General features: G+C 63.5%; 828 protein-coding genes, 19 tRNA genes, 1 other RNA gene, 15 pseudogenes and 2 riboswitches (2 of these 865 running past the window's edge). Of the genes and pseudogenes, 353 read left to right on the forward strand and 510 right to left on the reverse strand.

Going from position 1 to position 908,350, the window contains the following annotated elements:
- The 18 genes from ccoN (NJ69_RS10605) to NJ69_RS10690 all read left to right on the forward strand — a co-directional run.
- On the forward strand, window positions 1-82 hold the 3' end of the coding sequence (gene ccoN, locus NJ69_RS10605) for a cytochrome-c oxidase, cbb3-type subunit I (protein WP_039578819.1). 1,343 nt of this gene lie to the left of the window's left edge; the window shows 82 of its 1,425 coding nt (coding positions 1,344-1,425); the start codon falls outside the window, past its left edge; it ends in the stop codon at window positions 80-82.
- 13 nt (window positions 83-95) lie between these two features.
- Entirely contained in the window at window positions 96-704 is a 609-nt protein-coding gene (gene ccoO, locus NJ69_RS10610; protein WP_039578822.1) for a cytochrome-c oxidase, cbb3-type subunit II, read from the forward strand.
- Between the two features lie 5 nt (window positions 705-709).
- Window positions 710-928: a cbb3-type cytochrome oxidase subunit 3 gene (locus tag NJ69_RS10615; RefSeq protein WP_029614905.1), complete on the forward strand. Its 219-nt coding sequence runs from the start codon at window positions 710-712 to the stop codon at window positions 926-928.
- Window positions 925-1,860: a cytochrome-c oxidase, cbb3-type subunit III gene (ccoP, locus tag NJ69_RS10620; RefSeq protein ID WP_039578824.1), complete on the forward strand. Its 936-nt coding sequence runs from the start codon at window positions 925-927 to the stop codon at window positions 1,858-1,860. Before NJ69_RS10615 ends, ccoP (NJ69_RS10620) begins: the two co-directional genes overlap by 4 nt.
- A gap of 479 nt (window positions 1,861-2,339) precedes the next feature.
- Window positions 2,340-5,834, forward strand: coding sequence for a hypothetical protein (locus tag NJ69_RS10625; RefSeq protein ID WP_039578827.1), 3,495 nt, complete (start codon window positions 2,340-2,342; stop codon window positions 5,832-5,834).
- Entirely contained in the window at window positions 5,831-10,318 is a 4,488-nt protein-coding gene (locus NJ69_RS10630) for an RHS repeat-associated core domain-containing protein (protein WP_039578831.1), read from the forward strand. The genes NJ69_RS10625 and NJ69_RS10630 overlap by 4 nt, the downstream gene beginning before the upstream one ends.
- 536 nt (window positions 10,319-10,854) lie before the next feature.
- Window positions 10,855-12,297, forward strand: coding sequence for a cytochrome-c oxidase, cbb3-type subunit I (ccoN, locus tag NJ69_RS10635; RefSeq protein ID WP_039578834.1), 1,443 nt, complete (start codon window positions 10,855-10,857; stop codon window positions 12,295-12,297).
- Window positions 12,297-12,905 (forward strand): cytochrome-c oxidase, cbb3-type subunit II, encoded by a 609-nt coding sequence (gene ccoO / locus NJ69_RS10640; protein ID WP_039578836.1) that lies wholly within the window; start codon window positions 12,297-12,299, stop codon window positions 12,903-12,905. The genes ccoN (NJ69_RS10635) and ccoO (NJ69_RS10640) overlap by 1 nt, the downstream gene beginning before the upstream one ends.
- 5 nt (window positions 12,906-12,910) lie before the next feature.
- The gene (locus NJ69_RS10645; RefSeq protein WP_039583234.1) at window positions 12,911-13,108 is read left to right on the forward strand and encodes a CcoQ/FixQ family Cbb3-type cytochrome c oxidase assembly chaperone; all 198 of its coding nucleotides are present in this window, start codon (window positions 12,911-12,913) and stop codon (window positions 13,106-13,108) included.
- Complete coding sequence (gene ccoP, locus NJ69_RS10650) at window positions 13,105-14,091, forward strand: cytochrome-c oxidase, cbb3-type subunit III (protein WP_039578839.1); 987 nt, start codon at window positions 13,105-13,107, stop codon at window positions 14,089-14,091. The genes NJ69_RS10645 and ccoP (NJ69_RS10650) overlap by 4 nt, the downstream gene beginning before the upstream one ends.
- A gap of 222 nt (window positions 14,092-14,313) precedes the next feature.
- The gene (ccoG, locus tag NJ69_RS10655; RefSeq protein WP_029615020.1) at window positions 14,314-15,726 is read left to right on the forward strand and encodes a cytochrome c oxidase accessory protein CcoG; all 1,413 of its coding nucleotides are present in this window, start codon (window positions 14,314-14,316) and stop codon (window positions 15,724-15,726) included.
- 17 nt (window positions 15,727-15,743) lie between these two features.
- Window positions 15,744-16,271 carry a FixH family protein gene (locus tag NJ69_RS10660; RefSeq protein WP_029615019.1) on the forward strand — a complete coding sequence of 176 codons (528 nt, stop codon included), beginning with the start codon at window positions 15,744-15,746 and terminating at the stop codon, window positions 16,269-16,271.
- Window positions 16,272-16,296: 25 nt separating this feature from the next.
- The gene (locus NJ69_RS10665) at window positions 16,297-18,753 is read left to right on the forward strand and encodes a heavy metal translocating P-type ATPase (protein ID WP_039578841.1); all 2,457 of its coding nucleotides are present in this window, start codon (window positions 16,297-16,299) and stop codon (window positions 18,751-18,753) included.
- 33 nt (window positions 18,754-18,786) lie between these two features.
- Window positions 18,787-19,005, forward strand: a complete 219-nt coding sequence (ccoS, locus tag NJ69_RS10670; RefSeq protein ID WP_039578843.1) for a cbb3-type cytochrome oxidase assembly protein CcoS — start codon at window positions 18,787-18,789, stop codon at window positions 19,003-19,005.
- Window positions 18,998-19,681 (forward strand): sulfite exporter TauE/SafE family protein, encoded by a 684-nt coding sequence (locus NJ69_RS10675; RefSeq protein WP_039578845.1) that lies wholly within the window; start codon window positions 18,998-19,000, stop codon window positions 19,679-19,681. Before ccoS ends, NJ69_RS10675 begins: the two co-directional genes overlap by 8 nt.
- 202 nt (window positions 19,682-19,883) lie before the next feature.
- The gene (gene hemN, locus NJ69_RS10680; protein WP_039578847.1) at window positions 19,884-21,266 is read left to right on the forward strand and encodes an oxygen-independent coproporphyrinogen III oxidase; all 1,383 of its coding nucleotides are present in this window, start codon (window positions 19,884-19,886) and stop codon (window positions 21,264-21,266) included.
- A gap of 198 nt (window positions 21,267-21,464) precedes the next feature.
- The gene (gene fnrA, locus NJ69_RS10685) at window positions 21,465-22,199 is read left to right on the forward strand and encodes a Crp/Fnr family transcriptional regulator FnrA (RefSeq protein ID WP_029614986.1); all 735 of its coding nucleotides are present in this window, start codon (window positions 21,465-21,467) and stop codon (window positions 22,197-22,199) included.
- Between the two features lie 50 nt (window positions 22,200-22,249).
- Window positions 22,250-22,798 (forward strand): adenine phosphoribosyltransferase, encoded by a 549-nt coding sequence (locus tag NJ69_RS10690; RefSeq protein WP_039578849.1) that lies wholly within the window; start codon window positions 22,250-22,252, stop codon window positions 22,796-22,798.
- A gap of 12 nt (window positions 22,799-22,810) precedes the next feature.
- On the opposite strand, the gene NJ69_RS10695 is transcribed toward NJ69_RS10690, so the two are convergent.
- Window positions 22,811-23,740 (reverse strand): class I SAM-dependent methyltransferase, encoded by a 930-nt coding sequence (locus tag NJ69_RS10695; RefSeq protein ID WP_039578851.1) that lies wholly within the window; start codon window positions 23,738-23,740, stop codon window positions 22,811-22,813.
- 533 nt (window positions 23,741-24,273) lie between these two features.
- On the opposite strand from NJ69_RS10695, the gene NJ69_RS10700 reads away from it, so the two are divergent.
- Window positions 24,274-25,809, forward strand: a complete 1,536-nt coding sequence (locus NJ69_RS10700; protein ID WP_039578853.1) for an NCS1 family nucleobase:cation symporter-1 — start codon at window positions 24,274-24,276, stop codon at window positions 25,807-25,809.
- Window positions 25,810-25,825: 16 nt separating this feature from the next.
- Entirely contained in the window at window positions 25,826-26,554 is a 729-nt protein-coding gene (locus tag NJ69_RS10705; RefSeq protein ID WP_029614983.1) for an aspartate/glutamate racemase family protein, read from the forward strand.
- Between the two features lie 63 nt (window positions 26,555-26,617).
- Here NJ69_RS10705 and NJ69_RS10710 read toward each other — a convergent pair whose 3' ends face one another.
- From NJ69_RS10710 to ccmA, 17 genes are all read right to left on the reverse strand, one after another.
- Complete coding sequence (locus tag NJ69_RS10710; protein WP_039578855.1) at window positions 26,618-26,860, reverse strand: hypothetical protein; 243 nt, start codon at window positions 26,858-26,860, stop codon at window positions 26,618-26,620.
- Window positions 26,847-27,116 (reverse strand): hypothetical protein, encoded by a 270-nt coding sequence (locus tag NJ69_RS10715; protein ID WP_039578858.1) that lies wholly within the window; start codon window positions 27,114-27,116, stop codon window positions 26,847-26,849. The genes NJ69_RS10710 and NJ69_RS10715 overlap by 14 nt, the downstream gene beginning before the upstream one ends.
- Window positions 27,117-27,360: 244 nt before the next feature.
- A complete protein-coding gene (locus NJ69_RS10720; RefSeq protein ID WP_039578861.1) occupies window positions 27,361-28,020 on the reverse strand; it encodes a hypothetical protein in 660 nt (219 codons plus the stop codon).
- Between the two features lie 172 nt (window positions 28,021-28,192).
- Window positions 28,193-28,531 (reverse strand): FKBP-type peptidyl-prolyl cis-trans isomerase, encoded by a 339-nt coding sequence (locus NJ69_RS10725; protein ID WP_039578864.1) that lies wholly within the window; start codon window positions 28,529-28,531, stop codon window positions 28,193-28,195.
- Window positions 28,532-28,596: 65 nt separating this feature from the next.
- A complete protein-coding gene (locus NJ69_RS10730) occupies window positions 28,597-29,004 on the reverse strand; it encodes a GFA family protein (RefSeq protein ID WP_039578867.1) in 408 nt (135 codons plus the stop codon).
- Between the two features lie 103 nt (window positions 29,005-29,107).
- Window positions 29,108-29,896 (reverse strand): PhzF family phenazine biosynthesis protein, encoded by a 789-nt coding sequence (locus NJ69_RS10735; protein WP_039578870.1) that lies wholly within the window; start codon window positions 29,894-29,896, stop codon window positions 29,108-29,110.
- A 51-nt stretch (window positions 29,897-29,947) separates the two neighbouring features.
- Window positions 29,948-30,886 (reverse strand): 2-hydroxyacid dehydrogenase, encoded by a 939-nt coding sequence (locus NJ69_RS10740; protein WP_039578872.1) that lies wholly within the window; start codon window positions 30,884-30,886, stop codon window positions 29,948-29,950.
- 98 nt (window positions 30,887-30,984) lie between these two features.
- Window positions 30,985-31,401 carry a hypothetical protein gene (locus NJ69_RS10745; RefSeq protein WP_039578875.1) on the reverse strand — a complete coding sequence of 139 codons (417 nt, stop codon included), beginning with the start codon at window positions 31,399-31,401 and terminating at the stop codon, window positions 30,985-30,987.
- Between the two features lie 11 nt (window positions 31,402-31,412).
- Window positions 31,413-32,600 (reverse strand): c-type cytochrome biogenesis protein CcmI, encoded by a 1,188-nt coding sequence (ccmI, locus tag NJ69_RS10750; RefSeq protein WP_039578877.1) that lies wholly within the window; start codon window positions 32,598-32,600, stop codon window positions 31,413-31,415.
- A complete protein-coding gene (locus tag NJ69_RS10755; RefSeq protein WP_039578880.1) occupies window positions 32,593-33,069 on the reverse strand; it encodes a cytochrome c-type biogenesis protein in 477 nt (158 codons plus the stop codon). Before NJ69_RS10755 ends, ccmI begins: the two co-directional genes overlap by 8 nt.
- On the reverse strand, window positions 33,066-33,602 hold the full coding sequence (locus NJ69_RS10760) for a DsbE family thiol:disulfide interchange protein (RefSeq protein ID WP_029614974.1): 537 nt from the start codon (window positions 33,600-33,602) through the stop codon (window positions 33,066-33,068). Before NJ69_RS10760 ends, NJ69_RS10755 begins: the two co-directional genes overlap by 4 nt.
- On the reverse strand, window positions 33,599-35,572 hold the full coding sequence (locus tag NJ69_RS10765) for a heme lyase CcmF/NrfE family subunit (protein WP_205419328.1): 1,974 nt from the start codon (window positions 35,570-35,572) through the stop codon (window positions 33,599-33,601). Before NJ69_RS10765 ends, NJ69_RS10760 begins: the two co-directional genes overlap by 4 nt.
- An 11-nt stretch (window positions 35,573-35,583) precedes the next feature.
- A complete protein-coding gene (ccmE, locus tag NJ69_RS10770) occupies window positions 35,584-36,039 on the reverse strand; it encodes a cytochrome c maturation protein CcmE (protein WP_029614973.1) in 456 nt (151 codons plus the stop codon).
- Window positions 36,036-36,212 (reverse strand): heme exporter protein CcmD, encoded by a 177-nt coding sequence (gene ccmD / locus NJ69_RS10775; RefSeq protein WP_029614972.1) that lies wholly within the window; start codon window positions 36,210-36,212, stop codon window positions 36,036-36,038. The genes ccmE and ccmD overlap by 4 nt, the downstream gene beginning before the upstream one ends.
- Complete coding sequence (locus NJ69_RS10780; protein ID WP_039578886.1) at window positions 36,209-36,976, reverse strand: heme ABC transporter permease; 768 nt, start codon at window positions 36,974-36,976, stop codon at window positions 36,209-36,211. Before NJ69_RS10780 ends, ccmD begins: the two co-directional genes overlap by 4 nt.
- A gap of 46 nt (window positions 36,977-37,022) precedes the next feature.
- Window positions 37,023-37,691, reverse strand: a complete 669-nt coding sequence (ccmB, locus tag NJ69_RS10785; RefSeq protein WP_029614971.1) for a heme exporter protein CcmB — start codon at window positions 37,689-37,691, stop codon at window positions 37,023-37,025.
- Window positions 37,688-38,320 (reverse strand): cytochrome c biogenesis heme-transporting ATPase CcmA, encoded by a 633-nt coding sequence (ccmA, locus tag NJ69_RS10790; RefSeq protein ID WP_039578888.1) that lies wholly within the window; start codon window positions 38,318-38,320, stop codon window positions 37,688-37,690. The genes ccmB and ccmA overlap by 4 nt, the downstream gene beginning before the upstream one ends.
- A gap of 219 nt (window positions 38,321-38,539) precedes the next feature.
- On the opposite strand from ccmA, the gene NJ69_RS10795 reads away from it, so the two are divergent.
- From NJ69_RS10795 to NJ69_RS10810, 4 genes are all read left to right on the forward strand, one after another.
- Complete coding sequence (locus NJ69_RS10795) at window positions 38,540-40,096, forward strand: flagellar hook-length control protein FliK (RefSeq protein ID WP_039578891.1); 1,557 nt, start codon at window positions 38,540-38,542, stop codon at window positions 40,094-40,096.
- A complete protein-coding gene (locus NJ69_RS10800) occupies window positions 40,093-40,437 on the forward strand; it encodes an EscU/YscU/HrcU family type III secretion system export apparatus switch protein (protein WP_029614969.1) in 345 nt (114 codons plus the stop codon). The genes NJ69_RS10795 and NJ69_RS10800 overlap by 4 nt, the downstream gene beginning before the upstream one ends.
- A 66-nt stretch (window positions 40,438-40,503) precedes the next feature.
- Window positions 40,504-43,218, forward strand: coding sequence for a dermonecrotic toxin domain-containing protein (locus NJ69_RS10805; protein WP_039578894.1), 2,715 nt, complete (start codon window positions 40,504-40,506; stop codon window positions 43,216-43,218).
- Between the two features lie 50 nt (window positions 43,219-43,268).
- On the forward strand, window positions 43,269-46,007 hold the full coding sequence (locus NJ69_RS10810) for a dermonecrotic toxin domain-containing protein (RefSeq protein ID WP_039578897.1): 2,739 nt from the start codon (window positions 43,269-43,271) through the stop codon (window positions 46,005-46,007).
- 63 nt (window positions 46,008-46,070) lie between these two features.
- Here NJ69_RS10810 and NJ69_RS10815 read toward each other — a convergent pair whose 3' ends face one another.
- From NJ69_RS10815 to NJ69_RS11020, 42 genes are all read right to left on the reverse strand, one after another.
- A complete protein-coding gene (locus tag NJ69_RS10815; RefSeq protein WP_039578900.1) occupies window positions 46,071-46,463 on the reverse strand; it encodes a DUF2802 domain-containing protein in 393 nt (130 codons plus the stop codon).
- Window position 46,464: 1 nt separating this feature from the next.
- Window positions 46,465-46,944, reverse strand: a complete 480-nt coding sequence (locus tag NJ69_RS10820) for a chemotaxis protein CheW (RefSeq protein WP_029614967.1) — start codon at window positions 46,942-46,944, stop codon at window positions 46,465-46,467.
- 67 nt (window positions 46,945-47,011) lie between these two features.
- Complete coding sequence (locus NJ69_RS10825) at window positions 47,012-47,893, reverse strand: CheW domain-containing protein (RefSeq protein WP_039578902.1); 882 nt, start codon at window positions 47,891-47,893, stop codon at window positions 47,012-47,014.
- Window positions 47,893-48,681: a ParA family protein gene (locus NJ69_RS10830; protein ID WP_039578904.1), complete on the reverse strand. Its 789-nt coding sequence runs from the start codon at window positions 48,679-48,681 to the stop codon at window positions 47,893-47,895. The genes NJ69_RS10825 and NJ69_RS10830 overlap by 1 nt, the downstream gene beginning before the upstream one ends.
- Window positions 48,682-48,729: 48 nt before the next feature.
- Window positions 48,730-49,617 carry a flagellar motor protein MotD gene (motD, locus tag NJ69_RS10835; RefSeq protein WP_039578905.1) on the reverse strand — a complete coding sequence of 296 codons (888 nt, stop codon included), beginning with the start codon at window positions 49,615-49,617 and terminating at the stop codon, window positions 48,730-48,732.
- A 3-nt stretch (window positions 49,618-49,620) separates the two neighbouring features.
- Complete coding sequence (locus tag NJ69_RS10840) at window positions 49,621-50,361, reverse strand: flagellar motor protein (protein WP_039578908.1); 741 nt, start codon at window positions 50,359-50,361, stop codon at window positions 49,621-49,623.
- A complete protein-coding gene (locus NJ69_RS10845; RefSeq protein WP_039578910.1) occupies window positions 50,361-51,488 on the reverse strand; it encodes a protein-glutamate methylesterase/protein-glutamine glutaminase in 1,128 nt (375 codons plus the stop codon). Before NJ69_RS10845 ends, NJ69_RS10840 begins: the two co-directional genes overlap by 1 nt.
- A gap of 45 nt (window positions 51,489-51,533) precedes the next feature.
- A complete protein-coding gene (locus NJ69_RS10850) occupies window positions 51,534-53,753 on the reverse strand; it encodes a chemotaxis protein CheA (RefSeq protein ID WP_039578912.1) in 2,220 nt (739 codons plus the stop codon).
- 12 nt (window positions 53,754-53,765) lie between these two features.
- On the reverse strand, window positions 53,766-54,554 hold the full coding sequence (locus NJ69_RS10855; RefSeq protein ID WP_029614960.1) for a protein phosphatase CheZ: 789 nt from the start codon (window positions 54,552-54,554) through the stop codon (window positions 53,766-53,768).
- Window positions 54,555-54,572: 18 nt separating this feature from the next.
- Window positions 54,573-54,947, reverse strand: a complete 375-nt coding sequence (locus tag NJ69_RS10860; protein WP_162889548.1) for a chemotaxis response regulator CheY — start codon at window positions 54,945-54,947, stop codon at window positions 54,573-54,575.
- Between the two features lie 104 nt (window positions 54,948-55,051).
- A complete protein-coding gene (gene fliA / locus NJ69_RS10865; protein ID WP_029614958.1) occupies window positions 55,052-55,792 on the reverse strand; it encodes an RNA polymerase sigma factor FliA in 741 nt (246 codons plus the stop codon).
- Window positions 55,789-56,631: a MinD/ParA family protein gene (gene fleN, locus NJ69_RS10870; RefSeq protein WP_205419329.1), complete on the reverse strand. Its 843-nt coding sequence runs from the start codon at window positions 56,629-56,631 to the stop codon at window positions 55,789-55,791. The genes fliA and fleN overlap by 4 nt, the downstream gene beginning before the upstream one ends.
- Before the next feature lie 67 nt (window positions 56,632-56,698).
- Window positions 56,699-58,009 carry a flagellar biosynthesis protein FlhF gene (flhF, locus tag NJ69_RS10875; protein ID WP_039578918.1) on the reverse strand — a complete coding sequence of 437 codons (1,311 nt, stop codon included), beginning with the start codon at window positions 58,007-58,009 and terminating at the stop codon, window positions 56,699-56,701.
- 11 nt (window positions 58,010-58,020) lie between these two features.
- A complete protein-coding gene (gene flhA, locus NJ69_RS10880; RefSeq protein ID WP_039578921.1) occupies window positions 58,021-60,150 on the reverse strand; it encodes a flagellar biosynthesis protein FlhA in 2,130 nt (709 codons plus the stop codon).
- Window positions 60,151-60,316: 166 nt separating this feature from the next.
- Window positions 60,317-61,459 (reverse strand): flagellar biosynthesis protein FlhB, encoded by a 1,143-nt coding sequence (gene flhB / locus NJ69_RS10885; RefSeq protein WP_039578922.1) that lies wholly within the window; start codon window positions 61,457-61,459, stop codon window positions 60,317-60,319.
- 2 nt (window positions 61,460-61,461) lie between these two features.
- Window positions 61,462-62,238 carry a flagellar biosynthetic protein FliR gene (fliR, locus tag NJ69_RS10890; protein ID WP_039578925.1) on the reverse strand — a complete coding sequence of 259 codons (777 nt, stop codon included), beginning with the start codon at window positions 62,236-62,238 and terminating at the stop codon, window positions 61,462-61,464.
- Window positions 62,239-62,245: 7 nt separating this feature from the next.
- The gene (gene fliQ / locus NJ69_RS10895; RefSeq protein ID WP_029612405.1) at window positions 62,246-62,515 is read right to left on the reverse strand and encodes a flagellar biosynthesis protein FliQ; all 270 of its coding nucleotides are present in this window, start codon (window positions 62,513-62,515) and stop codon (window positions 62,246-62,248) included.
- Between the two features lie 21 nt (window positions 62,516-62,536).
- Window positions 62,537-63,292 (reverse strand): flagellar type III secretion system pore protein FliP, encoded by a 756-nt coding sequence (gene fliP, locus NJ69_RS10900; protein WP_039578927.1) that lies wholly within the window; start codon window positions 63,290-63,292, stop codon window positions 62,537-62,539.
- Window positions 63,289-63,753, reverse strand: a complete 465-nt coding sequence (fliO, locus tag NJ69_RS10905) for a flagellar biosynthetic protein FliO (protein WP_039578930.1) — start codon at window positions 63,751-63,753, stop codon at window positions 63,289-63,291. Before fliO ends, fliP begins: the two co-directional genes overlap by 4 nt.
- Window positions 63,754-64,221 (reverse strand): flagellar motor switch protein FliN, encoded by a 468-nt coding sequence (gene fliN / locus NJ69_RS10910; protein WP_039578932.1) that lies wholly within the window; start codon window positions 64,219-64,221, stop codon window positions 63,754-63,756.
- Window positions 64,222-64,266: 45 nt separating this feature from the next.
- A complete protein-coding gene (gene fliM, locus NJ69_RS10915; RefSeq protein ID WP_029612408.1) occupies window positions 64,267-65,235 on the reverse strand; it encodes a flagellar motor switch protein FliM in 969 nt (322 codons plus the stop codon).
- A 10-nt stretch (window positions 65,236-65,245) separates the two neighbouring features.
- On the reverse strand, window positions 65,246-65,743 hold the full coding sequence (gene fliL / locus NJ69_RS10920; protein ID WP_029612409.1) for a flagellar basal body-associated protein FliL: 498 nt from the start codon (window positions 65,741-65,743) through the stop codon (window positions 65,246-65,248).
- 116 nt (window positions 65,744-65,859) lie between these two features.
- On the reverse strand, window positions 65,860-67,266 hold the full coding sequence (locus tag NJ69_RS10925; protein WP_039578935.1) for a flagellar hook-length control protein FliK: 1,407 nt from the start codon (window positions 67,264-67,266) through the stop codon (window positions 65,860-65,862).
- Between the two features lie 73 nt (window positions 67,267-67,339).
- Window positions 67,340-67,687, reverse strand: a complete 348-nt coding sequence (locus NJ69_RS10930) for an Hpt domain-containing protein (RefSeq protein ID WP_039578937.1) — start codon at window positions 67,685-67,687, stop codon at window positions 67,340-67,342.
- Between the two features lie 50 nt (window positions 67,688-67,737).
- A complete protein-coding gene (locus NJ69_RS10935) occupies window positions 67,738-69,429 on the reverse strand; it encodes an ATP-binding SpoIIE family protein phosphatase (RefSeq protein ID WP_039578940.1) in 1,692 nt (563 codons plus the stop codon).
- 8 nt (window positions 69,430-69,437) lie between these two features.
- Window positions 69,438-69,737: an STAS domain-containing protein gene (locus tag NJ69_RS10940; RefSeq protein ID WP_039578943.1), complete on the reverse strand. Its 300-nt coding sequence runs from the start codon at window positions 69,735-69,737 to the stop codon at window positions 69,438-69,440.
- A 246-nt stretch (window positions 69,738-69,983) separates the two neighbouring features.
- The gene (fliJ, locus tag NJ69_RS10945; protein WP_039578945.1) at window positions 69,984-70,436 is read right to left on the reverse strand and encodes a flagellar export protein FliJ; all 453 of its coding nucleotides are present in this window, start codon (window positions 70,434-70,436) and stop codon (window positions 69,984-69,986) included.
- Between the two features lie 5 nt (window positions 70,437-70,441).
- Window positions 70,442-71,800, reverse strand: a complete 1,359-nt coding sequence (gene fliI, locus NJ69_RS10950; protein ID WP_039578946.1) for a flagellar protein export ATPase FliI — start codon at window positions 71,798-71,800, stop codon at window positions 70,442-70,444.
- On the reverse strand, window positions 71,790-72,554 hold the full coding sequence (gene fliH / locus NJ69_RS10955) for a flagellar assembly protein FliH (protein WP_039578947.1): 765 nt from the start codon (window positions 72,552-72,554) through the stop codon (window positions 71,790-71,792). Before fliH ends, fliI begins: the two co-directional genes overlap by 11 nt.
- 78 nt (window positions 72,555-72,632) lie before the next feature.
- Window positions 72,633-73,652 (reverse strand): flagellar motor switch protein FliG, encoded by a 1,020-nt coding sequence (fliG, locus tag NJ69_RS10960; RefSeq protein ID WP_029612418.1) that lies wholly within the window; start codon window positions 73,650-73,652, stop codon window positions 72,633-72,635.
- Window positions 73,645-75,435 (reverse strand): flagellar basal-body MS-ring/collar protein FliF, encoded by a 1,791-nt coding sequence (gene fliF / locus NJ69_RS10965; protein ID WP_039578948.1) that lies wholly within the window; start codon window positions 75,433-75,435, stop codon window positions 73,645-73,647. Before fliF ends, fliG begins: the two co-directional genes overlap by 8 nt.
- Before the next feature lie 14 nt (window positions 75,436-75,449).
- On the reverse strand, window positions 75,450-75,782 hold the full coding sequence (gene fliE / locus NJ69_RS10970) for a flagellar hook-basal body complex protein FliE (RefSeq protein ID WP_029612419.1): 333 nt from the start codon (window positions 75,780-75,782) through the stop codon (window positions 75,450-75,452).
- Between the two features lie 106 nt (window positions 75,783-75,888).
- Window positions 75,889-77,259, reverse strand: coding sequence for a sigma-54-dependent transcriptional regulator (locus NJ69_RS10975; protein WP_039578949.1), 1,371 nt, complete (start codon window positions 77,257-77,259; stop codon window positions 75,889-75,891).
- A complete protein-coding gene (locus NJ69_RS10980) occupies window positions 77,256-78,476 on the reverse strand; it encodes a sensor histidine kinase (RefSeq protein ID WP_039578950.1) in 1,221 nt (406 codons plus the stop codon). Before NJ69_RS10980 ends, NJ69_RS10975 begins: the two co-directional genes overlap by 4 nt.
- A 207-nt stretch (window positions 78,477-78,683) precedes the next feature.
- A complete protein-coding gene (gene fleQ / locus NJ69_RS10985; RefSeq protein ID WP_039578953.1) occupies window positions 78,684-80,159 on the reverse strand; it encodes a transcriptional regulator FleQ in 1,476 nt (491 codons plus the stop codon).
- 167 nt (window positions 80,160-80,326) lie between these two features.
- The gene (locus NJ69_RS10990) at window positions 80,327-80,623 is read right to left on the reverse strand and encodes a flagellar protein FliT (protein ID WP_029612421.1); all 297 of its coding nucleotides are present in this window, start codon (window positions 80,621-80,623) and stop codon (window positions 80,327-80,329) included.
- Window positions 80,624-80,638: 15 nt separating this feature from the next.
- Entirely contained in the window at window positions 80,639-81,034 is a 396-nt protein-coding gene (gene fliS, locus NJ69_RS10995) for a flagellar export chaperone FliS (RefSeq protein ID WP_029612422.1), read from the reverse strand.
- Between the two features lie 134 nt (window positions 81,035-81,168).
- Window positions 81,169-82,593, reverse strand: a complete 1,425-nt coding sequence (gene fliD, locus NJ69_RS11000) for a flagellar filament capping protein FliD (RefSeq protein WP_039578956.1) — start codon at window positions 82,591-82,593, stop codon at window positions 81,169-81,171.
- Between the two features lie 83 nt (window positions 82,594-82,676).
- On the reverse strand, window positions 82,677-83,036 hold the full coding sequence (locus NJ69_RS11005) for a flagellar protein FlaG (RefSeq protein WP_039578957.1): 360 nt from the start codon (window positions 83,034-83,036) through the stop codon (window positions 82,677-82,679).
- A 71-nt stretch (window positions 83,037-83,107) separates the two neighbouring features.
- Complete coding sequence (locus NJ69_RS11010) at window positions 83,108-83,956, reverse strand: flagellin domain-containing protein (protein ID WP_039578958.1); 849 nt, start codon at window positions 83,954-83,956, stop codon at window positions 83,108-83,110.
- Between the two features lie 667 nt (window positions 83,957-84,623).
- A complete protein-coding gene (locus NJ69_RS11015) occupies window positions 84,624-85,052 on the reverse strand; it encodes a hypothetical protein (RefSeq protein WP_039578960.1) in 429 nt (142 codons plus the stop codon).
- A 414-nt stretch (window positions 85,053-85,466) separates the two neighbouring features.
- Complete coding sequence (locus NJ69_RS11020; RefSeq protein WP_039578961.1) at window positions 85,467-86,402, reverse strand: ketoacyl-ACP synthase III; 936 nt, start codon at window positions 86,400-86,402, stop codon at window positions 85,467-85,469.
- 302 nt (window positions 86,403-86,704) lie between these two features.
- Here NJ69_RS11020 and vioA point away from each other — a divergent pair, with 302 nt between their 5' ends.
- The 6 genes from vioA to NJ69_RS11050 all read left to right on the forward strand — a co-directional run bounded on the left by vioA (window position 86,705) and on the right by NJ69_RS11050 (window position 95,104).
- Complete coding sequence (gene vioA / locus NJ69_RS11025) at window positions 86,705-87,823, forward strand: dTDP-4-amino-4,6-dideoxy-D-glucose aminotransferase VioA (protein ID WP_039583235.1); 1,119 nt, start codon at window positions 86,705-86,707, stop codon at window positions 87,821-87,823.
- A gap of 4 nt (window positions 87,824-87,827) precedes the next feature.
- Window positions 87,828-89,096 carry an ATP-grasp domain-containing protein gene (locus NJ69_RS11030; RefSeq protein WP_039583236.1) on the forward strand — a complete coding sequence of 423 codons (1,269 nt, stop codon included), beginning with the start codon at window positions 87,828-87,830 and terminating at the stop codon, window positions 89,094-89,096.
- Between the two features lie 72 nt (window positions 89,097-89,168).
- On the forward strand, window positions 89,169-89,873 hold the full coding sequence (locus NJ69_RS11035; protein WP_039578964.1) for a class I SAM-dependent methyltransferase: 705 nt from the start codon (window positions 89,169-89,171) through the stop codon (window positions 89,871-89,873).
- Window positions 89,867-90,592, forward strand: a complete 726-nt coding sequence (locus NJ69_RS11040) for a WbqC family protein (protein ID WP_205419286.1) — start codon at window positions 89,867-89,869, stop codon at window positions 90,590-90,592. The genes NJ69_RS11035 and NJ69_RS11040 overlap by 7 nt, the downstream gene beginning before the upstream one ends.
- Window positions 90,585-91,568 carry a hypothetical protein gene (locus NJ69_RS11045; protein ID WP_039578969.1) on the forward strand — a complete coding sequence of 328 codons (984 nt, stop codon included), beginning with the start codon at window positions 90,585-90,587 and terminating at the stop codon, window positions 91,566-91,568. The genes NJ69_RS11040 and NJ69_RS11045 overlap by 8 nt, the downstream gene beginning before the upstream one ends.
- 20 nt (window positions 91,569-91,588) lie before the next feature.
- Window positions 91,589-95,104, forward strand: coding sequence for a glycosyltransferase (locus NJ69_RS11050; protein ID WP_167335969.1), 3,516 nt, complete (start codon window positions 91,589-91,591; stop codon window positions 95,102-95,104).
- A 53-nt stretch (window positions 95,105-95,157) separates the two neighbouring features.
- On the opposite strand, the gene NJ69_RS11055 is transcribed toward NJ69_RS11050, so the two are convergent.
- The 16 genes from NJ69_RS11055 to NJ69_RS11130 all read right to left on the reverse strand — a co-directional run bounded on the left by NJ69_RS11055 (window position 95,158) and on the right by NJ69_RS11130 (window position 115,363).
- A complete protein-coding gene (locus tag NJ69_RS11055; protein WP_039578971.1) occupies window positions 95,158-97,881 on the reverse strand; it encodes a glycosyltransferase family 2 protein in 2,724 nt (907 codons plus the stop codon).
- A gap of 52 nt (window positions 97,882-97,933) precedes the next feature.
- The gene (locus tag NJ69_RS11060) at window positions 97,934-101,503 is read right to left on the reverse strand and encodes a glycosyltransferase (RefSeq protein ID WP_039578974.1); all 3,570 of its coding nucleotides are present in this window, start codon (window positions 101,501-101,503) and stop codon (window positions 97,934-97,936) included.
- A 73-nt stretch (window positions 101,504-101,576) separates the two neighbouring features.
- Window positions 101,577-103,145, reverse strand: a complete 1,569-nt coding sequence (locus tag NJ69_RS11065) for a flagellar hook-associated protein 3 (protein WP_039578976.1) — start codon at window positions 103,143-103,145, stop codon at window positions 101,577-101,579.
- Window positions 103,146-103,159: 14 nt separating this feature from the next.
- Window positions 103,160-105,205, reverse strand: a complete 2,046-nt coding sequence (gene flgK, locus NJ69_RS11070) for a flagellar hook-associated protein FlgK (RefSeq protein WP_039578979.1) — start codon at window positions 105,203-105,205, stop codon at window positions 103,160-103,162.
- A gap of 12 nt (window positions 105,206-105,217) precedes the next feature.
- Window positions 105,218-106,414, reverse strand: a complete 1,197-nt coding sequence (flgJ, locus tag NJ69_RS11075) for a flagellar assembly peptidoglycan hydrolase FlgJ (RefSeq protein WP_039578981.1) — start codon at window positions 106,412-106,414, stop codon at window positions 105,218-105,220.
- An 11-nt stretch (window positions 106,415-106,425) separates the two neighbouring features.
- Window positions 106,426-107,535: a flagellar basal body P-ring protein FlgI gene (locus NJ69_RS11080; RefSeq protein ID WP_039583238.1), complete on the reverse strand. Its 1,110-nt coding sequence runs from the start codon at window positions 107,533-107,535 to the stop codon at window positions 106,426-106,428.
- Between the two features lie 12 nt (window positions 107,536-107,547).
- Window positions 107,548-108,243 carry a flagellar basal body L-ring protein FlgH gene (flgH, locus tag NJ69_RS11085; protein WP_039578982.1) on the reverse strand — a complete coding sequence of 232 codons (696 nt, stop codon included), beginning with the start codon at window positions 108,241-108,243 and terminating at the stop codon, window positions 107,548-107,550.
- Between the two features lie 60 nt (window positions 108,244-108,303).
- Window positions 108,304-109,089, reverse strand: coding sequence for a flagellar basal-body rod protein FlgG (gene flgG, locus NJ69_RS11090; protein ID WP_029612435.1), 786 nt, complete (start codon window positions 109,087-109,089; stop codon window positions 108,304-108,306).
- Window positions 109,090-109,137: 48 nt separating this feature from the next.
- Window positions 109,138-109,878 (reverse strand): flagellar basal body rod protein FlgF, encoded by a 741-nt coding sequence (locus NJ69_RS11095; RefSeq protein WP_039578983.1) that lies wholly within the window; start codon window positions 109,876-109,878, stop codon window positions 109,138-109,140.
- Window positions 109,879-110,091: 213 nt separating this feature from the next.
- Window positions 110,092-110,277 carry a hypothetical protein gene (locus NJ69_RS11100; protein WP_039578985.1) on the reverse strand — a complete coding sequence of 62 codons (186 nt, stop codon included), beginning with the start codon at window positions 110,275-110,277 and terminating at the stop codon, window positions 110,092-110,094.
- Window positions 110,278-110,349: 72 nt separating this feature from the next.
- The gene (flgE, locus tag NJ69_RS11105; RefSeq protein ID WP_039578988.1) at window positions 110,350-111,708 is read right to left on the reverse strand and encodes a flagellar hook protein FlgE; all 1,359 of its coding nucleotides are present in this window, start codon (window positions 111,706-111,708) and stop codon (window positions 110,350-110,352) included.
- A 30-nt stretch (window positions 111,709-111,738) separates the two neighbouring features.
- Complete coding sequence (gene flgD / locus NJ69_RS11110; RefSeq protein WP_029612436.1) at window positions 111,739-112,431, reverse strand: flagellar hook assembly protein FlgD; 693 nt, start codon at window positions 112,429-112,431, stop codon at window positions 111,739-111,741.
- Between the two features lie 16 nt (window positions 112,432-112,447).
- Window positions 112,448-112,891, reverse strand: a complete 444-nt coding sequence (flgC, locus tag NJ69_RS11115; RefSeq protein WP_029612437.1) for a flagellar basal body rod protein FlgC — start codon at window positions 112,889-112,891, stop codon at window positions 112,448-112,450.
- 2 nt (window positions 112,892-112,893) lie between these two features.
- The gene (flgB, locus tag NJ69_RS11120; RefSeq protein ID WP_029612438.1) at window positions 112,894-113,301 is read right to left on the reverse strand and encodes a flagellar basal body rod protein FlgB; all 408 of its coding nucleotides are present in this window, start codon (window positions 113,299-113,301) and stop codon (window positions 112,894-112,896) included.
- Window positions 113,302-113,554: 253 nt separating this feature from the next.
- Complete coding sequence (gene cheR / locus NJ69_RS11125) at window positions 113,555-114,382, reverse strand: protein-glutamate O-methyltransferase CheR (protein ID WP_029612439.1); 828 nt, start codon at window positions 114,380-114,382, stop codon at window positions 113,555-113,557.
- A 51-nt stretch (window positions 114,383-114,433) separates the two neighbouring features.
- Window positions 114,434-115,363: a chemotaxis protein CheV gene (locus NJ69_RS11130; RefSeq protein WP_029612440.1), complete on the reverse strand. Its 930-nt coding sequence runs from the start codon at window positions 115,361-115,363 to the stop codon at window positions 114,434-114,436.
- A 67-nt stretch (window positions 115,364-115,430) separates the two neighbouring features.
- Between NJ69_RS11130 and flgA the strand changes: the two genes are divergently transcribed.
- The 4 genes from flgA (at window position 115,431) to NJ69_RS11150 (ending at window position 117,995) form a co-directional block, all read left to right on the forward strand.
- On the forward strand, window positions 115,431-116,183 hold the full coding sequence (flgA, locus tag NJ69_RS11135; RefSeq protein ID WP_039578992.1) for a flagellar basal body P-ring formation chaperone FlgA: 753 nt from the start codon (window positions 115,431-115,433) through the stop codon (window positions 116,181-116,183).
- A gap of 159 nt (window positions 116,184-116,342) precedes the next feature.
- Window positions 116,343-116,657, forward strand: coding sequence for a flagellar biosynthesis anti-sigma factor FlgM (gene flgM / locus NJ69_RS11140; protein WP_039578995.1), 315 nt, complete (start codon window positions 116,343-116,345; stop codon window positions 116,655-116,657).
- A gap of 46 nt (window positions 116,658-116,703) precedes the next feature.
- Window positions 116,704-117,171 carry a flagella synthesis protein FlgN gene (locus NJ69_RS11145; protein ID WP_039578996.1) on the forward strand — a complete coding sequence of 156 codons (468 nt, stop codon included), beginning with the start codon at window positions 116,704-116,706 and terminating at the stop codon, window positions 117,169-117,171.
- 80 nt (window positions 117,172-117,251) lie between these two features.
- Window positions 117,252-117,995, forward strand: coding sequence for a flagellar brake protein (locus NJ69_RS11150; protein ID WP_039578998.1), 744 nt, complete (start codon window positions 117,252-117,254; stop codon window positions 117,993-117,995).
- A 62-nt stretch (window positions 117,996-118,057) separates the two neighbouring features.
- Here NJ69_RS11150 and NJ69_RS11155 read toward each other — a convergent pair whose 3' ends face one another.
- From NJ69_RS11155 to bkdR, 3 genes are all read right to left on the reverse strand, one after another.
- Complete coding sequence (locus NJ69_RS11155) at window positions 118,058-119,413, reverse strand: MFS transporter (protein ID WP_039579000.1); 1,356 nt, start codon at window positions 119,411-119,413, stop codon at window positions 118,058-118,060.
- A 125-nt stretch (window positions 119,414-119,538) separates the two neighbouring features.
- Window positions 119,539-120,780 carry a glutamine synthetase family protein gene (locus tag NJ69_RS11160; RefSeq protein ID WP_205419330.1) on the reverse strand — a complete coding sequence of 414 codons (1,242 nt, stop codon included), beginning with the start codon at window positions 120,778-120,780 and terminating at the stop codon, window positions 119,539-119,541.
- A gap of 207 nt (window positions 120,781-120,987) precedes the next feature.
- Window positions 120,988-121,473, reverse strand: coding sequence for a Bkd operon transcriptional regulator BkdR (bkdR, locus tag NJ69_RS11165; protein WP_039579003.1), 486 nt, complete (start codon window positions 121,471-121,473; stop codon window positions 120,988-120,990).
- 197 nt (window positions 121,474-121,670) lie between these two features.
- On the opposite strand from bkdR, the gene NJ69_RS11170 reads away from it, so the two are divergent.
- Genes NJ69_RS11170 through lpdA form a run of 4 tightly spaced genes read left to right on the forward strand, consistent with a single transcriptional unit; the run spans window position 121,671 to window position 126,623 of the window.
- Window positions 121,671-122,903 carry a 3-methyl-2-oxobutanoate dehydrogenase (2-methylpropanoyl-transferring) subunit alpha gene (locus NJ69_RS11170; protein WP_039579006.1) on the forward strand — a complete coding sequence of 411 codons (1,233 nt, stop codon included), beginning with the start codon at window positions 121,671-121,673 and terminating at the stop codon, window positions 122,901-122,903.
- Window position 122,904: 1 nt separating this feature from the next.
- On the forward strand, window positions 122,905-123,960 hold the full coding sequence (locus tag NJ69_RS11175; RefSeq protein ID WP_039579008.1) for an alpha-ketoacid dehydrogenase subunit beta: 1,056 nt from the start codon (window positions 122,905-122,907) through the stop codon (window positions 123,958-123,960).
- Window positions 123,961-125,241: a dihydrolipoamide acetyltransferase family protein gene (locus NJ69_RS11180; RefSeq protein ID WP_039579010.1), complete on the forward strand. Its 1,281-nt coding sequence runs from the start codon at window positions 123,961-123,963 to the stop codon at window positions 125,239-125,241. It abuts the gene before it with no gap.
- 2 nt (window positions 125,242-125,243) lie between these two features.
- Complete coding sequence (lpdA, locus tag NJ69_RS11185; protein ID WP_039579013.1) at window positions 125,244-126,623, forward strand: dihydrolipoyl dehydrogenase; 1,380 nt, start codon at window positions 125,244-125,246, stop codon at window positions 126,621-126,623.
- Window positions 126,624-126,700: 77 nt separating this feature from the next.
- Here lpdA and NJ69_RS11190 read toward each other — a convergent pair.
- A tRNA-Arg gene (locus NJ69_RS11190) sits at window positions 126,701-126,772 on the reverse strand.
- 622 nt (window positions 126,773-127,394) lie between these two features.
- Here NJ69_RS11190 and NJ69_RS11195 point away from each other — a divergent pair.
- Complete coding sequence (locus NJ69_RS11195) at window positions 127,395-127,721, forward strand: Arc family DNA-binding protein (protein ID WP_029613963.1); 327 nt, start codon at window positions 127,395-127,397, stop codon at window positions 127,719-127,721.
- 63 nt (window positions 127,722-127,784) lie between these two features.
- Here the strand turns inward: NJ69_RS11195 and mgtE are convergent, their stop codons facing one another.
- From mgtE to alaS, 8 genes are all read right to left on the reverse strand, one after another.
- Entirely contained in the window at window positions 127,785-129,227 is a 1,443-nt protein-coding gene (gene mgtE, locus NJ69_RS11200) for a magnesium transporter (RefSeq protein WP_039579015.1), read from the reverse strand.
- A 343-nt stretch (window positions 129,228-129,570) separates the two neighbouring features.
- Window positions 129,571-129,647 (reverse strand) — tRNA-Arg (locus NJ69_RS11205).
- Window positions 129,648-129,735: 88 nt separating this feature from the next.
- Window positions 129,736-129,812: transfer RNA gene (locus NJ69_RS11210), tRNA-Arg, on the reverse strand.
- A 72-nt stretch (window positions 129,813-129,884) separates the two neighbouring features.
- A tRNA-Arg gene (locus NJ69_RS11215) sits at window positions 129,885-129,961 on the reverse strand.
- Between the two features lie 106 nt (window positions 129,962-130,067).
- Window positions 130,068-130,158 (reverse strand) — tRNA-Ser (locus tag NJ69_RS11220).
- A 72-nt stretch (window positions 130,159-130,230) separates the two neighbouring features.
- Window positions 130,231-130,419, reverse strand: a complete 189-nt coding sequence (csrA, locus tag NJ69_RS11225) for a carbon storage regulator CsrA (protein WP_003254503.1) — start codon at window positions 130,417-130,419, stop codon at window positions 130,231-130,233.
- A 170-nt stretch (window positions 130,420-130,589) separates the two neighbouring features.
- The gene (locus NJ69_RS11230; RefSeq protein WP_039579049.1) at window positions 130,590-131,825 is read right to left on the reverse strand and encodes an aspartate kinase; all 1,236 of its coding nucleotides are present in this window, start codon (window positions 131,823-131,825) and stop codon (window positions 130,590-130,592) included.
- Window positions 131,826-131,912: 87 nt separating this feature from the next.
- Window positions 131,913-134,537 carry an alanine--tRNA ligase gene (alaS, locus tag NJ69_RS11235; RefSeq protein WP_039579051.1) on the reverse strand — a complete coding sequence of 875 codons (2,625 nt, stop codon included), beginning with the start codon at window positions 134,535-134,537 and terminating at the stop codon, window positions 131,913-131,915.
- A 358-nt stretch (window positions 134,538-134,895) separates the two neighbouring features.
- Between alaS and NJ69_RS11240 the strand changes: the two genes are divergently transcribed.
- Window positions 134,896-136,086 carry a M91 family zinc metallopeptidase gene (locus tag NJ69_RS11240; protein ID WP_039579054.1) on the forward strand — a complete coding sequence of 397 codons (1,191 nt, stop codon included), beginning with the start codon at window positions 134,896-134,898 and terminating at the stop codon, window positions 136,084-136,086.
- Between the two features lie 4 nt (window positions 136,087-136,090).
- Here the strand turns inward: NJ69_RS11240 and astE are convergent, their stop codons facing one another.
- The 13 genes from astE to acs all read right to left on the reverse strand — a co-directional run bounded on the left by astE (window position 136,091) and on the right by acs (window position 150,524).
- The gene (gene astE / locus NJ69_RS11245) at window positions 136,091-137,098 is read right to left on the reverse strand and encodes a succinylglutamate desuccinylase (protein WP_039579057.1); all 1,008 of its coding nucleotides are present in this window, start codon (window positions 137,096-137,098) and stop codon (window positions 136,091-136,093) included.
- 11 nt (window positions 137,099-137,109) lie between these two features.
- A complete protein-coding gene (locus NJ69_RS11250) occupies window positions 137,110-137,400 on the reverse strand; it encodes a hypothetical protein (RefSeq protein ID WP_039579059.1) in 291 nt (96 codons plus the stop codon).
- 16 nt (window positions 137,401-137,416) lie between these two features.
- Window positions 137,417-138,766: an N-succinylarginine dihydrolase gene (gene astB / locus NJ69_RS11255; RefSeq protein WP_039579061.1), complete on the reverse strand. Its 1,350-nt coding sequence runs from the start codon at window positions 138,764-138,766 to the stop codon at window positions 137,417-137,419.
- A gap of 23 nt (window positions 138,767-138,789) precedes the next feature.
- The gene (astD, locus tag NJ69_RS11260) at window positions 138,790-140,253 is read right to left on the reverse strand and encodes a succinylglutamate-semialdehyde dehydrogenase (RefSeq protein ID WP_039579064.1); all 1,464 of its coding nucleotides are present in this window, start codon (window positions 140,251-140,253) and stop codon (window positions 138,790-138,792) included.
- Complete coding sequence (gene astA / locus NJ69_RS11265) at window positions 140,250-141,281, reverse strand: arginine N-succinyltransferase (protein WP_039579066.1); 1,032 nt, start codon at window positions 141,279-141,281, stop codon at window positions 140,250-140,252. The genes astD and astA overlap by 4 nt, the downstream gene beginning before the upstream one ends.
- A 62-nt stretch (window positions 141,282-141,343) precedes the next feature.
- The gene (gene aruF, locus NJ69_RS11270) at window positions 141,344-142,363 is read right to left on the reverse strand and encodes an arginine/ornithine succinyltransferase subunit alpha (protein WP_039579069.1); all 1,020 of its coding nucleotides are present in this window, start codon (window positions 142,361-142,363) and stop codon (window positions 141,344-141,346) included.
- Between the two features lie 140 nt (window positions 142,364-142,503).
- Entirely contained in the window at window positions 142,504-143,724 is a 1,221-nt protein-coding gene (locus NJ69_RS11275) for an aspartate aminotransferase family protein (protein WP_039579070.1), read from the reverse strand.
- 205 nt (window positions 143,725-143,929) lie between these two features.
- A complete protein-coding gene (gene argR / locus NJ69_RS11280) occupies window positions 143,930-144,910 on the reverse strand; it encodes a transcriptional regulator ArgR (RefSeq protein ID WP_029614279.1) in 981 nt (326 codons plus the stop codon).
- Between the two features lie 93 nt (window positions 144,911-145,003).
- Entirely contained in the window at window positions 145,004-145,768 is a 765-nt protein-coding gene (locus tag NJ69_RS11285; RefSeq protein ID WP_039579073.1) for an ABC transporter ATP-binding protein, read from the reverse strand.
- 22 nt (window positions 145,769-145,790) lie between these two features.
- Window positions 145,791-146,489, reverse strand: a complete 699-nt coding sequence (locus NJ69_RS11290) for an ABC transporter permease (protein ID WP_039579076.1) — start codon at window positions 146,487-146,489, stop codon at window positions 145,791-145,793.
- Window positions 146,486-147,175, reverse strand: a complete 690-nt coding sequence (locus tag NJ69_RS11295; protein ID WP_029614280.1) for an ABC transporter permease — start codon at window positions 147,173-147,175, stop codon at window positions 146,486-146,488. The genes NJ69_RS11290 and NJ69_RS11295 overlap by 4 nt, the downstream gene beginning before the upstream one ends.
- Before the next feature lie 91 nt (window positions 147,176-147,266).
- The gene (locus NJ69_RS11300; protein WP_029614281.1) at window positions 147,267-148,052 is read right to left on the reverse strand and encodes an ABC transporter substrate-binding protein; all 786 of its coding nucleotides are present in this window, start codon (window positions 148,050-148,052) and stop codon (window positions 147,267-147,269) included.
- Between the two features lie 510 nt (window positions 148,053-148,562).
- The gene (gene acs / locus NJ69_RS11305; protein ID WP_039579080.1) at window positions 148,563-150,524 is read right to left on the reverse strand and encodes an acetate--CoA ligase; all 1,962 of its coding nucleotides are present in this window, start codon (window positions 150,522-150,524) and stop codon (window positions 148,563-148,565) included.
- 402 nt (window positions 150,525-150,926) lie between these two features.
- Between acs and NJ69_RS11310 the strand changes: the two genes are divergently transcribed.
- The gene (locus NJ69_RS11310; protein WP_029614282.1) at window positions 150,927-151,184 is read left to right on the forward strand and encodes a DUF2790 domain-containing protein; all 258 of its coding nucleotides are present in this window, start codon (window positions 150,927-150,929) and stop codon (window positions 151,182-151,184) included.
- 61 nt (window positions 151,185-151,245) lie between these two features.
- Here the strand turns inward: NJ69_RS11310 and NJ69_RS11315 are convergent, their stop codons facing one another.
- Window positions 151,246-152,808, reverse strand: a complete 1,563-nt coding sequence (locus NJ69_RS11315; protein WP_039579081.1) for a sigma-54-dependent phenylalanine hydroxylase transcriptional regulator PhhR — start codon at window positions 152,806-152,808, stop codon at window positions 151,246-151,248.
- Window positions 152,809-153,061: 253 nt separating this feature from the next.
- Here NJ69_RS11315 and phhA point away from each other — a divergent pair, with 253 nt between their 5' ends.
- The 4 genes from phhA (at window position 153,062) to NJ69_RS11330 (ending at window position 155,949) form a co-directional block, all read left to right on the forward strand.
- Window positions 153,062-153,847 carry a phenylalanine 4-monooxygenase gene (gene phhA / locus NJ69_RS11320; protein WP_039579083.1) on the forward strand — a complete coding sequence of 262 codons (786 nt, stop codon included), beginning with the start codon at window positions 153,062-153,064 and terminating at the stop codon, window positions 153,845-153,847.
- A 39-nt stretch (window positions 153,848-153,886) separates the two neighbouring features.
- Complete coding sequence (locus NJ69_RS11325; RefSeq protein WP_039579085.1) at window positions 153,887-154,243, forward strand: 4a-hydroxytetrahydrobiopterin dehydratase; 357 nt, start codon at window positions 153,887-153,889, stop codon at window positions 154,241-154,243.
- Between the two features lie 282 nt (window positions 154,244-154,525).
- Window positions 154,526-154,654, forward strand: coding sequence for a hypothetical protein (locus NJ69_RS23010; RefSeq protein WP_275898054.1), 129 nt, complete (start codon window positions 154,526-154,528; stop codon window positions 154,652-154,654).
- Window positions 154,655-154,749: 95 nt separating this feature from the next.
- Window positions 154,750-155,949, forward strand: coding sequence for an MFS transporter (locus tag NJ69_RS11330; protein ID WP_029614285.1), 1,200 nt, complete (start codon window positions 154,750-154,752; stop codon window positions 155,947-155,949).
- 23 nt (window positions 155,950-155,972) lie between these two features.
- Here NJ69_RS11330 and ydiJ read toward each other — a convergent pair whose 3' ends face one another.
- Window positions 155,973-158,993: a D-2-hydroxyglutarate dehydrogenase YdiJ gene (gene ydiJ, locus NJ69_RS11335; RefSeq protein ID WP_039579089.1), complete on the reverse strand. Its 3,021-nt coding sequence runs from the start codon at window positions 158,991-158,993 to the stop codon at window positions 155,973-155,975.
- 162 nt (window positions 158,994-159,155) lie between these two features.
- Here ydiJ and NJ69_RS11340 point away from each other — a divergent pair, with 162 nt between their 5' ends.
- Window positions 159,156-160,040: a LysR substrate-binding domain-containing protein gene (locus NJ69_RS11340; protein ID WP_039579092.1), complete on the forward strand. Its 885-nt coding sequence runs from the start codon at window positions 159,156-159,158 to the stop codon at window positions 160,038-160,040.
- A 58-nt stretch (window positions 160,041-160,098) separates the two neighbouring features.
- Here the strand turns inward: NJ69_RS11340 and NJ69_RS11345 are convergent, their stop codons facing one another.
- From NJ69_RS11345 to NJ69_RS11370, 6 genes are all read right to left on the reverse strand, one after another.
- Window positions 160,099-161,538 (reverse strand): amino acid permease, encoded by a 1,440-nt coding sequence (locus NJ69_RS11345; protein WP_039579095.1) that lies wholly within the window; start codon window positions 161,536-161,538, stop codon window positions 160,099-160,101.
- A gap of 650 nt (window positions 161,539-162,188) precedes the next feature.
- Window positions 162,189-163,271, reverse strand: coding sequence for a 23S rRNA pseudouridine(2605) synthase RluB (gene rluB, locus NJ69_RS11350; protein ID WP_039579097.1), 1,083 nt, complete (start codon window positions 163,269-163,271; stop codon window positions 162,189-162,191).
- A gap of 168 nt (window positions 163,272-163,439) precedes the next feature.
- Window positions 163,440-164,204, reverse strand: a complete 765-nt coding sequence (scpB, locus tag NJ69_RS11355; protein ID WP_039579100.1) for an SMC-Scp complex subunit ScpB — start codon at window positions 164,202-164,204, stop codon at window positions 163,440-163,442.
- Between the two features lie 16 nt (window positions 164,205-164,220).
- On the reverse strand, window positions 164,221-164,919 hold the full coding sequence (locus tag NJ69_RS11360) for a segregation and condensation protein A (protein WP_162889593.1): 699 nt from the start codon (window positions 164,917-164,919) through the stop codon (window positions 164,221-164,223).
- Window positions 164,920-165,044: 125 nt separating this feature from the next.
- Window positions 165,045-165,674 carry an L-threonylcarbamoyladenylate synthase gene (locus NJ69_RS11365; RefSeq protein WP_037028294.1) on the reverse strand — a complete coding sequence of 210 codons (630 nt, stop codon included), beginning with the start codon at window positions 165,672-165,674 and terminating at the stop codon, window positions 165,045-165,047.
- Between the two features lie 13 nt (window positions 165,675-165,687).
- Entirely contained in the window at window positions 165,688-166,548 is an 861-nt protein-coding gene (locus tag NJ69_RS11370) for a PHP domain-containing protein (protein ID WP_039579105.1), read from the reverse strand.
- A 67-nt stretch (window positions 166,549-166,615) separates the two neighbouring features.
- Between NJ69_RS11370 and NJ69_RS11375 the strand changes: the two genes are divergently transcribed.
- The 4 genes and pseudogenes from NJ69_RS11375 to NJ69_RS11390 all read left to right on the forward strand — a co-directional run bounded on the left by NJ69_RS11375 (window position 166,616) and on the right by NJ69_RS11390 (window position 168,690).
- Window positions 166,616-167,212 (forward strand): septation protein A, encoded by a 597-nt coding sequence (locus NJ69_RS11375; RefSeq protein ID WP_039579108.1) that lies wholly within the window; start codon window positions 166,616-166,618, stop codon window positions 167,210-167,212.
- 1 nt (window position 167,213) lies between these two features.
- A pseudogene (locus NJ69_RS11380) lies at window positions 167,214-167,512 on the forward strand (YciI family protein).
- Between the two features lie 115 nt (window positions 167,513-167,627).
- On the forward strand, window positions 167,628-168,005 hold the full coding sequence (locus NJ69_RS11385; protein ID WP_039579110.1) for a hypothetical protein: 378 nt from the start codon (window positions 167,628-167,630) through the stop codon (window positions 168,003-168,005).
- Between the two features lie 7 nt (window positions 168,006-168,012).
- Entirely contained in the window at window positions 168,013-168,690 is a 678-nt protein-coding gene (locus NJ69_RS11390) for a response regulator transcription factor (RefSeq protein WP_039579112.1), read from the forward strand.
- Here NJ69_RS11390 and NJ69_RS11395 read toward each other — a convergent pair.
- The gene (locus NJ69_RS11395) at window positions 168,687-169,436 is read right to left on the reverse strand and encodes a sulfite exporter TauE/SafE family protein (RefSeq protein ID WP_039579114.1); all 750 of its coding nucleotides are present in this window, start codon (window positions 169,434-169,436) and stop codon (window positions 168,687-168,689) included. The genes NJ69_RS11390 and NJ69_RS11395 overlap by 4 nt on opposite strands.
- A 114-nt stretch (window positions 169,437-169,550) precedes the next feature.
- On the opposite strand from NJ69_RS11395, the gene NJ69_RS11400 reads away from it, so the two are divergent.
- From NJ69_RS11400 to NJ69_RS11410, 3 genes are all read left to right on the forward strand, one after another.
- The gene (locus NJ69_RS11400) at window positions 169,551-170,504 is read left to right on the forward strand and encodes a LysR family transcriptional regulator (protein ID WP_039583239.1); all 954 of its coding nucleotides are present in this window, start codon (window positions 169,551-169,553) and stop codon (window positions 170,502-170,504) included.
- 57 nt (window positions 170,505-170,561) lie between these two features.
- Window positions 170,562-171,017 (forward strand): MarR family winged helix-turn-helix transcriptional regulator, encoded by a 456-nt coding sequence (locus NJ69_RS11405; protein ID WP_029613943.1) that lies wholly within the window; start codon window positions 170,562-170,564, stop codon window positions 171,015-171,017.
- Window positions 171,018-171,131: 114 nt separating this feature from the next.
- Window positions 171,132-171,560, forward strand: a complete 429-nt coding sequence (locus tag NJ69_RS11410; RefSeq protein WP_039579116.1) for an organic hydroperoxide resistance protein — start codon at window positions 171,132-171,134, stop codon at window positions 171,558-171,560.
- Window positions 171,561-171,630: 70 nt separating this feature from the next.
- Here NJ69_RS11410 and efp read toward each other — a convergent pair whose 3' ends face one another.
- A complete protein-coding gene (gene efp / locus NJ69_RS11415; protein WP_029613941.1) occupies window positions 171,631-172,200 on the reverse strand; it encodes an elongation factor P in 570 nt (189 codons plus the stop codon).
- Window positions 172,201-172,248: 48 nt separating this feature from the next.
- Window positions 172,249-173,379 carry an elongation factor P maturation arginine rhamnosyltransferase EarP gene (gene earP / locus NJ69_RS11420; protein WP_155290567.1) on the reverse strand — a complete coding sequence of 377 codons (1,131 nt, stop codon included), beginning with the start codon at window positions 173,377-173,379 and terminating at the stop codon, window positions 172,249-172,251.
- 187 nt (window positions 173,380-173,566) lie between these two features.
- Here earP and NJ69_RS11425 point away from each other — a divergent pair, with 187 nt between their 5' ends.
- Window positions 173,567-173,956 carry a hypothetical protein gene (locus NJ69_RS11425; protein ID WP_039579121.1) on the forward strand — a complete coding sequence of 130 codons (390 nt, stop codon included), beginning with the start codon at window positions 173,567-173,569 and terminating at the stop codon, window positions 173,954-173,956.
- Between the two features lie 2 nt (window positions 173,957-173,958).
- On the forward strand, window positions 173,959-174,441 hold the full coding sequence (locus NJ69_RS11430; protein WP_039579123.1) for a GreA/GreB family elongation factor: 483 nt from the start codon (window positions 173,959-173,961) through the stop codon (window positions 174,439-174,441).
- Between the two features lie 6 nt (window positions 174,442-174,447).
- On the opposite strand, the gene NJ69_RS11435 is transcribed toward NJ69_RS11430, so the two are convergent.
- The 5 genes from NJ69_RS11435 to NJ69_RS11455 are packed head-to-tail and all read right to left on the reverse strand — an operon-like array spanning window position 174,448 to window position 180,743.
- Window positions 174,448-175,794 carry a TolC family outer membrane protein gene (locus NJ69_RS11435; RefSeq protein WP_039579125.1) on the reverse strand — a complete coding sequence of 449 codons (1,347 nt, stop codon included), beginning with the start codon at window positions 175,792-175,794 and terminating at the stop codon, window positions 174,448-174,450.
- Between the two features lie 10 nt (window positions 175,795-175,804).
- Window positions 175,805-177,097 (reverse strand): HlyD family type I secretion periplasmic adaptor subunit, encoded by a 1,293-nt coding sequence (locus NJ69_RS11440; RefSeq protein WP_039579128.1) that lies wholly within the window; start codon window positions 177,095-177,097, stop codon window positions 175,805-175,807.
- Window positions 177,094-178,815, reverse strand: a complete 1,722-nt coding sequence (locus tag NJ69_RS11445; RefSeq protein ID WP_039579131.1) for a type I secretion system permease/ATPase — start codon at window positions 178,813-178,815, stop codon at window positions 177,094-177,096. The genes NJ69_RS11440 and NJ69_RS11445 overlap by 4 nt, the downstream gene beginning before the upstream one ends.
- A 34-nt stretch (window positions 178,816-178,849) precedes the next feature.
- Window positions 178,850-179,230 (reverse strand): AprI/Inh family metalloprotease inhibitor, encoded by a 381-nt coding sequence (locus tag NJ69_RS11450; protein WP_052192099.1) that lies wholly within the window; start codon window positions 179,228-179,230, stop codon window positions 178,850-178,852.
- A 55-nt stretch (window positions 179,231-179,285) separates the two neighbouring features.
- Window positions 179,286-180,743, reverse strand: a complete 1,458-nt coding sequence (locus tag NJ69_RS11455) for a serralysin family metalloprotease (RefSeq protein WP_039579134.1) — start codon at window positions 180,741-180,743, stop codon at window positions 179,286-179,288.
- A 473-nt stretch (window positions 180,744-181,216) separates the two neighbouring features.
- On the opposite strand from NJ69_RS11455, the gene NJ69_RS11460 reads away from it, so the two are divergent.
- Window positions 181,217-183,349, forward strand: a complete 2,133-nt coding sequence (locus NJ69_RS11460; protein ID WP_039579135.1) for a TonB-dependent siderophore receptor — start codon at window positions 181,217-181,219, stop codon at window positions 183,347-183,349.
- Here NJ69_RS11460 and NJ69_RS11465 read toward each other — a convergent pair.
- On the reverse strand, window positions 183,346-184,785 hold the full coding sequence (locus NJ69_RS11465; RefSeq protein WP_039579137.1) for a sensor domain-containing diguanylate cyclase: 1,440 nt from the start codon (window positions 184,783-184,785) through the stop codon (window positions 183,346-183,348). The two genes, NJ69_RS11460 and NJ69_RS11465, sit on opposite strands and share 4 nt — an antisense overlap.
- Window positions 184,786-185,017: 232 nt before the next feature.
- On the opposite strand from NJ69_RS11465, the gene NJ69_RS11470 reads away from it, so the two are divergent.
- The 5 genes and pseudogenes from NJ69_RS11470 to NJ69_RS11490 all read left to right on the forward strand — a co-directional run bounded on the left by NJ69_RS11470 (window position 185,018) and on the right by NJ69_RS11490 (window position 190,172).
- On the forward strand, window positions 185,018-186,040 hold the full coding sequence (locus NJ69_RS11470) for a LacI family DNA-binding transcriptional regulator (RefSeq protein ID WP_039579140.1): 1,023 nt from the start codon (window positions 185,018-185,020) through the stop codon (window positions 186,038-186,040).
- 83 nt (window positions 186,041-186,123) lie between these two features.
- A pseudogene (locus tag NJ69_RS11475) lies at window positions 186,124-186,902 on the forward strand (sugar phosphate isomerase/epimerase family protein).
- Window positions 186,895-187,845, forward strand: a complete 951-nt coding sequence (locus NJ69_RS11480) for a sugar kinase (RefSeq protein WP_039579142.1) — start codon at window positions 186,895-186,897, stop codon at window positions 187,843-187,845. The pseudogene NJ69_RS11475 and the gene NJ69_RS11480 overlap by 8 nt, the downstream one beginning before the upstream one ends.
- 60 nt (window positions 187,846-187,905) lie before the next feature.
- Entirely contained in the window at window positions 187,906-189,198 is a 1,293-nt protein-coding gene (locus tag NJ69_RS11485; protein WP_039579145.1) for an MFS transporter, read from the forward strand.
- An 8-nt stretch (window positions 189,199-189,206) separates the two neighbouring features.
- Entirely contained in the window at window positions 189,207-190,172 is a 966-nt protein-coding gene (locus NJ69_RS11490; RefSeq protein ID WP_039579147.1) for a 2-hydroxyacid dehydrogenase, read from the forward strand.
- Between the two features lie 56 nt (window positions 190,173-190,228).
- On the opposite strand, the gene NJ69_RS11495 is transcribed toward NJ69_RS11490, so the two are convergent.
- Window positions 190,229-190,318, reverse strand: a tRNA-Ser gene (locus tag NJ69_RS11495).
- Between the two features lie 289 nt (window positions 190,319-190,607).
- Here NJ69_RS11495 and NJ69_RS11500 point away from each other — a divergent pair.
- The 3 genes from NJ69_RS11500 (at window position 190,608) to NJ69_RS11510 (ending at window position 193,161) form a co-directional block, all read left to right on the forward strand.
- Complete coding sequence (locus NJ69_RS11500; RefSeq protein WP_039579149.1) at window positions 190,608-191,297, forward strand: crotonase/enoyl-CoA hydratase family protein; 690 nt, start codon at window positions 190,608-190,610, stop codon at window positions 191,295-191,297.
- A 102-nt stretch (window positions 191,298-191,399) separates the two neighbouring features.
- Window positions 191,400-192,119 carry a lysophospholipid acyltransferase family protein gene (locus tag NJ69_RS11505; RefSeq protein ID WP_039579152.1) on the forward strand — a complete coding sequence of 240 codons (720 nt, stop codon included), beginning with the start codon at window positions 191,400-191,402 and terminating at the stop codon, window positions 192,117-192,119.
- A 70-nt stretch (window positions 192,120-192,189) separates the two neighbouring features.
- Complete coding sequence (locus NJ69_RS11510; RefSeq protein WP_039579153.1) at window positions 192,190-193,161, forward strand: magnesium and cobalt transport protein CorA; 972 nt, start codon at window positions 192,190-192,192, stop codon at window positions 193,159-193,161.
- A gap of 61 nt (window positions 193,162-193,222) precedes the next feature.
- Here the strand turns inward: NJ69_RS11510 and NJ69_RS11515 are convergent, their stop codons facing one another.
- Window positions 193,223-193,951 (reverse strand): amidotransferase, encoded by a 729-nt coding sequence (locus NJ69_RS11515; protein ID WP_029613758.1) that lies wholly within the window; start codon window positions 193,949-193,951, stop codon window positions 193,223-193,225.
- 535 nt (window positions 193,952-194,486) lie between these two features.
- On the opposite strand from NJ69_RS11515, the gene NJ69_RS11520 reads away from it, so the two are divergent.
- Window positions 194,487-195,287, forward strand: a complete 801-nt coding sequence (locus NJ69_RS11520) for a cytochrome c (RefSeq protein WP_039579158.1) — start codon at window positions 194,487-194,489, stop codon at window positions 195,285-195,287.
- Window positions 195,288-195,320: 33 nt separating this feature from the next.
- Here the strand turns inward: NJ69_RS11520 and NJ69_RS11525 are convergent, their stop codons facing one another.
- The 4 genes from NJ69_RS11525 to NJ69_RS11540 all read right to left on the reverse strand — a co-directional run bounded on the left by NJ69_RS11525 (window position 195,321) and on the right by NJ69_RS11540 (window position 198,691).
- The gene (locus tag NJ69_RS11525; protein WP_029613756.1) at window positions 195,321-195,653 is read right to left on the reverse strand and encodes a ribonuclease E inhibitor RraB; all 333 of its coding nucleotides are present in this window, start codon (window positions 195,651-195,653) and stop codon (window positions 195,321-195,323) included.
- Between the two features lie 186 nt (window positions 195,654-195,839).
- Window positions 195,840-196,076 (reverse strand): hypothetical protein, encoded by a 237-nt coding sequence (locus NJ69_RS11530; protein WP_029613755.1) that lies wholly within the window; start codon window positions 196,074-196,076, stop codon window positions 195,840-195,842.
- A gap of 190 nt (window positions 196,077-196,266) precedes the next feature.
- Entirely contained in the window at window positions 196,267-198,345 is a 2,079-nt protein-coding gene (locus NJ69_RS11535; protein ID WP_039579161.1) for an LTA synthase family protein, read from the reverse strand.
- Window positions 198,346-198,499: 154 nt separating this feature from the next.
- Window positions 198,500-198,691 (reverse strand): PLDc N-terminal domain-containing protein, encoded by a 192-nt coding sequence (locus tag NJ69_RS11540; protein ID WP_039579165.1) that lies wholly within the window; start codon window positions 198,689-198,691, stop codon window positions 198,500-198,502.
- 128 nt (window positions 198,692-198,819) lie between these two features.
- Here NJ69_RS11540 and NJ69_RS11545 point away from each other — a divergent pair, with 128 nt between their 5' ends.
- A complete protein-coding gene (locus NJ69_RS11545; RefSeq protein WP_039579168.1) occupies window positions 198,820-199,758 on the forward strand; it encodes a ZIP family metal transporter in 939 nt (312 codons plus the stop codon).
- 45 nt (window positions 199,759-199,803) lie between these two features.
- On the opposite strand, the gene NJ69_RS11550 is transcribed toward NJ69_RS11545, so the two are convergent.
- Window positions 199,804-200,334 (reverse strand): hypothetical protein, encoded by a 531-nt coding sequence (locus NJ69_RS11550; RefSeq protein ID WP_039579172.1) that lies wholly within the window; start codon window positions 200,332-200,334, stop codon window positions 199,804-199,806.
- 53 nt (window positions 200,335-200,387) lie between these two features.
- Window positions 200,388-200,909: an ankyrin repeat domain-containing protein gene (locus NJ69_RS11555; protein ID WP_029613750.1), complete on the reverse strand. Its 522-nt coding sequence runs from the start codon at window positions 200,907-200,909 to the stop codon at window positions 200,388-200,390.
- Between the two features lie 272 nt (window positions 200,910-201,181).
- Between NJ69_RS11555 and NJ69_RS11560 the strand changes: the two genes are divergently transcribed.
- Window positions 201,182-201,454 carry a DUF3509 domain-containing protein gene (locus NJ69_RS11560; RefSeq protein ID WP_029613749.1) on the forward strand — a complete coding sequence of 91 codons (273 nt, stop codon included), beginning with the start codon at window positions 201,182-201,184 and terminating at the stop codon, window positions 201,452-201,454.
- Window positions 201,455-201,541: 87 nt separating this feature from the next.
- Here the strand turns inward: NJ69_RS11560 and NJ69_RS11565 are convergent, their stop codons facing one another.
- The 3 genes from NJ69_RS11565 to aroC form a co-directional block, all read right to left on the reverse strand.
- On the reverse strand, window positions 201,542-202,072 hold the full coding sequence (locus NJ69_RS11565; RefSeq protein ID WP_039579175.1) for an oxidase: 531 nt from the start codon (window positions 202,070-202,072) through the stop codon (window positions 201,542-201,544).
- Window positions 202,072-203,226, reverse strand: coding sequence for an MFS transporter (locus NJ69_RS11570; protein WP_039579177.1), 1,155 nt, complete (start codon window positions 203,224-203,226; stop codon window positions 202,072-202,074). Before NJ69_RS11570 ends, NJ69_RS11565 begins: the two co-directional genes overlap by 1 nt.
- A 68-nt stretch (window positions 203,227-203,294) precedes the next feature.
- Complete coding sequence (gene aroC, locus NJ69_RS11575; protein ID WP_039579181.1) at window positions 203,295-204,386, reverse strand: chorismate synthase; 1,092 nt, start codon at window positions 204,384-204,386, stop codon at window positions 203,295-203,297.
- A 135-nt stretch (window positions 204,387-204,521) separates the two neighbouring features.
- Between aroC and NJ69_RS11580 the strand changes: the two genes are divergently transcribed.
- Together NJ69_RS11580 and NJ69_RS11585 are read left to right on the forward strand one after the other, a co-directional pair.
- A complete protein-coding gene (locus NJ69_RS11580) occupies window positions 204,522-205,478 on the forward strand; it encodes an alpha/beta hydrolase (protein WP_039579184.1) in 957 nt (318 codons plus the stop codon).
- A 111-nt stretch (window positions 205,479-205,589) separates the two neighbouring features.
- Entirely contained in the window at window positions 205,590-206,372 is a 783-nt protein-coding gene (locus NJ69_RS11585) for a hypothetical protein (RefSeq protein ID WP_039579187.1), read from the forward strand.
- Window positions 206,373-206,409: 37 nt separating this feature from the next.
- Here NJ69_RS11585 and prmB read toward each other — a convergent pair whose 3' ends face one another.
- Entirely contained in the window at window positions 206,410-207,318 is a 909-nt protein-coding gene (prmB, locus tag NJ69_RS11590) for a 50S ribosomal protein L3 N(5)-glutamine methyltransferase (RefSeq protein WP_039579190.1), read from the reverse strand.
- Between the two features lie 177 nt (window positions 207,319-207,495).
- Here prmB and NJ69_RS11595 point away from each other — a divergent pair, with 177 nt between their 5' ends.
- From NJ69_RS11595 to NJ69_RS11615, 5 genes are all read left to right on the forward strand, one after another.
- The gene (locus NJ69_RS11595) at window positions 207,496-208,086 is read left to right on the forward strand and encodes a cysteine hydrolase family protein (protein ID WP_039579192.1); all 591 of its coding nucleotides are present in this window, start codon (window positions 207,496-207,498) and stop codon (window positions 208,084-208,086) included.
- Window positions 208,087-208,165: 79 nt separating this feature from the next.
- Window positions 208,166-208,486 (forward strand): hypothetical protein, encoded by a 321-nt coding sequence (locus NJ69_RS11600; protein WP_039579194.1) that lies wholly within the window; start codon window positions 208,166-208,168, stop codon window positions 208,484-208,486.
- An 88-nt stretch (window positions 208,487-208,574) separates the two neighbouring features.
- Entirely contained in the window at window positions 208,575-209,135 is a 561-nt protein-coding gene (locus NJ69_RS11605; protein ID WP_039579196.1) for a Smr/MutS family protein, read from the forward strand.
- Between the two features lie 67 nt (window positions 209,136-209,202).
- On the forward strand, window positions 209,203-209,748 hold the full coding sequence (folE, locus tag NJ69_RS11610; RefSeq protein ID WP_039579200.1) for a GTP cyclohydrolase I FolE: 546 nt from the start codon (window positions 209,203-209,205) through the stop codon (window positions 209,746-209,748).
- 76 nt (window positions 209,749-209,824) lie between these two features.
- The gene (locus tag NJ69_RS11615; protein ID WP_039579203.1) at window positions 209,825-210,196 is read left to right on the forward strand and encodes a glutaredoxin family protein; all 372 of its coding nucleotides are present in this window, start codon (window positions 209,825-209,827) and stop codon (window positions 210,194-210,196) included.
- A 1-nt stretch (window position 210,197) separates the two neighbouring features.
- Here NJ69_RS11615 and NJ69_RS11620 read toward each other — a convergent pair whose 3' ends face one another.
- Window positions 210,198-210,800 (reverse strand): glutathione S-transferase family protein, encoded by a 603-nt coding sequence (locus NJ69_RS11620; RefSeq protein WP_039579205.1) that lies wholly within the window; start codon window positions 210,798-210,800, stop codon window positions 210,198-210,200.
- A 142-nt stretch (window positions 210,801-210,942) separates the two neighbouring features.
- Here NJ69_RS11620 and NJ69_RS11625 point away from each other — a divergent pair, with 142 nt between their 5' ends.
- The gene (locus NJ69_RS11625) at window positions 210,943-212,136 is read left to right on the forward strand and encodes a benzoate/H(+) symporter BenE family transporter (protein WP_039579208.1); all 1,194 of its coding nucleotides are present in this window, start codon (window positions 210,943-210,945) and stop codon (window positions 212,134-212,136) included.
- Between the two features lie 67 nt (window positions 212,137-212,203).
- Here the strand turns inward: NJ69_RS11625 and NJ69_RS23180 are convergent, their stop codons facing one another.
- The 3 genes and pseudogenes from NJ69_RS23180 to NJ69_RS11635 form a co-directional block, all read right to left on the reverse strand.
- Window positions 212,204-213,079, reverse strand: coding sequence for a methyl-accepting chemotaxis protein (locus NJ69_RS23180; RefSeq protein WP_432416636.1), 876 nt, complete (start codon window positions 213,077-213,079; stop codon window positions 212,204-212,206).
- A pseudogene (locus NJ69_RS23185) lies at window positions 213,068-214,147 on the reverse strand (HAMP domain-containing protein); the annotation flags it as partial. The gene NJ69_RS23180 and the pseudogene NJ69_RS23185, both read right to left, overlap by 12 nt.
- 115 nt (window positions 214,148-214,262) lie before the next feature.
- Window positions 214,263-215,660: a PLP-dependent aminotransferase family protein gene (locus NJ69_RS11635; protein WP_039579213.1), complete on the reverse strand. Its 1,398-nt coding sequence runs from the start codon at window positions 215,658-215,660 to the stop codon at window positions 214,263-214,265.
- A 146-nt stretch (window positions 215,661-215,806) separates the two neighbouring features.
- On the opposite strand from NJ69_RS11635, the gene NJ69_RS11640 reads away from it, so the two are divergent.
- Window positions 215,807-216,979, forward strand: coding sequence for an MFS transporter (locus NJ69_RS11640; protein ID WP_052192102.1), 1,173 nt, complete (start codon window positions 215,807-215,809; stop codon window positions 216,977-216,979).
- On the opposite strand, the gene NJ69_RS11645 is transcribed toward NJ69_RS11640, so the two are convergent.
- Window positions 216,930-217,694, reverse strand: a complete 765-nt coding sequence (locus tag NJ69_RS11645; RefSeq protein ID WP_039579218.1) for an SDR family oxidoreductase — start codon at window positions 217,692-217,694, stop codon at window positions 216,930-216,932. The genes NJ69_RS11640 and NJ69_RS11645 overlap by 50 nt on opposite strands.
- 228 nt (window positions 217,695-217,922) lie before the next feature.
- Here NJ69_RS11645 and NJ69_RS11650 point away from each other — a divergent pair, with 228 nt between their 5' ends.
- Window positions 217,923-218,924 carry an NADP-dependent oxidoreductase gene (locus NJ69_RS11650; RefSeq protein ID WP_039579220.1) on the forward strand — a complete coding sequence of 334 codons (1,002 nt, stop codon included), beginning with the start codon at window positions 217,923-217,925 and terminating at the stop codon, window positions 218,922-218,924.
- Window positions 218,925-218,963: 39 nt separating this feature from the next.
- Here NJ69_RS11650 and pyrF read toward each other — a convergent pair whose 3' ends face one another.
- Window positions 218,964-219,665: an orotidine-5'-phosphate decarboxylase gene (gene pyrF, locus NJ69_RS11655; RefSeq protein WP_029613735.1), complete on the reverse strand. Its 702-nt coding sequence runs from the start codon at window positions 219,663-219,665 to the stop codon at window positions 218,964-218,966.
- Window positions 219,666-219,843: 178 nt separating this feature from the next.
- On the opposite strand from pyrF, the gene NJ69_RS22410 reads away from it, so the two are divergent.
- Window positions 219,844-220,011: a DUF2897 family protein gene (locus NJ69_RS22410; RefSeq protein WP_080754748.1), complete on the forward strand. Its 168-nt coding sequence runs from the start codon at window positions 219,844-219,846 to the stop codon at window positions 220,009-220,011.
- A gap of 48 nt (window positions 220,012-220,059) precedes the next feature.
- On the opposite strand, the gene NJ69_RS11660 is transcribed toward NJ69_RS22410, so the two are convergent.
- From NJ69_RS11660 to NJ69_RS11705, 10 genes are all read right to left on the reverse strand, one after another.
- Entirely contained in the window at window positions 220,060-220,383 is a 324-nt protein-coding gene (locus tag NJ69_RS11660; RefSeq protein WP_039579228.1) for a ComEA family DNA-binding protein, read from the reverse strand.
- A gap of 211 nt (window positions 220,384-220,594) precedes the next feature.
- Window positions 220,595-222,589, reverse strand: coding sequence for a polysaccharide biosynthesis protein (locus tag NJ69_RS11665; RefSeq protein WP_039583243.1), 1,995 nt, complete (start codon window positions 222,587-222,589; stop codon window positions 220,595-220,597).
- Between the two features lie 87 nt (window positions 222,590-222,676).
- On the reverse strand, window positions 222,677-223,687 hold the full coding sequence (locus NJ69_RS11670) for an MraY family glycosyltransferase (RefSeq protein WP_029613732.1): 1,011 nt from the start codon (window positions 223,685-223,687) through the stop codon (window positions 222,677-222,679).
- A gap of 5 nt (window positions 223,688-223,692) precedes the next feature.
- Window positions 223,693-224,655 (reverse strand): UDP-glucose 4-epimerase family protein, encoded by a 963-nt coding sequence (locus tag NJ69_RS11675; RefSeq protein ID WP_039579230.1) that lies wholly within the window; start codon window positions 224,653-224,655, stop codon window positions 223,693-223,695.
- The gene (locus NJ69_RS11680) at window positions 224,655-225,785 is read right to left on the reverse strand and encodes a glycosyltransferase family 4 protein (RefSeq protein WP_039579232.1); all 1,131 of its coding nucleotides are present in this window, start codon (window positions 225,783-225,785) and stop codon (window positions 224,655-224,657) included. The genes NJ69_RS11675 and NJ69_RS11680 overlap by 1 nt, the downstream gene beginning before the upstream one ends.
- 78 nt (window positions 225,786-225,863) lie before the next feature.
- Window positions 225,864-226,730 carry a glucose-1-phosphate thymidylyltransferase RfbA gene (rfbA, locus tag NJ69_RS11685; protein ID WP_029613730.1) on the reverse strand — a complete coding sequence of 289 codons (867 nt, stop codon included), beginning with the start codon at window positions 226,728-226,730 and terminating at the stop codon, window positions 225,864-225,866.
- Window positions 226,727-227,821: a dTDP-glucose 4,6-dehydratase gene (gene rfbB, locus NJ69_RS11690; RefSeq protein ID WP_039579234.1), complete on the reverse strand. Its 1,095-nt coding sequence runs from the start codon at window positions 227,819-227,821 to the stop codon at window positions 226,727-226,729. Before rfbB ends, rfbA begins: the two co-directional genes overlap by 4 nt.
- An 82-nt stretch (window positions 227,822-227,903) precedes the next feature.
- The gene (locus tag NJ69_RS11695; RefSeq protein ID WP_039579236.1) at window positions 227,904-228,929 is read right to left on the reverse strand and encodes an NAD-dependent epimerase/dehydratase family protein; all 1,026 of its coding nucleotides are present in this window, start codon (window positions 228,927-228,929) and stop codon (window positions 227,904-227,906) included.
- Between the two features lie 49 nt (window positions 228,930-228,978).
- On the reverse strand, window positions 228,979-230,256 hold the full coding sequence (tviB, locus tag NJ69_RS11700) for a Vi polysaccharide biosynthesis UDP-N-acetylglucosamine C-6 dehydrogenase TviB (RefSeq protein ID WP_039579238.1): 1,278 nt from the start codon (window positions 230,254-230,256) through the stop codon (window positions 228,979-228,981).
- A gap of 409 nt (window positions 230,257-230,665) precedes the next feature.
- Window positions 230,666-230,890 (reverse strand): hypothetical protein, encoded by a 225-nt coding sequence (locus tag NJ69_RS11705; RefSeq protein ID WP_155290533.1) that lies wholly within the window; start codon window positions 230,888-230,890, stop codon window positions 230,666-230,668.
- Between the two features lie 145 nt (window positions 230,891-231,035).
- Between NJ69_RS11705 and asnB the strand changes: the two genes are divergently transcribed.
- A complete protein-coding gene (gene asnB / locus NJ69_RS11710) occupies window positions 231,036-232,997 on the forward strand; it encodes an asparagine synthase (glutamine-hydrolyzing) (RefSeq protein WP_039579241.1) in 1,962 nt (653 codons plus the stop codon).
- A gap of 94 nt (window positions 232,998-233,091) precedes the next feature.
- Here the strand turns inward: asnB and NJ69_RS11715 are convergent, their stop codons facing one another.
- The 9 genes from NJ69_RS11715 to ihfB all read right to left on the reverse strand — a co-directional run bounded on the left by NJ69_RS11715 (window position 233,092) and on the right by ihfB (window position 241,958).
- Window positions 233,092-234,165, reverse strand: a complete 1,074-nt coding sequence (locus NJ69_RS11715; RefSeq protein ID WP_039579258.1) for an EpsG family protein — start codon at window positions 234,163-234,165, stop codon at window positions 233,092-233,094.
- A gap of 18 nt (window positions 234,166-234,183) precedes the next feature.
- On the reverse strand, window positions 234,184-235,092 hold the full coding sequence (locus NJ69_RS11720; RefSeq protein WP_039579260.1) for a glycosyltransferase: 909 nt from the start codon (window positions 235,090-235,092) through the stop codon (window positions 234,184-234,186).
- Window positions 235,086-236,363, reverse strand: coding sequence for an O-antigen translocase (locus tag NJ69_RS11725; protein WP_080754810.1), 1,278 nt, complete (start codon window positions 236,361-236,363; stop codon window positions 235,086-235,088). Before NJ69_RS11725 ends, NJ69_RS11720 begins: the two co-directional genes overlap by 7 nt.
- Window positions 236,364-236,382: 19 nt before the next feature.
- Window positions 236,383-237,519: a dTDP-4-amino-4,6-dideoxygalactose transaminase gene (gene rffA, locus NJ69_RS11730; protein WP_039579263.1), complete on the reverse strand. Its 1,137-nt coding sequence runs from the start codon at window positions 237,517-237,519 to the stop codon at window positions 236,383-236,385.
- On the reverse strand, window positions 237,516-238,079 hold the full coding sequence (locus tag NJ69_RS11735) for an acyltransferase (protein WP_029613720.1): 564 nt from the start codon (window positions 238,077-238,079) through the stop codon (window positions 237,516-237,518). Before NJ69_RS11735 ends, rffA begins: the two co-directional genes overlap by 4 nt.
- Before the next feature lie 266 nt (window positions 238,080-238,345).
- Window positions 238,346-239,704: a Wzz/FepE/Etk N-terminal domain-containing protein gene (locus tag NJ69_RS11740; RefSeq protein ID WP_240326866.1), complete on the reverse strand. Its 1,359-nt coding sequence runs from the start codon at window positions 239,702-239,704 to the stop codon at window positions 238,346-238,348.
- Between the two features lie 166 nt (window positions 239,705-239,870).
- The gene (locus tag NJ69_RS11745; protein WP_039579265.1) at window positions 239,871-240,920 is read right to left on the reverse strand and encodes an LPS O-antigen chain length determinant protein WzzB; all 1,050 of its coding nucleotides are present in this window, start codon (window positions 240,918-240,920) and stop codon (window positions 239,871-239,873) included.
- Between the two features lie 422 nt (window positions 240,921-241,342).
- Complete coding sequence (locus NJ69_RS11750) at window positions 241,343-241,642, reverse strand: LapA family protein (RefSeq protein WP_029613718.1); 300 nt, start codon at window positions 241,640-241,642, stop codon at window positions 241,343-241,345.
- Window positions 241,643-241,661: 19 nt separating this feature from the next.
- Complete coding sequence (gene ihfB / locus NJ69_RS11755) at window positions 241,662-241,958, reverse strand: integration host factor subunit beta (RefSeq protein WP_029613717.1); 297 nt, start codon at window positions 241,956-241,958, stop codon at window positions 241,662-241,664.
- Window positions 241,959-242,238: 280 nt separating this feature from the next.
- Here ihfB and NJ69_RS11760 point away from each other — a divergent pair, with 280 nt between their 5' ends.
- Entirely contained in the window at window positions 242,239-242,823 is a 585-nt protein-coding gene (locus NJ69_RS11760) for a hypothetical protein (protein WP_029613716.1), read from the forward strand.
- Window positions 242,824-242,938: 115 nt separating this feature from the next.
- Here the strand turns inward: NJ69_RS11760 and rpsA are convergent, their stop codons facing one another.
- The 7 genes from rpsA to mtnA all read right to left on the reverse strand — a co-directional run bounded on the left by rpsA (window position 242,939) and on the right by mtnA (window position 254,220).
- A complete protein-coding gene (gene rpsA / locus NJ69_RS11765) occupies window positions 242,939-244,618 on the reverse strand; it encodes a 30S ribosomal protein S1 (RefSeq protein ID WP_029613715.1) in 1,680 nt (559 codons plus the stop codon).
- Between the two features lie 124 nt (window positions 244,619-244,742).
- Window positions 244,743-245,429 (reverse strand): (d)CMP kinase, encoded by a 687-nt coding sequence (gene cmk, locus NJ69_RS11770; protein ID WP_029613714.1) that lies wholly within the window; start codon window positions 245,427-245,429, stop codon window positions 244,743-244,745.
- Window positions 245,426-247,633 carry a bifunctional prephenate dehydrogenase/3-phosphoshikimate 1-carboxyvinyltransferase gene (locus NJ69_RS11775; RefSeq protein ID WP_039583244.1) on the reverse strand — a complete coding sequence of 736 codons (2,208 nt, stop codon included), beginning with the start codon at window positions 247,631-247,633 and terminating at the stop codon, window positions 245,426-245,428. The genes cmk and NJ69_RS11775 overlap by 4 nt, the downstream gene beginning before the upstream one ends.
- Before the next feature lie 109 nt (window positions 247,634-247,742).
- Window positions 247,743-248,837 carry a prephenate dehydratase gene (pheA, locus tag NJ69_RS11780; protein ID WP_029613713.1) on the reverse strand — a complete coding sequence of 365 codons (1,095 nt, stop codon included), beginning with the start codon at window positions 248,835-248,837 and terminating at the stop codon, window positions 247,743-247,745.
- A complete protein-coding gene (gene serC, locus NJ69_RS11785) occupies window positions 248,837-249,922 on the reverse strand; it encodes a 3-phosphoserine/phosphohydroxythreonine transaminase (protein WP_039579268.1) in 1,086 nt (361 codons plus the stop codon). The genes pheA and serC overlap by 1 nt, the downstream gene beginning before the upstream one ends.
- A gap of 204 nt (window positions 249,923-250,126) precedes the next feature.
- Window positions 250,127-252,889 carry a DNA gyrase subunit A gene (gene gyrA / locus NJ69_RS11790; protein WP_039579271.1) on the reverse strand — a complete coding sequence of 921 codons (2,763 nt, stop codon included), beginning with the start codon at window positions 252,887-252,889 and terminating at the stop codon, window positions 250,127-250,129.
- A gap of 257 nt (window positions 252,890-253,146) precedes the next feature.
- On the reverse strand, window positions 253,147-254,220 hold the full coding sequence (mtnA, locus tag NJ69_RS11795; protein ID WP_039579273.1) for an S-methyl-5-thioribose-1-phosphate isomerase: 1,074 nt from the start codon (window positions 254,218-254,220) through the stop codon (window positions 253,147-253,149).
- A gap of 109 nt (window positions 254,221-254,329) precedes the next feature.
- Here mtnA and NJ69_RS11800 point away from each other — a divergent pair, with 109 nt between their 5' ends.
- The 4 genes from NJ69_RS11800 to NJ69_RS11815 all read left to right on the forward strand — a co-directional run bounded on the left by NJ69_RS11800 (window position 254,330) and on the right by NJ69_RS11815 (window position 257,882).
- Window positions 254,330-255,655 carry a TRZ/ATZ family hydrolase gene (locus NJ69_RS11800; RefSeq protein WP_039579276.1) on the forward strand — a complete coding sequence of 442 codons (1,326 nt, stop codon included), beginning with the start codon at window positions 254,330-254,332 and terminating at the stop codon, window positions 255,653-255,655.
- A 65-nt stretch (window positions 255,656-255,720) separates the two neighbouring features.
- Window positions 255,721-256,419: a bifunctional 2-polyprenyl-6-hydroxyphenol methylase/3-demethylubiquinol 3-O-methyltransferase UbiG gene (gene ubiG, locus NJ69_RS11805; protein WP_039579277.1), complete on the forward strand. Its 699-nt coding sequence runs from the start codon at window positions 255,721-255,723 to the stop codon at window positions 256,417-256,419.
- Window positions 256,420-256,421: 2 nt separating this feature from the next.
- Window positions 256,422-257,093 carry an N-acetylmuramic acid 6-phosphate phosphatase MupP gene (gene mupP / locus NJ69_RS11810; RefSeq protein ID WP_039579279.1) on the forward strand — a complete coding sequence of 224 codons (672 nt, stop codon included), beginning with the start codon at window positions 256,422-256,424 and terminating at the stop codon, window positions 257,091-257,093.
- A gap of 48 nt (window positions 257,094-257,141) precedes the next feature.
- Window positions 257,142-257,882, forward strand: a complete 741-nt coding sequence (locus NJ69_RS11815) for a YciK family oxidoreductase (protein ID WP_039579280.1) — start codon at window positions 257,142-257,144, stop codon at window positions 257,880-257,882.
- Between the two features lie 38 nt (window positions 257,883-257,920).
- Here NJ69_RS11815 and NJ69_RS11820 read toward each other — a convergent pair whose 3' ends face one another.
- The 7 genes from NJ69_RS11820 to NJ69_RS11850 form a co-directional block, all read right to left on the reverse strand.
- Complete coding sequence (locus NJ69_RS11820; protein WP_039579284.1) at window positions 257,921-258,712, reverse strand: TenA family transcriptional regulator; 792 nt, start codon at window positions 258,710-258,712, stop codon at window positions 257,921-257,923.
- A gap of 45 nt (window positions 258,713-258,757) precedes the next feature.
- The gene (locus tag NJ69_RS11825) at window positions 258,758-261,214 is read right to left on the reverse strand and encodes an EAL domain-containing protein (RefSeq protein ID WP_039579287.1); all 2,457 of its coding nucleotides are present in this window, start codon (window positions 261,212-261,214) and stop codon (window positions 258,758-258,760) included.
- Window positions 261,215-261,337: 123 nt separating this feature from the next.
- Window positions 261,338-263,170, reverse strand: a complete 1,833-nt coding sequence (locus NJ69_RS11830; RefSeq protein ID WP_039579290.1) for an ABC transporter ATP-binding protein — start codon at window positions 263,168-263,170, stop codon at window positions 261,338-261,340.
- Complete coding sequence (locus NJ69_RS11835; protein ID WP_039579293.1) at window positions 263,163-263,795, reverse strand: DsbA family protein; 633 nt, start codon at window positions 263,793-263,795, stop codon at window positions 263,163-263,165. Before NJ69_RS11835 ends, NJ69_RS11830 begins: the two co-directional genes overlap by 8 nt.
- A 3-nt stretch (window positions 263,796-263,798) precedes the next feature.
- Window positions 263,799-264,731, reverse strand: coding sequence for a rhodanese-related sulfurtransferase (locus NJ69_RS11840; protein ID WP_029611954.1), 933 nt, complete (start codon window positions 264,729-264,731; stop codon window positions 263,799-263,801).
- A gap of 116 nt (window positions 264,732-264,847) precedes the next feature.
- Window positions 264,848-265,144, reverse strand: coding sequence for a BolA family protein (locus NJ69_RS11845; protein WP_039579295.1), 297 nt, complete (start codon window positions 265,142-265,144; stop codon window positions 264,848-264,850).
- Between the two features lie 10 nt (window positions 265,145-265,154).
- Entirely contained in the window at window positions 265,155-265,679 is a 525-nt protein-coding gene (locus NJ69_RS11850) for a DUF2059 domain-containing protein (RefSeq protein ID WP_039579296.1), read from the reverse strand.
- 156 nt (window positions 265,680-265,835) lie between these two features.
- On the opposite strand from NJ69_RS11850, the gene NJ69_RS11855 reads away from it, so the two are divergent.
- Window positions 265,836-267,230 (forward strand): class II fumarate hydratase, encoded by a 1,395-nt coding sequence (locus tag NJ69_RS11855; RefSeq protein ID WP_039579297.1) that lies wholly within the window; start codon window positions 265,836-265,838, stop codon window positions 267,228-267,230.
- Window positions 267,231-267,270: 40 nt separating this feature from the next.
- Here the strand turns inward: NJ69_RS11855 and NJ69_RS11860 are convergent, their stop codons facing one another.
- Window positions 267,271-268,230: a DMT family transporter gene (locus NJ69_RS11860; protein WP_039579298.1), complete on the reverse strand. Its 960-nt coding sequence runs from the start codon at window positions 268,228-268,230 to the stop codon at window positions 267,271-267,273.
- Window positions 268,231-268,381: 151 nt separating this feature from the next.
- Complete coding sequence (gene pap / locus NJ69_RS11865; protein ID WP_039579299.1) at window positions 268,382-269,872, reverse strand: polyphosphate:AMP phosphotransferase; 1,491 nt, start codon at window positions 269,870-269,872, stop codon at window positions 268,382-268,384.
- A gap of 128 nt (window positions 269,873-270,000) precedes the next feature.
- Between pap and mnmC the strand changes: the two are divergent.
- From mnmC to NJ69_RS11890, 5 genes and pseudogenes are all read left to right on the forward strand, one after another.
- Window positions 270,001-271,985: pseudogene (mnmC, locus tag NJ69_RS11870) on the forward strand (bifunctional tRNA (5-methylaminomethyl-2-thiouridine)(34)-methyltransferase MnmD/FAD-dependent 5-carboxymethylaminomethyl-2-thiouridine(34) oxidoreductase MnmC).
- Between the two features lie 133 nt (window positions 271,986-272,118).
- Entirely contained in the window at window positions 272,119-273,906 is a 1,788-nt protein-coding gene (locus tag NJ69_RS11875; RefSeq protein ID WP_039579300.1) for an N-acetylglutaminylglutamine amidotransferase, read from the forward strand.
- Between the two features lie 4 nt (window positions 273,907-273,910).
- Complete coding sequence (ngg, locus tag NJ69_RS11880; RefSeq protein WP_039579302.1) at window positions 273,911-275,653, forward strand: N-acetylglutaminylglutamine synthetase; 1,743 nt, start codon at window positions 273,911-273,913, stop codon at window positions 275,651-275,653.
- Window positions 275,654-275,755: 102 nt separating this feature from the next.
- Window positions 275,756-276,940: an osmoprotectant NAGGN system M42 family peptidase gene (locus tag NJ69_RS11885; protein WP_029611958.1), complete on the forward strand. Its 1,185-nt coding sequence runs from the start codon at window positions 275,756-275,758 to the stop codon at window positions 276,938-276,940.
- Window positions 276,941-277,063: 123 nt separating this feature from the next.
- Window positions 277,064-277,300, forward strand: a complete 237-nt coding sequence (locus tag NJ69_RS11890) for a YheU family protein (protein ID WP_029611959.1) — start codon at window positions 277,064-277,066, stop codon at window positions 277,298-277,300.
- On the opposite strand, the gene csrA (NJ69_RS11895) is transcribed toward NJ69_RS11890, so the two are convergent.
- Window positions 277,288-277,488, reverse strand: coding sequence for a carbon storage regulator CsrA (csrA, locus tag NJ69_RS11895; RefSeq protein WP_029611960.1), 201 nt, complete (start codon window positions 277,486-277,488; stop codon window positions 277,288-277,290). The genes NJ69_RS11890 and csrA (NJ69_RS11895) overlap by 13 nt on opposite strands.
- A gap of 133 nt (window positions 277,489-277,621) precedes the next feature.
- A complete protein-coding gene (locus NJ69_RS11900; RefSeq protein WP_039579303.1) occupies window positions 277,622-278,434 on the reverse strand; it encodes an SDR family oxidoreductase in 813 nt (270 codons plus the stop codon).
- A gap of 224 nt (window positions 278,435-278,658) precedes the next feature.
- Between NJ69_RS11900 and NJ69_RS22415 the strand changes: the two genes are divergently transcribed.
- A complete protein-coding gene (locus NJ69_RS22415; protein ID WP_009682861.1) occupies window positions 278,659-278,811 on the forward strand; it encodes a DUF3309 family protein in 153 nt (50 codons plus the stop codon).
- Window positions 278,812-278,884: 73 nt separating this feature from the next.
- Here NJ69_RS22415 and NJ69_RS11910 read toward each other — a convergent pair whose 3' ends face one another.
- The 3 genes from NJ69_RS11910 to NJ69_RS11920 all read right to left on the reverse strand — a co-directional run bounded on the left by NJ69_RS11910 (window position 278,885) and on the right by NJ69_RS11920 (window position 281,900).
- Window positions 278,885-280,549 carry a cation acetate symporter gene (locus tag NJ69_RS11910; RefSeq protein ID WP_039579306.1) on the reverse strand — a complete coding sequence of 555 codons (1,665 nt, stop codon included), beginning with the start codon at window positions 280,547-280,549 and terminating at the stop codon, window positions 278,885-278,887.
- The gene (locus tag NJ69_RS11915) at window positions 280,546-280,857 is read right to left on the reverse strand and encodes a DUF485 domain-containing protein (protein WP_029611961.1); all 312 of its coding nucleotides are present in this window, start codon (window positions 280,855-280,857) and stop codon (window positions 280,546-280,548) included. Before NJ69_RS11915 ends, NJ69_RS11910 begins: the two co-directional genes overlap by 4 nt.
- 182 nt (window positions 280,858-281,039) lie before the next feature.
- Window positions 281,040-281,900: a glycine betaine ABC transporter substrate-binding protein gene (locus NJ69_RS11920; protein ID WP_039579309.1), complete on the reverse strand. Its 861-nt coding sequence runs from the start codon at window positions 281,898-281,900 to the stop codon at window positions 281,040-281,042.
- A 209-nt stretch (window positions 281,901-282,109) separates the two neighbouring features.
- On the opposite strand from NJ69_RS11920, the gene NJ69_RS11925 reads away from it, so the two are divergent.
- Window positions 282,110-283,666 carry a beta-1,6-glucan synthase gene (locus NJ69_RS11925; protein ID WP_039579312.1) on the forward strand — a complete coding sequence of 519 codons (1,557 nt, stop codon included), beginning with the start codon at window positions 282,110-282,112 and terminating at the stop codon, window positions 283,664-283,666.
- Window positions 283,667-283,688: 22 nt separating this feature from the next.
- On the opposite strand, the gene NJ69_RS11930 is transcribed toward NJ69_RS11925, so the two are convergent.
- Entirely contained in the window at window positions 283,689-284,465 is a 777-nt protein-coding gene (locus NJ69_RS11930; RefSeq protein WP_039579314.1) for an IclR family transcriptional regulator, read from the reverse strand.
- 121 nt (window positions 284,466-284,586) lie between these two features.
- Here NJ69_RS11930 and NJ69_RS11935 point away from each other — a divergent pair, with 121 nt between their 5' ends.
- Both NJ69_RS11935 and NJ69_RS11940 read left to right on the forward strand, forming a co-directional pair.
- A complete protein-coding gene (locus NJ69_RS11935; RefSeq protein WP_039579317.1) occupies window positions 284,587-286,011 on the forward strand; it encodes an amidase in 1,425 nt (474 codons plus the stop codon).
- A 91-nt stretch (window positions 286,012-286,102) separates the two neighbouring features.
- Window positions 286,103-287,419 (forward strand): MFS transporter, encoded by a 1,317-nt coding sequence (locus NJ69_RS11940; RefSeq protein ID WP_039579319.1) that lies wholly within the window; start codon window positions 286,103-286,105, stop codon window positions 287,417-287,419.
- A gap of 19 nt (window positions 287,420-287,438) precedes the next feature.
- Here NJ69_RS11940 and NJ69_RS11945 read toward each other — a convergent pair whose 3' ends face one another.
- The gene (locus tag NJ69_RS11945; RefSeq protein ID WP_039579322.1) at window positions 287,439-287,819 is read right to left on the reverse strand and encodes a hypothetical protein; all 381 of its coding nucleotides are present in this window, start codon (window positions 287,817-287,819) and stop codon (window positions 287,439-287,441) included.
- 225 nt (window positions 287,820-288,044) lie between these two features.
- Between NJ69_RS11945 and NJ69_RS11950 the strand changes: the two genes are divergently transcribed.
- Window positions 288,045-289,343, forward strand: coding sequence for a serine/threonine protein kinase (locus tag NJ69_RS11950; protein ID WP_029611965.1), 1,299 nt, complete (start codon window positions 288,045-288,047; stop codon window positions 289,341-289,343).
- Window positions 289,336-290,151, forward strand: coding sequence for an MlaA family lipoprotein (locus NJ69_RS11955; protein WP_029611966.1), 816 nt, complete (start codon window positions 289,336-289,338; stop codon window positions 290,149-290,151). The genes NJ69_RS11950 and NJ69_RS11955 overlap by 8 nt, the downstream gene beginning before the upstream one ends.
- Window positions 290,152-290,231: 80 nt before the next feature.
- Here the strand turns inward: NJ69_RS11955 and NJ69_RS11960 are convergent, their stop codons facing one another.
- Together NJ69_RS11960 and NJ69_RS11965 are read right to left on the reverse strand one after the other, a co-directional pair.
- A complete protein-coding gene (locus tag NJ69_RS11960) occupies window positions 290,232-291,386 on the reverse strand; it encodes a patatin-like phospholipase family protein (RefSeq protein WP_029611967.1) in 1,155 nt (384 codons plus the stop codon).
- A 24-nt stretch (window positions 291,387-291,410) separates the two neighbouring features.
- Window positions 291,411-292,346, reverse strand: a complete 936-nt coding sequence (locus tag NJ69_RS11965; RefSeq protein ID WP_039579325.1) for a lipid A biosynthesis lauroyl acyltransferase — start codon at window positions 292,344-292,346, stop codon at window positions 291,411-291,413.
- Window positions 292,347-292,457: 111 nt separating this feature from the next.
- Here NJ69_RS11965 and minC point away from each other — a divergent pair, with 111 nt between their 5' ends.
- The 7 genes from minC to NJ69_RS11995 all read left to right on the forward strand — a co-directional run bounded on the left by minC (window position 292,458) and on the right by NJ69_RS11995 (window position 299,053).
- Entirely contained in the window at window positions 292,458-293,213 is a 756-nt protein-coding gene (gene minC / locus NJ69_RS11970; RefSeq protein WP_029611969.1) for a septum site-determining protein MinC, read from the forward strand.
- A gap of 93 nt (window positions 293,214-293,306) precedes the next feature.
- Window positions 293,307-294,119 (forward strand): septum site-determining protein MinD, encoded by an 813-nt coding sequence (minD, locus tag NJ69_RS11975; protein ID WP_028634667.1) that lies wholly within the window; start codon window positions 293,307-293,309, stop codon window positions 294,117-294,119.
- Window positions 294,120-294,122: 3 nt separating this feature from the next.
- Window positions 294,123-294,377: a cell division topological specificity factor MinE gene (gene minE / locus NJ69_RS11980; protein ID WP_021782476.1), complete on the forward strand. Its 255-nt coding sequence runs from the start codon at window positions 294,123-294,125 to the stop codon at window positions 294,375-294,377.
- A 136-nt stretch (window positions 294,378-294,513) separates the two neighbouring features.
- A complete protein-coding gene (locus NJ69_RS11985; protein ID WP_039579331.1) occupies window positions 294,514-295,149 on the forward strand; it encodes an RluA family pseudouridine synthase in 636 nt (211 codons plus the stop codon).
- A gap of 125 nt (window positions 295,150-295,274) precedes the next feature.
- Window positions 295,275-296,564, forward strand: coding sequence for a M18 family aminopeptidase (locus NJ69_RS11990; RefSeq protein ID WP_039579334.1), 1,290 nt, complete (start codon window positions 295,275-295,277; stop codon window positions 296,562-296,564).
- Between the two features lie 117 nt (window positions 296,565-296,681).
- Window positions 296,682-296,849, forward strand: a complete 168-nt coding sequence (locus tag NJ69_RS22765) for a hypothetical protein (RefSeq protein ID WP_162889552.1) — start codon at window positions 296,682-296,684, stop codon at window positions 296,847-296,849.
- Between the two features lie 44 nt (window positions 296,850-296,893).
- On the forward strand, window positions 296,894-299,053 hold the full coding sequence (locus NJ69_RS11995; RefSeq protein WP_039579336.1) for a mechanosensitive ion channel family protein: 2,160 nt from the start codon (window positions 296,894-296,896) through the stop codon (window positions 299,051-299,053).
- Between the two features lie 6 nt (window positions 299,054-299,059).
- Here NJ69_RS11995 and NJ69_RS12000 read toward each other — a convergent pair whose 3' ends face one another.
- Entirely contained in the window at window positions 299,060-299,773 is a 714-nt protein-coding gene (locus tag NJ69_RS12000) for a UTRA domain-containing protein (protein WP_039579339.1), read from the reverse strand.
- Window positions 299,774-300,121: 348 nt separating this feature from the next.
- Here NJ69_RS12000 and NJ69_RS12005 point away from each other — a divergent pair, with 348 nt between their 5' ends.
- The 6 genes from NJ69_RS12005 to NJ69_RS12030 are packed head-to-tail and all read left to right on the forward strand — an operon-like array spanning window position 300,122 to window position 305,323.
- Window positions 300,122-301,186, forward strand: coding sequence for an ABC transporter substrate-binding protein (locus NJ69_RS12005; protein WP_029611972.1), 1,065 nt, complete (start codon window positions 300,122-300,124; stop codon window positions 301,184-301,186).
- Between the two features lie 55 nt (window positions 301,187-301,241).
- Window positions 301,242-302,048: an alkaline phosphatase family protein gene (locus tag NJ69_RS12010; RefSeq protein WP_029611973.1), complete on the forward strand. Its 807-nt coding sequence runs from the start codon at window positions 301,242-301,244 to the stop codon at window positions 302,046-302,048.
- The gene (locus NJ69_RS12015) at window positions 302,045-302,884 is read left to right on the forward strand and encodes an ABC transporter permease (protein WP_039579341.1); all 840 of its coding nucleotides are present in this window, start codon (window positions 302,045-302,047) and stop codon (window positions 302,882-302,884) included. Before NJ69_RS12010 ends, NJ69_RS12015 begins: the two co-directional genes overlap by 4 nt.
- A complete protein-coding gene (locus NJ69_RS12020) occupies window positions 302,874-303,671 on the forward strand; it encodes an ABC transporter permease (RefSeq protein WP_029611974.1) in 798 nt (265 codons plus the stop codon). Before NJ69_RS12015 ends, NJ69_RS12020 begins: the two co-directional genes overlap by 11 nt.
- Window positions 303,668-304,657 (forward strand): ABC transporter ATP-binding protein, encoded by a 990-nt coding sequence (locus NJ69_RS12025; RefSeq protein WP_039579344.1) that lies wholly within the window; start codon window positions 303,668-303,670, stop codon window positions 304,655-304,657. Before NJ69_RS12020 ends, NJ69_RS12025 begins: the two co-directional genes overlap by 4 nt.
- Before the next feature lie 12 nt (window positions 304,658-304,669).
- Window positions 304,670-305,323: an HAD family hydrolase gene (locus NJ69_RS12030; protein WP_029611975.1), complete on the forward strand. Its 654-nt coding sequence runs from the start codon at window positions 304,670-304,672 to the stop codon at window positions 305,321-305,323.
- A gap of 56 nt (window positions 305,324-305,379) precedes the next feature.
- On the opposite strand, the gene NJ69_RS12035 is transcribed toward NJ69_RS12030, so the two are convergent.
- The gene (locus NJ69_RS12035) at window positions 305,380-306,348 is read right to left on the reverse strand and encodes an NAD(P)H-quinone oxidoreductase (protein WP_039579347.1); all 969 of its coding nucleotides are present in this window, start codon (window positions 306,346-306,348) and stop codon (window positions 305,380-305,382) included.
- 141 nt (window positions 306,349-306,489) lie between these two features.
- Between NJ69_RS12035 and NJ69_RS12040 the strand changes: the two genes are divergently transcribed.
- Both NJ69_RS12040 and NJ69_RS12045 read left to right on the forward strand, forming a co-directional pair.
- The gene (locus NJ69_RS12040; protein WP_167335970.1) at window positions 306,490-308,571 is read left to right on the forward strand and encodes a carboxy terminal-processing peptidase; all 2,082 of its coding nucleotides are present in this window, start codon (window positions 306,490-306,492) and stop codon (window positions 308,569-308,571) included.
- 117 nt (window positions 308,572-308,688) lie between these two features.
- Window positions 308,689-310,440, forward strand: coding sequence for a bifunctional diguanylate cyclase/phosphodiesterase (locus tag NJ69_RS12045; protein WP_039579353.1), 1,752 nt, complete (start codon window positions 308,689-308,691; stop codon window positions 310,438-310,440).
- An 18-nt stretch (window positions 310,441-310,458) separates the two neighbouring features.
- Here the strand turns inward: NJ69_RS12045 and NJ69_RS12050 are convergent, their stop codons facing one another.
- The 5 genes from NJ69_RS12050 to pcaQ all read right to left on the reverse strand — a co-directional run bounded on the left by NJ69_RS12050 (window position 310,459) and on the right by pcaQ (window position 313,868).
- Window positions 310,459-310,842 carry a hypothetical protein gene (locus NJ69_RS12050; RefSeq protein ID WP_039579356.1) on the reverse strand — a complete coding sequence of 128 codons (384 nt, stop codon included), beginning with the start codon at window positions 310,840-310,842 and terminating at the stop codon, window positions 310,459-310,461.
- Window positions 310,839-311,192 (reverse strand): helix-turn-helix domain-containing protein, encoded by a 354-nt coding sequence (locus NJ69_RS12055; protein ID WP_039579359.1) that lies wholly within the window; start codon window positions 311,190-311,192, stop codon window positions 310,839-310,841. The genes NJ69_RS12050 and NJ69_RS12055 overlap by 4 nt, the downstream gene beginning before the upstream one ends.
- 96 nt (window positions 311,193-311,288) lie before the next feature.
- On the reverse strand, window positions 311,289-311,729 hold the full coding sequence (locus NJ69_RS12060; protein ID WP_029611979.1) for a YkvA family protein: 441 nt from the start codon (window positions 311,727-311,729) through the stop codon (window positions 311,289-311,291).
- A gap of 284 nt (window positions 311,730-312,013) precedes the next feature.
- Window positions 312,014-312,757, reverse strand: coding sequence for an FKBP-type peptidyl-prolyl cis-trans isomerase (locus NJ69_RS12065; RefSeq protein WP_029611980.1), 744 nt, complete (start codon window positions 312,755-312,757; stop codon window positions 312,014-312,016).
- 178 nt (window positions 312,758-312,935) lie between these two features.
- On the reverse strand, window positions 312,936-313,868 hold the full coding sequence (gene pcaQ, locus NJ69_RS12070) for a pca operon transcription factor PcaQ (protein ID WP_039579362.1): 933 nt from the start codon (window positions 313,866-313,868) through the stop codon (window positions 312,936-312,938).
- A 140-nt stretch (window positions 313,869-314,008) separates the two neighbouring features.
- Here pcaQ and NJ69_RS12075 point away from each other — a divergent pair, with 140 nt between their 5' ends.
- The 8 genes from NJ69_RS12075 (at window position 314,009) to NJ69_RS12115 (ending at window position 325,123) form a co-directional block, all read left to right on the forward strand.
- Window positions 314,009-314,434 carry a DcrB-related protein gene (locus NJ69_RS12075; RefSeq protein WP_052192107.1) on the forward strand — a complete coding sequence of 142 codons (426 nt, stop codon included), beginning with the start codon at window positions 314,009-314,011 and terminating at the stop codon, window positions 314,432-314,434.
- A gap of 28 nt (window positions 314,435-314,462) precedes the next feature.
- Window positions 314,463-319,076, forward strand: a complete 4,614-nt coding sequence (locus NJ69_RS12080) for an RHS repeat-associated core domain-containing protein (protein WP_167335971.1) — start codon at window positions 314,463-314,465, stop codon at window positions 319,074-319,076.
- A gap of 19 nt (window positions 319,077-319,095) precedes the next feature.
- On the forward strand, window positions 319,096-319,536 hold the full coding sequence (locus NJ69_RS12085; protein WP_039579364.1) for a hypothetical protein: 441 nt from the start codon (window positions 319,096-319,098) through the stop codon (window positions 319,534-319,536).
- A gap of 562 nt (window positions 319,537-320,098) precedes the next feature.
- Complete coding sequence (locus tag NJ69_RS12095; RefSeq protein ID WP_155290534.1) at window positions 320,099-320,662, forward strand: hypothetical protein; 564 nt, start codon at window positions 320,099-320,101, stop codon at window positions 320,660-320,662.
- Window positions 320,663-320,717: 55 nt separating this feature from the next.
- Window positions 320,718-320,921, forward strand: coding sequence for a ParD-like family protein (locus NJ69_RS12100; RefSeq protein ID WP_039579371.1), 204 nt, complete (start codon window positions 320,718-320,720; stop codon window positions 320,919-320,921).
- Window positions 320,918-321,694, forward strand: coding sequence for a type I methionyl aminopeptidase (gene map, locus NJ69_RS12105; RefSeq protein WP_039579374.1), 777 nt, complete (start codon window positions 320,918-320,920; stop codon window positions 321,692-321,694). Before NJ69_RS12100 ends, map (NJ69_RS12105) begins: the two co-directional genes overlap by 4 nt.
- A 73-nt stretch (window positions 321,695-321,767) precedes the next feature.
- Entirely contained in the window at window positions 321,768-322,460 is a 693-nt protein-coding gene (locus NJ69_RS12110) for a DUF1266 domain-containing protein (RefSeq protein WP_029611986.1), read from the forward strand.
- The gene (locus tag NJ69_RS12115) at window positions 322,457-325,123 is read left to right on the forward strand and encodes a DUF805 domain-containing protein (RefSeq protein ID WP_039579377.1); all 2,667 of its coding nucleotides are present in this window, start codon (window positions 322,457-322,459) and stop codon (window positions 325,121-325,123) included. The genes NJ69_RS12110 and NJ69_RS12115 overlap by 4 nt, the downstream gene beginning before the upstream one ends.
- Here NJ69_RS12115 and NJ69_RS12120 read toward each other — a convergent pair.
- The 3 genes from NJ69_RS12120 to NJ69_RS12130 form a co-directional block, all read right to left on the reverse strand.
- Window positions 325,117-326,823 (reverse strand): molecular chaperone HscC, encoded by a 1,707-nt coding sequence (locus tag NJ69_RS12120; protein ID WP_039579379.1) that lies wholly within the window; start codon window positions 326,821-326,823, stop codon window positions 325,117-325,119. The two genes, NJ69_RS12115 and NJ69_RS12120, sit on opposite strands and share 7 nt — an antisense overlap.
- Window positions 326,824-327,072: 249 nt before the next feature.
- Window positions 327,073-327,149: transfer RNA gene (locus tag NJ69_RS12125), tRNA-Asp, on the reverse strand.
- A gap of 13 nt (window positions 327,150-327,162) precedes the next feature.
- Window positions 327,163-327,238: transfer RNA gene (locus NJ69_RS12130), tRNA-Val, on the reverse strand.
- A gap of 185 nt (window positions 327,239-327,423) precedes the next feature.
- Between NJ69_RS12130 and rdgC the strand changes: the two genes are divergently transcribed.
- The 3 genes from rdgC (at window position 327,424) to sugE (ending at window position 329,870) form a co-directional block, all read left to right on the forward strand.
- A complete protein-coding gene (rdgC, locus tag NJ69_RS12135; RefSeq protein ID WP_029611987.1) occupies window positions 327,424-328,344 on the forward strand; it encodes a recombination-associated protein RdgC in 921 nt (306 codons plus the stop codon).
- Between the two features lie 132 nt (window positions 328,345-328,476).
- Window positions 328,477-329,427, forward strand: coding sequence for a bile acid:sodium symporter family protein (locus tag NJ69_RS12140; RefSeq protein ID WP_039579382.1), 951 nt, complete (start codon window positions 328,477-328,479; stop codon window positions 329,425-329,427).
- Window positions 329,428-329,552: 125 nt separating this feature from the next.
- Window positions 329,553-329,870, forward strand: coding sequence for a quaternary ammonium compound efflux SMR transporter SugE (gene sugE / locus NJ69_RS12145; RefSeq protein WP_039579384.1), 318 nt, complete (start codon window positions 329,553-329,555; stop codon window positions 329,868-329,870).
- A gap of 15 nt (window positions 329,871-329,885) precedes the next feature.
- Here the strand turns inward: sugE and NJ69_RS12150 are convergent, their stop codons facing one another.
- A complete protein-coding gene (locus tag NJ69_RS12150; protein WP_039579387.1) occupies window positions 329,886-331,760 on the reverse strand; it encodes an MFS transporter in 1,875 nt (624 codons plus the stop codon).
- Between the two features lie 268 nt (window positions 331,761-332,028).
- Here NJ69_RS12150 and NJ69_RS23190 point away from each other — a divergent pair.
- Window positions 332,029-333,093, forward strand: a pseudogene (locus tag NJ69_RS23190) (methyl-accepting chemotaxis protein); the annotation flags it as partial.
- The gene (locus tag NJ69_RS23195) at window positions 333,085-333,948 is read left to right on the forward strand and encodes a methyl-accepting chemotaxis protein (protein WP_432416637.1); all 864 of its coding nucleotides are present in this window, start codon (window positions 333,085-333,087) and stop codon (window positions 333,946-333,948) included. The pseudogene NJ69_RS23190 and the gene NJ69_RS23195, both read left to right, overlap by 9 nt.
- A gap of 47 nt (window positions 333,949-333,995) precedes the next feature.
- Here the strand turns inward: NJ69_RS23195 and NJ69_RS12160 are convergent, their stop codons facing one another.
- The 4 genes from NJ69_RS12160 to NJ69_RS12175 form a co-directional block, all read right to left on the reverse strand.
- A complete protein-coding gene (locus NJ69_RS12160; protein WP_432416617.1) occupies window positions 333,996-334,838 on the reverse strand; it encodes an amidohydrolase family protein in 843 nt (280 codons plus the stop codon).
- A gap of 25 nt (window positions 334,839-334,863) precedes the next feature.
- Window positions 334,864-336,138: an MFS transporter gene (locus NJ69_RS12165; RefSeq protein WP_039579392.1), complete on the reverse strand. Its 1,275-nt coding sequence runs from the start codon at window positions 336,136-336,138 to the stop codon at window positions 334,864-334,866.
- A 117-nt stretch (window positions 336,139-336,255) separates the two neighbouring features.
- Window positions 336,256-336,987: a GntR family transcriptional regulator gene (locus tag NJ69_RS12170; protein ID WP_039579394.1), complete on the reverse strand. Its 732-nt coding sequence runs from the start codon at window positions 336,985-336,987 to the stop codon at window positions 336,256-336,258.
- A gap of 87 nt (window positions 336,988-337,074) precedes the next feature.
- Complete coding sequence (locus tag NJ69_RS12175; RefSeq protein ID WP_039579397.1) at window positions 337,075-338,226, reverse strand: TDT family transporter; 1,152 nt, start codon at window positions 338,224-338,226, stop codon at window positions 337,075-337,077.
- 211 nt (window positions 338,227-338,437) lie between these two features.
- On the opposite strand from NJ69_RS12175, the gene NJ69_RS12180 reads away from it, so the two are divergent.
- Window positions 338,438-341,914 carry a hybrid sensor histidine kinase/response regulator gene (locus tag NJ69_RS12180; protein ID WP_039579400.1) on the forward strand — a complete coding sequence of 1,159 codons (3,477 nt, stop codon included), beginning with the start codon at window positions 338,438-338,440 and terminating at the stop codon, window positions 341,912-341,914.
- On the opposite strand, the gene rmuC is transcribed toward NJ69_RS12180, so the two are convergent.
- A complete protein-coding gene (gene rmuC, locus NJ69_RS12185; protein ID WP_039579403.1) occupies window positions 341,886-343,358 on the reverse strand; it encodes a DNA recombination protein RmuC in 1,473 nt (490 codons plus the stop codon). The genes NJ69_RS12180 and rmuC overlap by 29 nt on opposite strands.
- 62 nt (window positions 343,359-343,420) lie before the next feature.
- Window positions 343,421-343,837 carry a tetratricopeptide repeat protein gene (locus tag NJ69_RS22420; protein ID WP_080754750.1) on the reverse strand — a complete coding sequence of 139 codons (417 nt, stop codon included), beginning with the start codon at window positions 343,835-343,837 and terminating at the stop codon, window positions 343,421-343,423.
- Between the two features lie 952 nt (window positions 343,838-344,789).
- Here NJ69_RS22420 and NJ69_RS12195 point away from each other — a divergent pair.
- The 4 genes from NJ69_RS12195 to NJ69_RS22635 all read left to right on the forward strand — a co-directional run bounded on the left by NJ69_RS12195 (window position 344,790) and on the right by NJ69_RS22635 (window position 347,633).
- The gene (locus NJ69_RS12195) at window positions 344,790-345,014 is read left to right on the forward strand and encodes a hypothetical protein (protein WP_039579408.1); all 225 of its coding nucleotides are present in this window, start codon (window positions 344,790-344,792) and stop codon (window positions 345,012-345,014) included.
- A 247-nt stretch (window positions 345,015-345,261) separates the two neighbouring features.
- Window positions 345,262-345,744, forward strand: coding sequence for a hypothetical protein (locus NJ69_RS22425; protein ID WP_029612001.1), 483 nt, complete (start codon window positions 345,262-345,264; stop codon window positions 345,742-345,744).
- 146 nt (window positions 345,745-345,890) lie between these two features.
- The gene (locus NJ69_RS12205; RefSeq protein WP_039579414.1) at window positions 345,891-347,153 is read left to right on the forward strand and encodes an OmpP1/FadL family transporter; all 1,263 of its coding nucleotides are present in this window, start codon (window positions 345,891-345,893) and stop codon (window positions 347,151-347,153) included.
- A gap of 312 nt (window positions 347,154-347,465) precedes the next feature.
- Complete coding sequence (locus NJ69_RS22635; protein ID WP_348529581.1) at window positions 347,466-347,633, forward strand: hypothetical protein; 168 nt, start codon at window positions 347,466-347,468, stop codon at window positions 347,631-347,633.
- 322 nt (window positions 347,634-347,955) lie between these two features.
- On the opposite strand, the gene NJ69_RS12210 is transcribed toward NJ69_RS22635, so the two are convergent.
- The 13 genes from NJ69_RS12210 to cobO all read right to left on the reverse strand — a co-directional run bounded on the left by NJ69_RS12210 (window position 347,956) and on the right by cobO (window position 360,095).
- A complete protein-coding gene (locus NJ69_RS12210; RefSeq protein WP_029611850.1) occupies window positions 347,956-348,504 on the reverse strand; it encodes a glutathione peroxidase in 549 nt (182 codons plus the stop codon).
- Between the two features lie 166 nt (window positions 348,505-348,670).
- The gene (locus tag NJ69_RS12215; protein WP_039579417.1) at window positions 348,671-349,873 is read right to left on the reverse strand and encodes an MFS transporter; all 1,203 of its coding nucleotides are present in this window, start codon (window positions 349,871-349,873) and stop codon (window positions 348,671-348,673) included.
- Between the two features lie 159 nt (window positions 349,874-350,032).
- The gene (locus NJ69_RS12220) at window positions 350,033-351,220 is read right to left on the reverse strand and encodes a glycoside hydrolase family 5 protein (RefSeq protein ID WP_039579420.1); all 1,188 of its coding nucleotides are present in this window, start codon (window positions 351,218-351,220) and stop codon (window positions 350,033-350,035) included.
- A gap of 105 nt (window positions 351,221-351,325) precedes the next feature.
- Window positions 351,326-352,060: an adenosylcobinamide-GDP ribazoletransferase gene (locus NJ69_RS12225; RefSeq protein WP_029611852.1), complete on the reverse strand. Its 735-nt coding sequence runs from the start codon at window positions 352,058-352,060 to the stop codon at window positions 351,326-351,328.
- A complete protein-coding gene (gene cobC, locus NJ69_RS12230) occupies window positions 352,060-352,629 on the reverse strand; it encodes an alpha-ribazole phosphatase family protein (RefSeq protein WP_039579422.1) in 570 nt (189 codons plus the stop codon). The genes NJ69_RS12225 and cobC overlap by 1 nt, the downstream gene beginning before the upstream one ends.
- A complete protein-coding gene (gene cobT / locus NJ69_RS12235; RefSeq protein WP_039579425.1) occupies window positions 352,626-353,681 on the reverse strand; it encodes a nicotinate-nucleotide--dimethylbenzimidazole phosphoribosyltransferase in 1,056 nt (351 codons plus the stop codon). The genes cobC and cobT overlap by 4 nt, the downstream gene beginning before the upstream one ends.
- Entirely contained in the window at window positions 353,678-354,199 is a 522-nt protein-coding gene (gene cobU, locus NJ69_RS12240; protein ID WP_029611855.1) for a bifunctional adenosylcobinamide kinase/adenosylcobinamide-phosphate guanylyltransferase, read from the reverse strand. The genes cobT and cobU overlap by 4 nt, the downstream gene beginning before the upstream one ends.
- 1 nt (window position 354,200) lies before the next feature.
- Window positions 354,201-355,655, reverse strand: coding sequence for a cobyric acid synthase (locus tag NJ69_RS12245; RefSeq protein ID WP_029611856.1), 1,455 nt, complete (start codon window positions 355,653-355,655; stop codon window positions 354,201-354,203).
- Window positions 355,652-356,644, reverse strand: a complete 993-nt coding sequence (gene cobD / locus NJ69_RS12250; protein ID WP_039579428.1) for a threonine-phosphate decarboxylase CobD — start codon at window positions 356,642-356,644, stop codon at window positions 355,652-355,654. Before cobD ends, NJ69_RS12245 begins: the two co-directional genes overlap by 4 nt.
- A complete protein-coding gene (cbiB, locus tag NJ69_RS12255; RefSeq protein ID WP_029611858.1) occupies window positions 356,637-357,545 on the reverse strand; it encodes an adenosylcobinamide-phosphate synthase CbiB in 909 nt (302 codons plus the stop codon). The genes cobD and cbiB overlap by 8 nt, the downstream gene beginning before the upstream one ends.
- Window positions 357,542-358,192, reverse strand: a complete 651-nt coding sequence (gene bluB / locus NJ69_RS12260; protein ID WP_029611859.1) for a 5,6-dimethylbenzimidazole synthase — start codon at window positions 358,190-358,192, stop codon at window positions 357,542-357,544. The genes cbiB and bluB overlap by 4 nt, the downstream gene beginning before the upstream one ends.
- Window positions 358,189-359,487: a cobyrinate a,c-diamide synthase gene (locus tag NJ69_RS12265; protein ID WP_245219445.1), complete on the reverse strand. Its 1,299-nt coding sequence runs from the start codon at window positions 359,485-359,487 to the stop codon at window positions 358,189-358,191. The genes bluB and NJ69_RS12265 overlap by 4 nt, the downstream gene beginning before the upstream one ends.
- Complete coding sequence (cobO, locus tag NJ69_RS12270) at window positions 359,484-360,095, reverse strand: cob(I)yrinic acid a,c-diamide adenosyltransferase (RefSeq protein WP_039579434.1); 612 nt, start codon at window positions 360,093-360,095, stop codon at window positions 359,484-359,486. The genes NJ69_RS12265 and cobO overlap by 4 nt, the downstream gene beginning before the upstream one ends.
- Window positions 360,096-360,242: 147 nt before the next feature.
- Window positions 360,243-360,458: riboswitch (cobalamin riboswitch) on the reverse strand.
- Window positions 360,459-360,596: 138 nt separating this feature from the next.
- Between cobO and NJ69_RS12275 the strand changes: the two genes are divergently transcribed.
- A complete protein-coding gene (locus tag NJ69_RS12275) occupies window positions 360,597-361,175 on the forward strand; it encodes a hypothetical protein (RefSeq protein ID WP_039579437.1) in 579 nt (192 codons plus the stop codon).
- 37 nt (window positions 361,176-361,212) lie between these two features.
- On the opposite strand, the gene NJ69_RS12280 is transcribed toward NJ69_RS12275, so the two are convergent.
- The 3 genes from NJ69_RS12280 to hda form a co-directional block, all read right to left on the reverse strand.
- Window positions 361,213-361,752: a C40 family peptidase gene (locus NJ69_RS12280; RefSeq protein ID WP_039579439.1), complete on the reverse strand. Its 540-nt coding sequence runs from the start codon at window positions 361,750-361,752 to the stop codon at window positions 361,213-361,215.
- A gap of 135 nt (window positions 361,753-361,887) precedes the next feature.
- Window positions 361,888-362,529 carry a C40 family peptidase gene (locus tag NJ69_RS12285; RefSeq protein ID WP_039579442.1) on the reverse strand — a complete coding sequence of 214 codons (642 nt, stop codon included), beginning with the start codon at window positions 362,527-362,529 and terminating at the stop codon, window positions 361,888-361,890.
- Window positions 362,530-362,650: 121 nt separating this feature from the next.
- Complete coding sequence (hda, locus tag NJ69_RS12290) at window positions 362,651-363,355, reverse strand: DnaA regulatory inactivator Hda (RefSeq protein ID WP_029611863.1); 705 nt, start codon at window positions 363,353-363,355, stop codon at window positions 362,651-362,653.
- Window positions 363,356-363,587: 232 nt separating this feature from the next.
- Here hda and NJ69_RS12295 point away from each other — a divergent pair, with 232 nt between their 5' ends.
- A complete protein-coding gene (locus tag NJ69_RS12295) occupies window positions 363,588-364,523 on the forward strand; it encodes a cupin (protein ID WP_052192108.1) in 936 nt (311 codons plus the stop codon).
- A gap of 151 nt (window positions 364,524-364,674) precedes the next feature.
- On the opposite strand, the gene NJ69_RS12300 is transcribed toward NJ69_RS12295, so the two are convergent.
- The 5 genes from NJ69_RS12300 to dapA form a co-directional block, all read right to left on the reverse strand.
- Window positions 364,675-364,764, reverse strand: a tRNA-Ser gene (locus NJ69_RS12300).
- A 90-nt stretch (window positions 364,765-364,854) separates the two neighbouring features.
- Window positions 364,855-365,565 (reverse strand): phosphoribosylaminoimidazolesuccinocarboxamide synthase, encoded by a 711-nt coding sequence (purC, locus tag NJ69_RS12305; protein WP_039579444.1) that lies wholly within the window; start codon window positions 365,563-365,565, stop codon window positions 364,855-364,857.
- A 29-nt stretch (window positions 365,566-365,594) separates the two neighbouring features.
- The gene (locus tag NJ69_RS12310; protein ID WP_039579447.1) at window positions 365,595-366,353 is read right to left on the reverse strand and encodes an MBL fold metallo-hydrolase; all 759 of its coding nucleotides are present in this window, start codon (window positions 366,351-366,353) and stop codon (window positions 365,595-365,597) included.
- A complete protein-coding gene (gene bamC / locus NJ69_RS12315) occupies window positions 366,354-367,469 on the reverse strand; it encodes an outer membrane protein assembly factor BamC (RefSeq protein ID WP_029611874.1) in 1,116 nt (371 codons plus the stop codon).
- Window positions 367,470-367,486: 17 nt separating this feature from the next.
- Complete coding sequence (dapA, locus tag NJ69_RS12320) at window positions 367,487-368,374, reverse strand: 4-hydroxy-tetrahydrodipicolinate synthase (protein ID WP_039579451.1); 888 nt, start codon at window positions 368,372-368,374, stop codon at window positions 367,487-367,489.
- 258 nt (window positions 368,375-368,632) lie between these two features.
- Between dapA and NJ69_RS12325 the strand changes: the two genes are divergently transcribed.
- Together NJ69_RS12325 and NJ69_RS12330 are read left to right on the forward strand one after the other, a co-directional pair.
- Window positions 368,633-369,190 carry a glycine cleavage system protein R gene (locus NJ69_RS12325; protein ID WP_029611876.1) on the forward strand — a complete coding sequence of 186 codons (558 nt, stop codon included), beginning with the start codon at window positions 368,633-368,635 and terminating at the stop codon, window positions 369,188-369,190.
- A 12-nt stretch (window positions 369,191-369,202) separates the two neighbouring features.
- A complete protein-coding gene (locus NJ69_RS12330) occupies window positions 369,203-369,676 on the forward strand; it encodes a peroxiredoxin (RefSeq protein ID WP_039579454.1) in 474 nt (157 codons plus the stop codon).
- Window positions 369,677-369,726: 50 nt separating this feature from the next.
- Here NJ69_RS12330 and NJ69_RS12335 read toward each other — a convergent pair whose 3' ends face one another.
- Entirely contained in the window at window positions 369,727-370,797 is a 1,071-nt protein-coding gene (locus tag NJ69_RS12335) for an AI-2E family transporter (protein ID WP_039579457.1), read from the reverse strand.
- A 23-nt stretch (window positions 370,798-370,820) separates the two neighbouring features.
- On the reverse strand, window positions 370,821-371,060 hold the full coding sequence (locus tag NJ69_RS12340) for a sulfurtransferase TusA family protein (RefSeq protein ID WP_029611879.1): 240 nt from the start codon (window positions 371,058-371,060) through the stop codon (window positions 370,821-370,823).
- A gap of 109 nt (window positions 371,061-371,169) precedes the next feature.
- Here NJ69_RS12340 and NJ69_RS12345 point away from each other — a divergent pair, with 109 nt between their 5' ends.
- The gene (locus tag NJ69_RS12345) at window positions 371,170-372,603 is read left to right on the forward strand and encodes a M48 family metalloprotease (RefSeq protein ID WP_039579459.1); all 1,434 of its coding nucleotides are present in this window, start codon (window positions 371,170-371,172) and stop codon (window positions 372,601-372,603) included.
- Between the two features lie 40 nt (window positions 372,604-372,643).
- On the opposite strand, the gene nadA is transcribed toward NJ69_RS12345, so the two are convergent.
- Both nadA and NJ69_RS12355 read right to left on the reverse strand, forming a co-directional pair.
- The gene (gene nadA, locus NJ69_RS12350; RefSeq protein WP_029611882.1) at window positions 372,644-373,702 is read right to left on the reverse strand and encodes a quinolinate synthase NadA; all 1,059 of its coding nucleotides are present in this window, start codon (window positions 373,700-373,702) and stop codon (window positions 372,644-372,646) included.
- Between the two features lie 246 nt (window positions 373,703-373,948).
- Entirely contained in the window at window positions 373,949-375,457 is a 1,509-nt protein-coding gene (locus NJ69_RS12355) for a YdgA family protein (RefSeq protein WP_039579462.1), read from the reverse strand.
- Window positions 375,458-375,714: 257 nt separating this feature from the next.
- On the opposite strand from NJ69_RS12355, the gene katB reads away from it, so the two are divergent.
- The 6 genes from katB (at window position 375,715) to NJ69_RS12385 (ending at window position 382,553) form a co-directional block, all read left to right on the forward strand.
- Entirely contained in the window at window positions 375,715-377,256 is a 1,542-nt protein-coding gene (katB, locus tag NJ69_RS12360; RefSeq protein WP_039579465.1) for a catalase KatB, read from the forward strand.
- 61 nt (window positions 377,257-377,317) lie between these two features.
- Complete coding sequence (locus tag NJ69_RS12365; RefSeq protein WP_039579468.1) at window positions 377,318-377,854, forward strand: ankyrin repeat domain-containing protein; 537 nt, start codon at window positions 377,318-377,320, stop codon at window positions 377,852-377,854.
- A gap of 142 nt (window positions 377,855-377,996) precedes the next feature.
- The gene (locus tag NJ69_RS12370; RefSeq protein ID WP_039579470.1) at window positions 377,997-379,895 is read left to right on the forward strand and encodes an acyltransferase family protein; all 1,899 of its coding nucleotides are present in this window, start codon (window positions 377,997-377,999) and stop codon (window positions 379,893-379,895) included.
- 98 nt (window positions 379,896-379,993) lie between these two features.
- Window positions 379,994-380,593 carry a TetR/AcrR family transcriptional regulator gene (locus NJ69_RS12375; protein WP_029611885.1) on the forward strand — a complete coding sequence of 200 codons (600 nt, stop codon included), beginning with the start codon at window positions 379,994-379,996 and terminating at the stop codon, window positions 380,591-380,593.
- Between the two features lie 37 nt (window positions 380,594-380,630).
- The gene (locus NJ69_RS12380) at window positions 380,631-381,215 is read left to right on the forward strand and encodes a cytochrome b (RefSeq protein WP_039579471.1); all 585 of its coding nucleotides are present in this window, start codon (window positions 380,631-380,633) and stop codon (window positions 381,213-381,215) included.
- Window positions 381,216-381,260: 45 nt separating this feature from the next.
- Window positions 381,261-382,553 carry a hypothetical protein gene (locus tag NJ69_RS12385; RefSeq protein WP_432416638.1) on the forward strand — a complete coding sequence of 431 codons (1,293 nt, stop codon included), beginning with the start codon at window positions 381,261-381,263 and terminating at the stop codon, window positions 382,551-382,553.
- 140 nt (window positions 382,554-382,693) lie between these two features.
- On the opposite strand, the gene NJ69_RS12390 is transcribed toward NJ69_RS12385, so the two are convergent.
- From NJ69_RS12390 to NJ69_RS12475, 18 genes are all read right to left on the reverse strand, one after another.
- Window positions 382,694-382,769: transfer RNA gene (locus tag NJ69_RS12390), tRNA-Lys, on the reverse strand.
- 60 nt (window positions 382,770-382,829) lie between these two features.
- A complete protein-coding gene (gene queC, locus NJ69_RS12395) occupies window positions 382,830-383,504 on the reverse strand; it encodes a 7-cyano-7-deazaguanine synthase QueC (RefSeq protein ID WP_029611888.1) in 675 nt (224 codons plus the stop codon).
- Between the two features lie 17 nt (window positions 383,505-383,521).
- Complete coding sequence (gene queE, locus NJ69_RS12400; RefSeq protein ID WP_029611889.1) at window positions 383,522-384,169, reverse strand: 7-carboxy-7-deazaguanine synthase QueE; 648 nt, start codon at window positions 384,167-384,169, stop codon at window positions 383,522-383,524.
- Between the two features lie 160 nt (window positions 384,170-384,329).
- Window positions 384,330-385,142, reverse strand: coding sequence for a tol-pal system protein YbgF (ybgF, locus tag NJ69_RS12405; protein ID WP_039579477.1), 813 nt, complete (start codon window positions 385,140-385,142; stop codon window positions 384,330-384,332).
- Window positions 385,143-385,148: 6 nt separating this feature from the next.
- A complete protein-coding gene (pal, locus tag NJ69_RS12410) occupies window positions 385,149-385,649 on the reverse strand; it encodes a peptidoglycan-associated lipoprotein Pal (RefSeq protein WP_029611891.1) in 501 nt (166 codons plus the stop codon).
- A 53-nt stretch (window positions 385,650-385,702) separates the two neighbouring features.
- Window positions 385,703-386,953 (reverse strand): Tol-Pal system beta propeller repeat protein TolB, encoded by a 1,251-nt coding sequence (gene tolB, locus NJ69_RS12415; protein WP_240327016.1) that lies wholly within the window; start codon window positions 386,951-386,953, stop codon window positions 385,703-385,705.
- A gap of 47 nt (window positions 386,954-387,000) precedes the next feature.
- Entirely contained in the window at window positions 387,001-388,071 is a 1,071-nt protein-coding gene (tolA, locus tag NJ69_RS12420) for a cell envelope integrity protein TolA (protein ID WP_029611893.1), read from the reverse strand.
- Window positions 388,068-388,520 (reverse strand): protein TolR, encoded by a 453-nt coding sequence (gene tolR, locus NJ69_RS12425; RefSeq protein ID WP_029611894.1) that lies wholly within the window; start codon window positions 388,518-388,520, stop codon window positions 388,068-388,070. Before tolR ends, tolA begins: the two co-directional genes overlap by 4 nt.
- Before the next feature lie 14 nt (window positions 388,521-388,534).
- Window positions 388,535-389,230 carry a protein TolQ gene (gene tolQ / locus NJ69_RS12430; RefSeq protein WP_039579479.1) on the reverse strand — a complete coding sequence of 232 codons (696 nt, stop codon included), beginning with the start codon at window positions 389,228-389,230 and terminating at the stop codon, window positions 388,535-388,537.
- Window positions 389,231-389,232: 2 nt separating this feature from the next.
- The gene (gene ybgC, locus NJ69_RS12435) at window positions 389,233-389,685 is read right to left on the reverse strand and encodes a tol-pal system-associated acyl-CoA thioesterase (RefSeq protein ID WP_029611895.1); all 453 of its coding nucleotides are present in this window, start codon (window positions 389,683-389,685) and stop codon (window positions 389,233-389,235) included.
- A gap of 126 nt (window positions 389,686-389,811) precedes the next feature.
- Window positions 389,812-390,858 carry a Holliday junction branch migration DNA helicase RuvB gene (gene ruvB / locus NJ69_RS12440; RefSeq protein WP_029611896.1) on the reverse strand — a complete coding sequence of 349 codons (1,047 nt, stop codon included), beginning with the start codon at window positions 390,856-390,858 and terminating at the stop codon, window positions 389,812-389,814.
- Complete coding sequence (gene ruvA, locus NJ69_RS12445; protein WP_029611897.1) at window positions 390,855-391,472, reverse strand: Holliday junction branch migration protein RuvA; 618 nt, start codon at window positions 391,470-391,472, stop codon at window positions 390,855-390,857. Before ruvA ends, ruvB begins: the two co-directional genes overlap by 4 nt.
- A gap of 109 nt (window positions 391,473-391,581) precedes the next feature.
- A complete protein-coding gene (ruvC, locus tag NJ69_RS12450; protein ID WP_029611898.1) occupies window positions 391,582-392,106 on the reverse strand; it encodes a crossover junction endodeoxyribonuclease RuvC in 525 nt (174 codons plus the stop codon).
- 84 nt (window positions 392,107-392,190) lie between these two features.
- Complete coding sequence (locus NJ69_RS12455) at window positions 392,191-392,937, reverse strand: YebC/PmpR family DNA-binding transcriptional regulator (protein ID WP_039579483.1); 747 nt, start codon at window positions 392,935-392,937, stop codon at window positions 392,191-392,193.
- 108 nt (window positions 392,938-393,045) lie between these two features.
- Window positions 393,046-394,821, reverse strand: a complete 1,776-nt coding sequence (gene aspS / locus NJ69_RS12460; protein ID WP_039579485.1) for an aspartate--tRNA ligase — start codon at window positions 394,819-394,821, stop codon at window positions 393,046-393,048.
- Between the two features lie 94 nt (window positions 394,822-394,915).
- A complete protein-coding gene (locus tag NJ69_RS12465) occupies window positions 394,916-395,134 on the reverse strand; it encodes an FmdB family zinc ribbon protein (protein WP_039579487.1) in 219 nt (72 codons plus the stop codon).
- A gap of 92 nt (window positions 395,135-395,226) precedes the next feature.
- Complete coding sequence (locus tag NJ69_RS12470) at window positions 395,227-395,544, reverse strand: ribbon-helix-helix domain-containing protein (RefSeq protein ID WP_039579489.1); 318 nt, start codon at window positions 395,542-395,544, stop codon at window positions 395,227-395,229.
- A 174-nt stretch (window positions 395,545-395,718) separates the two neighbouring features.
- Window positions 395,719-396,192 carry a Dps family protein gene (locus NJ69_RS12475; RefSeq protein ID WP_029611902.1) on the reverse strand — a complete coding sequence of 158 codons (474 nt, stop codon included), beginning with the start codon at window positions 396,190-396,192 and terminating at the stop codon, window positions 395,719-395,721.
- Between the two features lie 276 nt (window positions 396,193-396,468).
- Here NJ69_RS12475 and NJ69_RS23015 point away from each other — a divergent pair, with 276 nt between their 5' ends.
- On the forward strand, window positions 396,469-397,062 hold the full coding sequence (locus tag NJ69_RS23015; protein WP_039579492.1) for a cold shock domain-containing protein: 594 nt from the start codon (window positions 396,469-396,471) through the stop codon (window positions 397,060-397,062).
- A gap of 20 nt (window positions 397,063-397,082) precedes the next feature.
- Here the strand turns inward: NJ69_RS23015 and NJ69_RS12485 are convergent, their stop codons facing one another.
- Window positions 397,083-397,289 (reverse strand): SlyX family protein, encoded by a 207-nt coding sequence (locus NJ69_RS12485; protein ID WP_029611904.1) that lies wholly within the window; start codon window positions 397,287-397,289, stop codon window positions 397,083-397,085.
- 2 nt (window positions 397,290-397,291) lie between these two features.
- Window positions 397,292-397,711: an HIT domain-containing protein gene (locus tag NJ69_RS12490; protein ID WP_039579495.1), complete on the reverse strand. Its 420-nt coding sequence runs from the start codon at window positions 397,709-397,711 to the stop codon at window positions 397,292-397,294.
- 736 nt (window positions 397,712-398,447) lie between these two features.
- Here NJ69_RS12490 and NJ69_RS12495 point away from each other — a divergent pair.
- The 3 genes from NJ69_RS12495 to NJ69_RS12505 all read left to right on the forward strand — a co-directional run bounded on the left by NJ69_RS12495 (window position 398,448) and on the right by NJ69_RS12505 (window position 402,589).
- Entirely contained in the window at window positions 398,448-399,740 is a 1,293-nt protein-coding gene (locus NJ69_RS12495; protein ID WP_039579498.1) for an OprD family porin, read from the forward strand.
- A gap of 159 nt (window positions 399,741-399,899) precedes the next feature.
- Complete coding sequence (locus NJ69_RS12500; protein WP_039579500.1) at window positions 399,900-401,615, forward strand: proline--tRNA ligase; 1,716 nt, start codon at window positions 399,900-399,902, stop codon at window positions 401,613-401,615.
- A 20-nt stretch (window positions 401,616-401,635) separates the two neighbouring features.
- Window positions 401,636-402,589, forward strand: a complete 954-nt coding sequence (locus tag NJ69_RS12505; RefSeq protein ID WP_029611906.1) for a hypothetical protein — start codon at window positions 401,636-401,638, stop codon at window positions 402,587-402,589.
- Window positions 402,590-402,628: 39 nt separating this feature from the next.
- Here the strand turns inward: NJ69_RS12505 and dinB are convergent, their stop codons facing one another.
- Complete coding sequence (gene dinB, locus NJ69_RS12510) at window positions 402,629-403,687, reverse strand: DNA polymerase IV (RefSeq protein ID WP_162889595.1); 1,059 nt, start codon at window positions 403,685-403,687, stop codon at window positions 402,629-402,631.
- 249 nt (window positions 403,688-403,936) lie between these two features.
- On the opposite strand from dinB, the gene NJ69_RS12515 reads away from it, so the two are divergent.
- The 4 genes and pseudogenes from NJ69_RS12515 (at window position 403,937) to NJ69_RS12530 (ending at window position 408,383) form a co-directional block, all read left to right on the forward strand.
- Window positions 403,937-404,013: transfer RNA gene (locus tag NJ69_RS12515), tRNA-Met, on the forward strand.
- Between the two features lie 122 nt (window positions 404,014-404,135).
- Window positions 404,136-404,212: transfer RNA gene (locus tag NJ69_RS12520), tRNA-Met, on the forward strand.
- A 255-nt stretch (window positions 404,213-404,467) separates the two neighbouring features.
- Window positions 404,468-407,091 (forward strand): annotated as a pseudogene (gene mprF, locus NJ69_RS12525) (bifunctional lysylphosphatidylglycerol flippase/synthetase MprF).
- On the forward strand, window positions 407,091-408,383 hold the full coding sequence (locus NJ69_RS12530; protein ID WP_029611908.1) for a virulence factor family protein: 1,293 nt from the start codon (window positions 407,091-407,093) through the stop codon (window positions 408,381-408,383). Before mprF ends, NJ69_RS12530 begins: the two are co-directional and overlap by 1 nt.
- 37 nt (window positions 408,384-408,420) lie before the next feature.
- On the opposite strand, the gene NJ69_RS12535 is transcribed toward NJ69_RS12530, so the two are convergent.
- Window positions 408,421-410,319 (reverse strand): potassium transporter Kup, encoded by a 1,899-nt coding sequence (locus tag NJ69_RS12535; protein ID WP_039579506.1) that lies wholly within the window; start codon window positions 410,317-410,319, stop codon window positions 408,421-408,423.
- Window positions 410,320-410,606: 287 nt separating this feature from the next.
- Between NJ69_RS12535 and rimO the strand changes: the two genes are divergently transcribed.
- From rimO to tsaA, 5 genes are all read left to right on the forward strand, one after another.
- The gene (rimO, locus tag NJ69_RS12540) at window positions 410,607-411,938 is read left to right on the forward strand and encodes a 30S ribosomal protein S12 methylthiotransferase RimO (RefSeq protein ID WP_039579508.1); all 1,332 of its coding nucleotides are present in this window, start codon (window positions 410,607-410,609) and stop codon (window positions 411,936-411,938) included.
- An 86-nt stretch (window positions 411,939-412,024) separates the two neighbouring features.
- Window positions 412,025-412,483, forward strand: a complete 459-nt coding sequence (locus NJ69_RS12545) for a GNAT family N-acetyltransferase (protein WP_029613474.1) — start codon at window positions 412,025-412,027, stop codon at window positions 412,481-412,483.
- 111 nt (window positions 412,484-412,594) lie between these two features.
- On the forward strand, window positions 412,595-413,305 hold the full coding sequence (locus NJ69_RS12550) for an rRNA pseudouridine synthase (protein ID WP_039579511.1): 711 nt from the start codon (window positions 412,595-412,597) through the stop codon (window positions 413,303-413,305).
- A 47-nt stretch (window positions 413,306-413,352) separates the two neighbouring features.
- The gene (locus tag NJ69_RS12555; RefSeq protein WP_029613473.1) at window positions 413,353-413,814 is read left to right on the forward strand and encodes a DUF1456 family protein; all 462 of its coding nucleotides are present in this window, start codon (window positions 413,353-413,355) and stop codon (window positions 413,812-413,814) included.
- 7 nt (window positions 413,815-413,821) lie between these two features.
- Entirely contained in the window at window positions 413,822-414,517 is a 696-nt protein-coding gene (gene tsaA / locus NJ69_RS12560) for a tRNA (N6-threonylcarbamoyladenosine(37)-N6)-methyltransferase TrmO (RefSeq protein WP_039579514.1), read from the forward strand.
- A 105-nt stretch (window positions 414,518-414,622) separates the two neighbouring features.
- Here tsaA and fpr read toward each other — a convergent pair whose 3' ends face one another.
- The gene (gene fpr / locus NJ69_RS12565) at window positions 414,623-415,402 is read right to left on the reverse strand and encodes a ferredoxin-NADP reductase (RefSeq protein ID WP_029613471.1); all 780 of its coding nucleotides are present in this window, start codon (window positions 415,400-415,402) and stop codon (window positions 414,623-414,625) included.
- Window positions 415,403-415,522: 120 nt separating this feature from the next.
- Here fpr and finR point away from each other — a divergent pair, with 120 nt between their 5' ends.
- Complete coding sequence (gene finR / locus NJ69_RS12570; RefSeq protein WP_029613470.1) at window positions 415,523-416,449, forward strand: LysR family transcriptional regulator FinR; 927 nt, start codon at window positions 415,523-415,525, stop codon at window positions 416,447-416,449.
- Window positions 416,450-416,452: 3 nt separating this feature from the next.
- On the opposite strand, the gene NJ69_RS12575 is transcribed toward finR, so the two are convergent.
- The 3 genes from NJ69_RS12575 to NJ69_RS12585 all read right to left on the reverse strand — a co-directional run bounded on the left by NJ69_RS12575 (window position 416,453) and on the right by NJ69_RS12585 (window position 418,415).
- On the reverse strand, window positions 416,453-416,818 hold the full coding sequence (locus tag NJ69_RS12575) for a diacylglycerol kinase (RefSeq protein ID WP_029613469.1): 366 nt from the start codon (window positions 416,816-416,818) through the stop codon (window positions 416,453-416,455).
- A gap of 68 nt (window positions 416,819-416,886) precedes the next feature.
- Entirely contained in the window at window positions 416,887-417,537 is a 651-nt protein-coding gene (gene erdR / locus NJ69_RS12580) for a response regulator transcription factor ErdR (protein ID WP_029613468.1), read from the reverse strand.
- Window positions 417,538-417,704: 167 nt separating this feature from the next.
- A complete protein-coding gene (locus NJ69_RS12585) occupies window positions 417,705-418,415 on the reverse strand; it encodes a tRNA-uridine aminocarboxypropyltransferase (protein WP_029613467.1) in 711 nt (236 codons plus the stop codon).
- Window positions 418,416-418,635: 220 nt separating this feature from the next.
- On the opposite strand from NJ69_RS12585, the gene NJ69_RS12590 reads away from it, so the two are divergent.
- Both NJ69_RS12590 and NJ69_RS12595 read left to right on the forward strand, forming a co-directional pair.
- On the forward strand, window positions 418,636-419,058 hold the full coding sequence (locus NJ69_RS12590; RefSeq protein WP_029613466.1) for a quorum-sensing-regulated virulence factor family protein: 423 nt from the start codon (window positions 418,636-418,638) through the stop codon (window positions 419,056-419,058).
- Window positions 419,059-419,382: 324 nt separating this feature from the next.
- Complete coding sequence (locus NJ69_RS12595) at window positions 419,383-420,501, forward strand: LOG family protein (protein ID WP_029613465.1); 1,119 nt, start codon at window positions 419,383-419,385, stop codon at window positions 420,499-420,501.
- A gap of 58 nt (window positions 420,502-420,559) precedes the next feature.
- Here the strand turns inward: NJ69_RS12595 and recX are convergent, their stop codons facing one another.
- The 24 genes and pseudogenes from recX to NJ69_RS12710 all read right to left on the reverse strand — a co-directional run bounded on the left by recX (window position 420,560) and on the right by NJ69_RS12710 (window position 440,299).
- Complete coding sequence (gene recX, locus NJ69_RS22430) at window positions 420,560-421,027, reverse strand: recombination regulator RecX (RefSeq protein ID WP_080754751.1); 468 nt, start codon at window positions 421,025-421,027, stop codon at window positions 420,560-420,562.
- Between the two features lie 19 nt (window positions 421,028-421,046).
- Window positions 421,047-422,114, reverse strand: coding sequence for a recombinase RecA (recA, locus tag NJ69_RS12605; RefSeq protein ID WP_039579520.1), 1,068 nt, complete (start codon window positions 422,112-422,114; stop codon window positions 421,047-421,049).
- Window positions 422,115-422,219: 105 nt separating this feature from the next.
- Complete coding sequence (locus tag NJ69_RS12610; RefSeq protein WP_039579524.1) at window positions 422,220-422,702, reverse strand: CinA family protein; 483 nt, start codon at window positions 422,700-422,702, stop codon at window positions 422,220-422,222.
- Between the two features lie 58 nt (window positions 422,703-422,760).
- Window positions 422,761-423,222, reverse strand: a complete 462-nt coding sequence (locus NJ69_RS12615) for a lysis system i-spanin subunit Rz (RefSeq protein ID WP_052192223.1) — start codon at window positions 423,220-423,222, stop codon at window positions 422,761-422,763.
- 32 nt (window positions 423,223-423,254) lie between these two features.
- The gene (locus NJ69_RS12620; RefSeq protein WP_039579527.1) at window positions 423,255-423,803 is read right to left on the reverse strand and encodes a glycoside hydrolase family 19 protein; all 549 of its coding nucleotides are present in this window, start codon (window positions 423,801-423,803) and stop codon (window positions 423,255-423,257) included.
- Between the two features lie 73 nt (window positions 423,804-423,876).
- Complete coding sequence (locus NJ69_RS12625) at window positions 423,877-424,233, reverse strand: hypothetical protein (RefSeq protein ID WP_029613460.1); 357 nt, start codon at window positions 424,231-424,233, stop codon at window positions 423,877-423,879.
- A gap of 52 nt (window positions 424,234-424,285) precedes the next feature.
- Window positions 424,286-424,429, reverse strand: a pseudogene (locus NJ69_RS22925) (Com family DNA-binding transcriptional regulator); the annotation flags it as partial.
- A 32-nt stretch (window positions 424,430-424,461) separates the two neighbouring features.
- Complete coding sequence (locus NJ69_RS12630; RefSeq protein ID WP_039579529.1) at window positions 424,462-425,496, reverse strand: phage late control D family protein; 1,035 nt, start codon at window positions 425,494-425,496, stop codon at window positions 424,462-424,464.
- A gap of 35 nt (window positions 425,497-425,531) precedes the next feature.
- Window positions 425,532-425,738 (reverse strand): tail protein X, encoded by a 207-nt coding sequence (locus tag NJ69_RS12635; RefSeq protein ID WP_029613458.1) that lies wholly within the window; start codon window positions 425,736-425,738, stop codon window positions 425,532-425,534.
- Window positions 425,713-426,558, reverse strand: a complete 846-nt coding sequence (locus NJ69_RS12640) for a phage tail protein (RefSeq protein ID WP_039579532.1) — start codon at window positions 426,556-426,558, stop codon at window positions 425,713-425,715. The genes NJ69_RS12635 and NJ69_RS12640 overlap by 26 nt, the downstream gene beginning before the upstream one ends.
- Before the next feature lie 15 nt (window positions 426,559-426,573).
- Complete coding sequence (locus NJ69_RS12645; protein ID WP_039579534.1) at window positions 426,574-428,166, reverse strand: hypothetical protein; 1,593 nt, start codon at window positions 428,164-428,166, stop codon at window positions 426,574-426,576.
- 757 nt (window positions 428,167-428,923) lie between these two features.
- Window positions 428,924-429,226 (reverse strand): phage tail assembly protein, encoded by a 303-nt coding sequence (locus NJ69_RS12650; RefSeq protein ID WP_039579535.1) that lies wholly within the window; start codon window positions 429,224-429,226, stop codon window positions 428,924-428,926.
- Between the two features lie 10 nt (window positions 429,227-429,236).
- Window positions 429,237-429,746, reverse strand: coding sequence for a phage major tail tube protein (locus NJ69_RS12655; RefSeq protein ID WP_029613455.1), 510 nt, complete (start codon window positions 429,744-429,746; stop codon window positions 429,237-429,239).
- A 13-nt stretch (window positions 429,747-429,759) separates the two neighbouring features.
- Complete coding sequence (locus tag NJ69_RS12660) at window positions 429,760-430,926, reverse strand: phage tail sheath subtilisin-like domain-containing protein (RefSeq protein ID WP_039579537.1); 1,167 nt, start codon at window positions 430,924-430,926, stop codon at window positions 429,760-429,762.
- An 87-nt stretch (window positions 430,927-431,013) separates the two neighbouring features.
- Complete coding sequence (locus NJ69_RS12665) at window positions 431,014-431,745, reverse strand: tail fiber assembly protein (protein ID WP_080754754.1); 732 nt, start codon at window positions 431,743-431,745, stop codon at window positions 431,014-431,016.
- An 8-nt stretch (window positions 431,746-431,753) separates the two neighbouring features.
- Window positions 431,754-434,942, reverse strand: a complete 3,189-nt coding sequence (locus NJ69_RS23060; protein WP_348529591.1) for a tail fiber protein — start codon at window positions 434,940-434,942, stop codon at window positions 431,754-431,756.
- Window positions 434,943-434,945: 3 nt separating this feature from the next.
- Window positions 434,946-435,737, reverse strand: a pseudogene (locus NJ69_RS22645) (phage tail protein); the annotation flags it as partial.
- Window positions 435,730-436,338 (reverse strand): phage tail protein I, encoded by a 609-nt coding sequence (locus NJ69_RS12680; protein ID WP_039579538.1) that lies wholly within the window; start codon window positions 436,336-436,338, stop codon window positions 435,730-435,732. The pseudogene NJ69_RS22645 and the gene NJ69_RS12680, both read right to left, overlap by 8 nt.
- A 1-nt stretch (window position 436,339) precedes the next feature.
- Window positions 436,340-437,221: a baseplate assembly protein gene (locus NJ69_RS12685; protein WP_039579540.1), complete on the reverse strand. Its 882-nt coding sequence runs from the start codon at window positions 437,219-437,221 to the stop codon at window positions 436,340-436,342.
- Complete coding sequence (locus NJ69_RS12690) at window positions 437,218-437,544, reverse strand: GPW/gp25 family protein (RefSeq protein ID WP_039579542.1); 327 nt, start codon at window positions 437,542-437,544, stop codon at window positions 437,218-437,220. Before NJ69_RS12690 ends, NJ69_RS12685 begins: the two co-directional genes overlap by 4 nt.
- Before the next feature lie 86 nt (window positions 437,545-437,630).
- On the reverse strand, window positions 437,631-438,191 hold the full coding sequence (locus NJ69_RS12695) for a phage baseplate assembly protein V (RefSeq protein ID WP_039579543.1): 561 nt from the start codon (window positions 438,189-438,191) through the stop codon (window positions 437,631-437,633).
- Window positions 438,188-438,685 carry a hypothetical protein gene (locus tag NJ69_RS12700; protein WP_029613449.1) on the reverse strand — a complete coding sequence of 166 codons (498 nt, stop codon included), beginning with the start codon at window positions 438,683-438,685 and terminating at the stop codon, window positions 438,188-438,190. Before NJ69_RS12700 ends, NJ69_RS12695 begins: the two co-directional genes overlap by 4 nt.
- Window positions 438,686-438,696: 11 nt before the next feature.
- On the reverse strand, window positions 438,697-439,020 hold the full coding sequence (locus NJ69_RS12705) for a phage holin family protein (RefSeq protein WP_039579545.1): 324 nt from the start codon (window positions 439,018-439,020) through the stop codon (window positions 438,697-438,699).
- Window positions 439,021-439,555: 535 nt separating this feature from the next.
- Window positions 439,556-440,299: a LexA family transcriptional regulator gene (locus NJ69_RS12710; RefSeq protein WP_080754755.1), complete on the reverse strand. Its 744-nt coding sequence runs from the start codon at window positions 440,297-440,299 to the stop codon at window positions 439,556-439,558.
- Window positions 440,300-440,421: 122 nt separating this feature from the next.
- Between NJ69_RS12710 and mutS the strand changes: the two genes are divergently transcribed.
- On the forward strand, window positions 440,422-442,992 hold the full coding sequence (mutS, locus tag NJ69_RS12715) for a DNA mismatch repair protein MutS (RefSeq protein WP_039579547.1): 2,571 nt from the start codon (window positions 440,422-440,424) through the stop codon (window positions 442,990-442,992).
- 136 nt (window positions 442,993-443,128) lie between these two features.
- Entirely contained in the window at window positions 443,129-443,452 is a 324-nt protein-coding gene (gene fdxA / locus NJ69_RS12720) for a ferredoxin FdxA (protein WP_029613446.1), read from the forward strand.
- Between the two features lie 511 nt (window positions 443,453-443,963).
- On the opposite strand, the gene rpoS is transcribed toward fdxA, so the two are convergent.
- From rpoS to NJ69_RS12760, 8 genes are all read right to left on the reverse strand, one after another.
- Window positions 443,964-444,971 (reverse strand): RNA polymerase sigma factor RpoS, encoded by a 1,008-nt coding sequence (rpoS, locus tag NJ69_RS12725; protein WP_029613445.1) that lies wholly within the window; start codon window positions 444,969-444,971, stop codon window positions 443,964-443,966.
- A 109-nt stretch (window positions 444,972-445,080) separates the two neighbouring features.
- Complete coding sequence (locus tag NJ69_RS12730; protein WP_029613444.1) at window positions 445,081-445,941, reverse strand: peptidoglycan DD-metalloendopeptidase family protein; 861 nt, start codon at window positions 445,939-445,941, stop codon at window positions 445,081-445,083.
- 199 nt (window positions 445,942-446,140) lie between these two features.
- A complete protein-coding gene (locus NJ69_RS12735; RefSeq protein ID WP_162889596.1) occupies window positions 446,141-446,779 on the reverse strand; it encodes a protein-L-isoaspartate(D-aspartate) O-methyltransferase in 639 nt (212 codons plus the stop codon).
- Window positions 446,780-446,820: 41 nt separating this feature from the next.
- Entirely contained in the window at window positions 446,821-447,570 is a 750-nt protein-coding gene (gene surE, locus NJ69_RS12740; RefSeq protein ID WP_039579549.1) for a 5'/3'-nucleotidase SurE, read from the reverse strand.
- Window positions 447,558-448,616, reverse strand: coding sequence for a tRNA pseudouridine(13) synthase TruD (gene truD / locus NJ69_RS12745; protein ID WP_039579551.1), 1,059 nt, complete (start codon window positions 448,614-448,616; stop codon window positions 447,558-447,560). The genes surE and truD overlap by 13 nt, the downstream gene beginning before the upstream one ends.
- Window positions 448,613-449,086 (reverse strand): 2-C-methyl-D-erythritol 2,4-cyclodiphosphate synthase, encoded by a 474-nt coding sequence (gene ispF, locus NJ69_RS12750; protein ID WP_039579552.1) that lies wholly within the window; start codon window positions 449,084-449,086, stop codon window positions 448,613-448,615. Before ispF ends, truD begins: the two co-directional genes overlap by 4 nt.
- A 166-nt stretch (window positions 449,087-449,252) precedes the next feature.
- Window positions 449,253-450,098, reverse strand: coding sequence for an S-formylglutathione hydrolase (fghA, locus tag NJ69_RS12755; RefSeq protein ID WP_039579554.1), 846 nt, complete (start codon window positions 450,096-450,098; stop codon window positions 449,253-449,255).
- An 8-nt stretch (window positions 450,099-450,106) separates the two neighbouring features.
- A complete protein-coding gene (locus NJ69_RS12760; protein ID WP_039579556.1) occupies window positions 450,107-451,219 on the reverse strand; it encodes an S-(hydroxymethyl)glutathione dehydrogenase/class III alcohol dehydrogenase in 1,113 nt (370 codons plus the stop codon).
- 104 nt (window positions 451,220-451,323) lie between these two features.
- Here NJ69_RS12760 and NJ69_RS12765 point away from each other — a divergent pair, with 104 nt between their 5' ends.
- Window positions 451,324-452,220, forward strand: coding sequence for a LysR substrate-binding domain-containing protein (locus NJ69_RS12765; RefSeq protein WP_029613439.1), 897 nt, complete (start codon window positions 451,324-451,326; stop codon window positions 452,218-452,220).
- 26 nt (window positions 452,221-452,246) lie between these two features.
- On the opposite strand, the gene ispD is transcribed toward NJ69_RS12765, so the two are convergent.
- From ispD to rpsB, 23 genes are all read right to left on the reverse strand, one after another.
- Window positions 452,247-452,954 carry a 2-C-methyl-D-erythritol 4-phosphate cytidylyltransferase gene (gene ispD, locus NJ69_RS12770; RefSeq protein WP_039579558.1) on the reverse strand — a complete coding sequence of 236 codons (708 nt, stop codon included), beginning with the start codon at window positions 452,952-452,954 and terminating at the stop codon, window positions 452,247-452,249.
- Complete coding sequence (ftsB, locus tag NJ69_RS12775) at window positions 452,951-453,232, reverse strand: cell division protein FtsB (protein WP_029613437.1); 282 nt, start codon at window positions 453,230-453,232, stop codon at window positions 452,951-452,953. The genes ispD and ftsB overlap by 4 nt, the downstream gene beginning before the upstream one ends.
- Window positions 453,233-453,395: 163 nt before the next feature.
- Window positions 453,396-454,685, reverse strand: coding sequence for a phosphopyruvate hydratase (gene eno, locus NJ69_RS12780; protein WP_039579560.1), 1,290 nt, complete (start codon window positions 454,683-454,685; stop codon window positions 453,396-453,398).
- Window positions 454,686-454,838: 153 nt separating this feature from the next.
- Window positions 454,839-455,684: a 3-deoxy-8-phosphooctulonate synthase gene (gene kdsA, locus NJ69_RS12785; protein WP_039579563.1), complete on the reverse strand. Its 846-nt coding sequence runs from the start codon at window positions 455,682-455,684 to the stop codon at window positions 454,839-454,841.
- A 3-nt stretch (window positions 455,685-455,687) separates the two neighbouring features.
- Window positions 455,688-457,316: a CTP synthase gene (locus NJ69_RS12790; protein WP_039579565.1), complete on the reverse strand. Its 1,629-nt coding sequence runs from the start codon at window positions 457,314-457,316 to the stop codon at window positions 455,688-455,690.
- Window positions 457,317-457,584: 268 nt separating this feature from the next.
- Window positions 457,585-458,868 carry a tRNA lysidine(34) synthetase TilS gene (gene tilS, locus NJ69_RS12795; RefSeq protein ID WP_039579568.1) on the reverse strand — a complete coding sequence of 428 codons (1,284 nt, stop codon included), beginning with the start codon at window positions 458,866-458,868 and terminating at the stop codon, window positions 457,585-457,587.
- Between the two features lie 40 nt (window positions 458,869-458,908).
- Window positions 458,909-459,856 carry an acetyl-CoA carboxylase carboxyl transferase subunit alpha gene (gene accA, locus NJ69_RS12800; RefSeq protein ID WP_039579571.1) on the reverse strand — a complete coding sequence of 316 codons (948 nt, stop codon included), beginning with the start codon at window positions 459,854-459,856 and terminating at the stop codon, window positions 458,909-458,911.
- A gap of 106 nt (window positions 459,857-459,962) precedes the next feature.
- Window positions 459,963-463,487, reverse strand: a complete 3,525-nt coding sequence (dnaE, locus tag NJ69_RS12805; protein ID WP_039579572.1) for a DNA polymerase III subunit alpha — start codon at window positions 463,485-463,487, stop codon at window positions 459,963-459,965.
- A 92-nt stretch (window positions 463,488-463,579) separates the two neighbouring features.
- On the reverse strand, window positions 463,580-464,203 hold the full coding sequence (rnhB, locus tag NJ69_RS12810) for a ribonuclease HII (RefSeq protein WP_039579575.1): 624 nt from the start codon (window positions 464,201-464,203) through the stop codon (window positions 463,580-463,582).
- Window position 464,204: 1 nt separating this feature from the next.
- Window positions 464,205-465,332, reverse strand: a complete 1,128-nt coding sequence (gene lpxB, locus NJ69_RS12815; protein WP_039579578.1) for a lipid-A-disaccharide synthase — start codon at window positions 465,330-465,332, stop codon at window positions 464,205-464,207.
- Window position 465,333: 1 nt separating this feature from the next.
- On the reverse strand, window positions 465,334-466,110 hold the full coding sequence (gene lpxA / locus NJ69_RS12820) for an acyl-ACP--UDP-N-acetylglucosamine O-acyltransferase (RefSeq protein WP_039579581.1): 777 nt from the start codon (window positions 466,108-466,110) through the stop codon (window positions 465,334-465,336).
- On the reverse strand, window positions 466,107-466,547 hold the full coding sequence (gene fabZ, locus NJ69_RS12825) for a 3-hydroxyacyl-ACP dehydratase FabZ (protein WP_029613427.1): 441 nt from the start codon (window positions 466,545-466,547) through the stop codon (window positions 466,107-466,109). Before fabZ ends, lpxA begins: the two co-directional genes overlap by 4 nt.
- Window positions 466,548-466,660: 113 nt before the next feature.
- On the reverse strand, window positions 466,661-467,716 hold the full coding sequence (gene lpxD, locus NJ69_RS12830; RefSeq protein ID WP_039579583.1) for a UDP-3-O-(3-hydroxymyristoyl)glucosamine N-acyltransferase: 1,056 nt from the start codon (window positions 467,714-467,716) through the stop codon (window positions 466,661-466,663).
- 1 nt (window position 467,717) lies between these two features.
- Window positions 467,718-468,221, reverse strand: coding sequence for an OmpH family outer membrane protein (locus NJ69_RS12835; protein WP_029613426.1), 504 nt, complete (start codon window positions 468,219-468,221; stop codon window positions 467,718-467,720).
- Window positions 468,222-468,264: 43 nt separating this feature from the next.
- Window positions 468,265-470,613: an outer membrane protein assembly factor BamA gene (bamA, locus tag NJ69_RS12840; RefSeq protein ID WP_029613425.1), complete on the reverse strand. Its 2,349-nt coding sequence runs from the start codon at window positions 470,611-470,613 to the stop codon at window positions 468,265-468,267.
- A 76-nt stretch (window positions 470,614-470,689) separates the two neighbouring features.
- Complete coding sequence (gene rseP / locus NJ69_RS12845; protein ID WP_039579586.1) at window positions 470,690-472,042, reverse strand: RIP metalloprotease RseP; 1,353 nt, start codon at window positions 472,040-472,042, stop codon at window positions 470,690-470,692.
- Window positions 472,043-472,087: 45 nt separating this feature from the next.
- Window positions 472,088-473,278, reverse strand: coding sequence for a 1-deoxy-D-xylulose-5-phosphate reductoisomerase (gene ispC, locus NJ69_RS12850; protein ID WP_039579590.1), 1,191 nt, complete (start codon window positions 473,276-473,278; stop codon window positions 472,088-472,090).
- Window positions 473,275-474,090 carry a phosphatidate cytidylyltransferase gene (locus NJ69_RS12855; protein WP_039579592.1) on the reverse strand — a complete coding sequence of 272 codons (816 nt, stop codon included), beginning with the start codon at window positions 474,088-474,090 and terminating at the stop codon, window positions 473,275-473,277. The genes ispC and NJ69_RS12855 overlap by 4 nt, the downstream gene beginning before the upstream one ends.
- Entirely contained in the window at window positions 474,090-474,845 is a 756-nt protein-coding gene (uppS, locus tag NJ69_RS12860) for a polyprenyl diphosphate synthase (protein WP_029613421.1), read from the reverse strand. Before uppS ends, NJ69_RS12855 begins: the two co-directional genes overlap by 1 nt.
- Before the next feature lie 15 nt (window positions 474,846-474,860).
- Complete coding sequence (gene frr / locus NJ69_RS12865; protein ID WP_029613420.1) at window positions 474,861-475,418, reverse strand: ribosome recycling factor; 558 nt, start codon at window positions 475,416-475,418, stop codon at window positions 474,861-474,863.
- Window positions 475,415-476,158: a UMP kinase gene (gene pyrH / locus NJ69_RS12870; RefSeq protein WP_029613419.1), complete on the reverse strand. Its 744-nt coding sequence runs from the start codon at window positions 476,156-476,158 to the stop codon at window positions 475,415-475,417. Before pyrH ends, frr begins: the two co-directional genes overlap by 4 nt.
- A 178-nt stretch (window positions 476,159-476,336) precedes the next feature.
- Window positions 476,337-477,200 carry a translation elongation factor Ts gene (gene tsf / locus NJ69_RS12875; RefSeq protein ID WP_039579595.1) on the reverse strand — a complete coding sequence of 288 codons (864 nt, stop codon included), beginning with the start codon at window positions 477,198-477,200 and terminating at the stop codon, window positions 476,337-476,339.
- A 186-nt stretch (window positions 477,201-477,386) separates the two neighbouring features.
- Complete coding sequence (gene rpsB, locus NJ69_RS12880) at window positions 477,387-478,124, reverse strand: 30S ribosomal protein S2 (protein ID WP_039579597.1); 738 nt, start codon at window positions 478,122-478,124, stop codon at window positions 477,387-477,389.
- A 354-nt stretch (window positions 478,125-478,478) separates the two neighbouring features.
- Between rpsB and map (NJ69_RS12885) the strand changes: the two genes are divergently transcribed.
- Genes map (NJ69_RS12885) through dapC form a run of 3 tightly spaced genes read left to right on the forward strand, consistent with a single transcriptional unit; the run spans window position 478,479 to window position 483,205 of the window.
- Entirely contained in the window at window positions 478,479-479,261 is a 783-nt protein-coding gene (gene map / locus NJ69_RS12885) for a type I methionyl aminopeptidase (protein WP_029613416.1), read from the forward strand.
- A 23-nt stretch (window positions 479,262-479,284) separates the two neighbouring features.
- Window positions 479,285-481,984, forward strand: coding sequence for a [protein-PII] uridylyltransferase (locus NJ69_RS12890; protein WP_039579599.1), 2,700 nt, complete (start codon window positions 479,285-479,287; stop codon window positions 481,982-481,984).
- 21 nt (window positions 481,985-482,005) lie between these two features.
- On the forward strand, window positions 482,006-483,205 hold the full coding sequence (gene dapC / locus NJ69_RS12895) for a succinyldiaminopimelate transaminase (RefSeq protein ID WP_039579601.1): 1,200 nt from the start codon (window positions 482,006-482,008) through the stop codon (window positions 483,203-483,205).
- Between the two features lie 9 nt (window positions 483,206-483,214).
- Here the strand turns inward: dapC and NJ69_RS12900 are convergent, their stop codons facing one another.
- A complete protein-coding gene (locus NJ69_RS12900) occupies window positions 483,215-484,861 on the reverse strand; it encodes a Na+/H+ antiporter (RefSeq protein ID WP_039579603.1) in 1,647 nt (548 codons plus the stop codon).
- Between the two features lie 271 nt (window positions 484,862-485,132).
- On the opposite strand from NJ69_RS12900, the gene NJ69_RS12905 reads away from it, so the two are divergent.
- The 4 genes from NJ69_RS12905 to NJ69_RS12920 all read left to right on the forward strand — a co-directional run bounded on the left by NJ69_RS12905 (window position 485,133) and on the right by NJ69_RS12920 (window position 488,259).
- On the forward strand, window positions 485,133-485,480 hold the full coding sequence (locus NJ69_RS12905) for an ArsC family reductase (protein ID WP_039579606.1): 348 nt from the start codon (window positions 485,133-485,135) through the stop codon (window positions 485,478-485,480).
- A 35-nt stretch (window positions 485,481-485,515) separates the two neighbouring features.
- Window positions 485,516-486,550: a 2,3,4,5-tetrahydropyridine-2,6-dicarboxylate N-succinyltransferase gene (gene dapD, locus NJ69_RS12910; RefSeq protein ID WP_039579608.1), complete on the forward strand. Its 1,035-nt coding sequence runs from the start codon at window positions 485,516-485,518 to the stop codon at window positions 486,548-486,550.
- A gap of 96 nt (window positions 486,551-486,646) precedes the next feature.
- Window positions 486,647-487,852, forward strand: a complete 1,206-nt coding sequence (locus NJ69_RS12915; protein WP_039579610.1) for a cysteine desulfurase — start codon at window positions 486,647-486,649, stop codon at window positions 487,850-487,852.
- Window positions 487,849-488,259: a SufE family protein gene (locus NJ69_RS12920; protein ID WP_039579612.1), complete on the forward strand. Its 411-nt coding sequence runs from the start codon at window positions 487,849-487,851 to the stop codon at window positions 488,257-488,259. The genes NJ69_RS12915 and NJ69_RS12920 overlap by 4 nt, the downstream gene beginning before the upstream one ends.
- Before the next feature lie 24 nt (window positions 488,260-488,283).
- Here NJ69_RS12920 and tcdA read toward each other — a convergent pair whose 3' ends face one another.
- Window positions 488,284-489,093, reverse strand: a complete 810-nt coding sequence (gene tcdA / locus NJ69_RS12925; RefSeq protein ID WP_029614932.1) for a tRNA cyclic N6-threonylcarbamoyladenosine(37) synthase TcdA — start codon at window positions 489,091-489,093, stop codon at window positions 488,284-488,286.
- 235 nt (window positions 489,094-489,328) lie between these two features.
- Between tcdA and NJ69_RS12930 the strand changes: the two genes are divergently transcribed.
- From NJ69_RS12930 to NJ69_RS12945, 4 genes are all read left to right on the forward strand, one after another.
- A complete protein-coding gene (locus NJ69_RS12930; protein ID WP_039579615.1) occupies window positions 489,329-491,920 on the forward strand; it encodes a glycosyltransferase in 2,592 nt (863 codons plus the stop codon).
- Window positions 491,921-492,023: 103 nt separating this feature from the next.
- Window positions 492,024-493,175 (forward strand): succinyl-diaminopimelate desuccinylase, encoded by a 1,152-nt coding sequence (dapE, locus tag NJ69_RS12935; protein WP_039579616.1) that lies wholly within the window; start codon window positions 492,024-492,026, stop codon window positions 493,173-493,175.
- Window positions 493,175-493,987, forward strand: a complete 813-nt coding sequence (locus tag NJ69_RS12940; RefSeq protein ID WP_039579619.1) for a putative RNA methyltransferase — start codon at window positions 493,175-493,177, stop codon at window positions 493,985-493,987. The genes dapE and NJ69_RS12940 overlap by 1 nt, the downstream gene beginning before the upstream one ends.
- Before the next feature lie 19 nt (window positions 493,988-494,006).
- On the forward strand, window positions 494,007-494,381 hold the full coding sequence (locus NJ69_RS12945) for a hypothetical protein (protein ID WP_029614931.1): 375 nt from the start codon (window positions 494,007-494,009) through the stop codon (window positions 494,379-494,381).
- 118 nt (window positions 494,382-494,499) lie between these two features.
- On the opposite strand, the gene NJ69_RS12950 is transcribed toward NJ69_RS12945, so the two are convergent.
- A complete protein-coding gene (locus NJ69_RS12950) occupies window positions 494,500-494,709 on the reverse strand; it encodes a cold-shock protein (protein ID WP_029614930.1) in 210 nt (69 codons plus the stop codon).
- 231 nt (window positions 494,710-494,940) lie between these two features.
- On the opposite strand from NJ69_RS12950, the gene plsB reads away from it, so the two are divergent.
- The 5 genes from plsB to NJ69_RS12975 all read left to right on the forward strand — a co-directional run bounded on the left by plsB (window position 494,941) and on the right by NJ69_RS12975 (window position 501,402).
- Window positions 494,941-497,418 carry a glycerol-3-phosphate 1-O-acyltransferase PlsB gene (gene plsB, locus NJ69_RS12955; protein ID WP_039579622.1) on the forward strand — a complete coding sequence of 826 codons (2,478 nt, stop codon included), beginning with the start codon at window positions 494,941-494,943 and terminating at the stop codon, window positions 497,416-497,418.
- A gap of 91 nt (window positions 497,419-497,509) precedes the next feature.
- The gene (locus NJ69_RS12960) at window positions 497,510-498,196 is read left to right on the forward strand and encodes a DUF4197 domain-containing protein (protein WP_029614929.1); all 687 of its coding nucleotides are present in this window, start codon (window positions 497,510-497,512) and stop codon (window positions 498,194-498,196) included.
- A gap of 238 nt (window positions 498,197-498,434) precedes the next feature.
- Window positions 498,435-499,316, forward strand: coding sequence for an alpha/beta fold hydrolase (locus NJ69_RS12965; RefSeq protein WP_039579623.1), 882 nt, complete (start codon window positions 498,435-498,437; stop codon window positions 499,314-499,316).
- Between the two features lie 110 nt (window positions 499,317-499,426).
- Window positions 499,427-499,500, forward strand: a tRNA-Gly gene (locus tag NJ69_RS12970).
- Window positions 499,501-499,710: 210 nt separating this feature from the next.
- Window positions 499,711-501,402: a SulP family inorganic anion transporter gene (locus tag NJ69_RS12975; protein ID WP_039579626.1), complete on the forward strand. Its 1,692-nt coding sequence runs from the start codon at window positions 499,711-499,713 to the stop codon at window positions 501,400-501,402.
- A 35-nt stretch (window positions 501,403-501,437) separates the two neighbouring features.
- Here the strand turns inward: NJ69_RS12975 and NJ69_RS12980 are convergent, their stop codons facing one another.
- Window positions 501,438-502,502 (reverse strand): glycerophosphodiester phosphodiesterase family protein, encoded by a 1,065-nt coding sequence (locus NJ69_RS12980; RefSeq protein WP_039579628.1) that lies wholly within the window; start codon window positions 502,500-502,502, stop codon window positions 501,438-501,440.
- A 122-nt stretch (window positions 502,503-502,624) separates the two neighbouring features.
- Between NJ69_RS12980 and NJ69_RS12985 the strand changes: the two genes are divergently transcribed.
- The 4 genes from NJ69_RS12985 to NJ69_RS13000 all read left to right on the forward strand — a co-directional run bounded on the left by NJ69_RS12985 (window position 502,625) and on the right by NJ69_RS13000 (window position 507,888).
- Complete coding sequence (locus NJ69_RS12985) at window positions 502,625-503,644, forward strand: DUF4917 family protein (protein WP_039579631.1); 1,020 nt, start codon at window positions 502,625-502,627, stop codon at window positions 503,642-503,644.
- An 84-nt stretch (window positions 503,645-503,728) separates the two neighbouring features.
- Window positions 503,729-504,253, forward strand: coding sequence for an RNA polymerase sigma factor (locus NJ69_RS12990; RefSeq protein ID WP_029614926.1), 525 nt, complete (start codon window positions 503,729-503,731; stop codon window positions 504,251-504,253).
- The gene (locus NJ69_RS12995; RefSeq protein WP_039579633.1) at window positions 504,253-505,206 is read left to right on the forward strand and encodes a FecR family protein; all 954 of its coding nucleotides are present in this window, start codon (window positions 504,253-504,255) and stop codon (window positions 505,204-505,206) included. The genes NJ69_RS12990 and NJ69_RS12995 overlap by 1 nt, the downstream gene beginning before the upstream one ends.
- A gap of 114 nt (window positions 505,207-505,320) precedes the next feature.
- The gene (locus NJ69_RS13000) at window positions 505,321-507,888 is read left to right on the forward strand and encodes a TonB-dependent receptor (RefSeq protein WP_039583252.1); all 2,568 of its coding nucleotides are present in this window, start codon (window positions 505,321-505,323) and stop codon (window positions 507,886-507,888) included.
- A 12-nt stretch (window positions 507,889-507,900) separates the two neighbouring features.
- On the opposite strand, the gene NJ69_RS13005 is transcribed toward NJ69_RS13000, so the two are convergent.
- A complete protein-coding gene (locus tag NJ69_RS13005) occupies window positions 507,901-509,109 on the reverse strand; it encodes a class I SAM-dependent methyltransferase (RefSeq protein ID WP_039579635.1) in 1,209 nt (402 codons plus the stop codon).
- A gap of 68 nt (window positions 509,110-509,177) precedes the next feature.
- On the reverse strand, window positions 509,178-509,795 hold the full coding sequence (locus NJ69_RS13010; RefSeq protein ID WP_029615033.1) for a TPM domain-containing protein: 618 nt from the start codon (window positions 509,793-509,795) through the stop codon (window positions 509,178-509,180).
- A gap of 185 nt (window positions 509,796-509,980) precedes the next feature.
- Between NJ69_RS13010 and bglX the strand changes: the two genes are divergently transcribed.
- The 5 genes from bglX to NJ69_RS13035 all read left to right on the forward strand — a co-directional run bounded on the left by bglX (window position 509,981) and on the right by NJ69_RS13035 (window position 517,718).
- Window positions 509,981-512,272: a beta-glucosidase BglX gene (bglX, locus tag NJ69_RS13015; protein WP_039583253.1), complete on the forward strand. Its 2,292-nt coding sequence runs from the start codon at window positions 509,981-509,983 to the stop codon at window positions 512,270-512,272.
- An 80-nt stretch (window positions 512,273-512,352) separates the two neighbouring features.
- Complete coding sequence (locus NJ69_RS13020; protein ID WP_039579636.1) at window positions 512,353-514,113, forward strand: sensor histidine kinase; 1,761 nt, start codon at window positions 512,353-512,355, stop codon at window positions 514,111-514,113.
- Complete coding sequence (locus tag NJ69_RS13025) at window positions 514,107-515,441, forward strand: sigma-54-dependent transcriptional regulator (protein ID WP_039579638.1); 1,335 nt, start codon at window positions 514,107-514,109, stop codon at window positions 515,439-515,441. The genes NJ69_RS13020 and NJ69_RS13025 overlap by 7 nt, the downstream gene beginning before the upstream one ends.
- A 222-nt stretch (window positions 515,442-515,663) precedes the next feature.
- Window positions 515,664-516,983, forward strand: a complete 1,320-nt coding sequence (locus tag NJ69_RS13030) for an MFS transporter (protein WP_039579642.1) — start codon at window positions 515,664-515,666, stop codon at window positions 516,981-516,983.
- Window positions 516,984-517,112: 129 nt separating this feature from the next.
- Window positions 517,113-517,718, forward strand: a complete 606-nt coding sequence (locus tag NJ69_RS13035; protein ID WP_029615038.1) for a flavin reductase family protein — start codon at window positions 517,113-517,115, stop codon at window positions 517,716-517,718.
- Here the strand turns inward: NJ69_RS13035 and NJ69_RS13040 are convergent, their stop codons facing one another.
- Window positions 517,719-517,952 (reverse strand): hypothetical protein, encoded by a 234-nt coding sequence (locus NJ69_RS13040; RefSeq protein WP_039579645.1) that lies wholly within the window; start codon window positions 517,950-517,952, stop codon window positions 517,719-517,721.
- Between the two features lie 61 nt (window positions 517,953-518,013).
- Window positions 518,014-518,307 (reverse strand): putative quinol monooxygenase, encoded by a 294-nt coding sequence (locus NJ69_RS13045; protein WP_029615039.1) that lies wholly within the window; start codon window positions 518,305-518,307, stop codon window positions 518,014-518,016.
- 203 nt (window positions 518,308-518,510) lie between these two features.
- On the opposite strand from NJ69_RS13045, the gene NJ69_RS13050 reads away from it, so the two are divergent.
- The gene (locus NJ69_RS13050) at window positions 518,511-519,434 is read left to right on the forward strand and encodes an AraC family transcriptional regulator (protein ID WP_039579648.1); all 924 of its coding nucleotides are present in this window, start codon (window positions 518,511-518,513) and stop codon (window positions 519,432-519,434) included.
- A 7-nt stretch (window positions 519,435-519,441) separates the two neighbouring features.
- On the opposite strand, the gene NJ69_RS13055 is transcribed toward NJ69_RS13050, so the two are convergent.
- Together NJ69_RS13055 and NJ69_RS13060 are read right to left on the reverse strand one after the other, a co-directional pair.
- Window positions 519,442-520,056: an NAD(P)-dependent oxidoreductase gene (locus NJ69_RS13055; RefSeq protein ID WP_029612883.1), complete on the reverse strand. Its 615-nt coding sequence runs from the start codon at window positions 520,054-520,056 to the stop codon at window positions 519,442-519,444.
- A 29-nt stretch (window positions 520,057-520,085) separates the two neighbouring features.
- The gene (locus NJ69_RS13060) at window positions 520,086-520,961 is read right to left on the reverse strand and encodes an MBL fold metallo-hydrolase (protein WP_039579650.1); all 876 of its coding nucleotides are present in this window, start codon (window positions 520,959-520,961) and stop codon (window positions 520,086-520,088) included.
- A gap of 104 nt (window positions 520,962-521,065) precedes the next feature.
- Between NJ69_RS13060 and NJ69_RS13065 the strand changes: the two genes are divergently transcribed.
- Both NJ69_RS13065 and NJ69_RS22770 read left to right on the forward strand, forming a co-directional pair.
- The gene (locus tag NJ69_RS13065; RefSeq protein WP_039579653.1) at window positions 521,066-521,968 is read left to right on the forward strand and encodes a LysR family transcriptional regulator; all 903 of its coding nucleotides are present in this window, start codon (window positions 521,066-521,068) and stop codon (window positions 521,966-521,968) included.
- Between the two features lie 90 nt (window positions 521,969-522,058).
- Window positions 522,059-522,232: a hypothetical protein gene (locus tag NJ69_RS22770; protein WP_167335972.1), complete on the forward strand. Its 174-nt coding sequence runs from the start codon at window positions 522,059-522,061 to the stop codon at window positions 522,230-522,232.
- 15 nt (window positions 522,233-522,247) lie between these two features.
- Here NJ69_RS22770 and NJ69_RS13070 read toward each other — a convergent pair whose 3' ends face one another.
- Window positions 522,248-523,117 carry an isocitrate lyase/PEP mutase family protein gene (locus tag NJ69_RS13070; RefSeq protein ID WP_039579656.1) on the reverse strand — a complete coding sequence of 290 codons (870 nt, stop codon included), beginning with the start codon at window positions 523,115-523,117 and terminating at the stop codon, window positions 522,248-522,250.
- Between the two features lie 385 nt (window positions 523,118-523,502).
- Here NJ69_RS13070 and NJ69_RS13075 point away from each other — a divergent pair, with 385 nt between their 5' ends.
- Window positions 523,503-524,957, forward strand: coding sequence for an MDR family MFS transporter (locus NJ69_RS13075; RefSeq protein ID WP_039579658.1), 1,455 nt, complete (start codon window positions 523,503-523,505; stop codon window positions 524,955-524,957).
- Window positions 524,958-525,028: 71 nt separating this feature from the next.
- On the opposite strand, the gene NJ69_RS13080 is transcribed toward NJ69_RS13075, so the two are convergent.
- Window positions 525,029-525,661, reverse strand: a complete 633-nt coding sequence (locus tag NJ69_RS13080; protein WP_029612890.1) for a TetR family transcriptional regulator — start codon at window positions 525,659-525,661, stop codon at window positions 525,029-525,031.
- A gap of 253 nt (window positions 525,662-525,914) precedes the next feature.
- Here NJ69_RS13080 and NJ69_RS13085 point away from each other — a divergent pair, with 253 nt between their 5' ends.
- The 5 genes from NJ69_RS13085 (at window position 525,915) to NJ69_RS13105 (ending at window position 533,865) form a co-directional block, all read left to right on the forward strand.
- A complete protein-coding gene (locus NJ69_RS13085) occupies window positions 525,915-527,069 on the forward strand; it encodes an efflux RND transporter periplasmic adaptor subunit (protein WP_039579661.1) in 1,155 nt (384 codons plus the stop codon).
- A gap of 3 nt (window positions 527,070-527,072) precedes the next feature.
- Window positions 527,073-530,225 (forward strand): multidrug efflux RND transporter permease subunit TtgB, encoded by a 3,153-nt coding sequence (gene ttgB, locus NJ69_RS13090; RefSeq protein ID WP_039579664.1) that lies wholly within the window; start codon window positions 527,073-527,075, stop codon window positions 530,223-530,225.
- Window positions 530,222-531,676, forward strand: a complete 1,455-nt coding sequence (locus NJ69_RS13095; protein ID WP_039579666.1) for an AdeC/AdeK/OprM family multidrug efflux complex outer membrane factor — start codon at window positions 530,222-530,224, stop codon at window positions 531,674-531,676. Before ttgB ends, NJ69_RS13095 begins: the two co-directional genes overlap by 4 nt.
- 306 nt (window positions 531,677-531,982) lie before the next feature.
- Window positions 531,983-533,236 (forward strand): OprD family porin, encoded by a 1,254-nt coding sequence (locus tag NJ69_RS13100; protein WP_039579669.1) that lies wholly within the window; start codon window positions 531,983-531,985, stop codon window positions 533,234-533,236.
- A gap of 104 nt (window positions 533,237-533,340) precedes the next feature.
- Entirely contained in the window at window positions 533,341-533,865 is a 525-nt protein-coding gene (locus NJ69_RS13105) for a DUF962 domain-containing protein (RefSeq protein ID WP_039579671.1), read from the forward strand.
- A 47-nt stretch (window positions 533,866-533,912) separates the two neighbouring features.
- On the opposite strand, the gene pcaC is transcribed toward NJ69_RS13105, so the two are convergent.
- The 9 genes from pcaC to pcaR form a co-directional block, all read right to left on the reverse strand.
- Window positions 533,913-534,305, reverse strand: coding sequence for a 4-carboxymuconolactone decarboxylase (pcaC, locus tag NJ69_RS13110; protein ID WP_039579674.1), 393 nt, complete (start codon window positions 534,303-534,305; stop codon window positions 533,913-533,915).
- A gap of 10 nt (window positions 534,306-534,315) precedes the next feature.
- Window positions 534,316-535,107 carry a 3-oxoadipate enol-lactonase gene (gene pcaD, locus NJ69_RS13115; RefSeq protein ID WP_039579676.1) on the reverse strand — a complete coding sequence of 264 codons (792 nt, stop codon included), beginning with the start codon at window positions 535,105-535,107 and terminating at the stop codon, window positions 534,316-534,318.
- Between the two features lie 11 nt (window positions 535,108-535,118).
- Window positions 535,119-536,480 carry a 3-carboxy-cis,cis-muconate cycloisomerase gene (locus NJ69_RS13120; protein ID WP_039579678.1) on the reverse strand — a complete coding sequence of 454 codons (1,362 nt, stop codon included), beginning with the start codon at window positions 536,478-536,480 and terminating at the stop codon, window positions 535,119-535,121.
- A gap of 9 nt (window positions 536,481-536,489) precedes the next feature.
- On the reverse strand, window positions 536,490-537,779 hold the full coding sequence (locus NJ69_RS13125; RefSeq protein ID WP_039579681.1) for an MFS family transporter: 1,290 nt from the start codon (window positions 537,777-537,779) through the stop codon (window positions 536,490-536,492).
- Between the two features lie 140 nt (window positions 537,780-537,919).
- Window positions 537,920-539,125 carry a 3-oxoadipyl-CoA thiolase gene (gene pcaF, locus NJ69_RS13130; protein WP_209435536.1) on the reverse strand — a complete coding sequence of 402 codons (1,206 nt, stop codon included), beginning with the start codon at window positions 539,123-539,125 and terminating at the stop codon, window positions 537,920-537,922.
- Entirely contained in the window at window positions 539,122-539,901 is a 780-nt protein-coding gene (locus tag NJ69_RS13135; RefSeq protein WP_039579685.1) for a CoA-transferase subunit beta, read from the reverse strand. The genes pcaF and NJ69_RS13135 overlap by 4 nt, the downstream gene beginning before the upstream one ends.
- Window positions 539,898-540,746, reverse strand: coding sequence for a CoA transferase subunit A (locus NJ69_RS13140; protein ID WP_039579687.1), 849 nt, complete (start codon window positions 540,744-540,746; stop codon window positions 539,898-539,900). The genes NJ69_RS13135 and NJ69_RS13140 overlap by 4 nt, the downstream gene beginning before the upstream one ends.
- Window positions 540,747-540,948: 202 nt before the next feature.
- Entirely contained in the window at window positions 540,949-542,295 is a 1,347-nt protein-coding gene (locus NJ69_RS13145) for an MFS transporter (protein ID WP_039579689.1), read from the reverse strand.
- 271 nt (window positions 542,296-542,566) lie between these two features.
- Window positions 542,567-543,436, reverse strand: coding sequence for a pca regulon transcriptional regulator PcaR (gene pcaR / locus NJ69_RS13150; RefSeq protein WP_039579691.1), 870 nt, complete (start codon window positions 543,434-543,436; stop codon window positions 542,567-542,569).
- A gap of 438 nt (window positions 543,437-543,874) precedes the next feature.
- Here pcaR and NJ69_RS13155 point away from each other — a divergent pair, with 438 nt between their 5' ends.
- Entirely contained in the window at window positions 543,875-544,081 is a 207-nt protein-coding gene (locus tag NJ69_RS13155; protein WP_029613952.1) for a hypothetical protein, read from the forward strand.
- A 306-nt stretch (window positions 544,082-544,387) separates the two neighbouring features.
- The gene (locus NJ69_RS13160; protein WP_029613953.1) at window positions 544,388-545,860 is read left to right on the forward strand and encodes an inorganic phosphate transporter; all 1,473 of its coding nucleotides are present in this window, start codon (window positions 544,388-544,390) and stop codon (window positions 545,858-545,860) included.
- Between the two features lie 45 nt (window positions 545,861-545,905).
- On the opposite strand, the gene NJ69_RS13165 is transcribed toward NJ69_RS13160, so the two are convergent.
- Window positions 545,906-547,381 carry a helicase HerA-like domain-containing protein gene (locus NJ69_RS13165; protein ID WP_039579694.1) on the reverse strand — a complete coding sequence of 492 codons (1,476 nt, stop codon included), beginning with the start codon at window positions 547,379-547,381 and terminating at the stop codon, window positions 545,906-545,908.
- A gap of 314 nt (window positions 547,382-547,695) precedes the next feature.
- Between NJ69_RS13165 and NJ69_RS23200 the strand changes: the two are divergent.
- From NJ69_RS23200 to NJ69_RS13185, 5 genes and pseudogenes are all read left to right on the forward strand, one after another.
- Window positions 547,696-548,568 (forward strand): annotated as a pseudogene (locus NJ69_RS23200) (HAMP domain-containing protein); the annotation flags it as partial.
- A gap of 93 nt (window positions 548,569-548,661) precedes the next feature.
- Complete coding sequence (locus NJ69_RS23205; protein ID WP_369811432.1) at window positions 548,662-549,426, forward strand: methyl-accepting chemotaxis protein; 765 nt, start codon at window positions 548,662-548,664, stop codon at window positions 549,424-549,426.
- Between the two features lie 156 nt (window positions 549,427-549,582).
- Window positions 549,583-550,704: a glycosyltransferase family 4 protein gene (locus NJ69_RS13175; protein ID WP_029613772.1), complete on the forward strand. Its 1,122-nt coding sequence runs from the start codon at window positions 549,583-549,585 to the stop codon at window positions 550,702-550,704.
- Window positions 550,697-551,461: a DUF2334 domain-containing protein gene (locus NJ69_RS13180; protein ID WP_029613773.1), complete on the forward strand. Its 765-nt coding sequence runs from the start codon at window positions 550,697-550,699 to the stop codon at window positions 551,459-551,461. The genes NJ69_RS13175 and NJ69_RS13180 overlap by 8 nt, the downstream gene beginning before the upstream one ends.
- Complete coding sequence (locus tag NJ69_RS13185; RefSeq protein WP_039579700.1) at window positions 551,458-552,450, forward strand: lysylphosphatidylglycerol synthase transmembrane domain-containing protein; 993 nt, start codon at window positions 551,458-551,460, stop codon at window positions 552,448-552,450. Before NJ69_RS13180 ends, NJ69_RS13185 begins: the two co-directional genes overlap by 4 nt.
- Before the next feature lie 159 nt (window positions 552,451-552,609).
- On the opposite strand, the gene purU is transcribed toward NJ69_RS13185, so the two are convergent.
- On the reverse strand, window positions 552,610-553,461 hold the full coding sequence (gene purU / locus NJ69_RS13190; protein ID WP_039579703.1) for a formyltetrahydrofolate deformylase: 852 nt from the start codon (window positions 553,459-553,461) through the stop codon (window positions 552,610-552,612).
- A gap of 297 nt (window positions 553,462-553,758) precedes the next feature.
- Here purU and mvaT point away from each other — a divergent pair, with 297 nt between their 5' ends.
- The gene (mvaT, locus tag NJ69_RS13195; RefSeq protein ID WP_029613774.1) at window positions 553,759-554,136 is read left to right on the forward strand and encodes a histone-like nucleoid-structuring protein MvaT; all 378 of its coding nucleotides are present in this window, start codon (window positions 553,759-553,761) and stop codon (window positions 554,134-554,136) included.
- A gap of 62 nt (window positions 554,137-554,198) precedes the next feature.
- On the opposite strand, the gene sbcB is transcribed toward mvaT, so the two are convergent.
- The 3 genes from sbcB to NJ69_RS13210 form a co-directional block, all read right to left on the reverse strand.
- Window positions 554,199-555,635 carry an exodeoxyribonuclease I gene (sbcB, locus tag NJ69_RS13200; RefSeq protein ID WP_039579706.1) on the reverse strand — a complete coding sequence of 479 codons (1,437 nt, stop codon included), beginning with the start codon at window positions 555,633-555,635 and terminating at the stop codon, window positions 554,199-554,201.
- Between the two features lie 49 nt (window positions 555,636-555,684).
- Entirely contained in the window at window positions 555,685-556,044 is a 360-nt protein-coding gene (locus NJ69_RS13205; protein WP_029613776.1) for a PilZ domain-containing protein, read from the reverse strand.
- A gap of 109 nt (window positions 556,045-556,153) precedes the next feature.
- Window positions 556,154-556,537, reverse strand: coding sequence for a hypothetical protein (locus NJ69_RS13210; RefSeq protein ID WP_029613777.1), 384 nt, complete (start codon window positions 556,535-556,537; stop codon window positions 556,154-556,156).
- Between the two features lie 219 nt (window positions 556,538-556,756).
- Here NJ69_RS13210 and pyk point away from each other — a divergent pair, with 219 nt between their 5' ends.
- On the forward strand, window positions 556,757-558,211 hold the full coding sequence (pyk, locus tag NJ69_RS13215; protein ID WP_039579708.1) for a pyruvate kinase: 1,455 nt from the start codon (window positions 556,757-556,759) through the stop codon (window positions 558,209-558,211).
- A 71-nt stretch (window positions 558,212-558,282) separates the two neighbouring features.
- Here pyk and NJ69_RS13220 read toward each other — a convergent pair whose 3' ends face one another.
- Entirely contained in the window at window positions 558,283-559,200 is a 918-nt protein-coding gene (locus tag NJ69_RS13220; RefSeq protein WP_039579709.1) for an iron-sulfur-binding ferredoxin reductase, read from the reverse strand.
- 327 nt (window positions 559,201-559,527) lie between these two features.
- Here NJ69_RS13220 and NJ69_RS13225 point away from each other — a divergent pair, with 327 nt between their 5' ends.
- A complete protein-coding gene (locus NJ69_RS13225; RefSeq protein WP_039579712.1) occupies window positions 559,528-561,051 on the forward strand; it encodes a fumarate hydratase in 1,524 nt (507 codons plus the stop codon).
- A gap of 60 nt (window positions 561,052-561,111) precedes the next feature.
- On the opposite strand, the gene NJ69_RS13230 is transcribed toward NJ69_RS13225, so the two are convergent.
- Together NJ69_RS13230 and NJ69_RS13235 are read right to left on the reverse strand one after the other, a co-directional pair.
- The gene (locus tag NJ69_RS13230; RefSeq protein ID WP_039579714.1) at window positions 561,112-561,984 is read right to left on the reverse strand and encodes a carbon-nitrogen hydrolase family protein; all 873 of its coding nucleotides are present in this window, start codon (window positions 561,982-561,984) and stop codon (window positions 561,112-561,114) included.
- On the reverse strand, window positions 561,981-562,571 hold the full coding sequence (locus NJ69_RS13235; protein ID WP_029613781.1) for a GNAT family N-acetyltransferase: 591 nt from the start codon (window positions 562,569-562,571) through the stop codon (window positions 561,981-561,983). The genes NJ69_RS13230 and NJ69_RS13235 overlap by 4 nt, the downstream gene beginning before the upstream one ends.
- 115 nt (window positions 562,572-562,686) lie before the next feature.
- Here NJ69_RS13235 and NJ69_RS13240 point away from each other — a divergent pair, with 115 nt between their 5' ends.
- Window positions 562,687-563,085 carry a nuclear transport factor 2 family protein gene (locus tag NJ69_RS13240; RefSeq protein WP_039579716.1) on the forward strand — a complete coding sequence of 133 codons (399 nt, stop codon included), beginning with the start codon at window positions 562,687-562,689 and terminating at the stop codon, window positions 563,083-563,085.
- Between the two features lie 16 nt (window positions 563,086-563,101).
- Here the strand turns inward: NJ69_RS13240 and NJ69_RS13245 are convergent, their stop codons facing one another.
- From NJ69_RS13245 to NJ69_RS13265, 5 genes are all read right to left on the reverse strand, one after another.
- Window positions 563,102-563,680 (reverse strand): DJ-1/PfpI family protein, encoded by a 579-nt coding sequence (locus NJ69_RS13245; RefSeq protein WP_039579718.1) that lies wholly within the window; start codon window positions 563,678-563,680, stop codon window positions 563,102-563,104.
- Window positions 563,681-563,758: 78 nt separating this feature from the next.
- The gene (locus NJ69_RS13250) at window positions 563,759-564,916 is read right to left on the reverse strand and encodes a phospholipase D-like domain-containing protein (RefSeq protein ID WP_039579720.1); all 1,158 of its coding nucleotides are present in this window, start codon (window positions 564,914-564,916) and stop codon (window positions 563,759-563,761) included.
- 1 nt (window position 564,917) lies between these two features.
- Window positions 564,918-565,499, reverse strand: coding sequence for a YceI family protein (locus NJ69_RS13255; RefSeq protein ID WP_116888945.1), 582 nt, complete (start codon window positions 565,497-565,499; stop codon window positions 564,918-564,920).
- 40 nt (window positions 565,500-565,539) lie between these two features.
- Window positions 565,540-565,845, reverse strand: a complete 306-nt coding sequence (locus NJ69_RS13260) for a hypothetical protein (protein ID WP_029613785.1) — start codon at window positions 565,843-565,845, stop codon at window positions 565,540-565,542.
- Window positions 565,842-566,930: a serine hydrolase domain-containing protein gene (locus NJ69_RS13265; protein ID WP_080754757.1), complete on the reverse strand. Its 1,089-nt coding sequence runs from the start codon at window positions 566,928-566,930 to the stop codon at window positions 565,842-565,844. The genes NJ69_RS13260 and NJ69_RS13265 overlap by 4 nt, the downstream gene beginning before the upstream one ends.
- Before the next feature lie 187 nt (window positions 566,931-567,117).
- On the opposite strand from NJ69_RS13265, the gene olsB reads away from it, so the two are divergent.
- Window positions 567,118-567,873, forward strand: coding sequence for an L-ornithine N(alpha)-acyltransferase (gene olsB / locus NJ69_RS13270; protein ID WP_039579723.1), 756 nt, complete (start codon window positions 567,118-567,120; stop codon window positions 567,871-567,873).
- Window positions 567,873-568,661: a lysophospholipid acyltransferase family protein gene (locus NJ69_RS13275; protein WP_039579724.1), complete on the forward strand. Its 789-nt coding sequence runs from the start codon at window positions 567,873-567,875 to the stop codon at window positions 568,659-568,661. The genes olsB and NJ69_RS13275 overlap by 1 nt, the downstream gene beginning before the upstream one ends.
- A gap of 21 nt (window positions 568,662-568,682) precedes the next feature.
- Here the strand turns inward: NJ69_RS13275 and NJ69_RS13280 are convergent, their stop codons facing one another.
- Window positions 568,683-569,255 carry an ACP phosphodiesterase gene (locus tag NJ69_RS13280; protein ID WP_039579727.1) on the reverse strand — a complete coding sequence of 191 codons (573 nt, stop codon included), beginning with the start codon at window positions 569,253-569,255 and terminating at the stop codon, window positions 568,683-568,685.
- A gap of 152 nt (window positions 569,256-569,407) precedes the next feature.
- On the opposite strand from NJ69_RS13280, the gene NJ69_RS13285 reads away from it, so the two are divergent.
- Both NJ69_RS13285 and NJ69_RS13290 read left to right on the forward strand, forming a co-directional pair.
- The gene (locus tag NJ69_RS13285; protein ID WP_029613789.1) at window positions 569,408-569,710 is read left to right on the forward strand and encodes an ArsR/SmtB family transcription factor; all 303 of its coding nucleotides are present in this window, start codon (window positions 569,408-569,410) and stop codon (window positions 569,708-569,710) included.
- Window positions 569,711-569,782: 72 nt separating this feature from the next.
- Window positions 569,783-570,832 (forward strand): alkene reductase, encoded by a 1,050-nt coding sequence (locus NJ69_RS13290; protein WP_029613790.1) that lies wholly within the window; start codon window positions 569,783-569,785, stop codon window positions 570,830-570,832.
- Window positions 570,833-570,886: 54 nt separating this feature from the next.
- Here NJ69_RS13290 and NJ69_RS13295 read toward each other — a convergent pair whose 3' ends face one another.
- The 3 genes from NJ69_RS13295 to NJ69_RS13305 all read right to left on the reverse strand — a co-directional run bounded on the left by NJ69_RS13295 (window position 570,887) and on the right by NJ69_RS13305 (window position 573,723).
- Window positions 570,887-571,702, reverse strand: coding sequence for a hypothetical protein (locus NJ69_RS13295; RefSeq protein WP_039579731.1), 816 nt, complete (start codon window positions 571,700-571,702; stop codon window positions 570,887-570,889).
- 85 nt (window positions 571,703-571,787) lie between these two features.
- Window positions 571,788-572,783 (reverse strand): NAD-dependent epimerase/dehydratase family protein, encoded by a 996-nt coding sequence (locus tag NJ69_RS13300; RefSeq protein WP_039579734.1) that lies wholly within the window; start codon window positions 572,781-572,783, stop codon window positions 571,788-571,790.
- Window positions 572,784-572,832: 49 nt separating this feature from the next.
- A complete protein-coding gene (locus tag NJ69_RS13305; protein ID WP_039579736.1) occupies window positions 572,833-573,723 on the reverse strand; it encodes a LysR family transcriptional regulator ArgP in 891 nt (296 codons plus the stop codon).
- 124 nt (window positions 573,724-573,847) lie between these two features.
- Here NJ69_RS13305 and NJ69_RS13310 point away from each other — a divergent pair, with 124 nt between their 5' ends.
- From NJ69_RS13310 to NJ69_RS13340, 7 genes are all read left to right on the forward strand, one after another.
- Complete coding sequence (locus NJ69_RS13310) at window positions 573,848-574,447, forward strand: LysE/ArgO family amino acid transporter (protein ID WP_039579738.1); 600 nt, start codon at window positions 573,848-573,850, stop codon at window positions 574,445-574,447.
- A 201-nt stretch (window positions 574,448-574,648) separates the two neighbouring features.
- A complete protein-coding gene (locus NJ69_RS13315; protein WP_029613794.1) occupies window positions 574,649-575,245 on the forward strand; it encodes a superoxide dismutase in 597 nt (198 codons plus the stop codon).
- Window positions 575,246-575,553: 308 nt separating this feature from the next.
- Window positions 575,554-577,605, forward strand: coding sequence for a putative bifunctional diguanylate cyclase/phosphodiesterase (locus NJ69_RS13320; protein ID WP_029613795.1), 2,052 nt, complete (start codon window positions 575,554-575,556; stop codon window positions 577,603-577,605).
- Between the two features lie 160 nt (window positions 577,606-577,765).
- Window positions 577,766-579,100, forward strand: a complete 1,335-nt coding sequence (locus NJ69_RS13325) for an imelysin family protein (RefSeq protein WP_039579741.1) — start codon at window positions 577,766-577,768, stop codon at window positions 579,098-579,100.
- A 187-nt stretch (window positions 579,101-579,287) separates the two neighbouring features.
- The gene (locus tag NJ69_RS13330) at window positions 579,288-580,712 is read left to right on the forward strand and encodes a di-heme oxidoredictase family protein (RefSeq protein WP_039579744.1); all 1,425 of its coding nucleotides are present in this window, start codon (window positions 579,288-579,290) and stop codon (window positions 580,710-580,712) included.
- 18 nt (window positions 580,713-580,730) lie between these two features.
- A complete protein-coding gene (locus NJ69_RS13335) occupies window positions 580,731-581,795 on the forward strand; it encodes an imelysin family protein (protein WP_039579748.1) in 1,065 nt (354 codons plus the stop codon).
- Between the two features lie 2 nt (window positions 581,796-581,797).
- Window positions 581,798-582,898: a DUF1513 domain-containing protein gene (locus tag NJ69_RS13340; protein WP_039579750.1), complete on the forward strand. Its 1,101-nt coding sequence runs from the start codon at window positions 581,798-581,800 to the stop codon at window positions 582,896-582,898.
- Window positions 582,899-582,995: 97 nt separating this feature from the next.
- Here the strand turns inward: NJ69_RS13340 and NJ69_RS13345 are convergent, their stop codons facing one another.
- From NJ69_RS13345 to colR, 5 genes are all read right to left on the reverse strand, one after another.
- Complete coding sequence (locus NJ69_RS13345; protein WP_029613799.1) at window positions 582,996-583,226, reverse strand: hypothetical protein; 231 nt, start codon at window positions 583,224-583,226, stop codon at window positions 582,996-582,998.
- Window positions 583,226-583,924 carry a lipopolysaccharide kinase InaA family protein gene (locus NJ69_RS13350; RefSeq protein ID WP_029613800.1) on the reverse strand — a complete coding sequence of 233 codons (699 nt, stop codon included), beginning with the start codon at window positions 583,922-583,924 and terminating at the stop codon, window positions 583,226-583,228. The genes NJ69_RS13345 and NJ69_RS13350 overlap by 1 nt, the downstream gene beginning before the upstream one ends.
- Window positions 583,925-583,931: 7 nt before the next feature.
- Window positions 583,932-584,612 carry a class I SAM-dependent methyltransferase gene (locus NJ69_RS13355; RefSeq protein WP_039579753.1) on the reverse strand — a complete coding sequence of 227 codons (681 nt, stop codon included), beginning with the start codon at window positions 584,610-584,612 and terminating at the stop codon, window positions 583,932-583,934.
- A gap of 154 nt (window positions 584,613-584,766) precedes the next feature.
- Window positions 584,767-586,077: a sensor histidine kinase gene (locus NJ69_RS13360; protein WP_029613801.1), complete on the reverse strand. Its 1,311-nt coding sequence runs from the start codon at window positions 586,075-586,077 to the stop codon at window positions 584,767-584,769.
- A complete protein-coding gene (gene colR, locus NJ69_RS13365; protein ID WP_039579755.1) occupies window positions 586,067-586,750 on the reverse strand; it encodes a two-component system response regulator ColR in 684 nt (227 codons plus the stop codon). Before colR ends, NJ69_RS13360 begins: the two co-directional genes overlap by 11 nt.
- 188 nt (window positions 586,751-586,938) lie before the next feature.
- Between colR and NJ69_RS13370 the strand changes: the two genes are divergently transcribed.
- Window positions 586,939-587,664, forward strand: coding sequence for a phosphatase PAP2 family protein (locus tag NJ69_RS13370; RefSeq protein ID WP_039579757.1), 726 nt, complete (start codon window positions 586,939-586,941; stop codon window positions 587,662-587,664).
- Between the two features lie 16 nt (window positions 587,665-587,680).
- On the opposite strand, the gene gspK is transcribed toward NJ69_RS13370, so the two are convergent.
- Window positions 587,681-588,646: a type II secretion system minor pseudopilin GspK gene (gspK, locus tag NJ69_RS13375; RefSeq protein ID WP_280790891.1), complete on the reverse strand. Its 966-nt coding sequence runs from the start codon at window positions 588,644-588,646 to the stop codon at window positions 587,681-587,683.
- A gap of 133 nt (window positions 588,647-588,779) precedes the next feature.
- Between gspK and tatA the strand changes: the two genes are divergently transcribed.
- The 4 genes from tatA to NJ69_RS13395 all read left to right on the forward strand — a co-directional run bounded on the left by tatA (window position 588,780) and on the right by NJ69_RS13395 (window position 592,100).
- Window positions 588,780-588,983 carry a twin-arginine translocase TatA/TatE family subunit gene (gene tatA, locus NJ69_RS13380; RefSeq protein ID WP_039579760.1) on the forward strand — a complete coding sequence of 68 codons (204 nt, stop codon included), beginning with the start codon at window positions 588,780-588,782 and terminating at the stop codon, window positions 588,981-588,983.
- Window positions 588,983-589,246, forward strand: a complete 264-nt coding sequence (gene tatB / locus NJ69_RS13385) for a Sec-independent protein translocase protein TatB (RefSeq protein WP_039579763.1) — start codon at window positions 588,983-588,985, stop codon at window positions 589,244-589,246. The genes tatA and tatB overlap by 1 nt, the downstream gene beginning before the upstream one ends.
- Entirely contained in the window at window positions 589,243-589,998 is a 756-nt protein-coding gene (gene tatC / locus NJ69_RS13390) for a twin-arginine translocase subunit TatC (protein ID WP_039579765.1), read from the forward strand. Before tatB ends, tatC begins: the two co-directional genes overlap by 4 nt.
- 86 nt (window positions 589,999-590,084) lie before the next feature.
- Complete coding sequence (locus tag NJ69_RS13395) at window positions 590,085-592,100, forward strand: HET-C-related protein (RefSeq protein WP_039579768.1); 2,016 nt, start codon at window positions 590,085-590,087, stop codon at window positions 592,098-592,100.
- Between the two features lie 133 nt (window positions 592,101-592,233).
- On the opposite strand, the gene NJ69_RS13400 is transcribed toward NJ69_RS13395, so the two are convergent.
- Window positions 592,234-592,545, reverse strand: a complete 312-nt coding sequence (locus NJ69_RS13400; protein ID WP_039579771.1) for a Nif3-like dinuclear metal center hexameric protein — start codon at window positions 592,543-592,545, stop codon at window positions 592,234-592,236.
- On the reverse strand, window positions 592,546-596,445 hold the full coding sequence (gene purL, locus NJ69_RS13405) for a phosphoribosylformylglycinamidine synthase (RefSeq protein ID WP_039579773.1): 3,900 nt from the start codon (window positions 596,443-596,445) through the stop codon (window positions 592,546-592,548).
- Between the two features lie 289 nt (window positions 596,446-596,734).
- Here purL and mltF point away from each other — a divergent pair, with 289 nt between their 5' ends.
- Window positions 596,735-598,192, forward strand: coding sequence for a membrane-bound lytic murein transglycosylase MltF (gene mltF, locus NJ69_RS13410; RefSeq protein WP_039579776.1), 1,458 nt, complete (start codon window positions 596,735-596,737; stop codon window positions 598,190-598,192).
- Window positions 598,193-598,204: 12 nt separating this feature from the next.
- Here mltF and gspN read toward each other — a convergent pair whose 3' ends face one another.
- Genes gspN through NJ69_RS13470 form a run of 12 tightly spaced genes read right to left on the reverse strand, consistent with a single transcriptional unit; the run spans window position 598,205 to window position 608,819 of the window.
- On the reverse strand, window positions 598,205-598,864 hold the full coding sequence (gene gspN, locus NJ69_RS13415) for a type II secretion system protein N (RefSeq protein WP_029613809.1): 660 nt from the start codon (window positions 598,862-598,864) through the stop codon (window positions 598,205-598,207).
- On the reverse strand, window positions 598,861-599,247 hold the full coding sequence (gene gspM / locus NJ69_RS13420) for a type II secretion system protein GspM (protein WP_039579778.1): 387 nt from the start codon (window positions 599,245-599,247) through the stop codon (window positions 598,861-598,863). The genes gspN and gspM overlap by 4 nt, the downstream gene beginning before the upstream one ends.
- Window positions 599,244-600,308 (reverse strand): type II secretion system protein GspL, encoded by a 1,065-nt coding sequence (locus NJ69_RS13425; protein WP_039579780.1) that lies wholly within the window; start codon window positions 600,306-600,308, stop codon window positions 599,244-599,246. The genes gspM and NJ69_RS13425 overlap by 4 nt, the downstream gene beginning before the upstream one ends.
- Window positions 600,305-600,895, reverse strand: a complete 591-nt coding sequence (locus NJ69_RS13430; RefSeq protein ID WP_029613811.1) for a prepilin-type N-terminal cleavage/methylation domain-containing protein — start codon at window positions 600,893-600,895, stop codon at window positions 600,305-600,307. The genes NJ69_RS13425 and NJ69_RS13430 overlap by 4 nt, the downstream gene beginning before the upstream one ends.
- Window positions 600,892-601,260: a type II secretion system protein gene (locus NJ69_RS13435; protein ID WP_029613812.1), complete on the reverse strand. Its 369-nt coding sequence runs from the start codon at window positions 601,258-601,260 to the stop codon at window positions 600,892-600,894. The genes NJ69_RS13430 and NJ69_RS13435 overlap by 4 nt, the downstream gene beginning before the upstream one ends.
- On the reverse strand, window positions 601,257-601,694 hold the full coding sequence (gene gspH, locus NJ69_RS13440) for a type II secretion system minor pseudopilin GspH (RefSeq protein ID WP_039579783.1): 438 nt from the start codon (window positions 601,692-601,694) through the stop codon (window positions 601,257-601,259). The genes NJ69_RS13435 and gspH overlap by 4 nt, the downstream gene beginning before the upstream one ends.
- 1 nt (window position 601,695) lies before the next feature.
- A complete protein-coding gene (gene gspG / locus NJ69_RS13445; protein WP_039579786.1) occupies window positions 601,696-602,130 on the reverse strand; it encodes a type II secretion system major pseudopilin GspG in 435 nt (144 codons plus the stop codon).
- A 14-nt stretch (window positions 602,131-602,144) separates the two neighbouring features.
- Complete coding sequence (gspF, locus tag NJ69_RS13450) at window positions 602,145-603,347, reverse strand: type II secretion system inner membrane protein GspF (RefSeq protein WP_039579789.1); 1,203 nt, start codon at window positions 603,345-603,347, stop codon at window positions 602,145-602,147.
- 2 nt (window positions 603,348-603,349) lie between these two features.
- Window positions 603,350-604,801 carry a GspE/PulE family protein gene (locus NJ69_RS13455; protein WP_375063387.1) on the reverse strand — a complete coding sequence of 484 codons (1,452 nt, stop codon included), beginning with the start codon at window positions 604,799-604,801 and terminating at the stop codon, window positions 603,350-603,352.
- Window positions 604,798-606,753 (reverse strand): type II secretion system secretin GspD, encoded by a 1,956-nt coding sequence (gspD, locus tag NJ69_RS13460; RefSeq protein ID WP_039579793.1) that lies wholly within the window; start codon window positions 606,751-606,753, stop codon window positions 604,798-604,800. Before gspD ends, NJ69_RS13455 begins: the two co-directional genes overlap by 4 nt.
- Before the next feature lie 3 nt (window positions 606,754-606,756).
- Entirely contained in the window at window positions 606,757-607,182 is a 426-nt protein-coding gene (locus tag NJ69_RS13465) for a pilus assembly protein PilZ (protein WP_039579796.1), read from the reverse strand.
- Entirely contained in the window at window positions 607,179-608,819 is a 1,641-nt protein-coding gene (locus tag NJ69_RS13470; protein WP_039583256.1) for a lipoprotein UxpA, read from the reverse strand. The genes NJ69_RS13465 and NJ69_RS13470 overlap by 4 nt, the downstream gene beginning before the upstream one ends.
- Window positions 608,820-609,043: 224 nt before the next feature.
- On the opposite strand from NJ69_RS13470, the pseudogene NJ69_RS13475 reads away from it, so the two are divergent.
- Window positions 609,044-611,106 (forward strand): annotated as a pseudogene (locus NJ69_RS13475) (PhoX family protein).
- Window positions 611,107-611,914: 808 nt separating this feature from the next.
- Here NJ69_RS13475 and groL read toward each other — a convergent pair.
- From groL to NJ69_RS13500, 5 genes are all read right to left on the reverse strand, one after another.
- Entirely contained in the window at window positions 611,915-613,558 is a 1,644-nt protein-coding gene (groL, locus tag NJ69_RS13480; protein WP_029614824.1) for a chaperonin GroEL, read from the reverse strand.
- A 48-nt stretch (window positions 613,559-613,606) separates the two neighbouring features.
- The gene (locus tag NJ69_RS13485) at window positions 613,607-613,900 is read right to left on the reverse strand and encodes a co-chaperone GroES (protein WP_029614823.1); all 294 of its coding nucleotides are present in this window, start codon (window positions 613,898-613,900) and stop codon (window positions 613,607-613,609) included.
- A 263-nt stretch (window positions 613,901-614,163) separates the two neighbouring features.
- Window positions 614,164-614,625, reverse strand: a complete 462-nt coding sequence (locus tag NJ69_RS13490; protein WP_029614822.1) for an FxsA family protein — start codon at window positions 614,623-614,625, stop codon at window positions 614,164-614,166.
- Window positions 614,626-614,691: 66 nt separating this feature from the next.
- Window positions 614,692-615,423, reverse strand: coding sequence for a HugZ family protein (locus tag NJ69_RS13495; RefSeq protein WP_039579798.1), 732 nt, complete (start codon window positions 615,421-615,423; stop codon window positions 614,692-614,694).
- Window positions 615,424-615,559: 136 nt separating this feature from the next.
- Entirely contained in the window at window positions 615,560-616,567 is a 1,008-nt protein-coding gene (locus NJ69_RS13500; RefSeq protein ID WP_039579801.1) for a DUF481 domain-containing protein, read from the reverse strand.
- Window positions 616,568-616,718: 151 nt separating this feature from the next.
- On the opposite strand from NJ69_RS13500, the gene NJ69_RS13505 reads away from it, so the two are divergent.
- Both NJ69_RS13505 and NJ69_RS13510 read left to right on the forward strand, forming a co-directional pair.
- Window positions 616,719-617,072, forward strand: coding sequence for an MGMT family protein (locus NJ69_RS13505; protein WP_039579805.1), 354 nt, complete (start codon window positions 616,719-616,721; stop codon window positions 617,070-617,072).
- 43 nt (window positions 617,073-617,115) lie between these two features.
- Window positions 617,116-618,663, forward strand: a complete 1,548-nt coding sequence (locus tag NJ69_RS13510; protein ID WP_039579807.1) for an AmpG family muropeptide MFS transporter — start codon at window positions 617,116-617,118, stop codon at window positions 618,661-618,663.
- 63 nt (window positions 618,664-618,726) lie between these two features.
- Here the strand turns inward: NJ69_RS13510 and NJ69_RS13515 are convergent, their stop codons facing one another.
- The 3 genes from NJ69_RS13515 to NJ69_RS13525 form a co-directional block, all read right to left on the reverse strand.
- Entirely contained in the window at window positions 618,727-619,971 is a 1,245-nt protein-coding gene (locus NJ69_RS13515) for an MFS transporter (RefSeq protein ID WP_039579810.1), read from the reverse strand.
- Between the two features lie 198 nt (window positions 619,972-620,169).
- Window positions 620,170-621,012: a mechanosensitive ion channel family protein gene (locus tag NJ69_RS13520; protein WP_039579813.1), complete on the reverse strand. Its 843-nt coding sequence runs from the start codon at window positions 621,010-621,012 to the stop codon at window positions 620,170-620,172.
- 115 nt (window positions 621,013-621,127) lie between these two features.
- On the reverse strand, window positions 621,128-621,613 hold the full coding sequence (locus NJ69_RS13525) for a YajQ family cyclic di-GMP-binding protein (protein ID WP_039579816.1): 486 nt from the start codon (window positions 621,611-621,613) through the stop codon (window positions 621,128-621,130).
- 98 nt (window positions 621,614-621,711) lie between these two features.
- On the opposite strand from NJ69_RS13525, the gene NJ69_RS13530 reads away from it, so the two are divergent.
- From NJ69_RS13530 to NJ69_RS13540, 3 genes are read left to right on the forward strand one after another with little or no spacing between them, the layout of a single operon-like run.
- Window positions 621,712-622,629 carry a putative 2-dehydropantoate 2-reductase gene (locus NJ69_RS13530; protein ID WP_039579820.1) on the forward strand — a complete coding sequence of 306 codons (918 nt, stop codon included), beginning with the start codon at window positions 621,712-621,714 and terminating at the stop codon, window positions 622,627-622,629.
- A 30-nt stretch (window positions 622,630-622,659) separates the two neighbouring features.
- Window positions 622,660-624,690 carry a HAMP domain-containing sensor histidine kinase gene (locus tag NJ69_RS13535; protein WP_039579822.1) on the forward strand — a complete coding sequence of 677 codons (2,031 nt, stop codon included), beginning with the start codon at window positions 622,660-622,662 and terminating at the stop codon, window positions 624,688-624,690.
- 1 nt (window position 624,691) lies between these two features.
- Window positions 624,692-625,258, forward strand: coding sequence for a cob(I)yrinic acid a,c-diamide adenosyltransferase (locus tag NJ69_RS13540; RefSeq protein WP_039579825.1), 567 nt, complete (start codon window positions 624,692-624,694; stop codon window positions 625,256-625,258).
- Window positions 625,259-625,321: 63 nt separating this feature from the next.
- On the opposite strand, the gene NJ69_RS13545 is transcribed toward NJ69_RS13540, so the two are convergent.
- The 4 genes from NJ69_RS13545 to secA all read right to left on the reverse strand — a co-directional run bounded on the left by NJ69_RS13545 (window position 625,322) and on the right by secA (window position 631,071).
- The gene (locus NJ69_RS13545) at window positions 625,322-626,266 is read right to left on the reverse strand and encodes a Nudix family hydrolase (RefSeq protein WP_039579828.1); all 945 of its coding nucleotides are present in this window, start codon (window positions 626,264-626,266) and stop codon (window positions 625,322-625,324) included.
- The gene (locus NJ69_RS13550) at window positions 626,263-626,895 is read right to left on the reverse strand and encodes a glutathione S-transferase family protein (RefSeq protein ID WP_039579831.1); all 633 of its coding nucleotides are present in this window, start codon (window positions 626,893-626,895) and stop codon (window positions 626,263-626,265) included. Before NJ69_RS13550 ends, NJ69_RS13545 begins: the two co-directional genes overlap by 4 nt.
- A 54-nt stretch (window positions 626,896-626,949) precedes the next feature.
- A complete protein-coding gene (gene argJ / locus NJ69_RS13555; protein WP_039579833.1) occupies window positions 626,950-628,167 on the reverse strand; it encodes a bifunctional glutamate N-acetyltransferase/amino-acid acetyltransferase ArgJ in 1,218 nt (405 codons plus the stop codon).
- 168 nt (window positions 628,168-628,335) lie between these two features.
- Complete coding sequence (secA, locus tag NJ69_RS13560) at window positions 628,336-631,071, reverse strand: preprotein translocase subunit SecA (protein WP_039579835.1); 2,736 nt, start codon at window positions 631,069-631,071, stop codon at window positions 628,336-628,338.
- 313 nt (window positions 631,072-631,384) lie between these two features.
- Here secA and NJ69_RS13565 point away from each other — a divergent pair, with 313 nt between their 5' ends.
- The gene (locus tag NJ69_RS13565; protein WP_039579837.1) at window positions 631,385-631,840 is read left to right on the forward strand and encodes a DUF721 domain-containing protein; all 456 of its coding nucleotides are present in this window, start codon (window positions 631,385-631,387) and stop codon (window positions 631,838-631,840) included.
- 59 nt (window positions 631,841-631,899) lie between these two features.
- Here NJ69_RS13565 and lpxC read toward each other — a convergent pair whose 3' ends face one another.
- The 18 genes from lpxC to rsmI form a co-directional block, all read right to left on the reverse strand.
- A complete protein-coding gene (lpxC, locus tag NJ69_RS13570) occupies window positions 631,900-632,811 on the reverse strand; it encodes a UDP-3-O-acyl-N-acetylglucosamine deacetylase (RefSeq protein WP_029612152.1) in 912 nt (303 codons plus the stop codon).
- 112 nt (window positions 632,812-632,923) lie between these two features.
- Window positions 632,924-634,120, reverse strand: a complete 1,197-nt coding sequence (ftsZ, locus tag NJ69_RS13575; RefSeq protein WP_029612151.1) for a cell division protein FtsZ — start codon at window positions 634,118-634,120, stop codon at window positions 632,924-632,926.
- Between the two features lie 57 nt (window positions 634,121-634,177).
- On the reverse strand, window positions 634,178-635,434 hold the full coding sequence (gene ftsA / locus NJ69_RS13580) for a cell division protein FtsA (RefSeq protein ID WP_039579839.1): 1,257 nt from the start codon (window positions 635,432-635,434) through the stop codon (window positions 634,178-634,180).
- Between the two features lie 14 nt (window positions 635,435-635,448).
- Window positions 635,449-636,318 (reverse strand): cell division protein FtsQ/DivIB, encoded by an 870-nt coding sequence (locus tag NJ69_RS13585; RefSeq protein ID WP_039579840.1) that lies wholly within the window; start codon window positions 636,316-636,318, stop codon window positions 635,449-635,451.
- 5 nt (window positions 636,319-636,323) lie between these two features.
- Complete coding sequence (locus NJ69_RS13590; protein ID WP_029612149.1) at window positions 636,324-637,280, reverse strand: D-alanine--D-alanine ligase; 957 nt, start codon at window positions 637,278-637,280, stop codon at window positions 636,324-636,326.
- Window positions 637,277-638,731 carry a UDP-N-acetylmuramate--L-alanine ligase gene (murC, locus tag NJ69_RS13595; protein WP_029612148.1) on the reverse strand — a complete coding sequence of 485 codons (1,455 nt, stop codon included), beginning with the start codon at window positions 638,729-638,731 and terminating at the stop codon, window positions 637,277-637,279. The genes NJ69_RS13590 and murC overlap by 4 nt, the downstream gene beginning before the upstream one ends.
- Window positions 638,724-639,803 (reverse strand): undecaprenyldiphospho-muramoylpentapeptide beta-N-acetylglucosaminyltransferase, encoded by a 1,080-nt coding sequence (murG, locus tag NJ69_RS13600; protein ID WP_039579844.1) that lies wholly within the window; start codon window positions 639,801-639,803, stop codon window positions 638,724-638,726. The genes murC and murG overlap by 8 nt, the downstream gene beginning before the upstream one ends.
- Entirely contained in the window at window positions 639,793-641,007 is a 1,215-nt protein-coding gene (gene ftsW, locus NJ69_RS13605; RefSeq protein ID WP_039579846.1) for a putative lipid II flippase FtsW, read from the reverse strand. The genes murG and ftsW overlap by 11 nt, the downstream gene beginning before the upstream one ends.
- A complete protein-coding gene (gene murD / locus NJ69_RS13610; protein WP_039579849.1) occupies window positions 641,004-642,350 on the reverse strand; it encodes a UDP-N-acetylmuramoyl-L-alanine--D-glutamate ligase in 1,347 nt (448 codons plus the stop codon). Before murD ends, ftsW begins: the two co-directional genes overlap by 4 nt.
- Window positions 642,351-642,356: 6 nt before the next feature.
- Window positions 642,357-643,439, reverse strand: coding sequence for a phospho-N-acetylmuramoyl-pentapeptide-transferase (gene mraY / locus NJ69_RS13615; RefSeq protein ID WP_029612145.1), 1,083 nt, complete (start codon window positions 643,437-643,439; stop codon window positions 642,357-642,359).
- On the reverse strand, window positions 643,439-644,806 hold the full coding sequence (locus NJ69_RS13620) for a UDP-N-acetylmuramoyl-tripeptide--D-alanyl-D-alanine ligase (RefSeq protein ID WP_039579851.1): 1,368 nt from the start codon (window positions 644,804-644,806) through the stop codon (window positions 643,439-643,441). The genes mraY and NJ69_RS13620 overlap by 1 nt, the downstream gene beginning before the upstream one ends.
- A complete protein-coding gene (locus tag NJ69_RS13625) occupies window positions 644,799-646,286 on the reverse strand; it encodes a UDP-N-acetylmuramoyl-L-alanyl-D-glutamate--2,6-diaminopimelate ligase (RefSeq protein ID WP_039579853.1) in 1,488 nt (495 codons plus the stop codon). The genes NJ69_RS13620 and NJ69_RS13625 overlap by 8 nt, the downstream gene beginning before the upstream one ends.
- Window positions 646,286-648,016: a peptidoglycan D,D-transpeptidase FtsI family protein gene (locus NJ69_RS13630; RefSeq protein ID WP_162889597.1), complete on the reverse strand. Its 1,731-nt coding sequence runs from the start codon at window positions 648,014-648,016 to the stop codon at window positions 646,286-646,288. Before NJ69_RS13630 ends, NJ69_RS13625 begins: the two co-directional genes overlap by 1 nt.
- A complete protein-coding gene (gene ftsL / locus NJ69_RS13635; RefSeq protein WP_029612141.1) occupies window positions 648,016-648,309 on the reverse strand; it encodes a cell division protein FtsL in 294 nt (97 codons plus the stop codon). The genes NJ69_RS13630 and ftsL overlap by 1 nt, the downstream gene beginning before the upstream one ends.
- Window positions 648,306-649,253, reverse strand: a complete 948-nt coding sequence (gene rsmH / locus NJ69_RS13640; protein WP_039579856.1) for a 16S rRNA (cytosine(1402)-N(4))-methyltransferase RsmH — start codon at window positions 649,251-649,253, stop codon at window positions 648,306-648,308. The genes ftsL and rsmH overlap by 4 nt, the downstream gene beginning before the upstream one ends.
- Window positions 649,250-649,705, reverse strand: a complete 456-nt coding sequence (gene mraZ, locus NJ69_RS13645; protein WP_029612140.1) for a division/cell wall cluster transcriptional repressor MraZ — start codon at window positions 649,703-649,705, stop codon at window positions 649,250-649,252. The genes rsmH and mraZ overlap by 4 nt, the downstream gene beginning before the upstream one ends.
- Window positions 649,706-650,015: 310 nt before the next feature.
- Window positions 650,016-650,375, reverse strand: an RNA gene (gene rnpB, locus NJ69_RS22230) — RNase P RNA component class A.
- A gap of 67 nt (window positions 650,376-650,442) precedes the next feature.
- The gene (gene rsmI / locus NJ69_RS13650; RefSeq protein WP_039579859.1) at window positions 650,443-651,318 is read right to left on the reverse strand and encodes a 16S rRNA (cytidine(1402)-2'-O)-methyltransferase; all 876 of its coding nucleotides are present in this window, start codon (window positions 651,316-651,318) and stop codon (window positions 650,443-650,445) included.
- 187 nt (window positions 651,319-651,505) lie between these two features.
- Between rsmI and NJ69_RS13655 the strand changes: the two genes are divergently transcribed.
- From NJ69_RS13655 to NJ69_RS13675, 5 genes are all read left to right on the forward strand, one after another.
- The gene (locus tag NJ69_RS13655) at window positions 651,506-653,323 is read left to right on the forward strand and encodes a penicillin-binding protein activator (RefSeq protein WP_039579862.1); all 1,818 of its coding nucleotides are present in this window, start codon (window positions 651,506-651,508) and stop codon (window positions 653,321-653,323) included.
- Window positions 653,323-653,694 carry a YraN family protein gene (locus tag NJ69_RS13660; RefSeq protein WP_029612138.1) on the forward strand — a complete coding sequence of 124 codons (372 nt, stop codon included), beginning with the start codon at window positions 653,323-653,325 and terminating at the stop codon, window positions 653,692-653,694. Before NJ69_RS13655 ends, NJ69_RS13660 begins: the two co-directional genes overlap by 1 nt.
- Before the next feature lie 88 nt (window positions 653,695-653,782).
- The gene (locus tag NJ69_RS13665) at window positions 653,783-654,376 is read left to right on the forward strand and encodes a phosphoheptose isomerase (RefSeq protein WP_029612137.1); all 594 of its coding nucleotides are present in this window, start codon (window positions 653,783-653,785) and stop codon (window positions 654,374-654,376) included.
- Complete coding sequence (locus NJ69_RS13670; protein ID WP_039579865.1) at window positions 654,373-654,951, forward strand: BON domain-containing protein; 579 nt, start codon at window positions 654,373-654,375, stop codon at window positions 654,949-654,951. Before NJ69_RS13665 ends, NJ69_RS13670 begins: the two co-directional genes overlap by 4 nt.
- Before the next feature lie 78 nt (window positions 654,952-655,029).
- Window positions 655,030-655,248 carry a YgdI/YgdR family lipoprotein gene (locus NJ69_RS13675; RefSeq protein WP_029612136.1) on the forward strand — a complete coding sequence of 73 codons (219 nt, stop codon included), beginning with the start codon at window positions 655,030-655,032 and terminating at the stop codon, window positions 655,246-655,248.
- 47 nt (window positions 655,249-655,295) lie between these two features.
- On the opposite strand, the gene NJ69_RS13680 is transcribed toward NJ69_RS13675, so the two are convergent.
- The 7 genes from NJ69_RS13680 to rplM all read right to left on the reverse strand — a co-directional run bounded on the left by NJ69_RS13680 (window position 655,296) and on the right by rplM (window position 660,167).
- Window positions 655,296-655,730, reverse strand: coding sequence for a ClpXP protease specificity-enhancing factor (locus NJ69_RS13680; protein WP_029612135.1), 435 nt, complete (start codon window positions 655,728-655,730; stop codon window positions 655,296-655,298).
- 10 nt (window positions 655,731-655,740) lie between these two features.
- The gene (locus tag NJ69_RS13685) at window positions 655,741-656,364 is read right to left on the reverse strand and encodes a glutathione S-transferase N-terminal domain-containing protein (RefSeq protein ID WP_039579868.1); all 624 of its coding nucleotides are present in this window, start codon (window positions 656,362-656,364) and stop codon (window positions 655,741-655,743) included.
- Window positions 656,365-656,486: 122 nt separating this feature from the next.
- Window positions 656,487-657,266, reverse strand: a complete 780-nt coding sequence (locus NJ69_RS13690) for a cytochrome c1 (protein ID WP_039579871.1) — start codon at window positions 657,264-657,266, stop codon at window positions 656,487-656,489.
- The gene (locus tag NJ69_RS13695; RefSeq protein WP_029612133.1) at window positions 657,266-658,477 is read right to left on the reverse strand and encodes a cytochrome b; all 1,212 of its coding nucleotides are present in this window, start codon (window positions 658,475-658,477) and stop codon (window positions 657,266-657,268) included. Before NJ69_RS13695 ends, NJ69_RS13690 begins: the two co-directional genes overlap by 1 nt.
- Complete coding sequence (gene petA / locus NJ69_RS13700; protein WP_039579875.1) at window positions 658,477-659,070, reverse strand: ubiquinol-cytochrome c reductase iron-sulfur subunit; 594 nt, start codon at window positions 659,068-659,070, stop codon at window positions 658,477-658,479. Before petA ends, NJ69_RS13695 begins: the two co-directional genes overlap by 1 nt.
- Before the next feature lie 261 nt (window positions 659,071-659,331).
- Entirely contained in the window at window positions 659,332-659,724 is a 393-nt protein-coding gene (gene rpsI / locus NJ69_RS13705) for a 30S ribosomal protein S9 (protein ID WP_029612131.1), read from the reverse strand.
- Between the two features lie 14 nt (window positions 659,725-659,738).
- Window positions 659,739-660,167 (reverse strand): 50S ribosomal protein L13, encoded by a 429-nt coding sequence (gene rplM, locus NJ69_RS13710; protein ID WP_029612130.1) that lies wholly within the window; start codon window positions 660,165-660,167, stop codon window positions 659,739-659,741.
- Between the two features lie 261 nt (window positions 660,168-660,428).
- Between rplM and NJ69_RS13715 the strand changes: the two genes are divergently transcribed.
- Window positions 660,429-661,469: an NADP(H)-dependent aldo-keto reductase gene (locus NJ69_RS13715; protein WP_029612129.1), complete on the forward strand. Its 1,041-nt coding sequence runs from the start codon at window positions 660,429-660,431 to the stop codon at window positions 661,467-661,469.
- Between the two features lie 252 nt (window positions 661,470-661,721).
- On the forward strand, window positions 661,722-662,618 hold the full coding sequence (locus tag NJ69_RS13720; RefSeq protein ID WP_167335982.1) for a GlxA family transcriptional regulator: 897 nt from the start codon (window positions 661,722-661,724) through the stop codon (window positions 662,616-662,618).
- 133 nt (window positions 662,619-662,751) lie between these two features.
- Here NJ69_RS13720 and zapE read toward each other — a convergent pair whose 3' ends face one another.
- From zapE to NJ69_RS13735, 3 genes are all read right to left on the reverse strand, one after another.
- The gene (zapE, locus tag NJ69_RS13725; protein WP_029612127.1) at window positions 662,752-663,846 is read right to left on the reverse strand and encodes a cell division protein ZapE; all 1,095 of its coding nucleotides are present in this window, start codon (window positions 663,844-663,846) and stop codon (window positions 662,752-662,754) included.
- A gap of 143 nt (window positions 663,847-663,989) precedes the next feature.
- Window positions 663,990-665,339, reverse strand: coding sequence for a tryptophan--tRNA ligase (locus NJ69_RS13730; RefSeq protein WP_039579879.1), 1,350 nt, complete (start codon window positions 665,337-665,339; stop codon window positions 663,990-663,992).
- A gap of 25 nt (window positions 665,340-665,364) precedes the next feature.
- Window positions 665,365-666,000, reverse strand: coding sequence for an alpha/beta hydrolase (locus NJ69_RS13735; RefSeq protein ID WP_039579881.1), 636 nt, complete (start codon window positions 665,998-666,000; stop codon window positions 665,365-665,367).
- Window positions 666,001-666,135: 135 nt separating this feature from the next.
- On the opposite strand from NJ69_RS13735, the gene NJ69_RS13740 reads away from it, so the two are divergent.
- Window positions 666,136-666,573, forward strand: coding sequence for a YhcB family protein (locus NJ69_RS13740; protein WP_029612124.1), 438 nt, complete (start codon window positions 666,136-666,138; stop codon window positions 666,571-666,573).
- A gap of 63 nt (window positions 666,574-666,636) precedes the next feature.
- On the opposite strand, the gene NJ69_RS13745 is transcribed toward NJ69_RS13740, so the two are convergent.
- Complete coding sequence (locus NJ69_RS13745) at window positions 666,637-667,833, reverse strand: methionine gamma-lyase (RefSeq protein ID WP_039579885.1); 1,197 nt, start codon at window positions 667,831-667,833, stop codon at window positions 666,637-666,639.
- A 127-nt stretch (window positions 667,834-667,960) separates the two neighbouring features.
- Between NJ69_RS13745 and NJ69_RS13750 the strand changes: the two genes are divergently transcribed.
- The gene (locus NJ69_RS13750) at window positions 667,961-668,440 is read left to right on the forward strand and encodes an Lrp/AsnC family transcriptional regulator (RefSeq protein ID WP_029612123.1); all 480 of its coding nucleotides are present in this window, start codon (window positions 667,961-667,963) and stop codon (window positions 668,438-668,440) included.
- A 195-nt stretch (window positions 668,441-668,635) separates the two neighbouring features.
- On the opposite strand, the gene cysN is transcribed toward NJ69_RS13750, so the two are convergent.
- The 4 genes from cysN to NJ69_RS13770 form a co-directional block, all read right to left on the reverse strand.
- Window positions 668,636-670,537: a sulfate adenylyltransferase subunit CysN gene (gene cysN / locus NJ69_RS13755; protein ID WP_039579888.1), complete on the reverse strand. Its 1,902-nt coding sequence runs from the start codon at window positions 670,535-670,537 to the stop codon at window positions 668,636-668,638.
- A 53-nt stretch (window positions 670,538-670,590) separates the two neighbouring features.
- Entirely contained in the window at window positions 670,591-670,932 is a 342-nt protein-coding gene (locus tag NJ69_RS13760; protein WP_029612122.1) for a four helix bundle protein, read from the reverse strand.
- Window positions 670,933-671,033: 101 nt separating this feature from the next.
- Window positions 671,034-671,951, reverse strand: coding sequence for a sulfate adenylyltransferase subunit CysD (gene cysD / locus NJ69_RS13765; protein WP_029612121.1), 918 nt, complete (start codon window positions 671,949-671,951; stop codon window positions 671,034-671,036).
- Between the two features lie 148 nt (window positions 671,952-672,099).
- Window positions 672,100-672,858: a Nif3-like dinuclear metal center hexameric protein gene (locus NJ69_RS13770; protein ID WP_039579891.1), complete on the reverse strand. Its 759-nt coding sequence runs from the start codon at window positions 672,856-672,858 to the stop codon at window positions 672,100-672,102.
- Between the two features lie 181 nt (window positions 672,859-673,039).
- Here NJ69_RS13770 and algW point away from each other — a divergent pair, with 181 nt between their 5' ends.
- Window positions 673,040-674,200 carry a Do family serine endopeptidase AlgW gene (algW, locus tag NJ69_RS13775; protein ID WP_039579893.1) on the forward strand — a complete coding sequence of 387 codons (1,161 nt, stop codon included), beginning with the start codon at window positions 673,040-673,042 and terminating at the stop codon, window positions 674,198-674,200.
- 54 nt (window positions 674,201-674,254) lie between these two features.
- On the opposite strand, the gene NJ69_RS13780 is transcribed toward algW, so the two are convergent.
- The 4 genes from NJ69_RS13780 to NJ69_RS13795 all read right to left on the reverse strand — a co-directional run bounded on the left by NJ69_RS13780 (window position 674,255) and on the right by NJ69_RS13795 (window position 678,412).
- Window positions 674,255-675,019 (reverse strand): amino acid ABC transporter ATP-binding protein, encoded by a 765-nt coding sequence (locus NJ69_RS13780; RefSeq protein WP_039579896.1) that lies wholly within the window; start codon window positions 675,017-675,019, stop codon window positions 674,255-674,257.
- Window positions 675,020-675,029: 10 nt separating this feature from the next.
- A complete protein-coding gene (locus NJ69_RS13785) occupies window positions 675,030-676,127 on the reverse strand; it encodes an amino acid ABC transporter permease (protein ID WP_039579898.1) in 1,098 nt (365 codons plus the stop codon).
- A 10-nt stretch (window positions 676,128-676,137) separates the two neighbouring features.
- The gene (locus tag NJ69_RS13790; RefSeq protein ID WP_039579901.1) at window positions 676,138-677,316 is read right to left on the reverse strand and encodes an amino acid ABC transporter permease; all 1,179 of its coding nucleotides are present in this window, start codon (window positions 677,314-677,316) and stop codon (window positions 676,138-676,140) included.
- A 67-nt stretch (window positions 677,317-677,383) separates the two neighbouring features.
- Window positions 677,384-678,412 (reverse strand): amino acid ABC transporter substrate-binding protein, encoded by a 1,029-nt coding sequence (locus NJ69_RS13795; protein ID WP_039579903.1) that lies wholly within the window; start codon window positions 678,410-678,412, stop codon window positions 677,384-677,386.
- Window positions 678,413-678,747: 335 nt separating this feature from the next.
- On the opposite strand from NJ69_RS13795, the gene NJ69_RS13800 reads away from it, so the two are divergent.
- Window positions 678,748-679,404, forward strand: coding sequence for an alpha/beta hydrolase (locus NJ69_RS13800; RefSeq protein WP_039579906.1), 657 nt, complete (start codon window positions 678,748-678,750; stop codon window positions 679,402-679,404).
- 102 nt (window positions 679,405-679,506) lie between these two features.
- Window positions 679,507-680,982: an ATP-dependent RNA helicase RhlB gene (gene rhlB / locus NJ69_RS13805; RefSeq protein WP_039579908.1), complete on the forward strand. Its 1,476-nt coding sequence runs from the start codon at window positions 679,507-679,509 to the stop codon at window positions 680,980-680,982.
- A gap of 10 nt (window positions 680,983-680,992) precedes the next feature.
- On the opposite strand, the gene moaE is transcribed toward rhlB, so the two are convergent.
- The 5 genes from moaE to NJ69_RS13830 form a co-directional block, all read right to left on the reverse strand.
- The gene (gene moaE / locus NJ69_RS13810; RefSeq protein ID WP_039579911.1) at window positions 680,993-681,442 is read right to left on the reverse strand and encodes a molybdopterin synthase catalytic subunit MoaE; all 450 of its coding nucleotides are present in this window, start codon (window positions 681,440-681,442) and stop codon (window positions 680,993-680,995) included.
- 2 nt (window positions 681,443-681,444) lie between these two features.
- Complete coding sequence (locus NJ69_RS13815) at window positions 681,445-681,690, reverse strand: MoaD/ThiS family protein (protein ID WP_029614993.1); 246 nt, start codon at window positions 681,688-681,690, stop codon at window positions 681,445-681,447.
- Window positions 681,690-682,160, reverse strand: a complete 471-nt coding sequence (gene moaC / locus NJ69_RS13820) for a cyclic pyranopterin monophosphate synthase MoaC (RefSeq protein ID WP_039579913.1) — start codon at window positions 682,158-682,160, stop codon at window positions 681,690-681,692. The genes NJ69_RS13815 and moaC overlap by 1 nt, the downstream gene beginning before the upstream one ends.
- A 102-nt stretch (window positions 682,161-682,262) precedes the next feature.
- Entirely contained in the window at window positions 682,263-683,657 is a 1,395-nt protein-coding gene (locus NJ69_RS13825) for a PhoH family protein (RefSeq protein ID WP_039579916.1), read from the reverse strand.
- A gap of 303 nt (window positions 683,658-683,960) precedes the next feature.
- The gene (locus tag NJ69_RS13830) at window positions 683,961-685,088 is read right to left on the reverse strand and encodes a polysaccharide deacetylase family protein (RefSeq protein WP_039579919.1); all 1,128 of its coding nucleotides are present in this window, start codon (window positions 685,086-685,088) and stop codon (window positions 683,961-683,963) included.
- A gap of 134 nt (window positions 685,089-685,222) precedes the next feature.
- Between NJ69_RS13830 and yaaA the strand changes: the two genes are divergently transcribed.
- The 15 genes from yaaA (at window position 685,223) to NJ69_RS13905 (ending at window position 704,774) form a co-directional block, all read left to right on the forward strand.
- Entirely contained in the window at window positions 685,223-686,002 is a 780-nt protein-coding gene (yaaA, locus tag NJ69_RS13835) for a peroxide stress protein YaaA (protein WP_039579921.1), read from the forward strand.
- A gap of 923 nt (window positions 686,003-686,925) precedes the next feature.
- Window positions 686,926-688,242: a nucleotide sugar dehydrogenase gene (locus NJ69_RS13840; RefSeq protein ID WP_039579924.1), complete on the forward strand. Its 1,317-nt coding sequence runs from the start codon at window positions 686,926-686,928 to the stop codon at window positions 688,240-688,242.
- A 63-nt stretch (window positions 688,243-688,305) separates the two neighbouring features.
- Window positions 688,306-689,787, forward strand: a complete 1,482-nt coding sequence (gene alg8 / locus NJ69_RS13845; protein WP_039579927.1) for a mannuronan synthase — start codon at window positions 688,306-688,308, stop codon at window positions 689,785-689,787.
- A gap of 35 nt (window positions 689,788-689,822) precedes the next feature.
- The gene (locus tag NJ69_RS13850) at window positions 689,823-690,989 is read left to right on the forward strand and encodes an alginate biosynthesis protein Alg44 (RefSeq protein ID WP_039579930.1); all 1,167 of its coding nucleotides are present in this window, start codon (window positions 689,823-689,825) and stop codon (window positions 690,987-690,989) included.
- A gap of 47 nt (window positions 690,990-691,036) precedes the next feature.
- Window positions 691,037-692,527, forward strand: a complete 1,491-nt coding sequence (gene algK / locus NJ69_RS13855; protein ID WP_209435537.1) for an alginate biosynthesis TPR repeat lipoprotein AlgK — start codon at window positions 691,037-691,039, stop codon at window positions 692,525-692,527.
- Window positions 692,524-693,999, forward strand: a complete 1,476-nt coding sequence (locus NJ69_RS13860; RefSeq protein WP_039579932.1) for an alginate export family protein — start codon at window positions 692,524-692,526, stop codon at window positions 693,997-693,999. Before algK ends, NJ69_RS13860 begins: the two co-directional genes overlap by 4 nt.
- A gap of 18 nt (window positions 694,000-694,017) precedes the next feature.
- Complete coding sequence (gene algG, locus NJ69_RS13865) at window positions 694,018-695,574, forward strand: mannuronan 5-epimerase AlgG (protein WP_039579933.1); 1,557 nt, start codon at window positions 694,018-694,020, stop codon at window positions 695,572-695,574.
- Between the two features lie 13 nt (window positions 695,575-695,587).
- Window positions 695,588-697,030, forward strand: coding sequence for an alginate O-acetyltransferase (locus NJ69_RS13870; RefSeq protein ID WP_039579936.1), 1,443 nt, complete (start codon window positions 695,588-695,590; stop codon window positions 697,028-697,030).
- Window positions 697,031-697,037: 7 nt separating this feature from the next.
- A complete protein-coding gene (locus tag NJ69_RS13875) occupies window positions 697,038-698,141 on the forward strand; it encodes a mannuronate-specific alginate lyase (RefSeq protein WP_039579939.1) in 1,104 nt (367 codons plus the stop codon).
- A 178-nt stretch (window positions 698,142-698,319) separates the two neighbouring features.
- Window positions 698,320-699,780 (forward strand): MBOAT family O-acyltransferase, encoded by a 1,461-nt coding sequence (locus NJ69_RS13880; RefSeq protein ID WP_039579942.1) that lies wholly within the window; start codon window positions 698,320-698,322, stop codon window positions 699,778-699,780.
- 9 nt (window positions 699,781-699,789) lie between these two features.
- The gene (locus NJ69_RS13885; protein ID WP_039579944.1) at window positions 699,790-700,947 is read left to right on the forward strand and encodes an alginate O-acetyltransferase; all 1,158 of its coding nucleotides are present in this window, start codon (window positions 699,790-699,792) and stop codon (window positions 700,945-700,947) included.
- A 17-nt stretch (window positions 700,948-700,964) separates the two neighbouring features.
- Window positions 700,965-701,612, forward strand: a complete 648-nt coding sequence (locus NJ69_RS13890; protein WP_039579947.1) for an alginate O-acetyltransferase AlgF — start codon at window positions 700,965-700,967, stop codon at window positions 701,610-701,612.
- Between the two features lie 33 nt (window positions 701,613-701,645).
- On the forward strand, window positions 701,646-703,100 hold the full coding sequence (locus tag NJ69_RS13895) for a mannose-1-phosphate guanylyltransferase/mannose-6-phosphate isomerase (protein ID WP_039579949.1): 1,455 nt from the start codon (window positions 701,646-701,648) through the stop codon (window positions 703,098-703,100).
- Window positions 703,101-703,466: 366 nt separating this feature from the next.
- Window positions 703,467-703,931, forward strand: a complete 465-nt coding sequence (locus NJ69_RS13900) for a hypothetical protein (RefSeq protein WP_039579951.1) — start codon at window positions 703,467-703,469, stop codon at window positions 703,929-703,931.
- Between the two features lie 30 nt (window positions 703,932-703,961).
- Window positions 703,962-704,774 (forward strand): SDR family oxidoreductase, encoded by an 813-nt coding sequence (locus NJ69_RS13905; protein ID WP_039579953.1) that lies wholly within the window; start codon window positions 703,962-703,964, stop codon window positions 704,772-704,774.
- A 21-nt stretch (window positions 704,775-704,795) separates the two neighbouring features.
- Here the strand turns inward: NJ69_RS13905 and NJ69_RS13910 are convergent, their stop codons facing one another.
- The 4 genes from NJ69_RS13910 to NJ69_RS13925 all read right to left on the reverse strand — a co-directional run bounded on the left by NJ69_RS13910 (window position 704,796) and on the right by NJ69_RS13925 (window position 709,975).
- Window positions 704,796-706,229 (reverse strand): efflux transporter outer membrane subunit, encoded by a 1,434-nt coding sequence (locus tag NJ69_RS13910; protein WP_039579954.1) that lies wholly within the window; start codon window positions 706,227-706,229, stop codon window positions 704,796-704,798.
- Complete coding sequence (locus NJ69_RS13915) at window positions 706,226-707,287, reverse strand: HlyD family secretion protein (RefSeq protein WP_039579956.1); 1,062 nt, start codon at window positions 707,285-707,287, stop codon at window positions 706,226-706,228. The genes NJ69_RS13910 and NJ69_RS13915 overlap by 4 nt, the downstream gene beginning before the upstream one ends.
- Window positions 707,288-707,308: 21 nt before the next feature.
- Complete coding sequence (locus NJ69_RS13920) at window positions 707,309-708,841, reverse strand: MFS transporter (RefSeq protein WP_039579958.1); 1,533 nt, start codon at window positions 708,839-708,841, stop codon at window positions 707,309-707,311.
- 237 nt (window positions 708,842-709,078) lie between these two features.
- The gene (locus tag NJ69_RS13925; RefSeq protein WP_039579960.1) at window positions 709,079-709,975 is read right to left on the reverse strand and encodes a LysR family transcriptional regulator; all 897 of its coding nucleotides are present in this window, start codon (window positions 709,973-709,975) and stop codon (window positions 709,079-709,081) included.
- A gap of 175 nt (window positions 709,976-710,150) precedes the next feature.
- On the opposite strand from NJ69_RS13925, the gene NJ69_RS13930 reads away from it, so the two are divergent.
- Entirely contained in the window at window positions 710,151-710,600 is a 450-nt protein-coding gene (locus NJ69_RS13930) for a universal stress protein (RefSeq protein WP_039579964.1), read from the forward strand.
- Window positions 710,601-710,712: 112 nt separating this feature from the next.
- On the opposite strand, the gene NJ69_RS13935 is transcribed toward NJ69_RS13930, so the two are convergent.
- Genes NJ69_RS13935 through NJ69_RS13950 form a run of 4 tightly spaced genes read right to left on the reverse strand, consistent with a single transcriptional unit; the run spans window position 710,713 to window position 715,402 of the window.
- The gene (locus NJ69_RS13935) at window positions 710,713-711,576 is read right to left on the reverse strand and encodes an efflux RND transporter periplasmic adaptor subunit (protein WP_039579966.1); all 864 of its coding nucleotides are present in this window, start codon (window positions 711,574-711,576) and stop codon (window positions 710,713-710,715) included.
- Between the two features lie 10 nt (window positions 711,577-711,586).
- Window positions 711,587-711,787 carry a DUF1656 domain-containing protein gene (locus NJ69_RS13940; protein WP_029614886.1) on the reverse strand — a complete coding sequence of 67 codons (201 nt, stop codon included), beginning with the start codon at window positions 711,785-711,787 and terminating at the stop codon, window positions 711,587-711,589.
- Complete coding sequence (locus NJ69_RS13945; protein WP_039579969.1) at window positions 711,777-713,936, reverse strand: FUSC family protein; 2,160 nt, start codon at window positions 713,934-713,936, stop codon at window positions 711,777-711,779. The genes NJ69_RS13940 and NJ69_RS13945 overlap by 11 nt, the downstream gene beginning before the upstream one ends.
- Window positions 713,933-715,402, reverse strand: a complete 1,470-nt coding sequence (locus NJ69_RS13950) for an efflux transporter outer membrane subunit (RefSeq protein WP_039579980.1) — start codon at window positions 715,400-715,402, stop codon at window positions 713,933-713,935. Before NJ69_RS13950 ends, NJ69_RS13945 begins: the two co-directional genes overlap by 4 nt.
- 179 nt (window positions 715,403-715,581) lie before the next feature.
- On the opposite strand from NJ69_RS13950, the gene NJ69_RS13955 reads away from it, so the two are divergent.
- Together NJ69_RS13955 and NJ69_RS13960 are read left to right on the forward strand one after the other, a co-directional pair.
- Window positions 715,582-716,514: a LysR family transcriptional regulator gene (locus tag NJ69_RS13955; protein WP_039579983.1), complete on the forward strand. Its 933-nt coding sequence runs from the start codon at window positions 715,582-715,584 to the stop codon at window positions 716,512-716,514.
- Window positions 716,515-716,581: 67 nt separating this feature from the next.
- Window positions 716,582-717,556, forward strand: coding sequence for a 2-hydroxyacid dehydrogenase (locus tag NJ69_RS13960; RefSeq protein ID WP_039579986.1), 975 nt, complete (start codon window positions 716,582-716,584; stop codon window positions 717,554-717,556).
- A 15-nt stretch (window positions 717,557-717,571) separates the two neighbouring features.
- Here NJ69_RS13960 and NJ69_RS13965 read toward each other — a convergent pair whose 3' ends face one another.
- From NJ69_RS13965 to NJ69_RS13980, 4 genes are all read right to left on the reverse strand, one after another.
- Window positions 717,572-718,534 (reverse strand): glycosyltransferase family 2 protein, encoded by a 963-nt coding sequence (locus NJ69_RS13965; RefSeq protein ID WP_039579988.1) that lies wholly within the window; start codon window positions 718,532-718,534, stop codon window positions 717,572-717,574.
- Entirely contained in the window at window positions 718,531-718,917 is a 387-nt protein-coding gene (locus NJ69_RS13970; RefSeq protein ID WP_039579991.1) for a GtrA family protein, read from the reverse strand. The genes NJ69_RS13965 and NJ69_RS13970 overlap by 4 nt, the downstream gene beginning before the upstream one ends.
- Window positions 718,914-720,425, reverse strand: a complete 1,512-nt coding sequence (locus tag NJ69_RS13975) for a glucosyltransferase domain-containing protein (protein ID WP_039579994.1) — start codon at window positions 720,423-720,425, stop codon at window positions 718,914-718,916. Before NJ69_RS13975 ends, NJ69_RS13970 begins: the two co-directional genes overlap by 4 nt.
- A gap of 85 nt (window positions 720,426-720,510) precedes the next feature.
- On the reverse strand, window positions 720,511-721,416 hold the full coding sequence (locus tag NJ69_RS13980; RefSeq protein WP_039579997.1) for a DMT family transporter: 906 nt from the start codon (window positions 721,414-721,416) through the stop codon (window positions 720,511-720,513).
- Between the two features lie 172 nt (window positions 721,417-721,588).
- Here NJ69_RS13980 and NJ69_RS13985 point away from each other — a divergent pair, with 172 nt between their 5' ends.
- Window positions 721,589-722,461, forward strand: coding sequence for a helix-turn-helix domain-containing protein (locus NJ69_RS13985; RefSeq protein ID WP_039580000.1), 873 nt, complete (start codon window positions 721,589-721,591; stop codon window positions 722,459-722,461).
- 21 nt (window positions 722,462-722,482) lie between these two features.
- Here the strand turns inward: NJ69_RS13985 and NJ69_RS13990 are convergent, their stop codons facing one another.
- From NJ69_RS13990 to NJ69_RS14015, 6 genes are all read right to left on the reverse strand, one after another.
- Complete coding sequence (locus NJ69_RS13990) at window positions 722,483-724,876, reverse strand: TonB-dependent siderophore receptor (protein WP_039580001.1); 2,394 nt, start codon at window positions 724,874-724,876, stop codon at window positions 722,483-722,485.
- Window positions 724,877-725,006: 130 nt separating this feature from the next.
- The gene (locus NJ69_RS13995) at window positions 725,007-725,984 is read right to left on the reverse strand and encodes a FecR family protein (protein WP_039580004.1); all 978 of its coding nucleotides are present in this window, start codon (window positions 725,982-725,984) and stop codon (window positions 725,007-725,009) included.
- Window positions 725,981-726,538 (reverse strand): RNA polymerase sigma factor, encoded by a 558-nt coding sequence (locus NJ69_RS14000; protein ID WP_039580007.1) that lies wholly within the window; start codon window positions 726,536-726,538, stop codon window positions 725,981-725,983. The genes NJ69_RS13995 and NJ69_RS14000 overlap by 4 nt, the downstream gene beginning before the upstream one ends.
- Complete coding sequence (locus NJ69_RS14005) at window positions 726,535-726,861, reverse strand: DUF3325 domain-containing protein (RefSeq protein ID WP_039580009.1); 327 nt, start codon at window positions 726,859-726,861, stop codon at window positions 726,535-726,537. The genes NJ69_RS14000 and NJ69_RS14005 overlap by 4 nt, the downstream gene beginning before the upstream one ends.
- Entirely contained in the window at window positions 726,861-728,429 is a 1,569-nt protein-coding gene (locus tag NJ69_RS14010; RefSeq protein WP_039580012.1) for a PepSY-associated TM helix domain-containing protein, read from the reverse strand. Before NJ69_RS14010 ends, NJ69_RS14005 begins: the two co-directional genes overlap by 1 nt.
- Entirely contained in the window at window positions 728,426-728,731 is a 306-nt protein-coding gene (locus NJ69_RS14015) for a DUF3649 domain-containing protein (RefSeq protein ID WP_029615013.1), read from the reverse strand. Before NJ69_RS14015 ends, NJ69_RS14010 begins: the two co-directional genes overlap by 4 nt.
- Before the next feature lie 258 nt (window positions 728,732-728,989).
- On the opposite strand from NJ69_RS14015, the gene NJ69_RS14020 reads away from it, so the two are divergent.
- Both NJ69_RS14020 and NJ69_RS14025 read left to right on the forward strand, forming a co-directional pair.
- The gene (locus NJ69_RS14020; RefSeq protein WP_029615012.1) at window positions 728,990-729,334 is read left to right on the forward strand and encodes an HPF/RaiA family ribosome-associated protein; all 345 of its coding nucleotides are present in this window, start codon (window positions 728,990-728,992) and stop codon (window positions 729,332-729,334) included.
- Window positions 729,335-729,493: 159 nt separating this feature from the next.
- The gene (locus tag NJ69_RS14025) at window positions 729,494-729,793 is read left to right on the forward strand and encodes a DUF3509 domain-containing protein (protein ID WP_039580015.1); all 300 of its coding nucleotides are present in this window, start codon (window positions 729,494-729,496) and stop codon (window positions 729,791-729,793) included.
- A gap of 3 nt (window positions 729,794-729,796) precedes the next feature.
- Here the strand turns inward: NJ69_RS14025 and NJ69_RS14030 are convergent, their stop codons facing one another.
- Entirely contained in the window at window positions 729,797-730,270 is a 474-nt protein-coding gene (locus NJ69_RS14030) for a phosphate-starvation-inducible protein PsiE (protein WP_037028783.1), read from the reverse strand.
- A 272-nt stretch (window positions 730,271-730,542) separates the two neighbouring features.
- Here NJ69_RS14030 and NJ69_RS14035 point away from each other — a divergent pair, with 272 nt between their 5' ends.
- On the forward strand, window positions 730,543-730,812 hold the full coding sequence (locus tag NJ69_RS14035; RefSeq protein ID WP_029615010.1) for a YebG family protein: 270 nt from the start codon (window positions 730,543-730,545) through the stop codon (window positions 730,810-730,812).
- A 20-nt stretch (window positions 730,813-730,832) separates the two neighbouring features.
- Here the strand turns inward: NJ69_RS14035 and NJ69_RS14040 are convergent, their stop codons facing one another.
- A complete protein-coding gene (locus tag NJ69_RS14040) occupies window positions 730,833-731,852 on the reverse strand; it encodes a Leu/Phe/Val dehydrogenase (RefSeq protein WP_039580017.1) in 1,020 nt (339 codons plus the stop codon).
- A gap of 224 nt (window positions 731,853-732,076) precedes the next feature.
- Between NJ69_RS14040 and NJ69_RS14045 the strand changes: the two genes are divergently transcribed.
- Window positions 732,077-732,883, forward strand: a complete 807-nt coding sequence (locus NJ69_RS14045; RefSeq protein WP_039580019.1) for a SirB1 family protein — start codon at window positions 732,077-732,079, stop codon at window positions 732,881-732,883.
- A 1-nt stretch (window position 732,884) separates the two neighbouring features.
- Here NJ69_RS14045 and maiA read toward each other — a convergent pair whose 3' ends face one another.
- The 3 genes from maiA to hmgA are packed head-to-tail and all read right to left on the reverse strand — an operon-like array spanning window position 732,885 to window position 736,122.
- Window positions 732,885-733,511, reverse strand: coding sequence for a maleylacetoacetate isomerase (gene maiA / locus NJ69_RS14050; protein WP_039580022.1), 627 nt, complete (start codon window positions 733,509-733,511; stop codon window positions 732,885-732,887).
- A 13-nt stretch (window positions 733,512-733,524) separates the two neighbouring features.
- Window positions 733,525-734,817 carry a fumarylacetoacetase gene (fahA, locus tag NJ69_RS14055; RefSeq protein ID WP_039580024.1) on the reverse strand — a complete coding sequence of 431 codons (1,293 nt, stop codon included), beginning with the start codon at window positions 734,815-734,817 and terminating at the stop codon, window positions 733,525-733,527.
- A 3-nt stretch (window positions 734,818-734,820) separates the two neighbouring features.
- Complete coding sequence (gene hmgA / locus NJ69_RS14060; RefSeq protein ID WP_039580028.1) at window positions 734,821-736,122, reverse strand: homogentisate 1,2-dioxygenase; 1,302 nt, start codon at window positions 736,120-736,122, stop codon at window positions 734,821-734,823.
- A 193-nt stretch (window positions 736,123-736,315) separates the two neighbouring features.
- Between hmgA and NJ69_RS14065 the strand changes: the two genes are divergently transcribed.
- Window positions 736,316-737,095: an IclR family transcriptional regulator gene (locus tag NJ69_RS14065; protein ID WP_039580031.1), complete on the forward strand. Its 780-nt coding sequence runs from the start codon at window positions 736,316-736,318 to the stop codon at window positions 737,093-737,095.
- A 1-nt stretch (window position 737,096) separates the two neighbouring features.
- On the opposite strand, the gene NJ69_RS14070 is transcribed toward NJ69_RS14065, so the two are convergent.
- The 5 genes from NJ69_RS14070 to NJ69_RS14090 all read right to left on the reverse strand — a co-directional run bounded on the left by NJ69_RS14070 (window position 737,097) and on the right by NJ69_RS14090 (window position 743,794).
- Window positions 737,097-740,315 carry a dermonecrotic toxin domain-containing protein gene (locus tag NJ69_RS14070; protein ID WP_039580034.1) on the reverse strand — a complete coding sequence of 1,073 codons (3,219 nt, stop codon included), beginning with the start codon at window positions 740,313-740,315 and terminating at the stop codon, window positions 737,097-737,099.
- A gap of 287 nt (window positions 740,316-740,602) precedes the next feature.
- The gene (locus NJ69_RS14075) at window positions 740,603-741,520 is read right to left on the reverse strand and encodes an SDR family oxidoreductase (RefSeq protein WP_039580036.1); all 918 of its coding nucleotides are present in this window, start codon (window positions 741,518-741,520) and stop codon (window positions 740,603-740,605) included.
- A gap of 117 nt (window positions 741,521-741,637) precedes the next feature.
- On the reverse strand, window positions 741,638-742,543 hold the full coding sequence (locus NJ69_RS14080; RefSeq protein WP_039580039.1) for an alpha/beta fold hydrolase: 906 nt from the start codon (window positions 742,541-742,543) through the stop codon (window positions 741,638-741,640).
- A gap of 188 nt (window positions 742,544-742,731) precedes the next feature.
- A complete protein-coding gene (locus NJ69_RS14085; RefSeq protein ID WP_039580041.1) occupies window positions 742,732-743,418 on the reverse strand; it encodes an LrgB family protein in 687 nt (228 codons plus the stop codon).
- A complete protein-coding gene (locus NJ69_RS14090; protein WP_039580042.1) occupies window positions 743,408-743,794 on the reverse strand; it encodes a CidA/LrgA family protein in 387 nt (128 codons plus the stop codon). Before NJ69_RS14090 ends, NJ69_RS14085 begins: the two co-directional genes overlap by 11 nt.
- A gap of 96 nt (window positions 743,795-743,890) precedes the next feature.
- Between NJ69_RS14090 and NJ69_RS14095 the strand changes: the two genes are divergently transcribed.
- Window positions 743,891-744,784: a LysR family transcriptional regulator gene (locus NJ69_RS14095; protein ID WP_039580045.1), complete on the forward strand. Its 894-nt coding sequence runs from the start codon at window positions 743,891-743,893 to the stop codon at window positions 744,782-744,784.
- 3 nt (window positions 744,785-744,787) lie between these two features.
- Here the strand turns inward: NJ69_RS14095 and NJ69_RS14100 are convergent, their stop codons facing one another.
- Entirely contained in the window at window positions 744,788-745,243 is a 456-nt protein-coding gene (locus tag NJ69_RS14100; protein WP_039580048.1) for a flavodoxin, read from the reverse strand.
- A 199-nt stretch (window positions 745,244-745,442) separates the two neighbouring features.
- Here NJ69_RS14100 and NJ69_RS14105 point away from each other — a divergent pair, with 199 nt between their 5' ends.
- The 5 genes from NJ69_RS14105 (at window position 745,443) to NJ69_RS14125 (ending at window position 748,151) form a co-directional block, all read left to right on the forward strand.
- Complete coding sequence (locus NJ69_RS14105; protein ID WP_039580050.1) at window positions 745,443-746,048, forward strand: hypothetical protein; 606 nt, start codon at window positions 745,443-745,445, stop codon at window positions 746,046-746,048.
- 123 nt (window positions 746,049-746,171) lie between these two features.
- A complete protein-coding gene (locus NJ69_RS14110) occupies window positions 746,172-746,744 on the forward strand; it encodes an antibiotic biosynthesis monooxygenase (protein WP_039580052.1) in 573 nt (190 codons plus the stop codon).
- 74 nt (window positions 746,745-746,818) lie between these two features.
- Window positions 746,819-747,511 carry a dihydromonapterin reductase gene (gene folM / locus NJ69_RS14115; RefSeq protein ID WP_039580055.1) on the forward strand — a complete coding sequence of 231 codons (693 nt, stop codon included), beginning with the start codon at window positions 746,819-746,821 and terminating at the stop codon, window positions 747,509-747,511.
- A 9-nt stretch (window positions 747,512-747,520) separates the two neighbouring features.
- Complete coding sequence (locus NJ69_RS14120; RefSeq protein ID WP_039580058.1) at window positions 747,521-747,817, forward strand: DUF1244 domain-containing protein; 297 nt, start codon at window positions 747,521-747,523, stop codon at window positions 747,815-747,817.
- Window positions 747,810-748,151 carry a HopJ type III effector protein gene (locus NJ69_RS14125; RefSeq protein WP_039580061.1) on the forward strand — a complete coding sequence of 114 codons (342 nt, stop codon included), beginning with the start codon at window positions 747,810-747,812 and terminating at the stop codon, window positions 748,149-748,151. Before NJ69_RS14120 ends, NJ69_RS14125 begins: the two co-directional genes overlap by 8 nt.
- Window positions 748,152-748,176: 25 nt before the next feature.
- Here the strand turns inward: NJ69_RS14125 and NJ69_RS14130 are convergent, their stop codons facing one another.
- The 5 genes from NJ69_RS14130 to NJ69_RS14150 all read right to left on the reverse strand — a co-directional run bounded on the left by NJ69_RS14130 (window position 748,177) and on the right by NJ69_RS14150 (window position 752,869).
- A complete protein-coding gene (locus tag NJ69_RS14130) occupies window positions 748,177-748,863 on the reverse strand; it encodes a GNAT family N-acetyltransferase (protein WP_039580063.1) in 687 nt (228 codons plus the stop codon).
- A gap of 161 nt (window positions 748,864-749,024) precedes the next feature.
- Window positions 749,025-750,236: an enoyl-ACP reductase FabV gene (fabV, locus tag NJ69_RS14135; protein ID WP_029614389.1), complete on the reverse strand. Its 1,212-nt coding sequence runs from the start codon at window positions 750,234-750,236 to the stop codon at window positions 749,025-749,027.
- A gap of 139 nt (window positions 750,237-750,375) precedes the next feature.
- Window positions 750,376-752,052, reverse strand: coding sequence for a phosphoethanolamine transferase (locus NJ69_RS14140; protein WP_052192114.1), 1,677 nt, complete (start codon window positions 752,050-752,052; stop codon window positions 750,376-750,378).
- A gap of 14 nt (window positions 752,053-752,066) precedes the next feature.
- Window positions 752,067-752,603 (reverse strand): cytochrome b/b6 domain-containing protein, encoded by a 537-nt coding sequence (locus NJ69_RS14145; protein WP_039580067.1) that lies wholly within the window; start codon window positions 752,601-752,603, stop codon window positions 752,067-752,069.
- Window positions 752,603-752,869: a PepSY domain-containing protein gene (locus tag NJ69_RS14150; RefSeq protein WP_029614391.1), complete on the reverse strand. Its 267-nt coding sequence runs from the start codon at window positions 752,867-752,869 to the stop codon at window positions 752,603-752,605. The genes NJ69_RS14145 and NJ69_RS14150 overlap by 1 nt, the downstream gene beginning before the upstream one ends.
- A gap of 150 nt (window positions 752,870-753,019) precedes the next feature.
- Between NJ69_RS14150 and NJ69_RS14155 the strand changes: the two genes are divergently transcribed.
- The 3 genes from NJ69_RS14155 (at window position 753,020) to NJ69_RS14165 (ending at window position 756,310) form a co-directional block, all read left to right on the forward strand.
- A complete protein-coding gene (locus NJ69_RS14155) occupies window positions 753,020-753,685 on the forward strand; it encodes a response regulator (protein ID WP_039580070.1) in 666 nt (221 codons plus the stop codon).
- On the forward strand, window positions 753,682-755,031 hold the full coding sequence (locus NJ69_RS14160) for an ATP-binding protein (protein WP_039580072.1): 1,350 nt from the start codon (window positions 753,682-753,684) through the stop codon (window positions 755,029-755,031). The genes NJ69_RS14155 and NJ69_RS14160 overlap by 4 nt, the downstream gene beginning before the upstream one ends.
- A gap of 100 nt (window positions 755,032-755,131) precedes the next feature.
- On the forward strand, window positions 755,132-756,310 hold the full coding sequence (locus NJ69_RS14165) for an acetyl-CoA C-acetyltransferase (RefSeq protein ID WP_029614392.1): 1,179 nt from the start codon (window positions 755,132-755,134) through the stop codon (window positions 756,308-756,310).
- On the opposite strand, the pseudogene NJ69_RS14170 reads toward NJ69_RS14165, so the two are convergent.
- Window positions 756,310-757,422, reverse strand: a pseudogene (locus NJ69_RS14170) (5-methyltetrahydropteroyltriglutamate--homocysteine S-methyltransferase); the annotation flags it as partial. The gene NJ69_RS14165 and the pseudogene NJ69_RS14170 overlap by 1 nt on opposite strands.
- Before the next feature lie 231 nt (window positions 757,423-757,653).
- Here NJ69_RS14170 and NJ69_RS14175 point away from each other — a divergent pair.
- The 7 genes from NJ69_RS14175 to NJ69_RS14205 all read left to right on the forward strand — a co-directional run bounded on the left by NJ69_RS14175 (window position 757,654) and on the right by NJ69_RS14205 (window position 766,351).
- Window positions 757,654-759,135, forward strand: coding sequence for a methylenetetrahydrofolate reductase C-terminal domain-containing protein (locus NJ69_RS14175; RefSeq protein WP_039580075.1), 1,482 nt, complete (start codon window positions 757,654-757,656; stop codon window positions 759,133-759,135).
- 81 nt (window positions 759,136-759,216) lie between these two features.
- The gene (locus NJ69_RS14180; protein ID WP_039580078.1) at window positions 759,217-760,170 is read left to right on the forward strand and encodes an arsenic resistance protein; all 954 of its coding nucleotides are present in this window, start codon (window positions 759,217-759,219) and stop codon (window positions 760,168-760,170) included.
- 76 nt (window positions 760,171-760,246) lie between these two features.
- Window positions 760,247-762,754, forward strand: coding sequence for a PAS domain-containing protein (locus NJ69_RS14185; protein WP_052192116.1), 2,508 nt, complete (start codon window positions 760,247-760,249; stop codon window positions 762,752-762,754).
- A 181-nt stretch (window positions 762,755-762,935) separates the two neighbouring features.
- The gene (locus NJ69_RS14190; RefSeq protein WP_240326881.1) at window positions 762,936-763,802 is read left to right on the forward strand and encodes a hypothetical protein; all 867 of its coding nucleotides are present in this window, start codon (window positions 762,936-762,938) and stop codon (window positions 763,800-763,802) included.
- Complete coding sequence (locus NJ69_RS14195; protein ID WP_080754760.1) at window positions 763,753-764,811, forward strand: GGDEF domain-containing protein; 1,059 nt, start codon at window positions 763,753-763,755, stop codon at window positions 764,809-764,811. The genes NJ69_RS14190 and NJ69_RS14195 overlap by 50 nt, the downstream gene beginning before the upstream one ends.
- A 120-nt stretch (window positions 764,812-764,931) precedes the next feature.
- Window positions 764,932-765,429 carry a hypothetical protein gene (locus NJ69_RS14200; protein WP_039580082.1) on the forward strand — a complete coding sequence of 166 codons (498 nt, stop codon included), beginning with the start codon at window positions 764,932-764,934 and terminating at the stop codon, window positions 765,427-765,429.
- 136 nt (window positions 765,430-765,565) lie between these two features.
- Window positions 765,566-766,351: an EAL domain-containing protein gene (locus NJ69_RS14205; protein ID WP_039580084.1), complete on the forward strand. Its 786-nt coding sequence runs from the start codon at window positions 765,566-765,568 to the stop codon at window positions 766,349-766,351.
- 178 nt (window positions 766,352-766,529) lie between these two features.
- Here NJ69_RS14205 and NJ69_RS14210 read toward each other — a convergent pair whose 3' ends face one another.
- Complete coding sequence (locus NJ69_RS14210) at window positions 766,530-766,865, reverse strand: DUF7716 domain-containing protein (protein WP_052192117.1); 336 nt, start codon at window positions 766,863-766,865, stop codon at window positions 766,530-766,532.
- 171 nt (window positions 766,866-767,036) lie between these two features.
- Between NJ69_RS14210 and NJ69_RS22650 the strand changes: the two genes are divergently transcribed.
- Window positions 767,037-767,945, forward strand: coding sequence for an NAD synthetase (locus NJ69_RS22650; RefSeq protein ID WP_155290536.1), 909 nt, complete (start codon window positions 767,037-767,039; stop codon window positions 767,943-767,945).
- A 590-nt stretch (window positions 767,946-768,535) separates the two neighbouring features.
- Here NJ69_RS22650 and NJ69_RS14220 read toward each other — a convergent pair.
- Window positions 768,536-768,760, reverse strand: a complete 225-nt coding sequence (locus NJ69_RS14220; RefSeq protein ID WP_039580089.1) for a hypothetical protein — start codon at window positions 768,758-768,760, stop codon at window positions 768,536-768,538.
- A gap of 637 nt (window positions 768,761-769,397) precedes the next feature.
- Between NJ69_RS14220 and NJ69_RS14225 the strand changes: the two genes are divergently transcribed.
- Window positions 769,398-770,177, forward strand: coding sequence for a substrate-binding domain-containing protein (locus NJ69_RS14225; protein WP_039580092.1), 780 nt, complete (start codon window positions 769,398-769,400; stop codon window positions 770,175-770,177).
- A gap of 143 nt (window positions 770,178-770,320) precedes the next feature.
- Here NJ69_RS14225 and NJ69_RS14230 read toward each other — a convergent pair whose 3' ends face one another.
- Window positions 770,321-771,214: a LysR family transcriptional regulator gene (locus NJ69_RS14230; RefSeq protein WP_039580095.1), complete on the reverse strand. Its 894-nt coding sequence runs from the start codon at window positions 771,212-771,214 to the stop codon at window positions 770,321-770,323.
- Between the two features lie 145 nt (window positions 771,215-771,359).
- On the opposite strand from NJ69_RS14230, the gene NJ69_RS14235 reads away from it, so the two are divergent.
- From NJ69_RS14235 to NJ69_RS14250, 4 genes are all read left to right on the forward strand, one after another.
- Window positions 771,360-772,439 (forward strand): 4-oxalomesaconate tautomerase, encoded by a 1,080-nt coding sequence (locus NJ69_RS14235; protein WP_080754761.1) that lies wholly within the window; start codon window positions 771,360-771,362, stop codon window positions 772,437-772,439.
- A 63-nt stretch (window positions 772,440-772,502) separates the two neighbouring features.
- Entirely contained in the window at window positions 772,503-773,807 is a 1,305-nt protein-coding gene (locus NJ69_RS14240) for a dicarboxylate/amino acid:cation symporter (protein ID WP_039580101.1), read from the forward strand.
- 120 nt (window positions 773,808-773,927) lie between these two features.
- Complete coding sequence (locus NJ69_RS14245) at window positions 773,928-775,232, forward strand: CitMHS family transporter (RefSeq protein WP_039580104.1); 1,305 nt, start codon at window positions 773,928-773,930, stop codon at window positions 775,230-775,232.
- A 57-nt stretch (window positions 775,233-775,289) separates the two neighbouring features.
- Entirely contained in the window at window positions 775,290-776,543 is a 1,254-nt protein-coding gene (locus NJ69_RS14250; protein WP_039580106.1) for an OprD family porin, read from the forward strand.
- 80 nt (window positions 776,544-776,623) lie between these two features.
- Here the strand turns inward: NJ69_RS14250 and NJ69_RS14255 are convergent, their stop codons facing one another.
- A complete protein-coding gene (locus NJ69_RS14255; protein ID WP_039580107.1) occupies window positions 776,624-777,079 on the reverse strand; it encodes a helix-turn-helix domain-containing protein in 456 nt (151 codons plus the stop codon).
- Window positions 777,080-777,161: 82 nt separating this feature from the next.
- Between NJ69_RS14255 and NJ69_RS14260 the strand changes: the two genes are divergently transcribed.
- Entirely contained in the window at window positions 777,162-777,674 is a 513-nt protein-coding gene (locus NJ69_RS14260) for a DUF2938 domain-containing protein (protein WP_039580109.1), read from the forward strand.
- Between the two features lie 222 nt (window positions 777,675-777,896).
- Window positions 777,897-779,519, forward strand: coding sequence for an ABC-F family ATP-binding cassette domain-containing protein (locus tag NJ69_RS14265; RefSeq protein WP_039580112.1), 1,623 nt, complete (start codon window positions 777,897-777,899; stop codon window positions 779,517-779,519).
- A 40-nt stretch (window positions 779,520-779,559) separates the two neighbouring features.
- Here the strand turns inward: NJ69_RS14265 and NJ69_RS14270 are convergent, their stop codons facing one another.
- The 5 genes and pseudogenes from NJ69_RS14270 to NJ69_RS14290 all read right to left on the reverse strand — a co-directional run bounded on the left by NJ69_RS14270 (window position 779,560) and on the right by NJ69_RS14290 (window position 783,597).
- Entirely contained in the window at window positions 779,560-779,949 is a 390-nt protein-coding gene (locus NJ69_RS14270) for a hypothetical protein (RefSeq protein WP_039580115.1), read from the reverse strand.
- Entirely contained in the window at window positions 779,942-781,342 is a 1,401-nt protein-coding gene (locus NJ69_RS14275; RefSeq protein ID WP_039580117.1) for a PAAR domain-containing protein, read from the reverse strand. Before NJ69_RS14275 ends, NJ69_RS14270 begins: the two co-directional genes overlap by 8 nt.
- Before the next feature lie 204 nt (window positions 781,343-781,546).
- Window positions 781,547-782,499, reverse strand: a pseudogene (locus tag NJ69_RS14280) (IS5 family transposase).
- Between the two features lie 529 nt (window positions 782,500-783,028).
- A tRNA-Thr gene (locus NJ69_RS14285) sits at window positions 783,029-783,104 on the reverse strand.
- A gap of 52 nt (window positions 783,105-783,156) precedes the next feature.
- On the reverse strand, window positions 783,157-783,597 hold the full coding sequence (locus tag NJ69_RS14290) for a pilin (RefSeq protein ID WP_039580120.1): 441 nt from the start codon (window positions 783,595-783,597) through the stop codon (window positions 783,157-783,159).
- A 205-nt stretch (window positions 783,598-783,802) separates the two neighbouring features.
- Here NJ69_RS14290 and NJ69_RS14295 point away from each other — a divergent pair, with 205 nt between their 5' ends.
- Genes NJ69_RS14295 through yacG form a run of 4 tightly spaced genes read left to right on the forward strand, consistent with a single transcriptional unit; the run spans window position 783,803 to window position 786,696 of the window.
- Window positions 783,803-785,008, forward strand: coding sequence for a type II secretion system F family protein (locus NJ69_RS14295; RefSeq protein WP_039580121.1), 1,206 nt, complete (start codon window positions 783,803-783,805; stop codon window positions 785,006-785,008).
- 1 nt (window position 785,009) lies between these two features.
- Window positions 785,010-785,876: a prepilin peptidase gene (locus NJ69_RS14300; protein ID WP_039580123.1), complete on the forward strand. Its 867-nt coding sequence runs from the start codon at window positions 785,010-785,012 to the stop codon at window positions 785,874-785,876.
- Window positions 785,876-786,499 carry a dephospho-CoA kinase gene (gene coaE / locus NJ69_RS14305; protein ID WP_039580126.1) on the forward strand — a complete coding sequence of 208 codons (624 nt, stop codon included), beginning with the start codon at window positions 785,876-785,878 and terminating at the stop codon, window positions 786,497-786,499. The genes NJ69_RS14300 and coaE overlap by 1 nt, the downstream gene beginning before the upstream one ends.
- A complete protein-coding gene (yacG, locus tag NJ69_RS14310; RefSeq protein WP_029614418.1) occupies window positions 786,496-786,696 on the forward strand; it encodes a DNA gyrase inhibitor YacG in 201 nt (66 codons plus the stop codon). The genes coaE and yacG overlap by 4 nt, the downstream gene beginning before the upstream one ends.
- Before the next feature lie 20 nt (window positions 786,697-786,716).
- Here yacG and NJ69_RS14315 read toward each other — a convergent pair whose 3' ends face one another.
- A complete protein-coding gene (locus NJ69_RS14315; protein ID WP_039580129.1) occupies window positions 786,717-787,394 on the reverse strand; it encodes an energy-coupling factor ABC transporter permease in 678 nt (225 codons plus the stop codon).
- A 112-nt stretch (window positions 787,395-787,506) separates the two neighbouring features.
- On the opposite strand from NJ69_RS14315, the gene NJ69_RS14320 reads away from it, so the two are divergent.
- Both NJ69_RS14320 and NJ69_RS14325 read left to right on the forward strand, forming a co-directional pair.
- Window positions 787,507-788,136, forward strand: a complete 630-nt coding sequence (locus NJ69_RS14320) for a DUF1780 domain-containing protein (RefSeq protein ID WP_039580132.1) — start codon at window positions 787,507-787,509, stop codon at window positions 788,134-788,136.
- A 277-nt stretch (window positions 788,137-788,413) separates the two neighbouring features.
- The gene (locus tag NJ69_RS14325) at window positions 788,414-789,709 is read left to right on the forward strand and encodes an NAD(P)/FAD-dependent oxidoreductase (protein WP_039580135.1); all 1,296 of its coding nucleotides are present in this window, start codon (window positions 788,414-788,416) and stop codon (window positions 789,707-789,709) included.
- Window positions 789,710-789,756: 47 nt separating this feature from the next.
- On the opposite strand, the gene phnN is transcribed toward NJ69_RS14325, so the two are convergent.
- Window positions 789,757-790,308, reverse strand: a complete 552-nt coding sequence (gene phnN, locus NJ69_RS14330) for a phosphonate metabolism protein/1,5-bisphosphokinase (PRPP-forming) PhnN (protein WP_039580138.1) — start codon at window positions 790,306-790,308, stop codon at window positions 789,757-789,759.
- A 282-nt stretch (window positions 790,309-790,590) separates the two neighbouring features.
- On the opposite strand from phnN, the gene NJ69_RS14335 reads away from it, so the two are divergent.
- The 3 genes from NJ69_RS14335 (at window position 790,591) to NJ69_RS14345 (ending at window position 795,165) form a co-directional block, all read left to right on the forward strand.
- On the forward strand, window positions 790,591-793,695 hold the full coding sequence (locus NJ69_RS14335; RefSeq protein WP_039580142.1) for an autotransporter outer membrane beta-barrel domain-containing protein: 3,105 nt from the start codon (window positions 790,591-790,593) through the stop codon (window positions 793,693-793,695).
- Window positions 793,696-793,789: 94 nt separating this feature from the next.
- Complete coding sequence (locus NJ69_RS14340; protein ID WP_052192119.1) at window positions 793,790-794,407, forward strand: hypothetical protein; 618 nt, start codon at window positions 793,790-793,792, stop codon at window positions 794,405-794,407.
- A gap of 77 nt (window positions 794,408-794,484) precedes the next feature.
- A complete protein-coding gene (locus NJ69_RS14345) occupies window positions 794,485-795,165 on the forward strand; it encodes a response regulator transcription factor (protein WP_346009460.1) in 681 nt (226 codons plus the stop codon).
- A 12-nt stretch (window positions 795,166-795,177) separates the two neighbouring features.
- Here NJ69_RS14345 and NJ69_RS14350 read toward each other — a convergent pair whose 3' ends face one another.
- Entirely contained in the window at window positions 795,178-796,794 is a 1,617-nt protein-coding gene (locus tag NJ69_RS14350) for an ATP-binding response regulator (RefSeq protein WP_039583264.1), read from the reverse strand.
- A gap of 57 nt (window positions 796,795-796,851) precedes the next feature.
- Window positions 796,852-798,468 carry an ATP-binding response regulator gene (locus NJ69_RS14355; RefSeq protein WP_039580145.1) on the reverse strand — a complete coding sequence of 539 codons (1,617 nt, stop codon included), beginning with the start codon at window positions 798,466-798,468 and terminating at the stop codon, window positions 796,852-796,854.
- Window positions 798,469-798,570: 102 nt separating this feature from the next.
- On the opposite strand from NJ69_RS14355, the gene NJ69_RS14360 reads away from it, so the two are divergent.
- Together NJ69_RS14360 and NJ69_RS14365 are read left to right on the forward strand one after the other, a co-directional pair.
- Entirely contained in the window at window positions 798,571-799,203 is a 633-nt protein-coding gene (locus NJ69_RS14360) for a response regulator (protein ID WP_029614242.1), read from the forward strand.
- 279 nt (window positions 799,204-799,482) lie between these two features.
- Window positions 799,483-799,971 (forward strand): hypothetical protein, encoded by a 489-nt coding sequence (locus tag NJ69_RS14365; protein ID WP_039580148.1) that lies wholly within the window; start codon window positions 799,483-799,485, stop codon window positions 799,969-799,971.
- 217 nt (window positions 799,972-800,188) lie between these two features.
- On the opposite strand, the gene NJ69_RS14370 is transcribed toward NJ69_RS14365, so the two are convergent.
- From NJ69_RS14370 to NJ69_RS14400, 7 genes are all read right to left on the reverse strand, one after another.
- A tRNA-Lys gene (locus tag NJ69_RS14370) sits at window positions 800,189-800,264 on the reverse strand.
- 6 nt (window positions 800,265-800,270) lie between these two features.
- Window positions 800,271-800,347 (reverse strand) — tRNA-Pro (locus NJ69_RS14375).
- Between the two features lie 4 nt (window positions 800,348-800,351).
- Window positions 800,352-800,427 (reverse strand) — tRNA-Asn (locus NJ69_RS14380).
- A gap of 354 nt (window positions 800,428-800,781) precedes the next feature.
- Entirely contained in the window at window positions 800,782-803,346 is a 2,565-nt protein-coding gene (gene clpB, locus NJ69_RS14385; RefSeq protein WP_039580151.1) for an ATP-dependent chaperone ClpB, read from the reverse strand.
- Window positions 803,347-803,533: 187 nt separating this feature from the next.
- Window positions 803,534-804,898 (reverse strand): DUF1329 domain-containing protein, encoded by a 1,365-nt coding sequence (locus NJ69_RS14390; protein WP_039580153.1) that lies wholly within the window; start codon window positions 804,896-804,898, stop codon window positions 803,534-803,536.
- A gap of 24 nt (window positions 804,899-804,922) precedes the next feature.
- Window positions 804,923-806,809, reverse strand: coding sequence for a DUF1302 domain-containing protein (locus NJ69_RS14395; RefSeq protein ID WP_039580155.1), 1,887 nt, complete (start codon window positions 806,807-806,809; stop codon window positions 804,923-804,925).
- Between the two features lie 310 nt (window positions 806,810-807,119).
- On the reverse strand, window positions 807,120-808,802 hold the full coding sequence (locus tag NJ69_RS14400; protein ID WP_039580158.1) for a fatty acid--CoA ligase: 1,683 nt from the start codon (window positions 808,800-808,802) through the stop codon (window positions 807,120-807,122).
- Window positions 808,803-809,078: 276 nt separating this feature from the next.
- On the opposite strand from NJ69_RS14400, the gene NJ69_RS14405 reads away from it, so the two are divergent.
- The 3 genes from NJ69_RS14405 to NJ69_RS14415 all read left to right on the forward strand — a co-directional run bounded on the left by NJ69_RS14405 (window position 809,079) and on the right by NJ69_RS14415 (window position 812,028).
- On the forward strand, window positions 809,079-810,044 hold the full coding sequence (locus NJ69_RS14405) for a 2-hydroxyacid dehydrogenase (RefSeq protein WP_039580162.1): 966 nt from the start codon (window positions 809,079-809,081) through the stop codon (window positions 810,042-810,044).
- Between the two features lie 148 nt (window positions 810,045-810,192).
- Complete coding sequence (locus NJ69_RS14410) at window positions 810,193-811,191, forward strand: class I SAM-dependent methyltransferase (protein ID WP_039580164.1); 999 nt, start codon at window positions 810,193-810,195, stop codon at window positions 811,189-811,191.
- Window positions 811,192-811,231: 40 nt separating this feature from the next.
- Window positions 811,232-811,347: riboswitch (yybP-ykoY riboswitch) on the forward strand.
- A 96-nt stretch (window positions 811,348-811,443) separates the two neighbouring features.
- The gene (locus NJ69_RS14415; protein WP_029614231.1) at window positions 811,444-812,028 is read left to right on the forward strand and encodes a TMEM165/GDT1 family protein; all 585 of its coding nucleotides are present in this window, start codon (window positions 811,444-811,446) and stop codon (window positions 812,026-812,028) included.
- Between the two features lie 83 nt (window positions 812,029-812,111).
- Here the strand turns inward: NJ69_RS14415 and NJ69_RS14420 are convergent, their stop codons facing one another.
- Complete coding sequence (locus NJ69_RS14420; RefSeq protein ID WP_039580166.1) at window positions 812,112-812,927, reverse strand: M48 family metallopeptidase; 816 nt, start codon at window positions 812,925-812,927, stop codon at window positions 812,112-812,114.
- A 1,203-nt stretch (window positions 812,928-814,130) separates the two neighbouring features.
- Here NJ69_RS14420 and NJ69_RS23210 point away from each other — a divergent pair.
- Window positions 814,131-814,334, forward strand: a pseudogene (locus NJ69_RS23210) (HAMP domain-containing protein); the annotation flags it as partial.
- Window positions 814,335-814,445: 111 nt separating this feature from the next.
- A complete protein-coding gene (locus NJ69_RS23215) occupies window positions 814,446-815,189 on the forward strand; it encodes a methyl-accepting chemotaxis protein (protein ID WP_375063296.1) in 744 nt (247 codons plus the stop codon).
- 19 nt (window positions 815,190-815,208) lie between these two features.
- On the opposite strand, the gene NJ69_RS14430 is transcribed toward NJ69_RS23215, so the two are convergent.
- Genes NJ69_RS14430 through NJ69_RS14440 form a run of 3 tightly spaced genes read right to left on the reverse strand, consistent with a single transcriptional unit; the run spans window position 815,209 to window position 816,288 of the window.
- The gene (locus NJ69_RS14430; RefSeq protein WP_039580169.1) at window positions 815,209-815,829 is read right to left on the reverse strand and encodes an SOS response-associated peptidase; all 621 of its coding nucleotides are present in this window, start codon (window positions 815,827-815,829) and stop codon (window positions 815,209-815,211) included.
- A gap of 13 nt (window positions 815,830-815,842) precedes the next feature.
- Complete coding sequence (locus NJ69_RS14435) at window positions 815,843-816,103, reverse strand: putative signal transducing protein (protein ID WP_029615115.1); 261 nt, start codon at window positions 816,101-816,103, stop codon at window positions 815,843-815,845.
- Window positions 816,103-816,288, reverse strand: coding sequence for a CPXCG motif-containing cysteine-rich protein (locus NJ69_RS14440; RefSeq protein ID WP_029615114.1), 186 nt, complete (start codon window positions 816,286-816,288; stop codon window positions 816,103-816,105). Before NJ69_RS14440 ends, NJ69_RS14435 begins: the two co-directional genes overlap by 1 nt.
- Window positions 816,289-816,414: 126 nt before the next feature.
- On the opposite strand from NJ69_RS14440, the gene NJ69_RS14445 reads away from it, so the two are divergent.
- Window positions 816,415-817,581 carry a 1-acyl-sn-glycerol-3-phosphate acyltransferase gene (locus NJ69_RS14445; RefSeq protein ID WP_039580171.1) on the forward strand — a complete coding sequence of 389 codons (1,167 nt, stop codon included), beginning with the start codon at window positions 816,415-816,417 and terminating at the stop codon, window positions 817,579-817,581.
- Between the two features lie 146 nt (window positions 817,582-817,727).
- On the forward strand, window positions 817,728-817,934 hold the full coding sequence (locus NJ69_RS14450; protein ID WP_029615113.1) for a hypothetical protein: 207 nt from the start codon (window positions 817,728-817,730) through the stop codon (window positions 817,932-817,934).
- 73 nt (window positions 817,935-818,007) lie between these two features.
- Here the strand turns inward: NJ69_RS14450 and NJ69_RS14455 are convergent, their stop codons facing one another.
- Window positions 818,008-818,592, reverse strand: coding sequence for a YajG family lipoprotein (locus NJ69_RS14455; RefSeq protein ID WP_039580173.1), 585 nt, complete (start codon window positions 818,590-818,592; stop codon window positions 818,008-818,010).
- A gap of 197 nt (window positions 818,593-818,789) precedes the next feature.
- Between NJ69_RS14455 and NJ69_RS14460 the strand changes: the two genes are divergently transcribed.
- Both NJ69_RS14460 and mqo read left to right on the forward strand, forming a co-directional pair.
- Entirely contained in the window at window positions 818,790-819,023 is a 234-nt protein-coding gene (locus tag NJ69_RS14460; RefSeq protein ID WP_029615111.1) for a hypothetical protein, read from the forward strand.
- Between the two features lie 607 nt (window positions 819,024-819,630).
- Window positions 819,631-821,136, forward strand: a complete 1,506-nt coding sequence (gene mqo / locus NJ69_RS14465; protein WP_039580175.1) for a malate dehydrogenase (quinone) — start codon at window positions 819,631-819,633, stop codon at window positions 821,134-821,136.
- 48 nt (window positions 821,137-821,184) lie between these two features.
- Here the strand turns inward: mqo and NJ69_RS14470 are convergent, their stop codons facing one another.
- The 4 genes from NJ69_RS14470 to NJ69_RS14485 all read right to left on the reverse strand — a co-directional run bounded on the left by NJ69_RS14470 (window position 821,185) and on the right by NJ69_RS14485 (window position 823,203).
- Complete coding sequence (locus NJ69_RS14470) at window positions 821,185-821,475, reverse strand: PA4642 family protein (protein WP_039580176.1); 291 nt, start codon at window positions 821,473-821,475, stop codon at window positions 821,185-821,187.
- Between the two features lie 70 nt (window positions 821,476-821,545).
- Window positions 821,546-822,016, reverse strand: coding sequence for a hypothetical protein (locus NJ69_RS14475; RefSeq protein WP_039580177.1), 471 nt, complete (start codon window positions 822,014-822,016; stop codon window positions 821,546-821,548).
- A 152-nt stretch (window positions 822,017-822,168) separates the two neighbouring features.
- Window positions 822,169-822,642 carry a WbuC family cupin fold metalloprotein gene (locus NJ69_RS14480; protein ID WP_039580179.1) on the reverse strand — a complete coding sequence of 158 codons (474 nt, stop codon included), beginning with the start codon at window positions 822,640-822,642 and terminating at the stop codon, window positions 822,169-822,171.
- A gap of 3 nt (window positions 822,643-822,645) precedes the next feature.
- Complete coding sequence (locus NJ69_RS14485) at window positions 822,646-823,203, reverse strand: hypoxanthine-guanine phosphoribosyltransferase (protein WP_039580180.1); 558 nt, start codon at window positions 823,201-823,203, stop codon at window positions 822,646-822,648.
- Window positions 823,204-823,367: 164 nt separating this feature from the next.
- On the opposite strand from NJ69_RS14485, the gene upp reads away from it, so the two are divergent.
- Window positions 823,368-824,006: a uracil phosphoribosyltransferase gene (gene upp / locus NJ69_RS14490; RefSeq protein WP_029615105.1), complete on the forward strand. Its 639-nt coding sequence runs from the start codon at window positions 823,368-823,370 to the stop codon at window positions 824,004-824,006.
- 2 nt (window positions 824,007-824,008) lie between these two features.
- Window positions 824,009-825,283: a uracil-xanthine permease family protein gene (locus tag NJ69_RS14495; RefSeq protein WP_029615104.1), complete on the forward strand. Its 1,275-nt coding sequence runs from the start codon at window positions 824,009-824,011 to the stop codon at window positions 825,281-825,283.
- A gap of 45 nt (window positions 825,284-825,328) precedes the next feature.
- Here the strand turns inward: NJ69_RS14495 and hemH are convergent, their stop codons facing one another.
- The gene (gene hemH / locus NJ69_RS14500; protein WP_029615103.1) at window positions 825,329-826,342 is read right to left on the reverse strand and encodes a ferrochelatase; all 1,014 of its coding nucleotides are present in this window, start codon (window positions 826,340-826,342) and stop codon (window positions 825,329-825,331) included.
- Between the two features lie 13 nt (window positions 826,343-826,355).
- The gene (locus NJ69_RS14505) at window positions 826,356-827,261 is read right to left on the reverse strand and encodes a TIGR01777 family oxidoreductase (protein WP_029615102.1); all 906 of its coding nucleotides are present in this window, start codon (window positions 827,259-827,261) and stop codon (window positions 826,356-826,358) included.
- Window positions 827,262-827,448: 187 nt separating this feature from the next.
- Between NJ69_RS14505 and NJ69_RS14510 the strand changes: the two genes are divergently transcribed.
- The 5 genes from NJ69_RS14510 (at window position 827,449) to NJ69_RS14530 (ending at window position 832,520) form a co-directional block, all read left to right on the forward strand.
- Window positions 827,449-828,435, forward strand: coding sequence for an NAD(P)/FAD-dependent oxidoreductase (locus NJ69_RS14510; RefSeq protein WP_039580182.1), 987 nt, complete (start codon window positions 827,449-827,451; stop codon window positions 828,433-828,435).
- A gap of 95 nt (window positions 828,436-828,530) precedes the next feature.
- Window positions 828,531-829,496 carry a YbgA family protein gene (locus NJ69_RS14515; protein ID WP_039580184.1) on the forward strand — a complete coding sequence of 322 codons (966 nt, stop codon included), beginning with the start codon at window positions 828,531-828,533 and terminating at the stop codon, window positions 829,494-829,496.
- Window positions 829,486-830,376, forward strand: coding sequence for a MerR family transcriptional regulator (locus NJ69_RS14520; protein ID WP_039580187.1), 891 nt, complete (start codon window positions 829,486-829,488; stop codon window positions 830,374-830,376). Before NJ69_RS14515 ends, NJ69_RS14520 begins: the two co-directional genes overlap by 11 nt.
- Before the next feature lies 1 nt (window position 830,377).
- The gene (gene phrB, locus NJ69_RS14525; protein ID WP_039580189.1) at window positions 830,378-831,805 is read left to right on the forward strand and encodes a deoxyribodipyrimidine photo-lyase; all 1,428 of its coding nucleotides are present in this window, start codon (window positions 830,378-830,380) and stop codon (window positions 831,803-831,805) included.
- Between the two features lie 10 nt (window positions 831,806-831,815).
- Window positions 831,816-832,520 (forward strand): SDR family NAD(P)-dependent oxidoreductase, encoded by a 705-nt coding sequence (locus NJ69_RS14530; protein WP_039580191.1) that lies wholly within the window; start codon window positions 831,816-831,818, stop codon window positions 832,518-832,520.
- 19 nt (window positions 832,521-832,539) lie between these two features.
- On the opposite strand, the gene murI is transcribed toward NJ69_RS14530, so the two are convergent.
- The 5 genes from murI to hemA are packed head-to-tail and all read right to left on the reverse strand — an operon-like array spanning window position 832,540 to window position 837,268.
- Complete coding sequence (gene murI, locus NJ69_RS14535; RefSeq protein WP_039580194.1) at window positions 832,540-833,340, reverse strand: glutamate racemase; 801 nt, start codon at window positions 833,338-833,340, stop codon at window positions 832,540-832,542.
- A complete protein-coding gene (locus tag NJ69_RS14540; protein WP_039580197.1) occupies window positions 833,333-834,088 on the reverse strand; it encodes a molybdopterin-synthase adenylyltransferase MoeB in 756 nt (251 codons plus the stop codon). The genes murI and NJ69_RS14540 overlap by 8 nt, the downstream gene beginning before the upstream one ends.
- Window positions 834,082-834,912, reverse strand: coding sequence for a peptide chain release factor N(5)-glutamine methyltransferase (gene prmC, locus NJ69_RS14545; RefSeq protein ID WP_039580200.1), 831 nt, complete (start codon window positions 834,910-834,912; stop codon window positions 834,082-834,084). The genes NJ69_RS14540 and prmC overlap by 7 nt, the downstream gene beginning before the upstream one ends.
- The gene (gene prfA / locus NJ69_RS14550) at window positions 834,912-835,994 is read right to left on the reverse strand and encodes a peptide chain release factor 1 (protein WP_039580202.1); all 1,083 of its coding nucleotides are present in this window, start codon (window positions 835,992-835,994) and stop codon (window positions 834,912-834,914) included. Before prfA ends, prmC begins: the two co-directional genes overlap by 1 nt.
- Window positions 835,991-837,268, reverse strand: coding sequence for a glutamyl-tRNA reductase (gene hemA / locus NJ69_RS14555; RefSeq protein ID WP_039580205.1), 1,278 nt, complete (start codon window positions 837,266-837,268; stop codon window positions 835,991-835,993). Before hemA ends, prfA begins: the two co-directional genes overlap by 4 nt.
- A 239-nt stretch (window positions 837,269-837,507) precedes the next feature.
- Between hemA and NJ69_RS14560 the strand changes: the two genes are divergently transcribed.
- From NJ69_RS14560 to NJ69_RS14635, 17 genes and pseudogenes are all read left to right on the forward strand, one after another.
- A complete protein-coding gene (locus NJ69_RS14560; protein ID WP_039580207.1) occupies window positions 837,508-839,235 on the forward strand; it encodes a tetratricopeptide repeat protein in 1,728 nt (575 codons plus the stop codon).
- A 3-nt stretch (window positions 839,236-839,238) separates the two neighbouring features.
- The gene (gene lolB, locus NJ69_RS14565) at window positions 839,239-839,856 is read left to right on the forward strand and encodes a lipoprotein insertase outer membrane protein LolB (protein WP_039580210.1); all 618 of its coding nucleotides are present in this window, start codon (window positions 839,239-839,241) and stop codon (window positions 839,854-839,856) included.
- A 4-nt stretch (window positions 839,857-839,860) separates the two neighbouring features.
- Complete coding sequence (gene ispE / locus NJ69_RS14570) at window positions 839,861-840,721, forward strand: 4-(cytidine 5'-diphospho)-2-C-methyl-D-erythritol kinase (RefSeq protein ID WP_039580213.1); 861 nt, start codon at window positions 839,861-839,863, stop codon at window positions 840,719-840,721.
- Between the two features lie 20 nt (window positions 840,722-840,741).
- Window positions 840,742-840,816 (forward strand) — tRNA-Gln (locus NJ69_RS14575).
- A 47-nt stretch (window positions 840,817-840,863) separates the two neighbouring features.
- Window positions 840,864-841,805, forward strand: coding sequence for a ribose-phosphate pyrophosphokinase (locus NJ69_RS14580; protein ID WP_029614333.1), 942 nt, complete (start codon window positions 840,864-840,866; stop codon window positions 841,803-841,805).
- A 121-nt stretch (window positions 841,806-841,926) separates the two neighbouring features.
- The gene (locus NJ69_RS14585; RefSeq protein ID WP_029614334.1) at window positions 841,927-842,526 is read left to right on the forward strand and encodes a 50S ribosomal protein L25/general stress protein Ctc; all 600 of its coding nucleotides are present in this window, start codon (window positions 841,927-841,929) and stop codon (window positions 842,524-842,526) included.
- Window positions 842,527-842,605: 79 nt separating this feature from the next.
- Window positions 842,606-843,190: an aminoacyl-tRNA hydrolase gene (pth, locus tag NJ69_RS14590; RefSeq protein WP_029614335.1), complete on the forward strand. Its 585-nt coding sequence runs from the start codon at window positions 842,606-842,608 to the stop codon at window positions 843,188-843,190.
- Between the two features lie 22 nt (window positions 843,191-843,212).
- Window positions 843,213-844,313: a redox-regulated ATPase YchF gene (gene ychF / locus NJ69_RS14595; protein ID WP_029614336.1), complete on the forward strand. Its 1,101-nt coding sequence runs from the start codon at window positions 843,213-843,215 to the stop codon at window positions 844,311-844,313.
- A gap of 447 nt (window positions 844,314-844,760) precedes the next feature.
- Window positions 844,761-845,525: an efflux RND transporter periplasmic adaptor subunit gene (locus tag NJ69_RS14600; protein WP_039580217.1), complete on the forward strand. Its 765-nt coding sequence runs from the start codon at window positions 844,761-844,763 to the stop codon at window positions 845,523-845,525.
- Window positions 845,522-845,759, forward strand: a pseudogene (locus tag NJ69_RS23220) (HlyD family secretion protein); the annotation flags it as partial. The gene NJ69_RS14600 and the pseudogene NJ69_RS23220, both read left to right, overlap by 4 nt.
- A gap of 77 nt (window positions 845,760-845,836) precedes the next feature.
- Window positions 845,837-846,841: pseudogene (locus NJ69_RS14605) on the forward strand (efflux RND transporter periplasmic adaptor subunit); the annotation flags it as partial.
- On the forward strand, window positions 846,838-848,937 hold the full coding sequence (locus NJ69_RS14610; protein ID WP_039580222.1) for an HlyD family efflux transporter periplasmic adaptor subunit: 2,100 nt from the start codon (window positions 846,838-846,840) through the stop codon (window positions 848,935-848,937). The pseudogene NJ69_RS14605 and the gene NJ69_RS14610, both read left to right, overlap by 4 nt.
- A 145-nt stretch (window positions 848,938-849,082) precedes the next feature.
- The gene (locus NJ69_RS14615; RefSeq protein ID WP_245219451.1) at window positions 849,083-849,565 is read left to right on the forward strand and encodes a GNAT family N-acetyltransferase; all 483 of its coding nucleotides are present in this window, start codon (window positions 849,083-849,085) and stop codon (window positions 849,563-849,565) included.
- Window positions 849,562-849,903: a DUF6916 family protein gene (locus NJ69_RS14620; RefSeq protein ID WP_029614338.1), complete on the forward strand. Its 342-nt coding sequence runs from the start codon at window positions 849,562-849,564 to the stop codon at window positions 849,901-849,903. The genes NJ69_RS14615 and NJ69_RS14620 overlap by 4 nt, the downstream gene beginning before the upstream one ends.
- A 45-nt stretch (window positions 849,904-849,948) precedes the next feature.
- Window positions 849,949-850,584, forward strand: a complete 636-nt coding sequence (locus NJ69_RS14625) for a phage tail protein (protein ID WP_039580227.1) — start codon at window positions 849,949-849,951, stop codon at window positions 850,582-850,584.
- A gap of 89 nt (window positions 850,585-850,673) precedes the next feature.
- Window positions 850,674-859,778, forward strand: coding sequence for a DUF4347 domain-containing protein (locus NJ69_RS14630; protein ID WP_039580230.1), 9,105 nt, complete (start codon window positions 850,674-850,676; stop codon window positions 859,776-859,778).
- Between the two features lie 50 nt (window positions 859,779-859,828).
- Window positions 859,829-861,304 carry a TolC family protein gene (locus NJ69_RS14635; RefSeq protein ID WP_039580232.1) on the forward strand — a complete coding sequence of 492 codons (1,476 nt, stop codon included), beginning with the start codon at window positions 859,829-859,831 and terminating at the stop codon, window positions 861,302-861,304.
- Window positions 861,305-861,412: 108 nt separating this feature from the next.
- Here NJ69_RS14635 and NJ69_RS14640 read toward each other — a convergent pair whose 3' ends face one another.
- Window positions 861,413-861,820 carry a MerR family transcriptional regulator gene (locus NJ69_RS14640; RefSeq protein WP_039580235.1) on the reverse strand — a complete coding sequence of 136 codons (408 nt, stop codon included), beginning with the start codon at window positions 861,818-861,820 and terminating at the stop codon, window positions 861,413-861,415.
- 255 nt (window positions 861,821-862,075) lie between these two features.
- On the opposite strand from NJ69_RS14640, the gene NJ69_RS14645 reads away from it, so the two are divergent.
- Genes NJ69_RS14645 through NJ69_RS14660 form a run of 4 tightly spaced genes read left to right on the forward strand, consistent with a single transcriptional unit; the run spans window position 862,076 to window position 867,670 of the window.
- Window positions 862,076-863,239, forward strand: a complete 1,164-nt coding sequence (locus tag NJ69_RS14645) for an isovaleryl-CoA dehydrogenase (protein WP_039580237.1) — start codon at window positions 862,076-862,078, stop codon at window positions 863,237-863,239.
- Window positions 863,240-863,287: 48 nt separating this feature from the next.
- Window positions 863,288-864,895, forward strand: a complete 1,608-nt coding sequence (locus tag NJ69_RS14650; RefSeq protein ID WP_039580238.1) for a carboxyl transferase domain-containing protein — start codon at window positions 863,288-863,290, stop codon at window positions 864,893-864,895.
- 43 nt (window positions 864,896-864,938) lie between these two features.
- The gene (locus NJ69_RS14655; RefSeq protein WP_039580240.1) at window positions 864,939-865,739 is read left to right on the forward strand and encodes a gamma-carboxygeranoyl-CoA hydratase; all 801 of its coding nucleotides are present in this window, start codon (window positions 864,939-864,941) and stop codon (window positions 865,737-865,739) included.
- Window positions 865,736-867,670: an acetyl/propionyl/methylcrotonyl-CoA carboxylase subunit alpha gene (locus tag NJ69_RS14660; protein WP_039580242.1), complete on the forward strand. Its 1,935-nt coding sequence runs from the start codon at window positions 865,736-865,738 to the stop codon at window positions 867,668-867,670. The genes NJ69_RS14655 and NJ69_RS14660 overlap by 4 nt, the downstream gene beginning before the upstream one ends.
- Window positions 867,671-867,757: 87 nt before the next feature.
- Here the strand turns inward: NJ69_RS14660 and NJ69_RS14665 are convergent, their stop codons facing one another.
- From NJ69_RS14665 to NJ69_RS14685, 5 genes are all read right to left on the reverse strand, one after another.
- Window positions 867,758-868,399, reverse strand: coding sequence for a hypothetical protein (locus tag NJ69_RS14665; RefSeq protein WP_039580244.1), 642 nt, complete (start codon window positions 868,397-868,399; stop codon window positions 867,758-867,760).
- A 100-nt stretch (window positions 868,400-868,499) separates the two neighbouring features.
- A complete protein-coding gene (locus NJ69_RS14670) occupies window positions 868,500-869,111 on the reverse strand; it encodes an SMI1/KNR4 family protein (protein ID WP_052192123.1) in 612 nt (203 codons plus the stop codon).
- Window positions 869,108-871,513, reverse strand: a complete 2,406-nt coding sequence (locus NJ69_RS14675; RefSeq protein ID WP_039580245.1) for a DUF3772 domain-containing protein — start codon at window positions 871,511-871,513, stop codon at window positions 869,108-869,110. The genes NJ69_RS14670 and NJ69_RS14675 overlap by 4 nt, the downstream gene beginning before the upstream one ends.
- A 54-nt stretch (window positions 871,514-871,567) precedes the next feature.
- Window positions 871,568-872,629: a bifunctional DNA-binding transcriptional regulator/O6-methylguanine-DNA methyltransferase Ada gene (ada, locus tag NJ69_RS14680; protein WP_039580248.1), complete on the reverse strand. Its 1,062-nt coding sequence runs from the start codon at window positions 872,627-872,629 to the stop codon at window positions 871,568-871,570.
- Between the two features lie 80 nt (window positions 872,630-872,709).
- A complete protein-coding gene (locus NJ69_RS14685) occupies window positions 872,710-873,336 on the reverse strand; it encodes a DNA-3-methyladenine glycosylase family protein (RefSeq protein ID WP_039580250.1) in 627 nt (208 codons plus the stop codon).
- A gap of 182 nt (window positions 873,337-873,518) precedes the next feature.
- On the opposite strand from NJ69_RS14685, the gene NJ69_RS14690 reads away from it, so the two are divergent.
- On the forward strand, window positions 873,519-874,034 hold the full coding sequence (locus NJ69_RS14690) for a sigma-70 family RNA polymerase sigma factor (protein ID WP_039580252.1): 516 nt from the start codon (window positions 873,519-873,521) through the stop codon (window positions 874,032-874,034).
- A complete protein-coding gene (locus NJ69_RS14695) occupies window positions 874,021-874,974 on the forward strand; it encodes a FecR domain-containing protein (RefSeq protein ID WP_039580255.1) in 954 nt (317 codons plus the stop codon). The genes NJ69_RS14690 and NJ69_RS14695 overlap by 14 nt, the downstream gene beginning before the upstream one ends.
- A gap of 39 nt (window positions 874,975-875,013) precedes the next feature.
- Here the strand turns inward: NJ69_RS14695 and NJ69_RS14700 are convergent, their stop codons facing one another.
- Window positions 875,014-875,502 (reverse strand): hypothetical protein, encoded by a 489-nt coding sequence (locus tag NJ69_RS14700; protein ID WP_039580257.1) that lies wholly within the window; start codon window positions 875,500-875,502, stop codon window positions 875,014-875,016.
- Between the two features lie 186 nt (window positions 875,503-875,688).
- Here NJ69_RS14700 and NJ69_RS14705 point away from each other — a divergent pair, with 186 nt between their 5' ends.
- On the forward strand, window positions 875,689-878,160 hold the full coding sequence (locus NJ69_RS14705) for a TonB-dependent siderophore receptor (protein WP_039580260.1): 2,472 nt from the start codon (window positions 875,689-875,691) through the stop codon (window positions 878,158-878,160).
- 3 nt (window positions 878,161-878,163) lie between these two features.
- Here NJ69_RS14705 and NJ69_RS14710 read toward each other — a convergent pair whose 3' ends face one another.
- The 3 genes from NJ69_RS14710 to NJ69_RS14715 all read right to left on the reverse strand — a co-directional run bounded on the left by NJ69_RS14710 (window position 878,164) and on the right by NJ69_RS14715 (window position 881,021).
- A complete protein-coding gene (locus tag NJ69_RS14710; protein ID WP_039580263.1) occupies window positions 878,164-879,324 on the reverse strand; it encodes an MFS transporter in 1,161 nt (386 codons plus the stop codon).
- A gap of 82 nt (window positions 879,325-879,406) precedes the next feature.
- A complete protein-coding gene (locus tag NJ69_RS22775; RefSeq protein WP_162889563.1) occupies window positions 879,407-879,550 on the reverse strand; it encodes a hypothetical protein in 144 nt (47 codons plus the stop codon).
- Between the two features lie 247 nt (window positions 879,551-879,797).
- Window positions 879,798-881,021: an MFS transporter gene (locus tag NJ69_RS14715; RefSeq protein WP_039580266.1), complete on the reverse strand. Its 1,224-nt coding sequence runs from the start codon at window positions 881,019-881,021 to the stop codon at window positions 879,798-879,800.
- Between the two features lie 190 nt (window positions 881,022-881,211).
- Between NJ69_RS14715 and NJ69_RS14720 the strand changes: the two genes are divergently transcribed.
- Together NJ69_RS14720 and NJ69_RS14725 are read left to right on the forward strand one after the other, a co-directional pair.
- Window positions 881,212-882,144, forward strand: coding sequence for a FecR family protein (locus NJ69_RS14720; protein WP_432416620.1), 933 nt, complete (start codon window positions 881,212-881,214; stop codon window positions 882,142-882,144).
- A 94-nt stretch (window positions 882,145-882,238) separates the two neighbouring features.
- Window positions 882,239-882,315, forward strand: a tRNA-Met gene (locus NJ69_RS14725).
- 54 nt (window positions 882,316-882,369) lie between these two features.
- On the opposite strand, the gene NJ69_RS14730 is transcribed toward NJ69_RS14725, so the two are convergent.
- Complete coding sequence (locus tag NJ69_RS14730; protein WP_039580271.1) at window positions 882,370-882,987, reverse strand: LysE family translocator; 618 nt, start codon at window positions 882,985-882,987, stop codon at window positions 882,370-882,372.
- 139 nt (window positions 882,988-883,126) lie between these two features.
- Between NJ69_RS14730 and NJ69_RS14735 the strand changes: the two genes are divergently transcribed.
- Both NJ69_RS14735 and NJ69_RS14740 read left to right on the forward strand, forming a co-directional pair.
- Window positions 883,127-884,047 (forward strand): LysR substrate-binding domain-containing protein, encoded by a 921-nt coding sequence (locus tag NJ69_RS14735; protein WP_039580274.1) that lies wholly within the window; start codon window positions 883,127-883,129, stop codon window positions 884,045-884,047.
- An 80-nt stretch (window positions 884,048-884,127) separates the two neighbouring features.
- Window positions 884,128-885,279, forward strand: coding sequence for a hypothetical protein (locus NJ69_RS14740; protein ID WP_039583266.1), 1,152 nt, complete (start codon window positions 884,128-884,130; stop codon window positions 885,277-885,279).
- 6 nt (window positions 885,280-885,285) lie between these two features.
- Here NJ69_RS14740 and rimI read toward each other — a convergent pair whose 3' ends face one another.
- Window positions 885,286-885,741 carry a ribosomal protein S18-alanine N-acetyltransferase gene (gene rimI / locus NJ69_RS14745; RefSeq protein WP_039580275.1) on the reverse strand — a complete coding sequence of 152 codons (456 nt, stop codon included), beginning with the start codon at window positions 885,739-885,741 and terminating at the stop codon, window positions 885,286-885,288.
- A complete protein-coding gene (locus NJ69_RS14750) occupies window positions 885,738-886,541 on the reverse strand; it encodes a hypothetical protein (RefSeq protein ID WP_039580278.1) in 804 nt (267 codons plus the stop codon). The genes rimI and NJ69_RS14750 overlap by 4 nt, the downstream gene beginning before the upstream one ends.
- Window positions 886,542-886,761: 220 nt before the next feature.
- On the opposite strand from NJ69_RS14750, the gene mksB reads away from it, so the two are divergent.
- From mksB to mksF, 3 genes are read left to right on the forward strand one after another with little or no spacing between them, the layout of a single operon-like run.
- Window positions 886,762-888,048 carry an Mks condensin complex protein MksB gene (mksB, locus tag NJ69_RS14755; RefSeq protein WP_039580280.1) on the forward strand — a complete coding sequence of 429 codons (1,287 nt, stop codon included), beginning with the start codon at window positions 886,762-886,764 and terminating at the stop codon, window positions 888,046-888,048.
- Window positions 888,038-888,745 carry an Mks condensin complex protein MksE gene (gene mksE, locus NJ69_RS14760; protein ID WP_039580283.1) on the forward strand — a complete coding sequence of 236 codons (708 nt, stop codon included), beginning with the start codon at window positions 888,038-888,040 and terminating at the stop codon, window positions 888,743-888,745. The genes mksB and mksE overlap by 11 nt, the downstream gene beginning before the upstream one ends.
- Window positions 888,742-891,573, forward strand: coding sequence for an Mks condensin complex protein MksF (gene mksF / locus NJ69_RS14765; protein ID WP_039580286.1), 2,832 nt, complete (start codon window positions 888,742-888,744; stop codon window positions 891,571-891,573). Before mksE ends, mksF begins: the two co-directional genes overlap by 4 nt.
- 248 nt (window positions 891,574-891,821) lie before the next feature.
- Here mksF and NJ69_RS14770 read toward each other — a convergent pair whose 3' ends face one another.
- The 5 genes from NJ69_RS14770 to rplU all read right to left on the reverse strand — a co-directional run bounded on the left by NJ69_RS14770 (window position 891,822) and on the right by rplU (window position 895,647).
- On the reverse strand, window positions 891,822-892,280 hold the full coding sequence (locus NJ69_RS14770; protein ID WP_029614210.1) for a CreA family protein: 459 nt from the start codon (window positions 892,278-892,280) through the stop codon (window positions 891,822-891,824).
- Between the two features lie 11 nt (window positions 892,281-892,291).
- Complete coding sequence (gene proB, locus NJ69_RS14775; protein WP_039580289.1) at window positions 892,292-893,410, reverse strand: glutamate 5-kinase; 1,119 nt, start codon at window positions 893,408-893,410, stop codon at window positions 892,292-892,294.
- A gap of 215 nt (window positions 893,411-893,625) precedes the next feature.
- Complete coding sequence (gene cgtA, locus NJ69_RS14780; RefSeq protein WP_039580292.1) at window positions 893,626-894,849, reverse strand: Obg family GTPase CgtA; 1,224 nt, start codon at window positions 894,847-894,849, stop codon at window positions 893,626-893,628.
- A 188-nt stretch (window positions 894,850-895,037) separates the two neighbouring features.
- A complete protein-coding gene (rpmA, locus tag NJ69_RS14785) occupies window positions 895,038-895,295 on the reverse strand; it encodes a 50S ribosomal protein L27 (RefSeq protein WP_029614211.1) in 258 nt (85 codons plus the stop codon).
- 37 nt (window positions 895,296-895,332) lie between these two features.
- Window positions 895,333-895,647 carry a 50S ribosomal protein L21 gene (gene rplU, locus NJ69_RS14790; protein ID WP_029614212.1) on the reverse strand — a complete coding sequence of 105 codons (315 nt, stop codon included), beginning with the start codon at window positions 895,645-895,647 and terminating at the stop codon, window positions 895,333-895,335.
- Window positions 895,648-895,891: 244 nt separating this feature from the next.
- On the opposite strand from rplU, the gene NJ69_RS14795 reads away from it, so the two are divergent.
- The 3 genes from NJ69_RS14795 to NJ69_RS14805 all read left to right on the forward strand — a co-directional run bounded on the left by NJ69_RS14795 (window position 895,892) and on the right by NJ69_RS14805 (window position 897,766).
- On the forward strand, window positions 895,892-896,860 hold the full coding sequence (locus tag NJ69_RS14795) for a polyprenyl synthetase family protein (protein WP_039580294.1): 969 nt from the start codon (window positions 895,892-895,894) through the stop codon (window positions 896,858-896,860).
- Window positions 896,861-897,029: 169 nt separating this feature from the next.
- The gene (locus tag NJ69_RS14800; RefSeq protein ID WP_029614213.1) at window positions 897,030-897,371 is read left to right on the forward strand and encodes a zinc ribbon domain-containing protein YjdM; all 342 of its coding nucleotides are present in this window, start codon (window positions 897,030-897,032) and stop codon (window positions 897,369-897,371) included.
- Window positions 897,372-897,520: 149 nt separating this feature from the next.
- Entirely contained in the window at window positions 897,521-897,766 is a 246-nt protein-coding gene (locus NJ69_RS14805; protein WP_029614214.1) for a PA4570 family protein, read from the forward strand.
- Window positions 897,767-897,847: 81 nt separating this feature from the next.
- Here the strand turns inward: NJ69_RS14805 and NJ69_RS14810 are convergent, their stop codons facing one another.
- The 4 genes from NJ69_RS14810 to NJ69_RS14825 all read right to left on the reverse strand — a co-directional run bounded on the left by NJ69_RS14810 (window position 897,848) and on the right by NJ69_RS14825 (window position 902,144).
- Window positions 897,848-898,465 (reverse strand): FKBP-type peptidyl-prolyl cis-trans isomerase, encoded by a 618-nt coding sequence (locus NJ69_RS14810; RefSeq protein WP_039580298.1) that lies wholly within the window; start codon window positions 898,463-898,465, stop codon window positions 897,848-897,850.
- A gap of 156 nt (window positions 898,466-898,621) precedes the next feature.
- Window positions 898,622-899,110 carry a TIGR00645 family protein gene (locus NJ69_RS14815; protein ID WP_039580301.1) on the reverse strand — a complete coding sequence of 163 codons (489 nt, stop codon included), beginning with the start codon at window positions 899,108-899,110 and terminating at the stop codon, window positions 898,622-898,624.
- A gap of 94 nt (window positions 899,111-899,204) precedes the next feature.
- Window positions 899,205-899,543 (reverse strand): hypothetical protein, encoded by a 339-nt coding sequence (locus NJ69_RS14820; RefSeq protein WP_029614217.1) that lies wholly within the window; start codon window positions 899,541-899,543, stop codon window positions 899,205-899,207.
- A 162-nt stretch (window positions 899,544-899,705) separates the two neighbouring features.
- Window positions 899,706-902,144 (reverse strand): Lon protease family protein, encoded by a 2,439-nt coding sequence (locus NJ69_RS14825; RefSeq protein WP_039580303.1) that lies wholly within the window; start codon window positions 902,142-902,144, stop codon window positions 899,706-899,708.
- A gap of 250 nt (window positions 902,145-902,394) precedes the next feature.
- On the opposite strand from NJ69_RS14825, the gene NJ69_RS14830 reads away from it, so the two are divergent.
- From NJ69_RS14830 to NJ69_RS14845, 4 genes are all read left to right on the forward strand, one after another.
- Window positions 902,395-902,883 carry a DUF3015 domain-containing protein gene (locus NJ69_RS14830; RefSeq protein WP_039580305.1) on the forward strand — a complete coding sequence of 163 codons (489 nt, stop codon included), beginning with the start codon at window positions 902,395-902,397 and terminating at the stop codon, window positions 902,881-902,883.
- Between the two features lie 76 nt (window positions 902,884-902,959).
- Window positions 902,960-904,813 carry an Lnb N-terminal periplasmic domain-containing protein gene (locus tag NJ69_RS14835; protein ID WP_039580308.1) on the forward strand — a complete coding sequence of 618 codons (1,854 nt, stop codon included), beginning with the start codon at window positions 902,960-902,962 and terminating at the stop codon, window positions 904,811-904,813.
- Between the two features lie 146 nt (window positions 904,814-904,959).
- On the forward strand, window positions 904,960-905,316 hold the full coding sequence (locus tag NJ69_RS14840) for a hypothetical protein (RefSeq protein ID WP_039580310.1): 357 nt from the start codon (window positions 904,960-904,962) through the stop codon (window positions 905,314-905,316).
- A 67-nt stretch (window positions 905,317-905,383) separates the two neighbouring features.
- A complete protein-coding gene (locus NJ69_RS14845; RefSeq protein ID WP_039580313.1) occupies window positions 905,384-905,899 on the forward strand; it encodes a GreA/GreB family elongation factor in 516 nt (171 codons plus the stop codon).
- A 42-nt stretch (window positions 905,900-905,941) separates the two neighbouring features.
- On the opposite strand, the gene gdhA is transcribed toward NJ69_RS14845, so the two are convergent.
- Window positions 905,942-907,282, reverse strand: coding sequence for an NADP-specific glutamate dehydrogenase (gene gdhA / locus NJ69_RS14850; protein ID WP_039580314.1), 1,341 nt, complete (start codon window positions 907,280-907,282; stop codon window positions 905,942-905,944).
- Window positions 907,283-907,558: 276 nt separating this feature from the next.
- Window positions 907,559-908,350, reverse strand: the 3' portion of a protein-coding gene (gene ettA / locus NJ69_RS14855; RefSeq protein ID WP_039580317.1) for an energy-dependent translational throttle protein EttA. It continues 876 nt past the right edge of the window; the window shows 792 of its 1,668 coding nt (coding positions 877-1,668); the start codon falls outside the window, past its right edge; it ends in the stop codon at window positions 907,559-907,561.

A 908,350-nucleotide genomic window follows, 5' to 3' on the forward strand; every position in this document is an offset into this window, starting at 1 on the left:
GCTCCTGATGGCCTGGAACACCTGGCGCACCGTGCGTTCGCCAGCCCTTGACGTCGCCCCTGCGAACGCCCAGCTGGCTTGAGGAGAGACACCAGATGAAACATGAAGTCATCGAGAAAAACGTCGGCCTGCTGGCCTTGCTGATGGTGTTCGCCGTCAGCATCGGCGGCCTCACGCAAATCGTCCCGCTGTTCTTCCAGGACGTCACCAACAAACCGGTCGAAGGCATGAAGCCCTACACCGCGCTGCAACTCGAGGGCCGCGACATCTACATCCGCGAAGGCTGCGTGGGCTGCCACTCGCAGATGATCCGTCCGTTCCGCGCCGAAACCGAGCGCTACGGCCACTACTCGGTAGCCGGTGAAAGCGTCTGGGACCACCCGTTCCTGTGGGGTTCCAAGCGCACCGGGCCGGACCTGGCCCGCGTGGGCGCGCGCTACTCGGACGACTGGCACCGCGCGCACCTGTACAACCCGCGCAACGTGGTGCCTGAGTCGAAGATGCCGGCCTATCCCTGGCTGGTAGCCCAGCCGGTGGACAGCAGCCATACCGACACCAAGCTGCGCGTGATGCGCTCGCTCGGCGTGCCCTATACCGACGAGGACATCGCCGGTGCCCGCGACGCAGTCAAGGGCAAGACCGAGATGGACGCGCTGGTGGCCTACCTGCAGGTGCTGGGCACCTCGATCAAGAACAAGAGGTGAGCACGATGGAATTCGACATCGGCATGATCCGCGGCCTGGGCACCCTGGTGGTGCTGGTGGCCTTCATCGGCCTGTCGCTGTGGGTGTTCAACCGGCGCCGCGACCGTGATTTCGCCGAAGCGCGCCTGCTGCCCTTCGACGACGACCGCCTGCCCCCTGCCGGGCAGGAACCCGCGGCTGCGAGCGCAGCCGTGACTGCAGTGGTGAGGAGTAACGGGCAATGACCACCTTCTGGAGTACCTACATCAGCGTACTGACCCTCGGCAGCCTGATCGGCCTGACCTGGTTGCTGCTGGGCACCCGCAAGGGCGAGAGCAGCAATACCACCGACCAGACCATGGGCCACAGCTTCGATGGCATCGAGGAATATGACAACCCGCTGCCCAAGTGGTGGTTCTGGCTGTTCGTCGGCACCTTGGTGTTCTCGGTCGGCTACCTGATCCTCTATCCGGGCCTGGGCAACTGGAAAGGCATCCTGCCGGGCTACGAGGACGGCTGGACCCAGGTGGGCGAATGGCAGAAGGAGATGGACAAGGCCGACGCCAAGTTCGGTCCGATCTTCGCCAAGTTCGCCGCCATGCCGGTCGAGGACGTGGCCAAGGATCCACAGGCGCTGAAAATGGGCGCACGCCTGTTCGCCTCCAACTGCGCCGTGTGCCACGGCTCCGACGCCAAGGGCGCCTACGGTTTCCCTAACCTCACCGACAAGGACTGGCGCTGGGGCGGCGAGCCGGAGACCATCAAGGCGTCGATCATGAATGGTCGCCATGGCGTGATGCCCGCCTGGGCCGAAGTGATCGGTGAGCAAGGCGTGGCGGATGTGGCAGCCTTCGTGCTGACCAACCTGGACGGACGCAGCCTGCCGGAAGGCGTGAAAGCCGACGCGGCCAAGGGCAAGGACATCTTCGCCAGCAGCTGCGTGGCCTGCCACGGTCCTGAAGGCAAAGGCACGCCGGCCATGGGCGCCCCGGACCTGACCCACCCGCAAGCGTTCATCTACGGTTCGAGCTTCGCGCAGTTGCAGCAGACGATCCGCTACGGCCGCCAGGGCCAGATGCCGGCCCAGGCCGATATCCAGGGCAACGACAAGGTCCACCTGTTGGCTGCCTATGTGTATAGCCTGTCGCAGGATCCTGTAAACGCTACCCACGAGTAACACCCAGGCGGGCTGCTCAGGCGCTTCTTTCGCCAGAACAGCCCGCCCTCCCCGTAAGCCTGACACGCGTTAGACATACGCCAGGCCCTGCCAGCATCTTCCATCAAGACCTCGACCAACGCATCAGCCGACTTGCTCGAGTTCCTCTTGCGTCAAATCCCCCTCCACAGTCTCCGCGCCCCTCTTCGAGTCGATGACGATGCCGGTAAGCCCTGGACCTCGAATGCCCCCAACTGTACGCATACCCACTGTCATTTTTGTGAGTTGCCGAACGCCTGCCAGGGGAAGACAGTGAGTAAAGATTCGCACCGCAGGCAACCTGGCCAAATCACCGATTGCGATACCAAGCCGCAGGGCACACCACATTAGAGGCATACGGCGACATTAGAGGCATACGGCGACGTCAGACACACGCCGACCGCTCGATGCATCCAGGCTACATAAGTCCACGAAATGGCAAACACCGAAAAGGAGCTCCCATGAACGTAGTTTCCACGTCGTTCAACGACGCCCTACCCAGCATGATTGGTTTCGCGGAAGAACGTATTGGTGCTGAGCGATGTGAATGGACGTCGCCTTGTTACTTGTTGGCTGACAGAGACCTGGCGTTGAATGAGGTCATCCGTGTATGGGCGGTTGATCGGCAGGACGGGCGAGTGTTGAAGGTGGTCGCTTTGAAGGCCACGCAGGCCAATCGCACTCGAGATCAATGGCCGACAGCATTGATCAACGCGATCCGCAATGATGATACGCAGGTCGACCATTCCAAGTTGCTGCATGCAGGCGTCATCAAAGGCACCACGTTCAGCGCAGGCACCGTAAGCCATTCCACATCCAAATTCATCGCGGCGTCCCCCCATGCGGACTGCGATCGCCTATGGGTGCTTTCATCCCGTGCACGGCTGTATAGCAATGCACCGTTCGCTGCCAATCAGGTTATGGCTCACGATCTGGCAGATATCGACTTCCAGGCGGGCCAGCGCCTTTGCGTTCAGGTACGTGACCGCACCAGCCAGGGCTTGCTGGAGTCGATTGTGGTGAGCTTCGAGGTGAACAGCGCCCCCTCTGATCGCGCCAAATTGCTGTGTGACGCGGTGATGCAGGGTAGCGAAATTCTGCGGGCCGGTGTGCTGGCGGATGACGGTATCAGTATTGCGCCAAACGACCAGGGAAACGCGCTGTGGATACCCCAACTGTCGGAACTGTCAGTTACCGTGAACCCCGCGCCTTGGGTCTTTCACGGCAACTTTGTCGCGTCACGGGCACTCGCGGCGGAGGAGGAACTGCGCGTTCATATACACGATGATGTCACGGGTATGCCGTTGAAGGGTTCACCGGTCATCTTCAAGGCGAGTGCTGATCAGCTTGAGCAGGATAAATGGCCGGCGGCGTTGTCCAGAACGCTGCAAGTCTCTTCATTGGCTGATTACCTTGCCCTGGAACTGGACAAGCCCAATGGTGCCTCTGGGCAGTGGAAATGCGCGGGAATTCCCTTGCGCATCTTGATGAGCACGCCCTTGGAGGAAAACGATGAGTGGGTGCCGCTGGTACCTGAAAACGGCCTCATCGATGAACCCATTCCAATGAAAGAGCAGTTATTCAAACTGACACAGGCTATGCAGAGTGCTATTGATCAAGCGAATGAGGATTATTTCGTGCTGGCCGTAAAGACGCTCACGGATTATGGAGCTACAGCGGCGCTCGACCGACACTGGACTCTCTATCCACTGGAAGTGACATTGCACGACATTCGCACGGGGTACGTGTGCTATCACGTATGCGTAGAGTATGCAGCTGGGCACATTGCATACACCGAGACCCTTCAGGTATTTACCCAAAAGCTGATGGATGCTATGCGACGCGGCGGCATCCCCGAAGCGGTTTTCGCGGATCAAACCTTATCAAGTAATGGCGCTGAGAACACCGAAGATACGTCTGTTTTATGGCTACCTAAAAGACTTGGCATGGTCGCCACTTTGCATATACAACGCCCGAAAAAAACACGCAACTACGGCGGCACGTTGCAAGTGGAGCTCGTAGCCAAAGAGCATTTTCAAGACCCTTTTTCAGACCCTTTTTCAGACCCTTTTTCAGACCCTTTTTCAAACACACAGGATTCGGATAGACCGACGCATATGGGTAGGTTCGGTATTCCTTTACCCTCTTGTCAGAATTTTTTATCTGGCGACTCCATGATAATGGCTGACCGACGGCTTCAACTGAAGCTCAAGCCGGAATCCCTAAGCGAAGGTATACGCTTTTTGTACGTGATGCCTCCGGGAGTACTTCCCCGGACCAGGGGTGAGCAGCTCCTGGCATTCGCGAACGGGTACAACAAGGACAGTCCAGTTACATTGTATTTATCTCCCTCTTTCCACACTTCACCGTTGGCATCGGTAGGAGTGGTTGGCGCTGAGTTTGATTTTCAAAGCCCTTGGGCCCGCCCTTTCGAACTTGACTTGGAGATGCCACCTGATCGCATCGAATTATTCCGCCCCAAGGATACGCTTTGTGCTGACCGTTGCATGACCCTCGGCGCGCATGTCTACGATACAGGCGGCGCTCGGGAAAATGGGGTAGACGAAAACACGGGTTTGTTTCATGCCCACTATCCAGTTGGCACACTCAGGGGGCTTGGAGGTGAAGGTCCAGAGTTGGACCTGACGCTTCATTATTCGGCGGTACGTGCGAATGAAGGGGCACTGGGCGATGGTTGGGCATTCCGCTTCTCCTACTTCGACAATCGACGGCGAGTACTGACGTTGAGCACGGGCCAGACAGTGACCCTGACCAAGGCGCAAATGAAATCACTGAGCGCCGCCAAGACGAAGTTTCTTGATCAAGAGGGTTACAGAATTACGGCTGTCGAGGGCGACGAAAATCGATGGACCTCCCTGACTATCCAAATGCCAGCAGGTGCCGAGGGACGCCAGGAAGTGCTTTCGTTGCCCATCTCGCATGATGGGAAAGAAGCGGGGGCCGCGTACAAAGCAGCGCTGAAGGCCAAGCTGGAAAAGATCATCGAAAACCTGACCCGATGGATCGACAAGGAAAAAATCACAAGCGGACAAATCGCCAATCTAAAAAAACAACGCGACGCCTGGAAAGCAGAACTGGCGGATATCGAGCGCGAAAGTCTGGTGCTGGTAACGTCGCGCATCCTCTCGCCACAAGGTGGAGAACTCACGCTGGCATGGCAGGGCATTAACGGGCACATCCGGCTAGACAGCATTGCAGACGCAGGCGCAGATACAGTGCTATTAAGGGCCAAACATGATTCAATCGTTGCTCAAGGTTCGTCGCAAAGCACCTTCACGGTATGGCCTGACACCGCTGAAAGCTACGATGTCACGCTGGATATCCAAAACTGCCTGTTGAAGTCGATCACGCGTCATCGTGCTGGGCAGGATTCAACGCCTGAGCGGTATGTTCGTTTCAACTATGAGCTCGATCCAGTGCTGGATCAGGTGTTGACCGGTATTCTCGAAGAAGACGGCTCACTGGAAACCGTTCAATACGAATCTTCGAGTTTCGAACGCGCCGTGGCGCCACGCGTCGAGATGCATACGTTGGTGCCCGGCGCCAATCAGCAGTGCATCGCTCATTGCTATGAATGGACAGGTGAATACATAATTGAAAGGTCGCGTAAATGGCGACTCAGCCGTGTTGGAAAGCCCCTTTATCCTGTCATCGAACCGTCGTGGATACTCAACGATGGCGAACAGCGACTCAGCACTGTTGATAAGTCCCCTTGCCCTTTCATCGAAACGTCGTGGACATTCAACAATGGCGTACGCGTGGTGGACACGATCATTCAATATCAGCCTGACGCTCCCCTGCGTACGACGCGCTTTACATACCCTGACACCGCCGCGTCAAATAGCTACAGGCACCTGGCACTCTCACGCCCTGTCAAAATCGAAGTCACCACTGAATCGCCAGTCGAAACTTCAATTGCGGAGGACCTATCATGACCGACACAACCAACGGATCGTCTTCGAATGCCTCGCAAGTCGAAAGCACATTGGCTGCTTATACCAAACACGGTCAACCGAGCTCGACGGTTACCAGTGATGGGCAGACGACCTGCTTGCGGTACTACTCAGGAGCGGACACCGATAAGGGCACTCGCGGCGATCAATTGCCCGTGATCAGTGAATTGATCAGCGGGCTCAAACTTGCTGATGAAACATCGTTGGCGGATACCGCCGCGTTGGCATGCCCGAAGATCGTCGATCCCCACCAACCACCATTGATGGCTCGCCTGGAATACCTGGCGTTCGACGGCACGGCCACTTCGGCGGCCACCCTGACGCTTTGTGGTTATGCGAAGTCGACCCAGGATGCACAGGGCCGGCTGATGCCTGACACCGTGCTGGTGCTCGAAGGTGTCACGGTCGCCAGTGTCAAGTCAGAGGCAAAGGACTGGACCGTATCGCTTGCCTCGTCCTGGAGTGGCATCAAAGTCACGCTGATCCAGAGCCAAGCCAATAAAGTGAGCGGCGCATTGCGCAGCATCACCCGGACAGCCACCACCTGGTACAAAGACAACACCGCTCGCAGCACGCAGACGATCACGGAAACCACTTACCCAGGAAAACAGCCCAACACCTGGAAGCTCGTCACCACGGCCCCCTTGACCGCGGGCGGCGATGCCATCCTCAGCCAGCAGATCCAGTCGGCGTTCAGTGGTCGGCTGCTACGCGAGTCGCATCAGGATGGTGACGGCAAGCCTGTGCGTTTCTCCTGCCATGATTACGACACCCGTGGCCGAGGGGCCCACAGTGTGACGTACCCGTACGATGCCAAGGCGTTCGATTCTGGGGAGATCAAAGCGCTCAAGCCGATCGAAGAACAGCGCATCACCCATACGGAAACGGGTTCGGGCACCTGGCTGACAACACTGGACTCGAGCGGCCGACGGCAGCGCACCCTGTACGATGGCCTGCAGCGAGCAGTCAAACGCGAAATGCAACGTGAAGATGGCAGCACCTGCGAATTCGTCCTGCTCGAGGAAAGCACCTGGGGTTGGGGCGAGGCGCCTGAAAAGGTCAAGGCCTATGATTTCCTGCCTGGCGGCCTGTGCACTCACAATGACAAGGACCTTCAGGCACCCACCCAGCTGCACCAGCATTTCTGGCAGGCATATGCCGACCCTGTGCTGAAGAAGAACGCGAAGGATGAACAGACGCTCACCCAGCAGTCGGCGCTGGCGCTCTTGCCTGACGGCATCCAGCACACCCGCCGGGAGCAGCAGGTAAACCATGCGACAGGATCCGTGACGTTGTCGTCTGCGCTCTGGAGTGGGCATGACAGCAGCAATGAGGCCAAAGCGCTGCGAGTCGAGGAGCTCATCGATGCCCGTGGGCGCACCGTGGCCCTCAAGCAGCATGTGCCGATGGAGGACGGAACAGTCAAATCGCGGGAGTGGACCACGGCCTGGGATGACCTAGATCGCCCGCTGTCGCGTACCCAACCCGACGAGTCAGTCGTCACCTGGAACTACCAGGGCATGAGTGCGGTACCCACAACCGTCAGCATCAAGGCCAAAGGCAAGACCAGCCAGTTGCTCGGCAACCAGACGCTGGAGGGTGGCGGTAACCAGGGTGACCTTGTGACTGGCGTGGTCGTCGGGGGTAAAAAAGGCTTGGCCTACAGTGATCGAGCCGGAAAACTCACGGGGCCTGACGGCAAGAAACTGTACCGCAAAGAAACCGACCACAGTGTCGAGTGGTATGTAGAGAACAAAAGTGACAGTACCGGCACACTGCTGGCGTCGTTCAAATTTAACCAGGTGACTCAGTCGCTGAAGGCCGAGCGCCCGGCGCAGGGTACCCAGCAGAGCAAAGTCACCAGTGAGGACCTGACCCCGCTGCTGCTTGGAGCCTGGCATTTCAACCGCACCGTGCATGCACAGCAACAGCGACAGGAAACCTTGGTGTCATTGCGTGGCCAGGTTCAGCGGGCGAAATATGCCAATGGCGTGAGCAGCCAAGCCTGGAGCGGCCCGCAGGGACAATGTGACCGTGTTGTCCGTGGCTCGCTGGAGTACTGGTATGAATATACCGCCTTGGGCCAATGCCAGCGGATGACCGTGCGTGATCTGAACACGGGCCGAACCATGGCCGTGTCCTATACGTACGACAAGCTGGGTAATGAGGTTGAAAGGCTGTATCGGCTCGATGACCAGACCAAGACACGCTACGTGCAGACATGGTCGTCAATTGGGCAGCTGACAAGCAAAGTCTTGTTCCGCGATGGCCAATCCACGCCGGCTCGTACCGAGACATTCATCTACTACACCAGTATCAGCGGGACGCGTGATGAGCTGCAGAAATGGACGGTCGAAGCGACCTCAGGTAATGAGGTCAAGGACACTCAGGGGCACGCCGTCAAGGAGCAGCGCTACAAGTACGATGTGCTGGGAAACCTTACCGAGTGCAGCACCACACGCGTGAATGGTGATGTGGAACTGGTGACCTATGCCTATGACAGTGATCATCCCACACGCCGCACCCAGCAAAGTACTCAACTGACGCCAAAGGGCGGCCAACCCGGTACGGCTCGATCGTTGACCTACACGTACGATGACGGGGGTCGCCTGACGCTCAACGAACGCGATCAAGCCCTCGCGTATTCGGATACCGGCAGGTTGCGCTCAGTCACCGAAAAAGGTCAGCCAACGCCTTCGACTTATTACGAGTACGACGAAAATGACTGCTTGATCAGCCAATGGATCGCAGCGGACAACCAGCGTCGGGTTCTTGCTTACACGGGTGATGTGCTCTGCGGAGAAACCTGGCTAGACAAAGAAGGCAAGGTCGTTCGCTCCCTGACGCTGGACGAACACGCGGGGATGGTCATCAAGAACCGTCAGGGAACTGCAGAGACACAGCTCTTCATCCTGGGCGACCCGCAACAGGCCGGTGGCGATGAATACTGGGTAGATGCCAAGGGTGCCTGGCAGCACCGGTCGTTGGCGTTTACGCCTTGGGGAGAAGCACCCTTGGCCAGCATCCAAGCGATGCTCAGTGGCCTGGGCCGTGACGGGCAACGGCTGGACCCTGCGACCGGGTGCGCTCATCTGGGCAATGGCTATCGTGTCTATGACCCGCGTCACCGAGCGTTCTATCAACGTGACGACTGGAGCCCGTTCGGCGCTGGCGGACTCAATGACCGGGCGTACTGCGCCGGCGGGGACCCTGTGAATTGGCATGACCCCAGCGGCCACATCATGCTCAGCCGGCGCGATCAAGCTCAAAGCCTGGCTAGGCTTGACTCGGCAATCAGTGCAACCCAGCCGCCGGTGCATGAGGCGGTTCCCTGGTGGCAATGGTTTGCGTTGGCGGTTTTCGTAGTGGTCGCTATCGCGGCGACCATCCTCACGTTTGGGGCAGCGGGGCCGGTAATGGCGGGGATCGGCATGGCGCTTTGTACCGCGATCATGGTAGGCGGGGCCGTCACCGCCGCGGGCATGGCCCAGCGCCAGAGCAACCCGCGGTTGTCCTCGCGCCTGGAAGGGGCAGGTCACGTCGTGATGGCGTTGGCGAGTCTTCCGGGGATGGCTGGCGGCTTATCCGTGATGGTCGCTGCAGCACTGGTGGTCACTACGATGGTTTCGGCAGCACTGGACGTCACGAAAATGGCCGTGGAACAGGACAACCCGGAACTGGCAGAAAAACTGGGGTGGGCATCGATGGCATCCCAGGCGGTTGGGGCTTTGACTGCGCTTCCGTCCCTGCTGAAGGGCTCCGCTCGAGGCCTGCAGCAGTTGCGTGGAATACGCATGCGCGTATCGAATAATGAGTCTGAAGCCTCGATTGATGCTAGCCCGACAAAAGTCCTGAGAAATCTCAGGAACAGTCAAAGAACCGCATCGCCTGCTCAATCACCACAAGCAGTAAGACGTACTGCTGCGGGGGGTGTGCATCATGAGGATCACGGTGACTTCATTATCGTACGAAGTGGTGCGCAAAGGTCCGAGACCCTGTATTACTCAGCCCACGGTCAAAACAAGATTCTTGGCGGTTCAGCGACGGTCCCGGCAAATAGTACGCTTCATTATTACGCGCCAGCAACGGGAACGATCAGCGGCCCAACACAGTTACAGCGCTCCGCCAATGGAATGCTTGTGAAAGAATGGCGCCCCGCGCACCTGATAGCTGCAGGCAAAGCCAAAACCCTGAGAATCAAAGATATGGAGGGTGGGAAATTAACGGCAAATTATAGCCTAAGCCATTTCGAACACAATTCGGTAGAGCATCTTGAGTTGATTGCAAAGTCCTACAGCGTCGACGTCCTGATGGTCAAAAAAGGTAATGAGCTATCGTTGGACAAAATATGGGGGAAATTTGAGAGCTCAGGAATTGCTTATTCGCATCATGAGGCTGGGTTCTGCAGATCTTCAATGCTTAAACAGCTCATGGGCATCCCTAGGCCAAAAAATGTGATCCGGTGAGCACGCTTTTCGAGCCGGCTTATGCGCTTTTTTCAAAGCACTATGCTCGAGCACCTGCAATCTCGAAGGTAGTTGCTTGAGTACGGCCGTGATTATATTCACGGCTTTGCTCAAGCAGCACTTGCACGGGAATTAAATAGCCGACGTGTGAGCCAGCGCACGCCTCAAGCAATCAGTAACCCCGCCAACACCGCGCCCTCTGTCGGGGGTGCAGGTACGGGACATTCCCGCATCTGCACCCTCACAGGGGGCGTCTCGTTCTGAGCCTTTCCTCCCCTGCCCACGACCTCTAAGCTGGCGACCGTTCGCCTATGGCCCGATGCCCGGCGCGAAAACGACCTGGAAAAAAACCCTGACCGATCGATCAGAAAAATTTGAGAAACGGTACACATAACAGTGATTTGTTTGTGTACACTCACTCGGCCTGCCTGATCGTCAACTGCCCCGCAGTCACGGACAGGAAGCAGTGCAGGGCTTTGCGTGCCCCGACACCGTTTTTTCCACCCACAAGAACAGTCAAAGCGTGGAACCCCAGCATGAACACAGCCATCAGTCCGCCTGCGTATAACTACAAAGTCGTCCGCCAGTTCGCCCTCATGACCGTGGTCTGGGGCATCCTCGGCATGGGCCTGGGCGTGTTCATCGCCTCGCAACTGGTTTGGCCCAGCCTCAACTTCGACCTGCCCTGGACCAGCTTCGGCCGCCTGCGCCCGCTGCACACCAACCTGGTGATCTTCGCCTTCGGCGGCTGTGCGCTGTTCGCCACCAGCTATTACGTGGTGCAACGCACCTGCCAGACCCGGCTCATCTCCGATAGCCTGGCCGCCTTCACCTTCTGGGGCTGGCAGGCGGTGATCGTCGGGGCGCTGGTCACGCTGCCCCTGGGCTACACCACCACCAAGGAATACGCCGAGCTGGAATGGCCGATCGCGATTCTGCTGGCCATCGTCTGGGTGGCTTATGCCGTGGTGTTCTTCGGCACCCTGGTCAGGCGCAAGACCCAGCACATCTATGTCGGCAATTGGTTCTACGGCGCCTTCATCCTGGTCACCGCCATGCTGCACATCGTCAACCATGCAGCCCTGCCGGTCAGCCTGTTCAAGTCGTATTCGGCCTACGCCGGTGCCACCGACGCGATGATCCAGTGGTGGTACGGCCACAACGCCGTCGGCTTTTTCCTGACCACCGGTTTTCTCGGGATGATGTATTACTTCGTGCCCAAGCAGGCCGAGCGGCCGATCTATTCTTATCGCCTGTCGATCGTCCACTTCTGGGCGCTGATCACCCTGTACATCTGGGCCGGCCCGCACCACTTGCACTACACCGCCCTGCCCGACTGGGCCCAGTCGCTGGGCATGGTGATGTCGATCATCCTCCTGGCGCCGAGCTGGGGCGGCATGATCAACGGCATGATGACCCTCTCCGGGGCCTGGCATAAATTGCGCACCGACCCGATCCTGCGCTTTCTGGTGGTTTCGCTGGCGTTCTACGGCATGTCCACCTTCGAAGGCCCGATGATGGCGATCAAGACCGTCAACGCCCTCTCCCACTACACCGACTGGACCATCGGCCACGTTCACGCCGGCGCTCTGGGCTGGGTGGCGATGATCACCATCGGCGCGCTGTACCACATGATTCCCAAGCTCTATGGACGCGCGCAGATGCACAGTGTCGGGCTGATCAACGCGCACTTCTGGCTGGCCACCATCGGCACCGTGCTGTACATCGCCTCGATGTGGGTCAATGGCATCACCCAGGGCCTGATGTGGCGGGCGATCAATGACGACGGCACGCTCACTTACTCCTTCGTCGAAGCGCTGCAGGCCAGCCATCCGGGCTACATCGTGCGGGCGGTGGGCGGGGCGTTCTTCGCCTCGGGCATGCTGCTGATGGCCTACAACGTGATGCGCACGGTGCGTGGCGCCCACCCGGCGCAGGCCGACGAAGCCGCCAAGATCGTCGTCGTGGGAGCGCACTGATGAAACATGAGGTCGTCGAGAAGAACATCGGCCTGTTGGCCTTCTTCATGGTGGTGGCGGTGAGCATCGGTGGGCTGACCCAGATCGTGCCGCTGTTTTTCCAGGACGTCACCAACCAGCCGGTGGAGGGCATGAAGCCGCGCACCGCGCTGGAAGTCGAGGGGCGCGACATCTATATCCGCGAGGGCTGCGTGGGCTGCCACTCGCAGATGATCCGGCCGTTCCGGGCCGAGACCGAACGCTATGGCCACTATTCGGTGGCTGGCGAAAGCGTCTGGGATCACCCGTTCCTGTGGGGTTCCAAGCGCACCGGGCCGGACCTGGCCCGCGTGGGCGGACGCTATTCGGACGACTGGCACCGCGCGCACCTGTACAACCCGCGCAACGTGGTACCGGAGTCGAAGATGCCAGCCTATCCCTGGCTGGTGGAAAACCACCTCGACGGCCAGGACACGGCGAAGAAGCTGCAAGTACTGCGCACGCTCGGCGTGCCCTACAGCGACGCCGACATCGCCGGCGCCCGCGAGGCGGTCAAGGGCAAGAGCGAGATGGACGCATTGGTGGCCTACCTGCAAGGCCTTGGCACCCTGATCAAGAGCAAACGGTGACGCGCATGGAAATCGGAACGATTCGAGGCCTGGGCACCCTCGTGGTGCTGGTGGCTTTCGTGGGCCTGGCGCTGTGGGTGTTCAGCCCACGCCGCAAGCGCGACTTCGACGAAGCCACGCAACTGCCATTCGCCGACGATCCCGAGGCCCAGCGCCGGATCGAGCGCAATGCACGAGACACATCGGGGGGCGAGCGACCATGAGCAGTTTCTGGAGCCTGTACATCAGTGTGCTGACCCTGGGCACGATCTTCGCCTTGACCTGGCTGCTGCTGTCGACCCGCAAGGGCCAGCGCGAAGACCTCACCGACCAGACTGTCGGGCATGCCTTCGATGGCATCGAGGAGTACGACAACCCCCTGCCGCGCTGGTGGTTCTGGTTGTTCGTGGGCACCCTCGTCTTCGCCTTGGGCTACCTGGTGCTGTATCCGGGCCTGGGCAATTGGCGCGGGCTGTTACCCGGCTACGCCTACCTGGACAGCGACTCGCGCCGCGAATTCGGCGACGGCCAGACAGGCTGGAGCGGCGTGCACGAGTGGGAGAAGGAAATGGCCAAGGCCGACGCCCGCTTCGGCCCGATCTTCGCCAAGTTCGCGGCCATGCCATTGCAAGCGGTGGCCAAGGACCCGCAGGCGCTGAAGATGGGCGCGCGCCTGTTCGCCTCCAATTGCGCCGTGTGCCATGGCTCGGACGCCAAGGGTGCCTACGGCTTCCCGAACCTCACCGACAGCGACTGGCGTTGGGGCGGTGAGCCGGAAACCATCAAGGCCTCGATCATGAACGGTCGCCACGGCGTCATGCCCGGCTGGGGCGAGGTGATCGGCGAACAGGGCGTGGCTGACGTGGCGGCCTTCGTGCTGAGTCAGCTGGATGGGCGCAAGCTGCCCGAGGACGCCAAGGCCGACCCGGTCAAGGGTCAGCAGATTTTCGCCAGCACCTGCGTGGCTTGCCACGGACCGCAAGGCAAAGGCACCCCGGCGATGGGCGCGCCTGACCTGACTCATCCGCAGGCGTTCATCTATGGTTCGAGCTTCGCCCAGTTGCAGCAGACCATCCGCTACGGCCGCCAGGGCCAGATGCCGGCCCAGGCCGAGATCCAGGGCAACGACCGCGTGCATCTGCTGGCGGCCTACGTGTACAGCCTGTCTCAGGAAAAGCCTGCGACCCAGGACGATCAGCCGAAATGAGGTGCGGTGGCCGGCGGTTAATTCCACCGGCCACTGACCTGAATCAATTGACACTTCCCATATCACGATTACCGAGCGCAACCCAATGCGACTAAAGGTCGCAGCCAGGCCCGACCTTGCCATCACAGGCGTATCATGGCCCGCAGAGCGCCAGCACCGGGCGCGCGACCACGGCCGGCACGCACTGGCCCTGGCATTTCTCCACTGCCGTGGGACTTGATGATGAGCAAGCAGATTCCCGTACACGATGTCACCCCGCCTGCAACCGGAAAGGATTCCGTCGACCTGTATGCCTCCCGAGAAAAGATCTACACCCGCGCCTTCACCGGACTGTTCCGCCGCTTGCGGATGGTCGGTGGCGCCGTGCTGTTCCTGCTGTACTTCGGCACCGTCTGGCTGAACTGGGGCGGTCACCAGGCCGTCTGGTGGAACCTGCCCGAGCGCAAGTTCTACATCTTCGGCGCCACCATCTGGCCGCAGGACTTCATTCTGCTGTCGGGCATACTGATCGTGGCCGCGTTCGGCCTGTTCTTCATCACCGTGTACGCTGGCCGGGTCTGGTGCGGCTACACCTGCCCGCAAAGCGTCTGGACCTGGATCTTCATGTGGTGCGAGAAGGTCACCGAGGGTGATCGCAACCAGCGCATGAAGCTGGACAAGGCGCCGATGAGCGGCAACAAGTTCCTGCGCAAGCTGGCCAAGCACAGCCTGTGGCTGCTGATCGGCTTCGTCACCGGACTGACCTTCGTCGGCTACTTCGCACCGATCCGCGAACTGGTGGTGGACTTCTTCAGCGGCCAGGCCGATGGCTGGGCCTACTTCTGGGTAGGCTTCTTTACCCTGGCCACCTACGGCAATGCCGGTTGGCTGCGCGAGCAGGTGTGCGTGTACATGTGCCCCTATGCGCGTTTCCAGAGCGTGATGTTCGACAAGGACACCCTGATCGTCTCCTACGACCCGCGCCGCGGCGAAACCCGAGGCCCACGCAAGAAAGGCGCGGACTACCAGGCCAAAGGCCTGGGCGACTGCATCGACTGCACCCTGTGCGTGCAGGTCTGCCCGACCGGCATCGACATCCGTGACGGCCTGCAGATCGAATGCATCGGCTGCGCGGCCTGCATCGATGCCTGCGATGGCGTGATGGACAAGATGAACTACCCGCGCGGACTGGTCAGCTACACCACCGAGCACAACCTCTCAGGGCAGAAGACCCACCTGATACGCCCGCGCCTGATTGGCTACGCCGTGGTGCTGCTGGTGATGATCGGCGCCCTGGCCACCGCCTTCGCCACCCGTTCGCTGGTCGGCTTCGACGTGAGCAAGGACCGGGTGCTGTACCGCGAGAACGCCCAGGGGCAGATCGAGAACGTGTACAGCCTGAAGGTGATGAACAAGGACCAGCACGACCACGTCTACGTGCTCGACGCCAGCGGCCTGCCAGGCCTGCAGCTGTCCGGCCAGCGCGAACTGCGGGTGGCCGCCGGCGATATCGTCAGCTTGCCGGTGCAACTGTCCATCGCGCCCGAGCAATTGCCGTCGACCACCAACGACATCACCTTCATCCTCAAGGATGCCGATGACAGCGGCACCCAGGTTGAAGCCAAGAGCCGATTCATCGGCCCCCAGATCCGCTGAAAGAGAGACCCTGCGCCATGACCGCCACCGCCACCAGCCCCTGGTACAAGCACCTCTGGCCCTGGATCATCATCGGCATCCTGACCACCTCGGTGTGCCTGAGCCTGACCATGGTCAGCATTGCCGTGCGCAATCCGGACAACCTGGTGAACGACAACTACTACGAGGCCGGCAAAGGCATCAACCGGTCGCTGGACCGCGAAATGCTGGCCCAGGCCCTGAACCTGCGTGCCAGCGTGCACCTGGACGAACTGACCGGCGAGGTGGAACTGCACCTGAGCGGCGACAGCGCACCGCAGCGTCTGGAGCTGAACCTGATCTCGCCGACCCAGCCGGACAGGGACCGCAAGGTCAAGCTGCTGCGCGTCGAGGGCGGGCGCTATGTCGGCCAGCTCGACGACAAGGTCGAAGGCCGGCGCTTCGTCGAGCTGCTCGGCAGCGAGCAGGATCAGGTGTGGCGTTTGTTCGAGGAGGAGAAGGTCGAGCACGGGGTCGCCTTGCTACTGGGCGACGAAGCGCTGCAAGGGGCCGAGCACCAGCCATGATCCCAGGCCACAAGAACTTCGCCCGATGAGCCAACCCATCCCCTGCTACCACTGCGCGCTGCCCGTCCCCGCCGGCAGCCGCTTCAGCGCCGTGGTACTGGGCCAGGCCCGGCCGTTCTGCTGCCCCGGTTGCCAAGCGGTGGCCGAGGCCATCGTCGCTGGCGGCCTGGAGCATTACTACCAGCACCGCAGCGACAGCAGCGCCAACCCGCAGACCCTGCCCAGGCAATTGCAGGACGAACTGGCGCTGTACGACCGCGCCGACGTGCAGCAGGGCTTCGTCCATCGTCAGGGCGCGCTGGCCGAAGCCACCCTGATGATCGAAGGCATCAGTTGCGCAGCCTGCGGCTGGTTGATCGAGAAGCACCTGCGCAACCTCGAGGGCGTGGGCGAGGCGCGCCTGAACCTGTCCAACCATCGCCTGCACGTCAGTTGGGATGACCAGCGACTGCCGCTGTCGCGGCTGCTCGGCGAACTGCGTGGCATCGGCTACGCCGCCCATCCCTACCAACCCGACCAGGCCGCCGAGCGCCTGGCCCAGGAAAACCGCACGGCGCTGCGGCGACTGGGCGTGGCGGGGCTGTTGTGGTTCCAGGCGATGATGGCGACCATGGCCACCTGGCCGGAATTCAACATCGACCTGTCGCCGGAGCTGCACACCATCCTGCGCTGGGTCGCGCTGTTCCTGACCACGCCCATCGTGTTCTACAGCTGCGCGCCCTTCTTCAAAGGCGCTGCCCGCGACCTGCGCACCGGGCATCTGACCATGGACCTGTCGGTATCGCTGGCCATCGCCCTGGCCTACGGCGCCGGGATCTGGACCGCGATCACCGGCCGGGGCGAGTTGTACTTCGACACGGTCGGCATGTTCGCCCTGTTCCTGCTCAGCGGGCGCTACCTCGAACGGCGCGCCCGTGAACGCACGGCAGCGGCCACCGCGCAGTTGGTCAACCTGTTGCCAGCCTCGTGCCTGCGTCTGGACCCTCAGGGCCAGGCGCAGCGCGTGCTGCTGTCCGAACTGGCCTGTGGCGAGCGCGTGCAGGTGCTGCCCGGCGCGGTGATTCCGGCTGACGGCCGCATCGTGGACGGGCGCTCCAGCGTCGACGAATCGCTGCTCACCGGCGAGTACCTGCCACAGGCGCGGCAGGCCGGCGAACGCGTCACCGGCGGCACCCTGAACGTGGAAAGCACGCTGGTGGTGGAGGTCGAAGCCCTTGGCCAGGCTTCACGGCTGTCGGCCATCGTGCGCCTGCTCGAGCGCGCCCAGTCGGAAAAGCCGCGCCTGGCACAGATCGCTGACCGCGCTTCTCAGTGGTTCCTGCTGTTCAGCCTGCTGGCGGCGCTGGGCATCGGCTTGTGGTGGTGGCACCTGGACGCCGACCGAGCGTTCTGGATCGTCCTGGCGATGCTGGTCGCCACCTGCCCCTGCGCCCTCTCGCTGGCCACCCCGACAGCGCTCACCACAGCCACCGGCACCCTGCACACGCTTGGCCTGCTGGTCACCCGTGGGCATGTGCTCGAAGGCCTGAACCAGATCGACACGGTGGTGTTCGACAAGACCGGTACCTTGACCGAGGGGCGACTGGCGCTGCGCAGCATCCGCCCGCTGGGCCAGTTGACGGCGCAGCGCTGCCTGGCCCTGGCCGCGGCCCTGGAAAACCGCTCCGAACACCCCATTGCCCGCGCCTTCGGGGTCAGCGCCGAGCCGGCCGAGCAGGTGCAGGCGATGCCGGGGCTGGGCCTGGAGGGCCAGGTCGGCCAGCAACGCCTGCGCATCGGTCAGGCGACGTTCGTCTGTGCCCTGAGCGGCGCTGAGGTGCCGCCGGTGCCGGAGCTTCGCGGGCAATGGCTGCTGCTCGGTGACCGGCAGGGGCCACTGGCCTGGTTCGGCCTCGACGATCGCCTGCGCGACGATGCCGAGACCTTGCTCGCGGCGTGCAAGGCGCGGGGTTGGCACACGCTGCTGCTGTCTGGCGACACGTCGCCGATGGTCGATGAAGTGGCGACGCAACTGGGGATCGACCAGGCCATCGGTGGCCTGCGCCCGGACGACAAGCTGGCGCGGGTCAAGGCGCTGCAGGCGCAGGGGCGCAAGGTGCTGATGCTCGGCGACGGCGTCAACGACGTGCCGGTGCTGGCGGCGGCCGACATCAGTATCGCCATGGGCTCGGCCACCGACCTGGCCAAGACCAGCGCCGATGCGGTGCTGCTGTCCAACCGTCTGCAAGCCCTGGCGCAAGCCTTCGACCTGGCCCGACGCACGCGGCGCAACATCCTCGAGAACCTGCTGTGGGCGACGCTGTACAATGGCCTGATGCTGCCCTTCGCGGCACTCGGCTGGATCACCCCGGTCTGGGCGGCAGTGGGCATGTCATTGAGTTCGTTGATCGTGGTGCTCAATGCGTTGCGCCTGACCCGGCTGCCGGCGCCGAGCGAAGGTCGAGGCCGGCCCGATCCCGTCACCGCCTGCGCCGAGGCCTGACCGTGTGCACCTGCGTACCCTGAGGACTTTTGCATGCCCGCCCTGTACATCATGATCCCTGCCGCGCTACTCCTGGTCGGCGTGGCGCTGTACGTGTTCTTCTGGGCCGTGGACAGCGGCCAGTACGACGACCTCGAAGGGCCTGCCCACAGCATCCTGTTCGACGATCAAGACCCGCGCCACCAGGCAGCGATCAAACACGACGCCGTCGCCCCCGACGCCACCGACCAGGACGCCTCCCCCCGTGCCTGAACTGCTGCCTGCGCTCGTCTCGGCACTGGTGCTGGGCCTGCTCGGCGGCGGCCATTGCCTGGGCATGTGCGGCGGCCTGATGGGCGCGCTGACCCTGGCCATCCCGCCTGAACAACGCGCACGTCGCCTGCGTCTGTTGATCGCCTACAACCTGGGACGCGTGCTCAGCTACGCAGTCGCCGGGCTGTTGCTGGGCCTGGCCGGTTGGGCCTTGGCCGGCAGCCCGGCGGTGCAGATGCTGCGGGTGCTGGCAGCCCTGTTGCTGATCGCCATGGGCCTGTACCTGGCGGGCTGGTGGAGCGGACTGACACGCATCGAGGCGCTGGGGCGCGGGCTGTGGCGACATCTGCAGCCCATCGCTTCGCACCTGCTACCGGTGTCCAGCCTGCCCCGCGCGTTACTGCTCGGCGCGCTCTGGGGCTGGCTGCCGTGCGGGCTGGTCTACAGCACCCTGCTGTGGGCAGCGAGCCAGGGTAACGCGGTGCACAGCGCACTACTGATGCTCGCCTTCGGTGTCGGCACCTGGCCGGTCTTGCTGGTCACGGGCCTGGCAGCCGAGCGTGTCACCGCCGTGCTGCGCCGACGCCACGTGCGCATGGCGGGCGGTGTGCTGGTGATGCTGTTCGGCCTCTGGACCCTACCGGGCCCGCATCAGCATTGGTTGATGGGGCATTGAAGAGCGAGCGGCAAGCTTTGAGCGGCAAGCGGCAAGCGGCAAGCGGCAAGGAAGAGCGGATTGCGTGCGCTGGGCTATTGGCTATCGCCCGTTGGGGATGGCAGCGGGCTGTGAGGGGTGTTGCGCTTGATGCAGGTCAAGGCTGATTCCTACAGACAATTCTAGACTCCGGACACTGCCGCTCTATTCGGGGACTGCCCACATGCTCGACGAACTCCACTGGGACCCCGACCTGATCCGTCGTTACGATCTGGCCGGGCCGCGCTATACCTCCTACCCGACTGCCGTGCAATTGCACGCCGAAGTGGGCTCGTTCGACCTGCTGCATGCCCTGCGCGAAAGCCGCAGGGCCGTGCGTCCGCTGTCGCTGTACCTGCACGTGCCGTTCTGCGCCAACATTTGCTATTACTGCGCCTGCAACAAGGTCATCACCAAGGACCGCGCCCGCGCGGCGCCCTACCTGCAACGCCTGGAGCAGGAGATCCAACTGATCGCCTGCCACCTGGATCCGCGTCAGCGCGTGGAACAGTTGCACTTCGGAGGCGGTACGCCGACCTTCCTCAGCCATGTAGAGCTGCGCCAGTTGATGGCCACCTTGCGCCAGCACTTCAACCTGCTGGACGACGATTCGGGCGACTACGGCATCGAACTCGACCCCCGCGAAGCCGACTGGTCAACCATGGGTCTGCTCCGCGAACTGGGCTTCAACCGCGTCAGCCTGGGCGTGCAGGACCTGGACCCGGCCGTGCAGCGTGCCATCAACCGCCTGCAGAGCCTGGAGCAGACCCGCACCCTGGTTGAAGCCGCACGCACCCTGCAATTCCGCTCAGTGAACCTGGACCTGATCTACGGCCTGCCCAAGCAGACACCCGAAGGTTTCGCCCGCACCGTCGAGGAAGTCATCCGCCTGCAGCCAGACCGCCTCTCGGTGTTCAACTATGCCCACCTGCCCGAGCGCTTCATGCCGCAACGGCGCATCGACGCCAATGAACTGCCAGCCGCCGCGGTCAAGCTGGAGATGCTGCACAACACCATCGAGCAGTTGACCGCCGCCGGCTACCGCTACATCGGCATGGACCACTTCGCCCTGCCCGACGACGAACTGGCCATCGCCCAGGAGGAAGGCACGCTGCAGCGCAACTTCCAGGGCTATACCACCCACGGTCATTGCGACCTGGTCGGCCTGGGCGTATCGGCCATCAGCCAGATCGGCGACCTGTACTGCCAGAACAGCAGCGACCTGAACACCTACCAGGACGCCCTGTCCAGCGCGCAGTTGGCGACCCAACGCGGACTGCTGTGCAACCAGGACGACCGTCTGCGCCGGGCCGTGATCCAACAACTGATCTGCCACTTCGAGCTGGAGTTCGAGCCGATCGAGCAGGCTTTCACCATCGACTTCCGTGGCTATTTCAAAGCGCTCTGGCCGCAGTTGCAGGCGATGCAGCGCGACGGTCTGATCACCCTCGATGCCCGCGGTATCCGCGTACTGCCGGCCGGACGCCTGCTGGTGCGATCGGTGTGCATGGTCTTCGATGCTTACTTGGCCCTACAGAATCGTCAGCGTTTTTCCCGCGTAATTTAGGAGTTTCATACGCCTCAGCGAGACGATGGGCCGCATGGACAGCCCAACTTGTGAGGCACACCATGGACGGTAGAGGGTGCGCACGCCTATCCGCGTGCGCCATCCAGCAGCCGCACCAAAGAAGTGCAGGCTGGCCTCCAGAACACCCGTAGGTTACCCTTACGGCTTATGTGTGCTTTTCCACAAGGATCGAAAGAAATGTCCGAGCCAGTCAAACTGCGCCCCCACGGTCAGGCCCATTGCAAGGATTGCAGCCTGGCCCCCCTGTGCCTGCCCCTGTCACTCAATCTTGAAGACATGGACGCACTGGACGAGATCGTCAAGCGCGGCCGTCCTCTGAAAAAGGGCGAGTTCCTGTTCCGCCAGGGTGACAATTTCGGCTCGGTCTATGCGGTACGCTCCGGCGCCCTGAAAACCTTCAGCTTGAGCGATGCCGGCGAAGAGCAGATCACCGGTTTCCACCTGCCCAGCGAACTGGTCGGGTTGTCCGGCATGGACACCGAAGCCTACCCGGTGTCGGCGCAAGCGCAGGAGACGACCTCGGTCTGCGAAATCCCCTTCGAGCGCCTGGACGAGCTGTCGGTGCAGTTGCCGCAGTTGCGTCGCCAGCTCATGCGCGTGATGAGCCGTGAAATCCGCGACGACCAACAGATGATGCTGCTGCTGTCGAAGAAAACTGCCGACGAGCGCATCGCCACCTTCCTGGTCAATTTGTCCGCGCGCTTCCGCGCCCGTGGCTATTCGGCCAATCAGTTCCGCCTGAGCATGTCGCGCAACGAGATCGGCAACTACCTGGGCCTGGCCGTGGAAACCGTGTCGCGGGTGTTCACCCGCTTCCAGCAGAACGGCCTGCTCAAGGCCGAGGGTAAAGAGGTGCACATCCTCGACCCGATCCAGCTGTGCGCCCTGGCCGGTGGTGCGATGGACGCCTGAGCGCGGCGCCAGGGTATACTGGCGCCACGTTTTTCCAGGATACCCGCCCCATGCCTAGCGACACCTTCGACCTCAAAGCCCTGATCCGCCCGGTAGTGGACTTCCCGAAACCGGGCGTGATCTTCCGTGACATCACCCCGCTGTTCCAGTCGCCACGCGGGCTGCGCTACGTTGCCGACCAGTTCATCGAGCGCTACGTCGAAGCTGACTTCAGCCACATCGGCGCGATGGACGCACGTGGCTTCCTGATCGGCTCGATCATCGCCCACCAATTGAACAAGCCGCTGATCCTGTTCCGCAAGCAAGGCAAGTTGCCTGCCGATGTGCTCTCCGAGGGCTACCAGACCGAGTACGGCGAAGCTTTCCTCGAAGTGCATGCCGACAGCCTGTGCGATGGCGACTCGGTGCTGATCTTCGATGACTTGATCGCCACCGGTGGCACCCTGCTGGCGGCGGTCAACCTGGTGCGGCGCACCGGCGCCAAGGTGTTCGAGGCGGCGGCGATCATCGACCTGCCGGAGCTGGAAGGCTCGCGGCGCCTGCAGGCGGCCGGCGTGCCGACCTTCTGCTTGACCGATTTCTCCCTCTCCGAATACTGAGCCGCGCAGGGCTCAAGCCTGTCGGCGGAATACCAGCGCCTTGAGCCCGCCCTGCGGGTCGGCGTCGGGAAACTCCGGCGGGTTCTCCAGGCGCTCGACGAACCTCAGCCCGGGCGCCTGTTCGGCCATGCCCTCGATGAGAAACTCCGGGCCAATGGCCGGATCGTTGACGCACGCCAGCACGCAGCCGCCCTCCTCCAGCAATTCCGGGAGACGGCGCAGGATCTTGGCGTAATCCTGGGTCAGCACGAAGCTGCCGCGCTGGAACGTCGGCGGATCGATGATGATCAGGTCGTACGGCCCGTACTTGCGCACCTTGCCCCACGACTTGAACAGTTCGTGCCCCAGATACGCCACCCGCGAGGCGTCGTGGCCGTTGAGCCGATGATTCTCCCGCCCGCGCGACAAAGCGGCCTTGGCCATGTCCAGGTTGACCACCTGCTGCGCGCCCCCGGCAATGGCCGCCACCGAAAAGCCGCAGGTGTAGGCGAACAGGTTGAGCACCCGCTTGCCTGCCGCCTGCTCACGTACCCAGCGGCGGCCGTAGCGCATATCGAGAAACAAGCCATTGTTCTGCCGTACACCCAGATCGAGCAGGTAGCTCAGCCCGTCTTCGACCACTTCGCGTTGCTGGCAAGGCTCGCCCAATAACCACTGCCCGGGACTGTCGGGCAGGTAGCGGTGCTGCAGCAGGATGGCCTGGCCGGTCCACTGCGGGCGTTCGGCCAAGCGACGCAACATCGATTCGAGCTCGGTCAACTGGCCGTCTGGTAGCTCGCGGAACAGGGCGACCAACAGCACGCCCTGCAGCCAGTCAACGGTGATCTGCTCAAGGCCTGGCCAGCAGCGACCACGGCCGTGGAACAGCCTGCGAGTTTCGCTAGGCGCAGCGTCGAGGGAAGTGAGCAGATGCTGCTCCAGCGTATGGATTGGAGAGGTCATGACGCGTCGTGGTAGGCAAAACCGGCATTCTAACGGTTTTCCTGACTGGACTCCGTCAACATTGTGCAGCGATCAGGCTGTAGACAGTTAATCGAGAAAATATGAAAACTGATCGCATTAATTGTGCACAACTCTGTCACCTCAAGTGCCATTTTTGTGTGCACTCGTTACTTCATTGCACTATCAGGTGACATCTTTCGATAGATAAATTTGACTCATAGATCAGGTTATGGCGCTAGCGGACTTGAACACACCACCGAGAATTTGAATTTAATCCAATAAAATCAATAGATTAAAAATCTATCGATAACTTACTTGCCTGCGTCTTCTAGAAAACCTGTCGTCACTGGCATGGAACTGGCTTGAGTGGTCATATGTTTTGTATACAACTTAAGCAAGACATAAACACACAAGAACCGCAGCGCTTGCCCAGCAAGCCGTTTGCGCCCAGAACCCAGTGATGCCACGGCTGCACCGACGCGCTGGCGAGCTTTCGCCGCCTCGCAGCCCCTCGTGCATCAGGAGCCTCCGGAATGAGTAGCAGCCTCGACCTTGCCCCTGAACTTTCCGTAGCCAGCAGCCAGCCCACCGCCACCTCGCTCGACACCCCAGCCAGCCCGTGCGAACTCAGCCCGCGCCTGCACAATCGCGACCTGGCGCCCACTCGCCTCGAGGGCCGTCGCTGGGGCGGCTACAGCATCTTCGCGTTGTGGACCAACGACGTGCACAACATCGCCAACTACTCCTTCGCCATGGGCCTGTTCGCGCTCGGCCTGGGTGGCTGGCAGATTCTCGTGTCGCTGGCCATCGGCGCAGCGCTGGTGTACTTCTTCATGAACCTGTCCGGCTACATGGGCCAGAAGACCGGCGTTCCCTTTCCGGTGATGAGCCGCATCGCCTTCGGCATCCATGGCGCACAAATTCCCGCCTTGATTCGTGCCGTCATCGCCATCGCCTGGTTCGGCATCCAGACCTACCTCGCCTCGGTGGTGCTGCGCGTGCTGCTGACTGCCGTCTGGCCGCAGGTCGCCGCCTACGACCACGACAGCCTCCTGGGCCTGTCGAGCCTGGGCTGGCTCTGCTTCGTGGCGATCTGGCTGGTGCAACTGGTGATCCTCGCCTACGGCATGGAGATGGTGCGTCGCTACGAAGGCTTCGCAGGCCCGGTGATCCTGCTCACCGTGGCCAGCCTGGCTGCGTGGATGTTCTTCAAGAACGATGCGCGCATTGCCTGGTCGGTGAGCGATCCGCTGACCGGCTACGAGATGTGGCGCAACATCTTCGCCGGCGGCGCGCTGTGGCTGGCGATCTACGGCACCCTGGTGCTCAACTTCTGCGACTTTGCGCGCTCCTCGCCCTGCCGCAAGACCATCCGCGTCGGCAACTTCTGGGGCCTGCCGGTGAACATTCTGGTGTTCGCGATGATCACCGTGGTGCTGTGCGGTGCGCAGTTCCAGATCAACGGCCAGGTGATCGACAGCCCGACGCAGATCGTCGCGACCATTCCCAGCACCCCCTTCCTGGTACTGGGCTGCCTGGCCTTCCTGATCGTCACCGTGGCGGTGAACATCATGGCCAACTTCGTCGCCCCCGCCTTCGTGCTCAGCAACCTGGCGCCACGCCACCTGAATTTCCGCCGCGCCGGGTTGATCAGCGCCACCGTGGCCGTGCTGATCCTGCCGTGGAACCTGTACAACAGCCCGCTGGTGATCGTGTACTTCCTGTCCGGCCTGGGCGCCCTGCTCGGCCCGCTGTACGGCGTGATCATGTCCGACTACTGGCTGCTGCGAAAAGGCCGGGTCAACGTGCCGGAGCTGTACAGCGAACACCCAAGCGGCGCCTACCATTACTCGCGCGGTATCAACCTGCGGGCGCTCGCGGCGTTCATCCCAGCAGCACTGCTGGCGATCGTGCTGGCCCTGGTACCGCACTTCCACAGCGTGGCGCCGTTCTCCTGGCTGATCGGCGCCGCCACCGCCGCGACCCTGTACCTGTTGATCGCGCCGCGCAATCGCCAATACCTCGACGTCAGCGGCGAAGCCATCGCCGTCGACCACAGTAGTCACTGATCAAGGAAAGTCGTTCATGCGTATTTTGATCGCCAACGTCAACACCACCGAAGCCATCACCGAGGCCATCGCCGAACAGGCGCGCAGCGTGGCCGCGCCGGGGACCGAGATCGTCGGCCTGACGCCCTGGTTCGGCGCCGAATCGGTGGAAGGCAATTTCGAAAGTTACCTGGCCGCCATCGCCGTCATGGACCGGGTGCTGGCCTATGACCAGCCCTATGACGCAGTCATTCAAGCTGGCTATGGCGAGCACGGCCGCGAAGGTCTGCAGGAGTTGCTGAACGTGCCGGTGGTGGACATCACCGACGCAGCGGCCAGCACGGCGATGTACCTGGGCCATGCCTATTCGGTGGTCACCACCCTGGACCGCACCGTGCCGCTGATCGAAGACCGCCTGAAGTTGTCCGGCCTGTATGATCGCTGCGCCTCGGTGCGGGCCAGCGGCATGGCAGTACTGGAGCTGGAGGCCGACCCACAGCGCGCGGTGCAGGCCATCGTCGAGCAGGCCGAGCGCGCCGTGCGTGAGGACAAGGCCGAGGTGATCTGCCTGGGCTGCGGCGGCATGGCCGGGCTCGATGAGCAGATCCGTCAGCGGACCGGCGTACCGGTGGTCGATGGCGTCAGCGCAGCGGTGACCATCGCTGAGTCGCTGGTGCGGCTGGGCTTGAGTACATCGAAGGTGCGCACCTATGCCACGCCGCGGACCAAGAAGGTGGTGGGCTGGCCTTTGCGCCTGGGGCGCTGAAATCTGGTCTACGGACGATGGACGCCGGTGCCGTTCACCGGCGTCTCCACACGCGACAACGGCTCAATCTTTCGACAGGTATCGATTGCTGCGCATCATCAGCAAACAGCCAAGCGCAATGGCCGTCGATTTCCACAACGCTATTTCCACGCCAAACACTGTCCAGACGTCGAGAAACAGGCTGTACACACCGCTGGCGAAAAGAACGAAACCCGTCCACCGACGCCATGGCGGAGCCAAAAACCGGTCGAAAGCGCAGCCCACCAGAACCATCAAGGCGATCTGCAAGGGGCTATCGTAGGTCACGGCTAGCCTCCTCAGTCAACCGTCGGTGACGACGAAGCATCAGGCAGATACCCATCATCAAGCCCCAGGACTTCCACATGTACAGATCGATGCCGTGATAGAACCACGCTGGGTGAAACAACAGCGTGAAAAGACTGGAGGCAAAGAGAATCGACCCAATTGTTGTTCGCCACGCGGGTGCGGCGATCAAGCGATCCAGGACCAGCGTGGTGACGATCATCAGCCCTATCTGAAACGGATCCTGGTAGACATTCATGATCCATCGCTCAGGAAGAAACCGTCAGCCCTGACGGTGAACTCGATGACGTCATAAGTGATCCCGCGGTGGCCCCTATACCGGTAGGCTCGGTCGATTTCCATACACCCTCTCGCTCCAGCCCCGGAAGCGGTCGTCCGGGGACTGATGGAAGGTGCCTGACCGTCGCGGGAAAACCAGCGAGCCTGAATCGACAAGCTGCGTCAGAAAGCTCCGAAAAACCTAGCGAAGGCGCCCTGGTGCCTCAGGTCGGGCAGACCGTGGATCCGCCGTCGAGCTCTTGGCGTACGTTACGGCTGAGCAGCGTGGCCTTGCCGTCGTGCCAAGTGAGGGTGAGCACGTAGAGGGTGTCGAAATCGCCGCCGTCCCAGTCCTCGGTGATGACGCGCTTCTCGCCCAAGGCCTTGCCGGCCACGGCATTGATCAAGTCGGGCAGGTAGCCGTGCGACCAGGCGGTGTACACCGTGGCATTGCGGTACTTGGGGCGCAGCAGTTCATCGGCGAGGTCGTCGTAATCGTTGGCGTCGAAGTCGATATTGACCGGCAGCCCCAGGCGAATGGCGCTCGGGCTGATGGTCATGAGCGGGCGGATGTAGCTGAAGCGTCGATCCTCGCTGCCTTCCTCGACATGGCGGGTCGGATTGGCGGCGAACACGTAATCGGCATTGCCGAAGCGCTCCGGCAGCACCGTTGCCAGGTCGATGGCGCGGTTCAGGCCCTGGCAGTTCAATTGCCCAAGCCCCTCGCCAGGTTTTTCGGCATGGCGCAGGAAGACCAGAGTCTGGGTGCCGTCACCGCGCCTGTCGTCGCTGCGCACGGCCTCGAACGTGAGGGGTATCAACACCGCAGCGAGGGTCAGGCCGAGCAACAGGTGACGGCGTTTCAGGTAGTGCTTCCACTTCATGGCAGGACTCATTCGGCTAAGGACAAGAGGCCTCCCTGCCAGCACCCTCATGCCCGGCGGCGATGCCGAGCAACGGCCGCCCGATAGGGGTCAACATGCCGGCCCTCCGTGGCAGCAGCCATGTTGGACCCAGGATGTTGCCGAATTACGTCATCCAGGTAACAACAAGACATCATTCGTCGCGGGTCAACACTTCGAGCAACTCGATGTCGAAGGTCAGGTCCGCATGCGGCGGGATACGGCCGACGCTGCGCTCGCCATAAGCCAGCGCCGCCGGCACCTGCAAGCGGCGCTTGCCGCCCACGCGCATGCCCATCAGGCCCTGGTCCCAGCCCTTGATCACCCGGCCGGTGCCGATCACGCACTGGAAGGGCTTGCCGCGCGACCAGGAGGAATCGAACTCGCTGCCGTCGGCCAGCCAACCGGTGTACTGGGTGGTGATCAGCGCGCCCCTGACCACGGCCTTGCCGTCGCCTGGGTGAAGATCGGTGATGTGCAGTTCCTGAGTCACAGGCTGGCCCTCTATGCCAAATACGAAGGCCGACCTTTTCGCAGGAAAGCAGGGTTTTGACAAGCTCAGCTGTACATCGCCTGGATCTGCTCGCCGGTCAGTTGCTGGGTCTGATTGGAGAAGCAGTACCAGGACGGACGCTCATCGGCATAGACCTGCAGGCTGAATTGCCAATCTTGCGCCCCCTGCAGCATGCCCACCGGGAAGAAGTACTCGTCCTTGCCAGTCAGCCGGTAGAACAGGTGAGTGCCACACTGGCCACAGAACCCACGCTCGGCCCATTCCGACGACCGATAGACCGCAGGTGCCGCGCCTTCGAAGACCGGCGCCTGGCTGCCATGGGCCACCAGCATGGGGCCACCGCCCCAGGTGCGGCACATGCTGCAGTGGCAGGCACTGACGTCAGGGTTGTCGAGGCTGGCGGTGAAGTGGATCGCGCCGCACAAGCAGGCGCCTTGCCGGGAGAAAGACATGAAAGCGATGCTCCGTGTCGAGGGGAACGCGAAGTATAGCGGTGATCGTCTCGCTGCTTGGTCGACCCAGATCAAGCAGCCGCAGCGATCACCGCCGTGCGTTTCAGATGAATACCGTCCCGCGCAGATACAACGCGGCGCGACCGCTGATGATCACGCGCCCGTTGCCCGGCACCTCGCACTGCAACTGCCCCTTACGCGCCCCGCCCTGCTCGCAGTCGAGCACGCGCTTGCCCAGGCGCTCGGACCAATAGGGCGCCAGGCTGGTGTGCGCGGAACCGGTCACCGGATCTTCATTGACGCCCACCCGTGGCCCGAACCAGCGCGTGACGAAATCCCGATCTCGGCCCGGTGCCGTGACCGCGATACCGCGCACCTCGAAGACCGATAACGCGGCGAAATCAGGCTGCAACGCATCGAGCCGCGCAGCGTCGTCGATCACCACCACGAAATCGTCCGAGCGGTACAGCGCGCGGGCGCCGGGCAGCCCCAAAGCGGACAACAGGCCGTCGGGAATGTCCACCGGCTGCGGCTGCTTGGCCGGAAAATCCATGGCCAGCAGACCATCGGCACCGCGACTGACGCGCAGTTCGCCACTGCGGGTGTTGAAGCGCAGCACCTCGGCCTGCTCGCCCAGTTGCTCGAACAGCACCCAGGCCGTAGCCAGCGTGGCATGGCCGCACAGATCGACCTCCACGGCGGGGGTGAACCAGCGCAGGTCGAAGGCTTCGCCATTGCGCACGAAATAGGCGGTTTCCGAGAGGTTGTTTTCCTCGGCGATACGTTGCAGCAGGTCGTCCGCGAGCCAAGCGTCGAGCGGGATCACGGCCGCCGGGTTACCACCGAAGGGTTCGGCCGAAAAGGCATCGACCTGAAAAATCTCGAGTTGCATGCACACACTCCTTGTCGGCCCACAGTGCGCGGGCGGGATCGAACGATAGGCTTACAGGGTCACCGGCGTCAGCACCGGCTCGCCGGCGAAGAACGCCTGCAAGTTGCGCAGTACCAGCGCGACGGTATCGCGCGCCGCTTCTGGCGACTGGCCGGCCACATGCGGGGTCAACACGGTGTTGGAGAGGGCCTTGAGGGCCTCCGGCACAGCGGGCTCGTCGTCGAACACATCCAGCGCCGCCCCGGCGATGCTGCCCGCGCGCAACGCCTGCACCAACGCCTCGGTGTCGACCACGCTGGCACGGGCGATATTCACCAGATAGCCCTGGCTGCCCAACGCCGCGAGCACCGACGCATCGACCAGATGCCGGGTGCCCGGGCCACCGGGCGTGGCGATCACCAGGATGTCGACCGCCTCGGCCAGCCGCTGCGGACTGTCGTACCAGGTGTAGGGCTGCTCGCGACGCGGCGTGCGGCTGTGATAGCTCACGCTCATGGCGAACCCCTGCTCAGCGCGTTGAGCGATGGCTTGACCAATGGCGCCAAGACCGATGATGCCCAGGCGCTTGCCGCTCACCGAGGGGCTGATCACCCGGTTCCATTCGCCACGCCGGGTGCTGGCGTCGGCCTGGGGAATGCCGCGCAGCAGGGCCAGCAGCAAGGCCATGGCATGATCGGCCACGGGCCCGGCATTGGCGCCTGCGCCGTTGGTGACGGTAATGCCGCGGGCTTTGGCAGCGGCCAGGTCCACCTGCTCGTAGCCGGCGCCGATCACACAGATGATTTGCAGGTGGGTCAGGGTATGGATTTCAGCGGCGGTCAGGCCCAGCGGACCGCGCGTGAGGACGGCATCGATGTCGGCGGCATGCCGCGCGATGGCCTCGGCGCGCGACTGCGGCGTCTTGGCGTGGATCAGCCGGTAGCCGGCGTTTTCGAGCAACGGCAGATAGTCATCGACGGTTTCCACCAGCACCAGAACAGTCTTGCTCATGCCACCCTCCGCTTCGGTTTGGAGGGCGATTATGCCAGCTTGCGCGCAGGCTGTTCACCTGGCGATGCCGGGGCTGCGGCGCCCCGGCCTGAGGTGCATCACTGCCCGAACGCGCGTCCCAAACCGCCCGGCACGCCGCTGGCATCGGTGCTTTGCCACGGCCCGTTGGGGCTCAGCGACCAGCTCCAGCCTTGGTCGTAGCGATAGTAAGTGCGCTGGCGGTAGAAGGTGTTGGGCTGCTTGTCGAGCACGTACACGCCCAGCTTGGGATCCCAATGGCTAGCACCACCGGGCGGCGGCGCGAAGCTGGCCGAGGTGCGTGGCAGCGGCTTGGGAATGCCGCTGGGCGCGCCCGCCGGTGCAGCAGGCTTGCCGCCAGGCAGCGGCTTGACCACAGGCCCCTGAGGCGGCGTCTCCAGCGGCGGCAACGGCTCACGCTCGGCCGGCTGATGCCCGGTACAGGCGGACAGTCCCAGCGCCAGGGTAATCAGGGTCAAGCGTACGCAGCGGTTCATGGCGGGCTCTCTTATCGGTCAGGTCGGTCGATGGTCACGTGCTGCAGGGGCTGACCTTGGTTGGCCAGCGGCGCGCTCAGGCCGATCCACTCTCCCTGGGTCGGCTGGCCGCTACGCGACACGCGCGCAACCAGTTCGACTTCCTTGAAATCCGACAGTTTCATCTGCGGCATCATCGCGTCGGCATCGGTCAAGCGCACCTCGATGGGCAACTGCGCCACCGTGACCCGCTTGGCCGCCAACGGCATGGGTGGACCTGTGCGAGCACGGGCGAAGATGAACACTGTGTCGTCCGGCCGCACCTTGTCCTTGAGCGCCGCCGCCAGCGCCACCCGCACGCTCAGGCCTGCCGCCGGCTGCGGCTTGACACCGCTGTCCTTGAGTTTGTCCGCCGCGCGGTCGATACCGCCTTGCAGCGCCGCACGCGAGGCGTCGCCTTCGGGCAGTTGCGCCAGCAGGCGCTGCCAGTAATCGATCGCCTCCTGATAACGCTCGCCCTCGAATGCGGCGATACCGCGCAAGCCCAGGCTGGTGACCTCGTTCGGGTCGGCCTTGAGCGCCTCGTCGGTGAGTTGCTGCAGGGGCGCGCTCCAGTGCTTGTCGGCGGCGAAATACTGGGCCTGGGCCCACTGCCCGAGCAACTCCGGCTGGCGCCCGGCCAAGGCTACGGCGCGCTCGAAAGCGCGCGCAGCGTCAGCGGGACGCTGCTCGGCCATGTAGGCACGGCCCAGGAAGTACAGGCCTTCGGCCGAATCCGGCTGGGCCTGCACGGCACGCTCCAGGCGCGTGGTCATCTCCTGCACCGACTGCGGCGCCTGGGCGAATTCACGGGTCAGCTCGACTGTGTCGGCGGCGCCGAAATGCAGGTACAGCCCCAGGGCCAGCACCGGTACCAGCACCGCCGCCAGCAGCGGCACGGTGCGCCCCAGATGGCCCTGGCGCGGCGCTTCGGCGCCCTCGGTATCGGCCAGCAGTTCGCGGGCCGCCTCATCGCGTCCGCGCGCCAGTTGCTCGGCGTCGAGCACACCGGCCTGCTGCTGGGTGGTCAGCTCGGCGATGCGTTCCTGGTACAGGGCGACATTGAGCGCGGTACGGTCTTGTTCGGCCTGCTGCTGGCGCCGGCCACGCAGGATTGGGATCAGCAGGAACGCCAGGGCCGCCAGCAGCAGCAGGCCCGCACTCAGCCAGAATTCAGTCATGGGTGTGTTCTTTATTCAGCAATTGGGCAAGACGGTGTCGTTCGTCCACGGAGAGCTCGGTGCCTGCCGCCGTTGCCGGACTGCGCCGGCGGCGCACGATCACCGCGATCACCACCAGGCCGCCAGTCAGCAACAGGCCCGGGCCGAACCACAGCAGCCAGGTGCGCGCCGTCAGCGCTGGCTTGTAGCGCACGAAATCGCCATAGCGATCGACCATGAAGTCGATGATCTGCCGATTGCTCTGGCCCTCGCCCAGCATGCGGAAGATCTCGCGACGCAGATCGGCCGCGATGGGCGCATTGGAGTCGGCGATGTCCTGGTTCTGGCACTTGGGGCAGCGCAGTTCCTTGGTCAACTGCTGATAACGCTCGCGCTCGACCTCGTCGCGGAACTGGTAGGTGTCGATGGCGGCCCTGGCCATGCCAGCCAGGCTCAGGCCCAACACCACAGCGGCGAACCAGCGCTTCATGGCTGGGCCTCGTCGACCAGCGCCTGGTACAGCGGCGCCAGTTGCTCGCGCCAGACCTGGGCATCGACCACGCCCACGTGCTTGTAGCGGATGATGCCTTCGGCATCGATCAAAAAGGTTTCCGGTGCGCCATACACGCCCAGGTCCAGGCCCAACGTGCCCTGTTCGTCACGGATATCGAGCTGGTAAGGGTTGTGGAACTCGGCCAACCATTTGAGCGCTGCCGCGTTGTCGTCCTTGTAGTTGATGCCGTGGATCACCACGCCCTGCCCGGCCAACTGATTCAGATACGGGTGCTCGACCTTGCATGACGGGCACCAGGTGCCCCAGACGTTGACCAGGGCCGGACGCCCAAGCAGGTCGGCCTGGGTCAAGGTCCGCCCGTCCTGCACGCTTTGCAGCGAGAAGGCCGGGAACGGCTTGCCGATCATCGCCGAAGGCAACTCGTCGGGCTTGAGAAACAGCCCCTTGTACAGAAAGACCGCCAGCAGCAGGAAGACTGCCAAGGGCACTACCATGATCCAACGCTTCATGCCGTCGCTCCAGACAGGCCCAGTGTGTCGCGCACCCGCGCCACGACCTTGACCCGATAACGCCGATCGCACGCCGCCAGCAACCCGCCCAGCGCGGTCAGCAACCCGCCCAGCCAGATCCAGCGCACATAGGGTTTGATGTGCAGCCGCACCGCCCAGGCGCCGTTTTCCAACGGCTCACCGAGGGCGACGTAGAGGTCGCGGGTGAAGCCGGCGTCGATACCGGCCTCGGTCATCATCGACTGCTGCACGGTGTACAGGCGTTTCTCCGGGTGCAGCACACTCACCTCACGGCCCTGGCGCGACACACGCACGGTGCCCTTGTCGGAAATGAAGTTCGGCCCCTCGAAGTGCTTGGCGCCTTCGAAGAGGAAGTGATAGCCGCCCAGTTCGACGCTCTCGCCCGGCGCCATGCGCAGGTCGCGCTCGGCGCTGTTGTTGCTCGACAGCACCACGCCCAGGGCGCACACCACCAGCCCCAGGTGCGCCAGGTGCATGGCCCAGTAGCTGCGCGGCAGCGCGCGCACGCCTTTGGCCAGGCCCTTGTGGCGGGTCTTGTCGAGGATGTCGCGCACGCCCCCGAGCACCACCCACGCAGCCAGGGCGAAGACGCTCAGCGCCGGCCAGTCGAAGTCGTCGACGATCAGCCCGGCCACTGGCGCCAGGATGGCGCTGCCGATCAGCACCGGCGTCAGCAGGCTGGCCAGCCAGCGTCCGGGCGTGTCTTTCCAGCGCACCAGCACACCCACCGTCAGCAGCCCCAGCAACAGCGCCATGAGTGGCACGAACAGCGCATCGAAGTACGGCGGGCCGACCGACAGCTTGGCGCCGGTCAGGGCATCGAGAACCAGCGGATACAAGGTGCCGAGCAGAATCATCGAGGCGGCCACCACCAGCACCAGGTTGTTGGCCAGCAGCAGCGTCTCGCGCGACCACAGACCGAAGCCCACCTGGCTCTTGACCACCGGCGCGCGCAAGGCGAACAGCGTCAGTGAACCGCCGACCACGAACAGCAGGAAGATCAGGATGAACACGCCACGCGCCGGGTCGGCGGCGAAGGCGTGCACCGAGGTCAGCACCCCGGAGCGGACCAGGAAGGTGCCCAGCAGGCTCAGCGAAAACGCGGCGATGGCCAGCAGTACCGTCCAGCTCTTGAACACCCCGCGTTTTTCCGTCACCGCCAGCGAGTGGATCAGCGCCGTGCCCACCAGCCAGGGCATGAACGAAGCGTTCTCCACCGGATCCCAGAACCACCAGCCGCCCCAGCCCAGTTCGTAGTAGGCCCACCACGAACCCAGGGCGATGCCGATGCCGAGGAAGGCCCAGGCCACCAGGGTCCAGGGCCGCGACCAGCGCGCCCAGGCCGCGTCCAGGCGGCCGCCGAGCAAGGCGGCGATGGCGAAGGCGAAGGCCACCGAGAAGCCGACATAGCCCATGTACAGCATCGGCGGATGGACGATCAGGCCGAAGTCCTGCAGCAGCGGGTTGAGGTCGCGGCCGTTGGTCGGCACCTGCGGCAGCAGGCGGGCGAAGGGGTTGGAGGTGATGATCAGGAACGACAGAAAGCCCACACTGATCATGCCCATCACCGCCAGCACCCGGGCCAGCATCACCTGCGGCAACTGGCGCGAGAACACCGACACCGCGAAGGTCCAGGCGCCGAGGATCAGCGCCCACAACAGCAGCGAGCCTTCGTGGGCGCCCCACACGGCGCTGAACTTGTAGTACCACGGCAGCGCCGTGTTGGAGTTGTGGGCCACATAGGCGACCGAGAAGTTGTCGGTCATGAAGGCATGGGTCAGGCAGGCGAAGGCGAACACCAGGAAGGCGAACTGACCCCAGGCGGCCGGACGCGCCAGGCTCATCCACAGCCGGTCGCCACGCCAGGCGCCGAGCAGCGGCACGCTGGCCTGCACCGCCGCCAGGCAGATGGCCAAGATCATCGCCAACTGCCCCAGTTCCGGAATCACCAGCGCCGCGTTCATGGCCGGGCCTCGCCGCTGGCGGCAGTCTTGCCGCTGTCCTTGAGGGCTTTGGTGACTTCCGGCGGCATGTACTTCTCATCGTGCTTGGCCAGCACTTCGTCGGCCACCACCACGCCGTCGGCGTTGAGCTTGCCCAGGGCGACGATCCCCTGCCCTTCGCGGAACAGGTCCGGGAGAATGCCCCGGTAGGTGATGGGGACCGACTTGTTGAAGTCGGTGACCACGAAGCGCACGTCCAGCGAATCGGCCGAGCGCTTCACCGAGCCCTGCTCGACCATGCCGCCAGCGCGAATGCGTGTGTCCAGCGGCGCCTCGCCATTGGCGATCTGGGTCGGGGTGTAGAACAGGTTGATGTTCTGCTGCAACGCACTGAGGGCCAGACCCAGGGCGACGGCCACGCCGACCAGCAGGGCGAGGATGAGCAACAGGCGTTTCTTGCGCTGCGGATTCACTGGTGGTTCTCCCGGCGCAGACGACGCGCCTCTTCTTGCAGATAGCGGCGGCGCGCCAGCACCGGCACGGCGACGTTGATGGCCAGCACGACCAGGCAGAGGCCATAGGCCGACCAGACGTAGAGCCCATGATGGCCCATGGCGAGGAAATCGGCGAAGGAGGCGAAACTCATCGTGCGGCCTCCCGACCCAGGCTGCCGAGCACCTGCTCGCGGACCCACTGTGTGCGCGCTTCGCGGCGCAGCACTTCAAGACGCATGCGCAGCAGCAGCACGGCACCGAAGAAGCAATAGAAGCCCAGCACCGTCAGCAGCAGCGGCAGCCACATCTCGGCGGGCATGGCCGGTCGTTCGGTGAGCGTGAAGGTGGCGCCCTGGTGCAGGGTGTTCCACCACTCGACCGAGTACTTAATGATCGGAATATTGACCACACCGACGATGGCCAGCACGGCGCAGGCCTTGGCGGCGCTGTCGCGGTTACCGATGGCCTGGCCCAGGGCGATGATGCCGAAATACAGGAACAGCAGGATCAGCATCGAGGTCAGGCGGGCGTCCCACACCCACCAACTGCCCCAGGTCGGCTTGCCCCAGATGGCGCCGGTGACCAGGGCCAAGGCGGTCATCCAGGCGCCGATGGGGGCCGCGCACTGCAGGGCGACGTCGGCCAGTTTCATCTTCCACACCAGCCCCACCACGCCTGCCACTGCCAGCAGCACGTAGCAGGACTGCGCCAGCATGGCCGCCGGCACGTGGATATAGATGATGCGGAAGCTGTTGCCCTGCTGGTAGTCCGCCGGGGCGAAGGCCAGGCCCCAGGCGATGCCTGCCAGCAACAGCAGCACCGCCGCGACGCTCAGCCAGGGCAGCAGGCGGCCACTGAGGCTGTAGAACCATTTTGGCGAGCCCAGCTTGTGGAACCATGTCCAGCTCATTTTCATCAGGGTACATCCAGGGTCTTTGCCGGGCTTCGCTGCCCGGAACTCGTTATTCGCCGACGCTGATCCTCAGGCCGGCCGCTATCGCAAAGGGTGTCAGTGTTACCGCAAGGGCCGTGAGGCTGGCCAACCAGAGCAGGTACCCGGTGGCGGGCATATTCTGCAACGCCGCCTGCAACGCACCACTGCCCAGGATCAATACCGGGATGTACAGCGGCAGAATCAGCAGCGCCAACAGCAGTCCACCGCGCTTGAGACCCACGGTCAGCGCTGCGCCCACCGCACCCAGCAGGCTCAGCACCGGCGTGCCGAGCAGCAGTGAGCCGAGCAGCACCGGCAGGCAGGCGCTGGGCAATCCGAGCATCAGTGCCAGCACCGGCGCCAACAATACCAGCGCCAGGCCAGAAAAGGTCCAATGCGCCAGCACCTTGGCCAGCACCAGCAGCGGCAAAGGCTGCGGCGACAGCACCCACTGCTCCAGCGAACCGTCCTCGAAATCGCTGCGAAACAGGCCGTCCAGCGACAGCAGCACCGCCAGCAAGGCGGCGACCCAGACCAGTCCCGGCGACAAGGTTTGCAACAATTGGCTCTCGGGACCGACCGCCAGCGGGAACAGCGCCACGACGATGGCGAAGAACACCAACGGGTTGGCCAACTCTGCCGGACGCCGGAACAGCAGACGCGCCTCGCGGCGCAACAACAACGCAAAGACCTTCATGCTGCCCACTGCCCCAGATTCAGTTCGCGATAGCCGCCCGGCTTGTGTTGCAAGCTGTGGTGCGTGGTCAGCACCACCGTCCCGCCCTGCTCGCAATGGCTGGCCAGGTGCGACTCGAGCTGGGCCACACCCTGCTTGTCGAGGGCGGTGAAAGGTTCATCGAGAATCCACAGCCCAGGCCCGTCCAGGTACAAGCGGGCCAGGGCCACGCGTCGCTGCTGACCGGCCGACAGCGTGTGGCACGGCACATCTTCGAAGCCGCGCAGGCCGACCTGGGCCAATGCCTGCCAGATGGACGCGCGGCTGGCGGGTCGATGCAGGGCGCAGAGCCAGGCCAGGTTCTCCTCGGCGCTGAGCAGCTCCTTGATGCCCGCAGCATGGCCGATCCACAGCAACACGCTGGCCAGGGCCTGGCGCTGCTCGCCCAGGGCACGGCCGTTGAGCAGGATCTGCCCGGCCGTCGGCTGCATCAGCCCGGCCAACAGGCGCAGCAGGCTGGTCTTGCCGCTGCCGTTGGGACCACTGACCTGCAACATGTCGCCGGGGCACAGTTCAAAATCCAGGTGTTCGAAGAGCAGACGCCAGTCGCGCTCGCAGGCAAGGTTCGCGGCTTGGAGGTGGAAGGTCACGGTTTCGCCTTATGCTGTTCAGGGTCCGGCACCCGCTGCTTGCAGGTTCACCCAGCCCCTCTGCAGGAGCGGGCTCAGCCGCGCAACAAACGACGCCGAACACGCCGGTGTCTCAAGTCGCCCCGCGCGTGGCCGTTAAACTACCCGTGGCGAGGCGCCCGGATTATACATGGACGCCCAGGCTGTCAAGAGAGCTGGCTCGACAGGTTGTATACAATCATGACCGAAATCAATAGTCTCAGCGCGCAGAGCGCCTTCGCCGCCCAGGTAGCCAAGGCCAGCCTGACCGGCGAACTGCTGCGCCTGACACAATCGCAACCTGGCCTGATCCCCAACGGCGAGACCGCCCAGGCCGAGGTGGTGAACCTGCGGCAGAACGGCGCAGACTTCACCCTGACCCTGCGCCTGATGTTGCCCGATGGCAGACCCGTGCAGCTTCAGGCCAACGCCACCCAACCGCTGCCACCCGGCAGCCAGGTCACCGTCGGGCAACTCGACAGCAGCCGCCTGGCCGTGGCCGTGCAGCAGGCCAGCGCCAGCAACATCGCCACCCTGACCCAGCTCGACACCCGCCAGATCCCTATCGGCACCCTGTTACAAGGTAAGGTACTGACCAACCTGCCACTGCCGGTCGAAGCGGGACAGGCACCGGCCTTCCGCGCACTGGTCAGCCTCCTCAACAGCAGCCAGGCCGGCGCCACTCTGGCCATTGACAGCCCGCGCCCGTTGCCCGTCGGCAGCCTGCTCAGCGCCCTGGTGCAAGGTGACCAGTCACTGCGCTTCGTGCCCCTGAGCGGTCGCCAGGACCAGTTGGCCATCGCCCAGCAACTGCTCACCCAGCAAGGCCGTCAAGCTTCGCTGCCCGCCCTGCTTGGCGCGCTTCAACAACTGTCCAGCGCGCCCAGCGCCGACCCTGCACTCTCGGCCAGCGCCTCACGGTTGCTGGCCAGCCTGCCCGACCCCGCTCAACTGGGCGACGCCAAGGCCGTCGCCCAGGCCCTGAACAACAGCGGCGCCTTCCTTGAAGGCAAGCTGCTCGCAGGCCTGGGACCGGGCGTTGCGCCAGACCTCAAGGCGCAACTGGTGCGTCTGGTGGCGCAGATCCTGCCCAGTGTGCCGGGCAATCAAGCCCTGGCCGCCGCCACCCTGGCCCAGGCGCTGCCGGCCTTGGCCCGTGGTGCGCGCGGTCTGCTCGACCAGGTCGGCAACCGCCCGCAGCCCGGCATGTTCCCGCTGCCGTCGCGGCTGTTGCAGAACCTGGAGGACACCGGCGACCTGCAGCAGTTGCTGCGTCTGGCAGCGGCGGCGATTTCCCGGGTACAGAGTCACCAATTGGCCAGCCTGCAGCAGACCGGCACCACCGAGACCGGCAACCAGCAGACCACCTGGCAAAGCGAGATTCCCCTGCGCCACGGCCAGGAGTTCCTCCCGGTACAAGCCAAGCTGCAACGCGAAGAAACCCCGGAACAGCACGCCGACCCGCACCGCGCGCAGCGTGACCCGCTCGAATCGCTGTGGCGTATCGAGCTGGCCTTCGACCTGCCGCCGCTCGGACCGCTGCAGGTGCAGGCGCAACTGAGCCAGGGGCGTCTCAGCGGCCAGTTATGGGCCGAACGTCCACAAACCGCCCGCTTGATCGACAGTCAGCTCGGCAGCCTGCGCGAGCGTCTGCTGGCCCGCGGTCTGGACGTCGGCGACCTGGCCTGCCATCCCGGCGCGCCGCCCCAGGGCCCGCGCACCCGCCTGGAACAACGTTGGGTGGATGAAACCGCATGACAGAGCGCACACCACGCCAGGCCATCGCCCTGAGCTATGACGGCGAGCAAGCCCCAACCCTGAGTGCCAAAGGCGAGGACGCCGTGGCCGAGGCCATTCTCGCCCTGGCCCGCGAGCACGAAGTCCCGATCTACGAAAACGCCGAGCTGGTCGGCCTGCTGGCGCGTCTGGAGCTGGGCGAGCAGATTCCCGAGGCGCTGTACCTGACCATCGCCGAGATCATCGCCTTCGCCTGGCAACTGCGCGGCAAGCTGCCACCAGGCTTCGACGACACGCCGCCCGAGCCACGCGACATCACCCCGACGCTGGCCTTGCCTGCGCCCGACGACAGCACTATCTAACGCCTGCCCCGCCCCCCATGGCGCCAAGCTCGGTCCTCCACTGCTCTGCACGGAGGCCCGACGGCCATGTCCCCTCTCCCCGCCGAAAACCTGCACCTGGTGCACGCGGCACTGGTCGATTTCCCGCGACCGGATGCTCTGGCCGAAACCCTGCTGCGCCCGTGGCTGAAAGCGCGAGGCATCGACACGCCTGCGCAGGAAATCGACGTCGTCACCTTGCACTACCAGCTCGAACCGCTCGGCGAAGGCCGGCAGCATTTTCGTGAAAACGCGGTGATCACCCAGAAAATGAGTGCAGTCCAAGCCCTGCTGAGCAATTGGCAAGGCGAAAGCGCCGAGGGCTATGGGGGCTTTCACTTCGGTGATTGGGCTGGGATCGCACCCAGTGGCGTGCTGCACCTGGTCGAACGTCTGAACACCGAGGGCACCTCGCCAGGGTTCTCGGCTTATCGGGTGTTCAACGGCCTCTATCGACGCCAGACACCGGCGCTCTATGGCCCCGCTACGCGCCTGCCGGTGCGCGCCGAAGACTTCCAGGCGCTCATCTGGGGACTGCACCTGAACACCCTGTACAAGGCGCAGTTGGATAGCTACTGGTCGGCTCATCTGAACGACTACCAGCGAGCCCTGAAGATCAACTTCATCGCCGCCTGCAATCGGCAAGTCGCCGAAGGCAGTCTCAGCGAAGAGGCGCGGCAGATGATCTGGCAGGCCGCGGGCATCTCACGTCAGGACAGGTTCACGCTCAAGGTCTCGCTGCTCAACGTCTACGGCTACGTCGCCACCTCGCTGCTGTGCTTGCGTACCGAGGACAGTGCACTGACTTTGTTGTATATCCCAGGCAACAGCAGTCCGTTCCTGAGCTTCGACACCCCCTTGGCGATGAAGCACTGGTTCGCCCGCCAGTGCCAGTCGGCCGACCGCCGCGCGGCGCTTCTGACGCTCTTCAGCCCGCTCGACTGGCCCGATGGCCTGGATTTCAGCGGCCTGCAAACCGCACTGGCGGGCCTGGGTCGCTATCCGCAGCCACACCGTTTCCTGTCCTCCCATTCGGGCTTCGCAACCAGTGGGCTATGGACGCCCGAGTTGATGGTCGACTACCGCGCCGACCACTACAACCCGCCCATTACCGAAGAGCTGTTCGGCTACCTGGCGCGCCACCAGCAACAGCGCGCCTATGCCACGCTCGACAGTCAGGTCGTCAGCAATCAACAGATCGAAAAGCTTCGCGCGACCCGCTATCTGAACATCGCGCTGGTGATGCTGGCACCGGTCGCGATGGTGATCCCTGCCCTGGCGCCGCTACTGGCCGCAGGCGGCCTGGCGCAGTTCAGCCTGGGCCTGGACCGTGTGCTCAACGGCCGCTCGCTGGAGGACAAGGTCGCTGGCGTCCAGGACCAGGTATTCGGCCTGTTCAACGCGCTCCCTCTGGTCGGCACGGCGGCGGCCCGATCGAGCGCGCTGTATCGCTGGTGCCGCCCCGGCTTCGTCAGCTTCAGGCAGTTGCTGCAAGGCAGCGACAGCGCCGAGGCATTGGCCCTGCAACCGGCCGAGGCGGCGTTTCGCGAGCCCACCGTACAAGCGTCCACGCAAACCGCTGCCGTGGTTACCCGTATCGACGAAAGCCTGCGCCACCGCTTCGCAGCCTGGCTGCAAACAGAGGCTGGGCTGGAGAATGACTGGGTCTGCTATGAGCTGAACACCGACAGCTTCATTCGGCTGTCACAGATCCGCCAGGAAAGCCCGCCACGCTGGATCGTCAGTGCCGAGCACGCCAACGCTCTGGTACCCATGACCGACAGTAGAACCGTCAGCGACCTGCAGCGCATGGCCACGCTGCGCGCCTTGGGTATCCACGTCGATCTACCGCTGGACTACACCCCCTACCAAAACATGTCGCGCACGCCGCTGGAGCCTTTGATCACCAGTGTCTGGCTGGGCGATCGTCGTCTGGGCGAGCCGTTCATCGACGCCATCGCTCACAACGCCCGGGCGCTGCACGGTAGTCGCTACGAATATCAGTTGCTGCTGTCACGCCAGAACGTGGCGAACTTCGACCACAACGTCAGCCAGCTCAATGCGGTGGCGCCGCGGCTACGAATCCGCATCCTCGAAGAACAGCCGTTCTTTCTCGAATTCGAGCGCTCTGCCTATTACCCGCAGTACCAAGCGGCGCTGCGCGGCGACGGCCTGGGCGCCACGCATTTCAGTTCGGCCTGCGACATCCTGCGCTATCGCGTTCTCAAGCACTTCGGCGGCTTGTACATGGACACCGACGACAGCCTGTTGCTGCCCAAGGACGGTAGCGTCGCCCTGCCCCTGGAGCAGCAGGACCTGCGTTGCAGCGCCGACGGGCTGCTGCTGGCGCAACCGGTGTCCAACGACCGGCTAGGCATGTACATCAAGTTCAACAGCAGCCTGATCGGCAGCCATGCGGGCAATCCGACCCTGGACGCCATTTCCGACGAGATCCTGCGACGCTACCGCTTGGAGCCCACCTTCTACGACCACCATCCGGACCCGGACCTGGATCCGGTGGGTCTGCACCACTATGCCCGCCGCCTGAACCTGCTGACCGGTCCCGGCGTGCTCAACGATGTGATCGACCAGCATCTGCCGTGGCTGCGCCAGTTGCGCGAGACCTGCACCCTGCTGGCCTCGCCGGTCCACGACGTGTTCAGCGTGGTCAACAGCCGTGCGCTGATGGACGCCCTGGCCAGTTTCGCGCCCCTGGGCGATGTGGCCGACATCGGCCGCGCCCATTCCTGGTTGAACCACTGATCGGCACCGTACGACACCGCGATCCTCAACCCTCGACCCAGGTATCTGCCATGATCCCCATCCCCTATCTCAACGCCAAAGGTATCGATTTCGCCCGCCAGCACCTGGCGGCCTTCCCTCGCCCAGACCGTCAGGCCATCGCGGCACTCGACCAGTGGCTGCCCAGCCAAGGCATCGACGTACCTGCCGAGCAGATCGTTGCCGCCACCCTGCATTACCAAGCCGGCAGCGACGGCTGGAACGGCGTCGTCGTCCAGCGACAGAGCCTGGCGCAGGCGCTGCTGAGCAACTGGCAAGCGCCGCCGGATCTGGAGGCCGTACCGCACCTGCTCCGGCCGCAGCAGCCGCCAGGCAGCGCGCGGCACATCCGCATCGTCTCCGCCCTGCAGCCGCCGCACCAGACCGGAGCGCAGAACTACTACGTACTCAGCGGCCTGTTCCGGCGCAGCGAGCCCCAGGTCTATGACCAGCACAGCATGCTGCCGCTGTCGGTGTCGGCATTTCAGTCGTTCGTCTGGGACCTGGATTTCAACCGGGCCTACAAGGCTGAGCTCGACGCTTACTGGTCCGAGCATTTCGACAGCTACCGCGACTCGCTGAAACTGAACTTCATTGCGGCATGCAACAAGCAGATCAGCGAAGGCAGCCTGAGCGATGAAGGACGGCGATTGGCGTTCAGGGCTGCCGGGGTGATGCACTCGCCGCTCCCGATCGATGTACGCATGCTCAATGTCTACGGTTACGCCAGCACCGACCTGGTGTGTTTGCAGGCCCAGGGAAGCGACCTGATAGTGCTGTACGTGCCAGGCAATGCTTCGCCGCTGCTGAGTTTCGCCAATCAGGGCGAGTTGCAGGATTGGTTCGGCCAGCAATGCCGGAGTGCGCCCACGCGCGAGGCCCTGCAAGCGCGTTTCAACCCGGCCGATACCCCGGACGGCCTGAGCTTCAGCGGGCTGGAGACGGCCTTGGGCGGCCTGGGGGTCTACCCCCATCTCTACCATCTGGACAGCCAGCGGCCTGGCTTCACCGCCGCTGGGGTCTGGGCACCGCGCGAATACGTCAACTACAAGCCGTCCAGCTACAGCCCGACGTTGAGCGGCGACCTGTTCCACACCCTGGCCACGCGATACCGCCAGCGCAGCTATCAAGACGCCGACTTCCTCATCCACGCCGACAGCGAAGTCAGCAAAGCCCGCTGGCGTGGCTACCTGTCCTCGGCCATGACCTACCTGGCTCCCCTGGCGTTGGCCGTGCCGGAGCTCTGGCCGCTGTTTGCCGTCGGCGGTATCGCCCAGTTCGGCCTGGGCCTGGACCAGGCCCTGCAAGCGCGCACGCAGTCTCAAGCCAGCGAAGGCCTGGAGGCGATGGTGTTCGGCCTGTTCAACGCGGCGCCACTGGCGCTGGAGAGCGCGGCCAGGATCTCGACCCTGTTGCGTGTAAAAAGCGACAACTTCGTCTTCCCCTCCCGGGTCAACGAACGCTGGGGCTACCCGCTGAGCCCAGTGTCACCGCCGCACCTGCCCGATCTGGACATGGCCCCTTACTTCCACGTGTCAGACCCCATTGCGCCAGTGGCCGGTGCCGATCCTGCGGTGTCGGCAGCGGTGGTGCGCAACTGCCTGTACGACGGCACGCCGGATCGCCTGGAGGCCTCCCTGCATGGCTACAACGCCGAGGTGGTGTACGACCTGGAACAGGATGCGTTCATGTGCGAAGAGGATATCAATGAGGTCAATCCGCGCTACTTCACTGCCCGCCCCGGCCGGCGTGACCTGGCCCGGGTCGACGTGCGCCAGCGTCCGGTCGACGACGCCATGCGCAGCGCCAGCCTTCGCGCATTGGGTGTCGATCTGCAACTGCCTGTCGTGTTGCCCGAGCCGGCGACGCAAGCCCTGCAGCCCATTGCACGAACGCTGACGTGCCTGTGGGTCGGCGACAAGGTGCTCTCCGAGGCCTTGATCGCCAACCTCGCGCACAATGCGCAACTGGTGCAGGACAGCAGTTACACCCTGCGCCTGCTGCTGTCGCGGGCGACCCCTTCGGCGTTCGAGCAGAACCTCGCGCAGTTGGTCCGTGAGGCCCCCAGCCTGCACGTGCTGCCACTGGAGGACCAGGCATTCTTCGTCGCCCTGCGCAACAGCAAGTACCACACGCACTATCAGGCTGCCATTGACGGTGGTGCATTCGCCGCAGCCTCGGACATCCTGCGTTACCGCATGCTGTACCACGACGGCGGACTGTACATGGATGTGGACGACACGCTGCTTGGCGCAGGAGGCTATCGACAGTTCGAGAATGGGGTCGGCGTCGGTACGCCGGGAGAGGCGCTGGACGCGGTGGAACTGGCGACAAGCCCCGATGGGCTGCTGTTGCAGCCGCCGATCAGCAACGAAACCCTGGGCATGAACTGCCTGTTCAACACCAGCTTCATCGGCAGCCACGCGGGCAATCCTACGCTGGAGGCCATTTCCGAAGAAATCCATACCAGGCTGTCGCAAACGCCGGACTTCCATACCTGGCGGCCGACATTCGCCGAGGATCCAGCGGCCTTCTATCGCTACGCCCGACGCCTCAGTGCGCTGACCGGACCGCGCGTGGTCACGGACGTGATCGACCGCCGGCTTGCCGCCCTCACCCAACTGCGCCAAGTGGCGAACCTGGGCTGCATGAAGATCGTCAATCTAGGCCTGTTCGTCGATCTGGACCGCTACACCGAACTGGTGCGCCGTCTCCTGCCACTCGACCGCCTGGCCAAGGTAGGCAGCCTGCACTCCTGGGCCAAAGGCTGATCCCGGCGTGTTTCAGCCCAATGCCAAGCGGCCCACGCGCGCGTCAGGGCGCCTGTGGGCCACTCAGCCGCGGTGCAGGCGGCTCATCAGCTCGGCCTCGGCCTGGGTCAGGCCACAGCTCTGCGTCAGTTCCTCGACGCTGGCGCCCATGCCCACCAGCTTGGCGGCCTGGGAGAAGGTGACGCTGTTGGGATCACGCTGCTCCAGTTGCAGCAGCTTCTCCGGCAACGGCGCCACCACCGCGCGCAATTCGTGAATCGCTTCGCCCATGCGCACGGTCACGTTCTGGTAGTCGTCCAGCCGCTTGGCCAGGTCCTTGATGCGCTGGTCACGCAGCGCATCGCCCTGGGCCTGCTGGGCGGCCAGCTCGCGCTGGCGCTTGCTGTAGTTGAGAAAGAACCACAGGCTCAGCGCCCACAACAACGCGAGCAAGATGACGGCAGCCTCGAAGATCACCTCAGATGTTCTCCAGCTCCGACCACTCTTCCTCGCTCATCATCTTGTCCAGCTCGACCAGAATCAGCAGTTCGCCGTTCTTGTTGCACACGCCCTGGATGAACTTGGCCGACTCTTCGTTGCCGACGTTCGGCGCGGTCTCGATCTCCGACTGACGCAGGTAGACCACTTCGGCCACGCTGTCGACCAGGATGCCGACCACCTGCTTGTCCGCCTCGATGATGACGATGCGGGTGTTGTCGGTGATGTCCGACGGCATCAGGCCGAAGCGCTGACGGGTGTCGATCACGGTGACCACGTTACCGCGCAGGTTGATGATGCCCAGCACGTAGCTTGGCGCGCCCGGAACCGGGGCGATCTCGGTGTAGCGCAGGACTTCCTGCACCTGCATCACGTTGATGCCGTAGGACTCGTTGTCCAGACGGAAGGTGACCCATTGCAGGATCGGATCTTCGGAACCTTGTGCAGACGACTTCTTCATTACCCTAGCCCTCTCAGTCCGCCGGTGGCGGTGTGCTCGTTATGGTCGCAGCAGCTGCGGCGCCGATTCAGTTGTGTGTGATGTTCATCTGCTTGACCGCGCCACTGGCGATCAGCTCGGCCAGCTCGGCAACGTCGAGCAAGGCGCACATGTGTTCGATGACCGTGCCCGCCAGCCAGGGGCGCTGACCGCGCTGGCTGCGCCATTTGATTTCCTGAGGGTCCAGGCGCAGCGAGCGGCTGACCTGATGCACGGCCAGGCCCCACTCGTAGCCCTGCACCGAAATCACGTAGTGCAGGCCTTGGCGGAAGTCGTCGCGGTAGCGGTCGGGCATCACCCAACGCGCGGTGTCCAACACCTTGAGGTTACCGGCCTGGCACGTGAGGATGCCGAGGAACCAGTCGGGCTGGCCGAACAGCGGCGTCAACTCCTGCCCTTCCAGGCTGTAGATCGAGCCCAGGCACACCAGCGGCACCGCCAGGGTCAGCCCGGCGACGTCGAACAGCAGGCACTCGAACGGCTCCGCCGCCCAGGCCGGACGACCGTCGACGGTGGCGGGGGGCACCGGCGCGCCAGGCGCCGGCAAGTGCACATCGACCAGCGGCGCGACGGGCTCGACGACCTGCGCTTGGCGCGTGGTGTCCGCGGCCAATTCACTGGCCTGAACCGGCGACGCGTCGTCCACGCTGACGTCGGTTTCAGGCGGCAGCACCGTAGGCAGAACGCGCGGCGCGGGCTCGGCGTAGGGCCGGGGCTCGACGGGACGGCGCGCATCGCGGGCCTGCTCTTCACGCACGGCAGCGGCAAATTCGTCGCTGGGGGCTTGTTCGAGCGCTGGCGCACTCGCTTCGGGCAATTCTTCGAACTCGGTGGCGTCCTGCAGCAGGCCATCGAGATAGGATTGCAACGCCAGTTGCGGCTTGCTGGTGATCTGTGGAGCGTGATTCATCAGGCCACCTGCAGGGCGTTGCGGTAAGAGAGCAGGTGCTTGAGCAGCGCCCGGTATGCGGTGACGCCACGGCTCTTGCCGTCGAACTGCGAGGGCGTGACGCCATTGCGACTGGCATCGCGCAGGCGCGTGTCGACCGGAATATAGCCCTGCCAGACCTGCTCGCCATAGGTGTCGCGCAAAAGCTTCAAGGTGCCGAGCGAGGCTTGCGTGCGGCGGTCGAACAGCGTTGGCACGATCTGATAAGGCAGCGCCTGCTTGCGCGAGCGGTTGATCATGGCCAGGGTGCCGACCATGCGCTCCAGGCCCTTGACCGCAAGAAACTCGGTTTGCACCGGAATCACCAACTGCTGGCTGGCCGCCAGCGCGTTGACCATCAGTACGCCGAGCAGCGGCGGGCTGTCGATCAGGGCAAAGTCGAAATCCTGCCACAGCTGCGCCAGACTCTTGGCGATCACCAGGCCCAGGCCGTTCTGCCCGGGCGACTGACGCTCGAGCACGGCCAGCGCCGTGCTCGAGGGCAGCAGCGAGATCCGCTCGTGGCTGGTGGGCAGCAGCAACTGCCCCGGCAGGCCCTCGGGCACGCCGCCCTTGTGCAGGAACAAGTCGTAGCAGCTGTGCTCGAGTACGTCGGGATTGTGCCCGAAATAGCTGGTCATCGAACCGTGCGGGTCGAGGTCGACGACGACCACGCGCTTGCCCGCCTCGGCCAGCAGACCGGCCAGAGCGATGGTAGTGGTGGTCTTGCCGACACCACCTTTTTGATTGGCTACTGCCCAGACTCTCATCGTGCGTTGCTTCCTCCCGACATGGGCGCAGGTCCCTGCGGGAACGGTCTATAAATTCGGTGACGGAGATTTGACGGGATCGCGCCCGGCCGTCGTGGCTGGCGAAGCTGGTGCACTTTGTGTGCCAGCACGGCGCAATGCCGCGTCCGGCGTGGCATTGGCCGTGCCCGAACCGGTCAGGCTGCGGCGCACTTCCAGGTTGCGCGAGATCACCAGCACCACCCGGCGATTGCGCGCACGGCCATCGGCGCTGTCATTGCTGGCCACCGGCTGGTATTCGCCATAGCCCACCGAGGCCATGCGCGCCGGGTCCACCCCGTCCATCGCCAGCAGGCGTACGATGCTCGCCGCGCGCGCCGAGGACAGCTCCCAGTTGGTCGGATACTGCGCGGTACGGATCGGCAGGTTGTCGGTGAAGCCTTCGACATGCACTGGGTTGGCGAACGGTTTGAGGATCTTGGCCACCTTGTCGATGATCTCGAAGGCGGTATCGCTGGGCATGGCATCGCCGCTGCCGAACAGCAACGCCGAGTTGAGCTCGATCTCGATCCACAGCTCGTTGCCACGCACGGTCATCTGGTTGGAACCGATCAGGTCGCCGAAGGCAGCGCCGATCTCGTCACTGATGGTTTTCAACGCATCAGCGCTGCTCTGGCCGAGACCGGCATCGACCTGGTCGCTGTCCTTGATCAACGGCTCGGCAGGCTTGACCGTCAGTGGACGCTCGTCGCCGATGGGAATCGGCCGCAGGCTGCGCTCGGGGTCGTTGAAGACCCCGACCAGCGCCTGGGAAATCACCTTGTACTTGCCTTCGTTGATCGAGGAAATCGAGTACATCACCACGAAGAAGGCGAACAGCAAGGTGATGAAGTCGGCGTACGAGACCAGCCAACGCTCATGGTTCTCGTGCTCCTCGGTATGACGGCGACGGCGCATGGTCTACTCCATGAAGCCTTGCAGCTTGAGCTCGATGGAACGCGGGTTCTCGCCTTCGGCGATCGACAGCAGCCCCTCCAGCAGCATCTCGCGGTAGCGCGACTGGCGCAGGACGATGGCCTTGAGCTTGTTGGCCACCGGCAGCAGCACCAGGTTGGCGCTGGCCACGCCGTAGATGGTGGCGACGAAGGCCACGGCGATGCCATTGCCCAGTTGCGACGGATCGGCCAGGTTGCCCATCACATGGATCAGGCCCATGACCGCACCGATGATGCCGATGGTCGGCGCATAGCCGCCCATGCTTTCGAAGACCTTGGCAGCCTGGATATCGCGGCTTTCCTGGGTGAGAAAATCCACCTCCAGAATGCTGCGGATCGACTCCGGTTCGGCGCCATCGACCAGCAACTGCAACCCTTTGCGGGCATAGGGGTCAGGTTCGGCATCGGCCACGCCTTCCAGGCCCAGCAGGCCTTCCTTGCGCGCGGTCAGGCTCCAGTTGACCACCCGGTCGATGCCACCGGCCAGGTCCACGCGCGGTGGAAACAGGATCCAGCGCAGAATCTGCAGCGCACGCTTGAACGCCGACAGCGGCGACTGCAGCAGCGCTGCGGCCAGGGTACCGCCCAGCACGATCAGCCCGGCAGGTCCGTTGAGCAAGGCACCGACATGGCCACCTTCAAGGAAATTGCCGCCGACGATGGCGACGAACGCCAGGATCAGGCCGATGAGGCTGAGCACGTCCATCAGACGCAGGCCTCGACCAGGTGGCGCCCGATGTCGTCCAGGCTGTATACCGCATCGGCGAGGTTGGCCTTGACGATGGCCATGGGCATGCCATAGATCACGCAACTGGCCTCGTCCTGGGCCCATACGGTGCTGCCGCCCTGCTTGAGCAGGCGCGCCCCTTCGCGGCCATCGGCGCCCATGCCGGTGAGCACCACCGAGAGCACCTTGTCGCCGTAGGTCTTGGCTGCCGAACCGAAGGTGATGTCCACACACGGCTTGTAGTTCAGGCGCTCGTCGCCAGGCAGGATCTTCACCGTGCCACGGCCATCGACCATCATCTGCTTGCCACCGGGCGCCAGCAGCGCCAGGCCAGGACGCAGCACGTCACCGTCCTCGGCTTCCTTGACGCTGATCTTGCACAGCTTGTCGAGACGCTCGGCGAAGGCCTTGGTGAAGGCGGCAGGCATATGCTGGATCAGCACGATCGGGGCCGGGAAGCTGGCCGGCAGTTGCGTCAGCACCCGTTGCAGGGCCACCGGGCCGCCGGTGGAGGTGCCGATGGCGACCAGCTTGTAGGGTTTGCGCTTGGGCGCCGGCGAGTGGCTGGCCGCCGGCGCGCTCGGACGTGTCGGGGCGGCACTGCGAACGGGCGCAGGGCTGCTGGCGACACTGCTCGGCGCTGAGCTGCTGCTCGGCGCGCTGGTCGCCGGGCTGGGCGTCGGGCTGGAGAAGCTGCTGAAACGGCGGTTGCTGCGGGAAATGGTATGCACCTTCTCGCACAGCATCTGCTTGACCTTGTCGGGGTTGCGCGAGATGTCCTCGAAGTTCTTCGGCAGGTAGTCCACGGCGCCAGCGTCCAGCGCATCGAGGGTCACGCGCGCGCCTTCGTGGGTCAGCGAAGAGAACATCAGGACCGGGGTCGGACAGCGCTGCATGATATGACGCACGGCCGTGATGCCATCCATCATCGGCATCTCGTAGTCCATGGTGATCACATCGGGCTTGAGTGCCAGCGCCTGGTCGATCGCTTCCTTGCCGTTGGTCGCGGTGCCTACGACCTGGATGGTCGGGTCCGCCGAGAGGATTTCAGAGACACGGCGGCGGAAGAAACCGGAATCATCCACCACCAGGACCTTGACTGCCATAAACACTCCATTAGACGGCGCAACCGCCAGGTCGCGCCGCCGAAATCAAATACGCCGGGCGGCGTAACGCTTGAGCATGCTCGGAACGTCGAGGATCAGCGCGATACGACCGTCGCCGGTGATGGTGGCGCCGGACATGCCCGGAGTGCCCTGGAGCATCTTGCCCAATGGCTTGATCACCACCTCTTCCTGGCCCACCAACTGGTCGACCACGAAGCCGATGCGCTGGGTGCCGACCGACAGGATCACCACGTGCCCTTCGAGTTGCTCCTCATGTTGCTGGTCCTGGACCAGCCAACGCTTGAGGTAGAACAACGGCAGCGCCTTGTCGCGCACGATCACCACTTCCTGGCCATCGACCACGTTGGTGCGCGACAGGTCCAGGTGGAAGATCTCGTTGACGTTGACCAGCGGGAAGGCGAAGGCCTGGTTGGCCAGCATCACCATCAGCGTCGGCATGATCGCCAGGGTCAGCGGCACCTTGATCACGATCTTCGAGCCCTGGCCCTTGGCCGAGAAGATGTTGATCGAGCCGTTGAGCTGGGAAATCTTGGTCTTGACCACGTCCATGCCGACACCGCGGCCAGACACGTCGGAGATCTCGGTCTTGGTCGAGAAGCCCGGGGCGAAGATCAGGTTGTAGCAGTCCGACTCGCTCAGGCGGTCGGCCGCGTCCTTGTCCATCAGGCCCTTTTCCACGGCCTTGGCGCGCAGCACGTTGGGGTCCATGCCCTTGCCGTCGTCGGAGATCGACAAGAGGATATGGTCGCCCTCCTGCTCGGCCGACAGCACCACCCGACCGGTGCGCGCCTTGCCGGACGCCTCGCGCTCCTCGGGGGTCTCGACGCCGTGGTCGACGGCGTTGCGCACCAAGTGCACCAACGGGTCGGCGAGGGCCTCGACCAGGTTCTTGTCCAGGTCGGTCTCTTCGCCGACCAGTTCCAGGTTGATCTCTTTCTTGAGCTGGCGGGCGAGGTCGCGAACCAGGCGCGGGAAGCGGCCGAAGACTTTCTTGATCGGCTGCATGCGCGTCTTCATGACCGCGGTCTGCAGGTCGGCGGTGACCACGTCGAGGTTCGACACGGCCTTGGACATGGCCTCGTCGCCGCTGTTCAGGCCCAGGCGCACCAGGCGGTTACGCACCAGCACCAGTTCGCCGACCATGTTCATGATCTCGTCCAGGCGTGCCGTATCGACGCGCACCGTGGTTTCCGCTTCGCTGGCGCCATGCTTGTCGGCGGCCGGCGCCGCAGCGCGTGCCGGGGCGGCGGCAGCGGGCTTGGCGGCGGCGGCCGGTGCAGGCTTGGCCACCGGCTTGCTTTCAGCCTTGGCCGCAGGCGTTGGTGCCACAGCAGTCGCAGCAGCAGGTGCCTCGGCAGCTACGGCGTCACCGCTGAACTTGCCTTTGCCGTGCAACTGGTCCAGCAGCGCTTCGAATTCGTGGTCGGTGATGTGCTCGCCGGCAGGCTCGGCGGCGGGCGCGCCGGCGGCGGCTTCAGCCTTGGGCAGCCCATCGGCGGCGAAGGTACCCTTGCCGTGCAATTGGTCGAGTAGGGCCTCGAATTCGCTGTCGGTGATTTCGTCGCTGGCCGGCGATACTGCCGCAGGCGTGTCGCTCTCGGCCACGTCCGGCGAGAACTGGCCCTTGCCATGCAACTGATCGAGCAGCGACTCGAATTCGGCGTCGGTGATTTCGTCGGCATTGCCGGAGGCAGCCTCGACCGGCGCCTGCTCGGCCGCTTCGGCCTGGGCCTTGACCGCATCCAGGGAGTCGAGCAACTGCTCGAACTCGGTATCGGTGATGTCTTCGCTGGCCGCTGGCGGCTCGACCGCCGCCGGCGCTTCGACCACGGCGGGCGCGGCGACATCCTCACCGGCAGGTTCGGCCAGGCGTGCCAGCGCTGCCAGCAGTTCCGGCGTGGCGGGGGTGATCTCGCTGCGCTCGCGGACCTGGCCGAACATGCTGTTGACCGTGTCCAGTGCTTCGAGCACCACATCCATCAACTCGGCGTCGACCCGACGCTCACCCTTGCGCAGGATGTCGAAGACGTTCTCGGCAATGTGGCAGCACTCCACCAGCTCGTTGAGCTGGAGGAAGCCGGCGCCCCCTTTTACAGTGTGAAAACCGCGAAATATGGCGTTGAGCAGGTCCGCATCATCGGGCCGGCTTTCCAGCTCGACCAGTTGCTCGGACAGTTGCTCGAGGATTTCGCCGGCTTCTACCAGGAAATCCTGAAGGATTTCTTCATCGGCGCCGAAGCTCATTAAACGTGCTCCCTAAAAACCCAGGCTGGATAGCAGATCGTCGACATCGTCCTGACCGGACACGACGTCTTCACGCTTATCGGCATGAATCTGCGGACCTTCACCCCGGGCTGGATGTTTTTCTTCATCTTTTTCAGCACGCAATTGATCGTGGTCATGTTCGATACCGGCAAAGCGGTCGACTTGACTGGCCATCAACACGAGTTTGAGCAGATTGCTTTCGACCTCGGCGACCAACGCGGTGACCCGCTTGATCACCTGCCCGGTCAGGTCTTGGTAGTCCTGGGCGAGCAGAATGTCGTTGAGGTGACCGGCCACCTTGCGGTTGCCTTCGGCGCTGTGCGTCAGGAAACCGTCGACGCGCTTGACCAACTCGCGAAACTCGGTGGCCGGCACTTCGCGACGCATGAAGCGCTGCCAATCGGCCGACAACGTCTGCGCCTCGGCCGACAGGTCGTTGAGCACGGGCGTGCTCTCCTCGACCAGGTCCATGGTGCGGTTGGCCGCGTTCTCGGTCAGGCGGACCACGTAGGACAGCCGTTCGGTGGCGTCGGTGATCTGCGACACTTCCTCGGCCTGCGGCATGCGCGGGTCGATCTGGAAGCTGACGATGGCGCTGTGCAGCTCACGGGTCAGCTTGCCGACCTCTTGATACAAGCCACGGTCTCGGGTCTGGTTGAGCTGATGGATCAGCTGCACCGCCTCGCCGAACTGGCCGCGCTCAAGGCTCTGCACCAGTTGTTCGGCATGCTTCTTCAGGGTCGACTCGAACTCCCCCAAAGAATCTTTTTTTGATTCCATAGCGCCCCCAGACATGCTTCAGCCGTTGACGCGTTCGAAGATCTTCTCGATCTTTTCTTTGAGCACCTGCGCGGTGAATGGCTTGACTACATAGCCGTTGACCCCGGCCTGAGCCGCTTCGATGATCTGCTCGCGCTTGGCCTCGGCCGTCACCATCAGCACGGGAATCCCCTTGAGCCGGTCGTGGGCGCGCACCTTGCGCAGCAGATCGATGCCGGACATGCCGGGCATGTTCCAGTCGGTCACCAGGAAGTCGTAGTGGCCACTTTCGAGCATCGGCAACGCCGTGACGCCGTCGTCGGCCTCTTCGGTGTTGGTGAAGCCCAGATCACGCAACAGGTTCTTGATGATCCGCCGCATCGTCGAGAAGTCGTCAACGATGAGGATTTTCATGTCTTTGTTCAATTAGACCTCCAAGCAGTCTTAAACGCGCTCGTCTCACAAGCGCGCGCTCAATCAATTCGGCACCACGTACAACGACTGCAGCGAATCGGGGCTCAGCGTGCCCGCCATTCTCCCAGGCGGCTGCGCAGACGCGCCGCGCACTGGCTGTGCAACTGGCTCACGCGCGATTCACTGACCCCCAGCACTTCCCCGATCTCCTTGAGGTTCAGTTCCTCGTCGTAGTACAGGGCCAGGACCAGACGCTCGCGCTCCGGCAGGTTGGCGATCGCATCGGTCAGCGCGGCCTGGAAGCGCTCGTCTTCCAGATCGCGCGACGGCTCGACCTGACCACTGACCCCATCCTCGTGCAGCCCCTCGTGTTCGCCGTCCTGCAGCAGGTCGTCGAAACTGAACAGACGGCTGCCCAAGGTATCGTTCAGGATCCCGTAATAATCGTCGAGACCCAATTGGAGTTCGGCAGCAACCTCGTGATCTTTAGCGTCACGACCGGTTCTTGCTTCGACGCAGCGAATCGCGTCGCTGACCATACGCGTGTTGCGGTGCACCGAACGCGGCGCCCAGTCGCCCTTGCGCACCTCATCGAGCATCGCACCGCGGATGCGAATACCGGCGTAGGTCTCGAAGCTCGCGCCCTTGCTGGCGTCGTATTTGTTAGCCACCTCCAGCAAACCGATCATGCCGGCCTGGATCAGGTCTTCGACCTGCACGTTGGCCGGCAGGCGCGCCAGCAGATGGTAGGCAATACGCTTGACCAGCGGCGCATAGCGCTCGACCAGCTCGTATTGGGCGTCCTTGGAGGCTTTGCTGTACATCTTGAAACCGCTCGCGTTCATAGCACCGGTCCCGCGCTGGTGGGTTGCACCAGGCGCTCGACGAAGAATTCCAGGTGGCCGCGCGGGTTGGCCGGCAACGGCCAGCTGTCGACCTTCTGCGCAATGGCTTTGAATGCCAGGGCGCACTTGGAGCGCGGGAACGCCTCGTAGACTGCGCGCTGCTTCTGTACCGCCTTGCGCACGCATTCGTCATAGGGCACGGCGCCGACGTACTGCAAGGCAACGTCGAGGAAGCGGTCGGTGACCTTGGTCAGCTTGGCGAACAGGTTGCGCCCTTCCTGCGGGCTCTGCGCCATGTTGGCCAGGACGCGGAAGCGGTTCATGCCGTAATCGCGGTTGAGCAGCTTGATCAAGGCGTAGGCGTCGGTGATCGAGGTGGGCTCGTCGCACACCACCAGCAGCACTTCCTGGGCGGCGCGCACGAAGCTGACCACCGAGTCACCGATGCCCGCAGCGGTGTCGATCACCAGCACATCGAGGTTGTCGCCGATTTCGCTGAACGCCTGAATCAGCCCGGCATGCTGTGCCGGCGCCAGGTGCACCATGCTCTGGGTGCCGGAGGCCGCTGGCACGATGCGCACACCGCCCGGCCCCTGCAGGAGCACATCGCGCAACTCGCAGCGCCCCTCGATGACGTCGGCCAGGGTGCGTTTGGGCGTGAGCCCCAGCAGCACATCGACGTTGGCCAGACCCAGGTCGGCGTCCAGCAACATGACCCGGCGGCCGAGCTCGGCCAGTGCCAGGGACAGGTTCACTGAAACGTTGGTCTTGCCGACGCCACCTTTGCCACCGGTGACGGCGATCACCTGTACGGGATGCATGCTACCCATGTCTGTTATTTACCTTGTCTCGCGTGGGACTTGCCCACTTGAAGGGTCGCTGTCGACTCCCGGGCGCCGTGCATCGTCAACCTACGCGCTTGTCGGGATTGTGGTAGAGATCAGCGAACATGTCGGCCATGGCCTCCTCGCTGGGATCTTCCTGCAACTGCACACTGACAGCGCGACTGACCAATTGGTGCCGGCGCGGCAGCTGTAGATCGTCAGGAATGCGCGGACCATCGGTGAGATAGGCCACGGGCAGTTCATGACTGATGGCCAGACTCAGCACTTCGCCGAGGCTGCCGGTTTCGTCGAGCTTGGTCAGGATGCACCCGGCCAGGCCACAGCGCTTGTAGCTGTGGTAGGCGGCGGTAAGCACCTGCTTCTGGCTGGTGGTGGCCAGTACCAGGTAGTTGCGCGCGGCGATGCCGCGCCCGGCCAGCGACTCGAGCTGCATGCGCAGGGCCGGGTCGCTGGCCTGCAGGCCGGCGGTATCGATCAGCACCACGCGCTTGCGCAGCAGCGGTTCCAGGGCTTGGGCCAGCGATTGGCCCGGGTCGACGTAGGTCACCGGCACGTTGAGGATGCGGCCCAGGGTCTTGAGCTGCTCCTGCGCACCGATGCGGTAGCTGTCCATGCTCACCAGCGCCAGGTTGTGCGCGCCATACTTGAGCACGTAGCGCGCCGCCAGCTTGGCCAGGGTGGTGGTCTTGCCCATGCCGGCCGGACCGACCATGGCGATCACCCCACCCTCTTCCAGCGGCTCGACCTCCGGCACCTGGATCAAGCGCGCCAGATGCGCCAGGACCATGCGCCAGGCCTGGCGCGGCTCGTCGATCTCGCCGGCCAGTTGCAGCAGCTCGCGGGCGATCGGACCGGACAGGCCCAGGCGCTGCAAGCGCCGCCAGAGATTGGCCTGCTGGGGCTTGTTGCCCTGCAGTTGGCCCCAGGCGAGCGAGCCGAGCTGCACTTCGAGCAATTCGCGCAGGCCCGAGAGCTCGGAGCGCATGGCGTCGAACACGCGGCGATCGACGCCCGACACGGCCGCAGCCGGCGCGGCAGCGGGCGCCTCGACATGCGGCTCGACCAGCGGTTCAGAGGCGGTCAGCGAAAGGCCGGCGAACAGTTGACGGTTGCCCGCCTCGACGTCGCCACGCCCGTCCAGTTCGGCCTGGGCGGTAGCGATACGCGATTGGGTCTTGCGCAGCTCGTCTTCCAGCTCCAGGTTGGGCACGCGCGGGGCCAGGGCGGACAGTGTGTAGTCCAGCGCGGCCGTGAGCTCGACACCACCGGCAATGCGCCGGTTGCCGATGATCGCGGCATCGGCACCAAGCTCATCGCGGACCAGTTTCATGGCCTGACGCATGTCGGCGGCGAAAAAACGCTTAACTTGCATAACCCACTACCTCAGCCGTTAGGGCCCACGGTGGCAACGATGGTGACTTGCTTGTTGTCCGGTATTTCCTGGTAGGCCAGCACGTGCAGATTGGGCACGGCCAGACGACCGAATCTCGACAGCATGGCGCGGATGGGACCGGCCACCAGGAGAATGGCCGGCTGGCCCTGCATCTCCTGGCGCTGCGCCGCCTCGATGAGCGAACGCTGCAGCTTCTCGGCCATGCTCGGCTCCAGGAGAACACCGTCTTCCTGACCTTGCCCGGCCCGTTGCAGACTATTGAGCAAGATCTGTTCCAACCTGGGCTCCAAGGTGATCACAGGCAGCTCGGACTCAGTGCCTACAATGCTTTGCACGATGGCGCGGGACAAGCCGACCCGCACCGAGGCCACCAGCGCGGCGGTATCTTGACTCTTGGCCGCATTGTTGGCGATGGCTTCGGCAATGCTGCGGATGTCACGCACCGGCACCTGCTCGGAGAGCAACGCCTGCAAGACCTTGAGCAGCCCCGACAAGGAAATGACGCCTGGCACCAGTTCCTCTGCAAGTTTGGGCGAGGCTTTGGCCAGCACTTGCAGCAACTGCTGGACCTCTTCGTGGCCGATCAGCTCGTGGCAGTGCTTCTGCAGAATCTGGTTCAGGTGCGTGGCAACCACGGTACTGGCATCGACCACCGTATAGCCCAGCGACTGCGCCTGGGCGCGCTGGGCGACATCGATCCACACCGCCTCCAGGCCGAAGGCCGGGTCGCGCGCAGCGATACCGTTGAGGCTGCCGAACACTTGACCGGGGTTGATGGCCAACTCGCGGTCCGGATAGATCTCGGCCTCGGCCAGGATCACGCCCATCAGCGTGAGACGGTAAGCGCTGGGCTGCAGGTCGAGGTTGTCGCGAATGTGCACGGTGGGCATGAGGAAGCCCAGGTCCTGGGACAGCTTCTTGCGCACGCCCTTGATCCGCGCCAGCAGTTGCCCGCCCTGGTTGCGGTCGACCAGGGGAATCAGCCGATAGCCGACCTCCAGACCGATCATGTCGATCGGTGTGACGTCGTCCCAGCCCAACTCCTTGGTTTCCATCGCACGCTGCGGCGAAGGCAGCAGATCCTGCTGGCGCTGGGCCTCCTGCAGGGCCGTCTGCTTGGCCTTCTGCTGCTTCTTCCACACCAGGTAAGCGCCGCCGCCGGCCAGCAGGCCGAGGCTGAGGAAGGCGATGTGCGGCATGCCCGGCACCAGGCCCATGACCACCATCAAGCCGCCGGAGACGGCCAGCGCCTTGGGCGAGTCGAACATCTGCCGGTTGATCAGCTTGCCCATGTCCTCGGAGCCCGAGGCGCGGGTGACCATGATCGCGGCGGCGGTGGACAGCAGCAGCGACGGCAACTGCGCCACCAAACCGTCACCGATGGTGAGCAGCGCGTAGACCTTGCCGGCATCGCTGAAGCTCATGCCGTGCTGGAGCATGCCGATGAGCATGCCGCCGATGAGGTTGATGAACAGGATCAGCAGGCCAGCGACGGCGTCGCCCCGGACGAATTTGCTGGCACCGTCCATCGAGCCGTAGAACTCGGCCTCCTGGGCCACTTCGGCACGACGCGCCTTGGCCTGGGCCTGGTCGATCAGGCCGGCGTTGAGGTCGGCGTCGATGGCCATCTGCTTGCCGGGCATGGCGTCCAGGGTGAAACGCGCGCTCACTTCCGAGATACGCCCGGCACCTTTGGTCACCACCACGAAGTTGATGATCATGAGGATGGCGAACACCACCGCACCGACCACGTAGTTGCCACCGATCACCACTTCGCCGAACGCCTGGATCACCTTGCCCGCCGCGCCATGCCCTTCCTGGCCGTGGAGCATCACCACGCGCGTGGAGGCCACGTTCAGCGCCAGACGCAGCAGCGTGGCCACCAGCAGGATGGTCGGGAAGGCGGCGAAGTCCAGCGGGCGCAGGGCGTACACGCAGACCAGCAACACCACGATGGACAGGGCGATGTTGAAGGTGAAGAACACGTCGAGCAGGAACGGCGGGATGGGCAACATCATCATTGCCAGCATCACCAGCAGCAACAGCGGCACACCCAGGTTCCCCCGGCCTAGACCGGCCAGGTTATTGCGGGCGTTGCTGAGTAACTGAGCGCGATCCACCGGGTATCCTCTTCGAGCAGAAACTTGACGCCTGGACAGCGCCTGGGCGGTGCTCTGCAAGAAGCTTTCCAACTTTGCCTGGGATGCGATAGGGCGTGGTCCCGGTGGGGGCGGCGGTTCGCCGCAGCGCCCTAGCGGTGACCGAGCGGGACGCTCTGCGACACGCTCAACTGTCGCGGCGAAGATCTGGCGGAATCGGCAGGTCCTTGTTCAGCGGATCCGGGGCCTTGCCGCGTCCCGAGCGGTACTGGCGAATCTGGAAGACGTAGGCCAACACCTGCGCCACGGCCAGGTACAGGCCCGCCGGAATCTCGTTTTCCAGCTCGGTGGAGTAGTAGATCGCCCGCGCCAGCTCGGGCGACTCGAGGATCTGCACCTTGTGCTCCTGGCCGATCTCGCGAATCTTCAAGGCCAGGAAATCCGTGCCTTTGGCCAGCAGCAGCGGCGCCGAACCGCCCTTTTCCGGGTCGTACTTCAGGGCCACGGCATAGTGGGTCGGGTTGGTGATGATGACGTCGGCTTCCGGCACCGCCGCCATCATGCGCCGCTGAGAAGCCTCGCGCTGCAACTGACGAATACGCTGCTTGACCTCGGGCTTGCCCTCCATGTCCTTGTACTCATCGCGCACCTCCTGCTTGGTCATCTTCAACTTCTTGTGCGTCTGCCAAAGCTGGAACGGCACATCCGCCAGGGCGATCAGCAGCAACCCCGACGCCATCCACAACGCGCTCCACCCGACCACCTGGACGCTGTGAATGATCGCCTGCTCCAGCGGCTCCTTGGCGATCGCCAGCAATGCCTCGCGGTCGTTGGTCAACACCACCAGCGCGACCACCAACACCAGGCAGAACTTGGCCAGCGCCTTGAACAGTTCGGTCAGCGAATTGAGCGAGAACATGCGCTTGATCCCCGACAACGGGTTCATTCGGCTGAACTTGGGCTGCAACAGCGAACCGGAAAAGATGAAGCCCCCCAGCACGACGGGCATCACCAGCGACAGCACGAACAGCAGCACCAGCACCGGCTGAGTGGCCCAGATGGCCATCTTGCCCGAGGCCATGAGGAACGCGCCCATCGAGCGCTCGTCCACCAGCACTTCGCGCGACAGGGTGAAGTTCATGCGCATCAGGGTCATCAGCGTCTCGGCCAGATAGCCGCCGAAGGCCAGCAAGGCACCGGCGCCGCCAAGGGTGATGGCGAAGGTGTTGAGCTCCTTGGAACGCGCGATCTCGCCTTTTTCGCGGGAGTCGCGCTTGCGTTTGTCGGTGGGTTCCTCGGTCTTGTCCTGACCGCTCTCGCTCTCGGCCATGCTCAGCGCACCCGTGCCAGCTCACGCAGCCACTGCAAGGCCTCGCTGGCCAGCTGCTGATAGTGGGAAAGGATATCGGCCAGGCCGACCCAGAATACGCCGAGCCCCAGCACCAGGGTCAGCGGAAAACCGATGGAGAAGATATTGAGTTGCGGCGCCGCGCGGGTCATCACGCCGAAGGCGATGTTGACCACCAGCAGCGCGGTGATCACCGGCAGGATCAACACCACCCCCGCACCCAGCACCCACCCCAGGCGACCGGCGATATCCCAGAAGTGCTCGACCACCAGCGCGTTGCCGATCGGCAAGGTGGTGAAGCTCTCGGTGAGCACCTCGATGACCACCAGGTGGCCGTTCATCAACAGGAACAGCACGCTCACCAGCATGGTCAGGAACTGGCCGACCACCGCCACGTTGACGCCGTTGGCGGGGTCGATCATCGAGGCCATGGCCATGCCCATCTGAATCGCCACGATCTGGCCGGCGATGACGAAGGCCTGGAACAGCATCTGCAACGAAAAGCCGAACAGTGCGCCGACGATGATCTGCTCGGCGCACAGCAGCACGCCGCGCAGGCTCAGGGGCTCGAACTCGGGCATCGGCGGCAGGCCGGGCACTATCACCACGGTGATCGCCAGCGCCGCGTACAGGCGAATGCGCGCAGGTAGCATGCGGGTACCGAACACGGGCATGGTCATCAGCACCGCGGTGACCCGAAACAGCGGCAGGATGAAGGTGGCGACCCAGGTGCCGATCTGCGCAGCGGTCAGCTCGAGCATGCGCCGCTCACCCGATCAACTGCGGAATGCCGCTGTACAGGCCGGTCATGTACTCCATGAACTTCTGCACCAGCCACGGCCCGACCACGATCAGCGTGACCAGCATCACCAGCAGGCGCGGCAGGAAGCTCAGGGTCTGTTCGTTGATCTGCGTGGCGGCCTGGAAGATCGCCACCACCAGGCCGACCAGCAAGCTGGGCACCACCAGCACGGCCACCATCATGGCGGTCAGCCAGAGCGCCTCGCGAAACAGGTCGACTGCGATTTCCGGGGTCATGCGACACCTCCTGGAGCGGGCTCAGACACCGCCGAAACTGCCGGCCAGCGTACCCATGATCAACGCCCAGCCATCGACCAGGACGAACAGCATGATCTTGAACGGCAGCGAAATGATCAACGGCGAGAGCATCATCATGCCCATCGCCATCAGCACACTGGCGACCACCATGTCGATGATCAGAAACGGGATGAAGATCATGAAGCCGATCTGGAACGCGGTCTTGAGCTCCGAGGTGACGAACGCCGGGACCAGAATGGTCAGCGGCGCCTGGTCGGGGCTGGCGATGTCGGTGCGCTTGGACAGGCGCATGAACAGGTCCAGGTCACTCTGCCGGGTCTGCGCCAGCATGAAGTCCTTCAGCGGGCCCTGGGCCTTGTCGATCGCCTGCTGGGCGGTCATCTGCTCGTTCAGGTAGGGCTGCAGGGCATCGCGGTTCACCCGGTCGAACACCGGCGCCATGATGAACATCGTCAGGAACAGCGCCATGCCGGTCAGCAACTGGTTCGAGGGCGTCTGCTGCAGGCCCAGGGCCTGACGCAGGATGGAGAAGACGATGATGATGCGGGTGAAGCTGGTCATCAGAATGACGAACGCTGGAATGAAGCTCAGCGCCGTCATGATCAGCAAAATCTGCAGGCTGACCGAATATTCCTGTTGGCCGTTCGGCCCGTTGCTCAAGGTGATGGCCGGGATCGACAACGGATCGGCGGCCAAGGCCAGCGGCGCGGCCAGCAGCAGCGCCAGGGTCAGGATCGTGCGCAACGCGCGGTTCATCGGCGGTTGTCCTTGTCGTGCTTGCCATCCTTGCCCATCAATTCGAGCAGGCGCTGGGCAAACTCCGGCGCGGCCTGGCGCGCGCTGTCCGGCACCGGCACGGGTTCGGCCAGCACATGCAGGGCTTCGATGCTGCCAGGGCTGTGACCGATGAGAATCTGCTCCTTGCCCACCTGCACCAGCACCAGCCGATCCCGCGGCCCCAGGGCTCGGCTGCCGAGGATCTCGATGACCTGGCCGCCACGCGGTTGCGCCAGTTGCATGCGCCGCAGCAACCAGGCCAGCAGGAAGATCACCCCGACCACCAACAGCAGGCCCAGGACCATCTGCGCCAGTTGTCCGCTCAGGCTGTCAGGCGCGGGGGCCGTGGCGGGCGCCGGCGCGACGGCAGCGCTGGCCAGCACCGCCTCGCTGGCGAGCAGGGCCGCGCAGGCGCCCAGGGCGCGAATCATGGCCTTCACTCAGCGCAGCTTCTTGATGCGTTCGCTTGGGCTGATCACGTCGGTCAGGCGGATGCCGAACTTCTCGTTGACCACCACAACCTCGCCGTGCGCGATCAGGGTACCGTTGACCAGTACGTCGAGCGGCTCACCGGCCAGGCGGTCGAGCTCGATCACCGAGCCCTGGTTCAGTTGCAACAGGTTGCGGATGCTGATTTCCGTGGCGCCCACTTCCATCGAGATGCTCACCGGAATGTCCAGGATCACATCCAGGTTCGGGCCTTCGAGGCTGACGTTCTCGTTCGGCCGTGGCGAGCTGGCGAACTCTTCCATCGGCAAGCGACCGGGGCCGGAGGCGCGTCCGGCATCGGCGGCCAGCAGCGCGTCGATGTCAGCCTGGCCGGCATCGCCGGTCTCTTCCAGGGCCGCGGCCCACTCATCGGCCAGGGCCTGTTCCTCCGGGGAGGTGATCTCGTTTTCGTTAGCCATAAAGTCCTCGACAAGCTTTCAATGCGTTGTACGATCGCGCCGCCGTCAGCGGCGCTCGATCGGATCGATGATCTGCAGCGACAGGGTGCCCTTGTGCGAGCCCAGCCGGGCCTTGAACGACGGCACACCATTGGCGCGCAGCACCAGGTTTTCAGGCAGCTCCACCGGGATCACGTCGCCGGGCTGCATGTGCAGGATGTCGCGCAGCTTGAGCTGGCGACGGGCGACGGTGGCCGAGAGCGGCACGCTGACGTCCAGCACGTCTTCGCGCAGGGCCTTGACCCAGCGCTCGTCCTGGTCGTCGAGGTCGGACTGGAAGCCCGCGTCGAGCATCTCGCGCACCGGTTCGATCATCGAATAGGGCATGGTCACGTGCAGGTCGCCGCCACCGCCATCGAGCTCGATGTGGAACGTCGACACCACCACCGCTTCGCTGGGCCCGACGATGTTGGCCATGGCCGGGTTGACCTCGGAGTTCATGTACTCGAAGTTCACCGGCATGATGGCCTGCCAGGCTTCCTTGAGGTCGACGAAGCACTGGTCCAGCACCATGCGCACCACGCGCAGTTCGGTGGGGGTGAATTCACGGCCTTCGATCTTGGCGTGGCGGCCGTCGCCGCCGAAGAAGTTGTCCACCAGCTTGAACACCAGCTTGGCGTCGAGGATGAACAGCGCCGTGCCACGCAGCGGCTTGATCTTGACCAGGTTGAGGCTGGTGGGCACGTACAGCGAATGCACGTACTCACCGAACTTCATCACCTGCACGCCACCCACGGCCACATCGGCCGAGCGGCGCAGCAGGTTGAACATGCTGATGCGGGTGTAGCGGGCAAAGCGCTCGTTGATCATTTCCAGGGTCGGCATGCGACCGCGAACGATCCGATCCTGGCTGGTCAGGTCGTAGCTCTTGACGCTGCCAGGCTCGGCTGCGCTCTCGGTCTGTACCAGCCCATCGTCGACGCCATGCAACAGGGCATCGATCTCATCCTGGGACAGCAGGTCCTGCACGGCCATCGGTCGGCTCCTACTGCAATACGAAATTGGTGAACAGCAGCTGGTCGATGACCGGCTTGCCGACTTCCTTCTGCGCCACTTCCTGGACCACCGCGGTGGCCTTCTGGCGCAACATTTCCTCGCCCACGGCGCTGCTGGCCAGGCTGTCGAAGCCCTGACCGGAGAACATCATCACCAGGTTGTTGCGAATCACCGGCATGTGCACCTTGAGGGCATCGAGGTCGGCCTGGTTGCGGCCCTGCATGGTGATGCTGACCTGCATGTAGCGCTGCCGCCCGTTCTGGTTGAAATTGACCACGAAGGCCGGTGCCAGCGGCTCGTAGATTGCAGGGGGCTTGACGTTGGCCTGCGCAGGATCCGCCGCCGGTGCGGGTTCGCTCTTGTGCATGACGAACCAGGTGGCGCCCACCGACAGGCCAACGGCCAGCAGCAAGGCCAGTACCACCAACAGGATCAGCTTGAGTTTGCCTTTAGTGGCGGGGTCTTTGACTGCGTCGCTCTTCGCCATGCCAATAATCCGTCGTCCATCGTGGTTTCAAGAAAGGATGACGAGGCTTGAGCAAGTGTTATGCCAGATCTGTCGGACTGTCTGCAGACGCGGCTCAGGCCGCGCCTGCAGGAACGTCAGGCGTAATAGTCGACCGCACTGTCGCCGATCACCACCTGCTGCTCGGCAGGCCGAGCGGTGTCGCCCGGCTCGGCGTTGTCGCCGCCCTCCCCGGCCCGCCGCGCCGCGACACCGGAGAAGTTCGAGCTCCCCTGCTGCGCCTGCTGTTGCTGCTGGCGTGACTGATCGGCAACGTTGACGTCAGGCTGGGCCAGGCCCTGCTGGGCGAACAGCTCGCGCAGGCGGTGCAATTGGCTGTCGAGGGTATCGCGCACGCCGGCGTGGCCACTGATGAAGGTGATCTGGGTGGCTTGGTCCGCCGCCACGTTGACGCGGATGTCCAGGCGACCGAGCTCGGCCGGCTCAAGCTGGATATCGGCGGACTTGAGGTTCTGACTCGACAAGTACATGACCCGGTTGACCAGCCCCTCGCTCCAGGCCCCCTGGTTCATGACCAGGGGCTGCTGCAGCGGGTTGCTCGGGGCCACGGCGTTGGCAGTCTTTGGCGTGACGGCCTGGGTCAGGTTGGCCAGACGGTTGGCGAAGTCATCGACACGGGTGTCGCTGTCGGCTTTCTTGACGTCCTTCAAACCAGTTGAAAGCAGTTCAGAGAAACCCTTCTCGCCATGCTGGGTTTGACCGCGCGGCGACTCGCCCTCGGCTTCTACCAGCAGATTCGCCAAGGTATTGACAGTGCCCGATGCACTGGCGTCCTGTCCTGGCGTCTTTTCGTTCTGGGACGAGGCATGCGTAGAGGTCGTGCCTTTGGCCTGGGCACTCTGTTCGAGGGCCAAGCGCAAGGTCGGCATGTTCGCCAAGGGGTCGGCTTCGGGATCGAAGTCGCCATCTGCCGGTTTTTCCTCTGTGCCAGGCGCCGGCGCCGCCGCTGCCTGGGCAGTGGCCACAGGAGGCTGGACCGCCGCCTGAAGCACTGGCGCGACCGCCTCGGCCTGGGCCTGGATCAACTGCGCCCCGGTCTGGGCGTCGGTGACCTGCCCCGCCACCAAATTGGCGTTGACCGATCCGGGTTCGACGGGGTGATCTTCAGCGTTGCCGGTCGAAGCCTGCACATCGTCTTCGGCAGGCGCTGACGGGCCGTCGCGGTCTTGGGCCTTTTGCTCGGTGCGCGCAGGGGCCTGGTCGCGAGCCGCTGGCAAGGGCTTGCCATTGACGGCAAGGGCTGCGGGCTTGTCATTGCCGCCTTTGCCGCTGGGTGCAAAATCGACTTTGTCCTTCGGTGCCGCTTGGACCGGCTTGTCGGCGCGCATCGCGGGCTGATTGCGCTGCTGACGGGCCATCAGTTGGTCGAAGCCGCCGCCCTGTAAACCCGGCGCCTGCGCAGGTTTTTCCGGCACTGCCGTGCTTGGCCGCGAGGCAGGGCTGGCGTGGCCGGGTTGCAGCAAGGGGTTGGATGCGACAGGCATTGAAACTCTCCACGCCAGGGCAGCGAAAGGGGTGACTGGCCATGGATAAGCAAAACTCGCGCCAGCTTTGCCTTCAACCAGCGGCAATACGTTCGCGCTCGCCCCGATAGAACCGCTGGACCTCGACGAATTCCAGATCGATGCGGTTGATCAGGTCCTCGATGCCATACAACGGTTGCTGCCTCACGCGCTCTTCGAGCTGCTGGCAGAGCTGGGCCAGACCCACCGCACCCATGTTGCTGCTGCTGCCCTTGAAGCTATGTGCCGCCATGCCCAGCGTCTGCGCGTCCTTGGCCAGATGCAATTGACTCAGGCGCAGTTCGGAGTCTTCCAGAAAGGTCTCGAGCAGTTGCAGGTAGCCATCTTCCATGACCTCCCGCAGGTCGCTCAGCACCTTGTAGTCGATATGTTCGTGTGTCACTTGCTCGCTCCTTGATCAAGCCTGCCTGCGCCCGGATTCAACCCGTCACTTTACCAACCGAATTCGACCCGTGCCCGCCGTCCGTCGTCGAGCCACTGTGCACGTACGCCCAAGCGTCTGACCAGATGCAGGCCGCGACCGCTGAGGCTGTGATGCGCCGCAGAATGGGCCAGCACGTCGTCGATATCAAAACCCGTGCCACTGTCGCTGACCTCAAGCGTCAGACGCCCACCGTCGGCGATGGGTTCAACCTTCAACTCGATGCGCACGAACCCTTCGCGCAAACTGGCCAAACGTCGATCACGTTCGCGGTAGTACTCGGCAAAGCCTTGCGCATCGGTTTTCTGGCGCGAATCGAGGCCGAGCACGCCATGCTCCAGGGCATTGGTATACAGCTCGCCCAACACGCTGTGCAGCACCCCGCTGCTGGCGCGCAGGCCGTCGATCTCCTGCAGCAATTGCAGCAGATAGGGCAGCGGGTCGAAGCGCTTGAGGCTGTCGGCGTGCAGCACCAGCGACAAGGACCAGTCCAGCGGACTGCTGCGGTGGTTGTCGAGGGTTGGCGGCTCGAGCGGCAGGCGTTCGTCGCGCGGTAGCATCGCGATGTCGCACAGGCTGATATCGTCACGCGGCCGCCCGCCGAAACGCGCCAACGCCTGCATCACCTCGTCGAACAAGTGCCGCGGCTCACGGTTGGCCTTCAGCACCTCGCTCAAGCGCTCGACGCCGAACAGCCGGTCCTGGGCATCGCCCGTCTCGATCACGCCATCGGAGAGCAATAGCAAACGCTCACCCAAGGCCATGGGCATGACCACAGTGGTGTCATCGAACTGTTCAGGCGCGAGGATGCCAAGCGGCAGATGCCGGGACGGCAATGTCGCCAGGACCTGCCCGTGCGCAGTGAGGTGATAGGCATCAGGCATGCCCCCGTTCCAGACCTCCAGCGTGCCGCGCTCCAGGCCAAGCCCCACCAGCAACGCACAGCAGAACATGTCCACCGGCAAGATGCGTTTGAGCTTGGCGTTCATCTCGCGCAGCATCTGCGCCAGGCCGTAGCCCTTGGCAGTCATGCCATGGAAAATCTCGGCCAGCGGCATGGCGCCCACGGCTGCCGGCAGACCGTGGCCGGTGAAGTCGCCGAGCAGTACGTACAGGTCACCCGAAGGTGTGCGCGCCGCCATCAGCAGATCGCCGTTGAACAGCGCGTAGGGCGATTGCAGGTAACGGATAGTGTCGCTATGCAGGCAGCCGGCATGGGCGACCTTGTCGAACAGCGCCTTGGCCACGCGCTGTTCGTTGAGCAGGTGATGGTGGTGCCTGGCCAATTCGTCGCGCTGCTGCAGCACCGTCGCCTGCAGGCGCCGCTGACGGTCCAGGGCATTGATCTTGGCCGCCAGGATCACCGCGCTGTAGGGTTTGGCCATGAAATCGTCACCACCGGCCTGCAGGCAGCGCACCAGCGCCTGCTCTTCGTTGAGCGAAGTGAGGAAGATGATCGGCACGAAGTGCTCGCCCGCCTGGGCCTTGATCCGGCGCGCCGCCTCGAAGCCATCCATCACCGGCATCAGGGCGTCGAGCAACACCAGGTCCGGGCGCTGCTCGATGAACAGGGCAAGCGCCTGCTCGCCATGCTCGGCGGTGATGACCTCATGGCCCTGACGGCGCACGATCTGCGCCAGCAGCAGACGATCGGTGGCACCGTCCTCGGCGATCAGCACGCGCAAGCGCGGGGACACCGACATGACCGGCCTCAGTGAATCTCGAACAGGCTTGTGAAATTGGAAATGGCGAAGATCTTGCGCACGTCAGGGCTGGTGTTGATCACCCTGATGCGCGCGTGGTCGCCACCGACATGGTCACGCAGCAACAGCAGCATGCCCAGGGCCGAGCTGTCCAGATAGGTGGCGTCCTTGAGGTCGATGACGACGCGCTTGGCCGGTTGGCGCTCGTAGGCTTCACGGAAGGCCTGGTGCTGGCCGAAATCGAAACGGCCCTTGATCGTGATCGTCAGCTGTTCTTCGTCCGCTGAATAAACAGATTCGACTGCCATGCGCGATTCCTTCGTTGATGGCGGGGAGTGAGGAAGGTGTAGCAGGCAGCTGGTTGCGCCGCAAGCGCAAGTCCTAGGCTTTGTCTGAAAAGCCTTGATACTCGGTGATGCTGCGTTGAAAACCGCCTGGATCGCCAGCCCGGCCGGAATGCTCATTTACAACCTGTAAAGTCGAGCGCGACTCCGACCGTTCCTCGGCGGTTTTCGCCTTGCCTGACCTTCGTCTCAAGACTTTTCAAACAAAGCCTAGAAAGGGCTCTGCCGGGGCAAGCGCTGCGACAACTCGTCGAGCAGCTTCTGCTCGCGCTTGTCTTCGGCGCGGCGTGCTTCGTCGAGGTAGCGCTGCACCAGTTTTCGCAGGCCCTCGACCCGCGCATAGGCCTGTTGCCAGGCATCGCGGGCGTTGCGCAGGTTGTTCTGATGCCAGGTCAAGCTCTGGCGCTGCTGGGTCATGGCGGTTTCCAACTGGCCTAGGAAGCGCTGGTAGTTCACCAGCCAGTTGCCGTCCACACCCTGGCTGCCGCGGTTGATCCACTGCTGTTGGTAGTCTTCACGAAAGCGCTCCAGCTCGGCGAGCTTGGCCTGGGCCTGGGCCACCTGCTGCTGGAACTGGCCCATGCGCTGCACGGCCTTGCGCTCGGCTTCCTCGGCCATTTGCACCACAGGCGCAAGACGCGCGGCACGACTGGGCAGGGCCACGCCGCTCAGCTACCCGAAGGCGGTGCGAAGATGCTGCCCAGCTGTTCACGGCTTTCGGCCATGCCGGTACTCTCGTCGAGCCCCTGGCGCAGAAAGCCCACCAGCTTGGACTGCAAGGCGATGGCAAGGTCGGTCTCCGGATCGCCGCCAGCCACATAGGCACCGACGCTGATCAGGTCGCGACTCTGCGACAGGCGCGACCACAGTTGCTTGAACTTCTGCGCCTGGCGCAGATGATCGTGATCCACCACCTGCGGCATCACTCGGCTGATCGAGGCTTCGATATCGATGGCCGGGTAATGACCTTCCTCGGCCAAGCGGCGCGACAACACGAAGTGCCCATCGAGCACACCGCGCGCCGAGTCGGCGATGGGGTCCTGCTGGTCATCGCCCTCGGACAGCACGGTGTAGAACGCGGTAATCGAGCCGCCACCGGCCTCGCCATTGCCCGCCCGCTCCACCAGCTTGGGCAGCTTGGCGAACACCGACGGCGGATAACCCCGGGTGGCGGGCGGTTCGCCGATGGCCAGGGCGATTTCGCGCTGGGCCTGGGCGAATCGGGTCAGCGAGTCCATCAGCAGCAGGACGTTCTTGCCCTTGTCGCGGAAATACTCGGCGATGCGGGTGCAGTACATGGCCGCGCGCAGCCGCATCAGCGGCGCATCGTCAGCGGGCGACGCCACCACCACGGAGCGCTTGAGCCCTTCCTCGCCGAGGATGTGCTCGATGAATTCCTTGACCTCGCGCCCGCGCTCGCCGATCAGCCCGACCACGATGATGTCGGCCTTGGTGAAGCGGGTCATCATGCCCAGCAGCACCGACTTGCCCACGCCGGTACCGGCGAACAGGCCCAGGCGCTGGCCGCGCCCGACGGTCAGCAGGCCATTGATGCTGCGGATACCGACATCCAGCGGCTGGCTGATGGGATCGCGATTGAGCGGGTTGATCACCGGCCCGTCCAGCGGCACCCAGTCCTCGGCCTTCATCCCGCCCTTGCCGTCGAGGGCGCGACCGGCACCATCGAGCACCCGCCCGAGCATGCTCATGCCCATCGGCAGGCGGCCGCTGTCATCCAGCGGCACCACCCGCGCGCCCGGCGCGATGCCGGCGATGCTGCCAACCGGCATGAGGAACACCTTGCTGCCGGCGAAGCCCATCACCTCGGCCTCGACTTCGACCGGGTGGTAGCTGTCGTCGTTGATCACCTTGCAGCGACTGCCCACCGCCCCGCGCAGCCCCTCGGCTTCGAGGGTGAGGCCGACCATGCGCAGCAGGCGGCCTTCGACCACTGGCTGCTCGGGCAGCTTCACCGCGTCGGCATAACCGCTCAGGCGGCGGCCGAAGCTGGTGCGTTCAAGGCGCATCAGGCACATCCAGCTCGACGGACACATCGGGCGACGCAGGATGCAGGGTCTGCTCGTGGCCTTGCTCGAACAGTTGCGCCACGGCTTTTTCCATGCGCGTCTCCATGCTCGCATCGATGCGGCTATGGGCCGTCTCGATACGGCAGCCGCCAGGCAGCAGCGACTCGTCTTCGAGCAGCTTCCAACGCTCCTCGTGACGCTCGCGCAAAGTCTTGACCTGCTCGAAGTCCTGCGGGTTGAGGTGGATGCGAATGTTCTCGGCGCCCATCGGCAGCAGCTTGAGCGCCTGGCGCAGTACCTGGACGATCTGCGTGGAATCGCTGCGCAGTTCGCGACCAATCACCTCGCGGGCGACATGGGCCACCAGGTGCACCAGGGATTTTTCGATCTGCGCGTCCTGCTCGGCGATCGGCTCGAGCAGATGGGCCATCAATTGCTCCAGGCTTTGCAGCTTGGCATCGAGGGCCTGCTCGGCTTCCTGGCGAACCTTGATCTGGGTGCTGTGAAAGCCCTCGCGCTCGCCCGTGGCGAAGCCTTCGTTATAGGCCTCCTGACGAATCGCTTCGAGCTCTTCGAGGGTCAGTGGCTGGACTTCCTCCAGCGGTACTTCTTCGATTTCCTCGACCAGTTGCGGTTCGGGCTCCGGCTCGGGTTCCGGCGCGGGGGCAGGGTCGAAACTGGGCAGCGCCCACACATCGACGCCCTCGAGGTCGCGGGCGCGGATCAGGTCGCTGGGGTGTTCTTTGGTGGTCATGTTCTCAGGCACTCAAAACCGTGTTCGACCGACGCCGCACCGTGCAGGCGCGGCGGTTCGCCAGCCAGGCAAGCGGCCTTAGATCATTTCCTCGGCGCCCTTGCCGCCGAGCACGATCTCGCCGGCCTCGGCCATGCGCCGGGCGATGGTGAGGATTTCCTTCTGCGCGGTTTCCACGTCGCTGACCCGCACCGGCCCTTTGGCCTCGAGGTCGTCGCGCAGCAGCTCCGAGGCCCGTTTGGACATGTTCTTGAAGACCTTGTCCTTGACCTTCTCGTCGGCGCCTTTGAGCGAGACCACCAGCACGTCGGAAGACACTTCGCGCAGCAGGGCCTGGATGCCGCGGTCGTCCACGTCGGCCAGGTTGTTGAAGACGAACATCAGGTCTTCGATCTGCTCGGACAGGTCGCTGTCGATGTCGCGGATCGCGTCCATCAGCTGGCCTTCGACCGAACTGTCGAGGAAGTTCATGATGTCGGCGGCGCGCTTGATGCCGCCCAAGGTGGTGCGCGCGGCATTGGAGTTGCCGGAGAACTGCTTTTCCAGGATCTGGTTCAGCTCTTTGAGCGCCGCCGGTTGCACGGTGTTGAGCGACGACACGCGCAGAACGATGTCCAGGCGCACCTTGTGGTCGAAGTTGCTCAGCACCTCACCGGCCTGGTCGGGGTCGAGATAGGCGACCACGATGGCCTGAATCTGTGGGTGCTCGAAGCGGATCACATCGGCCACGGCGCGCGGCTCCATCCACTTGAGGCTGTCCAGGCCGCTGGTGTTGCCCCCGAGCAGGATGCGGTCGATCAGGCCGTTGGCCTTGTCTTCGCCCAGGGCCTGGTTGAGCATCTTGCGAATGTAGCCGTCGGATCCGACGCCCAGGCTGGTCTGGTCGCCGACGATCTCGACGAACTCGCTCATCACCTGCTCGACCTGCTCGCGGTGGACGTTGCCCATCTGCGCCATGGCCACACCGACCCGTTGCACTTCTTTGGGCCCCATGTGGCGCAGGACCTGGGCGGCGTCGGTCTCGCCCAGCGACAGCAGCAGGATGGCCGCTTTGTCGACGCGGCTCAGCTTGGCGGTAATGGCTCGGTTGTCACTCATCGGCGTTGATCCACTCTTTGACGACCTGGGCCACACGACCCGGGTCTTCGGCCACCAGGCCCTTGATTGCGTTCAGTTGCGCCTCATAGCCTTCGCTTGGGCTCGGCAGCAGGATGCTGCTCGGTCCGCCCAGGCTGACGCGGTCGTCGCCGACCTCGCCGTCCATACCGATCATGCCCATGCCGCCCATACCGCCGAGTTGCATGTCGGGGTCGCCGGCCACGTTCTTGCCGCCACCGGTGATGCTGGTGAGCACCGGGCGCAGTACCCCGAACACCAGCACCAGGATGAACACCACGCCCAGCACCTGCTTGACGATGTCCCAGAACCAGGGCTGCGAGTAGAACGGGATATCGGCCAGCACTTCGCCGCGGTCGGCGGAGAACGGCACGTTCATCACTGTCACGCTGTCACCGCGGCTGGCATCGAAGCCCACCGCGTCCTGCACCAGGCGGGTGAAGCGCGACAGGTCTTCGGCCCCCCAAGGGGCGCGAGTACTCTCGCCATTGGCGCCGACCTTGACTTGGTCGTCCACCACCACCGCCACCGACAGGCGGGTCAAACGCCCCTGCTGTTGACGGGTATGGCTGATGGAGCGGTCCAGCTCGAAGTTCTTGGTGCTCTGCTGACGCTTGTCGGCTGGGTACGGTGCCAGCATCGGCTGGCCGGTGGCCGGATCCATGATCTGCTGGCCGTTGGCATCGACCAGCGGCTGGCCGGGCGCGATGGCACCGGCTGGGGCTGCACCGGCCCTGGCGTTCTCAGGCGCCGCAGCGCCGGCCGGTGGCTGGTTGCTCAGCGCACCCGGCACGCCCTGCGGCCCCTGGCCGCTGGCGCGCTGCTCGTTCACCGACTGCTCGCTGCGCAACGCCGGTTGGTCGGGATTGAACTGCTCGGAGGTGGACTCGACGGCGTTGAAGTCGACGTCAGCCGACACCTCAGCCTTGTAGCGGTCGTTGCCCAGCACTGGCTGCAAGATGTTGTGCACACGCTGGGTGAGCAGGCCTTCCATGCGCCGGGTGTAGTCGAACTGCTTGCCGGCCATGGTCAACGCGGTGTCCTGCAACTGGTCGGAGAGCAGGTTGCCCTTCTGGTCGACCACGGTGACCTGCGACTTGTCCAGTTCCGGCACACTGGTGGCAACCAGGTTGACGATCGCCATCACCTGACCGGCCTCAAGGCTGCGCCCAGGGTACATTTCCACCAGCACCGAGGCGCTGGGCTTGCGCTCGTCGCGCACGAACACCGAGCTCTTCGGGATCGCCAGGTGCACGCGGGCGGCCTTGATGTTGTTGAGGCTGGAGATGGTGCGCGCCAGTTCGCCTTCCAGGCCACGGCGATAGCGGGCCGCCTCCATGAACTGGCTGGTGCCCAGCCCTTGTTCCTTGTCGAGGATCTCGAAGCCCAGGTTGCCGTCGCTCGGTGCAACGCCGGCAGCCGCCAGCTTCATGCGCGCCCGGGACAGATCGTCGGACTTGACCAGCAACGCCCCGGAGTTGGGCTCGACGGTATAGGGGATGTCGGCAGCGGCCAGGGTTTCCATGACCTGCTTGGTGTCCATGCCGGCCAGGCTGCCATACAGCGGACGGTAGTCGGGCTGCTGCGACCACAGCACCACGGCAAAGCCGATGGCCACGCTGGCAGCCAGACCGACCAGCAGGCCGACCTGACGCAGCATGGGCATACGCGAAATGTTTTCCAGGAACGCCATGCCGAACAGCGGCGGCTTGGCCGCGGGCGGGCCGCTCTTGGCGGGGGCGTTATCGACGACTGCTTCGGCCATGACTCAACGCGCCCTCAAACCGGCATCTGCATGATGTCCTGGTACGCCTGCACCAGCTTGTTACGTACCTGGGTCAGCGCCTGGAAAGAGACACTGGCCTTCTGCGAGGCGATCATCACATCGGTGAGGTCGACACCGCTCTTGCCGATCTCGAAGGCGTTGGCCAGCTGGTTGGACGCCTGCTGGGTATCGCTGACTTTGTTGATGGCCTGGCCGAGCATGTCGGCGAAGCTGCTCTGGCCTGGCGCGAGCTCGGGCGCAGCCGCGACCTTGGGCAGCGACATGGCATCGGCCTGCATCGCGCGCATGTCCAGCATCAGACGATTGAATTCAACACCTTGGCTCATGAACTTCTCTCTCCGGCGGCCGCATTTTTTTGACACCGATGCAGCGGGTAAGACGGTTAAAGCAACAAAGGTGCCAGCCTTGGCGGAGTGTCCCTTTACCCAGCATTCAACCGTACAGGCCACCTTCCACATCCAGGCCGGCATCGCGCATCTGCGCCAGCTTGTAGCGCAAGGTGCGGGGGCTGATACCCAGCTTCTCGGCGGCCTCCTTGCGACGACCACGCTCGGCGCGCAGGGTGTCGATGATCATCTGAAATTCGTGACGGCGCAGGTCATCGCCCAGGCCACTGGACTCGGCACTGGATTCAGCGCATGATGGCTCAATAGTGGCATCCTTGACTGGCGACAAGGGAATGGCACCCGCCAGACAGAAATCCGCCGCCTCGATCACCCCGCCCTGCTGCAGGATCAAGGCGCGCTGCAACGCATTGTCCAGCTCGCGCACGTTCCCCGGCCAGGCGTACGCCTGGAGACAATGACGCGCGTCAGCGGACAGGCGCACCGGGGCGTGCTTCATCTTCAGCACATGCTTGGCCAGCAGGCGCTCGGCCAGCGGCAGGATGTCGGCGCGGCGCTCGCGCAGCGGCTGCCAGGCCAGGGGAAACACCGAGAGGCGGTAATAGAGGTCTTCGCGGAACCGTCCGGCGGCCACCTCGCCTGCCAAGTCGCGGTTGGTGGTGGCCAGCACACGAATGTCCAGGGCGATCGGCTTGCGTCCACCGACCCGCTCCACTTCCCGCTCCTGCAGCACCCGCAGCAGTTTGGCTTGCAGACCCAACGGCATTTCGGAAATCTCGTCGAGCAGCAGCGTACCGCCCTCGGCCTGCTCGAACTTGCCGGCCTGGGCCGCGATGGCGCCGGTGAAGGCGCCTTTCTCATGCCCGAACAGCGTGGCTTCGAGCATGTTGTCGGGGATCGCCGCACAGTTGATGGCCACGAACGGCTGCGCGGCCCGCGACGATTGTTGGTGGATGTAGCGCGCCAGCACCTCCTTGCCGGTGCCGGACTCGCCGGAAATCAATACCGTCGAGTCACTGCGCGCCACCCGAGCCGCCAGCTCGAGCAGTTGCCGGCTCGCCGCTTCGCAGGCCACCGGCCCCTCCTCTGCCGCCTCCAGATGGCCGGCGGCATGCCGCTCGACCAGGCTCAGCAGCGCCTTGGGCTCGAACGGTTTGACCAAGTAATCGACCGCGCCCTGACGCATCGCATCGACCGCACGCTCGACTGCCGCGTGGGCCGTCATCAGCAAGACCGGCAACTGCGGCTGCTGGCGCCGGAGCTGGGCCAGCAACTGGTGACCATCCATCCCCGGCATGTTCACGTCGCTGATCACCAGGCCGAAAGCCTCTTCGCTCACCGCCGCCAGCGCCTCTTCGGCACTGCCCACCGCGCGATGGGCGAATCCGCCGATCAATAACGTGTCGCTCAAGGCCTGGCGCAGGGCCCGGTCATCCTCGACCAGCAATACCTTGGTCATGCCAGTACCTGCGCGCCAGGGGCGGCAATCAACGGCAGCACGACGTGCACGCACGTGCCGCGACCCACTTTAGAACGCAGCGCCAGACTGCCCTGATGCGCCTTGACCACGGCCTTGACCACAGCCAGGCCCAATCCGGTGCCGGTGGACTTGGTGGTGACAAAAGGCTCGCCCAGGCGCTGTAGCACCTGCGGCTCGATGCCACTGCCGGCATCGCTGACACTCAGGTGCAGGTTCTGTTCACGGCGCAGCAGATGCACTTTGAGCCGGGCCGGTGCGGTGCTGGCCTGCACGGCGTTTTCCAGGAGATTGAGCAGCGCGCCGACCAGCGTGTCGCGGTTGCACAGCAACTCGCCCAGGTGGGTATCGCACTGCCAGCGCACCGCATGACCCTGAACGTGGGGCTGGGCAGCGTGCTGCAGGGCCTGGAACAGCGCTTTGGGCGTGACGCGATCGTTCAGCGGGAGTTCGCCGCGCGCGAAGACCAGCATGTCGCGCACCTGGTGCTCCAGTTCGTGCAGGCGCTCCTTGAGGTTACCGGCAAAACGCTGGCGGGTGTCCAACGCCAGGGTGCCCTGGTCATCCGCCAGGTGGCTGGCATAAAGCATGGCCGCCGACAGCGGCGTGCGGATCTGATGTGCCAGCGAAGCAACCATGCGCCCCAGCGATGACAGACGTTGGTGGCGCGCCAACTGCTCTTGCAGCCGACGGGTTTCGCTCAGGTCGTTGATCAGCACCAATTGGCCAGGCTCGGCATCCAGCGAACGCGTCGCGATGGACAGGCGCCGGCCGTCGCGCAGCGACACTTCATGGCCGTCGTCTTCGCGAGGGGCGAAGCTGCGCGCAATCACTTGGCGCCACAGCTCCCCAACCAGCGGCTCACCGAGCAAGTCGCAGGCGGCCGGGTTGGCCTCGCGCACCTGGCCATGACCATCAATCACGATCACACCACCGGGCAGCAGGTCGAGCAGGTGCTGCAGACGGTTGGCCAGACGCTCCTTTTCATCCAGTTCCGCCATGCGCTGGGCGCTGACCACTGCCAGCTCACCCTTGAGTTCGGTGACCCGCGCCTCGAGCAAGGTGTAGGACTCGCTGAGCTGAGTGGAAACCTGATCGAACAGGGCGACGGCGTGGTCGAGTCCGGGTCGGCTGTCCTGCTCGACCGGAACTCGCCCTGACGCATCATGGAGTCGGGAAATAGGGGCGGCCTGGGGCATCGTGCTCTCTCGCATGGCTGACCGTCATAAAAACGGTACTTCGCCTGCGGTGTAGCAATAGCCGTGCCGGGGATGGGGTTTGCTTGCAATCGTGGGACCGCTTCGCGACCCGATCACGACACAAGGCCGCTGCCAGAAAATCTAAGCGGCCTTGTGTCGTGATGGACTGCAAGGCAGCCCAAAGGAGTTGCATCTGGTACCGGGAACTCAGTCTTCGGCCTGTTCCTCTCCGCCCTGACGGCTCATGCCGTACTTGCGCATCTTCTCCACCAGCGTGGTGCGGCGGATGCGCAGGCGTTCGGCGGCACGGGCGACGATGCCGTTGGCATCATCCAGCGCCTGCTGGATCAGTCCTTGCTCAAGGCTGCCCAGGTAGTCCTTCAAGTCCAGCCCCTCAGGCGGCAGCATGGCGTGGCTGGAGAAGTTCGGCGTGTTGCCGTTGATCGCCACCCGCTCTTCCAGATCGCTGCGCAGGCTGTCCACCAACTGCTCATCTTCGTCATCGACGTAGCGGAACTTCTTCGGCAACTCGGCGACGCCGATCACCCCGTAGGGATGCATGATCGCCATGCGTTCGACCAGGTTGGCCAGTTCGCGCACGTTACCCGGCCAGCCATGGCGGCACAGCGACATGATCGAGGCCGAGTTGAAGCGGATCGAGCCGCGCTTCTCGTGCTCCATACGCGAAATCAGCTCGTTCATCAGTAGCGGAATGTCCTCGACCCGTTCGCGCAGCGGCGCCATCTCGATGGGGAAGACATTGAGGCGGTAATACAAGTCTTCTCGGAAGGTGCCTTCCTCGATCATGTTCTCGAGGTTCTTGTGAGTCGCGGCGATGATACGCACGTCGATGCTCTGGGTCTTGTTGCTGCCAACCCGCTCGAAGGTCCGCTCCTGCAGCACCCGCAGCAGCTTGACCTGCATGGGCAGCGGCATGTCGCCAATCTCGTCGAGGAACAGCGTACCGCCATTGGCCAACTCGAAGCGCCCAGCTCGACTGGTGATGGCGCCGGTAAAGGCGCCTTTCTCATGACCGAACAGCTCGCTCTCCAGCAACTCGGCCGGGATCGCCCCGCAGTTGACCGGCACGAACGGCGCCTCGCGGCGCTTTGAGTGGTAATGCAGGTTACGGGCGACCACTTCCTTGCCGGTGCCGGACTCGCCGAGGATCAGCACACTGGCGTCGGTGTCAGCCACCTGCTGCATCATCTGGCGCACATGCTGAATGGCCCGGCTGGTACCGACAAGGCTGCGGAACAGGTTGGGTTCGCGCTGACGACCACGCTCACGCGCCTGGTCGTACATCTCGCGATAGACCTGGGCACGGTGCAGCGAATCGAGCAACTGGCTGTAGCTAGGCGGCATTTCCAGATTGGAAAGCACGCGTCGGCGCAGGTCTTCAGGAAACTCAGCGGAAGATATTTCGCCCAAAAGCAACACTGGAAGGAACTCATCCCAAGCAGTGACGGTCTTAAGCAAGCCCAGCACCCCGGCCGGCCCGCTTACCGCGCCAATGAGCACGCAGAGAACTTCCCTGCTCGAAGACAATGCCTCCACCGTCTGCTGCCAGTCCAGGCTGGAGCAGGAGAGGTTGTCTTCGCCGAGAAAATTCAGGACCACCGCCAGATCGCGGCGGCGTTCGCTGTCGTCATCGATCAGAAGGATCTTGGTTTCACGCCACATTCAATACCAACTTCCCTAGTCATCTCGGCGCCCGCAGGCGTTATCGACTTCATTCAGACATCCGTCGTGAGGATCAGACGTCTGAAACTCGAAAACAGCCACTAGTTAAGTCAAAAAACAGCACACAGTCAAATTAATGGCGCGCAGCTTCTTGCATTGCCCAGCGATCAGCTGAACAGATGGTATACCTTTGTCGCGTTTTTTGCCTGGCGGATCTGCGACATCTCATCGACGAGGGATTGACGTTCACCACTTGCAACCTCAATCAATTGCCGGTAAACCCCCAGCAATTCATCCAGGCTGTTCCTGACCTGAGCATCGTGTTCGTGGGCCTCGGCCAGGATCTCATCGACGCACACGCGGCACTCCAGGTCGAGCTCCCCCACCGCTTCCCAGTCGCGTTCAGCGAACGCAGCCAGCAAGGCATCGCGGGTTTGTTCGATACGTGCAATCACTTCGCTCATGTGCGTCTCCTGGTATTACTCGGCAGCGGCTTGATCGCCAATGGCGTCCCAGCCTTCCTTGACGGTGATCAGCAGCCGCGCCACTTCGTCGATGATCGCCGGATCGCTGTTCACGTTGGCTTCAATCAGACGGCGGCTCATGTATTGGTAGAGGTTGTCCAGGTCGGTCAGGCTGTCGGCATGATTCTCCAGATCCAGACCCTCGCGCAGGCCGCCGATGATGTCGATGGCCTTGCCGATCAGAATACCCTTCTGCGCCACATCCCTTCGCGCGATCGCGCCCTTGGCCTGCGCCAGACGGTCGAGACCGCCTTGCATCAGCATCTGCACCAAACGGTGCGGACTGGCTTCGGAGGTCTGTGCAACACCGTTGACTTTCTGGTATTGCCGAAGGGCCAACATCGGGTTCATGGATCTACCTCGTTGCAGCGAAAAAGATGACGGATACCTGCTGTATCGCCGCGATGTGAAAAAACTTTAGCGACAATGCAAAAGGCCTGGCGCGTCAATATGACGCGGCCAGGCCTTTGTCACAACCGCCAGGATCAGCTGTTCTTCTGCTGGGCGTTGAGCGCCTCGAAGATCGAGTTGATCTGGCTGGCCTGAGCCTTCATCTTGCCTAGAGCGGTATCGAGGGCCACGAACTTGCGCGTCAGTGACTCGGTGAGCGAATCGGTACGACGATCAAGAGCGGTCTGCTGGTCGCTGAGGTTCTTGGCGACCTTGTCCAGATTGGACTTGCGTGTCGCCAAGCTGCCATCAGTGGCGTTATACGGATCGATAGCCTTGTTCATCAGTGCGAAGATGCCGTTGTCACTGGTGAAAAGGTTCTGCACCTCCCCACCGAGCTTCTTGTCATCCATCGCAGCGGTGAACTTGATGCTATTGAACTCAAGGGTCCCGTCCTTCGACGTGTTGATACCCAACTGGCTCAGGCTATTCAATTGCCCCCCAGAAACCGCCTGACTCAGCACACCGCGCATGTCCGATAGCAACGAGCGGGTGGTAGGGTCGTTGGTCAGGGGGCCGAGTACGGTTACTTCCTTGCCATCCTGCGTCTGCTTGCTGGTGGCGGTCAGGGAGGTGACGGCTTTTTGCAAAGTGTTGTAGGCATCAACGAAGCCCTGAATGGATTTTTTCAATCCATCATTGTCCTGGGCCACGGTCAGACGAGTCGATGTGCCCGTGCCATCGGCAGCCTTGGCGCTGACGCCCGTCAACTCCAGGCTCATACCACTGATCGCCTTGTCGATGGTGTTGGTAGCACTGGTGATCTTCAGACCATCGACAGTTAGATCTGCATCCTGCGCCAAGGCATTGATGAATCCTCCGCCAGTACCGGACATCTGCTTAGTACCGTCAATGGTGAGGTCTGGGATACCCCCCACTGAAATGTCGTTCCCCGCACCCGTCTTGGTGGAGGTCAGCACCAAACGTGAGCCGCCAGATTCATTGATGATGTTCGCGGAAATGCCGTTGGCGGACATTTCCTTGTTGATCTGGTCACGCACAGTCTGCAGCGTCGCGCCACTGCCGATGGTGACTTTGTAGCTGCTGCCACCTTGAGTGATGGTCATGTCGCCGGCATTGATCGCGCTGTTGGCGCCGTTGGAGAACTGCTGGCTGGCGACCTTGGAGCTGGTGGCAAGCTTGTTGACCACGATGTCGTAGTTGCCAGACACCGCCGTGTTATTGGACTTGACCTTCACCACGGACTCATTGCCCGAGGTGGCAGCGAAGGCGTTGAAAGAAGGGGCATTCTTGTCGTTGAGCTTCTTCATGGCGTCTTGGAACGCCGTCAGGGCGCTGCGCAGCGAGCCGATGCCAGAAATCATCGCACTGTTATTGCTGGTCTGACGCTTGATCTGCGCCTGCTTGGCAGAGGTGTCGCCAGATACGAGCACCTTGACGATACTGCCGATATCCAGACCAGAGCCTAGACCTGAGGAAGGAATGATCGGGCTAGCCATGCAGAAGTCCCTCTTGGTGATGATGCTCTGCCCGAGGGCGGCGGGACAGGCATTGGAAAAAACGGGTTATCGCACTAACGCCTTCAGGCTTTAGCGTCGAACAGCACACTTTTGACATCGCTCAGACTGTGAGCGATCCGCAGCGCTTCCTCGGAAGGAATCTGACGGATCAGCTCGCCGGTTTCGCTGGCGATGACCTTGACCACGATCTTGCCGGATTCCTCGTCGGTGGAAAACTGCAAATTGCGTCGGGTCTGCTTCATGAATTCTTCGATTTGCGAGACGGCGTGCTTGACGTTGTCGGCACCGTGCGGCACCTGAGCATCTTTCTTGTCGTCGCGATCGTCACGCTGCTGACTGGTCAGCGGCGCTTGCTTTTCGGGCACCTGTTCGGCCGCGCGCGGGGCCGGGTAAGACAGGTTCAGCTTGACGCTCATGTCCATGTCCACCACCTCGTAAATAGACAGCGGGAAAGCGCCTGGACAGCGCTTCCCCGCTTACCGCTAGCTAGAGATTAGCCCAGCAGCTTCAGGACTGCCGAAGGCAGCTGGTTGGCTTGGGCCAGAACCGAGGTCGACGCTTGCTGCAGAGTTTGCTGCTTGGTCAGCTGGGCAGTTTCAGCAGCGAAGTCGGTGTCTTGTACACGACCACGAGCGGCTTCGGCGTTTTCGTTGATGTTCTGCAGGTTGTTGATGGTGCTGGTCAGACGGTTCTGCGCGGCACCCAGGTCAGCACGGTTGCTGTTGATGGTCTGCAGAGCGCTGTCGATGGCCGAAACAGCGGCGCTGAAGTTCGACTCGGCGGTGGTGCTGTCCGAACCCTGGATGTTGATCGAGCTGGTGACACCCAGGTCCGAAGCGGTGAACTTGGCACTCAGGTCAATGGTGATCTGGTTGGAAGCACCGGTGTTCGAGCCAACTTGGAAGGTCATGACCGAAGCAGAGCCGTCCAGCAGGTTTTTGCCGTTGAGCTGGGTGCTGTTGGCGATACGGGTCAGTTCCGAAGCCATGGACTGGAACTCTTTGTCCAGGGCTTGACGGTCGTTCGAGCTGTTCGAGTCGTTTCGCGACTGAACGGCCAGTTCACGCATACGCTGCAGGATGTTGGTTTGTTCCTGCATCGCGCCTTCAGCGGTCTGAGCGATCGAGATACCGTCGTTGGCGTTTTTGATCGCCATGGTCTGACCACGGATCTGCGAGGTCATGCGGGTAGCGATCTGCAGGCCAGCGGCGTCGTCTTTGGCGCTGTTGATTTTCAGGCCGGAAGACAGACGGGTCATCGAGGTGCTTACTGCGTCGGAAGCACGGTTCAGGTTTTTCTGAACGCCCAGAGAGGTGGTGTTGGTGTTTACGGTCAAAGCCATGACGAATTCCTCGTTGGATTGGGTACTGCGGCTTCCGGCCCTGGCAACTGCCGGGTGTGTGGCCTAGAGAACCTTCGTAATGGTTATCGTCGTCCGGGCGGTTTGCTTTAGGGATTTTCAGAATTTTTTTACTGGCCTGATGCTACCCCAGTGAAATCAAGGGTTTGACGCCAGAAAAACACCGCCCACTCAGGGGACAGAAATGAGGTGATAGGCAGACAGCCCTGAATCACTTCTCCGCCCTGCGAAAAAGGATAATGGCTCCACTGCGCGGGTAACGGGGGACGGACCACACCTAAAAGCCTGCTTCCCGCCCGCTCGACGCAACAATGCAAATACGGCATCGGGAGCGATTTTCAACAACTAGGGGCGCACCCACGTACCTCAAGCGCAGCCACCCCGCGGCCCCACCTGATGATCCTGATCGCTCGACACCGCCAACAAGATCCCAATGAAGGAGTCATCAGGTCACCCGCCCCATGACTGGGCCTACCCTTCACCACCCTACTTAGCTCGATTACCGAAGTACGCTTAAGCGCCTCCACCCGTGCAAGCGAGCACGAACGGACTGCAACCCAGTTCCGGACACAGCCAGAGGCGAAAATCGTCGACCTGAATGGATTATCACGCAAGGCAATAAGCCTTCAGGTCAACGGGGATCACATGACTACTTGGGCGCACCGCACGCAGCGCCCTTGAACGTCATTTTGTAGGTGTAGTGCTTGTCCCACCCCAGAGGTAGCGCGCTGGGCGCCGCCCACTCCGTGTAAATGCCACCCATGGCACCTGCATCAGTAAACCTACCGATCGAAATGGTGGCGATATTATTGGCACTCCCCACTCCATTCATAGGCACACTACCGTACCACTGGAGGTCATCGCCACTCTGGAACCATGCACCCTTCCAGTTGGCCTGCGTGCTTGAATACCATGTTTTGTCTTCCTTGAAGCAAATGGTCTGGTTGGCATAAAAAGCGCCGCTCGGCACGTGGTAATAAGCGAACTGCCACGACCCTACGGGAGATGCTTCACTTGCCGTTGCAAGTGCTGGAGCCATCGATATCGCCACCACAATTCCGCACGCGAGCTTGAACATAAGTCCTCCTTGATTGATCAGTTTTCAACTTTGAAAGTCCAGTTGAGATGAGTCTCAGACCACCCAGACCGCTGACGGTCCGCAGCAGACATCAACAGAACAGCCGCCACACAGAAGGCAGCATCAAGCACCGCAACGATACGTCCACTAGCATCGAAGTGCGCTGATCATGATCAATATGGCGGCCAAACCCTTACCGACTGGTTCTTCAAGCGGTGGCGACACACACCCTCATGCCGGAGCGGGCCGACAGGTTCACATCAACAGCGCGCCTGTGCGCCAAAAGATACTCCTGGGAAAGATTCATGAGCAGAGCTCAAATCCCGACAATGCACTTCATTATCGGGAACCACCTAGAAACGCCAAAACGCCAATCGCATTGACGATCAGCGCTTTCAACGCCTGGCAACGAACTCAGTCCGTTCGCTCCAAGACCGCCGACCCCCAGGACAACCCGACTCCAAAGCCACAGATCACAACTCGCTTGTGGGACGAGTCGAGCACATGTTTCTCGAGCAGCAACGGAATGCTCGACGACACGGTATTACCAGTTTCGAGCATGTCCTTTACGAAACGCGCCTTGTACTCACCGTCCTCGAAGCGCTGAGACACTGCATCAACGATCGCGGCACTGCCCTGATGAAGACAGAACATATCGACATCCGCGGCGTCCACCTGGCTTGCTTCGAGCAGCGCGGTCAAATGAGCCGGCACCTTGGACAACGCGAAGTTGTAGACCTGGCGGCCATTCATGAAAAACTTGCCGTCGGTAGTGCGCAAGTGCTCGGCACCTGCACCGTCGCTGCCGAACAGGGACTTGCCCAACTGCCAGTGAGCGCCCTGGGTCATCCAGGTGGCCGTGGCTGCATCACCGAACAACATGGAGGTGTTGCGATCCTCGTCATCGACGATCTTCGAGTACGGGTCGGCAGTGATGAGCAGGCCATTCTTTAAGCCCGCGGCTTCCATAAAACCTTTCATGGCGTAGAGGCCATAAACATAGCCTGAACAACCCAGAGACACATCGAAAGCGGCAACGTGGGTTGACAGGCCAAGCTTGTGCTGAACGATAGCCGCGGTATGCGGTAGGCCTTCGGCGTCACCATTCTGGGTCACGACGATGACAGCATCGATGCTGGCAGGATCCAGCGACGGATTGGCGGCGAAAAGCGCTTGGGCAGCCTCCACGCATAGATCGGAGGTTTCCTGGCCGACATGCTTGCGCGGCAAAAAAGTCGACCCGATCTTGCCGAAAATGAAATCTTGATCTTTGCCGAACTTCGCACCCTGGGCGTAGTTGTCGACGCCTTCGACAGGTACGTAACTGGCGATGCTTTTGATGCCAATCATTATGGCTTCCCGATAGACATGGCGAAATTTCGCGGGGTCCAGTCCACGCAAAATGGACTGAGCTGCCGTGGTGACGGTCCTTCCCGCAGACTCAATAGAGTAGAGATGCCCGTTTAGACTGCCAAGTCACGGTTGCACGGTCATTTGCCATTTATCTGGACGCCCGAGGTTGGCCAAATTCTTGCTTGAGCCCATCGATAGCGCCTGAATCGTCGTTTAAATGACGCCCAGGCACCTGTCTGCACGCGCATTACCGCTCGATGCGGCAATCTCTTAAGCTGTAGTCAATGCGAGCCATGTCCATGGTGAAACCCATCCCCGTTACAAGCCCGCTGCTGCCTCCGCTGGAGAGCTATGTGCCTTACCTGGAGCAGATCTGGGAAAGCCGGTTCCTGACCAACTGCGGTCGTTTCCACCAGCAGCTTGAACAGGAGTTGGCCAACCATCTGGGGGTCCGCTACATTTCACTGTTTTCCAACGGTACTCTGGCGCTTGTCACTGCGTTACAGGCCCTGCGAATTACGGGCGAAGTCATCACCACGCCCTATTCGTTCGTTGCCACAGCTCACTCCGTTCTGTGGAACAACCTCAAACCGGTGTTCGTCGATATCGACCCGCATACTAACAACCTAGACCCGCAACGCATCGTCGAGGCGATAACGCCCAATACCACCGCCATCTTGCCGGTTCACTGCTACGGCATTCCGTGCGACCTCGAAGAAATCCAAGCGATCGCCGATACCTACGGCCTGAAAGTGATCTACGATGCCGCTCACGCTTTCGGCGTGAGATGGCATGGAGAAAGCATTCTTAACCATGGCGACGTCTCGGTGCTCAGCTTCCATGCCACCAAGGTATTCAATACGTTCGAAGGTGGTGCGATCGTTTGTCAGGATGAGAAAACCAAACGACGTATCGACTACTTGAAGAACTTCGGGTTTGCCGATGAGATCACGGTGGTGGCGCCTGGCATCAACGGCAAGATGAACGAGTTACAGGCCGCTTTCGGCCTTCTGCAATTGCGCTACATCGATCAGGCGCTGGTGACCCGTCGACAGATATTCGAGCGCTATCGATCCGCTCTGCAAGACGTGCCCGGCATCGATCTGATCGCCCCAGCGCATGACTTGGACTGGAACTATGCCTACTGCCCGATCATGGTCGATAGCGAGACCTTCGGCATCGACCGCGATGCCTTGTACGATCGTTTCCGGGAGCAGGATATCTTGGTGAGGCGCTACTTCTACCCGTTGATCAGCGAGTTTCCCATGTATCGCAATCTTGATAGTGCCCGCCCCGACCGTCTGCCGATTGCCACGCGCACCTCTCGACGAGTGCTGTGCCTACCGATTTATCCGGACCTCGACATCGTTAGCCAAGAGCGCATCATCTCAGTGATCCATGCTGCGCGGCAGAGCTGAATACATGCCACTCAACGTACTGGTCTTCCCCTGCGGTTCGGAAAACGCCGCGGAAATTCATCAAGCCCTGATCCATTCGGTCCATGTGCGGCTCCATGGTGCCTCGAGCGTCGACGATCATGGGCGCCAATTGTACGAACGTTACCAGGGTGATCTGCCTCGCATTGATGCCCCTGAATTCGACGACGCGTTCGTCGCGTTGCTCCGCCACTGGCAGATTGATCTGGTGTTCGCTACCCATGACACCGTCCAGGCGTATCTGAGTCAATCCAGGGAGCGTTTCAACGTCGGGCTGATCAATGATGACGCGCGGACATGCGCCATCGCTCGACGCAAGTCGCTGACCTATGCTGAGTTCGCTGACCAACCGTGGGTACCTCATGTCTATGCCAACGCGGCGCAGGTGGTGCACTGGCCCGCTGTGGTCAAGCCAGACCTCGGCCAGGGCGGACAAGGTTTCGCGCTCGTAGCCGATCCCCAGGCAGCCCTGGCGACAATGGCAGCCACAACGCTGCCCTTGCTGATTGAGTACCTGCCTGGCGAAGAAGCCACCGTGGACTGCTTCACCGATTTCGAACACGCGCTGCGCTGGGTCGGCCCACGCACTCGCGAGCGCGTGAGAGCCGGCATTTCCATGCGCAGCACGTTCCCGGCAGCAGACCCGCAGATCACGCAGATCGCAGAAGTGATCAACCAACGCCTACGACTGCGTGGCCCCTGGTTCTTCCAACTCAAACGCGACCACTCGGGCCAGTGGAAGCTGCTGGAGATCAGTTGCCGGGTGGCAGGATCCATGGTGGCTCAGCGCGCACGCGGGGTGAACCTGCCACTGATGGCGGTGCATGATTACATGGGCCGTAAAGTCAGAGTCTTACCTCAATACGCTGTCGACCTGGTCGAACGACGTATTCTCACCCTGGCGCAAATAACTCAGCCCTTCGATACGATCTACATCGATTTCGACGAAACCGTAATTCGCGACGGCCTGGCCATTGCCTCAACACTGCACTTTCTCTACCGCATGCTAGCTAGAGGCAAGCGGTTGGTGCTGCTTACCCGCCACGCTGGCGATCCTTTGATTGCCTTGCGCAAAGCACGCATCGCCGCCGAACTGTTTGACGACATCATTCATATTACCGACGGCCGCGCCAAATCCTCATTCATCGTCGGCAAGGCTATTTTCATCGATAACCATTTCCCTGAACGCGTGGATGTGGCCACCCACTGCGGTATTCCAGTGTTCGATGTCGATGCTTTGGAGTTCATTTCATGATTGCCTTCAAGGCTATGCGTCTACCGTCTACTTCATTCAAAAAAAAACTTTTCCTCCGTCGAGAGGCTCCTCATGTTTGAGCTGTTGGACAGCAAGCGTTATCCGGCACACTACCAAACGCTGGAAACCCAGCGCGTGAAAAGATTGTTGGGCGAGTGGTCGGCAAACAGGCGTCAATCGCTCAGCGTGTTGGACTACGGCCTGGGACGCGGGAAATATCTACGCCTGTTTCGAGAGTGGGGCCTGCAGCCAGTAGGAGTGGACATCAATCCGGACTACATCAATCAAGCCATCGAAGAAGGCTTCGAGGCCTATCACGAGTCCGAGCTCGCCCCGCTTCAGCAAAGCTTCGATGTTATTTTTCTGAGTCACTTGGTTGAACATCTAGATCCGACACAACTGTTGACGCTGCTCAAGCGTTTGATCGACCTGCTTGCACCAGGCGGGCGTCTGGTACTCATTAGCCCAGTTCTGGGAGAGCGGTTCTTTCACGACTTCTCTCACGTGCGGCCTTACTATCCGCAGAGCATCCGTCACGCCTTTGGGCAATCCAACGCACCACTCTCATTCGGCGCAAGCGAGCGCATCGTGTTGAGCGACATCTACTTTTTCCGAGACCCGTACAGAACACGCTTGTGGCGATCCTTCTATGTCGAGAAAAGCGTGCTGCATCCGTTTACCCGATGGATCAATCGAGGGCTGGATCTAGCATGGCGGGCCTCTAACGGGCATGTGGGCGTCACCTCTTCATGGCTAGGGGTGTATCAGCAATGCTGAATGTTGGCAGCCCTCGCAAGCGTGTGGTGTTGATGCAGCCCTACCTGCTTCCCTACTTGGGTTATTACCAACTTCTGGGCGCAGCGGACCTTTTCGTCAGCTATGACACTGCGCAATTCATCAAGAATGGCTGGATCGAGCGCAACCGCTACCTGCTGGACGGTGAACCGCGCTGGTTCAGCGTTGCGCTTGAGAAAAGCAGCCATACCGCGCCAATTCTGCGCAAACGAATCAGCAAGGTATTCGATGTGCGCGGCATCCTTAACAAACTCGCCAATGCCTATCGCAAGGCGCCCAACGCGCCATTCGTGCTCTCGTGGTTGCAACCGTTGCTCGAAGAGCCCGCCTCGAGTATCGCCGAGCTCAACGTTCGCATGCTCAAAGCCAGCTGCGACTTGATCGGCGTGACCACGCCAATCATCAGCGCCAGTGAGTTGGGAGACGGAGTAGGCCTGAGCGGTCAGGCGCGGGTGCTGGAGCTGATGACAGCCGTGGGCGCCAGCCATTACTTGAATCCCTCAGCAGGCGCCTTTCTGTACGACTCCGACACCTTCAGCGCGGCGGGCATGCAGTTGCAACTGCTCCAGGCACGGCTACCGAGCTATCAGCAAGGCAGCCATGAGTTCCTGCCAGGACTGTCCATTCTCGACGCCTTGATGTTCAACCCGGCGCACACCGTTGGTGAATGGGCCAGACAAGGGATCGTCAAAAATGCTTGAGGCTATCGGCGGCTATTTCGAACTGGAACTGCGAACAGGCCTGACGCCGTATCCAGACGCCGTTGGCTTCAACTGCGCCCGTTCCGCACTGACGGCGTTGCTGGAGGCGAGTGCCGCCCCTTGCCTGTATCTGCCCTACTACATTTGTCAAGCGGTAGTGGAGGCCGCTCAAGTCGCAGGCAGCCGACCTAAGCCCTACGCGATCGACATGGATTTCGAATTACTGCAACTGCCGGCACTGAAGGCGGACGAGCGCTTGCTTTACGTCAACTATTTCGGCCTGAAGGACACTTATGTCCGAGAAGTGCTTGCCCCCCGTTATGGCGATCGCCTGATTGTAGATAACTCGCAGGCCCTGTTCAGCACGCCCTTGCCAGGTATCTCCACGCTCTACTCTCCACGAAAATTCGTCGGCGTCGCCGACGGTGGATGGCTGGCCAACCCTCCAGAGCGGTTGAAGGAATTGCCACAGAGCCAATCCAGAGACCGCTTCGGCGCGCTGCTGGGACGCTTGGAGTCCGCTCCCGAAGAGCACTATCTCGCTTTTACCGAAGCTGAAAAAGCCTTGGCGCAAGCTCCTGTTTCGGCCATGTCGCAAAGTACTCGGCGCCTGCTCGACAGCTTGGACTACGCCATCATCGCCGACCGCCGGAGAGACAACTTCATCCACCTGTGCGAAGCGTTCGACCGCGACAACCTCTTCAAGCCCGGCGTTACTGCGCCCCAGGTAGCCGCGCTGAGCTATCCACTGCTGCTCGGCTCTCCGGCACAGGCGCAGTACGTACGCCAAGCGCTGCGGGAAGAGCGCATATTCATCCCCTGCTATTGGCCGGAAGTGGTGAATGCTGCGCAAAGCCCGAACGTGGAAAGGCTATTGGCAGGCTGTGTATTGCCTCTGCCTGTCGACCAGCGATACCACCAAGAGCACATGCAGAGGCTTATCGACCGCGTGCATTGGCACATGGCCACATGCTGAGCGCCTCTTTCGATAACGGCATGGCCCTGTGGACCAGCCTAGCAACAGGACATTTAATGATTCCGCAAGCGCTTCACCGGACACAGGGTAATCCTTACTATATCTACGCCCCCGACTACCGCGATACGTCCTCGGGTGTATGCGTCATGCACTTTCTCTGTCATGCGCTGAACATCAGCGGGCAGGAGGCCTATGTGGTGGGCTGCACGGTGGTCAATCCCAACCTGCGCACACCTGCCTTGACGGACGTGGTACGGCACGTGCACAAGGTCCGAGGGGTGTCGCCCATCGCCGTTTATCCCGAGGTCATCAGCGGAAATCCTCTGAGCAGTCCCGTGGTAGTACGCTACATGCTCAACCGTGACGGCTTCCTCAACGGCCTGGAGGTGGGCGGTCAAAAAAGCGACCTCTATTACTACTACGCCCACGACTTTGCCGATGGCAAGCTCCTGCACGACATACTCACCCTGCCGACCATCGACTCGACGCTGTTCGCGCCACCCGTGCAGCCGATTGCCCGACGCGGCCACTACCTGTACCTGCATCGGTTCGATGCACAACAGGTGGACTACAGCTTGCTGCCAGCAGATGTACAAGTGCTCAGCCTGAGCAATCCGCGCACCCTCCCAGAGCTCGCCGTGCTGTTCCAGAGCGCACAAACCCTGTACACCTACGAAATTTCGGCCACCTGCACCATGGCGTTGATGTGCGGCTGCCCGGTGATTTATCTGCGCGGCGGCCACGTGCATGAACTGCCGTTCACCGAACATATTGGCGACGCTGGCGCGGCCATGCTCGATGAACCTGGAGGAATCGAGCGCGCACGTCATTCGGTGGGTCTAGCCCGCCAGCGACTTCTGCGCATGGAGGATGAATTCTGGCCTCAACTCAAAGCCTTCATCGGCCATACCCAGCGGGTGGCAGCGGAGCATTCGGCAACCAGCCAAACGCCCAGCGTCCGTGATTGGTTGCTTCATCGCCAGCTCACTCCAGTACAGCGAGCACTCGTCGACGTGCAGCGTAACGCACTTACTGGCCAGACACGCCTGAGCGTGGTCGTCAGCGACAACAGCGGCGAATACCGGGCGCTGAGTGACACACTGGAAAGCCTGGCGCTGTGGAGTACCAGCAGCCCACTGCAATTGCGCGTCTATGTCGTCAGTCGACAGCCGCTACCCTCCTTGCTCGCCAGTAATGTTCAGTGGATCGACGGCGAACCCGAGGTCGGATTGCTCAACCAGATTGCCGAGCACGATGACGGCCAATGGTTGCTGCTGATGGAATCGGGCGAGGAGTTACTGCCCAGTGGCTGCGTCATGCTGGATCTCGAATTGCCCGGTGCGCAGGGCTGCCGCATGCTCTACGCCGATGAAATCTATCGCACTCAGGGTGGAGCTAGCCCGGTCCTGCGCCCAGACATGAATCTGGATTACCTGCTGTCGATACCGGCAATAATGGCCCGGCACTGGATCATTCGCCGGGACCTGCTGCTACAGGTCGGTGGTTTCGACAGGCAGCTTCCCAACGCCCTTGAACTCGGCGTCATTCTGCGCCTGATCGAGGCTCACGGCCTCGACGGCATCGGTCACCTGGATGAGCCGCTGGTCATCTGCGATGCCGCTGACATGTCAGCGAACCCTGATGAGGTCGCCCAGATTCGTCGTCATCTCGTCGCGCGTGATTACCCTCAGGCACAAGTTCTGGAAACCCCGCCGCGCCACTACCACATCGACTACAGCCATTCTGGGCAACCTACGGTTTCGATCCTGATTGCGGTACGCGATCAGTTGGACCTGGTACGGCGTTGCGTCGACAGCCTACTGTCGAAGACGCGCTACAGCGCTTTCGAACTGATACTGCTCGATAGCGCCAGTCAGAGTCCTGCGCTGCAGGAGTGGCTCGAACAGCTCGTGGTAGCCGGGCAGGGTTTGATCAAGGTCATTCGCGACGAGGCCGCACTCAACTTCAGCGCGCTATACAATCTCGGCGCCCGCCACGCACAGGGCGACTTCCTGCTGTTGCTGAACAATGACTGCGTGGCGTTCGACGAGCAATGGCTGGAACATCTGCTCAACCACGCAATGCGTCCGGAAGTCGGCGTGGTCGCGCCGAAGTTGCTGGACATCGAAGGCAAGCTCGCCCATGCAGGTTATGTATTGGGATTGAACGGCAGCGCTGCCAGTCCCGGAGTCGGCTTGGAGAACAGCGAAGCAGGCTATTTGCAGTACCTGCTGGTGGACCGCGATGTCAGCGCAGTCAGCGGCGCGTGCCTGATGATCAGGCGCGAACTCTTCGAGTCCCTTGGCGGCATGGACGAGTCTGCCTTCGCACTGCGTTTCAATGACCTCGACCTGTGCCTGCGTGCCAGTGCTCAGGGCCTGCTGAACGTCTGGAACGCCCGCGCCCTGGTGGCCTGCGAGCGTGTGGACGGCTGGACCGGTGAGCTACGCAAACCGGATCTGCGTGTACGTCTGCGACAGGACGAACACAACTTGCATGCTCGCTGGCATGACTCATTGATACGCGATCCTGCTTACAACAAAAATTTGTCGCTGCGAGGCGCAGGCCACGAACTTCCCGCCCTACACGCACTGACTTGGCGTCCACTGAGCTGGCGTCCACTACCCGTCGTCCTGGTGCATCCTGACAGCGAACGTCCACAGCGATGCATCGACACATTCGAGCAGTTGCTTGAGCATGGCCAAGTCGACGGCTGCTCGATACCCGTATTGCTCTCTGGCCCGGAACTGGGACGCTTGAACCCGGATGTCGTGGTGTTCGCGCACGTCGCCGATTCGGCGCGCATTGCGACCGTTGGCACTGATTACGCTCGGCATTCGGCGTTCAAAGTATTGGAAGTTGAGGAACTGCCCCAGGACGAGCGCGCCTGGCAACTCCTGCATGATGCCCTCGCAGTGGTTGATCGCGTTGTGGTGGCGACTGAGCAACTGGCGCACGATCTGGCGCACATGCACGCAGATGTTCGGGTACGAGCCACGCGTCTGATGCCGCCGTGGCAGAAGCCCTTGATCGCGCGACCCTCGCCAGAAAAACTGCGAATCGGCTGTCCGGTGCAGTTGGAAACGTTGGCAATGGTCGAGCCGATACTACGTGCCTGCGCAGGGCGCGCGCACTGGGTGCTCTGGGGAGACGTACCCGCGCACTTGGCGCCACTGGTCGAGGAAGTCCATCCTCAAGACATAACCTCCCAGCCCGAACTGCTGCACAGCCTGGCGCTCGACCTCGCACTCATTCCCATGCCGCCTGGCGTATCACCACCCCCGGAGCTGGCCCTGCGCCTAGCTGCCAGTGGCGTGGCGATCATCAGCAATGACGATCAAGCGCAAGTCCGTGATTGGCCGATGACCTTCGTCGCCAACCGCAGTGAGCATTGGATCGAGGCCGTGGACGCCTACCTGCAAGCACCACAGAACGCCAGGGCAGCAGGGCTACGGCTACGTCAGGTGGTCGAAGGGACAGGCTTCTTCGACGCTGTTCACCGTGAGGTCTGCCTGCGCAGTTGGATGCAATCCTAGCAGCCCTGGATGCGACCCTTGGTAGACGAGCGCTACCAACGGTCGCCGGGCTGTCAGAGAATCGGCTTCAGCGCGTCACTGGGCCAACTGCCAACGAATGCCTGGGGGTAGCCCGCCTGAAGCGCTGCGCAAGCGCCCTCGTCGGGCATCAACGGCGCGTCATCGAACAGTTGGGCGACCGGTGTCCAGACCACCACCAACCCATGTTGCGCAGCCTCCAGGCACAGCGCTACGTCGAAGCCCCCTGCGGCCTTCAAACCACCGCAATGATCGAACAAATCGCGGCGTATCAGCATGCAGTCGGCAGAGACCGCTGCACAGCCTCGTACCGTGTCTGGCCAGCGTGCCTCGGCGCAGTCGGCGAGTGCCAGCCCCGACCACGGCGCATGCACCTGCGGCCCTTGCAATAGGTCGAAGCCGGCGTGCACCAGATTCAGCTCGCGCGACAGCAGGCAGGCGCCAACGACCCCGACCTCCGGGCGCAGCCCTTCATTGAGCAACGCTTCGATCCACGCGGGTGAAATCACCTCGCAGTACTCTGCCAGCAGCAGCAAGTGCTCACCTTGGGCGTGTTCGGCTGCACTATTCAACAACTCGGAAAGCTCACTGGCCTGGGTGGTCACCAGACGCACACGACTGCCCAGCGATGCCAGGCCGGCGGACAGCGCATCGGCATGCGCGGAGGACGAGGCCACCAATACCTCGTAACGGGGGTAGCGGGTCCGTTGCAAGATGCTGTTCAAGCAGCCCATCAACTGTTGCGGATCGCCCTGCGCCGCGACCAGTATGCTCACCAGTGGCGTGGCTGAATGCCGGTAGTCCAAAGTCAGGCCCGCTTCGCCCCGATCATGCACCTCGCCCCGATAGCCCAAGTCGGTGAGATGGCGTTTGAGGCGTGTGGCGGCCTCGGCCTGAAGGCTCGGCCTAGAAACCGACCCCACGACCAAGTACTGATCCATATGAGCCAGGCAACCTTGACCGTGTTGCTCGACCAGACGCAGCAGCAGGTCGAACTCGAACGCTGCACTCAGGCTTTCACTGTACCCTCCCGCATCCAATACCGCCTGACGACGAACGCACCAGTGTCGCGACATCAAACCGGGCTGACTGCGCAAGACAGTCAGGTCGCTGCCTGGACGCACGACCGGGTGCAGGCGCCCTTGGTCGTCGCGCTGTACCTCGTTGGCACACACCGCCAGACACCCAGGCGCCTGCGCTAACTCCTGATGAAGACGTAACAGACCGCCGACCACCAACTCGTCACCGGCGTCCAGAAGCATCAGCCACTCGCTGGCAAGCTGGCGCAACAGCTGATTGAGATGATTGATCCAGTTGTCATCGTTCACCTGGACGAAATGCAGGGTGTCACGTGACGTTGTGATCGCCGGTGGCTTGCCATTCTTGAGCACCACCAGCTTGAACTGCCGCAGGCCACTTGCAAGAAGGCTGTCGAAGCTGGCTTGCAGCGCAAGATCGTCGTTGTGCAGATCGAGGACGACGAAGGTCAGCAGCACGCCCGGACGCTTGGCGATTTCAGCCAGCGCGCGCCGGCGCACACTCTCCTCCGGAAGCGATTCGGCCAACGCGCCGATCACCTGCCCGGAGCGGGTGTCTGCGAGCCAGTCCAGCGCCTGCAAGCCCGGTATCTGCTGCAGGCGCTCGAGCCATTCACCCAGTTCCAGCGCCCGCTGCTCATCTTCTACGCCGGTCAAGGTGGGAACCAGATGACGGCAGACCTGTAGATTGAACAGACCGAGCGCCAGCGCTTTCCAGTAGCGTTGCTGCAAGCTTTCGCGAGTGTCGTTCGGATGTTCGATCAGCAACTCGCGCTGGCGCACCCAGGTACCCTCGAGTGCTTCGCGGTGGGCCTGACCTGTCGGCCAGGCGTGGCAGAGGAACTCCACCTCCGTCAAATCCGCGAACAGAATTGGGTCGTAGTAGGGCAGTTCCACGTACTGGCGAGGCTCGAAAACCCGCTGTGGTTCGCCGATTACCGATACCCACGGCGACGTGAACAACAGCGGCGCATCGGCGTGATCGTAGGTACTTCGCACCAAGTGATTGAGCACCTTGAAGCCGGCTTCATCAATGCACAGTGCGGGGCCTGCGCTATCCCACTGACGCAGCACACGCACGGTATGTGCCAATTGCTGATCCCGTGCCACCGGCGTCAACCCACAGGTGGCCAGTTCGCAGATCACATCGGTTTGCTGCACCGACGCAATGAAACCCTGAGTCAGCAGGGCGTAGGACAATGCCACCTGCCAACCGGCGAAATCCAGCTCTGCAGGCAAGTCCGCCAATACCCGGGTGAGTGCGTCGATCCGCAACACCGCCCGCCAGGCCGACTGACCAGCTAGCGCATACTGGTGCAACCGCCCGCGGCCGCCCTCGCCTTGCGGTGGGTGCATTACAGCACCCACCTTGTGATAGAAGGCTTTGGCATTACCCAGCCGATACGCCAGAGCGTAACCCTGGGCGCCCAAGAACTGGGGGGTCTGGGCCAAGACCTGGACTGCGCGGTCCAGTGCCTGGGGGCGCACGAAATCAGCGTCAAGCGCAAGCATGACGTAAGGACTTTCGAGCTGGCTCAACGCCTGGATCAGTCGCTCACTCAGCACCGCTGGCGTGTTCTGGCCATGCAGGTACTCCAGTGCCACGCAGGCGACTCCAGCGCGTTGGTAGTAATGCAGGGCGCGAGCGCGGTGAGCGGGCTGCTCGTGCCCGAGCAGGATGACTGTCACCTGATCGCGTGAGGCGGTTGCATTTTCAGCCATAGGGCACCTATGAGTAGTATGTGGAGGCACCGGATGAACCGGCGCCGGACATTCAGTCTGCCAGCCAGGCGTTGGCCCACTGCTGCAGATGGTGAGGCCTGAGCAGGTAGTCTCGCAGTACTGCTTCACGCAAGGCATCGCCCTGTCGGTAGCTCGCTTGCGGATCGGCCAGGTGCATGCGGATAGCTTCCAGCCACTGCGCTGACGTGTTGTCCCTCACTCGCGTACAAGGCAGGTAGCCTTCGTAGGCTTTGGTCTGTGTGCAGATCACCGGGAAACCGCAAGCGCCGTACTCGAGCAGCCTTAGATTGCTCTTGCAGTCGTTGAACAGGTTCTGCTCAAGCGGGGCCAAGGCCAGATCGAGGTTGAGACTGGCAAGTTTCTGCGGATACACCGCCAACGGCACACCTTTGTGAAACTCTTTGACATAAGGCCGCAGCACATCTGGACACATGCCGAAGAACACCCAGTCGACCTCTTCGGCCAGGGTGCGAATGACGTCGAGCAGCAGCTCAAGGTCGCCCCGATGGCTGGTGCCGCCAGCCCATCCCACGCGTGGGCGCAGAGTGGTCTGGCGCTCGCTGTGCCTGTCGGCCCACAGGTGAGCGGCAAGCATGTTCGGCACTACGCGGATGTCGTGGTGCATGCCCGAGAGAGCGTCGGCCAAAGGTTGGGTAGAAACCACCAGCCGATCGCATAGGCCAATGCCTTCGCTAACCAACTCGCGCATATTGCTGGGCATGTTGCGCGCATGGGCGTTCTTCTTCGGTACATCGATGATGTAGTCATCGATCTCATAGATTCGCCGCGCATTCGACAAACGCTTGATGCGCTTCATTTCGTCGAGCGACGTGGTGGTGTAGCGGCATTGCAGGATGATGACATCGGGCTGTTCACGCTCGATTTCGATCATTTCCGGCGTGCTGTAGTCCAGGCGACCTTGGATCCATCCGGCCTTTTCCAATTCATGGAAAGGTTGAGCGACACGGTAGTGACCTACTGCAGAGGTGTTGATTGGCAGCCCCAACACCGACGGCAGCACGCGAGCGATGAAGGGGTCCCAACCGCGTCGCTGTCCGGGATCGAGGTTGAAACTGGCCATCTTCAGGCTGAGATTGCAATTGTAGGCCGGATCACGAGCCACCGTGGCTAACCAGCGGCTATGGAATGTGTCCAGATCCAGCGCCTTGCGTCGACTGTCAGGCGGCACATCGTGTGCGCTGCCCAGGCGCACCAACAGCGCATAGGGCGTCCAGACGCACAGGTAGCCGCGCTCGCGAGCGCGCAAACAGAGGTCGGCGTCGTGCAAGCCAGCGTGCAATGCCTGGAGATCGAAACCCTCGAGCGTCTCGAACAGCTCTCGGCGTATCAGCATGCCATCGAGCGGCAGCGCGCTCCAGTTCTGAGCCGCCTGCAGCCGATGCAGATAACCGCTGCTCTGTGCGGACACACCGACGAACGGGCTACTCACACCACCGTGCAACCCCAATACCAGGCCTGCCCCGAAAACGTTGCCTTCGCGGGTGCACAACTTGGGACCCACCACGCCGACCTCAGGACGTTGTGCCTGAGCCATCATCTCGCTCAACCAATGAGCGTCGAAGGCCACGCAAGCACTGTCGAGCATCAGCAGGTATTGGCCTGAAGCTGCATGACTGGCCTGATTGAAACGCTGCACACGCTCGCCGGCTCCGACGTCCACCACCCGCAACTGAGCGCTGCCCAATGCGGCCATCGCCCTACACCACTGATGCAGCTCGTCCGGGAGGTCATCAGGCGCCACCAGCAACACCTCGAAGGAGGTGTAGAGCGTGTGCTCGAACACGGATTCGACACAGCGCATCGCCGCTGCCAGATCCTGTCCCACATCGACCAGAATCGAAACCAGCGCTGGCGAGTGATGACGATAGTCCACACGACACAAGGCCAGTTCCTGATGCCCGATGACCTGGGCGTCCACGCCCAATCGCGCCAGATGGGCAGTCACGACCTTCGGCGCCTGCGCGACGCAGTCCGGATCGCGCAACCAGCGGTCGATATCCCACTGGCAGTGCACCAGCAACTGATCGATATGCTCGACCACCTGCAGACCTTGTTGCTCGGCCAGACGCCAGATCAGGTCATGAGCCGCCAGGGGGCCGAAGGTGGTATCGAAACCGCCTGCTGTACGCAATGCCTGACAATCGAACGCTAGCACGCGGCCCACGTAGGGCAGACTGCGCATCAGATCTAAGTTGAAATCGGGTTTGAGGATAGGCGTGTGCGCACGCAAGGTATCGTGCCCACCCTCGTCGGGATACAGACACAGACGCCCGCCCAGTGCCATCCGCTCGGCCATGATGGCCAATGCATGGGGCACAAGGCGATCGCCGGCTCTCAGCAACAGTACCCAGTCGAATTCGTCGGTGGCATCCAGCCGAGCCTGCAACGCCGCGAAGCCGTCGCCGTCATTGCGCACCCGCTCGATCGAGCCGTCCTCGGGCAATGCCAGGGTCTCAGGTGCCAGCACCCAGCAACCAGCCGATTCATACGACTGCGCCTTGAGACTCGTCAGCGTCGTTCGAACAGCGTGCTCTTCACCGTTCTGAGCCCAGATGACCGATACGATGCGCGGGCGTATGGGCCATTGCTCGAAGCGCTTGGGCAATGCGGCTAGCTGCGCAGTGGACAGCGCCCGACATTCCAGCCACTGCTCATAGACCTCGTCGAAGGACAGGCAGTCAGTGCCCACCTGCTGCTGCTGACGCGCCTGCTGCGCGCCATACAGCCGATTCAGCTCGTACTCGCGCCACGTCGCGTCCGGCGACGCGCTGTACTCGTCCAGTGGCAAATAGCGCACCCAACCAGTGGCAGGTGCAGGTTCGCTGGTACGTGCCGCCAGCATGGCTTTGATCCAATCGGTTTCGCCGTCGAAGGCCATGACCAACCGGGTCTGGTGACTCAAGCGTCCAGGATGCAGACGCTCAAGGCTTAAATACCGCTTGAGATGACCCAGGTCGCCTCGGCGCATCAGACAGATGTAAAGCGCCAGATCCAACCTCGCGACGAAGCCACCCTCCTCCACCAGTGCTGGCAAGTACGTCTGCACCAGGGTCGTACGCATCAGGGCATGGCTGAGCCCACCGAACAGGTTCGGCGCGTAGGTTTCCAGGGCCTCCAGCAGATCCCCGCCATTGATCAGCGCGTCGTCCGGGCAGAGAACCGCATTGAGCATGCGTGAGGGCAGCAAGGCGTCGTCGGCATCGCACAGCATGCGCTGGCAAATGGTCATACTCACGCCGGCATGCGCCTGCATCAATGCAGCCTGTTGGCTTATGCAATCGGGGAACAGACGATCATCGTCGCACAGGAACTTGATCAGCTCACCGCGCGCTTCGCTCAGGCATGCCAGCAGATTGCGCGCGAAGCCTAGGGTGCCAGCGTTTCGCATGTAGCGCACCGCTACACCCGACTGCGCCACCACCTGCTCGACGATATGCTCGATGGCGCCGTCCGTGCTGTCATCGCATACCAGCACCTCCAGGTTCGGGTAGTCCTGCTCGATAGCACTGAGCAACGTTGCGCGGAAGAAGTCTGCGCGGTAGGCAGGGATAACGATGCTGACGAGGGCGGATGGGGTCACAGCGCGGAACCTTGTGAAAGGCCCGCGCGCCGCGCTCACGAGCGCGAGCGCACGGACGATGACGCAGGAGGGATCAGATGTAATTGACCAACGACAAACTGGCGATCTTGGCGTAGGACTGCAGCGAAGCCTGATACATGTTGGTCTGCATCTGCAGGCGCATCATCACCGATGCCGGGTCACTGTCGCGGATCGAGCTCTGGGTCTTGGCGTTCTCGGTGGTCAGCGCCTCGTTAGTCTCGGACTGCACGTCCAGCGCCGCACCGCGGCCACCGATGCTGCTGATGGACGAGGCGACCTGATCGGACGCGCTGCGGACATTGCCGATCGCCGAATCCAGGGCGGCCTGGAAGTTGCGCTTGGCCGTCGGATCACTGTCCACAGGGGAGTTCAGGGCCGCGCGCAACTGGCCGATGGTGTCGAGTACGTTCTGGGTCTGATGGGTATCGACCTTGATGCCGAACGCGTCACCGGCACTGGGGGTGCCCGACAGCTGGAAGCTCACGCCCGAGGCGGTCGCCGTTGAACCTGACAGCGTTCCGCTGGAGATCGGGCGGCTATTGTCGCTCATCGGTGCGGCGTACAGCTCGAAGTCGGTGGCGCTGGTGAACTTCAAGACCGCACCGCCGCCCGGGAACGAGGCGTTGTACTGGCCCTGGTTGCTGATGGTAGCGCCGGTCACCTGCGCCGAAGAGCTGTTGCCGGGGCTGCGCGTGCCAGCGATGGAGTCGGCCTTGGAGCTCAGGCTGAAGGTGTGCCCGGCGATGGCTGCATCCGGGTTGGCCTGGTCGCCCGGCTTGAGGCTGATGCCCAGACGCAGGTCCACTCCGCGGAAAGAGATCGAAGGGTTGTCGCTCTTGGGGTCGAACTTGCCGCCCTGAGAGGCTTCCAGCGTGACATCGTTGCCACCGGCGTCGAGGATGCGGTACTGGGTGCTGCTGAGAAACTCGATGTTGTACGGCTCGCCGCCGCGGAAGCGGTCGTTGTAGGTGGCGCTGCCGGACACTTGCCCGTCCGACAGACTCACGCGTCCGTCGTCCACCGCCGGCGAGGTCAGGCGGGTCTGGCTGCGGCTGGTGTTGAGCGCCTGTTCGAAGGCGTCGTAACCCGTCTCGTTGGTCGCCAGGCTGAGCATGTCACCGACCTGCAGCTTGAGCTGGCTCTGGTCGCCCTGATAGCTGTAGGTGCCGTCAGCGTTGCGGGCATACGGTGGGGTGTCGCCCTTGGAGCCGGAGAACAGGTACTTGCCGTTCTCGTCACGGCTGTTCATCAGGGAGAACAATTGCTCCTCCAGCGATTTCAGCTCGGCGGCATTGGCCTTGCGGTCGTCGTCGGTAAAGCCGGCGTTGCCGGAACTGACCGCCAGTTCGTTGACACGCTGCAGGATGTTGCTGATGCCGTTGAGCGTGCTCTCTGCCGTGCCCAGCGCGTTGCGCACGTTGGTGGTGTTGGTCTTGTACTGGTCCAGCATGTTCTTCTGCTGATCGAGTTGCAGCAGCCGCGAGGCGCCCACCGGATCGTCGGCGGCAGTACGCACGCGGACCAGATCGGTGGCTTCCTGCTGGGTCTTGACCAGGTTGCCGAAGCTGCGCTGGTTGTTGGTGCTGCTGGTGTTGTAGAACTGCGAAGTGGAAATACGCACGGTCTACGTCTCCTTCAAAGACTGTTGATCAAGGTGGCGAAGGTGGCCTGGGCCGCCTTGATGATCTGCGAGGACGCGGTGTAGTACTGCTGGAACTTGACCAGGTTGCCGGTCTCTTCATCGATCGACACACCCGAGACGCTGTCGCGCCCTTCCAGTGCCGACTTCTGCAACGCGTCGGTGGCATCCATGTCCATGCTCGCCTGGCTGGCCTTGCCGCCGACGTTGGACACCAGCTTGGCGTAGGCGTCGGTCATGCTGATGCCACGGCCGTCAGCGCCCACGTCCACCGTGGCCTTGGTTTGCAGGTCGAGAATCGACTGGGCGTTGCGGTTGTCGGAGGAACCGCCGGCGGTCAGCGACACCGTGAAGTTGTCACCGCTCTTAGGCGCACCCGCCACGTCCATCTCGAAAGTGAAATTACGCTGGGTGGCGCCGTCCATGATCGGGTTGCCGGAGCCGTCGACCATCGGCACCGAGAGCTGCAGCTTGTTGCTCTGGCCGGGGATGATGGTGCCGGTGCCGATCGAATTGCCCTTGGCGTCGTACAGGGTATAGCCCTGAGGCGAGGCGGAGTCGTCGCCGAACACCAGTTTGACCGGTGTGGAGTACTTCAGGCCCGTCTGCAACTCGGCGCGGTCGGTGGCATCGTAGATGTCCAGCTTGGAGGTCAGGGTCGGCTGGTTGACCAATCCGGTGCCCTGGTTGCCCGCGCCGTTGACCACACTCAGTGGCGAGGACATGGCCAGGCGCTTGGGGTCGGTGAGCACCGCCTGGATACCGGCAGCGGCATTGCGCGTCGGGGTGATCTTGAAACTGTCACCGGCGGACACCGCGCCGCCGTTGAGCGACAGGCTGAAACCTTCGATCACCTTGGGCGGGTTGTCGGTGAGGTCGAAATTGCCCATGTCGGTGCCATCGGGCAGCTTGCGCACGTTGTAGCCGGTGGCGCTGGTGAAGGTCACCTGGTAGTCGCTGGTGCCGAGCTTACCGCTGTCCTTGATGGTCACATCGAGGTTGCCGGAACCGGCGCTGTTGCCTTGTCGGGCGATGCTGCGCTCGCTGACGGCCTTGGCGCTGTTGATGTCGCCGAACAGCAGCGCGCCGAACTCGCCGTTCTTGTCGATGCCCTGCCCCAGTTGGCTGTTGATCGCGTCGGAGATCACCAGCGCCACGCGGCCCAGCTCGTTGAGTGCCGGGTCCAGGGTTTCCTTGCGGTAACGCAGCAGACCGCCGAGCTCACCACCGGTGGTGGACGCGGTGATGTCCATCTTGGTGCTGCCGCGGTTGATGACCAGGCTCATGCGCGTGGGATCGTCGCGCCCCGGCGCCACTTCCAGGGCCTGGGTGGTCTTGCCGAGCACCAGCGCCTGGCCGTTGGGCAAGTAGATGTCGTAGTTGCCTTCGCGCTCGACCACCTGGGTGCCGACCAGCTTGTTCAGTTCGCGCACCGCACCGTCGCGCTGATCGAGCAGGTCGTTGGGCTGGCCCTGGATCGCCGAGACACGGGAAATCTGCTCGTTGAACTGGGCGATGGTGGTGGTGAGCTTGTTCACCTGATCGGCCATCGACGCCATGTTGGCGTTGAGGTTGGTGTTCTGTTGATTGAGCTGCGAGGACAGGCTGTTGAAGCGCTTGGCCAAGGTCTGCGCGCCGGTCAGCAGCAATTGCCGCGAGGCGTCCTCGTTGGGCTTGGCCGCCGCATCCTGCATGGCGTTGAAGAAGCCCTTCAGCGCTGCGGTGATGCCGGTGTCGGCACTCGACAGCGCCGTATCGAGCGGAGCGATCTGCTTGAGGTACGAGGTGGCGTCGCTGGACAACGAGGTGGTGGTGCGCAGCTGGTTCTCGAGGAAGGCGTTGTACACCCGGCGCACGTCGGCCAGGGTCGTGCCGCTGCCCATGAAGACCGTGCCGGTCTGCTGCGAGCCCTTGGTCTTCTGCACGATCTGCTGGCGAGAGTAGCTGTCCACATCGGCGTTGGCGATGTTGTTACCCAGGGTATGCAACCCCGATTGCGCGGCGCCCAGCCCGGACATGCCAATGTTGATCAAGCTCGCCATGTTTCGCTGCCCTTAAAGTTGCGTGGTGGTCCCGAGCATTGCGTAGCTCGTGTCCGACTTCATTTGTCGTGCGATCTGCGAGATCTTGCTGGCGTAGTTGGGGTCGGTGGCATACCCCGCCTTCTGCAGCTCTCGCACGAACTGTTCCGGTTTATCGGCTGCGTTCACCGCAGCTTGATAGCGCGAATTGTTCTGTAACAGGCTGACCAGGTCGTGGAAGCTGTCCTGGTACGACGCGTAGGAGCGGAACGCCGCCGTCTCCTTGACGAACTGGCCGTCACGAAACTCGCTGGTGATCGCCCGCGCCTCGCCGCCCTGCCAGTTGCCGGTGGCCTTGATGCCGAACAGGTTGTGACTGCTGCTGCCGTCGGGGTTGCGCATGACCGACTTGCCCCAGCCGGTTTCCAGGGCCGCCTGGGCCACCAGATAGCGCGGATCGATGCCGATGCGCTTGGCGGCCTGCTCGGCCATCGGCAGCATGGTGGCGACGAAAGCGTCGCTGTCGGCGAACGCTTTCTTCGGCGCCAGCGGTGGCTGGGCCACGGCGCGGCCGAGGATCTGCAGGTCACGCCCGGGCGCGGCGAACGCTTGCGCCGGTTCCCAGTCGCCAGTGGCCACGCCGCCGGGGGGAATGTCGCCGCGTTGCGGCAGTGCCGCTGCGTTGCCAGCCGCCGCGGGCGCGCTCGCCGACGGCACGATGCCGGCCAACAGGCGATCGGTGAGTTTGCCGGGCAGCGACAGGCGCCGCGCATTGAGCGCCGCCACGTCGTTGCGGGTCGCCGTGGACTCCATCGCCTGCGGCGCGGCGACCACCTTCGTGCCCCACAGCGCCGGCGCATTACCGTCCACGCGCGGGAACGGACTGGTGTTGGGACGCGCGGCCTTGTTCTTCGACAGCTGGCGCACCAGCACGTCCTGCAGACCGATACCGCCGCCCTCGCGGGACATGCTCACGGACAACTGCTGGTCGTACATGTCGCGGTACTGCTTGACCGTCTCGGTGTTCATCGGGTCGTCGGCCGCCATGACATCGCCCGCCTTGCGCGAGGCCTTGAGCATCTCGCCGATGAACAGCGACTCGAACTCCTGGGCCACCTTGCGGATGTTGCCCTCGCTGTCGCGGTCGCCGTGCTTGAGCGAACTCAGGCGATTGAGGTCGGTGTAGGCGCCGCTGTCGGCGCTACCGGAGACCAGGCTCTTGGGGGTCATCGCCAGGCTCCTCAGATCACGATCAGGTCGGCTTGCAAGGCGCCGGCCTGTTTCAGGGCTTCGAGGATCGCCATCAGGTCACCCGGCGCCGCGCCGACCTGGTTCACCGCACGGACGATCTCGTCCAGCGTGGTGCCCGGGCCGAACTTGAACATCGGCTTGGCTTCCTGCTGCGCATTGACCCGCGAGCGCGGCACCACGGCGGTCTGGCCGTTGGACAGCGGCCCTGGCTGGCTGACGATCGGGTCTTCGGTGATGGTCACGGTCAGGCTGCCGTGGGTGACGGCGGCTGGCGAGACTTTCACGTTCTGGCCGATCACGATGGTGCCGGTACGCGAGTTGATGATGACCTTGGCCACGGCCTGGCCGGGGTCGATCTCCAGGTTCTCCAGGATCGACAGGTAGTCCACGCGCTGGCTGGGGTCCATCGGCGCGCTGACGCGTACCGATCCGCCGTCCAATGCCTGGGCCACGCCCGGGCCGAGCAGCTCGTTGACCTTGTCGACGATGCGCTTGGCCGTGGTGAAGTCGGGGCGGTTGAGGTTCAACGTCAAGGTATTGCCTTGGTTGAAGCCGCTCGGCACCGCGCGCTCGACCGAGGCGCCGCCAGGAATGCGCCCGGCCGACGGCACGTTGACGGTGATCTTGGAGCCGTCGCGACCTTCGGCGTCGAAGCCACCGACCACCAGGTTGCCCTGGGCGATGGCATAGACGTTGCCGTCGATGCCCTTGAGTGGCGTCATCAGCAGGCTGCCGCCGCGCAGGCTCTTGGAGTTACCGATCGAGGACACGGTGATGTCGATCACCTGCCCCGGCTTGGCGAACGCCGGCAGGTCGGCATGCACCGACACCGCCGCGACGTTCTTGAGCTGCACGTTGCCCGACCCCGGCGGTACCTTGATGCCGAACTGCGAGAGCATGTTGTTGAAGGTCTGCAGGGTGAACGGCGTCTGGGTGGTCTGGTCACCGGTACCGTTGAGCCCCACCACCAGCCCGTAGCCGATCAGCTGGTTGGCGCGCACGCCGGAAATGCTGGCGATGTCCTTCAGCCGTTCGGCCTGGGCGGCGACGGCGAAGGTCAGGAGCAAGGTCGCGGCAATCAACTGCCTGGCGTTGAACATGGTCATCCGTACTCAGAAGGGCCAAAGCGGGCTCATGAAGAAGCGGTCCAGCCACCCGGGCTGGCTGGCGTCGGCGAAGGAGCCGGTGCCCGAATAGGTGATGCGCGCGTCGGCCACACGGGTGGACGGCACGGTGTTGTCGGTGGCGATGTCGTCGGCACGCACCAGCCCGGCGATGCGCACCAGCTCTTCGCCGGTGTTCAGGGTCATCCACTTCTCGCCGCGCACGGCGATGATGCCATTGGGCAGCACCTCGGCCACGGTCACGGTGACCGAGCCGGTCAGGGTGTTGCCCTGGCTGGCCTGGCTGGCGCCCTTGGTGGTGCGATCGCCGTTGTAGCCGGCATTGAGCGACAGGTCGCCACCGCCGAACGGGTTGTTGGTGTTCGGGGTGGTGCCGAACAACGAGGTCAGACCGAGGTTGGCCTTGCTGTTCTTCTGCAACTGCGAACCGGCATTCTTGCTCGCCGAGGTGCGCTCGTTGAGGGTGATGGTGATGATGTCACCGACCCGGAACGCCTTGCGGTCGCCATACATGTTCTGTTCGAACCCGGCCTGGTAGATCGAACCGTTGTTGGCCGCCGACGGCAGCGGGGTGCGTGGCAGCACGGGCGCATAGTACGGGTCGTTGGGCTTGGCCGACGGTGCGACGCAGCCGGCCAGCAACACGGCACCACCCAGGGCGACGACGGACAACAGACGATTCATGACGCTTACCTCACGGTGTAACGGGCGCTGCCACGGCAGCCGGGTCGCTAGAGCCAGGGCTCAGAGTTTCTGGGTGACGAACGACAGCATCTGGTCGGCGGTGGAGATGACCTTGGAGTTCATCTCGTAGGCACGCTGGGTGGTGATCATATTCACCAGTTCTTCCACGGTGCTGACGTTGGAGTTCTCCAAGGTCTGCTGCAGCGTGGTACCCAGCCCGTTCAGGCCCGGGGTGCCCACCTGCGGCGCGCCGCTGGCGGCGGTCTCGAAGAACAGGTTGCTGCCGATCGCCTGCAGGCCGGCCGGGTTGATGAAGTCGGCGGTCTGGATGTTGCCGATGATCTGCGCGGCCGGGTTGCCGGGCACAGTGATCGACACGGTGCCGTCCTGGCCGACGGTGAAGGTCTGCGCCTCCGGCGGCACGACGATGGCGGGCTCCAGGGCGAAACCGTTGGCGGTGACGATCTGGCCGTCCGAATTGAGGTGGAAGGTGCCGTCACGGGTATAGGAAACGGTGCCATCAGGCTGCAGGACCTGGAAGAACCCCCGGCCGTTGACGGCCAGGTCCAGCGGGTTCTCGGTGGTCTGCAGGCTGCCGGTCTGGAAGTTCTTCTGGGTGCCGACGACGCGCACACCGGTACCGACCTGCAGACCCGACGGCAGCTCGCTGTCCTGGGTCGACTGGGCGCCAGGCTGACGCTTGGTCTGGTACAGCAGGTCCTGGAACTCGGCACGGTCGCGCTTGAAGCCAGTGGTCGAGACGTTGGCCAGGTTGTTGGAGATGACCGACAGGTTGGTGTCCTGTGCGGAGAGGCCGGTTTTAGCGACCCAAAGAGCCGGAAGCATTCAGTGTTCTCCTCGTGCGCCTGTTTTACGGCACCCGTTCAAAGGTAATTAGCCGAGTTGCAAGACCCGAGCCATGGCTTGGTCGCCTTCTTCGGCGGCCTTCATCATCTTGACGTGCAGTTCGAACTGACGGGACAGCGCCAGCACCGAGGTCATTTCTTCCACGGCATTGACGTTGCTGCCCTGAAGGAAACCCGAGACCACGCGCACGTTGGCATCGGCATCGGCCGGCTGGCCGCTGTTGGTGTGGATCAATCCATCCAGGCCTTTATGCATGGCCTTGATGTCCGGGTTGACCAGCTTGATGCGGTCCACCTCGGCCATGACTCGCGGATCTTCACCCATGGCGCGAATGCTGATGGTGCCGTCGTCACCCACTTCGACTTTCTGCTCAGGCGGAATGGCGATCGGTCCGCCGTTGCCCATCACCGCCATGCCATTGCCGGCACGCAGCACGCCGAGCGCGTCGATGTTCAGGCTGCCGGTGCGCACGTAAGCTTCGCTGCCGTCCGGCGCCTGCACGGCCATGAAACCGTTGCCGCTGACCGCCACGTCCAGGTCACGACCGGTTTCGATCAACGGGCCTGCACTGAAGTCGGTGGCGGGCCGCTCGCTCATGGCGAAGGCGCGCGCCGGAAAGCTGTCGCCGAACACGGGCATCGAGCGCGCCTGTTCCAGGTCGCGCTGAAAACCGTTGGTGGAAACGTTCGCCAGGTTGTTGGCATGCGCCTTCTGCGCCACCGCGTTCTGGGCGGCGCCGGTCATGGCGACGTAAAGCATCTTGTCCACAGTTATCCTCCGCTGCACTGGCGATCGATTGCCGCTCACCGTTGCTGTGCAGGCTGTAAAGCAAGTTCCGAACCAACTTTCCGTAATGCGCTAAAAAGCCCGTGATTACGGGCTTTCCAGGGATCGGTGAAGCGGCTGGATGTCGGTTATCCGGCGCGGCTTTGCCGCCGGTGGCAAGGGGGTGCCAAAAGTTCGAGAGCCGCGAAGCCGCCCTCAGCGGTCACGGCATCCGCCATTGTCATAGGGCCCGGCGAAGCGCTTCCAGCCCTCCCCTGGCGACCACTGCGAGCACACCAGACGTCCGTCTACCTGACTCTCCCAGCGCCACCAAGGCGCGGTGCCGGCCTGGGCCTGCAGCAGGCACAGCCCGGCAAGCAGCGCGACTGCGACTTTCCTCATGATCACTCCTGCACAAACGACGAGCCCCTTCAAGGCAAAGGGGCTCGGATCACTACGCTCGACCGACGACCATCAGGTCATCTGGATGATGGTCTGCATGATGGTGCTTTCGGTGGAGATGGTCTTGGCGTTGGCCTGGTAGTTGCTCTGCGCCTTGACCAGCTCGACCAGTTCCTGTGTCAGGTTGACGTTCGAGGCTTCCAGGGAGTTGGACTCCACCGAACCCAGGGTGCCGGTCTTCGGCGCATCGACACCCGGAATGCCGGAAGCGAAGGTTTCCTTCCAGCGGGTACCGCCGATCTGCTGCAGACCCTGGTCGTTGGCGAAGCTGGCGATGGCCACTTGGCCGATTGCACGCGACTGCTGGTTGCTGAAGCTGGCGAACATCACCCCCGAGGAGTCGATCGACAGACTCGACAGGATGCCGGTGGCGTAACCGTCCTGGCTCTGCGACATGCGCGCGGTCTCGGTGTTGTACGAGGTGGTGCTGTTCATCGACAGGCGCATGCCGTCGGTGTTGCCGCTCGAACCGTTGCTCGCCCAGTTACCGGAGGCGTCCTTGGACGCCGGGATCCAGCCCTTGAGGCTGAAGGTGTTGTTGGTCACGCTCCAGTTCGCGGCAGGCACGCTGGTGTTGTCGGTGGCCATGGCCTTGATGCTGCCGTCGGCATTGAAGTCCATGGTACCGGTCAGCGGTGCGGCACTGGTTGGATCGAGCGGGTTGCGACCATCGACCAAGGTGTACATGGTCCACTCGTTGGTGCCAGTCTTGCGATAGAACTGCTCCATCGTGTGTTCGTTGCCCTGGTTGTCGTAGACCTTGGTCGGGAACGATTTAGTGTACGTGGTCTGGTCGGCCGGATCGAACGGCTTGTTCGGCACCATCACCGGCGGCGTGGCGCCGTTGGACACTTCCAGGGGAATGGTGTCGGCGGAGGAGTTCAGGTTGATGCCCTGATCGATCAGGGTGGTCGCCTTGGGCGCCAGTGCCGAGGTGTCGATCTTCAGATTGGTGAGGATGCCCTTCTGGATCTTGCCGGTGCTGTCGGCGGCGTAGCCTTGCAGGTTCAAGCCGTCGGAGGTGACCACATTGCTGTTCTTGTCGGTGCGGAACGCACCGGCACGGGTATAGCTGAGCGAGCCGTTGTCCGAGAGCACGAAGTAGCCCTGGCCCTGGATGCCCATGTCCAGCACGTTGCCGGTGTTGTTCACGTCACCCTGGGTGAACTGCTGCGAGACGGCAGCCAGGCGCACGCCATTGCCGATCTGGTTCTTGCCCACGCCCAGGCGGTTGGCGCCAGCATATACGTCGGCGAACTCGGCGCGCGACGACTTGAAGCCGGTGGTGTTGACGTTGGCGATGTTGTTGCCGGTGACGTCCAGTTGCTTGTTGGCTGCGTAGAGACCGCTAAGGCCGATATTGAAAGACATGTAGTGCTCCTTCTGCCGAACAGACCGGCCTTAGATTCCGATGGTTTGTACTTTGGAGATGCCGACCTTACCGATGCCGGCGAGGTTGAGCATCATCTCGCCGCCCGCACCGGCGACAGTGACGCTGGTGACCGTGGCCGGCAGCAGGGTGTACATCTGCTGAGCCTTGCCATCGACGGTGGTGGTGGCGCTGAAGCTGTAATTGCCGGCAGCGACCTTCTCGCCCTTGTCGTTGGTGCCATCCCAGATGAAGTCGGCATTGCCCTTGTTCTGTGCGCCGAGGTCGATGGTCTTGACCACGTTGCCATCCTTGTCCTTGATGGTGATCTTGCCGTTGTCGATGTTCTGCGGCACCACCACCTGGCCATTGAGGCTCTTGCTCGGGTCGATCATGGCCTTGTCGTTCTGCACGATCACCGAGCGACCGACCAGCGAGGACGCCTGCAAGGCCTGAGAGGAACCCATTGCGTTGGTGATGCCGTTGACCGACTGGTTGAGGGTCTGGATGCCCTCCAGGCTGCTGAACTGCGCCAACTGCGAGACGAACTCGCTGTTGTCCTGCGGGTCGAGGGGGTTCTGGTGCTGCATCTGGGTGACCAGCAACTGCAGGAAGGCATCTTTGCCGAGCGCGTTCTTGTCGGTCGACTCGGTGGTGTTCTTCTTGGTGTTGCCAGTGGTGCTCACGCCCGAGTTGGCGAGGACTTCATTGAGGTTCGTGGCCATGTCTTACACTCCGTGATCACTGACCCAGGGTCAGGACCTTCTGCATCATGGTCTTGGCGGTGTTCATCAGCTCGGCGTTGGTCTGGAACGCACGGCTGGCGGAGATCATGTCAGCCATCTCCTCGACCACGTTGACGTTGGGGTAGTAGACGTAGCCGTCCTTGTTCGCCGCCGGGTGGTTGGGCTCGTAGCGAGCCTCCAGATTGCTCTGGTCCTCGATGATGCCCTTGACCTGCACGCCCTGGCCGGCCTGCCCCTGATCCTCGAACAGCGACTGGCTGCCGCCGTTCTGCGCCTGCTCGAAGGTGGTGGCGAACACCGGGTGGCGGGCACGGTAGGTCTGGTCGATGCTCGAGGACACGGTCTCGGCGTTGGCGATGTTGGAAGCGACGGTGTTCAGGCGCGTGTTCTGCGCACTCATGCCGCTACCGGCGATATTGAAGACACTGGCAAGGGACATGGTCACTCTCCGCGCAGGGCCGATACCAGCCCTTTGAATTTACTGTTGAGCAAGGTGAAGCTGGCCTGGAAGTCGATGGCGTTCTGCGTGTAGTTCGACTGTTCCATATGGGCATCGACGGTGTTCTGGTCGATCGACGGCTGCATCGGCGTGCGGTACTTGAGCGTGTCGTCGGCCAGCGCCATGCCTTCGGCCTCGATGTGTCGGCTGTTGGTGCGCTGCAACGACACCCGCTCTTCGGTGCGCTTGCCGGACTCACCGGCCAGTACCGAGGCGAAGTCCAGGTCGCGAGCCTTGTAGCCGGGGGTGTCGGCGTTGGCGATGTTGTTGGCCAGCACCTCGGCGCGCTGGGCGCGCAGACCCAATGCCTTTTCGTGGATGCCGAGGGCGTTGTCGAAGCTGATGCTCATGTCGGGGAACCTTCGAAGGTTGACCAGCGTTGCGTTGGCCAAGATATAGCAAGGGCTGTGCCAACATGCTGAAGCCCAGCAATGCCGGGCATTGAACCTTTAGCGAGGGGTTTGGCCTGCCAGAAAAGCGGCAAGGGGTTTCCGCTTCATGGCGGCGAAGCGGCAAAAGCGCAGCGGCAACGGCGGCAATCCAAAAAATTGACGTGATCGCGCAGAACGAAAAAGCCGGCGTCTTTCGACACCGGCTTTTTCATTACTTGGCCTGGTAGATGATCCCCGGGCTGCACTGGACCATCTGGTAATGATCCGGCAAGCCGTTCAGCGCTTCGGAGGCGCCAAGGAACAGGTAACCGCCGGGCTTGAGGGTGGCGTGAATGCGCATGAGGATGTCTTTCTTCACCTGGGCGGAGAAGTAGATCAACACGTTGCGGCAGAACACGATGTCGAACTTGCCCAGCGACGCGTAGCTGTCGAGCAGGTTGAACGAGCGGAACTCGACGCGACTGCGAATCGGCGGCTTGACCGCCCAGCGGCCCGGGCCTTTCGGGTCGAAGTAGCGCTGCAGGCGTTCCTGGGACAGGCCACGGGCGATGGCCAGGCTGTCGTACTCGCCGGTTTTGCAGTTGTTCAGCATGGCGCCGGAGAGGTCGGTGGCGACGATCTGCGCGCCCATCTTCAACTGGCCGAGATTGCTGCGCTCGAATTCGTCGATGGCCATCGACAGCGAATACGGCTCCTGACCCGACGAACACGCCGCCGACCAGATGCGCAGGCGCTGCCCCGGGTTGGCACGGATGAACTCCGGGATGACCCGGCTCTTGAGCACCTCGAACGGATAGGTGTCGCGAAACCACAGGGTTTCGTTGGTGGTCATGGCATCGACGACCTGCTCGCGCAGACCGCTGCGTGGCTGGGTCTGAATGCGCTGCACCAGCTCGCCGAGGCTCTTGATGCCCTGCTGCTCCATCAACTTGTTGAGACGGCTGGACACCAGATACTGCTTATTTTCGCCCAGCAGGATGCCACAGGCTTTCTCCAGGAAGACCCTGAACTGTTCGAAATCCAAATTACCCGTAGACAATGCTGCCGCCTCTTTTCAATCGCTTGCGCCGGGGGCGAACCCCCGACAGTTTCAGTGCGTCGCCTTGATCCGGTCGACCACGCGGTGGGCCAGGTCATCCGGCCTGAACTTGGCCAGGAAGTCGTCGGCACCGACTTTCTTGACCATCGCCTGGTTGAACACGCCCGACAGCGAAGTATGCAGGAGGATGTGCAGCTTTTGCATGCGTGGATCGCTGCGAATCTCGGCAGTGAGGGTATAGCCGTCCATCTCCGGCATTTCAATGTCGGAAATCATCATCAGGAATTCTTCTTCGGGACGCTTGCCCTCGTCGACCAGCTTGCGCAGGTAGTCGAGCGCCTGACGGCCATCGTTGAGCGCCACCACTTCCACGCCCACCGTCTGCAGACAACGGCTGACCTGCTTGCGTGCCACCGAAGAGTCATCGACCGTCAGCACCCGCAGCAACACGGCCTTGTCCTGCACGTCGGCGTCCACCACGCCGGCCGACACCGACTCCGACGACGGCGCCACTTCGGCCAGCACCTTCTCCACGTCGATGATCTCGACCATGCGATTGTCCACACGGGTGACCGCCGTGAGGTAGTGATCGCGGCCGGTGCCCTTGGGTGGCGGATGGATCTCTTCCCAGTTCATGTTGACGATGCGCTCGACCGAGTGCACCAGGAAGCCCTGGGTCTTGGTGTTGTATTCGGTGATGATCACGAAACTGTTGCGCGTCTCTTCCTTCAGGCCCGGCAGACCGGTGGCCATCGACAGGTCGAGAATGGGAATGGTCGCCCCGCGAATGTTCGCCACGCCACGCACCACCGCATGTGACTTGGGCAACAGGGTCAGGTCCGGGCACTGCAGCACCTCCCGCACCTTGAACACGTTGATGCCGTAGAGTTGATCGCCATTGAGACGGAACAACAGCAGCTCCAGGCGATTCTGTCCAACCAGCTGTGTGCGCTGGTTGACCGAATCCATAACGCCAGCCATGCCAGACTCCTTATGTTTTTCTGCTTGCTAGACAACAAGTCGGCACGGGCTTTGCTTTTTTGAGCCCATGTACACGAAAACGACATTTTTCCGACGACCGACACGCCTCGTGGCCCTTTTTCTGGCCACCGCGTGCCTGTTCGCGTCCGGCGCTCGCACGCTGGCGGATTCGTTTACCTTGCCTGAACAACTTATCGGTGTCACCCAAGGGTTTCTTGAGTTCACCGTCGAAGATTATCTGAGCCGCACGCAGACCCCTGGGCGTTATGACATTCAGGTCAACAACCTCGACCCGCGCCTGCGCATGCCGCTGTGTAGCCAGTCGCTGGACGCCTCGCTGGAAAGTCCGGCGCAGCCACTGGGGCGAGTGACGGTGCGGGTACGCTGTGACGGCGAAGCGCCGTGGACCGTGTTCGTGCCGGCGCAGGTCAAGCTGCTGCGCGACGTGGTGGTCATGACCCGCCCGCTCAAGCGCGAAAGCGTGATCGGCGAAGGCGACGTGACCCTGCGCGAGCGCGACGTCAGCAGCCTGGGCCAAGGGTTCATCAGCGACCTCGATCAAGCCGTGGGCATGAAGCTGTTGCGCCCCACCGTAATGGACCAGGTGCTCACCTTGCAGCAGTTGGAGCAGGCCGAAGTGATTCGCAAGGGCGACCAGGTGGTGATCACCGCCCGCAGCGGCGGCCTGAGCGTGAGAATGCCGGGGGAGGCGCTGGCCAAAGGCGGCCTGACCGAACAGATCCGCGTGCGCAACCTCAATTCCAAGCGGGTGGTCAAGGCCACGGTGATAGGACCGGGCCAGGTCGAGGTGCCTATGTAACGGGTGGGGGACTGGCGGCAAGGAACCGCCTTTCCTAAACTGGGTCAGAAATCGGGATGCGCGCCTGTACTGACGGACGGCAAAACTTTTATGCCTAAAGTTTGCTCCGGGTTAGCCGAAACAAAGGCAAGCGTCCTATTTACCCAGAGGTTTCTGATCATGGTCATCGACTTCAGTCGTTTGAATAACTCCCCGTCCGTAGCGGGCGGCGTGCGCAGCACGAGCGCCAGCGGCAACAGCGAAAAAGCCGCGGCCAGCAGCGATACCAGCAAGCCGGCCAGCGTCAGCGGAGAAGCGGTACACCTCAGCCAAGAGGCCCAGAAGTTGCAACAGATCAGCGACAAGCTGCGCGATCAGCCCGCCGTCGACAACGCCCGTGTGGCGCAGTTGAAGCAAGCGATCGCCGATGGTAGCTACAAGGTCGATGCCGGCCGTGTCGCCTCCAAACTGCTTGATTTCGAAGCTCAGCGCTAACCCCCGGGTGCGCTGACTCACAGGACGCCAGAGCCCAGAGCCAGCCATGCACGACACCACACTGCTGCAACTGATCGAAGACGACATCGCGCCGACCCAGGAACTGCTCGACCTCCTGCAAAAGGAGACGGTTGCCCTGCATGGTCGTGACATGCAGGTACTGGAGACCATCCTGGCCCGCAAGCAGTCGCTGATCGTCTTGCTCGAGCAGCAGGGCATGCGCCGTAATCACCTGCTCAACGGGCTGGGCCTGAGTGCCGACCGGGCAGGCGTGCAGGCCGTTGCCGCGCAGTCGGTCAATGGTGAGATCATTCTCCAGCAGCTCGATGTGCTGACCGGCCTGATGGACGCTTGCCAGAAGGTCAACGAGACCAACGGTCGGGTCATCCAGGTGCAGCAACACGCCACGGCCAATCAGATCAGAATCCTCATGGGTGGCGACTCTCCGTCACTGTATGACAGCCGTGGCACCACCTCCCCCATGGACAAGCCTCGGGCGATCAGCCAGGTTTAATAGTCCTGTTCAAGGCACGGATCATACTGGCAAAATGCCGTAACTTGCGTGTGCCGTTTTTGCCTGGAGATCGATAATCCGTGTTCACTGAAGCCGATGCACCTCAGCCACCGAAGGTGCTCACCACCGCGCTGGAAATTGCGGCCAACCTGCGCCAGTTGATGGACAGCCACGATCCGCTGATCATCAGCTTCCCCGAGCGCAGCCAGCGCTTCCAGAGCTACGTGGTTCATGTGGACCGGGATGCCGACGTATTGGCCCTGGACGAGCTCATTCCCCGCGATGGCGAGCGATTCATCGAAAACGGCGAGCCTTTCCGCGTCGAGGGTTTCCATGATGGCGTACGTATCGCCTGGGAATGCGATACGTCGCTGACCCTCGGTGAAGTCGATGGGCACCGCTGCTACCGTGGCGCGCTTCCCCAGGAAATGACCTACCACCAGCGTCGTAACGCCTTCCGCGCTGCGCTGAAGCTGTCGCAACTGGTCGACATCACCCTCGATGGCACGCACCTCAAAGGCAACGGCGCCATGCGCGGCAAGCTGCTGGACGTATCCGCCACCGGTTGCAAGCTGCGTTTCGACGGCAACGTCGAGGAGCGTCTGCAACTGGGTCAGGTCTATGAACGCTTCAAGGCTGCCAATCCGCTTGGCCTGAGCGATGTGATGGTGGAGCTACGGCACCTGCACTTCGAAGAGCGCATCAACACCACCTTTGCCGGCTTGCGCTTTCACAACCTCAGCGGCCAGGGCCAGCGCAAGGTCGAGAGTTTCGTTTATCAGTTGCAGCGTGAAGCGCGGCGATTCGACAAAGACGATTATTGATTCCGCGCCGATAGCCGGGATTGCCAGGGCCGCTCAAGCGGCCCTTTTGCGTTGCATGCGCTTCAACCTGACTTGTCCAGGGGCGCCTGGGAAACAGCGGGATCGACCGAAGCCGGATGCTCGATCTCGCCTTCGGTGACCTCGGTGTCTTCGGCCGCCACCGGCGTCTGCATCACATCCTGAACCGTCTGCTCGTCCACCCGCGGGTCGAGCGCCGCCGACAAAGGCGAGCCCGCCGCCGGCATCGCCACGTGACCCAGCGGCGCGTCCTGCACCTGGTGCAGACCGGTAACCGCTTTGGGCCGTATGCGCCAGACCAGTACCAAGGCGAAGAATACGAAGAAGGCGTACAGCATCTGCGCGCCAAGTACCTTCATCAGCACACCCGCCACCAGCGGCCCGATGCTCGCGCCGACGCCGTAGGTCACCAGCAACATCGCCGTCAGCGACACCCGCCGCTCGCTTTCCACGTGGTCGTTGGAAAACGCCACGGCCAGCGGGTACAGGCAGAACTGCAGCAGCGACACGATGAAGCCCATCGCGAACAACACCTCCAAGGGCACGCTGGGCAGAATCGCCAGCGGCAGCGACGCCACGGCCAGTCCTATGGAGATGCTGCGAATCAGCAGCGCACGGTCATAGCGGTCCGACAACCAGCCCAGCGGCCACTGCACCACGAGACCGGCGAAGATGCAGCAGCCCATGAACAGACCGACCTGCTCGGTGCTGAGCCCCTGGCGCGCTGCATACAGCGGGGCCAGACCGTAGAACGCACCGACGATCAATCCGGCGCCCAGTACCGTGCTCAACGACTGCGGCACCCGCTTGATGAAGAACTTCGGCTCCATGGGTGCAGGCCGCAACGGCGCAGGGTGAATTCGACGGGTCATGGCCACCGGCACCAGGCACAGGGCAAAGCACATGGCCACCAGCATCAGCAGCTCAGGACCCAGTGCCGGGTGTACCACCAGGATCAATTGACCCAGCACCAGGCCCAGGTAGGAAGCGATCATGTAGCCGCTGAACACCGCACCCCGCTGCTTGGCATCGGCCTGCTCGTTGAGCCAGCTCTCGATGACCATGTACTGGCACATCATGCCCAGGCCAACGATCACCCGCAGGCCGATCCAGGCCGGTACGTAGTTGGTCATGCCGTGTCCCAGCACCGCCGCGCCGACGATACCGGCGCAGGTGGCATAGGCCCGGATATGCCCGACCCGACCGATCAGCCGATGGCCGACCTTGCCGCCCAATGCCAGGCCGAAATAGTTGGCGGCCATCAGCGCACCCACCCATAGGCTGTCGACCTGATCGGCGGCCAGGCGCAGGGCCAGGTAGGTACTGAGCAGACCGGATCCGATCAGCATCATCAACGCAGCGAAATACAACGAACGAAAGGACTTCCAGATCTGGCGCATGCGACCCCGCGGGCTCCTTGGGCAGGTATGGTGCTGCTGGACAGCATAAGGTCTGTGAACCGTTCATGGGCCGCTGGCCGGAAAAAAAACCAGCGGCGACGCAGGCGCAGAACAGCGTGTCTCGATCAGGCCTGCGCGGCCAGCACCCGCCGCTCCCAGGGGGTGATCTCGTCGAGAAAATCGCTCAGTTCCAGCAGCTTGGTGGCGACGTATCCTTCGATGAACACCTCGCCGAACAGTTCCCGCGCCAGTGCGCTGCGACGCAGGCGTTCGAGACCGGCATGCAAGGTGCACGGCAGGCTCAGGTGCTCGGGCACGGTGAACTCGCCCTGCACGGCCGGTGCAGGTTGCAGCCTGCGCTCCAGGCCGTGAAGGCCAGCCGCCAAGCTGGCAGCGAGCGCCAGGTAGGGGTTGCAGTCGGCCCCCGGCAGGCGGTTTTCCACGCGCCGGGCCACGGGCGCGCTGGCCGGGATGCGCAGGCCGGCGGCGCGGTTGTCCTGCGACCAGCAGGCGTTGTTCGGCGAGGCGTAGGGGTGACACAGCCGCTGGTAGGAATTGACGTTGGGTGCGAACAGCGCGGTGAAGTCGGCCATGCAAGCCTGCAGTCCGCCGATGAAGTGATCGAAGCGCTCGGTCGCCCGCCCCTGCTCATCACTGAAGACATTTCGACCTGTGGCGATTTCGACCAGGCTCTGGTGGATGTGCATCGAGCTGCCCGGCGTGTACGCCAGCGGCTTGGCCATGCACACCACGGTCAGCCCGTGCCTGAGCGCCACTTCCTTGAGCAGGTGCTTGAACAGGAAAGTCTGGTCGGCCAACAACAAGGCATCACCGTGCAGCAGGTTGATCTCGAACTGGCTGACACCCATCTCGTGCATGAAAGTATCGCGCGGCAGCCCCAGCGCCGCCATGCAACGGTACACCTCGTCGAAGAACGGCCGCAGGCCATTGTTGGAGCTGACGCTGAAGGCCGAGTGGCCCAGTTCGCGACGCCCATCCAGGCCCAGGGGCGGCACGAACGGCTGGTGCGGATCCGGATTGGCGGCGAAGACGAAGAACTCCAGCTCGGTGGCCACCACCGGCGCCAGGCCGAGGGCGGCATAGCGTGCGATGACCGCCTTGAGCTGGCCGCGCGTGGACAACGGCGAGGGTGTGCCATCAAGCTCCACCGCATCACAAATCGCCAGCGCCCGTGGGCGGTCACTCCAGGGCAGCACGTGGGTCTGTTTTGGGTCAGCGACCAGTGCCAGATCACCGTCGTCACTGCCGTAGAACTTCGCCGGGGGGTAGCCGCCCATGATGCACTGCAGCAATACGCCACGCGCCATCTGCAAGCGTCGCCCTTCGAGGAAACCCTCGGCGGTCATCACCTTGCCTCGAGGTACGCCGTTCAGGTCGGGCGTGACGCATTCGATTTCGTCGATGCCGGTCAGGCGCTCGGCAGCAGAGCGCAGGCCTTGGGTCGTCATCACAGAGATCCTTGTTGTTTTGGCTGGCCGCGAGCGGCGACAGGCACAACATAGGCCGGGGGTGTTTAAAATATCAAGCACCCTGCACAGGGTGACGGCTATGCCCTATTCCCGCAGGGTCATGCCGTTGGCCGGCAGCGGCAAGGCGGTCTTGTAACGCACCTGTTTGAGGGCGAAGCTGGAACGGATGTTGGCCACCCCCGGCAAGCGCGTCAGGTAGTCGAGAAAGCGCTCCAGCGCCTGGATACTGGGCAGCAGCACACGCAACAGATAATCCGGATCGCCGGTCATCAGGTAGCACTCCATCACCTCCGGGCGCTCGGCGATTTCCTCCTCGAAACGGTGCAGCGATTGCTCCACCTGTTTCTCCAGGCTCACATGGATGAACACATTGACGTCCAGTCCCAGCACCTCTGGCGACAGCAATGTCACCTGCTGACGGATCACACCCTGCTCTTCCATGGCCTTGACGCGGTTGAAGCAAGGGGTCGGCGACAGGTTCACCGAGCGCGCCAGCTCAGCGTTGGTGATCCGTGCATTCTCCTGGAGGCTGTTGAGAATGCCGATATCCGTGCGATCGAGTTTTCGCATGAGACAAATTCACCTGATTCTTGTGGTTGTGCGGAATGTTTATCTGTGCCCTGCGGCAAAGGCAATCAACTTGAGAGAAATATTCTCCGAGCCAGCCTCTAAGATGTAGGGAACGCTGACCTGCCAGTCACGAGCCGGCACTCAGCGGCGATCGTTGCAAAGCTCACAAAAACAATATTCGAGCGAGCGTAAACAGCATGAACGAGTACGCCCCCCTGCGTCTGCATGTGCCCGAGCCTACAGGCCGGCCAGGCTGCCAGACCGATTTTTCCTACCTGCGCCTGAACGACGCCGGTCAAGTTCGCAAACCGCCCATTGACGTCGAACCCGCCGAGACCGCCGATTTGTCCGGCAGCCTGGTGCGTGTGCTCGACGAACAGGGCGACGCCGTCGGTCCCTGGGCCGAAGGCATCGACCCGCAGGTGCTGCGCCAGGGCCTGCGCACCATGCTCAAGACGCGCATCTTCGATAGCCGCATGGTGGTCGCCCAGCGTCAGAAGAAGATGTCCTTCTACATGCAGAGCCTGGGCGAGGAAGCCATCGGCAGCGGTCAGGCGCTGGCGCTGAACCGCAGCGACATGTGCTTCCCCACCTACCGCCAGCAAAGCATCCTGATGGCCCGCGACGTGTCGCTGGTGGACATGATCTGCCAGTTGCTGTCCAACGAGCGCGATCCGCTCAAAGGCCGCCAATTGCCGATCATGTACTCGGTGCGCGAGGCCGGTTTCTTCACCATCAGCGGCAACCTGGCCACGCAGTTCGTGCAGGCTGTTGGCTGGGCCATGGCCTCGGCGATCAAGGGCGATACCAAGATCGCCTCGGCCTGGATCGGCGACGGTGCCACGGCTGAATCCGATTTTCACACCGCCCTCACCTTCGCCCACGTCTACCGCGCGCCGGTGATCCTCAACGTGGTCAACAATCAGTGGGCGATCTCCACCTTCCAGGCCATCGCCGGCGGCGAATCGACCACCTTCGCCGGCCGCGGCGTGGGCTGTGGCATTGCCTCGCTGCGGGTCGACGGCAACGATTTCATCGCCGTCTACGCCGCTTCGCGCTGGGCCGCCGAACGTGCGCGCCGGGGCCTGGGCCCGACCCTGATCGAGTGGGTCACCTACCGCGCCGGCCCCCATTCCACCTCCGACGATCCCTCCAAGTACCGTCCTGCCGACGACTGGAGCCACTTCCCGCTGGGCGACCCGATCGCCCGCCTCAAGCAGCACCTGATCAAGGCGGGGCACTGGTCCGATGACGAGCACCAAGCCGTCAGTGCCGAACTGGAAGCCGAAGTGGTCAAGGCACAGAAAGAGGCCGAGCAGTTCGGCACCCTTGCCAATGGCCACATTCCCAGCGCCGCCTCGATGTTCGAGGACGTGTACAAGGACATGCCCGATCACCTGCGTCGTCAACGCCAGGACCTGGGGGTTTGAGATGAACGATCACACCAGCATCAACCCGGAAAACGCCATGACCACCAGCACCCTGACCATGATCCAGGCCCTGCGCTCGGCCATGGATGTCATGCTCGAACGCGACGAGGACGTGGTCGTCTATGGCCAGGACGTCGGTTACTTCGGCGGCGTGTTCCGCTGCACCGAGGGCCTGCAGGCCAAGTACGGCAAGTCGCGGGTGTTCGACGCGCCGATCTCCGAGAGCGGCATCGTCGGCACGGCGGTAGGCATGGGCGCCTATGGTCTGCGCCCGGTGGTGGAAATCCAGTTCGCCGACTACTTCTATCCTGCCTCCGACCAGATCGTCTCGGAGATGGCGCGCCTGCGCTATCGCTCGGCGGGCGAATTCATCTCCCCACTGACCCTGCGCATGCCCTGCGGCGGCGGTATCTACGGCGGCCAGACCCATAGCCAAAGCCCGGAAGCGATGTTCACCCAGGTCTGCGGCCTGCGCACGGTGATGCCGTCCAACCCCTACGATGCCAAGGGCCTGCTGATCGCCTCCATCGAATGCGACGACCCAGTGATCTTCCTCGAGCCCAAGCGCCTGTACAACGGCCCCTTCGACGGCCACCACGATCGTCCGGTGACGCCTTGGTCCAAGCACCCGCACAGCGCAGTGCCCGACGGTTACTACCGCGTGCCGCTGGACAAGGCCGCCATCACTCGCCCCGGCAACGATGTCACAGTGATCACCTACGGCACCACGGTCTACGTGGCCCAAGTGGCCGCCGAAGAGAGCGGCGTCGATGCCGAGGTGATCGACTTGCGCAGCCTGTGGCCGCTGGACCTGGACACAATCGTGGCCTCAGTGAAAAAGACCGGACGCTGCGTGGTGGTGCACGAAGCCACGCGCACCTGCGGCTTTGGCGCCGAACTGGTGTCGCTGGTGCAGGAGCACTGCTTCCATCACCTCGAAGCACCGATCGAACGCGTCACCGGCTGGGACACACCCTACCCTCACGCACAGGAATGGGCCTACTTCCCAGGGCCTGCGCGGGTCGGTGCGGCATTGAAACGGGTCATGGAGGTCTGAATGGGCACGCACGTCATCAAGATGCCGGACATCGGCGAAGGCATCGCCCAGGTCGAGCTGGTGGAGTGGTTCGTCAAGGTCGGCGACCTGATCGCCGAGGATCAGGTAGTGGCCGATGTCATGACCGACAAGGCCACGGTGGAGATTCCCTCGCCGGTCAGCGGCAAGGTGCTGGCCTTGGGCGGGCAACCCGGAGAGGTCATGGCCGTGGGCAGCGAACTGATCCGGATCGAGGTCGAAGGCAGCGGCAATCATGTCGATGCCGCGCCGAGCCAGGTGCAACAGTCCGCGGCCGCCGTCGCGCCGGCGCAGGTCGAAGTCCAGGCAGCGCCACAGCCGCCCATCGAGCGCACTTCCACGCCTGAAGCCGGTCCGGTCGCCTCGCCCATCGTCCCACGCGAAGCCCAGGAAAAGCCGCTGGCCTCCCCCGCCGTGCGCAAGCGCGCGCTGGATGCCGGCATCGAGTTGCGCTACGTGCACGGCAGCGGGCCGGCCGGGCGGATTCTCCACGAAGACCTGGATGCCTTCATCAGCGCACCACAGGGCGCTGCGGGTCAGCGCTCGCCCGCCTGCGGCAAACGCACCGACAGCCAACAGGTGCCGGTGATCGGTCTGCGGCGCAAGATCGCCCAGCGCATGCAGGACGCCAAACGCCGAGTGGCACATTTCAGTTACGTCGAAGAAGTCGACGTGACCCAGCTCGAAGCCTTGCGCCAGCAGCTCAACGCGCAATACGGCGAGCGTCGCGGCAAACTCACCCTGCTGCCATTGCTGGTGCGCGCGTTGGTGGTCGCCCTGCGTGACTTCCCACAGATCAACGCCACTTATGACGACGAAGCCCAGCTCATCACCCGCCACGGCGCTGTTCACGTCGGTATTGCCACCCAAAGCGACAGCGGTTTGATGGTGCCGGTGTTGCGCCACGCCGAGGCGGGCAGCCTGTGGGACAACGCCAGTGAGATCGCCCGCGTGGCGCAGGCCGCACGCGGCAACAAGGCCAGTCGCGAAGAGCTGTCCGGTTCGACCATCACCCTGACCAGCCTGGGCGCCCTGGGCGGCATCGTCAGCACGCCGGTGGTCAATACCCCGGAAGTGGCGATCGTCGGGGTCAACCGCATCGTCGAGCGGCCGGTGGTCGTCGGCGGGCAGATCGTCGTGCGCAAGATGATGAACCTGTCCAGCTCGTTCGATCACCGTGTGGTCGACGGCATGGATGCCGCGCTGTTCATCCAGGCCGTGCGCGGCTTGCTGGAACAACCCGCCTGCCTGTTCGTGGAGTGAGTATGCAACCGATCATCGAGACGACCCTGCTGATCATCGGCGGCGGGCCCGGCGGCTACGTGGCGGCCATCCGCGCCGGACAACTGGGCATTCCGACCGTGCTGGTCGAGGGCCAGGCACTGGGCGGCACCTGCCTGAACGTTGGCTGCATTCCGTCCAAGGCCTTGATTCATGTCGCTGAGCAGTTCCACCAGGCCACACGGCTGAGCGGCGACTCGCCGCTGGGTATCCGCGTGACGGCGCCACAGCTGGATATCGGCCGTAGCGTGCAATGGAAGGACGGTATCGTCGACCGACTCACCAGCGGCGTCGCCGCCCTGCTGAAAAAGCAGGGTGTGCAGGTCATCCATGGCTGGGCGAAGATCCTCGACGGCAAGCACGTGGAGGTCGACGGCCAGCGTATCCAGTGCGAGCACCTGCTGCTGGCAACCGGCTCCAGCAGCGTCGAACTGCCGATGCTGCCGCTCGGCGGGCCGGTCATTTCCTCCACCGAGGCCCTGGCACCTGAGCGTCTGCCAGAACATCTGGTGGTCGTCGGGGGTGGCTACATTGGCCTGGAACTGGGCATTGCCTATCGCAAGCTCGGGGCGCGAGTCAGCGTGGTGGAGGCGCGCGAGCGTATTCTGCCGAGCTACGATGCCGAGCTCACGGCACCGGTGTCTGAATCACTGAAGGCGCTCGGCATTGCTCTGCACCTGGGATACAGCGTCGAGGGGTATGAAGATGGCAGTCTGCGGGCACGCTCCAAGGCTGACGAACGGCTGCGCCTGGAGGCCGACCAGGTGCTGGTGGCCGTTGGGCGTCGGCCGCGCACTCACGGCTTTGGCCTTGAAGGCCTGGCCTTGACCATGAACGGGGCGGCTATCGCCATCGACGAACGCTGCCAGACCAGCATGCGTAACGTCTGGGCCATCGGCGATGTGACAGGTGAGCCGATGCTCGCACACCGAGCCATGGCCCAGGGCGAAATGGTGGCCGAGCTGATCGCCGGCAAGACGCGACGATTCGAACCCGCCGCCATTGCTGCGGTGTGCTTCACCGATCCGGAAGTGGTGGTGGCCGGCAAGACGCCGGACCAGGCCCAGGCGCTAGGCCTGGACTGCATCGTCGCGCAGTTCCCCTTCGCCGCCAATGGCCGAGCCATGAGCCTGGAGGCCAAGCGCGGCTTCGTGCGGGTAGTGGCGCGCCGCGACAATCATCTGATCGTGGGCTGGCAGGCGGTCGGGGCGGCGGTGTCGGAATTGTCTACAGCCTTTGCCCAATCGCTGGAGATGGGCGCGCGCCTGGAGGATGTGGCCGGCACCATCCATGCTCATCCAACGCTCGGCGAGGCGGTGCAGGAAGCTGCACTACGGGCACTGGGACACGCGTTGCATATTTGATGGCGTAGACAGGCGGGCCGGGGTTGCAGCATTGGCGGCCCTGGCGGTCTGGCGCGCACTGGCCAGAGAAAGAGATGTGTCCCCTGCTGGAATCGAACCAGCATCTAACCCTTAGGAGGGGCTTGTTCTATCCGTTGAACTAAGGGGACATCGCGGCGAGCATTCTACGCAGATTCAGTAGCTTGGAGAAGCTAACCAAGCTCGAGTGCGAGGCACAAGGCCCGCATGTTAACCATCCCATCGCTATTTGTCATGACCAAGATGGCGCGTGGCTTGTCGTCCTCTTCCTCCATTCCCCTCCCCAGCACGCCTACGGGATTAATTGCATATTAGTGGCATCGACAGGGAATTTTTTCCGTGACCGCGGTCCAAACGTCAACGTCGGGCATTGAAGGCCTGATGGGGAGTGCTTGTGACAGGTCGTCGAGGCAGTCCGCTGGCAGCGCAAGACTCTTGGGATCGTTAGTCATTTCCCTAGGCTTTTGCCGGTTTTACCAGCTCTTTTGAGCCGGATGCGGACTTAAGTGCAAACTGATCGCGTGTAAAACTTTTCAAACCAGTACGCATTTCTGATAATTGGTGCTGGCAAAAAGCCTTTATTCGGATCACTATTTGTCACAGAATTGACGCCAAAGAAACGGCGACCTTGAGGCAAGATGAGCATCCAAAATCATAACGGTTGAACATTTTGCTCTCGCCACGGTCGTAGCCACAACCGTGCGGCCAATTTGAGAACCGCTTCCCTGAACCCGAACTAACCGGTCAATTAATATGCGCCCAATGAAACAGGCTATCTACTCCAGCCGCACCGCTGACAAGTTTGTCGTCCGCCTGCCTGACGGGATGCGTGAGCGCATTGCCGAGGTAGCGCGCAACCATCACCGCAGCATGAACTCCGAAATCATCGCCCGCCTGGAGCAAAGCCTTATCCAGGAAGGTGCCCTGGGCGATGAGCTGAGCATGCGCCTGGACAGCCCTGAGTTGTCACTGCATGAGCGCGAACTGCTGCAACGCTTCCGCCAGCTCACCCACCGCCAGCAGAATGCCCTGGTCGCCCTCATCGCCCACGATGTGGAAATGGCCGCAGACGCCTCCTGAGGCTTCCAACGCCCACGAAAAAAGCCAGCGTAAGCTGGCTTTTTTCGTTGTGGCTGCAAAGCCTCAGAGCAGGAACAGCGTCGCCAGACCCAGGAAGATGAAGAAGCCGCCGCTGTCGGTCACCGCCGTGATCATCACGCTCGAGCCCATCGCAGGGTCTCGCCCCAAACGCGTCAGGGTCATGGGAATCAGGACGCCCATGAAGGCCGCCAGCAACAGGTTGAGGGTCATGGCTGCGGTCATCACCACACCCAACGACCAACTGCCGTAGAGCAGGAACGCCACCGCACCGATCACCCCACCCCAGATCAGGCCATTGAGCAGCGACACCGCCAGCTCCTTGCGCATCAGGCGGCGCGTGTTACCCGGTGATACCTGATCCAGCGCCATGGCACGCACGATCATGGTGATGGTCTGGTTGCCCGAGTTGCCACCGATGCCGGCAACGATAGGCATCAACGCAGCCAGAGCCACCAGCTTCTCGATCGAACCTTCGAACAGACCGATTACCCGCGAGGCGACGAAAGCAGTGATCAGGTTGATTGCAAGCCATGCCCAACGGTTGCGCAACGAACGCCAAACCGAAGCGAAGATATCTTCCTCCTCGCGCAGACCGGCCATGTTGAGCACTTCGCTCTCACTTTCCTCACGAATCAGGTCGACCATTTCATCGATGGTCAGACGACCAATGAGACGCCCGCCTTTGTCCACCACCGGAGCGGATACCAAGTCATAACGCTCGAAGGCCTGCGCCGCATCATAAGCATCTTCTTCGGGTGTGAAGCTGACCGGATCGGTCGCCATGACCTCCGCCACTTTCTTGTCCGGGTCATTGACCAGCAAGCGTTTGATGGGCAGCACGCCTTTGAGGATGCCGCCCTGATCGACCACGAACAGTTTGTCGGTGTGGCCGGGCAGCTCTTTGAGCCGTCGCAGGTAACGCAGCACCACCTCAAGGCTGACGTCTTCGCGGATGGTGACCATCTCGAAGTCCATCAGCGCACCGACTTGCTCCTCGTCGTAGCTCAACGCCGAGCGCACGCGCTCGCGCTGCTGGGCATCGAGGCTCTCCATCAGCTCATGAACAACGTCGCGAGGCAGCTCTGGCGCAAGGTCAGCCAGTTCGTCGGCATCCATCTCCTTGGCGGCAGCGAGCAGCTCGTGATCGTCCATGTCGGCGATCAGCGTCTGGCGCACAGCGTCGGAGACTTCCAGGAGAATGTCGCCATCGCGATCCGAGCGCACCAACTGCCAGACCGTCAGACGGTCTTCCAGGGGCAAGGCTTCAAGGATGTAGGCGATATCGGCGGGGTGCAGATCATCGAGCTTGCGTTGCAGCTCGACCAGGTTCTGCCGGTGGACGAGGTTTTCCACCAGGTCGTTGTGCTGACCTTCCTGGCGGTGGGTCAGGTCTTCGACCAGACGTTGGCGCTGCAGCAGCTCGATCACCTGAGCCAGGCGATCCTGCAGGCTTTCTTGAACTTTCTTTACTTCGACTTCGGTCATAGGCGAACTCCACTCCCAGCAGTGGGCACGCCGGGAGAATCAATCGGTCAGATCTGGCTTGGCAAGAATCAGTAAGGAGTAACTACTGGGTAAGTCCATGGTGGTATTCCACAAGCCCCGGCGGGGCTGACGGGCGCAATCATACACGGGTCGAGCCAGGTGATCGCTTAAATTTTTGGTCGTAACAATCGTTTGCGCATTAAAGCTCTGACAACGCTCGAAGCCTACAGTGCGACGGCGTCGCGCTGTGAAAAATCACATCGCGGGCACAGACGCCCTGCAGGCTGCAGCACCGAACGACAGACATGAAAAAGCCCGCTACAGTGAGCGGGCTTTTTGGGTGTGGCGGACTCAGGAGGATTCGAACCTCCGACCGCTCGGTTCGTAGCCGAGTACTCTATCCAGCTGAGCTATGAGTCCGTGGTTGGTAATTTTAGACCAGGTTACCACTGGTTTTTGACTTGGCTTCACTGAATAGCCTTTCGGCAAGCAAAACCACTTCATAAAGTGGCGGACTCAGGAGGATTCGAACCTCCGACCGCTCGGTTCGTAGCCGAGTACTCTATCCAGCTGAGCTATGAGTCCACAGTTGGTAGTTTTAGACCAGATTACCACTGGTTGAATGGTGCGCTTTCCTAGGAAAACCGCCTCATTGTATGGCGGACTCAGGAGGATTCGAACCTCCGACCGCTCGGTTCGTAGCCGAGTACTCTATCCAGCTGAGCTATGAGTCCGTGTCTTGCCGCGCATTATAGTTCGCTGAATCATTTTGCCAAGTACTATTTCGTTTAATTTCAACGACTTAGCATATTGACCTGCTACAGCGCCCTACACGAAAAATGGCGGTGAAGGGGGGATTCGAACCCCCGATACCCTTATGAGGTATACTCCCTTAGCAGGGGAGCGCCTTCGGCCACTCGGCCACCTCACCGCAACACGGGGCGTATATTAACCAGACCCTTCCCCGTTTGCAAACCTTTTTTTGAAAAAAAACCGATAAAAATTAAAGGCTTGGTTCTTCGTCCTTCTCTTTCTTGATCCGCAGGTAGATTTCCTCGCGGTGAACGGCCACTTCTTTAGGGGCGCTCACACCGATACGCACCTGGTTACCTTTCACACCCAGGACGGTCACGGTGATCTCACCGTCTCCAATGATCAGGCTCTCGGCGCACCGACGAGTCAGAATCAACATAGCTTTCTCCTCACGCAATTCATTCAGGGACAACAGTCTGTTGGGATCAGGGCGCCGGACGGGACGATCCGGCGCCCTTGTCGGCTGTCAGGCAGGAAAAGGACAGTAACCCGCAAGCCAGCCAGAAACACGAAGGGCGCGGCATCGGCCGCGCCCCTGCGGGCAATGCGTCACTCGCTCTGTCGGGCAAGCGCATCGAGCTCGAACGCGGTGTGCAGCGCACGCACGGCCAACTCCAGGTACTTCTCCTCGATCACCACCGAGACCTTGATCTCAGACGTGGAGATCATCTGGATGTTGATGCTTTCCTTGGCCAGGGCCTCGAACATGCGACTGGCCACACCGGCGTGGGAGCGCATGCCTACACCGACGATCGACACCTTGGCGATCTTGGTGTCGCCGATTACTTCCCGGGCACCGATCTCGCGCGCAGTGTTTTCCAGGACGCTGAGCGCCTTCTCGTACTCGTTACGGTGCACGGTGAAGGTGAAGTCGGTGGTGTTATCGTGGGAAACGTTCTGCACGATCATGTCGACTTCGATGTTCGCCGCGCTGATCGGGCCGAGGATCTTGAAGGCGACACCCGGGGTATCCGGCACACCACGAATGGTCAGCTTGGCCTCATCACGGTTGAAGGCGATACCGGAAATGATCGGCTGTTCCATGGATTCCTCTTCATCGATGGTAATGAGGGTACCCGGACCCTCCTTGAAGCTGTGCAGCACGCGCAGCGGAACGTTGTATTTGCCGGCGAACTCCACCGAGCGGATCTGCAACACCTTGGAGCCGAGGCTGGCCATTTCCAGCATCTCTTCGAAGGTGATCTTCTCCAGGCGGCGCGCCTGCGGCACAACACGCGGGTCGGTGGTGTAGACACCGTCGACGTCGGTGTAGATCTGACACTCCTGCGCACCCAGCGCCGCGGCCAGGGCAACGCCAGTGGTATCGGAGCCGCCACGACCTAGGGTCGTGATGTTGCCTTGCTCGTCGACACCTTGGAAACCGGCGACAACGACCACCTTGCCTTCCTTGAGGTCGGCGCGAATCTTCTGATCGTCGATCTGCAGGATGCGCGCTTTGTTGTGCGAACTGTCGGTGAGGATGCGCACCTGGTTGCCGGTATAGGACACCGCCGGCACGCCCCGCTTGATCAAGGCCATGGCCAGCAGTGCGATAGTCACCTGCTCGCCGGTCGAAACGATCACGTCCAGTTCGCGGGGCACCAATTGGTCGCTGACTTGCTTGGCCAGGTCGATCAGACGGTTGGTTTCCCCACTCATGGCCGACAGAACAACCACCAGGTCGTCGCCGGCTTCGCGGTGTTTCTTGACCTTGTCGGCCACCTGCTCGATCCGCTCGATTGAGCCGACGGAGGTGCCGCCAAATTTCTGTACGATCAACGCCATTTCAAAGTGCCTCAGCCCACGAAGGGCACCCAGTAATCAAACCTTGCCGAAGCGGCCGCTGGCAGTCATGCCCGCGGCCGCTTCCTCTCAAAGCCCCTGCTCGGCGAACGGCACGGCCAGTGCCAGGGCCTGATCCAGCGCGGCGACGTCGACGCCACCACCCTGAGCCATGTCCGGACGGCCACCACCCTTGCCGCCGACCGCCGCAGCGGCCTGTTTCATCAGGTCGCCAGCCTTGAGTTGGCTGGAGAGGTCCTTGGTCACGCCGGCCACCAGCACGACCTTGCCCTCATGCTCGCTGCCCAGCAGGATCACTGCGTGGCCGAGCTTGTTCTTCAACTGATCGACGAGCGCCAGCAGCGCCTTGCCATCCTGCCCATCAAGACGGGCGGCAAGCACCTTGGCACCCTTGACCTCAACGGCCGCATTGGAGAGATCGTCCCCTGCGGCGCTGGCGGCCTTGGCCTGCAACTGCTCGAGTTGCTTCTCCAACTGGCGGTTGCGCTCGAGCACAGCCGACAGCTTGTCGATCAGGTTGTCGCGGTTGCCCTTGACCAGTTGCGCAGCTTCCTTGACCTGCTCTTCGGCCGCGTTCAGCCAGGCCAGCGCCGCCGCGCCGGTGATCGCCTCGATACGGCGCACGCCGGAGGCCACCCCACCCTCGCTGACGATCTTGAACAGGCTGATGTCGCCGGTACGCTTGGCGTGGATACCGCCGCACAGTTCCACCGAGAAGTCGCCGCCCATGGTCAGCACACGCACCGTATCGCCGTACTTTTCACCGAACAAGGCCATGGCGCCCTTGCGCTTGGCGGTGTCGATATCGGTCAGTTCAGTGGTGACTTCGGTGTTGCGACGGATCTCGGCATTGACGATGTCTTCCAGCACCTTGATCTGTTCCGGCTTGACCGCCTCGAAGTGGCTGAAGTCGAACCGCAGGCGCTGACTGTCGACCAGCGAGCCCTTTTGCTGCACGTGATCGCCCAGCACCCGACGCAACGCTTCGTGCAGCAAGTGAGTGGCAGAGTGGTTAAGCGAGGTGGCGTGCTGCACGTCGGCATCGACATGGGCCTGGACAGGCGCGCCGATCAGCAGCGCACCGCTGGCGACCACACCATGATGCAGGAAAGCCCCGCCGGTCTTGGTGGTATCGCGCACATCGAAGCGCACGGCGCCGGACTGCAGATAGCCGGCATCGCCGATCTGGCCGCCGGATTCGGCGTAGAACGGCGTGCGGTCGAGCACCACCACACCCTCCTCGCCTTCACCCAACTGATCGACCGACTGACCGTCCTTGTACAGCGCAATGACCTTGCCTTCGCCGTAGGTCGCTTCGTAACCGAGGAACTCGGTGGCGGTGTCGACCTTGACCAGGCTGTTGTAGTCCATGCCGAAGGCGCTGGCCGAGCGGGCGCGCTCGCGCTGGGCGTCCATCTCGCGCTCGAAGCCGGCTTCGTCGATGGTCAACTCGCGCTCGCGGGCGATGTCGGCGGTCAGGTCCATGGGGAAACCGTAGGTGTCATAGAGCTTGAACACCACATCGCCCGGCACGACCTTGCCCTGCAACTGCGCCAGATCCTGCTCCAAGATGCGCAGACCCTGCTCGAGCGTTTTGGCGAACTGCTCTTCTTCGGTCTTGAGCACGCGCTCGATATGCGCCTGCTGGCCCTTGAGCTCGGGGAAGGCCTCGCCCATTTCGGCGACCAGGGCCGCGACGATCAGGTGGAAGAAGCTGCCCTTGGCGCCGAGCTTGTTGCCGTGACGGCAGGCGCGGCGAATGATGCGACGCAGCACATAGCCACGCCCCTCGTTGGAGGGCAGCACGCCGTCGGCGATGAGGAAGCCGCAGGAGCGGATATGGTCGGCCACGACCTTGAGCGACGGCTGCTCGTCGTTGCTGCAACCGATGGCCTTGGCGGCCGCGGCGAGCAGGTTCTGGAACAGGTCGATCTCGTAGTTCGAGTGCACGTGCTGCATGACCGCACTGATGCGCTCCAGGCCCATACCGGTGTCTACCGAAGGCGCTGGCAGCGGATGCAGCACGCCGTCGGCCGTACGGTTGAACTGCATGAAGACGTTGTTCCAGATCTCGATGTAGCGGTCACCGTCTTCTTCTGGCGAGCCGGGCGGGCCACCCCAGATGTCCGGCCCGTGGTCGAAGAAGATCTCGGTGCACGGGCCGCATGGGCCGGTATCGCCCATGGTCCAGAAGTTGTCGGAAGCGTAAGGGGCGCCTTTGTTGTCACCGATGCGCACCATGCGCTCTGCCGGCACGCCGACCTCTTTGGTCCAGATGTCGTAGGCTTCGTCGTCGCTCGCGTAGACGGTGACCCAGAGCTTGTCCTTGGGCAGGTTCAGCCACTGCTCGGACGTGAGGAAGGTCCAGGCGAAGGTGATGGCGTCGCGCTTGAAGTAGTCACCGAAGCTGAAGTTGCCCAGCATTTCGAAGAAGGTATGGTGCCGCGCGGTATAGCCGACGTTTTCCAGGTCGTTGTGCTTGCCGCCGGCACGTACGCATTTCTGGCTGCTCACTGCGCGGGTGTAGGCGCGCTTTTCCTGACCGAGGAAGCAGTCCTTGAACTGGTTCATGCCGGCGTTGGTGAACAGCAGGGTCGGGTCGTTGCCCGGGATCAGCGAGCTGGAGGCAACTCGGGTGTGGCCCTGCTCTTCGAAGAAGCGAAGGAAGGCTTCACGGATTTCTGCGCTTTTCATAGGTTCTTCCACGGAAACGGCGGCCGTTTTTGGCTAACGCGTCGGATCGACGAAACGACGGCAAAGGGCCGCATTATATCGGTCCTGCAGGCAAGGTGCAGTGTGTTTATGCGATGCAAACCGGTAATCCTGAGTATTTTCGGGCTCGCGGGGATAAAAACGGCATCGGCGGATGCTAAATCGTCGCTTTGGCCACTGACAAGCCAATTACCGCGCATCTGCGCGCAAAAGAAAACGGCGCGCGGATTAAATCCTGTTCATCCATCTGCCAGCAGCGCCGGGTGGTAAGAACATAGCCTTGGCCAAGGCGGACCTGACGCCAAGATGCGACTTCCACCGTTCTTATAGGAAGCGCTCCATGTCACCGGACGAAATTAGAATCGAAGATCCTTCCGGCGCCTCAGTCGTGCAGGACCTGCCCTATCGCAACGGGCCGCTGACGATCACTCGCCAAAGCCGACAGTTGCTGATCGAGGTGCTTGACCAGGGCTGCAACCTGGTCGTGCGCCACTGCCCTGAAGGACTTGCGCTGCTCTGGCGCGACGTCACCTGCACCGTGGCGCTGGCAGCACACGACACCGTGCGGGTGCGCACTGGCGACGGCGACGATCAGGTGATCGTCGAGTCCAGCCTGGACCGGCGCACGGTGATCGAAAGCGGCGACGGTAACGACGACATACAGGTGCGCGGCCCTGCGCCAGACGCTGAGACACTGAATGCCGGCATCGTGGTGGTGGACGCCGGAGCCGGCGATGACCGCATCGTTGTGCAAGGGCTCAGGCAGGCAGAGATCGATGGCGGCGCCGGCAAAGATGTACTGCGTAGCGGCGCCGCTTACAGCCTGCTCTACGCAGGCCCTGGCGAGGACAGCCTTGCGATCGAGGCTGGCAAGGGCACACTCGAAGCGCTGCACGGCAGCACCCGAGTGAGCACCGGCAAACAGGATGATCGGATTTACGGCGACCCTGCGCGCATCATCGCCGAGAGTGGTTTCAGCGCGCCCTTGCTGTACCCACTCCAGGATGCCCAACTGCCGCCTGACTACCTGGCGACGTTCAAGATCGAAGGCGATGCGCACTATGTCGACAAGGTCAGTCGCCAACTGACGATGCTCAGAGCCAGCCCAGGAGCCTCTGTCCTGCTCGATCGATTGGTAGCGCAACAAGTGACCATAACTATCAAGCCCGCCGAGACGCTGGACAACGCCTTCGCGAGCTATGACGAAACCCTGGGGGATCCACATGTACGCGATGGCGTTCGCGGCGACCGCATTCGCGACTGCGAGGTCCACTACAACCCGCTGGCACAGCGCCCAGGCACACCGTCGTTGGTGATGCTGTACCACGAGCTGTGCCACGTCTGGAACTTCGCCACCGGAAGCGCCACGGACAATGTCGAGCGCCTGGCGGTCGGACTCGACAACCCAGGTTCGCTATTCGATTACGACGACGACCCCAACACCCCTGACACCGACACCAATCCGCCGCCCTTCAACGAAAATGCCTTGCGCCTGGAACTGGGCCTGGCACCGCGCTTGAGCTACCCGTAACGGCCTAACCCAACTGCTGCCCGGCATCCGGCACCACCAGGAGGCCGGCACGCAGCCCATTACGCACCTTGGGGTTGGGGAAGATGATCCGCGCATCCTGCTCGTCGACCACCCAGCGGGTCTGGGCGATATCGTCAGCCAGCAGGTAGCCTTGCGGCAGCGGCGAAAAATTCTCGATGTCCGGCGGCAAGTGAAGGCGGAAGTTGTCACTGTGCTTGATGACCTCGCGGGCGACTCGGAACAGCTTGAGGTTCTCAAGGCTCTGCGCAGCCTCTGGTTCGGCGTGTTCGATGAGCTGAATCAGACGCTGCTCGAGCCGGTCGAGGTTGACCGGCGCGTTCTGCCCGAACGGGCGCGCTTTGCCCAGCTCCAGGGTGAAGGCTTCGGCGTCGAGCTGTTCGTAGGTAAAGGCGCTGAAGGTGATCGACGACTTGCTCTGCAACAGCACCGCCTCGATACCGGCCGCTGCCAATCGCGCGAGTTGTTCACGTGAATGCAGCCGACCTTCCTTGAACGGATACAAGGCGAACTGCTCGATCTTCGAGCCGCGGATGGCGGTGTGCAGATCGTAATGCAGGCGCTGGCGGCCAGGTGTAGCGAAGAAGACGCGGGCAAACTGCTCCAGCTCGGCCGCACGCAATGCCTCGAAACCGCTGGACAGGGCATGGCGACCGTTGAACAGGCGATTGATGTCCTGCTCCACGAAGCGCTCGCCCTTGCGGATCGCAGCCGGATTGCCAAACAAAAACAACACCCGCGCACGGGGTATCAGGGTGCCACTGGCAACGCCGTGCAGTAACCGCTCGAGCAGCTCGATCGGCGCAGTCTCGTTGCCGTGAATACCTGCCGAAAGCAGCAGATCAAGCCCGCAGTCCTCACCTTCGGGCGGACGCACTTCCAGCGCCCCCTCGCCCAGCCAACGCAGACGCACGCCCCGGGACGTCACCTGGGTCTTCTCGGCCGGTTCATGATCGGTGAGGGTCAACTCAAGCAGTTTGCCGAGGGCGAGCATAGGGCGCTTCCTTAGTGTTGGTGGCCGCAGTCGGGGCCGTGCACGTGATCGTCGTCTTCGTCGACCTCGGCGGGCTCCATCTCCAGTTGCAGGCTGACCAGGTTGGTGGCCATCGGGCGCAGCAGCAGGTTGGCGTATTCAGCATCGCCCTCCTCCACGTCGACGCCGATCAGCAACTGGCCGCGACCATCCTGCTGGATCCACACCTCCTTGCCTTGCCACATCACCGCAAAGCGTGTGCAGGAGGTTTCCAGTTGGGTGCCGTCTTCATCTTCCAGGATCAGGCGCAGGGCATCGGACATCACAAGATTCTCTCTATCAAGGTTGGTATTGAAACGGGTAGACACTACCCAGGTTCAGGATCCGGGTCAGCTCGTCCAGTGCCGTACGGCATTCATCGAGCAGTTGCGGGTCGGCCAGGTCGGCGTCGGCCAGGCGATCGCGATAATGCGTATCCACCCACTGCAGCAAACGTTCATAAAGCGGCGCGGTGAGTATCACGCCTGGGTTGACCGCCGCCAACTCATGCTCTTTGAGCGCCACACGCAAACGCAGGCATGCCGGGCCGCCGCCGTTGCGCATGCTCTGCTTGAGGTCGAACACCTTGACCTCACGGATCACGCCCTGCTGCGCAGTGAGCTGCTGCAGGTACTGCCACACCCGCTCGTTGTTACGGCACTCCTCGGGCACCACCAGCACCATGGAGCCGTCGTCGCGTGACAGCAATTGGCTGTTGAACAGGTAAGAGCGGACGGCATCTTCCACCGTCACCGCCGAGCGCGGCACCGCGATGGCCTGGAACTGCCCCCCCCTGGCCGCCAGCTTGGTCTGCAACTGGCCGAGCACCGCATCGCTGTCGAGAAAGGCGTCTTGGTGGTGGAACAGCACTTGGCCATTACCCACCGCGATCACGTCGTTGTGGAATACGCCCTGGTCGATCACCGTCGGATTCTGTTGAGCGTAGACCACGCCATCGGCGCTGAGGCCGTGCAGTCGCGCCACCGCCTGGGACGCTTCCAGAGTCTGGCGTGCCGGGTACTTCTGCGGAGACGGATAACGGCTGTCGAACGCGCTGCGGCCATAGACGAAGAATTCCACTCCCGGCTCGCCGTAGTCGCGGCAAAACCGCGTGTGGTTGGCCGCGCCTTCGTCACCGAACTGCGCCACCGCAGGCAGCGCCGGGTGATGGACGAAGTGCTGCGCGTCGGCGAACATCGCCGCCAAAACGCGGCTGGTGGTCGGGTGCTCGATGCTGCGGTGATACTTGCAGTTGAGGTTGGCTGCGGTGAAGTGCACACGCCCATCGGCGGTGTCGGCGCTCGGGCTGACCGTGGCGGCATTGGCCACCCACATGCTCGACGCCGAACAACTGGCGACCAGCAAGGGCATCGCCTCGCGCGCAGCGTGCCGGATGACCTCGGCGTCGCTGCCAGGGAACCCCAAGCGGCGCAAGGCGGCCACGTCCGGGCGCTCCTGCGGGGCGAGCACGCCCTGCTTGAAGCCCATGTCCATCAGCGCCTTCATCTTGGCCAGGCCCTGACGCGCAGCCTCTCGCGGGTTGGAGTGCTGCTGGCTGTTGCTCTGCGAGGCCACGTTGCCGTAGGACAGGCCACCATAGTTGTGGGTCGGCCCCACCAGGCCATCGAAATTCACTTCATGGGCTTTCATCGGCTCGGCTCCGAGACCTGTTGTCATAGCGTCACACCCGGCGTCAGGGTCGCCGGCAGAGCAAGGCTGGCGGTCTCCAGCGATGCCACGGGATAGGCACAATAGTCGGCAGCGTAGTAGGCGCTGGCGCGATGGTTGCCGCTGGCGCCCACGCCACCGAAGGGGGCGCTGCTGGCCGCGCCGGTCAGCTGTTTGTTCCAGTTGACGATGCCGGCGCGGCTGCGCAGCCAGAAGTGCTGGTAACGGGCGTGCGAATCGGACAACAGGCCGGCCGCCAGGCCGAACTGCGTGTTGTTGGCCTCATCGATCGCCGACTCGAAATCGTCATAGCGAATCACCTGCAGCAGCGGACCGAAAAACTCCTCGTCAGGGCGCTCGGCCACGGCGGTCACATCGACGATGCCAGGGGTCAGCAAGGCCGCGCCATCCTGCGGTTGGGTCATCGAGAGCAGCGCCGTGCCGCCCTTGGCCAGCAGGTCAGCCTGCGCCGCCAACAGCGCGCGCGCCGCGTCCAGGGAAATCACCGAGCCCATGAAGGGCGCCGGCTGAGCATCGAAAGCGCCGACCCGCAACTGGCCGCACACCTCGACCAGTCGCGCCAGCAGCCGATCACCCCACGTCCCCTGCGGTACCAACAGGCGTCGTGCGCAGGTGCAGCGCTGGCCGGCTGAGATGAAGGCCGACTGAATGATGGTGTAGACCGCCGCCTCCAGGTCCTTGACCTCATCCACCAGCAGCGGGTTGTTGCCGCCCATCTCCAGCGCCAGGATCTTGTCCGCACGCCCGGCGAATTGCTGATGCAGCACGGTGCCGGTACGGCTCGAGCCCGTGAAGAACAGCCCGTCGAGGCCGGGGTGGGCCGCCAGCGCAACACCCGTGTCGCGCGCGCCTTGCACCAGATTGAGCACGCCGTTGGGCAGACCCGCGGCGATCCAGCACTGCACGGTCAATTCGGCGACCTTGGGCGTCAGCTCACTGGGTTTGAACACCACGCAGTTACCGGCCAACAACGCCGGCACGATATGCCCATTGGGCAGATGGCCAGGAAAGTTGTACGGCCCGAACACCGCGACCACGCCGTGGGGCTTGTGCCGCAGCACGGCGGTGGCATCGGCAAGGGGGCCGCTTTTCTCGCCGGTGCGCTCACGATAACTCTGCACCGAGATCGCCACTTTATTGATCATGCTGGTGACTTCGGTCGCCGACTCCCACAGCGGCTTGCCGGTCTCCTGACCGATGCAGCGAGCCAATTCGTCGGCGCGCGTCTTGAGCTGTTCGGCGAAAGCCTCCAATACTGCGAGGCGGGCCTCCAGGCTACGCTGCGCCCAGCCGGGGAATGCCGAGCGCGCCGCCTCAACGGCCGCATCGACCTGATCGGCGGTGGCGCCCTGACCTTCCCAGAGCAGCGCCTGGCTCACCGGATCGAGCGACTGCAGCGCCTGGCCGTGACCGGGCTGCCACTGGCCAGCGATGAAATGCGTGGTCATGCCTGAACCTCCCGGGGCGCACTCAGCGGCACGGCGCGGACACTGTCGCCAACCCCCAGGCGCAGCCGTTTGGCGGTCAGTGCATCGACCACCAGGGTGCCTGCCGCGAGGCGCGCCGGCGCGGCGGTGATGCGGCAGTCTTCGCGCTTGCGGTTATGGATGATGTAGGGCGTGGCGTCCTCGCCCGGCGTGCCGACGGCCAGCACCAAGGTTTCGCTGTCGCGCACGGCGCGGATACGCTGGGTCTCGCATTCGATCGCCGGACCCGCATCGAAGATGTCTACATAACCCTGATAGGCGAAACCTTCGCGCTCGAGCATCGCCAGCGCAGGTTCGGTGTCCGGGTGCACGCGACCGATGACGCTGCGCGCTGCCTCGGACAGGAAGCAGGTGTACAGCGGGAACTTGGGCATCAGCTCGGCGATGAAGGCCCGGTTGCCCACCCCGGTGAGGTAGTCGGCCTGACTGAACTCCATCTTGAAGAAATGCCGACCCAGGCTTTCCCAGAACGGCGAACGGCCATGCGCATCCGCCATGCCGCGCATCTCGGCCATGATCTTCTTGCCGAACAGTTGCGGGTACTCGGCGATGAACAGCATCCGCGATTTGGACAGCAAGTGGCCGTTGCGCCCGTTACGGTAGTCGCTGCGCAGGAACAACGAACACAGTTCGGCGTTGCCGGTCAGGTCGTTGGCCAGGAACAGGGTGGGAATTTCGCGATAGATGTCCAGCTCGCGGGAGGCGCTCACGGTCAAGCCGACCCGGTAGTTGTACCAGGGCTCACGCAGACCGACGGCGCCAGCGATGGCACTGATGCCGACCACCAGGCCCTCGTCGTTCTCGAGCACGAACAGGTAGTCGGTGTCGCCGCGCGCGGCTTCGCCACTGAAGCTCTTCTCGGCCCAGCCAACCCGCCGGGCCAGGCGCTCTTCGTTGGCCGGAAACGTGGTCAGTCCGGTGTTGCCGGTGCTGCGAGCGAGTTCGATCAGCGCGGGTAAATCGCTGCTGCGTACGGGACGAACGATCATGCTATCTCCTTGTGCGGCGGCCTGTGCCTGCCGCGAATCGCGCCTGCCGGCGAGCGCTCGGCTCAGGCGGCAACCACACGGACACTGCCACCTTCGCCAACGCCCAGGGCGTCGGCCGCTTCATTGCTCAGCACCAGCGGCTTGCCCGGCACCCAGTCCAGCTCCAGCAACACGGCGCGATAGTCCTGCAACTGACCATTGCACACCAGGTACGGGCGTCCACCTTTGATCGGCGTATCGTCGAGCCTGACCGGCACCACGCGGCTCTGGGCGATCGAACGAATGGCCGAGGTGCGCGCATGCAGGGTCGGCCCGCCATCGAAGATGTCGATGTAGTGCTCGGTTTCGAAGCCCTCGCGCATCAGGATGTCGAAGGTGATCTGCGCCCGCGGGTGGACCTGGCCCATCGCTTCCTGGGCGCGGTCGGGCAGCAATGGCACGTAGATCGGGTAGTGCGGCATCAGCTCAGCGAGGAAGGTACGGCTCTTCAGGCCGCACAGGCGTTCGGCGTCGGCGTAGTTGAGGTCGAAGAAGTTGCGCCCGATCGAGTCCCAGAACGGCGACTCGCCCTGCTCGTCGCTGTAGCCGACGATCTCGGTCACCACCGACTCGGCAAAGCGCTCCGGATACGACGCCATGAACAGCAGGCGTCCTCGCGAATTCAGTTCGGCCCAGCCGCTGTCGACCAGTTCAGGCAGCACATAGAAGCTGGTCAGCAGGCTGTTGCCGGTGAGGTCATGGCACAGCGACAGGACGTGGATCTTGTTGTGGATCTTCAGCTCGCGTGACGCGTGCACGAAGGTCTCGTTGCGAAAGCTGTAGAACGGCTCGGAATAGCCCGCCGAGGCGACGATGGCCGAGCAGCCGGCCAGCTTGCCGGTAACGCTGTCCTGGAGCACGAAGAAGTAGCTTTCCTCGCCGTTGAAACTGACTTCGGCGGCAAAGGAGGTTTCCGAAGCGGCGATCTTGTCGCCCAGGCGCCCGGCATCATCGGGCAGCGAAGTGACACCAATGGGGCTGTCGGCAGCCATGCGCTGCACTTCGTTCAGGTCCGCCATTTGCGCGGGGCGCATCACCAGCATGGTGTCACTCCTCAGGAATACGGGCCGAACGGGTCGGCACGGAAAATCGGCGGGTACGTGCTGGCACGCGCGGCCCCCGCACTGGAATTCGATGATCGCCGACGCGGCGCAGCCTGCATCGGCGATGAACCGCAGGCCGATCAGCCCTGGGTCAGCGTGCGTACAGCGCGCTCGAAGCGGGCCAGGCCCTCGTCGATATCAGCATCCTCGACCACCAGGCTCGGAGCGAAACGCACTACGTCGGGACCGGCCTGCAGCACCATCAGCCCTTCTTTCTCGGCGGCGTTGAGCACGTCCTTGGCCTTGCCTTTCCAGGCTTCGGTGAGGACGCAGCCGATCAGCAGGCCGACACCACGCACCTGGCTGAACAGACCGGCAGCCTGACCAATCGCTTCCAGACGCGTCTTGAACCGCGCGTGCTTGGCCTTGACGCCTGCCAGGGTCTCGGGAGTGTTGACCACGTCCATCACCGCGCACGCGACGGCGCACCCCAGCGGGTTGCCGCCGTAGGTGGTGCCGTGGGTGCCGACGGCCAGGTGGCTGGCCAACTCGGCCGTGGTCAGCATGGCGCCGATCGGGAAGCCGCCGCCCAAGCTCTTGGCGCTGGTGAGGATGTCCGGGGTGACGCCGTAGTGCTGGTAGGCGTAGAGCGAACCGGTACGGCCGACGCCGGTCTGCACCTCGTCGAAGATCAGCAGAGCGTTGTGCTCGTCGCACAATGCACGCGCGCCCTCAAGGTAAGCCTGGTCGGCGGGCACCACACCACTTTCGCCCTGGATCGGCTCGATGACCACCGCGCAGGTCTTGTCCGAAATCTGCGCCCTCAACGCCTCGAGGTCGTTGTAGGGCACATGGCTGATGCCGGTGATCTTCGGGCCGAAGCCATCGGAATACTTGGGCTGGCCGCCGACACTGACGGTGAACAGGGTGCGCCCGTGGAAGCTGTTCACGGTGGCGATGATTTCGTGCTTGTCCGGGCCGAAGCGGTCATGGGCCACGCGACGGGCCAGCTTGAAAGCGGCCTCGTTGGATTCGGCGCCGGAGTTGCAGAAGAACGCACGGTCGGCGAAGGTCGCGGACACCAGCTTGTGCGCCAGGCGCAGGGCCGGTTCGTTGGTGAACACGTTGGACACGTGCCAGAGCGTGTTGGCTTGCTCGGTCAGGGCCTTGACCAGCGCCGGGTGGCAATGGCCCAGGGCGTTCACCGCGATGCCGCCGGCAAAGTCGATCAGTTCGCGGCCCGATTGATCCCACACACGGGAACCCTCGCCTCGGACGGGAATGAAGGCCGCCGGGGAATAGTTGGGCACCATGACCTGGTCGAAATCGGCACGTTGCACTGGGGCTTGCTCAACGGACATCTGAGTCTCCTGAAGAGGAACGCTGGCCTGTGGAGTCACCAGCGATGGGGGGATTGTAAGGACTGATCGACGCCTGTCCTTGCTGCCAGGCGACAACTTGTTACAGGGTCAAACCCGGTTTTGCCAAGGCTTTCGGCAATGCGACAAACATGGTCGCATTCGCGCAGTGTACCGGCAGCGTGGCATTGGGTGAACGCTGCACGCCTCAGCCTTTCTCCGCGGGCGTCGAACTCAGCTCGAACGGGCTGCTGCTGCGCCGCTGGTTGCGATCTTCACGGGGTGTGGCGCCGAAGAAGTTGCGGTAGGCACTGGAGAAATGCGGCCCGGAGGAAAACCCGCAGGACAGGCCGATCTGGATGATCGACTTGCTGGTCTGCATCAGCATCTGCCGGGCTTTGTTCAGACGCAGTTCCAGGTAGTACTGGCTGGGCACGCGATTGAGGTACTGCTTGAAAATCCGCTCCAGTTGCCGACGCGACACACAGACATGCTGGGCGATTTCGTCGGTGGTCAACGGCTCTTCGATATTGGCCTCCATCAACAGCACCGCCTGGGTCAGCTTGGGATGGCTGGAGCCCAGGCGGTTCTGCAGCGGAATGCGCTGGCGCTCGCCGCCCTCGCGAATGCGCTCGACCACCAGTTCCTCGGACACCGCCCCCGCCAGTTCAGCGCCATGGTCACGGGCCAACACCGCCAGCAGCAGGTCGGTGACCGCCATGCCGCCGCAAGCGGTCAGGCGGTCACGGTCCCAGTCGAACAGATGGCTGGTGGCGATGACCTTGGGAAAGCGCTCGGCGAAGTCGTCCTGCCACCGCCAGTGCACCGCGGCCCGGTAGCCATCGAGCAAACCCAGCAAGGCCAGCGGGTACACGCCAGCAGAAAGGCCGCCGACCATGCAGCCGCTGCGCGCCACCTGCTTGAGCGCCGTCGTCAGCGGCGCACCCAGGGCGAAGATGGGTTCATCCGCCAACAGCAGCAGTTTGTGCAGGCCTTCGAGACGACCATTCCAAGGCTCGCCCGGCAGACGCCAGGCGCCCTCTTCGGCGGGCTCGGCCTGCAGGTAGCTCAGGTCGTAGATCACCTCCGGGTGCACCCGCTGGGCAAGCTGCAGCACTTCCTCGGCCAGAGCCAGGGTCAGCGGCCGAGTGCCGGGCCAGATGAGAAAGCCGATTCGCTGGGTGGTCATAGGTGACGGTCCGAAACCTGGGGTCGAATGAGGCGGCAGGCGCTGCCGCGACCGTAGCGCAGCATGCCCTATTCTGGTGCGCGAGTGCAGCCTTTACTTGAGGCTGCCGGAGAGAAACTGGCGCAGACGCTCGGACTGCGGATTGACCAGCACTTCGCGTGGATTGCCGCGCTCCTCGACCAGCCCCTTGTGCAGGAAGACCAGCTGGTTGGACACCTCGCGGGCAAAGCCCATCTCGTGGGTGACCACCACCATCGTCCGACCTTCCTGGGCCAGCGCCTGCATGACCTTGAGCACATCGCCCACCAGTTCCGGGTCAAGCGCTGAGGTCGGTTCGTCGAACAGCATGACCTCAGGTTCCATGGCCAGCGCACGGGCGATCGCCACACGCTGCTGCTCGCCGCCGGACATGTGTCCGGGGAAGGCGTCCTTGCGGTGCGCCACACCGACTTTGGCCAGGTAGTGCTCGGCCTTTTCCAGCGCTTCCTTGCGATTGACGCCCAGCACGTGCACCGGCGCTTCGATGACGTTCTCAAGCGCAGTCATGTGCGACCACAGGTTGAAGTGCTGGAACACCATCGACAGGCGCGAGCGCAGGCGTTGCAGTTGCTTGCTGTCGGCGGCGCGCAGCGCCCCGTCCTTGTCGGCCACCAGCTTGAGCGCTTCGTTGTTGAGCACGATCCTGCCCGCGTGGGGCTGCTCGAGCAGGTTGATGCAGCGCAGGAAGGTGGACTTGCCGGAACCGCTGGAGCCGATGATGCTGATGACATCGCCCGCCTTGGCTTCCAGGGACACGCCCTTGAGGACCTCATGGCTGCCGTAGCGCTTGTGCAGGTCTTGGACTTGGAGTTTGTACATGCTGTCGATTCTCACAGAGCGGTCAGTGCTTGCGCGGCGCCAGGTAGCTGAGCCAGCGGCGTTCGGCCATCTTGAACAGGCGCACGAGGATGAAGGTCAGGCACAGGTAGAACACGCCCGCGGTGATGAAGGCCTCGAAAGGCAGGTAGTACTGGGCACTGACCGTGCGCGCGGCGCCGGTGATGTCGATCAGGGTCACGATCGACGCCAGACTGGTGGTCTGCAGCATCATGATCACCTCGTTGCTGTACTGCGGCAGCGCGCGGCGCAGCGCCGAAGGCAGCAGGATGCGGCGGTACATCTTCAGGCGCGACATGCCCATGGCCTTGGCCGCTTCGATCTCGCCATGGGGCGTGGCCTTGAGGCTGCCGGCGATGATTTCGGCGGTGTAGGCACTGGTGTTGATGGCGAAGGCCAGGCAGGCGCAGAAGGTCGCACTGGACAGCCACGGCCACAGGAAGCTCTCGCGCACGGTCTCGAACTGGGCCAGGCCGTAGTAGATCAGGAACAACTGGACCAGCATCGGCGTGCCACGAATCACGTAGGTGTAGAGCCAGGCGGTCATGTTCACCAGCGGTTGGCGCGAGACGCGCATCAAACCCAGCGGGATCGCCGCCAGCAAGCCGAAGAACAGCGACAGCGCCAGCAACTTGAGCGTGGTGAGCAGGCCACCGAGGTACAGCGGCATGGCTTCCCAGACGACGTTGTAGTCGAAGATCATAGTTCAGCGGCCCTCACGCCGACCGAGTAGCGTTTTTCCAGGTACTTGAGCGCCAGCAGCGAGACGCTGGTCAACACCAGGTACAACGCGGCTACCGCCAGGAAGAAGGTAAAAGGTTCGCGGGTAGCGTCGGCTGCCTGCTTGGCCTTGAACATCATGTCCTGCAGGCCCACCACCGACACCAGCGCAGTGGCCTTGGTCAACACCAACCAGTTGTTGGTAAAGCCCGGAATCGCCAGACGGATCATCTGCGGCACCATGATGCGGAAGAACACCTGCCGCGAGCTCATGCCATAAGCCGCCCCGGCTTCGGCCTGCCCACGGGGAATCCCGAGAAACGCGCCACGGAAGGTTTCCGACAGATAGGCACCGAAGATGAAGCCCAGGGTGAAGATGCCAGCGACCAGCGGATTCACGTCGATGTAGTCGTCGTAGCCGACCAGCGGTGCGACCCGGTTGATGATGTCCTGACCGCCGTAGAAGATCAGCAGGATCAGCACCAGGTCCGGGATGCCACGGATGACCGTGGAATAGAGGTCGCCCAGCCAGGCCAGCCAGCGCACCGGCGACAACCGCAAGGCTACGCCGATCAGGCCGAGAACGATGGCCAGGGCCATCGACGACAGGGCGAGCTGCAACGTCAGCCACGCCCCCTCGAGGATGACTGCCCCGTAGCCTTTCAACATGTTTCGAATTCCTCAGGACTTGGGAACGAAAAATGGTGCAAACCTCAGCGCTCCTGCTGTTTGCACCATTGCTCAGGTGATTGCCGGACGCTTATTTCGCGTCTGGACCGTAGATGTCGAAGTTGAAGTACTTGGCCTCGATCTGCTTGTACTTGCCGTTGGCACGGATGGCGTCGATGGCCTTGTTGATGCGCTCGCGGTTGGCGTCATCACCCTTGCGCACGGCGATACCCACACCGTCGCCAAAGTACTTCACGTCGGTGAAGGCAGGCCCGACGAAGGCGAAGCCTTTGCCAGCGTCGGTCTTGAGGAAGCCGTCTTCGAGCAGGGTGGCATCGGCCACGGTACCGTCCAGGCGACCGGCCGCGACGTCCAGGTAGACTTCGTTCTGCGTGCCATAGGGCACGACGGTGACGCCCTTCGGTGCCAGCACTTCCTTGGCGAAGCGGTCATGGATCGAACCACGTTGTACGCCGATTTTCTTGCCCTTGAGCTCGTCAAGGCTGTCGCTGACGGTGGTGCCGTCCTTCATCACGAGGCGCGCCGGGGTCAGGTAGTAACGATTGGTGAAGTCAACCGACTTCTTGCGATCGTCGGTGATCGACATGGAGGACAGGATGGCGTCGATCTTGCGCACTTTCAGTGCCGGGATCAGGCCGTCGAATTCTTGCTCGACCCACGTGCACTTGGCTTTCATCTCTTCGCAGAGGGCGTTACCGATGTCGTAGTCGAAGCCGGCAATGCTGCCATCGGGCTGTTTGAAGGCAAAGGGTGGATAGGCCGCTTCGATACCGATCTTCAACGGCTTTTCGTCGGCCTGCGAGACCAGGGAAAACACGGACAGCGCCAGGGCGCCAAGCAGTGCGAGCTTCTTCATCAGGTAACTCCATCGGTACGGGGCACTAGCAGGCAGGGAAACGACTGCCCGAGAGGCGAATGAGTACAACGCGAGCCGCGCAGGGTTCGACCAGGGTCGCAGACCACGAGCGAGTGAGTGGCATTCTAACGGCAGCCCGGTGGTCGATATTTCTTCAAAGCGACAACTACGTATAGAAGCGCATAAACCTGCGGGCGGCGATATTGACAGCTCTTGCGAAACATGCAAGCGCAAAAGGAATACAACCTTTAGACGAAGCAATAAGCGCGCCTATTATTGGCAAAGCCTTGAATTCCGGCAAGTGCGGGGTGCGTGGGGATGACGATGGGATAGGAAATGCACCGGAGGGCTGCAGGACTGTTTCCCCCGGCCCCGATTCGGTGCAATGGATCAGCGCGACGGGTTACCGATGAATATCGGGTAACACTCGGCAAAATCGAGCAGCAATCCCGTCAAGGGGAAGCTGCCGCGTGAATGAAAGGGGGCTGCATCGCAGCCCCTGTCATGCAATTACGCCGACGCCCGGCTCATCGCCTTGTGGGTGTCGATCAGGTGTTGCACCACACCCGGATCGGCCAGGGTGGAAATATCACCCAGCGCATCGTACTCGGCCGTGGCGATCTTGCGCAGGATACGGCGCATGATCTTGCCCGAGCGGGTCTTGGGCAGGCCTGGTGCCCACTGGATGACATCCGGCGAGGCAATCGGGCCGATCTCCTTGCGCACCCAGTTCTTCAACTCCTGGCGCAACTGCTCGCTGGGCTCCTCGCCGGCGTTGAGGGTGACGTAGACATAGATGCCCTGCCCCTTGATGTCGTGCGGTACGCCCACCACCGCCGCTTCGGCGACCTTGGCGTGCGCCACCATGGCGCTCTCGATCTCGGCGGTGCCCATGCGGTGGCCGGAGACGTTGAGCACGTCGTCGACCCGCCCGGTGATCCAGAAGTAGCCATCTTCGTCGCGACGCGCGCCGTCACCGGTGAAGTACATGCCCCGGAAGGTCTTGAAGTAGGTGTCGACGAAACGGTCATGGTCGCCATACAGCGAACGTGACTGCCCCGGCCAGGAGTCGAGGATCACCAGGTTGCCCTCGGCCGCGCCCTCGATCAGGTTGCCCAGGTTATCCACCAGTGCCGGCACTACGCCGAAGAACGGCCGGGTCGCCGAGCCTGGCTTGAGGCCGATGGCACCTGGCAACGGGCTGATGAGGATGCCGCCGGTTTCGGTCTGCCACCAGGTGTCGACGATCGGGCAACGCTCCTTGCCGACGGTCTTGTAGTACCAGTTCCAGGCTTCCGGGTTGATCGGCTCGCCGACCGAGCCAAGCAGGCGCAGGCTCGAACCGTCGGCGCCGGCCACTGCCGCCTCGCCTTCGGCCATCATCGCGCGGATGGCGGTCGGGGCGGTGTAGAGGATGTTGACCTTGTGCTTGTCGACGATCTTCGACACACGGGTGATGTCGGGGTAGTTCGGCACGCCTTCGAACAGCAGCGTGGTGGCGCCGTTGGCCAGCGGACCATAGACGATATAGCTGTGCCCGGTGACCCAACCCACGTCGGCGGTGCACCAGTAGACCTCGCCCGGCCGGTAGTCGAAGACCCGCTCATGGGTGAGCGCGGCGTACACCAGGTACCCGCCGGTGGTGTGCAGCACGCCTTTGGGCTTGCCGGTCGAACCCGAGGTATAGAGGATGAACAGCGCTTCCTCGGCGCCCATTTCCTTGGGCGCGCAGTGGTTGGAGGCCACCTTCATCAGGTCCTCGTACCAGATGTCGCGGTGCTGGTGCCAGGCAATGTCGCCACCGGTGCGCTTGCACACGATGATCTTCTGCACGCTGCTGGTTTCAGGATTGGTCAGGGCCAGGTCGACGTTGGCCTTGAGCGGCGTGCGTCGGCCGCCGCGCAGGCCCTCGTCGGCGGTGATCACCACCTTGGACTTGCAGTCGATGATGCGTCCGGCCAGCGCTTCGGGCGAGAAGCCGCCGAACACCACCGAATGAATGGCGCCGATGCGTGCACAGGCGAGCATCGCCACCACCGCTTCGGGAATCATCGGCATGTAGATGGTCACCACATCGCCACGGTGCACGTCCTGCCCGCGCAGCGCGTTGGCGAATTTGCACACCTGCTCGTGCAGCTCGCGGTAGGTGATGTTGCGGTGCTCGGAAGGGTCGTCACCCTCCCAGATGATGGCCAACTGGTCGCCCCGCTCTTCGAGGTGACGATCCAGGCAGTTGTAGGAGACGTTCAGAGTGCCGTCGGCGAACCATTTGATGTCCACGTGGTGGTCATCGAAAGAGGTCTGCTTGACCTTGGTGAAAGGCTTGATCCAGTCCAGGCGCTGGGCCTGCTCGCGCCAGAAGCCGTCCGGGTTGATCACCGATTGCTGGTACATGGCCTTGTAGGTGGCCTCGTCGGTCAGGGTGTTTGCCGCGACCTCGGGACGAACGGGATACAGGGGAGCCGCACTCATCTGTTTTACCTCGGTGTAATAGTTGTTTTTGTATACGAAGGTTTTAACTGTACCAGAGCGCGCGTGACCATTCGACGTTGGTAGTACCAAAACCCGACTGGCGCGTCAGCGCTTCCACGACAGCGCTGCAACCGGCGTAATCGCTGATGTCCAGAAAAAAACAGTGGCGCAGGAAAAGATTGTTACCGAATCCAGCAAAAACTGTATCAAAACAGTGTCTTTTTCAACTTGCCACGCAGGCCTAACATGGCCCTCGCCAACAACGGCAAACCGATCAACTTCCAGTCCAGCCCCCACGCGGCCTTGTTGATCCTCTCCCGAACTCAACTTTCAACGTTGTACGTTTTCGCGGCGCCCTGCGTGCCGCGCGTCCCTTCACGACCTTAGACAGGTAACTCGAACATGAAAGCTTTACTGGTATTGCTACTGGGCAGTGTCTGCAGCGCGGCGATGGCCGATGACCTGACGCCGCCCGCCGAGCAGATTCCGGTCGAACACTACAATTACTCCCAGCACCTGGATATCGCCAAGGTGCTGTCCATGAGCCCGGTCGCCGATGTCTGCGCAGTGGTGCCGGCGCGCATGACCTACGAGGACTCCCAAGGTCACCGGCACGTCCTCGAATACCGCGTGATGGGCAATGGCTGCTCCAACGGTTGAGTCGCGACACGGGGGCCCTGCGGGCCCCTTTCGCCGCCCCGACGGACACCCCACGGCCCCACTATCGATCGGTCATCTTGCCCAGGGAATAATCGCGTAACTTGTTGGCAATCGTCGTATGCGAGACGCCCAATCGTTTCCCCAGCGCTCGACTACTTGGAAAGTCTGCCTTCAAACTTTCAAGCACCGCTTTTTCAAAGCGACCGATAATATCCGACAGTTCCCCTTCCAACGAAAAGTTACCCAGCGGTTGACGCGCGCCGTAATCCGGCAGGCGAATATGTTCAACTTTCACCACCCCGCCCTCGCATAACGAGACCGCTTGGAACACCACGTTCTCCAGTTGCCGCACATTGCCCGGCCATTGATAAAGACTCAACTTGTTGAATGCCGCCGGTGCCAATGTCGGTAAGGCGCAGCCAATCTGTCGACTGGCCTGGTCGAGGAAATGACGAACCAATCCTTCGAGACCATCCATGCATTCACGCAGTGGCGGAATATGCAATGACAGCACATTGAGGCGGTGATACAGATCCTGACGAAATTCGCCGCGTGCGCACAACTCCGACAGGTCCACCTGGGTCGCGCAGATCACCCGCACGTCCAGATGCACCTCCTCGTCGCTGCCGACACGACGAAAACAACCGTCCTGCAGGAAGCGCAGCAACTTGACCTGCAGGCGCGGGCTCATCTCGGCCACGCCATCGAGAAACAGCGTACCGCCTGCCGTCAGTTCCAACAGGCCGAGCTTGCCTTCGGCGCGGGCGCCTTCGAAGGCGCCAGGACCGTAACCGAACAGCTCGGTCTCTGCCATCGATTCCGGTAACCCGGCGCAGTTGAGCGCCATCAGCGGCGCCTGGCCTCGCGGACTGGCCAGGTGACAGGCGCGGGCCAGCAGTTCCTTGCCGGTGCCGGTCTCGCCCTCGATCAGCAACGGCGCATCCAACGGCGCCATGCGCCGCGCCTCACGCACCACTGCGGCCATTACCCGAGAGCTCTGGAAGATGCTGTCGAAACCACGCAACTCCTGTTTACGTACGTTGTAGATGCGCTCGCCGATGCGGTCGGCGCGGTGCAGCGTGAGCACGGCGCCGGCGAGCGCTTCGCTGTCGTCGTGCTCGGACTGCAGCGGGGCGATGTCGGCCAGGAATACATCGCCTTTGACCTTGACCCGCAGGCCGTTGATGCGCGACTGATTGGCCCGCACCAGTTCCGGCAGGTCGAAATCCTCGACGTAGCGCGCCAGCGGTAGCCCAGGCACTTCGTCGACGCGCACGCCCAGCGACTGCGCCGCCGCGCGGTTGGCCGCGACGATGCTGCCGCCCATGTCCACCGACAGCACGGGAAATTCCAACGCACCGAGCAGGGCGTTGAGTTCCATATGTCGGCGCTCGCTGGGCATCAAGCCGACGCGCTTGACTCCAAACACGCCGGCGATGGCCTCGAACTTGGGACGCAGGGCTTGAAATTGCAGATTGATGAGGTTGGGGCAGTGCAGATAGATCGCATTGCCCTGATCGCCGCCGACCTCCCCGCGCAGCACGTTGATGCCGTACTCCACCAGAAGATTGAGAATGTCGCGCAGGATGCCGATGCGGTTTTGACAATGGACTTTGATGCGCATGGAAGCTCCGTCACGCCGTCTTTTTCATATTCAGCGCAGAAATTCGTAAAGATAAGCTGACAAATCAATCAGCCTTAAGGCCTCAAAGAGGCGAATATTCGGTCAATTACAGGCTCTTTGTAAAATTTACCTTACAGAAATCCTTTGCAGACACTGCTCGCCTGACCTGATCACCGGATGCAATCGCCCAAACCAAGGGCTATTTCTAATGCCATCGCGGTCATAACAACAAAGCCCTCAGCAGGAGAGCGACATGAAACAAACGCAGTACGTGGCCCGTGAGCCCGACGCGCAAGGTTTTATCGACTACCCGCAGCATGAGCATGCGGTGTGGAACACCTTGATCACCCGTCAATTGAAGGTGATCGAGGGCCGCGCTTGCCAGGAATACCTGGACGGCATCGAGCAGCTCGCCCTGCCCCACGACCGCATCCCGCAACTGGGTGAAATCAACAAGGTGCTGGCCGCTACCACTGGCTGGCAAGTCGCCCGGGTCCCGGCGCTGATCCCCTTCCAGACGTTCTTCGAATTGCTGGCCAGCAAGCGCTTCCCTGTCGCCACCTTCATTCGCAGTGCCGAAGAGCTCGACTACCTGCAGGAACCGGACATCTTCCACGAGATCTTCGGTCACTGCCCCTTGCTCACCAATCCCTGGTTCGCCGAGTTCACCCATACCTACGGCAAGCTCGGCCTGGCCGCGACCAAGGAGCAGCGCGTGTACCTGGCGCGACTGTACTGGATGACCATCGAGTTCGGCCTGATGGAGACTGCCCACGGCCGTAAGATCTACGGTGGCGGTATTCTCTCCTCGCCCAAGGAAACCCTGTATAGCCTTTCCAACGAGCCCGAGCACCAGGCCTTCGACGCCATCGAAGCCATGCGCACGCCATATCGCATCGACATTCTGCAGCCGGTGTATTTCGTGCTGCCGAACATGAAGCGCCTGTTCGACCTGGCCCACGAAGACATCATGGGCATGGTCCAGCGAGCCACGCAGTTGGGCTTGCATGCGCCGAAATTCCCACCCAAGGCGGCCTGAGCCACCTTGTCGACAACAAACTGATAGTGGAAACCCTCGATGAATGCCTTGAACCAAGCCCACTGTGAAGCGTGCCGTGCCGATGCACCGAAGGTCAGCGACGAAGAGCTGGCCGAGCTCATCCGCGAAATACCCGACTGGAGCGTGGAAGTGCGCGACGGTCACATGGAACTGGAGCGGGTGTTCCTGTTCAAGAACTTCAAGCATGCGCTGGCCTTCACCAACGCGGTCGGTGAAATCGCCGAAGCCGAAGGGCATCACCCAGGCCTGCTGACCGAATGGGGCAAGGTCACCGTCACCTGGTGGAGCCACTCCATCAAGGGCCTGCACCGCAACGACTTCATCATGTGCGCGCGTACCGACCAGGTGGCGCAAACGGCTGAAGGGCGTAAGTAAGCGCTGCACATTCGCAGCGGTTTGCCGCTGCGACTCCCCCGTGCGCCAGGTGCCGCAGCGGCTGGCGCGAGCAGCACCCATGATCGCTGCCACCTCCCACTGCTCAAGGTTTCTCGCGCTCGCCCAGCGCGTTGACCGTCCGCTATCCGCCCACAAATCCGAAATGCACGCGGGATTTTTTTCAAACTGTCATCCAGACTCCTGTATTCTGCCTCGGCGTTGCAAACGCTTCAGAATGCGCCTGGCGCAGCCTTTTCACTCACACTTGCGAGGAACGACGAGATGCACGAAATCCCGAATCTTCCCTTCCCAAGCCTGAACCCCGAAGAGCAGACCGTTACCGCCCATGCCGCCGAGCCGGCACCTGCTGGGCACGAAGGTGACGACCCCTCCAGCGCCGATCAGGACTAATCGCGCACCCCCGACCGTGTGAAAACGGCTGACCTGCGGGCTCGCCCCGTCAGCGCGCTTTCACACTGTCCAGACCCTCTCCCGCGAATCCCCCAATGCCCGAATCACCGCGCCGCCTGGCGATCACGCTGCAAATCGTCTCCATCGTCCTGTTCACCTTCATCGGCTACCTGAACATCGGCATCCCGCTGGCCGTGCTACCCGGCTACGTGCATAACGACCTGGGCTTGAGCGCCGTACTGGCCGGCCTGGTGATCAGCGTGCAATACCTGGCCACCCTGCTCAGCCGCCCCACCGCCAGCCGCATCATCGACAATCTGGGCAGCAAGAAGGCGGTGATGTGGGGCTTGGCCGGCTGCGGCCTGAGCGGCGTGTTCATGCTCGCGTGCAGCTTCCTCGGCCACCTGCCGTGGGTGAGCCTGGCCTGCCTGCTGGTGGGACGCCTGGTCCTAGGCAGCGCGGAAAGCCTGGTGGGCTCGGGTTCGATAGGCTGGGGCATTGGCCGCGTGGGCGCCGAACACACGGCCAAGGTCATTTCCTGGAACGGCATCGCCAGTTATGGCGCCCTGGCCATCGGCGCTCCGCTCGGGGTGCTGATGGTCAACCGCCTGGGGCTGTGGAGCATGGGCGCCAGCATCATTGCGCTCGGCCTGATCGGTCTGGCCCTGGCGTGGTCGAAGCCGGCGGCGCCGATCGTGGCCGGCAAGCGCCTGCCATTCCTGCAAGTGCTGGGCAAGGTGTTTCCCCACGGCGCGGGACTGGCCCTGGGCTCGATCGGCTTCGGCACCATCGCGACCTTCATCACCCTCTACTACGCCAGTCGCGGCTGGCCGAGCGCCGCGCTGACGCTGAGCGTGTTCGGCGCCAGCTTCATCTGCGCGCGCCTGCTGTTCGGCAACCTGATCAACCGCCTGGGCGGCTTTCGCGTGGCCATCGCCTGCCTGTCGGTGGAAACCCTCGGGCTGTTGATGCTGTGGCTGGCACCGAGCGCGGAGCTTGCGCTGCTCGGCGCGGCCTTGAGCGGATTCGGTTTCTCCCTGGTCTTCCCGGCACTGGGCGTAGAGGCGGTCAATCAGGTGTCAGCCGCCAACCGCGGCGCGGCGGTGGGGGCGTACTCGTTGTTCATCGACCTGTCGCTGGGGATCACCGGGCCCCTGGTGGGCGCGGTGGCCGCAGGGTTCGGATTCCGCTCGATCTTCCTGTTCGCCGCTGGGGCTGCGGTGTGCGGGCTGGTGTTGAGTGTGTATCTGTACCGGCAGACGCGCCGATACGATCGCGGGCAGCCGCGCCTGTGAAGGCGCGGGGTGACCAATCAGGATCAGCGCAGCAGATGTTGCAGCACGACCTCCAACGGATGTCGCAACGGCTTGTCGGTCATGCGCTTGACCTGGCTACGGCATGAATAACCCGTCGCCAAGGCCTCGCCTGCCTTGTCCAGCTTGCCCGCCCAGGACTGCTCGAAGATGGCCTTCGACGTCTGCTGGTTGCGCGCTTCATGGCCGTAGGTGCCGGACATGCCGCAGCAACCGGTGGCTTCGGTCACCAGCTTGAGCCCCAACCGCTCGAACACCTGTTCCCACTGACGCGTGCTGGCCGGCGCGTTGGTCTTCTCCGTGCAATGGGCCAGCAGACGGTAGCTGCCGCCCTGCCCTGCAGCCTGACGGGGCAGTTCATCGGCCAACCACTCCTGCGGCAGCAGCACCTTGGGGCAGCCTTCGAGCCCATCGACCTTCTGGTATTCCTGGCGATAAACCAAGGTCATCGCCGGATCCAGCCCGACCAAGGGTATCCCGCAGTCGGCCAGGGCCTTGAGTTGACGACCATTGCGAATCGCCGCCTTGGCGAACGCACCGAGGAAACCTTGTACGTGCAGCGGCTTGCCATTGGCACTGTAGGGGGCGAGAAACACCTGATAGCCAAGGCGGGTCGCCAGTTCGATGAGCACGGCCAACAGCGGCGTTTCGAAATAGCGGGTGAAGGCATCCTGCACCAGCACCAGGCTACGCTCGCGCTGCATCGGCGTCAGTTCGCGCAGGGTGGGCACGCTGGCCATCTTCACCCGGCAGCGGGTCAGCGTGGCCTGCAGGTTGAAGCGGCTGATCAGCGGGCTGTCGACCATGCCCACCTGATCGGCCAGCAGACGGCTCACCCACTTCGCCCCCATCACGGCGTTGTACAGGCCCGGCGCGCGGGCCAGATAAGGAATGGTGAATTCCAGCGAGCCGATCAGGTAATCACGCAACGGACGCTGGTAGCGCCCGTGATAGAGCTCGAGGAAACGCGAACGGAAGTCCGGCACGTTGACTTTGATCGGGCACTGCCCGGCGCAGGACTTGCACGCCAGGCAACCGGCCATGGCGTCGTAGACTTCGTGGGAGAAGTCGGCCTGCCCCTGGCGCTGCGCGCGCCGGTTGGCCAAGCGCTTGGGCAGGCTCTTGAACCACGGTGCCTTGCGCTGCGCCGAGGCCAGTACGTCGATATCGGCCTCGCCCTGCAGGCGCAGCCACTCGCGGATCAGCGAGGCGCGGCCCTTGGGCGAGTGGCGGCGCTCGCGGGTGGCTTTCCACGACGGGCACATGGCGTCGTTGGGGTCGTAGTTGTAGCAGGCGCCGTTGCCATTGCAGTGCACCGCACTGGCAAAACTCTGCCAGACGCGCTCGTCGATGTGACGGTCGAGGTCGCCGCGCAGGGTCACGCCATCGACCGCCGTCAGGCCCTCGGCGCTGTGCAACGGGGTGCAGATCTTGCCAGGGTTGAGTTGATTGCGCGGGTCGAAGGCACCTTTGAGGCGCTGCAGGGCCGGGTACAGTTCGCCGAAATATTCGGGTACGTACTCCGAACGCAGGCCTTTGCCATGCTCGCCCCAGAGCAGGCCACCGTAGCGTTTGGTCAGCGCCGCCACCGCATCGGAGATCGGCTTGACCAGCGCGGCCTGGGCCGGGTCCTTCATGTCCAGCGCCGGCCGTACATGCAGCACGCCGGCATCGACATGACCGAACATGCCGTAGGCCAGGCCGTGGCCGTCGAGCAGCGCGCGGAACTCGGCGATGTAGTCGGCCAGGCGCTCCGGCGGCACGGCGGTGTCCTCCACGAAGGGCTGCGGCCGCACCTCGCCCTCGACGTTGCCCAGCAGCCCCACCGACCGCTTGCGCATGGCGTACACCCGCGTCACCGCTTCGGCGCCCTCGGCCAAGGTATGGCCCAGGCGCTCGACGCTGGTATCGCTGCGCAGGTGCTCGACGAACGCCGCCACCCGCGCATTGACCGCCTCCGGCTCATCGCCGCAGAACTCGACCAGGTTGATGCCCAGGGTCGGACGCTGCGTATCGGCGGGGAAGTATTCGGCCACGCTGTGCCAGACGATGTCCTGCATCGCCAGCATCAGCACCTTGGAGTCGACCGTCTCGATCGACAGCGGCTTGAGCGCCATCAGCGCATTGGCATCGCGCAGCGCGTCCATGAAGCTGGCATAGCGCACGTTGACCAGCACCGCATACTTGGGAATCGGCAGCACATTGAGCTTGGCCTCGACCACATAGCCCAATGAGCCCTCGGCGCCGCACAGTACGCTGTTGAGGTTGAAGCGGCCTTGCGTGTCGCGCAGGTGCGCCAGGTCGTAGCCGGTCAGGCAGCGGTTGAGCTTGGGAAAGGTCGCCTCGATCAATTCGGCCTGGCTCTGCTGGATGTCGCGCGCCGTGCGATACACCTCGCCCACCCGTCCGGGTGCGGCGCAGGCCTGGTCCAGGGCTGCGTCGTCCAGCGGCAGGCTGTGCAGGCGCTGGCCACCGAGCAGCACGCTGTGCAATTCGAGTACGTGGTCGCGGGTCTTGCCGTAGGTGCAACTGCCCTGGCCGCTGGCATCGGTGTTGATCATGCCGCCAAGGGTGGCGCGGTTTGAGGTGGACAGCTCAGGGGCGAAGAACAACCCGTGAGGCTTGAGCGCGGCATTGAGCTGGTCCTTGACCACACCGGCCTGCACCCGCACCCAGCGCTGTTCGACGTCGATCTCGAGAATGGCATTCATGTGCCGCGACAGGTCGACGACGATGCCATCGGTCAGCGACTGGCCGTTGGTGCCGGTGCCGCCGCCGCGCGGGGTCAGCTTGATCTGGGTGAAGCGCGGCTCGTCCATCAGCGTGGCGACCCGCACCACATCGTCGGCGTCCAGCGGGAACACCGCCGCCTGGGGCAAGCGCTGGTAGATCGAGTTGTCGGTGGCCAGCACCGTGCGGGTGCCGTAGTCGGCGCTGATCTGGCCGCGGAAACCGCTGGCACGCAGAGCGTCGAGGAATTCGGGGTAACCGGCGGCAGGCGCACGGACAGGCAACTGGGCGATCATCGAAGGATGGCCTCTTGATAGGTCTGATCACGGTGTGGACGTTACTGACACCTGCGCAGCACGCATGAATGCCGACAGGTCAGATGACGGATGCGCCCATGTTCCTGTAGTTTCCGCTCGAGGGCAAACGGATAATCCTGCCGCTATCGATGAGTTTCATGAATGAATTACCGCCACTTGACGCCCTCGATGTCGCTGCTGCTGGCCTTCGAGGCGGCTGCGCGCCATGAAAGCTACACCCGCGCTGCCGTGGAGCTGTCGCTCACCCAGAGTGCGGTCAGCCGCCAGGTCCAGGCGCTGGAGCAGCAACTGGGGCTGACACTGTTCCGCCGCGAGGGGCGCCAGGTGCAATTGACCGATGTGGGCCGCTTGTACCAGCGCGAATTGAGCGAAGCCCTGGGTCGAATTCGCAGCGCCACCCTGCAGGCCCTGGCCTACCAATCCGGGGTCGGCACCTTGCGCCTGGCGACCTTGCCGACTTTCGGCTCGAAATGGCTGCTGCCGCGCTTGCACGCGTTCTATCAGGCGCATCCGGGCATGCTGGTGCATATTCATTCACGTATCGAAGCCATCGACTTCGACACCAGCGAAATCGATGCCGCCATCGGCGTGGCCAGCCACGACCTGCCTGGCTTGATCTGTCATCGGCTGCATGCCGAAGAGTTGGTGGTGATCCTGCCGCCGCAAGCGGCACTTGCGGCCGATGGCTGGACGCCGCGGCGGATCAGCGAAGAGCTGCTGCTCAACGTCGCCAACAATCCGCACGCCTGGGGCGAATGGTTCTCCCATCATGGACTGGCGCACCGCTCGATGCGCCTGGGGCCGAGCTTCGAGCTGACCTCGCACTTGATCCAGGCGGTCCGTGCGGGCATCGGCATCGGCCTGGTGCCCAGGATCCTGGTGGCCGAGGAATTGGCCAAAGGCGAGCTGTTCAGCCCCGCAGGGGCGTTCGCCAGCCAGCGCAGCTACTACCTGATCTATCCACCCCGCAATGAAGGGCTGCCGTCGTTGCGGGCCTTTCGCGGATGGTTGCTGGAGCAGATCTAGCTTTCGTCCAGACAACAAAAAACCCGGTACCCGTTACCTGGCACCGGGTTTGATGGCATCAACCGCGCTTCACTCGGCACTCGGCCACGCTGCGCGTCGCCTCGCCCGCCTGCGCCATGCGCTTGGTCTTGATCACATGGAACACGTACATCACCAGCAACCACACCGGAATCGCGTAGACCGAAATCTGGATCCCCGGAATCTGCAGCATGATGCCCAGGATCAGCACCACGAAAGCCAGACACAGGTAGTTGCCATACGGATACCACAGCGCCTTGAACAGCGGTTTCTGACCCGTGCGATCCAGGTGCTGACGGAACTTGAGGTGCGAGTAGCTGATCATCGCCCAGTTGATCACCAGCGCCGCCACGACCAGCGACATCAGCAACTCCAGGGCCTGTTGCGGCATGAAATAGTTGAGCAGCACGGCAATCAGGGTAAAGGCCGCCGAAGCCAGGATCGCCCGGACGGGAACGCCACGACGGTCGATTTTCGCCAGGCCCGCCGGCGCGTCGCCCTGCTCGGCCATGCCGTAGAGCATGCGCGCATTGCAGTAGGTGCCACTGTTGTAGACCGACAATGCGGCAGTGAGCACCACGAAGTTGAGCAGGTGCGCCGCCACGTCGCTGCCCAGCAGGGAGAACACCTGCACGAACGGACTGCTGCCATAACTGCCGCCGGACGCGTCGATGCTCGCCACCAGGCTGTTCCACGGCGTCAGCGACAGCAGGATCACCAGCGCGCCGATGTAGAAGATCAGGATGCGGTAGATGACCTGGTTGATCGCCTTGGGAATCACCGTCTTCGGCTTGTCGGCTTCGGCAGCGGTGAAACCGAGCATTTCCAGGCCGCCGAAGGAGAACATGATGATCGCCAATGCCATCACCAATCCGCTGACGCCATTGGGGAAGAAACCGCCATGGCTCCACAGGTTGCTCACCGAAGCCTCCGGACCGCCGCTGCCGCTGGTGAGCAGGTAGGCGCCCAAAGCGATCATGCCGACGATGGCCACCACCTTGATGATCGCGAACCAGAACTCAGCCTCGCCGAACACCTTGACGTTCATCAGGTTGATGGCGTTGATCAGCACGAAGAAACCCGCCGCCGTGACCCAGGTGGGGATCTCCGGCCACCAGTAGTGGACATACTTGCCGACCGCCGACAGTTCCGACATACCCACCAGGATATACAGCACCCAGCAGTTCCAGCCCGACAGAAAGCCGGCGAAACCGCCCCAGTACTTGTGGGCGAAATGGCTGAATGAGCCTGCCACCGGCTCCTCGACGATCATCTCGCCGAGTTGGCGCATGATCATGAAGGCGATGAAGCCGCAGATGGCATAACCGAGAATCATCGACGGGCCGGCGGATTTCATCACCCCGGCCGAGCCCAGGAACAACCCGGTGCCGATGGCACCGCCCAGGGCGATCAACTGGATGTGGCGGTTCTTCAGGCCGCGCTTGAGTTCGCCTGACGGCTGCGAATGTTGTCCACTCATGAACGAAGTCACCTGCTTGTTTTTATCTGTGACGGAATCGGACCCGCAGCGCTCGTGGCACAGCGGAATGAAGCAAGGTGGTTACCTTGGGTTCTCGGACCCTGGCGCCGCGCCGGGCGCTGGGCCTGGGGCAGATCAGCCGGGTGTCGGCGAGAATGCGTGGTACGCGAGGGGGTCACAGGTAAAACGCGGCGCATTGTATACCCCTGCGAGCGCGCAGGCATCAACGCGTTGCGTGGTTTGCTCGGGGCAAAACGCAGCGGTCCTGAGGGAGAGGCCGACTGGGGCGGGATGATCGGCGTACATGGCGCCTCCATTTATTGTTGTCGAGCGCGGCATCGTGGCTGCGCGGTGCACTGGGCTGGCTGGACTATCGGGGAGAACGCACGCGTCAGACAAGGCCCGTGATGCAGACAGAAACGTGCCAACGCACCCCGATACGGAACGCTGGCTTTACAGGTGGCGCCGTTGCGGCGTTTGCTTCAAGGCCTGTGCGAAGCGTTCGTACACTTTTCTTTACAAGGTGGAAACCAGATCTTCCACAGGCTGGAAAAAGACTTTTTGCTCAAGGACTTGTAATAGCCTTCCAGCTCTTTGCGCAGGTGCAAAAAAGCCAGCCCGAGGGCTGGCTCATGCACGGCGCAAACCGATCAGCCGCGTGGCTTGCCACGTCCACGGCCGGCCGGCTTGTCAGCGCCGGGCTTGGTCGCACGCTTACGCATCTCGCTTGGACGCTCGGCGACGGCACTGCCGCGATTGCCCTTGCGCGGGGCCTCTTCGCGTACTGGACGTGCCGGACGCTCAGCCGCCTCGCGCGGCTGGCGCTCGCCCGCCTCCTGGGCAGGACGCAGGTTGCGCACGCGCTCGCCACGGCCCAGCGGTCGGGTGGACTTGCGCTGCAGACGCTCGAGCTTATCCTTGGCCTTGAGGTTGAGGGTCGGCAGCGCCACCGGCTGCAGCCCGACTTCGGCTGCCAGGATATCGATCTCGCCCTGGCTCATTTCACGCCAGCGGCCCATCGGCAGGTCGGAGTTGAGGAATACCGGGCCGAAGCGCACACGCTTGAGGCGGCTGACCACCATGCCCTGGGATTCCCACAACCGGCGCACTTCACGGTTGCGACCTTCCATCACCACGCAGTGATACCAGTGGTTGAAACCTTCGCCACCGGGCGCCTTCTGGATGTCGGTGAACTTGGCCGGGCCGTCTTCGAGCATCACACCGGCCTTGAGGCGGTCGATCATCTCGTCATCGACCTCGCCCCGCACGCGCACCGCGTATTCGCGGTCCATCTCGTAGGAGGGGTGCATGAGGCGGTTGGCCAACTCGCCATCGGTGGTGAACAGCAGCAGGCCGGTGGTGTTGATGTCCAGGCGACCGATGTTGATCCAACGGCCTTCCTTGGGACGCGGCAGGCGATCGAACACGGTGGGACGACCTTCGGGGTCGTCACGGGTGCAGATCTCGCCGTCGGGCTTGTTGTACATGATGACGCGGCGGGTCGCCTCGGCGGCTTCCTCGCGCTTGATCAGCTTGCCATCGACGGCGATGGCATCGTGCAGGTCGACGCGCTGGCCAAGCGTGGCAGCGACGCCGTTTACCTTGATGCGGCCCTGGCTGATCCAGGCTTCGACGTCACGGCGCGAACCCACGCCAATGCGCGCCAGCACCTTTTGCAGCTTTTCGCCGGACGGCGGGGTGGGTTGGGTTTCTTGCAGGTCTTTGTCGCTCATCTGGGCACCTCCCGGTGTACGGTGTATGAAAGCGATTCGGCGACGGATGCGCCAAGGGGGCGCGCATTGTACGTGGTTGACGCAAGCGATGCATCGGGGCGCAGGTGTTTTTTTCCCAACGGTATGCAACGCGTCGACCTGATCATGGGCGCAGCCCGTGCCAGGCCCTCAGACCTTGTCCTCCGGCGCCTCGACCGCATCATCGGCCTGGCGCAAATCATCGAAATCGGTCTTGAGCCCCTCCTCCATCGCGTCGAGCTCCACCAACAAGCTGCGGAAGCTGGTCTGCTCCTTCGGCTCACTCTCCTGGGCCTCATCGGCGAGGCTGGCGTCGGCCAGCGCTTGCAGGTGCGCAGGCACCGGGGCCTCGTCCGGGTCGTCAGCCAGCACCTGCGGCTCCATTTCCCGCAGTTCGGCCAGCGGCGGCAGCTCGTCCAAGCTACGCAGATTGAAGTGATCGAGAAACGCCTTGGTGGTGGCGAACATCGCCGGACGGCCCGGCACTTCGCGATAGCCGACGATGCGGATCCACTCGCGCTCCATCAGCGTCTTGACGATATTGCTGTTGACCGCCACGCCGCGCACGTCCTCGATCTCCCCGCGGGTGATGGGTTGACGGTAGGCGATCAGCGCCAGGGTCTCCAGCAGCGCGCGGGAGTAACGCTGCGGGCGCTCTTCCCACAGCCGGCCGACCCACGGCGCGTAGGTTTCGCGGATCTGCAGACGATAGCCGCTGGCCACTTCCTTGAGCTCGAAGGCGCGGCCGGCGCAGGATTTCTCCAAGGCTGCCAGCGCCTTCTTGAACACGGCCGGCGCCGGCCGCTCGGCCTCCTCGAACAGCTCGTAGAGGCGCTCAAGCGACTGCGGCTTGCCGCTGGCCAACAGAAAAGCTTCGATCAGCGACGCCAGGTCGCGGGGTTCATTGAGGTTCATCGGGGTAGTTTGACCGTTACTCGGCGCGGACTCGGACATGGATCGGGGTGAACGGCTCATTCTGCACCAGTTCGATCAGCGATTCCTTCACCAGCTCGAGAATCGCCATGAAGGTGACCACCACCCCAAGCTTGCCTTCCTCGGCCTCGAACAGCTCGACGAAGGGTACGAAGCCACCGCCCTTCAAGCGCTCCAGCACCTGACTCATGCGCTCGCGGGTAGAGAGCGTCTCGCGGGTGATCTGGTGGCTTTCGAACAGGTCGTTGCGGCGCATGACCTCGGCCATGGACAGCAGGATCTCCTCCAGCGCCACCTCCGGCAGCAGCTTGCGCACCTTGGCCTGGGGCGCCTCCAATTGCGGCACCAGCACCTCGCGGCCAATGCGCGGCAAGCCATCGATGTCCTCGGCGGCAGCCTTGAAGCGCTCGTACTCCTGCAGGCGACGGATCAGCTCGGCGCGCGGATCGCCCTCTTCTTCCTCGACTTCGCTGGAGCGCGGCAGCAGCATGCGCGACTTGATCTCGGCGAGCATGGCGGCCATCACCAGGTACTCCGCCGCCAGTTCCAGGCGTACGGACTTCATCAACTCGACGTAGCCCATGTACTGCCGGGTGATCTCGGCCACCGGGATGTCGAGGATGTCGATGTTCTGCTTGCGGATCAGGTACAGCAGCAGGTCCAGCGGGCCTTCGAAGGCTTCGAGAAACACCTCCAGCGCATCCGGCGGAATATACAGGTCGATGGGCAGCTCGGTCAGGGCTTCGCCATAGACCAGCGCCAACTGCAATTGCTGCGGCGTTTCAGGTTCTTGCGTCAGGGCCTCGGGGGCGTCGACCTGGCTCACGCGTCGACCAGGAAAGGCGACGGGTCGCCACACCCTTCGCGGATCAGCTGCGGCGCGTCGCCGGACAGATCGATGATGGTGGACGCCTTGAGATCGCCGAATCCACCGTCGATCACCAGGTCGACGTGGTGCTCCAGGCGCTCACGGATTTCGTAGGGATCGGTCATCGGTTCGTCGTCGCCCGGCAGGATCAGGCTGACGCTCATCAGGGGCTCGCCAAGCTCGGCCAGCAGCGCCAGGGTAATCGCATGGTTCGGCACACGCAGACCGATGGTGCGGCGTTTTTCATGCAGTAGCAAACGCGGCACCTCGCGGGTGCCGTTGAGAATGAACGTGTAGGGGCCGGGCACATGGGCCTTGAGCAGGCGGAAGGTGCCGGTGTCGACCTTGGCATACAGCCCCAACTGCGACATGTCGCAGCACATCAGCGTGAAGTTGTGGGTCTTGTCCAAGCCTCGCAGACGCCGCACGCGCTCGATCGCCGCCTTGTCGCCAATCTGACAACCCAGGGCATAAGCCGAGTCGGTCGGATAGACCACCACCCCGCCTTTGCGAATGATCTCCACGGCCTGACGAATCAGCCGCGACTGCGGATTCTCCGGGTGAATCTGGAAGAATTGGCTCACTTCGTCGTCCTGTTCATACCGCCATAGGCTGTTCATGGTGGAATCGGCGCCACAGAGGTGGCAGGTCCTCGGGCAGGGGCCGGTAGGCACCGATCTCGCCCCAGGTGCCGGGGCCGTGGAAATCACTGCCGGCGCTTGCCAGCAGGCCGAACTCACGGGTCAGAATGGACATCGTGCCCACCTGTTCGGGCGGCATCATCCCATTGACCACTTCCAGTGCCTGCCCTCCCGCTTGAATATAGTCGGCGATCAGGCGCCTGCGCTTGCTGCGGGTGAGCTCGTAGTGCATCGGGTGGGCCAAGCTGACCCAAGCGTTTGACTGACGAAGGGTCGCGACAGTTTCCTCGAGCGTCGGCCAGTGCAACTTGACGTCGCCCAGTTTGCCGGCGCCCAACCACTTGCGAAACGCCTCGCCGCGGTCCTTGACGTAGCCGGCACGGACCAGGAATTCGGCAAAATGGGGGCGTGCCGGCGCATTCTGGCTGTCGCCCAACGCCTGTTGCACCGCCCGGGCCCCGTCGAGGGCATCGGGCATACCCTTGGCCGCCAGGCGTCGGGCGATGTCCTCGGCGCGCATCCAGCGACCGCGATGCAGTTGTTCGATGGCCTCGAGCAGAGGCGGCGCATCGAGCGCAAAATCGTAACCCAGCACATGAATGGTGGCCCCACCCCAGGTGCATGACAGTTCGACACCGCTGACCCACTGCAGGCCCCGCTCCAGGCAGGCAGCACGCGCCTCCGGCAAGCCTTCGAGGGTATCGTGATCGGTCAACGCCAGCGTGCGCACCCCGTGTTCATGGGCGCGCGCGACCAGTGCCGTGGGCGACAAGGCGCCGTCGGAGGCCGTGCTGTGACAGTGCAGATCAACATTCATGGAGGAGCGCTTTCGCCGGAATCGATGTTTGTTATTATGCCGTCACATCCCGCTTCTGGCTGCCACTGTGAAACAATTCATCGATTTCATCCCGCTGCTGCTGTTCTTCATCGTCTACAAGATGGACCCGCGACCGCTGGAATTCGCCGGCCACACCTTCGAGTTCGGCGGTATCTACAGCGCCACGGCGATGCTCATCGTCAGCTCCGTGGTGGTCTATGGCGCCGTCTTCCTGCGCCAGCGCCGGCTGGAAAAGAGCCAATTGCTGACCCTGGTCGCCTGCTTGGTGTTCGGCGGCCTGACCCTGGCCTTCCACAGCGAAACCTTCCTCAAATGGAAGGCACCGGTGGTCAACTGGCTGTTCGCCCTGGCCTTCGCCGGTAGCCATTTCATCGGCGATCGGGTCCTGATCAAGCGCATCATGGGCCACGCCGTGACCCTGCCGGACGTAATCTGGACCCGCCTGAACCTGGCCTGGATCGCATTCTTCCTGGTCTGCGGTGCGGCCAACCTGTTCGTCGCCTTCACCTTCCAGGACTTCTGGGTCGACTTCAAAGTCTTCGGCAGCCTCGGCATGACCGTGGTCTTCCTCATCGCCCAGGGCGTTTACCTGTCGCGCCATTTGCACGACGCCGACACCTCCCCTTCCAAACCCAAGGACTGACATGCTCTACGCCATCATCGCCAGCGACGTCGAAAACTCCCTGGAACGGCGCCTGGCCGCACGCCCCGCGCACATCGAGCGTCTGCAGCAGCTCAAGGCCGAAGGCCGCGTGGTGCTGGCCGGCCCGCACCCGGCCGTCGACAGCAACGATCCCGGGCGGCAGGCTTCAGCGGCAGCCTGATCGTTGCCGAGTTCGACTCGCTGACCGCAGCCCAGGCCTGGGCGAATGCCGACCCTTACGTGGCGGCCGGCGTCTACGCGCAGGTGGTGGTCAAGCCGTTCAAGCAAGTCCTGCCCTGACCGGCACCAGGCCTGTACGCACGCTCTGCGACGCACAGGCCTTTTGCTGAACATTCATCTATCGCGGCCACCTGCCGACAACCTCCTGAATCGAATCAGAGAATCAGGAGTTCCGATGCGCCAATGTCCGTTGTTCCTGCTGCTGTGCTGCCTGCTGTCGTCCTCCCCCCTCGCGCTCGCCGAGCAACCGCACTCGACGGATACCGATGCACGTGTCAGCGAACTGCAGCAGCGCCTGCAAGCCAGCGAGCAGCAGCGCGCTGTGCTGAGCCGACAACTCCAAGGAATCGACAGCACCCAGCTCGAACGCCTGCGTGAGGAGAACCAGCGTTTGCAGGCAGCCGTGCAGAAACAGCAGGCCAGCGGCCCGCTGCACCTGCTCACCGAACAGCAACAGTGGTTCGTGATCGGCTCGGGCGTTGCACTGTTATCGGCTGTGTGCGGTATCTTAGCCAGCGGCGGACACAGAAGACGTCGGCAATGGTTGAATTGAGTGAGTCATGAGCGAGCTGTTACTGATTGATGATGACCAGGAGTTGTGCGAGCTGCTCGGCAGTTGGCTGACTCAGGAAGGTTTTGCGGTCCGCGCCTGCCACGATGGCGAAAGTGCGCGCCAGGCCTTGGCCGCCCAGGCGCCGGCGGCCGTGGTGCTGGATGTGATGCTGCCCGACGGCAGCGGCTTGGAGTTGCTCAAGCAACTGCGCAGCGAGCACGCCGAACTCCCCGTGTTGATGCTCTCGGCCCGTGGCGAACCGCTGGATCGCATTCTCGGCCTGGAGCTGGGCGCCGACGATTACCTGGCCAAGCCGTGTGATCCACGCGAGCTCACCGCCCGCCTGCGTGCGGTACTGCGCCGTAGTCATCCGGCTGCGCCCAGTACCCAGGTCGAGATCGGTGACCTGATCTTCAGCCCGGTGCGCGGCGTGGTCAGCATCGATCAGCGCGAGATGAGCCTGACCTTGTCGGAGAGCCGTATCCTCGAAGCCCTGCTGCGCCAGCCCGGCGAGCCGCTGGACAAGCAGGCCCTGGCGCAGCTCGCCCTGGGCCGCAAACTCACGCTGTACGACCGCAGCCTGGACATGCACGTCAGCAACCTGCGCAAGAAAATCGGCCCCCACGCCGATGGCCGGCCGCGCATCGTTGCCCTGCGCAGCCGGGGTTATTACTACAGCCTCTAGAGCTCCAGCCCCAGCATCACCGCGCACAGGATCAAGAACACGCAGAACAGCGTGCGCAGCATCTTCTCAGGCAGCGCATGGGCCAGCCGCACGCCCCAGCTGATGCTCAGCAGCCCGCCGATGGCCAAGCCAGCGCCCATGCGCCAGTCGACGCTGCCATGCACACCGTAGGTGACCAAGGTCACCAGGGTACTGGGCGCCGCCAGTGCCAGCGACAAGCCCTGGGCCACCACCTGCGAGGCACCGAACACACTGGTCAGCACGGGCGTAGCCACCACGGCCCCGCCGACCCCGAACAGCCCGCCCATGCTGCCGGCAAAACAGCCCAGCACACCGAGCCACGGCCACGGATAACGTAACTGGCTGCTCGGTGGCGCCACCTTCATGAACATGCGCGCCACGTTCCACACGGCCAAAGCCACCAGAAACGCCACGAAGCCCAGACGCATCGCGTGCGCATCGAGCCCCACCGCCCAGATCGAGCCCAGCCAGGCGAACACAAAGCTGCACAGCGCCAAGGGCACGGCGTGTCGCAGCTCGATACGGTTACGCTGATGGTAGCGCCACAGCGCCAGCAGCACGTTCGGCACCACCATGACCAACGCGGTCCCTTGAGCCAATTGTTGATCGAGGCCGAATAGCACACCCAGGGCGGGAATGGCGATCAGGCCGCCGCCGATGCCGAACAACCCGCCAACGGTGCCCAGCACCGTTCCCAACAGCACATACATCAACCACTCGATCATCAGTCCCTCATGCGCCACGTTCTCGATGCCCGCATGCTACGCAGTCGTGCCTGGCAGGGAAACGCACAGCAGCGCACAATGGCTATGCGCATCACGCACAAGCAAGGTCCTGTCATGAGCCCCGATATCCTCACCGAACAGCTGAGCCTGTTCCTCGACGTGTTGCACACCGGCAGTTTCTCCGCCGCCGCGCGACGCCATCCGCTGACCCCCTCGGCCGTTGCCCGGCGCATCGACGCGCTGGAAAACGCCCTGGGCAGCCGCCTGTTCGTGCGCAGTACCCACGCCGTGCGCCCGACCCCGGCGGGCAACGCGTTCGCCGAACGTGCCCGACGCATCATCGAGGAACTGCGCCTGGCGCGGGCCGAGGCGGTGTCGTTGAGCAGCGCGCCCGAAGGACTGATCCGCATGGACGCGCCCGCCGCCTTCGGCCGTCGTCACCTGGCGCCGGCCATTGCCGACTTTCTGGTGGCCTATCCCGGCCTGGACGTGCAACTGCGCTTGATCGACAGCTTCGTCGACATGCACGGTGGGCACCTGGGCGAAGTCGACCTGGTCCTGCGCGCCGGCACGCTGGCCGACACCCGTTTGGTGGCGACCCCTCTGGCCAAGATGGTGCGCATCGCCTGCGCCAGTCCTGCCTATTTGGCCAGCCGCGGCGTACCCGGCTGCCCCAGTGACCTGCCGCAGCACGATGGCCTGGACTGGGACGGCCTGGCCCCCCCTTTTGCCTGGCGCTTCACCGTGAATGGCCAACAGCGGCTGTATCGCCCTGCCCGCCTGCGCATGACCGCGAACAATGCCGAGACCCTGCTGTTCGGCGCCCTGGCCGGCCTTGGCATCGCGCATCTGCCCACTTGGCTGGTCAGCGAGTACCTGCTGCGCGGCGAATTGCAGCCGCTGTTTTGCGAAAACGGCCTGCCAGAACCGGAAACCACCGGCATCTATGCGTTGCGACTCGAACATGAAACGAACTCTCGCAGCCGCTTGCTGCTCGAATTCCTCAAGAGCCGCTTCAGCCCGGTACCGCCTTGGGACCTGGCACTGCGCAGTGGACTGCGCAGTTAGTGAGCGCACTAACGATCAGCGTGCTAGATTCTTAACCGAACTCATTCAAGGACTTGCATGAACGCCGACACCAACGCCCCGTGCGACGAGCTGCTGCTGAACAATCAGGTGTGTTTCGCCCTGCATTCCACCTCGTTGCTGATGACCAAGGTCTACAAGCCTCTGCTGCAAGCCTTGGGTCTGACCTACCCGCAGTACCTGGCCATGCTCGTGTTGTGGGAGCAGGACGGGCTCACCGTAGGTGAAATCAGCCATCGCCTGCTGACCGATCCCGGTTCGTTGACCCCTTTGCTCAAGCGCCTGGAGAGCGAAGGGCTGCTCAACCGCACCCGCAGCCGTGAAGATGAGCGTGTGGTGCTGGTGGAACTGACCGACAAGGGACGGAACCTGCGCGAGGAAGCGCGCAAGGTGCCGCAGTGCATCCTGGAAGCCTCCGGGCGCACAGTGCAGCGCCTGCAGAAATTGCAGGCTGAATTACTGGAATTGCGCGAGAGCCTGCAAAAGAGCCTATGAGCGAGCAACCGGACGAATGGCGTGAAAATCATATTGCGCACAAAATAATTGCGTACTAAATTTATCGCCACACCCCATCGCGCTCCGGCGCTCATCACGCAAGCGAGGCTCAAGATGCACAAGGTCACTGCGCTGTACATTGCACAAGCGACTTCCACCGGCGGCCGTGACGGCCAATCCCGCTCCAGCGATGGCAAGCTCGAGGTCAAGCTCAGCACCCCCAAGGAGCTGGGCGGCGCAGGCGGGGAAGGCAGCAATCCCGAGCAGTTGTTCGCTGCGGGTTACTCGGCCTGTTTCATCGGTGCGCTTAAGTTCGTCGCCGGCCAGGCCAAGCAAGCATTGCCCGCTGACACGGCGATCACCGCCAAGGTCGGTATCGGTCAGATCCCCGGTGGTTTCGGTCTGGACATCGACCTGCACATCGCCCTCCCCGGCCTGCCCCAGGCGGACGCCGAGGCACTGGTCGAGAAGGCCCATCAGGTCTGTCCTTATTCCAACGCCACCCGTGGCAACGTGGATGTGCGCCTGCACGTGACGGTCTGAATCAGCCGCCTTGCTGACGGACACAAAAAACCCGGCAAACGCCGGGTTTTTTATTGGCTCACCAGAAGTCTTACTTCTTGGTGCGGCCTTTGAAGCTGTTGTCGCGGGTATCGATATCGATCCACTCGTCGATTTCGATGAAGTCGGCGACTTGGATCTCGGTGCCGTTGGCCAGCTTGGCAGGCTTCATGACCTTGCCGGAGGTGTCGCCACGGGCAGCGTTCTCGGTGTAGACGACCTTACGGCTGATGGTGGTCGGCAGTTCGACCGACACCAGACGGCCTTCGAAGAAGACGGCCTCGCAGATGTCTTCCATGCCTTCTTCGATGTACGGCAGAACGGCGTCGATGTCTTCGGCGTTCAGCTCGTACATGGTGTAGTCGGTGGTGTCCATGAAGGTGTATTCGTCACCATTGATGAACGACAGGGTCGCTTCTTTGCGATCCAGGATCACGTCGTCCAGCTTGTCGTCGGCGAAGTAGACGGTCTCGGTCTTGTAGCCGGTCAGCAGGTTCTTCAGCTTGGTCTTCATGATCGCGCTGTTACGGCCCGACTTGGTGAATTCCGCTTTCTGGACCAGCCACGGGTCGTTGTCGATCCGCAGGACGGTGCCGGGTTTCAGTTCTTTACCAGTTTTCATTACGCAGTATCCGAATCTGGATGGATTTATAAAAATCGAGGCCGCGTATCATAGCCAATTTCGATAAAACTGTACCAGCGCTGTAGCAAGGTCCGGTCGAGCGGCCTGTGCGCTGCGCCACTGCCGGGCGTGCGCCTGGAGTGTCGGCCAGTGGGGCTGCAACGCGCGCCAGGCCTGGGCCATGTCGCGGTCCATGTTCCACGCCCGCCACACCGCCAGCAGCGCCTGCGCCGCTTCGTCCGACAGGCCCTGGCGGTAGATCTTCAAGAAGGCTTCGAGCTTTTCCCAGTGGGCGTTCTCATCCTGAATGTAGATGTGCCACAGCCACGGCTGGCCGGCCCACTGGGCGCGCACGAAGGAATCCTCACCGCGCACGGCGTTGAAATCGCAGCACCAGAGCAACTGGTCGTAGTCTTGCTGGCTGACGAACGGCAGTACCTGAAGGGTCAAGCCACCGCGACGGCGTACATCCCCCACGGCCAAGGCTTCGCCGAACCAGGCATTGAGGTCAGCGAGAATTCGTCCCTCTGGCACCAGCAAGTGCGTGGGCTGGACATCTTCGATCAACGCGTCCAGCCAGTTGGCCAACTGCGGGTTCTCGTAGGCGAACAGCGAGATCAGCCGTGCCGTGGGCGCTGGATGCACGTTCAACCGGGCCAGGAATGCCTGCCGCGCGGTGTCGTCGGTCTGCCAGGCCAGGCAGCGCTGGACGAGATCGCGTTCTCGCAGCAGGCCACCGGTCTTGGCCGTGAAGCCGGGGAAGAAAAACACGGTGCGCAGACCATTGGGCTGTGGCGAAGGCAAGCCATGGCAGCCTTCGACCCAGTCTTCGGCGCTGAGGTATTCCAGGTTCAGCCATAACGCGGGCGTTGGACGTGCCGCCAGCGCATCGAGGTAGGGGCCAGGGAGGCGGCAGCCGAAGGCGCCGATGACCACCTCGGCAGTGGCGCACGCGGGCCAGTCGCTTGCCCAATGACGCACGTCGACCCCCTGTTGCCACTGCTGCGAGGCTTGCGGGTCGGCGCTTGGGCACAGGCGGGTGAAGGCGGTGAGATCGTCGACCCACAGGCGCACGTGCAGTGAGTGCTCATTGGCCAGTTGCCGGGCCAGGCGCCAGGTCACGCCAATATCACCGTAGTTGTCGATGACCGTGCAGAAGATGTCCCAGGTGGGCGGCAAGGGCGCGTGCTGCATGGTCATTCTCGATAGCGGCGGATTGGGGGCCGGGTATTCTGGCGGCAAAGGGCCGAGGGGGAAAGCGTTGCTTGTGGGCGCAATCCTCACCGGGTTTTCTGGTGTCGAGTGTGGGTGCAGATGCGGGGTCGTGCGACAATCGAGGGGTCATTCTCTTTTCCAGGAAGCCACGATGAATCGTCGTCGCGCAGTGAAGATCTCGCTTAGCCCTGTGCAGTTGGTCCTGAGCATCGCCTTGGGCCTATGGCTTGGGGCGGTGGCCGTTGGCTTGAGCGTAGGGCTGGTCTGGCAGCTCTGGCCGGAGCAGGTCGAGCCGTTGGCACACGCCGTGGCGCCGGCGCGCGTTGCGCCAGGGCCAACCCCACCAGCGCCCGCGCAACAAGACGCTCAGCAGGCGATGTTCGAGCGTTACCAGCAGGTGCTGCAGGAGCAGCAGGCACGCCAGGCCATCGAGGCCGATCCGCGCCATCTGGCCAACCCCAAATGCCAGTTCTGGTTGCAGCAGAACCGCAACGCCCCCACCGCCAACAGCCAGGCCAAAGTGATGGAGTTCTGCAACTGATCATGGACAAGGCCTGCCTGCTCGCCCACATCATCGAACGCCTCGAGCACGACAGCGAGGTGCTGCGTCGCGCCGCCCAGACGGCCTACGAAACCGCGACGGCCGAAGAAAACATCGCCGAGAACAAGTACGACACGCTCGGCCTCGAAGCCTCCTACCTCGCCACCGGACAAGCGCGGCGCACGGCCGAGATTCGCCAGGCGCTGGTGAGCTATCAGCAACTGCTGCTGCGCGACTACGACCCCGTGCGAGGTATCCAGGTGAGCAATAGGGTCACCCTCGAAGATGAGCAGGGCACTCGCCAGTGCCTGTTCCTCGGACCTGAGGGTGCAGGCCTGAAGATCGGCGAAGGCGATGCACAGGTCACCGTGATCACCCCGCGCTCGCCGTTGGGCCTGCAACTGCTCGGCAAGCGACTCGACGACGAAGTCACCCTGATGCTCGCCGGCACCGCGCAGGTGCAGTGCGTGGTCGAGGTCGACTGAGCCGCCCTACCCGTCGCTGGCCACGAAGGCCTCGTCCACCCGAGCCAACTGCGCCTCGCTCAGCGTGCCGGCCTGATAGTGCAGCTTGATCCACGCCAGCAGGTAGTCGTACCGCGCCCGGGCCAGATCGCGTCGGGTGGTGGACAACTGCTGCTCGGCATTGAGCACGTCCAGGTTGACCCGCTCCCCGCCCTGCACGCTCTTGCGCGTCGAGGCCACCAACGCCTCGGCGGCCTGCAGGGCCCGTTCGTAGGCGCGCAAGCGGCTGGCGCCAGAGGCGCAGGCGTTGTATTGCCGACGCAGTTCGATCAGGGTGCTGCGGGTATTGCCATCGAGTTCGTACTCGGCCTGCTCCAGGTGTCGGCTGGCTTGGCGGGTGGACGCACTCACGGCACCGCCAGCGAACAGCGGCAGGCTGATTTCGATACCCACCGTGTTGGTGTCATAACGCTGGTTGTAGGTGTTGCCGCTGTCCGACTCCTGGCGCCGCGAGGTGGCGAAGGCATTGACCTTGGGCAGGTGCCCGGCCCGGTTGCGCTCGACTTCGTAGCGGGCCACGTCCAGCGCATGGCGCTGCGAGCCGAGCACGGGGTTGCCCTCCAACGCCAGCGACTGCCAGGCCTCGAAGCCCGTGGGCGCCATCACCGGCAAGGCGAAGCCGCTGCGCAGCGGCGCCAGGTCGTCGATGTGCACCGCCGGTTCGCCGATCAACGCACCGAGTTCGCGCAGGGCGGCGTCTTCGTCGTTGCGGGCCTGGATTTCCTCGGCATCGGCCAGCTCGAAACGTGCCTGGGCCTCAAGGATGTCGGTGCGCGTGCCCTCGCCTGCCTGGTACAACCGCTGGTTCTGCTGGAACTGCTGGCGGTAGGCCTGCTTGCTGGCCACGCTGATGGCGATCTGATCACGGGCATACAGCGCCTGGGTATAGCTGGTCATGACCCGCACCAGCAACTGCTGGCTCTGGTCACGGAAACTCTCGTCGGCGAACAAGGCCTGGGCCACGCCTTTGCGATAGGCGGCGTAGGCTTCGTAGTCGAACAGCGGCTGCTGCAGAATGAAGGTCGAGCCGTAGCTGTCGTAGCGCCGATCTTCGCTGGTGCGCCGCGCGTCACCCAGGTAGCTGGCCTTCGAATCGTTGCGGCCTTTGTTGTAGCTGTAGGACAGGTTCGGCAGCAGCCCCGCGCGACCGATCGCACGGTACTCCTGGCCCGCCTCGCGGGCCTTGAAGGCCGCCAGGTAGGTCGGGTCTCGGCGCAGCGCCTGCTCGTAGACCTGGAACGGCCCCATGGCGGCCTGGGCCAAGGCCGGCAACAGTGTGCAGGCCGCCAGCAGGCCGGTGGCAAAAGACTTCATCACAGCGTCCTCAAGGTTCGCTCAAGGCGCTGCCCGCTCGATCGAGCAGGGGCTTGAACAGGTAGTTGAGCAGCGAGCGCTCGCCGGTGCGCACGAACAGCTCCGCCGGCATGCCGGGGCGGATCGACAGCCCCTGCAGACGCGTCAACGCCTCTTCGCTCACGGTGCTGCGCAGCACGTAGTAGGGTTGGCCGCTGCGCTCGTCCAGCAACTGGTCGGCCGAGATCAGCGCCACTTCGCCAGTGACCCGCGGCGTGCGGTTCTGATTGAAGGCGGTGAACAGAATGTCCACCGGCAACTGCGGCGCCACTTTGTCCACCAGGTTCACCGGCAGACGCCCCTCCACTTCCAGGGCCGTGCCCTGGGGCACGATTTCCAGCAGGGTCTCGCCCGCCCGCACTACCGCGCCTTCGGTGTGCACGCCCAGGTTGATGGCGATGCCGTCGGCCGGCGCCAGGATCTCGCTGTGGCGCAGTTCGAAACGTGCCGAATTCAGTTGCTGCTCCAGCGTCGCAGCGCGTACCTGCGCATCGGCCAACTGGCTGCGCACCTCCTTCTGGTACTCCTCGAGGCGCTGTTGCAGGTTGAGCTGGGCTTCGACGATGCCTTGTTCGAGACGGGCGCTGTCGCCGGCATTCTGCGCCAGGTCGCGCTGGACCTGGGACAACTGGCGCTGGTACTCCAGCACCCGATTGCGCGGGATATAGCCCTCGCCAGCCAATGGCCTCAGGTTGTCGAGCTGCTCGCGCAAGGAGTCGGCCTGAGCCTGCAAGTCGCCGCGCGCCCGGCGCATACCGGCCAACTGCGCCCGCGAGCCCTCGACGCTCGCCGACAATGCGCCTTGCTCGCGGGCCAGGGCCTGGCGACGGCTCTCGAACAGTTGACGCTGACCTTCGAGCACCAGTCCCAACTGCGGGTCGGACGCCTCGTTCAGTTCGGCCGGAAATTGCACCTGCTGCGCATTGTCACGCTCGCCGCGCCACCGCGCCAGGCTGGCCTGGGCCATGCGGTACTGGGCCTGCAAGGCCTCGACATCGGCCTGCACCTGGGTCCGGTCCAGATGCAGCAGCGGCTCGCCTAGGCGCACCGCCTGCCCTTCGCTGACCAGGATGCGACTGACCACGCCCGCCGCCATCGACTGCACCGCCTTGCGCTTGCCGGACACCACCACGGTGCCAGGCACCGTCACGCCCTGATCGAGCGGCGCCAGGCTGGCCCAGAGCATGAACCCGCCAAAGCCGAGCAGGGTCAGCAGCCAGCCCAGGCGTACATAGAAACCTGAATCGCGCATCGAACGGCTCATGCGCCACCTCCGGCCTGCAGCGGACGATGCACCGCGCCCTGGCCCAAGGCCTGGAGCACCTCACGTGCTGGGCCGAACACCTGCATCCGCCCCTCGTTCATCACCAGCAGCTTGTCGGCCTGGCCCAGCGCCGCGCTGCGATGGGTCACCAGTACTACGCTGCGCCCCAGCGCCTTGAGCTGGACCAAGGCATTGGCCAATGCCGCCTCACCGAGGCTGTCCAGGTTGGAATTAGGCTCGTCGAGCACCACCAGGCACGGATGGCCATACAGCGCCCGCGCCAGCGCGATGCGCTGCTTCTGGCCACCGGAGAGGTCGGCGCCGCCTTCGCCCAAGCGGGTGTCGTAGCCGTGCGGCAGGCGCAGGATCAATTCGTGGACGCCCGCCAGGCGCGCGGCCTCCACCACCTTGAGGCCGTCGAGCTCGCCGAAGCGGGCAATGTTCTCGGCGATGCTGCCGCGCAGCAGCTCGATGCTCTGGGGCAGATAGCCAATGTGCGGGCCGAGCGCCTCCCGATCCCACTGGCGCAGCTCGGCGCCGTCCAGGCGAACGTGACCGGCCAATGGCTGCCAGACACCGACCAGCAAACGCGCCAACGTCGACTTGCCCGAGCCCGAGGCGCCCAGCACACCCAGCACCTCACCCGGCGCCAGCGCAAAGCTGACCTGCTGCAGCGTGGCCTGCTGGCGACCGGGCGGTCCAGCGCTGACCTGCTCCACCGTCAATTGCCCGAGCGGCGTGGGCAGAGGCATCGGCGCTGGCGGTTCGGGGTGCTCGCGCAGCAGCGCATCCAGACGCCGGTAGGCCAACTGCGCACCGCTCCATTGCTTCCACACAGCGATGAGCTGGTCGATCGGCGCCAGCACCCGTCCCATCAGGATCGAGCCGGCGATCATCATGCCGGGCGTCATCTGCCCTTCGATCACCAGCAGGGCACCGAGTCCCAGCACCAACGACTGCAAGCACAGGCGTAGGGCCTTGCTGGTCGCAGTGATCACCGCAGAGGTGTCGCTGGCCTGGTTCTGCAGCGTGAGAAAACGGCTGTGCAGGGCGAACCAGCGTTGGCGCAGGACGCCGAGCATGCCCATGGCCTGGATGCTCTCGGCGTTGAGCAACTGGCTAGCGGCCAGGCTGCTGGACTGCTGCTGCAAGCCGCTGGCCTCGGCCAAGGGGCGTTGAGTCAAGCGCTCGTTGAGCACCGCCAGCAGCACCAGCAACAAGGCGCCGGCACTGGCAAGCACGCCCAGCCAGACGTTGAACAGGAAGATCACGGCCAGGTACACCGGAAACCAGGGCGCATCGAAGAAGGCGAACAACGCCGGACCGGTGACGAACTGGCGCACCTGGGTCATGTCGGTCAGGGCTTGCCCCGCCGCCCCGTCACCCTGGCGCAAGTTACGCTCGAAGGCGGCGCGATAGAGGGTCAAGTTGAACCGCTGTTCCAACCGATAACCCACTCGAATCACGATGAAACTGCGCACTGCCTCCAGCACGCCCATATAAAAGAAGAAGCCCACGACCATCAGGGTCAACATCCATAACGTCGTGGGATTCTGCGAAGTCAGTACACGGTCGTACACTTGCAACATATAGATCGACGGCACCAGCATGAGAACGTTGATCAAGGCGGTAAAACAGCCAACACTGATCAAGGTTGATTTGAATTCGGCAAGTGCCGCCCACAGAAGTGCACCGGGCTGATGGCTCGGAAGTTTCATGTTTCGCCCTTATTACCGTTGCAACTTGGCCTGGTTAGTTATTATCCAGACGCTCCAGTACCAACACCTCACCGCCCGGCACAGTGCCGGTGTAGCGGTCTACCTGTTGGCGGCTGAAATGCACTACGGTGCTGCCATCGGCCCCCACCAGGGCCAGCGTATCGGGCGTCACCAACCAACTGCCGGGGCGCAGACCCAGCAGGGCCTGGGCGCAGGCCAGGTCGCCGTCCAGGGTGCCTTGCTCGGCCTCCAGGCGCAGGGCGCAGCCCTCGGCCGGGCGTGGTTGCGGATAAAGCTGCCAGCGCCCGGCCAGTTGCGCCGCGCTGGGGAGTAGCAGGCTGCTCGCCATACCTACCTCGGTCATCGATATCAGGGCGATCGCGCCTAGCGCGATCATGGGGTTGACTGCTCGCATTCGTCCACCTCCGTGGCGAGGGCGACCCGCAGCCTGCACGGGCCGCCCCGTCAGGTCAGACCACGATGTCCGTGGCGACCGCCTGACCCACGGTAGTCACCAGGAAATCAACCTGGCTGTTACCGGTGAAATCGATGGCCAGGCTGCCCAGGTTGGTGGCCTGGTCATAGCTGAGCACCGCTTCGCCGGCATGGCCGCTGAAGCTGTTGACGAAGGCCAGTGGCAACTTGCTCTGGGCGAAGGCCGGGATGGCCGACAGGTCGATCTTGTCCTGACCGCTGGCGAAATCCATGATCCGGTCCGGCGCCTTGGCCGTGGAATCGCTGACTGCGCCATAGACGAAGGTGTCTGCGCCGCTACCGCCCCAGAGCACGTCCGCCCCGCCGCCGCCGTAGATGATGTCGTTGCCGGCACCGCCCTTGAGCACGTTGGCCACCGCGTTGCCGATCAGCAGGTCGTTGCCCGAACCGCCAATGGCGTTTTCCACGGTCACGCCCTTGGCGATCGAGACGTTGCCGACCATCCCCCCCACGTCGGAGAACGAGGCCTCGTTGAGGTTGATCTTCTGGTTCTGGGTGAACCCGGAGAAGTCCAGGGTATCGTTGCCGCCACCGTCCCACACGGTGAACACCAGCTTGGACGAAGCCGAGGTGGCCGAGTAGAAATCGCGATCGGCCGTGGAGTTGAACCCGTACACGGTGTCGCCCGAGCGGGTGGCGTAGTTGGCGCCGTAGAGCTTCTGGATCGCCGCGATATCGTCGATCAAAGGCGCCGAGGCATAGTACTGGCCACCGCCTTTGACGAAGTTCTGCGCGGTGTTGCTCTCGCTCCAGTAGCTCATCACGCTGTAGCCGCGGGTGTCCTGGGCGTACGAAGCGTCACGGTAGCTCGGGTTGCCCTGGCCGGCGTTGTAGTCGCCGGGATGGGACAGGCCCAGGGTGTGGCCGATCTCGTGGGTCAAGGTCTGGCGACCGTAGTTGCCCGTGTCCGGGCTGATGTTGACCTGGTAGCCGTTGTTGACCAGGTACCACGACTCACCCTTGTGCGACCCGGCGCCATCGAACGGCAGGTAGGCGAAGGCCGCGCCGCCGTCGTTGGCGCTGTAGTTGCCGAAGGTCATGTGACCGTCGCCACCTGAGGCCGACTCGGTGAAGGTGACCTTGGCCACGTCCGCCCAGGACTGCATGGCGAGCTTGGCCTGAGCCTTCTGCTGGGTGTTGAACTGACTGAAGGTGCCCAGGCCGCGGCTGACGAAGTCAGACGGCGCTTTGCTCAGGAAGGTGTAGGTGAGGCTGATGGTGCCGTCCTTGTTCAGGTCCTTCCAGGACGCGCCGTCACGCAGCAGCTGGGTCGCTGCCTGGTCGACGGTGAACGACGGTTTGCCATTGATCTTCGCACCACCGCGATCGTACTGGTGGGCGAAGCCGTTGATCAGCCCGAAAGCGGAACTGGGACCATTGGGCTGCAGCGCCGAGGCGGCAGCGTACAGGGCCTTAGCATTGACATTCGACATGCAGACACTTCCTTGTTTGCGGAAATGATTGAAGTTCGACAGGAACGCTCAAGCATTGGCGAGAGCATCCTGTCACTCGCCCTTATGAGGCGTAAAAAAACTGACACACCCTGAAACTTACTGTCCAGTCTTTTTTTGGCGTGCGTTATACGAAATGCCAACCACGTCGAAGTTCTGGGTTATTTGCGCAAACAGTCGCGAATTATTAGGGCAGCGCAGAACGGCTTATTCAAATAATGACTGGCCGTTCATTATGCGCGCCGGGGAAGTTTTATTATGAAAAAGCGACATGAATTACAACGCGTGTGGCGCATCGGTAAAACAGCGCTATCGCTATTCGTTTGAATTCAAAGACGCGCGCTGTCCGTCGCCGGCTCCGACCGCTTCAGGCTCGGCCACCCGACATCGAGCCGCCCTGTTACCATGTCGCCCTTTTTGCCCTCCCCGCCCTGCCCGCTTCCAAGGAGCCTCGCATGACCCCGCTTCGTTCTCGTCTGCCCTTCGGCCTGCTGGGCCTGGGGGTTGCGCTGCACGCCTGCCCTGGCCATGGCGCAGAACCGGTCAACCTGGCACCGGTGCAGATCAGCGAACGGGCGACGGACGCCGGCTACCAGGCCGATCAAGCGCAGGTTGGCGGCTGGCAAGCGGCCCCACTGCTCGACACCCCCGCCTCGGTCAGCGTGTTCAGCCGCCAACTGCTCGACGATCGCCAAGTACGTCTGCTCAGCCAAGTGCTGCAAAGCGATGCCTCGGTCGGCGAGAGCTATGCGCCCATCGGCTACTACGAGAACTTCAACGTGCGCGGCTTCAGCCTCGACGCGGCCAACAGCTACCGAATCAACGGCCAGGCCATCGCCGGCGAGCAGAACGTGGCGCTGGAGAACAAGCAGCAGGTCGAACTGCTCAAGGGTCTGTCGGGGCTGCAGAGCGGCGTCTCCGAACCCGGCGGTCTGATCAACTACGTCACCAAGCGCGCCGAGGACGTACGCAGCGTCACCGTCTCGACCAACGACCAAGGCGAGCGCTACCTGGCTACCGACCTGGGCGGCTGGTTCGGCGAGCAGAAGCAGTTCGGACTGCGCGCCAACCTGGCCCATGAAGACCTGCGCAGCTACGTCGACCACGCCGACGGCAGGCGCGACTTCGCCTCGTTGGCCTTCGACTGGCAGATCAACGCCAATGCCACGCTGCAGCTGGATGCTGAATACCAGCACCGTGAACAGCGCTCGGTACCGGGTTACCAGTTGCTGGGGGGTAGCGAGGTGCCGCACGGCGTCAACCCGCGTGATCGCCTGGCCTATCAATCGTGGGCAAGGCCGGTGCAGAACGATTCGCTGAACCTGGGCGGTCGCTTCGAATACCGCTTCAGCGACACTTGGAGCGGTGCGTTGAGCGCGTCGCGCAGCCAGGTGGTGATCGACGACTACAGCGCCTTCGCCTGGGGCTCGGACGCTGGCGCCGTGTTCGCCCGCAACGGTGATTACGGTATCTACGACTACCGCAGCCCCGACGACACCCGGCGTGTGGACGCCCTGCAGGCCACCCTCGATGGACGCTTCCAGGCCCTGGGCCTCGACCACGAGCTGACCCTGGGCAGCAGCGCCCAGCGGCGCACCGTGGATCAGCGCCCTTACTACAACGAGTGGCTGGGCACCGGCAACATCGATACCGACGCCCCCGCCCTCGCCCCGTCGGACAAGCCGGTGGGTCACAGCGAACGCCGCCTGGACAGCCGCCAGTACGCCCTGTTCTTCAGCGACCGCATCCGCTTCGATGAACACTGGCAAACGGTGCTCGGCGCGCGCGAAGTGCGCCTGGACGAGAAGACCTGGGACGAGACCGGGACGCCTGGCCGCCACACCCGGCAGTACCAGTTGTTGCCCAACGTCGCGCTGATCTACAAACCGCAGGCCGACACCACCCTCTACGCCAGCTGGTCCAAGGGCCTGTCAGCCGGCGGCACCGCGCCTTGGTTCGCCAGCAACGCCGCCGAGATCCTCGCGCCGACCCTGTCACGCCAGTTGGAGGTGGGTATCAAGCGTGACTGGCAGGGCGTGAGCCTGAGCGCAGCGCTGTTCCAGATCCGTCAGGCCTACCAGTACGCCAAGCCTGGAGACGGCGCCGCGCCGCTCTACGTGCAGCAGGGGCAGCAAAAGAACACCGGCCTGGAGCTGGGGGCCAGCGGTTGGGCCACCGCCAACCTGCAACTGCATGCCAGTGCGGCGGCCATCCGGGCGCGGGTGAACGACACGGGCACCGACGCCTACGAGGGTCACCAGGCGATCAACGTGCCACGCCTTCGCGCTGCGTTGCAGGCCGAATACAGCTTGCCGCTGCCCGGCTTGGCGCTGCTCGGCGGCGCTCGCTACAGCGCCAGCAAGTACGCCAGTCAGGCGGGTAACGTGGCCGTGGGCGGCTACACCGTATTCGATGTGGGTAGCCGTTATCGCACCCGTATCGGCGACTACGACACGGTCGTGCGCTTGAGCGTCGATAACCTGTTCGACAAACGCTACTGGCGCGACGTCGGCGATTACCTGGGCGACGACTACCTGTTCCAAGGCGCGCCGCGTACCGCCAGGCTGTCGGCGTCGGTCAGCTTCTAGGGCGCTTGCGGACGCGGACAGCTCCCCCAAGCGCTGTCCTGCGCGGGCGCTTCGAACTCGTCGGCGAACACATAGCGGTCCTTGCCCAGGTGCTTGGCGTGGTACATCGCGGCATCCGCCGCCCTGAGCAGGCTGTCGCTGTCGGTGTCGCTGGCGTCTTCGCAGAGGATCACGCCGACGCTGGCGCGCACTTGAGCGCTGCCACCTTCCAAGGCAATCGGCTCGCGCACGGCAGCGATCACCCGATCGAGGATCATGCGGCATTCAGGGCGTCCGGACAGGTCCTCCATGATCAGCACGAACTCATCGCCCCCCAGCCGCGCCAACGTGTCGGAACCGCGCACCTTGCCCAGCAAACGCTGGGCAACCGTGATCAGCACCTGATCACCCTGAGCGTGGCCGAAACGGTCATTGACGCCCTTGAAGCCGTCCAGGTCCAGCAGCGCCAGGGCGAAGCGCTTGCCTTGCCGATGGCTGCGCTGCTCGGCCTGCTCCAGGCGCCGTAGCATCAGCCTTCGGTTGGCCAGCCCGGTGAGTGGATCGATCAGCGCCTGGCGCAGCAGTTCGGCGCGGCGCTGGCGCAGGCTCAGCAAAGCATGCATCAGCCAGGCGACCGAGCCGCTGCCCAGCAGGATCAGCCCGAACTCGAAGTACTGCCGGGCATCTGCGGCCGTGGCGTGCAGCGGCGCCACACACAGGTTCCATACCGTGGTACCGATCCTGACATCGCGACACAGCCCGTCGACCAGATCACCTGGCGAGCGCAGCAGCACGCGACGCTCGCCGGTCTCGGCATCCAGGCCCGACAGCGCGTAGGCATAACCTTGAGCCTCGATGGCTGGCAGGTTGGCATCTTCCAGGGCTTCGGGCAGCACCAGGGTGACCACCGTGTACCCCCAAAAGCGTGGTGTTCCGCTTGAATCCGGCAGAAACACCGGGAGCATGCCAATGGCGCCCAACGGTCCCTGGATCAGGGTGAAGGGACCGGTGAACTGAAGACGCGGCGCCGCAGGGTCCAGCGCAGCCAGTACCTGCTTGCGGTCATAGAACTCCAGCAGATCGTGATCGCGCACGATCAGGTTGCGGTCCAGCGGCTCGATCTGGCGGATGATGCCCTCGGGGGCCAGTGAGAACGCGTAGGCGCCCTTGTACAGCGGCAGCAGAAAATGCGCGAGGGCGGGGAAATCCGGCACCTGGCCGTGACCCTGATAGACCATCACCGCCAGCGTGCGATTGGCGGTCAGCGCCCGCTCGAGCACTTTTTCCACCGCCACCGCGAAGGTGGTCGCCACCTCGCCAGTACGCACCTGTTCGAGGCGTCGAGCGTCCTCGTCAAAACGCTGCAACAGAATCCAGCCGAGCAGGAAGAAGCCGGTGAAGGCCAGGAGCGGCAGACTCCAGCGCAACCAGCGTCCGGCTCGAACGAAGCTCATCATGAGGCAATCCACTCGCGACCCAGGGCTGCGACCGATTCTGTCGGAAAACAACGCTATTTCAAAAGACAGTCTGGCAGATTGATGCATCTTCGGCGGGTCGATCACCTGTCGCAGCGGCAGATAAGCACGCGCCGGCATGGCTGCCTGACCAACGGTAGATTGACGGATGTCTGAACATTTGCTGTATTGAAACCGGTTTCATTCGCCCATTACAACGCCAACAAGGCTCGCAATGACCACACAATCTTCATTGACCCGCCCCCGGGTCACCATCAGCGAAGTGGCGAAAGCCGCCGGTGTGTCCAAAGCCACCGTGTCGCGCTACATCGGCGGCGACCGCCAGTTGCTGGCCGAAGCCACTGCCCAACGCCTGGAAGCCGTGATCCAGCATTTGGGCTACCGCCCCAACCAGATGGCCCGTGGCCTGAAGCGCGGACAGACGCGGCTGATCGGCATGCTGGTCGCAGACATTCTCAACCCCTATTCCGTCGCGGTGATCCATGGCGTGGAAACGGCCTGCCGCCAGCACGGCTACAGCCTGGTGTTGTGCAACACCAACCGTGACGATGAGCAGGAACGTCACCACCTGCAAGCGTTGCAGTCGTACAACGTCGAAGGCCTGATCGTGAATACCCTCGGTCATCAGCCCGGCGAATTGCTCGACCTGCACCGTCGCCTGCCCATGGTGCTGGTGGATCGCCAACTGGCGGATCTGCAGGTCGACCTGGTCGGGCTGGACAACACCGATGCCGTCGAGCAGGCCCTGGACCACCTCCAGACCCAGGGCTACCGCGACATCGTTGCCATTGGCGAGCCGCTGGACGGCACCAGTTCGCGTCATGAGCGTGTGCAGGCCTTTACCGCCTCCGTGCAACGACGGGCCAGCGTGCGCGGGCGGGTGCTGAGCCTCGATGCCCATCTGCCGCAGACACTCGAGCAGTGTCTGGCCAACGACGATCACGGTCCCCAGGCCCTGCTCACCTTCAATGGTGTCGCTACGCTGACTGTGACCCGCGCCCTTCACGCTATTGGGCGGGGACTGGGCAACGACTTGGGCCTGATCGCCATCGACGAACTGGACTGGTGCTCGCTGGTCGGTCCCGGCATCACTGCCTTGGCCCAGCCCACCGAACGCATCGGCGCTGCCGCGTTCGAGTGCCTGCTCGAACGCCTGCGCGGCAGTGAAGCCCAGCCTCGGCGTCTGGATTTCAAAGCGCAGTTGATCGTGCGCGGCTCCACATCCCTCCCCACGTAACGAGGTTGCGACGACAGCGCGCAGCACACCGCTGCGACTCAAAATGAAACCGGTTTCATTCGAAGCAGACGAGGACAATAACAATGCAGCCCAATCCTGTTTCCATCAGCCTCTCCAGCTACGGCGCCGACCAGGTCCGCGAGCGTGGCCAGATCGCTTTTCTCGAAGTACTGGCCAATGCCGGGGTCGACCGCGTCGAACTGCGCGAAGAGTTGTTCACCGAGCCGCCTGATACCGCCCGGCTCAAGGCAGCGGTCGCCAGCCGCGGTCTGGAATGCCTGTACTCCGCGCCCCTCGAGCTGTGGACGCGGCAAGGCCGGCCGGACCCGCAGTTGCCGCAGGCACTGGCCACAGCCCGGGCGCTGGGCGCGGTCGCGCTGAAGGTGTCGCTCGGTCATTTCCGCGCCGAATGCGACCTGGCCGACCTCGGGCCCTGGCTCAAGCCCGGCGATCCGCTGTTGCTGGTCGAGAACGACCAGACCGCGTACGGCGGTCGGCTCGAGGCGCTGCTGAGCTTCTTCCAACGCGCACAGCAGGCCGCACTGCCGGTGGGCATGACATTCGACATCGGCAACTGGCACTGGCAAGGCGAATCGCCCGGACATGCGGCGCGTCATCTGGGGGCTGGGTGCGCTACGTGCACTGCAAGGCGGTGGCGCGCAACCCCGATGGCCGCTTGGTCGCCGTACCGCCGGAGCCGAGCGAGCTGGCGAACTGGCAGCGCTTGTTCACCTGTTTCCCGCCAGGGGTGCCCCGGGCCGTGGAGTATCCCTTGGTCGGTGCCGACCTCACCGCCGTGACCCATCTGCACGCCTGCGCACTGGCCCGGCTCGGCACTCACCCGGAGGTGAGCCATGCCTGAGCATGACGTGCTGTGTTTCGGCGAAACCATGGCCATGTTCGTGGCCCAGCAACCGGGCGATCTTGACCAGGTGGAGACCTTCAGCCGGCGTATCGCCGGCGCCGACAGCAATGTCGCGATCGGTCTGGCACGGCTGGGTCTGCGGGTGCGCTGGCTGAGCCGCGTGGGCAACGATGCGCTGGGCCGCTTCGTCCTCGCCAGCCTGCGCCGCGAGGGCCTGGATTGCAGCCAGGTGGCGGTCGATCCGCGTCATCCCACCGGTTTTCAGCTCAAGGCCCGTTGTGATGACGGCAGCGACCCGGCGGTCGAGTACTTCCGCGCGGGTTCGGCGGCAAGCAGGTTGACGGTCGACGATCTGGACGTCGCCTCGACGCAGGCGCGCCATCTGCACGCTACCGGCATCGTTCCGGCCCTGTCCGTCCCTTGTCGGCAGCTGTCACATCGCTTGATCGAGTGCATGCGGGCGGCGGGCGCGAGCATTTCCTTCGATCCCAACCTGCGCCCGTCCCTGTGGCCGGACCGCCAGACCATGGTGCGCGAGATCAACGCCCTGGCGATCAAGGCGCATTGGGTGCTGCCGGGCCTGGAGGAAGGTCGCGTACTGACCGGCTGGAGCACGCCAGCCGACATTGCCGCGTTCTACCTCGACCAGGGTGTCCAGCGCGTCGCGATCAAGCTCGGTGCCGACGGGGCCTATTACCGCGACGCCGCCAGCCAGGGCCTGGTCGCCCCGGTGCCGGTAGCCAAGGTGATCGATACCGTCGGTGCCGGCGATGCCTTCGCCGTCGGCGTGATCAGTGCCCTGCTGGACGGCCTGCCATTGGCACTGGCGGTGGCCCGTGGCAACTGGTGTGGCAGCCGCGCCGTACAAAGCCTGGGCGACATGGAGGGCCTGCCGCGGCGCGAAGAACTGGCCGCCTATGAGTTGCGCGCCAGCGCCTGATGAACATCGCCGGTGCGCCGGCCCTGCTGAGACAACAACAATTCGCTCAGGAGTTTTTTCATGCACTCGAACAGTCTCGCGCCTCGGCGCTGGTGGTACCTGATTCCCATCGTCTTCATCACTTACAGCCTGGCCTACCTGGACCGCGCCAACTACGGCTTCGCCGCCGCCTCGGGCATGGCCGACGACCTGCACATCACCCCGGCCCTGTCCTCGCTGCTGGGAGCGCTGTTCTTCCTGGGCTACTTCTTCTTCCAGGTGCCCGGTGCGCTCTACGCCCAGAAAGGCAGCGTCAAGAAGCTGATCTTCGTCAGCCTGATCCTCTGGGGCGGCCTGGCGACCCTGACCGGGATGGTCAGCAACGTCTACCTGCTGATCGCCATCCGCTTCCTGCTCGGCGTGGTAGAGGCCGTGGTGATGCCAGCGATGCTGGTGTACCTGTGCCACTGGTTCACGCGCGCCGAGCGCTCACGGGCCAATACCTTCCTGATGCTCGGCAATCCGGTGACCATCCTCTGGATGTCGGTGGTATCCGGTTACCTGATCAAGCACCTGGACTGGCGCTGGATGTTCATCATCGAAGGCTTGCCGGCAGTGATCTGGGCATTCATCTGGTGGCGCCTGGTGGATGACCGGCCGGCCCAGGCGAGCTGGCTGAGCGAAGCGGATAAAGCCCGACTGGCGCAGGCGTTGGCCGACGAGCAGCAGGGGCTGAAACCGGTGAAGAACTACCGTGAGGCCTTCCGTTCGCCGCAGGTGATGATCCTGTCGCTGCAGTATTTCTGCTGGAGCATCGGGGTGTACGGCTTCGTGCTGTGGCTGCCGTCGATCCTCAAGCAGGCCGCCCAGGTGGACATCGTCGAAGCCGGCTGGCTCGCTTCGGTGCCCTACCTGGCGGCCGTGCTGGCGATGGTCGGCGTGTCCTGGGCCTCGGATCGCCTGCAAGTGCGCAAGCGCTTCGTCTGGCCGCCGCTGCTGATCGCAGCGGTGGCGTTCTACGGCTCCTATGCGCTGGGCAGTGAACACTTCTGGCTGTCGTACACGCTGCTGGTCGTCGCAGGCGCGTGCATGTATGCGCCCTATGGGCCGTTTTTCGCCATCGTGCCGGAGATCCTGCCAAGCAACGTCGCCGGTGGCGCCATGGCCCTGATCAACAGCATGGGCGCGCTGGGCTCGTTCGGTGGCTCGTGGTTGGTGGGCTACCTCAACGGCATCACCGGCGGACCCGGCAGTTCGTACTTGTTCATGGCGGCAGCGCTACTGCTCGCCGTAGCGCTGACCGCCTTTCTCAAACCCCCGCACCGCGCCGACTGCAACGCTCAAGGTCCAGCGCAACTGGCGGCCAGTCATTAGGAGCTGACATGAACAAACGTGTCGTTGTGTACAAGACGCTGTCCCAGCCGCTGCTCGAGCGTCTACAGCAGCAGGTGGACGTCACTCAAGTGGACCTCAACGCCTCCGACGGGCTGGCACGTCTGCGCGATGCCCTGCCCGACGCCCACGGCCTGCTCGGTGCCAGCCTGCCGTTGGGCAGCGCGCTGCTGGACCTGGCGCCGAATCTGCAAGTGGTATCGAGCATCTCGGTGGGCGTGGACAACTACGATGTCGCGGACCTGACTCGACGCCGGGTAATGCTCACCCACACCCCGGACGTGCTCACCGAAACCACCGCCGACACGGGTTTCGCGCTGATTCTCGCCAGTGCGCGGCGGGTGGTGGAGCTGGCCAACTGGGTGCGCGATGGCCACTGGCACAAAAGCCTGGGACCTGCGCATTTTGGCACCGATGTGCAAGGCAAGACCCTCGGCATCATCGGCATGGGCCGCATCGGCGACGCCCTGGCGCGACGCGCCGCTGCCGGCTTCGGCATGCGCGTGCTGTACCACAGCAACCAACGCAAGCCCGACGCCGAGGCACGTCACGGCGCCCGCTATCGCAGCCTCGAGGCCTTGCTGGGCGAAGCGGATTTCGTCTGTCTGACCGTGCCGTTGAGCGCCAGTACCGAAGGCCTCATCGGCGCCCGGGAACTGGCGCTGATGAAGCCGGAGGCGATCCTGGTGAACATCGCCCGCGGTCGCGTGGTCGATGAAGCGGCGCTGATCGAGGCCCTGCGCAATGGACGCCTGCGTGGCGCGGGATTGGATGTCTTCGAGCAGGAACCGCTGCCGGCCGACTCGCCGCTGCTGCAGTTGACCAATGTGGTGGCGACTCCGCACATCGGCTCGGCGACCCACGAGACTCGTGAAGCCATGGCCCGCTGCGCGGTGGAGAATCTGCTGGAGGGATTGGCCGGGGAGCGGCCGAGGCATTGGGTAAACCCGTTCTGAGGGTCCAGAAATGCAAAACCCCAGCACATCGTCGATGTGCTGGGGTTGCATGAAAGTGGCGGTGAAGAAGGGATTTGAACCCTTGATACGATTTCTCGTATACACACTTTCCAGGCGTGCTCCTTCGACCACTCGGACACTTCACCGGATCTCTTCAAGCCATTCAGCCTGTCGAGGCGCGCTAATTTAGTAGAAGCGCTATTCTTTGGCAAGCATTTTTTTCAGAATTTTCATGCGCTTAAGGCTTTCCTCCGGCAAGCGCTCGGGGCCAGGGCAATACGGCCAATCTGACCCGTGCTTTTTTCGCTGCCTTTCAATCGAACCCGACGGCACGCGGCCTGCGCCGCGTCGGCTGACCAGGCAGTCAGCCAAGGCGCTTTACCTGGCCGGCAGCGCTGGGTAACGTCGTGGCCACGCCACCCAAAGGACTCTGTCATGAGCGAGCTGATTACCTACCATGCCGAAGACGGCATCGCCACCTTGACGCTGAACAATGGCAAGGTCAATGCGATCTCGCCGGACCTGATCACGGCCTTCAATGCGGCCCTGGACCGCGCTACCGAGGAGCGCGCGGTGGTGATCGTCACCGGCCAACCCGGCATTCTCTCGGGTGGATACGACCTGAAGGTCATGACGGCGGGTCCCAAGGAGGCCATCGGTCTGGTCACCGCTGGCTCCACCCTGTCCCGCCGCCTGCTCTCGCACCCCTTCCCGGTGATCGTCGCCTGCCCCGGCAACGCCGTGGCCAAAGGCGCGTTCCTGCTGCTCTCGGCCGACTACCGGATTGGCGTCGAAGGCCCGTTCAAGATTTGCCTGAACGAAGTGCAGATCGGCATGACCATGCACCACGCGGGCATCGAGCTGGCACGCGACCGCCTGACCCGCTCGAGCTTCCAGCGCTCGGTGAACAACGCCGAAGTGTTCGATCCGCACGCCGCCGTGGTCGCCGGCTTCCTCGACAAGGTGGTGCCGGCCGAACAGCTCCAGCAGGCAGCGCTCGCGGCAGCACACGAACTGAAGAAGCTCAATATGCTGGCCCACAAGAACACCAAGCTGAAGGTGCGCAGGGCGTTGCTGGCGAAATTGGACGAGGCGATCCAAGCCGACCAGCATCACATGGGCTGACACGCCTGGGCCCGGGCTCACCGGTGGTCAGCGCTGCCGGTGTTTGCCCCAGCCAGTGCACGGTCGTACACTGCACCGCGACTGTCTGGTGTGAGTCGTATCATGCTCTATCTGCTTCGCATGCTTGTGCTGGGCCTGCACTTCCTGCTGGTCGGCACCGTGGGTCTGCTCATCGGCCTGTGCCGCCCCTTCAACCCGGATAACAGCCGCCTCTTTGCCCGCCTCTACAGTGTGCCGGCCGCTTGGTTCATGCGTCTCCAGGTCAAGGCCGAAGTCGGGCCCTTGTGGGATCAGCCGCCCGGCTGCGTCATCGTCGCCAACCATCAATCCAACTACGACCTGTTCATCCTCGGGCAAGTGGTGCCGCGACGCACCGTGGCCATCGGCAAGAAGACCCTGGGTTGGATTCCCCTGTTCGGCCAGTTGTTCTGGCTCGGCGGCAACGTGCTGGTGGATCGAAAGAATGCCTACCAGGCGCGCAAGGCGCTGCAGACCACGACACGTATCCTGCGCGACGGCACCTCGATCTGGATTTTCCCCGAAGGCACGCGCAACCCGTCCGAACAGCTGCTGGCGTTCAAGAAAGGCGCCTTTCACATGGCCTTGGAAGCCGGCGTGCCCATCGTGCCCGTGTGCGTCAGCCGCTACACGCAGCGCCTGAACCTGAACAGTTGGCGACGACGGACGGTGATCGTCCGCTCGCTGCCGCCAATTGCCACGCGAGGGCTCAGCCAACAGGACTTGCCCGCCTTGATGGAACAGTGCCGCACGCAGATGCAGCAGTGCATCGATCACATGGAGCAGGAACTGCCCACGCGCTGAGCGCGCTGCTTGCCGTTCGCCGCGACTCAGCCCAAGCTGTCGCAACAGTCAACCGAACAAGCAGGCAGCCATGGGTCGAGTCGTTGCAGCGGCGGTGTACAGCGCCGGCAGAAAGGTCACCAACATCAGCCTCGACGAAGGCAGCGAATGGGCGAACAAACCCGGTCATTTCGTCTGGATTGGCCTGGAGGAACCCAGTGCCCAGGAACTGGCCAACCTGCAGCGCCAGTTCGGCCTGCATGAACTGGCCATCGAGGACGCGCTGGAAAAGCACAGCCGCCCGAAGCTGGAGACCTTCGGCGACGCGTTGTTCATCGTCACGTATTCGCCGGTGCGCCATGAAGGTCGCCTGGAATTCATCGAGACCCACATCTTCGCCGGCAAGGGTTATGTCATCACCTGCCGCAATGGTCACTCCAAATCCTATGCCTTGGTGCGCCAGCGCTGCGAAGCGCGACCCTTGCTGCTCGAACACGGCGAGGACTTCGTGCTGTACGCCCTGCTCGACTTCGTCACCGAGAACTACCAGCCGGTCAGCGAGGCGATCCACAGCGAGATCGAGGCACTGGAGCAGAGCGTGCTCAGTGGCTCGCTGCAGGAACAGGACATCCGCCGCCTGCACAGCCTGCGTCGTGACATCCTGCGCATGCGACGTTACGTGGCGCCGATGGTGGAAATTGGCGAAGAGCTGCAGCGCCTGAGCTTTCCCTTCATCGACAAGAACATGCGCCCGTACTTCCGGGACGTGCAGATTCACGTCACCCGACAGATGGAAGACCTGGTCGGCATCCGCGACATCGCCAGCCAGACCATCGAGATCGGCATGCTGCTGGAGTCCTCACGACAGAGCATCGTGCAGCGCAAGTTCGCTGCCTGGGCGGCGATTCTCGCCTTCCCTACGGCCATTGCCGGTATCTATGGGATGAACTTCCAGAACATGCCGGAGTTGGGTTGGCACTACGGTTATTTCCTGGTGCTGGGCGTGATCGCGGCCGGCTGCACCGGGCTGTTCGCCAGCTTCAAGCGCTCAGGCTGGTTGTGACGGTCCGCGAAGCGCAGCGCCCAATGCGGGCGCTGGCTTCGGTGAGCTTCTTCGTCTGAAGTCAGGCCGCGCTTTGCTTGCGGGGATGCTGGATGAAGCGCAGCATCCACTCGCCCACCAGATCACCTTGATGGTCGGTGCTCAGGCTCGCTACGGCCTGGTTGTAGACTTCATCGCCCAAGCGATCCTGACGCGCATCGAGCAATGCACGCGAGTAGTCGTGGACGAATTCCGGATGGCCCTGGAAGCACAGGACCTGGTCACCCACGTGGTAAGCGGCATTGGGGCAGAAATCGCTGGAGGCGATCAGCGTTGCGCCTTCGGGTAGTTGCGTCACCTGGTCCTGGTGGCTGATCAACAGGGTGAGTTCACTGACCTGCGGATCCATCCACGGCGCATGGGCGGCCAGACGGTAGCGGTGGATACCCAGCCCCCAGCCGCGATCGGCACGCTCGGCCTTCCCTCCGAGCACCAGCGCCAGCAACTGATGGCCGAAACAGACGCCCAGTAACTTTTCGCCGCGCTCGTAGAGTTTCAGCAGGTAGGCCTTGAGCGTTTGAATCCAGGCATCGGAACCGAACGAGTCGGCCTTGCTGCCGGTCACAAGATAGGCGTCGAAGGTTTCGCCTTCCGGAGGGTATTCACCGTTCATCACGTTGTAGACGCAGAATTGCGCTGCGATCGGCTGACGCGAGAACAGCTGCTCGAACATCCTTCCATAGCCCTGGTACTGCGCCGTCAACTCCGGTCGCAGGACATCGGTTTCAAGGATGCAGATGCGTAACGACATAGGGATAGTCCTGAACGACAAGGGTAGAAATCAACGCTAGAGACTGCCGCGAAAGCCACGTACAAGCAAGAGGTGTGCACTGACGAACGGTAGGGAAGCAACGTTCTCTCGAGGGCTCACTTGAAGGCGTCTAGTCCAAGCATGACAGCGATCTGGCTAATGGCCTCATAATGTCAGGGAATGCAGGCGTCTTACGTTAGAACAAAGGGTTCTGAAACACGGGTGACAATCGCCCTACTTTTGGGTGTAGACACGTGTATCAGGGCAGCAACAGGCAAGCAGAAATGGCGTTGTGCACGCCATCGTGATCGACCCGACGCGCGACAAGGAAGCCAAGGGTTATTCAGGAATAACAACAAGAAGGCGGTCCGCCATGTTCAGACACTCGAAAGTACGCCAAGCGGGACTCATACTTTTCGCCACCACGTTGCTGCTGATCCTTCCCAACCTGACGCGTCTGTTCGGTTGATGCAAGGCTGGCGCCATCAGGCCGGGCAACGGTAACCTGCCAACCCTCATGGGTTGGAGAAACGTCGTGCGCCACTGTCTAGGCTTGTTCCTTTTGCTGATCAGCGCGCCGTTGGCGGCCGCGCAACTGACACTGGACCTGGGGCAGGTTCAGCGTCAATGGCAGACCGAGCAATTGTTGAAGCACCCCCAGGCTCAAGCGATCGACATTCCAAAGGATGTGGCCTACAAGCGAGCGATGCACTACCGTGCCGTACCCTTGGCAAGCCTGCTCGAGGGCGTCGACAAAGACGATCATCTGCAGGCCGTAGCGCTGGATGGATTCGCCGCGGAAATGCCGGCTGGCCCTTTACTGCAACCCGGACCGGCGCGGGCCTGGGTGGCAGTGGAAGACCCGCATCAACCATGGCCCGGCCTGAAACCAGGCAAGCCAAGTGCAGGGCCCTTCTATCTGGTGTGGACTGATCCAGCTGCCAGCACCATTCGCCCTGAACAATGGCCCTATCAGATAGCCAGCATCCGTCGACTGGCGCCCGTCTCCGAGCGTTTCCCTGCCCTGCTGCCTGCGGCTGAACTGTCGGCCGAAGACCCTGTGCGGCAGGGTTTTGCGCTGTTTCAGCAAAACTGCCTGGTCTGCCACCGCCTCAACGGCGCAGGCGACGCGCAGTTCGGACCGGACCTCAATGTGCCGCACAACCCCACTGAATATTTCCAGCCCGGCTATCTGCGCCAGTACTTGCGTGACCCACAGAGCCTCAGGCACTGGCCGCAGGCGCGCATGCCTGGATTCCCGGAGACGGTATTGAGTGATCAGGAACTGGACGCGCTGATCGGCTATCTGGCGCATATGGCCGGACGTCGACGCTGAGCGATGAGGGGACCAATCCATGGCCCCGCCGGTTCACGCTACACAGCGTTCCTGCCGAACGCCCCAGCCCTCGACTTCGCCGCCCAAGGGCGAAATCACCGCCTCGAAGGCTTGCTCGAACGCCCCGATACCACGATGAGTGGCGAACATTACTTTGCTCAGTTCCAGGTGCCAGGCTCCATCGTCACGCTCATGCACCTGGGCATTGATCGACTCCCCGCGAAACTGTCCGGCAGCCTGACGCGCACCGTCCTCGTCCGGGAAGGTGGCATAGAACTCGATGGGATGGATCTGGGTGAAGTCGAACCCGCCCGCCTTCATCTGGCGGAGTACGCTGCTGCTGATGTCATCGTTCTGGCTGCTCATGAATCGTCCTCCTGAAAAACCAAGGGATAGACTTTCCGTGCATTGACGCGCCCGCGCGGGCGCGCAGGTTAGGTGACTGGCAGTTCGAGCTGATGCAGCGGTGGAGGTGATAGGCACCGACTCGAAGTGAACCGGCGCCTGTGTGCAGAGTAGTACGTCGTGCGGTGCCCAGCCAGGGCGTTGTGATCAGGACGCTTCGAGAATCGTGTGAATGGTCACCCCATGCTGTTCCTTGAGCAGCTCGAGCGTTGGGGTGGGATTACGGTCCTCGAAATCATTGAGGTCGAGTCGCTTCGTCACAGGGAACCATTTTGAAAGAATCTCGTGTGCCGCAGCCTCGAAGCTAGGCTCGCGCTCGCTGGCAAAACGCAAACTCTGCTTCACACCTTTCTGGTCGAGAAAGATGACTTCCCATTCTTTCATTGATAGATCCTCGCTCGAAGCACAACGTGGGTGACATCTGTTAATAGCTGACCATGGGGCTAGGGCGTTGTTCAGAAAGGCTGGCGCTGTGGCATGAAGATTTTTTCAGGATCCACTACGCCCCCTATAAGCCTGGGTGGCAAATGAAAAGCCCGCCGATAGACGGCGGGCTCGATCATACCGCTGGCAATTACTGCGGCTTGCCGTGAACCACGCCAGCCGTGTTGTCCAGCAGGCTCTTGGTGGCCGTCTGGATGAAGGCTTCGAGCTTCTGGAGCATCTCCGGCTGGTCCGGGCTTTCGATCAGCTCGGCCTTGAATTCGCGACCCAGTTGGTAGCGATACATGCGCGGGGACATGTCCTTGGACTCGATGAGCAAGCGATCGCCCTGCACCAGACCGACCACCTGCTCGCTGCCCGAAGGCTTGATCATGCCTACACCCTGGTCGCCAGCAGGCAAGTTCAGCAAATCACGCCCCCAGCACTGGTGGCGGGTTTCGCCACCCAGGCGACCCATGATCGTCGGCACGATGTCGACCTGGGTGCCGACCGTGTGGCTGACCGCACCGAACTTCTCCTGGATACCCGGCGCGATCAACAGCAACGGCACGTTGAAACGACCCAGGTCGAACTCGGTGATCTGCTGGTTGTTGCCGAAACCGTGGTCGCCGACGATCACGAACAGAGTGTCCTTGAAGTACGGCTCCTTGCGCGCCTTCTCGAAGAACTGGCCAAGTGCCCAGTCGGAGTAGCGCATGGCAGTCAGGTGCTCGTCCAGACGTCCCTGGCCAGTGACCTTTTCCACCGGCAGGTCTGCCGGCAAGGCATACGGAGTGTGGTTGGAAAGCGTCTGTAGCAGGGCGTAGAACGGCTTCTTGCCGTAATTGTGCGACAGCTCCTGATTGGCGCGATCGAACATGTCCTGGTCGGACACACCCCACGTCGGGTCGGAGAACACCGGGTTGACGAAGTCGTTGCGGCCGATGAAGGTGGTCATGCCCTGGTTGCCGAAGAAACCGGACTGGTTGTCCCAGGCGAAATCGCCGTTGTAGACGTAGACATCGTCATAGTCGCGGGCACTGAGCAGCGCCGGCAGACCGGACAGCTTGTGCCCGCCTTCGGGCGTCTGCATCAGGTACTCGAAGCCCGGCAGGTTGGGGAAGCACGCCATCGTGGCGAACATGCCTTGATGGGTGTGAGTGCCATTGGAGAAGAAGCGGTCGAACAACAACCCCTCCTTGGCCAGCTTGTCGAAATACGGTGTGATGTTGTTCGGACTGCCCAGCGCGCCGACGGAGTGGCCGGCGAAGCTCTCCATCAGGATCACGACCACGTTCTTGATCGGCAAGGTGTTCTCGGCCGGCGGCCGGAAGTCGCGGCGCACGGCCGCCTGGTCGGCATCGACCAGCGTGTCGTTGGGCGTCAGCAGCATGTTGCGCACGGTCTGCTGGGCCACCTGGGTGTCCAGGACCGGCTTCCAGATATTGGCGCGGTCCTCCCCGTAACGGCTCTTCGCCGCATCGATCAATGTCAGGGTGCCATTGAGGCCTAACTGGTTGACGAAGTTCGAGTCGGTGGTGAACGCATCGCCCCAGCGCATCGGCGGGCCTTGACGCAGCGTGCCGCGTGCCGCGACCACCGCCACCAGCAGCAGTACCATGAACACGGCCAGACGCCCGTACCAGGGTGCCACGCGACGCGCTCCGGCCACCTGCGCCGTGCTGCCGCTGCCCCGGGTGAGGCGGTCGATACCTTTGAACAGCAAGCTCAGCAGCCAGGTGCCGAACAGCCAGGCCAACAGGTAGCGCACCACCGGGAAGCCGTACCAGAGCATGCTCATGACGGTCTTGGGGTCTTCCTGGATGTACTGGAAGACCAGACCGTTCAGGCGCTGGTGGAACTCACGGTAGAAGTCCAGCTCCATCAGGCCGAGGAACATCACCACACTGGAACTGACCGTCAGCCAGAAACGGAACAGCCCGCGGCGTGCCATGGCCCATGGGCTGAGGGTCGCCAGCAGCAGCGGAATGCTCAGGTACACCACGACCCGCAGGTCGAAGCGCAGGCCGTTGACGAAGCCTTCGGCGACCGTAGCCGCCGGGGTATCGCCGATCAGGTCGCTGTTGTAGATCAGCAGCGCCAGGCGCACCAGGCTGAGCATCAGCATGATCAGCAGACCGCTGAGCAAGGTGTAGGCAAGGTGCGATTTGACGGTCGGTGCGAACGGTGCCGACGTGGCCCGTGGCTTCAAGGCATCCGAATTGGCCATGAATGGGAGGATCCTAGGGTTTCAGGGAGTGGGAGAAGGCACTGGCGCGCCTTTTTCAGGCCCGTGCCGGTCGATTGCCGGCAGGGACGCATACAGTAAACGTGCGGCGCGGAGTTTGGTGAATCCCGTGTGAAAATTTTGTCACGACGAACGGTCACAGCCGCACGTTACCGCGCGGTCCGGCAATCGCCCAGATGATCAGTCCCAAGACCGGCAACAACACAATCAGCAGAATCCACAGGATCTTGATCCCGACCTCGCTCGAGCTTTTCAGCACGTTGACGATCGCCCAGATATCCAGGGCCAGAATGATGAGGCCAACGAGGCCATTGAAGGTTGAACCCATGTGGCAACTCCCAGTGTGACATCGATAGGGCTGAGCATAGTCGGCTATTACCCCCATAGAAGGGAATCCTTGGCCCGCGCCACGGGTCACTGGATAGACTGCCGCCATTCATCGTCGCAGAGGTCTGCATGCCCCCAGTTCACACCCACGGCTCCTCACCCTCCTCGTTTCTGGATGCCTGGCGCCAGCAGGCGCTGAACACGCCCTGGCTGAGCGCCGGCCTGGGGCTGAGCCTGTTGGCGATCATCCTGCTGCTGCTGGCCAGCTTGTGGAATGCGGTCAATGGCGATCACTCGCAGAACCTGCACCTGGCGGCACTGGGCGGTCTATCGGGCTTTGCCGCGACGGCGCTGGGCGCGATCCTGGCCGTGGTGCTGCGCGACGTCAGCGCCCGCAGCCAGGACGTGATGCTGGGCTTTGCCGCCGGCATGATGCTCGCCGCCAGTTCGTTTTCCCTGATTCTGCCCGGGCTGGATGCGGCTCGGGCGATCACCGGCAACGGCCCGGCCGCTGCCGCTGTGGTGGTGCTGGGCATGGGCCTGGGGGTCCTGCTGATGCTCGGCCTGGACCGTTTCACCCCCCATGAGCACGAAAGCACTGGCCCTTGCGGCCCGGACGCCGAGCGGGTGAGCCGGGTATGGCTGTTCGTACTGGCGATCACGCTGCACAACTTGCCCGAAGGCATGGCCATCGGTGTGAGCTTCACCAATGGCGACATGAGCATCGGCTTGCCACTGACCAGCGCCATCGCCATTCAGGACATCCCGGAGGGTCTGGCGGTGGCCATGGCACTGCGCGCCACGGGGCTGTCGAATTTCAAGGCTGCGCTTGTGGCCATCGGCTCGGGACTCATGGAGCCGCTGGGCGCGGTGATTGGCCTGGGCATCTCCACCGGCTTTGCCCTCGCCTACCCCATCAGCATGGGCCTGGCGGCTGGCGCGATGATCTTCGTGGTGTCCCATGAAGTCATCCCCGAAACCCATCGCAACGGTCACCAGACCTCCGCAACCCTGGGTCTGATGGGCGGTTTCGCAGTGATGATGTTTCTCGACACGGCCCTGGGCTGACGCGTCGGCACGTCCTCTCACCCGCTCAAGGCACTGACTCGCGCCTCAGACGTGAACAGCGACCTTGAGCGCCTCAAGCGCTGGCTCCACCTTGATACCCAGTGCCTGACCCAACTCCAGCACCCGCGGCAGGTCATGTTGACCGACCATCACCATCTGCAATTCGTCATCGAGCAGTTGGCTGAAGTCGAGCAGCACATAGCCGCCCGCCTCCTTGTTCAGCGCACTCATCTGAACCTGAATGCGGTTGAGCGCTGTCAGCGGTTCGGTGCGCGCCAACTGCTTGGGCTTGAGGGTCAATGGCACGCTCTTGTCGAAGGAGTCACTGATGGCCTGAAACAGCCCTTGGTAGGAATCGGCTTGAAACACCACGGTATCCGGGAGACTGCCGAGCACCACCCATTCGCCGAGCGGGATCGGGAAGCTGTCGTCGTAATTGATGTCGGGATTGGCTGCAAGAAAAGCCGCCGGATCGGCGTAGGCCTGGGCGGCTTCGTCAGCGATGCGCTCGATGTCAGCCTCCGGGATGCAGCCGGCGCCGATGAGGCTGATGAATTCGAGCAACTGGGTTTTCATGGAGGGCCTGCTTGGCGAAGGGCAAAAAGGCGCCAAGGATACCCGCCGCGCCCTCAGCCGGCCAGGGCCTGGAGCCGAGCGGCAGCGTCGCTGGCGCCCATGGTTTGCGCAGCCACCAAGGCCGTGGCGCCCCGCGCGTCCCGATGAGCCGGATCGGCACCCTGGGCGAGCAGGTAGTCGAGAATCTCGCTGCGATTGAACATGGCCGCCAGCATCAGCGCAGTGCGGCCATCCTGGGCGGCGGCATCGACTGGTACGCCATGCTCGACCAACAGGCGAATCATCGGCAGGTCGCCTTTGAAGGCCGCCCCGGCGATAGGCAACTGACCATTGTCATTGGCGATCAGGGGATCTGCACCGTGGTTCAAGAGCACCTGCACCGTGGCGTGGTGGCCGTGATAGCTGGCCAGCATCAGCAAGGTGTCACCCTTGTGATTGCGCAAGTTGGCAGGCAATCCACCCTCGAGCAGCCGCTCGATCATCACCGCATCGCCTTGACGGGCGCGCTCGAATACCTCTGCAGCGAACGCAGCGGTTTCATCTTCAGTCATGGTGACGGGCTGTGAATCGGACATCTGCAACCTCCTGGCAAAAAATGATGGCCTGATTCTGCTTCAGGCCTCAGGCGCAGGACAAAGGTTCAGATTCTATCGACGTCAAAGACAGCGGCTATGACCTTGCAAAATGCACTGTGCAAATTGCACGACCATGCACAATGCATGGAAGGCTTTATGGAAATCAGTAATAAGTCATTGATTTTAAAGGAAAATAACAAAGTCCGAATCCTGGCACGGTGACTGCAATCATTACTCCACGATTGCCAACGCTTACACATCAGGAGTTGCTAATGGACCTTATCCAGGAAAAATTCGTCTCGGTCTTTTCCGCTTACCAGGTCGACACCAAGTCCCGCCCGGACGGTGGCATCCTGCTGACGCTGCGCGCTGCTGACGGTACCGTGACCCGCCGCGTGCTCTCTTACGCACAACTGCACAGCGCCGAGCAACTGTCCTGGGCCATCAGCGCCATCCGCCGCGATCTGGCCGAGCAGGCGAGCGAATTGCCCGTCATTTCCATGCTGCAAAGCCAACAACGCTTCGCCCTGCCAACCTACCGTTGAGCGTGGCCACCGGGTTCGCGAGGCACTCCTGCTCCCACGAAGGGACTGCGCTGGAGCAGGAGTACCCCGCGATCGTTGCGTGGAGCGTTAGAGCTCAGCCATCCCCGGAAGTTCGCGGCACACGTTATCCCCTGTGAATTTCGCGGGCTGACCGGTCCCGATGAGGCGCAGCGCCAGGCAGAACGGCCTGTCCCCCAGGTCGATCCAGCGCCGTATTTCGGCTGGCACGTGCAGAATATCGCCCCTCTCGCACAATACTGCGAACACCTCATCGCCTACCCGCAGGCTGACCTGAGCACGCCCCGCCATCACGGCAAACACCTCAAGCGCGTTGTGAACGTGCTCCTCGCGCCAGCCGCCAGCGTCCGGCAATTCTTCCTCACAATCGAGCAACGTCCATGATGTGGCGCCATGCTCAGCCATTAGCCCATCGATCCACTCACCCGCCTCGTCGCGAACCTGTTGCTGGGCATTACCTGGCCGGATAGACCACGGGAGACTCTGGTGGGCGAACCGCACGCCATGTTCGGCCAACGTTGCAACGATGTCGTCGTGGTGGGTCAGCACCTTGTACGGCAGCTGTGGGCTGCTGCACTGGAAAACGCTGAGAATGCTCATCAGGGGCTGCTCCTGCTCGGTGGACAATGGCGGGCAATGATAACGGCTGCGGCCAGCGCCGCGAGGCTGGCCATACCAAAGGTGAATGACGGGCCCAGGCCGCTCCAGGCATAACCGGAGAACAGTGCACCCAACGCGCCGCCGGTTCCGGAAAGCGCAGCGTACAACGCCTGCCCTTGCCCCTGTTGCCGCGCCCCGAAGCTGGACTGGACGAAGGCGATGGCCGCGGCATGAAAGCAACCAAAGGTCGCCGCGTGCAGCAATTGCGCGAAAATCAGCACGGCCGGCACTTCGGCCAGGCTGCCCAATAGCAGCCAGCGCAGTGTGGCAAGCAGGAAGCTCACCAGCAGCACAGCGCGTATGCTCGAGCGCGCGAACACCCGGCTCATCGACAGGAACATCAGCACCTCGGCCACCACCCCCAGCGCCCACAGCAGGCCGATGGCGCCACGGCTGTAGCCCAAGTGCTCCAGATGCAGGGTGAGGAACGTGTAGTAAGGCCCATGACTGAATTGCATCAGTGCCACGCACCCATAGAACGCCAACACGCCCGGAGCCCGCAGCTGTGCCAGAAAGCCTTCGCCAGCAGGTCTCACTGCATGCTCCGCCGGCTGCGCATTGGGTACCCAAAGGCTGGCGACGAGGATGCCGGCCATGATGCCCACCACCGCCAGCGGGTAGATATCCAGGCTCAACCACTCGAACAATCGTCCCAGGCCCACGACAGCGAGAATGAAGCCGATCGAACCCCACAGCCTGACCTGGCTGTAGCGCGAGGTCTGGCCATGCAGGTGAGCCAGGGTGATCACCTCGAACTGCGGCAACACGGCATGCCAGAAAAACGCATGCAAGGCCATGACCAGCGCCAGCCAGGCGTAGCTCTTGGCGAAGAAGATCAGCGAAAACGCACCCAGCGTGCACAGTGCGCCCAGGCGCACGATCAACAGCCGGCGACCGCTGCGATCACCCAGCCACCCCCACAAGTTCGGGGCCACGCAGCGCATGAGCATGGGAATGGCCACTAGCTCGCCGATGCGTGCCGGAGCAAACCCCAGATGATCGAAGTACAGGGCCAGGAACGGTGCAGTGGCGCCCAACAGGGCGAAGTAGCTGAGGTAAAAGCTGGACAGGCGCCAGTAGGGAATGGAAGACATGGGTGGACCTGGGAATAACCTGCGCCGACTCCGTCACACCGGGGTGCGACAGAGCCGCAGCATGTGGATCAGCGCAGACCGAGTACCGGCGTGGTCACCTTCACATCGGCGTTCTGCGCGCGGTGGCGCAGCAGGTGATCCATCAAGGCGATCGCCATCATGGCCTCGGCGATGGGCGTGGCCCGAATGCCCACGCAGGGATCATGACGGCCCTTGGTCACCACCTCCACCGCATTGCCATCGACATCGATGGAGCGTCCGGGAATGGTGATGCTGGAGGTCGGCTTGAGCGCCAGATGGGCCACGATCGGCTGACCCGAAGAAATGCCGCCAAGAATGCCGCCCGCGTTGTTGCTGAGGAAGCCCTCGGGCGTCATCTCGTCGCGGTGCTCGCTGCCCCGCTGGGCAATGCTGGCGAAACCGGCGCCGATCTCGACGCCTTTCACCGCATTGATGCTCATCAGGGCGTGGGCCAACTCGGCATCCAGACGGTCGAATATCGGCTCGCCAAGGCCAGGCATCACCCCTTCGGCGACCACGGTGATCTTGGCACCGACCGAATCCTGGTCGCGGCGCAACTGGTCCATGTAGGCCTCCAGTTCCGGCACCTTGTCCGGGTCCGGGCAGAAGAACGCGTTCTGCTCGACGCTGTCCCAGGTCTTGAACGGAATCGCGATCGGACCCAACTGGCTCATGTAGCCGCGCACGCGAATACCCTGGGTCGCCAGGAATTTCTTGGCGATGGCACCGGCCGCCACGCGCATGGCGGTTTCGCGCGCCGAGCTGCGGCCACCGCCGCGGTAGTCGCGCTCACCGTACTTGTGGTGATAGGTGTAGTCGGCGTGGGCCGGGCGGAACAGATCCTTGATCGCCGAGTAGTCCTTGGATTTCTGATCAGTATTGCGGATCAGCAGACCAATCGAGCAACCGGTGGTGCGCCCCTCGAATACCCCGGAAAGAATCTCGACTTCGTCGGCCTCCTGACGCTGGGTGGTGTGGCGGCTGGTGCCGGGCTTGCGCCGATCCAGGTCATGTTGCAGGTCGGCCAGGGTGATGTCCAGACCGGGCGGGCAGCCGTCGACGATGGCGACCAGCGCGGGACCATGGCTCTCGCCTGCGGTGGTGACGGTGAACAGCTTGCCGTAGGTATTGCCGGACATGGACGCTCCGCGAAATCAGCCTGAACTTGAGAAGGTCGCCAGTATACGGAAAGCCGCGCCCCTGCGACAAAAAACCCGAGAACCTTCGCTTGGCCCCCCGGTCAAAGCGAGCATCTCCCCACGCAGTATTCGCCGATGCGCTTCGTCGCCCTGTTCCTGCTGTTCTGCACCGGCCTGGCCCAGGCCAGCGCCGCCACCGTCATCAAACGCCCCATCGACCTGGACACCGGCACTGGCGTGCTGCATGGCAGCCTGCTGCTGCCCCAGCAGGACACGCCCGTGCCGGTGGCCTTGATCATTTCCGGATCCGGTCCCACCGACCGCGACGGCAACAACCCCGCCTCGGGACGCATCGACAACCTCAAGCGCTTGGCGCAACTGCTCGCCAGCCAAGGCATCGCCAGCGTGCGCTACGACAAACGCGGCGTCGCGACCAGCCGCCCTGCCGCGCCGGACGAGCGCGACCTGAGCGTGGAGGGCTATGTCGCCGACGTGGTGGCTTGGGCGCATCTGCTGCAGTCCGACCCGCGCTTCGGGCCGCTGATTCTGATTGGCCATAGCGAAGGCGCGCTGATCGCCAGCCTCGCCGCGCCACAAGCCGATGCCCGCGCCGTGATCACCCTGGCCGGCAGCGGACGCCCCATCGCCGACGTGTTGCGCGAGCAGCTCGCCCAGCGCCTGTCACCGGCGCAACTGGCCCGCGGCAATCGCCTGCTCGATCGCCTGCAGGCCGGGCAGACCAGCCTGGACGTGCCGGCGCCTTTGCGCGAAGTGTTCCGCCCGACGGTGCAACCCTACTTGATCTCGTTGTTCCGCCAGGATCCCGCCCAAGCGTTCGCTCAGTTGCAGGTGCCGGCGCTGATCGTGCAGGGGCGTAACGACGTGCAGGTCGAGGTCGAAGACGCCGAACGCCTCAAGGCGGCGAAACCCGATGCGCAACTGGTATTGATCGACGGCATGAACCACATGCTGCGCATCAGTCCCAAGGCCATGAGCGCGCAGCGCGACAGCTACAGCAACCCTGACCTGCCCCTGGCCCGCGAGCTGGGCGAACGCATCGTCGCGTTCATCAAGCAATTGCAGTCGGCCTGATCGACACCCTCCTCAGGTCTTGCCCCGCCCTGCCGATAACGCAGGGCAACAGGCGGTGAAACCGGGCCAGGCGCTTGGCTGTCACCGACCCACGCAATCGAGGATGGCCTGATGACCGATACTCCCGCCACCGAGGCGACCGAACAACAACCGCCCGAAAGCCCCCCGCTGCCCTGGGCGGACCTGACCGCCGAGCACTTCCAGTTGCTGCGCCTGGCGCCGCTGCCCACCGACCGCAGCACCGGCGCGCGACCGCTGCGCTTCGTCCAACTGGGCTATGCCGAACGGCATGACAAGGCCAACAGCCTGTTGCGCCTGGAAATTCTGCTGCCCGCACAGAAGGTGCGCAAGGAACAGAATCGACTGGACGTGCGCGTCGACCATGAGCAGCACCTGGTGCGCATCGGCGATCCGGCCGGCCTGCAACTCGAGCCGCTCAATCGTGGTCTGGGCCGGTACTTGCTGACCCAGGCCGTGCAGTGGCTGCAACGCAAGTGGTCGCACTATCGCGTCGAAGGCATGGCATTGCCGAACAAGGATGCCCTCAACGAGGACACCCGCTTGCGTCGCGACCATGTGTTGCGCAGCGTTGGCATCGAGGTGGAATACGCCGATGGCCAGACGCTCAAGGCGCGTACCGTGGAAACGTCCGTGGGCCAGCTCAAGGGCGGCTGGAGCAACGACAAGCTGCAGCGCGTCGACATGCTCGAGGCTGCGACGCTGCTGCAGCAGGCCGATCAGAAACTGCATGAGAAAGACGTGCAACTGCGCGAGCGTGACGAGCGTGTGGCCAAGTATCGCCGCGAGGACAGCGGGCTGCGCTTCACCATTACCTGCCTGGTGGCCTTTGCAGTCTTTCAGGCAGGCCTGCTGATCTGGATCGCCACACGCTGAATGTGCCTGGCGGGCCACACGCCCGCCAGGCCTGGTCCTAGACCCGCGAGACGAACAGTTCCTGATGGTTGCGGCACTGCTGCGCCGTGAGCATGAACACGCCATGGCCACCACGCTCGAAGTCCAGCCAGGTGAAATCCACTTCCGGGTACAGGGTTTCGACATGCACCTGGCTGTTGCCCACTTCGACGATCAGCAAGCCCTTTTCCGTCAGGTGATCGGCCGCCTCGGCGAGCATGCGCCGTACCAGGTCCAGCCCATCGTTGCCGCACGCCAGGCCCAACTCCGGTTCGTGCTGGTATTCGGCGGGCATGTCGGCGAAATCCTCGGCATCCACATACGGCGGATTGGACAGGATCAGGTCGAAGCGCTGTCCCGGCAGGGCGGCGAAGCCATCGCCCTGCACCGTGAAGACGCGCTGCTCCAGGCCATGACGCTCGATATTGCGGTTGGCCACTTCCAGGGCGTCGAACGACAGGTCGGCCAGTACCACCTCGGCGTCCTGGAAGACGTCAGCCGCGACGATGCCGATGCAGCCGGACCCCGTGCACAGGTCGAGAATGCGCGCCGGCTCACTGGCCAGCCAGGGCTCGAAGCGCTTCTCGATCAGTTCGCCAATCGGTGAGCGCGGCACCAGTACGCGTTCGTCGACGATGAACGACATGCCGCAGAACCAGGCTTCGCCCAGCAGGTATGCGGTGGGCACACGTTCTTCGATGCGGCGCTTGAGCAGGTGCTGCAGACGCACGCGCTCGTCATCTTCCAACTGGCAGTCCAGGTAGCTGTCAGCCATCTGCCAGGGCAGATGCACGGCCCCCAGCACCAGCAGGCGGGCCTCGTCCCAGGCGTTGTCGGCACCATGGCCGAAGAACAGCTCATGCTCATGGAAACGGCTGACAGCCCAGCGAATATGGTCGCGCAGGGTGCGCAGGCGGGAAGTGATCACAAAGTACTCCTTTTCAGACTGGGCAAAAGTCTACCAGCCCACTGGCTGAAATGTTCCATCGCCCGCCGCTCAGGTAGCCACAGGCCAGTAACGGCGCCGTCTGCGTTGTCAACCATTCACATTGGCGCCTGGGCAAGTGACAATAGCGCGATGTAAGCCCTTCCCGAGGAGCCCTCGATGTCCGTTCCAACCACGATGTTCCGCCTCACCGGTCGCGACTACCCGCCGGCCCGGTTGAGCCAAGCCAGCCTGATCGTCATCGACGCGCAGAAGGAGTACCTCAGCGGTCCGCTGGCACTCTCGGGCATGGACGAGGCCGTGGCGAACATTGCCCGGTTGCTCGACGCGGCCCGCAAGGCCGGTCGCCCGATCATTCATGTCCGCCACCTCGGTACGGTGGGCGGACGCTTCGACCCACAGGGCCCTGCCGGGGAGTTCATCCCGGGCCTGGAGCCACAGGGTGACGAAGTGGTCATCGAAAAGCGCATGCCCAATGCCTTCAAGAACACCATCCTGCACGAAACCTTGCAGCGGCTCGGCCACCTGGACCTGATCGTCTGCGGCTTCATGAGCCACTCCAGCGTCAGCACCACCGTGCGCCGCGCCAAGGACTACGGCTACCGCTGCACGCTGGTCGAAGACGCCTCCGCCACCCGCGACCTGGCGTTCAAGGACACGGTCATCCCGGCCGCGCAGATTCACCGCAGCGAGATGGCAGTCATGGCCGACAACTTCGCCTGCGTAGCGCCCACCGACAGCCTGATCTGATCGCCCCAGCGCCCGGCCGTCGGGCGGAACCGCACGGGTCGGCGCAGGTCGAATTCCGATACCGAGAGAGGAATACGGAATGAAGCTCAAAGGCAGTTTCGATGCCAAACGCCTGCGCCCACACCAAGCGGGCAACTGGGGCGTGCGCCTGGCGGCTGCACTGTCGGCGCTGCTGGCCACAGTGGGCATTCTTCTGGCCATGGCGGGCATTGCGGGCCTGCTGGGCAACTACGAAGCCCTGGCCGAGTTGAACGCCAATCACAGCCTCGCGGCGATTCTCGTCGCGCTCGGCCTGCTGCTGCTCTACCTGGGTGTGCGCTTCTGGCGCCTGAGCCGCATTCGCCTGCGCCGCAGTCGCGATCTCAACCTGTCGCCGCACCTGATGAAGAAACACGACTGAAGCCCCCACACGCCGAGGCGTGCGCTGGCGCGTCTGCTGACGACCCAGCGCCGATCGCGTAGACTACGCCGCCCACGTGGAGGCTCCCATGCAAGACGACGACTTTTCCCTCTTCCGCAGCGAAGTGCGCGGCGTCAAGCCCATCGCTCATGACCGTGCCGAAGTGGGCAAGCCCAAGGCTGACCGCACGCAACTGGCCGGCCTGCGTCAGGCCGCCAGCGTGCGCACCGGCCAAGCGCTGGTGGTCGACGGTCTGTCGGACCAGTTCGTCATCGACGTGGGTGCTGAAGACGAGCTCATGTGGCGCCGTGACGGCGTTCAGGAAAGCCAGATCCGCAAGCTCAAGCTTGGCCAGATCGCCTTCGAAGGCAGCCTCGACCTGCATGGCATGACCGTCGAGCGCGCCCGCGAGACGCTGTGGGCCTTCATCGCCGAAGCCACCCGCCTGGAAGTACGCTGTGTGCGGGTCACCCACGGCAAGGCGGCCCGCCTGGATGGCAAGCGGCCGATGATCAAGAGCCACGTCAACACCTGGTTGCGCCAGCACCCGCAGGTGCTTGGATTCGCGTCGTGCCAGGCCCGCCATGGTGGCACGGGTGCGCTCTACGTGATGCTCAAGCGGACCATGCTCGAAGGCCGCGACGAGTAATCGCGCTTGCAGCGCCGCGTGCGCCGCCGTACCCTTCGTTTTTGCGTTTTTTCCCACAGGTAGATCCATGTCCCTGGAACAGAACTACACCGAGATCCTCAGCCAGATTGGCGAGGACGTCTCCCGCGAGGGCCTGCTCGACACGCCCAAGCGGGCCGCGAAGGCCATGAAGTACCTTTGCCGCGGTTATGAGCAAACCTTGGAAGAAGTCACCAACGGCGCGTTGTTCACTTCCGACAACAGCGAAATGGTGCTGGTCCGCGATATCGAGCTGTATTCGATGTGCGAGCACCACATGCTGCCGTTCATCGGCAAGGCCCATGTGGCCTATCTGCCCAAGGGCAAGGTGCTGGGACTGTCCAAGGTGGCACGGATCGTCGACATGTACGCACGTCGCCTGCAGATCCAGGAGAACCTCAGCCGTCAGATCGCCGAGGCCATCTCGCAGGTCACTGGCGCAGCCGGTGTGGCCGTGGTCATCGAGGCCAAGCACATGTGCATGATGATGCGCGGTGTGGAAAAGCAGAATTCCAGCATGATCACCTCGGTGATGCTTGGTGAATTCCGTGCCAATGCCGCCACCCGCAGTGAATTCCTCAGCCTGATCAAGTGATCGGCGTCGACCTCAAGCCGGCCCCTCGGGTCGGCTTTTTATTTGGCCTTCGTGCCCCCAAGCTCAGGAGTAGCCCATGATCGTCAAAGCTCTGCGGGTCGGCCTCGGCCAGCTCATCGTGTTCGGCGACTGGATCAGCCGCCCGGCCAAGCGCAAGCGTGACGCCGCCGCCCAGGCCCAGGTCGAGCAGCAGGCCAAAGGGCTGGCGCTGTACCAGTTCCATGCCTGCCCGTTCTGCGTCAAGACCCGCCGCGCCCTGCACCGGCTCAACGTGCCGGTGGCACTGCGCGATGCGAAGAACGACCCGCAGCACCGTCAAGCACTGCAAGACGGCGGCGGGCGGGTGAAAGTGCCGTGCCTGCGTATCGAGGAAGACGGCAAGACCACCTGGATGTACGAGTCCAACGACATCATCGCCTACTTGGACAAGCGCTTCGGCTCGATCTGAGTCAGCCCACCATCGGCACGTGCCGGGGATGACTGGCGACCCGCTCCAGCCAGGCGCGCACGGCGGGATACTCGGCCAGATCGAAGCCGCCCTGGTGGGCCACATGGGTATAGGCATAGAGCGCGACATCGGCGATCGAGTACTGCTCGCCCACCAGGTACGGCGTCATGTGCAACTGCCGTTCCATGACCCTCAGCGCCTTGTAGCCGCCCTTGTGCAGCTTGCGGTATTCCTCCAGGCGCTCCTGCGGCAGCCCCAGGTAGAACTGGATGAAGCGCGCTACCGCGATGTAGGGCTCATGGCTGTACTGCTCGAAAAACTGCCATTGCAGCACCTGGGTACGCAAACGCGGCTCGGTGGGCAGAAACTCGCTGCCATCGGCGAGAAAATTGAGAATGGCGTTGGATTCCCACAGGCAGGTACCGTCTTCGAGCTCCAGCACGGGAACCTTGCCGTTGGGATTGCGCGCGAGAAATTCCGGTGTTTCGGTTTCGCCCTTGAGAATGTCCACCGGGTGCCACTCACACGGCCGTCCCAGCAGACTGAGCATCAACTTGACCTTGTAGCAGTTGCCTGACTGATAGTCCCCATACACCTTGTACATCGCCCCTCCCCTCCTGCGCAGCTGCAAGTCAGCGCTCCATAGTTGAGGACTGTACGGCTAAATGCAATGGTCGCTGTATGGCGCGCGGCAGGTCGCTGCGCGTTAGTCTGCGCGAAATGCCCCATTGCACAAGGAATGCACCGTGACCGACGCCACTTCCACGCCCCTGCGTCCACTGGCCGACAGCTCGCCGTCGGCCGTGGTGGCCGGCTTCATCGCCATGCTCACCGGCTACACCAGTTCGCTGGTGCTGATGTTCCAGGCCGGCCAGGCCGCCGGCCTGAGCAATGCGCAGATCTCCTCCTGGATCTGGGCGCTGTCGATCGGCATGGCGGTGTGCAGCATCGGCCTGTCGCTGCGCTATCGCACGCCGATCACCGTGGCCTGGTCGACACCGGGCGCGGCGCTGCTGATTACCAGCCTGGGTGGGGTCAATTACGCCGAGGCCATCGGTGCCTACGTCACCTGCGCCGCGCTGGTGGTGATCTGCGGAATGACCGGCAGCTTCGAGCGCCTGGTTCGCCGCATTCCCGCGTCGATGGCCTCGGCCCTGCTGGCCGGCATCCTGTTCAAGATCGGCAGCGAAATCTTCGTCGCTGCGCAACATCGCACCCTGCTGGTGCTGGGCATGTTCTTCAGCTACCTGTTGGTCAAGCGCCTGTCACCGCGCTACTGCGTGCTCGCCGCCCTGCTGGTCGGCAGCGCATTGTCCGGCGCCTTGGGCTTGCTGGACTTCAGTCACTTCGACTTGCAAGTGGCACGGCCGGTGTGGACCACACCGAGTTTTTCGCTGGCGGCGACCATCAGCATCGCCATCCCGCTGTTCGTGGTGGCGATGACTTCGCAAAACATGCCCGGTGTGGCCGTGCTGCGCGCCGACGGCTACCAGGTGCCCGCCTCGCCGCTGATCTCGGCCACCGGCCTGGCCTCGCTGGTGCTGGCCCCCTTCGGCGCCCACGGCGTCAACCTGGCAGCGATCAGCGCCGCAATCTGCACCGGCCCACACGCCCACGAGGATCCGGCCAAGCGCTACACCGCTGCCGTCTGGTGCGGGATTTTCTACGGTATCGCCGGGGTCTTCGGCGCCACACTGGCGGCATTGTTCGCCGCGCTGCCCAGGGAACTGGTGCTGTCGATCGCGGCCCTGGCGCTGTTCGGATCGATCATGAACGGCCTGAGCGTGGCCATGAGCGAGGCCCGCGAGCGCGAAGCGGCACTGATCACCTTCATGGTGACGGCCTCGGGGCTGACGCTGTTTTCCATCGGGTCGGCGTTCTGGGGCATCGTGGCGGGAGTGATCACCTTGATGATTCTGAGTCCGCGCAAGGCCGGATGAACATCACGCCGGCGATGGACCCTCCCTGGGATCGCGGGGCGCGACACGAAGAGACTACTACAGCCTCTCAATGCAGCCTGAAGTGCCCCACCATCCCCTTGAGTTCATCGCCCAACTGCGCCAACTCGACGCTCGAGCGCGCCGTGTCCTGCATGGCCAGCGCCGCCTGATCGGCGCTGCCGCGAATCTGCGTGACGCTGCGGCTGATCTCTTCGGCCACCGAGCTCTGTTGCTCGGCCGCTGCGGCGATCTGCTGGTTCATCTGCTGAATCAATGACACGGCAGCCGCGATGCTGCCCAGGGCACTTTCGGTGTGCAGCGCATCGGCCACCGCCAGACGCACCAACTCGGTACTGCCACGGATCTGCGTCACCGACTGCTGCGCGTTGCCGCGCAGGCTCGCCACCAAACGCTCAATTTCCTCGGTCGATTGACGGGTGCGGCGCGCCAACGCACGCACTTCGTCGGCGACCACCGCGAAACCGCGACCCTGCTCACCAGCACGCGCTGCTTCGATAGCCGCATTGAGCGCCAGCAGGTTGGTTTGCTCGGCCACGCTCTTGATCACTTCCAGCACATCGCCAATGGTGTGAATCTCGGCACTCAGGCTGTCGATGCCGGCACTGGCGGTTTCCGCCGCCTGCGCCAGTTGCTCGATACGCTGCATGCTCTGGCGCACCACCTGCTGACCGGACTCGACCTTGTCATCGGCCTGCTGGGCCGCCTGGGCCGCTTCCTCGGCGTTGCGCGCCACATCGTGCACCGTAGCCGTCATCTGCTGCATGGCGGTGGCGACCTGCTCGGTTTCCTCTTTCTGACTGCCGACCTCGCGATTGGTCTGCTCGGTCACCGCTGACAATGCCTGAGCATTACCAGCCAATTGTTCGATGCCCTGCTGCAAACCACTGACGATGCTCGACAGCCCAGCGGCCATCTGCTGCATGGCCAGGGTCAACTGGCCCACCTCGTCGCGCCCGGCGACCTGCGCATCGACCAACAGATCCCCTGCGGCAATGCGCTGCGCACTGGCGATCACACGTTTGAGCGGCGCTACCACGGCGCGGGTGATCAGCCAGGCGGCGACGATCCCGACCAGCAAGGCCAATGCCGTGGCCAGCGCGATGGCCAGCGTATTGTGAGTCAGCTCCTGGCGCATCGCCGCCTGCTGCGCATCGTAAGCCTGGTCGATGCGTGCCGTGACCTGTGCGGCGCTGGCCTGCAACTGCGCCTTGATGTCCTGCTCCTTGCCCAGTTCGGCCGTGTACTCATCGAGCTTTTCGGAGAACGAGGCGATATGGCCGGCCACCTCACCGAGCAGGCTCTGGTAACTGGTGTCGGCAACCGCTGTCTTGAGCTCATCGACCAGATTCGCGGCCTCGACGGTCTGCGCGATGCGCCCTTGGTCAATCGACTCATCGCCTTTGCGTGCCTGCTCCAGGCGCACCCGCGCAGCATCCATGGCCTGCAGCATCAAGCGCGAGACCTGCGCCACTTGGGTGGATTGTTCGAGCATCTCGCTGCCCTGCTGGCCTTGGGATTGCTTGAGGGCATCGGCGCCATCGTCGGCCAAGCCCGACTGCAGCACATCGAGGTTACCGGCCACACTGGAGACCGACCACGCAGCGGTGTCCAGCGCCAGCTCCTTGCCCTGCACCGCCTCGACGAACGCATCGAATGCCTGGCCGTAGGCATGCAGGTCGGCTTCGCTCGCCGCCAATAGGGGAATGCCCCGGATGCGTTCGATCAATGCCTGCAGGCCGGCGCGCAGTGCCTCGGCTTGCTTGATGTCCGAGCGCAAGGCGAAGGCCTGTTCGTGCTGGCGCAGGCTGAGCAGATTGGCCTTGACCTCGCCCATCTGGTGCAACGCGTCGAAACGCTGGCCGACCTTGCTCAAGGCCTGGATGCCGATGGCCGCCACGGCCAACGTCAGCAGCAGTACCAGAGCAAAGCCCAGGCCGAGTTTGCGGGCCATGCCCAGGTTGGCCAGACTACCGCGCTTGGTCGACGTCATCGCCACTCCCCCTCGCCCTTAGGTGTTGCCGAAGGCACAAGAGTGACAACCGCATGGCTCGGGTCACAAGGCCCTGCGGTCAGAATGGTGTCAAATAGCTATGAACCTGTCGTTTTCAGCTAACTGCGGGGCGTCCAGCAGCGGCGAGAAACGCTTGGGCGCGTCTGTCCTGTGCGTAGGCGACGTTGATGCGCAGCCACTCGCTTTGCCCGCCCACGGGGTCGAAGGCGCTGCCGGGCGTGAGCAGCACCGAATGCTCCAGGGCCAGGCGGTCGAGCCAGGCGAAATCCCGACCCGGCATGCGCGCCCAGACGAACAGGCCGCCGTAGGGTTCGCAGAGTACCTCCCAGCCATGGGTTTCCAGTTGTCCCAACGCCTTCGCCATGTGCTCGGCCAGACGCCCGCGCACCCGCTGCACATGCTTGCGATAGCTGCCATTGCCGAGCAGGTGTCCGACCACCTGCTCGACGAACCTGGAAGTGCCAATGCCGGTCACCATCTTCAATTGCGCCAGGCGCGCAATGAGTTCGGGATCTGCACTGATAAAGCCCACGCGCAGCGCACTGCTCAGTGTCTTGGAGAAGCTCGACAAGTAGATCACCTGCCGCTCGCTGTCCAGCGTCGCCAGGCGAGTGGCGGGGCCATCCTGGAAGTCGGCGTAGATATCGTCCTCGATGATCCGCAGATGATGCTCGCGTGCCAGTTCCAGCACGCGATAGGCCGTCTTGGGGCTGAGGCTGGTACCCGTGGGATTCTGGTACAGGCTGTTGATGAACAGGCAGCGCGGCCGGTGCTCAGCCAGAAGCTGCTCGAGCGCCCGCAGATCGGGCCCGGTCGCGGTGCGGGGCAAGGGCAGCATGCGCACCTGGTGCTGGCGCAACAGGCTGAACAAGTTGTAGTAGCCGGGACTTTCGACGATCACAGCATCTCCTGGTACGAGCAGCGTGCGCACCAGCAGGTCCAGCCCGTGGCTGGCGCCCTGTGTGGTGAGCACGCCCTCCGGCTCGCTGGGAATCTGCAACTGCGCCAGACGCTTGAGCAACTGCTGCCGCAGCCCGGCCATTCCCAATGGCGGGCAGTAGCGGAGCAAGTCTTGCGGGTCGCCGCGACTCACCTGGCGTATCGCCTGGGCCAGCGCCTCCTGCGCCTGCCAGGCGTCGGGCAACCAGCCGCAACCGAGCTTGAGCAGTGCTGGATGGGCGTCACTGAACTGCCGCCAACTGCCATCGATGGCATCGCCCCAGGCCAGCGCATCGTCTCGAGCGTAGGTAGACATCCGCTCGGCGACGAAAAAACCGGCCCCATGGCGCGCTTCGAGCCAACCGCTGGCGACCAGTCGATCATAGGCATCGATCACACAGCCATGGCTGATCGCCAGGGTGCGGGCCAGGCTACGAATGGAGGGTAGGCGCGTGCCAGGACGCAGGCGCTGCTGCTCGATCCAGGCTTGCAGTTTTTCAGTGAGTTGCTGGGCCAAGGGTGTGGCGGCGAGACGATCCAGAGTCAGGTGCATGGCAAAGTGTTCGACGATTTTTAGCGAACAGTTAATCACAAATCCCCGTGAGGTGTGCCTTGCCTGTGCAAGGCCATGAACCGAAGCTGATTGCACGGGGCTCCCCGTGTTTACCACCTGATCCACCACTTCCAGACGGACCTCCCATGCCCGCACGCCTGGCTTTTGCCCTTTGCCTGATCACCCTGGCGGTGAACCTGCAAGCCCCGCTCTACACCACCTATGCCACCCTCTCGGGATACGGTGCCGCCGCCACCGCCATGGCCTTCTCCAGCTACGTGCTGGGGGTACTGCCCGTACTCCTGGCGTTTGGCGGGCTGGCCGACCGGGTGGGCCGCCGACTGCTGATCAGGGTCGCACTGATCTTGTCGATGATCGCCACCACGCTCGTCATGTTCGCGCCTGGACTACAGACGCTGGCCCTGGCGCGACTGCTGATGGGCGTGGGCACCGCGCTTTCGACCACCCTCGCCACGGCCTACATGGGCGAACTGCAAGGCGATGGCGACACCACACGGGCGGCGAATTGGGTCACTGCCAGCACGTCGCTGGGCTTCGGCCTGGGAGCGGCTTTGACCAGCCTGTTCCTACTGGGTGGTCCAAGCCTGACGCCACTCAGTTTCCCTCTACACCTGGCGCTGGCAGCCACTGCGTTGTTCCTGGTCTGGCGCCTGCCCGATCAGCGCAATGCACATCGCACGCCGATGCTGCGCCTGCCCTGCTATCCAGCCGGCAGCTTGCCCTATGGGCTGGCCATTCTGCTGGCCTGGGCCTGCACCGGGCTGGTCATCGCGCTGGTGCCGGGCGTGCTGCGACAACACGGCCTGGATCAATGGTCAGGGTTCTCTACCTTCTGCGTGATCAGTTGCGGCGTGCTGTTCCAGCCGCTGGCCCGACGCCTGAACAGCAGGCCGGCGACTCTGCTGGGGCTGGTCATTCTGCCGCCCAGCTTCCTGTTGTTGGCCTGGGGGGCCGATAGCGGCAGACTGATGGCCGTGTTGATCGGGGCAGTGGCCGCCAGCAGCGCCTGCTACGGCTTCATCTACCTGGGCGGTCTGGCGGCGGTCAATGCCCTGGGTGGCACGGAGAAGCCGCGCGCCAGCGCCGGGTTCTTTCTTCTCGCCTATCTGGGATTCAGCCTGCCGGTCGTCTTCACCGGGTTGCTCAGCGATCGACTGGGTGCCCACATCGCTCTGCAACTGTTCGGTGCCGCCCTGGTGCTGGGATGCGCGCTGGTGGCCCTTGCACTGATCGGCGCCGGGCCAAGGCTCAGATGGCGGTGGCGCCGCCATCCACGGTCAGGCTATGGCCAGTGGTGAACTTCGCGCCATCGCTGCACAGGTACAGCACCGCGCTGGCGATCTCCTCGACCTTGCCGATGCGCCCGACCGGGTGCATCGCTGCGGCGAACTCTGCCTTGCGCGGGTCGGCCTCGTAAGCACGACGGAACATATCGGTATCGATCACCGCCGGACACACCGCATTGACCCGAATACCCTTTTTCGCGTATTCGATGGCCGCCGACTTGGTCAGGCCGATCACGGCATGCTTTGACGCTGCATAAATGCTCATCTTGGGCGCCGCGCAAAGGCCTGCGACCGACGCGGTATTGACGATAGCGCCGCCGCCTTGGGCCATCATCATCAGCGGCAACTGGTACTTCATGCACAGCCACACGCCCTTGACGTTGACCGCCATGATCGCGTCGAACTCGGCTTCGCTGCCTTCGACGAGGCGGCCCTTCTCGATTTCGATTCCGGCATTGTTGTAGGCGTAGTCCAGTCGACCGTACGCCGCGACGATGCGCTCGTGGAGCTGGCGCACATCGCTGTCGTGGGTGACATCGCAGGCGACGAACAGACCATCGCCGCCGCTTTCACGGATCAACCCCAGCGTCGCTTCGCCACCGACCGCATCCACGTCGGCCACCACCACCTTCAGCCCCTGCGCAGCGAACGCCAGTGCCGTCGCCCGCCCTATGCCCGCCGCCCCACCGGTAACCAAAGCGACTTGGCCAGAAAATGTCATGCTCATCGCACACTCCGTTTTACATGAAGGCTCATGGCGGTGAGTCTACCCAGCACAACTGGGCACAGGGCAGCATCATCAGATCTGCCGTTGCAGTAACATCGTCGGTGGTGATTTTATGCATGGCACTCAATCACTCTGCTGGATCGACGAGCATTCGCCATTCAGGTCAGGCTTGAACAGTAAGACTCGACGGTTTATCAACAGACTTTGCCATCTACCCGGAGACGTTCCATGACCCAGACCAACCGCCGCTTCCTGCTGGCCAAGCGACCGACCGGCGCCGTCCGGCGGGAAGACTTCGACTATCAACAGGTTCCGGCGAGCGAACCGGCGGACGGCCAGATCCAGGTGCGCAACCTCTACCTTTCGCTGGACCCGGCCATGCGCGGCTGGATGAACGAAGGCAAATCCTATATTCCGCCGGTCGGGCTGGGCGACGTGATGCGTGCTTTGGGTGTAGGTGAGGTCGTCGCGTCCAACCATCCGGACTACAAGCCTGGTGACCATGTCAGCGGTGCGCTTGGCATACAGGACTATTTCACTGGCACCCCGCAGGGCGTGCACAAGATCGACCCGAACCTGGCCCCGCTGCCCCGCTATCTGTCTGCGCTGGGGATGACCGGCATGACCGCCTACTTCGCCCTGCTCGAAGTAGGACAACCCAAGGCCGGCGATACCGTGGTCATTTCCGGTGCGGCAGGCGCTGTGGGCAGCATCGCCGGACAGATCGCCAAGATCAAAGGTTGTCACGTGGTGGGTATCGCCGGTGGTGCCCAGAAGTGCCAGTACCTCAAGGACGAACTGGGCTTCGACGGCGTCATCGACTACAAGGCCGAGGACGTGTTGGCGGGCCTCAAGCGCGAGTGCCCCAAGGGCGTTGATGTGTACTTCGACAACGTCGGCGGCGATATCCTCGACGCGGTACTCAGCCGTCTTAATTTCAAGGCGCGCGTGGTCATCTGCGGGGCCATCAGCCAGTACAACAACAAGGAAGCGGTAAAAGGACCGGCCAATTACCTGTCGCTGCTGGTCAATCGCGCACGCATGGAAGGCTTCGTGGTGATGGACCACGTCAAGGAGTACGGTAAGGCCGCACAGGAAATGGCGGGCTGGCTGGCCAGCGGCAAGGTCAAGAGCAAGGAAGACGTGGTGGACGGGTTGGAAACCTTTCCCGAAACGCTGCTGAAACTGTTCAACGGGGAAAACTTCGGCAAGCTGGTGTTGAAGGTTTGATCACGCTGGGGGCCGCAATGCGGCCCCCACTGGCTTCAATCAGGCACGGATCTCGGCCACCACGGCAGCCAGCGCCTGCGCCGGATCCGCGGCCTGGCTGATAGGGCGACCGATAACCAGGTAGTCGGAGCCCGCTTCAAGTGCCTGGCGCGGCGTGAGAATGCGACGCTGATCGTCCTGTGCACTGCCTGCCGGGCGAATGCCCGGAGTCACCAGTTGCAGCGACGGATGAGCTGCCTTGAGCGCCGGAGCTTCCAAGGCCGAGCACACCAGGCCGTCCATTCCTGCCTTTTGCGCCAGCGCAGCGAGGCGCAGCACCTGCTCCTGTGGATCGACATCCAGGCCGATACCGGCCAGGTCCTCGCGCTCCATGCTGGTCAGCACGGTCACCCCGATCAGCAGTGGCTGCGGACCGCTGCGCTTGGCCAATTCTTCACGGCATGCAGACATCATGCGCAGGCCGCCAGAGCAGTGCACGTTGACCATCCATACACCCATCTCGGCAGCCGCTTTGACCGCCATGGCCGTGGTATTGGGGATGTCGTGGAATTTCAGGTCGAGGAACACCTCGAAGCCCTTGGCACAAAGGGTCTCGACGATACCGGATGCGCTGCTGGTGAACAGCTCCTTACCCACCTTGACCCGGCACAGTGCAGGATCGAGCTGGTCAGCCAGCTTCAGGGCGGCCTCACGGGTCGGGAAATCGAGGGCGACGATCAGGGGCGTCTGGCAGGCGGACATGGTCGGATCTCTGTGGCAAGTCGTGAACGGCGCGCATTGTAAACGAAGTGGCGAGTCGATTGGGGATACGCAGCGATACAGTTGGCGTGAACAAGGCTGGCCGTAGAGGAACGCATGATCGCAGCCCTAGGTCCGATACCATGACAAGCAGCATTTTCACGATCACAGGAGAACGATAATGCCCTGGTATGCCTGGCTGATACTCATCGTAGCCATCGGCTCCATCGTAGGTGGGCTGATGATGCTGCGCGATACAGCGAAGAAATTGCCGCTGACGGACGAGCAGTTGAAGAAAGTACATGAACGCAATGCCGAGGCAGATGCCAAGGATGCGCGGGATCGGTGACTGAGCGACAGTGAAGGTCGGGGCACAGGCCCCGACCTGATAGGCCTGTTACTGAACGGTCATCTTGCCCCGATTACGTTCGATGAGCGTACTTCCGATGCCTTTGACCTCCAGCAACTCGTCTACGGTCTGGAATGCTCCGTGTGCCTCGCGATAGGCCACGATGGCCTCCGCCTTGGCTTTGCCAATGCCGGAGAGCTCCTTTTGCAAGGTTGCGGAGTCCGCCGTATTGAGGTTCAGGGTAACTGCGGAGGTCGACACTTCGCTCGTCGAAGGCGATACAGGTGTAGAGGCGCTAGGGGCAGCGCTGACCGAGACAGACAGGCTCAGGAAAAGTGGCAGTAGAAGACTTCTGATCAGTTTATTGCGCATGAGTGCACTCCTGTGCGTTGGTACATTTCGCATTTAAGGGCAGCTAATTCCTTGGCTGCCCTTTTCAACGTAGCCAGTCTCAGCGCATTCGCCCAGGTGCGGCGAATGATTAAACCGTAACAGAATTGATCACGTTCATTCGTCCGAACGATTTTCTCAAACGTGATCTAGAAACAGCTGACAGCTAGATTACTGTCAGCCGTACATTTACCTACATGTCTTGCCGACGCTGCTGATAAACCCAGTCAACAATGTCGCCTTCTGGCGAATAGCCACTCACCATCTCCCGCAGCGACTGACGGACCCGAGCAAAGTCATCGACCGCCAATGCCTGGAGGAGCTGATTCAATTGCTCTTTAAGTTGCCCCCACTGCAGAAAGTCTTCGCTGGCCGTCATGATCATCGGATGAGACGTGGGTGAAACGTTATCGCCGATCAATAACTCCTCATACAACTTTTCACCCGGCCTCAGACCGGTGAACTCAATGGCAATGTCGCCATGAGGATTGCTTTCGGAGCGGACAGTCAGCCCGGAAAGATGAACCATCTTTTCAGCCAGCGCGGCAATCTTGACCGGTTCGCCCATATCCAGCACGAACACATCGCCGCCCTGCCCCATGGAGCCGGCCTGAATCACCAACTGAGCCGCCTCGGGAATGGTCATGAAGTAACGGGTGATCTTAGGGTGCGTGACCGTCAGCGGGCCACCCGTCTTGATTTGGTGATGGAACAGCGGAATGACCGAGCCAGAAGAGCCGAGCACATTGCCGAAACGCACCATGGTGAAACGTGTTTTATTGACCCTGGCGACATTCGCACCATCACCGTAGAACACCGGTGCGACTTCTTTGCTCAGCGCCTGCAAGATCATTTCGGCCAAACGCTTGGTGCTACCCATGACGTTGGTTGGACGAACAGCCTTGTCAGTGGAAATGAGGACGAAGTTTTCCACATTGGCGTGCAGCGCAGCCTGGGCGGTGTTAAGGGTACCCATCACATTGTTGGCGACGCCTTCGGAGATGTTGTGCTCGACCATGGGCACATGTTTGTAGGCCGCCGCGTGATACACCGTATCGACTTTCCACGTGCTCATGGTATCGAACAGGTGCTTGTAGTGACGTATCGATCCGAGGAACGGCACCAGGCGTACCGGCAGCGCCTGGCGAGTGATGCGTTGTTCGAGTTCACTGTGAATGCTGTAGAGATTGAATTCGCTGTGCTCGAACAACAGCAGGCACTTGGGTTCGAGCATCAGGATCTGCCGGCACAACTCAGAGCCGATCGAGCCACCCGCGCCGGTCACCATCACCACCTTCCCGCTGATGCAACGAGCGAGCAGATCGGGTTGCGCAGGCACTGCGTCACGCCCCAACAGGTCGGCGATATCGACTTCCTGGATGTCATCCACCTTAACCGCGCCACGCGCCAAGTCCACGACGCTTGGGACACTGCGTACGTGCACAGGGTACTGTTCCAATGCGCTGAGCACTTCTCGGCGTCGGGAGCGACTGGCCGAGGGAATTGCCAGCAACACCTCTTCGGCTGAGGTGACGTTGAGCATGCGCTCGATATCAGAGCCTTTGAACACCTGCAAGCCGGAAATCGTCCGATCGGTCAAGGACTCGTCGTCATCGATGAATGCCACCGGCTGCATCGTACGCCCCATGCGCAGCGCTGCAAGGAGCTGGTTGCCAGCAGCGCCGGCGCCATAGATCGCGACTTTGGGCAAGCCATTGTCACGACGGGCAAAGGGTACATGTTGCCGAGCGGCATACCAGTCGCCGAGGAAATACTGACGCATCAGCAAGCGCCCGCCACCGATCATCAGCAAGCTCAACCACCAATAGTTGAAAATGATCGACCGTGGAACCACCACGGTGTGGTTTCCATACCAATACACGACCAATGCCAACAACAGCGAAGACAGGCTCACTGCCTTGAAGATGGTGATCAGGGCATCGTTACCGAAATAACGCATCACCGCACGGTACATCCCGAACCGGATGAAGATCGGGATGGTGACGATGGAGGCAGCGACAAATAGCCACCAATGCGTTACCACAGGATTGACCAGCTCATCCAACCCCATGCGAACGACGAAAGCCAACCACAGTGCCAACCACACTACAACCAAGTCCGCGGTGACCTGTATCGCGCGTTTATGTTTACGCGGCAGTGAAACCATCCGCTTTCTCAGTCTATCCATATGCATCTCTAATTCCTCTGCTCGGGCATTTCCGAGACGGCTGCGGCCTTTGCTGCAGCCCCCTGATGGAAGGCCTGCGCTTGAATGTTAACCCGGCATACCCGATCTGAACTTGATGGCCAGCAGTACCAAGGGCAGGTAGGCAATGACCAGTGCCACCCCGCCATCGAGCCAGCCCGAGACGGCCATGCACGCCAACGGAAAGAGCCAGAGCACGTTGATCAAGAGTACCGCCATCGTGACAGGCTTGTGGCTGCCCAACTGCCGGGAGGCGTGTTGGTAGGCATGGCTGCGGTGCGCTTCGTAGACTTTTTCGCCCCGCAGCAGGCGGCGAATCAGCGTTACGGTGGCATCGACGACGAAGACCCCGAGCAAGATCAACCAGCCTGCGAAGAGTGCCGAGTCCACCCAGGCGGCCTGGAGCGACAGAATGGCCAATGCTACACCCAGGAACCCGCTACCGGCATCGCCCATGAAGATGCGCGCCGGCGGGAAGTTCCAGAACAGGAAACCTGCAACCGCACAGGCCAATGCCAACGCCGCATAGGACTGCTCGAAATGATGGCTGATCACATAGAGGACAACGCCCCCCAGGCACACACAGATCGCCTCGACGCTGGCCAAACCATCGATGCCGTCCATGAAGTTGTACAGGTTTAGCAACCAGACAAAGTAGAACAGCGCCAGTACATAGCCGAACCCACCGAAATCGATGTCCAGACCGAAGGCATGCAGAGGCGGAATTCCGCCCAGGCAGAACAGCGCCCAGGCGCTGCCCAGGAAGTGCCCCAGCAGCCGCCAGCGAGCGGCGACGTGGCCGTGATCGTCCAGGAAACCCAGCAGCGCAATCATTGAACCAGTACCCACCAGCGCCCAGATCAAGTTGCCCGGCAGCAACGACTGGCTGGCGAACACAGGCAGTGACAAGAGGAACGCGACGACGATCGCCACGCCCCCGCCACGCGGCGTGGGCACGCTGTGGGAACTCCGCTCATTGGGAATATCGATGATGCTGCGAGCCAGTGCGTAACGGCGCAACCCGCCGGTCATCACCAGGGCAACCAGCAGTACTGCAGGAAACAACGTCCAAAGAATCATTGAGGCTAGCGTTCCGATTCAAGATATGCGTGGGCTGTAAGTTTCAGCGCTTGGTCGACGCTCAGAGGAGGCGTCCATTCGAGCAAGCGTTTGGTCTTGATGATGTCGACCTGAAGCGAGTCGCACAGTCGAGCTGCGATACCGGGACGACGCACCAGAGACGCTGCGGTCTTGATCAAACCGGCAGGCACGGGCAACAGCTTGGCACTGACGCCCAGTGCAGTACTGGTTTTCTTCAGTAACTCAGTGGTCGAAAGGTCTTGGTCATCGCTGGCCAAAAACACCTGCCCGGCAGCTGCGGGATGGATGAGGCACACACGAATCAAATCCACCAGATTGTCCAGGGCGACCATGCTGCGCTTGTTCTTGATCGCCCCTAGAGGCAACGGGACCCCGGCTTTCAGCCACTTCATCATGGATTGGAAGTTGGCTTTCACATGCGGGCCGTACACCAGCACAGGGCGAACGATGACCACTTCCATGCCCGTGGACTGTGCGAGCGCCAGCAGGGCCCGCTCAGCTTCGAGTTTGGAAATACCATAGGGATCCACTGGCGTTGGCACTTCGTCCGCGGTGTAGGGCGCTCTATGATTGGTCGTTTCGCCATTGACCTTGATGGAGCTGAGGAAGACGAATCGCTTGACTCCGTCTTGAGCGGCTCGTCGCGCAAGCGCCAGCGTCCCTTCGACATTGATCTTGCGATAGTCGCTGAGCGGGTCGGTCGACTGATCGTTCATGACATGCACACGTGCAGCGCAATGAACCACATAATCGATACCCTGCAGCGATGCCTGGAAATCGCTTTGTTCAAGCGATGGCATCATGAATGCGTGCACCCCCTGGGCCAGCGCGGGGGGTGTCTTGCGAACACCCGCCAGCACGCGTAAACCAGGATCACGCGCCAGGGTCGAAACCACACGGGAACCCACGAACCCCGTAGCGCCTGTCACCAGCACTTGTCGTTGCATCAGGCCTGACTCCTCAATGTGCTGTAGATTTCCATATGCTTGCCAACGACCTGCTGGATGGCGAAGGTCTGCTCCGCGAACGCTCGGCCCGCCAAGCCCATCGACCGACGCAGCGCTGCGTCCTCGACCAGACGTTGAATCGCATCGGCCAACGACTGGGAATCACGCACAGGCACCAGCAAGCCCGTGACATCGGCCACGATGGCGTCACGGCAACCTGGGACGTTGGTGGTCACCACCGCTCTGCCACAGGCAGCGGCTTCGATCAAAACTTTTGGCAAACCTTCTCGGTACGAGGGCAGCACGACGATGTTCGACGCCCTGAACACGTTGGCGATATCGGATCGATACCCCAGGCACTGGATCAAGTCGCCCGCAGCCCACGTCTGCAACTGGGCCGGATCGATACTGGTCGGGTTGCCAGGATCTGGATCACCCACCAGTTTGAATACGGCCTCGACACCACGTCCACGCAGGATTTGCGCCGCGTCGACGAACTCCAGGACACCTTTGTCCTTGAGCAGCCTTGCGGCCAGGGTCACCACCACAGGCCCTGCCGGCTCCTCATCGCATTGGTACAGGTCGAGGTCCACGCCCGACCCTTTGATCAGGACGCTCTTTTGCGCCGTGACTGCGCCCAGATCGATGAGTGCCTGCTGGTCATCGGGGTTCTGGAACACCACGCGCACGTTACGCTTGCCGAGCGCCAGTCGATACAGTGTCGACACCACACCCCTGATCAAAGCCGCCTTTCTACCCTGTTTCATGAAGATGAAACCCAGTCCCGAGATAGCCGCCAGCACGCCCTTGACCGGAGACAGACGCGCTGCAATGCCGCCATACAGCACCGGCTTGATCGTGACCAGATGAAGCACATCAGGGCGCACGCTCCAGCACAATTTCACGATATTGACCAGGCTGAGCAACTCCCCGAGCGGATTCTTGCCGCTACGGGTGATCTTCAGTTCGTGGAATGTGAAGCCGAGCGACTGGATCTTGGCCACGGACGGGCCGGCTTGAGTGGCCACGTGAACGTCGTAGCCTTCGTTTCTGGCCCCTTCGGCGATCGGAAGGCGATGCGACAGAAAGAAAGCCGCGTCATTCACGATCATTAATAAAATCGGCTTCATAATTTATTGTTTATCCATCAACACGTGGTCCTTTGCGCCCGCGACCTTTATTGACCACGGGCAAGGCGCAACCGCTTTTCAGTGGTCGACCAGCGAAAGGAGATACTGCCCATAGCTGTTCTTGCTGAGCGACACACCGATCCGCCGAACATCGTCTGCGCTGAGCCAACCATTGTGATACGCAATTTCTTCAAGACAGGCGATCTTGTTGCCCTGGCGCTTTTCGATGGTTTCGACGAAATGTCCAGCTTCGAGCAGACTTTCGTGGGTACCGGTGTCCAGCCAGGCAAACCCGCGCCCCAGCAACTCCACATGCAAGTCACCACGCTCCAGGTACGCCTGGTTGATGCTGGTGATCTCCAGCTCGCCGCGTGCAGAGGGCTTTACCTGCTTTGCCATTTCGACGACATCGTTGTCATAGAAATACAGGCCGGTCACCGCATAGTTTGACTTGGGATGCGCTGGCTTCTCTTCGATCGAAACAGCCCGTTTGTCGCTGTTGAACTCCACGACACCGAAGCGCTCGGGATCTTTGACCTTGTAACCGAAAACGGTAGCCCCTGAGGTCCGACCGGTCGCTCTCTGCAGAACCGGCGTGAAGCCCTGGCCATAAAAGATGTTGTCACCCAGGATCAAGCACACCGAATCGGAACCGATGAACGACTCGCCAATGATGAACGCTTGTGCCAACCCGTCCGGCGAAGGCTGCTCGGCATAGGTCAGGTTGATACCCAGGTCGCTACCGTCACCCAGCAGCCGACGGTAACCGCCAATGTCATCAGGGGTACTGATGAGCAGAATATCCCGGATGCCGGCCAGCATGAGTACCGACAGCGGATAGTAGATCATCGGCTTGTCGTAGATGGGCAGCAACTGCTTGGACACACCCTTGGTGATCGGATAGAGCCGAGTGCCCGATCCGCCCGCCAACACAATTCCCTTCATACCGATGTTCCTTCAGAAACTTGTGCGCCCAGGCGCTCACGTTGATAGCTGCCGTCCTGAACCCGCTGGCACCACTGCAGATTGTCCAGATACCAGGAGACCGTCTTGCGAATACCGGATTCGAAGGTTTCCTGGGGCTTCCAGCCCAGATCCGCTTCGATCTTGGACGCATCGATGGCGTAGCGCAGGTCGTGGCCTGGGCGGTCGGCGACGTGTTTGATCAAGTCGGCATAGCGAGCGATGCCCGACACGGCAGGGTTCTTGTCGACCGGTCGCAGTTCGTCGAGCAGGCTGCAGATGGCGTGCACCACATCCAGGTTGCGGCGCTCGTTGTGTCCACCGATGTTGTAGGTCTGCCCTACGCCACCCTGAGTGACGACGGTATACAACGCGCGCGCATGATCATCCACGTACAACCAGTCACGCACCTGGGCGCCGCTGCCATACACCGGAAGCGCCTTGCCCTCCAGGGCATTGAGGATCATCAGCGGGATGAGTTTCTCGGGGAAATGGAACGGGCCGTAATTGTTGGAGCAGTTGGTCACCACGACCGGCAAGCCGTAGGTGCGATGCCAGGCCCGGACCAGGTGGTCGGAGCTGGCCTTGCTGGCAGAGTACGGCGAGCTAGGCGCGTACGGCGTCTGTTCGGTGAACAGATCGGTCGGGCCTTCCAGGTCACCGTAGACTTCGTCAGTGGAGATGTGATGGAACTTGAAACGCGCTTTGCCCTCGGCGCTCAACCCCGACCAGTAGGCACGCGCCGCCTCGAGAAGCGTGTAGGTGCCGACGATGTTGGTCTGGATGAAATCAGAAGGGCCATCGATCGAGCGGTCCACGTGGGATTCGGCCGCCAGGTGCATGATGACATCCGGCTGATGCCGGGCCAGCACCTGATCCACAGCCGCACGGTCACAAATGTCGACCTGCTCGAAGCGATAGCGGTCATTACCCGAAATCGCGTCGAGGGACTCGAGATTGCCCGCGTAGGTCAGCTTGTCGAGGTTGACGACGCTGTCCTCGGTGTGTTCGATCACATGGCGTACCACCGCAGATCCGATAAAGCCTGCGCCGCCGGTCACCAGAATTTTCATTTTCACGCATCATCCTTCTTCAAACCTACGAGGCGGTGGGGTGCTGAACTGAGCACGCCCAACCCTGCTCGTTGGCCATCCATCATTTTAGAAAACGAACATACCAAGGCATGGCTTTGGCGATACCGTCCGCAATGTCGAAACCTGGGTCGTAGCCCAACAGCGTCCGAGCCTTGCCGATATCGGCCTGCGAATGCCGGACATCCCCCGCCCGGAAGTCGCGATAGACCGGATCGTGGGGATACTGGATGTCGTTGGCTGCCAGCGCATCACGCAGCGCCGCGAACAACTGGTTCAGGCTCGTGCGTCCACTGACGGCAACGTTATAGACCTGATTCGTGGCCTCTTCCCGATCGGTGGTGGCCGCCAACAGGTTGGCCTGCACGGTGTTTTCGATGAAGCAGAAATCTCGGCTGGTTTCACCGTCGCCGTTGATATAGACCGGCTCGCCCTCGATCATCGCCGCCGCCCACTTGGGAATGACGGCCGCATACGCGCCGTTGGGATCCTGGCGCTTGCCGAAGACGTTGAAATAACGCAAGCCGACGGTCTTGAAACCATAAGTCCGGGCGAATACGTCGGCATAGATTTCGTTGACCAGCTTGGTCACGGCGTAAGGGGACAGCGGCTTGCCGATCACGTCCTCGACCTTGGGCAACCCGGGATGGTCACCATAGGTGGAACTGCTCGCGGCATACACGAAGCTCTTGACGCCTTCGTCTCGCGCGGCCACCAACATGTTCAGGAAACCATCGATGTTGGTGCCGTTGGTGGTGATCGGATCGTTGATCGAACGCGGCACCGAACCCAGAGCCGCCTGGTGAAGCACATGATCCACGCCAACACAGGCCTTGGCGCAATCCTCGAGCTTGCGAATGTCACCTTCGATGAATCTGAAGGCAGCCCATTGCTCGGCGCTCACCGAACCTTGCACTTCGTCCAGATTGCGCTGATGGCCGGTGGCAAAGTTGTCGAGGCCGACAACGCGCTGGCCGAGTTTTAGCAGCGTTTCCAGCAGGTTGGAGCCGATGAAGCCCGCCACGCCCGTGACCAGCCAGGTCCGCGGCGTTTTCGGCAAGGATTCGATGAGTTGTTCATATGCAGTCATATAGCGTCACCACTTCGAGGGGATCGGGGAGGTCATGACCTCCCCCTGTTTACAGGCGCAGGTCCGAGGAGGTGGCTGGCAGCAGGTACTTGAGGTCGTACAGCACGTGCGCGTCCTTGCCCAAGGCGCGGAGCTGGCTTTCGCCCATTGCCTTGAACTGCTGGTGAGCCACGGCCAGCACGATGCCGTCGTACGCAGCAGCGTCCGGTGCAGCGACCGGCGTGATGCCGTATTCGTGCTGCGCCTCTTCAGCGCTGACCCATGGATCGAAGACGTCGACCTGGATGTTGTATTCCTGCAGCTCGGTGACGATATCGACGATCTTGGTGTTGCGCAGATCCGGGCAGTTTTCCTTGAAGGTCAGGCCCATGATCAGAACGCGAGCGCCGTCCACATGGATGCGACGCTTGACCATCGCCTTCATCAGTTGCGAAGCGACATAGGCGGCCATGCCATCGTTCAGGCGGCGACCGGCGAGAATGATCTCGGGGTGATAGCCGATGCTTTGTGCCTTGTGCGTCAGGTAGTAAGGGTCGACACCAATGCAGTGCCCACCGACAAGACCCGGACGGAACGGCAGGAAGTTCCACTTGGTACCCGCAGCCTGGAGCACCGCTTCGGTATCGATCCCCAGCTTGTTGAAGATCAGCGCCAATTCATTGATCAGGGCGATATTCAGATCCCGCTGGGTATTCTCGATAACCTTGGCAGCCTCGGCGACCTTGATGCTGCTCGCCTTGTGGGTGCCGGCGATGATGATTTCTCGGTACAGCGAGTCGACCAGTTCAGCCACTTCTTCATTGGAGCCGGAAGTGACTTTCTTGATGGTCGCTACACGGTGTTCTTTATCGCCTGGGTTGATCCGCTCAGGGCTGTAACCGGCGTAGAAGTCTTTGTTGAAGACCAGGCCCGATACCCGCTCCAACACCGGCACGCAATCCTCTTCGGTCGCACCAGGGTAGACAGTGGATTCGTAGATGACGATATCGCCGGCCTTCAGAATCGAACCGATGGTTTCGGAGGCCTTGATCAACGGGGTCAGGTCAGGCTGGTTGTACGCGTCGATCGGCGTGGGCACGGTAACGATAAAGACGTTACAGCTTTTCAATTCATCGACTTGAGTGGTGAAACGCAGCCCTGAAGCTTCGGCAAGCTCCTCATCGCTGACTTCAAGCGTGGAATCGGTACCTTTGGCAAGCGCTTCGATACGCGGCCGACTAATATCAAAGCCAACCACCGAGCGCTTTTTACCAAACTCGACCGCCAGTGGCAGACCGACGTAGCCAAGGCCGATAACAGCCAGCTTAATATTCTCTAGAGAAAACATGCCTTATCCCAAGTAATGTCACGGAAAAAAACTGTATGGAACAGGCTCCGTCACTCCCCTGCTTCCATTCGGGTTGGCGACCCATCAGCCGCCGCCTCCCTGAGTGATTCTGATATACGCCTGTGATCGCAACCGCGCCGGTGACATGACTGCGCCTTCGCGTGTGTTGCGCGAGCGCGATATCCCACGTCGTTAGGTATCACTGGGCGTGCATTCTACCCCATACCTGCTGCCTTCCCTAGACGTGAATACCCCCGGCCACACCAACAATCGCGCATTGGCCCTTCAGTTGTAACTGGGGTCAATACATGAATGAGGTGGATCATCCATGGCAGGTGGCCATATGACAGACGCCAGCGCAGGACGTTCTATGGACCACACGATATCTCATCAACCCGATACGACTGGGTTAAAGATCGCCGTCGCCAATACGATCCGCGCTTTCAGCGCCGATGATGAACCTGCTAACCTTGCCTGATTTCGCCCAGCCGCACGACTTGGCATCGACATCATTGTGAATCTGGGCAACCAGACTACCGACCCGCCGGCCCAGAGCCTTGTTCGCAGAGTCATGCACGTGCTGGACACAGGATTTACCGATCAGGGAAGGGAGCGCACGTTGTTCGATGTCCAAGAATTCCGACTGGGCACTTCGGTGCCCGCTTAAGCATCGAATCCTCCAGCCCACGGCCCCTGCCGCGCTGTGACTGATTCTCCAAGCAGAGCCTCGATACAGCGCTCTCATCTACCCAATACTTGACCTTGACGCGATTACTCTTATGTGTGGACTTGCAGGACATTTCAATCTGACAGGACAGTCGTCCGAAGCAGCGCTGCTTCTGGAAAGCAAACGGATGGCGGACACCATCGTTCATCGCGGCCCGGACGATGAGGGGCTGTGGGTCGATCCGGTCGTCGGCCTGGGTCTCGCCCATCGACGTTTGGCCATCGTCGACCTCTCGCCGGCCGGGCATCAACCGATGCCCTCGGAATCCGGGCGCTTCGTCATGGCGTTCAATGGCGAGATCTACAATCACCTGGAGTTGCGCCAGCGCCTGGAAAGCGAGGGCAGAACGGCCTCCTGGCGCGGCCACTCCGACACCGAGACGCTGCTGGCCGGCTTCGAGACCTGGGGCATCGAGGCGACACTGAAAGCGGCCATCGGCATGTTTGCCATCGCGCTGTGGGACACGCACGATCGCCAACTGATCCTGGCGCGAGATCGGCTCGGCGAAAAGCCGCTGTACTACGGCTGCCAGCAAGGTCAAGGCAACACCGTGTTCCTGTTTGGCTCGGAGCTCAAGGCACTGCGAGCTCACTCGGCCTTTGCGGCCGCCATCAGCAGACCCGCATTGGCGCTGTACGTGCGCCACAACTACATTCCCGCCCCTCACTCCATTTATGAAAACATCTACAAACTGCAGCCTGGCTGCCTGCTGAGGATTTCGCCCGAGCATCCTGAGCCTGTCATCACCGAGTACTGGTCCGCTGCCAGCGTCATGGCCGAGGGCACTTCGCAACGGCAGCGCAGCCTCGCACCAGAAGAGGCGGTCGAACAGTTGGAGACACTGCTCAAGTCCGCAGTCTCTTTGCAGATGATGGCCGACGTTCCGCTGGGCGCTTTCCTTTCAGGCGGCATCGACTCATCGACGATCGTTGCCTTGATGCAGTCCCAGTCGTCCCGGCCGATCAGTACCTTTACCATCGGTTTCCACGAAAAGGGTTATAACGAGGCGGAGCACGCCAAGGCTGTCGCGAAACACCTGGGAACGCAACACACCGAACTCTACGTAACACCGGAACAAGCCATGGCAGTTATTCCTCAACTGCCGACCATGTACGACGAGCCCTTCTCCGATTCGTCGCAGATCCCCACCTATCTCGTCTCGCAACTGGCCCGCCAGCATGTGACCGTTTCGTTGTCGGGCGACGCAGGGGATGAGTTGTTCAGCGGGTATCGGCGTTACAACGTCACAGCGAATACCTGGGGCAAGATTTCCAAACTGCCACAACCTGTGAGAACCGCGCTTTCACGCTCGATCACCGCGCTCTCCCCGGCTACCTGGAGCCGCTTGGCCGGCTGGCTACCCGGCTCGAGCCCACGCATCGGCGATCACCTGCACAAAGGTGCTGGCGTACTCAACTCCACTTCCGTGGAAGCTCTTTATTACGGCCTGGTCTCTCAGTGGTCGGATCCTGCGTACATCGTCATAGGCGGCGCGGAACCCGCTACGATTTTGACTGGCGCAATGCCGGACCTGAGCAGTCTCGAGCCCGTGGAGAGAATGATGGCCCTGGACTTGCTCACCTATCTTCCTGACGACATCTTGGCCAAAGTCGATCGGGCATCGATGGCCACATCGCTCGAGTCTCGTGTCCCCATGCTGGACCACCGCGTAGTGGAATTTGCCTGGCAACTGCCGCATGCCTTGAAGCAACGGGACGGGGTCGGCAAGTGGATACTTCGCCAAGTCTTGTATCGCCACGTTCCGCAAGAACTGATCGATCGCCCCAAGATGGGCTTCGGCATTCCAATCGACGAATGGCTACGCGGCCCACTTCGCGATTGGGCGCAGGCATTGCTCGACGAACAACGATTGCGCAAGGAAGGGTACTTCCACCCCGGGCCCATTCAGCAAAAATGGCAAGAACATCTGAGCGGGGCGAAAAACTGGGCCTACCATCTTTGGAACATCCTGATGTTCCAGGCGTGGCTTGAGGAAAACCATCCGGCGGGTTGACGCTCGATCGCTGTCCTTGCGCAGACAGTTCGAACACAGCCAAGACAAGGGCAATCTCGTGTAAACGAGATTGCCCGCAAGTCAGATTGAACTACTACTCATAAGGCAGGCGGACTGGCGCTCTGTCGTAAGTGGTAGCCCGACTAAGGCGCACCAAGACGCAGCGAGCCAAGTAGAATGCCTGTATCGGATACAGCATCCAGACGTACAGGCCGAATCGATCATTGTAGGCAACGTCGAACGTCAGAATGTGAACGATGCCAAAGTAAGCCGACATCTTGAACAACATCATCATGCGCCGATCGGTAAAACCCACAGCCTTCATGCACAAAAGGAAGAAGATCGAACAGGATGAGAACAGCCAGAAACTCAGCCTGAAGCCTGTTTGGTAATCAATGGCTGAGGTATCACCATAATTGATTGATACGCCCATCGCGGCCAGCTGGTCAAATAGCAATGTTGCCAAGGATTTGAAAATCCCGAACACCGAGCATGCCGACACCAAGATCCAAACCAGCAGCAACAGTGAGACAGGTAATTTGGCAGTTGTCCGCCTGAAAAACACCCACGGCAGAAGGATGACCGTTGATTTGTGAAACACCAAGGACACCAACGCCAGCAGGCGAGGCCGCCATTTCTGCCCACCTAACAGCCTGGAGATAGCCAGCAGCACGAGTGCCATTGCCAGCCCCTGACGAATGACGTTGGCCGTCAGAGAAAGAAAAAACGGGTAGATCAGGATGCAGGCGAACACCATGACTGTCATTGATGAGCGAATGCCGAACACTCGTACAGCGAGACGGTGATAACTCAAACTCAGCAGCAGCGGCACCACAAAGAATAAAACGCGCAGATCCAATCCCATTTCGGACAGGAAGAGCGTGATTACTGCGAAGCCGGGCTCGAAGATTGCGAACGGATGCCCCGTTCCATTGACAACCGTCTCGTAGAAATCCAAGTAGACAGACGTATCACCCTCGATTTCGGCAGGCCGAGTACTAATGAACCACGAGGCCAGCAGCGTAACCAGCAAGATGAGAAACGCTTCGAAAAAGGCGACCAAATGATAATTAGGTATATTTCTCAGGCGAAACTTCACCGCCGCGAAGGTCAATAACAGCGTAAGCACCACAAAGAAAACGTCGTCATACAACGTCAGATAAAGCATAACCGATACCTTTGTGACTTATCGCACTCTATCCCTGGGCCCTACCGTCTTACGAACACGTACCGTTTCCAGAAACTTTGACAGCCTAAAGTACCCGACATGCCTGATAGCGAACATCAGTGATGTCCGGAACACTGACTTGGTCGATCGCGCCATGGCCAACAGGGTAACCAGGAAGTTGGCATAAAGATCAGTTCGCAGCTCATTATGTTTTTCGAAATAATGGGCGATGTCGCCAAAATAAATCGAATACGCTTTTTTTCTACCCGCCACCGTCGACAAGTAGGAACCATTACCAGGATTGCAGCGGTACATGACCAACGGCTTGTTGATGTAAACGCCGCGCCCCTCGCGAATCAACGAGTCCATGGCAAAGAACCACTCCATGAACTCCCGGTCGATGCTCGCCTGACGAGAGGATCGGCGGTAGGCGTAGGAGCTGTGCACACAGGTCGCGCCCCAGCGAGCCAGTTCAGACAATGTAAAGAATGTGTGATAAGGCGCTTGCTCTCCTGGGTACACCGTCATCGACTGGTAGCTCCGATCATCGGAGAAGTAGATGGCTTTGTGGAACACGATGTTGACGTCTGAATGCTCGACAAACAGGTCGTATTGTTCCTGCAACTTCCCAGGCATCATCACATCGTCACCATCGAAATGGAAAACGACATCACCTTTGGCCATGGCATGAACACCATGATAGTTGAGTGCTGCGCCGACATTTTTTTCGCGCAAAAGCAGTGTGAGTCGTCCAGGGTGGGCATCCGCATAGCGACGAATAACGGCCTGAGTATTATCTGGCGAGCAATCATCGGAAACGATGATTTCGCAAGGAAAGTTAATCTCTTGATTGAGGATGCTATCGAGACATTCTTCGATGTACTCTTCCTGCCTGTAACAAGAAACAACGACAGTTGCTGTCAGCATCGAGCAGTCCTTCTTGAATAAATATAAAAGCCCGTGACAGAGCTCAAAAAGTAAATGACATTCATCACGACATGGGCAATGAACACGCCTTGCAGCCCCCAACCTTGATGCAGTGCGAGCACACTTAAGGAGCAGAACAGTAGACCTTGGCCTATCTCCACCATCACATACAGGCGCGTGGCTGCTTTCGCTACCACGACGAAACCGATCACATAGGTCGAAATACGTAAAAAGTCACCAATCAACTGGTACTGTATATAGCTCGTGAGCCCAGAAAATTCTTGTGAGAGCAAAAGCGGAATGAAAAACCCCCGCATCAAGTAAAGCACCGACGCACCTACGAAAAACAGGCCCATCACCAAAAGCATGAACTTACGTACGGTGTTCGCTACCCGCTGTCGATCTTGCTCAGCAGAGACGATCGGCATGAAGTAAGCCGCCAGGAACACGACAAAGAAGCCCATATACGCACTGGACAGCTTGATGGAGGCTTGCCATAACCCGGCAGCCTCAAGGCCAACACTGTCAGTCAAGGACTGTCGAACGACGATCTCTACGACCGGCACGCTCAGGGCGCCTACAATCGCCATCAACGTGAAGCTGCACAACTTGCGCATGCGTGGCCATTCGAATGTGCGCCATCGAATGGTAGGGCGAAGTCTTGAGCGAGCGTAAAAGTACAGGGCTGGCAACGTGTAAGAAAGGTAAAACGTCAACATGGCCAGCGCTGCACCCGCTAGCCCATATTGGCGGGTCAGCCACCAAGCGATCGGCAACGTGATCGAGTTACCGATAATCTGAATGGAGGCATACACCTTGGTTTTGTGCAAACCATTAGCTGTGCCATTTACAAGATTGCTGAAGGCAAATCCAAATTGGGCCAACCCCATGACTACGATCAGCCATTGAAATTTCTCATCACCCATTAGGAATCGAGCCAAGGGCGCTTGAAAAACAATTGCGATCAACACGATTACGCTGCAAAACACCAATGAATAGTATCGTGCATCTGCCAAGAAACGCAGCAACTCTCGCGGACGAGCTTTGTATTCAGCCACGTACTTGATGACCCCGTTCTGGATTCCTCCACCCGCCAAAAGCGACAAGAACAATACGGCACTCATGAAATTGCCCAACTGGCCCATGCCCTCAACACCGAGGTAAACCGCTACCAGCTTGAGCAGAAGGAAACCGACGCCGATCTTGGACAATTGAGCAAGGGTAGTCAGAGCCGCACTCAACAACAACCCGCTGCGCGCGACTCTTCTCATCTTGAGATCACCACTTGACTCACTGGGCATCGATCGCGTCAATGACCGCCTGGATCACTTCATCCACTTCTTCTGTCGTCATGGCCAACCACAAGGGCAGACGGAACAGGCGCTCACTTTCTCGGGTGGTATGCATATCTTCCCCATGCAAACGGCCCAAGCTGCGGCCCGCCGGCGCCGAATGAAGCGGGATGTAATGGAATACTGCTCCGACGCCTCGGGCGCGCAGCATTTCAAGTATCTGCGTACGTTGCTCAAGCCCGGAGGCTTTGAGATAGAACATATGCCCATTGGCCACACAGTCACCCGGCAACTGCGGCAACTCAATCAGGCCCCGCTCAGCATAAGGCGTCAGCGCCAAATAGTAGCGGTTCCAGATGGAAAGACGTGCTTGGTTTATTTCATCTGCCTTCTCTAGCTGACCGTAGAGATAAGCGGCCTGCAATTCACTGGGCAGATAACTGCTGCCCACATCGATCCAAGTATATTTATCTACCATGCCGCGGAAAAACTGAGACCGGTTGGTCCCCTTCTCTCGAATAATTTCGGCGCGACTGACGAACTGCGGATCGTTGATCAACAGCAATCCACCTTCACCGCCACTTGTATAGTTCTTGGTTTCGTGGAAGCTGAAAGCACCCATATGGCCAATCGTGCCGAGCGGCCTACCTTTGTATGTCGACATCATGCCTTGGGCGGCATCTTCGACGACGAGTAGCCCATGACGCCCAGCGATTGCCATGATGGTGTCCATTTCACACGCCACGCCAGCGTAGTGAACAGGAACGATTGCGCGTGTGCGTTCAGTGATTGCCGATTCGATCAAGGCTTCGTCAATATTCATCGTATCGGGCCGCACATCGACGAATACGATTGTCGCTCCGCGCAGCACGAAAGCGTTCGCCGTACTGACGAAGGTATAGCTCGGCATGATAACTTCATCGCCAGGCTGGATATCCAACAGGATGGCAGCCATTTCCAAGGCTTGCGTACATGAAGGTGTCAGCAAGGTCTTGTTGCAGGAAAAGCGTTCTTCGAACCATTTTTGGCAGCGGTGCCCATAGGCACCGTCGCCGGAAATCTTGTCACTGCGCATGGCGGCTAGCACATGGACATCTTCGTTACCCGTGTAGGGCGGTTTGTTGAATGGAATCATTTTTCAAACTCTTCGATGAACTGTTTTTCCAGATTGAGCAAATCACGGCTACGCTCTTTCAAACGTACCGCTGGCGCACCGGCGTAAATACCCCACGCCTCGGTGGATCGAGTAACAAGGGCCATTGCTCCGATAGCGCACCCCTCAGCGATATCGACACCCGGCATGATCACCGCGCCCGCGCCGACGATGACTTGCCGGTGAAGATGAACGGCCGCGAACTTCTCGTTCTTGAACTGCTTGGGAATATTCGAATTGACCAGCGTTTGACCGCTGTAATCATCAGACTGCGAAAACACCTTCACGCCATACGCCAAGGTGCAAAAGTCGTCCAGCACAATGCCCGGAACGCCTCCCGCCACCAAGCACATAGGCGTGACATGGATAAAACGGCCAAAACGGATTTTTCCGGAGATGACGCAAAAATCATCAATCCTAAGATCATCGCCCAGCTCCATCTGCTCTGGGTTGTAAATAGCCGCTTTATCGCTGATCCTTACATTCCTGCCCAGCTTCTTGAAACCCATCGCTCGAAGCTGTTCCTCGGTGAGGTAAGCCATTCAATGATATCCCTGTGTACTTGACCTGATACTCGATCTGCTACCGAAAACAGCAATTTTTCTTATCGCAGGCATCTGCCATGGCCTGCCTGGATGACGTAGCCAGCACGCATCTGCCCCAAGCCTCTAGCTACCTACCCTCTGAAAGGAGCGCTATCGGATGGAGCAGGCAGTATAACGTCGACGCCCGTGTGGTAAAGCTGGCTGCAGGCGCTCCGTCGTAGAGAGTGGCAAGCCCAATGCAACCCAGCTTCGCACCAGCGATGTCATGCGTCCGTTACAAGAACACCATTTCGACGCCCGAGTTCATCCGGCAATACGGGAGAGGGTGTAGCCGTCACGTGCAGCGTCTGCGCTTGCCGAGGCGGGTTACTCATTGCAGCTCGCATCAATACGGCAACCACACCGATCAGCAAACCAATGATCAGACCAACGCCAACCCAAATACCTTTACGTGGCTTGATCGGTTTGTTGGACGCGACCGCACGCTGGTCAACACTGACAAGACTCAAACCCTGCAGCTTTGTATCAATGGCCTGCAAGCGTGCGCGCTCAACTCTCAACGCCTCGATTCCCTCAAGAAATGCCTGGTCATTTCCACGACTCTTGATCGCTTCCACACTGCGGTTGTTAGAAAGCAGAATGAGCTCTTTGCGTATCTGACCAATTCTTGGTTCGACGAAGTCGTCTGAGGTTCGCTTACGCAGCGCAGCACGCTCAGCTAAAAGCACATCGGTACCCATGAAGTACAAGGGTGCCGGTCGACCGTTCACCTCGGTATTGATGATATTGCCATTCCCTGCCGTCTCTTCTGCCATCCTCGACGGCGTCGAAGGCTTTTTCAGACCCAGGCTGGTGGCAATGGCGATGGCCTCATCCAACTCAGCCAAACGCGCTTCACGCTGCAATTTCAACTGAACACGCAGAGCCTTTAGCTCGTCATTGAGCTGCGCACGCTTCACGGCGTCGTCTTCTTCAAGACGCGCAATTCGCCCCTCGTTACCTGCACGATACTCAGATAATGCGGAATCAAGCTTCGCATTGACTTCAACCAAGCGGTTGGCCAGGATAATCTGCATATCTCTAGACAACTGTAGGCGTTCGCGCTCTACGGCGTAGTCTACAAAGTCGTTCAGGACAGCGGCACCGTCGACGGTCTTCTCATAACGCATCTTCAACGCGACGAACTCGCTAAGAAGATCCGCTTTCTTGGCATCTGCGACCGCCAGAGTCAGCGCTGTATTGTTGAATTCCTGGAAGGCTTGCTCAGTGCTTTGCCCCTCATCACGATAGGCCGCAATCAGGTCAGGTCTCGAACGGAAAAAAGCCAAGCGAGCATCGTACGAGTCCAGTCGCGCTCCTACTCTTTTCAACGCCTCGCTTGGCGGCAGCGTGTAGATTTTCGAGCGATTCAAGGCGTCCAGCTGATTGAGCTCTACAGGTCGTAATGTCGTCGAGACCTCGTACACAGGGGGAACGATAAAAGCCAACGCCAAGCCGACTAACGCGCAAGCACCAGCGACAGCGATAATAAGCAAACGCCTGCGCCAAAGGGTACGAAAAATAGCAGCAAGGTCTATTTCGCTGGAGGCCGACGCATACGCACCGCGGGAATCGATATTCACTGTGTTCTGCCTGCAAGGTATTAGTGTCATCACCCCGAGGCAGGCCAGGCCGGTAAGCGCTTCGTGCGGCTTTCTCCAGCTATCCGTGCCGTCGGCGAGGGACGCGCATTGTTACACCTTACGCCCGCCGCAACAATGACTTCGAGATAGCATCGACTAGCACATTTCAGCCAGCCCGAAATTTGCGCCTCACCCACAGATCACGGCCTACCGCCACGCAAGCACCGAGGCCAACACCCAGCAGAGTCGCGATCAACATGATAATGGCCTTGCGCGGCTTCACAGGTTTATCCGGCGGCGATACCGCGCCATCCTGCTGGTACATGGCAACCAGGGAAGGGTCTATCTTCAGCTTGCGTAGAAAACTGAGTTTTTCTTGCCGCTCGCGCAAACCAGGAATATAGGGGTCGTTGGAAGCCCGTGACTCCAGATTGGCAATCTCTGCCTCTAGGGCCTTGCTACCGCGCATGTATACAAGAGCGCCGCCCATCCCAGCCGAGACCTCGTTGGATAGCGTATTGGATATCAACGGCGGTTTTTCCAGACCTATCGAATGCGCGATACGCAATGCCTCCTTGAGCTGGGCGATTTGGTCGGAGCGCTGATTACTCGCACTGGCACGCGAAGCACGAATTTGCTGCTCGAGGTTATCGGCCATGATCGAAATATCGCTGCGCGTTCCGCTGAGCAACTCGTTTTTTGCCCTTTCTGCGGCCATCTCGGCGTAGGTCGACACCCATATAGCAGCCAACCGCGGATCTTCGACACCGGCAGTGATCACGTAGCGATCCGGCATATCGCTGCCCGCTTGCGCGATTACAAGCTTGGTGTTGAACTCGGCATACAATGCATCCCGAGATCCTTCACGCTCGCGCTGGGTCAGGGTCGGCAAATACGTCTTACGGAAGAACTTATCGCGCACAGCCTCAGACTGCAGGGCGCTCAGATAAATGCTATACACGTCTTTCGCACTCAAGGGTCGAAGCCCTGTGCTCTCCCCACGCCCAAAGTTGAGCTGTGCAATTTCGTCCTGTGTTGGGGCACGAATATACAGCTTCGCTTCATAGACTGGAGAGGCAAGCAGCACGTAAGCCAGTGCTAAGACAATGATAGGGACCGCGACAATTGCGACCCAGAGTTTTTGCCGCCACACGCCCTGCGCAAGCTCAACCAGATCAATCTCATCACCACCAGGAAGCTCGCTTTCATTGCGCATCTATTCTTTTTTTCCTTCGTTCATCTGATTTAATCAGCACAGGAGTCATGCTTGGACACCCGTCCAGCCTGAACGCCCTACAATCAAGCGTAGCGGCTGTTTTTCGCTTTGCTACACACTCGAACTCACTTCGCAGCAATCGGCAATAGAGTGAACCACGCCTAGGAAGTTCCTGATTTTCTTGCAGAACATCACAGAAATTTTGACAGCACTCGCCAGCCTACACCTACATCGCCAGCAAGGCATGGGTTTGACATTGGGCGCACACGCCCGGCAAGGGAAAATGGGAATCGACCAAGACAACAGGGGCAGGGATTGCGCCAGGGCTCCTAGAGAGGATTGTCTGTCGACCCGCCCAAGAGAACATGAGCCTTAGCACAGCGCTTGGAGCGTTGAGCTTAAACGATCAAGATACCGCCAAACTACGAAGAAGCTTCGGGCACGCCAGTAGGATTTTTCCGATCAACCTTGAGTGGGACCTGTCGAGCGGAGTGCCTTGCTTCCCGCTTACGGAGGCGAGTTGAGAAGATCGTCAGAAAAGGCCCTATAGCCATACCCACAACAAGCGCACCAATCACAGGCACGGCAACAGGCATGGAGGGCGCTGCCCAGCCAAATAGCACCAATGAGACCATCTGCTGATTCTCCAGCACGAAGAACAGCACCAATGCGACCAATACAACGACCAGAGATACCAACAAGGCACGCTTGAGACTACGCATTGAAAAGCTTCCTCATCGACTAAGAATGCATCGAATCTTCTTCATTGACCCGATCACGCAGCTCTTTGCCTGGCTTGAAGTGCGGCACGAACTTACCTTCGAGCTCCACCGACTGCCCAGTCTTGGGATTTCGTCCCACGCGTGGCGCCCGATAGTGGAGAGAAAAACTCCCGAAGCCACGAATCTCGATGCGATCGCCCGTTGCCAGACATTGTGACATCTGCTCGAGCATGGTCTTGATGGCCAACTCCACGTCCTTGGACGAGAGCAGCCCCTGATGGGTGACTATACGTTCGATCAGCTCGGACTTCGTCATGTTTTTCCCTTCGTTATCAAGCAGCTAGATCGTTGCCTAACCAGTTTGTAGCACGCTCCGAAAGATTTGAACAGCATAGGGTCTTGACTTGACGAAAAAAACAAATCCCTTTCGCAAAAAATGCGTCCGCGCGCAGTCGACGCAAAAAACCGATAGAGGCCGCACAAAGATTTGTAGGATTTGACATAATCGCGAGTAGGACGCATCCGCTTTGCATTGTCGCAAAAGTGGATTGCTACGACATTTCTTGCTTGTGCGTCGAACTCATCAGGATTGTTTTATGCGGATACCCTTCCCTTACCTCACCTTTGCGACCCTATTTCTCACCGCAGGCGCGAGCGCTCAGGTAGCGGCCGCACAAGGCCACTCGTGGCAGAACGAGCCATCGGAATTCCTAGGCGTTCCTTTTTTTGGTGATTTCAAGTCTCAGTTGCCGGAATGCATGGACACCACTGCTCGCCAACCCAATCTGTGCTGGAATCAGACACCCGAGCCAGAACGCTACGAGATTCGCGGACTGCCCTACATTCCAATCAGCTCTGGATACCAACTTTTCGCCGACCTGAAGGATGGCTCGATTGGCCAGCTCACGCTGACCGGTAACGCCAGTAGTTTAGAGCTGGTTTCCGACTTTCTGGCCGATACCCTGGGAAAATCTGGCTCGAGCCTGAGCCGTCGAGTGCAACTTAGCACCGGCGCATCTTATGAGATGAAAACCATCACCTGGCAGGGCAAGCGAATTGCAGTTCACTTCCAGCGCAACGAGAGCGATCTGAGCCGTTATACAGTGGTGTTCACACCTACGGCATCCGACCTCAAGACCCTTGAAACCAGCCCGTCAGTTGACGAGGAATCTGGTACGTAGATCACCCCACACTCTCGATCAGGGTAGTGAGATCCGCACAGCATATTTCGCACAAAAAATTGACAAAAAAAGGGCGACCCGAGGGTCGCCCTTTTTCTTACCGATCAAACAGAACTCAGTTCTGCTTGGCCATTGCTTCGCGCAGCAGCGCAGCCATGGTGGTATCGGCAGCAGCTTCCGGAGCGGTGTTTTTCAGGCTCTGGATAGCTTCGCGCTCTTCAGCATCGTCCTTCGATTTGATGGACAGGCTGATGACGCGGGACTTGCGGTCAACGCTGATGATCTTGGCTTCGATCTCTTCGCCTTCCTTCAGCACGTTACGCGCATCTTCAACGCGGTCACGGCTGATTTCGGAAGCCTTCAGAGTCGCTTCGATGTCATCGGCCAGGGTGACGATGGCGCCTTTGGCGTCAACTTCCTTCACGACGCCCTTAACGATTGCACCCTTGTCGTTGACAGCAACGAAGTTGGAGAACGGATCGTCTTCCAGCTGCTTGATACCCAGGGAGATGCGCTCGCGCTCTGGGTCAACCGACAGGATGACGGTTTCCAGTTCGTCGCCCTTCTTGAAACGACGTACGGCTTCTTCGCCGGTTTCGTTCCAGGAGATGTCGGACAGGTGAACCAGACCGTCGATGCCGCCGTCCAGACCAATGAAGATACCGAAGTCGGTGATCGACTTGATGGTACCGGTGATCTTGTCACCCTTGTTGAACTGGCCGGAGAAGTCTTCCCATGGGTTGGATTTGCACTGCTTGATACCCAGGGAAATACGACGACGCTCTTCGTCGATGTCCAGAACCATGACTTCCACTTCGTCGCCAACCTGAACGACTTTCGACGGGTGGATGTTCTTGTTGGTCCAGTCCATTTCGGAAACGTGTACCAGACCTTCAACACCTTCTTCCAGCTCAGCGAAGCAGCCGTAGTCGGTCAGGTTGGTGACGCGCGCTTGCACGCGAGTACCTTCTGGGTAACGGGCAGTGATAGCGACCCACGGATCTTCGCCCATTTGCTTCAGACCCAGCGAAACGCGGTTACGCTCACGGTCGAACTTCAGAACGCGCACGTCGACTTCGTCGCCAACGTTAACGATTTCCGATGGGTGCTTGATGCGCTTCCACGCCATGTCGGTGATGTGCAGCAGGCCGTCGATGCCACCCAGGTCCACGAATGCGCCGTAGTCGGTGAGGTTCTTGACGATACCTTTGACCTGCTGGCCTTCCTGCAGGGTTTCCAGCAGGGCTTCGCGCTCGGCGGAGTTCTCGGCTTCCAGCACGCTGCGACGCGAAACGACAACGTTGTTGCGCTTCTGGTCCAGCTTGATGACCTTGAATTCCAGCTCTTTGCCTTCCAGGTGGGTGGTGTCGCGCACTGGGCGGACATCAACCAGGGAGCCCGGCAGGAACGCACGGATGCCGTTAACGTCGACAGTGAAGCCGCCTTTAACCTTACCGTTGATAACGCCCTTGACCACTTCTTCGGCGGCGAAAGCTGCTTCCAGAACAATCCAGCACTCAGCGCGCTTGGCTTTTTCACGGGACAGCTTGGTTTCGCCAAAGCCGTCTTCGACCGCGTCCAGCGCAACGTGCACTTCGTCACCGACCTTGATGGTCAGCTCGCCAGCTTCGTTGTAGAACTGCTCGAGCGGGATGACGCCCTCGGATTTCAGACCGGCATGTACGGTAACCCAGTCGCCGTCGATGTCGACAACGATACCGGTGATGATGGCACCCGGCTGAAGATTGAGGGTTTTCAGGCTTTCTTCAAAGAGTTCTGCAAAGCTTTCGCTCATTTTAATTCCTGTAGATTCGGGCGAAACAGACGCCCATCGCCACATTCCAGACAATGTGGGTTTCGTTTAAGTAAAGGAAAGCAGGCAGGACGATGACTGGTGCCCCTGCCTGCTTTCCTGATGATCAGAGCAGATCGCGCAGGGCGATCTCGCTTCTGATCCGTTGCAGCACCTGCTCGATGGACAATTCGGTGGAGTCCAACTGGATGGCATCGGCCGCCGGCTTGAGCGGGGCCACTGCGCGTTGGGTGTCGCGCTCATCGCGCGCACGAATCTCATCTAGCAGACTTGACAGACTAACATCTTCACCCTTGCCCTTCAACTGCAGGTAACGGCGACGCGCTCGTTCCTCGGCACTGGCCGTAAGGAAGACTTTCAGCGGTGCGTCTGGAAATACCACGGTGCCCATGTCGCGACCGTCGGCAATCAACCCCGGCGCTTCGCGGAAGGCACGTTGGCGCTGCAGCAGCGCTTCGCGAACGGCCGGCAGTGAGGCAACCATGGAGGCACCCGCCCCGACCGTCTCGGTACGGATGACATGGCTGACATCCTCGCCTTCGAGAATGATTTGCTGCAGCTTGCCGGGCTCCGCCGCGATGAACTGCACGTCCAGGTGAGCCGCCAAGGCCTTGAGCAGTTCTTCGTTGGTCAGGTCGACGCCATGGTTGGTCGCGTTGAATGCCAGCAACCGATACAGCGCCCCGGAATCGAGCAGTCGCCAGCTCAGCTCACGCGCCAGCAGTCCAGCCACGGTACCCTTGCCGGAGCCGCTGGGTCCATCAATGGTGATGACCGGCGCCAGCGAATTCACGACTGCGCCTCTTGTGCCACGCGGATACCCACTTCGGCACACAGCGCCAGGAAGTTCGGGAACGATGTGGCGACGTTGGCGCAGTCATGAATGCGGATTGGCGCGCTGGCCCGCAGTGAAGCGACGCTGAAGGCCATGGCGATACGGTGATCACCGTGACCATGGACTTCGCCGCCACCGATCGGTCCGCCATCGATGATGATGCCATCCGGCGTGGGCTCGCACGTGACGCCCAGCGTCTGCAAGCCATCGGCCATGACCTGGATACGGTCGGACTCCTTGACCCGCAGTTCTTCGGCGCCGCGCAGCACGGTACGCCCTTCGGCACAGGCCGCGGCGACGAACAGCACCGGGAACTCGTCGATGGCCAGCGGCACCAGCGCCTCTGGAATGTCGATGCCCTTGAGCTTCGCGCCGCGCACGCGCAGGTCAGCGACCGGCTCGCCACCAACTTCACGCTGGTTTTCCAGAGTGATGTCGCCGCCCATCAGGCGCAGGATATCGATCACGCCGGTTCGGGTCGGGTTGATGCCGACATGCTCCAGCACCAACTCAGAACCTTCGGCAATGGATGCCGCCACCAGGAAGAAGGCCGATGACGAAATATCGCCGGGCACTTCGATGCGAGTGGCTTTCAGCGTGCCGCCTGCTTGCAGCGAAGCTACCGGACCATCGCTGTGCACCGAATAACCGAAGCCCCGCAGCATCCGCTCGGTATGATCACGGGTTGGCGCGGGCTCGGTGACGGTGGTGGTGCCTTCGGCGTACAGGCCAGCCAGCAACAGGCACGACTTCACTTGGGCGCTGGCCATCGGCAACGTGTAGTTCAGCGCCTTCAGTTTCTGGCCACCACGAATGGTCAGCGGTGGACGTCCCTCAGGCCCCGTCTCGACCACAGCCCCCATTTCCCGCAGCGGATTGGCGACGCGGTTCATGGGGCGCTTGGACAGCGAGGCATCGCCGGTCATGGTCACGTCGAATGACTGTCCAGCCAACAGCCCGGAGAGCAGGCGCATCGAGGTGCCCGAGTTGCCCAGGTAGATCGGACCGGGCGGCGGCTTGAGCCCCTGCAGGCCGACACCGTGAATGGTCACGCGGCCGTGGTGCGGACCTTCGATGACCACACCCATGTCACGGAAGGCCTGGAGGGTTGCCAGAGCATCCTCGCCCTCGAGGAAGCCCTCGACCTCAGTGGTGCCCTCGGCCAGGGAGCCCAGCATGATCGAGCGATGGGAGATGGATTTGTCGCCCGGTACGCGAATCCGTCCGGACAGGCGGCCACCAGGTTGGGCCAGGAAAATCAGGTCGTTGGCGTTCATAGCGTCCACATAGGCCCGGCGGGCCAGGATTTTACTGAAATGCTCACGGGCGACCCGAGCACGGGTGAACACACCCAGCAGTTGGTGCCCGTCTCCTGCATCGACCGCGTCGCGCAAGGCGTCGAGGTCGCTGCGAAATGTATCCAGCGTGCGCAGGACAGCCTCGCGGTTGGCGAGGAAGATGTCGTGCCACATGATCGGGTCGCTGCCGGCGATTCTCGTGAAATCGCGGAAGCCCCCGGCAGCGTACCGGAAGATATCGAGGTTTTCATTGCGTTTGGCCAGCGAGTCCACCAGACCGAAAGCCAGCAGGTGCGGCAAGTGACTGGTGGCGGCCAGCACTTCGTCGTGGCGCTCGACCGGCATGTGTTCCACGTCAGCGTCCAGCGCACGCCACAACCGATCGACCAATGCCAAGGCGGCGCCATCGGTTTCGCCAAGCGGCGTGAGGATGACCTTGTGCCGACGGAACAGCATCGCGTTGGATGCCTCCACACCGCTCTGCTCGGAACCCGCGATCGGGTGGCCCGGTACGAACCGAGGAAGACGCTCGCCGAGCACAGCCCGCGCAGCGCGCACCACATTGCCCTTGGCGCTGCCGACATCGGTAATTACAGCCCCCCCAAGCTCCAGCACAGCCAAGCGCGCAAGAAGCTTCTCCATGGCGAGAATCGGAACAGCAAGCTGGATCACATCGGCACCGACGCACGCGGTGGCCAGATCGTCTTCGCAACGATCGACCACGCCGAGCGCCACCGCCTGCCTGCACGACTCGGCATCCAGATCGACGCCGACCACTTCGCGGCACAGGCCGCTTTCACGCAAGCCCTTGGCGAAAGAACCACCGATCAGGCCGAGACCGACGACGACCAGACGATCGACGATGGGCGCGGATTTGCTTTCTGCTGCATTTACCACGGGTGCGAACCTTGTTTGGAAATCGGGACGAACTGTGAGGGTGTGGCGGGCCGCTCTACACCCCTACAGCCTCGAGTCAAAGCACCGCCTTCGGATAAGACCCAAGCACCTTGAGCGCTACCGCTTCCTGGCTGATCTGCTCCAGCACGGCCTTGATCAATGGGTCACGATGGTGGCCGACGAAGTCGATGAAGAACACGTAGGTCCACTTGCCACTGCGCGAAGGCCGCGTCTCAATGCGGGTCAGGTCGATCCCGTTATCGTGGAACGGCACCAACAACTCGTGCAGCGCACCGGGTTTGTTGCTCATGGAGACGATGATCGAGGTCTTGTCGTCCCCAGTCGGCGGCACTTCCTGGCTGCCGATCATCAGAAAACGCGTGGAGTTGTCCGGACGGTCTTCGATTTTCTCAGCCAGTCGGGTCAGCCCGTAGAGATTGGCTGCCATGTCACCGGCGATCGCCGCCGAATTCCATTCGCCCTTCACGCGCTTGGCCGCCTCAGCATTGCTGGAGACCGCCACGCGCTCGACGTTCGGGTAGTGGGCGTCCAACCATTTGCGGCATTGAGCGAGCGACTGCGCATGGGAGTAGATGCGCGTGATGCTGCCGGTCTTAGTGTTCTCCCCCACCAGCAGGTGATGGTGGATACGCAGCTCCACCTCACCGCAGATCACCATGTCATGCTCGAGGAAACTGTCCAGGGTATGGCTGACCGCACCCTCCGTCGAGTTTTCCACGGGCACCACGCCGAAGTTGACGGCACCGGCCGCCACCTCTCGAAACACCTCGTCGATGGCCGCCATGGGGCGACTCACGACCGCGTGGCCGAAATGCTTCATGGCCGCCGCTTGCGTAAAAGTACCTTCAGGGCCGAGGTAAGCCACTTTCAGCGGCTCTTCCAAGGCCAGGCAGGAGGACATGATTTCGCGGAACAGTCGCGCCATCTCCTCGTTGCCCAGTGGTCCTCTGTTGCGCTCCATCACGCGCTTGAGCACCGCAGCCTCACGCTCAGGACGGTAGAACACCGGCTTCTCGCCTTCGGCGAGCGAGGCGGTCTTGACCTTGGCCACTTCCTGGGCGCAGCGGGCGCGCTCGCTGATCAGCTCGAGGATCTTCTCGTCGAGGCTGTCGATGCGTACGCGCAGCGCCTTGAGTTCCTGCTCGACCATCAGGCGTGCTCCTTCTCGAATTCAGCCATGTACTGCACCAGGGCCTCGACAGCCTCCAGACCCAAGGCGTTGTAGATGGAAGCGCGCATGCCGCCAACCGAACGGTGCCCTTTGAGGTTGAGCAGACCGCGTGCATCGGCGCCGGCCAAGAAGGCTTTGTCCAGGCGCTCGTCAGCCAGGCGGAACGGCACGTTCATCCACGAGCGGGCATTGTGGCTGATGGGGTTGGTGTAGAACTCGCTGGCATCGATGAAGCCATACAAGCGGTCTTTCTTGGCCCGATTGCGCTGCTCCATGGCCTCGACACCGCCCTGCTCCTTGAGCCACTCGAAGACCAGGCCCGACAGGTACCAGGAATAAGTAGCCGGCGTGTTGTACATCGAACCGTTATCGGCCGAAATCTTGTAGTCGAGCATGGTCGGGCAACTGCTGCGGGCGCGACCCAGCAGGTCCTCTCGCACGATCACCACCACCAGACCACTCGGGCCGATGTTCTTCTGTGCGCCCGCATAGATAAGTCCGAACTGGGACACATCGATAGGCCGGGAGAGAATGTCGGAAGACATGTCCACCACCAGCGGTACGTCGCCCGTCTGCGGCACCCAGTCGAACTGCAGTCCGCCGATGGTTTCATTGGATGCGTAGTGGACGTAGGCAGCATTAGCGGTCAATTGCCACTCGTTTTGCCCGGGAATGGCCAGGTAATCGTAAGGCTTGGCGCTGGCGGCCACGTTGATGGTGCCAAAGCGGCGACCTTCCTCGATGGCTTTCTTCGACCAGATACCGGTCTCGATGTAGTCGGCGGTGCCGTTCTCCGGCAGCAGGTTCAACGGGATCTCGGCGAACTGCTGGCTGGCACCGCCCTGCAGGAACAGCACTTTGTAGTTCGAGGGGATGGACAACAGTTCGCGCAGATCCTGCTCGGCCTTTTCGGCGATCGCGACGTATTCGTCGCTGCGATGGCTCATCTCCATCACCGACAAGCCTTTGCCATGCCAATCCAGCATCTCGGCCTGGGCGCGCTGCAGGACAGCGTCGGGAAGCGCGGCAGGGCCTGCGCAGAAGTTGAAGGCTCGTTTGCTCACATCCACTCTCGCTCTGACAAATAGAACAAAATCGTTACTGGCGGGCCGCGCTGTTGCTCGCATGGGCGACGCCGAGGCCGCCTTGCGGTCTTAGCGCGGCGCAAGGCCGCTCCCACAAGAAGCGACCCCTGAATACCGGGCATTACCAAGGGCAATCAGTCGAACGGGGCGACCTTGGTCGCCCCGTTCGGGTCTTGCGTCTACTTACTCCTGCGGAGCCTCTTCAGCACCCGCAGCATCGTCATCTGCACCTTCGAGCTCGACGCCCTCCTCGCCCAACTCGACGCTGTCGTCGAGCTCGTCTTCGGAAGGCTCCTGGATACGCTCCAGACCTACCAGCGTCTCGTCGCTGGCCAGCTTGATCAGCGTCACACCCTGCGTGTTGCGGCTCAGGCTGGAGACCTCGCCGACGCGCGTACGAACCAAGGTACCCTGGTCGGAAATCAGCATGATTTCCTCGCCCTCATGGACCTGGATGGCCCCGATCAGCAGACCGTTGCGCCCCTTGGTCCCCATGGCGATGACGCCCTGACCACCGCGACCGCGACGCGGGAACTTGGACAGCGGCGTGCGCTTGCCATAGCCGCGCTCGGAAGCGGTGAGGATCTGCGCGCCGGACTCGGGGATCAGCATGGAGATCACCTCCTGGCCCTTGCCCAGACGCATACCGCGCACACCGCGAGCGGTACGGCCCATCTGGCGAACCACGCCTTCGGCGAAGCGGATCACCTTGCCGGCACTGGAGAACATCATCACTTCCTTGGCACCATCGGTGATCGCGGCGGCGATCAGGGTGTCGCCCTCCTTGAGCTTGACGGCGATCAGACCGTTGGAGCGAGGACGAGCGAACTGCACCAGCGGGGTCTTCTTCACGGTCCCCAAGGCGGTCGCCATGAAGATGTAGGCGCCGGTCGGCTCGGCGACCAGCTCTGGCGTGTCACCCTCTTCCTCGTCGACTTCTTCGGGCTCGACCACCTCGCCCTCGAGCACGGCGTCATCGGCCTCATCGAGCTCTTCGTCGAGCTCATCGCTTTGCTGCAATGCTTCGAGGTCGATCTGCAGCATGGCAGTGATACGCTCGCCCTCTTCCAGGGGCAGCAGGTTGACCATCGGACGGCCGCGCGCCGCGCGGGACGCTTCAGGAATATCGTAGGTCTTGAGCCAATACACCTTGCCCTTGCTGGAGAACAGCAGGAGGGTGGCGTGACTGTTGGCAACCAGCAGATGCTCGATGTAGTCCTCGTCCTTCACGCCGGTCGCCGACTTGCCCTTGCCACCACGGCGCTGCGCCTGGTAGGCAGACAGCGGCTGGGTCTTGGCATAGCCACCGTGGGAAATGGTCACCACACGCTCTTCTTCGGGGATCATGTCGCCGTAGTTGAGGTCGTGGCGGGCATCGAGGATCTCGGTGCGACGCACATCGCCATACTCGGCGCGAATCGCCTCCAGCTCTTCGCGGATCACTTCCATCAGGCGCTGGGCGCTATTGAGGATGCGGATCAATTCGCCGATCTGCTCGAGGATCTCCTGGTACTCGGCCAGCAGCTTCTCGTGCTCCAGGCCGGTCAGGCGGTGCAGGCGCAGCTCGAGGATGGCCTGGGCCTGCTCGGGCGACAGCCAGTATTTGCCATCACGCAGACCATACTGCTCCGGAAGGTCCTCTGGACGGCAGGAGTCGGCGCCAGCACGCTCGACCATGACCTGCACGGCGCTGGACTCCCAGGGCGTACTGATCAGCGCTTCCTTGGCCTCCGACGGCGTTGGCGAGGCCTTGATCAGCGCGATGACCGGGTCGATGTTGGACAGCGCGACCGCCTGACCTTCGAGGATGTGCCCACGCTCGCGTGCCTTGCGCAACTCGAACACGGTGCGCCGGGTCACCACTTCACGGCGGTGACGCACGAAGGCTTCGAGCAGGTCCTTGAGATTGAGCAGGCGCGGACGACCGTCGATCAGGGCGACGATGTTGATGCCGAACACGCTCTGCAGCTGGGTCTGCTGGTAGAGGTTGTTGAGCACCACCTCCGGCACCTCGCCGCGACGCAGCTCGATGACGACGCGCATGCCGTCCTTGTCGGACTCGTCACGCAGCTCGGTGATGCCTTCGAGCTTCTTCTCCTTGACCAGCTCGGCAATCTTCTCGATCAGACGCGCCTTGTTCAGCTGGTACGGCAGCTCGGTGATGACGATCTGCTGGCGGCCACCGACCTTGTCGATGTCTTCGATCTGCGAGCGGGCGCGCATGTAGATGCGGCCACGACCGGTGCGATAGGCCTCGATGATGCCCTGGCGGCCGTTGATCAGGCCAGCGGTCGGGAAGTCCGGGCCCGGGATGAACTGCATGAGTTCGTCGACCGTGACCTCGGGATTGTCGATCAGCGCCAGGCAGCCATCGATCACCTCACCCAGGTTGTGAGGCGGGATGTTGGTCGCCATGCCCACGGCGATGCCGCTGGAACCGTTGACCAGCAGGTTGGGGATCTTGGTCGGCATGACCGCCGGGATCTGCTCGGTGCCGTCGTAGTTGGGGACCCAGTCGACGGTTTCCTTGTGCAGGTCGGCCAGCAGCTCGTGGGCCAACTTGGTCATGCGCACTTCGGTGTAACGCATGGCGGCGGCGTTGTCGCCGTCCACCGAGCCGAAGTTGCCTTGACCGTCGACCAGCAGGTAGCGCAGCGAGAACGGCTGCGCCATGCGTACGATGGTGTCGTACACGGCGGTGTCGCCGTGCGGGTGGTACTTACCGATGACGTCACCGACCACACGGGCGGACTTCTTGTACGGCTTGTTCCAGTCGTTGCCCAGTTCGCTCATTGCGAACAGGACGCGGCGATGCACGGGCTTCAAGCCATCACGCGCATCGGGCAGCGCTCGCCCGACAATCACGCTCATCGCGTAGTCGAGGTAGGACTGTCTCAGTTCGTCTTCGATATTGACCGGGAGGATTTCTTTGGCCAGTTCGCCCATGAGAAGCCTGATTCCTTTTTCTGGTGAAACTTCGTGATGTCCATCGGTGGACGAACGAAGCTCGCCGCCACCGCGTTCGACGCAGGGGCGACATACGACAAATCAATGAGTTGAGCCCAGGATCTGCGCAATGAAGGGCACCGCAAACAGCACCCTTGGAAACTGCCGGATGGTATCACAAACGGCTGCGCGGTGGGAGAGAGGGCAGGATGCCACTGGGGCGTAATTCTGTGCCGATCTGCCAGGCGTTCCCGCACTCAATGCAGGCGTTTGCGACACATCAGTTGGGCGATCTTGGCCGTATCAGGACGCTCGACAATGCCCCTTTCGGTCACGATCACGTCGATCAGATCTGCGGGCGTCACATCGAAGACGGTATTGAACACTTCGACCTCGGCCGCCATCCGCTTGCCGGCCACTTCAAGCAGTTCGTCCGCCTCGCGCTCTTCCAGAGGAATGTCTTCGCCACTGGGCAAATTCAGGTCGATGCTGGTGCTCGATGCCACGACCATGAAGCGCACGCCGTGATGCATGGCCGCGACCGCCATCTGGTAGGTACCGATCTTGCTCGCCACATCGCCATTGGCGGCGATGCAATCGGCGCCGACCACGACCCAAGTGATGCCTTTGGTCTTCATCAGATGTGCCAGCGCCGAGTCGGCACATACGGTGACCGGGATGCCCTCATGCGCCAACTCCCAGGCCGTGAGCCGCGAACCTTGCAGCCACGGCCGGGTTTCGCCGGCATACACCCGCTCGACCATGCCTTCCAGGTAGGCGGCGTGGATCACCCCCAGGGCCGTACCGAAGCCACCACTGGCCAGGGCGCCGGCGTTGCCGTAAGTGAGCAAGGTCTGCTCGCTACCCTGATGGCGACGGATCTGCTCGATGCCGTGCTGGGCCATGGTCAGGTTGGCTTCACGATCGCTTTCGTGGATGGCCACCGCCTCGGCTTCCATCAGCCCCAACAGATCATCTTCGGGACTCAGGCGCTGCAGGCGCTCACGCATGCGATTCAGCGCCCAGAAAAGATTGGCAGCCGTAGGGCGCGCTTCAGCCAGCTCGAGAAAATCCTCCTCCAGCGCCTGCTCCCAATCGTCCTCGACCAAGCGCTCGCGCAGGGCAAGAACCAGCCCATAGGCTGCAGCGATACCAATGGCCGCCGCCCCACGCACGGCCATGGCGCGGATCGCCTGCACGACGGAGGCGACGTCGGCACACTCCAGCCATTGCTCGCGGGCAGGCAGCAGACGCTGGTCGAGCAGGTGCAAGGTGCCATCACGCCACTGGATGCCGGTCACCTTCTCTGCCGCCATAAGTCGCTCGCGCATCGCCTCTCCCCGCCGTTGACTGATCAAAAGCGGACGATTATAGCGAGCCCAGGCCGCGAGCGCTCGGGTATACTGCGCGTTAAATCGTCAGAAACCCCGGATCCTGCGCATGCCGCCAGCCTCTTTGCCCGTTGACCTGCTGCTCGTTCCCACCTGGCTGGTGCCTGTGGAACCGGCCGGGGTGGTGCTGGAGGGGCACGCACTTGGCATTCGCGATGGTCTGATCGCCTGGTTGGGGCCGCGCGAGCGGGCACCGCAGGCACGGGAGGTGCTCGAACTGCCCGACTGCGTGCTGACCCCTGGGTGGATCAATGCCCACGGCCATGCTGCCATGAGCCTGTTTCGCGGCCTGGCCGACGACCTGCCGCTGATGACCTGGCTGCACGCGCATATCTGGCCCGCTGAAGCGCGCTGGGTCGATGAGGCTTTCGTGCGAGACGGCACCGACCTGGCCATTGCCGAACAGCTCAAGGGCGGCATCACCTGCTTCGCCGACATGTATTTTTTCCCGCGCGAAGCCTGTGACCGCGTGCATCGCAGTGGTATGCGCGCGCAAGTGGCCGTGCCCTTGATGGACTTCGCCGTTCCCGGCGCGCGCAGCCCCGACGAAGCCCTGCATCAGGCCATCGCGCTGTTCGGCGACGTGCGCCATCACCCGCGCATCACCCTCGCCCTCGGCCCTCACGCGCCTTATACGCTCAACGACGAAAACCTGGAAAACATTCGCGTCATCGCAGACCAACTGGATGCGCCGTTGCACATGCACATCCACGAAACAGCCGATGAAGTGCAACGTGGCGAAGCCGAACACGGCGAGCGCCCGCTGACGCGCCTGGCCCGTCTGGGCCTGCTTGGCCCGCGCCTGCAGGCTGTACACATGACCCAGGTCAGCGAAAACGACCTGGCCCTGCTGGTAGAAAGCAACACCAGCGTGGTGCATTGCCCACACTCCAATCTCAAACTGGCCAGCGGTTTCTGTCCGGTCGAGCGCCTGTGGCAGGCCGGCGTCAACGTCGCCCTGGGTACCGATGGCGCCGCCAGCAACAATGCCCTTGACCTGCTCGGCGAAGCCCGCACCGCCGCCCTGCTGGCCAAAGCCGTTGCCGGTTCGGCCACTGCCCTGGATGCCCACCGCGCCTTGCGCATGGCCACGCTCAACGGCGCCCGGGCGCTGGGGCTGGAGGCCTGCATCGGCTCGCTGGAAGTCGGCAAGGCAGCGGACATCACTGTGTTCGACCTCTCGGGCCTGGCTCAGCAACCGGTGCATGATCCTGTTTCACAGTTGATCTACGCCACGGGCCGCGACTGCGTGCGCGATGTCTGGGTGGCGGGCCAGCGCCTGGTCGAGAACCACCGACTGACTCAGATGGACGAGGCCGCGCTGATCGCCAGCGCCCGCGAGTGGGGCGCGCGTATTCGCGACGGCCAAGCATGACTGGCGGGCAGCCAAGGCTGCTCGCCTGAGACACCTTTTATCGAAGCTTTCAGAGGATCTGTTCAATGAGCAACGTCGACCGCGCCGAAATCGCCAAGTTCGAGGCCCTGGCCCACCGCTGGTGGGACCGCGAGAGCGAGTTCAAGCCCCTGCACGAAATCAACCCGCTGCGGGTCAACTGGATCGACGAGCGCGCCAGCCTCGCCGGAAAAACCGTACTGGATGTCGGCTGCGGCGGCGGCATTCTCAGCGAAGCCATGGCCCAGCGCGGCGCGACGGTCACCGGGATCGACATGGGCGAAGCACCGCTGGCGGTGGCGCGCCTGCACCAGCTCGAGTCCGGCGTCGAAGTGGACTACCGGCAGATCACCGCCGAAGCGCTGGCCGAAGAGATGCCCGGTCAGTTCGATGTGGTCACCTGCCTTGAAATGCTCGAGCACGTGCCAGACCCTTCGTCGGTGATCCGTGCCTGCCAGCGTTTGGTCAAACCCGGCGGCCAGGTGTTCTTTTCGACCATCAACCGCAACCCGAAGGCCTATCTGCTAGCGATCGTCGGCGCCGAGTACATCCTCAAGATGCTGCCGCGCGGCACCCATGACTTCAAGAAGTTCATCCGCCCTTCCGAGCTCGGCGCCTGGTGCCGTGTGGTCGGGCTGGAGGTCAAGGACATCATCGGCCTGACCTATAACCCGCTGACCAAACACTACAAACTGGCCAGCGACGTCGACGTCAACTACATGATCCAGACCCTGCGCGAGGAATGAACATGCGCCTGCGAGCAGTTCTCTTCGACATGGACGGCACCTTGCTGGACACTGCACCGGACTTCATCGCCATCTGCCAGGCCATGCTCGCCGAGCGCGGCCTGCCGGCAGTTGACGACGAACTGATCCGAGGCGTGATCTCCGGCGGCGCCCGGGCCATGGTCGCCGCCACCTTTGCCATGGACCCCGAAGCAGAAGGTTTCGAGGCCCTGCGCCTGGAGTTTCTCGAGCGCTATCAGCGTGACTGCGCGGTACACAGCAAGCTGTTCGACGGCATGGACACGCTGCTGGGCGACATCGAGAAAGGCAACTTGCTGTGGGGCGTGGTCACCAACAAACCGGTGCGCTTCGCCGAGCCGATCATGCAGCAACTCGGCTTGGCCGAACGTTCGGCCCTGTTGATCTGCCCCGACCATGTCACCCGCAGCAAGCCTGACCCAGAGCCGCTGATCCTGGCGTGCAAGACCCTTGGCCTGGACCCGGCCAGCGTGCTGTTCGTCGGTGACGATTTGCGCGACATCGAATCTGGCCGCGATGCAGGCACACGTACCGCCGCCGTGCGCTATGGCTATATCCACCCCGAGGACAACCCCAACAACTGGGGCGCGGACGTGGTCGTGGACCATCCGCTGGACCTGCGCAAGGTGATCGACAGCGCCCTGTGCGGCTGCTGAGAAGACGGACAACGCCCCTACTACCGGGGCACAGACAGGGATCACATCATGTTCGACTACACCCCACGTGCCGACCTGCTCAAAGGCCGTGTCGTTCTGGTCACCGGTGCCGGTCGCGGCATTGGCGCCGCAGCAGCCAAGGCCTATGCCGCGCTGGGTGCCACGGTACTGTTGCTGGGCAAGACCGAGGCCAACCTCAACGAGGTCTACGACCAGATCGAGGCTGCTGGCCATCCGCAACCGGTGGTCATTCCGTTCAACCTGGAAACCGCCCTGCCCCACCAATACGACGAGCTGGCCGTGATGGTGGAAGAGCAGTTCGGGCGCCTTGACGGGCTGCTCAACAACGCCTCGATCATCGGGCCGCGCACCCCGCTGGAGCAGTTGTCCGGCGACAACTTCATGCGCGTCATGCACATCAACGTCAATGCCACGTTCATGCTCACCAGCACCTTGCTGCCGCTGCTCAAGCTCTCCGAGGACGCATCGGTGGTGTTCACGTCCTCGAGCGTGGGTCGCAAGGGCCGGGCCTATTGGGGCGCCTATGGCGTGTCGAAGTTCGCCACCGAAGGATTGATGCAGACGCTGGCCGATGAATTGGAAGGCGTGGCGCCGGTGCGCGCCAATAGCATCAACCCCGGCGCCACGCGCACGGCGATGCGTGCGCTGGCTTATCCGAGCGAGAATCCGCAGGACAACCCGTTGCCCGAGCAGATCATGCCGGTCTATCTGTACCTCATGGGGCCGGACAGCACGGGCGTCAACGGGCAGGCCTTCAACGCCCAGTGAGCCCAGGATGGGGCGCCGTGCACAGCGCGCCCCTCGATCTACACCCCCGACGCCAACGCCGGTTTGTGCACGGCCTGGCGCTGGGCTGGCTCCATCGCCAGGCAACGCTCCAGGAACAGGTACATGCAGTCGTAACTCTTGCAGATCGCTTTGCGCAACTCGTCCTGCAACGCCTGCGAAGGACGTTCGCCCACCAACGTGCAGATGATTTCCAACGCTTCCCAAGGATGCTCGTCGTCGTACTGGGCATGCAGCTTGAGCCAGCGCATCGCCGCCTTGTCACCGCGCTCGATGAATCCGCGGGCATAGGGCGTGTCGGGATAGACCAGCGCTGACCACTCGCCGGTGGCGCCCTCGATGGCGTAGTTGGTCGCCGCCATGGCGATCGCCAGCGACTCGGTGCTGCACACGCGCCAGCACCAGTCGTTCAGGAAGCTCAGCTCGGGCGGAACGTCCTGCCCCTGCAGGTCGTGGAGACTGACATCGTGAGCCTTGCACCATTTCACCCAATGGTCGGCATGATTGAGCTCGACGCGAATGTTGCGCATCAGCCAGCGACGCGCCATGTCTTCGCCTTGATGGCGGCCATAGCGGGTCTTGGTGAGGTTGTGCGCCATGTAGAGGGAAAACTGCTCGACCACTGGCCAGCCACCGATCAGGTACTGACGAATCGTCTGCTTGCTCAAGGTGCCTTCGCTCAAGCGCTGGTAGATTTCGTGCTCCACCACACGACGCTTGCTCTCGAAACATTGCTCGATCATCCGCTGGGCCCAGGCAGGATAGCTCTTGGGGTCCATCAGTGGTCCGATCCTTACGAATGCGTCTATCACTCTCAGCTCCTTGATTCCTTGTGATGATGCGGGGCACTGGCGTGGTCAGCGGAAGGCCCCCGGCGCCCGCTGAACTGGGGGCCTTGCTGCAATCCGTTGCCGCTGCAGACAGCCACAGGTGAACACCTGTGGCCGTTCGATCAGATAACCCTGGGCGTAGTCGACGCCAATCTCCTGCAGCGCCTGCTCGATCTGTGGCGTTTCGACGAACTCGGCGATGGTTTTCTTGCCCATCACATGACCGATGTGGTTGATCACCTCGACCATGGCCCGATTGATGGGGTCGTCCAGCATGTCCTTGACGAAACTTCCGTCGATCTTGAGGAAGTCTACCGGCAAATGTTTCAAATAGGCGAATGACGACATTCCGGCGCAGAAGTCGTCCAGAGAGAACTTGCAGCCCAAACCTTTCAATTCATTGATGAAGCGAATGGCGCTTCCCAAATTGGCGATAGCGCTGGTTTCCGTTATTTCGAAACAAATCATCTGGGGTGGAATGCGGAACTCGTCGAACAGCCGTTGCAGACACTCCAGAAACTTGTCGTCGCCGATACTGATACCCGAGAGGTTGATCGCGCACATGGCCAACGGTTGGTCGCTGCCGGCGTCCAGCGCCTGACGAATCACCTGGAATACATTGCGCACCACCCAGCGATCGAGTGCCGGCATCAGACCGTAGCGCTCCGCGGCGGGAATGAAGCTGTCGGGCAGAATAGTCCGACCGCTTTCGTCGTGCAGACGTAGCAGAATCTCTAGATGGCCGGCGTCCTCGCCAGATTTGAGGGGAACGATCTCCTGGGCATACAGGCAGAAGCGGTTTTCCTCCAAGGCCACATGCAGGCGCTGGATCCAGGCCATCTCGCCAAAACGCAGGGACAGTTCGCTGTCGTCGGCGTGGTACACCTGAACCCGGTTTCGCCCCTTTTCCTTGGCCATGTAGCAGGCCATGTCGGCAGCGCGCAACGAGGCCTCGAGCGTGCCAGCCAACTGGCCCAAGTGCACCAGGCCGATGCTCACGGTGGTGACGAAGGGCCGCTCTTTCCAGACGAAATGCAGGCTCTGCACAGTCTGACGCAGGTGCTCGGCGATGCGCTCGGCCTGCTCAGGACGGCAATTCTCCAGCAGCACCCCGAACTCATCGCCGCCCAGCCGGGCCAAGGTGTCGCCTTCACGCAGCCCCGACTGCAGGACCGCGCAGATGTGCCGCAGCAATTCGTCGCCCGCCGCATGGCCGCAGGTATCGTTGACCAGCTTGAATTGATCCAGGTCGAGGAACATCAACGAGTGGCGCCCGGACTGGCGGGCCAGGGCGTTGAGCGCCTGTTCCAGGCGATACTCGAACTCGCGGCGGTTGGCCAGCCCGGTCAGGGCGTCGTGGGTCGCCTGCCATGAGAGATTGGCGATGTACTGCCGCTCCTGCGTCATGTCGTGCAAGGCGAGCACGATGCCGCTGATCTGCCCATCGGTATGGATGGGCGAGCCGACCAGGTTGACCGAAACCGTACTGCCATCCAGGCGCTGGATCAGCCGTGCATGTTCGGCGCCGCCCTTCAGACTGCCGCTGAGCACCTGCTCGACCAAGGTGCGACTGTCCTGCTCCGCGCTTTCGTCGAGCAAACTGAACAGTGCCGCCAGCGGCAAGCCCTGGCCTTGACTGGCTTGCCAGTGGGTCAGTTGCTCGGCGGCCGGGTTCATGTAGAGGATGCAGCCGTCCACATCGGTGGTAATCACGGCATCGCCGATCGATTCGAGCGTGGTCTGCGCCCGCTCTCGCTCGATCTGCAGAGCACTGGCGAAGGCCTGGCGTTGCGACAGTAAGCGTGCCGAACGACGCCAGGCCAGGGTAATGAGAAACAGTGCGGTGAGCAGGTTGGTGACCATCAACACCCGCAGCAGCATCCGCGACCCCTCCCCCAACGCGTTGCTGAACGCCTTGGCAGCAGGCGTGACGCCCTCGTTGATGGTCACGATGCGTGCTTTCCATTGCGCCACTTCGGCCTCACTGGCGCTGCCTTGGGTGAAACCGGCGTGCATCTCGCGCGCGACCCCATCCAACTGTCGCAGGTAGTCGTCACCGGTGTTCCAGTAGTCGATGGCCCGTTCCATGTAGCTGATGTGGCGGAAGTTCTTGTAGAACCAGATGATCCGGTTGACGTCATCGGGATGATTGCCGCCCTGCAGAATGCCGGTACGGGCAGCCTCTATATCCGGCACGGGCTGATCGAGGGCGACTCGCAACTGACGGTCACCCTGAGGGATGGCGATGGCTTGGTGATAACGCTGGAACACCTGCTCGTCACGGTTTTGCGCGTACAGGCTGAGAAAGTAGATGGCGTCCTTCTGCGCCTTGGACCACAGGCTCTCGCCCGCCACGTAAGCACGCATGGCCGAGAGTGAATACAAACTGAGGCTGCCCAAGAGCACTTGGAAAACCACTACAGCGACGAAGGGCCAGATGATCCCCAGCAGCCTTGGCGCTTCGAGCGTCCGATTTCCCTTCATGTAGTCCCTGCCCACCGCACAGATGGCACTAATTGCCCCAGACCAGCACAGCGTAGGCCATTGGCCAGCCACAAGCCACAAGACACGCACCGCGCACGATCACAGGGGTAGGTTCGGTGCCGTTCAGGTCTGCTGCAGGTGGCCGTACAACTTGGCGTACAGGCCGCCTTCGGCGATCAGTTGCTGGTGGTCGCCGTCCTCGGCCACGCGACCGCCGTCGAACACCAGCACGCGATCGGCCTGCTTCACCGCCGACAGGCGGTGGGCAATGATCAGGGTGGTGCGACCACTGAGGAAGCGTGCCAGGGCCTGATGCAGGTTGTACTCGGTCGCCGCATCGAGGGCCGAGGTGGCTTCGTCGAGAATCACCACCTTCGGCTCGGCCAGCACCATGCGCGCAATCGCCAGACGCTGGCGCTGACCGCCGGAAAGGCGCACCCCGGAACGACCGACCACGGCGTCCAGCCCTTGCGGCAAAGCGGCGATGGTGGCGTCGAGCTGCGCAATGCGCAGCGCTTGCCAACAGGCCTCGTCGCTGCATTCGCGCCCCATGGTCAAGTTGGCGCGCACGCTGTCGTTGAACAGCGAGGGATGCTGCAGCACCACAGCCACCTGCTCGCGCAGGGTTTCCAGGCCGATCTCCTGCAGACTGGCGCCACCGAAGCGGATGGTCCCGGCCTGGGCGCTGTAGAGCCCGAGCAACAACTGCACCAGGGTGCTCTTGCCGCCACCGCTGGCACCGACGATGGCGACCTTCTCGCCTGGCGCGATCGACAGGTTCAAGTGCTCGAGCACGGGCTCGTCGGCATAGGAAAACTGCAGGTCGCGCACCTCGATCCCCACGGTCTGCTGACCGCTGAACGGATCGCAGGCACTGGGATAATCCGGCTCGTCCTCACGCGCCAATAGCTCGTTCAGCCGGCTCAGCGCGCCACCGGCGGCGTAGTAGGCATATTGCAGGTTGAGCAACTGCTCCACCGGACCGATCATGAACCACAGGTAGCTGAACACCGCCAGCATCTGCCCGATGGACAGATCCGAGAACAGCACCGTGAGCATGGCGGCCGCGCGGAAGATGTCGATACCGAACTGAAACAGCAAGCCGCTGGCGCGGCCGCTGGCATCGCTCTTCCACTGCGAGGCCACCGCATAGTCACGTACTTCCCGCGCGCGCAGGCCGAGGCGGCCTAGAAAATAGCCCTGGCGGTTGCTGGCGCGGATTTCCTGGATGGCGTCGAGGGTCTCGCTCAAGGCCTGGGTGAAACGCCCCGTACTGTCGTTCTCCAGCTTCTTCAGGTGCTTGACCCGCTTACCCAATTGCACGGTGAAATAGATCACCAGCGGGTTGAATAGCAGAATCAGCAGCGCCAGCTTCCAGTGCATCCACAGCAGGATGGCGGCGGTTCCCGTCAAAGTCAGCATGGCCACCAGGAAGCGGCTCAGGGTTTCGCCGACGAACTTGTCCAGCGTGTCCAAGTCCGTGACCAGGTGCGTGGTGACCGTGCCGCTGCCCAGGCTCTCATATTCCTTGAGCGAGATGCGCTTGAGGCGCTCGATCAGGCGCACGCGCAGCCGGTAGACGATATCCTTGGCCAACCGCGCGAACTGCCGCGCCTGGATCACGCCAAACGCCAGCGAGGCCAGGCGCAAGCTGAACGTGGCCAGCAGCATCAGACCGATGTAGCCGCCTGCGACCTGCCAGGAAGTCGGTAGCCAGTGGTTCATCCACTTCAGTGCGGTATCGCCATGGCCCAGGAGCACTTCGTCGACCAGCAGCGGCAACAGCAGCGGAATCGGCACGCTGCAGGCGGCGGCGAGGACGGCCACCAGGTTGGCAGTCCACAGCGCCTTGCGGTGATGCAGCGCCAGGCGACGGATTTCCGCCCAGCTCAGTCGATCCGACGCACCGCCGGGCTTCCCCGGCACAGGGTCTGGCGACCCTGGAAGATCAAGCACAGGCGGCCTGCTGCAGCCAGCGGCCCAGCAACGGTTCGAGCTTGTCCAGCGGCTGGTAGCCGTTGGTCAGCAGCGCCAGTTGTCCCTTGCGTTCGGCCAGCAGCGTCGGAAAGCCGGCGATGCCCAGGTCCTGCACCCAGGAAAAGTCGGCCGCCGTCTGGGCACGGGTATCGGCACTGGAGAACGCTGCCGCGAAGGCCTCGCGCGCGTAGCCGGCCTGCTCGGCCAAATCCACCAATTGCGGGGCACGGGTCACATCCAGCGCCTGTTCGTAGAATGCGCGCTGAATCAGTTCGAGCAGCGTCCAGACATCCGCACACTGCACTCCACGCGCGGCGACCAGCGCACGGCAGGCCGGCTCGGTGTCGTAGACGAACCCGTCGGGCATGGCGCCATCGAAGCGGAACGGCTGACCGGTCGCCTCGGCCACCGCTTGCCAATGCTCGAGGATGTACTGGCGGGTCGCGCTATCCAGGGCGCTACTGCCACTGCGCAGCCCCCCGACCACCAACTGCGTCTGCACCCCAGCGTCCTGCGCCTGGGCGATCAGCGCCTGGGCCACGGGCGCGAAGCCCCAGCACCAGGAACACATCGGGTCCATCACGTAGAGCAGGCGTGCCGTCATGCCTCAAACCTCGGCTTTGTAGTTGTGCCCGATCGGATGCGGCAAGTTGCGCGCCTTGGCCAGCTCGATCTGCTTCTGCCGGTCGATGGCACTGCGCCGAGTCTTCTCGCTGAGGCTGTCCCAGCAGTGCGGGCAGCTCACCCCTGGCGAATAATGTTCGGACTCACGATCCTTGGCGTCGATCGGGTGGCGGCAGGCGTGACACTGATCGTACTCGCCCTCGGACAGGTCGTGGCGCACGGTGACCCGATTGTCGAAGACGAAGCAGTCGCCATCCCACAGGCTCTGCTCCTGAGGCACTTCTTCGAAGTACTTCAGGACGCCGCCTTTCAAATGATAGACCTCTTCAAAACCCTCGCCGAGCATATAGCTGGAGGCTTTCTCGCAACGGATGCCACCGGTGCAGAACATCGCCACTTTCTTGTGCTTGCTCGGGTCGAAGTTGGCCTTGATGTACTCGGGAAACTCGCGGAAGGTCTCGGTCTTCGGGTCGATGGCGCCCTTGAACGTGCCGATGGCCACTTCATAGTCGTTGCGGGTGTCGATCAGCAGCACTTCAGGGTCGCTGATCAGCGCGTTCCAGTCCTTGGGCTCGACGTAGGTGCCGACCTGGCGGTTCGGGTCAACACCCGGTACGCCCAGGGTGACGATCTCTTTCTTGAGCTTGACCTTGGTGCGGTAGAACGGCTGCTCGTCGCAGTAGGACTCCTTGTGGTCGACATCCACCAGGCGCGCATCGCTGCGCAGCCAGGCCAGCAGGCCATCGATGCCTTCGCGGGTGGCCGAAACGGTGCCGTTGATACCTTCGTGGGCCAGCAGCAAGGTGCCTTTGACGCCGTTGTCGAGCATGGCCTTGAGCAGGGGCTCACGCAGTTCGACGAAGTCATTCAGGGTGACGAACTTGTACAGCGCCGCCACGACGATCGGTTGGGACATGACTCATGTTCTCCTGGTGGTCACCCTCGTAAGGGGCGGACCGGGTTTGACAAAAAGCAGAGGGCCGCAAAGCGGCCCTCGGATGACGCGGATTCTACCAGAACGACAAGCAGGTTTCAGTGCCCGCCGCCTGCACACACCGGAGAGGCCGGCGCCACGCCCACTTGCGCCCACTCTTGCGGCGTGTAGGTGTGAATGGCCAGGGCATGGATTTCACCCATCAGCTCACCCATGCTGGCGTAGACCTTCTGGTGACGTTTGACGCTGTTCAAGCCAGCGAACTGCTCGCTGACCAGCACCGCCTTGTAATGCGTCTCCTGCCCACGACTGTGCATGTGACTCTCGTTCAGCACCTGCAAGTGCAGGTCGCCGAGCTCGGCCAACTGGCGTTCGATGCGTTGCTGCATGCTCATCGCGTCAGGCTCACTTCTTCGCTGGCGCGGCGGCCTTGCCGGCGTTCGGGTCCAGCTCCTTGGTCATGTCGTCCAGCAGCTTGTTGACCACCGGCACGGCAGGCTCGAGGCTCTGCTGGGTCAGCTGGGCCGATTGCTGGGTGACTTTCGGCATTTCCTGGAGGACTTTCTTGCCCAGCGGCGACTCGTAGAACTTGACCAGGTCCTTGAGCTCTTGCTCGGTGAAGGTCGCGGTGTACAGATTGACCATCTGCGGCTTGAGCTTCTTCCAGCCGATGGCGCTGTCCAGCGCAGCATTGGCCTTGGCCTGGTAGCTGGCCAGCACCGGCTTCTTGGAGTCCGGCGCTTTGGTCTGGGCGAAGCGCTGGGCGAACATCTGCTGAACCTGCATGTAGACCGGAGTGCCCAGCTTGTCGGCACTGGCCAGGCTCAGGAACTTCTCGGCGGCGGCGTTGTGGCTTGGAGTGGCGGCGAGGACCTGGCCACTGGCACAGGCCAGGGCGACGGCGGCAAAGAGGACACGAAGACGGGTCATTGCAATTCCTTCATGAAAGGGTGAGGCGGATACCTCGGAGTCGAGCATTCTGCGCCGCTGCGGGCGTTGTGCTCAAGTGGCAGGACGAGCGATTGAACCGCTCGGACGAAACAGGACCTAAACTGCGATTTCGTTCTACAAAGGAGTGAACGCAGCATGAGCCGTATCGAGACAGACAGCCTGGGCCCGGTCGAAGTTCCTGAACAGGCCTACTGGGGCGCGCAGACTCAGCGCTCGCGGGTCAACTTCGCCATCGGCCAGCAGCGCATGCCCTTGCCCGTGCTGCATGCCCTGGCACTGATCAAGAAAGCGGCGGCGCGGGTCAATGACCGCAACGGCGACCTGCCAGCCGACCTCGCACGGCTGATCGAGCAGGCGGCCGACGAAGTGCTGGCGGGCAAGCACGACGATCAGTTCCCCTTGGTCGTGTGGCAGACCGGCAGCGGCACCCAGAGCAACATGAATGTCAACGAAGTGATCGCCGGGCGGGCCAACGAGCTGGCGGGCAAGGGCCGCGGCGGCAAGCTGCCGGTGCACCCGAACGACCACGTCAACCGCTCGCAGAGCTCCAACGACTGTTTCCCCACCGCCATGAGCATCGCTGCCGCCCAGGCCGTGCAGACGCAACTGCTGCCGGCCATCGCCGAACTGTCGTCGGGACTGGCGGAGCTCTCGGCGCGCCATTCGCAACTGGTCAAGACTGGCCGTACGCACATGATGGACGCCACGCCGATCACCTTCGGCCAGGAAGTGTCGGCCTTCGTCGCCCAGCTCGACTACGCCCAGCGCGCAATCCGCGCCACCCTGCCGGCAGTCTGCGAGCTGGCCCAGGGCGGCACCGCCGTGGGCACCGGCCTGAATGCTCCCCAAGGCTTTGCAGAAGCCATCGCCGCCGAGCTGGCGGCGCTGTCCGGCCTGCCCTTCGTCACCGCGCCGAACAAATTCGCCGCCCTCGCCGGCCACGAGCCGCTGACCAGCCTGGCGGGCGCCCTGAAGACGCTGGCCGTGGCATTGATGAAGATCGCCAATGACCTGCGCCTGCTCGGCTCCGGGCCACGCGCGGGGCTCGCCGAGGTCCGTCTGCCGGCCAACGAGCCAGGCAGCTCGATCATGCCAGGCAAGGTCAATCCGACTCAGTGCGAAGCGCTGTCGATGCTCGCCTGCCAAGTGCTGGGCAACGACGCCACCATCGGTTTCGCCGCCAGCCAGGGGCACCTGCAGTTGAACGTGTTCAAGCCGGTGATCATCCACAACCTGCTGCAGTCGATCGAACTGCTGGCCGACGGCTGCCGCAACTTCCAGCAGCACTGCGTGGCCGGTATCGAGCCGGACGCCGAGCAGATGGCGGCGCACCTGGAACGTGGATTGATGCTGGTGACCGCGCTCAATCCACACATCGGCTATGACAAGTCGGCGGAAATTGCCAAGAAGGCCTACAGCGAAGGCAAGACCTTGCGCGAAGCGGCGCTGGAGTTGCAGTACCTGAGCAATGAAGAGTTCGACCAGTGGGTACGGCCGGAGAACATGCTGGCACCGGGCGGCAAGGGCTGACCCGCTGTCGACGTCGTCCGGATCGTGCGGTTGCCTGCGATCAGGACGACGGTCGGCGTCGCCCTCGGGCCCGCCACCCTGCCACCAACGACGGCCCCAACGCCACCAGCGCGGACCCCACGACCACGGTCACCGCGCCGAAGTACCCCAGCGCATTGATGTCCTCGGCATGCACGTAGTCAGGCCATACCCAGGCCGCTCCGGCCACCGCCACGAAGGTCACCAGCGGCGTCAGCGCCAAGGTCGCACTGACCCGCGAAGCCTCCCAGTGCGCCAGGGCCTCGGCGAAGGCGCCGTAGGCCACCAGGGTGTTCAAGCAGCAGGCCAGCAGCAGCCAGCCCTGCACCGGCGTCAACTGCAAGGCTTCCAGAGGCTGTACCCAAGGCGTCAGCAACGCCGCGCAGCTCAGGTAGATGACCATCATCACCTGTTGCGAATGCCAGACCGTCAGCAGTTGCTTCTGGCTCAGGGCATAGAACACCCAGATGCTGGTGGCCAGGAGGATGGTCAGTACCCCCGTGGTGTAGGCACCCAGCGATGTCAGCAACTCTTCCAGGCGTTGGTTGAAGAACAGCCCGAACCCGGCCAGCAGCACCAGCAGACCGAGCCCTTGGCCGACACTGAAACGCTCTTTGAAGACGAAAACGCTGGCCACCAGCAGCAGCACCGGCCCCAACTGCACCACCAGTTGCGCCGTGCCGGGACTGAGCAGCTTGAGCCCGACCAGGTACAACACGTAATTGCCCATCAGCCCACAAACGGCCACCACCACCAGCCCAAGCCGCTTGCGCCCCAGCCCCCGAAACATCGGCAAACGCCGGCTGGCCGCCAGCCAGGCGAACAACAGCCCGCCAGACACGAGCAAGCGATACCAGGTGACCGTGACCGGGTCCATGACCAGCAGTACCTGCTTGAGTTTGATCGGCAGAATGCCCCAGAGCAGCGCGGTCAGCAGCGCCAGCGAAAAACCGCGGACCCAGCGTCCGGAAGAAGTGTGCATAGCGTCCTCGATAAGGGAGCAGCGGCAAGCGGCAAGCGGCAAGCGGCAAGCGGCAAGCGGCAAGCGGCACAGCGTGCACCGCCACTCAACGCCAGGCAATAGCTTGAAGCTTGGAACTTGCCGCTTGAAGCTTGGAACTTGAAGCTCGCCGCTATTTCTTGTGCTTGGCGAACGCAGCCTCCAGGGCTTCGTTGAGTGTGCGCAGCACCTTGACCCGGGCCCAGCGCTTGTCGTTGGCTTCCACCAACGTCCAGGGCGCGATCTCGGTGCTGGTGCGGTCGACCATGTCACCCACCGCCTCGGCATACACATCCCACTTGTCGCGGTTGCGCCAGTCCTCTTCGGTGATCTTGTAGCGCTTGAACGGGATCTGCTCGCGCTCCTCGAAGCGCTCCAGTTGCGTCTGCTGATCGATTGCCAGCCAGAACTTCACCACCACCACGCCGGCGTTGCTCAACTGCTCTTCGAAATCGTTGATCTCGCCGTACGCGCGCATCCAGTCGGCCGGGCTGCAGAAGCCTTCGACGCGCTCCACCAGCACCCGTCCATACCAAGAACGATCGAAAACGGTGAACTTGCCGCGCGCCGGCACGTGTCGCCAGAAGCGCCACAGATAGGGCTGGGCGCGCTCTTCTTCGGTGGGTGCGGCGATCGGCACGATGCGGTACTGGCGCGGATCCAGGGCGGCGGCGACGCGGCGGATGGCACCGCCCTTGCCTGCCGCGTCATTGCCCTCGAACACGGCCACCAAGGCGTGTTCGCGCATGCGCTTGTGGCGTAGCAGGCCGGCCAGACGCGCCTGCTCGGCCACCAGCTGCTCCTGGTAGTCCTGCTTGTCCAGGCGTCGGGTCAGGTCCAGCGCACCCAGCAGGCTCATGTGGTCGATGCTGCGGCCCAGCGGCGCGACGTTGGCCTGGCGCGTGTTCTTGGCGTTGGCCAGCGCCGCCTGCAGGCTCTCCAGCAGGATGCGCCCGACGGCCAGTGCACGGTAATTGGGGTCGACACCTTCGATCACATGCCAGGGCGCATAGTCGCGGCTGGTGCGGCGCAACACACGCTCGCCGAAGCGCACGAAGCGGTCGTAGGTCTGCGACTGCTGCCAATCCAGCGGGCTGATGCGCCAACTGTGCAGCGGATCGTCGCGCAGGGTCTTGAGTCGGGCCTTCATCTGTTTCTTGGACAGGTGGAACCAGAACTTGATGATCACCGTGCCTTCGTCGCAGAGCATCTGCTCCAGACGCTCGGCACCATTGATGGCCTGGTCGAGCACCGCATCCTTGAACTGACCGTGGACCCGGCCCTGGATCATCTGGCTATACCAGTTGCCGAAGAACACGCCCATCCGCCCCTTGGGCGGCAGCGCACGCCAGTAGCGCCAGGCCGGGGGCCGGGCCAGCTCCTCGTCGGTCTGCTGGTCGAAGGTGCGCACCTCGATCATCCGCGGATCCATCCACTCGTTGAGCAGCTTGACCGTCTCGCCCTTGCCAGCGCCCTCGATGCCATTGATCAACACGATGACCGACAGCCGCGCCTGCTGCTTGAGCTCGAACTGCGCCTCGAGCAGGGCCTCGCGCAGTGCGGGCACCTCGGCGTCATAGGTGTGCTTGTCGATGCTGTGACCGATTTCCGCGGATTCGAACATGGAGGGCTCCTTCACTGGACCGGCCTAAGCTACAAGCTGCGAGCGGCAAGCTGCAAGAAAAAGCGCGGCGTGCCACTATTGGCGCTTTCCCGCAGTTTGAAGCGCGCTGCTTGCAGCGCTCAGAGGCCATGTCCGATAACGCCCCTCTCCAGCACGCCCAGATCGACTGGGATGCGCAAGGCCGCCCCCATTCGCGGCAGTACGACGACGTCTACTTTTCCAAGAACGAAGGCGTGCATGAAACGGTGTACGTGTTCCTGGAGCGCAACCACCTGGCTCAGCGCTTTGGCGCATTGGGCGCGCACGACTGCCTGGTGATCGGCGAGACCGGTTTTGGCACCGGCATGAATTTCTTCTGTGCCTGGCAGTTGTTCGATCAGACTGCCCAGGCCGAAGCACGCCTGCATTTCGTCAGCGTCGAGAAATATCCGCTGACCCGCGCCGACCTGGCCCGCGCCGCCGCGCTATGGCCGGAGCTGTCGGCCTACAGCGACGCATTGCTGGCACAGTACGTGGCCATTCATCCGGGCTTTCAGCAGTTCAGCTTCGATCAGGGTCGCGTCACCCTGACCTTGTTGGTCGGCGATGCCCTGCAGCAGCTACCGCTGCTCGATGCGCGCGTCGATGCCTGGTTCCTCGATGGCTTCGCCCCGGCGAAGAACCCGGACATGTGGACGCCCGAGCTGTTCGCACAACTGGCCCGCCTCTCACAGCCAGGTACCACCCTGGGCACTTTCACCACCACGGGGTGGGTACGCCGCAGTCTGCTGGCGGCCGGGTTCGCCATGCGCAAGGTGCCGGGGCTGGGCAAGAAATGGGAGGTGATGGGCGGCGAGTTCGTCGGGACGCCCGACGATCCGCACGCCGCGCCCCCTCCGCGCCCTGGTATGCCCGTCCTGCGGCGGTCCGAGGACCTCTGCAAGCCCTGGTGATCGGCGCTGGGCTGGCCGGCTGCGCCAGTGCCGCCAGCCTGGCGGCGCGGGGTTGGCAGGTCGAGGTGCTGGAGCGCCATGACGCTCCGGCCCGCGAGGCGTCCGGCAATCCGCAGGGCGTGCTGTACCTCAAGCTCTCGGCCCATGGCACAGCCCTGTCACAGATGATCCTTTCCGGTTTCGGCTACACCCGACGCTGGCTCGAGCGGCTGCAACGCGGTCGCGACTGGGACGACTGTGGCGTGCTGCAACTGGCCTTCGATGCCAAGGAGCGCGCGCGTCAGGGCAAGCTTGCAGCCGCCTTCGACAGCCGCTTGCTGCATGGGGTCGAGCGCGAACAGGCCCAGGCCATCGCGGGCATCGACCTGGCCAGTGGCGGCCTGTTCTATCCCGAGGGCGGCTGGGTGCACCCGCCGGCGTTGTGCCAGGCGCAATTGCAGCACCCACGCATCCGCCTGCTGACCCACCGCAGCGTGCTGGAACTGCGCCGGGACGCGGGCCTGTGGCAGGCCTGGGACGGCGAGCAGTTGCTGGCCAGCGCACCGCTGGTGGTCTTGGCCGGTGCCGCCGAGGTGCGTCAGTTCCCAGCCTGCGCCGAACTGCCACTCAAGCGCATTCGCGGACAGATCACCCGGGTGCCGCTCACCCCGCGCAGCCAATCCTTGAGTACCGTGGTCTGTGCCGATGGCTACGTGGCCCCGGCGCGTCACGGCGAACATACCCTCGGCGCCAGTTTCGATTTCCACAGCCAGGACCTCGCCCCCACGGCCGCCGAACACGCCAGCAACCTGGCACTGCTGCAGGCGATTTCCCCAGACCTGGCGCAACGCCTGGGCGCCGCCGAGCTGGATCCGACCCGCTTGCAAGGGCGTGCCGCCTTCCGTTGTACCAGCCCCGACTACTTGCCGATCGTCGGCCCCCTGGCCGATCCCGGCGCGTTCGCCGACACCTATGCCGTGCTGGCCAAGGACGCTCGCCAGGTCCCCGCCATCGACTGCCCCTGGCTGGATGGCCTGTACGTCAACACCGGCCATGGCTCTCGCGGCTTGATCACCGCGCCCCTGAGCGGCGAGCTGATCGCCGCCTGGGCCAGCGGTGAACCCCTGCCGCTACCGCGCGCCGTGGCCGAAGCGTGCCACCCGAACCGCTTCGCCTTGCGCAAGCTCATTCGTGGGAAGTAACCGCCCTCAGTGCCGAACGCCACTCGTCGCTTATAACGGATCGATCTAAAACTCTGCTAATTCACCTGGGTCAGTTCCTTAAGGTGCCCCATGGGAGGGCACTTTTCCCCAACGGCAAAACCGGTAAGGACTTATGTGCGGATTAGCAGGAGAGTTGCGTTTCACCCCCCTCGACCAAGCCCCTCGCCCGGCGGACCTCGCCGCGGTGGAGCGCATCACCCACCATCTGGCGCCCCGTGGCCCCGATGCCTGGGGCTTCCACAGTCAGGGGCCTATCGCCCTCGGTCACCGACGACTGAAGATCATGGACTTGTCCGACGGCTCGGCGCAGCCGATGGTCGACAACACCCTGGGCCTGTCGCTGGCGTTCAACGGCGCCATCTACAACTTCCCTGAACTGCGCCAGGAACTGCAGGACCTGGGTTACAGCTTCTGGTCCGACGGCGACACCGAGGTGCTGCTCAAGGGTTACCACGCCTGGGGCGCGGCGCTGCTGCCCAAGCTCAACGGCATGTTCGCCCTGGCCATCTGGGAGCGCGACAACCAGCGCCTGTTCCTGGCCCGCGATCGCCTGGGCGTCAAACCGCTGTACCTGTCGCGCAACGGCGAGCGCCTGCGCTTCGCCTCGACGCTGCCCGCGCTGCTCAAAGGCGGCGACATCGATCCGATGCTCGATCCAGTGGCCCTCAACCATTACTTGAATTTCCATGCCGTGGTCCCAGCGCCGCGCACCCTCCTGGCCAACGTGCAGAAGCTCGAGCCGGGCACTTGGATGCGCGTCGACCGGCACGGCGAGGTAGAGCGCCAGACCTGGTGGCAACTGCAGTACGGCCCCAAGCCCGAGGAGCGCGAACTCGACCTGGAAGGCTGGACCACCCGCGTACTGGATGCCACCCGCGAAGCGGTCGCCATTCGCCAGCGCGCCGCAGTCGATGTCGGCGTGCTGCTCTCCGGCGGTGTCGATTCGAGCTTGCTGGTCGGCCTGCTGCGCGAAGTGGGCGTAGAGGATCTGTCGACCTTCTCCATCGGTTTCGAAGACGCCGGCGGCGAGCGCGGCGACGAATTCCAGTATTCGGACCTGATCGCCCGGCACTACGGCACCCGTCATCACCAGTTGCGCATTGCCGAGCACGAGATCATCGATCAACTGCCTGCCGCCTTCCGCGCCATGAGCGAGCCGATGGTCAGCCACGATTGCATCGCCTTCTACCTGCTCTCGCGGGAAGTGGCCAAGCACTGCAAGGTGGTACAGAGCGGCCAGGGCGCCGACGAACTGTTCGCCGGCTATCACTGGTATCCCCAGGTCGATGGCGCCAGCGACGCCTTCGGCGCCTACCGTAATGCCTTCTTCGACCGCAGTCATGACGAGTACCGCGAAACGGTGCAGGCGCCCTGGCTGCTGGACAACGACGCGGCCGGCGATTTCGTCCGTGAACATTTCGCCCGCCCGGGCGCGCCGGATGCCGTGGACAAGGCCTTGCGCCTGGACAGCACGGTGATGCTGGTCGACGATCCGGTCAAGCGCGTCGACAACATGACCATGGCCTGGGGCCTGGAGGCGCGCACGCCGTTCCTCGACTACCGCCTGGTGGAACTCTCTGCACGCGTGCCAGCGCGCTTCAAGCTGCCGGACGGCGGTAAACAGGTGCTCAAGCAGGCCGCGCGGCGGGTCATTCCGCACGAAGTGATCGACCGCAAGAAGGGCTATTTCCCGGTCCCCGGCCTCAAGCACCTGGAAGGCGCCACATTGAATTGGGTACGCGAACTGCTCACCGACTCGAGCCAGGATCGCGGCCTGTTCAACCCCGCGATGCTCGATCGCCTGCTGAGCAATCCCCAGGGTCAGCTCACGCCACTGCGCGGCTCGAAGCTGTGGCAGTTGGCAGCCCTGAACCTGTGGCTCAGCGAACAAGGAATCTGATCCGATGAAACCCCAAAGTGCCTATGAACAGCGCTTGCTGCGCGGTCAGGCGCCTTCCTACGAGCGCCTGCAGGCGCGTCTGGCTGGAGATGGCAGCGAACCGCACGATCAGCCACGCGCCGTGCACTGCGGTTGGGGCAGGCTGCTGATCGGCCACACCTACCCGGACCCGGCGCAACTGGCCCAGGCGCTGCTGGAAGAGCAAGCCGGCGAGCGCGACATCGCCCTGTACGTTGCGGCGCCTCACCAGTTGTTGGCCCAGGCACCGCAGCAGTTGTTTCTCGACCCGTCCGACACCTTGCGCCTGTGGTTCAGCGACTACCGCCCGGCCCAGCGTGTGTTTCGCGGCTTTCGTATCCGTCGGGCGCAGAACGACGCGGACTGGCAAGCGATCAATGCGCTGTATCAAGCGCGCGGCATGATGCCGGTGGTGCCCGAACTGCTCACCCCGCGCCATCTGGGCGGCCCGGTCTATTGGATCGCCGAGGACGAAGACTCCGGTGCGGTGATCGGCAGCGTCATGGGCCTGAACCACAGCAAGGCGTTCGATGACCCTGAACACGGCAGTAGCCTCTGGTGCCTGGCGGTCTCACCGCAGTGCAGCCGCCCGGGTGTCGGCGAAGTGCTGGTGCGACACTTGGTGGAGCACTTCATGAGCCGTGGCCTGGCCTACCTGGACTTGTCCGTGATGCACGACAACCGCCAGGCCAAACGGCTTTACGACAAGCTTGGCTTTCGCAACCTGCCGACCTTCGCCGTCAAGCGCAAGAACGGCATCAACCAGGCGCTGTTCCTCGGCCCAGGCCCTGAAGTAGGGCTCAATCCCTATGCCAAGATCATCGTCAACGAAGCACTGCGCCGGGGCATCGAGGTGCAGGTGGACGACGCCAACGCCGGTTTGTTCACCCTGAGCCTGGGTGGACGTCGGGTGCGCTGTCGCGAGTCGCTGAGCGACCTCACCAGCGCGGTGACCATGACCTTGTGCCAGGACAAACGCCTGACCCGCCAGGTGTTGCACGCGGCGGGCCTGCAAGTGCCCGCCCAGCAACTGGCAGGCAGTGCCGACGACAACCTGGCGTTTCTCGAAGAGCACGGCTCACTCGTGGTCAAGCCGGTGGACGGTGAGCAAGGCCAGGGCGTGGCCGTCGACTTGCGCGCGTTCGACGAGGTTTCCCAGGCCGTCGAACAGGCGCGTCAGTTCGACAGCCGAGTGCTGTTGGAGAGCTTCCACGCCGGACTCGATCTGCGCATCCTGGTGATCGGTTTCGAGGTGGTGGCCGCAGCCATTCGCCATCCCGCCGAGATCATTGGCGACGGGACGCACAGCATCCAGGCGCTGATCGAGGCGCAGAGCCGCAGGCGTCAGGCCGCCACCGGCGGCGAGAGCCGCATTCCCATGGACGAGGAAACCGAACGCACGGTGCGTGCGGCAGGCCTGGGCTTGGCCGATGTGCTGCCGGCCGGGCAGCGCCTGGCAGTGCGCCGCACCGCCAACCTGCACACCGGTGGCACGCTGGAGGACGTCACCGAGCGTCTGCACCCGGTGCTGGCGGACGCGGCCGTGCGTGCCGCCCGAGCCCTGGAAATTCCGGTCGTGGGCCTGGACTTCATGGTCCGCGATGCACAGCAGCCGGACTACGTCATCATCGAGGCCAACGAACGCGCCGGGCTCGCCAACCACGAACCACAGCCTACTGCGGAGCGATTCGTGGATCTGCTGTTCCCGCACAGCCAGGCCCTGACCTGAATCAATGGCGGTTCATCGCGGATACACCACAACGTGTAGCAGCGGCATCGGGCCGCTGCGCCTCAGCCGCGCTGAACCGATCGCACACACCAAGGAGTACCCATGTCCGAACGCCTCCCCGAACCTGACTTGGACTACCTGAAGAAAGTCCTGCTGGAGATGCTCGCCATTCCCAGCCCCACCGGGTTCACCGACACCATCGTGCGCTACGTCGCCGAACGCCTGGACGAACTGGGCATTCCGTTCGAGCTGACCCGCCGCGGCACCATCCGCGCCACCCTCAAAGGTCGCCAGAGCTCGCCCGACCGTGCCGTGTCCGCGCACCTGGACACCATCGGCGCCAGTGTGCGCCAAGTGCAGGACAACGGCCGCCTGGCACTCTCGGCAGTCGGCCACTGGTCCAGCCGCTTCGCCGAAGGCAGCCGGGTCAGCGTATTCACCGACACCGGCGTGTTTCGCGGCAGCGTGCTGCCCTTGATGGCCAGCGGGCACGCCTTCAATACCGCGATCGACCAGATGCCTGTCAGTTGGGAGCATGTCGAAGTGCGCCTCGACGCCTACTGCACCACCCGCGCCGATTGCGAGGCGTTGGGTATCGGTATCGGCGACTTCGTCGCGTTCGATCCGCTGCCGGAGTTCACCGACAGCGGCCATATCAGCGCCCGTCATCTGGACGACAAGGCCGGCGTCGCAGCATTGCTGGCGGCACTCAAGGCGGTGGTGGAAAGCGGCCAGCAGCCACTGATCGACTGCCACCCGCTGTTCACCATCACCGAAGAGACCGGCTCGGGCGCCGCGGGCGCATTGCCTTGGGATGTCAGCGAGTTCGTCGGTATCGATATCGCGCCGGTAGCGCCGGGGCAAGCGTCCAGCGAGCATGCGGTGAGCGTGGCCATGCAGGATTCGTCCGGGCCCTACGACTATCACCTGTCGCGCCACCTGTTGAAGCTGGCCGGGGACAACGAGTTGCCCGTGCGCCGCGACCTGTTCCGCTACTATTTCAGCGATGCCCATTCGGCCGTGACCGCCGGGCACGACATCCGCACCGCGCTGGTCGCCTTCGGCTGCGATGCCACCCATGGCTACGAACGCACCCACATCGACAGCCTGGCGGCGCTGACCCGGCTGCTGTCGGCCTACCTGCTGAGCCCACCGGTGTTCGCCAGCGACTCGCAGCCGGCCAATGCCTCGCTCGAGCGTTTCAGCCACCAACTGGAACACGACACGCAGATGGGCAGCGACACCCCAGTACCCGCTGTGGACAGCCTGCTCGGCAACAAACTCTGATCCCAGGCGAACCAGGCCGCCCCTGCGGGGGCGGCCTCGGTCCTGCTCACATCACCCGCCGATTACTGCACTACGCGACTTTCCAGTAGCATGCAGCCATCCCTTTTTCAGCCGACAGCGACCATGCTCATTCCCTACGATCAACTCGAAGCCGACACTCTCACCCGCTTGATCGAAGATTTCGTCACCCGTGACGGCACCGACAATGGCGACGACACGCCACTGGAAACCCGGGTACTACGGGTGCGTCAGGCCTTGGCCAAAGGCCAGGCGTTCATTCTCTTCGATATGGAAAGCCAGCAGTGCCAGTTGCTCGCACGCCACGACGTGCCCGCCGAGCTGCTCGATCAGGCCGAGTGACCGGACGCCGGCTCCTGTTCGAGCGCCTGGTCCTTGATGCGCTTGTGGATTTCCGCCCGGTGCACCGCCACCTGGCGCGGTGCGCTGATGCCGAAGCGCACCACCCCGCCTTCGACGGCCATCACCTTGATGCGGATGTTGTCGCCGATGGTGATCACCTCGCCGACTTCGCGTCCCATTACAAGCATGCTCCGATCCTCCAGACCGAGGGAAAATCCGAGCCTGCTCCGGGCCTTGGCGCTTATCAATCAGACCCGTCTTAAATAGACCGACCCTACACCGCAAGGTAAAAAGCCTTACAGACGGCTCCTCAATCCAGCCCTATTGAGACGAGCGCCCCTTGGCGCGCATCTTCACCGCCATGCTCGCCATTTCATCGTAGAGCTTCTCGGGCGCTGCGCATTTGAGGCGCCAGGCCTCACGCCCCGCTTCGTGGGGCAGGATCAGGAACTCGCCCGCCGCCACCTGCGCATGGATATGCTCGGCGATCTGCGCGGCTCTGATGGGCGAGCCTTCCAGCAGCTTGTCGACCTGCGCCTTCATGCCCGGGTTCGGCCCACGGAAGGAATCGAGCAGGTTGGTCTGAAAGAATGACGGGCATACCACATGCACGCCCACGTCCACCTGCCGCAACTCCACCAACAGGCTTTCCGACAGCGCCAGCACGCCAGCCTTGGCCACGTTGTAGTTGCTCATGCCCGGCCCTTGCATGAGCGCGGCCATGGACGCGATGTTGACGATGCGCCCCTTGCTGCGCTCGAGCAGCGGCAGAAACGCCTTGCAGCCCTTGACCACGCCCATGAGGTTGACCGCGATCTGCCAGTCCCAGTCCTCCAGCGACAATTCGGCGAAAAAGCCCCCTGAGGCGACCCCGGCGTTGTTGACGATCACGTCGATTCCGCCGAACTGCGCCTCGCAGGCCTGGGCCAGCGCAGTGAGCTGGCTGTAGTCGCGCACATCGCAGCGCTGCACGAAGCCCTCGCCACCGGCGGCACGCACCTGTTCGAGGGTTTCGCGCAAACCCACCTCGTTGACATCGGCCAGCGCCATGCGCCAGCCCTCGCGCGCCCAGCGCAGGGCAATCTCGCGGCCCAGGCCTGATCCTGCGCCGGTGATCATGATGCGGTCTTGCATGGTGGCTGGCCTTGTGCTGACTGAAGTAGCGCCGAGTCTAATCAACGCGCAGCCGTCGGGCAGGGTTCATCAGGCCAGTGAATGCAGCGGCATGACCCGGCAGTCAGTGCCCTGTGACAGTGTCCACGACACCCGATGGAATCTTTCGCAAGCGGCGCCAGTCGGAGCTTACAAGAGGCCAGCAGTTCGTGGCCCTTGACCCCCAACCATGCAAGGACTCTGTCATGACCACGATCCTCATCATCATCCTCATTCTGCTGCTGATCGGTGGCCTACCGGTCTTCCCCCACTCGCGCAGCTGGGGCTATGGCCCGTCCGGTATCGTCGGCGTGGTGCTGGTCGTGCTGCTGGTACTGTTGTTGCTCGGCAGAATATGACCCACCCGCAGGCCCGTAAATGAAGACGCCCCGCAATGCGGGGCGTTTTCATGGATGCATCACCAAAGAGGAATCAGTGCGAGACAGCGCCTGAAGCACCCAGGCCGGTCTGCGAGCGAACGAACTGCGGGTAGAACAGCGCACGCTCCTCATCGGCCGCCTTGGACTTGTCGGTGATCGAGAAGAACCAGATACCGACGAAGGCGATGAGCATCGAGAACAGCGCGGGATACTCATACGGGTATATGGCCTTCTCGTGACCGAGAATCTGTACCCAGATGGTCGGGCCGAGCACCATCAGGCCCACCGCGCTGATCAGGCCCAGCCAGCCGCCGATCATCGCGCCGCGGGTGGTCAGCTTCTTCCAGTACATCGAGAGCAGCAGTACCGGGAAGTTGCAGCTGGCGGCGATGGAGAACGCCAGGCCTACCATGAAGGCGATGTTCTGCTTCTCGAACAGGATGCCCAGACCGATCGCCAGCACGCCCAAGGCGACGGTGGTGATCTTCGACACGCGGATCTCGTCCTTGTCGTTGGCCTTGCCTTTGCGCCAGACGCTGGCGTACAGGTCGTGGGACACCGCCGAGGCGCCGGCCAGGGTCAGGCCGGCGACCACCGCCAGGATGGTGGCGAAGGCCACCGCCGAGATGAAGCCCAGGAACACGCTGCCGCCCACCGCGTTGGCCAGGTGCACCGCCGCCATGTTGTTACCGCCCAACAGCGCGCCGGTGGCGTCCTTGAAGTCCGGGTTGGTGCTGACCAGCAGGATGGCGCCGAAGCCGATGATGAAGGTGAGGATGTAGAAATAGCCGATGAAGCCGGTGGCATACAGCACGCTCTTGCGCGCTTCCTTGGCGTCGCTGACGGTGAAGAAGCGCATCAGGATATGCGGCAGGCCGGCGGTGCCGAACATCAGCGCAAGGCCCAGCGAGAAGGCCGAGATCGGATCCTTGACCAGACCACCCGGACTCATGATCGCCTCGCCCTTGGCGTGCACCTTGATCGCTTCGGAGAACAGCGTGTTGAAGTCGAAGCCCACATGCTTCATCACCATCAGTGCCATGAAGCTGGCACCGGAGAGCAGCAGCACCGCCTTGATGATCTGCACCCAGGTGGTGGCGAGCATGCCACCGAACAGCACGTACAGGCACATGAGGATACCGACCAGCACCACTGCGACGTGGTAGTCCAGGCCGAACAGCAACTCGATCAGCTTGCCCGCGCCGACCATCTGCGCGATCAAGTAGAACGCCACCACCACCAGCGAGCCGGAGGCCGACAGGGTGCGGATCTCTTTCTGTCCGAGGCGGTAGGAAGCGACGTCGGCGAAGGTGTACTTACCCAGGTTACGCAGGCGTTCGGCGATCAGGAACAGGATGATCGGCCAGCCCACGAGGAAGCCGATGGAGTAGATCAGGCCGTCGTAGCCGGAGGTGAAGACCAGCGCGGAAATACCCAGGAACGAGGCGGCGGACATGTAGTCGCCGGCAATCGCCAGGCCATTCTGAAAGCCGGTGATGCGCCCGCCAGCAGCGTAGTAGTCCGAGGCCGACTTGTTGCGCTTGGAGGCCCAGTAGGTGATGCCGAGGGTGAAGCAGACGAAGGCCAGGAACATGACGATCGCCGAGACGTTCAGCGGTTGCTTGTGCACCTCGCCGGTGATCGCATCGGCAGCCCACACGGCGGGTGCGAAGGCACCGCAGGCAAGTACAGCCAGGGTTTTGGCGTGTCGGATCATTGCTGCGCCTCCTTCAGGATCGCCTTGTTCAGCTCATCGAATTCGCCGTTGGCGCGCCGTACGTAGATGGCGGTGAGGATGAAGGCCGAGAGGATCAAGCCCACGCCCAGGGGGATGCCCCAGGTGATGGACGAACCGGCGCTGATCTTGGCGCCGAGAATCTGCGGGCCATAGGCGATGAGCAGGATGAAAGCGCAGTAGAGGCCGAGCATGATCGCCGAGAGGATCCAGGCAAAGCGCTCGCGCTTGCTGACCAGCTCCTTGAAGCGCGGACTTTCTTGTATCGATCGGTAGATGCTGTCGTTCATTGTTTTTGTCCTAGCAGCAACACAGTAAGGGGAGAACCCGCCTTAACTGTATGCTGCCGGTGGACGTCAACCAGACGACCTTAGTCTTAGATGCAACAGTGTTTTACATGGACTGCAATAAATAAAGGCCGGCGCGCCTGGATCGCGGGTTGCCCACGGTCCAGGCGCGCCGGCCCTGACGGTTACTTGCCCGTCCACTCCTTGACGCGCTCTGGGTGCTTGGCGACCCAGTCTTTGGCTGCCGCTTCAGGCTTGGCGCCCTCCTGGATCGCGAGCATGACCTCGCCGATCTCATCCTTGGACTGCCATTGGAATTTCTTGAGGAACTCGGCCACTTCCGGCGCTTTGGTCGCCAACTCCTTGCTACCGATGCTGTTCACGGTTTCCGCAGCGCCAAACACGCCCTTCGGATCTTCCAGGAACTTGAGTTTCCACTTGGCGAACATCCAGTGCGGCACCCAACCGGTCACCACGATCGGCTGCTGCTTGGCCTCGGCACGCCCCAATTCGGAGGTCATCGCCGCGCCAGAACTGGCCGTCAGCTTGTAACCGGTCAGGTCATAATCCTTGATAGCTTGCTCGGTTTTGATCATCACACCGGAACCGGCGTCGATCCCGACGATTTTCTGCTTGAAGCCGGTGTCGGTCTTGAGGTCGGCGATACTGTTGGCTTTGACGTACTCCGGCACGATCAGGCCAATCTTGGCGTCTTTGAAGTTGGGGCCGTAGTCGACGACGTTGTCCTTGTTCTTGGCCCAGTACTCGCCATGGGTGACCGGCAGCCAGGCCGAGAGCATGGCGTCGAGTTTACCGGTGGCCACGCCCTGCCACATGATGCCGGTGGCAACCGCCTGCAACTTCACGTCGTAACCGAGTTTCTGCTTGATCACTTCGGCGGCCACGTTGCTGGTTGCCACACTGTCGGACCAGCCATCCACGTAACCGATGCTGATTTCCTTGGCCATGGCTTGCCCTGCGCCCATGGCGAGCACCAAAGCACCGGCCACACCCAGGAAACGTCGCGTTCTTTTAATTGTCGCCATCGAAAGCATCCCCTCGTCAGGTCTTGGAGATTCCATCATCGACCTGCCGGACCGCGCGACCTGCTCCATCAACGACCTTCACCGAGCGATCAGCGACAGCACTTGGCCATTAACGTCATCGGGCCGAAGTCTTCTGCGCGATCCTTGCATGCCAAATGCTTGGCGCCGGGCTACTATCCACCGCTTACCCCGATCACTCGCGCCAGACGATGGACCGCTCGATGCCCAGCCCACCCCGCATCCCCCTCTCCTACTGCCTCACCTGCCTGATCGCCGTGCTCGGCCTCGGCGTCCTCTGGTACGGGCTTGGCAGGCCGATCCACCTGCCTGATGCGGCCAGTCCCACGCACAAACTGCAATGCGCCTCCTACACCCCGTTCGACAAGGATCAGTCCCCCTTCGACCAACCCTTCCGATTGCGCCCGGCGCGCATGGACGCCGACCTGGCGCTGCTGGCCGAGCGATTCCAGTGCATCCGCACCTATTCCATGAGCGGTTTGGAAGCCATACCGGCCCTGGCGCGCAAGCATGGCTTGAAGGTGATGCTCGGCGCCTGGGTCAACGCCAACCCGGTGGACACCGACAAGGAGCTGGCGCTGCTGGTCGAAGCGGCCAACGCCAACCCGGACGTGGTCAGCGCGGTGATCGTCGGCAACGAGACGCTGCTGCGCAAGGAGGTCACCGGCCAGCGTCTGGCCGAGTTGATCACGCGGGTGAAAAGTCAGGTCAAGGTGCCGGTCACCTACGCCGACGTGTGGGAATTCTGGTTACAGCATCCGCAGGTGGCGCCAGTCGTGGACTTTCTGACCATCCACCTGCTGCCGTACTGGGAGGACGACCCACGCGGCATCGACGACGCCCTGGCCCACGTCGCCGAGGTACGACGCACGTTCGGCGCGCGTTTCGCGCCCAAGGACATCTTCATCGGCGAGACCGGTTGGCCCAGCGAGGGGCGTCAGCGGGAGACGGCCGAGCCCAGTCGGGTCAACGAGGCGCGCTTCGTTCGCGGCTTCGTCGCGCTGGCCGAGGCCAACGGCTGGCACTACAACCTGATCGAAGCCTTCGATCAACCATGGAAGCGCGCCAGCGAGGGCGCCGTGGGCGGCTATTGGGGGCTGTACGACGCCGACCGGCAAGACAAGGGCGTGCTCGAAGGGCCGGTCAGCAACCTGCCGCTGTGGCCGCAGTGGTGGTTGGCCAGTACCGCACTGGCGGTGCTGATCCTGACCCTAGCCGGTCGCCCGGCACAGACCCGTGCGGCATGGCTGCTGCCGCTGCTGGCCGCCACCGGTGCCGGCTGCCTGGGCCTGTGGGGCGAGCTGGCGCGGACCAACGCGCGCTTTGCCGGAGAGTGGCTCTGGGTGCTGCTGCTGGCGGGGTTGAATGGGCTGGTGCTCTGCCACGGCGCGCTGGCCCTGGCGCAGCGCGACGGCTGGCGTCAGCGTCTGTTCGTCTGGCTCGAGGCGCGTGCCGGTGGGTGGCTGTTGGCGGCCGGATTTGCCGCCGCGGTGAGCATGCTGGCGATGGTCTTCGACGCGCGCTATCGCAGTTTTCCCAGTGCGGCCCTGCTGGTGCCAGCTCTGGTGTACCTGCTACGCCCGGTGCCGACGCGACGGGCTGAAGCGGCGCTGCTGGCCTTGATCGTCGGCGCCGGTATTGCGCCGCAGCTCTATCAGGAGGGCCTGTACAACCCTCAGGCGTGGGGCTGGGCAGCCGTCAGCCTGCTGATGACCGCAGCGCTGTGGCGCAGCCTGCGCACGCGATGAACGACGCGCGACCTGGAAGGACTCAGCCAACGATCACCGATTGGCTGACGTCCATGAGCAAGGGCAGCAACTCCTGCCGCACTCGCTCCACCGGCCAGACACTCAACTGCGCAGTGATATTGATGGCCGCCACCACCTGGAAGTGCACGTTGCGAATCGGTGCCGCGATGCCCACCTGACCGACCAGCACCTGTTCCTGGGTCAGCGAGTAACCCTGCTCGGCGGCCTGGCGGATGCATTGCAGCAACGTCGCCTTGTCCGTTTCCGTCTGCCCGGTGAACGCCGTCGGCACCACCTGTTCCAGGCTGGCCTGCACGCGCTCAGGCGGTAGATCGGCGAGCAGCACCCGGCCGGCCGAGGTGCACCAGGCCGGCATGCGCCGGCCCGGCAGCATTTCGGCGAAGGTCTGGTTCGGCCCCGGCACTCGCAGCACATAGACGATGTCGTGCCCCGACAGCACGCTGAGATTGACCGTGAGGTTGCAGCGCTCGCGAATCAACTTCAACGCGGGCAGCGCGCGGCTGACCAACGGCGAAGCGTTCAGGTAAAGAAAGCCCAGCTCCAGCGCCTTGTGAGTGAGGCTGTAGCGGCGCGAAGACTCATCCTTGGCCAGATAGCCCAGCTCGCACCAGGTATGGGTGAAGCGCTGCGCGGCGCTCTTGGTCATGTCGCAAGCCTGAGCCAACTCTGTCAGCCCCAGCGATGACTGCCCTGCCCGGAACGCTTCCAACACACGGATACCTTTGTCCAAGGTCTCGATGAACTGCGGATGCTGCTGGCGGGTAGCGCGGTCATTCATGTCGGGCGGGTTCCGTAAAAGGAGGAGCAGCTTACCCCATATTGACCCGCACTCCAGCGCGGGGTATACCTAGTATCAATAAACGATAATAAGTATTGCATAGCGATACATGGAGCTTAGTATGGATGACCTCACTGATACCGGCCTAGCCACCCGACCGGCCTGGGAGCTGGCGGCCGAAATCCGCGCCGGGCATCTGTCCGCACGTGAACTGACGCAGGCGTGCCTGGCACAACTGGAGCACTACAACCCAACGCTCAATGCACTGGTCACAGTGGATGCGCAAGGCGCACTCGAGCGCGCCGAGGCCGCCGATCAGCGACAGGCCAAGGGCGAAGCGCTCGGCGCGCTGCATGGCTTGCCGGTGGCGCACAAAGACTCGTTCCTCACCGCAGGCATGCGCACCACGTGGGGCTCGAAGGTCTACGCCGAGCATGTCCCCGATCAGGACTCGCTGATCGTGCAGCGCCAGGCCGCCGCCGGCTCGATCCTGCTGGGCAAGAGCAACCTGCCGGAATTCGGCGCAGGCTCGCAGACCTTCAACGAAGTGTTCGGCGCCACGCGAAACCCTTACGCACCGGAGCTGACCTGTGGCGGCAGCAGCGGCGGATCGGCCGTGGCCTTGGCCACGGGCATGGTGGCACTGGCAGACGGCACCGACATGGGCGGTTCTCTGAGAAATCCGGCGAGTTTCTGCAACATCGTCGGTCTGCGCCCGTCCATCGGTCGGGTGCCGAATGTGCCCAACGCCAACAGCTTCGGCCAACTGACCGTGGCCGGACCCATGGGGCGCTGCGTGGCCGATGTCGCGCTGCTGCTCAGCGTGATCGCAGGCCAACACCCGCGCGACCCCCTGTCGCTGCAGTCGCACACCCATCCACTGACGACGCTGGCAGAGCACGATTTCAAAGGCGCGCGCATCGCCTACAGCCCCGACCTGGGCGGGCTGCCAGTCGATCCACAGGTACGCGCCGTCACCGAGGCTGGCGTGCGACGCCTGGACGAGCTGGGCTGCACGGTCGAACTGGCAGAGCCCGACTTCACAGGCGGCGCACGGGCCTTCCAGGTCTTGCGCGCGCTCACCTATGCCGGCGGCTATGCCGACCTTCTGCAGGGCAATCGCCACCTGCTCAAGGACACCGTGATCTGGAACATCGAGCAGGCCAGCACCTTCACGGCCCAGGATGTGATGGACGCCGAAGCAGTCCGTGCACGGCTGTTCCGAGAGCTGCAAGCGCTGCTGGAGCGCTTCGACTTCCTGGTCGCTCCGGTCAGTCAGGTGCTGCCCTTCCCGGTCGAACAGCCTTACGTGACACAGATCGGCGAGCAGCCGATGCAGACCTACATCGACTGGATGAACAGCTGTTCGCTGATCACCCTGACCGGCCACCCGGCCCTGTCGCTGCCCTGCGGCTTCAGTGAGCAGGGCCTGCCGGTGGGGTTGCAGATCGTCGGCCGCTACCGCGACGAGCAGCGATTGCTGGCGTTCGCGCACGCGCTGGAGTCGATCAACCGTCCCTACACCACTCGCCCGCTGGCGCGTTAACCCGCAACGCCGGTACAGCGCGACAGACGCAGAAACCAACACCGGCTTGATTCCTTTTGACAATGCCAACAACAAATCAAAGGTAGCCACGATGTCCAGTTCCAGTACCCCGCGCGCCCAAGCGCAGCCCCGTGCCCGGCAACCCATAAGGGCTGCCGCCGGCTCATTCCTCGGCACCCTCATCGAGTGGTTCGACTTCTATATCTATGCAACGGCCTCGGCGCTGATCTTCAGCCACGTGTTCTTTCCAGGCAGCAGCCAACTGGTCGGTACCTTGTCGTCCTTCGCCACGCTGGCGGTAGGTTTCGTCGCTCGACCGTTAGGCGGCATCATTTTCGGTCACCTGGGTGATCGCTTCGGACGCAAGTACTCGCTGATCCTGACGCTGGTGCTGATGGGCGTCTCGACGGTGGGCATCGGCCTGTTGCCCTCCTATGCGCAGGCGGGCTTCTGGGCACCGGTGCTGCTGGTGGGCCTGCGTATCTTGCAGGGCATTGCCGTGGGGGGCGAATGGGGAGGCGCGGTGCTGCTGGCCAGCGAGCATGCACCGGAGGGCAAGAAGAGCTTCTACGCCTCGTTCGCCCAGTTGGGCAGCCCGGCGGGGCTGGTGCTGTCGCTGATGGTGTTCCGTTTCATCACCGAGATGCCTGAGGCCGACATGTACGCCTGGGGCTGGCGACTGCCGTTCATCGGCAGCATCGTGCTGCTGTTGCTGGCGTTCGTGATCCGCCGCGGCGTGCATGAGTCACCTGAGTTCGAGGCGCTGGCCCAGCAGGGCCAACCGGCGCAATCGCCGGTCAAGACCGTGGTCCGTGATGCCTGGCCATTGATCCTGCTGGTAATGGGTGCCTGCACCATCGGTATCTCGTCGGCCTACTTTACCAATACCTTCATGATCGCCTACGCCACCCAATACATGGGCATCAAGAGCTCGGTGATCCTCGAATGCCTGTCGGTGGTCGCACTCGTGCAGCTGATCAACCAGCCAATCGCCGCCTGGCTCGCGGACAAAGTGGGTGCAGGTCGCTTCCTGCTGGTGACCTCGGGCATCAGCATACTGGTGCCGTACGTCATGTTCAGCCTCGTCTCCACCGGACAAGGAACGATGATCATCCTCGGCATCGCGCTGGCCAAGGTGTTTTCCTCGGCGTTCTATGCCGTGATCGCCGGCTACATCACCGATGTGTTCCCAGTCGCCCAGCGCTATTCGGGCATTTCGTTGGCCTACCAAGCCTGTGGCGCGCTGATCGGCGGGACCACGCCGATGGTCGGCACCCTGATTGCCGGGCAGGCGGCAGGCCAATGGTGGCCCCTGGCGGTGTTCTACTCGGCGCTGGCGCTGACGTCGTTCCTCTGTGTAGGGGCACTGACACGTCGGCGCAGCGTGCTCGCTCCTGCCGCCGCCTGAGGCGGCGCAAGCTGTTCCCTCAGCCGGCGCGATTTCGCGTGCCGGCATCGCGCACCAGGCGCAGCCCAGCCAGCACCACGGCGAACACGGCCAGGCTGGCCGTGTACAGCACCAAGGCCGACAGCCCGGCCAGCAGCGCCAGCACGGCCAACCACCAGCCTGCGCGCCCGCGCAATACCTGGCTGAGCAGCGCCAGCCCCAGCCCCAGCCAGCCGATCCACTGGAAGTGAATCCACAACCCCAGCATCGAGCGCACCTGGCATTGCCAGTGCGCGGCCGGCACGCTGCACAGGCCCACCCACTGGCTGTCCTCCATCAAGCCGTAGCGCACGCCGTAGCTGGCCGCCAGCCATAACGGCAGCAGCAGCAACAGGGCAATCACAGGCAGCGAACGACTCATGCAAAGCTCCGGGAAAAATGTCATCGGCGCTCAGGATAATCCCCCAGCACCACGGCGCAAGATGCAATACCCTCACCTGCTCAGGATCACAATGACGACCATTGCCGCGCCAGCCACTTTCACGGCAACATCAGCCACCATAAACGATCGCGCGCCAAGCAACTTTGCCATCATCCTGATGGTCCTAGCTCCACACTGCCTTTGCCGTCTCCTGGGGGACTCTCCATGCTTCGACCGTTGCGCCTCGTCGCCCTGCTGTGCGGCCTGCTCCTGGCTGCGGCTGCTTCCGCGCGGGACATAGATCCGGCCACCTACGGCTATCCGCTGACCAACCCGTTCGAAGCGACCATCGCCACGACACCGCCGGACCAACGTCCGACGCTGCCAAGCGATGACGACATCGACCAATCCGACTACAGCCTGACGCTGCGCCCTGAGCGCGAATTCACGCTGCCGGACAACTTCTGGCCGGTGAAGAAGCTGCGCTACCGCCTGGCGCGTCAGGATCACAAGGCGCCGCTGGTGTTCATCATCGCAGGCACCGGCGCGCCCTACAGCAGCACCATCAACGAATACCTCAAGAAACTGTTCTACCAGGACGGCTACCACGTGGTGCAGTTGTCCTCGCCGACCAGCTGGGACTTCATGAGCGCCGCCTCGCGCTTCGCCACCCCCGGCGTCAGCCGCGAGGATGCCGAAGACTTGTACCGGGTCATGCAGGCCGTGCGCGCCCAACATCCGCGCCTGCCGATCAGCGACTTCTACCTCACCGGCTACAGCCTCGGTGCGCTGGACGCTGCGTTCGTCAGCCACCTAGACGAGACCCGTCGCAGCTTCAATTTCAAGCGCGTGCTGCTGCTCAACCCGCCGGTGAACCTGTATACCTCGATCAACAACCTCGACAAGATGGTGCAGACTCAGGTCAAAGGCATCGACCGCAGCACCACCTTCTATGAACTGATGCTGGAAAAGCTCACCCGCTACTTCCAGGACAAGGGCTTCGTCGACCTCAATGACGCCCTGCTGTACGACTTCCAGCAGTCGCGCGAGCACCTGTCCAACGAACAGATGGCCATGCTGATCGGTACTTCGTTCCGCTTTTCCGCCGCCGACATCGCCTTCACCTCAGACCTGATCAACCGCCGCGGCCTGATCATTCCTCCGAAGTTTCCAATCACCGAAAGCACCAGCCTGACGCCGTTCTTCAAGCGCGCCTTGCAGTGCGACTTCGATTGCTACCTGACCGAACAGGTCATTCCCATGTGGCGAGCGCGCACTGACGGCAACAACCTGCTGCAATTGATCGACCAAGTCAGCCTCTACGCCCTGACCGACTATCTGCGCGATAGCCCCAAGATCGCCGTGATGCACAACGCCGACGACGTCATTCTCGGCCCCGGCGACATCGGTTTCCTGCGCAAGGTGTTCGGCGATCGCCTGACCCTCTACCCACACGGCGGCCATTGCGGCAACCTCAACTACCGTGTCAACGCCAAAGACATGCTGGAGTTCTTCCGTGGCTGACAGACTCGTACTTGCCCTCGCCCTGCTCATCAGCACCAGCGCCCTGGCGGCTGAAACCGCCCCGCGCACCAGCGTCATCGAGGCTGACGTGACGGCCGCCCCGACCGTGGAGTCGGACGGCTTCCTCGACCCGATGCGCGAGCTGAAATTCAACCCTGGCCTCGATCAGCGCGAATTCGAGCGCTCCACCTTGGCCGCGCTCAACGTCTACGACCCACTGGAGTCGATGAACCGGCGCATCTATCACTTCAACTACCGCTTCGACCAATGGGTGTTCATTCCAGCCGTCGACGGCTACCGCTACGTGACGCCGCAGTTCGTACGTACCGGCGTAAGCAACTTCTTCAACAACCTGGGCGATGTACCGAACCTGTTCAACAGCCTGCTGCAACTCAAGGGCAAGCGCTCGGCGGAAATCACTGCGCGGCTAATGTTCAACACCTTGATCGGTGTGGGCGGGCTGTGGGATCCGGCGACCAAGATGGGGCTGCCGCGCCAGAGCGAGGACTTCGGCCAGACCCTGGGCTTCTACGGCGTCCCTGAAGGGCCGTACCTCATGCTGCCGATCTTCGGGCCTTCGAACCTGCGCGATACCACGGGCCTGGTGGTGGATTACGTGGGAGAGCGTGAGGCGAATTTCCTCGACGTGGCCGAAACCAGCAGCGATCACCCGGAAATCACTTTGCTCAAAGCGATCGACCGACGCTACTCCACCAACTTCCGTTATGGACAGACCAACTCGCCGTTCGAGTACGAGAAGGTCCGCTACGTCTATACCCAGGCACGCAAGCTGCAAATTGCCGAGTAGATCGGCTGCCGCCTACCAGCGACCCACCCCCGCTTACCACAGGGGTGGCGTCGCTCTCCAAGATTCGACCCGCTCCCCCCTCAGCCCGGCAAACCCAGAAACTGCGACAGCTCACGCCGCTTGGCCAAGGCATCGCTGCGTCCAAGCTCGATCAATTCACTGCAATAGCTGGCCTCGAACAACAGGTAGCTGAGCACCCCGGCGCCACTGGTTTTGGTCGCCCCTGGTCCGCGCAGGAACAGGCGCAATGCGGCAGGCAGTTCCCGTCGGTGACGTGCGGCTATCTCGTCCAGCGGTTGGCTGGGCGCCACTACCAATACCTCGATGGGCGCCAGCCCCAGACGCCGGCCCTCCACATGGCTCGGTATCAGATGGCTCAGGTGATTGAGTCGCTGCAGCAGCTCGATGTCGTCTTCCAGACTATCGATGAAGGTGCTGTTGAGCAGGTGCGCGCCAATTTGCGCCAGGCTCGGCTGTCGACCACTGAACACCCGCGCGCGCTGCACCGGCGACACCGGGCGCTGAGGGTTACCGCTGACGCCCACCACCAGGACGCGGCTGGCCCCCAGATGCAGCGCCGGGCTGATCGGCGCCGACTGACGAACAGCGCCATCCCCGTAGTACTCGTCGCCCAGGCGCACCGGCGCGAACAGTAACGGGATCGCCGAACTGGCCAGCAGGTGCTCGACGCTCAGGGCCGTGGGCACGCCAATACGCCGATGCCGCAGCCACGGCTCGATCGCGCCACGGCCCTGGTAAAAGGTCACCGCCTGGCCCGACTGGTAACCGAAGGCGGTAATCGCTACTGCACGCAATTGCTCGCTGTCGAGGGCGCGACCGATACCGTCCAGATCCAGATGCGCGCGCAGCAGCGTACGCAGGGGACTGCTGTCGAGCAGCGCCACGGGGCTTTGCCGGCCGAGGCCGAGCAGGCCGTGGCCAATGAAGCGACTGGCCTGGCGGATGACCCCGGGCCAGTCGCTGCGCAGCACCAGGTGACTGCGAAAATGTTGCCAGAAGCGGGTCAGGCGCTGCACCGAATCGCCGAAATGCGTGGCCCCGCTGGCCAAGGTCACAGCGTTGATAGCCCCGGCCGAGGTGCCGACGATGACCGGGAAGGGATTGGCCGCACCCACCGGCAGCAGTTCGGCGATACCGGCCAGCACGCCGACCTGATAAGCGGCGCGGGCGCCGCCGCCTGAAAGGATCAGCCCGGTGACGGGAGGTGCGGCCATGGATACCTTCCTGGTTATCGGGAGTCAGCGTTTCTTTTTCTCGTACAAGCGCGGGGCGCCTTCGGGACGCGACTTGAAGCGCCGATGGGCCCACAAGTACTGCTGCGGGCATTCACGTAACACAGACTCGACCCACTGGTTGATGCGCAGGCAGTCGGCCTCTTCGGTCTCGCCTGGGAAGTCCTCCAGCGGCGGATGCACCACCAACCGATAGCCGCTGCCATCTTCCAGGCGTTTCTGAGTGAAGGGGATCACCCGTGCCTTGCCCAGCCGGGCGAACTTGGTGGTGGCGGTAACGGTGGCAGCGGGGATGCCGAACAGCGGCACGAACAGGCTTTGCTTGGTGCCGTAGTCCTGGTCCGGCGCATACCAGATCGCCCGCCCACTGCGCAGCAGCTTGAGCATGCCGCGTACGTCTTCGCGCTCGACCGCCAGGGAATCGAGGTTGTGCCGCTCGCGACCGCTGCGCTGGATGAAGTCGAACACCGGGTTGCCGTGCTCGCGGTACATGCCATCGATGGTGTGGGCCTGGCCCAGCAGCGCCGCGCCGATCTCAAGCGTGGTGAAGTGCACCGCCATGAGGATGGCGCCCTGCCCGTCCTGCTGGGCCGCCTGCAGATGCTCGAGCCCTTCGATGTGGGCCAGCCGCGCCAGTCTTTCTTTGGGCCACCACCAGCTCATGGCCATCTCGAAGAAGGCGATGCCCGTGGAAGCGAAATTGTCTTTCAACAGCTGGCGCCGTTCGTCGCTGGACAGCTCTGGAAAGCACAGCTCCAAATTGCGCGCCGCAATGCGCCGGCGCTCGCCGGCCACGCGATACATCAGCGCGCCCAACAGGCTGCCCAGCCCCAGCAGGGCTCGATATGGCAACTGCACCACCAGCCACAGCAGGCCAAGGCCCAACCACAGGGCCCAGAAACGTGGGTGAAGGAAATAGGGACGAAACCGCGGACGATCCATTGAAGCTTCCGGTAAGACAAAGGCCCGGCATTCTACAACCTTTGGCCGCAGGTTGCGGCCAATCGGTCTTATCGCTATAAGTCAGGGCACTTTTTCCGTTACAAGTCGTCTATGCAGACCATGAGCCTCAACCAGACACCCGACTCCGCCAACGTGTTCCAGCTCAAGGGCAGCATGCTCGCCATCACAGTGCTGGAACTGGCGCGCAACGACCTCCAGGCCCTCGACCGCCAATTGGCGGCGAAGGTCGCGCAGGCCCCCAATTTCTTCAGCAACACACCGCTGGTCCTGGCGCTGGACAAGCTGCCAGCCGACGAAGGCGCGATCGATCTGCCCGGACTGATGCGCATCTGCCGTCACCACGGCCTGCGCACCTTGGCCATTCGTGCCAGCCGCATCGAGGATATCGCCGCCGCGATTGCCATCGACCTGCCGGTGCTGCCGCCCTCCGGGGCCCGTGAACGGCCATTGGAGCCGGAACCGGAAGTGAAGAAGCCAGAGCCCGCTCCCGCGCCGCCGCCTGCCGAACCGGAGGTGCGCCCCACGCGCATCATTACCAGCCCAGTGCGCGGTGGACAGCAGATCTACGCACAGGGCGGCGATCTGGTGGTGACCGCTTCGGTCAGCCCGGGTGCGGAACTTCTCGCCGATGGCAACATCCATGTCTACGGCGCCATGCGTGGCCGCGCATTGGCCGGTATCAAAGGTAATACCCGCGCCAGGATCTTCTGCCAGCAGATGACCGCCGAAATGGTCTCCATCGCCGGTCAATACAAGGTCTGCGAGGACCTGCGCCGCGATCCGCTGTGGGGTTCGGGCGTGCAGGTGAGCCTGGTCGGCGACGTGTTGAACATCACCCGTCTTTAACGGATACTGCCGCCATTTTAAGCGCAACTTTTCCCGTTGCCTTTTTTGCATTTGCTGGGACTTAGGGTCCCATTTATTTAGGGGTGAAACACCTTGGCCAAGATTCTCGTGGTTACTTCCGGCAAAGGGGGTGTGGGCAAGACCACCACCAGCGCCGCCATCGGTACCGGCCTCGCACTGCGTGGCCACAAGACGGTGATCGTCGACTTCGACGTCGGTCTGCGTAACCTCGACCTGATCATGGGCTGTGAGCGCCGCGTGGTGTATGACTTCGTCAACGTGGTCAACGGCGAAGCCAACCTGCAGCAGGCCCTGATCAAGGATAAACGCCTGGAGAACCTGTACGTGCTGGCCGCCAGCCAGACCCGTGACAAGGACGCGCTCACCCAGGAAGGCGTGGAAAAAGTCCTGATGGAGCTCAAGGAGCAGTTCGAGTACGTGATCTGCGACTCCCCGGCCGGTATCGAGAAAGGCGCACACCTGGCGATGTACTTCGCCGACGAGGCCATCGTCGTGACCAACCCCGAGGTTTCCTCGGTCCGTGACTCGGACCGCATGCTGGGCATCCTGTCGAGCAAGTCGCGCCGATCCGAGAACGGTGAAGAGCCGATCAAGGAACACCTGCTGATCACCCGCTACCACCCCGAGCGCGTGGTCAAGGGCGAGATGCTGAGCGTGGCCGACGTCGAAGAGATCCTGTCGATCAAGCTCAAGGGCGTGATTCCCGAATCCCAGGCGGTGCTCAAGGCCTCCAACCAGGGCATCCCGGTCATCCTCGACGACCAGAGCGATGCCGGTCAGGCCTACAGCGACGCCGTCGACCGCCTGCTGGGCAAAGAGAAGCCGATGCGCTTCATCGACGTACAGAAGAAGGGATTCTTCGAGCGCATTTTCGGGAGCAAATAAACCATGAACCTTTTTGACTTCTTTCGTGGCAGACAGAAACAGAGCAGCGCGTCGGTAGCGAAAGAGCGTCTACAGATCATCGTGGCGCATGAGCGCGGCCAACGCAGTGAACCGGACTACCTGCCGGCGCTGCAGAAGGAACTGCTGGAAGTGATCCGCAAGTATGTGAACATCGGCAACGACGATGTGCACATCGAGTTGGAGAACCAGGGCAGTTGCTCGATCCTCGAGCTGAACATTACCCTGCCGGATCGCTGATCCGGTCTAGCACATCGGGGCTGCGTTGCAGCCCATCGCGGGAGGGGTCCGCGCCTTTGGCCAGAGCATCGGCAGGGGCGAAGGCATTGCGCGATGGGCCGCACGCAGCCCCGCTGCTTTGTACAGAGACCCCGCAATGCCGCTGTCGAACATCCACATCCTGCATCAGGATGCTTCCATTCTGGTGATCAACAAACCGACCCTGCTGCTGTCGGTGCCAGGTCGCGCCGAAGACAACAAGGACTGCCTGATCACCCGCCTCCAGGAAAACGGCTATCCCGAGGCGCTGATCGTCCATCGCCTGGACTGGGAAACCTCCGGCATCATCCTGCTGGCCCGTGATGCGGACAGCCACCGCGAGCTGTCGCGCCAGTTCCATGACCGCGAAACCGAAAAAGCCTACACCGCACTGTGCTGGGGTCAACCGGCCTTGGACAGCGGCAGCATCGACCTGCCGCTGCGTTACGATCCGCCGACCAAGCCACGTCACGTGGTCGATCATGAACAGGGCAAGCATGCCCTGACGTTCTGGCGCGTGCTGGAACGCCACGCCGACCACTGCCGCGTGGAGCTGACGCCGATCACGGGCCGCTCGCACCAATTGCGGGTGCACATGCTTTCCATCGGCCATCCGTTGCTGGGCGATCGCCTGTACGCCAATCCCGAGGCCCTGGCCGCTCACGACCGCCTGTGCCTGCACGCCTCGATGCTCAGCTTCACCCATCCGGTGTCCGGCCAGCGGTTGAAGTTCGAGTGCCCCGCGCCGTTCTGAGCGGCCCGTGGCGGGCGGCAAGCGTCAAGAAAAAATGCCGGCACCTCGGCAGACCGCTTGCCCCGCCGACCGTCTTTGCTTGAAGCTTGCAGCTTGCCGCTTGAAGCTCGAATTTGGAGTGAGTTATGCGTGAAGCACTGAACACCGGCCTGATCGACTTTCTCAAGGCCTCCCCTACGCCCTTCCACGCCACCGCCAGCCTGGCCAAGCGCCTTGACGCCGCGGGCTATCAGCGCCTGGACGAGCGTGACAGTTGGGACACGGTGCCGGGCGGGCGCTATTACGTGACCCGCAACGACTCCTCGATCATCGCCGTGCGCCGGGGCAAGCACTCACCGCTGATCGGCGGCATGCGCCTGGTCGGCGCGCACACCGACAGCCCGTGCCTGCGGGTCAAGCCGCAGCCGGAGCTGCAGCGCCACGGGTTCCTGCAATTGGGCGTGGAAGTCTATGGCGGCGCCCTGCTCGCGCCCTGGTTCGACCGCGACCTGTCGCTGGCCGGCCGGGTCACCTTCCGCCGCGACGGCCGGGTGGAGAGCCAACTGGTGGACTTCAAGCTGCCGATCGCCATCATTCCCAACCTGGCCATCCACCTCAACCGGGGGGCCAATGACGGCTGGGCGATCAATGCGCAGAACGAACTCCCGCCGATCCTGGCCCAGGTGGCCGGCGACGAGCGTGTCGATTTCCGCGCTCTGCTCACCGAACAACTGGCCCGTGAGCATGGCCTGATCGCCGATGTGGTGCTCGATTACGAGCTGAGCTTCTACGACACCCAAGACGCGGCAGTCATCGGGCTGCACGGCGACTTCATCGCCGGCGCCCGCCTGGATAACCTGCTGTCGTGCTACGCCGGCCTGCAGGCGCTGCTCGAAGCCGACAGCGACGAAACCTGCGTGCTGGTGTGCACCGACCACGAGGAAATCGGTTCCTGCTCGGCCTGCGGTGCCGACGGACCGATGCTCGAGCAGACCCTGCAGCGCCTGCTGCCGGACGGCGACGAGTACGTGCGCAGCATCCAGCGCTCGCTGCTGGTGTCGGCCGACAACGCCCATGGCGTGCACCCGAACTATGCCGACAAGCACGACGGCAACCATGGCCCCAAGCTCAACGCCGGCCCGGTGATCAAGGTCAACAGCAACCAGCGCTACGCCACCAACAGCGAGACCGCCGGTTTCTTCCGCCACCTGTGCATGGCCGAGGAAGTGCCCGTACAGAGCTTCGTGGTGCGCAGCGACATGGGCTGCGGCTCGACCATCGGTCCCATCACCGCCAGCCATCTGGGCGTGCGCACCGTCGACATCGGCCTGCCGACCTTCGCCATGCATTCGATCCGCGAACTGTGCGGTAGCCAGGACCTGGCGCATCTGGTCAAAGTGCTGACGGCGTTCTACCGCAGCCGGGAACTGCCCTGATCGCCGACACGCGGCCAGGCAGGGTGTAGTATCGGGCTCTGGGAGCGGGCATGCCGGTGAAGGCAAACACCGCTCCCGGCTCGATTACCGACACTTCCAGACAGAAGGATTCTGTTCATGTCGCCTTTCCTTTCTTTGTTCCTGCCCGTCTTCCTGTTCCTGTTGCTGCTGACCGTGGGTTTCAGCCTGCGCCAGCGCAACATCGGCGTGGTGATGATGTGGATCGGCACGCTGGGCATCTTTGCCGTCACCTGCTGGACGATCCTGGAGAAACTCCCGGCATAAACCTCTACACTCGGCCCATCGTTTGACCTGAGGTAGATTTCCCGGTGCCAGCCTTTCTGCGTTGCCTTGCCCTGCTGCTGTTGATCGTCGTCGTCCCGGTACAGGCCGCAGGCCTGCCCGGCCTGCTGAGCTCCAGCACGCCCGCGCAGCCCCAAGCCACCGAGCCGTTGAGCAAGTCGCTCGACGAGGTGATCAAGAACCTCGAAAACGACCAGCAGCGCACCAAGCTGCTGGCCGATCTGAAAAAGCTGCGCGACGCCAGCAAACAGACGCAACCGAGCGTCGAGCAGGGCGTGCTGGGCCTGATCGGCGGGGCGCTGCACGACTTCGAGCAGCAGTTCAGCGGCGACGCCAGTCCCTTCGTGCGCTGGTCGCAGGAACTGGAGCAAGCCAAGGTCGAATTGGCCGATCTGGTGGTGCCGGTGCACCAGTGGCCCGCCATTCTCTTCGGCTTCGCGGCGGTCATCGCCGTGTGGAGCCTGCTGGCCTATGCATTCAACTGGATCGGCCACCGCGTGCGCATCCGTTTCGGCCTGACCGAAGAACTGCCCCAGCATCCGCGCACCTGGGACCTGGTGCGCTTTGCCCTGCGCAAACTCGGCCCCTGGCTGGTGGCGCTGATCTTCACGGTGTACCTGAGCTTCGCCCTGCCGCCTTCGCTGGGCAAATCCCTGGCCATGGTACTGGCCTACGCGCTGGTGATCGGCACCTGTTTCTCGGCCATCTGTGTCATCGCCTTCTCGTTGCTCGACGGCCCGCATCGCCACCGCGCCCTGCATATCCTGCGTCATCAGGCGTTCCGCCCACTGTGGCTGATCGGCAGCTTCGCCGCCTTCGGCGAGGCCATGAGCGATCCGCGCCTGACCGCCGCCCTGGGCACTCACCTGGCTCACGCCATTGCCACGGTGACCAACGTCCTGGCCGCGCTGTGCACCGGGTTGTTCATCCTGCGCTTCCGCCGCCCCATCGCCCACCTGATCCGCAACCAGCCGCTATCGCGGCGCCTGACCCGCCGTACCCTGAGCGACACCATCGAGCTGCTGGGCAGTTTCTGGTTCGTTCCGGCGCTGATTCTGGTGGCCATTTCGTTGTTCGCCACCTTCGTCTCCGCCGGCGACACCAGCACCGCCCTGCGCCAGTCGCTGATGTGCACGGTGCTGGTGGTGGTGTGCATGGTGCTCAACGGCCTGGTGCGCCGCCATGCCGCCAAACCGCAGAACGTCCACAAGCGCCAGGCGGTGTATGCCGAGCGCCTGAAGAACTTCGGCTACGCGTTGGCGCACCTGTTCATCTGGCTGCTGTTCATCGAGCTGGGCTTGCGCGTGTGGGGCTTGTCGATGATCAGCTTCGCCGAGGGTGACGGCCATGACGTCAGCGTGCGCCTGATGGGCCTGGCCGGTACCTTGATCGCCGCCTGGCTGGTATGGATCCTGGCCGATACCGCGGTGCACCACGCCCTCATCCGCTCGCGCCGCGGCTTGGCCAACGCCCGCGCGCAAACCATGATGCCGCTGATTCGCAACGTGCTGTTCGTGGCCATTTTCATCATCGCGCTGATCGTCGCGCTGGCCAACATGGGCATGAACGTCACGCCACTGCTGGCCGGTGCCGGTGTCATCGGCCTGGCCATCGGTTTCGGTGCCCAGTCGCTGGTGGCGGACTTGATCACCGGCTTGTTCATCATCATCGAAGACAGCCTGGCCATCGACGACTACGTGGATGTCGGGGGTCACCTGGGCACCGTCGAAGGCCTGACCATCCGCACCGTGCGCCTGCGCGACATCGACGGCATCGTGCACACCATCCCGTTCAGTGAAATCAAGAGCATCAAGAACTACTCGCGCGAGTTCGGCTACGCGATCTTCCGCGTGGCCATTCCGCACAGCATGAACATCGACCAGGCCATCACGCTGATCCGCGAAGTCGGCCAGAAGCTGCGCAGCGATCCGCTGATGCGCCGCAACATCTGGTCGCCGCTGGAGCTGCAAGGCGTGGAGAGCTTCGAGTCCGGCTCGGCGGTCCTGCGTGCACGCTTCAAGACCGCGCCGATCAAACAGTGGGAGGTGTCGCGGGCGTTCAACCTGGCGCTCAAGCGCCAACTCGACGAGGCCGGACTGGACCTGGCAACGCCGCGGCTGTCGGTGCAGGTGGTGACGGCGGGCGGCGGGGCGATGGCTGAGGCGGGTGCCGGAGCCTCCAGCTAGGCCGGATCATCCGGCCTCGGCGCGAATACGGATCGCGTCATGCCGCCAGTACTCCAGGTCACAGTCGATCAGGTGCCCATGCTGATCGCTGTTGACCCGGGTGATGTGCAAACCAGGACTTCCCGTGGATACCCGCAGCGCCGCGGCGGCCTCCGGCGGCAGTGCGGTCGGCAGTATTTCGAAGCACACCTGGCCGTAACGAATGCCGTAGTCGCGGGCGTAGATATCGGTGAGCGACTGCCCCAGGTCACGTTCGAGTATTCCGGGGAAGTGATGCGGATTCAGGTAGTGCTCGGCGTAGAGCACGCCCCGACCGTCGATGCGCCGCAAGCGACAGATGCGCACCACGCTTGACAGCGCTGGCAGACGCAAGCGCGCGCAGATGCTGGCCGACGCCGGCTGCAGACGCGCCGAGAGCAGCTCGGTGCCCGGAGCCCGTCCCTGCTGCAACACCATGGCATGGAAATGGCTGCGCTCGATCAGGTCGTAGGTCAGGCGCTCGGGCGCGACGAACCAGCCGCGGCGCTCCTCGCGATAAATCAATCCCTGAGCTTCGAGTTGCACCAGCGCCTCGCGCAAGGTGATGCGGGTGGTGGCGAATACATCGCTGAGCTTGCGCTCGGCCGGCAGCTTGCCACCCGGCACAAGCAGGCCATGCTCGATTTGCTCCTGCAAGGCATGGCAGATAGCTGTTACCGCCCGCGCGGGGGTCGACTGCATCGAAAGTTACCTATCTGGACTAGACCAGCCCCAACAAAGGGCAGGTGGGCGTTGGCTGTCAGCGTAGGCAGCGCGCGTGAACATCCTGTGACAAGCCCGTTGCCCAGCGCCTCCTGAACCTGTCAGGGGCCCGTCAATCCAGGGCCGGGTTGTGGTCTACGCTTGGCATTCAGGCCTTGTTACCCAGGGAAAGCCGATCCCGCCTACATCAAACTGTCATGCACGCCGCCTACCTTGGCGCAAGGTTTGCTGACCTAGACCAACCCTGTGCAGCAAGGCCTGCATCAACCGCAGACACAACAAGGTCCATCACCACGATTGCAAGGCACCCCACCCTAGGAGCTTCGGATGAAAAAGTTCTTCATGGCGTCACTGCTGGGCTCGGCCATCGCCCTGTGCACCACGGCCATGGCCGCCGATACCGACCTCAACAGCCTGGAAGAAGCCGCCCGCAAGGAAGGCACGGTCAACAGCGTGGGCATGCCCGATGCCTGGGCCAACTGGAAAGGCACCTGGGATGATCTAGCCAGCAAGTACGGCCTCAAGCACAGCGACACCGACATGAGCTCAGCGCAGGAAATCGCCAAGTTCGACGCCGAGAAAGACAACGCCAGCGCCGATATCGGCGACGTCGGCGCCGCCTTCGGCCCCATCGCGGCGGCCAAGGGCGTGACCCAACCCTACAAACCGAGCACGTGGGATCAGGTGCCGGAATGGGCCAAGGACAAGGACGGTCACTGGGCCCTGGCCTATACCGGCACCATCGCCTTCATCATCAACAAGGATCTGGTCAAGGAAGAGGAACGGCCCAAGACCTGGAAAGATCTTGAGAAGGGCAAGTACAAGGTCGCCATCGGTGACGTCGGCACGGCTGCACAGGCCGCCAATGGCGTGCTGGCGGCGGCCATCGCCTTCAAAGGTAACGAATCCAACATCGAGCCAGGCTTGCAACTGTTCACCAAGCTCGCCCAGCAAGGGCGCCTGTCGCTGGCTAACCCGACCATCCAGACCCTGGAGAAGGGCGAAGTCGAAGTCGGTGTGGTGTGGGACTTCAACGGCCTGAGCTACCGCGAGCAGATCGACCCCAAGCGTTTCGAGGTGCTGATTCCGCAGGACGGCTCGGTGATCTCCGGCTACACCACGATCATCAACAAGTACGCCAAGCACCCCAACGCCGCCAAACTGGCGCGTGAGTACATCTTCAGCGACGCCGGCCAGATCAACCTCGCCAAGGGCAATGCCCGCCCGATCCGTGCCGAGCATTTGAAGCTCCCGGAGGACGTGCAGGCCAAGCTGCTGCCCAACGAGCAGTACAAGGCTGCCAAACCCATCGAGAACGCCGAAGCCTGGGAGAAGACCTCCAAGGCCCTGCCGCAGAAGTGGCAGGAGCAGGTCATCATCGAGATGAAGTGAGGCTGAGCCCGACAGGGAGGGCATCGCCCTCCCCGTTCCTGTGCGGAGTACTGAAGTGAGCCACAACGTCATCCTGGTCCTGCTCGACGGCCTCAATTACCACGTCGCGCACCATGCCATGGGCCATCTGCATGCCTACGTCGAAGCCGACCGCGCCGCGCTGTATCGCTTGAAATGCGAGCTGCCTTCACTGTCCCGACCACTGTACGAGTGCATTCTCACCGGTGTCGCGCCGATCGACAGCGGTATCGTGCACAACCAGGTCAGCCGTCTGTCCAACCAGCTCAGCGTGTTTCATTACGCGCGCCAAGCGGGCCTCAGGACCGCAGCGGCGGCCTACCACTGGGTCAGCGAACTGTACAACCGTTCTCCCTTCGAGCCCGTGCGAGACCGTCACACCGAGGCGCCGGAACTGCCGATCCAGCACGGGCTGTTCTATTACGCCGACCATTACCCCGACTCTCATCTGCTGACCGATGCCGAATACCTGCGCCGCCGGCACGCACCGAATTTCCTGCTGGTGCATCCGATGAACATCGACGACGCCGGTCACCGACATGGTCTGGACAGCAGCCACTACCGCAATGCGGCGAGAAGCGCCGATGTGCTGCTGGCCGACTATCTGCCGCAATGGCTCGCCGAGGGCTACCAGGTGCTGGTCACCGCCGATCACGGCATGAACAACGACCGCTCGCACAATGGCCTGCTGCCCGAGGAGCGCGAGGTGCCGCTGTTCGTCTTCGGTGACGCCTTCAGCCTCGATCCCGCCGCCCAGCCCCTGCAGACCGAACTGTGTGGCACGCTCTGCGAGCTGCTCGGCGCGGCCCATGACAAACCGTTGTGTCGGGAGTTGCTCAAGTGAATGCCAACCACCGCGGCCGCTACCTGGCCCTGCTCTGCCTGTTACCCTTCGCCGTGTTCTTCATCGTCTTCCAGATCGCCCCGCTGGTCTGGGTGGCGATTGCCAGCCTGCAAGGCGAAGGCGGATGGGGCCTGGAGAATTTCAGCAAGATATTCACTTCCAAGTTCTACCTCCAGGCCATCGAACGCAGCCTGCAGATCAGCTTCTGGTCGAGCCTGTTCGGTATCGTCATCGCCACCCTCGGCGCCTACTCCCTGCGCCAGGTCGATTCGCGCCTGCGCGATTTCGTCAGCGCCTTCGCCAACATGACCAGCAACTTCGCCGGCGTGCCCCTGGCCTTCGCCTTCATCATCCTGCTCGGCTTCAACGGCGCCTTGACCCTGGCGCTCAAGGAGATCGGCCTGCTGGACGATTTCAGCATCTACTCCAGCACCGGCCTGATCATCGTCTACACCTACTTCCAGATCCCGCTGGGGGTGCTGCTGCTCTACCCAGCCTTCGACGCCTTACGTAAAGACTGGCGCGAGTCGGCCGCCCTGCTCGGTGCCAGCCACTGGCAGTTCTGGCGGCACATCGGCCTGCCGGTTCTCACCCCGGCGCTGCTGGGCACGTTCGTGATCCTGCTGGCCAATGCGCTGGGCGCCTACGCCACGGTCTACGCCTTGACCACCGGCAACTTCAATGTGCTGCCGATTCGTATCGCCGCGCTGGTCGCTGGCGACATCACTCTCGATCCCAACTTGGGCAGCGCCCTGGCCATGGTGCTGGTGGGGCTCATGACCCTGGTCACGATGGTCCATCAATGGCTGCTGAAAAGGAGCTACCATGCGCGTTGATACCCCCCATGGCGGCTGGTACCACCGCACGGTGGTCTACCTGCTGTTCCTGATCCTGCTGCTGCCGCTGGCCGGCACCCTGCTCTACTCGCTGGCCACCAGTTGGTCGGCCACGCTACTGCCCAGCGGGCTGACCTTGAAGTGGTATGTGCAACTGTGGAGTGAGCCGCGCTTTCTCGCCGCGTTCGGCCAGTCGCTGCTGGTCTGTATCGGTGCGCTGGTGCTGTCGGTCGTGCTGATCCTGCCCCTGCTGTTCGTGGTGCATTACCACTTTCCCAGGCTCGACGCGCTGATGAACATCCTGATCCTGCTGCCCTTCGCAGTCCCGCCGGTGGTCTCTTCGGTCGGGCTGCTGCAACTGTACGGCAGCGGGCCGATGGCCATGGTCGGTACCCCGTGGATTCTCATCGGCTGCTATTTCACCATCGCGCTGCCCTTCATGTACCGGGCTATCACCAACAACCTGCAGGCGATCAACCTGCGCGACTTGATGGACGCCGCACAACTGCTCGGTGCCAGCCCACTGCGCGCGGCCCTGACGGTGGTGCTGCCAAACCTGCGCAAAGGCCTATTGGTAGCCCTGCTGCTGTCGTTCTCCTTCCTGTTCGGTGAGTTCGTGTTCGCCAACCTGCTGGTCGGCACTCGCTACGAAACCCTGCAGGTGTACCTGAACAACATGCGCAACAGCAGCGGTCACTTCAACAGCGCCCTGGTGATCTCCTACTTTGCCTTCGTCCTGGTCCTGACCTGGGTCGCCAACCGTTTGAACAAGGATAAAGCCCGATGAGCTTCGTCAGCGTCCAGCAATTGCACAAGCGCTATGCCGGCAGCACAGTGTTCGAGAACATCGATTGCACGGTCGAGCGTGGCGAGTTCGTCACCCTGCTCGGTCCTTCGGGCTGTGGTAAATCCACCCTGCTGCGCTGCATCGCCGGGCTGACCCCGGTCGATGGCGGACGCATCCTGCTCGACGGCCAGGACATCGTGCCGCTGAGTCCGCAGAAGCGTGGCATCGGCATGGTGTTTCAGAGCTACGCGCTGTTCCCCAACATGACCGTCGAACAGAACGTGGCCTTCGGGCTACGCATGCAGAAGGTCAAGGCCGAGGAGCGCCAGGTGCGTGTGCGCGAGGCCCTCGAGCTGGTGGAACTGACCACCTTCGCCGGTCGTTATCCGCACCAGCTCTCCGGCGGCCAGTGCCAACGCGTGGCGCTGGCCCGCTCACTGGTCACCCGTCCACGTCTGTTGCTGCTCGATGAGCCGTTGTCGGCGCTGGACGCACGCATCCGCAAGCACCTGCGTGAGCAGATCCGGGCCATCCAGCGCGAGCTGGGCCTGACCACGCTGTTCGTCACCCACGACCAGGAAGAAGCCCTGACCTTGTCGGACCGCATCGTCCTGATGAACCAGGGGCGCATCGTCCAGAGCGGCGACGCGGAAACCCTGTATACGGCCCCGGTGGACCTGTTCGCGGCCGGCTTCATCGGCAACTACAACCTGCTCGATGCCGACAGTGCCAGCCGTCTGCTGCAACGTCCGATCGGCTCGCGCCTGGCCATTCGCCCGGAATCGATCAGCCTGGGGCTGGAGGGCGAACTGGACGGCCAGATCCGCAGTCACAGCCTATTGGGCAACGTGATCCGTTATCGTGTCGAGGCACGCGGCGTGGAGGTCGTGGTGGACGTACTCAATCGCTCATCCGCCGACCTCTATGCCGACGGCCAGCGGGTGACGCTGTCGTTCGATCCCGCCGCACTACGTGAAGTGGCTTAAGGAGATTCAGGCATGGCATTGGCAATTTTCGATCTGGACGAGACCCTGATCCATGGCGATTGCGCGTCGTTATGGAGCGCGCAGATGGCCAGGCTGGGCTGGGTCGATGGCGAGGCCTTCCTGCGCCGCGACCGTGAGTTGATGGACGCCTATGGCAAGGGTCAGTTGCAGATGGAGGACTACATGGCGTTCAGCCTGGAGCCGATCGCCGGGCGCACGCTGGAGGAAGTCGAACACTTGGTGGAGCCGTGGGTCGAGGACGTGATCGAACCGATCATTTATGGCGACGCCTGCCGCTGCATCGCCGAACACCGCCACAATGGCGATCGCATCCTGATCATTTCTGCGTCTGGCACACATCTGGTTGGGCCGATCGCCGCGCGATTGGGCGTCGATGAGTTTCTGGCCATCGAGCTGGAGGCCGTCAACGGCGTGTATACCGGGCGCACCCATGGGGTGCTGACCTACCGTGAAGGCAAGATCACACGCTTGCTGGAGTGGCTGGACCAGGAACAGGAGAATCTGGAAGGCGCCAGCTTCTATTCCGACTCCAGGAACGATCTACCGCTGCTGCTGAAAGTCGATCACCCGTATGCGGTGAACCCCGATACGGAACTGCGCAAGCAGGCCGAGGCCAAGGGCTGGCCGGTGCTGAACTGGGCATGAGCGGGTGCCTGGACTTGGGGCTGCGGTGCAGACCCAAGCCTGGGCCAGCGTGAGTCTCAGACCAGCGTCGGATCGATCACCATCACCAATTTGCCCGACACCTGATTGCCTTCAAGCGCCTGGTAGGCCGCCTCGGCGAACTCGACCGGATAGGTATCGACCAATTGCGGCGACAGTCGCCCTTCGCTGAACAGTGGCCAGACCTGCTGACGCAACTCGCGCAACAACTCGCCCTTGAACGCATCGTCGCGATTGCGCAGGGTCGAACCGGTGATCTGCAGGCGTTTGCCCAGCACCTGCGCCAGGTCCATTTCTACTTGACGTCCGCCCATCAGGCCGATGATCACCCAGCGCCCGTCGCGCGCCAACACCTTGAGATTGAGCGCGCCGTAGCTGGCACCGACCGGATCGAGCACCACATCGAAAGGCCCCAGGGCTTCGAGCGCATCCAGGTTCTGATTACGCACCACACCGCCCGCAGCACCCAGCGCCTGGCAGTAATCCAGACGGTCCTGCGACCCTACGCTAACCCACACGGGGCTGCCGAACGCCTTGCACAATTGGATCGCCGCCGAGCCGACGCCGCTGGCGCCAGCATGCACCAGCACTTTCTCGCCCGCCTTCAACGCGCCGAGCTGGAAGATGTTCAGCCAGGCCGTGGCATACACTTCGGGGATTGCCGCCGCTTCGTGCAGGCTCAGGCCCTCGGGCACCGGCAGGACATGGCGTGCGTCGACCACCACTTCCTCGGCCATGGCGCCACTGGCAAGCAGCGCACACACGCGGTCGCCCACGCGCCAGTCAGCGCCAGCACCGGCACCGATCTCCTCGATCACCCCAGCGCACTCAAGCCCCATATACGGACTCGCACCTGGGGGCGGCGGGTAGTGCCCGGCCTTTTGCAGCACATCGGCGCGGTTCAACCCTGCCGCCGCAACACGAATGCGTACCTGCCCCGCATCACACACGGGACGCTGCGCCTGGACCCAGGCTACATGCCCGTCAACGCCTTGCAATGCCTTCACAGTGCCTCCATAGTTGAGTCATGACTGAACCCGGGCTCATCGCGTCCCGGGTTTTTTGCAGTATCGAGCCGGTTTCATGGAACCGGTGAAAGGAAAAGACGGCCTACTATGCGTGATCAATTGCCCCCACGTCGAATCAGCATGAAGCATTTCCTCCCCAGCTCCGCACTCGCCCTGGTCATCGGCCTGGGCAGCCTCACGCTCGGTGGCAATGCGGCCGCCGCCAACAAATGGGACAGCCTGCAGCCGGACCGTGACGAAGTCGTCGCCAGTCTCAACGTGGTCGAGCTGCTCAAGCGCCACCACTACAGCAAGCCACCGCTGGACGATGCCCGTTCGGTCATCATCTACGACAGTTACATCAAGCTGCTCGATCCCTCGCGCAGCTACTTCATGGCCAGTGACATCGCCGAGTTCGACAAGTGGAAGACGCAGTTCGACGACTTCCTCAAGAACGGCAACCTGGACCCTGGCTTCACCATCTACAAGCGCTACCTTGACCGGGTGAAGGCGCGACTGGACTACGCCCTGGCCATGCTGGACAAGGGCGTCGACAAGATCGACTTCACCGTCAAGGAAGACCTGCTGGTCGACCGCAAGGACGCCCCGTGGCCCAAGTCCGAGGCCGAACTGGACGACCTGTGGCGCAAACGCGTCAAAGACGAAGTGCTGCGTCAGAAACTGGCGGGCAAGGACCTGAAGCAGATCCAGGAAACCCTGATCAAGCGCTACAAGAATCAGCTCGCGCGTCTGGACCAGACCCGCGCCGAGGATATCTTCCAGGCCTACATCAACACCTTCGCCCAGTCCTACGACCCGCACACCAATTACCTGTCGCCCGACAGCGCCGAGAACTTCGACATCAACATGAGCCTGTCGCTCGAAGGCATCGGCGCGGTGCTGCAGAGCGACAACGACCAGGTCAAGATCGTGCGCCTGGTGCCGGCCGGTCCCGCTGCCAAGACCAAGCAGGTTGCCCCTGCCGACAAGATCATCGGCGTGGCCCAGGGCAACAAGGAAATGGTCGATGTGGTCGGCTGGCGCCTGGACGAAGTGGTCAAGCTGATCCGTGGACCGAAAGGCTCGGTGGTGCGCCTGGAGATCATTCCGGCGAGCAACGCGCCGAACGACCAGACCACCAAGATCGTCTCGATCACCCGCGAAGCGGTCAAGCTCGAAGAGCAGGCCGCGAAGAAGTCGGTGCTCAAGCTCAAGCAGGATGGCCGCGACTACAAGCTTGGCATCATCGAGATCCCGGCGTTCTACCTCGACTTCAAGGCCTATCGTGCCGGTGATCCGAACTACAAGAGCACCACGCGCGACGTGAAGAAGCTGTTGACCGAATTGCAGAAGGAAAAGGTCGACGGTGTGGTCATCGACCTGCGCAACAACGGCGGCGGCTCGTTGCAGGAGGCCACCGAACTGACCAGTCTGTTCATCGACAAAGGTCCGACCGTTCTGGTGCGCAATAGCGATGGCCGAGTCGACGTTCTCGAGGACGAAAATCCCGGTGCCTTCTACAAAGGCCCGCTGGCGCTGCTGGTCAACCGTCTCTCGGCCTCAGCTTCGGAGATTTTCGCCGGTGCCATGCAGGACTACCACCGGGCGCTGATCATCGGTGGTCAGACCTTCGGCAAGGGCACCGTGCAGACTATCCAGCCGCTCAATCATGGCGAGCTCAAGCTGACCCTGGCCAAGTTCTATCGGGTTTCCGGCCAGAGCACCCAACACCAGGGCGTGCTGCCGGACATCGATTACCCGTCGATCATCGACACCAAGGAAATCGGCGAGAGCGCCCTGCCCGAGGCCATGCCGTGGGACACCATCCGCCCTGTGGTCAAGCCGGCGGCCGATCCGTTCAAACCGTTCCTGGCCCAGCTCAAGGCGCAGCATGACGCGCGTAGCGTCAAGGACGCCGAGTTCACCTACATCCGCGATCGCCTGGCGCTGACACAGCAGTTGATGAACGAGAAGACCGTCAGCCTCAATGAGCAGGACCGCCGTGCTCAGCACGATGTCATCGAAGCCAAGCAACTGGCGTTGGAAAACGCCCGGCGCAAGGCCAAGGGCGAAGAGCCGCTCAAGGAACTGAAGAAGGTCGATGAAGACGCCCTTCCAGAGGAGAAGGACGACTCCAAGCCAGAAGACGACGCCTACCTGGCAGAAACCGGACGCATCCTGCTCGACTATCTGCGGCTGAGCGCTCAAGTGGCGAAAAAATGAATGATGGCACTGATGGCAGATTGACCTGATCTGTCATCAAACAGTCATCGCGCTGTCGTGAAATGGTAGGGCCGGACGTCACAGACGTCCGGCCCTACCATTTTCAGGAAGCCCTCCATGACCGTCACCGAACAGCTCAGTGCCTTGAGCGCCATCCTGGCTCAACGCAGTATCCACAGCCTGTTCCAGCCGATCATCTGCCTCTCGGAGCGACGCGTGCTCGGCTATGAGGCGCTCAGTCGCGGCCCGTCCAACAGCCCGCTGCACTCGCCCCTGAATCTATTCGCCATCGCCCGCCAGGCCGGGCGCCTGAGCGAGCTGGAGGTGTTGTGCCGGAAGAACGCCTGCCGCCGGTTCAGCGAGCTGGGCCTGGAAGGCAAGCTGTTTCTGAACGTCTCTCCCGAATCGCTGCTCGAACCGCATCACCCCTCCGGGCGCACCTTGGAAATGCTCGAACAGGTTGGCCTGCATCCGAGCCAAGTGGTGATCGAGCTGACCGAGCAAACGCCCACTGAAGACTTCCAATTGCTGTTCAACGCCCTGCACCACTATCGCGACATGGGCTTTTCCATCGCCTTGGACGACCTGGGCGCTGGCTATTCCAGCCTGCGTCTGTGGTCGGAATTACGACCGGACTACGTGAAGATCGATCGTCACTTCATCGATGGCATCCACCAGGACCCGCTCAAGCGCGAGTTCGTCGGCTCCATTCTGCAGATTGCCCGGGCGTCGCGCGCCCAGGTGATCGCCGAGGGCATCGAGTTGGCAGAAGAGCTGACGGTACTCGCCGAAATGGGCGTCGATCTGCTGCAAGGTTACCTGCTGGGCCGTCCACAGGAATTTCCTCCTCGCGATGCGCAGGGCCTGTTGCCGCAACGTCAGCAAGACGCGCTGGTGGTAGGTGAGGAAAGCACCGACCTGGTGGCATTGCTGATCGCTCAGCCCGCTGTGGCCCTCGATACACCGACCCAACAGGTGCTTGAAGCCTTCCGCCGCCAGGCCAACCTCAACTCCCTGGCAGTGCTGGATGCTCACGGTCAGCCACGCGGGATCGTGCACCGTCACTCGCTGGCCGATGTACTGCTCAAGCCTTTCGCGACCGACTTGTTCGCGCGCAAGCCGATCAGCCGGCTGATGAGCGAGGACTTCCTCGCCGTCGAGCGCAGCCAATCGTTGCAACAGGTCAGTCGCCTGCTGACCAGCCGCGCCCGCCAGCGCATCGAAGAAGACTTCATCATTACCCAGGGCGGTCGGTATCAGGGCCTGGGCCGGGTCATCGATGTGCTCAAGTTGATCACTGAACAGAAAATCCAGCAGGCGCGTTATGCCAATCCACTCACCCTGCTACCGGGCAACGTGCCGATCCAGCAGTGCCTTGCACGCTTGCTGGAGCAACAACGAGCGGCGGCGGTGTGCTACGTGGACATCGACAGCTTCAAGCCCTTCAACGACATCTATGGCTACGCACGCGGAGATGAGGTGCTGTTGTGCCTGGCACAGTGCCTGAGCGACTGCGTCGACCCAAATCAGGATTTCGTCGGCCACATTGGCGGCGACGATTTCATGCTGGTGCTCGGCACCCCTGATTGGCGCCCCCGCCTGGAGCACCTGATCGAGCGTTTTCTAGGCGAATGCAAGCGCTTCTACCGCAATGAGCATCTGCAGGCGGGCTGCTTCATCGCCCATAACCGCCAGGGGCAACGTGAGACCTTCGCCTTGCTGTCGCTGTCGATCGGCGTGGTGTGGCTGCGCCCGGAGTGTTGCGAGGGGCTGGATGCGGCGCAACTGGCCGACCTGGCTTCTCAGGCCAAGCGGCAAGCCAAGGATACGGCTGGCCCCAGTCTCAGCTTGATCGACACCGGCAGATAGTAGCGGTCCGCAGGACGATCAATCCCGCTGCGTGGCGGTTGTTTCGGGATAGCTGAACTCGAACACTCGCACCACTTCAGACGCATGCCAGGACGCGGCTTCCATGCCGTCGACCGGTCCGGAAAACCGTCCCAGGCGCTCTACACATTCGAAGAAACCGGTGCGCGGTAGGCGACTGGCCCCCTGACTGATGACCAACGAGCTGCGCAGCGGTTGCTCGGCACGAGCATCGAGCAGCGCCAGGTACTCAAGCGCGGCGGTCAGGGTCTGCATGGCTGGGCTGGGCAACTGCAAGCGTTCGAGCAGCGCCCGGTAGGTGAGCAGGTGACGTTGTCGTCGGGCCAGGTCGAGCTCGGCCAGCAGGTTCTGCCACTGCTGGCGGCTGATCCTGACCTGACTCATGACGGCTCGCTCCAGCCAGCGATGCCCAGGTGCCAGGCCAGGCTGCGCTGAATCGCCGCGTCCGGCACGCGCTCACCCGATTCGATCATGGCCAGATAAGACGGACTGATACCGACACTGCGCGCCAGTTGTTCAGGCGCAAGGTCCTTGGCCTGACGCAACTGCGCCAGCTCACCCAGGCTGGGCAGGCTGGCGCTTTGCGCGGTATCAGGAGGTGGGCAGGCTGCACGGGCGGGCTCATCGGCTGCAATGGGGGCCTGGCCAGCCGCCTCGCGCAGCGCTTGATAGTCAGCCCAGGGAATGACCGCATACTCGGGCTGACCGTCTCGACTGATGACCTGAATACCCATACAACCCCCTTAGGCATGTAATTGCTCGGCATAACCCTTATGCCAATCTGTCAATTATATGACCTAAGCGCTGAGATCTGTGCATTTCGCACCGATTCAGTTGCGCGTACGCTCCAGGCGCAGCGCTTCAGGGGTATCAGGCAGGCGCTCGACCACACGCAGACGCTCAGGCGACTGGCTGTCGCGCCAGGCCTTGAAGCGGGCGAGTTCATCGGCCACCGTCTTCATCACCCAGCCCAGCACGGCGATGTCATCGAGAAACCCCACCCCCACGATCCAATCGGGAATCGCATCCAGCGGGCTGACGAAATACAGCAGGCCAGCGACGATGGTCACCAGTGCCTTGGGGCTCACCGCACGGTACTCGCCCCGCCACCACGCCAGACACAGCCCTTGCATCAGCCGCAGATCCTCGCGCAAATGGCCCAGCTTCGGCCCTTTGCGCGCCACGGCAAACAACAATGCGGGCAGACGGCCGCGGCTGAGCAGGCGCTCGGCCAGTGGCATGAACCGGGCGAAATTCCAAGGTGCGCGCATGAAGCCTCCAATGCTGGGGCAGAAAGGTTATCCACATTTATTGTGGATAACCTTGTGAACAGGGCGCCTCTCAAGCGCGTCGCACGCCCACGGGGCAAGGGTCGCGCTTGGATCGGGCGTTTTTTACACAACTGTTTCAGGTGAGTGGCGTTTTCACGTCAGCCTGCCATGGCAAGGCACATGCTAGCTCAGACAGTGTCTCCGCCAGGGTGTTCGCTTCGGGCAGGCGCCGAAAACGAAGACGCCCCGTCGAAACGGGGCGTCCACAGACAACCGGTGCCAGTTTACTTGGCAGGTGCCTCGGCCGGTGCAGCCGGCTCGGCGTCGAGTTTGCTCGGGTCCTTGATACCCAGCAGTTCGAGGTCGAAGACCAGTACCGAGTTCGCCGGGATCAGCGGGCTTGGGCTCTGCGCGCCGTAGGCCAGGTCAGCCGGAATGTACAGCTTGTACTTCTCACCGACATGCATCAGTTGCAGGCCTTCGACCCAGCCAGGAATGACGCCGCTGACCGGCAGATCGATAGGGCTGCCACGCTCGACGGAGCTGTCGAAGACCTTGCCGTCGATCAGCTTGCCTTCGTAATGGACGGTGACCACATCGGTCGGCTTGGGTTGAGGGCCATCGGCCTTCTTGATCACTTCGTACTGCAAGCCCGAGGCGGTGGTGACCACGCCTGGCTTCTTGGCGTTTTCCTCGAGGAACTTCTTGCCATTGGCAACCGCTTCCTCGCTGGCCTTGGCCAGGCGATCTTCAGCGCGCTTCTGCAGGGCAGTGAAGGCTTCGACCAGTTCTTCGTCCTTCAGGCGAGGGTCTTTCTTGGCAACCGCATCTTCGATACCCAGGGCCACGGCTTTGGAGTCCAGGTCATCCATGCCTTCCTGCGCCAGGCTCTTGCCCATGTTCAGGCCGATGCCGTAAGAGGCTTTCTGCGCTGGGGTCTTCAGCTCGACGTTGCTGGTCTGAGCGTCGCAGCCAGCCAGGACCAGGCCTACCAGGGCAACCGCAGCCGCCAAACGATGCTGTTTCATGCTATTTCCTTGTTCATGCGCCATAAGGGCAATCGGGGTAAAGGCCGCGAGCTTAGCAGGCGGCCATGACCAATGGCTACCGGCATAGGAGCGGGTTTGCGGCGGGAAGTTCCTGGATGTCAGGATCTTCATCTGCATCGGCCAGATGCAGCCTCGAGCAGGTTGGGAAACCCACGCTTCAGGGATAGCGACCCTCGCGATACTCACCCGCTACTTCACGCAACGCTTCACATAGTGATTGCGCCAGCGAGCTCTGCGTCATGGCGGCGTTGCGGCAGATACCCACCGAGCCGCCCGGTTCGCGCAGGCCCAGGTCGAGCTCCACCAGTTCGCCACGGCGCAGATCGATCAGTACCGCATCGCGCGGCGCCACCCAGACCGCATCGCTGCCCAGCACGTAGCGCCGGCTCAAGGCCAGCGACAGGGTTTCCAGACGCTGCGGCGGCAGATCGATGGCGCACTGCACGAACAGGCTGTCGGCATGCTGGCGGATCGTCGTGCCGGTGGGCGGCAGCACCAGCGGACAATTGCCCACCCCTGCCCTGTCCAGCATCTGGCGCGCCAGCAAGGGGTGGCCGGGACGCACCACCAGGCTCATAGACTCGCTGTACAGGTGCTCGAACGACAGCCCCTGGATCTGCGGGCTGTCCGTCATGCGCCCCACCACCAGTTCCAGTTCGCCCAAGTGCAATTGCCCCAGCAACTGAGCACTGGCACCGGTGACCACATCAATCACCAGCGCCTCGTGTCGCCGGTGCAGACGGCACAACACCTCCGGCATCAACAACCCCTCGACCGTCGACAGCACGCCGATGCGCAACCGAGAGGGCATGCGTGCCTGGCCACGGACGCTGCCGATGCCTTCGCGCAGCGCTTGCACACTCGGCCCGGCGTGACGCATGAAGCGTACCCCGGCCGCTGTCAGTTCCACACCCTGGCGATTGCGCTCGAACAGTCGGGCCTCGAGCAGATCCTCGAGCTCCTTGAGGGTCTTGGACGTCGCCGGCTGACTGATCGCCAGCACATCGGCAGCACGGGCCAGGCTGCCCTGGCGGGCGATTTCGAGGAAGCACAGCAGGTGACGATATTTGATGCGGGTATCGAGGTTCATGCACGGCAGTTTAACCACGCGGTGCTCGGCTGCAAGCTACTGCCCGCGCTCATCGATCCGATCGCATTTTCGGACACTTCGACTTGCTGCGACGGGGGTAGCTTTGTAGGGTGCTGTTTCCATTGGCAAGGAGCCCGGCAATGCCTGTCTATCACACCCAGGATCTGCACCTCGAACTGGGCGAGGAGCCGCTGCAGGACACCAGCATGAACATGCTGAGTTTCCCTGAGCGCGGTACCAGCCTGGTGATCGCCCGTAATCCGCTGCCCGCCGATCAGGCCTTCGAAAGCGTCTACCGCCAGCAACTCGAACAACTGCGCAGCCAGCTCGCGGCGGTCGTCGGTGAACCTGAGGCCATCCACTGCGGACACGCGCAAAGCCTCAAGGCCTTGGAAACACGTGTGCAGTTCCAGCGCGGCGAAATCCGTTCGTACCAGTATCAACTGGCCTATGCCCACCCGCAGGCGCCACGCCTGATGGTAGTGAGCTACAGCAAGCAGAGCCCATTGAACGACGCCGACCTTGCCCACTGGCAGGCCATCAAGGCCAGCCTTCACGCAGTCTGACAGCGCCACCGAGCAAGGAAGCCAGCCCATGCAGCAGGACCTGCACGCTGTCCGCAAGGACGACCGGATACTGCATCCCCCCCTGATGGCAGAGCTCACCAGCGCCCTGACCGAGGCGGTGGTCTATGCGGCGGCCACTGCGGCGGTGGGTGCGGCGCTCGGCGCTGCCGTCGCAGCCACCGTCGGCACCGGCGGCGCAGCCGCAGCCCTGGTGCCGGTCGCCGCCGGCCTGTTGGTCGCGGCGGCCAGCTCACTGCCAGGCGGCGGCGACAAGAGCATCGGCGAGCACATCGGCGAGTTCAGCGACTGGGTCGGCAACTCCCTGTTCCCGCCGGAGCCCTACGGCAAGATCCTCACCGGTTCGAGCGACGTCTTCATAAACGGCGTACCGGCCGCCCGCGCTGCGGGTTTCAGCCTGGGCAACGATGCTGCGCCCGCCGCCGACGAGCCACCGTCGATCCTGGAAAACGTCGGCAGCTACGCCATGGTGGGCGCCGCCATGATGCTGCCGATCATCGGCATTGCGCAGGACATCGCCAGTATCTTCAACCCGCCGATTACCACCCCCGCCGATCCCGGCACCCAGTCACTGGGCGAGGATACCGTCGAGTGCAGCAAGCACCCCGGCGAGCAGTTCCTCGCCCAAGGCTCGGACAAGGTTTTCATCAATGGCCAACCGGCCGTACGCGTCGGCGACAAGACCACCTGCGATGGCCCCGCAGGCATGACCTTCTCGCCCAACGTGCGCATCGGCGGCGGTACCCTGACCGTGCGCGACATTCGCGACGGCAAGAGCGCGGCGGCGAAGATCGTCGGCATCGTCGCCGGCATGCTTCTGTCGCGCCGCGGCGGCAAGGCCCGACCACGACCGCGCAAGGCACCCCGACCGCGCTCCAACATCATCAAGTGCGTGGGCCACCCGGTCATCGTTTCCAGCGGCGCCAAACTGCTCGACGGCCCTGACGACCTGGACTTCACGCTGCCCGGCCTGATCCCCATCGAATGGTCGCGTCGCTACGACAGCAACGACCGGCGCGCCGACGGCCTGTTCGGCTTGGGTTGGAGCCTGCCCTACGAGGTGCGCCTGGAACGCGTGGCCCATCCCGAAGGCGGCGAATTGTGGATCTACATCGACGAAGAAGGCACGCGCATTGAATTGGGGCGCCTGCAGCCAGGCAGCGCCTTGGTCAGCAGCCTCGACGGCCTTGCATTCTTCCACCAGGACCATGGCATCACCGTGGTCGAGGATATCTACAGCGGCCAGTACCAAGTGCTGCGCACCGACCCGCTGAACCCAAATCGCTCGCGCCTCGTGCAACTGGGCGACCGTAATCTCAATCGCCTCGACCTGCTCTACGATGACCAGGGTCGCCTGCAATACCTGGCCGATCGCGTCGGGCGCACCGTCGTCGAGCTACTCTACGACACGGCTCATCCGCGCCGCGTCAGCCAGGCGCAGCGATTGTTCCTGCTCCAAGGCACTGAGTTCGCCGTAGAACACCGAGAGGTCCTGGCCAGCTATGCCTACACCCCGTCTGGTCAACTCAGCGAGGTGCGCGAAGCCGAAGGTCAAGTGCTGCGCCGCTTCAGCTACGATGCCGAAGGCCTCATGACCCGGCATACCCTGACCAGCGGCGCGAGCTTCCATTATCAATGGTCGCGCTTCGCCTCCCAGCCAAGACAGGCCCCGGACCTGCCGCCACTGCTTGAGCCACAACCGGACCACGAGTGGCGCGTGGTCCACCACTGGAGCGATGACGGCGAGGCGTATCGCTTCGACTATGACCTGTCTCTGGGGCACACCACCGTCACCGACAGCCTCGGTCGGCGTGAGCATTTCGAATGGGGACCCTCGCACGAGGTGCTGGTCTACGTGGATGCCTTGGGCCAGCGCTGGCAGGAAGAAATCGTCCAGGGGCAGTTGGTGGCCAGCATCGACCCACAAGGTCACGCCTGGCGCTACCGCTACGACGCCCTCGGACGCCTGGTGGAGAGCCGTGACCCACTAGGGCGCTGCGAGCGCCTGAGCTACACCGAGCACTGGGCGCTGCCTACGCAGATCAGCGACGCTGCCGGACGCATCCATCGCCACGCTTACGACGCCCACGGCAATCTACTCAGCAGTACCGATCCGCTGGGCTGCATCACCCGCTACACCTATGATCGTCGGGGTCGGCTGACGTGCATCACCGATGCACTGGACAAGACACGTCAGTTGCATTGGAACGATCGTGGGCAGTTGCTCCGCTACACCGACTGTTCGAAACACACCACGATCTGGCGCTACGACCCACGCGGCTATCTGAGCGAAGTGATCAACGCCCTCAACCAGCGCACCTGTTATCGCTTCGACGCCCGTGGTCATTTACTGGAAAGGACTCGCGCAGATGGTCGTACCGACCACTACAAAGTCAATCTCAGCGGCCAACTCACGCATCATGCCGACCCAGCCGGACACCTCACCCAATGGCACTACGACGCTCGCGGCCGACTCAGTCAACGCATCGACGCCATGGGTCTGACCCTGCGCCTGCACTGGGATGCCTACGACCGCCTGCAGCGCCTGGAGAACGAGAACGGCGAGCATTACGAGATGCACTGGGATGCGCTGGACCGCCTGCTCGCCCAGCGCAACCTCGATGGCGGAGGTCACAGCTATGGTTACGACGCCGTCGGCAATGTCATCGAGACCCGACTGCATCCGGCCCGTGACGCCGAGCCGACGTTGCCGGGCAGCGCCCCGGAACCTGCGGCAGCGATTCAGGTACAACGCTTCGAGTACGATGCCGTCGAGCGTCTGCGATGCAAACACACTGACGACGGCATCACTGAGTACAGCCACGACGCTGCCGACAACCTGTTGTCAATTAGCTTCACCAATCGCGAGGGCGATCAACAGTCACTCGCGTTCAGCCACGACGCCCTCGGCCAACTGCTCAGCGAAACCACGCAAGCTGGTCGACTTGCCTACACCCATGACGCCCTGGGCAACTTGCAAACTTTGACCCTGCCCGATGGCCGCCGCCTCAACCACCTGTATTACGGCAGCGGCCATCTGCATCAACTCAACCTCGACGGCCGGGTGATCTGCGACTTCGAGCGCGACGCGCTGCACGCCGAAGTGCTCCGCACCCAAGGCCGAATTCACACTCAGACCCGCCATGACAGCACCGGGCGCCCTAGGGAAAAGGCCATACACGTCTTAGGCGCCGGCCCCGGCAGCGTGGCGCTGCTGAGCAAGCACTACCACTACGATGTCAGCGACAACCTGATCGAAGAAAATTTCGTTCAGTGCCAGGCCGCCCGCCCAGGTGAGTCGCCTGCCCAAGCTCGGACCATCGGCCGACTGCTTGGCACTGGCAGTCCAGGCAACATGTTGCGCGGCCAGGCCCACTACGATTACGGCCCAACCGAGCGCCTGCATGGCGCGCGACGTATCCTGCCCGATCATGAGCAGGTCGAGCACTACGCCTACGACAGGGCCGGCAACCTGCTCGATACGCGCTCGGCTACAGGCCCGATACGGCATAACCGGCTCAAAGTGCATGAGGACAAGCGCTACCGCTACGACCGCTTCGGCCGCCTCAGCGAAAAACGCACTGGCCGTCACCTGATCCAGCGCTTCGACTACGACGCCGAACAGCGCTTGATTCGCGTGCACCAGCAGCGCGGCAACGTGGACGAACGCGTTGAGTTCGACTACGACCCCATCGGTCGGCGCACGGCCAAGCGCCTGTATCGCAACGATCAGCCCGAACCGGTCAGCCAGACCCAGTTCCTCTGGCAAGGCCTGCGCCTGTTGCAGGAGGTGCAGGACGGCAAGCCCAGCCTGTATGTCTACGCCGACACCGACAGCTACGAACCCCTCGCCCGCCTCGATGGTGCGCCCGGAGAGGAACGCCTGCACTACTTCCACACCAACCTGGCAGGACTGCCCGAACAGCTCACCGACGAAAACGGCGTGACGGTGTGGCAAGGCGAGTTCGAGAGTTGGGGCCGTTGTCGAGAAGAATGGCTGGAAAGGGGACAGAATCGTCAGCAGAACCTGCGTTTCCAGGGACAGTATCTGGACCGCGAGACCGGGCTGCACTACAACACGTTCAGGTTCTATGATCCGGCGGTGGGGCGGTTTACGCAGCAAGATCCTATCAGTCTCCTTGGTGGCGTGAATCTATATAACTATGGTGTGAATAGCATCTCGCGAATAGATCCACTTGGACTGAGCGGATTCGATCCCTTTGAGTACGGAGAAATAACGGATTTTCCGGAGGATTTACACTTTGGACAGAATAGAGCAGCGCCGCAATTTAGTACTATCGGCGCACAGGTTCCGGAATTGGCAGGACGGCCAGTGCTAGAAGTGGCAGATGATCTAAAAAGTGGCAAGCTTTCGCCTGACAAACTACTGATCGCTTACACTAAAGATCCAGTTAGTGGAAAATTTGTCACTCTCAATAACAGAGGCCTTGCTGCCATTGTGAAATCACAAAAATTCCCCAAACATGGAATATTTGTTCCTTATCAACACGCACCACCACAGCTCACCAAGGACTTTAAAAATAAGACACCTTCTAGATCTATAAACTTAACTCGCAACAAAGATGGTTCAGGATTCGTCACTCACATATCACCTTGCCCGTAAATTAAAGAGCGCATATACAATGCTAGAGCTTACGCCTGAAGAATTGGAATTCACTATCGATACTACGTTTTTAACAGCCACCTACAATGAAGCGGGCGATGTACGACTGGAAATCGAAGCCCAGCGTCTCGATGACCATAAAAATGGAACACATTCAATTACTACTTTAGCGTTCGAAAATGTCGCTGAGCTACGCTGTATCACCCTCAACTTTTACGAGTCAAATCATTTAAAATATCAAATACCAGGCATCAAAGATGACGAGTTAGAATACTGGAAAAAAACAGGCACACATCCTGACCCAAAATTTTACCAAGTCACCAACTCAGATTGGCTCATGGAAAAACGTGCAATCTATGATCCAGCAAATTTCCTTGAGCTCAAGCACTATTTGGTGGCGGGATATGATAGCTACGTAGAACTACTTGCCAGCCGCTATCGCTATTCCTTTTCGACGTAAATACACCACCTCTCGAGTTTATCGACAGGCCGCGACAGGTATTCAAGCGAAAGCTCGAAGCCAGGCTCAGACCCGTACTTCTAAATTTCTACAACTTCGCGAAGCCGCAGCCCCCAAAAATAGGTTTCAGAGAAATGAAAAATTTAGATCACAACAGTCTTTACACCCATAGTGTTCACTCTTTTGACATCACCCTCCTGGAGCAGCTCGGCGTAACGACAGAATTCGATTCAGAGCTTGTTCAATGGCGTTGCAGCTTCATCCATTCCGCCTTGAGACTGGAGCTCACCTACTCGCTGGATACTACCTTGTCCACAGCCCTCTACCTTGACGATAGGCTCATTTCTTTCAGCTATGCCAGCGGACTCGAGGCACTGTCGGTTTGCGGAGACGAAATCATATGCCAATTAAACATCCGCCAACTCAGCCGACAACTCACTATCAATACACGAGACCTATCTGTCCACTGGCGAGACGTTTGAAAAGGCAGAGAAGAATGATTCTAGATGCAAAGGATAATCTGCACCAATCCCTCCGGTCTCTCTATCGAGACACCGAATCAATGCACAGACTCTGGAATGACAAAGAAAAATTTCCAGAACTCCTTCAATTCGCAGCCTTAATCTCCTGCCAAGAGCAAAATGGCACGGACCTCAAAGAAAGCGCTAATTACTTCATAGAATTCGCGCTCACCTACTTCATCACCTCTTATCAAGCACTCGTCTCAGCGCTTGAAGTATTGAGTCAACAGCCCTTGCGCAGTGCTATAGCCAAGGGGTGGATCAAACATAGAATGGTAGCGCTCTCTGAAATTTCCAACGCTATTCACTGTAAACGCTTTGTCGATTTGGCGCAGTTATGCGATCAGGACGCGGAGTACGCTGCTCAGCTCAATGCACGCCACTTGATTCAAAACTCTTCACTCCACCCCCTGCCTTATGAAGCATTGATCCCGAAATTTCTAGAACTGGATGCCTCCATGCAAGCGTATGTGCTCAGCTGGGCGTATGAAGAAAATAAACTTAGCGCTTCAGCGTCTGCTCGGTTCGCACAGGAACATCCTAAAAAATACAAGATGCTGAACGATATCAAAGCTCTAAACTCTACGGATTCTTCCCAAACGTGACACCTCCCCATCCCTCGCTATATGATCCATATACGTTTCATACCGAGAACTCCCCATGGGCATCGTCAAGATCTGCGACCACCTCCACGAAGACCTGCGCATCGCCAGCGGCGCGATGTCACGTTCGATCAACGCCCAGGCCGAGCACTGGATTCGCATCGGCATGCTGGCCGAGTTGCATCCCGAGGCGACCTACCCCGAACTCGTGCGCCAATTGCTGCGCCAGGAACACGCCACGCTCAAGGAGCTGGTGCAATGAGCAAACCAATCCTCAAGAACGCCGACCAGTTGGCCCTGATGCGCCGTGCAGGCGAGCTGCTGGCACGCGTCTTCGCTGACCTCGACGGCTTCATCCGCGCGGGCGTCACCACCCTGCAGATCAACGATCGCGCCGAAGCATTCATCGTCGATACCCTCAAGGCGCGCCCGGCCAGCAAAGGCCAGTATGGCTTTCCCTATGCGCTGAACACCTCGGTCGATCAGGTGGTCTGCCATGGCATGCCGAACAAGGATGAAGTGCTGCAGGAAGGCTCGATCATCAACGTCGACATCACCCTCGAACAAGGTGGCTACATCGCCGACTCCTCGAAAATGTACTGCATCGGCGCGATCAGCGACGACGCCCGGCGCCTGGTCGACACCACGTATCAGGCGCTGTGGAAGGGCATCGAGCAAGTCAAACCCGGCGCCACCTTGGGCGATGTCGGCCATGCCATCCAACAGTTCGCCGAAGCCGCCGGCTACAGCGTGGTGCGCGAGTACTGCGGCCACGGCATCGGCACACAGATGCATGAAGCGCCGCAAGTGCTGCATTACGGTCAGCGCGGTATGGGCATGAGATTGCAACCGGGGATGGTGTTCACCATCGAGCCGATGATCAACCAAGGCGCACGCGGCACCCGAACCCTCAAGGATGGGTGGACAGTGATCACCCGAGATGGCGGATTATCGGCGCAGTGGGAACATACCGTGGCCGTGACGGACCAAGGCTACGAGGTGCTGACACTGCGCGCCGAGGAAGCGGAGCGCTGAGACGCCCAGCGCATTGCTCAGCTGGACTCAACCTCCCTACAATTCCCGCAACATTTTAGCTTCGGACCCGCTCATGGACGAATCCGCCCAGCACTGGCTGCACGCCCTCTCCGCCCCCATGGCCGCGCTCAACGGCGCCAGCTTCACCGCCCCCGACTATTTCGAGGGCGATGATCAGACCGACCTGGAAAGCGGCTGGGGTATCACTACCCGTGCCCAGTTGCTGGACGTGCTCAGCATGGCCGACAACGGCCATGCCTGTGAATTGAGCAATGCGTACTGGCAGTTCCAGCGGTGCCTGCCCAGCCAGTGGCAGGCGCTGCTGGAGACACTGCCGGCTCGCGACCGGGTCAAGTACGAATATGCGGCACGCACCTTCCCCGACTGCGGCCCTGGCGGTACGCGGGCCTGGGACCTCGGACGCATGAGCTTTCTGCTGCGCGCCGGGGTCAAGAAGGGGCATATCAGCCGCGAAGAAAGCCTCTACCTGCACTATCGCCTGGCTCTGCGCGCCCGCCACTACTACAACCGCTGGAACACCTACATCGCCGGTTATCTGTTCGGCAAAGCGTTATGGAACGCGTCCGACAGCAGCGATGCCACCTTCGCCGCCGACCTGGAGCGCCAGGGCAGCGAGCACTGGAACCGCTGCATCGTCCTGAACCTGCGCATCGGCGCCCACGAATTGCTCGCCGACTTGCCCTGGGAATTGCCAATCGACGAGCCTGAACGCCCCACGACCCTGGAAGAGGATTGCTGGTCATGAGCTGCTGGATTCGCCTGGGTATCGAACCGACCCAGGACCTGGACACCATCCGTCTGGCCTACCGCAGCCGCCTGCCCACGCACCATCCGGAGACCGACCCGGAAGGCTTCCAGGCCCTGCGCGCGGCCTATGAAGAGGCCCAGCGCCTGGCGCGCGAGCACGTCGAAAACGCACAAGCCGCGCAGTCCAATGACGAGGTCGCGCCGGCCAACGAGGCCCTCGACGCCTTCCAGGCGCTGCTCGAAGACTCGACCCGTCGCTACGAACCGCAAGCTTGGCTGGACTACATCGGCCAGCTCGACGAACTGCCGCTGGAGCAACTCGACGACCTCAACTGGCAGTTGCTGCACCGGCTGCGCCATTGCGGTCCGATCGCCTACCAGTGCGTACGTCTGCTGGCCACGCGGCTGGGCTGGGCCGAGCAACTGTTGCGCCTGCCGCCAGAAGAGGCCCAGGACGTCGCCGCCTTCTTGCAGCGTATCGAGGAGCCCGACCCCTTCGACACTCGGCTGATCCGCGACTGGTCACCCGCGGCGCAATTGGAAACGCTCTGGTATTTCCGCAGCCTTGGCTACTACCACCAGGAACGTCCGCTGTTCGAGTACACCCAGTTCGCCGACTGCCACACTTGCGTCGGTTTCCCGGCCGACGAAGACCTGGTGAGTCGCCTGACCCTGCAGTTCAGTCAGGCCGGGATTGGCAGCCGAACGCTGCATGCGCGCTTGCAGCAGCAGCACGAAATGGCGCCAGACGACGTCGATGTGCTGTACCTGCTCGCTCGCCAAGCCAGCGCCTTGGGCGCCGAGGAACAGGCACTCAATGGCTGGCTGCGGCTGTGGCGTGAACACCGGCATCCAGAGGCCGAGCGGTGGTTGCTCGACCTGTGCGCAGGCTATCAACCGCAACGCTTGCCGTTGTTGATCCAGGCGCTGGATCAGCAGAGCCTGCCGCACAGCTGGCCCGAGGATTTGACCGATCCCGCCCAGGCCTGCGGCTGTCCCGCGCAATCACCACAAACCCTGGCGCGCTGGTCCGAGGCCTCGCGCCTGAAGCTGGAGGGTTTCGCCGCCACGTTCATCGATTGGCGCCTGGACGGTGACGATGAATTGCCACCGCTGGCCTGGCTCCTGGCCGACCAGGAAGATCGCCTGTTGCAGCGCCGCTACTGGCAGGCCTGGACACTGCAACGTGGCGAATCCGGGCTGCTGCGCAGCCTGCTCGATGAGCCCGCCAGCGGCGATCCGCTCGATGACCTCATCCTCGAAGGCTTTCAGCGCCAGGCCGCACAGCAATTGCACTGGCTCGAGCATTCACCGGTGGTACGTGCACTGGTAGCGTTTTGCGCATCAGCACACCACGGGGCGGTCTTCCCAGAGGCGCTCAAGCAGCCAGCACTGCACCCGGTCTGCCGTGAATGGCTGCGACGTATGCGGGTGTATTCGCCGCAAGCGCTGGAGCGCTTGAACGAGGCGTTCGACATGCGCCGCATGTTCACGGTGCCATTCGGTATGCGGGTAATGAACGACATGGCGCGCCACGGCATCGAACTGCCGCCGATGGCCGAGGGCGCTGCACAGTGGGACTGGCATCGCCAGCAGTTGTTCATGCTGGCCACCATCGCTCAGCCCCAGCGCTGGCTGGACATGATCACGCCCAAGTTGCCAGGTCAACTGCAGTACGCGACCGAGCATCCGTTCCACCGCACCCATCGCCTGCTGCTGTCCACCCCGGCGCTGTTCCAGGAAAACAACGCCTTGCTGCGCTGCCTGGACGAGCGCGATCCCGTTCAGGCGCTGATGGCCCCCCCCCTGCATTACCTGGCCTACGCCTTCGCCAGCACTCGATTGCCGGGCGCGATCAATCTGTTCGAGTGCTACCAAGGCAGTACCGACGTACTGGAAGAACACCCGGTGGGGGAGCTGCTGCTGTGCGCAACCCTCTATCACAGCCCCGCGCTGGACAGCGAGCAACGTACCTGGCTACGTGCACGCCTGGACACGCTGGGCGGCAGCGCTGCCTGGGTCGGCACACTGCGCACAGGCCTGATCGCAGGCAACGTCCCGCGCCTGCCCTATAAGGTGATCGAGCGTGAGGAAAAACTGGACAGCAAACTGCTCAAGACGTTGGTGAGTGCCTTCAACACCTTGGTGAAATCCGCCAAACCGCCGCGCACCGTCGATTTGATGCGGCTGCAAAAAGCCAAGGACGATGCCGATCAGGACACCGGCCTGCGCTGCGCCGCCATGGCGTTGCTGGCGCGTACCGAAGGCCACCTTGCCGCGGCGGCGCGCGAGCCTCAGGCGCCCTCCTGGGCCTTCTGGCGACTGAACAGCCGTATCAGCCGCAGCGACTTCGTCGCGCACTGCTTCGTCGCCTTGATGGGCGGTGCGGTGCTGACCGCGGTGGCCAAACTGCCAGAGCTTTGGGTCGTCGCGGTCTTGCTGATTCTGACTTCAGTACTACGGCGCCTGCGTGACCTGGGCCAAGGCGTGCCGATGTTGATCGGTGTCCTGGCGATCTGCCGATTCGCGCCCTTCGCGCCTGCCGCACTGATGGTGGTGCCCGGCGACAAGCTGGCCAACCGCTACGGCCCGCCGCCGGACGATCCCGCGCAGCTCAGCGAAGGGCTGCAAGTCGCCCTTCGCCATCTCAACGCTCAGTAACGCAACTCGTCCAGCGCCTGGCTCAACTGCAGGCGTTGACGACTGATCTCTGCCGCCTGCTGGCCGGCCAGCACCGCATTGAATGCGTCCAGCCAACTGCCGATCAGGTCGCGCTCATCGCCCAGGCTCTGCATCCAGGCCCGCTCCAGCCGCGCGAGCAAGGTGCGATTGGGCAAGGCATCGCGCGGGTGGATCTTCAGGCGTGCCAGGCGCTCGTGGCTGGCCTGGCGCGCCTCGCTGTCCAGGCCCGTGGGACTGCGGTCGATGCTGTGGCTGTGCTTGTGCCCGGTTTCGAGGAAGGTCACGTCGACTTCGAGCAGGCCGTTGATGTCGTAGCTGAAGCGCACGTCCAGCGACTGCACCTGTCCGGTGGGCTGCAGCGGAATTTCGAAACTGTCGACCAGGATGTTGTCTCGCACCCAGGGACGCTCGCCCTGATACACCGCGATGCGCACCACCTTTTGCTCCGGATGGGTACTGTAGAAGCGCTGCACGCGCGACGTGGGGATCACGGTATTGCGTTCGATGATCGGGGTGAAGGCGCCGGACACTTCTTCGCCACGGGACGAGGCGACACCCAGGGTATAGGGGCACACGTCGGTCAGGATCAGTTCGTCGATCGCCGCGTCGCGGGCCTTGCAGGCCGCTTGGCTGGCAGCGCCCAGGGCGACGATGGTGTCGGGGTCGAGGTGGCGATAAGGCAGCCGACCGAACAGCTTGGCCACCAATTGCTGGATCTGCGGCATGCGCGTGGCGCCCCCCACCAGCACCAGGCTGTCCAGCTCGCGCGGGCTGAGCCGCGCGTCGCGCAGCGCCTGTTCGATGGGGGTGCGCACGCGCGCCAGCAACGGCGCCCAGATCGACTGCAAGCGCGTCTGGTCGAGCAGCCACTCGCGGGCTTGACCGTCGCCATTCCAGGCCAGGGTCAGGCTACCCTCGCCAATGTCACGCTTGAGTTGCTCGATGGCATCGTGCAGGCTCGCCAGCGCTTGAGGCTCCAGGCTCTCCAGCGTCAGTTGCCAATCGCTCAGGCACGCCTTGAGCAGGGCATCGGTAAAATCTTCGCCACCCAAATAGTTGTCGCCAGTGGAGGCATGCACTTCGATCAGCGGCAAGGCGTACTCCAGCACCGTGACATCGAAGGTGCCGCCCCCCAGGTCGAACACCAGCGTGCGCTCGAACTTCTGTTCGTGCAGACCATAGGCCATGGCGGCAGCCGTCGGCTCGTTGATCAGGCGCTGCACCTTCAGCCCCGCCAGCTCGGCCGCGAACACAGTGCGCTTGCGCTGCTCGTCGCTAAAGTAGGCCGGCACGGAAATCACGGCCTCGCTCACCGGGCAGCCGAGATAGGCCTCGGCATCCTGCTTGAGCGAGCCGAGCACCAGGGCCGACAGCTCTTCCGGCGTGAAGCGGTGCTCGCCCAGTTCGAAACGCTTGTCACTGCCCATGAACCGCTTGAACGCTGCGGCGGTGCGATGGGGATGGGTGGTGAGGCGGGCACGGGCGGCACTGCCCACCAAGATGCTGCCGTCTTCATCGACACTGACCACCGAGGGCGTCAGCACCTCGCCCACGGCGTTGGCGATGAGCTGTGCTTTGCCGTCCTGCCAGACGGCAATGAGGCTGTTGGTGGTACCCAGGTCGATACCCAGCAAGGGGGCGGATTCGACGGGCGTTGGAGAGGAGCTGGCATCCTGCATGGTCGGTCTCTGCTGGCAAAGGAGAGCCGGGCGCGCGGCCTGCTGGCGGCATCCGGCGTAGCGGGAGATTCTGACCTAATGGGACCGCGAGTTGAAGGCGAAGATGCAATCGGACTTCAGGCAAGGGGGCGCGCCGGGCTGAAACTCGCGTGAAACCGACTTGGAAAAACGACGGGCACAAAAAAAGCGACCCTAAGGTCGCTTTCTTTGCTGCTTCCGGGTGTTCAGTGGGCCCTGGAAGCGTGAATATGGCGCAGCGGACGGGACTCGAACCCGCGACCCCCGGCGTGACAGGCCGGTATTCTAACCGACTGAACTACCGCTGCGCTATACATCGAGTGGTGGGTGATGACGGGATCGAACCGCCGACCCTCTGCTTGTAAGGCAGATGCTCTCCCGGCTGAGCTAATCACCCTTCGTCTCGGTGTGGCGCGCATTCTACGGACGACCCTTCACCCTGGCAAGCACTTTTTTCAAATTTTTTTTCTGATCTTTCAATGACCTAGGAATAAGTGACTACTGGCCCTGTGACAGGGTTGGCCTGCGAGCACCGCTCGGAGAATAATGCCCGCCTTATGCATTAAGGAGAGCTTTCCCCCCATGTGGTTCAAGAACCTGCTGACTTACCGCCTCACCCAGGATGTTCCCTTCGAGGCCGAGGCACTGGAAGCGGCACTGTCCAGCAAACCGGCCCGCCCATGCGCCAGCCAGGAGCTGACCACCTACGGCTTCGTCGCCCCCTTCGGCAAAGGCGAAGACGCGCCCCTGGTGCATGTCAGCGGTGAGTTCCTGCTGATCGCCGCGCGCAAGGAAGAACGCATCCTGCCCAGCAGCGTGGTCAACGATGCCGTGAAGGAAAAGGTCGAGGAAATCGAGACCGAGCAGATGCGCAAGGTCTACAAGAAGGAACGCGACCAGATAAAGGACGAGATCATCCAGGCCTTCCTGCCGCGTGCCTTCATCCGCCGCTCGATGATCTTCGCTGCCATCGCCCCGCGCCAGGGCCTGATTCTGGTCAACTCGGCCAGCGCCAAGCGCGCCGAAGACCTGCTGTCGACCCTTCGCGAAGTGATGGGCTCGCTGCCTGTGCGCCCGGCCACGGTGAAGATCGCCCCAAGCGCGACCATGACCGACTGGGTCAAGTCGCAGCAACCGGCCGAAGGCTTCTATCCGCTGGACGAATGCGAGCTGCGCGACACCGCCGAAGACGGCGGCATCGTGCGCTGCAAGCGCCAGGACCTGGCCAGCGAGGAAATCCAGCTGCACCTGAGCACCGGCAAGCTGGTGACGCAACTGGCTCTGGCCTGGCAGGACAAGCTGTCGTTCGTGCTCGACGACAAGCTGGTGATCAAGCGCCTGAAGTTCGAGGAGTTGCTGCAGGAGCAGGCCGAACAGGACGGCGGCGACGAAGCCCAACAGCAGTTCGATGCCAGCTTCCTGCTGATGATGATGACCCTCAACGAATTCCTCCCGCAGCTGTTCGAAGCCCTCGGCGGCGAAGAGATTCCCCAGGGAGTCTAAAAGCAGCTGCAAGCTTCGAGCTACAAGCTGCAAGAAAGATCAAAAGCGATACGGCGGTGCTCTCACGGGCACCGCTTTTACTTGCAGCTTGCAGCTAAAAGCTTGCCGCTGCCCCTCCGGAGGTTCCCCCCCATGCGTGCGCTCGCCGCCCTCAGCCGCTTCGTCGGCAACACTTTTGCGCTGTGGGTGCTGTTGTTCGCCTGCCTGGCGTTCCTGCAACCGCAGTGGTTCATCGGACTCAAGGTGGCCATCGTGCCGCTGTTGGGACTGGTGATGTTCGGCATGGGGCTGACCCTCAAGCTGGACGACTTCGCCGCCCTCGCCCGCCAGCCCTGGCGGGTGGCGCTCGGGGTGGTGGCGCACTTCGTGATCATGCCGGGCATGGCCTGGTTGCTGTGCCAGCTGTTCCACTTGCCAGCGGAGATCGCGGTGGGCGTGATTCTGGTGGGCTGCTGCCCGAGCGGGACCGCATCGAACGTGATGGTCTGGCTGTCCAAGGGCGATCTGGCGCTGGCGGTCGCGATCGCGGCGGTCACCACCCTGCTCGCACCGCTGCTGACGCCAGCGTTGATCTGGCTGCTGGCCTCGGCCTGGTTGCCGGTCTCGTTCATGGACATGTTCTGGTCGATCCTGCAATTGGTGATGCTGCCCATCGTGCTCGGCGTGATGGCGCAGAAGCTGCTCGGCGCGCGGGTCCAGTTGGCCGTTCAGGTGCTGCCGCTGGTGTCGGTGGTGAGCATCGTGATGATCGTCTGCGCAGTAGTGGCCGCCAGCCAGGCGAAGATCGCCGAGTCCGGCCTGCTGATCATGGCGGTGGTGATCCTGCATAACAGCTTCGGCTTCCTGCTCGGTTACCTGACCGGCAAGTTGTGCAAACTGCCGCTGGCCCAGCGCAAATCACTGGCGCTGGAGGTGGGCATGCAGAATTCGGGGCTGGGCGCAGCACTGGCGGCTGCACACTTCTCGCCCCTGGCGGCGGTGCCCAGCGCACTGTTCAGCGTGTGGCACAACATTTCCGGGGCGTTGCTTTCGACCTGGTTCAGGCGCATGGAAGCGCCCGATCAAACCTCTGTCCAGCGGTGACCGGGCAGGCCTCTTGCCCGGCAACGGCCAGATGTGCACCATAGTGCGCACGGTGAGGACGACCTCACGACGCACTGCGTGACCATTCCGGGGACGGCCCCATCTCGCAACGATGGAGACCCATCATGTCCTGGATCATTCTGTTCTTCGCCGGCCTGTTCGAGGTCGGCTGGGCCGTCGGCCTGAAGTACACTGACGGCTTCACCCGCCCCCTGCCCACTGCCCTGACCGTTGCGGCCATGGCGGTCAGCCTTGGCCTGCTGGGACTGGCCATGAAAGAACTGCCGCTGGGCACTGCCTACGCCATCTGGACCGGCGTCGGCGCAGTGGGCACGGTCATCGCTGGCATCATCCTGTTCGGCGAATCCATGGCGCTGGTGCGCTTGGTCAGCGTCGCGCTGATCGTCGCCGGCCTGATCGGCCTGAAGGTCAGCGCTAGCTGACCTTCAGCGCACCCTTCAACGGCGCGCGCCGCGCAAGGCGCTGACCTGTTCGCGCAGCACCTCGGGCTGGGCCGCCTCCACGGGGATGGCGGCCCCAGCCACCAGCGTCACCCGTGACCACAAGCGGCGCAGGAAGCCCTTGGCCGGATCGCGACTGAAGAAGCTGCCCCACAAGCCCTGCAACGCCAGCGGAATCACCGGCACCGGGGTTTCCTGCAGAATCCGCTTGACCCCGCCCTTGAACACGTCGATCTCGCCATCGGCAGTCAGCTTGCCCTCCGGGAAAATACACACCAACTCGCCTGCCTGCAGATACTCGGCGATGCGCGCGAACGCGCGTTCGTACGTCGCCGCGTCTTCGCTGTGCCCGGCGATGGGGATCGCACCCGCCGTGCGAAACACGAAATTCAGCACCGGCAGGTTGTAGATCTTGTAGTACATGACGAAACGTATAGGCCGACGGATCGCACCGCCAATCAGCAGCGCGTCGACGAACGAGACATGGTTGCACACCAGCAATGCCGCCCCTTCGTCGGGAATGCGGTCCAGGTCGCGGTGCTCGACGCGGTACATGGAGTGACTGAGCAGCCAGATCAGGAAGCGCATGGTGAATTCGGGCACGATGCTGAAAATGTAGGCATTGACCGCGATGTTGAGCAGCGACACCACCAGGAACAACTGCGGGATGCTCAGCTTCGCCACGCTCAGCAAGCCGATGGTGACCAGCGCCGACACCACCATGAACAGGGCATTGAGGATGTTGTTGGCGGCGATCACCCGCGCGCGCTCCTGCTCAGGGGTGCGTGCCTGGATCAGCGCATACAGCGGCACGATATAGAAACCGCCGAAAACGCCCAGGCCGATGATCGACGCCATGATCCACCAGGCCTGGTGCAGCCCCAGCAGACTCAACCAGTCGTGAGGTGCGTCAGCCACCGGAACATCACCCGAATGCCACCACCAGAGCAGACCGAACAGGGTCAGGCCGAACGAGCCGAAGGGCACCAGACCGATTTCAACCTTGCGTCCGCTCAAGCGCTCGCACAGCAGCGAGCCGACAGCAATGCCGACCGAGAACAGGGTCAACACCAAGGTGACCACCGTCTCGTCACCGTGCAGCCAGTCCTTGGAATAGGCGGGAATCTGCGTCAGGTAGATCGCACCGACGAACCAGAACCATGAGTTGCCGACGATCGAACGCGACACCGCAGGCGTCTGCCCCAGGCCCAGGCGCAAGGTGGCCCAGGACTGTTTGAAGATGTTCCAGTCCAGCGGCATCTGCGGCGCCACCGCCGCCGCCCGAGGGATCCAGCGGCTGGCCAGATAACCCAGCACAGCGGTGCCGACGATGCCGCCCGCCACCACGCTGGCGTAATCGCTTGACGACATCATCACCCCGGCGCCGATGGTGCCGGCCAGGATCGCCAGGAAGGTGCCCATCTCCACCAGCCCGTTGCCGCCGACCAACTCCTGCTCGTGCAGCGCCTGCGGCAGGATCGAGTACTTCACCGGACCGAACAGCGCCGAATGCGTGCCCATGGCGAACAGGGTGAGCAGCATCAGCTCAAGGTGACCGCTGAGAAAGCCCACGGCACCGATCGCCATGATCGCCACCTCGGCCAGTTTGATCGCCCGAATCAGCGCGTCCTTGGCGAACTTCTCACCAAACTGCCCCGCCAGCGCCGAGAACAGGAAGAACGGCAGGATGAACAGCAGCGCGCACAAATTGACCCAGATCGAGCGATCACCTTCCAGGCTGAGTTTGTAGAGGATGGCCAGAATCAGCGACTGCTTGAACAGGTTGTCGTTGAAGGCGCCCAGCGATTGGGTGATGAAGAACGGCAGGAAGCGACGCTTGCCGAGCAAGGTGAATTGCGAGGAATGACTCATCGTCCTTGTTCCTGAGAGGGCTTTGTCATTTGAAGGGTGCTCATCGTGAGAGGCGACAAATCTGCACGTGAATGCACACCTCTGGCAACCGCCTCAGGGCGAATCCGTTAACCACGCAGCAAGTTGCTGGCACTACGCCATTAATTTGTCGTCAAATAATTTTCAGATTGTTACAGTTCTGCCGATATTCATATACATGACCTAGATCCAGCAACGGCAATTCCCCCCTCGCCCTTCTTCGATGCATCACTAAGGAGCACCACCGCAGATGTTTACCTGGTTCGGCGACCTGAAAATCGCCCATAAACTGGCGCTCGGCTTCGGCCTCGTCCTGACGTTGACCCTGATCCAGTCGCTGATCAGCTGGGACGCCCTTGGCAAGATTGTTCGTCGCAGCGAAGTGGTGCGCGATGTGTCGATCCTCAACGATGCCCTGGGCGATCTGCGCGAAGCGCGTCTGCGCCATACGTTAGCAAACGGCGACGACGAGCAGACCCAGGCCTTGCTCACCGCCAGCGATGCATTGCAGCCACCGCTCAAGCGCCTGCGTGAAGTGATCCGCACCCCGCGCAACGTCGAACTGCTGGGCAAAGCCGAACAGTCCCTGACCAGCTACGTGCAAACACAGAGCCTCAGCCTGCAGTCATACCAGACCATGCGCTCGGCGCAAAAGGACATGGGCACCCTCGCCAATCAGTCGTTCGCGGCCCTCAAGAGCATTCGCCAGCAAGTGCGCGCCCTGACCGATGCCGAGCAACGCGACGCACGCAGCGAGGCCGTCAATCAGATTCGCGAGAACCTGATCCTGCTGCGTTACCAGGTGCGCGGCTACACCAGCAACACCAATGCCGACAGCGAAAAGACCATGAACGATCAGATCGCTACCACGGTGAACACCCTGCCCGGGCTGATCGCGGCCTTGAACGGCCAGGCCGCCGACGCCACCGCACAGTTGAGCGAACAGGTCCGCGCCTATGCCGGCAAGGTCGAAACCTATCGCGGCGAGATCGGCAAACTGGCCGACTACCGCGTCAGCATGGCCAAGGACATCGCCAACCTGACCGAAGCCATCGGCCTGCTGCTCGACGGCCAAGGCACACTGGTGAATTCGGACAGCCAGTTCGCCAAGAACCTGCAGTTGGTCACGACCCTGCTGGCGCTGGTGCTGGGCATCGTGCTGGCCGTGCTGATCGCGCGCCAGATCAGTCCGCCACTGCGCCGGGCACTGTTGGCCATGGAACAAGTAGCCGCCGGTGACCTGAGCGAACAGCCGAGCAGCCGTCGCCGCGACGAACTGGGTCAGTTGCAGAACAGCCTGCAAGGCATGACCGCCAACCTGCGCCAACTGATCGGCGGCGTGCGCGATGGCATCTCGCAGATCGCCAGCGCCACCGAGGAACTCTCGGCCATCACCGCACAGACCAGCGCCGGTGCCAGCAGCCAGCGCCAGGAGACCGACCAGGTCGCCACCGCCATGCAGGAAATGGCCGCCACGGTGCAGGAAGTGGCGCGCAACGCCGGCGACGCCTCGGTGGCCGCCAGCGCCACCGATCTGGAAGCCCGCGAGGGCGAAAGCGTGGTCACCCGTGCGGTGGCGCAGATCGACCGGCTGGCCAGCCAGGTGGACGCCACCAATAAAGCGATGGACGCGCTGCGCAACGAAAGCCAGCGCATCGGCAAGGTAATGGACGTGATCAAGGCCGTGGCCGAGCAGACCAACCTGCTGGCGCTCAACGCGGCCATCGAAGCGGCGCGAGCAGGTGAAGCCGGCCGTGGGTTTGCCGTGGTGGCTGATGAAGTGCGCAGCCTGGCGCAACGCACCCAGGCCTCGACGGCAGAAATCGAGTCGGCGATCAACAGCCTGGAACAGGGCACTCGTTCGGTCAGCGACTTGATGGAAGAGAGCCAGAGCCTGACCGAAAGCAGCGTGGCCCTGGTGCGCGAGGCGGGCGCGGCGCTGGAAGGCATCACTCAGCAGGTCTCCGGCATCCAACTGATGAACCAGCAGATTGCCGCCGCCTCCGAGCAGCAGAGCGCAGTGGCCGAAGAAATCAGCCGCAGCGTGGTGACGGTCAGGGACATCTCGGAACAGACGGCAGGGGCCAGTGAGCACACCTCGGTGTCCAGCGTCGAGCTGGCGCGTCTGGGCGGGCAGTTGCAGCAGATGATCAGCCGCTTCCGCGTCTAAAGTGCAGGGGGCGGCCCGCCCGCCCCGACACCGTCAAGCAAGGCGGGTTACTGGAAGTCGAACAGGGCCCGCGCGGTATCCACCAACAGCGCTTGGCGCAGGGCCATCGAGCAGCCCAGCGCCTCGAACTGTTCGACCACGCCCGTAAAGTTCACCACCGATTCATGCTGGGTGTGGGGCCAGTCGCTGCCCCACAGAAGGCGGTCGGCGCCATAGTGCGCCTCCAGCATTCCCAGCGCCTGGCGAGCGAAGAGCAGGTTCTGCGTCGCCGAGCCGCCCAGACGATAGATCCCCGACACCTTGACCCACACCCTGCCCTGTCCCCCCAGCGTCAGCATCTCGGCAAAGCCTGGCTGACCCAGACCCAGGCGCGCATCGGGCCGACCGAAGTGATCGATGACGATCTTCACGCCATAGGGGTGCAAGGCGTTCACCAACGCCGGGATGTCGGCCACCTGACGATGCAGCTCGACATGCCAGCCCAGTGCAGCGATGTGCTCCAGCAGCGGTCGCCAGGCGGCATCGCGTAAATCGGGCAGCGCTTGCCCCATCAGATTCAGCCGCACGCCGCGCACGCCCGCCTGGTGCATCTGTTCCAGGCTGGCGCGGTCCGCATCGTGCTCAAGCATCACCACCCCGCGTAATTGCCGGGGCGCGCTGTTCAGGGCAGCCAGCAGGTAGCGGTTGTCGGTGCCGAGAAAGCTCGGCTGAACCAGTACGCCGTGGCTGAAACCATGCCCAGCGAGCATGGCCAGGTAATCGTCCAACGGGGCGTCGTAGGTGGGTGCATAGCGACGCTCGGCCGCCAGGCTCAGCCCACGGTTAAAGACGTGGGCATGGCTGTCGATGGCCGTGAAAGGAGAAACGGTAGCGTGGGGCATGGCGCTCATCGAAAAGATTGAAGAATGTGGATCGTTACTTGGCCATGGCCGGAGCGGTCGAGGCAGCCGCCTCGGGCTCCAATGTGCGCCCGCGGGTTTCCGGCAGGCACAGCGCGGCGATCACCGCCACACCGTAGGCGATACCGGCATCGATGCCGATCGCCGCGCCCAGCGACATGGACTCGCTCATGTGACCGACCAGGAATGGGAACACCGCCGACAGCACGCGGCCGAAGTTGTAGCAGAAGCCCACCCCGGCGCCGCGCACGTCGGCTGGATAGAGTTCATTGAAGAACGCCCCGAGGCTGGCCGGAATGCCAGCGGCGAAGAAGCCCAATGGGAAACCGAGGAACAGCATCTGCGTGTTGCTGAGGGGGAAGAACACATAGGCCTGGACGGTCAGAACGCAGCACAGGGCGAACAGCAGGATGTTCTTGCGGCGGCCGATGCGGTCGATCAACAGACCGCTGACCACGCAGCCGCACCAGAAGGCGAAAATGATCACTGCCAGGTAACCGCCGGAGTTGAGCACCGACAGGTTGCGCTCGGTCTTGAGGAAGGTCGGCAACCAGGTCATCACCGCGTGATAGCCACCGTGGGCACCCAAGCCCAGCAGTCCGCCCAGCAAGGTGACGCGCAGCAGTTCCGGGCGGAAGATCCCGGCCATCGACTTGACGAAGCTGCGCGGCGCAACCTGGTCTTTCTGCAGGCGCTGGAAGCTGTCTGGCTCCTGCACGTTACGGCGCACCCAAATGATCAGCAGAGACGGCAACAAGCCGACGAAGAACATGACCCGCCAGGCGAACTCCTGCGGCACCAGCGAATAGATCAGCGCGAACAGCGCCACTGCCAGGCCCCAGCCCACTGCCCAGGCACTTTGCACCGTGCCCATGACCTTGCCGCGGTACTTCGGATTGATGGTTTCGGCCATCAACACCGCGCCGGCCGCCCATTCGCCACCGATGCCGAAACCTTGCATGGCCTTGACGAACAGCAGCGGATAGAAGCCGGTGACGAAGGCCGACAGGAAGGTGAAGAAGGAGAACCAGAGAATCATCCACTGCAAGGTGCGCACACGGCCATAGCGGTCGGACAGGGTACCGCCGAGCCAGCCGCCGATGGCCGAGGTGACCAGGGTCAGGCCACTGATCAGACCGGCATCGCCTTTGCTCAGGGAAAACGCGGCGATCAGCGCCGGAATGGCCAGGCCGAACATCTGCACTTCCAGGGCGTCGAGCGACCAGCCGCCGAAGCAGGCCCAGAATGTCTTGCGCTCGCGCGAGGTGATTTCGCGGTACCAACTGAACATGTTTCTTATCCTTCTAGGTCGTGTAAGGGTGGCCGGACTCGCACCGGCCAGGCAGGCAGCACCCCGGCACCGTGCGAGCACGGCGCGGCAGGCGGGGCAATGGACGGCAGCGGCGGTTCAGCGAATGTCGATGCGGTAACGGAAGTGCTGGGCATGGCCGCGCGAGCGGCGCCACTCCAGTGGCTTGCCGGCGTAGTCACGGGCCAGACGCTCGATCACCACCACCGGACTCCCCTCCGGCAGTTGCAACAAACGCCCTTGAACCGCATCGACCGATTCGGCGGTAAGGGTTTCCTCCGCGTAGGCCACCACTTGGCCACACAGCGTTTCGTAGATTGGGTAGAGCAACGGCCCTTTGCGGTCCAGCTCGACTTCCAGCAAGGGTTGGAAGGTCTGGCGCGCCAGCCAGATTTCCTCGGCCAGCACCGGCTGGGCGCCCAGCAAACGCAGACGCACGATGCGGATGACCTCGGCCTGTGCCGCCAGCCCCAACGCCGCTGCCACCGCCGAGGGCGCCGGCAGTGGCTCGATGGAGAGGATGCGGCTCTCGGGTACGACCCGCGCGCCATTGGCTGATTCGAAACGGAAAAAGCGGAACAGCGAGGACTGGAACTGCGGCCGACGAATGAAGGTGCCACGGCCCTGTTGGCGCTCCAGGACGCCTTCGGCGACCAGTACGTCGACAGCCTTGCGCACGGTGCCGACCGACATCTGGAACTCGCTGGCCAGTGCCGCTTCGGTGGGAATGGCCTCACCTGGGCGCCAGCGGTTGTTGGCGATCTGCTCGACCATGTGGTCGCGCAACTGTTGGTAGCGGGGCAGACGCGCATCACCGGGCAGCGTGTTCATGGGCTCTGTCTCTCGTGTTGTTATATAGACATATATATGAATTGCTCGTGAGTATTCCTCCTGCCCTGAACGGTGTCAATCCTCCGCCTATCGGACGGCGCTGGCCGCAGCGATGCACGGCGACACGAACAACTCACCCCGCCAAGCGCCCGTGAGCGTTTTGCCTGCCACCACTAGCCACAAAATTGCCAGCATGCCCACCAACACCTGCCCGGCGACCATGAAAAAGCCCAGTCCCAACCACTCAGCCAATTTCAACGTGGCCAGGCTGTAGACACCCAACGGAAAGGTGAATCCCCACCAGCCCAAGTTGAACGGCATTCCGTGGCGCAGGTAACGCACGGTGATCAACACGGCCGTCAGCAACCACCACAGGCCTGCCCCCCACAGCACCATTCCGGCCACCAGTCCCAGCCCCCGCGCCACCTCGCCCATCGCTCCAAGGCCATTGGCGGCGAATACACCCGGCGCATCACCGCCAAGCAGCAGCATGCCCAACGCGCCGGTACCGATGGGGCCCAAGGCCAGCCAACTGGACGCCGCCATGTTGGCCGGCGGCAACTTGTGCAGCGCCATGCGCAACATCAGGATGGTCAGGATGCTAAATGCCACCGGCAGCGACACCGCCCACATGACGTAACTGGTGACCAGCACCAGAAACTGGGCCTGAGGGTCGGCCAGGTGCGGCACCAGCAGGCCGCCGCTGGCTGCGGCCACCTCGGCCGCCACCACCGGCAGCAGCCAGACGGCGGTCATTTGGTCGATGCTGTGTTCCTGACGGGTGAACATCAGGTAGGGAATGGCCACGCCACACAGCAGCGCGAGGGCCACATCCAGCCACCATAGCGCCTCGATCCACGGCAGCAGGCCTTCGCCCCAGCGCGCCAGGCCGAACACCAGGCCGCCGTTGAGGATGGTCGCCAGCCCCATGGGGATGGTGCCGAAGAACATCGAGACCGTGGAATGGCCGAATATCCGCCGCGCTTCGTCGAAGAACAGCAGCCAGCGGGCGCTGTACAGCACGCAGAACACGATGAACAGCGCGACCGTCAACCACCACAGCGCCTCGGCGAGCCCCAGCAACGCCGATACCTGCACCTGCCGCAGGGCCAGAGCCAGCACGCCGGTGCCCATGGTCGCGGCAAACCAGTTGGGGGTGAACTGGCGAATCACTTCCAGGGGGTGGGCCAGGCGCTGGAAGGGTCGCAAGGACCGAGCACGGGTGTGAGGGCAAGACATGAGCGATTCCTCGGATAAGGTGAAATCATCTTATGCTCGCCAGGAATATCTATATAACGGGTATTTTCTCTATCTGTTATCTGTTTTACAGATATAAAACCCAGAGGATCGTGCGACTCGTTGCCACTGCGACCATCGTCTGCGCTGACGAAACCGCCCTGCTCGTGCCAGACTGCTCGGGACCGCGTTTCCCTCTTGCTGCGGAGTTTGCATGTCGTTGTCCAGTGGGCTGATCGCCGTGGTCGCCCTGGCCTATATGGCCATCATGTTCGCCATCGCCTTCTACGGCGACCGTCGCAGCACCCCGCTGCCGCCGCGCCTGCGCGCCTGGGTATACAGCCTGTCCCTGGCGGTGTACTGCACCAGCTGGACCTTCTTCGGCGCAGTCGGCCAGGCCGCCGAGCAGCTCTGGGCCTTCCTGCCCATCTACCTGGGCCCGGTGCTGCTGCTGATTTTCGCTCCCTGGGTGCTGCAGAAGATGGTGCTGATCAGCAAACAGCAGAACATCACCTCCATCGCCGACTTCATTGCCGCGCGCTACGGCAAGTCGCAGACCCTTGCTGTGGTGGTTGCCCTGATCTGTCTGGTTGGCGTGCTGCCCTACATCGCCCTGCAGCTCAAGGGCATCGTGCTGGGCGTCAACCTGCTGATCGGCGCCAATGCCGATGCCACCGGCACACGCGTGCAGGACACCGCACTGGTGGTGTCACTGGTGCTGGCGCTGTTCGCCATCGTCTTCGGCACGCGCAGCCTGGACGTCACCGAACACCACCGCGGCATGGTGCTGGCCATCGCCTTCGAGTCGATGATCAAGCTGCTGGCCTTCCTCGCCGTCGGCGCCTTCGTAGTGTTCAACCTGTACGACGGTGTCGACGACCTGTTCAGCCAGGCGCGACAGTCAATGCACCTGGAGCGATACTGGCAGGAAACCATCAACTGGCCGTCGATGGTGGTGCAGACCGCCGTGGCGATGATGGCGATCATCTGCCTGCCGCGACAGTTTCACGTCACCGTGGTGGAGAACATCGAGCCGCAGGACATGCGCCTGGCGCGCTGGGTGTTCCCTCTGTATCTGGTGCTGGCCGCGCTGTTCGTGGTGCCGATCGCCTTGGCCGGACAAATGCTGTTGCCGGGCACGGTGATGTCCGACTCCTTCGTCATCAGCCTGCCGCTGGCCGAAGCCCATCCCAGCCTGGCATTGCTGGCGTTCATCGGCGGCGCCTCGGCCGCCACCGGCATGGTCATCGTCGAGGCCGTGGCGCTGTCGACCATGGTCTCCAACGACATGCTGCTGCCCTGGCTGCTGCGCCGCAACAACGCCGAGCGGCCGTTCGAAGCCTTCCGCCACTGGATGCTCTCGGTACGCCGGGTCACCATCGTGGTCATCCTGCTGCTGGCGTATGTCAGCTACCGACTGCTGGGTTCCACCGCAAGCCTGGCGACCATCGGCCAGATCGCCTTCGCCGCCGTTACCCAACTGACCCCAGCGATGCTCGGCGCTTTGTACTGGAAGCAGGCCAATCGGCGCGGCGTGTTCGCAGGACTGGCCGCCGGGATTTTCCTGTGGTTCTACACCTTGGTACTGCCCATCGCCGCGCACAGCCTGGACTGGTCGCTGCAGCTGTTTCCGGGCCTGGCGTGGTTGCACGGCAACCCGCTGAACCTGCCCATCAGCCCGCTGACGCAAGGCGTGGTGCTGTCGCTGGCGGGCAACTTCACCCTGTTCGCCTGGGTGTCGATCCTCTCGCGCACACGGGTGTCCGAGCACTGGCAGGCCGGTCGCTTCATCGGTCAGCAGACCAGCGCCCGACCCAGTGGGCGCACACTGCTGGCGGTGCAGATCGACGACCTGCTCAACCTCGCCGCACGCTTCGTGGGCGAGGAGCGCGCACGCCAGAGCTTCATTCGCTTCGCCTACCGCCAGGGCAAGGGCTTCAACCCCAACCAGAACGCCGATGGCGACTGGATCGAGCACACCGAGCGCCTGCTGGCCGGGGTGCTGGGCAGTTCTTCGACAAGAGCGGTGGTCAAGGCGGCCATCGAGGGCCGCGACATGCAGCTCGAGGACGTGGTACGCATCGCCGACGAAGCCAGCGAGGTGCTTCAGTTCAACCGCGCACTGCTGCAGGGGGCGATCGAGAACATCAACCAAGGCATCAGCGTGGTCGACCAGAACCTGCATTTGGTCGCCTGGAACCGCCGCTACCTGGAGCTGTTCAACTACCCGGACGGGTTGATCGCCGTCGGCCGGCCGATCGCCGACATCATTCGCTACAACGCCGAGCGGGGGCTGTGCGGTCCCGGCGAAGCGCAGGTCCACGTGGCGCGGCGCCTGCACTGGATGCGCCAGGGACGGGCGCATACCTCCGAGCGCCTGTTCCCCAACGGCCGGGTCATCGAGTTGATCGGCAATCCGATGCCCGGTGGCGGCTTCGTCATGAGCTTCACCGACATCACGCCGTTCCGCGAAGCCGAGCAGGCGCTCAAGGATGCCAACGAGGGCCTGGAGCAACGGGTGGCCGAGCGCACCCACGAACTTTCGCAATTGAACCAGGCACTGTCCGACGCCAAGAGCCACGCCGAGGCGGTCAGCCAGTCCAAGACGCGCTTCCTCGCGGCGGTCAGCCACGATCTGATGCAGCCGCTGAACGCCGCACGGCTGTTCTCCGCTGCACTGTCGCAACAGGCCGAGACCTTGAACGACGAAGCCCGGCAACTGGTGCGGCACCTGGACAGCTCGCTGCGCTCGGCCGAAGAATTGATCAGCGACCTGCTGGACATCTCACGCCTGGAGAACGGCAAGATCACCCCGGACATCAAACCCTTTGCACTCAATACGCTGTTCGACACCCTCGGTGCCGAGTTCAAGGTGCTGGCTGCCGAAAAAGACCTGGCGTTCCGCCTGCGCGGCAGTCGCCTGCAGGTCAGCAGCGACATCAAGCTGCTGCGCCGGGTGCTGCAGAATTTCCTGACCAACGCGCTGCGCTACGGCAGCAGCCCGATCCTGCTGGGCACGCGGCGTGAGGGTGAGCGGCTGTGGCTGGAGGTGTGGGATCGCGGCCCTGGCATTGCCGACGACAAGTTGCAGGTGATCTTCCAGGAGTTCAAGCGCCTGGACAGCCACCAGACGCGCGCTGAAAAAGGCCTGGGCTTGGGCTTGGCGATCGCCGATGGCCTGTGCCGGGTGCTGGGTCACACCTTGCAGGTGCGCTCATGGCCGGGTAAAGGCAGCGTATTCAGAGTGAGTGTGCCGATCGCCCGCCAGCCGCTGGCCATCCCGGCAGCCCCTGCCGAGCAGATGGGACAACCGCTGGCGGGACTGCAGGTGCTGTGCGTGGACAATGAAGACAGCATCCTGATCGGCATGAACAGTTTGCTCGGACGCTGGGGCTGCCAGGTCTGGACCGCTCGCGACCAGGCCGAGTGCGAAGCGCTGCTGGTCAAGGGCATGCGCCCGCACCTGGCGCTGGTGGACTATCACCTGGACCACGGCGAGACCGGCACCGGCCTGATGGCGTGGCTACGCACGCAATTGGGCGAGCCGATTCCCGGCGTGGTGATCAGCGCCGACGGGCGCAACGAGACCATCGCCCAAGTGCATGCGGCGGGCCTGGACTACCTGGCCAAGCCGGTCAAGCCGGCAGCCCTGCGCGCCCTGCTCAATCGGCATCTGAGCCTGGTGCAGTAAGGCCTTCGTCGGCCATCGCGCGCTCCAGCAGGTCGGCCGGCAGGCTCTTGCTGGCGCGGGCGCCGAGCAGCTTGAGCTGTTCGCTACGGCTGATCAGATTACCGCGACCCTCGCACAGTTTATTGCGCGCCGCCGCGTAGGCTTTGTCGACCTGCTGAAGGCGCACACCCAACTCGTCCAGATCCTGGATGAACAAGACGAATTTGTCGTACAGCCAACCGGCGCGCTCGGCGATTTCTCGGGCGTTTTGTCCCTGGCGCTCCTGTTTCCACAGGCTGTCGATGACCCGCAGGGTGGCCAGCAAGGTGGTGGGGCTGACGATCACGATCTGCCGGTCGAACGCCTCTTGGAACAGCCCCGGCTCGGCTTGCAGCGCCGCAGAAAAGGCCGCTTCGATGGGCACGAACAGCAGCACGAAGTCCAGGCTGTGCAGGCCGTCCAGACGGCTGTAGTCCTTGCTCGACAACCCCTTCACATGGCTGCGCAGCGACTGCACGTGCTGCTTGAGCGCCGCCTCGTCGTTGCCGGCGACGAACTGCTGGTAGGCGGTGAGGCTGACCTTGGCGTCGACCACCACCTGTTTGTCGCCGGGCAGCATGATCAGCACATCGGGCTGGAAGCGCTCGCCATCGGCGCTTCTGAGACTGACCTGGGTCTGGTACTCGCGGCCCTTCTCCAGGCCCGCGTGCTCCAGCACCCGCTCCAGAATCAGTTCGCCCCAGTTGCCCTGGGTCTTCTGCCCCTTGAGGGCCTGAGTGAGGTTGGTGGCTTCATCGGACAAGCGCAGGTTGAGCTGCTGCAAACGCTCCAGTTCCTTGGCCAGCGAGAAGCGTTCGCGAGCTTCGTGCTGGTAGCTCTCCTCCACGCGCTTTTCGAACGCCTGGATACGCTCCTTGAGCGGATCGAGCAATTGCCCCAGGTGCTGCTGGCTGGTCTGGGCGAAGCGCTGCTCACGCTCGTCGAAGATGCGCGTGGCCATTTCGGCGAACTGTGCACGCAGGGTGTCGCGGGCTTGCTGCAGGTCTTCCAGACGTTGGGCATGGCTGTCCTGCTGTTCGCGAAGCTCGGCATCCAGGCGTGCCGCCTGTGCCTCCAGGCGGCGCAGTTCGGCTTCGCGATTGGCGCGCTCCAGGCTCCAGGCATGAGCAGCGTCGCGGGCGTTGTCGCGCTCGATCTGCAGCAGCTCCAGCTCACGGTGTTGCGCCGCCAGCTGTGCCTGCTTATGGCTGTTGGCCTCGCTCAGATCGCTGATTTCGTCACGGCTGGCATCAAGCTGGGCTTGCAGACCGGCCTGCGCCAGTTGCGACGCGTTGAGGCGCTCCTGCCATAGACTGCCTTCGCCCTGACGGACGGCGAGTCGTCGCTGAAGCTGCAACGCCCAGCCCAGGCAAGGCACCGCAGCGGCGACGATGCCCATCAAAATACTGGCCAGATCCACTGCCATGCTCACCCCGATCGTTGTTCCAATGCAGGCTGCAGCTTACAGGGGTTTGCCCACTCATGACGCTAGGGATGCAGGCGCTCGAGCAATCGCTGCGCATCCTGCGAACCCTGCCCGGCCGCCAGTTCCAGCCAATGCCGCGCTTGCTCGGCATCCTGCGGCAGGCACAGACGGGCGTATTCGAGTTGGGCAAGTCCATCCCCAGCCCGAGCCGCCTGACGCAACAGCTCGTGACCGATGCGTCGGTCGCGTGCATTGCCGCAATCGCGGCACAGCAACTGTCCCAAGCGACTCTGGGCAACCACCACGCCCCGACGCGCCGGCTGTTTGAGCAGGCGTCCGGCCAAGTGCTTGACGCTGGGCTTGACGCCCAGGCGGGGGCTGTCGAGTAGCCAGAGAGCGACTTTCAGCGAAAAGCGTTTGGAAAAGACGCTCGGTCCCGTATTAGGGCAATCGGCTTGGGAGGAGACACGAAACTTCATGACAGACAGCGATGGCAATTCGAAAAGCGCGCCACTCTACCGTTTTTTTTGCGTGAAGGCTCGATACGCGCCTGACAGCGCGGAAAAAAATATTTCATGGTTCTTTTCTTGACGTTTTTCAATCCAGCACTCGAGTGCGAGAGGGTGTTGACTCAAACGTCAGATATTTCCCAGGACGACTTGACATGCCCGTCCTAGAGCAACCCTGCAACACAATCCACAGATACTGTGGATAACTCGGTGGACAACCCCCCTTGCGTGCCCGCAAACCCTTATGGAATGGGGGCTTCAGTCAAACTGACGATTTTTTCACCAGCCAAAATAAGTGTTTTTTTTCATTGACTTAAGGTCGCAGTCAAGTCATTGGCGGCTTCTTGAGGGCGTGTTGCAATACGGTTACAAGTCGCGCCACGCGTGTGTACAACTGGGTACTGGCACTGGTCCGAGCGGGGATCGTTGCCACGCGTCACCCCACTATTCACCCGGTCGCCCACTTCACAGGAGCGCTTTCAGCAGCGATAATGGTTGGCCTGGCTGAATGATTTAAAAAAAGCTTGCATCGCTGCCAATACTTAGGTAGTGTGGCCACCGTTAGTACCAAGCTGAAATCAATTCTGGCCACCATGTCCTTGCGACTGCTCCCACCCCGGGTAGCCTCGCTGAAACCAGGACGGCCTACGCGATGATTCACTGAATGGCATACGCCACTCCAGCACGAATCAGCCAACGAACGATTGATCGGGATCTTCACCCATGGCCTCGAACCTGGCCCGTGGGATGCTGCCCGCCTTCCTAAGTACCTACCAGTCAGCCCGGCGCCTACATTGTGCTTGCGCTTTCTCTGGCTGCTCTGTTCCGGTCAGGTTTTTCGCCTCCCTTAATAAAGGCGTCACCGGAACGTTTCTATTGTGCACGGATCGAACCCGTGTCTTGAGCAGGAAACTCTAAAAAAATGACCAATCATCATCACATTCAGCGCGCATTCGGCACGCTTTCTCAGGCCTTCGCTCCACTGCAGTGCCTGATCGTTGCTCCCCGCAAGGGCAGCTTCAGCTTCACCCTGGTAGACGAACACGGCGTGGCATGCCACACCGAACGTCTTTACCCAGAGCAGTACACTGGCGCAGAGCCGCTGCAGGCGGTGATCGACCGCACGCGCCAGTCGCTGGTCGCATGAACGAATGGGCGAAGATTCGCCCCGTGAATGTGCCACTCTGATTGCTGCTAGTGCTGCACCGGGGTAATTGCCACAAGGCATATAGCCTGATCGCAGCGGCAGCAATCGATTTAAAAACAGCCCTTTACACCATGAATATCACACTAGACTTCAACTCGAGCGGTGCGAGCCGCTTCCGATGGGTGTGATCCTTCAGCCAGCTGCCAAGCTCCCCGCACCCATCGGTCCATGACAGTTCGAGGGCACCATGGGTATCGCTGCGAACGAATTGAGCCGTTATGTCATCCGCCCCACGCTGGTTTATCTGGGGCGCCACAACGCGAGCGCAGAAGCCTTGCTCCTGGGCGTCGCTGCCAGCCAATCTTGCCTTGGCCAGGCCTTGCACGATCGCCGTGGCCACGGGCTGTACCGCATCGGTGAGACGCGTCATCGAGCGCTGTGGGATTGTTACCTCGCCCGTGATCCGGAATTGGCCAGCCTGGTGCGCGGGCTGGCCAGTCAGCATGCCTTCCTTGGCGGTCCACATTTGGAACTGACCGTCAATCTGCGCTACGCCACCGCCATCGCCTGGATGCTTATCGAAGAACAGGCCACACCGCTCCCGGCCGCCGACGATGTGCTCGGTCTGGCCAGGATCTGGCGACAGACCTTTCATCCGCAAGGGCGCCTACGTGACTTCACCCAGGCGTGGGATTGCTGGGTAAACCCTAGGGTTGCGGAGCCATCATAGGAATCCTCTTACGAAAGATTCAGAATTGCGACTTATTTTGGTCGGATTGTCCTACAAAACAGCTCTATCTCCGCATATACAGCCTATGGCGTACTTCGCGATTTGTTGGTAGCTTTTGGCCCCGGAGATCCCAAGGAGTTCTAATAATGAAAACAGTCATGCTCAAAACCTCCCTCGGCGTCGCAATCGCGGTCGCCTCTAGCCAACTCTTCGCCAGCGGTTTCGCGCTCAACGAGCAAAGCGTCAGTGGTATGGGGACAGGTTTCGCGGGTCGTTCTTCGGCTGCTGACGACGCCAGCACCATCTACGGTAACCCTGCCGGCATGTCGCGCCTCAAGCGCGAACAGGTCACCGTAGGGGGCGCGGCAGTCATCGCCAAATCTGATATATCCGGTCGCGGCAGCAACCTGGGCGGGGAAACCGACGGTGACATGGTGCCGGTGGTCGGTGTGCCGATGGGTTATTACGTCAAGCCGCTCGACGACCACTGGAGCGTGGGCTTCGGCGTCTACGTGCCCTTCGGCCTGGTGACCGACTACGGCAGCGATGACGCTGCGCGCTATTGGGGCAAGAAGAGCCACGTTGAAGTGGTGACCTTCCAACCGACCATCAGCTATGCCTTCAACGACAAGGTGTCCATCGGTTTCGGTCCGACCATCAACCGGATCAAGGGTGAATTGGGTTCCAATACCATCAACCCCTTTACGCCGGGCCGCAACGATGGCGAAGTCAAGATCAAGGGTGACGACACGGCGGTCGGCTACAACATCGGTGTGATGGTGCAAGCCACTGACCGCACCCGTCTGGGCCTGACCTATCACTCGATGGTCGACTACAAGCTCGAAGGCAAGACCCGCGTCAACAACCCATTGATCGGACCATTCAGCGGTAGCAAGTTCGACGCCGAGCTGAAGATCAAGACACCTGAGTCGGTGGACTTCTCGGTCACCCACGAACTCGACGATCAGTGGACCCTCTATGCGGGCAGCACCTGGACGCGTTGGAGCCGGTTGAAAGACATCACCGTCAACAACGAGGTGCCTGCGCCGCTGGCAGCTCAATTCGGCACCATCAGCGAAGAGCAGAATTGGCACGACACCTGGGCGCATGCTGTGGGTGCTTCTTACAAGGTCAACAAGGAATGGACCTTGCGTACTGGCTTTACCGTCGACCAGTCGCCGACCAACAACCAGGATCGTTCGCCGCGCATCCCTACCGGCGATCGCAAGATCTTCAGCCTGGGGGCGGGTTACAGCCCGACCGACGACGTGACCATCGATGTGGCGTATTCCTACCTGTGGGAGGAAGACACCAAGGTGAACCTGGCCAGCCGGACCAAAGGGAGCTATCAGGCCAAGTATGAGAACAGCGCTCACGGGATTGGTGCTTCGCTGACTTATCGGTTCTGATTGGGGTTTTGAGGTTGTGAGAAGACCGCCCTTGTGGCGGTTTTTTCTTTGGGGCTTTTGGGGGCTGCTTTTCTTGGGGTGAAGATCCGGATTTTGAGGTGATGCTTGGTCACCTTTTCGCCCTTACGGCGACCTACTTTTTTTTCTTGGAAAAAAGTAGGCAAAAACCGCTTGCTTCCCGCATACGGCCCCTGCGCTGCGCGCAGGGGTTCCCTCGCGCCGGCGTCGCTCCGGGAGGACCGCGCTTAGGGACCCTCCTGGTCCCAAGCGCTTGACGGGCATCCATGCCCGTCACCTCCCTGCGCAACGCCTATGCTCGGCCTCCTGAGGTCGCGGTTGGCGGTGATTGGGCTACCGCGCACCAAGATCAAGATCAAGATCAAGATCAAGATCAACGGCAACGGCAACGGCAACGGCAACGGCAACGGCAACTCGATCGCGCAGCGCTCCGATAAATCTGCCCCACCGCCCTGCTTCTAAGCGCGCAATCGTAAAGACGCCGCCCATCGCGACCTCAGGAGGCCGAGCAGAGGTGGCATGGAGGGGGTTGACGGGCATGGATGCCCGTCAAGCGCTTGGGGCCATGGATGGCCCCTAAGCGCGGTACCCCCGGAGTGCCACCGGCGCGAGGGAACCCCGCAGCGCAGCGAAGGGGCCGTATGCGGGAGCAGGCGGTTTTTGCCCCCCTTTTTTCCAAGAAAAAAAGGGGGTCGCCGTAAAGGCGAAAAGGTGACTAAGCCTCACCAAAGCCAACGGATATTCACTCAAACCCAAACCCAAAACCCAAAACCCAAAACCCAAACTAAGGCCTAGACCCAATCGCCTTCTCAATAGCCCCAACAAACGCCGGATCATCCGGTTTAGTCAGACTGGAAAACTGCCCAATCACCTTCCCCCGACGATCCACCACATACTTATAGAAATTCCACTTCGGCGCACTACTCTGCCTGGCCAACTCAGCAAATAACGGAATGGCATCATCCCCCCGCACCGCCTGAGTCTTGGTCATGGTAAAGGTCACGCCATAATTGGCATAACACACCTTGGCCGTTTTCTCGCTATCAGCGTCTTCCTGTTTGAAATCATTGGAGGGCACTCCCAGCATTTCCAAACCCTGGTCATGATAGGCCTTATAGGTCGCCTCCAATCCTTCGAACTGCGGAGCGAACCCGCAATAGCTGGCCGTATTGATCACCACCAGCGGTTTGCCCGCATAGCGCTGGCAAAGATCCACCTGCCCCTTGCCCCGCAATTCCGGCAGGCTACCCTGCAACAACGCTGGACAGTCGGCCGCCCAACTGGAGGCGACAGCCGTAAAGGCCAAGGGCACTGCAAGCCAGCGAAGGCGCATAGTCTGATACTCCTGCAAGACGTTTCGTTAACCTAGCAGGTTAGCGCCTAACAGACTCCCATGCCCAATTGCATGAGCGCCAGTCCCCCGCGCTGCCAGCCCCACCACGCCAACGCCAGTAACAACAGGGCTCCCGCTGCTAGCCAGCCACGCAAGCCACAGCGCCTCACGCCGCAGCCTCCTGCAGACGCGCGACCGGCCGCTCGCGCACCGGCCAATTGAGCGCCGCCGCCAGCACACTGAGCAGGATGGAAATCTGCCAGACCACGTCGTAGCTGCCCGTGCGGTCGTACACCACACCCCCCATCCAGCCTCCCAGGAATGCCCCTAGTTGATGGAGCAGGAACACGATGCCACCGAGCATGGACAAGTTGCGGACCCCAAACACAGTCGCCACGGTGCCATTGGTCAGCGGCACCGTCGACAGCCACAGCAATCCCATGGCAATACCGAACAGGTAAGCGCTGAACGTAGTCACCGGCGCCAACAGGAACAACCCGATGACCACGGCCCTGAGCAGATAAAGACTGGTCAACAGACGCGGCTTGGACAGCCGCCCGCCGAGCCAACCGGCCGTGTAGGTGCCGACGACATTGAACAGCCCGACCAGCGCCAGCACCGTAGTCCCGGTACTTGCCGGCAAATGCTGGTCGACCAGATAGGCCGGCAGATGAACGCCGATGAACACCACCTGGAACCCGCAGACGAAGAAGCCCAGCGCCAGTAGCCAGAAGCCCGAATGCGAGCAGGCCTCGCGCAGTGCCTGACCCAAGGTCTGTTCGCCATCCAGGCGAGGCAGCGGACGGTCACGCAGCATACTGACCAAGGGCACGATCAACGCCACCAGCAAACCCAGCACCAGCAGCGCCGCCGACCAGCCCAACCATTGGATCAGGCCAAGCGTGCCGGGCAGCATGACGAACTGACCGAACGATCCCGCCGCGCTGGCGATGCCCATGGCCAGACTGCGCTGCTGAGGGGCTACCGCGCGGCCCACCACGCCCAGGATCACCGAGAACGAGGTGCCCGAAAGACCGATACCGATCAGCAGCCCAGCGCTGAGCGACAACGACCACAGCGAGTCGGCCATACCCATCAGCACCAGCCCCAGGGCATAGAGAATGCCACCGACGATCACCACGCGCGCCGCGCCCAGGCGGTCGGCCAAGGCACCGGCGAAAGGCTGGGCCAAGCCCCAGATCAGGTTCTGCAAGGCAATGGCGAAGGCGAAGACTTCACGGCCCCAGCCGAAGTCGGTGCTCATCGGCGCCAGGAACAAACCGAAACCGTGGCGCACGCCAAGCGACAGCGCCAGGATCAACGCAGCGCCAAGCAGCACCCAGCCACTGGTTCGCCAGAGGGAAGTCATTGTTGTTATCTCCAGGCATCACGAAAGGCGGGCGCCCAGGTCTGGTGCCGATTCGTCGAGGTCGTCGTGCGCCGCTCTGTGCAGCCCAACGACACAACGTGAGCGCCCCGTATCAGCCTCAAGCGTTTATACCGACTGATCGGGGCGTGCAAGCGTTTTCTATTGGGGGCCTGGGCCCAGGCGCTGCAGGATCGGCTGGAACAATGGCCCCGGGTGTCGCGACAACGGGTCCGGCTTACCCTCCTCGACTGCCTGCCAGTAACGCCACGAAACTTTGTCCGTACCCAGCTCGTAGTCCATTCCATCCCAGGCATCTTCGCGAAAGGCATAAAACGCCCAATGCAGGCGATAGCGATCGAGCGCCGCCAGCACGTCCTCCAGGTAAGCGCCACAGCCCGCCAAGCGGCGCATGCAGCCAAACTCGCCCACCACCAGTCGTGATACCGGCAATTCATGCTGCTGCGCCCAGCGTACGGGCTGCTGAAGGTAGTCGGCTACGCGTTGCTTGTCCCAGCGCTCGGTCCCCGCAGCGAAGGGTACGGTGCCCGGATACGCGTATGCACGATCGCCTGTGATACTCGGCGCGTACGTGGCCACGTAAGGTTCGTACATGTGCACGCTGTACAGCACCCGGCTATCTGCCAACGGCGTGGGCCAATAGCCAAAAGCGTCGGCCGCCGCGTACCAGCCAGCGTCGACCATCACCGGTGTCTTGTCGTCCACGGTGCGGATAGCCTCCAAGAGCGTGGCCGACAACGCGGGCAGATCCCTGGCACTGCCTTGGACTTGGTCATACCAGCGCTGCATGTCAGCCAGCGCGGCATGCTCGGCCAGACCGCCGCGCTTTTCAGGGGCTGGTTCATTGACCAGATTGAATGCAGCCACCGCTGGATGATCCTTCAGCGCCTTGGCCAGATCGCGCCAAAAAGCCGCGGATTGCTCCCAGTAGCGCTTGTCCTGCCATAGACGATCGTCAAATTGGTTCTGGTTGTTCTGCGCCCAGCGCATGCCCGGCAACGACAGGGGCGCGATGACCACTTTCAGGCCCGAGCGATGCGCACGATCCAGCACCGCCACCAAGGTCTGCAGATCGGCCTGAGCCAAACCCGCGTACTCATCGGCATCTCCCAGCAGGAAATCCCTTCCTGCGGGCTGCCACTTGTCATAGGACAATCGCACCCAGGACGCACCGTAGCCTTTCAAGGCGTCGAAATAGGCTTGATCCGGCGGCAGTCGATTGAAGCTGTTGGCGCCGTGGCGCGGTTCGTCCCAGAACGCAATCAGGTCGGCGGCCAACGCCGGAAGCGGGGTCAGGGCAAGCAAGCTGGCGAGCAGTCGGTCACGCATGGCGGGTGTCCTGATGAGTCGAAGAGCACCGAGCCTAGCCTGGCTAATCATGGGAAGTATCTGCTATGCATGAAGGGCGATTCCGAACTGACGCCTCCAGACCGATCAGCCCGCCAGCGCCAAACCGACTACGACGGCCAACTCGATCAACTCCAGCAGAGCCCCAGCGGTATCGCCCGTGGTGCCGCCCAGACGCCGGCACATCTGCCGACGCAGCCCGACGAACACCAGCAGCGCCAACAGGGCCACCCCTATCGCCGTCCAGCCACCAAGCACTACACAGACGGCCACGCTTCCCGCTAGCACTCCGCGCGCCGTGCGCCTAGGCAGGTGTTCCGCCAAGGCCGCCCCCAGACCGCCAGCCCGCACATAAGGCGTGCACAGGAACAGCCCGAGCAAGGCCGTGCGCCCCAGGATCGGCGCCAGCATCAGCCAGGCACCCGCTCCCCGCTCGACCAGCACCCACAGGGCACAGAACTTGAGCAGCAGCACCAGCATCAGCGTGACCACAGCGATCGGCCCGCTGCGCGGATCCTTCATGATCTGCAAGGTGCGCTCGCGATCGCCGAAGCCGCCCAGCCAGGCGTCGGCGCTGTCGGCCAGACCATCGAGGTGCAGCGCGCCACTGAGCAGCACCCAGAGCGCTAGCAGCAAGGCAGCCTGCAGCGGCGCCGGCGTGCTGTGCAACAACGCGCTGGCCGCCCACAGCAACACGCCGAACAACGCCCCGACTGCAGGGTAGAACAGCAGCGAACGTCCCATCTGCCGCGGCTCGGGCATGCCCGCCAGCGTCACCGGCAGGCTGCTCAAAAACTGCAAGGCAATCCAGAACGGCAGCATCACGCCCGCTCCGTCAACTGGCCGTCGGCCGCCACGTCCAGACGCCGCAACGCTCCGTGCCCGACCTCGACCTGCAGCAGCTGCTCGCGTGGCAAGCCACGCGCGCGCGCCAACAACAGGCGCATGACGCCGCCATGGGTCACCAGCAGCACACGCTGACCCGCATATCGACGCACCAACTGCTCGACGCTGCGCTGCACGCGCTCGGCGAAATGGCTGACCGGCTCACCGCCGGGCGGGGTGCAGCCGTAGGGATCGGCCCAGAAACGCCCGAGCAGATCGGCTTCGGTCTGCATGATCTGCGCCGCGCTGCGCCCCTCCCACTCGCCGAAATGCAATTCGCGCACCCCCGCCTCCACCTGCACCGGCAGCGCCAGGCGCTCGCCCAGTTCCTCGGCGAAGCGTGCGCAGCGCTGCAAGGGCGAGCTGACCAGCACGTCCCAGGGACCACCCTCGCTCACCGCTGCGCGCATCTGCGCCCAGCCCTGGGCGGTCAGGGCATCGTCCAGGCTGCCACGCAGCCCCCCACCGCATTCGGTTTCGCCATGGCGCAGCAGGTCGAGGATCATGCCGGGCGGTCCGCCACGGCCGCTTCGGCGAAAGTCGCCATCTGCCCGTGCAGCGCGCATGCCAGGCGCATCAGCGGCACCGCCAGCGCCGCACCGCTGCCTTCACCCAGGCGCAGACCAAGGGCCAGCAGCGGCTGGGCCTGCAGTGCTTCGAGCACGGCGCGGTGGCCTGGCTCCGCGCCCTGGTGGGCGAACAGCAGCCATGGCTGGCATTGCGGGTTGAGGCGCACGGCCAGCAGCGCGGCGACACTGCAGATGAAGCCGTCCACCAGCACCGCCACGCCCTGCTGGGCACAGGCCAGATAGGCCCCAGTCAATGCCGCGATCTCGAAGCCGCCGACGCAGGCCAAGACACGCAACGGCTCATCACCAGACAGCGCATGCAGCGCCAGCGCGCGCTGGATCACCTCGGCTTTGTGGTGCACGCCTGCGCTGTCCAAGCCTGTACCCGGACCGCTCAACAGGTTGGCCGCGCAGCCCAGCAAGGCGCTGGCCACGGCTGCCGCGGCCGTAGTGTTGCCGATGCCCATCTCACCACCGATGAACAACTGAGCGCCCTGCTTGGCAGCGCGCAGGGCGCTGTCGCGGCCGGCGCCTAATGCCGCCTGCAATTGCGCCTCGCTCATCGCCGGCTGGCGGGCGAAGTTGGCCGTGCCAGCGCCCAGGCGCAGGTGATGCACGCCCGGCAGTTGCAGGGTGGGATCGACAGTACCCAGGTCGATCACCTCCAGCGTCGCGCGCAGTTCGCGCGCCAGTACGCTGATCGCCGCGCCTCCACCGACGAAGTTACGCAGCATCTGCCCGGTCACGGCTTGTGGATAGGCGGAGATGCCCTCCTCCACCACACCATGGTCACCGGCGAAAAGGCTGATTGCCACGTGTTCCAGGCTCGGCCGCTCGCAGCCTTGCAAACCGGCGAGGGTGACCGCCAAGGTTTCCAGTTGGCCCAGCGAGCCGGCCGGCTTGGTCAATTGCTGCTGACGGGCGCGCGCCTGCTCCATGGCGTCAGGGTCGAAGGGATGGCAAGCATCGAGCCACCAGGAGGAAGTCATAGAGCAGGTCCTTTAAGCGTAAGAGGAAGGCCAGCGACCGTGAGCACGACACGCTCGCAGCGCTCGGCCACAGCCTGGTGCAGCCAGCCGGCCAGGTCGACGTAACGACGAGTCAGCTCGCCCATGGGCACTACGCCCAGGCCGCTTTCGTTGCTGACCAGAATCAACGTGCCCGGCAGACTGGCAAGGCCATCGAGCAGGGCGTCACGCTCCTGGGCCAGGCGCTGGGCATCGTCGAGCATCAGCAGATTGGTCAACCACAGGGTCAGGCAGTCCACCAGCAGACAGCGCCCTTCGGCCGCCTCGGCGCGCAACACCTGCGCCAGCGCCAAAGGCTCCTCGATCAGCCCCCAGTCGGCCGGGCGACGCTCGCGGTGCAGGCGCACGCGCTCGTTCATCTCGCCGTCCAGCGGCTCGCTGGTGGCGATGTAGGTGACCGGCAGGCCGCTGGCCACGGCCAGTTGTTCGGCCAGGCGACTCTTGCCCGAGCGGGCACCGCCGAGAATCAGGTTGCGCATGTCAGGCGACTCCACACAGTGCACGCAGATGCGCGGTATCCAAATGCTGTTCGACCAGGTCGGCCAAACGCTCGATGTCGCGCTCGCGCAGGGCGTGGTAGTCGACGCGCTCGACCGCCTCGAGCCCGGCCCAGCGCAGCAACGCCGCGCACGAATCGCTGCCCTCGAACAGGCCATGCAGGTAGGTGGCCAGGATCTGTCCGTCCGCACTCAGGGCACCGTCGGCGCGGCCATCGGCCAGCCGTAGTGCAGGCTGCTCCAGCGCCGGGCCCTGGGTGACGCCGGCATGGATCTCGTAGCCGCTCACCGCCGCCTGTTCCAGGCTCAGCACGCCGCTGACGTTGCGCAACTGCTTGTCGGCTTCCAGCACCGTCGCGTAGTCGAACAGCCCCAGGCCCTCGCTGCTCCCGGCCGGACCTTCCAGGCCCAGCGGATCGTGCACGTGCCGGCCGAGCATCTGCAAGCCGCCACAGATGCCGATCAGCTTGCCGCCGTAGCGCAGATGACGGGCGATGGCGCGCTCCCAGCCACACGCACGCAACTGGGCGAGGTCGCCACGTACGCTCTTGGAGCCGGGCAGGATGATCAGGTCGGCCGGCGGAATCGGTTGGCCGGGGCCGATGAACTGCACGTCCACCTGCGGGTGCAGGCGCAACGGGTCGAAGTCGGTGTGATTGCTGATGCGCGGCAGCACCGGCACGATCACCTTGAGCAGCCGATCGCCCTTGGTCGACTGGCGTCGATCAATGCCGTCCTCGGCTTCCAAGTGCAGGTCGGTGACGTAGGGCAACACCCCCAGTACCGGCTTGCCGGTGCGCTGCTCCAACCAGTCCAGCCCCGGCTGCAACAAGGCGATGTCACCGCGAAAGCGGTTGATGACGAACCCCTTCACCCGCGCCTGCTCGCTCGGAGAAAGCAGTTCCAAGGTGCCGACCAAATGGGCGAAGACCCCGCCGCGGTTGATGTCGGCGACCAGAATCACCGGGCAGTCCACCGCCTCGGCGAAGCCCATGTTGGCGATGTCGCCGGCCCGCAGGTTGATCTCGGCCGGCGAGCCGGCACCTTCGACCATCACCACGGGATAGGCCGCACTCAGGCGTTGGTGCGAAGCCAGTACCGCTTGCAGGGCGATGGCTTTGTAGTCGTGGTAGGCGACCGCGTTCATGCTGGTCACCGCGCGGCCATGGACGATCACCTGCGCGCCGGTATCGCTGTTGGGCTTGAGCAGCACCGGGTTCATGTCGGTGTGCGGCGCCAGGTTGCAGGCCTGGGCCTGCACCGCCTGGGCCCGGCCGATCTCGCCGCCGTCGGCGGTCACGGCGCTGTTGAGGGCCATGTTCTGTGGCTTGAAGGGCACCACGGCGACGCCCTGGCGCAGCAGCCAGCGGCACAACGCGGTGACCAAGGTGCTCTTGCCAGCATCGGAAGTGGTGCCTTGCACCATGAGGGTCGTCATGCCGATTCCTTGTGATAAGCCTGCAAGGCCTGACGCAGGCGCTGTTCGTCCGCCGCATCGGCAGGCAAGCCGAAGCGCAGCGCCGAGGGCGTCTCGAACAGGCGTACGAGAATACCGCGACGGGCGAGGAAGTCCTGCAACTGCGCGGCGCATGGATGGCGCAGGTACTGGAACAGGTCGCAACCGCCGCTGACCGGCAACGCGCAGCCCTCGAGCAGCGTGGCGAGTCGCGCGCTGGCCTGAGCACAGCGCTCGATCTGCGCCCGCTGCTGCTCGACGTCGGCCAGGCAGGCCTGGCCGACGATACGGGCCGGACCACTGACCGTCCAAGGCCCCAACGCGTGGGCCAGTGCTTGCAGCAGCGATGCTTCGGCCATCACGAAACCCAGCCGCACACCGGCCAGGCCGAAGAATTTGCCGAACGAGCGCAACACGATCAGCCCGGCGCGCCCGGCCTGATCGACCACGCTGAGGGCCGGCGTGTTGTCCATGAACGCTTCGTCCACCACCAGCCAACCGCCGCGCCGGGCCAGACGCGCATGCCAGTCGAGCAACTGTTCGCGCGACACGCAGCGTCCGGTGGGGTTGTTGGGGTTGACCAGCACCAGCACATCGAGGCTGTCCAGGGCGTCCTCGACCTGGGTTTCGTCGAACTCCAGCAGGCGATGTCCGGCCTGGCGCCAAGCCTGTGGATGCTCGGCGTAACAGGGCCAGAGCACGCCGACCCGACCTCGCGGGCGCAGTGGCGGCAGCGCCTGAATCGCTGCCTGCGAACCGGCCACGGCAAGCAGTTGCGCCACGCCGTAGTAGCTGCGCGCCGCCTGCTCCAAGCCGTCCTCGACTTCGGGCAGCCGCGCCCAGGCCTGCGCCGGGACTTCAGGAATGGGGAATGACCACGGCGCGATGCCGCTGGACAGGTCGAGCCAGTCCTGACGCGCGATGCCGTATTCGCGTACCGCGCGCAACAAACGTCCACCGTGTTCAAGCATACAGCCAGGCTCCCAGGCAGATCACCAGCAACCACAGCCAGACACCGCGCTGCACCAAGCTCCAGCCACGCTCGATGGCGTCGGCGTCGGCCGCCAGCCCTTCACCCAGCCGCGCACGGTCGTGCAGCTCGCCGTGATACACCGCCGGGCCACCCAACTCGACACCCAGGGCGCCGGCGCCGGCGGCCATCACCGGGCCGGCATTGGGGCTGTCCCAGTGCGGCGCCTGGTTGCGCCAGCAGCGCAGCGCCAGACGGGTCTTGCCGAGCAGCGCGTAGGTCAGTGCCACCAAACGAGCGGGCACATAGTTCAGGGCATCGTCGATGCGCGCCGCCGCCCAGCCGAAGCGCTCGAAGCGCGCCGTGCGGTAGCCCCACATGGCATCCAGGGTATTGCTCAGGCGATACAGCACCACACCGGGCGCACCGGCCACGACGAACCAGAACAGCGCGGCGAACACCGCATCACTGCCATTTTCCAGCACCGATTCGGTGGCGGCGCGGGCCACGGCGGGAGCATCCAGCTCGGAGGTTTCCCGGCTGACCAGGTAGCCCACGCGCCGCCGCGCTTCGTCCAGGTCACCCTGGCGCAGGGCCTGGGCCACTGGCAGCACGTGCTCGCCCAGGCTGCGCATGCCCAGCGCGCAGTACAATGCCAAGGCTTCCACCAGCCAGCCGATGACCGGCAGCCAGGACAGGATCAGCGCCAGCAGGGTCAGCGGCACCACCGCCAGGAACCAGGCGCTGACGCCGTGGCTGCGCCAACCCCGTCCGCCGGCGTTCAGGCGCTGCTCCAAACGGGCGGCGAAGTTGCCGAAGGCCACCAATGGATGGCGTCGCTGCGGCTCGCCCAGCAGCGCGTCCAGCGCGACGCCCGCCACGGTCAGCAAGGCGATGCTCATGCCGGGGTCCCCCACTGGTTCTCGTAGAGCATCTCACTCAGCGGGCGTTCGCGGGCCCAGTCCTCCAGCACCAGCATCGGCGCCTCGTAGAACTGCGCCACCGGGCCCAGGCACAGCACGGCCACCGGCTGGGCACCGGCCGGCATGCCCAGCAGTTCGGCCAGCGCCTGCGGGTCGAACAGCGACACCCAGCCCATGCCCAGCCCCTCGGCGCGGGCGGCCAGCCACAGGTTCTGGATGGCGCAGGCGATCGAAGCCAAGTCCATTTCCGGCAGCGTGCGACGGCCAAAGATGTGCGGCTCACGCTGATCCATCAAGGCCGCGACCAGCACTTCAGCGCACTCACCGATGCCCTCGACCTTAAGTTTCATGAAGTCGTCGGAGCGCTCGCCGAGCGCCTCTGCGGTGAGCACTCGCTCCTGCTCCACCAGTGCCTGGATGCGCGCGCGCAGCGTGGGCTGGCTGATGCGGATGAAACGCCACGGCTGCATCAGACCGACACTGGGTGCCTGATGCGCGGCCGCCAGCAGCCGGGCGAGCAGCGTCGGCGCCACCTCGCCGCCGATGAAGTGACGCATGTCGCGACGCTCGCCAATGACGCGATAGACCGCCGCGCGCTCGGCCGCACTGAAGGCATGTGGGTTCATGGTCGCAACAGCGCCGCCGCCGCCTCTGGATTGGAAGGAAAATAGAAGTGCACGTAAGAGGCCGTCAGCCGGCCCTGTCGATAGACTGCTTCGTTGCCGCGTCCACCGTTGGGACTCTGGCCCCGGGCGATGGGAACCAGGTCGGTGCTGGTCAGCGAGTGGTGGTAGGTGTGGCCACGCAGCGCACCCTCGGGCAACTCGACCGTCTGCAGCGCCAGTGCGGCCAGACGCTTCTGCATCACCGCTTCGCCGGGCAGCAGGCCGAGCAGCTCGGCGCGCTCGCCGGACACGTCGGTCAAGGTCTCGAGTAGATAAAGCATGCCACCACATTCGGCGAGCAACGGCTTGCCCTGCGCATGATGGGCACGGATCGCCTGGCACATCGGCGTGTTGGCCGCCAGGGCAAGGTGATGGAGCTCGGGGTAGCCACCCGGCAGATACAGACTGTCGACCATCGGCAACTGGCTATCATGCAGCGGTGAAAAGAACACCAGTTCGGCGCCCTGGTCGCGCAGTAAATCGAGGTTGGCGCCATAGAGGAAGGCGAAAGCCTCGTCGCGGGCCACGCCGATGCGCACGCCGGCCAGGCTGGCCTGCCGCCGCTGGGCCGGCGGTTCGACGAAACTCACCGGTGGCGGCAGGGCTGCATCGCAACTGGCGCCCAACGCCTCGGCAGCGGCATCCAGGCGTGCGTCCAGGTCGTTCAGCTCGCTGGCCTGGACCAGCCCCAGATGACGACTGGGCAGCTCGATGCCGCGCTCGCGGGAAAGCCCACCGTACCAACGCAGGCCTTCGGTCAGGCTGCCTTCGAGCAGTTGCGCGTGGCGCAGGCTGCCTACGCGGTTGGCCAACACGCCGGCAAACGGCAGGTCGGGCTGATAGCGCGCCAGGCCCAAGGCCAGGGCGCCGAAGGTCTGGGCCATGGCGGTGCCGTCGATCACCGCCAGCACCGGCACGCCGAAATGCCGCGCCAGATCAGCGCTCGAGGGCGTGCCGTCGAACAGGCCCATCACACCTTCGATCAGGATCAGGTCGGCATCGGCAGCCGCCTCCCACAACAGGCGACGGCTTTCGGCCTCGCCGATCATCCACATGTCCAACTGATACACCGGCGCGCCGCTGGCCCGCTCGTGGATCATAGGATCAAGAAAGTCAGGCCCGCACTTGAACACGCGCACCCGGCGTCCAAGGTTGCGATGCAGACGCGCCAGGGCGGCGGTGACGGTGGTCTTGCCCTGGCCGGAGGCAGGGGCTGCGATCAACACCGCCGGGCATTGCCGAGTGCCTGGGGTCACAGCTCGACGCCCTTTTGCGCGCGGATTCCGGCCTGGAAGGCGTGCTTGAGCATACCCATCTCGGTGACGGTATCGGCCAGTTCGATCATTTCCGGCTTGGCGCCGCGGCCGGTGACGATGACATGCTGCATCGGTGGCCGTGCCTGAATATCGGACAGGACCTGATCCAGCTCCAGATAGCCATGCTTGAGAGCGATGTTGAGTTCATCGAGCACCACGAACTGCACGCCAGGGTCTTGCAGCAGCGCGCGTGACACCTCCCAGGCGGCTTCGGCGGCAGCGATGTCACGCTGACGGTCCTGGGTTTCCCAGGTGAAGCCCTCACCCATCACGTGATAACGCACCTGCTCGGGGAACCGCCGGAAGAACAGCTCTTCGCCGGTGCTGTTGCGGCCCTTGATGAACTGCACCACACCGCACTGCATGCCGTGGCCCATGGCGCGGGCGAGCATACCGAACGCCGAGCTGCTCTTGCCCTTGCCGTTGCCGGTGAGCACCAACAGCAGGCCGCATTCGTTGGGGGAGTTGGCGATGCGTTCGTCGATCACCGCCTTCTTGCGCTGCATGCGCGCCAGGTGGCGTTCGTCGCGTTCGGGGGATTCGTTCATGTGGGTACTCCGCAAGCTGTCGACGCGCCGGTCGGGCACTCGCGGGTGGGCACCAGGCAGCGACAGGTAATCAAGGCAGGCAGGTGCAGACGGGAGCACGCAATGGCCGCGGACAGACCACGGGACCGCGCGCATCACCCTCCGTGATGCCGTTGGCAGTGACAGGCCGGTCTCCGGGCTCGTGAGTTGGGCTCTGGCCCGAAACCGCGCGCCTTCCCGGACTCTGCCCAGTGGCCATGCGCGGCCTTGACTCACCTACCGTTGCGGGGGCAGCGCCGGATTCGCGCCCTGCGGCGCCCACCGGCTTCCCAGTTTCACTCTGCCGGAGGCTGTCCGCAGAGCACCTGAAACACGCGGCGAAGGTTAGAGGGTTGCACCGGGAGCGTCAATTGAACACGGATGACGAACGAGTCTTCGGGGTGCTTGTCTCAAGGATAAGACAGTGATATCACATAGCCATCAATCAGCTGAACGCGATCATAAATAAAAGGAGAACGCGTCATGCAAGGCTTGATCATCCACAACCCGCACCTGGAGTTCCTGCGACCGGTATTCGAGCGCTGGGTCGAATGCATCGACCGCTTCAATCAGATCCACGGTGAAAGCGACGCCCCCTACTGGCATGGCGCCCAGGCCAATGCCGGACTGCTGGCCGCTGCCGCCTGGCAGGCCGAGCGTGTCGCGCTGCAGCAGTATCAGGGCAAGAAACAACGTGACGAAGGTGACCGCGAGGGACGTTGCGACCTGTGCATCGCCGATGCCGAACAATCCCTGCACCTGCTCACCGCACAGCGTTGGCCAAAGATCGCCCGACTGGACCTGGCCACCGCCTTGCAAGAAACCGCCGCGCTGGCGCGCCTGTCGGTCTACCCCAGCCAGTTCAAGGCGGGGGCTCTGTTCGTCAGTCCGTGGAAGGCCGGGCAGCATGCCAGCCCGGAAGAGTTGCAGGACATGGTCGACGACCTGAGCAAGCACACGGCCTGCGCCATCGCCTGGTACTTCCCTTACGCTTATCGCAAGCTGCACAACGAGGCAGGGCAGTATCACCCGGGTGTGGCAGTGTTGATCAAGCAGGCGTGAAGCACTAGGGGCCGGTCAGCGGCCCCACATCCACCCGCTAGGGATTCTGAGCCAGATGGCCCGAGGGATTGAGCACTCGTTTGGCCTGAAGGTAGGCCCTGGACCAGTAGCTGTTGGACAGGTAGTCCAGGCGCACGGTGCCACCGCTGGACGGCGCATGCACGAAACGCCCCTCGCCCACATAGATGCCGGCATGGCTCACCCGCGAACCGCCCCCGGTGGCGAAGAACACCAGATCGCCCGACTGCAGCGCGTTGATGTTCACCGTCGGCGCGCGCATCACGATCATCTCGCGGGTCGAACGCGGCAGGCTGATGTTTGCCGCATCGCGATACACATAGCCGATCAGACCACTGCAATCGAAGCCCGAGTCCGGGGTATTGCCGCCCCAGCGGTAGGGGGTGCCCACCAGGCCGATGGCACGGATCAGCACATCGTCGGCCACAGGCGAAGAGGACGGTTGATCGACGAAGACCACCGGCGGCTTGACGGCGGGTGGCGGAGTGGGAGCACGGCTGGAACAGGCGGCGAGCAGGGCCACCATCGAGAGGAATGCGAAGCGCGTCATGATCGCCATGGGTCAGAACCTGTCTGAAACCGATCGGCCGCAGCCGATGAAAGAGTTGAGAATTTAGATTAGACGCTATTCGTAAATGCGCACGGCGACTCGCTTTTCAGCCAGTCGCCGTGTTGAGAGTACAGCAAAGTGCTATTAGTTTCGTGACAACGTTGTGGTCGGTGCCATGGCCAAGGCGCGCTTGGCTTCGAGGAAGGTCTTGCTCCAGTAGCGATCACCGAGGCTGTCGATGCGCACGCCACCGCTGCGGCGGCTGCTGGAGTGGATGAACTGGTTGTCGCCCAGGTAGATGCCGGCGTGACTGACACGGCCACGGCCATTGGTGCTGAAGAACAGCAGGTCGCCTGGCTTGAGCTTGTTGCGCGCCACTTTGGGGGCGTCAACGTTGATCATCTCGCGGGTGGAACGTGGCAGGTTCATGCCCGCCTCTTCGCGGAACAGGTAGCCGATGAAGCCGCTGCAGTCGAAACCGGACTGCTCCGAGGTCCCACCGAAGCGATAGCGGGTGCCGATCAGCGCCATGCCACGCTCGAGAATGCTGTCAGCCAGCACCGGGAGCTCGTAGGGTTTGCTATTGCGGGAAAAGGCCTGGAGGTCTTCTTCGGTGGCCAGGTCTTCCTCGTCGAACACCGACGAGTGCGAAGCCTTGGCTTTGGCCGCGCTCTGCGCGGTCACCGAGGGGCGATCCTGGGGCTGGGAAACTGGGCCTTGGGCCGCGCAGCCAAAAAGCAGGGTCACGAGTGCGAGGGGCACGAGGGGTGCGAAGCGCTTCAGCATGGGCACGACCGTGTCTGGGATCCGTTGGAAGGGGGAAACTATGCCTTCTATCGGAATCATTTGCAAATTTTATCGAAGAAAATGTGACTTCTGTGTTCTAAGGCGTCGGCGACCTCCAGAACTACCAGCCAAGCGTCTCTTTAAGGAAGGGGATGGTCAGCTTGCGCTGGGCCTGCAAAGAGGCCTGATCGAGACGTTCGAGCAGATCGAACAACGCACTCATGCTGCGCGTGCCACGGGTCAGAATGAAGTGTCCGACTTCGTCGGTCAGGTGCAGACCGCGGCGCGAGGCACGCAATTGCAAAGCGCGCAGCTTGTCTTCGTCGGACAAGGCGCGCATCTGGAACACCAGCGCCAAGGTGAGTCTCGATTTGAGATCGGGCAGTTTGATCGGCAGCTCGCGCGGCGAACTGGAGGCCGCCAGCAACAGGCGCCTGCCGCTGTCGCGCAGGCGATTGAACAGGTGGAACATCGCCTCTTCCCAATCGGCCTTGCCGGCGATCACATGCAGGTCGTCGATGCACACCAGCTCGTACTGTTCCAGGTGATCGAGCAACTCCACACCACGCTCGAGCAATTGCGCCAGCGGCAGGTACACCGCCGGCTCGCCGAGTTGCTGGAAGCGGTGAGTGGCAGCCTGCAAAAGGTGCGTGCGCCCTGCCCCCTGCTTGCCCCACAAATAGATGAGACTCTCGGTCCAGCCAGCGTCCGCTTCGCACAGCCGCTCGACATAGCCCAATGCTGCGGCATTGGCGCCCGGATAGTAGTTGATGAAGGTGGCGTCATCGCGCAGGCGCACACCCAGGGGCAACTGGATCGGTTTCATGCTGGCTGGCGGTCGCGAGGACCAAAGGGGACCTTTGGTGAAAGTGTGCAAAGTCTATACCTGGCGGACGGGCGGCACAATCGGGCAACCCAATACCCCAAGCTAAATCAACGGTTTGCGCCAGTTATCAGGCACTTCGGGCATGCTGTTCAGCCCGTCCGACGCCGGTTTGCGAGCATCTGTTCTACGCTACTCAAACCAACTGCCACCCCAATACCGTGAGGAGAGGCCCATGAGCTCGATCCATCGCTTGTCGCCGTCGCAAGCTCCCGTAGAGGATGCCGAATACTTCGAATACAGCAAGGCCGCCAACCCCATCGCCGCCAAGCTGATTTCCCAGATACCTTTCCAGACTTTTCCCAGCTCGCTCTACAGCGACGGTGCCAGCCATATCGTCGCCCTGGACCTGAGCGATCGCTTGGGCACCGAAGGCCCGGCGACCAGCCCAGGTCTGAGCGCCAACTTCATCCGCCTCAATGCCGGCGACAGCCTCACCCTCAAGCCCAACGCCACGTCGCAGGTGCTCTATGTGATCGACGGCGCCGGCAGCTTCACCTATGGCGAAGCGTCATTCGAGTGGAATCGCGGCAGCTTCATGACCATGCCAGGCCTGCGCAACACGGTGCTTACAGCTAGCCAGGATGCGCGCCTGTACTACGTTCACGACGAGCCGCTACTGCGCTACCTCGGCGTCAAAGCGTGCAGCGAGCGCTTCGCACCGACGCTCTACCCGGCCGAGGTGGCCAACGCCAAGCTTCAAGAGGCCGCCAACGACCCCCGCGCCGCCGATCGCAGCCGGGTCAGCATTCTGCTGGGCAACAAGCATTTCCCGCAGACCCGCACCGTTACCCACGTGCTCTGGGCCATGTACGGTATCGTTCCGACCGGCGCCGTGCAAAAGCCCCACCGGCATCAATCAGTGGCCCTGGACTTCATCATCGACTGCCCCGAAGGTTGCTACACCCTGGTCGGCACCGCGCTGGACGACAGTGGCCAGATCGTCAACCCGACCCGCGTGCAGTGGCAGCCGGGCCTGGCCTTCGTCACGCCGCCGGGCTATTGGCACGCCCACTACAACGAATCCAAGGATCGAGATGCCTACCTGATCCCGATCCAGGACGCCGGCCTGCAAACCTACCTGCGCTCGTTGGACATTCGTTTCAGTTGAGGTCTATTTTCTGCGCGGTCGAGGCCGCCAGCAGGGAGGGTCACGCACTGCGTGGATCGTAGCCGTTACCATCGACGAGGCGCTTACAAGCCCAAAAACACAAAACCCCTGACTTCATAGCTGAAATCAGGGGTTTTGAGCTTTATCTGTATGGCGGAGAGATAGGGATTTGAACCCTAGGTACTGTTGCCAGTACAACGGATTTCGAATCCGTCCCGTTCGACCACTCCGGCATCTCTCCAGTGGCGCGCATCATACCAGCGTTTTCGTTTCTGGCAAACTTTTTTTGAAAAAATTCGCGTGGTATCAGGCGCTTGCGTGAGGGCGCTGATTACAACGGCACGCCCAGACGCTTGGCGACTTCTTCGTACGCCTCGATGACATCACCCAGGCCCTGGCGGAAGCGGTCCTTGTCCATCTTCTTGCGGGTTTCCTTGTCCCACAGACGGCAGCCGTCAGGGCTGAACTCGTCGCCCAGTACGATCTGGCCGTGGAAGACGCCGAATTCCAGCTTGAAGTCGACCAGCAGCAGGCCAGCGTCGTCGAACAGCTTGCTCAGCACGTCGTTGACCTTCAGCGACAGCTTCTTCATCTCCACCAGTTGCTCGGCGGTGCCCCAGCCGAATGCCACCACGTGAGATTCGTTGATGAAGGGGTCGCCCTTCTCATCGTTCTTCAGGAACAGCTCGAAGGTGGAAGGCTCGAGCTTGATGCCCTCCTCCACGCCCAGGCGCTTGACCAGGCTGCCAGCAGCATAGTTGCGCACCACGCACTCGACCGGGATCATGTCCAGCTTCTTGACCAGGCACTCGTTGTCGCCCAGCAGCTTGTCGAACTGGGTCGGCACGCCAGCTTCTTCGAGCTTCTGCATGATGAAGGCGTTGAACTTGTTGTTGACCATGCCTTTACGATCGAGCTGCTCGATGCGCTTGCCGTCGAACGCCGAGGTATCGTTACGGAACAGCAGGATCAGGCGGTCGGCGTCGTCGGTCTTGTACACCGATTTGGCCTTGCCGCGGTAAAGTTCGTCGCGTTTTTCCATGATGGGCTCCGCTTGCTTGAATGGTTGGGCTAGGCGATTTCGCGCCAGTCGAGCCCGTGTTCCTGATTCGCCACCTGGAGCCAGTCCGGATCGCACCCCAAGGTGTCGACGAAGCACTGACGCGCCAGTTGTGGCAGGTTGTTCTTGCTGCTCAGGTGGGCCAACACCAGATGCTGCAGGTGTCGCCAGCCCAGCTCGGCCACCAGGTTGGCGGCCTGATGGTTGTTCAGATGGCCCTGATTGCCGCCGACCCGTTGCTTGAGAAAGTACGGATAGTGCCCGCGCGCCAGCAGATCACGGCAGTGGTTGGCTTCGATCAGCAAGGCGTCGAGGCCCTCGTAGCGTTGCAACAGGCGCATGTCGTAGCTACCCAGGTCGGTGAGCATGCCGAAGCGGCGGCGACCGTCGCTGACCACATACTGCAGCGGCTCCTGCGCGTCATGCTCGACCCGCGCCGCGCTGACCTGCAGGCTGCCGACCTCCAGCACATCGCCACAACCGAGAAAACCGGCGACCTCCACCGGCTTGCGCATGCCGCGCAGCGTGCCTTGGCTGAGGTACACCGGTACATTGTAGCGCCGCGCCAGCAACCCAACGCCATGCACGTGGTCGGCATGTTCGTGGGTCACCAGCACAGCGCTCAGCTGTGCGGCCGACACCCCGAGCAGCGCCAGGCGCCGCTCGGTTTCGCGCAGGGAGAAACCGCAGTCGACCAGGACGAACGTGTCGTCGCTGGCGATCAGCGTGCCATTTCCCTGGCTGCCGCTTCCCAGTACCGCGAAGCGCACTTAGCCCAGTCGGTCCTGGATGGCGCTCAGCACGCGACGGGCCACATCGGCCGGCGCCACGGTGTTGATGTTCTTCTCGACGGTGACCTGAACGTTCTCACCCACCTTGCTCAGGCGGACCTGATAACGCTCGGCGCGAGCTTCACGTTCTTCCTTGCTCGGCGCACTGCCGAACAGGCGACTGAAGAAGCCGGGCTGATCGTTCTTGTCTTCGGGTTTCTCGGACAGGTTGATGTAGTACAGGCCCAGGCTGCGGTTGATGTCCTCGACGCGCCACTCGCCCTGCTCCAGCGCACGACCCACGCCCGACCAGGCGCGGTCCAGGTCGGAACCGAGGAACAGCACCGGGTTGCCGCTGCCGTCTTCGGTCAGGCTGACCTGGCTGGGCACGTCGAAGTCGCGCTCGGCGAGCAACGACACCGAACCACCCTTCTCGGCGCTGCGGTTCATGCTGGCCAGCAGTTCGTCGACCAGCAGTGCATCGACGCCCGTGTTGCTCGACGTGCTCGGGAAATCGGGCTCGGCACTGCTGCCGGCCGGACGCTCGACGCTGACCACGTAGACTTCCGAGGTGTTGCGCTGCACACCCGGCTCCATGCGCACCCGTACACGTACTTCGCTGTTCGGGCTGCTGGAGGTGCTGGCCAGACGCTGGCCGAGCGAGGCGGACAGCTCATCGAAACGCTGCCAGGTGGTATTGAATTCGCCAGTCTGCGGGCGCTCTTCGGCAATGCGGAAGCCGTTGTCCTCGAAATACTGGCGGGTAACCGGCCAGACCTCGGCGGGCGAGCGCTGAGCCAGCACCCAACGGTTGGCGCCACTGCGCTGCAGGGTGAACTCGCTGACGTCGGCGCTGGCCGACAGCGGCTGCGGACGAGGCACCTCGAACTCGCCGGTGGCGGTGTCGTCGGCCACGTTGCGCGGGATCGGCAGCAGCGGATCCATGCGTTTGACATGCGTGGCGTCCGGCGGCAGCTGCATGGGCGCAGTGGAGTGCGCCTGCAGGTAATCGCTGCCGCGGTCGCGGAAATAGCCATCTTCGCCCCAGAGCCAGCCGCACCCACTGGTGCTGGAGATGATCAGGGCGAGAGCGGAAAGACCAGCCAGTCGCTTCATGCGGTGTACTTCCTCGATTAAACCAGTACGCCGGACTGGCGCAAGGCAGTACGGACTTGTTCGTGACAACCCTGGCTCAGCCAGGTGAGCGGCAGGCGAATACCTTTGTGCATCAAACCCATTTCAACCATCGCCCATTTCACCGGGATCGGGTTGGCTTCGCAGAACAGGTTCTTGTGCAGCGGCATGAGTCGATCATTGATCTCGCGGGCCTTCTCGGCATTGCCCGCAAGGGCGGCCTCGCACAGATCGGCCATTTCGCGCGGAGCGACGTTGGCGGTGACGGAAATATTGCCCTTGCCGCCCAGCAGGATCAGCTCGGCAGCGGTCGGATCATCGCCGGACAGCACCAGGAACTCTTTGTCGACGCCTTCGATGATCGCCTTGGCACGGGCCAGGTCGCCCGTGGCTTCCTTGATGCCGATGATGTTCTTGACGCTCGACAGGCGGATCACGGTCTCGGCCTGCATGTCGCAGGAGGTGCGGCCGGGCACGTTGTACAGAATCTGCGGGATGTCGACGGCTTCGGCGATGTGCTTGAAGTGCTGGTACAGGCCTTCCTGGGTCGGCTTGTTGTAGTACGGCACGACCAGCAGGCAGGCATCGGCTCCGGCGCTTTTGGCATTCTGCGTGAGGTGCACGGCCTCGGCCGTCGAGTTGGCGCCGGTGCCGGCGATCACCGGGATGCGGCGCGGGCTGCGCTTGACGCGCTCGACCACGTGCTTGATGACCAGGATGTGTTCTTCGACGTCGAGGGTGGCGGATTCGCCGGTGGTGCCGACGGCAACGATCGCGTGAGTGCCTTTTTCCAGGTGGAAGTCGACCAGTTTATCGAGGCTTTCCCAATCCAGACGCCCTTGTGCATCCATGGGTGTGACGAGTGCCACCATACTGCCCGCGATCATGAACCTGCTCCTGCCGGAAAAAGAGAGCGGTAATGGTACTGGCGCCATCGACCTTGCACAAGCGAAGCTGGCGGGCGGAGCATTCCCCTCGGCGCCGCTTTTCGCTACCCTTGACCCTTTGATCGGCGCAGTGCAGCCCGCCGGGCTGTCGACGGTGCCTTCAGTCGGTGTTTCAGCGTCCTCGAGCGCTACCCACACCGGCCACGAGCAGGCCTGCCGTCGTCCTGCGCCGACCGCTCATCGCTTTAGGAATGCTGCATGTCCACCGCTCCCCGCGAACAGTTCCTCGTCATCAGTGCCCTGGGCCCCAATCCCATGGAGCTTGCCAATGTCCTCAGCCGCGCAGCTTTTGAAAACCGCTGCGCGGTGGTCACCTCGCGCCTGTCGCGCCACGGCGAAACCAGCGCCCTGGTGCTGCAGGTCGGCGGCAGCTGGGATGCCCTGGCTCGCCTTGAAACGACCTTGCCAGGTCTGGGCAAGAAGCATGGCCTGACCCTCGATGTGGTGCGCAGCGCCGAGCAGGAGGTCCGCCCTCAAGCCCTGCCCTACGTCGCCTACGTCAGCGCCGCCTACCGCCCGGACATCGTCAATGAACTGTGCCAGTTCTTCCTCGATCACCGCGTCGAACTCGACGCCATGACCTGCGACACCTATCTGGCGCCGCAGACGGGCAGCAGCATGCTCAATGCCCAATTCACCGTGATCCTGCCAGCCGGCACGCAGATCAGCTGGCTGCGCGACCAGTTCCTGGACTTCGCCGACGCCTTGAACCTGGATGCGCTGATCGAACCCTGGCGCCCACAGAACCCTGTCTAAGGAGTCATGCCCATGGCCGTAGCCCTCGATCAACCCGTCACCGACTTCCAGGCCCAGGCCACCGGCGGTCGCACCGTCACGTTGTCCGAACTTCAAGGCAAACAGGTGGTGCTGTATTTCTACCCCAAGGACAGCACGCCGGGCTGCACGACCGAAGGCCAGGGTTTCCGCGACCAGCAGCCGGCATTCGAGGCCGCCAACACGGTGATCTTCGGCGTCTCGCGCGATGGCATCAAATCGCACGAGAACTTCAAGGCCAAGCAGGGCTTCACCTTCGATCTGATCAGTGACAAGGACGAAGCGCTGTGCCAGCTCTTCGACGTGATCAAGCTGAAGAAGCTCTACGGCAAGGAATACCTGGGCGTCGATCGCAGCACCTTCCTGATCGACCAGCACGGCGTGCTGCGGCAGGAATGGCGGGGGGTCAAGGTGCCCGGGCACGTGGATGCCGTGCTGGCGGCCGCGCAGGCGCTGAGCAAGGCGTAAGAGCAGCCCGCACGGGTGGTGGGTGAGCCCGTCACCCGGCCGCCCCGACCCTAGAGCATCGGCGCAACCGTTGGCTCCTGCCGCGGCCAGGCGTCGAGTACCGCCTTGAACAGGGTCGCCAGCGGAATGGCGAAGAAGATCCCCCAGAAACCCCATAACCCGCCGAACAGCAGTACCGCGCAGATGATCGCTACCGGGTGCAGGCTCACCGCTTCGGAAAACAGCAGCGGCACCAGCACGTTGCCGTCCAGCGCCTGGATGATCGCGTAAACCGCCATCAGGTAGATGAACTGATCGCCCCAGCCCCACTGGAACAGTGCGATCAGCGTGACCGGCACGGTCACCACCACCGCCCCCACATAGGGCACCACCACCGACAATCCCACCAACAACGCCAACAGCGCGGCATAGTTGAGCCCCAGGGTAATGAAGGCGATGTAGGTAGCGCTGCCGCAGATCAGGATCTCGATGCCCTTGCCACGGATGTAGTTGGCGATCTGCCGGTTCATTTCATCACCCACCCGGGTCAGCAATCGCCGCTCGCGGGGCAGGTAGCCGCTGACCCAGCGGGCGATCAGTTCGCGGTCCTTGAGGAAGAAGAACACCAGGATCGGCACCAGCACCAGGTAGATCATGGCATTGACCAACAGCGGCAGGCTCGACAACGAGAAGGTCAACGCCCACTGACCGAACTTGCCGATTTCGCCACGCACCGACTCGATGGCCCGCAGCACTTGCTCGTCGGAGACCAGATGCGGGTAGCGCTCGGGTAGCAGCAGCAACAATGACTGCCATTTGCCGAGCATGCCCGGCAGTTCGTTGAACAAGGTGATCAACTGATGCCACAGCAACGGCACCAGCACCAGCAGAACCACCGCCAGCGCCCCGAGGAACAGCGCAAACACCAGCCACACCGCCGCACGCGTGGGCACCCTGAAGCGCTCCAGGGCATTGACCAGCCCCTGCATCAGGAACGCCAACACCATGCCCGCCAGCACGGGCGCGAGCATGCCGCCGAGGGTGAGGACCACCGTGAAAGCGAGAAACAGCAAGACCGCCAACACCACCGCTTCCTCATCGGAGAAGTAGCGCTGCATCCAATCACGAAGCACCTTGAACATTGACGATCCTTGCAGAAAAAGACTCAGGCCTTGCGCAGCCAATAGGTGTAGACACCGGACTCGGCAGCCTCGGCCAGCAAGCTGTGACCGGAGAGCTGGGCAAAGGTGCGGAAATCGCGCTGCGAACCGGCGTCGGTCGCCACCACCTTGAGCACTGCGCCACTGTCCAGTCGATTGAGCGCCATCTTGGCCTTGAGCAGCGGCAGCGGGCAGTTCAGCCCACAGGCATCGAGTTCGGCGTCGCAGGTCGGGGTATCGGTCATCGCGCGGGCTCCAGGGTGTGACGACAGGCAGGGCCGCTAGGATACCTGCACTGGTCTGCGCGGTGCGAGCGGGCTACAGTAAGCGCTTTGATCGACGCGAGCTTCGTGCATGAACCTACTGCGCCCCACCCTGCTGACGCTGGCCTGCTTGATGGCCCTTCCTGGCCACGCCGACGACCTGCCGTCGCTGGGTGATGCCAGCTCCGCCATCGTTTCGCCGCAGCAGGAACACCAGCTCGGTCGCGCTTGGTTGAGTCTGCTGCGTGGCCAGGTCAATCAGCTCAACGATCCACAACTCAAGGACTACGTCGAGACCAGCGTGTACAAGCTGGCCGAAACCAGCCAGTTGCAGGACCGCCGCCTGGAATTCATCCTCATCGACAGCCGCGAGCTCAACGCCTTCGCCGCGCCCGGCGGCATCGTCGGAGTCAACGGCGGATTGTTCCTCAACGCCCAGACCGAGGGCGAGTATGCCTCGGTGCTGGCCCACGAATTGGCGCACTTGTCGCAACGCCACTTCGCCCGCGGCGTGGAGGCCCAGCAGCGCATGCAGTTGCCGATGATGGCCGCGCTACTGGCCGGTATCGTGCTGGCCGCGGGCGGTGGCGGCGATGCTGGCATCGGCGTGATCGCCGGCACCCAGGCGGCCGCCATGCAGGAACAACGACGCTTTTCCCGGCAGAACGAGCAGGAAGCCGACCGCATCGGCATCCTCAATCTGGAAAAGGCCGGTTATGACCCACGCAACATGCCGAGCATGTTCGAGCGCCTGGCCCGGCAATACCGCTACGATGCCAAGCCCCCGGAATTCCTGCTGACCCACCCGGTCACCGAATCGCGCATCGCCGACACCCGCAACCGCGCCGAACAGGCGCCCAAGGGCGGCGTCGAAGACAGCATGCGCTATCAACTGATTCGCGCCCGCGTCGCCCTGACCTACGAAGGCACCCCAGGGCTTGCAGCCAAGCGTTTCCGCGCCCAGCTCGATGAAAACCCCAACCTCGATGCCGCCCGCTATGGTCTGGCGCTGGCGCAAATCAAGGGCGGTCAGCTCAACGAAGCGCGCGAGAACCTCAAGCCGCTGCTGGCCAAGGCGCCCAACGACATTACCTACAACCTGGCGCAGATCGACCTGGACATCACCAACAACCGCCTGGCCGACGCCCAGCAGCGCGCCGAACGCATGCAGGGCCTGTATCCGGGGAACTACCCGCTCAAACAGGTACGCGCCGACCTGTTGGTCAAGCAGAGCAAACCGGCCGAAGCGGAAAAGGTGCTGGACGATCTGGTGAAGAATCGTCCGGACGATCCGGATGTCTGGTACGACGTGGCCGAGGTACGTGGGCTGTCGGGCAATACCATTGGCCTGCACCGGGCGCGGGCCGAATACTTCACCTTGGTCGGAGATTTCGACCAGGCGATTCAGCAACTGGACTTCGCCAAGCGCCGGGCGGGCACCAACTTCCCACTGGCCTCGCAGATCGACCAGCGGCAGCGGGAGATCATGGAGCAGCAGCGCATGGTCAAGGAGATGATGCGCTGATCAACGAAAAGGGCCGCTCAGCGGCCCTTTTCACGTCTGCTCAGGCGTTGCCGGAAAGCTTCATCCGCGCCGCCTGGGTAAAGTCCAGCATGCGCTTGAGCGGCTTGATCGCACGGGGAATCAGCGCCGGCTCCACGAAGATTTCGTTGCTGCCCTGACGCAGGCAGTCCAGCGTGCGCTCCAGGGTGTTCATCGCCATCCACGGACAGTGCGCGCAACTGCGGCAGGCTGCGCCGTTACCCGCGGTCGGCGCTTCGATGAAGACCTTGTCCGGACACAACTGCTGCATCTTGTAGAAGATGCCGCGATCGGTGGCGACGATGAAGGTGGTATTGGGCAAGGTCTGCGCAGCCTTGATCAACTGGCTGGTGGAGCCCACCGCATCGGCCAGCTCGATCACCGACTCTGGCGACTCCGGGTGCACCAGCACCGCTGCGTCCGGATACAGCGCTTTCATATCGGCCAGTTGCCGCGACTTGAACTCTTCGTGGACGATGCAGGCACCGTCCCACAGCAGCATGTCGGCGCCCGTCTGCTTCTGGATGTAGCGCCCCAGGTGCTGGTCCGGCCCCCAGATCAGCGTCTCGCCGTTGTCCATCAGGCTCTCGACGATTTCCAGGGCGCAACTGGACGTCACCACCCAGTCCGCGCGCGCTTTCACCGCCGCCGAGGTGTTGGCGTAGACCACCACGGTTCGCTCGGGATGCTGATCGCAGAACGCCGAGAACTCTTCCACGGGGCAACCCAGGTCCAGCGAGCAGGTCGCCTCGAGGGTGGGCATCAGGATGCGCTTTTCCGGGGTGAGGATTTTCGCCGTCTCGCCCATGAAACGTACCCCAGCCACCACCACGGTGTCGGCCGGATGGTTGTTGCCGAAGCGGGCCATTTCAAGGGAGTCGGAAACGCAACCACCGGTTTCTTCGGCCAACGCCTGAATCACGGGATCGCAATAGAAATGGGCGACCAGCACCGCGTTCTGCGCCTTGAGTTCGGCAGCGATGGCCGCACGGTAATCGGCCTCTTGCTCGGGCGTCAGCGGATGGGGCTGCTTGGCGTCAAGATGGGCTTGAACCAGGAGACGTTCGGAAATCTGGGTCATGATCGCTGGACCTGCATGCGCGTCGATCGAGTGTATCACCCGGCCCTGGCAGATCGGCTAAAGGTGCCGCAGACCCCAGATGGCGGGTCATCGCGGCCCACCTGCGGGCACGGATTGTTATTCGGACGGCGAAGGCTACAGGCAATCGGGGCAATGCAAAAGCGCTTTTTCAGACAGCTGAATCGCCCACCCCCTGCGGCATTGCACCGTAGGGGACAGGCGACTCGCCAGACAACGCCTGAGCGATCAGCCTTGAGGCGACAGTACTGCCAGTTGCGCGCTCATCATCATGACGAATTCCTCGACCGGCATCTTCTTGCCGTTGAAGTCGACCATGCCGTCGGCGTAGTTCAGGCTCGACACCACGTCATTGCCCTCGACAGTGGCCATGCCGCTCTGCAACGCCATCACGCCAAGCATCTCGCCGGCCTGGCTGGACTGCATGGCGATCGCCTGGGCGTCGGTCTGACCGTCGAGCAGCGCCTGTAGGGTGGTGAGGTCGCTGACCATCGCCTTCGACACCGTCAACTTGCTCTGCAGGCGCGAGACCAGTTGCTTGATCAGTTGATCAGGCGGCAGGTCGAAGGAGGTGGGGTTGGCGAAGTCCATGCTCAGATTGAAGCGACTCTGGCCATTGGCTGTCTTGAACGACAGGTCCTCCAGCGCGAACTGAGGCTTGTCGGCCAGCAGCTTCTGCAGATCGGCCTTCACCTTGGCCTCTTCTTCGGGGGTCATCTGCGGCGCCATTTGCCCTTCGCCCTGGGCAGCGGCTGCCTGAAGCTCCGGCAACTTGCTCTGGTACCACTCGAGCAGTGCCTGCGCCGCTGCCATGTTGATCGACTTCATGCTCATGACCATCTGGCCACTGCCCACCTGGCGACCGGCATAGGTGATATCGGACACCTTGTACTCCACGCGCCCGCCCACGCGATCCTTGCCCTCGGCGGTGGACAGGCTGTTCTGCTCCAGCCCCTTGAGCACCAGCACCTCCTGCTTGGGCCCGAGGGTGGCTTGCAGATTGGCCAGATACAGGTCCAGATGGCCCAGATAGAGCATGTCGTGATCGGACTTGCCGAGCTCGCCGCCCATCTTGAAGCCGCTCATCTGCAGCTTCACCGGCGGGTGGTCATCGCCCACCAGCGTCATGTCCAGACGCTGGGACTCGCCGTGGATCTCGAGGTCCTTGCCTTCCTTGTCACCCTTGAGCAGCAGTTGCATGCCACCGAAGTCCATGACGTTGCCGTCGCCCTCGTCGAGCTTGACTGGCGCCAGCTGGATATCGCTCTGCACGCCACCGCCATACCCCAGAGTGACCTGACCGACGACCGGCGATTTGTCGCTGGCGGCGGCGAACCAGGGTGCAGTCGTGTCGTCCTTCTGCAGTTGGCTATTGCTCACGGCCATCACGGGTAGCAACTTGAGCACCTTGACCCGCGACCAGGGGAAGGGGCCATGCTCGATGTGGTCATTGACACCCACCTCGAAGCTCACCGGCTCACCTTCGTTCAGGCGCAGGTCATTGGCCTTGAGGCGGTACTGGGCCTGACTGGTGAACAGGTGCTGCTCCAGCGAGACCAGTTCGATGGTCATGGTGCCACCGGTGCCTACCAGGGCCTTCTGCAGCTCCGCATTGCCGCGCGCGATGGATTGCTCCAGCTCGGCGGGCAGTTGCTTGCCGGTGTACCAGGCGCCGGCGGTAGTGACGACGGCGATGGCGACGGCCAGGCCGGAGAGAATGCCTACTGATTTCTTCATGAATAGAACCGTTTGCTGTCCATAGGGCTGGGAAGGTGCGCGAGTCGCGCTGGTCGCAAAGGGTAGCATTCCCGGTAAACGAAACGGTGTGAGGCAGCGCAGTTTTTGTTGTTGAAATGTGAGGCACCACCTGAGATCACACCGCAACATGAAAAAAAACTATCGCCAAGGTTGGCTTAATCAATTTAGCTTCTTGACCGCTGCTGCCTAAGGTTGCCGTTGCATAACAACGACCATGACCCTCAGGAGTGTCTGCCATGAAGCCCGTGACGTCCCCCTACCCCGCCAGCCGCCTGCTGTTGACAGCCAGTTTCTGCGCCAGCCTGTTCTGCAGCGCTGCCCAGGCCACCCCGCTGACCCGCGATAACGGCGCGCCGGTGGGTGACAACCAGAACTCACAGACCGCCGGTGCCAATGGCCCGGTACTGCTGCAGGACGTACAGCTGCTGCAAAAGCTGCAACGCTTCGACCGCGAGCGCATTCCAGAACGTGTGGTGCATGCCCGCGGTACTGGCGCCCACGGCGAGTTCACGGCCAGCGCCGACATCAGCGACCTGACCTCGGCGAAAGTCTTCCGCCAAGGTGAGCACACCCCGGTATTCGTGCGCTTCTCAAGTGTTGTGCATGGCAACCACTCGCCGGAAACGCTGCGCGATCCACGCGGTTTCGCCACCAAGTTCTATACCGCTGACGGCAACTGGGACTTGGTCGGCAACAACTTCCCGACCTTCTTTATTCGCGATGCGATCAAGTTTCCCGACATGGTCCACGCCTTCAAGCCCGATCCTCGCACCAACTTGGACGACGACTCGCGTCGCTTCGACTTCTTCTCCCACGTACCAGAGGCCACGCGTACGCTGACCCTGCTGTACTCCAATGAGGGCACACCGGCCAGCTACCGTGAGATGGATGGCAACAGCGTGCACGCCTATAAACTGGTCAACGCCAAGGGCGACGTGCATTACGTGAAGTTCCATTGGAAGAGCCTGCAAGGCCAGAAGAACCTCGACCCACGGCAGGTGGCCGAAATCCAGGCCCGCGACTACAGCCACATGACCCACGATCTGGTGGCGGCGATCGGCAAGGGCAACTACCCCAAGTGGGACTTGTACATCCAGGTACTCAAGCCCGAGGACCTGGCCAAGTTCGACTTCGACCCGCTGGACGCCACCAAGATCTGGCCTGACGTGCCCGAGCGCAAGGTGGGCCAGATGGTGCTCAACCGCAATGTCGAAAACTTCTTCCAGGAAACCGAACAGGTGGCCATGGCGCCGTCGAACCTGGTGCCTGGCATCGAGCCCTCCGAAGACCGTCTGCTGCAGGGGCGCCTGTTCGCCTATGCCGATACCCAGATGTACCGCATTGGCGCCAACGGCCTGAGCCTGCCGGTCAACCGCCCGCGTAGCGACGTCAATACCGTCAACCAGGACGGTGCGATGAATGCCGGCCACACCCAGAGCGGCGTCAACTACCAACCCAGCCGTCTGCAACCCCGGGACGAACAAGCCAACGCCCGCGCCGTGCAGATGCCACTGAACGGTAGCACCCAGCAGGCGAAGATCCAGCGCGAGCAGAACTTCAAGCAGACCGGTGAATTGTTCCGCTCCTACAGCAAGAAAGACCGTGAGGACCTGATCCAGAGCCTCGGCGAGGCCTTGGCGATCACCGATGAGCAAAGCCGCTACATCATGCTCTCTTACTTCTACAAAGCCGACAGTGACTACGGCACGGGCCTGGCCAAAGTGGCCAAAGCCGACGTGCAGCGCGTGCGCGACCTGGCAGCGCAGTTGAAGGACTGACCTCAGGCGCCAGCCCTGGCGATTGGCCGGGCTGGCCTCCAATGCTTGCAGGAGCCCCATCATGCTCAAATGGACCACTGCACTGTGCCTGTCCCTGTGCGCGCTGTGCGCTCAAGCCGGCGACCCGCCGCCGGTACAGGATCAACTGCGCGAGTATTTCCTGGACGCTGCCCGGCGCGGCGACCAGGCCATGCTCGAGGCGTTCGTCAAGGCGCACTATGACCTCGATGTGCAGGACAGCACCGGCTACACCGCGCTGATTCTTGCCGCCTACCATGGCCACCTGGCGGCGGTCGAGCAACTGATAGACGCCGGCGCCAACCCGTGCACGCAGGATACGCGCGGCAACACGGCATTGATGGGCGCGATCTTCAAGGGCGAAGTCCGCATCGCTCGGCGTCTGATCGAAGCGCCGTGCAGCACAGACCAACGCAACGGCGCCGGCCAGACCGCAGCCATGTATGCCGCCTTGTTCAACCGTCAGGATCTGCTGCAGGCACTGACCGAGCACGGCGCTGACCTTCAAACCCAGGACGCACTGGGCAACAGTGTGGACAGCCTGAGCAGAGGTGAGCTCAATGGCGGCCAGCGCCGCTGATCTGTAGCGCCGAGCGAGCGTCCTTCCTCCACGGGCAGGCTTTGGCAATGTGCTACTCTGCGCCGCGCGCCGGTGTGAAATCGGCTGTCAGCTCGAAGGAAGCGGGGCCTCAAGGCCCAGGTCAGATCAGGACTCCCCACTCATGCCGTTCTACAAGAGCATCAGCTCGCTACGCGCCCTGGCCGTAGTGTTCGTCGTTCTTTATCACTTCAAGATTCCCGGTTTCGACGCTGGCTTCATCGGGGTCGACCTGTTCTTCGTGATTTCCGGCTTCCTCATGACCCGCTTGATCATCGGCGGATTGCAGGCCGAACGCTTTTCCCTGATCGCCTTCTATGCGGCCAGAGCCCGAAGGATCATTCCCGCGCTGGCACTGCTGTGTCTGACGCTGACCCTTCTCGGGTACTTCTTCCTCGCCACCGACGACTATCGAGAACTGCTGCGCACCATCAAGGAAAGTCTGCTGTTCTCTTCAAACCATTATTTCGCCCGGGACGGCAGCTACTTCGATGCGCCCTTGCATGAAAACTGGTTGCTGCATACCTGGTCATTATCGGTGGAGTGGCAGTTCTACCTGCTCTACCCGCTGATTCTGATGGCGCTGGCCAAATGCTGCGCGATGCACACATTGAAGTGGCTGGTCGCGGTGCTGGGCGTCTGTTCGTTAGCCCTGTCATCTGTCTACAGCTTCAGCCATCCCGTGGCCTCATTCTTCTTTCTGCCCACGCGGGCCTGGGAAATGATCGCCGGCGGCCTGGTATTCCTGTTTCCACTGAGCCTTTCGCCCCGCGGCAAAAGCGTCTGCGAAAGTGCAGGGCTTCTCGTCATTGCCGGGTCGATGATTGTGCTATCGGCAGACACGGCGTGGCCGGGTTACATGGCGCTACTGCCCGTGATCGGCGCAGCATTGGTTATCCAGGCCAACGCCAACAGCGCCTTCGCCGTTACGCCCCCTCTGCAGTATCTCGGCAAGATTTCCTATTCCGTTTACCTGTGGCACTGGCCGCTGGTGGTAGTGCTCTACACCTGCGGCCTGCTCGACAGCACGACGGCCGTCGGTTGTGCGATCCTGCTGACGCTCGCGCTCGGCGCACTGTCCTATCACGCCGTCGAGGCCAGGACCCGCACACTTACCCGTCCCGCACTGGGATTGCTGAGGTACGCAGGCATCGCCGTGCTGGTCACCGCGATCGCGGTGATCACAGGCTCGGTCATCAAACACCAGCCTGCTCTGCGCTGGGTGCAAGACGAAGAGCAACCGCACTATAAAAGCGTGCTCTACACCCAGCACTGCAACAGCAACGCCTTCGGCGCCGATGAGTGCGTGCTGGGCGAAGGAACGATCAACGCCATCATCCTCGGCGACAGTCACGCCCAGTCCACCGCTGCCGCATTGATGCTGGAAAACCCAGGTGCCGCGCTTGGCTGGGCGCGTGCAGGCTGTCCGACCCTGCTCGACTTCCAGATGGGCAACAAAGAGGTCGAAGATCAATGCAAACGCTTCAATGCCGACAAGTTCTCTCAACTTGAACAGGCTTACCCAGGCGTGCCGCTCTTTCTGTTCAGTCGCGCCGGGCTGTACTCGGACCAACGCCGCCCCAGCGGCTACAGCCTGTACTTCGCTGGGAACACACATCAGAAAGCGCCGGCGTACGAACGATCGTTCATCCAGGCCTACACCGATACCGTCTGCAGCCTGGCCAAACAGCGCCCGGTGTATGTGCTCAAACCGGTTCCAGAAATGCCGTTCAACGTGTTCAAGGGCCTGAACCTGCACAAGCGCATCTTTGGCGACAGCACGGATATCTCGGCGCCCTTGGAGGACTACTTCGAGCGTAATCGGCTGGCACTCAAGGCTATCGAGACAGCCACGGCGCACTGCAATGTCATCGCCCTCGACCCCGTGCCTTACCTGTGCCCTGACGGCGAATGCCTCGGCTCGAAGGACGGCGTGCCCCTTTATTTCGATGACAATCACTTGGTGGATGCTGGCAATCAGCAAATACGCCGAGTGTTCAGCGGGCTTTTGAACAGGCCGTAGTGCCGCGACGCTGTCGCCAATCCCCATTGCCAGCATTGACATACGCAGCGCATGCAAAATAGCATACGTCGCGTATGTCAATGACCGAGGCACGCTCCATGCCGCCACAGACACGGCGCACTCGCGCCACGATGATCGAGCAAACCCGCGCCAAGCTGCTGGAAACGGCGCGCCTGGCGTTCGCCACCAAGGGTTTCGCCCACACCTCCATGGATGACTTCACTGCTGAAGCCGGGCTGACCCGCGGCGCGCTCTACCACCACTTCGGCAACAAGGAAGGCCTCCTGCTGGCCGTCATCGAGCAAATCGAGGCTGAGGTCGCCGAGCGCTTGCAGGCCGTTGCGGACGCGGCGCCCACCCCCTGGGAAAGCTTTCGCCGGCGCTGCTGCACTTACCTGGAGTTGTCGGTGGAGCCGGAGATTCGCCGCATCATCCTGCAAGATGCGCGTGCCGTGTTCGGCGATGTTCCACAGGCGGCGCAGTCAGTCGGCATTGCAGCGTTACGGGCCTCGCTGGATGTGCTGGTGGCTGACGGCACCGTCGCTGCGCTGCATACGGAGGTCACTGCGCGCATGCTCTATGGCGCCGTCACGGAGGCATCCTTCTGGATCGCCGAGGTCGAGGATGATCAACAGCCGCGCCTGACCCAGGCCCTTCAGGAACTGGAGCGTCTGCTCACTGGGCTCAAGGCCCACTGAAGACCGCCTGGTCCTGTCGACTCACGAGGTACCTACGATGCAATGGCGTAACACCGCAACGGGCTTTGGCGTGCTGGCCAAATTCTTCCACTGGACGACCGCTGCGGCCTTCATCGCAGCCTACATCGTCGTGTACTACGTGATCTGGTTCATGGACGACACGTCCGAAGAATCCTTGCCGGTCCTCAACATCCATTGGGCGCTGGGCCTGCTGATCGGATTTCTCGTACTCCCGCGGTTGTTCTGGCGGCTACTGGAAATCCAACCCCATGAGCCACCCGGCTCCAAACTCGAGCATCGGCTTGCCCACGTGGCGCATTGCGGCCTTTACAGCCTGATGATCGTACTGCCGCTGACCGGCTATCTCGGCACGGGGGCGCCCACAGACTTCGGCCTGTTCAGCGTGACCGGCTTCGACAGCACGGCACTGTTCGCCTGGATCAGCAAGGCCTTCGATCTGAGCTACGAAGCGTTCGAAGCACCCTTGGATGTCATCCACCATTTCCTCGGTAAATGGGTGGCCTGGGTCGTGGTCGCGCTGCACATCGCCGCTGCGGCCTTCCACCATTGGGGACGCCGCGATGACGTCCTCAAACGCATGCTGCCCCAGTTCAGACCCTAAAAGCGCCCGACGCGCCCAGGAATAGAGATGAACCGATCACAACGCATGCTGCCGGTGGCCATCGCCGTGTTGCTCGCCAATCACCCTGTGCAGGCGCTTGAGTTGTACGCCGACGAAGATCGTCACGTGAACGCTGACATCACGGCCGTGTGGGGCACGTTCAACAGTCGCAAGAACTACGACGGCACGTCGGGCGGTTCCACATGGCGTGAGGGGTTCATCAAGTACGGCCTGAGCGCGGACCAACGCCTGGGCGCAACGAGCGCGCTGTATGGCAGCCTGAACTGGGTAAGCTCCGGCACCTGGGGTGATGGCGATGCTGCCGGGAACACGAACGGGTCCGAACGCACCACCAAGATCGAGGACGCTTTTCTGGGCTGGCGCTCGGGCGACCTGTTACCTGCGCTGGGCAAGGACGGCATCGACTTCTCTGCAGGCCGCCAGACCCTGCGCGTGGGCAGCGGCTTTCTGATCAACGACGACGGTCCGAACCTGGGCAAAGGCCCAGCCGAGGGGGCATTGAACCGTGGTGGCGCTTACTACCTAGCGGCACGTCACGCGTTTGATCGCACCGCTCGGCTCAGAATCGGCGGTCATGACGGCCTGCATGGCAGCCTGCTGTGGCTGAAGTCCGACAATCGCGCTCAGGCCAATACCGAATTGGCCGCCGGCACCTTTGACTACACCCACGCACTGGGCACCCTGGGGCTGACCTGGATTCACGGCATCGACGTGGACGACCGCTGGGCCAGCGTTTCACAGAGTGCTCGCAAGGACATGGACGTGTACAGCCTCCGAGGTGACGGCAATGCGGGCATCGACAACGCCCACTTCGGGTTTGAATACGCTCACCAGAACACACGCGGCGGTGCTGAGCAGGCGTGGTATCTGCAGGCTGGCTACGGCTTCGACCAGTTGCCTTGGACGCCGCAGATCACCTATCGCTACAGCCGCTATTCAGCCGGCTGGGATTCGCTGTTCAGCGGGCTGGCCAGCGGCTATGGCACTTGGCTGCAAGGCGAAGTCGCCGGAAACTATGCCGGTCCCTTCAACAGCAATGCTGGCGTGCATCATCTGGGGCTCAAGGCAACGCCCAGGAGTAACCTGACGGTTGGCGCGCTGTACTTCGAGTTCGATACGTTGCGCACCCGTGACCGACCAAACCTCGCAGCCAGGGAACTGGACCTGTATGTCGAATGGGCGATCAACGATCACTTGATCGTCACCCCACTGGTGGGCCTGTATCAGCCGCGCAAGGATGAGCACGACGGCGGCAATCAGGTGGGCGGCAGCGGTACCAACCTCTATAGCCAGTTGGTGGTGGCCATGCCGTTTTGAAGCGCTCCGAGGAAAATACGGATAGCCGGACACGAAAAAGCCCGCCAATGGGCGGGCTCCTCGTATGAATCTCAACGGCTGCGAGATGGGCATGAGCACGTGTGCGCCTTGCCGCTGCCTCTCACCAACCGCTTTGAAAATGGTGGGTCGTGTAGGATTCGAACCTACGACCAATTGGTTAAAAGCCAACTGCTCTACCAACTGAGCTAACGACCCGTTGGATGGCGCGTATATTACTGATTTCTCACATGAAATCAACACCCCATCGTATTTTTTTCAAAAATAACGTGTCGGATCCGCGACCCCTGCGGCCTTGAATCCCTCGGCACGCAAGCGGCAACTGTCACACTTGCCGCACGCGCGGCCGTCGTCGTCAGCCTGATAGCAAGACACGGTAAGGCTGTAATCCACACCACGCGCCACACCAGCCTGGACGATCTGGGCCTTGCTCAAATTTTGCAGCGGTGCCTGGATCCGGAATCCCTGCCCTTCAACGCCAGCCTTGGTAGCCAGATTGGCCATGCGCTCGAACGCTTCGACGAATTCGGGGCGACAGTCCGGGTAACCCGAATAGTCCACCGCATTGACGCCAATGAAGATGTCCCGCGCTTGCAACACTTCGGCCCAGCCCAACGCCAGCGAGAGGAAGACGGTATTGCGCGCCGGCACATAGGTGACCGGAATCCCTTCTGTGGGCGCCTCGGGCACATCGATACTGCTGTCGGTGAGCGCCGAGCCGCCGATGCCATCGAGATTCAAGCCAATCACCTTGTGCTCGACCACCCCTTGGTCGCGGGCGACGCGCGCCGCTGCGTTGAGCTCGGCTCGGTGGCGCTGGCCGTAATCGAAGCTCATGGTGTAACAGCTGTAGCCGTCAGCCTTGGCCATCGCGACCACCGTGGCCGAGTCCAGCCCGCCCGACAGCAGGATCACTGCGCGTTTATCAGTCATGTCGTTTACTCTCTTGATCAGCGTCCAGGTTCGTCATTCCACAGCAACTTGTGCAATTGCAGTTGGAAACGAACCGGCAGGTTGTCTGCGATGATCCAGTCGGCCAGATCGGTCGCGCTCACTTGGTGATGGCTTGGAGAAAAGAGCACCTCACTGACGCGTTGGTCGAGGTTGTACTGGATCAACTTGGATACGGCCCAGTCATAGTCCTCGCGCGAGCAGATCACGAACTTGACCTGATCGTTGGCCGTGAGGTGATCGATGTTCGCATAGAGATTGCGATGAGCCTCCTGCGAGCCTGGAGTCTTGAGGTCGACCACGCGGCTGACACGGGTATCCACCTGCGAGATATCCAGCGCTCCGCTGGTTTCCAGCGAAACTTCGAAACCGGCATCGCACAGGCGCTTGAGCAGAGGCAGGGCATTGGGCTGAGCCAAAGGTTCGCCGCCGGTCACGCAGACATAGCGCGGACGATAGCCGGCAACCTGCTCCAGGATATCGTCCAGAGTGCGTACGGTGCCGCCACTGAATGCGTAGGCGCTGTCGCAGTACTGACACCGCAATGGGCAGCCGGTGAGACGCACGAATACGGTGGGCAACCCAGCCGTGCGTGTTTCACCCTGCAAAGAGTAAAAGACTTCGGTGATGCGTAATGTGTCTTGCATGATCGCCACGGGCGTGACAGCTATACAGGCTGACCGCCTCCGCCAGGCACTGTCACGGACTCGACATAGCGTTATCCGCGACAGCGTGTTTACGAAAAAAGGGCACAGAGTCTAACGAAAAAACCCGCGACGGGCGCGGGTTTCTTTCGAACGGTAACGCTCAGAGCTTCTGCAGATCGCGCTGTGCCAGTTGTGCGGCTGAGGTTCCAGGATACTGGTTGATAACCTGCTGCAGAATACCCTTCACCTTGTCCGTATGGCCCAGGCGTCGCTCGACGTCAGCCAGTTTGTACAGGGAGTCAGGAACCTTGCTGTGCTTGGGGTACAGCTGACTGACCTTGGCGAAAGCCTGGCTGGCACCTTGTAAGTCGCCTTTGGCCAGATTCACCTCACCCAGCCAATACTGCGCGTTTCCGGCGTACTGGCTATTGGGGTACTTGCGCAGGAAGGCCGCGAAAGCCTGGCTGGCCTTGTCGAAGTCTTTCTGCTTGATCAGATCGAAAGCGGCGTCATAGAACAGCTTTTCTTTCGCCGGATCGGCTGGCTCGGCATTGGCTGCCGGTTGCTGCGCGGCGCTTGCACCGGCAGCAGCACCTGCGGCGCCGGAGGCACCACCGGTGGAGGAATTATCGGGTGTTGCGGCGGGTGCAGCGGCTGCACCGCTGTTGATGCGCTTGTCCAGATCCTGGTAACGCTCCAGGTTTTCCTGCTTCATGCGCGACACATCGTTCTGCAGCTCTTCGATGATGCCTTGCTGGCGGGAGATCTGGTCCTGCATCTGTTGCAGCTGCAGGAACAGCTGGCCCTGCGCGGACGCAGGAGCCGAAGCCCCTGCGCCGGCATAGGCGCCGCTCGTGCCATAACCCGAGGGCGGATAGCTGCCCCCGTTGTCATCTACTACAGGAACCGCAGCCAGTGCCGAGAGCGGCAGGCTGAGGGCGAGGACGGTTACTACACGGCGGCCCATACGCATGAGAACTTACTTACGCAGTTCTACGCGACGGTTCTGAGCCCAGGACTGCTCGTCGTGGCCGGTGGCAACCGGACGCTCTTCACCGTAGGAAACCAGTTCCAGCTGAGCAGGGGAAACGCCCTGCAGAACCAGGTAGCGCTGAACGGCCTTGGCACGACGCTCACCCAGAGCCATGTTGTACTCGCGGGTACCACGCTCGTCGGTGTTGCCTTCCAGAACAACGCGATTGCCGTTGGCTTTCAGGTCCTTGGCGTGAACGTCCAGAGCGCGCATGGCTTCTGGCTTCAGGTCCGAGCTGTCGTATTCGAAGTAGAAGGTGGTGATAGCGCGCAGAGCGGCTTCTTCGCTCAGGGAACCGTCGACAGCGCCGGTGTTTGCACCGTAGCCAGCGTTAGGATCAACTGCTGCGCCTTCGCCAGCATTGTCACCGCCCTTGGAGGAGCAACCTACGGCCACAGCCATGGCCAGAGCCAGCGCAGCGAATTTACCAAACTTCAGCATTTCCATCGTGAAACTCCTAATGAAACCCCAGTGTGTTAAGCAATATTGTTACGCCGCAATCAGTTCAGGTAGGGGGACCAGGACGGTTCTCTGACTTCGCCTTGAGCGGTAGGAAGTGGGAGCCTCACACGGCCGTTAAGCGACACGAGCATCAAGACTCCCCGGCCCTGCTGGCGGGTGGCGTAGATTAGCATGGTGCCGTTGGGTGCAACAGTGGGAGACTCATCAAGACTGGTTTCGGAGAGAATCTTTACACTTCCGCGCTGCAAGTCCTGTGCCGCCACCTTGAAGTTGGTGAAACCGTCCTGACGATGGATCATCACCAGCGTTTTTTCATCTGCCGAGAGTTTCGGGTTGGCGTTGTAATTACCGACGAAGGTCACACGTTCGGCACCACCACCACTGACCGACGTTTTGTAGATCTGCGGCTTGCCGCCACGGTCGGAGGTGAAGTAAAGGGTGTTGCCATCTTTACCCCAGAACGGCTCGGTGTTGATGCCCGGGCCAGCAGTGACGCGGCTGATCTGACGCGAACCCATGTTCATCACGTAGATGTCGGGATTACCGTCCTTGGACAGCACGAACGCCAGGCGATTGCCATCCGGCGACCAGGCCGGCGCACCGTTGAGGCCTTCGAAGTTGGTGATCTGCTCACGACGACCGGTGTCGATGTTCTGCACGAAGATGCGCGGACGTCGCTGCTCGAACGAGACATAGGCGATGCGCTTGCCATCGGGTGCGAAACGTGGCGACAGGATCGGTTCGCGAGACTGCAGCAAGGTCACCGCACGCGCACCGTCATAGTCGGACCGCTGCAGGGTGTAGCGGGTGTTGTTGGTCGAGAAGCGCTCGGCGGTCACGTAGAGCATGCGTGTGGAGAACGCGCCCTTGATACCGGTGAGTTTCTCGAACGACTGGTCGGCGATGTAGTGCGCCATGTCACGCAACTGATCGACGCTGCCGCCGACGCTGCCGGTCAGCACCTGCTGCTCGGTGGCGACGTTGAACAGCGCGTAGCTCACCTGCAGGCGACCGCCCGAGGGCACCACGTTGCCGACCATCACATACTGCGCGCCCAGCGCCTTCCAGTCACGGAAGATGACTTCGCTGGCCTGGGTCGGCTGGCTGATCATGTTCTGCCGTGGAATAGGCGCGTAGTAACCCGAGTTACGCAGGTCGTTGCCAATGATGTCGGCCATGTCCTCGGGCAGCACGCTGCCGCCTTGCAGGCCGAATGGCACCACTGCGATAGGCGTTGCCCGGTCGCTACCGCTGGTGACCAGGATGTTTTTTTCCTCTGCCACCGCCATGCCTGCCACGCAGCAGAGCACGACCAGCAGTCCTCTCAGACGTTTAATCACAACGCAAGATCCTCAGGTGTAAATGTCATCTTGAACGAACGATACGGATTGAATTCGTTCGGCTTCAAGCCCTGCATTTCAGTCAATCGGCCGATGTTCTTCACCGCCGCTACCGCCGAGCTGTCGAACGGCCCGTCGCCACTGGACTTGGCCACACTCACGTTGGTGATGGTGCCGTCCGGGAGCATGTTGATCTGCAGCACGACCGTCATGCCTTTGCGAGCCGAAGGCGGCCTTGCCCAACCCTCGGCAGCGCGCATACGGATCAGGTCATCGAAATCACCCGCCACTTGGTCGCCCTGCTCGTCGGCCAGCGCCTGCTGTCGCTCGGTGGTGTCGGACAACAATTCGGCCAGCGCCTGCGCCTTCTTGTCCTCAGCCGCCTTGCGAGCCGCTTCCTGGGCCTTTTTCTTCTGCGCATCCGCAGCGGCCTTTTTCTTGGCCTCCTCGGCTGCTTTCTTTTTCGCGTCCTCGGCTGCCGCCGCTTTCTTCTTGGCGTCCTCGGCCGCTTTTTTCTTGGCGTCTTCAGCGGCTTTCTTTTTGGCCTCTTCGGCAGCCGCTTTCTTGGCCTCTTCCTCAGCCTGCTTCTTGGCTTCGTCCTCGGCCTTCTTCTTGGCGATGTCGGCCTGCTGTTTCTTGGCCTCTTCTGCCTTCTTCTGCTCGGCGGCTTTTTTCGCGTCGGCGGCCTTGGCAGCTTCTTCGGCTTTCTTGGCCTCAGCGGCCTCACGAGCTTCTTCGGCCTTTTGAGCAGCGTCGGCTTTCTTTTGTTCCGCCGCCTTCACCGCTTCCTGCTCGACCTTCTTCTGCTCCATCTGCTCGACTTCAGTCTGGCGCGAGGCGGTTTTCTTCGCCTCCCCGGCAATCTTCTGATTGGTCTGGGTGGTTGCCTGACTCTTGGACTTGAGCTGATAGAGCGTAGCCTGGACGATCGGTTTGGACGGCGGCAGCTCAGGCGTCATGGCAAAGCTGACGAACAGCAGGGCGAAGACCAGGACATGCAGGCCGATGGCCCAGACGCTGGGCCAGAAGTAGCTTTCCGAGGCGGATGGCTCTCGCTGTTGCATCAGGGCGCCTCGGTAATCAGGCCAACGTTACCGACACCGGCCTTCTGCAAACCGCCCATGGCGCCCATCACTGCGCCGTAGTCGACGGCCTTGTCACCGCGAATGAACACCTGGGTCTGCTTGCCCTGGTCACGACCAGCAGCGATGATCTTGGTCACCGCGCCGGTCATCTCTGGCAGTGTCATGGCCTTGGCCATCTGCTTGTCGGTATCGACTTCGCTGCCCAGGTTCCAGTAGTAGGTCTTGTCGGCCTTGATCGAGATGGTGAGGATCTGGACGTTGTTGTCCTGCGGCAAGGCTTCGCTGGAAACCTTGGGCAGGTCGACCTTCACGCCCTGGTTGAGCATGGGTGCAGTCACCATGAAGATGACCAGCAGCACCAGCATCACGTCGATGTAGGGCACCACGTTCATCTCGGCGACCGGCTTGCGTTTGTGGCGAACTCGGGCCATGGATGTCTACCTGATTACTCTTCGCTGGTGTGCACTTTGCGGTGCAGAATCGCCTGGAACTCGTCGGCGAACGTGTAATAGCGACCGATCAAGGTCTCGCTGCGCGCGGCGAAGCGGTTGTAGGCGATGACCGCCGGAATCGCAGCGAACAGGCCGATCGCAGTGGCGACCAGCGCCTCGGCGATACCCGGAGCCACAGTGGCCAGGGTCGCCTGCTGGGCGCTGGCCAGTCCGCGGAAGGAGTTCATGATCCCCCAGACGGTACCGAACAGACCGATGTACGGACTGGTGGAACCGACAGTCGCCAGGAACGGCAGGCTCTGCTCGAGCTTTTCTTCCTCGCGCGAGATGGCCACGCGCATGGCGCGCCCTACGCCTTCCATGACCGCATCAGGGTCGACCCCCGGCTGCTGACGCAGGCGCGAGAACTCCTTGAAACCGGCACGGAAAACCTGCTCCACACCGGAATCCGGATCAGGGTTGCTGCCTGCCTGACGATACAGTTTGGACAGGTCGATACCCGACCAGAAGCGCTCCTCGAAAGCGTCCAGCGCACGACGACCGGCGCGCAGCATGGTGCTGCGCTGGAAGATCATGATCCAAGAGGTCACCGAGGCTGCCACGAGAGTCAGCATCACCAGCTGAACCACCACACTGGCATTGGCGACCAGGCTCCACATGGAGGTATGGTCGACGACGTTTGCTTCCACGCTTATTCTCCTGCGTTCGATTGAGTACCCGAGCCGTGCGCGATGAACGCGTCGCGCAGTTCGACGGGAATGGCCCGGGGTTTGAAAGTGTCGGCGCGCACGGCGGCCACCAGGAACTGCCCTTCGCAGAGCAGCGTTTCATCCTTTTCCCGCCACACCTGCTGCACGAAGCGCAGGCTGGCGCGATTGAGTTCAAGCACTTGCGCAGTCACTCGAAGCGCATCGTCCAGTCGCGCAGGCGCATGATAGCGGGCCTCACTGGAGTGGACGACGAACAACAGGCCCTGCTCTGCCAGCTCAAACTGGGAAAACCCCAGATGGCGCAGGCACTCTGTGCGAGCACGCTCCATGAATTTCAGATAGTTGACGTAGTACACCACCCCACCCGCATCGGTATCTTCGTAATAAACCCGACAGCGATGTGCGAACGGCTCTGGCCGATTTTGCGCGCGCATACTCTAGTGCTTACTCCTCAGCTTGCCAATCCGCTCCGGCAACTGTTTTTTTGCCAGGAAATGGGATGATGTTCGCTCTGCCTCAAGGTGCTGGCGCTATGACCACGAAATGCCCGATTTGATCGATTACAGATCGTCAGGATCGGAAAATTCTCCTCCCTCGGCAAAGCGTCCAGGAATGTTCAGACCAAAATGCAGGTAGGCATGGCGGGTGACCACACGACCGCGTGGCGTGCGCATGATATAGCCCTGCTGAATCAGATAAGGCTCCAGCACATCCTCGATGGTATGGCGCTCCTCGCTGATGGCCGCCGCCAGGTTGTCGACGCCCACCGGACCGCCGTCGAACTTCTCGATCATGGTCAGCAGCAGGCGTCGGTCGGAGTGATCGAAACCGCGCTCGTCCACGTCCAGCAGGTTGAGCGCCATGTCAGCGATGTCTTTGCTGATCTGGCCTTTGCCGCGAACCTCGGCATAGTCACGTACACGGCGCAGTAGCCGATTGGCGATACGTGGCGTACCACGGGCACGACGGGCGATCTCGAAGGCGCCCTTGTCTTCGATGACCAGACCGAGAATGTGCGCGGAGCGGCTGACGATGGTTGCCAGGTCTTGATTGCTGTAGAACTCGAGGCGCTGGACGATACCGAAGCGATCGCGCAGTGGATTGGTGAGCATGCCAGCGCGCGTGGTGGCGCCGACAAGCGTGAAGGGCGGCAAGTCGAGCTTGATCGAGCGCGCCGCCGGCCCTTCACCGATCATGATGTCGAGCTGGAAATCCTCCATGGCGGGATAGAGCACTTCCTCGACCACCGGAGACAGGCGGTGGATTTCGTCGATGAACAACACATCGTGCGGTTCCAGGTTGGTCAGCATCGCCGCCAGGTCGCCAGGGCGCTCAAGGATGGGGCCGGATGTGCTCTTGACCGAAACGCCCATTTCATGGGCGATGATATTGGCCAGCGTGGTCTTGCCCAAACCTGGCGGACCGAAGATGAGGGTATGGTCGAGCGATTCGTGGCGGCCGCGCGCGGCCTGGATGAACAACCCCATCTGCTCGCGCACGACTGGCTGGCCGATATAGTCGTCCAGGCTCAAAGGACGGATGGCGCGGTCCTGGACCTCTTCGCGATCCCGCCCGCTGGCGGCGATGAGACGGTCGGCTTCGATCACTTGACGATCATCCCCTTGAGGCTGTGACGGATGAGCTCTTCACTGCTCATGCTCGCCTTGTCCTTGATCGCCGACACCGCCTTGCTCGCTTCCTGCGGCTTGTATCCCAGCGAGATGAGCGCACTGACCGCATCGGCTTCGGCGCTGGAGGTGCTGGCCACCGGCAGCGGTCCATCGGACACCAGGGTGAACATGGCAGGGGACGATTCCCAGGCCTTGAAGCGGTCCTTGAGTTCCACCAGCAGGCGCTCGGCGGTCTTCTTGCCAACACCGGGCACACGCACCAGGGCAGAGGCGTCCTGAGCCTGCACGCAGCGCACCAGCTCATCCACCTCCAGGCCCGACATCAGTGCCAGCGCCAATTTCGGACCGACACCATTGAGCCGGATCAGCTCGCGGAACAGCTCGCGCTCGCGTTTTTCGAAGAAGCCATAGAGCAGGTGAGCGTCCTCGCGAACCACCAGATGGGTATGCAAGGTCACCGTTTCACCCACCTTGGGCAGGCGGTACAGCGTCGTCATCGGCACCTCCAGCTCGTAGCCCAGGCCATTGACATCGATAATCAGGTGCGGCGGCTGTTTCTCCGCCAGGGTGCCACGCAAACGTCCAATCACGTTCCGATCCTTTCTCTAGACTGCCCGGCCAGTGACCGGTCAACCCTATCAGCAAATACGGCGGGTGAACGCGCCACCCGGACAAAATGTGTATCAGCGCATGAAGTGGTTACAGGCGCAAGCGGCCTGCGCGTCGACGCGCAGTCGTCAGGCCGTGCGGCACCAGACTGGAGCGTGTATGGGCGTGGCACAGGGCGATCGCCAGCGCATCGGAGGCATCGATCTGAGGTTTCTGAGTCAGCTTGAGCAGGTGCATCACCATCAGCATCACCTGCTCCTTGTTGGCCCCGCCGCTTCCGGCCACCGACTGCTTGACCTGACTGGCGGTGTATTCGGCGATCTCGAGTCCCGCCTCGGCGGCAGCGACGATGGCGGCACCACGGGCCTGGCCCAGTTTGAGCGCCGAGTCGGCGTTGCGCGCCATGAACACCCGCTCGATGCCCATGGTGACGGGACCGTGCAAGCGGATGACCTCGCTGACACCGCGAAAGACGATCTGCAGCCGTTCATGCAGCTCACCGCCGCCAGTGCGGATACATCCGGAAGCCACGTACTCGCAGCCACGCGGCGTATGGCGTACAACGCCGTACCCGGTGATGCGCGAACCGGGGTCGATACCTAAAATCAGCGTCATAAGGCCTGCAGTTGTCAACACGTTGCGTCGGCTGCTTCGCTGCGGCGACTTGCCCGCGAAGCAGCCCTGAAGGCCAAGGAAACCTTAGCCGAGTTTGTCCATGATCTCGTCGCTGATCTGCGCGTTGGAATAGACGTTCTGGACATCGTCCAGGTCCTCGAGCATATCGATCAACTTGAGCACCTTCTGTGCAGCGTCTTCATCCAGCTCCGCACTGGTGGTCGGCTGCATGACGATTTCCGCGTCCGCAGCCTTGAAGCCGGCCTCCTCCAAGGCGCTCCGCACGGCGTAGAAAGCGCCGAAGGAGGTGAAAACATCGAAGGAGCCGTCGTCATTGCCGACCACATCATCGGCATCGGCCTCCATGGCCGCTTCCATCAAAGCGTCTTCCTCGACACCCGGCGCGAAGCTGATCTGGCCTTTGCGCTCGAACAGGTAGGCCACCGACCCATCGGTGCCCAGGTTACCGCCGCACTTGGCGAACGCGTGGCGCACGGCGGCAGCGGTGCGGTTGCGGTTGTCGGTCATGGCCTCGACCATGATTGCCACGCCACCCGGACCATAGCCTTCGTAGCTGAGCTCTTCGACGTTGTCGCTTTCGTTGGTGCCGGCGCCCCGAGCCACGGCGCGATCGATGATGTCGCGACTCATGTTGGCACCCAGGGCCTTGTCCAGCGCCAGGCGCAAACGCGGGTTGGAGGCCGGATCACCGCCGCCCTGCTTGGCCGCGACGGTCAGTTCGCGGATCCACTTGGTGAAGATCTTGCCTCTCTTGGCATCCTGGCGTTCTTTGCGGTGCTTGATGTTCGCCCACTTGGAATGACCGGCCATAACGACTCCAAATTCTTGAAACAAAAACAGGTTCCGCCCCGAAGGGCGGAACGCGAAGAATCCTGCGCGACAGCGCGAGGCGCCCCGCTCACGGGGCGCACAGATCGATCACTCGACCTTGGTCTGCTCGCGCAGGCGGATGTGCAACTCACGCAGCGCCTTGGCATCGACCTGGCCTGGAGCCTGGGTCATGACATCGGCGGCGCTCTGGGTTTTCGGGAAGGCGATCACTTCTCGGATCGACTGAGCGCCGGTCATCAGCATGACCAGGCGATCCAGACCGAAGGCCAGACCACCATGGGGCGGCGCACCGAACTTCAGGGCATCGAGCAGGAAGCCGAACTTCTCCTCCTGCTCCGCGGCCTCGATACCCAACAGGCGGAACACGGCCTGCTGCATTTCCTTGCGGTGGATACGGATCGAACCACCGCCCAGCTCAGTGCCGTTGAGCACCATGTCGTAAGCGCGCGACAGGGCACCGGCCGGATTGGCTTCGAGCTCTTCAGGGGTGCACTTGGGCGCGGTGAACGGGTGGTGAAGTGCGCTGAAGCTACCGTCATCGTTCTCTTCGAACATCGGGAAGTCGACGACCCACATTGGCGCCCACTCGCAGGTCAGCAGATCGAAATCGTGACCCAGACGGATGCGCAGCGCGCCCAAGGCTTCACTGACGACCTTGAACTTGTCGGCACCGAAGAACACGATATCGCCATCGACCGCGCCGACGCGATCGAGGATCACCTCGAGGTTGGCCTCAGGAATGTTCTTGACGATGGGCGACTGCAGGCCTTCGACACCCTTGGCACGTTCGTTGACCTTGATGTACGCCAGGCCCTTGGCACCATAGATGCCGACGAACTTGGTGTACTCGTCGATCTTGCTGCGCGGCATGGCAGCGCCGCCCGGTACGCGCAGGGCGGTGACGCGGCATTTGGGATCGTTGGCAGGACCGGCGAAGACCTTGAAGTCGACATCCTTCAACTGGTCGGCGACATCCACCAGTTCCAGCGGGTTACGCAGGTCAGGCTTGTCGGAGCCGTAACGGCGCATGGCTTCTTCGAAGGTCATGTGCGGGAAGTCGCCGAACTCCAGATCCAGCACTTCCTTGAACAGCTTGCGGATCATGCCCTCGGTCAGGCCCATGATCTCGGACTCGTCGAGGAAGCTGGTCTCGATGTCGATCTGGGTAAACTCTGGCTGGCGGTCAGCGCGCAGGTCTTCGTCGCGGAAGCACTTGGCAATCTGGTAGTAACGGTCGAAACCCGCCACCATCAGCAACTGCTTGAACAGCTGGGGCGACTGCGGCAGTGCGAAGAAGCTGCCGGGGTGGGTGCGGCTGGGCACCAGATAGTCGCGGGCGCCTTCTGGCGTGGCGCGAGTCAGGATCGGCGTTTCGACGTCCAGGAAGCCGTTTTCGTCGAGGAAGCGGCGGATGCTGCTGGTGATGCGTGAACGCAGACGCAGCTTGTCGGCCATTTCCGGACGGCGCAGGTCAATGAAGCGGTACCGCAGGCGGGTTTCCTCGCCGACATCGGAATACTCGTTCAGCGGGAACGGCGGCGTTTCGGCTTCGTTGAGCACGTTCAACTGATAGCCCAGCACTTCGATAGCGCCGGAGGCCATGTTCGCATTCACTGCGCCGTCAGGACGCTTGCGCACCTTGCCGGTGATCTGCACCACGTACTCGCTGCGCACGCGGTCGGCGGCGGCGAAGGTGTCGGCGCGATCCGGATCGAACACGACCTGGGCCATGCCTTCGCGATCACGGATATCGAGGAAGATCACCCCGCCGTGGTCGCGACGACGGTGGACCCAGCCGCAAAGGGTGACTTCCTGGCCGTCCAGGCTCTCGTTCAGTTGGCCGCAATAATGGCTGCGCATCATGATCGTGGTTTCGCTTCTCGTGATTCGTGTAATCGGTGGCGGTCTTGCATGCCCTAAAGGCTAATAGTGCAAGACCCTGTCGCTGCAATTCAACTCAGTCGGCCTTGTCGCCGGCCAGGTTCTTTTTCGCGCCGGTCTTGAAGTCGGTTTCATACCAGCCACTGCCGCTCAGGCGGAAGCCGGGAACCGAGAGCAATTTCTTCAAGGCGGGTGCCTGGCAGGCGGGACACTCGGTCAACGGCGCTGCGCTGATCTTCTGCAACGCCTCCAGGCGATGGTCGCAAGACGCGCATTGATAGTCATAAAGGGGCATGGAGGTCTCTCGTCAACCACAACGCAGGCTGCCATGGCAGCAAAAAGCGCGATTATATATGGTTGTGCCGTACAGCGCAGCCCGCCCTGCGATCAGTGCGTCTGAGGCGGATCCAGCAGCCATGCGACGCAGATCACCCGGATCAACCCACTGAAGTTGCGCACACCGCCTTGGCGCAGATGCACTTCACGGTCGACATAGGACAGCACGGCGCTGACCGAGCAACCGTTGGCCTGAGCGATAGTCTCGAGAATTCGCCAGTAGACGGCCTCCAGACGCAGGCAGGTGGCGAAACCATTGAGCCTGACCGAACGCGAAACCGGCACGATCAGCATCATGTCGAAGTCTGCCCTGAAAGGGTCCTTGCAATCCTTGCTCGGCCATCCACCACTTCTGCTCTCCTGCCCCATAGATGCGCCCCTCGTCGCTGATCGATCACCCCTGGAGCAACAGCGCCAGGATGGCGCAATGAAGCGCCGTTGAGGCGTTGCAGAGCAGCAGTAAGCGTTTCCCACCAACAAAAAGGCCCGGAATCACACGCGACCCCGGGCCCTCTGGCGCACAATCACACCTGCATTACAGCGTTATTGACCGTCCAGCAGCACCCGCAGCATCCAGGCAGTTTTCTCATGGACCTGCATGCGCTGGGTGAGCAGATCGGCGGTAGGCTCATCGCTGACCTTGTCCACCACCGGGAAGATGCTACGCGCAGTGCGCACCACAGCTTCCTGCCCCTGCACCAACTGACGGATCATTTCGTCGGCGGGCGGCACCCCCGCCTCCTCTTCGATCGAAGAGTGACGTGCATAGAACGCGTAGGAACCCGGAGCTGGAAAGCCCAGCGCACGAATACGCTCGGCAATCGAGTCGACGGCCAGAGCCAGTTCGTTGTACTGCTCCTCGAACATCAGGTGCAGCGTACGAAATGAAGGCCCAGTGACGTTCCAATGGAAGTTGTGGGTCTTCAGATACAGCACATAGGTGTCCGACAACAGGCGCGACAGCCCTTCGACAATGGACTTACGGTCTTCTTCACTGATACCGATATCAATAGCCATGAATCTCCCCTTTCCATAAGGCTTGACGATCAAGCAGACCAAACGACTGTACCAACACGCGTAGGACGCTTCCCATGAAACGATTCAATCGACCCGTTTACGGTAGCCGGTTTGAGAAGCCCATGGCTTTACTGTTAAATAGGCATCGTGCCACCCGTGCGGACCGTTATTGCCGGGTGCATAGGCTGACTGTCACGTGATCGCGCCCTCAGCTTTCGCGCACCGTGCCATCAGCTCTTCCTGTGATCGGCCTTATCCACCATGTGAGCCCACCTAATGTTCAAGATCGTCCATCTGGTGACGGGCGTCGCGGCTTTGCTGCTCTCGCTCATACCCAGCCTCAGAACCGACGCTGCACCTCTACTGCAACAGCCTGACGCCCTTTACCTGGCCCTGCTTGGGCTACTCAACCTGGTATTGGCGCCCGTAGTACCGCTTTACTACCGCACCATGCGTCAACGGGTACAGAATCTGGCCAGCGCTTTGCTAGTGGCCGCGGTCATCCTTCAGACCATTACCCTGCTTGCCCGCCCCGAACTCGGCAGCCTGTGGGCGTTGCTCTGCGCAGCCCTGGCGGTGCTTCTGCACCTGTTCGCCGGCTTCGCCCGCGGCCCGCGCCTCGCACGCAGCAACCCTGCCGACGCGGCGCAGACCAGCAAGCGCGATACCGGAACCGTGAAGTGGTTCAACACCTCGAAAGGCTTCGGATTCATCTCGCGTGATAGCGGCGATGACATCTTCGTGCACTTTCGCGCCATCCGCGGCGAAGGCCACCGCGTCCTGGTCGAAGGTCAGCGCGTGGAGTTCTCGGTGATGCATCGCGACAAAGGCCTGCAGGCCGAAGACGTGATCGCGGTGTCACGCCGCTGACCCAACCGCCTCCGCCGCCCTCAATAATGAGGCGGTGGAGGCTCATCCTCTCCGGCTTCGTACTGGCCAACCATTTCCTCATAGCGCTTGAGCAGTTCAGCCATCTGCAATTGCAGGCGCTCGATCACTCGACTCTGTCCCGCCAATTCATCGTTGAGCGCCTGAATAGTGTCGTCCTGAAAGGCTTGGCGCGTTTCCAGCTCTATGACGCGTGACTCCAGCGACATTTTCAAATCTCCACGAAACCATCGAGCGCCAGCGCCTTGATGCGTTGACGCAGGGCGTCCACCTGACCTGGCGCATAATCGCGCGCAGCCACCTTCCCCCACACTGGCGCAGGCCATGCTGGATCCATGCGGTGGCGGACGACGATGTGCATGTGCAACTGGCTCACCACATTGCCCAGCGTGGCGACGTTCATCTTGTCAGCCGCAAACTCGACCTTCAGTGCCTCGGCCAACGCCGTCACCTCGGTCCACAATTGCTGGCGATCAACTTCGTTCAGCTCGAATAGCTCGCATACATCGGGGCGCCGGGGCACGAGAATGAACCAGGGGTAATTGGCATCACGACTGACCAACAGACGGCACAACGGCAAATCCCCCAGCACCAGTGAATCCTGTTGTAGACGCGCATCCAGAACAAACACTACAAACCTCCCCATTCGTCACGATCCGGCTCGGGCGCCGGAAAAGCGCAAGCATACCTTGGCGACGGCGCCCCAGGCAGGCCATGCGCTCCCCATGATGAAACCGCCGGAACCCACTGCACCGCAATCGGTAACACTGCGCTACTTTTCGCACCAAAATGAGGCGAAGAAAACACTTATTCAACAGCGACGCAGCACAAACTACTCAGCATGAACAGTCGACGGTAACACCTTGACCTGAAAGCCAGCATTCAAACGCGGCCAGCACTCACCGCACGGCATACCATCAGACACTCGACACCCCATGTTTCCGGGCGATCTGAGATGGCCACCCGCCATTTGTGAAAATTTCATCAACCGGAACAGTTTTTGTGCATGCTTGTTGCATTCAGCAAAAGCCAAGTCGACAGGTCATCCGCGCAGGCAGCACAGCCGCGGTAAATGACAACAGCGGCAGGATTTGCCACGAGACTTGCTTCCCTGCCATTACGGCTGCATTACGAGGAACAAGCAGCGCCACGTTGTATAACCCTGATAAAGGGGGCGTGATTTGCGACATGGAAATAACTGTCAGCGACACGACCATAAACTTACCGAAAGGTTCCGTTTTTGGTGTCGCCAAGATTACCCAGCGTGATATACATTTTTCGCGGACATAAAAAGAAAGCGCTGCCCCGTATAACCAAAAACAGTTGGGCGTAGCGGTACTCTTCCTAAACCAAAGGAGCAAATCACGATGCGCGTGATGAAGTGGAGCATGATCGCCCTGGCTGTTGCAGCAGGGACTTCGCAGATGGCTGTGGCCTCTTCGCAGGACGAGTCCAAGGGCTTCGTCGAAGACAGCAAGCTGAACGTCAAGATGCGGAACCTGTATTTCAGCCGTGACTACCGAAACGCGGAAACCGCAGCCAATCGCGCCAACCGCGTTCGTCATGACCAGCGCGAATGGGGCCAAGGCTTCATCGGTACCTTCGAATCGGGCTTTACCCAGGGCACCGTCGGCGTGGGTGTCGACGCCATCGGCCTGCTGGGCCTCAAGCTCGACAGCGGTCGCGGCTATTCGGGCACCGGCCTGTTCCCTACTGGCTCGGACCGTCGCTCCCAGGACGATTACTCCAAGGGCGGCGCCGCAGTCAAATTCCGCATCTCCGACACCGTGCTGAAAGTCGGTCAGCAATTCACCGCACTGCCTGTCTTCGCCACCGACGACAGCCGCCTGCTGCCGGAAACCGCTGAAGGCGCGTTGATCACCAGCAACGAAATCAAAGGGCTGACCCTGCACGCCGGTCGCTTCACTGCACTGAATGCGCAGGCCGAGACCAATCACGACAGCCTGAACCTGAAGTCGGCTAATGTCCTGGGCGGTACCTACCTCATCACCGACGGCCTGAGCACCAGCCTCTACTACTCCAAAGTGGAAGACTACTGGCGCAAATACTATGGCAACGTGAACTGGTCTGTTCCGCTGTCCGACAAACAAGGCCTGGTGTTCGATTTCAACATCTATGACACCAAGAGCGATGGTCGCGGCATCCAACGCGCTGAGAAGGATGGCACCACCAAGCTCGACAACCGTGCATTCAGCCTCTCCGGCGCCTATAACATCGGCGCGCACACCTTCACCCTGGCTTACCAGCGCGTGACCGGCGACGGCGACTACGGCTACGGCGTCGACGGTGGCGGTACTGTGTTCCTGGCCAACTCCGTTGCCCGTTCGGACTTCAACGCCGAAGACGAAAAATCCTGGCAGGCGCGCTATGACCTGAACTTCGCCGAGTACGGCATTCCAGGCCTGTCGTTCATGACCCGCTACGTTCGCGGCACCGGCGCCAACACTGCCACCAGCGACAACGGCAAAGAGTGGGAGCGTGACATCGACGTGAAGTACGTCCTGCAGGAAGGCCCTGCCAAGGATCTGAGCTTCCGCGTCCGCCAGGCCACCTACCGCTCCAGCGACGGCGTCTACTACGGTTCGGGCTCGCTCGACGAACTGCGCCTGATCGTCGAATACCCGCTGAGCATCCTGTAAGCCCCGGCTTGCATCGTTGCGCCACGAAGAAGCCCGGCATTCGCCGGGCTTTTTCATGGCTGACAAAGGCAGGCGCCCTGGGGCATCCTGTACGCCTTCCTCTGACGCCCGTACAATGCGGGGTCTTTTCAAATACTCAGGCAATCGACACGGCTTCCCATGCGCACCAGTCAATATTTGCTCGCCACCCAGAAAGAAACTCCGGCAGACGCCGTCGTCATCAGCCACCAGCTCATGCTGCGTGCCGGCATGATCCGCAAGCTGGCCTCCGGCCTGTACACCTGGCTGCCGATGGGCCTGCGGGTAATGCGCAAGGTCGAGCAGGTCGTGCGCGAAGAAATGAACGCTGCCGGCGCCCTCGAAGTGCTCATGCCCAGCATCCAGCCCGCTGAACTGTGGCAGGAGTCCGGGCGCTGGGAGCAGTACGGCCCTGAGTTGCTGCGGTTGAAGGACCGTCATGACCGTGAGTTCTGCGTAGGCCCGACACACGAGGAAGTGATCACCGACCTGGCGCGCAACGAGCTGTCCAGCTACAAGCAATTGCCACTGAACATGTATCAGATCCAGACCAAGTTCCGCGACGAAATCCGTCCGCGCTTCGGGCTGATGCGTGGCCGCGAGTTCATCATGAAGGACGCCTACTCCTTCCATGCCGACCAGGCTTCGCTGCAGGAAACCTACGACCGCATGCACCAGGCCTACACCAACGTCTTCACCCGCCTGGGCCTGGACTTCCGGCCCGTGCAAGCCGACACCGGCTCCATTGGCGGTAGCTACTCCCACGAATTCCACGTCCTGGCCTCTTCCGGCGAGGACGATGTGATCTTCAGCGACAGCTCCGACTACGCTGCCAACATCGAGAAAGCCGAAGCGATTCCGCGCGAAACCGTGCGCCCGGCGCCCACCGAAGAACTGCGCCTGGTCGATACGCCCAACGCCAAGACCATCGCGCAATTGGTGGAGAGCTTTGGCCTGCCGATCGAGAAGACCGTCAAGACCTTGATCGTGCGCGGCAGCGAGGAAGGCAAGCTGGTTGCCCTGGTGGTACGCGGCGATCATGAGCTCAACGAAATCAAGGCTGCCAAGCTCGAACAGGTCGCCGACCCACTGGTCATGGCCAGCGACGCGGAACTGCGCGACGCCATCGGCGCTGGCGCCGGCTCGCTGGGCCCGCTGAACCTGCCACTGGAATGCGTCATCGACCGCTCGGTCGCGTTGATGAGCGACTTCGGCATCGGCGCCAACATCGACGATAAACACTACTTTGGCGTGAACTGGGAGCGCGATCTGCCGGTGCCACAGGTGGCCGACCTGCGTAATGTGGTCGAAGGCGACCCGAGCCCGGATGGCCAAGGCACGCTGGTGATCAAGCGCGGTATCGAGGTGGGGCACATCTTCCAGCTCGGCACCAAGTACAGCGAAGCGCTGAAGTGCCAGGTACTGGGCGAAAACGGCAAGCCCGTAGTGCTTTCCATGGGCTGCTATGGCATCGGTGTCTCTCGCGTGGTTGCTGCGGCCATCGAGCAGAGCCACGACGACAAGGGCATCATCTGGAATGACGCCCTGGCGCCGTTCCAGATCGCCCTGGTACCCCTGCGGTACGAAACCGACGCCGTACGCGAAGCCACCGACAAACTGTATGCCGAGCTGACGGCGGCCGGCTTCGAGGTGCTGTTGGACGACCGCGACAAGAAGACCAGCCCCGGCATCAAGTTCGCCGACATGGAACTGATCGGCATCCCACATCGCATCGTCGTCAGCGACCGAGGCTTGGCCGACGGCAACCTGGAGTACAAGCACCGTACCGAGCAGGACGCACAACCGCTGCCACTGAACGAAGTGCTGACCTTCCTGCAGGCCCGCATCCGCCGCTGACCCATACTGCACGAGTGACCATGTCCAAGCGAAGTACCTTTACCCTGGGGGGCGCCGCACTCTGCGGCGCCCTGTTCCTCAGCGGCTGCGCCAACCAGATGTCCCAGCGCAGCGAACACGAGGAGCGTGTCGAGCGCAAACTGCTCGAACACAGTCTGCAGATCGATGTCGGCGAGCCCAAGGTCATGGAGCTGCCGCAACGACGCGTGCGCGTCAACGAGCAGCGGCGCTTCGAAGTCACCGAGTTCGAGGTCACTCGCCGCTACGACCGCTACACGCCCTACCAACCCTGGCGGGAGATCTACGAGATTCCGCTGGGCGCGGTGGCCGTGGTGGCCGGCATCGGTGCCAATGTGGTCAACGTGCTCACCTTCGATAGCTTGCCCGAAAGCGTCACCCACGATTGGCTGAGCTATGGCCTTGCTGGGCTCAATCCGTTCATGAACGTGCAGTCCAACGGGCGCGCCCAGCAGAACCTGGCGGGCATCAGCGAAGTGCAGAAGGACCAGCGCGAGGAATTCACTCGCCTGCCATGGAACGAGCGCCTGGTCGAGGTCAAGGCCGGCAGCAAAACCCATGAACTGACCACTGACAAGAATGGCGTACTGCGCCTGAACCTGCTCGACAGCCCGTTCGCCGAGCAGAACCTCAATCGTGTCGGCACGCTGCACCTGGCGGTCGTCGACGAGGACAGCGGTATTCGCGGCGACGCCAGCCTGCTGGTGAGCGCCGGCCTGCGCAGCAAGCTGGTGGAGGCGCGCGAGCTGATCTTCGACGATCTCGAGGACGATGACGTGGGTCAGTGGGTACACCGGGTCAAGCGCCTTTCGGAGCTGGGCCTGGAAGAGGAAGCGAGCGAGCTGGAGCAGAGTCTGATCGAACTGACCCGTAACGATCCGGAGCTGCAGCAGGAATTCCTCAAGACCCTGACCAAGGAAACGGGCCGACTGGTTGCCGATCCAGGCGAGCGATAGCCGCCAGCACCCTGAAAGGGCCGCAATGCGGCCCTTCCTTTATAGCGTGGAAAATAACTCCAGCTGCTCATGGGCTCCGCGCAAGTCACGAAGTCGCACCCCGACCCCCAGCAATCTCACCGGCTTGCCGCCGCGAGCGAACGCCTGACTGAGCAGTTGCCGGTAGCTCTCCAGATCCCTGCCCGCCCCTGCCTGCTCCAAGGTGGTCTGGCTGAAATCATGGAACTTGACCTTGACGAAGGGCTTGTCCGGCCGGTAGCTCGCATCCATCCGCGCGATCCGCTGATTCAAGGTCTCGAGCAGGTCTGGCAATTTCTCCAGACAACTGCCCAGATCCGGCAGGTCATTGTCGTAGGTGTTCTCGACGCTGACCGACTGACGTCGGCTGTCGGTCTGCACGGCACGCTCGTCGATCCCATGGGCCAGCCCCCACAGCCGTTCGCCGAAGCTGCCGAATTCGCGCACCAGGCTCAGACGTGACCACGCGCGCAACGCTTGGCACGTATCGATGCCAAGCCGCGACAACTTGTCGGCAGTGACCTTGCCGACGCCATGCAAGCGGGCAACTGGCAACTCGGCGACGAACGCTTCGACCTGCTCCGGCCTTATCACGAACAGCCCGTTGGGCTTGCGCCAGTCGCTGGCGATCTTGGCGAGGAATTTGTTGGGCGCCACTCCGGCAGACACGGTGATGTGCAGGGTTTTCGCGACACGCCGACGGATATCTTCGGCAATGCGCGTAGCGCTGCCGGAAAACCACTGGCTGTCGGTGACATCCAGATACGCCTCATCGAGCGACAAAGGCTCGATCTGGTCGGTGTAGTCGCGAAAGATCGTGTGAATTTCTCTGGAGGCTTCACGATAGGCCTCGAAGCGCGGCTTGACGATCAACAAGTCGGGGCACAGCTTCACGGCGTGCCCTGAGGACATCGCCGACCGTACCCCGTAGGCCCGCGCCTCATAATTGCAGGTGGCGATCACCCCGCGCTGACCCGGCTGCCCGCCCACGGCCATGGGCCGACCTGCTAGACGCGGGTCGTCACGCATCTCGATGGCCGCATAAAAGCAGTCGCAATCAATGTGGATGATCTTGCGCAGAGACATGGATGACAGTCACCACTGTAAATTCATACAGATATTACAGCATGGCTTCCATGTGCCGTCAGCCCCCGACATGCACTGTCAAACGCATCCGTGCGCACCTAGCGACACCGCTGAAACAGCATTGCCCAAGAGGCAACATCGGGCGATGCTCACCCGTACAACGCTAAGAGATTGAACAAAAAAGGTTTTTTTGAAATAAAGCTTGACTCCCTCAAGGATCTGCGTAGAATTCGTTTCCACAGGCGCGGGATGGAGCAGCCTGGTAGCTCGTCGGGCTCATAACCCGAAGGTCGTCGGTTCAAATCCGGCTCCCGCAACCAGATTCGAGAGAAGGCCACTGTTCACACAGTGGCCTTTTTCTTTTCTCCTGGAAAAATATTCCTTGAAATCAAAGATTAACGCTTGACACCCCAGCTACATTGCGTAGAATGCGCACCACTGACGCGGGATGGAGCAGCCTGGTAGCTCGTCGGGCTCATAACCCGAAGGTCGTCGGTTCAAATCCGGCTCCCGCAACCATATTCGTCAGAACAGGCCCCGCCTATCCCAGGATAGTGCGGGGCTTGTTGCGTTCGGCGTTTAAAAAATTTCGCCTGCGCACGCTGTAGCCGTCTGCCACCTCAATGAACTAACTTTAACTAACCTGAAACGGATAAAGCTGCTCCACCCGGAGTACTATCTGGACACGTTTTCCAAAGGGACTTTCACTTGGCCGCACGTCTCCTCTGCCTCGCGCCCGTTGTCCGAGGTATCTCATGACTTCCAGCTCTCCCGATTCCCAGGCCCCCATCACCGCCGCGCTGCCCACTGCCGCACAGCGCCTGCCGTGGCTGGAGCGACTGAGCAAATATCGCCAACCTATAGGGCTGGCAATCACGCTGCTGCTGTTCGCCATGGCCTTGATCGCCTGCCGCCACCTGCTCAGCGAGCTGGACATCTATGCGCTGCACGACGCCATGCTCAGCGTGCCGCGCCAGGCATTGCTCGGTGCGTTCGTCGCTACAGCGGCAGGTTTCGTCATTCTGCTGGGCTACGAGTGGTCGGCGGCCCGCTATGCGGGCGTCAAGCTGCCGCCCAGGATCATGGTGCTGGGCGGCTTCAGCGCGTTCGCCATCGGCAACGCCATCGGCCTGTCCATGCTGTCAGGTGGGTCGGTGCGCTATCGGCTTTACGCAAGGCAGGGCATCGGCGCTGCCGAAGTGGCGCGGATGACCGTTTTCGCCAGCTTGTCGTTGGGTTGTGCTCTGCCACCCTTGGCTGCGCTGGCAACGCTGAGCGATCTGCAATCGGCCTCTACTGCGCTGCGGCTGTCGCCACTACTGCTAGGCAGTATTGCCACTGCGGTGCTGCTGGCGAGCGTGGTCCTGGCCATCGGCCTGTATCGTCGCCGTGCCGAAGAGCAGCCGCTGGCCGACAACCTGCTGGTCAAGCTGGGCCGTCGCACGCTGCGCCTGCCCAGCGCGCGCCTGACCGGCCTGCAACTGCTGATCACCGCACTCGACGTGGCCGCGGCTGCCACGGTGCTCTACCTGCTGCTGCCCGAGGCGCCCCCCTTCGGCGCGTTCGTCCTGGTGTACCTGTTGGCCCTAGCGGCCGGGGTACTCAGTCACGTTCCTGGCGGTGTCGGCGTGTTCGAAGCCATCCTGCTGGCAGCCTTCGCCAATCAGTTGGGTGCTGCGCCCTTGGCTGCCGCGCTGCTGCTGTATCGGCTGATCTACGTGGTACTGCCGCTGCTGGTCGCCTGCGTGCTGTTGCTGGTCAACGAGGCCCGTCGCCTGCTGTTCACGCAGCAAGCGATCAAGGCCGCCTCGGGGCTGGCCGCTCCGGTACTGGCCATCCTGGTCTTTCTCTCCGGAGTGGTACTGCTGTTCTCCGGCGTGACCCCTGAGATCGACAGCCGCCTGGAGCACATGGGCTTTCTTATTCCGCATCGACTGATCGACGCTTCGCACTTCGGCGCCAGCCTGATCGGCGTACTGTGCCTGCTGCTGGCCCAGGGGCTGCGGCGACGCCTGTCGGCAGCCTGGCTGCTGACTACCATCCTGCTGCTGGCCGGCGCCTTGCTTTCGCTGCTCAAGGGCTTCGACTGGGAAGAGGCGTCGATGATGATCTTCACCACCGCCCTCCTTGCGCTGTTCCGCCGCTCGTTCTACCGACCCAGCCGCCTGCTCGAACTGCCCTTCTCGCCCATTTACCTGGTGGCCAGTGCCTGCGTGGTCGGCGCCTCGGTCTGGCTGCTGCTGTTCGCCTACCAAGACGTGCCTTACAGCCACAGGCTCTGGTGGCAGTTCACCCTCGACGCCGATGCCCCGCGTGGCCTGCGCGCCGCGCTGGGCAGTGCGGTACTGCTGGTGATCGTCGCGCTGACCTGGCTGTTGCGCACTGCGCGTCCGGTCATCCACCTGCCCACTGAAGAAGAACTGCAGCGCGCCAACCGCGTCCTGCTGGCCTCCGACCAGCCCGACGGTGGTCTGGCGCTGACCGGCGACAAAGCGCTGCTGTTCCACCCCAACGACAATGCGTTTCTCATGTATGCCCGTCGCGGCCGCAGCCTGGTCGCGCTGTACGATCCGATCGGTCCGGCCCAGGAGCGCGCCGAGATGATCTGGCAGTTCCGCGACCTGTGCGACCTGCACCATGCTCGCCCCGTGTTCTACCAGGTCCGCGCCGAGAACCTGCCGTTCTACATGGACATCGGCCTGACCGCGATCAAGCTCGGCGAGGAGGCGCGGGTCGACCTGCGCCGCTTCGACCTGGAAGCCAAGGGCAAGGAGATGAAGGACCTGCGCTACACCTGGAACCGAGGCGGACGCGACGGCCTCACTCTGGAAGTCCACGAGCCGGGCCTGGCACCTCTCGAGGAACTGCGGGAAATCTCCAATGCCTGGCTGGCCGGCAAGAACGTACGCGAAAAAGGCTTCTCCCTCGGCCGCTTCAGCCCGGAGTACCTCAAGCACTTCCGTATCGCCCTGATCCGCTTCCAAGGCCGCCCGGTGGCGTTCGCCAACCTGCTGGAAACCCACAGCAACGAGTTGGCCAGCCTGGACCTGATGCGCGCCCATCCTGAAGCGCCGAAGCTGACCATGGAATTCATGATGCTCGGCCTGATCCTGCATTACAAAAGCCACGACTACGCCCGCTTCAGCCTGGGCATGGTGCCGCTGTCTGGTCTGCAACCACGCCGCGGCGCCCCCCTGACCCAACGCCTGGGGTCGATGGTGTTCCAGCGCGGCGAGCAGTTGTACAACTTCCAGGGGCTACGGCGCTTCAAGGACAAGTTCCAGCCGGACTGGGAACCTCGTTACATGGCAGTGCCTGCCGGGCTTGATCCCCTGGTCGCACTGGCCGATACCGCCGCCCTGATTGCTGGCGGCCTGACTGGATTGGTGAAACGCTGATGATCCGACGTTACTGGCTGTACCTGCTGATCCCCGTGCTGCTGGCCGCATTGGCCGGCGGCGTGGCCTTCTGGATGTGGACTCGCCCTGCGCCCGAAGCCCGAATCGAACACCTCACCCTGGACGATGGCAGCAACCTGACCCGCGTCACGCCCGGCGTGCGTGCCAAGAGCCTGGTGGCCGTCGGCGTGCCGCACGATCAGGCACTGACCGACAAGCAACTGCTCGACCTCAGCCAAGCCGGCGAAGCGCAGCTGGTGCAGGTGATCCTGCCGACTGGCGACTGCGGCAAACAGCAAGTGGCGCTGGACCAGGCCATGGCCAAGCTGTCCGGGAAACCGACCCTCGTCGCCGGCATCGGTCCAGGCGCCTCCCAAGCGTGGCGCTGGCTCGCCGCGCAACGCGACGACAAGGCGCGCGCCATCTCGGTGGACTTCAATCTCGAACAGCCTGGCTGCCAGGTGGCGATGCCCAAGACGGCTGCGCACGGTCACTGGAACGTGGCCTGGAACGACAATCCGGATGACGCCAGCGCCGCCTTCGTGCGTGATCAGCCCAATGCCGAGACCAGCATCAGCGACTACGATATTCACTTGCCGCAAGTGCTCAAGGCCCAACTGACGCAGGCCTTGGTAGGCCGCGACGGCAATGCACTGGCCATTCCCGTGGTCGAGGTGCCGGCCGGACAAACCACGGACACCGTCACCCTGTTCCTCTCCGGCGACGGCGGCTGGCGCGACCTGGACCGCGATGTCGCCGGCGAGATGGCCAAGCTGGGCTATCCGGTGGTTGGTATCGATACGCTGCGTTACTACTGGCAGCACAAAACCCCTGAGCAGAGCGCCGCCGACCTGTCGGAACTGATGCAGCACTACCGCCAGAAATGGGGCACCAAGCGCTTCGTGCTGACCGGCTACTCGTTCGGTGCCGACGTGCTGCCGGCCATCTACAATCGCCTGCCTGAAGCCGATCAGAAACGTATCGACGCCGTCATCCTGCTGGCCTTCGCCCGCAGCGGTAGCTTCGAGATCGAAGTCGAAGGCTGGCTCGGCAAGGAAGGTCAGGAGGCGCCGACCGGCCCGGACATGGCCAAGTTGCCGGCCGCCAAGGTGGTGTGCATCTACGGCGAGGAAGAGACCGACGAAAGCGGCTGCACCGACAAGACCGCGGTGGGCGAGCGTCTGAAACTGCCAGGCGGCCACCATTTCGACGAGAACTACCCGGCGTTGGCCAAACGCCTGATCGGTGAGATCGAGACCCGCCAGGGCAAATCGAACGTCGCCGAGCAGTAACAGCACAAGGGCCGCATCGCGGCCCTTGTGGTTTCAGTCAGATCTCGACCTGGGTGCCCAGCTCGATCACCCGGTTCAGCGGCAGGTTGAAGAAGCGCAGATTGCCGTTGGCATTCTTCAGCAAGAAGGCGAACAGGTTGCTGCGCCAGCGCGACATGCCTACCAGACGTGAGGCGATCACCGTCTCGCGGCTGAGGAAGTAGGTGGTACGCATGGGGCTGAAATCCAGCGCATCGAGATGGCACAGGCGCAGCGCTGCCGGCACGTCCGGCTCATCCATGAAACCGAAATGCAGCAGCACCCGGAAGAAGCCGTCGCCATAGGCTTCCACCTCGAAGCGCTCGGCCTCCGGCACCCGTGGACGGTCCTCGCTAACCACCGTCAACAGCACCACCTGGCTGTGCAGCACCTGGTTGTGCAGCATGTTGTGCAACAGCGCGTGGGGCACAGCGTCCGCCCGCGCAGTCAGGAACACTGCGGTGCCTTCGACCCGGTGCGGTGGCTGGACACGGATACTGCCGATGAACACGGGCAACGGCAGCGCGCCCTCGTCGATGCGCTCCACCAGGATCTGCTTGCCACGCTTCCAGGTACTCATCAACACGAACAGCACGATCCCCGCCAACACCGGGAAGGCACCGCCCTGGACGATCTTCGGCACGTTGGCAGCGAAGAACAGCCCGTCTACCAGCAGGAAGCCCACCAACAAGGGGACGGCCAGCAGCGGCGGCCACTTCCACAGCAGCAGCATCACCGCAGCGACCAGGATGGTGGTCATCAGCATGGTGCCCGTCACCGCGACGCCGTAGGCCGCAGCCAAGGCGCCAGACGACTCGAACCCGATGACCAGCAACACCACGCCCACCATCAGCGTCCAATTCACCGCGCCGATATAAATCTGGCCCTGCTCATCGCTGGAGGTGTGCTGGATCTGCATGCGCGGCACATAACCGAGCTGGATGGCTTGGCGAGTCAGGGAGAAGGCCCCGGAAATCACCGCCTGCGAAGCGATCACCGTGGCCAGGGTCGACAGCGCCACCAGCGGCAGCAAGGCCCAGCTCGGGGCCAGCAGGTAGAAGGGGTTGCGCGCCGCTTCCGGGTTCTGCAACAGCATCGCCCCCTGGCCGAAGTAATTGAGCACCAGTGCTGGCAGCACCAAGGCGAACCAGGCCCGGGCAATGGGCTTGCGGCCGAAATGGCCCATGTCGGCGTAGAGGGCTTCGGCGCCGGTCAGTGCCAGCACCACGGCCCCAAGAATGGCCACGCCCATGCCCGGATGGACGATGAAGAAGTTCAGCGCCCATCCCGGATTGAACGCCTTGAGTACCTCAGGGCTCTGCTGGATGCCGTGCACGCCGAGCACCGCGAGCACCAGGAACCACACCACCATGATCGGTCCGAATGCCTTGCCGATCTTCTCGGTACCGTGCTTCTGCACCAAGAACAACGCCACCAGCACCACCAGCGAGATCGGCACCACCCAATGGTCGATACCCTCGAATGCCAGCCCCATACCTTCAACCGCCGACAGCACGGAAACCGCCGGCGTGATCATGCTGTCGCCATAGAACAGCGAAGCGCCGACCAGCCCGCAGCCGACCATCAGCATGCGCAAGCGCGGATATTCGGCCGTGGCGCGTCGCGCCAGCGCGGTGAGTGCCATGGTGCCGCCCTCGCCCTGGTTATCCGCGCGCAGGATGAACATGACGTACTTGAACGACACGACCCACAGCAGCGACCAGAGAATCAGCGACAAAATGCCCAGCACCCCGTCATGGTCGACCTGTACGCCGTAACCACCGGTGAAGACTTCCTTGAGCGTATACAACGGGCTGGTGCCGATATCGCCATAGACCACCCCCACAGCTGCCACCAGCAGGCCCAACGGCCGTGCCGCCCCGTGCCCGCCCTCGGCGTGACTGCTTGCCTGAACCATCGACCACTCCCGCAGACGGCCCCACCGGGCCGATAGTATTCGCACCGGACGCACTGCGCAGACTTCAAAGCACAGCCTGAGACGTCCGAACCGCCGTCGTGCTCCAGCCATTGGCGACAGCCAGAGTCGACGGCGCGAAGCATAGCGCAGCGCTCGTCGCTTTTGTGCTGGTCAAGCGACCCCGTGCTCGCTAGAATTGCGCACTTTTTGATCAGAGGCGCTGAAAACGCCCGCCTGGATCGCTCCGCCAACGGCCGGGGCGACCTGTTTCAATACCGAGGTTAGCCATGTCCACCACTCCCGCCACGCCGAAGGTCGGCTTCGTCTCCCTGGGTTGCCCGAAAGCCCTGGTCGACTCCGAGCGCATCCTCACCCAACTGCGCATGGAAGGCTACGAAGTTGTACCGACCTACGAAGACGCCGACGTGGTGGTGGTCAATACCTGCGGCTTCATCGACAGCGCCAAGGCCGAATCGCTGGAAGTGATCGGCGAAGCGATCAAGGAGAACGGCAAGGTCATCGTCACCGGCTGCATGGGCGTCGAGGAAGGCACTATCCGCGACGTGCACCCCAGTGTGCTGTCGGTCACCGGCCCTCAGCAGTACGAGCAGGTGGTCAACGCCGTTCACGAAGTGGTCCCGCCGCGCCAGGACCACAACCCGCTGATCGACCTGGTACCGCCTCAGGGCGTCAAGCTGACCCCGCGTCACTACGCGTACCTGAAGATTTCCGAAGGCTGCAACCACAGCTGCAGTTTCTGCATCATTCCCTCGATGCGCGGCAAGCTGGTCAGCCGCCCGGTCGGTGAAGTGCTGAGTGAAGCCGAGCGGCTGGTCAAGGCGGGCGTCAAGGAGATCCTGGTGATATCCCAGGACACCAGCGCCTACGGCGTGGACGTCAAGTACAAGACCGACTTCTGGAACGGCCGCCCGGTCAAGACGCGCATGCTCGAACTGTGCGAAGCCTTGAGCAGCCTGGGTGCCTGGGTGCGCCTGCACTACGTGTACCCCTACCCCAATGTCGACGACGTGATCCCGCTGATGGCCGCCGGCAAGATCCTGCCGTACCTGGACATCCCCTTCCAGCACGCCAGCCCGAAAGTGCTCAAGGCCATGAAGCGCCCGGCCTTCGAGGACCGCACCTTGGCGCGCATCAAGCAGTGGCGTGAGCAGTGCCCGGAACTGGTCATCCGCTCGACCTTCATCGTCGGTTTCCCCGGCGAAACCGAGGAAGACTTCCAGTACCTGCTCGATTGGCTCACCGAAGCCCAGCTCGACCGCGTCGGCTGCTTCCAGTATTCGCCGGTCGAAGGCGCCCCGGCCAATGACCTGGGCCTCGACGAGGTACCCGACGACGTCAAGCAGGATCGCTGGGACCGCTTCATGGCTCACCAGCAAGCCATCAGCAGCGCACGCCTGCAACTGCGTATCGGCAAGGAGATCGAGGTATTGATCGATGAAGTCGAGGAGCAGGGTTCGGTCGGCCGCAGCTTCTTCGATGCGCCGGAGATCGACGGCAGCGTGTTCATCGACGGCGATCACGGCTTCAAGCCCGGCGACAAGGTGCGCTGCCGCATCGTCGATGCCGACGAGTACGACATGTGGGCCGAACCCATCTGAGCGACATCCCCGGTGGCGGCGGCGTGACGGTTTTCCAACCGCCTCGCCCGCTGCTGTGGCCTCTTCGATAATCCCAGGCGCTGACCATGACCTCGACGTTGACGCTCCATACGCCGCACTATACGGACTATCCGGAGCTGGTACGCGTCTGGGAAGCCTCCGTCCGAGCCACCCACGATTTCCTGCCGGAGCACTACATCGTGCTGTTGCGCGAGCAGGTCCTGAACCGCTACCTGGATGCTGTGATGCTGACTTGCTGCCGTGATGGCGCAGGCCGCATCCTCGGTTTCGCCGGCGTGTCCAAGGGCCATGTCGACATGCTGTTCGTCGCACCGGAGTCTCGTGGTCAAGGCGTCGGCAAGAAATTGCTGCGCCACGCCATCGAGGTGCTCGGCGCCGAGCGTCTGGATGTCAACGAGCAGAATACGCAAGCTTTGGCTTTCTACCTGCACGAAGGCTTCGAGGTGACGGGACGCTCGGACACCGACGGGCTGGGTCAGCCGTATCCGCTGCTGCACATGCAACTGCGGGCGATCGCCGGGTAGGACCGGGCCTTGAACATCGCATGAAAGGGCCCGGCTCGCGCAGATTGCCCGCCGCAGTCCAGCAGGGACGGGTACAATGAGCACCTTTTCCTGCCCTGCGAATACCTGCTCATGTCCGAACCCGTCCGCCTGTCAAAACGCCTCATCGAACAGCTCGGCTGCTCCCGCCGCGAGGCCGAACTGTATATCGAGGGAGGCTGGGTCACCGTCGACGGCGTGGTCATCGAGCAACCGCAGTTCAAGGTCGAGTCGCAGCAGGTGGCGTTGCTGCCTGGCGCACGTGCCGAGAGCCTGGAACCGGTGACGCTGCTGCTCAACCAACCCGCTGGAATGGACAGCGAAACGGCCCGCAGCAGCCTGAATATGGCCACACTCAGCGAAGCCCATCGCGAGGGTGTGCGGCCACTGCATGGTCATTTCGCCCGCCTCAACTGCCTGGCCCCGCTGGAGCGCGGCGCCAGCGGCCTGCAGGTCTTCACCCAGGACTGGCGGGTGACCCGCAAAGTGGAAGCCGACCTGCGTCGCCTCGAGCAGGAATACATCATCGAGGTGCGCGGCCAGGCTACTCCACAGGCCCTGGAGCGGCTGGCGCGAGGCGCCACACGCAACGACCGTGAGCTGCCTCGGGCCAAGGCCAGTTGGCAGAACGAAACTCACTTGCGCCTGGCCATCAAGCACCCACAACCTGGGCAGATTTCCGAACTATGTGCCTACCTGCGCCTGGAGATGCTCAGCCTGCGTCGCATCCGGCTTGGCGGTGTGTCGATGGGCAAGCTGGCACTTGGGCAATGGCGCTACCTGGCCGGCAGCGAACGTTTCTAAGCGATACCGCCGCCCTTCTGGGTGGCCCTGAAAAGGATTCGACTCACATGATCCACAACGATGTCCTGCGCAGCCTGCGCTACATGCTCAAGCTGAACGACGCCAAGATGGCCGAGATCATCGCCCTGTCCGGCCTCGAAGTGAACCCGGTGGTGCTGGCCGGCTATATCAAGAAAGAAGACGAGGCCGGTTTCGTGCGCTGCCCGGAGCGGGTCATGGCGCATTTTCTCGACGGCCTGGTGATCCACCGTCGCGGCAAGGACGACACCCGTGCGCCGCAGCCGGTGGAGTTGCCGGTGACCAACAACACCGTCCTGAAAAAACTGCGAGTGGCCTTCGAACTGAAGGAAGACGATCTGCACGTCATTCTCAAGTCGGTCGATTTCCCCGTATCCAAGCCCGAGCTCAGTGCCCTGTTCCGTAAAGTCGGCCACGACAACTACCGCGCCTGCGGCGACCAGTTGCTGCGTAACTTCCTCAAGGGTCTGACCCTTCGCGTGCGTGGCTGAGACGACCATGCAACACAGCGTCTCGCCAGTCGGCATCGTTCGCTCCTGCTTCAAGGAAAAGTTCGCCATTCCCCGTCAGCCGCGCCTGGCGCCTGCGGCTCGCGGCGTGCTGGAACTGCTGCCACCGTTCGATCAAGGCGAAGCGGTGCAGGGCCTGGAGCAGGTCAGCCATGTCTGGCTGCTGTTCCTGTTCCACCAGGCCTTGGAAGACACACCACGCTTGAAAGTGCGTCCTCCACGCCTGGGCGGTAACAAAAGCATGGGGGTGTTTGCCACCCGCGCAACCCACCGACCCAACGGCATCGGTCAGTCAGTCGTGCGTCTTGACGGCATAGCGCCCGGGCGGCTGCTGCTGTCAGGGATCGATTTGCTGGACGGCACGCCGGTGCTCGACATCAAGCCCTACGTGCCTTATGCCGACTGTATCGAGGATGCACGCAACCAGATGGCCAGCGATGCGCCACAGGCGATCGCTGTTCAGTGGGGCGAAAGTGCTTTGTCCCAGGCGCGCGAGCACGCTCTGCGTTTGGCAGAACCGTTGGTTGAGCTCATCGAGCAATGCCTGGCACAGGATCCACGTCCGGCTTACCAGGTGCCATCGCCGGAGCGCGTGTATGGCGTGAAGTTCTGGGATGTACAGGTGCGGTGGCATTATCCGCACCCAGCGCTGATCGAGGTGCTGGAAGTTGCAAGCGAAGGCTGAATGCTGCTTTCGCCACCGGCCCTGCCGCAGGTGAAACCAGTGCGATAGAGACTTGCAGCCATAAAAAAACGCAGACTGGGTCTGCGTTTTTTTGCTGGACTCGCCTTACTTCTCGACGAAGGCCCGCTCGATCAGGTAATCACCTGGCTCGCGCATGCGCGGGGAGATTTTCAGGCCAAAGCTATCCAGCACTTCGCTGGTCTCATCGAGCATGCTCGGGCTACCGCAAATCATCGCACGGTCATCCTGCGGATTGATCGGCGGCAGACCGATGTCGGTGAACAGCTTGCCGCTGCGCATCAGGTCGGTCAGTCGACCCTGATTCTCGAACGGTTCGCGGGTCACAGTGGGGTAGTAAATCAGCTTTTCCCTAACCGCCTCACCAAAGAACTCGTTCTGCGGCAGGTGCTCGGTGATGAACTCGCGGTACGCGACTTCATTTACGTAGCGTACGCCGTGAACCAGGATGACCTTCTCGAAGCGCTCATAGGTTTCAGGATCCTGAATCACGCTCATGAACGGCGCCAGGCCGGTGCCGGTGCTCAGCAGATAGAGGTGCTTGCCCGGATTCAGGTCATCCAGCACCAAGGTGCCGGTGGGCTTCTTGCTGATGATGATCTCGTCGCCTTCCTTCAAATGCTGCAGTTGGGAGGTCAGTGGACCATCAGGCACCTTGATGCTGAAGAACTCGAGATGTTCTTCCCAGTTGGGCGAGGCGATCGAGTAGGCACGCATGAGCGGACGGCCGCCTTCCTGCTGTAGGCCGATCATCACGAACTGACCGTTCTCGAAGCGCAGGCCCGGGTCGCGGGTGCACTTGAAGCTGAACAGGGTGTCGTTCCAGTGGTGCACACTGAGGACACGTTCGTGGTTCATGTTGCTCATCGAGTGGGGCTCCTGAAGAAAAACGCAGCGCGCACGGGCGCACAATTGCGCGATAGTTTAGGGGCAGCGGGAATATCTGTTAACTTAATTATCAAGATAAGTGTTATCGGTTATATAGATATGCGATTCACGCTTCGTCAACTTCAGGTCTTCGTCGCCGTCGCCCAGCATCAGAGCGTGTCGCGGGCTGCTCATCTGCTGGCGCTGTCGCAGTCGGCCGCGAGTACCTCGATCACTGAGTTGGAACGCCAATCCAGTTGCCAGTTGTTCGATCGCGCCGGCAAGCGCCTGAGTCTCAATGCCCTGGGACACCAACTGCTGCCGCAAGCCGTGGCGTTGCTCGACCAGGCCAAGGAGATCGAAGACCTGCTCAATGGCAAGTCTGGCTTCGGCTCGCTGGCGGTCGGCGCAACCCTCACCATCGGCAACTACCTGGCGACCCTGCTGATTGGCAGCTTCATGCAGGTGCACCCGGAAAGCCAGGTTAAGCTGCACGTGCAAAATACCGCGCACATTGTGCACCAGGTGGCGCACTACGAAATTGACCTGGGTCTGATCGAAGGCGACTGTAGCCATCCTGACCTAGAGGTGCAGCCCTGGGTCGAAGACGAATTGGTGGTGTTCTGCGCGCCCCAGCATCCAATGGCGAAAACCGGCCGGGCCGACATCGCGGCGCTCTCCCAGGAAGCCTGGATCTTGCGCGAGCAAGGCTCGGGCACGCGTCTGACCTTCGATCAGGCCATGCGCCATCACCGTGCCAACCTGAACATTCGCCTGGAACTCGAACACACCGAGGCGATCAAGCGCGCCGTGGAATCGGGCCTTGGCATCGGCTGCATTTCCCGACTGGCCCTGCGCGATGCCTTCCGGCGCGGCAGCCTGGTGGCGGTAGAAACCCCGGAGTTGGATCTACTGCGGCAGTTCTATTTCATCTGGCACAAACAGAAGTACCAGACCTCGGCCATGCGCGAGTTTCTCGAACTGTGCCGCAACTTCACGGCCGGCGTGCGACGTAGCGATGAGATCGTGCTGCCGGCCATTGCCTGAGCACTAGCCGAGCAGGATCACACCCCAGACCAGTGCAACCATGCTCAGCGCCACCAATTGCGCCGCGCTGCCCATGTCCTTGGCGTTCTTCGACAAGGGATGGCGCTCCAGCGAGATGCGATCAATGGCAGCCTCGACTGCCGAGTTGAGCAATTCGACGATCAGCCCCAACAAGCAGACGGCAATGAGCATGGCGCGCTCGCCCCGGCTGACCGGCAACCAGAAGGCCGCGGGAATCAACAGCACATTGAGCAGTACCAGTTGGCGAAAGGCCGCCTCGCCCTTGAAAGCGGCGCGCAGGCCGTCCAGGGAGTAGCCAGCTGCATTGAAGATACGTTTCAGGCCGGTCTGGCCCTTGAATGGCGACATGAAGGTCCACCTGGGAAAAGCCGGCAGGCTAGTGCAGGCCGGGTCAAAAAAGCGTGAAGCCGCTCGCGTCAGTGCGTCGATACCGATTCAAGTTGTTGCAGCAGCAGCGCAGCCTGCGTCCGGGTGCGCACCCCCAGCTTGCGGAAGATGGCCGTGACGTGGGCCTTGATGGTGGCCTCGGAAACGTTCAGTTCATAGGCGATCTGCTTGTTCAGCAAGCCTTCGCAGACCATGGTCAGCACCCGGAACTGCTGCGGCGTAAGGCTGGCGAGCCCCTCGCTGGCAGCCTTGGCCTCGGCCGAAACATCGACTTTGTCGAACGCCTGGGGCGGCCACCACACCTCGCCGTCCAGTACCTTCTGCACCGCATCTTGAATGGTTTCCAAGGGGCTGGACTTGGGAATGAAGCCGCTGGCACCGAATTCACGGGACTTGACCACCACCGCCGCTTCTTCCTGTGCGGACACCATCACCACCGGAATCTGCGGATACTGCCCACGCAGCAGGACAAGCCCGGAAAAACCGTAGGCGCCCGGCATGTTCAAATCGAGCAAGACCAGGTCCCAGTCGGCTTTTTCAGTGAGGCGGGTTTCCAGCTCGGCGATGCTGGCGACTTCCACCAAGCGCACCTGTGGCCCGAGACCGAGGGTCACGGCCTGGCGCAACGCGCTGCGAAACAGCGGGTGGTCATCGGCAATCAGGATTTCGTATGTAGCCATCGATCCAGGGGTCCTGTTCTGTGTCGAGCACGGCAACGGCGACTTCGTGGCCGAATCGGCGCCAAGGATGCCGAGCACCGTGCAGAGGGTCAAGCCAATTACCCAGCGGTTTGGCGCCTGCGGCCGTCCTCACAGTATGAACCTGTCCGGCCGGCCTGCACCTTGGACTATAGGAAGGTATGCAAGCGCCGATGCGCCTCATCGTCGGGGTCCAGTGCCAAGTGCCGTTTGCCACTCAGGTAATGAAGGCTGAATACATCGAGGTAGGCGTCCAGCGCTTGAGAGGCGCGTTGATCGCCGGCCAGATCCAGGCACATGGCGGCCACTTCGGCAGTACAGAAATGATCATCGCGCTTGGAACGGCGCAGGCGATAGCGCGACATCTGCTCGGCCTCCAGACTCAAGACCGGAAAGCGGTCGAGGTAAGGGCTCTTGCGAAACATCTTGCGCGCCTCGGTCCAGGTGGCGTCGAGCAGGATGAACAACGGCCGTTTGCCGGGATCGCATGCCACCTCGTTGACCACGCGCTGCGGCTCGACGAACTCGCCGGGAAATACGATATAGGGCTGCCAATGGGGATGCTCGAGCAGTGCCAGCAGACGCGGATCCACATCTGTGCGCTGCCAGCCAAAGGCCCAGGTGTCCTGGATCAGGTCGGCGATCAGCCAACCTGTGTTGGTCGGTTTCAGCGGTTCGGTATCATGCATCACCAGGCACATACCCGCACGCGCATCGACACGGGGCTTCCAGGCGCACAGGCAATGGCTGGCAATTACTCGACAGTCCGGGCAGCGCTCGGCGCGCGAACCACGGGCGATAAAGGGTTTATTGCTGCGAGCCAGACGCTCGGCGCGCAGACGCGCGACTGCGTGACTCATGGCTGCAAGCCTGCAGCGGAGATCGGGACGAACACGGAGGCGACTCGACGGGAACAAAGGCCGCAGTTTACCAGAGCGCATACAGGATTGGCGTGCAGACCCCTGCCGCCCGCGCCTATAATCGACCCCTCGCGGCGCCCGACGCTCAGACCCGGTCAGTTCATGGAACGCCGCCCCTCTGCACCTGTCCAAGCGCCAGTCACCGAACCAGGAGAGATTCATGCTGCGTCTTATCGTCCCGACCCTGAGCCTGATGCTCGCCCTGCCACTGGCAGCCCAGGCGGCGTCCAAGCAGGACTACGAGCTGGAGCAGATGCTGCAGAAGGTTGCCAAGGAGAGCAGTGTCGGCACACCTCGCGCCATCAATGAGGACATCCTCGACCAGGGCTACACCGTGGAGAAGGGCAAGGCGCTGGTCAATCATCTGAGTGTGCGTGCTCAACATGCTGCGCGCATGCAGCAGAATCCTGAGCAGGTTCGCGACCAACTGGGCCAGAGCGTGTGCCACAACACCGGTTACCGTCAGTTGATGACCAAAGGCGCGGTGATGGTGTACCGCTTCACGGTGTACAAGACCAATCAGCCGGTCATGGATCAGGCGTTCGATTCCGCCAGCTGCCAGGCCGGCAACAAGAAGAAGTAACTCGACACTCGTCGGTTCCCCGCGCGCCGTTGAGGTTCATCGGCGCGCAAATTCATGCCCTCCCCATCTTGCCCTCCCATCACTCCATCTGTTCGCGCTGAGTCCCTCAATCGGCGAGACTGTCGCCTAGCGGCTAGATTGAAAATCAACGTCGGCCGCAACATTGCTGACCGAGCGAGCGGGCCACGGTTCGCGCGCGGGGTACAAACCCAATGCAATACTCCGCCTGTACACTCCAGCGTCAGCCATTATTGACACATGCAGCGTTGTGATCGGGACATGAGGTCATCCGGTCGAAGGTTTTGCTGCACAAGGAGACGTTGAATGCCCTATTCATCCAATGAGCAGTTATCCGAGTACTTCAGCGGACAAGGCCTCGACCTGAGCGCCGTCGACGGGCTGCTCCAGCAAGCGGCGCCGGACAGCCCCAACCTGCCACTCTATCGCGACATGATGCTGACCATCCTGCGCATGGCCTGTGATGATGCCGACCGCTGGAACGCCAAGATCACGCTACAGGCGCTGCGTGAACTGGAGCATTCATTCCGAATACTGGAGCGCTACAAAGGGCGACGCAAAGTCACCGTATTCGGCTCCGCGCGCACGCCCCAGGAACATCCTATGTATTCCCTCGCGCGTGAGCTCGGTGCCACGCTGGCGCGTTCGGAGCTCATGGTCATCACAGGCGCCGGGGGCGGCATCATGGCTGCGGCCCATGAAGGCGCAGGGGCTGAAAACAGTCTGGGTTTCAATATCAGGTTGCCGTTCGAGCAACATGCCAATGCGACAGTGGACGGCACGGACAAGCTGCTGCCCTTTCACTTCTTCTTCATCCGCAAACTGTTCTTCGTCAAAGAGGCCGATGCCTTGGTGCTCTGCCCTGGCGGATTCGGCACCCTCGATGAAGCACTCGAAGTACTGACGTTGATCCAGACCGGTAAAAGCCCCTTGGTGCCGGTGGTCTTGCTGGACTCGCACGATGGCAGCTTCTGGCAGGAAGCGCTGGGCTTCATCAGCCGTCAGTTGGAAGAGAACCGCTACATTCTGCCGCGAGACCTCAAACTGGTACGCCTGGTACACAGCGCCGAAGAGGCCGTGCAGGAGATCAATCAGTTCTACAGCAACTACCACTCAAGCCGCTGGCTGAAGAGCCAGTTCGTGCTGCGCATACAGCATCCCTTGAGCGAGGCAGCACTAAACGAGGTTCGGGATACATTTGCTGACTTGTGCCTGAGCGCAAGCTTCGAGCAAATGCCCGCTAGCAGTGCGGAACACGAGGATGATCGTTACAGTCACTTGGCCCGCCTGACCTTCGCCTTCACAGGACGAGATCAAGGCCGCTTACGAGAACTGGTGGATTTCATCAACCTGCCGGAAAACTGGTCTGAGTCCATGCCAAAGCATGCGACTGAACCCAATCAGGGAGCCTTGAAGAGTGGCTGAATGAAAAACGGCCGTAGGGCTGACCTGACAAGCACCTGTCAGGTCATCCCTACGGCCGTCAGTCATCAAGATCGCGCCCGCTAAGCAGCCGACCGATCATGTCCAGAGAAAAACCTCGGTACGCCAAAAAACGTGTTTGCTGCGCCCTGCTGCGTGGGTCTTGAGGGCGCTCGCCTGTGAATTTCCGTTGCCAAACGTCACGCAATCGAGCTGCCCAGTCGACGCCGCTATCATGCAGCGCTTGCTCCACATCACCCCGGTCCAACCCACGCTGGCCCAGTTCCTCACGAATTCGCGAGGGACCGTAGCCAGCATTGGACCGATAATTGATGAAGCTTTCCAGATAGCGGGCCTCACTCAAGAGCCCTTCTTCAGCGAGCCGATCAAGGGCAGGCTCGATCAGCTCATCTGTAGCGCCACGCTTGCGCAGCTTGCGTGTCAGCTCAACCCGACCATGTTCGCGGCGGGCGAGTAGATCCATGGCAGTGCGCCGAACGGCGACAGGCGTGTCGAGTACGACGGACATTGGCGCTCAACCGTATGGATCAGTAACCGGCGTCTGCATCGGCTACGTCGCTGGCATCTGCCTGGGCGGCTGCAGTCTTGCCCGCAGCAGCTACCGCGCCAGCATTGAGCAGCTTGTCGCGAATCTGCTTCTCGATTTCAGCACCGATGGCTGGGTTTTCTTGCAAGTATTTGGCAGCATTGGCCTTGCCCTGACCGATCTTGTTGCCTTGGTAGCTGTACCAGGCACCGGATTTTTCGACCAAGCCTTGAGAAACGCCCAGGTCGATGATCTCACCATTACGGTAGATACCCTTGCCGTAGAGAATCTGGAACTCGGCCTGACGGAACGGTGGCGAGACCTTGTTCTTGACCACTTTGACGCGGGTCTCGCTACCGACCACTTCGTCGCCTTCCTTCACCGCGCCGGTGCGGCGGATGTCGAGACGTACGGAGGCGTAGAACTTCAGCGCGTTACCACCGGTGGTGGTTTCCGGGCTACCGAACATCACGCCGATCTTCATACGGATCTGGTTGATGAAGATGACCAGGCAGTTGGCGTTCTTGATGTTACCGGTGATCTTGCGCAGCGCCTGGGACATCAAACGGGCCTGCAGGCCGACGTGCATATCACCCATCTCGCCTTCGATTTCAGCCTTGGGCACCAGAGCCGCCACGGAGTCGACGATGATCACGTCAACGGCGTTGGAGCGCACCAGCATGTCGGTGATTTCCAGGGCCTGCTCGCCAGTGTCTGGCTGGGAGACCAGCAGATCGTCGACGTTAACGCCCAGCTTGCCAGCGTACTCGGGATCAAGGGCGTGCTCGGCATCGACGAAGGCGCAGGTGGCACCACTTCTCTGAGCTTCGGCAATGACCGACAGCGTCAGTGTGGTCTTACCCGAGGACTCCGGACCGTAGATCTCGACGATCCGGCCCTTTGGCAGGCCGCCAATGCCGAGGGCGATGTCCAGCCCCAGGGAGCCGGTGGAAATGGCGGGAATCGCTTGGCGCTCGTGGTCGCCCATGCGCATGACTGCGCCCTTGCCGAATTGGCGTTCGATTTGACCCAGGGCCGCAGCCAAGGCGCGCTTCTTGTTGTCGTCCATTGAAATCCTCACGTGTTCGACTTGGCCCTGATGGCCGGGAATACCTGTATAAGTAGCCAGTATTATTCCACAGGGAATTCTTTCCGCCTACCCCCGTCCAGCGATTTACTCCCCGCCAAGCTGTAACAAGCCGTCTAACGCGGCCAGCACCGTTTGCCGCCGCACCGCTTCGCGGTCGCCGTCGAACTGGCGGCGCTCGCTGACGACGCGCGCGCCATCGGCCCAAGCCAGCCATACGGTACCCACAGGCTTGAGCGGCGAGCCGCCGCCCGGCCCCGCAATACCACTGACAGCCACGGCGAAACGTGCACCGCTAGCGGCCTGCGCGCCACGCACCATGGCCTCGACCACTTCCTGGCTGACCGCACCGACCTGCTCGAACAGCGGCGGCGGCACGCCAAGCTGGCGCGTTTTCTGAGCATTGGAGTAGGTCACATATCCGGCTTCGAACCAGGCCGAACTGCCGGACACGCGGGTAATGGCCTCGGCGATGCCACCGCCGGTGCAGGATTCGGCGGTGCTCACCTGTGCCTCGAGACGGCTCAGGTGCTCGCCCAGGCGTGCAGAAAGAACGGTGATGGGGTCCATGACAGGCTCCTGGGTGACAGCGCACTACCCTACCACCCTCGCCCGCCCAGGCAAGTGTTCAAGGTGCCAGCGCGCGAATGTAGGCCTGACAGGCACGCAGGGCGATCAGTCCGCGGTCGCCGTCGTCGGTGATGGCGATAATTCGTCGAGCATGCGCCGGGTCAAGTCGGGCGCGTACGGCGCCATGATCCACGCCGCCGGCGCCGGTGGCGGCGGGCACTGGGGTGCAGGCGGTGTCGCGCTCGACCAGGACCGACAGGCGCAGATCGGCAGTAGCAAGGCGGTCACGCAGGCGAGCTTGATGGCGTTGGGCATCGGTCAATTCCTGGAAATGTCTGGATTCACTGTCGCTCAGGCGGGCCTCGAGCCCCAGGCGCTGTTCCTGCTCGCGACGCAGTTGGGCATGCAGCACCTCGGCCTGCTCGACCCGCTGCTGCGCCTGCAACTGCTCGGACTCGGCCAGCAATCGCTCGCAGCGCCAGCCCTGCACCTGCCAGGCCAAGGTGGCCGCCGCCAGCATCAGCACGGCGCACACGGCAACCTGCCAGCGGCTCAGCACAGCACCTCCCGGGCACGGGCCCAGAGCTTGAGGCGCTCGTCGAGGCCATTCAGGCCGCCGTTGATATGTCGGGTAATGCGGTTGAACTCACCCTGGTCAGCCAGGGCATTGAGCCCTCGCGACTGCCAGAACCACGCCGCTGATTCGCAGGCCCAGCGTGGTTGCTCGAGCAGTTGCGGTTGCGCCAGCAGGCGCTCGTCGCCGAACAGCGCACGACTGCAGGCCTGGTAGTTGTTGCGCCCGGTCACCTGGATCAGACCTCGGCCACGGTACAGCTGACCGTCGCCATCGGCCTGTGGCGTATTACCCAGGCGCAGCGCCAGCGCACCGGTGTCGTAACGCGACAGATAGGCATCACTGCCCAACTCCCTGACGTAGCGCAGTTGCCCTGACTCATGGCCGATCTGAGCCAGGAAGGCGGCCATACGCTTGGGATGATCGATCTGCCAATGCGCCATGGCCGCGTTGAGCGGATCGATGAACAGACCGGCACGTTGGCCGGCCAGGGGAAAAATCTGAGTGAGTTGCGTCTCGGTGAGCATGCGCTACCTCCGTATCACGAAAAAAGCCCAGGCAATGCCTGGGCGGTTTCAGAGAGTGATTGAAGGCGTCGGGTCAGATGCCCAGCGAGGCCATTTCCAACGGCGAGCGATAGGTCGCCGCTGCTTGCGCGATGCAGGCGCGGGCCTGAAGGTTGGCCTGGCTCAGATCATCGATGAGATCGGCAATCCGTTGCGCTTCCTTGAGCATCCACATCCGTGAGTACACGGCGGCGGCGACGCCGCCGACAACGACGATCAAGTTGGAGAAGAGCTCGGCCAGCCGTTGCGAACAAAGGCTGATCTGCTCGACGGTGGTACGCACCACTTCCACCACCTCCTCGTTGTAGTCGAGGTTATTGGCCACGCTGGCCCCCCAAATGCTGGTGACCAGCGCCTTGCAGTCCTGAATTTCCTGTGCGGTGAGCGACATGATGACATTCTCCATTGCTATCGGTGGGATCGGCGGACATCTCCGCCAAGTGATCGCTCGAAGGCGAAGGCTCGAAGCACGAGGCTTTCACATGATTCAAGGTGCGGCAGCGACCGCATTTGATCTGGAGCTCGGAAGCGGGGGTGATGCGCGCCAGCAGCTTCTTGCACTGGCCGCAGCGAAAGTCGACGAACATCGGCGGCTCCTTTGCGGATGGATTGGACCGGTTCACGCCTTGAGCGAGCCGGCCTTGCGGGGTCGATGGCCTTTGCTTGCAGCCTTGCCGGTCTTGCCACCATTGCACTGCACGGAGGTGCGCCAGCCCGACGGGGTGAACACCTGCTCGACCGAATCGATCAGGTACTGGCCATCGAGCCCGTCGACGAAACCGCTGATATCAAGGCTGCGCTCGACGAACAGGTCGGTGCGCCCTGGCATGTCCAGACGCACATGGGCCGTGTCGCGGTTGAAGCTGGCCAGGTGCGCACGCGCGGCCTGTTCGGCAGCGGCGCGGTTGGGGTACAGATGACGGTCCATGTGCACCGGCCGGGCGCTGCCCGAGGTGTTGTCGTTAACCAACTCGACCACCTCGCGGACGCCGCTGGCTGGACTCTGGTGGCAGGTGCGCACCGCCTTGCGCGAAGCCTTGTCGTCCAGGCGAAACTGCCACTGGCTGACCTCGCTGCGCTTGAGCGTCACCACCCCCAACGCCTGGCCGCTGGCGCTCTGGCCGCCTTGGCGCGGCAGCACCAGCAACTGGCCGTTGGCAAGCTTGGCGGTGCTGTCATACAGGCGGGCCAGCCGGGTGATGAAGTTGAAGTCCGACTCGCGAAACTGGTCGACCCGCGGTATCACCCGCGTGACTGGGCAGATGGACTGCCAGCCGTTGCGCGCACCGATCTCGGCGACGATGCGCTGCAACGAGACGTTCTCCCAACTGCCACTGCGAATGGTCCTGCCACTGCCGCACAGGTCGCTGGCCTTGCCGCGAATGACGAGGGTGTCCGGTGGACCGGACAGCTCCACCTCATCGACCGTGAAGCGGCCGAGCAAGGTTAGCGGCTGACCGGCATAACCCAGGTGCACCTCCAGCACCGCGCCACGTGACGGCAGGGCCAAGGCGCCATCACGCGCGTCGATGCGCAATTCGAAGTCGTCGGAGTCCAGCCCCGGCTTGTCGGTGGTACGCAGCGACAGTAGACGGTCGTTGATCAGCGCGGTGATGTCCTGGCCGTCGGCGCGGATGCTGAAGACGGGTCTCATGATTCAGGTCTCCATTGCGAAAAAAACAGGGGCACTCAGTCCCAAAGCTGCACGGCGCTGGCCATGGAGGTCGGTAGGTCCGGCAGCAGGATGACCACCTCGGCAGGCAGCGGTTGGGGGACGTCCGCCAGTCCTTGATTGGCCTGCAGCACGGCTTCCACCGTGCCCTGCAGATGGCCGTAATAGTGCTGGCAGAGGGTGTCGAGCAGATCGCCGTCAGACGTTTTGCAGATCTTCGCCATAGCGTGTGAACTCCAGTGAGAAACCCTGTTTGCGTGGAATGCCACCGGCCAGCAGGTTGCTCTGGTCTTCGTCGATGCTGGTCAGGCACCAGTTGCCGAGCACCTCGCCGTAACCGGTGGTCAGGCTCAACGGCAGCAACTGCCGACCGATGCTGCGCAGGGTCTGCAACTGGCCCAGGCCACCTTTGAAGGAGGGAAAAATCGCCCCCCGAATGCTGATGGTTTCCTCGCCTTGGGCGACGGCCTGCTGGGCGCTGTCACGACTCAAACGCTCCTGCGCAGCCCAGCGGAAACGGGTCTGCCGGCGCAGTTGGTCGAACGCGGCGGTGTCGAGGTTGAAGTAGTAAGGCGCTGCATTGGGCTTGAGTGGCTGCAGCACCAATAGATGAGGAAAGGGTTTGACCGCCTCGGCGGCCGGGGTGGTAAGCGGCGCGAAACCGAACGCGGCCAGTACCCCGCGGCCGACGGCGCGAACGTCGCCGACCACTTTGCGGATCGCCGCCCCCGCCTTGCCCAAGTGCTCTGAGAAGGTGTCGATGCGTGCCTGGACCTTGCGCACCTCATCGACCGTCTTGTCATAGCGGGCGATCACTTTGTTCACTCGCCCCTGCGCCGAGTCGAGGGCGCGCATCGTGCGCTGCAGGCGCTTGCCAATAGCCGGCCCAACCCAAGGCAAGGCTTCGAGTTCGCTTGCCGCCTGCTTGACGTGGTCCACCGCCTGATCCATCGGATCGAGCATGGCACCGGCACGCTGGCGACCCTCCTCGCCCGCCTTGACCAGGGCGTGCAGTGCACCTTGCAACTGCTCCAGGTAGGTCATGAATGTCGCTCCCGTTCAAAAGCCTCGCAGAGGATCCGCCAAGCGGGCCTCCTCGGCCCTTTGCCGTTTCTCCAGCACGCTGCGCACGGCCGCTTCCAGGTCCAGCGTCAACTGGTCGTGGTCAACGGCCGGGCCTTGCACCGTGATGGGGATGTGGGTGGTGAAATTGAGTGGCTGACTGACCACAGCCTGCGCAGTCGCGTTGACGGCGACGGGCGGCGGCGAAACGTCTTCGGGCAGCCTGCTGCTGGTTGCGGGCACGGTGACCTGCGCCGCCGGTCGTTGCAGACTCACCGACAGCGGGAAGCGAATCGGTACTGGCGCGATGCCTGGCATCATCGACATGCCGGGCAGGGTCGGTGGCCATGTCGGGTTGCCCACTGCGCTGGAAGACGATTCGGCAGGTCGCTGATCGCGCGTGGGATTCGGCGCCTGGCGAGGCGCGTGGGAAGACGGCTTGTCGACGACACGTCCCAGCGAAACGACAGGTTTTACTCGGACCGGCGTTGGCTCTGACGACACGCCGGCTTTGACCATTCCACCCTTTGCTGCCGCCTCAGAGGCCTGCGCCTCAATCTTCGGTAGCCCCACCGTAGAAGCCGGCCTTGACGGTTTCTGACGGGGTTGGACGGGCCGGGACTTGGTGCCTGCCGCCGCGTGACCGGGAATCTGAATGTCGAGTGGTGGCAAGGGTGCGATGCCCGGTACGAGCGAAGGGCTGGGGATCCTGGGCGGCCAGAGCGGTCTGTCAGGCGTGACGATCGACTGGGCGCGCTGTTCGGTGGTGCTGGCGATCACGGGTTCAGGACCCTCGGTCACACGCACAGAGCCGTCCTGCGGTTGTAGCGAAATCGCTTGTGGCGGTGACGCCGCTGGCTCGTCAGCGCCTTTTGCAGCTTCTGCCTCGGATGAAAAGAACGTCGCGCCAATGTAGCCACCGATGGCCGAACCGAGTTGGTCGCCTAGAAAATTACCAATCATGACGCCCATCGGTGCGGCTTGAGGCAAGCCCATCCCGGTGAGCGCCGCCCCTGCTCCGGCGCCCAACAACACACCGCCCACTGCACCACCATAACCGGCACCGCGCTCCTCGGCCGTTTTGGCAGTCGCGGCGGTGTACGCCCACTTGGCAGCCCCTTCAACGGCCAGCCAGGTCACAGGATTGTAAGCCAGCCCCTTGCTCAGTGCGGAAGTGAGTGAGGGCAGCGGCCCACGCCAGAGACGTTGCTTGGCCGACTCCCAGAGCGCTGCGCCGCTGGCGACAACGCCAGTCGTGGCGACCGCATCCTTGATGGTGTGCATCATCTTCGAGTACGGATCGACCTGCGGCGGGGCGGCCTCGACCTGTGGCGAAGAATCGGTGTTGCTTGCTCCCACGGCGGGCGTAGCCATCAGTGCTTTGCCGAGGACCGGCCCTGCTTTATCGGCGGCCATGCTGAATCCGATGCCACCCACCTCCGACGCCACCTTGCCAGCAGCCCCTTTGAACAGGAACGCGCCTGCAGTCTTGCCCAGCAGCCCTGCCAATGGCGCTCCGAACGCGCTCGCATAGCCGGCAACCTGTTGCTCGGGCGTCTTGGCATTAAAGGCGGTGAAAGTCCCCCTCAACGCGATGTCCAGCGCCGTGCCGGATCGTGCACCCCTGGCTTCCTCAAGCGCCCTGTGTACACGGGAGGGCTCGACTGCGGCGACCGGTGACCTCGAAACCGTCTCGCCCCCAGCCGTCCGGGGTGACTGCGCAACTGCAACTGCGGATTTCACCGGACGCGGTGCGCTTCGTTTGGCCCGCTTAGCCCTGCTTCGCGATCTGGAGGGCCGGACTCTTGGCTCAGGTTCAGCGGTAACCACGGTCGGCGCAAGAACAACGGCGCCCTTTGGCACCGCCCCCTCGACGCCTGAATTGACGTTAGCAACCGAGGCAGTCGGGCTGCCCATTCCAGGGACACTGGGCTGCGATTTGCCGTCCGGGAAGGACGCAGCAGCATAAGGTGCACCAAGGCCGGCAAACGCCGGCCTGTAGCCCCCCTGCGCAGCGGTTGATGCGGGTCCAGACGCGTGGGTGTCCCCCATCGCGCTCCAAGGGGGATGCCACTGCCCCGCAACCGGGGATGCCTGCACAGGCGCATAATCGTAAGACGCCCAGTGATCAGCAAACCTGGCGCGGTAGGCCTCGAACGCATTCGGGGAGGCCGAACGGGATGCGTAGGCCTCCCCCAGAACAATCTCTGGTTGTTTCGCCATGCAGTATTCCTCTCAATCCGACAGCCACCAGGCCATGTCGCTGAACGACATGGCCATGATTTCGCTTGCGGAAAAGTTCAGCTCCTTGGCCAGCCGCCTGGCGGCGGCCTTCTGCCGGGCAGGGTCAAACCGCGTCGTCCTGCACCAAGCGAAAGTACCCGGCCTGCAAGCGGCCGTAGTCCTTCAGCGTCAGGCCTTCGAGGTCCTTGATGCCGACTTCGGCCAACGACGCGAACAGGTTCAGTTCGCGCTGCTCGTCATCCTTGGCACCGCCAGCCTGGGCGTTGCGCATGTCACGCACCGTCGGGGCGCGCAGCGACAGGCTGTCGACCTGCACGCCGTTGGCCTCGCTGGGACGCGACAGGCGCACGGTGACGCGCTCGGCGGTCAGGTGCAGCCAGGACGGCTGCGTAGTCTGCTCAGTCATGCGGCGCTCCTTACAGGCCCAGCGCAGCACGCTGCGCCGCCAGTTGATCGACGCCGTCGATGACCCGCTTCATGCCCAGGGCATCGATTTCGTAGACCAGGCGACCGTCGACCTCCAGCTTGTAGTAGGTCAGCGCGACGCTGTGCTTGATCTCGGCCTTGTCGCCGGACTTCCAGTCGCCCATGTCGATTTCCTTGAGCGAACCGCGCAGGGTGACGATGACCGGGTTGATCTGGCCCTTCAGGCCCTTGAAGGCACCGCGGAAGGTGCCGTTGAAAGCGGTGCCGTCGGCCAGGCCGAAGAACTTCAGCGACTCGCGGCGCACGCCGGTGGTGGTGAAGGCCGCCTCTTGCTTTTCCATGCCCTGGTCCATGTGGACCGGCATGTCCATGCCACCGGGACGGTGCTCTTCCATCTTCAGGGTGAGCTTGGGCAGGGTCAGGCTGGGGACATCGCCCTGGAAGCTCACACCGTCGACGAACAGGTTCAGGTTGGCCAGGGTTTCGGGAATCATTGCCATGTAGATGCGCTCCTTAAGCGGCGGTATCGAGGACTTCGGTCAGCCACTGGTTGGTGACTTCGACGCGGAAATTGGGGTTTTCGGCAGGCGGGACGTCGGTGAAGCGGATGTTCCAGTACACCTTGCCCTGCTCCAGCTGGCCGGCGGTGTTCAGCTCCGGGTCGGCGAAGACCTCGAAGTTGATGATCGCGCCCTGGTTCTTCAGGTCGCGCATGAAGGCCTGCAGGCCCTCGGTGACGTCCTTGACGTAGGTGGCGGTGATGGAGCGGTCGACGGCCCATTTGTGGCCGTAGAGGATCGCGTCCATGACGATGTCCAGGGTGCGCACGCGGGTGACGAAGGCCCACTTCGGATCACTGGACAGGGTGCGGTTGCCCCACAGACGGAAGCCGTCGTCGCGGATGATGGTGGCGATGTTGGCGTTGTTCAGCAGGTTGGCGCGGCAGCTGTCATCGCCATCGAGGAACTCCACCGGACGGGTGGTGCCGGTGATGCCCACCAGCTCCTTGTTCGACGGCGAGGCCCAGAAGCCGTACTCGCGGTCGGTCCAGGCGAACAGGCCCGCGACCCACGCCGAGCTCGGCGCATCGACCGTGGCTTCGGCAGCGGTGTCGAAGTAGCGCACGCCTGGGTCGACCAGGAAGGCACGCTTGGCACCGAAGTTCTTGGCGTAAGCCACGGCCGCTTCATCGGTGGTCGCCGGACCGTCGATGATGGCGATGCCACGCAGCTTGTCGGCCAAGGCCACCAGCGCGGTACCGACCGCCTGGGTGGCGCTGTGCTTGGGGGCGACCAGCAAACGGGGCTGGGCGTTGAACCGGCTCTTGCCGTCGAGCAGGGCCTGCAGGCCAGTACGCTTGCCATCGGCCAGCACGCTGCCGATGACGGCGGCGGTCTGTTCGGCCGAGTCGTCGAGCTTGGCCACGCCACAGGCGACGATCACCGCCTTGGCGCGGCTGTAGATGGCGCGGCAGGCCTTGGTGATCGCCGCATCGGCGCCGAAGGCGGCGACCGCTTCGCGTTCGCTGGTGATGAGCACCAGGTCGTTGGCCTTGGCCGAGACGCCGGCTCCTTCGGTGAAGGTGTCGACCAGGCCGATGATCGAGGACGACGGCAGGGCAATGTTGCGTGCGCCGGTGTCGACGTTGGTGACGGTGACGCCGTGGAAGAATCCACTCATAGAACTAATCTCCAGATAAGAGAAAGCCCCGCATGCGGGGCCCTAGTGGTACAGCAGGAAAGAAAACGCCCCGGCAGTGCGGGGCGTTCATTCGGTTTGCGAGGCCAGCCAGGCGACCAGCGCTTGATCATTGGGGCTGTTTGGCCATTCGTCGTCAGCCGGAACGCTGACGTTGATGTCCAGACGCCCTAGTTTTACGCGATAGACTTTCCACGCTTTGAGCGCGTCGGTTTCGCTGTCGGTGGCCATACCCAGATCCACGGCATCCTGCAGCGTGTTGATGCGTGAAGTGGCGTACTGGCTGGCCAGCGATTGCTTGAGGTAGGCACTGCGTCGAGCCGCCTCGGCCATAGCGGCCTCATCCGGCACCCACTGCTCGCCCTCCCAGGTGTCGAACGCCGTTGTCGGCGCCTGCAGGGTGTAGCCCTGGGGCAGATCGCCCAAGGCCTGCCATTGTTGGGGCTCACCGGTGCCGGTGCTGTACACCGTGACGCCGCGATGGTCAGCGACGCGCTCCCAGCCGGTGCCGTCGCGATTGATCAGGGCAGCGAAGCCCGCTTCGAACACTGGCGCCTCGAGTCGGTAGCTGCAGGCCGGTAGTACCCAGACGCCCGGCTCCAGCGGACTGGGGTCCGCCTCGCCGAGGCCGACGTACTCGCCGGTATCACGGTGCACATTGCAGACCTTGGGGGCTTCGACACCCGCCAACTGCCACCAGGGCAAAGTCTTGGCAGAGCCGGACGAATCCGATGGCGCCGCCAGCTCGTAGTGCTCCTGCGGTGCCTGCGGCGCCTGCTGGCCGCTTACTTCGTCACTCATACATCACCTCAATACTTGATACAGGCCAGGTAGGCCCGGTTAGCCATGCGCGTCTCATTGCCACCGGTGCTGCTGATGCTCAGGGTGTGTGCATGCGCACCACTGACTGAGGACGTCATCGTTTGAATGCCGTCACTTAGCTGATCACCCAACACAGCGTTCCCACCCTCCTCCACGAAGCCCGATCCGATCCGCTCACGGATGAACTGCGTGGTGTGCTGGTGCGCACCGGCGCTGTTGGTGGTGCCCGTGTGGGTATGCGCCTGGTTCTGCCCCGCCTGGGTCGAGAACAATGCCCGTCCCGCATCGGCCGCGTTGAGGCCATCGGTCCACGCGCGATCGATCAGTTCCCGGTCGTCCGGCACATTGAAGGTGGTCGAGCCGTCGCCGGCGCCGAAGCTGGTCCCGATCACCGCGAACAGGTCGGCATAGGCGGTGCGCGAGTAGGCTGCTCCGTTACGCTTGAGCCAGCCCGCAGGCGGCGCGCTGCGCGCAAAAAATGCGACCTGGCCGGGCGGCGCCGCTGTCGCGATGGCCGCAGCATCTGCCGCTTTCATCGCGTCGACCGTTGGCGTCTCGGCCAACTTCCCCCGACTGGACACAAACCAGCCGGTGCTGGTGTTGTTGACCATCTCGACATACTCACCGCTTTGCAGCACCAGTGTGGTCAGTGCAACGCCGGCCGCGATGGTGCCGCTGGCGGTAGTGATCGAGAGCGTGCCGCCGCTTGGATTGCGAAACGCGTATGTCGTACCGGAGGGTGCATCGGCCGGCGCCGGCAGGGTGACGGTCAGGTTGTTCGCATTGGCCTGATACAGCCGCCCCGACTGCGCAGCGCTCAAGGTCATGCTGGAGCTGAGCCCCAGTACCGGTCCTGAGAAACTCCGCTTGGCCTGCTCGACATACTCAGTGTTGGCCACGCTCTTGGAGGCATCGTTGGCTTTCTGCGTCGGCACGCTCGGCTTGCCGCTGAACACCGGATCTTTCAGCGGAGCGTAGATGTCCTGGACGTACTCGACCGTGGCCGCTTCCTTGAGCTTGCCGCGGGCGCTCACGAACCACTCTGTTGCAGAAGACGTGAACTCTGCCCACTCATAGGCCCGTAGCGTCATCTTCGCGGCGGCGACCCCCTCTTCGACAATCGCCCCTGCCGAGACAGCCATCGTTTGAGTGCTGACGCGAGGGTTGCGCAACGTCACGACGGAACCGTCTGGCACGCTCGCCGAGGACGGTAGCGTAGCCGTGAGGGCGTCGGCGTTGAACTGGAACAATGCGCCCAAGTGGGTCGAGGTGTTCAGCGTGATGTTGGCTGAAATACCAACGGCCGCCTGCGTACGGAAACTGCGCGAGTTGTTGTTGATCGCACCGAGCACACCGTCCAGTGACGGGAGCTCTTTCCATGCACGCCAAGCCCCGGAAGACTTGGTGCGGTACATCAACTTGTCGACCGAAGCAGCCGCATAGATCTGCAGCGCCGCAGAGTTGCCGTTCCAAGGGCATTGCAGCAGGAAACCGTTGCTCTGAAACGGCAGGTTGGTCGTCTGGCTGGAGCTGACGAAGAAGAAGCCACTGGTGGCTTGTGCATTACAGTCGCCACACAACGGCGCGACTTGAGTGCCCAACCCGACGGCCGCCAGTGCATCGGCCACGGTTTTTCCGATTTCGTCGAGGATGCCGCGTTGATTGACCACGTAGCTGCTACGCGAGGCCTGCAGTTCGAGCCATTCGCCCGGTTGCATGGTCATCGACGATGCGCCGCTGTTGCGCTCGAACAATTGGCTGATCGCAGTAGTGATGGTGACGACACCAGGGCTGACGTTGCGGATGACGAACGTGCCACCCGCCCCGGCCTCTTCTGCGCTGGGCAGCGTGATGGTCACCGGCGCCGTGACGTTGAAGGCATAACCAGTCTGCGTACCTTGGAGCGTGATGTTCGCTCCGACCTGCATAACGTTGCCGGTATAGTTGCGCTTGTAGGTATTCACCGCCTGGAACAGCGCGGCCATGGTGGCCAACCTGTCGGTATTGTTACCGAGCGGCTGGGTGGGCGCCGTGGGCGTGCCGGTGAAGGCCGGGCTGTCTTTCCTGGCGAGCTCCACTGGATCGCGCCAGGTCCCGTCCTGATTGCTGGCACGCCCCAGGAACCGATCCGTGTAGGGGATGTTGCCGATCTCGAAGCCCTTGTTGCCAGCGAACACCATGCGCTGCACGAACGCGAAGTCGCCGTAGGGCGAGATGGCCGGCGGGTAGTAGTAGTTACCCGCCGGTAACTTCGCCACGTCTGCAACCGAGCCGGGCAAGCCTTTGCCAGGCTCCGTAGAGCCCAGCCCGAAGTAGGCCAAGATGGAGCGCGCGGCCGACATCGTCGCCAAACCATTGGAGACGTCTGTGGCAGCGAGCGTCGGCGCGGTGGGCGATCCGCTGAACGACGGCGAGTCGATCTGCGCCACTTCCTTCAACTTCCCGCGCCCTACCACGAACCACGCACTGCCGGACGAAGCCAGTTCCGCCCACTCGAAGGGTTTCAATGCAAGCGACCCGCTGGTGCTACCGCCGTCCACAATCGAGCCGGATGACGCCACCACGATGGTCTGCGTCGCGGTCGCCGATGGGTTGCGCAACATCACCGACGCCCCATTGCCTACGTCAGCCAGTGCCGGCAAGGTCAGGGTCAAGGCACCGGAATTGAACTGTACGGCGTTGCCCATCTGCGCCGCGGTCAACGTGGTGTTGGTGCTCAGTCCGATCACGGCCGTCTTGAATTGTCGAGACGAAGCCGCGATAGCAGTTGCCAGAGCGCTCATGTTGGCGACTTGCAGACCCGTGCTACTCGCCGAGGGCGTGGGCGCTTCCGGTGCGCCGGTGAACTTGGGCGACAGCAGCGGGGCCTTCTTCGCCAACTCGTTGACCATGCTCGTGGCAAAGTTCGGGTCGTTGCCAATGGCAGCGGCCAGCTCTTTGAGGGTGTCCAGAGCACCAGGCGCGGAATCGACCAGTCCGTTCACAGCACTGGTGACTGCATCGAGAATGGCTTTGGCAATTTCGCTACGGTTATAGGTTTCCGATTTGGTATAGACGTCGGTCAGCCCATAACCGCTGGCCGTCGTGGGATTGGTGGCCGCGACCACACGCCCGTACTTGTCCACTTGTACGCTGCGGTAGGTACCCACCGCGATGCCGGTGCGGCCAAACGCCATATCGAATGACAGGGCGGTCACGCCAAGTGTGATCGGCGCATCGGTCACCAGTTGCCAGGCGCTATCGCCGTTGACCGTTCCCGACTCCACCAACACCAGAAGCCCAGGGGTGACCTTGGCGCTGCTGTCGGCGTCAGGGGCCCGCTTCCAGGCCCCCGCCACCACCGTGTAGATGCCGTTTTCCTTGGCCGAGACCTGGTTCTTGACCAGCACTCGAGCGCCCGCCGTAAGGGCCACGCCGTCAATGGTCTGCAGGCCCGTCAGGTTGATGCCGGTTGTGGTAGCGACCAGCACCGAATGCTTGAAGTCCTGGCGGGCCAGTTCCTCGGTGACCCACTCGCGGGTCGCCAGCACCACTGCCGGGTCGATTTTCAACTGCACGTTGCTGGCGCTGCTCACCACCAGACTCATTCGCACCACCTGGGTACGGCCAGAACCCTGACTGAGCAGCGGTTTGTAGGTCGGCGCGCAGTTGGCCACGGCGACCATATCGCCATTGGCATCGTACAAGCCGATCTCGCGGATCCATTTGCCACCGACTTCGGCCGGGATGACCTGTTCGGCCACGATGATCGCGCTGTTCTTGTCGTCCACCTTGAGCTGATTCAGTGGCGCCCGGCGCCACTCGTTGATCAGCTTGGTCTGGGTGGCATTGGGCGTGGGGTCGGTGCCGTTGGCATCGCCTACGCCCATGTGAGTGATGGTCCATGGGATGCCCAAGGCATCCGCGTTGGCCTGCTTCGCCGCGCCCACGTTGGTGAGGATGGCGTAGAACTGGGAATTCTGATCAACCATGTGCAATGTCCAAGGTATCGATGATGTGTTCGCGGCCGCCGCGGCCGATAGTGCCGACGATGTCGATATCGCGAGCCGCAGGTGGATAGATGTCGAGCTCGTCGCCGTCCTGCAACGCGCAGCCCAAGTACAACGCGCCCTTGCTCTCCAGGCTGATCACCAGCCCGATCAAGTGCCGACTGACCGGGCGCGCGTCGTCGATCAGCGCCGACAGCTCGTTGTAGGTCCGTTCGCTGATACCGGCGTCGGCAACGCCGACCTTCAGCGCGAAGGTGCCAGGCACGCCGGCAGGCTTGGCCTGCCACCACTCCTGCACCTCGATGAGGTAACCGAATGGCTCGACCACTCGCCTGAGGGCGCCGAGGGTGCCCTTGTGGGCGTGGACGAAGAAGGTGGAGCGGATCACCGAACGCTTGATCGCCTCGCTCCAACTGTCGTCCCAGCGGTCCACCGACCAGGCCCAGGCCAATTGGTAAAGCAGATGCGCCGGGCAGGTGTCGGGGTTGTACAACTGGCGCAGGGTGACTTTCAGGTCCTCGTCGCTCGCGCGTTCCAGAGCCCGCTCCAGCGGTGTGCGATTCAGGGGCAGGAGGCTGTTCATATCAGCCTCCGCGCTTGAGATCGAAACCGGTGCACCACGCTGCCTGAGCCTTGCTCGGGCGAATGTCGGTCCAGTCGATCAGCTCGACCCGGCTGACGCCGTCGATGTGCAATTGCGCATCGATGCCCGAGCGGGCTACCTCGACGCCCAGCCGACGGCGAGGGTTGACCCAGGCCTGCAAGCGGCGTTGGCACTCGCTGAGGATGGCCTCATATTCCGGACCGCTGTCGGCCATGTGCAGCACCGCGTTGATCCGATACGGCAGCACCTGGGCGCTGCGCACATTGACCCGGTCAGCGACCGGACGGATGTCATCGTCATTGAGGTAGGCACTGACTTCGTCGAGCAGCGCCTGGGTCGCCACGCCCTGGTCATCGATGCTCAACACCGTGACATCGACCACCGCCGGCGACGGACTTTCGGCGGTCGCGTCAGCGACCCGTCCCGAAGCGTTACGGGCGTGGAGGATGTAGCTGTTGCGCGGACCGGCAGTGGTGAGGCCCTCGTAGACCAGTTGCACCCGCTCGCGCAGGGCGTCGTCGGACTCGAGAATGGCCTCGGTAGGTGGCAGACTGGTCGAGTCGGCGGGCTGGACCACCAGGCGCTGCAGGGCGACGTTGGCGGCCAGTTGATCGAGGTCGCTGCCTTGGGCGTACGCCAGCAGCAAGGCCTTGGCGGCATCGTTGACACGGGCGCGGTTGAGCAGTTTGCGGTAGGCCCCGACTTCGAGCAGCTTGGTCACCGGATCGCTCTCCAGTTGCGCGGTCCAGTCATCGCCCATGTGAGCACGGAAGGTGTCGAGGTCCGCTTGGTAGAGCGCCTCGAAGTCCAGGTCTTCGAGCAGTTGCGGCGCCGGCAATTTCGACAGGTCGACCTGACTCATACGCTCACCTCCACCAGGGCTTCATCGCCCAGGTAGCGGCCGCTCAGCGCCAGGCTGACCTGGCCATCGAGCACCGCCACGACCTTGACCCGCTCCAGCTCGAGGCGCGGCTCCCAGCGCCCCAAAGCGCGGGCGACCTCGGCCTGAACGGCACTTTTCCAACCTTCATTGACCGGCAAGTCGACATAGCGACGCAGCTGACTGCCGTATTCGGGGCGCATGCGCCGACTGCCCAGGGGCGTGGTGAGGATGTCCTCGATGGACTGGCGCAGATGGGCGATACCGGCCAGCGGCTGACCGGTGCGGCGGTCCAGGCCGATCATGGGGCGCCTCCCGGTAAAGCCTGGGCGCGTTGATAGGCATCCATGGCATTCTCCTGGCGTAGAAATGCCCGCGTTGCGGGCGGGTTTCAGTGTTTGTGATTGGGTGTGTTGCCGGCGGTATCGATGATGCGTGCGCCGCCGAGGATGTCGGCACTGACGGTCAGCGGGCCGTTGATGGCGACCTTGCCGGTAAGGGTGATGTTGGCGGCGTCGAGGGTGACGGCGCCGTCCGTCAGTACCAGGGTGCTGGCGCCCACCTTGATGCGGACGGTGCCGGTGGGCAGGTCGATGTCGTAGCGCTTGGCCTGCCAGTCGTAGATCAGCGAGCCACCGTCGGCGAAGCGCCAGACTTCGGCATGCTCGCGGGTGTCAGGCGCATTGCCAGCGTTGCCGTAGAGACCCGCAAAAAACGTTCCTTGGGCGGGTTCGCCGCTGGGACTGAGCAGAACCCCCTGCTCGCCCAGGCTTGGCGCTCGCCAGTGACGGGCCTGACCGGCGGCCTGGGCATGCCAGCGCACCCAAGCGCTGGTCCAACCGCTGCCGTCGGACACCCTGACCCGGGCCGCGGCCAGGTCAACCGCCACCACTCGACACGGGATCACTAGGCTGGCGAGCATGCGATCATGCAAGGCACTCACATAGCTCATGCCAGGTCCTCCGGGGCGAAATAGTGCGGTTCGTTGCCTTTACCGGTGTCAGGGCTGAAGCCCAGCTTGAGGCTACCAGCCGGCTCATCGGGCCAATCCCATTGCAGCTCGCCGAGCAGCACGGGTTGGTCCCATCGTACTCGCCAGCCTGAGCCTGCGAAGAAAGCCCGCACGTTGCGACTCGGCTCGACGAATTCCAGGCCCCAGAGTTGCTGGCGCAACAGGTCCATCACTTGCGCCGCCAGGACGCTGCCCTGCAGACGCGCCTGAGGGTTCGAGGCAGCCGGGGTGATGTCCGCCTCGAAGGTGGTGACCAGCACCGACCGACCATCCCTGGGCGCTGAGTCGGCGACCATGCGCACGATGCCGTGGCGCAGTGACGGCAACGCCGGTGCCTTTTCTGCTTCGGTGTAGGTATCGACCGACGCCAGCTCCGGAATCGCCTCTCGAATGGTTGCAGTCAAAGCCGCGTGCAACGTGGCCAATTCGCTCATGAACATCGCTCCTATTGCTCTTCCCTCAAGCCAAGGCGCTTGGCTGCCCAGCGCTCGTAAAGGCCGATGGCGACATCGGCACCGGCCATGGCGGTGAGGCAACCGAAGGCGCTCGCGCTCCAGATCGACATGCCGCTGGCGTACAGCAGCATCACCGTCGAGACCCCGCACACCATGCAGGCCCCCGATCGCAACGCCAGACGCCGCAGCAGCGACCACCCGCGAGCACCGGCTTTGTCGGCCCGCCACATCTCGCCCGACAAACCGCCCAGCAGTGCCAGGACGATTACTAGCCAGAGCGGCATTTCCAGTAACGTCTGTTGCTCGCTCGTCACTGTCCTGTCTCCTGTGTAATGGCCGTCGGCGACTGCCGACGGATCCCTTGCCGTATCACGCGGCATTCCAAAGGGTCCGTTGGCACAGGCCCTTCAGTAATGCGTTGTCGAACCGCCGGCCACAGCTGGTGACGCCGGACGGCTCCGCTTCAAATTGGTGACTCCGACCGCGGCCGCCTGCCCGCCGGATAACTGATCGTGGTGCTTTACGCTGCACACCCGGGCCAGTTGCCAACCCTCTGAACAGTCAAGGCCTGTTCATCGCTGCCTGTGTATCAACCGGTTACTGACCGGCTTGGGACACAGGTTATGCATCCATGCATATGCAGTCAATGCATTTTTGAAAATATTTTTGCACCGGGAAATGCTTATATGCATGAAAGCTTTGGGAGCTGTGGCTTGTAGGGGTTTTCGCTAGGTGGGAAAGCGGGGCTGGTGCAGCGGAGGGGCGTGAGGACATCGCAGCCGGTCGGTATGGCCATTCAACAGGCATGAAAAAACCCGCCTAAGCGGGTTTTAGTGAAGCCATTCACAGTCAGCGTGCGTACATGCCCCACCAGAAAACGTGGCCGAGCAAGCTGATCTGCTCGTCCTGCATCTGTTGGAAGCTGTAATCCTCGTCGGGGTGCTCGTCCCGGTTGAAGCTGCGCAGGCGGATGCCGGTCGGCAGGCGATACACCTGTTTGACCCGCAGTTGACCATTGTGATTGATGGCATACAGGTCGCCATCGATGATATCGCCGATGGCGCATTTACCCGTGTTGACGCCGACGGTGGCGCCGTCACGCAGCACCGGTAGCATGCTGTTGCCACGCACCGTGACACACTTGGCCTGGTCGAACTGCACACCGTTGTGGCGCAAACTGCGCTTGCCGAAACGCAAGCGGGCACGCTCGCTTTCCTCTATCACGAATCTTCCTGATCCTGCTGCCAATTCGACCTCTCGAAGGAAGGGCACGGACACCTCGTCGTCCTCGACGGGTGTTTCATCGTCCCACAAGCTGATATCGCTCAATTCCGCATGGCCTTGGAGGGGCTCAGCAGCACGGGAGTCGCCCAGCTCCAGGCGACCGCGCAATTGATCGGTGCTCACGCCGAAATACTCGGCGATCCTCGAGACGTGCTTGTCCGACGGATCGACGATTTTCTCGCTGAGAATCCGCGACAAGGTGGATTGAGGGACGCCCGTGCGCCGATGCAGCTCCGTCGGGGACAGGCCGTGGCGATCGAGCAATGCTCTGAGTACTGAGGCTACGTTGCGCTTTTGCATAAAATGCATAATGCTCGGGTTTTTCCAGAAATGCAAATGCATGTTCAGCCTGCTGCCCTGCAGTGGCCGACAAAAGCCTGTACCATTGCCGGTTTCGAAATAGCCACCAGACCACTGCTCCAAGGCCCTGAATGTCTGATCTCTCCGCACACACCCCGATGATGCAGCAATACTGGAAGCTGAAAAACCAGCATCCAGACCAGCTGATGTTCTACCGCATGGGCGACTTCTACGAAATCTTCTACGAAGATGCGAAAAAAGCCGCGAAATTGCTGGATATCACCCTGACCGCTCGGGGCCAGTCGGCAGGTCAGTCGATTCCCATGTGCGGGATTCCCTTCCACTCGCTCGAGGGTTATCTGGCCAAGTTGGTCAAGCTCGGCGAGTCGGTGGTGATCTGCGAGCAGATCGGTGACCCGGCCACCAGCAAAGGGCCGGTCGAGCGTCAGGTGGTGCGTATCATCACGCCTGGCACCGTCAGCGACGAGGCTTTGCTGGACGAGCGCCGCGACAACCTGATCGCCGCCGTTCTGGGCGATGAACGCCTGTTCGGGCTGGCAGTGCTGGACATCACCAGCGGCAACTTCGGCGTTCAGGAAATCAAAGGCTGGGAGAATTTGCTGGCCGAGCTGGAGCGTCTGAATCCGGTCGAGCTGCTGATTCCCGACGATTGGCCGCAAGGCCTGCCGGCGGAGAAGCGCCCAGGCGCGCGGCGCCGTGCCCCCTGGGACTTCGATCGCGATTCGGCGCGCAAAAGCCTGTGCCAGCAGTTCGCGACCCAGGACCTGAAAGGCTTCGGCTGCGACAAACTGACCTTGGCCATCGGCGCTGCCGGTTGCCTGCTGACCTACGCCAAGGAGACCCAGCGCACCAGCCTGCCGCACTTGCGCAGCCTGCGCCATGAGCGCATGGACGACACCGTGATCCTCGACGGCGCCAGTCGCCGTAACCTGGAGCTGGACATCAACCTGGCTGGCGGTCGCGACAACACCTTGCAGTCGGTCATCGACCGCTGTCAGACGGCCATGGCCAGTCGCCTGCTCAGTCGCTGGCTGAACCGTCCTCTGCGCGACCTCAAGGTGCTACAGGCGCGCCAGGACTCGATTCGCTGCTTCCTCGATGGCTACCGTTTCGAAAAGCTGCAACCGCAGCTCAAGGAAATCGGTGACATCGAGCGCATCCTCGCGCGGATCGGCCTGCGCAATGCGCGCCCGCGCGACCTGGCGCGACTGCGTGACGCCCTCGGCGCCCTACCAGAATTGCAGAACGCCATGGCCGAACTGGAGGCGCCGCACCTGGCGCGTCTGGCGGCGATCACCGGCACCTACCCCGAGCTGGCGAGCCTGCTCGAACGGGCGATCATCGACAATCCCCCCGCAGTGATCCGTGATGGCGGCGTACTCAAGACCGGCTATGACAGCGAGCTCGACGAACTGCTGGCCATCAGCGAAAACGCCGGGCAATTCCTGATCGACCTTGAAACCCGCGAGAAAGCCCGCACCGGCCTTGCCAACCTGAAGGTGGGTTACAACCGCGTACACGGTTACTTCATCGAGCTGCCAACCAAGCAGGCCGAACAGGCTCCAGCCGACTATATCCGTCGCCAGACGCTCAAGGGTGCCGAACGCTTCATCACGCCTGAACTCAAGACCTTCGAGGACAAAGCGCTGTCGGCCAAGAGTCGCGCCCTGGCACGCGAGAAGATGCTCTACGACGGGCTGCTTGAAACCCTGATCAGCCACCTTGCTCCGCTGCAGGACAGCGCGGCCGCGTTGGCCGAGCTGGACGTGCTGAGCAACCTCGCCGAGCGTGCGCTGAACCTCGACTTGAACTGCCCACGCTTTGTCGACGAGCCGTGCATGCGCATCGAGCAGGGTCGCCACCTGGTGGTCGAGCAAGTGCTGACCACGCCCTTCGTGGCCAATGACCTGGGGTTGGATGATCGCACCCGGATGCTGATCATCACCGGACCGAACATGGGTGGTAAATCCACCTACATGCGCCAGACCGCACTCATCGTGCTGATGGCCCACATCGGTAGCTTTGTCCCAGCCGCGCGCTGCGAGCTGTCGCCAGTGGACCGCATCTTCACCCGCATCGGCTCGAGCGACGACCTCGCCGGCGGTCGTTCGACCTTCATGGTGGAGATGAGCGAAACCGCGAACATTCTGCATAACGCGACCGAGCGCAGCCTGGTACTGATGGACGAGGTGGGCCGCGGTACCAGCACCTTCGATGGCCTCTCCCTGGCATGGGCTGCCGCCGAGCGCTTGGCGCAATTACGCGCCTACACGCTGTTCGCAACCCATTACTTCGAGCTCACCGTATTGCCGGACAGTGAGCCGCTGGTGGCCAACGTGCACCTCAATGCCACTGAGCACAACGAGCGCATCGTCTTCCTGCACCATGTCCTGCCAGGTCCTGCCAGCCAGAGCTACGGCCTGGCAGTGGCGCAGTTGGCAGGCGTGCCGACGCCGGTCATCCAGCGCGCCCGCGAACATCTCGGTCGCTTGGAAACCGCGAGCCTGCCCCACGAACCGCCGATGACTCGGAGCACGCGCGAGCCGCAGGTACCGCACCAGAGCGATCTGTTCGCCAGCCTCCCGCACCCCGCCATCGAGAAGCTGGGCAAGCTGGATCTGGACGACATGACGCCGCGTCAAGCTATCGAAATGCTATATCAACTGAAAAACCTGTTATAACGGCGATCCGCGCAAGCTGGTAGAATCCGCCGCGGTTTGCCGGAGCTGCAGGTTATTAGCCTGGCCAGCAGTCACCGTGAACCGCGCCGCCCTCAAAGGAAGGGTGCGCCGCCGTCGCCTGAGGAGAGAATTAGAAATGACCTTCGTCGTCACCGACAACTGCATCAAATGCAAGTACACCGACTGCGTGGAAGTCTGTCCGGTGGACTGCTTCTACGAAGGCCCGAATTTCCTGGTCATCCACCCGGACGAGTGCATCGACTGCGCACTGTGCGAACCCGAGTGCCCGGCCCAGGCGATCTTCTCCGAAGATGAAGTGCCATCGGGTATGGAGAACTTCCTCGAGCTCAACGCCGAGCTGGCCGAAATCTGGCCGAACATTACCGAGCGTAAGGATCCGCTGCCGGATGCCGAAGAGTGGGATGGCAAGACTGGTAAGATCGCTGATCTGGAGCGTTGATCCACTCGGCGTTGCAGAACGAAAAAAGGCCCGTCAGGGCCTTTTTTGATGTCTCGGATTCGGAATTACACCGGATCGGAGGCTGAATCGCAGACAAAAAAAGGGGCGGTTTGACCCGCCCACATTTTTTCCGTAGTCCCTGCTTGTCCCTTTCATCATCCTGATGAATCGCATCCTGCGATGTCCTTGGCAATCATCCTTGAAAGCCTGCGCCAGTCCGTCGGCGCAGTTCAGATACTACTGTTTTCCCTGAGGGGAGCAACCAGCGCACCTTACAAGATGCTACGACAGCAACACATTTACATACCTATAAACTACTTATAAATCATAGAGTTATAAAAATACCCAAGCTGCAAACGACAATACTTTACTTACACTACGCATGAAGGCTTACAGCTTTGGTAAGTGATCTCCTACAGCCCAAACTGCAAAGCGACCAGCATGAAACATTTCCATCGCCCACAAAAATGCCCCGGACTCAGCGGGGCATTGTCGACTGGCCAGCAGGCGGTTACTGGAACAACGATTCGCTGGAGAGCCCATTCTTCTCAAGAATTTCACGCAGTCGCTTGAGACCTTCGACCTGAATCTGGCGAACCCGCTCCCGGGTCAGACCAATTTCCAAGCCAACATCCTCCAGCGTACTGCTCTCGTGGCCACGCAGGCCGAAGCGGCGGATCACGACTTCACGCTGTTTGTCGGTGAGTTCGCCCAGCCATTGGTCGATGCTCTGGGAGAGGTCATCATCTTGCAGCAGTTCGCAAGGATCGGTGGGGCGGTCATCGGTGAGCGTATCGAGCAGGGTTTTGTCCGAATCAGGGCCCAGTGATACGTCTACAGAGGAAACTCGCTCGTTGAGGCCCAGCATGCGCTTGACCTCGGCCACCGGCTTTTCCAACAACCCCGCGATTTCCTCTGGGGATGGCTCGTGATCGAGCTTCTGGGTAAGCTCGCGCGCCGCCCGAAGATACACGTTGAGCTCTTTGACCACGTGGATCGGAAGACGAATGGTGCGGGTCTGGTTCATGATCGCCCGCTCGATGGTTTGGCGAATCCACCACGTGGCGTACGTGGAGAAACGGAACCCACGCTCGGGGTCGAACTTCTCGACCGCGCGGATAAGGCCCAGGTTGCCCTCTTCGATGAGATCCAGGAGCGAAAGACCACGATTGACGTAACGCCGAGCGATCTTCACCACCAAACGCAGATTGCTCTCGATCATGCGCTTGCGACCTGCAGGATCACCCTTCTGGGAAAGACGCGCGAAATGCACCTCTTCTTCAGGAGAGAGCAGCGGTGAAAAACCGATTTCGTTGAGGTACAGCTGCGTAGCGTCGAGCGCACGGCTGTAATCGATGTACTTGTGCTGTTTAAGCGATGAGCCGGACTTGGCCCTGGTCCGAACCGGAGGTACTACAGGTTCGTCTGACACCACATCCGTTTCCAAAACGATGCCTGTCTCCATCACTAGGAGGTCATCGTCGATGTCAAACTCCGGCGCTTCTTTGCTGAGAGCCATTGTTATAGTCCTTTGCTGAGTTCGAACCTCAGACTCTAGCGTCACCTGATTCCCTGGCAGCGCTAAAGCCTGTCCCCGTTACGTCCTCAGGAACAGGCTGGTGCAACAATCAACGGCGTGGCAGAAATTGTAGAGGGTCGACGGGTTTGCCCTGGCGGCGAATCTCGAAATGCAGCTTTACCCGATCAGTGCCTGTGGACCCCATTTCCGCGATCGTCTGCCCTGCCTTGACCTGCTGCCCCTCCCGAACCACGAGCCTGCGGTTATGGCCGTAGGCACTGACGTAGGTATCGTTGTGCTTGATGATGATGAGCTCGCCGTAGCCCCTCAAACCGCTCCCGGCGTAAACCACAGCACCGTCAGATGCAGCAAAAACAGGCTGTCCCAAATCCCCGGCGATATCAATGCCTTTATTCAAACTACCGTTTGAAGCAAATTTTCCAATCAACACGCCATTGGCCGGCCAGGTCCAGCCACCGACAGCACGTTCAGCCGCTGGCACCTGGGTCACGACTGGGGCAGTGGCAACAGAGGGGGCAGTTGCCGACTTGTCACGATTTGTTGCTGGAGAAGAGGATGCGCCGACAGGACGCCGAGTGACCGTGGTACGGCTCGACGAGGATGGGCCTGAAGTGACTACCGTGGTACTGCCACCAGAGCCGCTGCTGAAGCGAATCGGCTGACCAGGACGAATGGTGTAAGGCGGCGCGATACCGTTGCGCGCGGCCAGCTCTTTGTAATCCCAGCCATAACGGAAAGCGATGGAGAACAAGGTGTCACCCGGCTTGACCACATACTGGCCGGACGTCACGGTGGGACGCTTGGGCGCCGCGCTATTGCGATCGACCACCCGGGCGCCACTGGAACCGGTGCTGGAGCATCCCGCCAGCAGGGTTCCCATGGCCAGCGCAATCACCAGTAGCTTGAAACCCGACCAATCCTTGCGCTGCCGAATGATTGTGTGACCCACCCGCGCTCCCCTCATGGTGCCGAAATCTGGATAAGACGATATGCAATATTGTTGCAATTATAACCGAGGCCAGCGTGATTGGCTGCTGCGCTCACGCGTGCGGCAATTGTAAGTGGGATTGCCTCATCCCGCCTGATAGACAGGCAGGCGCCGCAAGAATTCGTTACGGATGCAAATATTGACGATTCGACGCTGGCCCTCAGGCCAGCGGTCCATTGAGCAAAGGCACGAAACGCACAGCGCCCAGCGCCCGTCGAGAGAAACCGTGCTCCTCACGCACGATGAGCAGCAGTTGCTGAGCCTCCCCCGCTGGACCGACCGGAATCACCAGACGGCCACCCGGTGCCAACTGATCGAGCAGCGCCTGCGGCACTTCCGCTGCCACTGCGGTGACGATGATGCCGTTATAGGGCGCCAAAGCAGGCCAGCCCTCGCACCCATCCCCCCAACGGAACACCACGTTGCGCAGGTTCAACTCGACCAGTCGCTCCTTGGCGCGATCCTGCAGCACCTTGATGCGCTCGACCGAAAATACTCGCTCCACCAACTGCGCCAGAATGGCAGTCTGATAGCCCGAACCGGTGCCAATTTCCAGCACCTTGTCCAGCGGGCCGGCCTCGAGCAGCAATTCGCTCATGTGCGCAACCATGAATGGCTGAGAGATCGTCTGATTATGGCCGATAGGCAGCGCGGTATCTTCGTAGGCCCGGTGCGCCAGGGCTTCGTCGACGAACAGATGGCGCGGTGTGCGGCGGATCGTCTCGAGCACTTGCGTGTTGGACACGCCCTCTTCGTACAGGCGCTGAATCAGCCGCTCGCGGGTACGCTGCGAGGTCATGCCGATACCGCCGCGGCGTTGCAGATCGTCCTGATCGCGCATCAGAGCAAGCCCTCCAGCCAGCTCTCCAGGCCTTCGAAAACCTCATTGAAGGTTCGATCCAACTGCAACGGGGTAATGGAGACGTAGCCCTGCATCACCGCATGGAAATCGGTGCCCGGACCACCATCCTCGGCGTCACCGACCGCTGCGATCCAATAGCCCTCCTTGCCCCGTGGGTTGATCACCTGGGTCGGGACTGCCGCACGCGCACGATGACCCAGGCGGGTCAGGCGCACACCACGGATATGCTCCAGCGGCAGATTGGGAATGTTGACGTTGAGCACGGTGCGTGGCGGCAGTTGCAGACGCGACTGCGCCTCCACGACCCGTCGAGCCACATGGGCCGCCGTCGGCAAGTTGTCTGGCTGGCGCGACAACAGGGAGAACGCCAGCGACGTACCGCCGAGAAAGCGTCCCTCCAGCGCAGCGCCGACCGTACCGGAATACAGCACGTCGTCCCCCAGGTTCGCGCCCAGGTTAATGCCGGACACCACCATGTCAGGGGTTTCTGGCAACAGGCCGTTGATCCCCAAGTGAACGCAATCGGTCGGCGTGCCGTTGAGGCTGATGAAGCCGTTGCCCAGCCGCGTGGGGTGCAGCGGGCGGTCGAGCGTCAGCGAACTGCCAGCACCGCTCTTGTCTTGGTCCGGGGCGATCACCGTGCATTGGGCATGATCCTTGAGCGCATCGTAGAGCGCAGCGAGGCCGGGAGCGGTGACACCGTCGTCGTTGGAAATCAGAATACGCATGGGCTGTCCGTCTGCCCTGCCGGCACCAGATCCACAAGCTCGCGCACCACGACGGTGGCGAAGCATCCGGCCGGAAGGACGAATTCCAGTTGCAGGATATCAGGCTCGGGATAATGCCACGTCAGGCGCGCAATAGGGAGCCGCAGTATGCGCCGTTCGTGATCCAGTCCCGCCTTGCCCAGCCACTGACACAGCGCCGGTTGCCGTGCACCGACGGCGCTTTCCAGCGCCGCCACGGCGTCGCGAGTGGGCGGCAGCCCTGCGCCCCACATCGGTCCAGTGGGATGCAGATCCAGAACGGCCAGCCTTGGATCAGAACATTCCGCTTCGTTCGCCGGAAAGAAACTACGGCTATCGGTAAATGCCAGCAGGTCACCGACCTGAGCGAGGTTCCAGGTCCCCTCGGTCACTCGCGCAGCCAGCACCTGATTGAACAGATAACTGCGCGCCGTGGAGAGCAACCGCGAACGCACGTTGCGCTGTTCCGGCAACGCTTCGCGAGCGGCCCAGCTCAGGGCGTCGTGGACATTGCCACCGGCATGACCAAAGCGCTGGCTACCGAAATAATTCGGCACGCCATGCGTCTTGATCCGTTCCAGACGCGCATCCAGCGCCGAATGATCGGCATCGAGCGCCGTGAGCCGCAACCTGAAACCATTGGCCGAATGCGCGCCACGCTGCAGCTTGCGCTGATGGCGAACCCGCTCGAGCACCCGCAGGCTCTCATCCTCGGCCCGGGACAGGTCCGGGTCGGCCTTGCCCGGCAGGTGAAGACTGAACCACTGGCGGGTCAAGGCCTGGCGATCTTTCAGCCCGGCATAGCTGATGGCACGCAACGGCACGCCTGCGGCACGAGCCAGGCGGCGAGCCGCCTCCTCGGTATTGAGCTCACGCTTTTCCACCCACAGCCACAGGTGCTCGCCCTGGCCAGACAGGGGAATGTCCAAGACTTCGTCGACTTGAAAGTCTTCGGCGGTCGCCTTGAGCACCGCGCAGCCCAGGGCCTCGCCGCTGGCGCGCGGGCCCAGCAGTTCCAATTCGGTCATGAGGCCAGCAGCAGGGCGACCGCATGCACGGCGATCCCCTCCTCCCGCCCGGTGAAGCCCAGCTTCTCGGTGGTGGTGGCCTTGACGTTGACCTGGTCGAGTTCGACCTGCAGGTCTTCGGCGATCAACTGGCGCATGGTCTCGATGTGCGGCGCCATCTTCGGCGCCTGGGCGACGATGGTGGCGTCGACGTTACCGACCTTCCAGCCCTTGGCCTGCACGACGGCGAGGACGTGACGCAACAGCACGCGGCTGTCCGCCCCTTTGAATTGCGGGTCGGTATCGGGAAAGTGTTTGCCGATGTCGCCCAACGCAGCCGCGCCGAGCAAGGCATCGCTCAGGGCATGCAGCAGCACGTCGCCATCGGAATGGGCCAGCAGGCCGTATTTATGGGCAATACGCACCCCACCCAAGGTAATGAAATCACCGTCGGCAAAACGGTGCACATCGTAGCCGTGGCCAATACGCATAGAAAGACGCCCTGATTGAGTCAGGGCGGGATTCTACCTGTATTTGCAGCCGCAGGCTGCTCGGAAACGGCACGCTGCAAGCTACAAGCTACAAGCTACAAGCTACAAGAAGCCAAGCCTAGCGCGGGCTGCTTCTCTCTTGCAGCTTGCCGCTTGCCGCTGCTTTTCATCCGTGCAAGGCACGGGCGTGATGGCGCAGGTGGTCATCGATGAAGCTGGCGATGAAGTAGTAGCTGTGGTCATAGCCCGGTTGCAGGCGCAGGGTCAGGGCATGCCCGGCCTTGCGAGCGGCCTGCTCGAGCGCCTGGGGCTTGAGCTGTTTGTCGAGGAAATCGTCACGATCGCCCTGATCGACCAGCAGCGGCGGGCAGTCGCTCGACTCTGCCAGCAAGACGCTGGCGTCCCACTCGCGCCAGCGCGAGCGGTCTTCGCCCAGGTAGCGGGAGAAGGCCTTCTCGCCCCAGGGGCAGTCCATGGGATTACTGATCGGCGAGAACGCCGAAATCGAGCGATAGCGCCCCGGATTGCGCAGCGCACACACCAACGCGCCGTGCCCGCCCATGGAATGACCACTGATGCTGCGCTGCTCGGAGGCCGGGAAATGCGCCTCGATCAAGGCCGGCAACTCATGCACCACGTAGTCGTGCATCCGGTAATGCTGAGCCCATGGCTGCTGGGTGGCATTGAGGTAGAAACCGGCACCGAGGCCGAAGTCCCAGGCCCCATCAGGGTCGCCCGGCACCTGCTCGCCACGCGGGCTGGTATCCGGCGCGACGATGATCAACCCCAGTTCGGCGGCCAGGCGCTGGGCGCCGGCCTTCTGCATGAAGTTCTCGTCGGTGCAGGTCAGGCCACTGAGCCAGTACAGCACCGGCAGTTTCCCGCCCAGCTCAGCCTGAGGAGGCAGATAGACGGCGAATACCATGTCGCAGCCCAGCACTTTGGACGTGTGCCGATAGCGCTTGTGCCAGCCGCCGAAGCTTTTTTGACAGGAGATGTTTTCCAGGCTCATGGCTGACCTCAGAAGTGGATCACGCTGCGAATGCTCTTGCCTTCATGCATCAGGTCGAAGGCTTTGTTGATGTCTTCCAGACCCATGGTATGGGTGATGAAGGTGTCCAGCGGAATTTCGCCCTTTTCGGACATTTCCACGTAGCTCGGCAGCTCGCTGCGGCCGCGCACGCCGCCGAACGCCGAGCCGCGCCAGACGCGCCCGGTGACCAACTGGAATGGCCGGGTGGCGATTTCCTGGCCAGCGCCAGCGACACCGATGATCACCGACTCGCCCCACCCTTTGTGGCAGCATTCCAGCGCCGCACGCATCAACTGGACATTGCCGATGCACTCGAAGGAGAAGTCGACACCACCATCGGTGAGATCGACGATCACTTCCTGGATCGGACGATCGTATTCCTTGGGGTTGATGCAATCAGTGGCGCCCAACTGGCGAGCGATCTCGAACTTGGCCGGGTTGATGTCGATCGCGATGATGCGCGAGGCCTTGGCCTTCACCGCACCGATGATTGCCGACAGACCAATGCCGCCCAGACCAAAGACGGCCACGGTATCACCCGGTTTGACCTTGGCAGTGTTCAGTACCGCGCCGATACCCGTGGTTACGCCGCAGCCCAGCAGGCAGACCTTCTCCAGCGGAGCCTCCTTCTGGATCTTGGCCACCGAGATCTCCGGCAGCACGGTGTACTCGGAGAAGGTCGAGGTGCCCATGTAGTGGAACAGCTGCTGGCCTTTGTAGCTGAAGCGAGTGGTGCCGTCCGGCATGAGGCCCTTGCCTTGCGTGGCACGGATGGCCTGACACAAGTTGGTCTTGCCGGAGAGACAGAATTTGCATTTGCCGCACTCAGGCGTGTACAGCGGAATGACATGATCGCCCACGGCAACCGAAGTGACACCCTCACCTACCGCCTCGACGATGGCGCCGCCTTCGTGGCCAAGGATCGAGGGGAAAATACCTTCCGGATCCGCGCCGGAGAGGGTATAGGCGTCGGTGTGGCAAACGCCACTGGCCACCACGCGCAGCAGCACTTCGCCCGCCTTGGGCATGGCCACGTCGACTTCGACGATTTCCAGGGGTTTCTTCGCTTCGAAGGCAACGGCAGCGCGGGACTTGATCATCAGGCTCTCCAACAGAGTTCTATTGAGAGAGACAGTGTAATTCACCACCTTTTGATAAATAATCCCAGCACTAGCAAAACATTATTGCCATGCAGGGATAATCAATGAGCAGCCGCTGGGAAGGGATCGATGAATTCGTAGCCGTTGCAGAGGCCGGGCAATTCACCGCAGCGGCCGAGCGCTTGGGTGTGTCTTCTTCACATATCAGTCGACAGATCGTCCGACTGGAAGAGCGTCTACAGACCCGCCTGCTGTATCGCAGCACGCGGCGAGTGACCCTGAGCGAAGCCGGGCAAACCTTTCTACAGCACTGTCAGCGCCTGCAGGACGGACGTGAAGAGGCGCTGCGAGCGATGGGCGATCTGGCCAGCGAACCCAAGGGCTTGCTGCGCATGACGTGCGCCGTGGCCTATGGCGAACGCTTCATCGTGCCGCTGGTGACACGCTTCATGGCGCGCTACCCACAGTTGCGGGTGGACGTGGAATTGAGCAACCGTACCCTCGACCTGCTACACGAAGGCATGGACCTGGCCATCCGCCTGGGTCGCCTGCAGGACTCCAGGCTGATCGCCACGCGGTTGGCACCGCGGCGCATGTACCTGTGTGCCTCGCCGGCCTATCTCGAGCGCTATGGCCGTCCCCACAGCCTGTCGGAACTGGCCCGACACAATTGCCTGGTCGGCAGTTCAGACCTGTGGGTGCTGCAGCAGGATGGACGAGAAATCAGCCAGCGCGTGCAAGGCAACTGGCGCTGCAACAGCGGTCAAGCAGTGCTGGACGCAGCGCTACAGGGCATGGGGCTGTGCCAACTGCCGGACTACTATGTGCTCGAACATCTGCACAGCGGCGCGCTGGTGTCACTGTTGCAGGCGCACCAACCACCGAATACCGCCGTGTGGGCGCTGTACCCGCAGCAGCGGCATCTCTCGCCGAAGGTTCGACGATTGGTGGATTACTTGAAAGAGGCGTTGGCGGGATTACCGGAGTATCGACAAGACTGACGCACGGCGTTTGGAGCGCAGGCGCCTCAGCGCCGACCAGCCCAGCGCTGGCGCAACCATTCCAGATCCTCCGGGCGAGTGACCTTGATATTGTCACTGCGCCCTTCGACCAGGCGTGGAGCCAGCCCGGCCCACTCGACGGCGGACGCTTCGTCGGTCACCGCCACATCCGCGACCAGACACTCGGCCAGTGCACGATGCAGCAGACCGAGCCTGAACATTTGCGGTGTATAGGCTTGCCACACGGTACTGCGATCAATCGTGGCACTGACGCGGCCTTGGGCGTCAGCACGCTTGAGGGTGTCGCGAGCCGGTACAGCCAGCAGCCCGCCGACAGGATCGTCAGCCAGTTCCGACAGCAGTTTGTCCAGGTCACTGCGAGCCAAGTTCGGCCTGGCCGCATCATGTACCAACACCCAGTCATCATCGGCAGCGCCTTGCGCATGCAACAGCAGCAACGCATTGAGCACCGAATCGGCACGCTCGCGCCCGCCTGTCGCGCGGCGAATGCGCGGGTCGTGAGCGCAGGGCAAGCCTGGCCAGAAGGGGTCGTCTTCGGCAACGCTGACCACCACGCCCTTGAGCATCGGGTGGCTGAGAAAACAGTCGAGGCTATGCTCGAGGAGTGTCTGCCGAGCCAGTTGCAGATACTGCTTGGGACGGTCGGCAGCCATGCGGGCACCAACGCCCGCGGCAGGAATCACGGCCCAGAAGGCCGGCGTCTGTTGGGTCATTTCTGTGGCAACTGGTAGAGGGTTTCGCCCTCCTTCACCATTCCCAATTCGTGGCGAGCCCGTTCTTCCACGGTTTCCATACCTTTCTTCAACTCCAGCACTTCAGCGTCGAGCACGCGATTGCGCTCCAGCAGCCGCTCATTTTCAGCATGCTGGTCGGCGATCTGCTGCTGCAACTCGGCCACTTGCGCCAGACTGCCATTGCCTACCCACAGGCGATACTGCAAGCCTGCAAGCAGCAACAGCAGAACGAGGAACAACCAATAGGGACTGCGCATGAAGGTATCCAGGATAAAAGGCCGCCGCAGGCCGCAGCGAGCTTCCGATAGCACGAAGCCTGGCCGAGGCCAGGCTTCGATGACAGAAACCAGTCTGAAAGCGCTGAACGCTCAGTAAGAGCGTTCAGACAGCCACGGCTGCTGCCTTTTTACCATCTCTCGCTCAGCCGCGAAACTCGGCGCGGCCACGGTAGACGGCCTTGGCACCCAATTGTTCCTCGATACGCAGCAACTGGTTGTACTTCGAGACGCGGTCGGAGCGGCACAGCGAGCCGGTCTTGATCTGGCCAGCGGCAGTGCCCACAGCCAGGTCGGCGATGGTGGAGTCTTCGGTCTCACCGGAACGGTGCGAAATAACCGCAGTGTACCCAGCAGCCTTGGCCATCTGGATGGCTTCCAGGGTTTCGGTCAGCGAGCCGATCTGGTTGAACTTGATCAGGATCGAGTTACCGATGCCTTTCTCGATGCCTTCCTTGAGGATCTTGGTGTTGGTCACGAACAGGTCGTCGCCGACCAGCTGCACCTTGGCGCCGATCTTGTCGGTGAGGATTTTCCAGCCCGCCCAATCGGACTCGTCCAGGCCGTCTTCGATCGAGATGATCGGGAAGCGCTCGGTGAGACCTTTGAGGTAATCGGCGAAGCCTTCGGCGTCGAACGACTTGCCTTCACCGGACAGGTTGTACTTGCCGTCTTCGTAGAACTCGGAAGCGGCGCAGTCCAGGGCCAGGGTCACATCGGTGCCGAGGGTGTAGCCCGCTTTCTCGACTGCTTCGGCGATGGCGGCCAGTGCATCTTCGTTCGAGGCCAGGTTCGGGGCGAAGCCACCTTCGTCACCCACGGCGGTGCTCAGACCACGGGCCTTGAGCACGGCCTTGAGGTGGTGGAAGATCTCGGTACCCATGCGCAGACCGTCGGAGAAGGTCTTGGCGCCGACCGGCTGGACCATGAACTCCTGAATGTCGACGTTGTTGTCGGCGTGCTCGCCGCCATTGATGATGTTCATCATCGGCACCGGCATGGAGTACTGGCCTGGGGTGCCATTGAGGTTGGCGATGTGCGCGTACAGCGGCAGGTCCTGGTCCTGTGCAGCGGCCTTGGCGGCCGCCAGCGACACGGCGAGGATGGCATTGGCGCCGAGTTTTGCTTTGTTCTCGGTGCCGTCGAGTTCGATCATCGCACGGTCGAGTGCTTTCTGGTCGCAAGGGTCCTTGCCCAGCAACAGATCACGGATCGGACCGTTGATATTGCCGACGGCTTTGAGCACACCCTTGCCCAGGTAACGGCTCTTGTCGCCATCACGCAGCTCGAGCGCTTCGCGCGAGCCGGTGGAAGCACCGGACGGCGCACAGGCGCTGCCGATGATGCCGTTGTCGAGCAGTACATCGGCTTCCACGGTGGGGTTGCCACGCGAGTCGAGAACTTCACGACCTTTGATGTCGACGATCTTTGCCATTGTTGTAAGCACTCCAGAATTGACGAAAACAACGCAGCTTGAGGAATTCTTGCCTTGCGCCAGGCGGACATGCGATCGGCAGGCCGGGCCAAGGACGCCTCCGACCGGCAGGTCGGAGGCGGAACGGGCGGTACTTTACCCGAGAAATGGGTTTTACGCGGTTTCTACCGTCGGAAAACTCTTCACCAGGTCGTCCAGTTGCTTGAGCTGCGCCAGGAACGGCTCCAGTTTGTCCAGACGAAGCGCGCAAGGGCCATCGCACTTGGCGTTGTCAGGATCCGGGTGCGCCTCAAGGAACAGTCCGGCCAGGCCCTGGCTCATGCCCGCCTTGGCCAGGTCGGTGACCTGGGCACGACGGCCACCGGCCGAGTCGGCGCGACCGCCTGGGGTCTGCAGCGAATGGGTGACGTCGAAGAACACCGGGTACTCGAACTGCTTCATGATGCCGAAGCCGAGCATGTCGACCACCAGGTTGTTGTAGCCGAAGCTCGAACCACGCTCGCACAGAATGAGCTGATCGTTGCCGGCCTCCACGCACTTGGCGAGGATGTGCTTCATCTCGTGCGGCGCCAGGAACTGCGCCTTCTTGATGTTGATCACCGCGCCGGTCTTGGCCATGGCCACCACCAGGTCGGTCTGGCGCGAGAGAAACGCCGGCAACTGGATGATGTCGCAGACCTTGGCTACCGGTTCACACTGGTAGGGCTCGTGCACATCGGTGATCACCGGCACGTCGAAGGTGCGCTTGATCTCTTCGAAGATCTTCAGCCCCTCTTCCATGCCCGGGCCTCGATAGGACGTGACCGAGGAGCGGTTGGCCTTGTCGAAGCTGGCCTTGAACACATACGGGATACCGAGTTTCTCGGTCACCCGTACATACGCTTCGCAGACCTTCAGAGCCAGGTCACGGGACTCCAGAACGTTCATGCCGCCGAACAGGACGAACGGCTTGTCGTTGGCGATCTCGATGTTGCCGACGCGAATGATCTTCTGGGTCATGGATCAGGCCTTGTTCTTCTGCTTCAGGGCAGCCTTGACGAAACCACTGAACAGCGGGTGGCCGTCGCGCGGGGTCGAGGTGAACTCCGGGTGGAACTGACAAGCGACGAACCATGGGTGATCCTTGGACTCGACCACTTCGACCAGTGCGCCATCTTCGGAACGACCGGAAACCACCAGACCCGCCTCAACCAATTGCGGCAGCAGGTTGTTGTTCACTTCGTAGCGGTGGCGGTGACGCTCGGTGATCACGTCCTTGCCGTAGCAATCGTGCACGTTGGAGCCGGCCGCCAGTTGGCAGTCCTGCGCGCCCAGGCGCATGGTGCCGCCCAGGTCGGAGGCTTCGCTGCGGGTTTCGACTGCACCGGTGGCATCGGCCCACTCGGTGATCAAGCCCACGACCGGGTGGCCGCTGTTGCGATCGAACTCGGTGGAGTTGGCATCCTTCCAGCCCATCACGTTACGGGCGAACTCGATCACGGCCACCTGCATCCCCAGGCAGATGCCCAGGTACGGCACCTTGTTCTCACGGGCGTACTGCACCGCAGTGATCTTGCCTTCCACGCCGCGCAGGCCAAAACCGCCCGGTACCAGAATGGCATCGGCGCCTTCGAGCAGGCGGGTGCCCTGGTTCTCGATGTCTTCGGAATCGATGTAGCGCAGGTTGACCTTGGTGCGATTGGTGATGCCGGCGTGGCTCATCGCTTCGATCAGCGACTTGTAAGCATCCAGCAGTTCCATGTACTTGCCGACCATGGCGATGGTGACTTCGTGCTCAGGGTTGAGCTTGGCATCTACCACCTTGTCCCACTCGGACAGATCGGCACCGTTGCACTGCAAGCCGAAGCGCTCGACGACGAAATCGTCCAGCCCCTGGGCATGCAGCACGCCTGGGATCTTGTAGATGGTGTCGACGTCTTCCAGAGAGATCACCGCGCGCTCTTCAACGTTGGTGAACAGGGCGATCTTGCGACGCGAAGACGCATCGACCGGATGGTCGGAGCGGCAGATCAGGACGTCAGGCTGCAGGCCAATGGAGCGCAGCTCCTTCACCGAGTGCTGGGTCGGCTTGGTCTTGGTCTCGCCGGCCGTGGCGATGTAGGGCACCAGGGTCAGGTGCATCAGCATGGCGCGCTTGGAGCCCACTTCGACGCGCAACTGGCGAATCGCTTCGAGGAACGGTTGCGACTCGATGTCGCCCACGGTACCGCCGATTTCCACCAGGGCCACGTCGGCATCGCCGGCACCCTTGATGATGCGGCGCTTGATCTCGTCGGTGATGTGCGGAATGACCTGGATGGTGGCGCCCAGATAATCACCACGGCGCTCCTTGCGCAGCACGTGCTCGTAGATACGGCCGGTGGTGAAGTTGTTGTTCTGGGTCATGGTGGTGCGGATGAACCGCTCGTAGTGGCCCAGGTCGAGGTCGGTCTCGGCGCCATCCTGGGTGACGAATACTTCACCGTGCTGGAACGGGCTCATGGTCCCCGGATCGACGTTGATATACGGGTCCAGCTTGAGCATGGTGACCTTGAGCCCCCGCGCTTCCAGGATGGCCGCCAGGGAAGCCGAGGCAATGCCTTTCCCCAATGAAGAAACAACACCGCCCGTGACGAATATGTAGCGCGTCATGAAAAACCCTAGAAGTCTGCGTTAAGGCGGTCAGCGCCGCCGGAGAAAGCGAAGGAAGGCCGAAGCCCCCGATCACCTGCGTCAATCACAGTGCATCTCGAACAACTGCCGCGTCTGTACAGACCGGGGTATCCCCAGTGTGGAGTTCGCTCGTCATTTTAAGAATCAGCCCAGCAAAAAACTGCTTGGTAATCGGCAACCGCTGTGATTTCGAGGAAGCCACAGAAGTTGTATCAAGAAGGGAGGGTAGTCTACCGGAATGTCGGCATCAGCTCAAACCTTGCACGCGGCCCGGCGGCTGCCACTGCAGTTGCCAGTCGCTCTGCACAAGCTCCGGCAGGTTGGCCACGGCCAGCAGGCGCGGGCCTTGATAGAGTAGCGGCAGGCGTTGGCGGACGAAGTGCGGAAGCTGGCGCTCATTGAGCAGACGCTTGAGATCGCGCTCGCCACGCCCGGGCACATTCAGCCGCTCGCCGCCCTGGCGATAGGCAATGCGCAGCCCTTCGGGCGGCTTTGCCCCCTGCAGCCAAACCATACCATTGCCAGGCAGGATCAACGGCTGATCGGGATCAAGCCAATACCATTGGCCTGACTTCCATTGACGCCAATCATCGGCCAGCCACCAGAGCCGCCCGTGGCTGCGCTGCAACTCGCCATCGGTCAGGCGCCAGATCGGCTGGGCATCAGGCGCAGCGTCGCGCAGCGCGTTCCAACCGGCCCAGTGCCTGGCGTCAGGCGGCCGGGTACGGCGACTGAGCCAGTACTGCAACGCATTGCGCTGGCGCGCCGGCGACAACGCACGCACGGCGTCCAGATCCAGAGACGCGAGCCCCAGCCAAGCGAAGGGCGCGCCCTGCTCGGCCGAACGCAAATCCTCGGCAGCCAGTTCATCGAGCAGCCCCAGCGCCTCGCCCAGGTGCTCGGCACTGCGGGCCATCTGCTGACTGGCTTGCGGCCAACGCTGGCGCAGTTGCGGCATCACCTGAGCCCGCAGGTAGTTGCGCGAAAATCCGACGTCCTGATTCGACGGGTCGTCGATCCAGCTCAACCCCTGCGCCTCGGCGTAACGCTGCAAGTGCTCGCGTGAGTCGGCCAGCAGCGGCCTGACCAACCTCCCCTGCCCCAACGTCCGCGACGACGGCATGGCCGTCATCCCACGCAAACCCGCCCCACGCAGGAGCCTGAACAGCAGGGTCTCGGCCTGATCGTCGAGGTGCTGGCCAGTGAACAGGACATCGCCCGGGCCAAGGCGACTGGCCAACGCGGCGTAGCGCGCGTCGCGTGCAGCCTGCTCCAGGCTGGCACCCACTGCGACCACCACTGGGATGACCTCCAATTCGACGCCCAGGGCATCGCACACAGCGCGACAGTGCTCGGGCCAGGCATTGGCGGCAGTCTGCAGACCATGGTGAATGTGCAGGGCGCGCAAGGGCGGCGCAGGATGACGACGACAGTGAGCCGCCAGGCGATGAAGCAGAACGGTCGAGTCGAGTCCGCCAGAGAAGGCGACAAACCAGGTGGGGGCGTTGAGCCAGGGGGTGAGGTCGAGCATCACAGCCTCACAAGGGGCGCATGGCGCCCCCGGGATCCTATCAGAGACCGTAGCTCATCAGGCGATCGTAGCGGCGCTTGAGCAGGGCGTCCTGGTCAAGCTTGCCCAGCATGCCCAATTGCTCGAGCAGGTCGGCACGGATGCTGGCGGCCATGGCAGCCGGGTCACGGTGGGCGCCGCCCAGCGGTTCGCCGATCACTTTGTCGACGATGTTCAGGCTCTTCAGGCGCTCTGCGGTGATGCCCATGGCTTCAGCAGCGTCTGCGGCTTTGTCGGCGGTCTTCCACAGGATCGAGGCACAGCCTTCCGGCGAAATGACCGAGTAGGTGGAGTACTGCAGCATGTTGAGTTGGTCGCACACGCCGATGGCCAGCGCGCCGCCCGAACCACCCTCACCGATCACGGTGGCGATGATCGGCGTTTTCAGACGCGCCATGACCCGCAGGTTCCAGGCAATCGCTTCGCTCTGGTTGCGCTCTTCGGCGTCGATGCCGGGATAAGCGCCCGGGGTGTCGATGAAGGTCAGGATCGGCATCTTGAAGCGTTCGGCCATCTCCATCAGACGGCACGCCTTGCGGTAGCCCTCCGGACGCGGCATGCCGAAGTTGCGCCGCACCTTTTCCCGCACCTCACGACCTTTCTGGTGACCGATGACCATCACCGGTTTGCCGTCCAGGCGCGCGGTGCCGCCAACGATGGCAGCGTCATCGGAGAAATGACGGTCGCCGTGCAATTCCTCGAACTCGGTGAAGATGTGCTCGATGTAGTCGAGGGTGTAAGGACGACGCGGGTGACGCGCCAGGCGCGCGATCTGCCAGCTGGTCAGGTTGCCGAAGATACTTTCGGTCAGGGTGCTGCTCTTGTCTTGCAGACGGGCAATTTCATCGCTGATGTTCAGCGAGTTGTCGTTGCCAACCAGGCGCAGGCCTTCGATCTTGGCTTGCAGGTCGGCAATCGGCTGTTCGAAATCGAGAAAATTCGGGTTCATAGGCATCCGTCTTGGGTCTACGGCCAGGCGGCCGGCCGGTTGATCCGTTTTGGCGCCATACCTTACGGGATCTGGCGCCTTGAGGTCGAGATTAAAATACGTCGTTTCAACGGTATTGCAGGAAGACGTTCTCACGCCCGAACTGGTCACGCAGTGTCTGAATCAAGCCATCAGCGGGGTCGATCGACCATTCGTCGCCAAACTGCAGCATGGCCTTGGCGTCGCTGCCGGTGTACTCGAGGGTGATCGGGCAGCCACCGCGATGACGCGTGATCAGCTCACCCAGCCACGTCAGGCGATCCCCCTTGAGCGCCTCATGGGCAATTTTCAGGCGCAGGCTCTCGGCCAGCTTGGTGCGCGCGTCTTCGAGCGTCATCACCTGCTTGACCCGCAGCCGCAGGCCACCGGAGAAGTCATCGTTGCTGACCTCGCCCTCGACCACCACCATTGCGTCGTTTTGCAGCAGCGCCTGGGCGGCCATGAAGGCGTCGGCGAACAGCGAGGCTTCGATGCGCCCGGAGCGATCATCGAGGGTGACGAAGCCCATCTTGTCGCCTTTCTTGTTCTTCATGACCCGCAGGGCAATGATCATCCCAGCGATGGTCTGGGTCTCGCGCGACGGCTTGAGATCGACGATGCGCTGGCGGGCGAAGCGGCGGATCTCGGCTTCGTATTCATCGATCGGGTGACCGGTGAGGTAAAGCCCGAGGGTGTCCTTTTCGCCTTTCAGACGCTCCTTGAGCGTCAGGTCGCGCACCCTGTGGTGGTTGCCATAAACGTCGGAGTCTTCTTCGACGAACAGCCCGCCAAACAGGTCGATGTGACCGCTGTCGGCGGTGCGTGCGGTCTGCTCGGCCGCCTTGATCGCCTCTTCAAGCGCCGAGAGCAACACGGCGCGGTTGCGGTCGATGTTGGCGTGGTAGGCCTTGATCTCGTCATGGAAGTGCGGACCGAGACGGTCGAGCGCACCGCTGCGGATCAAGGCGTCGAGGGTGCGCTTGTTGATGCGCTTGAGGTCCACGCGGGCGCAGAAATCGAACAAGTCCTTGAACGGCCCGCCCTCGGCGCGCGCCTCGACGATGGCTTCCACCGGCCCCTCGCCCACGCCTTTGATCGCACCCAGGCCATAGACGATGCGCCCGTCCTCGTTAACGGTGAACTTGAAGTCGGAAAAATTCACGTCCGGGGCGTCGAGGCGCAGCTTCATGCTGCGTACTTCCTCGACCAGCACCACCACCTTGTCGGTGTTGTGCATATCCGCCGACAGCACCGCCGCCATGAACGGCGCCGGGTAGTGGGTCTTGAGCCAGGCGGTCTGGTAAGAAACCAGGCCATAGGCAGCGGAGTGAGACTTGTTGAAACCGTAGCCGGCGAACTTCTCTACCAGGTCAAAGATGTTTCCTGCGAGGTTCGCATCGATGCCGTTATTGGCACAGCCTTCGATGAAGCCGCCACGCTGCTTGGCCATCTCCTCGGGCTTCTTCTTGCCCATGGCCCGACGCAGCATGTCGGCGCCCCCCAGGGTGTAGCCGGCCATCACCTGTGCAATCTGCATCACCTGCTCTTGATACAGGATGATGCCGTAGGTCGGCGCCAGCACCGGTTGCAGACCGTCGTACTGATAGTCAGGGTGCGGATAAGCCAGCTCGGCGCGACCGTGCTTGCGGTTGATGAAGTCGTCGACCATGCCCGATTGCAGCGGGCCAGGGCGGAACAGCGCCACCAGTGCGATCAAGTCCTCCAGGCAGTCGGGCTTGAGCTTCTTGATCAGCTCCTTCATGCCGCGCGATTCGAGCTGGAATACGGCCGTGGTTTCAGCCTTTTGCAACAGCTCGTAGGTCTTGCGGTCATCGAGCGGGATGAAGTCGATGTTGACCTCGGGCAGGTCCTTCTTGGCCTGCTCGCGGTTGATGATCTCCATCGCCCATTTGATGATGGTCAGGGTACGCAGGCCGAGGAAGTCGAACTTCACCAGGCCGGCGGCCTCGACGTCATCCTTGTCGAACTGGGTAATCAGGCCGCCGCCTTCTTCATCACAAGCGATCGGCGAGAAGTCGGTGAGCTTGGTCGGCGCGATCACCACACCCCCGGCGTGCTTGCCGGTGCCGCGGGTGACCCCTTCGAGCTTGAGCGCCATGTCCCAGATTTCTCGGGCGTCCTCATCGCCCTTGAGGAAGTCGCGCAGGATTTCTTCCTGCTCGTACGCCTTCTCCAAGGTCATGCCCACTTCGAACGGAATCATCTTCGACAGGCGATCGGCCAGGCCATAGGACTTGCCCTGCACCCGCGCTACGTCACGCACCACCGCCTTGGCAGCCATGGTGCCGAAGGTGATGATCTGGCTGACCGCATTGCGCCCATAGGCTTCGGCCACGTAGTCGATGACCCGGTCGCGGCCGTCCATGCAGAAGTCGACGTCGAAGTCGGGCATGGAAACACGTTCAGGGTTGAGGAAACGTTCGAACAGCAGGTCATAGGCCAGCGGGTCGAGGTCGGTGATCTTCAGGACATAGGCCACCAGCGAGCCGGCACCCGAACCACGGCCAGGCCCCACCGGGACGCCGTTGTTCTTGGCCCACTTGATGAAGTCCATCACGATGAGGAAGTAACCCGGGAAACCCATCTGGATGATGATGTCCAGCTCGAACTTCAGCCGGTCCAGGTAGACCTGGCGTTTCTCATCGTAGTCAGGCGTGGTTTCCTTCGGCCAGAGTACCGCCAGACGCTCTTCCAGGCCTTCGTGGGACACGTGGCGCAGGTAGTCGTCGATGCCCATGCCATTGGGCGTCGGAAAATCGGGCAGGAAGTATTTGCCCAACTGCACAGTGATATTGCAGCGCTTGGCAATCTCTACGGTGTTGGCGATCGCGTCTGGCAAGTCGCTGAACAGCTCGGCCATTTCCTCGGCCGACTTGAGGTATTGCTGATCGCTGTACAGGCGTGGACGGCGCGGATCGTCCAGGGTCCAGCCTTCGCCGATGCAGACACGGGTTTCGTGGGCGTCGAAGTCGGACTGCTTGATGAAGCGCACATCATTGGTTGCCACCAGCGGCGCGCCGAGCTTGTCTGCCAGGGCCACGGCGGCGTGGACATATTCTTCGTCACGCGCGCGATTGGTGCGCTGCACCTCAACATAGAAGCGCTCGGGCAGCATCTGCATCCAGTCGCGCAGCAACGCCTCGGCCTCATCCTGACGGCCGGCCAACAGCGCCATGCCGATATCGCCTTCACGCGCGGCGGACAAACCGATCAGCCCTTCGCTGGCCGGGGCGATCCACTCGCGCTGGATGATGACCAGACCGTTGCGCTGCCCATCGGTCCATCCGCGAGAAATCAGCTCGGTGAGGTTGCGATAGCCTTCCGGGCTCATGGCCAGGAAGCAGATGCGCGACAGCGGCGCTTCCGGCTCGGCACCGGCCAACCACAAGTCGGCACCACAGATCGGCTTGATGCCAGCCCCCATGGCAGACTTGTAGAACTTGACCAGCGAGCACATGTTGCTTTGATCGGTGATCGCCACCGCCGGCATGTTCATTCCGGCCAGGGCCTTGGCCAGCGGCTTGATCCGCACCAGGCCATCGACCAGGGAGAATTCGGAATGCACGCGAAGGTGAACGAAGGAGACCGGCATGGAGGATCCTGTGACAGCGATGAACGACAAAGGCGCGATTGTAGCGTAATTGGCCGCAAGGATTGCGACCGCTGCTCGCGCGGCGGGAGCGGTTAGATCAACGAAGAGATGTGCCCGACCCGCGCCTCATAGGCGGCACGAACCGGCGCGAAGGAACGCCGATGAATCGGCGTCGGGCCCAGCCGCGCCAAGGCTTCGAGATGCACTGGCGTTGGGTAACCCTTGTGTCCGCCGATGCCGTATCCCGGATAGATCAGCTCGAACGCGCTCATTTCGCGATCACGGGTAACCTTGGCCAGGATCGACGCGGCGGCGATGGCCGGCACTTGCGAGTCGCCCTTGACCACCGGCGAGGCAGGCACGGCCAGCTGCGGACAGCGGTTGCCGTCGATCAACGCCAGTTTCGGCTGAGTGCTCAGTCCTTCGACGGCACGCTGCATGGCCAGCATCGTGGCATGCAGGATGTTCAGTCGATCGATTTCTTCGACACTGGCGCGAGCGATGCAGAAGGCCAGCGCCTTTTCGCAGATTTCCTCGAACAGCGCCTCGCGGCGTGCTTCGGTCAGTTTCTTGGAGTCGTTCAAGCCGAGAATCGGCCGATTCGGATCGAGGATCACCGCGGCAGTGACCACGTCACCGCACAGCGGACCCCGACCCACTTCGTCGACACCGGCAACGAGTTCCTCGACCAGCTTGAAATCCAGTCCCATCTGCATATCAGTGCTTCCCGAGCAAGGCCAGCACGGCCTCGGCAGCCTGGTTGGAGGCGTCGCGGCGCAAGGTGCGGTGGATCCGGTCGAAACTGTCGGTCTGCTCGCCACCATCGCGCACCAGCGGTGCCAAGGTCGTGGCAAGGGCCTCAGGCGTGGCGGCGTCCTGCAACAACTCAGGCACCAACAGGCGCTGGGCGAGCAGGTTGGGCAAGGACACGTAGGGGCTGCGAACCATTCGCTTGAGAATCCAGAACGTCAACGGTGCCAAGCGATAGGCCACCACCATCGGACGCTTGTACAACAAGGCTTCAAGGGTGGCCGTGCCGGAAGCGATCAGCACCGCATCACATGCCGCCAGCGCCAGGTGAGACTGACCGTCGAGCAGCGTCAGTGGCAGATCGCGGCCTTGCAGCATCTGCTCGAGCTGTGCACGGCGTGCCGGGTTGGCACAGGGAGAGACGAAGCGCACTCCAGGAATCAAGTGCTGCAAGCGCTTGGCCGTGTCCAGGAACACCTCACCCAAGCGTCCGACCTCACCACCGCGACTGCCCGGCATCAGTGCCACCAGCGGTCCATCGCCAAACCCCAGAGACGCGCGCGCAGCACTGCGATCGGCTTGCAGGGGAATAGTGTCGGCCAGCGGATGACCCACGAAGCGTACAGGCACGCCTTGCTCTTCGTAGAACTTCGCCTCGAAGGGCAGCAGGGTGAGCATCAGGTCGCAGCCTTCGCGGATCTTGAGCACCCGCTTCTGCCGCCAAGCCCAGACGGAGGGGCTGACGTAATGCACGGTCTTGATCCCGGCCTGACGCAGCTTCAATTCGATGGTGAGGGTGAAGTCCGGTGCGTCGATGCCGATGAACACGTCGGGCTTCTCGCCGATCAGCGTCTGGACCAGGTCCTTGCGGCGCTTGAGCAGTTCGCGCAAACGTCCCAGCACCTCGACCAGACCCATCACCGACAGGCGCTCCATGGGGAAGTAAGACTGCAGCCCTTCGGCCTCCATCAGAGGACCACCGACGCCAATGAAACGGACGTCGGGGTGACGTGCCTTGAGCGCACGCATCAGACCCGAGCCTAGGATGTCGCCGCTGGCCTCACCGGCGACCAGCGCTACGCAAAGTGAGGCCATGTCAGCGGGTGATGCCGCGGGCGGAGCCGAGGATCGACTGACGGAACAACTCGACTTCAGGATTCAGAGCCGCCAACTCATCCAGTTCCTTGACTGCGTCCTCCACCGTCAAGCCCTGACGGTAAACGATCTTGTAGGCGCGTCGCAGGTTCTGGATCACGTCATCGCTGAAACCACGACGGCGCATGCCTTCGAAGTTCATGCTGCGCGCTTCGGCCGGGCTGCCGAACACCGTGACGAATGCCGGCACATCCTTGCCAATGGCCGTGCCCATGCCGGAAAAGGCGTGGGCGCCGATGTGGCAATACTGATGCACCAGGGTATAGCCAGACAGGATCGCCCAGTCACCTACATGCACATGGCCGGCCAGCGCCGTGTTATTGACCAGGATGCAGTGATTGCCGATCACGCTGTCGTGGCCGATATGGGCATAGGCCATGATCAGGTTGTGGTCACCCAGCGTAGTCTCGAAGCGGTCCTGAACGGTTCCACGGTGAATGGTGACGCCTTCGCGGATCACATTGTGATCACCGATCACCAAACGGGTAGGCTCGCCCTTGTACTTGAGGTCCGGGGTGTCTTCACCGATGGAACTGAACTGGTAGATGCGGTTGTGCCGGCCGATTCGGGTCGGCCCCTTGAGCACCACGTGCGGGCCGATGACGGTGCCCTCCCCGATTTCGACATCAGGGCCTACGATCGACCAGGGGCCAATCTCGACACCGTCAGCCACCTTGGCCGACGGATCGATGATCGCCCGCGGATCAATCGAACTCATAGGGAGCGTTCCGCACAGGTGATCTGGGCCGAGCAGACCGGCTTGCCGTCGACCAGAGCGCGGCATTCGAACTTCCAGATCATGCTTTTGCGGCTGAGGAACGTGGCTTCGAGTACCAACTGATCGCCGGGCAGCACCGGCTGGCGGAAGCGCAGTTTGTCGGAGCCGACGAAGTAATAGAGCGTGCCATCGGCAGGCTTCGCATCGAGCATCTTGAACCCGAGAATCCCGGCTGCCTGGGCCATCGCTTCGATGATCAGCACGCCAGGCATGATCGGATGCGCCGGGAAGTGACCGTTGAAGAACGGTTCATTGATGCTGACATTCTTGTAGGCACGAATGCTCTGGGCCTCGAAGTCCAGGTCCGTGACCCGGTCCACCAGCAGGAACGGGTAACGGTGAGGCAGGTATTCGCGAATCTCGTTGATGTCCATCATTTCGGGGGGAAGCCTGTAATAAGAATAGGGAGCGCAGGTGCTGACCACACGCTCCTTTTGCAGTCCAAAGAGGAGCCAGCGAGCGACTGTTCACTCTTGCTCAGGAAATGGTATCAGCCTTCTGATGCCGGCTGGCCACCTGAGGTCACGGTGTCGACACGTTTTTCCAGTTGCTGCAACCGTTTGGACATGTCGTCAAGCTGCCGAATCCGCGCAGCGCTCTTGCGCCATTCGGCCAGAGGCTGCATGGCGGTGCCGGAAGAATAGCCACCGGGCTCGGTAATCGAGCGGGTCACCATGGTCATGCCGGAGACGAAGACGTTGTCGCAGACATCGATGTGACCGACCATCCCGACGCCACCTGCGATCATGCAGTGCTTGCCGATCCGGGTGCTGCCTGAAATACCGACACAGGCAGCCATCGCGGTGTGGTCACCGACCTGCACGTTGTGAGCGATCTGGATCTGGTTGTCGAGCTTGACCCCATTGCCGATGCGCGTATCGGACAGCGCCCCTCGGTCCACCGCAGTATTGACACCGATTTCTACATCGTCGCCGAGCGTGACACCACCAATCTGCGCGATCTTCTGCCAGATGCCTTTCTCAGTGGCGAAACCGAAGCCTTCACCGCCAATCACTGCGCCGGACTGAATCACGACGCGCTTGCCGATGGTCACATCGTGGTACAGCGTGACCCGCGGCGCCAACCAGCCGCCCTCACCGATAACGCAACGAGCACCTACGAAACAGTGGGCACCGATGGTGACGTTCGCCGCGATGCGTGCGCCACTCTCGATCACCGCGAACGCGCCGACGCTGGCACTTTCATCCACCTGTGCATCCTCTGCCACCACGGCGCTAGGATGTATACCTGCCACAGCCTTGGGCTTCGGATCGAACAGGTGGGAGATGCGCGCGTAAGCCAGATACGGATCAGGCACGATCACTGCGTTGCCGGTGAAGCCCTCGGCATCCTCGGCCGTGATCAACACCGCCGCCGCCTGACTCTCGTCGAGGAATTTGCGGTACTGACGATTGGCCAGGAAGCTCAACTGCCCGGGCCCGGCTTCCTGCAAGGTCGCCAGACCGGTGATCGCAAGCGACTCGGGGCCACTGAGTGTGGCCCCGAGGGTGTCGGCCAACTGGCCGAGCGTGATGGTCAGGGTCATATCAACGCGCTTGATTCATACGCTCGATAACCTGGCGGGTGATGTCGTACTGAGGTTTGACATCGATTACCGCGCCACGCTCGAGCACCAGGTCGAAACCGCCTTTCTTGATGACTTCTTCCACAGCACCATCGAGCTTGGGCTTGAGCTGCTTGAGCATGTCGCGGTCAGCGACGGCCTTGGCCTCGTTCAATTCCTTGGACTGGAACTGGAAGTCGCGAGCTTTCTGCTTGAATTCAAGCTCCAGGCGCTCACGCTCAGGCTGCTGCATCTTGTCGCCGCCCTTGATCAAGCGGTCTTGAATGCCTTTGGCGCTGCTTTCGAGGGTCTTGAGCTGGTTGAGCTGTGGACCAAACTTTTTCTCGGCGTCAACGGCGTACTTCTTAGCCGCATCGGACTCGAGCAGCGCCATCTGGTAGTTCAGAACGGCAACCTTCATTTCGGCGAAAGCCGGGGTGGCGACCAGCGCCGCGGCCACTACGGCCAGTTGAGTCAACTTACGCACGATGCACTCCTGGATAAACCGTTGTCGTTAAGCAAGGGCCTGCTTAGAAAGTCTGGCCCAGAGAGAATTGGAATACCTGGGTTTCGGCGTTGTCCGGCTTCTTGACCGGCATCGCCAGGCTGAAGCTCAGCGGGCCCAGCGCGGTGATCCAGGTTACCCCCAGGCCCACCGAGCTTGCCATGTCCGAGAAGCCGACCTTGGCGCAGTCCGGTTTGGAGCCACAATTGGTGTCGAAGACGTTACCCACATCCCAGAATACCGAGGTGCGCAGCGAGCGCTGATCTTTGACGAACGGCAGCGGGAACAGCAACTCGACACCGCCCTGCACCAGGACATTACCACCGAAGGCCAACGGATCCTGATCGGGATCACGAATGGTGCCTGGGTTTCGACCCGAGCTAGGCGTGCTTCGCGGCCCAAGGGTGTTGTCTTTGAAGCCACGCACGGAGTTGAAACCACCCGCGTAGTAGTTCTCGTAGAACGGTAGACCCGAAGTGCCACCAAATCCATCGCCATAACCCAGCTCGGTGTGCAGACGCAGGGTGTAGTCATTGCTCAGAGGCTTGAACACCTGGCCGCGGTAGTCGAGCTTGTAGAACGACAGGTCGCTGCCCGGAACGGTGGTTTCCAACGTCAGGCTTTGAGAGTGACCACGGGTCGCCAGAACGCCTTTGTTCAGGGTGGATTCGGACCAGCCGATCGACGCCTTGAAGTTCAGGAAGCTATCGCCTTCCTTGTTGAGGAAGTCGAAGATCTCATCCACGGTATAGCGACCGGTTTTGATCTTGTCCTGCTGCACGGTCAGGCCGTAGGTCAGGCGCGAGGTTTCGCTGATCGGATACCCCAGGCTGACTCCGGCACCCAGGCTGTCCACCGCATAGCTGGCCACGTCGACGTCGAGGTCGTCATAGTCGGTCTTGCGATAGAAGGCGTTGTAGCCCAGGCTCACGCCGTCTGGCGTGAAGTAGGGATCGACGAAACCGAAGTTGTAGCGGGTCTGGTACTGGCTGCGGGTCAAACCGATGGAGACCTTGTTACCGGTACCGAGGAAGTTGCTCTGGCTGATCGAGCCACCGAGAATCAGGCCGGCGCTCTGGGCGAAACCAACGCTGGCGGTGATCGAGCCGGACGCCTGCTCCTCGACCGCATAGTTGACGTCGACCTGGTCATCGGTGCCCGGCACAGGCGGAGTCTCGACGTTGACTTCCTTGAAGAAGCCCAGGCGCTCGAGACGGGTCTTGGACTGGTCGATGAGGTAAGTGGAGGCCCAGCCGCCCTCCATCTGACGCATCTCACGACGCAATACTTCGTCTTCGGTCTTGGTGTTGCCGCGGTAGTTGATGCGGTTGACGTAGGCACGCTTGCCCGGATCGACGACGAACATGATGTCGACGGTGTGATCCTGATCGTTAGGCTGCGGAACGCCATTGACGTTGGCGAAGGTGTAGCCTTCGTTACCCAGGCGTCGGGTAATCAGGTCGGACGTGGTGGTCATGACCTTGCGCGAGAACACCTGACCGGGCTGGACCAGCATCAGCGACTTGACCTGGTCTTCCGGCACCTTGAGGTCGCCGGACAGCTTCACGTCACGAACGGTGTACTTTTCACCTTCGTTGACGTTGACGGTGATGTAGACGTGCTTCTTGTCCGGCGTGATGGACACCTGAGTGGAGGCGATGTCCATGTTGATGTAGCCGCGGTCCAGGTAGTAGGAACGCAGGCGTTCCAGATCACCGGACAATTTCTCGCGTGCATACTTGTCATCGTTCTTGAAGAACGACAGCCAGTTGGTGGTCTTCAGCTCGAACAGTTGAGACAGCTCTTCATCGCCGAATACGGTGTTGCCCACCACGTTGATGTGCTGGATGGCAGCAACCGTACCTTCGTTGATCTTGATCTTCAGGCTGACGCGGTTACGTGGCTGCGGCACCACTTCGGCGTCCACCTCAGCCGAGTAGCGACCTTGGGCCACGTACTGGCGTTGCAGTTCGTTACGAACGCCTTCGAGGGTCGCGCGCTGGAAGATCTCGCCTTCGGACAGACCGGACTGCTTGAGGCCTTTCATCAGGTCGTCGGTGCTGATCGCCTTGTTGCCTTCGATCTCGATGCTCGACACCGATGGGCGCTCGACCACGTTGATGATCAGGACATTGCCATCGCGATCCAGTTGAATGTCCTGGAAGAACCCGGTCTTGAACAGGGAACGGGTGGACTCCACCAAGCGCCGGTCATCGACCTGGTCGCCCACATTCAACGGCAACGCGCCGAACACGCTGCCGGCGGAAACCCGCTGCAGGCCGTTGACACGAATATCGGAGATGGTGAAGGACTCGGCGTGAACTTCAGCGATCATCAGTGCGGAGAGCACCGCAGTTAGCAGCAGACGTTTCATGAAGTCCTTTTATTCCAACTGGCAATAAACAACCCGCCACCGCAGTACGGCGGCAGGTTCGCAATAGAGCGAAGCGTTAAAGTCGACCCAGATCGTTGATCAGGGCGAGCAACATCACCCCTATGACCAAACTGATACCGATCTGGACCCCCCAACCTTGCACCCGATCGGAAAGCGGACGACCGCGCGCCCACTCAATCAGGTAAAACAGCAAATGCCCCCCATCCAGTACCGGGATGGGCAGCAGGTTCAGAACCCCCAGGCTTATGCTCAGGTAGGCCAGGAAATTCAGGAAATCCCCAACGCCCGACTGGGCTGAAGCGCCCGCCACTTTAGCAATGGTTATCGGTCCGCTCAAGTTTTTTACCGAGAGCTCGCCGAAGAGCATTTTCTTCAGCGATTCGAGGGTCAGGACACTCATGTTCCAGGTCCGCGACAAGCCCTCGCCGACCGCTTCGAGCGGTCCATAGCTGACCTCGCGGAGCATGTTCGCCGGCCACTCGCCACCTTTGACGCCCGCACCGAGGTAGCCTGCTGCCGCCTGGCCCTCGCCCTTGCTGGCAAGGGTCACCGGCAGCTCCAACTGCGCGCCGTCTCGCTCGAGGCGCACCTGAACCTGGGTCTTGGGATGGGCACGGACCCGGTCGACGACTTGCTGCCAGTCGCTCACGGCCGTCCCGTCCAGCGCCAGCAGCCGATCGCCGGCCTTCATGCCCGCCGCGGCTGCCGGGCCTTTCGGATCGATCTCGGCCAGCACCGGCGGCAATACCGGACGCCATGGACGCAAACCCAGTGACTGGATCGGATCAGGCTCGTCGGCCCCTTTGAGCCAATGGTCCAGGCTGATCTCATGCTGACGCTCGAGCGTGGCGCCCTCGTCGCGCACACCGACGCGCAGGCTTCCGCTCTCGCCGAGGCGCCGAACCAACTGCAAGTTGACTGCGGACCAACCGTTGGTCGGCTTGCCATCGATGGAAACGATTTCCTGCCCAGGCATCAGACCCGCTGACGCCGCCAGGCTGCCCGACTCCACCGCACCGATGACCGGACGCACCTGTTGGCTGCCGAGCATGGCGACTATCGAAAAGAACAGGATCGCCAGCAGGAAATTGGCGATCGGACCGGCAGCGACGATCGCGATACGCTGCCCCACCGGCTTGCGATTGAACGACTGCCCGAGCAGTGCAGATGGAACGTCGCCTTCGCGTTCGTCGAGCATCTTGACGTAGCCACCCAGCGGAATCGCCGCGACGACGAACTCAGTGCCGTGGCGATCATGCCAGCGCAGCAGCGGCGTGCCGAAGCCCACCGAAAAACGCAGCACTTTGACCCCGCACTTGCGCGCCACCCAGAAGTGGCCGAACTCATGAAACGTGACCAGTACACCCAACGCCACCAAGGTGCCGATGATCATGTAGAGCGCTGTCATATCCATCTCCGAATGCTGTTCAGCCGGGCTTTTGGCCGACAGGGGTCAGCGACCGTGGCGCCTCAACCATGCCTGGGCATGCTCCCGGGCACGCTGGTCGGCGGCGAACACAGCCTCCAGCGAAGCCAGCGCGACGACCGGCTCCTGCTCGAGGACCTGCTCGATCATACTCGCGATTTCCGGGAAGCGGATACGCCCCTGGAGGAATGCCTCCACCGCCACTTCGTTGGCCGCATTGAGCACGGCCGGAGCGCTATTGCCGGCTTCGGCTGCCGCACGCGCCAGTCGCAAACACGGGAAGCGCTGCTCGTCGGGCGCCTGGAAATCCAGGCGCGCTATCGCGAACAGGTCCAGCGGCGCAACACCCGAATCGATTCGCTGCGGCCAAGCGAGCGCATTGGCGATCGGGGTACGCATATCAGGATTGCCCAACTGCGCCAGTACCGAGCCGTCGACGTAGTCGACCAGCGAATGAATGACGCTTTGCGGATGCACCACCACTTCCACAATCGAAGGGGCGGCATCGAACAGCCAGCACGCCTCGATCAGCTCGAGCCCCTTGTTCATCATGCTGGCCGAATCGACGGAAATCTTGCGCCCCATCGACCAATTGGGATGAGCACAAGCCTGCTCGGGCGTGACATCCATCAACGCGGCCGCCGAGGTTTCGCGGAAGGGCCCGCCGGACGCCGTCAGCAGGATGCGACGCACCCCCACCGGCGCCAGACCTCGGGAATAATCCCCAGGCAGGCACTGAAAAATTGCGTTGTGCTCGCTGTCGATGGGTAGCAGCACGGCGCCGCTGTCGCGCACCGCTTGCATGAACAGCGCGCCGGACATCACCAGCGCTTCCTTGTTGGCCAGTAACACCTTCTTGCCGGCGCGCACGGCTGCCAGGGTGGGACGCAATCCCGCTGCACCGACGATGGCGGCCATTACCGCGTCCACTTCGCTGGCGCAGGCGACCTGACAGAGCCCAGCCTCCCCTTCCAGTACTTCGCAGTCGCAACCTGCCGCCGCCAGCCCGTCACGCAGGCGAGACGCTGAACGGGCATCGGGCACGACCGCATAGGCTGGACGGTGTCGCAGGCAGAGCGCCAGCAACTCGTCCAGACGCGAGTAGCCAGTCAAGGCGAACACTTGATAGCGCTCGGGATGACGGGCGATCACGTCCAGGGTGCTCAGGCCGATCGAACCGGTCGCCCCGAGCACGGTGATGCGCTGCACTTGGCTCACATCACACCCCATTCGGCCGCCCAGAGCAGCACGGCGAACATGGGAATCGCCGCTGTCAGGCTGTCGATACGGTCGAGCACGCCGCCATGCCCAGGCAGTAGATTACTGCTGTCCTTGATGCCTTCGCGGCGCTTGAACATGCTTTCAGTCAGATCTCCAACCACCGACGACATGACCACGATCAGCGCGCCGACCAGGCCGAGCAGAATCTGTCCTATGCCCCAGTCGCGCACCAGACCGACAACCAGCGTAATCAGCAGGCTCACCGCCATGCCGCCGTAGACACCTTCCCAGCTCTTGCCAGGACTCACCTGCGGCGCCAGCTTGCGCTTGCCGAAGGCACGCCCGGAGAAATAAGCGCCAATATCCGCCGCCCAGACCAGCACCATCACCGACAGGATCAAGCCGTTACCCAGCGGCCAATGCTTGAGCAGCACCAGGCCTTGCCAGGCCGGCAGCAGCACCAGCAGGCCGATCAGCAGCCGGCAGGCGGCACTGCCCCACAGTTCGCTGCTGCGTGGATAGGTCAGCACCAGCCAGGTCGCCAACCCCCACCAGATCACCGAAGCGCCCAGCACCCAGGGCGCCAGGTCGGGCATGAGGTAGAGCAGCATCAGCGCCCCGGCGACCACGGCGGCGTAGGCCAGACGCAGCGGCTGGGCGGTCAGCCCGGCCAAACGTGCCCATTCCCAGGCGCCGACGGTGACCACGAAACCGATGAACAGCGCGAAGTCGGCGCCGCCGAGCAGGAAGAATCCGCCCAGCGCGACCGGCAGCAGGATCAGCGCGGTAATGATGCGTTGTTTAAGCATTAAGCACGGGCTCCAGCTTCGACCTGCTCGCTGGTCTTACCGAAGCGGCGCTGGCGCGAAGCGAAATCGGCCAACGCGGTGCGCATGGCCTCGTGTTTGAAGTCCGGCCAGTAGAGGTCGGAGAAATACAGTTCGGCGTACGCCAACTGCCAAAGGAGGAAATTGCTAATGCGGTGCTCGCCACCGGTGCGGATGCACAGGTCGGGCAGCGGCAAATCGCCGGTCGCCAGGCAGGTCTGCAACAACTCAGGGGTAATGTCATCGGCCCTCAGGTGGCCAGCCTGCACTTCGCGTGCGAGACGTTGAGCCGCCTGGGCGATATCCCATTGCCCGCCATAGTTGGCCGCGACCTGAAGAATGAAGCGGTCATTGCCGGCTGTCAGCGCCTCGGCTTCGCGCATTGCCGCCTGCAATTCCGGATGAAAACGCGAACGATCGCCGATGATGCGCAGGCTGATGTTGTTGTCGTTCAGGCGCTTGGCTTCGCGGCGCAAGGCCGAAAAGAACAGCTCCATCAACGCCCCCACTTCATCGGCCGGACGCTGCCAGTTCTCGCTGGAGAAGGCGAAGAGCGTGAGCACTTCGACCTTCGCCTCGGCACAGACCTCGATCACCGCACGTACCGCATCGACGCCCGCCTTGTGCCCGGCAACACCGGGCAACAGGCGCTTCTTCGCCCAGCGGTTATTGCCGTCCATGATGATCGCGACATGACGCGGCACCACAGACGGTGCCGCCAGCTTGGTCTTATCCATGAAAAAACCCCGGCCTCAGACGGCCATCAGGTCCTTTTCCTTGTCTTCCGTAGCCTTGGCGATCTGCGCCTCGAAATCCTTGATCAGCTTGTCGATGTCGGCGCTGGCGCGACGCTCTTCGTCCTCGCTGATTGCCTTGTCCTTGGACAGCTTCTTCAAGTCGCCCAGCGCATCACGACGAATGTTGCGCACTGCCACACGTGCATCTTCAGCGGCCGCTCGGGCCTGCTTGGTGAAGCCCTTGCGGGTCTCTTCGGTCAGCGGCGCCATCTTGACCAGCAGCAGCTCGCCCAGGTTGGTCGGGTTGAGGTTCAGACCGGCACTGCCGATAGCCTTGTCGATTGCGGCCAGCATGTTGCGCTCGAAAGGCACCACTTGCAGCGTCTGGTTGTCCTTGACGGTCACGTTCGCCACGCCGGTCAGCGGGGTGTCGGTGCCATAGTAGGGCACCATCACGCTACCGAGTACGCTTGGATGCGCCTTGCCGGTACGGATCTGGCCAAAGGCATGGGCCAGCGACTCCAGCGACTTCTTCATCCGCTCCTGAGCGTCTTTCTTGATTTCGTTGATCATTTTTGAACTTCCTCGATCAGAGTTCCTTCAGCACCACCATGCACGATATTCAGCAGGGCGCCGGGCTTGTTCATATTGAAGACACGCAGCGGCATCTTGTGATCACGGCAAAGGCAGATTGCCGTCAGGTCCATCACGCCCAGCTTGCGATCCAGCACTTCATCGTAAGACAGATGATCGAACTTCTCGGCATGCGGGTCTTTGAATGGGTCTGCAGTGTATACGCCATCCACCTTGGTTGCCTTCAATACCACGTCGGCATCGATTTCGATGGCGCGCAGGCAAGCGGCGGAGTCGGTGGTGAAGAAGGGGTTGCCGGTGCCGGCGGCGAAGATCACCACTTCCTTGGCGTTCAAGTGGCGCATGGCCTTGCGACGATCATAATGATCGGTCACCCCCACCATGGAAATCGCCGACATGACGACGGCGGTGATGTTCGCCCGCTCCAAGGCATCGCGCATGGCCAGAGCGTTCATCACGGTAGCCAGCATGCCCATATGGTCGCCAGTCACTCGGTCCATGCCGGCAGCACTGAGGGCTGCACCACGGAACAGGTTGCCGCCACCGATCACCAGGCCGACTTGAACGCCGATGCCGACCAGCTGGCCGACTTCCAGCGCCATGCGATCCAGGACCTTGGGGTCGATCCCGAACTCTTCCGAGCCCATCAGGGCCTCGCCGCTAAGTTTGAGTAGAATGCGTTTATAGCGAGCCTGATGACCACTACCCTGCTGAGCCATTGCGAATCTCTCCTGCGGCGTTTGTAAAAAATCTGGCGGGCTGTATCAGCCTACGCGTAACTCTAACGTGACGCAGCGTATGCGTCAGCGAACAGCGGCCTGATAAACCGCGCGCGCTTTGACAAAGAGGCTGCGCGCGTGAGCGGGCAGCCTCTTCGGGGCGACAGACGGGGCTGTCTTACTGCTTGGCGGCAGCGACCTGGGCGGCAACTTCTTCAGCGAAGTTGTCAACCGGCTTCTCGATGCCTTCGCCGACTTTGAAGTAGGTGAAGGAAACGATTTCGGCGCCGGCTTTCTTGGCCAGATCACCGACCTTGACTTCCGGGTTCATGACGAACGCCTGCTCTTTCAGCGAGGCTTCTGCCTTGAACTTGGTGATACGGCCGTTGATCATGTTCTCGACGATGTTTTCCGGCTTGCCGGCGATCTTGTCGGCGTTGAGTTGCAGGAAGACACCCTTCTCGCGCTCGATGGCCTCGGCGGAGATTTCCGACGAATCCAGGAACTCGGGGTTCGAGGCTGCAACGTGCATGGCAATGTTCTTCGCCAGCTCAACGTCACCGCCTTTCAGAACGACGACAGCGCCGATCTTGTTGCCGTGCAGGTAAGCACCGACAACGTCACCTTCAACGCGCACCAGGCGACGGATGTTGACGTTTTCGCCACACTTGGCGACCAGGGCCTCACGAGCAGCCTCACGCGAAGCGATCAGCGGAGCAGCGTCGGTCAGTTTCTGAGCGAAGGCCTCTTCCAGGCTTTCGGCGACGAAGTTCTTGAAGTCGTCTTGCAGGGCCAGGAAGTCGGTCTGCGAGTTCACTTCCAGCAGAACGGCGGATTTACCGTCGGTCTTGACTGCGATGGCGCCTTCAGCGGCGACGTTGCCGGCTTTCTTGGCGGCCTTGATGGCGCCCGAGGCACGCATGTCGTCAATGGCTTTTTCGATGTCGCCGCCGGCCTTTTCCAGGGCCTTCTTGCAATCCATCATGCCTTCGCCGGTACGCTCGCGCAGTTCTTTGACCAGCGCTGCAGTAATTGCTGCCATTTCAAAATCCTCTTGGAAAGTTTTTCAACCATTCCACCCGTGCATCACGGGCGTTCTAAATCTGCAAATCCACTGTCTTCACACCTGCCCGGCACATGATGCGCCCGTCGGCTGACAGGAGGATTTCAGGTGGCAAAAAGGGGGCCAAGCCCCCTTTTCGCGTACCAAGTAGACGCTGGGCGTCAATTACTCGGCCGCTGGTGCCGCCGCTTCTTCAGCGTAGACTTCGGTGCCGCCAGCAACGTTGTTGCGGCCGCGGATGACAGCGTCAGCCATCGAAGTCATGTACAGCTCGATAGCGCGAATGGCGTCATCGTTACCTGGAATGATGTAGTCGACGCCTTCCGGGCTGCTGTTGGTATCGACGACGCCGATGACCGGGATGCCCAGCTTGTTGGCTTCGGTGATCGCGATGCGCTCGTGATCAACGTCGATGACGAACAGTGCGTCAGGCAGACCGCCCATGTCCTTGATGCCGCCCAGGCTGCGATCCAGTTTTTCCAGATCACGCGAACGCATCAGGGCTTCTTTCTTGGTCAGCTTGGCGAAGGTGCCATCGTCGGCCTGGGTTTCCAGGTCGCGCAGACGCTTGATCGAAGCACGGATGGTTTTGTAGTTGGTCAGCATGCCGCCCAACCAGCGGTGGTCGACATACGGCGAACCGCAGCGTGCTGCTTGCTCGGCGACCAGTTTGCCGGCCGAACGCTTGGTGCCGACGAACAGGATCTTGTTCTTGCCCTGGGCCAGGCGCTCGACGAACGACAGTGCGTCGTTGAACATCGGCAGGGTTTTTTCCAGGTTGATGATGTGGATCTTGTTGCGCGCGCCGAAAATGTACTTGCCCATTTTCGGGTTCCAGTAACGGGTCTGGTGGCCGAAGTGCACACCGGCCTTCAGCATATCGCGCATGTTGACTTGGGACATGATAGTTCCTTGATAAGTCGGGTTGGGCCTCCACGTATCCCAATGACCAACCCACGGACCCTAAGATCCCGGGCACCCAGGCCATCGTGTCGACACGTGTGTGGGTTAGGGCTGACGGGGACACCCCCGAAAGCGGCGCATGTTATACCACAGACTCCCACGGGTAGAAAGAGCTGCGAGCTACAAGCTTCGAGCTACAAGCTGCAAGAGGAAGCGGTGGAGGATGACTCAGCGGCTTGCCGCTTGAAGCTTGCAGCTTGAGGCTTATCGCGTGCCGCGTGCCGCTGGCGGCTCTGATAGAATGCCGGTTTTCCCGTTTTGTTGTGCGCCGCTTGGCGCCGTAGAGAGCCTGTCATGACCGTTACCATCAAAACCGCAGAAGACATCGAGAAGATGCGCATCGCCGGCCGCCTGGCCGCCGAAGTTCTGGAGATGATCGAAGAGCACGTCAAGCCCGGTGTGACCACCGAGGAGCTCAATCGCCTCTGCCACGACTACATCGTCGATGTCCAGCAAGCGATCCCCGCTCCGCTCGACTACAAGGGCTTTCCCAAGTCGATCTGCACCTCGATCAACCATGTCGTCTGCCACGGCATTCCCAACGACAAGCCGCTCAAGAACGGCGATACGCTGAACATCGACGTGACCGTGATCAAAGACGGCTTCCACGGCGACACCAGCCGCATGTTCCATGTCGGCAGCGTCGCGCCCTGGGCCGAGCGGCTGTCCAAGGTCACCCAGGAATGCCTGTACAAAGCCATTGAACTGGTCAAGCCAGGCTGCCGCCTGGGCGACATCGGCGAAGTGATCCAGAAGCATGCGGAAAAGAACGGCTTCTCCGTGGTGCGCGAGTTCTGCGGTCACGGCATTGGCCGAGTGTTCCATGAAGAGCCGCAGATCGTGCACTACGGCAAGGCCGGCACGGGCATGGAACTCAAGGAAGGCATGACCTTCACCATCGAGCCGATGATCAACCAGGGCAAAGCCGACACCAAGGTGCTGGGCGACGGCTGGACGGCGGTGACCAAGGACCACAAGCTCTCGGCACAGTGGGAGCACACCCTCGTGGTGACCGCCACAGGCTACGAAATCTTCACCCTGCGCAAAGACGACACCATCGCCCGAACCTCGGCGTAAATTCAATTCAGGAAGGCGACCCGATGCCCCAGGTGGATCCCGAGTTGTTCGATCGCGGCCAGTTCCAAGCGGAGCTGGCGCTCAAGGCAAGCCCCATCCCCGCCTTCAAGAAAGCCTTGCGCCAGGCCGGCGAGGTGTTCGACAGGCGCTTTCGCGAAGGCGCCGAGATTCGCCAACTGATCGAGGATCGCGCCTGGTTCGTCGACAACATCCTGCAGCAGGCCTGGAATCAGTTCGACTGGGGCAACCTGAACGGCATCGCCCTGGTGGCGGTGGGCGGCTATGGCCGCGGCGAACTGCACCCCTGGTCGGACATCGACCTGCTGATCCTGCTCGACTGTGCCGAGCACGAACAGTACCGCGATGCTATCGAGCGCTTCCTGACTCTGCTGTGGGACATCGGCCTGGAAGTCGGACAGAGCGTTCGCACGGTCGAGGAATGCGCCGAACAGGCGCAAGCGGACCTGACGGTGATCACCAACCTGATGGAAAGTCGCACCGTGGCCGGCCCTGAATCTCTCCGTCAGCGCATGCTGGAAGTCACCAGTACGGCGCACATGTGGCCGAGCAAGGCGTTCTTCCTGGCCAAGCGCGCCGAACTTCAGGCCCGGCACCACAAATACAACGACACCGAATATAACCTCGAGCCCAACGTCAAAGGCTCGCCCGGCGGTCTGCGCGATATCCAGACCGTGCTCTGGGTCGCGCGCCGTCAATACGGCACGCTCAACCTCAACGCCCTGGCCGGCGAAGGCTTCCTGCTGGAAAGCGAGAACGAACTGCTGGCCTCCTCCCAGGCCTTTCTCTGGCGCGTGCGCTATGCCTTGCACATGCTCGCTGGGCGCGCCGAGGATCGCCTGCTGTTCGACCACCAGCGCAGCATCGCCACGCTGCTCGGCTATGGCGACGACAACCCCAAGCGCGCCATCGAGCAGTTCATGCAGCAGTACTACCGGGTGGTGATGAGCATCAGCCAGCTGTGCGACCTGATCATCCAGCACTTCGAGGAAGTGATCCTGGCCGATGACAGCGGTAGCACTCAGCCGCTCAATGCGCGCTTTCGCGTGCACGATGGCTATATAGAAGCGGTCAGCCCCAACGTGTTCAAGCGCACGCCCTTCGCCATGCTCGAAGTGTTCGTGCTGATGGCCCAGCACCCGGAAATAAAAGGCGTTCGCGCCGATACCGTGCGCTTGCTGCGCGAGCATCGTCATCTGATCGACGACAAGTTCCGCCACGACATCCGCAACACCAGCCTGTTCATCGAGCTGTTCAAGTGCGAGATCGGCATCCACCGCAACCTGCGCCGCATGAACCGCTACGGCATCCTTGGCCGCTACCTGCCGGAGTTCGGCCTGATCGTCGGGCAGATGCAGCACGACCTGTTCCACATCTATACGGTCGATGCGCACACGCTCAACCTGATCAAGCACCTGCGCAAGCTGCAGTACACCCCGGTGTCGGAGAAATTCCCGCTGGCCAGCAAGCTCATGGGGCGCCTGCCCAAGCCTGAGCTGATCTACCTGGCAGGCCTCTACCACGACATCGGCAAGGGCCGTCAGGGCGATCACTCCGAGCTTGGCGCCGTCGACGCCCAAGCCTTCTGCGAACGCCATCAGTTGCCGGCGTGGGACTCCAGACTGATCGTCTGGCTGGTGCAGAACCACTTGGTGATGTCCACCACCGCCCAGCGCAAGGACCTCTCCGACCCTCAGGTCATCCACGATTTCGCCTTGCACGTGGGCGACGAAACGCGCCTGGACTACCTCTACGTGCTCACCGTGGCCGACATCAACGCCACCAACCCGAGCCTGTGGAACTCCTGGCGCGCCAGCCTGCTGCGCCAGCTCTACACCGAGACCAAGCGGGCGCTGCGCCGAGGCCTGGAAAACCCGCTGGACCGCGAAGAGCAGATCCGGCAAACCCAGAGCGCCGCGCTGGACATCCTGATTCGCGAGGGCACCGACCCTGATGACGTGGAACAGCTCTGGTCGCAACTGGGCGATGACTACTTCCTCAAGCACACTGCCGCCGATGTGGCCTGGCACAGCGATGCGATCCTGCAGCAGCCGGCCGACGGTGGCCCGTTGGTGCTGATCAAGGAAACCACCCAGCGCGAATTCGAAGGGGGCACGCAGATCTTCATCTACGCCCCCGACCAGCATGATTTCTTCGCCGTGACCGTGGCAGCGATGGCCCAGCTCAACCTGAACATCCACGATGCGCGCATCATCACCTCCAGCAGCCAGTTCACCCTCGACACCTACATCGTGCTCGACAATGACGGGGGCTCGATCGGCGACAACCCGCAGCGGGTCAAGCAGATCCGCGAAGGGCTGACCGAAGCCCTGCGCAACCCCGAGGACTATCCGACCATCATCCAGCGTCGCGTGCCGCGCCAGCTCAAGCACTTCAACTTCGCCCCGCAGGTGACCATCCACAACGACGCCCAGCGGCCGGTGACCATCCTCGAGATCATCGCCCCGGACCGCCCCGGTCTGCTGGCGCGCCTGGGGCGAATCTTCCTGGAGTTCGACCTGTCGCTGCAGAACGCCAAGATCGCCACACTCGGCGAGCGCGTGGAAGACGTGTTCTTCATCACCGACGCCGACAACCAGCCCTTGTCCGACCCGCACCTGTGCAGCCGCCTGCAGGAAGCCATCGTCCAGCAGTTGCAGGCCGGCCAGACCCACGATAGCAGCGCCACCCGCGTGACCTTCTGACGATTACGAGACCTTGCGCCGATGAACCATGCCTTGACCCAGCTTCAGCCCTACCCCTTCGAAAAGCTGCGCGCCCTGCTGGGCAGCGTGAAGCCTGCGGCGGACAAACGCGCCATCGCCCTGTCGATCGGTGAGCCGAAGCACGAATCCCCGGCGTTCGTCGCCAAGGCTCTGGCCGACAACCTTGACAAGCTCGCGGTCTACCCCAGCACCCTGGGCCTGCCCGCCCTACGCCAGGCCATCGGCCAATGGTGCGAGCGGCGCTTCGGCGTACCGGCTGGCTGGCTGGACGCCGAGCGGCACATCCTGCCGGTCAACGGCACCCGCGAAGCACTGTTCGCCTTCACCCAGGCGGTGGTGAACCGGGCTGACGACGGCCTGGTGGTCAGCCCCAACCCCTTCTATCAGATCTACGAAGGCGCAGCGTTGCTGGCCGGAGCCACCCCGCACTACTTGCCGTGCCTGGAAAGCAACGGGTTCAACCCGGACTTCGGCGCCGTGCCAGCCGAGGTGTGGCAGCGTTGCCAGATCCTGTTCCTGTGCTCGCCGGGCAACCCGACCGGCGCACTGGTGCCGATGGATACCCTCAAGCAGTTGATCGCGCTGGCCGACGAGCATGACTTCGTGATCGCCGCCGACGAATGCTACAGCGAGCTGTACTTCGACGAAGAGGCGCCGCCACCGGGTCTGCTCAGCGCCTGCGCGGAGTTGGGTCGCAACGACTTCAAGCGTTGCGTGGTGTTCCACAGCCTGTCCAAGCGCTCCAACCTGCCAGGGCTGCGCTCAGGCTTCGTGGCGGGCGACGCCGAGATCATCAAGCCCTTCCTGCTGTACCGGACCTACCATGGCTGCGCCATGCCGGTGCAGACCCAACTGGCCAGCATCGCCGCCTGGCAGGACGAAGCCCATGTGCGTGCCAACCGCGACCAGTACCGCGCCAAGTACGAAGCGGTGCTGCAGATTCTGCAGCCGGTGATGGATGTCCAGCGCCCCGATGGCAGCTTCTACCTGTGGGCCAAGGTGCCGGGCTGCGATGCCGACTTCACCCGCGACCTGTTCCAGGCCGAGCACGTGACCGTAGTGCCGGGTTCCTATCTGTCCCGTGACGTGGACGGCGTCAACCCTGGAGCCGGGCGCGTGCGCATGGCGCTGGTGGCACCGCTGGCCGAGTGCATCGAGGCGGCGCAGCGGATCCGCGCGTTTCTCCAGGCTCGCGGCTGAAATGCTGCGCTAGCGCACCGTTCCCAGATTCGCCTCACTCATGTCCAGCTCGCCCAGCACCTGACGCACCACTTCATCGCCGACCAGGTGCTGGCGATGCAGGCTGTAAAGCTCCAGGCGCTGAGCGCGCAACGCGCGCAGGCGCAGGCGGCGCTCCAGCAGGTCCATCTGCTCGGCCAGGGCGCGGGCTTCGGCCGTGTCACTGTAGCTTTTCAACTGGTCGCGGTACTCGGCCATCAGCCGTGCCTTGAGCTCGACGGCCTGGGTGGCCAGGGCCGCGTCCTGCTCGGCACCGGCATCCACCACATCCTCGGCCTCCAGCGCATGCACAGCGGCCTCTGCGGTGCGTCGCCACGCCTCCTTCACCTCCTCATGCAGGCGCTCGTCGGGGCTCAGCGTGACACCGCGCAACAGCAGCGGCAGCGCGATGCAGGCACTGACCAGCGACAGCAAGATCACGCCGGCGGCAATGAAGATCAGCAGGTCGCGCTCGGGGAAAGGCTGGCCGGCACTGATCAGCAGCGGCACCGACATGACACCGGCCAAGGTCACCGCACCGCGCACGCCGCCGAGGGTCAACAGCCAGCAGGAGCGTGCACTGGGCACCATCACCAAGGCCGGCTTGCCACGCCAACGCCGCACCGCGCCGATGGCGCGCCAGACGCTCTGCACCCAGATGTAACGCAGCAGCACCAGCGCCACGAAGATCGCCACCACGTCCAGGCAACGCCAGGCCAAGGTTGGCCACAGCGACGTTTCGTGGCTGACGACCGCCTTGATGATGTCCGGCAGTTGCAAGCCCAGCAGCAGGAAGATCAAGCCATTGAAGGCGAATTCCAGCAGCGACCAGACACTGCGGTTGAGCAGGCGTGTACTGGTCTGGCGCGGCAGCAGGTCGAGCCAGCTCTGCATCATGCCCGCCGCCACCGCCGACAGAATACCCGACACGCCCAGGCGCTCGGCCAGCACATAGGCCGCGAAGGGCAACAGCAGCATGAACACCACGTGGGTCGCCGGATCGTCCCAGCCACGGGCGATCATCCAGGCGCGCAAGCGCCCCACCAGCCAGCTCAGCGCAACGCCCGCCGCCAGCCCGCCGATGGCCACCAGGACGAAGCTCAGGCTGGCGTCCGCCAGGGAGAACACACCGGTGATGGCCGCCGCCAGGGCGAACTTGAAGGTCACCAGGCCCGAAGCGTCGTTCATCAAGGCCTCGCCCTGGAGCATGTGCATCAGCGGCTTGGGCAGACGGTCCTGGGTGATCGCCGACACGGCCACGGCGTCGGTGGGCGACAGCACGGCGGCCAGGGCGAAGGCCACAGGCAAGGGAATGCTCGGCAGGATCCAGTGAATGAAGTAGCCCGCGCCCACTACGGTGAACAGCACCAGCCCGACCGCCAGCCCCACCACCGGCCCGCGCAGGCGCCACAGCTCGCGCTTGGGCATGCGCCAGCCGTCGGCGAACAGCAGCGGGGGCAGGAACAGAAACAGGAACAGCTCGGGATCGAGGGCCACATGCAGGCCCAGGGTCGGCCAGGCCAGCAGCGCTCCGGCGCCGATCTGCACCAACGGCAGCGGCAGCGGCAACAGGCGCCCGAGCAACTTGGAAACGCTCACCAGCATCAGCAGGATGAGGACGGTATAGGCTGACTGCATCGCAAGGTTTCCTGACTGCGGGGTGTAGAACTGACCAACGGATCGGTCATGGCCGATGTTACCGGCTCGTGGCCAGCGCTGCCGCTGAACGATGGTCGCAGGCGCATGGCGCGCTCTGGCCCATGCTACTCGACCGGACATGACATAAAGGGTTCCAAAGCACAGGGCAGCCAGCCGTGGCGCCCTCGGCATCGATCCCGCATAATCGCCCCCACCCATTCTTCGAGGAGTATAGGGTCGGCTCGGCCAGCGCCGACGGCCCAGGCATTCAATGGCATACACTCTCTACGGCATCAAAGCCTGCGACACCATGAAGAAGGCCCGTACCTGGCTTGACGAACAGGCCATCGACTACGCCTTCCACGACTACAAGACCCAAGGCATCGACCGTGACAGCCTCGAGCGCTGGTGCGACGAGCATGGCTGGCAGGTCGTGCTCAACCGCGCTGGCACCACCTTCCGCAAACTCGACGACGCCAGCAAGGCCGATCTGGATCAGGCCAAGGCCGTCCAGCTGATGCTGGCGCAACCGTCGATGATCAAGCGTCCGGTGCTCGATCTGGGCGAGCGCACGCTGGTCGGCTTCAAGCCGGACCAGTACGCCGCAGCCCTCACCTGAATTCGCTCCATACCCTTTTCGTACGAGGTAATTGCATGTCCACCACTTTGTTCAGCCTGGCCTTCGGTGTCGGCACCCAGAACCGCCAGGGCACCTGGCTGGAAGTCTTCTACGCACAGCCATTGGTCGCACCGAGCGCCGAACTGGTCGCCGCCATCAGCCCGATCCTCGGCTACGAGGGTGGCAACCAGGCCATCGCCTTCAGCCCGGCCCAGGCCGCGCAACTGGCTGACGCCGTAAAAAGCGTGGACGCCAACCAGCATGCACTGCTGACCCGCCTGGCCGAAAGCCACAAGCCGCTGGTGGCGACGCTGATCGCCGAAGACGCTGCGCTCACCTCCACCCCCGAGGCGTACCTCAAGCTGCACCTGCTGTCGCATCGCCTGGTCAAGCCGCATGGCGTTTCCCTGGCCGGCATCTTCCCGCTGCTGCCGAACGTCGCCTGGACCAACCTGGGCGCCATCGACCTGAGCGAACTGGCCGAGCAGCAACTCGAAGCACGCCTGAAAGGCGAACTGCTGGAAGTCATCTCGGTGGACAAGTTCCCGAAGATGACCGACTACGTGGTGCCGAGCGGCGTGCGCATCGCCGACACCGCCCGCGTGCGCCTGGGCGCCTACATTGGCGAAGGCACCACCATCATGCACGAAGGCTTCGTCAACTTTAACGCCGGCACTGAAGGCCCGGGCATGATCGAAGGCCGTGTGTCGGCCGGTGTGTTCGTCGGCAAGGGCTCGGACCTGGGCGGCGGCTGCTCGACCATGGGCACCCTCTCCGGCGGCGGCAACATCGTCATCAAGGTCGGCGAAGGCTGCCTGATCGGCGCCAACGCCGGCATCGGTATCCCGCTGGGCGACCGCAACACCGTCGAAGCCGGTCTGTACATCACCGCAGGCACCAAAGTGAACCTGCTGGATGAACACAACGAGCTGGTCAAGGTGGTCAAGGCCCGTGACCTGGCTGGGCAAACCGACCTGCTGTTCCGCCGCAACTCGCTCAACGGCGCCGTGGAGTGCAAAACCCACAAGTCGGCGATCGAGCTGAACGAGGCACTGCACGCACACAACTGAGTGGCAGGCCGCGCGCCCACCCCCAGCGGTTCGAAGTGCTAAGATCGGGTCTGGCAATTGCTGTCAGACCCGATTTTCATTCCAGGCCCCGCACTCATGTTCCAGCCCTCCCCCTGGCGTGCCGATTTTCCCGCCATCGCCGCCCTGCAACGCCAGCACCAGACCTACCTGGACAGCGCTGCCACCACGCAAAAGCCCCAGGCGCTGCTCGACGCCATGAGCCATTACTACACCCAGGGCGCCGCCAACGTTCATCGTGCCCAACACCTGCCGGGCGCCCTGGCGACCCAGGCATTCGAGTCCAGCCGGGCCAAGGTCGCTGCCTGGCTCAATACGGGCGATGCCGGGCAGATCATCTTCACCCACGGCGCCACCTCCGCGCTCAATCTGCTGGCCTACGGTCTGGAGCATGGCCTGCAGCCGGGTGACGAAATCGCCGTCAGTGCACTGGAGCACCACGCCAATCTGCTGCCCTGGCAGCAACTGGCGCAGCGTCGCAACCTGCGTTTGGTGGTCCTGCCGCTGGACGCCCAAGGCCAGATCGACCTGAACCAGGCACTGCAACTGATCGGCCCGCGCACCCGCCTGCTCGCGGTCAGCCAGTTGTCCAACGTACTCGGTACCTGGCAACCGCTGCCGGCTCTGCTGGCCCATGCCCGCGCCCAAGGTGCGTTGAGCGTGGTCGACGGCGCTCAAGGGGTGGTCCACGGCCGTCACGACGTCCAGCAACTGGGCTGCGATTTCTACGTATTCTCCAGCCACAAGCTCTATGGCCCCGATGGCGTCGGCGTGCTCTACGGCCGCACCGAGGCCTTGCGCCAACTACGCCATTGGCAATTCGGCGGTGAGATGGTGCAGGTGGCCGACTACGACCAGGCCAGTTTCCGCCCGGCGCCACTGGGCTTCGAAGCCGGCACCCCGCCGATCGCCGGGGTGATCGGGCTGGGCGCGTCCCTCGATTACCTTTGCGCTCTCGACCCCGCCGCAGTGGCCGCCCATGAAGGCCTGCTGCACCGGCACCTGCTGCGCGGCCTGACCGAACGCGACGGTGTCCGCCTGCTGGCCAGCCCGCAGGTCGCCCTGGCGAGTTTCGTCGTGGAGGGCGTGCATAACGCCGATATCGCCCACCTGCTCACCGAACAAGGTATCGCCGTGCGTGCCGGGCATCACTGCGCCATGCCGCTGTTGAAAAGCATGGGACTGGAAGGCGCGATTCGGGTGTCACTGGCGCTGTACAACGACAGCGACGACCTGCAGCGCTTCTTCGACGCCCTCGATCAAGGCCTGGAGTTGCTGCGATGAGTCTGCCGCAACAGGCCCATGAGGCACTCGAAACGTTCACCCGCTGCCAAGGCTGGGAGCAGCGTGCCAGGCTGCTGATGCAGTGGGGCGATCGGCTGCAACCCTTGGACGATGAGCACAAGGTCGAGGCCAACCGCGTGCATGGCTGCGAAAGCCGGGTGTGGCTGGTGGCCGAGCGCGTCGACGACCGCTGGCAATTCAAGGCCAGCAGCGACGCCCGCCTGTTGCGCGGCCTGCTGGCCTTGCTGCTGGCGCGCGTACAAGGCCTTGGCAGCCACGCGCTGGCCGACGTGGACCTGCGCGCGTGGTTCACCCAACTGGGCCTGGAACGCCAACTGTCGCCCTCGCGCAGCAACGGGCTGCATGCCGTGTTGCAGCGCATGGCCGAACTGAGCGCCCACGCCTGAGGCGCACTACGCGCAACGCAACGGTCAGTCGGGCTTGGTCCGCTCCGACGGCCGTCGAGCACCGGCCACCAGCTTTTCCACGGCCTTGCTGACCGCCACCATGGCGAAGGTCGCGGTCACCATCATCACCGCGCCGAAGCCGCCGGCACAGTTCAGGCGCACGCCGTCGCCGACGAAGCTCTTTTGCAGGCACACGCTGCCATCGCCCTTCGGGTAACGCAGTTGCTCGCTGGAGAACACGCAGGGCACGCCATAGTTGCGGCTGACATTGCGCGAAAAGTTGTAGTCGCGGCGCAGGGTGGAACGCACCCGCGAAGCCAGGGGGTCGTTGAAGGTCTTGTTGAGGTCGCCGATCTGGATCTGCGTCGGATCGATCTGCCCGCCTGCACCACCGGTGGTGACGATGGCAATCTTGCGCCGCCGGCACCAGGCGATCAGCGCCGCCTTGGCCTGCACGCTGTCGATGCAGTCGATCACGCAGTCCAGGTCTTCGGTGATGTGTTCGAGCAGGGTCTCTCGGGTGACGAAGTCTGCCACCGCATGCACCGTACAAGCCGGATCGATGGCGCGCAGACGCTCGGCCATGACCTCGACCTTCGGCCGCCCCACCTGGCCCTCCAGGGCATGGGCCTGACGGTTGGTGTTGCTGACGCAGACGTCGTCCAGGTCGAACAGGCTGATTTCGCCGACGCCACTGCGGGCCAGCGCCTCCGCCGCCCAGGAGCCGACGCCGCCAATGCCGACCACGGCCACGTGGGCCTGGCGCAGGCGCTGCAGCCCTTCGTCGCCATACAGCCGGGCGACGCCGGCGAAGCGTGGATCTTCTGTGCTCATGCTGCTACCCCGAAAAAACCGGGGCGCATTATAGGCCATGCGCGCCCGTCAGCCAGGTCTTGTCGACGCGATGCGTCCCCGGCAACCCGGCATTAGGAAAGAGCCTGTCAATCCTGCTTTAATGTCCAATCGTAAGTCGGCTGTGGCCGACTCGGGGCTGTTTCTGCACCGCCCACACCCGAACCTGGATTCGCCCTGGCTCTTGCCTGCACCTTGCCTGGAAGCTCACGCACTTATGTCATCACGCAAATTCGGTCTCAACCTGGTGATCGTCCTGGCCATCGCCGCGCTGTTCACCGGCTTCTGGGCGCTGATCAATCGCCCGGTATCGGCGCCGGCCTGGCCGGAACAGATCTCTGGTTTCTCCTATTCACCCTTCCGCCTCGGGGAGAGCCCGCAGAAGGGCCAATACCCCAGTGAAGACGAGATGCGCCAGGACCTGGAGCAACTGAGCAAGTTCACCGACAACATCCGTATCTATACCGTCGAGGGAACCCAGGCCGAGATTCCGCACCTGGCCGAAGAACTGGGCCTGCGCGTGACCCTGGGCATCTGGATCAGCACTGACCTGGAGCGCAACGAACGCGAGATCGAGAAAGCCATCGGCTTGGCCAACAGCTCGCGCAGCGTGGTGCGGGTGGTGGTAGGCAACGAAGCGCTGTTCCGCGAAGAGATCACCCCCGAGGCGCTGATCCAGTACCTGGACCGCGTGCGCGCGGCGGTGAAGGTGCCCGTGACGACCAGCGAACAGTGGCACATCTGGAAGGCGCACCCTGAGCTGGCCAAGCATGTCGACCTGATCGCCGCGCACATCCTGCCGTACTGGGAGTTCGTGCCGATGAGCGACTCGGTGCAGTTCGTCCTGGACCGCGCCCGCGACCTGCGTCATCAGTTCCCCCGCAAGCCCCTGCTGCTATCGGAAGTGGGCTGGCCGAGCAACGGCCGCATGCGTGGCGGCGCCGATGCCACCCAGGCGGATCAGGCCATCTACCTGCGAACCCTGGTCAACACCCTGAACCGCCGCGGCTTCAACTACTTCGTGATCGAAGCCTACGACCAGCCCTGGAAAGCCAGCGACGAAGGCTCGGTCGGCGCCTACTGGGGCGTGTTCAACGCCGAGCGCCAGCAGAAATTCAACTTCGAGGGGCCGGTGGTGGCCATCCCGCAATGGCGCGCCTTGGCGGTGGCCTCGGTGGTGCTGGCTATGATCGCCCTGGCCGTGCTGCTGATCGACGGCTCGGCGTTGCGTCAGCGCGGTCGCACGTTCCTCACCTTCATCACCTTCCTGTGCGGCTCGGTGCTGGTGTGGATCGCCTATGACTACAGCCAGCAATACAGCACCTGGTTCAGCCTGACGGTGGGCGTGTTACTGGCCCTGGGCGCCATCGGCGTGTTCATCGTGCTGCTCACCGAGGCCCATGAGCTGGCCGAAGCGGTCTGGACTCACAAACGACGAAGAGAATTCCTGCCAGTACAAGGCGACACCGCCTACCGCCCCAAGGTGTCGGTGCACGTGCCCTGCTACAACGAGCCACCGGAGATGGTCAAGCAGACCCTCGACGCCCTCGCCGCCCTCGACTACCCGGACTACGAAGTGCTGGTGATCGACAACAACACTAAGGACCCTGCGGTCTGGGAGCCGCTCAAGGCCCACTGCGAAAAGCTCGGCGAGCGCTTCCGCTTCTTCCACGTCGCGCCGCTGGCCGGCTTCAAGGGCGGTGCACTGAACTACCTGATCCCGCACACGGCCAAGGATGCCGAGGTGATCGCGGTGATCGACTCGGACTACTGCGTGGATCGCAACTGGCTCAAGCACATGGTGCCGCACTTCGCCGATCCGAAGATCGCCGTGGTGCAGTCCCCCCAGGACTACCGCGACCAGCACGAAAGCGCTTTCAAGAAGCTGTGCTACAGCGAATACAAGGGCTTCTTCCACATCGGCATGGTCACTCGCAACGACCGTGACGCGATCATCCAGCACGGCACCATGACCATGACCCGGCGTAGTGTGCTGGAGGAACTGGGCTGGGCCGAATGGTGCATCTGCGAAGACGCCGAACTCGGCCTGAGGGTGTTCGAGAAAGGCTTGTCGGCCGCCTATGCCCACAACAGCTACGGCAAGGGCTTGATGCCCGACACCTTCATCGATTTCAAGAAACAGCGCTTCCGCTGGGCCTATGGCGCCATCCAGATCATCAAGCATCATGCCGGCGCCCTGCTGCGCGGCAAGGGCAGCGAACTGACCCGTGGCCAGCGCTACCATTTCCTCGCCGGCTGGCTGCCCTGGGTGGCCGATGGCATGAACATCTTCTTCACCGTCGGGGCGCTGCTGTGGTCGGCGGCGATGATCATCGTGCCACACCGCGTCGATCCGCCGCTGATGATTTTCGCCATCCCGCCGCTGGCGCTGTTCTTCTTCAAGGTCGGCAAGATCATCTTCCTCTACCGCCGCGCGGTGGGGGTGGACCTGCGCGATGCCTTCGCCGCCGCCCTGGCGGGCCTGGCGCTGTCGCACACCATCGCCAAGGCGGTGCTCTATGGCTTCTTCACCAGCAGCATGCCGTTCTTCCGCACACCAAAGAATGCCGACAGCCATGGTCTGCTGGTGGCCATCTCCGAAGCCCGCGAAGAGCTGTTCATCATGCTCTTGCTGTGGAGTGCGGCGGCCGGCATCTGCCTGGTGCAAGGCCTGCCCAGCTCCGATATGCGCTTCTGGGTGGCGATGCTGCTGGTGCAGTCGCTGCCGTACCTGGCGGCCTTGATAATGGCCTTCCTGTCCTCGCTGCCCAAACCGGCGCACACCGCGGTCGAGCCGCAGCAGGCTTGAGGCCCTGTACAGCGCAGGGGTGCATCGCGTCCCCTGCGCCGGCCCGTTTGATATAAGATAACGCCCCCAGATTTTTCGCCTTGCCTTGCCCCCGGAGTTCTCCATGACGGCCCCAGCCGAGCTCTCGCCTACCCTTCAACTGGCCTGCGACCTGATCCGCCGCCCCTCGGTGACGCCGGTCGATGCCGACTGTCAGACCCAGATGATGAATCGCCTGGGCGCGGTCGGCTTCCAGCTCGAGCCGATGCGCATCGAAGATGTCGACAACTTCTGGGCCAGCCACGGCCAGCAGGACGGTCCGGTGCTGTGCTTCGCCGGTCACACCGACGTGGTGCCCACAGGTCCCGTGCAGCAATGGCAGCATGAGCCCTTCGACGCGCTGATCGATGCCGATGGCATGCTCTGCGGCCGCGGCGCCGCCGACATGAAGGGCAGCCTGGCCTCGATGGTGGTCGCCAGCGAACGCTTCGTGCGCGACTATCCCGATCACCGCGGCCAGGTCACGTTCCTGATCACCAGCGACGAAGAAGGGCCGGCGCATCATGGCACCAAGGCTGTGGTCGAGCGCCTCAAGGCACGCCAGCAGCGTTTGGACTGGTGCATCGTCGGCGAACCCTCGAGCACGTCCCTGCTCGGCGATGTGGTGAAGAACGGCCGGCGCGGCTCGCTCGGTGCCCACCTCACCGTGCGCGGCAAACAGGGCCACGTTGCCTATCCACACCTGGCGCGCAACCCGATCCACCTGGCGGCGCCCGCGCTGGCCGAGCTGGCGGCCGAGCATTGGGACCAGGGCAATGCCTTTTTCCCGCCGACCAGCTTCCAGATCTCCAACCTCAATGCCGGCACCGGCGCTACCAATGTCGTGCCGGGCGAACTGACCGCGCTGTTCAACTTCCGCTTCTCCACCGAGTCGACCGTAGAAGGCCTGCAGCAGCGCGTGGCGGCGATCCTCGACAAGCACCAGTTGGACTGGTCGATCGACTGGGCACTCTCGGGCCTGCCGTTTCTCACCGAGCCGGGCGAGTTGCTCGATGCGGTGTCGTCGAGCATCAAGGCCGTCACCGGCCGTGACACCCAGCCTTCGACCAGCGGCGGCACCTCCGATGGCCGTTTCATCGCCACCCTGGGCACCCAGGTGGTCGAGCTGGGGCCGGTCAACGCCACCATCCACCAAGTGGACGAGCGCATCCTGGCCAGTGACCTGGACCTGTTGACGGAAATCTACTACCAGACCCTGGTGCGGTTGCTCGCCTGATGCTGGCCTGCCCCCTCTGCCAGGCGCCACTGGCGCAGCTCGACAACGGCGTGGCCTGTGCGGCCGGCCACCGTTTCGACCGCGCTCGCCAGGGCTACCTGAACCTGCTGCCGGTGCAGCACAAGAACAGCCGTGACCCGGGCGACAACCAGGCCATGGTCCAGGCCCGCCGCGATTTCCTCGACGCCGGCCACTACGCGCCGGTGGCCGCGCGACTGGCGCAACTGGCTGCCGAACGCACACCCGGCGCGTGGCTCGACATCGGCTGTGGCGAAGGCTACTACACCGCACGAATCGCCGAGGCGCTCCCTGCCGCCGACGGCTACGCCCTGGACATTTCCCGGGAGGCGGTCAAGCGTGCGTGCCGGCGCGCCCCGCAGCTCACCTGGATGGTCGCCAGCATGGCCCGCGTGCCCATGGCCGATGCCAGCTGCGACTTCATCGCCAGCGTCTTCAGCCCCTTGGACTGGCGGGAAGCGAAACGCCTGCTGGCGCCGGGCGGCGGACTGATGCGCGTGGGGCCGACCAACGGCCACCTGATGGAACTGCGTCGCCTGCTCTACGATGAAGTGCGCCCTTACGCCGACGACAAGCACCTGGCTCTGGTGCCAGCAGGCATGCAGCACGCCCACGGCGAGGTCCTGGAATTCACCCTGACCTTGCCCGAAGCCCAGGCCCGTGCCGACCTGCTGGCCATGACCCCGCACGGCTGGCGCGCCAGCGCCGAAAAGCGCACTCGCGTGATCGAGCAGCCCGCGCCACTCGAGGTCACGGTATCCATGCGTTATGACTATTTTGTGCGCCAAGACTGAGCACACCAGGAGCCCTGAAATGCGCCAACCCGATATCGAAATCTACCTCAAGGACGCAGACGTCGATCACAAGCAGATTGCCGCCTGGCTGACCGAGGCCCTGGGCCCGTGCAGCGAGTGGAAGCAGAAAGGCCAGACCTTCAAGTGCATGGCCGGTAACATCCCGGTCACTTGGTTACCCAAGGCTGTAGGGAAATGGAACAGCCTCTACCTGGAAAGCGACCAGACCCCATGGGTCGATGACATCGCCTGCGCCCGCGCCGCCTTCGCCGCGCTCAACGTGGAAGTGCGCTGCGCGCCGGGCAGTTGGGCCGAAGAAGACGGCGAAGAAGACGCCGACCGCTGGATCCGCATCAGCACTGACGGCGAAGAAGAAATCACCTGGCGCACGTGAAAGCAGCGGCGAGCTTCAGGAAAGCAGCGGCGAGCTTCAAGCTTCAAGCGGCAAGACCGGTGAACTTAAGTCGGTATTGGCATAGCTTGCAGCTTGTCGCTCGCCACTCGTAGCTGGCTTAGAGGCCGACGACGTCCTCGGCCTGCAGGCCTTTCTGGCCCTGCACCAAGGAGTATTCCACCTGCTGTCCCTCGACCAGGGTGCGGTGACCCTCACCGCGGATGGCGCGGTAGTGGACGAAGACATCGGCTCCACCCTCGCGCTGAATGAAGCCAAAGCCCTTGGCATCGTTGAACCACTTCACGTTCCCAGTCTCACGAGACGACATCTGCAACACTCCGGATTTTTATTTTCAAGATCGCCGTGCAGACAGAGGATTTTCTTCCTCTGGCTACGCAGCTTGCGGAAATTTCCTGCAAGGTGCGGACCGAGTATCTGTCGGATATCAAAAATTTTTATGACATGGCTTCAAATGGCCGATTTTTGCTGAACTTATGCCGATACGGCAGCCTAACTTGCTGGTATATCTCCTGAAACATTTTCCCAGGGCAATCACCCCATGACCCGTTCTCCCCTGCGCCGCCTGATTTTCGGTGCCCTGCGTCGCGTCCTGTACCTGTGGGTGCGTTCCGAGACCATCAACCAGTCCTCGCTGACGCTCAACCTCGACCGCAGCCGACCGGTGTTCTACGCCCTGCCTTCTCCCTCGCTCACCGACCTGGCGGTGATCGACCGCGAGTGCACCAAGGCGGGGCTGCCCCGCCCGGTACTGCCCGTGGCCGTCGGCCCGCTGCACGAGCCTGCGGCGTTCTTCTACTTGACCCCCGACCCGGACTGGCTCGGTCGCCAGGACAAGCGCGGCGCACCGCCGACCTTGCAACGGCTGGTGACCACCCTCAGCGAACACGCCGAGGAAGATGCCCAGATCATCCCGGTCAGCGTGTTCTGGGGGCAGACGCCCGCCAGCGAGAACAGCCCGTGGAAACTGCTGTTCGCCGACAGTTGGGCGGTTACCGGGCGGTTGCGCCGGCTGCTGACCGTGCTCATCCTCGGACGCAAGACCCGCGTGCAGTTCTCCGCACCCATCCACCTGCGCGAACTGGTGCAGCACAACAAAGGCCATGAACGCACGGTGCGCATGGCCCAGCGCGTGATGCGGGTGCATTTTCGCAATCTGCGCACGGCGGTCATCGGCCCGGATATTTCCCACCGGCGCAATCTGGTCAAGGGCCTGGTCCACGACCCGCTGGTTCGCCAAGCCATCAGCGACGAGGCCGAGCGCGAGAAGATCCCCTACGCCAAGGCCGAAGCCAAGGCCCTGCACTATGGCAACGAAATCGCCTCGGACTATACCTACACCGCGATTCGCTTCCTTGAAGTGGTGCTGAGCTGGTTCTGGAACAAGATCTACGACGGCATCAAGGTCAACCACATCGAGCAGGTGCAGGAACTTGCTCCCGGCCATGAGGTGATCTATGTCCCCTGTCACCGCAGCCATATCGACTACCTGCTGTTGTCCTACCTGCTGTTCCGCAACGGCCTGACGCCCCCGCACATCGCCGCGGGCATCAACCTCAACATGCCGGTGATCGGCAGCCTGCTGCGCCGTGGCGGCGCCTTCTTCATGCGCCGCACCTTCAAGGGCAATCCGCTGTACACCGCCGTCTTCAACGAGTACCTGCACACCCTGTTCACCAAGGGCTTCCCGGTGGAGTACTTCGTCGAGGGCGGACGCTCACGCACCGGGCGCATGCTGCAGCCGCGCCCCGGCATGCTGGCGATCACCCTGCGCAGCTTCCTGCGTTCCTCGCGCACGCCGATCGTCTTCGTACCGGTGTACATCGGCTACGAGCGCGTGCTCGAAGGCCGCACCTACCTGGGTGAGTTGCGCGGGGCAAGCAAGAAGAAGGAGTCGATCTTCGACATCTTCAAGGTCATCGGCGCGCTCCGGCAGCGCTTCGGCGAGGTCTACGTCAATTTTGGCGAACCCATTCACCTGAATGGCTTCCTCGACCAACAACAACCGGGGTGGCGCGAACAGGACCTGGCGCCGCAGTTCCGCCCGACCTGGCTCAACGACACCACCACGCACCTGGGCGCGAAGGTGGCCCAGCACCTGAACGGCGCGGCGGCGATCAATCCGGTCAACCTGGTGGCCTTGGCGCTGCTGTCGACCAGCCGCCTGGCCCTGGACGAGCGGGCGCTGATCCGCGTGCTCGACCTGTACCTGGCGTTGCTGCGTCAAGTGCCCTACTCCGCGCACGTCACCCTGCCGGAGGGCGACGGTCGCGCGCTGATCGAGCACGTCAGAGGCATGGAGCTGCTGTCCGAACAGAAAGATGCGCTGGGCCGCATCCTGTACCTGGACGAAGCCAACGCGGTGCTGATGACCTACTACCGCAACAACATCCTGCACATCTTCGCCCTGCCGGCGCTGTTGGCGAGCTTCTTCACCAGCAGTGCACGGATGAGCCGTGAGTTGCTCGGGCAGTACGTGCACGCGCTGTATCCGTACCTGCAGGCCGAACTGTTCCTGCGCTGGACACCCGAAGCGCTCGACGAAGCCATCGATCAATGGCTGGCTGCGCTGGTGGAGCAGGGGCTGCTGCGCGAAGAGAACGGGGTGTACCTGCGTCCGGCGCCGAGCTCGCGGCAGTTCGTGATGCTTACCCTGCTGGCCCGCGCCATCACCCAGACCCTGCAACGCTTCTACATGGCCACCTCGCTGCTGCTCAACAGCGGCCAACACAGCCTGGACGCCGAGGAACTGGAAGCGCTGTGCGTGATGATGGCCCAGCGCTTGTCGATCCTGCATGGCCTCAATGCACCGGAGTTCTTCGACAAGACGCTGTTCCGTCACTTCATCCAGACCCTGGTCAGCGAAGGCGTATTGCAACCGGACGACAGCGGCAAGCTGGGCTACCACGACAAGCTCGGCGAACTGTCCGAAGGAGTGGCCAAGCGCGTGCTGTCGGCGGAGCTGCGCCTGTCGATCCGCCAGGTGGCGCTGCATCGGGACGATACCCCCGTCGCGTGATAGGGTGCAGGTCTGATGCCCATCGGTGCGCGGATCGGAGCCGATCCGCTGCACCGAGTTCGATTCACTTTCTGCCCTCAAGGACGCCTTCATGATTCGTTCCTCCCTGCGCTTGACCACCCTGTGCGCCGGTCTGCTGCTGTCGGCCAGCGCCCTCGCCCTGTCGCTGGGCAACCTGTCCCAGCAAGATGCGGCCGGCGGCCTCAAGGACGCCCTGACCCAAGGCGCGCAGATCGCCGTCAAGCAACTGAGCACGCCCGGCGGTTTCAGTGACAATCCCGATGTGCGCATCGAGTTGCCCGGCAAGCTCGGCAAGGCGGCCCAGGCCATGAAAATGTTCGGCAAGGGCGACCAGGTCCAGGCTCTGGAAACCAGCATGAACAAGGCGGCCGAAGCCGCTGTGCCGCAGGCCCAGGCAATTCTGGTGGACGCGGTGAAGAAGATGAGCGTGACCGATGCCAAGGGCATCCTCAGCGGCGGCGACGAAGCGGCGACAAAGTATCTGGACAAGAGCAGCCGCGAGCAGATCCGCGCCAAGTTCCTGCCGATCGTCAAGCAGGCCACCGACAAGGTCGGCCTGGCCCAGCAGTACAACAGCTTCGCCGGCCAGGCCAAAGGCCTGGGCCTGATCAAGGACGACGCCAACATCGAGAACTACGTGACCGAAAAAGCCTTGGACGGTCTGTTCGAGATGATCGGCAAGCAGGAGCAGAGCATCCGCCAGAACCCTGCGCAAGCGGCCACCAGCCTGGCCAAGAAGGTCTTCGGCGCGCTCTGAGCCTCCCCGCATCCCCTTTGCTGGCGCCCTGCCCGCGAAACACCGCCAGTCACCGCTCGGCCGACTGGCGCTGAGGCTGATCGCACACGATCGACCGCGCACGCCCACTTCCTTTCCAGGCGAATGCCTACCTGTCACATGCGACCTGCATCCTAGGGCTCTGTGCAGCGTGTTCGCGCGTTCGAGCCGACCGCCGCTACATGACGCGAGTGCCCTTTTTGCGCCAGGAGTCGATTACATGAGGCCAGAAATCGCTGTACTTGATATCCAAGGTCAGTACCGGGTGTACACGGAGTTCTATCGCGCGCAGACCGCAGAGCGGACCATCGTTCTGGTCAATGGCTCGCTGGCCACCACCGCCTCCTTCGCCCAGACCGTGCGCAACCTGTATCCGCACTTCAATGTAGTGCTGTACGACCAGCCCTACGCCGGCAGGTCCAAGCCGCACAACCGCCATCAGCGGCTGCTGAGCAAGGAGACAGAAGCGCATATCCTGCTGGAGTTGGTCGAGCACTTCCGCGCCGACCACGTCATGTCCTTTTCCTGGGGCGGCGCTTGCACCCTGCTGGCTCTGGCGCACCAGCCGCAACGGGTGAACAAGGCGATCATCAGTTCGTTCTCGCCGGTGATCAACGGCCCCATGCGCGACTACCTGGAGCGGGGCAGCCAATACCTGTCGGCCTGTGACCGCCCTAGAGTGGGCAATCTGGTCAACGACACCATCGGCAAGCACCTGCCCTCGCTGTTCAAGCGTTTCAACTATCGCCACGTCAGCAGCCTGGACAGCCACGAGTACGCGCAGATGCACTTCCACATCCACCAAGTGTTGGATCATGACCTGCAGCGGGCATTGACCGGGGCGCGCAACATCGATATTCCGGTGTTGTTCATCAACGGCGAGCGTGACGAATACACCACGGTCGAGGACGCCAGGCAGTTCGCCCGGCATGTGGACAGAAGCGCGTTCAGCGTGATTCGCGACGCCGGGCACTTCCTGGACATGGAGCACAAGGCAGCCTGCGAAGACACCCGCAGCGCAATGCTGGGTTTTCTGCAACCGGCCCGTACACCTCGGCAGCGCTATGGCTATGAGGCGGGTCAGCAGGCGTTGGCGGGGTGAGTACAGCGTGGGGTGGGGCCTGCCAGTCGTAGACAAGCGCTGCTGCAAGGCTTTTTTGCTGCTTGGACTTTCCAGGACACCAGGATTCTGGTAAAAAGTCGGGCTGCGAAGCGGGTATAGTTTAGTGGCAAAACGAAAGCTTCCCAAGCTTTAGTTGAGGGTTCGATTCCCTCTACCCGCTCCACATTCTTCGCCCTGCGCATCTGATTGCAGCCCCCCCAAAGAGCCCTCGGCTCTTTTTTCATTTCTACGCCCTTCGTTGACCTGTCCCATCGCTTTGCTCGCCGCAATCGGCTTGAATGCAGCCCCACGACACGCTGCATGAGACTTGCAAGCGAAGCGGCATCAGGTGCATATCGCTACTGCGCACCCAGAAATCATCAAAGGACTGCCCATGTTTCTTTCCCGCTGGCTGCCGGGCCTGGCCAATCTCCTGCACTACCGCCGCGAATGGTTCCGCGCTGATCTGCAAGCCGGCCTGTCGGTGGCGGCGATCCAGATTCCGATCGCCATCGCCTATGCCCAGATCGTCGGTTTGCCGCCGCAGTACGGTTTGTATGCCTGTGTACTGCCGATGATGGTCTACGCCTTGATCGGCAGCTCACGGCAGTTGATGGTCGGCCCCGATGCGGCCACCTGTGCGATGATTGCTGGCGCCGTGGCGCCCTTGGCGATGGGCGATCCGCAGCGGATCGCCGAGTTGTCGGTGATCGTCACGCTGCTGGTCGGGGTGATGCTGATCGCTGCCGGCGTGGCCCGCGCCGGCTTCATTGCCAGTTTCTTCTCGCGGCCGATCCTGATCGGCTACCTCAATGGCATCGGCCTCAGCCTGATCGCCGGGCAACTGTCCAAAGTGGTGGGCTTCAGCATCGAGGGTGACGGCTTCATTCTCAGCCTGATCAATTTCGTCGAGCGCCTGGGCGAGATCCACTGGCTGACCTTGGTCGTCGGCCTGGGCGCACTGGCGCTGCTGATCTGGCTGCCGTGCCGCTATCCGAAACTGCCCGCAGCGCTGGTCACCGTCGCCGTGTTCACCCTGCTGGCGGGGCTGTTCGGGCTGGACCGCTTCGGCGTGGCCATCCTCGGCCCGGTGCCGGCCGGCATGCCCGAACTGGCCTGGCCGCAAAGTACCTTGGCCGAGACCAAGAGCCTGCTGCGCGACGCGCTGGGGATCGCGACGGTCAGCTTCTGCAGCGCCATGCTCACGGCGCGCAGCTTCGCGGCCCGGCACGGCTATGCGATCAATGCCAATCACGAATTCGTCGCGCTGGGGGTAAGCAACCTGGCGGCGGGGCTCTCCCAGGGCTTTGCCATCAGTGGCGCCGACTCGCGCACCGCGGTCAACGACATGGTCGGCGGCAAGAGCCAACTGGTGGGCATCATCGCCGCCTTGGTCATCGCGTTGATCCTGCTGCTGTTCACCGCGCCCATGGCCTGGATTCCTCAGGCGGCACTCGGCGCGGTGCTGCTGATGGCGGGCTGGGGACTGATCGACGTGAAGTCCCTGGGCAAGATCCGACGCCTGAGTCGCTTCGAGTTCTGGTTGTGCCTGCTGACCACGCTCGGCGTGCTCGGCCTCGGCGTACTGCCGGGCATCGTCTTCGCCGTGACCCTGGCCATCCTGCGGCTGCTCTACACCATCTACCAGCCCACCGACGCCGTGCTGGGCTGGATGCCCGGCATCGAAGGTCAGGTCGATGTGCGCCAGCACCCGCAGGCCCGCACTGTGCCCGGCCTGGTGGTGTACCGCTTCGACGATGCCGTGCTGTTCTTCAATGCCGACTACTTCAAGATGCGCCTGCTCGAAGCCGTGCAACGCGAGCCCGATCCACAGGCGGTACTGTTCGACGCCGAAGCGGTGACCAGCATCGACGTCAGTGGCATTGCTGCCTTGCGTGAGGTACGCGACACCCTCAAGGCGAAAGGCGTGCACTTCGCCATCGCCCGCGCCCGCGGCACCTTCCTGCGCATGCTGGTGCGCTCGGGCATGGCCCGCGAGATGGAGGACCGCTTGCTGTTCGGCTCGGTGCGCGCCGGGATTCGGGCGTATCGGGTTTGGCGCAATCGTGAGCGACGCGACCGCTGATCACGATCGCCCGCACCCGCGATTCATTCAGGCAATCAAAACCCTAATTCCTGCAACACCTGCCCTTCATCCGCCACCGCCGGTCGCTGGTAAAAGCGCAGCAACGCCCCGGCCCGGTTGGTGAAAATGCCATCCACCCCGGCGTCCATCGCCTTGGCGAAGTCTTCGCGGTCGTCCAGGGTGTAGGCATGCACCAGCAGGCCACGCGCGTGGCTGGCCTGGTTCATCCACGGCTGGATCAGGTCGGTGTAACTCTGCTCGCCCAGGCGGCTACGCTGCGCGGAGGGACCGGTGCCGATGGCGCCGCCGGCCTTGGCGGCATCCAGCCAGCGCAGCAACTCCTCGCGGTCTTTGGGCGCCTGACGCGCATAGAAACGTGCCTTGTCCTGCTCGCCCGAGTCGGCGAAGTCCTGGCCCGACTTGGGTTCGATGCTGCCCTTGCCTACCCACAGCAGCAGAATCTTCGGCACCTGCGGCATCTCCTGGTGCAGCAGGGCCAGGCTGTCGCGGTCGAAGGTCTGCAAGATCACCCGCCCCGGTCTGTCGAGCCAGCCACGGGCCTGGAGCCGTGCCTTGAGCTGTCGTTCGATGCCGGGAAACTGCTTGGGCACCTTGGTTTCGATGTACAGCCCCGGTTGACGCTCGGGATTGCCCTCGGCGATGTCGATCACTTCATCGAGGGTCAGGATCTGCTGCCCGGCGAAGCTCGCCCTGGCGCGCTGCGGGTAGGCCTGGTTGAACCAACTGCCAGCGTCCAGCGCTTTCAACTCGGCCAGGGTGAAGTCGCTGACCGGACGCCCGGCACGCCCAGGGAAGCGCGAGGCGACGTCGCTGGTGCGCGCCAGCACATCGTCATGCACCACCACCAGCACATTGTCGCGGCTGCGTTGCAGGTCCAGTTCCAGGTAATCGGCGCCCAGCTCGCGCGCCAGCAGATAGGCCGCAGCGGTGGATTCAGGCGCGTCGAAGGACGCGCCACGGTGAGCGATCACCGCTGGATAGGGGATGGACTGGGCCTTGGCCAGGGCCGCACCGTCATCGGCTCGGACATCCATCGTCGACAACAGCAAGCCCAGCAGGGGCGCTACGCGTATACGCATGTTCAGATCCTCTCGGGCCGCGCCCCGCACGCGCGGCGCAGCGGATTCCTTGGCAGGGCAAGCCTCTCACAGCTTCGATGACATGCTAAAGTCCCCGCTCACCGCTGCCCCACGGATGCTCGATGCCCTCTCTCGATTCTCAGCTCGCCCAATGGTCCGATCTCGATGCCCGCCACCCCTGCACCGCCCTGCTGCTGGGCAACGGCGCCAGCCGCGTGTTGTGGAAGCCGTTCGGCTATTTCTCGCTGTACGAGCACGCGCAGAAGGCCGGGCGCAAGAGCGGTCTGGCGATCAGCGACCAGGCGCTGTTCAAGTCGCTGGGCACCGAGCTGTTCGAGCCGGTGCTGAGCATGCTCAATACCACGGTGCGCACCAATGCCGCCCTGGCGATCAACTCCACCGCGCCGCTGAACCGCTACTACTCGATCAAGGAAGCGCTGATCCACGCCCTGCGCGCCGTGCACCCGCCGCATGCGCTGTTGTCCAGCGCCACAATGGCCACGATCAACGCGGCCCTGCGTCAGTACCGCAGCGTCTACACCAGCAACTACGACCTGATCCTGCCGTGGGCGATGGAACAGGCACCGCAGGGTTTTGCCCGGCTGTTCGATGACGAAGGCTTCTTCGATGTGCGCCGCACCGCCAGCCCCGGCACCCGTGTCCTGCACCTGCATGGCGGCCTGCACCTGCTCAAGCTGCCCGACGGCAGCACGCGCCAGCGCAGCGCTATCGGCGCCGAACTGCTCGAAGGCGTTGCCGTGAACATTCCCGGCGAGGTGCCGCTGTTCGTCAATGAAGACCGCAGCGAGCACAAGCTGCGGGCCATCCGCCAGTCGGACTACCTGTCCTGGAGCCTGGCCCAGCTTGCGGACGAACAGGGTGGCCTGTGCCTGTTCGGCCAGCACTTGGACAGCAGCGACGAGCACCTGCTGCTAGCCATTCGCCAGGCCAGGCCGAAACACCTGTGCATCGCCATCCGCCCTTTGAACGACGCCTCGATCCTCAACCAGAAGCAGCATTTCACCGAGCGCCTGGCCGGTGCGGTCGATGGCGCCCTGCACTTCTTCGACGCCAGCAGCCATCCGCTCGGCGCCGCCGAACTGGCCCTGCCCGTGCCCCTGACCCACGCCCGGCGCCTCTGAACGAGGCGCCACGCCTGGCTAGCAAATGTAAATAATTCTCGATAAGATCCGCACCCTTTCTCCAGGCCAGCCCGGAAAGCGTGCATGCAGCGCCTCAAGCCCGATCCCGCCACCGCCGACACCTGCCGCAGTTTCTACGCCGAAATCCTGCATTTCCTGCGCAAGCGCATGGACAACGCCAGCGATGCCGCAGACATGACCCAGGACGTGTTCGCCCAATGGCTCGGCTACCGTGACCGGACCAAGGTCGAACAACCGCGTGCCTTCCTGTTTCGCATGGCACGCAACCTGCTGAGCGATCACTGGCGCCGGCAACAGGTGCGTCAGAGCGTGCTGGAGGAGACGACCATCGACCCCGCCACCAGCGCCAACGACCCCTTCGATCACGCCCAGCGCCGTCAGCGCTTGGAACAATTGCGCCAAGTACTCGCCGAGCTCTCGCCGCGGCGACGAGAAGCCCTTATGCTGCACCGCTTTGAAGGCCTGACCCAGGCGCAGATCGCCGAACGCATGAATATTTCCGTAAGCATGGTCGAAAAGCACATCGCTGCGGCCCTGCTGCACTGCAAGCAACGGCTGGACAGTGAAGATGGCAGGGAGCAGCCGTAATGAGCCTCACCGACGAGACCGATCCACGCCCGCTCGACGCCCAAGCCGCCAGTTGGTTCACGCGTAACCGCAACGCGACAACGCGCGAGCAACGCAAGGCCTTCGCCCAGTGGATTCGCCATCCCGAGCACGCCCGCGCCTACCGTCAGTTCGAGCAACTGTGGGCAGACATGGCCGCGCTCAAGCAGGTCAACCACCCCGTCGCGCGGGTGCAGTACCGATCGCCGCGTTGGCGTCCACTGATCGCCACGGCGGCGGCGCTGCTGTGCGCGCTGCTGGCGGGTAACCTGGGCAGCGGCAGCACGCCGATACGCCAGGCCCTGGTCGCCGGTACCACGATGCGCAGCCTGCACTTGCCCGACGGCAGCCAGTTGTACGTCAATGCCCGCACCCGTGTGCAACTGGATTTCACCGCGCAGCGACGGCTGATCACGCTGGAGCAGGGCCAGTTGTACATTGACGTGGCGCCAGACAAGGAGCGGCCGCTGTTCGTCGATGCCGGCAGCGCGTTGGTGCGCGTGGTCGGCACCGGCTTCGACCTGCGCCGTGGCGCACGCGAGTTGACCCTGAGTGTCGCCCATGGCCAAGTCGCCTTCGAAACCTCCGGCGAGAACCAGGCGCCCATGCTGGTCGAGGCCGGCCAGCGCGTCACCTACGAGCCGTCTCGTGGCAGCCTGCTGCGCCAGAACCTGGGCGAGCAGCGCGTGGCCGACTGGCGGGACGGTCATGTCAGCTTCAGGAACCGCGAACTGGCGAGCCTGATCGATGAACTGAGCCTGTACCGCCAGCAGCCGGTGCTGCTGGCCGATCCGAACCTGGCTCGCTACAAGGTTTCGGGCAATCTCGACGTACACGACCCCGACGCGTTGCTCAACGCGCTGCCTGCCTTGCTACCGGTGAAAACCGTGCGCCTGGGCGATGGCCGTTTGCGCATCGAGCACCGCGCGCATTAATTTGAGAATTTTAATCATTCGCAGGTGAGGATTTTTCCCAATACCGCGTCTCCTTCCCCGCCTGCCGGATGAACGGTGGGCTTTTTTCCGGCCATTTGCCGTTTGGGGGAATTCATGTCGTCTGCGTTGCGTCCGCTGCAAGCCTTGCCCGTCCGTCCTACCCTGCTGGCCTTGTGCCTGAGCCTGAGCCTGGCCGCCCAGGCCGCGCCTGTGCAACTGGACCTGCCAGCGCAACCGCTGGCCCAGTCGCTGAGCCAACTGGCGCAGCAGGCGCAGGTTCAGTTGCTGTTCGATGAAGCGCTGCTCAGCGGTGCGCGTGCGCCGGCCCTGCGCGGCGCCTTCGAGCCACAGGACGCCATCGCCCGCTTGCTGGCCGGCAGCCGCTTCGCCCTGGTGCGCGTGGGCGAGACTTTCGTAGTGCGTCAGCACGAGCCTGTCGCACCTGGCGAAGCCGCACAGGCGGATAACAGCATTCAGCTCGGCGCCCTGAGCATCGTCGGCGACGGACAGCAGATCGGCCCGCAGAACGTCGGGCGTTCGACCCTGGACCAGGAGCAGATCGATCGCTACCAGCCCAGCAACATCCCCAGCGTGATCGCCACCCTGCCCGGCGTGAACATGGGCGGCTCGGCCAAGCCGGGCGGTCAGACCATCAATATCTGGGGCCTGGGCGATGCCGAAGACGTGCCGATGACCGTCGATGGCGCGACCAAGAGCGGCTTCGAGCGCTACCAGCAAGGCACCGTATTCATCGAACCCGAGCTGATCAAGCACATCGAGGTGGAGAAAGGTCCGCACTCGGTCAAGACCGGCAACGGTGGCTTTGGCGGCAGCGTCAACATGACCACCAAGGATGCCGGCGATCTACTTCAGGACGGCCGCAACAGCGGTGCCATGCTCAAGTACGGCTATGCCAGCAACGATCACCAACAGGTGTACAGCTCCGCGCTGTTCGGGCGCAGCGACGACGGCCGTATCGACGGCCTGGCCTACCTGACCAAGCGTGACGGCGGCGACATGAAGCTGGCCAGCAACCTGCCCGATCCCGACGGCGCTTACCCGATCAATCCTACCCGCCTGCCCAACAGCGCGCTGGACCTGGAAGGCGCACTGTTCAAGGGCAACCTGCACTTGAGCGACGAACACAGCCTGGGCTTTTCCTGGTCGCGTTCGCAGAGCGAACGCTGGGCGCCGTTCTCCTCCACGGCCTATCCGACACCGCCGAGCGCCGCCAATATCAGCCGCTACGGCTACGCCGCCGCACTGACCCGCTTCCTGGCCAACCGCACCACCACCGACACCACCTGGTCGAGCACCTACACGTATCAGCCGTTGGATAACCGTTGGGTCGATCTGGAGGTCAAATACTCCGACTCCGACACTCAGCAGACCGACGAGCGACCTGCGACCGCGTTCTTCCAGCCGGCCACCGGCGGGCGCAAGATGGATACCGAGTACCGCGACCGCATGCTTGCGGTCACCAACACCAGCCTGTTCGAGACGGCAGCGCTGGAGCACGCGCTGACGGTTGGCGCGCAGATCCGCCGGCACAACCGCGACACGCAGATGTGGATGCCTGGCAGCCTCTACGAAACTGCACGCTACAACTACGGCCACTATCAGCCCTACTTCATGCCCAGCGGCACGGTGCGCAGCCAGGGCTATTACCTGCAAGACGCCATCACCCTGGGCGATGTCACCCTCACCCCATCGCTGCGCTACGACCAGGTGACCAACGACGGCAAGCCCAACGATGCGCCGCTGTACGACAACCCCGCCGCCGGCCACGACTACAGCGCCAAGACCTACCGCGGCTGGTCGCCGCGCCTGGCACTGTTCTGGAAGGTGACGCCCAATGCCGCACTGTTCGCCGACTACAGCAAGACCTGGCGCGCGCCGGTGCTCGACGAGCAGTACGAGGTGCAGGGCAGCGGCAGCCGGACCGCCACCAGCCGCGACCTCTATCCTGAACGCATCACCGCATTGCGCGTGGGCAGCGTGTTCGACTTCGACAACCTGCTGTCGGCCAACGACAGCGCCCAGGTGCGCACCACCCTGTTTCGCAACCATATCGAGGACGAAATCTTCAAAGCCACCGGCATCGGCTGCCCACAGCAGTTGCTCACGGGCGGCTCCATCGCCAACACCTGCGGCGGCGGCCTGATGTCCAACTACCGCAACATCGGCGATGTGGTGATCAAGGGCTTCGAGATCGAGAGTTTCTACGACTCCACCTACCTGTTCGGCTCGGCGTCGTTTTCCTGGATCACGGGTCGGCACCAGGGCGCCTACACCAACCCCTGGGGACCGGACGTGTGGGCCAAGGACATCCCTGCGCCCAAGTGGATCACCACCCTGGGCGTGAAAATTCCGGCCTGGGACGCACGGGTCGGCTGGACCGCGCAGTTCGTGCGCAAGACCGACCGCCTGCCCAGCGACCGCTACTACAGCGGACCCGGCAGTGTGCTGGGCGACCGCTACTACGACCAGTACGCCAATGACCGCTATCAGATCCACGGTCTGTTCGCCAACTGGAAACCGCAGCAGGCCTACCTCAAGGGCACCGAGGTGAACCTCACGGTGGACAACCTGTTCAACGAGTCGGCCCGGCCTGAGCTGTCAGGGGAGAATGCGCTGATGCAGGGGCGCAATGCCAAGGTCAGCGTGACGCGGTTCTTCTGAGTGACGATACGCTCAGCCGGGGATCAGGCCGTCGGCACGCAGCAGGGTTTCCAGGCAGTGCTCCTGTACGCCGTAGAACGCCTTGAGCTGGGCGATCTTCTCCAGCAGCGTTGCGTTATCGCCGGCCTGGCGGCGCTTGACCGCCAGGATCATCTTGTTCTTGTTGGTGTGCTCCAGGGAGATGAACTCGAACACCTTGGTCTCGTAGCCGCAGGCCTCCAGGTACAGCGCACGCAGGCTATCGGTGAGCATCTCGGCTTGCTGGCCCAGGTGCAGGCCGTACTGCAGCATCGGTTGCAGCAAACCCGGGCTGTGCAACTGCGGGCGGATCTGCTTGTGGCAGCACGGTGAGCACATGATGATCGACGCGCCGCAGCGGATGCCGGTGTGGATGGCGTAGTCAGTGGCGATGTCGCAGGCATGCAGGGCGATCATCACCTCGATGGCCTCGGGCACCACGCTGCGCACGTCGCCGCACTGGAATACCAGGCCCGGATGCTGCAGACGCGCCGCGGCGGCGTTACACAGTTCGACCATGTCCGCACGCAGTTCCACGCCGGTCACCTGCGCTTCGCGGCCCAGGGTGTGGCACAGGTAGTCGTGCATGGCGAAGGTCAGGTAGCCCTTGCCCGACCCGAAGTCGGCCACCCGCAGCGGTTGCGTCTGGGTCAGCGGCGCACTGGCCAGGGCATGGTCGAAGACTTCGATGAACTTGTTGATCTGCTTCCACTTGCGCGACATCGACGGAATCAGGGCGCCTTGCCCGTCGGTCACGCCCAGGTCGCGCAGGAACGGCCGCGACAGCTCCAGGTAACGTTTCTTCTCCCGGTCGTGGCCGCTGCTGGCCTGCTGGCTCGGCGCCTGGGCAGCGTGGCGCTGCAGTAGCGCCTTGCCTTTCTTGCTGAAGCCCAGTTGCACTTCGCCCTCGGCGGTGAACAGGTGAGCATTGCGAAACTGCTCGGGCAGCAGCTCGGCCACCAGCGTCAGCGCCGCGTCCACGGGCAGGTTGCGGGTGATGTCGCGGGTCTGATGGCGATACACCAGCGACAGGCAGGCCTGGCCCTTGAGCTGCACCGGTTTGGCAATGATGCGCTGCAGGCTGCCGTCGGCCCCGACGGGGCGCGCCAGCACCAGTTTGAGCAGGTGCTGGCGGTGCAGGGCGTCGCTCAGCAGGCTGAGAAATTGGTCGCGGGCGTCCGGCGCAGGTGTGGCGGAAGACATGAAAGGAGCAGCCTCGAAAATGCGTGATGGCCGGCATTCTACAGGGTTTACCGGCCGGCGCCCGAGGCTCAGTCCAGGACCACCAGTTGATTGGTCAGTTGATTGCGCCGCCCGATCGAAGGCAGCGTGCGCCCCAGCAGTTCGCCACAAGCATCGATGCACTCGACGAAACCTTGCAGGGTGCTGCCTTGGTTCACCCGCTCGCTCAACCGCGCCACCAGTGCCGCACGGGCGGCATCGTCAAGGTGTCGGGCGGTGCCTTGATCGGTGAGGATGGTGACGAAGCGCTCGGCCTCGCAGACGAAGATCAGCACGCCACTGGTGCCGGCGGTGCGCTGCAGGTGCTGCTCGTGAAACTGCTGCTGGGCGAAAGCGGCGGCGCGGCGGCGGCGCAGCAGGCGCGGTGCCAGGCGGGCGGCCAGCCACGGCGTGCGCAGCAACAGGCAGAAGGCGACGAACAGCAGCACTTGGGTCACCAGCAAGCCGCGCAGGCCCGGCCAGCCAAGCAACCACTGCAGCAGCGCCGGCAGCAATACGGCCAACAGCGCGGCCCACAGCAGGGGCAGGTAAGGATAGTCGTCGGCGCGGCGGGCCAGCACGGCCACCAGTTCGGCATCGGTGCGCTGTTCGGCGCGGGCGATGGCTTCGGCCACCTGGCGGCGTTGATATTCGTCGATGGGGATCATGCCCGGAGGTACTCGCTCGTTCTTATTGTCGTGGTCCCGGCGACGGGACGCCGGCAGTGTATCTCATCGGCACGCGCTTATAGGGCATAATCCGCCGCAGCCGCAGGGCGCAGTACGGCCAGCGCACCACAACAACAGTCGCCGCGAAGCCACAGCGGCGAGCGAATCGATGGATGATGGAATTGATGATCAAATTGCCGTTGCTGGGCCTGGCCATGGGCCTGGTCAGTCACGTGGCCCTGGCCGCCCCCTCCGCCCCGCCCCTGGAAGACAAGGCGGCCTTCATCGACCACCTGATCGGTCAGATGAGCGTCGAAGAAAAAATCGGCCAGTTGCGCCTGATCAGCATCAGTCCGGAAATGCCGCGCGAGAAAATCCGCGAGGAAATCGCCGCCGGGCGCATCGGCGGCACCTTCAATTCGCGCACCGCCCCGGAAAACCGCCCGATGCAGGACGCGGCGCTGCGCAGCCGGCTGAAGATCCCGATGTTCTTCGCCTACGACACCCTTCACGGCGAACGCACGATCTTCCCGATCAGCCTGGGCCTGGCCGCGACCTGGGACATGGACGCGATCGCCAAGGTCGGCCGCACCTCGGCCATCGAAGCGTCGGCCGACGCCCTGGACATGACCTTCGCGCCGATGGTCGACATTGCCCGCGATCCGCGCTGGGGCCGCACCAGCGAAGGCTTCGGTGAAGACACCTACCTGACCTCGAAGATCGGTCAGACCCTGGTCCGCGCCCTGCAGGGCAAGAGCCCGGCCGAGCCGGACAGCATCATGGCCATCGTCAAGCACTTCGCCCTGTATGGCGCCGTGGAAGGCGGGCGCGACTACAACACGGTCGATATGAGCCTGCCGAAAATGTACAACGACTACCTGCCGCCGTACCGCGCCAGCCTCGACGCCGGTGCAGGCGGGGTGATGGTGGCGCTGAACTCGATCAACGGCGTGCCGGCCACTGCCGACACTTGGCTGATGAACGACCTGCTGCGCAAGCAGTGGGGCTTCAAGGGCGTGACCATCAGCGACCATGGCGCGATCCAGGAATTGATCCGCCACGGCGTGGCCCGTGACGGCCGAGAGGCGGCCAAGCTGGCGATCAAGGCCGGCATCGACATGAGCATGAACGACACGCTCTACGGCCAGGAATTGCCGGGTCTGTTGAAGTCCGGCGAAGTCACCCAGGCCGAGCTCGACCAGGCCGTGCGCGAGGTGCTCGGCGCCAAGTACGACATGGGTCTGTTCAAGGATCCCTACGTGCGCATCGGCAAACCCGACACCGACCTCAAGGACTACTACGGCGAAGACCGTCTGCACCGCGAGGCCGCCCGCGACGTGGCTCGACGCAGCCTGGTGCTGCTGGAGAACCGCGATCAGACCCTGCCGCTGAAGAAGGCGGGCACCATCGCCCTGGTCGGCCCGCTGGCCGACGCCCCCATCGACATGATGGGCAGTTGGGCCGCCGACGGCCGGCCCGAACACTCGGTGACCGTGCGCGAAGGCCTGCGCCGTGCCACCGAGGGCAAGGCCAAGCTGGTGTATGCCCGCGGTTCGAACATCAGCGGCGACAAGGCCATCGTCGACTACCTGAACTTCCTCAACTTCGCCGCCCCGGAAATCGTCGACGACCCGCGTCCGGCCGCCGTGCTGATCGACGAAGCGGTCAAAGCCGCGCGTCAGTCCGATGTCGTGGTGGCCGTGGTCGGCGAGTCGCGTGGCATGTCCCACGAGTCCTCCAGCCGCACCACCCTGGAAATCCCGGCCGTGCAGCGCGAGCTGATCAAGGCCCTGAAAGCCACCGGCAAGCCGCTGGTGCTGGTGCTGATGAACGGCCGTCCGCTGTCCATCGCCTGGGAGCGCGAGCAGGCCGACGCCATCCTGGAGACCTGGTTCAGCGGCACCGAGGGCGGCAATGCGATCGCCGATGTGCTGTTCGGCGACTACAACCCGTCGGGCAAGCTGGCGATCACCTTCCCGCGCTCGGTCGGGCAGATCCCGATGTACTACAACCACCTGAGCATCGGTCGCCCCTACACCCCGGGTAAACCCGGCAACTACACCTCGCAGTATTTCGAGGAGCCCAACGGGCCGCTGTATCCGTTCGGCTACGGTTTGAGCTACAGCCAGTTCGAGCTGTCGGACCTGGCCCTGTCCAAGACGGCCCTCAAGCGCGGCGACACCCTGCAGGCGGAGGTGACGGTGAAGAACACCGGCACGTTCGACGGCGAGACCGTGGTGCAGCTCTATGTCCAGGACGTCAGCGCGTCCATGAGCCGCCCAGTCAAGGAGTTGAAGCACTTCCAGAAGGTGCTGCTCAAGGCCGGCGAAGCGCGCACCCTGACCTTCGCCATCAGCGAGGACGACCTGAAGTTCTACAACGGCCAGTTGCAGCATGTCGCCGAGCCGGGACAGTTCAACGTCCAGGTGGGACTGGACTCGCAAGCGGTGCAGCAGCAGAGCTTCGAGCTGCTGTAGCGCGCAGGTACCGCTCCTGCAAGGGATCTGCAGGAGCGGCCTAGGTTCGACACGGCCAACAGCCTCGCCAGGATCCGCCCATGCCCTCACCCCTGCGCGCCCTACGTCTGGGCCTGATCATCCTGCTGATCCTGATCGGCACCGCCCTGAGCGCCAGTTGGGCCATGCAGCACGCCAAGCGCCAGGCGATGCAGGCCGATGCACGACGGGCCAGCGAACAATTGACGCTCTACGCCAATGGCCTGCACACGCTGATCGAACGCTACCGCGCCCTGCCCGCAGTGCTGGCGCTCGACCCGCAGTTGATCGACGCGCTGCGCGGCCCGGTCGGCGAATCCCTGCAGCGCGTGCTCAACCACAAGCTCGAACGCATCAACGGCGCGGCCAATTCCTCCACCCTGGAGCTGCTGGACCATACCGGACTGGCGGTGGCCGCCAGCAACTGGCGCCTGCCGACCACCTACGTCGGCTCCAACTACGGCTTTCGCCCTTACTTCAAGCAGACCCGCGTGCAGGGGCGCGGCAGCTTCTATGCCGTCGGCGTGACCAGTGGCGTGCCCGGCTACTTCCTCTCCAACGCCGTGACCGACGAACAGGGGCGCTTCCTCGGCGCGATGGTGGTCAAGCTCGAATTTCCCGAGCTGGAACGCGAATGGCGGCAAGGCAATGACGACGTGCTGCTGGTCAGCGACGCGCGCGGGATCACCTTCATCGCTAACCAGAATGGCTGGCGCTACCGCGAGCTGCTGCCGTTGAGCGACGACGACCGCGCCGAACTGGCCCAGACCCGCCAGTACGACAAGCAACCGCTGATACCGCTGCAGCATCAGTTGCTCAGCCGCTTCGACGAGCGCAGCACGCTGCGCCGGGTGAAGGGGCCGGAGGGCAGCGCCGACTACCTCTGGGAAAGCCTGCCGCTGACCACCGAGGGCTGGACCCTGCACCTGCTGCGCAAGCCCCAGGTGAGCGAGGACGCCCGCAACGCCGCCTTGCTCGGCGCGGCGGTGTGGTTGAGCCTGGCCTTTGCCGTGCTGTTCGTCAGCCAGCGCCTGCGCATCGCCCGCCTGCGCCAACGCAGCCGCGAGGAGCTGACGCGTCTGGTGGAAGCCCGCACCCGCGAGCTGCGCACCGCCCAGGAAGGTCTGGTGCAGTCGGCCAAACTGGCCGCGCTGGGGCAGATGTCGGCGGCCCTGGCCCATGAAATCAACCAGCCACTGACCACCCAGCGCATGCAACTGGAGACCCTGCGCCTGCTGCTCGACCACGGTCGCATCGAACAGGCGCGCCAGGCACTGGAGCCGCTGGAACACATGCTCACGCGCATGGCCGCGCTCACCGGCCACTTGAAGACCTTCGCCCGCAACAGCCCCGGCGGGCTGCGCGAACGGCTGGACCTGGCCGGAGTGGTCGACCAGGCGCTGGAACTCATGGACACGCGTCTACGCAGCGAGCAGGTCGAGGTGGCGCTGTATCTGGCGCGCCCGGCCTGGGTGCGCGGCGATGCAATCCGTCTGGAGCAGGTGTTGATCAACCTGCTGCGCAACGCCCTCGACGCCATGCTCGACAAGCCTTACAAGCGCCTGGAAATCCGCATCGAAGCCGGCGACGGGCAGTGGCGCCTGAGCGTGCTCGACTCCGGCGGCGGCATCGCCCAGGCCGATCTAGCCAAGGTTTTCGACCCGTTCTTCACCACCAAGCCCGTGGGCGAAGGCCTGGGCTTGGGCCTGGCGATTTCCTATGGCATCGTCCATGAGGCGGGCGGTCAGTTGCAGGTCGACAATCTGCCTGGCGGCGCCCGCTTCACCCTGACCCTGCCCCGCGACCTGGAGCCTGCATGTTGAATTCAGTGATCGTCGTCGACGACGAAGCGAGCATCCGCACGGCGGTCGAGCAGTGGCTGAGCTTGTCCGGCTTCAGCGTGCAACTGTTCGCCCGAGCCGAAGAGTGCCTGGCGCAACTGCCCCCTCACTTTCCCGGGGTGGTCATCAGCGATGTGCGCATGCCGGGCATGGATGGCCTGCAGTTGCTCGAACGCTTGCACGCACTGGACGCCGAACTGCCGGTGATCCTGCTCACCGGCCACGGCGACGTGCCCATGGCGGTGGACGCCATGCGCAACGGCGCCTACGACTTCCTGGAAAAGCCCTTCACACCGCAGCACCTGCTGGGCAGCTTGCGCCGGGCGCTGGAGAAACGCCAATTGGTGCTGGCCAACCGCGCATTGCACCACCAGGCCGATTTGAAGGAACGCCTGCAAGGCACCTTGCTCGGCATGTCGCAAGGCTTGCAGCAGTTGCGCCGCCAGGTGCTGGAGTTGGCCGCGCTGCCGGTCAACGTGCTGATTCGCGGCGACACCGGCAGTGGCAAGGAACGCGTGGCGCGCTGCCTGCATGACTTCGGTCCACGGGCAGAAAAGCCCTTCGTGGCACTGAACTGCGCCGCCATCCCCGAAGCGCTGTTCGAAGCCGAACTGTTCGGCCACGAGAGCGGTGCGTTCACCGGCGCCCAGGGCAAGCGCATCGGCAAGCTGGAATATGCCAATGGCGGCACGCTGTTTCTCGATGAAATCGAAAGCATGCCGCTGGCCCAGCAGGCCAAGCTGCTGCGGGTGATTCAGGAGCACACACTGGAACGCCTGGGTGGCAATCAGAGCATCCGCGTCGACCTGCGGATCATTGCCGCGACCAAACCCGATCTGCTCGAAGAGGCCCGCGCCGGGCGCTTTCGCGAAGACCTGGCCTATCGCCTGAACGTCGCCGAGCTGCGGCTGGCGCCCTTGCGCGAACGGCGCGAGGACATCCCCCTGCTGTTCGAGCACTTCGTGCGCACCGCCGCCGAGCGTCTGGGCCGCAGTGCCCCGCCGCTGTCTGGCGCGATGCTGGCGCAGTTGCTGGCGCGCGAATGGCCGGGCAACGTGCGGGAACTGGCCAATGCCGCCGAACGCCATGCCCTGGGTCTGGACTCGACACCGGTCGAACCTGCGCCGGGCGCGCACTCGCTCAGCGAGCAAATGGAGGCCTTCGAGGCACAGTGCCTGCGCGCGGCGTTGCGTCAGCATGGGGGGGAAATCAAGGCGGTGATGGAAGCATTGCAGCTACCGCGACGCACGCTCAACGAGAAAATGCAGCGTCATGGCCTGACCCGTGAGGATTTTCTCGATCCTCAATGAGCGGATTATTGCCCACGACCGCGCTTAGATAAGCGGAAATCCGCTCATCACGGTCCATGCGTGCCATGTAGAGGTGCAGCGGGAAATCCTGCCAAGGCCTCAGCCACGAGGCTTAGCGCCCTGAAACGGCGCAGCGTGCTCCTATTTGGCACAGCTTCTGCAATCCCTTTTTCAAGCGCGACCCTGCGCGTCTCACAAAAACAACGAAAAAGGTATCCCCTGATGGATAACGCCACCACCCTGCCCACTGGGGCGGCCACTGCGCCCGCTGCCGAAAAGACCACTGCCAGTCGACTGAAATCGATCTTCAGCGGATCGATCGGCAACATGGTCGAATGGTACGACTGGTACGTCTACGCCGCCTTCTCGCTGTACTTCGCCAAGGCCTTCTTCCCGGCTGGCGACACCACCGCACAATTGCTCAATACCGCCGCCATCTTCGCCGTGGGCTTCCTCATGCGTCCGATCGGCGGTTGGCTGATGGGCCTGTACGCCGACCGCAAGGGCCGCAAGGCGGCGCTGATGGCCTCGGTCCTGCTGATGTGCGCCGGCTCGCTGGTCATTGCCTTGACTCCGGGCTATGAAACCATCGGCGTCGCAGCGCCCGTGCTGCTGGTCATCGCGCGCCTGATGCAGGGGTTGTCGGTCGGCGGCGAATACGGCACTTCCGCCACCTACCTCAGCGAGATGGCCAGCAAGGAGCGTCGCGGCTTCTTCTCCAGCTTCCAGTACGTGACCTTGATTTCCGGCCAGCTGATCGCCCTGGCGGTGCTGATCATCCTGCAGAACACCCTGACCACCGAGCAGCTGTACGCCTGGGGCTGGCGCGTACCGTTCGTGATCGGCGCGCTGTGTGCAGTGGTGGCGCTGTACCTGCGCCGCGGCATGGAAGAGACCGCCTCCTTCACCAAGAAGGAGAAATCCAAGGAAAGCCTGATGCGCACCCTGATGCGCCATCCCAAGGAACTGCTGACCGTGGTCGGCCTGACCATGGGCGGCACCCTGGCCTTCTACACCTACACCACCTACATGCAGAAGTACCTGGTCAACACGGTCGGCATGAGCATCAGCGACTCGACCACCATCTCGGCCGCGACGCTGTTCCTGTTCATGTGCCTGCAACCGATCATCGGCGGGTTGTCCGACAAGATCGGTCGACGTCCGATCCTGATCGCCTTCGGCGTGCTCGGTACGCTGTTCACCGTGCCGATCCTCAGCACCCTGCACACCATCCAGAGCTGGTGGGGCGCGTTTTTCCTGATCATGGCGGCACTGATCATCGTCAGCGGCTATACCTCGATCAACGCGGTGGTCAAGGCCGAGCTGTTCCCCACCGAGATTCGCGCCCTGGGCGTGGGCCTGCCGTATGCACTGACCGTGTCGATCTTCGGCGGCACGGCCGAGTACGTGGCGCTGTGGTTCAAGAGCATCGGCATGGAGACCGGCTTCTACTGGTACGTCACCGGCTGCATCGCGTGCTCGCTGCTGGTCTACGCGACCATGAAGGACACCAAGCAGCACTCGCGCATCACCACTGACTGAGTGACAGTGTTCGGGGCCGGGGTCGCATTCGCGATTCCGGCCTGCGTTTCAGACCATTCCCACCCCAGCCAAGGCTTGGCACACTAGGCGCTTCGTTCATCCCAGAGGAAGGGCCGCGGCCCTGTACCGATGTACTACTACGAACCCGCCCTAGGCCACGGCCTGCCCCATGACCCCTTCAACGCCATCGTCGGTCCCCGCCCCATCGGCTGGATCTCCTCCCATGATCGCGACGGCCGCCTGAACCTGGCGCCTTACAGTTTCTTCAATGCCTTCAACTACATCCCACCGATCATCGGCTTCTGCAGCGTCGGTCGCAAAGACAGCCTGAACAACATCGAACAGACCGGCGAGTTCGTCTGGAACCTGGCCACCCGCCCTTTGGCCGAGCAGATGAACCAGAGCTGTGCGGCGGTCGCGGCCGATGTCGATGAGTTCGACCTGAGCGGCCTGACGCCCGCCGCCTCGAAGGTGGTGAGCGTGCCGCGTGTGGGCGAAAGCCCGGTGAACTTCGAGTGCAAGGTCACGCAGATCGTGCAGCTCAAGCGCGCCGATCAGGCGCTGGTGCCCAGTTGGTTGATCCTGGGCGAAGTGGTCGCCGTGCACATCGCCGAGCACCTGCTCAAGGACGGTCTCTATGACACCGCTGCCGCCGAGCCTATCCTGCGTGGCGGCGGCCCGGCGGACTACTTCGAACTGGGCAAGCTGTTCCAGATGCGTCGCCCACAGGCCTGATCACCAGATCAGTTCACCCGCGTCATCGACGCCCTGCAGGCGCTCCAGTTCAGCGCTGGCGGCCGCATCGGTCGCCACTGCCGAGGCCAGTACCTGGCCCTCGAGGATCTTGTGAAAACGCGGTGCACCGCCGCCGTTCAGGGCTTTCACCGCGATTGCCGGGTGATAGCCACCGCCCTCGGCTGGAACCATCGCCGAAACGGCTTCGAAACCTGGGAACTCTCTGCGTGCCATTACTGCCCTCCAGCAGTCGATCGAAGGGCGCGATTCTACTGCAAGCGGAGGACCGATGCGGTCAGTCGAAGGTGTGCAGGTCCATGCTTGCCACCACCCGCTCCTGCACCAGGTCGCCGAACAGCGTGAGTGTGGGCGAGGCGAAGTAGCGACTCATGGCCTGCTGGTCCTGCCAACTGCCGGTGAGCAGCCAGAGGTCGGCATCGGCCTGCGAGCGCTGTACGCTGAAGGCCAGGCAGCCGGGGCTGCGCTGCGAAGGCTCGAGCAGATCGCGCAGGCGCATGCCGAGTTCTGCCGAGCGGCCGCGGCTGGCACGGATGAAAGCCAAGTGGGTGACCGGTTGCTGCAGGGTCATGATCGATCTCCTTGAAAGCCGGCGAGACGGGAAAGCCAGGCTGCCAAGATTAGGATCCGCCCGATGCGGGGCGTTAGGCCAAAACTGCCGGTCGATTGCCTGATCCTGTCAGCGTGCAGGATCAGGCAATCGACCGGCAGTATCCGGCTAGCGCTTGGCGTTGCCCAAACCTATGCTGGCCCCGTCCCTGAAGGAATTCGACCATGACCACAGCCCTCGCCGCCCTCGATCCGACCCTGGAGCGCCAGCGTCAGGAACTCGCTGACCTGATCCTGCGGCACGCCGGCGACCCTCATGGACCGCCCTCGGCCATCGAGCAGTTGTACCTGTCACGCTACACCGACAACATCCGCTCCAAGCCCGGACTGGCGCTGCCCGCGCTGTGCGTGATGGCCCAGGGCAGCAAGAGCCTGTTCCTGGGTGATCAGCAGTATGCCTACGACCCCCTGCACTACATGGTGGTGTCGGTGGCCATGCCGATCAGTCGGGTGCGCCTGGACGCCAGCCCGCAACAGCCGGTGCTGGGCCTGCGCATTGACCTGGACGCCGCCGAGATCAGTCAGTTGATCGCCGAAAGCGGCCCGATGCTGGTGCCCAACGTGCAGTCCGGGCTCGGGCTGTACGTGGAGCGCACCGACCCGTCGCTGCTCGATGCCCTGCTGCGCTTGGTGCGCCTGCTCGATACCCCGCGTGATATCCCGATGCTTGCACCGTTGTTTCGCCGCGAGATCCTTTATCGTCTGCTGCGCGGCCCGCAGGGGCATCGGCTGTACGAAATCGCCCTGGCCAACAGCCAGACGCACCGGGTGAGCCAGGCGATCACCTGGCTCAACCAGCATTTTCACTTACCGCTGCGCATCGAGGAGTTGGCCCGGGAAGTGAACCTGAGTACCTCGACCTTGCACCATCGGTTCAAGGCCGTGACCTCCATGAGCCCGCTGCAGTATCAAAAGCAACTGCGCCTGCAGGAGGCGCGGCGGCTGATGATCAACGATGGCCTGGAGGCCGCGGTGGCAGGTTACCGAGTGGGCTATGAAAGCCCTTCGCAGTTCAGCCGTGAGTACAGCCGGCTCTACGGCGCACCGCCGATCCGCGACATGGCGCGCTTGCGCTCGGGTGCCAGCTAGCGGCGAATCAGTAACCGACGGTGAAACGCTGACGCGAATGGGCCGGCTTCTCCAGCTCGTCGATCAGGGCGATGGCATAGTCGGCGAAGGTGATCCAGCTCCTGCCGTCGGCGCCGATCAGCAGATGGTCCAGGCCCAAGGTGTAGCGCCCGCTGCGCTCGCCTTCGACGAATTCGGCCGAGGGCGAGAGGAAGGTCCAGTCCAGCTCCGACGCTTGGCGCAGTGCGTCGAGAAAGCGTACCCCGGCACTCGCTTCGGCCTTGTAGGCGTCCGGAAAGTCAGGGCTGTCGATCACCCGTTGCCCGGACGGCAGCAGCAAACTACCGGCACCGCCGACCACCAGCAGGCGCTTGACCCCGGCGCGCTTGACCGGGCCGATGATTGCCTGGGGTTCGAGGGTGGAGAAATGCGCGGCACTCAACACCGCATCGACGCCGCTGACGGCCGCTTGCAGTGCGTCACCGTCCTTGGCGTCCAGCGCCTTGACCGTGACGCCTGGACGTCCTTGCAGCGACGACGGGTCGCGGGCGATGGCGACCACCTGATGGCCCCGGCGCACGGCCTCTTCCAGCAACTGGCTGCCGGCGCGGCCGGTGGCACCGATGATTGCGATCTTGCTCATGGGAAACACTCCATCAAGGTTGTAAGGGGTTACCACTTCATTTCACCTTTCGCGACCTTGGCGCTGAGCTCGAGCGAGCTTTCATCGGCCAGGTTCGGATAGCGCTGCTTCATGGCTGTGATCAGCGTCGCCGCATCGGTAGCCTTGGCGGTTTCGCTGTCGAAGGCGCGGATGTAATCGGCCGTGAAGCGCACGGCCTCCAGCGAGCGACTGCCCTGTCCCAGGTAATGGCCAGGGATCACCGTACGCGGCGCCAGGTGCTCGATGTGCGCCAGGGTCGCCAGCCAGTCGGTGTGGGATTGGGCTGACTGGGTGTCGGCCATCCATACATGGATGCCCTCGGACACCACCACACCGCCGACCACCGCTTTGATCGAAGGAATCCACACGAAACTGCGGTCCGGCTGCGGCCCATCCAGGCCCATCACTTGCAAGGTCTGACCTTCCAGTTCCAGGCGATCGCCTTGCAGCACGTGCGGCACGATCAGTTTCGCAGGCTTGTCGTTGCCCATCTGCGGACCCCAGTAAGCGAGCTTGGCTTCTCGGGTCTGGCGGATGTGCGCAACGGTAGCGGCGGAGGCTACCACCTTGGCCTTGGGGAAGGCGCGCGTCAGGGTGTCGAGACCGAAGTAGTAGTCCGGATCGCCATGGCTGATGTAGATGGTGGTCAGGCGCTTACCGCTGGCGCGCAGTCGCTGCACCACCTGCTCGGCCTGCGACTTGCCGAATTGGGCGTCGATCAGCACCGCGTCGTGTGCACCGCTGACGATCACCGAGCTGACCGGAAACAGTCCATCGTGGCCGGGGTTATAGACGTCCAGTTGCAGGGCTGGTCCGGCCTGGGCGTACCCAGTCAAGGCGGCGCAGGCCAACAGCAGGGCGCGGAGGAAGGAAAGAACGGACATGCGAAGATCCTGTGAATGAGAAGGATTGCGCACAGCTTAGTTGCCCAATTCGTTACAAAAAATGCGATGCTTGGACATAGTTTGTTTCTAAAATCGAGCGAATCATGGACCGTCTTACCGCCATGCGGGTGTTCGTCAATGTCGTCGATCTCGGCAGCCAATCGGCGGCTGCGGAGTATTTGCAACTGTCCAGGCCGGTCGTCTCGCGTTACCTGGCCGAACTGGAGACCTGGGTCGGCGCCCGCCTGATGCAACGCACCACGCGCAAGCTGAGCCTGACGGCGGCGGGCCAGGAAACCCTGCCGCGCTGCCGGCACATGCTGGAGTTGGCGGGGGATCTGCAAAGCGCCGTGCGTCAGCCCGACGAAGCCCCCCGTGGCGAGCTGCGCATCAGCGTCAGTACCTCGTTCGGCTACGCGCAACTGGCCGACGCAGTCGCCGACTATGTGCAGCGTTATCCCGGGGTGAAGGTGGAACTGCAGATGCTTGACCGTACGGTCAATCTGATCGAAGAGCGCATCGACCTGGCCATCCGCACCAGCAATGACCTGGACCCCAACCTGATCGCACGACGCCTGACCGTCTGCCGCTCGGTGGTCTGCGCCAGCCCCGCCTATCTCAGCGCCCACGGCGTACCCCAGCAGGTCGAGGATCTGGCCGCGCACAATTGCCTGACCCATGCCTACTTCGGCCATGGTGTGTGGCATTTCGAGGTGAACGGGGAGTCGGTGGCGGTGCCCGTGCAAGGCAACATCAGCGCCAACGAGGCACTGACCTTGCAGCGGGCGGCGCAGGCGGGTGCGGGCATCGCCATGCTGCCCACCTATCAGGCCGCCTCGGCCTTACGCAGCGGCGAACTGGTCAATGTGCTGCCGCTGGCGCGTCCACGGGAGCTGAACCTGCATGCGGTGTACACCTCGCGCAAGCACATGCCGGCGACCTTGCGCAGCATGCTGGACTTCCTTGCGCAACGCTTCGGCGACGACTCGGAATGGGACTGCGACTGAGCTGAATACAGGATCATTCAGCAGGAGTGGCAGTGCTCATCTGACCTATGCTTGCAGGTATCCCTGTAAGCATTGCAGGAGGTCGACAAGATGGGCATCAAATCCAGACGCTGCGTCATCGTCCTGGCCCTGGTGGCCGTGGCCGGGCTTTACGCCTCGGCCTATTGGCGCGTCGAACGGCTGCGCAGCCAGCCCGCTAGCGCAGCCAGTTGCAGCCACGCACACTGCATACCGCACACCGCGACCTTGAGCGCCCTCAGGTAGCGCGGCAGTTGCCGCTCACTCCTCGACGCTCATGTACTCCTTGGCCCAGCGGATGTAATCCTCGGGCTGCGTATAGGTGTGCGAAAGCTCGGTGGCGCTGAGGTTCTCGGACTTGTTCTGCTGGCCGCGCTGCAGGCGCAGGCAGTCGTAGGTTGCCTTGATGGCAGCGAAGTACGCCGCGTGACCGTCCACCACGATGCGCACGCCCAGGCGCGCCAGGCGCTCGTCGTCGCGCAGATTGGGGTTGCCGTAGCTGACCAGCATCAGCGGCACGCTCAGGTGCTGGCTGATCTGCTCCAGTTGCTCGAAATCCTTCACGCCAACCATGCAGATGCCATCGGCACCCGCCTTCTGGTAGCTCTGGGTGCGGAAGATGATTTCTTCGGTGCTCAGTACCCCGGCATTGGTACGGGCGATGATCGACAGCGAGGTGTCGACCCGCGCTTCGAGCGCCGCACGAATCTTGCCAACGCCCTCTTCCACGGAAATCAGGTCGGTGGACTTGCGACCGAATTGGGCCGGCAGCAGGGTGTCTTCGATGGTCAGCGCAGCGACACCGGCACGCTCCAGCTCAGTGACCGTGCGCATCACATTCAACGCATTGCCGTAGCCGTGGTCGGCGTCGGCCAGCACTGGCAGTTGAGCGACGCGGCCGATGCGGGTGGCCTGCTCGACGAATTCGCTGAGGGTGATGAGGGCGAAGTCAGGCGCGGCCAGTACCTGCAACGAGGCGACGGAACCACCGAGGATGCCGACCTCGAAGCCCAGGTCGGCGGCGATGCGCGCAGACATGGGATCGAACACGGACGCTGTGTGATAGCACGAACCTGAGGCGAGGAGTTCGCGAAAGGCAAAACGCAGATCTTGGTGGGACGCTTTGGGCATGGTCACTCCGCATGAAGATGGAATTCGAACTGGCTGACTACCGACTCCTGCCGGGAAACACGTTGCCGGGTGTGACGATGATCACAGGCACCATGCAGAGAGTGGAATAGACGGCGTGGGAATACGGCGATGCGGAAACCTGGAGCAATGTGCACCAAATGGGTGCAATCCAGTGTATTTCGGCTGCTTTGATCGCCCACGATATCACGCTGCCCTGATACTCCGGGTGAAAGCAGGTATGCCGATCGCGCATAGGCGATGCAGGTAGTACATAGGAAGCTACCTAACTCAGGTTACACTTTGCGACACGCTCGCCACGGCCACGCACTTTTCATGAAGGCTGGCGACGCGCTTTTCTTCATCACCCGACCAGAAGGTGTGAACCGTGACCGCCGCCCTGCCCCCCGCCGTCTTGCGCAGCGTGCTCAGCGCGCTGATGCTGGCGATTCTTCTCGGTGCCCTGGACCAGACCATCGTCGCTGTTTCCCTGCCCGCCATTTCCGCGCAGTTCAACGACGTGGGCCTGCTGGCCTGGGTGATTTCCGGCTACATGGTGGCCATGACCGTGGCGGTGCCCATCTACGGCAAGCTCGGCGACCTGTATGGTCGGCGCCGGATGATCCTCACCGGCACCGCCGTGTTCACCCTGGCCTCGATCGGCTGTGCCCTGGCGCAGAACATGGAGCAACTGGTGCTGGCGCGCGTGCTGCAAGGCATCGGCGCAGGCGGCATGGTCTCGGTGAGCCAGGCGATCATTGGCGACTTCGTGCCGCCGCGTGAACGCGGGCGCTATCAAGGCTACTTCAGCAGCATGTATGCGCTGGCCAGCGTGGCTGGCCCGGTGCTGGGCGGCTGGCTCACCGCGTATCTGTCGTGGCGCTGGGTGTTCTGGATCAACCTGCCGCTGGGCGTGTGCGCCTGGTGGGTGATCCGCCGCGCGTTGCAGGAAATGCCGGTCAGACGGCGGCAGGCGCAGGTCGACTACCTCGGCGCGCTGTTGCTCACCATCGGGCTGGGCAGCCTGCTGCTGGGCATCACCCTGGTCGGCCAGGGCGCAGCCTGGACCGCACCGGCGGTGCTGGCCCTGTTCGGCTGCGCAGCGCTGGGCGTGTCACTGTTCATCGCCCATGAACGGCGCTGCCCTGAGCCGCTGTTGCCCTTGAAACTGTTCGGCAATCGGGTGGCGGTGTTGTGCTGGTGCGTGATTTTCTTCGCCAGCTTCCAGTCGATTTCTTTAACCATGCTCATGCCGCTGCGCTTGCAGAGCATTACGGGGGCCGGGGCCGACAGCGCAGCACTGCATCTATTGCCTCTAGCCATGGGACTGCCGCTGGGGGCGTTCACCGGCGGCCGCCTTACCAGCCTCACCGGACGCTATAAACCGCAGATTCTGGCTGGCGCGGTACTGATGCCGCTGGCGATCGTCGGCATGGCCCTGACCGCGCCGCAGTCCGCCTGGCTGAGCGGGGCGTTCATGCTGCTGACCGGCATCGCCTGCGGATTGCAGTTTCCCACTTCGCTGGTGGGCACGCAGAGCGCGGTGGACATCAAGGACATCGGCGTGGCCACCAGCACCACCAATCTGTTCCGCTCGTTAGGCGGTGCAATGGGCGTAGCCTGCATGTCCAGCCTGTTGCTGGCGCTGTTGCAGGTCGGCGGATTGCACAGCGTCGGTAATCCTTTGCTCGGCAGCCTCCAAGGTAGCGTGGCCGATGCGTCGAATCAGGCGCACCTGACGCAGACATTCAGCTATCTGCTGCTGGCCAGTGCAGGGGTCGCGGTGCTGGGGCTGGTCGCGGCGCTGGTATTGCCGGATCGACAGCTGCGCGGTCATGACTGAGAGCGCATCAGGATCGATAATCTCCCGTTAATCCTGCGGGGAAAGACTTCCTCACAAAGCTTCACAAAGTCTTATTTGCGCAGCGCGGGGCTCAAGCGCAGCATATCCAGCCCTGCATCGACCCATTTGTCCGCATCGCGCAACAGCTCGAAGCTGTCCGGCAGTAGCAGCCAGCGCCCGATCAGACCGTCGATGTAGGCAAACATGGCGATGGCCGCCCGCTCGGTATCCAGATCGACGGGTAACTGGCCGCGCCGAGCGGCATTGGCCAAGGTTCTGCTGATGCCATCGTGGCATTCGGCGACAGCCTGCTGCCGTTGCTGGCGGATTTCACACATTTCATCGGTGAACTCGCACTTGTGATGCAAGATCTCATTGATGCGCCGGGTCCGGGCGTCGAGCACCAGCTCGCTGAACACTTGCACCAGCAGTTTGCGCATGCAGCCGAGCGGGTCGGGTTCGTCCTCGCTCTCGCCAGCGCGTGCCAGGTGGTCATGGGTTTCGTGCAGGCTGTCGAGCAGCGCCTGCACCAGGTCGGCTTTGTTGCTGAAGTGCCAGTAGATCGCACCGCGGGTCACGCCGGCGATCTCGGCGATATCGGCCAGAGTGGTACGAGCGACGCCACGCTTGTAGAAGGCGCGCTCGGCCGCGTCGATGATCTGCGCGCGAGTCTCCTGTGCTTCCTCTTTGGTACGACGAACCATGGCAGCTCAACCTCATCAGAACCCCACGCGATGGGCGCGCGGGTTGTACCGGGCGCGCCTCTGCAGGGCGGGTCCCGAATGCATTGATTACGTATTGCGGTAGTAGCCTGATACCACCACCGCGCTATTTACAAACAACCATGAATGTAAGTATATTCGTTAGTAAGCTACTTATCCACCGGATAGCGTTTTTTCTGACAACACTCTTCCACTATTCTTGAGCTCCCCCTGCTCCTGCGACCCGAGGATCCTCATGCACTTCAAGCCAGCCGTTACCGCCCTGGTATCCGCCGTCGCCTTGGCCACCCTGCTCAGTGGCTGCAAGAAAGAAGAGGCCCCGCCTGCCGCGCAGACGCCTCAGGTCGGCGTCGTCACCTTGCAGCCCCAAGCCTTCACCCTGACATCGGAACTGCCGGGGCGTACCAGCGCCTACCGCGTGGCCGAAGTTCGGCCACAGGTCAACGGCATCATTCTCAAGCGCCTGTTCAAGGAAGGCAGCGACGTCAAGGAAGGGCAGCAGCTCTACCAGATCGACCCTGCGGTGTACGAAGCCAACCTGGGCAATGCCCAGGCCAACCTGCAGGCCACGCGCTCGCTGGCCGGTCGCTACAAGCAGTTGATCGATGAGCAGGCGGTGTCCAAGCAGGAATACGACGACGCCAATGCCAAGCGTCTGCAGGCCGAGGCCACGCTCAAGAGCGCGCAGATCGACCTGCGCTACACCAAGGTACTGGCACCGATCAGTGGCCGCATCGGGCGCTCGGCGGTCACTGAAGGCGCGCTGGTGAGCAATGGCCAGAGCAATGCCCTGGCCACTATCCAGCAACTCGACCCGATCTACGTCGACGTTACCCAGTCCACCGCGGAACTGCTCAAGCTGCGCCGCGACCTGGAGAGCGGGCAGTTGCAGAAAGCCGGCGAGAACGCCGCCAAGGTCCAGCTGATTCTCGAAGATGGCAGCACGTTCGCGCGCGAAGGTCGCCTGGAGTTTTCCGAGGTCTCGGTCGACGAGTCCACCGGTTCCGTGACCCTGCGCGCCGTCTTCCCCAACCCGGACCACACGCTGCTGCCAGGCATGTTCGTGCATGCGCGCCTGCAGGCTGGGGTCAACGCCAATGCGATCCTGGCGCCCCAGCAAGGGGTGACCCGCGACCTCAAGGGCGCGGCCACCGCGCTGGTGGTGAACCAGGACAACAAGGTCGAACTGCGCCAGCTCAAGGCAACCCGCACCTTGGGCAACGAGTGGTTGGTCGAGGACGGCCTGAAGGCAGGCGACCGCCTGATCACCGAAGGTCTGCAGTACGTGCGTCCAGGTGCCGAGGTCAAGGTCAGCGAGGCCACCAACGTCAAGAAGCCGGGCAGCCCTGACCAGCCCAACTCGGCGAAAGCAGACGCCAAAGCGGAGTAAACCATGTCGAAGTTCTTTATCGATCGCCCGATCTTCGCCTGGGTGATCGCCTTGGTGATCATGCTGGTCGGGGCCCTGGCAATCCTCAAGCTGCCGATCAACCAATACCCCAGCATCGCGCCGCCGGCCATCGCCATCGCCGTGACCTACCCCGGCGCCTCCGCGCAGACCGTGCAGGACACCGTGGTGCAGGTCATCGAGCAGCAGCTCAACGGCATCGACAACCTGCGTTACGTGTCCTCGGAGAGCAACTCCGACGGCAGCATGACCATCACCGCGACGTTCGAGCAGGGCACCAACGCCGACACGGCGCAGGTCCAGGTGCAGAACAAGCTGAACCTGGCCACGCCCCTGCTGCCACAGGAAGTACAACAGCAAGGTATCCGCGTCACCAAGGCGGTGAAGAACTTCCTGCTGGTGATCGGCCTGGTGTCCGAAGACGGCAGCATGACCAAGGACGACCTGGCCAACTACATCGTCTCCAACATGCAGGATCCGATCTCGCGTACCGCCGGTGTCGGTGACTTCCAGGTGTTCGGTGCACAGTACGCCATGCGTATCTGGCTCGACCCGGCCAAGCTCAACAAATACCAGATGACCCCGGTGGACGTGCGCACGGCCGTGACCGCGCAGAACGTCCAGGTGTCCTCAGGGCAACTGGGCGGCCTGCCTGCCATGCCTGGCACCCAGCTCAACGCGACCATCATCGGCAAGACCCGCCTGCAGACCGCCGAGCAGTTCGAGAAGATCCTGCTGAAGGTCAACAACGACGGTTCGCAGGTGCGCCTGGGTGACGTGGCCAAGGTTGGCCTGGGCGGCGAAAACTATGCCGTCAGCGCCCAGTTCAATGGCAAGCCGGCCTCCGGATTGGCAGTCAAGCTGGCTACTGGCGCAAACGCCCTGGATACCGCCAAAGCGCTGCGCAAGACCGTGCAGGACCTGGAGCCTTTCTTCCCGCCAGGGGTCAAGGCGGTGTTCCCGTATGACACCACCCCGGTGGTCACCGAATCGATCAGCGGCGTGATCCACACCCTGATCGAAGCGGTGGTGCTGGTGTTCCTGGTGATGTACCTGTTCCTGCAGAACTTCCGCGCCACCATCATCACCACGATGACCGTACCGGTGGTCCTGCTGGGCACCTTCGGCATCCTTGCCGCAGCGGGTTTCAGCATCAACACGCTGACCATGTTCGCCATGGTGCTGGCCATCGGCTTGCTGGTGGACGACGCCATCGTCGTGGTGGAAAACGTCGAGCGGGTGATGTCCGAGGAAGGGTTGCCGCCCAAGGAGGCGACCAAACGCTCGATGGAGCAGATCCAGGGCGCCCTGGTGGGTATCGCCCTGGTGCTGTCGGCGGTACTGCTGCCCATGGCCTTCTTCGGCGGTTCCACCGGGGTGATCTACCGGCAGTTCTCCATCACCATCGTCTCGGCCATGGGCCTGTCGGTGCTGGTGGCACTGGTCTTCACCCCGGCGCTGTGCGCAACCATGCTCAAGCCGCTGAAAAAAGGCGAGCACCATACCGCCAAGGGTGGATTCTTCGGTTGGTTCAACCGCAACTTCGATCGCAGCGTACAAGGCTATGAACGCAGCGTCGGCGGCATCCTGCGCAACAAGATCCCGTTCCTGTTGGCCTACGTGTTGATCGTGGTGGGCATGATCTGGCTGTTCATGCGCATCCCCACCGCATTCCTGCCCGAAGAAGACCAGGGCGTGCTGTTCGCCCAGGTGCAGACGCCGGCCGGCTCCAGTGCCGAGCGCACCCAGGCGGTGGTCGACCAGATGCGCGAGTACCTGCTCAAGGACGAAGCCGACACCGTGTCGTCGGTGTTCACCGTGACCGGCTTCAACTTCGCCGGCCGCGGCCAGAGCTCGGGCATGGCCTTCATCATGCTCAAGCCCTGGGGCGAGCGCTCGTCGGAGAACAGCGTCTTCAATCTGTCGACCCGTGCGCAGCAGCACTTCTTCGGCTTCCGCGATGCGATGGTATTCGCCTTCGCCCCGCCTGCGGTACTGGAGCTGGGTAACGCAACCGGCTTCGACGTCTTCCTTCAGGACCGTGCTGGTGTCGGCCACGAGAAACTCATGGAAGCGCGCAACCAGTTCCTCGCCAAGGCCTCGCAGAGCAAGATCCTGGCCGGGGTACGCCCGAATGGCCTGAACGATGAACCGCAGTACCAACTGATCGTCGACGACGAACGCGCCAGCGCTTTGGGCGTGACCATCGCCGACATCAACAACACCCTGTCGATCGCCCTCGGCGGCAGCTACGTCAACGACTTCATCGATCGCGGTCGGGTCAAGAAGGTGTACATCCAGGGTGAAGCCAATGCCCGCATGAGCCCGGAAGACCTGCAGAAGTGGTACGTGCGCAACGGCAAGGGCGAAATGGTGCCGTTCTCCTCCTTCGCCAAGGGTGAATGGACCTACGGCTCGCCGAAACTCTCGCGCTACAACGGCGTGGAAGCGGTCGAGGTGCTCGGTGCACCGGCGCCTGGCTACAGCACCGGTGAGGCGATGGCCGAGGTCGAACGCATCATTGGCGAGTTGCCAAGCGGTGTGGGCTTCTCCTGGACCGGCATGTCCTACGAGGAAAAACTCTCTGGCTCGCAGATGCCCGCGCTGTTCGCCCTGTCGCTGCTGTTCGTGTTCCTCTGCCTGGCAGCGCTGTACGAAAGCTGGTCGATTCCGATCGCCGTGGTCCTGGTCGTGCCCCTGGGCATCATCGGTGCGCTGATCGCCACCAGCTTGCGCGGCCTCTCCAACGACGTCTACTTCCTGGTCGGCCTGCTGACCACGATCGGCCTGGCGGCGAAGAACGCCATCCTGATCGTCGAGTTCGCCAAGGAGCTGCACGAACAGGGCAAGAGCCTGTACGACGCGGCAATCGAGGCGTGCCGCATGCGTCTGCGCCCGATCATCATGACCTCGCTGGCGTTCATCCTCGGCGTGGTACCGTTGACCATCGCCAGCGGCGCAGGCTCGGGCAGTCAGCATGCCATCGGTACCGGCGTGATCGGCGGCATGATCAGCGCAACCGTGCTGGCGATCTTCTGGGTACCGCTATTCTTCGTCGCTGTGTCGTCGCTGTTCGGCAGCAAAGAGCCGGAACACGACTTCACCCCTGAAACTCCACGTAATGAGGCTGGGCAATGACCAAGTCTTTGCTGTCCCTGACAGTCACCGCGTTCATTCTCGGCGGCTGCTCGCTGATTCCCGATTACAAGACCCCGGACGCTCCGGTGCCCGCGCAATGGCCGCAAGGCCCGGCCTACTCGCCGACCGAGTCGGCCGACGTGGCCGCCGCCGAGCAGGGCTGGCGCCAGTTCTTCAACGACCCGGCGCTGCAGAAGCTGATCCAGACCGCGCTGGTCAACAACCGCGACCTGCGCGTGGCGGCGTTGAACATCGACGCCTACCGTGCGCAGTACCGCATCCAGCGCGCCGACCTGTTCCCGGCGGTGTCGGCCACCGGCAGCGGCAGTCGCCAGCGGGTGCCAGCGGACATGTCGCAGACTGGCAGCTCGAACATCAACAGCCAGTACTCGGCGACCCTCGGGGTCAGCGCTTACGAGCTGGACCTGTTCGGCCGCGTACGCAGCCTCAGCGAGCAGGCCCTGGAAATCTACCTGTCCAGCGAACAGGCACGGCGCTCCACGCAAATCAGCCTGGTGGCCAGCGTGGCCAATGCCTACTACACCTGGCAGGCCGATAAGGCGCTGCTGGTGCTGACCCAGGACACGCTGAAGAACTACGAAGAAAGCTTCAACCTGACCCGTCGCAGCAACGAGGTGGGGGTGGCGTCAGCGCTCGACCTGAGCCAGGCGCGCACCGCCGTCGAAGGCGCACGGGTCAAGCTGTCGCAGTACCAACGCCTGGTGGCGCAGGACCTCAACAGCCTGACCGTGCTGCTGGGTACCGGCGTGCCGAGCGATCTGCCGGCTCCGCTCAAGCTCGATGCCGACCAGCTCGCCCAAGTGCCGGCAGGCCTGCCGTCGGACCTGTTGCAACGCCGGCCTGACATCCAGGAAGCCGAGCACCAGCTCAAGGCCGCCAACGCCAACATCGGCGCGGCGCGCGCGGCGTTCTTCCCGAGCATCAGCCTGACCGCCAATGCTGGCACCCTGAGCCCGGACATGGGCGGCCTGTTCAAGGGCGGCTCGGGCACCTGGCTGTTCCAGCCGCAGATCAACCTGCCGATCTTCAATGCCGGCAGCCTGCGCGCCAGCCTGGACTACTCGAAGATCCAGAAGGACATCAACGTCGCCAAGTACGAAAAGACCATTCAGACGGCCTTCCAGGAAGTCTCCGATGGCCTGGCGGCACGCAAGACCTTCGAGGAACAGTTGCAGGCCCAGCGCGATCTGGTGGCCGCCAACCAGGACTACTACCGCCTGGCCGAGCGCCGCTACCGCATCGGTATCGACAGCAACCTGACCTTCCTCGACGCCCAGCGCAACCTGTTCAGTGCCCAGCAGTCGCTGATCAGCGATCGTCTGTCGCAGTTGACCAGCGAGGTCAACCTGTACAAGGCCTTGGGTGGTGGCTGGTACGAGCGCACCGGTCAGGCCAATCAACAGGCTTCGATGCAGGCGCCCAAGGGCTGAGTGATCAGCCCTCGACACAGAGCCCACCCTCGCGGTGGGCTTTTTGTTGCCCGGTTGTCAGCGACCGCCTGCCGCCTATGACAGCGGTTCGCCGCAGCGCTGTCTGCGCGTCGATGCCCTGACGCGCTGGAGCGCAACAATACGTTCGATTACCGCCCCGTTCCGCTCGACACGAATTGCCTGGCGCCAAGCCCATCACGCACCATCGGCTACGCAACGTTGCACAAATTCTCAAGAAAAGCGTCGACCTATGGGCACTCCCGTAGGGCCTCGGCTCGCCCAATAAAAACAAGAGATCCAAGACAGATGAGCATTCTGCAACCTGCACGCCCGTTGCTGCCGGGCCTTCTGGCCCTGTCCTGCACCCTGCCCGCCTTCGCTGACGACGGCGGTTTCGCAGAGGATGCCAAGGCCACTCTCAACCTGCGCAACTTCTACATCAACCGCAATTTCGTCGATCCGGCCAGAGCTCAGGGCAAGGCCGAGGAATGGACGCAAAGCTTCATCCTCGATGCCCGCTCGGGCTTCACCCAAGGCACCGTCGGCTTCGGTGTCGATGTGCTGGGGCTGTACTCGCTCAAACTCGATGGCGGCAAAGGCACGGCCGGTACGCAACTGCTGCCGGTGCACGACGATGGCCGACCGGCGGATGACTTCGGTCGCCTGGGCGTGGCGCTGAAGGCGCGGGTTTCGCAAACCGAACTCAAAGTCGGTGAGTGGATGCCGGTATTGCCGATCCTGCGTTCGGACGACGGCCGCTCGCTGCCGCAGACGTTCCGCGGCGGTCAGATCACCTCCAAGGAGATCGCCGGCCTGACCCTCTACGGCGGCCAGTTCCGCGGCAACAGCCCGCGCAATGATGCCAGCATGGAGGATATGGCGCTGTTCAGCCGCCCTGGCTTCACCTCCGACCGCTTCAACTTCGCCGGCGGCGAGTACAGCTTCAACGACAAGCGCACCCAAGTCGGGCTGTGGCATGCCCAGCTCAAGGACATCTACCAGCAGCAGTACCTCAACCTGATCCACAACCAACCCCTGGGCGACTGGACCCTGGGCGCCAACCTGGGCTACTTCATCGGCAAGGACGACGGCGCCGCCCGCGCCGGCAGTCTGGACAACCGCACGGCGTCGGCGATGCTCTCGGCGCGCTACCAGGGCCACACGTTCTATGTCGGCCTGCAGAAGGTCAGCGGCGACACCGAGTGGATGCGGGTCAACGGCACCAGCGGGGGCACCCTGGCCAACGACAGTTACAACGCCAGCTTCGACAATGCCAAGGAGCGCTCCTGGCAGGTCCGTCACGACTTCAACTTCGCCACCGTCGGGATCCCTGGGCTGACCCTGATGAACCGCTACATCAAAGGCGACAACGTACAGACCGGCACGGTCACCGATGGCAAGGAATGGGCGCGGGAAACCGAGCTGGCCTACGTCATCCAGTCCGGCACTTTCAAGGACCTCTCGCTGCGCTGGCGTAACTCCAGCATGCGCCGTGACTTCAACACCAACTCGTTCGACGAGAACCGTCTGATCATCAACTATCCGTTGAGCTTGCTCTGACAGGCGCGAAATCGCTACAGCGAGGCGCAAGCAGGCTATTCTGATGGGCAGCACTCACTTGTCCGAAAGGCGACAAGGGACCCTGCCCTGATGGAGGCACAACCATGAAGACCCTCGTCGAACACCTGAGTCAGTACGCGGCCTACCACCGTGACCCGCGCAACATCACCACCCACTTCGTCGGCATTCCGCTGATCGTGCTGGCGGTCAGCATCCTGTTGTCCAGGCCCGGCTGGAGCGTGGCGGGCCTCTGGTTGTCTCCGGCATTGCTGGTCGCGGCGGCGTCGGTGTGGTTCTACTTGCGCCTGGACCTGCGCTGGGGGCTGCTCATGGGCGCGTTGCTGGGGCTGTGCCTGTGGGCAGGGCAATGGCTGGCGCAACAGCAGACCGGCCTGTGGCTGAGCATTGGCCTGGGCCTGTTCGTGGTGGGCTGGATGATCCAGTTCATCGGCCACGCCTACGAAGGACGCAAGCCAGCCTTCGTCGACGACCTGAGCGGCCTGATCATCGGGCCGCTGTTCGTGGTGGCGGAATTGGCCTTCATGCTTGGCCTGTGCCCCGACCTGAAACGCGCCGTGGAGGCCAACGCCGGGCCGGTGGCGATACGCCGCAAACCCGCAGCGGCGTAACCGTTCACTGGCGTCGGCTGGCAAGCACGCCTGGCCGGCGTTGCGCCCTACTCGCGCGATTCGACGCCCAGCTCGTCCCACACCGACTCGGCCAGGTGGAACGTGGCATTGGCCGCCGGAATGCCGCAGTAGATCGCGCTCTGCATCAGCACTTCCTTGATTTCCTCACGGGTCACGCCGTTGTTGGCGGCCGCGCGCAGGTGCAGCTTGAGTTCGTCATTGCGGTTCATGCCGATGAGCATGGCGATGGTGATCAGGCTGCGGGTGTGGCGCGGCAGCCTTGGGCGGGTCCAAATGTCGCCCCAGGCGTGCCGGGTGATCATTTCCTGGAACTCGCCGTTGAAGTCGTTGAGCTTCTCCAGACTGCGGTCCACGTGGGCGTCGCCCAGCACCGCGCGGCGCACATGCATGCCGGCGTCGTAGCGTTGTTTTTCGTCCATCGGGCGCTCCTCAGCGGGCCAGCAGAAAGTCGAGCACGCGCCGGCTGAACGGCTCGCCGACCTCGACGTTGGACAGGTGCGCGGCCTGGAAGCCAGCGTACTGCGCGCCCGCGACATGCGCCTGGATGAACTGCCCGCCCGACGGTGGCGTGACCGCATCGGCTTCGCCGGAAATCACCAGCAGCGGCACCGCGATGGCGCCCAACTGGTCACGGAAATCGGCATCGCGCACGGCCGCGCAATTGGCCGCATAGCCTTGCGGCGAAGTGCTGGCCAGCATCTCGGTGATGCGTGAAACCTGCTCGGCATGGGCCGCCGACCACGCCGGCGTGAACCAGCGCTCGATGGAGGCATCGCGCAGGCCACGCATGGCCGCCGCGCCGTCTCGCAGCACCGTTTCGATGCGCGGGTTCCAGGTGTCCGGCGAGCCGATCTTCGCCGCCGTATTGCACACCACCAGGCGCAGCAGGCGCTCACCGGCATGAATGCCCAGCCACTGGCCGATCAACCCGCCCATCGACAGGCCGCAGAAGTGCGCGCGCTGGATGTTCAGGCCATCGAGCAAGGCCAGCACATCACGGCCCAGTTGTTCGATGCTGTACGGGCCTTCGGTGACCTGCGAGTCGCCGTGGCCGCGGGTGTCGTAGCGCAGCACGCGAAAATGCTGGGTCCACAACGGCATCTGGGTGTCCCACATGTGCAGGTCGGTGCCCAGCGAGTTGGACAACACCAGCACCGGGGCATGCTCGGGGCCGTCGAGTCGGTAGTTCAGTACGCCATCGGGCAGTTGCAAATGCGCCACAGCGGTCTCCTTCAGACAGTCAAACGTTGATGTTCAGCCACCGCGCGCGCCACCCAGACGCGGGCCTGACCGAGGTAGTGGGCGGGATCGAGCAAACGGTCGAGTTCTTCGTCGCTGAGCTGCTCGGTCACCTGGCGCTCATCGCCGAGCACGGCGCGCAGGTGGCGCCCCTCGGCCACGGCGCGCTGGCAGCACTGTTCCAGCAGATGGTGGGCGGTATCGCGCCCCAGGCGTTGCGCCAGCACGATGCTCACCGCCTCGGCCAGCACCAGACCTTGGGTCAGTTCCAGGTTGCGGCCCATGCGCTCGGCGTCCACCTCCATGCCCTCGGCGATCAGCCGTGCCTGCTGCAGCGCGCCAGACACCAGGCAGCAGATCTCCGGCAGGGTTTCCCACTCGGCATGCCACAAGCCAAGGCTACGCTCGTGCTCCTGGGGCATGGCGGCGAACAGCGTCGAGAGCAGGCCGGGCACGCGGGTCGCGGCGCCGATCAACACCGCCGCGCCTACTGGATTGCGCTTGTGCGGCATGGTCGAGGAGCCGCCTTTGCCGGGCGCCGAAGGCTCGAACAGTTCACCGGCCTCGGTCTGCATCAGCAGGCTGACGTCGCGGCCGAACTTACCCAGGCTGCCGGCGATCAGGCCCAGCACCGAGGCGAACTCCACCAGCCGATCGCGCTGGGTGTGCCAAGGCTGTTCGGGCAAATTCAGGCGAAGTTGCGCGGCCAGCGCTTCGGCCACCGGCAGCGCCTTGCTGCCCAGCGCGGCCAGGCTGCCGGAGGCGCCACCAAACTGCAGGCAGGTCAGGCGCGGGCGCAGTTCGCGCAGGCGCTGGCGGTGACGCGTCAGCGCACCCAGGACACCGGCCAGTTTCATGCCCAGGGTCACAGGCGTTGCATGCTGCAGCCAGGTGCGCCCCACCAGCGGCGTATCGGCATGCTGCAGGGCCTGCCGGGCCAGGGCCTCGGCCAACCCAGCCAGCTCGACTTCGATCAGGTCCAGCGCGTCACGCAATTGCAGTACCAGGCCAGTGTCCATGGCGTCCTGGCTGGTGGCGCCTAAGTGGACGTAACGCTCGGCCTCGGACACACCGCTGGCGACCACTTTGCCCAGCGCCTTGACCAACGGAATGGCCGAATTGCCGGCCACCGCGATGGCCTGGGCCAGGGCCTGGACATCGTAGCGCTCGGCCTTGCACGCGGCTTCGATGGCCGGCACCGCCGTGTGCGGTACCAGCCCGACACTCGCCTCGGCGCGAGCCAGGGCCGCCTCGAAATCGAGCATGCCCTGTAGCCGGCCTCGGTCGGAGAAAATCGCGCGCATCGCCGGGGTGGTGAAGTAAAGATCGAACAGCTGGTTATCCGCCTGACTCATCGAAACGCCTCAGTGATCGTGGTGCAGGTACGCCGCCTGCTTGGGCAGGCGCAGGCTGAACAGGAAGGCGATGGCCATCATTGCCGTCACGTACCAGTAGAAAGTGTTCTCCATGCCCAGGCTCTTCAAACCCAAGGCCACGTACTCGGCGGAACCGCCGAACACCGCATTGGCCACCGCGTAGGCCAGGCCGACGCCAAGGGCACGCACCTGCGGCGGGAACATCTCGGCCTTCACCAGGCCGCTGATGGAGGTGTAGAAACTGACGATGCACAGTGCCAAGGTCACCAGCACGAACGCCATGAACGGACTGCTTACGGTTTTGAGCGCCATCAGCAGCGGCACGGTGAACAGCGTACCCAACGCACCGAACCACAGCATCGAGTTACGTCGACCGATGCGGTCGGAGAGCATGCCGAACAGTGGCTGCAGGATCATGAACAGAAACAGCGCGCCGGTCATCACGAAGCTCGCGCTCTTGGCGTTCATGCCGGCCGTGTTGACCAGATACTTCTGCATGTAGGTGGTGAAGGTGTAGAAAATCAGCGAGCCACCCGCGGTGTAGCCCAGCACCGTGATGAACGCGGCGGTATGGTTGCGGAACAGCCCGGCGATGCTGCCGGCGTCCTTGTCCTGACGGGTCTCGGCGCTGCTGGTTTCCTTGAGCGAACGGCGCAGCATCAGCGAAATCAGCGCAGCGACGGCGCCGACCACGAACGGAATGCGCCAGCCCCAGGCGCGCAGCTCTTCATCGCTGAGCAGTTGCTGCAGGATCACCACCACCAGCACCGCCAGCAATTGGCCGCCGATCAGGGTGACGTACTGGAACGAGGCGAAGAAGCCGCGTTGGCCGCGCAGCGCCACCTCGCTCATGTAGGTCGCGGTGGTGCCGTACTCGCCGCCCACCGACAGGCCCTGCACCAAGCGGGCGAACAGCAGCAGCGCCGGGGCCCAGGCGCCGATGCTGGCGTAGGTCGGCAAACAGGCGATCAGCAGGGAACCGGCGCACATCATCAGCACCGAGATCATCAACGAATGCTTGCGTCCGTGACGGTCGGCCAGGCGACCGAAGATCCAGCCGCCGATCGGTCGCATCAGAAAGCCCGCCGCGAACACGCCGGCGGTGTTGAGCAGTTGAACGGTGGGATCGTCCGAGGGGAAGAAGGCGGGGGCGAAATAGATGGCGCAGAAGGCGTAGACGTAGAAGTCGAACCATTCCACCAGATTGCCCGAGGAGGCACCGACGATAGCGAAGATGCGGCTTTTGCGCTCTTCGCCCGTGTAATGAACTGAGGTCATGGGTTGCTTGCTCCTGGAGGGATACCGTGAAGTCTAGACATACCCGGTAACAGTCTCGTTCCGCCTCGGGTCTGACCAGTGGCCATGCGTCGTATTGACCGGCCCCATCACGGTTGAATCCGCGATGAGGCCGACGCGCATCAGACCCGCTCGATCGCCAACGCCAGGCCTTGCCCCACGCCTACGCACATGGTCGCCAGGCCCTTGCGCCCGTCGCTCTTCTCCAATTGATGCAGTGCCGTCAGCACCAGACGCGCGCCGCTCATGCCCAGCGGATGACCCAGGGCGATGGCGCCGCCGTTGGGATTGACCTGCGGCGCATCGTCGGCCACACCAAGCTCGCGCAGCACCGCCAGTCCTTGGCTGGCGAACGCTTCGTTGAGCTCGATGACATCGAAGTCGGCCACGGCGATGCCCAGGCGCTCGCACAGCTTGCGCACCGCCGGCACCGGGCCGATGCCCATCACACGGGGCGCGACACCCGCACTGGCCATGCCCAGTACCCGGGCGCGCGGGGTGAGGCCATGTTTTTTCACCGCCTCGGCGGAGGCCAGAATCAATGCCGCTGCACCATCGTTGACCCCCGAGGCATTGCCGGCCGTGACGGTCTTGTCGGGCCCGTTGACCGGTTTGAGCCGGGCCAGCGCTTCCAGGGTGGTGTCAGGACGCATGTGCTCGTCCTGCTCGACCCAGGTCTCACCCTTCTTGTGGGCGATGCGCACTGGCACGATCTCCTCAGCGAAGAAGCCGGCGGCTTGGGCGGCGGCCGCTTTCTGCTGGCTGCGCACAGCGAAGGCATCCTGGTCGGCGCGCGACACCTGATAGTCGTCGGCCACGTTATCGGCGGTCTCGGGCATGGCATCGACGCCGTACTGGCTTTTCATCAAAGGATTGACGAAACGCCAGCCGATGGTCGTGTCTTCCAGCTTCATGGCACGCGAATAGCCGCTTTCGGCCTTGCCCATGACGAACGGCGCGCGCGACATCGACTCCACGCCACCGGCAATGGCCAGCTCCATCTCACCACTGGCGATGGCACGGAACGCCGTGCCGACCGCGTCCATGCCCGAGGCACACAGGCGGTTGAGGGTGACCCCGGGAACGTTCTCCGGCAGCCCGGCCAGCAGCAGCGCCATGCGTGCGACGTTGCGGTTGTCTTCGCCGGCCTGATTGGCACAGCCGAGGAACACTTCGTCGAGCTGCGCCCACTGCACCTGTGGATTGCGCTCGATCAGCGCCTTGAGCGGGACGGCCGCCAGGTCGTCGGCGCGAACGCTGGCCAGGGCGCCGCCGAAGCGGCCGATGGGCGTGCGGATGGCGTCGCAGATGAATACCTCACGCATCAGGCTTCTCCTGCGGTTTGGCCGTGGGCGGCGGCGGTACGCGCTTCCAGGTCGCGCAGCGCGGTCAGTTCGTGATCACTCGGCGCTTGCGTGGTCTGCACGCTGTCGGCAAAACGGATGGCCCAGCCAGTGGCGGCGACGATCTGCTCGCGCGTCACGCCTGGATGAATCGAGGTCACCACGAACTCATGGCTGCCGGCTTCCGGCTCCATGATGCACAGGTCGGTAATGATCCCCACCGGGCCCTCGCCCGGCAGGCCCAGGCGCTTGCGCGAGTCGCCGCCTTCGCCATGGCCGACCGACGTCATGAAGTCGAGCTTGTCGACGAAGGCGCGCTTGGACTGCTTGAGGATGATCAGGACCTGCTTGGCGGAACCGGCGATCTCCGGCGCGCCGCCCGCGCCCGGCAGGCGGGTCTTGGGCGCATGGTAGTCGCCGACCACGGTGGTGTTGATGTTGCCGAAGCGGTCGACCTGCGCGGCGCCGAGGAAGCCGACGTCGATGCGTCCGCCCTGCAGCCAGTAACGGAAGATCTCGCCAGTCGGCACCACGGTGTCGGCGGTCTCGGCCAGTTCACCGTCGCCGATCGACAGCGGCAACACACTGGGCTTGGCGCCGATGGGGCCGGACTCGTAGATCAGCACGACGTCGGGCGAAGAGGTCAACCGTGCGAGGTTGGCGGCCTTGGACGGCAGGCCGATGCCGACGAAGCAGACCGCGCCGTTGCGCAGGCGTCGGGCGGCAGCCACGGTCATCATTTCCGAGGTCGAGTAGCTCATTGTGCGGCCTCCAGCGTGCGCTTGAATTCGGTGAAATCGGCGGTGCCGCGGATGTAGGTGTCGATCCAGGCGGTGAAGGCTTCGCGGTCGCGCGCGATCGGATCCCAGGCCTGATAGAAGCGATTGTCACGCTCGTAGTAGCCGTGGGCGTAGGAGGGATGCGCACCGCCCGGCACCAGGCACACTGCGCTCAGGGCCCAGGTCGGCAGCACGCAGGCGTTCATCGGTGCCTGCAGGTCGTCGACGATCTCTTCGACGGTGACGATGCAGCGCTTGGCCGCCAGCGCGGCTTCCTTCTGCACACCAAGGATGCCCCACAGCAAGACATTGCCCTTGCGGTCGGCTTTTTGCGCATGGATCACAGTGACGTCCGGGCGCACCGAAGGCACGGCCGCCAGTACTTCGCCGGTGAACGGGCAGGTGACTGACTGGATCAGCGGGTTGACCTTCGGCAGGTCGGAGCCGGCGTAGGCGCGCAGCACCGCGAACGGCAGGCCGGAGGCCCCGGCGACGTAGGCATTGGCCAGGTCGGCGTGGCTGTGCTCTTCGATTTCCAGGGCGTGCGGCCATTGCTTCTCGACCGCGTCGCGCAGGCGGTGCAGCGAGCCGACACCGGGGTTACCGCCCCAGGAGAAGATCAACTTGCGGGCGCAGCCAGCGCCGATCAGTTGGTCGTAGATCAGGTCCGGGGTCATGCGCACCAGGGTCAGGTCACGCTTGCCCTGGCGAATGATCTCGTGGCCGGCGGCGGTGGGAATCAGGTGGGTGAAACCTTCGAGGGCAACACAGTCGCCGTCGTTGACGAACTGCTTCACGGCGTCGTGAAGCGAGAGGATTGCTGCCATTGCAGACTCCTGGTCAGGCTGAGTCGAGTACGGGTGCAGCGGGGCTGCGATGGGTTCAGAGTAAGGAGGCTGGTGGAGCGCTACAATCCGATAATCGACCTTTTGGGCGGTTATCGAACGGTTTGAATGGTGAGTCCGTGCTATCGATGCAGGCCCGTATCGAGGGTGAGACGGCGCGCTCACCCTCGGCCGGCGCCCTCGATCACGTCGCGTCGGCGTGACTCACCAGTCCTTTCACGATCACGCCCACGGCCGCCAACGCAGCAGGCACCAGCAAGGCGGTGAGCACCTGCTCGAAGGTCCAGCCGAGCCCCAGCAAGGTCGCGCCGCTCCAGGCCCCGAGAATCGCACCGAAGCGACCGATACCCAGCATCCACGACACGCCCGTGGCGCGCCCCTGGGTCGGATAGAAGCGCGCCGCCAGCGACGGCATGGCCGACTGTGCACCGTTCACGCACATGCCCGCGACCAGCACCAGCACGGCCAGCAAGGTGATGTTGCCCAGGCTCTGGCCGACGGCGTAGGCGAAGATCCCGGCCAGCAGGTAGAACAAGCCGATCACCTTGTGCGGATTGAAGCGGTCCATCGCCCAGCCCACGGCGACCGCGCTGAGCACACCGCCGAACTGGAACAACGCGCCGATGAACGCGGCCTGCTCCATGCTCGCGCCGCTGTCGCGCATCAGCGTCGGCAGCCAACTGGTCAGCAGGTAGACGATCACCAGGCCCATGAAGTAGGTCAGCCACAGCAGCACCGTGCCCAGCCCATAGGTGCCGGAGAAAATCACCGCGAAGACGTTGCGCGTGGCCACGGCCTTTTGCTCCGGTACGCTGAAGCTCGCCGCCTGGGCCACCACGGCCGGGGCAATCGGCGCCAGGGTGCGGCGTACCTTGTCGGTGCCACGATTGCGCACCACCAGAAAGCGCGCCGACTCCGGCAGCCACACCAGCAATACCACGGCAAGCACCAGCGGCAGCACGCCGCCGAGCACCAGCAGGCTGTGCCAGCCGTAGGCCGGGATCAGCTTGGCAGAGACGAAGCCACCGCCAGCCATGCCCAGGTTGAAGCCGCAGAACATGCTGGTGACCAGCAACGACTTCAGGCGCTCAGGGGTGTACTCGGACAACAGCGTGGTGGCATTGGGCATGCCGGCGCCCAGGCCCAAGCCGGTGAGAAAGCGCAGCACCAGCAACTGGTCGACGTTGGTGGCGTAGGCCGAGGCCAAGCTGAAGCCGCCAAAGACCAAGACAGCGCCTACCAGCACGCCCTTGCGGCCGAAACGATCAGCCAGCGGCCCCGAGCCCAGCGCACCGAAGACCATACCGATCAGTGCCGCGCTCATCACCGGGCCCAGACTGGCCCGGTCGATACCCCACTCCTGGGACAACGCCGGGGCGATGAAGCCCATGGCGGCGGTATCCAGTCCGTCGAGGAAGACGATGAGGAAACACAGGATCACCACCCGCCATTGATAACGCGACAGCGGCTGGGCATTGATGAAGGACTGGACGTCGAGGCACTGGCCGACGGCGGATTGCGGTGTGTTCATAGTGGTTATCCAGAAGAGGGGCGCAAGTACACCGCTGCGCCAGGCAAGGCACAGGGCTGGTGGAACCGGGTACGGGCGTTGCGATCAACTGGGTCGGCGGGCAACTGCGCCAGGCAGCGAGGGGACAATGGTCATGGAGGTCTCTCGTGTTGTTATTGTGCGGTCGGCGCTGCCGACCGTTGCGAGAAACAGTAATCAGCGCCAGACGGGGGCGCAATCGCTGCACAGCGACATTGTGCGTTTATCGAACAGGAACTGCTGCGTTGGTCATTCAACCGAACAACTGATGGCAGAGGTCGCGACTGGCCGCCAGCAGGATCGGCAGAAAGCGCTGCTCCAGCTCGTTACGAGCAACCCGGCCGACATGGGTGCTGACGTTCAGCGCCGCCAGCACCTGCCCGGACGCGTCGTAGATGGGCACGGCGATCGAACGCAGGCCCTGCTCCAGTTCCTGATCGACCACGCACCAGCCTTGGGCGCGGACCTGCTGGATGCAGGCGAACAGCGACTCCGGGTCGTTCAGCGTACGGGTGGTACGGGCCTTGAGGTCGGCGCGCTCGAAGTACTCGCGAAGGCTGGTGTCGTCCAACGCGGCGAGGAGGATACGACCCATCGAAGTGCAGTAGGCCGGTAGACGACCACCGACCGAGAGGTCGACCGATATCAGACGCTCCACGGTCGCCGAGCGGGCAATATAGAGAATGTCGTCGCCTTCCAGCGTGGCCATGTTCGCCGCTTCGTGAAGCTGCTCGCTGATGCGGTCCAGATAGGGTTGGGCAGAAACGGCCAGGGGCGTGGAGGACAAATAGGCATGGCCGAGTGTCAGCACCTTGGGCAGCAGCGAATACGTGCGCCCGTCGGAGGTGGCGTAGCCCAGTTTCATCAGGGTATGCAGGCAACGGCGCACGGCGGCGCGGGGAATTTCGGTGCGGTGGCTGATCTGCGCGATGGTCAGGTGGCGCTTGCGCTCCTGAAACGCCTGGATGACCGCCAGACCGCGCGCCAGCGAGGTCATGAAGTCGGGATCGCCCGTGAATGCCTGGATACGTTTGGCCGGGGACGCCACGATGGGCGGAGCCAGCGCTGGAGCCACTGGCCGCAGTGGATCGCTGGGCGGGAAAGACGGGGTTTCATCGTTCATCGGCAGACCTCAAAAAAACGGCGCTTTGTGCGATTATCGAACAAACGGCCGATAATCGCAATTGACCGCCGACACGTTTGCTTATACCTTTCCAGTGCCCTTGTGGCTTCTTTGGAGAGACTGGTCAGGTACCCACCGTTGAAGACTCGAGGCAGCGGCCTTGCCCCACGGCGAGGCCGTTTTTATTTGCGCGACTCAGCGCTCGAACTTTTCCAAGACGTCCTCCTCAAACTTTCCACACACGCATGCATTGGCCGATGCGTTAGTTCGACGTACTTCACAGCCTGAGGCAAGTTCAACAGGAACTGCGTGTGCGGGCGTGGAGCACTGGTTATACTCCGCGGCGCCGGCCCTGCCCGGTGTTGAACATGGAACCCAAAGCCTTTCGCAGCCGCAGCGCTCGCCCCGGGCTATTTCAACTTAATTCAGGTCGATACTGTGACGAAAGATGAACTGCGCGCCGAACTCGAGCGCCAGGCAGAACGTTACAAGGATGTTTATGGTGGCGAAGTCACCACCTATGCTGCCCAACCGGAACCGGAACGCAAACCTTGGCGCAAACGTGCCAGCTTGCTGGACCAGGCATTTTCCGAAGAACTGGAAAAGATGGAAAAGGAACTGCGTCCAGTTGAACCGGAGCGTTGATCCTGCGCTCACCGGACGTCTGTTTTTTACGGAAACTGACGTCCGGTGAGGCAATTCAAATGGATCAGAAATACGTGCAGATAAATTTCATACGACCGTTTTAAACGATAGATACCCTCCGGTGCTTGAGCGTTACCCTCCGATTCGCTGGATTTTGCGCTTTTTAGCGCAGTCGCCAGGGATTGATACGCATCAACGCTTTTCTGGATTCGAGGGTTAAATCCTTCCGCCAACGCGTCAGGGGTGCATCGATTGCCATGGTTTTCTGGCATAATCCGCCCCCCCTACGACCGCCAGACAACCTTCATGATCGATTTATTCAGCGGACTGGATGCCTGGGTAGCCGTGAGCCTGGTGCTCGCCCTTACCTTCGTGCTTGCCTTCGAGTTCATCAATGGCTTTCATGACACCGCCAACGCGGTGGCCACCGTCATCTACACCAAAGCCATGCCGCCGCACCTGGCCGTGTTCTTCTCGGGTGTCTTCAACTTCCTCGGCGTTTTGCTCGGCGGTGTCGGGGTGGCCTATGCCATCGTCCACCTGCTGCCGGTCGAACTGCTGATCAACGTCAATACCGGGCACGGACTGGCGATGGTGTTCTCGTTGCTCGCAGCCGCCATCACCTGGAACCTGGGCACCTGGTACTTCGGTATCCCGGCTTCCAGTTCCCATACCCTGATCGGCTCGATCCTCGGTGTGGGCCTGGCCAACGCGCTGCTCAACGACATCGCGCTGGGCGACGGCGTCAATTGGCAGAAGGCGATCGACATCGGCCTGTCGCTGGTGGTTTCGCCGATCGCTGGCTTCGCCATCGCCGCCCTGGTGCTGATCGGCCTGAAATGGTGGCGCCCGCTGTCGAAGATGCACAAGACCCCGGACCAGCGCCGCAAGCTCGACGACAAGAAGCACCCGCCTTTCTGGAATCGCCTGGTGCTGGTGATCTCGGCCATGGGCGTGAGCTTCGTGCACGGCTCGAATGATGGCCAGAAAGGCATCGGCCTGATCATGCTGGTACTGATCGGCATCGTGCCGGCCAAGTTCGTCCTCGACCTGAACAGCACCACCTACCAGATCGAACGCACCCGCGACGCGACCCTGCACATGAGCCAGTTCTACCAGCGCAATGCCGCCACCCTCGGTGAGTTCCTGGCGTTGGGCAAGGCCAAGTCGACCGATCTGCCGGAGCAATTCAGTTGCAACCCGCAGCAGACCGAGCCGACCATCGCGGCGCTGCAGACTTCGCTGCAAGGCGTGACCGACTACCGCGACCTGAGCGCCGAGCGCCGGGTCGAGGTGCGCCGTTACCTGCTATGCCTGGACGACACCGCGAAGAAGGTCGGCAAGCTGCCGGGCCTGGACAGCCGCGAGAAGTCCGATCTGGACAAGCTGCGCAAGGACCTCACCGCCACCACCGAGTACGCGCCGTTCTGGGTGATCGTCGCGGTGGCGCTGGCATTGGGCCTGGGCACCATGGTCGGCTGGCGCCGCGTGGTGCTCACCGTCGGCGAGAAGATCGGCAAGCAAGGCATGACCTATGCCCAGGGCATGTCGGCGCAGATCACGGCGGCCTGCGCCATCGGCATGGCCAACGTGTTCAGCCTGCCGGTGTCGACCACCCATGTGTTGTCCTCGGGTGTCGCCGGCACCATGGTCGCCAACAAGAGCGGCCTGCAGAGCAGCACGGTGAAGACCATCCTGATGGCCTGGGTGCTCACCCTGCCCGCCTCCATGGGACTGGCCGCCGGCCTGTTCTGGCTGGCGTCCAAGGCCATCGGCTGAAGCGTATTGCGATAGGAACGGCGCTCGGCCGTTCCTATCGTCTGCTCAACGCTTCTTGCCGCCCAGCAACGACCCCATCAACCCCCGCACCAACTGCCGACCCAACTGGTTGGCGGCTTGGCGTACCGCCGATTTGATCGCCTGCCCCGCTGCGCCCTGCAGAAACTCCCCGGCCTTGTCGGCGAAGCTCTCCTGCTCGGCCTGGGGCTGCGGTGCCGGCTCGACCGGCTCACCCTTGCGCTGGGTGAGCCGTTCATAGGCCGACTCGCGATCGATCGGCTGGTCATAGCGCCCGGCCAAGGGCGAAGCGGCGATCAGCGCGCTGCGTTCGGCCGCCGTCAGCGGCCCGATGCGCGATTGCGGCGGGGCCACCCGCACACGCTGCACCACCTCGGGCGTGCCCTTGTCCTGCAGCGTACCCACCAAGGCCTCGCCAATGCCCAACTCGGTCAACACCGCCAAGGTGTCGAACGCCGGGTTCGGGCGAAAACCCTCGGCCACGGCGCGCAGCGCCTTCTGCTCGCGGACGGTGAAGGCCCGCAGCCCGTGCTGGATACGCAAGCCCAGCTGGGCGAGCACCGCATCCGGCAGATCGCTCGGTGACTGGGTAACGAAGTACACCCCGACGCCTTTCGAGCGGATCAGCCGCACCACTTGCTCAAGCCGGTCCTGCAAGGCCTTGGGCGTGCCGTTGAACAGCAGGTGCGCTTCGTCGAAGAACAGCGCCAGCACCGGCTTGTCCGCGTCGCCGCGCTCTGGCAGTTGCTCGAACAGTTCTGCCAGCAACCAGAGAAGAAACGTCGCATAGACCTTGGGCGCTTCGTGCACCAGGCGACTGGCGTCGAGCAGGTGAATGCGCCCGCGACCGTCGGCATCGACCCGCAACAGGTCCTCCAACTGCAGAGCCGGTTCGCCGAACAAGGCCTCGGCGCCCTGCTGCTCCAGGGTTGCCAGGCGCCGCAACAACGCCTGGGTGGAGCCTGTGGTCATCAACGCCCGGTCATCGCCAAGCAGTTGCGGGTTGTCCCTCAGGTGCGCGAGCAGCGCCTTGAGGTCCTTGAGGTCGAGCAGCAGCAAGCCTTCTCGATCGGCGACCTTGAACGCGGCATACAGCGCCGCTTGCTGGCTGTCGGTGAGCTCCAGCAGGTTACCTAGCAGCAACGGCCCCATTTCGCTCAAGGTAGTGCGCAGTGGATGACCGCTTTGCCCGGCGATGTCCCACAGCGTCACCGGATAAGCCCGCGGTTGGTGCTGCAGCCATGGCATGTCGGCGATACGCTCGGCCACCTTGCCCGCAGGCGCACCGGCAGCGCCCAGCCCACACAGATCACCTTTGATGTCGGCGGCGAAGACCGCCACCCCGGCATCGCTGAACACCTCGGCCAGGCGCTGCAGCGTGACCGTCTTGCCCGTGCCGGTGGCCCCGGCGACCAGGCCGTGACGGTTGGCCAGACGCATGGCCTGGCCAACGGGGAGGCCGTCAAGACCGGCACCTACAACGATTTGCGAAGAATCTGACATCTTCTTTCTTCCTCTTCTCAAGCTTTGCCCCAAGGCGGCCGATAGCCAGAGGCGTTAATGGCCCAACTGCAGGAAGCAACCCACCAGGCCCACAAAAGAGTTGCGCTGTTCTTTCTGCTGCTGTGCGTTGTGCGAGCGACCCGATAAACCTTAGCGGACCGGATTACGTCATGAACAAAAGCCTTCGTTTCAGCCACAAGATTCTCTTGGCGGCGTCCCTTATCGTGATACTGGCCTTCGCGCTGTTCACTCTGTACAACGATTACCTCCAGCGTAATGCCATTCGCGAAGACCTGGAGAACTACCTGGTGGAAATGGGTCAGTCCACCTCGACCAACATCCGCAGCCTGTTCGAAGGGCGTATCCGTCTGGTGGAGAACCTGGCGCAGAACATTGCCCAGAGCCCCAGTGACGCCGAAACCCTGATGGGTCAAAAAGCCCTGATCTCGAGCTTCCTCACGGTTTACCTGGGCAAGGTCGACGGCGGCTTCAGCGTGCGCCCCGACAGCAAGATGCCGGACGGTTACGACCCGCGCGTGCGCGGCTGGTACAAGGACGGCATGAATGCCGGCGGCCCGATCCTCACCGAACCCTACATTGACGCCACCACCGGCAAGATGGTGATCGGCGTGATCGACAAAGTCTCCACCAGCGTCGGCGTGGTCGGCGGCGACCTGGCGCTCGATGGTCTGGTGCAAATCATCAACTCGCTGAACTTCGGCGGCCTGGGCTATGCCTTCCTGGTCAACGACCAGGGCAAGATCCTGGTGCACCCTGACAACGCCCTGGTGATGAAGCCGCTGACCGAAGCGTTCCCGCAAAACACCCCGAAACTGACCGGCAAACTCACGCAAGTCGAGGTCGACGGCCACCAGCGCCTCATTACCTTCACCCCGATCCAGGGTCTGCCGTCGGCCAACTGGTACATCGGCCTGTCGGTGGATAAAGACAAAGCCTTCAGCATGCTCAGCACCTTCCGCACTTCTGCGGTGATCGCCACCGTGGTGGCGGTGGTGATCATCATCGCCCTGCTCGGCCTGCTGATCCGCGTCCTCATGCAGCCGCTGATGACCATGACCCGCGCCATGGAAGACATCGCCGAGGGTGAAGGCGATCTGACCAAACGCCTGACGATCCATAATCACGACGAATTCGGCGTGCTGGGCAGTGCCTTCAACCGCTTCGTCGAACGCGTGCATGGCTCGATCCGCGAAGTGTCGTCGGCCACAGAGCAGGTCAACGAGGTGGCCATGCGGGTGATCAGCGCCTCCAACTCGTCGATGCACAACAGCGACGAGCAGGCCAACCGCACCAACAGCGTGGCCGCCGCCATCAATGAACTGGGCGCCGCAGCCCAGGAAATCGCCGGCAACGCCGCCCAGGCCTCGCAGCATGCCAGCTCGGCGCGGCTGCTGGCCGAAGAAGGTCAGCAGGTGGTGGAGCGCAACATCCAGGCGATGAATCGCCTGTCGGACCTGATCGTCAGTTCCAGCGCCAACATCGAAACCCTCAACGACAAGACCGTGAACATCGGTCAGATCCTCGAAGTCATCACCAGCATCTCCCAGCAGACCAACCTCCTGGCACTGAACGCCGCGATCGAAGCGGCACGCGCGGGCGAAGCGGGACGAGGGTTCGCCGTGGTCGCCGACGAAGTGCGCAACCTCGCCCACCGCACCCAGGAGTCGGCGCAGCAGGTGCAGTCGATGATCGAAGAACTGCAGGTCGGCGCCCGCACTTCGGTGGAGACCATGGACCAGAGCCAGCGCCACAGCCAGGACAGCATGCAGATCGCCAACCAGGCCGGTGAGCGCCTGGGCAGCGTGACCCAGCGCATCGGCGAGATCGACGGCATGAACCAGTCGGTCGCCACCGCCACCGAGGAACAAACTTCCGTGGTGGAGTCGATCAACATGGATATCAGCGAAATCAACATGCTCAATCAGGAAGGCGTGGAAAACCTGCAGGCGACCTTGCGTGCGTGCTCCGACCTTGAGCAGCAGACCGTCCGCCTCAAGCAGCTGGTCGGCAGCTTCCGCATCTGATCCGCCACTCGCCGCGCTGTCTGCGACACCCGTCGCAGGCAGCGCAGCGTGCCCCACCCCGATCGAACGAACCCGTCCCAGCCAAGGTCAATCGTTAGGCGCGTCACCCCCGGCCTGTTACCGCCGGATGACAGACCCGAAGACGATCCCGGAGGGATGCTGATCGTGCACATCGCTGACATCACCATGTTCTATGCCCCCGCCAGCGGCGGCGTACGGACCTATCTTGATGCCAAACACCACCGTCTCGATGCCATGGCCGGCGTGCGTCACAGCCTCCTCATTCCCGGGGCCCACGCCCGCCATGCCGACGGCATCTATCACGTGCCGGCGCCGCCGCTGCCGTTCGGCAAGGGCTACCGTTTCCCCGTGCGCCTGGCGCCCTGGTGCAATGTGCTGCGGCGCTTGCAGCCAGACCTGATCGAAGTCGGCGATCCCTACCTCACCGCCTGGGCGGCGCTGGAGGCGCGGCGGCAGTTGGATGTGCCGGTGATCGGCTTCTACCATTCCGACCTGCCACTGTTGGTCAGCAACCGCATGGGCAACTGGTTCACCCCCAACGTCGAGGCCTATGTCAGCAAGCTGTATGGCAACTTTGATCGGGTGTTGGCGCCCAGTCAGGTGATGGCCGACAAGCTGCGCCGTCTTGGCGTACGCGAAGTGCATGTGCAGCCACTGGGTGTCGATCTGCAGATGTTCCATCCGAGCAAACGCGACGATCAGGTTCGCGCCGAACTGGGCTTGCCCGATACCACGCGCTTGCTGGTGTTCGCGGGTCGCGGTTCGCGGGAAAAAAACCTGCCGGTGCTGCTCGAGTGCATGCGCCAACTCGGCAGCCCCTATCATCTGTTATTGGTGGGCTCGGGCATGCCGGCCAGCGTGCCGGAGAATGTCAGTGTGATCGACCACTTCTGCCCGGCCGATGAAGTCGCGCGCCTGCTCGCCAGCGCCGACGTGCTGGTGCATGCCGGCGATCAGGAAACCTTCGGCCTGGTGATTCTCGAGGCCATGGCCAGCGCCATACCCGTGGTCGCGGTGCGCGCAGGTGCGTTCGGCGAGATCGTCAACGACCAGTGCGGCCGCCTGTGCCGCCCAAACGATGCCCGCGCCATGGCCGATGCCGTGCGTGAAATCTTCGAGGGGGACGTGCGCGCCCTGGGCGCGCAGGCCCGGCGCCATGTGGAGCAGCACTATGCCTGGGACTGCGTGGTCGATGGCCTGTTGCAGCACTACCAGGCGGTGCTCGGTCACCAACCCCAGGTGCGTGCCCATGCGTGACGCCCACACCTCTGCGCGCAGCCTCATGCTGGTGCTGCACGACGTCGCCCCGGAAACCTGGCCGGACTACCAGCCCTTCGTCGAGGCCATCGACGCCCTGGGCGAGGTGCCCATGACCTGGTTGGTGGTGCCGGACTTCCATCACCGCAATGCCCTGCACCGCTCACCGACCTTCTGTCGTTTGCTCGACCGTCGCCTGGCACGCGGTGACGAGCTGGCGCTGCACGGTTTCTACCACGCCGATGACGGCCCCGCACCGCGCGGGCCAGGCGAATTCTTCATGCGCAGGATCTACACCCATGAAGGTGAGTTCTACGCGCTGGAGCAGCAGGAGGCGATGCAGCGCCTGGAGGCAGGCCTGGAGTTGTTCACGGCCTTGGGCTGGCCGGTGTCCGGCTTCGTCGCCCCGGCCTGGCTGATGAGCGAAGGCACGCGCCAGGCCCTGCGCCAGTTGCCCCTGCGCTACACCAGTACCCCGCAGCATCTGTACAGCCTGCCGGATTTCACCGCGATCGAAGCACCGGGCCTGGTCTGGAGTGCGCGCAGTGCCTGGCGCCGGGGTCTGTCGCGAGTGCTTTGCGACTGGCAGGTGCGGCGTTGGCACAAGGCCGAGACACTGCGCCTGGGGCTGCACCCAGTGGACATGCGCCACGCCAGTTCGCGCGACTACTGGCTGCGCACCGTGCGCGAGCTGGTCGAGCAAGGGCGCCAACCCTTGACCAAGTCCGCCTGGTTGGAGCGCAGGTTGTCTGCATGAACCGCCTGCTCTGGCTGGGCCTGGCGCTGCTGGTGGCTGTGCTGGTGCCCGCCTGGCTTGGCGGCAGCGAGCTGTTGCCGCGTCTGCAGCGGTTCGATCCCGGACTGATGATGACCCTGCTGGGCATGATCGTGCTGTGCTGGATCATCAACGCGGCGCGCCTGCGCCTGCTGCTCGGCCAGCAAGGCGCGCAACTGGGCCGACTGCGCAGCCTGGGCGTGGTGATGGCCACGGAATTTGCCATCTGCACCACCCCCGGCGGCAGCGGCGGCCCGCTGACCTTGATGACCCTACTGGCGCGCGAGCGCATCGGTGCGGCGCGCAGTGGCGCGGTGTTCGCAATGGACCAGTTGAACGACCTGCTGTTCTTCTTCTGCGCCATGCTGGCCATCGCCGGCTATGCCCTGTTCCACAGCCTTGGGCGTAGCCAGGAAGGCATGTTGCTGGGCAGTGCGGCGTTGCTGTGCGTGGCGTTGGCGGTGATCGTGCTGCTGTCGCGCTATCGGCGCGCGATGATGCGCGGGAACGGACGTCTGCTGCGGCGTCTGGGCGTCTCGGCAGTGCGGCGGCGGCGCTGGGCGCGCAAGCTGTTGCATTTCGTCCACGCGCTGATCGACACCTGGCGCTTGCCCAAGCGCGTCCTGGCGCTGGTCTTCGCGCTCACCTGCGTGCACTGGAGCCTGCGCTACAGCGTGCTGTATCTGGTGCTCAAGGGGCTGGGTGTGGACCTGGCGTGGATTCCAAGCTTTCTGGTGCAGATGCTCTCGCTCAGCGCCGGTCAATTCAGCCTGCTGCCAGGCGGTGCGGGGGCCGCCGAGCTGACCTCGGCCACCCTGCTGTCACCGCTGGTAGGCAGCTCGACGGCGGCGGCGGCGATCCTGATCTGGCGCGCCATCACCTACTACTTCTACCTGCTGGCCGGGGGGCCGGTGTTCGTCTGCCTGCTGGCGCGTCCGCTGCTGGAGCGCTGGCGTCGTCAGGCCGGTTGAGCTGCGCCCAGAGCTGGGCGGCGCCCTCGAACGCCGTGCCGAGCTCATCGCTCAGCGCATCGGGGTCATAGCGGGCCAGACAGCCTTCGCCAAGGGTTGGCGGGGGCTGGGCAGCGGCTTTGTCACGCGGATCGGCCATCGACGCCCCTTTTGTCTAAGTCAGTCGAACACCACGGTCTTGTTGCCATGGACCAGCACGCGGTCTTCCAGGTGGTAGCGCAGGCCACGGGCCAGCACCATTTTCTCCACGTCACGGCCGAAGCGAACCATGTCCTCGATGCTGTCGGCATGATTCACCCGCACCACGTCCTGCTCGATGATGGGACCGGCGTCCAGCTCTTCGGTCACGTAGTGGCACGTGGCGCCGATCAGCTTGACCCCGCGCAGGGCCGCCTGATGATAAGGCTTGGCGCCGACGAACGATGGCAGGAAGCTGTGGTGGATGTTGATGACCCGCTGCGCGTAGTCCTGGCAGAGTTGCGGCGGCAGGATCTGCATGTAGCGCGCCAGCACCACCACGTCGGCACCGTACTCGGCGACCAGACGCGACACTTCGGCGAAGGCCGGCGCCTTGTCCTTCGGATCGACCGGCACGTGATGGAATGGAATGCCATGCCACTCGACCATGCTGCGCAGGTCGTCGTGGTTGGAAATCACGCAGGGAATGTCGCAGTCCAGCTCATCGGTGTGCCAGCGGTGCAGCAGATCGGCCAGGCAGTGGGACTCGCGGCTGGCCATCAGCACCACGCGCTTCTTCTGCGCCGAATCGGTGATGTGCCACGCCATGGAGAACTCGTCGGCAATCGGCGCGAAGGCTTCGCGGAAGGCTTCCAGGCCGAAAGGCAGGGATTCGGCGCGAATTTCATGGCGCATGAAGAACCAGCCGCTCTGCTCGTCGGAGTGGTGGCTGGCTTCGGTGATCCAGCCGTTGTACAAGGCCAGGAAGTTACTGACCTTTGCCACGATGCCGACACGGTCGGGGCAGGCAATCGTCAGGCGATAGGTGCGCATCAATGAAAACTCCGAATACTTCGCAAAGGCGCATATTCTAGCCACCTACCGAGAAAAACGCAGTAGTCATCGACGGGGCGGTCGCCGCTGGGGTAGCGCTTGATGCAGTGTCGACGCGCGACCCTGCGCATAGAAAAAGGCGCAGCATTACCCGGTTAAATTTTCTTAATCTTCACCGTGTTAATTGTTGCTTCAACACATTTCAACATGCCCACTGATTATTACTTGTTTACTTGCGAGTATCGCCTGTCTATTATTGGCGCACTGTCTCCCTGTACATTTACCAAGGAACACTCCATGTCCCTGATCAACGAATACCGCGCCACTGAAGAAGCCATCAAGGAACTTCAAGCTCGTCTGGCCAACCTGTCGCAAGATGACAAGCTGAAAAAAGAGCTGGAATTCGAAGGCAAATTGCGCACGCTGATGGGCGAATACTCCAAGTCGCTGCGTGACGTCATTGCCTTGCTCGACCCAGAGTCCAAACTGAGCAAAGCCCCACGCGGCGCGGTCAAGACCACCGGCACCAAGCGTGCACGCAAGGTCAAGCAGTACAAGAACCCGCACAATGGCGAAGTCATCGAAACCAAAGGTGGCAACCACAAGACCCTGAAAGAGTGGAAAGCCAAATGGGGCGGTGATGTGGTCGAAGGTTGGTCCACGTTGCTGGACTGATCCTGCAGTTGCTGATCCCGTACAAAAAACGCCAGCGCATTGCTGGCGTTTTTTATTGTCTATCACTCGGTCAGGCTGTAGTCCGAACGCAATTGCCGCGCATGCACCAGCCACGCCTCGAGCACCGCGCGTCCACCCTCGCCAGCCCCCTCCATGTGCGCACCTGCCGCCTGCTCGAAAGCCTTCAACGTGTTGGGTGCACCCAATCCGGGATCCATCAGGCGTTGCTGACAGAAATGTTGCCAGCGCTGCTGCTCCTGCGCATTCAGTGTCTCGTTGAAGTTGCGCGCCCGATAACGGAACAGCAATTCAGGCAGGCGCTGATCGTCGAACATCCACTGCCCGTCGGCCAAGTGTCGCGGCTCACTGAGTCGAACTTGCTCGCACAGGCGTCGATCACGGTCGCCAATAAATCCGTCATACAGTTGTTGTTCGGGATCTTCGCTCGGGGCAAATTCCTCGGCGCCGTAGATCTCCACAAGCTTGTCTTGCCACGCCCCCTGCTGCTGAATCAATCGTTCGGCGCGCTCGTTCACGTGCGACATATTCAGGCCTAATCGTTGTTGATCGACCGGGCGTAACACACTCAAAGGTGCCACCACTGGGCATTTATTGATGTGCACCAACTTCAGCGGAACGGGTAGTTCTCCGTCAGCCATTTCTTCGCGACGCCGGTACAAACGGCGACGCAATGCTTCGGCACTTTCCCCTATCAAAGGCAGGGTTTCCATGTGCAGGTCGCACACTATCAGGGCATTACGGTTGCGCGGATGCCAGGCCAACGGTAATACCACGCCCAAATAACTGCGCTCGCTGGAGAAGCGACCCGAAATATGCACCAAGGGTTGCAGCAGTTGAATCTGCTCCATCACCTTATGCTTGCTACGCAACTGGAACAGCCAGTCGTAAAGCCTGGGCTGTCGTTCACGCACTCTTCGCGCCAAGGCGATGGTAGCCCGCACATCGGACAGCGCCTCATGGGCCTGACCATGTTCGATGCCATTGGCCTGGCTGAGCAACTCCAGGCGCAAGCTGGTGCGGCCGTCCTGCTGTGGCCAGACGATGCCCTCCGGGCGCAAGGCATACGCGGTGCGCAGCACGTCGATCAGGTCCCAGCGGCTGTTGCCGCCCTGCCACTCGCGCGCATAAGGATCGAAGAAATTGCGGTACAGGCTGTAGCGCGTCACTTCGTCGTCGAAGCGCAAGGTGTTGTAACCGGCGCCACAGGTGCCCGGGCGCGCCAACTGGGCGTGCACGCGGGTCATGAAATCCGCTTCGCACAGGCCTTTTTCGGCCAACTGTTGCGGGGTAATGCCCGTGACCAGGCAGGCCGCCGGATGCGGCAGGATGTCGTCGGAGGGACGGCAATACAGGTTGATCGGTTCCTCGATCTCGTTCAGGTCGAAGTCGGTGCGCACGCCGGCGACCTGCAGCGGTCGATCGCAGCGCGGGTTGATGCCGGTGGTTTCGTAATCGTGCCAGAAGATGCTGGAGCTCACGGTGTCGTCCTGTACAAAGTTCGCGGACGAGTCTACCGGACGAACAACCTCAGGCCGACTCGTTGAGCGGCCTGAAGCTGAAGAACTCGCGCAACGAGCGCACGAACTCGTCGTACTCGCGCGGTGCCTGCAACAGCATGAAGCCTGCATCGTAATAGCCGGGGGTCTGATCCTCGCGGCTCCACAGGCAACTGGCGGTCAGGTTGATGAACTGGTGACCGCCCCCTGCAAGCGGCACGCGCAGTTGCAGCTCGAAATCCGGGCCGACCATGATGGGCAGTTGGCTGATCACCATGACGCCATGCTCGGAGGCGTTACCCAGAAAACCGATCTCCTGATCGGTGAACCGGTTGAACACTCTGAGCACGTAGGGCAGTTGGTGTCGATCGATCTGTCGTTCGGTGAACATGATTCTCCGTACCTTTGCCAAATGAGCAGGTACCGTCGGCGCGTTGAAGGTACTGTAGAGCCTAGCTCAGCCTGCGGCGCAGGCACGTTGAAATCATCGGTCGAGGCAATCAGCGCCAGGGCGCGGCGGGTGCTGCCTGTGTGACAGCCGCTTCGCCACGCAGATGGCCAAGCTGCTGCAACGTCTGCAGACGCGCCTGGGCGCGATAGGCGTACTCGTTCTGCGGGTAGCGCTGGATCAGGAACTGATAGGTCTGCGCCGCATCGACGTAGAGTTTCTGCCGCTCCAGACACTGCCCACGCAGCATCGCCACTTCGGGGTGAATGAACGGCCGCGCCCGGCTGGTGCGGTCGACCTGCGACAGTTCCAGCATCACACGTTGGCAGTCGCCGCGGTCATAGGCCCGGTAGGCATTGTTCAGATGGTGGTCCATGGACCAACGGGTGCAGCCAACGACACTGGCCGCCATGACTAAAACGATCAGGGCTCGCATGGGAATCTCCTTTGCTGCACAGCCTATCGGCCGCGTCCAAGGATTCTTCAGCCGCAAGCGACAAGCTGCAAGCTGCAAACAAAACCAGCCCCCGCCGCCACCCGCGCTTTTTCTTGTAGCTTGCCACTTGTAGCTTGCAGCTTTTACCCCCGCCTCCTGAGTGACTACAGCCAAATTCAGGAGTAGCCTTTCGCTGCGCTTCACTATAGGAGTCTGTGCATGACCATCCGCCGTACCAAAATCGTCGCCACCCTGGGCCCCGCCAGCAACTCGCCCGAAGTGATCGAACAACTGATCCTCGCTGGCCTGGACGTGGCACGTCTGAACTTTTCCCATGGCACTCCGGACGAGCACAAGGCCCGCGCCCGGCTGATCCGTGACATCGCCGCCAAGAATGGCCGCCATGTCGCGCTGCTCGGTGACCTGCAAGGCCCGAAGATCCGTATCGCCAAGTTCAGCAACAAGCGCATCGAACTGAAGATCGGTGACACCTTCACCTTCTCCACCGCTCACCCGCTCACCGAAGGCAACCAGGACATCGTCGGCATCGACTACCCTGACCTGGTCAAGGACTGCGGCGTGGGTGACGAGCTGCTGCTCGACGACGGCCGTGTGGTCATGCGCGTCGAAACCGCCACTGCCGATGCCCTGCATTGCGTGGTGATCGTCGGCGGTCCGCTGTCCGACCACAAAGGCATCAACCGCAAAGGTGGCGGCCTGACCGCTCCGGCGCTGACCGAGAAAGACAAGGCCGACATCAAGCTGGCCGCCGAAATGGACCTGGACTACCTGGCCGTGTCCTTCCCGCGCGATGCCAAGGACATGGAATACGCCCGCAAGCTGCGTGATGAATCCGGCGGCAGCGCTTGGCTGGTGGCCAAGATCGAACGCGCCGAAGCCGTGGCCAACGACGAAACCCTCGACGGCCTGATCGCCGCCTCCGACGCGGTGATGGTCGCCCGTGGCGACCTGGGCGTGGAAATCGGCGACGCCGAGCTGATCGGTATCCAGAAGAAGATCATCCAGCACGCCCGCCGCAACAACAAAGCGGTGATCGTCGCGACCCAGATGATGGAGTCGATGATCCAGAACCCGATGCCGACCCGTGCCGAAGTGTCCGACGTGGCCAACGCCGTGCTGGACAACACCGATGCGGTGATGCTGTCGGCCGAGAGCGCCGCCGGTGCCTACCCGATCGAAGCCGTGCAAGCCATGGCGCGCATTTGCCTGGGCGCCGAAAAGCACCCGACCAACCAGCGCTCCAGCCATCGCCTGCACACCACGTTCGAGCGCTGTGACGAGAGCATCGCCCTGGCGGCCATGTACACCGCCAACCACTTCCCGGGCGTGAAGGCGATCATCGCCCTCACCGAAAGTGGCTACACCCCGCTGATCATGTCGCGCCTGCGCTCGCACGTGCCGGTGTTCGCCATGTCGCCGCACCGCGCCACCCAGGCTCGCGTCTCGATGTTCCGCGGCGTCTACCCGATCGCCTTCGATCCGGCTTCGCAGCCGGCCGACAAGGTCAGCCAGGCAGCGGTCGACGAGCTGCTCAAGCGTGGGCTGGTCGAACAAGGTGACTGGGTGATCCTGACCAAAGGCGACAGCTACCACACCATCGGTGGCACCAATGGCATGAAGATCCTGCATGTCGGTGATCCGCTGGTCGGCTGACCCTCAGCCCGAGGCGCTCTTACGGCCCATCGCGGGTAACGCCGCGATGGGCCGTAAGGCGCGCCATCCCTTCAAGCCCTCTCGCTGAACACTTCGGCCAGCACCTGGTTCCTCGGCACCCCGGCCAGGAACAGCCGACGCGCCACCTGCTCCACCCATTGCGGCGAACCACACACCAGCGCCACCGTCTGGCGCGACGACACCTGAAACCCCGCCAGCGCCTGCTCCGCACCTTCTCGGCTCACCTGCTCGACACGCACCCGCTCCCCAGCCAATGCTTTCAATGCCTCGGCCAGGTAAGGTGTGCGCGCCACATGCAGGATCCTGATCGGCCCCTCATGCCCCTGACGCAGCGCTTCGCGCAGGATGCTCCACAACGGCGCCAGTCCCGTTCCCGCCGCCAGCAGCCATAACGGTCGCGTCTGCCAGTCTGGATCGTACTGCAGCGCGCCACCGCTCAATGCGCCCAATGCCAATGCATCCCCCACCTTCAGGCTCCGCGCCTGATCGCAGAACGCACCGGGTCGGCGGCAGTCGATGTGGAACTCGAGCAAGGCGTCTTCGCCTGACAGGCTCGCCAGCGAATAGGGCCGCGCCACCGGGCCCAACCACAGCAGCAGATGCTGGCCGGCGCGGTAACGCAGCGCCCGCGCCGGACGCAGGTGCAGGCGCAGCACATCACCCAGCCAGTGCACCGCGCTCACCTCAGCCGGCACGCCATCGGCCTGCGGGTCGAACACCGCCACTCGAAGATCGCCCGTCACCTGACACTGACAGGCCAGGCGCCAGCCCTGTTCACGGGCGTCCGCGCTCAGCGCCTCGGGCCGCGCATCGTCGGGCAGCCCGTCCAGGCAGCGCACCAGGCACGCCTGGCAACTGCCGGCGCGGCAGCTATAGGGCACGTTCAAGCCGGCGCCGTTGAGGGCGTCGAGCAGGTTGCTGCCGGAGGGCACCGCCCAGCAGCGGTGGCCCACGCAGAGTTCGGGCATTGGGGGTTTCTCCGCCGATTGAGGGGTCATCGTCGCGCCATAGGAGCGCCCGGATGACGCTGTTCGTGTAAGCGCGGCCTGGTATCGCGACACCGCGGCAACGATTCTAAGCCCCTCGCCTGCTTGGCGCTGCAAAACCGCGGCCAGCGTCCGACCGACCTTGGTCCAGCGCGCGTGCAGGTGTACCGCGCCAGGATGCGCGCTATACTGCCGCGCCCTTTTTGCGCCGGCCTGACCTGCCGGCGCGCCTTGCAAGGTGATTCGACGCGCTGGTCGGCGGTGTCGAGGCCTTTACGAATGTTCCCGTCTTCAAGAGGAGCGCGCAGCATGACCGTGATCAAGCAAGACGACCTGATTCAGAGCGTGGCCGACGCCCTGCAATTCATCTCGTACTACCACCCCGTCGATTTCATCCAGGCGATGCACGAGGCCTACCTGCGCGAAGAGTCGCCAGCAGCCCGCGACTCGATCGCCCAGATTCTGATCAACTCGCGCATGTGCGCCACCGGCCACCGGCCGATCTGCCAGGACACCGGCATCGTCACCGTGTTCGTGCGCGTGGGCATGGACGTACGCTGGGACGGCGCGACCCTGAGCCTGGACGACATGATCAACGAAGGCGTGCGCCGCGCCTACAACCTGCCGGAAAACGTCCTGCGCGCCTCGATCCTGGCCGACCCGGCCGGCGCGCGCAAGAACACCAAGGACAACACCCCGGCAGTGATCCACTACTCCATCGTGCCCGGCGACAAAGTCGAAGTGGACGTGGCCGCCAAAGGCGGCGGCTCGGAGAACAAGTCGAAGATGGCCATGCTCAACCCGTCCGACTCGATCGTCGACTGGGTGCTCAAGACCGTGCCGACCATGGGCGCTGGCTGGTGCCCGCCCGGCATGCTCGGCATCGGCATCGGCGGCACCGCCGAGAAGGCCGCAGTGATGGCCAAGGAAGTGTTGATGGAATCCATCGACATCCATGAACTGAAAGCCCGTGGCCCGCAGAACCGCATCGAAGAGATCCGCCTGGAGCTGTTCGAGAAGGTCAACCAACTGGGCATCGGCGCCCAGGGCCTGGGCGGCCTGACCACCGTGCTCGACGTCAAGATCATGGATTACCCGACCCACGCCGCCTCCCTGCCGGTGTGCATGATCCCCAACTGCGCGGCCACCCGTCACGCCCACTTCGTGCTCGACGGCTCCGGCCCTGCGGAACTCGAAGCGCCATCGCTGGACGCCTACCCGGAAATCGTCTGGGAAGCGGGTCCGAGCGCACGCCGGGTCAACCTCGACGACATCACCCCGGAAGAAGTCGCCAGCTGGAAGCCAGGCGAGACCGTCCTGCTCAACGGCAAGATGCTCACCGGCCGCGACGCCGCGCACAAGCGCATGGTCGAGATGCTCAACCGTGGCGAAGAACTGCCGGTGGACCTGAAAGGCCGCTTCATCTACTACGTGGGTCCGGTCGATCCGGTCGGTGACGAAGTGGTCGGCCCAGCCGGCCCGACCACTGCCACGCGCATGGACAAGTTCACCCGCCAGATCCTCGAACAGACCGGTCTGCTGGGCATGATCGGCAAGTCCGAGCGTGGCCCGACCGCCATCGAGGCGATCAAGGACAACAAGGCCGTGTACCTGATGGCCGTCGGCGGCGCGGCCTACCTGGTGGCCCAGGCGATCCGCAAGTCCAAGGTCCTGGCATTCGCCGAGCTGGGCATGGAAGCGATCTACGAGTTCGAGGTCAAGGACATGCCGGTCACCGTGGCGGTGGACAGCAACGGCGAGTCGGTGCACATCACCGGTCCCGCCTTGTGGCAGAGCAAGATCGCCCAGAGCCTGGCGGTGGAAGTGAAGTGATACAGCGGTAACAGCGGCGTAGCCATTGCGGATCAATCCGCAGTGGCTATCGCTTCACGCTCACCCCAGCCGCTCGACCTGCTCCGGCCAATCCCGCCTGGTAAAGACCTGCCCCTCTCGCCGCACCCGCCTCACCTCGTCCACATCCACATCGCACACCAACCACTGGCTCTGCTCAGGGCACAGCATGACGCTCTGGGCCAGCACCCCATCGCTCGGCATGCCATGGTCCGGCGGCACATACAAACCGGCGCGGCCGATGTTCTCGTCCAACGCTGGCGACCAGGGCGCCAGCCCCACCGTCGGGCTCTGCAACACCGCCACCTGGTTCTCCAGCGCCCGCGCCTGGGCGCCGATGCGCACGCGGTGATACCCGGCCTCGGTGTCAGTGCAACTCGGCGCCAGAAGCAAGTCGGCACCCTGCTCGGCCAGACGCCGTGCCAACAGGGGAAATTCAGTGTCGTAGCAGATCAAGATGCCCAGACGCCCCAGCGCCGTATCGAACACCTTCAGGCCCTGCCCGGCGGCAATGTTCCAGTGCTCGCGCTCGAAGCGGGTCATCATCAACTTGTCCTGAAAACCCAGCGCACCGCTTGGACCGAACAGCCAGGCACGGTTGCGATAGCGGCCATCGGCGTCGAGCACCGGCAGCGTGCCAGGTTGCAGATACACACCCAAGTCTTTGGCGAGGCCCTCGCACAACGCCCACCAAGGCGCGACCAAAGGCTGGATACCGGCGATCGAGCCGTGCAGGTCACTGCGCTGGTCGGGCGGTAACTGGCCACTGAGCGCCAGCCCTGCGTACTCGGGCAGCAGCAACAGTTGGGCACCGCTGCGCCCCGCTTCGACGCACAGCTCGCGCAGATGATCGGCGTAGGCATCCCAGGTTTCATGCAGTTCGATGGCGTACTGGCACGCTGCGAGCCGAATCATGGCAACAGGTCCTTGAGCCAGAACGACAAGGTCTTGTCCGACGCATCGTCCTGATCCAGGTCGCGCCAGGCATAGGTGGTGCGCAATGAAGGCTGATGAAGAAAGCCGCGGTTGCGCCAGAAACCATGCAATGGCTTGTAGTCATCGGGGCGCAGCGGGTGTCCGTTGGGACGCTCCACGGTGCAGAACGTGCAGTAGTGAAAACCGCCGAGCTTGTGCGCATAGGATTCGCGCTCGATGAAGAAGCGCACCCCCAGCCCGCGCCCCCGATAGGCCGGCAACAGCACGGACTCACCGAAGTAGTAGACGGTATCCGGGTCGCGGCCTTGATCCAGAAAAGGCTGGCGAAAGGCATCGGTTTCGTCGCCCAGGGGCAGGCCGGTGGAGGCGCCCACCACCTGGCCGTCGTCCACCGCCAGCACCACCAGGCTGCGCTCGGAGGCCATGTAGGTGGCGAGGTAGTCGGATTCATACTCCGGCGTGCCGTCATAGAGGTAGGGAAACTCGCGAAACACCGTCAGGCGCAGGCGAGCGAGGTCATCGAGGTAAGGCGCGATGGCAGCGCCGTGCAGCAGGCGTATTTCCATGCGGGACGGTCGTTTTGTCGATAGGGATGACGCGCTCGGCTAAGCCGGGCCTGAAGGGAAACCCTATCATCGGCGGCACGCTCGGCCCTTTCCCCTCCGCGACAGGTATTTCTCCATGACCGCTACCGAACTCGTCACCGCCTACTACGCCGCCTTCAACGCCGGTGACATGCCGGCCTTCCTCGCCCTGCTCAGCGAAGACGTGATCCACGACATCAACCAGGGCGAGCGGCAGATGGGCAAGGCCCGCTTCGCCGCCTTCATGGACAAGATGAACCGCTGCTACCGCGAGCGCCTGGCCGACATCGTGGTGATGCAGAACGCCGACGGCAGCCGCGCCGCCGCCGAGTTCACCGTGCACGGCGAGTACCTGGCCGACGACGAAGGCCTGCCCACTGCCAACGGTCAAACCTACGTACTACCGGCCGGGGCGTTCTTCTACATTCACTGCGGCAAGATCGCCCGGGTGAGCAACTACTACAACCTCAACGATTGGCTCGAGCAGGTGAGCTGAAGCCGGTCACCCTCACTCACGAAATGCGCGTACCCAGCACCTTGAGAAACGCTGCCAGCCAGGCCGGATGCGCAGGCCAGGCGGGCGCGGTGACCAGATTGCCATCGACATGGGCCTGGTCCACGGCAATGTCCACGAATTGCCCACCGGCCAGCTTCACCTCCGGCGCACACGCCGGGTAAGCACTGCACTGCCGCCCCTGCAGCACGCCGGCAGCGGCTAGCAGTTGCGCGCCATGGCACACCGCGGCAATGGGTTTGCCGGCCTGGTCGAACGCCCGCACCAAGGCCAGCACGCGTTCGTCCAGGCGCAGATACTCCGGGGCGCGTCCGCCAGGGATCACCAGGGCGTCATAGCGTTCGGCACGCACCTGGACGAAATCGAAGTTCAGGGCGAACTGATGACCCGGCTTCTCGCTGTAGGTCTGGTCGCCTTCGAAGTCGTGGATGGCCGTGCGCACCGTCTGCCCGGCGATCTTTTCCGGGCAGACCGCATGCACGGTGTGGCCCACCATCTGCAGGGCCTGGAACGGCACCATCGCCTCGTAGTCCTCGACGTAATCACCCACCAGCATGAGAATCTTCTTGGCCGTCATCGCATCCACTCCTTCGTGTGCAGGGAACATTCCCTGCACCATAGTCGGCTTCGTCGATGACCGATACTGCGCGCCGCGTCAGTTGCGCCGGTCGAGCAGAATCACCACCAGTCGGTCGAGCCAGCCCCAGAGCCGCTGCTGCACCCGACGCCACAGTGGCCGGGCTTTCCAGTGATCCAGGTCGACCTCTTCGCTGAGCGCGAAGTCGCGCTGGAAGCTGGCCACCACCGTTTCGGTGAACGGCCGATCCAGTGCTTCCAGATTGGCTTCCAGGTTGAAGCGCAAGTTCCAGTGATCGAAGTTGCATGAGCCGATGCTGACCCAGTCGTCCACCACCGCCATCTTCAGGTGCAGGAAGCACGGCTGGTACTCGAAGATGCGCACGCCGGCGCGCAGCAGGCGTGGATAGTAACGATGGCCGGCATAGCGTACCGACGGGTGATCGGTGCGCGGGCCGGTGAGCAGCAGGCGCACATCGACGCCGCGTTGCGCGGCACGGCGCAACGAGCGACGCACGCTCCAGGTCGGCAGGAAATACGGTGTGGCCAGCCAGATGCGCTGCTGGCCACCACTCACGGCGCGCACCAGCGCGCGCAGGATGTCGCGGTGCTGGCGGGCATCGGCGTAGGCCACCCGGCCCAGGCCCTGGCCCTGCGCAGGTATTCTCGGCAGGCGCGACAGACCGAAGCCTTGGGGCGGACGCCAGGCTGTGCGGCGGTGGTTGGCATGCCACTGGCGGTCGAACAGCAGTTGCCAGTCGAGCACCACCGGACCTTGCATGCGCACCATCACCTCGTGCCACTCGCTGGTGGCATGACCCGGCGTCCAGAACTCATCGGTGACCCCGGTTCCCCCGACAGCCGCCCACTGCTCGTCCACCAACAACAACTTGCGATGATCGCGGTACAGGTTGCGCAGGCCGCGGCGCCAGTGCAGAGGGTTGTACAGCCGCAGTTCGACGCCCGCGGCGTGCAACCGCTGGCGCAGGGCCGTCGCAAAGGCCAGGGCACCGTAGGCGTCGAACAGGCAGCGCACGCGCACGCCGCGTGAGGCTGCATACTCCAGTGCCTCCACCACCGCCTGGGCGCAGGCGCCCGCTTCGACCAGGTAGAGCTCAAGGTCGACCTGACGCTCGGCGCGCTCAATCGCCGCGAGCATGACAGGAAAGAACTCGGGGCCGTCGACCAGCAGTTCGAACTGGTTGCCATCCCGCCAGGGGAAGACCGGCCCTGGCATGTCAGCGGGCGGTGAAGATCAGCACCGCATTGACCGGTACCGACGGGTTGATCGACTTGAGCCCGGCGAAACTGCGCAGCGTTTCCAGACTCGGCAGCAGGTCGAAATCCTGGGCCTGCAACACCAGCGGTTCCAGGGTCACCACCTGAAAGCGGCGCTCGTCCAGACGCGTGACCAGCAGCAGGGCATTGTAGGTGTGGGATTGGCCGCGCAGCGTCACTGTCACCGGCAGGCGCAGCTCCAATTGGGCGCCATTGGCCAAGTCGCTGACCGGGCGCAGGTCCAACTGGGCGCTCACCGTCGCCTCGGGAAAGCGCGCCACCTCGAACAGGCCGTCACGCATGCGTTCGTCGCGCAGCGGGATGCCGCTGCTGACCGAATCCATCTCGATGCTCAGCCCCGCCGCGCCCTTTCGGTCGATGGTGCCGTGCAACACCAGAAAGCGGTGCACGTCGGCGGTGTCGCCGTTGTTACCGGTGATGAACGACAGGCGCGAGGACTCACCGTCCAGGTGCCAGTTGGCGTGGGCAGGCAGGCACAGGGCCAGGAACAGCGCGGGCAGCAGACGCAGCAGCATGGAGATACCTCGGAAAGCGAGACCGCCAACCTTACCGCGTGGCCATTCACGGCAGCAAGCGACAACCCTCGCGCGGCCCCTGCCACGCCGCCTGGCTCTGACGGCCCAGCCCTTGGGCGAGCACGCGGCGGGTGTCGGTGTGCTCCTCCAGGCGCGTGAGCGGCAGGTACTGCTTCACATAGCCCCGGCAATAGCCCTCGTCCAAGCCCATGACGAAGCGGCATGAGCAGTACTCCTTGGCCGAGTAGGCCGGCAGGATGCCGGGGAAATCCACCAGTGCCTGGCGCTCGAACCAGGCCCAGATCGCCATGCCCAGCAGGGCTATCGACAGCACCCCGTACCGACGCTTCATCGAACCTCCTCCGCCAGTGCGGCCAGCACCCGCTTGAGCAACTCGTCATGGCGGTAGCTGCCATCGCGGTCGTCCGCGTAGCGAACGATCACCAGTTTCTGCGTCGGCAGGATATACAACGCCTGCCCCCAGTGGCCGAGGGCAGCGAAGGTGTCGGTGGGGGCGTGAGGCCAAGGTCGCGGCTGGGCGGGCAGCGGCTGATTCAGCCACCAGTGACCACCCGGGTTGGCCTCGCCTGGCACCGGCTCGGCCTGGGGGAACAGCGTACGGTTGAACGTCACCCAGTCGGCGGGCAGCAACTGCCGGTCGCGCCACCGCCCCTCGCGCAGCATCAGCAGACCGATGCGCGCCAGGTCGCGGGCGCTGAGGTAGAGGTAGGAGGAGCCCACGTAGGTGCCAACGCCGTCGCGTTCCCACACCGCATGGGCAATGCCAAGGGGCTCGAACAGTGCCTGCCAGGGATAGTCGGCGTAGCGCTCCGGCGCCAACATCCCGCGCAGCGCGGCGGCCAGCAGGTTGCTGTCGCCGCTGGAATAGACGAAGCGCCGCCCAGGCGTCTCGGCCTGCGCCTTGCCAGCCGCATAGGCGGCCATGTCGTGGCGGCCGCGGGTATAGAGCATGGCCACCACCGAAGAGTTGAGCGGCGCGTACTCGTAGTCTTCCTGCCAGGCAAGACCACTGGCCCAGTGCAGCAGATCCTGCAGACGCACCTGCGGGTGCGCCGCGAGTGCCGGGTAGTAGCGCGCAGCCGGATCGTCGAGCTGGAAGCGTCCTTCCCCCTCGGCGATGCCCAGCAGCGTGGCCAGCACACTCTTGCTGATCGACCAGGTCAAGTGTGGCGTGTCGGCGGTGGTGGGCGCTGCGTAGCGTTCATGCAGGATGCGGCCATCGCGCACGATCAACAGGGCGTCGCTGCGCACGCCACGGCGCTCGACGTCATCGCGCGGGGCGAAGGCGTAACGATCCACCGCTTGCCAATCATAGTGTGCGGGATCTTCCAGCCATTGGCTGTCGGGCCACGCCGTGCCCAGCGCCGGCAAGGCGAACAGCTGCAAACAGCACCACAACCCTCTGTTCCAGAACATCAGCATCTCCCGCCGCAGGCACTGCGTGCAGCCTCCCATCTGCGCATGACAATCCGGCGGCGGCGCACCGCCCAGCCTGTCACGCAAGCATCACCGAAGCGTCATGGAGGTGACACTGCCTCTACCTAGGCTGACCTTGCACAACAAAGCCGACCGGCCGCCCTTGGCTGGCTTATGGAGACTCGCAATGACTCGGATCGCTCGCTCTGGCGACAACAGCACTGAACGCCGTCTGCAAGCCGAACGCCTGGTCGGCGCCGCGGCCCTGCAAGAAGCCCAGGCCCTGCGCTACAAGGTGTTCAGCGCCGAATTCAAGGCCAAGCTCAAGGGCGCCGAACACGGCCTGGACATGGACGACTACGACATCCATTGCCGCCACATCGGCGTGCGCGACCTGGCCACCGGACAGTTGGTCGCCACCACCCGCCTGCTCGACCACCAGGCCGCCAGCAGCTTGGGGCGTTTCTACAGCGAAGAAGAATTCAGCCTGCACGGGCTGCTGCAACTGCAAGGCCCGATCCTCGAGCTGGGCCGCACCTGCGTCGATCCGGGTTACCGCAATGGCGGCACCATCGCCGTGCTCTGGGGCGAGTTGGCCGAGGTGCTCAACGAGGGCCGCTACAGCTACCTGATGGGCTGCGCCAGCATCCCCATGCAGGATGGCGGCGTTCAAGCTCATGCGATCATGCAGCGCCTGCGCGAACGCTACCTGTGTAACGAACACCTGCGCGCCGAACCGAAGAAGCCGCTGCCGTCGCTGGCTTTGCCGAACAACGTCATCACCGAGATGCCGCCGCTGCTCAAGGCCTACATGCGCCTGGGGGCGAAGATCTGCGGCGAACCGTGCTGGGACGAAGACTTCCAGGTGGCCGACGTGTTCATCCTGCTCAAGCGCGACGACCTCTGCCCGCGCTACGCCCGGCACTTCAAGGCGGCGGTCTGATGCCGAGCGTGCGGGCCAGTGCCCGCCTAGTGCGCCTGATGCTGGTGCTGCTGCTGGGCGTGGCCATGGCCACGCTCATCGCCGTCGGCGAACGTCTTGGCCTGCGCGCCGGCAGCGAACGCCGCCAGCGCTGGAGCTGCCGCTTCATGAAACACCTGGTCGGCGCCCTGCCCTTCGAAGTGCGGGTGGTCGGCACCTTGCCGCAGCAACCGATGCTGTGGGTCAGCAATCACATTTCGTGGACCGACATCCCATTGCTGGGCATGCTCACGCCGCTGTCGTTCCTGTCCAAGGCGGAAGTGCGCCAGTGGCCGCTGGCCGGCTGGTTGGCGGAGAAGGCCGACACCTTGTTCATCCGTCGCGGCGGCGGCGACAGCCAGCGCCTGCGCGAGCAGATCGGCGCGCGCCTGGGCCAGGCCTGCCCGCTGCTGATCTTCCCCGAGGGCACCACCACCGATGGCCGCGCCCTGCGTACCTTCCACGGGCGCCTGCTAGCGGGCGCCATCGATCACGGCACACCGGTCCAGCCGGTGGCTATTCAATACCTGCGTGAGGGCGAGCCGGACCCGATCGCGCCGTTCATCGGCGACGACGACTTGCTGTCACACCTGCTGCGGCTGTTCGGCCAGGCGCCTGGTCAGGTGCTGATCCATCTGCTGCCGCCCTTGCACAGCCAAGGCAAGGAACGCGCGGTGCTGGCATTGCAGGCTCAGCAGGCGATCCACCTGGCGCTGTATGCCGAGCAGGAAAGCGAGCCGCTGCCGCAACGCCAGGCCAAGGCAGCGTGAGGCATCGCGGGCGCGGCGCGCTCAGCGTCGCGTTGCCGCGAATGCCTGCAACTGCGGGTAGAAGGCGCGGAAATCAGCCGTCAGTGGCGCGTACAACGCTTCCAGTTCAGCCATCACGCCGAGCAGCGCTTCGGGCCGCGACAGCCGTCGCCCAATGCCTCGAAACACCGCCTCCAGCGTCGCGAAATCGGCATAGGCCCCCAACCAGTCATCTGCGGCCATTAACGGCGCAATCCGCGCCAGGCGTCCCGGCAACTCGGGCTCGGCCAGCAGAACCCGGTAGAAGCGCTCGGTGAACAGCGCTAGCGGCTGCTGGGCGTAATCCTGCCAATGCAGGGCCAGGCAATGGTCGAAGAACACGTCGAGCACGATGCCGGCAAAGCGCCGCCGCCCTTTGGGAAAGCGCGCCAGCGCGGCCAGCACCAGGGGATGGCTGTCGGTATAGGTATCAATGTGTCGGTGCAGCCTGATCGCCGCTTCGAGTTCGGGAGCGAAGCGGCCTTGCAGCGAGCCTTTGACGAAATCGCCATACAGGCTGCCGAGCAGTTGCTGGGGCGCAGGGCCGCCCAAGTGGAGGTGTGCCAGATAATTCATGGCGGCAGTCTAGCACCGCCGCCGCACATATCGTTATAACGCGATATAACGATTTCGAACGAACTCAGAACGGCTCGGTCTTTGTATATCGTGAACAGACGATCTATATTTCGCTCTATCGCGATATACCGCTACAGACCACGAGCCCAGCCATGCCCCTCGACCTCGACGACATCATCAAAGCCCTGGCCCATCCGGTCCGCCGAGACATTCTCAATTGGCTCAAGGACCCCGCCGCGCATTTCCCCGAACAGCATCACAGCACCGAGTTCGGCGTGTGCGCCGGGCAGATCGACCAGCGCTGCGGCCTGTCCCAATCGACCGTGTCGGCGCACCTGGCCACTTTGCAACGGGCCGGCCTGATCAGCAGCCAGAAGGTCGGGCAATGGCATTTCTTCAAACGCAATGAGTCGACCATCCAGGCCTTCCTCGAACAAATGAGCCAGGAGCTTTGACCGTTACCCCACTTATGCGGCGCCCTCGGGCGCTGCCTTCACCGTCCACCCTACCCTCGCGAGGCTTCTGACATGACCACGCTTTTCGATCCGATCACCCTGGGCGACCTGACCCTGCCCAACCGCATCATCATGGCCCCGCTGACCCGCTGCCGCGCCGACGAAGGCCGCGTGCCCAATGCGCTGATGGCCGAGTACTACGTGCAGCGTGCCAGCGCTGGGCTGATTCTCAGCGAAGCCACCTCGGTGACGCCCATGGGCGTCGGCTACCCGGACACCCCCGGCATCTGGTCCACCGAGCAGGTGCGCGGCTGGCTCAATGTGACCCAGGCGGTGCACGCTGCCGGCGGGCGAATCTTCCTGCAACTGTGGCATGTCGGGCGCATCTCCCACCCGTCCTACCTCAACGGCGAACTGCCGGTGGCGCCCAGCGCGATCAAGCCTGAAGGCCATGTGAGCCTGGTGCGTCCGCTGAGCGACTACCCCACGCCGCGCGCGCTGGACACTGAAGAAATCGCCGACATCGTCGAGGCCTACCGGGTGGGTGCAGAGAACGCCAAGGCCGCCGGCTTCGACGGCGTGGAGATCCACGGCGCCAACGGCTACCTGCTCGACCAGTTCCTGCAGAGTAGCACCAACCAGCGCACCGATCAGTACGGCGGTTCGCTGGAAAACCGTGCGCGGTTGATGCTGGAAGTCACCGATGCGGTGATCGAGGTGTGGGGCGCTGCGCGCGTCGGCATGCACCTGGCGCCACGGGCCGATGCCCATGACATGGGCGACGCCAACCGCAGCGAGACCTTCACCTACGTTGCGCGGGAGTTAGGCAAGCGCGGCATCGCCTTCATCTGCTCGCGCGAGAAGGAAGCCGACGACAGCCTCGGCCCGCAGATCAAGGCAGCGTTCGGCGGTCCTTACATCGTCAACGAGCGCTTCACCAAAGCCAGCGCCAATGCCGCCCTGGCCAGCGGCAAGGCCGATGCCGTGGCGTTCGGCGTACCCTTCATCGCCAACCCGGATCTGCCAGCGCGTCTGGCGGCCGATGCTGCGCTGAACGAGCCGCACCCTGAAACCTTCTACGGCAAAGGCCCGGTGGGTTACATCGACTATCCACGCCTGTGAGCCGTCGCCACACGCCAGGGCCGCTTGACGGTCCAAGCGTGTGGCATGCGCCCGTCAGGGCCGGGCGTTGATCTGCTGCTGCAGGTTCTGGATCTGGCTCTGCAAGGTGTTGAGACTGCGGGTGGTCTGGCCGCGGAAGGCATCGAATTCCTGCACGGACGCCCCCGCAGCCTGCGCGGCCGGACGGTTGTCGGCCTGGCTCTTGAGCACCAGCACATCCTGGGCGAGGCTGTCGATGGCCGCGCCTTGCTTCTTCAGGTTGGCCACCTCGCCAGCGAGGCTCTTGAGCTGACCATCGAGCTTGCCACCGTCCACCTGACCCGACTTGAGCGCCGCCAGCTCGCCGTTCACCGCCTTGAGCTGCTCCTGCAACTGGGCCTGCATCTCGGTGAGCGCTGTCTGCTGCGCTGCGGTCTGCGCCAGCACCTGCTCCAGACGCTTGCCCATATCACCCGCCTGACCAGCGACACCTTCCTGCTGCTTGCCCTGCTCGGCCAACGCCGCCTGCAACTGGCTGATCTGTTGCTTCAGGGCTTCGCTGCCAGAGCTGTTGCTCGACTCGCTCGCCTCCACCTTGCCGCTGATCACCTGCAACCGACCCGCCGCTTCTTCGCTGATGCGGGCGAAGCTTTCCTGGGTGGCGACCAGTTGCTGCTCCATCAGCGAAATCTGCTGATAACTCCACCAGCCAAGGCCGCCGAGGGCGACGAACGAGGCCACCAGCAGCGCCCACATCGGCCCGCTGCTGGCGGGACGCTCGGCCTTCTGGCGCACGCGGGCCACATGGGTCGGCAGCAGTTCGTCATCGTCGGGCGTACCGGCTCTGAGAACAGGAACGTCATCGAAATCATCGTGGGCATCGTTGCGCATGGGTTAGGTCGACCGAACTGATAGCAAAAAGGCGCATTATAAACAGAGCACGCGACGTCGTGATGACCGTGACCGGTTCGGCGGATCAGCGCGACCCCGGCAGGTGCTGCCACCACGTGCAGAATTCATCCAAGGCGGTCCACAGACTGACCTTGGGGCGATAGTCCAGATTATGCCGGGCGCGGCTGATATCGAGGGTGAAGTCCTGGCTCATCACCTGCACCGCCGTGCGGCTCAGGGTGGGTTGCGGGCGGCCAGGCCAGAGCAGGCAGGCGGCCTCGTTGATGGCGGCCATGCTATAGGCCAGGCCGTAGGAGCGGTAGCGGGTGACCTGCGGCAGTTGCATCTGGCGCATCACGTAATTGACCACATCCCACACCGGTAAGGGCTGGCCGTTACTGATGTTATAGGCCTGGCCGAGGGCCGGCGCGTCGGCGAACAGGGCGCTGAGCAACGCCTCGTTGAGGTTGTGCACGCTGGTAAAGTCGACCTTGTTCAGGCCATTGCCGATGATCGCCAGGCGACCCTTCTGCTGCAGGCGCATCAGCCGCGGGAAGATGCTGGCGTCGCCGGCGCCGGTGACCAGGCGCGGGCGCAAGGCCAGCACCTCGAGACCGAACTCCTGGGCACCGAAGACTTTCTGTTCGGCCAGGTGCTTGGTCAGCGCATAGTGGTCGTGGAAGCGCCGCGGCACCTGGTCCTCACGCACCTCCAACCGCGAGCGGCCGGTGAAGCAGATCGACGGCGAGGACAGGTGCACCAGGCGCCGTACATGCTCTTTCAAACAACCTTCGACCACATTCTCGGTGAGCACCACGTTGCCGTGATGGAAGTCCTGATAACGCCCCCAGGTGCCCACGGCCCCGGCGCAATGCACCACCGCATCGACGCCCTGACACAACCGCCGAGCCACCTCGGCATCGCCCAGGTCACCCGGAATGAACTGCGCGCCGCGCTTGACCAGATGCTCGACGCCCTCGGCGCGACGACCGTTGACCCGCACCTGCAGGCCCTGCTCCAGGGCGAAGCGCGCAAAGCGCCCGCCGATGAAGCCGCTTGCGCCGGTGACCAGAATTCGCATGTAAGACTCCGCCTTGCCAGATTACAGATGCAGTTGACGCTGCCCGTGCCTACAAGGGCACCAGCCACGCCGGCGCCGCCTGGCGCAGGTGTTCGGTCAAGTCGCCGAGCAGTTGCCCGCCATTGCGCCAATGATGCCAGTACAACGGCACGTCGATGGGGGTATCGCTGCAGATTTCCACCAACTGGCCGCTGGCCAACGGCTCGCGCGCTTGCAACTCAGGCACCAGTCCCCAGCCAAGTCCGGCTTCGGTCAGACGCAGAAAACCTTCGGAGGATGGACACAGGTGATGGATGAAGCCGTCGCCCAGGCCCAGGGACGCGAGGTAACGGTGTTGCAGGAAGTCGTCGGGGCCGTAGACCACGGCGGGCGCGCGGGCCAGGCGCGCGACCTCGAAGCCGCGAGGGAAATACCGGGCCATGAAGGCCGGACTGGCCAGCGCGCGGTAACGCATCGCTCCTAGCGCCAGACTGCGTGCGCCGGCCACTGGCCGTTCGCTGCCACACAGGCAGGCCGCCACTTCGCCGGCGCGCATGCGCCGCAGGCCGACGTCCTGGTCCTCCACCACCAGGTCCAGCAGCACCTGCTGGCCAGCGCAGAAATCGCCCACCGCACCTGCCCACCAGGTGGCCAGGCTGTCGGCATTCAACGCAATACGCAGGCGCTCAGGGATGCCCTGCTCGTCCAGTGCCGGCACCTGACGCTGCAGGTCGCGCTCGAGCAGGCGCACCTGCTGGACATGGTTGAGCAATTGCCGCCCGACCTCGGTCGGGCTGGGCGGCGTGGCGCGCACCAGCACCGGCTGGCCGACCCGCGCCTCGAGCAGTTTGATGCGTTGCGACACCGCCGATTGCGACAGGCCCAGCACTTGAGCAGCCCGCTCGAACCCACCCTGCTCGATGACGGCCGCCAGTGCGGCGAGCAATTTGTAGTCGAACATCGATTTCACTAATGCCTGATCAGCTTTATTTGTTTTTCTTATACCTTTGCGCTCCACACAATGGCCAGCCTCTTCTCAGGCAACCGCGTCGCACCGTGCAGTGGCGCTCTTGGAGTCTATGGCCATGTGGCAAAGTTATATGAACGGCATGTTGGTGGCTTTCGGCCTGATCATGGCCATCGGTACGCAGAACGCGTTCGTCCTGGCCCAGAGTCTGCGCCGCGAACACCACGTGCCCGTGGCGCTGCTGTGTGTGGCCTGCGACGCACTGCTGGTGGCCGCGGGTGTGTTCGGGCTGGCCACCGTGCTGGCCCACAACCCGATGTTGCTGGCGGCGGCGCGTTGGGGCGGCGCGCTGTTCCTGATCGGGTACGGCGCCAAGGCGCTGCAGCGCGCCTGCTCGAAACAGAGCCTGGCGCAGCAGGAGGGCCAGGGCCTGCGCTCACGGCGCGCGGTACTGCTCAGCGCCCTGGCGGTGACCCTGCTCAACCCCCACGTGTACCTCGACACCGTGCTGCTGATCGGCTCGCTGGGCGCCCAGCAGAGCGTCCCCGGCGCCTATGTGGCAGGGGCTGCGAGCGCTTCGCTGGTGTGGTTCTTCACCCTCGCGCTGGGCGCCGCCTGGCTCGCGCCCTGGCTGGCGCGCCCGACGACCTGGCGACTGTTGGACCTGATGGTCGCGGTGATGATGTTCGCGGTGGCAGCGCAGTTGATTCTCGGCTGATCGCCACGCGGCCTCCTGTCGCCGCCGCCACCCTCGCGCCGGAACCCTTAATCCCTATAGTTGTTGCGTGGTTATGCGCGGGGGCCGGTGCTATGATCGAACGCTTACGTCGCAAAGAGTAAAGACTCGCCGACGTACAAAGGGCCGCCCGTGATCGGCCCTGCGCAAACCGCGAACTAGACCTGAATCAGGAGATCCACCATGGCTTTTGAATTGCCGCCGCTGCCCTACGCCCACGATGCCCTGCAGCCGCACATCTCCAAGGAAACCCTGGAGTATCACCACGACAAGCACCACAACACCTACGTCGTGAACCTGAACAACCTGGTCCCAGGTACCGAATTCGAAGGCAAGTCGCTGGAAGACATCGTCAAGACCTCGTCGGGTGGCATCTTCAACAACGCCGCGCAGGTCTGGAACCACACCTTCTACTGGAACTGCCTGGCGCCCAACGCCGGCGGCCAGCCGACTGGCGCCCTGGCCGATGCCATCAACGCTGCCTTCGGTTCCTTCGACAAGTTCAAGGAAGAGTTCACCAAGACGTCGGTCGGCACCTTCGGCTCCGGCTGGGGCTGGCTGGTGAAGAAGGCTGACGGCTCCCTGGCCCTGGCCAGCACCATCGGTGCCGGCAACCCGCTGACCAGCGGCGACACCCCGCTGCTGACCTGCGACGTCTGGGAACACGCCTACTACATCGACTACCGCAACCTGCGTCCGAAGTACGTCGAGGCGTTCTGGAACCTGGTCAACTGGGCCTTCGTGGCCGAGCAGTTCGAAGGCAAGACCTTCAAGGCCTGATCACCTCCAGCTCCACGAAAACCCGGCATTTGCCGGGTTTTTCGTTTTCGGGTGTGCGCCCTTGCAGCCGTACTGCACGGAGGGAGGCATTATCCGCCCCTCACGCTCTTGCCCCGCGCCCATAGCGCGCTAACATCAACCATCTGGAAAGTTGACGCAGGACATTCAAGTCCCCGGGTCGCTTAACCGATACAATCATCAGGGTGCATCCAGCGACGGGCTCCTCGCCTGCCGCGGCAATCGGTCGATAGTGTATTGCCAGGGTTGATGGCAAAATAATGGCATGCGCATGGATTAAGGAACCCCCTTTGAAGCTGGAATTTCGGAACAGCTTGTCCGTCAAGTTGCTCAGGGTCGTGCTGCTGTCGGCGCTCGCGGTGGGCGTGGTGCTCAGTTGCGCGCAGATCGTCTATGACACCTACAAGACCCGCCAGGCCGTCGACAACGACGCCCAGCGCATCCTCGACATGTTCCGCGACCCGTCCACCCAGGCGGTCTACAGTCTTGACCGAGAGATGGGCATGCAGGTGATGGAAGGTCTGTTCCAGGACCAGTCGGTGCGCATGGCCTCCATCGGCCACCCCAACGAGACCATGCTCGCGCAGAAATCCCGCCCGTTGCAGGACATGCCACTGCGCTGGCTGACCGACCTGATCCTCGGTCAGGAACGCACCTACACCACGCAACTGGTCGGCCGTGGCCCCTACAGCGAGTACTACGGCGACCTCAGCATCACCCTCGACACCGCCAGTTATGGCGAGGGCTTCCTGGTCAATGCGGTGATCATCTTCATCTCCGGCGTGCTGCGCGCCCTGGCCATGGGCCTGGTGCTTTATCTGGTCTACCACTGGCTGTTGACCAAACCGCTGTCGAGGATCATCGAGCACCTCACCCAGATCAATCCGGATCGACCCAGTCAGCACCAGATTCCCCAGCTCAAGGGCCATGAACGCAACGAACTGGGGCTGTGGGTCGACACGGCCAACCAACTGCTGGCCTCCATCGAGCGCAACACCCACCTGCGCCACGAAGCCGAGACCAGCCTGCAGCGCATGGCTCAGTACGACTTCCTCACCGGCCTGGCCAATCGTCAGCAACTGCAGCAGCAGTTGGACAAGATCCTGGCCGATGCCGGACGTCTGCAGCACCGGGTGGCGGTGCTGTGCGTGGGACTGGACGACTTCAAAGGCATCAACGAGCAATTCAGCTACCAAGTGGGCGACCAATTGCTGCTGGCCCTGGCCGACCGCCTGCGTGCCCACAGCGGTCGGCTCGGTGCCCTGGCGCGCCTGGGCGGCGACCAGTTCGCCCTGGTCCAGGCCAATATCGAACAGCCCTACGAAGCGGCGGAACTGGCGCAGAGCATTCTCGACGACCTGGACACCCCGTTTGCCCTCGACCACCAGGAAATCCGCCTGCGCGCCACCATCGGCATCACCCTGTTCCCCGAAGATGGCGACAGCACCGAAAAGCTGCTGCAAAAAGCCGAGCAGACCATGACCTTGGCCAAGGCCCGCTCGCGCAACCGCTACCAGTTCTATATCGCCAGCGTCGACAGCGAAATGCGCCGCCGCCGCGAGTTGGAAAAGGACCTGCGCGAGGCGCTGCCGCGTAACCAGCTGTACCTGGTGTACCAGCCGCAGATCAGCTACCGCGACAACCGCGTGGTGGGCGTCGAGGCGCTACTGCGCTGGCAGCATCCAGAGCTGGGCATGGTGCCGCCGGACCAGTTCATTCCCCTGGCCGAGCAGAACGGCAACATCATCAGCATCGGCGAATGGGTGCTCGACCAAGCCTGCCGTCAACTGCGCGAATGGCACGACCTGGGCTTCAGTGACCTGCGCATGGCCGTCAACCTGTCCACCGTGCAATTGCACCACGCCGAGCTGCCACGGGTGGTCAACAACCTGTTGCAGGCCTATCGCTTGCCGCCGCGCAGCCTGGAACTGGAGGTCACCGAAACCGGCCTGATGGAAGACATCAGCACCGCCGCCCAGCACCTGCTCAGTCTGCGCCGCTCCGGCGCGCTGATCGCCATCGACGACTTCGGCACCGGTTATTCCTCGCTCAGTTACCTGAAGTCGCTGCCGCTGGACAAGATCAAGATCGACAAGAGTTTCGTCCAGGATTTGCTCGACGACGATGACGACGCCACCATCGTTCGCGCCATCATCCAACTGGGCAAGAGCCTGGGCATGCAGGTCATCGCCGAAGGCGTGGAAACCGCCGAGCAGGAAACCTACATCATCGCCCAAGGCTGTCACGAAGGTCAGGGCTACCACTACAGCAAGCCGCTGCCGGCACGTGAACTCACGGCCTTCCTCAAGCAGGCCCAGCGCAACCAGGTGTCGGTGCTCTGATCGGCAGCGACCTCGAAGGTCGCGGCAACGCCATTTTCGCGAAAAGCGCGACTGACGCTTTACATCAAATGCAAATCTTTCGCATCATGTGCCGGTTCAGCGTGCCATCACGCACCGGCCGCACCACATGGTCCAACCACACGACGCAGGGATACTCACAATGATTCGAATGCCTCTGGCCTCCGCCAGTCTGCTGGCCATCGCCATCGCTCTCGCCGGTTGCGGCGAAGGCAAGGACGACAAGGCTGCCGCCCCGCAAGCCCAGGCACCGGCTGCCAGCACCGCTGCCAGCGCGCCGGCAGCGGTCGACGAGGCAGCGGCCAAGGCCGTGGTCAAGCAGTATGCCGACATGGTCCACGCGGTCTACAGCGACTCGCTGAGCACCGCCAAGCACCTGCAAACCGCCATCGACGCATTCCTCGCCCAACCCAACGACGACACCCTCAAGGCCGCCAAGCAGGCCTGGGTCGATTCGCGCGTTCCGTACCTGCAAAGCGAGGCCTTCCGCTTCGGCAACACCATCATCGACGACTGGGAAGGTCAGGTGAACGCCTGGCCACTGGACGAAGGCTTGATCGACTACGTCGACAAGAGCTACGAGCACGCCCTGGGCAACCCGGCAGCCAACGCCAACATCATCGCCAACCCGGAAATCCAGGTGGGCGAAGACAAGATCGACGTCAAGGACATCACCCCCGAGAAGCTCGCCAGTCTGAACGAGCTCGGCGGTTCGGAGGCCAACGTCGCCACCGGTTACCACGCCATCGAATTCCTGCTCTGGGGCCAGGACCTCAATGGCACCGGCCCTGGCGCCGGCAACCGTCTAGCGTCGGACTACCTGGAAGGCCCAGGCGCCACCGGTGGTCACAACGACCGTCGCCGCGCCTACCTCAAGGCGGTGACCGATCTGCTGGTCAGCGACCTGCAGGAGATGGTCGACAACTGGGCACCGAACGTCGCCGACAACTACCGCGCCTCGCTGGAAGCCGAGCCGGTCAAGGACGGCCTGCGCAAGATGCTGTTCGGCATGGGCAGCCTGTCGCTGGGCGAACTGGCGGGCGAGCGCATGAAAGTCTCGCTGGAAGCCAACTCGCCTGAAGACGAGCACGACTGCTTCAGCGACAACACCCACTGGTCGCACTTCTACGACGCCAAGGGCATCCGCAACGTCTATCTGGGCGAGTACACCCGTCCCGACGGCTCCAAGGTCAGCGGCCCGAGCCTGTCGTCGCTGGTGGCCAAGATCGACCCGGCCACCGACGCCACGCTCAAGGCCGACTTGCAGGACACCGAGGCGAAGATCCAGGTGATCGTCGACCACGCGCTCAAGGGCGAGCACTACGACCAACTGATCGCCGCCGACAATGCCGCCGGCAATCAGATCGTGCGCGACGCCATCGCCGCCCTGGTCAAGCAGACCGGCGCCATCGAGCAGGCCGCCGGCAAGCTGGGCATCGACAACCTGAATCCGGATACCGCAGACCACGAGTTCTGATTCGGGCAAGGTGACTGAAAGGGGCGGCCTTCGGGTCGCCCTTTTTCATGGAGCAGGCGTGGCGGGCGATCCTGGTCCTGTGCACTGGCCGCAGGCTTTTCACCCGGTAGTTGCAAATTGCTCTTATTCAAACATCCCCGTTTTGCTAAGCTTGCCGCCGGTTTTTCGCTCATGCTCAGGATTGTCGATGTCCTCGCCGCTTTCCCGACTGCCCCTCTTGCTGCTGGCTAGCGTCCTGGCCGCCTGTGACGACGCCCCGCGTTTCACCCAGGCCGAGCCCGGCGAAGCCCTGTCCGGCGGCCAGGCGACGGTGCTGCGCAGCGACCGCAATGCCTATTCCATGCCATCGGCCAATCTCACACCCGAACGGCGCCTGGATTTCAGCGTCGGCAACAGCTTCTTCCGCAATCCGTGGGTCATCGCGCCGTCCACCACCACCGCACGCGACGGCCTGGGCCCGCTGTTCAACACCAACGCCTGCCAGAACTGCCATGTGCGCGACGGTCGCGGGCACCCGCCCGAGGCCGATTCGAACAATGCCGTGTCGATGCTGGTGCGCGTGTCGGTTCCTGACCAACCCGCCTACGTCAAGGAAATCCAGCGCCTGGGCGTGGTGCCCGAGCCGGTCTACGGCACTCAATTGCAGGACATGGCCATTCCCGGCGTGCGCCCCGAGGCCAAGGTGCGGGTGGACTACAGCGTCGAGCCGGTCACTTTCGAGGATGGCTACCAGGTCCAATTGCGCCGCCCGCGCCTGCAGATCACCCAGCTCGGGTACGGCCCGATGCACCCCGACACCCGTTTCTCCGCGCGCATCGCGCCGCCGATGATCGGCCTCGGCCTGCTCGAAGCCATTCCCGAAGCCGCGATCCTGGCCAACGAAGACCCGCAGGACCGCAACGGCGACGGCATTCGTGGCCGCGCCAATCGGGTCTGGGACGACGCCCAGGGCAAGACCGTGGTCGGCCGCTTCGGCTGGAAGGCCGGGCAACCGAACGTCAACCAGCAGAACGTGCACGCCTTGGCCGGCGACATGGGCCTGACCAGCACCCTCAAGCCCGAGGACGACTGCACAGCAGCGCAGGTCGAGTGCCTGGCCGCGCCCAACGGTGACGGCCAGAACGGCGAGAAGGAAGTCAGCGACAACATCCTGCGGCTGCTCACCTTCTACACCCGCAACCTCGCCGTGCCCGCGCGGCGCAAGGTCGACGCACCCCAGGTCCTGGCCGGCAAGACCTTGTTCTTCCAAGCGGGCTGCCAAGGCTGCCACACCCCGCAATTCACCACCGGCAGCGACAGCGAGCCGGAGTTGGCCAATCAGCTGATTCGCCCCTACAGCGACCTGCTGCTGCACGACATGGGGCCGGGCCTGGCCGACAACCGCAGCGAGTTCGCTGCCGGTGGTCAGGACTGGCGCACCCCGCCGCTGTGGGGCATCGGCCTGAGCGAAACCGTCAGCGGCCACACCCAGTTCCTGCATGACGGCCGCGCGCGCAACCTGCTCGAAGCCGTGCTCTGGCACGGTGGCGAAGCCGAGGCCGCACGCCGTCACGTACTGACCTTCGATGCCGAGCAGCGCGCCGCGCTGCTGGCGTTCCTGAACTCACTGTAATCGCGCAAGGAGCCGGGCATGTTCCGACCCAAACTGTTGTTCACCAGCCTCGCCGCCATCGCCCTGGGCGCCTGCTCGCCGCAGGATCCGCAAGCCGTCACCTCGGCCGCCATCGCCCAGCAGGTCATCCTGCCCACCTACAGCCGCTGGGTCGAAGCCGACCGTCAGCTGGCCGCCAGCGCGCTGGCCTACTGCGAAGGCAAAGAGAGCCTGGACAGCGCCCGCGCCGACTTCCTCAACGCGCAGAGAGCCTGGGCTGAACTGCAGCCGCTGCTGGTCGGACCGCTGGCCGAAGGCAACCGCGCCTGGCAAGTGCAATTCTGGCCAGACAAGAAGAACCTGGTCGGTCGCCAGGTCGAGCAACTGGTGGCTGGCGACACGCCGGTCGATGCCCAGGCGCTGAGCAAAGCCAGCGTGGTGGTGCGTGGCCTGTCGGCCTACGAGTACATTCTCTTCGACAGCAAGCCGGACATCGCCAGCGCCGAGCAGAAGGCGCGCTACTGCCCGCTGCTGGTGGCCATCGCCGAGCACCAGAAAGCCCTGGCCGAGGAGATCCTCAAGAGCTGGAACAGCACCGACGGCATGCTCTCGCAGATGACCAAGTTCCCCAACCAGCGCTACGCCGATTCCCACGAGGCAATCGCCGATTTGCTGCGGGCCCAGGTCACCGCACTGGACACGCTGAAGAAGAAACTCGGTGCACCCATGGGTCGCCAGAGCAAAGGCATCGTCCAGCCACTGCAAGCCGAGGCCTGGCGCAGCCATTCCTCGCTCAAGAGCTTGGAAGCGTCGCTCAAGGCGGCTGAAACGGTCTGGACCGGCGTCGACAACAAGGGCCTGCGCGGACTGTTGGGCAAGGACCAGAGCGCGCTGGCACAAAAGATCGACGATGCCTACGCCACTTCCGCCAAGCTGCTGGCCGACAATCAAAAGACCTTGGGCGAACTGCTCGCCGACGATACCGGCAAGCAAACCCTCAACCAGATCTACGACAGCCTCAACGTCGTCCACCGCCTGCACGAAGGCGAATTGGCCAAGGCGTTGAACATTCAGCTGGGCTTCAATGCCAACGACGGTGACTGATCATGCTGCGACGCCAGGCCCTCAAACTCGGTAGCGTACTGCTCAGCGCCCTGACGCTCGGCGGCTGGACGCTGATGCGCAACAAGGGCAGCGAGCCGCTGTTGCTGTCGGCGCGCGACGACACCGAGGGCGGCCACTATGCCGTGGCCTATCGCCTCGACGGCACCCAGGTGTTCGCCACCCAAGTGGCCCAGCGTTGCCATGCCATCATCCATCACCCCGAACAGCCGATCGCGCTGTTCGTGGCCCGCCGTCCCGGCACCGAGAGCTACCTGATCGACCTGCGCGACGGACGCCTGCTGCAAACCCTCGCCTCGCAGCCGAACCGGCATTTCTATGGCCACGCGGTCATCCACAAGGACGGCCAATGGCTGTACACCACCGAGAATGACACCCGCGATCCTGGACGTGGCGTGCTGGGGGTGTACCGGTTCGAGGGCGAGCGTCTGGTGTACACGGGTGAACTGTCCACCCACGGTATTGGCCCTCACGAGGTGGCCTGGATGCCCGACGGCGAAACCCTGGTGGTGGCCAACGGCGGCATTCGCACCGAGGCCGAAAGCCGGGTGGAAATGAACCTCGATGCCATGGAACCGAGCCTGGTGCTGATGCAACGCGACGGCACGCTGCTGAGCCAGGAAACCCTGACCCAGCAGATGAACAGCGTGCGCCATTTGGCGGTGGGCACCGACGGCACCATCCTGGCCTGCCAGCAGTTCATGGGCGGTGCCGAGGAGACCGCCGAGCTACTGGCGATCAAGCGCCCCGGTCAGCCGTTCCAAGCGTTTCCGGTAGCGGATCGGCAGTTGCAGTCGATGGCCCAGTACACCGCCAGCGTCGCGGTGCACAGCGACCTTCGCCTGGTAGCGCTGACCGCGCCGCGGGCCAATCGACTGTTCATCTGGGACATGGACAGCGGCGCGGTGAAACTCGATGCGCCGATGCCTGACTGTGCCGGCGTTGGCGCTGTCGCAGACGGTTTTGTGGTGACCTCCGGGCAAGGGCGTTGCCGGTTCTACGACTGCCGACAGCGCGAGCTGGTGGGTCAGCCGCTGAATCTGCCTTCAGGATTGTGGGATAACCACCTGCATCTGGTGGGATGATCCAGGCCTGCCCGGGCCACGTTGCTGAGACAGCATGTTTTTCGGCAAAAACGCAAAGGGCCGCGAAGCGGCCCTGAAGTGCTGGAAAATCCAGGCGTCAGCCAAACGGCCTCAAGCCTTGGCGCATGCCGAACAGAAACAGCAATAGATCATTATCCGGTTTCGCCTGCCCCTGCTCCGCCTTGGCCACACGCGGCAACGCGCACTGGCCGGCAGCATCGCTCTTGCTGAACACCGTGGGCCGCGCTTCGCCCCAAGAGGCAGCAGCGACGGTGGTCACACCCAACGCCCCGACCAGGAACAAAGCTCGAGCTATTTCTAGTTTCATTACCCTAACCCTTTGACAGCGCTGCCAAACGCACTCTGATAAAAGTAGAGCAGAGTTTCAAATTCTGCCGTGTTCAGCGACGAATGGCGCCGAAGCTGGCGCAAGTCGTTGTAGGCAGCACGCTGGCAACTGATGCGTCGGCGGCATTTTTCCAGATCCAGCAACGCCACTTCAGCGCGCATCTGATCATCCTCGCCGATCACCTTTACAAAAACATGCTTGCCGTACAGGCAGCCGTGTTGCCAGTGCCCCAGGTGCATGCGCGCCAGATTAGCCGCCAGTTCTTCGAGCATGCGCTCGTGCAGCACCTGCGGGTAACGCTCACGGGCGCCCTCGGCATGCCACGTATCCAGGTCGACGAACCCGTCCAGCGCCTCGCTGACCAACAGCGCACGCCATTGCTGGTCGGCATCGCGCTCGGCACCGGCGAACACGATGCGCGGAACACGTACCCCCAGTTGTTCGAAACTGGTGAGCGCATCCAGCTCGCGCAACACCGTCGGACGGCCGAACGGGTGCAACAGGCTGCGATAGATATGCCCTACCTGACGCTTGGCGTAGAGCAGGTGACCGCTGCCATCGTCCAGACGCTGAACGCCGCTTTCGCCACCGCGGCGCTGGTTCGGCGCTTCGACCCACTCGCCCTGCTGCTGCCAGTAATAGTCGAACCGCGACGTCTGATCCCGAACTGTTGCCATGAAGCCGTTACCCCTTGCGTAATACGTAAACTCGCCACATGGCATAGAACGGGAGGAAGTCCAGTCGTTCCTGAATCCTGAAGCCTGCCGAAACAAATTCCTGCTCAACCGTAGCAGCAGGTAACACAAAGCGATTCTGGTAACTGTCCTGCTCCACCTTGGCGCGGCGGCGTGCCTCGAGCTTCTGCCGGCGCCAAGCTTTGAAGTTGCCATCCACCCACAGCGAAAGTATCACGCTGTCGCGACTAACCCTCTGAAATTCAGAAAGAATCTGCTTGCGGTGAGCAGGATCGCCGATGTGGTGCAGCAGACGCATACAAAAGATGCTGTCAACCGCGTTGTCAGGCAAATCGATAGCAAAGGCGGAAGTCTGCAAAGGTCGTACCCGCGCCACTACCTCTGGCGATTGCGCGGCACAGGCTGTCTCGATCATCGCCGCCGAGTTGTCGGCGCCAATGATCACGCGGTTGGGCTTTTCCGCCAGCAACGGCCAGAAGCGGCCGGCACCGCACGGCAAATCGAGCACCAGCCCCGGTTCACCGGCCAGCGTCAGGGCGCGTCGGGCGAGTTGCTCGTCGCGAGTGTGAGACAGACGCCGGGCCAGTCCTTCCTGGTGCTTGAGCAAGTACTCCCGCGCGTGTTGCTGGTCGTACTTTTCGGAAAACGCGAGTTTGATAGGGCTACGCATGGACGGTCTCCTGAATCGATGCCGGCCACCTTAGGCGGGCAAGCGTCGGCATCAGGTCATGACCGTGTGAAAAATCTGTCACACCAAGGAGATAGGTCTTACGAGATATGTAGAAGAGGTTTGAGATCAGCGGGGCTTGAACAGCCCCGCGCTGCTACTGGGCCGGCTCTTGCTCTTGGAGCACCGGGCTGCCCTGGCTGAGGTCGACCTGAAAGCGGCAGCCGTGGGGCGAGGTCGCGGTGAGGGTCACCCGCCAGCCCTGGTCATCGCAGATCCGCTGCACCAGCGAAAGGCCCAGGCCGAGCCCTTCGCCACGCCGCTCGTCGCCGCGTACGAAGGGCTTGAACATGGCCTCGCGCTGTTCCTCCGGAATGCCCACACCGCTGTCCTCGACGCTAAAGCCATTGGCTTCCAGGCTCAGGCGGATATAGCCGCTGTCGGTGTAGTGCGCCGCATTGCGCAGCAGGTTGCCCATCACCGATTGCAGGAAGGTGGCGTTGTACAGGGTCGCACTGGCGCTGACCCGACCGTCGTAGTACAGCGTCAGGCCTTTCTGCTCGATGGTGTCGCGCCAGACACCGATCAGGTCGTCGCCCACCTCGCGCAGGCTCGCCCGCGAGGCCACCGCCCCTTCGTCGCGCTGGGCACGCGCCAACATCAGGAAGGTCTTGACCAACTCGCGCATTTCCTCGGTGGCCCGCGCGATGCGCTCCACCTGACTGCGTGACCGGCTGTCCAACCCTGGATTTTCCATCAGCAGCTCGCACGAGGTGGCCAGCACCATCAGCGGGGTACGCAACTCATGGCTGACGTCGCTGGTGAACAGGCGCTCGCGGGTCAACGCATCGCGCAGCCGACCCAGGGTGTCGTCGAAGGCCACGGCCAATTGGCCGACTTCATCGGCCGCGTAGTCCGGTGCCAGCGGCGGTGCCAGGCCGAGCAGTTGATCGCGATGACGTACCTGGCGAGCCAGGCGGATCACCGGCGCCATCACCCGGCGCGCCAGCAACCAGCCGAGGAAGGCCGCCAGTGCCAGACTGAGCACAAAGCCCACGGTCACCACGGCGAACAGCACCCGTTCGCGCTCCTCGAAGTCACTCTGGTCCTGCAGCAGGACGTAGTGGCGGCCGTCCACCACCTCGACCATGGCGTGGTAGGACAGTTGGTCGCGGAAGACCTCATGGAAGCCGGCTTCCAGATGGCGCAGGTCCTTGGGCAGCTCGAAATCGTCGCGCCCGCCGTCGAAGTAGAACAACTGGTCCGGACGCGGGCGATGGCTCCAGTCGCTGACACTGTCCATGCGCAGCAGGCGCTGCAGATCGCCACCGAGCACCGAGGAGATCAGGCGCTCTTCGACCAGGTGGACGGTGGCGACAATGCCGAAGGCGAACGCCCCGGCGACCAGCGCGCTCATCAACGCGAAGGCGATGATGATGCGCTGGGCAAGGCTTTGCTTAAACTCCATCGCGACCCTCGGCGAGGCGATAGCCGACGCCATGGACGGTATGCAGCAGGGGCTTTTCGAACGGTTTGTCGATCACTTGGCGCAACTGGTGCACATGGCTGCGCAGGCTGTCGCTGTCGGGGCAGTCATCGCCCCACAGGGCCTCTTCGAGCACCTCGCGGCGCAGCACGTGCGGGCTTTTCTGCATGAGCACCGCCAGCAGCTTCAGGCCCACCGGGTTGAGTTTGAGCAGCTTGCCCTGCCGGGTTACCTCCAAAGTGTCCAGGTCGTAGCTCAGGTCGGCCACTTGCAAGGTGCGCCGCCCGCCGCCCTGGGCGCGACGCAGCACCGCTTCGATGCGCGCCGACAGCTCGGACAGGGCGAACGGTTTGAGCAGGTAATCGTCGGCCCCGGAACGGAAGCCCTGCAGGCGGTCGTCCAACTGGTCGCGGGCGGTGAGCATGATCACCGGGGTGTCGCGGCGGGCGTCTTCGCGCAGGCGCTTGCACAGGGTATAGCCATCGATGCCCGGCAGCATGATGTCGAGCACGATCAGGTCGTAGTGTTCGGTGGCGGCCAGGTGCAGGCCCGACAGGCCGTCCTGGGCGCAGTCGACGGTGTAGCCTTTCATGCCCAGGTAGTCGGCCAGGTTGGCGAGGATATCGCGGTTGTCTTCAACCAGTAGAATGCGCATCGGGGTCTCCTGTGCGGCGCTTCGCTGTGCGCGGCAGGCGCAGCTTACGGCCAATGGCCAGGCATCGCCAGCCTTGACGAACATTCAAGGCAACTGACGTTTTTTTCACGCAAGCTTCACGCACCCAGCATAGCGACAGCCCGAGAATGCCCGATCTTTTGTCTCGAGCCCGTGTCTCAGGAGCCGCCATGCACCCCACCCGTCCCCGTCCGATCAATCTCTGGCTGTACCTGGGTGTTCCGCTGGCGGTCGCGGTGGCGCTGCTGTTGCTCGAACTCACCTCCCTGGACATGGACCTGGCCAAGCTGATGTTCGATCCCTCGGCCGGTCAATTCATCGGGCGGCGCAGCTACTTCCTGGAGACCGTGCTGCACGACTGGGTCAAGCAGGCAGTGATCGGCGTAGGACTGCTCTCGGTCGGTGCGTTGATCCTCAGCTTCCTCTGGTCGGGCCTTTCCAGTTGGCGCCGCGAGTTGGGTTGCCTGGTGCTGGCGCTGGCCATCTCCACCGGCATGGTCACCCCGCTCAAGCAATTGACGGGCGTGCAATGCCCATGGAGCCTCACCGAATTCGGCGGCAAGGAAACCTATAGCAAGCTGCTCGAAACCCGTCCGGCCACCGACAAGCCAGGCCTGTGCTGGCCGGGCGGGCATGCCACCACCGGTTTCAGCCTGTTCGCCCTGTTCTTCGTGCTGCGCGACCGCAAGCCACGCCTGGCCCGCGCCGCATTCGGCCTGGCCGCAGGCCTGGGCATCGTGCTGTCACTGGGCAGGATGATGCAGGGCGCGCATTTCCTCTCGCACAACGTCTGGACGGCGGTGTTCTGCTGGCTGATCGGCCTGGGCTGCTACTACCTGCTGCTGTATCGCCGTGGGTCGACGCAAGCCGCGCTGGCCGAACGCCGGTTGGCGTGAGGCCGGGCCGACTCACTCAGGGCAGGGGCTCGCGCGCCCTGACCCGTACCTGCTGCGCCGGCACCCGGGCATGCCATTGCACCACGCCGAGCGCCTCCACCTGGAACTGGCTGCGCACCACCTGCCCCGCTTCCTCGAAGGACAACTGCAACAGGAAATGCCCGCTGTTGAGCAGCAACCCTTCGCTGAGCCGGGTGAAGGTCTCGTCGTCCACCGCCCCCAGCGCCTGACGCAGCGCCGAGGCATCGACATACCCAGAAGGCGGACGATTGCTGACGATCCGGCTCAGCAGCGCGCGTGAAAAGCGGCCTTCGTAGAGTGCTTCGAGCAACGGCAGGTGTTGCAGGTCGAGGGCGTTGGCATTCAGCCGCCAAGCGCTGGTCAGCGGCAGCGCGCAGAGCATCGGGTAGCGCGCCTGGCGCAGCGCATCGGGCTCGAGCAGCAGGTTGAGCTCACTGGTGTCGAGCATGGGCTGGTTGGCGGCCAGGCGCGGCGGGCGCTGACGCAGGTACTGTGCACTCTCGGCGCCTTGCAGGCGGCTGTCGCTGTCGGCGTCGAGCCAGTCGGCCAAGGCATCCACCAGCCGCTCGGCCGCCAGGTCATCACCGAGCAGGCGCCGCAGTTGCCGCTCGGCGCGCTCGGCATCCTCGCCGAGCAGCGCGTTGACATTGAAGCAACTGTGCTGGTCGCGCACCTGCAAGCGCGCCGTGCCTGCACCGAAGTCATAGCTCAGCGCCTGACCGCGCAGGGCCTGCCAGAACAGCGGACTGGCACGCCAGGCTGGATCGCGCAAGGCCTGGCTGGCATAGGCCAGGCCCGCCTGTTCCATGGCGCGGATCTGCACGCGCTGGCGCAGCAAGCGAGTTTCGTCCACCTGGCGCCGTCCCTCCTCCACCAACCAGGCCAGACCCGCCGCCAGCATGCCCAATGCCAGCATCACCATCAGCAGGGCCACGCCCCGTTGTCGTTCGGCACTGTTCACAGGGCGCCTCGTCGTTCATCGAAGCCGACAGTCAACAGGGCGGGTGTTGCAGAGAGATGGCAGCCGTCACCTGAGCGTCATCTGAGCCAGGCAGGATTGGCGCTCTTTTCGCGACCTGAAGGAGTTTTCGCACATGGGTGGTATTGGCATCTGGCAACTGGTGATCGTGCTGTTGATCGTCTTCCTGCTGTTCGGCACCAAGCGCCTAAAAGGCCTGGGCAGCGATGTCGGCGAGGCCATCCAGGGCTTTCGTAAGTCGATGGGCGGCGAGAGTGACAGCAAAGCTGCAGCCGACACCCAGGTTCAGGCGCAACAGTCGACGGAACGCCAGCGCTGATGTTCGAGGTCGGCTTCAGCGAGCTGCTGCTGGTGGGCATCGTTGCGTTGCTGGTACTCGGTCCCGAGCGACTGCCGGTGGCGCTGCGTAGCGTCGGTCGCGGTCTGGGCCAGGCGCGCCGGGCGATGAACCAGTTGCGCGCTCAGGTCGAGCGGGAGATCGACCTGCCGGCACTGGACAGCGCGCCGCTGCGCGCGCTCGAACAGGAGATCCGTGAAGGCGTGCGCCTGACCGAGGCCCCGGCCAAGGAGCCCACACCATGAGCCTGGTACTGCCCGAACACAGGGCCCTGCCGCTGACCGAGCACCTGCGCGATCTGCGCCGGCGCCTGCTGCGCATGCTATTGGCCCTGGCCCTGGTGTTCGCCGCCCTGTTCCCCTTCGCCCAGACGCTCTACACCCTGGTCTCCGAACCCCTGCGGCGCTACCTGCCCGAAGGCGCGAGCATGATCGCCACCAGCGTCACCTCACCCTTTCTCACGCCGTTCAAACTGACCGCGATGTGCGCCGTGTTCATCAGCATGCCGCTGCTGCTGCATCAGGTCTGGGGCTTCATCGCCCCGGGTCTGTACCGGCGGGAAAGACGCATTGCCGTGCCGCTGCAGGTGTCGAGCATCCTGCTGTTCTACGGCGGCATGGCGTTCGCATTCTTCCTGGTGTTTCCAGTGATGTTCGCGTTCTTCGCCAGCGTGACACCGGACGGAGTGGCGATGATGACCGACATCGGCCAGTACCTGGACTTCATCCTGGCACTGTTTCTGGCGTTCGGCCTGGCATTCGAAATCCCGGTGGCCACCTTCATCGTGGTCTGGGCGGGGCTGACCGATGTCGCCAGCCTGCGCCGCAGTCGCCCTTACGTGATCGTCGGGTGCTTCGTGGCCGGGATGATCCTGACGCCGCCCGATGTGTTTTCCCAGACCCTGCTGGCCGTGCCGATGTGGCTACTGTTCGAGGCGGGCCTGCTGGCCTGCGCCGCGCTGCGCTCGCCGCAGCCCGCCGGCGAAACCTCGGCATAGCCTGCACAGCGGGAAGGGGTTGCAGGCTCCAAGCAGCCCAGCGCTACTCGCATGCTGGAGACTTCACCTGCCGATGAGTCTCCCCCATGACCGCCGCGACCCTGCACACCACCTTCGCCCTGGACCGTCTGACGCAACTGGCCGAGCACCTTTCTTCGACGCAGTTCCACTCGCTGCTAGCCCCGGTGTTCGGTGACGACCTGCCTGCCACTTGCTACCAGCGACTGCATGACGCACTGCGCAACGGCACTGTGCGTAACCCCAGTCACCGGATCGCCCCTGAATTGCCCGGCAAAGCCTGCTACGACAACCTCACCCGCTGCATCCACCTGCACCCACAACTGATCGCCGATGCGCGCCAAGCGCCGCAGATGAGCTGCGAGCTCGCCACCGTGCTGCTCCACGAGTTCGGCCATCATCTGGACAACCTGCTGCGCCACGATTACGCGCCGCTGCGCGAGCAGGGCACAACGCTGGCCGAGGACGCCGCGCTCGAGGAAGGCGCACGTTTCGCTCATCTGTTCAGCTCGGCTGCGCATAGCCAGCCTGGGCTGCACTGGGTCGCACGACTGGTCGAAGGCCAACGCAGCCTCAGCTTCGAAGTCGAGGGGCAGGCATTGCAGGTGTACCTAAGTCAGCACCAGGGTGAACAGGCGCAACGGATCGAAGCCGCCACGGGTTCGCGCGAAGGCTTTTCGGCTGGACGTGGCGACAAGAACCGTCCAGAGCTGTCATGGGGTCACGAGTCGATCGAGGAGGACCTGAAGCTGGCCGGTTTCAACGCCCAGCAATGCCACGCCATCTACTTCGGCAACTGGCTGCGCGACTATTCGCAGTTGCTCGACCCCAAGCTGGTCAGAGCAATCGACGCGCCCAAGGACTTCCCGGCCAAGCTGTCGCGGGAGGTGCTGACGCAATTGGTCGACCTGCTCGCGCTCAGGGCCTTTCCCAAGCTGCAAGAGACGCCGCAAGGACGCAGCGAGTACACCGTCACCCCACAGATGCTGGGGGTCTATCGGCCCAGCGAACACATCGACAACCCGTTCAACCCCAGTCCTGCAGCCTCGGATCCACGCCGCATCGACCCGGATTTCGAAGCACCTGTGGGCAAGGACGATGCGTTGTTGCAGGTCGATGCGAAGACCTCGATGAAGCGCTACATCAGCACATCGGTCGAATTCATGTGCGAACGCCTGGGTGTGGCCATGGCCGAAGGCCCGACCGCCAAGGGATTGCGTGAGTTCGGCGCTGCCTTGCATGTGCTGGAGGACTACTTCGCCCACTCCAACTACGCCGAACTGGCCCTGCGCCAACAAGGCCACGACACGGTGCTGACCTGGACCGCACAGGCCGACTGCACCCACGGCTGGCCAGTGGTGACCGGCATGTTCGGCGGCAGCGATGTGATCGCCAGCCTCGCCGAGCCCATGGCCAAGGTGCTGTTCCCAGTGTCCGCCGGCTTCAAGGAGATCACCCCCGGCCAGCGTGCCGACGAAGAACTGGCGCTGCTGATCCTGCTGCGCGATCACCCCGATCCGAAGTGGCAGGAATACCTCAAGACCTCACTGGAGGTGCGCGACACCCTGGCAGATATCCCCGGCTTCAATGGCGTGCGCCTGGTGTCATGGATTCTCGGCTCCCCCCTGCGCGGGGTAGCGGACCTGACCAAACTCGGCTACCAGGCCATTCTCAACCTGGCCGGCAACACGGTGGACGACATCCAGACCCTCACCCAGGGCAACCCGATGCTCACCGGCTCCACCCACCCGACCCACTCGCAATTGGCCAAGGATCATGACGTCCACCCACTGCACACCTTGGCGACATTGATGGCCCGCGTGGCGGTGCGCGAGGTCGGCTTTGCGCTGTACAAATACTGGGAGGGGGGCCGCCTGCGCGATCCGGTGAAGGTCGCTCGCGCCTTTTTCACCCATCCCAACGACAGCGACTGGCAGCACGAGCTGGTCCGTAAATGGGCCAGCGAGCATCCCGACAACATTCGTCAGGCCAGCGACGCCAGCGTGTTCGAAAAGCTCCAGATTCCCCACACCCCAACCGTGGACAAATCGGTCTGGGAACGTCTGGCCGGGCTGTTCGACTGACCGCCTGAAAACGACAAGCCCCGGCAGAAGACTGACGGGGCTTGTCGATTGCAGCGCGTCACCGCGAGAACGACGGCGCTCGGCTCTCTTTTTAACGCAGCACGAACGAGTATCAAGGCTTTTCAGACAGAGCCTAATAGTCGGCCAGCGGCCAGACCTCGTACGCCGGCGTCTGGTAAGGATGGCTGTGCTTCAGAGCGGCGACCACCTGAGCGACATGCTCATCGGCCACCACCAGCTCGACCTTCCATTCCTCCACCGCCTCGACCTGACCGGCTCGCCCGATGAACGGCTGGCTGCCGTCCAGCGGGCGAAACTGGCCCTGGCCGAGGGTTTGCCAGGCGCAGTGGTCATAGTCGCCGATACGCCCGCCACCGGCGGCGAACACAGCGGCCTTGACCACCTCGACATGGCTGGCAGGCACGAAGAAGGCCAGCTTGAACACTCAGTTCACCCACACCCGCGCGTTGCGGAACATGCGCATCAGCGCGGCATCTTCCTGCCACTCGTCCGGGCGCCAGGAGTTCTGCACGGCACGGAACATCCGCTCAGGGTGCGGCATCATGATGGTCACGCGGCCGTCGCGGCTGGTCAGGCCGGTGATACCCCGGGGCGATCCGTTCGGGTTCGCCGGGTACTGCTCGGTCACCTTGCCGTGGTTGTCGACGTAGCGCAGGGCCACGCAACCAGACACGTCGGCTTCCAACAGCGCCTCTTCGCTGGCGAACTCGGCATGGCCCTCGCCGTGGGCGATGGCGATCGGCATGCGCGAACCGGCCATGCCCTGCAGGAAGATCGAGTTGGACTTCTGCACCTCGACCATGGCCACCCGCGCTTCGAACTGCTCCGAGCGGTTACGCACGAAGTGCGGCCAGTACTCGGTGCCGGGAATCAGCTCATGCAGGTTGGACATCATCTGGCAGCCGTTGCACACGCCCAGGGCGAAGCTGTCGGTGCGCTCGAAGAACGCCTGGAAGGCGTCGCGGGCGCGGCTGTTGAACAGCGCCGACTTGGCCCAGCCTTCACCGGCACCGAGTACGTCGCCATAGGAGAAGCCGCCACAGGCGACCAAGCCCTTGAACGCCTCGAAGTCGACGCGACCGGCGAGGATGTCGCTCATGTGCACGTCGATGGCCGCAAACCCGGCGCGGTCGAAGGCCGCAGCCATCTCGACCTGACCGTTGACGCCCTGCTCGCGCAGGATCGCCACTTGCGGACGCACGCCCTTCTTGATGTACGGGGCGGCGACATCCTCGTTGACGTCATAGCCCACCTTGACCGACAGCCCGGGGTTGTCTTCCTCGAGCAGCGCGTCGAATTCCTGGTCGGCGCACTCGGCGTTGTCGCGCAGGCGCTGGACCTGGTAGCTGGTTTCGGCCCACTGGCGCTGCAGCAGGCGACGGTCGTCGTCGAACAGCACTTCGCCATTGAGGCTGATGGACACCTGGCCATTGTTGACCGGCTTGCCGATCACCGCCACGCACTGTTCGCCGATGCCGGCAGCGCTGAACTGGGCCAGCACATCCGGGGTAGCGTCCTGGCGTACCTGGATGACGGCACCGAGTTCTTCGTTGAACAGGATGGCGGCGACGTCGCTACGGCTGTCGGTCAGCGGATCGAGGTGCAGGTCGAGGCCGCAGTGGCCGGCGAAGGCCATTTCCAGCACGGTGACCAGCAGTCCGCCGTCGGAACGGTCGTGGTAGGCCAGCAGGTGGCCGTCCTCATTCAGGCCCTGGATCACCGCGAAGAACGCCTTGAGGTCTTCGGCGTCGTCCAGGTCCGGTGCCTGGGCTGCGAGCTTGCCGAAGGTCTGCGCCAGGATCGAGGCGCCCATGCGGTTCTTGCCACGGCCCAGGTCGATCAGGATCAGGTCGGTCTCGCCCTTGTCCATGCGCAGCTGCGGGGTCTGGGTCTTGCGGATGTCGGTCACCGGGGCGAAGCCGGTGATGATCAGCGACAGGGGCGACGTCACGCTCTTGTCGACGCCTTCATCGGTCCACTGGGTCTTCATCGACATCGAGTCTTTACCGACCGGGATGGTGATGCCCAGTTCCGGGCACAGCTCCATGCCGACGGCCTTGACGGTGTCGTACAGACGGGCGTCTTCGCCGGGATGGCCGGCCGCGGACATCCAGTTGGCCGACAGCTTGATGTCGGACAGCTTGTCGATACGCGAAGCGGCCAGGTTGGTGACCGTCTCGCCGATGGCCATGCGCCCGGACGCCGGGGCATCGAGCAGGGCCAGCGGGGTGCGCTCGCCCATGGCCATGGCTTCGCCGGTGTAGACGTCGAAGCTGGTGGCGGTGACCGCGCAGTCGGCCACCGGCACCTGCCATGGCCCGACCATCTGGTCGCGGGCCACGAGGCCGGTGATGGTGCGGTCGCCGATGGTGATCAGGAAGCTCTTGCTGGCCACCGCCGGGTGGTGCAGGACGCGCTCGACGGCGTTGTCCAGGTCCAGCGCGCTGGGGTCGAAATCATCGCCCAGTTCGGCTTCGCGGGTGACCGAACGGTGCATGCGCGGCGGCTTGCCCAGCAGCACGTCGAGCGGCATGTCCACCGGGGTGTTGTCGAAATGGCTGTCGGTGACGGTCAGGTGCGGCTCGGCGGTGGCTTCGCCGACCACGGCGAACGGGCAGCGCTCGCGCTCGCAGATGGCCTGGAAGCGCTCGAAGTCTTCGGCGCTGACCGCCAGCACGTAGCGTTCCTGGGATTCGTTGCTCCAGATTTCGTGCGGGGCCATGCCCGGTTCGTCGTTGGGCACATTGCGCAGCTCGAAACGACCACCACGGCCGCCGTCGTTGACCAGTTCGGGGAAGGCGTTGGAGATGCCGCCGGCGCCCACGTCATGGATGAAGGCGATGGGGTTGGCGTCGCCCAGCTGCCAGCAGCGGTCGATGACCTCCTGGCAGCGCCGCTCCATTTCCGGGTTTTCCCGCTGCACGGAGGCGAAGTCCAGATCGGCCGAGCTGGCGCCGGTGGCCACCGACGAGGCAGCGCCGCCGCCCAGGCCGATGAGCATGGCTGGGCCACCGAGCACGATCAGCTTGGCGCCGACGGTGATCTCGCCTTTTTGCACGTGATCTTCGCGGATGTTGCCCATGCCGCCGGCGAGCATGATCGGCTTGTGGTAACCGCGCACCTCTTCACCGTGGGGAGTATTGACGGCCTGCTCGAAGGTCCGGAAGTAGCCGGTCAGCGCCGGACGACCGAATTCGTTGTTGAACGCCGCGCCGCCCAGCGGACCTTCGACCATGATGTCGAGGGCATCGACGATGCGCTCCGGCTTGCCGTAGGCCTGCTCCCACGGCTGCTCGAAGCCGGGGATACGCAGGTTGGACACGGTGAAGCCGGTGAGACCGGCCTTGGGCTTGGCGCCACGGCCGGTGGCGCCTTCGTCGCGAATCTCGCCGCCGGAACCGGTGGAGGCGCCGGAGAATGGGGCGATGGCGGTCGGGTGGTTGTGCGTCTCGACCTTCATCAGGATGTGCACCGGCTCCTTCACCGCGCCGTACTGGCGGGTCTCAGGGTTCGGGAAGAAGCGGCCGGCGACGCTGCCGACGATGACCGAGGCGTTGTCCTTGTAGGCCGACAGCACGCCTTCGCTGTGCATCTGGTAGGTGTTCTTGATCATGCCGAACAGGCTCTTTTCCTGAGCCTGGCCGTCGATATCCCAACTGGCGTTGAAGATCTTGTGACGGCAGTGTTCGGAGTTGGCCTGGGCGAACATCATCAGTTCGATGTCGTTCGGGTTGCGCTTGAGGCCTTGGAAGGCGTTGACCAGGTAGTCGATCTCGTCTTCGGCCAGGGCCAGGCCCAGCGCGACGTTGGCCCTGGCCAGGGCGTCGCGACCGCCAGCGAGGATGTCCACCGAGGTCATGGGCTTGGGCTGGGCATGGTTGAACAGGTCGGCGGCCTGCTCCAGTTGGCCGAGCACGCGCTGGGTCATGCGGTCGTGCAGTTCAGCCGCGACACACGCGGCATCGGCCTCGCTGAGGTTCCCGGCGACGTAGTAGGCGATGCCGCGCTCCAGGCGCTGGATCGACTGCAGGCCGCAGTTGTGGGCGATGTCGCTGGCCTTGGAGGCCCAGGGCGAAATGGTGCCCAGGCGCGGCACGACCAGGAACAGGCGGCCGTTGGGCTCCTGTACCGGTACGCTCGGACCGTACTTGAGAAGACGCCCCAGCACCTGCTGCTGGTCGACGGTCAACTCGCCGTCAACGTCGGCGAAGTGGGCGAATTCGGCATACAAACCAGAAACAGCGGGGACTTTCTGGCTCAGTTGCTCGAGTAATTTACCGTGGCGAAAGGCAGAAAGGGCAGGAGCGCCGCGCAGGATCAACATCGTCGGGACAGCCTCAGGAAGGGGTGTACTTGGAGGCCGTGCATTCTAGCCTAAATGAATGGCTTTCGGCACCCGCTGTACGCCATGCCGGCCGGGCGGTTGAACCGGACTTTCGGGTCAGAAAAGCAGCGGCAAGCTACAAGCTACAAGCGGCAAGAAAGAGCGAATTGTGCCGCGCCCGCTTTTCTTGCAGCTTGCCGCTTACAGCTTGCAGCTCACAAGCTGCTATCAGACTCCCTGGTTGTTGTCGAGATATGGCGCCAGCAGTGCTTTGCGTATACTGCACCCCATGTTCGCCCACACTGCTTTGCGCCAGCGTTGCGCCAGATGGCTTTTCGCAACCGGACTCTTCCTGATGCTCGGTGCCTGTGTTGAAAAACCCAGCACTCTCGAGCGTGTGAAGGAGGACGGTGTGCTGCGCGTGGTCACCCGCAACAGCCCGGCCACCTACTTCCAGGACCGCAACGGCGAAACCGGCTTCGAGTACGAATTGGTCAAGCGTTTCGCCGACGATCTCGGCGTGAAGCTGGAGATCGAGACCGCCGACAACCTCGATGACCTCTTCGCCCAGCTCGGCAAGCCGGCCGGCCCGGTGCTGGCCGCCGCCGGGCTGGTCAGCAGTGCGCAGCGCCAGACCCAGGCCAAGTTCTCCCATCCTTACCTGCAAGTCACGCCTCAGGTCATCTACCGAAACGGCCGCTCGCGTCCCACCGAACCCAAGGATCTGGTAGGCAAGAAGATCATGGTGCTCAAGGGCAGCAGCCATGCCGAACAACTGGCCGAGCTGAAAAAACAGTATCCGACGCTGGAATACGAAGAATCTGACGCGGTCGAGGTGGTGGACCTGCTGCGCATGGTCGACGAGGGCCAGATCGACCTCACCCTGGTCGATTCCAACGAGCTGGCGATGAACCAGGTGTACTTCTCCAACGTGCGCGTGGCCTTCGACCTGGGCGACGCTCGCGACCAGCGCTGGGCGGTGGCGGCCGGCGAAGACAATAGCCTGCTCAACCAGGTCAACGACTTCATCGACAAGGCGCAGAAGAACGGCACCCTGCAGCGCCTGAAGGACCGTTACTACGGCCATGTCGACGTGCTCGGCTATGTGGGCGCCTACACCTTCGCCCAGCACCTGCAGCAACGCCTGCCCAAGTACGAAAAGCACTTCAAGAGCTACGCCAAGACCGAGCAGGTCGACTGGCGCCTGCTGGCAGCGATCGGCTATCAGGAGTCGATGTGGCAGCCGGAGGTTACCTCCAAGACTGGCGTGCGCGGCCTGATGATGCTGACCCAGCGCACCGCCCAGGCGATGGGCGTGTCCAACCGGCTCGACCCACGGCAGAGCATCATGGGCGGCGCCAAGTACTTCATGCTGATCAAGGAGCAACTCGACGACAGTATCGCCGAGCCGGATCGGACCTGGTTCGCACTGGCCGCCTACAACGTCGGCACCGGTCACCTGGAAGACGCCCGCACCCTGGCCAAGCGCGAAGGGCTGAACCCGAACAAGTGGCTGGACGTCAAGAAGATGCTGCCGCGCCTGTCGCAGAAGCAGTGGTACAGCAAGACCAAGTACGGTTATGCCCGCGGCGGTGAACCGGTGCACTTCGTGGCCAACATCCGTCGCTATTACGACATCCTCACCTGGGTGACCCAACCGCAGCTCGAAGGCCAGGTCGCCGAGGGCAACCTGCATGTACCGGGCGTGAACAAGGACAAGCCGGCCGAACAGTCGCCGCCGATGTAACCCGCGCCCGCGCTACCAGCGCCACTGCCGCTCGCCACTGCTGGCCTCAGGCCCCAGCCATTGGGCGCCACGCAGCAAGGGTGTCAGCGCCGCCTGGGGCTGCACCGCGAAGGTCAGCCGACCCCGCCGAGCGCCCAGGAAAGCCTCCAGATCGACCCGGTGCTGCCCCGCCAGCGCCAGCGCCCCCTGCACCCGCCAGTCGTCGTCGCACTGCAACTGCAACCAACCCTCCCCCAACGCCATCGACCAAGGCGCGACCAGGGCCAGCGACTGCGTCTGCAGCCGTCCTGCCGCGTGTTGGCAGCGGCGCCAGGCACCGTCGATGTCCAGCCGTCCTTGCCAATGACCGGCCAATCGATAGTCCGCCGCAACGCTCGCCGTAGGTTCCAGCGCCGCCAACTGCGCGTGCCAACGCCAGGGCCAGCCGGCGATCTGCACCTGCCAATCCTGACCTTGATACCCCAGGCGCATCTGCGCCCGCAGTCGCCACGGCTGAACCTGCCACTTCAGCGGACCGGCATCGCCCACTTGCGCAGCCTCTCCCTGCCACAGGCTACCGCTCACGCCCTGGGCCGGTAGCCCAGCCATCGCCGCCAGCCAGCGAGCAGGCCACTCGGCCACCAGCGTCAGCACAAAAACGAACAGCGGCCACAGCAGCACGCGCGCCTTCATGGCCGTAACCGCAGGTCGAAGCGCAGGCGTTTGCCGTCCTGCTCCAGCCCCCACTGCAACGGCTGCGCACCTTCGGCCTGCAAGGCCTGCAGCCAGGCCAGCAACGGCTGCGCATCGTCGACGTTACCGCGCACTCGCCAGTCGCCGTCCTGCGGTTCGATCTCGCAAAGGCTGATGGCGCGGCTCTCGGCCGATTGGCGCAACGCGTCCAGGCCCATGGGCGGACCGTGTTGCAGGTGCACGGCAGACTCGGCCAATGCGCGCCATTGGCGCAGCTCGGCCCAGCGGGCCAGGCCCTCGCGCACCAGCAGCACACTGACCAGCAGGCCGATCAGCAGCCAGGCAAACAGCAGGCGTTGACCACGGGTGAAGGTGAGACTCATGCGCGGCTCCCCAAATCGAATACCACCGCGGGGCTTTGCACCTGAACGGTGGCACCGACCGCAGCGGCCATGTCCTGCCACGGCGGCGCCGCGCCCTCGCCCTCCAGTTGCACGGACCAGCACTGGCCATCGAAGCGCACGGCGCGCAAGCGCCAGTGCGGATGAGCAAGCAGCCAACCGTTGACCTGCTCTTGCAGCACCTGCAGACGGCGCAGGCGCAAGGCCGCGTCATCATCATCCTGCTGCAGGGTTCTGAGCCGCTGCGCGGCCTGGCGCGGCGAGGCTTGCGCGCCGGTCACGGCCAGCACCTGTTGACGAAAGACCTCGGCCTGACGCCACTGCTGGCCCAGCCACAGTCCGCCCCAGACCACGGCAAGCGCCGCACAGGCGATCAGCGCACGGCGCTGCAACGGCGTCGATTGCAGTGACCGGCGCGCTCGACGCAGTGGCCGCAGGCTCGGCAAACGCTCCAGATCCGCCCAGTGCGGTGGCCAGTCGCCTGTGAAGCGTAAAACCCCGTCATCGTCCCAAGGCACGTCGCCCAGCGCCTGCGGCCAGGCCAGCCACTGCTCGCGGCCCTCCTGGGAGATCCGCGCGCACAGGTCCTGCGTGCCCTGCTGCCAATGCCAGCCCTGCCCTGGCCGTGGCGCCGCAGGCAGTTGGAATTCGGCCCAGCAGCGCTCGACCTGCAGGCCCCAGGCCGCGCATTGCGCCAGCCATTCATCGAGCCGATGGCGAGCGGTCACCACCAGACGCAGTTGCCCCGTCGTCCGGCCGATGCACGCACAGTCAACGGCGTCCAAGTCCTGCACCAGGCGATCCTCCAGCAGCAGCGGCCATTCTTCACGCTTGAGCCCAGGCGGCGCCGCCAACTGGAAATGACTGCACGCCTCACCCGGCACCACCAGGGCTACCCGGGCACCGGGGATCTGTGGCGCACGCCCCTGCCCCTCGACGCGTCCTTCACCAGGTTCCTGCAACCGCCAGCGCCAGCCGTGCTCGCCGGGACACAGCAACAACCAGGGACGCGGCGCTGCCCGCCAGCGGCGTTTAACCTTCATGAGCGCCCCCAGGGCAGAACGAATGTGCAGACATACGGAGCTCCGTCACGTTGCAGATGCAGGCGCACGCCTCGTCCGGGGTGCGTCGGCTGATCAGCCGGCCAGGTCAGCCAACTGCCGGCCTGGAAGTACAGGATGTTCATTTCGCTGACCCGTTCCAAGTGCTCGCGCAGCACCCACAAAGGGCGCTCGGCGGCGTACAGGTCGGCGGAGGTTTCCACCAGCAGACGTTGCGCCTTGGCGTCGAAACGCAGGCGCTGGCGCTGCAACCGCGAGCCGCCCTCGGCCTGTGGCCAGGCGGCCGCAGCGACCCACAGCAACTGCTGGTTCTGGGCCTGCCAGTCGAGCCAGCGCGTGGCCAGCGGCAGGCGCTGCTCGTATAACTGACGCAGTACCGGGCTGTCGAAACGGCGCTCCAGCGCCAGGCAGAACTCCAGCACATCGCTGTCATCGGACTGTCCGGCCAGGCGCTCACGGACGCTGAGCCAGCCCTGCACGAGGGCGGCCAGCAGCAAGCCAAGGACCACCGTCAAGGCCAGCGCTACCATCAGCTCGATCAGGGTCAACCCCGCCTGGCGCCGCTTCATGGACGCTCCAGGAACAGCGTGTATTGCCCCAGCGGCAGACGCTGGTCGCGGTCGGCGAACAACCGTAATTCGCCACGACGCAGGTCGCGCACACCCGTGCTGCGCAGTTGCAGGTGCCAATGGCACACCTGCCCGCCCTGCTGCAGTTGGCCACTACCGACATCGCTCGACGGCCAATACTGTTCCACGCTGAACCGCGCCAGCAGCTCGCGGGCGCACAGTGCGCCGAGCCGGTGCTGCTGCACGCCCGCCTGCACCGCCAGGCGCTGACGCAGCACCTGGCTGGTCATCACCGCCAGCACCGCCGCAATGCCCAGCGCGACGCACACCTCCAGCAACGTGAATCCCCGTTGCCGCGCTTTCATGGACGCTCCACCACCTGCAAACGCCCGTCCCGGGCCCACCTCCAGCGCTGCGCGCCTTCGGGCCAGCGCCACTGCAACGTGCCGGGCCGAGCCCAGCCGTCGGGGGTGAACACCAGTTGCGGCGCCTCGGCGGCCAGCCAGTCCGGGCGTAACTGCGCGGGCCACTCGCCCAACGCCACCGGTTCCACTCTCCAGCCATTGCCATCATGGCGAACGAACTCCGGGCGTTTGCCGCTCCAGCGCAAGCCGCGCAACTGCCCACCGTGGCGGGCCAGGCCAGACTGCTCGCGCACCGCCGCCGCCAGACGCTGCAAGGCCTGCTCGGCGGCCGAATGACCGGTGTCGAGCCAGGCCACGCTCAGCCCGCTCATCAGCCCGGCGATGGCCAGCACCACCAGCAGTTCGAGCAGGCTGAAGCCGCGTTGGCCCGACATCTCAGAGCGCCCAGTTGCCCAGGTCGGCGTCCAGCCCTTCGCCCCCGGCCGCGCCATCGGCGCCGAGCGAATAGACATCGACCCGGCCATGCTCACCGGGCATGCGGTACTGATAAGGCGTGCCCCAAGGGTCTTCAGGCAGCCGGCGAATGTAGCCATCGCTGCGCCAGGCGCGGGGCAGCGGTTCCTGGGTCGGCTTCTTCACCAGCGCAGCCAACCCCTGCTCGGTGCTGGGAAAGCGCAGGTTATCCAGACGGTACATGTCCAGGGCCTGTTCCAACGTGGCCAGGTCGGCCATGACTTTCTGGCGCATGGCCTTGTCCTGGTTGCCCAGCACGCTGGGCGCGACCACGGCGATGAGCAGGCCGATGATGAAGATCACCACCATGATTTCCATCAGGGTGAAACCGCGCTGGCGCTTGGCGCATGAGGGCATGAGGGGGCTCCTTTTCACAGTTGCAGACCCTGGTTGAGCTGCATGATCGGCAACAGCACCGCCAGCACGATGAACAGCACCACGCCGCCCATCACCAGGATCATCAGGGGTTCGAAGAGCGCCATGGCGGTGTCCACCTGGCGCGCGAAGCCGCGCTCCTGGTCGTCGGCCACGCGCTCGAGCATGTCGGCCAGGGTGCCGCTGGCCTCACCGCTGCCGACCATGTTCACCAGCAGCGGCGGGAACTGGCCGCAGGCATCGAGCGCCCGGTGCAGGCTGGTGCCGCCCTGCACCTGCAGGCGCACCTGCTCCAGGGCCAGGCGGATGCGCTGGTTGGCCACCGTGTCGCTGGCCACCTGCAAGGCTTCGAGCAGCGCCACGCCGCTGCCGCAGAGAATCGCCAGGCTGCGCGCCAGGCGCGCGCTTTCCAGCACCTGCAACAACGCGCCGACCCGCGGCAGACGCAGCAACCACTGGTCACGACGCAGGCGCCAGTGCGGCTTGCGCAGCAGCCAAGCGCCCAGCACGGTCGACGCCATTGCCGCGCCCAGCAGCCAGGGGCCGGCGCTGACCAGCCCCTGACTGAGGCCAATCAGCAGCGAGGTGATCAACGGCAAGGCTTGCCCGGAGTGGGCGAACTGCTCGGTCAACTTGGGGACGACGAACGTCATCAGGCCGACCACCACGGCCAGCGACACGCCCATCAGCACGCAAGGGTAGATCAGCGCAGTGCGGGCCTTGTGCTGCTGGCGCTGGACCTGCTCGAGATGATCGGCCAGGCGCGTCAGCACCTGGGCCAGGCGCCCGGAGCGCTCGCCGGCCTCGACCAGGGCACAGTACAGGCCGCTGAACGGCGCGCCCTGCCGGGCCAGGCTACGGGCCAGGCCGAGGCCTTCGGCGAGGGCGCCGCGCACCGCCACCAGCACCGCCTGCAACGCCGGGGCACGCAGTTGCCGTTCGAGGGTGGCCAGGGCGTCGACCAGCGCGATGCCCGCGCCGGTCAGCGTGGCCAACTGCCGGGTCAGCTCGCACAGTTGGGCACGGGTCAGGCGCTGACGACGCGGTTGCAGCGCTGCGCCTTGATGACGCTGCAACGACCGTGCGAACAGGCCCTGGTCGCGCAGCACCTGCCGGGCATGGCGTTCGCTGTCGGCCTGCACGCTGGCCTTGTGGGTCTTGCCCGCCATGTCCACGGCCTGGTAGCGATAGGTCGGCATGCTCAGCCCTGCACCACGCGCAGCACTTCGGCCAGGCTGGTGTCGCCGCGCGCCAGGCAGTCGCTGGCCATGGCCACCAGGCTCTGGCGCCGGGAGGCCAGATAGTGCTGCATCGCGACTTCGCTGGCGCCTTCGTACAGCAGCGCGACCAGTCCTGCATCCAGCTCGATGAATTCGTACAGCCCCAGGCGGCCGACATAACCACTGCCCTGGCACAACGTGCAGCCCACCGGATGATGGGTGCTGTGCAATGCCGCCAACTCCGGCCACAGGCGTTGCTCGGCCGGCTGTAGCGGTCGGGCCTCGGCACACGAACACAGCCGCCGTACCAGACGCTGGGCCAGCACGCCGCGCAGGCTGGAGGCGATCAGGAAGGGTTCCACGCCCATGTCGCGCAGCCGCGTCACCGCGCCGACGGCGCTGTTGGTGTGTAGGGTCGAAAGCACCAGGTGCCCGGTGAGGCTGGCCTGCACGGCGATCTGTGCGGTCTCCTGGTCGCGAATCTCGCCCAGCATGATCACGTCCGGGTCCTGGCGCAGGATCGCGCGCAGGCCACTGGCGAAGGTCAATCCGGCACGTGGGTTGATGGCCGTCTGGCCAATGCCGGCGATGGCGTACTCCACCGGGTCTTCGACAGTGAGGATGTTGCGGCTGCCGTCATTGAGGCTGTTGAGGCTGGCGTACAGCGTGGTGGTCTTGCCCGACCCGGTCGGCCCGGTGGACAGCACGATGCCATTGGGCCGCGCCAGGCAGGTGCGCAGCCCGTGCAGGGCAGCCGCCGGCATGCCCAGGTTGTCCAGCGCCAGCAGGCTGGCCTGCTTGTCGAGCACGCGCATCACCACGCGTTCGCCATGGATGCCCGGCAGCGTCGACACCCGCACATCCACCTCGCGACCGGCCGCCCGCAGGCTGATCCGCCCGTCCTGGGGCTGGCGCTTCTCGGCGATGTCCAGGCGCGCCATCACCTTGATCCGCGACACCAGCATCGCCGACAGCGCACGCGGTGGGCGCAACACTTCGCGTAGATGGCCGTCGACCCGCAGACGCACCACCAGGGTCTGTTCGAAGGTCTCAATGTGAATGTCCGACGCACGCAGACGCAGGGCCTGGCCGAACAGGCCGTTGATCAGGCGAATCACTGGCGCCTCGTCGTCGCTTTCCAGCAAATCCTCGATGCGCGGCATTTCGCTCATCAGGCCGTCGAGGTCGACCTGTTCGCCGATGCCTTCGATCAACGCCGCAGTGGCCGAGTCGCCGGCCTGGTACAACTGGCCGAGACGCTCGTCGAACGCCGCGCGGTCCAGGTGCTGGACAGCGCTGGGCTGGCCGTGCACGCGCAGCAGTTCCTGTACCTGGTCGCTGTCGGCGTCCTCGCGCAGCCAGAGCTGCCAGCCTGGCTCGTCGCTCGCCATGGCCACGCCGCTGTGCCGCGCTACGCGGTAGGCCAGCCTCACCAGTTGCCGCCTTCCAGGCGCGCGCGGCTGGCTGGGAAGGCCTGCAACAGACCACCGCCCTCGGCCAGTTCGGGCATCTGCAGCGGCGTGTCGCGTTGCAGGCTGCGGTACTTCTCCTGGCTCAGGCCGGCGAGGCTCGGCCCGTCGCGCAGGATGCGCGGGCGGATGAACACCATCAGGTTCTGCTTGACGTTGCGCCGGCTGTCGGAGCGAAACAGCCGGCCCACGCCAGGAATGTCGCCGAGCACTGGCACGCGTTGGTCGCTGGCAGTGGATTCGTCGCTGATCAGGCCGCCGAGGATCACCAGGCCATTGTCGTCGACCATGACCTTGGTCCTGATCTCGCGCTTGTTGGTGATCACATCGCTGGCAGCGCTGGAATCGGCGATGGACGACACCTCCTGGACGATGTCCAGGCGCACGCTGTTGTCGCTGTTGATCTGCGGCTTGATGCGCAGCTTCACCCCCACTTCCTTGCGCTCGATGGTCTGGTAAGGGTTGGCGTTATTCTGGGTCACGGACCCGGTGACGAACGGCACTTCCTGGCCCACCAGAATCGACGCCTCGGCGTTGTCCAGGGTCAGCAGGGTCGGGGTGGACAGCAGGTTGAACCCGGTCTTGCCCTTGAGCGCGTTGATCAGCATGGCGAAGTTGAAGCCACCACCGAAGTGGCCAATACCGGCCGTCGCGCCGGTGGTGGCCGACAGCAGCTTGCCCAGTCCCTGGTTGTCTCCGGCGGCAGCCGCTCCAGCGATATTGGCGATGTTCACCCCATTGCTGCCGAAGTTGACGATACCCGCGCCGAACTTCTGGTCGGCGAACAGCCATTGCACCCCCAGCTCCTGGGCACTGCTGTCGGAGACCTCGGCGATGATCGCCTCGACCACCACTTGGGCACGGCGAATGTCCAACTGCTCGACGATGTTGCGGTAAGCGGCCAGCTCGCTGTCCGGGCCGACCATGACCACGGCGTTGGCGCCTTCTTCATATTCAAGGCGGACCCCTGCATCGCTGGTCGTGCGCACGGCCGCCTGCTTGCCCTCGCCCACCGCCGCCTCGGGCACTGCGCCGTCCTGACCGAGGCCGCGCAGCACTTTCACCACCTCGCCCGCGTTGGCATGGCGCAGGTAGATCACCTGGGTATTGCTGCTGCGCAGGGTGTCGCCGGGCCGGTCGAGTTGGCCGAGCAAGGCGCGCACGCGCTCGCGGCTGTCGGCGCTGCCGCGCACCAGCAGGGCATTGCTGCGTGGATCGGCCACCACCTGGGCGCTGTCGGCCCCCTGCTCGCGGGCCAGCAGACGGGTGAGCAGCGGCGCGGTGTCGGTGGCGCTGGCGTGCTGCAAGGGCATGACCTGCAACGGCTCGTCGCTGACCTGGTCGAGCTGACGCAGCAATTTATCGATACGCTCCAGGTTGCTGCGCCAGTCGGTCACCACCAGCAGGTTGGCCGCCGGATACGGCGTGATCACGCCCACGCGCGGGTCGATCAGCGGCTTGAGGATGCCGAGCATCTGCTCGCTGGCGGCGTTGCGCACATTGAAGACCCGTGTGGCCACACCGTCACTGGCCTTGCCCTGTTTGCCGGCATGCTCCACCGGCACCGGTTCCAGTCGCGCCGCTTGGTCGGGGACGATCTTCACGCTGCCGTTGGGCAGGTCGACGGTAGCGAAGCCCTGGGCGCGCAGTTGCGCCAGGAAGATGTCGTAGATGGCCTCGGCATCGTGGCGGTCCACAGTGCGCACCGTGACCTTGCCGGTGACCCGTGGATCGACGATGAAGGTGGTGCCGGTGATGCGCGAGACGCTGTCGATGAACTCGCCCATGTCAGTGTCGACGAAGTTCACCTCGTACTGCGGCACGCCGTCATCGTCCACCTCCGGCGCCTCGGCCCACACCGAAGCACACCACAGGCCCAGGCTCAGCACGCTGGCCACACAGTATCTTGCGATCATCGCTCACCCTTGCCGCTTGAAGCCGGTCACGGCAGGCCGTGGCGGCCAGGGCAGGCGCTCACGCCGCCCCTGGTTGTCGAAAATCAGGCCATCGGCGTCGATGGCCTGCAACACGATCCCCGGCGCCAGGCGCTGGCCACGACCGAGGGTGCGCACCTGCTGACCGAAGCGCAGCACCACCACGCTGGCCGACAGTGGCTCGGCCTTGAGCCCACCCAGGTACTGCAACGGCAGGCGCGTCAGCGGGATACCCCCCTGCTTCGCCGGCGCGTGCCAGTGGCCGGCGAGCAGGCCCGGCAGTTCGCTGGGTGACTGGCGCACGGCAGTCACAGGCTGCGGCTCGCGGCTCAGTTGCAACAGGCACTGGGCCGCGAGCCAACCGGCGAGGGTCAGCAGCACGACGCTGGTCAGTCGCGGGCGTAGGCTCACGCGACGTCCTGACGGGGGTGCCAGCCCGGGTGGCCCTGGACATAGCGCATCTGCGGCAACTGCTGCGGTGCCAACTGCCAGTCCGGCGTCTGCCGCGCCAGCCAGGCCTCGACCTTCTGCCACAGCGGCTCGCCGGCCTGGGCGTCGAAATGCAGGCCGAAGGTGCGGCACAGGCCCTGCACCGTCGTCAGCCCGGCGATGCGTTTGCCCGAAGGGCTGTAGCTGACCTGCCAGGCCTGCCCCTGCCAACGCGGCAGATCCTGGCTGTTGTCCAAGAGCAGCGGGTCGCCGAACAACTGCTCGGCGGCGTTTTCCAGCACCTGTTCCACCTGGCGCGCCGGTGCCTCGACCACGGGCGCCGGGTAACCTCCGGTGAGACTGATCAGGTGCTCGCGAGTGATCGCCTGGCCGGCGCCCAGGGGACAGTCGTAACGCAAGCCGGGCAACAGCACCGGCATGCTCGAATCGTCGGCCAGGGCCTGGTGCAGCAGGCGGTCCCAACTGCCACCGCGGGTGTCGCGCCGCCACAGGGCTTGAGGCGCGCGGGCCAGCGGCTGGTCGAGCCAGGCGGCGTGACCGGCGCGCTGTTGTTCGAGCGCGGCGCGTAACTGATGGGCCCGGGCCTGGGCGGCAGCATTCAACTGGTTGAAGAAGGTGGGGATGAAGCGGGCGTCGAAGCGCCACTCGCCGGCCTGCTGCCGGCATTGCAGGCGGTAGACGCCGCTGGCGCGACACCCGGCGAACAGCACGGGTACCTGACGGCCGGACGCTTGCGTCACCTTCACCGGGGCAGGCCACAGGTCCTGGCCACGGGCGCAGAGCATCACGTCGATCTGACCGATCCGTTCGGCCAGCCACAGACCTGGGCCGGTGCCGACATCGGCCAGCGCAATCACCAGATCCGCCTCGCGCCGGGCCTGCTCGAAGCTGGGCAGCAGCGATTGATACCACTGTTTGAGCGAGGCTTTCTGATCCTGGGCGTAGGGATCCGTCACGCCGACCACGGCAATCCGTGCGCCGCCGCGCTGGAAGATCCGCAGCGGCGCCAGGCCCAGTGCGCTGGCCTGCTCGGCCGCGAGGCCGGCACCTAGGGTCACGGCCGAGGATTGTCGATACAGCGCCGCGCAGCGTTGAGGCCACAGCACGCGTTCATCGCTGCTCACCCGCACGTCGCTGGCCAGCAGGCGACTGCCCTGCACGCCGCTTTCGCCCTGGGTGAGATAGGCCAGGCCGCTGCCGTTCCAGCCCTGGCCGTTTTCCAGGGTCAGGCAGCGCTCGTCGCCGGCTTCGCGGCGCAGTTGCTCCAGCAACGCGGCAAGCACCGCATAACCGCCCGATGGGGTCTGACCGGCTTGATCGGCGTCGAGCAACGGCGCCAGTTCGGCATGACCGCTGCTGGCCTGGCGACCGGTCATCCACGGTGCGCGGCCCAGATGGCTGACCGGCCCCAGGCGGGTCGCCGGCACCACCGGCAGACTTGGCTCGCGGGCATCGAGGGTATCGGCGACGTACAACAGCTCCACCGAAGCCTCACGGCTGCGCGGTCCTGGGAATGCCGAGCAGGCGCCGAGCAAAGGTGCCAAGGCCCCGACACCCATCCACCCCATGACTTCGCGCCTGCCCATACTGCTTGCCATCGACACCGTCATCCTCGACCCACTTCATGTTGGGCCACGGATATTGGGCAGGCTGCGTGACAGTTTGATGGCAGAAATCGGACAGGCCTGGCGAAACGGTTAGACAAATCTTGTTACTAATAGCGCCAGGTTTTAAGCGGTCATTAACATTTCTGCCAATGAATCATCACACTTGCCGCCTAGAGTCGCGGTTCCCTCTGTTCAACCACTACAAGGAACCCCTGATGAGTCGAGAAAGCGGCGACAACCTGGACCGGAACCCCAGCAGCAACCTGCCGATGGCCAGCGTGATGGATGCCTACCTCAGCCGTCGCACGGTGATGCGCGGCAGCCTCGGTGCGGCCATCGCGATGATCGCAGGAACCGGCCTGACCGCCTGCTTCGACGGGGGTGGCGGCAGCTCCCACCATGACGCGCCGACCACTCCGCCGCCGACCACCGAACCCCCGGCCAAGCTCAAGCTGGGCTTCCAGTCGATCGCCGGCTCGCGCACCGACGCCTGCGTGGTCGCCGCTGGCTACAGCGCTTATGTGATCGCGCCGTGGGGCACCCCTCTCAACAGCAATGGCAACCCGTGGAAGTCCGACGGCAGCAACACCTCGACCGACCAGGCCAATGCCATGGGCATGAACCATGACGGCATGCACTTCTTCCCCATCAATGGCAGCTCCGACGACGGTCTGCTGGCGATCAACTTCGAGTACATCGAAACCGACGCCTTGCACCCGAACGGTCCGACCGTGGATGCCGCCGGCAAGCGGCCGGTGGAGGAAGTGCGCAAGGAGATCAACGCCCATGGCGCCGGCGTGGTGCGCTTGAGCAAAGTCAACGGGCGCTGGCAGGTGGTGCAGAACGACCCGCTCAACCGTCGCTTCACCACCGCCTCGCTGATGGATATCGCCGGGCCGATGCGCGGCACCGATCACGTCAAGACCAAGTTCTCGCCGACCGGCACCCAGGCCCGTGGCACCAACAACAACTGCGGCAACGGCTACACCCCGTGGGGCACTTACCTGACCTGCGAGGAAAACTGGCCGGGCATTTTCGTCAACAAGGCCACGCGTCCGGCCGATCAGGTGCGCATCGGCGTCAGTGCCACGCGAGGCCAGTACCGCTGGGAAACCGCTGCGGGCGATGCCAGTGAAGTGCAGGACGAATTCACCCGCTTCGATGTCACCCCGACTGGCGCCAGCGCCACCGACGACTACCGCAACGAAGCCAGCACCTATGGCTATATCGTCGAGATCGACCCCTACAACAGCGCCACCCTGGCGGTGAAGCGCACCGCCTTGGGCCGCTTCCGCCACGAGGGCTGCTGCCCGGGACTGCCGGTGGCCGGTAAGCCGCTGGTGTGGTACACCGGCGACGACTCGAACAACGAGTACCTGTACAAGTTCGTCTCCGAGGCGGTCTGGGATCCGGCGGACGCCAAGCCCGCCGACCGCCTGGCCACCGGTGCCAAGTACCTGGACAAGGGTAAGCTCTACGTGGCGCGCTTCAATGCCGACGGTTCGGGTGTCTGGCTGCTGCTGGACGTGGCCACGCCAACCATCGCTGGCAGCACCTTGGGCGCGCAGTTCGGCGACCTGCCGGGCATCATCCTCAACACCCGTGGCGCAGCGGACGCGGTGGGCGCGACGCCCATGGACCGTCCGGAATGGACTGCGGTCAACCCGCTCAATGGCGACGCCTACCTGACCTTGACCAACAACAGCGCGCGTACTGCGGCCAAGGTCGATGCGGCCAACCCGCGGGGGCCGAACCGTCATGGGCACATCATTCGCTGGCACGACAGCGATGATCACCAGCGTTTCACCTGGGATATCTTCGTGTTCGGCGCCAATGCGGGCGGGGCACCTGAGATCAACCGGTCCGGGCTGACCGAACTGAACCAGTTCGCCAGTCCTGACGGCATGAGCTTCGATAGCCGGGGGGTGTTGTGGTTCGAGACCGATAACGGTGAGAGCAGTGTCACCAGTTACACCAACGATCAACTGCTGGCGGTGATTCCGACTGACCTGGTTGATGCGGCGGGTAAGCAGGTGCCGGTCAATGCGCAGAACCAGGTGGACTTGCGGCGGTTCTTCGTTGGGCCCAATGGGTGTGAGGTGACGGGGATTACCTTTACGCCGGATAACAAGACGTTGTTCATCAATATTCAGCATCCGGGGAATTGGCCTTATACCGATAAGGCGACCGATGTGACGCCGGCGGGGGGAAGGTTCGGCCGCGGGCTTCTACGGTGGTGATTCAGCGGGATGATGGGGGGGTGATTGGGACGGCTTGAGGTTTCTGGGGTTTGGGGTTTCTGGGTTTCTGGGTTTCTGGGTTTGGGGGTGATTATCCGTTGGCTTTGGTGAGGCTGAATCACCTTTTCGCCCTTACGGCGACCCTCTTTTTTTCTTGGAAAAAAGAGGGGCAAAAACCGCTTGCTCCCGCATACGGCCCCTGCGCTGCGCACAGGGGTTCCCTCGCGCCGGCGTCGCTCCGGGAGGACCGCGCTTAGGGGCCGTCCTGGCCCCAAGCGCTTGACGGGCATCCATGCCCGTCACCTCCCTGCGCAACGCCTATGCTCGGCCTCCTGAGGTCGCGGTTGGCGGTGATTGGACTACCGCGCACCAAGATCAAAATCAACGGCAACGGCAACGGCAACGGCAACGGCAACGGCGATTCGATCGCGCAGCGCTCCAGCACATCTGCCCCACCGCCCTGCTTCTAAGCGCGCGCCAGTTCAGACGCCGCCCATCGCGACCTCAGGAGGCCGAGCAGAGGTGGCATGGAGGGGGTTGACGGGCATGGATGCCCGTCAAGCGCTTGGGGCCATGGATGGCCCCTAAGCGCGGTACCCCCGGAATGCCACCGGCGCGAGGGAACCCCGCAGCGCAGCGAAGGGGCCGGATGCGGGAGCAAGCGGTTTTTGCCTACTTTTTTCCAAGAAAAAAAGTAGGTCGCCGTAAGGGCGAAAAGGTGACTAAGCCTCACCAAAAAATCCGGATATTCACCCAAAACCACCTCCCAGAAATCCCCCAACCAGAGAAAACGAAAAAGCCCCACACAAGGCGGGGCTCTTCGTTTACAGCAAGGTGGGGAGGACCTTACATCATGCCGCCCATACCACCCATGCCACCCATATCCGGCATGCCACCACCGGCCGGCTTGTCTTCCGGCAGATCAGCAACCATCGCCTCGGTAGTGATCATCAGACCACCGATCGAAGCAGCCGCTTGCAGGGCCGAACGAGTCACCTTGGCAGGATCCAGAATACCCATCTCGATCATGTCGCCGTACTCGCCAGTCGCAGCGTTGTAGCCGTAGTTACCCGAACCCTGCTTGACCTTGTCGGCCACCACGCTCGGCTCGTCACCGGCGTTGGCGGTGATTTGACGCAGCGGTGCTTCGACAGCGCGACGCAGCAGTGCGATACCAACGTTCTGGTCTTCGTTGTCACCTTTCAGGTCGGCGATCGCAGCCAGGGCGCGAACCAGGGCAACACCGCCGCCAGGCACCACGCCTTCTTCGACGGCAGCACGGGTAGCGTGCAGGGCGTCTTCGACACGGGCCTTCTTCTCTTTCATTTCGACTTCGGTGCCAGCACCGACCTTGATCACGGCAACACCGCCGGCCAGCTTGGCCAGACGCTCTTGCAGCTTCTCACGGTCGTAGTCGGACGAGGTCTCTTCGATCTGCGCACGGATTTGCTTGACGCGTGCTTCGATGTCGCCGTCGACACCCGCACCGTCGATGATGGTGGTGTTTTCCTTGGACAGGATCACGCGCTTGGCGTTACCCAGGTGCTCCAGGGTAGCGGTTTCCAGCGACAGGCCGATTTCTTCGGAGATGACCTGGCCGCCAGTCAGGACAGCGATGTCCTGCAGCATGGCCTTGCGACGGTCGCCGAAGCCTGGGGCCTTGACCGCAGCGACCTTGACGATGCCGCGCATGTTGTTGACCACCAGGGTAGCCAGTGCTTCGCCTTCGACGTCTTCGGCGACGATCAGCAGCGGACGACCCGCTTTGGCCACGGCTTCCAGAACCGGCAGCAGTTCACGGATGTTCGAAATCTTCTTGTCGACCAGCAGCAGCAGCGGGCTGTCCAGCTCGGCGACCATGGTGTCAGGCTTGTTGACGAAGTACGGCGACAGGTAGCCACGGTCGAACTGCATGCCTTCGACGACGGACAGTTCGTTTTCCAGACCCGAACCTTCCTCGACAGTGATCACGCCTTCCTTGCCGACTTTTTCCATGGCTTCGGCGATGATTTCACCGATGGAGTTGTCGGAGTTGGCGGAGATGGTGCCGACCTGAGCGATGGCCTTGGAATCGGCGCATGGCTTGGACAGGTTCTTCAGCTCGGCGACGACGGCGGAAGTGGCCTTGTCGATACCGCGCTTGAGGTCCATCGGGTTCATGCCGGCAGCGACAGCCTTCAGGCCTTCGTTGACGATGGCCTGGGCCAGGACGGTGGCGGTGGTGGTGCCGTCACCGGCCGCATCGTTGGCCTTGGAAGCGACTTCCTTGACCAGTTGCGCGCCCATGTTCTCGAAGGCGTCTTTCAGTTCGATTTCCTTGGCGACCGAAACACCGTCTTTGGTGATGGTCGGCGCGCCGAAGCTCTTGGCCAGGACCACGTTGCGGCCTTTCGGGCCGAGAGTCGCTTTTACCGCGTCAGCCAGAACGTTGACACCAACGAGCATTTTCTTGCGAGCGGAATCGCCGAATTTTACGTCTTTAGCAGCCATGATCGTTTAATCCTTGGAATTCTGTGGAGTAACGGGAAGTCGGGGAAATCAGCCTTCGATGACGGCCAGGATTTCGTTCTCGGCCATGACCAGCAGGTCTTCGCCATCGACTTTCACGGTGTTGCTGCCCGAGTACGGGCCGAAAACCACTTTGTCACCCACTTTCACGGCCAGCGCGCGCACTTCGCCGTTATCCAGGACACGACCGGTGCCAACGGCGACGACTTCGCCACGGTTGGGTTTTTCAGCGGCCGAACCTGGCAGGACGATACCGCCAGCGGTTTTCGATTCTTCTTCGCTGCGACGGATGACGACGCGGTCATGCAGAGGACGAAGCTTCATTGTCGATCTCTCCTAATGTGTGGTTTTCATCGGCCGGTGTGACACCGGCGGGTTGAGCTATCCGGCGTTGCCGGTGGGGGCCCGCACCGGGCGAGCCCCGCATGTCATGTCTGGTGTCGCCACCAGAAACCTTGCGGTGACCACTACATGAGGCCGCGCAGTTCGATTACAAGGGTGAAGCTGGAAATTTTTTTCTCCCAGCCGCCTATAAATGAACAAGCCCGCGCCACCGAAATGGCACGGGCTTGATAGACAGGGCCTGGTTACTGATCGCGGCGCTCGTACTCGCCCTCGATGACATTGGGGCGATGACCGCCATCACGCGGCTGCCCATGCAGCGGGTCATCCTGGAACGCACGCTGGCGGGTGGCCTGGGCCTCGGCACGCTGGCGCAGTTTGCGCGCCGCCAGATGGCGAGTGAAGGGCAGCAAGCACAGCAGACCCAGCACGTCGCTGATGAAACCCGGCAGCAGCAGCAAGCCACCACCGACCGCCAGCATCATGCCCTGGAACATGTCTTCGGCAGGCAACTCGCCACGCTGCAGGCTCTCACGGGCACGCAGCGCCGTGGCCAGGCCCGCGATGCGCATCACCAGCAGCCCCAGGGCCGAACCGGCAACGATCAGCAGCAAGGCTGGGAAGAAGCCAATCGCGGCGCTGACTTTGACGAAGACGAACAACTCCAGCACCGGAAAAATCAGGAACAGCAATAGAAAAGCACGCATCAAGGATTCCTCGACGGAAGTGAACCTTCCAGTAAGACCATCAGATGGATGCCGATGCTGCGGATTTCAACCCCGATTCATTTCGTAAACCGGCCAGCGGTCAGCACGCGCCAGCAAAACCAAGGCTTCGCGTACTTGTGTCGGCGTATTGCAAATGCTGGGAAACGCCAGCCAATGGACTGCATGGCCGATGCGCAGGTGCAGCCCTTCGCTGTCGATGCCCACCAGTTCGGCAGGCACACGGCGCGGCAGGCCACAGAGCTCGACATAATGCGCGATGGCGCTGGCATGATCGCTGTTCATGTGCGCAATCATGCTGGCCTCGACCGCGCCCGCGAAGGGGTTGGCCAGGGTCACCTGATCGAGCCAGTGAATGGCACCAAAGCCACCGATGTAGCGGTGACGCACCGGCTCCAGCACCCAGAAATCGAAGTCGTGGGCCTTGTGGTAGTCGCTGGCATCGGGGAAGTAGCGGTAGTAGCGGTCGGCAGCAGCCTCGATGGCTGCCGACTCGACCAGCTTGCGCGCCTCGGCCATCACCGTCAGGCGCCCCACGGCCTGCACATCCTCGGCCTCGCGCTCGCCCACCAGCAGCGAGCACTTGGGGTCTTGCTGCAGGTTATGGGTGTGCTGGGCAATGCGGCTGATCAAGAGCAGCGGCCGCCCTTGCTCATCAAGGCAGTAAGGCACCACCGAACCGAAGGGAAAGCCGGGCATGGACTTGGACAGGGTCGACAGCACGCCGCGGTATTCCTTGAGCAGCAGCTCCCGAGCGGGTCGAATGGCATGGGTACTCACAGCGGATCTCCTTGGCAGTCAGCTACGGAAAGCAGCTGCAAGCTATTAGCTACAAGCGGCAAGAAAAAGCAAGCGTGGGACGTGCCTCGGCGGCACCTCCCACCATTCTTCTTGCCGCTTGTGGCTTGCCGCTGCCTTACCAGGCGACGCCGAAGCCTGCGGTGTAGCGGGTCTTGTCCAGGTCGCTGTCGCGGGTGCCGCGGATCAAGTCTTTCTCGGCCTTGAGGTTGAGGGAGGCCCAATCGGTGACCTTGTAGCGCAGGCCCATTTCGGCATCCAGCGAGTAATCGGCCACCGAACCGATCGGCTTGCCAAGCTCGCCGTTGGTGAAGAACTCGACCTTCTTGCCGATCAGGTAGCGGTTGTAGTCCCACTTCACGGCGGCGGAATAGAAGTTGTCCTTGCCGCCGTCGCTGTACTCGTAGTCGGTGCGGTTGATCAGCGTTCCGAGCGAGAAGGCGCCCAGTTCGTTGTCCCAGAACTGATAGCCCGGGCCGGTACCGACCGTGCGCTGGCGCGCCAAGTCTTCGATCATGTCGCGCTTGTACTCCAGTCGACCCTGCCAGAACCACTTCTCGGTGAGGAAGCGGTCCAGCGCGTACTCGGCGCTCCAGTTGTTGGTGGTGGTGACGTCGTCCTTGGTTTCGCGGTTGTACTCGCCTTCGGCGGTGTGCCGCCAGCGGCCGTGACGGGCGGTGGTCTTGAAGTCGATGTCGTAGTCGTCGGTGTTCTTCTCGGCGCGCTTGTAGTCCAGCGCCAGGTCGACGTTGCCCTTCCACATGAAGTCTTCCACCAGCGGGCGCGGCTTCATGATCTGCTCGATGCTGGCGAGCTCGACGGTCTTGGGCGCCTCGCCGTTGGCCAGGATCACCTTGCCGGACTCGGCAGGCTTGAGCGACTTGGCTTTCTCGCCGGTCTCGGCATCCTGCTTGACCAGCAACTCCTGGTCGCTTTCCAGGGTCTTGATCTGCTTCCAGTCCAAGGCAATGTTGCCGCCATAAGGCGTCTGCAGTAGCAATTTGCCGCCATCGAAGACCTTGATCTTGCCGGTCAGGCGGTCACCGTTTTTCATCCAAACGGTATCGGCCAGGACGGGCGCTGAAAGGGAAGCGGCGAAGAGGCACAGCAGGGCTCTAGAATACATAGGCAAATTTGCGTTCGATTGACTGGAAACGTCGGGCATTATCCAGATACCCGAGATCGGAGCAAGGAAAGACCAGACCTATGCCTACGAGTTCAATTCTCATTTCGCTCGTTCATTTGGGTGCTTTCCTTCCCAACCCAGGAATAGCCTGATGTTGGAACAATCGATTCCGCACAATGGGGCCCCTCAAGTCCGACGAACGGCACTCTATGTGGTGCTCGATCAAGTGCCCGCAGGCAAGGTGGTCAGCTACGGCCAGTTGGCGGAAATGGCCGGTCTGGGGCGAGCGGCGCGCTGGGTCGGGCGTACCTTGGGCCAGTTGCCGAGCGACACGCGTCTGCCCTGGCACCGCGTGCTGGGCGCCGGCGGACGACTGAGCCTGGCACCGGGCACCCCCTCTGGCGACGAGCAGCGCGCCAGGCTGCGCGCAGAGGGCGTGAATGTCGCCAACAATCGCGTGGATATGTCGCGCCATGGCTGGCGCCCGATGGAGCACAGCGGTTAGAGTGCGCGCTTTGTTTTCGCAAATTTGAGGCAGATGTTGGCCCATGCCCCGTAAAACCTGGCGCGCTGCGCTCGCTGCCTATGCCAGCCCGTCAACGCTGGTGCTGTTGTTGCTCGGCTTTGCCGCTGGCCTGCCCTACATGCTGGTGTTTTCCACGCTCTCGGTGTGGCTGCGCGAAGCGGGAGTCGCCCGCGAAACCATCGGCTACGCCAGCCTGATCGGTCTGGCCTATGCCTTCAAGTGGGTCTGGTCACCGCTGCTGGACCAATGGCGTCTGCCGGTACTGGGCGGCATGGGCCGACGTCGCTCCTGGTTGTTGCTGTCACAAGTGCTGGTGGTGGTGGGGTTGATGGGCATGGGCCTGTGCGACCCGCAGAAGCACCTGTCTTGGCTGATTGCCCTGGCGGTGCTGGTGGCGTTCGCCTCGGCCACCCAGGACATCGCCGTCGATGCCTACCGCCTGGAAATCGCCGACGACCAGCGCCAGGCCGCCTTGGCGGCCAGCTACATGGCCGGCTATCGGGTCGCTGCACTGCTGGCCACCGCAGGCGCGCTGTTCTTCGCCGAGTGGTTCGGCTCCACCGGTTTCAGTTATCTGCACAAAGCCTGGACCGGCACCTATGTCCTGTTCGGCGTGCTCATGCTGCCCGCGCTGTTCACCACCTTGGTGATGCGCGAACCGGCGGTGCCGCTGCGCACCCAACTGTCGGCCGCGCGCTATGGCCTGATGCACCAGTTGGCCTCGGTGTTCGTGCTGATCATCCTGTTGGTGTCGGTACCGGCAAGCTTCACCCAGATGTTCAACACCGACTGGGCCAGCGTGGTGTTCGGCAATGCGACGATGCTCGACCTGCTGCGCGAAGACCGTGCCTTCCTGCGCCTGATCCTCTACGCGCTGCTGACCTGGGCCTGTCTGTCGTCCATGGGCCGGCGTGGCCTGGCGCCGGTGCTGACGCCGGTCAACGACTTCATCGTCCGCTACCGCTGGCAGGCCCTGCTGTTGCTGGGGCTGATCGCTACCTATCGAATGTCGGACACGGTGATGGGCGTGATGGCCAACGTGTTCTACATCGACATGGGCTTCACCAAGGATCAGATCGCCAGCGTGAGCAAGATCTTCGGCCTGATCATGACCTTGGTGGGTGCTGGCGTCGGCGGGCTGCTGATCGTGCGCTTCGGCATCTTGCCGATCCTGTTCATCGGCGGCATCGCCTCGGCGGCCACCAACATCCTGTTCGTGATGTTGGCCGACATGGGACCGAACCTGGAGATGCTGGTGGTGACCATCTCGCTGGACAACTTCAGCTCAGGGATGGCCACCTCGGCCTTCGTCGCCTACCTGTCGAGCCTGACCAACCTGAAGTTCTCTGCCACCCAATACGCGCTGCTGAGCTCGATCATGCTGCTGCTGCCACGCCTGATCGGCGGCTACTCGGGCGTGATGGTGGAGAAGTTCGGTTACCACAACTTCTTCATCATCACCGCCCTGTTGGGCGTGCCGACGCTGATCCTGATTGCCCTGCACTGGCATCAGGAGATCAAACGCGGCAAGCAGGTCGAGGCGCAAACCCAGACGAGCGAGCAGCCCTGATCGATCGCCGCGCCGGCCCCGGCAGGCGCGGCGCCGCGCAGCAGCGATCGATTCACGCGCGCCTCAACCCGCGACGACCCCTTCCCCGCCCCGCCCGCCAACGATGAACCACAGCGGCCAGATCGCCAGTGCACCGGCGATCCCCGCCGCCAGCGCGAAGTGCAGCAAGCTGGCGCCGGCGCCGATCATCGCCAGCAACGCGCCGCCGAGCCCCAGCAGGGCGATGGTGATCATGCCCAGCATGGCCGAGACCAGCCCCTTGCTCTGCTCGCTGGCAAACAGCGTCATGCGGTACAGCACCGCGTTGGCCACACCCAGGCCTAATGCGTACAGCGACATGCCGGCCACTACGCTGATCACCGTCGGTCGTAGCCAGGTCGCCAGCACCAGCAACCCCAGACCCGCCAGGTAAGGCCACAGCGCACCGCGCACCAATGCGGGTAGCGGGTAACGGTCGGCAATCCGGTTGATGATCAGATTGCCCAGGATCAACCCGCCGAACACTGGCAATTGCCACAGGGCGTAATCCAGAGTGCTCAGCCCTTCGTCATGGATCAGCAGCACCGGCGACAAGCCGATCCAGCCAATCAGTGGCAGCCCCACCAGACCCAATGCCGCGCTGCCAGCAACGAACTGACGGTTCTTCAGCAGTTGCCCGTAGCCGGCCAGCAGCGGCAGCAGATGGATCGGCGTGAACGCCAGGCGCGAGCCATCGCGACGTTCCACGCCCAAGGTTTCGGGCATCAGCCGGTACAACAATCCCCAGCACAGCAAGGCACCGACGGCGAAGGCCACGAACAGCCAGCGCCAGTCCAGCCATTGCAGCAGCAAGGTGCCGACCAGCGGTCCGAGCAACGGCGATAGCAGGGCGATGTTGGCCAGCAGCGCCATCATCCGCACCGCGTCCGCCTCGCTGAAGGCTTCGTTCAGCGCCGGATAGCTCACCGTCACCACGAAGCCCAGGCCGATGCCCTGCAGCAGGCGCAGCAGGTTGAACAGACCAATGTCCTGGACCCAGAAGGTCGCCAGGCAGGCAATGCCGAAGAAAATGCAGCCACCCAGCAGCAGCGGGCGACGGCCATAGCGGTCGGCCAAGGGTCCGATCAGCCATTGCAGCAGCACGCCGCCGAGCAGGTAGAGGTTCAGCGCATGGGGAATGAACTCGGGACTGGCCTGCAGGTGGTCGACCACCACCGGCATGGCCGGCATCACGGCGTCGCTGGCCAGGTAGGTGAGCAACTCGAACAGCGCCAGGGTGAGGCCGAAGAGCAGCGCGCGCAGAGGGGTGATGTACAGCAGTGGTTTCATGGTCGGGTATCGCGGCAAGGCAAAGGGAGGGCCAGGGTATATGCCATAAACGGCGGGCCAGTGTTGTGAGCAAGTGTAAAGGTGCTATTCGCTGACCGTGCTGAGACGGCAAAAGGCCGCACTTGCTGGGGAAAACTCCCTGCAAGCGCGGCCCTTTGCCGCTGCGAAGTCGGCTATGCGCCGGCCTTGGAGACGCGCTTATTGCGCAGCCGCCTCCTGCACCACGCGAACCACCCGCTGCGGGAACGGGATGTCGATGCCTTCGGCCTTGAGTCGGTCACGGGCCTGCTCGTTGAGCATGAACATCATGTCCCAGTAGTCGGAGGTCTTGGTCCACAGGCGCAACGACACGGTGATCGAACTGTCGCCCAGGTTCGACACCACCGCCACCGGCGCAGGATCGGCCAGTACGCGCGGATCCTTGGCCAGTTCCAGCAACACATTGCGCGCTTTCTGCAGGTCGGCTTCGTAATCGACGCCGACATCGAACACCACCTTGCGCGTCGGCTGGCGGTTGGTGTTGGTGATGATGCCGTTGGACAGACTGCCGTTGGGCAGGATCACCGTCTTGTTGTCACCGGTGCGCAGCACGGTATGGAAGATCTGGATGCTGTCGACGGTGCCGCTGACGCCCTGGGCTTCGATCCAGTCGCCGATGCGGAACGGTCTGAACAGCAGGATCAGCACGCCGCCGGCGAAGTTCGCCAGGCTGCCCTGCAGCGCCAGACCGATGGCCAGTACCGCACCCCCCATGGCAGCGACGAACGAGGTGGTTTCGATGCCGATCATCGAGGCCACGCTGATCGCCAGCATCACTTTCAAGGCGATATTGGCCAGGGTGCGAATGAAACCCTGCAAGGCCGGATCGGCGACGCGCAAGCCCACCAGCCGTCCCAGGCGGTCACTGATCTTGCTGGTGACCCACCAGCCGATGGCGAGTGTGAGCAGCGCCAGCAACAGGCGGCTGCCGTAGGCCATGATCAAGGGAATCCAAGTCTGGGACTGGCGAACCAGTTGGTCGACTTCGGCGTTCAAATCCATGTTCTTCTCCTGAATGCCTGACGGCAGGTCTTGAATGAAGCAGGCCGCCGTGCGTCCAGCGGCCCGGAACCGATGGACCGCTCATGCCGCCATCGGGTTCCTGGGAAAAGCCTGATCAATCGCGGAAGTTGTTGTACTGCAACGGCATCTCGAATTCCTTGGTGCGCAGCAGGGCAATGGCTTCCTGCAGGTCGTCACGCTTCTTGCCGGTGATGCGCACCTGCTCGCCCTGGATGGCGGCCTGGACCTTGAGCTTGGCATCCTTGATGGTGGCGACGATCTTTTTCGCCAGGTCCTTGTCGATGCCCTCGCGGAACTTGGCTTCCTGCTTCTTCTCCTTACCGGAGGCGTAGGGGTCTTGGGTTTCCAGGCACTTCACGTCGATCTTGCGCTTGACCAGTGCCAAGCGGAGGATCTCCAGCATGGCCTCGAGCTGGAACTCCTCCTCAGCAGTCAGCAGTATGGTCTGATCTTTGTCCTTGAACTCGAAGGTGCCCTTGCCCTTGAGGTCGTAGCGGCGGTCCAGATCCTTGATAGCGTTGTCGACCGCGTTCTTCACTTCGTGCTTGTCCAGTTCCGATACCACGTCGAACGACGGCATGGGTGTTCTCCATAAAAAAGCGCGCTCGATGCGAAGATGGAGCGCGTCGGGTTTGACGGTTAAAATGCCCGCTCATTATAACGGGTTGCGAAACGCAGATGAGCAGCACCTGGCACATTCTCGGCGCCGGCAGCCTCGGTAGCCTCTGGGCCTGCCGCCTGGCGCGGGCGGGCAAAGCCGTTCAGTTGCTGCTGCGCGACCACCAGCGCCTGGCCGCCTACCGGGCCGCCGGTGGGCTGACGCTGGTCGAAGCGCAGCAGACCACCTCGTTTGCCATTCCCGCGCAGCGTTGCGACGACAGCGGCCCGATCCATCGTGTGCTGGTGGCCTGCAAAGCCTATGACGCCGCGGCTGCCGTCGCCCGCATCGCCCCACGGCTGGCGAGCGACGCGCAGTTGATCCTGTTGCAGAACGGCCTGGGCAGCCAGGACGAGGTGGCTGCGCTGGTCCCCCAGGCGCGTTGCATTTTCGCTTCCAGCACCGAAGGCGCGTACCGTGAGCAGGACTGGCAGGTGCGCTTCGCCGGCCAAGGCTTCAACTGGCTGGGCGACCCGCTGAATCCAGCCCAACCGGACTGGTTCGGCGACCTGCAAGACGCCGGCATCCCCGCCGAGTGGACCGTGGACATCCTCACTCGCCTGTGGCGCAAGCTGGCCCTGAACTGCGCGATCAACCCGCTGACAGTGCTGCACGACTGCGCCAACGGCGGCCTGCTCGGGCACCTGGACGCAATCGACAGCCTGTGCCGGGAGCTCGGCGAGTTGCTCGAACAGGCCGGCCAACCCCAGGCCGCGCAGGATCTGGCCGAGGATGTGCAGCGGGTGATCCTGGCCACCGCTGCCAACTATTCTTCCATGTACCAGGACGTGCAGGCCGGACGCCGCACCGAGGTGCACTACCTGCTCGGGTACGTCTGCCGTGTCGCCAAGCGCCATGCCGTGGCGACACCTGCCCTGGAACGCCTGCACCAGCGGCTGGTCGATAAGCTGCAGGCGCGCAACCTGCCCTGCGACTGACGTCGCCCACCCTTCCACACGGACCTTGCCATGACCTTGCGCCAACGCCTGGAAAACCTCCCGGTCGGGCAGAAACTGCTGGCCGCGCTGCTGGTGCTTTTGGTGACCATTCTGCTGGTAGCCAACCTGGCCTTCATCAGCGCCGCCTACTGGATCACCCAGGACAGCATGGGCCCGCAAGCCCTGCAGACCATTGGCCGCCTGGTGGCCAATCCACAGCTTTCGGCGCAGGCCAGCGAATCCGCGGAGGACGCCCACGCCCTGCTCAAGGAATTGGACAGCTACACGCCACTGCGCGCCGCGGCCGTCTACGGCAGCGATGGCAAGCTGCTCGCCCAGCTCCAGCATGGCCAAGCGTTGAGCATGCCCAAGCGCTACCGCAACATCGACGGCTGGCGCCTGACCGAATTTCGCAATACCCAGTTGATCGCCCTGCCGCGCCCCGGCAACCCGCCCGCGCACTTGCTGCTGGTGGCCAGCAGCGAGCTGCCGATGGCCTTCTACACCGGCACCTTGTCGGCGAGCCTGGCGATCCTGGTGTTCAGCGTGCTGCTGTGGGTGGTCATCGCCCGGCAGATCAAACGCCTGATCACCCAGCCGATCAACCGTCTGGAAGAGTTGTCGCGCCAGGTCACCCGCGAAGAGAGCTACGCCCTGCGCGCCCAGCGCGGCAACGACGACGAGATCGGCAGCCTGGCCGCGGCCTTCAATACCATGCTGTCGCGCATCGAGGCGCGCGAAGACCAGCTCAAGCGTGCCCGCGACGAGTTCCAGTCGGCCTATGACCAAGCCCAGGGCCTGGCTGAGGAAACCCGCCACACCAACCGCAAGCTGGAGCTGGAAGTGCAGGTGCGCAGCAAGATCGAGAAGAAGCTCACCGGCTTTCAGAACTACCTCAACAGCATCATCGACTCCATGCCTTCGGCGCTTATCGCCCTCGACGAACAGCTCTACGTCACCCAGTGGAACCAGGAGGCCACGGCGCTCTCCGGCACGCCCCTGCACCAGGCGCTGAACCAGCCGATCTTCATCGCCTTCGAGCCACTCAAGCCGTTCCTGCCGCAACTCAAGGACACCGTGCAGAAGCACCGGGTGGCCAAGATCGACCGGGTCACCTGGCCCAAGGACGACGAGCCGCGCCACTACGCCCTGACCTTCTATCCCCTGACCGGCGGCGGCGGACGCGGCGTAGTGATCCGAATCGACGACATCACCCAGCGCCTGTCGTTGGAGGAAATGATGGTGCAATCGGAAAAGATGCTCTCGGTGGGCGGTCTGGCGGCGGGCATGGCGCACGAGATCAACAACCCGCTTGGCGCGATCCTGCACAACGTGCAGAACATCCGCCGGCGATTGTCGCCGGAGTTGCCGCGCAATCAGCAGCAGGCCGAGGAGTTGGGCATCGAACTGGCTACCGTCAACCGCTACCTGGACAGCCGCGAGGTGCCGCAACTGCTCGAAGGTATTCGTCAGGCAGGCGCGCGCGCAGCGAAGATCGTCACCCACATGCTCAGTTTCAGCCGCCGCAGCGATCGACAACTGGCGCCCTGCGACCTGCCCGCCCTGATCGACCAAGCGCTGGAAATTGCCGGCAACGACTTCGACCTGACCGGCGGCTTCGACTTCAAGGGCCAGGCCATCGTCCGCCAGTTCGATCCCGAGTTGGGGCCAGTACCGTGCACAGCGAACGAACTGGAGCAGGTGCTGCTCAACCTGCTGAAGAACGCCGCGCAGGCCATTCACCAGCGCCCGGCGCCCAGCGAGCCGGGGCGCATCGTGTTGCGCACACGGCTCAATCCCCCGTGGGCCGAGATCCAGGTGGAAGACAACGGCGTGGGCATGCCCGAGTCGGTGCGCAAGCGCACTTTCGAGCCGTTCTTCACCACCAAGGAGATCGGCCAGGGTACGGGCCTGGGACTGTCGGTGTCGTACTTCATCATCACCAACAACCACAAGGGGCAGATGGAGGTGCACTCCACCCCGGGCCAGGGCACCTGTTTCACCCTCCGCCTGCCCCTCAGTCAAGCGGGCGCGCACCGCTCGCAGCAGACGGAGGCATGACATGGGCTATCGCCTGTCGAAGATCTACACCCGCACCGGTGACCAGGGCGAAACGGGCCTGGGCGATGGCCGCCGCGTGCCCAAGGACCACCCGCGCATCGAGGCCATCGGCGAGGTGGACATGCTCAACAGCCAGTTGGGCCTGCTGCTGGCGGGACTGGCCGAACACGGATTGGTCGAACTGAGCGAGGTGCTCGAACCTTGCCAGCACCGGCTGTTCGACCTCGGTGGCGAACTGGCGATGCCCAGTTACCAGGCGCTGAACCAAGCGGAGGTGGGCCGACTTGAAGCGGCCATCGACCGTTGGAACGACGAACTGGGACCGTTGAAGAACTTCATCCTGCCCAGCGGCTCGGCCTTGGTGGCCCAGGCCCACGTGTGCCGGGCGCAGGCCCGTAGCGCCGAGCGGCGGTGTCAGCAGCTCAACGCCCTGGAGCCGTTGGAAGGGGTGGGGTTGGCGTACATCAATCGGCTGTCCGATCTGCTGTTCGTGGCGGCAAGGATTATCGGAAGACGCCAGGGTGTTGCTGAGGTGCTGTGGCAGGCGGCGGAGAAACCGCAGGGCTAGACGGGCGGCGGCAGCACGCGGGCCGCATCGCGGCCCTGCCCTGCTGCACCAGAGCCAAACGCGTCAGACCTCAGGCCAGAACGCCCGAATGCCTGCAACGCCCTGCCCACCCACCTGCCAGGCACGCGCTCGGTCCTCAGGACCGACGCCACCCAACAGAAACACCGGATGCTCGAACCCAGCGATCAACCGCTGCGCTTCGCCCCAACCGATTGGCGTCGCGTCGGGGTGCGTTTGCGTCGGCTGCACGGGCGACAGGGTGACGAAGTCCACCCCCATCTGCCGCGCCAGCTCCAGCTCCTCGGCGCCATGGCACGAGGCCGCCAGCCAACGGTCGGTGGGAAACGGACGACCTTTGGCGGCGTACTTGCGCAACTGCGCCGCAGTCAGGTGCCAACCAGCGGAAGGAAAGTCGCCCAGCCACTCCAACGGCCCCTTGAGCATCAACTGCGCCTTGCCCGCGCACAGTCCTACCGCATCTACCGCCACATCGCGGTACTGCGGGTCGTACATGTCCGGGGCACGCAGTTGAATCAAGCGGATGCCATCAGCCACCGCCTTCTGGATACCGCGCAGCAGTTGCGGTGTTTCCAGGCCGTCCGGGGTGATCAGATAGCGGTCGGGCAACCGCGCTGCAGCGACGATCGGTGTGTTGGCCTCGGGGAAGCTGTACTGCGGCAACTCGCGCGGCGACACCCAGGCCAGCGGCTGGCCCTCGGCACCGTGGGGCTGGCCGCTGAACGCGGTGACCTCACGCACATCCAGCAGCACTTGCTTGTCCGGATAATCGTGACTGACCTGGATCAGCGGACGCGAAGCGCCGACTTCGATGCCCAGTTCCTCGCGCAGCTCACGGGCCAGCGCCGTCTCGACGTCTTCACCCGATTCGACCTTGCCACCGGGAAACTCCCACAAGCCGCCCTGATGCTGGGAGTCGGCACGCCGGGCGATCAGGATGCGGCCATCCTCGCCGCGAATCACGGCTGCCGCGACATGCACCCGCTTCATCCGACACGCTCCGCCAGACCGGCTTGCTGCCAGGCCTGGAAGGCGGGCCAGTTGTAGATCGTCTCGATGTAGGCCGCAGCCTCCGCCGGCACAGCCACGCGATAGGTGCGCAAACGCACGGCCACCGGGGCGAAGAAGGCATCGGCCAGGCTCGCACGACCGAACAGGAAGGGACCGCTGTCCTTGGCCACCAGGCGGCACTCGGACCACAGCGCGACCATGCGGTCGATGTCGGTCTGCACGTCGAGCGGCACACTGTCCAACGCCTGATTGCGCGACAGGTCGAACGGCATGGCACCGCGCAAGGCGAAGAAGCCACTGTGCATCTGCGCACAGGCCGAGCGGGCCTGAGCGCGCGCGGCCACGTCCGCCGGCCACAACTGCGCCTGGGGATGCTGTTCGTTGAGGTACTCGGCGATGGCCAGGGAGTCGGCGATGGTGCCGTGTTCGGTCTTGAGTACGGGTACTTTACCCGTGGCCGAGTAGGCCAGAAGACGCGTGGAGGTATCGGCCTGGTTAAGTTTGACGAGCGTTTCCTCATAAGGCACGCCGGCCAGTTCCAGAGCCAGCGCACCGCGCAGGGACCAGGAGGAATACAGCTTGTCGCCGATGATCAGGTGATAGTTCATGGGGTCGGCTCCATCGATCGGAAGAGGTGGGGCCGCCCTGCGGCCCCGGGTGTATCAGGTACGGTACTCGGCGTTGATCTTCACGTACTCGTGGGACAGGTCAGTGGTCCAGATCGTCTCGCTGCACTGGCCCCGGCCCAGCTCGATACGGATGGTGATCTCTTCCTGAGCCATCACCGCCGAGCCCTGCTCCTCGGTGTAGCTCGGGCTGCGCCCCCCCTGGCTGGCGATGCACACGTCCCCCAGGTAGACATCGATCAAGCTCACGTCCAACTGCGGTACCCCCGCACGGCCGACGGCCGCGAGAATGCGCCCCCAGTTCGGATCGGAGGCGAACAGCGCGGTCTTGATCAGCGGCGAGTGGGCCACGGCATAACCGACGTCCAGGCACTCCTGGTGATTACCGCCGCCGTTGACCTGCACGGTGACGAACTTGGTCGCCCCTTCGCCGTCGCGCACGATGGCCTGCGCCACCTCCATGCACACCTCGAATACCGCCTGCTTCAGCGCCTCGAACAGCGCGCCGCTGGCCTGCGTGACCTCCGGCAGGTCGGCCTGACCAGTGGCGATCAGCATGCAGCAGTCGTTGGTCGAGGTATCACCATCGATGGTGATGCGGTTGAACGACTTGTTGGCGCCGTCGAGCATCAGGTCCTTGAGTACGGCCGGGGCGACCTTGGCGTCGGTGGCGATGTAGCCGAGCATGGTGGCCATGTTCGGGCGGATCATGCCCGCGCCTTTGCTGATCCCGGTGACGGTGACGGTCACGCCGTCATGCTGGAACTGGCGGCTGGCCCCCTTGGGCAAGGTGTCGGTGGTCATGATGCCGGTGGCGGCTTCAGCCCAGTTGTTTTCCGACAGATCGTCCAGCGCCGCCTGCAAGGCGCCCTCGATCTTCTCGACCGGCAGCGGCTCGCCGATCACACCGGTCGAGAATGGCAGCACCGCTTCGGCAGGCACGCCCGCCAGCTCAGCGAGCTTGGCGCAGGTGCGCTCGGCAGCGGCCAGCCCCAGCGCGCCGGTACCGGCGTTGGCGTTGCCGGTGTTGGTCAGCAGGTAGCGCACAGGACCGTGGACACGTTGCTTGGAGAGGATCACCGGCGCCGCGCAGAAGGCGTTGAGGGTGAACACGCCGGCCACGCTGGAGCCTTCGGCGCAGCGCATGACCACCACATCCTTGCGTCCGGGGCGCTTGATGCCCGCCGAGGCGATGCCGAGTTCGAAACCGGGAACCGGGTGCAGGGTAGGCAGGGGACCGAGACCGACAGCCATTGGAACGCTCCTTGGAAATGAATGGATTGCGAAAAGCAGGGCCGCTTTGCGCCCCATCGCGGCACAAGGCCGCTCCTACAGTGAGTTGAAATACCTGTAGAAGCGGCCTTGTGCCGCGATGGGGCGCGAAAGCGGCCCCGGATGTTACGTCACCGCGAGAGGATCAGATCACTCGATCTGGCCGTGGCAATGCTTGAACTTCTTGCCCGAGCCACACCAGCACGGCTCGTTGCGACCCAGCTTCTGCTCGTTGCGAACCGGCATGGCAGCCACGGCAACCTCAGCGCCCTCTTCGCTCAACGGCTCGCTTTCCAGGCCTGGCGCAGGCGCATGCTGGAACTGCATGCGGCTGGCCAGTTCTTCGGCTTCACGGCGCAGGCGGGCCTCTTCCTCGACTGGATCTTCGCGGCGCACCTGAACGTGGGACAGCACACGGATGGTGTCGCGCTTGATCGACTCCAGCAACTCCTGGAACAGAGTGAACGACTCGCGCTTGTACTCCTGCTTCGGGTTCTTCTGGGCGTAGCCGCGCAGGTGGATACCGTGACGCAGGTGGTCCATGGTCGACAGGTGGTCTTTCCACAGGTCATCCACCACGCGCAGCAGGATCTGCTTCTCGAAGGTGCGCAGGGCGTCGATCCCGGCCTGGTCTTCCTTCTCGGTGTAGGCGGTGGTGATTTCGTTCAGCAGCTTCTCGCGCAGGGTTTCCTCGTAGAGGTGATCGTCCTCGTCGAGCCACTGCTGGATCGGCAGCTTCATGGCGAAGTCACTGGACAGCGACGCTTCCAGACCGGCGACATCCCATTGCTCAGGCAGCGATTGCGGCGGAATGTGCTGGCTGATGGTAGCGTCCAGCACTTCCTTGCGGAATTCGCCGATGGTGTCGCCGATATTCTCGGCGGCCAGCAGGCTGTTACGCATGTGGTAGATGACCTTGCGCTGCTCGTTGGCCACGTCGTCGTATTCGAGCAGTTGCTTGCGGATGTCGAAGTTACGGCCTTCGACCTTGCGCTGCGCCTTCTCGATGGCGTTGGTGACCATGCGATGCTCGATGGCTTCGCCGGACTGCATGCCCAGGGCCTTCATGAAGTTCTTCACCCGATCGGAGGCAAAGATACGCATCAGGCTGTCTTCCAGCGACAGGTAGAAACGGCTGGAACCGGCGTCGCCCTGACGACCAGCACGGCCGCGCAACTGGTTGTCGATGCGGCGCGACTCGTGGCGCTCGGAAGCGATCACGTGCAGGCCACCGGCTTCCAGCACCTGCTGGTGACGCTTCTGCCAGTCGGTCTTGATGTGGGCGATCTGCTCTTCGGTGGGGTTGTCCAGGGCGGCGACTTCGGCCTCCCAGTTACCGCCCAGCAGAATGTCGGTACCGCGACCGGCCATGTTGGTGGCGATGGTCAGCGCACCCGGCGCACCGGCCTGGGCGATGATCTCGGCTTCCTTCTCGTGGTACTTGGCGTTCAGAACCTTGTGCTCGATGCCTTCCTTGTGCAGCAGGTTGGACATGTGCTCGGAGGTCTCGATGGTCGCAGTACCGACCAGTACGGGACGGCCCTTGGCCATGCTCTCCTTGATGTCGGTGATGATCGCCGCGTATTTCTCCTCGGCGGTCAGGTACACCAGGTCGTTGAAGTCCTTGCGCGCCAACGGCTTGTTCGGCGGGATGACCATCACGTTGAGGCTGTAGATCTGGGCGAACTCGAACGCTTCGGTGTCGGCGGTACCGGTCATGCCGGACAGCTTGGTGTACAGACGGAAGTAGTTCTGGAAGGTGGTCGAAGCCAGGGTCTGGCTCTCGGCCTGGATGTTCAGGTTTTCCTTCGCCTCGATGGCCTGGTGCAGGCCTTCGGACAGGCGGCGACCCGGCATGGTCCGGCCGGTGTGTTCGTCGATCAGCAGGATCTGACCGTCCTGGACGATGTACTCGACGTTGCGGTGGAACAGCTTGTGGGCACGCAGACCGGCGTAGACGTGGGTCAGCAGGCCCAGGTTGTGCGCCGAGTACAGGCTCTCGCCCTCGGCCAGCAGGCCGACCTGGGTGAGCATTTCCTCGATGAACTGGTGACCGGCTTCGTTGAGCTCGACCTGGCGGCTCTTCTCGTCGATGGTGAAGTGACCTTCCTGGGTCACCTGGCCTTCGACCTCCTCGATGTGCTGCTTCAGGCGCGGGATCAGGCGGTTGATCTCGGTGTACAGCTTGGAGCTGTCTTCGGCCTGGCCGGAAATGATCAGCGGGGTACGCGCTTCGTCGATGAGGATCGAGTCCACTTCGTCGATGACCGCGAAGTTCAGCTCACGCTGGAACTTCTCGTCCTGGCTGAAGGCCATGTTGTCGCGCAGGTAGTCGAAGCCGAATTCGTTGTTGGTGCCGTAGGTGATGTCGGCCGCGTAGGCGGCGCGCTTTTCTTCCGGCGGCTGGAAGGCCGAGACGATGCCGATGGTCAGGCCGAGGAACTCGTACAGCGGACGCATCCAGTTGGCGTCGCGACGGGCGAGGTAGTCGTTGACCGTGACCACGTGCACGCCTTTGCCGGACAGCGCGTTGAGGTACACCGCCAGGGTGCCGACGAGGGTCTTGCCCTCACCGGTACGCATCTCGGCGATCATGCCCTCGTGCAGGGTCATGCCGCCGATCAACTGGACGTCGAAGTGGCGCATGCCCATGACGCGCTTACCGGCCTCACGGGCCACGGCGAAGGCTTCGGGCAGCAGTTGGTCGAGGGTTTCGCCTTTGGCCAGGCGCTCTTTGAACTCTGCGGTCTTGCCGCGCAGTTGTTCGTCGGAGAGGGCCACCATCTTCTCTTCGAAGGCATTGACGGCACTCACCGTCTTGAGCATGCGCTTGATCTCACGCTCGTTCTTGCTTCCAAAAAGTTTTTTCAACAAAGGCGCAAACATATCGGCTGGTTCTTCCACACTTAGGGATGGAGGGCGGCCCCGAGAGTCGCCCGTGCAGCCCTTGGGCCGCATGCGAACGAGCATTCTACCCGGAAACGATGGTGAGGAAAGTGGTGGATTTCCACGATGCTGGCACAGCGCTTTTAGCGGGGCTTACCTAACATAGGGATATTTTTTCCAAGTTCAAGGCGCCAGATCATGAAAGCTGCGATTGCCGACCCTGCCCCCGCGCATCGGTGCGCTGAGGCACGCCGCACAACGGCGGCGATGCCATCTGTTAGACTGCCGATCTTGTAACCTCGTGCGTACCCCGATGGCCTATAAACCGCCTTCTGCCCAGCCCCCCGCCGCCCTGCTGCGCCAGGCCAGGCCACTGCGTCTGCTGCTCAACCAGGCCGAGCGCCTGGAGCATCTGCAGCGCCTGGTGGAAAGCCAACTGCAGCCGGCCGCCCGCGAGCATTGCCATGTCGCCTCGTGGCGCGATGGTTGCCTGCTGCTGGTGGTCACCGACGGGCACTGGGCGACCCGCCTGCGCTATCAACACAAACGGCTGCTGACGGCCCTGCGCGGCATGGACGCCTTCGGCAACCTGCAGCGCATTCGCTTCCAGGTACAGCCGCCGGTCGCGGCGCCGAAACGACCGATACACGCCAGTGAGTTATCGCCCCAGGCCGCGCAGAGCCTGCGCGAAACCGCCGAAGCCATCGAAGACCCGAAACTGCGCGCAGCGCTCGAGCGTCTGGCCGCCCATGCGCCAGACAACAGCTGATCGCAGAATGAAAAAAGGCCACCCGAAGGTGGCCTCAATGAACTAGAGAGTGTTCGAACTTACACGGCCGCAACAGGGCGCATGTAGGAGATCGGTGCCGTGCTGGCATCTTCGAAGGTGACCACTTCCCAGGCATCGGTTTCGGCGATCAGCTTGCGCAACAGTTGGTTGTTCAGCGCGTGTCCGGACTTGTAGCCCTTGAACTCGCCGATCAGGCTGTTGCCCAGCAGGTAGAGATCGCCGATGGCGTCGAGGATCTTGTGCTTGACGAATTCGTCTTCGTAACGAAGGCCGTCCTCGTTGAGCACACCGGTCTCGTCGACCACGATGGCGTTCTCGACGCTGCCACCGAGCGCCAAATTATGCTGGCGCAGGTACTCGATGTCGCGCATGAAGCCGAAGGTGCGTGCGCGGCTGACTTCCTTGACGAAAGACGTGCTGGAGAAGTCGACGCTGGCGCTCTGGGTCCGGTTGCGCAGGACCGGATGGTCGAAGTCGATCTCGAAGCTCACCTTGAACCCGTCGAAGGGCATGAAGGTGGCGCGCTTGTCGCCCTCCTCCACGGTCACTTCGCGCAGGATGCGGATGAACTTCTTGGCGGCGTCCTGTTCTTCCAGGCCGGCGGATTGAATCAGGAATACGAAGGGTCCGGCGCTGCCATCCATGATCGGCACTTCCGAGGCGGAGAGCTCGACGTAGGCGTTATCGATGCCCAGGCCCGCCATGGCGGAGAGCAGGTGCTCGACCGTATCGACCTTGATGTCACCGTTGACCAGCGTCGTCGACATGGTGGTCTCGCCGACGTTGGCCGCACGTGCCGGGATCTCGACCACAGGGTCAAGGTCGGCACGGCGGAAGACGATGCCGCTATCCACCGGTGCCGGCTTCAGAGTCAGGTAGACCTTCTCTCCGGAGTGCAGGCCGACACCTGTGGCACGAATGGTATTCTTCAGGGTGCGTTGTTTGATCATGGCATTGGCCGCTTTAGCGCTAATTGCGAATTGGTATCAACAAAGGCTGGGAATGATAGCAGACCCGGCCTTTGCTGAACACCAATCACCCTCATAGCCCTGATAAATTCCATCAATCGGCCTGGCGACGCAGGAAGGCCGGGATGTCCAGGTAATCCAGATCGTCCTGTGGGTTGAGTTTGGCCGCAGCGGCAGCACCGGCGTGAGCCTGGTTGCGCATCACGGTCGGACGCTCCAGCTCACGGTAATTGACCGATGGCTGTTCTGGACGCACGGGTGCCGGATTGGAGGCTTCGTACACCTGTTGCGCGGTCTGCAGGGTGTTGTCCACCACTTTGACCGGCTTCTCGATACGCGCACCCAGGCCAGTAGCGACCACGGTGACGTGCAGCTCGTCGCGCATGTCCGGATCGATCACGGTACCGACCTTGACCATTGCGTGGTCGGAGGCGAAGGCTTCGATGATGCTACCCACATCGGAGTACTCACCCAGCGACAGGTCAGGACCTGCGGTGATGTTCACCAGGATGCCGCGGGCGCCCTGCAGGTTGACGTCTTCGAGCAGCGGGTTGCGGATCGCCGCTTCGGTGGCCTCGCGGGCACGGTTCGGACCGCTGGCGCAGCCGGTACCCATCATGGCCATACCCATTTCGCCCATCACGGTGCGCACGTCGGCAAAGTCGACGTTGATCATGCCGGGACGCTTGATGATGTCGGAAATACCGCGCACGGCACCGGCGAGCACATCGTCCGCCTTGGCGAACGCCGACAGCAAGCTGGCGTCCTTGCCCAGGATGGTCAGCAGCTTCTCGTTGGGAATGGTGATCAACGAGTCGACGCTTTCAGCCAGCATGCGAATGCCTTCGTCGGCGATCTGCATGCGCTTGCGGCCTTCGAACGGGAACGGACGGGTCACCACTGCGACGGTGAGAATGCCCATTTCCTTCGCCACTTCGGCGATGATCGGCGCTGCACCGGTACCGGTACCGCCGCCCATGCCGGTGGTGATGAACACCATGTTGGTGCCCTGCAGGACTTCGGCAATGCGCTCACGGTCTTCCAGCGCGGCCTGACGACCGACTTCCGGATTGGCACCTGCGCCCAGGCCCTTGGTAACGCCGGTACCCAGTTGCAGGATGGTGCGTGCACCGATGCTCTTGAGCGCCTGTGCATCGGTGTTGGCGCAGATGAACTCCACGCCCTCGATGTTGCTTTTGACCATGTGGTTGACGGCGTTGCCACCACCACCACCGACGCCGATCACTTTGATGACCGGGCTTTGCGGGACGTTGTCTACGAGCTCGAACATTTTCCCTCTCCTTACAGTTCTCTAGTTTTTTAGCGCCTACCACTACTGCTTTGAAACTTAGAAATTGCCTTGGACCCAGCGCTTGAAGCGCTCAAGCACCGGGGCCTTCGGTTCATCGCCATAGCTGTTGCTGCTGCTGTTGCCGGTCAGGGGCAGGTCCTCGGTCTGCTTGTGCAGGCCGTAGGTGAGCAGTCCCACGCCGGTTGAATAGATCGGGTTGCGCACCACATCGCTCAGCCCCCGAACGCTGTGCGGCACGCCAAGGCGTACCGGCATGTGGAAAATTTCTTCGGCCAGCTCCACCGCGCCTTCCATCTTCGCGGTACCGCCGGTGAGGACGATGCCGGCCGGCACCAGGTCTTCGTAGCCACTGCGGCGCAGCTCGGCCTGAATCAGGGTGAACAGCTCGTCGTAACGCGGCTCGACCACCTCGGCCAGGGCCTGGCGCGACAGTTCGCGCGGCGGACGATCGCCGACGCTCGGCACCTTGATGGTTTCGCCGGCACCCGCCAGCTTGGCCAGGGCACAGGCGTAGCGGATCTTGATTTCCTCGGCGTACTGCGTCGGTGTGCGCAGGGCCATGGCGATGTCGTTGGTGACTTGGTCGCCTGCAATCGGAATCACGGCGGTGTGACGAATCGCGCCTTCGGTGAAGATGGCGATGTCGGTGGTGCCGCCGCCGATGTCCACCAGGCACACGCCCAGTTCCTTCTCGTCGTCGGTCAGCACCGAGTAGGCCGAGGCCAGTTGCTCGAGGATGATGTCGTCGATTTCCAGGCCACAGCGGCGCACGCACTTCTCGATGTTCTGCGCTGCGTTGACCGCGCAGGTGACCACGTGGACCTTGGCCTCCAGGCGTACGCCGGACATGCCCAGGGGCTCACGCACGCCTTCCTGGTTATCGATCACGTAGTCTTGCGGCAAGGTGTGCAGCACGCGCTGGTCGGCAGGAATGGCCACGGCCTGGGCGGCGTCGAGTACGCGCTCCAGGTCGGCGACGCTGACCTCGCGGTCGCGGATGGCGACGATACCGTGGGAGTTCAGGCTGCGGATGTGATTGCCGGCCACGCCGACGAACGCCGAGTGGATGCGGCAGCCCGCCATCAACTGCGCCTCTTCCACCGCGCGCTGGATCGACTGCACGGTCGATTCGATGTTCACCACCACACCTTTCTTCAGGCCGCGGGACGGATGAGTACCGATCCCGACGATCTCCAGGGTGCCGTCCGCCGCCACTTCGCCCACCAGGGCGACGACCTTGGAGGTGCCGATGTCCAGCCCGACGATCATTTTGCCGCTATGCGCGTTTGCCATGGTCCTGCCTCTCTCTAATTCTTCGCAACGGCGGGTTGGGCCGTCGTCGGTGCAATCGGTTCCCGCCAGCCAACGGCTAATCCGTTGGCGTACCGCAGATCGACGCGGGCGATGTTGGCGATCTGCTCTTTGAGTGTCTTGTCGTAAATGGCAATGAACCGGCGCATCTTCTCCACCAGATGATCGCGTCCCAGCAGCAGCTCGATGCCTGGACCGGTGCTACCCGCACCCGTGGTCAGGAACCAGCTGCCTCGCTCGCGCAGCTCCAGGCGAGCGATGGAGAACCCGAGGGGACGCAGCATCTGGCTCAGTACCTGATACTGCTGCATGACTTGTTGCTGAGCGCGCTGCGGGCCGAACAACTGCGGCAGGTGCTCATAGTTGGCCAGCTCGCGCGGGGTGAAGGCCTGGCCCTGGTTGTTGAGCAAGGCCTCGTCGCCCCAGCGCGCGACAGGCAGTTGTTCCTCGAGGCGAATCACCACCTCGTTGGGCCAGACCCGACGCACTTCGGCGTGGGCGATCCACGGCATCTGCTCGAGCTCGGTGCGCATCGCCGGCAGGTCGACGCTGAAGAAGCTCGCCGCCACGTAGGGCGCAATACGCTGCTGTACCGCCTGCTGGCTGATGTAGCTGAGGTCGCCCTGCACGGCGATCTTGGTGATCGGCCGGTCGGCATAGGGCATCAGCCTGATCGCCCCCTCATAGGCGCCGAAACCGGCCGCCACCAGCAGCACCGGCCACAGCAGGCGCTTGAGGCCTCCGAAGTTCGGCCGAGGCAGGCGCGCCGATACGGGCTCGTCGGCCACCAGTCGGCTGGCACCGCGCGGCACCGGCTTGCTACGGCCGGTCACGGGTTGCTGCTGACGTATCATTGCGCCTTGCATGGTGATTAACCTCGCGTCGCTACGCTGTCGGCCAGGATCGCCAGCACCAGTTGCTGGAAGTCCAGTCCGGCCGCGCGGGCCGCCATGGGCACCAGGCTATGATCGGTCATGCCCGGTGCGGTATTGACTTCGAGCAGCCAGAACCGGCCCTGCTCATCCTGCATCACGTCCAGACGGCCCCAACCCTCGATGCCGATGGCATCGCAGGCGCGCGCGGTCAGGTCGATCAGTTCCTGTTCCTTGTGGCGGTCCAGCCCGCACGGAATGCGGTACTGAGTGTCGTTGGCGACGTACTTGGCGTCGTAGTCGTAGAACACATGCGGGGTACCCAGCGCGATCGGTGGCAGCACTTGGCCGCGCAGCACCGCGATGGTGAACTCCGGGCCGTGGATCCACTGCTCCACCAACACTTGAGAATCGTAGCGAGCGGCGTCCTGCCAGGCAGCGACCAGTTCCTCAACGTTGTTCACCTTGGCCATGCCGATGCTCGAACCTTCATGGGCAGGTTTGACGATCAGCGGGAAGCCCAGTTCCTTGCCTGCTTCGACACAGTCGTTTTCAGTGCTGAGCACGGCGTGACGCGGGGTCGGAATGCCCAGGCTCTGCCACACCTGCTTGGTGCGCAGTTTGTCCATGGCCAGTGCCGAAGCCAGGATGCCGCTACCGGTATAAGGAATGCCCAGGCACTCCAGCAGGCCTTGCATGCTGCCGTCTTCGCCGCCACGGCCATGAAGAATGATGAACGCGCGGTCGATCCGCTCGTGCTGCAAGCGCTCGAGCAGGTCGTCGCCGACATCGATGGCCACCACGTCCACACCCGCTGCCGTCAGCGCCTCGATCACCGCAGCGCCGGATTTCAGCGATACCTCGCGCTCGGCGCTTTTGCCCCCGTAGAGCACGGCCACCCGGCCGAAGGCCTTGATGTCGAGGGTGGAGTGCAGTTTGTCGTACGCGGTACTCACAGCGATTTCTCCTGCTGGGCGACGGCGCCAGCAAACAACGGGCTTTTCATCAGTTGTGGCGCCAGGCCGCCGACATCGCCGGCGCCCTGGCAGATCAGGATGTCACCGGCGCGCAGCAGCGGCTTGACCAGGGGCGCGAGTTCGGCGCCGCGCTCGATGTAGATCGGATCGAGCTTGCCGCGCTGGCGGATGCTGTGGCACAGCTGACGGCTGTCGGCGCCCGGAATCGGCTCTTCACCGGCCGGGTACACCTCCATCAACAGCAGCACGTTGGCATCGCCCAGCACCTGCACGAAATCGTCGTACAAATCGCGGGTCCGGCTGTAGCGGTGCGGCTGGTAGACGATCACCAGGCGCCGGCTCGGCCAGCCACCACGCACGGCCTTGATCACGGCCGCCACTTCGGTCGGGTGATGACCATAGTCGTCGACCAGCATCACGCTGCCACCTTCGACCGGCAGTTCGCCGTATACCTGGAAGCGTCGCCCAACGCCCTGGAAACCCGACAAGCCCTGGACGATGGCCTCGTCGCTGATGCCCTCGTCGGTGGCGATGGCGATGGTGGCCAGCGCATTGAGCACGTTGTGGTTGCCGGGCATGTTCACCGACACCTCCAACGGCTCGCGGTCGCGGCGCAGCACGGTGAAGTGGGTCTGCATGCCCTGCTGGCGGACGTTGATGGCGCGAATGTCGGCCTCGTCGCTGAAACCGTAGGTGACGGTCGGACGTTTGACCTGGGGCAGGATTTCACGCACCACCGGATCGTCCAGGCACATCACCGCCAGACCGTAGAACGGCAGGTTGTGCAGGAACTCGACGAAGGTCTTCTTCAGCTTGTTGAAGTCACCTTCGTAGGTCGCCATATGGTCGGCGTCGATGTTGGTGACCACCGCAACCATCGGTTGCAGGTGCAGGAAGCTGGCATCGCTTTCATCGGCCTCGGCGATCAGGTAGCGGCTGGTGCCCAGTTGCGCATTGGTGCCGGCGGCGGTCAGGCGGCCCCCGATGACGAACGTGGGGTCCAGGCCACCGGCTGCGAACACCGACGCCAGCAGGCTGGTGGTCGTGGTCTTGCCATGGGTGCCAGCCACGGCGATGCCGTGACGATAGCGCATCAGTTCGGCGAGCATCTCGGCGCGTGGCACTACCGGAATACGACGTTCCAGGGCAGTGGCGACCTCCGGGTTGGCCGGATTGATGGCGCTGGACACCACCAGCACGTCGGCGGTGGCCGCGTTTTCGGCGCGGTGACCCACGAAAATCTCGGCGCCGAAGGACTCCAGGCGCTGGGTGACCGGCGAGGCCTTGAGGTCCGAGCCGGATACTTCGTAGCCCAGGTTCAGCAGTACTTCGGCGATCCCGCACATGCCCACGCCGCCGATACCGACGAAGTGGATACGGCGGATGCGGCCCATCTTGGGTTGCGGCATGGCTTTCTGGCTTTCAACCATGGGCCACCTCCAGACAGATGTCGACTACGGTGCTGGTTGCGGCAGGTTTGGCCAGGCGGCGAGCGGTGCCGGCCATGGTGTCGAGTTTCTCGGGTTGCATCAGCACCTCGTTCAGGCGTTCAGCGAGCTGCGCTGCGCCAGTTGTCGCTTGTGGCAGCAGGAAGGCGGCGCCTTCCCGAGCCAGGTATTGGGCGTTGTGGGTCTGGTGGTCGTCGATGGCGTGGGGCAAAGGCACCAGCATCGAAGGCAGGCCCGCCGCCGCGAGTTCGCTGACGGTCAGGGCTCCGGCCCGACACACCACCATGTCTGCCCAGCCGTAGGCATGGGCCATGTCCTTGATGAAGGGCTCCACCTGGGCGTCGATCCCGGCCTCGCGATAACGCTCGGCGGTGACCTCGGCGTGTTGCTTGCCGGCCTGGTGGAACACCTCGGGACGAAGGTCGACGGACACTTCGGACAGGGCCTTAGGCAGCAATTTGTTCAATGGTTCCGCACCCAGGCTACCGCCGAGCACCAACAGCCGTGCGCGGCGCTCGGCCAGGGGCAGGCGTGGCGACTCCAGGAACAGTTCGCGGCGTACCGGATTACCGGTGGTGCGGCGTTTCTCGCTGGCCTCGAAGGTGTCGGGGAAGGCTTCGCAGACCCGCGCAGCCAATGGCACAAGCAAGCGGTTGGCGGTACCAGCGCGGGCGTTCTGCTCGTGGATCACCAGCGGCACGCCGCACAACCGCGCGGCGACGCCGCCGGGGCCTGTGACATAGCCACCGAAACCGAGCACGCACACCGGTTGCAGTTCGCGGATGATGCGCCGTGCCTGCAACACGGCCTTGACCAAGGTGAACGGCGCCTTGAGCAGGGACAGCTTGCCCTTGCCGCGCAGACCGCTGACCTGGATCAGGTGCAGCGGCAGGCCAGCCTGCGGCACCAGCTCGTTCTCGATGCCGCGAGGGGTGCCCAACCAATGCACGCTGTAGCCACGGGCCTGGAATTCACGCGCGCAGGCCAGCGCCGGGAACACGTGCCCGCCAGTGCCACCGGCCATGATCAAGACGTTCTTGCCGTCAGCGCCCATGACTGGTCTCCTCGGCAAAATCGCTTTCCTTGAACTCGTGCTCTTCGCTGCCCAGGTGCGTTCGGCTCTCCCATTCGATGCGCAGCAGCAGCCCTACGCAGGCGCAGCAGATGACCAGCGAACTGCCCCCGTAACTGAGGAACGGCAGGGTCAGGCCTTTGGTAGGCAGCAGACCGACGTTCACACCGATGTTGATGAGGAACTGGCCGATCCACAGGAACGCCAGGCCGAATGCCATGTAGGCGGCGAAGAATTGCTTGGCCTTCTCGGCCCACAGACCGATGTAGAGGGCGCGAATGGTGACGAACACGAACAGCGCCACGGTGCACAGCGAGCCAACCACACCCAGTTCCTCGGCCAGTACCGAGAACACGAAGTCGGTGTGCGCTTCGGGCAGGTAGAACTGTTTCTGCACGCTGTTGCCAAGGCCCACGCCCAGCCACTCGCCGCGACCGAAAGCGATCAGCGCCTGGGTGAGCTGGTAACCGGAACCGAACTGATCGGACCAGGGGTCAGTGAAGGTGATCAGACGCGCCATCCGATAAGGCTGAGCCTGCACCAGGACGAACACCGCGACCACCGCCAGTACCACCATCAGCGAGAAGCGGAACAACCCCACCCCACCTAAGAACAGCATCGCGGCCGCAGCGCCCATCATCACCACCGTGGCGCCAAAGTCCGGCTCCATCAGCAGCAGGCCGGCCATCGGCAGCAGCACGATGAACGGCTTGAAGAAGCCCATCCAGCTCTCGCGCACTTCGGTCTGCCGGCGTACCAGGTAACCCGCCAGGTAGATCACCACGAACACCTTGGCGATTTCCGATGGCTGTACGTTGAAGAAGCTGAAACCGATCCAGCGCATCGAGCCGTTCACTTCACGGCCAATGCCGGGCACCAGCACCAGCACTAGCAGGCCAAAAGCGCCGATCAGCATCATGAAGCCCATGCGCTGCCAGGTGGCGATCGGCACCATCATCGTCACGCCGCAGGCGCCAAGGCCCAGGGCGACATACACCAGGTGGCGAATCATGTGGTACAGCGGATTGCCCGACTGCACCGCAGCCACTTCCGACGAAGCCGAGGTGATCATCACCAGGCCCAGGCCCAGCAGCGCCAGGCAGCCGGCCAGCAGCGGGAAGTCCAGGTCGATGCCACGCCCGCTGATGAGCGGTGACGGATACGGCTTGATGATGCCGAAAATCATGCCAGCCCCTCCGCTGCCTGGGCGAACAGACGCCCGCGTTCTTCGAAATTCCTGAACATGTCCAGGCTGGCGCACGCAGGCGACAGCAGCACCGCATCGCCCGGCTCGGCGAGTTCAGCGCAGCGCTGCACGGCCTCCTCCAGGCTGGCGACTCGCACCAGCGGCAGCGCGCCTTCAAGCGTCTCGCTCAGGCGTTGGGCATCACGACCCAGCAGCACCACGGCGCGGCAATGCCGGCCGGTCGGCTCGCGCAGGGCGGCGAAATCAGCCCCCTTGCCGTCACCGCCGGCGATCAGGACCAGCTTGCCTTCGATGTCTGCGCCCAGGCCTTCAATGGCCGCCAGCGCGGCACCGACATTGGTGGCCTTGGAATCGTCGTACCAGTTCACACCGTTGCGCTCGCGCACCCATTGGCAGCGATGAGCCAGGCCGGTGAATTCGCGCAGCGCCTCGAGCATCGGCTGGAACGGCAACCCGGCTGCATGACCCAGGGCCAACGCCGCCAGGGCGTTGCTCTGGTTGTGCGCACCGCGGATCTTCAGTTCACGCACAGGCATCAACGATTGAAATTCGAATGCCAGGTACTTCTCGCCATCGGCTTCTCGCAGGCCGAAAGCCTTGAAGTCCGGCGCGTTGAGACCGAATGTCCAGCAGGGACGCCCTTCGACCGGCAGCGGCCGGCTCAAGGCGTCCTGACGGTTCACCACCACCTGGCGAGCACCTCGGAAAATGCGGTGCTTGGCCAAGTGATAGGCCGGCAGACCGCTGTAGCGGTCCATATGGTCTTCGCTGATGTTGAGCACGGTGGCCACTTCAGCGTTGAGCTGATCGGTGGTTTCCAACTGGAAGCTCGACAGCTCCAGCACGTACAACTCGACGCTGTCGTCGAGCAGATCCAGTGCCGGCGTGCCGAGGTTACCGCCGACGGCCACGCGCTTACCGGCCTTGGCGGCCATCTCGCCCACCAGAGTGGTGACCGTGCTCTTGGCGTTGGAACCGCTGATCGCCACGATCGGCGCCTTGGCCTGACGAGCGAACAACTCGATGTCGCCGGACAGCGTCACGCCACGCGCGGCGGCCTGTTGAAGCGCTGGCGTGGACAGGGCCAGGCCGGGGCTTACGTACAAGGTGCTGGCGCGGCACAGGAAGTCGACGTCCAGCTCACCACAGCGTACTTCCACCTGCGGGTAGTCACGGCGCAGGGTGTCCAGTTCCGGCGGTTGCTCGCGGGTGTCGGCGACCGCAAAGGCGATGCCCTGGCCCGCCAGGAAGCGAACCAGGGACATGCCGCTCTTGCCGAGGCCGACAATGATGCGGAATTGGTCGGAAGCGATCAGTGACACGCTCGTTTACCTCAATTTCAGGGTGGCAAGGCCGACCAGCACCAGAATCACGGTGATGATCCAGAATCGGACGATCACCCGCGGCTCGGGCCATCCCTTGAGTTCGAAGTGATGATGAATCGGCGCCATGCGGAACACGCGCTTGCCCGTGAGCTTGAAGGAGGCGACCTGAATCACCACCGACAGGGTTTCCATGACGAACACACCGCCCATGATGAACAGCACGATTTCCTGACGGACGATCACGGCGATGGTGCCCAGCGCAGCGCCCAGCGCCAGCGCGCCGACGTCGCCCATGAACACTTGGGCCGGATAGGTGTTGAACCACAGGAAGCCCAGGCCGGCGCCGATCAGCGCGCCGCAGAACACGATCAGTTCGCCCGAACCCGGCACGTAAGGAATCAGCAGGTACTCGGCGAACTTCACGTTGCCCGACAGGTAGCAGAAGATGCCCAATGCGCCGCCGACCATCACCGTCGGCATGATCGCCAGACCATCGAGGCCATCGGTCAGGTTGACCGCGTTGCTCGAACCGACGATGACGAAGTAGGTGAGGATCACGAAGCCGGCACCCAGCGGGATGGTGAAGTCCTTGAGGAACGGCACAATGAGGGTGGTTTCGACGCTGGTGGGTGCAGTCATGTAGAGGAACACCGCAGCGCCCAGGCCGAATACCGATTGCCAGAAGTATTTCCAGCGGCTTGGCAGCCCCCGGGAATTCTTCTCGATCACCTTGCGGTAATCGTCGACCCAGCCAATGGCGCCGAACAGCAGGGTGACGATCAGCACCACCCACACATAGCGATTGCTCAGGTCCGCCCACAGCAAGGTGCTGATGGCGATGGCCGAGAGGATCAGCGCGCCGCCCATGGTGGGCGTGCCAGATTTGGACAGGTGCGATTGCGGGCCGTCGTTACGCACGGCCTGACCGATCTGGCGAATCTGCAGGGTACGAATCATCCACGGCCCCAGCCACAGCGCCAGGGACAGGGCAGTCAGCACGCCCAGGATCCCGCGCAGGGACAGGTACTGGAAGACCGCGAAGCCCTTGTAGAACTGTTGCAGATACTCAGCCAACAGCAGCAGCATTAATGTTTCTCCCCGCTGGTCTCGCACAGTGCAGCCACGACGTGTTCCATCGCAGCGCTGCGCGAGCCCTTGATCAAGATAGTGGTATCGCCGGCGGACTCGACCTGTACGGCGTCGATCAGCTCGGCTTGTGTGGCGAAATGGCGGCCATGGGCGCCAAATGCCTGGACCGCGTGGGCCATGTTGGTACCGGTGGCGTACAACGCGTCGATCTTGCCCTGCGCGTACTCGCCGACCTGACGGTGGCCTTGCTCGGCCCACTGGCCCAGTTCGCCGATATCCCCGAGCACCAGGACGGTACGGCCGGAAAAGCCGGCGAGTATATCAATGGCCGCGCAGACCGAGGTGGGATTTGCGTTGTAGGTGTCGTCGATCACCCGCACGCCACTCCGGGCAATCTGGGCGACCGAACGGCCCTTGACCGGCTGCACCGCCGCCAGCCCTGCCGCGATGCCCGGCAGGCTCACGCCGACAGCGTGGGCAGCGGCAGCGGCGGCCAGGGCGTTGCTGACGTTGTGCACGCCCAGCAGATTCAGTTGCACCGCTGCGCTGCCCGCCGGGCTGTGCAGGGTGAACGAGGGACAGCCACGGGCATCGCGACCGATGTCGCTGGCGTGGAAGTCGGCGCGCGGGTCGCTCAGGGCGAAGCTCAGCACTTTGTGCTGGCCGGCGCGCGCGTGCCAGATCGGGAACGCCTTGTCGTCCAGGTTGAGCACGGCAGTACCGCCCTCGCCCAGCCCTTCGAGGATTTCGCCCTTGGCCTCGACGATTTTCTCAGGACCGCCGAACTCGCCTACATGGGCGGTGCCGGCATTATTCAGAATCACCACCTGCGGCTGGGTGAGGCCGACGGTGTAGCGAATTTCGCCGATCCGCGAGGCGCCCAGCTCGATCACCGCAGCCGTGTGCTCTGCGGCGATTTCCAACAGGGTCAGCGGTGCGCCGAGGTCGTTGTTCAGGTTGCCGCGGGTCGCGTGCACCGGTCCGCGCGTGCGCAGGACGCACGCGAGCATTTCCTTGACCGTGGTCTTGCCGCTGGAGCCGGTAATGGCCACCACGGGCTTGTCGAAGGCAGCACGGTTCAACGCGCCCAATTGACCCAGTGCCAGACGGCAGTCAGCGACGCGCAACTGCGGCAGGTCGACACCGTCGATTTCACGCTCGACCAGTGCCGCGACTGCGCCCTTGGTTTTGACATCGGCCAGATAATCGTGGCCGTCGAAACGCGGACCAGCCAGCGCAACGAACAGTTGCCCTGGCATCACGCTACGACTGTCGATGCTCACGCCGGTAAAGCTTGCGTCGGCACCGACCAGATGAGCACCCAATGCTGTGGTCAGCTGGCTGAGTGTCATTGGCTTAAGCATGTGGAGCCTCCCAGGCTGAAAGGGCCTTCTCGGCTTCGAGCAAATCGGAGAACGCCAGGCGCTCGCCATTGATCTCTTGGTAGTCCTCGTGCCCCTTGCCCGCCAGCACGATCACGTCGTGCGCAGCGGCGCTGGCGATCAAATGGGCAATGGCCTGGCCACGACCGCCCATGAACTCGACGGCGTCGGCGGCGCGCAGACCGGGGCGGATATCATCGAAGATCCTCAGCGGATCTTCAGTGCGTGGATTGTCGTCGGTGACCAGCACGCGATCGGCCAGGCGCTCGGCCACTTCGGCCATCAGTGGACGCTTGCCGCGGTCACGATCGCCGCCACAGCCGAACAGGCACAGCAGCTGGCCCCGGGCGTGCGGACGCAGGGCTTGCAGCACCTGCTCAAGCGCGTCGGGGGTGTGGGCGTAATCGACCACCACCAGCGGCTTCTCGCCGCCGCCCAGGCGCTGCATGCGACCCACCGGGCCCTGCAATTGCGGGATCACCTTGAGGATGTCGTCCAGCGGGTACTCCAGCGCCAGCAGCGTGGCCACTGCCGCCAGCATGTTGCTCAGGTTGAAGCGGCCCAGCAGTTGACTGCGCAGGGTACGCTCGCCTTGGGCAGTGACCAGGATCGCGCGCACGCCATCGTCGTCGAAGCAGGCTTCGCGGCAGTACAACGAGGCGTCCCGGTTTTCCAGGCTATAGCTGAGCAATCGGGTCTCGATATGATCGGCAGCAGGTCGCTGGGCGTAGGCCTTGGCCAGGCGCCGACCGAAGTCGTCGTCCAGATTGACCACCTGACAACGCAGGCTCGGCCAAGCGAACAGCTTGGCCTTGGCCGCCTCATAGGCCTGCATGCTGCCGTGGTAGTCCAGGTGATCGCGCGACAGATTGGTCATCACGGCGATGTCGAACGCCAGCGCGGCCACCCGGCCCTGTTCGAGGGCATGGGAGGACACCTCCATGGCCACGGCCTTGGCGCCCGCTTTCTTCAAGTCGTTGAGCGTCGACTGCACGGCGATGGGGTCTGGCGTGGTCAGTCGGCCGCTTTGCAGCTCACCGTGAAAACCGGTACCCAGGGTGCCGATCAGGCCGCATCGCTGACCCAGCAAGTCGAGCGCCTGGGCCACCAGTTGAGTGACGCTGGTCTTGCCGTTGGTACCAGTGACCCCAATGAGCTCAAGCTGACGGCTCGGCTCACCGTAGAAGCGCCCGGCAATCGACGACAGCTGGCCAATCAGGCCCTTCACTGGAATCAGTGGAACATCGGTCAGCGGCAGTACGGTGGCGCCCTGCTCTTCATAAGCAATGGCGGCTGCGCCACGCGCCAGGGCATCGGCGATATGGACGCGCCCGTCGAGCTTGGCCCCGGGCACCGCCAGGAACAGATCGCCGGGGCGCACGTTACGGCTGTCGAGGGTCAGTTCGCGGATCAGCGGATCGCGGCTGGCGTGGGCGAACAGTTTGCTCAATGGCATCGTCATCAACCACGCCCTCCATTGGCGGACACTGCACTGGCCTGCTGGGCATTGGCCGGCGGCAGGTTGTCAGGCGGCACGTTCATCAACCGCAGGGTGCCGGACATGACCTTGCTGAACACCGGCGCAGATACCAGGCCACCAAAGTAACCGCCCTTGCCCGGCTCGTCGATGACCACGACGATGGCATAGCGCGGGTCGCTCATCGGGCCGAAGCCAGCGAACAGCGAACGGTAGGCGTTTTCGGTGTAGCCCTTGGAGCCCACGGTAGCCTTACGCGCGGTGCCCGACTTGCCGGCCACGTGGTAGAACGGCACCTGGGCACGGAACACGCCGCGCGGGGCTTCGATGACCTGCTGCAGCATGCCTTGGATGGTCTTGGCGGTTTCTTTCGGAATGGCCTGGACGGTGTCGGGCTGTTTGTCGACCTTGAGGATCGACAGCGGCACCATCTTGCCGTCGTTGGCCAATGCGGCGTAGGCATGCACCAGTTGCAGCGCGGTGACCGACACGCCGTAGCCGTACGACAGGGTGGCCGTTTCGGCCTTGCGCCATTCGCGGTGATTGGGCAGGTTGCCGACCCGTTCGCCCGGGAAGCCCAGGCCGGTGTATTGACCCAGGCCGACCTGCGACATCACCCGGTAAATGGCTTCGCCGCCGATGTCGAAGGCGATCTTGCTCATGCCGACGTTACTGGAGTTGATCAGGATGCCGGTGAGGTCGAGGATCGGCCCTTCACTCTTGGACACGTCTTTGATGGTGTAGCGACCGATCTGCAGACTGCCGGGATACACCTCGACCTTGTCGGTCGGCTTCCAGCGGCCGCTTTCCAGCGCCGCACTCATGGAGATCGGCTTGACCGTGGAGCCTGGCTCGAACACGTCGATGATCGCGCGGTTGCGCATGGCTGCCGGGAACATGCTGCGGCGGTTGTTGGGGTTGTAGGTGGGCTGGTTGACCATCGCCAGCACCTCGCCGGTCTTGACGTCCATGATCACCAGACTCCCGGCCTTGGCGTCCTGCTCGGCGATGGCGTTGCGCAGCTCGCGGGTCGCCAGGTATTGCAGGCGCAGGTCGATCGACAACGCCAAGGTCTTGCCGGCCTTGGCGTTCTTGGTCACTTGAATGTCCTTGATCAGCCGTCCGCGACGGTCTTTGATCACTTGTCGCTTGCCTGGCACGCCGGCGAGCCACTCGTCGTAGGCGAGCTCGACACCTTCGCGGCCGTGGTCGTCCAGGTCGGTGAAGCCCACCATGTGCGCGGTCACATCACCTGCTGGGTAGAAGCGACGGAACTCTTCCAGCCCGTATACACCGGGTACTTTCAGGTCGAGCACCTGTTGCCCCTGCTCCGGCGTGAGGCCGCGGACCAGATAGATGAATTCCTTGTTGGCTTGCTGGGTGAGGCGCTCGATCAGTTGCTGCGGGTTCTGCCCGAGCACCGCGGCCAGTTGCGGCCAGCGCTCCTTGGAAGCCTGCATTTCCTTGGGATTGGCCCACAACGTGGTGACCGGCGTACTGACGGCCAGCGGTTCACCGTTGCGGTCGGTAATCAGACCACGGTGTGCGGGAATCGGGATATGACGCAGGCTGCGGGCATCGCCCTGGCCCTTGAGGAAGTCGCGGTCGACCACCTGAAGGTCGATGATGCGCCAACTGATGGCGCCGACCATGAGCGCGAGCAGGCCCACCACGACGCGGAAGCGCCAGGGATACAGTGCCCCCTCGAGCTTCATCATGGCGTCACCATCCGCACTTCGTCGGCATTGGGCACACGCATTTTCAACTGGCCCGACGCCAGGCTCTCGATGCGACTGTGGGCAGTCCAGGTGCTTTGCTCGAGAATCAGCCGGCCCCACTCGGCTTGCGCCTTGTCGCGCTCGCTGAGTTCGTTGTAAAGGGTGTTGAGCAGTTGGCGGTTCCAGTGCGCGCTGTAGGAGACGGCAATGGCCGAGCCCAGCACGCCGACGAACAGCAGCAGCATCAGGAAGCTTCCGCCCGGCAGCGGCTTGGCGAACAGCCGGCTCACCGCAGTTTCTCCGCCACGCGCATGACGGCGCTACGCGCCCGCGGGTTGGCCTTGAGTTCTTCATCGGAGGCGAACTGCGCCTTGCCGATCAGGCGGATCTTCGGTTCGAAGGCCTTGTGCTGAACCGGCAGGTTGCGCGGCAGGTTGTCTGCTTCGCCCTTGACCAGCTTGCGCATGAACAGCTTGACGATGCGGTCTTCGAGCGAATGGAAGCTGATGACCACCAGGCGACCACCCACCTCCAATGCGTCGAGCGCTGCTTCGAGGCCGGCTTCAAGATCGCCCAGTTCGTTGTTGACGTGGATGCGCAGCCCTTGGAAAGCACGCGTGGCCGGGTTCTTGCCCTTCTCCCAGGCGGGGTTGGCGACCTTGAGCACTTCGGCCAGATCGGCGGTGCGGGTGAACGGCTGCTGTTCACGGCGCTGGACCACGGCACGGGCCATGCGCTTGGCGAAGCGCTCTTCGCCGTATTCCTTGAACACCCGGGCAATGTCCTCTTCTGGCGCCGAGGCAATGAATTCGGCGGCGCTGACGCCCTGACCGGGGTTCATGCGCATGTCCAGCGGACCGTCGTTGAGGAAGCTGAAGCCGCGCTCAGGGTCATCCAACTGTGGCGAGGACACGCCCAGATCGAGCAGTACACCACTGACTTTGCCGTGCAGCTCGCGCGTGCGTACTTCATCGCCCATCTCGGCGAAGCTGCGCTGCACAATGACAAAGCGGCCGTCTTCGGCCGCCAGCGCTTGCCCCGTGGCAATCGCTTGTGGATCTTTGTCGAAACCCAGCAGCCGCCCCTGCGGCCCCAGTCGACTGAGCATGAGACGGCTGTGGCCGCCCCGCCCGAACGTGCCGTCCAGATAGCAACCGTCGGCGCGCAAGGCCAGTGCCTCGACAGCTTCGTCGAGCAGGACGGTAATGTGGTTGAAGCCGCTATCTATGGTCACAGGATCAGGTCACGCAGTTCGTCGGGCATGGCGCCCGGTTGTTGGATAGCGGCGAGGTCGGCTGCCGAAACCGCGTTCCAGGCATCCTCATCCCACAGCTGGAATTTGTTCAGTTGCCCCACCAGCATCGCCTTCTTGTCGAGCCGGGCGTACTCACGCAGGCGAGGCGGCACCAGGAAACGACCACTGCCATCGAGCTCCAGGTCCACCGCGTTGCCAATCAGCAGACGCTGCAGGCGACGGTTTTCCTCACGCAACGATGGCAAGGCACGCAACTTGGCTTCTATCTGCTCCCACTCGTCGAGCGGATAAACGCACAGGCAAGGATCTACAGCGTCGATGGTCACGATGAGCTGGCCATTGCAACGCGAATCGAGCTCGTCACGGTACCGGCTCGGCATGGCGAGACGGCCCTTGGCATCGAGACTGACGGCGTTGGCTCCGCGAAACACGGCTGCGATTCCCCACAATGTTATCGTTTTTGTGCCAGAAAACCCACTTCGTCCCACTTTCTGCCACTTGCGCACACTATAGGAATCCGCCCGCCGCACCGTCAAGGCACGTTCATAAGGAAAACCCTTACAGGACCGAGATTTAGCGCAACAAAGGAAGGGGGAAAGACTACCGGGAGACAAAATTGACGGAAAAAATCACGCGCACTCAAATGGATAGAGTGTGAAGTTAAAGTGATTTATTAAGAGTAAGAACTTTTCGGCATTACCACAGGGGATCTGCTATCGATTGCAGCAGAGAAAGGGGAAGGTGGAGAGTCGATCTGTAAGCCGGGTTTTGTCGAGGACAGTCATTCCTCTACGACGGCCATCACTGGACGCCTCTAGCAACCTACCCGGTTCCGACGCGGGCCACGCCATAAGGAACCCTATTTGGTCTTGCTCCGAGTGGGGTTTACCTAGCCACGAACTGTTGCCAGTCGTGCGGTGCGCTCTTACCGCACCTTTTCACCCTTACCGGCACCGAAGTGCTTAGGCGGTTGTTTTCTGTGGCACTTTCCGTAGGCTCACGCCTCCCAGGGGTTACCTGGCACTCTGCCCTGCGGAGCCCGGACTTTCCTCCCCCTACTTTTGCGGAACAAAAGCAGGCAGCGACTGTCCGATCGACTCTCCGCCGACAAGGGTAACGGCAGGCGGGCGCAAGAACAAGCCTTCACTTAAATAATATCATTAAGCCACTACTGGCTTTTTTGTTTATCCAATGCCGCCTGATAAAGAAGATTCTTACGCACGCCGGTAATTTCAGCCGCCAACGCTGCTGCGCGCTTGAGCGGCAACTCTGCCAATAGCAGATCCAATACGCGCTGGGCTTCGCGACTGATGGCCTGCTCGTCCTGAGGCGCCGTCCAGCCTGCCACCAGCACGACGCACTCGCCGCGCTGCTGGTTGGCATCGGCGGCGACGAACTCGCACAGCTCGCCCAACGGCAGCCCCTTGAGCGTCTCGAACGTTTTGGTCAGTTCGCGTGCTAGCAATGCCGGACGCTCATCGCCGAACACCGCCTGCATGTCTTCCAGGCATTCGAGAATCCGGTGCGGCGCTTCGTAGAAGATCAGCGTACGCGGCTCCTCCCGGACCTGTTCGAGGCGAGCGCGACGTCCGGCCGACTTGGCTGGCAGGAAGCCTTCGAAAATGAAACGGTCCGAGGGCAGGCCGGCCGCCGAGAGCGCGGCGATCAGGGCACAGGCGCCCGGCACCGGCACCACCTTGATACCGGCAGCGCGCGCCTGACGCACCAAATGGTAGCCAGGATCGGAAATCAACGGCGTGCCAGCGTCGGACACCAGCGCCACATCATCGCCTGCCAGCAGTCGCGCGATGAAGCGGCTGCCCTCGTCGCGCTCGTTGTGCTCATGGCAGGCGGCCAGGGGAGTATCAATGCCGAAATGCTGCAGCAGGCGTACCGAATGGCGGGTATCCTCGGCGGCGATCAACGCTGCACCGGCCAGCACCTTGAGCGCCCGGGCGCTCATGTCATCGAGGTTGCCGATGGGCGTGGCCACGACGTAGAGCGTCCCGGCGGTAGATTGTGAAACCCCTGCAACATCCGTCACTGCGTGCACCTGTCTTGCCGATCAAAGGCGCCATTGTAGCCCGAGCACTTGCAACAGCGCGCAAACAACTTCGAACTCGGGCCGCGACAAGCGACCTATAGTGAAGCTTCACCGTCAGCGACATCGCGCCCCGGCCAGTGCTTGGGTACAATCGCCCACCTCCTTGATCGAGTAACAGGATCCTTACATGATCGCTTGCCTGCGGCTGCTCTCAGCCTTCTGTCTCGCTGCCCTGCTGGCAGCCTGCGCCAGCTCGCCCTCATCCAGCCTGGGCGAGTTGCCGCGCACCCCGGACGCCAGCATCGAGCAGTTGCTCGAGAAGGCCGCGTCGAGCAAGTCCGCCGAAGACGCCGCACTGCTGCGCCTGAGCGCGGCCGACATGGCCTACCGGCAGAAGGACTTCCCGCGCGCCGCGCGCATCCTCGAACAGGTGCCACTGGACGGTCTCAAGCCTGCCCAGCAAATCTTCGCCAGCACCCTCGCTGCCGAACTGGCGATGAGTCGTAACCAGCCCAAGGCTGCCCTCACTGCCCTGGCGCACCCAAGCCTGCAACATGTCGGCGAACTGCCCGAGCCACAGCAAGTGCGTACTTACAGCGTGCATGCCGCTGCCTTGGAAGCCGACGGTCAGGCCCTGGCCGCCGCCCAACAGCGCGTCCTGCTGGCGCCACTGCTCAGCGGCGAACCGGCGGCGAAAAACAACGACGCCATCTGGTCGCTGGTCGCCTCGCTGCCTGCCGAACAACTGCAGCAGCCGAGCGCCGACGCAACCCTGGCCGGCTGGACCAGCCTGGCCCTGGCAGTCAAGAGTGCCGGCACCCTGGAACAGCAGCAGGCGGCCATCGACGCCTGGCGTCAGCAGCATCCCGACCACGCCGCCGCCAAGCAACTGCCTGAAGCCTTGGTCAAGCTCAAGCAACTGGCCAGCCAACCGCTGACCAAGATCGCCCTGCTGCTGCCCCAGGAAGGCCCTCTGGCAGGCGTGGCCCGCGCCCTGCGCGACGGCTTCATGGCCGCCCACTTCCAGGCACAGCAGTCCGGTCAGCCAGCTCCGGCCGTGCAGGTATTCGACAGCTCGCGCCTCACCTCGCTGGATGATTTCTACCGCCAGGCCCAGGCCGCAGGCGTGCAGTTGGTCATCGGGCCTCTGGAAAAGCCGCTGGTCAAGAAACTCGCCGATTACCCGCAGCTGCCCATCACCACCTTGGCGTTGAACTACGCCGAAGCTGGGCAGAAATCCTCGCCACAACTGTTCCAGTTCGGTCTCGCTGCCGAAGACGAAGCCCGAGAGGTAGCGCGTCGAGCCCACGCAGACGGTCTGGTGCGCGCCGTGGCCCTGGTGCCGAGCGGCGAATGGGGTGACCGTGTGCTGGCAGCCTTCCGCCAGGACTGGGAAAGCAATGGCGGCACCTTGCTCGCCGCCGAGCGCATCGCCCAGCCCGTGGCCCTGGCTCAGCAAATTGCCGACCTGTTCCAACTGCGCCAGAGCGAAGGTCGCGCCAAGAGCCTGCAAAGCGCCGTGGGCGGTAACATCGCAGCCCAACCGTCGCGTCGCCAGGATATCGACTTCATCTTCCTCGCCGCCACGCCACAGCAAGCGCAGCAGATCAAGCCCACGCTCAACTTCCAGTACGCTGGCGACGTGCCGGTCTATGCCACGTCCAACCTGTACAGTGCCAGCGGCGATGTGAACCAGTACAACGACATGAACGGCATCCGCTTCTGCGAAACGCCATGGCTGCTGGACACCGGCAACAGCCTGCGCCAGCAGGTGGTGCAACAGTGGCCGCAAGCCGGTGGCAGCCTCGGACGCTTGTACGCCATGGGTGTTGACGCCTACAGCCTGGCGCCACGCCTGGGTCAGCTCAAGGCCCTGCCCGACAACCGCATGCAAGGCCTGTCCGGCAGCTTGAGCATCAACGCCAACCAGCGTGTCGAGCGCCAACTGCCATGGGCAGAATTCGCCGGTGGCCAAGTCAAACGCCTGCCGGACACGCCACGCTGATGCACCACGCATCGCCCGCCAGCGCCGGGCTTGCTGCGGAATGCCAGGCCCTGGCCTTTCTCCAGGGTCATGGCCTGCAGTTGCTGACGCGCAACTGGCGATGCAAGGGAGGCGAGCTTGATCTGGTCATGCTCGACGCCGATACAGTAGTATTCGTCGAAGTCCGCTACCGTTTGCATGCGGGCTTCGGCGGCGCCCTGGAGAGTATCGACGGGCGCAAGCAGAAACGCCTGGCGCTGGCCGCCACCGAGTTCCTGCAGAAGGAGTCGCGCTGGGCCCATCGCCCCTGCCGCTTCGACGTCGTCGCCCTGCAGGGCAGCCACCACGCAGGTCGGCCGCTTCAATGGCTGAAAAACGCCTTCGAATGCTGAACCCATTCCGATTTCTTTGCTCTATGTTTCGCGGGCCGGCCCCTGTTGCGCGTCGCGCAGGCCTCCGCCGCACTTAAGGTCACACCAGATGGACATGCAATCCCGAATCCGCCGGCTGTTTCAGGCCAGCATCGATACCAAGCAACAGGCAATGGACATCCTGGCACCCTACATCGAGCAGGCTAGCCTGGTCATGGTCAATGCCCTGCTCAACGAGGGCAAGATGCTCGCCTGTGGCAACGGCGGCTCGGCAGGCGATGCCCAGCATTTTTCCTCGGAGCTGCTCAACCGCTTCGAGCGCGAACGGCCGAGCTTACCGGCCATCGCCCTGACCACCGATAGCTCGACCCTGACCTCGATCGCCAACGACTACAGCTACAACGAGGTGTTCTCCAAACAGATTCGCGCCCTGGGTCAACCCGGCGACGTGCTGCTGGCCATTTCCACCAGCGGCAACTCCGCCAACGTGATCCAGGCGATCCAGGCGGCACATGATCGCGAAATGATTGTCGTAGCATTGACCGGACGTGACGGCGGCGGCATGGCCTCGCTGCTGCTGCCCGAGGACGTGGAAATCCGCGTTCCAGCCACGGTCACTGCGCGTATCCAGGAAGTCCACCTGCTGGCGATCCACTGCCTGTGCGATCTGATCGACAGCCAACTGTTCGGGAGTGAAGAATGATCCCCAAGCGCCTCGGCCTGATGGCCCTGACCCTGTGCCTCGGCATCACCGGCTGCAGCTCGGTGCTGAACGAGACCCGCAATTCGCCTATCGAGGATGACCGCAGCACCCGCACCCTCGGCAGCAAGATCGACGACTCGCTGATCGAGACCAAGGTCTCGGTCAACGTGGCCAAGGCCAGTCCTGACCTGGACAACGGCTCGCACGTGGTGGTCAGCAGCTACAACGGCATCGTCCTGCTCGCCGGCCAAGTGCCGCGCGCTGACCTCAAGAGCCTCGCTGAGCAGACCGCCAGCCAGGTGCAGCGCGTCAAGAAGGTACACAACGAGCTGCAGGTGATGCAGCCTTCGTCGATCCTGGCACGCAATAACGATGCCTGGCTGACCACCAAGATCAAGACCCAGATGCTCGGCGATCCCAACGTCTCCAGCTCACGCATCAAGGTGATCACCGAAAATGGCATCGTCTATCTCCTGGGTCTGGTGACCCAGCAACAAGCCAACGCGGCCACCAATGTGGTACAAGGTGTGTCGGGTGTGCAGAAGATCGTCAAGCTGTTCGAGTACATCGACTGACATCCAGGCGCGGCATTACCGATGCCCGCGCCATCGCGCACATGAATTCGTCTCGTTTCTGACCATTCAGGAAAAGCCATGAAGAAGTCTTTGCTGTCCCTCATCGCCATCGCCGGTTTCGCTGCCCTGGCAGGTTGCTCCACCCCGAGCGTGATCACCCTCAACGACGGCCGCGAGCTGCAGACCCTCGACAAGCCCAAGTTCGATGACGATTCGGGCTTCTACGAGTTCAAGCAGCTCGATGGCAAGCCGACCCGCATCAACAAGGATCAGGTCCGCACCATCAAAGACCTGTAATCCGGGCTTGAAAGCAAAAAGGCGATCCTTCCGGATCGCCTTTTTTGTTACTTGACCACCTTCAAGCTTGGTCGACCGCTGGGTCGCGGTGGCTGACCTCCACCTTCCGGTGGACCGTCGTCATCGGGCTGGACGCTATCGTCTTCCTCGAGCGCCTCATCCTCCATCAGCGCAGGCTCCAGCTCGAAGACCATGCCCTGGCCGTTCTCGCGTGCATAGATGCCCAGAATCGCGGCGCTCGGCACGTACAGCGAATGGGCCACACCACCAAAACGCCCCTCGAAACTCACCGCATCGTTGTCCATGTGCAGGTTGCGCACGGCGCTGGGCGAGATATTCAGCACGATCTGACCATCGCTGGCAAAGCCTTGCGGGACCTGGACCGCTGGATACTCAGCATTGACCAGCATGTGGGGCGTGCAATCGTTGTCGACGATCCACTCGTACAGTGCTCTAACCAGATAGGGGCGACTGGAGTTCATCAACGGCTCCTTAAAGCTTGCGCATTTCACGTTCGGTAGCGGACAGGCTCGCCTGGAAAGGCTCGCGGGCGAACTGTCGCTCCATGTAATCCAGCAGCGGCTTGGCTTGCCGCGGCAGTTCGATACCCAGTACCGGCAAACGCCAGAGGATGGGCAGTAGACAGCAATCGACCAGGCTTTGCTCCTCGCTCATGAAGCAGGCGAACTCGCCGAACAGCGGCGAGACGCCGGTGAGGCTCTCACGCAGCGACTTGCGCGCCTCGCTGCGCGAGGTTTCGCCGGTCCGCGTATCGAGGATGAGATCGGCCAGCGCACACCAGTCACGCTGGATGCGGTGCATCAGCAGCCGACTGTTGCCACGCGCCACCGGATACACCGGCATCAGCGGCGGATGGGGGTAACGCTCTTCGAGGTATTCCATCACCACGGTCGGCTCGTACAAGGCCAGGTCGCGATCGACCAGGGTCGGCACGCTGCCGTAGGGGTTCACTTCGACCAGCTTGGGCGGCAGCCGATCGGCGACGACGTCGACGATCTGCGCATTGACGCCCTTCTCGGCGAGCACCAGGCGCACACGATGGGAATAGTGGTCGGCGGGGTCGGAATAGCAGGCTAACCTGTTGGTTGCGCCCATGTAGCGGCTCCTCGCGGGGGTATGCGTGTGAAACTGCAAATGCAAACGCGCCCTGGAGGGCTGCCGTGCATTCGCATGGCAGCGCCCCAGGGCGCGTTCAACTACCAGCAACTACTGCGTGATCAGTGCACGTCCTTCCAGTATTCGCGCTTGAGCAAGTAGGCGAACACGAAGAAGAAAGCCAGGTACAGCAGGACATAAGTGCCGATGCGCTGACTCTCCAGTTTGACCGGGTTGGCCGAATAGGCCAGGAAGGTCACCAGGTTCTTGACCTTCTCGTCGAACTGCTCGGCCGTCAGGGTACCGGATTTCGGCTCCACGGTCAGCTGATCGCAGGCTTCATGGGTCAGCGGAGCGCCGGTCAGCGGGTCGAACTGCTTCTTGCCATCGACCACGGTCTGGATCTGCTTGCAGCCGATCACCTGATTGCCCTGCAGGCCCACCAGCACGTTGGGCATGCCGACGTTGGGGAAGACCTTGTTGTTCACACCGTAGGGGCGCGACGGGTCCTGGTAGAAGCTGCGCAGGTAGCTGTACAGCCAGTCGTTGCCGCGAACCCGGGCGACCAGCGTCAAGTCCGGCGGCGCCGCGCCGAACCAGGTCTTGGCGTCATCGGGACGCATGCCGATCTTCATGTGGTCGCCAATCTTGGCGCCCGTGAACACCAGGTTTTCCAGCATCACCTCATGCGGGATACCCAGGTCGTCGGCGACTCGCTCATAACGCTGGAACTTGGCGCTATGACAACCCATGCAATAGTTGGCGAAGGTCCGAGCGCCATCCTGCATCGCGGCCTTGTCAGCCAGGTCGATATCGACCTTATCCAGCTCAACGCCATGCTCAGCAGCGAACGACAGGCCAGGCATCAATGCCAGGCAAAGTACTGCAATCAACTTTTTCATCAGCCAGTCACCCTTTCCGGAACCGGTTTGGTCTTCTCGAGCCTCGTGTAGAAGGGCATCAGCACGAAGTAGGCGAAATACAGCACGGTGCAGATCTGCGACAGCAGGGTTCGCCCGGGCGTTGGCGCCAGCACGCCGAGGATGCCGAGGATGATGAAGGCCACACAGAACACCAACAGGAACAGCTTGCTCAGCCAGCCCTTGTAGCGCATCGAGCGCACTGGACTGCGGTCGAGCCAGGGCAGCACGAAGAGCACCGCGATCGCCGCGCCCATGGCGATGACACCGAAGAGCTTGTCAGGAACCGCGCGCAAGATGGCGTAGAACGGCGTGAAGTACCATACCGGGGCGATGTGCTCAGGCGTCTTGAAGGCGTTGGCCTGCTCGAAGTTCGGTTTTTCCAGGAAGTAACCACCCATTTCCGGGAAGAAGAACACTACGGAACAGAATACGAAGAGGAAGACCACCACCCCGACGATGTCTTTGACGGTGTAGTACGGGTGGAACGGAATGCCGTCGAGCGGGATGCCGTTTTCGTCCTTGTGCTTCTTGATGTCGATGCCGTCAGGGTTGTTCGAACCCACTTCGTGCAGCGCCAGGATGTGCAGCACCACCAGGCCGAGAATGACGATCGGCAGGGCCACCACATGCAGGGCAAAGAAGCGGTTCAGCGTGATGCCGGAGATCAGGTAGTCACCGCGGATCCACTGCGTGAGATCGTCACCGATCACCGGAATGGCACCGAACAGCGAGATGATCACCTGGGCACCCCAGTAGGACATCTGGCCCCAGGGCAGCAGGTACCCCATGAAGGCCTCGGCCATCAGCGCCAGGTAGATCAGCATGCCGAACAGCCACACCAGTTCGCGCGGCTTCTGGTACGAACCGTAGAGCAACCCACGGAACATGTGCAGGTACACCACGATGAAGAACGCCGAAGCGCCGGTAGAGTGCAGGTAGCGCAGGATCCAGCCGTACTCGACGTCGCGCATGATGTACTCGACCGAGGCGAAGGCCTCTTCAGCCGAGGGCGTGAAGCTCATGGTCAGCCAGACGCCGGTGACGATCTGGTTGACCAGCACCAACAGCGCCAGGGAGCCGAAAAAGTACAGGAAGTTGAAATTCTTGGGCGCGTAGTACTTGCTCAGGTGCTCTTCCCACATCTTGGTGGCGGGGAAGCGCGCATCCACCCAGTCCATGAACTTGCTCATCATGCGTTCTCCTGATCGACGCCGATGACGATGATGTCGTCAGACTCGTACGAATGCGGCGGCACGGGCAGATTGAGCGGCGCCGGCTGCGACTTGTACACGCGACCAGCGAGGTCGTAGTGCGAACCGTGGCAAGGGCAGAAATAGCCGCCCACCCACTTCGGACCCAGGTCGGCTGGCGCCACTTCCGGACGGAAGGTGGGCGAGCAGCCCAGGTGCGTGCACAGCCCGACAAGGATGAGGATTTCCGGCTTGATCGACCGGACCTGCGGATCGACGTAGGTCGGCTGCACCGACTCCTTGGACTGCGGGTCGGAGAGCTCGCCGGTAAGATTTTGCAGATTCCCGAGGATCTCCGGCGTTCGCCGCACGATGAACACCGGTTGCCCACGCCATTCAGCGACCATCTGCTGCCCTGGCTCGATCTTGGCGATATTGACCTTCACAGGTGCCCCAGCCGCCTTGGCCTTGGCGCTTGGGAACCATGACCCCACGAACGGTACCGCAGCCCCGACCGCCCCTGCAGCCCCCACCACGGATGTGGCAGCTACGAGGAAGCGGCGCCGGCCTGCGTTGACGCCGTCATTGCTCATTCAATCCTCTCCCATCAGCTTTCTTCTCGCCCGTCGCAACAGGCGTCTATTAGTAATGTCTGTGGCGCTAAAAATTGGTCGCCATGGTAGGAAACAAGTCCACACACTGACAAGGTGATTAGCGCTGCCAAGGACACAACCCGCGCTTTGCTTGATCTACGTCTATGTGGCAAGCGCCTGCGAATCCGCTGGGGAGAAATGGCAGACATAAAAAAAGCCCGGTTCCAAAGAACCGGGCTTTTTTCGACTGCCGAAGCGGTATTAACGCTTGGAGTACTGAGGACGCTTACGCGCTTTACGCAGACCCACTTTCTTACGCTCGACTTCACGAGCGTCGCGGGTGACGTAGCCAGCACGACGCAGCGCGCCACGCAGGGTTTCGTCGTATTCCATCAGAGCGCGGGTGATACCGTGGCGGATCGCACCGGCTTGACCGCTGACACCACCACCGGCGACGGTGACGTAGATGTCGAACTTCTGGGTGCTCTCGGTCAGCTCCAGCGGCTGGCGAACAACCATGCGAGCGGTTTCGCGACCGAAGAAGGTGTCCAGAGGACGGTTGTTGATGGAGATGTTACCAGTGCCCGGACGCAGGAAAACGCGAGCGGTTGCGGTCTTGCGACGGCCAGTGCCGTAATTTTGAGTCGCCGACATAATGAACTATCCCGTTAGATCTTCAGTTCTTGAGGCTGCTGAGCAGTGTGAGGGTGAGCAGCACCCGCGTACACTTTCAGCTTGCGGTACATGTCGCGACCCAGCGGGTTCTTCGGCAGCATGCCTTTGACCGCGGTCTCGATGACACGCTCAGGGGCCTTGTCGATCAGCTTCTCGAAGCTGATTTCCTTGATGCCGCCCGGGAAGCCGGAGTGGGAGTAGTACATCTTGTCCGAAGACTTGGCACCAGTGACACGAACCTGCTCGGCGTTGATGACGACGATGTAGTCGCCGGTGTCAACGTGAGGGGTGTACTCTGCCTTGTGCTTGCCACGCAGGCGACGAGCGATTTCGGTAGCCAGACGACCCAGGGTCTGACCAGCGGCGTCAACTACGTACCAGTCGCGCTTTACTGTTTCCGGTTTAGCAGTAAAAGTTTTCATTCTCTAAAGCCTCAGAGGCCGCCCAGCGAAAAATAGACGGCGAATCTTACTGGATAGTGCACAGCTTGCCAAGGGCAAGCGCGCAGCCTCGCATTGGGCGCTAAGTGGGGGCTCGGGTCGGCGCGTCCAATGTTCGACAAAGGTTCCTCCTGCATGGTGGTGCATCACTTCCGCCACACGGAGAGGGTCGTCATTATCCAGATTGCGCTGAGAATATCAACCTGCTTTGATGGCTTATTTCAACTGCAGAGAGCCTTCCCCATGCATTACCGCAAGCTCGGCCGTACCGACCTCGACGTCAGCGCCCTGTGCCTGGGCACCATGACCTGGGGCGAGCAGAACGTCCAGGACGAGGCCTTCGCCCAGATCGGCCTGGCCAAGGCCGCCGGCATCAACTTCATCGACACCGCCGAGATGTATCCGGTGCCGCCGCGCCCGGAAACCTACGCCGCCACCGAGCGCATCATCGGTAACTGGTTCCGCGCCAACGGCGACCGTGACGACTGGATCCTCGCCAGCAAGGTGGCCGGTCCAGGCAACGGCATCAGCCATATCCGCGACGGCCAGCTCAAGCACAACCGCCAGCACATCGTCGCGGCGCTGGATGCCAGCCTCGAACGCCTGCAGACCGATCGCATCGACCTCTACCAATTGCATTGGCCAGAGCGCTCCACCAACTTCTTCGGCAAGCTGGGCTACCAGCACCAGCCCAATGACCTGTTCACCCCGCTGGAGGAAACCCTGGAGGTGCTCGACGAACAGGTGCGCGCTGGCAAGATCCGCCATATCGGCCTGTCCAACGAAACGCCCTGGGGCACCCTGAAGTTCCTGCACCTGGCCGAGACCCGCGGCTGGCCACGGGCGGTATCGATCCAGAACCCCTACAACCTGCTCAACCGCAGCTTCGAGGTGGGCCTGGCGGAAGTGGCGATCCGCGAGCAATGCGGCCTGCTGGCCTACTCGCCGCTGGCTTTCGGCATGCTGACGGGCAAGTACGAGGACGGCGCCCGCCCCGAGAACGCCCGCCTGACCCTCTTTAGCCGCTTCGCCCGCTACTCCAACCCGCAGACCGTGGCCGCCTGCAGCCGCTACGTGCAACTGGCCCGCGAGCACGGCCTGGACCCCGCACAGATGGCCCTGGCCTTCGTCACCGGCCAGCCCTTCGTCACCAGCAACATCATCGGCGCCACAGACCTGAAGCAACTGCAAAGCAACCTCGCCAGCGCCGATCTGGTGTTGAGCGACGAACTCCTGGCAGCGATCGAAGCCCTGCACCAGCAGCAGCCCAACCCCGCACCTTGAGGAAGCGGCAAGCGGCAAGCGGTAAGCGGCAAGAAAAAGCAGGGCGTGGGTGCCTGGACTATCGCTTGCCGCTTAAAGCTTGCAGCCAACCGGAAAACATAAGACGATCCAGCCGGTGATTGACCACTTTCCCCTATAAGAACAACGACGATGATGTTTACCCAACCCTCCGCGTCATTGCGGCGCGTCAGCATCCTGGCAATCGATAAAGTCTTCGCATCGACACTGATGCAGGCCAAGGACTTCTTCCACCTGGCCAGCCTGCGCTACAGCAAACAGCTGGGCCTGGGCCTGCAGTCGATGTTCGAGATTCACCTGGTAAGCCCAGATGGCCAGCCCGTCAACAGCTTCAGCGATGTTCAGTTGCCCGTGGACGGGGCACTGGGTGACGCCGACGTGATCATCCTTCCGGCCTTCTGGGAAGACTTCGACAACCTGCTCGCCCGCTATCCCCAAGTGCTACCCTGGCTGCGCGAGCAGCACGCCCGCGGCGCCGTGCTCTGCGGCGAGGCCAGTGGGGTGCTCTGGCTCGCCGAATCGGGGCTGCTCGACGGCAAGGAGGCGACCACCTACTGGCGCTTCTTCAACAGCTTCGCCGAGCGTTTCCCGAACATTCGCCTGAACCAGGACAAGCACCTGACCGACGCCGACAACCTGTACTGCGCAGGGGGCACCACCTCGGCCTGCGATCTGTACATCTACCTGATCGAGCGTTTCTGCGGCGCGAACGTGGCGCGCGCCGTGGCCCGCGACATCCTCTACGAGGTGCAGCGCAACTACACCCCAGGACGCATGGGCTTTGGTGGCCAGAAGCTGCACCAGGACCTGATCATCCTGCAGGTCCAGCACTGGCTGGAGGAGCACTTCGCCGACAAGTTCCGCTTCGAGGACGTGGCGCGCAACCATGGCATGAGCATTCGCAACTTCATGCGCCGCTTCCAGGGCGCCACTGGCGACAAACCGCTGCACTACCTGCAGCGCCTGCGCATCGAAACGGCCAAGGGCCTGCTCTCCAGCACCCGCAAGAGCATCAAGACCATCAGTTATGAAGTCGGCTACGACGACGCCAGCTTCTTCGCCCGTCTCTTCCGCCAGCACACTGAACTGTCCCCCAACCAGTATCGCCAGCAATTCATGCAGGAGGCCTAGGCCTCCTGCAGCGGCAAGCTGTGAGCTTCAAGCTGCAAGAAAAAGCCAGAGCAGATCGCATTCTGCTCTGGCTTTTTCTTGCAGCTTGCAGCTTGTCGCTTGTCGCTTGTCGCTTGTCGCTTGCCGCTGCCCGCTAGGGCTTGTGCGCGCGCGACAGGAATTCGTGGGACTGCATTTCCAGCAGGCGGCTGAGGGTGCGCTGAAATTCGAAGCTCAGGCGACCGCCGGTGTAGAGGTCTTTGAGCTCGACCTCGGCCGAGATGATCAGCTTGACGTTGCGGTCGTAGAACTCGTCGACCATGTTGATGAAACGCCGGGCGATGTCGTCGGTGGTGACGCCCATCTGCTCGACGTTACTCAGCAGCACGGCGTGGAAGATCTTGCCCAACTCGATGTAGTCGTTCTGGCTGCGCGGGCCGTCGCACAGCGCGCGGAAGTCGAACCAGGCGACATCGTCGCAGGTGCGCAAGGCATGGATCTCACGGTTCTCGATCACCAGCACATCGTTCTCGACGGCCTGGGTGCACTCCGGCGTCAGCGCCTTGAAGCTGGCGCGCATGCTCTGCTCGGCGGCCTCGTTGAGCGGGAAATGGAACAGCTCGGCTTGCTCCAGGTGACGCAAGCGATAGTCCACGCCACTGTCGACGTTCACCACCTCGGTGTACTGCTTGATCATGGCGATGGCCGGCAGGAAGCGCGCGCGCTGCAGGCCATCCTTGTACAGGCCGTCCGGCACGATGTTGGAGGTGGCCACCAACGACACGCCGTTCTTGAACAACTCTTCCATCAAGGTGCCGAGAATCATGGCATCGGTGATATCGGAGACGAAGAACTCGTCGAAGCAGATGACCCGCGCTTCCTGGGAGAAGCGCTTGGCGATGATCGTCAGCGGATTCTTCTCACCCTTGAGGGTCTTCATTTCCTCGTGCACGCGCTTCATGAAGCGGTGGAAGTGGGTACGCATCTTCTCCTTGAACGGCAGCGCCTCGAAGAAGGTGTCGACCAGGTAGGTCTTGCCCCGCCCTACCCCGCCCCAGAAATACAGGCCTTTGACCGGCGTCTGCTCCTTCTTGCCGAACAGCTTGCCGAGCATACCTGGCTTGTTGTTCTGCGCGGCGATCAGGTCGTCGTACAGGCGCTGCAAATGACGCACCGCCGTTTCCTGCGCCGCGTCATGGAAGAAGTCGGGGCGTTTGAGATCTGCTTGGTATCGTTCTAGGGGCGTCATGATTTCGTTAGCGAGGCAACAAAAAACGGGCCGTCACTGTAGCGAGCGGCCCGCATAATGGCAATTGGCGTTGCGGCGGATTGATCCGGTCAGGTTGACCCGATCAGGAATGACCCGGTCAGGTTGACTCGGTCGGGAATGACTCAGTCGGCCTGCGGCGCAAGCGCCTCGCGCAGACGTTGTACAGCAGCATCGCGGCTTTGCTCATCGACCGCCTGCGGCCCTTCGGCCACCTGCTCGTCCGCCAGCCACAGCGAGAAGCCCAGGCCCTCGACCCGCACATCAGCGTCGCCGCCCTGCTGCAGTTGCTTGCTCACCGCACCCGCGCTCTTGCCGTCGGCGAAGCGCTTGGACAGCAGCAACTGCTCACCGTCGGCGGCCAGCAGGCGGAAGCGGAAGCTGCCGTCTTCGTCGCGGAAGCTAACGAAACGTGCACTCTTGACCGCCTTTTTCTTGCCTTCGGCGCTGGCCTGAACGCTGCTGCGGAACGAACGCAGGCCGACCGATTCGCGAAGTTGCTCGAGGAACGGCGTGGCGATCTTGCGGGCTTTGGCAGCGCCCGCCAGGAGGATGTCTTCGAGATCGGCGGGGCGCGCGATGAGCTGATGATAGTGCTCGCGCTTCTCGGCCAGTTGACCGTCGAGCAGTTGGAACAGACGCTGTTTCGCTTCGCCCCAGCCCAGGCCTTGCAGCAGCTCCTCGCGGAACTCGCCTGCCTGGTCCACGCTGGCGAAGGCCTGGTACAGGGTGAACAGGTGCGCGTTGTCCGGATCCTTGGCCTCGCCCGGGGCGCGCGAATCGGTGACGATCCGCGAGATGGCGTCCTTCATGTCCTTGGCGCTGGTGAACAACGGGATGGTGTTGTCGTAGCTCTTGGACATCTTGCGCCCGTCCAGGCCCGGCAGCGTGGCCACGCTTTCCTCGATCAGCGCCTCGGGCATGACGAAGAACTCCTTGCCCTGGCCGAACAGATGGTTGAAGCGCTGGCCGATGTCGCGGGCCATTTCCACGTGCTGGATCTGGTCACGGCCGACCGGGACCTTGTGCGCGTTGAACATGAGGATGTCGGCGGCCATCAGTACGGGGTAGCTGTACAGGCCCATCGACACACCGGCGTCCGGGTCTTCGCCGGTTTCCAGGTTCTTGTCCACCGACGCCTTGTAGGCGTGGGCGCGGTTGAGCAGGCCCTTGGCGGCCACGCAGGTCAGCAGCCAGGTGAGCTCGGGAATCTCCGGGATGTCGGACTGACGGTAGAAGGTGACCTTGTTCGGATCCAGGCCGCCGGCCAGCCAGGTGGCGGCGATTTCCAGGCGCGAGCGCTGGATGCGCAGTGGATCGTCACACTTGATCAGGGCGTGGTAGTCGGCCAGGAAGTAGAACGAGTCGGCACCGGGCTGCTGGCTGGCGAGGATCGCCGGGCGGATGGCGCCGGCGTAGTTGCCCAGGTGCGGGGTGCCGGTGGTGGTGATACCGGTGAGAATGCGCGTGGTCATGGGAGATCGCTTGTTCAGGCTTGGCTCAGTTCGAAAGACGCGGCAGCAGCAGATCCTTCAGATCGGTCAGCTTGCCATGGAAGAAGTGTCCGCATTCTGCCACTTTCAGCAGCGCATGGGGGCGAGTCAGCGCGTCGGACCATTCATAGACCAACCGAGGCTCGACCACCTCGTCGGTGTCAGGCTGGATCACCGTCAGCGTGCAGCGCTGCGCCAACGGGAACTGCTCGGTCAGGCGCATCACCGCCGGGGCGACCATGAACAGGTGCGCCAGCTCCACGCCAGCCGCCTCCAGGCGACCGGCCAGGCTGGCCGCGACGAAGCCACCGAAGGAGAACCCCATCAGCACTAGCGGCAGGCCGGGGTGGCGCTCGCGCAGCCAGGCCGCTGCCGCTTCGGCATCGGCCACTTCGCCGGCGCCCATGTCGTGGCTGCCAGCGCTCTGGCCGACGCCCCGGTAGTTGAAGCGCAAGGTGACGTAGCCGGCGTCACGGCCGGTACGTTGCAGGGTCGAGACCACCTTGTTGAGCATGGTGCCACCCTGGACTGGGTTGGGGTGGCAGATAAGCACCGCGCCACGGGCGTCGGCCACATCCAGGTACAGCGCCTCCAGAGGACCGCAGGGGCCATCGATGAACAAGGGGGTTTCGCGGACAAGCAAGGCACTACTCCGTGACCTTGGCAAAGGTCGATTCGTCTAGGAGGGGAATTCTGTTCTGATTTGCGATCGCTCGCGGTATACAGCGCAGGTCTGAGCCGTTAACGTAAAGCAAAGCCGTTTATAGAGGAAGGACTCGTGGAACACTCGCTCCTTGTTTGGTTGCTGCCGACCGTGGCACTGGTCGTTGGTGTCGTCGTCGGTTTCGCCCTGGCCCGCCTGCTTCCCAATGCGGCTCCCAGCAGCACGCAACGCCAGTTGGACGATATCCAGCAGCGTTTCGACAATTACCAGAACGAAGTGGTCACCCACTTCAACAGCACCGCTTCGCTGGTGCGTAAACTCACCCAAAGCTACCAGGACGTGCAGGAACATCTGGCCGACGGCGCCAATCGCCTGGCCCTGGACGAACTGACGCGTCAACGTCTGCTGGCCTCGCTGCACCCCGATGCCGCCCACGGCCCGCGTGATCGCCTCACGCCACCGAAGGACTCTGCCGAGGTGCCGCTGGACTACGCGCCGAAAGCCCCGAATTCGCCCGGTATGCTGGACGAGAGCTATGGCCTGAAGCGCTGAAACTCGAACCAGGCCGCTTGCAGCGGCCTTTTTCATGTCTCGACGAAGGTGAGGAACGGCGTTTCAGACACTCGCCCGTAACGCCTGACCCAGGTCGGCCAGCAAGTCTTCGATATCCTCAAGCCCCACCGACAACCGCACCAGCCCTTCAGAAATGCCGTGTTCGGCCCGCTCCTGGGCGGTATAGCTGGAATGGGTCATGCTCGCCGGATGCTGGGCCAGCGACTCGGCATCGCCCAGGCTCACGGCCCGGCTGAACACCTGCAGCGCGTTCATGAACCGTCGCCCGGCCTGCTGCCCGCCCTTGAGTTCGAACGCGATCATGCCGCCGGGCAGGCGCATCTGTCGCTGCGCCAGACCGAACTGGGGAAAACTCGACAGGCCAGGGTAGCGAATCACCTCGATCTGCGCCTGGCGCTCGAGGAACTGCGCGACGCGCAACGCGTTGCTGCAGTGACGCTCCATGCGCAGCGCCAGGGTCTTGAGGCCGCGCATGAGCAATGCAGCGTCCTGCGCCGAGAGCACCGCGCCGGTCATGTCCTTGAGGCCTTGCAAGCGAATACGCTCGATCAGTGCCTGGCGCCCCAACACCAGCCCGGCCGTGAGATCGCCGTGACCGCTGAGGTACTTGGTGGCCGAGTGCACCACCAAGTCCGCCCCCAACTCCATTGGCCGTTGCAGATAAGGCGTGCAGTAGGTGTTGTCGACCGTCACCAGTAGCTCATGCCGGCGGGCCACGCCGACCACTGCGGGGATGTCGACCAGGTGCATGTTCGGGTTCGCCGGGGTCTCGAAATAGATCATGCGCGTCTGCGGGGTGATCGCCGCTTCGAGGGCGGCGAGGTCGTTCAAATCGACGTGACGGATCTTCACGCCGAACTCGCCGATGCCGTGGTGCAAGAAGGCGAAGGTGCAACCATAGAGGGTCTCGCCAACGATCAGCTCATCGCCAGGGCGCAACAAGGTCCACAGGGTCGAGGTGATGGCGCCCATACCCGAGGCCAGCGCCAGCCCGGCCTCGGCCCCCTCCAGCGAGGCCATGCGTTGCTCCAGCAAGGCCAGGGTCGGGTTGGAAATACGGCTGTAGACGTGCCCGGCCTGTTCGCCGGCGAAGCAGGCCGCGCCATATTCGACGCTCGCGAAGGCGTAGGTGGCAGTTTGATAAACCGGCGGCACCAAGGCGCCGCCGTGGGACTGAGGGTCGTAACCCAGGTGAATGGCGCGGGTGGAAAATCCTGGCTTGTGGCTGGCGGCGCGCATGGCATCGGCCTCGTTGTTGTTTGTTCTAAGCTTATGCCCGGTGAAAGGCGAAACTATTCCAAACTGTCCCGCCGCTGAACGAATTCCTGGAATGGAAACACTTAATCGATCAAACAAAGGGCATAACATGCCAACGCCTCTGGACCGCACCGACCGCGCTCTTCTGAACGCGCTGCAGAACAATGCTCGCCTGACCGTGGCCGAGCTCGCCGACCAGGTGTCGCTGACCACCTCACCCTGCTGGCGGCGGGTCAAGCTGCTGGAAGAAGCCGGCTACATCACGGGCTACCAGGCCACGCTGTCACCCAAAGCCCTGGGCTACGGCGTTACGGCCTTCGTCAGCATCATGATGGAGTCGCACAACAAAGAAGCCGCTCGAGTGTTCGAGCAACGGCTGATGGAGATTCCGCAGATCGTCGCCTGCCACAACGTGTCCGGACGCTATGACTTCCTGCTGGAAATCCTGGCCCACGATCTTGAATCGTTCGGCGAATTCGCCCGCGAAGTGCTGCAGACGCTGCCGGGGGTGAAGGAGATCTACTCGAGTTTTTCGTACAAGGCGGTGAAGCAGCGGCGGGTGATTCCGGTGGCGGAGCGACCGTTATAAACCCGCTCAACCGTCGGCCAACGTTCTGCCGCTTTGGGCGCGTACGATTTGAGTGAAGCGCTCGGGCGTCGAATCGGCGGCCCTTATGGATTCAGTAAAGACTTGGCCGACAGCACCGGGCTGCTACGCAACCCCGTGACTGTCGGCCAATCACCCAACTGGCGCGGAACCTGGAGCCCGCGTCCTAGCGCAGCCTTAAATAGCGCCGCGCTGGCGCAGTACCTCAAGCACCTGCTTCACGCCGTCCTCGACGCTGGTGCTCTGGGTATCGATCACCAAATCCGCATCCAGCGGCACATCGAACGGGAAGCTCTCGCCCGGGATGTTGTCGCCACCGGCAGCATACAGCCCCTGCGGGTCGCGCTCGCGGCAGACCAGCGGCGAGGCCTGCACGTAGACGGTGACCAGACGGTCCTTGCCGATCAGCGCCTTGGCCTGCTCACGGCCTTCGGCATCCGGGGCGACGAACGCCGCCAGGGTCAGCAGACCGGCTTCGTTGAACTGGCGCGCCACATGGGCGGCACGGCGCCAGTTCTCGGTACGTCCGGCGCGATCCTGCGGTAAGCCCTTGTTCAGGTCATGGCGCAGGTTCTGCCCGTCGAGCACGTACACCGCGCGGCCCATGTCGAACAGCTTGCGCTCCACGGCATAGGCCAGCGTGCTCTTGCCGGCGCCGGACAAGCCGCTGAACAGCACCGTCGCCGGCTGCTGGCCGAAGCGCAGGGCGCGCTCCTCGGTCGAGACATGCGCGGCCTTGCCGTGCTGACCGGCGCCGCCATGTGGCAGTACAGGCTCGGCGATGATCATGCCGGCACCGACGGTGCCATTGGTCAGGCGGTCGATGACGATGAACGCCCCGGTGGTGCGATTGCTGTCGTAGCCGTCGAGGGCGATGGCAGCGTCCAGCGACACCTTGACCCGGCCGATCTCGTTCAGTTGCAGCGCGCTGGCGGCGCCCTTCTCCAACGTGTTCACATCGACCTTGTGGGCGATGCTGGCGATCGAGCCCGGCACATAGCTGGTGGCGCGCTTGATGTCGTACTTCTTGCCCGGCAGCATCGGCTCTTCGGCCATCCACACCAGCATGGCGTCGAACTGGTCGGCCACCTGCGGCACGTTGTCGGCATGCACCAGCAAGTCGCCACGGGAGATGTCGATCTCGTCTTCCATGGTCAGGGTCACGGCCTGGCCAGGCCCGGCGTTCTCCAGCTCACCTTCGTAGGTGACGATGGACTTGACCCGGCTGCTCTTGCCCGACGGCAGCACCACGATCTCGTCGCCCTTGTGCACCACGCCACTGGCCAGGGTGCCGGCGAAGCCACGGAAGTTCAGGTTTGGACGGTTGACGTACTGCACTGGGAAGCGCAGGTCGGTGACATTGCGGTCGGCCGCCACTTCCACGGTTTCGAGGATTTCCATCAGCGCAGGGCCGGTGTACCACGGCGAACGCTCGCTGCGGTTGACCACGTTGTCGCCCTTGAGCGCCGACATGGGCACGAAGTGCAGGCTGCTCGGCTTCAGGTCGATGGCTTCGGCGAACGCCAGGTAATCGGCCTTGATCGACTCGAACACCTGCTCGTCGAAGCCCTTGAGGTCCATCTTGTTGACCGCGACCACGATGTGCTTGATGCCCAGCAGCGAGGCAATGTAGCTGTGGCGGCGGGTCTGGGTCTGCACGCCATAGCGGGCATCGACGAGGATGATCGCCAGGTCGCAGGTGGACGCACCGGTGGCCATGTTGCGGGTGTACTGCTCATGGCCGGGGGTGTCGGCGATGATGAACTTGCGCTTGGCAGTCGAGAAGTAGCGGTAGGCGACATCGATGGTGATGCCCTGCTCGCGCTCGGCCTGCAGGCCATCGACCAGCAGCGCCAGATCGACTTCCTCGCCGGTGGTGCCGGACTTCTTCGAGTCACGGGTGATGGCCTCGAGGTGGTCCTCGTAGATCATCTTCGAATCGTGCAGCAGGCGCCCGATCAGGGTGCTCTTGCCGTCGTCGACGTTGCCGCAGGTGAGGAAACGCAGCAGTTCTTTGCGCTCGTGCTGAGCCAGGTAGGCGAGGATATCCTCGCTGATCAATTCGGATTGGTGACTCATTTCATTCGAGCTCCAAGCTGTAAGCGTCAAGCGGCAAGCCTGTCGGCGTACAACTAGTTAGACATTCTGTTGATCAACCCACTCAGCATTCTGGAGAGCTCGCGGGTTTCATTAATCCAGCCGCTAGCCAGCCCAGCGTCGATGTAACCTATCTCACCACCGATCATCAGCTGTGTACGCAACTCCCCGCAGGACGCTTTCGCAACGCTGAGATACCAAACCTTCTCTCTGCTCCCGCGCCGCTCCATGCCCTCGGCAATATTGGACGGGATGGAAAGTGCTGACCGCGTGACCTGATCCTTGAATCCATAATCACGACACCCAGCCAGTATCCGGTACAACTCAATGGCCAAACGCTTACTTCGTTGCCAAACTGCCAGCTTCTCAAAATCCATTACGAGCACTCCGAGCCGCCCGCAATACGGCGGCAATCCACAAGTCTCAAACGCTACGCGTTCAGCTTCTGTCTTGCAGCTTGCCGCTTGTAACTTGAAGCTTAGAAATACCCTTGGCGTTTCTTGTCTTCCATGGAACCTGCGCCATCGTGGTCGATGACACGGCCCTGGCGTTCGGACGTGCGCGTCAGGAGCATTTCCTGAATGATGTCGGTGAGCGTCTCGGCTTCCGACTCGACAGCACCCGTCAGTGGGTAGCAGCCCAGGGTTCGGAAACGCACCTTCTTCTTGACGATGCGGGCTTTCTCTTCATCGGTCAGATGCTCGAGAATGCGCTCGTCGTCGATCATGATCAGGGTGCCGTTCTTCTCGATGACTTCGCGCTCGGCGGCGAAGTACAGCGGCACGATCGGGATGCCTTCGAGGTAGATGTACTGCCAGATGTCCAGCTCGGTCCAGTTCGACAATGGGAAGACGCGGATCGACTCGCCCTTGTTGACCTTGCCGTTGTAGACGTTCCACAGCTCCGGACGCTGGTTCTTCGGATCCCAGCGGTGCTTGCTGTCGCGGAACGAATACACGCGCTCCTTGGCCCGCGACTTCTCTTCGTCGCGGCGCGCACCGCCGAAGGCGGCGTCGAAGCCATGCTTGTCCAGCGCCTGCTTGAGGCCCTGGGTCTTCATGATGTCGGTGTGCTTGGCACTGCCGTGGGTGAAGGGGTTGATGCCCTGCGCCACACCCTCGGGGTTGACGTGGGTGATCAGCTCCAGGCCCATTTCCTCGACCATCTTGTCGCGGAAGCGGTACATCTCCTGGAATTTCCAGCGGGTGTCGACGTGCATCACCGGAAACGGCAGCTTGCCCGGGAAGAAGGCCTTGCGCGCCAGGTGCAGCATCACGGCGGAGTCCTTGCCGATCGAGTACAGCATCACCGGATTGTCGAACTCGGCGGCCACCTCGCGGATGATGTGGATGCTTTCCGCCTCCAGCTGTTTCAAGTGCGTCAGTTTGTCGACCATGGCTACTCACGAAAAACGATCTTATGGACGGCCAGCGGGCCGTGTTCGAGCGGAGCACTTTATCACAGCGTCTGATTCTATTTAGGCGGTCAGCTAGATCGAAACGGTCTAATGATATGACTGCCGGTTTGGCCCTCGTACGCGGTATTCAAATCGGATTGGGGCAGTCGATGAACAGGTGTTCGAGGGCGAAGCGCCTGGCCAGATAGTCGCCCAGCGCCTGCACGCCATAGCGCTCGGTGGCGTGATGCCCGGCGGCGATGAAGCTGACGCCGTTCTCGCGGGCACTGTGGAAGGTCTGCTCGGACGCCTCGCCACTGATGAACAGGTCCACACCGGCAGCGATGGCAGCATCGATGTAGCCCTGCCCGCCGCCGGTGCACCAGCCCACCCGACGAACCAGGCTCTGGCCCTCGATCAATAGCGGCTCACGGCCCAGCGCCTCATGCACGCGGCGGGCGACATCGCTGGCGGCCATGGGCTCGGCCAGCGAACCGATCAGGCCAATTACCCGTGGATTGTCCGGATCGAGCGGGCCTTCGACGGTGATGTCGAGCTGGCGTGCCAACTGCACGTTGTTGCCGACTTCCGGGTGCACGTCCAGCGGCAGGTGGAACGCCAGCAGGCTGATGTCGTGCTTGAGCAGGGTCTTGATGCGGCGCTGCTTGATACCAGTGATGCACGGGCTTTCGCCCTTCCAGAAATAACCGTGGTGTACCAGCACCAGGTCGGCGTCGGCCTCGACCGCCGCGTCGAGCAAGGCCTGGCTGGCGGTTACGCCGGTGACGATGCGCCTGACCTGCGCACGCCCTTCGACCTGCAAGCCATTGGGGCAGTAATCCTGGATCTTGGCGCTGCCAAGGTAGCGCTCGGCTTCCTCGACCAGGGTGCTCAGGGCGACGGCCATCCACATATCTCCTCGTAATTCGCTGCTTCAACGGGCGCCAGGCCTCGTATACTGGCCGCCATTATGGGCTGTCGCGGTAGCCGGGGAAACCGGAGCCTGCGGCGCGGGCAAAGCCGCGCCTAGAGGTGTATCATCGCGCGCGTTCGCGTTCAGGCCCCCGCCCCACTCCAGGATTTTTTCGATGTTCAAGGCTCTGCGTTACTTTGGCTGGCCCCTGCTCACTGGCGTGCTGATCGCCGCACTGATCATCCAGCGGTTCCCGGAATGGGTCGGCCTGCCCAGCCAGGACGTCAACCTGCAGCAGGCGCCGCAGACTTCGCGGATCGTGCAAGGCCCGGTCAGCTATGCCGACGCCGTCACCGTCGCCGCCCCAGCCGTGGCCAACCTGTACACCACCAAAGCGGTGAACAAGAACGCTCACCCGCTGTTCGAAGACCCGCAATTCCGCCGCTTCTTCGGCGACAACCTGCCCAAGCAACGGCGCTGGGAGTCGAGCCTGGGCTCGGCGGTGATCATGAGCCGCGAAGGCTACCTGCTGACCAACAACCACGTCACCAGCGGCGCGGACCAGATCGTGGTGGCGCTCAAGGACGGCCGCGAAACCCTGGCGCGGGTGATCGGCAGCGATCCGGAAACCGACCTGGCGGTGCTGAAGATCGATCTCAAAGACCTGCCGGCCATCACCATCGGCCGCTCCGACAACGTGCACATCGGCGATGTCTGCCTGGCCATCGGCAACCCCTTCGGCGTCGGCCAGACCGTAACCATGGGCATCATCAGCGCCACGGGCCGCAACCAACTGGGGCTGAACAACTACGAAGACTTCATCCAGACCGACGCGGCCATCAACCCGGGCAACTCCGGCGGTGCGCTGGTCGATGCCGACGGCAACCTGATCGGCATCAACACCGCGATCTTCTCCAAATCCGGCGGCTCCCAAGGCATTGGCTTCGCCATCCCGGCCAAGCTGGCGTTGGAGGTCATGAAGTCGATCGTCGAGCACGGCCAGGTGATTCGCGGCTGGCTGGGCATCGAAGTGCAGCCGTTGTCGCAGGAACTGGCCGAGTCGTTCGGCATGCAGGGTCGTCCCGGCATCGTCGTGGCCGGCATCTTCCGTGACGGTCCGGCCCAGCGCGCGGGCCTGCAACTGGGTGATGTGATCCTGAGCATCAACGGCGAGCCGGCCGGTGATGGCCGCAAGTCGATGAACCAGGTGGCGCGGATCAAGCCGAACGAAAAGATCAGCATCGAGGTGATGCGCAATGGCAAGCAGCTCAAGCTGATCGCCGAAGTGGGCCTGCGCCCGCCACCAGCGCCGGTGGCCAAGCAGGAAGAGAAGTAAGCCAACCCCACGCCTCCAGAAGCGGGCAAGCCGCTTCTGGAAAGCCCCGCGTCATCAGTGCAGGATCTGGCTCAGGAACAGCTTGGTGCGGTCGCTGCGCGGGCGGTCGAAGAAGTCGTCCGGCGCGGCCTGCTCGACGATCTCGCCCTTGTCCATGAAGATCACCCGATTCGCCACGGTGCGGGCGAAGCCCATCTCGTGGGTCACGCAGAGCATGGTCATGCCGTCTTCGGCCAGTCCGACCATGGTGTCGAGCACCTCCTTGACCATTTCCGGATCCAGCGCCGACGTCGGCTCGTCGAACAGCATGATCTTGGGTTTCATGCACAGCGCGCGGGCGATGGCCACCCGCTGCTGCTGACCGCCGGACAACTGCCCCGGATACTTGTGCGCCTGCTCGGGAATGCGCACCCGCTCCAGGTAATGCATGGCGATTTCCTCGGCCTTGCGCCGTGGCAGCTTGCGCACCCACATCGGCGCCAAGGTGCAGTTCTCCAGAATGCTCAGGTGCGGGAACAGGTTGAAGTGCTGGAACACCATGCCGACCTCGCGACGGATCGCCTCGATCTGCTTGAGGTCGTTGGTCAACTCCACGCCATCGACCACGATGCGCCCCTGCTGGTGTTCCTCCAGCCGGTTGAGGCAGCGGATGGTGGTGGACTTGCCCGAGCCCGACGGGCCGCACAGGACGATGCGCTCGCCCTGTCGCACGTTGAGGTTGATGTCCTTGAGCACATGGAACTGGCCGTACCACTTGTTCACGCCCTGCATCTGGATGATGCCTTCGGGGCCGGCGCTGTGTCTGATCGCTTCACTCATCTCGAAACTCCTAACGCTTGTGGCCAGTGTCCAGCTTGCGCTCCAGGTGCATGGAGTAGCGCGACATGGCGAAACAGAAAATCCAGTAAACCAGGGCGGCGAATACGTAGCCCTCGGTGGCCATGCCCAGCCAGGCAGGGTCTGCCGTGGCCTGGCGGGTGCTGTTGAGCAAGTCGAACAGGCCGATGATGATCACCAGGCTGGTGTCCTTGAACAGCGCGATGAAGGTGTTGACGATGCCCGGAATCACCAGCTTCAAGGCCTGCGGCAGGATCACCAGGCCCATGGCCCGCCAGTAGCCCAGGCCCATGGCGGCGGCGGCCTCGTACTGCCCCTTGGGGATGGCCTGCAAGCCGCCACGCACCACTTCGGCGATGTACGCCGACTCGAACAGGATGACGAAGATCATGGCCCGCAGCAGTTTGTCGAAGCTGGTGCCCTCAGGCATGAACAGCGGCAGCATCACCGACGACATGAACAGCACGGTAATCAGCGGAATGCCGCGCCAGAACTCGATGAAGGTCACCGAGACCGCCTTGACCACCGGCATGTTCGAGCGCCGGCCCAGCGCCAGCAGAATCCCCAGTGGCAAGGCAGCGGCGATGCCCACGGTGGCGATCACCAGCGTCAGCATCAGCCCGCCCCACTGCGAAGTCGGCACGCTGCTCAGGCCGAAGCTGCCGCCGTGCAGCAACAGGTAGGCGAGGATCGGATACAGCACCAGGTAGCACAGGCCGTAGGGCAGTTTTCGCGGAAAACGCCGAATGAACAGCGGCGCGGCGCCGATCACGCCCAGCCACACGCTCAAGTCCACCCGCCAGCGCAACTCGCTGGGGTAGTAGCCATACATGAACTGGCCGAAACGCTGCTGGATGAACACCCAGCAAGCGCCCTGCCCGCTGCAGTCGGCGCGGGTACTCCCGGTCCAACTGGCGTCGAGGAACGCCCAGTGCAGCAGCGGCGGCACGATCAGCCAGATCAGGTACAGCGCGAATAGCGTCAGCAGGGTATTGGCCCAACTGGAAAACAGGTTGGCCCGCAGCCAGGCGAGCACGCCGACGGTCTTCACCGGTGGCGGCATGTCGGGTTTGAAAAAATGGGTAGTCATGCGCCGGCCCTCACCGTTCGATCAGCGCAATGCGCTTGTTGTACCCGTTCATCAGCAACGAGATGCTGATACTGATGGTCAGATACACGCCCATGGTGATCGCCATCACCTCCACCGACTGGCCGGTCTGGTTCAGCACCGTACCGGCGAACAGCGACACCAGCTCGGGGTAGCCGATCACCGCCGCCAGCGACGAGTTCTTGGTCAGGTTCAGGTACTGGCTGGTCAGCGGTGGAATGATCACCCGCATGGCCTGGGGGATGATCACCTTGCGCAGGGTCGGCCCTTCGCGCAGCCCAAGCGAGCGCGCCGCCTCGGTCTGGCCATGGCTGACCGAGCGGATGCCAGCGCGAACGATCTCGGCGATGAACGCAGCGGTGTAGATCGACAACGCCAGGGTCAACGCCAGGAACTCGGGAATCAGCACCCAGCCGCCGGTGAAGTTGAACCCTTTGAGCTGCGGCACCTGCCACTGCAGCGGGTTGCCGAACAGCAGCACGCACACCCCCGGGATACCGACCAACAGCAGCAGGCCGACCCAGAATTTGTGAAACGGCTGGCCGGTTTCATCGAAACGCCGGTTGGCCTGGCGCACCATCACCACGATTGCCACCAGCGCCAGCAACAGGGACACCACGAACGGCCAGAAGCCTTCGCCCATCGACGCACCGGGCATGTTCACACCGCGACTGCTGATGAAGAACAGGTCATCGATGTTGATGCTGCCGCGCGGCCCCGGCAGCGCCGTGAACACGGCGAAGTACCAGAACAGGATTTGCAGCAACGGCGGGATGTTGCGGAAGGTCTCGACGTACACCGCCGCCAGCTTGCCGATCACCCAGTTCGACGACAGCCGCGCCACGCCGATGATGAAGCCGAGCACGGTGGCCAGGACGATGCCGATGGCACTGGCCAGCAGGGTATTGAGCAACCCCACCAACAGCACGCGGGCGTAGGTGTCGGTCTCGTTGTAGTCGATCAGGTGCTGGGCGATGCCGAAGCCGGCACTGCGCTCGAGGAAATCGAAGCCCGAGGTGATCCCCCGGTGCTGCATGTTGGTCTGGGTGTTGTGAATGAGGAACCAGCCCAGGGCGATCACGGCCACGACCGTAACGACCTGGAACAGCCACGCACGCACGCGCGGATCGCTCAGGGACAGCCCTTTGCGCGCGCCGGTTGGATTGTTCATGAAAGGCACCGAAAGCAAGGAAGTGGAACGACCCGCGACGGCCACATACCGTCGCGGGTGACGGCGATCAGCGCACCGGTGGCGCGTACTGGATACCGCCGTTGTTCCACAGAGCGTTCAGCCCACGGTCGATCTGCAGCGGCGTGCTCTTGCCCAGGTTCTTCTCGAACACTTCGCCGTAGTTGCCCACCTGCTTGACGATCTGCACCACCCAGTCCTTGGGCAGCTTGAGGTCCTTGCCGTACTCACCGTCGGCGCCGAGCATGCGCGCCACGTCCGGGTTCTTGGTGGACTTGGCCTCGGCTTCGACGTTCTTGGAGGTCACACCGGCTTCTTCGGCGTTGAGCATGGCGAACAGCGTCCAGCGCACGATGCTGAACCAGTCTTCGTCACCCTTGCGCACTACCGGGCCGAGGGGCTCCTTGGAAATGGTTTCCGGCAGTACCACGTAGTCGCCCGGCGCGGCCAGCTTGGAGCGCTGTGCGTAGAGCTGCGACTTGTCCGAGGTGAGCACGTCGCAACGCCCGGACTCGAGCGATTTGGCGCTCTCGTCGGAGGTATCGAAGGTGATCGGGGTGTACTTCAGGCCATTGGCGCGGAAATAGTCGGAAACGTTCAGTTCGGTGGTGGTGCCGGCCTGGATGCAGATGGTGGCGCCGTCGAGCTCCTTGGCGCTTTTCACGCCGAGCTTGTTGTTGACCAGGAAGCCGATACCGTCGTAGTAGGTGACCCCGGTGAACACCAGGCCCATGCCGGCGTCGCGCGAGCTGGTCCAGGTGGTGTTGCGCGACAGCACATCGACTTCACCGGACTGAAGCGCGGTGAAGCGCTCCTTAGCGTTGAGCTGGCTGAACTTGACCTTGCTGGCATCGCCGAACACGGCCGCCGCCACGGCGCGGCAGACATCGGCGTCGATGCCGACGATCTTGCCCTGGGCGTCAGGGACGGAGAAGCCCGGGAGGCCGTCGCTCACGCCACACTGGACGAAGCCCTTCTTCTGCACCGCATCGAGCGTGGCCCCGGCCTGTGCGGTGCTCACGGCACCGAAGGCGGCGGCAGCGGTCAGGACTGCCAGCGTGGTTTTCAACATCTTCATCAACAACCTCCAAATGCTCTTGTTGTATCGAGCCGGAATTGCACCGCGCCCTCATGAGGCGCATCCGACCCTGGTTGGCGTGTTATTCGGGTCAATTGGCGCAACGGGCCGTTCTGTGACAGCCTTTCCTGCAAGTGGACGGTGTTACCGGTCCGGTTTCGCCCCGTGCAGCGACATGGACATAGCAAGGGGCGTACCACAGTGACCGCCTAAAGCGTTTAAGCAGACGTCAAGAGGGTAAAGTTGCAGCGTTGCGACATGCAGTTATGGCCCTCGCCATCCACGCCGCCTTTTCACGCACTCAATGAGTTCCCACGCACTTTTTCGGAGCATTCATGACCCAACCGTTGATCCTCGAACCCCAGAATACGGCCGATGCCTGTGTGATCTGGTTGCACGGCCTGGGCGCCGACCGTTACGACTTCCTACCGGTGGCCGAATTTCTTCAGGAACGACTGCATAGCACGCGCTTCATCATGCCCCAGGCGCCAACCCGCCCGGTGACCATCAACGGCGGCTATGCCATGCCCAGCTGGTACGACATCAAGGCCATGAGCCCGGCGCGGGCCATCGACGAAGCGCAACTGGACGCCTCCGCCGCGCAGGTCATCGACTTGATCGAAGCCGAACAGGCCAAGGGCATCGACCTGGCCCGCATCGTCCTGGCCGGTTTCTCCCAGGGCGGCGCCGTGGTGCTGCATACCGCGTATATAAAGTGGCAAGAGGCCCTGGGCGGCGTCATCGCCCTGTCGACCTACGCCCCGACCTTCAGCGACACGCACCAGCTCAGTGCCTGTCAGCAGCGCACGCCTGCCCTGTGCCTGCATGGCGTGCACGATCCGGTGGTCATTCCCTCCATGGGGCGCACGGCGTTCGAGTACCTCAATACCTGGGGCGTGGCGGCGCGCTGGCACGAATACCCCATGGAACACGAAGTGCTGGTGGAAGAACTGAGCGACATCCACGACTGGCTGGCCCAGCGGCTTCAGTGATTGCCCACGCGCCTGTAGTCGCGGGCGCATTGCACTACGCCGAGTGGGGTTCTTGCATTACACTGCCCGGCGTACATTCCTTAATCAATTGACGAGACGACCGTGCTCAAGGCACTCAAGAAGATATTCGGCAAAGCCGACGCCGCCCCGCAGGCCGTCGCGCCCTCTGCCCCCGTGACAGCCCAAACGCCGCAGCCCACTGCCGCTCACCCGCCCAAGCCCGAGCGCGCCAGCGCGCCCAGCCCTCAGCCGGAGCCAGCGCCTCAGGCCACTGCACCGGTCGCCCGGACCCCGCGGGAAAAACCGCGCCGCGAGCGCAAACCCAAGCCGCAGGCCAGCCTGTGGAAACCGGAAGATTTCGTGGTCGAACCCCAGGAAGGCAAGACCCGCTTCCACGACTTCAAGCTCTCCGACACGTTGATGCATGCCATCCACGACCTGGGTTTCCCCTACTGCACGCCGATCCAGGCGCAGGTGCTGGGCCACACCCTGCGCGGCCAGGACGCCATCGGTCGGGCCCAGACCGGCACCGGCAAGACCGCCGCGTTCCTCATCTCGATCATTGCGCAACTGCAACAGACGCCGCCGCCCAAGGAACGCTACATGGGCGAGCCGCGCGCATTGATCATCGCGCCCACCCGTGAACTGGTGGTGCAGATCGCCAAGGACGCCGAAGCCCTGACCCGCTACAGCGGGCTCAACGTGATGAGCTTCGTCGGCGGCATGGAGTACGACAAGCAGCTCAAGGCCCTGGAGAAACGCCACTGCGACATTCTGGTGGCCACGCCTGGGCGCCTGCTGGACTTCCAGCAACGCGGCGAAGTGCACCTGGACATGGTCGAGGTGATGGTGCTGGACGAGGCCGATCGCATGCTCGACATGGGCTTCATCCCGCAGGTGCGGCAGATCATCCGTCAGACCCCGCCCAAGAGCGAACGTCAGACCCTGCTGTTCTCCGCCACCTTCACCGACGACGTGATGAATCTGGCCAAGCAGTGGACCACCGATCCTGCCATCGTCGAGATCGAGCCGGAGAACGTGGCCAGCGAAACCGTCGAGCAGCACGTCTATGCCGTGGCCGGCAGCGACAAGTACAAGCTGCTGTACAACCTGGTGACGCAGAACGGCTGGCAGCGGGTGATGGTCTTCGCCAACCGCAAGGACGAGGTGCGGCGCATCGAGGAGCGCCTGGTGCGCGATGGCGTCAACGCCGCGCAACTGTCCGGCGACGTGCCGCAGCACAAGCGGATCCGCACCCTGGAGAACTTCCGTGAAGGGCGCGTCACCGTGCTGGTGGCCACCGATGTGGCCGGACGCGGCATTCACATCGACGGCATCAGCCATGTGATCAACTTCACCCTGCCGGAAGACCCGGACGACTACGTGCACCGCATCGGCCGCACCGGGCGTGCGGGCACCAGCGGGGTGTCGATCAGCTTCGCCGGGGAGGACGACGCCTACCAACTGCCGGCGATCGAGGAACTGCTGGGGCGCAAGATCAAATGCGAGATGCCGCCGGACGCGTTGCTCACGCCGGTGCCGCGCAAGGCCCAGGCGAGCGCCAACCCGTCGGTGTAGACGCGCCCGGCTACTGCCAGCGCTCGGCCGCGTCCTGGTCGCTCTGACGGCCTTCCACCCAGCGCGGCCCCTCCTGGGTGGTTTCCTTCTTCCAGAAGGGCGCGCGGGTCTTGAGGTAGTCCATGATGAAATTGCAGGCGTCGAACGCCGCCTGCCGGTGCGCGCTGGCCACGCCGACGAAGACGATCGGCTCGCCCGGCTCCAGCGCGCCGATGCGATGCAGCACCTCGACCTTCAACAACGGCCAGCGCTGCTGCGCCTCGTCGACGATCTTGCCCAGCGCCTTCTCGGTCATGCCCGGATAGTGCTCGAGGAACATCCCCGCCACCTCGCGCCCGTCATTGAAGTCGCGCACGTAGCCAACGAATCCCACCACCGCACCCACGCCGACATTCGCCGCGTGCAGGGCATTGAGCTCGTAGCCCGCATCGAAGACGGCCTGCTGAACCCGTATGGCCATGCTCAGCCTCCCGTTACCGGTGGGAAAAAGGCCACCTGGTCGCCCTCCTCCACGGGCTCGTCGAGCCGGCACAATTCCTCGTTGCGGGCGCACATCAGGTTCTGCTCGGCCAGCACCGCGTAGGCGCCGCCCTTGGCCAGCAACGCCTGGCGCACGTCGTCGAGCACCTGAAAATCGCCGTCGAGCGACTCGCCGTCGAGCCCGAGCCGCTCGCGGTAGCGGGCGAAATACAACGTCCTGATCTTCATCACACAGGCACCTGGTAATGGCCGCTCTTGCCGCCGATCTTCTCCAGCAGGCGCACCTGCTCGATGACCATGCCTTTGTCGACGGCCTTGCACATGTCGTAGATCGTCAGGGCGGCGACACTCGCGGCAGTCAGCGCCTCCATCTCCACCCCGGTCTGCCCAGCCAGCTTGCAGCGGGCGAGGATGTGCACGGCGTCTTCGCCGTCGGCGCGCAGCTCCACCTTGACGCTGGTAAGCATCAGCGGATGGCACAGTGGGATCAGGTCGCTGGTTTTCTTCGCCGCCTGGATACCCGCAATGCGCGCCACGGCGAACACATCACCCTTGGGGTGCTCGCCCTCGACGATCATGCGCAGCGTGGCCGGCAACATGCGCACCCGCGCCTCGGCGCTGGCCTCACGTGAGGTCACGGCCTTTTCAGTGACGTCGACCATGTTGGCGCGCCCCTGGGAATCGAGATGAGTCAGCACTGCTCTGCTCCTGTGAAGAGAGTGCAGAGTGTAAACCGCTACTGGGCGAATGTGCAGGCAAAGCGCCCCAGCGCCGGCGAGCCGGCGTTGAGGCGTTGGGGGCTACATATGCGACTCGGCGTACTCGGCCAGCACCGAGCGCGGCACACCCTGCAGGGTGATGTGCACGCCGTGGGGGAAGTCCTTGAAGCGCTCGGTGAGGTAGGTCAGGCCCGAGCTGGTGGCGGACAGGTAGGGGGTGTCGATCTGTGCCAGGTTGCCCAGACATACCACTTTCGAGCCGGAGCCGGCACGGGTGATGATGGTCTTCATCTGGTGCGGGGTGAGGTTCTGGCATTCATCGATGAGGATCAGGCTCTGCTGGAAGCTGCGCCCACGAATGTAGTTCAGCGACTTGAACTGCAACGGCACGCGCTCGAGGATGTACTCCACGCTGCCATGGGTGCTCTCGTCATCCATGTGCAAGGCTTCGAGGTTGTCGGTGATGGCGCCCAGCCAAGGCTCCATCTTCTCCGCCTCGGTGCCCGGCAGGAAGCCGATCTCCTGGTCCAGGCCCTGCACGCTGCGGGTGGCGATGATGCGCCGGTAGCGCTTGCTGACCATGGTCTGCTCGATGGCAGCGGCCAGCGCCAGGATGGTCTTGCCCGAGCCGGCGGCGCCGGTCAGGTTGACCAGGTGGATGTCCGGGTCGAGCAAGGCGAACAGCGCCAGGCTCTGATGGATGTCGCGCGGCTTCAGGCCCCAGGCCTCCTGATGCAGCAACGGTTCCTGGTGCAGGTCCAGTAGCAGCAATTCGCCTTCGCGCACCCCTTTGATCCAGCCGACGAAACCTTGCTCGTCGATGATGAACTCGTTCACGTGCACCGCCGGCAGCGGCTCGCTCAATTGCACGCGATGCCAGGTGCGGCCGCGCTCCTGGCGGGTGTCGACCTTGCTCACGCGGTCCCAGAACGAGCCGCTGACCGAATGGTAGCCCTTGGACAACAGCGACACGTCGTCGACCAACTGGTCGGTGCTGTAGTCCTCGGCGGCGATGCCGCAGGCCCGCGCCTTCAGGCGCATGTTGATGTCCTTGGTCACCAGCACCACGTCCAGGTCGCCGCGCCGAGCCCGCAGCTCCAGCAACTGGTTGATGATGATGTTGTCGTTCAGGTGTTCGGGCAGCAGCCGCGACGGCTCGTGGCGCGGACTCATCAGGATCGACAGGAAACCCTTGGGACCGCTCTTGCCACGCTGGATCGGCACGCCCTGTTCGACGTCGGTGGGCGAGGCCTCACCCAGGGTCTGATCGATCAGGCGGATGGCCTGGCGGCATTCGGCGGCGATGGTCTGCTTGCCGGTCTTGAGCTTGTCGAGCTCCTCCAGCACCGTCATCGGGATGGCGACGTGGTGCTCCTCGAAGTTGAGCAAGGCGTTGGGGTCGTGTATCAGGACGTTGGTATCGAGGACATACAGGATGGGCTTGTTGGAGGAAGGGTTGCGTCCTTGGTCATCCATACTCGGTCACCTTATGTGAAAGCAGGACGGCACAGGCGTACTGCGCCGCAGAGTGACCGCCGTTCTCCCCGTATCCGCGTCGTTACGGGCGGGGAGCGCACCTGGCAGAAGGAGGGCCTGGATGACGCCACCTGTGCTGCAGGAATCGGCTGTCTGGCTCCTTCATACCGCAAAAAGCGTGACGGAAAAAAGACTTTTTACGCGCACATGAAGTTTATTTTGCTGAATGACGAAGCGCCCTTGGCGTGATGCGCAACGACGACTACAGTCAGGGATGGAGCCGTTTTTTCTCCTGCACCACCGTTAGCGCGCCGTCGCGTAGGCGTGGCAGTCTTCCCAGCCGATACCGCTCTGCGCCGTGTGCTGCAGCAGCCATTGGAGCGCAGGCTGGGCCTTGGGCTGGCTGTCATGGAACTGGATCACGCCCTTGCGCCATAACAGCATCAGCGTCAGCACGCGCTGGGCCGATTGCTCGGCGTCCAGCGCGGTGTCGTCCTGGGCATCGATGTCCCACAACGACACCTGTAGCCCCTGCGCGGTCATGAAGCCTTCGCCATCGGCGCGGCGCTGGCCATAGGGTGGTCGAAACAGGGGGACATACTGCTCGGGCATCAGCGCCTGCACCTGCGCCTGGCTGCGCCGCAGCGAGTCCTGCCAGTCCTGCCACTGGGCATGCGAGCGGTATTCCCAGCCCTGGATGCCCACGCACTGCCCGGCGTACAAGCTCGCCACATCCGCGCCCTGGCTGGCGTCGCGGCGCTGCTGCACGCGGCTGCCGAGCACGAAGAAGGTGCCGCCCAGCTTCTGCCGGCGCAGGTAGTCGGCCAGTGTATCGCTGCTGCTGCCCACCGGGCCCGGGCCTCCGGCGAAGGTCAGCAGGAACACCCGATCGTTGAGCTCGTCGCCGCTGCGCTCGCGGCTGGAGAGTCGTTCGACCTCGCTGCTGGTCTGCGGAAACAGCGCGGCCTTGCGCAATTGCTCGTCCAGGTAGCGCTGGTTGAAGCGATGACTGGGCTCGACCCACCCCTGGTAGAACTCGCCCACCTCGCTGGCGAAGGTCGCCGAGCGCGTGCGCAGATCCGCCATCGAGTCCACGGCGTAGCAGAACGACGCATCCTCCTCGCAGCTCAGTTGCGCCTGCTGGTAGTTCTCCCACAAGCGCTGCCACATCCGCGCCCGCACCGCGCGCACCACCGACAGGTTGATCTGGCGCAGCCCCAGGCGCGCCGCCAGGCTGCCTTCATCGAGCATCTCGCTTTCATGCAGCACCTGGGCGAAGGAGAGGATCTGCGCCCGCGAGGCCACATCGAACAGGACCGGGCTGTCGAGCTGTTCCGGCCACAGGCTGCGGTCGAAACTGACCGCCAGCGGCGGGGCAGCCTGCGCCGCCGTAGCGAACAGCGCGAACAGAAGAGCGAGGGCGATGCGCACGAGCAGTCTCCGCAAAATGAACTGACGCACTATAGCGTCACAGCCGCCGATGGTCTGTGCCTATGGCAGGCATAGTTTGGCGCGCCAGCGCAGGCCCCCGTAGAATCACGCCAACCTTTCCAGGAGCCGACCCCATGTTGACGGTGATTTCCCCCGCCAAGACCCTCGACTACGACACCCCACCCGTCACCCAGCGTCATACCCTGCCCCAGCACCTGGATCATGCGCAGATCCTCATTGAGCAACTGCGCGATTTTTCGCCGGCGCAGATCGCCGAACTGATGCACCTGTCCGACAAGCTCGCCGGCCTCAACGCCGCCCGCTTCGGCAGCTGGACGGCCGACTTCACTCCCACCAACGCCAAGCAGGCGCTGCTGGCCTTCAAGGGCGACGTGTACACCGGGCTGGACGCCGAAAGCCTGAGCGAAGACGACTTCGCCTATGCCCAGCAGCACCTGCGCATGCTCTCGGGCCTGTACGGGCTGCTGCGTCCTCTGGACCTGATGCAGCCCTATCGCCTGGAGATGGGCACCAAGCTGGCAAACGCTCGCGGCAAGGACCTCTACGCCTTCTGGGACACGCGCATCAGCGAATGGTTGAACCAGGCCCTGGCCGACCAGGGCGATGACCTGCTGCTGAACCTGGCCAGCAACGAGTACTTCGGTGCGGTGAAGAAAAACGCGCTCAAGGCGCGGGTGATCGACGTCGACTTCAAGGACCTGAAGAACGGCCAATACAAGATCATCAGTTTCTACGCCAAGAAAGCCCGTGGCCTGATGAGCCGCTTCGTGATCCAGGAGCGCATCGCCGACCCCGAGCAGCTCAAGGGCTTCGACGTCCAGGGCTACTACTACAGTGCCGAGCAGTCGCGGCCAGACCATCTGGTGTTCCTGCGCGACCAGCCCGAGCCCTGACCCCACCGCCCCGCCACTCCCAGGCGGGGCTAATCGGTGACCCACACCCACACTCACCCCGCCTCGAGGCCCTGGGCCTGCACGCCCGTCACCTGCGGGAGGTCCACGTATCGTCACGAACAATGAGCCTCGATCCCTGGTCACGAAAGCCACAAAAACCCGGCGGTTAAATGCAGCCGTCTGTGGTCGTCGTCAGCTCAGCGAAAATTCGACACCAGGAACGCCAAAAAATGGTCGCCAAAAAACCATCAGCCCTGTCTGTTGCCTAGGTTCATGAACGACCACTCGTAAATTTCCGACTTTTTTTGAAAAAAAATTTCCGATGCTGGCATATAACCATCCCACCTCGTTTTGCCCCTTTATATATCGGGACGAAACCGGACCGTGCCATCAGAATGAAAGTATTTATCATTGAAAAAATATTTAGAAATCTTTCATCTGCGCCGAACCCACCCCGGAACTTACCTTCCAAGCACCGCTCATACCACCCGTAACGATTCACCAGCGTGCAACGTGAGAGATGACTTACAGCTAACTTAAGGCCGGTTTCCACTGCCGGCCCCGACAACTTCGGCTACCGCTTCGGGTACACCCAGCGGCCGGTCCAAGAAGGAGAGACGCGCCCCTTACTAATCGTCCTAGTGGTTGATTTCAAAGGATTTACTCACTTGAAAGAACAAGCACAGCAACGCACCGCATAAGGCGTTGCAATAAAGACGGCTGCATTCAAGGGCACGCCTTTTAATTACTGGCCATTTAATTGCCAAGTTTGAGCGCACTGCAGTATGCGCTCCGGATTCGTTCATGCCTGCGCCCGGTGAAGTGTCACTTCGCCATGGATCCGTGCGCCTGCAAGAGCAGGTCAATCAACCCGGCTCGGTTCTGTGGAAGAACCGGCGCGATATACACACGAGGTGAATACGATGCGTATCAGCATCTTTGGTTTGGGTTACGTAGGTGCCGTCTGTGCAGGTTGCCTGTCGGCACGCGGTCATGAAGTGATCGGCGTGGACGTGTCCACCACCAAGATCGACCTGATCAATCAGGGCAAGTCGCCCATCGTCGAGCCGGGCCTGGAGCAATTGCTGCAACAGGGCATCGCTAATGGCCGACTGCGTGGCACCACTGACTTCGCCGAAGCCATCCGCGCCAGCGACGTGTCGATGATCTGCGTCGGCACCCCCAGCAAGAAAAATGGCGACCTGGGCCTTGAGTACATCGAATCGGTGTGCCGCGAGATCGGCTATGTGCTGCGCGACACCACCCGCCGCCACACCATCGTGGTGCGCAGCACCGTGCTGCCGGGCACCGTGAAGAACGTGGTGATCCCAATCCTCGAAGACTGCTCCGGCAAGAAGGCGGGCGTCGATTTCGGCGTGGCGGTCAACCCCGAGTTCCTGCGCGAAAGCACCGCGATCAAGGACTACGACCAGCCACCGATGACCGTCATCGGCGAACTGGACAGCGCCAGCGGCGACGTGCTCCAAGCCATCTACGAAGAGCTCGACGCGCCGATCATCCGCAAGCCGATCGAAGTGGCCGAGATGATCAAGTACACCTGCAACGTCTGGCACGCCACCAAGGTCACCTTCGCCAACGAAATCGGCAACATCGCCAAGGCCGTGGGCGTCGATGGCCGCGAAGTGATGGACGTGGTCTGCCAGGACAAGGCCCTGAACCTGTCGCAGTACTACATGCGCCCTGGCTTCGCCTTCGGCGGCTCGTGCCTGCCCAAGGACGTGCGCGCCCTCACCTACCGCGCCGCCAGCCTCGACGTGAAAGCACCTCTGCTCGATTCGCTGATGCGCAGCAACGAGTCCCAGGTGCAGAACGCCTTCGACATCATCGAAAGCCATGACAAGCGCAAGGTCGCCCTGCTTGGCCTGAGCTTCAAGGCCGGCACCGACGACCTGCGCGAAAGCCCGCTGGTGGAACTGGCCGAGCGCCTGATCGGCAAGGGCTACGAGCTGAACATCTACGACCAGAACGTCGAGTACGCCCGTGTCCACGGCGCCAACAAAGACTACATCGAGTCGAAGATCCCGCACGTGTCCTCGCTGCTCAACGCCGACTTCCAGCAGGTGATCGACGGCGCCGACATCATCGTCCTGGGCAACCGCGACGAGCAGTTCCGCGCCCTCGCCCAGCAGGCGCCGGCAGGCAAGCAGGTGATCGACCTGGTCGGTTTCATGAGCAAGCCCACCAGCACCGCCAGCCGCACCGAAGGCATCTGCTGGTAAGCCAGCCCGACGCGGGGCCACCCGGCCCCGCCTTTTCCCGATTTCTCGCGACGGATGCTGAACATGCAAAGGCTCCAGACAGTGCTGCTGCAGTGCGCCGGATGGCTGCTCTTCATGAGCCTGCTCATGCTGATCGCCCTGGCCCTGCCCAGCGATATCTTCGACTCGCAATCGAAGCACTTCATCTTCCTGGTCGGCGCTGTCGGCATCTGGCGCTACTCCATGGGCGCCACCCATTTCATCCGCGGCATGATCTTCCTGTACCTGGTCTACCCCTACCTGCGCCGCAAGGTGCAGAAGCTGGGCAAGGCCGCCGATCCGTCGCACGTGTACCTGATGGTCACCAGCTTTCGTATCGATGCGCTGACCACCGCCCAGGTGTACAGCTCGGTGATCCGCGAAGCGATCGACTGCGGCTACCCCACCACCGTGGTCTGCTCGCTGGTGGAGAAGTCCGACGAGTTGCTGGTCAAGAGCCTGTGGGCCAAGTACAACCCGCCCGAGCACGTGGCCCTGGACTTCGTGCGTATCGCCGGCACCGGCAAACGTGACGGCCTGGCCTATGGCTTTCGCGCCATCTCCCGCTCGCTGCCGGACGAGAACGCCGTGGTGGCGGTGATCGACGGCGACACCGTGCTGGCCGAAGGCGTGGTGCGCAAGACCGTGCCGTGGTTCAAGCTCTACCCCAACGTCGGTGGCCTGACCACCAACGAATTCTGCGAAGTGCGCGGCGGCTACATCATGAGCGAGTGGCACAAGCTGCGCTTCGCCCAGCGCCACATCAACATGTGCTCGATGGCCTTGAGCAAGCGCGTGCTGACCATGACCGGGCGCATGTCGATGTTCCGCGCCAGCGTGGTCACCAACCCCGAGTTCATCGCCGACGTCGAGAGCGACTCGCTGATGCACTGGCGCCTGGGCCGCTTCAAGTTCCTCACCGGCGACGACAAGTCCAGCTGGTTCAGCCTGATGCGCCTGGGCTACGACACCTTCTACGTGCCGGACGCGGCGATCAACACGGTCGAACACCCGCCGGAAAAGAGCTTCCTCAAGGCCAGCCGCAAGCTGATGTACCGCTGGTACGGCAACAACCTGCGGCAGAACTCCCGCGCCCTGGGCCTGGGCCTGCGGCGCCTGGGGCTGTTCACCAGCATCGTGCTGTTCGACCAGCGCGTGTCGATGTGGACCAGCCTGCTGGGCCTGACCGTGGCGCTGATCGCCAGCTTCAAGTTCGGCCTGCAGTTCCTGCTGGTGTACCTGCTGTGGATCGGCATCACCCGCCTGATCCTCACCATCATGCTGCTGTGCTCGGGCCACAGCGTCGGCCCGGCCTACCCGCTGATCCTCTATTACAACCAGATCGTCGGCGCGCTGATGAAGATCTACGTGTTCTTCCGCCTCGACAAGCAGTCCTGGACCCGTCAGCCGACGGCCCTCAAGCGTGACCTCGCCAGCTTTCAACAATGGTTCAACACCTGGTCCTCGCGGACCATGACCTTCTCGGCGGCCAGCATCTTCGTCGCTGTGCTGTTCATGGTCGTGTGAGCCCAACCCGGATCGATGCAAAGGAACAAATCGCCATGAATAACGCTGTCAACGTCAACGTCGTGCATGAGTCCGAGGCCCAGCGCCAGCACGCTCGCGTGCGTATTCCCGCCAAGCTGCGCTACCTCGACGGCGAGCGCCAGCAGCAGGAGGTCAAGGTCGACGACCTGTCCGCTGGCGGCCTGTCGTTCCATGCCAAGCGCGCCCTGCCGGTCGGCGAACTGCTGCGCGGCCGCCTGCAGTTCGTGGTCGACAACCTCGGCCTGGCGATGGACGTCGAGCTGCTGGTGCGCTCCAGCGACACCAGCAGCGGGCGCATCGGCGCCGAGTTCCAGAACCTGGAACCGCGCGACATCGCCACCCTGCGCCACATCATCACCAGTCACCTGTCCGGTGAGCTGATCAGCGTCGGCGACGTGCTCAGTACCCTGCAACGCGACAACTTCACCAAGGCGCGCAAGCAGAAGGACGCCGGCTCCGGCCTGTCGCCCTTCGCCCGCCTGCGTGCGGTCAGTGTCACCCTCGGCGTGTTCGTGGTCGGCATCGCCGCCTTCGGCTTCGTCGCCAAGTCGCTGTACGGCCTGTACTTCGTCAGCCACGCCGAAGCCGGGGTGGTCGCCGTGCCCACCACCACCATCACCATGCCCCGCGACGGCAGCTTGCAGGGCCTGGTGCAGACCGGCGCGCAGATCGGCAAGGGCGCGCCGCTGGCCACCTTCAACACCAGCATGCTGGACCTGCTCAAGGGCCACCTGGACGACTCGCAACTGGAGCCGGCCAAGGTCGAGGAGCTGTTCGGCAAGCAGCTCTCCGGCACCCTCACCAGCCCCTGCGACTGCGTGGTCGCGCGGCAACTGGTGGACGACGGCCAGTACGCCAGCAAAGGCCAGCCGGTGTACCAGTTGATCCCGCGCACCACCCATCCAACGGTCGAAGCACGCTTCAGCTATCGCCAGTTCGACGAGGTCAAGCCCGGCACCCGGGTCAACTTCCAGGTGGCTGGCGAAGACCAAGTGCGCACCGGCGTGATCGTCGGCAGCAGCAGCCTGGACACCGACAACCTGGCCTCGGACATCCGCGTGCAGATCAAGCCTGACGGCGCGTTGCCCGCAGAGCTGGCCGGGCGTCCGGCCTCGGTGAACAGCGACCGTGGCCCGTCGATGGACTGGCTGATCGACCGCGCCGTGGCGCGCGGGCTGTAAGGGGACCGGGGATGAAGCCTTTGAACGGTGTTTCTTCAGTGGCGGCGATGCTGCCTCCCACCGGTACGGCGCTGGAGACGAGCGCTGTGGGCGCGGGCTCGTCCCGCGGTCGGGCGAACAGCGCCCGCCCACTGACCTGGTGCGCCCTGGCCGCCGCCATCGCCCTGGCCGGCTGCTCCGGCCTGCCCGACCAGCGCCTGGCCAACGAAGCGCTGAAACGCGGCGACATCGCCACCGCCCAGGCCAACTACAAGGCCCTGGCCGACCTGGGCTACAGCGATGCCCAGGTGGGGCTGGCCGACATCCAGGTCAGCAGCCGCGATCCGGCGCAGCTCGAACAGGCCGAAGCCACCTACCGCGCGGCCGCCGCCACCTCGCCGCGGGCTCAGGCGCGTCTGGGCCGCCTGCTGGTGGCCAAGCCCGGCAGCACCCAGGCCGAGCGCGAAGAAGCCGAAACCCTGCTCAAGCTCGCCGCCCAGCAAGGCGAGGGCAATACCCTGATTCCGCTGGCCATGCTCTACCTGCAATACCCGCAGAGCTTCCCGGACATCAACGCTCAGCGCCAGATCGACCAGTGGCGCGCCGACGGCAACCCCGAGGCGGGCCTGGCCCAGGTGCTGCTGTACCGTACTCAGGGCAGCTACGACCAGCACCTGGACGACGTCGAGCAGATCTGCAAGGCCGCGCTCAGCGCCGCCGACGTCTGCTACGTGGAACTGGCCACCGTCTACCAGAAGCGTGGCCAGAGCGACCGCCAGGCCGACCTGCTCGACCAGCTCAAGTCGGCCCACGCCCGTGGCACGGTGCCGGCCACCCGGGTCGATAGCGTCGCCCGGGTGCTGGCCGACCGCAGCCTCGGCCAGACCGACGAGAAGACCGCCCAGGCCCTGCTCGAATCCGTCGCCCCGAACAACCCCGCGTCCTGGGTGAGCCTGGCGCAACTGCTCTACGACTTCCCCGAACTGGGCGACACCGAGCAATTGCTGGCCTACCTCGACAAAGGTCGCGACGCCGAACAGCCGCGCGCCGACCTGCTGCTGGGCCGTCTGTACTACGAAGGCAAGCAGGTGCCGGCCGATGCTCACAAGGCCGAGCAGCATCTGCAGGCTGCGGCCGATGCCGGCGAAATCAGCGCCCATTACTACCTCGGCCAGCTCTACCGCCGTGGCTACCTGGGTCAGGTGGAACCGCAGAAGGCGGTCGATCACCTGCTCAGCGCCGCCCGTGGCGGTCAGCTCAGCGCCGACTATGCCCTGGCCCAGTTGTACAGCGAAGGCCACGGCATCCGTCCCAATCCGGGCAACGCCTGGGTATTCGCCCAGCTCGCCCAGCTCAACCCCACTGAGCAGTCCAGCGAGCTGCTGCAACAGCTCGAACCGCAGCTCGACGCCGAGCAGCGCAGTCAGGCCCAGCGCCTGCTGGAGCAGGAAAAGACCGCGCGGGCCGGGATGCTCCAGGCCAGCACCAGCAGCCTGGCCCTGGACGCCCTGCAGGACGGCAACGACCAGAACGACGCAGACGCCGAGGATTCGCTATGACGCTCAACCCCTTCGTGAAAGCCGGCATCGGCCTGAGCTTCGCCCTGTTGTGGTCGCTGCCGACCCTGGCTGCCGAAACCGCCGCCAAGAACTTCGGCCTGGAGGTCAAAGTCACCGGTCAGTCCGAAGACGACCGCGACCTGGGCACCCGTCCCGGCGGCGACGTCAACGGCCTGGGCCTGGACCTGCGCCCCTGGGTCTACGGCGAGCGCGGTAACTGGAGCGCCTATGCCATGGGCCAGGCCGTGACGGCCACCGACACCATCGAAACCGACACCCTGCGCCAGAACGACGACGGCACCGCGGTGGACACCGGCGACGACAGCCGCAAGCCGGACAAGAGCTACCTGGCCCTGCGCGAGTTCTGGGTCGGCTACAGCGGCTTCACGCCCTACCCCGGCGAGCAACTGCGCTTCGGTCGCCAGCGTCTGCGCAGCGACGACGGCATGTGGCGCGACACCAACATCGAGGCGCTGAACTGGAGCTTCGACACCACCCTGCTCAAGGCCGACCTGGGCGTGGCGCAGCGCTTCAGCGAATACCGCACCGACCTCACCGAACTGGCCCCCGAAGACAAGCACCGCACCCATGTCTTCGGTAACGTCGCCACCCAGTGGACACCCGGGCACTGGGTCGGCCTGCGCGCCCATCACACCCACGACAGCGGCAGCCTGAAAAACCCTGGCGAGCGCGTCGATGCCCTGGACAAGACCCGCACCGGCGATCTCACCTGGCTGGGCCTCGAAGCCAACAGCGATGCCTACAACTGGCGCAACGACCATACCGTCAACTACTGGGGCAGCCTGACCTGGCTGACCGGCAACCGCGACACCCTGAGCAGCCAACTGGTGGGCGACGAGCAGGTCGCCACCGGCACCCGCAGCGGCGACGTCAACGCCTGGGCCACCGACCTGGGCATCCGCCTGCGCCTGGACCCCAACTGGCAGGTCGGCGCGGCCTATGCCCGCGGCAGCGGCGGCGGCAGCGACGGCTCGAACAACTTCGAGCAGACCGGCCTTGAAAGCAACCGCTCCAACTTCACCGGCACCCGCTCGCGCGTGCACCGCTTCGGCGAAGCCTTCCGTGGCGAGCTGGGCAACCTGCAGGCAGCCACCCTGTTCGCTTCCTGGCAACTGCGCGAGGACTACGACGCCAGCTTCATCTACCACAAGTTCTGGCGCGTGGACGGTGAGCAGAACATCGGCTCCAGCGGTATCAACGCGGTGGTCAACGACGACGGCATCAACCGTCCGCTGGTCAATGGCGAGAAAGACCTGGGCCAGGAAATGGACGTGGTGGTGACCAAGTACTTCAAGCAGGGCCTGCTGCCCGCCTCGCTGAGCCAGTCGATCGACGAGCCCTCGGCGCTGGTACGCCTGCGCGCCGGCGTGTTCAAGCCCGGCGATGCCTACGGCAAGGAAGCGGACTCGTACATGCACCGCGCTTTCGTCGACGTGATCTGGCGCTTCTAAGGCCGGCCAAGGACTTTTATGAACCTGCACCCGAACCTTCGCCACAGCCTGCTGGCCAGCGCCCTGCTGCTGGCCTGCGGTGTGGCCGCCGCGGAACCTGCGCTCACCGCCAAGGGGCTGCAACAGGCCAAGACCTACACCGTGGCCGCCGCGCCCAGCGAACCGTTGCAGATGGACCCGCCGACGCTGCCCGACCTCTCCGGCTACACCGCCGAGGCCGTGCAGCGCAAGATCGACCGTCGCCACAAGGGCAAGGTCAGCGTGCGCCGCATGCTCCAGGAAGATGCGCTCAAGGAGTTCATCGGCGGCGACAACAAGGCCGCCGAGTGGGTCCAGCGCCAGCACGGCATTCCCCAGGCGATTTTCGTCGACGACGGGCATGTCGACCTGACCGAACTGAGCCGCAAAGTGCCCGCCCAGTACCTGCGCGAAACCGCGCCGGGCGTGTACCTGGCGCGCCTGCCGATCGTGGTCGGACGCCACGGCGTGCTGGAGATCGACGGCAAGGTCAAGGAACTGCGTCTGTCCCAGGAGGGCGGCGCGTTCCTGATCAACGACGGCAAGCTGTTCGTGCGCGACACCCAGGTCACCGGCTGGCGTGAAAAGGACAACGGCCCGGCCACGTTCCGCTCGCCCAAGGAATTCCGCCCGTTCCTGCTCAGTTGGGGCGGCACCGAGACCTACATCGTCAACAGCAAGATGGCCAGCTTCGGCTACGCCAAGTCCAAGTCCTACGGGGTGAGCATTTCCCAGTACACGCCGAACATGGCCAAGCAGATGGGCCGCCCCGAACCGACCGGCTGGATCATCGGCTCCACGTTCAGCGACATGTGGTACGGCTTCTACTGCTACGAGACCCAGGGCTTCGTGATCAAGGACTCGACCTACCGCGACAACATCGTCTACGGCATCGACCCGCACGACCGCTCGCACGGCCTGATCATCGCTGGCAACACCGTGCATGGCACCCAGAAGAAGCACGGCATCATCGTCTCGCGTGAGGTCAACGACAGCTGGATCATCAACAACAAGAGCTTCGACAACAAGCTCTCGGGCGTGGTGATCGACCGCAACAGCATCAACAACCTGGTGGCCTACAACGAGATCTACCGCAACCACACCGACGGCATCACCCTCTACGAGAGCGGCGACAACCTGATCTGGGGCAACCAGGTGATCAACAACCGCCGCCACGGCATCCGCGTGCGCAACAGCGTGAACATCCGCCTGTACGAGAACATCGCCATGGCCAACGGCCTGGTCGGGGTCTACGGCCACATCAAGGACCTCACCGACACCGACCGCGACATCGCCCTGGACCCCTTCGACGCCAAGGTCTCGCTGATCGTGGTCGGCGGCGAACTCACCGCCAACGGCTCCGGCCCGCTGTCGATCGACTCGCCCCTGTCGGTGGAGCTGTACAAGGTGGCCATGCTCGCCCCGCGCAAGTCCAGCGGCATCAGCCTCAACGGCGTGCTCGGCGAGCGCCAGGACGAAATCCTCGACCTGCTGGTGCGCCAGCAGAAGGCCGTGCTGATCGACCCGGTCGAACGCCAGAGCGAAATGATCGATTAAGGAAGCCCAGACCATGACCCCACATTTGATCAAACTGCTCGGCCTGTCCGCCGCCCTCCTGGCCATCAGCCAGGGCGTGCGCGCCGAGCAGGTGCAGGCGCCGAGTTTCAGCGCCGAGCCCTGCTGCCAACTGTGCCCCGAGGCGCATGACGCCAGCCGCTACGTGACCCGCTACCAGCAGAACTTCACCACGCTGGTGCAGGCCCAGGGCGACTGGCTGTTCCGTACCCGCGAAGACCTGCGCACCGAGTTCGACACCACCCCCGGCGGCTACAAGCGCCTGCAGCAGGTGCACGATGCGTTCAAGACGCGCGGCATCGAACTGGTGATGGTGTACCAGCCCACCCGTGGCCTGGTGAACCGCAACATGCTCAAGCCCGAAGACAAGGCCGCCTTCGACTACCAGAAGGCCCTGCACAACTACCAGGCCATGCTGCAGCGCTTCGCGAAGATGGGCTACAACGTGCCTGACCTGTCGCCCCTGACCAACGAGCAGTTGGCCGCCGCCGACCAGGGCAAGGACTTCTACTTCCGCGGCGACCAGCACTGGACGCCCTACGGCGCCCAGCGCGCGGCGCGCATCGTGGCCGACACGGTGCACCAGATGCCGGCGTTCGAGGGCATCCCGCGCAAGGAATTCGAGACCCAGAAATCCGGGCGCATGGGCAAGACCGGCACCCTGCACAACGTTGCCGGGCAGTTGTGCGGCACCAGTTACGCGGTGCAGTACATGGACCAGTTCACCACCGAGCCGAAGGGCGAAAGCGGCGGCGACGACCTGTTCGGCGACTCGGGCAACGCCCAGATCACCCTGGTCGGCACCAGCCACAGCGGCAAGAACTACAACTTCGCAGGCTTCCTCCAACAGGCCATCGGCGCCGACGTGCTCAACGTCGCCTTCCCCGGCGGCGGCCTGGAGGGCTCGATGATCCAGTACCTGGGCAGCGAGGAGTTCCACAAGAACCCACCGAAGATCCTGATCTGGGAATTCTCCCCGCTCTATCGCCTGGACCAGGAAACCATCTGGCGGCAGATCCTCGCCCTGCTCGACGACGGCTGCGACGACCGCCCCGCGCAGATGAGCGCCAGCGCCACGCTCAAGCCCGGCAAGAACGAATTGCTGGTCAACGGTCGCAATGGCGTGATCAAGGACCTGGTCAACCGCAACCACCAGCTCGACATCCGCTTCGAGGATCCGTCGGTCAAGGTGCTGCAAGCCACCCTCTGGTACCTCAACGGTCGCCACGAGGACATCAAGCTGGAGAAACCGGAGACCTCCGACACCGACGGGCGCTTCGTCTTCCAGATGCGCGAAGACGAGGACTGGGCCAGCCAGAACCTGCTGGCCCTGGAAGTCCAGGGACCGGAAAGCGGCACCCAGAAGGTCGAGGCCAAACTCTGCAAACGCAACAACTTCGCCGGCAGCGCGCGCCACACCGCGCAAGCCGGCCAGTGAGGCGAACATGACGGCATTCACGCGCACCCTGCGTCCTGCATTACTGACCCTGGCCCTGTTCGGCGGCGCCGCCCACGCGGCCCTGGTCCCGCCCCAGGGCTACTACGAGGGCATCGAGAAGCTCAAGGTCAGCGACGGCAACTTCCGCTGCGAACCGGCGCCCAAGCCCTACACCGGCGCGCTGCAATTTCGCAGCAAGTACGAAGGCTCGGACAAGGCCCGGGCCACCCTGAACCTGGCTTCCGAGCGAGCCTTCCACCAGTCCACCGCCGACATCACCACGTTGGAGAAGGGCGTCAGCAAGATGGTCGGTCAGTACATGCGCGACGGACGCCCGGCGCAGCTCGACTGCGTGCTCGGCTGGCTCGACCGCTGGGCCGAGGCCGATGCGCTGGAGTCCACCGACTTCAACCACACCGGCAAGTCCATGCGCAAATGGGCGCTGGGCAGCATGAGCGGCTCCTGGCTGCGCCTGAAATTCTCCAGCGCCCAGCCCCTGGCTGCGCACCGCGCCGAGGCCCAGCGCATCGAGCGCTGGTTCGCCAAGCTGGCCGAGCAGACGGTGCGCGACTGGAGCGACCTGCCGCTGGAGAAGATCAACAACCACAGCTACTGGGCGGCCTGGTCGGTGATGGCCACTGCCGTGGCCACCGACCGCCGCGACCTGTTCGACTGGGCGATCAAGCAATACAAGGTCGGCATCAACCAGATCGACGACCAAGGCTTCCTGCCCAACGAGATCAAGCGCCGCCAACGCGCCCTGGCCTACCACAACTACGCCCTGCCGCCGCTGGCGATGATCGCCAGCTTCGCCAAGGCCAACGACGTCGACCTGCGCAGCGAGAACAATTTCGCCCTGCAGCGTCTGGGCGAAGGCGTGCTGGCCGGCGCTCGCGACCCGGTGCATTTCGCCGAGCGCGCCGGGGTCAAGCAGGACCTCAAGGACCTCAAGGTCGACAGCAAGTACGCCTGGCTCGAACCCTGGTGCGCGCTGTACCAGTGCGTCGGCGACACCCAGCAGCGCAAGCACGGCATGCAGCCGTTCAACAGCTTCCGCATGGGCGGCGACATGACCCGGGTGTACGACCCGAACGCAGAACGCAAGAAATGAAATGACCCCTGTGGGAGCGGGCTTGTCCCGCGATTGCGTCCGGCTGGACAACACCGGCGAATCGACTGACGCAATCGCGACAAGCCCGCACACAGGGACCAAGGTGATCCGCCGCGTTTTCGTGGGGGGTTTGGGGGGCGCTGTGCCCTGGCTGCTGTGAATAAAAAGGAGAACCGGGATGGTCTTTTCGTCCAACGTGTTCCTGTTCCTGTTCCTGCCGGTTTTCCTCGGCTTGTACTACTTGAGCGGCAACCGTTATCGCAACCTGCTGCTGCTGGTCGCCAGCTACATCTTCTACGCCTGGTGGCGGGTGGACTTCCTCGCGCTGTTCGCCGGCGTGACCCTGTGGAACTACTGGATCGGCCTGAAAGTCGGCGCCGCTGGCGTGCGCAGCAAACCTGCCCAGCGCTGGTTGCTGCTGGGCGTGGGCGTGGACCTGGCGATTCTCGGCTACTTCAAGTACGCCAACTTCGGCGTCGACAGCCTCAACGCGATCATCGCCTCGTTCGGCCTGGAACCGTTCATCCTCACCCATGTACTGCTGCCGATCGGCATCTCGTTCTACATCTTCGAGTCGATCAGCTACATCATCGACGTGTACCGCGGCGACACCCCGGCCACGCGCAACCTGATCGACTTCGCTGCGTTCGTGGCGATCTTCCCGCACCTGATCGCCGGTCCCGTGCTGCGCTTCAAGGACCTGGTGGAGCAGTTCAACCACCGCACCCACACCCTGGACAAGTTCTCCGAAGGCTGCACCCGCTTCATGCAGGGCTTCATCAAGAAAGTGTTCATCGCCGACACCCTGGCGGTGGTCGCCGACCACTGCTTCGCCCTGCAGAACCCGACCACGGGCGATGCCTGGCTCGGCGCGCTGGCCTACACCGCGCAGTTGTACTTCGACTTCTCCGGCTACAGCGACATGGCCATCGGCCTGGGCTTGATGATGGGCTTTCGCTTCATGGAGAACTTCAAGCAGCCGTACATCAGCCAGTCGATCACCGAGTTCTGGCGGCGCTGGCACATCAGCCTGTCGACCTGGCTGCGCGACTACCTGTACATCACCCTGGGCGGCAACCGCAAAGGCACCCTGGCCACCTACCGCAACCTGTTCCTGACCATGCTGCTGGGCGGTCTGTGGCACGGCGCCAACTTCACCTACATCATCTGGGGCGCCTGGCACGGCCTGTGGCTGGCCATCGAACGGGCGCTGGGCATCGACACCAACCCGCAGCGCTTCAATCCGATCAAGTGGGCCTTCACCTTCCTGCTGGTGGTGGTCGGCTGGGTGATCTTCCGCGCCGAGAACCTGGAAGTGGCCGGTCGTATGTACGGCGCCATGTTCAGCTTCGGCCAGTGGCAGCTGTCGGAACTCAACCGCGCCCAGCTCACCGGCTTGCAAGTGGCCACCCTGGTGGTCGCCTACCTGAGCATGGCGTTCTTCGGCCTGCGCGACTTCTATCGCAACGCCACCCCGCCGATTGCGGCGCGCGTGCCGGCGCAGGTCCACGGCGACGGCACCCTGAGCCTGGACTGGACCCGGGTGATGACCCGCGCCCTGGTGCTGCTGCTGTTCGTTGCCTCGATCCTCAAGCTTTCGGCGCAGAGCTACTCGCCGTTCCTGTACTTCCAGTTCTGAGGGGATGACATGAACCGGACACTTCGCATCACTTATTCGTTGTCGTTCCTGGGCCTGCTGGTCGGGCTGGGCGCCTGGTCGCTGGGCGGCCTGGACAGCTTTACCCGCACGCAACAGATGACCCTGCTCGACGGCAAGTTGGCCAAGGCCGCCGAGACCCACTACGACGAACAGTTCCCGATCAAGCGCGTGGGCACCAACCTGTGGGCGGCGCTGGACTTCACGCTGTTCAACGAAGGCCGTCCCGGCGTGGTGCTGGGCCGTGACCAGTGGCTGTTCAGCGACGAGGAGTTCAAGCCCGACGCCAGCGCCGGCCAGCAGATGCAGGACAACCTGGCGCTGATCCGTGGCGTGCGCGATACCCTGCAGCAGCGCAACATCGAGCTGGTGCTGGCGATCGTGCCGGCCAAAGCGCGGGTGTACGCCGAGTACTTGGGCAAGGAACAGCCGGCCAGCCTGCACGGCGAGCTGTTCAACCAGTTCCACGCCCAGGCGCGCCAGGCCAACGTGTTCGCCCCCGACCTGCTGGCGCCGCTGCAGCAGGCCAAGGCGCGCGGCCAGGTGTTCCTGCGCACCGACACGCACTGGACGCCGATGGGCGCCGAAGTGGTCGCGCAGAGCCTGGGCGAAGCGGTCAAGCGCCAGCAACTGCTCAAGGCCGAGCCCCAGGCCTACATCACCGAGGCGGGCAAGAGCGCGCCGTACAAGGGCGACCTGACCAACTTCCTGCCGCTCGACCCGCTGTTCAGCGACCTGCTGCCACACCCCGATACCCTGCAGCAGCGCACCACGCGCCCCGCCCAAACCCAGGGCGAAGGCGACGACGCGCTGTTCGCCGACGCGTCCATTCCGGTCGCGCTGGTGGGCACCAGCTACAGCGCCAACCCGCACTGGAACTTCCTCGGCGCGCTGCAGCAGGCGCTGCACAGCGACGTGGCCAACTACGCCGAAGACGGCCATGGCCCCATCCAGCCGATGCTCAAGTTCCTGCAGAGCGACGCCTTCAAGAACACCCCGCCGCAGGTGGTGGTCTGGGAATTCCCGGAACGCTACCTGCCCATGGGCACCGACCTCAGCAGCTTCGATCCGCAGTGGATCGCGCAGTTGAAGAACACCCGTCAATCCGAAGCACACCTGGCCCTGTCGTCCACCCGGACGACCCACTGAAAGAGAGGAACACGCACATGACTCGCAAGCCATCCATCGCCAAAGCCCTCACCCTCGCGGCCGGCCTGTCCCTGGCATCGCTGCAGGCCTTCGCCGGCGCCGACGCCGCCCTGTACGGCCCCAGCGCACCGAAAGGCTCGACCTTCGTGCGCCTGTACAACGCCGGTTCCGCACCAACGGCAGCCTCGGTGGGCAACACCCAGATCAAGCAGGTCGGCGCCCAGGCCAGCAGCGACTTCAGTTTCCTGCCCGGTGGCGACTACACCGCCCAGGTGGGCGGCCAGAGCGTGCCGGTCAAGCTGGCCGCGGACAAGTACTACACCCTGGTCAACAACGCCAGCGGCACCCCACAACTGGTCGAGGAACCGCCGTTCAAGAACAAGCAGAAGGCGCTGGTGCGGGTGCAGAACCTCAGCGACCAGGCCCTGACCCTGAAGACCGCCGACGGCAAGACCGAAGTGGTGAAGTCGGTGGCGGCCAAGGGGCGCGGCGAGCGCGAGATCAATCCGGTCAAGGTCAACCTGGCCTTGTTCGAAGGCAACAAGAAAGTCGGCGACGTCAAACCCGTCGCTCTGGAGCGCGGCGAAGCGGCCGTGCTGTACGTCACCGGTTCCGGCACCCGCCTGTCGCCGGTGTGGGTCACTCGCCCCGTGGCTAGCAACTGATCCCTGCCTCTCAACGACTATTGGAGAAACACGATGATCCCGGTAATTCTTTCTGGTGGTAGCGGTTCGCGTCTGTGGCCTTTGTCGCGCAAGCAGTTCCCCAAGCAGTTCCTGGCCCTGACCGGCGAGCACACGCTGTTCCAGCAAACCATCGAGCGCCTGGTGTTCGAGGGCATGGACACCCCCATCGTGGTCTGCAACAAGGCCCACAAGTTCATCGTCCAGGAACAGTTGGGCGCGCTGAAGCTCGACACCCAGGCGATCCTGATGGAGCCGTTCGGCCGCAACACTGCGCCGGCGGTGGCGATGACCGCGATGAAGCTGGTCAACGAAGGGCGCGACGAGCTGATGCTGGTGCTGCCGGCCGACCACGTGATCGAGGACCAGAAGGCCCTGCAACGCGCCCTGGCCCTGGCCACCGTGGCCGCCGAGCGGGGCGAGATGGTGCTGTTCGGTGTGCCGGCGACCAAGCCTGAGACCGGCTACGGCTACATCCGCTCCAGCCAGGATGCGCTGCTGCCCGAGGGCGTGGCGCGGGTCGCGCAGTTCGTCGAGAAGCCCGATGAGAAACGCGCCAACGAGTTCGTCCGCGCCGGCGGTTACTTCTGGAACAGCGGCATGTTCCTGTTCCGCGCCAGCCGCTTCCTCGAAGAACTGAAAAAGCACGACCCGGACATCTACGACACCTGCCTGCTGACCCTGGAGCGCAGCGAAGAAGACGCCGATGCGCTGAGCATCGACGAGGCCACCTTCGCCTGCTGCCCGGACAACTCCATCGACTACGCGGTGATGGAAAAGACCCAGCGCGCCTGCGTGGTGCCACTGTCGGCCGGCTGGAGCGACGTGGGCTGCTGGTCGTCGCTGTGGGACGTGCACGAGAAGGACGATAACGGCAACGTGACCAAGGGCGATGTGGTGGTGCAGGACAGCCACAACTGCATGATCCATGGCAACGGCAAGCTGGTGTCGGTGATCGGCCTGGAGAACATCGTGGTGGTCGAGACCAAGGACGCGATGATGATTGCCCACAAGGACAAGGTCCAGGGCGTCAAGCAGATGGTCAACACCTTGGACGAGCAGGGCCGCAGCGAGACCCAGAATCACCTGGAGGTCTACCGTCCGTGGGGCTCCTACGACTCGGTGGACATGGGCGGGCGTTTCCAGGTCAAGCACATCACGGTCAAGCCCGGCGCCAGCCTGTCGCTGCAGATGCACCACCACCGCGCCGAACACTGGATCGTGGTGAGCGGCACCGCCGAGGTGACCTGCGACGAGAACGTGTTCCTGCTGACCGAGAACCAGTCGACCTACATCCCCATCGCGTCGGTGCACCGCCTGCGCAACCCGGGCAAGATCCCGCTGGAGATCATCGAGGTGCAGTCCGGCAGCTACCTGGGCGAGGATGACATCGAGCGCTTCGAGGACGTCTACGGCCGCACCTCCACCCCGGTCGAACGCGGCGTCTCGGTCAAGACGATCGCGCAGTAGGCCTGGGCCTACGGCCAGCTTCGAGCGGCAAGCGGCAAGTAAAAGCGGGGTGGTGGGGCATTCGAAATCGAGCGCTCACCACCGTCCTAACGCGATTCACTCAAGATGTGCATAGCTGGAATTGGGGCTGCTGCGCAGCCCATCGCGGCGCAAGGCCGCTCCCACAGGGGCCGTATAAACCCATGTTTCTGGGTTCACGCGGACGTTGTGGGAGCGGTCTTGTGCCGCGAAAGGGCTGCGCAGCAGCCCCAGCATTCCTCAAGTGAACAGCACTACTCCACCGTCCCGCTTTTTCTTGTCGCTTGCCGCTTGCCGCTTGCAGCTACAAGCTTGTAGCTTGTAGCTTTTCGAAGGCCTGGGCACGTCATGATCATCGGTGCGTTTCTCATCCTTACCTGGTTGGTGCTGCTGCTGCGTTATCCGGGCAAGGCCTTGCCGATTTCGCTGGCGGCGCTGTGCGGACTGGGGCTGGTCGCTCTGGTCGTGGTCTGGCAGGACAATCGTGAAGCCTCGCAACTGGCGCGACTGGACATTCGCCTGAGCTATGCGCCTGGGCAATGTCCTGCCGATCGGGCGCTGCACGTCAGCATGAGAAACGCCAACCAAGCCCCGCTCAGCGAACTGCGCTGGCGCGTGGGCGCTTATGCGCCGGGCGATACCGTCAACCTCGCTGAAAACACCTACGCTGCGCCGCGCTATCGCGGGCCGGGTGAGCTGCAGGCCGGCGCCGAGTGGAACGACTGCCTGCCGCTGCCGCCGCTGCGCGCCGGGTATCGGCCGCAAACCCTGGAGTTTCGCGCCGAGCATCTGCAAGGCACCTTCGCCAATTGATCCGACCTGCCCCAACTAAAGGCTTTGACCATGACTACCGTGCTCATCACCGGTTGCTCCAGCGGCATCGGCCGCGCCCTGGCCGACGCCTTTCGCGATGCCGGTCACGAGGTCTGGGCCACCGCCCGTAAAGACGTCGACGTTCAGCGCCTGCACGCGGCCGGCTTCAGCGCCCGCCAGCTCGATGTCAACGATGCCCAGGCCCTCGACCGCCTGGCCGAAGAGCTGCCGCACCTCGACATCCTCATCAACAATGCCGGTTACGGCGCCATGGGACCGCTGCTCGACGGCGGTGTCGAGGCGCTGCGCCAGCAATTCGAAACCAACCTGTTCGCCTTGGTCGGCGTGACCCGCGCGCTGTTCCCGCTGCTGCGTCGCTCCCGTGGCCTGGTGGTGAACATCGGCAGCGTGTCCGGCGTGCTGGTCACCCCGTTCGCCGGGGCCTATTGCGCGTCCAAGGCCGCGGTGCACGCCTTGAGCGATGCCCTGCGCCTGGAACTGGCGCCGTTCGGCATCCGCGTCATGGAGGTGCAGCCGGGGGCCATCGCTTCGCAGTTCGCCAACCATGCCCAGCACTCGGTCGAACAGCTGCTGGCGGCAGACTCGCCATGGTGGCCGTTGCGCGAACAGGTGCAGGCACGGGCGCGGGCTTCGCAGGATCGCCCGACCCCGGCCAGCGTGTTCGCCCAAGGGCTGCTGGCCGCTACCCAGCGCTCGCCGGTGCCGGCGCTGGTGCGCTTGGGCAATGGCAGCAGGGCACTGCCGCTGATTGCCCGGTGGCTGCCGCGACGGCTGCTGGACTGGGTGCTGCGCAAGCGCTTCGGCTTGCTGCGACCGCTGTAAGCAGCGCGGCGGCGCTCGACCTCAACCCAGATCGAACGCCTGCCAGCCGCCACCGAGCGCCTTGTATAGCCCCACCAGCGCCTGCGACACCGCCGCCGAACTGTCGATCCACTGCTCTTCGCTGGCCAGCAGCGCCGACTGCACCGACAGCACGTTGAGAAAGTCCACCGCCCCTTCCACGTACTGACGCTGCGCCGTTTCCAGCGCGATGCGGTTCTGCTGCACCGCTTCGGCCAGATGGTCGCGCCGCAACTGGCTGGCGTTGTACAGGCGCAGCACATCGTCGATCTCGTGCCAGGCGCCGAGCACCACCTTGCGGTAGTTCAGCGCCGCTTCCTGTTGCTGGGCCTCGCGCAAGTGCAACTGCCCTGTGAGCCGTCCACCTTCGAAGATCGGCAGCGACACCTGCGGCCCGAAGGCGAAGCGCCGCGCATCCCAGGCGCCGAAGTCGGCGAGCTGCAGCGACTGGAACCCGGCGCTGCCGGACAAGCGAATGCTCGGGTAGAAGTCGGCCTTGGCCACCCCGATGCTGGCGGTGGCAGCGTGCAGACGGGCCTCGGCCTGGCGGATGTCCGGGCGCCGCTCGGCCAGTTGCGACGGGATGCCGATGGCGAAGCGCTGCTGCGGCGCCGGCAGCTCGCCGGGCGCCAGCAGGGTGCTCTGCAAGCTGCGCGGCGGTTCGGCGGCCAGCAGGCTGAGGGCATTGATCAGGTCGTCGCGACGCGCCTGCAAGGTCGGCAGCCGCGCCTCGATCATCGCCACCTGGGCGTTGGCCTGGGCCACGTCGAGCCGGGTGGCGACGCCTTCGGCCTGGCGCTGTTCGGAGAGTGTCAGGCTGTGCCGGGCCAGGTCGAGGTTGTCCTCGGTGATCTGCAAGGTGTGCTGCACGGCGCGCAACTGAATGTAGTCGCCAGCGGTTTCGGCCAGCAGTGCCAGCAGCACGGCATTGCGGTCGTTCTCGGCCACCGCGACATTGGCATCGGCCGCCTCCACCTGACGCCGCACGCGCCCCCACAGGTCCAGCTCCCAGCCGGCCACCAGATCCCCCTGCCAGAGGTTGTAGGCCGACTTGCCGGCGTTGCCGGACGGATCGTTCAGGCCCTCGGCGCTGTTGCGCGAGCGGCTGTAGCCGGCCTCGGCCGCCACCGACGGCGCCTGGTCGGCGGCCACGCTGCTGCGCAGCGCCCGGCTCTGCAGCAGGCGTGCACTGGCCATCTGCAGATCCAGGTTGCGGGCCGCCACCTGCTCGATCAGGGCACTCAGGCGCGGGTCGTGGAAGCTCTCCCACCAACGCTGTTGCAGCGGCTCGGCCAGGGGTTGGCTGGCGGCCTGCTCGCCTTGCACGGCGCCCCACTGCTGCGGCGCCTGACTGTCGGGGCGCTGGAAGTCCGGGCCCAGGGTGCAGCCGCTGAGCAGCGCGGCGAGTAACAGGGTGACGGCTGGCTGGCGGCTCATCGTGCGCTCACCTGTTTACCGGCGAGGCCGTCATCCTGCGTATCGATGGTCGCCTCCACCGACATGCCCACCCGCAGGCGCTCGCGCAAGGGCTGGTCGTCATCGAAAACGATGCGCACCGGGATGCGCTGCACCACCTTGGTGAAATTGCCGGTGGCGTTGTCGGGCTTGACGGCGGCAAAGGTCACACCGGTGGCCGGAGCGATGCTCTCGACCCGCCCGTGCAAGGTTTCGCCCGAAAAAGTATCCACGCTGATGCGCACCGCTTGGCCCGGCTGGACGTGGGTGAGCTGGGTTTCCTGAAAGTTGCCCACGACGTAGGCCTGCTGCAGCGGCACCACCGACAGCAAGCGCGCGCCTGGATTGACGTAGGCGCCCACGCGCAACGCGCGTTCGCCGACCATGCCGTCCACTGGCGCGACGATGCGCGTATAGGACAGGTCCAGCTCGGCCTTCTCCACCCCGGCCTCGGCGCGTTTGAGCTGGCCGTCGGCACTGGCGACCTGGGCCTGGAGAATGTCCACCTGCTTGCGCGTGGCCAGCAGCGCCGCCTGGGCGTTGGCCAGCCGTGCCCGCGCCTGGTCGACCCGGCTGCGCGCCTGCTGGGCGTTCTGCACCGTGCCGGCGCCCTGCTCGGCCAGGCGGCTGTAACGGGTCACTTCATGGTCGGCGAAGCCGACTTCGGCCTGCGCCGCCTTCACCGCCGCCTCGGCCTGGGCGATCAGCGCCGCCTGACGATCCAGGGTGGCGCGGGCATCCAGGCTCTGCGCCTTGGCCACCAGCAACTGGGCCTGGGCGGCATCCAGCGCGGCCTGGTAATCGCGGGCGTCGAGGGTGGCCAGCAACTGACCAGCCTTGACCTGCTGGTTGTCCTCCACCAGCACCTGCTTGACGAAGCCCGCCACCTTCGGCGCGACCACGGTGTAGTCGGCGGTGACGTAGGCGTCGTTGGTGCGCTGCTGGTGGTCGCTGCCCAGCAGCCAGGGGCCGACCACGGCGGCCAGCAGGGCCACGGCGAGCACCGCCGCGATGATGAGTGTCTTGCGCGTGTGGGTCATTTTGGCTTGTCTCGAACGGGGTCAGGCCACGGCACGGGGTGGGTAGACCCGGGTAGGCACGAAGGGAATCAGGCAGATCAGGGCAACGGCGACAGCCGCCATCACCAGGTACAAGTCGGCACTGGTCAGCACCAGGGCCTGCTGATGCAGGCGCCCGGCCAGGTTGGCCGCCGTGTCGTCCACCAGCGGCGCGTTACCCAGGCTGTCGACCAGGTGGTTGGAATGGAAATGCCGGCGCAGGGTGCCCAGCGCATCGAGCAGGCCGACTGCGACCGCTGCCGACAGCCCTTTGACCGTGTTGAACCAGGCCGAGGCGAACGGGCCATCCTGCGGACTCATGCCGGTGGTGGAGAGCATCAGCAGCGGCAGCACCGCCATCGGCTGACCGAACACCTGCAACAGGTAATACGGGTAGAAGTCGCCACGAATCCACTGGCTGGTCAGCAGGCTGCTGCCCAGGCACGAAGCCGCGAGCATCGCCAGCCCGGTCGCCAGCACCCAGCGGCAGTCCACCGCGCGGATATTGCACAGCGCGGCGGTGAGCGGCAGGGCCAGCAGTTGCGGCAGCGCCACCAATAGCATCAGCGGGCTGGTCTGCGCCGGGCGATAGGCCTGGATCTGCGCCAGGTAGGCCGAAGGAATGCTGGCCACCCCGGAGAGCACGATCAGCACCCCGGCCAGCGTCACTAGGGCAAAACTCAGGTTGCGCCGCGACAGCAGGCGCAACTGGAAGAACGGCAGCGGTTCGGACCATTCGTTGTACAGGAACAGCACCAGCAGCAGGCTGCCCCCGCCGAGCAGCCAACAGATGAGCGGCGAGTCGAACCAGCCCCAGCGGTCGCCCAGCGACAGGCCCAGCACCAGGCTGCTGATGGCCGGCAAACCCAGCAGCACGCCGCGCCAGTCGAACTGGGCGAAGCGTTCCAGGCGCAGCGGATCCTGCGGCAACCCCCAGGCCACGCAGCCCATGGCCAGCAGCGACGGCAGGATGATCTGCCAGAACGCCCACTGCCAGCCGACGTACTCGGTCCACAGCCCGGCCAGCGGCGTGCCCAGGTTCGGCCCGAAGGTGGCGGTGAGGGCATAGCAGGCCAGCCCATAGACCTTGATCCCCGGCGGCAGAAAACGCAGCGCCACGCTCATCAGCATCGGCGGCAATGCGCCGGAGGCGAAGCCTTGCAACACGCGCAGCAGCATCAGGCTGTGCAGGTTGGGGGCGAACGGCTGCACCAGGCCGAGCCCGGCAAAGGCGGCAATGGCGATGAGGGTGAAACGGCGCAAGGAAAAGGTGGTGGCCAGCCAGGGCGAAAAGGCCATGGCGGACACCGACGCCGCGGCATACACCGCCAGCAGCCAGGCCCCTTCATCGGCGCCGATGCCCATGGCCCCGCGTATATCGGCCAGGGCAATCTTGGTCACCCCCTCATTGAGCCCGGCACACAGCACCGCCAGCAGCACGCCGAACAGCCCCACCACCACCCGCAGGCCAAACGGCGACTGCGCAGGCGCTGCGGCCACCGGGGCGGCGATAGCAGGTGCGGTCAGGGCACTCATGATTCAGACATCTCCAGCAACAATTCTTGGCTGGAGGGATTTTAGAGGCGGCCAATGCTTACGAAAACTGACTTGTCGGAAGGTTAGAGTTGCGCCGGGCGCAACTCTAACCAGCGGCAAGCTTCGAGCGGCAAGCTGCAAGTGAAAGCGGATCGCGGCGCTTTTGATTTTTCTTGCAGCTTGCAGCTTGCCCCTTGCAGCTCGCCTTTTCCGCTTGCAGCTTAAAGCTAAGCGCCGCTAGGCGGCGCAGTCCTTGACGGTGCGGCGTAGCCAGCGGTGGGCGGGGTCGTTGTCGAAGCGGGGGTGCCAGGCTTGCATCACTCGCACTTTTTCCAGGGGGACCGGGATCTCGAAGGCGCGCAGCGGCAGGCCGAATTCCAGGACATTGCCGAGGATGTTGGCCGGCATCGGCAGGATCAGGTCAGACACTGGCAGCGAGAACATCGCTGAGTGGAAGCTGGGGGTGATCAGCGCGATGCGCCGTTGCAGCTTGTGGTTGGCCAGCTCCACGTCGATCGGGCCACTGGCGCGGCCACGGCGCGAGACGCTGATCTGCGGATACAGGGTGAAGCGCTCGGGGGTGATGGGCTGCGCGAAGATCGGATGCTGCTCGCGGGCCAGACCGACGAAATGGGTGTCGAACAGATGCTGCACCTTGATCTCCGGGCCCAGGTCGATGCTCGAACTCACCACCAGGTCGATCTGGCCCTGACGCAGCACCAGGTCGTCGTCGCCGTGCGCCTCCGGCACGAAGCGCAGCACCGTGCGCGGCGCCTGTTCCTGCATGACATGCAGCAGGCGTGCGCCGTACAAGGCGACGAACAGGTCGTTGGTGCGGATATTGAACGTGCGCTCCAGGCCTAACAGGTCTACGTCCTCGCCGCTGTTGAACACCAGTCCGGCCTGCTCCACCAGCGCCCGCACCTGATCGCGCAGGGCCATCGCCCGGGGGGTAGGCACCAGACCGCGCCCGGCGCGCACCAGGATCGGGTCGCCGAGCGCCTCGCGAATGCGCCCCAGGGTCCGGCTCATGGCGGCAGGGCTCAGGTTCATACGCTGCGCTGCGCCCACCACGCTGCCCTCGTCGAGCAAAGCGTCGAGGGCGACCAGCAGGTTCATGTCCGGAAGTTGCATGGGCGATTACCGTGATCCGTGTGTGAAGCGCGATGGTAGCAGGTCGCACGATTGCGTCTGGTGCAATGACGACATGCGCCGCAGGCTCTTTATCGTGGCAGGCAAAGGCGCAAGAATGCGAGCGGTCGTTTGCGGGTCAATCGCTGCGGCGAACCCCACCCCGCCAGGAGTTTCCATGCCTCAGCCGATCCTCATCGCCATCGACGCCTCCCCCGCCAGCACTGCGCTGATCGACCTCGCGCGTCGCTACTGCCGTCCCGACCAACACCGCCTGCACGTGCTCCTGGCCATCGACCCGACCTTCGCCGTGCACGCGCGCCCGGCGACCTACTCCGAAGAGGAGCGCGAGGAATATCCTGCGGCCTGCGACGAGCAGCAACTGGCCGAGCGCGCCCTGCAGCAGGCCGTGGCCACCTTGCGCGAGGCGGGCTTCGACTGCGAGAGCGCCATGGTCGCTGGGCAGCCACAGGACGCTATCGTCGCCAAGGCCCAGGCACTGGACTGCGCCCTGATCGTCATGGGCCACCGGCACCTGTCGCGGCTGGGGCGACTGCTGGACCCGTCGATCAGTGCCAAGGTGATCGACCGGGTGAAGGTGCCGGTGCTGGTCTGCCCCGCGTCCTGACACCTGCTCACAGCCTGTCGCGAAGGCCTGGCGCGCAGCGCGCCGTCATCAGCCATCGCGGGGTTTCAGGATGATTTCGGTCGCCAGGTGTTGCGGCCGCTTCGCGGCGGATTCAGTCTTCAATGCTCGGCGTCACCACCACCGTACAGGTGGTGCCCGCCGCCAGCAGATAGCCCTCGGGCACCTCGTCGATGTGAATGCGCACTGGCACCCGCTGGGCCAGGCGCACCCAGTTGAAGGTCGGGTTGACGTCCGCGACCAGCTCGCGGCTCTGCGGGTTGTCGCGGTCGTAGATACCTCGGGCGATGCTCTGCACATGCCCCTGCAGCACCTCGCCGCTCATCATCTGCAACTCGGCCCGATCGCCCGGCTTCACATGGGGCAGCTTGGTCTCCTCGAAGAACCCGTAGACCCAGAACGACTGCTCGTCCACCACCGCCATCACCGCCTCGCCGGTGCGGGCGTAGTCGCCCTGATGAACGTTGAGGTTGGTCACGTAGCCGTCGACGCTGGCGAGGATCTCGGTGCGCTTGAGGTTCAGCTCAGCCGCCGCCAACTGCGCTTGGGCCTGCTGGTAATCGGCCAGCGCGGCGTTGGCGAGGTTGCTGGCGTCGTCGCGGTTCTCCTTGGAGATCACCAGGTTGTCCAGATCGGCGCGGCGGCGGGCGTTGTCCTTGCGCATCTCCCAAGTGGCCTTGCGCGAAGCCACCAACGCGCGCGCCTGATCCAGCGCCACCCGGTAATGCTCGGGGTCGATGCGAATCAGCACATCGCCCTTCTTCACCCGCTGGTTATCGTGCACCGGCACCTCGACCACATAGCCAGGTACGTCGGCAGCGACGTTGATGATGTCGGCGCGTACGCGGCCATCGCGGGTCCAGGGGGTGGTCATGTAGTGCAGCCACAACTGGCGACCGATCACCACCGCAGCGGTGAGCACCAGCAAGGTGGCCAGCAGGCTGAAGAACTTTTTCATAAGGGCATTCTCACCAGTAGACCGACAGCGCCATCACGCCGAACAGGCAGACGAACAGGGACAGGCGCAGCAGCGCCGGGTGCCAGAAAAAACGGTAACCGTCATGGCTGGCGATGAAGCGGTCCAGGCCCCAGGCCAGGCCCGCAGCGAGCAGGAACATCAAGGTCATGGTGGGCAGGTACACGCCATGGAAGGCGATCTCACGGGGCATGGTGCAATCCTTTGGCCGGGGCCAGGGGTGACTGGGGGTCGAGCAGGGAGCTGCGGATGAAGTGCAGGTAACTCTGGGCGCGGCGCAGCACCGAGGTGTCGAAGTGCCGGGCGAACGGTTCGTCGGTGGCCTGCACGCGGCTGATGGCGTGATCCACGGCCACCAGCGCACGCTCGTGGTTGGCGGCACTGGGTTGCAGGAACAGCCGCGCCAAGGCCCGGCCCATCACCCGGATCGCCTGGCGCCACGCCTGCGACTCGGCGTAGGCCGGGTGCACCGGGGCGTTAGCCTGCTCCTTGCGCAACTCGATGATGGCGTGGCCGACCTCCGACACCACGAACATCCAGTCCATCAGTTCGGCCTGCACCTGCGGCTTGCCAGCGGCCAGACCGTAGGCCTGGTGCAGCAGGTCGCGGGTGCGGCTCTCGAACGCCGACCCCAGGCCGCGCAGGCGCCCGCCGATGGCGAACAGCACCTGCTCGCGCAGCGCCTGCTGCAAGCGGCTCCACAGCCAGCGGCTGTTCGGCGGCAGGATGATCGCCCCGGCCGCAGCGCACACCAGCATGCCGATGACCATGCCCAGGTAGTCGTTGATGAAGCTGTACGGGTCGTAGACCGTGAGGTTGTTCGGCACCGAGCCGATCGAGAAGAACACCAGCAGGCCGACCCCGTAGCCGGCATAGGCCGGGCGCGAGGCGAGAAACGCACCGAGCGCGAACACCGGCGCCAGCACCAGGCACAGCAGGGTGAAGCCGTCGATCCAGGGGAATACGAAGAAGGTTTCGAAGAAGCCGATGAAGGCGCCGAGCAAGGTGCCGCAGGCCATCTGGAACGCCATCCGCCGCGGGTTGGGCGAGGCCGCCGAGAGCCCGGCGGTGACCGTGGCGACCAAGGTCATCATGGCGCCGCTGGGCCAGTCGCTGAGCAGCCAATAGCTGCCCAGCAGCAACAGCACGGCAGCGCCGCGCACCCCGGCGGCCAGCGACACCAGCCAACTGGTCTGGGCCACGTAGGGCTCGTCCCAGCGTTCGCGCTCGTGGTTGTGCGCCGCCAGCGACGCGTGGGTCTGGGCGTAGCTGTAGAGCTCGTCGATCAGGCGATAGAGCAGCTCGTAGGTGGTGTGGAAATCCAGCAGGTCGGCTTCGCTGGGTGACGTCTCCAGGTACGCAGCGCGCAGGCTGCGTACCTGGGTTTGCAGGCCGTCCTTGTAGGCGGCCAGTTCCAGGGTCAGGCGCAGGGCGTCAGGGTCGGTCAGGTAGCGGTTCACGTAGGGTTCGAGCAACGCCACCAGGGTCTGCACGCCTGGCTCGATGGCCACGACGATCTGCGCAGGCCCGCGCGCCCGCAGCCGCTCCAGCAGCCGGTGCAGCGCGTTGAAACGGGTGGTGATGGCCATGAACTCGCTGTTCATGCGCATCAGCCGGCCGGAGCGGCGGCGCATGTGCGGGTCTTCGAAGGCGGTGACGTTGCGCAGGCTTTCCAACCCCACGGCCTCGGCGATGAAGCGCACGTTGCGGGTCTCGAGCTGGGCGCGCTCGCTGTGGCCGCGCAAGGCTTCGACCATCACCCCGGCGTACACGCCGAAGCGCTGGTAGAGCGCGTGGCGCATGGCCGCGCTGGCCGATTGCGGCAGGATCGCGGCACTGACCAGGGTGGAGACGAGGATACCCAGGGAAATCTCCAGCAGGCGCCACACCGCCGCCATGAACGCCTGGTCCGGGTGCTGCAGCACCGGCAAGCCGATCATCGCGGCGGTGTAGCCGGCCAGCACGAACCCATAGGCGCGAAAGGTGCGGTAGCGCATGGCCCCGGCCGAGCACAGGCCCACCCACAGCGCCAGGCTGGGCAGGAACAGCTCGGTGTTCTGCGGGAACAGCGCGATCAGCGTGACCATCATCGCCGAGCCGGCCAGGGTGCCAAGCAGGCGGTAGAAGCTCTTGGCGAACACATGACCACTCTGCGGCTGCATGACGATGAACACCGTGATCATCGCCGTGCGCGGCTGCGGCAATTCCAGGCGCATGGCCAGCCAGAGGGTCAGGAAGGCGGCGGCCAGCACTTTGAAGATGTAGATCCAGGTGACGCCGTCGGTGCGCGCCCAGGCGAAGAAACCGCGGCGCCACTCAAGGCGCGCCAGCCAGTCCCTCATCGCGGCGGCTCCGACGGCACATCAGCGCCGGCGCCCAGCCCGCCACCCAGCGCGGTGACCAGGTCGGCATGCACGCTCAGGCGCGCGGCCTGCACCTGCTGCTGCACCTGCTGCTGGCGAAACAGCAGGGTCTGGGCATTGAGCACATCGAGGTAATCGGTGAGCCCGCGCTGGAACGCCAGGGTGGCCATGTCGTAGGTCTTCTGCGCGGCGGCGACCGACTCGGTGGCAAAACGCGCCTGCTGCTGCAACGACTCGCGGCGGATCAGTCGATCGGACACCGCTTTCAAGGCGTCGATCACCGTGGCGTTGTAGTGCGCCACTGCCAGGTCGTACTCGGCCGAGGCCGCGCCCAACTGCGCGCGCAGGCGGCCGCCGTCGAAGATCGGCAGGCTGATGGCAGGGCCCACGTTGTAGCTGAACTTGCGGCCGCTGAGAAACGCCAGCGGGCCACCGCCAGTGGCCATGAAACCCAGGCCGCCGACCAGGTCGACATTGGGGAAGAACGCGGCGTGGGCCACATCGATACCCCGGGCCTGGGCTTGCACCTGCCAGCGGCTGGCGACCACATCCGGGCGCTGGCCGATCAGCTCGGCGGGCAACGCCGACGGCAAGGCCAGCGGCGCGGCCAGCGACAGGCTCGGCCGCGCCAGGCGGGCGCCCTCCCCCGGCCCTTTGCCGGCCAGCGCCGCCAGTTGGTTGCGACCCAAGGCGATGGCCTCGTCGAGGCCGTCGAGCTGGCGATGGGTTTCCGGCAGCGGCGCCTCGGCCTGGCTCACTTCCAGGTGGGTACCGATACCGGCGGCCAGGCGACGCTGGGCCAGGTCGAGAATCTGCTGCTGCTGGGCCAGCTCGGCGGCGACGATGTCGCGCCGGGCGAACTGCAGGCTCAGGTCGATGTAGGCACGCACCACATTGTTCTGCAGCTCCAGGGCCGCCTGCCGGGCTTCGGCGACGCGCACGTGGGCCTGGTCCACGGCCTGCTCGCTGGCGTTGCGCTCGGCGCCCCACAGGTCCAGGGCGTAGCGCAGGCCGAGGTGGGCATCGTTGTCCCAGGTGTTGGCGCCGGACAGCGCGCCGGGGCCATAGAACTGATCGTCCGGCCAGTTGTGGCGCTTGAGGGTGAGCGCGCCATCGCCCTGAAGTTGCTCGCGCGATTCGACCACGCCCGCCATGGACCGGGCCTGACGCACACGGGCGGCGGCCATGGCCAGGGTCGGACTGCCGGCCAGGGCCAGTTCGATCCAGCGGTCCAGTTGCGGATCGCGGTAGGCTCGCCACCACTGCTGGGCGGGCCAGGCGGCGTCCTGTGCGGCCGCGCCGATGGCGTGGTCGATGCTCAGTTCATTGGGTTGCAGGGTGTGGCTTTGCGGGGCGATGCCCAAGGTGGCGATGCAGCCGCTCAAGGTCAGACTGAGGGCACAGGCACTGAGCGTTCGAAACGCTCCGAGGTGGCGACGCGGCACTGCGGCGATTTCCCGAGGATGAGGTGGTGGGCCGGGCAATTCTAGGGGCGGGTTTCATTGGCGATAAGCACGTATTCCTGCGAATCTTTGTTACCGAAACAGCGATAATCCGGCTTTGGTCGCACGTGCTTTTTTGTCGCGGCATGTCACAATTTCGCCCTCTAAATCGAGAGTGACCCATGGACACCCTGCAAAACATGCGTGCTTTCAGTTGCGTCGCCCAGCTCGGCAGCTTCACCGCCGCTGCCGGGCAATTGGACACCACCACCGCGAACGTGTCGCGGGCGGTCTCCAACCTGGAAGCCCATCTGCAAACCCGCCTGCTCAACCGCACCACCCGCCGCATCGCCTTGACCGAGGCCGGCAAGCGCTACCTGATGCGCTGCGAACAGATCCTCACCTTCGTCGAAGAAGCCGAGGCCGAGGCCAGCGACGCCCATGCCCGTCCGGCCGGGCAATTGAAAGTGCATTCGATGACCGGCGTCGGTCAGCACTTCGTGGTCGATGCCATCGCCCGCTACCGCGAAACCCACCCGGACGTCACCTTCGACCTGACCATGGCCAACCGCGTGCCGGACCTGCTCGACGAGGGCTATGACGTCTCCATCGTGCTGGCCACCGAGCTGCCCGACTCGGGTTTCGTCTCCCAGCGGCTGGGCATCACCTACAGCATCGTCTGCGCCTCGCCGGACTACGTGGCCCGCCACGGCAGCGCGCAAAAGCCCGCCGAACTGCTCAAGCACCAATGCCTGCGCATGGTCAGCCCGGTCATTGCCCTAGAGAAGTGGCTGTTCAACGGCCCCGAAGGACAAGAGGTGGTGAACGTCACCAGCTCGCCGTTCCAGGTCAACTCCGCCGACGCCATGAAGACTGCGATCCGCAGCGGCATGGGCGTGGGCGTGCTGCCCATCTATTCAGCCATCGACGGCCTGCGCGACGGCAGCCTGGTGCGGGTGATGCCCGAGTACCGCCTGCAGGAGCTGAACCTCTACGCCATCTACCCCTCGCGCCAGTACCTGGACGCGAAGATCAAGACCTGGGTGGAGTACCTGCGCAATTCGCTGCCGGAGATCCTCGCCGCGCATGAGGCCGACCTCAAGACCCACCTTTAGAAAGCGGCTGCCGCTTTTTCTCGCCGCCGTAAACGCGTAGCGTGTAGCGCTTCCCAAGGAGTAGCCCATGAAAAAGACCGTCCTGGCTTTCAGCCGTATCACGCCGGCCATGGCCGAGCGCCTGCAGCAGGATTTCAACGTGATCCTGCCCAACCCCAAGCTCGGCGACATCAGCGCCCAGTTCAACGAGGCGCTGCCCGAGGCCCACGGGCTGATCGGCGTCGGCCGCAAGCTGGGCCGCGCGCAGCTCGAAGGCGCGGGCAAGCTCGAGGTGGTGTCCAGCGTCTCGGTGGGCTACGACAACTACGACCTAGACTACTTCAACGAACGCGGCATCGCCCTGACCAATACCCCCGACGTGCTCACCGAAAGCACCGCCGACCTGGGCTTTTCACTGATCATGGGCTGCGCCCGGCGCACCGCCGAGCTCGATGCCTGGACCAAGGCCGGGCACTGGCAGGCCAGCGTCGGACCGGCGCAGTTCGGCAGCGACGTGCACGGCAAGACCCTGGGCATCGTCGGCCTGGGCAACATCGGCGCGGCCATCGCCCGACGCGGACGGCTCGGCTTCGGCATGTCGGTGCTGTACGCCGGCAACAGCCGCAAGCCGGCGCTGGAGCAGGAACTGGGCGCGCAATACCGCAGCCTGGAGCAGTTGCTGGGCGAAGCCGATTTCGTCTGCATCGTGGTGCCGCTGTCCGACGCTACGCGCAAGCTGATCGGCGCCCGCGAACTGAAACTGATGAAGCCCAGCGCGTTCCTGATCAACATCGCCCGAGGCCCGGTGGTGGACGAGGCAGCGCTGATCGAAGCGCTGCAAGCCGGTACGATTCGCGGCGCCGGACTGGACGTGTACGAGAAAGAGCCGCTGGCCGACTCGCCGCTGTTCACGCTGCCCAACGCCCTGACCCTGCCTCACGTAGGATCGGCCACCGCCGAAACCCGCGAGGCCATGGCCAACCGCGCCCTCGACAACCTGCGGGCGGCGCTGCTCGGCGAGCGGCCGCGCGATCTGGTCAATCCGCAGGTGTGGAAGGGCTGAGACGATCGGCGCCGGCTACACGGACGGCGTCGTCACCGGGGCGCGCGGCTGCCGCCGCCGCCCCTGCACCTTGCGCACCACGTAGCGCGGACGGTGCTTGGTCTCCTGGTAGATGCGCCCCACGTACTCGCCCAGGATGCCGATACCGATCAGTTGCACCCCGCCGAGGAACAGGATCGCCGACAGCAGCGACGGATAGCCTGGCAGGTCCACGCCCCACAGCACCTTCTGTACGATCAGGTACACGGCGAAGAACAGCGCGAACAGCGACACCGCGGCGCCGATGTAGGTCCACAAGCGCAGCGGCACCGTGCTGAACGAGGTGATGCCGTCCAGCGCCAGGTTCCACAGCCGCCACAGGCCGAACTTACTCTCCCCCGCCACCCGTGGCGGGCGGTCGTACTCGATGATCTCGGTGCGAAAACCCACCCACGACAGCACGCCCTTCATGAACAACTGCTGCTCCGGCAACTGGCGGATCGCCGCGACCACCTTGCGGTCGAGCAGGCGGAAGTCGCCGACGTTCTCCTCGATATGGGTGGACGCGATGCGGTTGTGCAGCCGGTAGTACAGGCGCGCGGTCCAGCGTTTGAGTGGGGTGTCGGCGTTGCGGCTGCGGCGCTTGGCCAGGACCACGTCGGCGCCCTGGCGCCAGCGCTCGACCATCTGCGCGATCAGCTCGATGGGGTCTTGCAGGTCCACGTCGATCGGCACCATGGCATCGCCATCGGCGTACTCCAGTCCGGCGAACAGCGCCGACTCCTTGCCGAAGTTGCGCGAGAAGTTGATCACCGTCACCCACTCGTCGCGCAGCGCCAGTTCCGCGCACAGGGCTTCGGTGTCGTCGCTGCTGCCGTCGTTGACGAACAGGATCTCCACCGTCATGCCCTGCAGCGACGGCTCGGCGCGCACGGTGCGGTAGAAGTGCTCGAGGGTGTCCTGCTCGTTGTACACCGGCACGATCAAGGTGATGTTCATGGCGTCCTTCCTCTGAAGACCACACGGCGTGAGAAGCTGTAGCCCAACACCAGGCTCAGCGCGGAAAAGCTCGACAGCGTCAACCACGGCGACAATTGCGCCCAGTCGGAAATCGCGCCCAGGGCCAGGCTCAAGGCGCCCATGCCGGACATGAACAGCAGGTAGCGGCGCTTGCTGGGGCGTGCGGCGAAGGTGTAGCGGGCGTTGACGTAGTACGACAGGCTTGCGGCGGCCAGGAAGGCCAGCAGGTTGCTGGTGGCCTGGCGCAGGCCCAGCAGCAGGTAGAGGCCGAAGAACACCGCCCAGTGGGTCAAGGTGTTGCCCACCCCGACCAGGGCATAGCGACGCATCTGCCGCCACAAGCCATGCACGGGTAGGGTCATGGCAGTGTCCAGGGGCGGCGCTGCGGCTTGGTCACCACGTAGCCCTGCTGGTCGATCAGGTAGATGCGATAGAAGCGGTTGTCGACCACCGGCGTGCCGCCCCGAGCCGCCAGCGCGTCGGCCTGCCAGGCCGGTGGCGGGCTCTGGTTGGCGCTGCTGTTGAGGTAGAACTGGCCCATGCCGACCAGCGTCATCATCTCCGGCAGCAGGACGAAATCGGAACTGCGAATGAACGCGAGCAGCGGCGCCCGCGTCAGCGCACCAGAGGCGGCCGGCAGCCAACCGTCGGACTGGTTCGACTCGAGCAGATAGAAGGCCCGCGCCTTGTCCAGCTCGGGGTGGCTGAGGATGTCCTGGCCGATGTACTGGGCGATGGCCGCCGTCTGCGCTTTCTGCGCCTCCAGCACGCGGCCATAGGCATAGGCCAGCGACAGCATCGATAACAGCGGCAGGCCGAGGATCAGGGCGCGGTGGGGCGAGGCCTCGCCCAGGCCGCGCCGAGCGAGGTAAAGCAGCAGTACCAGCACGCAGGCAAAGCCCATCAAGGTGCGCGCACCATGAATGAAGTAGGCGAAGATCAGCATGATCCCCGAGGTCATGCTGAGCAGCACAAGCAGCACCAGCAACAGGCCGATGCCCCGCACCAGCAACCCGCCCACTCCGTACGCGCTGCGCAGCGCCGGGACCGCGCGCATTACGCCGATCAGCGCCAGCAGCCCAAGCCCGATAGCCAGGATCAGGTTGCCGGGCGTGAACAGCAGCGCAACATGCTCGAACACCACGCCCAGCCGCCGCAGCACTTCGCCGGGCCATGCCGAATCGAACGCCAGCAACGCCAGGCGCTGCCCGGACATCCACGGCAACGCCAGCAGCAGGTACAGCACCCCGCCCGACAGCGCCTGAAGCAGCCGCCGCCCCGCTGCCCCGAGCACCTTCGTCAGTTCATCGCCACGGAGCAGCCCGCGTACCGCCTCGATACAGCACAGGCCGACGAACAGGTTCAGCGTCACCTGATAAAAGCCCAGGCCGCAGGCGATGAGCGCCGCGCCAGCCAACAGGCGGCGCGGCCCAACGGTAATGGCCAGGACCATCGCCGACACCCCCAGCGCCATCGCCGGGCCGTCGTACTGGTACGACAGGTTCTGCAAAAAGAACGGGCTGTACCACAGCGGCAGCACTACCAGCAGATCGCTCGGTCGCGGCTCGACGAAATAGTGCACGGCCAGTCGTGCCAGCGCATAGGCCGCCACGGGCAAGGCCAAGAGCAAGGGCAAAGGAAACAGGTTGATGGCACCACCGGCAAAGCTCAGCCCGGCATGCAGCCACTGGGTCAGCAGACGGCCCTCGCCGCTCCAATGACCGATGGCGGTCTGCGCCCGCCAGACATCGTCGAGGTACATCGCGTCGGCGAGGATCAGCGGCAACACATGCAACGCCAGCGCGCACAGGCAGATCAACTGCGCCTGGCGCAGGGTGAGCGGGCGATTCCATGACGAGACTGACTGCATGACCTACCTGGCGGGATCTGGGGGAGTGGGCCAAGTGTAGACACTCCCGCGCTGGCATCTGCTGCAACCCCGCCAGGCACGCCCGTCACTTCATCGCCAATGCCGCGCCTGGCGCCTTGATCGGTCGTGGCTTGCGAAACACCAGCACATTGCCGGCCATCACCGCCAGCAAGCCCAGCAGCGCCGGTGGCGTCCACTGGTAACCTTCGGCGAAGGCCGAGACGTTCAGCGCCACCAGCGGGAACAGCACGGTGCAGTACGCCGCACGCTCCGGCCCCATCCGCCCGACCAGGGTGAGGTAGGCGGTGAAGGCGATCACCGAGCCGGGAATCACCAGGTACAGCAGCGAGCCGATATAGCGCGCGTTCCATTCCACGCTGAACGGCACGCCGCTGACCAGGCAGTACAGGCCCAGTAGAGTCGCACCGTAGACCATGCCCCAGGCGTTGGTGGTCATCGGCCGCAGGCCCGCCTTCTGCTGCAGGCTGGAGAGCAGGTTGCCCGCCGAGAAACACAAGGTGCCGAACAACGCCAATGCCAGGCCGACCAGGGTTTCGGTACTGGCGGTATGGTCCGACAGTTCAGGCCAGAACAGCAGCCCCAGGCCGAGCAGCCCCAGCGCACCGCCGCCGAGCACATTGGCGGCGATGCGCTGGCCGAAGAACAGCCGCGCGTTCAGGGCGTTCCACAAGGTCGCCGTGGAGAACACCACGGCGATCAGCCCACTGGCGATCCATTGGCTGGCGGTGAGAAAACACATGAAGTTGACGCAGAACAGGCACAGGCCCTGGGCCAGACAGATCAGGTGCCCCCGCCGCCCCATCGGTTGCAGGCGGCGGGTCAGCAGCAGGACGGCGAACAGGATCAACCCGGCCAGCGCGAAACGGTAGACGATCGAGACCGGGATGGCCACCACGCCCAGTTGCAGCTTCAGGGCGATCCAGGTGGTGCCCCAGATCAGGACGGTGAGCAGGTACAGGGACAGGTTCATGGCGTGGATCCTTGCGCGAGAAGTGACGGCTGGGCGTGCACGGCCCGACCTCGACCGCCGCAGTCTTCACCGGCTGGCGCCACCGCGCTTGCACAAACTTGCGCTTTTGCGCTCCGCCCTCTGCGCAACGCGCCCGCCGCGCAGTAGGATGCGAGTCACGAGGAACCCGCCGATGCCGCCACTTCATCAACTGCACGTGTTCAATGCCCTGCACAGCTCGCCGCGTGCGCGCCTGGAGTCCAGCGCGCAGCTCGGCGAGGGGCTGGCCGTGGCCTTGTGGAACAACCGGGACGACACCCGCGACTATCAAGCGCCGAGCCACCACACGCTGTCGTGCTACATCGCCGATGGCACGGGCACCTATCGCCGCCAGCGCCCCGCCGACAAAGGCGCGCCGGGCAAGCTGTGCATCATGCCGGCCGGCCATGAGTCCAACTGGGTGATCGACGGCAGCATCCGCCTGGCCCACCTGTACATCAGCGAAGAACGCTTCGCCCTCGGTTGCCTGCGCCTGCTGGACCGCGAGCCGCGGCAGATGCAGTTGCACGAAGCGATCTTCATCGACGCGCCGCAGCAAGCCTTGCGCTTTCGTCAATTGATCGACCTGGGCTGGGACGAGCCGGGCGAGCGCCTGCTGGCCAGCAGCCTGGCGCATGCCATCGTCGACCACGCCGTGCTCGGCCAGGTCGGGCTGCGCCAGGGCTTGCGGCTCAAAGGCGGGCTGGCGCCGCACCAGCGCAGGCAACTGACCGACTACATCGAGGCGCATCTCGACCAGCCGCTGGCCCTGGCGGATCTGGCGCAGCGTTGCAACCTGTCCGAATATCACTTCGCGCGGATGTTCCGCGAAAGCTTCGGCCTGCCGCCACACCAGTACCTGCTGGCGCGGCGCCTGGAGCTGGCGTGCCGCCTGCTGCGCCAGGGCGACCTGCCGCTGGGGCAGGTGGCGCTGCTGTGCGGCTTCGCCAGCGCCAGTCACTTCAGCAACCGCTTCCGCCAGGCCCTCGGCGCTACGCCGGGAGCGTATCGCGCCGCGTTCGCCTGAGCCTGCGCGTTCAGCGGGGCGTCAGAACTCCAAGGTGCTCGACAGACTGACCTGGCGTGCATCGCCGATGGCGACGAAGTAACGGTTCACCGCCGAGCTGTAGTAGACCTTGTCGAACAGGTTCTTCACGTTCAGTTGCAGGCGCACCTTGTGCGCGTCCAACTGGGTTTCGTAGCTGGCGAAGGCGTCGGCCACGGTGTAGGCCGGCAGGTCGAAGTCGTTGCTCGGGTTGCCGGCACGCTCGCCCACGTAGCGCGCACCGGCGCCCAGGCGCAGGCGGTCGCCGCCGAACAGGCTGCCGTAGTCGTACACCGCCGACAGCGAGCCGCTGTGGCGCGCCACGTTCTGCAGGCGATTGCCCTTGAGCGCCGGATCCTTGGTGACTTCGGCATCGGTGAAGGCGTAGCTGCCGATCAGGCTCCAGCGCTCGCTGAGCTGGCCACTCAGGTCGAGTTCGACGCCGCGCGAATTGACCTCGCCGGCGTTGCTGTAGAGGGTTTCGCCCGAGCGTGGATCGAGGTTGGCCACCAGCACGTTACGCTTGGTGATGTCGAACAACGCCAGGGTGCCGGTGATCTGACCCGGAATATCGAGCTTGGCGCCCAGCTCCCAGGCCTTGCCCTCCTCCGGCGCGATGGAGGCATCGAGCACCCGCCCACCGGTCAACGGCGCGATGCTGGAGTTGGGCTTGAACGACTCGCTGTAGCTGCCATAGAACGACAACTGCTCATCGACCTTGTAGACCAGCCCGGCATGCGGGGTCCAAGCGTGGTCGCGGGTATCGGTATTGGTGTTGAAGGGGCGTCCGCGTCCGGCGAGTTGGTCGTACTGCTGCAGGCGCACGCCAGCCACCGCGATCCAGTGATCGTCCAGGTGCACGGCGTCCTGGGCGAACAGCGAGTCGGTGCGCAGCTTGTCGGTCTGGTCGCTGTCGCTGGCGCGCACGGTCGTGCCTTCGGGCTCACGACCATAGATCGGGTTCAGGTAGCTGAACCTCGAGCGACTGGCCTGGCGGATCAGGTCGGCGCGGTAGACCTTGCGGTCTTCGTGGTCCATGCCCAGCAGCAGGTCGTGCTGCATGCCGGCCAGTTGCACGTTGCCGGTCAGGCTCAAGGTGGCGAACTGGTCGCGACTCATGGCGCCATGGGTGCCGTCGATGCTGCGGTTCAAGGTGCCAAGGGCATCGTTGACGCCGGTCACCCGCACCTGGCTGGCATCGTAGGTTTCGCGGTTGAAGCTGTAGCCCATGTGCACTTTCCAGTCATCGGCCAACTGGTGGTCGACTTCCAGGCGATACAGGTCCGAGCGCCCTTCCATGTCGTTGAACTTCTCGTCCAGGCGACGAGTGGCCGGGATGTCCAGCGGGTGGTTGGTGCGGTTGCTGATCGCCGTACCACGGTCGAATGGCGAGAGGAACTCGCGGTGCTCGTAGGCGAAGGTCACCTGGGTGTCTTCGCCGTACCAGGCCAGCGACGGCGCCACCAGCGACTCGCGGTGCACGCCGAAATTGCGCCAGTAGTCTTCGTCCTCGTGGTCGACGATCAGGCGATAGGCCAGGTTGCTGTCGCCCAGCGCGCCGGTACTGTCGAAGCTGCCGCCACTGCCGTTCTTGCCACTGCCGTAGCTGGAGCCGCGCACGGTCAAGGCGTTGTACTGCTGCATCTGTGGGCGCTTGCTGACCACGTTGATCACCCCACCCGGATCCTGGATGCCGTAGAGCAGCGAGGCCGGGCCTTTGAGAACTTCGACCCGCTCGGTGGTGGCGTTGAGGCTGCGGCCCTGCACCAGCGGCATGCCGTCGCGCATGATCGAGCCGTCGCGGTTGTCGCCGAAGCCGCGCTTCATCACCGTGTCGGCGGTGCCGCCGAAGTTGTTGCCCTGAGTGATGCCGCTGACGTTGGCCAACGCGTCGTCGAGGTTGCGCGGGGCCTGGTCGCGCAGCACCTGGGCAGACACCACGTTGATCGCGTGGGGGATCTCCAGGTTCGGGCCCTGGCCGCGCATGATCGAGGCGCTGGCCGGCGGCTGGTAACTGAAGTTGTCCAACTGCGAGGTGACGTTGGTGGCTTGCAGGCTGACGGCGCCAGCGGTATCCATCGCCTCCAGGGTGAAGGTGCGGGCGTCGAGACGACGCCAGATCAGACCCGACTGGCCGAGCAACTGCTGCAAGGCCTGTTCGGCGCTCAATGCGCCGTTCAGCGCCGGTGCCTGCTGGCCGGACAGCGCCAGGGTGTACACCACGCTCTGCCCGGTGGTCTGGCTGAACGCCGCCAGTGCCTGGGCCAGAGGCTGGGCGGGCTGGGCGAAGGTGAACAGCTGGACCTGCTCGGCCGCACGGGCCAGTGGCGCCTGCGTCAGCAGGGACGAGGCGCAAAGACCGAACCAGAGAGGGACGCAACGCGGGGTGAACTTCATGGACGCAGACCTGTGAGGAAACGGGTTGATTGCGAATGAATCGCACTTTCACTCACTACACGGATGCGAGCCCGTTCCACCTCACCCGCTTTTGAAAATATTTTTCGACGGCGCCCCGGGCCTGCTGCACTCAGCGAATGATCGTCACCCGGCCCAGGAAGGTCTGCGGCGTGAAACCCAGCACCTTGCCCAGCGACGCCAGGGCCTGCAACGGCTCCTGTACCGGGAAACTGCCGCTGACCGGGCGCTGCGCCAACGCGTCGTCGAGCAGCAGCAGGCGTCCTGGGTAATAGCGCTGCAGGTCGTCGACCACCTGCGCCAACGGCACTTGGTAGTAGTTCAGCCAGCCCTGACGCCACGCCAGCCGGCTGTCGCTGTCCACCGTCTGCATTTCTCCGGCGTGACCATCGGCATAACGCAGTTGCTGATTGGCGACCAGTTCGCGCGCTGTCGCGCCCGGCGCCGGCGTCACCGCCACGCGTCCGCTGCGCACGGTGACCTCGGCGCTGTCGCCGCGCTCGCGCACCTCGAACTGCGTGCCCAGCACCCGGACTTCGCCGCCAGCGGCCTGCACCAGGAATGGCGCGCCGGTGTGGGTCACCTCGAAGAACGCCGCACCGCGCAACAGGCGCACACGGCGCTGGCCGGCGGCGAAGTCCAGGGCCACGGCGCTGCCGGCATCCAAGGTCAGGCGCGAACCGTCGCTGAGCGTGACCTGCCGCACCTGCGCCGCGCTGCGGTAATCGGCGCGCAGATCCTGCAGCCAGAACTGCGGCTGCCAGCCGGCCAGGCTGCCCAGCGCCAGCACCAGGCAGGCCGCCGCCGCCAGCGCGGCTCCCCGCCAGCGCCGACGCGTCGATGACGGGCGCATGGCCTGGAGATACTGCTGCAGTTGCGCCTGCTCCTCATCGGCCAGGCGCAGCGCCGGGCCCTCGCTCTGGTGCCACAGAGCCTGGGCCTCGGCGTAGGCGTCACGGTGCGCCGGGTGCGCCAGCAACCAGCGTTTGAACGCCGCGCCGTTGGCGGCGGCTGGCTGCTCGTTGATACGACTCAGCCAGCCCAGGGCCATGCGCGACTGCTCGGCGGTGATCGGCTCGGACGGACTCATCGGCGCTCGCTCCCTGGCCTGCGCGTTGCGGTGGCGGGCTCGGCGACACTCGCCTTGCACGCTTCGAGGGCGCGCATCATATGCTTTTCCACCGCACTCTGGGACAGCTTCATGGCCTTGGCGATCTCGCCGTACTTGCAGCCGTGAATACGGTTGAGCAGGAAAATCTGCCGGGTGCGCTCGGGCAGATCGCGCAGGGCCTGTTCGATTCGGCGCAGGTCGTGATCGACCTCCAGCGCCTGCTCGGGCGCCTGGGCCGACGGCTCTTCATCGTCCAGATAAAGCCCCTCGGCCACCCGCCCGCGACTGCCTTCGCTGCGCAAGTGGTCGATGGCCAGGTTACCCGCGCAGCGCAGCAGGTAGGTGTCCAACGCTTCGACCTTGACCGTAGGTCGGCGCCAGAAGCGCAGGAACAGTTCCTGGACCAGGTCCGAAGCCGTGGCGCGACAGCCCACGCGCCGACTGACCAAGGCCTCCATGCGTCCACGCTGGGCCAGGAACACCTGAACGAAGCGCGCCCGACCACCGGCCTCGTCGAGTTCCGGCTCACTCACGCGGCGAACACCGCCAGCAGCGGCGCCAGCACCAGGCTGGCGCCCGCCAGGCCCAGCAGCACGCGCGGCAGGTAGGGCAGGCCGAACACCCACAGGGTCAGACCGGCCATGAGCAGCGCCGTCCACTCCACCAGCCCCAACGCCAGCCCACGCAGGTGCACGGCCAGCAGCAGCGCCAGCAGCAACAGCGTCGCGCCGCCCACGCGCAAGACCCGCAATTCCACTGCGCGTGGCTTGCGTGCGAGCAACTCGGTGAAGTGCTTGTCCATGGCCAGGCACAGGGCGACCAGCGCCGCGAAGTTGAACAGGGCAACGCTCAGCATCAGTTCGCTTCCAGAGTAGGACTGGCGGCCTTGTCACGGGCCGCCCGCTTGGCCACGGGCTTGGGCGCGCGCAACATCTTCGCTGCCGCCCAGGCCAGGAACAGCCCAGTGCCCAGGGCGGTGAGGTCGAAGCCGGCCATGGCCCAATCGCCCACGGCGATCGAATGGTTCAGGCCCTGGCCGGTGGTGAGGCCGTTGAGCAGCGGCAGCAGGCCGAACGCCGCCGCGCCCAGGGCCAACTGCTCGCCCCAGGCACGCCGGCCGGGGCGCAGCGTGGCATGCACCAGCGACAGTCCCCAAGCCACGAAGAAGGCCCTGATCTCCCACTCGGCGCGGCCTTCCAGCGCCACCGGCACCAGCCGATTGGCCCAGAAGAACGCGGCCACGCCGAGCAGCAGCCCGGCCATGCTGGCGATGTTGAGCACCTCGACCAGGCGCAGTTCGGGCGGCTGACGCTCGCGCTTGGCGTGTTTGAGCTGGCGCTTGCCCAGCCACATCACCAAGCCCGTGCCGATCACCGCCGTGCCGGCGACGCCGAACACGAAATACAGCCAGCGCAGCCAGGGGCCAGCGAAATTACCCATGTGCAGGCCGACGAAGGTGAAGGAGGTCATCATCGCCGCGCTTTCCGCCGCGCCCTGCGACAGCAGCGCGCCGTCGGCGCCGTTGAAGGTCCAGTTGGCGCTGCGCCTGTAGGCGACGCTGTCGGCCGAGGCGCGGCTGAGGGTGACCCGCGCGCTGGCATCGCCCGGATTCTCCACACGAATCAGATTGATCTGTGCGCCCGGCGCTTGCTCCAGCACCTTGTGATACAGGGTCGAGAGCGGCACCTGCGGGGCAACGCCGACGCGTTCGATGCTTTCGTCGCGCCCGAACAAGTCGTTGAAGTAACCGTTGGTGTCGCCATAACTGGCGAGAATCCCGGCAGGCATCACCATGTACATGAAGATCACCAGGCTGCTGTAGCTGATCATCAGGTGAAACGGCAGCACCAGCACGCCGATGGCGTTGTGGCCGTCCAACCACGAGCGCTGGCCCTTGCCGGGTCGGAAGGTGAAGAATTCCTTGAAGATTTTCTTGTGGGTGATGATGCCGGTCACCAGCCCCAGCAGCATGATGAAGGCGCAGAATGTCGACAACCAGCGGCCCCAGGGGTGTGGCATCTCCAACTGGAAATGGAAGCGATAGAAGAATTCGCCTCCCCGACTGTCGCGACCTTCGACCGGCTGGCCGCTGGCAGCATCCAGTTCCTGGCCGTTGAAGCCGCGTCGCCCCGAATGCTCGGGCTCACGATAGCCAACGCTCAAGGCCGCCTCGCGCTCGCTGGGCAGGCGAATGAACCAGGTGCTGGACTGGGCGGCATGGTCTTGCAGGTAGCGCTGGGCCAGATCGAGGCTCGCGGCCCGGTTCAACGGATGGCTCTGGATCTCGGGCTTGGTCCAGTGGGTGATCTCTTCCTTGAAGTACGACAGCGTGCCGGTGAGGAAGATGGCGAACAGCAGCCAGCCGAATATCAACCCGGTCCAGGTGTGCAACCAGGCCATGGCCTGACGGAAGCCTTCCTTCATGGCTGCTTCACCCACCAGGCCAAGACACCGACCGCGCCCAACGCCAACGCCGGCAGCAGCACGCCCAGCCAGGCGCGCAGCGCGCTACGGCAAGCGAAGCACCAGAGGAAGGCGAGCACGTAGAACACGAACGACAGCATCATCCCGGTCAGCGCCGCATCGACCTGGGCGCCGGGCATCAGCAGGCTGGTGCAGACACTCACCGCCGAAGCCAGCAGATAACCGCCGAACAAGGCGGCGAGGCTGCGCGAGGTGACGGCCAGGCGATAGCGCAAAGGCAGGCCGGCGGCTTGGCTTTTCATGGTGCGGCGGTCCGAAGCGAAGATGAAGACGTGCAATAGTAATGATTTCAATTCTCATAAGCAAAGCTTCGAGACGGTCCGCCTCCAGAGACTCGCCCGTCGCAGCGCGGGCGCGAATGCAACAGAACATTTATTTTCAGCCAGGGGTTGAAATCCCTTGGCGCTTGCCTGACTTTAGAGTCAAGAGGCGAAGCATTTCCAGGGGCCTCAAGGGCCTGAGCACGCCTCCACGCGAGCAAGCTGAATAAGGATTGAATCATGCAAATCCAGGTCAACAGCAGCAACCATATCGACAGCAGCAGCCGTCTGAACGAATGGGTCCGCAGCACGCTGGAAAGTACGCTGCAGCGCTACGAGGATGACCTCACCCGCATCGAGGTCCACTTGCGTGACGAGAACGGCGACAAGGCCGGTCCGCAAGACAAACGCTGCCAAATGGAGGCGCGGCCAAAAGGCCATCAACCGATTTCCGTCAGCCACACCGCCGATTCGCTGGACCATGCGATCGAAGGCGCGGCGAACAAGCTGAACAATGCCCTGGAACATCTGTTCGGCAAGCTGCGCAGCAAGCGCAGCGTGTTGCAGCCCGTCGAAGAAGAATGACGGTTCACTGAAAACGCCCGGTGCACTGCACCGGGCGTTTTCGTGTGCGGCTTTCAGAGCATGCAGGGAGCCCTGACGCGGGTCACCTCAGCGACGACGCTGAACCATCTGCCCTGTCCTTCGGTCAATGCTTGCACACCTTTGCGAAGATGCAGGCCCATGACCAATCCCTTCGACCTGATCAGCGACGCCTTTGCCCCGCACTACCGGGTCAACCTCAGTATCGAACGCCTGGACGGCAGCATCATGCTGACCCTGTCCAAGGACACCGGCGTGGTCGCCAAACGCCTGATCAGCGCCGCGCAGCGCAACGACCCGGTGCGCCTGCGCCGTGTGGTCGACAGCATCCGCCTGGGACTGGCCATCGAGCAGGGCGAAGACGCGCTGGAACTGCTGGCCGCCATGACCGACCGCGGTGCCCATGAGCGGGTACTGCAGATGGCGGGCATCGCGCGCTAAGCGTCAGACCTTGCCGTCGTCCATGTCCTTGCCGCTGGCGTCGATCACCCGGGTCGACGGATAGCGGTACGAGGCGTAGCGCACCACCAGGATCGCGAACGCCAGCAGCAGAATCCCTCCGCAGACGTACAGCAGCCCCACGTCCGGCGCCTTGTGGTGCGACACATCGCCGATCAGCAGGCGGGTGAGCGCGGTAATCGCCACGTAGAGCAGGAAGCGGATGGGCATGTGGTTGGTCTTGAAATAGATCCCCACCATCGCCCCGAGCTCCAGGTAGATGAACAACAGCAGGATGTCATCGACGCTGATGCCGCCCTTGGACAGCATGTCGATGAAAGTCAGCACCGCAGCGTAGGCGGTGATCGCCCCGATGCCGAACAACGCCAGGTAGTGGAAGGACTCGACGCACAGGTTGCCCAGTGAGTCGGCGGAGCCGTGCAGGCCCTTGCGCAGCTTTTCAGCCCATTTGATGTTCACGATCGTTCGATTCCCCATGACGACAGGCAGCATGATGCGTCAGCCTTGTGACGCTTGTGGCATGCAGTTAAAGGGCCAGGCCCCGTGCTTGGAAGGCGGCCAAGTGCCGCACGACACCTGTGGTCATCAGTTGGCGACACTGCGGCCGCTAAAATCAAATGGCCACTCGCCAGGTCGATGGCGATAGACTAGGCTCGACACTGTATAAAAATACAGTTATCGTGCACCCCACATTTTCTAACCCACATACGCAAAAGGCACAGAGGTGATGAATGGCCGTCGAAGTGGTGTACCGCAGCAGCCGCGACCCGGAGCGTTTGTTCATGGATAAAGCCGAAGCCGATCGCCATGACAAGATGCTCGAATTGGCCGAGCGCCTGGCCGAAGTCCTGCAAAAAGCCGTGCCGTCGCTGAACGAGCAGCAGGTGGAGGAAGCGGGTATCTACATGGCCAAGAACCGCGACGTGTTCGCCCGCGCGTTCAAGAGCCAGCCCGACGCATTGGCCGAGTTGCTCGAAGACACGCCTGCCGAAGCCGAATAGGCCGTAACGCTACCGGCGCCTCAGCCGTACAACAGCCGCTCGGCAAGCCAGTGCGCCACGCGCGCAGGCGAGCGTTTTTCGGCTTGGGCGTGGGCGAACACTTCGGTCAGCCGCTCGGGAATGCGGGCCAGATGCGCGGTGATGGTGCGTGGGTCGGCGCCACGGTGGGTCAGGGCCACGTGAATCAGGCCACCGGCGTTGATCACATACTCTGGCGCATAGAGAATCCCGCGCGTCTCCAGTCGGTCGGCCACCTGCAAGTCGGCCAGTTGCTGGTTGGCGGCACCGGCCACCGCTGCGCAGCGCAAGGTCATCACATTCTGTGCATTGAGCACCGGCCCGACACCGCAGGGTGCGAACAGGTCGCAGGGCGTGCTGATCAGCGCGTCGTGCGCCACGGGATGCGCATCGAGCTGCTCCACCGCCAGCCTCACCCGCCCGGGGTCCAGGTCGCTGACCAGCAGTTCGGCGCCGGCCGCATGCAGTTGCTCGGCCAGTGCATAGCCCACGTTGCCCAGGCCCTGCACGGCCACCCGCAGCCCTTCGAAGTTGTCGCTGCCCAGGCGCGCCATGGCCGTGGCGCGAATCCCCGCGAACACCCCCAACGCTGCGTGCGGCGAAGGATCGCCGCAGGCTGTCGTGCTGCTGACATGGGGCGTGGCTCGGGCGATGCAGTCCATGTCCTGAACGGACGTGCCGCTGTCCACCGCCGTAATGAAACGCCCTTGCAGGGTGTCGACGAAGCGCCCGAATGCCTCGAACAACGCCGCCCGATTCTCGACATAGACATTGCGCAGGATCACCGCCTTGCCCCCGCCGAACGGCAAACCGGCCAACGCCGCCTTGTAGCTCATCACCTGCGCCAGTTGCACCGCCTCGCTCAGTGCACGCTGCTCATCGGCGTAGGGCAGGTAGCGACAGCCGCCCAATGCCGGTCCCAGGTGCTGGCTGTGGATGGCCACCACGGCCTTGAGGCCCGTGTCCGGATCGGTCCACAGGTGCAGGGACTGGGTGCGGGTGCTTTGCATGAGCGCGAACATCGACGGGCTCCCCTTCGCGGTGCTCATCCAGTATAGGCAGTTCGCCATCGCCCGGACGTCGGCCAGACCACTGGACGAACGCGCCTACCGAGGCTACACCTCAAGTGTCCTGTCTCGAACATGTGCTGCTCAGGTTTGCCAGTGACCGCTTCCCCCCAAGCCACTCGGCCCAACTGAAACCGCGGATTTTCGAGACAGGGCATTTGTGTGTGCGGAGAAGTCCCATGAACCCACGTCACGCCTGCCTGGCCTGCCTCGACCGCTCACCGGTCGCCCTGCTGGAAGCCACCTTGTGGATCGCCGCGGAGCACCACCGCGACGTGGATGTGCCTGCCTGCATCAGCCAATTCAACGGCCTGTATCAGGACATCAATGCCCGCCTGCCGATACTGCCAGTGGTCGAGCTGGCTCAGCCGCTGTTGCGCCAACTCAGTGCCCTGGGTTTCCAGCAGGACGAGTTCCATCCGCTGCGGCCCCAGGCTGCGCTGATGGACAACGTGCTGCAGCGCCGACGCGGCCAGCCGTTGCTGCTGGCGATTCTTACGCTGGAGCTGGCACGACGCTTGTCGATTCCGCTGGAAGGGGTGAACTTCCCCGGCCACTTCCTGCTGCGGGTGCCGGGGGCGGATCATCTGCTCGACCCCTGCGGTGGCCGACGCCTGTACCCCAACGACTGCCGCGAACTGCTGGCCCGCCAGTACGGTCCGCAGACGACCCTGAGCGCCGAGCACCTGCGCGGCGCCACGCCAGCGCTGATGTTGCAGCGCCTGTCACGCAACCTGCGCCAGTTGCACATCAGCAACGACAAGCCCCTGGCCGCGCTGATCGATGCCGAGCGGGTGATGCAGTTGGGGCCGGTACAGGTCACCGACTACCTGACCCGCGCCGCGCTTTACCAGCAACTGGATTGTCCCCAGGCCGAGCGCTTCGACCTGGAGCACGCGCTGCTGTTGACCGATGATCCGATGCAGCGCCTGAAACTCAGCGATCGCCTCGGACAACTGCCCACGGCCACGCGCTCGATCCACTGATTCAAGGGGTATCGGCTTGATTCGCCGGATGCGCGGCGATGAATGCCGGATGCTGCCCAGCCAGGGCAGCGACACGACGAATGCGCGCAAACGGCGCCAAGTCGACCTCGAATCGCTCAGCCGCGTACACCTGCGGCAGCAGGTACACATCCGCCAGCCCCGGCGCCGTGCCGAAGCAAAAGCCCTCATCGCCGATCAGCCGTTCCACCGCCGCCAACCCTTGGCTGATCCAGTGGCTGATCCACTGCTTGACCTGCACCTCGTCGTGGCCGAGCTGACGCAGGTGGTTGAGCACGCTGACGTTGTGCAGCGGATGCACGTCGCAGCCGATGAGCGCGGCCACCGCGCGTACCCTGGCGCGTGCCTCGGCGCCCTGGGGCAATAGCGCAGGGTCGGCAAAGCACTCTTCCAGGTACTCGATGATCGCCGACGACTGCACCAGCAGCGCGCCGCTGTCGCAGCGCAGCGCCGGCACCCGGCCCTGCGGGTTGAGTGCCAGGTAGTCGGCGCCGCGCTGCTCGCCTTGCAGCAGATTGACCGGCAGCGCCTGATAGCCAAGGCCTTTGAGCGCCAGGGCGATGCGCACCCGATACGACGATGTGGAGCGGTAGTAGGTGAACAGTTGCATCGCCCTGCCCTCCTCAGTTGGCCGCGACGATCCTGCCGCGACACTCCCCGAAGCCGATGCTGGCAGCGCCTTCACGGCTGCAACGGGCACGCAGGATGATCTCGTCGCCGTCCTCGAGGAATGTGCGCACCTCGCCGCTGGCCAGTTGCACCGGCTGCTTGCCGCCCTCGGTGATCTCCAGCAGGCTGCCGAACGAGCCGGGCTCGGCGCCCGACAAGGTGCCGGAACCGAACAGGTCGCCCGGCTGCAACTGACAGCCATTGACACTATGGTGAGTGACCATCTGCGCCACGGTGAAGTACATGCTGCGGCTGTTGCTCAAGGTCAGGCGATGGGCCGGCAGGCCTTCGTCGCGCATGCGCTCGGTGAGCAACAGCACTTCCAGCTCGATGTCCAGGGCACCTTGGGCCTGGTCGCGTTCGTCGTACAGGTACGGCAGCGGCTGCGGATCACCTTCCGGACGCGGTGCCTGGGCGCTGCGGAACGGCGCCAGGGCCTCGGCCGTCACCACCCAGGGCGACAGCGTGGTGATGAAACTCTTGGACAGGAACGGACCGAGCGGCTGGTACTCCCAGGCCTGGATGTCGCGCGCCGACCAGTCGTTGAGCAGGCAGTAGCCCGCCACGTGCTCGGCGGCATCGCCAATGGCGATGGCCTGGCCCATCTCGTTGCCCTGGCCGATCCAGATGCCCAATTCCAGCTCATAGTCCAGCCGTGCACAGGGACCGAAGGCCGGTTCGCTGTGCCCGGCCGGCAAGGTCTGACCCTTGGGACGGCGCACTGGGGTACCGGACGGGCGCAGGGTGGACGCACGGCCATGGTAGGCAATCGGCACATGCTTGTAGTTGGGCAGCAGCGGGTTGTCTGGGCGGAACAGCTTGCCGACGTTGCGGGCATGCTCGATGCCCACGTAGAAATCGGTGTAGTCACCCACCTTGGCCGGCAGGTGCATCTGGCACGCGTGCACCGCATGCAGCGCGCTGGTAAGCGCCTGCTGATGCGCACTGTGTTCGCCCAGCAATGCCTGCAAACGCTCGCGCAAGGCCACGCGCGGCCCTCGACCAAGGGCGAAGAAGGCATTCAGCGCACCGCCTCGGGTGGCCTCGACGGCCACCTTGGCCTCCCCCTCCAGAAGGCCCAGGGCCAGCACCGCCTCCAGATCGAGAATTGCATCACCGATGGCCACGCCGCAGCGTGGCGTCTGGCCCGCTGGGCTGAAAATGCCCAACGGCAGGTTCTGCAGGGGGAAATCGCGATGCCCGTTGGCGTGTTCGACCCAACTACGGGCCATGGCGGTTTGGTTCATCGGTCATCTCCGGTTCGGGTGGAAGGTGCTCGGCAGGCTTGCCCAGCAGCGGTCGTAGTCGGTTTGCAGCTGCGCGCTGTCGAGAGCCTGCTGGCTGGGTCGCAGCACCTGGCTGGTCTCGAACATGAAGGCCATGGTCTGTTCGATCTTGTGCGGCGCCAGTTGGGCAGCGATGGCCTTGTCACAGGTTTCGGCATCCGGACCGTGGGCGCTCATCACCCCGTGCAACGAAGCCCCGCCGGGCAGGAAGCCTTCGGCCTTGGCGTCGTAGGCGCCGTCGATCAGGCCCATGAACTCGTTCATCAGGTTGCGGTGGAACCACGGCGGGCGGAAGGTGTTCTCGGCCACCATCCAGCGCGGCGGGAAAATCACGAAGTCCAGGTTGGCCAGGCCCTGCACGCTGCTAGGCGAGGTCAGCACGGTGAAGATCGACGGGTCCGGATGGTCGAAGCTAACGGTGCCCAGGGTGTTGAAACGCCTCAGGTCATACAGATACGGCACGTTGCTGCCGTGCCAGGCGACCACGTCCAGCGGCGAGTGCTGCAACTCGCACGCCCAGTGCTCGCCGAGGAATTTCTGCACCAGTTGCACCGGCGCCTGGCGGTCTTCGTAATGCGCCACCGGCGTGAGGAAATCACGCGGGTTGGCCAGACCGTTACTGCCGATCGGCCCCAGGTCGGGCAGGCGCAGCGGCGCGCCGTGGTTTTCGGCGATGTAGCCGCGGGCCTGGCCGTCGAGCAGTTCGACACGAAACTTCATGCCGCGCGGGATCACCGCGATCTGCTGCGGTTCGACCTGCAACACGCCCAGCTCGGTGGCGATGCGCAGTCGGCCCTGTTGCGGCACCAGCAGCAACTCGCCGTCGGCGTCGAAGAACACCCGGTCCATGCAGCGGTTGGCCGTATACAGGTAGATGCTCACGCCAGCTGGGCTGCTGGCCTCGGCATTGGCCACCACGGGTCGCCAGCCTTCGATGAAGTCGGTGGGCGCGTCGGGAATCGGCTGAGGATTCCAGCGCAGGCGATTGGGGTTGCCAGGTGCGAGCGGGCCAGCCAGGGGTTGGCGCTCAAGGCGCTCGAAGCGTGGGTGCAGCGCCGAAGGTCGGATGCGATACAGCCAGGTGCGACGCAGTTCGCTGCGCGGCATGGTGAACGCGGTGCCGGACAGGAGTTCGGCGTACAGGCCGTAGGGCGCTTTCTGCGGCGAGTTCTGTCCGACCGGCAGGGCACCGGTCAGCGCTTCACTGGCGAACTCGTTGCCGAAGCCGCTCAGGTAGGTGAGATCGGCAGAGGTGTCGCGGGTCATCAGGGCCTCCGGGCTCGGGGAGCCGTCGCTGGCGGGCGGTGTCGCTTCGGCTCGGCACAGCCCGAGCACTGTTGGCGCAACCCACGCCCTGGAAAATTATTTTTATCGTAATCCAATTACGAATAACGTAATTTGCCGCTACGCCCGCGTCAAGCTATAAAGGCGCCACGACGACTCCCGGACTCGCCCGACAATGGCCAAAGACACGCCCGCTCCCGACAACCCCAAGCAGAAAGTGCGTTCGGCCGAAGTCGGCACCGACATCCTCAAGGCCCTGGCCGAGCTGTCGCCCTCCACTGCGCTGTCGCGCCTGGCCGAGCATGTGCAGATGCCGGCGAGCAAGGTCCACCGGTACCTCCAGGCGCTGATCGCCAGCGGCTTCGCCGAACAGGACCCGGTCACCAACCACTACGGCCTGGGCCGCGAAGCCCTGCGCGTGGGGCTGGCGGCGCTGGGCAGCATCGACGTGCTCAAGGTGGCCGCGCGGCCCTTGTCCGACCTGCGCGATGCACTGAACGAAAGCTGCTTCATCGCCGTGTGGGGCAACCAGGGCGCGACGGTCGTCAACATCGAGCCGGCGGTACGTGCGGTCACCGTGGTCACCCAGATCGGCTCGGTGCTGCCGCTGCTCAGTTCGTCCACCGGCCTGGTGTTCGCCGCGCACTTGCCGGAACGCGAGACCGTCGAGTTGCGCGACCGGGAATTGGCCGTACTGGGGCAACGCGCCGAAGACTACGTCGAGCCGTTGGCGCAGATCCGTGAACGAGGCCTGCACCACGTCCACGGTTTGCTGATGCCGGGGGTCGATGCCCTGTCGGCCCCGGTGTTCAACGCCCTCGGCCAGATCGCCGCGGTGATGACCGTGGTCGGCCCGGCGTCGATGTTCCATGCCGATGCCGCAGGGCCAGCCGCGGTGCAATTGCTCCAGGCTACTCAGGCAGTGAGTCGGCGCATGGGCTTCGAGTCTCGCTGACTCAAGTGTTCCAGGTCTTGAGCTCCACCAGCTTGAGCAATTCGTCGTCGAAACCGTCGTACAGGGCGGGCAGCACTTCCGCGGCAGCATCCGCGCCGAAGTCGTCCGCCAATTGCACGATCCATTTGCCGTACGGCACCTTTTGCAACACGATGCCCTGCGCCTGCGGTTGCTGGCCCAACAGGCCGCGCAAGGACTGCGACACGCGGCCGAGCACCCGCCCCAAAGCGCCGCTGGAAGCGAACAGCCCCAGCGCGCCCACGCCCAGTTGGGTGTAGAACGCGGCACGGTCGCCATCTTTCCAGGCTTGCCCCGCACTGAAGAACGATCTCACCGCGCACCCGATGCCCACCAGCATGTTCGCTGGCGGAATAGGGATGGTCAGCAGCCCCGCCGCGACGATCACCCACTCGACCACCAGCGACGAGACCCGCTCCGCCACGCTGGTGCTATGGCGATCGGCATCGGCGATCAGACGCCGCACTCGGGGCGCCAGATCGTCGGCCAGGTCGCGCAACGGCTCATCCCGGTAAGCCTGAATGGCGCGCATCACCACCTCGTGGCCCCCATCACCGTCGCGCATGAACCGTTGATGCAGGCTGCCGATCCTGGGCTGATTGCGCCAGGAGGCACGGGCGTAGAAATAATCGCCCAGCCGATCTTCGCGCCAGCGTTGGGCCAAGTGCGTTCGGGAACGATAGGCCGGACCCTGGGCGACGTCTGGCAGGTAGAGCGCTTCCCCGGCCTCGGGTTTGGAGGCGCGGTACAACCGGTAGGCGCCTTCGATCCGACAGCCGTCCAGCCTCAAGTCGACCACCGCGAAGTCGTCGGCGATCTGCGGCGTGGCCAGACTCTCGACGCCCTCGAGCAGCCAACCGGCGACCTGTTCCGGGATCTGCCCCTGCATCCGTTGACACAGCAGGTCGCGGCGCATCTTCAGCGACACCAGCAACCGGTGCAACTCACGCTGGCGCGTGTAGTCCGGCGCCGCAGGGTCGAGGTAGCGATCTTTGAGCAACTCGATGTAGCGCTCACCGAGCCTGGCGCTGCGAACATAACTGGCCAACACGACACGATCCAGATGCGAAACATCCTGGCCGAGCCGGGTGGTGGAATCGATCCGTGCAAACTGAGCGAAGTTGTAACTGGTGTCATGGCCTTTTATGACCAGTTCGGTGAGGCTCAGGCTGCGATCCTCGTCCAAATGCACGGTCACCTGGTCCGGATCGATGTGCCCTGCCCGATTGCCGGGCAAGCTATTGACGTACTGGCTCACCTCGTGCCGAGCATAGTCCTGAAAACTGACCATGGGCGTCGCGAGGCGGTATACCGCCAACACCTGTTCCAGCTCTTGATCGGTATCGCCGAGCGCTCGGCGCAGCTCGACGCTCGCCTCGAGGTACCACGGTGGCGTTGACGCCAGCAGATCCTCGGGCATGGCCTGGCAGCGTCGCGCGCGCACGGCGTGCAGCACCTGCGACCATGCCTGTGAATCGATCCAATGCACGTCGACGGTCTGCGGCGTCCACAGCGTCGGCTTGCGAACGACCTCGGCAAGCTGGCGCGACAGCGCCTCGCGGTCAGCCAGCGCCGATTGCTCCACCAGGTACTCCACCCCCGATGCCTGGGCCGTCCAGCCTCCCACGGCCAAGGACAGCGCGGTGAACGATGGGTAGACGAGAAAATCGCCATCGGGCGAACCCGGCGCGTAGAGCAGATGCGTGCTGCCATCGGTCAGGTACAGCAGGTGCTTGAGTGGGGACGTCGCCTGATCGATGCGCAACAGCCCGGCCTTGATGCCCCGCTGCGCCATCTGGTCGGCGGCGGCGGCCTCGATCAGGTCGCAGGCAGAGGCAGCCGCGCCTTGGAATCGCGCCGCGCAACTGGCCAGCGCCAGGCGTGCAGCAATGGCGGCTTGCACGTCGAGCTGGGTCTGTTCGTGCTGATACAACTGCTTGAGCGCCTCGATGTAACGCACGCGCAAATCGAGGGTGTCGATCATGCGCTGTATGCTGGCGGCGTCCAATGCCGGTGCCAACAGGGGATCGAGCACCTTGACCGCCAGACGCCCGCCCCGGTAGCCACCGCGCAACGCCCAGCGCAGCAGCGTCGTGCGGCCACTGTCGGCGACCGGGTCGGTCGTGGCGAACCGGCGTTCGATTTCGAGCTGAACCGTCGAGGGGTCCAGAGTCAGCTCCAGGTTCTTCTGCAGGTAATCGGACACGGCCTGCTGCGCGTAGGCATCGACACTGGCCAGCGTCCCCAGATGCGCGACGCACTGCTGCTCGGCCTGCAGCATCTGCTGTTCGAGCTGGACATAGCGCTCCAGGTCATCGCCGCGCAGGTTGCGCCGCCATTGCGGCAGCAGGCTGTGGCGATAGGCGGCCATCTGTGCGGCGGCATACTGCTGCGCCTGGGCGACGAACGCATCCAGGCGCGCGGCGGCATCCCACTGGGCGACAGTCTGGACGGTGTCGGCCTGCCGTTGCAACGCCCTGCTCGACAGCATCGCTTGCACCTGACCCAGATCCTCCACCACCGTCTTGTACAGCGACCGCTCCAGCGGTTCGAATTCCAGGTCGCAATCCTGTGCGTCAAGCAGGTGTTGCCGATTGGCCTCGCTCAGCAGTTCGAACCAAACGCCGCCCTCCAACAACGCGGCCCGCAGGTGCCGGGCCACGCGCTTGGGCTGAGCGTCGAACCACACGCCGGTGGCCACGCAGTGCACCAGCAGATCGGTCGGCGCCACGTCGTCCTCCGGGTCATGGATACCGGCGTAGGTTCCTGGGAGTGCAATGCGCTGCTGGCCCACCACCAACCACACCCGTTGCAGTTCGCAGGCCTCCCCCCGCGTCAACAGCAACGCCTCGATAGCCTCCCTTTCGCTCTGGCGGGTGTGCACGAAGGCCAACTCTTCGAGATCGACCAGGCGCAACAGCAGCGACGCCAATGAGGCCGTGTTCAGCTTGATCACCGAGTGGGTTGCCCACCACTGCGCCAGCGCGGCGCTGCGACCTGACCGCGCCGCGTCCAGGCCCTCGACTTCGTCAAGCGCGGGAGCAATCGTGTGCAAATGAGGGGCGGTGCGCAAACAGCGCTGCACCTGCGAGCAGCACCTGGCCAGCTCCAGCAGCAGGTCCTCACGCGGCGTCTGCGTATCGACCGCCGCCTGACCATCAGGCCCTTGGGGAAAAAGCTCGAAACCGAGTGAATCAATCATCGCCGACGCTCCGCTGTGGAAAGTCGCGATGGTGAGCACCGCGCCGCCAGGAGTCAGTCGGGAAGCGCTGCCGACTTTTACCCCAGAGGTAAAGGTGAATGTCGCAAGACGCTATTTTTCCCGATGGATCAGAGGCTTATCCTGCGCATCGTTGGGTCGCGCGAACGGCACCATCCCCCTCCGTCGTTCGCCTGTCCCAGGTTCACCGACGTTGATTTTGAAGCTCCTTGATCTGACGTCTCGATTGGCCGCTGCCCGTGCAGCGGCTTTTTTTCGTCTTCGCGGCGCTACTGATCGGCGGGATAGCGCTCAAGATTGGCCATCATCTGCTGCAACGCCTGCAAGCTGTCTTCAGGGTGCACGGCGCCGTCGAAATCGCCGATCTGCGCCCAATGCTCGGCCACCTGCTCCGGGGTAAAGCCAGCGTTCGGGTCGAAACCCACCCCCAGGCTACGCTCCCAGCGCACCTTGCCCACCCATCCACCGCCCACTTCGTACAACTGGCCGCTGTCCTGGCACTGTTCGCTGCCCAAATACACCACCAGCGGGCTGACCAGCTCGGGCCGCAGCCGCTCGAACACCTGCGGCGCAATCAGACCCTCGGTCATGCGCGTCCCCCCAGTAGGGGCGATGGCATTGACCAGAATGCCGTGCTTGCGGCCTTCCAGGGCCAGGGTGCGGGTCAGGCCGTACAGGCCGAGCTTGGCCATGGCGTAATTGGCCTGACCGAAGTTGCCGTAGATGCCAGAGGTAGACGCGGTGAAGATCACCCGACCCCAGTTCTGCCCGCGCAGGTGCGGCCAGGCGGCATGGGTCACTCGATAGGCACCTTCGACATGGACGCGGTATACCGGGTCCCAGTCGGCCGCGTCCATCTTGTGGAAGGTCTTGTCGCGCAGGATGCCGGCGTTGTTCACCAGCACGTCGAGGCGCCCGAAGCTGTCCAGGGCCTGCTCGACGATGCGCGCGCCGTCGGTCACCGAGTCGTGGTTGGCCACCGCCTGACCGCCCGCAGCGCGAATGTCCTCGACCACACGGTCGGCTGCCGAGGCGCTGGCGCCTTCGCCGTGGGTGGAGCCGCCCAGGTCGTTGACCACCACCCGTGCCCCGCGCGCAGCGAACAGCCGCGCGTGGGCCCGGCCCAGGCCGCCGCCGGCCCCCGTGACGATGACCACACGGTCTTGCAGGCTGATCGGCTCGCTCATGCTCATGGCTCCAGGCAGGACAGGAAAGCCTGGAGTGTCGGTCAGCACCGGGCGACGGACAATCAAGCGCACTCGCCCTGAATGACCGTCGATAACACCCAGCGATGATCGCCGCGCTCAGGACCAGGCCACCCGCTGCGGCAGCCACTTCAACGGCTGCTCGCGAAACGCCAGGTAATGACGCAGCACCTGCGCCGGCGCCTCGGTATGCGGGAAGTGGCCGATGCCCGGCAGCAACACGGCGTCGGCCTCGGGCAGCAATTGCCGGTAGCGCTCCACCACGCGCGCGCCGTGCAACGGATCGACCGCGCCCTGGATCAGCCGCAGCGGCACACCTGGCGCTTGCAACGCGTCCACCCAGCGCTGCCGGTATCGATGACGCTCCGGCACCCAAGCCATCAGCTTGTGCAGAATGCGTGTGCCACGGTTGGACAGCAGCAGGCTCCAGCAGTCGTCCAGCGCACTTTCGCTGGGGTGCGTGCACGGTCCGTACAACTGGCTGACCGTGTCGACCAGGTCGTCACGCCCGAACGAGCGCGCCACGAGCCAGCCCAGCGGACTGAGCAGCAGTTTGTGGATCAGCGGCGAAGGACACAGTTCAGGGAACAACGGGCTGTTGAGCAAGGCGCAACTGGCGATGTTCGCCCGGCCTTCGTGGTGACGCGCCAGCAGTTCCTGGGCGACGCTGCCGCCATAGTCGTGGGCCAGCAGGTGCACCGGCTGGACGATGCGCAGGTGCTCGAGCAGTGCCTGTTGCAGGTCGGCCTGCTCGATCAGGCTGTAGCGGTGATCGAGCGGCTTGGCCGAATCGCCGAAGCCCAGCATGTCGCACGCCACCACGCGAAAGCGCTGCGCCAAGGGTGCCCACAGGTAGTGCCAGTCCCAACTGGCGGTAGGAAATCCGTGCAGCAGCAGCAAGGGCGCGCCCTGCCCTGCTGTCCAATAACGAATGCTCTGGCCCCGAAAGATGAAACTGCGCCCACGGGTACGCCAGACGCACAATGGAATCTCGGCCAAAGGCATCGGAATAGTCCCGCTGGTCAGGTAATGACGGTGTCGATGAAGATGTACGACAAGGCTGCGTTCATTGCATTGCACCTCGGCACTTGCATGTGCTCTCTGTGTCGAGGCCCAGTCTAGTCAGGCCCTCACGCGGCGAAACTTGCCTTGGCAGCCAGCTTGATGACCGTGCGGGACAGTCGCACGAACGGTCACAGCAGGTGCAACAGCAAGGGCGCGGCGAACAAGTTGAGCAGACCGGTGAGCACCATCACCAGCCCCGCCACCGAGCCCTCTTCGCCGCCCACCTCATGGGCGCGGCTGACCCCGGCGCCGTGGGCGCCAACGCCATAGAGGGCGCCTCGCGCCAAGGGCGTGCGCAGCGGCAGCACCTTGAGCAACACGCCGCCGAACAGCGCCCCCAGCACGCCGGTGAACAGCACGAACACAGCCGTCAGTTCCGGCACACCGCCCAGGTCGTGGGCCATCGGCATGGCGAAGGGCGTGGTGATCGAACGCGGCAGCAACGAACGACTGACCGCATCGTCCAGCGCCAGCAGGTGCGCCAGGCCCCAGGAACTGCCGATAGAGGCCAGGCTACCGGCGAGCATCCCCAGCAACAGCGCCGGCCAGTGCCGGGCCAGCATCGCCCGCTGCTGCCAGATCGGCACAGCGAAGGCCACCGTCACTGGGCCGAGCACGCCGACCAGCCACTGGGTGTCGCGCGCATAGTCGGCATACGCGGTGTGCAGCGGCACCGCCACCGCCAACAGCAGGACCGGCACCAGCACCAGCGGCGACAGCAGGTAGCGCCCGGTGCGCCCGTACAGCCAGCGGCTGAACAGGTAGGCCAGCAAGGTCAGCGCCAGCCAGAACAGCGACATCGGCTCAAGATTCATGGCGCAGGCTCCAGCGGCACACCAGTTCCACCGTGGCAGCGGTGACCACCATCACCAGCAGGGTGCTCAAGGCGATCACCAGTAGAATCCGCCACCCCTCGCTGCGTACCAGACTGCCGTAATCGAGCAGGCTCATCAGCGCAGGGATGAAGAACAGCAGCATCTGCGCCATCAGCCAGCCGGCGCCACGCTGCAAGGTGCCGGGCTGCACGGCGCCGATGGCGAACAGCACCAGCAGCAGCGCCATGCCCATGACACCGGCCGGAATCGGCCAGCCGGACCAGGCTGCCAACCGGCCGCCGATCAGGTACAGCACGAACAGCACGGCGAGTTCGCCGAGCAGGCGCAACAACGGGGTGGAGCGGGAAAGATTCATAGTGGGATCCTCGACATGCGCGCATTGTAGAAAGCCGCTGCCCAGGCCAGAAGCGAATTGTTAGACTGCCTACCATTCCAAAATGGAATTCAAGAGATGGACTTCAAACAGCTCCGCAGCTTCATCGAGGTGGTCAACCGAGGCGGCTTCACCCAGGCCGCGCTGACGCTGCATATCAGTCAGTCGGCGGTGAGCAAGCAGGTGGCACAGCTTGAGGCCGATCTCGGCCAGCCCCTGCTGGAACGCCAGGGCTCGCAACTTCACCTCACGGCCGCCGGGCGCATCGTGCTCGAGCGTGGCGAAGCCCTGTGGCGTGGGCGCCAGGCCTTACTCACCGAACTCGACGACCTCAGCCAACTGGCCCGCGGCGAACTGCGCCTGGGCTTGCCGGTGATCGGCGGGGAAGCGCTGTTCGCCAGCCTGTTCGCCGAGTACCGGCGGCGCTACCCGAACATCGGCGTGCAATTGATCGAAGGTGGCAGCCGTATCGTCGAACAGGCCGTGCGCAGTGGCGAACTGGAGTTGGGCGGCAGCGTCACGCCGAGCGACCCGGCATTCGCCCGCCAGCCGTTCTGCAACGAACCGCTCGACGCGCTGCTGCCGGCCGGGCATGCCCTGGCCGGGCGCGATGGGGTAACGCTGAGCGAGCTGGCAGACACACCGTTCCTGCTCTACGACCGCAGCTTCATGCTCAATGACAAGCTGCTCAGCGCCTGCCAGCAGGCCGGTTTCACCCCCAAGGAAGGGGGGCGCAGCGGCCAGGCCGACTTCCTCGCCGCCTTGGTCGCCGCTGGCCAGGGCGTGGTACTGCTGCCCAGCGTGGTCGCCCGCCGCCTGCAGCGCGATGGTGTGGTACGCCTGCCGCTGCTGGCACCGGATCACCTGCGTTGGGACATCGCCTTCATCTGGCGCCAAGGCGCTTACCTGTCGCACGCCGCGCAGGCCTGGCTGGACCTGGTGCGCGAGCGTGGGCCGCTGGCGGATCGCTGAAGATCAATCTTTGAGCAACGCCGCCAGTTGCGCCAGCCACGGCTCGGCATCCGCTTCCGGGGTTACTGTCTCGCTGGCGTCCAGGCGCAACATGGGCTGCACTTCGTGCACGCCCAGTTCGGCGAACAGTTCGCGCATTTGCTCGCCGCCGCCGCAGTAGGTGTCGCCGTAGCTGGAGTCGCCCAGGGCGATGACCGCGCCCGGCAGCCCGCGCCATTCGCCGGGCAGCACATCGCGCAGGCTGGCATACAACGGCATGAGGTTGTCTGGCAGCTCGCCCATGCCGGTGGTCGAGGTCACGGCCAGCAAGGCTTCGGGCGCGAAGCCGCGAAGGTCGTCGAGGCTGGCGCGGGCGGCATGCCAGGCCTCAAGACCGGCGGCCTTGAGCAGCGATTCAGCGTGGCGGGCAACTTCTTCGGCGGTGCCGTACACCGAGCCGGAAATAATGGCGACTTTCATCAACAGAGGATTCCGAAACCGAGTAAAAGCGTAGGATACTAGCACTCGACGCCGGGAAAATGCCTAATGCTGCCGGTCGTTCAGGCTGGGTAGGGAGTTCGAGCGCGATGACCGCCTGTCCAGCCACCTGAACCTTCGCCAGCATTTTCAGTCCATGGCTGCATAAAACTCCGTGAAAACGCCCGATTCGAGCCCGATCATGCCAGCCGACGCCCTCCTCACCCAGGATGAGCTGGATTTCATCCAGGACATGCAGCATGTGCCGCAGTTGAACCAGCCAGCGCCTAGCGCGAGCCTGCTGGTCAACGGCGACCCGCGCCTGCAGCAATTGCTCACTCGCCTGGTGGCCAGCGAGCAGGTCACGTTGCAGGCACAGTTGGACAACCAGCAGATCAGTATTCCCCTGCAATTGGTCGAGGACGAATTCCACGCGGTGCACCTGCAACTGGGCTCCCCGGAAATCTACGAAGAAGGCCCCAGGCTGCGGCCCTGGCGCCTGTCGCTGGACCCGCCCACGGCCCTGCTCGATGCACAGGGCAAGTCCAGCACGCTGTGGGTACGCGACATCTCGTTCAAAGGGGTGCTGCTGGAAGTGCGCGGAAAGCGCCCGCCACCGGCTCGCTTCGAGCTGTTCTTCGCCCCGTGCGGGCTGCAACCGATCGCCTTGATCGGCACGCTGCGCCGGTGCATCGACGCCGACCTGGCCGCCTACGACCTGGCCCACAGCGCGCCTGATGAAATTGACCGGCTGCGCGAATACATCCTGCAGGCGCATCCCGAATTGAACGCCCGCACCTCGGCCTGACCAATCACCTCGACGGCTGTCATACTCCGCGCCCGATTCTTGCATACCAGCCTGCGTCGCCCACCACCCCGGGCACAGGCCAGGGGCCGGCTACCCGCCAGCCCCGTCGTCAGGAGATACACGATGTCTACCGCACCCGTCACCCTCATGGTGTCGCGCCGCGCCGCCGATGGCCGCTACCAGGACCTGCTGGCCTGGCTGCACGAAGGCGAGCAATTGGCCACCGACTTTCCCGGCTACCTCGGCTCCGGCATCCTTGCCCCACCCGCCGAGAACGACGCCTTCCAGATCATCTTTCGCTTCAGCGACGAGCCTACCCTGCACGCCTGGGAGCACTCGGCCTCGCGGCGAGCCTGGCTGCAACGCGGCGACGGGCTGTTCGAACGCCCCGAAGAGCGGCGCGTGAGCGGCATCGAGGGCTGGTTCGGCCCCGAAACGGTGCGCACGCCGCCGCGCTGGAAGCAGGCCACGGCCATCTGGTTGGCATTCTTCCCAGTGTCGCTGCTGTTCAACCTGCTGTTCGGCCACTGGTTGGCGCCGCTGCCCTTGCTGCCACGCGTGCTGGTCAGCACCTTGGCCCTGACGCCCTTGATGGTGTACCTGTTCATCCCCCTGTCCACTCGGCTGCTAGCCGCGTGGCTGCATGCGCCGCGCCGCACGCCGCAGGCACCGCGCGACGGCCTGCGCAGCCGCTGAGCGGGCGACTCGCAAGCCTGCACAGTTCGGGTATGCTGGGGCCCGAACGAACGGACGAACAGACTGCCCCGCACATGAACAGCCCAATCCTCATCACCGGAGCCAGCCAGCGCGTCGGGCTGGCCCTGGCGCTGGCGCTGGCCGAGGCCGGCCATCAGGTGGTCAGCGCCAGCCGCCGCCTGCAGCCACAGGCGGCTCACCCGAACATCCGGCAATTCCAGGCCGATCTCACCCGCGAAGCCGACCGCCTGGCGTTGATCGAGCACCTGCAGCAGCACTACGACGGCCTGCGCGCGATCATCCACAATGCGTCGCTGTGGCTAGACGACGACCTGCAGAGCCTGGACACCATGTTCCGCCTGCACGTCGAAGCGCCCTACCACCTGAACCTGGCCCTTGGCGAGCACCTGGCCAAACTGGACAAGGCCGACATCATCCACATCTGCGACGAGACGTCTTCGCGCGGCAGCAAGAGCCACATCGGCTATGCCGCCACCAAGGCTGCGTTGCAGAACATGGTGCTGTCGTTCGCCGAAAAGTACGCGCCCAAGGTGCGCGTCAACGGTATCCTGCCCGGCCTGCTGATCCTCAAGGAGGGCGGCGACGAACAGTATCGCCAGCAGACCCTGAAAAAGGCCCTGCTGGAATTCGAACCCGGCGCCCAGCCGCTGATCGAGGCCGTGATGTTCCTGCTCGACAGCCAGTACAGCACCGGCAGCCAGGTGGTCATCAACGGTGGCCGCCATCTGAAGAACCGCATGACCTGAGGCAAGACCATGACCGAGCAACAGAAACTCGAACTCGAAGCCGCCGCCTTCCGGCGCCTGGTCGATCACCTGCAACAGCGCACCGACGTGCAGAACATCGACCTGATGAACCTCTCCGGCTTCTGCCGCAACTGCCTGTCCAAGTGGTACAAGGCCGCTGCCGACGAGCGCCAGGTCGAGCTGAGCCTGGACGACGCCCGCGAGGCGGTCTACGGCATGCCCTATGCCGAGTGGAAAGCCCTCCACCAGAAAGAAGCCAGCGCCGAGCAGCAAGCGGCGTTCGAACAAGGAAAACCCCGTGACTGACCTGAACACCTTGCGTAGCCGTCTGGCCAGCGGCGAACATGCCTTCGCCGACACCCTGGCCTTCATCGCCGCGAACTACCAGTACCAGCCCCAGGCCTTCGATAACGGCGGCGTGAAAAGTGCCGCCGGGCAGAATGAAGGCTCGTGCAAAACCCTCGGCCTGGCCCTGCTCGAAGGTCTGAGCGACCAGGAAGCGCTGCTGGCGTTCGGTGAGCACTACCGCAGCGTACTGGCCACGCCCGAAGGCAGCGACCACGCCAACATTCGCGCACTGATGGTCCACGGCCTGGCCGGGGTCACCTTCGAAGCGCCGCCGCTCACGCGCAACGCCTGAGGCGGCAAGCGCGGCGGCTGTCCCCTCAACCGGACGACAGCGGCCGCGTCACCCCGGGGGTGCGCAACGCCTCCAGGCGCGCCCCGCGATAGCGCGTCTGCCGGGAGAACTTCCAACGCCCGAACAGCCCGTAGATATGGGTCACCCGGCCCTGCTCGCGGTAGCCCATGCGCAGGTGCATCTTCATCGCCGGCACATTGTGCGTCTCCACCACATCCACCAGTTTTCGGTAGCCCCTGTCGTGCATGAGCTGCCACATATCGGCTTGGGCGGTCACCGACAGTTCGCTGCCGAAGTAGCGCCGGGTCATCTCGCCGCCGAATTGGAAGTACTCGCCCGGCTCGATGGCGAAGGTGCAGCCGTAGTAATGGCGGTCGTGGTAGTCGCCGGTACTGGCCCAGATGAACGCGACCGCCTGCCCTTGCTCGTCCACATACATCAGACCCGTATGCCCTTCCCGGGCCAGCTCGGCCATGGTCTGCACGCGATCGGCGAAGTTGCCGGCGAATGCCTCGACGTTGTCCGGTGTGATTTCGAGTCGGGTGACGGGGGGATGGGCGCGTAGCCGATGTTCGGGCGCCGGCGTGGTCAGGTCACGTTCGGTCCAGAGCAATTCCCAGTGAAAGAAGACGTAGCGCTCGAAGAGGGTCTTGCACACACGCTTGAAGCCTTTCTGACGGATGCGCTGTTGTAGTTTTTCTAATACGCCCATGCATGCTCCTGTGGCCCGCGCAAAATGAGCGGCCAGTAGCTGCTGTATAGAACAGGGAGGTCAAGGGAAGCGGCAGGGATTGCCAAGGAAGTTGTTACAAGGTATTTCAAAAATAAGGGCCACCGCACCGCCATCATGTGACGGCGCGATGGTCGTCTGGCTTACAGCTCGACGCAGTCGAAACGCACGTCGGTGGCCACGTCCTGGTCGTAGTCGACATCGGCGCGCTCGAAGCCGAACAAGTTGAGGAACTGCTTCTTGTAACCGGCGTAGTCGGTCAGCTCGAACAGGTTCTCGGTGGTCACCTGTGGCCACATGGCCTTGCAGGCGTCCTGCACGTCATCGCGCAGTTCCCAGTCGTCCAGACGCAGGCGCGCCTTTTCATCGACTTCGGCCGGGGCGCCATCGGCGCGGTACAGGCGATCACGGAACATGCGGTCGAGCTGGTCCTGGGTGCCTTCGTGGACGCCCTTCTCCTGCATGATCTTGAACACCATCGACAGGTACAGCGGCATCACCGGAATGGCCGAGCTGGCCTGGGTGACCACCGACTTGAGCACGGCCACGTTGGCCCCGCCCTTCACGTCGGCGGCCAGCTTCTTGTCCAGGCGCAGCGCGGTCTCGTCCAGGTCCTGCTTGGCCTGGCCCAGGGCGCCATGCCAGTAGATCGGCCAGGTGATCTCGGTGCCGATGTAGCTGAAGGCCACGGTGCGCGCACCTTCGGCCAGCACGTCGGCGCCGCTCAGGGCGTCGATCCACAGCTGCCAGTCCTGGCCACCCATGACGGTGACGGTGTCGGCGATTTCCTGCTCGGTGGCCGGCTCGATGCTGGCCTCGATGATGCTGTCCTTGTTGGTGTCGATGGCGGTCGACTTGTACGGCTGGCCGATCGGCTTGAGCGCCGAGCGCACCAGTTCGCCGGTCTGCGGCAGTTTGCGCACAGGCGAGGCCAGGGAGTAGATGACCAGGTCGACCTTGCCGCCCATCTCGTTCTTGATCAGCTCGATGACCTTGGCCCGCGCCTCGTCGGAGAACGCGTCACCGTTGATCGACTTGCTGTACAAGCCGTCGGCCTTGGCGAATTTATCGAACGCGGCGGCGTTGTACCAGCCAGCGGTCCCGGCCTTGGTCTCGGTGCCTGGTTTTTCGAAGAACACGCCCAGGGTGTCGGCCTTGAAGCCGAAGGCTGCGGTGATGCGCGCGGCCAAGCCATAGCCACTGGAGGCGCCGATCACCAGGACTTTCTTCGGACCATCCTCGCGCACGCCCAGTTTGCGGGTGGCTTCGATCTGGTCACGGACGTTGAGCTCGCAGCCCTTGGGGTGAGTCGTGGTGCAGATGAAACCGCGTACCTTGGGATGAATGATGGCCAATGTCTGTACCTCGTCAGGTTTATGCTGGGGAAGCGCCGTCGAGGGCGATTCCGTTCGATCAGGGGGTGAGACTACCCCCACAGGTCATCCGACACATATTACGGAGTGCCTGGGCGAGATTCCATGCCCGATGCCCTGCTCACGACCCACAGCCCTGCAGCCGCGCCTTGCCCAGCCATTGACTCAATTGCATCGGCGGCAGGTGCACCAGCCCCGCCGGGGTTTCGCACACCGGCTGGATGAAGTTGTCGCTGAACAGCAGCTTGCCGTGCACGAAGTGCTCGTTGGCGCGCAGGTTGGGGTTGTCGATGCGCGTACCGAGCCGAGCCGCCAACCACTTGCCGATCTCGTAGTGGCTGATCCAGCGTTCGCGCTTCAGCGCCTCCAGCGCCTGCTGCGGCGCGTCGCGGCTGATGACGATCATCGGCACGTCGCTGACTTCCGGCACCAGGTCGTTGTGCCCCCACTGGCCGTTCTCGCCCAGGCGCTGGCCGTGGTCGCCGGTGATCACCAGGTAGCGCTCGCCGTCGAGTTGGTCGAAGCGGGCGATCAGCTCTTCGAGCAGCCCGTCCAGGTAATGGATCGAGTTGTCGTAGGCATTGCTCTGGGCCTGCGCGCCCTGGTCCGGCCATGGCACCTTGCCGCCTTGATGCACGTAGTTCTGGGCATAAGGCAGATGCGCGGTGCGCAGGTTGAGCACGACGAAATTGCGTTCGGCGAAGCGTTGGCGGTCGAGAATCTCCAGCAGCGCATGGTCCTGACGTTCGAGAAAGCGCAGCGGGTGGTCCTCGCGGGTGATCGACACGTCCAGGTAGCGGCTGCCCAGGTGCGCCAGCAGCCGCGACTCCTGCGAGGAAATCCAGTGCGTGCGCAGGCCGGCCTGGCGGGCGAGGCGGAACAGATTGACCTGGCCCTCGCGCAGCAAGTGGTCCTGGCCGGGCTCGCGGATCGGGTTGAGCAGATAGGGCAAGCTCACATCGGTCGCCACGCCCGCCGACACCCCGGGGCGCAACACGGCACTGGGATGCTCGCGCAAGTAGGCCTGAAGCTTGGGCGTGGTTTGCCGTGAGTAGCCGTACACACCCATGCGCTCGCTGCGCAGCGAATCGGCCACCACCAGCCACACATGCTTGGCCGTGCTGGGGATCGCGCTCAACCGGTACGGCGCGAACGGCGCCGGGGGCAGGCTCGGCTCGCTGCGCAGCGCCAGGCGCACGGCCCAGGCGGAATAGGCATTGAGGCTGTTGTGCAGCCCACTGCGGGTCGGCCCCGGGGTGAACGAATCGAGGTTGCGGTAGGTGGCCCGGTACGGCTTGGCCAGCAGTACCAGGGCGATCAGCACCAGCGCCCAGCGGCTGGCGGGCAGGGTCACCCGCGAAGGCACCTGCCAGTGCAGCGCAATCGCCAGGCTGTAAGGCAACAGCACGCTGAACGCCGCATGCCAGTGCGCGCCCAGGCTGTGCCAGGCGGTCTGCCCGACTTCGCCGGGCTCGCGCAGCAGGCTGCGGATGTCGATGGCGCTCAGCGGCTCGCCGAAAAAGCTGATGTTGGCCAGTTGCAGCAGTTGCATCCCGGCGAACACTGCCAGGATCGCCACCACCAGCCCGCGCAGGTTGCACAGCCACAGGGCCAGGCAGAACACCCACAGCCCAGCCACCCAGCCGGTCTCGAGTTCGGCGCGGTTGTTGGGGCTGAACCGTTGCTGGATGAAATCGTCGGCCAGCAGCAGCACGCAGCTCAGGCTGGCCAGGACGAGCAGGCGCAGCCAAGCGGCGGCGCTGTCATTGCGCCGAATGAAGGTGAAGAACATCGACATGAAGGCTCTCGCGGTCAGTGATCGTCAGGCACGCGGCGACGGCCGGTGAGCATCGACAGCGGCAGGTTCTCGCGCAAACGCAGGCTCTCCACCAGCGCCGCCAGCAGGTGCACGCACACCAGCACCAACAGTCCGTCGGCCAGCCAGGCATGCAGGTTGGCCGGCCAGTCCGCGCCCCACAGCGCGTCCACTTCGCGCATCAGAAAGCCGCTCAGGCCCAGACCGCCGATGCAGCCGAGCATCGCCAGCATCACCAGCGCGCCAATCGGCGAATGGCCCAGGCGATGAAACGGTTGCCCGCGCAGCAAGGCCTTGGCATGGTCCGCCAGGCGCGCCGGCGTGGGCCAGAAGTCGGCCCAGCGGGCGCTGCGTGGACCGACGAAGCCCCAGAGCACACGCAACGCCAGACAACCCGCCGCGTAGTAGCCCAGCCATTGGTGCCAGCGCTCGCCCTCGTCGTTGAGGAAGTAGTTGGCGACGAACACCGCGGCGAACGATCCGTGACACAGTCGCAGCAGCGGGTCCCACAGCCGCACGCTGGCCGCGCACATCAGTCTTCGATCTCGGTCTTCACTGCTTTGCCGGAGACCGGGTCATGGTAGATCTCGACCTTGCGCCCGTCCTTGTCGAAGCCATAGATCTCGTAGCAGTTGCCTTGGGTGACCTTGAACTTGTTGATGGTGTAGCCCTGGTCCTTGAGTGTGGCCTGGAACGCCGCCGGATCCTGCCAGGTGGCCTTGTCGGCGGTGGTGCATTGAGTGGCGGCGAAGCTGGCGCTGCTGCCCAGCAGCAGGGCGAGGGCGAGGAAGGTACGCATGGCATCGAACTCATGTGGTGAAGGTGCCAGGCACAATGGGCCGCCAAGCTTAATGCCAGCTTAGTCAGTCATCACTGGTTACATTTCACTGGACGAGGGCCCGGCCGCAAGGCCCATCATGGCGGCTTTCACGGGAAAGAGACCCCTGGCATGCGCGTCCTGCTGGTTGAAGATGATCAGTCCCTGGCGCAGGGCATCCGCAGCGCCCTGCGCGACGAAGGCTATACCCTCGACTGGCTGGCCGACGGGCTGAGCGCTGCGGCGGCGCTGCGTGCCGAGCATTTCGACCTGGTGCTGCTCGACCTGGGGCTGCCGCGCTGCGATGGCCTGAGCCTGCTGCGCGACCTGCGCGCCCAGCCCGACGGCGATGTGCCGGTGCTGATCCTCACCGCCCGCGACGCCACCCGCGACCGCATTCTCGGCCTAGACGCCGGCGCCGACGACTACCTGGTCAAGCCCATCGAGGTGGACGAGCTCAAGGCGCGCATCCGCGCCCTGCTGCGCCGCAGCCAGGGTCGTGCGCAGCCATTGATCGAGCACGCCGGGGTCAGCCTGGACCCGGCCCGTCACGCCGTGAGCTACCAGGGCACACCGGTCACCCTCACTGCCATGGAGTTCCAGTTGCTGCACCAACTGCTGGCCCGCCCCGGCCATGTGCTGACCCGCGAACGCCTGGCCGACGGGCTCTACGGCTGGCAGGAGAACGGACCGGGCAACACCCTCGAAGTGCTGATCCACAACCTGCGGCGCAAGCTCGACAGCCGGCTGATCCGCACCGTGCGCGGCGTCGGCTACCTGATCGAGGGCACGCCATGATCGCCATGCGCACGCGCATCCTGCTGCCCACCCTGCTATTGGTGGTCATCGGCAGCCTCGGGCTGGTGCTCAGCGTGCTGCGCGACCACCACCGGGAAATCGAGAACGTCTACGACGCCCAACTGGTGCAGGCCGCGCGAGTGCTCCAGGGCCTGCTGCGACAGATGCCCGCCGACGCCGACTGGCAGGCGATCCGCCAGGCACTGGACCAGGCCATGGACCAGTCCAGCGCCTCGATCCTCAGTCATCCCTACGAAATCAACCTGGCCTTCCAGATCTGGCGCAGCGACGGCGAACTGCTGATGCGCTCGGCCGACGCCCCACCGCTGGAAACGCCGCCTGCCCCCGGCATCCACGACGTGCTGTACCTGGGCCAGGACTGGTGCGGCGTGCTCCTTGAGGACAGCCAGCGCGGGCTGCTGATCTGGGTCGGCGAGCGCGACGACCTGCGCCAGGACCTGATCCAGCGCATCGCCGACCAGGCGCTGGCCCCGGCGCTGATCGGCATTCCGAGCCTGGCGCTGTTGATCTGGCTGCTGCTGGGCTGGGGCCTGCGCCCGCTGCGCCGTCTCACCCGCCACTTGCGCGCGCGGCCCATCGACAGCCTCGAACCGCTGTCGAGCGCCGCGCTGCCCGTAGAGCTGGCGCCCATGGCCGATGCCCTGAACCATCAACTGCTGCAACTCACGCGCCTGCTGGAGCGCGAACGACGCTTCATCGCCGACGCCGCCCACGAACTGCGCACGCCCTTGGCGGTCTTGGCGATCCACGCCAGCAACGCCCGGCGGGCGGCGGACCCGGCAGCCCGCGACGAAGCACTGGCCTTGCTCGAACAGGGTGTGACCCGCGCCACGCGCCTGGCCAGCCAACTGCTCACCATGGCCCGCCTCGAACCGCTGACCCAGGCCCGTCAACGCATCGAGCTGGACGCTTTGGCTCGCGAGGAGCTGGCCGAACTGACCCCGCTGGCGCTGCGCCGCGACGTGGAGCTGGTGCTGGACGAAGACGGCCCCAGCCCGGTACACGCCGACCCGACGGCCATGACCGTGATGCTGCAGAACCTGGTGGGCAACGCGTTGCAATTCAGCCCGCCCGGCAGCGAAATCACCGTGACCTTGCGCCGCCAGCCGGGCTGGACCGAGTTGCAGGTGCTCGATCAAGGCCCCGGCGTCGCCAGCGAAGCGCTCACCCGCCTGAGCGACCGTTTCTACAGCGCCAACAACCCGGCCGGCGCCGGCCTGGGGCTGGCGATCGTGGCGCTGGTGATCGACCAGCTCGATGGCGCTCTGGAGTTCTTCAACCGCGAAGGCGGCGGCTTCGGCGTGCGCGTGCGGGTGCCGAACTGATTCATTTGCAAAGCCGATCAATGGCAAAGAAAAACAAACTTCTCAAATCAGCGCCCGCCAGGGATGCTGTGCCATCCTTCACCGTCTGCGGAGAACAACAATGAAAGAAGTCGCCATCGTCGCCGCCACCCGCACTGCCATCGGCAGCTTCCAAGGGGCCTTGGCCAACGTCTCGGCCGTCGACCTGGGCGCTGCGGTGATCCAGCGCCTGCTGGCCCAGACCGGCCTGGACCCGGCGCAGGTCGACGAGGTGATCCTCGGCCAGGTACTCACCGCAGGCGCCGGGCAGAACCCCGCGCGCCAGGCAGCGGTCAAGGCTGGCCTGCCCCACGCGGTGCCGGCACTGACCCTGAACAAGGTCTGCGGCTCGGGCCTGAAGGCCGTGCACCTGGCGGCCCAGGCGATTCGCTGCGGCGATGCCGAGGTGGTGATCGCCGGCGGTCAGGAGAACATGAGCCTGGCGCCGTACGTGCTACCCTCGGCACGCACCGGCCAGCGCATGGGTCACGGTCAACTGGTCGACAGCATGATCACCGACGGCCTGTGGGACGCCTTCAACGACTACCACATGGGCATCACCGCCGAGAACCTGGTGAGCCAATACGGCATCAGCCGCGAGGCCCAGGATACCTTCGCCGCCGAGTCCCAGCGCAAAGCACTGGCGGCCATCGAGGCCGGGCGCTTCGAGGACGAGATCACGCCCATTCACATTCCCCAGCGCAAAGGCGAACCGCGGGTATTCGACACCGACGAGCAACCGCGCCCCGGCACCACGGCCGAGTCGCTGGGCAAACTGCGGGCGGCGTTCAAAGCCGATGGCAGCGTCACGGCGGGCAACGCTTCGAGCCTGAACGATGGTGCCGCTGCGGTGCTGCTGATGAGCGTGGAAAAAGCCCAGGCGCTGGGCCTGCCGGTGCTGGCCACCATCAGTGGCTACGCCAGCGCCGGGGTGGATCCGGCGATCATGGGCATCGGCCCGGTGTCGGCGACCCGTCGCTGCCTGGACAAAGCCGGTTGGCAGTTGGCGGACCTCGATTTGATCGAAGCCAACGAAGCCTTCGCCGCCCAGGCCCTGGCGGTGGGTCAGGAGCTGGGCTGGGACGCCGCGAAGGTCAACGTCAACGGCGGCGCCATCGCCCTGGGCCATCCCATTGGCGCCTCGGGCTGCCGGGTGCTGGTGACCCTGCTGCACGAGATGATCAAGCGTGACGCGAAGAAAGGCCTGGCCACCCTGTGCATCGGCGGTGGCCAAGGCGTGGCGCTGACGCTGCAGCGCTAGGCCGCCGTCTGCTGCAGGACCGCCAGCTCCGGGGCGCTGGCGGCCTTGGCCAGTTGCACCACTTCCCGGCATTTCTGCACGGCGAAAGCCAGCGCGCTTTTCGAATCGACGCAGTGGTCACCGCCCTGCTCCACTGCACCGTGCAGCAGCGGGCACGACGGCGCCACCCACAGTCGGTCGCCCAGACGCTCGGCGGCATGGCGCAGTACCTCGAAGGCGTTGTCCAGATCGTAGGCGCCGACGTTGCCGCCGTTGACCACCCCCAGCGACAGCACCTTGTAAGCCGGCAGACGGTCGAGGACGATCGGGTACTGCTCAGGGGCGCGCACCAGATCGATGTGCAGGCCATCGACCGGCAGGTTGGCGGCCAGCCCCAGGTTGCCTGCAAGCCCGTCGAAGTAAGTGGCCACCAGCTTTTTTAGCGGTGCGCGTTGCAGGATGTTGTAAACGCGCTCGTAGGCATTCTTCCAGTCCTGAGGCAGGTCCAGTCCCAGGATCGGCTCGTCGATCTGTACCCATTCCACGCCTTGGGCAGCCAGGCGATTGAAGATGTCGTCGTACAGCGGCAGCAGGCGATCAACCAGTTCGAGCGTGTCGAACCCGGCGTCCTTGGCCTTGCCCAGCCACAGGTAGGTCAAGGGGCCGAGCACCACGGGTTTCACCGCATGACCCAGGGCCTTGGCTTCTTCGACCTCTTCGAACAACGGCTCCCAGCTCAGGGTGAAACGCTGGTCAGCGCTCAATTGCGGGACCACGAAGTGGTGAGGGGTATCGAACCACTGGGTGGTTTCCTGGCCATGGGCAGCGCCACGGGCCAGGTCGGACAAGGTGTGCAAGGTCGGGGCAGCGCCTGGCGCCTGACCGAAGCGCTCGGGGATCACACCGAAGGCCAGCGAATGGGTCAGCACGGGGTCATACCAGGCGAAGTCGCCGACCGGCAGCAACTCGATACCGGCGTCCTTCTGCGCCTGCCAGTGGCTGGCGCGCAGCGTGCGAGCGACGGCACGCAGGCCGGCCTCCTCCAACTCACCCGCGCAGAAGGCGTCCAAGGCTCTTTGCAACGCATGATCATGTGCGATGCGTGGAAAACCCAGGTTATGTGCCAGTGCCATTGTCCTACCCCTGCCGTGGAAAATTCGATGAAGCAAATTCTGGCGGTACGCAGAACGTGAGACAAACTCACAAAATTTGAGATCAAGTTCATTTTTCCTCATGTTTGACCTAACCTCTGCGTCGCGCCCTGGCGCCTGTGTCTGTTCCAGAGCGGTCGCGTACGCGTGCAGACAAGCCGCCGCGTTGCGCCCAGGCGACACTGTGATCCTGCCCGTCCTTCGGTATTTTTCATGAGCCTGCTCAGACAAGCCCTGCACGACCACTCCTTCGTCTGTGTCATGGAGTTCGTGCCCAAGCCTTCGGCCAAGCGCTTCGCCGAGCTGGCCAGCATCATGGCCCGCGAGCACCTGTGCGGCTGGCCGCTGGCGGTGTCGGTCGGCGATCGCGTCGGCAGCGCGCTGGACCTGTCGCCGCTCGACGCCTGCCAGAGTTTCGAGACGCCGGTGCCGACGCTGCTGCACTTTTCCGGCAAGGACCGTGAGCGCCAGGAACTGCTGGCGCAGTTGCCGCGCATGGATGCCGCCGGCCTGGACCAGTTGCTGGTGCTGACCGGCGACCGCCTGCCCGGTCACACGCCGGGGCAGCGTCCGGTGCGTTACCTGGAGTCGGTGGCCGCGCTGCAGATCGTGCGCCAGGCGCGCCCCGACTGGCTGCTGGGCGCGGCGCTGAATCCGTTCAAGTACCGCGAAGAGGAAGGCGGTGCGCAGTATTTCAAGGCCGAAAAGAAGCTCGCGGCCGGGGCCGACTTCTTCATCCTGCAACTGGGCTTCGACTTCCAGAAATACCGCGAGGCCCAGCGCTGGATGCAGCGCCAGCCCACGCCCCGGCCCCTGCTGGCCTGCGTCATGGCGCTCACTGAAGGTCGTGCGGCGATGCTCGAGCATGTCGCCGGCGTCACCGTCAGCCCGGCCATGCGCCGGGTGCTGGCGGCCGAGGCCGCCGTGTCCAAGGCCTTCGCCAGCCAGCGCGGCATCGAGCGCCTGGCCTTGCAAATCATCGGCCTGCGTTTGTTGGGCTATGCCGGGATCAACCTCTCCGGGGTGCATTCGCTGGAGCAGTTCGTGGCGCTGGAGCAGGCGCTCGACACCCGCCTGGCGCAGGTGCAGACGCTCGATGACTGGCAGACAGCCTGGGACCAGGCCTGGCAGATGGCGGGCGTGGAAACGGTGAGCTTCCACCCGCCTGGCCACCCTTGGCAGGAAGGCCAGCGCGGGGTGCGTGCATCTGCGCTCGAACAGACCCGCTACCACCTGCTGTCGGCCCTGCACCATCAGGTGTTCGACCGCCAGACGCTGCTCAGCAGGGCATTCGGCTGGGGCGTGCGCCAACCCCTGTGGTCCACGCCCAAGGCGGCGCGCCTGCTGCACCGGCTGGAGCGCAGCCTCAAGCGGCCGCTGGTGGGGTGCGATACCTGCGGGCAGTGCCGGTTGCAGGACACCCTGTACATCTGCCCGGAAACCTGCCCCAAAGGCCTGGCCAACGGGCCGTGTGGCGGGACGCAACTGAACCGCTGCGAGTTCGGCGACCGAGAATGCATCCATAGCCGCAAGTACCGCACGGCGGTGACGGTGGGGCAGACCGAAGTGCTCACGCAGCGCCTGATTCCATGCGTGGAGGTGGGCGGGCGGCAGCGCAGTTCGTGGCCTCGGTGGTTTGCCGAATCCGCGACGAGCGTGGGTAACGAGGCTCGGCAGGAATTGACTCAGGGCTAGCCTGGCGCGGGCCAGAACCGCATTGCCCGCCATCCCTGGCATCATGAGCCGCCCAGTCCACCCGCCAATCAGGATGCCCGCGTGACCCGCGACCAACTCGAAACCCAGCAGATTCCCGTCTATCTCGGCACCGTCTGCATCGCCCTCGCCATCGGCCTGCTCGCGCCGGGTGTGGGCAGCACCCTGCAGGCGCTGATCACGCCCGCCATCGCCGTGCTGATGTACGCCATGTTCCTGCAGATTCCATTTCTGGACCTGCGCCAGAGCCTGTCCAACCGGCGCTTCATCGCCGCACTGCTGCTGGCCAACTTCGTCCTCGTTCCGCTGCTGGTGTGGGCCGCCACCCGTTCCCTGCTGGACCACCCCGCCCTGCTGATCGGCGCCCTGCTGGTGCTGCTCACTCCGTGCATCGACTACGTGGTGGTGTTCACCCACCTGGGCCGGGGCGACGCACGCCTGACGCTGGCGGCCACGCCGCTGTTGCTGGTGCTGCAACTGCTCCTGCTGCCGCTGTACCTGGGCGTCATGCTCGACGGCTCGCCACCTGTGGCACTTTCCGTCGCGCCGTTCGTCGAAGCCTTCATGCTGCTGATCGTCCTGCCGCTGACCCTGGCTGTGCTGAGCGGCGCCGGGGCTCGTCGCTCGGTCGTGTTGGCGCGCTGGAACGCGACTTGGGCCTGGCTGCCCGTACCGGCCATGGCGCTGGTGCTGCTGGCCGTGATCGGCTCGCAGATTGCCGCGCTGGCCGAGGATGTCACCCGCCTGTTGCCGCTGATTCCGCTGTACATCGGCTTCATGGTGCTGGCGCCTGTGCTCGGTTGGGCCTGCGCCCGGTGCCTGCGCCTACCGGCCGAGCAGGCGCGTGCGGTGAGCTTCAGCGCCGCCACGCGCAACTCGCTGGTGGTGTTGCCGCTGGCCCTGGCCCTGCCGGAGCCGTTGAGGGCGCTGGCCGCCGCCGCGGTGATCACCCAGACGCTGATCGAATTGATCGGCGAACTGGTCTATGTACGGCTGATTCCGCGGCTGGTGCGCTAAACACCGGGCCGTCGGCAAGCAGGGCAAAATGCTATCATCGAGAAGCCTTTCGTGAGTGCTTCAAGTGGAAACGACCGTGAACGACCTGACCCGCGAACAACTTGAAGCCGAGGTGGCGCGCCTGCGCGAAGCCCTGACCACGGCCGGCCTGGACGTCGAGCACCTGGACGAAACCAAGGAACGCTATCGCCTGGCGGCCAAGGCCACCAACGACGCGATCTGGGACTGGGACCTGGTGTGCAACCATGTTCAGTGGAACCCTGCCCTGGAACAGGCCTACGGCCATTCGCCCGCGCAGATATTGGCGACCGGCGAATGGTGGTTCGAGCACATCCACCCCGAAGACCGCGCCCGCGTGCACACCTCGATCCATGCCGTGATCGATGGCGAAGGCAGTGCCTGGACCGACGAGTACCGCTTCCGCCGCAGCGACGGCGGCTATGCCGATGTGCTCGACCGCGGCCACGTCATCCGCAACGCCCAGGGCCAGGCCGTGCGCATGATCGGCGCCATGCTCGACCTGACCCACACCCGCTCGGCCGCCACCGCCCTGCGCAAGAGCGAGGAGCGCTTTCGCACCATCGTCGAGACCATCGAAACCGCGTTCGCCATCGTCGAGGTCAAGTTCGACGAACGCGACGAACCGGTCGACTACCGCTTCATCGAGGTCAACCCGGCCTTCGAGCGCGAGTCGGGGGTCAACCTGCGCGGCAAGTGGGTCACCGAATACGCGCCAGACCTGGAAAGCTTCTGGTTCCAGACCTACGGCCATGTCGCCAAGACCCGCGAGCCCGCCAATTTCGAGAACTACGCCGAGGCCTTCGGCCGCTGGTTCGACGTGCGCGCCGTGCCGGTGGGCGACCCCAGCGAGCGGCAGATCGGCATCTTCTTCAACGACGTCACCGCCCGCCGCAACGCCCAGGAACGGCTGCGTGAAAGCGAGGAACTGGCGCGCTCGAACATCGAGCGGGTGCAACTGGCCCTGGCCGCCGGGGCCATCATCGGCACTTGGCACTGGGACTTGCCCACCAACTGCTTCACCGTCGACCCAGCCTTCGCCCAGGCCTTCGGCCTCGATCCGGCGCTGGGCCGCACGGGGCTGAGCCTGGAACAGGTGATCGCCACCGTGCACCCGGACGACCGCGCCGGGTTGATTGCCGCCATCGACGACGCCATCGGCCGTGGCGGCGCCTACGCCCACCAGTACCGCGTGCGCCGCGCCGACGGCTGCTACTACTGGCTGGAAGCCAACGGCCGGGTCGATTACGCCGATGGCAAGCCCAAGGATTTCCCCGGCGTGCTCATCGATGTCGAGGACCGGCGCACCCTGGAGGCCGAGCGCGACCGCGCCACCGCCGCCCTGCGCGCCCTCAACGACACCCTCGAACAGCGGGTGGCCGAGCGTACCGCCGAGCTGATGCAGGCCGAGGAAAAACTGCGGCAGTCGCAGAAGATGGAAGCGGTCGGGCAGCTCACCGGCGGCCTGGCCCACGACTTCAACAACCTGCTCACCGGCATCTCCGGCTCGCTGGAACTGATGAATGCGCGCCTGGCCCAGGGTCGCTTGACCGACCTGGACAAGTACATCTCCGCTGCCCAGGGCGCCGCCCGCCGCGCCGCTGCCCTCACCCACCGGCTGCTGGCGTTCTCCCGGCGCCAGACCCTCGACCCGCAGCCGACCGACGTCAACGCGCTGATCATGGGCATGACCGACCTGATCCAGCGCACGGTCGGCCCGGCCATCAGCATCGAGACGCTCGGCGCCAGCCATCCGTGGCCGGCGCGGGTGGACCCCAGCCAACTGGAAAACGCCCTGCTCAACCTGTGCATCAATGCCCGCGACGCCATGCCCGACGGCGGTCGCGTGCGCATCGAGACCGCCAACCGCTGGATCGACCACGAGGTGGCACGCAGCCTGGACCTGGTCCAGGGCCAATACCTGTCGCTGAGCGTCAGCGACACCGGGACCGGCATGAGCCCCGACGTGGTGGCCAAGGCCTTCGACCCGTTCTTCACCACCAAGCCCCTCGGCCAGGGCACCGGCTTGGGGCTGTCGATGATCTACGGCTTCGCCAAGCAGTCCGGGGGCCAGGTGCGCATGCAGTCGGAGGTGGGCGTCGGCACCGAAGTGAGCATTTACCTGCCGCGCTACGTGGGCGATGTCGAGCGCGAACAGAACCTGGAAGAACAGTCGCACGATGCCGCGTCGCGCGCGGGGCAGACCATCCTCATCGTCGACGACGAGCCGACCATTCGCATGCTGCTCACCGATGTGCTCCGCGACCAGGGCTACGCGGTGATGGAGGCCGCCGACAGCGTCGCCGGGCTCAAGGTGCTGCGCTCGGACGTGCACATCGACCTGCTGATCAGCGACGTCGGCCTGCCCGGCGGCATGAACGGCCGGCAGATGGCCGACGCCGGCCGCGAACTGCGTCCGGGCCTGGGCATCCTGTTCATCACCGGCTACGCCGAGACCGCCGCCGTGGGCGATGGCCAGTTGGAAGCAGGGATGCAGGTGCTGACCAAACCCTTCGCCGTGGAAGAGTTGGCGGCGCGGGTGCGGGCGGCGATGGGCGAGGTGTGAACCTCGCCTGCCGCACCTGAACATACTCACCGGCTGGTCGCCGCCATCGCGCTGGCGCGAAACATTTTTGGGGTGGACCGGGACACCCAGAGCAACCCCGTATACTCGCACCTGGCCAAATGATGGCAATGATTGTCACTTCTGTCGGGTACGCGGGGAATCGATGAAGCGAGCCGAATTGATGGGTCGATTGCAACACGGGATCGACGAATGCTACCGAGGCGACATCGATGAAGCGGTCACTCGCCACCTGGAGCTGATGCTCGGCCACTACCGGCGCAAACCCTTCTTCTACAAAAGCCTGATGAAGTACGACCGGTTGATGGTGGTGATGGCGCTGCTGTGCTTCCACTTCCGCGACCCGCTGACACCGCTGTCACGGGTCAAGGAGTTCTGCGAGCAGCGCGGCTACCTGTCGCGCAACAGCCTCGAATCGTACTTCTCGTTCTTCATGATCACCGGTTACATGCATGTCTGGACGCACCCGGAGGACGCCCGGCTGCGCCTGTACCGTCCGACACGCACGGCGCTGGAAGAAGCCGTCAATGTCACCCGCGCCTATCTGCTGCCCGCCCAGTTGCTGCGCCCAGGCGCCCTGACGCTGGACCTGGAGAACCCGCAGCCCTGGCTGCGCGACTATTTCGTCAGGCTGGGCCAGTTGCTCGAGGCCGATCTGATGCTCGACAGCCTGCTGCCGGGCGCCAAATGGATCATGAACAAGGACGGCGGTCACCTGCCGATGCTGGCGCTGCACCTCGACGCCCTGGCCCATCGCTCGGTGGGCGGCGGCTACAAGGTCTCGACCTACGCCGAGCTGTCGGCGCGCCTGTGCGTGTCCAAGACCCACCTGATGCGGCTGGTACGCGAAGGCGAGCAAAAGGGCTACTTCCGTTGTGTGGGCACGCTGGTGGAAATGCGACCGGCCTTCGCCGAGCTGGTCAGGCACACCATGGCAATCAATTTCGCCGTCGCGCAGGTCAGCATGGAGTTGTGTGTGGATGCCCAGGAATCTCGAATCGCTCAGCCCGATGCCCAGTGTCTCGGCTAGCCATGAACAGCGTATCCGGCTGCTGCTGCGCCAGGGCATCATTGCCGTCCAGTTGCTGGTGATCGTCACCTGGGGCCTGGTGCATGTGATGCTGGCCGAACGCCTCAGCCGGCCCGGCGCCTGGGTCACCCTGGCGACGTTGTCAGGGCTGTTTCTGATCCAGACCTTCACCGTTTCCCACCGCGTCTGGCGGTTTTCCGGGCTGCTGTTCGTGTTGGCAGCGGTCAGCGGCTTTCGCCTGATCTTCGAGGAATACCCGCTGCTGTACGAACACTACGCCCTGCCCCTGACGGTGCTGGCGGTGGTCGGTGCCTCGCTGCTGATTCGCGGACCGATGGATTACCTGGTGGTCGCCTCGCTCACCTGGCTGCTGGTCTGGCCCTTCGCCGGCTCCGCGCACGACAGCGCGCGCTGGAGCTATCTGGCGCTGTTCGTGACCTTTTCCATTGGTCTGGGCTGGATCAACAGCCGCACTTACCTGCGCGCGCTGCAGGTCACCCTGGACGTGGAGCAGCACTACCGCACGCTGTCGGAGACCGATCACCTGACCGGCCTGCTCAACCGCCGCGCGCTCATGGAGCGCTTCGAGCGTTTCGTCGCCAGCCATCCGGCGGGCTACTTCATGATGATCGACATCGACGACTTCAAGCGGGTCAACGACAGCCTCGGCCATGCGGCGGGCGACCAGGTGCTGTGCCTGCTGGCCCGGCGCCTGAAAGCCAAGGCCGGGGCCGACTACGTCGGCCGTCTGGGCGGCGAGGAGTTCGGCATCATTCTCAATACCCAGGACGCTTCGCGGGCCGTGGCCTGGGCAGAAAGCCTGCTACAGGAGGTACGTCAGTCGCGCGACGCACCCGCGCCCTTCACCTTCAGCGCGGGCCTGGTACCCTTCGTCCACGGCCAGGCACTGTCGGACATCCTCATCCATGCCGACCGCAACCTGTACCGGGCCAAGCGCGCCGGCAAGGACCGCGTGCAACTGGGCAGCCCCACCGGCCTGCCGGTGTGACACGCGCGCCGGTGAGTCGTTGCCGGGGCGGATGAAATAGGCCCCGGTCGGCGAGTCGATGGTTTCCAACGCCCCTTCCTGCCGTTACTCTCGGCACTCTTCATTGCCCGAGCCACCCCGATGCGTCGCTTCCTCGTTCCCCTCGTGCTGGCCTGCACCAGCGCGCTCGCCCACGCGCAGACCAGCGCGCCGGCGGCCTGGACCCTCAAGGACCAGTTCGACACCGCCTACACCCTGGACCCGGCTACGCGCGTGGTGCTGATCGCCCGCAGCCACGCCACCGCCAACCTGGTCAACAGCGCCGTGGAGCACACCCAGCCCGGCTACCTGGATGCCCGCAAGGTGGTATTCGTCGCCGACATCGCCCGCGTGCCAGGGCTGGTGCTCAAATTCCTGGTGCCGAACATGCGCTCGGCCAACTACCGCATCCTGCTCGACCGCGACGGCCAGGTGGCCGAACGTTACGCGGGCGATCGCGAGACGGTGCAGTGGCTGGACATGGACCAGGGCAAGGTGGTGCGCGAGCGTCATTTCGAGGATCTTGCCAGCCTGCGCCAGGCCCTGGCCTCGCTGGTGCCGCCGCAGGGTGACGGGCAAGCGGCGCAGACGCGTCCGTAAGCCGCTTTGTTCAGCGCGTTCGGCACGTCTGCGACAGGCGGTGGTCCAAGCTCTGACCGAGATCGAATAAGCCGAGGGCTTGCGTCATCAGAACGCCAACCCACAGCCGACTTCACTGCCTTAGCCCGGAGCCGCCATGAGCCAGCCCATCTTCCCCCAGCCCTTCGAAGCCATCGGCTGTGCCCAGTGCCGTAACCTGGACAGCCTGGGTTTCGACATCACCATGGCGTTCCAGCCCATCGTCCATGTGCCCACGGGCAAGCCCTTCGCCTATGAGGCGCTGGTGCGGGGGCTGAACGGCGAAGGCGCGGCGGACATCCTGGCCAAGGTCTCGGCCGACAACATGTACCGCTTCGATCAGGCCTGCCGGGTCAAAGCCATCGAGCAAGCGGCGGCGCTGGGCCTGAATCACCTGGACCACTGCAAGCTGAGCATCAATTTCCTGCCCAACGCCGTCTACCGCGCCAGCACCTGCATCCGCGCCACCCTGGAAGCCACTCGCACCTTCGACTTCCCGGCCGAAAAATTGATGTTCGAGGTGACCGAAGGTGAGCGCGTGGAGGATCCCGAGCACCTCAAGTCGATCTTCGCCGAATACAAGAACCAGGGTTTCACCACCGCCATCGACGACTTCGGCTCAGGCTATTCGGGCCTGAACCTGCTGGCCGAGTTCCAGCCGGACATCCTCAAGCTGGACATGGCCCTGACCCGCCGCATCAGCAAAGACCCCGTGCGCCAGGCCATCGTCGCCGGCATCGTGCTGGTGGCCCTGCGCCTGGGCATCACACTGGTCGCCGAGGGCATCGAGACCCAGGCCGAGTGCGACGCCCTGTCCGGGCTGGGGGTGGAGTTGATGCAGGGGTATCTGTTTGCCAAACCTGAAGTGAATGCATTGCCGCTGGTGGAGCGGCTGCGCGGCTGAGCGCTAGGCCGCGGTGGCTCGCCAGCGATGCGGTCCAAGCGGCCCGGCAAGGCGCGAGTTGTCATCCACCGAGAATGCGCATACCTGTAGCGATTGGCACAGCCGCGTCCGTTGCTGTTCGACTTGGCTGAGCGCAGCGTCGGACCACGCGGCGCCGAACTTGAGCGATTTCTGTGCTCTATAGCTCGATGAATGTGTCGTGGTCCTGGTAGTAGTTCAGTGCCCTGACGTAGTCCTCGTGCCGGGCATCAGGCCTGGACTGTTGCAATGACCACACCACATCTGCGAACTGCTGACCTGAGTAAAGGTAGCTCAGGCCTTCATGCTGAACAGCCGGCGGATACACTTCATGATCGTGTTCGACATCGGGATAGCCGGCAATGAAGTAGCGCACGGCCAAGTCGAGGTCGTCCTGATCCTCGCCGTAGAGGCAAAAGTAGTCGCCCTGTTCACCCTCCACCTTCACCGCCTCGATGATGTCGGCCAGCGCGTGGAAAGCATTCAGTTGCAGCATGAGCGTCTCCTTTTACTGTGCTTCAAGTACGGTATCCATCTATTTTCGTACAGGCAAGCGGGCGACTTCCGACATACGCAACGACGATGAATGCCTAATCTCGCGATCCAGCCAACGTCGAGCGGGCGCTGCTCTGCCGGGCAGCCTCCACGTCTCGCACAGGATCGTCGTGTGGACCGCATAAATATCGAAAATATCCCTGGATCGTCATTCCGCGCAATCGCCTTGGCTCGCACGGAATTACTCATCAATACGCAAAAGCTGTTCGCGGCGATTGATAGAGATTTCAACATAGCAGGGGCAGGCGTGGTGTATGCCGACCCGCACTACAAACCTTTGGTATTACGAGAATTTCAACCCCTTTGCAGCCCTCACCCCAAGAAGTTGCTGATTCATAAGCTTCTGCACCCCGTTGCCCCCGAGCAATACATACAGCGGCATGCAAATGATCCACGGCAGTCGCGGCTGCTTCAGGAGTTGGCGAACACAAGCTTGAGTTGTGCAGGCGCGGTGGGTAGCTTGGTATTGATGTGGATGGGTGGCGCCCTGACCGTCTTTACTGGCGGACCTGGGCTAGTGCTTAGCATGGCAGGATATGCAGCCTTAGCAGCCTCAGCAAGCCAATGCGGGCTTGGTGCATACCGAGTAGGGCTGGAGATACATGATCCATTGATGAACGATGCGCTAGATAGTGAGACTTGGTTCAATATCATATCGCCCCTGCTAGATGCGATATCGCTACTTGGGGCTAGCGCTTCTCTCGCAACAGTAACCAAGCAATTGTTAATACGTAAAAAAGCGACGGGACTTAGCTGGTACTTATTAGGCACAAAATTAAGTCGACAGCAACGAACTCAACTAATGAAAGAAATAATTTCCATTAAACACCCTACCCTGACCGCCAAGCAAATCAAACTTCAACAGCGCATTGGAGCGCTTCCCAAACGCTATACACCCCTTCAAATAAGAAAATCCACATTAACACTTATTGGTGAGTCACTGAATACTGCGATAGGCTTTACTGGAAGTAGCTCGATCCAGAACATGGCAGTCACACTGATCGAAGAGAACCCAACATAATGCCTACCTTACTCAATCGGTCCAGGTTCTTTAGCCGTTTCTTCCCAATTGCTGCCCTCAGTATGCTGCTAACGATCATCGGCAGTTCGATAGCCACCGTCTGCATGGCCTCTCTTTACTTATCCGAAAATCCCCACTTCCATGAATTCGCGGTCACTACGTTGATGCTCTGCATTTTGATACTCACGACTGCCCAATACGCCGTCATCCGAGGCTTGGGAGAAGCCACGTGGTTAATTGTCATGCTACTGATTCTTTGTCTGATGTGCTGCATGTGGTCTTATGTAAGTTCAAATATGCCGTTGTACGCTTTGGTTGGAACGGTAACGGCCAGCTCGGCGTTGGCCTGCCTCAACAGCCGCCGCTACCGCCAGTTGTGCAAGCGGGTAAAGGTGATTCGTCGAATGCGTGAACGCTTGTCACACACGTTCTGAAATCCACACCATCCGACACTGTCGCGCGCGTCTTATGGGAGCAGCCTCGTGTCGCCACAAATCCGCGCAGGGTTACAGGCCTCAAGGCTGTGGACTTTCCAGGCAACGCCTGGAGAACACCCCCGTCACTTCACCGCGAGGCAACTCCCCTACCGCCTACCGGCCCTTTCCTCCACAGCCGTCGAACAACGCACCGCATTGCTCTGCCATTAACCGGCTGATGATACGGATCGCCTGATGAATGCCCGCCGTACCGCGCACACTCAACTGCGGATTGTGCTCGCACTCGAGCAAGTCATCCTGCTGGGCCAGCGCCTCGCCCAGCAACTCGAGTGTCCAGGCATAGGATTGAATGGTCGAAAGCCGCTCCCGGTCAGTCATGACGCACCTGCCTGGGCTGTTGCTTGAATTCGGGATGAGCGGGGTACGGAGGGGCGCCACGTGCAGCGCGGCGGAGAACGGATGCGAGGATCCTGCGAGGGGTAGCGGTGAGCATGCATGATTTCCTTTTCAGTTGAACACCACGTCAATCGTCGCCAAACGATTGGGTGGCAGCTGTACGCAGGTTGGCGAACCGAGGAAAAGGAACCCGGCAGACCCGAAGGTCTCCCACGCACAGCCGCCATTTCACGAAGATGCGGACACAAAAAAAGCGCCTGCAATCGTGATCGGGGCGCCGATGCGCCTTTTACATTCGGGTCGCCAAACCCGATCGCGGAGATTGCCGCGACAGACAGAATTTAGGCCTATCGCTGACTCAGTGCAAGCCGCTGAGGGCGTGCGCCGCGCTGCGACGTAAGTTTTGGGAACCGTCCGACGCGCAGCACTGCGTTGCACAAGCGCGCCATCCTTCACCAAGGAAATCGACATGAGCAGTGCTCATCAAGCGGCTCGCTCTCCAAACGGGCGATAGGCGGCGGCGCTAGGACCGGAACTACATGAAACATTCTTCAGAACGTATTAGTCCCGCTGGGTCCTGGCGGTCGCTAACATGGCGTTTTTACCCAGAGAAATACCGATGACTCGCATACTGTCCCTTGCGGCCCTTATGGTCGCCTCCATGACATGCTCGGCCGCTGATGCAACGTCGGCACAGACCCTCACCGTTCTGAGTTCCGGCGGCATCATGGGTGCGATCCAGGCCGTCGCGCCGACTTATGAAAAGCAGTTCGGCGTGAAACTCGAAGTGCTTGCCGCGCCCTCGATGGGCGACACGCCTCAGGCCGTTCCAAACAGGCTGGCGCGTGGTGAGCACGCTGACGTCGTGCTCATGGTAGGTTCGGCGCTGGACAATTTGGTGAAAGCGGGCCAAGTGGATAAAACCAGCCGGGTCGACCTCGGCGAATCGTTCATTGCCATGGCCGTGCGTAAAGGCGCCCCGAAACCGCAGATCGGCACCATGGAGCAGTTTCGCACAGTGCTCTTGAACAGCAGCTCGGTCGCTTACTCCGACAGCGCGAGCGGTGTCTACCTGTCCAAGACTCTGTTCCCGCGCATGCAACTGGGCGAGCAGTTTCTGGCCAAGGCTCACATGATCCCTGCTGAACCGGTCGGCTCGGTGGTCGCTCGCGGCCAGGCCGAAATCGGCTTCCAACAGCTAAGCGAACTCAAGCCGGTACAGGGTATCGATATCGTCGGTCTGATTCCCGACCAGGCGCAGAAAATGACCCTGTATTCTGGCGCAGTCGTCAGCAAGAGCGAACATCACGCAGCAGCCCAGGCGCTGCTCGATTACCTGGCATCGACAAAAGCTGATAAAGCGATCCAGGACAGCGGCCTGAAGCCAGTAGCTCATTGAGCACACTGATGCGCGTCAGACCGGGCGCAACGTGGGGCTTGAGCGGGTGACCGACAAGCCCCCGCGCGCGGGTCAGATCATACAACCGAGCCTGCCCTGGCCCACAGCTCTGGCAACGGCGATGCGCGCCCCACCCGTGACCGTCAACGATTAGGCCATTTGGCCAACAGAATCGATACGAACTTCTCCGCCGCTGGCGACAGAGACGCCCCTCGGCGATACACCAATCCCAGGGTCCGGGTGACTTGGGGATCGATCAGCGGCACACTGACCAGCGTGGGATGGTCGGCATTGGGCATCGCCAAGCTGGGCATGGCCGATACGCCCAAGCCGGCCTCGACCATGCCCAGTGAAGTCGACAAGTGCTGCACCTCGTAGAACCACTTCGGCCGCAGCGTGAGTCCGGCCAGCGCATGGTCGAGCAGCATCCGGTTGCCGCTCAATCGGCCTACCCCAATCAATCGATAGTCGGCCAGTTCGGTCCAGGTCACGACATCCTGTTTGGCCAAGGGGTGGTCACGCCGGCAAGCCAGGACGAAATGCTCCTGCACCAAAGGAACGAACTCAATGTCCGGATGCTGGCCGCTCATCATGTTGATGCCGAAGTCAGCCTCACCGCGCAACACCGCCTCCAGGCCATCGTTGGCGCTCAGGTCCAAGAGGCGGATGCGGATTTTCGGGTACTGCTCGTTGTAGTCGCGGATGACCGAGGGCAGAAAGTAGAACGCCGCCGTCGGAATGCACGCCAGTGTGACTTGTCCGCTTTGACGCTCAGCGAGTTCCCGAATACTCAGGATCGAATCCTCGAAGTCATCGAGCAGGCGTCGGGCCTTGGGTAGAAAATCCCGTCCAACGCTCGTCAGGCTGACGCGACGCGTGGTCCTTTCGAGTAAAGGTGTGCCCAGTCCGTCTTCCAATTTTTTTATTCGGCGGCTCAACGCAGGTTGGGAAAGATGCAGGAGCTCGGCTGCCTCATGAAAGCTGCCAACTTCCGCGATCTTCACGAAAGATCGAATATCTTGCAGCTCATATTCCATTTCAGATCACTCTCTGACTGCCAGCGAACTATTTCGCCATACGAAATAATAACGACGATTTTTGCATTGGATTGATTGATGAGGCCCTGTCACTCTTGCCCTCACAACATCAATGATGCCCATTGATCAACAAGAGTGCGAAATTATGCAACGAATTCCTTGCGTGCTCATGCGCGGTGGCACCTCCAAGGGGCCTTTTTTCCATGCCTGGGATCTCCCTGCCAACGTGGTCGAACGCGACGAATTGCTCATCAACCTGATGGGCTCGGGGCACGAACTGGAAATCGACGGTATCGGCGGCGGCAGCCCACAGACCAGTAAAGTGGCGATCGTCAGTCCGTCCCTGCATGCCGATGCGGACGTCGACTACCTGTTCGTCCAAGTGATGGTCGCCGATCGGCGAGTCGACACGGCCCCCAACTGCGGAAACATGCTCTGCGCCGTAGGTCCTTTCGCCATCGAGCAAGGACTGGTCAAGGCTGAAGATGGCAAGACGCTGGTGCGCATCCGCAATCTGAATACCGATACCCTGGTCAATTCTCTGGTGGAAACGCCTGGAGGAATCGTGCGCTACGAGGGCCGTACGGCCATCGACGGCGTACCCGGCACGGCGGCCCCTGTGCACTTGACCTTCCTCGACGCGGTGGGCAGCAAAACCGGCAAGCTGTTCCCGACCGGCAAGGCCCAAGAAGTGATCGACGGCGTAGCGGTGACCTGCATCGACATGGCCATGCCGATGATGATCATCGATGCCCATCAGTTGGGCATCACCGGCTCGGAAACCCCAGCGCAACTGGATGCGAACAAGCCCCTGCTGCGGCGCCTGGAAGCACTGCGGCTCAAAGCGGGCAAGGCCATGGGCCTGGGTGACGTCAGCGCCATGGTGGTTCCCAAGCCCGTGTTGGTTTCCCAACCGCGTCATGACGGGACGCTGCAAGTGCGTTACTTCATGCCTCACAACTGCCATCGTGCACTGGCCATCACCGGTGCAATCGGGTTGGCGACCGCCTGCGTCAGCCCTGGCACGGTAATCATGGATATGCTTGGCGATCAGGCCCAGCACTTGGAAGAGGTACGCTTGGAACACCCCAGTGGGGGCATCGATGTGGCGCTCTCGCGCACGGGCACCGACGGTAAAACGTTGCAGGCTTCCGTCGTTCGGACTGCCCGTCGATTGTTCTCTGGCTTCGTATACGCCCCGACCCTGCGTAGGTTGGCGGGCTAGGCAGGCCTAGCCACACATCGCTTACCCGCACATCCGCACAATTTCAATAATGGGTGATGCAACATGAAACTCGCTAAATCACTGTATTTCCAGATTCTCTGCGCCGTCCTGCTGGGCGTGGTGGTCGGTCATTTCTGGGCGCAACAGGCCGTTGCGCTCAAGCCACTGGGTGATGCCTTCATCAAGTTGATCAAGATGATGATTGCCCCGGTCGTCTTCTGCACCATCGTCACCGGTATCGCCGGCATGACCGACAAGCGATCGCTGGGTCGGTTGATGAGCAAGACGCTGATGCTGTTCCTGGTGCTCACGATCATCAGCCTGATCATCGGCCTGGCAGCGGTCAACCTGCTGCGCCCCGGCGTCGGCATGAACATCGACCCGGCCACCCTGAGCACCGCGGGGCTCGATCAGTACACGGCCTCGGCGGCCAAGCTGAGCGTGGTCGATTTCTTCCTGCACATCATCCCGGACACTTTCATCGGCGCGTTCAACCATGGCGAAGTGCTGCCGGTGCTGTTCATCGCCGTGCTCAGTGGCTTCGCCTTGTCGTCAATGGGCGACAAGGGCAAGCCTGTATTACAGGTACTGGAGTCGGCCTCGACCATGGTGTTCCGCATCTTCGGTTATCTGATGCGTTTCGCGCCAGTGGGCGCCTTCGGCGCACTTGCCTTCACGGTTGGACAATACGGCGTGTCCTCCCTCGGTTCCCTGGCCAAGCTGATAGGTACGCTCTATATCGCGTGCGCGTTCTTCGTGCTGGTGGTGCTCGGTGGCCTGTGCCGGGCCTACGGTTTCAGCCTGTGGAAGCTGTTGCGCTATTTCCGAGAGGAATTTCTAGTCGTGCTCGGGACCTCCTCCACCGAACCGGTCTTGCCGCGGATGCTGGAAAAGCTGGAAAGGCTGGGCTGCAAGAAAGGCGTGGTCGGACTGGTACTGCCCACCGGCTACTCCTTCAACCTGGACGGTACAGCCATCTATCTGTCGCTGGCCGCGCTGTTCATCGCTCAGGCCTGCAACATCGATCTGACCCTCGGCCAGACCGTCACCATGCTGGCGATCATGTTGCTGTCGTCCAAGGGCGCGGCCGGGGTCACCGGAAGCGGATTCGTGGCACTGGCCTCGACCTTGACCGTCATTCATGACATCCCACTGGCAGGACTGGCGTTGTTGATCGGCATCGATCGTTTCATGTCTGAGGCACGTGCCCTGACCAGCCTGGCCAGCAATGCCGTGGCCACCGTGGTCATGTCCCTGTCGGAAAACGCCTGCGATCGCGAAACCTTGCTGCGCCAGTTGAATGAGCGCCCATCGGATTCGCCCAAAACGCAGGTCGCCTGGTCTGCCGAGTCTGGGCGTCAGAGCTAAACGCCTCATTCACCTCCTGTCGCATCGAAATCCCACGGCACCTCGTTGAGAGATGCCATGGGACAGGAGGCCGTCTGCCTTGCAGATGGCCACATGACAATAAAAACAAGAGAGAAAACCATGCTCGCACTTCTGGGCCTGATCATGGTGGTGACCTTCACCTACCTGATCATGAGTAAACGCCTGTCGCCGATCGTTGCCCTGACCGTCGTCCCCATCGTCTTTGCGGTGATCGGAGGCTTTGCCCCCGAGCTGGGAAAAATGATGCTCGATGGCTTGAAGATGGTGGCCCCCTCAGCGGCGCTGTTGCTGTTCGCCATTCTGTTCTTCGGCCTGATGATCGATGCTGGCCTGTTCGATCCGCTGATCCGGATGATCCTCAAACGCGTCAACGGCGACCCGATCAAGATTGCCATCGGTACTGCGCTGCTGTCGTTGCTCGTGGCGCTCGACGGTGATGGCACCACCACTTACATGATCACCTGCGCAGCCATGCTGCCGCTGTACAAGCGCATCGGCATGAATCCGATGATCCTGGCCACGGTATCGATGCTGTCGCTGAGCATCATGAGTGGCATGAGCCCTTGGGGAGGACCGGCGACCCGCGCTATCGCAGCGCTCGGGCTGGATGCGACCGAATACTTCATCCCGATGCTGCCGACTGTGATCGGCGGAGCCGCCTGGGTGGTCTTCACGGCGTACCTGCTGGGCCGAGCCGAGCGCAAGCGTATCGGCAACATTGCCCTGGAGTCCGGCGGCGGGAATTGCTACATCAAGCAGATTCTCGGGGAGGCGCCGCATAAACGCCCGCGACTGGCTTATGTGAACCTGGTGTTGGTGATCGCCGTCATGACCGCACTGGTGCTGGGGGTGATGCACGCCGCGATCTTGTTCATGATCGGTTTCGTCGCCGCCCTGATGATCAACTACCCGCAACTGGAGTTGCAGAAAGAACGCATTCTGGCCCATTCGGGCAATGCCATGACTGTCGTGCTGCTGGTTTTTGCAGCCGGCATCTTCGCCGGTATCTTCTCCGGCACGAAAATGGTCGATGCGCTGGCCCAAACGCTGGTGGACTGGATTCCGGAAGCCTGGAGCCACTGGTTCCCACTCGTGGTGGCGTTGACCAGCATGCCGCTGACGTTCGTTCTCTCGAACGATGCGTACTACTTCGGCGTGGTGCCCATTCTCGCCAACGCCGCCGCTGCTTATGGCATCGATCCCATCGAAATCGCACGCGCTTCGGTACTGGGCCAACCGGTGCACCTGATGAGCCCGCTGGTGGCCTCGACCCTGCTGCTGGTCGGCATGGTGGATCGGGATATCGGCGACTTCCAGAAAGCGACCGTGAAATGGGCGGTACTGACATCACTGGTCATTACCGCGCTGGCGTTGCTCACCGGGGCACTGTCCTTCTTCGTCTGATCTGTCCAGGGCGCAGCGCGCGCCCGGTTATCCAATAACAACAAGAGAGTACCGCACATGTCCCGAATCCTTTTCCGTGGGGCCGCCTGTGGCGTGCTCTGCGGCTGGTTGCCTGTGGCCGACGCTGCCGGTTTCATCGAAGACAGCGCGCTCAAGCTGCAATTGCGCAACGTGTATTTCAACGAAAATTTCCGTGACGAACAGGGCATGAGCCCCCGCGCGGCCGCCAACGCCAAAAGCGAGCGGGTGGAATGGGCGCAAGGTGCCCTGCTCGATTACCAGTCAGGCTTCACCCAAGGCACCGTGGGCGTCGGAGTCGATGCCTTGGGGCTCTTTGGTCTACGCCTGGATTCGGGGCGCGGTCGCAGCGGGACCGGTCTGCTACCGGTACACGAGGGTGGCCGCGCCGCCGAGGAATTCGCCAGTGCCGGGGTGACGGCCAAGCTGCGTGCGGGACAGACTGTGGTCAAACATGGCACGTTGCTACCCAAGATCCCAGTGCTGGTCTACAACGACGCACGGTTGCTGCCGCAGACCTATCAAGGCACCCAACTGACCAGCACTGACATCGAAGGGCTCACCTTGAGCGCCGGTTACCTGGATCGTTTCAAGCAGCGTGACTCGTCCAACAGCACCGGCTTGTACCTGGATGGCTATGGCGGCCGGCAATCGGGGGACTTCAAGTTTGCTGGCGCCGACTACGCCCTGAGCAAGCAACTACGCCTCAGCTATTTCCACGGCCGCTTGGAAGACTTCTATCGCCAGGACTACCTGGGCCTGGTCCACACACTCCCCGTCGCCGGCGGCGCTCTGACTACCGACCTGCGCTACTTCAAGAGCCGCGACAGTGGCGCCGCTTATGGGGGCGTGATCGATAACGACCTGTTCAGCGGGCAATTGTCCTATACCCACTCCGGCCACACCGTTGGGGCCGGCTACCAGGTTCTCAATGGCGAAGCGGGCTTGCCCTATATCAGCGGGGCGACGGTCTACTCGTTTAGCAACGTCGGCATCGGCAAGTTCATCGAAGAAGACGAGAAGACCTGGATGGCCAGCTACGCCTACAATTTTGCTGCCGCCGGGGTTCCAGGGCTTACCTTCATGGCGCGCTACCTGAGCGGAGACAATGGACGCTCCGACGACGCCGAAATCAACGAATGGGAGCGGGACATGGAGCTGGCGTATGTCGTGCAGTCCGGCCCCATCAAAGGGCTGGGCGTCAGACTGCGCAACTATGTCTACCGCTCTGACTTCGCCCGCGGACGCGACAGTAACCGGATCTACTTGACCTACGAGGTCGCGCTCTGGTGACAACACCACGAGTAATCGTCCATACAGCCCAGTGGGCGCTCACGGACGACGGGATCATCGTCCTGGCCTCGTAACCCACGCTACCGCACAGCGCCCGAGGCTGGCACCCGGGCGCTCGCCCACGCGTTGAGCCGCGTTTGCCCTGACCTGCCTCCCAGCCAATACCCCGCAGCAGCGATCCTGGTGATTCTCTGGAATGTCGGACAACTGAGATGATCGCGCTCGGGACACTTCGCCGCATGCCGCAACCCTTTGCTCATGGCCTGCAGACGTTTGATACGTGCATCCAGTTCATCGGCCTTGGCGACCAACTTGCTGCGATCGACCTGCCCCTCGACCAGCATGGCCCCCACCTCTTCCAAGGAAAAACCCGCCGCTTGCCCGAGCGCGATAAGTGCCAGACGGTCTATCACGTCCGCCGCGAACTGCCTCCGTTGCCCATGACCGGCCAACGAAGTGAGCAAGCCCTTCTTCTCGTAGTAACGCAATGTCGAAGCGGGCACGCCCGTGCGCCGGGCGACGTCTGCAATGTCCATCTTTGCCTCTTGAGTTGAAGTCGACTTCAACTTGTATGCTGCGCGGCGTAAAGATCGACGTCAATCAACGAGAGGGTTTCACATGACGATCACTGCACTGTTCTTTGCAGCCCTGACGATTGGTATAGGCGCCACCGTAGTGATGGATATGTGGAGTTTGATCTTGAAGCGACTGGGCGTCGCCACACTCGACTTCGCGATGGTCGGCCGCTGGGCGGGGCACTTGCTGAAGGGGCGTTTCAAGCACACGGCGATTGCCAAAGCGGAGTCGGTGCGGCATGAACGATGGGTGGGCTGGGTGATTCATTACGCCGTTGGCGTGATGTTCGCGGTGGTGCTGATGGCTGTCATGGGCACGGGTTGGTTGTTGACACCTACGCTAGGGCCGGCGCTGGTGGTTGGGGTCGTTACAGTCGCTGCACCGCTCTGCATCCTGCAGCCGGCCATGGGGGCGGGGTTCTTCGCCTCTAAAACTCCGACGCCGTTGGTCAATTGCATCAAGAGCTTGGTCACGCACCTGGTGTTCGGGGCCGGACTTTTTCTCAGTGCCCAAGTGTTGGCAGGACTAGTACGGCAGATAAGCGTGGGGCCATAGGCGATCAAGCAAGCGTTGATGCCTCAGACATCAACGCTATGCTGAAAACGGCGCTCAATACCCCCACGATTTTGCACACCCTCGCAGCTGCATCTAGAATTGCGCCACAACCCACATCCCGAGGTGTTCGTCATGCGCCATTGATGCCGCCGTCTTCACGACGGCCAGTCTCCACCTACCCCCACGAGCAGGGGGAGTTCTTGGCATCCATGGAAATGACTTATGACGAGCCCCTTTCTCACGCTGGAAGGCGTGTCTCATGTGCTGCCGGACGGCAGCACTTTATTCCGCGAACTCAACGAGCAATTCGACCAGCGCCCCACGGGTCTGGTCGGGCGCAATGGTGTCGGCAAGACGATGCTGGCGCGCCTACTGGCGGGACAGGTGCAGCCCACGACCGGGCGCTGCGCGCGGTCGGGCAGCGTGCATTACCTGAGCCAGCACCTATCGCTCGCGCCGAATATCACCGTTGCAGGCCTTGCCGGCGTGCAGGCCACCCTCGACGCGCTCGAACGTATCGAGGCAGGCAGCAGTGAGGTCGAAGACTTCGAGGCGGTGGGCGAGCGCTGGGACATACGCGCACGCCTGCAACACGCGCTGGACCGCGCTGGCCTGACTTATCTCGATGCCCGCACGCCTGCCAGCGCACTCAGTGGCGGCGAGGCCATGCGCGTCGCGCTGATCGGCGCCTTCTTGTCGGAGGCGGACTTCCTCATTCTGGATGAACCCAGCAATCATCTCGACCGACCTAGCCGTGAGGCACTGATCGCGCAGTTGCAGCAGTGGACGCGCGGGCTGCTGGTGGTGAGTCACGACCGCCACTTGCTGGATACAATGGCGCGAATCGTGGAGTTGTCATCCCTGGGACTGCGCAGTTATGGCGGTAACCACAATTTTTACGCGCAATGCAAAGCGCTGGAATTACAGAACGCCCAGCAGCAACTTGAACAGCGCAAGCTCGAACGTCAACGCGAAGAACGAACCTTGCAAGAACAACGCGAGCGCCTGGAACGCCGCCAGGCCCGTGGTAATCGTCGGGCTCAGGACGCTAATCAAGCCAAAGTGCTGCTGGGCCGTCAGAAAGAACGTAGCGAGGGCTCGGCAGGCAAGTTGCGTCAACAGCAGGCGGCGAGCCGCGAACGACTCACCCAGCGCGTCTGTGAGGCCGCGCAACAGGTCGAAGACAACATGGCGATCACGGTGCACGCTTTACCTGTCGCATCCCCTTCCCAGAGACGAATCGCTGAATTGGAGAACGTGGAACTTCCGTTCGTGTCGGGTGCTACTCGCACCATCAGCTTGATGTTGACCGGACAACAGCGGGTTGGCGTCGTCGGCCCCAACGGGTGCGGCAAGTCCACTTTGCTGAAAGTGCTCGCCCGGCAACTTCAGCCGTTGTCCGGGAGTTGCCAAGTGTTTGTTGAGGGCTTCTATCTAGACCAGCGGCTATCGAATCTGGCGCCGCAGCGTACGGTGCTGGAGCAGATGCTGGCGGCCAACCGCGCTGCCACCGAGGGCGTACTGCGGATGCGACTTGCGCAACTTGGGTTGGATGCACAGAAAATTACCGTGCCGAGCGGTTCGCTCAGTGGCGGGGAACGCCTGAAAGCGGCGCTGGCTTGCGTGCTCTACGCTGACCCACCTGCGCAGTTGTTGTTACTGGACGAGCCTAGTAATCATTTGGATCTGGCTTCGATTCAGGCGTTGGAGGTGATGCTGAGCGGGTATCGGGGTGCGTTGGTGGTGGTGTCGCATGATGAGGCGTTTATGGAGAGTGTTGGGTTGACGCATCGGTTGATAGCGACTGGGGAAGGCTGGGGGATGAAAGAGATGCTGAGAGCCTAGGCGCTGTCTGAACAGACTTGATACTGCGGTGGCATCAACGTTACGCTTTGATGAATCCATAGGTCACCCACATCCAAGCGAATCCAAAGGCCGTCAGCCACGCGGATATCTGTAGAGCCCACTTAAGTTTTGCAGGGAAGTTTTCCAGTTCTTCGATGTCCAGATGCCCTCGGCGCATATGTACGCCAGGCCAAATGAGTATTCCACAAAGAAACGTTATCAGCAGCCACCGAGCGCCAAAGCGGCGCGTGCCCAAAAACAGTTTCATTTGCTCCAGGCCGGGATGACTTTGGATAGCCCAGGTTGCAACAGTGAAATTTCTTGTACCCGCGATGAATGCACTGACCGCACAACCGGCCAACGCGATCACGAACGGACACGCCAGCATTATCCACTTCAGCCACACGGGCCAACTCTCGAACTCAGTCATAATGTGATTCGTAGATCAGCTCGCCCATTTGCTCACCGCCCTGCGCACCGGCGATGCTCCCAGCAAAAGCCCCTCCCCCGACCAGCGCAATGCCACATACCGGCGCCCCAAAACCCGCGGTACCCGCAGAGAACACCCCACATACAGCGAACGCAGTGATCCCAGCAATCTTGCCACCCGCGATCCCTCCCGCCAGCCCTCCAGCGAAAGCACCTGCCTCAGACAAACGAATTTTTTTGCAGGCTTCGGCTTCCCCTGCACGGCAGGCCTCCTGGACTTTCAGATAGGAAGATGTACCCCCTAAGCCAATTCCGAAATGCCCACCATACCGAAGGTACTTACCAAGCCCCGCCACTTTGTCCAAATATGTGGCGTACCCAGGAATCTGCCCTGGCCCACCGGCTTTCGACCAATGATGCACAAGGCTCTTGGTCGAGATATTCAAGCTTTTCTTCAGCCGCTCGTAGGCCCCTAAATTCAGATGTTTATTTAGAAAAGTCGCCTTCAACTGACCATCTAGCTGTTCCAATAACAGCCGTCGTTCGGCGAAAAACGATGGACTCTTCAGATGGCCATGGCGCAGAAATTCTTGCTGATGCAAACGTTCGATGTTGCCAAGTGTGCTGCGAAGCTGTCGGAGGCCGTGGTCCATCATGTCCTTACCCACGCCCATGGAGAGACTGGCGTCACTAAGCAGTCCGGCAATTTGAGCCTGATACTCCATCATGAAATCTGACTCGGCAAAATCGAGTACAGCCAAGGAACGTCGCGCGCGCTCGGCGGCTGCCATGAGTTGGCCCTCCTCCTGGGTGCAGGCATAACCGTTATCCGGATCGCCGATGACGAAGATTTCCCCTGCCTTGAACCCCTGCTCGAAAGTCGGGTTCAGGCGTTGCAGGTACGAAATGGGTAAGGTCGAATCATGGCTAGCCAGCTCCAACAGAATCTGCGGGAACGACATGCTCCGGGGCACCACATAGAATCCCGGCTGCATCTGCCCAGGCAACCCGCCAACCATGGCGGGAGAAGCCCCTGCCAAAGTGCTAGAGCTCCCAAGGCCAGCGGGTTTTAGGCTAGTGCGTACGGCAATCGGCAGCCGCGGCAGGGGCATTTCCCCTAAAGGCGCCACCACCCGGTTGGTACCCTCTGGGCAACCGCAATCAACTAACGCGCCATGCATCGCGACTGGCTGGCCATCCGAGATGAAGTGCCACACCCCTTCAACAACCTTTCCTTCCAGCCCGCAAAGTGAGCAAGGTGTGGTGGGATCCCCCATCCTCAAGACCATTCGTCCCTCGTCAAGGTAACCCTCCCCGGTGGCGATGCAGATCGCACCTGTGGTGGTCACATCACCGTCCACTGCTTGGCCAAGCCCATCCAGACTGACGCGCACTTCAGAGTTCCTTGTGAACTGTAGGAGCGGAAGAACCTAACAGCCAAGAAGGGGCAAATGAGGCCTCGAGCAGCTAGCGGGACGATTCCTACGAGTAACGCGGATTTAGGACTAGGCACGACCTAGGGAAACTCCGAACGAGTTGCTCGTCAGCCGAAAGTGGGCGGTTAAGGGATGCCGAAAAGCCCGACTTTCAGTCGCTGATTATTGGATAACCAAGGCAAAGCCTTGGTTTTCTGCCCCCACGGGGCGCACCTCTCCCGCAGCAGGCAATAATTGCCGGCGCACCATCCACAGATTCGACAGGGCAAATAGCGTGGTTAGTTGCGTCGTGTTCTTGGCCAGGCCACGGAAGCGGGTCTTCACATAACCGAATTGGCGCTTGATCACACGAAATGGATGTTCGACCTTCGCTCGCGCCTGCGCTTTGACCTTCTCGATCTTGCGTCTGGCTTTGTAGAGCTCGCTGCGTTTGCTCAAGTGCTTGTAGGTGCTAGGACGAGCCGCAATCTGCCAGATCACCGGCCTTCCTTCATGCTCCGGCCGCTTCTCCACGCCGGTATAACCCGCATCGGCACAGATAACATTTTCGTCGCCATGCAGCAGGTGAGCGACCTCCTTTACATCAGCCACATTCGCGGCTGTGCCATGGACGTGGTGCACCAGGCCCGATTCAGCATCGGCACCGATATGCGCCTTCATACCAAAGAAGTACTGGTTGCCTTTCTTCGTCTAATGCATCTCGGGATCGCGCTTGCCGTCCCTGTTCTTGGTCGAACTGGGCGCGTGAATGACGGTGGCATCGACAATGGTGCCCTGGCGCAACGACAGGCCCTTGTCTCGCAGGTAATTGTTGATGGTTTCAAGAATGCCCGCCGCCAGTTGGTGCTTCTCCAGCAGGTGCCGGAAATTCATGATGGTCGTGTCTTCGGGGATCGGAGCGCTGAGCGTCAGACGAGCAAACTGGCGCATCGAAGTGATCTCGTACAGCGCCTCTTCCATTGCTGGGTCGCTCAACGAGAACCAGTTCTGCAGCAGGTGAATGCGCAGCATGGTTTCCAGGGATACGGCTTGCGACCACCGCCGGCCTTTAGGTAATGCGGCTCAGTTAACGCCACCAAACCGCTCCACGGAACTACCTGCTCCATCTCGGCCAGGAAACGCTCGCGGCGGGTTTGCTTGCGCTAACCGGCGTGCTCGAAATCGGAAAAGCTCATCTGACTCATGGAATGGCGGGCTTGTAGAGGGCAGTTGGACGGAGGGCTGTTTCAGCACAGGTCATGTGGCCTGTGCTGACTTGATCGGAGAATCCTTAGGTCTTCCCAAACTCAACGTTAGCCAAGAACCACGATGACCACCCTCTTTCGCCCGCTGGGCGCCTTCGGTTGGTTCAGTTACACCACTTCTCGGGACACGATCTAAACGGGAGGTAAAAATCGTCACTATCGAAAAGCTTGTAGGGGCGGTCAGTAGGCCTGGCCGAACGGCAGGCGGTGTCGGTCAGGGGAGCAGTAGTACGAGCCATAAGGGTAAACCCCTTTCTCGAATCGACTTTATCCCAAACGTTACCCCTAAATCGGCCGACATCTGTCGAAACCCAACGGAACGCCATAACGAAAAAACCCGCCAGAAGGCGGGTTTTACGGGGGTTCCAGAGATTTTGGTAGCCTTCGCTGGAACCTGAACTGGTGCCGGAGACAGGAATCGAACCTGCGACCTTCGCGTTACGAGTGCGCTGCTCTACCGACTGAGCTACACCGGCGTGTGCGCAACGCTACCACTGCCGTGCGCGTTACGCAAACCTCTGTTTCGCCTCACTTATTCCCCTGCCCCTCGCCCTGCCCCGGCAACCCGGCGCAACCGCTCGGCGCGAGGTCGCTTTCCAGGTCCGTACTGCATGCCCAGCCCGTGGCCGAACGGGTCAGCGTCAGCCGTTTGCCCAGCACGTTGGCGGGTGCATCGAGCAGGGTGCAGACGATGCTTCCGGTGCCCGCCGCCGCCGTGCCGCTGGCGAGGATGGCGCAGTGCGCGGTGCTGGCCTGTCCGCCGAGGCTGGCGGCGTCGGTCACGTCCTTGCCTTCGTTCAAACGCAGATCCATCGGGGTCTTGAGGGCGGAGATTTCCAGCAACCCGGCGGCCGCTTTACCGCGGGCCTGGTGGTTGGTGTACATGGGGATGGCGATGGTGGCGAGGATGCCGATGATCGCTACGACGATCATCAGTTCGATGAGGGTGATGCCGCGTTGCCCTTTCATAACAGGTTCCTTGTCGATTCGGTCTGGCCGCGACCTGGGGTCGGGGGCCGGCTGGCGCGCAGTAGAGCCCAATGGACACCTTTTGTCACCCCTGCGCGGTGGGACGTCATGTCCGCTGACCTACTCTAGTGAGCGTCTGTAATTTCTGCCCTGGGAAGGGCGTGGCGAGCTGTTACCGGGCTTGTCGGTGGCCAAGGAGGCTGTGATGGGGGCGATGCGGTGGTATGCGTGGGAAGGGGCGGATGCGCACGGGGCGCGGCTGACGGGTCGGGTGCAGGGGCGCAGTCCAGCGTATGTGCGGGCGGGGTTGCTGCGCCAGGGTATTCAGGCGGCGCGGGTGTGGCCGGCGAGCGAGGTGGGCTGGCGGTTGCCGGGGCGGCGCGAGGGGGTGGATGCGCCGGGGTTTTCGCGGCAGTTGGCGACGCTGCTGAAGGCGGGAGTGCCGTTGTTGCAGGCGTTCGAGGTGATGGGGCGCAGTGGCGCGGATGCGGCGATGGTGGCGCTGTTGGGGCGGGTGCAGCAGGAGGTGGCGGCGGGGTTGAGTTTGGCGCAGGCGTTGCAGCGTCAGCCGCGGGGCTTCGATGGGTTGTACTGCAACCTGGTGCGGGTGGGTGAGCAGTCGGGGACGCTGGATCGGCAACTGGAACAGTTGGCGGACATGCTCGAACGGCGTCAGGCGCTCAAGCGGCGGGTGCGCAAGGCGATGCTGTATCCGTTGATCCTGCTGCTGACCGGGCTGGCGGTGGCGGCCTTGTTGTTGCTGGAGGTGGTGCCGCGCTTCGAGGGGATGTTCACGGGGGTGGGCAAGGAGCTGCCGGTGTTCACGCAGTGGGTGATCGATGTGTCCGACGGGTTGGGTCGGCATCTGCTGATGATACTGACGGTGTTGGGGATAACCGGGGTGGGCTGTGTGCAACTGTACCGTGGGCATCTGCCGACGCGGCTGTGGATGATTCGTCAGGCGCTGCGGCTGCCGGTGTTCGGGCGGCTGCTCAGCCATGCGGCGCTGGCGCGCTTCGCGCGCAGTCTGGCGACGGCCTATGGCGCGGGGGTGGCGTTGCTCGATGCGCTGCACACGGTGGCGCCGGCGTGTGGCGATGCGCTGCACGAGCGGGCGGTCGGGCAGTTGCGTCAGGGCATGGCCAATGGTTTGGGGCTGCACCAGGCGATGGCGCTGGAGCCGCTGTTCGCGCCGCTGCTGGTGCAGTTGACAGCCATTGGCGAATCCAGCGGCACGCTGGACGCGATGCTGGACAAGGCGGCCTGTCATTACGAGGAACAGGTGGGTCTGGTATTGGAACAGTTGACCAGCCTGCTGGAGCCGGCCATCGTGCTGATCCTCGGCGTGCTGGTGGGTGGCCTGGTGGTGGCCATGTACTTGCCGATCTTCCAGTTGGGTAGCCTGATCTGACATGAACCTGTGGATATTGCTTGTCGACCAGCCGGGACTGTTCTTGGCCGGAGCGGCGCTGCTTGGCCTGCTGGTGGGCAGTTTTCTCAATGTGCTGGTACTGCGGTTGCCAGTGATGCTGGAGCGCCAGTGGCAGAAGGAGGCGCGTGAGGTGCTGGGCCTGGGCCAAGTGTCCTACCCGCGTTTCGACCTGTGCCTGCCTGCGTCGCACTGCCCGGCGTGCCAGCATCGGATTCGGCCGTGGGAAAACATTCCGCTGCTCAGTTACCTGTTGTTGCGCGGGCGCTGCTCGGCGTGCCGGGGGCGGATCAGTCTGCGCTATCCGTTGGTGGAACTGAGTTGCGCGCTGTTGTCGTGGCTGGTGGCGTGGCATTTCGGCGTGAGCGAGCAGGCGCTGCTGGGCCTGCTGCTGACCTGGTGCCTGCTGGCCCTGAGCCTGATCGATGCGGACCATCAGTTGCTGCCGGACGTACTGGTGCTGCCGACCCTGTGGCTGGGCCTGGTGATCAATGCGTTCGGGGTGTTCGTGCCGTTGGCCGATGCGCTGTGGGGGGCGGTGCTCGGTTACCTGAGCCTGTGGTCGGTGTACTGGGTGTTCCGGCTGATCACCGGCAAGGAAGGCTTGGGCTACGGCGACTTCAAACTGCTGGCGCTGCTCGGGGCCTGGGGCGGCTGGCAGGTGCTGCCGCTGACCTTGCTGCTGGCCTCGTTGGTGGGGGCGCTGGTCGGTGTGTGTGTGCTGAAGATCAAGAAGGCCTCGTTGCAGACCACACTGCCGTTTGGACCTTATCTGGCCATCGCGGGGTGGATCGCCTGGCTCTGGGGTGATGAAATACACGCTTCCTACCTGCAACTGTTTGGATACTGATGACCACTGCAGCCTTCACCCCTTGGATTCTCGGCCTCACCGGCGGCATCGGCAGCGGCAAGAGTGCGGCGGCCGAACGCTTCGTCGAGCTCGGCGTGCACTTGGTGGACGCCGACCAGGCCGCGCGCTGGGTGGTGGAACCGGGCCGGCCGGCCCTGGCCAGCATCGTCGAGCGCTTCGGTGCGAGGGTCTTGCTGGAGGACGGTACGCTGAACCGCTCGGCGTTGCGCGAGCGCATCTTCAGCGACCCCACGCAGCGGCGCTGGCTCGAACAGTTGCTGCATCCGCTGATTGGCCAGGAGATCTTCAGCTACCTGGCCAAAGCGCAATCGCCCTACGCGGTGTATGTCTCGCCGCTGCTGATCGAATCCGGCCAGTACCAGAAAACCCAACGCATCCTGGTGATCGACGTGCCGCAAAGCGTGCAGATCGCTCGCACGCTGCAACGCGACGACACCAGCGAAGCCCAGGTGCAGGCGATCCTGGCAGCGCAGCTGTCGCGCGAGGAACGTCTGCGCCATGCCGACGATGTGGTGGTCAACGACCGCGACCTGCCGTGGCTGCATCAGCAGATCGATCAGTTGCATGCCTTTTACCTGACTTTACGAGGAGGCCAGCCTTGAGCCAGCCAATGACCGTCGATTGCCCCACCTGTGGCGCCCCCGTTGAATGGAGCGCGAACAGCCCGAACCGGCCGTTCTGCTCGGACCGCTGCAAGTTGATCGACCTGGGCGCCTGGGCGGCCGAAGAGCACAAGATTCCGGCGGCACCGGAGTCCGAAGACGAACTGTATTCGGGGGATCTTGAACCCCGGCATTGAGCGCGGCGAGCTCAACGCCGTCAGTCTTCCTTCCACGGCGCCTGCAAGTAGCGGGTGCGGTTGAAGGTTTCCAGCCACTCGGGACAGAACACCACCAACGCGCTGATGACGGTACCGTTGATGAAGGCCTCGGGGAACATCATCAGCCACAGGTAGCCGATGAAGTCGCCGAGCCATTCGGGCATGGCGAACAGGCCATCCAGCCACAGCAGCGCCATGCCTGCCAGCAGGCACACCAGGGTTGCCAGGGCGGCGGCGAAGAAGCCGGAGCAGAAAATGTAGACGAACAGGTTGCGTGGCTGGGCCCGTTCGACCCGCGTGGCGCAGGCTTCGGTGACCAGCACGGGCAAGGCCACGATCAGCAGGCCGTTGATGCCCAGGGCGGCGAGGTCCTGGCGCCCCAGGGCGAGCAGGCCGAGCTGCGCCAGGCAGCCGCCGAGCACGGCCAGCGGCCAATCCAGCAGCAGCGTCACGGCGGTCATGCCGAGGAAATGGTAGGACACGCCCGAGTCGAAATCGCGCCGCACCATCCACAGCGCAAACAGCGCGAGCACCGTGCCGAACAGCAGGTGCTGGCGGCGCGGGTCGCTGAACAGCTCGACCCAGCGGGTGCGGCTGGCGGCCCACAGCAGCAGCGGTGCGTAGGCCAGCCAACCGAGGGTCAGGCTGGTGCTGGACAGGACCTGGGCGCTGATCATGACGACCTCGCATCGGTGGCGGATGCTGCCGAGTCTACACCCGACGCCGGTTCGCGAATCTTGCGTGAAGACAAGACCTTATCCTTCACAATTGCAGACTAAGCTTGTTGCCATGGATGACTCAGATTACCTGCGCCTGCTTACCATCCAGGCCGAACAAGCCAATGCCTTCCTGTCCAATGCCCGCAAATGGGAGCGTGAGCGTTGGGTCTGCCAGCGCCTGCTGCAAGGGCTGAACATCCCCTACCGCAGCGAAGACTTCACCCCGGCCGGCCAGGAGCCACCGGACGTGCTGTTTCGCGATGCGGCCTTCGAAGTGTTCTTCGTGCTCGACCAGGGCCGCCGGCTCAACGACGAATGGCGCGAGGAACTGCAGCGTCGGCGCAGCGCGTTTTCGCTGGCGCAACTGGTGCGTCGCGAGGCGCGCCCACGGCGCATCAGCGCTCAGGAGCTGATCGGCCGCCTGGGGCCGACGCTGGGCAAGAAAGCGCGCAATTACCGCGAGCGCGGGCTGGACCTGGGCGAGCTGGACATCATCGCCTTCGCCAGCCTCAAGCGCGAAGTGCTCGACCTCAACAGCCACTTCCCGCCGCCCACCGAGTACCTGCGCCAGGGCTGGCGCTCGTTGTCGCTGGTGGGACCGACCTTCGCCCGGGTACTGTTCGCTCATCCGGACGCGCCGGATTTCCTGCGCGCCAACCTGGGCCGCAGCATCGTGTTCGACGTCGGCATCAGCCTTTGATCGGGTCCCGTGTGACGTGGCAATGACGTACACTCGGCGGCGCAGATGAAAGGTATTATCATTCGTTTCAACTTCTTTCCAAGGCTGTAGGAAACGTTGTACCGCGCCTGCACTCCAAGACGTCTACTCCACGACGCGCCGTCCTGCCCCGGACGCCGCCCGTCGAGCTGCCCGCCACGTGGACCGGTGCTATGAGCTGCCTTGCGCTCGCCCTCCCCTGTGTCGAAGCGGCCGGACCTCGTGTCCCCGAATTCCGTAAAACTTGTGAGATATCCCCATGACTCATCGCATCGTGATTGTCGGCGGCGGCGCCGGCGGCGTGGAACTGGCAACCCGCCTGGGCAAGAGCCTGGGCAAGGGCAAGCGCGCCGAGATCACCCTGGTCGACGCCAACCTGACGCACATCTGGAAACCGTTGCTGCACGAAGTGGCCGCCGGTTCGCTCAATTCCTCTGAAGACGAGCTCAACTACGTGGCCCAGGCCAAGTGGAATCACTTCAACTTCCAGCTCGGGCGCATGAGCGGCCTGGACCGTGAAGGCAAGCGCATCCAGCTGGCCGCCACCCTCGACGAAGAAGGCCGCGAGTTGCTGCCGGCGCGCACCCTGGGCTATGACACCCTGGTGATCGCCGTAGGCAGCAACACCAACGACTTCGGCACCCTGGGCGCGGCGCAGCACTGCCTGTTCCTCGACAGCCGCAAGCAGGCCGAGCGCTTCCACCAGCAACTGCTCAACCATTATCTGCGCGCCCACGCCGGCGACACCGCCAGCGAGAAGATCAGCGTGGCCATCGTCGGCGCCGGTGCCACCGGCGTGGAACTGGCGGCCGAGCTGCACAACGCGGCCCACGAGCTGGCGGCCTATGGCCTGGACCGTATCCGTCCGGAAGATATGCACATCACCCTGATCGAGGCCGGCCCGCGCGTACTGCCGGCGCTGCCCGAGCGCATCAGCCAGCCGGTGCACAAGACCCTGGAAAAACTCGGGGTGACGGTGATGACCAACGCGGCCGTCAGCGAGGTGACCGAGGACGGCCTGAAGACCGCCAGCGGCGAGGTGATCCAGGCGAGCCTGAAGGTGTGGGCGGCGGGCATTCGCGCGCCGGGCTTCCTCAAGGACATCGATGGCCTGGAGACCAACCGCATCAACCAGTTGGTGGTGCGTCCGACCCTGCAGACCACCCGCGACGACGACATCTTCGCCTTCGGCGACTGCGCCGCCTGCCCGCAGCCGGGCAGCGACCGCAACGTGCCGCCGCGCGCCCAGGCGGCGCACCAGCAGGCGTCGCTGCTGGCCAAGAGCCTGAAGGCTCGGCTGGAGAACAAGCCGTTGGCCACCTACACCTACAAGGACTACGGCTCGCTGGTCTCGCTGTCGCGGTTCTCGGCGGTGGGCAACCTGATGGGCAACCTCACCGGCAGCGTGATGCTCGAAGGTTGGCTGGCGCGGATGTTCTACGTGTCGCTCTACCGCATGCACCAGATGGCGCTGTACGGTGTGTTCCGCACAGCCATGCTGATGCTGGGCAGCAAGATCGGCCGCGGCACCGAGCCGCGCTTGAAGCTGCACTGAGTCGATCGGGGGAGCCGCTTCAAGCGCTCCCCCGAAACCTTGCCCGACTATCGCTGCAGATGGGCGAGCAGCCGCGCCACCGTCTCAGCCAGCGGCCCTGAGTTATCCAGCAGCAACAAACGGGGGTCGGCCTCGCGCGCTTCGCTGGCGAAACGGGCGTTGCGCGCCAGGCGCGCCTCCACTTCCTCCGGGGTTTCCCGACCGCGCGCCAGCAGCCGCTGACGCAACACGTCCTGCGCCACACTGAGCAACACCAGCTGCAACTGTGGATAACGCAGCCGGGCCTGGGCCAGGTGCCCGCGTGAGCCGTTCACCAGCACGTCGTGCCCTTGCTCGAGCCATTGGTCGATGATCCGTGGAATCCCGTACTGCAACCCGTTGGCCTGCCAATGCAAGGCAAAAGCGCCCTCCTCGCGCATCTGCTCGAACTGCGCCGCGCTGACCGCCATGGCGGCCTCGCCGGTGGCCTCGGCCGAGCGAGTGATGACGCGCCGGGCGATGCACGCGCCCTTGGCCGTCAACTGTTCGCGAGCCGCGTCCAGCAGGCTGTCCTTGCCTGAACCGGACGGCCCGATGAGGTAGATCAACCTGCCTGCCATCGCCTTCCCCTTTACCTTCGACCCACTGCGCCAGCGTGACAGGGCGTCATGACCGAATTGTCGCAGTGTGCGCGGCAGATCGCGACCTGCACCCCGACATCGGGCTACAGCCCTTGATGTGCGCGGCGTCACGTTCTGCAAGACGCTAGCACATGCGTACTATTTTCAGCGCGCCGAGCGCTCCGGATACTCCCCCTGTTAACACGTCGCACCTATGGAACGCCAAGGCCTTGATGGCCGGCAGCCACTAGCGTGGCCTCTAATGGAGTATCTGGAGTCGCTATGAACCCCCTATTCAAACTCTCCCCGCTCGCGTTCGCGATCACGCTCAGCGTGCTCCCGAATGCCCAGGCGGCGGACTACAACATCAACAGTGGGCAGGAAACCTGGAGTAGCGATCGCGGCATCGATGGCGCGATTTCGCTTCGCCCCAGTAACGGCACCCCAGCCGGCCTGACCATCAACAACGGTGCCCAGGTCGTCAGCAAAGGCGGACGAATCGGCGGCTCATCGACCAACAGCGAAGCCAACACGGCCATGGCCACCGTCGTGGTCGAAGGCGCCGGCACCCGCTGGGTCGTGCCACGCACCAACGCGGTGCTGGATAACGCCATCGTCATAGGCGGTGCGGGCCAGGGGACGCTGAACGTGCTCGACGGCGGCCAGGTGTCGGTGCGCGATCTCCAGCTCAGCGACAACGGTAACGCCGGCAACGGTTTGTCCCGGGCGAACCTGTTGGTCAGCGGCCAGAACGCCAAGGTGGATGCGGTCAACGTGACCTCCGGCGGCGTCTTCATCTACGACTCGCGCATCAACCTGCAGAACGGCGGCCAGCTCGCCAGCGAACGCGTCGCCATCGACTCGATCAGCACCCTGACCGGCGCCGGCACGCGTTGGGACAATACCGGCACCTTCAAGAACCGCAACGACCTCAGCCTGAGCGACGGCGCCGTATTGACCAGCGACTCCATGGAACTGGGCGCAGCCAGCATCGGCCGCAACACCGTGGTCAGCGTTTCCGGCGAAGGCACGCGCCTGGCCACCCGTGCGCTGACCCTGGGCACCACCACCCGCAGCACCAACATGATGCTGGCCAATGGCGCCGAGCTGAGCAGCACCGACGGCATCGACATCAGCGTGCTGACCAGCATCAACTCTGCGGCCCGTGGCGCCTTGAGCATCGGTGGCGCCGTGGTGCGCGACGACGACCGCACCGACATCGACTCGATCACCGCCAGCGCCGCCCAGGCCGCCGGTCGCCTCGACCCGCAGACGGCGATCCGCTTCGGTGCCGGCAGCGGCGCGCTGGCCTTCAACCATACCGACAGCGACCTGCAACTGAGCAACAGCATCAGCGGCGCGGGCCGGGTCTACTCGTTCAGCGGCAACACCACCCTGAGCGGCGACCTCACCGGGCTGTCCGGCAGCACCGTGGTACGTGGCGGTCGCTTGGTGCTGGCCGGCGACGTCGACCAGACCAACCCGCGCGGCACCTCGCTGCTGAGCGTGGGCAACGGCACCTTGGTGGTCAACGGCACCGTCGGCCACACCGACGCCTCCGGCAACTACAGCAACCGCGCCCAGGTGCTGGACGGCGGTGTACTGGCCGGTCGCGGCCAGGTCGGCAGCACCCAAGTGGCTTCCGGCGGTACCCTGTCGCCAGGTGAAGGCGCACTGGGCAACCTGTCGATCAAAGGCGACCTGGACATGGCGGCGGGCTCGCGTTACGCGGCGGACATCGCCGGCGATGGCGGCTCTGACCAGGTCAACGTCAGCGGCACCGCCACCCTGCGTGGCACCCGCGTGGACGTCACCACGCTCAACGAAGCGCAGAGCTACCAGAACGGCCAGACCTACACCTTGCTCACCGCCCAAGGCGGCGTGGTCGACGGTGCGGCGGCCGGCACGGCTTACGCGCAAGCCTTCAGCAACTCGGCCTTCCTCGACGTCAGCCTGCAGCGCACGGCCAACGCCCTGAACCTGACCATCGCGCAGAAGACCACCACGCCGCCGGTAGAGCCGCCCGTCGAGCCACCTGTGCAGCCGCCGGTCGAGCCGCCCGTAGAGCCACCGGTTCAGCCTCCGGTCGAGCCACCCGTAGAGCCACCGGTTCAGCCTCCGGTCGAGCCACCCGTAGAGCCGCCGGTTCAGCCCCCGGTCGAGCCACCCGTAGAGCCGCCGGTTCAGCCCCCGGTCGAGCCACCCGTCCAACCGCCTGTGCAGCCTCCGGTCGAGCCACCGGCAACCGGCGGCACGCCAGGCATCTTCCAGACCGTGGCGCTCACCGAGAACCAGTGGAACACCGCCGGAGCCCTGAGCGTGCTGCAGCAGAGCGGTGATCCGCTGCGCCTGTACAACAACTTGCTGGTGCTCGATGCCGCCAGCGCGCGCAACGCCATCGATCAGCTCTCCGGCGACTACCACAGCAGCACCGGTACCGCGCTGATCGCCAACAGCCAGGTGGTGTCCGGCGTACTGGGCTCGCGCCTGCGCACGCTGCTCGACAGCAACACCGTGCGCATGCCGCTCGGCGCCTCGAGCTTCATGCCCGCCGCACCCGACTACCAGGGCGGCGCCTGGGCCCAGACCTTCGGCAACTGGTCGCGCCTGGACGGCAACAACGGCTCCAGCGGCCTGCGCCAGCGCACCGGCGGTGTGCTGATCGGTGCCGACGGCAGCATCACCCAGGACTGGCGCGCGGGCGTCTACGGGGGCTACAGCCGCTCGAAGTTCGATGCTGACGACCGCGACGCCAAGGGCAACAGCGACAACTACCACCTGGGTCTGTACACCGGTGCCCAGCTCGATGCCCTGCGTCTGAGTGCGGATGTCGGCTACACCTGGCACAAGCTCGACAGCGAGCGCAACGTGGGCTTCGCCGGGTTCAACGACCACCTCAAGGGCAAGCGCGACGCCAATACCCTGCAAGCCAGTGGCGAGGCGGCTTACCGCATCGGCCTGGGCGCAGTGGCCTTGGAACCGTTCGTAGGCGTGTCCTACGTGAAGTACGACGCCGACAGCTTCCGCGAAAAAGGCGGTGCCGCGGCGCTGGACGTGTCCAGCGAGAAACAGGACACCTGGTTCTCGACCGTGGGCATGCGCGCCTCCACCCATACCCGCGTGGCCAACCGCGACACCCAGGTGTATGGCTCGCTCGGCTGGCGCCGCGCCTATGGCGACCTGGACCCACGCAACGAGCAGTCCTTCGCGGGCGGTCCTGACTTCGAAGTGCAGGGCATCGCCCAGACACGCAACGTGGCACTGACCGAAGTGGGCGCGAAGATGCGTCTGACCCGCCAGACCGACCTGGACCTGTCGTACCAGGGCCAGTTCGGTTCGGACACCCGCTTCCACTCGGTGAATGCGGGCATCACGGTTCGCTTCTAAACGTACTGCGGTGGCCTGCACCGGCCACCGTTCACCCGCGCGGACCTGCTGCTGGGCGACAGCAGCAGGTCCGCGCGCCTTCAAGAGAATCTTCATGAAAACAGCATGCTCGACCGCCCTGGCGCTGGTCATCGGCCTGGGCCTGATCGCCGGTGATCCAGCCCACGCCAGCACTGACGCCCAGGCAACCGCCAAAACCCAGGCGTTCGATGTCTCGCAGTTGCCGGTCTCGACCGTGTCCCTGGGCGCTTTCCCCTACATCGCCCTGCCTGACGGCTACACCACCGGCAGCACACCGGAGGTGTCCGAGTTCGATCAGATTCCGTTCTGGACCGGCGATCGGCTGGAACCGGTGGAGGGGCGCGTCTGGTCGGCAAACATCACCAATAGCGAAGGCAAGACCTTCTCCGACCTCGAACTGGCACGCAATGTCGAAGCCGTGGTGAAGGCATTGGGCGGCCAGAAGATTTTCGACGGCACCCTGACGCGAGAAACCACTGACGCACTGCAAAACTGGCCGCGCCATTTCGCCGAGAAGTACAACAGCGGCCTGGGCGATGTCTGGAACGACCCAGCGCACGTGTTCGTCATCCATCGGGAAGATCGAGACATCTGGGTACACCTGTGCGCTTACGCCTTCGGCGCCGGACTGTTGATCGTCGAGAGCAAACCGCTGGCAATCACTGCACGGCCGCAACCAGCAACCCCATGAAGAGCCTGCTGGAAACCTTCGCCTAGCACACCTGTACTAGCCCACGTGCGCTATTTCTAATGCGGTATGAGTTCGACATGATCATGCCTCTTCATATTTGTGCTGAACGGATTCCACGTCCTCAAATGACTTGCCAAATAATTGTGGCAGATGAACATCCGCTATACCGCGAGGGGATGATTGGGCTACTGAAATGCTTGCTACCGGATGCACACATCAGCCAGGCCGGAAACTTCGAACAGGTTCGGTTACTGCTCGGCAATCTGCCTTCGGCCGACATGTTGATGATCGAACTGCGCCTGCCCGGCCTGGCGTCCATCGCCGAACTCGCGAAGTTGCGCGAGAACACGGAAAGTTCGCTGATCATTATTGTGATGTCGGCCCTGGAAGATCCCGAACTGGTCGAACTGGTTGTGCAAACGGGGGTGAATGGATTCATCGGCAAAAGTTGCTGCGCCGAACAAGTGCGCAAGACACTCGGGGAAATCCGCAAAGGCAAGGTGGTGGTCAGTTGCCAGGCGATTGAAGCGGCCGCCTTCGACAGCGATGACCCGGTGTGCCGGCTGACCGCCCGGCAACGTGAAGTCTGGCATCTGGTCGCCCAGGGCAAGACCAACAAGGAAATTGCCGCCGCCCTGGACATCTCCCCCTACACCGTGCGCGTGCACGTATCGTCGTTGATACGCGCGCTGAACGTGCCCAATCGCGCCGTGGCCGCAGCCCGCTTCGCCGGTCTTTACGCCGGACAGCCACTGTAGAAGTCCCAGCGCCTACACGGCGCAGCGCTCGGCAGCCATCACCTTCACCTGCTCGAGCAGCACCGCGCGCAACTCCGGTGGCCGCACCGGCTTGGCCAGCACCGAGATGTTCTGGTCCTGCACCAGGGCGCGGATGCGTGCCATCTCATGGCCAGTCATGATCATCGCCGGCACCTCCCAGCCCCGTCGCTCACGGATGGCGGCGATGCACTCGGCGCCGGAAATCTTCGTGCCCAGGTCATAGTCGGCGATGATGATGTCGCACTCGGTGATCACGTTCAGGCCGTCGCTGTGGCCTTCCACCTCGCAGCCCCATTTCTCGAGCAAGGCCGAAGTCGCCATCAAGACACTGGCGTCGTCCTCCACCAGGCACACGCGTAGGCCTTGAAGGCGGCTCTGCACCGGCGCCGGACGGGCGACATCGATACGCGGCGCAATGGCTTTCAAACCTCGGACGCTGGCACAGGTACCGCGCTCGACACGCGAGTGCAAGTGGACTTGCAGGCCGATCAAGCGACCGATGCGCTGGACGATGGACAGCCCGAGGCCCAATCCCTCGACGTCTTTGTCACGCTCGTGGCGCACCCGGTAGAACTCCTTGAACACCTCTGGCAGATGCTCGGCGGCGATACCTCGGCCTTTGTCATAGATGACGATGACCAGTTCACTGCCGCGCCGCCGAACACCGATGAGCACCGGCTGACCGGCGGCATACTTCAGCGCGTTTGACACCAGGTTCTGCACCAGGGTCGTCAGCAGTCCCGGATTGACCTCGACCCAGTACCGGCAAGGCCGCAGGCGCAACTCGACCCCCGCCCAGCGCGCCGCCTCCTGGTTCTGCTTGACCACATCCTGCAACAGCGCGTCGAGGTTCACAGGCTCTGACTGAGGCTCGAGTTGGCCGTTGTCCAAGGTATAGATGTCCAGGATCGAGCGAAACAACTGCGAAACCGTATGCAGTGAGCGGTCGATGTTATCCACCAGCCGCAACTCTTCGCGTGGCAGGTTGGCGTCGCGCAGGCAAGCGGTGAACAACCCGATGGAGTGGATCGGCTGACGCAGGTCGTGGCTGGCCTGGGCCAGGAAGCGGGATTTTTCCTGGTTGGCAACCATGGCCTCCTGGGACGCCTGGCGCGTGCGCTTGAGCAGGACATCGGCGTAGGCTGGCACCACGATGGTGGTCACCATCAACGTCAGGAACATATAAGGCTGCGAATGCCAGTAAGGGTCGAACCAGAACACCAGGACCAACGTGGCCAGCGCGATCCCGGTGGCCCAGGCCAGATAGCGCGAACCAAAGCGCATCCCGTTGCCTAGGGTGACCCACAACAGCGCGACGTAGATCGGCAACGCCGCCTCTCCGCCCAATGCCAGGGCGAAGGCGATGCCGGCGTAGTCGTGGAACATGGACAGTAGCCGGCGCCAGAAGAAATGCCCAGGCCAGCGCTTGATCGCCAGGCGCAGGAACACCGAGACGACAATGAAGGTGCTGATGTAGGCAATGATCGGCAGGTAGGTCATCGCGCGGTCCGCGTTGAACACCGCCAGTGCCAGCATGTAGACGAGCGCGATACTGCTGACGATCAGCCTCAACGTGGCTTGATCGACCTCGCTTTTCACCTCGGCCATGTTCATCCCGCGCAAACCTGCACCAGTGCTATTCAACTCAAACCTCCTTGTCGAGACTCAGACCGCCAGGCGGGCATCTTCCATGGCCTTCACCTGCTCCAGTAACACTGCCCGCAGCTCCGGCGGCCGCACCGGCTTGGCCAGCACCGAGATGTCCTGGTCAGCCACCAAGGCGCGGATACGCGCCATCTCATGCCCGGTCATGATCATCGCCGGCACGTCCCAGCCGCGGCGCTCACGAATGGCAGCAATGCACTCGGCGCCGGAAATCTGGGTACCCAGATCATAGTCGGCAATGATGATGTCGCATTCGGTGATCACGTTCAGGCCATCGCTATGGCCCTCCACCTCGCAGCCCCACTTCTCCAGCAACGCCGAGGTGGCCATCAGGACACTCGCGTCGTCTTCCACCAGGCACACGCGCAGGCCTTGCAGACGGCTCTGCACCGGGGCCTGGCGTACGATCTCCTGACCGGGGGCGATGGCCTGCAAGCCATGAATGGTTGCGCAGGTGCCATGGTCAACCCGCGAATCCAAGCGAACCTGCAGGTCGATCAACTCGCCGATACGCCTGACGATGGACAAGCCCAGGCCCAAGCCTTCCACGTCCTTGTCGCGCGCATGACGCACCCGGTAGAACTCCTTGAACACCTCGGGCAAGTGTTCGGCGGCGATCCCACGGCCTTTGTCGTAGATGACGATGGACAGGCCCTTGCCGTGGCGGCGCACCCCCACCAGTACCGGCTGACCGGCGGCGTACTTGAGGGCGTTGGAGATCAGGTTCTGCACCATGGTACTCAGCAGCCCCGGATTGACGCTCACCCAGTGCTGGCAGGGCCGCAGGCGCAGCTCCACCCCCGCCCAGCGCGCCGCCTCCTGGTTCTGCTTGATCACATCCTGCAGCAGCGCGTTGAGGTTGACCGGCTCCGATTGCGGTTCGAGCTGGCCGTTGTCGAGAGTGTAGATGTCCAGGATCGAGCGGAACAGCTGCGAAACGGTGTGCAGCGAGCGGTCGATGTTGTCCACCAGGCGCAGTTCCTCGCGCCCCAGGTGGGCGTCGCGCAGGCAGGCGGTGAACAGGCCGATGGAGTGGATCGGCTGGCGCAGGTCGTGACTGGCCTGGGCCAGGAAGCGCGACTTTTCCTGGTTGGCGGCGATGGCTTCTTCGGAGGCGATGCGCGTGCGTTTGAGCAGAATGTGCGCGTAGGCCGGCACCACGATGGTGGTCACCATCAGCATCAGGAACATGTAGGGCTGCGAGTGCCAGAAGGGGTTGATCCAGAACACCACGACCAGCATCGACAGCGCGATCATGGTCGCCCAGGCCAGGTACTGCGAGCCGAAGCGCATGCCGTTGCCCAACGTCACCCAGAGCAGAGCCGCGTAGACCGGCAGTGCGCCCTCGCCGCCGACACACAAGGCGAAGGAGATGCCGGCATAGTCATGGAACATGGCGAATATCCGCCGCCAGAAGAAGTGCCCCGGTCGCCGTTTGATCAGCATGCGCAGAGGCACTGCCACGCTGATGAAGAACGCCATGTACCAGAGGATCGGCGCGTAAGTGGCGAAGTTGCTCGATGGCAGGCAGGCCACGATGAAGATGTACAGCGATGCGCAGGTACTGACCGTCAGGCGCAACGTGGCCTGGTCGAGTTCGCTGTTCTTCTCGGTCATGTTATCTGCACCTCTACGCGCGTCTGGGCGCGGTTGAATTTGAACCCTGGGTCAAGGTTTGCGTTACTATGCGCCCACTCGGGCGTCGGATGGGTCTGGAACATGTCGTGCAGAATCATAGTGGCGGATGACCACCCGCTGTTTCGCGAGGGCATGCTGCGGACGTTGGAACGGCTCCTGCCTGGCGCGCAGATCGAACAGGCCGGCAACCTGGATGAAGTACTGACCCTGGCCCGCCACGGCGGCGAAATCGATTCGTTAGTGCTCGATCTTCGGTTTCCGGGCCTCACGTCACTGTCGGTCATCGGCCAACTGCGCCAGGAATTCAAGCGCACCTCCATCATCGTGGTGTCCATGGTCGATGACCTGGACGTCATTTCCCAGGTCATCGGCCAAGGCGCCGATGGCTTCATCGGCAAGAATGTCGACCCTGCCGGTATCGCCGAGGCCATCATGGCCATTCGCGAGGGCGAAGTGGTGGTCCGCTACAACCCGGAAAACCCGATCCTGGACCCCAGTCTTTCCAACCTCACCGCCCGCCAGAAACAGGTGCTTGGCCTGATCGCCGCCGGCAAGACCAACAAAGAGATCGCCAAGGAACTGGGTATTTCGCCGTTCACCGTGCGCATTCATGTCTCCACGCTGCTCAAGACACTGGGCGTGCCCACTCGGGCGGCAGCGGCGGCTCAATTCAGCAACTTTCCAGTTACCGGTAGTTGGACCCTGGAGCGTTGAAATTTTTAAGTTGGTGAGCTGACTCAGCAGCGGTTAGTACAGTTACCTGGCAATGAATAGCAACCAGTCGCCAGTATAAACACTCCACTTCTGCGCGCCGTTAGTACAGGTGTGCTATAGCCGAGAAAGAGCAGCAGGCATACCCTCTGCCGGCACTTTCACTCACTGAAAAGGCTGCTCTAGTTCACACTTCGGCGTTGCGTTGTGGGCACCTGTGTGTCTCGATTCGATAGCCGTCAACTTCCACTGGAACAGCCGCGACCTTTTACAGGTGACGCTATGGCTCGCACACATAAACAATTCATGCACATCGGATTGGCTGTATGCCTGATGACCGGTGCTCTCACCGGCTGCAGCAGCTCAGGCAACTTCGTCAATCCACTCGACTCGGGATCGCAGAAGTACAACGTGGCCTACCTGAAGCAGACGTTGATCCCCGGCAAGACCACCAAGTCCCAGGTGCAACAACTGTTCGGCACGCCCGCAGAGGAATCACTGGACGCCTCCAGCCGCAGCAATGGTTCGAACTGGACGTACAGCAAGAGCGAAGAAGGTCTGGACAAGTACATGGCCCTGGCCCACAAGTATGTGTCCACCGAAAACAGCCTGAAGATGTACGACGCTTCTGCGCAGGTTTCCAAGGCGCAGGGCGTGATGAGCGACGTAGGTAGCGTCACCGGGATGAACAAGCCCTCCAGCCAAGCCCAAGGCTCTCGGCTGGTCATCTATTTTGTGGATGACGTGATGGATCACTACCAGTTGTACTGATCAAGGTAGGGCGCGGTGGCGCGCCCTGCTGGAGGCAGGTCGAGCACATCGCCGGGCAGGGACGCCCGACATTGCCTCTGGAGGCGCCATCAGGCAAGCAATGGCAAAAACGAAAAAGCCCGCCATATAGGCGGGCTGTTTCTTGTCCTCATCACACTGAAGCAGAACTTCTTCTCGCTTCATTCAGCTCCCACTACCTCAGGAACCGCTGTGAATATGGTGGGTCGTGTAGGATTCGAACCTACGACCAATTGGTTAAAAGCCAACTGCTCTACCAACTGAGCTAACGACCCAGAAAATGGTCGGGGTGAGGGGATTCGAACTCCTGACATCCTGCTCCCAAAGCAGGCGCGCTACCGGACTGCGCTACACCCCGAAATTGGCTCCGCGACCTGGACTCGAACCAGGGACCCAATGATTAACAGTCATTTGCTCTACCGACTGAGCTATCGCGGAACTGCACTTCGTACAACCTTACAACTGCGAAGCTTGTGTTAGCTTCGATCTCTTTAGCGTTGTCGCTGCTGAGGCCGGCTATTCTACATTCTTCGTTTTGCTTGTCAACCACTTTTTTTCACCCAACTTACTGATTTGTAAGTTGTTTTCAGATCACCTGTACCGCCGTTGATCTGGGTAGTGCCTGACAGCGGTGCGAATATTAGGCGTACCGTTTTCATTGTGCAAGCATTTTTTTCAAAATTTTCAGCGAGTTAGCACGGAGCGAGAAAAATCAGGGATTTGCGCACCTCGCCCCTGCGCGGCGACAAGAAAAAGCCCCGCGGATGCGGGGCTTCTCTACCACGTGAAGACTCAGGCGAAGACGATCTCGTCGCCCTCCACCTGCGCCGTGATCGCCGCACCTGGCACGAACTGGCCCGCGAGGATCAATTGCGCCAGCGGGTTCTCGATCCAGCGCTGGATCGCCCGTTTCAGCGGGCGCGCGCCATACACCGGGTCGTAACCCACTGCGATCAACTTGTCCAAGGCCTCGGGGCTGAGGTTCAAGGCCAGCTCGCGTTCGGCCAGACGACCGCGCAGACGGCCAAGCTGGATCTCGGTGATACCGGCGATCTGCTCGCGGCCCAGCGGCTCGAACACCACCACTTCGTCGATACGGTTGATGAACTCCGGCCGGAAGTGCGCGCCCACGGCATCCATCACGGCTGCACGCTGGGCCTCGCGGTCGCCGACCAATTCCTGGATCTGCGCCGAGCCCAGGTTCGAGGTCATCACGATCACCGTGTTGCGAAAATCCACGGTACGGCCGTGGCTGTCGGTCAGACGGCCATCTTCCAGCACCTGCAGCAACACGTTGAATACGTCCGGGTGGGCCTTCTCCACTTCGTCGAGCAGCACCACCGAGTAGGGTTTGCGTCGCACCGCCTCGGTCAGGTAACCGCCCTCTTCATAACCCACGTAGCCCGGCGGAGCACCGATCAGCCGCGCGACCGAATGCTTCTCCATGAACTCGGACATGTCGATGCGCACCATGGCCTCCTCGGTGTCGAACAGGAACTCGGCCAGCGCCTTGCACAGCTCGGTCTTGCCCACACCGGTGGGGCCGAGGAACAGGAACGAACCGCTGGGGCGGTTGGGGTCGGACAACCCGGCGCGCGAGCGGCGCACCGCATTGGCCACGGCGGTCACCGCCTCGTTCTGGCCGATCACCCGCTCGTGCAGCAGGCTTTCCATCTTCAGCAGCTTGTCGCGCTCGCCTTCGAGCATTTTCGACACCGGAATGCCGGTCCACTTGGAGACCACCTCGGCGATTTCTTCCTCGGTGACCTTGTTGCGCAGCAGTTGGTTATCGGTCTTGCCATGCTGGTCGACCATCTGCAGGCTGCGCTCCAGGTCCGGGATCACCCCATACTGCAGTTCGGCCATGCGGCTCAGGTCGCCCTTGCGCCGGGCCGCTTCGAGTTCCCGGCGGGCCTGTTCGATCTTCTGCTGGATCTGCGCCGAACCCTGCACCTCGGCCTTCTCCGACGCCCAGATCTCTTCCAGGTCGGAATACTCGCGCTCCAGACGGGCGATTTCCTCGGTGAGCTTCTCCAGACGCTTCTTCGCCGCGTCGTCCTCTTCCTTCTTCAGCGCCTGGGATTCCACCTTGAGCTGGATCAGGCGACGGTCGAGACGGTCGAGCACTTCGGGTTTGGAGTCGATCTCCATGCGAATGCGGCTGGCGGCTTCGTCGATCAGGTCGATGGCTTTGTCGGGCAGTTGACGATCAGTGATGTAGCGGTGGCTGAGCTTGGCCGCCGCGATGATCGCGCCGTCGGTGATCGCCACCTTGTGGTGCACCTCGTAGCGCTCCTTGAGGCCACGCAGGATAGCGATGGTGTCTTCCTCGCTCGGCTCCTCGACCAGCACCTTCTGGAAGCGTCGCTCCAGCGCCGCGTCCTTCTCGATGAACTGGCGATACTCGTTGAGGGTGGTCGCGCCCACGCAGTGCAGCTCGCCGCGCGCCAGCGCCGGCTTGAGCATGTTGCCGGCGTCCATGGCGCCCTCGCCCTTACCAGCGCCGACCATGGTGTGCAGTTCGTCGATGAACAGGATGACCTGGCCGTCCTGCTTGGACAGCTCGTTGAGCAGCCCCTTGAGGCGTTCCTCGAACTCGCCGCGGTACTTGGCGCCGGCGATCAGCGCGCCCATGTCCAGGGCCAGCAGACGCTTGCCCTTGAGCCCATCGGGCACTTCGCCGTTGATGATGCGCTGGGCCAGGCCCTCGGCGATGGCGGTCTTGCCCACGCCGGGTTCGCCGATCAGCACCGGGTTGTTCTTGGTACGGCGCTGCAACACCTGCACGGTGCGGCGGATTTCGTCGTCACGGCCGATCACCGGGTCGAGCTTGCCTTCCTCGGCGCGCTTGGTCAGGTCGACGGTGTACTTGTCCAGCGCCTGGCGCGATTCCTCGACGTTGGCGTCGTTGACCGCCGCGCCGCCGCGCAGGTTGTTGATGGCGTTTTCCAGGGCCTTCTTGCTCACGCCCTGGCCGAGCAGCAACTTGCCGACCTTGCTGTTCTCGTCCATGGCGGCGAGCAACACCAGCTCGCTGGAAATGAACTGGTCGCCCTTCTGCTGGGCCAGACGGTCGGCCTGGTTGAGCAGGCGCGCCAGGTCCTGGGACATGTTCACGTCGCCGGTGGGATTCTGGATCTTGGGCAGTTGGTCGAGCTCCTTGGTCAACGCCTTGCGCAGGCTGTTGACGTCGAAGCCAACCTGCATCAGCAGCGGCTTGATCGAGCCGCCCTGCTGCTCGATCAGGGCCTGCAGCAGGTGCACAGGTTCGATGGCCGGGTGGTCCATGCCCACGGCCAGGGATTGGGAGTCGGATAACGCCAGTTGCAGCTTGCTGGTCAGTCGGTCTATTCGCATGGGGGATACCTTCCTTAAAAAGGGCAGGCGGAGCGATAAACAGCACCCGTTAAGAAGAACCTGCCGGAGATGACCCATACATAGGGCCAATTCTGGAAGATTCAAGCTTAGCGGGGTTGACCAGGATCAGTGTGGGCAAGGTGCGGAACGTGACAGGAGGGGCGCTTGGCCGCCCCTCCCGAAGACTTCAGCGCACCCCGCTCTGGCGCAGGGCGGCGGGCTGGAAGTCGGCCTTGTTGGCAGTGAAGGTGAAGTCATAGGACTTCTTCTCTTCGTTCTTCATGCCCAGGGCCAGGTAGCGCCCCGACTGCAGGTCGTAGATGGCTTCGAGGGTGTACCACGGTACCTGGTTGTTGTAGTACGGCTGGGCGAAGGCTTCCGATACGCGCCACAGTTGCCCACGACCGTCGTACTGGTCGATCACCGCGGCCTGCCAGGTGTCCTCGTCGATATAGAAGTCACGCTTGGCGTAGATGTGCTTCTGACCCGGCTTCAAGGTCGCGACCACGTGCCACACCCGACGCAGCTCGTAACGCGCCAGGTCCTGGTTGATGTGACCGGCCTTGATGATGTCCGCGTACTTGAGTTTGGGATCGTCGAGCTTGAACGCGTTGGAGGCGATGTACATCTCTTTCTTGCCTTCGAGCTTCCAGTCGTAGCGGTCAGGCGCGCCGTTGTACATGTCCAGGTTATCGGAGGTGCGCAGGCCGTCGGCGGCGGTGCCCGGTCCGTCGTAGGACACTTGCGGCGCCATGCGCACGCGACGCTGGCCGGCGTTGTAGATCCACGCCTTGCGCGGCTCCTTGACCTGGTCGAGGGTCTCGTGCACCAGCAGCACGGTTCCGGCCAGACGCGCGGGCGCGGTCACTTCCTGCTTGAAATAGAACAGCACGTTGCCCGGGTTGTTCGGGTCGTAGTCCTTCATTTTGTCGCGGAACACGAACTGGTCGCTGAAGTACACCAGGCTGTAGGAGCCGTTCTGCTGCGGCGTGGCCTGCGTCACTAGGCGTGCCACGCTGCCACCGCGATAACGGGTGATGTGGTTCCACACCACCTCGACACCGCTCTTGGGGATCGGGAACGGCACCGCGCCGCGGAAGTTGTTCAGGCCGTTGCCACCCTCCACCAGGGTGGCGTTGGTGGCGTTGGCCTTGATGTCGGCGAACACCGAATCCGGCACGGTGGCACCGCGGTGGGTCTTGTACACCGGCAGCTTGTAGGTATCCGGGTAGCGCTTGAGCATCGCCAACTGGCCAGGGGCAAGCTTGTCCTTGTACTGCTCGGCATTGGCTGCGGTGATGGTGAACAGCGGCTTCTCGCTGGCGTACGGGTCGGCCAGGAAGCCGCGCCCATCGACGCTGCCGGCATTCTTGCCCAGCGGCTCCCAGGGGCCAATGGAGCCATCGGCATTGCCGGCCTTCTCGGCGCCCATGGGGGTGAGCGTGGACCCGAGCTTGGCCGCTTCGTCGGCGGACACCGCCGCCATGACACTGCCCGCCAGCAGGGACACACCCAGCACACCGGCCTTGAGCAGACTTGTGGTCATCGTCATCGTCGTCATCCTGAATCTGAGTGCTTAGAAGTTCACGCCGAAGCTGAGGGCGACGAAGTCGCGGTCATCCACGGTGCTGTACTTGCCGTCGAAGAAGTTGGTGTAGGAGAGGCTCGCCGTGTAGGTGTTCTGGTACTCGGCGTCCACGCCCAGGCTGATCGCCTTGCGCCCTTCCTCGAAGTTGCCGCCCGGACCCGGCGAGTAGCCGGACACGTCGTGGGACCAGGCCACGTTGGGCTTGAGGTTAACCCCGGCGAACACGTCGTTGTAGTCCCAGATCACCCGGGCGCGGTAGCCCCAGGACGTGCTGGTGGTGTAGCCGTCGTTCTCGCACTTGCGGTTCAGGTTGGCGGTGGAGGCCCCAGCACCGGCGCCGGCGATGGTGCTGGCGTTGAGCGCCTGGCAGGTATTGGCGCCGCCGGTGGCCGGCAGCGGCCCTGGGCCGAACACCGGGTCGCGACCGTAGCGGGTGTCGTAGGCACTCTCCAGGCCGCCCACATGGGTCACGCCCAACTCGCCGACCACGGTCATGCGGCTGGCGCCCATCACCTGATCGAAGAAGTGCGTCAGGGTGGTCTGGAACTGGGTGATCTCCTTGCGCTGGTAGCCGTGCAGGTCCTGGCCAGGCGTGCCGTTGAGCAGCGAGGCGTTGGCCAGCGCGCCGCCCAGCGGGCGTACGCCGGCGAACAGGATGTCGGTGGTGTTCAACTGCACCGGGGCGTTGGGCCGGTAGCTGATCTCGCCGCTCCAGGCCGTGCCGGTGGGCAAGGTGGTGGAGAAGCTCAGGCCGTACAGGCGAATGTCCTCGGGGTACTCGACGAAGTACTTCGAGTTGCCGGCGACGATCAACGGCGCCAGCGGACGCAGGCTGGCCGGCAGCGACGGGATGGCGGCGAACACGCCCGGCGGTGCACCGGTGGCGCTGAAGATCGGCGCGCGGCTGTGGTAGTTCATGAAGTAGGCGCCGAACTCGGTGTCCAGCGGCTCGAACATGTAGCGCATGGCCACGCCGAACTGGCCGCTGTCGCGCGCGTCGCGGTCACCGCCACGGCGCACCATCACCCCTTCCTGGTTGATGTTCACGCCGCGGGTGGCGAGGAACTGCTGGGCGGCGGCCGGCACCGTGCGGCTGCTGTTGAGCACGCGCAGGTTGTCGTTGCAGCCGTCGGAGATGATGTCCGGCTGGGAGAAGAAGGTGCCGCAGTTATCGGTGACGGTCTGGTCCCATTCGAGCTGGTAGAAGGCTTCGGCCGACAGGTTGTCGGTCAGGCTCTGGGACACGTAGAACATGTTGACCGGGATCAGGCCTTCCTTGATCTCGGCGCCAGGGCGGCGGAAGGCAGCGACGTCGATCGGGTTGATCGAGTTGATACCACCGCCGATGAAGGTGCTCTCGCCCCAGCTCACCACTTGCTTGCCCAGGCGCACGGAGCCGGGCATGTCGCCGATGGAGTAGTTGTGATAGACGAACGCATCGAGCAGTTGCGCCCCCGAGGACTTGGCCCCGGACTTGCGCCCTGAATCGCTGATGTTCTTGAACTCGCGGTTTTCATCCTTGAGCTCGAAGTCGTACCAGTACTTGCCGCGCACGAACACGCCGGTGTCGCCGTACTTGAGCTCGAGGTCGTGGATGCCCTTGAAGATCTTGGAGAAGGTCTCGCCCTTCTTGAAGTTCAAGTGACCGTCGTCGGAGGTCTGCGACAGCCCCTTGCCGCCATTGTTGACGCCGATCAGGTTGCGGTTGGGGTTGGCCGTGGACCAACTGGCCCCAACGGAGAGCGACGAATCGAACTGACCTTCGATTTCCCCGATGTTGAAACTCACAGCGAAAGCAGGACTGGCCAGCGTGGAAGCGAGACTGACGGCCAAGGGCAGCTTGGCCCGACGCCAAAGCGGGTTTGCAGATGTCATCGACGCTACTCCATGTACATTTTTGTTATGGCAACGAGTGCTTGCAGAAACGACCCCGGCACCTGAACGGCAGATGCACCGGCAGGTGGCGCGCAGGGCGTGCCCCTCCCCATTCCTGACAATCCCCTGAACCGACTATAGCCAGCGCCCGACAACGCTTGATCCCTCTAAAGTGTGATTTGCGTCGTGTCGCCGGCGGCAATTGCAATTTGCCACCGTATTCGCTGGCCGTGCTGAAGCATGGCTGAAATTCCGCGTTTGACAAGCCGCGATGGCTCTAACTCGCCACTCGGACTGTCTGGCTCGGTCGTTACAAGGTCGACAGGAAGGCGCTGTTGCTGGCCTGCCACTGACCGATCTCCACGCGGATGCGCTTCTTGTCCAGTTTGCCGACGCTGGTCTTGGGAATTTCAGTAACAACGGCGATCTGGCTAGGGATGGCCCACTTGTTGATGTGCCCCAGCTCGACGAACGGCTTGAGGTGTTCCTTGAGCGCCTTGGCGTCCAGTTGTCGATCCGGGTGCACCACCAGCAGCGCGAACGGCCGCTCGCCCCACTGCGGGTCGGGCACGCCGACCACCGCCACCTCGCGCACCGCCTCGTGACGGCTGATCAGGTCTTCCAGGTCCAGGGACGAGAGCCATTCGCCGCCGGTCTTGATCACGTCCTTGATACGGTCGCGGATGTCGATGAAGCCCATGCTGTCGAGGGTGGCCACGTCGCCGGTGTGCAGCCAACCGCCGCGCCACAGCTCGGCGCTCTTGTCCGCCTCTTGGTAATAGCCCTGGGTCAGCCACGGCGCGCGCAGCACCAGCTCGCCCTGGGACTCGCCGTCGTTGGGCAGGAAGCGGCCGTGTTCGTCGATGATCGCCGCCTCCACCATCGGCACCGGCACCCCCGCCTTGATGCGGTAGCTGACGCGCTCGTCCTCGCTGCCAGCCAGCAGTTCGTCGTTCAGGTGCGCACAGGAAATCAGCGGGCAGGTCTCGGACATGCCATAGGCCGCCGTGAGCTGAATGCCACGGGCCTGCGCGGCCTGGTACAGGGCGCGGTTGAGCGCGCTGCCGCCGATGATGATTTTCCAGCCGCCGAAGTCCTGGCCCTTGGCCGTGGGGCAGTTGAGCAGCATCTGCAGGATGGTCGGCACGCAGTGGGAGAACGTGACCTGTTCCTCGCGCCACAGCCGAATCAGCATGTCCGGCTCGTAGCGTCCGGGATACACCTGCTTGATGCCCATCAGCGTGGCCACGTAGGGAATGCCCCAGGCGTGCACGTGGAACATCGGCGTGATCGGCATGTACACGTCGCTGCTGCTGAGCAGGCGCACGCTGTCGTCGCCGCCGAGCACCGCCGCTTCGGCCAGGGTGTGCAGCACCAGTTGGCGGTGGGTGAAGTACACGCCCTTGGGGTTGCCCGTGGTGCCGGTGGTGTAGAAGGTGGTGGCCACCGAGTTTTCGTCGAAGTCGGGGAAGTCGTAGCGAGGGCTGGCGCCGGCGAGCAGCTGTTCGTATTCGCCGACCAGGTTCGGCAGCTCGGCGCTGCGCTCGGGGCCGTCGGTGATCAGCAGGGTCTTGTCGACCGTGGTCAATTGCCCGGCGATGCCCTGATAGAGCGCGACGAAATCGCTGTTGACCAGCACGAAGCGGTCTTCGGCGTGGTTCATGGTGTAGAGGATCTGCTCCGGCGACAGGCGCACGTTGATAGTGTGCACCACCGCGCCGATCATCGGGATGGCGAACATGCATTCGAGGTAGCGATGGCTGTCCCAGTCCATCACCGCCACGGTGTCGCCGGCCTTGACCCCAGCCTCGGTGAGCACGTTGGCCAGCCGCGCGATGCGCTCGCCCAGTTCGCGGTAGCTCAGGCGCACCTGGTCGCGGTAGACGATCTCGCGGGTTTTCTCGTAGCGCCCGCCCGACAGCAGCAAGCGCTTGATCAACAACGGATAGGCGTAGGCGCCCTCGGTGGGTTCGAGAATTCGGGTCTGCAGCATGATTGTCCCTTTTCTGAAAATGCGTGCCGAAGTGTCAAGGCGCTACTGTAGAGCGGCCAGGCGCCGGTCAAATCAGCCGAAGGAATGATTCGCGCCTGGCACGCAGTGCCTGCGGGTAACACCGGTCGGAGCATCAAGCGCTTGACTCGACCACCTGTGAACCAACGACGAAGAATGACCAGCCATTAGGCATAGCGCATAGGGCAGCGTTTGCTGCATATTTTTGTTACGAGGCCGTGCAGTCGCGGCCTTGTCTCGTTTTCCACAGGAGTCGCAATGACCACCAGCCGACACGCCGTTTTTCTCGACCACGACTCGCTCGACCTGGGCGACCTGGACCTCGCCGTCCTGCGCGAATGCTTCGATGAGCTGACCTTGCACGGCTCGACTTCGGCCGATCAGGTGAACGAACGCCTGCGCGGCGCCAGCGTGGCGATCAGCAACAAGGTGCTGCTCGACGCCGAGGTGCTGGCTGCCAATCCACAGCTGAAGTTGATTCTCGTGGCCGCCACCGGCACCAACAACGTCGACCTCGCGGCGGCACGCGCCCAGGGCATCACCGTGTGCAACTGCCAGGGCTACGGCACGCCGTCGGTGGCCCAGCACACGCTGGCGCTGTTGCTGGCCCTGGCGACTCGCTTGTGCGATTACCACCGGGCAGTGCAGGACGGCGCCTGGGCCAAGGCCAGCCAGTTCTGCCTACTGGATTTCCCCATCGTCGAATTGCAGGGCAAGACCCTCGGCCTGCTCGGCCATGGCGAGCTGGGCGGCGCCGTGGCCAAGCTGGCCGAAGCGTTCGGCATGCGCGTGCTCAGCGGGCAGATTCCCGGCCGCCCGGCGCGCGCCGAGCGCCTGGCACTGGACGAACTGCTGCCGCAGGTTGACGCCCTGACCCTGCATTGCCCGCTGAACGAGCAGACCCGCCATATGCTCGGCGCCCGCGAATTGGCATTGCTCAAGCCGGGGGCGCTGGTGGTCAATACCGCACGTGGCGGGTTGATCGACGAGCAGGCGCTGGCCGACGCGCTGCGCAACGGGCATCTGGGCGGCGCGGCGACCGATGTGCTCAGCGTGGAACCGCCGGTGCACGGCAATCCGCTGCTGGCAGCGGACATCCCGCGCTTGATCGTCACCCCGCACAGCGCCTGGGGCGCGGTGGAATCACGCCAGCGCATCGTCGGGCAATTGGCCGAGAACGCCCAGGCGTTCTTCGCGGGACAGCCACGACGGGTGGTGGGTTGACGGGGCCGGTAGCAACGGCCATGCACGGCTCCGGTTATAGCGCCAATGGCCGCGGCGAAGCTGATCACCTGGGGGCGCGCCGCGGTCCGCTCGCGGCGCGGCGCTTGCCAAGTGATACACTTCGCGCTTTTTTCAGGAGACGTCCGACATGGACCCGCGCAGTGAAGTGTTGCTCCGCCAGGCGGACCTGTTCCAAGGCCCGCTGCTGATCGCCGGAGCCGCCGCCGATGGCCTGCTGGGGCAACTGCCGCAGGCCCAGGCCTGGACCTGGCATGCGGGGGATCACGGGTTGCTGCAACAGCGCTTCGCCGGTCGCAGCCACTTCGGCGTGGACGTTCCCGAAGTGGCCTTCGACGCCGCCGTGCTGTGCCTGCCCAAGTCGCGCGAGCTGGCCGCCTATCTGCTCAACGCACTGGCCGCGCGCCTGGCCGGACGCAGCCTGTACCTGGTGGGGGAAAAGCGCGGTGGCATCGAGGGCGCGGCCAAGCTGTTGCAGGCGTTCGGCAAGCCGCGCAAGCTCGACAGCGCCCGCCACTGCCAACTGTGGCAGGTGACGGTGGACCACGCCCCCGAGGCTACGCCGCTGGACAGCCTGGCCCAGCGCTTCGAGCTGGCGCTGGACGATGGCCCACTGCAGGTGATCAGCCTGCCCGGCGTGTTCAGCCATGGGCGCCTGGATCGCGGCACCGCCCTGCTGCTGCAGCACCTGGAGCACCTGCCGGTGGGCCATGTGCTGGACTTCGGCTGCGGTGCCGGTGTGCTGGGCGCCACCCTCAAGCGCCGCTACCCGCAAAGCCAGGTGACCCTGCTCGACGTCGATGCCTTCGCCGTCGCGGCCAGTCGCCTGACCTTGGCCGCGAACGGCCTGCAGGGCGAGGTCATCAGCGGCGACGGCATCGACGCCGCCCCCGATGAACTGAGCGCGATCGTCAGCAATCCGCCGTTCCACACCGGGGTTCACACTGACTATCAGGCCTCGGAAAACCTGCTGCTAAAATCGGCTAAAAAGCTGGTAAAAGGCGGAGAAATGCGGATTGTCGCCAACAGCTTCCTGCGCTATCAACCGCTCATCCAACAGGCTTTGGGCAACTGCGAAACGCGCGCCGAAGGGGACGGTTTCCGAATTTATCGGGCCATTCGCGGCTAGAAAAAAAGCGCTTGCCGAAACCGAATCGGCTAGGCAGAATCCGCTCCGTCCTAGGGGAGTAGTCTCCCGCAAGCGTCCTCAGCTTGCCCGGCACGCGTCAACACACTTGGCCCACAGGCCATGGCGCGTGCGACCTCACGGCTCACACAGATGAGCCCAGGGTTTGACAAGACCTATGACACGCACACCTTACCCGGGGCGGGAAGGCTGTACGTGTCATAGCCGTGTCGACCCGCCCCCGTAGGAAGCCTGATGCTCGAATCCCTGCTCGTCCCCACCGCCATCGTTGCGCTCGCCGAAATCGGCGACAAGACGCAACTGCTCGCGCTCATTCTCGCCGCCCGTTTCCGCAAGCCCTGGCCGATCATCGCCGGTATCGTCGCCGCGACCTTGGCCAACCATGCGGCCGCCGGTGCGGTCGGCGCCTGGGTCAGCGGTTTCTTCACCGAAAGCGTGCTGCACTGGATCCTCGCCGCGAGCTTCACCGCCACAGCCCTGTGGACCCTGGTGCCGGACAAGATGGACGACGACGAGAGCAGCAACGCGCGGCGCTTCGGGCCGTTCCTGACCACGTTGATCGCGTTCTTCCTGGCCGAGATCGGCGACAAGACCCAGGTCGCCACGGTGATGCTGGCCGCGCAGTACCCGCACCTGATCCTGGTGATCGTGGGCACCACGCTGGGCATGCTGATCGCCAACGTGCCGGTGGTGCTGGCCGGCAACTTCGCCGCCGACAAACTGCCCCTGACCCTGATCCGCCGCCTGGCCGCCGCCGCCTTCTTCGTCCTGGCCGCCGTCGCCGTCTACTCGGCCATGAAAACCAGCGGTTGGGTGTAGGGCAGCGGCAAGCGGCAAGCTTCAAGCGGCAAGAAGGTGCGGCGCGGCTTGACTTGCAGCTTGCAGCTTGAAGCTCGTAGCTGCTACTTAGCCGCCTGTTGATACAAGGGCATGACTTTGGGAATGGCTGCTTGCAGGGAGGCGATGCGGCTGCTCGAGGCGGGGTGAGTGCTCATGAACTCGGGCGGGGCGCCTTCGGAGGCCTTGCTCATCTTGTTCCACAACGTGATCGCCGCGTTCGGGTCATAACCGGCGCGGGCCGACAGCTCGAGACCGATCAGGTCGGCTTCGTTCTCGTTGGCGCGGCTGTTGGGCAAGGTCATGGCGTAGTTCACCACGGTGTCGGCCAGCGCCATGCTGTCCTGGCCCAGGCCGAAGATGGCACCGGCGCCCTGGCGCGCCATGTTGATGCCGTAGGCCTTGGACATGGCTTCACGGCCATGCTCGCGCAGGGCGTGGGCGATTTCATGGCCCATCACCGCCGCCAGTTCGGCATCGGTGAGCTTGAGCTGATCGATCAGGCCGGTGTAGACGATGATCTTGCCGCCAGGGCCGCAGTTGGCGTTGAGCTCATCGCTCTTGATCACGTTGACTTCCCACTTCCATTGCGCCGCATCCGGGCGGAACTTGGGCGCCTGGGCGATCAGGCGGTCGGCGATCAACTGCACGCGCCGTGCGTCATTGCTGGTCTTGTCCAGCACGCCTTTGCTCGAGGCTTCGCCGAGGGTCTGCTGGTACGACTGGGCGTACATCTGGTTCACCTCGTCGGTGGACAGCATGCTGAACATGTACTGCTTGCGCTCCACGCCCACCGCACCGCCGCTGGTGGTGTTGACCGCCTGGCAGCCGCCCAGCAGGATGCTGGCACTCAACAGGCTGACCACGAATGACTTACGCATGAAAAGACTCCCTCTTTTTACATGCCGCGTATCCTAGGCCCAGTCATGCGCCCCTGCCAGAGGTGCGTCGAAGATTTCTGACAACCGTCCTCATGCTTTGCCCAGCCCACGCCGATAACCCAGGACAACGACCTCCTGGCGTGGAGCTTTTCGATCATGAAGTTCAAGTCGATCCAGTTTTCCGTGGCGGCGCTGGCCGGTGCCATCGTGTTGAGCATCGTCGCCGCCCTGGTGCTCTACGCCGTGTACGCAGGAGCGCGCACCCAGGCCCTGGTACAGCAGCGCACCCAGCAGCAGTTCGAGGCGGTCATCGAACAGCGCCTGTCGGCGCTGGCGCGCACCCAGGTCAGCGAAATCCAGCGCGGCCTGGAAGCGCCGCTGCTGATCAGCCGCAGCCTGGCCACGCTCAACGGCCTGCTCGGCGCACAGGATGCCGATGGCAAACCGCTGATGCAGATCGACCGCGCCTACCTGAGCAACCTGCTCAGGCGCACCGTCGAGGACAACCCCAGCGTGCTCGGCGCCTACCTGGGCTGGGAACCCAACGCCCTGGACCACGCCGACGTCAACGGCGAGCGCTTCCTGCCCTGGTGGTTCCGCAACGCCGACGGCAGCCTCGGCCAGGATCGCCTGGTCGACGTCAACGATCAGACCATCCTGGCCACCGGCGTGCGCGCCAGCGAGTACTACCTGTGCCCCAAGGAAACCAAGAAGGCCTGCGTGATCGATCCCGCGCCTTACAAGGTGGGCGACAAGACAGTGATGCTCGCCTCGTTCGTCGAACCGATCATGCTCAACGGCCAATTCCAGGGCATCGCCGGGGCCGACCTGTCGGTGGACTTCATCCAGGACTTGCTCAACGCCGCCGACCGCCAACTCTATGATGGCGCCGGCGAACTGGCCCTGGTGTCGAGCAACGGTCGCCTGGTGGCATACACCAAAGACCCGTCCAAGTTCGGCGAAAAAGCCAGTGACGTGCTGGATTCGGCCGAGTCGGCCGCACTGGCCAGCAGCAATGGCGATGCGCTGCACTATCAACTCGACCGAGACAAGGACCGTATCGAGCTGTACCTGCCGTTCAAAGTGGCCAACACCGATGCGCGCTGGGTGCTGCTGCTACAACTGCCGCTGAGCACGGTGATGGCCGATGTCACGCAATTGCAGAAAGACCTCGGCGAGCAGCGCCGCACCGATATCTTCGGCATGACTGCGGTCGGCCTGGGCATCGCCGTGCTCGGCCTGCTGGTGATCGGGCTGCTGGCCCACGGCATCGCTCGTCCGCTGAAGCAGATGGTGGCCATGCTCGACGATATCGCCCAGGGCGAAGGCGACCTCACCCGCCGCCTGCACAGCGACCGCGCCGACGAACTGGGCGCCATCGCCAGCGGCTTCAACACCTTCCTGGCCAAGCTCCAGGCGATGATCAGCCAAGTGGTGAGTTCGGTGCAGAAGGTCAGCGACTCCTCGGAGCACACCGCCGACATCGCCATTCGCACCAACCAGGGCGTGCACAAGCAGATGGCCGAAATCGACCAGGTGGCCACTGCCGTGCAGGAAATGACCGCCACCGCCCAGGACGTGGCGCGCAACGCCACCCAAGCTGCCCAGGCCGCCAGCAACGCCGACCAGGCCGCCAACCAGGGCATGCAGATCGTGCATGACGCCTCGCAGTCCATCAGCAGCCTGGCCAGCGAAATCGGCCGCGCGGTGACCGTGGTGCAGACCCTGGCCCGCGACAGCGAGAACATCAACACCATCCTGGTGACCATCCGCGCCATCGCCGAGCAGACCAACCTGCTGGCGCTCAACGCCGCCATCGAGGCCGCCCGTGCCGGCGAGCAGGGTCGAGGCTTCGCGGTGGTCGCCGACGAGGTGCGCAACCTGGCGCAGAAGACCCAACAGGCGACCCAGGAAATTCAGCAGATGATCCAGCAACTGCAGCAGGGCACCCGCGACGTGGTCAAGGTCATGGAAGACAGCCAGGGCAAGACCGACGACAGCGTGCAGCAGGCCAATCGCGCGGCGCTGGCGCTGGAGAGCATCACCCAGGCGGTGTCGGTGATCAACGACATGAATACGCAGATCGCCAGTGCTGCCGAGCAGCAGAGCGCGGTGGCCGAGGACATCAACCGCAACGTCACCAACATCGGCCAGGTGGCCAGCGAGGTGGCCGGCGGCGCCGACGAGTCGAGCCAGGCCAGCGCCGAGTTGACCCAACTAGCCGAACAGCAGCGGCGCCTGATCAATCAGTTCAGGGTGTGACCGGCAAAGCGCGCTGGGCTCAGGCCGGCGTCAAGCACTGCGGTCCATCGAGCTGCGGGTCGTTGACCAGAGGCGCCAGCGCCCGCTCGCGCAAGCTCGCCGGCGGGCTGGCCAGCAGTTCATGCAGGCGCGCCTTCGGCGTCTGCGGATCCAGCCAGGCGGCCTGGCCTGCCTCGTCGAGAATCAACGGCCGACGCTGGTTCATGGCCGCCTGGGTGACCACGGCACAACTGAGCCAGACCTGCTCCTGCACCGGATACGCCTCCCACACCGCCGCGTAGAACAGCGAGGCGCCCTCCCCGGGCGTCACCCAGTACGGCCGCTTGCGCGCCGTGCCGCGCCATTCGTAGAAACCGTTGGCTGGCATCAGGCAACGGCGTAGGCGAAAAGCCTCGCGAAACATCGGCTGTTCGGCCAGGGTTTCGGCGCGGGCATGGGCGGGGGTGCGCGACAGGTCGGTGAGCCACGGCGGCGTCAGCCCCCAGCGCGCCCTGGCCAGCTGCAACTGGTCGTCGATCTGGCGCTGGATCAACACCGAGGCACCGGGCGAGATGTTCCATTGCGCCTGCTGGTCGACGGGAAACCCCGGCAGGGCGGCGAAGGCCTGGGACCAGCGAAACAGGGCGTAGCGTCCACACATAAGACAGGCAAACCTAGCAGATCAAGGTGCCGGGACAGGCGTCGGGCTCGTCACCGGCAAGGGGCTGAGCGGCATTGTACGCATCGATCAACTGCCGTGCGTACCCCGCCTGCTCGTCGTCCACCGCCAGGGCCAACAGCCCCTGCAGCGGCAGGTCACCCATCGCGCCGACCAGATCGGCGCCAATCAGGTGCACGGCAATGCCCTCGCTGGCCAGCATGCCCACCAGCATCTGCGCCTCGATCAGGCTTTCCGGCTCGTAGATTCTGCGCATCAGGCATCGTCCTCACGGCGCACCTCGAGCAACCATTCGTCATCGTGCACCTGCAAAATGCACACGATCGGCCGGCAACAGACCTGGCAGTCCTCGGTGTAGTGCTGATCGCCGGCAGAAATGTCGACGGTGGTTTCGACGCGTTCGCCGCAGTAGGGACAGTCATAGAAGTCGATTTCGAGCATCGGGGGCCTGCGCGGTGACTTATGCGTATAATTGCCGGTCTGTTTACGGGGTCCGTGTGTGTCCGAGCCGTTTTCTCGGCCCCGCCCCTACTTTATTACTCTAGCCGTTTCCAACAAGAGAGCATGATGGGCGCATTCGATGCCATCCGACCCTACGACGACGCTGAAGTCCCTGCCGTTCTGGCACGCCTGCTCAGCGACCCGGCATTCCTCGATATCCTCACCCACTTTCGCTTCCCGCGCCTGGCCGGCGCCTTCGGCTGGCTGCTCAAGCCGCTGATCGCGCGCCGCCTGCGCAAGGAATTCGCCGGCGTGAGCAGCGTCGCGACGCTGCAGGACAAGGTCGAGTACTACGTCGACCGTACCATCGACCGCGCCACCGACGGGGTCACCTACACCGGCGTCGAGCAGCTCAAGGCCGGCAGCGCCTACCTGTTCCTGGCCAATCACCGCGACATCGTCATGGACCCGGCGTTCGTCAACTACGCGGTCTATCACGCCGGCCTGCCCACCCCGCGCATCGCCATCGGCGACAACCTGCTGCAGAAGCCTTTCGTCAGCGACATGATGCGCCTGAACAAGAGCTTCATCGTGCACCGCTCCATCAGCGGTCGCCGCGAGAAGCTGGCGGCTTACCAACTGCTCTCGGCCTACATCAACCACTCGATCCGCGACGACGGCACCTCGATCTGGATCGCCCAGGCCGAAGGCCGCGCCAAGGACGGTGACGATCGCACCGATTCGGCGATCCTCAAGATGTTCCACATGAGCCGCAAGGACGAAGCCTTCGGCGCGGTGATCCAGAGCCTGAACCTGATTCCGGTGTCGATCAGCTATGAATACGATCCCTGCGACCAGGCTAAGGCCCGCGAGCTGTACATCCGCGCCAGCACCGGCAGCTACAGCAAGGTGCCAGGCGAGGACGACAACAGCATCGCCCTTGGCATCACCGGCTACAAAGGCCGGGTGCACATCAATTTCGCGCCGCCGGTGACCGAGTACCACGAAGACACCAAGCAACTGGCACAGGCCATCGACCGACAGATTCTCGCCGGCTATCGCCTATTCCCGGTGCACTACCTGGCCTATGCCATGTGGGATCAACAGGACACGGCGCTGGCGGTACCCACCGCCGACAAGCTGTTTCCGGCCGATGAGCTGGCGCGGGCGCAGGAAGAATGGCAGCGCCGCCTGGAGGCCTGCCCGGTCGAGCATCGGCCTTACCTGGTGCAGCAGTACGCCATGCCGGTGCGCAATCAGTATCAGGTCAAGCGCCAGGCAGAAGTGGCCTGAGTGCAGGCTCTTGTGGCGCTCCTGGCACACTGTGCGGCCGGAGCGCCATTGGTCAGCGCCAAGACATCGCCCCCTAAATTTCGCCTGTCATACGCTCGTCATCCGAAGAGGCCACCCTGTCGGCCTTCTCGATACCGGAGCTTGACATGCTGCACGCCGAAAACCAGGACCGTCTCTACCTCGTCGCGCCCAGCGACGAGCAGCAGGCATTGATCGACGGCTTCGCGATCAACGTCCACGACCGTGGCTGGCTGGTTTACTGCGCCCTCGGCGGCCATGCGCACCATGACCTGCCGGAAGTGGACCTGGGCACCGGCTTCAGCGTGCTGGATTTTGCCATCGAGGCCGCCTGATCCACGGTGCATCACCCACAAAAAAGCCCGCTGCCTTGTCCCAGGCAGCGGGCTTTTCATGGCATCGAAAGGCTTACTCAGCCAGCATCTGACCGATCGACGGATCCTTGAACAGACGGGTCAGGGCGTCGCTGAGCACATCGCTGACCAGCTTGGTGTTGGTTTCCTGGTTCGGTGCCATGCCGAAACGCTGGTCCAGCGAGGCGCCGTAGCGACCGCTGTAGCGACGGTTGGCGTTGGACACGTCGGCGCGGAACGTGGCGCCGATGGTCGCTTCGGTGACGTACATCTTGTCCTTGGGCGACTGGTACTTGAGTTCGGCCAGGGTCACGGTCAACTGAGGCGCGTTGCCACCGCCGCGGGTCGGGGTGAAGCCCAGCAGACGCACGGCAGCCTCGGCCTGGGCCTGCAGCTTGGGCACCACGTCGTTGCCACTGACGGTGATGGTGCTGGTCTCAGGGTACATGCCGCCGCGGGTGCCCAGCGACTGCGAAGCACGGCCATCGACCACCTTGACCTCCACCGGCTGGCCGCGGCCGACCGCGTTGAGCTGCGTGGTGAGCTTGGGTTGCGGGCTCAACTGCTGCGGGCTGTGGGCACAGCCGACCAGGCTCAGGGTAGCCACCGCCATCAAACCGAACAACAGACGTTGCAGCATGCGCATTTCTCCAGAAAAAAGCGGCAAAGGCCGACAGTATAACGAGAGGCACGCTACCCGCGGCAAGCTTCGCGAGATGAAGCCTTGGCGCCGTCTGGGCACGCGATTGTCATGCCGGGAACACGCCGCTGTCACGAGGGTTTAATGGTGCTGCGGGTAAGCTTGCCGCACGTCCGAATCAGACAGGATTTTCCGCCATGGCCTCGCTCTGGACCCTGCTCCTGCAACGCCCGCGTCACACCACCTATGCCCGCCTCGACGAAAACGGCACGTGCCTGGCCTTCAAGCACTGCGCCCAGGCCCCGGCCGGCAGTGGCTGGGTCCAGGTCAGCGAAGCCCACCTGGGCTGGCTGGGCCAGGCGCTGCCGGCCAGCGCCCGGGTTTGCCCGCCGGCACGGCGCCGCTGGCAGCAACGCCTGCTCGCGGCCTGACAAACGCAGCAATAAAAACCCAAGAAGTACGACCTTTCTGCCCGCGACCTCGTTATAATCTCCCCCCGATTATAAGGACGTCTCCTGATCGGGCCCCGCATTCGCCGCTTGACCCCGGCACCTTCACCGCTTCGCCCACAGAGAGCCTTCCACTCAGGTCTTGCATCGGCTGTCGTGCCTGCTGTCTCTGGCCGTCTGCTGCACATGAACCTGCGGGTTGCCCTCGCGCAGTCCACTTTTGAGGTTCACGACTCCAAAAGAGCGTGAAAAAACGGTTTTTCACAACTTCACGAGAGTGTGGCGAGCAAATGAACAGTCTGGCATGTGCAGGTGCGACAAAGACGTTTTCTACAGCCCTGAGCAGACGGCCCAGGCGCTCATCCTGGATGGGAGCCTGAGGCCGGTCCATAACCCACGACGGACCACCTGACCATAAGTCGAATTGCCGCAGTGGTGGCAAATGGCGTTCAATGACCGAACACCCAAAGACCGATTGGCGGTGTCCGCTGGAGTTGCAACAACTGCGAAGAGTCGGACATGGCGATCCTGGCCAACCCAGGGGTCCTATGCTGTCAATTAGGTGCTGTAGATTGTGGAGACGCGTTAAATGGCGCAGAACGAATCGGTTGATGTAGTACTGGTAGGCGCGGGCATCATGAGTGCCACCCTGGCCGTACTGCTCAAGGAGCTGGACCCTGCGATCACGCTGGAAGTCGTCGAGGCGATGGACTCCGGGGCCGCAGAAAGCTCCAACCCCTGGAACAACGCGGGCACCGGTCACGCCGGGCTGTGCGAACTGAACTACACGCCGCAGGCCGCCGATGGCAGCATCGACATCAAGAAGGCGGTGCACATCAATACCCAGTTCGAGGTTTCGCGCCAGTTCTGGGCCTACCTCAGCCGCCAGGGCGGCTTGGGCGATCCCCGCGCCTTCATCAACCCGGTACCGCACCTGAGCTACGTCGAAGGTGACAAAGGCGTCGCGTTCCTGAAAAAGCGCTTCGACATGCTCAAGCAGCATCACGCCTTCGCCGAGATGGAGTACACCGAAGACAAGGCCGTGATGAACCAGTGGATGCCGCTGATGATGCCGGGCCGCCCGGCCGACCAGCACATCGCCGCCACCCGCGTGCTCAAGGGCACCGATGTCAACTTTGGCGCACTGACCAACCAGTTGCTCAAGCGCCTGGGCGACAGCCCCGACGCCCAGGTCAAGTACAGCAAGAAGGTCACCGGCCTGCGCCGCAAAGGCGATGGCTGGACGGTGACGGTCAAGGACGTCAACAGTGGCAGCAGCCGCGACGTCGACGCCCGTTTCGTCTTCCTCGGCGCCGGCGGCGCGGCGCTGCCGCTGCTGCAAGCCTCGGGCATTCCGGAAAGCAAGGGCTTCGGCGGCTTCCCGGTCAGCGGCCAGTGGCTGCGCTGCGACAATCCGGAGATCGTCAGCCAGCACCAGGCCAAGGTCTACAGCCAGGCAGCGGTGGGCGCCCCGCCCATGTCGGTGCCGCACCTGGACACGCGCGTGGTCGATGGCAAGAAGTCGCTGCTGTTCGGGCCTTACGCCGGCTTCACCACCAAGTTCCTCAAGCACGGTTCGCTGATGGACCTGCCGCTGTCGGTGCGCATGGGCAACATCGGTCCGATGCTGGCCGTGGCCCGCGACAACATGGACCTGACCAAGTACCTGGTCAGTGAAGTGATGCAGTCGATGGAGCAGCGCCTGGAATCGTTGCGCCGCTTCTACCCCCAGGCCAAGGCCGAGGACTGGCGCCTGGAAGTGGCGGGTCAGCGCGTGCAGATCATCAAGAAGGATCCGAAGAAAGGCGGCATCCTGCAGTTCGGCACCGAGCTGGTCTCGGCCGCCGACGGCAGCCTGGCTGCCCTGCTCGGCGCCTCGCCGGGTGCGTCGGTCACCGTCTCGATCATGCTCGAGCTGCTCGAGCGCTGCTTCCCCGAGCAGACCAAAGGCGCGTGGGCGACCAAGCTCAAGGACATCTTCCCGGCCCGCGAGAAGACCCTGGCCACCGATGCCGCGTTGTATCGCCAGATCAGCGCGGACAACGATGCCGCCCTGGGCCTGGCCCAGGAAAACCCGGCCAAGCACTACGCCTGAGGCGCAGGCGCACGTAATAGAGGAGCGGCGCTCGCCGCTCCTCTGGCCTCATCCCCGCGCCTGGCCGATCACCTCGATGTACTCCGGCGCATTGCGCTGGTCGGCGATGGCCTCGGCGAAGGTCTTGCCGTGCTCGTCCTTGCCGTCGACGTCATACCCGGCCTCCACGAAGAACCCCACGAAACGCTCGAAATCGTCGATACGCAAGCCGCGATAGGCCTTGATCAGCTTGTGGTGCGAGGGCGAGGTCTGGCCATCGGCCGGCTCGAACTGCAGGAATGTCTTGATGTAGTCGTCGCTGATCTCGTCACCGATAACCTGCTTCTTGTCTTTACGCATTTGCCGACTCCAACGGTGCCATCACAGGCGTTTCAAAGGCGGGCAGTGTACCCGGCGTGCGCCACGGCGCTCAACGCGTACGTACGGTGCCGGTGTGCAGATCGGCCCAGACATGACCGTTGGCATAGCTGAGGAATTGCACGTAGACCGTCTCGTTGCGCAGCAGGTCCATGATCACCCGGTAGTCGGCCTGTGGATAATTCAGGGTCAGGGTGCGTGTGGCCTCGTCGTAAGCGGGACGCTTGAGGCTCTTGCCACCCTCGCCGTCGAAGGTCACCAGCACCTGGCTGACGGTCGCGCCCTTGCTCATCGGCTTGCCCTTCAGGCGCAGGGTCAGCGACGAGGTGATGGGAATCGGCTGTTGATTGGATTGGCGCTGGGCGCCGACCACCACCGAGTAATCGGTGACCTGCAGCAGTTGCTGGGACTCGGGCGCCTGCTGGCGCAGGGAAAGGTCGTCAGGTGGCAGGAACTGGCTGTGCAGCGGTGCAGCAGACAGCGGCAGGCTCAGCGCCAGCAGCAGAGGAATAACGGCACGCATGAGAGGCTCCTTGGCGGGCAGGAGCACTCGAGTGTCCTGTCCCGGAAATAGGCTGTTCAATGTTGGTGGCGCCTTGCCCGAACACTCAAGTCACTCGCCAAACGTGAACGTATTACCGAGACAGAACCCTAGCATGCCAGGGTCACACGCGATCAGTCGAACTGAGCGCGCATCCAGGCCAGGTACTCGGGCATGCCGTCCTCGCCTTCGCGCGGCGCCCAGGCCGCCATCTCGCCATCGCTGACCGGACGATAAGGCCCGGCCTTGCATTCGAACAGAATACTGTCTTCTTCCAGCACCACCAGCCCGTGGTAGGTGCCCGGCGGCACATCGACGCCCAGGCAGTCGCCACCGGCCTGCAGCACGCGCGTGTCGGTCACCGCCCCTTGCTCATCGAAGATCAGCAGGCCCAGGCGCCCCTTGAGCACGATCAGCGCCTCGGCCTTGTCTGCGCTCAGGTGGCGATGCGGCGGAATGTAGGTGTGAGTCTGCAGGCCCACCGCCATGCGATGGCAGGGCTCTTCCATGTCATGGAAGTTGTGGTGCTGGCGGCCGCGTGGATTGCTGGCGGCCTTGGCGGCCAGCCCGTCGAACAACGTCTTGTCGATGAAAGCAGGCTGGCGCATGGCTTACATCCCCTTCACGGCGAAGATGCCATTGGCGTTGCGCCAGTAGCCCTTGTAGTCCATGCCGTAACCGAAAATGTAGCGGTCCACGCACGGCAGACCGACGTAATTGGCTTTCAGGCCCGGGCTGGCCTTGCGGTCATGGTCCTTGTCGATCAGCACGGCGGTGTACACCGAACGCGCGCCGGCATGTTTGCAGAAGTCGATGATCGCGCTGAGGGTGTGGCCCTCGTCGAGGATGTCGTCGACGATCAGCACGTCGCGGTCGATGAACGACACTTCCGGCTTGGCCTTCCAGAACAGCTCACCGCCGCTGGTCTGGTTGCGGTAGCGGGTAGCGTGCAGGTAGGAGGCTTCCAGCGGGAACTGCAGGTGGGTGAGCAGCTTGCCGGCGAAGATCAATCCGCCGTTCATCACGCAGAACACCACCGGGTTCTTGTCGTGCAGGTCCTTGCAGATCCGCTCGCCGACTTGGGCGATGGCCGCTTCGACCTGGGCTTCGGTGTACAGGCAATCGGCCTCGCTCATCACTTGGCGGATATGCTCTAGATCGGCGGACATGGCGCTCTCCAGCAGGTGCATTTTGGAAAAGCGGGCAAAGGTACGCACCCGCTCGCCGCAGATCAAGCCTTTATGGACTAACGTGCACAATGACTGCACGACAGCACGGACTGAATAGATTAATCTTACGCGGTTTTTTTGCCCGCCTTCCGGAGCCCTCCCCTATGCCCACTCGTGAGATCCGCCATCCGCTGATCCGCCACAAGCTCGGCCTGATGCGCCGTGCCGATATCAGCACCAAGAATTTTCGCGAACTCGCCCAGGAAGTCGGCGCACTGCTGACCTATGAAGCCACCCAGGACCTGCCCCTGGAAACCTACGAGATCGACGGCTGGTGCGGCAAGGTCCAGGTCGAGAAGATCGCCGGCAAGAAGATCACCGTCGTGCCGATCCTGCGCGCTGGTATCGGCATGCTCGATGGCGTGCTCAGCCTGGTGCCGGGCGCCAAGGTCAGCGCCGTGGGCGTGGCGCGCAACGAGGAAACCCTCGAAGCGCACACCTACCTGGAGAAGCTGGCGCCGGACATCAACCAGCGCCTGGCGCTGATCATCGACCCGATGCTGGCCACCGGCAACTCGATGGTCGCCACCATCGACCTGCTGAAGAAAGCCGGCTGCAAGGAAATCCGCGCCATGGTGCTGGTGGCCGCGCCCGAAGGCATCGAGGTGGTCAACAAGGCGCACCCGGATGTGCAGATCTACACCGCCTCGATCGACCAGCGCCTGAACGAGCACGGCTACATCGTGCCGGGCCTGGGCGATGCCGGCGACAAGATCTTCGGCACCAAGCAGAAGGACGCCTGACCATGCAGGACGGCTACAACGACCCGCTCTGGCGTCAGGTCGTTTCGGGCGCACAGATGCTCTTCGTGGCATTCGGTGCGCTGGTGCTCATGCCGCTGATCACCGGCCTGGACCCCAACGTGGCGCTGTTCACCGCGGGCCTGGGCACGCTGTTGTTCCAATTGGTCACGGGGCGCCAGGTGCCGGTGTTCCTGGCCTCCAGCTTCGCCTTCATCACCCCGATCATCCTCGCCAAGGGCCAGTTCGGCCTTGCTGCGACCATGGGCGGGGTAATGGCCGCTGGCTTCGTCTACACCTTCATGGGCCTGATGGTGAAGATCAAAGGCACCGGTTTCATCGACCGCATGCTGCCGCCGGTCGTCATCGGCCCGGTGATCATCTCCATTGGCCTGGCCATGGCGCCGATCGCCGCCAACATGGCCATGGGCAAGGGCGGCGACGGCAGCGCGTTGATGCCCTACCAGACCGCCATGCTGATCTCCATGCCGGCGCTGCTGACCACCTTGATCGTCGCGGTGTTCGGCAAAGGCATTTTCCGCCTGGTGCCGATCATCGCGGGCGTGCTGGTCGGCTTCGCCTTGTCCTTCGCCTTCGGTGTGGTGGACACGGCGAAGATCGCCGCCGCGCCATGGTTGGAACTGCCCAACTTCACCGCGCCGGAGTTCAACTGGCAGGCGATCCTGTTCATCGTGCCAGTGGCCCTGGCCCCGGCCATCGAGCATATCGGTGGGGTGATCGCCGTGGGCAGCGTGACCGGCCGCGACTACCTGAAAAAGCCCGGTTTGCACCGCACGCTGCTCGGTGACGGCCTGGCCACCACCGCTGCCGGCCTGTTCGGCGGCCCGCCCAACACCACCTATGCCGAAGTGACCGGCGCGGTGATGCTGACCAAGAACTACAACCCGAAGATCATGACCTGGGCGGCGGTGTTCGCCATCACCCTGGCCTTCATCGGCAAGTTCGGCGCGCTGCTGCAAAGCATCCCGGTGCCGGTGATGGGCGGCATTCTGTGCCTGTTGTTCGGCTCGATCGCGGCGGTGGGCATGAACACCCTGATCCGCCACAAGATCGACCTGGCCGAAGCGCGCAACCTGGTCATCGTCTCGGTGACCCTGGTGTTCGGTATCGGCGGCGTGTTGATCGGCAGCGGCGACGGCCCCGACGATTGGGGGCTGAAGGGCATCGCGCTGTGCGCGGTAGTGGCCATCGCCCTGAACTTGATTCTGCCGGGCAACGATGGCTGGAAAAACAAGACGCTGGACGATCAGTTGCCTTGAGCCTGCGTTGAACTCATGGGGGCTGCACTGCAGCCCCTGCTGTTTTCACGCCTTCTCGCACATCCCCGCCAGCACCTGCGCCCACTGCGGGTGATCGTTCAGGCACGGCACCAGCACCAACGCTTCACCGCCGGCCTCGATGAACTGCTCCTTGCCGCGGTCACCGATCTCTTCCAGCGTCTCGATGCAATCAGCGACGAACGCCGGGCACATCACCAACAGCTTCTTCACCCCGGCCGCCGCCAGTTCATCCAGGCGCGTCTCGGTGTAGGGCTCGATCCATTTGGCTCGCCCCAGACGCGACTGGAACGAGGCCGACCACTTACCGTCGGGAATGCCTGCCGCCTTGGCAAAGGCCGCCGCACTGGCCAGGCACTGCGAGCGATAGCAGACCTTGCGCACTTGGGGGCAGGCGGTTTCACAGCAATTGGCGCTCTGCAGGCAATGCGAACCGGTCGGATCGAGCTTCTTCAGATGGCGCTCCGGCAAACCGTGGAAGCTCAGCAGCAGGTGGTCGTACTCCTGCTGCAGATAAGGCTGAGCACTGGCCACCAGCGCGTCGATATAGTCGGGTTCGTCGTAGAAGGGCTGCAGCACTCGCAACTCCATCGCCAGTTTCTGCTCGGCCAGGGTCTTGCGCGCCTGCTCCACCACGGTGGTCACGGTGCTGTCGGCGAACTGTGGGTACAACGGCGCCAGGGTCACCTTGCGTACACCTTGCGCCGCGAGCCGCTCCAGGACCTGGGGCAGCGCCGGCTGGCCGTAGCGCATGGCGACCTCCACCGGTCCGTGGGGCCAGTGCGGGGTGATGGCCGCTTGCAGACGGCGGGTCAGCACCACCAGCGGCGAGCCCTCGTCCCACCAGATCGACGCGTAGGCGTGGGCCGACTGTTCCGGGCGCTTGATCAGGATCAGCGACACCAGCAGCCGACGCACCGGCCAGGGCAGGTCGATGACGTAGGGGTCCATGAGGAACTGGTTGAGGTAACGGCGCACGTCGGCAACCGAAGTGGAAGCCGGTGAACCTAGGTTGACCAGCAGCAGGGCGTGATCGGTCATGCAGCGTCCTATGTCAGAGGCGTTCGGACAGATCGTCCAACGCCGATTGCAGATCGTCGAAGCGGAACGTGAAGCCTTCTTCCAGCAACCGTGCCGGGCGGGCCCGCTGTCCACCCAGCAACAAGGTGGACAGCTCGCCCAACCCCGCCTTGAGCAGCAGGGCGGGGACCGGCAGTACGGCCGGTCGATGCAGCGCGCGACCCAGTGCCTTGGCGAACGCCCGGTTGCGCACCGGCTCCGGCGCGCAGGCATTATAGGGACCGCTGGCGTCGGTGCGCTGCAAGAGAAAATCAATCAGGGCGATGTGATCCTCGATATGAACCCAAGGCATCCATTGCCGTCCATCGCCCAGCGGCCCGCCCAGGCCGAGTTTGAACGGCAGCCGCAGGCGCGACAAAAAGCCGCCGTCGCCAGCCAGCACCAGCCCGGTTCGCACCAGTACGACTCGCAGTCCCAGCGCTTGGGCGCGTTGGGCGGTTTCTTCCCAGGCGATGCACAACTGGCTGGCGAAATCCTCCTTGACCGGCGGCGACGCCTCGGTCAACTCACGCTCGCCGCCATCGCCATACCAGCCCACTGCCGAGCCGGACACCAGCACCTCGGGGCGCTGCTCACGCGTTTCGAGCCACGCCAGCAGTTGCTCGGTCAGGGTGATACGGCTGGCCCACAGCAGGTGACGGCGCGAAGCGGTCCACGGTCGGTCGGCAATGGGTGCACCGGCCAGGTTGACCACCGCATCGACCTGATCGCTCGGCGCAATATCCTCCAGCCGGGCGATGCCGCGCACGCCTTCGCCGCAGCGCCGAGGCACCTGGGCGGGATCGCGACTCCAGACCGTCAAGCGATGTCCCTGGCTCAACCAGCGTCGGCACAGATGCCGTCCGATCAAGCCTGTACCCCCTGTCAGCACGATGTGCATGGCTGTGTCCTCGCATGCTGTGGCTATGGTCTATTTTTAACTTCAAGGCACTTTTTCAACCCGACGCTCTCGGATAAACATAGGCCAACCTGTTCCACCGGGTGGAATAACCTTATACAAAACTTCTGCATTGTACAGGTTTGTCTGACAGCGTAGTCTGCTTCCAGCACGGTTCGAAGAGGCCATCATGACAGTACCTATCGCGATCATCGGGGCCGGCATCGCCGGCCTGTCCGCCGCCCAGGCCCTGCAGAAGGCCGGGCAGACTGTGCATGTGTTCGACAAGGGCCATGGTAGTGGCGGGCGCATGGCCAGCAAGCGCAGCGAGGCGGGCGCCCTCGATCTGGGCGCACAATACTTCACCGCCCGTGATCGACGCTTCGTCGAACACGTGCAGAGCTGGGTCGCCGCCGGTTGGGCGGCGCAATGGAAGCCGCAGCTCTACAACTACCGCGACGGCCAACTCACCCCCTCCCCCGACGAGCAGACCCGCTGGGTCGGTGTACCGCGCATGAGCGCCATCACCCGAGGCCTGCTCGAAGACGTCACCGTGCACTTCGGCTGCCGCATCGCCGAAGTGTTTCGCGGCAAGCAGTTCTGGCACCTGCAGGACACCGAAGGCTGCAGCCACGGCCCCTATAGCCGCGTGGTGATCGCCGTGCCGGCACCGCAGGCCACGCCGCTGCTGGCAGCCACACCCAAGCTGGCGGCGGTTGCCGCGAGCGTGCAGATGGAACCCACCTGGGCGGTCGCGCTGGGCTTCAACGCGGCCTTGAACACCCCGATGCAAGGCTGCTTCGTGCAGGACAGTCCCCTCGACTGGCTGGCGCGCAACCGCAGCAAGCCCGGCCGTGACGAGCACCTCGATACGTGGGTGCTGCATGCGACTTCCGCCTGGAGCCGGCAGCACATCGACCTGCCCAAGGACGAGGTGATCGACACGCTGCACGGTGAGTTCGCCGAACTGGTCGGGTGCGTCGTGCCCGCACCGACCTTTGCCTTGGCCCACCGTTGGCTCTACGCCCGGCCCGCCGGCAGCCATGAGTGGGGCGCGCTCGCCGATGCCGACCAGGGGCTCTACGCGTGTGGCGACTGGTGCCTGTCCGGGCGGGTCGAAGGCGCCTGGCTGAGCGGCCAGGAGGCGGCGCGCCGTCTGCTGGAGCACCTCGAATAGCGTTGTACAAGAAATTTTCCTTGCATAAGTTTTTCGATGTGCTGGAATAGACCTGTACAAGAAATAAACCTTGTACAAGTTTAGGGAGCGGCAGCATGGACCCCCAGCACTCGACAGGTAAACCCCGCATCGCCATCAGCGCCTGCCTCGCCGGCCAGGACGTGCGTTACAACGGCGGTCACAAGGCCTCGGACTTGTGTCAGTCGCTCGACGAGCATTTCGAATGGGTGCCGTTGTGCCCTGAAGTAGCCATTGGCCTGGGCATACCCCGCGAGGCGATCCGCCTGGTGGGCGACCCTCAGTCGCCGGAAGTGATCAATCCGCGCAATCCCGGCACCGACCTGGCGCCGCCGCTGCGTGCCTATGGCCAGCAGATGGCCGAGGCGCTCGACGATATCTGCGGTTATGTGTTCATGCAGAAATCGCCGTCCTGCGGCCTGGAACGGGTCAAGGTCTATCAAGACAACGGCCGCCCATCGCTGCAAGGCGGCCGCGGTGCCTATGCCCAAGCGTTCTGCGAACGGCGCCCGGATCTGCCGGTGGAGGAAGAAGGCCGCCTGCACGACCCGGTGCTGCGCGAGAACTTCATCAGCCGCGTCTATGCCTACGCCGACTGGCAGAATCTGCTGTCGCAGGGCCTGAGCCGCGCGGCCTTGCAGGGTTTCCATGCCCGCTACAAGTACCTGTTGATGGCCCACAATCCCCAGGCCTATCGGCAACTGGGCCACCTGCTCGGCAGCATGACCCGCAACGACGATCCCGACGAGCTCGGTCCGCGTTACTTCACGCAGTTGATGCAGGCCCTGCGCCGGTGTGCCAGCCGCGGCACCCACAGCAATGTGCTGCAGCACCTGTGCGGCTACCTGCGCGATGCCCTGGACGGCAGCGACAAGGCCGAGCTGCAGCATCTGATCGGCCAGTACCAGGAGGGCATCGTCCCGCTCGTGGTACCGCTGACCCTGCTCAAGCATCACCTGCGCAATCATCCCGATCCGTATCTGCTGCAGCAGGCCTACCTGCAACCGCATCCGGAAAACATGGGGCTGCGCAATGCACTCTGAAGACGACCTGCCCATCGGCGAGCTGGCCCGACGTACCGGCGTCAACCCAGTGACCCTGCGCGCCTGGGAGCGCCGCTACGGCCTGCTGGTGCCCGATCGCACGCCCAAAGGACATCGCCTGTACCGCGAAGCGCATGTACAGAAGGTGCAAGAGATCCTGCAATGGCTGGAACGTGGCGCCTCGGTCAGCCAGGTGCGCGACCTGCTGGAGAACAGCGGCAGCGCGACGCCTGTGCTCAACAGCGACTGGCAAGCGCGTTGCGAGAAGCTCATCGATGCCATCGCCAACCTCGCCCAGCGCTCGCTGGACCAACAGTTGAACCAGGCCATGGCGCTGTACCCGGCCTCGACCCTGTGTGACCAACTGCTGCTGCCCTTGCTCGAGCAACTGGAGCAACGCTGGCGCCATCACTTCGACGCACGGCTGGAACAGGCCTTCTTCCACACCTGGCTGCGCAGCAAGCTGGGGGCGCGGGTCTATCACGACAATCACTCGCTCGACGGCCCGCCGGTGCTGTTGGCCACCACCGCCGAACAACCGTTCAACGAGCGCCTGTGGCTGACCGCCTGGCTGCTGAGCAGCAGTGGCATGGCGGTGGAGATTCTCGAGCAGCCGGTGAGCGGCAAACAGCTACTGCACGCCATCGAGCGCTTGCAACCCAGGGCGCTGGTACTGCATTTGGGCGCACGACTGGACGTTCCGTCATTGATGCCACTGGCCACTGTCACGCTGGTGAAACTCTTGGGGGGTGCCAGTGCTCCCATACATGAAGAGCGGCTGCGCGCGTTGGGCCTTCCCGCCTCGCAGCTGTTCGACACACCCCAGCAAGCTTTGCGTCTGCTCCAGCAGTCGACCTCAAGCTCCAGTGCGAGACCCTGACATGCAATTGATCTGGCTGCGCAGCGATCTGCGCATCGACGACAACATCGCACTGAGCGCTGCCACCCAGCAGGGGCCGACCATTGCCTTGTGGATCGCCAGCCCCGAGCAATGGCACGCGCACGACGACGCACCGGCCAAGGTCGATTTCTGGCTGCGCAACCTGCGTGACCTGCGCCACGCACTGGACGCCTTGAACATTCCGCTGCTCATCGGCCACACGGACACCTGGCAACAGGTGCCGCAAACAGTGCTAGCCGTCTGTCAGAAGCACAAGGTGCAGACGGTCCATTGGAACGACGAATACGGCCTCAACGAAGCGCAGCGCGATCAGCAGACGCGTGAATGCCTGGAACACGCCGGCATTGCCGTGAAAACGCACCTCGATCAACTGTTCTTCAAGCCCGGCACGCTGCTGACCAAGGCCGGCAACTACTTCCAGGTGTTCGGCCAGTTCCGCAAGGCCTGTCTCGAGCACTTGCACCGCAGCCTGCCCGCTCAGGCCCACCGCGTGAAAGCCCAGGCGCCACTGTCCATCGCCCACGACCCGATCCCGCAGCATATAACCGGTTTCGACAAGCCCGCGCAGAGCATTCGCGACCACTGGCCGGCGGGCGAGCAGGAAGCACAGGCCCGGCTCGGCCGCTTCGTCGATGAGCTGATCGACGATTACCACGTAGCGCGCGATCTGCCGGCCACGCCCGGCACCAGTCAACTGTCGGCCTACCTGGCCGCTGGCGTGATCTCGCCTCGGCAATGCCTGCATGCCGCCCTGACCAGCAATCGGGGCGAATTGGACAGTGGCAGTAAAGGTGCACGCACCTGGATCGAGGAGTTGCTGTGGCGCGAGTTCTACAAACACATCCTGGTGGGTTATCCACAGGTGTCGCGGCACAAGGCATTTCGTGCCCATACCGAAGCACTGCCCTGGCGCACTGCGCCGGACGACTTCGAAGCCTGGCAACAGGGTCGCACCGGCATTCCCCTGATCGATGCGGCCATGCGCCAGTTGCTGCACACCGGCTGGATGCATAACCGGCTTCGAATGGTGGTGGCCATGTTCCTGAGCAAGAACCTCTTGATCGATTGGCGCAAAGGCGAGCAACATTTCATGCGTCACCTGATCGACGGCGACCTTGCTGCCAATAACGGTGGCTGGCAATGGAGCGCGTCGACTGGAACCGATTCAGTGCCCTATTTCCGGATCTTCAACCCTGTCACACAATCGCAGCGGTTCGATCCAGACGGGCGATTCATTCGCCATTGGTTACCCGAGCTCACTCGGCTGGATAACAAGACCATTCATTTGCCAGTGAAATCCTCTGATTTATTTGATACAAGTTGCTACGTCAGCCCGATCGTTGACCTAGGGAAAAGTCGACAAAGAGCACTTGCGGCGTTCAAGGGGCTGTCCGCCGCCTCCAGTTAAGGACGCAGAATTGAGCAGTACTCGCAGTTTCTGGATTACCGGAGCCACCCGTGGGCTCGCAATGGCAATGGCAGAGCAGCTGCTCGCCGACGGGCATCGAGTCGCGGTCAGTGGCCGGCACACTCACGAACTCGAAGCCCTGATCGAGCTTTACGGTCCACGCCTGCTGCACCTTCCAGGCAACCTGCACGAACTCGCCGACGCCCAATCGGCCGGTCAACGCCTGCAATCGCAGTGGGGCACGCTTGATGTCTTGATCATCAATGCAGGTACCTGTGACTACCTGGCCCCGAACCTCCCTGCAGCAGAGATCTTCGAGCAGATCCTGCAAAGCAACTGGCACGCCACCGAACAGGCGTTGGCCAGCGCCCTACCCTTGCTGGCACGGGGCGAAAATCCCCGCGTGATGGCGATTTTCAGCCGCTACTCGGCCTTGCAGCGCTACTCTCCAGCGCAAAGCCCTGCCGGGCATAACAGTCTGCCGCACTGGGTGCGCGAACAACGCAAGGCATTGGGCGACCTGGGCGTGAAGCTGATGATAGCCGCACCGCAGTCGACCAAATCGCCCGTAAGCAATGCCCTGGCGTTGCCGGAGCAGTGGACGGCCGACAGCGCGGCGCAGGAATTGCTGAGCAAACTGGACAGCGAGCACCGCGAACTGGTGCTGGAAGTGCTGGATCCGACCTTGCTATGGCCGCTGCCCAGCGAAGACTGAGCGCAACGCAGGCTGCGCCTCAGCCGCTGAACGCCATGACCTGCGCCACAGGCGCAGCCCACAACGCAGGTAACACCTCGCGCAGCCGCTGCGGCTCGGCACTGCTGAAGAATTCGGCGTCGCGCGCCGGGCCATCGGCGAGCAGATTCCGGCCCTGCAGCAGACGCTGCAACTGCCTGGCCACGGCTGCGCCGGTATCGATGATCGCTACGTCTTCGGGCACCATCTGCGCCAGCAGCGGGCGCAGGAAAGGGTAATGCGTGCAGCCCAGGATCAGCGTGTCGCAGCCGGCCACCAGCAATGGCTGGACATAGCCCTCCAGCAAGATACGCAGTGGCGGGCTGCTCAAGTCGCCCCGTTCGATCAATTCCACCAATCCCGGACACGGCTGAGTGACGACGCGCACATCGCCTGCGAACCGATCGAGCAAGGCCGCGAATTTGGCGCTCTGCAAGGTGCCAGTGGTCGCCAGCACGCCGACCACGCCAGAGCGGGTCGCCGCCGCCGCCGGCTTGACCGCAGGCTCCATGCCAACCAATGGCCATTCGGGATAACGCTGACGAAGGTCGGCTACCGCCGCCACCGTCGCCGTATTGCAGGCCAGCACCATGGCCTTGGCGCCCCGCGCCTGGAAAAACGCGGCAATGCGCCGGCAGCGCTCGCGGATGTAGTCCGGCGACTTCTCGCCGTAGGGCACATGGCCGCAGTCAGCCACGTAGAGCAGCGACTCGGCCGGCAACAGGCGGTGGATATCGGCCAGCACCGACAGACCGCCCACCCCCGAATCCATGACGCCGACCGGCGCCGAGCGATCAGCCATGGCGGCTGCCGCACACGGCGCACTGTGGGTCGCGCTTGACCCGCAGCTCGCGAAAGCGTGTACCCAGGGCATCGATGAGCAACAGGCGTCCCACCAGCGGTTCGCCGAAACCGGCCAACAATTTGAGCGCCTCCAGCGCTTGCAGGCTGCCGACCAGGCCCACCAGCGGGCCGATCACCCCGGCTTCGCTGCAGGTCAATTCGGCTTCGCTGCCATGGCCATACAGGCAGTGGTAACAGGGGCTGTGCGCCTGCCGTGGATCGAACACCGATAACTGCCCTTCCAGGCGAATCGCCGCACCGCTGACCAACGGTTTGCCGGCTGCCACGCACGCCGCGTTGACCGCCTCGCGGGTGGCGAAGTTGTCGCAGCAGTCCAGCACCAGGTCCACGTTGGCCACTGCTGCCGCGAGGGAATCCTCATCCAGGGCCTGGCGATGGGCGACCAGGCGGACCTGCGGATTGATCGCCTGTAAACGCCGCAGCGCCGAGTCGACCTTGCTCAGCCCGAGGCTGTCGGTGTCATGCAGTACCTGGCGCTGCAGGTTGGTCAGCTCGACCGTGTCGAAATCGGCCAGATGCAGCTCGCCCACGCCTGCGGCCGCCAAGTACAGCGCCACAGGCGAGCCCAGACCACCCAGTCCGACCACCAACGCCCTGCTCTGCTTGAGCCGCGACTGACCGTCGATATCCACCTGCGCCAGCAGGATCTGGCGGCTGTAGCGCAGCAGCTCGTCGTCGCTCAGCACGGCAGGCGGCCCAGACTGATGCGCTCATGACCGCCGAGATCGCGGCGACTGCCGACATCGCTGAAGCCGCTGGCCGTGAGCAATTCACGCACTGCGCTGGCCTGGTCGTAGCCGTGTTCGAGCAGCAGCCAGCCACCGGCCATCAGGTGCTGGGGCGCCCGGGCAATGATCAGGCGCAGGTCGTCCAGGCCATCGGCACCGGCCACCAGTGCGCTGCTCGGCTCGAAACGCACGTCACCGGCACTCAGGTGCGGGTCTTCGCTGGCGATGTAGGGCGGGTTGCTGATGATCAGGTCGAAGCGCTCACCGCCGAGCGCGTCGAACCAATGGCTGGCGCGCACCTGCACGTTGGCCAGGTGCAGACGCTGGCGGTTACGCTCGGCCAAGGCCACGGCCTCCTCGACACGGTCCACGGCCGTCACCTGCCAGGCCGGACATTCGCTGGCCAGGGCCAAGGCGATGGCCCCGGTGCCGGTGCCCAGGTCCAGTACCTGCGCAGCGCTTGCCGGCAGCAACTCCAGCGCTGCCTCCACCAGCAGCTCGGTGTCAGGCCTAGGAATCAGGGTGTGGGGCGCCACTTCCAGATCGAGTTTCCAGAAACCCTGGTGACCCAGAATGTAGGCCACCGGCTCGCCGGCGCGGCGGCGCTCCAGCCAGGCAGCGTAGGTGTCGGCCGCCTCGCTGCTGACGATGCGCTCGGGCCAGGTGTGCAGGTAGCTGCGCGACTTGCCCAGGGCCGCAGACAACAGCAGTTCGGCGTCCAGACGCGCGCTGGAGGAGTCGGGCAACTGCGCGTTGCGCAGCAGGCTGGCGATGATGGTCATCAGTCCCCCAGGGCGGCCAGTTGATCGGCCTGGTATTCGGCGAGCAAGGGCTCGATCACGGCATCGACGCCGCCGGCGAGCACATCGTCCAGCGAATACAGCGTCAGGTTGATGCGGTGGTCGGTCACCCGGCCCTGTGGATAATTGTAGGTGCGGATACGCTCGGAGCGATCGCCCGAGCCGACCAGCAACTTGCGTTCGCTGGCGATGGCGTTCTGCGCGGCGCTGGTCTGCAGGTCATTGAGCTTGGCCGACAGCCAGGACAGGGCACGGGCACGGTTCTTGTGCTGGGATCGCTCTTCCTGGCACTCGACCACGATGCCGGTCGGCAGGTGCGTGATGCGAATGGCCGAGTCGGTCTTGTTGACGTGCTGACCGCCCGCGCCCGAGGCACGGTAGGTATCCACGCGCAGGTCGGCCGGGTTGATCTCGATCGCCGCCTGCTCGTCGGGCTCGGCGAGTACCGCCACGGTGCATGCCGAGGTGTGGATACGGCCCTGCGACTCGGTTTCCGGCACACGTTGCACGCGGTGCGCGCCGGACTCGAACTTGAGCTTGGCGTAGACGTTGTCGCCCTCGACGCGGGCGATGATCTCCTTGTAACCGCCGTGCTCGCCTTCGTTCTCCGACAGGATTTCCAGGCGCCAGCCGCGCTTTTCGGCGTAACGCGAGTACATGCGGAACAGGTCGCCGGAGAAGATGGCGGCCTCGTCACCGCCGGTCCCGGCGCGGATTTCCAGAAACACGTTGCGCCCGTCATTGGGGTCTTTGGGCAGCAGCATGCGCTGCAGTTGCGCCTCCAGGGCAAGCAGTTGTTCCTTGGCCTCGCGCACTTCCTCCACGGCCATTTCGCGCAGGTCAGGGTCGCTGTCCTTGAGCAGCGCCTGGGCGCCCTCCAGGTCGTCCTGCACCTTGCGCCAGGCGCTGTAGGCGACGAACACCGGCTCGACTTCGGCGTACTCACGGGAATAGGCGCGAAAGCGAGTCTGGTCGGAAATGACCTCGGCATCGCCCAGCAGGGCGGTGAGTTCTTCGAAGCGGTCCTGGAGAATCTCCAGTTTTTTCAGCAGCGACGCTTTCATTGCGGGGTCTTGTCCGTGGCGCCTTCGTGAAGGGCAAAGAGTTCCTGGGCCATGGCCAGCGCATCGACGCGGCCTTCGGCGGAGAGCTTCTTCAGTTGCACGCTGGGGGCGTGCAGAAGCTTGTTGGTCAGACCGCGAGCCAACTGGGCGAGCACCTCTTCGGGGTTGCCGCCGTTGGCCAGCAGGCGCTGGGCCTTGTGCAGTTCTTCGTCACGCAGGCGCTCGCTCTGCTGGCGGTAGGCCTTGAGCACGTCCACCGCCGCCAGCTCGCGCAGGCGCCCCATGAAATCCTCGGCGCCGACGCTCACCAGCTCTTCGGCAGCCTGGGCCGCGCCCTGGCGACTTTTGAGGTTTTCCGCGACCACTTCGTGCAAGTCGTCGACGGTGTACAGATAGACGTCGTCCAGATCGCCCACCTGCGCCTCGATGTCGCGCGGCACGGCGATGTCGACCATGAAGATCGGCTTGTGGCGGCGCTGCTTGAGCGCACTTTCCACCGCGCCTTTGCCGAGGATCGGCAACTGGCTGGCCGTGGAACTGATGACGATGTCGCTGTGGGCCAACTCCTGCGGAATGTCGGCCAGCAGCACCGCATGGGCGCCGAACTGTTCGGCCAGCAGGCTGGCGCGCTCCAGGGTGCGGTTGGCCACCACGATGCGCTTGACCCCCTGCTCGTGCAGGTGACGGGCGACCAGGGTGATGGTCTCGCCGGCGCCGATCAGCAGCGCCTGGCTGCGTCCGAGGTCGGCGAAGATCTGCTTGGCCAGGCTGACCGCCGCGAAGGCCACCGACACCGGGTTTTCGCCAATGGCGGTGTCGGTGCGCACCTGTTTGGCGGCGCTGAAGGTGGCCTGGAACAAACGCCCCAGCAGCGGACCGATGGTGCCGGCCTCACGCGCCACGGCATAGGCCGACTTCATCTGGCCGAGAATCTGCGGCTCGCCCAGCACCAACGAGTCGAGCCCGGACGCCACACGCATCATGTGCCGGACCGCGTCGTGCTCCTCGTGGATGTAGGCGCTGGCGCGCAGTTCGTCCAGGCTCAAGCGATGGTAGTGGGCCAGCCACTGCAACACGTCGTCGGCGCTGAGCTGATCCTGTTCTATATAGAGTTCGCTGCGGTTGCAGGTGGAGAGGATCGCCGCCTCGCGGCTGGCGGTCATTCGGCAGAGCTGCTGCAGGGCGTCGACCAGCTGCTCGGGCGTAAACGCCACGCGCTCGCGTACGTCGACCGAGGCAGTCTTATGGTTGATACCGAGGGCAAGAAAGGCCATGCAAGATCGCTGGTGGGGACGGGAAGCCGATAATTGTCCTACTTCGCAGGATTCAGGACAACCACCGTTCGCTATCGCGACCATGACCATCGTCTATAGACAGCTCACCCGATGACAGCCGCGTACGAGACCGGTCGCCGAACGTCCCGGGCCCGGCACGGTCACACACTACGCAGGTGGGTTTGCCCCCACGCTTGTGTCATCATGCTCCGACCGCCGGTTAGTCCTCCAAAGCCCCTATGAACAGATCCTACGCATTGCTGCTTGCCTTCGCCCTGCTCCAGGGCTGCCAGAGCCTGGTCCCGCACAAGAGCGAGGAACAGCCGGCCGTTGCCGAGGCCGACAAGCCCGAAGCCAAACCGCCGGTGGTCTATGGATCGTTCAAGCCCGATACCCTCTACAGCCTGTTGGTGGCCGAGCTCGCTGGCCAGCGCAACCGCTTCGACATCGCCCTGGCCAACTATGTCGACCAGGCGCAGAAGACCCAGGACCCCGGTGTTTCCGAACGTGCCTACCGCATCGCCGAGTACCTCGGCGCCGACGAGCCGGCCCTGGACACCGCACTGATCTGGGCACGCAACGACCCACAGAACCTCGACGCGCAGCGCGCCGCGGCCATCCAACTGGCCCGCGCCGGACGCTATGACGACTCCATGGCCTACATGGAGAAGGTACTTCAGGGCCAGGGCGACACCCATTTCGATTTCCTCGCGCTCTCGGCCGCCGAAACCGACCAGGCGACCCGCGACGGTCTGCTCAAGAGCTTCGATCGTCTGCTGGTGAAGTACCCGGACAACGGTCAACTGGTGTTCGGCAAGGCCTTGCTGCTCAACCAGGACGACAAGACCGAACAGGCGCTCGACCTGCTGGAACAGCACCCGCCGCGCAACGGCGAAATCGCGCCGATCCTGCTGCGCGCACGCCTGCTGCAAACCCTCGAGCGCGGCGACGAAGCGCTGCCGCTGCTGCGCACGGCGATCCGCGACAACCCCGAGGACAAGCGCCTGCGCATCACCTACGCGCGCACGCTGGTCGAGCAGAACCACATCAGCGAAGCCAAGGCCGAGTTCGAGAACCTGCTGCAGCAGTACCCCGATGACGACGAACTGCGTTATTCGCTGGCACTGGTGAGCATGGAGAACAAGGACTGGGATGAAGCCGAAGGCTACCTGCAGGAAATGGTCGAGCGCGACAGCAACGTCGACGCCGCGCACCTGAACCTGGGACGCATCCGCGAAGAACGCAACCTGCCGGCAGCCGCCCTGCGCGAATATGCGCTGGTAGGTCCTGGCCCGGATTACCTGCCCGCGCAACTGCGCCAGGCCGACATCCTCATCGCCAACGGCCGCAGCGCCGAGGCCTCGCGTCACCTGGCCGAAGCCCGTGAAGCACAGCCCGACTACGCGATCCAGTTGTACCTGATCGAAGCCGAGACCCTGGGCAACAATGGCCAGGAAGACCAGGCCGACCAGGTGCTGCAGCAGGCGATCAAGCGTTACCCCGATGACCTCAACCTGCTCTACACCCGCGCCATGCTGGCGGAAAAGCGCGACGACATCGTGCAGATGGAGCAGGACTTGCGCGCCATCATCACCCGCGAGCCGGAAAACGCCATGGCCCTCAATGCCCTGGGCTACACCCTCGCCGACCGCACCACCCGTTACGGCGAAGCCAAGGCGCTGATCGAGAAGGCCAGCCAGATCACCCCCGATGACCCCGCCGTGCTCGACAGCTTGGGCTGGGTCAATTATCGCCTCGGCCATCTGGACGAGGCCGAGCGCCTGCTGCGCCAGGCCCTCGAGCGCCTGCCCGACCCCGAAGTGGCCGCCCACCTGGGCGAAGTGCTGTGGGCCAATGGCAAGCGCCGCGAGGCCCGCCAGGTGTGGGCCAAGGCCTTCGCCGAGCAGCCCGACAACCCCATTCTGCGCAAGACCGTCCTGCGCCTGACCGGATCCGAGACCCTCTGAACCATGCCTGTGCGTCATCTTCTTACCTTCGCCCTCATCGCCCTGCTGGCCGGCTGTGCCGGCATGGGCTCCCGTGAAGCCGTGCAGGGCAAGGGCAGCCCGCAACTGTGGCGCGAGCACAAGCAGCAGTTGAGCAGCCTCGACGGCTGGCAGATCAACGGCAAGGTCGGCATCCGCGCCCCGCGCGACTCTGGCAGCGGCACGCTGTTCTGGCTGCAGCGCCAGGACTACTACGACATTCGCCTGGCCGGCCCGCTGGGCCGTGGCGCCGCGCGCCTGACCGGGCGACCCGGCGGCGTGGTACTGGAAGTGGCCAACCAGGGCCGCTACGAGGCCACCAGTCCCGAAGCCCTGCTCGAAGAACAACTCGGCTGGCGCCTGCCGGTGTCGCACCTGGTGTGGTGGGTACGTGGCCTGCCGGCCCCCGATAGCAAGAGCCAGCTCACCCTCGATGGCGACAGCCGCCTGGCGCGTCTGACCCAGGATGGCTGGGAGGTGGAGTACCTGAGCTACAGCGAGCAGAACGGCTACTGGCTGCCCGAGCGCCTCAAGCTGCACGGCGAGAACATCGATGTGACCTTGGTGATCAAGGACTGGCAGCCGCGTCAGCTGGGGCACTGAACCGATGTCCCGACTCACCCTGCCCGCCCCGGCCAAGCTCAACCTGTGGCTGCACATCACCGGGCGTCGCGCCGATGGCTATCACGAACTGGAAACCGTATTCCAGTTCCTCGACCACGCTGACGAATTGACCTTCGAGCGGCGTGATGACGGCCAGATCCGCCTGCACACCGCCATCGACCACGTGCCCCACGACAGCAACCTGATCGTGCGCGCCGCCCGCGCGCTGCAAGCGCAGTCCGGCTGCGGCCTGGGCGCCGATATCTGGCTGGACAAGGTTCTGCCCATGGGCGGCGGCATCGGTGGCGGCAGTTCCGATGCCGCCACTACCCTTCTAGCCCTGCACCATCTCTGGCAGCTCGATTGGAGCGTTGATCGTCTGGCTGCCCTCGGCCTGACCCTGGGCGCCGATGTGCCGGTGTTCGTCCGTGGGCACGCGGCCTTCGCCCAGGGCGTGGGCGAGCAGCTCACACCGGTCGATCCGCCCGAGCCTTGGTATGTGGTGTTGGTGCCGCAAGTGTCTGTCAGCACAGCGGAAATTTTTTCGCATCCAGAGTTGACACGTGATTCCCTCCCCCTTAAGATGCGCCCCGTTCCCGAGGGAAACAGTCGAAATGACTGCCAACCGGTGGTAGAGCAACGGTATCCAGAAGTTCGCAATGCGCTGAATTCACTGGGTAAATTCACCGAAGCTCGAATGACCGGCACTGGAAGTTGTGTGTTTGGGGCCTTCCCAAGCAAAGCCGAAGCTGGTAGAGTTCTGGCCCTTCTTTCAGCGACCCAAGCAGGGTTTGTGGCAAAGGGAAGCAACGTTTCGATGTTGCATCGCAAGCTGCAGAGTCTGATCAAGAAGTCGAGCGCATAAGCGTTCGCAGCAACAGATACAGGGGCGTCGCCAAGCGGTAAGGCAGCAGGTTTTGATCCTGCCATGCGTTGGTTCGAATCCAGCCGCCCCTGCCATTTTCCTTATACTCATCCAGGTTACCCTCAGCCTTCAGGTACTGCGCGTGTCCAAGATGATGGTCTTCACGGGGAATGCCAACCCCGATCTGGCTCGGCGTGTCGTACGTCAGCTGCATATCCCACTGGGTGATGTTTCTGTCGGCAAGTTCTCCGACGGCGAAATCAGCACTGAGATTAATGAGAACGTCCGCGGTAAGGACGTGTTTATCATTCAGCCGACCTGCGCCCCGACCAACGATAATCTGATGGAACTGGTAGTGATGGCCGACGCCTTCCGCCGCTCCTCAGCTTCGCGAATCACCGCCGTGATTCCCTACTTCGGATACGCCCGCCAGGACCGTCGTCCGCGTTCGGCACGTGTAGCCATCAGCGCCAAAGTGGTCGCTGACATGCTCACTGTCGTGGGTATCGACCGTGTACTCACCGTCGACCTGCACGCAGACCAGATCCAGGGGTTCTTCGATATCCCCGTCGACAACATCTACGGCTCGCCCGTACTGGTCGACGACATCGAAGACCAGCGTTTCGATAACCTCATGATCGTTTCCCCCGACATCGGTGGCGTTGTGCGTGCGCGCGCCGTGGCCAAGTCGCTGGGCGTCGATCTGGGGATCATCGACAAACGCCGCGAGAAAGCGAACCACTCCGAGGTGATGCATATCATCGGCGACGTCGAGGGACGCACCTGCATCCTGGTAGACGACATGGTCGACACCGCCGGCACCCTGTGCCACGCGGCCAAGGCCCTGAAAGACCACGGCGCTGCCAAGGTCTACGCCTATTGCACTCACCCGGTACTGTCGGGTCGTGCGATCGAGAACATCGAGAAGTCGGTACTCGACGAGCTGGTGGTGACCAACACCATCCCGCTGTCTGCCGCTGCTCAGGCCTGTGACCGTATCCGCCAATTGGATATCGCACCGGTCGTCGCTGAAGCGGTCCGCCGCATCAGCAACGAAGAATCGATCAGCGCGATGTTCCGCTAAGCGGAACGCACGCTGACGAAAAGCGCCCCGCCCCAACACCCGTTGTTGGGGCGGGGCTTTTTTGCCATCCCCGTTGACGCTGGTCGCAAACGTCCTCGGGGGGCTATTTTGGAGAAACACAATGAACGAATTCACCCTGAACGCCCAAGCGCGTACTGACCTGGGGAAAGGTGCGAGCCGCCGCCTGCGTCACTCGCTGAGCATCCCTGCCGTTGTCTACGGTGGTAACAAGGACGCCGAGTCCCTGACCATCCTGACCAAGGAAATTACCAAGCTGTTCGAAAACGAGGCTGCCTTCAGCCACGTTCTGGAACTGAACGTCGACGGCAAGAAGCAGAACGTCCTGGTCAAGGCCCTGCAGCGTCACCCAGCCAAAGGCTTCATCATGCACGCCGACTTCGTCCGCGTCGTGGCTGGCCAGAAGCTGACTGCCAAGGTCCCGGTTCACTTCATCGGCGAAGAAGCGCCGGTCAAGAAAGGCGGTGAAGTCTCCCACGTAGAAAACGAAATCGAAGTTTCCTGCGAAGCGAAAGACCTGCCTGAGTTCATCGAAGTCGACCTGGCCAACGCTGAAATCGGCACCATCATCCACCTGTCCGACCTGAAAGCGCCGAAAGGCGTTGAATTCGTCGCACTGGCCCACGGTGATGACAAGGCTATCGCCAACGTTCACGCACCACGCGTGTCCGCTGAAGCCGAAGAAGAAGGCGCTGCCGAGTAATCCACTCGCGCGCCGGTGTCGGTCGGGTTACAGTGCCGCGCGCCCTGTAACCCCGCCACTCCAAGGAAGAGTCCCTGACGTGACCGCCATCCAGTTGATCGTCGGCCTGGGTAACCCCGGCCCCGAATACGAACAGACCCGGCATAACGCAGGGGCTCTTTTCGTTGAACGCCTTGCCAGCGCCCAGCGCGTGTCGCTGACCGTCGACAAGAAATATTTCGGCCTGACGGCTAAGTTCAGCCATCAAGGCCAAGACGTTCGCCTGCTCATCCCCACCACCTACATGAATCGCAGCGGCCAGTCCGTGGCGGCTCTGGCGAATTTCTTCCGCATCAAGCCGGAAGCGATCCTGGTGGCGCATGACGAACTCGACCTGCCCCCAGGCGTCGCCAAGCTCAAGCGCGGCGGTGGCCACGGCGGGCATAACGGCCTGCGCGACATCATCGCGCAGCTCGGCAACCAGAACGACTTCCACCGCCTGCGGCTTGGCATCGGCCACCCGGGCGATGCAAAACTGGTTTCCAACTTCGTCCTGGGCCGCGCGCCGCGCGCCGAGCAGGACAAGCTCGACACCAGCATCGATTTTGCCCTCGGCGTGCTGCCGGACGTCCTGGCCGGCGACTTCGCCAAGGCCATGCGCGAGCTGCACAGCCAGAAGGCCTGACTCTCTAGAAAGGGGAATTCCCATGGGTTTCAATTGCGGCATCGTCGGCCTGCCCAACGTCGGCAAGTCCACCCTGTTCAACGCCCTGACCAAATCCGGTATCGCGGCGGAGAACTTCCCTTTCTGCACCATCGAGCCGAACAGCGGCATCGTGCCCATGCCCGACGCCCGCCTGGCGGCGCTGGCCGAGATCGTCAAGCCCAACCGCATCCTGCCGACCACCATGGAGTTCGTCGACATCGCCGGCCTGGTCGCCGGGGCCTCCAAGGGTGAAGGCCTGGGCAACAAGTTCCTGGCCAACATCCGCGAGACCGACGCCATCGCTCACGTGGTGCGCTGCTTCGAAGACGAGAACGTGATTCACGTTTCCAACAGCGTCGACCCCAAGCGCGACATCGAGATCATCGACCTGGAACTGATCTTCGCCGACCTCGACAGCTGCGAGAAACAGTTGCAGAAAGTCGCGCGCAACGCCAAGGGCGGCGACAAGGAAGCCCTGGCGCAGAAAGCCATCCTCGAGCAATTGATCCCGCACTTCACCGAAGGCAAGCCCGCGCGCAGCCTGATGAAGCACATGAGCGCCGATGAAAAGGCCGTGGTGCGTGGCTTCCACCTGCTGACCAGCAAGCCGGTGATGTACATCGCCAACGTGGCCGAAGACGGCTTCGACAACAACCCGCATCTGGATGTGGTCAAGGCCATCGCCGAGGAAGAAGGCGCGGTGGTGGTGCCGGTGTGCAACAAGATCGAAGCCGAGATCGCCGAGCTCGACGACGGCGAAGAGAAGGACATGTTCCTCGAAGCCCTGGGCCTGGAAGAGCCCGGCCTGAACCGGGTGATCCGCGCTGGCTACGAGCTGCTCAACCTGCAGACCTACTTCACCGCTGGCGTGCAGGAAGTTCGCGCCTGGACCGTGCGCGTCGGCGCTACCGCCCCGCAGGCTGCCGGCGTGATCCACACCGACTTCGAGAAAGGCTTCATCCGCGCCGAAGTGGTTGCCTATGACGACTTCATCCAGTTCAAGGGTGAAGCCGGTGCCAAGGAAGCCGGTAAATGGCGCCTGGAAGGCAAGGACTACATCGTCAAAGATGGCGACGTGATGCACTTCCGCTTCAACGTATAATGATCGCTCATTGACAACCCACCATCGTGCGCCGACCTCTGGACACGATGGTGGGTCGTCAATTCGTAAAGTGCTAGCCCGGGCTCATCTCGGGTGGCGCTTTCCAGAAGGCTTACAGGGCTCACCTGAAGTCCACCCCCTCCCCCCCCCCCCTCACCCCGCCCTTTACCCACGCCTGCAACTGCCCCCTGAAGTTGAGCGGTGCTGCGATTTCTCACACCCAGTGCGCGTGAGCATGGCGCTTCTGCTGCGTGAAGAGGTGCACCTGCACGCTCAGGCACTTGATTGGATTTGTGCGGATCGCTCAGAATCCGGCCGCAACTTCTTTCCCTTGCTGCGGCGCCTCGAACACTAACTACCGACAGTGATAAGTGGCATTCACGTTCTGTGAACAGTGGCCGATACTCCAGTTGAACCAATCCAGACCTTTGACAGGGATGTACCGCAATGAAGCAGGCAATGTGGTGGGCGGCGTTGGCTTTGATGTCAGGTGGTGCACAGGCCGCAACCGAAGGCGACCCGTTGCTCGAGAGCGCCGCCTCCAACAGCGGCAGCGAAGTCCGCGGTGTGCTGCGCGCCCGTTCCCAGGCCGTGCTGGCCAGCGAGTTGTCCGGTCGGGTCACCGAGATTCCCTATAGCGAAGGCCAGTCGTTCCGCAAGGGCGATATGCTGGTGCGCTTCGACTGCAGTGCCTACCAGGCCCAGGCTAACGCTTCAGGCGCCGCTGTGCGCGCTGCCCGTGAAGAGCTACGCAACAAGCAGCAACTGGCCGCGCTGAATTCGGTCGGCAAGTTCGAGGTATCCCTGGCCGAAGCGCGCCAAGCCCAGGCTCAGGCCGAGGCTCAGGTCTATCAGGTGCAGGTGCAGCGTTGCCAGGTCAAGGCGCCTTATGACGGCCAGGTGGTGCAGCGTCGGGTCCAGGCCCACGAGAGCGTGGCCAGTGGCGCGCCGCTGCTGGAGATCGTCGACAATCGCTCCCTGGAAATCCATCTGCTGGTGCCGTCGAGCTGGTTGGGCAAGCTCAAGCCGGATCAGACCTTCAGCTTCGTCCCCGATGAAACCGGCAAGCCGATCGATGCAGTGGTCAAGCGCCTGGGGGCACGCATCGACGAAGGCAGCCAGACCCTGCTGCTGATCGCCAGTGTTCCAGCCAATACCCCTGGCCTGCTGTCCGGCATGAGCGGGACTGCGCACTTTGCGCAGAGCAAATGAACGCTCCCGTTCCCGGCGCACTCGAGCAACTGCTGGCCCAGTACCTGAAGCTGGAGCGCCAGGCTCGATCTGCGCCCTCAGTGCAAGAGCTGGCGTTCAGCATGGTCAACGACAGCCAGGCGCTGTTCGGCTATCGCCATGGCGCGCTGTTGATCACCGGCAAGGTTCGCGCCCTGACCGGCGTCAGTGCGGTTGAGCCGAATGCGCCATTCGTGGTGTTCATCGAGCGCGCCGCCAAGGTATTGGCCGCCAGCCAACGCTTTGCACTGCCGGGCGTGGTGCCCCCGCAGGACCTGGATCAGGCCTGCCGTGATGACTGGCAGGCGCTGTCGGCGCCCCATGCCTTCTGGCTGCCGTTGAAGGACCGCCAGGGCGAAGTATTCGGTGGCCTCTGGCTGGCCCGCGACATGCCGTGGAACGATGCCGAGCAGGCCCTGCTGGCGCAACTCGGCGACTGCTACAGCCACGCCTGGCGTGCGCTGCAGCCAGGCAAGCCGTGGCGCCTGCGCTGGCCGGCGCGGACCCGCTGGGCACTGGCCGCTGCGCTGCTGCTGGTACTGCTGGTGCCCGTGCGCCAGTCGGTGCTGGCACCGGCCGAGGTTGCGCCGCGCAACGGCCAGGTGATCGCCGCGCCGCTGGACGGTGTGGTGGCCGAGGTCCTGGTCAAGCCCAACCAGTCAGTCAAGGCCGGTGAGGTGCTGGTGCGTTTCGACGCCACCACCCTCAAGGCTCAGGCCGATGTCGCCCAGCGCACCCTTGGCGTCGCCGAGGCCGAGCTCAAGGCCAATACCCAGCGCGCCTTTTCCGATGCCGACTCCAGTGCCCGTCTCGATCTGTTGGCGGCCCGGGTCGAACAGAAACGCGCCGAGCGTGATTACGCCCGTAACCTGCTGGCGCGCAGCGAGGTGCGCGCCGAGCGCGATGGCATTGCCGTGTTCGCCGATGCTCAGCGCTTTGTCGGCAAACCGATGCGCACGGGCGAGCGCCTGATGGAAATTGCCGATCCGGCCCAGGCCGAATTGCGCATCGAACTGCCGGTAGCCGATGCCATCGGCCTGGAGAGGGGCGCCGAAGTGGCGCTGTTTCTCGACAGCGATCCGTTGAACCGACACAACGCAGTGCTTGAGCGCGCGGCCTACCAGGCGCAGAACACCCCGGCCGGGCAATTGGCCTATCGGCTCGACGCCCGCTTCGAAAACGCACCGCCGCGGATCGGCCTGCGTGGCACCGCCAAAGTCTTCGGTGACCGTGCCCCGCTGGCCCTGTACCTGTTGCGCCGGCCCTTGGCGGCCTTGCGCCAGGCGGTGGGCCTGTGAGGTTGCCGGCACTGCGTCCCGACCTGCAGCTCTCGGCAGGTGCGCCGGGGCTCGACGGTTCCCCCAGCTGGACCCTCGCCGATCCCCTGCGCGGGCGCTTTTTCAAGCTCGGCACGCCTGCCATGCGCTTGCTGCGCCATTGGGCGCTGGGCGATCCGCAGCGGGTGCTGAACGCCGCCAACGCCGAGCCGGGTGCACCCTTGACCGGGGCGGCGGTGGAGGAGTTGCTGCGTTTTCTGCGTGGCAATGATCTGGTCAGTGCCGTGGATGAAGAGCAGCGCGCCAGTTACACCGCCAAGGCTGCTGCCCAGCGGCAGGGTCTCTGGACCCAAGTCCTGCACAAATACCTGTTCTTCCGCATTCCCCTGTGGCGTCCGGACACTTTCCTCAATCGCACCTGGCCCTGGCTCGAACGCCATGGCGGCAACCTGTTGCGCTATGGCCTACCGAGCGTGCTGCTGCTCGGTCTGTTCCTGGTGATGCGCGACTGGGAGCACTTCCTGGCGACCTTCCCCCATCTGCTTAGCCTGGGCGGCATGGCTGCGTTCGCTATCGCCTTGGGCTTTGCCAAGCTGTGTCACGAGTTCGGCCATGCCTACATGGCCAAGCGCGCCGGCTGTCGGGTGCCGAGCATGGGCGTGGCGTTCATGGTCCTGCTGCCGATGCTCTACACCGACGTCAGCGACGCCTGGCGCGTGCAGGACCGCCGTACCCGCGTGCTGATCGGTGCCGGTGGTGTGCTCGCTGAATTGATCCTGGCCTGTATCGCCTTGCTGGCCTGGTCGTTGCTGCCGGACGGGGCTGGGCGCACGGCCGCCTTCATGCTCGCCAGCGCGACCTGGATTACCACCCTGGCGATCAACGTCAATCCGCTGATGCGTTTCGATGGCTACTTCCTGCTCAGCGACCTGTGGGGCGTCGACAATCTGCAGGGGCGCGGCTTTGCCCTGGGCCGCTGGCACTTGCGCGAAAAACTCTTCAGCTACGGCGAACCGATGCCCGAGCGCTGGTCGCCGAAGCTGCGCCGGCGCCTGCTGTGCTGGAGCTACGCCTCGTGGATCTGGCGGGCGGTGCTGTTCTTCGGCATCGCCCTGGCGGTCTATCACCTGTTCTTCAAGGTGCTCGGCATTTTCCTGATGATGGTCGAGCTGGTCTGGTTCATCGGCCTGCCGATCTGGCGCGAATGGCAGCACTGGTGGCAGCACCGGGACAAGGCCCAGCCACGCAAGGTGCTGTTCGTCGGCCTCGGCCTGACCTTACTGCTGGCCCTGCTGGTAGTGCCATGGCGCAGCGGCGTGGAAGTGCCGGCAATGCTCGAAGCGTCCCGTTTCAGCGCCTTGCATGCGCCGGCGGCGGCGCGGATTCGCGAGGTACGGGTCAAGGACGGTGAACGGGTCGAGGCCAATCAGGTGCTGATGACCCTGGAATCACCCGACCTCGAGGCGCGCATAGGCATTGGCCGACGCGAGATCGAGATCCTCCAGTTGCAGTTGCGCCGCCAGTCCGGACGCAGCGAAACCGCCGCCGACAGCGGCATTCTCGAACAGCGCCTGGCTGAAGCTCTGGCGGAGTACCGCGGCTTGGCGGCCCAACGCGAGCGCCTGGTGTTGCGCGCGCCCCATGCCGGCACCGTACGCGACCTGGCGGACAACCTGGCGCCCGGCCGCTGGGTCAGTGCCGAACTGCCGCTGGCGCAAATCGCCGACGCGGGCCTGCGCCTGCGCGGATACGTGGCCGAAGCCGATCTGTGGCGAGTGGCACCGGGCACCGTCGGGCATTTCGTCGCCGATGACGTATTGCGCGATTCCTTGCCGGTGACCCTGGATTCACTGGACGCCACTGGCGTGGCCTCTATCGATCAGGAAGCGCTGATTTCCGACCATCACGGCCCGATTGCGACCCGTCGTGACGATGAGAAGCGGGCGAAGCCGTTGCAGGCGCACTATGGCGCGCAGTTCACGCTCGGAAACAGTGCGCAAAAACCCATTTCGCACCCGATACGCGGCCTGGTCGTCCTTGACGGCAAGCGCGAATCGCTGCTGTGCGCAGCGTGGCGACGTATGGCAGCGATCGGCGTTAGAGAAAGTGGATTTTAGTCGTGCGGTTGTAAGACAGCTGCGGTAATCTAATGTCAATGCGCCATGCAAGTTGGCGCCATGCGACGCAGCATGAAAAGTTAGTTTGCTAAGTTATTAATCGGCGTATTCAACAGGGATGTTCGCATTGATGATAAAGGACGCCGTGACCCTCCGTGCCCTGCATCCAGGCGACAGGGCTTTTATCGAACGTTTGTTTGCCGGGTCGCGTGCCGAGGAGATGTCCCACACCGGCTGGCCCGCCGAGCAGATCGCGGCTTTTCTCAGCCAACAATTCAATGCTCAGCATACTTACTATCAGGCCCATTATTCCGATGGGGAATTATTGATCATAGAACTTTATGGCCAGCCTATTGGCCGTCTCTATATGTTCTGGGGGCCGACCACTCTCAATCTGATCGATATAACCCTGCTGCCCGAATTCCAGGGGCGGGGTATCGGCTCCACCCTGATCGAAGCGCAATTGCGCCGAGCGGATGAACAGGGGCTCAAGGTCGAACTGTTCGTCGAATACTTCAATCCGGCACAGCGGCTGTATGGCCGGCTGGGCTTTCATGTCTGTGGCGATTCCGGCGTGTATCTGAAACTGCGCCGCGACGCCCGCACCGATACAAGGAAAGTCTCATGAACGCGCCCGTGCACGACGCCATACCCAGCCGTCAGGAACTGCTCGACGCCGATCCCGAAGGCTTCGTGCTGCAGATCGCCCACGATCATGGCCTGCGGGTCAGCCTGCTGGAGGTGCGCGAGGGTATCGCCATGAACGAGCACTACGAGTGTTATTCGCTGGTGCTGGCCTTGCCTCACGGGGTCGTGCTGCCGCAAGCGGTGTTCAACCTGTACGGCCCTGGCCGTGCGCAGCCCTGGGCCTTGCTGATGAGCCCGATGCGCCCCGAAGCCGACGGCCGCCATGTACTTGAAGCGGTTATTCATCGCGACCGCGTTGCGGTTGCCGATGCGCCTTGATTCGCAGTTCAACCAACCACGCAAGTCAACATAAGGAAGAGTCCGATGGCTGATCCCTATCTCGGTGAAATCAGGATGGCAGGGTTCGATTTCGCCCCGTACGGCTGGTCGCTGTGCGCAGGCCAGGTGGTACCGGTGAGTCAGAACAATGCATTGTTCGCTCTGCTGGGTACCCAGTTCGGGGGCAACGGCGCTACTACCTTCGCGCTGCCGGATCTGCGTAGCCGCGCGCCGGTGGGCCAGGGCCAGGGCCCTGGCCTGTCGAACTACCAAATGGGCGAGCAAGGCGGCAGCGAGTCGGTGACCCAGTTGTCGAGCAATATGCCGGCCCACACACACGTGCTGAACATGTTCACCAGCAGCACCCTCGCGGCAACCTCGACCGCCCAAGTGGTGAATGCCGATGCCACCAGCGTTGTGCCCATTTCCGGCGGCTGCCTGGGCATCCCCAACGATGGCGCTGGCACCACCTACCAGTTGTTCCACAGCGGTAACGACAACAGTGGCAATCCACTGCCTCGCGTCAACCTGGCGCCACAGCCGGTGGCCCTGACCGGTGGCGTGTCGGTAACCGGTACTGCGACAGTTGCCGGCGGCAACATGCCGTCTTCGATACTCAGTCCCTTTATCACAGTGAACTTCATCATTGCGATGCAGGGCATTTTCCCGACTCGCAATTAACGGCAACATCCGGCGGTGCCCCTGGGTACCGCCACTTTTTTGATCGCATGGCCCCAGCGGGCGATGCGGTAACCACCAAGAGGTGCACCATGAAATTCATCGAACGGTTCTCGCGCAAGTCCGCCCAGCAGCCCCAGCCCGTTGATCCCGCGCAGGCTCCGCTGCTGATGGCCCTTGAACCGCGGATCATGTTCGATGCGTCCGTGGGCGTGGTCGCCCAGGATGCTGCGGCGCAGACCACTGCCGACGCGGCCAAGGACAGCACCTCCAGCACTGAAACCAGCCAGGCTCCGGCCGCTTCCGGCGAAACCGCGAGCCAGCAGCAGGGCACCCAGCGCCATGAAGTGGTGTTCGTCGATGGTCAGGTCAACAATATCGGGCAACTGCTCGAAGGCTTGCCGGCCACCGCCGAAGTGGTGGTCCTCGATCCGGACAAGGACGGCCTGCAGCAGATGGCCGACTACCTCAAGGGCCGCGAGAACCTCGATGCCATCCACCTGTTGTCTCATGGCGCCGACGGTACCGTCCAACTGGGCAATGTCTGGCTGGCCAGCAACAACCTCGCCGAACATCGTGCGGCACTGGAGAGCATCGGTGCCGCGCTCAAGGCCGACGGCGACCTGATGATCTACGGCTGCGATGTGGGCCAGGGCGACAAAGGCCAGGCCTTCATCGACCAGTTGGGCGCGATTACCGGTGCCGACGTTGCTGCCTCGGCGGATGACACCGGGTCTGCGGCGCTAGGCGGCAACTGGACCCTCGAACGCAGCAGCGGCGCCATCGAGACCGCTGCGCTGAACGTCAGCGGCTACGACAGCCTGATGGTTTCAAGTTACTCGGGCGGCACGGTGGCCAGCGCGCCGGTACTGGGTGCTTCCGGCAACCTGATGAAGTACGTGGTCGGCGACTTCAACGGTGATGGCCGCGCCGATATTCTCTATCAGGCCAGCGGTGCCAACGGCCTCTGGTACTACGCCGAGAGCAACGCGAACGGTACGTTCACCACCTACGACCAAAGCAACTCGATGTTCAACGGTCTGGCCCTGGGTGATGCGTCCACTGGCGGGATCAACTTCCATGCCGCGGACTTCAACGGCGACGGTCGCATCGACCTGCTGGCTGCGCCGCTGAGCGGCCCGACTATGAAGCTCTATCTCAACAACGGCAGCGGTTTCACCAGCCAGGATGTGACCGGGCCTGCCTTTGGCGTTCGGACCCTGGTGGGCGATTACAACGGCGACGGCGCCCTCGATATTCTCTACCAGACCAGCGGGACCGGCTCGAGTTGGGCGGTGGCGATGAACAATGGCGGCAGCACACCCACCTTCACCACCCTGACCAGCGCCGATAGCGCCTGGCCCTTCGGCGGCATCACGCTGCCGGACTTCAACGCCTATAACTACAAGGCGGCAGACGTGGACGGCGACGGTTATACCGACCTCCTTTACGTCGCGGCCGGCGCGCAGATGAAGTATTTGCGCAACAACCACGGCACCTTCGTCGACATGACCAGCTCTGCCGGCCTGCCGACCGTGGCCGTGACCCGGGCGATCGTGGCCGACTTCGATGGCGATGGCGATGCTGACATCCTTTACCAGACCGGTAACAACGGTTCGCTGTTCCGCTACGTGCGCAACGACAACGGTACCTTCGTCGATGTGGACCAGAGCAGCTCGCCGTTCGCCAACGTGGTCCTGCCCGACATCTCTGCGCAGCAGTTCCGTGTCGGCGACTTCGACGGCGATGGCGACCTCGACCTGATATCCACCTCGGCCACGGCCAACAGCACCAAGATCTTTTACCAGAGCGGCGGCCTGCCCAAACTGGTCAGTTCAACCCCGGCCGACGACAGCCTGACCGTCAGCCCAAACGCCAACATCACCCTGACCTTTGACCAGTCGGTGACCAAGGGCACGGGCAACATCTACATCGTGCGCACCAGCGACAACCAGGTCATCCAGACCATCGACGTGACCACCGCCAGCGTCACCGGCAGCGGCACCACCTGGACCATCGACCCACCAGCCGACATGGTCGCCGGGGTGGCCTATGCCGTACGCATCGACAACAAGACCTTCGCCAATGCCAACGGCCAGGTGTACAAGGGCATCCGCGACAACACCTCGCTGAACTTCACCGTCGCCGCAGTGGCCGCGCCGGTGATCGGCAACCTCAATGGCGACTCCGTCAGCTACGTCGAGGACAGCGCCTACGTGCTGCTCGACTCCGGTGGCAACGCGACAGTCAGCGACGCCGACTCGGTCAACTTCAGCGGCGGCAAGATGACCGTGCAGATCACGGCCGGCGGTACCGCTGCCCAGGACGTGCTGTTCATCCGCGACGAAGTCGCCGGGGCCAACAAGATCATCCTTTCCGGCGCTTCGATCATGTACAACGGCCTGGTGATCGGTACCTTCACCGGCGGCAGCAACGGCAACCCGCTGGTGATCACCTTCACCAGCAATGCCAACCCGACCACGGTCGGCGCCCTGGTGCATAACCTGGCCTACCGCAATTCAAACACCACCGAACCGTCGACCACGCAGCGCAGCGTATCGATCAGCATGGATGACGGCGCCGGCGGCAACAGCACAGCGTCCGTGGTCACCCTCGATGTGCTGCCGGTCAACGACACGCCGGTGGTCAACGCCAGCGCCACCAACCCGACCTACACCGAGAACACCTCGGCGGTACAGCTGTTCAGCGGCGCGACGATCAACACGGTCGAGTCCGGGCAGAAAGTGGCCCAGATCACCTTCACCGTCAGCGGCGTGGCCAACGGCGCCGCCGAGAAACTGGTGATCGACGGCAGCGACATTACCCTGGTCAACGGCACCAGCGTGGTGACCAGCAACAACGGCACGGTGGTCACGGTCTCGGTGACCAGCGGCACCGCCAGCGTCACCCTCAGCAGCGGCGCAGGCCTGGACGTGGCGACGGCGCAGACCATTCTCAACAGCATGGCCTATCGCAACGACAGCGAGAGCCCGAACACCGCCAACCGGGTGGTGACCCTCAATACCGTGAGTGATGACGGCGGCTCGGCGAATGGCGGCCTGCCTACCGCAGCCATCGGCATCTCCAGCACCGTGACCGTGGTCGGTATCAACGATGCGCCGGTCCTCGCCGGCGGGCCCTACAGCCTGCCCAGCATCAACGAGGACACGACCAGCAGCGGCATGCGGATCTCGACCCTGCTGACCAACTACACCCTGGTCGACCCCGATGTCGGTGCCCTGCGCGGTATCGCGGTGATCACCAAGTCCGGCAACGGCCTCTGGCAGTACTCCACCGACAACGCCAACTGGACCGACTTCGGTGCCGTATCCAGCACCAGCGCGTTGCTGCTGGGTTCCACCACCTATGTTCGCTACGTCCCTGATGGCGCCAACGGCGAGACGGCCAGCCTGACCTTCCGTGCCTGGGACCAGACTATCGGCAGCGCCTCGGTCAACGGCATCCGCGGCACCGCGGACACCAGCAGTAACGGCGGCACCACGGCGTTCTCCACCGCCACTGCGCTGGCCAACCAGCCGGTGACCTCGGTCAACGACGCGCCGGTCATGACCGGCGTATTGCCGATCCTGACCGGGATCACCGACACCTCGATCAACAACGCGGGCAACTCGGTCAGTTCGCTGATCGGCGGCATTACCGATGTCGATACTGGTGCGGTAAAGGGGATAGCCATCACCGGACTGACCGGCACCTATGGCAAATGGCAATACAGCCTCGATAACGGCAGCAGTTGGAGCGATGTCGGCGGGGTCTCGACTGCCACGGCGCTGATCCTGAATGTGAACAACAGGGTGCGCTTCGTCCCGGATGGCATCCACGGCGAAACCGCGACCCTCATCTACAAGGCCTGGGACCAGACCGGCGGCACCGCTGGCCTCGAAGGCACCAAGCGCGACACCAGCATTTCCGGCGGTACTTCGGCCTACTCCACGGGTACCGACACCGCCAGTGTGGTGGTCACGGCGATCAACGACGCTCCGGTGGTTACCGTGAGCGGCGGAGCAGCATCCTGGATCGAGGGCAACAACGTCGCCTCCACCCCGGTCGCGGTGGACTCGGGCCTGAGCTTGGTCGATGCGGACGGTCCGAACCCGACCAGCGCCACGGTGCGCATGCTCACCTACTACAGCGCCCAGGACACCCTGAGCTTCGTCAACGACGGCCTGACCATGGGCAACATCATCGGCACCTGGACCGTCGGCAACGGCACCCTGACCCTGACCTCTGCCGGCAATCAGGCGACCGTGGGCCAGTTCGAGGCCGCGCTGCGGGCGATTACCTACAACAATGCCTCGAACAGCCCGAATACCACCACGCGCACCGTGCAGTTCATCGTCACCGATGGCAGCAACGCCGCGTCGAACGCCGTGACCCGTGACGTCACCATCACCGCGGTCAACGATTCGCCAACCATCAGTGCCGTGGCCTCGCTGCCGATCACCGAGGACACGCCCACGGCGCTCGGTCAGATCAGCTTCAGCGACGTCGACTCCACGCTCGGCGTCGTGACTTTCTCGGTGGGCAGCGGCACCCTCAATGCCATCGGCACCGGCGGCGTGACCGTGGGCGGCACTGCGACGGCCCTGACCCTGAGCGGCACCCTGGCCAACATCAACAACTTCATCGCCGCCAACCGCCTGCTCTACACCCCGGCGACCAATACCAGTGGCGATGTGACCTTGACCATCAACGTCAACACCACCAGCGTGTCCGACGCCACCACCACCGTGACCCTGCAGGTCGCTGCGGTGAACGACGCCCCAGTGATTACCGCGCCGGCATCCATCACGGTGACCGAGGATGTGGCGAGCGTGATCAGCGGCTTCAGCTTCACCGACGTCGATGCGGGTATCAACACCGTCACCGCGACCTTTTCGGTGCCGAGCGGTACCCTGAGCGCGACCACTGGCCTGGGAGTCACCGTCACTGGCGCCGATACCGGCGTGCTGACCCTGTCCGGCAGCCTGGTCGATATCAACTTCTTCGTCGCGGCGAACGGCCTGACCTTCAAGACCGCCCAGGACGCCACTGCCAGCGTGACCCTGACCGTGACCCTCAACGACAGGGGCTTCAGCGGTAGCGGCGGCGAGAAGACCGACACCAAGACCGTCATCCTCAACGTCACCGCGGTCAACGATGCTCCGGTCAACAACGTGCCGGGCGCGCAGACCGTCTCGCAGAACATCGCCCTGGGCTTCAATACGGCCAACGGCAACGCCATCTCCATCACCGACGTGGACGCCGGCAATGGCTTGATGACGGTGACCCTGACTGCGACCAACGGCACGCTCAGCCTGGGCAGCCTGAGCGGCATCACCGTGCTGCTGGGCACCGGCAGCAACGACGCGAGCATGATCTTCGAGGGCAACCGGGCCAACATCAATGCCGCGTTGCAGACGTTGAGCTTCAAGTCCGGCAGCACCTTCCTCGGCGCCGCCAGCCTGACCATCGAGACCAATGACAACGGTAACTCCGGCAGCGGCGGGGCGAAGACCGATGTCGACACCATTTCGATCAACGTGATCCCGGTGAACCCAAAGGTCACCCACGTCTGGGCACAGGGCCTGGACCGCAGCGTGAAGCTCGGTGACGAAGTGCTGATCAACATGGCTTGGGACCAGTTGGTCAACGTCGATCTCAGCAACGGCAGCCCTACCCTGCTGCTGGAAACCGGCCTGCTCGACCGCGAGGCGGTCTATGTCAGCGGTTCGGGCAGCAATACCCTGGTCTTCAAATACACCGTGCAAGCCGGTGACGCCAGTGCCGACCTGGACTTCCAGAGCACCGCCGCACTGCGGATGAATGGTGCACTGATCAGCAACACCACCAGCGACCTGGCGCTGCTGACCCTGCCGACCGCGGGCGGCGCCGACTCCCTCGGCGGGCGCAGCAACATCGTGGTCGATGGCGTGGTGCCGGTGGTGGCGAACGTCCAGGCGCCGACCGATGGCACCTACATCATTGGCCAGAACCTCGACTTCACCGTCAATTTCAGCGAGAACGTGGTCGTCGACAGTACCGGCGGCGTACCGCGCATCGCTGTAACCCTGGACACCGGTGGTACGGCGTATGCCGAGTACGTCTCCGGCTCCGGTGGCAGCGCGCTGGTGTTCCGCCTGACCGTCGCCAGCGGCCAGTTGGACAGCAATGGCGTGACCCTGGGCAGTGCAGTGCAGCTCAACGGGGGAGCGATCCGCGATAGCGCCGGCAACGATACGGTGGCGACCCTGAACGCCGTGGCCAGCACTGCCAACGTCAACGTTGATGGCGTGGTGCCGACGGTGGTCAGCGTCGGCACGCCGCTGGAGGGCAGTTACAAGGCCGGCGACGTGCTGAGCTTCACCGTCAACGCCAGCGAAGCACTGCAGACCGGGGCACTGCCACCGCGCCTGGTGCTCGATGTCGGTGGCGTGACCCGCTATGCCACCTATGTGTCGGGCAGCGGCAGCGCCGGGCTGGTGTTCCAGTACATCGTGCAGGCCGGCGACAACGACAGCGACGGTATCGCGGTCAACAGCCTCGACCTGCGCGGCGAGCCACTGACCGACCTGGCCGGAAACCCTATCGATCCGACGCTGGGCAGCGGCAACCTGCCGGCCGTGCGGGTGGACACTACCGTACCGACCGCGAGCACTATCGTGCGGGACGGCACCAGCCCGACCAACAGCAGCTCGGCCAGCTTCACCGTGACCTTCAGCGAGGACGTGAGCGGGGTCGATGTCAACGCGTTCACCCTGGCCCTCGCGGGCTCGGCTGGCGGCAATATCGCCAGCGTCACCCGCGTCGACGGCCGCACCTACACCGTGCTGGTCGACAACCTGGCCGGTACCGGCACTGTACAGCTCAACCTCAATGCCACTGGCACCGGCATCGTCGATGCGGCGGGCAACGCCCTGAGTGCAGGCCTGAACGGCGCCAGCTACAGCATCGATCGCGTCGCGCCGAGTGTGACCGGCGTGGATGTGCCCAACGGCGGCACCTATGTGGCGGGGCAGAACCTCGATTTCACCGTGCATCTCGACGAGGCCGTACAACTGGACACCCGCGGCGGTTCGCCCCGTCTGGAAGTGACCCTGGCCAACGGCGAAAAGGCTTACGCCACCTACCTGTCCGGGGCGGGCAGCAACGCCCTGGTCTTGCGCATGACCGTGGCGACCGGGCAACTGGACAGTGACGGTATCCAGCTCGGTACCGCTGTGCAGCTCAACGGCGCGACCTTGCGCGATGCGCTCGGCAATGACGCCAACCTGGCGTTGAACAACGTCGGTGATACCTCGCAAATCAACGTCGATGCTGTCGCGCCAGTGGTCTCCGAGGTCACCCTGCCGCCAAGCGGCGCCTACAACACCGGCGACGTGCTGAGCTTCACCGTGAATGCCAGCGAGACCATCAACGTCGATACCCGCACCGGCACGCCGCGCCTGGCCCTGAACATCGGCGGCGTTACCCGTTACGCCACCTATGTCTCGGGTTCGTCCAGCTCGGCGCTGGTGTTCCAGTACACCATCCAGGCGGGCAACAACGCTGCCGCCGGGATTGGCCTGCCGGGCAGCATCGATCTGAACGGTTCGACCCTGCGCGATGCCGCCGGCAACGATATGAACCTGCAACTCAACGCCCCAGGCACCGCCAGCGGTGTGGTGGTGGATACCGTGGCGCCGCAGGTCAGCGATATCGTCCGTGTCGACATCACCCCGACCAACGCCAGCAGCCTGCGCTACACGGTGACCTTCGACGAGTCGGTGAGCGGTGTGGACAGCGCCGACTTCACCCTGGCCGTGACCGGCACCGCCAGCGGCCGCATTGCCTCGGTCACCCGTATCGACGGGCGCACGTACCAGGTGCTGGTGGACAACCTGGCCGGCGCCGGCGACGTGCGCCTCGATCTGAATGCCAGCGACACCGGCATCGTCGATGTCGCGGGCAATCCGATCAGCGGCGGCCTGGACGGCAGCACCTACCTCATCGACCGCGTGGCACCGACAGTGACCAGCGTCACCGTACCGGCCCGCGGCACCTACACCGCCGGCCAGACGCTCGACTTCACCCTCAACACCGACGAAGCGGTGCTGGTGGACAGCGGCGACGGCAACCCGCGCTTGGCCATCACCCTGGACAATGGCCGGGTGGTCTACGCCGACTACCTGTCCGGTTCCGGCAGCACGGCGTTGACCTTCCGCCTGACCGTGACCAGCGGCATGGCCGGTAACAGCAGCTTTGCAGTGGCGTCGAGCATCGACACCAACGGCGGCACCCTGCGCGATGCCCGCGGCAACGACGCCAATACCGGGTTGAACAATGTCGGCAGCACCCGCGGCATCCTGGTCGATGCGCGGGCGCCACGGCCAAGCAGCATCGTCGTGGAGGGGCCGGTCCTGCCGACCGATCGCAGCCTGAACTTCACCCTGACCTTCGACGAGGCGGTCAGTGGGGTCGACGCCACTGATTTCAGCGTGCTGGGCACTGCCAGTGCCAGCGGCGCGGTGCAGTCGGTGCAACGCATCGACGCGCAGACTTACCGCATCGTGGTCGCAGACCTGCGCGGGCAGGGCACGTTGTCCTTGAGCCTCAATGCGCCGAACAGCGGGATTCAGGACAGCGCTGGCAACCTGCTGGTGCAATCCCTGGTCAGCGCCGGCCAAACCCGGCAGACCCAGGACGTCGGCGATCCGGAGTATCGCATCAACCCGCCGGTCACTTCGAACCTGCCGCAACCTTCCGTGATCCAGCCGCAGGTGCCCGGCCTCGTCATCAACCAGAGCCTCTCGCCGCTGGCCCCGGGCTCGCTGTTCGAGGTGCGCACCGTGGGCGGCGATCTGCGGCCGCTGGGCACCATCTTCCTCGGCCAGGCCAGCAGTGCGCCGAGCTTCATCGCCCAGGTCTTCGGCAGCAGCGACAGCGGCCTGGGTGCCAGTGATGGCCAGGGCTTGCTCGGTCTCGGCGGCGGCAGCACCTTGGCCACCCTCTTCGCTCGCGAGGTGCCTGGCGTCACCGAGATGAATGTGTTCAGTGGCAACCAGTGGAAACAGAGCGACCTCAACCAGGGGTTGCGCGGGGTGTTCGGCGTACCGACCTTCGGCCAACAACTGCAACGAATCAATGAAGCCGACCAGCGCCAAGTGCGCGAGTTGGCCAAAGCCCTGGCGAAACCGGCAGAGATCGGACAACGGGCATGAAAAGCAGCACAACATTTGAGAATCAAGCCGTACCAGGGGGCGGCCCAAGGATGAACAAGAAACACAAACTGTTTGCCGCCAGTCTGTTGGCATTGGCCATCGGCGGTTGTGCCGTCAAGACCGACCCGATCGAGCGCAGTGCCAGCGAAGAACGTGCCCGTGCCGACCTGGCACAGATCTACAAGGACCAGGAACCGCTCAGCGGGCCCCTGACCCTGCATCAGGCCATGGCCCGTGCGGTCAAGTACAACCTCGAAGCGCGCCTGAAGGTGATGGAAGAGGCCCTGGGCCAGCGTCAGCTGGACCTTGCCCAATTCGACATGTTGCCGCGCATGGCGTTGTCCGCAGGCTATGCCGGGCGCAACAACCAGAGCGCCTCCAGCAGCCAGAGCATTCGGACCGGTACCCAGTCCCTCGAGCCTTCGACCTCCCAGGACCGCGACCGCGAGGTGGCCGACCTGACCATGGTCTGGAACGTGCTGGACTTCGGTGTCAGCTACCTGGGCGCAAAGCAGCAGTCCGACCAGCGCTACATTCTCCAGGAACGCAAGCGCAAGGTCATCCACACCATCACCCAGGACGTGCGTTCGGCCTACTGGCGCGCGGTGGCGGCAGAGCGCCTGCTGACGCAGATCGATACCTTGATGGGACGCATCAGCCAGGCGCGCATCAACAGTCAGTTGATGAGCGCCCAGCGTATCGGTGACCCGGTCCAGGCCCTGAGTTACCAGCGTGCCCTGATCGAGGCCACCCGCCAGCTGGAAGAGCAACGCCGGGCACTGACGCTGGCCAAGACCGAACTGGCTGCGCTGATCAACCAGCCGATGGACAAGCCCTATACCCTGGCGCTGGACAGCAACTACACCGTACCGAAGCTGCACGTCGACTTCGCCAAGCTGGAGCAGCAGGCCCTGGCCAGCCGTCCGGAGCTGCGCGAGCAGGACTACCAATCGCGCATCAGCGCCACCGAAACCCGCAAGGCGATGCTGCGCATGCTACCGGGCCTGGAGTTCTCGGCCGGAGGTCATTACGACAGCAACTCCTTCCTGACCAACCAGAGCTGGGTCGATTATGGCCTGAAGGTCACCTGGAACCTGTTCAACGTGATCTCCGCGCCAGCGGCGATCGATGTTGCCAAGGCGGGTGAACGCGTTGCCGATGCACGCCGCCAGGCGATGTCCGTGGCGGTCATGGCCCAGTTGTACGTGGCCCGCGCCAACTTCGAGGAAGCCAGCCGCCAGTTCGAGACCAGCGAGCAGATGGCCAGCCTCGACGGGCAGATCGCCGAGCAACTGCGCAATCGCTTCAAGACCAACAACATTGGTGAGTTGGAGCTGATCCAGGGCGAGCTGAACAACCTGCAGACCCAGCTTAAGCGCGACCTGTCCTATGCCGAAATGCGCAATGCCTATTCCCAGGTATTCGTGAGCTCCGGCGCCGATCCACTGCCTCGGGAGCTGGCGGACGACAAGGTGCAGACTATTGCCAATGCCTTGCAGACGAGTGAGGAGAGCTGGAATCGTTGATTCTGCCGATGGAGTGCTTGATCTACCTCCAGAAAAGTCCTGACGGATCGTACAACCACCCCCTGTCGGGCTGACGCCTGACAGGGGGTTTTCTTTGAAGGCGCTGACTCACACCGAACCGTCTTCTTCCTGCCCCGTGCTTTTACCCTGCAACGCAGCCCGACACCGCTCCTCGGCGATATCCAGCTCCAACTGCATCTGTTGAATGTCCAACAGCTGCTGATCGAGTTGCATCCGCCGCTCGGTGATCTTGCCCAGCATGTTGGTGAGCTGGTTGCTGTTGTCGCCTTGCGGGTCGTACAGCTCGATCAGCGCCTTGCATTCGGCAAGAGAAAAGCCGATGCGTTTACCGCGCATGATCAGCTTGAGGGTGACGCGGTCCTTGGGGGTGTAGATGCGCTCCTGGCCACGCCGACTCGGCGCCAGCATGCCCTGCTCTTCGTAGAAACGAATGGTCCGGGTGGTCACGTCCAGCTCGCGTGCCAGCTCGGAAATGCTGTAGGTCTTGGCGGCCACATTGAGTCCTTTTACGAAAGCGGGCGAGCCGCTAGCACAGTGGCCGGGCTCGCAAAAGCGGTGGACCGACGCTAACAACTGATTACGTTAACGTCAACGCAGGATGTGCCTGTCACCACGCCCCCCCTGAATTGCAGAGAGCTCGCAAACACAGCGGCGTGTTGACACCTTCCAGCAGCAAGTTTACGTTAACGTAAAGGTGATACTCCAGCGATGTCTACCCTTCTCTCATCCGAACAATAATCAAGGTGAGCCATGACCTACCCCAGCCTGAACTTCGCCCTGGGCGAAACCCTCGACATGCTCCGCGAGCAAGTACAAAGCTTCGTCGTCGCCGAGCTGGCGCCACGCGCCAGCGCCATCGATGCTGAAAACCAGTTCCCTGCGGACCTGTGGCGCAAGTTCGGTGACATGGGGCTGCTCGGCATCACCGTCGACGAGCAATACGGCGGCTCCGGCATGGGCTACCTGGCGCACGTCATCGCCATGGAAGAAATCAGCCGCGGCTCGGCTTCGGTGGCCTTGTCCTACGGCGCCCACTCCAACCTGTGCGTCAACCAGATCAAGCGCAACGGCAATGCCGACCAGAAAGCCCGCTACCTGCCCAAGCTGGTCAGCGGCGAGCACGTCGGTGCCCTGGCCATGAGCGAGCCGAATGCCGGTTCCGATGTGGTCAGCATGAAGCTGCGCGCCGAGAAGCGCGGCGAGCGCTACGTGCTCAATGGCTCCAAGACCTGGATCACCAATGGCCCGGATGCCAACACCTACGTGATCTACGCCAAGACCGACCTGGACAAGGGCGCCCATGGCATCACCGCGTTCATCGTCGAGCGCGACTGGAAAGGCTTCACCCGCAGCCAGAAGTTCGACAAGTTGGGCATGCGCGGTTCCAACACCTGCGAACTGTTCTTCGACGACGTCGAGGTGCCCGAGGAAAACATCCTCGGCCAGGAGAATGGCGGCGTGCGCGTGCTGATGAGCGGTCTGGACTACGAACGCGTGGTGCTCTCCGGTGGGCCGGTCGGCATCATGCAGGCCGCGATGGACGTGGTGGTGCCGTACATCCACGACCGCAAGCAGTTCGGCCAGAGCATCGGCGAGTTCCAGCTCATCCAGGGCAAGATCGCCGACATGTACACCCAGCTCAATGCCAGCCGCGCCTACCTCTACGCCGTCGCCCAGGCCTGCGACCGTGGCGAGACCACGCGCAAGGATGCCGCCGGGGTGATCCTCTACACCGCCGAGCGCGCCACGCAGATCGCCCTGGAAGCGATCCAGATCCTCGGCGGCAACGGCTACATCAACGAGTTCCCCACCGGGCGCCTGCTGCGCGATGCCAAGCTCTACGAGATCGGTGCCGGCACCAGCGAAATCCGCCGCATGCTGATCGGTCGCGAGCTGTTCAACGAGACCCGTTGAAATCGCCGCACGCTCAAGCATCACTGGCGCACCGCTATCGAGGCTCACATGGCTATCCTGACGTCCCAGATCAACGTTCGCAGTCCCGACTTCGCCGCCAACCGCGCGGCCATGCTCGATCAACTGGACGAGCTGCATCGACTGCTCGCCCGCATCCACCAGGGCGGTGGCGAGAAAGCCCAGGCGCGGCATACCTCGCGTGGCAAGCTGCTGCCCAGGGAGCGGATCAATCGCTTGCTCGATCCCGGCTCACCGTTCCTCGAGATCGGCCCGCTCGCCGCCCATGAGGTCTACGGCGAAGAGGTGGCTGCTGCCGGGGTGATCACCGGCATCGGCCGCGTCGAAGGCGTGGAGTGCATGATCGTCGCCAACGACGCCACGGTGAAAGGCGGCAGCTACTACCCACTGACCGTGAAAAAACACCTGCGCGCCCAGGCCATCGCCCGCGAGAACCGTTTGCCGTGTATCTACCTGGTGGACTCCGGCGGCGCCAACCTGCCGCGCCAGGACGAGGTGTTCCCCGACCGCGAGCATTTCGGGCGGATCTTCTTCAATCAGGCCCACCTCAGTGCCCTGGGCATCGCACAGATCGCCGTGGTCATGGGCTCGTGCACTGCTGGCGGCGCCTATGTGCCGGCCATGAGCGACGAGACCATCATGGTGCGCCAGCAGGCGACCATCTTTCTCGCCGGCCCACCGCTGGTCAAAGCCGCCACGGGGGAAGTGGTCAGCGCCGAGGAACTGGGCGGTGCCGACGTGCACTGCAAGACCAGCGGCGTAGCCGACCACTATGCCGAAAATGACGAGCACGCCCTGGCCCTGGCCCGACGCTGTGTCGCCAACCTGAACTGGCGCAAGCTCGGCCAGCTCGATGTGCACGCCCCCATCGCACCGCGCCATGCCGCCGACGAGCTGTACGGGGTGATTCACAAAGACCCCAGGCAGCCCTTCGACGTGCGCGAGGTGATCGCGCGCCTGGTCGACGACTCGCAGTTCGATGAATTCAAGGCCCTGTTCGGCACCACCCTGGTGTGCGGCTTCGCCCGGCTGGCGGGATACCCGGTGGCGATACTGGCCAATAACGGCATCCTCTTCGCCGAGGCGGCGCAGAAAGGCGCCCATTTCGTCGAACTGGCCTGCCAGCGTGGCATCCCGCTGCTGTTCCTGCAGAACATCACCGGCTTCATGGTCGGCAAGAAATACGAAGAAGGCGGCATCGCCAAGCACGGCGCCAAGCTGGTCACCGCGGTGGCCTGCGCCCAGGTGCCGAAGTTCACGGTGATCATCGGCGGCAGCTTCGGCGCCGGGAACTACGGCATGTGCGGACGCGCCTACGACCCGCGTTTCCTGTGGATGTGGCCCAACGCCAAGATCGGTGTGATGGGCGCCCAGCAGGCGGCCGGGGTGTTGGTGCAGGTCAAACGCGAGCAGGCCGAGCGCAGCGGCGAGCACTACTCGGCCGAGGACGAGCAGCGCCTCAAGCAACCCATCGTCGAGCAGTACGAGCAGCAGGCGCATGCCTTCTATTCCAGCGCCCGGCTCTGGGATGACGGCGTGATCGACCCGGCACAGACCCGCGAGGTGCTCGCCCTGGCGCTCTCGGCCAGCCTCAATGCGCCGATCGAGCCGACCCGCTTTGGCGTCTTCCGTATGTGATGCGCCTCGGGCGCCCTCCTTTCGTCACGTGACAGGCCTGACCATGACCGACTTCACCACCCTGCACCTGGAACACGACCCACGCGGATTCGCCACCTTGTGGCTGAACCGCCCGGACAAGCACAACGCGTTCAACGCCGAAATGATTGGCGAACTGATCCAAGCGCTGGACCTGATCGCAGCCGACGCCTCGCTGCGCTTCCTGCTGCTGCGCGGGCGCGGCAAGCACTTTTGCGCGGGCGCGGACCTTGCGTGGATGCAGCAGGCAGCCGGGCTCGACTATGACGCCAATCTGCGCGATGCCCAGCAATTGGCCGAGCTGATGTACAGGCTCGCCGAGTTGCCGATGCCGACCCTGGCAGTGGTGCAAGGCGCGGCCTTCGGCGGCGCGGTCGGCCTGGTCAGTTGCTGCGACATGGCCATCGGCACCCACGACAGCCTGTTCGCCCTGTCGGAAGTGCGTATCGGCCTGGCGCCGGCGGTGATCAGCCCCTTCGTCGTGCAGGCGCTGGGCGAGCGCGCCACGCGGCGTTACGCCCTGACCGCCGAACGTTTCGATGGCCCGTGCGCGCGCGAACTCGGCCTGCTCACCACCACCTGTGCTGCCGACGAGCTGGACGCGCAGTGCCATCGCTGGATCGCCCAACTGTTGCAGAACAGCCCCCAGGCCATGCGTGTCAGCAAGCGCCTGCTGCGTGACGTCGGCAGCGGCGCCCTGAGTGCCGATCTGCGCGCCCGCACCGAAGCGGACATCGCCGGACTGCGGGTCAGTGCCGAAGGTCAGGAGGGCTTGACTGCCTTCCTGGAAAAACGTCAACCGAGCTGGCAGGAATCGCATCCATGAACATTCTCGACACGCTGTTGATCGCCAACCGAGGCGAAATCGCCTGCCGGGTGATGCGCACCGCCAAAGCCATGGGCATCCGTACCGTGGCGGTCCACAGCGCCATCGACCGTGACGCGCGGCATGTGCGTGAAGCCGATCTGGCGGTGGACCTGGGCGGCGCCAAGCCGGCCGAGAGCTACCTGTTGATCGACAGGATCATCGACGCGGCCAAGGCCAGCGGCGCACAGGCGATCCATCCCGGTTACGGCTTTCTCTCGGAAAACGCAGGCTTTGCCCGCGCCATCGAACATGCCGGGCTGCTCTTCCTCGGCCCGCCCGCCTCGGCCATCGAAGCCATGGGCAGCAAATCGGCCGCCAAAGCGCTGATGGAGCGCGCCGGCGTGCCCTTGGTGCCGGGCTATCACGGCGAGGCCCAAGACCTGGAAACCTTCCGCGCCGCGGCCCAGCGCATCGGCTATCCGGTGCTGCTCAAGGCCGCGGCCGGCGGCGGCGGCAAGGGCATGAAAGTGGTCGAGCGCGAAGCCGAACTGGCCGACGCTTTGGCCAGCGCGCAGCGCGAGGCGCAATCGTCGTTCGGCGACGCGCGCATGTTGGTGGAGAAATACGTCCTCAAACCGCGCCATGTGGAAATCCAGGTGTTCGCCGACCGCCACGGCCACTGCCTGTACCTCAACGAGCGCGATTGCTCGATCCAGCGCCGCCATCAGAAGGTGGTCGAAGAAGCCCCGGCACCGGGCTTGTCCGCCGAGCTGCGCCGCGCCATGGGCGAAGCGGCGGTCAAGGCCGCGCAGGCCATCGGCTATGTGGGTGCGGGCACGGTGGAATTTCTGCTCGACGAACGCGGCGATTTCTTCTTTATGGAGATGAATACCCGTCTGCAGGTCGAGCATCCGGTCACCGAACTGATCACCGGCCTCGACCTGGTGGCCTGGCAGATTCGTGTGGCCCGTGGCGAGCCGCTGCCCTTGCAGCAGGCGCAGGTGCCACTGCGCGGCCATGCCATCGAGGTGCGGCTGTATGCCGAAGACCCCGATCACGATTTCCTGCCAGCCACCGGCACCCTTTCGCTGTACCGCGAGGCCACCGAGGGGCCGGGCCGGCGCATCGACAGCGGCGTGGCCCAGGGCGACGGCGTGTCGCCGTTCTACGACCCGATGCTGGGCAAACTGATCGCCTGGGGCGAGAACCGTGAAGAGGCGCGCTTGCGGTTGCTGGCAATCCTCGATGAAACCCTGGTCGGCGGCGTGAAGACCAACCTGACGTTCCTCAGGCGCGTGCTCAGTCATCCCGCGTTCGCCCGTGCCGAGCTCGACACCGGGTTCATCCCCAGGCATCAGGCGCAGCTCTTGCCTGCGCCCGTAGCCCTGCCAGACGCCTTCTGGCACTGCGCCGCCGATGCCTTCATCCAGAGCGAGCCACTGCGCAGCCGCGCCGACGATGCCTACTCACCGTGGACGGCGACCTCCGGCTGGCGGTCCGGCGGCGGCGCCGAGATCGAACTGCACCTGAGCTGCCAGGGCGTGGAGCGCCGCGTGCGCGCCCATGGCCAGAACCGCTTGCAGGGCGAGCAGTTGCGGGTGGCTGGCCAGCCGAGTCAACGTCTCCCCGCCGTTCGCCAGGGCGACACGCTGTATCTGAAATGGGAGGGAGAGCTGCACGCCATCACCCGCTTCGACCCTATCGCGGCCTGCGCCAGCCACGCTCACCCCGGCGGCCTGAGCGCGCCGATGAATGGCAGTGTTGTACAGGTTCTAGTGGCCCCGGGCGATCAGGTCGAAGCCGGCGCCGCACTGGTATTGCTCGAAGCGATGAAGATGGAGCACAGCATCCGCGCGCCGCACAGCGGGACGGTGAAAGCGGTGTATTGCAGCGAGGGTGAGTTGGTGGCCGATGGGGCTGTGCTGGTCGAGCTTGAGGAAGGGCGGTAAACGTTTCTGGGCCTGCGACGCTGATGAAAGCGGCTAGCGCTCGTTCAGCACAACAAGCGCCAGCCGGTATTGGTGTCGGTCGTCAATTCACAGGTGAGGCACTCTCGTGGGGCGGCGACGAGAAGTGTCCGGAATTGATCTGACGATACAGGGAAACAGTGACGACCAGCGCGCAGATGAGAAAAAAATACCGAATATGCGCCAGGTGCGCTCCGCCCCTTGGGAGAGATTTTTACTGTCTGCCGCCACCATGTCGATCGCAAAGAGCGCGAACCAGGCAAACCAAATAGGCGCTAACACGCTGACCAGTAAAACTTGGACAGTCTGCGTTTCCTCGGTGAATAGTGCGACGCCTGCCATACCGAGCATCATTGAACCCATACTCAGACAGAGCGCCCTGCCCGTGCGCCAAGGCGCCTGGAGCATTCTGAACCCCCGGCTGCGCGGTTCAGGTTGAACAATGAACAGAATCGCCAAAGACAGCACGGATAGCGTCAGTAGAACAAGCATGCTTTTCAGTGCGACCCCTTCTTCGAACACACCGGCGAAGAAAGCATTGAAGTTCTCACTGGGTGAATACTGTATCGCCAGCGCGACTGTAATGCCCCAGATAAGGAAGAACGGTGTCGCCAGAAGGTCATTTTTCAGTCTGCTCTTGAACAGACTTGAGCAGCTAATGGGGGGATAAACTGTCGGCTGTACGATGTGTTTTTGGATTTCAGTAACCATCACGTCCTCTGTGAATTTTCAACATAGCGCGCTGATGTTGCTATCGCGTCAAGGTGAGAATCAAGTACTGCCCTGCCAACGCGGGCAAGGCAGCAACTCATTAGTCCTCGAAGATGAAGTCGAACTCAGCCTCGAACAGCGTGTGCAGGTAAGCGCTGAAGTCAGAGGCGATCACCTTGTAGCTGTCAGGATCGTGCAGGTAGCGCACCACCTGCCCCGACACCCCGCCCGGTGCCGGGTCGAAGTCGACGTACAACTGCGAGGTGCCGCCATTGTTGATGCAGTAGGCGAAGCACAACCGTCGATTGAGCGGGGCATGAGCATCGATGCCGGCCCCGAGCAACTCGGGGTCTTCGTCCAGATATTCCTCATAGATCTGCGCGATGCTGGTCGGCGCGGCCTCGCTGTCCTCGAGGATCTGCGCCACCGAGCGCAGGTAGTACGGGTACTCCACCACATCGGAACCGAGGATCGGTACGGCGATTTCGCCGCCCGGATACGCGCGCCAATGGGTTCCGTCCACCTGCTGCAGCAAGCCGATCAGCGCCGGCGGGCACTGTGGGTAGCGTTGCACCAGGCGCTGCAGATCTTCAGGCGAAGCGCCATGGGCGCGGGCGAACTGCTCGGCTTCGTCTTCGCCCAGGCGCTTGCGCACTTCGGCCAGGTAATCGGTGGCCAGGGTCAGGCTGTGCTGATGGGCGTCGAGCGTCATGTCGTCGGTTCCTCAGAAGGCTTTTGGGCATCTTGCAGCAGCACCATACTCTGCGGCGAAGACAGCGCAATGCCTTCATCGCGCAGGCGGCCCAGAATGGTGAACAGCAGGTCGCTGCGCGCGCCCCCCACCTGGCGGGGGCTGGCCACGTAGCCGCTGGCGCTGATCAGCATGCCGCTGGCGGTCAAATCCTTGAAGGTCACCGACGGCGCCGGGGCATCGAGAATGCCTTCATGTTCCTGGAACGCTTGCAGCAGCAACTCGCGCACCCGCCCGGCATCGGTGTCCAGCGGCAGGGTCAGGGTCACGCCGACCACACCCAGGGCGTTGGCCATGGTGACGTTGCGCACGTTCTGGGAAATGAACTGCGAGTTGGGCACGATCACCGTCGAGCGATCGGACATCTGGATCTCGGTGGCGCGCACATTGATGCGCCGGATATCGCCCTCGACGCCGGCCAGGCTGACCCAGTCGCCGACCTTCACCGGTCGCTCGGTGAGCAGGATCAAGCCGGAGATGAAGTTCTGCACGATCTGTTGCAGGCCGAAACCGATACCTACCGACAGCGCACTGACCACCCAGGTGAGGCTGGTCAGGTTGATGTGCAGGGTCGACATCACCAGCATGGCCAGGAACAGGAAGCCCAGGTAACCGACCAGGGTCACCAGCGAGGCGCGCATGCCGGCGTCCATGTCGGTTTCCGGCAGCAGCCGCTCGCTCAGCCAGCGCTTGAGCACGCGCAAGGCGAACAGGCCGCCGAGGAAGATCGCCAGGGCCAGGAAGATGTCCTGGGGCACGATGTTCAAGTTGCCCAGCAGCTTGCCGCCGCTGCCGTCCCAGTCGGCCAGGCTCAGCAGCAGCTCGCTGGGGCTGGTGCCCGACGGCATGAACGCCAGCAGTGCGGCGATGAACAGCATCACCGTGCGCCCCAGCCCGCCCAGCAAGGTGCTGGCCTGGGCCTGATGGCGGTGCTGCAGGCCGAGCGCCGAGGCCAGGGCCGCGCCGCCGGGTTGACGTGGCGACAGCAGGGTCTCGCAGAGGTCGCCGAACACCGTGACCAGCAGGTAGGCACACACCGCCACTACGCTGATCCACAGCAGCTTGGCGGTGAGGAAGTAGGCCAGGGTCAGGTAGCCGGCGAGCAGAGACGCCAGAATCGCAATGACCCACAGCACCACCACGAACGGAATCAGCCCGGCCAGGCCGGCGGGGCGCTCCAGGCCGTGCTGGCGTCGGGTGCGGCGGTAGCGCACCAGCGCCGCGACGAACAGCAGCGACACCACCAGTGCGGTCAGGCCGTTGGTGGCCAGGGTCAGCGCCAGGCTGGTGCCGATCACGCTGTTGATGCGCTCCTGGGTCAGCAGCAGCACCAGGGTCAGGGCCAGCACTTGCGGGAACCAGGCCAGCGCTTCGGCCACCTCGTCGGGAATCGGCGGCAAGCGCCACGACGGCCGTTGCAGCATCAGCATGGCGCGGCCCAGGCCGGAAATGAAGGCGCTGAACACCACCAGGGTGAGGATATGGTTGGTCAGGCTGGCCAGGTCCGCGCCCAGCTCGGCGCTGCTTTCCAGGCCCCAGCGCAGCAGCGACACCGACCCGGAAATGGTCGCCAATGTAGCCAGGGCCACGCTCAGGGCCAGGGCACTGCGACGCAACCGGCCTTCGGGCAGCCAGCGGATCATGGCGTCGGCCAACAGCCGTTCGAGCACGCGGCGCACCAGGGTCCAGACCAGAATCGCCGCCACCAGCGAGGTGATGAACCACCAGCGGTGCTCGGCATTGAACGCCGTGGCCACGGCATCGGCCGCTTCGCCGCGCAGGTCGCGCAGGCGCGACACGTCTTCATCGGTGGGGCGGATGAAGCTCGACCAGAACGCCGGGCTCAGCGGGCTGGCCGCACGGCTGCTGATCTGCGAGTTGAACAGGCTGCGGCGCAGGTTGACGATCTGCGTGGACAGGTCGCGGGCCGACTGGGTCAGTTGGGTGGCCTCGGTCTGTTCGCCGACCAGCGCCTTTTTCTGCTTGTCCAGTTGCTGGCGCTGGCGGGTCAGGCTGTCGGGCTCGTCCGGCTGCACCGGGCCGAGTACGTTGAGCTGATCGTCCAGACGGGCGACGTCGGCGGTGCGCTGGGTGGCCAGGGCATCGGCCTGGCGCTGCACCTGCAAGGCCGACTGGCGCAGTTGCGACAGCACATCGTCGTTGGCGTTGGTGGTGACGCCCTGGCGGATCTGGTCGAGCCGATCGCTCAAATCCTGCAGGCTGGCGTGTTCGTCCAGGGTCTGCTGCTCGGCGGCCGCCAGGCTCGCCGGGGCATCGCCGGGTGCCGACCAGGCCGGCGTCGCTACGCACAACAACAAAGCCAAGATCACTGCATAAAAACGCTCAAGGCTGACATGCCTCATCGACTTCCCCTCTATGCAAATCGATAGGCGAAGAATTCTACGCTGCCTCCGCGCTCAGGTGAGCACCGTTTCTCGTTTCAGCAGCGCACGTTTGCGCGCCACGCCCCAGCGATAGCCGCTCAGATCGCCATCGCGGCGCACCACCCGATGACAGGGAATGGCCACGGCGATGCGATTGGCCGCACAGGCCAGGGCGACCGCACGCACCGCCTTGGGCGCGCCGATGCGCTCGGCGATGTCGCTGTAGCTCACCTGCGTGCCGGCCGGCACCTCGCGCAGGGCTTGCCAGACCCGCTCCTGGAAGGCCGTGCCCTGTACGTCCAAGGGCAGACGCAAGCCCAGCGACGGCTGTTCGACGAAGCCCACCACCTCGGCCACCAGACGCTCGAACGCGCTGTCGCCACCGATCAGTTCGGCCTTGGGAAACTGATCCTGCAAGTGTTCGAGCAGCACCTGCGGGTCATCGCCCAGCGCGATGGCGCAAATACCCCGCTCGCTCTGCGCCACCAGGATCGCCCCTAGAAAACACTGGCCCAGCGCGAAGCGAATGCAGGCCCCGGCACCACCGGCCCGGTAGTCACGGGCGCGCATGCCCAGGCGCTGGTCGGCATCGGCGTAGAACCGGCTGTTGGAATTGAAGCCGGCCTCGAAGATCGCCTCGGTGATGCTGCCCGCTTGCTCCAACCCATCGCGCAGTCGCCTGGCCCGAAACGCCGTGGCGTAGGCCTTGGGCGTGAGGCCGGTTTCGGCCTTGAACAGGCGATGCAAATGAAAGGGACTGACCGCCAGTTGCGCAGCCAACTGCGCGAGTGGCACGGCGCTGTCGCTGGACTCGATCAGGCGGCAGGCCCGAGCCACCAGCGTAGTGCGCCGGGTTTCGGGTTCGCCGCTCTTGGCCGTGCAGCGCTTGCAAGGCCGGTAGCCCGCCGCCTGGGCGGCGACGGTGTCGCTGAAGAACTCGATATTTTCGCGCTTGGCCAGGCGCGAGGGACAACCGGGATGGCAATGGATGCCAGTGCTGCGCACGGCATACACGAAGTGGCCTCGCGCGGCAGGGTCACGGGTCTGTACGGCCTGCCAGCGCTGAGCATCGGTGCAGTAAGGAATGACAGACATGATCGACGCCTCTGACGGAATTGGCTGCGACGGTGACAGGCGCCGCTCAGGCGAGCACTCCGCTTCTTGCTCAGTTATTGTCAGGCACGCCAGAGATACCAGGCTGCCACGGTTCGATACGGACGCCACGGCTCGCCCAACACGCGCATCTGCGCAGGCGTCGGCGCGCGCTCCAGCCCCTTCAGGCGACGGTACCCCTCGCGTATGCCGAAGTCATCCACCGGCAGGATGTCCGAGCGCTCAAGGCTGTAGATCAGCAGCATTTCCACGGTCCAGCGGCCGACACCGTGCAGGCTCACCAGGCGCTCGACCAGCGCAGCGTCGGCCATCGTCCGCGCTTGCTGCAACGTCGGTACTTGCCCGTCCAGGCGGGCCTGGGCGATGCCCAGGATGGTCGCCAGCTTGCGCGCCGAGAGCCCGCAATCGCGCAGTAGCTGCGGATCGGTCGCGAGCAGTTGCTCGGGCGCGGGGAAGCGTTGATTCGGGTACAGCGCCAGCAGCCGGCCGAGAATCGCCTCGGCGGCCCGGGCGTGCAATTGCTGATAGGCCACCGCACGCACCAACGCCTCGAAGGGTTCCCGTCCGGGTTTGGCGCGGTGCAGGCAGGGGCCGACGCGGGCAACGAGCCGAGCCCAGTCCGGGTCCAGGTCGCTGAGAAACGCGCGGGCCTGCTCGAAAGCCTGGGGCGAAAGGTCGGCGTGGATCATGGGGCGGCTACCGGTGGCGCAGAGACGAAGCCCACAGGGTAGACCACGCGCGGCTCAGCGTATCGCCGAATCCTGCGCAGCGAATTCGCACTGCGCCATTGCTGGCAGATCGTCACGCGCCTAGAATTGAGAACCATTAACAATCGTACTTCCACCCTCTTCTCCTCCAGGACCGCCGTCTGATGCCGCTCAACGACACGCTCGCGCCTGCCGACATCGATCAGCTCTACCAGACCCACAACGCCTGGCTGCGTGGCTGGCTGCGGGCGCGGGTCGGCTGTCGGGAGCATGCCGCCGACCTGGCTCAGGACACCTTCGTGCGCCTGCTGCGTGCGCGCAATGTTTCGCCGCTCAAGGAACCGCGCGCTTATCTGAGCAGCGTCGCCCGCGGCCTGATGATCGACCAGTACCGCCGCCGCGCCCTGGAGCGTGCTTATCAGCAAAGTTTGGCCGGCGTGCCGGAAGGCGAGGCGCCGAGCGAGGAACACCGTCTGGTGATCCTCGACACCCTCGAGCGCCTGGATCGCGCCCTGCATCAGCTCAAGCCGCGAACGCGGGAGGCCTTTTTGCTGGCCCAGCTCGACGGTCTGAGCATCGCCCGGATCGCCGCACACCTGAAGGTGTCGAGGGCCACGGTCGAACGCGACCTGGCCAAGGCCTTGGCCGCCTGCTACCGGGTGCACTATGCCGAACACTGAGCAGGCACCGGCCCGGGTGCAGGTGGACGAGGCCATTGCCTGGCTGGTCAAGCTGCGCTTCGACGAGCCGAATGCACGGCTTGAACGGCAGTTCCAGGGCTGGCTGCAGCGTCATCCGCTCAACGCCCTGGCCTGGCAGCGGGTCAGCCGCATGGGTGAGGAATTGGCGGGTCTGCCCTCGGCCCTGAGCCGGCGCACCCTCGACCACAGCCAGCGCCAGCGCTTGGCCCGGCGCGACACGCTCAAGCTGCTGGCAGGCCTGGCGGTGTGCACGGGCGCGGCCTGGGGCCTGCGCGAGCCGTTGGGCCTGCCCGCGCTGATGGCCGACAGCCGCACCGCCACTGGCGAGCGCCGCGACCTGCGGGGCAGCGACGGCAGCCGCCTGCAACTCAATACCGCCAGCGCCATCGACCTGCGCTACAGCGCCAACCAGCGGTTGCTGACGCTGATCCGGGGTGAGGTCAGCCTGGCCAGCCAGGCCGACGATAAGCGCCCCTTCCATATTCAGACGCCGGTCGGCGAGCTGAACACCCGCGATGGCCATCTCCTGCTGCGCGAGCATGACGCCGGCCTGCTGCTGGCCGTGCGCAGCGGCGAGGTGCAGCTGTTCCCGGCGTCCGCTCAGTCGCGGCGCGTGGGGCCGGGTGAAGTGCTGAACGTCAGTCCTGCGGGCGGGGTCGAGGCGGCCCATTTGCAGGGTGATCCGTGGGGCTGGACCGAGGGCGTGCTGAGCGTGCAGAAGATGCCGCTCGGTGCCTTCGTGACGGAGTTGTCACGCTATCGACCAGGGTTCATCCGCTGCGCCCCGCAGGTGGCCGGGCTCGAGGTGTCGGGCACCTATCAGTTGGCCGACACCGATCAGATTCTGTATCTGATCGCCCACACGCTGCCGGTGCGTGTCGACTATCGGACGCGGTATTGGGTGAGTATCGGCGCCTAGTGGCGCAGGTGGTGGGACATTGACTGGGGAGCCGAAGATTCAAAGCGCCAGAGGGCTGATGAATGGCTCATCCTGGCGCTCATCGTCCGCATCCGCTCTTCTGAACACCAAGGGTGCGATCACTTCGACAACGCCGTTCGTCAGTAAAATGGGCGACGGCACCGTCACAGGAAGACGGGAAAGTCTGACGCCGATCAACACGGTTTCTGCACGGAAAATGAGATTGCCCGACACCAGTTGGGTGTTGAAAGCGACGATTCGACCCTTGTGGTCCAGCAGTAAACGCAGATAGAGATCCGCATCAGGCGCCAGTTCCACGGCCGCACGCGGATAACTCTTCTGCGCACGGATCGCCTTCAGCATTCGCCTGGCGAACTGATCGTGGATGAGCTGTTCCTCAGGGGTATTCGGGGAAGCTTGAGCCGCCGTGCAGAGCGAAAACCCACCCAGCCACACCACCAAAACGGCAAAAATCGTAACGACTGTCCAACGCTTCACGCTGTATTCCTTCACCTGATCCCAATCCATAACCCCGGTCCAGTGGCGCTTGGCGCAGCGACAAACCCGCGGCGCGACAGCTTAATGCATTTCCCCGAACGAATCGCGCGCACCGAAAACATCGATTGCACAAAATAAATGAGGTGGAATCTCATTCTCGTCCGGCCTGAAGGAATCAAGCCCATACGTGGCTCACCCCGACTTCAGGAGCGCTCCATGATTCGCCCGTGTTCCCCCTCCTCCACTGGACTGCGCCGTGCCATCCACGCCGCCGCCTTCGGCCTGGGCCTGGCCGGCAGCGGCCTTTGTGTCCAAGCCGTGGCCGCCCCGGCCGACCAACGTCAGCAGCTTTCCTGGAACATTGCTCCGGGGCCCTTGGCCGCAGCGCTGGAACAGCTGGCGCGCCAGGGCGGGCTGAACCTCTCGTTCGATGCCGCCGGCCTCGCGGGCAAGACCACCGGCGGCGTGCAGGGCCGCCATGACAGCGCCCAGGCCCTGTCGATCCTGTTGCAGGGCAGCGACGTACAGGCCCAGCAGCAAAGCGCGAACAGCTTCATCCTGATGCCGGCGCTGGACGTCGGCGATGCCCTGCAACTGGGCGCCACCAGCATCTCCAGCGACCTGCTGGGCGAAACCACCGAACACACCGGCTCCTACACCACCGGTGCGGTGACCATCGGCAAAACCCCGCAGAGCATCCGCCGCACACCGCAGTCGGTCACCGTGGTCACCCGCCAGCGCATCGACGACCAGCAGATCACCAACCTGACCAACCTGCTGGAGCAGACGCCCGGCGTGGTGGTCAACCTCACCGACAGCGAGCGGGTGCAGTACTACTCGCGCGGCTACTCCATCGACGCCATCCAGTACGACGGCGCCACCGTGGTGCAGAGCAGCGGCGGCGGCTCTTTCATCCAGAGCGATGCCGCGATCATCGACCGTGCCGAGATCCTGCGCGGGGCCACCGGCATGCTGCGCGGCTCGGGCAACCCGTCGGGCACGGTGAACCTGGTGCGCAAGCGGCCGACCTACGACTACCAAGGCAGCGGCAGCATCACCCTCGGCACCTGGAACGCCCAACGCTATGTGGCCGACGTTTCCGGCCCGCTGACCGACACCGGCAACGTGCGCGGCCGGATCATTGCCGTGCACGACGACAAGGACCACTTCCAGCGCTCGCGCCAGGAGCGCAAGGACGTGCTGTATGGCGCGCTGGCCTTCGACCTCAGCGACAGCACCACCCTGACCACCGGTCTTGAATGGACCCAGCTCGATGCCACCGGGGCCTGGGGCAACCTGCCGGCCGACTACGACGGCTCGCCCCTGCCGCTGGGCCGCAGCACCTACCTGGGCGCCGACTGGAACCGCTGGAACCGCAGCAACCTGCAAAGCTTCGCCGAACTCGAACACCGCTTCGACAACGACTGGACGCTCAAGCTGATGGCCCAGCGCACCCATTTCCAACTGGCCGACGACGGTTTCAAGCAGACCTACTTCACCCGCGCCACCGGCACCGCCAATCCCACCAACAACCCCTACCTGATGCGCTACCAGGTCACCGAGGGCGATGGCGGCGAAAGCCTGCAGAACAACCTCAGCGCCACCCTCAACGGGCCGTTCGACCTGTTCGGTCGCACCCATGAACTGATGGTCGGGGTCGAGCGAATTCGCAACGATTCCTACGCCTCGGCCACCAATTTCGTGCAGTCGGGGCTGTTCGACATCCGCACCTGGGACCCCAAGCGCAGCCTGGCCAATCCACCGATCGACATCACCGCGCACCCGGTGCGCACCCGTACCACCCAGGAAGGTGCCTACGCCACTTGGCGCATTTCCCTGGCCGACCCGCTCACTGCCATCATCGGCGCGCGCAGCAACTGGTATGACTACGAGCAGGAAAACAACACCCGCTCCAGCGGCACATTCAGCGTCGACAACAAGGTGGTGCCCTACGCCGCGCTGATCTACGACCTCAACGACAACTTCAGCACCTACGCCAGCTACACCGAAATCTTCAACCCGCAGACCGCCACCAACGCCAGCGGCTCGGTGCTCGCACCGGTCACCGGCGAAGCCTACGAGACGGGCATCAAGGGCGAGTTCTACGACGGTCGGCTGAACACCTCGCTGGCGTTCTTCCGTATCTACCAGGTCGGCAACCCGCTGGACGACATCAGCGGCCCCAACCCCTGCCCGCCGAACTACACCAGCGGCTACTGCAAGGTGGCGGCCGGCAAGAACCGTAGCCAGGGCTTCGAGCTGGAAATTTCCGGCGAAGTGCTGCCGGGCTGGAACGTCAGTGGCGGCTACACCTACAACACGACCGAATACCTCAAGGACACCACCGGCAACACCGGCAACGCCATTCGCACCACCGACCCCAAGCGTCTGCTGCGCCTGTTCACCAGCTATCGCCTGCCAGGCGAATGGGAGGCGTGGACCGTTGGCGGTGGGGTGCAGGCGCAAAGCGACATCTACAACCGCAGTGGCAATGCGGTGGCCAGCCAGTCGGGCTACGCGGTGTACAACGCCATGGTCAACTACCGCTTCAACGATCAGTACTCGCTGCAGGTCAACGCCAACAACCTGTTCGACCGCCGCTACTACCGTCAGGTGGCGCCGACGCCGACTGGCTACTACTGGGGTGACCCACGCAACGTTTCGGTCACCCTGCGCGGCAGCTTCTGAGGCCTAGCCCGCCTGGACTGACACCCGCTGAACCTGCCGATACGCCTGGCGGGCGAAGCACACGAACAGCCCGGCCATCAGCGCCAGGGCCATGGGCAGGCCGTGGGGCGCGACATCCATCGCCGCCCCGCTGAGCAGCGGACCGACCAGGCTACCGGCGCCCCACAGCAGCCCGACGCTGGCGTTGGCGGTGACCAGGTCGCGTCCTTTGAAGCGCTGGCCGATCAGCACCAGCGCCAGGGTGTAGATGCCGCCGGCCACTGCGCCAAGCAGCACCAGCAGCGGCCACAATAGCCAGGTCAGGTTCAGCAGCCAGGGCAAGGCGATGCCGATGACCATGGCCACCACGCCGCACAGCAGGTGCAGCCCGGTACGCTCGACCCGGTCGGCCAGCCAGCCCAGTGGCAGTTGGAAGAGCATGTCGCCGGCGAACACCACCGTCACCATCAACGCCGCCACGCCCACGGCAAAGCCGTGGCTGGTGGCGTAGACCGGCAGCAAGGAGAGCACCACAGCGTCGAAGAACGAGAAAAACAGCACCGCTACGCACAGTGCCGGGGCGACGCGGAAGAACCCCGCCAGGGTGAAGCTGCGCGCGTCCTCCTCGTCATGCTCGATGCAGTCATTCGGCACGCTGAACACGATGCACAGCAGGGCCAGGCCGTAACCGGCGGTGACCACGGCGGTGATCCATGGGCTGTTCGGCCCGAGCAACGCCAGCAGCGCCGGGCCGAGTACCTGAAAGCCGGTGAAACTGGTGGCGTACAGCGCCATGATCTTGCCGCGGTTGTGCTCCGCGCACAGCGCATTGACCCACGACTCGCCGAGAATGATGGCGATGCCCATGCCGATCCCCAAAGCCAGGCGCAGCAGCGCCAGCAGCCAGAGCCTGTCGAAAGCCCATTCCAGCAAACCGATGCTCAAGGCACACAGGCTGAAGCACAGCAGGTAGAGGGTGCGCCGGGTGAAGTGCCGACAGCAGGCATCGACCATGAAGGCCGAGAGCATCATCCCGGCAGCAGGAATCGCCGAGACCATGCCGATTTCCAGGGTGCCCGCCCCGGCCTGGTGCAGACGCAACGACACTAGCGGCAGGCTGGCCCCCAGGCTGAAGCCCACCACCGACACGGCGAACAACAGGCCCGCCAGCAAACGCATGTTCATGTACTTTTCCACCCCACCGAAGGATCGACAAATGCAGGCGCCCACGGCCGTGTCGAGAACACACGGCAGACGCAGGCCTGGATCAGCGCGAGGCGAGGTGCGGGGAGAAGGTGAAGGCGAACAGCACGCTGCGTCGACGCTTGAGCACCGTGTCGCTCGGCCACGCGCGGCGCGCTGTCGGGGCGACAGGCTGGCAGCAGGGGCTGGGGCTACGGGTGCGGCGCATTGCGAGGTTCGCTGCAAGAAGATGAGGGGGTCGGACTCTAGGCCAGCGCCGCCTAATCCGTCAACGCCCAGGCAGCGCCGGGATGCTGTTCACTCAAGATCTATAGTGCTGGCATTGGGGCTGCTGCGCAGCCCTTTCGCGGCACAAGGCCGCTCCCACAAGTTCCGCGCAGCCCCATGTCTACGGCTTTACGCGGACTTTGTGGGAGCGGCCTTGTGTCGCGATTGGACCGCTTCGCGACCCCGGCTCAACGCTTCCCGGTCGATGGCAAGAACACCGCCAGCAAGCCGAACAACGGCAGGAACGAGCACAATCCGTACACGTACTCGATCCCGCGCAGGTCGGCCAGGTAACCGAGCAGCGCCGCGCCGATGCCGCCGAAGCCGAACATCAGGCCGAAGAAGATCCCGGCGATCATGCCCACGTTACCCGGCACCAGTTCTTGCGCGTACACCACGATCGCGGAAAACGCCGAGGCCAGTATGAAACCGATCACCAGGCTCAGCACGGTGGTCCAGAACAGATCGGCATACGGCAGCGCCAGGGTGAATGGCGCCACCCCCAGAATCGAGAACCAGATCACCGCCTTGCGCCCGATGCGGTCACCGATCGGCCCGCCGAAGAAGGTGCCAGCGGCTACGGCGCCGAGGAACAGGAACAGGTGCAATTGCGAACTGGCCACCGACAGGCCGAACTTCTCGATCAGATAGAAGGTGAAGTAGCTGGTGAAGCTGGCCATGTAGAAGTACTTGGAGAACACCAGCAGGCCCAGCACCACCAGCGCCGCCAGCACGCGTCGACGCGACAGCCCATGGCTGGCGACGCCGCCCTTGCGCGCCTTGTACTGGTTCAGGTGGTCCTTGTACCAGCGCCGCAGCACCAGGGTTACGCCGAAGAAGAACAGGGCTGCCAGACCGAACCAGGCCACATGGGTCTGACCAAACGGAATGACGATGGCCGCTGCCAGCAATGGGCCGAATGCGGAGCCGGCATTGCCGCCGACCTGGAAGGTCGACTGCGCCAGGCCGAAGCGCCCACCCGACGCCAGCCGGGCGATGCGCGAGGTCTCCGGGTGGAAGGTCGACGAGCCGATGCCCACCAGCGCCGAGGCCAGGAGGATCATCTGAAAGCTGCCGACGAAGGCGAGCATGACGATCCCCACCAGGGTGCACAGGGTGCCCATCGGCAACAGGTTCGGCGTAGGGCGTTTGTCGGTGTAGAAGCCGACCCAGGGCTGCAGCAGCGAGGCTGTCACCTGGAAGGTCAAGGTGATCAGGCCGATTTGGGCGAAGCTCAGGTCGTAGTTGGCCTTGAGCATCGGATAGATGGCCGGCAGGACCGACTGGATCAGGTCATTGATCAGGTGCGCCAGCGCGCAGAACGTGATGATCCGCATCACCAGCGGACTGCTGCCGGAGGTCGGCGTAGCGTTGGGGATCGCGGGGCTGCTCGGGGTACTGCTGATGGCCATGGGCTCGACATCCGTGCTCTGGTTGGGCTCCGATTATTAGAAACATCTCGATACGAAGCCACCCCTAATTTGCCAGCGGGGCGCCATCCATCCGATGCGTACTTGTAAATGGTTCTCACTACAATTAGCATCTTTCGCTCCCTTCCCTCAGTTCCGGGCACCCTGCCCGCTTCGCGAGCCGACCGATACCATGAGCCCGATGCCAGCCGCGCGGTTCGACCCTGATCCCCACCAAGAAGCGCTGCAGTGGCTGGCCCTGCTGAGCCGCCCCGGCAGTCACGCGCAGCAGCGCAAGGCCTTCGCCCAGTGGTGCCAGGACCCGGAAAACGCTCGCGCCTTCGCCGCCCTGCAGCACCGTCCTGGCTCAGTGCCGACCCCGGCCGGGCGGCCGCGTCCACGACCGCTGGCGCTGCGCCGCAGCCACTGGGGCAGCCTGCTCGGCGCGCTGTTCCTGCTGCTGCTGGCCGCACTGGCCTTTGTCTACTGGCCACTGATGCAGCGCCTGGGCAGCGAACTGCACACCAGTGCTGGCGAGCGGCGCAGCGTGCGTCTGGCCGATGGCTCCACCCTGCACTTGGACGGTGCCAGCGCGATGAACGTGGACTTGCGCGGTCGCACCCGACAGTTGCAACTGGTGCAGGGCTTGGTGGATCTGGAGGTCAACCTCGATGGGCGCGCGCTGGAAGTCCAGGTGGACGATGTGTCGATCCAGGTCTTCGCCACGCGCCTGAGGCTCAGCCGCTACGGCGATCACGACGAGCTGGTGGTGCTCAACGGCAAGGCCGTGATCCGCCAGGGCGGCGACCAGCGCCTGCTCTCGGCCGGCGAGCGGGTGCGGTTCGATTCGGGGCATCTGGAGGCGGTGGAAAAAGTCGACACCCGCAGCCTTCAGGCGTGGCGCGACGGTCGCTTGATCGCCCGCGACCTGCCTTTGCAGCAGGTGCTGGAGGCGCTGGCCGGTTATCGGGGTATGCGGGTGTGGGTGCTGGACGCGCAGATCGGGCAACGCCGAATCAGCGGCGATTTTGCGCTGGACCCTGCCAGCAATACGCTGGATGCGCTGATCGCCGACCAGCAACTGCGGGCCTACCCCTTGCTCGGCCAGGCGCTGATCGTCCATTGAGGTGAGGTGCACGGCTAAGCGTCTGAAACCGTGTAGATTTTTTTTGAAATGAGTGTTGACACAAGGGCATCACAAGAGAATAATGCGCGCCATTGGCTACATAGCTCAGTTGGTTAGAGCATAGCATTCATAATGCTGGGGTCCGGGGTTCAAGTCCCTGTGTAGCCACCAAACCTGAAAAGGGCTTACCGCAAGGTAAGCCCTTTTTCTTTGCCTGCGATTTCTTCAGCGCACACCCGCCACAGCCACGGTCAACCCCAGGCCGATCAGCGCGACACCGATCACCCGGTCCACCACGTGCTGTCGCTCGATCATCGCCCCACGCAGCCTTTCACTCGAGAAAAACACCGCTACCAGGCTGAACCATGCCCAGTGAGCGAACGACATGAACGCCCCGTACGCCAGGTTCACCATCAGCGCGCTGCCCGGCGTCACCACCTGGGTATAGGCGCTGATTACGAAGAGCATGGTCTTGGGATTCAGGGCGTTGGTGAGAAAGCCCGTGCGCAGTGCGGCGAATGTGCTGGTCGCACCGGCTTGCGTGGGCCCATCGAGGCGGATGCGCTGGGTGTTGGTCAGCGACTTGTAGCCCAGGTAGATGAGATACCCCGCGCCCATCACCTTCATCGACAAAAACAGCGCTGGGCTGTGGCTGATGACCAGCCCGATGCCGAACAGGGTGTAGAACACGTGCACCTGCACTCCGAGGGCGATGCCCAGCGCCGCCGCCAACCCAGCGCGACGGCCCTGTGCATAACTGCTGCGGGTGACCATGGCGAAGTCGGCCCCAGGACTGATCACGGCCAACAGGGTGAACAGGGCGACGGCAAGCAGTTCGGTCATAGTGAATCCTCGATAGGCGATGAATAGACACAGTGAGCGTCATTATCGAGGGCCGTCAGACAGGCGAAAAACGATTTCCTCGGCCTCTGATCTGCTAGTTTTCATCACAGATCCCCCACTCGAACCTGGATGACTGCTGGTGAAACTCCCTCCTCTTGCCGCCCTGCGCTACTTCGACAGCGCTGCCCGCCACGAAAGCTTCGTCGCCGCAGCCGAGCAGTTGCACGTCACCCATGGCGCCGTCAGTCGTCAGGTCCGTCTGCTCGAGGAAGGGCTGGGAGTGGCGTTGTTCGAACGGCGCAACCGCGCGGTATTTCTTACCGCGGCTGGACGCGCGCTGTACGACACCACCCAGGCGATCTTCGAGCAGTTGGCGAGCACCGTCGAACGCTTGCAGCAACAGGACGACATTCTCGTCCTGTCATGCGAGCCGACGCTGGCCATGCGCTGGCTGATCCCGCGCCTGCCGGATTTCCACGCCAGCCACCCGGACCTGCATCTGCACCTGGTGGCCGCAGGCGGCCCGGTGGATTTCGCCCGTGGCGGCATCGACCTGGCCCTGCGCCGCGACGATTTCCATTGGGATCGCGCCCTGCACAGCCTCAAGCTCTGCGAGGAATGGATCGGCCCGGTCGCGGGCTCGGCCGCTGCCAGCGTGCTCGACGGCCAACGCCTGTTGCACAGCGATACCCGGCCCACGGCCTGGAACACCTGGCAACGGCTGAGCGGCCATAGCGTCGCGGGGGCACAGCGCAGCGACTTCCAGCACTTCTACCTGTCGATCCAGGCCGCCAGTGCCGGGCTGGGTCTGGCCATGGCCTCGGCGCTGATGGTCGGTGACGAGTTGGACAGCGGCCAGTTGCAGGCCCCCTTCGGCTTTGTGCGCGATGGCTCGGCCTATCACCTGCTCAGCCCGCAGCCATTGGACGACGGCAGCAAGCGCCAGCGCTTCGCCGACTGGGCGAGGCTGCAGTGTCGCAAGAGCCTGGTTGAGTGGGGTCTGGAACGGGAGGCCGACCGTATCCCGGCGGCGCCGGAAAAAAGTGGCATAGAGCCATGACCGGCGCTGTTCAGGAACCCGCTTCTTCATCCAGTATGGACAGCCCGCCGGCCCCGGCGGCCACCGACAAGGAGTTACGCATGCACAAGCTGGCTGTATCGGCCCTGGCCGCCCTCGCCTTCAGCGGCCTGGTCCAGGCCGATGCGCGCATCGACCTGGGCGATGCGCAGCGGGTCACCCGCCTGTTCGCCTTTCCCAACAATTGCCATGTGATCTGCTTTCGCGACTGGACTCTGGAGCAGACCGTCGAGCACTACCTGACCCAGAGCGTGCGTCGCGACGGCTACGCCAACGCCCAGGTTCAGGTCAGTCGAAACAGCGACGACCATGTGCAAGCCCTCATCAGCGATGTCCCACCGAGCTACGCCGAGCCGCTGCGCCAGTTGCTCGACAGTGGCGAGCTGGCCTATCAGGGCGCCACCCGTCTGAACAAGGACGGCAAATGGGCCTACGACTGGTACTTGTTCCTGCCGCTGGGCATGGCCCTGGAGAACCGCCGCAGCATCGAGCTGCTGCATTTCCCACCGGATTACTCGCTCACCCAGGCCCAGGACTACCTGCGCTCGAACACCACCGACCGTTGGGCACAGTTGCTCACCTTCAACGGCATCGACGCCAGCCAGACCCCGGCCTACCAGACCATCGTCGACATTGCCCCGATTGCGGCGCCCGCCAGCGCCGGCAAGGACCTGGAGGGCACCTACAGCTACTTCAGCGACTACCAGACGCGCATGGTCAAGCAGATGACCTTGCGCCAGGGCGCCCAGCCGCTGCCGATGGTGGCCTTCGGCGCCCCGGTGCGCAGCTGGATCCAGCAGCAGTACGGGCCTAAGGTGAACGTACTGGGGCTGGTCAGCATCAGCCCGCAGGCCGGCAGCCAGGTGCCAGTGCTCGGCGCCAACCACCCCAGTGCGATCTGGTATGCAGCGGACAAGAACAACACCGGCGGCGATCAGGACAAGGCCGACGCGGCGGGGCTGAAGATGATGGGCCAGGATCTGACCGCCGCCTGCTGGCAGGCCGGGATGGGGCGCAATCCTAACGCCGACGCCAAGCTGACGCTGGAGGCCTGTGCGACCAAGTGGCAAGTGACGCAGAAGAAGCAGACCTGCGAGCTGTTCTACCGCACCCTGCGCGACATGACGCCGGCACAGGCCGCCGCCAAGTGCAACACCGGGAGCGTGACGCGCAGCCTGCGCGATTTGCGCAGGCCGGTCGAGGTGGAGCTTTAGCCCGCGTCAGTCCTCGAGCAAGGTGCAGGCCATCACCAACGCATCTTCGCGTCCGCCTGGCGCCGGGTAGTAGTCCCGGCGCCGGCCGATTTCGTTGAAGCCGTAACGCTCGTACAACCGATAGGCCGACTGGTTGCTGGCGCGCACTTCCAGGAAGCATTCCCGGCCATTGAGCTGCCAGGCCCGTGCCATCAGGTGCTGGAGCAGGCGCAGGCCCAGCCCGCGCCCCTGGTTCTCCGGCTTGACGGTGATGTTGAGCAGGTGCGCTTCGTCGATGATCACGTTGATCACCCCGTGTCCCACCTGCTGCTGGCCGTCGAACATCAACCACACTTCGTAGGACTTGAGCGCATCCTGAAAGATGCCGCGGGTCCAGGGATGACTGAAGGCGGCATATTCGATCTTCAGTACGGCATCCAGATCCGCCTCGGTCATCGGGCGGAAACTGATCGAGTCACTCATTCAACGCTCTTCCAGCGCGCCATCAGCTGGCGCATGGCTTTCCAGACGAGCGCCTTGCGCGGCGGCTCGTCCATCAACAGTTCAAGACCCGGCAGTGCCCAGACCTCGCCCAGGCCCTCGACCGTGAGCATCTGGTAGTACGCCTGCTCGTCGGCAGCGGCGGCGAAGCGTACCGCTGGCAGGCCGACCAACCACACACAGTGGCTGGGGACTTCCTCCAGGCGCGCCTGGACAAAGCCCTGGACGAAGTCGCGCGCCGACTCCGGGCCCTGGTCCATGGTGCTGCGCAACAGCAGCGGCCAACGCACCGGCTCGCCGACGATCTGCGGGGCGTCGGGCAGGCCGGCAGCGCGCAGCATGTCCTTGAGCAGCAGATAGGACGGGTCGCGGCTCTGGAACGGCTGCCCGGTGGCCAACTCCACCAACAGCAGGCACTTGCCCGCGCGCAGCAACTGTAAAGCGAAGCGCGGCGGCGGCACCGGCGCGGGCCTTGCGACCTTGGGCGCCTCCGGCTCGCGCTCGGCCACCGGGGCGGCCGGTTTGGGCGTGCTGCCTGGGCGCGGAATCTCGATCTTCGGTCGCTCGATCTGACGCACTTGGCCGGCGACCGGCACCGCCTCGGCCTGAGTGGCGGCTGCCGGGCGCGTCGGCTGCACCTCGAAGTCCGGTGTATCCACCGGCGGCACCGGCAGCAGCAACTCGGGCCGCGAAGGCGCCGCGAACGGCAGTTCGGCGCGCGGCAGCCAGTGCACCACTTGCATGGCGGACAGGTAGGCGCGGCGGCGGGGCTCGGTCAGCACGGCTCAGGTTCCGGAGGGTTGGGTGCGGTCGGGCATTCTAACGCCGTTGGCGGAAATTTTCCGAGCCAATCCCGCTTCCGAGGCTGCGCGCACCGCCCAGGCGCGGGTTCATCCGCGACCAAGCCACCCGGGCCGGGCAAAACCCGGACCAAGGGGTGAAACCCTGCCCCCCTGATGCAGTACAATCGCCGCTTTTATTTGGCAACGAGTCGACCCGCCAATGATCGAACCCAAGCGCGTCCTGCGCGCCCTAGCCGAACACTGGGCCTTGATCGAGCCGCTGTGCGAGCGTTTCGACCAGGGCACCCTGAGCCTGGTCGAGCTGCGCCAGCAACTGGCCCGCCAGCAGGTGGAGAGCACCGCGCAGGACATCACCCAACTGCTCGACGTGTGGATCCGCCTGGACATCCTGGTCCCGGTGGCCAAGAGCCCGAACCGCTTCGAGCTCAACGCGCAGATCCACGACTTCCTCGCCTACCTGCGCCGCGAGCACCGCCTGGGCCTGTGCCTGGAGATCGAAGCCTACCTGCGCCACCTCGAGCGTCTGGCCGGGCATATCCAGGACGCCTTCGACAACCGCGACAGCGACGACCTGGCGCGCCAACTGCGCCTGCTCGACATGCGCGTGCGCGACGTGCTGAAGAAGCTCGACAACGACGAGCAGGCGCTGGTGGCCGTGGCCGAACGGGCCAAGACCAGCAACCGCCAGATCCCCCTGCGTCAGCGCTACGCCGAAGTGCTGGCGACCTGGGACGAATACGTCGAGCCGATGATCCAGCTGGTCAATGCCGACGGCGCCTTCGAGCAGGGCGTACGCAAGGTCGAGACCGTGCTGCTGCGCCTGCTCGGCGAGCAGGCGCGCCTGGGTCATCTGGTCGACGACGACATGCTGTTGCGCACCCACGCGCGCATCCTCGAGATGCAGACCAGCGCCCAGCTCACCCTGCGCCATGCCCGTGAACTGCTGCTGCCGCTGCGCGAGGAAGCCCGTCGGCACAACGCCGTGACCCGCGGCGCCGCGCTGGCCCTGTCGGTGATCCGCAAGAAAGGCCTGGATGCCGTGCCACAGGCGGCCATGCCGCTGTTCACCCGACCGCAGAGCACCTTCCTTGGCAGCGCCAGCCAGGTCGAAGCCTATGTGTATGCGCTGGCCCGCTTCGAGCCCAAGCCGGCGCGCTTCCCCAAGGCGCACAGGACCGACAAAGGCCCGCTGCCGCGCGCGCCACGCACGGTCAAGGAAATGCTCGAACGCTGCGAAGACGCCCTGCCGCTGCCCGACCTGATGGTCTGGTTGCTGGAGCAGGAGCCCGAAGGCGCCACCGACGAATTGCTGTACTGGTTCTCGCGCCTGTCGCGTGAAAAGCGCTTCAGCCGCGCGCGCCTGGAGCGCCAGGACTACCTCACCCGCGAACACGTGGTCAGCCTGCGCTCCTTCGCCCTGACCTCCAGCCGCGAGCCCTCGCCGGCCGCCACCGAATCCACCGCGAGTCCCGTCCATGCATCTTGATCTTTCCGAACTGTCCCAGCTCGCGCCGATCTTCCGCGAGCTGTTCAAGGGCTTCCACATCAGCCGCCGCGACCCGGAACTGTACGCCCAGTTGTCGAATTTCCAGGATGCCTACCGCAGCCTGTTCAAGGCCTTGGGCTTCGAACTGGTGTGTGACACCCGCGGCTTCTACTACTTCGTCCCCGAACAGGCCGCCGCGCAGGTGAACAAGACCGCCCAACGCCTGGCACTGTTCACCTTCATCCTGGTCGAGCACCTGGCCGACCAGGGCCGCGACCCGATCGCCGTGCTCGACGGCGGCAGCATCGGCCGCGACGAGTTGCCCTCGCTGCTGGAGAAGTACCGCGACCTGTTCGTGCAGGCCGAGGTACAGACGGTCGAGGAGCTCGAAGAGAAAATCCTGCGGCGCATGACGCAATTGGGCTTCGCCTTCGAGGAAGGTGGCATTTACCGCTTCCTGCCGCCGATGCACCGTTTCCTCGACGTGTGTCTGTCGGTCCAGCAGGACCGCGACCTGGCCGCCACCCTGCACAGCGACCTGCCGTTGCCGACACCGGTGCTGATCGAAGAAGAAACGCCCGAAGAACTGCACCGCACCGACGACCCGCTGGACCTGACGCCGTTCGACGGCGAGGAGTCCGAAGAAGACGCCCTGGCCCGTGCCATCCGCGAAGAGCAACAGGAGATTGACGCATGAGCCAGGAACGCTACGGCATTCGCCGCTTCGCACTGCTCAACACCGCCGGCTACAGCCTCGGCCTGTTCCCGCTGGAGCACCCGCTGTCGGTGTACGGCGCCAACAACCTGGGTAAATCGGCATCGATCAACGCGCTGCAATTCCCGATTCTGGCGCGCATGTCGGACATGGCCTTCGGCAAGTACAGCCTGGAGCAGTCGCGGCGGTTCTACTTCGCCAGCGACACCAGCTATATCCTCTGCGAACTGAACCTGCCCCACGGCCCGCACGTGATCGGCGTGGTCGGCCGTGGACCCGGCGGCGGTTTCGGTCACCAGTTCTTTGCCTACCAGGGTGAACTGGACCTGGCCCATTACCAGAAAGACGACACCTGCCTGCGCCAGAAGGAGCTGTTCACCAACCTGGAGCGCAATGGCCTGAAGGCCTACGAGCTCAAGCCGGACGAATTGCGCCGGCTGCTGGTGGGCGGGCACACCTCGGTGCCGCTGGACCTCACCCTGATTCCGCTGCGCTCGACCAGCGAACAGAGCCTGAAGACCTTCCGCGCGCTGTTCATCAACCTGCTGCATATGCGCGAGATCACCGCCGCCAAGCTCAAGCAGCTGTTCCTCGACGCCTTCGAGCACAGCCTGCGCTCGGGCAGTGTCGACTACATCGCGGCGTGCGAAGAAGCCTTCCGCGACGTGCGACGCATGGAGCAGGACTACAACGCGCTGGTCGCGGCCGGTCCGCTGGTCGAGGCCCTGGCCGGTGGCGTGGCTCAGCGCGACATTCTGCGCGGTAAGCTGCACCGCCTCTCGCCGCTGCTCGACAGCCTGCTCGGCACCTGGCAGGACTACGCGGCCGCGCGCAAGGACGAACTGGTGATCCAGGCCGAGCACTACCGGGCCGAGCAGGACGCCCTGCAGAACGACCAGCGCGGCGGCACCCAGGAGCTGATGCGCCTGGAGCGGGAGATCACCGGCATCCAGCGCTGGCTTGGCGAGCTGTCGGTGCTCAAGCACCGCTTCGCCCTGGTCGATGACGTCAAGGTACTGGAGCAGCAACTGCTGGCGGCCAAGGACGCCCACGACGAACTGGCCGGCGCCCTGGCGCAGTCGCGCCAGTTCTCCGCCGAAGACCTCGACGAGCGCGTGCGCGACCTGGAAAAACGCCTCAAGGCCGTCAAGCAGCAGCTCGAGCACGCCGACAACAACAGCTATGCGCGCCTGCGCGAGGAATTCTCGCAGCAGGACGTCGACCGCCTGATGCGCCTGTTCAACGGCGCGCTGTTCAGCCTGCCGCTGGGCGAGCGCGGCATCGAGGTGGACGACGGCGACCAGTGGGTGAGCACCCTGGAGCAGGTGCTCGACCGCTTCAAGGGCGAACGTTTCGAGGTGCCGGGGCTGTCCATCGACCTGTCGCACATCGAACCGCCAGCGCTGCAGGCCCTGGCCGACCGCGCCGCCCTGCGCGATCAGAAGGAGCGCCTGGAAAAAGAGCTGCGCCAGCTCAAGACCCAGCAGGCCGTGGCCCTGGATCGCGCCGCGAGCAAGGCCCAGACCGAGGCGCTGTACCAGCAGGTGCTGGACGCGCAGAAGGCCCTGGAAGACTTCCGCCGCAGCGAAACGCTGAGCGCAGAAGAGCCAGAGAAGCTCGAACAGCTGGCCCAGTTCGAAGCGGCCCAGGACGAGCTCAAGCGCTCCAGCGACGCGTTCACCGAGCGCGTCCAGCAACTGTCGGCCAAGCTGCAACTGGTCGGCCGCCAGATCGCCGACATGGAAGCCAAGCAGCGCACCCTGGACGACGCCCTGCGTCGCCGCCAACTGCTGCCGGCCGACCTGCCGTTCGGCACGCCGTTCATGGAGCCGGTGGACGACTCGATGGACAACCTGCTGCCGCTGCTCAACGACTACCAGGACAGCTGGCAGGCCTTGCAGCGCGTGGACAACCAGATCGAGGCGCTGTATGCCCAGGTGCGCCTGAAGGGCGTGGCCAAGTTCGACAGCGAAGACGACATGGAGCGCCGCCTGTCGCTGTTGATCAACGCCTATTCGCACCGCACCGAGGAAGCGCTGACACTGGCCAAGGCCCGCCGCGCCGCCGTCACCGACATCGCCCGGACCTTGCGCAACATCCGCAGCGACTATGACAGCCTCGAGCACCAACTGGCCCTGTTCAACCGCGAGATCAACCGCCGCCAGGTGTCGAACCTGGAGAGCTTCCGCGTGGTGCTGGCGCCGAACAAGGAAGCGCTCAAGCACATCGACCAGATCATCCACAGCGCCGGCCAGTACGAGGAAGGCGAAACCCTGTCGGTGTTCGACCTCACGCAGAACGCCGAGCAGGACAACAAGAACGAAGAGGCCAAGGAGTACCTGGCGCGACTGGTGGCGGCCAACCACAACCAGCTGGGCCTGAAGGACCTGTTCGAACTGGCCTTCGAGATCACCAAGATCAACAGCCAGCCGGTGATCCACGCCGACATCGACGGCGCCGCCTCCAACGGCACCACCATGACCATCAAGGCGCTGACCAACATGTACCTGTTGCTGCACCTGATGGACCGCGACCTGGCCGGCCGCATCCGCCTGCCGTATTACCTCGACGAAGCGGCGGACATTGACGAGCGCAACCAGGCGGCGCTGCTGGAGACCAGCCAGCAGTTGGGCTTCGTGCCGATCCTGGCGAGCGTGAAGCCGCAGGTGTCGGCCCACGTGGCGATCGACCTGGAGGGCGGCAGCGGGCCGAACGGGATCTACATCGACGAATCGGACTGGAAGTACATCAGTCGGCGGGATGTGGAGAAGGCGATCGTGCGGGAGGATCAGGCCGAGGAACTGGCCTGATATCGTGAAGATGAGCTGCGCCCCAAATGTTGGACACCCCTCTACGTTCGGGACGCAGTTCAAACCCGCGTGGGAGCGGCCTTGTGTCGCGATCGGGCGCAAAGCGGCCGTGAAATCAGCCACTGCGGACTTTCAGGAAGATCTCGGTCGCCAGATTTGCGGCCGCTTCGCGCCCGATCGCGACACAAGGCCGCTCCTACAGGGGCGCGCTCGACTGCAGCGTCATCGAGCGCAACATCAGCACAGTTTCACTGTTGCGCCCACGGCCGGATCGGAATTGCCGTCACCGCATTCTGCGGGCTGCCTTCGACGATACGGTCGCTGTACACCAAATACACCAGCGTGTTGCGCTTCTTGTCGAGGAAGCGCACCACCTGCATGGTCTTGAACACCAGCGAGGTGCGCTCCTTGAACACCACCTCACCGTCCTTGAGCTCGGTCTTGAAGCTGATCGGGCCGACCTGACGACAGGCGATGGAGGCCTCGGCGCGGTCTTCGGCCAGGCCCAGCCCGCCCTTCACCCCGCCGGTCTTGGCCCGCGACAAGTAGCAGGTCACACCCTCCACCTTGGGATCGTCGAAGGCCTCGACCACGATACGGTCATTCGGCCCAAGGAACTTGAACACGGTCGACACCTGACCGATTTCATCGGCCCCAGCCAGCATCGGCAGCGCCAGCGCGGCCACGGCAATCATCCTTTTCAGCATGTGCGAACTCCTCAGACCAGTACCAGATTGTCGCGGTGCACCAGCTCCGGCTCGGCGCTGTAGCCCAGCAGACGCTCGATGGCATCGGACGGCTGACCGATGATCTTCTGCGCCTCCAGGGCGCTGTAGTTGGCCAGGCCGCGTGCCACTTCAAGACCGTCCGGGCCCACGCAGACCACCATTTCGCCGCGCCGGAAGCTGCCCTGCACGGTCTTCACGCCGACCGGCAGCAGACTCTTGTGCGACTCGCGCAGGGCCTTGACGGCACCGGCATCGAGCACCAGCGTGCCACGGGTCTGCAGATGGCCGGCCAGCCACTGTTTGCGCGCCGCGAGCATGCCGCGCTCGGGCGACAGCAGCGTGCCCAGGCGCTCGCCGGCCTTGAGCCGATCAAGTACGCGCTCGATGCGCCCGCCGATGATGATGGTATGGGCACCGGAGCGGGCTGCCAGGCGCGCGGCGCGCAGCTTGGTCTGCATGCCACCGCGACCGAGCGCGCCACCGGTGCCGCCGGCCACGGCGTCGAGCGACGGGTCGTCGGCGCGGGCTTCATGGATCAGTTGGGCTTCGGGGTTGTTGCGCGGGTCGGCGTCGAACATGCCGTCGCGGTCGGTGAGGATCACCAGCAGGTCGGCCTCGACCAGGTTGGCCACCAGCGCCGCCAGGGTGTCGTTGTCGCCGAAACGGATCTCGTCGGTGACCACGGTGTCGTTCTCGTTGATCACCGGCACCACACCCAGGTCGACCAGGGTGCGCAGGGTACTGCGGGCGTTGAGGTAGCGCTTGCGGTCGGACAGGTCGTCGTGGGTCAGGAGGATCTGTGCGGTGTGCTTGCCGTGCTCGCCGAAGCTCGACTCCCAGGCCTGCACCAGACGCATCTGGCCGATGGACGCGGCAGCCTGCAACTCGTTCATCGCGCTGGGTCGGGCAGTCCAGCCCAGTTGGCTCATGCCCGCGGCCACGGCCCCGGAGGACACCAGCACCAGTTCCACGCCCGCTTCGCGCAGCGCCACCATCTGCTCGACCCAGACCGCCATCGCACCACGATCCAGGCCCTTGCCGTCGGCGGTCAGCAGCGCACTGCCGATCTTCACGACCCAGCGCCGGGCGCCCGTCACCTTGCTTCGCATCTTCTCTTCCAACCCATGTCGAATCTGTAGATACCAAAACGCCGCTCATTCGAGCGGCGTACCGTGAGAGGGTGTTGAGGCCATCGCGGGACAAGCCCGCTCCCACAAGGATTGCAGCGGACCTGTGGGAGCGGGCTCGTCCCGCGATGGGCTCAACGCCCAAGCCTGATCACGGCACACTACTCGAAGAGCGGCGTTCAGTGTACTGCAACCGGTCAGTCGCGCACGTAAATGATTTCCGGACCGTCTTCGTCGTCCTCGAAGTCGTCCCAGTCGTCATCGTCGCCGATGTCATGCACGCTCTTGACCCCGGTGCGGCGCAGGGTGCGGGCGTCATCCAGGGCTTGCAACTGGGCCCGGGCCTCGTCTTCGATGCGCTGGTCGAGCTCGTTGAGCTCGGCGGCATAGGCCGGATCGTTGGCCAGGCGGTCGGCGCGGTCTTCCAGGTAACGCATGAGATCGTGGCTGAGCTGCTCGGTGCCCTGCTTGGCGATGGCCGAGATCACGTAGACCGGGCCTTCCCAGTTCAGGCGCTCGACCACTTCCTTGACCCGCGCGTCGCGGTCCTCGTCCATGATCATGTCGGCCTTGTTCAGCACCAGCCAGCGCTCGCGATCGACCAACGCCGGGCTGAACTGCGCCAGCTCGTTGATGATCACCTCGGCGGCATCGGCCGGGCTGCTTTCATCCAGCGGCGCCAGGTCGACCAGGTGCAGCAGCACGCGGGTACGCGCCAGGTGCTTGAGGAAGCGGATACCCAGGCCGGCGCCTTCGGAAGCCCCTTCGATCAGGCCGGGGATGTCGGCGATGACGAAGCTTTTCCAGCGGTCGACGCTGACCACGCCCAGGTTCGGCACCAGGGTGGTGAACGGGTAGTCGGCGACTTTCGGCTTGGCGGCCGAGACCGAGCGGATGAAGGTGCTCTTGCCCGCATTGGGCAGACCCAGCAAGCCGACATCGGCCAGCACCTTCATTTCCATCTTCAGGTCACGCTGCTCGCCCGGCTTGCCTGGCGTGGTCTGGCGCGGCGCACGGTTGGTGCTGGACTTGAAGCGGGTGTTGCCCAGGCCGTGCCAGCCGCCCTGGGCGACCATCAGCTTCTGGCCGGGGGTGATCAGGTCACCGATGATCTCCTGGGTGGAGGCGTCGATCACCGTGGTGCCGACCGGCACGCGCAGGTACAGGTCCTCGCCCTTCTTGCCGGTACAGTCGGTGCTGCCGCCGTTCTGCCCGCGCTGGGCTTCGTGGTGGCGGGTGTAGCGGTAGTCGACCAGAGTATTGAGGTTCTCGTCGGCCACCATGAACACCGAGCCGCCGTCGCCACCGTCACCGCCGTTGGGACCACCGTTCTCGATGAATTTTTCGCGGCGGAAGCTCATGCAACCATTACCGCCGTCACCGGCTTTTACCCGGATCGATACTTCGTCAACAAACTTCATTCAAAACCGCCTCTCGCCGAACGACGAGTTGAAAACCAGAAAACCTTGAGGCTCTTGCAAAAATGAGCGCGGCGGCCCCGTACGAACCAGAAACCAACGCCGGCAGCCCAGACAAACAGCTTTGCAAGAGGCTCACCACAAACGAAAAAGCCCCGTCGCATGACGGGGCTTCTGGAGCGACGTCGCGATCAGGCGGCGACGATGCTCACATAGCGGCGGTTGAACTCGCCTTTCTTCTCGAACTTGATCACGCCGTCGATCTTGGCGAACAAGGTGTGGTCCTTGCCCATGCCAACGCCGTAGCCAGCGTGGAATTCGGTACCGCGCTGACGGACGATGATGTTGCCCGGCTTGATGACCTGGCCGCCATACATCTTCACGCCAAGGCGTTTCGATTCTGAGTCGCGACCGTTACGAGTACTACCACCAGCTTTTTTGTGTGCCATGGTTCAATTCTCCAATAAATTCAGGGGATCGTGGCAATTAAGCCTGGATACCGGTGATTTTGATTTCGGTGAACCACTGGCGGTGGCCCATGCGCTTCATGTGGTGCTTACGACGGCGGAACTTGATGATGCGAACCTTGTCGTGGCGGCCTTGCGAAACGACTTCGGCCACTACTTTAGCGCCAGCAACGACTGGAGCACCGATGGTGACGGCGTCACCGTTGGCAACCAGCAGAACGCGATCGAAGGTCACGGATTCGCCAGTGGCGACTTCCAGTTTCTCGATCTTGAGGAATTCACCTTCAGCGACTTTGTACTGCTTGCCGCCGGTAACGATTACTGCGTAGGACATTTTGAATCTCCGATAATCCTGCTCACCCAGCGCTTTATATGATGAGTATTGGCTGGCATGGCTGCACGAGGCTGGAACGGCCCGGTGCAATTGCGTAAGGCAGGTGCTGCCCAGGAAGTTAGGGTGCGCGATTGTACGCAACCGGTCGAAGCCTTGCAAGTGCCGGCCCTGCGGCGCAGGCGGCGCGCCTTGACACACCGGGACCCGCGACCTAGCATGCCGCGCAACCTCAATGGAGCAGCCGATGCAACCCCAATCCTTCTACCGCGCGGTGGCTGACGATTTCAGTGCCGTCGACGAGATCATCAAGAAGCAGCTGACCTCGCGCGTGCCGCTGGTATCGAAGATCGGCGACTATATCACATCGGCCGGTGGCAAGCGCCTGCGCCCGCTGCTGGTACTGCTGTGCGGCAAGGCCCTGGGCCGCGAAGGCGACGACCTGCGCCTGCTGGCCGCGACCATCGAGTTCCTGCACACCGCCACGCTGCTGCACGACGACGTGGTGGACATGTCCGGCATGCGCCGCGGCCGCTCCACCGCCAATGCCCTGTGGGGCAATGCGCCCAGCGTGCTGGTGGGCGACTTCCTCTATTCGCGTTCGTTCGAGATGATGGTCGAACTGGGCTCGATGTCGGTCATGCAGATCCTCTCCAAGGCCACCCGGGTGATTGCCGAGGGTGAAGTGCTGCAACTGTCGCGGGTACGTGACGCCAGCACCAGTGAAGAGGTGTACATGGACGTCATCCGCGGCAAGACCGCCATGCTCTTCGAGGCCTCCACCCACAGCGCCGCGGCGCTGGCCGGTGCCAGCGAGCAGCAGCGTGAAGCCCTGCGTACCTTCGGCGACCACCTGGGCGTGGCCTTCCAACTGGTCGACGACCTGCTCGACTACAAGGGCGACTCCGAGACCCTGGGCAAGAACGTCGGCGACGACCTGGCCGAAGGCAAGCCCACCTTGCCACTGATCTACACCATGCGCGAAGGCACTGCCGAGCAGGCCGCACTGGTGCGCCAGGCCATCCAGAAAGGCGGCCTGGAAGACCTCGAGCAGATCCGCCTGGCCGTCGAAGCCTCCGGCGCGCTGGACTACACCGCGAACCTGGCCCGCGACTACGTCGCCCGCGCCATCGCCTGCCTGGAAGTGCTGCCGGCGAGCGACTATCGCGATGCGCTGGTGGAGCTCAGCGAGTTTGCGGTCGCGCGTACGCACTGACCGATAGACCCCATCGTGCTTATCGCGGGGCAAGCCCGCTCCCAGGATCGTCGTCATCCTGTGAGAGCGCGCCTGCCCCGCGCTTGCGTTGGCCCAGAGAAAATACCTCTGCGCGGCAAAACCTTATACAATGTGCGCCTTTGATCCCCCTATCTACCAAGGAACCGAAGTGAGCACTTTGCCGCCCTGCCCCGCCTGCAACTCCGAATACACCTACGAGGATGGCACCCAGCTGATCTGCCCCGAATGCGCCCACGAATGGTCGGCCAGCGGCGAGGCCGAGGTGGCCAGCGACGACGTGGTGAAGAAGGACTCGGTCGGCAACGTCCTGCAGGACGGTGACACCGTTACCGTGATCAAGGACCTCAAGGTCAAAGGCTCGTCGCTGGTGGTCAAGGTCGGCACCAAGGTCAAGAACATCCGCCTGTGCGATGGCGATCACGACATCGACTGCAAGATCGACGGTATCGGCGCCATGAAGCTCAAGTCCGAGTTCGTGCGCAAGGTCTGACCTGCCGCCGCCGGGCTGCCCACGGGCGGTCCGGCCGGGTCCTGCAACGGGGTCCGCTGCACCATTTGGCAGAATTCGGCTAATAGACACTTGCTATTCTGATAATAAGAATTATTCTCATTGGAAATCGCTCTCCAAGGAGAATTGCCATGACCTACCTGATCGACGCCTGGCTCGACCGTCCCCATCCCTACCTGCGCATCCTGCACCGCGAGACCGGCGAAGTCTGCGCCGTGCTCGAAGAAGAAGCGCTCGACGAACTGCGCGACCAGGGCGACCTGGATCTCACTGGGCTGAATTCGAGTGAACCGGGGGTGCTGAAAGAGGTGGTGCGCAACCTGTTCCTGTTCTGCTATGCACGGGCGTTGCGCCCTGGCGGAACCGATTGGAATTGAGTGTGGCAGGGCCGACGACATCCCAGGGTGAACCCGAAGCCTGCCGGCACGGGCTTACCCTGGGATGAATACGCCGTGGTCTTACAGAACGTCGAGCAGTTCGACGTCGAACACCAGTGTGCTGTGCGGCGGGATGCTGCCCACGCCTTGGGCGCCATAGGCCAGTTCGCTCGGCACGTACAGGCGCCATTTGCTGCCGGCATTCATCAGTTGCAGCGCCTCGGTCCAACCGGCGATCACGCCACCGACCGGGAATTCGGCTGGCTGGCCGCGCTCGTAGGAGCTGTCGAACACGGTGCCGTCGATCAAGGTGCCGTGGTAGTGAGTGCGCACATTGTCTTCACGGCTCGGCTTGGCGCCGCTGCCGGCGGTCAGCACTTCGAACTGCAGACCCGAGGCCAGGGTGGTGACTCCGTCGCGCTTGGCGTTGTCGGCCAGGAACTGCTTGCCAACGGCAGCAGCGGCTTCGGCCTTGGCCGCCGCTTCGGCCTGCATCACTTCGCGGATGACCTTGAAGCTGGCAGACAGGTCCGCCTCGCTGACACGGCTGTCGGCGCCATTGAAGGCGTCGGTCAGGCCCGCCAGGATCGCTTCCAGGCTCACGCCCGGCGGCGGGTTGTCACGCAGTTGGCCACCCAACTGACGGCCGATGCCGTAGCTGACGCGGGTTTCGTCGGTGGACAGATTCAGTTCGGACATTACTCGCTCCACTTGAGGGCGCCTGACATCCGCGCCCTTCGTCAAAAGGGCGAGCAGCCTAACACCGGGCAGCGGGACGCTGCCAGCGGCAAGCTACAAGCGAGAGCCCATCACCTATCCGCTCTTTCTTGCCGCTTGAAGCTCGAAGCTTGCCGCTCAATGCTTGGTGAGCTTGTCCAGGTAGCCCATGACGAACGCAGACACCACGAAGGTCATGTGGATGATCACGTACCACATCAGGTACTCGGTGGAGATGTTCTGCGCGTCCATGAACACCCGCAGCAGGTGGATCGAGGAGATGGCGACGATGGAGGCGGCGACTTTCATCTTCAGCGACGAAGAGTCCATCTTGCCCAGCCAGTTGAGCTTCTCCTTGCTGTCGTCGATGTCCAGTTGCGAGACGAAGTTCTCGTAGCCGGAGATCATCACCATCACCAGCAAGCCGCCGACCAGCGACATGTCGATCAACGACAGAATCACCAGGATCAGGTCGGCTTCGCTGAGTGAGAAAACGCTGGGCAGGACGTGGATCACTTCCTGGAAGAACTTCAGCGCCAGGGCCAGCAGGCCCAGGGACAGGCCGAAGTAGATCGGCGCGAGCAGCCAGCGTGAGGCATACATCGCATTTTCGAGAATACGTTCCATGGAGGCTAGGGACTCGTGAATGACGCACATAGGGCGCGCGAGTATAGCCAGCCACCTGTGACAGCAAAAGCCCGCAGCGTTGCCTCAGCGACGTTCAGTTGTCCGGACGGAAGCGGTAGTCACCCAGGTTGCGGCAGCGGTCACCATTGATCTGACGCAACTGCGCCTGCAAATGCAGACACCAGATCTGTGGGTCATCGCTGAGCTGGTAGCCGTGCAGGGTGAGGCTGTCGACCACGGCGTTCATCACCGATTCGGCCACCTGCGGACCGTGGAACGGGCCTTGGGCCTTGATGGCCGATGGCTGCTCACCGGCCATGCCGGCGGCGAACAGCAAAGTCCACAGGCCATTGTCGCCGGCCAGCGGACGAATGCTGCACTCGATACGGGTCACCAGGCCGAGGCACTGGCGGGTAAGGCTGAGGTTGCGCATGGCAGCGTCCCCTCCTTCAAAGCCCTGTTCAGCCTGCGACTGGCAGGCTGTTTTCATCCTGAACCCTGAAAGCGTCCTTAGTTCCAGCCTAGACGCCTACAGGTCGAGTTGGAAAACCGGCGCCGAACGGTAGCCACTGGCCGCCAGCGCCAGTTTGTTGACTCAGGCGGGCTTGGCCTGGGCCACCATCTCTTCCAGCCGTTCCTTCTCGGCGTCCTTGATGTCGTCCTCGCTGATCATCTCGGCGATGACCCGCAGGCGTTCCACCACACGCGCATTGACGCTGCCTTCGGGGAACTCGCCGTTCTCGTCCGGCGTGCCGGCTTCTTCGCCCACCAGCAGGCTCAGCGCCTCGTCGGCCTGGCTGACGGCGTACACATGGAAGCGCCCCGCCTCTACCGCCTGCAGCACCCGCTCGTCGAGCATCAGCGTGGCGACGTTGGCGCGCGGAATGATTACCCCCTGCTCGCCGGTCAGGCCGCGTGCCTCGCACAGCCGGAAGAAGCCTTCGATCTTCTCGTTGACCCCACCGACCGCCTGCACTTCGCCGAACTGGTTGATCGATCCGGTGATGGCGAAGCATTGCTTGAGCGGCGTGCGCGACAACGCCGAGATCAGCGTACAGGCCTCGCCCAGCGAGGCACTGTCGCCATCGACGTAACCGTACGACTGCTCCAGGGCGATGCTCGCCGAAATGGCCAGGGGGAATTCCTGGGCGTAGCGGCTGCCCATGTAACCGGTGAGGATCATCACGCCCTTGGAGTGGATCGGCTGACCGAGGTTGACTTCGCGCTCGATGTCGACGATGCCGCTGCCACCGGGATAGACCGTGGCCGAGATCCGCGCCGGCATGCCGAACGCCGAGTCGCCCACCTCCAAGACGGTCAGGCCGTTGCACTTGCCGATGGCTGCGCCTTCGCTGTCGATCAGGATGATGCCGGCGAGCATGTCGTCGAGGACTCGCTGCGACACCCGACCGGTGCGCGTGGCCTTGGCCTTGAGCGCCCGCTCGATGTGCCCAGCGTCGGTCATCTCGTCACCGGCCAATTGGCGAATGAAGTCGGCCTCGCTGACAAGCTGGAACAAGTCGCCGATGCGCGCCGACAGCCGCGCCTGGTTTTCCGCCAGGCGTGCGCTGAAGGTGGCCAGGCGCGCCACCGCATCGCTGGTCAGCGGCGCCATGCCTTCCTCGTTGGTGCGCGTGCGCAGCAACTGGGCGAACTGCTCCAGGTTCTCGTCGACCATCGGCAGGTCTTCGTCGAAGTCGACCAGGACGCGGAACATTTCCTGGAAATCTGGATCGTGGTCCTGCAGGGCGTAATAGAGCTGGCGTGAGCCGATGATCACCAGCTTGACGTTGAGCGGGATCATCTGCGGCGTGAGGGTGACGGTGGCGATACGCCCCAATTCGCCGAGCGGCGACTCCATCTTCAGCTTGCGCGATTGCAACGCGCGCTTGAGTGCATCCCAGACGAAGGGCTCGCCGAGCATTTTCTCGGCTTCGAGAATCAGGAAGCCGCCGTTGGCCCGGTGCAGAGCCCCGGAGCGCAGTTGCCGGTAGGAGGTGGAAAGCGCGCCCTGGTCGGTGCTGTATTCGATGCGCCCGAACAGGTTGTCATAGGTCGGATGCGGCTCGAACACCACCGGCGCGCCGCCGTCCAGCGGATGACCGACCACCAGGCTCGGCGCGTATTGCTCTTCGAGCATCTTGCGCGCCACGGCGTCGGTCTTGGCATCGTCGACCAGTTGCTCGACCACGGTGCGCAGCAGGTTCAACTGCATCGATTGCAGGTAGGCGCACACCGCCGCGTTCTCGGCGTATTTTTCCGACAACGGCGCCAGCAGCGGTTGCAGGGCCAGGGTGATGGTTTCTTCGTTGAGCTCGCGCAGCTGATTGTTCGACTCGCGCTTCCACTGCGGCAGGCTGGACAGCTCCTCGTTGAGACGCTCCTCCAGCGCGGCGATGTCCTCGTGGAACTGTTCGCGCACCTCTTCGGGCAACTGGGCGAACTCGGCTTCATCCAGCGCCTTGCCGTCGGCCATGGGGGTGAACGCCACGTTGCTGGCGTCGCGGTACAGCGCCACGTCCTTTTCCAGCGACGCCCGCTCGATCACATCCAGGGCGCGGTCATAGCGTTGGTTGAAGGCGCGGTCGATGGCGCCTTTCTTCTGCTGGTAGGCCGGGTGTTCGAACACCGCCGGGAAGGTCGCCAGCAGGTTGCCGATCAGGCCATTCATGTCGGCGATGAACTCGCTGGCGCTGGCTGACGGCAACTCCAGGGCGCGCGGCTCGCGCAGGTCGTCGAAGTTGTTGACGTAGACCCAGTCCGAGGGCGTCTTCTGGCGCTTGCCCTCGGCCTTCAGGTAGCGTTTGACGAACGAGAAGCGGCCGGTGCCGGGCTCACCCATCACGAAGACGTTATAACCAGGCCGCGGCATGGCCACACCGAATTGCAGGGCCTCAACGGCACGTTCCTGGCCCAGTACTCCGCGAAACGGCTCCAGATCGTCGGTGTGGGTGAAGGCGAACTGCTCGGGCGAGAAACGCCGGGTCAGGGCTTCGGGCGCCAGACGCAGGCGCGCGGCAACGGGATCGGGCATCGGGTTTCCTTACTTCGGCGGGGCGGATGAAGGCATTCTGGGGCTGTGGGCGCGCGCCTGGCAAGGCTCGCCGAGACTTTATGTCGCAGCGCAAAAAGCGCGTGCAATAGAATTTTTCGCAATCGCTGACGCAACTAATGGTTAGCGCCTAAACTCCAAACTGCGCGGGTGGGTTTCATGCTTTCCCGCCTGGCAATGAACTGCCAGACAACCCTGATCATTGATACGTATCGAAAAAGAGAATAACGCTATGAAACGGATTCTTCTGGGTACCTTGTTCGCCGCGGTTTCGATCAACGCCATGGCAGAAGCGCCAGGCGGCCCGAACTGCGGTTGGGGCAACCTGCTGTTCGAAGGCCAGCGCGGCACGCCGGCGCACTTCCTGGCTTCCACCACCAACGGCACCTCCGGTAACGCCACCTTCGGCATGACCTCCGGCACCAACGGCTGCTCCACCAAGGCTGCGCTGACCTACGGCGGCAAATCCTGGCTGGCCATGAACGGCACCATGAACGAGCTGTCCGAAGACATGGCGCAAGGCCAGGGCGAAGCCCTGACCACCTACGCCGTGGTCATGGGCGTGAAACCAGAAGACCGCGCGCGCTTCGCCTCGGTCACCCACGACCACTTCCAGCAGATCTTCAGCAGCGCCAACGTCACTGCCGAAGACGTTCACAGCAACACCATCGCTGTCCTGAAAAACGATCCGCAACTGGCCAAGTACGCCACCGAGGCGTAAGTTCGGCCCATCCCGCCCCACACGGGGCGGGATTCGTTCGCCTTCCTTTGGCACCTTTCAGAAGTAGTTGCCCCACATGCTCAAACGCCTCGCCTACCTGACGCTATGCGCCTGCGCGCCCGCCTATGCGACCCCTTCGCTGGACGAAGCCCGCGTGCAACGCCTGGCCGCCGATCGCTACTGGATCGCCCTGGGCCATTACGAGACCGCCAAGCTCGGCGGTTGGCGCAGTTATGTGGACGATGACAAATTCTTTCTCGCCGCCGATGGCGCCCATCACCCGGACCGCGAGCTGCGGGCCACGGTCGATGCGCTGTACGCGCCGGCGAGCCTGGGCGACAAGCACGCCCAATGCGTTTTCCCGGCGCGCACCCGCTGGCTGCGCGAGCAACTGCAGCTCACCGACCTGCCCACGCCGGACTGCCAGGAATACCAGCGCTGGTACGCAGACGTGGCGCCGCACAGCGCGGTGCTGATCTTCCCGGCGGCGTACTTGAACAGTCCGTCCTCGATGTTCGGCCACACCCTGCTGCGCATCGACAAGGCCGACACCCGCAGCAACGACACCACGCTGCTCAGCTACGCGATCAACTTCGGCGCCTACATCGAAGGCAGCGACAACAGCATCCTCTATGCCTGGAAAGGCCTGATGGGCGGCTACCCGGGACTGTTCGCGATGATGCCGTATCAGGAAAAACTCTCCGAGTACCGCAGCCTGGAGAACCGCGACCTGTGGGAGTACCAGTTGGACCTGACGCCGGAAGAGACCGGACGTATGGTCGAGCACGTGTGGGAACTCAAGCAGGTGCAGTTCGACTATTTCTTCTTCGACGAGAACTGCTCCTACCGATTGCTGGAGCTGCTGCAGGTGGCCCGCCCCGGCCTGGACCTGACCTCGCAGTTCCCGCTCACCGCCATCCCCACCGACACGGTCAAGGCGGTCAAGCAGTCGGGCCTGGTCTCGGACGTGCGTTACCGCCCCTCGCGCGAGCGCGAATTGCTGGCCCGCGCCGAGCCGCTCGATCACGACGAGAAACAGCAAGTGCTGGCGGTCAGCGCCGACACCGCGCAGTTGCAAAGCCCGGCCTTCACCGCCCTGCCCCGCGAGCGCCAGGCCTTGGTGCAGGACGCCGCCTATCGCCTGGAGCGCTACCGCGCTACCGGCCAGGAACGCGACCCCGAGCAAGCCAAGCGCAGCTTCGAGCTGCTGCGGGCGATCAACCGCAATCCGCCACCACCGCTGGACATCCAGCGCCCGGGCCTGCCCGAAGACGGTCACCAGTCACGCACCTGGCAACTGGGCGTCGGCACCCGCGAGGATCGTGCCTTCGCCGAGTACGGCCTGCGCATGGCCTACCACGACCTCAACGACAACGCCTATGGCTTCCCGCTGGGTGCGCAGATCGAGATCCTCCAGCTCAAGCTGCGTCAATACGAACACAATGAATGGCAGGTCCAGCGACTGGACCTGGCCACCATCCGCTCGCTGACGCCACGCAACGAGCTGCTCAAGCCCTGGTCCTGGCAGGTTGCAGGCGGCCTGGAACGGGTACCGGGCAAACACGACGACGAGGTGCTGGTCAGCCACGTCAACGGCGGTGGCGGTGGGACCTGGCAACTGGCCGATGGGCTGCTCGGCTTTGCCCTGGGCACGGTCCGCGTCGAGCACAACAACGACTTCTCCGAATTCGTCTCGCCAGCGGCCGGCTTCAATGGCGGTCTGTTATGGCGCAACGGCTTGGGCAACATGACCCTGGAAGCCAAAGGTGACTACTTCACCAATGGCGAAGTGGGTCGCAGCCTGAGCCTGAACCAGCAGTGGGAAATTTCCCAGAACCTGGGCCTGCGGCTCAGCGCCAAGCGCGAGTTCAGCCACCTGGCCAGCGCACAGAACGAAGTGATGCTCGAGTTGAAGTGGTACCAGTACTGAGGCGGTCCCCAAGACTGCCAGCCTCGCGAATGAACACACCACCTGGGTAGGCACCGCGTAAAGATCGCAATCCGGTTACGGCATTTTGACATCGCCGCGACAATTCCCGGCCTAGACTCTCCTTATCACCCGGAGGTCCAGTGTCCATGTCGCGGTATGGCTTAGCTCTGTGCTTTACCCTGCTGCTGGTTGGCTGCCAGTCGACCCACGAGCAGATGCTCCATCAAGGCTACCCACCCGCCTACGCCGACGGCTTCCAGGACGGCTGCGGCAGCGGTCGCCAGGCGGCGGGGTTGATGGTCGGCGATTTTCGCAAGGACGTGCCGCGCTACCTGCACGAACGCCAGTATGAAGCCGGCTGGGACGATGGCTTCCGCCAGTGCAACGCAATGCAGAACAGTGAAGACCTTCGCCAGTACCGCGAACGTTACTGGGATGAGCGTGACCGCGATTGGCAACAGGAAAAAGACCGTGACGCTGCGCGCGCTTATCGCCACAACTGAGTCGGCCACAGGCATCCGCTGAAACCCCGCCTCCCTCACCATGGTCTGCTGATAAAGGAGGCCACTCATGAGTCGAGCATTCGTCAACGAGGACCAGGCCGCCGCCCAGGCGAGCCAGCCGGTGGAACGCCAGGTCAGCGACCAACCCAACTACGTTACCGCCAGCGGACTGGCACAACTGCAGCAACGCGTCGCTGATCTTGAGGCCCTGCGCAGCCGCCTGAAGGCCGACGGCGAACGCGCCGACAAACAGCAGTTGGTCGACACCGAGCGCGACCTGCGCTACTTCCGTGCGCGGGTGCAAAGCGCCCAAGTGGTGCCGCCTGCCCATTCCCAGGAGAAGGTGCAGATCGGTAGCCGCGTGCGGTTCGTCGACGAGCAGGATGAAGAGCATGCCGTGCAGTTGGTCGGCGAAGACCAGGCCGATGCAGCACACGGCCTGATCAATTGGGGCTCGCCATTGGGTCGTGCGTTGCTGGGGGCCAAGCCGGGCGATGAGGTGTTGTGGCGCCGGCCTGTCGGTAATCAACACATCGAGGTGCTGGAGATTGGTCCAGGCAATGATCCGACGGTCATGCAATAGCTGATGGAGCCAGGGCCGCGTTGCGGCCCTGCGTGCGTTGGGTCACACCACCCCTTGCGCCAACATCGCATCGGCCACCTTGACGAAGCCTGCAATGTTGGCCCCCTTCACATAATTGACCGAACCATCCGCCTCTTCCCCGTAATGCACGCACGCATGGTGAATCGACTGCATGATCGCGTGCAGCTTGCTGTCCACCTCGCCCGCGGTCCACAGCAGGCGCATGGCGTTCTGCGACATTTCCAGCCCCGACACTGCCACGCCGCCGGCATTGGACGCCTTGCCCGGTGCGAACAGCGTTCCGGACTCGATGAACAGGTCCACCGCCGCCAGCGTGGTCGGCATGTTGGCGCCTTCGGCCACGCACAGGCAGCCGTTGCTCAGCAGCGCGCGGGCGTCCTCCAGGTCCAATTCGTTCTGCGTGGCGCACGGCAAAGCGATATCGCACGGCAGGCTCCAGGGCGTCTGGCCCTTGCGGAACTCAAGGCCAAAGCGCTCGGCCAGCTCGCTGATGCGACCGCGCTTGACGTTCTTGAGCGCCAACAGCGCATTCCACTGCTCGTCGTTCAAACCCGCTTCGCAGAACAGCGTGCCTTCGGAGTCGGACAGGGAAATGACTTTACCGCCCAGGTCCATCACCTTGCGCGCGGCGTACTGGGCGACGTTGCCCGAGCCGGAAATCGCCACCCGGCGACCGTCGATGCGCCGGCCTTGGCGCTTGAGCATCTCTTCGGCGAAGTACACGCAGCCGTAGCCGGTGGCTTCGGGGCGGATCAGGCTGCCGCCGTAGGTCATGCCCTTGCCGGTCAGCACCGAGGTGAACTGGTTGGCCAAGCGCTTGTACTGGCCGAACAGGAAGCCGATTTCGCGGGCGCCGACGCCGATGTCACCGGCCGGTACGTCCAGGTCGGCACCGATGTGCCGGTACAGCTCGCTCATGAAGGCCTGGCAGAAGCGCATCACTTCGGCGTCGCTCTTGCCCTTGGGATCGAAATCAGAGCCGCCCTTGCCGCCGCCCATGGGCAACGAGGTCAGGGAGTTCTTGAACACCTGCTCGAAGGCCAAGAACTTGAGCACGCCCAGGTTCACCGACGGGTGGAAGCGCAGGCCGCCCTTGTACGGGCCGATGGCGCTGCTCATCTGGATGCGATAGCCCCGGTTGACCTGCACCTTGCCCTGGTCGTCGACCCACGACACGCGAAACAGCACCGCGCGCTCCGGCTCGACCATGCGCTCGAGAATGCCGGCCTGCAGGTAATGGGGGTTGGCTTCGAGGAACGGCCAGAGGCTGCGTAGCACCTCTTCGACGGCCTGGTGGAACTCGGGCTGGGCAGGGTCACGCTGCTTGAGGCGTGCGAGGAAATGGTCGACGGATTCGATCATGGTAGACATCTCACCAAGAGGATTGGACTTATTGATTTTTCCGGACTCTAGCAAGAAGCCATCGCACTGCAACAGGGCGAAATGTCGTTTTTCTGAATTTTTTTGGTGCGATTATATAAATGTATACAAATGCTACCGCGTTCTTGAGTACGCCACAGGCCCGCTCTGAAACGGCCTTTTCAGCGGCAGTACCCCAGCTGCAACGCCAACACACCCTTGCGGTCAGGCACAAAAATGGGGCCCTGAGGGCCCCATCCTTGTGCATCCGAAACTGAGTTACTGCGCCAGCTTCTTGTGCCGTACGCGGTGCGGCTGGGCAGCGGCATCGCCCAGGCGCTTCTTGCGATCAGCTTCGTACTCGGTGTAGTTGCCCTCGAAGAACACCACGTTCGAGTCGTCCTCGTAGGCCAGGATGTGAGTCGCCACACGGTCCAGGAACCACCGGTCGTGGGAAATCACGATGGCCGCGCCTGGGAAGTCCAGCAGCGCTTCCTCCAGCGAACGCAGGGTTTCGACGTCCAGGTCGTTGGACGGTTCGTCGAGCAGCAGGACGTTGCCGCCCTCCTTCAGGGTCAGCGCCAGGTGCAGACGACCACGCTCACCGCCGGACAGGTCCTTGACGAACTTCTGCTGGTCGCCGCCCTTGAAGTTGAAGCGACCGACGTAGGTACGCGACGGAATCTCGTAGCTGCCGATGCGGATCTGGTCGGAGCCGTCGGAGATCTGCTGGAACACGGTCTTGGCACCGTCCAGGTCCTCGCGGCTCTGGTCGACGCAGGCCAGTTGCACGGTTTCGCCGATCTCGATGCTGCCCGAGTCCGGCTGCTCCTTGCCCATGATCATGCGGAACAGGGTGGATTTACCGGCACCGTTACCGCCGATCACGCCGACGATGGCGCCCTTGGGCATGGCGAACGACAGGTTGTCGATCAGTACGCGATCGCCGTAGCCCTTGCTGACGTTCTTGAACTCGATGACCTTGTCGCCCAGGCGCGGACCGGCCGGGATGTAGATCTCGTTGGTTTCGCTGCGCTTCTGGAATTCCTGCGACTGCATTTCCTCGAAACG

This window comes from Pseudomonas parafulva (assembly GCF_000800255.1).
Lineage (GTDB): Bacteria > Pseudomonadota > Gammaproteobacteria > Pseudomonadales > Pseudomonadaceae > Aquipseudomonas > Aquipseudomonas boreofloridensis.

What these genes read in the sequence shown, in the direction of transcription:
- ccoO (WP_039578822.1), top strand. Translation starts at nt 96, where the DNA reads ATGAAACATGAAGTCATCGAGAAAAACGTCGGCCTGCTGGCCTTGCTG.
- NJ69_RS10615 (WP_029614905.1), top strand. Translation starts at nt 710, where the DNA reads ATGGAATTCGACATCGGCATGATCCGCGGCCTGGGCACCCTGGTGGTG.
- ccoP (WP_039578824.1), top strand. Translation starts at nt 925, where the DNA reads ATGACCACCTTCTGGAGTACCTACATCAGCGTACTGACCCTCGGCAGC.
- NJ69_RS10625 (WP_039578827.1), top strand. Translation starts at nt 2,340, where the DNA reads ATGAACGTAGTTTCCACGTCGTTCAACGACGCCCTACCCAGCATGATT.
- NJ69_RS10630 (WP_039578831.1), top strand. Translation starts at nt 5,831, where the DNA reads ATGACCGACACAACCAACGGATCGTCTTCGAATGCCTCGCAAGTCGAA.
- ccoN (WP_039578834.1), top strand. Translation starts at nt 10,855, where the DNA reads ATGAACACAGCCATCAGTCCGCCTGCGTATAACTACAAAGTCGTCCGC.
- ccoO (WP_039578836.1), top strand. Translation starts at nt 12,297, where the DNA reads ATGAAACATGAGGTCGTCGAGAAGAACATCGGCCTGTTGGCCTTCTTC.
- NJ69_RS10645 (WP_039583234.1), top strand. Translation starts at nt 12,911, where the DNA reads ATGGAAATCGGAACGATTCGAGGCCTGGGCACCCTCGTGGTGCTGGTG.
- ccoP (WP_039578839.1), top strand. Translation starts at nt 13,105, where the DNA reads ATGAGCAGTTTCTGGAGCCTGTACATCAGTGTGCTGACCCTGGGCACG.
- ccoG (WP_029615020.1), top strand. Translation starts at nt 14,314, where the DNA reads ATGAGCAAGCAGATTCCCGTACACGATGTCACCCCGCCTGCAACCGGA.
- NJ69_RS10660 (WP_029615019.1), top strand. Translation starts at nt 15,744, where the DNA reads ATGACCGCCACCGCCACCAGCCCCTGGTACAAGCACCTCTGGCCCTGG.
- NJ69_RS10665 (WP_039578841.1), top strand. Translation starts at nt 16,297, where the DNA reads ATGAGCCAACCCATCCCCTGCTACCACTGCGCGCTGCCCGTCCCCGCC.
- ccoS (WP_039578843.1), top strand. Translation starts at nt 18,787, where the DNA reads ATGCCCGCCCTGTACATCATGATCCCTGCCGCGCTACTCCTGGTCGGC.
- hemN (WP_039578847.1), top strand. Translation starts at nt 19,884, where the DNA reads ATGCTCGACGAACTCCACTGGGACCCCGACCTGATCCGTCGTTACGAT.
- fnrA (WP_029614986.1), top strand. Translation starts at nt 21,465, where the DNA reads ATGTCCGAGCCAGTCAAACTGCGCCCCCACGGTCAGGCCCATTGCAAG.
- NJ69_RS10690 (WP_039578849.1), top strand. Translation starts at nt 22,250, where the DNA reads ATGCCTAGCGACACCTTCGACCTCAAAGCCCTGATCCGCCCGGTAGTG.
- NJ69_RS10695 (WP_039578851.1), bottom strand. Translation starts at nt 23,740, where the DNA reads ATGACCTCTCCAATCCATACGCTGGAGCAGCATCTGCTCACTTCCCTC.
- NJ69_RS10700 (WP_039578853.1), top strand. Translation starts at nt 24,274, where the DNA reads ATGAGTAGCAGCCTCGACCTTGCCCCTGAACTTTCCGTAGCCAGCAGC.
- NJ69_RS10705 (WP_029614983.1), top strand. Translation starts at nt 25,826, where the DNA reads ATGCGTATTTTGATCGCCAACGTCAACACCACCGAAGCCATCACCGAG.
- NJ69_RS10715 (WP_039578858.1), bottom strand. Translation starts at nt 27,116, where the DNA reads ATGAATGTCTACCAGGATCCGTTTCAGATAGGGCTGATGATCGTCACC.
- NJ69_RS10720 (WP_039578861.1), bottom strand. Translation starts at nt 28,020, where the DNA reads ATGAAGTGGAAGCACTACCTGAAACGCCGTCACCTGTTGCTCGGCCTG.
- NJ69_RS10730 (WP_039578867.1), bottom strand. Translation starts at nt 29,004, where the DNA reads ATGTCTTTCTCCCGGCAAGGCGCCTGCTTGTGCGGCGCGATCCACTTC.
- NJ69_RS10735 (WP_039578870.1), bottom strand. Translation starts at nt 29,896, where the DNA reads ATGCAACTCGAGATTTTTCAGGTCGATGCCTTTTCGGCCGAACCCTTC.
- NJ69_RS10740 (WP_039578872.1), bottom strand. Translation starts at nt 30,886, where the DNA reads ATGAGCAAGACTGTTCTGGTGCTGGTGGAAACCGTCGATGACTATCTG.
- NJ69_RS10745 (WP_039578875.1), bottom strand. Translation starts at nt 31,401, where the DNA reads ATGAACCGCTGCGTACGCTTGACCCTGATTACCCTGGCGCTGGGACTG.
- ccmI (WP_039578877.1), bottom strand. Translation starts at nt 32,600, where the DNA reads ATGACTGAATTCTGGCTGAGTGCGGGCCTGCTGCTGCTGGCGGCCCTG.
- NJ69_RS10755 (WP_039578880.1), bottom strand. Translation starts at nt 33,069, where the DNA reads ATGAAGCGCTGGTTCGCCGCTGTGGTGTTGGGCCTGAGCCTGGCTGGC.
- NJ69_RS10760 (WP_029614974.1), bottom strand. Translation starts at nt 33,602, where the DNA reads ATGAAGCGTTGGATCATGGTAGTGCCCTTGGCAGTCTTCCTGCTGCTG.
- ccmD (WP_029614972.1), bottom strand. Translation starts at nt 36,212, where the DNA reads ATGAGTTTCGCCTCCTTCGCCGATTTCCTCGCCATGGGCCATCATGGG.
- NJ69_RS10780 (WP_039578886.1), bottom strand. Translation starts at nt 36,976, where the DNA reads ATGAAAATGAGCTGGACATGGTTCCACAAGCTGGGCTCGCCAAAATGG.
- ccmB (WP_029614971.1), bottom strand. Translation starts at nt 37,691, where the DNA reads ATGAAGGTCTTTGCGTTGTTGTTGCGCCGCGAGGCGCGTCTGCTGTTC.
- NJ69_RS10795 (WP_039578891.1), top strand. Translation starts at nt 38,540, where the DNA reads ATGACCGAAATCAATAGTCTCAGCGCGCAGAGCGCCTTCGCCGCCCAG.
- NJ69_RS10800 (WP_029614969.1), top strand. Translation starts at nt 40,093, where the DNA reads ATGACAGAGCGCACACCACGCCAGGCCATCGCCCTGAGCTATGACGGC.
- NJ69_RS10805 (WP_039578894.1), top strand. Translation starts at nt 40,504, where the DNA reads ATGTCCCCTCTCCCCGCCGAAAACCTGCACCTGGTGCACGCGGCACTG.
- NJ69_RS10810 (WP_039578897.1), top strand. Translation starts at nt 43,269, where the DNA reads ATGATCCCCATCCCCTATCTCAACGCCAAAGGTATCGATTTCGCCCGC.
- NJ69_RS10820 (WP_029614967.1), bottom strand. Translation starts at nt 46,944, where the DNA reads ATGAAGAAGTCGTCTGCACAAGGTTCCGAAGATCCGATCCTGCAATGG.
- NJ69_RS10825 (WP_039578902.1), bottom strand. Translation starts at nt 47,893, where the DNA reads ATGAATCACGCTCCACAGATCACCAGCAAGCCGCAACTGGCGTTGCAA.
- NJ69_RS10830 (WP_039578904.1), bottom strand. Translation starts at nt 48,681, where the DNA reads ATGAGAGTCTGGGCAGTAGCCAATCAAAAAGGTGGTGTCGGCAAGACC.
- motD (WP_039578905.1), bottom strand. Translation starts at nt 49,617, where the DNA reads ATGCGCCGTCGCCGTCATACCGAGGAGCACGAGAACCATGAGCGTTGG.
- NJ69_RS10840 (WP_039578908.1), bottom strand. Translation starts at nt 50,361, where the DNA reads ATGGACGTGCTCAGCCTCATCGGCCTGATCCTGGCGTTCGTCGCCATC.
- NJ69_RS10845 (WP_039578910.1), bottom strand. Translation starts at nt 51,488, where the DNA reads ATGGCAGTCAAGGTCCTGGTGGTGGATGATTCCGGTTTCTTCCGCCGC.
- NJ69_RS10850 (WP_039578912.1), bottom strand. Translation starts at nt 53,753, where the DNA reads ATGAGCTTCGGCGCCGATGAAGAAATCCTTCAGGATTTCCTGGTAGAA.
- NJ69_RS10855 (WP_029614960.1), bottom strand. Translation starts at nt 54,554, where the DNA reads ATGGAATCAAAAAAAGATTCTTTGGGGGAGTTCGAGTCGACCCTGAAG.
- NJ69_RS10860 (WP_162889548.1), bottom strand. Translation starts at nt 54,947, where the DNA reads ATGAAAATCCTCATCGTTGACGACTTCTCGACGATGCGGCGGATCATC.
- fliA (WP_029614958.1), bottom strand. Translation starts at nt 55,792, where the DNA reads ATGAACGCGAGCGGTTTCAAGATGTACAGCAAAGCCTCCAAGGACGCC.
- flhF (WP_039578918.1), bottom strand. Translation starts at nt 58,009, where the DNA reads ATGCAAGTTAAGCGTTTTTTCGCCGCCGACATGCGTCAGGCCATGAAA.
- flhB (WP_039578922.1), bottom strand. Translation starts at nt 61,459, where the DNA reads ATGGCCGAGAGCGAGAGCGGTCAGGACAAGACCGAGGAACCCACCGAC.
- fliR (WP_039578925.1), bottom strand. Translation starts at nt 62,238, where the DNA reads ATGCTCGAGCTGACCGCTGCGCAGATCGGCACCTGGGTCGCCACCTTC.
- fliQ (WP_029612405.1), bottom strand. Translation starts at nt 62,515, where the DNA reads ATGACCCCGGAAATCGCAGTCGACCTGTTTCGCGAGGCGCTCTGGCTG.
- fliP (WP_039578927.1), bottom strand. Translation starts at nt 63,292, where the DNA reads ATGAACCGCGCGTTGCGCACGATCCTGACCCTGGCGCTGCTGCTGGCC.
- fliN (WP_039578932.1), bottom strand. Translation starts at nt 64,221, where the DNA reads ATGGCTAACGAAAACGAGATCACCTCCCCGGAGGAACAGGCCCTGGCC.
- fliM (WP_029612408.1), bottom strand. Translation starts at nt 65,235, where the DNA reads ATGGCCGTGCAGGACCTGCTGTCCCAGGATGAGATCGATGCCCTGTTG.
- fliL (WP_029612409.1), bottom strand. Translation starts at nt 65,743, where the DNA reads ATGGCGAAGAGCGACGCAGTCAAAGACCCCGCCACTAAAGGCAAACTC.
- NJ69_RS10925 (WP_039578935.1), bottom strand. Translation starts at nt 67,266, where the DNA reads ATGCCTGTCGCATCCAACCCCTTGCTGCAACCCGGCCACGCCAGCCCT.
- NJ69_RS10935 (WP_039578940.1), bottom strand. Translation starts at nt 69,429, where the DNA reads ATGTCGGTGTCCCCGCGCTTGCGCGTGCTGATCGCCGAGGACGGTGCC.
- NJ69_RS10940 (WP_039578943.1), bottom strand. Translation starts at nt 69,737, where the DNA reads ATGGCAGTCGAATCTGTTTATTCAGCGGACGAAGAACAGCTGACGATC.
- fliI (WP_039578946.1), bottom strand. Translation starts at nt 71,800, where the DNA reads ATGCGCCTTGAACGCACCAGCTTCGGCCGCCGCCTGAGCGGTTATGCC.
- fliH (WP_039578947.1), bottom strand. Translation starts at nt 72,554, where the DNA reads ATGACCACCAAAGAACACCCCAGCGACCTGATCCGCGCCCGCGACCTC.
- fliG (WP_029612418.1), bottom strand. Translation starts at nt 73,652, where the DNA reads ATGAGTGACAACCGAGCCATTACCGCCAAGCTGAGCCGCGTCGACAAA.
- fliF (WP_039578948.1), bottom strand. Translation starts at nt 75,435, where the DNA reads ATGGCCGAAGCAGTCGTCGATAACGCCCCCGCCAAGAGCGGCCCGCCC.
- fliE (WP_029612419.1), bottom strand. Translation starts at nt 75,782, where the DNA reads ATGAGCCAAGGTGTTGAATTCAATCGTCTGATGCTGGACATGCGCGCG.
- NJ69_RS10975 (WP_039578949.1), bottom strand. Translation starts at nt 77,259, where the DNA reads ATGACCAAGGTATTGCTGGTCGAGGATGACCGGGCCCTGCGCCAGGCC.
- NJ69_RS10980 (WP_039578950.1), bottom strand. Translation starts at nt 78,476, where the DNA reads ATGCCCCAGGCCGCCCCTATTTCCCGACTCCATGATGCGTCAGGGCGA.
- fleQ (WP_039578953.1), bottom strand. Translation starts at nt 80,159, where the DNA reads ATGTGGCGTGAAACCAAGATCCTTCTGATCGATGACGACAGCGAACGC.
- NJ69_RS10990 (WP_029612421.1), bottom strand. Translation starts at nt 80,623, where the DNA reads ATGAGCGAAGTGATTGCACGTATCGAACAAACCCGCGATGCCTTGCTG.
- fliS (WP_029612422.1), bottom strand. Translation starts at nt 81,034, where the DNA reads ATGAACCCGATGTTGGCCCTTCGGCAATACCAGAAAGTCAACGGTGTT.
- fliD (WP_039578956.1), bottom strand. Translation starts at nt 82,593, where the DNA reads ATGGCTAGCCCGATCATTCCTTCCTCAGGTCTAGGCTCTGGTCTGGAT.
- NJ69_RS11005 (WP_039578957.1), bottom strand. Translation starts at nt 83,036, where the DNA reads ATGGACATGAGCGTCAAGCTGAACCTGTCTTACCCGGCCCCGCGCGCG.
- NJ69_RS11010 (WP_039578958.1), bottom strand. Translation starts at nt 83,956, where the DNA reads ATGGCTTTGACCGTAAACACCAACACCACCTCTCTGGGCGTTCAGAAA.
- NJ69_RS11015 (WP_039578960.1), bottom strand. Translation starts at nt 85,052, where the DNA reads ATGTTCAAGCTCGCGTGCGGAATTGTGGTGGCGATATCGATGGCTCCA.
- NJ69_RS11020 (WP_039578961.1), bottom strand. Translation starts at nt 86,402, where the DNA reads ATGATTGGCATCAAAAGCATCGCCAGTTACGTACCTGTCGAAGGCGTC.
- vioA (WP_039583235.1), top strand. Translation starts at nt 86,705, where the DNA reads ATGGTGAAACCCATCCCCGTTACAAGCCCGCTGCTGCCTCCGCTGGAG.
- NJ69_RS11030 (WP_039583236.1), top strand. Translation starts at nt 87,828, where the DNA reads ATGCCACTCAACGTACTGGTCTTCCCCTGCGGTTCGGAAAACGCCGCG.
- NJ69_RS11035 (WP_039578964.1), top strand. Translation starts at nt 89,169, where the DNA reads ATGTTTGAGCTGTTGGACAGCAAGCGTTATCCGGCACACTACCAAACG.
- NJ69_RS11040 (WP_205419286.1), top strand. Translation starts at nt 89,867, where the DNA reads ATGCTGAATGTTGGCAGCCCTCGCAAGCGTGTGGTGTTGATGCAGCCC.
- NJ69_RS11045 (WP_039578969.1), top strand. Translation starts at nt 90,585, where the DNA reads ATGCTTGAGGCTATCGGCGGCTATTTCGAACTGGAACTGCGAACAGGC.
- NJ69_RS11050 (WP_167335969.1), top strand. Translation starts at nt 91,589, where the DNA reads ATGGCCCTGTGGACCAGCCTAGCAACAGGACATTTAATGATTCCGCAA.
- NJ69_RS11055 (WP_039578971.1), bottom strand. Translation starts at nt 97,881, where the DNA reads ATGGCTGAAAATGCAACCGCCTCACGCGATCAGGTGACAGTCATCCTG.
- flgK (WP_039578979.1), bottom strand. Translation starts at nt 105,205, where the DNA reads ATGGCGAGCTTGATCAACATTGGCATGTCCGGGCTGGGCGCCGCGCAA.
- flgJ (WP_039578981.1), bottom strand. Translation starts at nt 106,414, where the DNA reads ATGACCCCCAAGAGCCTGGTCTCCGGTAGCGCCGACAGCGGCGCCTAC.
- NJ69_RS11080 (WP_039583238.1), bottom strand. Translation starts at nt 107,535, where the DNA reads ATGTTCAACGCCAGGCAGTTGATTGCCGCGACCTTGCTCCTGACCTTC.
- flgH (WP_039578982.1), bottom strand. Translation starts at nt 108,243, where the DNA reads ATGAATCGTCTGTTGTCCGTCGTCGCCCTGGGTGGTGCCGTGTTGCTG.
- flgG (WP_029612435.1), bottom strand. Translation starts at nt 109,089, where the DNA reads ATGCTTCCGGCTCTTTGGGTCGCTAAAACCGGCCTCTCCGCACAGGAC.
- NJ69_RS11100 (WP_039578985.1), bottom strand. Translation starts at nt 110,277, where the DNA reads ATGAGGAAAGTCGCAGTCGCGCTGCTTGCCGGGCTGTGCCTGCTGCAG.
- flgE (WP_039578988.1), bottom strand. Translation starts at nt 111,708, where the DNA reads ATGTCTTTCAATATCGGCCTTAGCGGTCTCTACGCAGCCAACAAGCAA.
- flgD (WP_029612436.1), bottom strand. Translation starts at nt 112,431, where the DNA reads ATGGCCACGAACCTCAATGAAGTCCTCGCCAACTCGGGCGTGAGCACC.
- flgC (WP_029612437.1), bottom strand. Translation starts at nt 112,891, where the DNA reads ATGTCCCTTGCCAGTGTCTTCAATATCGCCGGTAGCGGCATGAGTGCG.
- flgB (WP_029612438.1), bottom strand. Translation starts at nt 113,301, where the DNA reads ATGAGCATCAGCTTCGACAACGCCCTCGGCATCCACGAAAAGGCATTG.
- NJ69_RS11130 (WP_029612440.1), bottom strand. Translation starts at nt 115,363, where the DNA reads ATGGCTGGCGTTATGGATTCGGTCAACCAGCGCACACAGCTGGTTGGA.
- flgA (WP_039578992.1), top strand. Translation starts at nt 115,431, where the DNA reads ATGTACACGAAAACGACATTTTTCCGACGACCGACACGCCTCGTGGCC.
- flgM (WP_039578995.1), top strand. Translation starts at nt 116,343, where the DNA reads ATGGTCATCGACTTCAGTCGTTTGAATAACTCCCCGTCCGTAGCGGGC.
- NJ69_RS11145 (WP_039578996.1), top strand. Translation starts at nt 116,704, where the DNA reads ATGCACGACACCACACTGCTGCAACTGATCGAAGACGACATCGCGCCG.
- NJ69_RS11155 (WP_039579000.1), bottom strand. Translation starts at nt 119,413, where the DNA reads ATGCGCCAGATCTGGAAGTCCTTTCGTTCGTTGTATTTCGCTGCGTTG.
- NJ69_RS11160 (WP_205419330.1), bottom strand. Translation starts at nt 120,780, where the DNA reads ATGACCGCCGAGGGTTTCCTCGAAGGGCGACGCTTGCAGATGGCGCGT.
- bkdR (WP_039579003.1), bottom strand. Translation starts at nt 121,473, where the DNA reads ATGCGAAAACTCGATCGCACGGATATCGGCATTCTCAACAGCCTCCAG.
- NJ69_RS11170 (WP_039579006.1), top strand. Translation starts at nt 121,671, where the DNA reads ATGAACGAGTACGCCCCCCTGCGTCTGCATGTGCCCGAGCCTACAGGC.
- NJ69_RS11175 (WP_039579008.1), top strand. Translation starts at nt 122,905, where the DNA reads ATGAACGATCACACCAGCATCAACCCGGAAAACGCCATGACCACCAGC.
- NJ69_RS11180 (WP_039579010.1), top strand. Translation starts at nt 123,961, where the DNA reads ATGGGCACGCACGTCATCAAGATGCCGGACATCGGCGAAGGCATCGCC.
- lpdA (WP_039579013.1), top strand. Translation starts at nt 125,244, where the DNA reads ATGCAACCGATCATCGAGACGACCCTGCTGATCATCGGCGGCGGGCCC.
- NJ69_RS11195 (WP_029613963.1), top strand. Translation starts at nt 127,395, where the DNA reads ATGCGCCCAATGAAACAGGCTATCTACTCCAGCCGCACCGCTGACAAG.
- mgtE (WP_039579015.1), bottom strand. Translation starts at nt 129,227, where the DNA reads ATGACCGAAGTCGAAGTAAAGAAAGTTCAAGAAAGCCTGCAGGATCGC.
- csrA (WP_003254503.1), bottom strand. Translation starts at nt 130,419, where the DNA reads ATGTTGATTCTGACTCGTCGGTGCGCCGAGAGCCTGATCATTGGAGAC.
- NJ69_RS11230 (WP_039579049.1), bottom strand. Translation starts at nt 131,825, where the DNA reads ATGGCGTTGATCGTACAGAAATTTGGCGGCACCTCCGTCGGCTCAATC.
- alaS (WP_039579051.1), bottom strand. Translation starts at nt 134,537, where the DNA reads ATGAAAAGCGCAGAAATCCGTGAAGCCTTCCTTCGCTTCTTCGAAGAG.
- NJ69_RS11240 (WP_039579054.1), top strand. Translation starts at nt 134,896, where the DNA reads ATGTCACCGGACGAAATTAGAATCGAAGATCCTTCCGGCGCCTCAGTC.
- astE (WP_039579057.1), bottom strand. Translation starts at nt 137,098, where the DNA reads ATGCTCGCCCTCGGCAAACTGCTTGAGTTGACCCTCACCGATCATGAA.
- NJ69_RS11250 (WP_039579059.1), bottom strand. Translation starts at nt 137,400, where the DNA reads ATGTCCGATGCCCTGCGCCTGATCCTGGAAGATGAAGACGGCACCCAA.
- astB (WP_039579061.1), bottom strand. Translation starts at nt 138,766, where the DNA reads ATGAAAGCCCATGAAGTGAATTTCGATGGCCTGGTGGGGCCGACCCAC.
- astD (WP_039579064.1), bottom strand. Translation starts at nt 140,253, where the DNA reads ATGACCACGCATTTCATCGCTGGCCAGTGGCAGCCCGGTCACGGCCAG.
- astA (WP_039579066.1), bottom strand. Translation starts at nt 141,281, where the DNA reads ATGATCGTTCGTCCCGTACGCAGCAGCGATTTACCCGCGCTGATCGAA.
- aruF (WP_039579069.1), bottom strand. Translation starts at nt 142,363, where the DNA reads ATGCTGGTGATGCGCCCCGCGCAAATGGCGGACCTGAACGAAGTGCAG.
- NJ69_RS11275 (WP_039579070.1), bottom strand. Translation starts at nt 143,724, where the DNA reads ATGTCCGTTGAGCAAGCCCCAGTGCAACGTGCCGATTTCGACCAGGTC.
- argR (WP_029614279.1), bottom strand. Translation starts at nt 144,910, where the DNA reads ATGACCACCCAGCGAATCGGCTTTCTCATCTGGCCCGGCACTCGGCCG.
- NJ69_RS11285 (WP_039579073.1), bottom strand. Translation starts at nt 145,768, where the DNA reads ATGTACAAACTCCAAGTCCAAGACCTGCACAAGCGCTACGGCAGCCAT.
- NJ69_RS11290 (WP_039579076.1), bottom strand. Translation starts at nt 146,489, where the DNA reads ATGATCTTCGACTACAACGTCGTCTGGGAAGCCATGCCGCTGTACCTC.
- NJ69_RS11295 (WP_029614280.1), bottom strand. Translation starts at nt 147,175, where the DNA reads ATGTTGAAAGGCTACGGGGCAGTCATCCTCGAGGGGGCGTGGCTGACG.
- NJ69_RS11300 (WP_029614281.1), bottom strand. Translation starts at nt 148,052, where the DNA reads ATGAAGAAGCTCGCACTGCTTGGCGCCCTGGCGCTGTCCGTGTTTTCC.
- acs (WP_039579080.1), bottom strand. Translation starts at nt 150,524, where the DNA reads ATGAGTGCGGCTCCCCTGTATCCCGTTCGTCCCGAGGTCGCGGCAAAC.
- NJ69_RS11310 (WP_029614282.1), top strand. Translation starts at nt 150,927, where the DNA reads ATGAAAGCTTTACTGGTATTGCTACTGGGCAGTGTCTGCAGCGCGGCG.
- NJ69_RS11315 (WP_039579081.1), bottom strand. Translation starts at nt 152,808, where the DNA reads ATGCGCATCAAAGTCCATTGTCAAAACCGCATCGGCATCCTGCGCGAC.
- phhA (WP_039579083.1), top strand. Translation starts at nt 153,062, where the DNA reads ATGAAACAAACGCAGTACGTGGCCCGTGAGCCCGACGCGCAAGGTTTT.
- NJ69_RS11325 (WP_039579085.1), top strand. Translation starts at nt 153,887, where the DNA reads ATGAATGCCTTGAACCAAGCCCACTGTGAAGCGTGCCGTGCCGATGCA.
- NJ69_RS23010 (WP_275898054.1), top strand. Translation starts at nt 154,526, where the DNA reads ATGCACGAAATCCCGAATCTTCCCTTCCCAAGCCTGAACCCCGAAGAG.
- NJ69_RS11330 (WP_029614285.1), top strand. Translation starts at nt 154,750, where the DNA reads ATGCCCGAATCACCGCGCCGCCTGGCGATCACGCTGCAAATCGTCTCC.
- ydiJ (WP_039579089.1), bottom strand. Translation starts at nt 158,993, where the DNA reads ATGATCGCCCAGTTGCCTGTCCGTGCGCCTGCCGCCGGTTACCCCGAA.
- NJ69_RS11340 (WP_039579092.1), top strand. Translation starts at nt 159,156, where the DNA reads ATGAATTACCGCCACTTGACGCCCTCGATGTCGCTGCTGCTGGCCTTC.
- NJ69_RS11345 (WP_039579095.1), bottom strand. Translation starts at nt 161,538, where the DNA reads ATGAGTGGACAACATTCGCAGCCGTCAGGCGAACTCAAGCGCGGCCTG.
- rluB (WP_039579097.1), bottom strand. Translation starts at nt 163,271, where the DNA reads ATGAGCGACAAAGACCTGCAAGAAACCCAACCCACCCCGCCGTCCGGC.
- scpB (WP_039579100.1), bottom strand. Translation starts at nt 164,204, where the DNA reads ATGAACCTCAATGAACCCCGCGACCTGGCGTCGCTGATCGAAGCTTTT.
- NJ69_RS11370 (WP_039579105.1), bottom strand. Translation starts at nt 166,548, where the DNA reads ATGAATGTTGATCTGCACTGTCACAGCACGGCCTCCGACGGCGCCTTG.
- NJ69_RS11385 (WP_039579110.1), top strand. Translation starts at nt 167,628, where the DNA reads ATGCGCCAATGTCCGTTGTTCCTGCTGCTGTGCTGCCTGCTGTCGTCC.
- NJ69_RS11390 (WP_039579112.1), top strand. Translation starts at nt 168,013, where the DNA reads ATGAGCGAGCTGTTACTGATTGATGATGACCAGGAGTTGTGCGAGCTG.
- NJ69_RS11395 (WP_039579114.1), bottom strand. Translation starts at nt 169,436, where the DNA reads ATGATCGAGTGGTTGATGTATGTGCTGTTGGGAACGGTGCTGGGCACC.
- NJ69_RS11400 (WP_039583239.1), top strand. Translation starts at nt 169,551, where the DNA reads ATGAGCCCCGATATCCTCACCGAACAGCTGAGCCTGTTCCTCGACGTG.
- NJ69_RS11405 (WP_029613943.1), top strand. Translation starts at nt 170,562, where the DNA reads ATGAACGCCGACACCAACGCCCCGTGCGACGAGCTGCTGCTGAACAAT.
- NJ69_RS11410 (WP_039579116.1), top strand. Translation starts at nt 171,132, where the DNA reads ATGCACAAGGTCACTGCGCTGTACATTGCACAAGCGACTTCCACCGGC.
- efp (WP_029613941.1), bottom strand. Translation starts at nt 172,200, where the DNA reads ATGAAAACTGGTAAAGAACTGAAACCCGGCACCGTCCTGCGGATCGAC.
- NJ69_RS11425 (WP_039579121.1), top strand. Translation starts at nt 173,567, where the DNA reads ATGAATCGTCGTCGCGCAGTGAAGATCTCGCTTAGCCCTGTGCAGTTG.
- NJ69_RS11430 (WP_039579123.1), top strand. Translation starts at nt 173,959, where the DNA reads ATGGACAAGGCCTGCCTGCTCGCCCACATCATCGAACGCCTCGAGCAC.
- NJ69_RS11435 (WP_039579125.1), bottom strand. Translation starts at nt 175,794, where the DNA reads ATGAAGTCTTTTGCCACCGGCCTGCTGGCGGCCTGCACACTGTTGCCG.
- NJ69_RS11440 (WP_039579128.1), bottom strand. Translation starts at nt 177,097, where the DNA reads ATGAGCCGTTCGATGCGCGATTCAGGTTTCTATGTACGCCTGGGCTGG.
- NJ69_RS11445 (WP_039579131.1), bottom strand. Translation starts at nt 178,815, where the DNA reads ATGAAACTTCCGAGCCATCAGCCCGGTGCACTTCTGTGGGCGGCACTT.
- NJ69_RS11450 (WP_052192099.1), bottom strand. Translation starts at nt 179,230, where the DNA reads ATGCGAGCAGTCAACCCCATGATCGCGCTAGGCGCGATCGCCCTGATA.
- NJ69_RS11455 (WP_039579134.1), bottom strand. Translation starts at nt 180,743, where the DNA reads ATGTCGAATGTCAATGCTAAGGCCCTGTACGCTGCCGCCTCGGCGCTG.
- NJ69_RS11460 (WP_039579135.1), top strand. Translation starts at nt 181,217, where the DNA reads ATGACCCCGCTTCGTTCTCGTCTGCCCTTCGGCCTGCTGGGCCTGGGG.
- NJ69_RS11465 (WP_039579137.1), bottom strand. Translation starts at nt 184,785, where the DNA reads ATGATGAGCTTCGTTCGAGCCGGACGCTGGTTGCGCTGGAGTCTGCCG.
- NJ69_RS11470 (WP_039579140.1), top strand. Translation starts at nt 185,018, where the DNA reads ATGACCACACAATCTTCATTGACCCGCCCCCGGGTCACCATCAGCGAA.
- NJ69_RS11480 (WP_039579142.1), top strand. Translation starts at nt 186,895, where the DNA reads ATGCCTGAGCATGACGTGCTGTGTTTCGGCGAAACCATGGCCATGTTC.
- NJ69_RS11485 (WP_039579145.1), top strand. Translation starts at nt 187,906, where the DNA reads ATGCACTCGAACAGTCTCGCGCCTCGGCGCTGGTGGTACCTGATTCCC.
- NJ69_RS11490 (WP_039579147.1), top strand. Translation starts at nt 189,207, where the DNA reads ATGAACAAACGTGTCGTTGTGTACAAGACGCTGTCCCAGCCGCTGCTC.
- NJ69_RS11500 (WP_039579149.1), top strand. Translation starts at nt 190,608, where the DNA reads ATGAGCGAGCTGATTACCTACCATGCCGAAGACGGCATCGCCACCTTG.
- NJ69_RS11505 (WP_039579152.1), top strand. Translation starts at nt 191,400, where the DNA reads ATGCTCTATCTGCTTCGCATGCTTGTGCTGGGCCTGCACTTCCTGCTG.
- NJ69_RS11510 (WP_039579153.1), top strand. Translation starts at nt 192,190, where the DNA reads ATGGGTCGAGTCGTTGCAGCGGCGGTGTACAGCGCCGGCAGAAAGGTC.
- NJ69_RS11515 (WP_029613758.1), bottom strand. Translation starts at nt 193,951, where the DNA reads ATGTCGTTACGCATCTGCATCCTTGAAACCGATGTCCTGCGACCGGAG.
- NJ69_RS11525 (WP_029613756.1), bottom strand. Translation starts at nt 195,653, where the DNA reads ATGAGCAGCCAGAACGATGACATCAGCAGCAGCGTACTCCGCCAGATG.
- NJ69_RS11530 (WP_029613755.1), bottom strand. Translation starts at nt 196,076, where the DNA reads ATGAAAGAATGGGAAGTCATCTTTCTCGACCAGAAAGGTGTGAAGCAG.
- NJ69_RS11535 (WP_039579161.1), bottom strand. Translation starts at nt 198,345, where the DNA reads ATGGCCAATTCGGATGCCTTGAAGCCACGGGCCACGTCGGCACCGTTC.
- NJ69_RS11540 (WP_039579165.1), bottom strand. Translation starts at nt 198,691, where the DNA reads ATGGGTTCAACCTTCAATGGCCTCGTTGGCCTCATCATTCTGGCCCTG.
- NJ69_RS11545 (WP_039579168.1), top strand. Translation starts at nt 198,820, where the DNA reads ATGCCCCCAGTTCACACCCACGGCTCCTCACCCTCCTCGTTTCTGGAT.
- NJ69_RS11550 (WP_039579172.1), bottom strand. Translation starts at nt 200,334, where the DNA reads ATGAAAACCCAGTTGCTCGAATTCATCAGCCTCATCGGCGCCGGCTGC.
- NJ69_RS11555 (WP_029613750.1), bottom strand. Translation starts at nt 200,909, where the DNA reads ATGTCCGATTCACAGCCCGTCACCATGACTGAAGATGAAACCGCTGCG.
- NJ69_RS11560 (WP_029613749.1), top strand. Translation starts at nt 201,182, where the DNA reads ATGGACCTTATCCAGGAAAAATTCGTCTCGGTCTTTTCCGCTTACCAG.
- NJ69_RS11565 (WP_039579175.1), bottom strand. Translation starts at nt 202,072, where the DNA reads ATGAGCATTCTCAGCGTTTTCCAGTGCAGCAGCCCACAGCTGCCGTAC.
- NJ69_RS11570 (WP_039579177.1), bottom strand. Translation starts at nt 203,226, where the DNA reads ATGTCTTCCATTCCCTACTGGCGCCTGTCCAGCTTTTACCTCAGCTAC.
- aroC (WP_039579181.1), bottom strand. Translation starts at nt 204,386, where the DNA reads ATGTCCGGCAATACCTACGGCAAGCTGTTCACCGTCACCACCGCAGGC.
- NJ69_RS11580 (WP_039579184.1), top strand. Translation starts at nt 204,522, where the DNA reads ATGCGCTTCGTCGCCCTGTTCCTGCTGTTCTGCACCGGCCTGGCCCAG.
- NJ69_RS11585 (WP_039579187.1), top strand. Translation starts at nt 205,590, where the DNA reads ATGACCGATACTCCCGCCACCGAGGCGACCGAACAACAACCGCCCGAA.
- NJ69_RS11595 (WP_039579192.1), top strand. Translation starts at nt 207,496, where the DNA reads ATGTCCGTTCCAACCACGATGTTCCGCCTCACCGGTCGCGACTACCCG.
- NJ69_RS11600 (WP_039579194.1), top strand. Translation starts at nt 208,166, where the DNA reads ATGAAGCTCAAAGGCAGTTTCGATGCCAAACGCCTGCGCCCACACCAA.
- NJ69_RS11605 (WP_039579196.1), top strand. Translation starts at nt 208,575, where the DNA reads ATGCAAGACGACGACTTTTCCCTCTTCCGCAGCGAAGTGCGCGGCGTC.
- folE (WP_039579200.1), top strand. Translation starts at nt 209,203, where the DNA reads ATGTCCCTGGAACAGAACTACACCGAGATCCTCAGCCAGATTGGCGAG.
- NJ69_RS11615 (WP_039579203.1), top strand. Translation starts at nt 209,825, where the DNA reads ATGATCGTCAAAGCTCTGCGGGTCGGCCTCGGCCAGCTCATCGTGTTC.
- NJ69_RS11620 (WP_039579205.1), bottom strand. Translation starts at nt 210,800, where the DNA reads ATGTACAAGGTGTATGGGGACTATCAGTCAGGCAACTGCTACAAGGTC.
- NJ69_RS23180 (WP_432416636.1), bottom strand. Translation starts at nt 213,079, where the DNA reads ATGCAGCAGATGGCCGCTGGGCTGTCGAGCATCGTCAGTGGTTTGCAG.
- NJ69_RS11635 (WP_039579213.1), bottom strand. Translation starts at nt 215,660, where the DNA reads ATGCACCTGACTCTGGATCGTCTCGCCGCCACACCCTTGGCCCAGCAA.
- NJ69_RS11640 (WP_052192102.1), top strand. Translation starts at nt 215,807, where the DNA reads ATGCCCGCACGCCTGGCTTTTGCCCTTTGCCTGATCACCCTGGCGGTG.
- NJ69_RS11645 (WP_039579218.1), bottom strand. Translation starts at nt 217,694, where the DNA reads ATGAGCATGACATTTTCTGGCCAAGTCGCTTTGGTTACCGGTGGGGCG.
- NJ69_RS11650 (WP_039579220.1), top strand. Translation starts at nt 217,923, where the DNA reads ATGACCCAGACCAACCGCCGCTTCCTGCTGGCCAAGCGACCGACCGGC.
- pyrF (WP_029613735.1), bottom strand. Translation starts at nt 219,665, where the DNA reads ATGTCCGCCTGCCAGACGCCCCTGATCGTCGCCCTCGATTTCCCGACC.
- NJ69_RS22410 (WP_080754748.1), top strand. Translation starts at nt 219,844, where the DNA reads ATGCCCTGGTATGCCTGGCTGATACTCATCGTAGCCATCGGCTCCATC.
- NJ69_RS11660 (WP_039579228.1), bottom strand. Translation starts at nt 220,383, where the DNA reads ATGCGCAATAAACTGATCAGAAGTCTTCTACTGCCACTTTTCCTGAGC.
- NJ69_RS11665 (WP_039583243.1), bottom strand. Translation starts at nt 222,589, where the DNA reads ATGGATAGACTGAGAAAGCGGATGGTTTCACTGCCGCGTAAACATAAA.
- NJ69_RS11670 (WP_029613732.1), bottom strand. Translation starts at nt 223,687, where the DNA reads ATGATTCTTTGGACGTTGTTTCCTGCAGTACTGCTGGTTGCCCTGGTG.
- NJ69_RS11675 (WP_039579230.1), bottom strand. Translation starts at nt 224,655, where the DNA reads ATGCAACGACAAGTGCTGGTGACAGGCGCTACGGGGTTCGTGGGTTCC.
- NJ69_RS11680 (WP_039579232.1), bottom strand. Translation starts at nt 225,785, where the DNA reads ATGAAGCCGATTTTATTAATGATCGTGAATGACGCGGCTTTCTTTCTG.
- rfbA (WP_029613730.1), bottom strand. Translation starts at nt 226,730, where the DNA reads ATGAAGGGAATTGTGTTGGCGGGCGGATCGGGCACTCGGCTCTATCCG.
- rfbB (WP_039579234.1), bottom strand. Translation starts at nt 227,821, where the DNA reads ATGAAAATTCTGGTGACCGGCGGCGCAGGCTTTATCGGATCTGCGGTG.
- NJ69_RS11695 (WP_039579236.1), bottom strand. Translation starts at nt 228,929, where the DNA reads ATGACTGCATATGAACAACTCATCGAATCCTTGCCGAAAACGCCGCGG.
- tviB (WP_039579238.1), bottom strand. Translation starts at nt 230,256, where the DNA reads ATGTTTTCTCTAGAGAATATTAAGCTGGCTGTTATCGGCCTTGGCTAC.
- asnB (WP_039579241.1), top strand. Translation starts at nt 231,036, where the DNA reads ATGTGTGGACTTGCAGGACATTTCAATCTGACAGGACAGTCGTCCGAA.
- NJ69_RS11715 (WP_039579258.1), bottom strand. Translation starts at nt 234,165, where the DNA reads ATGCTTTATCTGACGTTGTATGACGACGTTTTCTTTGTGGTGCTTACG.
- NJ69_RS11720 (WP_039579260.1), bottom strand. Translation starts at nt 235,092, where the DNA reads ATGCTGACAGCAACTGTCGTTGTTTCTTGTTACAGGCAGGAAGAGTAC.
- NJ69_RS11725 (WP_080754810.1), bottom strand. Translation starts at nt 236,363, where the DNA reads ATGAGAAGAGTCGCGCGCAGCGGGTTGTTGTTGAGTGCGGCTCTGACT.
- rffA (WP_039579263.1), bottom strand. Translation starts at nt 237,519, where the DNA reads ATGATTCCATTCAACAAACCGCCCTACACGGGTAACGAAGATGTCCAT.
- NJ69_RS11735 (WP_029613720.1), bottom strand. Translation starts at nt 238,079, where the DNA reads ATGGCTTACCTCACCGAGGAACAGCTTCGAGCGATGGGTTTCAAGAAG.
- NJ69_RS11745 (WP_039579265.1), bottom strand. Translation starts at nt 240,920, where the DNA reads ATGCGCAATGAAAGCGAGCTTCCTGGTGGTGATGAGATTGATCTGGTT.
- NJ69_RS11750 (WP_029613718.1), bottom strand. Translation starts at nt 241,642, where the DNA reads ATGCGTAGTCTCAAGCGTGCCTTGTTGGTATCTCTGGTCGTTGTATTG.
- ihfB (WP_029613717.1), bottom strand. Translation starts at nt 241,958, where the DNA reads ATGACGAAGTCCGAGCTGATCGAACGTATAGTCACCCATCAGGGGCTG.
- NJ69_RS11760 (WP_029613716.1), top strand. Translation starts at nt 242,239, where the DNA reads ATGCGGATACCCTTCCCTTACCTCACCTTTGCGACCCTATTTCTCACC.
- rpsA (WP_029613715.1), bottom strand. Translation starts at nt 244,618, where the DNA reads ATGAGCGAAAGCTTTGCAGAACTCTTTGAAGAAAGCCTGAAAACCCTC.
- pheA (WP_029613713.1), bottom strand. Translation starts at nt 248,837, where the DNA reads ATGGTCGAGCAGGAACTCAAGGCGCTGCGCGTACGCATCGACAGCCTC.
- gyrA (WP_039579271.1), bottom strand. Translation starts at nt 252,889, where the DNA reads ATGGGCGAACTGGCCAAAGAAATCCTCCCGGTCAATATCGAAGACGAA.
- mtnA (WP_039579273.1), bottom strand. Translation starts at nt 254,220, where the DNA reads ATGCGCGAGCGACTTATGGCGGCAGAGAAGGTGACCGGCATCCAGTGG.
- NJ69_RS11800 (WP_039579276.1), top strand. Translation starts at nt 254,330, where the DNA reads ATGCCGCCAGCCTCTTTGCCCGTTGACCTGCTGCTCGTTCCCACCTGG.
- ubiG (WP_039579277.1), top strand. Translation starts at nt 255,721, where the DNA reads ATGAGCAACGTCGACCGCGCCGAAATCGCCAAGTTCGAGGCCCTGGCC.
- mupP (WP_039579279.1), top strand. Translation starts at nt 256,422, where the DNA reads ATGCGCCTGCGAGCAGTTCTCTTCGACATGGACGGCACCTTGCTGGAC.
- NJ69_RS11815 (WP_039579280.1), top strand. Translation starts at nt 257,142, where the DNA reads ATGTTCGACTACACCCCACGTGCCGACCTGCTCAAAGGCCGTGTCGTT.
- NJ69_RS11825 (WP_039579287.1), bottom strand. Translation starts at nt 261,214, where the DNA reads ATGAAGGGAAATCGGACGCTCGAAGCGCCAAGGCTGCTGGGGATCATC.
- NJ69_RS11835 (WP_039579293.1), bottom strand. Translation starts at nt 263,795, where the DNA reads ATGACGGCACGCCTGCTCTACGTGATGGACCCGATGTGTTCCTGGTGC.
- NJ69_RS11840 (WP_029611954.1), bottom strand. Translation starts at nt 264,731, where the DNA reads ATGTCCCAACCGATCGTCGTGGCGGCGCTGTACAAGTTCGTCACCCTG.
- NJ69_RS11845 (WP_039579295.1), bottom strand. Translation starts at nt 265,144, where the DNA reads ATGAGCATGCAGCAACGCATCGAACGCCAGTTGGCCGAGCTCGGCGAC.
- NJ69_RS11850 (WP_039579296.1), bottom strand. Translation starts at nt 265,679, where the DNA reads ATGACCCGTCTTCGTGTCCTCTTTGCCGCCGTCGCCCTGGCCTGTGCC.
- NJ69_RS11855 (WP_039579297.1), top strand. Translation starts at nt 265,836, where the DNA reads ATGAGCCGTATCGAGACAGACAGCCTGGGCCCGGTCGAAGTTCCTGAA.
- NJ69_RS11860 (WP_039579298.1), bottom strand. Translation starts at nt 268,230, where the DNA reads ATGCACACTTCTTCCGGACGCTGGGTCCGCGGTTTTTCGCTGGCGCTG.
- pap (WP_039579299.1), bottom strand. Translation starts at nt 269,872, where the DNA reads ATGTTCGAATCCGCGGAAATCGGTCACAGCATCGACAAGCACACCTAT.
- NJ69_RS11875 (WP_039579300.1), top strand. Translation starts at nt 272,119, where the DNA reads ATGTGCGGATTAGCAGGAGAGTTGCGTTTCACCCCCCTCGACCAAGCC.
- ngg (WP_039579302.1), top strand. Translation starts at nt 273,911, where the DNA reads ATGAAACCCCAAAGTGCCTATGAACAGCGCTTGCTGCGCGGTCAGGCG.
- NJ69_RS11885 (WP_029611958.1), top strand. Translation starts at nt 275,756, where the DNA reads ATGTCCGAACGCCTCCCCGAACCTGACTTGGACTACCTGAAGAAAGTC.
- NJ69_RS11890 (WP_029611959.1), top strand. Translation starts at nt 277,064, where the DNA reads ATGCTCATTCCCTACGATCAACTCGAAGCCGACACTCTCACCCGCTTG.
- csrA (WP_029611960.1), bottom strand. Translation starts at nt 277,488, where the DNA reads ATGCTTGTAATGGGACGCGAAGTCGGCGAGGTGATCACCATCGGCGAC.
- NJ69_RS11900 (WP_039579303.1), bottom strand. Translation starts at nt 278,434, where the DNA reads ATGCAAGACCGCATCATGATCACCGGCGCAGGATCAGGCCTGGGCCGC.
- NJ69_RS22415 (WP_009682861.1), top strand. Translation starts at nt 278,659, where the DNA reads ATGACCACGATCCTCATCATCATCCTCATTCTGCTGCTGATCGGTGGC.
- NJ69_RS11910 (WP_039579306.1), bottom strand. Translation starts at nt 280,549, where the DNA reads ATGATCCGACACGCCAAAACCCTGGCTGTACTTGCCTGCGGTGCCTTC.
- NJ69_RS11915 (WP_029611961.1), bottom strand. Translation starts at nt 280,857, where the DNA reads ATGAACGACAGCATCTACCGATCGATACAAGAAAGTCCGCGCTTCAAG.
- NJ69_RS11920 (WP_039579309.1), bottom strand. Translation starts at nt 281,900, where the DNA reads ATGGCGACAATTAAAAGAACGCGACGTTTCCTGGGTGTGGCCGGTGCT.
- NJ69_RS11925 (WP_039579312.1), top strand. Translation starts at nt 282,110, where the DNA reads ATGGACCGCTCGATGCCCAGCCCACCCCGCATCCCCCTCTCCTACTGC.
- NJ69_RS11930 (WP_039579314.1), bottom strand. Translation starts at nt 284,465, where the DNA reads ATGAATGACCGCGCTACCCGCCAGCAGCATCCGCAGTTCATCGAGACC.
- NJ69_RS11935 (WP_039579317.1), top strand. Translation starts at nt 284,587, where the DNA reads ATGGATGACCTCACTGATACCGGCCTAGCCACCCGACCGGCCTGGGAG.
- NJ69_RS11940 (WP_039579319.1), top strand. Translation starts at nt 286,103, where the DNA reads ATGTCCAGTTCCAGTACCCCGCGCGCCCAAGCGCAGCCCCGTGCCCGG.
- NJ69_RS11945 (WP_039579322.1), bottom strand. Translation starts at nt 287,819, where the DNA reads ATGAGTCGTTCGCTGCCTGTGATTGCCCTGTTGCTGCTGCTGCCGTTA.
- NJ69_RS11950 (WP_029611965.1), top strand. Translation starts at nt 288,045, where the DNA reads ATGCTTCGACCGTTGCGCCTCGTCGCCCTGCTGTGCGGCCTGCTCCTG.
- NJ69_RS11960 (WP_029611967.1), bottom strand. Translation starts at nt 291,386, where the DNA reads ATGGCCGCACCTCCCGTCACCGGGCTGATCCTTTCAGGCGGCGGCGCC.
- NJ69_RS11965 (WP_039579325.1), bottom strand. Translation starts at nt 292,346, where the DNA reads ATGGATCGTCCGCGGTTTCGTCCCTATTTCCTTCACCCACGTTTCTGG.
- minC (WP_029611969.1), top strand. Translation starts at nt 292,458, where the DNA reads ATGCAGACCATGAGCCTCAACCAGACACCCGACTCCGCCAACGTGTTC.
- minE (WP_021782476.1), top strand. Translation starts at nt 294,123, where the DNA reads ATGAACCTTTTTGACTTCTTTCGTGGCAGACAGAAACAGAGCAGCGCG.
- NJ69_RS11985 (WP_039579331.1), top strand. Translation starts at nt 294,514, where the DNA reads ATGCCGCTGTCGAACATCCACATCCTGCATCAGGATGCTTCCATTCTG.
- NJ69_RS11990 (WP_039579334.1), top strand. Translation starts at nt 295,275, where the DNA reads ATGCGTGAAGCACTGAACACCGGCCTGATCGACTTTCTCAAGGCCTCC.
- NJ69_RS22765 (WP_162889552.1), top strand. Translation starts at nt 296,682, where the DNA reads ATGTCGCCTTTCCTTTCTTTGTTCCTGCCCGTCTTCCTGTTCCTGTTG.
- NJ69_RS12000 (WP_039579339.1), bottom strand. Translation starts at nt 299,773, where the DNA reads ATGCAGTCGACCCCCGCGCGGGCGGTAACAGCTATCTGCCATGCCTTG.
- NJ69_RS12005 (WP_029611972.1), top strand. Translation starts at nt 300,122, where the DNA reads ATGAAAAAGTTCTTCATGGCGTCACTGCTGGGCTCGGCCATCGCCCTG.
- NJ69_RS12020 (WP_029611974.1), top strand. Translation starts at nt 302,874, where the DNA reads ATGCGCGTTGATACCCCCCATGGCGGCTGGTACCACCGCACGGTGGTC.
- NJ69_RS12025 (WP_039579344.1), top strand. Translation starts at nt 303,668, where the DNA reads ATGAGCTTCGTCAGCGTCCAGCAATTGCACAAGCGCTATGCCGGCAGC.
- NJ69_RS12030 (WP_029611975.1), top strand. Translation starts at nt 304,670, where the DNA reads ATGGCATTGGCAATTTTCGATCTGGACGAGACCCTGATCCATGGCGAT.
- NJ69_RS12040 (WP_167335970.1), top strand. Translation starts at nt 306,490, where the DNA reads ATGAAGCATTTCCTCCCCAGCTCCGCACTCGCCCTGGTCATCGGCCTG.
- NJ69_RS12045 (WP_039579353.1), top strand. Translation starts at nt 308,689, where the DNA reads ATGACCGTCACCGAACAGCTCAGTGCCTTGAGCGCCATCCTGGCTCAA.
- NJ69_RS12050 (WP_039579356.1), bottom strand. Translation starts at nt 310,842, where the DNA reads ATGAGTCAGGTCAGGATCAGCCGCCAGCAGTGGCAGAACCTGCTGGCC.
- NJ69_RS12055 (WP_039579359.1), bottom strand. Translation starts at nt 311,192, where the DNA reads ATGGGTATTCAGGTCATCAGTCGAGACGGTCAGCCCGAGTATGCGGTC.
- NJ69_RS12060 (WP_029611979.1), bottom strand. Translation starts at nt 311,729, where the DNA reads ATGCGCGCACCTTGGAATTTCGCCCGGTTCATGCCACTGGCCGAGCGC.
- NJ69_RS12065 (WP_029611980.1), bottom strand. Translation starts at nt 312,757, where the DNA reads ATGAAACAGCATCGTTTGGCGGCTGCGGTTGCCCTGGTAGGCCTGGTC.
- pcaQ (WP_039579362.1), bottom strand. Translation starts at nt 313,868, where the DNA reads ATGAACCTCGATACCCGCATCAAATATCGTCACCTGCTGTGCTTCCTC.
- NJ69_RS12075 (WP_052192107.1), top strand. Translation starts at nt 314,009, where the DNA reads ATGCCTGTCTATCACACCCAGGATCTGCACCTCGAACTGGGCGAGGAG.
- NJ69_RS12080 (WP_167335971.1), top strand. Translation starts at nt 314,463, where the DNA reads ATGCAGCAGGACCTGCACGCTGTCCGCAAGGACGACCGGATACTGCAT.
- NJ69_RS12085 (WP_039579364.1), top strand. Translation starts at nt 319,096, where the DNA reads ATGCTAGAGCTTACGCCTGAAGAATTGGAATTCACTATCGATACTACG.
- NJ69_RS12095 (WP_155290534.1), top strand. Translation starts at nt 320,099, where the DNA reads ATGCACAGACTCTGGAATGACAAAGAAAAATTTCCAGAACTCCTTCAA.
- NJ69_RS12100 (WP_039579371.1), top strand. Translation starts at nt 320,718, where the DNA reads ATGGGCATCGTCAAGATCTGCGACCACCTCCACGAAGACCTGCGCATC.
- map (WP_039579374.1), top strand. Translation starts at nt 320,918, where the DNA reads ATGAGCAAACCAATCCTCAAGAACGCCGACCAGTTGGCCCTGATGCGC.
- NJ69_RS12110 (WP_029611986.1), top strand. Translation starts at nt 321,768, where the DNA reads ATGGACGAATCCGCCCAGCACTGGCTGCACGCCCTCTCCGCCCCCATG.
- NJ69_RS12115 (WP_039579377.1), top strand. Translation starts at nt 322,457, where the DNA reads ATGAGCTGCTGGATTCGCCTGGGTATCGAACCGACCCAGGACCTGGAC.
- NJ69_RS12120 (WP_039579379.1), bottom strand. Translation starts at nt 326,823, where the DNA reads ATGCAGGATGCCAGCTCCTCTCCAACGCCCGTCGAATCCGCCCCCTTG.
- rdgC (WP_029611987.1), top strand. Translation starts at nt 327,424, where the DNA reads ATGTGGTTCAAGAACCTGCTGACTTACCGCCTCACCCAGGATGTTCCC.
- NJ69_RS12140 (WP_039579382.1), top strand. Translation starts at nt 328,477, where the DNA reads ATGCGTGCGCTCGCCGCCCTCAGCCGCTTCGTCGGCAACACTTTTGCG.
- sugE (WP_039579384.1), top strand. Translation starts at nt 329,553, where the DNA reads ATGTCCTGGATCATTCTGTTCTTCGCCGGCCTGTTCGAGGTCGGCTGG.
- NJ69_RS12150 (WP_039579387.1), bottom strand. Translation starts at nt 331,760, where the DNA reads ATGAGTCATTCCTCGCAATTCACCTTGCTCGGCAAGCGTCGCTTCCTG.
- NJ69_RS23195 (WP_432416637.1), top strand. Translation starts at nt 333,085, where the DNA reads ATGACCGCCAACCTGCGCCAACTGATCGGCGGCGTGCGCGATGGCATC.
- NJ69_RS12160 (WP_432416617.1), bottom strand. Translation starts at nt 334,838, where the DNA reads ATGAGCGCCATGCCCCACGCTACCGTTTCTCCTTTCACGGCCATCGAC.
- NJ69_RS12165 (WP_039579392.1), bottom strand. Translation starts at nt 336,138, where the DNA reads ATGTTCAGTTGGTACCGCGAAATCACCTCGCGCGAGCGCAAGACATTC.
- NJ69_RS12170 (WP_039579394.1), bottom strand. Translation starts at nt 336,987, where the DNA reads ATGAACACGCTGCCCGGTGATGCGCGTCTGCCCCGCTACCAACAGTTG.
- NJ69_RS12175 (WP_039579397.1), bottom strand. Translation starts at nt 338,226, where the DNA reads ATGTCTTGCCCTCACACCCGTGCTCGGTCCTTGCGACCCTTCCAGCGC.
- NJ69_RS12180 (WP_039579400.1), top strand. Translation starts at nt 338,438, where the DNA reads ATGTCGTTGTCCAGTGGGCTGATCGCCGTGGTCGCCCTGGCCTATATG.
- rmuC (WP_039579403.1), bottom strand. Translation starts at nt 343,358, where the DNA reads ATGGCAGTGGATCTGGCCAGTATTTTGATGGGCATCGTCGCCGCTGCG.
- NJ69_RS22420 (WP_080754750.1), bottom strand. Translation starts at nt 343,837, where the DNA reads ATGAAGTTTCGTGTCTCCTCCCAAGCCGATTGCCCTAATACGGGACCG.
- NJ69_RS12195 (WP_039579408.1), top strand. Translation starts at nt 344,790, where the DNA reads ATGACCAATCATCATCACATTCAGCGCGCATTCGGCACGCTTTCTCAG.
- NJ69_RS22425 (WP_029612001.1), top strand. Translation starts at nt 345,262, where the DNA reads ATGGGTATCGCTGCGAACGAATTGAGCCGTTATGTCATCCGCCCCACG.
- NJ69_RS12205 (WP_039579414.1), top strand. Translation starts at nt 345,891, where the DNA reads ATGAAAACAGTCATGCTCAAAACCTCCCTCGGCGTCGCAATCGCGGTC.
- NJ69_RS22635 (WP_348529581.1), top strand. Translation starts at nt 347,466, where the DNA reads ATGCTCGGCCTCCTGAGGTCGCGGTTGGCGGTGATTGGGCTACCGCGC.
- NJ69_RS12210 (WP_029611850.1), bottom strand. Translation starts at nt 348,504, where the DNA reads ATGCGCCTTCGCTGGCTTGCAGTGCCCTTGGCCTTTACGGCTGTCGCC.
- NJ69_RS12215 (WP_039579417.1), bottom strand. Translation starts at nt 349,873, where the DNA reads ATGACTTCCCTCTGGCGAACCAGTGGCTGGGTGCTGCTTGGCGCTGCG.
- NJ69_RS12220 (WP_039579420.1), bottom strand. Translation starts at nt 351,220, where the DNA reads ATGCGTGACCGACTGCTCGCCAGCTTGCTTGCCCTGACCCCGCTTCCG.
- NJ69_RS12225 (WP_029611852.1), bottom strand. Translation starts at nt 352,060, where the DNA reads ATGCTGCCGTTCTGGATTGCCTTGCAGTTTTTGAGCAGCCTGCCGGTG.
- cobC (WP_039579422.1), bottom strand. Translation starts at nt 352,629, where the DNA reads ATGATCCTCGACCTGCTGCGCCATGGCGAAACCGAATGCGGTGGGGGG.
- cobT (WP_039579425.1), bottom strand. Translation starts at nt 353,681, where the DNA reads ATGACTTCCTCCTGGTGGCTCGATGCTTGCCATCCCTTCGACCCTGAC.
- cobU (WP_029611855.1), bottom strand. Translation starts at nt 354,199, where the DNA reads ATGCGCAACCTGATTCTCGGCGGTGCCCGCTCGGGCAAGAGTCGCCTG.
- NJ69_RS12245 (WP_029611856.1), bottom strand. Translation starts at nt 355,655, where the DNA reads ATGACGACCCTCATGGTGCAAGGCACCACTTCCGATGCTGGCAAGAGC.
- cobD (WP_039579428.1), bottom strand. Translation starts at nt 356,644, where the DNA reads ATGCTTGAACACGGTGGACGTTTGTTGCGCGCGGTACGCGAATACGGC.
- cbiB (WP_029611858.1), bottom strand. Translation starts at nt 357,545, where the DNA reads ATGAGCATCGCCTTGCTGACCGTGGCGGGCGTCGCGCTGGACGCGCTG.
- bluB (WP_029611859.1), bottom strand. Translation starts at nt 358,192, where the DNA reads ATGAACCCACATGCCTTCAGTGCGGCCGAGCGCGCGGCGGTCTATCGC.
- cobO (WP_039579434.1), bottom strand. Translation starts at nt 360,095, where the DNA reads ATGAACGAATCCCCCGAACGCGACGAACGCCACCTGGCGCGCATGCAG.
- NJ69_RS12275 (WP_039579437.1), top strand. Translation starts at nt 360,597, where the DNA reads ATGCAAGGCTTGATCATCCACAACCCGCACCTGGAGTTCCTGCGACCG.
- NJ69_RS12280 (WP_039579439.1), bottom strand. Translation starts at nt 361,752, where the DNA reads ATGGCGATCATGACGCGCTTCGCATTCCTCTCGATGGTGGCCCTGCTC.
- NJ69_RS12285 (WP_039579442.1), bottom strand. Translation starts at nt 362,529, where the DNA reads ATGCTGAAGCGCTTCGCACCCCTCGTGCCCCTCGCACTCGTGACCCTG.
- hda (WP_029611863.1), bottom strand. Translation starts at nt 363,355, where the DNA reads ATGAAACCGATCCAGTTGCCCCTGGGTGTGCGCCTGCGCGATGACGCC.
- NJ69_RS12295 (WP_052192108.1), top strand. Translation starts at nt 363,588, where the DNA reads ATGAGCTCGATCCATCGCTTGTCGCCGTCGCAAGCTCCCGTAGAGGAT.
- purC (WP_039579444.1), bottom strand. Translation starts at nt 365,565, where the DNA reads ATGGAAAAACGCGACGAACTTTACCGCGGCAAGGCCAAATCGGTGTAC.
- bamC (WP_029611874.1), bottom strand. Translation starts at nt 367,469, where the DNA reads ATGAAGCGACTGGCTGGTCTTTCCGCTCTCGCCCTGATCATCTCCAGC.
- dapA (WP_039579451.1), bottom strand. Translation starts at nt 368,374, where the DNA reads ATGATCGCGGGCAGTATGGTGGCACTCGTCACACCCATGGATGCACAA.
- NJ69_RS12325 (WP_029611876.1), top strand. Translation starts at nt 368,633, where the DNA reads ATGTCCACCGCTCCCCGCGAACAGTTCCTCGTCATCAGTGCCCTGGGC.
- NJ69_RS12330 (WP_039579454.1), top strand. Translation starts at nt 369,203, where the DNA reads ATGGCCGTAGCCCTCGATCAACCCGTCACCGACTTCCAGGCCCAGGCC.
- NJ69_RS12335 (WP_039579457.1), bottom strand. Translation starts at nt 370,797, where the DNA reads ATGTTCAAGGTGCTTCGTGATTGGATGCAGCGCTACTTCTCCGATGAG.
- NJ69_RS12340 (WP_029611879.1), bottom strand. Translation starts at nt 371,060, where the DNA reads ATGACCGATACCCCGACCTGCGACGCCGAACTCGATGCCTGTGGGCTG.
- NJ69_RS12345 (WP_039579459.1), top strand. Translation starts at nt 371,170, where the DNA reads ATGAACCTACTGCGCCCCACCCTGCTGACGCTGGCCTGCTTGATGGCC.
- nadA (WP_029611882.1), bottom strand. Translation starts at nt 373,702, where the DNA reads ATGACCCAGATTTCCGAACGTCTCCTGGTTCAAGCCCATCTTGACGCC.
- NJ69_RS12355 (WP_039579462.1), bottom strand. Translation starts at nt 375,457, where the DNA reads ATGAAGAAATCAGTAGGCATTCTCTCCGGCCTGGCCGTCGCCATCGCC.
- katB (WP_039579465.1), top strand. Translation starts at nt 375,715, where the DNA reads ATGAAGCCCGTGACGTCCCCCTACCCCGCCAGCCGCCTGCTGTTGACA.
- NJ69_RS12365 (WP_039579468.1), top strand. Translation starts at nt 377,318, where the DNA reads ATGCTCAAATGGACCACTGCACTGTGCCTGTCCCTGTGCGCGCTGTGC.
- NJ69_RS12370 (WP_039579470.1), top strand. Translation starts at nt 377,997, where the DNA reads ATGCCGTTCTACAAGAGCATCAGCTCGCTACGCGCCCTGGCCGTAGTG.
- NJ69_RS12375 (WP_029611885.1), top strand. Translation starts at nt 379,994, where the DNA reads ATGCCGCCACAGACACGGCGCACTCGCGCCACGATGATCGAGCAAACC.
- NJ69_RS12380 (WP_039579471.1), top strand. Translation starts at nt 380,631, where the DNA reads ATGCAATGGCGTAACACCGCAACGGGCTTTGGCGTGCTGGCCAAATTC.
- NJ69_RS12385 (WP_432416638.1), top strand. Translation starts at nt 381,261, where the DNA reads ATGCTGCCGGTGGCCATCGCCGTGTTGCTCGCCAATCACCCTGTGCAG.
- queC (WP_029611888.1), bottom strand. Translation starts at nt 383,504, where the DNA reads ATGACTGATAAACGCGCAGTGATCCTGCTGTCGGGCGGGCTGGACTCG.
- queE (WP_029611889.1), bottom strand. Translation starts at nt 384,169, where the DNA reads ATGCAAGACACATTACGCATCACCGAAGTCTTTTACTCTTTGCAGGGT.
- ybgF (WP_039579477.1), bottom strand. Translation starts at nt 385,142, where the DNA reads ATGCGTATGGGCCGCCGTGTAGTAACCGTCCTCGCCCTCAGCCTGCCG.
- pal (WP_029611891.1), bottom strand. Translation starts at nt 385,649, where the DNA reads ATGGAAATGCTGAAGTTTGGTAAATTCGCTGCGCTGGCTCTGGCCATG.
- tolB (WP_240327016.1), bottom strand. Translation starts at nt 386,953, where the DNA reads ATGGCGGTGGCAGAGGAAAAAAACATCCTGGTCACCAGCGGTAGCGAC.
- tolR (WP_029611894.1), bottom strand. Translation starts at nt 388,520, where the DNA reads ATGGCCCGAGTTCGCCACAAACGCAAGCCGGTCGCCGAGATGAACGTG.
- ybgC (WP_029611895.1), bottom strand. Translation starts at nt 389,685, where the DNA reads ATGCGCGCGCAAAATCGGCCAGAGCCGTTCGCACATCGCTGTCGGGTT.
- ruvC (WP_029611898.1), bottom strand. Translation starts at nt 392,106, where the DNA reads ATGACGCTGATTTTAGGTATCGACCCCGGTTCGCGCATCACCGGGTAC.
- NJ69_RS12455 (WP_039579483.1), bottom strand. Translation starts at nt 392,937, where the DNA reads ATGGCCGGTCATTCCAAGTGGGCGAACATCAAGCACCGCAAAGAACGC.
- aspS (WP_039579485.1), bottom strand. Translation starts at nt 394,821, where the DNA reads ATGATGCGCAGCCATTATTGCGGCCAACTGAACGAGAGCCTGGACGGC.
- NJ69_RS12465 (WP_039579487.1), bottom strand. Translation starts at nt 395,134, where the DNA reads ATGCCCCTTTATGACTATCAATGCGCGTCTTGCGACCATCGCCTGGAG.
- NJ69_RS12470 (WP_039579489.1), bottom strand. Translation starts at nt 395,544, where the DNA reads ATGGGGCAGGAGAGCAGAAGTGGTGGATGGCCGAGCAAGGATTGCAAG.
- NJ69_RS12475 (WP_029611902.1), bottom strand. Translation starts at nt 396,192, where the DNA reads ATGGCTATTGATATCGGTATCAGTGAAGAAGACCGTAAGTCCATTGTC.
- NJ69_RS23015 (WP_039579492.1), top strand. Translation starts at nt 396,469, where the DNA reads ATGTTCAAGATCGTCCATCTGGTGACGGGCGTCGCGGCTTTGCTGCTC.
- NJ69_RS12485 (WP_029611904.1), bottom strand. Translation starts at nt 397,289, where the DNA reads ATGTCGCTGGAGTCACGCGTCATAGAGCTGGAAACGCGCCAAGCCTTT.
- NJ69_RS12495 (WP_039579498.1), top strand. Translation starts at nt 398,448, where the DNA reads ATGCGCGTGATGAAGTGGAGCATGATCGCCCTGGCTGTTGCAGCAGGG.
- NJ69_RS12500 (WP_039579500.1), top strand. Translation starts at nt 399,900, where the DNA reads ATGCGCACCAGTCAATATTTGCTCGCCACCCAGAAAGAAACTCCGGCA.
- NJ69_RS12505 (WP_029611906.1), top strand. Translation starts at nt 401,636, where the DNA reads ATGTCCAAGCGAAGTACCTTTACCCTGGGGGGCGCCGCACTCTGCGGC.
- NJ69_RS12530 (WP_029611908.1), top strand. Translation starts at nt 407,091, where the DNA reads ATGATCCGACGTTACTGGCTGTACCTGCTGATCCCCGTGCTGCTGGCC.
- NJ69_RS12535 (WP_039579506.1), bottom strand. Translation starts at nt 410,319, where the DNA reads ATGGTTCAGGCAAGCAGTCACGCCGAGGGCGGGCACGGGGCGGCACGG.
- rimO (WP_039579508.1), top strand. Translation starts at nt 410,607, where the DNA reads ATGTCCACCACTCCCGCCACGCCGAAGGTCGGCTTCGTCTCCCTGGGT.
- NJ69_RS12545 (WP_029613474.1), top strand. Translation starts at nt 412,025, where the DNA reads ATGACCTCGACGTTGACGCTCCATACGCCGCACTATACGGACTATCCG.
- NJ69_RS12550 (WP_039579511.1), top strand. Translation starts at nt 412,595, where the DNA reads ATGTCCGAACCCGTCCGCCTGTCAAAACGCCTCATCGAACAGCTCGGC.
- NJ69_RS12555 (WP_029613473.1), top strand. Translation starts at nt 413,353, where the DNA reads ATGATCCACAACGATGTCCTGCGCAGCCTGCGCTACATGCTCAAGCTG.
- tsaA (WP_039579514.1), top strand. Translation starts at nt 413,822, where the DNA reads ATGCAACACAGCGTCTCGCCAGTCGGCATCGTTCGCTCCTGCTTCAAG.
- fpr (WP_029613471.1), bottom strand. Translation starts at nt 415,402, where the DNA reads ATGAGCAACATGAACCACGAACGTGTCCTCAGTGTGCACCACTGGAAC.
- finR (WP_029613470.1), top strand. Translation starts at nt 415,523, where the DNA reads ATGCGATTCACGCTTCGTCAACTTCAGGTCTTCGTCGCCGTCGCCCAG.
- NJ69_RS12575 (WP_029613469.1), bottom strand. Translation starts at nt 416,818, where the DNA reads ATGTCGCCATTCAAGGGCCAGACCGGCCTGAAACGTATCTTCAATGCA.
- erdR (WP_029613468.1), bottom strand. Translation starts at nt 417,537, where the DNA reads ATGGCTACATACGAAATCCTGATTGCCGATGACCACCCGCTGTTTCGC.
- NJ69_RS12585 (WP_029613467.1), bottom strand. Translation starts at nt 418,415, where the DNA reads ATGAGTCACGCAGTCGCGCGTCTGCGCGCCGAGCGTCTGGCTCGCAGC.
- NJ69_RS12590 (WP_029613466.1), top strand. Translation starts at nt 418,636, where the DNA reads ATGCTGCGTCTTATCGTCCCGACCCTGAGCCTGATGCTCGCCCTGCCA.
- NJ69_RS12595 (WP_029613465.1), top strand. Translation starts at nt 419,383, where the DNA reads ATGCCCTATTCATCCAATGAGCAGTTATCCGAGTACTTCAGCGGACAA.
- recX (WP_080754751.1), bottom strand. Translation starts at nt 421,027, where the DNA reads ATGTCCGTCGTACTCGACACGCCTGTCGCCGTTCGGCGCACTGCCATG.
- recA (WP_039579520.1), bottom strand. Translation starts at nt 422,114, where the DNA reads ATGGACGACAACAAGAAGCGCGCCTTGGCTGCGGCCCTGGGTCAAATC.
- NJ69_RS12610 (WP_039579524.1), bottom strand. Translation starts at nt 422,702, where the DNA reads ATGGACCCCATCACCGTTCTTTCTGCACGCCTGGGCGAGCACCTGAGC.
- NJ69_RS12615 (WP_052192223.1), bottom strand. Translation starts at nt 423,222, where the DNA reads ATGCTGGCGGCGGCCACCTTGGCCTGGCAGGTGCAGGGCTGGCGCTGC.
- NJ69_RS12620 (WP_039579527.1), bottom strand. Translation starts at nt 423,803, where the DNA reads ATGCTCACCGAGACGCAACTCACTCAGATTTTTCCCCTGGCCGGCCAA.
- NJ69_RS12625 (WP_029613460.1), bottom strand. Translation starts at nt 424,233, where the DNA reads ATGTCGCTCACCGCACAGGAAATTCAGGACTGCAAGGCGCTGGTCACC.
- NJ69_RS12630 (WP_039579529.1), bottom strand. Translation starts at nt 425,496, where the DNA reads ATGAGACCCGTCTTCAGCATCCGCGCCGACGGCCAGGACATCACCGCG.
- NJ69_RS12635 (WP_029613458.1), bottom strand. Translation starts at nt 425,738, where the DNA reads ATGGCGAAGATCTGCAAAACGTCTGACGGCGATCTGCTCGACACCCTC.
- NJ69_RS12640 (WP_039579532.1), bottom strand. Translation starts at nt 426,558, where the DNA reads ATGACCTACCTGGAGCAGTTGCAAGGTGCACTGCACGCCCTGGTCAAG.
- NJ69_RS12650 (WP_039579535.1), bottom strand. Translation starts at nt 429,226, where the DNA reads ATGACTGAGCAGACTACGCAGCCGTCCTGGCTGCACCTGACCGCCGAG.
- NJ69_RS12655 (WP_029613455.1), bottom strand. Translation starts at nt 429,746, where the DNA reads ATGGCAATGATTCCCGAAACCCTGGCCAACCTGAACCTGTTCGTCGAC.
- NJ69_RS12660 (WP_039579537.1), bottom strand. Translation starts at nt 430,926, where the DNA reads ATGAGTGGATTCTTCCACGGCGTCACCGTCACCAACGTCGACACCGGC.
- NJ69_RS12665 (WP_080754754.1), bottom strand. Translation starts at nt 431,745, where the DNA reads ATGAGTGACGAAGTAAGCGGCCAGCAGGCGCCGCAGGCACCGCAGGAG.
- NJ69_RS23060 (WP_348529591.1), bottom strand. Translation starts at nt 434,942, where the DNA reads ATGGCGTTTGGCCGCACCGGCATCGCGGTGGGTACCTACCGCAGCGTA.
- NJ69_RS12680 (WP_039579538.1), bottom strand. Translation starts at nt 436,338, where the DNA reads ATGAACAGCCTCCTGCCCCTGAATCGCACACCGCTGGAGCGGGCTCTG.
- NJ69_RS12685 (WP_039579540.1), bottom strand. Translation starts at nt 437,221, where the DNA reads ATGAGTCAGGTCGACCTGTCGAAATTGCCGGCGCCGCAACTGCTCGAA.
- NJ69_RS12690 (WP_039579542.1), bottom strand. Translation starts at nt 437,544, where the DNA reads ATGATCGGCCTGGACCGCCGCACCGGTCAGCCGCTGGCCGGTATCGCC.
- NJ69_RS12695 (WP_039579543.1), bottom strand. Translation starts at nt 438,191, where the DNA reads ATGAGCTATGTGAGTGCCTTGCATGATCGCATGCTCGCCAGCCTAGTG.
- NJ69_RS12700 (WP_029613449.1), bottom strand. Translation starts at nt 438,685, where the DNA reads ATGAGCGAATTGGCCACGTTGCACGCGGCTTTGACTGCAACCATTCGA.
- NJ69_RS12710 (WP_080754755.1), bottom strand. Translation starts at nt 440,299, where the DNA reads ATGCATTTTATGCAAAAGCGCAACGTAGCCTCAGTACTCAGAGCATTG.
- mutS (WP_039579547.1), top strand. Translation starts at nt 440,422, where the DNA reads ATGTCTGATCTCTCCGCACACACCCCGATGATGCAGCAATACTGGAAG.
- fdxA (WP_029613446.1), top strand. Translation starts at nt 443,129, where the DNA reads ATGACCTTCGTCGTCACCGACAACTGCATCAAATGCAAGTACACCGAC.
- rpoS (WP_029613445.1), bottom strand. Translation starts at nt 444,971, where the DNA reads ATGGCTCTCAGCAAAGAAGCGCCGGAGTTTGACATCGACGATGACCTC.
- NJ69_RS12735 (WP_162889596.1), bottom strand. Translation starts at nt 446,779, where the DNA reads ATGACCTCGCAGCGTACCCGCGAGCGGCTGATTCAGCGCCTGTACGAA.
- surE (WP_039579549.1), bottom strand. Translation starts at nt 447,570, where the DNA reads ATGCGTATTCTGATTTCCAACGACGACGGTGTCACCGCTCCCGGCCTC.
- truD (WP_039579551.1), bottom strand. Translation starts at nt 448,616, where the DNA reads ATGACCGAATTGGAACTGCTGGGCCCGCGCGCCAGCGGCGAGGCCCTG.
- ispF (WP_039579552.1), bottom strand. Translation starts at nt 449,086, where the DNA reads ATGCGTATTGGCCACGGCTACGATGTGCACCGTTTTGCCGACGGTGAT.
- fghA (WP_039579554.1), bottom strand. Translation starts at nt 450,098, where the DNA reads ATGAGCCTGGAAAACATCTCCTGTCAAAAAAGCTTCGGCGGCTGGCAC.
- NJ69_RS12760 (WP_039579556.1), bottom strand. Translation starts at nt 451,219, where the DNA reads ATGATCAAGTCCCGCGCTGCCGTTGCCTTCGAAGCGAAGAAACCCCTG.
- NJ69_RS12765 (WP_029613439.1), top strand. Translation starts at nt 451,324, where the DNA reads ATGAGCAGCCGCTGGGAAGGGATCGATGAATTCGTAGCCGTTGCAGAG.
- ispD (WP_039579558.1), bottom strand. Translation starts at nt 452,954, where the DNA reads ATGACCCAACAGACGCCGGCCTTCTGGGCCGTGATTCCTGCCGCGGGC.
- ftsB (WP_029613437.1), bottom strand. Translation starts at nt 453,232, where the DNA reads ATGCGCAGTCCCTATTGGTTGTTCCTCGTTCTGCTGTTGCTGCTTGCA.
- eno (WP_039579560.1), bottom strand. Translation starts at nt 454,685, where the DNA reads ATGGCAAAGATCGTCGACATCAAAGGTCGTGAAGTTCTCGACTCGCGT.
- kdsA (WP_039579563.1), bottom strand. Translation starts at nt 455,684, where the DNA reads ATGACCCAGAAGATCATTCGCGTCGGCAACATCGAGATCGCCAACGAC.
- NJ69_RS12790 (WP_039579565.1), bottom strand. Translation starts at nt 457,316, where the DNA reads ATGACGCGCTACATATTCGTCACGGGCGGTGTTGTTTCTTCATTGGGG.
- tilS (WP_039579568.1), bottom strand. Translation starts at nt 458,868, where the DNA reads ATGCTCGACCTCACCCCCTGGCTCAACGCCCCCACCTGGTTTGTCGCC.
- accA (WP_039579571.1), bottom strand. Translation starts at nt 459,856, where the DNA reads ATGAACCCGAATTTTCTCGATTTCGAACAGCCGATTGCCGACCTGCAA.
- dnaE (WP_039579572.1), bottom strand. Translation starts at nt 463,487, where the DNA reads ATGCCGGTCTCCTTCGTTCACCTTCGCGTGCATTCCGAATTCTCCCTG.
- rnhB (WP_039579575.1), bottom strand. Translation starts at nt 464,203, where the DNA reads ATGCAGATGGGACTGGATTTCAAGCTGGTCGAGGAACTCGTTGCCGGT.
- lpxB (WP_039579578.1), bottom strand. Translation starts at nt 465,332, where the DNA reads ATGGCCTCACTTTGCGTAGCGCTGGTCGCCGGTGAGGCCAGCGGCGAC.
- lpxA (WP_039579581.1), bottom strand. Translation starts at nt 466,110, where the DNA reads ATGAGTTCGATTGATCCGCGGGCGATCATCGATCCGTCGGCCAAGGTG.
- fabZ (WP_029613427.1), bottom strand. Translation starts at nt 466,547, where the DNA reads ATGATGGACATCAACGAGATTCGCGAATACCTGCCTCACCGTTACCCG.
- lpxD (WP_039579583.1), bottom strand. Translation starts at nt 467,716, where the DNA reads ATGACCCTGACCATCACGCTCGGCCAGTTGGCCGACACCCTCGGGGCC.
- bamA (WP_029613425.1), bottom strand. Translation starts at nt 470,613, where the DNA reads ATGAAACGTCTGCTGCTAACTGCGGTGCTCTCCGCACTGATGATCGCT.
- rseP (WP_039579586.1), bottom strand. Translation starts at nt 472,042, where the DNA reads ATGACAGCGCTCTACATGATCATCGGCACCTTGGTGGCGTTGGGTGTA.
- NJ69_RS12855 (WP_039579592.1), bottom strand. Translation starts at nt 474,090, where the DNA reads ATGCTTAAACAACGCATCATTACCGCGCTGATCCTGCTGCCGGTCGCG.
- uppS (WP_029613421.1), bottom strand. Translation starts at nt 474,845, where the DNA reads ATGGATAAGACCAAGCTGGCGGCACCGTCTGTGGTGCCGCGTCATGTC.
- frr (WP_029613420.1), bottom strand. Translation starts at nt 475,418, where the DNA reads ATGATCAACGAAATCAAGAAAGACGCTCAGGAGCGGATGAAGAAGTCG.
- pyrH (WP_029613419.1), bottom strand. Translation starts at nt 476,158, where the DNA reads ATGGCTCAGCAGGGTAGTGGTCATCAGGCTCGCTATAAACGCATTCTA.
- tsf (WP_039579595.1), bottom strand. Translation starts at nt 477,200, where the DNA reads ATGGCAGCAATTACTGCAGCGCTGGTCAAAGAACTGCGCGAGCGTACC.
- rpsB (WP_039579597.1), bottom strand. Translation starts at nt 478,124, where the DNA reads ATGTCCCAAGTCAACATGCGCGATATGCTGAAGGCCGGTGTGCACTTC.
- map (WP_029613416.1), top strand. Translation starts at nt 478,479, where the DNA reads ATGACCGTTACCATCAAAACCGCAGAAGACATCGAGAAGATGCGCATC.
- NJ69_RS12890 (WP_039579599.1), top strand. Translation starts at nt 479,285, where the DNA reads ATGCCCCAGGTGGATCCCGAGTTGTTCGATCGCGGCCAGTTCCAAGCG.
- dapC (WP_039579601.1), top strand. Translation starts at nt 482,006, where the DNA reads ATGAACCATGCCTTGACCCAGCTTCAGCCCTACCCCTTCGAAAAGCTG.
- NJ69_RS12900 (WP_039579603.1), bottom strand. Translation starts at nt 484,861, where the DNA reads ATGCAGTCAGCCTATACCGTCCTCATCCTGCTGATGCTGGTGAGCGTT.
- NJ69_RS12905 (WP_039579606.1), top strand. Translation starts at nt 485,133, where the DNA reads ATGGCATACACTCTCTACGGCATCAAAGCCTGCGACACCATGAAGAAG.
- dapD (WP_039579608.1), top strand. Translation starts at nt 485,516, where the DNA reads ATGTCCACCACTTTGTTCAGCCTGGCCTTCGGTGTCGGCACCCAGAAC.
- NJ69_RS12915 (WP_039579610.1), top strand. Translation starts at nt 486,647, where the DNA reads ATGTTCCAGCCCTCCCCCTGGCGTGCCGATTTTCCCGCCATCGCCGCC.
- NJ69_RS12920 (WP_039579612.1), top strand. Translation starts at nt 487,849, where the DNA reads ATGAGTCTGCCGCAACAGGCCCATGAGGCACTCGAAACGTTCACCCGC.
- tcdA (WP_029614932.1), bottom strand. Translation starts at nt 489,093, where the DNA reads ATGAGCACAGAAGATCCACGCTTCGCCGGCGTCGCCCGGCTGTATGGC.
- NJ69_RS12930 (WP_039579615.1), top strand. Translation starts at nt 489,329, where the DNA reads ATGTCATCACGCAAATTCGGTCTCAACCTGGTGATCGTCCTGGCCATC.
- dapE (WP_039579616.1), top strand. Translation starts at nt 492,024, where the DNA reads ATGACGGCCCCAGCCGAGCTCTCGCCTACCCTTCAACTGGCCTGCGAC.
- NJ69_RS12940 (WP_039579619.1), top strand. Translation starts at nt 493,175, where the DNA reads ATGCTGGCCTGCCCCCTCTGCCAGGCGCCACTGGCGCAGCTCGACAAC.
- NJ69_RS12945 (WP_029614931.1), top strand. Translation starts at nt 494,007, where the DNA reads ATGCGCCAACCCGATATCGAAATCTACCTCAAGGACGCAGACGTCGAT.
- NJ69_RS12950 (WP_029614930.1), bottom strand. Translation starts at nt 494,709, where the DNA reads ATGTCGTCTCGTGAGACTGGGAACGTGAAGTGGTTCAACGATGCCAAG.
- plsB (WP_039579622.1), top strand. Translation starts at nt 494,941, where the DNA reads ATGACCCGTTCTCCCCTGCGCCGCCTGATTTTCGGTGCCCTGCGTCGC.
- NJ69_RS12960 (WP_029614929.1), top strand. Translation starts at nt 497,510, where the DNA reads ATGATTCGTTCCTCCCTGCGCTTGACCACCCTGTGCGCCGGTCTGCTG.
- NJ69_RS12965 (WP_039579623.1), top strand. Translation starts at nt 498,435, where the DNA reads ATGAGGCCAGAAATCGCTGTACTTGATATCCAAGGTCAGTACCGGGTG.
- NJ69_RS12975 (WP_039579626.1), top strand. Translation starts at nt 499,711, where the DNA reads ATGTTTCTTTCCCGCTGGCTGCCGGGCCTGGCCAATCTCCTGCACTAC.
- NJ69_RS12980 (WP_039579628.1), bottom strand. Translation starts at nt 502,502, where the DNA reads ATGCGTATACGCGTAGCGCCCCTGCTGGGCTTGCTGTTGTCGACGATG.
- NJ69_RS12985 (WP_039579631.1), top strand. Translation starts at nt 502,625, where the DNA reads ATGCCCTCTCTCGATTCTCAGCTCGCCCAATGGTCCGATCTCGATGCC.
- NJ69_RS12990 (WP_029614926.1), top strand. Translation starts at nt 503,729, where the DNA reads ATGCAGCGCCTCAAGCCCGATCCCGCCACCGCCGACACCTGCCGCAGT.
- NJ69_RS12995 (WP_039579633.1), top strand. Translation starts at nt 504,253, where the DNA reads ATGAGCCTCACCGACGAGACCGATCCACGCCCGCTCGACGCCCAAGCC.
- NJ69_RS13000 (WP_039583252.1), top strand. Translation starts at nt 505,321, where the DNA reads ATGTCGTCTGCGTTGCGTCCGCTGCAAGCCTTGCCCGTCCGTCCTACC.
- NJ69_RS13005 (WP_039579635.1), bottom strand. Translation starts at nt 509,109, where the DNA reads ATGTCTTCCGCCACACCTGCGCCGGACGCCCGCGACCAATTTCTCAGC.
- NJ69_RS13010 (WP_029615033.1), bottom strand. Translation starts at nt 509,795, where the DNA reads ATGATCCCCATCGACGAATATCAACGCCGCCAGGTGGCCGAAGCCATC.
- bglX (WP_039583253.1), top strand. Translation starts at nt 509,981, where the DNA reads ATGATCAAATTGCCGTTGCTGGGCCTGGCCATGGGCCTGGTCAGTCAC.
- NJ69_RS13020 (WP_039579636.1), top strand. Translation starts at nt 512,353, where the DNA reads ATGCCCTCACCCCTGCGCGCCCTACGTCTGGGCCTGATCATCCTGCTG.
- NJ69_RS13025 (WP_039579638.1), top strand. Translation starts at nt 514,107, where the DNA reads ATGTTGAATTCAGTGATCGTCGTCGACGACGAAGCGAGCATCCGCACG.
- NJ69_RS13030 (WP_039579642.1), top strand. Translation starts at nt 515,664, where the DNA reads ATGGATAACGCCACCACCCTGCCCACTGGGGCGGCCACTGCGCCCGCT.
- NJ69_RS13035 (WP_029615038.1), top strand. Translation starts at nt 517,113, where the DNA reads ATGTACTACTACGAACCCGCCCTAGGCCACGGCCTGCCCCATGACCCC.
- NJ69_RS13040 (WP_039579645.1), bottom strand. Translation starts at nt 517,952, where the DNA reads ATGGCACGCAGAGAGTTCCCAGGTTTCGAAGCCGTTTCGGCGATGGTT.
- NJ69_RS13045 (WP_029615039.1), bottom strand. Translation starts at nt 518,307, where the DNA reads ATGACCCTGCAGCAACCGGTCACCCACTTGGCTTTCATCCGTGCCAGC.
- NJ69_RS13050 (WP_039579648.1), top strand. Translation starts at nt 518,511, where the DNA reads ATGACCACAGCCCTCGCCGCCCTCGATCCGACCCTGGAGCGCCAGCGT.
- NJ69_RS13055 (WP_029612883.1), bottom strand. Translation starts at nt 520,056, where the DNA reads ATGAGCAAGATCGCAATCATCGGTGCCACCGGCCGCGCCGGCAGCCAG.
- NJ69_RS13060 (WP_039579650.1), bottom strand. Translation starts at nt 520,961, where the DNA reads ATGTCCGTTCTTTCCTTCCTCCGCGCCCTGCTGTTGGCCTGCGCCGCC.
- NJ69_RS13065 (WP_039579653.1), top strand. Translation starts at nt 521,066, where the DNA reads ATGGACCGTCTTACCGCCATGCGGGTGTTCGTCAATGTCGTCGATCTC.
- NJ69_RS22770 (WP_167335972.1), top strand. Translation starts at nt 522,059, where the DNA reads ATGGGCATCAAATCCAGACGCTGCGTCATCGTCCTGGCCCTGGTGGCC.
- NJ69_RS13070 (WP_039579656.1), bottom strand. Translation starts at nt 523,117, where the DNA reads ATGCCCAAAGCGTCCCACCAAGATCTGCGTTTTGCCTTTCGCGAACTC.
- NJ69_RS13080 (WP_029612890.1), bottom strand. Translation starts at nt 525,661, where the DNA reads ATGGTTCGTCGTACCAAAGAGGAAGCACAGGAGACTCGCGCGCAGATC.
- NJ69_RS13085 (WP_039579661.1), top strand. Translation starts at nt 525,915, where the DNA reads ATGCACTTCAAGCCAGCCGTTACCGCCCTGGTATCCGCCGTCGCCTTG.
- ttgB (WP_039579664.1), top strand. Translation starts at nt 527,073, where the DNA reads ATGTCGAAGTTCTTTATCGATCGCCCGATCTTCGCCTGGGTGATCGCC.
- NJ69_RS13095 (WP_039579666.1), top strand. Translation starts at nt 530,222, where the DNA reads ATGACCAAGTCTTTGCTGTCCCTGACAGTCACCGCGTTCATTCTCGGC.
- NJ69_RS13100 (WP_039579669.1), top strand. Translation starts at nt 531,983, where the DNA reads ATGAGCATTCTGCAACCTGCACGCCCGTTGCTGCCGGGCCTTCTGGCC.
- NJ69_RS13105 (WP_039579671.1), top strand. Translation starts at nt 533,341, where the DNA reads ATGAAGACCCTCGTCGAACACCTGAGTCAGTACGCGGCCTACCACCGT.
- pcaC (WP_039579674.1), bottom strand. Translation starts at nt 534,305, where the DNA reads ATGGACGAAAAACAACGCTACGACGCCGGCATGCATGTGCGCCGCGCG.
- NJ69_RS13120 (WP_039579678.1), bottom strand. Translation starts at nt 536,480, where the DNA reads ATGAGTCAGGCGGATAACCAGCTGTTCGATCTTTACTTCACCACCCCG.
- NJ69_RS13125 (WP_039579681.1), bottom strand. Translation starts at nt 537,779, where the DNA reads ATGACCTCAGTTCATTACACGGGCGAAGAGCGCAAAAGCCGCATCTTC.
- NJ69_RS13135 (WP_039579685.1), bottom strand. Translation starts at nt 539,901, where the DNA reads ATGAGCTACTCGACCTCGGAAATGATGACCGTGGCTGCCGCCCGACGC.
- NJ69_RS13140 (WP_039579687.1), bottom strand. Translation starts at nt 540,746, where the DNA reads ATGGCAGCAATCCTCTCGCTTCACGACGCCGTGAAGCAGTTCGTCAAC.
- NJ69_RS13145 (WP_039579689.1), bottom strand. Translation starts at nt 542,295, where the DNA reads ATGAACACACCGCAATCCGCCGTCGGCCAGTGCCTCGACGTCCAGTCC.
- pcaR (WP_039579691.1), bottom strand. Translation starts at nt 543,436, where the DNA reads ATGAACGATGAAACCCCGTCTTTCCCGCCCAGCGATCCACTGCGGCCA.
- NJ69_RS13160 (WP_029613953.1), top strand. Translation starts at nt 544,388, where the DNA reads ATGATCGATTTATTCAGCGGACTGGATGCCTGGGTAGCCGTGAGCCTG.
- NJ69_RS13165 (WP_039579694.1), bottom strand. Translation starts at nt 547,381, where the DNA reads ATGTCAGATTCTTCGCAAATCGTTGTAGGTGCCGGTCTTGACGGCCTC.
- NJ69_RS23205 (WP_369811432.1), top strand. Translation starts at nt 548,662, where the DNA reads ATGCACAACAGCGACGAGCAGGCCAACCGCACCAACAGCGTGGCCGCC.
- NJ69_RS13175 (WP_029613772.1), top strand. Translation starts at nt 549,583, where the DNA reads ATGCTGATCGTGCACATCGCTGACATCACCATGTTCTATGCCCCCGCC.
- NJ69_RS13180 (WP_029613773.1), top strand. Translation starts at nt 550,697, where the DNA reads ATGCGTGACGCCCACACCTCTGCGCGCAGCCTCATGCTGGTGCTGCAC.
- NJ69_RS13185 (WP_039579700.1), top strand. Translation starts at nt 551,458, where the DNA reads ATGAACCGCCTGCTCTGGCTGGGCCTGGCGCTGCTGGTGGCTGTGCTG.
- purU (WP_039579703.1), bottom strand. Translation starts at nt 553,461, where the DNA reads ATGCGCACCTATCGCCTGACGATTGCCTGCCCCGACCGTGTCGGCATC.
- mvaT (WP_029613774.1), top strand. Translation starts at nt 553,759, where the DNA reads ATGTCCCTGATCAACGAATACCGCGCCACTGAAGAAGCCATCAAGGAA.
- NJ69_RS13205 (WP_029613776.1), bottom strand. Translation starts at nt 556,044, where the DNA reads ATGTTCACCGAACGACAGATCGATCGACACCAACTGCCCTACGTGCTC.
- NJ69_RS13210 (WP_029613777.1), bottom strand. Translation starts at nt 556,537, where the DNA reads ATGCGAGCCCTGATCGTTTTAGTCATGGCGGCCAGTGTCGTTGGCTGC.
- pyk (WP_039579708.1), top strand. Translation starts at nt 556,757, where the DNA reads ATGACCATCCGCCGTACCAAAATCGTCGCCACCCTGGGCCCCGCCAGC.
- NJ69_RS13220 (WP_039579709.1), bottom strand. Translation starts at nt 559,200, where the DNA reads ATGCCCGAACTCTGCGTGGGCCACCGCTGCTGGGCGGTGCCCTCCGGC.
- NJ69_RS13225 (WP_039579712.1), top strand. Translation starts at nt 559,528, where the DNA reads ATGACCGTGATCAAGCAAGACGACCTGATTCAGAGCGTGGCCGACGCC.
- NJ69_RS13230 (WP_039579714.1), bottom strand. Translation starts at nt 561,984, where the DNA reads ATGATTCGGCTCGCAGCGTGCCAGTACGCCATCGAACTGCATGAAACC.
- NJ69_RS13235 (WP_029613781.1), bottom strand. Translation starts at nt 562,571, where the DNA reads ATGGAAATACGCCTGCTGCACGGCGCTGCCATCGCGCCTTACCTCGAT.
- NJ69_RS13240 (WP_039579716.1), top strand. Translation starts at nt 562,687, where the DNA reads ATGACCGCTACCGAACTCGTCACCGCCTACTACGCCGCCTTCAACGCC.
- NJ69_RS13245 (WP_039579718.1), bottom strand. Translation starts at nt 563,680, where the DNA reads ATGACGGCCAAGAAGATTCTCATGCTGGTGGGTGATTACGTCGAGGAC.
- NJ69_RS13250 (WP_039579720.1), bottom strand. Translation starts at nt 564,916, where the DNA reads ATGCCAGGGCCGGTCTTCCCCTGGCGGGATGGCAACCAGTTCGAACTG.
- NJ69_RS13260 (WP_029613785.1), bottom strand. Translation starts at nt 565,845, where the DNA reads ATGAAGCGTCGGTACGGGGTGCTGTCGATAGCCCTGCTGGGCATGGCG.
- NJ69_RS13265 (WP_080754757.1), bottom strand. Translation starts at nt 566,930, where the DNA reads ATGTTCTGGAACAGAGGGTTGTGGTGCTGTTTGCAGCTGTTCGCCTTG.
- olsB (WP_039579723.1), top strand. Translation starts at nt 567,118, where the DNA reads ATGACTCGGATCGCTCGCTCTGGCGACAACAGCACTGAACGCCGTCTG.
- NJ69_RS13275 (WP_039579724.1), top strand. Translation starts at nt 567,873, where the DNA reads ATGCCGAGCGTGCGGGCCAGTGCCCGCCTAGTGCGCCTGATGCTGGTG.
- NJ69_RS13280 (WP_039579727.1), bottom strand. Translation starts at nt 569,255, where the DNA reads ATGAATTATCTGGCACACCTCCACTTGGGCGGCCCTGCGCCCCAGCAA.
- NJ69_RS13285 (WP_029613789.1), top strand. Translation starts at nt 569,408, where the DNA reads ATGCCCCTCGACCTCGACGACATCATCAAAGCCCTGGCCCATCCGGTC.
- NJ69_RS13290 (WP_029613790.1), top strand. Translation starts at nt 569,783, where the DNA reads ATGACCACGCTTTTCGATCCGATCACCCTGGGCGACCTGACCCTGCCC.
- NJ69_RS13295 (WP_039579731.1), bottom strand. Translation starts at nt 571,702, where the DNA reads ATGCGCAACGATGCCCACGATGATTTCGATGACGTTCCTGTTCTCAGA.
- NJ69_RS13300 (WP_039579734.1), bottom strand. Translation starts at nt 572,783, where the DNA reads ATGCGAATTCTGGTCACCGGCGCAAGCGGCTTCATCGGCGGGCGCTTT.
- NJ69_RS13305 (WP_039579736.1), bottom strand. Translation starts at nt 573,723, where the DNA reads ATGTTCGACTACAAATTGCTCGCCGCACTGGCGGCCGTCATCGAGCAG.
- NJ69_RS13310 (WP_039579738.1), top strand. Translation starts at nt 573,848, where the DNA reads ATGTGGCAAAGTTATATGAACGGCATGTTGGTGGCTTTCGGCCTGATC.
- NJ69_RS13315 (WP_029613794.1), top strand. Translation starts at nt 574,649, where the DNA reads ATGGCTTTTGAATTGCCGCCGCTGCCCTACGCCCACGATGCCCTGCAG.
- NJ69_RS13325 (WP_039579741.1), top strand. Translation starts at nt 577,766, where the DNA reads ATGATTCGAATGCCTCTGGCCTCCGCCAGTCTGCTGGCCATCGCCATC.
- NJ69_RS13330 (WP_039579744.1), top strand. Translation starts at nt 579,288, where the DNA reads ATGTCCTCGCCGCTTTCCCGACTGCCCCTCTTGCTGCTGGCTAGCGTC.
- NJ69_RS13335 (WP_039579748.1), top strand. Translation starts at nt 580,731, where the DNA reads ATGTTCCGACCCAAACTGTTGTTCACCAGCCTCGCCGCCATCGCCCTG.
- NJ69_RS13340 (WP_039579750.1), top strand. Translation starts at nt 581,798, where the DNA reads ATGCTGCGACGCCAGGCCCTCAAACTCGGTAGCGTACTGCTCAGCGCC.
- NJ69_RS13345 (WP_029613799.1), bottom strand. Translation starts at nt 583,226, where the DNA reads ATGAAACTAGAAATAGCTCGAGCTTTGTTCCTGGTCGGGGCGTTGGGT.
- NJ69_RS13350 (WP_029613800.1), bottom strand. Translation starts at nt 583,924, where the DNA reads ATGGCAACAGTTCGGGATCAGACGTCGCGGTTCGACTATTACTGGCAG.
- NJ69_RS13355 (WP_039579753.1), bottom strand. Translation starts at nt 584,612, where the DNA reads ATGCGTAGCCCTATCAAACTCGCGTTTTCCGAAAAGTACGACCAGCAA.
- NJ69_RS13360 (WP_029613801.1), bottom strand. Translation starts at nt 586,077, where the DNA reads ATGGAGTTTAAGCAAAGCCTTGCCCAGCGCATCATCATCGCCTTCGCG.
- colR (WP_039579755.1), bottom strand. Translation starts at nt 586,750, where the DNA reads ATGCGCATTCTACTGGTTGAAGACAACCGCGATATCCTCGCCAACCTG.
- NJ69_RS13370 (WP_039579757.1), top strand. Translation starts at nt 586,939, where the DNA reads ATGCACCCCACCCGTCCCCGTCCGATCAATCTCTGGCTGTACCTGGGT.
- tatA (WP_039579760.1), top strand. Translation starts at nt 588,780, where the DNA reads ATGGGTGGTATTGGCATCTGGCAACTGGTGATCGTGCTGTTGATCGTC.
- tatB (WP_039579763.1), top strand. Translation starts at nt 588,983, where the DNA reads ATGTTCGAGGTCGGCTTCAGCGAGCTGCTGCTGGTGGGCATCGTTGCG.
- tatC (WP_039579765.1), top strand. Translation starts at nt 589,243, where the DNA reads ATGAGCCTGGTACTGCCCGAACACAGGGCCCTGCCGCTGACCGAGCAC.
- NJ69_RS13395 (WP_039579768.1), top strand. Translation starts at nt 590,085, where the DNA reads ATGACCGCCGCGACCCTGCACACCACCTTCGCCCTGGACCGTCTGACG.
- purL (WP_039579773.1), bottom strand. Translation starts at nt 596,445, where the DNA reads ATGTTGATCCTGCGCGGCGCTCCTGCCCTTTCTGCCTTTCGCCACGGT.
- mltF (WP_039579776.1), top strand. Translation starts at nt 596,735, where the DNA reads ATGTTCGCCCACACTGCTTTGCGCCAGCGTTGCGCCAGATGGCTTTTC.
- gspN (WP_029613809.1), bottom strand. Translation starts at nt 598,864, where the DNA reads ATGAAGGCGCGCGTGCTGCTGTGGCCGCTGTTCGTTTTTGTGCTGACG.
- gspM (WP_039579778.1), bottom strand. Translation starts at nt 599,247, where the DNA reads ATGAGTCTCACCTTCACCCGTGGTCAACGCCTGCTGTTTGCCTGGCTG.
- NJ69_RS13425 (WP_039579780.1), bottom strand. Translation starts at nt 600,308, where the DNA reads ATGAAGGTTAAACGCCGCTGGCGGGCAGCGCCGCGTCCCTGGTTGTTG.
- NJ69_RS13430 (WP_029613811.1), bottom strand. Translation starts at nt 600,895, where the DNA reads ATGAAGCGGCGCCAGGCGGGGTTGACCCTGATCGAGCTGATGGTAGCG.
- NJ69_RS13435 (WP_029613812.1), bottom strand. Translation starts at nt 601,260, where the DNA reads ATGAAAGCGCGGCAACGGGGATTCACGTTGCTGGAGGTGTGCGTCGCG.
- gspH (WP_039579783.1), bottom strand. Translation starts at nt 601,694, where the DNA reads ATGTCGGGCCAACGCGGCTTCAGCCTGCTCGAACTGCTGGTGGTGCTG.
- gspG (WP_039579786.1), bottom strand. Translation starts at nt 602,130, where the DNA reads ATGCCCTCATGCGCCAAGCGCCAGCGCGGTTTCACCCTGATGGAAATC.
- gspF (WP_039579789.1), bottom strand. Translation starts at nt 603,347, where the DNA reads ATGCCGACCTATCGCTACCAGGCCGTGGACATGGCGGGCAAGACCCAC.
- gspD (WP_039579793.1), bottom strand. Translation starts at nt 606,753, where the DNA reads ATGATCGCAAGATACTGTGTGGCCAGCGTGCTGAGCCTGGGCCTGTGG.
- NJ69_RS13470 (WP_039583256.1), bottom strand. Translation starts at nt 608,819, where the DNA reads ATGGCAAGCAGTATGGGCAGGCGCGAAGTCATGGGGTGGATGGGTGTC.
- groL (WP_029614824.1), bottom strand. Translation starts at nt 613,558, where the DNA reads ATGGCTGCTAAAGACGTAAAATTCGGCGATTCCGCTCGCAAGAAAATG.
- NJ69_RS13485 (WP_029614823.1), bottom strand. Translation starts at nt 613,900, where the DNA reads ATGAAGCTTCGTCCTCTGCATGACCGCGTCGTCATCCGTCGCAGCGAA.
- NJ69_RS13490 (WP_029614822.1), bottom strand. Translation starts at nt 614,625, where the DNA reads ATGCGTGCTTTTCTATTGCTGTTCCTGATTTTTCCGGTGCTGGAGTTG.
- NJ69_RS13500 (WP_039579801.1), bottom strand. Translation starts at nt 616,567, where the DNA reads ATGTATTCTAGAGCCCTGCTGTGCCTCTTCGCCGCTTCCCTTTCAGCG.
- NJ69_RS13505 (WP_039579805.1), top strand. Translation starts at nt 616,719, where the DNA reads ATGTTGGAACAATCGATTCCGCACAATGGGGCCCCTCAAGTCCGACGA.
- NJ69_RS13510 (WP_039579807.1), top strand. Translation starts at nt 617,116, where the DNA reads ATGCCCCGTAAAACCTGGCGCGCTGCGCTCGCTGCCTATGCCAGCCCG.
- NJ69_RS13515 (WP_039579810.1), bottom strand. Translation starts at nt 619,971, where the DNA reads ATGAAACCACTGCTGTACATCACCCCTCTGCGCGCGCTGCTCTTCGGC.
- NJ69_RS13520 (WP_039579813.1), bottom strand. Translation starts at nt 621,012, where the DNA reads ATGGATTTGAACGCCGAAGTCGACCAACTGGTTCGCCAGTCCCAGACT.
- NJ69_RS13525 (WP_039579816.1), bottom strand. Translation starts at nt 621,613, where the DNA reads ATGCCGTCGTTCGACGTGGTATCGGAACTGGACAAGCACGAAGTGAAG.
- NJ69_RS13530 (WP_039579820.1), top strand. Translation starts at nt 621,712, where the DNA reads ATGAGCAGCACCTGGCACATTCTCGGCGCCGGCAGCCTCGGTAGCCTC.
- NJ69_RS13535 (WP_039579822.1), top strand. Translation starts at nt 622,660, where the DNA reads ATGACCTTGCGCCAACGCCTGGAAAACCTCCCGGTCGGGCAGAAACTG.
- NJ69_RS13540 (WP_039579825.1), top strand. Translation starts at nt 624,692, where the DNA reads ATGGGCTATCGCCTGTCGAAGATCTACACCCGCACCGGTGACCAGGGC.
- NJ69_RS13545 (WP_039579828.1), bottom strand. Translation starts at nt 626,266, where the DNA reads ATGAAGCGGGTGCATGTCGCGGCAGCCGTGATTCGCGGCGAGGATGGC.
- NJ69_RS13550 (WP_039579831.1), bottom strand. Translation starts at nt 626,895, where the DNA reads ATGAACTATCACCTGATCATCGGCGACAAGCTGTATTCCTCCTGGTCC.
- argJ (WP_039579833.1), bottom strand. Translation starts at nt 628,167, where the DNA reads ATGGCTGTCGGTCTCGGTCCCCTGCCTACCCTGCACCCGGTTCCCGGT.
- secA (WP_039579835.1), bottom strand. Translation starts at nt 631,071, where the DNA reads ATGTTTGCGCCTTTGTTGAAAAAACTTTTTGGAAGCAAGAACGAGCGT.
- NJ69_RS13565 (WP_039579837.1), top strand. Translation starts at nt 631,385, where the DNA reads ATGGCCTATAAACCGCCTTCTGCCCAGCCCCCCGCCGCCCTGCTGCGC.
- lpxC (WP_029612152.1), bottom strand. Translation starts at nt 632,811, where the DNA reads ATGATCAAACAACGCACCCTGAAGAATACCATTCGTGCCACAGGTGTC.
- ftsZ (WP_029612151.1), bottom strand. Translation starts at nt 634,120, where the DNA reads ATGTTCGAGCTCGTAGACAACGTCCCGCAAAGCCCGGTCATCAAAGTG.
- ftsA (WP_039579839.1), bottom strand. Translation starts at nt 635,434, where the DNA reads ATGGCAAACGCGCATAGCGGCAAAATGATCGTCGGGCTGGACATCGGC.
- NJ69_RS13585 (WP_039579840.1), bottom strand. Translation starts at nt 636,318, where the DNA reads ATGCAAGGCGCAATGATACGTCAGCAGCAACCCGTGACCGGCCGTAGC.
- murC (WP_029612148.1), bottom strand. Translation starts at nt 638,731, where the DNA reads ATGGTTGAAAGCCAGAAAGCCATGCCGCAACCCAAGATGGGCCGCATC.
- murG (WP_039579844.1), bottom strand. Translation starts at nt 639,803, where the DNA reads ATGGGCGCTGACGGCAAGAACGTCTTGATCATGGCCGGTGGCACTGGC.
- ftsW (WP_039579846.1), bottom strand. Translation starts at nt 641,007, where the DNA reads ATGATTTTCGGCATCATCAAGCCGTATCCGTCACCGCTCATCAGCGGG.
- mraY (WP_029612145.1), bottom strand. Translation starts at nt 643,439, where the DNA reads ATGCTGCTGCTGTTGGCTGAGTATCTGCAACAGTTCTACAAGGGCTTC.
- NJ69_RS13620 (WP_039579851.1), bottom strand. Translation starts at nt 644,806, where the DNA reads ATGCTTAAGCCAATGACACTCAGCCAGCTGACCACAGCATTGGGTGCT.
- NJ69_RS13625 (WP_039579853.1), bottom strand. Translation starts at nt 646,286, where the DNA reads ATGACGATGCCATTGAGCAAACTGTTCGCCCACGCCAGCCGCGATCCG.
- NJ69_RS13630 (WP_162889597.1), bottom strand. Translation starts at nt 648,016, where the DNA reads ATGAAGCTCGAGGGGGCACTGTATCCCTGGCGCTTCCGCGTCGTGGTG.
- NJ69_RS13655 (WP_039579862.1), top strand. Translation starts at nt 651,506, where the DNA reads ATGATCGCTTGCCTGCGGCTGCTCTCAGCCTTCTGTCTCGCTGCCCTG.
- NJ69_RS13660 (WP_029612138.1), top strand. Translation starts at nt 653,323, where the DNA reads ATGCACCACGCATCGCCCGCCAGCGCCGGGCTTGCTGCGGAATGCCAG.
- NJ69_RS13665 (WP_029612137.1), top strand. Translation starts at nt 653,783, where the DNA reads ATGGACATGCAATCCCGAATCCGCCGGCTGTTTCAGGCCAGCATCGAT.
- NJ69_RS13670 (WP_039579865.1), top strand. Translation starts at nt 654,373, where the DNA reads ATGATCCCCAAGCGCCTCGGCCTGATGGCCCTGACCCTGTGCCTCGGC.
- NJ69_RS13675 (WP_029612136.1), top strand. Translation starts at nt 655,030, where the DNA reads ATGAAGAAGTCTTTGCTGTCCCTCATCGCCATCGCCGGTTTCGCTGCC.
- NJ69_RS13680 (WP_029612135.1), bottom strand. Translation starts at nt 655,730, where the DNA reads ATGAACTCCAGTCGCCCCTATCTGGTTAGAGCACTGTACGAGTGGATC.
- NJ69_RS13685 (WP_039579868.1), bottom strand. Translation starts at nt 656,364, where the DNA reads ATGGGCGCAACCAACAGGTTAGCCTGCTATTCCGACCCCGCCGACCAC.
- NJ69_RS13690 (WP_039579871.1), bottom strand. Translation starts at nt 657,266, where the DNA reads ATGAAAAAGTTGATTGCAGTACTTTGCCTGGCATTGATGCCTGGCCTG.
- NJ69_RS13695 (WP_029612133.1), bottom strand. Translation starts at nt 658,477, where the DNA reads ATGAGCAAGTTCATGGACTGGGTGGATGCGCGCTTCCCCGCCACCAAG.
- petA (WP_039579875.1), bottom strand. Translation starts at nt 659,070, where the DNA reads ATGAGCAATGACGGCGTCAACGCAGGCCGGCGCCGCTTCCTCGTAGCT.
- rpsI (WP_029612131.1), bottom strand. Translation starts at nt 659,724, where the DNA reads ATGTCGGCGACTCAAAATTACGGCACTGGCCGTCGCAAGACCGCAACC.
- rplM (WP_029612130.1), bottom strand. Translation starts at nt 660,167, where the DNA reads ATGAAAACTTTTACTGCTAAACCGGAAACAGTAAAGCGCGACTGGTAC.
- NJ69_RS13715 (WP_029612129.1), top strand. Translation starts at nt 660,429, where the DNA reads ATGCATTACCGCAAGCTCGGCCGTACCGACCTCGACGTCAGCGCCCTG.
- zapE (WP_029612127.1), bottom strand. Translation starts at nt 663,846, where the DNA reads ATGACGCCCCTAGAACGATACCAAGCAGATCTCAAACGCCCCGACTTC.
- NJ69_RS13730 (WP_039579879.1), bottom strand. Translation starts at nt 665,339, where the DNA reads ATGACCACGCGCATTCTCACCGGTATCACCACCACCGGCACCCCGCAC.
- NJ69_RS13745 (WP_039579885.1), bottom strand. Translation starts at nt 667,833, where the DNA reads ATGCGCGCCGCCAGCCACAAGCCAGGATTTTCCACCCGCGCCATTCAC.
- NJ69_RS13750 (WP_029612123.1), top strand. Translation starts at nt 667,961, where the DNA reads ATGCCAACGCCTCTGGACCGCACCGACCGCGCTCTTCTGAACGCGCTG.
- cysN (WP_039579888.1), bottom strand. Translation starts at nt 670,537, where the DNA reads ATGAGTCACCAATCCGAATTGATCAGCGAGGATATCCTCGCCTACCTG.
- NJ69_RS13760 (WP_029612122.1), bottom strand. Translation starts at nt 670,932, where the DNA reads ATGGATTTTGAGAAGCTGGCAGTTTGGCAACGAAGTAAGCGTTTGGCC.
- cysD (WP_029612121.1), bottom strand. Translation starts at nt 671,951, where the DNA reads ATGGTCGACAAACTGACGCACTTGAAACAGCTGGAGGCGGAAAGCATC.
- NJ69_RS13770 (WP_039579891.1), bottom strand. Translation starts at nt 672,858, where the DNA reads ATGGCCGTCGCCCTGAGCACCCTGGTCGAGGAAGCCGAGCGCTACCTT.
- algW (WP_039579893.1), top strand. Translation starts at nt 673,040, where the DNA reads ATGTTCAAGGCTCTGCGTTACTTTGGCTGGCCCCTGCTCACTGGCGTG.
- NJ69_RS13780 (WP_039579896.1), bottom strand. Translation starts at nt 675,019, where the DNA reads ATGAGTGAAGCGATCAGACACAGCGCCGGCCCCGAAGGCATCATCCAG.
- NJ69_RS13785 (WP_039579898.1), bottom strand. Translation starts at nt 676,127, where the DNA reads ATGACTACCCATTTTTTCAAACCCGACATGCCGCCACCGGTGAAGACC.
- NJ69_RS13790 (WP_039579901.1), bottom strand. Translation starts at nt 677,316, where the DNA reads ATGAACAATCCAACCGGCGCGCGCAAAGGGCTGTCCCTGAGCGATCCG.
- NJ69_RS13795 (WP_039579903.1), bottom strand. Translation starts at nt 678,412, where the DNA reads ATGAAGATGTTGAAAACCACGCTGGCAGTCCTGACCGCTGCCGCCGCC.
- NJ69_RS13800 (WP_039579906.1), top strand. Translation starts at nt 678,748, where the DNA reads ATGACCCAACCGTTGATCCTCGAACCCCAGAATACGGCCGATGCCTGT.
- moaE (WP_039579911.1), bottom strand. Translation starts at nt 681,442, where the DNA reads ATGGCCATACGGGTTCAGCAGGCCGTCTTCGATGCGGGCTACGAGCTC.
- NJ69_RS13815 (WP_029614993.1), bottom strand. Translation starts at nt 681,690, where the DNA reads ATGAAGATCAGGACGTTGTATTTCGCCCGCTACCGCGAGCGGCTCGGG.
- NJ69_RS13825 (WP_039579916.1), bottom strand. Translation starts at nt 683,657, where the DNA reads ATGGATGACCAAGGACGCAACCCTTCCTCCAACAAGCCCATCCTGTAT.
- yaaA (WP_039579921.1), top strand. Translation starts at nt 685,223, where the DNA reads ATGTTGACGGTGATTTCCCCCGCCAAGACCCTCGACTACGACACCCCA.
- NJ69_RS13840 (WP_039579924.1), top strand. Translation starts at nt 686,926, where the DNA reads ATGCGTATCAGCATCTTTGGTTTGGGTTACGTAGGTGCCGTCTGTGCA.
- alg8 (WP_039579927.1), top strand. Translation starts at nt 688,306, where the DNA reads ATGCAAAGGCTCCAGACAGTGCTGCTGCAGTGCGCCGGATGGCTGCTC.
- NJ69_RS13850 (WP_039579930.1), top strand. Translation starts at nt 689,823, where the DNA reads ATGAATAACGCTGTCAACGTCAACGTCGTGCATGAGTCCGAGGCCCAG.
- algK (WP_209435537.1), top strand. Translation starts at nt 691,037, where the DNA reads ATGCTGCCTCCCACCGGTACGGCGCTGGAGACGAGCGCTGTGGGCGCG.
- NJ69_RS13860 (WP_039579932.1), top strand. Translation starts at nt 692,524, where the DNA reads ATGACGCTCAACCCCTTCGTGAAAGCCGGCATCGGCCTGAGCTTCGCC.
- algG (WP_039579933.1), top strand. Translation starts at nt 694,018, where the DNA reads ATGAACCTGCACCCGAACCTTCGCCACAGCCTGCTGGCCAGCGCCCTG.
- NJ69_RS13870 (WP_039579936.1), top strand. Translation starts at nt 695,588, where the DNA reads ATGACCCCACATTTGATCAAACTGCTCGGCCTGTCCGCCGCCCTCCTG.
- NJ69_RS13875 (WP_039579939.1), top strand. Translation starts at nt 697,038, where the DNA reads ATGACGGCATTCACGCGCACCCTGCGTCCTGCATTACTGACCCTGGCC.
- NJ69_RS13880 (WP_039579942.1), top strand. Translation starts at nt 698,320, where the DNA reads ATGGTCTTTTCGTCCAACGTGTTCCTGTTCCTGTTCCTGCCGGTTTTC.
- NJ69_RS13885 (WP_039579944.1), top strand. Translation starts at nt 699,790, where the DNA reads ATGAACCGGACACTTCGCATCACTTATTCGTTGTCGTTCCTGGGCCTG.
- NJ69_RS13890 (WP_039579947.1), top strand. Translation starts at nt 700,965, where the DNA reads ATGACTCGCAAGCCATCCATCGCCAAAGCCCTCACCCTCGCGGCCGGC.
- NJ69_RS13895 (WP_039579949.1), top strand. Translation starts at nt 701,646, where the DNA reads ATGATCCCGGTAATTCTTTCTGGTGGTAGCGGTTCGCGTCTGTGGCCT.
- NJ69_RS13900 (WP_039579951.1), top strand. Translation starts at nt 703,467, where the DNA reads ATGATCATCGGTGCGTTTCTCATCCTTACCTGGTTGGTGCTGCTGCTG.
- NJ69_RS13905 (WP_039579953.1), top strand. Translation starts at nt 703,962, where the DNA reads ATGACTACCGTGCTCATCACCGGTTGCTCCAGCGGCATCGGCCGCGCC.
- NJ69_RS13910 (WP_039579954.1), bottom strand. Translation starts at nt 706,229, where the DNA reads ATGAGCCGCCAGCCAGCCGTCACCCTGTTACTCGCCGCGCTGCTCAGC.
- NJ69_RS13915 (WP_039579956.1), bottom strand. Translation starts at nt 707,287, where the DNA reads ATGACCCACACGCGCAAGACACTCATCATCGCGGCGGTGCTCGCCGTG.
- NJ69_RS13920 (WP_039579958.1), bottom strand. Translation starts at nt 708,841, where the DNA reads ATGAGTGCCCTGACCGCACCTGCTATCGCCGCCCCGGTGGCCGCAGCG.
- NJ69_RS13925 (WP_039579960.1), bottom strand. Translation starts at nt 709,975, where the DNA reads ATGCAACTTCCGGACATGAACCTGCTGGTCGCCCTCGACGCTTTGCTC.
- NJ69_RS13930 (WP_039579964.1), top strand. Translation starts at nt 710,151, where the DNA reads ATGCCTCAGCCGATCCTCATCGCCATCGACGCCTCCCCCGCCAGCACT.
- NJ69_RS13935 (WP_039579966.1), bottom strand. Translation starts at nt 711,576, where the DNA reads ATGAAAAAGTTCTTCAGCCTGCTGGCCACCTTGCTGGTGCTCACCGCT.
- NJ69_RS13940 (WP_029614886.1), bottom strand. Translation starts at nt 711,787, where the DNA reads ATGCCCCGTGAGATCGCCTTCCATGGCGTGTACCTGCCCACCATGACC.
- NJ69_RS13945 (WP_039579969.1), bottom strand. Translation starts at nt 713,936, where the DNA reads ATGAGGGACTGGCTGGCGCGCCTTGAGTGGCGCCGCGGTTTCTTCGCC.
- NJ69_RS13955 (WP_039579983.1), top strand. Translation starts at nt 715,582, where the DNA reads ATGGACACCCTGCAAAACATGCGTGCTTTCAGTTGCGTCGCCCAGCTC.
- NJ69_RS13960 (WP_039579986.1), top strand. Translation starts at nt 716,582, where the DNA reads ATGAAAAAGACCGTCCTGGCTTTCAGCCGTATCACGCCGGCCATGGCC.
- NJ69_RS13965 (WP_039579988.1), bottom strand. Translation starts at nt 718,534, where the DNA reads ATGAACATCACCTTGATCGTGCCGGTGTACAACGAGCAGGACACCCTC.
- NJ69_RS13970 (WP_039579991.1), bottom strand. Translation starts at nt 718,917, where the DNA reads ATGACCCTACCCGTGCATGGCTTGTGGCGGCAGATGCGTCGCTATGCC.
- NJ69_RS13975 (WP_039579994.1), bottom strand. Translation starts at nt 720,425, where the DNA reads ATGCAGTCAGTCTCGTCATGGAATCGCCCGCTCACCCTGCGCCAGGCG.
- NJ69_RS13980 (WP_039579997.1), bottom strand. Translation starts at nt 721,416, where the DNA reads ATGAACCTGTCCCTGTACCTGCTCACCGTCCTGATCTGGGGCACCACC.
- NJ69_RS13985 (WP_039580000.1), top strand. Translation starts at nt 721,589, where the DNA reads ATGCCGCCACTTCATCAACTGCACGTGTTCAATGCCCTGCACAGCTCG.
- NJ69_RS13990 (WP_039580001.1), bottom strand. Translation starts at nt 724,876, where the DNA reads ATGAAGTTCACCCCGCGTTGCGTCCCTCTCTGGTTCGGTCTTTGCGCC.
- NJ69_RS13995 (WP_039580004.1), bottom strand. Translation starts at nt 725,984, where the DNA reads ATGAGTCCGTCCGAGCCGATCACCGCCGAGCAGTCGCGCATGGCCCTG.
- NJ69_RS14005 (WP_039580009.1), bottom strand. Translation starts at nt 726,861, where the DNA reads ATGCTGAGCGTTGCCCTGTTCAACTTCGCGGCGCTGGTCGCCCTGTGC.
- NJ69_RS14010 (WP_039580012.1), bottom strand. Translation starts at nt 728,429, where the DNA reads ATGAAGGAAGGCTTCCGTCAGGCCATGGCCTGGTTGCACACCTGGACC.
- NJ69_RS14015 (WP_029615013.1), bottom strand. Translation starts at nt 728,731, where the DNA reads ATGAAAAGCCAAGCCGCCGGCCTGCCTTTGCGCTATCGCCTGGCCGTC.
- NJ69_RS14020 (WP_029615012.1), top strand. Translation starts at nt 728,990, where the DNA reads ATGCAAATCCAGGTCAACAGCAGCAACCATATCGACAGCAGCAGCCGT.
- NJ69_RS14025 (WP_039580015.1), top strand. Translation starts at nt 729,494, where the DNA reads ATGACCAATCCCTTCGACCTGATCAGCGACGCCTTTGCCCCGCACTAC.
- NJ69_RS14035 (WP_029615010.1), top strand. Translation starts at nt 730,543, where the DNA reads ATGGCCGTCGAAGTGGTGTACCGCAGCAGCCGCGACCCGGAGCGTTTG.
- NJ69_RS14040 (WP_039580017.1), bottom strand. Translation starts at nt 731,852, where the DNA reads ATGTTCGCGCTCATGCAAAGCACCCGCACCCAGTCCCTGCACCTGTGG.
- NJ69_RS14045 (WP_039580019.1), top strand. Translation starts at nt 732,077, where the DNA reads ATGAACCCACGTCACGCCTGCCTGGCCTGCCTCGACCGCTCACCGGTC.
- maiA (WP_039580022.1), bottom strand. Translation starts at nt 733,511, where the DNA reads ATGCAACTGTTCACCTACTACCGCTCCACATCGTCGTATCGGGTGCGC.
- fahA (WP_039580024.1), bottom strand. Translation starts at nt 734,817, where the DNA reads ATGAACCAAACCGCCATGGCCCGTAGTTGGGTCGAACACGCCAACGGG.
- hmgA (WP_039580028.1), bottom strand. Translation starts at nt 736,122, where the DNA reads ATGACCCGCGACACCTCTGCCGATCTCACCTACCTGAGCGGCTTCGGC.
- NJ69_RS14065 (WP_039580031.1), top strand. Translation starts at nt 736,316, where the DNA reads ATGGCCAAAGACACGCCCGCTCCCGACAACCCCAAGCAGAAAGTGCGT.
- NJ69_RS14070 (WP_039580034.1), bottom strand. Translation starts at nt 740,315, where the DNA reads ATGATTGATTCACTCGGTTTCGAGCTTTTTCCCCAAGGGCCTGATGGT.
- NJ69_RS14075 (WP_039580036.1), bottom strand. Translation starts at nt 741,520, where the DNA reads ATGAGCGAGCCGATCAGCCTGCAAGACCGTGTGGTCATCGTCACGGGG.
- NJ69_RS14080 (WP_039580039.1), bottom strand. Translation starts at nt 742,543, where the DNA reads ATGCCTTTGGCCGAGATTCCATTGTGCGTCTGGCGTACCCGTGGGCGC.
- NJ69_RS14085 (WP_039580041.1), bottom strand. Translation starts at nt 743,418, where the DNA reads ATGAATCTTGAGCCGATGTCGCTGTTCTGGCTGGCGCTGACCTTGCTG.
- NJ69_RS14090 (WP_039580042.1), bottom strand. Translation starts at nt 743,794, where the DNA reads ATGAATCTTTCCCGCTCCACCCCGTTGTTGCGCCTGCTCGGCGAACTC.
- NJ69_RS14095 (WP_039580045.1), top strand. Translation starts at nt 743,891, where the DNA reads ATGGACTTCAAACAGCTCCGCAGCTTCATCGAGGTGGTCAACCGAGGC.
- NJ69_RS14100 (WP_039580048.1), bottom strand. Translation starts at nt 745,243, where the DNA reads ATGAAAGTCGCCATTATTTCCGGCTCGGTGTACGGCACCGCCGAAGAA.
- NJ69_RS14105 (WP_039580050.1), top strand. Translation starts at nt 745,443, where the DNA reads ATGCCAGCCGACGCCCTCCTCACCCAGGATGAGCTGGATTTCATCCAG.
- NJ69_RS14110 (WP_039580052.1), top strand. Translation starts at nt 746,172, where the DNA reads ATGTCTACCGCACCCGTCACCCTCATGGTGTCGCGCCGCGCCGCCGAT.
- folM (WP_039580055.1), top strand. Translation starts at nt 746,819, where the DNA reads ATGAACAGCCCAATCCTCATCACCGGAGCCAGCCAGCGCGTCGGGCTG.
- NJ69_RS14120 (WP_039580058.1), top strand. Translation starts at nt 747,521, where the DNA reads ATGACCGAGCAACAGAAACTCGAACTCGAAGCCGCCGCCTTCCGGCGC.
- NJ69_RS14130 (WP_039580063.1), bottom strand. Translation starts at nt 748,863, where the DNA reads ATGGGCGTATTAGAAAAACTACAACAGCGCATCCGTCAGAAAGGCTTC.
- NJ69_RS14140 (WP_052192114.1), bottom strand. Translation starts at nt 752,052, where the DNA reads ATGTCGATGTTCTTCACCTTCATTCGGCGCAATGACAGCGCCGCCGCT.
- NJ69_RS14145 (WP_039580067.1), bottom strand. Translation starts at nt 752,603, where the DNA reads ATGTGCGCGGCCAGCGTGCGGCTGTGGGACCCGCTGCTGCGACTGTGT.
- NJ69_RS14150 (WP_029614391.1), bottom strand. Translation starts at nt 752,869, where the DNA reads ATGCGTACCTTCCTCGCCCTCGCCCTGCTGCTGGGCAGCAGCGCCAGC.
- NJ69_RS14155 (WP_039580070.1), top strand. Translation starts at nt 753,020, where the DNA reads ATGCGCGTCCTGCTGGTTGAAGATGATCAGTCCCTGGCGCAGGGCATC.
- NJ69_RS14160 (WP_039580072.1), top strand. Translation starts at nt 753,682, where the DNA reads ATGATCGCCATGCGCACGCGCATCCTGCTGCCCACCCTGCTATTGGTG.
- NJ69_RS14165 (WP_029614392.1), top strand. Translation starts at nt 755,132, where the DNA reads ATGAAAGAAGTCGCCATCGTCGCCGCCACCCGCACTGCCATCGGCAGC.
- NJ69_RS14175 (WP_039580075.1), top strand. Translation starts at nt 757,654, where the DNA reads ATGAGCCTGCTCAGACAAGCCCTGCACGACCACTCCTTCGTCTGTGTC.
- NJ69_RS14190 (WP_240326881.1), top strand. Translation starts at nt 762,936, where the DNA reads ATGGGTCGATTGCAACACGGGATCGACGAATGCTACCGAGGCGACATC.
- NJ69_RS14195 (WP_080754760.1), top strand. Translation starts at nt 763,753, where the DNA reads ATGCCCAGGAATCTCGAATCGCTCAGCCCGATGCCCAGTGTCTCGGCT.
- NJ69_RS14200 (WP_039580082.1), top strand. Translation starts at nt 764,932, where the DNA reads ATGCGTCGCTTCCTCGTTCCCCTCGTGCTGGCCTGCACCAGCGCGCTC.
- NJ69_RS14205 (WP_039580084.1), top strand. Translation starts at nt 765,566, where the DNA reads ATGAGCCAGCCCATCTTCCCCCAGCCCTTCGAAGCCATCGGCTGTGCC.
- NJ69_RS14210 (WP_052192117.1), bottom strand. Translation starts at nt 766,865, where the DNA reads ATGCTGCAACTGAATGCTTTCCACGCGCTGGCCGACATCATCGAGGCG.
- NJ69_RS14220 (WP_039580089.1), bottom strand. Translation starts at nt 768,760, where the DNA reads ATGACTGACCGGGAGCGGCTTTCGACCATTCAATCCTATGCCTGGACA.
- NJ69_RS14225 (WP_039580092.1), top strand. Translation starts at nt 769,398, where the DNA reads ATGACTCGCATACTGTCCCTTGCGGCCCTTATGGTCGCCTCCATGACA.
- NJ69_RS14230 (WP_039580095.1), bottom strand. Translation starts at nt 771,214, where the DNA reads ATGGAATATGAGCTGCAAGATATTCGATCTTTCGTGAAGATCGCGGAA.
- NJ69_RS14235 (WP_080754761.1), top strand. Translation starts at nt 771,360, where the DNA reads ATGCAACGAATTCCTTGCGTGCTCATGCGCGGTGGCACCTCCAAGGGG.
- NJ69_RS14240 (WP_039580101.1), top strand. Translation starts at nt 772,503, where the DNA reads ATGAAACTCGCTAAATCACTGTATTTCCAGATTCTCTGCGCCGTCCTG.
- NJ69_RS14245 (WP_039580104.1), top strand. Translation starts at nt 773,928, where the DNA reads ATGCTCGCACTTCTGGGCCTGATCATGGTGGTGACCTTCACCTACCTG.
- NJ69_RS14250 (WP_039580106.1), top strand. Translation starts at nt 775,290, where the DNA reads ATGTCCCGAATCCTTTTCCGTGGGGCCGCCTGTGGCGTGCTCTGCGGC.
- NJ69_RS14255 (WP_039580107.1), bottom strand. Translation starts at nt 777,079, where the DNA reads ATGGACATTGCAGACGTCGCCCGGCGCACGGGCGTGCCCGCTTCGACA.
- NJ69_RS14260 (WP_039580109.1), top strand. Translation starts at nt 777,162, where the DNA reads ATGACGATCACTGCACTGTTCTTTGCAGCCCTGACGATTGGTATAGGC.
- NJ69_RS14265 (WP_039580112.1), top strand. Translation starts at nt 777,897, where the DNA reads ATGACGAGCCCCTTTCTCACGCTGGAAGGCGTGTCTCATGTGCTGCCG.
- NJ69_RS14270 (WP_039580115.1), bottom strand. Translation starts at nt 779,949, where the DNA reads ATGACTGAGTTCGAGAGTTGGCCCGTGTGGCTGAAGTGGATAATGCTG.
- NJ69_RS14290 (WP_039580120.1), bottom strand. Translation starts at nt 783,597, where the DNA reads ATGAAAGGGCAACGCGGCATCACCCTCATCGAACTGATGATCGTCGTA.
- NJ69_RS14295 (WP_039580121.1), top strand. Translation starts at nt 783,803, where the DNA reads ATGGGGGCGATGCGGTGGTATGCGTGGGAAGGGGCGGATGCGCACGGG.
- NJ69_RS14300 (WP_039580123.1), top strand. Translation starts at nt 785,010, where the DNA reads ATGAACCTGTGGATATTGCTTGTCGACCAGCCGGGACTGTTCTTGGCC.
- coaE (WP_039580126.1), top strand. Translation starts at nt 785,876, where the DNA reads ATGACCACTGCAGCCTTCACCCCTTGGATTCTCGGCCTCACCGGCGGC.
- NJ69_RS14315 (WP_039580129.1), bottom strand. Translation starts at nt 787,394, where the DNA reads ATGATCAGCGCCCAGGTCCTGTCCAGCACCAGCCTGACCCTCGGTTGG.
- NJ69_RS14320 (WP_039580132.1), top strand. Translation starts at nt 787,507, where the DNA reads ATGGATGACTCAGATTACCTGCGCCTGCTTACCATCCAGGCCGAACAA.
- NJ69_RS14325 (WP_039580135.1), top strand. Translation starts at nt 788,414, where the DNA reads ATGACTCATCGCATCGTGATTGTCGGCGGCGGCGCCGGCGGCGTGGAA.
- phnN (WP_039580138.1), bottom strand. Translation starts at nt 790,308, where the DNA reads ATGGCAGGCAGGTTGATCTACCTCATCGGGCCGTCCGGTTCAGGCAAG.
- NJ69_RS14335 (WP_039580142.1), top strand. Translation starts at nt 790,591, where the DNA reads ATGAACCCCCTATTCAAACTCTCCCCGCTCGCGTTCGCGATCACGCTC.
- NJ69_RS14340 (WP_052192119.1), top strand. Translation starts at nt 793,790, where the DNA reads ATGAAAACAGCATGCTCGACCGCCCTGGCGCTGGTCATCGGCCTGGGC.
- NJ69_RS14345 (WP_346009460.1), top strand. Translation starts at nt 794,485, where the DNA reads ATGATCATGCCTCTTCATATTTGTGCTGAACGGATTCCACGTCCTCAA.
- NJ69_RS14350 (WP_039583264.1), bottom strand. Translation starts at nt 796,794, where the DNA reads ATGGCCGAGGTGAAAAGCGAGGTCGATCAAGCCACGTTGAGGCTGATC.
- NJ69_RS14355 (WP_039580145.1), bottom strand. Translation starts at nt 798,468, where the DNA reads ATGACCGAGAAGAACAGCGAACTCGACCAGGCCACGTTGCGCCTGACG.
- NJ69_RS14360 (WP_029614242.1), top strand. Translation starts at nt 798,571, where the DNA reads ATGTCGTGCAGAATCATAGTGGCGGATGACCACCCGCTGTTTCGCGAG.
- NJ69_RS14365 (WP_039580148.1), top strand. Translation starts at nt 799,483, where the DNA reads ATGGCTCGCACACATAAACAATTCATGCACATCGGATTGGCTGTATGC.
- clpB (WP_039580151.1), bottom strand. Translation starts at nt 803,346, where the DNA reads ATGCGAATAGACCGACTGACCAGCAAGCTGCAACTGGCGTTATCCGAC.
- NJ69_RS14390 (WP_039580153.1), bottom strand. Translation starts at nt 804,898, where the DNA reads ATGACGATGACCACAAGTCTGCTCAAGGCCGGTGTGCTGGGTGTGTCC.
- NJ69_RS14395 (WP_039580155.1), bottom strand. Translation starts at nt 806,809, where the DNA reads ATGACATCTGCAAACCCGCTTTGGCGTCGGGCCAAGCTGCCCTTGGCC.
- NJ69_RS14400 (WP_039580158.1), bottom strand. Translation starts at nt 808,802, where the DNA reads ATGCTGCAGACCCGAATTCTCGAACCCACCGAGGGCGCCTACGCCTAT.
- NJ69_RS14405 (WP_039580162.1), top strand. Translation starts at nt 809,079, where the DNA reads ATGACCACCAGCCGACACGCCGTTTTTCTCGACCACGACTCGCTCGAC.
- NJ69_RS14410 (WP_039580164.1), top strand. Translation starts at nt 810,193, where the DNA reads ATGGACCCGCGCAGTGAAGTGTTGCTCCGCCAGGCGGACCTGTTCCAA.
- NJ69_RS14415 (WP_029614231.1), top strand. Translation starts at nt 811,444, where the DNA reads ATGCTCGAATCCCTGCTCGTCCCCACCGCCATCGTTGCGCTCGCCGAA.
- NJ69_RS14420 (WP_039580166.1), bottom strand. Translation starts at nt 812,927, where the DNA reads ATGCGTAAGTCATTCGTGGTCAGCCTGTTGAGTGCCAGCATCCTGCTG.
- NJ69_RS23215 (WP_375063296.1), top strand. Translation starts at nt 814,446, where the DNA reads ATGGCCGAAATCGACCAGGTGGCCACTGCCGTGCAGGAAATGACCGCC.
- NJ69_RS14430 (WP_039580169.1), bottom strand. Translation starts at nt 815,829, where the DNA reads ATGTGTGGACGCTACGCCCTGTTTCGCTGGTCCCAGGCCTTCGCCGCC.
- NJ69_RS14435 (WP_029615115.1), bottom strand. Translation starts at nt 816,103, where the DNA reads ATGCGCAGAATCTACGAGCCGGAAAGCCTGATCGAGGCGCAGATGCTG.
- NJ69_RS14440 (WP_029615114.1), bottom strand. Translation starts at nt 816,288, where the DNA reads ATGCTCGAAATCGACTTCTATGACTGTCCCTACTGCGGCGAACGCGTC.
- NJ69_RS14445 (WP_039580171.1), top strand. Translation starts at nt 816,415, where the DNA reads ATGGGCGCATTCGATGCCATCCGACCCTACGACGACGCTGAAGTCCCT.
- NJ69_RS14450 (WP_029615113.1), top strand. Translation starts at nt 817,728, where the DNA reads ATGCTGCACGCCGAAAACCAGGACCGTCTCTACCTCGTCGCGCCCAGC.
- NJ69_RS14455 (WP_039580173.1), bottom strand. Translation starts at nt 818,592, where the DNA reads ATGCTGCAACGTCTGTTGTTCGGTTTGATGGCGGTGGCTACCCTGAGC.
- NJ69_RS14460 (WP_029615111.1), top strand. Translation starts at nt 818,790, where the DNA reads ATGGCCTCGCTCTGGACCCTGCTCCTGCAACGCCCGCGTCACACCACC.
- mqo (WP_039580175.1), top strand. Translation starts at nt 819,631, where the DNA reads ATGGCGCAGAACGAATCGGTTGATGTAGTACTGGTAGGCGCGGGCATC.
- NJ69_RS14470 (WP_039580176.1), bottom strand. Translation starts at nt 821,475, where the DNA reads ATGCGTAAAGACAAGAAGCAGGTTATCGGTGACGAGATCAGCGACGAC.
- NJ69_RS14475 (WP_039580177.1), bottom strand. Translation starts at nt 822,016, where the DNA reads ATGCGTGCCGTTATTCCTCTGCTGCTGGCGCTGAGCCTGCCGCTGTCT.
- NJ69_RS14480 (WP_039580179.1), bottom strand. Translation starts at nt 822,642, where the DNA reads ATGCGCCAGCCTGCTTTCATCGACAAGACGTTGTTCGACGGGCTGGCC.
- NJ69_RS14485 (WP_039580180.1), bottom strand. Translation starts at nt 823,203, where the DNA reads ATGTCCGCCGATCTAGAGCATATCCGCCAAGTGATGAGCGAGGCCGAT.
- upp (WP_029615105.1), top strand. Translation starts at nt 823,368, where the DNA reads ATGCCCACTCGTGAGATCCGCCATCCGCTGATCCGCCACAAGCTCGGC.
- NJ69_RS14495 (WP_029615104.1), top strand. Translation starts at nt 824,009, where the DNA reads ATGCAGGACGGCTACAACGACCCGCTCTGGCGTCAGGTCGTTTCGGGC.
- hemH (WP_029615103.1), bottom strand. Translation starts at nt 826,342, where the DNA reads ATGACCGATCACGCCCTGCTGCTGGTCAACCTAGGTTCACCGGCTTCC.
- NJ69_RS14505 (WP_029615102.1), bottom strand. Translation starts at nt 827,261, where the DNA reads ATGCACATCGTGCTGACAGGGGGTACAGGCTTGATCGGACGGCATCTG.
- NJ69_RS14510 (WP_039580182.1), top strand. Translation starts at nt 827,449, where the DNA reads ATGACAGTACCTATCGCGATCATCGGGGCCGGCATCGCCGGCCTGTCC.
- NJ69_RS14515 (WP_039580184.1), top strand. Translation starts at nt 828,531, where the DNA reads ATGGACCCCCAGCACTCGACAGGTAAACCCCGCATCGCCATCAGCGCC.
- NJ69_RS14520 (WP_039580187.1), top strand. Translation starts at nt 829,486, where the DNA reads ATGCACTCTGAAGACGACCTGCCCATCGGCGAGCTGGCCCGACGTACC.
- phrB (WP_039580189.1), top strand. Translation starts at nt 830,378, where the DNA reads ATGCAATTGATCTGGCTGCGCAGCGATCTGCGCATCGACGACAACATC.
- murI (WP_039580194.1), bottom strand. Translation starts at nt 833,340, where the DNA reads ATGGCTGATCGCTCGGCGCCGGTCGGCGTCATGGATTCGGGGGTGGGC.
- prmC (WP_039580200.1), bottom strand. Translation starts at nt 834,912, where the DNA reads ATGACCATCATCGCCAGCCTGCTGCGCAACGCGCAGTTGCCCGACTCC.
- prfA (WP_039580202.1), bottom strand. Translation starts at nt 835,994, where the DNA reads ATGAAAGCGTCGCTGCTGAAAAAACTGGAGATTCTCCAGGACCGCTTC.
- hemA (WP_039580205.1), bottom strand. Translation starts at nt 837,268, where the DNA reads ATGGCCTTTCTTGCCCTCGGTATCAACCATAAGACTGCCTCGGTCGAC.
- NJ69_RS14560 (WP_039580207.1), top strand. Translation starts at nt 837,508, where the DNA reads ATGAACAGATCCTACGCATTGCTGCTTGCCTTCGCCCTGCTCCAGGGC.
- lolB (WP_039580210.1), top strand. Translation starts at nt 839,239, where the DNA reads ATGCCTGTGCGTCATCTTCTTACCTTCGCCCTCATCGCCCTGCTGGCC.
- ispE (WP_039580213.1), top strand. Translation starts at nt 839,861, where the DNA reads ATGTCCCGACTCACCCTGCCCGCCCCGGCCAAGCTCAACCTGTGGCTG.
- NJ69_RS14585 (WP_029614334.1), top strand. Translation starts at nt 841,927, where the DNA reads ATGAACGAATTCACCCTGAACGCCCAAGCGCGTACTGACCTGGGGAAA.
- ychF (WP_029614336.1), top strand. Translation starts at nt 843,213, where the DNA reads ATGGGTTTCAATTGCGGCATCGTCGGCCTGCCCAACGTCGGCAAGTCC.
- NJ69_RS14600 (WP_039580217.1), top strand. Translation starts at nt 844,761, where the DNA reads ATGAAGCAGGCAATGTGGTGGGCGGCGTTGGCTTTGATGTCAGGTGGT.
- NJ69_RS14620 (WP_029614338.1), top strand. Translation starts at nt 849,562, where the DNA reads ATGAACGCGCCCGTGCACGACGCCATACCCAGCCGTCAGGAACTGCTC.
- NJ69_RS14625 (WP_039580227.1), top strand. Translation starts at nt 849,949, where the DNA reads ATGGCTGATCCCTATCTCGGTGAAATCAGGATGGCAGGGTTCGATTTC.
- NJ69_RS14630 (WP_039580230.1), top strand. Translation starts at nt 850,674, where the DNA reads ATGAAATTCATCGAACGGTTCTCGCGCAAGTCCGCCCAGCAGCCCCAG.
- NJ69_RS14635 (WP_039580232.1), top strand. Translation starts at nt 859,829, where the DNA reads ATGAACAAGAAACACAAACTGTTTGCCGCCAGTCTGTTGGCATTGGCC.
- NJ69_RS14645 (WP_039580237.1), top strand. Translation starts at nt 862,076, where the DNA reads ATGACCTACCCCAGCCTGAACTTCGCCCTGGGCGAAACCCTCGACATG.
- NJ69_RS14650 (WP_039580238.1), top strand. Translation starts at nt 863,288, where the DNA reads ATGGCTATCCTGACGTCCCAGATCAACGTTCGCAGTCCCGACTTCGCC.
- NJ69_RS14655 (WP_039580240.1), top strand. Translation starts at nt 864,939, where the DNA reads ATGACCGACTTCACCACCCTGCACCTGGAACACGACCCACGCGGATTC.
- NJ69_RS14660 (WP_039580242.1), top strand. Translation starts at nt 865,736, where the DNA reads ATGAACATTCTCGACACGCTGTTGATCGCCAACCGAGGCGAAATCGCC.
- NJ69_RS14665 (WP_039580244.1), bottom strand. Translation starts at nt 868,399, where the DNA reads ATGGTTACTGAAATCCAAAAACACATCGTACAGCCGACAGTTTATCCC.
- NJ69_RS14670 (WP_052192123.1), bottom strand. Translation starts at nt 869,111, where the DNA reads ATGACGCTCGACGCCCATCAGCACAGCCTGACCCTGGCCACCGATTAC.
- NJ69_RS14675 (WP_039580245.1), bottom strand. Translation starts at nt 871,513, where the DNA reads ATGAGGCATGTCAGCCTTGAGCGTTTTTATGCAGTGATCTTGGCTTTG.
- ada (WP_039580248.1), bottom strand. Translation starts at nt 872,629, where the DNA reads ATGTCTGTCATTCCTTACTGCACCGATGCTCAGCGCTGGCAGGCCGTA.
- NJ69_RS14685 (WP_039580250.1), bottom strand. Translation starts at nt 873,336, where the DNA reads ATGATCCACGCCGACCTTTCGCCCCAGGCTTTCGAGCAGGCCCGCGCG.
- NJ69_RS14690 (WP_039580252.1), top strand. Translation starts at nt 873,519, where the DNA reads ATGCCGCTCAACGACACGCTCGCGCCTGCCGACATCGATCAGCTCTAC.
- NJ69_RS14695 (WP_039580255.1), top strand. Translation starts at nt 874,021, where the DNA reads ATGCCGAACACTGAGCAGGCACCGGCCCGGGTGCAGGTGGACGAGGCC.
- NJ69_RS14700 (WP_039580257.1), bottom strand. Translation starts at nt 875,502, where the DNA reads ATGGATTGGGATCAGGTGAAGGAATACAGCGTGAAGCGTTGGACAGTC.
- NJ69_RS14705 (WP_039580260.1), top strand. Translation starts at nt 875,689, where the DNA reads ATGATTCGCCCGTGTTCCCCCTCCTCCACTGGACTGCGCCGTGCCATC.
- NJ69_RS14710 (WP_039580263.1), bottom strand. Translation starts at nt 879,324, where the DNA reads ATGAACATGCGTTTGCTGGCGGGCCTGTTGTTCGCCGTGTCGGTGGTG.
- NJ69_RS22775 (WP_162889563.1), bottom strand. Translation starts at nt 879,550, where the DNA reads ATGCGCCGCACCCGTAGCCCCAGCCCCTGCTGCCAGCCTGTCGCCCCG.
- NJ69_RS14715 (WP_039580266.1), bottom strand. Translation starts at nt 881,021, where the DNA reads ATGGCCATCAGCAGTACCCCGAGCAGCCCCGCGATCCCCAACGCTACG.
- NJ69_RS14720 (WP_432416620.1), top strand. Translation starts at nt 881,212, where the DNA reads ATGAGCCCGATGCCAGCCGCGCGGTTCGACCCTGATCCCCACCAAGAA.
- NJ69_RS14730 (WP_039580271.1), bottom strand. Translation starts at nt 882,987, where the DNA reads ATGACCGAACTGCTTGCCGTCGCCCTGTTCACCCTGTTGGCCGTGATC.
- NJ69_RS14740 (WP_039583266.1), top strand. Translation starts at nt 884,128, where the DNA reads ATGCACAAGCTGGCTGTATCGGCCCTGGCCGCCCTCGCCTTCAGCGGC.
- rimI (WP_039580275.1), bottom strand. Translation starts at nt 885,741, where the DNA reads ATGAGTGACTCGATCAGTTTCCGCCCGATGACCGAGGCGGATCTGGAT.
- mksB (WP_039580280.1), top strand. Translation starts at nt 886,762, where the DNA reads ATGATCGAACCCAAGCGCGTCCTGCGCGCCCTAGCCGAACACTGGGCC.
- mksE (WP_039580283.1), top strand. Translation starts at nt 888,038, where the DNA reads ATGCATCTTGATCTTTCCGAACTGTCCCAGCTCGCGCCGATCTTCCGC.
- mksF (WP_039580286.1), top strand. Translation starts at nt 888,742, where the DNA reads ATGAGCCAGGAACGCTACGGCATTCGCCGCTTCGCACTGCTCAACACC.
- NJ69_RS14770 (WP_029614210.1), bottom strand. Translation starts at nt 892,280, where the DNA reads ATGCTGAAAAGGATGATTGCCGTGGCCGCGCTGGCGCTGCCGATGCTG.
- proB (WP_039580289.1), bottom strand. Translation starts at nt 893,410, where the DNA reads ATGCGAAGCAAGGTGACGGGCGCCCGGCGCTGGGTCGTGAAGATCGGC.
- cgtA (WP_039580292.1), bottom strand. Translation starts at nt 894,849, where the DNA reads ATGAAGTTTGTTGACGAAGTATCGATCCGGGTAAAAGCCGGTGACGGC.
- rpmA (WP_029614211.1), bottom strand. Translation starts at nt 895,295, where the DNA reads ATGGCACACAAAAAAGCTGGTGGTAGTACTCGTAACGGTCGCGACTCA.
- rplU (WP_029614212.1), bottom strand. Translation starts at nt 895,647, where the DNA reads ATGTCCTACGCAGTAATCGTTACCGGCGGCAAGCAGTACAAAGTCGCT.
- NJ69_RS14795 (WP_039580294.1), top strand. Translation starts at nt 895,892, where the DNA reads ATGCAACCCCAATCCTTCTACCGCGCGGTGGCTGACGATTTCAGTGCC.
- NJ69_RS14805 (WP_029614214.1), top strand. Translation starts at nt 897,521, where the DNA reads ATGACCTACCTGATCGACGCCTGGCTCGACCGTCCCCATCCCTACCTG.
- NJ69_RS14810 (WP_039580298.1), bottom strand. Translation starts at nt 898,465, where the DNA reads ATGTCCGAACTGAATCTGTCCACCGACGAAACCCGCGTCAGCTACGGC.
- NJ69_RS14815 (WP_039580301.1), bottom strand. Translation starts at nt 899,110, where the DNA reads ATGGAACGTATTCTCGAAAATGCGATGTATGCCTCACGCTGGCTGCTC.
- NJ69_RS14820 (WP_029614217.1), bottom strand. Translation starts at nt 899,543, where the DNA reads ATGCGCAACCTCAGCCTTACCCGCCAGTGCCTCGGCCTGGTGACCCGT.
- NJ69_RS14825 (WP_039580303.1), bottom strand. Translation starts at nt 902,144, where the DNA reads ATGCCCGATCCCGTTGCCGCGCGCCTGCGTCTGGCGCCCGAAGCCCTG.
- NJ69_RS14830 (WP_039580305.1), top strand. Translation starts at nt 902,395, where the DNA reads ATGAAACGGATTCTTCTGGGTACCTTGTTCGCCGCGGTTTCGATCAAC.
- NJ69_RS14835 (WP_039580308.1), top strand. Translation starts at nt 902,960, where the DNA reads ATGCTCAAACGCCTCGCCTACCTGACGCTATGCGCCTGCGCGCCCGCC.
- NJ69_RS14840 (WP_039580310.1), top strand. Translation starts at nt 904,960, where the DNA reads ATGTCGCGGTATGGCTTAGCTCTGTGCTTTACCCTGCTGCTGGTTGGC.
- NJ69_RS14845 (WP_039580313.1), top strand. Translation starts at nt 905,384, where the DNA reads ATGAGTCGAGCATTCGTCAACGAGGACCAGGCCGCCGCCCAGGCGAGC.
- gdhA (WP_039580314.1), bottom strand. Translation starts at nt 907,282, where the DNA reads ATGATCGAATCCGTCGACCATTTCCTCGCACGCCTCAAGCAGCGTGAC.